We start from the raw sequence: 837,338 nt of genomic DNA, 5'->3' as shown, positions 1-837,338 counted from the left end.
TTGTGCTTGTGACCGAAGTCACTCTGCACTCGCATCAAGCGCCCACACTTATCGGTTGTTTAATTGTTAAAGAGCGGTACTGCTAAATTCTGTACTGCGTTTACTTCTTACTGCCATCTGCCCTCAACTTCGGCTAACTTCGCTTTCGCGTCGTCGCTGTCGTTGCAGCAGAGAAACGAGATTATGAAGAAGTTTTTATCGTTTGTCAAGTCAGCTTCGTTTTCGTTTCGAACTTTCGTTTTTCAACTCAAACTCACTGCCTTGCCACTCGACCTCTTCAGGCCTCGCCCTAGCAGCTATCGAAACATCAGGGTTAACCCTAACTTTTCGGCAACTGCCAAGCCTGAAACTATAACACAACTTTTGCAGATTATGCAACCGGCTTTTGCCTAATTTGCATCCCATCTTGCAACCCCGCTATCCGGTGAATCTCTTCACTTTCCAGCAGCCCCAGGAAACCCCAGAGGTTGGTTACCGCTCAGTCAGCTAGCAACTTGATTCAGACCACCCTACCGGGTAAACCCTGATTCGCTGTCACCAGCCAAGCCCAAGACTATAGCACAATTTTTGCAGATTGTGCAACTGGCTTCTGCCTGATTTGCACCCTCTTTTGCAAAACCCGCTGACTGCTGGTTCGAGAATCAGGTCACAAACTGCTGACCCACTCATCGCCTTGGAGCCCTGCGGCAAATCCGTCTTGCCGAGGCATCCAGATCCGTTGCACTTGCTTGGCTTCGCGGTTCAGAAAACTGCTTGAACTGCGAAGGAGCGAAACTATAGCACAGAATTTTGCGTTGTCACACGCACGACGCAAAAAGCTTGATGAATTCCGCTTCGGACGCCGCAGCAACCGCCCCGCCAGTCCACCGGCCAGTCCGCCAGCATACGCCGCGGGCCCTTCCTCGCCAGCTTGCGCCGCACTACCCCGTCCGTCACACCTGCCGGCCCTGACTCGCGGACGGCCAGGGTTACCGCCCAGGACAGCCATCTACGCACAGGACAGTCCCTATATATAGAGAGGCGCACTTGCGCTCATCTGGCTCTCTATATATAGATAGCTGAACTTGTCTATATATAGATAGAGTTGAACCATCGACTTGCCTGGCCCATAGGTACGTTTACTATTCGCCTTGGCGCCCTGCCCGCGCCCCACACCTCCGGAGAAGATGCCCCCATGCCCCCAACCATCGCGCTGAGCGAAGATATCCTGATCAACATCACACCCTTCGAGACGCGCGTCGCGCTGGTCGAGCAGGGATCGGTGCAGGAGCTGCACGTGGAACGCAGCATCCAGCGCGGGCACGTCGGCAATATCTATCTGGGGCGGGTGGTACGGGTGCTGCCGGGCATGCAGAGCGCGTTCATCGATATCGGCCTGGAGCGCGCGGCGTTCATCCACATTGCGGACCTGCGCGAGAACCGCGGCGAGCGCAGCCAGGGCTTGACGCCGACCCCGATAGAAAAGCTGCTTTTCGAGGGACAGACCATCATGGTCCAGGTGGTCAAGGACCCCCTGGGCACCAAGGGCGCCCGGCTGTCGACGCAGATCAGCATGGCCGGCCGCATGCTGGTGTACCTGCCGCATGATCCGCACATCGGCATCTCGCAGAAGATCGATTCGGAATCCGAACGCATCCAGTTGCGCGAGCGCTTGCAGGCGCTGATGCCCGCCGAGGAAAAAGGCGGCTTCATCGTGCGTACGCAGGCGGAAGGCGCCAATGACGAAGAACTGACGGCCGACCTGGAGTACCTGCGCAAGCTGTGGGCCAGCGTGCAGGCCGCCGCCCGCACACGCCCGGCGCCGACGCTGCTGCACCAGGACCTGACGCTGGCGCAGCGCGTGCTGCGCGATATGGTGGGGCCGTCGACCGGGTCGATCCTGGTGGACTCGCGCACCACCACCGCGGCCATGCTGGAGTGGGCTCGCGTCTATACGCCGTCGGTGGTGGACCGCATCCAGCATTACAGCGGCGAGCGCCCCCTGTTCGACACGGCCAATGTGGACGACGAGATCGCCAGGGCGCTGTCGCGGCGAGTGGACCTGAAGTCGGGGGGCTATCTGATCATCGACCAGACCGAGGCGTTGACGACGGTGGATGTGAACACGGGCGGCTTCGTGGGCGGCCGCAATTTCGACGACACCATCTTCAAGACCAACCTGGAAGCGGCGCAGGCGATTGCCCGCCAGCTGCGACTGCGCAATCTGGGCGGCATCGTGATCCTGGACTTCATCGACATGGAAGAGCAGGAGCACCGCGAAACCGTGCTGGCCGAATTGAAGAAGGCGCTGTCGCGTGACCGTACCCGCATGACGGTCAACGGCTTCACGCAGCTGGGCCTGGTGGAGATGACGCGCAAGCGCACCCGCGATTCGCTGGCCCATCAGTTGTGCGAGCCCTGCCCCATGTGCGAATCGCGTGGCAATGTGCGTACGCCGCGCACGGTCTGCTACGAGATCCTGCGTGAAATCCTGCGCGAGGCGCGGCAGTTCAATCCGAAGGAGTTCCGCATCCTGGCGTCGCAGGATGTGGTGGATCTGTTCCTGGAGGAAGAAAGCCAGCACCTGGCGATGCTGGGAGACTTCGTGGGCAAGCGGGTCTCGCTGGAAGTGGAGAGCACGTACACGCAGGAGAAGTACGACATCATCCTGGTTTGATGATCTGGACGGCGGTGGCGCGCAAGGTAGTTTCAACCTTGGGGGAGCAGACCTGTCCGCCCCGACAGCGCAGAGCCCGGTTAAGGTATATTACCCCCCTTCAAAAATCACAACTTTGGGCCATGTCTGTAACGTCGGTAAGTCAAAGCGCGGGAGGTGTTAGTTCACGCTGGAAAATCGAGGCACTATTCATCGTGGTCGTGGCAGCAGCCGCTCTCTGGAGCTGCTACTGGCTGCTCGACCCGCGCAACTTCTTCAGAGCGGATGATTGGGCTTGGCTTGGATTTTCGGCGTTTCGCGATCTTGGGGATTTCCTGAATATCTTTCCCAAGATCATATACAACGACCGGCCGGTCGGCGCCCTGTTCATTCGTGGCATGCATCACCTGGTGGGCTTGAACTATCCGGCGTTCCAGGCAGCCTTGGTGTTCCTGCATGTCATCAACAGTGTGATGCTGTACCTGATTGCTCGCCGATACATGCCCCGTACGGGTGCTTTGGTTGCGGCGATCCTTTCCGCAACATGGTTTGTGGCACTCAACTCGGTGGGCTGGGTAGCCGCCATCTTCGACCTGCTGGGGGCCACACTTTGCCTTCTGGCCGTGCTGTTGCGTCAGCAGGCGCTGCGCCGAGATGGCAACTGGTGGTGGAATATTGCTGGTGCCCTGGCTTATCTGCTGGCATTGAGAACCAAGGAATATGCCATAGGACTGGTGGCGGTGTTGTTCCTGATGGACCTGTTGTGTGAGCGTCGGCGCATTCGCCAAATCCTGGTCGGCCTGTCGCCCTATCTCGCCATTTTCATCGCCTACATGGCAAGCTATCTACTGATATATGCCCAGACGCCCATCCCGGCCGACAACCCCTACAAGCCGCATTTCTCGATAATTGACGTAGTGACCAATCTCTGGCATTACGTGCTGAACATGTTCTATCCGGACATCATAGGCCGTCGCGCCATCGTGGTGGCCGTCGCAGGCCTGGTGCCCCTTATGGTACTCACGATATGGCGCCGCAATGGGCTGGTGGTATGGGGGTTTGTCAGCTTTGCGATCCTGCTTGGACCGACGCTGCTGCTGTCCAGGCACTTGGATAACCTTTACCTGTATGCCCCCCATTTTTTCATGGCGCTTGTGATCGGTGCGGGTTTTACAGCGGGTTGGATTGGCCGACTGATTGCACTGGCACTGACAATTTTCCTGGTTGTGGCGCCTGCGGTGTCGGGACTGCGCGACGGAGTCATCAACTTCACGCTGAACAAGACGGAGGTGATTCAATCGCAGTACCAGTTTGCCATGAAGCATCTGGCAGATGCCGAGGACAACACCACCGTGGTGGTTTCCGGCGTAGAGCCGTACTTCAATCTCTTTTCCTATGGTCCGGGTGACGCACTGAATATTGCGGTTTGGCGCAAGAAATTCAAAGTTATTGTCGAGAGGCCGATAGAAGAGCTGGACCAAGCCTTTTGCCAAGCGACTGGTGCCAAACGGTTCTTCCATTTCGATGGAATGACGGGTACGGACGTAACTGATGAGAAAGTCGAAAAATGCGCAGCAATTCCGAAATAGCCACTACGCAGCCACGGGTTTCCGATCCGCTCGTGTCGATTGTCGTTCCGTTCTATAACGAAACGGAGACGATCAGCTTTTTCTACGAAACCATTACCCAGGTACTGGCGGAAATGGGAATTCGTCGCTATGAGCTGGTCTGCGTCAACGATGGCAGCAAGGATGACACCTTGCTCAAGTTGGTGGCGCTGTCCAAGACGGATGATCAGGTACGCGTGGTTGATCTTTCCCGAAATTTCGGCAAAGAGGCCGCACTGACGGCTGGCGTCGATGAGTCCGTGGGCGATGTGGTGGTGCCGATTGATTGCGATCTGCAAGATCCGCCTCAATTGATCGGCGTCATGCTGGACCGTTGGCGGCAAGGGTTCGACGTGGTCCTGGCCAAGCGCTCGGATCGCTCATCCGACAGCTACCTGAAGCGGGTAACGGCCGGCGCCTTTTATCGCGTGCACAATAAGTTATCGGACACCAACATTCCCGATAACGTAGGCGACTTTCGGCTGATGGACCGGCGCGTGGTGGATGCTCTCAAGCTGCTGCCCGAGCGACGCCGATTCATGAAAGGCCTGTTTGCGTGGGTGGGCTTCAAGTCGACGGTGGTCGAGTATGCGCGCGAGCAGCGCGTCGCGGGCACCACCAAATTCAGCGGATTCAAACTGGTCAACTTCGCCATTGAAGGCATTACCAGTTTCAGCACGGCCCCCTTGCGTCTGACGACCTATATGGGGCTGGTGATATCTGCCGCTGCGTTCCTGTATGCCATGTACATCATCCTGCGCACCATGTTTCATGGCGTGGATTGGCCTGGCTACAGTTCGATGCTGACCGTGATTCTGTTCCTTGGCGGGATACAGCTGATCAGCGTGGGGATCGTGGGAGAGTACGTTGGCCGAATCTACATGGAATCGAAGCAACGTCCGATCTACATCATCCAAGGCAGGTATCAGAAGGACGATACTTGACCTATGGGGCCAAACGCGGACTCAATGCCGAACAGCTTGACCCGCGTGGCCACATTGAAACCGATCTGCCGCGCATGATCGCACACCGCCTTCGGGCGGTTTTCTTTTGGCGGCGACGCAGAAGACGCGTCGTCCTGCTACGGGCCACGTGGCAAGGCGTTCTATCAGTTAACACGCAAACTTTCACATCAATGTGTGTGAAATTTGTATCGCCGCACTTCGATTGAAATGAAGTTTGAAACCCGTGGCATGGCGAGCGATGACCCGATAAGCTCGCCGGCGGCTGGGCTGGCCTGACTCTTTTCGAGGCCTGCCCTTTCCTATGCTTTCGGAGAATCACCCCATGAAATCCCTATTCCGTCCGTTGGTTGCGCTGGCACTCGCCTTGCCGCTGATGCTGGCCGCCTGCGGCAGCAAAGAACCCGAACAGCGCGCCGCGTTCATGCAGTTCCTGCAGACCCGCATCGTCGACAAGCCGGGCGTGCGCGTGCCCAAGCTGACGGATGAAGAGAAGAAGTCGTTCGGCGACTACGCCTCGCAATATGCGGTGATCACAGACTTCAATTCGGGCATGGACGCGTCGGTCAAGCCGATGGGCAACCTGATGCAGAAAGGCGCGGTGCGCTCGTTGAACGACGTGGTCGCCCGCCGCGATGACCTGAAGACGGTGCAGGCCGGCCTGAAGGACATGGGCGAAGCGCTGACCAAGGAACAGGCCAAGGCGGATGCCGCCCGCGCCCAGCTCAAGCAGCCGGACGACCTCAAGGCGGTCTATGACAAGGCCTACGACAAGACGGTGACCCTGCCGGCCAACACCTTCCGCGAAGTGCTGCCGCAGATCACCGGCACGCTGGATAGCAGCCTGGCGATCGCCGACTATGTGGATGCGCACAAGTCGCAGATCGACCTGTCGGGCCCGGTGGCGCGCGTGCAGGACCCGACCGTGCAGGCCGAGCTGAACAAGCTGCTGCAGGAACTGACCGCCCAGGCACAGAAGGTGCAGCAGGCGCAGACCCGACTGCAAGCGGTGATGATGGGCAAGTAAGCTCACCCGCTGCCCCGACCGAAAGCCGCCTTGCGCGGCTTTCTTTTTTCCATGCCCGTCTGATGGCGATGCGCCGGGCATACCGGCCATGGCCGGCCCGGGATCTTCAGTGTTCCCCTTGCCGGCGGGATCGACATGCCCCGCGGGATCAAGCCGCGGCGACCGTTACGCGATTGCGGCCGGTTTCCTTGGCGCGGTACACCGCCGCGTCAGCCGTTTCGACCAGTATGGAAGCGTCGTCGGCTGGCTTGGGAATGCAGGTCGCCACGCCGATGCTGACCGTGACGATGCCCCCTTCATTGTCTTCATGCGGGGCGTGCAGACCGACCACGGCCTGGCGGATACGTTCCGCGATTTCCACGGCGCGGTCCTGCGCGGTATCAGGCAGCAACGCCACGAATTCCTCGCCGCCGTAGCGCGCCACCAGGTCGCGCGGGCGACGCGCCTTGCCGCGCACGGTCAGCGCCAGGATCTTGAGCAATTCGTCGCCTTCCTGGTGGCCATAGCGATCGTTGTAGAGCTTGAAGTGGTCGGCATCCAGGAACAGCAGCGACAGCGGCTGGCCTTCGCGGATGGCGCTCTGCCATTCGCGCTGCAGCGTTTCGTCGAAGGTGCGCCGGTTGGCAATGCCGGTCAGGCCGTCGGTCTGGGCTTGTCTTTCGAGCTGGCTTTCGACTTCCTGGCGCAGCCGGGTTTCGCGACGATAGAGGACGATCTGGGCCATGACGGATGCGAACAGCGCGAGGGTGATGGGGATGATCAGCATCGCGCGCCGCTCCCAGCGCTGGAGCACCTGGTCCACCGCCAGCGCCACGTCGACGATCAACGGCGCGCCGGGCACTGTATCGAAGGTATAGAGCCGTTCGACCCCGTCGGGCGCCAGCGCGCCCACGAAGGCGCCGTCGCGCCGGATCAGGAATTGCTGGAAAGCCTTGGCCTGGCCAATGTCGGCGCCCAGGTCAGTGGACGAATAGGGCGAACGCGCGATGACGGCGCCGTCGTTGCGCAGGATGGTGATCGAGTCCTGCGGGCCGAGGGACAGCCGCGCGAACCGTTCGCGGAAAAAGGCCAGCCGCAAGGATCCCGTGACGACCCCGGCGAAACTGCCGTCGGCGTTGGACAGGCGCCGGCTGATGCCGATGCTCTCGTCGCCGTCGCGCAAGCGGCTGCGATAGGGCTGGCTGACGTACATGCCGGCATCGGCGCTGTCGCGATGGACCTGGAAGAAATCGCGGTCGGCGAAATTCGCCTTGGCCGGTTCGATGGATTGCGAGTCATAGACAACATTACCCTCGCTATCCAGAATGAGGATGGTGCCCAGAAATTCGGCGCTGGCCGAGCGGTCGAACAGGAAACGGTGCAGCGTGGCGCGTGGCAGATCGCGAATGCCCGGTTCCTGCAGGCGTTCGATGACGCCCTGCAATGACAGGTCGTAGACGTGGATGGTGCGCCCGATATCGGCTGCCAGCACTTCGGTCAGGTTGCTGGCGGACACGTAGGCCTGGGTCCAGGAGGCGCGCCGATCCAGCCAGAGCAGCGCGACCGCGGCCGCACAGATGCCGACGGCAATCAGCCCCGCCAGGGCATACAGACTGCGATGTAGTAACCCATGGGACTTCAATACGGCGCTCCTTCGCGATCGCGGGGGATGTCGTGCTTTTTTAGGGTCATAATGCCGCAAGCATGAGCTGACAGGCAAGATAGCGGCTTGCGGCCGCCCTGCCCTTATTGAACGAATCTATGAATACCCCGGACAGGATTTACAGCTTGCCTAACCTGCGGTTCACCCAATGGCTGGTGGATCCCGGGCGCAATGTGCCGCCTGATATCCGGGTGGCGCTGGTGGGCGGGTTGTTCGGCTCGCTGCCGATTTTCTTCGGCGGCATCATCAATACACTGCTGGTGGCGGCGCTGATCACGCTGCGCCGCCCCGAGCCCCTGTTTTTCCTTTGGCTGGGACTGGAAGCACTGGTGTGCGCATCGCGCATCGTGGTGCTGGTGTCGGCACGTCGCCTGGCGCTGACGGGCCGGCCCACGCCGACCGACCTGTACGTGGTGCTGGCGCTGGGCTGGGCGGGGAGCGTGGGCTATGGCACGTTCATCAGCCTGACCAGCGGCGACTGGATCGCGGCCACCCTGGCTTGCCTGTCGGCCGCGTCCATGGTGGGCGGCATCTGCGTGCGCAATTTCGGTGCGCCGCGCCTGTCGGCGGTGATGGTGGCCTTGAGCGTGGGGCCGTGCGCCCTGGCCGCCTTATTCACCCAGGAACCCATTTTCTGGCTGGTGCTGGTGCAGGTGCCGCTGTACATGACGTCGATGTCGATGGCGTCGTACCGGCTGAACCGCATGCTGGTGTCGACCATGCTGGCCGAGCGCGAAAACGAGCGCCAGGCACGGCAGGATTCGCTGACCGGGCTGCTGAACCGCTATGGCCTGTTTCGCGCGCTGGACCTGGCGGTGGGACGCGCCAGTCAGGGCACGGCGGAATTCGCCGTGCTGTACCTGGATCTGGACGGCTTCAAGGCGGTCAATGACACGTATGGCCACGGGACCGGTGACGCGCTGCTCAAGCAGGTGTCCGAACGGCTGCTGGCGTTAAAGCCCCCAGGCGCGGAAGCCGGCCGTATCGGTGGCGACGAATTCGTGCTGTTGATGCGGCTGGACGGCGACGAAGACATCCGGCGCTTTTCCGACCGCATCATCGACAGTGTCCGCCAACCCTATGATTTGCAACAAGGTCTGCCGGTGTTCATCGGCGGCAGCATCGGTATTGCGTTGATTCCGCGCCACGGCGCCGATACGGCCGCCGTGCTGCATGCGGCCGACCGCGCGCTGTACCTGGCGAAGTCGGCCGGGAAAAGCCGGGCGGCGATGGCCCAGCTCTAGGGTCTTGCCGTCAGGATGCGACGGCGGCGGCGATCCGGAACGGAAAGGCCTTGGCCCCACGCGCCTTGTCGGTTTCGCGGTGGGCGCTGATCGCCCAGGCCGGCCCGGCCGATACAACCAGCTGGCGCATGGCGCCGGCAGAAAACCCACATTGCAGGGTGGTGGCTTGACGCCTTGCAAGCTCCATCCCGACAGCGTGTGGGGTCGTGGAAATACGATCCGATTGCAGCATGGCAGCCCCCTGGCAAACGCGCTTCAAAGCGAAGCGCCGTGGAAACCAATCTACCTCAGCCGATCGGGCTTGCGCGTGAAATGATGCGTAAAGTAATGCAAAGAGTCCGTAATAAGCCTGTCATGGCTCAATCGGATGCGACCCTGGGCTACGCCCGGGTAACCATCACAGGCGGCGTGGTGCCGACAGCGGCGCCCTGTGTATCAGGCAGGCGCGCCCGGCTCTGAGTGGGAAGCATGCCCCGTGGTTTCCCGGTCGGGCTGATCGTTCTTGCCATCGGCCGGCCCCGTCATGTTGCCGTATAGCAGCGACCGGCCGGCGAACAGGCCGCCCGCGACTTCGAGTTCGAAGCGGTCGGTATCGCGTTTGCGCACGTCGGCTACGACTTCGGCGGCCTCGTCGGCCGGCACGCCGATGACGCGCAGCGCGGCTTCGCCGAAGGCCAGGGCCGATTCGAGGGTTTCGCGGACCTGATAATCCACCCCCTCTTTGGCCAGCGCCAGCGAGTGGATCCGGTCGTAGGCGCGCACCACCAACTGCACCAGGGGGAATTCGGCCTTGATCAGCTTGACCATGTGGTTGATCGACTGGGGGTTGTCGATACAGATCAGGATGGCCTTGGCGTTTTCGGCGCCCGCCGTGCGCAACATGTCGATGCGGGTACCGTCCCCGTAATACACCTTGACGCCCCATTTGGCGGCGGCGCGGATGGCGTCGGTGTCGGTATCCAGGATGGATACCTTCATGCCGCGGGCGAGCATGGCCTGGGTGACGATCTGGCCGAAGCGGCCGAAGCCGACGATGAGCGCGCAGCCGTCCAGGTCCTGGGCGACGTCGACGCCTTCCATCGATGGGGCGGGTTTGGGCAGCAGCCAGCGCAGGGCCAGCACGCACAACGGCGTCAGCGCCATCGAAATGATGACCACGGCGATCAGCACCGCCGCCAAGTGGGCGTCGAAGATGCCGGCGGCCGCGGCCGCACCGTACAGCACGAAGGCGAATTCGCCGCCCTGGGCCAGGAGGGCCGCGCGGGTCAGGGCTTCAGCGTGGCTGGCGCGCAGCAGCCGGGCGACCACATAGACGCCCACCGACTTGACCCCCATGAACACGACGACCGCAGCCAGGATCAACTGCCATTCGCGGGCCACGGCGGACAGGTCCAGCGACATGCCGACGCCCAGGAAGAACAGGCCCAGCAAAATGCCGCGGAAGGGCTCGACGTCGGCTTCGAGTTGATGCCGGAAGGTGGATTCGGACAGCAGCACGCCGGCCAGGAAGGCGCCCATGGCCATGGACAGGCCACCCAGTTCCATGACCAGCGCCGCCCCCAGCACCACCAGCAAGGCGGCGGCGGTCATGACTTCACGGGCCTGCGCCGCGGCCAGCAGCCGGAACAAAGGGTTGAGCAGCCAGCGCCCTGCCGCCAGCAAGGCCAGGATGCAGCCGACGGCGATGGCCGATTGCAGCCAGGGATCGCCGTGTTCGCCGCCGCCCGATGGCGCCAGCAAGGCCACCAGCGCCAAGAGCGGCACGATGGCCAGGTCTTCGAGCAGCAGGATGGAGACGATGCGCTGGCCCTGGGCGCTGGCGGTTTCATCGCGCTCGGCCAGGATCTGCATGACGATGGCGGTGGACGACAGCACGAAGCCCATGGCCGCCATGAAGGCCGCGGCGCCCGACAGGCCGGCGGCCAGGCCGACCAGGGTCAGCAGCGCGCCGCAGGCCAGCACCTGGGCAACACCCAGGCCGAAGATCTCGCCGCGCAGCTTCCACAGCCGCGACGGCTGCATTTCAAGGCCGATGATGAAGAGAAACATCACGACGCCCAGTTCGGCGACGTGCAGGATGGACTTGGGATCGGAGAACCAGCCGATGCCGAACGGGCCGATCACCAGGCCGGCGGCCAGGTAACCCAGGACGGAGCCCAGGCCCAGGCGCTTGAACAGGGGAACGGCCACCACCGCCGCCCCCAGCAAGACCACGACATTGACGAGCTGGTTGCCATCGGCGGGCACGGACATGGGCGGCTCCAGGTGGCGCGGCGCGGGGCGCCGCGCGCGGGGGGTCAGTCTTCTCGGAACTGCATCTTGTAGAGCGAGGCGTACAGGCCGTTGGCGGCCAGCAGCTGGGCGTGGGGGCCCTGCTCGACGATCTTGCCGGCATCCAGCACGATGATGCGGTCGGCGTTTTGCACGGTGGACAGGCGGTGCGCGATGACCAGCGTGGTACGGCCCTTCATCAGGCGTTCGAGCGAGGCCTGGACCTGGCGTTCGGATTCGTTGTCGAGCGCCGAGGTGGCTTCGTCGAGAATCAGGATGGGTGCGTTCTTGATGAGGGCGCGGGCAATGGCCAGGCGCTGGCGCTGGCCACCGGACAGGCGGGCCGCGTTTTCGCCCACCGGCGTGTTGATGCCCTGCGGCAACCCTTCGACGAATTCGAGCAGGTTGGCGGCGGCCAGTGCATCGCGCACCTGCTGCTCGCTGGCCTGGCCCAGGGCGCCATAGCCGACGTTGGCAGCGATGGTGTCGTCGAACAGCACGACGTCCTGGCTGACCAGCGACAGGTGCGAACGCAAGCTGCGCAGCTTCAGGTCGTTGATGGGCACGTCGTCCACGAAGATGGCGCCGGTATCGGCCAGGACGAAGCGCGGCAGCATGTTGACCAAGGTGGTCTTGCCGCTGCCGGAGCGGCCCACCAGGGCCACGGTCTGGCCGGGTTCGACCACGAACGACACGTCGTTGACGGTATCGCGATCCGCGTCGGAGAAGCGGTGCGTGACGTTGCGGAATTCAACCTTGCCGCGCACGGGCTCGGGCAGGTCGCGGGTGCCGGTGTCGCCTTCGGGCACCTGGTCGATCAGCGTGAACACGCTTTCGGCGGACACCAGCATCTTTTGCATGCGGGCGGCCAGGTTGGTCAGGCGCTTGATGGGGTCGAAGATCTGGGCGAGCGCGGCCATGAAGGACGCGAAGCTGCCCACCGTGAGGGCGCCGCTGTTGGCCTGGCTGAGAGCCACGGCGATGACCGCGCCCACGGAAATCGAGATGCAGACCTGGGTCAGGGGCGTCAGGGCCGCGTCGGCGGTGGCGGTGCGCATGGCGAAACGGCGCAGGCGGGTGCTGACGAAATCGAAGCGGCCGCGTTCGACTTCGTAGCCGTCGAACAGCTTGATGACGCGCTGGCCGTCGATGCCTTCGCTGACCACCCGGGTCAGCTCGGCGTTCATGTTGACCATTTCGCGGTTGATGCGGCGCAGGCGCTTGATGAAGACCCGGGCGATCAGCACCGAGACCGGCAGCATGATCAGGATGATCAGGGTCAGCACCCACGACATGTACAGCAGCACGCAGATCAGGGCGATGACGACGAGGGTTTCGCGCACCAGCACCGTGATGACGTCGGTGGCGTAGCCGGTGACGTTGCCTGCGTCGATGGTGAAGCGGTTGAGCAGGCGGCCGGTGTCGCCGCGCTTGAAGTCAGCGTCGGGCAGGCCCAGCAGGCGCTCGAACATATCGCGCCGCATGCCCAGCAGCACGTTGTTGGCGACCCACGCCAACAGGTAATCGCTGAAGAAGTTGCAGACGCCGCGCACGAAGATCAGTCCGACCACCGCCAGCGGCAGGGCCCAGACGTAGTAGGGTTTGGTGCCCGCGAAGCCATCGTCCAGCAGGGGCTTCATAATGACGGCCAGCGTGGGCTGCGTGGCGGCGGCGCCGGCCATCAGCAGGGTCGCCAGCACCAGCCCCTTCCAGTAGGAACCCACCCGGGTGTAGATGCGGCTCCAGAGTTCAGCTTTGACGGGCTGGGAGCCCGCGGGCGCGTTGCGTGCGGCAGAATTCAAGGAATCACTCGCTTTAATACAATTGTGCCCGGGATTGTACCGGCTACGCGCTGCGGCGCGGCGCCCCCGTCCCCCCTTCAGCCCTAATTGCGCACCGCGCCTGTCCATGTCCGAAATCAGTTGCCTTTACGTCCGCCTGCCCAATTGGGTGGGCGATGTCTGCATGAGCCTGCCCAGCCTGCGCATCCTTCAGGCCACCGGCGTGCCCCTGGTGATCTGCGCCCGCCCCTGGGCCCGTGATCTGCTGGATGGCGTGGCAAAGCGGGATTTCATTCCCATGCTGGGAAAAGTGGGGCCGGATCGCGCCCAGGTCAATAACCACCGCCGCGGCCTGGGTGCTGAAGGCCGCCGCGCGCGTGGCCTGCTGCTGCCGGATTCCCTGTCCAGCGCCTTGGTATTCCGGCTGGCGGGCCTGCCGTCGGCCGGCTACCGGGACGACGGCCGCAGCTTCCTGTTGCGCTGGCCGGTGGCCAAGCCGGATGCGCCCCTGCATGCGGTGCAGTCCTGGTACCACCTGACCCGCGAGGCGCTGACGCGCTGGAGCCTGCCCGCCGGCCCCGCCGAACCGGGCCCGACGCTGGATCTTCCCCTGACGCCCGCCCACGAAAGCGCCGCGTCGCTGGCGCTGGAAGCGGCCGGGCTGGCCGGCCAGCGCTTCGTGCTGATTGCCCCCACGGCCACCGGCCTGCACAAGGGCAAGATCAAGGTGTGGCCGGGATTCGATACACTTACGCGCGCGCTGCAGGCACGGGGTCATACCGTGGTAATGTGCCCTCCTCCAGCGGAAACCGACGAAGCCCGACGCAATGCGCCGACGGCGCAGTTGCTGCCTCCCCTGTCGCTGGGCGCCTTTGCCGCCCTGACGGCCCGGGCGGCGCTGGTGATATGTAACGATTCCGGCGTGTCGCACGTCGCCGCGGCCGCAGCCGCCCGGGAACTGACGCTGTTCGGCGTCACCCGCCCGGGCCGCACCGGACCGTGGTCGCCCAAGGCCGTGTGCGTCGGGTCGGAATCGGCATGGCCGTCCATTGAACAAGTGGAACAGCAGGCGAACCTGCTGCTGGACGGCGCGCAGTAAACGGATTGTTTTGACATGACTCTTTCCAGCTATCTCGCCAATCTGATCATTCCCTACAATTTGTGCGTGACCCTGGTCGTTGTCGGCCTGGTCCTTGGTTTGTTCCGCCTGCGCAAGACGGGCGGCGCCATCATCCTGGCCGGCCTGCTGTGGGCGCTGGCCTGGTCGCTGCCGGCCACGTCGCTGTGGCTGGGCGGGGCGCTGGAAAGCCGCTACCCGCACCTGCCACCCACCGAGTCCCCCACCGCCGACGCCATCGTGGTGCTGGGCGGCAACACCGCCAATGGCCGCGCCAACTGGTTCCTGCCCTACGACAAGGACACCGCGGTCGTGCGTATCGACACCGCGGCACAGCTGTACCTGGCAGGCCGTGCGCCCAAGATCGTTCTGTCCGGCGGCGCCCTGGAAGGCGACGTCAGTGAAGCCCGCGGCATGGCCCATGCCATCCGCCAGCAAGGGGTGCCGGAATCGGCCCTGATCCTGGAAAACGCCAGCCGCACCACCTACGAAAACGCGGCGCTGACCGAAGACCAGTTGAAAACCCGCGGCATCGGCAAGGTGCTGCTGGTGACGTCGGCGCTGCACATGCCGCGCGCCATGGCGGCCTTCTCCAAGCAGGGCGTGACCGCCATTGCCGCCCCCGCCCCGCCGCAGATCGTGCGCCCGGCCGACGGATCGCTGAACCCGTGGCTGCCCGACCAGCGCACCTTCGACGCCAGCCGTTCCATCATCAAGGAATACGCAGGGCTGTTCGTGTATTGGCTGCGCGGGTGGGTCTGAGCATGGGCACGGCGCTGGCCTGCCGGCCGGGCTGCGGCGCGTGTTGCATCGCGCCGTCGATCACCAGCGCGATTCCGGGGATGCCGGACGGCAAGCCCGCCGGGGTGCCCTGTATCCAGCTGCTGCCCGACATGCGCTGCGCGATCTTCGGCCAGCCTTCGCGGCCGGATTTCTGCGGCGGGCTGCAAGCCCAGCACGATATGTGCGGCCCGGACCGCGAGTACGCGATCCGCTGGCTGGGCGACTTGGAACAGGCCACGGCGCCGCGGCATTGAAAAACGGGACCTTTCGGGTCCCGTTTTCATTTGGGGGTCCAACCGGAGCGGGCAGAAAGATCAGCCGCGTTCGTCCAGCACCGCCTGATACAGCGCTTCGTAGCGCGCCGCCACGGTTTCCCAGCTTTGGTCGCGGGCGATGGCCAGGCCGCGTTCGGACAGGGCTGCGCGCAGGTCGGGTTCGTCGCCCAGGCGTTGCAGGGCCTGGGCCAGTTGGGCGCCGTCGCGCGGGTCTTGCAGGATCAGCGCGTCCTTGCCAGCCGAGAGGTACTGGGCAAAGCCGCAGTAGGCGGGCGAGCTGACCACGACTGGCAAGCCATGGGACATGGCTTCCAGGGGCGCCATGGCGTAGCTGTCGTTCAGGGTCGGGTGGGCGTAGATGTCGGCCGCGGCGAAATACTGGGCGACGTCGGGCGTGGGGTCGACCAGGGTGACGCGTTGGGCGACCGCCCCGGCCGCGCGCACGCGCTCGCGGGTGGCGTCGTCGGCGCCCACCACCAGCAGGCGGTACGGCGCGGGCAAGAGGGCCAGGGCATCGAGCAGCGCGGGCAAGCCTTTGCGCAGCGGGTTGCGGGCGACCAGCAGGCAGCCGATGGTGCTGGCATCCCAGCCCAGGCGCGCACGGGTGGCATCGCGGCCGGCGGCGGCTTCGGGGGCGGGCAGCTTGACGCCGGGCGCGATGATGTCGACCGGCAACTGCGGGCCATAGCTGCGGTGCAGCTGGTCCATGATGAGCCCCGACACGGCCACCACCCGGCGCGCGGGCGCCTGGCGCACGCGGAATTTCTCGAGCAACAGGTAGGTCGCCAGGCGCGGGCTGAGCCAGGCCAGTACGCGCTTGGCCGGCTTGACGCGGGTCAGCCGGTTGTAACGCACGGGGGTGACGTGCATGACCTGGATTTCACCAGCCCAGCCATTCATGTGCGAATGCACGATGTCGTACTGGCCGCGGGTCAGGCGATCGGCCTTCCAGGCGAAGTACAGCACCCGCATCCAGCTGGGCAGCCAGCCGGGAAAGCGCACGGGCAGGAAAGGGAAAGGCAGGTCGCTGTCGAAGTCGCGAGCGACGATGGAGACGTCGTGGCGCTGGCCGAGCACGCGCATGAGTTCGACACCGTAGGCCTCGGCGCCGCCGAAGCGGTTGCCGAAGCGGTCGACCAGCAATGCGATGCGCAGCCGCCGCTCAGCCGCGCCCGCGGGAGTCTTCATAGCGGGTCAGGCATTTCTGCAGGAAACGGAAGATGCCGGTCGAACGCGACACCGTTACCCGCGGCAGGCCGAAGGGATCGTCGCTGGCGTTGGCCAGGCCGCGCTTGGTGAGCGTGGCGTTGTCGTAGCCGGCTTCGCGCGCCATGGCCAGGTGTTCGGGGCCGTGGTCGCCGTAGGGATAGCAGAAGGCCGTGACCGGGGCGCCCAGCGCCTGTTCGAGCACGTCTTTGGACTCGACCATCTGGCGGCGGGCTTCGTCGGGCGTCATTTCGGGCAGGTGGACGTGGTCCAGCGTGTGCGAACCGACTTCGTGGCCCGATGCCGCCCACTGGCGCATTTCTTCGACCGTCATGAGCGGCGAGTGCGGAATGCCGATCTTGGCGTCCCAGACGTTGCCGCCGTCGAACTGGTTGGCCACCAGGTAGTTGGTAGCGGTGAAACCCAGCTTGTCCAGCACCGGCATAGCGTTCTGGACGACGTTGCGATAGCCGTCGTCGAACGTGATGCCGAACACCTTGCCGCGGCGCTCGCCCCGCACGTAGGGCATGACGTCGCGCATCGACAGGCCGCGGTAACCCAGGAAACGCATCCAGCGCATCTGCCGGGCGAAGTCGTCGGGGTGCACCGTCAGGCCACGAAACGGCGTGCCCTTGGGGTTGGGCTCGCCGATCTGGTGGTACATGAGAATGGGGATAGACATAGCGCGGATTATAAAGGCTCAGTGTCCGGCCAATGTCCGCTGGTAGACGTCGGCTGTGGCTTGGGCGAAACGCGTCAGGTTGAAGTCGCGCAGGCTGGTGGCGCGGGCATTGGCGCCCATGGCCCGGACCTGCTCGGGGTGGGCCAGCATGTCTCGCAGGCGCGCGGTCATGGCGGCCACGTCGCGCACCGGCACGATCCAGCCGTCGACCCCGTCGGTGACGTTTTCGGGCAGGCCGCCGGCGTTGGTGACCAGGGCGGGCAGGCCCAGGCCCATGATTTCGCGGCAGGCGAACGACAGCGCTTCGCGGTAGGACAGCACGAAACCCGCGTGGCAGGACGCCAGCGCGGCGCGCACGTCGTCGAGCAAGCCGGGAAAGCGCACCTGGTCGATCATGCCCAGCTCACGCACGCGGGCCAGCTTGGCCTCGTTGGGCGGATCACCCGCCACCAGCAGCAGTACGCGTTCTTTGTCGCCCGGCGGCAGGGCCGCGACGGCGGCGACCAGGTCGAGCCAGCCCTTGTCGTAGTCGGTGCCGCCCGCACTGCCCAGCAGCAGCTTGCCGCGCCAGTCGGGGCCGAAGAAGATCTCGCGCAGCTTGTCCAGGCTGTCAGCCGGCGGCGGCGCGAAGAACTGCGTGTCGATGCCGTGGCGGATGGTGGTGATGGGTCGCCGCTGGTAGGGCGAATCGGCCAGCAGGCGATGGATGTAGTCGCTGACGGCGATGCTGTGGTCAGTGGCCAGGGCCACCCGCAGCTTGTGGCCGAAACTGGCGACGGGGTGGTCGTTGTGCTTGGTGAAGACGATGCGCGGCCGGCGTGCCATGGCCAGCGTGGCCAGCATGACCTGCTTGTGGTCGGCCGAGCCGTTGGCGTGGATGATGTCGAAGCGGCCATCCTTGATCAGGCGGCGCAGCCGGGCGCGGTCGCCGAACCACGACGACGGGCGCGTGGTGTAGCGCATGTCCACGACCGTCACGCCGGGAATCGCCTTGGCGTAGCGGTACAACCGGCTGCTGGCGGGCGCGGCCACGGTGATCTGGTGCTGGGCCGCCAGGGCGCGCGCCAGATTGATGATGTAGGTGACGTGGCCGCCGCCGTTGTTGGCGTGGAAGTTGGTGTAGAGAATCCTCACTTCTTCTTCTCGGCCAGGAACATCAGCTTCGAATAACGGAAGAAGCTGCCCGCGGCGGCGGTGACGGCCAGCACCAGGCCGTGGCGGCCATCCAGGAAGCCGCGCCGGATCAGGTAGATGCGGACAAAGGTCCAGAAGCTGTGGCCCAGCGCGCCGAAGACGGACGTGCGCCGCCCCTTGGCGTACATCATGGCGGCGGCATCGGACGAATAGCGGTTGACCTTGGTGATCAGCGCATCCAGGTTGTCGTAGGGATAGTGATTGAAGTAGCCCTTGAGCTGCAGCGGCTGGCCATTGACCGGCACCACCCGCTCGTGCACCGCGGCGTCGTTGAAACGCGCGGTGCCGCGCTTGAACAGGCGCAGCACGTAGTCGGGCCACCAGCCGCTGTGGCGAATGTCGCGGCCGCAGAAATTCGACAGGCGCGCGATCTCGTAGGTATCGGCGCGCGGGGCGCTGATCGTTTCCTGGATTTCGCGGGCCAGTTCGGGGGTGACGCGTTCATCGGCGTCGATGGACAGCACCCAGTCGCCGGTGGCCAGGTCCAGCGCACGGTTTTTCTGCGGGCCGAAACCGGGCCAGTCGGCGGTGACTTCGACGCGCGCGCCCAGCGCCCGCGCCAGCTCGACCGTGCCGTCGGTGCTGCCGGAGTCCACCACGATGAATTCGTCGGCAAAGGCGACGGACTTCAGGCAATCGGCAATGTTGGCCGCTTCGTTCTTGGTGATGACTATGACTGATAACTTCATCCGCGATTCCTAAGACGCTTTTTCCAGGCTTTCCAGGCGTGATAGCGCGGCCCCCAGAAGGGATCGCGCGACAGCCAGATGCGCCGGTTCAGCCAGGTGCCGCCCTGGTTGCGCACCGCGAAACGGTAGATGTGTTCGGGGTCGGCGGCAGGCGTGTTCTGGCCGAAAGGGTCGGTAGTGTACAAGTGGCGAAAGCCCGCCTGCCGGGCGGCCGCGACGTAGTCGGCGTCGAAATAACCCTGCGGCCAGCAGAGGTGGTCGCTGACCTGGCCCAGGCGGCGCGTCAGCGTTTCGCGCGAATCGGACAATTCCTGGGCGATGTGGGCCCGCTTGGCGTCGACATCGGCACCGCAGACCTTGTCCCAGCGCGTGTGGGTGTGGGTATGCGAATGGAATTCGAAGGTACCGGCGGCCTGCATGGCCTCGATTTCGCTCCAGCGCAGCATGGCCTCGTCGCTGCGGCCCGCGGCCACCCACTGCTTGCAGGTGTCGTGGTCGGGCGTGGCCGGCAGCGGCAGGCCCTGCCCCGCGTGCGGCCGTACCGGGCCGTCGCCGATCCAGCCGGTGATGGTGAACAGCACGGCGCGCATGCCATGGCGCGCCAGGATCGGGTGGGCGTGGACCCAGTTGTTCAGGTAGCCGTCGTCGAAGGTGATCAGCACCGAGCGTTCGGGCGCTGGGGCGCCGGCCAGGTAGGCGGCGAACTGGTCGGTGGACAGCGACTGGTAGCCCGCCCGCGCCAGCCGCGATATCTGGGCCTCGAACACCTCGGGCACGGCGTTGATCATGCCGCCGGCCGGCGTGACGTGGTGGTACATCAGCACCGGGACGTTGGGCGCATTCATGCGCGGCGCTCCGCCAGCCACTTGGTATAGACGGCTTCGGTGGTCTCGGCCAGGCGGGCGGGCGAGAACACGCCTTCGTCCCAGACCATCTTGCGGCCGGCCTCGCCCATGCGGCGGCGCAGGTCGGTGTCGTCGATCAGCTTTTCCAGCGCGGCGGTCAGTGCGGCCGGGTCCTTGGGCGGCACCAGGATGCCGGTTTCGCCGTTGCGGAACATCTCGGACACGCCGCCCACGTCGGTGCCGATGACCGGCAGGCCGCTGGCCTGGGCTTCGACGTAGACGGTGCCGGATGCTTCCTGCTGCGTCGCCAGCGCGAACAGGTCGCAGCCGGCCAGCAGGTTGGGCACATCGCGGCGCGTGCCCATCAGGTGGATGCGGTCTTGGAGGCCGCGCTCGGCCACGTAGGCTTCGGTCTGCTCGAACACGGGCGAACCGCCCCCCACGAACACCAGGTGCAGCTTGGGGCGGCTGGCCATCAGCGGCGCGATGGCGTCGATCAGGTCTTTGTGGCCCTTGGTGGCGCGCATGACGGCCACGCAGCCCACGACCAGGTCGTCCGGCGCCAGGCCGAGTTCTTCGCGCAGGGTGGAATGTTCAACCGGCGGCGGCAACACGATAGGCGAATACACGGTGGCGACCCGTTCGGCCGGCACGCCGCGTTCGATCAGGTGTTCGCGCACGTGGTCGCTGACCGTGGTGACGCGATGCGGCAGACGAGTGTAGGACCAGAGCGAGCCGACCTTGTTGGACAGGTGACGGGTGCGCACGATGAGCGGCGTGCCCGCCAGCCGGCCGGCGGCGGCGGCAATGACGGTATCGCGGCGGCTGTGTGTATTGAGCACGTCGAAACGGCCTTCGCGCAGGATGCGGCGGATGGTGGCCACGCCCTTCAGGTAGTTGAGCGGGCCGTCCATTTCCAGCGTGTGCACGGTGAAGCCGGCTTCCGAAAGGCGTTGGGCCAGCAGCGCGTGCGGCTGGCAGATGGCTTCAAGGTGATGCCCGCGCGCGCGCATGGCATTCATTTCCTTGAAGATACGCCCTTCCTGGCCGCCGAAACTGGTGGCGGCTTCAGAGTGAACGATACGCATCAGTACGTGACCTCCACGCCGTTCGGCTTGGTCCAGGCGCTCAGGTTGGCCAGCAGCGTGTCGGCCATGCGAACCCGCCATTCTTCGCCCAGCCGCACGGTGCACAGGAAATTGTTCTTGGTGTAGACGATGTCGACCGGCACGCCGGGGATGCCGTTTTCGGGTTCGGCGCGGAAAGGGTTCAGCATCTGGCGCAGGCGCGCGGCGTCGGCCGCGCCGTTGAGCTTGACGCGCAACGACTTGGCGCGCGCCTCGCGCGCCAGCTGCAGGTCATAGAGCTGGTCGGCCACGATGCGCATGCCGCCGGAATAGTCGTCGTTGCTGACCTTGCCCTGCACGATGACCAGTTGGTCTTCGCGCAACCGGTTGCGGTGCTTTTCGTACAGCTCGTTGAACACCGAGATTTCGACCTGCGCGGTGCCATCGTCGAGCACGGCGAAGACCATCTTGCCGCGGCGGGTCATCATGACGCGCACGCTGGCCAGCACCCCGCACATCCATTGCAGGTCGCGCTGCGGCTCGACCCGCGCCAGCTGCATCGGCACGATCTGGCGCACTTCGTCGCGCCAGGCGTCGAACAGGTGGCCGCTGTAGTAGTAGCCCAGCGCGGACTTTTCTTCGGTGAGCTTCTTGTGCAGGTCCCAGGGCGCGACCTTGGCCAATTCGCCGGCCACCACGTCGCTGCTGTCGTCGCCAAACAGGGACGACTGGTTGGCGCTGCGTGCGGCCTGCTCGGCCGCTTCCATGGCGGTGGGCACCGACGCCAGCATGGCGGCGCGGTTGGGTTCGATGGTGTCGAACGCACCCGCCTTGATCAGGGCTTCGATGGTGCGGCGGTTGACGGCGTGCTTGCTGACGCGGCGGCAGAAGTCGAACAGGTTCTGGAACGGGCCGCCTTCCTTGCGCGCGCGCAGAATGTCTTCGACCGCGCCCTGCCCCGTGCCCTTCACGGCGCCCAGGCCGTAGCGCATGGTGCGCGGCGGCTTGCCCTTTTCGGTGTACTTGTCGGCCACCGGCTCGAAGCGGTAGCCCGAGAAGTTGACGTCGGGCGGCAGCACTTCCACGCCGTTGTCCTGCGCGTCGCGGCAGAAGATCTGGACCTTGTCCGTGTCGTCCATATCGGACGACATGGTGGCGGCCAGGAATTCGGTGGGGTGATAGGCCTTGAGCCAGGCGGTCTGGTACGAGATGAGCGCGTAGGCGGCCGAGTGCGACTTGTTGAAGCCGTAGCCCGCGAACTTTTCCATCAGGTCGAACAGCTTGACCGCCAGGTCGGGATCGTGGCCCTTTTCCTTGGCGCCCTGTTCGAACAGCTCGCGGTGCTTGGCCATTTCCTCGGGCTTTTTCTTGCCCATGGCGCGGCGCAGCAGGTCGGCGCCACCCAGCGAGTAGCCGCCGATGATCTGCGAGATCAGCATCACCTGTTCCTGGTAGACGATGACCCCGTAGGTGCTCTTGAGCGTACTCTCCAGATCGTTGTGGAAATAGTCCACCGCGGCACGGCCGTGCTTGCGGTTGACGAAGTCGTCCACCATGCCCGATTCCAGCGGCCCCGGTCGGTACAGGGCCAGCATGGCGATGATGTCTTCGAAGGTGTTGGGGCGCAGCTTCTTGAGCAGTTCCTTCATGCCGCGCGATTCCAGCTGGAACACCGCGGTGGTGTTCGCGTCGCACAGAATCTTGTAGGCGGCCGGGTCGTCCAGGCTGAGCGCCATGACGTCGAAGTCGCGCTTGTCTTCGTTGAACTGGCGCACGTAGCGCACGGCCCAGTCCAGGATGGTCAGGTTGCGCAGGCCCAGGAAGTCGAACTTGACCAGGCCGGCGGCTTCGACGTCGTCTTTGTCGAACTGCGAGACCGCGCTGTTTTCCTGGCCCGCCTGGCAGTACAGCGGGCAGAAGTCGGTGAGCTTGCCGGGCGCGATGAGCACGCCGCCGGCGTGCATGCCGATGTTGCGGGTCAGGCCTTCGAGCGGCTTGGCCAGGTCGACCAGGGCGCGCACTTCTTCTTCCTGTTCGTAGCGGTCCTTGAAGGCGGGTTCGTCCTTCAGGGTGCGCTCGAGCGACCAGGGGTCCATCGGGTTGAACGGGATCAGCTTGGACAGGCCGTCGCAGAACATGTAGGGCATGTCCAGCACGCGGCCGGCATCGCGCACCACGGCCTTGGCACCCAAGGTACCGAAGGTGGCGATCTGGCTCACGGCGGCGCGGCCGTATTTTTCCTTGACGTAGTCGATGACGCGTTCGCGGTTGTCCTGGCAGAAGTCGATATCGAAGTCGGGCATGGAGACCCGCTCGGGATTCAGGAAGCGCTCGAACAGCAAGTCGTAGCGGATCGGGTCCAGGTCGGTAATGCCCAGCGCGTACGCCACCAGCGAGCCGGCGCCGGAACCCCGGCCGGGGCCCACGGGCACGCCGTTGTTCTTGCCCCAGTTGATGAAGTCCTGCACGATCAGGAAGTAGCCGGGAAAGCCCATCTGGATGATGGTCTTGCATTCCCAGCGCAGGCGTTCGTAGTACTGCTCGCGCTTGGATTCGCGCTCAGCGACGTTCGGGAACAGGAACTCCATGCGCTTTTCCAGGCCTTCCTCGGACAGCTGGACGAGATAGTCGTCCAGCGTCACGCCGTCGGGCGTGGGGAAGTTGGGCAGGCGCGGCTTGCCCAGCACCAGGCTCAGGTTGCAGCGCTTGGCGATTTCCACCGTGTTGGCCAGCGCCGAAGGCACGTCGGCGAAGCGGCGGGCCATTTCCTCGGAACTGAGCAGGTACTGCTCTTTGGTGAAGCGGCGCACACGGCGCGGATTGGCCAGGATTTCGCCTTCGGCGATGCAGACCCGGGCCTCGTGCGCCTGGAATTCGTATTCGTCCAGGAACTGCACCGGATGCGTGGCCACCACCGGCAGGCCGGCTTCGGCCGCCAGGCGCATGGCGGCCTGGGTGTAGGCTTCGTCGCCGTCCATGCCGGCGCGTTGCAGTTCGATGTAGTAGCTGCCCGGGAACATCAACGCCCATTGGCGCGCCAGCGCCAGCGCCGACACGGCGTTGCCGGCGTCCAGCGCCTGGCCGACGTCGCCCCCGCGCCCGCCCGAGAGCACGATCAGGCCTTCCTGGCCTTGCAGCCATTCGCGGCGGATTTCGGCGCGGCCCTTGCCCTGGTTGGTCAGGAACGAGCGCGACAGCAGTTCGCACAGGTTCAGGTAGCCCTGATGGTTGCGCACCAGCAGCAGCACCCGGAAGGGCTTGGCGGGGTCTTCGTCGTTGGTCAGCCAGACATCGGCGCCGGCGATGGGCTTGACGCCCGCGCCGCGCGCGCCCTTGTAGAACTTGATCAGGCCGAACAGGTTCGACAGATCGGTCAGGGCCACCGCGGGCTGGCCCAGCTTGGCCACGCGCTTGATGAGGTCGGGGATGCGCACGATGCCATCCACCACCGAGAACTCGGAGTGGACGCGCAGGTGGACAAATGGGGACGGAGTTGTTACGGCTTCGGACATAGCGGAATTGTACCTAGTCGAACGGCCCAAAAACGCACCATCGGCGATTCCGCCGCCGCCTGCCGGGCGCCCCTGTGTAACAATAGACGATTGGACCTGACTCACCCGCCGCAGGACGAGATTTACGTATGAAATGGCTGATACCCGGGATCTGGCTCGCCGCCATCCTGTTCGCGCACTTCCGTGGCCGCGTCAAGCTGCCGCTGGGCCGGCAATTGCTGGATCACTCGGTGCTGCTCGCGCCCGTCAATGCCTTCATGGTGCTGGCGTCGCGCGTGCCGTCCACGCCCTACCTGACCACCAGCGAGATCGCCGAACTCAAGGTCCTGGACGACAACTGGGAAACCATTCGCGACGAAGCCGTGCAGATGGCCGAGCTGCGCCGCATCAAGGCGGCCGACAGCCACAACGACATCGGCTTCAATTCGTTCTTCAAGTACGGCTGGAAGCGCTTCTACCTGAAGTGGTATGACGCGCGCCACCCGTCGGCCGAAGAACTGTGCCCCAAGACGGTGGCGATCCTGAAGACGCTGCCCAAGGTCAAGGCGGCCATGTTCGCCGAGCTGCCGCCCGGCGGCCAGTTGAACCCGCACCGCGACCCCTTCGCCGGTTCGCTGCGCTACCACCTGGGCCTGGTCACGCCCAACGACGACGGCTGCCACATCATCGTCGACGGCGAACAGTACAGCTGGCGCGACGGCGAAAGCGTGGTTTTCGACGAAACCTACGTCCACGAAGCCTACAACCGCACCGACCAGAACCGCATCATCCTGTTCTGCGACGTCGAGCGGCCGCTGAAATGGGGCTGGGCCGAGGCGTTCAACCGCTGGTTCGGCCGGGTGGTGATGTCGGCCGCCAGCTCGCCCAACGACGGCGGCGACCAGACCGGCGCCATCAACAAGCTGACCCACGCGCACTGGGTCATCGACCAGAAGCGCAAGGCCTTCAAGGCCTGGAACCGCACGGTATACAAGGCCACCAAGTATGGCCTGATCGCGCTGGTGATCGTGGGCTTCATCGCGCTGTAGCGCGCCCGCGCCTGATGTGAGACGGCGGGCCATTCGGCCCGCCGCGCCTTCCCTGCCTACCCCGCATCGCGATCCGGCAGCGTCAGCAAGCCGGTGTGGTAGTCGTAGCCGTAGATTTCGCCATAGCGGCCCCATTCCACCGCGATCTTCAGCACGCGCTCGGCTTCGTCGGGCTTGAGGAATTCTTCCAGCGAATCCAGGAAGTTCTTTTCCGGCAGCGCGCCGGCCGGCTCCTGTTCCAGGCTGTGGCGGATGTGCGCGGCCAGCGGCACGTGCGCCAGCAACTGGCGTCCGAAGATGGCCTGCTTCTGCCCCTGGTCGGCATGCACGTAGCGCTGGCCCAGCGGCGTCAGGAAGATATCGCCCTTGTCGATCTGGGCCAGCCCGAACAGCCCCAGCGCTTCGCAGGCCGGCAGCAGGTCGTCGTCGGAAATCTCGGCTTCCTCGGCCAGCTTGGGCAGGTCGGCGCGGCCGTTGAACGGGTCTTCGGCCAGCACGTCCAGCACGCCTTCCATGCGCTCGACCTCGGTCTGCGGGAAGCGGTAGCCCAGGCCTTGCTGGCGCGGGGTGGGCACGTCGTGGGCCGGGCGCTGGGTCATCAGTGCGTAGACCTCGTCGATCAGCGCACGGACCTGCGGCGAATCGGCGTTGCGGGGCCGCGGCAGGCCGATCTGGACCTGACTGCGGATGCGGCCGGGATCGCTGGAGAAGATGATGATGCGGTCGGCCATCATGACCGCTTCTTCGATGTTGTGCGAGACGATGAGGATGCCCTTGGTGGAGATGCGGCTTTCGTCCCACAGCTCGAGCATGTCGTCGCGCAGGGTTTCGCCGGTCAGCACGTCCAGCGCCGAAAACGCTTCGTCCATCAGCAGCACGTCGGGGTTCATGACCAGGGCGCGGGCGATGCCCACCCGCTGGCGCATGCCGCCGGACAGTTCGCGCGGCAAGGCGCCGCCGAAACCGCCCAGGCCCATCAGGTCCAGCACGGCATCGGCGCGCTTGGCGCGTTCGGCGGGCGCCACGCCCTGGGCTTCCAGGCCCAGTTCAACGTTCTGCTGGGCGGTCAGCCAGGGAAACAGCGCGAACGACTGGAACACCATGGCGATGCCTGCTGCCGGGCCATATACGGGTTGGCCGCGGTAGGTGACGGTGCCCTGGTCTGCATTGACCAGCCCCGCCATGATGCGCAGCAACGTCGATTTGCCCGAGCCGGATTTGCCCAGCAGGGCCACGATTTCGCCTTCGCGCAGGGTGAAGTCCACGTGTTCGAGCACGTTGCGGGCGGTGCCGTCCGCGGCGCGGAACGACTTGCCGACATCGTGCAGTTCGATCAGGAGATTGGGATTCATTAGGACTCCTATCGGCCGCGATCTTCGGCCAGCAAATACAGTTTTCGCCAGAAAAACCGGTTCAACAGCATGACGAAGATGCTCATGACCCCGATGCCGAGCGCGATGCGGTGGAAGTCCCCCTGCTCGGTCATCTGCTTGATGTAGCTGCCCAGGCCGTCGGCCACCAGCGAGGTATTGCCCCAGGACACGTATTCGGCCACGATGCTGGCGTTCCAGGACCCGCCGCTGGCCGTGATGGCGCCGGTGATGAAGCTGGGGAACACCGCCGGCAGGTACACCCGGCGCCACAGCAGCCAGCCTTTCAGGCCCAGGTTGCTGGCCGCCAGGCGCAACTCATTGGGAATGGTCGACGCCCCCGCCACCACGTTGAACAGGATGTACCACTGAGTGCCGAAAATGATGAGCGGGCTGAGCCAGATGTTGGGGTTCAGTTTCAACGCCACCATCACGAACACCACGGCCGGAAACAACAGGTTGACCGGGAATGCCGCAAGGAACTGCGCCACGGCCTGTACCCGCTGCGAATACTTGGGCCGCAGGCCGATCCAGACGGCAATGGGCACCCAGATGGCCGAGGCCAGGCCGATCAGCACCATCACCCGCACCAGCGTGATGCCGCCCAGGCCGACCACGTGCAGCACTTCGGCCCAGCCCACTTCCGCATGCACGAAGACCACCAGCTTGTAGGTGGCCAGCAGCGCGCCGGCAGCCAGCAGGGAATCCCAGATGCGGGTCCAGCGCGGGTCCGGCGCCTTGGCGCGGGCGCGGATCGAGGTGCCATCGTACGACACGCTGAACCAGCCCAGCGCGCGGCGCATGCGCGCCCAGAACAGGTTGGACAGGGCCTGCATCCAGCGGCTGCGACGGGTCCAGTCCAGCAGCCAGGACTGCTGGGCGACGTCGGCCTGCGACTCCTCGAAGCGGAACTTGTCGGCCCAGGCCAGCAGCGGGCGGAAGAACAGCTGGTCGTAGAGCAGGATGCCGGCCATCATGGCGCCGATGGCCCAGGCGATGGCGCGGCCGTTCTCGGCGTCGATGGCCACGGCGATGTACGAGCCGATGCCGGGCAGCTTGATGTCCTGCCCGGCCACCGAAATGGCTTCGGCCGCCACCAGGAAGAACCAGCCGCCGGACATGGACATCATCATGTTCCAGAGCAGGCCCGGCGTGGCGTAGGGCAATTCCAGCCGCCAGAAGCGCTGCCAGCCCGAAAGGCGGAAGACGCGGGCGGCCTCGTTCAGTTCGGCCGGCACCGTGCGCATGGACTGGTACAGGCTGAACGCCATGTTCCAGGCCTGCGAGGTGAAGATGGCGAAGATCGCCGCGCATTCCACCCCCAGCAGGTTGCCGGGGAACAAGGCGATGAACGGCGCGATGGCGATGGCCTGAAAACCCAGGATCGGCACCGACTGCAGGATGTCCAGCATCGGGATCATCGCTTTTTCAGCCGTGCGGTACTTGGCGGCGATGGCCGCGAAGACGAAGCTGAACATCAGCGAGAAGGCCAGCGCCGTGAACATGCGCAGGATGGTGCGCAACAGGTAGTACGGCAGGTAGATCGGGTCCAGCGAGATGGGCAGTTCTTCGCCGACGGCGAAGGGGCGGCTCATCTGCGAGGCGCCGTAGGCCATGGCGGCCAGCACCACCAGGACCAGGGGCAGTAGCGCCCAGTCCCAGCGGTTGGGCGAGGAGCGGGACGACGAGGACGGGCGGGTCCGGGTGCTGAAAAGCTCGAACATGTCGGCAATGCTCCAGGGAGCGGCGGGGAAAGGCCCGCGCATTGAAGCATAACCAGATGACGCGTCTCTGAACGGAAAACGACTGAAATCTGCCTGTAATACGGGACGGCTCGCGCCGCCCCGTCGTCAGCGTTGCAGGGACTCCCAGCTTTTCATCAGCCGCTTAACCGAAACCGGCATAGGCGTGCGCAATTCCTGCGCAAACAGCGCCACTCGCAGCTCTTCGAGCAGCCAGCGGAACTCGTCCAGGCGGGGGTCGGGCGCCCCCTTCAGGGCCGAGCGGGCCCGCTGGTACTGGGTGAGCAACGGTGCCATTTCGGCCACCAGCTTGGCATCCCGCCCCGGGTCGGCGCGCAGCTTGTCGATGCGCGCCACCGCCGCCTTCAGGTAGCGCGGATAATGGGACAACTGGGCGTAGGGGGTGTCGCGGATGAACCACTTGGGCATCAGCGCCCCCAGCTGCTGCTGCAGGTCGGCGTAGGCGGCGGCGTGCGGCTTGGCCTGCGGCAGCTTGCGCTGCAGGGCCGCGTATTCCGTCAGCACCGTGCCGGCCAGGCGGGCAACTTCCTGGGCCAGCAGGCCCAGCCGGCCCTTGCCTTCGGTGCGGCGGGCCTCGAACTGCTGCTCGTTGACCGGCCAGGGCTCGGCCAGGCAGGCCTGGCCCAGGGCGCAGTCGATGATCTGGTCCCGCAGCTCTTCCTGCGTGCCCAGCGTCATGTAGAGCATGCTGATCCTGGTCAGGTCGGCCAGGTTCTTTTCCAGGAACTTGACCTGCTCGCGCAGGCCCAGCCGGAACAGCTTGAGCAGGCCCGCGCGGTGGGCCTTGCGGGCCTCGTCGGGGTCGTCGAACACGTCCAGGTCGCAATGCGCGCCCCGGTCCACCAGCGCCGGATAGCCGATGACCGACTGGCCGCGGCGCTTGATCTCGAGGATCTCCGGCAACGGGCCGAACGACCAGGAGGTCAGGTTTTCATGCGCCAGCGCCTGGGCCACCTGCGTATCGCTGGCCGCCAGTTGCTGGAAGGTGGCCTGGGCCTGCTTGCCGAATTCGGCGCGCAGCTGGGCCAGGTTGCGGCCGGCGGACAACATGCGGCCATGTTCGTCGACCACCCGGAAGTTCATGAACAGGTGGGCCGGCAGGGTTTCCAGCTTGAAATCGGCCACGGCCGGGCGCACCTGCACCTGGTCCCACATATCGGCGATCAGGGCGTCGACCAGGCCCATCTGGGGATCGGCCATGCGCTCGAACCAGCGGTCATAGAAACCGGCGGCGTAATCGGGCAGCGGCACGCAGTGGCGCCGCAGCTTCTGCGGCAGCGACTTGAGCAGCAGGTGCGCCTTTTCCTTGAGCATGCCCGGCACCAGCCATTCGCAGCGCGCCGGATCGATCTGGTTCAGGGCGAACAGCGGCACCGACAGCGTCACGCCGTCGCGCGGCGAACCGGGCTCGAAGTGGTAGTCCAGCGCCATCGACACGCCCTGCCACTCGACCTTCTTGGGAAAGACGTCGGTGGTGACCCCGGCGGCCTCGTGCCGCATGAGTTCGTCGCGCGTCAACATCAGCTTGGCGGCCGCGGCCTTGTCCAGGCCGGCCACCCACTTTTCCAGCGTGGCGGTCTGCGAGATGTCGGCCGGCAGTTGACGGTCGTAGAAGGCGTAGATCAGCTCGTCGTCGACCAGGATGTCCGGGCGGCGGGTCTGGTGTTCGAGCTTTTCGATGCCGGCGATGAGCTTGCGGTTGTGGGCCACGAAGGCCAGGCGGGTATCGATCTCGCCGGGCACCAGCGCCTGGCGGATGAACAGTTCGCGCGCCTCGCGCGGATGCACGCGGCCGTACTGGATGCGCCGGCCGGTGTAGATGGTCAGGCCATACAGCGTGGCGCGTTCGTTGGCCACCACCTGGCCGGCCTTCTTTTCCCAGCGCGGGTCCGACCAGTTCTTGCGGATCAGGTGGGCGCCCACCTTTTCCAGCCAGACCGGGTCGATGCGGGCCACGCAGCGCGCGTACAGGCGGGTCGTCTCGACCAGTTCGGCGGCCACGATCCAGCGCCCCGCCTTCTTGACCAGGCGCGAACCGGGATGGATGTGGAAGCGGATGTCGCGGGCGCCCTGGTAATGGCCGCCCTCGTCGCTCTTGAAGCCGATATTGCCGAGCAGGCCCGACAGCAGCGCCAGATGCAGCTGTTCGTAGGTGGCTTCGACCTGGTTGACGCGCCAGCCCTGCTCGCCCACCAGGGCGGACAGCTGGGTATGGACGTCGTGCCATTCGCGCAGGCGGATGGGCGACAGGAAGTTCTGCCGCAAGAGGCCCACCAGCTTGCGCTGCGAGGCCTTGTGCTGGACTTGTTCGCCGTACCAGCGCCAAAGCTTCAGGAAGGAAATGAATTCGGACTTGTCGTCGGCGAACTTGGCATGCGCGGCCTCGGCGGCCTCGCGTTCCTGCATGGGGCGGTCGCGCGCGTCCTGCACCGACAGGGCCGAGGCGATGATCAGCATTTCGGCCAGGCATTGCTGTTCGCGCGCGGCCAGGATCATGCGGCCGATGCGCGGGTCGACCGGCAGCTTGGCCAGTTCGTGGCCCGTCTGGGTCAGCACGAACGAGGCGCCGGTGCGGGTGGCATCGGTGTCGTCGTCGGCCGAGGCCAGTTCGATGGCGCCCAGTTCCTGCAGCAAGTGGTAGCCGTCGGCCACCGCCCGCCCCGGCGGGGCCTCGACGAAGGGGAACTGCTCGATGTCGTCCAGCTTGAGCGACTTCATCCTCAGGATGACCGAGGCCAGCGACGAGCGCAGCACTTCGGGGTCGGTGAAGGCGGCGCGGGCGTTGAAATCGGTTTCGTCGTAGAGCCGGATGCACACGCCCGGCCCCACGCGGCCGCAGCGGCCGGCGCGCTGGTTGGCCGAGGCCCGGCTGATGGGCTCGATGCGCAGCTGCTCGACCTTGTTGCGCCACGAATAGCGCTTGATGCGGGCCAGGCCGCTGTCGACCACGAAGCGGATGCCGGGCACCGTCAGCGAGGTTTCGGCCACGTTGGTGGCCAGCACGATGCGCCGCGCGTTGCCGCGCGGATGGAAGATCTGTTCCTGTTCGGCCTGCGACAGGCGCGCGTACAGCGGCAGCACCTCGGTGCCGGCCGGATGGCGTTTGCGCAGGGCCTCGGCCGACTCGCGGATCTCGCGTTCGCCGGGCAGAAACACCAGCACGTCGCCCGGACCATGGCGGGCGCATTCGTCCACCGCATCGACGATGGCGTCGATCAGGTCGCGCTCTTCGTCGCCGGACATGCGTTCGCGGTCGCGCCCGGCCTTGGCGGGGGGTTCGTCTTCGGCGGGTTCTTCCCGTACCGGGCGGTAGCGCAGTTCAACCGGGTACAGGCGGCCCGACACTTCGATGACTGGCGCGGGCTTGTCTTCGGACGCCGCAAAATGGCGGGCAAAGCGCTCGGCGTCGATGGTGGCCGACGTGATGATGATCTTCAGGTCCGGGCGCCGCGGCAGCAGCTGCTTCAGGTAGCCCAGCAGGAAGTCGATGTTCAGGCTGCGTTCGTGCGCCTCATCGATGATGATGGTGTCGTAGCGGCGCAAAAGCGGGTCGCGCTGCGACTCGGCCAGCAGGATGCCGTCCGTCATCAGCTTGATGGACGCGTTGGGGCCGGTGCGGTCGTTGAAACGCACCTGGTAGCCCACCACCTCGCCCATCGGCGTGTTCAGCTCTTCGGCGATGCGCTTGGCCACGGACGTCGCGGCCAGCCGGCGCGGCTGGGTGTGGCCGATCATCTTCTGGCGGCCGCGACCCAGTTCCAGGCAGATCTTGGGCAGCTGGGTGGTCTTGCCCGAGCCGGTCTCGCCGCTGACGATCACCACCTGGTGGTTGGCGATGGCGCGCGCGATCTCCTGGCGCCGCGCGCTGACGGGCAGGTCTTCGGGGTAGGAAACGGCCGGAATGGGCCGTTCGGGGCGGGGCGCCCGGCGCTCGGCCTGGGCCGCGCCGTCGGCCCGCGGTTTTCCGGGGGCACGGGTCGACCCGTCGGCCGCTACAGGCGGCCGCGGGCGGGAAGATTCTGGCATGTACGATTTGTCCGGTTAGCTGCCTATTATATAAACGCCCCGCGGTCATATAATTTCGGCACGCCGCCCTTGCGACGGCGCGTTGACGCGGCCCCTGCCGCGTTGTTGCCACTCTCAGGAATTGCCCCATCCATCATGCCCGACCTGGAACCAGACACTGTCTCCGCCCTTGAAGCCCCTGAATTCGCCCCTGCCCAGTTCGTCCGATGGTTCCGAGATGTGGCGCCCTATGTGCATGCGTTCCGAGGCAAGACCTTCGTGGTGGCGTTTGGCGGTGAATTGGTGCAGGCCGGCGCGCTGAACGCGCTGGTCCAGGACTTGTCGCTGCTGTCCTCGCTGGGCATCCGGCTGGTGCTGGTGCACGGCTCGCGCCCCCAGGTCAACGAACAACTGCGCCTGAAGGGCTTCACCCAGCAATTCGACCGCGGCCTGGCGCCCACTGACGCCGCCGCGCTGGAATGCGCCAAGGAAGCTGCCGGCGAGATCCGCCTGGATATCGAGGCCGCCTTCAGCCAGGGCCTGCCCAATACGCCGATGTCGCACGCCCACATCCGCGTCATTTCGGGCAATTTCGTCACCGCCCGCCCCACCGGCGTGCTCGAAGGCGTCGACTACAAGCACACCGGCCAGGTGCGCAAGATCGACGTCGACGCGCTGAAGTTCGCCATCGAAAAGGGGTCGTCGGTCGTGCTGCTGTCGCCGCTGGGCTTCTCGCCCACGGGCGACGCCTTCAACCTGGCCATGGAAGACCTGGCCACCAGCGTGGCCGTGGCGCTGCGCGCCGAAAAACTGATCTTCCTGTCCAGCGGACAGGGCGTGCTGAACGAAGACGGCACGGTGGACACCGAACTGGCCCGCGTGGATGCCGACGGCCTGCTGGCCGCCGGTTCGCTGGACGAAGAAACCGGCGCCTACCTGCAATACGCGTCGCTGGCGGTCAAGCGCGGCGTGGCCCGCGCCCACCTGGTGCCCTTCGCGCTGGACGGCAGCGTGCTGCTCGAGATCTTCACCCACGACGGCGTGGGCACCATGGTGGTCGAAGACACCCTGGACGACCTGCGCCCGGCCACCATCGACGACGTCGGCGCCATCCTCAGCCTGATCGAGCCGCTGGAGGCCGACGGCACGCTGGTGCCGCGCCCGCGCAGCGTGGTCGAGCGCGACGTGGAAAACTTCACCGTGCTCGAGCACGACGCCGTCATCTACGGCTGCGCGGCCCTGCACACCTTTGCCGACGAGCAGATGGCCGAAATGGCCTGCCTGATCGTCCACCCCGAATGGCAGGGCTCGGGCGAAGGCGAAATCCTGTTGCGCCACATGGAATCGCGCGCCCGCGCCACCGGCGCCAAGCGCCTGTTCGTGCTGACCACGCGCACCTCGCACTGGTTCATGAAGCGCGGGTTCGTGCAGGGCGGCATCACCGACCTGCCGCGCGAAAAGCAGAACCACTACAACCGTTCGCGCAACAGCCTGGTGTTCATCAAGAAGCTGTAACGCCCGGCCCTACCCGCAGGGTCCGAAGGGGCTTGGCGCCGTCCGCGCGCCAAGCCCGCTAAAATGCCCCATTACCTATTCTTTCCGGCAGCGAACCATGGCCCGTACCGTCAACTGTGTGAAATTGAAGCGTGAAGCCGAAGGGCTGGATTTTCCGCCCTACCCCGGCGAACTCGGCACCCGTATCTGGCAAAGCATTTCCAAGGAAGCTTGGGAAGAGTGGAAGCAGGTGCAGACGCGCCTGGTCAACGAAAACCGCCTGAACCTGGCCGACGCCCGCGCTCGCAAGTACCTGCAGCAGCAAATGGAACGTTTCCTGTTCGAGGACGGCAGCGTCGAGGCCCAGGGCTACGTCCCGCCCTCGGCCTGAGCCCCGCCGCGCCGCCGCGCGCGGCACGCCTGTGAAGCCCCTCGCCCGCGAGGGGCTTCGCGCTTTTGCGGCCCGCCCGGCCGCCCGCCCCCGCACTGGCCTTAAGATTCCGATATCGCAGGCCGTATTAATGCTGTCATGAACGAAGAACCGAGTTCCGCCGCCACGCCCGATCTGCCCCCGGCCATCCGGCGCGCGTTGGGCATTGCCCCCGACCGCAAGCGCGGCACGCTCGACGACGTGCGGCACGTCGTCATCCTGATGCAGGAAAACCGGTCCTTCGACCATTATTTCGGGGCCCTGCCGGGCGTGCGCGGGCTGGCCGACCCGCATCCCGTGCCCACGGCCGCCGGCAACGTCCTGACCCAGGCCCATAGCCGGCAGACCCTGCGCCCCTATGCGCTGCACGCCGAATGCGCCAGCCACACGCCGGTGGGCTACATCACCCCGCATACCTGGGACGACGCCCAGCGCGCCTGGAACGACGGCCGCATGGACCAGTGGCTGGCCGCCAAGAGCCGCCTGGGCCTGGGCGCCTACCGGCCCCACGAAGTGCCGTTCCAGACCGCGCTGGCCAATGCCTTCACCGTGTGCGACGCCTACCACTGCGCCATCCATGCGGGCACCAATCCGAACCGGCTGTTCCTGTGGACCGGCACCAACGACCCGCTGGGACGCGCCGGCGGCCCCGCGCTGGTCAATACGTTCGACCGCCTGGGGCCGGCCGACCAGGGCTATGGCTGGACCACCTACCCCGAACGCCTGCAGGCCGCCGGCATCGACTGGCGCATCTACCAGGACATGGCGGACAACTTCCACGACAACCCGCTGGCGGGCTTTCGGCAGTATCGCCGCCAGCACGCCAGCACGGCCGTGGACGCCCCGCTGCGCGACCGCGCCCTGTCGACCCATACCCTAGATGACCTGGCGCGCGACGTGGACCAGGGGACGCTGCCGCAGGTGTCCTGGATCATCGCCCCCACCGCCGATTCCGAGCATCCGGAAGTCTCGTCGCCGCGCCAGGGCGGCGCCTATACCGAACGGGTGCTGGATATCCTGACGCGCAACCCCGCCGTCTGGAGCGGCTGCGTGTTCCTGGTCACCTACGACGAAAACGACTGCTTCTTTGACCACATGCCGCCGCCCGCGCCGCCGGCCCGCCCCCAGGGGAGCCAGGCGGGCAGCCACTCGGGCGGCCTGTCGACGGTGGAACTGGACGGCGAATACCACGACGCCCGCCACGGTCCCAGCGCCGGCACTCCGGACGATCCTCCCGCCCTGCACGGCCGCGGCTTCGGCATGGGTCCGCGCGTGCCGATGCTGGTGGTGTCGCCCTGGAGCCGGGGCGGCTGGGTCAATTCGCAGGTGTTCGACCACACCTCGGTGATCCGCTTCCTGGAGGCCCGCTTTGGCGTGCCCGAACCCAACATCAGCGCCTGGCGCCGCGCCGTGGCCGGCGACCTGACGTCGGCCTTCGACTTCGCGGGCGACCGCGGTTCGCTGCACGCCGACAGCATCCGCCACGCCTGCGCCCTGCCCTACGCGCTGGAGACCGTGGGCCGCATGACGGCCGACGGCGAGCACTACCGCCTGACCTTCCGCAACCCCGGCACCGCCGGCGCCGTGCTGCACGTGTACGACCGCCTGGCGCTGGACCGCGCCCCGCGCCGCTACACCATCGGCGCAGGCGCGCGGCTGGACGACGGCTGGCGCCTGGACGCCCATGGCGCCTACGATCTTTGGCTGCTGGGCCCGGATGGCTTTCATCGCCAGTTCCGCGGCGACGCACGCGACGCCGGCCTGCTGGAAACGCAATTGGTGCCGGTGACTTCGGGCGTGCGCCTGCGCCTGATCAACCACGGCGACCAGCACCAGCCGGTGCTGATCGAGTCGCGCATGGGCGATGGCTGGCGCGCCATGGCGCACGTGCAGGCCGGCGGCGCGCTGGAACTGAAATACGCCGGCTGCGAAGGCTGGTACGACCTGGAAGTGACCGCGCAGGCGCTGCCCACGTTCGGCCGCCGCCTGGCCGGACGGATCAACCCCGGCAAGTCCGGCGTGCCCGACCCGCGGCTGTGCCAGGGCGCCGCACTGCCGTCGGCGGCCACTGCCAGCCTGTAGACCCGCCGCGCCCTTCGCGCGCCCAACAAAAAACCCCAAGACGCCAGCGCTTGGGGTTTTCTCTTGCCTTGCCGGCCTGCGGCAAGGCGTTAGCGTAGATCAGGAATCCTGCGATTCGGCCGGCGTGTCTTCTTCGCCGCGCGCCAGGCGCTCGGTGTTCTTCACGCCGGTGTGGCGCACGTCGGCGCCCTTGACCATGTAGATCACGCGTTCGGACATGTTCTTGGCGTGGTCGCCAATGCGTTCCAGGGCGCGGGCAATGAAGATCATGTCGATGGCGCGCGAAATGGTGCGCGGGTCTTCGATCATGTAGGTGATCAGGTGGCGCAGCGCGCCCTTCCATTCCTTGTCGACTTCCTTGTCGCTGCGCACCACGGCGGCGGCCAGGATCGGGTCGAGGCGGGCGAAAGCGTCCAGGGCCTGGTGCAGCATGGTGCGCACGTTGGAGGCCATGTGGCGCAGTTCGATCACCGGAATGTGCGGCATGTCGGCTTCGTGGATGCGGCGGGCCACGGTGGCCACTTTCTCGGCCTCGTCGCCCGAGCGTTCCATGTCGGTCAGCATCTTGGACACGGCCATCAGCATGCGCAGGTCGATGGCGGTAGGCTGGTGGCGGGCCAGGATGCGGCTGATGCTTTCGTCGATCTCCACTTCGTGGCGATTGACTTCCTTTTCGCGCTCGCGCACTTTTTCAACCAGCGTCAGATCGCCGCTGGCCAGCGCGTCGATGGCCTCCTGGATCATGGCTTCGACCACGCCGCCCATTTGCAAGAACTGCGAACGGACGCTTTCCAGATCAGCGTCGAACTGCTTGTTTGTATGCTCCGTCATCCGGGCTCCCTGCGTGGTTGATCTCATTGCATTGCCCCGATATGAAAGAGTTTCTCGAGATGGGCCTGCACAACCGGCAAGGTTATGACCCAAGTGTGACAGGATTATGAATCGCGGCCCCGCCCCCGGCAAGCGCGGGCGGAGCGCACCGGCTGCGCGCTCAGGCGCGGCGGTCCAGGCGGCGGATGCCGCTTTGCGTGGCCAGCAGCGCCACGTCGGCGCCGGCGATGGCGAACAGGCCGACGGTCACGACGCCCGCCAGGTTGTTGATGCGGGCTTCCAGGCCCGGCGCGTCGGTGATCGACAGGCCGGCCACGTCCAGGATGATGTTGCCGTTATCGGTGACAAAGCCCTCGCGCAGGCGCGGCTGGCCCCCCAGCGCGACCATGGCGCGGGCCACGGATTCGCGCGCCATGGGAATGACTTCGAGCGGCAGCGGGAACTTGCCCAGCACCTGCACCAGCTTGGATTCGTCGACGATGCAGACGAAGCGCTCGGCCACCGAGGCCACGATCTTTTCGCGCGTCTGCGCGCCGCCGCCGCCCTTGATCATGTGCAGGTTGGCGTCGATTTCGTCGGCGCCGTCCACGTACAGGGGCATGGAGGTCACGTCGTTCAGGTCCAGCACCTTCAGGCCGTGGCCCGCCAGGCGCGCCGCGCTGCGCTCGGAACTGGCGACCGTGCCACCGATACGGCCCTTGAAACGCGCCAGGCCGTCAATGAAAAGATCGGCCGTGGAGCCGGTGCCCACGCCGATGATGACATCGGGGCCGGCGACCTGTTCAACGAGTTCCAGGGCCGCGTCGGCGGCTTGCTGCTTGAGTTCTTGCTGGGTGAGCATGGCGGGAAAAAATGCGATTCAGGTGAGTAGAGCGGGGAAATTTAGCATGCGGCCGCGGCCGGCCACGCCCGCGCCAGGATCGCCGCCACGTCGGCGCCCCCCGCCAACTCGCCGAAGACGCCGCCCGTGGCGCCCAGGCGGTTGACGACGAAGCCCTGCGCCACGGCCTGGGGCGCGTGTTGGATCAACAGCGCAGCCTGCCACAGCCGCGCCAGGCCGCAGGCGATGCGGCGGGCCTGGAACTCGGCCTGGGCCGGGTCCGCCAGCAGCGCGCGCCAGGCCGCCAGCGCGGCATCGAATTCTCGATACTGGCCGCTGGCGGGTGCAAACTCGGCTTGCAGCGCCGGCAACGCCTCGGGTTCGCGCTGCAGCGCCCGCAGCACGTCCAGCGCCATCACGTTGCCCGAGCCTTCCCAGATGGAATTGACCGGCGTTTCGCGATACAGGCGCGGCATCGGCCCTTCTTCCACATAGCCGTTGCCGCCCCAGGCCTCCATGCATTCGGCCACTGCCGCGATGGCCCGCTTGCACACCCACAGCTTGGCGGCCGGCGTGCCCACGCGCGCCAACGCGCGCGCGCCGGCGTCGCCGCGCTCGTCCACTGCCCGCGCCAGCCGCAGCGCCAGCGCCTGCGCGGCCTCGGATTCCAGCGCCAGGTCGGCCAGCACGTTGCGCATCAGCGGCTGCGCCAGCAGCGGCTTGCCGAAGGCCTGGCGATGACCCGCATGGTGCAGCGACTGCACCACGGCCTGACGCAGCAGCGCGGCGCTGCCCAGCACGCAATCGAGCCGCGTGGTCGCAGCCATTTCCAGCAGCACCGCCAAGCCGCGCCCGGGTTCGCCCACCATGGCGCCCCAGGCGTCTTCGAACTCGACCTCGGCGCTGGCGTTGCTATGGTTGCCCAGCTTGTCCTTCAGGCGCCGGATGCGGATGGCGTTGCGCGGCCCGCCCGGAACCCAGCGCGGCACGAAAAAGCAGCTGAGTCCGGCGTCCGTCTGCGCCAGCACCAGGTGCGCGTCGGCCTGCGGCACCGAAAAGAACCACTTGTGTCCGACGATACGGTACGCGCAGCCGCGGCCGGCCGGGCCCAGCGGTTCGGCCCGGGTGGTGACGGCGCGCAGATCCGAGCCTCCCTGCTTCTCGGTCAGCCCCATGCCGATGAGGGCGCCGCGCTTGCTGGCCAGCGGCGCGTCGGCGCCATCGAATTCGCGCGAAAACAGCGCCGGCAGCCAGTCGCCGCCGTAATCGACCACGCCCGCCGGTTCGCGTTGCAACAGCGGCACGGCGGCGAAGGTCATGGTGGTGGGACACAGCGTGCCGGCCTCGACCTGGCCCTGCATCAAGTACGCCGCCGCGCGCGCCACCTGCGCCCCCGGCACCGGCTGCGCCCAGGCCCGGCTGTGCAGGCCGCGCGCCGCGATGCCGCTCATCAGCAGTTGCCAGGCCGGATGGAATTGCACATGGTCGATGCGATGGCCGCTGCGGTCGTAGGCCAGGAGCCGCGGCGGGCAGCGGTTGGCCTCGGCGCCTGCGGCCAGCGTCTGGGCGCGGCCCAGCCAGGCGCCATGCGCGGCCAGGTCGCCGGCCCAGGCGCCCGCGCCCTCGCGCTGCGCGGCGTCACGCAGCGCCGGGTCGGTCTCGTACAACGAATAGTCTTCCAGGGGCGGAACCTGGTTCAGCACAGTGTGGGTCGCGAACGAAGTCATGCTGGCTCCCGGCGATGCGTTGATGCGCCGCGCGCGATGGGCGCGCGGCATTGCCCTGCCCGGCGCCCCCCAGCCTATCTGGCGATGGGTGCCACCCGCTGCCACGGCCGCAGGGCTTCGACCTGGGCGGCCAGTTCCAGCAGCCAGGCCTCGCTGCCCAGCGGCCCCATGACCTGGATGCCGATGGGCAGGCCGTCGGCCGACAGGCCGAACGGAATGGAAATCGCCGGCATGCCCGTCAGGTTGGCCAGCGGCGCGAAGGGGGAATAGCCGATCACGCCCTTCTTGCCCAGACGGTAGGCCAGGTAGTCGGCATTGTCCATGGCATAGCGGCCGATGGGCGCGGGCAGTTGCGCCAGCACCGGCGACAGGAACAGGTCGTGGCCCTGCGCGCCGTCGCGATGCAGGAAGCGGCCGATGCGCCGCGTGATCTCGTGGCAGGCATCCACGCAGGCCACGTATTGCGCGCCGGAAATGGCACGCGCATATTCACGAGCCCCCAGCGTGGTGGGCTGCAGTTCGTCGGCGGCCAGGCGTCGGTTGCGGGCGCCGACGAAGCTGTCGATGGCATTGGCCGCGGCGCTGGCGATCAGCGGCAGCATGGGCGACAGCACTTCCTCGGACCCCACCGGCGGCGCGGCCGTGACGAGTTCGTGGCCCAGCCCGGCGAAGAACCGCGCGGCCTCTTCGACGGCGGCCGCGACTTCCGGGTCGATCGCCGCGCCTTCGTAGGTGGTGCTGATATAGGCGATGCGGCGGCGCGGCGCGCTCGCCGGGTCGGCGCCCACGCGCGAAACGATGTCCAGATAGCTATCCTGCGGCTTGGCGGGCGACGCATACGGCGCGCCCACGTCGGCCCCGGCACTGATGTCGAGCGAGGCGGCGCAATCGCGCACCGACAGGGTCATCATGTGTTCGGTGGCCAGGCCGCCCCAGCCTTCGCCCTTGAGCGGGCCCAGCGGCATCATGCCGCGCGAGGGCTTCAGGCCCAGCACGCCGCAACACGAGGCCGGAATGCGGATGGAGCCGCCGCCGTCGCTGCCGTGCGCGATACGCACCATGCCACTGGCCAGCGCCGCCCCCGCGCCGCCGCTGGAGCCGCCGGCGCTGTGTCCGGTCTTCCAGGGGTTCTGGGTGGGCGCGCCGTAGACGGGCGATTCGGTGGTGGGGCTCAGGCCCAGTTCGGCGCTGGTGGTGCGGCCGAACGGAATGAGGCCGGCGCGGCGGTAGCGCTTGACGATGTCGGCATCGACCGACCATTCGACCTTGCCGTACAGCACCGACCCCATCATGCTGGGCAGGCCCAGCGCGGCGGTGCCCAGGTCCTTGAGCAAGGTGGGTACGCCCAGGAAGGGGCGTTCACGCAGCAATGCCAGTCGCTGGGCGGACGTCAGGCCGGCCAGTTCCTGGTCCAGCGAGCGGGCCAGGTCCAGCCCCAGTTCGGCCTGCACGCCGCAGGCCGCATTGATCACGGGGTTGCGCGCCGCCACCCTTTCCACGGCTTGCTGCATCGCGGCAAGCGCGGTCGTGGCTCCCTGGGCGATATCGGCGCCCAGCGCCATCGCGTCGAAGGAAGAGGAATCAAGTCGGTCAGCGGTGCCCATGCTTACGATGCTCCAGATATCGACGGCGAATTGCCGCAATGATGAGGATATCGACAGACCGCCCCGGTCACAAGCGCGAACGGGGTCGGATCAGGCGCCAGGATCAGTTCGCAGACGGCGGCGTGGCGCTGCCTTCGCCCTCGGCATCGCTGCCGGGTTCGGCATCCGCCGCATCCAGCCCCTCGCCGCCCAGCAGGCGCTGCGCATCCGCTTCCGGCAGCGCCTCGACGCTTTTCAGGTTGCGCAGCATGGCGCGGGTGCGTACCTCGGTCTGGCCGATCTTGCTGCTGGCGGTGTCCAGCGTCTTCTTGACGCCGGCCAGCGCGTCGCCGAACTTGCCGAATTCCGTCTTGACCGCGCGCAGCACCTGCCAGACCTCGGACGAACGCTGCTCGATGGCCAGCGTGCGAAAGCCCATCTGCAGGCTGTTCAGCAGCGCGGCAAGGTTGCTGGGCCCGGCCACGTTGATGCGCAGGTCGTGCAGCCGATCCAGCAGCCCCGGACGCCGCAGCACTTCGGCATACAGGCTTTCGGTGGGCAGGAACATGATGGCGAAATCGGTGGTGTGCGGCGGCGCCACGTACTTGGACGCGATCAGGCGCGCCTGCACCTCGACCGCCTTACCCAGCGCGGCGCCCGCCGCCTTGACGCCCTCGACGTCGGCGGCGTCCTGCGCATCCATCAGGCGTTCGTATTCTTCCTTGGGAAACTTCGCGTCGATAGGCAGCCAGACCGGCGCGCCGCCGTCGCCGCGGCCAGGCAGGCGAATGGCGAATTCCACCACTGCGTCGCTGCCCGGCACCGGCTTGATGTTGCTGGCGTACTGCTCGGGCGTCATGTTGTCTTCGATCAGCCTCGCCAGCTGCACCTCGCCCCAGGTGCCGCGCGACTTGACGTTGGTCAGTACCCGCTTCAGGTCACCCACGCCGGCGGCCAGTGCCTGCATTTCGCCCAGGCCCTTGTGCACGGCTTCCAGGCGGTCGGACACCTGCTTGAACGACTCGCCCAGGCGCTGCTCCAGCGTGGCATGGAGCTTTTCGTCCACCGTGCGGCGCATTTCATCGAGCTTGGTACTGTTGTCTGCTTGCAACGCCTGCAGGCGCTGGTCCACCGTCGTGCGCACTTCCATCAGGCGACGCTCGTTGATCTGGATAAGCCCCTGCAATTGCTCGCCGAAACCCGTGGCGAACCGGCCCAGCGACTCGGCCGATTCGGCGCGGGCCGCCTGGGCGTCGCGAGTCAACGCGGCGCGCAGGTCGCCGTGGGACTGCGCCAATTCCTGGCGCAGCGCACGGGTGGATTCGGCGAATTCGGTGCGCAAGCCGCGCTGGCCCTCGGCGATATCGGCGCGCAAGGCCCGTTCGGTGCGCTCAAGGCCGTCCAGCAACGCATCCAGCCGGCCATCGTGGCTGGGACGCGACAGCCACGCCATCAGGGCGGCCAGGCAAGCCAGCACCGCGCCACCGGCGGCAATCCACAGCAAAACGTCATTGGACAAGGTCATTCCCCACGCCGCACCCACGGCGGCCGACTGAAATTATAGGGCCGCATCCCTGCCCCCTGTAGCCAACCGAAACGACTTGGCCGACCCAACGCAAGACCAATGGCAAGCAACGGCATTAAACTGTTAACAACACAGATAAAAATCTTAAAATGAGTTGAATACCGCTGATCTCCCCACATCCTGTCCGGCCACCGTCGACTTCGGCTCCGTCTTCGGACCCTTGAATCTCAATGACGAGATACCCGTCGCCATCGGCGGTGACCGCCATATCTTCCAACACCCCCATGCGCCTTCGCTGCTGGTCAAGGTGATGGACATGCAGGCGCGCGCCGTCTACCTGGAAGCGCGCCCCTTCAAGCGCTGGTACAAGCAATACCAGCGCGAAAGCGCCTACCGCGTCTACCTGAACGAATTCACCGAATACGTCACCACCACCACGCGCCCGTCCGGCGTGTGGCAGGTGCCGATGGCGCGCATCGTCGGCGTGGCCCAGACCACGCTGGGCCTGGGCCTGCTGGTCGAAAAGATCACCGATGGCCAGGGCAATATCGCCCCCACGGTGGCCGACCTGGCGCGCCAGGGCAAGATGGACGCGGACCTGTCCGCGCAACTGGATGAATTCGTCGAAGACCTGGCCGATGCCCACGTCGTGCTGCATGACCTGTCGGCCAGCAATATCGCCTGTGGCCAGAATGCGGACGGCAAGTCGGGGCTGTTCCTGATCGACGGCTTTGGCGTGCTGCCGCTGGTGCCGGTGTATGCCTGGAGCAAACGGCTGAACCGCAAGCGCATCCAGCGCAAATATGCCGACATGCGCGCCGCCATGGCGCGGCGGGCCCGCGAAGCCGCCCTTCGGGCGGCCGCCCAGGACGGCTCGCAAGCGCAGGTCTGACGACCCGCGTCGAACGCCCCGGCGCCGCGAAGCGCCCGGTTCAGGGCGCGTGCGGCAGCAGCGCCCCGTCCCGATCCACCCATTGGTAATCACGCCCCGCCACCTGCCCCCGGCGCAAAGGGTTGCGGGTACAGAAGGCCGCGTAGGCCGGATCGACGTAGCGGTATTCCAGGTGTTCGTCGCGCCCCGGCGGTATGCCCAGCCGCGTGGTGCTGATGAGCGCCGCGGGCGCCTGGCCCACGTCTTCGACATACAGCGCTTGCGGATCGAAACGACGCGCATCCCAGTCCGGCACCTTCAGGCCCAGCGCCCGGCACAGCAGCGTCTGGCCCGCGCACAGCCTGGCCGGCGGCCGCGGCTGCCCTTGCGCATCCGGGTTCAGCTGCTGCATGCGCGCCAGCGCGTCGGGGCCGGACAGCGCGTCGGACCAAGGGTAGGCGGACTTGATCAGCACGGCATTGCCGGGCCCGGCGGCGCTGAAATTAAGTGAATCACCGCCGCGCGCGTAATACATGTAGACCACGCCCCCGTCCATGAACAGGGCGCGGCGCTTGTGCGTGTAGCCCAGCGACGCGTGGCTGCCCTTTTCTTCCAGGTAGTAGGCTTCGGTTTCGATGATGCGGGCCGACAGCCACAGGCCGTCGACCCGGTGGCGCACCACCTTGCCCAGCAGGTCGCGCGCAAGCGTACGGGCGTCGCGATTGAAAAAGGCATCGGGCAGCGCGTTGCCCGCGCGGCGCGATGCCGGGTTGGCCGGGGTGGCCACGGCGTCAGGCGAAACGTTCGCCGTAGCGCTTTTCGCTGAAGCCGACGCCGACCTCGCCATCGGGCGTGACGGTGACTGGCCGGCGCACCAGCGCGGGGAACTCGGCGATCAGCTGGGTCCATTGCGCGTCGGTGGCGGGGGTCTTGCGGTCATCGGACAGGTTGCGCCAGGTCATCGAGGCCCGGTTGACCAGTTTTTCCCAGCCGCCGACCTTGCCGGACCAGGCCTTCAGGGTGGCGGCAGGCACGGGGTGGTCACGGTAGTCGATGAACTGGTGGTCAACGCCGTGTTCGGTCAGCCATTCGCGCGCCTTGACGCAGGTGCTGCACTTGGTCAGGCCATACAGGGTGGTTTGCTTCATTTGGGTTCGGACTCCTTGCGCCATTGCATGCGGTTGGCCAGGATCACGCAGGTGCCCACCGCCAGGATGAACAGGGTGGCCAACGCATTGATCTCGGGTTTCAGGCCCAGCCGCACACGCGAGAACACTTCCATCGGCAGCGTGCTGGAACTGGGGCCGGACAGGAACGACGCCAGCACGACATCGTCCAGCGACAGGGTGAACGACAGCAGCCAAGCCGAGGCCAGCGCGGGTGCGATCAGCGGCAGCGTGATCTTGAAGAACACGGTGATGGGCGTGGCGCCCAGGTCCAGCGCGGCTTCTTCCAGCGAACGGTCCAGGTCGCGGATGCGGGTCTGGATGACCACCGCCACGAAGGCCATGCACAGGGTCACGTGGCCCACCCAGATCGTGAAGATGCCGTTTTCGGCCGGCCAGCCCAGATGGCCGCGCAGTTCCACGAACATCAGAAGCAGCGAGATGCCCAGCACCACTTCGGGAATGACCAGCGGCGCGCTGAGCATGCCCACGTACAGCGCGAAGCCGCGGAACCGGCCCATGCGTCCCAGCACATAGCCCGCCCAGGTGCCGATGATGACGGCGGCCGTGGCGGTCATGGCGGCGATGCGAAACGACAGCCAGGCCGCGCGCAGCAGCGCATCGTCGTTGAACAGCGAGTGATACCAGCGGAACGAGAAACCGGTCCAGGACGTGACGGCGGGCGACTCGTTGAACGAGAACACCATCAGGCTGATGATGGGCACGTACAGGAAGAAGTAACCCAGCCCCAGCACGACGGCGCGCAAAGTCTTGTTGGGACCGTTCATTTGCGGCCTCCGGTCGCCAGTTCCTGCTGCTTGACCTGGTTGTACTGGAACAGCGCCAGGGGCACCAGCAGCAACAGCACCATCACGCAGGTCACCGCCGAGGCCATCGGCCAGTCGGTATTGTTGAAGAACTCGTTCCACATGACCCGGCCCATCATCAGCGTATTGGCGCCCCCCAGCATTTCGGGAATGACGTATTCGCCGACCGCCGGAATGAACACCAGCATGGCGCCGGCAATGACGCCCTGGCGCGACAGCGGCACGGTGATCTGCCAGAACGCCTGCCAGGGCTTGGCGCCCAGGTCGTAGGCGGCTTCCAGGAGGCGCAGGTCCATCTTCACCAGCGTGGCGTAAAGGGGCAGGATGAAGAACGGCAGGTAGGCGTAGACCATGCCGATGTACACCGCCAGGTCGGTGCGATAGATTTCGAGCGGGCTGGAGATGATGCCCAGCCACTGCAGGAAATTATTCAAGAGACCGTCGTTGCGCAGGATGCCGACCCAGGCATACACCCGCAACAGCAGCGAGGTCCAGAACGGCAGGATCACGCCCAGCAGCAGCAGGTTGCGCACGCCGGGCGACGAACGCGCGATGTAGTACGCGATGGGATAACCGATCAGCACGCAGGCCAGCGTGGTGATGGCGGCGATCTTGACCGAGCTGAGGTAGGTGGCGAAATACAGGCTGTCGGTGAAGAGCAGGATGTAGCCGCGCAGGTGCAGGCTGAACTGCACCGCTTCGTCCTTGAATTCCGCCAGCGACGTGTACGGCGGAATGCCGAACTTGAGTTCGGCGAAGCTGATCTTGAACACCAGCAGGAAGGGCACCAGCAGGAACAGCACCAGCCAGGCGAACGGCGGCACCACCGCCAGCGTCCGGCCCGAGGGCAGCCAGTCGCGGGGCGAAAAACGGATCATGACGCCAGCACCGTCGCGCTGTCGGCGTCCCAGCTGACGAAGATTTCTTCGTCGATGCCCGGAGCGTCCATTTGCGCCAGCAGCAGGCTGGGCACGCTGGCCTCGACCATGGCGCCGGAATCCAGGCGGATCTGGTAGAGCGCGTAGCTGCCCATCCAGGCCATGTGGCTGACCATGCCGTGGGCCCAGTTGTAGTCGCCGTCGGGCTGACCGCGCGACACCACCATGCGTTCGGGGCGAATAGAAACATGCACGTCCATGCCCAGCGGCTCGCTGACGCCGTGGCTGACGTACAGCGGCCGGCTCAGTTCGGGGCTTTCGATGGCGACGTGGTCGGGCTCGTCGACTACGATGGTGCCGGTGAACATGTTGGTCGAGCCGATGAAGCTGGCCACGAAGCGCGAGTTCGGGAAGGCGTAGACGTCTTGCGGCGTGCCGCATTGGACGATCTGGCCTTCGGTCATGACGGCCAGGCGGTGGGCCATGGTCATGGCTTCTTCCTGGTCGTGCGTGACCATGATGCAGGTCACGCCCACCTGTTCCAGGATCTTGACCAGTTCGATCTGCGTCTTCTGGCGGATCTGCTTGTCCAGCGCCGACATGGGCTCGTCAAGCAGCAACAGCTTGGGCCGCTTGACCAGGCTGCGCGCCAGCGCCACGCGCTGCTGCTGGCCGCCGGACAGCTGGTTGGGCTTGCGGCGCGAATAGCCCGCCATCTGGACCAGGTCCAGCGCCTCGAACACGCGGTCGTGGATTTCGGCGCGGTCCACGCCTTCCTGCTTCAGGCCGAAGGCCACGTTGGCCTCGACCGTCATGTGCGGGAACAGCGCGTACGACTGGAACATCATGTTCACGGGCCGGCGGTAGGGCGGCACGCTGGTGATGTCTTCGCCGTCGAGCAGGATCTGGCCGGAGGTGGCTTCCTCGAAGCCGGCCAGCATCCGCAGCAAGGTCGACTTGCCGCTGCCGGAGCTGCCCAGCAACGCGAAAATCTCGTTGCGCTTGACCGAAAGATTGACGGAACGAACGGCGACCACATCGCCAAAGATCTTTACCACATCGGCCACCCGGACGAACTCGTCCGGGTCAGCCGAATGCGGCGCCGGGTAACGGCTATCGGTCATGATGGCTATCGTCCAGACTTCAGCTCGGCCCACATGCGGGTTTGCAGGCGCTGGATATTCAAGGGCTGGGCCTTGATGACGTATAAGGTCTTGGAGACCTCGGGCGACGGGTAGATCATGGGGTTGTCCGCCACGTCCTTGACCACGTACTTGCGCGCCTCTTTGTTGGCGTTCGGGTAGAACATGGTGTTGGTGATGGCGGCGTGCACCTGCGGCGTTTCGATGTAGTTGATGAACGCCAGGGCTTCTTCCGGATGCGGGGCGTCCTTGGGGATGACCATCAGGTCGAACCACGCCGGGGCGCCGCCCTTGGGAATGAAATAGTTCACTTCGTAGGACTTCTTGGCTTCCTGGGCCCGCTTGCGCGCGATCATGACGTCGCCCGAGAAGCCGTAGACCATACACAAGTCGCCCACGGCGAGTTCGTCGATGTAGCCGGACGAGCTGAACTGGCGGATGTACGGACGGATCTGTTTCAACACGTCCAGCGCGGCCTTGTAGTCGTCGGCGTTGGTGGTGTTGGGGTCTTTGCCCAGATACTTGAGCACGGCCGGGAACACCTGCGCGGCTTCGTCCAGCATCGAGATACCGCACTCTTTCAGCTTGGCGGCATTCTCGGGCTTGAAGATCATGTCCCAGTTGGCCAGGTCGACGTTGTCGCCCATGATCTGCTTGACCTTGGTGACGTTGTAGCCCAGGCCGTTGGTGCCGTAGCCCCAGGGCACGGCGTATTCATTGCCGGGGTCGACCGTGGCGACCAGCGCCATGACGTCGGGGTCCAGGTACTTCAGGTTGGGCAGCTTGGACTTGTCCAGTTTCTGGAACAGGCCGGCCTCGATCTGGCGCGAGGCATAGTGCGTGGACGGGACAACGACGTCGTAACCCGATTTGCCGGCCAGCAACTTGGCCTGCAGGGTGTCGTTGCTGTCGTAGACGTCGTAGCGGACCTTGATGCCGGTTTCTTTCTCGAAACCCGGAATCGTGTCCGGGGCCGTGTACTCGGCCCAGTTGTAGACGTTGACGACCTTGTTCTGCGCCACCGCGGCCGACGTGGCTGCCATGACCAGCATCGTCCCTAGCGCCCAGCGCATTCCCGCCCTTAGTTTCATTACCAGCCCCCCAGCTATCCGCCGTAAGTTACAGGAGTACCAAAAGGCGAAATCATAAAGCTTTTTAGCAAGGACCTGACCAACTTTACCGGCAGATTTAGCCGAATTTGCCGCAATTAGGCCCCGATTGCGATGAACCGGGCGCCCCGCGCCTTACGGCTGCACGCCCACGCCCCAGGCGGTCCAGTAACTGTCGCGCAATTTGAGCCAGAAGCGCTCGCCCTCGTCGCCGGCCACCTTGACCAGCGAACGGCGCAGGCGATCCAGGTTGCCCTGGCGCTGGCGGTCGGACAGGCCGCCTTGCGTGCCGCGGTCGAAGTCGATCAGCCAGACCCGGCCGTCGGAACCGATCAGGATATTGAAGGCGTTCAGGTCGGCATGCCAGACGCCGGCCCGGTGCATCCGCACGATGGCCTCGGCCACCGGCTGCCACAGCGGTTCGCCCAGGGCTTGCGCCAACGGCCGCACGCCCGGGATGCGTTCGACCACGATGGCCGCACGATAGGTAGGCCCCTGGCGCCAGTAGGCGGCGGCCAGCGGCGCGGGCACCGGCAGACCCTGGGCGCGCATCGCGGCCAGCAAGCGGAATTCGCGGAAGCTGCGGCTGCGGTCTTCGCCGGCCCACAGGTAGGTGTCGCGGCTGATCCTGGCAATGAGGCCGCCGCGGCGATAGCGCCGCAGCACGCCTTGCCAGCCCTGCCCCTGCACGAACCAGGCGGCCTGGCGGCCGCCGGCATCCACGGGCCGGGCCCGATCGCCGTAATGGGACGGGTTGAAGATGTCGGGACCCGACTCGCCCAGGCGGGCGTCGCTGAGCATGGCGCCGGCCAGCGGCGCGGGCCAGGCCTGGCGCCGGGCGCCCGAGACGTCCGGCTTAGCCTTCACGGTTGCGCATCCAGTCGGCCACGCCGAAGAACGACTGCAACAGGCGCTCGACCAGCGCGGGTTCGATGCCCTCGTCTTCCATGGCCCGGCCCATGCAGGCCACCCATTGGTCGCGCTCGACGATGCCGATCGAGAACGGCAGGTGGCGGGCCCGCAACCGCGGATGGCCAAAGCGCTGAATATAGTGGTCAGGGCCGCCGAAGTAGCCGCACAGGAACCAGAACAGCTTGTCGCGGGCCTCGTCCAGGCTGGGGCCATGGGCGGCCCGCAGTTCCTTCAGGTCGGGCTCGATGTCCATCAGGTCGTAGAAGCGGTCGACCAGGGCGCGCACGCCGGGTTCGCCGCCCAGAAGGTCGAAAATGCTGCGGGAAATATCCACGGGTTCGGTAATGATCTGCACGCGGGAACTCATCAGGTTTCTCTCAGGGTGACCAGGGGCGGGGTGCGCAGCACGCCGCGCAGCGCCAGCGCGCCGCCGGCCCAGGCGCCGAGCATACCTGCGCCGACCCCGACCAGCCAGGGCCAGAGACTGAGGGTAATGGTGAAATCGAACACCTGGGTTGATAAAACCCAAGCGATCGCGGTGGCGCCGGCCGCCGCCAACAGGCCGGCCAGCCCGCCCACGGCCCACAATTCAATGCGCTGCGACCGCGCCAGCTGGCTGCGGGTGGCGCCCAGTGCGCGCAGCACCGCGGCTTCGCGCATGCGCTCGTCGCGGGTGGCGGTCAGGGCGGCCGACAGCACCAGCACGCCGGCTGCCAGGGTGAACAGGAACAGCAGCTGCACCGCCCGGCCGACCTCGTTCAGCACCGACTGCAATTGCTGCAGGATGGCGCCGACGTCGAACACCGTCAGATTGGGAAACTGCCGCACCAGCCCGGGCAGCACCTGCGCCTTGTCGGGCGGCAGGTAGAAAGACGTGATCCAGCTTTGCGGCATGTCGGCCAGGGACTTGGGCGTGAGGATGGCGAAAAAATTGACGCGCATCGTATCCCAATCGACCCGGCGGGTGCTGGACACCGCCACTTCCACCTGCTGGCCGGCCACGTCGAAAGTCATCTTGTCGCCCAGCTTGATGCCCAGGGTCTTGGCCAGGCCCGATTCCAGCGACACCTCGGCCGACCCCGGCGTCAGCCAGCGGCCCTGCTCGATGCGGTTGGACGACGGCATCTCTTCGCCGTAGGACAGGTTGAATTCGCGGTCCACCAGCCGCTTGGCGCGCGGTTCGTCGTAGTCGTCCGGCCCCACCGCCTTGCCATTCACGGCGATCAGCCGGCCCCGCACCATCGGCGACAGCACGATGCCGCCCAGGCCCTCGCGGGTCAGCGCATCGGTCACGGCCTGGCGCTGATCGGGCTGCACGTTGATCAGGAAACGGTTGGGCGCGTCCGGCGGCAGCGTGCGCTGCCAGCCCTGGATCAGGTCGGTGCGGGTCATGGCCAGCAGCAGCAAGGCCATCAGCCCGACCGCCAGCGCGCAGACCTGGGTGATGGTGGCGGCGCGGCGCCGCACCACGCCGGCCAGCGCGAAGCGCAGGGCCGGCAAGCCCGCCGCCAGGCCACGCAACCGCGCCAGGCCCAGGATGCACAGCCAGGCCACCAGCGCGAACACGGCGAATGCCCCCAGGAACCCGCCCGCCACCACGCCGCCCAGCTTGGCATCCCCCGCGAACCACCAGATCAGCAGCGCAAAGCCGACGGCGCCCACGATGTACCCGGTGGCGCTGCGGGCGCTGATCGAATCCGCGTCGCGCCGCAGCACCCGGGCCGGCGGCACGTGGCGCAACTGCGCCAACGCCGGCAAGGCAAATCCCAATAACAGCAACAAACCGGTCAGCAAGCCCTGCAATGCGGGAATCGCCGACGGCGCCGGCAAAGCGGTATCGATCAGCGAGGCCAGCACCATCACCAGCACCTGGTGCACGGCATAGCCCAGCAGGCAGCCCGCCGCCGAGGCGAACAGGCCGACCAGCGCGAACTCCAGCGTCAGCATGCGCGACACCTGCGACTGCACGGCGCCCAGGCAACGCATGACGGCAATGCCGTCGCGATGCCGGGTCATATAGCGGCCCGCCGCCAGCGCCACCGCCACCGCGGAAATCAGTACGGCCAGCAATGCCACCAGCGACAGGAAGCGCTGCGCCCGATCCAGCGTGCGGCGCACTTCGGGCCGGCCGGATTCCAGCGTGGCGACCTTCTGGCCGCGCTTCAGGTTCTGGTTGAGCCAGGCAGAATACCCCGCCACCGCATCCGGCTCGCCGGCAGCCAAGAGGGCATAGCCGATACGGCTGCCCGGCGCAATCAGGCCGGTGGCCGGCAGGTCGCTGGCGCGCAGCAGCACGCGCGGCGCCACGTTCACAAACTGCATGCCACGGTCGGGTTCGTAGGTAATCACGCGGTCAATGCGCAGGTGGGCATCGCCCACGTTCAGGGTGTCGCCCACCTTCAGGCCCAGCAGCGACAGCACCTGGGCATCCACCCAGACCGCCCCTTGGGGCGGAATCTCGCGGGTCGACGCATCCGGACTGAACGGCGCATCGGCCACCCGCAGCGCGCCGCGCAGCGGATACCCCGGCTCGACGGCTTTCAGCGCGGCCAACTGGGCGCCGTCGCCGGCACTGACCATGGACGGGAACTGCCAGGTGCTGGACACCTGCAGGCCACGCTCGCGCGCCTGGTCCATGAAGGCCGCCGGCACCGGCTCGTCGGCATCCAGCACCAGGTCCGCCCCCAGCATCTGGCCGGCGTCGCGCTCCAGCGCCCGGCTGACGCGGTCGGCCAGGAAGCCGACGCTGGTCACGGCGGCCACCGCCACCACCAGGGCCAGCACCAGCAGGCGCAGCTCGCCGGCCCGGGCGTCGCGCATCATCATGCGGGCGCCCAGCGCCAGGGTGGTCCAGAAACCGGGGCGCCGGGCCCGCGAGACATCAGGGAAATCCATCATCTGCCAATGTTAACCAACGGCCGGAATGGGGGCCGAATCCCGCTATCATGCGCGAAGCGCCTTGCGGCGCCGCACCTGAAGCTACACAAAAATACCCAAATCCCTGGAGAAGACAATGCGTAAATCCTGGCTCGCGGCCACGATTCTTGCCGCCTGCGCGGCCGCCGTTCCCCTGGCCGCCTCGGCCCAGACCCCCTTGAAGATGGCCTACGCCCTGTCCACGTCGTCGCACTACGGTGCCGGCGCCGACGCCCTGGCCAAATCCATCGAAGCGTCCAGCGGCGGCAAATACAAAGTACAGCAATTCGCCAACAGCGCGCTGGGCGGCGAACGCGAAGTGATCGAAGGCCTGCAGATCGGCACGATCGACCTGGCCATCGTGTCGACCGGCGCCACCCTGAACTTCGTACCCGAGACCGGCGTCTTCGACATTCCCTTCCTGCTGCGCGACCTGCCGCACGCCCGCAACGTGCTGGACAGCAAGATCGGACAGGATATGCTGGCAAAGTTCCCCAGCCGCGGCATCATCGCGCTGGCCTGGGGCGAACAGGGCTTTCGCCACCTGACCAATAACGTGCGCCCGGTGAAGACCCCGGCGGACGCCAAGGGCCTGAAGATCCGCACCACCGAGAATCCGATCCACATCACGGCGTTCCGCCAGATCGGCATTCTGCCCACCCCCATGGCCTGGCCCGAAGTGGCCACCGCCCTGCAGCAGGGCACCATCGACGGCCAGGAAAACCCGCTGTCGGTGATTACCTCGGCCAAGCTGTCGCAGATGCAGAAGTACCTGTCGCTGACCGGCCACGTCTACGGCCCGGCGCTGGTGCTGATGTCGGCCAACGTGTACGACGGCCTCTCGGCCGACGACAAGGCCAAGTTCGACAAGGCCGGCAAGGAATCCGCCCAGGCAATGCGCGCCTATGTGGACAACATCGAGAAGACCGGCGTCGAGCAGTTGAAGAAAGAAGGCATGCAGGTGTCTGAAGTCGACCGCGCAGCCTTCGCCGCCGCCGTCGAACCGGCCTACCCCGAGTACTACAAGAAGTTCGACAAGAAGCTGATCGAAGCGATCCGCGACACCAAGTAAGTCGGCGCACGCGAGCCGCTGCCGCGGCGGAACCCGGTTCCGCCCTGGCGGCGATTGCGCGCCGTGCGGCGGCTTGTTTGGGGGGCGTGTGGCGTTTCGCCGCAACCGAACCCGCGTGTCGTGCGATCGCGGGTTCGATGCCAGAGCGGATGTCTCGCCGGCACCCGGTCCCGGCGCCCCGCGCCGTATCCGCTGCAACGCCCCGCCGCACTTGCCTTTTTCCCCGTCAGCCCTCGCCTTGCCCCTCGTTATCCGCTACCGGAAACTCCTATGCGATTGCTCTGCGCCTTCGACCGCATCCTCTTCAAGCTGGTGTCGGTCATCGCCCAACTTCTCCTGGTCGCTGCCGCGGCGGCCGCCTTCTACCAGGTCATCGCCCGTTTCGTGTTGCATTCGCCCGCCGACTGGAGCGAGGTGCTGACCCGCGCCCTGCTCATCTGGACGGTGCTGCTGGGCGTAGCCCTGGCCTTTCGCCATGGCGCGATGATCAGCGTCGAACTGCTGCGCAACCTGCTGGGCGGCATGCGCCGCCGGGTGCTGGAAGCCGTGATCGGCCTGATCTGCGCCGGTTTCCTGGGCTTCATCGCCTGGATCGGCGGCCAGATGACCTACCGCGTGCGCTTCCAGAACGTGCCTAGCCTGGATATCTCGATTTCCTGGATCTACTCGGCCATTCCGGTCGGCGCGACACTCGCCGCCATCGCCGTGCTGGCCCGCTGGTGCGCCGGCGAGGAAGAAGACGTCCCCGTGCGCAACGACGCGCAAGGCTGAGCCCCCGCCCCGAATCCAAGCAGACGATATCGCCATGTCCCAATTAATGATTGTCTCGATGCTGATTTTCTTCGGGCTGTCCGTGCCGGTCGCCGTGTCGATCGGCCTGGCCAGCCTGGCCGGCGTGGGCGCCGCCAACCTGCCCTGGCTGGTGGTGGCCCAGCAGTTGTACGCCGCGCTGGACAAGTACCCGCTGGTCGCCATTCCCTTCTTCATTCTCGCCGGCAACCTGATGGAAGCCGGCGGCATTTCCGAACGCATGGTGGAATTCGCCAAGAGCGTGGTGGGCGGCATCCAGGGCGGCCTGGCCTGCACCTGCGTGCTGACCTGCATGATCTTCGCTGCGGTCGCCGGCTCCAGCGTGGCGACCACGTTTGCGGTGGGCGCGATCCTGATCCCGGCGATGATCCGCCACGGCTACCCCGCCCCGTTCGCCGCGTCTTTGCAGGCCAGCGCGGCCGAGTTGGGGGTGATCATTCCGCCGTCGATCCCGATGATTCTGTTCGCGGTATCGACCGACACGTCGACCGGCGAGCTGTTCATCGCTGGCGTGATGCCCGGCATCCTGATCGGCGTGGCCCTGATGCTCTACGTCTGGCTCTACGCCAAGCGCAACAACCTGGGCAAGCGCGACGGCGAAGGCCGCCTGCCGCTGTGGCCGGCGTTCAAGCGCGCCTGGCTGGCGCTGATGATGCCGGTGATCATCCTGGGCGGCATCTACGGCGGCGTGTTCACGCCGACGGAAGCGTCGGTGGTAGCGGTGATGTACGCGGTGGTGGTGGGCAAGTTCATCTACCGCCGCCTGAGCTTTTCGCAACTGTCCGGCACGCTGCACAAGTCGGTGGTCTCGACGGCGGTGATCATGTTCGTGATCGCCAACGCGGGGGTGTTCAGCTTTCTGTTGAACCGCGCGGGCATCCCGGACGCGCTGGGCGTCTGGCTGTCGCAGCTGTTCGACACGCAATTCACGTTCCTGATGGGCGTGAACCTGGCGCTGTTCGTGATCGGCATGTTCATCGAAACCTCGGCCTCGATCGTGGTGCTGGCCCCACTGCTGCTGCCGGTGGCGTTGAAGTTCGGGGTGGACCCGGTGCACTTCGGCATCATCATGGTGGTCAACCTGGCCCTGGGCATGATCACCCCCCCATTCGGGGTGAATCTCTTTGCGGCGTGCGCGGTGGCGAAGTTGCCGTTGGAGCGGTTGATCAAGCCGTTGGTGCCGTTCGTGGGGGTGGTGATTGTTTGCCTGCTTGTGATTACTTATTGGCCTGGGTTGTCGTTGGGGTTGCGGGATTTGGTTTACTCCAAATAGTGGGCTTGGGATTGCGTTGGTTTTCTCTTCGTAGGTCGCTCGTTGGCTGTTCTTCGTAGGTCGCTCGTTGGCTGTTCTTCGTAGGTCGCTCGTTGGCTGTTCTTCGTAGGTCGCCCCTCGCGGCGGCGGCATGCGGGGCGGGCGCCCACGATTGCGGTCCGGAGCCTTCGCTCCGGACTTCCCCCTCGTCATCGTCGTTGTCGCCTTCGGCGACTGCCTTCCGATTCCCTCGGGCGCATCGAGGTTGCCCGCCCCGCATGCCGCCGCCGCGAGGGGCTACGGTTTTCGAGAATTGTTGCGCCGCTAGACCTGTGTGCGGGGAATGAAACCTGCAGGGTCGCCAAGCCGCGGCCGCGCGGGCGGCCACGTTTGGCATTGCGCTTTCGGAGCGTGTGCCGATGACGCTTCGCGCTGATGGAGGTTGGTTTACTGGTGGTGCGCACATCAAGGGGGTGGGGCGGTGATGGGCGGCGCGGCGCAGGCCAGCTTGCTCGTACTGACCGTCTCGCGCGCCGCCCATCGGGCGCTGGAGATCACTTTGGTAGTTACGGTGTCCACGCCAGTGACGTAACAAAGCAATCCGCATCTCGCTCAGCATCTAACGGCGCGGATGCGCTGGAATCCAACAAAAACCTCCAACGCCCGATGGGCGGCGCGCGAGACGGCCAACATGCGCAAACCAGTGCCACCACGCGCCGCCCATCACCGCCCCTCCCCCCTGACTGCGGACCCACTAGAAAACCAGTCCCCACCCGCGCGAAGCGCATCCGCAACACTTTCCAGAAACGCAATGCCAAACGTGGCCGCCCGCGCGGCCGCGGCTTGGCGACCCTGTAGATTTCCTTCCCTGACCACGGTTCTAGCAGCGCGACGAACCCAGACCCGCGTAGCCCCTCGCGGCGGCGGCATGCGGGGCGGGCAACCTCGATGCGCCCGAGGGAATCCGAAGGAGCAGCCGCAGGCTGGGACGAGGATGACGACGGGGCAGTCCGGAGCGAAGGCTCCGGACCGCAATCGTGGGCGCCCGCCCCGCATGCCGCCGCCGCGAGGGGCGACCTACGAAGAACAACTCGCCGCATCAACGCCTTTCACAAAGAAATGCCCCCTCACCCCACCGCAGCCACCAAATGACACCGCACCTCCCGCCCCCCAACCAAAGCCACCTCAGGCACCACACTCCGGCACCTCTCCTGCACCATCCCGCACCGAGTATGAAACGTGCACCCCGCCGGCGGCATGATCGGATTCGGAACCTCGCCACCCATCGGCTCCCGATCCCGCCGTGGATCATCCAGATCCGGAATCGTGTCCAGCAGCATCTTCGTATAGGGATGCTTTGGGGATTCGAACAGGTCGTCGGCCGCCGCCTGCTCCACGATGCGGCCCAGGTACATCACCGCCACCCGGTCCGACACGTGCCGGACCACCGACAGGTTGTGGCTGATGAAGACGTAGGTCAGGCCGAATTCCTTTTGCAGGTCGCCCATCAGGTTCAGGATCTGTGCCTGTACTGAGACGTCCAGCGCCGAGGTGGGTTCGTCGCACACCAGGAATTCGGCTTCGGTCGCCAGCGCCCGCGCAATCGAAATGCGTTGGCGTTGGCCGCCCGAGAACTCGTGCGGAAAGCGGCTGGCGTCGCTGGCCGACAGACCGACCAGTTCCAGCAGCTCGTCCACCCGGCGGCGCGTGTCCGCCGGCGTGGCGCGCAGGCCCAGCGTGATGATCGGTTCCGCCACGATATTGCCCACCCGCCAGCGCGGGTTCAGGCTGGCGTAGGGGTCCTGGAAAATCATTTGCGGATGTAGCGTGCCGCCCTTGCGGTCGCGGCCGTAGCGCAGCGTGCCGCGCGTGGGCGCCACCAGGCCTACCAGCAGCTTGGCCAGCGTCGACTTGCCGCAGCCCGACTCGCCCACGATGCTCAGCGTGCTGCCGCGCGGCACCGCCAGCGATACCCCGTCGACCGCCTTCAGCGTCTGCGTCGGCTGGCGCGACAGCGTGCGTTCCAGCCAGGGCGGCGACACATCGAACCAGCAGGCCAGGTCGTCGGCCCGCAATAGATAATCCTGGTCATGCGGCATGAGCGACGCCTCCTTGGTGCAGCCAGCAGGCGCTGACCGTGGCGCCCGACGGCGAGGCCGCCAGCGCGGGACGGGCCTGGCCGCAGCGCGGGCCGGCCATCGCGCAACGCGGATGGAACGCGCAGCCGTCCGGCATCGCGTGCAGCCGCGGCATCGCGCCGTCGATCTGGTTCAGGCGGGCCGCGCGGTGGCGCAGGCCCGGAATGGCATTCATCAGGCCCTGGGTGTACGGATGGCCCGGGCGCCGCAGCACATCGAGCACCGGGCCGATCTCGACGATGCGGCCCGCGTACATCACCGCCACCCGGTCCGCCGTTTCCGCGATCACGCCCATGTCGTGCGTCACCAGCAGCACCGACGTGCCCTGCTCGCGGCACAGGCGGCGCAGCAGCGCCGTGATCTGCGCCTGTACCGACACGTCCAGCGCCGTCGTCGGCTCGTCCGCGATGATCAGCCGCGGCCGCGCCGCCAGCGCCAGCGCGATCACCACCCGCTGGCGCATGCCGCCGGAAAACTGGTGCGGGTAGTGGTCGATACGGCGGTCGGCGGCCGGAATGCCCACTGCCACCAGCAGTTCCAGCGCCCGCTGGCGGGCCGCCGCGGGCGAGCTCCGGTCGTGGTGGCGGATCGTTTCGACCAACTGGTCGCCCACCGTGAATAGCGGGTGCACGCTGGTCAGCGGGTCCTGGAAGATCGCGCCGATCTCCTTTCCGCGCAACCGCTGGCGGGCCTTGGGCGGCAGGTTGTCGATGCGTTTGCCGGCCAGGAGGATCTCGCCGCCGCCCAGGCGGCCGGGCGGCTCCAGCAGACCAATTACCGCCATGCCGGTCAGCGATTTACCGGCGCCCGATTCGCCCACCATGCCCAGGATTTCACCGGGCGCGATGTCGAACGAGACGTCGCGCGTGGCGACCAGGGTGCCGTGGCGGGTGGGAAATTCCACCGACAGGCCGCGCACCGACAGCGTCGGGGCAGCGGGGCTGGGAACGGTCGTCATGACGGGCTCCTTGGGGGCCGCGGATAGCTGGAAGAGAAAATCTCGCCGACCGCGGGGTGGCCCCAGGTGCGGTCGGGATAGCGGGCCACCAGGCCGTCGAACTGGTCCTGGGCCTGGGCTTGCGCCAGGCGCGCGTCAAAGCCCGGAATGCGGCCGTCGACCATGACGAAGCGGCCGTCGATGACGACCTGCGACACGTCGCGGCCGCTGCCGCCCACCATCAGCGTCTGGATCGGGTCGATCAGCTGGCCATTGTGGTCGTGGGAAAAATCGAACACCACGATATCGGCCTTGGCGCCCGCCGCCAGGCGGCCCAGGTCAGGCCGGCCCAGCGCATCGGCGCCGCCGACCGTGGCGGCGTCGTAATAGTCTTCCGAGCGCACCGCCTCGGTGGACTGGTCGGTGACCCGGCACAGCATCATTCCCACCTGCATGTTCAGCACCATGTCCGGCGGCCAGGTATCGGTGCCCATGCCGATCTTCACGCCCAGCTTGCGGTAGCGGGCGAAGGATTCCAGCGTGGCGCCATGGCGCGCCGAGACCAGCGGGCAATGCACGATGGCGGCGCCCGCGTCGCGGATGATGTCCAAGTCGCGCCCCGGCCGGTCGATGTGGCGCGAGCCGGACACATAGGTGCCGTGCGGCAGCAGCGCCCGCTCGGACAGGAAACCCAGACTTTGCAGCCATTCGGGCGGGCTCATGCCGTGCTGTTCCAGCACCAGGTCGTATTCCAGCCGCGACTGGCAGCAATGCAGGCGAATCGGGATATCGCGCTCGCGCGCGGCGGCCGCCGAAGCGCGCAGCAGTTCGGGCGTACAGGTTTCGATGCGGTCGGGCGACAGCATGGCGCGCACCCGGCCACCATGCAGGCCTTCGACCTCGTCGCAGAAGGCCACGGCCTGCGCCAGGCCGGCCATGCCGCGCGCCTCGTCGTAGTGGCAGCGAATGGCGCCCTGCCCGTCCACGTAGGTATGGCCGCTGCGGTAGGCCGGGCCCAGGTAGACGCGCAGGCCCAGGTCGCCGGCCGCCTGGGCCGCCGACAGGAATTCGTCGCGGGTCTCGCCCCACACCCGGTAGAACAGCGACGCGATCGGCAGCGCCGTGGTGATGCCGTTGCGAATCAGCTGGGCAAAAGCGTAGCGCTTCTGGAACGCCAGTTCGTCGGGGGTGTACATCTCGTACGGCCCGCGCTTCATGTAGGTCTCTGGCCAGATGCGGCCGCGGCGCCAGGCCGGCGAATTGTCGAAACCCAGGATGGTGGTGTCCAGGTCCGACAGCGCGTCCAGGTCCACGAAGCCCGGCCCGATCAGCGCCCGGCCATAGTCGTAGCGGCGCGCCACCACGCCGGGATAGCGGTGGCCCACGTAGACGATGCGGTCGCCCTGGAATACGACTTCGCCGTTCTCGTACAGGCAGTGGCGGCCGTTTTCGTGGCCCACCACCCAGCGGGCGGTCAGCAGCGTGGCGTCGTCGCGGGCGGCCATCAGGGCGCCTCTACCAACGCACGGCCGTCGCGCGCCACCACCTGGCCGCGCTTGACCACCAGCTTGCGTACCGGGCGCGAGACGATGGCCTCGGCCACCGTTTCGGCGTCGACCAGCACGAAGTCGGCGTGGCAACCCGGCGCCAGGCCGTAGTCCGCCAGGTCCATGACGCGGGCGTTGCCGTAGGTAGCTACGTGCAAGGCCAGCGCCAGTTCGTCGTCGCGGCGGAAATTGTTGCGCAGGCCCACCAGCATGGTGCGTTCCAGCATGTCGGGTTTGCCGTAGGGGCCCCAGGTGTCGCGCATGCCGTCGTTGCCGGTACAGACGACCACGCCGGCCGCGTGCAGCCGCGCCACGTTCGGCACCGGCCGCGAGGCCGAGCCGGTGGTCATGATGTGCACGCCGGCTTCCAGCAGGCCGTCGACCAGGCCCTGCACCGCCTGCGCATCGGGCATGCCCAGGCAGAACGAATGCGATAGCGTCACCTTGCCCTGCATGCCCAGCGCCAGCACGCGGTCGATGGTCATCTGCATCGAGAACGCGCCCAGCTCGCCCGCTTCGTGCAGGTGGATGTCGATGGGCTTGCCGTGCTTGTCGGCCAGGGCAAAGATCGCGTCCAGGTGACCCTTGGGGTCCCGGTCCATGCCGGCCGGGTCCAGCCCGCCGACGACGTCCGCCCCCATGCGCAGCGCCTGGTCCATCAATTCCAGCGTGCCCGGGCGGATCAGCAGGCCGCTTTGCGGAAACGCCACGATCTGCACGTCGATCTGGTCGCGGTACTGGTCGCGGGCGCGCATCACGCCTTCGATGGCGGCCACGCCAATATCGGTGTCCACGTCGACGTGGCTGCGGATGTGGCTGGTGCCGTCGGCCACCGACATCACCAGTTGGCGCGCCGACTGCCGATACGGGTCGATGCCCAGGCGGCGCTTTTCCAGCCGTTCGTTGTCGATCTTGTCGATCAGGCGCGGCCCCACCTCGTTGCGGTACCAGGGCATGCCGTACATCGTCTTGTCCAGGTGGGCATGCGCATCGATCAGGCCGGGCAGCATGATGGCGCCGCCGCCGTATACCCGCGGCACGCTGTCGGGCACCGGGCCGTCGAAGGCCACGAAGCGCCCGTCGCGCACCAGCACCGAGGCGATTTCGCCGCCCGCCGGGCGGACATGGGTATATAGGGTTGCGTTGTCCATGGTTCTACATTGGTCTCCGTACAGTGCCGCGCTCAGCGCAGGCGGGGATTCAGGGCGTCGCGCAGCCAGTCGCCCAGCAGGTTCACGACCAGCACGATCAGGCTCAGGTACAGGGCGGGAAACACCACCACCCACCATTGGCCCGAAAACAGGAACTGATTGCCCAGCCGGATCAGGGTGCCCAGCGACGGCTCGGTGGGCGGCATGCCCACGCCCAGGAAGCTCAGGGTCGCCTCGATCAGGATCGCCAGGCCCAGGTTCAGCGTGGCGGTCACCATGACCGGCGTCAGCGTGTTGGGCAGGATGTGCGTCAGCATGATGCGCAGCGAACTGACGCGGATCAGCCGCGCGGCCTGCACGTATTCCTTGCCGCGTTCGACCAGCGCCGAGGCGCGCACGGTGCGGGCGTACTGCACCCAGTTGGTCATTGAGATCGCCAGGATCAGAATCACCGACGACAGCGTTTCTCGCATGCCGGGCGGCAGCAGTTGCCGGAATACGGCGGTGACCAGGATGGCGACCAGAATGGTGGGAATGCTGAGCAGCGTATCGCCCAGGCGCATCAGCGCGTTGTCGACCCAGCCGCCGAAATACCCGGCCGCCAGGCCCACCAGCAGGCCGATCGCCAGCGACAGCACCACGGTGGCCAGCCCGATCACCAGCGACATGCGCGAGCCGTACAGAATGGCGGACCAGACGTCACGCCCCTGGGTGTCGGTGCCGAGCAGGAACTGGGCCTCGCCCCCCGCCACCCAGCGCGGCGGCAGTTCAGCGTTGAGCAGGTCCAGTTGCGCCAGGTCGTAGGGATTCTGCGGCGCGATCAGCGGCGCGAACACGGCCAGCAGCACCACCGCCAGCAGCACGAGGCCCGCGCCCATCGCCACGTAGTCCTGCCGCAGGCTCCACCACAGGTCGCTTTGCAGCATCCGGGCCAGCCTGCCCCGGCCCTGGCCGGAAAACGGTTTAGTGAGCATTGGCGCCTCCTTTGACGTGCTGGCTGCGCAGGCGCGGATCGACCACGCCGTACATCATGTCCACCAGCGTGTTCAAGGCCACGAAGATGAAGGACACGATCACCAGGTAGGCGGCCATGACGGGAATGTCCACGAACATGACCGATTGGATGAACAGCAGCCCCATGCCGGGCCACTGGAACACGGTCTCGGTGATGAGCGCGAACGCGATCAGGTTGCCGATCTGCATGCCGGTGACGGTAATGACGGGCATCAGGCAGTTGCGCAGTGCCAGCCGGAAATGCACCACCCGGTCGGGCAGGCCGCGGGCGCGGGCGAACTTGATGAATTCGGTGCGCAGCGTTTCCAGCATCTCGGCCCGCACCAGCCGCATGATGAGCGTGATCTGGAACAGCGCCAGCGTGATGGACGGCAGCACCAGCGCGGCGCGGCCCGACGGCGTCAACAGGCCCGTGGTCCAGCCGCCGATGCGCACCGTGTCGCCACGGCCAAAGCCCGGCAGCCAGCCCAGCTGCACCGAGAACAGCAGGATCAGCATGATGCCCACCACGAAGCTGGGCAGCGAAATGCCCAGGATGGACACGAACTGCAGCGCCTGCGCCACCCGCGACTTGCGGTAGATGGCCGTCAACACGCCCAGCGGCACCCCCACCAGCAGCGACAGCAGGGTTGCCATCATGACCAATTCGAAGGTGGCCGGAAAGCGCTCGGCCACCAGCGCGAACACGTCCTGCTGGTTGCGGTACGAAATGCCGAACTCGCCGCGCGCGGCGTTGGCCACGAAGTGCACGAACTGCATGCCCACCGAGGCATTCAGTCCCAGGCGTTCGCGCAGTTCGTCGCGCTGGGTCTGCGACGCCTGCTCGTTGAGCATCATGTCGACGGGATCGCCGACGAAACGGAAAATCACGAACGCCATCAACGCCACCGCCAGCATCACGCCGACCGCATTGAAGACCCGCCTCACTATGAACGCCAGCATGTGCGCCCCCTGTCAGCCCTGGTTGCGAGCGCCCGCATGGACGCCCCCGGATTCAGTCTCGCGAGGCTGGCCGCCGCGGCGGCCAGCCGGCCATCACTTCATGTGCACGGTCCACAGGCGCGCCTTGTTGTCGGGCATCTGCAGCACGTCGCCCACATTGGCGCCCACGGCCCAGGCCATGGGTTGCTGATGCAGCGGCAGGAAACGCACGTCGTCGTGCAGTGTCTGCAGGATGTCGGCCATCATCTGCACGCGCTTGGGCCGGTCCATTTCGGCGGCCGCGGCGTCGATGCGCGCGTCCAGCGCGGCATCGCCCCACTGCCCCCAGTTGAAGACGCCATTGGGACCGGTGCGGCTGTGGATCACCTGCAGCAAGAGCGACAGCGCGTCGATCTGCGGTTCGTTGGCCCAGCCGTGGATGGTGATATCGAACTCGCCGCGCGAGCGCTTGGGGTTCTGCAGCGACCGCGGGCCGCTGGCCAGCGAGGCCTTCACGCCGATTCGCGCCCACATCGAGGCAGCGGCCTGGCACAGCTCTTCTTCGTTGACGAACATGTCGTTCGAACACAGCAGCGACAGCGAGAAGCCGTCGGGGTAGCCGGCGTCGGCCAAGAGCTTCTTGGCTCGGGCGGCATCGAACGGCAGGCGTTCTTCCTGCCTGGCCTCATAGCCCGGGATCGACGGCGCCACCAGCGCGCCGGTGGTGCGCGACAGTCCGCGCATCACCCGCTTTTGCAGCAGGTCGGGCGACAGCGCCATGTACAGCGCCTGGCGCACCCGCAGGTCTTTCAGCGGGTTCTTGTCGGTGATGTTGGACCCCACCAGCTTGTCGCCCAGGTTGAAGCCGAAATACAGGGTGCGCAGCTCGGTCGCGGCCAGCACCTTGACGTTGGGCGCGGCGCGCAGGCGGTCCAGGTCTTGCAGCGGCGCGTTCTCGGTGAAGTTGATGTCGCCCGACAGCAGCGCCGCCACCCGGGTGGGGGCCGAGGCGATCGGCGTGAATTCGATGCGGTCCAGGTTGTGGCGCGGCTTGTCCCACCAGGCCGGGTTCACCACCAGCACGGTGCGGGTGTCGGGCCGGTACGACTCGACCTTGAACGGGCCGGTGCCATTGGCGTTATGGGTGGCGTAGCCTTCGATCTTCTTGGCCGCGTCGGTGGGCTTGAGGCTGTTGTTGTCGACCAGCCACTGGCGGTTGAAGATGAAGATATTGGTCAGGTCGTTGAGCATCAGCGGGTACGGATGCGTCATTTCGATGTCGACCGTGTAGTCGTCGACCTTGCGCACCGCCTTGAAGGCCGGCAGGTTGCCCTTGAGCGGCGAGGCGTCATCCGACACCCGGGTCATCGAGGCCACCACGTCGTCGGCCGAGAACGGCGCGCCGTTATGGAACTTCACGCCATGGCGCAGGTGAAAGCGCAGCACGGTGGGCGACGGCGTTTCCCAGGATTCGGCCAGCGCGGGCGTGATGTTGAACTTGTCGTCGTAGCGGATCAACGCCTCGTAGACGTGGTTCAGGAAGGCCAGGTTGAAGGTGCTGCCGTAGGAATACGGATCCAGCGAATCCAGGTCGCGGGCGGCGCCCCACTTCAAGGTGTTGGCGGCGGATGCACCCGTGATGGCCGATAGCGCGATCACGGCCCCGGCGGTCCACTTCAGCAGCGTCTTCATGGCGGAAATTCTCCCTTGCGTATTGGGTATGGGATCTTCTGGGGGACTTCTAGGCTTGCGGATGCATGGCCGCGGCGGCGGATTCAGCCGCCGACGGCCAGGCGCTGGGCACGGTCCAGCGTGGCCAACGCCATCACCTGCGCCAGGGCGGCGCGGTAGGAATCGATGACGGGAACAGCAGGCAGGCGCGGCAGGCTGGGCAGAAAGCCGGCCAGCGCGGCGCCGGCCACGATGACCACGTCGGCGCCCAGGGCGGCGGCGTCGTCCAGCGCCTGGCTGACGGCGGCAATGGTGTCGGGCGAGCGCGTCACGTAGTCCAGCGCGTTGCCCGGCAGGGCCAGCACCCCCGCGCAGCGGGATTCCACGCCCAGTTGGCGAATCTGCTCGCGCAGCATGCCGGGCCACAGGCGGCCGACGGTGACGATGGCGTAGCGGTCGCCACGCTGCATCGCGGTCATGATGGCGGCTTCCGCCATGCCGGCCACGGGCACGCGCAGCCGTTCACGCACCGCGCCGATGCCCGGCTCGCCGAAACAGGCCAGCAGGCAGGCGTCAAACGGCGTGCCGGCCGCCTCGGCCAGGGCGGCTTCGCGCTCGACGGTTTCCAGCACGGCGTGCGCGGCCACGGCGGCCTGGGCGCGGCTGGCAATGTAAGCCGGCCCGAACGGCACCGTCACCGCATGGACCTGGGCCGCACCGCCGAAAAAGGCGCGGGCCTGCTCGGCCAGGCGGGTGGTGAGGTCATCGGTGGTATTGCCATTGACCACCAACAGGCGGCACGGCGTGGTGGCAAGGCTGGCGGAAAGCTCGATGGCGGGCGCTGCGGACATGAATCAAACCCCTGGTCGTTTTGTATACGAAACACCCCACTCACAGCCTGGCATCCTGCTGATTTTGTATAAATGTTTGTATACGATTTATGCCGACAATGTACGCCATTGGTCCGATGCTTCAAGCTATCGGTAACCCTTACCGCCCGATGTAGTATGCTGTTTCACACTTAGAAAGTACGCGTCGGCGCGGCTTGCCGCCCGGTTTGAGCCGCCTTGAAACGCGCACGCCACGGAGAACCCACCACGATGACGTCCCCCATGCCGCCGGCAGCCGACCCTGCCCGGAAAGACGTGAACCGCACGGAAATCGTATACAAAAACTTGCGGCAGGCGATCATCGAACAGGCGCTGCTGCCCGGCGACAAGCTGCCCGAGGACGTCATCGGCGAACGCTTCGGCGTCAGCCGCACCATCGTGCGCGGCGTCCTGACCCGCCTGTTCAGCGAAGGCCTGGTCGACCTGCGCCCCAATCGCGGCGCGGCGGTGGCCCGCCCCAGCCTGGAAGAAGCGCACGACATCTTCGAAGCCCGCCGCTGCCTGGAACGCGACGTGGCCCGCCGGCTGGTGCAGCATGTCACCGATGCCGGGCTGGCCCGCCTGGAACAGCATGTGGCCCAGGAAGAGGCCGCGCGCTCGCGCAACAGCGTCAACGAATCGATCCGCCTGTCCGGCGAATTCCATATCCTGATGGCCGAGCTGTCGGGCAACGCGGTATATGCCCGCTACGTCAATGAAATCGTGTCGCGCTGCTCATTGATCCTGGCGCTTTACGGCCGGCCGCATTCGAGCGAATGCGCGGTCAGCGAGCACCGGGAAATCGTCGCCAGTCTGCGGGCGCGCGATGAAAAGCACGTGCTGCACCTGCTGGAACACCACCTGGAATCCGTCACTGCCCGCGCGCTGCTCAGCCCGGACGGCGCGGGGGTGCGCGATATCCGCAAGATCCTGGACCGATACGGCACGTAGGGGGGAGCCCGCCCCTGGCTGGCCAAGGGGCGTATGGGGGACACCTGAATGAGAAAAGCGCCCGGTCCGGGCGCTTTTGGGTTTTCAGGCGCTAGATTTCGCGCTCTTCCGTCTTGAGGTTGTTGTCGCGGGCGAAATCCACCACGAACTTGTACGCCAGCGGCTCAAGGTCGCGCAGGCGCAGATCGACCACGATGCCGCGCACGCCGTCGATGACGACGGGCAGCACGTAGGGCGAATAGGTGAGGTGGTTACCAGCACAGCCGGCAGGCCGGAACTGTGCCATTACGCCGGCGAGCCGTTCCGCCCAATCGCTGGGGCGAAAGCGGCTACCGCTTTCGGTAACGCCATGAATTACGAATTGTCTGACGCGAGTTGCCATGGATTCTTCACTACGGGACGCCCTTCACTGGGCCGGATCTTCGGCGTGATCAAACATGCGCCCCGCGCCGCGAATTGTATATGATTGATCCTTTGCCCTGTCCCGAAAGGCCAACCGCCCAGGGAAAAAGCCCAGGAGGACCCCCGATGACCTCGCCTCTGGCCAATATCTACGCCCGGCTGCCGGTATCGTTCACGCACGGCCAGGGCGTCTGGCTCTGGGATGCCCAGGGCCGCAAGTATCTCGACGCGCTCGCCGGCATCGGCGTTTCCTGTCTGGGCCATGCCCATCCCCGCCTGGTGGCCGCCATCAGCGAGCAGGCCGCCCGCGTCATCCATACCTCGAACATCTACGAAGTGCCCCAGCAGACCGCGCTGGCCGCCCGCCTGACCGCGCTGTCCGGCATGCGCGAAGTGGCCTTCAACAACAGCGGCTCGGAAGCCAACGAGGCCGCCATCAAGCTGGCGCGCTATTACGCCTACCAGCGCGGCAACCGCCATGCGCACATCATCACCATGGATTCGTCCTGGCACGGGCGCACCCTGGCCACGCTGGCGGCCACCGGCAGCGAAAAAGCGCGCAAGGGCTTCGAGCCCCTGCCTTCCGGCTTCATCCAGGTGCCCTACAACAACGCCGACGCCATCCGCGCCGCCGGTGACGCCGAACCCCGGGTGGCCGCCGTGCTGCTCGAGGCGTTGCAGGGCGAAGGCGGTATCCGCCCGTCCGACATCGCCTTCCTGCAGGACGTGCGGCGCCTGTGCACCGAGCGCGGCTGGCTGCTGATGATCGACGAGGTCCAGTCCGGTATCGGCCGTACCGGCAAGTGGTTCGCCCACCAGTGGGCCGACATCGTGCCCGACGTCATGACCCTGGCCAAAGGCCTGGCGGGCGGCGTGCCCATCGGCGCGATGCTGGCCGCCGGCCCGGCCGCGGGCGTGTTCACCCCGGGCAGCCACGGCACCACGTTCGGCGGCGGCCCGCTGGTCTGCGCGGCCGGGCTGGCCGTGCTGGACGCCCTGGAATCCGAACACCTGCTGGATAACGCCCACCAGGTCGGCAGCCACCTCAAAGACCGGCTTGCCGCCGAACTGGCCGGCACGCCAGGCGTGACCGAGGTGCGCGGCCGCGGCCTGATGCTGGGCATCGAGCTGGCCCGCCCCTGCGGCATACTGGCCGCCCGCGCCCTGGAAGCCGGCCTGCTCATCAATGTCACCCGCGAACGCGTGGTGCGCCTGTTGCCCCCGCTGATCCTGTCGCGCCAGGAGGCCGACCAGATCGTGCAGACCCTGGTCCCCCTGATTCGACAGTTTCTGGCCGAACATCCATAATCAACCCCCCGCCCGGGCCACGAGCCCGACCGGGCCCCCAGACTAGCGACATCACCATGACTCCTCCCACGACTCAAAACGGCCCGTTGCGGCACTTTCTGCAGTTCAAGGACTTCTCGTCCGCCGAGATCGCCTACGTGCTGGACCGCGCGCGCCTGATCAAGGAAAAATTCAAACGCTATGAACCCCACATGCCGCTGCACGACCGCACGCTGGCGATGGTGTTCGAAAAGGCCAGCACGCGCACCCGCGTGTCGTTCGAGGCCGGCATGTACCAAATGGGCGGTTCGGTCATCAACCTGACCTCCAACGATTCCCAGCTGGGCCGCTCCGAGCCTATCGAAGACACCGCACGCGTCATTTCGCGCATGGTCGACATCGTCATGATCCGCACGTTCGAGCAGACCCGCATCGAGCGCTTTGCGTCGCATTCGCGCGTGCCGGTCATCAACGGCCTGACCAACGAATTCCACCCCTGCCAGATCCTGGCCGACATCTTCACCTACATCGAGCACCGCGGCCCCATCGCCGGCAAGACGGTCGCCTGGGTGGGCGATGCCAACAACATGGCCTACACCTGGCTGCACGCGGCCGAAATGCTGGGCTTCACGCTGCACGTGTCCACGCCGGCCGGCTACGAACTTGAAGCCGCCCGCATCGGCAACCCGTCCGACAAGGTGCTGCGCCAGTTCAAGGACCCGATGCAGGCCTGCCAGGGCGCGCACCTGGTCACGACCGACGTCTGGACCAGCATGGGCTATGAAGCCGAAAACGAAGAACGCCGCGCCGCGTTCGCCGACTGGTGCGTCGATGCCGAAATGATGGCTGCCGCCGACCCCGAAGCCGTCTTCATGCACTGCCTGCCCGCTCACCGCGGCGAGGAAGTCACCGGCGAAGTCATCGACGGCCCGCAAAGCGTGGTCTGGGACGAAGCCGAAAACCGCCTGCACGTGCAGAAGGCGCTGATGGAATTCCTGCTGCTGGGCCAGATCAAGTAAGCGTCGCGCCCACAAAAAAAGCAGCCCGTCGGGCTGCTTTTTTTTCGTCCTGGCCAGGCCATGGCCCGTGATGGGGTCAACAGGCCCCCCGCCCCTCAAGGCTGCAGGCGCTTTTCCCAGCGCACGATCGCGTCGGCCACGGCCTGCGGCTCCTCGGGCACCAGCGCGTGGCCGGCGCCGGGAATCACCACGACCGACACGCGGTCGCCGAATTCGTCGCGGATCTCGTTGCGGGTCGATTCCGGCTTGAACAGGTCGGCGCCGGCCTGCAGGTCGAGCAGCGGCTTGTTGCCGCCCGACCACCAGTCGGACTGGCGCGTGGCTTTCCCGGCCAGCCGCTGGCTTTCACTGACCTCGGGGTACCAGCCGTTCAGCCACACGCGGGCATCGTGGCCCGGTGCAAAGAACGCGTACTGGATGGACTTCAGGCGTTCGGCGTCGGGCAGCGACAGGTCGGCGCTGCGGTCCACGTGTTCGCTCAGGCCCGCAGGATACTGCTTGGCCGCGGCCGCCACGATGACCACGCCGCGCACCAGCTCAGGGTGATCCACGCCGGTGGTGCGCGCCACCCAGTTGCCGAAAGCATGGCCGACCATCACGGCGGGCTGCCTGGCCACGTTGCGAATGACGGCGGCCATGTCGTTGCCCAGGTCGTGCAGCGTGATGCCGGTCATCGGCCCGGTACTGGCGCCGATGCCGCGCGGCTCGGGCCGCAGGACGCGATAGCCGGCCCGCGCCAGACGCGCCGCCAGATCGTCGAAGTCTTCGGCGCCGCGCCCGCGCGACGGCAGCAAGACCAGCGCCGGCCCCTGGCCCTGCACCAGGACTTCGATGCTGGCGCCGTTGCCCGGCAGCACCGTGACGCGCTGCACGGCGCCCGCCGGTGCGTCAGCGGCTACCGGTGCGGCGTGCGCCGCCATCCCCATGCTGCCCAGGGCTGCGCCCCACAGCACCCAGCTTGCCCACTGCTTTTTCATCGTTGTCTCCCCGTTCTTCTGGCTTAAAGAATCTTCTGGAACATGGTGCGCCGCGTGTTGCGGAACGACGGGCGCACCCGGCTGCTCCAGTCGGTAGCGCGAACCGCCAACCAGGGCGGACTGCCGAAGGTTTCGCGGGTCTGCAGGTCGTAGCAGGCCAGGTAGCGCGGGCCCTCATCACGGCATTCGAAGCGTTGCGCGCGCACCGTGCCCGGCACCGAGGCCAGGCCCGGCAGGTGCTCCTGGTCGTACCAGGCATTCAGGTCGGCTTCGGCCTCGGGCAGCACATCGGTTTCGACGATGTAGTGCCAGGGAGCATCCGCCCCCGCCGACGCGCCGGCCAGGTCCAGCGTCAGGTGCAGCACGCGCGCCTGGGCGCCCGGAAACAGCTCGGCCAGACGGGCCTGGACTTCCGGCAGGCCGTTCGAGTCGCCGTCCACATACACATAGGTGTCGTCTTCTTCGATGGCCGCGAACGCCCGCACCCGCAGGCCGGCCAGGCCGTCCGTCAGCCGCGCGGCCATATCGGCCGCACGCGCGGCGTCGAAGCGCTCGCCCAAAGACACCAGCAATACCGTCTTGTCCATGCCCTGCTCCTTTCAGTGTCCGACGCGCAATGCCACCAGGAAGCGCGACACCATGTTGTAGGCCGCGACCGTGGCGGTCAGTTCGACCAGTTCCTGGTCGTTGTACCGCGCGCGCAGCGGCGCGAACAGCGCGTCCGGCACCTCGATGTCGCGCGTCATCGCGTCGGTCAGGGCCAGGACGTCGGCTTCACCCGCTTCCAAGCCCGTCACGGCCGCCACCGCCGGGCCTGCGCGCAACTGCTCCACCACGGCAACCGGCATGCCCGCCGCCAGCGCATGCGGCACGTGGGCATCGAACTCATAGGGCGCGTTGTTCAGGGTTGCCACGCGCAGGATGATCAGCTCGCGCACCCGCGGCGACAGCGACGTGTTCAGGCGGATGGCGGTCAGCATCGCTTCCCAGCCCTGCACCACGGCGGGACTGTTCAGCAGCACCTGGTACAGGGGCGAGATGCGGCCACGCGCGGCCGCGATGCGCGATTCGATGTCGGCCAGGGCCGGGCGGGTGCCCGGCGCCACCGGGGTGACTCGGCAGGCGTCCATGGCTTACTCCGGGCGAATGTTCTTGCGCTGGATCAGCGCGGTCCACTTCTCGCGGTCGGCGGCGATCAGCGCGGCCAGTTCCTGCGGCGTGCTGGGCGCGGCCTGGGCGCCGAATTTCTCCAGCTTGGCGCGCACGGCGGCGTTGTCCAGCGTGGCGCGCAGCGCCTGGTTCAGCTTGTCCACCGTGGCGGCCGGCGTGGTAGCGGGCGCCACGATGCCGTACCAGTTGTTGGACTCGACCCCGGTGATGCCCTGCTCGGCCAGCGTCTTCACATCGGGCAGCAGCGGGTGGCGCGTGGGCGCGGCAATGCCCAGCGGCTTGAGCTTGCCGCCCTGGATGTGGCCGATCAGGCCCGGCACGTCACCGAAGAAACCCGACACCTGGTTGCCCATGACGTCGTTGATGACCGGCGCGGCGCCCTTGTACGGCACGTGCAGCACGTTGGCGTGGCTGGCGTCGGCGAACATTTCCAGCGTCAGGTGCGGAATGCTGCCGATGCCCGACGAACCGACGGCCACGGACTGCTTGTCGGCCTGCGAGCGCTTGACGAAATCGGCGGCGTCGGTGGCCGGGTTGGCCGGATTCACGACGAACACGGTGGCGTTGTTGACCACGCGCGACACGGGCGCGAAATCGCGCACCGGGTCATACGGCAGGTCCTTGTACAGCGCCGGGCTGATGGCCACCGCGCCGACGCTGGTCAGGAACAGCACCGACCCATCGCCGGGCGCCTTGGCCACGTAGGCGGCGGCGATATTGCCATTGGCGCCGGCCTTGTTTTCGACGATGACCTGCTGCTTGAGCTCTTTGCCCAACTGTTCGGCCAACACCCGGCCCACCAGGTCGACGGGGCCGCCGGGCGGGAAGGCGATGATCAGGCGCACCGGGCCATCGGCGTGCGCCGGGCTCAGGCTGGCCAGGCCCATGAGGCCTGCGAATACGAGTTTCTTGAACATGAGTGTCTCCTCGGGATTGTCGTGTCTTGTTGTTGCCTGCGATCAGGCGTTGAGCGCGCTACGGAAATCCGTACAGGCGCGCCGGGTTGTCCACCAGGACCTGCTGGCGCGATGGCGCGTCCGGGCAGGCCAGAAAAAAAGCGTCGGCCAGTTCACCGTCGTCGGGCATGTCGCCCGCCACGTTCGGATGCGGCCAGTCGGTGCCCCACAGCGTGCGCTCGGGCAGCGCGTCCACCAGGGCCCGCACAAAAGGAATGCCTTCGGAAAAAGGCCGGCGGCCCGAAGCGATGCGGTCGATGCCCGACACCTTGACCCAGGCACGGGGTTCGGCGGCCAGGTCCAGCAGCGCGCGAAAGGCCGGCGCATCGACGCCATCGGATGCCTTGACGCGGCCCATGTGATCCACCACGAACGGCACCGGCAACGCACGCAGGCGCGGCAGCAGCTCGGGCAGCATGGCGCCGTCCAGGTGCAGGCACACATGCCAGCCCAGCGGGGCGATCAGGCCGATGACGTGATCGAACACGGCCGGATCGGGCGCGCCGCCCAGGTGTGGCACGAAATTGAAGCGCGCCCCGCGCACCCCGCCCTCGTGCAATTGGCGCACGCTGGCCGCGGTGGCATCCGCCCCCAGCAGCGCCACGCCACGGTAGCGCCCCTGGCTTTGCGCCAGCGCGTCCAGCAAGGCGGCGTGGTCACTGCCGTGGCAGTTGGCCTGCACCACCACCGCGCGCTGCACCCCCAGGTGCGCGTGCAGCGCCGCCATCCTGGCGTAGGGCGCATCGGGCGGCGTGTACGACCGCCCCTCGGCATAGGGGAACACGTCGGCCGGGCCGAACACGTGGCAGTGCGTGTCGCAAGCCCCGGCCGGCAACGCATGGCGGGGACGGGAAGGTGACGCAAGCGGAGGACGGCAATCGGGCACGGCGGGTTCCTGCGGGAAAAACGCCATCCTCCCGGATTGCGGGCTGGCTAACAATGCTATATCTTTGATTTCAGATATAGAAAATATAAATATCAAAGCCCACCCCATGGATCTCAAGCAGATCGAGTACTTCGTGCGCGTGGCCGAACGGCGCAGCTTTTCGCGCGCGGCCGAAATGCTGGACGTCGCCCAGCCCACCCTCAGCCGCCAGGTGCGGCTACTGGAACTGGAACTGGGCCAGCACCTGCTGTATCGCAATGGCCGCGGCGCCGAACCCACCGAGGCCGGGCTGCGCTTTCTGGACCACGCCCGCGCCCTGCTGGCCCTGGCCGACCGCGCCAAGCAAGACCTGCAGACCCTGCGCGAAACGCCCACCGGCAAAGTGGTGGTCGGCCTGCCCCCGCGCATTGCCCGCGTGCTGACCCCGCCCCTGGTGCAGGCGTTTCGCCGCCGCTTTCCCGACGCATCCATCGCGGTGGCCGAAGGCCTGAGCGCGCAGATGCGCGAATGGCTGCTGGCCGGCCGGGTCGACCTGGCGCTGCTGTACGACCCGGCGCCATCGCCGCAACTGGCCTATGAATCGCTGTTTCGCGAAAACCTGGTGCTGGTGGCGGCGGCCAACCACCAGCCGCCCCTGCCCGACCGTATCGCCGTAGCCGGGCTGGGCGCGTACCCGCTGGTGCTGCCCAGCCTGCCCAACGCCATCCGCACCCTGGTCGAAAGCGTCTGCCGCGCCCAGGGCGTGCGCTTGCAAGTGGCGGCCGAGGTGGACGCCGTGCAGACCATCGTGGAACTGGCCGCCCAGGGCGACGCCTACGCCATCCTGCCGCGCTCGGCGGCACGCGGGCCGGCAGCCGAACACGCGCTGTCGCTCAGCGGCATCGAGTCGCCGCCCATCACCAACAACCTGGTGCTGGCCAGCGCCCGCCATCGCCCCGCCACCCGGCTGGCGGCGGCCACCGGCGAACTGATCCGTCAATTGAATCTGGCCGCGCTGTTTGCGCCATGAAGGCGAGGCCGGCCCCAGCCTGGGGTTCCGGCACAGGCGCCCCCAACCGGGCAGCGCCCCCTGCGCGCTTCAGGGCGTGGGCTCGGCCTCGACGCTGAATGCCACCCGCGTCACCCCCGCGGCGCTGGCCGCCGACACCGTGCCGCCGTGCATCGCCGCCACCGCCTTGACGATGGCCAGGCCCAGGCCATGGCTGTGTTCGACCCCGTCGCCGCGACGCGCGGCGTCCACCCGGTAAAAGCGCTGGAACAGGTGCGGCAGGTGTTCGGGCGCAATCGGCGGTCCGGGGTTGCTGACCGCGATCTCCAGCATGCCGCCCTGCCGCGTGACGTCCACCGTGATCTCGGCGCCAGCCGACGAATACTGGATCGCGTTCTGCAGCAGGTTGGTCACCGCGCGCCGGAACAGCGCCGTGTCGATCAGTGCCACCGCGTCCCGCTCGCCCTGAATGCGCACGCGCATGCCCGCCTCGTCCAGCAGGAACTCGAAGAACTCGACGGTCTTGGCGACCTCGTCGGCCAGCACCGCGTGGATGCGGCCCGTGGCGGCCTCGCCCTGGTCGGCCCGGGCCAGGAACAGCATGTCGTTGATCATGGCGCGCAGGCGGTCAAGTTCTTCCAGGTTGGACTGCAGCACCTCTTGCAAGTCGCCGGAACTGCGCGGCCGCGACAGCGCCACCTGCGTCTGGCCGATCAGGTTGGTCAGCGGCGTGCGCAGTTCGTGCGCCACGTCCGCATTGAAAGCCTCGAGCTGGTTGTAGGCGCCTTCCAGCCGCGCCAGCGCGCCATTGAAAGACGTCGCCAGGTCTTCCAGCTCGACCGGCAACGCGGCCATGCTCAAGCGCTGCGACAAGGCGCTGGGGCGCAGCGCCCGGGCCTCGGCCGACAGCCGGTTCAGCGGCCGCAGGCCCAGCCGGGCCACCCAGAACCCCAACAGGCCCACAAGCAAGATAGCGGTCAGCGACAGCCCCGCCATGGCCCACAGGAAATACCGCAGCGTGTGCGCATACGGCGCCGAATCCATGCCGACGATCAGGCGCACCCGCGGCCGCTGCTGAAACGGTTCGACCGTGACGGTGATGGTCAACAGCGCATTTTCGCGATCGGGCAGCGTGATGCTGCCAAAGCCATCGGCGCGGCGTTCCAGCCGGTCGATGTCGGCCAGCCCCTTGCCGTATTCATAGGCCGGGTCATCGGACAGCACCCAGAACCGCAGGCTGCCGTCGGCCGGCGTCAGGGTATCGAGCTTGGCCTTGAAGCGGCCCCAGCGTTCCGGGTCGCCGCTGCGGGTCAGGGAATAGCTGACCTCGTGCGCCGTGGTGCGCAGCGCGTCCTGCTGGATGCGGTCCAGCTGGCGGTCCAGCACGCCGTACAGCGCCACGCCCGTCAACGCGAAGGTCGCCGCCGCCGCCACCGCGAACATGGCCACCAGCCGGGTTTTCAGCGACGATTTCATTCGGGCGACTCGCCGTCGCGCAGTTCCAGCACGTAGCCCATGCCGCGGATGGTGTGCAGCAGCTTGCGATCAAACGGCGCATCGACCTTGCCGCGCAGCCGCTTGATGGCCACCTCGACCACGTTGACGTTGCTGTCGAAGTTCATGTCCCAGACCAGTTCGGCGATGGCCGTCTTGGACAGGATTTCGCCCTGGCGCCTGGCCAGCACCGCCAGCAGCGCGAATTCCTTGGCGGTCAGGTCCAGCCGCGTGCCGGCGCGCCAGGCCTTGCGGCTGATCAGGTCGATCTGCAGGTCGCCGATGCGCAGGTGCACCGGTTCCTGGGCGCGGCCGCGGCGGGTCAGCGCCTGCAGCCGGGCCAGCAGTTCCAGGAAGGAAAACGGCTTGACCAGATAATCGTCGGCGCCGTCGTGCAGGCCGCGGATGCGGTCTTCGACGCCGTCGCGGGCGGTCAGCATGATGACCGGGGTCTGGCGCACGCTGCGCAGCGAGCGCAGCACCGCAAAGCCGTCCATGCCGGGCAGCATGGCGTCCAGCACGATCACGTCGTAGTCGTGCTCCAGCGCCAGGTGCTGGCCGTCGATGCCGTTGTGCGCCACATCGACCGCGCAGCCCTGTTCGCCCAGGCCTTTGCGCAGGTAATCCGCCGTCTTCAGTTCATCTTCGACTATCAGGATCTTCATCGCGGCCCCGCTAGGGTGTATCGACATGCACAGGCGCTTATTTTGACTCAACTCCCGGCCCAGGCTGCACCAGGGCGGCCTTGCGCGCGGCCCGCTCCTGCTTCTTGCGCATGTACCAGAAATGCGCCCGATCCAGGTACAGGTACACCACCGGCGTCGTGAACAGCGTCAACGCCTGCGACACGATCAGCCCGCCCACCATCGCATAGCCCAGCGGCCGGCGCAATTCCGACCCCTGGCCGTGGCTCAGCATCAGCGGCAGGCCGCTCAGCAGCGCGCACATGGTCGTCATCATGATCGGCCGGAACCGCAGCACGCACGCCTGGTAGATGGCCTCGGCCGGCGCCATGCCGTGCTCGCGCTCGGCCGTCAGGGCGAAGTCGATCATCATGATGCCATTCTTCTTGACGATGCCGATCAGCAAAATGATGCCGATCAGCGCGATCACGCTCAAGTCGTAGCCGCCCAGCATCAGGATCGCCAGCGCCCCCACCCCGGCCGACGGCAGGGTCGAAAGAATGGTCAGCGGGTGGATGTAGCTTTCATACAGCAGCCCCAGCACGATGTACACGGCGATCAGCGCGGCAGCGATCAGGTACGGCTGGCTCGACAGCGAATCGCCGAAGGCCTTGGCCGTGCCCTGGAACGCCCCCGTCAGGCTGGCCGGCACGCCCATCTGGGCCTGTGCCTGCTGGATCGCCTGCACCGCATCGCCCAGCGAGGCGCCCGGCGCCAGGTTGAACGAGATCGTCACCGCCGGGAACTGCCCCTGGTGGCTGATCGACAGGTATGCGGTCTTGTTGGTGTCCAGCTTGATGAAGGTCGACAGCGGCACCTGCTGGCCGGTCAGAGGCGAGGTCAGGTACAGCTTGGAGAACAGGTCCGGGTCCTGCTGCAGCTTGGGCGTCACCTCCAGCACCACGTGGTAGCTGTTGATCTGGGTGAAATACTGGGCCACCTGGCGCTGGCCGATGGCGTCGTAGATGGTGGCGTCGATCAGCGCCGGCGATATCCCGAACGACGAGGCCCGCGCCCGATCGATCGTGATGGACGCGGTCGCCGCGGCGTTCTGCTGGTCGGATGCCAGATCCGTCAGCACCGGCAATTCGCGGAACTTCGCCAGCAGCCGCGGCGCCCATACGTTCAACTCGTCCAGATTGGAATCGGTCAGGGTGTACTGGTACTGCGTGCGCGACAACCGCCCGCCAACGTTGATATCCTGCCCTGCCTGCATGAACAACGTCACGCCTTCCAGCTTGGCCAGCTGCGGCCGCAGGCGGGCGATGACCTCGTCGGCGGACGCCGTGCGGCCTTCGTCCTTGGGCTTCAGGCCGATGTAGAAGTTGCCCGTGTTGTAGGTGCTCTGGCTGCCGTTGAAACCGAAACTGGCGATGTCGGGGTCTTGCCGGATCACGTCGGCCATCTGGATCATGCGCTGGTTCATCAACGAGAACGATGAATCCTGCGCCGACTCGGCAAAGCCGAAGATGAAGCCCGTGTCCTGCTGCGGAAAAAAGCCCTTGGGAATCACCAGGAACAGCGCCACCGTGCAGCCCACGGTCGCCAGGAACACGCACAGCGTGGCGAACTGATGCCGCAGCACCAGCTTCAGGCCGCGCTCGTAGCCGTGCAGCATCGCATCGAAGCCGCGCTCGAACAGCAGGTACAGGCGGCCGTGGCGATCGCCGTGGTGGTTCTTCAGGTAGCGCGAACACAGCATCGGCGTCAGCGTCAGCGACACCAGCACCGACACCACGATGGTCAGCGTCACCGTCACCGCGAACTCGCGGAACAGCCGCCCCACGATGCCGCCCATCAGCAGCAGCGGAATGAACACCGCCACCAGCGACACCGAGATCGACACGATGGTGAAGCCGATTTCCCCCGCGCCCTTGTAGGCGGCCTCCATCGGCGACATGCCCGCCTCGACGTGGCGGTACACGTTTTCCAGCATCACGATGGCATCGTCCACCACGAAGCCCACCGCAATCGTCAGCGCCATCAGCGACAGGTTGTCCAGGCTGAAGCCCACCACGTACATGATGGCCGCCGTACCCATCAGCGCCAGCGGCACCGTCACGCAGGGAATCAGCGTGGCCGCCACGTTGCGCAGGAACAGAAAGATCACCAGCACCACCAGGATGATGGTCAGCGTCAGCGTGAATTCCACGTCCTGCACCGATGCCCGGATGGTCTGGGTGCGATCGATGATCGTGTTCACGTGCACCGACGGCGGAATCGACGCTTCCAGCTTGGGCAAGGCCGCGCGGATGCGGTCCACGGTGTCGATGACGTTGGCGCCCGGCTGCTTGCTGATCTGCAGCACGATCGAGCGGCCGTTGGTGATGGTGTTGTCGGCGGGCGCCGCGGGGCCGGCGTAGGCCCAGCCGGCCAGCTTGGTGTTTTCGGGCCCGTCCACCGCCACGCCCACGTCGCGCACCCGGATCGGCGCGCCGTTGCGGTAGGCCAGCACCATGTCGTTCCAGGGCGCCGCCGACAGCAGCTGGTCGTTCGTATAGGTGGTGAAACTCTGGCGCGGCCCGTCGATGGTGCCCTTGGGCTGGTTCACCGTGGTCGTCGCGATGACGCCGCGTATGTCTTCCAGGCTCAGCCCCAGCGCCGACAGCTTGCCGGGGTCCACCTGGATGCGCACGGCCGGCTTCTGCTGGCCGCCGATATTGACCAGGCCCACCCCCGAGATCTGCGAAATCTGCTGCGCCAGGATGTTGTCGGCGTAGTCGTTCACCTGGATCAGCGGCAGCGTGTCCGACTGCACCGCCATCACCATGATGGGCGCGTCCGCCGGATTGACCTTGCGAAAGGTCGGCGGGTTGGGCAGGTTGGCGGGCAACTGGCCGGTCGAGGCATTGATGGCGGCCTGCACGTCCACCGCCGCCGAATCGATGCTGCGGTTCAGGTCGAACTGCAGCGTGATCTGGGTCATGCCGATGGCGCTGACCGAGGTCATCTGCGACAGGCCCGCGATCAGCGAAAACTGGCGTTCCAGCGGCTGCGCCACGTTGGACGCCATGGTTTCCGGGCTGCCGCCCGGCAGGTTGGCCTGCACCTGGATGGTGGGAAAGTCCACCTGCGGCAGCGGCGCCACCGGCAACAGCGGCCAGGCCGCGATACCCACCAGCAGGATCGCCAGCGCCAGCAGCGACGTGCCGATCGGCCGTTTGATGAAGTTCGCTGAAATGCTCACTGGCCACCTCCCGCCGCCGGCGCCAGCTCGCGCACCTTGCTGCCCGGCTTGAGCTTGTACTGGCCATCCACCACCACGCGCTGGCCGGCCTTCACGCCTTCCTGGATCACCGCCAGGCCGTCCTGCATGCGTTCCACCTTGACCGGCTGCGCCTGGGCCACGCCCGCGCCGTCCACCGTGTACACGAAGGTGCCCGTCTGGCTGCGCTGAATCGCCGCCACCGGCAGCGTCACGGCGCTTTCGTGCTCATCCAGCACCAGCCGCGCGTTCACGTACTGGCCCGGCCACAGGCGATGCCGCGGGTTGTCGAAGCGCCCCTTCAGTTGCACCGTGCCGGTGGTCGTGTCGATCTGGTTGTTCAGCAGCACCAGCTGACCTTGTTCGAGCGGCTCATTGCTGCCGCGGGCATAGGCCACCACGGTCAGGGCCTGGCCCTTGTCCATGGCCGCCGTGATGCCCGGCACCGCCTCTTCCGGCAGGGAAAACAGCACGGTGATCGGGTCGATCTGGTTGATCACCACCAGGCCATTGGCGTCCGAGGCGTGCACGATATTGCCCGGGTCCACCAGCCGCGCCCCCACCCGGCCCGAGATCGGCGCCACGATGCGGGTGTAGTCCAGCTGCACGCGGGCATAGCTGATCAGCGCATCGTCCGTCTGCGTGGCCGCCTCCAGCTGCGCCACCAGGGCGCGCTGCGTGTCCAGCGTCTGCTGCGTCGCGGCGTCCTCGCGTTGCAGCCGGGTGTAGCGTTGCAGGTCCAGCCGCGCGTTCACCAGCGTGGCCTGGTCCTTGGCGCGCTGCGCCTGCGCCTGGGCCAATTGGGCCTGCAGCGCACGCGGATCGATGTTGGCAAGCACCTGGCCGGCCTTCACGTCCTGCCCCTCGACAAAGCCCACGCTGTCCAGCTGGCCATCGATGCGCGCCTTGACCGTCACGCTGGCCGCCGACGTCACCGTGCCCACGCCGGTCAGGTAGCGGGCCACGTCCTGCTGCTGCGCCAGCACCGTTGCCACCGGCACCACCGGCACCGCGACCGGCACCGCCTCGCCGCGCCCGCGCAGCAGCAGCCACGCCGCCAGCCCGCAGGCCGCCAGGGCCAGCACCAGCACCGCGGCCTTCTTGCCGCCCGCGCCCCGATGGGAAAAAGTGACCGCGTTGTCCATGGACTTACTCGTTCTGGGTAGAGGGTTTGTCGGCAGCCGTCGCTGCGGCAGCCGATGCTGCGGCAGCCGTCGCTGCGGCAGCCGTCGCTGCGGCAGCGGGCGCGCCGCCCGCCGCGGCCAGCGCCTGCGCATCCGGCGCATTCAGGGCGGACGCATTCCAGCCGCCGCCCACGGCCTTGATCAGCGCCACGCTGGCCACCATCTGGCGGCCGCGCAGTTGCACCGCATTGCGTTCGTTCGACAGCGTCAGCGCCTGCGCCGTGGCCACCGCCAGGAAAGTGGTGGTGCCCGCGCGGTACTGCGCCAGCGCCAACTGCTCGCTCAAGCGCGAAGCCGCCACCGCGTCGTCCTGCGCCCGCGCCTCGTCGTCCAGCACACGCAGCGTGGACAGGTTGTCCTCGACTTCCTGGAATGCGCCCAGCACTGTCTGCTTGTATTGCGCCGCGCTGGCATCGAACACCGCCACCGCCTGGGCATCCCGAGCGCGGCGCAGGCCGCCGTCGAATATCGTCTCGGCCAGCGCCGCCCCCAGCGACCAGACCCGGCCCGGCGCGTTGAACCATTGCGCGAAACTGGCCGCACCGAAGCCGCCCGCGGCCGACAGCACCAGCGACGGGAAATACGCGGCCCGCGCCACGCCGATGCCCGCATTGGCCGACGCCACCTGGCGCTCGGCCGCCGCGATATCGGGGCGCCGCTCCAGCAGATCCGACGGCAGGCCGGTCGGCACCTCGGGCACCCGGAACATCCAGGGCTGCCCGGCCGGCAGCGGCGCCAGGCTGAACTGCGCCGGCGCCCGGCCCGTCAGGATGGCGATGGCGTGTTCCAGCTGGTTGCGCGACACGTTCAGGTCGATCGCCTGGGCCTGGGCGGTCTTGAGTTGCGCCTCGGCCTGCGCCACGTCAGACCGCAACGCCACGCCCGCATCGTATTGGCTGCGCGTCAGCTTCAGCGTCCGTTCGTAGGCCTGCAAGGTGCGGGCGTACAGGTCTTTCTCGCGATCCACCGCCCGCAGTTGCAGGTAATCCTGCGCCAGCGCCGCCTGGATGCTCAGCCGCGCCGCTGCCAGGTTGGCCTCGCTGGCCTGGGTCGACGCATCGCTCGCCTCGACCTGGCGGCGCACCGCGCCCCACAGGTCCGGCTCCCACGACACATCGATCGCCGCCGCGTAGCTGTTGGACACCCCGATCACGCCGCTGCTCTTGGCCCGCGCACGCTGCGCCGACACATTGGCGCCCACCGTCGGCCAGAAACCCGCCCGGGCCGCGTCCGCCGCCGCCCGCGCCTGGCGGTATTGCGCCTGCGCCTGCTGCACCGTCTGGTTGGCCGCGTTGGCCGCCACGATCAGATCATTCAGGGTCGGATCACCATAGGCCTCCCACCAGGGCTGCCGGCCATCGATCACGCCCGGATTCGCCGTCTTCCATGGCCCCGATTCCTTGTAGCCGGACGGCAGGTCCATGGCCGGACGCTGATAGTCCGGCCCCACCGCACAGCCGGCCAGGGCCAGCAGGGCCGCCAGCCCCACCGCCGCCCGCCTGGGCGTTATCCGCTTGCCTGTGTTCATTTTTCTCGGCGCCGCCCGCGCGGCTGACAGTCAGTACGGCCCCACTGTAGAAAGCCCAGCGGGACCGCACGCTGTCCGCTCCCTGACAATTCGGACAGGTTGGCGTCCGGCAGACCCTGCGCGGCCCCACGCCCGGCCCCCCTGCCCGACTCCCGCCCGGGAGCCCCTGCCGCACCCGCCGCCCGCCCGGATCAAAAGAGTTAAAATAGCGGTCTGATTTCTTGTTTGGCGGCCTGTTGCTGTCAAAGTCTGCTGTCAAAGCCCCGTTGGCGTCTTACCTCAAACAATGACCACTATCCTCCCGAACCTTCCCACCGGCCAGAAGGTCGGCATCGCCTTCTCCGGCGGCCTCGACACCAGCGCCGCGCTGCTCTGGATGCGCAACAACGGCGCCATCCCGTACGCCTACACCGCCAACCTCGGCCAGCCCGACGAAGCCGACTACGACGAGATCCCCCGCAAGGCCCTGGCCTACGGTGCCGAAAACGCCCGCTTGATCGACTGCCGTGCGCAGCTCGTGGCCGAAGGCATCGCCGCCCTGCAGGCCGGCGCCTTCCACATCTCCACCGCCGGCATCACCTACTTCAACACCACGCCCATCGGTCGCGCCGTCACCGGCACCATGCTCGTGGCCGCCATGAAGGAAGACAACGTCAACATCTGGGGCGACGGCAGCACCTTCAAGGGCAACGACATCGAGCGTTTCTACCGCTACGGCCTGCTCACCAACCCCGACCTCAAGATCTACAAGCCCTGGCTCGACCAGCGCTTCATCGACGAACTCGGCGGCCGTTCGGAAATGTCCGAATACATGCGCCAGGCCGGCTTCGACTACAAGATGTCGGCTGAAAAGGCCTACTCCACCGACTCGAACCTGCTGGGCGCCACCCACGAAGCCAAAGACCTCGAGCACCTGAACTCCGGCATCCGCATCGTCAAGCCCATCATGGGCGTCGCCTTCTGGCGCGACGACGTCGTCGTCAAGGCCGAAGAAGTCACCGTGCGCTTCGAAGAAGGCCAGCCCGTCGCCCTGAACGGCGTCGAATACAGCGACCCCGTCGAACTGCTGCTCGAAGCCAACCGCATCGGCGGCCGCCACGGCCTGGGCATGAGCGACCAGATCGAAAACCGCATCATCGAAGCCAAGAGCCGCGGCATCTACGAAGCCCCCGGCCTGGCCCTGCTGTTCATCGCCTACGAACGCCTGGTCACCGGCATCCACAACGAAGACACCATCGAGCAATACCGCGAAAGCGGCCGCAAGCTCGGCCGCCTGCTGTACCAAGGCCGCTGGTTCGACCCCCAAGCCATCATGCTGCGCGAAACCGCCCAACGCTGGGTCGCTCGTGCCATCACCGGCGAAGTCACCCTCGAACTGCGCCGCGGCAACGACTACTCGCTGCTCAACACCGAATCGCCCAACCTGACGTACGCCCCTGAGCGCCTGTCGATGGAAAAGGTCGAAAACGCCCCCTTCACCCCCGCCGACCGCATCGGCCAGCTCACCATGCGCAACCTCGACATCGTCGACACCCGCGAAAAGCTGTTCACCTACGTGAAGACCGGCCTGCTCTCCTCCTCCGGCACCTCGCTGCCCCAGCTGAAGGACGAGGCCAAGAAGAAGTAATTCTTCCCGCCCAACAAGAAGCCCCTCGGCACAACATGCCGAGGGGCTTTTTCATTTCAGGCACATCCGCTCACCACCAACAGCAGTCCGTAAGCCGCTATCAGCCAATTCCCCGGGTTCCCTGGCTGGCTGATGACAGAGGGCTGGTAGTCCAAGTCACTCGCCGCCAACAAAGCCAGCAACCTCACGCGCTCCACCACCCAAACGCCAAAAAAGGCCGCCCGCGCGGCCGACTTTGGCAGCCCCGCAAGACCTTCCGTCCCAAGAAGACTCTAGGCCAAATCGCCAAGCACACCATCCTCCCCAGCATCCGCCAGGCCAGGCACATCAAAGCCTGCTGCGTTGGCGCTGCGGGGTACGCGGGGCGTGTAGATGCGCCCGACGGAATCCGAAGGAGTCGCCGAAGGCGAGGACGAGGATGAGAACGGGGAAGTCCGGAGCGAAGGCTCCGGACCGCAATCGTAGCCCCGCGTACCCCGCAGCGCCAACGCAGCGGGCGTCTTAAGAACCCACCACCGCCGCAAGACCACAACCCCCCCTAAAGTTCAACCTGCATCCCCATCTCAACCACCCGATTAGCAGGAATCTTGAAGAACTTGGTACTACGCGTAGAGTTCCGAGCCATGAACGAAAACACCGCTCGCCGCCACCGCCAAAGCGCCGGCTTCTTCGCCGCCACCACCGTCTGCCGCGACAGGAAATAAGACGTCCGCATCGGTTCAAGATCCAGCTCCGGATAAGCCTCCGCCACCAGGCGCAGCGCCTCCGGCACATCCGGATCCTCCTTGAACCCGTAATTGATCGTCGCCGCCCAGCTGGACGCGCTCAGCTTGTGCACCGAAAAGCGCTCTTCCGGCGAAATGTACGGCACGTCCGCCACCAGAATCGTCAGGAACAGCACATGGTCATGCAGCACCTTGTTGTGCTTCAGATTGTGCAGCAAGGCCGGCGGCACATTGCCCGAATTCATCGTCATGAAGATCGCCGTGCCCGGCACCCGAGACGGCGGGTATTCCTCGAGCTGCTCCATGAATTCCTTGAGCGGCTGACGATCACGCTGCTGCATCTCCGACAGCAGCCGGCGCCCGCGCCGCCACGTCATCATCAGCGTGAACACCACGATCGCCACCACCAGCGGCAACCAGCCGCCTTCGTGGATCTTGAACACATTGGCCGAAAACAGCAGCACGTCGAACAGCAACAGCAAGCCCAGCACCACGAACCACAGCATCCGCTTGGCCCCCGTCGTGCCGCGCGGCAGCACCGCGAACGCCAGCACCGACGTCGTCAGCATCGTGCCCGTCACCGCAAAACCGTAAGCCGCCGCCAGGTTGTCCGAATTACGGAACAGCAGCACCAGCACCAGCACCGCGCACAGCAGCAGCGCATTGACCTGCGGCAGGTAGATCTGGCCCTTCTCAATGGCCGACGTATGCAGGATCTGCATGCGCGGCCAGAAGCCCAATTGCACCGCCTGGCGCGTCACCGAATACGCGCCCGAAATCACCGCCTGCGACGCCACGATCGTCGCCACCGTCGCCAGCGCCACCAAGGGCGCCAGGCCCCACTCAGGCGCCATCATGAAGAACGGATTGCGGATGGCAGTCGGGTCGCGAAGCAGCAACGCGCCCTGGCCGAAATAACACAGCGTCAGCGCCGGCAGCACCATGCTGAACCAGGCGCTGCGGATGGCCGGACGACCAAAGTGGCCCATGTCCGCATACAGCGCCTCGGCGCCGGTCAGCGCCAGCACCACCGCACCCAGCAGCACGAAGCTGATCCACGGAAACTCGACAATGAAGCGCAGCCCCCACATCGGGTTCAGCGCCGCCAGCACCTCGGGCGTCTGCCAGATCTGCCAGCCCCCCAGGGCCGCCAGCGTGCCGAACCACAGCAGCATCACCGGCCCGAACAGCTTGCCCATCGCCCCCGTGCCATGCGACTGGATCGCGAACAACGCCACCAGCACCACCAGCGCCAGCGGCACCACCCACGCGTCCAGCGTGTGCGACACGATGCTGATTCCTTCCAGCGCCGACAGCACCGAAATCGCAGGCGTGATCATGCTGTCGCCATAGAACAGCGCCGCCCCAAAAATGCCCAGCACGATCAGCACCCAGCGCAGCTTGCCATCGCGGTTGCGCACCGCCAGCTCCAGCAGTGCCAGCGTGCCGCCTTCGCCGCGGTTGTCCGCCCGCAGGATCAGCGTCACATACTTCAGCGACACCACCACCATCAGCATCCAGAACAGGATGGACAGCACGCCCAGCAAATGGGCCGGCTCCAGGTCGGTGTGCACGCTCAGCCCGGTCAGGCAGGCCCGCAGCGTATACAGCGGGCTGGTGCCGATGTCGCCATACACCACCCCCAGCGCCCCCAGGATGAGCGCCGCGCGCGAAGACGGCGCATGGCCGGCAGCCGGGTGGCCGGGGGGCGAGGTAGGAACGCTAGCCGTACCTTGGCTCATGATGTGGGTTCTTGCCGAGTGAGTTGAGCCCCTTTGCGGGGGCCGGGGAACACGACGGAAAGCCGGGTTCCGGAAAAATCCGGGCGGCTGGTGAGCTTCCACCAGGCGCCGTGCGCATGCGCGATCTCGCGCACGATGGCCAGCCCCAGGCCCGACCCGCCGGCCGTGACCGTGGGCGAACGGTAGAACGCCTCGAACACGCGATCGCGCTCTTCGGGCGGAATGCCGGGGCCGTCGTCCTCGACCGTCAGCGACGGCGGGTTGGCGCCCACGATCAGGGTGATCTTGCCGGTCGCGTTGCCGTAGCGCAGCGCGTTGTCGATCAGGTTGCCAAGCAGCTCGGCCAGCAGCAACGGGTCGGCGTCGATCCAGATCGGGGCGTCGGGCGCCACCAGGTCCAGTTCATAGCGGGCTTCGCGCACCCGCGGAAACCACTCGGCGCCATGCGCCCGCACCCATTCGCACAGGTCGATGCGCACAAAGCTGTCCTGCGGCCGGGCATTGGGGTCGGCGCGCGCCAGCACCAGCAACTGCTGGCCCAGGCGGATCATGCGGTCGCTGACCGCCTTGATGCGTTCGGCGCGGGCGCGCACGTCATCAGGCAAGGGCCGCGCCAGCATCAGTTCGGATTCCAGCCGCAGGCCCGACAGCGGCGTGCGCAACTGGTGGGCGGCATGGCCGATGAAGCGGCGCTGCGCCGCCAGCGACGCATCCAGCCGCAGCAGCAGGTCGTTGGTGTGGGTGACCAGGGGTTCGATCTCGACGGGCACGCCGGCCACTTCCAGCGGCTGCATATCGTCGATGGAGCGCTGCCGGATTTCCTCGGACAGGTGGTTCACCGAGCGCAGGCCCGAGCGCACGCCCTGCACCACCACCCAGGTGAACAGCCCGATCAGCGCCACCTGCCCCACCACCATCAGCCAGAAGAAGTCTTCCAGCATCCAGATCGACATGTCGATCTTGTGGGTGATGACCCAGGTCGCGGCCAGGTCCAGCAGCACCAGCAACAGGATCGGCGGCATCAGCCGGATGACCAGATGCCGCGCAAGCGAACGGGAGGGGAGCAAGGGGCGCGAGGCCGGGGGAGAGGGAGGAGTGCGTTCGTGCGTCATGACGCGGTGCCCTCGTTTAGGCGGCAGTGGCGTCCGGCCGCCGCAGGCCGGCTACGCCTGCCGGCGTGGGGCAGCCAGGCAGGCCGTCAGGCCGTTTCCACATCCAGCATGTAGCCGAAACCGCGCACCGTCTGGATGCTGGCGCCCGTGCCTTCCAGGCGCTTGCGCAGGCGGTAGACATAGACTTCGACGGCGTTTTCGCTGAAATCGGCGTCCCAGGCGGACAGCGAATTCACGATCTGGCGCTTGGTGACCACGCGGCCCACGCGAGCCATCAGCATTTCCAGGACGGACAACTCGCGCACCGACAGCGACAGGCGCTGGCCGTTGGCCCGGACTTCGCGGCCGACGGTGTCGAACACCAGCGGGCCGACTTCGATCAGGGGCTGCGCCTGCCCTGCCCTGCGGCGGCCGAAGGCGCGCACACGGGCGGCCAGCTCGGGCAGCTCGAAAGGCTTGGTGACGTAGTCGTCGGCGCCGGCATCCAGGCCGGCGACGCGATCTTCGATGCCGTCGCGGGCCGTCAGGATCAGGACCGGAACCTGGTTGCCGTCCTGGCGCAACTGGCGCAGGACATCCAGGCCGCTCATGCCGGGCAGATTGAGGTCGAGCAGCATCAGGTCATACGGCTGGCCTGCCAGCGCGCCCAGAACCCGGTCGCCCTCTGTCAGCCAGTCGACCGCATAACCCTGGTCGGCCAGAAATTCCTGGAGCGCATGGCCCAGGGTGGTGTCGTCTTCGATTACCAGAACTCGCATGCCGCGATTCTAGCGCGATCCCAAAAAAAAGGGGCGCGAAATGCGCCCCTTTTCCCAGGAAACGTTCACTTGCCGGCCGGCGCCGGGGCCGGGGCACCCGCCGGCGCGTCGGCCGAGGCGGCTCCGCCCGAGGGCGGCGTGGTGACGAAACCGATGCGCGTCATGCCCGAACGACGGGCCGAGGCCATGACCTTGGCCAGGGTCTCGTAACGGGTGTTCTGGTCGGCGCGAATGCGGATTTCGGGTTGCGGCTTGGTGCCGGCGATCGACTTGAAGCGGTTCGGCAGGTCGTCGATATTGACCGGCTTCTCGTCCCAGAACAGCGCGCCGCTGGCATCGATGGCCAGGTCCACGGTCTTGGGTTCTTCCTCGATCTGCTCGGCAGCCACCTGGGGCATGTTGATCTTGATCGAGTGCGCCAGCAGTGGCGCCGTGATGATGAAGATCACCAGCAGCACCAGCATGACGTCGATCAGGGGCACCATGTTGATCTCGGAAACCGTGTGGCTTCCGGACCCTTTTCCCTCGAAGCTGCCAAAAGCCATTATTCGCTCCCGCGTTGAGCCGCGGCGCCGTTAGCGTGCTGGCGGCGCAGGGCACGCACCTTGCCGTCGGACAGGGCCACTTGCTGGCCGGTCGTCAGGAAGGCGAACAGATCGTGCGCGAAGGCATCCAGGCGCGACAGGAACACGCGGTTGTTGCGCACGAAGGTGTTGTAGGCCAGCACGGCCGGGATGGCAACTGCCAGGCCCAGGCCGGTCATGATCAGGGCCTCGCCCACCGGACCGGCGATGCGGTTGATGGTGACGCCATCGGACAGGCCGATGCCGACCAGCGCGTGGTACACGCCCCACACCGTGCCGAACAGGCCGACGAACGGCGCCGTCGAACCCACCGAAGCCAGCACCGTCAGGCCGTTTTCCAGCTTGGCGGTTTCTTCGTCGATCACCTTGCGCATCGTGCGGGTGACGAAATCGGTGTTCGAACCGGCTTCTTCCAGCTTGGTGGCGCCGAACTTGCTGTGGTGCGCCTGCGCGTGCATGGCATGGCTGGCCAGGTGCGAGAACGGGTCACGCGCGCCATGCGTCGAGATTTCGTGCTCGACCTGTTCGAGCGAGCTGGCGTTCCAGAACTTGTTCAGGAAGTCGGCCGAGCGCTTGCGCATGCTGACGTTGCTGGCGACCTTGACCAGGATCAGGTACCAGGTCACCAGCGACATCAGGATCAGGATGATGAACAGGCTCTTGCCCACGAAGTCGCTCTGGGCGACGAAGTGCAGGAAGCCCATGTCGGGGACGGCCGCCGGCGCGGGCGCCGCGGGCATCGCGGCGGCTGCGGTGTGCAGCGCGTCCGTGGCTTGCTGGACGGTGCCGGCAGCCTGCTGGGCGACGCCGCCAGCCGTAGCGGCGGCCTGCTGGGCAGCGGGCGCGGCGGCGGCAGCAGCCGGCGCTGCTGCCGGGCTGGTGGTCGCCTGCGCCACCAGGGTGGCGCTGTGCATTGCGTTGGACATCTCAGTTCCTCATTACGAAATCGAACGGAATTTTTGCTTTGGCAGGGTAAGCCACGCCATTGCGGGTATACGGTTTGAAACGGCCCTTGCGAGCGGCGGCCAGCGCCGATTCGTCAAGCCTCGGGAAGCCCGAAGACACGTCGATGGTCGCCCGCTCGACGAGACCCTGGGTATTGATTTCCACCAGCACCATGACCCGGCCCTCTTCCCGCATGCGGCGCGACGCCATCGGGTAGTTGGGCATGGGTCGCGCGCCCTGGAACTCGATGCTGGACACCAGCACGGGCTGGTCCGGCGGCGGACCCTGCTGCGGACCCTGCGGCGCCTGCGTACCTTCCGGCGCACCTGCCGGCGGCGTCTGCACCGGCGGCGTTTCCGTCTTGGGTTCGGGCTTGGCTTCCTGCTTGGGCTGGGGCTTGGGTTTGGGCTTGGGTTTGGGCTTGGGCGCCGGCATTGGCGGCTTCTCGACCACCGGTTCGGGCTCGGGTTCAGGCTCGGGCTTGAGCTCGGGTTCCGGCTCGGGCTCGGGTTCGACCTCGGGCTGCGGCGGCGGCGTTTCAACGACCGGCTGCGGCGGTTCCGGTGTGGGCTCGGCTTTGGCGATCTGGGGAATGGGCGCGTCGACCACACTCACCATGATGGCCTCGGGTTCCTCCAATTCAGGACGGCTTGCGGGTGCCATGTAAACGGCGTAGACCACTGCGGCGTGTAGCGCAACGACCGCCAGGCCAGCGCCTGCGCGAATACCAAATGAAGACGTCGGAGTAGAGTTCAAACCACGTTGAAAGCTAGGCATGAATCAGCCAGGGTGCATTAACTTATCTGGCCAGCCAGAAAAAGACGCGCGCCCGAAGGCGCCGCCGGCTGACCGGTACAAGCCGAACATCATATCTTAAATGCGAATGATTCGCACGCCATATTTCAGCTGGAACAGAGTAACACCTCTTGATGCAGCTCAAAATAGGATCGGTTCGCACACTGCCTGCTACATAGCGCGCGCAAAACAAAAAACCCGCCACGGCGAGGTGTGCGGGTTTTGGATCGGGCCATTATTTCGGCCTGAGCGGTGCAAAGACCGCTGAATGCTTCTGGTGGGTGCTACAGGGGTCGAACCTGTGACCTACGCCTTGTAAGGGCGCCGCTCTACCAACTGAGCTAAGCACCCGTCTTGGTTGCGGATTTCGACTTTGCGAAAAACGCCTGCCGGGGTACTCAAAAGCAATACGCGGGCCGGAGTATACCGGACCGCGTACCTGTCGGCAAATCACCGGGCGACGCGGCCGCGGAGATTCGCCATGCCGTCTTAGTTGACGGCGTCCTTCAGGGCCTTGCCCGGACGGAACTTCGGCACCTTGGCCTTCTTGATCTTGATGGTTTCACCCGTGCGCGGGTTGCGGCCGGTGCGCGCGGCGCGGGCCGACACAGCAAACGTGCCAAAGCCCACCAGGGTGACCGTACCGCCCTTCTTCAGGGTGGTCTTGACGGCACCGATCAGGGCGTCGAGCGAACGACCGGCGGCAGCCTTGGAGATATCGGCCTTGCTGGCGATGTGATCGATGAGTTCGGTTTTGTTCATTCAGGTGTACCCCTCACAAGGTATGGAGTCTGCCGGGAGTGCAGTTCATGGCTGTCATGGGAAGGCCACGACTTGACGCGAAGACCCGACAAACGACGAACAGACTAGTGGATAAACTTTTTCTTGCGCTGCAAAGCACAACTTTTAAACTGCTGCGCCGCTTGGGTTTCAAGGGCTTTCGAGCCCTCAAACCGTCAGCGACGCAGACGTGTATTAGGCCTTGGCGTAGAGCGGCTGTCAAGCGAAAACCTCACCACAACCCGCACCAATACTAGCTTTTAGGTCTTTTCGCAATAAACAAAAACGCGCATTTCGGGGTTTGCGCGACACCGCCACAACGCGCTTTAAAACGGCATCAGACGTCGACCCAGCGGCGCAGCAAATTGTGATAGATGCCGGTCAGTTGAACGATCGACGGATGGCCCGGCGTGTCCTGGTTCAAGCGCTGTATGGCCACGTCCATATCGAGCAGCAAGGCGCGTTGGCTGTCTTCGCGCACCAGGCTCTGCATCCAGAAGAACGAGCTCACGCGCGCGCCGCGCGTCACGGGATTGACCTTGTGCAGGCTGGTGCCCGGATACAGCACCATGTGCCCCGCCGGCAGCTTCACCGCGCGCGGGCCATAGGTATCGTCGATGACCAATTCGCCGCCATCGTAGGAATCGGGGTCCGAGAAAAACAGCGTGGCGGACAGGTCGGTGCGCACGCGTTCGGCGGTGCCGGTGACGCCCCGCACGGCGTTGTCGACGTGGTAGCCGAAGGCCTCGCCGCCTTCATAGCGGTTGAACAGCGGCGGGAAGATCTTGCGCGGCAACGCTGCCGACATGAACAGGTTGTTGATTGCCAGGCGTTGCAGGATCAGGTTGCCCAGTTCCTGCGCCAGCGGGTGCTGTTCGGGCAATTGGCGGTTGCGCTTGACCTCGGCGGACTGGTAGCCCGCCGTGACCTTGCCGTCGATCCAGTCGGCGGCCTCCAGGCGGCGGCGGATATCGGCCGCCTCGATGGGAGAAAAGACTTCGGCAATCTGTATCAGCATGGGTTCCTGCCCTATTGCGGCCGGCGCGCTGGCGCGCCGACGCCCCGTGGATTATCCCTGCAGGCAGCCGTTGAGCGCCTGATCGAAATCAAACAGCAGATCGGCTTCGTCTTCGATGCCCACCGACACGCGGATCAGGCTGTCGGCGATGCCCATCTGCTTGCGGCGTTCGGCACCCATCTCGTAGTAGATGGTGTGCGCGGCGGGCAGCGCCAGGCTGCGCGTGTCGCCCAGGTGGGTAGCCATCAGCACGATGCGCAGGCGGTTCAGGAAGTCGAAGCAATCGACGCCATCAGCCAGTTCCACGCCCAGCAGCCCGCCAAAGCGCGAGCCGAACAGCGCGGCCGCACGCGCATGCTGCGGATGGCTGGCCAGGCCCGGGTAGTGCACCTTGGCCACGCCGCGGTGCTCTTCCAGGAAGCGCGCCAGCGCCAGCGCATTGGCGCAATGCTTGGCCATGCGCAGCGCCAGCGTCTCGGCGCCCACCGCGATACGGTGCGCGGGTTCGGCCGCCAGCGTGCCGCCCATGTCGCGCAGGCCTTTCTTCTTGATCTGGGTCAGGCCCCAGCTGGTGGGCGCGCCCTTGCGATAGGTGTCGTAGATATTGGCGTAGTTCGACCAGTCGTACAGGCCCGTGTCGGTCACCGCGCCGCCCAGCGCATTGCCGTGGCCGCCGATGTACTTGGACAGCGAATTCATCACCAGCGAGGCGCCCACGGTCGACGGCCGGAACATCCACGGCGACGTCAGCGTGTTGTCGACCACATAGACCAGGCCCTTTTCGCGGCAGATCTCGCCGATGACGGCCAGGTCGGCAACCTGCGTGCCGGGGTTGGCGATGGTCTCGGTGAACACCATGCGCGTATTGGGCCGAATGGCCGCGCGCACCTGCGCGGAATCGGTGGCATCCACGAAGGTGATCTCGACGCCCAGCTCCAGCAGCGTGCCGAACAGGCTGTTGGTGTTGCCGAACACGTACTGGCTGGACACCAGGTGGTCGCCGCTACGCAGCAAGGTGGTGAAAATCGCGGCCAGCGCGGCCATGCCCGTGGAAAAGCTGACCGTGCCCTTGCCGCCTTCCATGTGGTTGATCTTGGCTTCGAGCGCCGTGGTGGTGGGCGTGCCCTGGCGTGCGTAGGTGAACCCCGCCTTGCCCTGGAATACGGCCGCCAGCTCGCGCGCGTCGTCGTAGGCGAACTCGGACGACGGATGCATTGGCTTGTGCACCGCTCCGTGCTCGACGGATTGCTGGCGGTCGGAATGGAGGATCGTGGTGGTAAAGCCGTTCTGGTGCATGATGGGCTACGCGGAAAAGAATGGGCGACGAAAAAAGGAAGTACCAAAGAAAGCAGCGCGGGATCAGTCCTGGCGCTGGCGCACGGTCTCGTACAGGCACACGGCGCTGGCCACGCTGACGTTCAGGCTTTCGACCGAACCCAGCATGGGAATGTTGACCAGCTGGTCGCAGGTTTCGCGGGTCAGGCGACGCATGCCCTCGCCTTCGGCGCCCATGACCCAGGCCATGGGCTGGCGCGCGTCGATCTTGTGCATGCTGTCGGTGGCCTGGTCGTCGGTGCCCACCAGCCACACGCCGCGGTCTTTCAGGCTGCGCATGGTGCGCGCCAGATTGGTGACCATCAGGTAGGGCACGGTATCGGCCGCGCCGCAGGCCACGCGCTGCACGGTGGCGTTCAGCCCCACCGCGCGGTCGCGCGGGGCGATCACGGCGTGCACGCCAGCGGCGTCCGCCGTGCGCAGGCAGGCACCCAGATTGTGCGGGTCGGTCACGCCATCCAGAATGAGCAGCAGCGGCGGACCTTCGACGACGTCGAGCACTTCGTCGACGTCGACGGCCAGCTGGCGTTCGTCGGCCAGCGCCACCACGCCCTGGTGGCGGGTGCCGCGGGCCAGGCCGTCCAGGCGCTCCATGGGCACGGGGTGCAGGCGGCAGCCGGCCTTTTCGACCTGTTCGATGAACGTCTGCATGCGCTTGTCGCGGCGCGACGCTTCTACGTAAATATCCTTGATCGACTCGGGCGCGTGGCGCAGCCGCGCGACCACCGCGTGAAACCCGGCAAGAACTTGGGTCGACGCCATAAATGCAATACCTTTAGATAAACGAATACCCGCTCCAGAGCGGAGCGGGCCACCGGACAAGAGCCGGCCATAGGCGCAATGTTACCCCTTATGGGGCGCTTTGCCCCCGTCCGGCCCGCGGGCATGCCGCCAGGCCGGACGCAGTCGGGTCAATGCCGCTTGCGCACGGCCTTCTTGGCCGGTGCGGCGCGTTGCGGGGCCTTGGCCGGCTTGCCGGCCTTCTTGGCCTCGGCGCGCCGTTCCTTGGCGGTTTGCCCTTTCAGCGCGGCCGGCTTGGGCGCCGCCGCCTTCTTCACGCGGCGCGGACCTTCGTCGGGGCCGCGGGCAGCCGCCTTGCGCAAGGCGTCGAAGCTGGTGCCCTGCACCAGGCGGAACTCGATGCGGCGCGCTTCCAGGTCCACGCGCGACACCTGCACCTGGACCTTGTCGGTCAGGCGGTAACGCATGCCCGTACGTTCGCCGCGCAGCTCGTGCAGCGCATCGTTGAACTGGAAGTATTCGCCGCCCAGTTCCGAGACGTGCACCAGGCCTTCCACGTGCAGGGTGTCGAGCGTGACGAAAATGCCAAAGCTGGCCACGCCGGTGACAGTGCCGCTGAAGTCTTCGCCCACGCGCTCTTTGACGAACCAGCACTTGAGCCAGGCCTCGACATCGCGCGACGCTTCGTCGGCGCGGCGTTCGCTGGCCGACAGCACCAGGCCCATCTTTTCCCAGATGGCGTGTTCGTGTTCGCGCTGGGTGCGGCCAATGACGACCGGCTGGTCGTCCAGGCTGGGCACGTAGCGCTGTCCGGCCAGCAGGGCCTTGATCACGCGGTGCGTGAGCAGGTCGGGATAGCGGCGGATCGGCGAGGTGAAGTGGCTGTAGCCGGGATAGGCCAGGCCAAAGTGGCCCAGATTGTCCGGGCTGTAGATGGCCTGCTGCATCGAGCGCAGGCACATGGTCTGCAGCAGCTGGTAGTCAGGACGGCCGCGCACCGAATCGAGGAAGTCGCCGTAGTCCTTGGCCGTGGGCGTCTCGCCCCCGCCCAGCGACAGGCCCATGGTGCGCAGGAACTCGCGCAGCGACTGCAGGCGCTCGGGCGTCGGGCCTTCGTGAATGCGGTACAGGCCGGGATGCTTGCTGCGCGTCATGAAGTCGGCCGCGCAGGTGTTGGCGGCCAGCATGCATTCTTCGATCAGCTTGTGGGCATCGTTGCGAACCGACGGCACGATCTGTTCGATGCGGCCCAGTTCGTTGCAGACGATCTTGGTCTCGACCGTATCGAAGTCGATGGCGCCGCGCTTCTTGCGGCTCTGCGACAGCAGGTGGTAGAGCTCGTACAGGCTCTGCACCTGCGGCATGACGGCGCGCATGGCATGGGCGGCCGGGCCGCCAGGCTGCTGCAGGGCCGCCCAGATATTGGTATAGGTGGTGCGGGCGTGCGAGTGCATGACCGCGTTATAGAACTGGTACGCGGTGACGGTGCCGGCCTTGGCGCCGGTCGCCGGGATCACCATGTCGCACACCAGCACCAGCCGGTCGACGTCCGGGTTCAGCGAACACAGGCCGTTGGACAGCGATTCCGGCAGCATCGGAATGACGCGGCGCGGAAAGTACACGCTGGTGCCGCGCTCGATCGCATCGTCGTCCAGCGCGTCGCCGGGACGCACATAGTTGCTGACGTCGGCAATGGCCACCAGCAGGCGCCAACCCGGGCGCTTGCGCTGGCCGGTGCCCAGTTCGACGGCTTCACAATAGACGGCGTCGTCGAAATCGCGCGCGTCTTCGCCGTCGATGGTGATGAGCGGCACGTCGCGCAGGTCGACCCGGTCTTTCAGGTCGCTCTTGCGGACTACGTCGGGCAGGCGGGCGGCCTGCTTGCGCGCGGCTTCCGAGAATTCCACGGGCACGTCGAACTTGCGCACCGCGATCTCGATTTCCATGCCGGGATCGTCGATTTCGCCCAGCACCTCGGCCACGCGGCCCAGCGGCTGCGTGTGGCGGGTGGGCTGCTCCATGATCTCGACCGCCACCACCTGCCCATGCTGGGCGCCGTTGGTGTCGCTGGGCGGGATCAGGATGTCGTGCTTGATGCGCTGGTCTTCAGGCACCACGATGGACAGCCCGTGCTCATGCAGGAAACGCCCCACCAGTTTGTTGGTGCGGCGTTCGATGACTTCGACGATGGTGCCTTCCGGCTTGCCGCGGTATTCGCCCGACGGCTTGACCAGCACGCGGTCGCCATGCAGCACCTTGAGCATTTCGCGCGGCGACAGGAACAGGTCCGGCCCGCCGTCGTCGCGCAACAGGAAACCGAAACCGTCGCGGTGACCCAGCACCTTGCCGGCGACGAAATCCAGTTTGGTCGCCAGCAGCAGGACGCCCTTGCGGTTGGGCATCAACTGGCCGTCGCGTTCCATGGCGCCCAGGCGGCGTTCGAAACCCACCAGCGTCGCGGGACGCTCGACGCCCATGCGTTCGGCCAGCTCCACGGGAGACAACGGCGCCCCCGCAGATCGCAACGCTTTCAGGATGGCTTCACGGGACGGGACATCGGGGTCGAAGTCAGGCGGCGCTTCCGGCAACGGAGTGGATCTGTTGTTGTTCGATTCGTTATTCGATCGTTTTGCCAAAGCTAAATTTTCCGTATATAATGCGCAGCTTCTGTGGTTCGCCCAAGGCTGAACACTGAAGCAGAAGTGGTCGAGACGGATTGTAGATTGATTTTTTAACTACATACTGTTTTGTGATTCAGACTGCACCGGCAGCATAGGTAATGTGTAAAACACTAAACCCATGCAACTGAGCGGCAGCGTATCACAAAGTCTTTACCGAAATCTCTCAGTGCCCAGGTGGCGGAATTGGTAGACGCGCATGGTTCAGGTCCATGTGCCGCAAGGTGTGGAGGTTCGAGTCCTCTCCTGGGCACCACGGAATTCCGATCAAGGCGGCTGGCATCACGATGCAGGCGGCGTTGATTAAAAAGTTGAAAGGCCCGGTAATCGAAAGATTACCGGGCCTTTTGCTTTGCGGCGCGCGCATGTGGCACTCAATGCGACGCGCGCATGTGGCACCCGACCCGCGCCACCCCCACTCAACGCCAGGGCACCTTTCTATTCAGGTGATGGCGCGCATACAGATCAGCGCCCATGCCTTCGATCTGCCCATCGATCAGGGCTTCGAACGGCCGCAGCAGGGCATCGAAGTTGTGCGGCGCCTCGAGCGCATTGAGCGCATGGGTCACCGCTTCGATGGTGGACAAGGCGCCGGCGATGTCGGCATGCCGGACCCGATAACGCGTCGTCAATCCCGCGGGCAGCATTACCCGCGGCAGCGCGGCCAATTCGGGATTGATGTGCAGCAGCTTGCGTGCGTGCGTCCAGGTGCCGTCCGGCACGATCAACTGCACCGGGTCGCCGCTGGCCGCGACACAACCGGGCTTCAGCACTTCTGCGCCCTCGCCCGGAAACAGCACATGCGATGCCCAGCCCGGCTCGGCCCATTGCTCAGGCCGAAAATACTCACCCACCAACCGCCGCGCGCCCGCCAGACCCAGCACCGCCAGCCGGGCCGTGTTCAAGGCATGGCGCGCTTCACTGGGATGCTGCAGCACCAGCACGCGCGTGCGCGGCGCCAAGGCGGGAATCAGGGCACACAGGCAATGGGATTCAGGGCGCTTGCAGCGCAGGCAGACGGTACGTGACATGGGGCGACACTATAGCGAAAGCGGCGCCTTCAAAAAAAAGCCAAAAAAAGTGAAAAAAAAGCGGCATGACTTGCACACTTTAAAAAAAGTATGCATAATCTCGTTCCTCTGCTGCTGAACACGAAACGAAACGCAAGCCGCTAGCTGAAAAGCAAACGACAAGCGCCGCGAAATGTGAAGCAACAGCGCCCAGGTGGCGGAATTGGTAGACGCGCATGGTTCAGGTCCATGTGCCGCAAGGTGTGGAGGTTCGAGTCCTCTCCTGGGCACCAATTATTACATCACGAGGTACCTGTCGTGATGCGCCAAGAAAAACCCCGTTCGCGAATGCGACCGGGGTTTTTTCTTTTCTGCTGCCCGCTCCACCGCCCAAGCGAAGCCACCGGCCCGCCGCACAGCGGGCCGCGTCCAGGCCTTAAGCCAGCACCCGCGTCATCACGACGTGCGCGATGCCGGCTTCGATGAATTCCTCGCCTTCCACGCTGAAACCGTGCGCTTCGTAGAAGCCCTTGGCGTGAGTCTGCGCGTGCAGCACCAGCATGCGATGGCCGTCTCCATGCCCCTGCCCGATCAGGGCATCGAGCAGCAGGCCGCCCACGCCCAGGCCGCGCGCCCGCTTGTGTACGGCCATGCGGCCGATATGGCCGTCGGGCAACAGGCGTCCGGTGCCCAGCGGCGTGCCGTCAGCGGCGTAGGCCACGGCATGCACCGAAACCGCGTCGTCATCGTCCATCTCGACTTCGGGGGGCACATTCTGTTCGATCACGAACACCTCATAACGCACCGACGAGGCGTCGTCGCGCAGGCGGTCCCACGTTCCCAGGGAGATGCGTACCGCCGGTTTTTCGCTAGCCATGTTGTTTTCCTTCGCGTTGCCGCTGTAGATGAATCCGTCGCCGCCATTTTCGCAGGGATGGCGCGCTGGTGAAACAGGCGTACGATCGCGGCTGGCCTACCCTTGCCTCTCGACATGCCACAAGCCGCCACGCCTGCCTGGTTGAAATTCGCCCCCGCGCTTTTCCTGCTGCTGTGGTCCAGCGGCTTCGTGGTGCTCAAGGTGGGCCTGGCCTATGCCGACCCGATGACCTTCCTGGCGCTGCGCTATGCCTGCGTGGTGCTGCTGCTGACGCCGCTGCTGCTGGCGCTGCGCCCGCCGCTGCCGCGCGGCGCGGGCGCCTGGGGCCACCTGGCCATGGTCGGCCTGCTGCTGCAGGCGGGCTATTTCTGCTTTACCTATCTGGCGCTCAAGCACGGCATGTCGGCCGGCGGCGTGGCGCTGATCACCTCGCTGCAACCCATCCTGATCGGCCTCCTGGCGCCAGCCATCGCGCATGAACGCGTCGATGCCCGCCGCTGGGCCGGCCTGGGACTGGGCGTATGCGGCGCCGCGCTGGTCATCGTGTCCAAGGCCTCGGTCGACCTGGCGTCGCCGCTCGGCCTGGCCTTCGCCGTGGCTGCCCTGCTGTGCATCACCAGCGGCACGCTGTATGAGAAACGCTTCGGCGTGCAGACCCATCCGGTCACCTCCAACACGATCCAGTACGCGGTGGGTCTCCTGGTCAGCGCGCCGCTGGCGTGGTGGCTGGAACCCATGCATATCGAATGGACCGCGCCGTTGCTCGGCTCGCTGGCGTACCTGGTGGTCGGCAATTCGCTGGTCGCGATCACCTTGCTGCTGGCGATGATTCGCCACGGCGAGGCCTCGCGCGTGTCCGCCCTGTTCTTCCTGGTGCCACCCGCCACGGCCGTCATCGCCCTGTTGGTACTGCAAGAGCCGATTCCGCCACTGGCCTGGCCCGGCATGGCGTTGGCCGCACTGGGCATCCTGCTGGTGACGCGGTCGGCGCGGCCGGCGCCAGCCACCCGCCCGGTAGAATGAGCGCCTTTTCGCGCCTACGCTCCCTGCCGCCATGAATGCCGTCATCACCGCCGCCCTGCCGGTCTTTGCGCTGATCCTCACCGGATGGCTGGCAGCGCGGTGGCGCGTGCTGGGCGAAGGCGCCACCGACGCCCTGAACCGCTACGTGGTGTACCTGTCGTTGCCCGCGTTGCTGTTTCGCGCGATGACGCAAGTGGACCTGGCGCACATGGCGCACTGGGGTTTCGTGGGCGCGTTCGCTGGCGGCATCGCCGTGACCTTCCTGGTGTCGTTCGTAGCCCGCAAGCGCGGGCCGCGCGAGCTGACCGACCGCAGCATCGAAGGCCTGGCGGCCTCTTACGCCAATGCCGGCTACATGGGCATTCCGCTCTGCCTGGCGCTGTTCGGCGCCGAAAGCCTGGCACCCGCCGCGTTCACCACCCTGCTGACGGCCAGCGTGCTGTTCGGCGTGGCCATCGCCCTGATCGAATTCGACCGCCAGCAGGCGCCCAGCCTGGCCGCCACGCTGGTGAAAGTCGGCCGTGCGCTGATGCGCAATCCGTTGCTGGCCGCGCCGGTAATGGGGCTGGCCTGGGCCGGTACCGGCGTGCCGCTGCCCGAGGGCGTGGACCGCTACGTGTCGTTGCTGGGTGCGTCCGCCAGCCCCTGCGCGCTGGTGACCATCGGCCTGTTCCTGGCCCAGACCGAAACGGCCAGCCCCGGCCCGGGCGTCTTGCGGCTGGTCGCCAGCAAGCTGCTGTTGCAGCCCGCCGTGACCGCGCTGCTGGCGTTCCAGGTGTTTACCATGCCGCCGTTGTGGGCCTGGACCGCCGTGCTGATGAGCGCCCTGCCCATCGGCACCGGCCCGTTCATGCTGGCCAAGATGTACGGCCGCGATGCCCGCGTCACTTCGCGCGCGATCCTGGTGTCCACGGTGCTGTCCGTCTTGACTGTCAGCGTGCTGGTCGCCTGGATCAGCGCCCACCCGATCTCGTGACGGGCGCACGGCCAACACCGTACGCTATATAACTTTTAGATATTAAAGAAGAAAAAATAGATGCTTTGAGAAATGATTTCAGGCCTTTAGACTTTATCGACGATGACGGGTGCGGCGACGCGCCCGTTTGCATTGACTGACCGATTTCCCGGGACTCGACCATGAGCACCAACGCCTCCGCCCTTCCCCTTCCCTCGGCACTGCCGCCCATCCAGATCAATCGCAAGCCGCTCTGGATCGCGCTGCTGCTGGTGCTGGCCGGCGCCCTGTACCTGAACCAGACGGTCAGCTGGCGCCAGGGCGCGTTGTGGATCGTCGGCGCGCTGCTGGGCGTGGCGCTCTACCATGCGTCGTTCGGCTTCACCCAGGCCTGGCGCGTGTTCGTGTCGGACCGCCGCGGCGCCGGCCTGCGCGCACAGATGTTCATGCTGGCCGTGGGCGTGCTGCTGTTCTTCCCCTTCCTCGCGCAGGGCTCGCTGTTCGGCCAGCCCGTCAATGGCCTGGTATCGCCCCCGGGCGTCTCGGTGCTGCTGGGCGCCTTCCTGTTCGGCATCGGCATGCAGCTGGGCGGCGGCTGCGCCTCGGGCACGCTCTTCGCGGTCGGCGGCGGCAACACCCGCATGCTGGTCACGCTGCTGTTCTTCATCATCGGCTCGGTCATCGCCACCGCCAATTTCGGCTGGTGGTCGACCCTGCCCGCGCTGGCACCCACCTCGCTCATCAAGACCTGGGGCCTGGCGCCCGCCATCATCGCCAACCTGGCGGTGTTCGCCCTGATCGCCTGGATCGCCACCGTGCTGGAAAAGCGCCGCCACGGGCACGTGGTGTCGTTCGCCTCGCGCACGGCCCGGCCCGCGTCGCTGCTGCAAGGCCCGTGGCCGCTGATCTGGGGCGGCGTGGCACTGGTCGTGCTGAACTTCGCCACGCTGGCGCTGGCCGGCCGCCCCTGGGGCATCACATCGGCGTTCGCACTGTGGGGCGCCAAGGCGCTCGATGCCATGGGCGGCGACGTGGCCACCTGGGCCTACTGGAGCAAGCAGGCCGCGCTGGGCGCGCCGCTGCGCCAGGACGTCACCACGGTCATGGACATCGGCCTGATGCTGGGCGCCCTGGCCGCGGCCAGCGCCGCCGGCAAGTTCGCGCCGGTCTGGAAGGTGCCCGCCCGCTCGCTGGCCGGCGCGGTCATCGGCGGCCTGCTGCTGGGCTACGGCGCGCGCCTGGCCTTCGGCTGCAACATTGGCGCGTATTTCAGCGGCATCCTGTCGGGCAGCCTGCATGCCTGGCTGTGGCTGCCGGCCGCATTCGCGGGCAGCGCCCTGGGCGTGCGCCTGCGCCCCCTGTTCGGCCTGGCGGTCGAAAAGACGCCCGCGGCGTCCAGCTGCTGAAAAACACTGTTCCAGCAATGCCCCCTGCCAGGGGGCATTTTTACGTCCGCCGTGGTGTAAGGTTGCTGCATTCCGCAACACGGAGATGGACATGCAATGGATTGCCGGCCGCTTCACGGCCTTTATCTTGACCCTGGCGGGCGCCGCCGTGACCGCCGTGCTGGCCGCCACCGGCTCGCTCTGGTGGCTGTGGGCCGCTATCCCGCTGGCCATGCTGGGCGTCCTGGGCGTGTATGACCTGATCCAGACGCGCCACGCCATTCGCCGCAATTACCCGGTGCTGGGCAACCTGCGCTTTCTGTTCGAATTCATCCGCCCCGAGATCCGCCAGTACTTCCTGGAAGACGACACCCAGGCCTCGCCGTTCTCGCGCGCGCAGCGCTCGATCGTGTACCAGCGCGCCAAGCGCGAGATCGACAAGCGCCCCTTCGGCACCCAGGAAGACGTCTACGGTGACCGCTATGAATGGATCAACCATTCCATGTCGCCCACCCACATCGGCGACACCGATTTCCGCGTGACCGTCGGCGGGCCGGACTGTACCCAGCCGTATTCGATGTCGGCCTTCAACGTGTCGGCCATGAGCTTTGGCGCCCTGTCTGCCAACGCCGTGCTGGCCCTGAACGAGGGCGCGCGCCAAGGCAACTTCGCCCACGACACGGGCGAAGGCGGCATCAGCCGCTACCACCGCCAGCCGGGCGGCAGCCTGGTCTGGAACATCGGCTCGGGCTACTTCGGCTGCCGCGACGAGCACGGCGCGTTCTCTGAAGAAGCCTTCATCAAGAACGCCTGTACGCCGCAGGTGAAGATGATCGAGATCAAGCTGTCGCAAGGCGCCAAGCCGGGCCATGGCGGCATTCTTCCGGCCGGCAAGGTCACGCCCGAAATCGCCGAAGCGCGCGGCGTGGTCGCCTGGCAGGACTGCAATTCGCCCGCCAGCCATTCGGCCTTCGACACCCCCATCGGCCTGATGAAGTTCGTGGCCCACCTGCGGGAACTGTCCGGCGGCAAGCCGGTGGGCTTCAAGTTCTGCGTGGGCCACCCCTGGGAATGGTTCGCCATCGTCAAGGCGATGCTTGAAACCGGCATCACGCCCGACTTCATCGTGGTCGACGGCGCCGAGGGCGGCACGGGCGCCGCGCCGGTGGAATTCGTCGACCATGTGGGCACGCCGCTGCGCGAAGCCCTGCGCCTGGTGCACAACACCCTGATCGGCGTGAACCTGCGTGACCGCATCAAGTTGGGCGCCTCGGGCAAGATCATCACCGCCTTCGACATGGCCCGCGTCATGGCCATGGGCGCCGACTGGTGCAACGCCGCGCGCGGCTTCATGTTCGCCATCGGCTGCATCCAGGCGCAGGCCTGCCACACGGGCAAATGCCCCACCGGCGTGACCACCCAGGATCCGCTGCGCCAGCGCGCGCTGGTGGTGCCGGACAAGGCCCAGCGCGTGGCCAACTTCCACAAGAACACGCTGCACGCGCTGGCCGAATTGCTGGCCGCCGCCGGGCTGACGCACCCTGGCCAGCTGCGGCCCCACCATATCGCCCGCCGCATCTCCTCCAGCGAGATCCGCCTGTTGTCGGCGCTGTTCCCCGAACTGACGCCCGGCGAACTGCTGCGCGGCGAATTCCGCCACCAGGTGTTTCGCGCAGGTTGGGCCATGGCGCAGGCCAGTTCGTTCCAGCCCACGCACGACCTCAGCACCGCGCTGGCGCAGGAATACGCCTTGGCGCATCCGCCCCAGGGCGCGCCGGCCTGAAGGCCGCTACAGCCAGCGCTCGAACATCCGCGAGAAGAACTCCATGAATCGGTCGTCCACGCCCCGGGCTCGCCAGGCCTCGGGCGTGATGCGCACCGAATCGGCCACGTCGCGCTGGAACAGCGCTTCCATTTCAGCGGCAAAATCCGGCCCCAGCACCACGGCGTTGACCTCGTAATTCAGGGCGAAGCTGCGCCAGTCCATGTTGCTGGACCCCACCGTGGACCAGACCCCATCCACCACGGCCGTCTTGGCATGCAGCAGCGCATCGCGCCGTTCGTAGATGCTCACGCCCGCCTTGAGCAGCTTGCCGTAGTGCGAGCGGCCGGCATTGAACACCAACGATGAATCGCTGAAACCCGGCAGCACCAGCACCACGTCCACGCCGCGCTGCGCGGCGGCGGCCAGCACGTCCACAAAGGCGGGGTCCGGCACGAAGTACGCCATGGTGATGTGGATGGACTTCTGCGCGCTCTCGAACGCCGACATCAGCGTCAGGTAGACCGTATAGCCATCGCTGCGGTCCGGCTGGTTGGACAGGATGCGCACGCGCGTCGGCCCGGTGGCGGGCGGCGCGATCACCTCGCCGCCGCCCCTGAGCGTTTCCTTGGTCTGCGATTCCCAGCCGGCGCGCACCACGGCTTCCAGTTGGGTGACGGCAGGCCCTTCGATGCGCAGGTGCGTGTCGCGCCACGGCGCCGCGTTGGCGTCCTTATGCTTGGCGTCGGGGCCGCTGCCCACGCTGCCTGAACCGCCGCGTCCGCCCGAAGGCGACGAGGCATAGACGCCGCTGACGTTGATGCCGCCCAGGTAGCCGACCTTGCCGTCGACCACCAGGATCTTGCGATGATTGCGCTGGTTGGGCGACCAGCCTGCCCGGCTGCCGTTGACCGGGCTGACGGGGTTGAATACCGCCACCTGCACGCCCGCGTCGCGCAGACGCTGGAACAGCGCATCGGGCGTCTTGATCGTGCCCACCGCGTCCACCATCAGGGCCACGTCGGCGCCGCGGTTGCGCGCCGCGATCAGGGCCTCGGCAAAACGCGCGCCCTCTTCGTCGTCGTCGAAGATGTAGGTTTCCATGTGCACGTAGCGCCGCGCCTGCGCGATGGAACGCAACATGGCCTGGTAGGTGCTGGGGCCATCGGCCAGCAGGCGCACGCGATTGCCGGCCACCAGCGGCGCGCCGCTGACGGCCTCTTCGACCGCCAGGTGGCGCGCCAGGAAATCGTCTTTGGGGGTGCTCGAGTTGGCCGCGATATCGTGGCCGCGGCGGTAGCTGTCCTGGGCCGCATCGGCCGACAGGCCGGCCTGCGCCTTGCGGGCAGCTCGTTCTTGCGCATCGGGCACGCTGGCGCAGGCGGCCAGCGTGGCGGTCACGCACGCCAGCGCCGCCGCACGCAACCCGGGCCGCCAAGCGGTCCACCACCCCGCCCGCCACGACAACGGGCCGCAAGCGGCCCGTGGGGACGTGGATGGCGGCCTCATGGCGCGCCGCGCCTAGCGCCGGTTGGCCAGCAGGCAGCAGCCCAGCAACACGCCCACCAGCGTGGCCACACCGACGGATTTCCAGGCGTTTTCGTGGACGTATTCGTCGGCGTAGGCCTTGGCGCGACGGGCGCGCTCCAGCGCCGCGCCCTCCCAATCGCCGGCCGATTCACGGGCATCGGCCAATTGACGCTTCAGGCGCGAGCGGGCCGCTTCGATTTCCGAACCCGTATAGGAAGCCGTCGAACGCAAGAGGTCTTCGGTGCCGGCGAGCAGCTCCTGGAAGCTGTCGTTCACCCGGTCGCGATGCAGGGCTATTTCAGCGCGCTGATTCTTTCTATTCATAGTCGCTCCTAATGCGTAGTGCGGGTTGGGCCTGCCGTGTGCCCCGGTCGCGTACAAGGCACGACGCGGGCGGCACGGTGCGGAGCCGTCGCGCTCCGCAAAGCCATGGGGCATTGTGACCGGCGCCGCGCGTATCCGCCCGAGCTTTCGCAACCAGCCGTTAACCGATATTTCAGTGGCCCGAAACTTGCTGGAGGCGGTGGACCCAAGCCGCCGCGCCCGGGAGCGCCCCAGGGAAGCGTCCCCATGAACCCCTGCTGGCGGGCCGCCTGCTGCGCCCCCCCGATTTCGTAAAAGTCCATTGCATTTCAGAGGCTTAGACTTGACACCAGAACCCCTCTGGCCGCCACAATAAGCCTTTGCAATGCGCTTCAACCGCCTCAAAAAGGAACTGAACGCATGGTTTCCCCTTCCGCACTTCTTGCCGGCGCCGCGCCAAGTTTCCTGGCGCCCCAGCCGCAACCCGCCAGCGCCGAGCAGCACGAACTGGGCCACGGGCTGCTGGACCGCCCCGCCCATATCGATCCCAAATTCCTGTACGACGCGCTTGGCTCATCGCTCTTCACCGCTATCACCCAGCTGCCTGAGTACTACCCGACCCGCTGCGAAGCCGAAATCTTCGAACGCCACGGCCAGGACATCGCCCGCCAGATCGGTCCGGTGCAGACACTGATCGACCTGGGCGCGGGCGACTGCGTCAAGGCCGAGCGGCTGTTTTCCAGCCTGCGCCCCCGCCACTACGTGCCCATCGATATTTCCGCCGATTACCTGCAAACCGCCGTGCGCAGGCTGCGCCTGTCGTATCCGGACCTGCGCATCACGGCAATCGGCCAGGACTTTTCCCAGGCGCTGGCACTGCCGGCCACCATCGCGCCCGAACAACGCCTGTTCTTCTATCCGGGCTCCAGCATCGGCAACCTGGATCCGGACAGCGCGCGCGCCATGCTGCAACGCATCCGGCGCCAATGCGCAGGCGGCGGCCTGCTGGTGGGCGTGGACCGGGTCAAGTCCCGACAAGTGCTGGAGCCAGCCTACGACGACGCCCTGCACCTGACCGCCGCCTTCAACCTGAACCTGCTGCGGCACGTCAACGACCTGCTGGGATCGGACTTCGACGTGGGCGACTGGCGCCATGTGGCGCTGTTCAACAGCGAGCAATCGCGCATCGAGATGCACCTGCAGGCACTGCACCCGGTCACCGTCTGTTGGCCCGGCGGCGAGCGGCACTTTGCGGCGGGCGAGCGCATCCATACGGAAAATTCGTACAAGTTCACGCCCCAGGCCTTCACCGACCTGCTGCACAGTGCGGGCTACCACGGCATCGAACATTGGTCGGACGCGCGCGGCTGGTTCTCGGTGTTCAGCGCGCGCGCCTGACGCTCTACCCTATCAACCCGCTCCTGGAGGATTGCCATGGAACCTGCCTGCCTGCTGACCCACCCCGCCAACGGCCCCTATGCCGCCGGACAGGCGGGCCAGCACGACCGGTACGACGCCGTGCGCGCCACCAGCACCGCGCTGGCCGCCCCCTTGAGCCCCGAAGACTGCCAGGTGCAATCCATGCCCGATTGCAGTCCCGTCAAATGGCATCTGGCGCACACGACCTGGTTCTTCGAGACCTTCCTTCTGACGCATTTTCACCCGCCCTATTCGGTGTTCCATCCGCAGTACCGGATGCTGTTCAATTCCTACTACAACGCGGTCGGCGCCAAGCACCCGCGGCCACAGAGAGGGCTGCTGTCGCGCCCCCCGCTGTCCGACGTGCTGCACTACCGCCAGCATGTCGACAACGCCATGCATGAATTGATCTCGCGGCTGGGCGGCAACGACCCGGCGTTCGCTGCGTTGCTGGAACTGGGGCTGAATCACGAGCAGCAGCACCAGGAACTGATCCTGACCGACGTCAAGCACATGCTGTCGGGCAACCCGCTTCGGCCGGCCTACGTGGCCTCGGGCTCGCCCGCGCTGCCGCCCGGTACGCCCGCCGGGTGGACCCGCTACAACGGCGGCATCGTGCGCATCGGCCACGACGGCAACGGCTTCGGTTTCGATAACGAAGGCCCCGCGCACGACGTGTTGCTGGCGCCGTTTCACCTGGCGAACCGACTGGTGACCCAGCACGAGTACCTGGCCTTCATGCGCGACGGCGGCTACAAGCGCCCGGAACTATGGCTGTCTCTGGGATGGGACCGCGTGTGTGCCGAGGGCTGGCGCGCGCCGCTCTACTGGGAGGGCCAGCGCGACGATTGGCAAGTGTTCACGCTGCACGGCATGCAGGAACTGGAATTGCAGGCCCCGGTCACCCACATCAGCTATTTCGAGGCCGACGCCTATGCGCGCTGGGCCCGCGTGCGCCTGCCGCGGGAAGCAGAATGGGAACATGCCGCCCGGCAGCTACCCGACGGCAGCTATTCCAGCCGCGCCAACCTGCTGGAAAACGGCCATCTGGACCCGCGCCCCGCCCCCGCCCGACTCGGGGCCGGCGGCCCTGCGCAACTGTATGGCGACGCCTGGGAATGGACCGCCACCAGCTATGACGCCTACCCGGGCTTTACCCCCGACGCCGGGGCGGTAGGCGAATACAACGGCAAGTTCATGTGCAACCAATACGTGCTGCGAGGCGGCTCCTGCGCGACGCCGCGCGGCCATATCCGGCCCAGCTATCGCAATTTCTTCCCGCCCGAAGCCAGGTGGCAGTTTTCGGGCATCCGCCTGGCGCGGGATGCCTGAGGTGGAAGACGTTAAAAAAACGCCCCGCACCCAGTTGCATTGCCAAAAAATTTCATGCTAGAATTTCGTTCTTCGTTGCTCAGCTTTGTTTGAAACTACGGTTTGAAACAAAAGCCTGAAGCACCGAAAGATGGCGCATTAGCTCAGCCGGTTAGAGCGACGGAATCATAATCCGCAGGTCCCCTGTTCGAATCAGGGATGCGCCACCAAGAATTTAAAAAGGCCTTCACTTACGTGAAGGCCTTTTTGCATTGGGCGATTTAGAATGCTGCGCGAACCCTCTTGGAAAGCGCAACGACATGCCCCTGCCCCAGATTCGACTTGCACGCTCCCTGCCCCTGGCGACGCTTGCCGCCGCCTTGGCGCTGACCGCCTGCCTGATGTGCGCGGCCACCGCCCAGGCCGCGGGCAATGTGCAGGCGTCGCACGTCGCCTATGCCCCCACGGCCGAACAGCTGCAAACGGTGGAGGCCTTCAAGCAAGCCCCGATCGATGCCTTCGTGCCCGGCGAATTTGCCCGCGCGGGCAAGACCGCCCTGCCCTACCGGCTGGTTTCGCCTCTGCCCGCAACAGGCAAGGATGCCGGCAAAAAATACCCGCTGGTGATAATTTTCCACAGCTCGGGCGGTGTCGGCACGGACAATCTGTCGCCGCTGAACGCGTTCACCCGCACTTTCGGCACGGAACAATCCCGGCGCGATTTCCCGGCTTTTGTACTGGTGCCGCAGACACCGGGCCGCACGGCCAACTACACCAAGGACGTGCACGACGTACGCATTTCCAAGGCGGGCCCGGACCTGGGCGACGTCATGCGGCTCGTCGACGACATTGCCAAGCGCCACCCGGTGGACACCAGGCGCATCTATGCCGTCGGCTTTTCGATGGGCGCGTCGGCCGCGCTGGACGCCGCCGTCGCCTCGCCGCGCCGTTTCGCTGGCATCGTCGCCATGTCGGGCGTGCCGCCGGAGCGGTCGCTGGCCAAGCCGCTGGCCGGCATTCCGGTCATGCTGATGCACGGCACGGCCGACAAGGAAAATCCCTACGAAGGCAGCCAGGTGTGGGCCAAGGCGCTGGCCGCTGCCGGCGGCCAGCCGATCTTCATCACGTACGACGGCATGGATCACCGCGTTGCGCCAGAGCTGTTGACCGCCAAGCCCTGGCGGGAATGGCTGTTCCAGCAACGGCGTCCCTGAAACAAAAAAAAAGCGCGCACCAGGCGGCCAGGCCGCTTGGTGCGCGCTTTTTGCTGACGGGTGGCGGGCAGGCAAAGCCTGTGCCACCCTGCCCCTCTTACCCCTTGTGCAGCGTGTCGCGGCGCCGGCCGCCCCACGTGGCGCACAGGCTGGCCACGAAAGCGCCGATCAGCATCGACGCGAACCCCCACAACGCAAACGCAGCGGCCGCCTTGCGCGCCTTGTCCGCCGCTTCGCGCGCCTTCTGCTTGGCCTCGTCGGCAGCCTTCTTGGCGTTCTGGATGGTCTGGTCCACACGCTGCTGCGCCGCGGCCGCATCCATGCCAGTCTGCGCCGCGATCACCTTGGCGACGTAGTCGCGGTCGGCGGGCGCCATCTCGCCATGGGCGAGACTCATGGCCACGATGCGCCCGACCTCAGCGCGCGACGCGGCCTTGTCGCCCGCGGCGTCAGGCCGATCCGAACGCAGCAGCACATCGGTCAGATAGTCGCTGGCGTTGTCCATGCCGCCCGAGCCCGCGCCAGCCGCCGCGGTGGCGGTGACGGCCGCCCCCGCGCCGGCTGCCACCGAGGCGCCCGCCTTGGCCGCGCCAGAGGCCAGCGTCGCAATGGCCGACCCCAAGAGTGCCGCACTCACGACCGCGCTCAGCGCCCACACCAGGAAGCCATGCGCGGTGTCACGGAAGTACACCTCGTCCACATGCGTATCCACCCACTTGGTGCGCAGCCGACCGGCGACGTAGCCGCCGATGCCGTAGGCAATGATCTGCGTGAACAGCAGCCACGCGATGACGCTGATGCCGACTGCGGGGGCCGACATGCCTTCGCCGGCCCAAGGCGACACCGACAGGAAGCCCAGGCCGGAGCCCCCGGCGAACAGCGCCAGCGACAGGGCCGCCGCGATCACCGCGCCGGCAAACACCGCCGCCCAGGACACGGCGGACACCGCTGATTCACGCGCGGGCATTGCACCGGCATAGGCTGCGCCGCCGTAGGGCTGGCCTGCCGAAGTTGCGTTTTCCATGGTTATTCCTTGTTCATTGTTTATGCGGCCGCGCCTGGATTGAAGGCGCCGGCGCGGAAACCCAGCGGGGTGTCAGTGCCAGAACAGCGCCAGCAGAATGATGATGGGAATGGGTACCCCCAGCAGCCAAAGCAGAATGGATCGCATGTAAACCTCCTTGGTGTCACGAACAGATGGAATTGCGGGAATTCGCCGGCGCTCAGGCCAGGTCGATGGTGCCGGGCGCGCGCGGATCCGGCGCAGGCGGGATCACGTCAGGTCCGCCAGGGTCGTTGGGCGGCCGGTTGGTGTCGGGGCGCGGGTCGTCAGGCCGCGGATTGCCGGGCAGCGGCGGATCGTCGGGCGGCACATCGTGCGGTGCCCCCGGTGGCCGGTGATTGAGTTGAGTCATGGCGGGGTCTCCTCGGCGGCGCCAATTGCGCCGGACCGCTACCCAGCAATTGCCGTGCCCAGCCCGCCCCCCCGTGGCCTTGAGGCGAAAAAAAAACCCTCTGGCGAGGGTTTGATGCGGGGTGTCAGGACTTCGGCGGCTTGCCTTCCCGCGGCGGTTCCGCGCCGGCCTGACCCTCTTTGCCCAGAAATTCCACTACCGCCGCCTTGCCGGCGGCCGACGCCTCGTCCTGGCTGGCGTAACGCCGCTCGGAATAATTGGTGCTGCGCACATTGCCGCTGCCGGGGTCGAGCAACGTGATGATCCAGGCGAATTCGCCCGGCAGCAATTGCCTGACCTGCAGGGTGGCGCGCGTGCCCGGGCGTAATCGTTGCGGCATGTTTGGCGGACTGGGGAATGACTCGACGCCGCCATCGTAGCGCAAAGCGCGCCACCGGCGGGCCAGTGCCAATGCTGCAGGCGCACATGCATTTCATGCTGCACAGTGCGCGGCAAAAACGCCACACCGCCATTCGGCGTCAGGAAAACCCTAGCGCCATCCGCCTGAATACAGGCGCACAATCAATCCAAACATGTAGACCGCAGCAGCGGCGGCCGCATCCCTTTAATCAGGCGAGGACGGAGACAACATGACTTACGTAGCAGTGGTTATCAGCTGTTTGATGGTTGTGGGTATCGTCGCGTTGGTGATTCAAACGGTTCAAAGCGCAGGGCCCGAGCCCTGGCTGAAGATCTCGGCGGCGATTATCAGTTCCCTGTTCGCATCCCTGTTGCTCATTCCGCTTGGCTACGCTGTCGCGCAGACCATGGTGATGGATTGAGCGTTACCGTCGGCTGAGACCGGGGCTACCCGCCCCGGGCCGGCCTGCCGCGCGTTGCCGCCCAGCAGATCAACGAGCCGGCGGTCACCATTGCCACGCCTTGCCAGAACGCGGCCGTCAATGCCGTGGACAGCCAGACGGCCGCAAAAAACGTCGACAGCACCGGGGTGAAATACGACGCGGTGGCGAGCAGCGTCAGGTTGCCTTTGAGTATCCCCAGATTCCACAGCGCATAACCGGCGGCCATCGCGCCCCCGGTCACGCACAGTTCCAGCACGCTGGCCCCGCGAAACACCAGGGCGGGCTCGTCGCTGAACCCGTATTTGATCCACAGCACCGCTGCCGTCAGCATGAAAAACAGCGCCACGCCATTCTTGCCGTCGGCAAAGCGTTTGGTGACGTTGCAATACACGGCCCAGATAATGGCGCCGCTGAACGCCAGGCCATAACTGAGAGGATTGCTCGATATATTGGCGACCACGCGGTCCCAGGACAGCCCGCCCGAACCGCCGACCACCCAGACAATGCCGCACAACGACAAGGCAATACCGGGCACCACCCAGATTCCCGCGCGCTGGCCATTGATCAGGATTGCCAGGATGACCGTGAAGCATGGCCACAGGTAATTGACGATGCCCAGTTCGATGGCCTGGCCGCGATTGGCGGCAAATCCCAGCGATAGCGACAGGCAGATTTCATAGGCAACGAACAGCACGCTGCCTGAAATCAGGTACGAGCGCGGAAAAGACCGCAGTTTCGGAAAACCCAGCAGCATCACCAGGAACGCCGATCCGACCGTATAGATCAGGGCCGCGCCCCCAATCGGGCCGAAACTCTCGCTGACACTGCGGATCAGGCCCACGACGGTGCCCCAGAGCACCACGGCCATCAATCCCAGGAACGTCGCCGTCTTCCGGCTGGGAGTAAATTGCATTACTTTTTCCGATTGCCCGAAATTCAAGCCACCGCCCGCGCCGGGCAACGCGCGCGCCAAACCGTCGAGAGTGTAGCCAAAACCGCAGACCCGCCGCCGAGCCCGTCGGCATACGGGAATGAAATGCCAGAGAAGCGCCCGTTGAACAACACACAAGAGGGAGAACGAGCCGCATGACCATTTCAATACGCAGGCTGACCGACGTGCTCGCCACGACGGAATCCGGCCGACTCTATCGGATAGAAGTCTTTTCTCAGGCCGACCGGCCCCACCCGCCCGCCAGCGCCGCGACCACTCGCTACATTCTCAGGACCTCGGAAGGCGAACGCGTCATCGCCCTGGGCGAACGGCGTTACCGCCTGAAGTCGGGCGAGGTGCTGACGGCCCTGACCCCGCCGCCCGCACCGCACCACGACGCCTGAGCGCCCGACCCGCCTCAGCGGTCCGAAGCGACGCGCCGCTTACCCAGGCCCTTGGCGCGGTACAGCGCCATGTCGGCGCGTTCCAGCAACTGCAGCATGGTGACGCCGGATTGCGGGAACACGGCAATGCCCACGCTGGCCGACACGGCAACCCGGATCTTGGGATACGGCAACGACAGGCTTTCGACCAGCGCCTCGGCCACGGCCTGCGCGTTGTCGCGGTCGGCGCCCATCAACAGCACGGCAAATTCGTCGCCGCCCAGGCGCGCGGCAACATCCGATACCCGGATGGCGCGGGCCATGCGGTCGGCCGCCTCTTTGAGAACGGTGTCGCCGGCGGCATGGCCATGCATGTCGTTGACGGCCTTGAAACCGTCCAGGTCGATCGCCAGGATGGCGAAGGATTCGCCGCTGCGCTGCGCCACGGCCAGCTCGCGCAGGACCATTTCGCCGAACAGCACCCGGTTGCACAGCCCGGTCAGCGGGTCGTAGTGCGCCAGGTGCTGGGCGTGCGCCAACATGCGCGACGCCTGTAACAGCGCCGTGCCGACCTCTTCGGCTTCCTTGACCCGCGTGCCCGGCAGCTCGACGGTGCGCCCCTCGCCCAGCGCCAGCGCCGGGCCGACCAGGCCCTGCACCGCCGAGGTCAGCCGGTTGGCCAGCCGCAGCGCCAGCCACAAGCCCAGCCCGAAAGCGGTCAACGTGCCCAGGGCCAGCCAGGCGATGGACCGGTATAGATCGGTCGTCAGCAGCGTCATCGGCGCCCCGGCGGCAACGGTCCAGCCGGTCAGCGCCGAACGGCTGAACGCCGTGTAGACGGGCGTGCCCTCTTTGGTGATGGTTTCCAGCGAGCCTTCGTTTTCCTGCTCGACGGCCCGCGCCAAGGCGGGCACGGCCTTCTGGCCGACGAATTTGGACGTCTCGCGCGTACGCGCCACGATGGTGCCGGTCTTGTCCAGCACGGCGGCGACCCAGCCATCCGGCAACCCGCGGCGGCCCAGCACGTTGCCGATGCGTTCGGGCGACAAGCCAACATTGAGGCTATAGGCAACGTCGTCGCCGCGCATCACGGGAACCCCCAGCGCGATGGTGGGATTCTGGCTGACCGCGCCCATGAACAGGCTGCTCAGCACGGGCTCGCGCGCCCGGAACACCCGGCTCATTTCCTGGGATACGCCCGACGCGGGCAGCGGCGTGCCATAGGGCACCAAGGTATTGACCACCTGATGGCCTTCCTTGTCGGTCAGGACGTAGCTGTCGACGATCTGGAAGCGGATGGCTTCGCGGGCCCGCTGGTGAAATCCGGCCAGATCCCCACTGATCAGGTCCGGCGACGACGCCAGCATCTGCAATCCCGCTTCGACCCCGGTCATTTCGCGATCGAGTATGGCGGTGAGATTACGCGCCATGAAAATGGTGTCGCGAAATATCCGTTCTTTCTGGACCTGATAGCTTTCGTAGACAGCGACCGACGCCACCATCAGGGCCGGCGCAATACAGGCGAACACCAGCGCCAGCAGGCCGGCACGCATGGAATACCGGTGCCGCGGACGAACCCGCGCAGCGGCCAGGCTTTCGCCGTCGGGCATATTATTGTTCTCCGCCGCGCATGTGCCCGGGGCAATGCGCCTGCCGATACTGCACCCCCTGACCCATAGCGCCTCTCCTGGAGCTTGCCGTGCGGGCGATGGGCCCGCATCGGTGAAAAGTCAGAAATTATTGCAGAACCAGAACCCAACACAATATCCGCCGAGCAAAACGCGCGCCAAAAAAAAGAAGGCGCCCGCGGCAGGAAAATCGCGATCCCAATTTACCTCAAAAACAAAGCCTGGCAACGGTTTCATTATGTTCGAGCACTTGCCGGCGAATATTCGCCGGGGTCGCGTCCACTTCCCCGCCGGAATTGAAATAGACCGGCCGCGCATGATCGCAATATTCAATCCCGGTCCGCAGGGGGGGCTTGGCGCACCCACCCAGACTTGAGGCGATCAGCCACGGCATCGTCATCGCTGCGAGCCACCTTTTCCTGTACATCCCTGGCCTCCTTGCGGGCGTCGGCCGCCCGCCCCTGGAGGCGGGCCTCACTGTCCGAGCGTTCCTGCGCCCGGCCCATGGCCCGCCCCCTCCAATAAACCCCGGCGACGGCGGCCAGGCCCGCCAGCACGGCCGCCACGACGCCGAGGCCCCGCTTAATCCACTGTTGCAACATGCGCTGCGCTCCTGGCCGCGGGGGCGGATACCGCCGCCACGGCACGTTGATACAGGCCGTCCCAGCTATCCCGCCTGGGCTTGCCGGGCCGCCAGGTGCGCAGGTACAGCGCCCAGGCCGAGTCGGCGTCGCCGATGCGCGGCAGGCTGGCCGGGTCCGACCACAGCAACAGGCGCGCAAACGCCGCCGCCAGCACGTCGTCCTGGTCGAGCCGCGCATACACAGACGGCGCGGTCGCGACCACCCCGCGCGCCAGGCAAACCTGGCTGGCGGCGTCCCGGCAGGCCGGATGCGTCAACACCCCGCGTACCCCGCCGCCCTGCTCGAACTGCCAAAAGCCGCGCGCCGGGCCGCCGATCTGGCGCCGGTGAATGAAGCGGCTCTCCTGCAGGCCGATCGCCAAGAGCAGGCAATGCGCCTGCCGCGAATCCATCCGCGCGGGCAGCAGCGCCATCGCCGGCCGCACCGCGCTATCCATGATCTGGTCAAGCGTCATGCTTGCCCTCCTTGTCTGATTGCGTTTCCAACCCGAGCGTCTTGCGCCGTATCTCGACTGCCCAGTCCACCAGGTCCTGGTTTTGCAGCTTGGCCGTCAACCGCAGGTAGGCGCCCAGCACCCACCAGGCCGGCAGCCCGGCCAGCAGCATGCAGGGCCCCAACACGTAGAACATGGCCAGCAGCCCGTCTTCGCCCAGCCCGGTGCGCTCGGCCATCCAGTAGGCGGACGACATGATGTCGGGCATCCAGGCGATCATGCCGATCGCCAATATCGGCCCGAACAGAAATGAACTGACCACCGTGCAAGCGGTGCGCGCCACGAACTCGCGCGGCGAGCGCGGCGGCATCAGCAACATGCCGATCAAAGCCGCCATCGCGGCCGGCATGCCGAACGCCATCGCAATTTTCAGGGCGGCAAAACCGCCCAATCCCGTAGATCCCGGTTCCATGGTTGCTCTGCTCCTAAGTGAGGGTGAGCATGAATGCCTCCCGAATAAGAAAATGGCCCGCCAAGGCGGGCCGGATAGACGCGTGAAAAGGTTGGTTTGCGGCGCTGCGGGCGACCTAGCCCGGCAGCGGTGTATCGGGCGGCGAGAACGAGCCATCGACGTAGGCCCAGCCTTCTTCGGGTTCGGGCGTAGCGCCGGTCACGTCGACCAGCGTGATGTTGGGAGCGAATACCGGTTGTTCCTCCGCCTGAAATTTCCAGTGCGCTTTGTTGTCGAGAATTTGAATGAAAGTACGCATGCTTATGCCCTTTGAATGATGATTGCGCCGACCATGCCAGCCCCACCGACGTTGCCAGATCCCGCACCCACGCCACCGCCGCCACCACCGCCACCCGTACCGGAATTAGCATCGGGTGACGTGGTGCCGGCCATGCCGGGCGTCCCTGCCAAGCCTGACCGAGCGCCCCCTTGCCCCCCACGACCAAGCGGAGAGGTTGCGCCACATCCGCCATTTCCCGACACGCCCCATAGCGTCGTCGCCGTGCCGCACGTACCCGTGCCAGCGCCAAGGGCACCGACACCCGGGAATGGTCTGCCCGTGTAATTCGAGCCGCCCGCCGCCCCGCCGCCCGGACCGCCACTGACGGAGACAAGTGCCCCCAGGGAAGTGACACCACCCGAGCCCCCATTCAGACCTACATCCCCACCGTACGCCCCGCCCTTGCCTGCGCTGCCGATCGTTACGGGAATGGTCGCGGCATCCGGTAAGCGCACCTGGACCTGCTTCCACTCACCGGCCGCGCCGCCGCCACCACCGCCGCCGCCCCAGGTGTCATATCCCGAAGCGCCACCGCCACCGCCGCCCCCGCCACCGATCAAAAATACATCGACCAGCTTGCCCCGCCACTCAGGCGGAATGGGCCAGTCTTGGGTCGACGTGATCGTCACTCGCTTTGGCACACCGCTGTCGGCCAGCGCCGCACGGACGAATTCAGTCGTCGCCACCCGAGTGGTGCTGTCACCTGCAGCCGGCGTGGGCGCCGTCGGCACCCCCGTGAATGCCGGCGAAGCGGCCAGCGCTGCCACGAACTTGGCCTGCAGGGCCGCCAGGTCGCCGTTGTCCAGCACGTCCTGGCCGGACTTGTCGGCGATGTACTGGGCGATCATGGCCGTCACGAAGGACGCCTGGCGCCAGACGGTGTTGAGTTCTTTCGACTTGGCCGTGCCGGCCGAGAAGCCGCCCAGCCGGGCGGCCAGCGCCTGGTAGTCGGCAGGCGTCAGTACGTTGGCGCCGGGAACGGTGCCGAAGGGAAGAATTTGATTGATAGCCACGGAATGTCCTTATTCAACCGGCAAAAAGCGAACCCCAGAGTCCGCTGTCGAACCCCGAGATGTAGTGGTTTTGAACGTCAAAACCGAACAAAGGCCCCTCGCCCGAGGGGATGACGTAGTAACTGATGCGCACGCCCTCGGGCTTGAGCGGGATGTAGCCCCCGGTCAAGAGCGCCAGGAACAGCGCGGACGGCGGCGTGCCGGCCACACCGATGTCGACTGACATGTCGCCGTTGTCCTGGATGAAGACGTGGGTGCCGCCGCCGAAGATGCGGTCCAGGATGGAGGCCGATGTCTCCAGCGTGCCGTCCCAGTGGTTGGCGCCGATCTTGGCCCGCAGCAGCAGGCGGTAGGTCTCGTCGTCCAGTTCGGTCAGGCCGCTGTCCGGATCGAACGGGCCCTGCCACACGCCCTGGTCAAAGCCCAGGCCGTCGGTGTCGTGCGAGAAATACACGCCCGCCAGCGGCGTCTTGATGCGTCGCGCCAGCCCCACCCACAGGCCCACGGCGTCCAGCTGATGGCCCACCGCCTGGTCCAGGTCAAAGGCATCCGGCAGCCCGCCGTACAGGTTGCGCAGGTCCACCATGCCCTGGCACAGGGCCTGGACCGTGGCGGTGAAGTTGGGCTTGCCGCGGTGGTAGGCGGACAGCAGGCCGGAGTATTCGCTGATGTCCGCCATGTCACACCACCGTCAGCAGGACACGGTCCAGCGTGGCCGAGGCGGCCTGCTTGAACGTCAGGGCCACGTCCGGCGCCCCCGTGGCCCCGGCCGCCGACAACGTCAACGCCGCGATCTTGAAGGTGCCGTTGCCCGCCACGCCATTGGCGGCGCTGATGGCATCGCCCCACTCCACCGAGCCGCTGGCGCCGCCACCGATGGCGACGCCGTTGACGTAGTCGGCCACCGCCTGCCTGATCGCCACGCCGGTCGCCGCCGTGTAGCCGGGCAAGGCGCGGATGCGCACGTCCACGGTGACCGGCAGCAGTTCAGGCCGGAAGAAGTTGATGGGATGCGCGATGCCGTAAATGTCGTTCACCACCACCGTGGTGGTGCCGTAGGTGCCGGTGCCCGGCGTCTTCTTGGCGGCAATGGCCTGGGCGATGGCGACGGCATCGCCGCCGTCCACCACCAGGCTGATCGAATGCGGCGGCAGGCCCTGGGCATCGGTGGCGCGGGTGTCGTTCTCGTAGGCCGCATAGCGGTTCACGCCCGGCACGGTCGCCACGGCCCCGATGGTGCCCTCGAACACGGTCTTGGACGGCAGCGCGACCGAGACGGCCTGCCGCTGCCGCAATGCCGCATCGCTCTCGATGGGCGCGCCCGGCGCCGCGGCCGCCGGGTTGGTGGCGGACTGCCAGCCGCGCGTCGGCGTCGCGATCTGGTCCACGGTGTGCGCCGGCGCCGCAACCGCGCCCATCTGCTGGCACGTCGCCGTGACCGTGATCTCGCCTTCGGACGGAATCGTCACCTGCGCCGGCAGCAGCCATTGGATGCCGCTGGCGTCCTTGACGATGCCGCCGCTGATCAGGGCGCCGCCCTGGCCGACGAGGCGCAGATCCACGGTCGACTGCGACGCAACCGCCCGGCTGATGCCGTTGATCTTCACATTGGACGACAACGCGCCGCCCGCGGCGGTAGCCGGCGAGAAGGCGTTGTAGACATTGATGGCCGCGATATTGGCGTCGTTGATGGCGGACGCGAACACGGCCAGCAGCTGGCCGTCCTGGCTGTCGGCTTCCAGGTAGGTGTCGGGCCCATAGATGGCCCGATACTGTTCCTGCAGGTACTGCAGCACCTCGCCATAGGACGGTGCGCGAATGCCGGCGGCGTCGACCACCGGCGCGGTAGAAAGTATCGTCATAATGCTGCCTGCACAATGGCGGTGCCATAAAGGGTTGAAATCGTGGCGGCCACGGCCAGTGCCCGCGACTCGGCATCAAGCCGGCTCGAGTACTCGGCAATGCCCGTCACACCGGGCGTGCCCAGGATCCGCTCGCGGATCGCTCCGTCGTACGAAGCCTCGAAGCGCTTGCCCAGGACCTCGGTCCGCCAGGGCATGCCTTCGCTGGTGTCCAGGAACCACTCGCCGCGCAGCAGCATCAGGCGGGTCTTGACCGCCTGGGCCACCGCCTCGGGCGTGTCCCGGTGGAAGTCGGCCTGCTGCCCGCCGAACGAGTAGTCCCCGTTAGCGTCCATTTTTCGATAGCGCATTGGTGTCCTTAGTTGGGCGGCGTCGTGACCGCGTTGGCCCCCTGGGCCGTATGCGTATGGGTGTCGTCCACCCGCTTGCCGTTGGCCAGGATCTGGCCGATGACGTTGAAGACGCCGGTGATCTGCGCGGCCGAGCCTTCGCCGCCGCTGCCGACCAGACCGGCCACGTAGGTCAACAGCCCCTGCACCAGCACCTGGTCCGAGAACGTCGACCGGGGCGCGACCACGTCGAAACCGCCGGGTGCCACGATCCGGACCTTCTGGCTGGCCGGGTCCAGTTCGATCAGCGTCGAACCATCGTCGCTGCGCAACTGGGTGGCGCTGGTGCTGACGTTCGGAATCACCCGCGGCTGCGACCGCACCCCCACGAACACGAAGCCGTCCGACAGGTCGTGCATCCGCAACTCCGCCTGCTCCTGGACGCCGCCCGATTGCCACCAACCATCGATGCAGCGCGACGAGAACACCACCAGGCATTCATCGCCCGGCGCCACCGGAAAGGTCAACGTGCACTGCCCGCCGGTCGGAAAGAGCACCGGGCAATCCACCAGCAGCGGCAGCGCGTCGGTCACGATCGCGCCCGTCGGCAGCGTCCTGCGCGCCTTGATCGCGGGCTGCACCACGCAGGTCATGGCCACTGGGTCGAACGACTGCACGATGCCGGGCAGCGCCGTCCAGGTCATGGCCATGGCGCCCCGGATCGCGTCCTGCAGCGCCACGTTCGGATCATTGAGCCGTTCACGTCGGTTCATGAGGCCTCCTTCGGGGCAGATTGAAGCTGGCCGGACAGTTCGCCCGGCGGTTCCAGGGTGGCATCCCAGGCCAGGCACGTGATCGTGGTGTACCAATCGGTCTTGCGGGTATCGCCGTTGTGCTCGGCCACCATGACGTAGTAGTAGCCGTTGTCCGCCAGCTTGCGCTGGGTGGACAGGTCAGGCTCCGGCGGGGCCGGCTTAGCGCCGTTGCCCTTGGCCGCTTTTTCCTGCTTCAGCCTGGCCTGTTCGGCCTCGGTCTGGTAGCGATAGCGCTTGATGCTGTCGTTGTTCAAGTAGACCAGCCGGCCGGGCTTGATCGCAGGGTTGAGCAGCATCTTGACCTTGATGCCCTTGTCGATCTGCTCCGGCCGACCGATGACGCCGGTCTCGTCGGTCAGCACTTGCACCGTCTCCCGGACATACGACTTTTCCGGCACGATCTCGAGCCGGTTGTCGTGAATCCGCCAGAGGCACCCTGCCGTGCGGCAAAGGTCGTCCAGCACGTCGCGGCACATGCCCGCATTGACGTTGCCCCGCAGGCTCGCGCCTGGCGGCAGTTCGGCCATGTAGCCGGCGGTAATGCCCATCGGCTTCATGGCGGCCAGCACCGCCTGCACGCGGTCGTGCACCGTGGCGCCCTTTTGCAGCGTCTGGCTCATGGTCGCGAAGTTGTACGGCAGGTCGCCGTCCGCCGCGACGATGTCCAGGTAGGGGTTGGTCTGCCCTTCCGTGCCGCTGGACGCCTCGATCAAGGTGCCATGGAAGATCGTGCCCAGATTGCCCTGGTAGCCCGCTCTGAGCATGACCACGTTGTATTCCCGGCGAATCCGGCTGATGGCGGCCTCGCCCAGGTTGTAGATGCGGATCTTGGCGGTGCTGGGCTTGGAGGAATCCGTGTGCCTGATCTCGAACGTGAAATGAAAGTCCGACAGGTCCAGACCCTGGTCGTTGCCAATCAGCAGCTCAGATCCGCGCAGCCATTGCCGGGCGTAATCCATTGCGCCGGCTGCTTGCATTGATGTCGCCATGTCAGCCCGCCTTCCAGTAGAGCTTGGCCTCGACGCCCAGGTTTTCATAGGTGGGCGGATCGTCGGACAGACTGGCGTTGATCAACCACAGGCCGCCGCCAAACCCCAGGTGCCGGTACTGGCCCAACAGGTCCACGCCTGTCACGAGGGGAATGCCCGCCACCCGCGGCTCGCCTTCGGCGCTGTCGATATCCAGCACCCAGCCGTCACGGTATTGCACGGTCAGGCGGTATTCCTTGCCGCCCAGGGCGATCGTGAAACGCTGCGGCACCGGCAGCAAGGGAATCTCGTAGAAACTGGCCATCATGGGCTCCTCGGGTTCGCGACGGTCGCATTGCGGGTGCCGCCTTCCATCGGCCCGCCTGTCTTCCTGGCATCGGCATGGCGCGGCAGCGGCGGCACCGCCGTTTCGCGGGCATGCACGATCTGCACCTCGACCAGGTTGGCCGTGACGCGCAAGCTGCCCTGCGTATCCTTGTTGTGATCCACCTTCAGGCTCTGGATCAGCATGTTGCTGTACTTGCGCCGGCAGGTGATCAGGTCGAAGGGCTCGCGCGATTCCTGCAATGCCAGCAACTGCGTGTACACAGCCGTCACGTAGTCGGATGCCGCGGCCTGGCCGTTCGGCAGCGCTTCAGCGGTGGCGCCCAGCAGGCCTTCGTAGTCCGCGTTGCTCCAGCCGCACTGCATGACGACCTCGCGCGGCTTCTTGAAGGCGTGGTCGTTGATCGTGCGCGGGCCGCCCGGGCCACCATCCACGGGATGCGAGGTGATTTCCAACGTATCCGTGTAGGTTTCCTGGACCACCGCGGCGATCTCGATCTGGCCGATTCTCTTGGTATGCAGCAACACCATGTCCAGGCCGGCCGAACTCAAATCCGTCATTGGTATGCTCCCTGCGTGTTGCGTGTCAGGTCCGCGAAAACGCGATCCTGCTGGGTGGCCACGGCCGTGGCGGTCGCCATCGGATCGGCGGCGCCTTCCACGTAGATGTGGGTCGTGGCGTTCAGGTTGACTTGCGGCGACTCGACCTGCAGTTGCACGTCAAGCCTCGTGGGTGCTCCGCTGCGATAGCCCTCCCATGGTGCCGACATGACTTGCGGCATCGGCTCGCCGAAGGTCGGCAGGCGCAGCCCGACGCTGCCACCCTCTGTCGACGCAGGGTCACGACGCGTTTCCGGCAGGCCATTTACCGCCGACCGGAACTGCTCGCCCGCCTGTGCGGCCACCCGGTTGGCGTTATCCAGCATCTGCGTCGAGGTCATGCGGGGCGTCTTGGCAGCGGCCAAGAGCGCTTCGCTGCCCGGCGGCAGATATGCCTCCAGCTCGGCGGATCGCGCGGGAGCAGCGGGAGTGCCATTCTGGGCTGCAGGCGATGCATCAGCGGCCGCAGCCTGGGCGGGACCTTCGGGGGGAGCATCGCCAAACCAATGGTCCCAGACTGCCGAAATGAAATCGCCCGCAGGCAGATAGCCGGAGGCCTTGAACCACTCGCCATCGCGTACCGCCTGCTGGCCAATGGTGACATCGGTATCCGGCACGCCCAGCATGCGAGCCGCCTCCAATCCCAGACCAACGGCCAGGCCGGCCCGGCCGACCTTGCCGCCCAGACCGACGCCAGAAAAAACTCCGCCCAGACTTCCCAAACCCTGACTCGCCGCGTTGACCAATCCGATCGCATTGGCCAGGGCCACCAGGCCATTGACCAGCTCTGCGCCGCCCAACATGCGAAACGCCGCGACAGCGATCAGGATGCGGGTGCTCCATCCACCCGTTGCGGCGTCCAGGTCCAGGAACAGGCTGCCAATCCAGCCCAGCACGGGCGCGAGCCGCAGCGCCATGTCCAACGCCGCGCCCGCCACGTCGGACAGGCGCTTGCCGATCAACGGGCCATGGGTATCGAACCATTTGGCGAACTCTTCCAGCGGCCCTTTCAGTTTTTCGAAGAACACCCCTGATACCTGCAGGATGATCCCGTCTGCCGTACGGCCGATATCGCCGAGGCTGTCCATCACGGCCTGCGCATCGTTGGCCACCTGCTCCTGGCCATAGGCCCGCGCCAGATCGCGCAGCGTCTTGACCTCGGCCAGCGGCTTGGCCAGGCTTTTCGGTTCCGGTTTGCCGTCGCCATTGCCGGCTTCGCCCCGCGGGGGTGCGGCGGCGGGCATGCCCGCAAGCGTCGCCAACCGATCAGCCAACAGCCCGGCGGCCTGCACCGTCTGGAACAGCGCCTCGGTCAACCTCATGAAGCCTTGCGCCATCACCTCAAGCGTGTCTTCCAGCTTGCTCAGGTTTTGCGGATCCATCCGCAGGTCCCATGAGAGACCTGCGCCTTGCAATTCCAATGTTTCAGCCATTCTTCTCTGCCATTAGACGGCGGTGCGCTTCCGCCTTGTTGTCTGCCCGGACCGACAGCGCGTCGTTCAGGAGCGCGATGTCGGCCAGGTCCAGGGAACCGTCCTTGAGGGACTCGTACTTGCAGAGCCCCTCAAGCACCGGCGCCAGCAACCAGTCTTCGCCGCCCGGCAGGCTTTTCAGCCAGCCTGTGTCGCCTCGGGGCTGCTCGTCTGGCTCGTAAGCAGCCCTTGCATAAAAGGCCCCAGGTTGACGGTGATGACGCGCATCACCAGCGGCAACATCACGCCCAGGTCGATGTCCTGGAACATGGGCGTGCGCTGGCTGGCCGACCAGATGCCGGCCCAGCCGTGCTCCTGCTTGCGCTGGACGACCTGCAAGCACGTGTCGAGCACGTACTCGGCATCCTCATCCTTCATCGCCGCCAGGCCGTCGGCCAGCGGTTGCAGGACATCGGCCAAGCCGCCGGGGTCTTCCGACACCACGCGGTTGCCGCCCGCCAGGCGGACGAACACCGGGATCAGCGTCGGCAGGATCGGCGCGATGCGGCGCGAGATGTGGAACTGCTGCTTGGCACTCAGTTTTCCGATGGAATACCGGTTGCCGTTCAGGTCGATTTCCAGGGACATGGCTTAGTAGGTTCCGAGAATGGTGTCGATCTTGCCCGCGTCGAAAACCCAGGCAACGGTGTCGCCGTCCTTCTTGTAGGTCAGGTCGGGACGCTTGCCGAATGCGCACGAGCGGCAGGTGGTCACATCGCCAGTGGCCGGATTGGTCACGGTGATGAGGTTCTTGCCCCACAGGCGCGAATCCAGCGTCTGCGCGTCGTACAGCGCCTGCAGCTGGGCATTGACCGGCGAGGTCTTCAGGTAGGTCAGCGTCACGGTGCCGCTCTTGTTGGCGTTCAGCGTGTGCATGACTTCGCCGTCGGCGCCCACCGTCATGGTGTTGCGCGACGCGGCCATGGCGACGGTGATGCCCTCGTCGGCATTGCCCGAGCCGTAGCCCAGCGAAATCGCCCCGCCCGGGCCGATGAGACTGGCGCTGATATCAGCGAACGAATAGGTAGACATCTGCGACTCCTGATTAACGATTGACCGTGACGAGAACGTCGACGGTATGGATGGCGCCGGCTTCCTTGGCGGCGACCTGGAACGGAACGGCCTTGCGCGCTTCGCGGTCGGCCTGGGATTGCGTGGCGATTGCCGGGGCATAGACGTAATAGCCCTTGGACAGCGTGTCGCCCTGCTTGACCGCGCCGAAGCCGGCCGAATTCCAGACGCCCGGCGCCAGGTAGCCGTTGTTCACCGCGGCTTCGCACGCGGCCTCGATCACCGAAGCGATCAGCTGGTTGCCAGCGTCGGTCTGCGGCACCTTGGTGGGGCTGGTGTAAAGCAGGTTGTAGACGTCGGTCTGCACGCGGTTGCGGAACCAGATCGCGTTGTAGACCGAGTCGATGAAGATGCCGCTGGGCGTCACGCCGTACTGGATGATGGCCGTGTCGTTGTCGTAGTTGACGAAGACGTTGCAGTTCTTGGCGGCCAGCGTGTCGGCCTGGCTGCTGGTCAGGGTCTCGGCGACGATGCCGGGCTCCTGCTTGTACATCAGCGTGATCGTGGTGTTGTTGGCGTTGAAGTTCACCGTCAGCATGCGGCCCAGCAGCGAGGCCACCGCGTACGGATTGGCGCTGGAGAACTGCACGATCGTGTACTTGTATTTCAGCGCCTTCAACTGGCTGGCGATGTCGTCGTGGTGGGTCGGATCCAGCACCTGGGGCGACTGGGTCGACACGCCGTACAGGTGACGCTGGTCGGCCTCGATCAGGCCGGCCACGGCCAGGTGCTGGGCGCTCGTCAGTTCGGCGTCGGCGAAGGCCAGGCCCAGGAACTTGTTGGCGAAGCGGTCCAGGAACAGCGCCACGGCGTCCACCGGGGTCTCGGCAACGATGCCTGCGACGGGGGCCGAAGCCTGGGCGGCAGTCAGGCCCAGCATCGACGAAATGTCGGTGCCGGTACCGGGTGCCGACGCATAGCCCAGCGTCGAGGTGGCGCCCGAGGTGTTCGAGGTGACGACGAACTGCGAGCCGTTCCACACCGCCGTGGCGGACACCAGCGCGGTCGAGATGATCGAGGCCACGCCGTTCAGGTTGGTGGCGCCCGAGAAGTCCAGGCCGCTGATCGACTTGGCGGTGCCGTCAACCGTCAGGGCAAAGGCGCCCGCGGTGACCGCGGTCCAGGCGGACAGTTGCTTTTCAGCTGCCGACAGCACCGCGCCGCGCAGCGTCGCCGACGTGGCGCCCTTGGCCCAGCGGCCGATGTACAGCTGCGAAGGCTGGGGCGTCTGCTGGAAGTACAGCAGCGCGGCGCGGTATTCCGGCGCGGTGGTGCCGAAGTCGGCGGCGACGGCATCGATGCCGCCGTAAGCGCGCATGCGCTCGCCGGTGTCGATGACCGCGGACGAGCCCAGCAACAGGGCGGTGTTCAGGCTCGCGCCCTGCGCCGCCAGCGGCGACATGTTGATCGTAACGTTGATCAGGCGTGATACCGGCAATCCATTAGCCATGGTAAATCCCTTAATCTGCAAGGTGGTTGGTGTTGTCCGTCGGGGACAGCGACGCGGCATGCGTCGTGACCTGCGCCGACAGAAGATTCAGGACCGGATAGCTGCGGATGACCTGCCGCGCAAAGCGCAAGGTCATGTCGAACTGCCGTATCCACTGCTGATTCACGCGTTCGTGCTGGGCCAGGATCGGCCCCGCGCCGCTCACCGCGATGCCTTGCGCCTGCAAGGGTTCACGGTTCTGCGGCACGGCGGCGCCGTCGCGCAACTGCGCCGCATGGCGCAGTGCGCGCGGCCCGAACATCGAGCAAAGCACCTCGATGTCTTCGTGCCGAACGTATGAATCAGATCCTTCTCCGGTGGGGTCGTGAGCCACGACCGGACCGGCGTCCGCACGCTGCGACCGGATGTCCATCAGGCACCAGGTATCGGTTTGCGCGGGCGGTTCCACGCCGGCGGCAGGCCAGCGTGTACGAACCAGGTTGAGAGGCAGGCCGGACACGCCGGCGATGAACCCCTGGAACAGCGCCTCGAGTTCGGCATCCTCCAGGGGCGGAGAAATGGCCAGGGGCGCCAGGTAGCCACCGGTGGCCGAACTGTTCGCCATGCGTCGCTCCTTTGTTGTGAGTAGGCCCGAACGCCGTGTTCCCTGAAGGCGGCGCCAAGCAAAACGCCCCGCGTTCTCGGCGAGAACGCGGGGCGCGCAAATGAAAAAGGCCCGCCGATGGCGAGCCTGGTCAGGGGTACTGCAAAGAGCACTTGCCGACGCGTTGGCCGGACGTACGTACCCTCTCATAAATAAGGCCCGCACTGGGCGGGCCTTGTTTGGAGCCGTCGACGCAATGCGGGACGGCATGAACGAATTGTGCGGCAAGGTCAGGCGTGGGCGCAATCCTCCGCGTGTCGCACTTCGCTCCAGACATAGGCGAGCGAATTGCGGGCGTGCTCGATGCGCGCCACCTGGCCGCCATCGTGCAGGGTTTCCAGGACCCGCAGGATGGCCTGACGCATCGCATTGCGTTCGCGGCGCGACAGTTCCCGCGCGCCGGACGCGCCGCGAACCAGCTCGGCCATGCGCCACGGCCGGCCGGGATGGGCCGACATCGTATCCAGGACTTCCTTGGCGTATTTCATCGGGACGCCCCCCGTTCAAGACTATGTGCCATGCCTCGTCATCCTTGTTCCAGGTTTATGCCGGTTGTGGTCCTCCTGCGTCGGCTAGCGGCCAGCCCGACTGTCGTGGAGTTGCAATTCATGGTAGCGAGTCGCTACCATGAAGTCAACAGCGAATCGCTACTGTACTTTCCGGTAGCGGATTGCTACTATCGCTACCATGGACATCCGATCGATCCGACTGAACAACCTCAAGTACGCCGTGCACGAAGCCGGGGGGGTGGACCGCCTGGCCGAACGTGCCGGCGTCAGTCGCAAGTACCTCGACCAGATCCTTCAAGGATTCCAAGGCAAGCGGGACAAGAGCCCCCGCAAGGTCGGCGACGCCCTGGCCGCCAAGCTCTCGGTGGGGCTGGGCCAGCCCGCGCACTGGATGGATCTTCCCCATCCCGACCTGTGGCGCGAGCTTTCGCCCGACGCCATGCCAGACGAGCCGGCCGGCCGGCTCGTCTCTTTCGACCATGCACGGCTGGGCAGACCGAACCTCGACAACGTCCTCATCGCCCAGTTCGATACCGGAGGCGCAATGGGTAATGGCCTGGAACTGCGCGACCAGCCAGGCGTCATTCAAAGCTGGAACGTCAGCCCTGAATGGCTGCAAAAGAATGTCCGGGGCTTTTCCGCCTCGAAGAACCTGTGCATCGTCACGGGTTTCGGCGACTCCATGCGCCCCATGTTCAACCCGGGCGACCCCCTGATCGTCGACCGGGGCGTGCAGGCCGTCGAATACGACGCCATCTATTTCTTCCGCGTCGGCAGCGAAGGCTTCATCAAGCGGCTGCAGCGCATCCCCACCGCCACCGGCCTGGTGGTTCGGGCGAAATCCGAAAACACCAAGTACGACGCCTGGGACATCACCGAAGGCATGGATTTCGAGGTCTTCGGCCGCGTGCTGAAGGTCTGGCGCAGCGAGGACTTCTGACCCCCATGCCCCAACTCTCCCGCCTGTCGGCCGCCGAAAGAACCATCCTGCTTTACGGCGTGCTCGGCGCGCTGGGTGCGCTGGCGCTGCATGCAGCGCTGAAACATCACGTGTGGCCATGGCGCAGCACCTACGCCACCATGTTCGCCATCCAATTTGCGTGGCTGGTGCCGCTGGCCGGCGCCCTGCTGGCCGGCATGCCGTCTGCCCGGCGCTGGCTGGTAGCCCTGGCCGCCTTCGGCGTGGCGCTGCCCGCGCTGCATGCCTACAGCCTGACCACGCTGCTGGGCCCGTTGCCGGTCGATGGCGACAGCACCGGCCTGCGAGCCGCGGCCACCGTCATCACGGCAGCCAGCGCCTTCATGCTGCTGCCGCTGGTGCAGGCGCTGGACCCGTCCACCCCGCATTGGAATTACCCGGGGGTCTTTCGCGCGGCTTGGCGCATGACCGTCACGCTGGCCTTGGCGGGCGGGCTGACCCTGGCGGTGTGGTTGCTGTTCTGGGCGACAGGCCAGATGTTCCGCATGATCGGCATCATCGTGGTCGACGACCTGGTCCAGTCCATCTGGTTCGTCTTGACGGTCATGCCGCTGGTGCTGGCGCTGTGCCTGGTCGGCGTACACCGCCGCCCCCAGTTGGCAGACACCCTGCAACGTTCATGGCTCACGCTCACCGCCTGGCTGCTGCCGCTGGTGGCGCTCATCGGCATCGCCTTCGTGCTGGCGCTGGCCGCCCGCCTCACGCTGGACCTGCAAGCGCGGGCGCTGTCCGCAGGGGCGCTGATCGCTTTCAGCGCCGTCTGGATCAAGCTCATCAACTCCGCCTGGCAAGACAGCCCCGACGCGCCCCCGTTCGGGCCGAGGGTGCAGGCCGCGCTGCGGGTGGCGGCGATCGGCCTGCTGCCTTTGGCATGCGTCGCGGTGTACGGCTTGGTGGTACGGGTGCAGCAGTACGGCTGGACCACGCCCCGCGTGTGGGGCCTTTATCTTGCGGCGTTGTTGGCCGTCCACGCGGCGGGCTACGCCCTGGCGGCCCTGGCGCCGCGGCGGTTCCATGCCATCCTGGGGGCCACCAACATCGCGGCCGCGCTCTGCGCCCTGGCCATGCTGGCAGGGGTCCAGACGCCGCTGCTCAGCCCCGACCGACTCACGGCCGACAGCCAGACCCGGCGCCTGATCGACGGCGCGGTGCCCCCCGGCGACTACCCTTACCTGTCCATGGCGCGCGACCACGGCGATTACGGCCGCCATGCCCTGCAACGACTGGCCGATGGCGATGCCCAAGCGCAAAGCCCCGAGATCGCCACCGCGGCAGACCTGGCGCTGAAGGGCCACTATTACGACTGGCGCGATCCGCGACGCAGCGGCTCGAAAACCGCCAAGCCACCGGCCATGCCTGTCCTGAACGTCTACCCCGCCGGCAGCCCGATACCCGAAGGCTGGTGGGCCGCAGCCACGATTTCCGATCCTTACCAGACGAATCACTGCATCAGCGCCGATCAGGCCGCCACGAAGGATCCCGCCAAAGCCTCACAGCGCTGCTGGCTGATCCACGCCGATATCACGAGCGTTGGCGCCCATGACTTGGTCCTGTATGTGCCGCCGCGCCAATTCGCCGAGCGGGGCGGCTACGAGGAATTCATTACCTACACGCAAGACGGCGACGGCACCTGGCGCAGTGTCAGCACCCAATCGCGCCGCTGGACCGAAGACCGCCAGCCCAACGATATCGGCGATGCGCTGGCGCGGGGCCAGGTTCACACCGAACCCCGCCCCGATCGCGACCTGATTGTCGGCGGGCAGCGCCTGCCGCTGCACTAGCGCCTGCGGCCGTGCAGGCGCCTGCTTTACATCAGGGCTTTTCTTCCAGGTCCGGCGTGCCGGTGAACTGGCTCTTGAGCAGCGTCAGCGCGCCCTTTTCCGCCAGCGCCTCGTTCGGAAAGACGTGCTTGGTGTCTTCCAACACGGGAAAACCGAAGACCCGCACACGGGCGTGATAGCCCTCGGGGGTTTCGGCGAATTCGATGTCGAAGTTGCGTTCTTCGATCCAGCCCGATTTATGCAGCTTCCAATCCATGTCCGACGCGCTCCAGGTAAGCGAGGCCGGCAGCGGCAAGCGCCGCGGACGCCGGCATCGAGGGTTGATATACGGGGTCGATTACGGGTCAGGCCGGCCCCGATGGGGCCGGCTCTGCGCTACACCATACACCCTGACGGCTGACGATGAATTGACGGCGCGCCAGCAGCGCGCCGCCCCGGCCTAGCGGGTCTTGGCGGACGAGTCGTCGTCGGCAGGCACGGGCGGCCGCGGCTCGATGGGCTCGATGACTTCTTCGTCAGGCGGCGAAAACAGGTCCCAGCTGGCCATGAACAGCGCGGCGATCAGCGGGCCGATCACGAAGCCGTTCAGGCCGAACAACGCCATGCCGCCCAAGGTCGAGATCAGCACCACGTAGTCGGGCATCTTGGTGTCCTTGCCCACCAGGATGGGGCGCAGCACGTTGTCGACCATGCCGATCACCAGCACCCCGAACGCGATCAGGACCACGCCCTTGACAGTCGCGCCAGTCAGCAGGAAATAGATCGCCACGGGCGCCCAGATCAGGCCGGCGCCCACCGCGGGCAACAGCGACAGAAAGCCCATGATGACGCCCCACAGCAGCGCCCCCTGGATGCCCAGGATGGAAAAGATGATGCCGCCCAGCAAGCCCTGGGATGCCGCCACCGCGATGTTGCCCTTGACCGTGGCGCGCACCACGGTGGTGAACTTGCGGAACAAATGCTGCTTGTGCGCGTGGCTCAGCGGCATGGCGCGCTTGATGCGCAGGCCCAGCTGCGGGCCATCGCGCAGCAGGAAGAACAGCAGGTACAGCATGATGCCGAAGCTGATCACGAACTGGAACGTATCCTGCCCGATGCTCAGGGCTTGCGTCGCCAGGAACTGGCTGGCCTGCATGGCCCCGGCGCTGAGCTTTTCCTGCAGGCTGGGAATGTCGGCCAGGTCAAAGCGCGCCAACAGGTCATGCACGGAAGGCGGCAATGCCTCCATGGCTTGCTGGAAATACGCGCCGAAGTTCAATTGCCCGGATTTGATGCCCTGGTAGAGATTGGCGCCTTCGTTCACCAGCGAGCCGCTGATGACCACCAGCGGCAGAATCACCAGGAACAACACCAGCATCAGCGTGATCAGGGCCGCCAGGTTGCGGCGTCCGCCGATGCGCGGCACCAGGCGGCGTTGCAGCGGCGCAAACAGGATGGCCAGGATGGCGCCCCAGAACACCGCGCCATAGAAAGGCCAGAGCAGCCAACCGAACGCGATGGAAACGATCACCAGCAAAAGCAGGAAGGTTCTGTAGTGCAAACTGGAAGATTGACTCATGTTCCGTCCAAGGCGCGGCATGCGCCGCGAGACCCGCATTGTACAAAGGCCCACAGCGCCCGGCCGCGCGCCGAGGGCGTCGGGCGGGTGGCCCGCCGGGAGTCAGGAATCGCTACCCGCGGCCCGCAGTACCGTGGCCCGGGCCTGTTCCAGGGCGACGGATCGTGCATTCAAGGCCAGCAGACGCTGGTTCAGCGCCTGCTGCAGCGACGGGGAGGCGACCTTGGCCTGACCGTCCTCCAGCGTGATGTCGGCGGTATTGGCCGCGACGAAATCGACGATGCCCAGCGCATCCCGCGCCACCGCGTCCATCGTGGCCGCGGCTTGCATCAACTCGGTGGCGGGTGCCGTGACCGCCTCGTCGTAAACACCGTCATAGACGGGCGCCAGGTCCGGCGGCAGCGCCAGGCCGCTGCGGGCGCGGTCCGCCTTGGCACGGGCCTCTTGCAGGTCTCCCGCGCTGTCCGCCAGCGTCTTGCGGGCCGCCTCGAAGGTTTGCCGCCGCTGCACGATGTCATCCACCGAGCGGATGGTTTCCGCGGCCAGCACCTGGCGCAGCGGCGCGGCCGCCTTGGCCATGGATTCCTGGAACCGCGTGATCACCGCATAGGCGTCGTCGTAATCGCCCACGGCGTCCTTTTCGGTGTCGCTCAGCTTACCGATGGGCACCAGGGCGCCGGCGTCGATCCGGCTTTGCAGCAGGTGGATGAAGGCCGCGCGCTCCTCGGGTTCCCGGTTGCCGCACGCCGTCAGCGCCAGCATCGACGCCGCCGCCAGGCTCGCCAGGCACATCCGCCAGATTGCCATGCCTATCCTCCTTGCCTAGAACACTGCCCGGGGGCGCACGCCTGCCGCAACAGGGCAGCCCTCGGGCAGATTATCCCGAAGCGCCCAGCGCGCGCCGCGCTCGGGCGGATTTTGTTGCCATCGAATCGAGTTGACACAGGGGCTGCCGATTTCAAGCCGTCACGACGCCGTCAAAGGCAGGCGCAGCGCGCAGCGGCGTGCCGGATCGAACCCCGCATCGGCCTCGTGGCGCAACTGCGCGCGCAATTGTGGCCCCTGCTGTTCGGCGGGCACCTCGACAAAGCCCGACCGCCGATAGAACGGGCCATTCCAAGGCAGCTCGCGGTCGGTCGTGAGCGTCACGGCGCGATAGATCCGCGCGGCCGATGCATGGTCGACCACCGCCTGTAGCAAGGCCCCTCCCAGGCCGCGGCCCTGCTGGGGCAGCGCCACCGACATTTCGGCCAGGAACAGGTCGGCGTCCAGCGGTCGGGCCAACGCAAAACCGACGGGCAGGCCCGCATCATCCAGCGCTACCCAGAGCAGGCCGTCGGCCAAGGCCTGCGCCAGCACGGGTGCGGGCAAGGGGTCGCCCGCGCTGGCCCAGGCCATGGGCGTGCCCAGGAAACGGCCGGCGGCAGAGCGTTCGATATCGGGCAACAAGCCCAGGTCGGCGAAAGTGGCAAGTCTGATCATGGGGCGCCAAGTATGCCTGAGCCGGCAGCCCCGCACGCCGCATCGCCTAAAATGGCGGCCTGCCGGCCCGCCGCGGCCGCCCGTCACTTTTGCCGCTTCCCTGACATGACCCAAGACTCATCCCCCGACACCTGGGGCTTTGCCCATCCCGATTGCCATGGCGCCGCCGCCCTGATGTTTTTCATGAACGATCTGGCACGCGTGGCCAATCAGTACCTGGGACCGGACAAGCTGAGCCAGGAAGCCCTGGCCGATGCGCAAAAGGCCGTGGATGCCCTGCTCAATCGCTACGTCCAGATCCAGGCCGCCCCCGAGGCCTTCGACGGCGAACGCGTCGAACTGGCGCTGGAAACCGATACCCGCCCCGACGGCTCGACCGCCGCCCAGGTCGCCCTGCGCATGTCGCCGCGATTGGAAGGCCTGATCATCGAAGCGCAGCGCCAGGCACGCGCGGCCACGCACTGATCTCGGGGCGCCCTGGGGGGCCAGCACGGCCTGCGCCCCCCCTTTACCTGCGCCATCAAAAAAGCCTTGCAGAATCCCCGAACTAGCGCTATCATTGTTAGTTGAGTCGGCCAAAACACCTATAAAACGTTGATTGAAAACGTTAATTCCGGCTCAAGCCAAATGGATGTATTACCCCAGGGGTGTATTACCCCAGATTGGTGAATCCAGGTTCTGCGACAGATAACCCTAAAAACGCAGACTCAGGTCGCCAAACCCAGGCAACAAGCCCAATACACACCGCAGCACAACAAACTGCTGCGACAAAAAGCATTCGGCATGCCAAGCCGCAAGGCAACTTGCGTTATCGCGATCGCGCCGCCCAGTCCGGCAAGATCACAAAGCAGTTCGAACCACCCTATTTCGTGGCCCGCATCCCAAAGCAGCCACACGCCAGAACCCGGCCCGCGATCCATTCAGCCCGCCAAGGTTCCGGCAGCGAGCCCCAAGCCGATGCCTGGGGCCGCAACCCCGCAGCCACCCCCGCGCGCAAGCAAAACATGAGAATGCGCAAAGGATCGGCAGCGGTTATGCGTTAGTGTCATGCATGACTCGGCACGCGGACAGGACGCGATGCGTTACAGCACTCTCGTCCGGTCTACGCGGCATGCACTGCGCAGCAATTCCCATAACAAGAACTTGAAAGAGAACACACCATGAATACTCGTTTCACTACCTCGGACCTGATCCGACGCCCGGCTCATACCAAGCTGGACAACATGCCGATCCATATCGGCGACATCGTTTACCTGCAACCGGCGAACGGCCCGGCCATCCGCGCCACCGTGATCTTCAACGCGCCGATCGACGGCACGACCACGTACACCACGGAAGTCGTGCCTTGCGGAGCGCCTGCGCAAAAGGCCCCTGGCCAGCGCATCCGCTTCCGTCACGAGCACGTGCATCGCATCGAACCGGTGCGTCGCGCCGCGCGTTAAGCAGGTAACCGGCCATCGGCAGCGTCTGATCGGCGCTGCCGGGCCAGCCCGACTGGGCCAACCCCGAATGGGCCAGATCAAATCCGCCGCGGTTGAACCCGCGGCGGCTTCATTTGTGCGTGATAAAGTCGCAAGCAACGCAGTCTTGGCGAGAGCTTCATGCAAAACAACCGGCAGGCCATCCGCATCTGGGACCTTCCCACCCGCCTCTTTCATTGGGCGCTGGTCGTCTGCATTGTCGGCGCCTTCATCAGCGTCAAGCTCGGTGGCCTGTACATGGATTGGCATGTGCGCTTCGGCTGTACGGCACTGGGCCTGATCATCTTTCGCGTGCTGTGGGGCGTTGTCGGCCCACGCTATGCGCGCTTCGCCCAGTTCGTGCGCGGCCCGCGCGCCGTGGCGGGCTACCTCAAGGGCGCCGCCGCCCCTGCCGGCCACAATCCGCTGGGCGCACTGTCGGTGCTGGCACTGCTGGTGGTCATCGGGTTCCAGGCCGTCAGCGGCCTGTTCACCACCGACGACATCATGACGCAGGGCCCGCTGTTCGGCCACGTCAGCGAAGCCACCTCCGGCCTGCTGACCTCGTGGCACAAGCTCAACGAATGGGTCATCATCGGCCTGGTCGCGCTGCATCTGCTGGCCGTGGCCTGGTATGCCGTGGTGCGCCGCAAGCGCCTGGTGCGCGCCATCATCACCGGCAATGTCGACCCCAAGGACGTGCCGCCCGGCACGCCGCCCACGCAAGACGGGCTGGCGGTGTGGCTGCGCGCGCTGATCCTGGGCGCCTGCGTCACCGCGCTGGTGCTGTGGATCCGGTCGCTCGAGATCGCAGCCGACATGTCGTTTTCATAGCACCCAGGCGGGACAGACCGTTGTCGCGATCGTGACGCGGCTGCCCACGCCCCACCCTTCTGCGCCCCAGTCGCCAAAAAGAAAGCCCCTCTGCCGAGGGGCTTTCGCTTGCCAGCCCGCGCCGCGAGCGCGGGATAGCGACTTACTTCTTCTTGCGGTACGCGTCGTGGCAGGCCTTGCAGCTGGCGCCCACGTCGCCGAACGCGGCGCGCAGCTTGTCCAGGTCGCCGGCGTCGGCGGCGGCCGACAGCTTGACGATGTTGTCCTGGAAGGCCTGCTGCTTCTGCTTGAAGCCGGCAGCGTCGCTCCAGATTTCCGGACGGGCGTCGCCGCCTTCCGTACCTGCGCCAAAGGCCGTCCACGGCAGCGCCGACAGCGTCTTGAGCACCTCGACGTTGGCCTTGATCTGGGCGGCGTCGTAAGGCGCCTGGCCCTTCATCACCGGCGCCATGCGGCCAAAGTGCGAGGCCATCAGGGTCAAGGCCGACTGGCGGTACTTGACGGCGTCTTCAGGCTTGGCGAACTGCGCATGGGCGGAGGTCGCCAGCAGCGGCCCGACGGTCATACAGGCCAGCGCAGCGAGCGTGGACAACTTCTTCATTGCAATCTCCCGTAAGGTCAACAAGAATGCCGCGCGCAGGCGCGCGGCAGGGCGACTATACCGCCCGGGCCAGCTCCGCAGCCAGGCCGATATACGAACGCGGGGTCATCGTCAGCAGGCGGGCCTTGGGCTCGTCCGGCAGCGCCAGGCCCTGGATGAATTCTCGCAGGGCTTCTTCGGTAATGCCCTTGCCGCGCGTCAAGGCCTTGAGCTGTTCGTAGGGCTGCGGCAGGCCGTAGCGGCGCATGACGGTCTGCACCGGCTCGGCCAGCACTTCCCAGCAGGCGTCGATGTCGGCGTCGATGGCGGCCACGTTCACTTCCAGCTTGCCCAGGCCGCGCATGCAGGCATCCCAGGCCACCAGGCAATAGCCCAGGCCCACGCCCAGGTTGCGCAGCACGGTGGAGTCGGTCAGGTCACGCTGCCAGCGGGAGATCGGCAGCTTGTCCGACAGGTGGCGCAGCACGGCGTTGGCCAGGCCCAGGTTGCCTTCGGAATTCTCGAAGTCGATCGGGTTGACCTTGTGCGGCATGGTGGACGAGCCGACTTCGCCGTCCTTGAGGCGCTGCTTGAAGTAGCCCAGGGCGACGTAGCCCCAGATGTCGCGATCCAGATCGAGCACGATGATGTTGGCGCGCACCACGGCGTCGAACAGCGCCGACATCCAGTCGTGCGGTTCGATCTGGATGGTGTGGCGGTTTTGCGTCAGGCCCAGGCCGGCCAGCACGCGCTGGCTGAAGGCGGGCCAGTCGATTTCCGGGTAGGCCGACAGGTGGGCGTTGTAGTTGCCGGTGGCGCCGTTGAGCTTGGCCAGCGGTTCGACCGCTTCGACGGCGGCGATGGCGCGGTTCAGGCGCGCGGCGACGTTGGCGAATTCCTTGCCCAGCGTGGTGGGGCTGGCGGGCTGGCCGTGGGTGCGCGACAACATGGGCTGGTCGGCCTGGGCCACCGCCATGTCGTTGAGCCTGGCGGCGATTTCACGCAGGCGCGGCAGCACTACTTCGCTGCGGGCGCGCGACAGCATCAGCGCGTGCGAGGTGTTGTTGATGTCTTCGGAGGTGCAGGCGAAATGGATGAATTCGGCCGCGCGCGCCAGTTCGGCGTCATCGGCGACTTTTTCCTTGAGCCAGTATTCCACCGCCTTGACATCGTGGTTGGTGACGCGTTCGATGTCCTTGATGCGGGCGGCATCGGCTTCGGAGAAGTCGCGCACCAGTTGCTGCAGGCGGTCGCGGGCGGCTTGCGAAAATGCGGGCAGCTCGGGCAGGCCGGCGTCGGAGAGGGCCACCAGCCAGGCCACCTCGACTTCGACGCGATGGGCCATGAAACCGGCCTCGGAAAGCAGCCCGCGCAGCGCGTCGCCGCGGGAGGCGTATCGGCCATCCAGTGGCGAAAGGGCATTAAGTTGGCTAAGCTGGTCGGCGATTTGCATGGTCTGGGAAAGAAAAAGCTGCGGATGGGAAAACCCGGCGATTTTATCATTCAGGGCCGTGCAACATTGTGGCAAACTGAACGGGATTCCGTCCTGCGGACGGTTTGACCGTCATGCGGCCTGCTATACTTCGGCCGCTTTCCGACTCCGCTTGTAAATCCATGAAACTGATCGGCTCGCTTACCAGTCCATACGTGCGCAAAGTGCGTATCGTCATGGCCGAGAAAAAGCTGGATTACCGGCTTGAACTCGAAAACGTCTGGTCCGCCGACACGCAGATCCAAACGTACAACCCGCTGGGCAAGGTGCCCTGCCTGGTCATGGAAGATGGCGGCGCCCTGTTCGACTCGCGCGTCATCGTCGAATACCTGGACACCTTGTCGCCCGTTGCCCGCCTGATTCCCCAGCCGGGCCGCGACCGTGCGGCCGTCAAATGCTGGGAAGCCATCGCCGACGGGCTGCTCGACGCCTGCGTCACGATCGTCAAGGAAAAGCAGCGCCCCGAAGCGCAGCGCAGCCCTGAATGGATCGAACGCCAATACGGCAAGATCCGCGCCAGCCTGGATGCCATGAATAAAAGCCTGGGCGACAACGCCCACTGCATGGGCATCAACTACAGCCTGGCCGATATCGCCGTGGGCTGCGCCCTGGGCTACCTGGACCTGCGCTTCGCCGAACTCGACTGGCGCGCCAGCCAATCCAACCTGGCGCGTCTGTACGACAAGCTGTCGCAGCGCCAATCGTTCATGGACACGGTTCCCAAGACCGCCTGACGCGGCCCTGACGCCTCTCCGCCCGAACCGCTCCGGCCGCCTTGCGCGGCCGGTTTCACGTCCGGCCCTCGCGGCGCCGGACGCGTGCCAGCCCTGTCAGCCTGCCGCGTAGGTCTGCCAGGCCTTGGACAGCATGTAGGCCGCCAGTGCAAACAGCAAGCAGGCGAACACGCGCTTCAGGGTCGCCACCGGCAAGCGGTGCGCCATGCGCGCACCCAGCGGCGCCGTCAGCACGCTGGTGCACACCAGCGCCAACAGCGCCGGCCAATAGATGAAACCCAGCATGCCCGGCCGGCTGGCGGCCTCGTTCAAGCCCGACACGATGTAGCCGGCGCTGTTGGCCAGCGCGATGGGAAATCCCAGCGCCGCAGACGTGGACACCGCGTTGTGCAACGCCACGTTGCACCAGACCATGAAGGGCACCGACAGGAAGCCGCCGCCCGCCCCTACCAGCCCCGACAGGAAGCCGATGCCGGCGCCCGCCGCGCTGGTGCCGGCAATGCCGGGCATCTGGCGACTGGGCTTGGGCTTCTTGTTGCGCAGCATGCTCCAGCCGGAATAGCCCACGAACAGCGCGAAGAACAACGACAGCCAGAAGGTGCTGAGCGCCGCGAACACCGCGCCGCCTGACAGCAGGCCGCCGATGATGATGCCGGGGGCCATCGCCCAGACGATGCCCCACTTGATCGTGCCCTTCTGCTGGTGGGCGCGCACACTGGAGATGGAGGTGAACAGGATCGAGGTCATCGACGTGGCGATCGCCGCGTGCACCACCAGGTCGGGCGCCATGCCTTTCCAGGCAAACAGCATGGTCAGGAACGGCACCAGCACCATGCCCCCGCCGATGCCCAGCAATCCCGCCAGAAAACCCGTCACGCCGCCCAGGACCAACAGGCACAACACCATCGTTACATCCACATCCCTCTCCTCGTTATCGGTTTTTATCGTTCTACCAAATGCCAGGCCCCGGGGGCGCAATGCCCGCGGGGCCTGGCAGGACCTGCCGGTGCCGCATCGGAGCCCGCAGGCCCCCGGCGACGTCTACACGATGATGCCACCGCCCAGGCAGACATCGCCATCGTAAAGCACGGCCGACTGGCCGGGCGTGACGGCCCACTGGGGTTCGGTGAAATCCAGGACGAAGGCGTCACCCTCGGCTTGGCCGAGGCTGCAGGCAGCGTCGGCCTGGCGATAGCGCGTCTTGGCGCCATAGCTGCCCGCCACAGGCGGGTGCCCGGCCACCCAGCTGGCGTCTTGCGCCCGCAGCGAACCGGACAGCAGCCAGGGATGATCGTGCCCCTGCACCACATAGAGAATGTTGCGTTCGAGATCCTTGCGCGCCACGTACCAGGCTTCGGCCGTACCGTCTTCGCGCTGGCGGCCCTTCACGCCGCCCACGCCCAGGCCCTTGCGCTGGCCCAGCGTGTAGAAAGACAGGCCTTCGTGGCGTCCGACTTTCTGCCCTTCCGGCGTCAGGATCGGGCCCGGTTCGGTGGGCAGGTAGCGATTCAGGAATTCGCGGAACGGGCGCTCGCCGATGAAGCAGATGCCGGTGGAATCCTTCTTGGCCGCATTGTGCAGGCCAATCTCGTGCGCGATGCGGCGCACTTCGGTCTTGTGGATCTCGCCCAGCGGGAACAGCGTGCGCGACAGCTGCGCCTGGTTCAGCCGGTGCAGGAAATAGCTCTGGTCTTTCGAGCCGTCCAGCGCCTTGAGCAGCTGGAACTGCGAGCCGCCGCCTGCGGCCGGCACTTCACGCACGCGGGCGTAGTGGCCCGTGGCGATGTGCTCTGCGCCCAGCGCCATGGCGTGGTCAAGGAAGGCCTTGAACTTGATCTCGGCGTTGCACAGCACGTCTGGATTGGGCGTGCGTCCGGCCGAATACTCGCGCAGGAATTCCGCGAACACGCGGTCTTTGTATTCGGCAGCGAAATTGACGAATTCGAATTCCACGCCGACCAGGTCGGCCACGCTGGCCGCGTCCAGCAGGTCTTGCCGGGTGGAGCAGTATTCGGAATCGTCGTCGTCTTCCCAGTTCTTCATGAACAGGCCGACGACCTCGTAGCCTTGCTGCTTGAGCAGCCAGGCGGTGACCGAAGAATCGACCCCGCCGGACATGCCGACGACAACGCGGCCTTTCTTGGTGGATATTTGACTCATGATGGGGCCATTTTACTGTGGGCTGGCGGCTTCCTGCGGTTGCGGCTCGGCCGCCCGCGAAACCTCCATCAGCCAGGTGCGAAACGCCTGCAGGGTCGGCAAGTTGGCCTTCTGGTCGGGATAGCACAGGTAGTAACCCATGCGGGCGCGGATCGGCAGCTGGATGGCGACCGCCAGCTTGCCATCGCGCAGCTCGTCCTCGATCAGGCAGCGCGGAATCAGCGCCACGCCGAAACCGGCGGCGGCAGCCTGCGACAGCAACGCATATTGGTCAAAGCGCGCGCCTTCCAGGCTGCGGCGGGTATCGCAGCCGGCCTGCTCGAACCAGTCGCGCCAGCCCTCCAGGGCCGACGTATGGTGCAGCAGCGGATAGGCCAGCAGGTCTGGCGGCGCATCGCAGCCCCCGGGAATCAGGCGCGGGCTACAGACCGGCAGGATTTCACGGCCGACGATATAGTCGGCGCCGCTGCCGGGCCAGATGCCTTCGCCAAATCGCACGGCGGCATCGAGCTCGGGGGTGGAAAAGTCGTAGCCCTGGCGGTGCGGCAGGAATTCGACGTGGATGTCGGGGCGCAGCCGCATGAAGGCCGTCAGGCGCGGGATCAGCCAGCGCGCGCCGAAGGTCGGCATACAGGTCAGGTTGAGCGTGCCGCCCTGCCCCTGGTGTGCGATCAGCTCGACGGTGGCGGCCTCGATCTGGCCCAGCCCGGCCTGCACCTTGGTCAGGTAGCTGCGGCCGGCTTCGGTCAGGACCAGCCCTTGCCTGATCCGCAGGAATAGTTCGACCCCGACGAACTCTTCCAGGTGTTTCACTTGCTTACTGACCGCGCCCTGCGTCACGCACAATTCCTGGGCGGCGCGGGTAAAGCTGCTGTGCCTGGCGGCCACTTCAAACGCCTGCAGGTCGGTCAACGAAGGACAGAACCGTCTCATGTCGCAGAACTCCCATGCCCGGTCCGGCAGGCGCAAAGTTACAAAAAGAAACTTCGCCGCAAAAGAGGCATGAAAAAAAGTCATAGCTTACGGAGAAACTTTCGTTTGCGCAAACCCGCCCCGCACGAAAGAATCGCCCTGTTTGCGTCTGCCTTTGCGCATCCGCGTTCCAATTCATAGGGGAATTCATGCAACGCCGTAATGTAGTCCTGGGCCTGTGTGTCGCTGCCGCGACCCTGGCCACGCCGCTGACCTCGAGCATCGCCCATGCCGAAGATGCCTACCCGAGCAAGCCGATCCGACTGATCGTGCCGTTCCCGCCCGGAGGCACCACCGACATCGTCGGCCGCCTGTTCGCCGACAAGCTGGGCAAGGAACTGAATCAGACCGTCGTGGTGGAAAACCGCGGCGGCGCCGGCGGCTCGATCGGCAGCGCGTTTGTCGCCAGCAGCGCACCGGACGGCTACGTGCTGGGTATCGCCACCGTCAGCACGCACGGCATCAATCCGGCCATCTACCCGAACCTGCCGTTCGATGGCGAAAAGGACTTCACGCCGGTCTCGAACCTGGCCGCCGTGCCGAACATCATGACCATCAACCCGAAGGTGCAGGCCAAGAACATGGCCGAGTTCATCAAGCTGGCCAAGAGCCAGCCGGGCAAGCTGACGTACGCCTCGGCCGGCAATGGCTCGGTGTCGCACATGATGGGCGAGCTGTTCAAGATGGCCTCGGGCACCGACCTGATGCACGTGCCGTACCGCGGCGTGGGCCCGGCGCTGAACGACGCGCTGGCCGGCCAGGTCGACGTCATGTATGACAACCTGCCGTCCACCCTGCCGCACGTACAGTCCGGCCGCCTGATCGCCATGGCCGTCGCCGCGCCCAAGCGCGTGGCCAGCCTGCCCGACGTGCCCACGTTCGCCGAAGTCGGCCTGCCGGCCGTCAACGATGCGTCCTGGTTTGGCCTGGTCGCCCCGGCCAAGCTGCCCGAGCCCATCCTGGCCAAGCTGAATGCCGCCGTTCAGAAGGTCAGCGCCGAACCCGACGTCAAGACGCGCCTGGAAGCGCTGGGCGCCGAACCGGCCGCCAACAGCTCGGCTGACTTTGCCAAGCAGATCTCGGCGGAAATCGCCAAGAACAAGCGCATCGCCAAAGAAGCCAACGTGAAGATCGACTAAGCGATCTTCGGTCCCCGTCCCGCGCGCTCAGCGTCCGGCGGGGACCTCCGATTCACGAACGCAACACCCCTATATGCGAATTTCCCAACCCCTGTCTTACCGGCTCGACCTTCCGCAGCAATATCCGAATTCGGCGCCCTCGGCCCCTCTCGTGCTGGACTCCCCGCACAGCGGCACCGCCTACCCGCCCGACTTCGCGCCCGCGGTGGCTTTCGGCGCATTGCGCACGGCCGAGGACACCTGGGTTGACGACCTGTGGGGCGACGCCGTCGACATGGGCGTGCCCATGATCGCCGCCGGCTTCCCGCGCGCCTACATCGACGCCAATCGCGCCCCCGACGAAATCGACCAACTGCTGCTGGACCAGCCGTGGCCCGGCCCGGTCAACGCCTCGCCCAAGGTCAAGCTGGGCAAGGGCCTGATCTGGCGCATGCTGGACGACGGCACCCCGCTGTACGACCGCAAGCTCACCGTGGAAGAAGTCACGCACCGCATCGAAGCCTGCTGGAAGCCTTACCACGCCGCCCTGGGCCAGGTGCTGGACAGCGCCCACCAGAAGTTCGGCAAGGTCTGGCACATCAACTGCCACTCGATGCCCAGCGTTGCCGGCGCGTACGCCACCGACCGCCCCGGCCTGGTCCACCCCGACTTCGTGCTGGGCGACCGCGACGGCAGCACCAGCGATCCGGCCTTCCGTGAATTCATCGCCGCGTGGCTGCGCGAGCGCGGCTACAACGTCACCGTGAACGACCCCTACAAGGGTGTCGAACTGGTGCGCGCGTTCGGCCGCCCCGACGAAGGCCGCCACAGCCTGCAGATCGAGATCAACCGCAATCTGTACATGGACGAAATCAGCCTGCGTCCGTCGGCCAACTACGGCCGCCTGAAAGCCGACCTGCGCGACCTCACCGCCGCGCTGATCGACTGGACTCGCGCGCAGACGGCCTGACGCCGGACGCCTGCGCGTCAGTGCCGGCCAGCAGCTCATCAGACTGGCCGGTATGACCGGGGCGCAAGCCCCAAAGCCCCATGGTTAACCCCATGGGGCTTTCTTTTGGGCGGCCGGGCCGTCCGCGGGCGGGGCAGTGTATAACTACGGCGAACCTTCTCAGGAGAGGCGTCGTATGCACATCGGGATACCCAAAGAAACCCGAGACGGGGAAACCCGTGTCGCAGCAACACCGGAAACCGTCAAGAAGTACGTCGGCGGCAAACACACCGTAGTCGTTGAACGTGGTGCGGGCAGCGCCGCGCGCTATCTCGATGACGCCTACGAGGCCGCGGGCGCCACGCTCGGCACCGCCCAGGATGCGCTGGGGGCCGAGCTGGTCATGAAGGTTCGCGCTCCCTCTCCCGCCGAATTGCCGCAGATGAAATCGGGCACCGTCGTCATCGGCATGCTCGATCCGTTCGACGCCGAAGGCCTCGCGCAGATGGCCGGCGCCGGCCTGGTCGGCTTCGCGCTGGAAGCCGCGCCCCGCATCACCCGCGCGCAAAGCCTGGACGTGCTGTCGTCACAGGCCAACCTGGCTGGCTACAAGGCCGTGCTGCTCGCGGCCCACCACTACGGCCGCCTGATCCCCATGATGATGACCGCCGCGGGCACGCTCAAGGCTGCCCGCGCCGTGGTGCTGGGCACCGGCGTGGCCGGCCTGCAGGCCATTGCCACGGCCAAGCGCCTGGGCGCGGTGGTCGAGGCGTCCGACGTACGCCCCGCCGCGCGTGAGCAGGTCGAATCGCTGGGCGCCAAGTTCATCGACGTGCCCTTCGAAACCGACGAAGAGCGCGAGATCGCGCAAGGCGTGGGCGGCTACGCGCGGCCGATGCCGCCGGCCTGGATGGCGCGGCAGGCGGCGCTGGTGTCCGAACGCTGCAAGCAGGCCGACATCGTCGTCACCACCGCACTGATTCCCGGTCGCCCGGCGCCCACGCTGGTCTCGGCGGACACGGTCGCGGCCATGAAGCCCGGCTCGGTGCTGGTGGACCTGGCGGTCGAGCGCGGCGGCAACTGCCCGCTGTCCGAGAAAGGCAAGGTGGTGGAAAAGCACGGCGTGACCCTCATCGGCCTGACCAACCTGCCGGGCCTGGTGGCCACCGATGCGTCGGCGCTCTACGCCCGCAACATCCTCGACTTCCTGAAACTCATCATCAATGCGGACGGCGCGCTGGCGATCCAGCGCGACGATGAAATCGTGGCGGCCTGCCTGGTATGCGAAGGCGGCAATGTGACGCGGAGGAACTGACAGCATGGAAGCGATCAACCCCACCCTGATGAATCTCATCATCTTCGTGCTGGCCATCTATGTCGGCTACCACGTGGTCTGGAACGTCACCCCGGCACTGCATACGCCGCTGATGGCCGTCACCAACGCCATCTCGGCCATCATCATCGTCGGCGCCATGCTGGCGGCCGCGCTGACCGAAGGCGGACTGGCGCGTGGCATGGGCGTGTTTGCCGTGGCGCTGGCCGCGGTCAACGTGTTCGGCGGCTTCCTCGTCACCCGCCGCATGCTGGAGATGTTCAAGAAAAAGGACAGGAAGCCCGCCAAGGAGGAAGCGAAATGATCTCGCTCAACCTCGTCACGCTGCTGTACCTGATCGCCTCGGTGTGCTTCATCCAGGCGCTCAAGGGTCTGTCGCATCCCACCACGTCGCGGCTGGGCAACGCCTTCGGCATGGCCGGCATGGCGATCGCCGTGCTGACCACCGGCGCCCTCATCGTCGGCCTGGCGCGCTCCGGCACGGCCACCATCGGGCTGGGCTGGGTGCTGCTGGGCCTGCTGGTGGGCGGATCGATCGGCACGCTGATGGCCAAGCGCGTCGAAATGACCAAGATGCCCGAACTGGTCGCCTTCATGCACAGCATGATCGGCCTGGCGGCCGTGGCCATCGCGGTGGCCGTGGTGGCCGAGCCCCACGCCTTCGGCATCGTCGCCGCCGGCACGCTGATTCCCACCGGCAACCGCTTCGAGCTGTTCATCGGCACCTTCGTCGGCGCCATCACCTTCTCGGGTTCCGTCATCGCCTTCGGCAAGCTGTCCGGCAAGTACAAGTTCCGGCTGTTCCAGGGCGCGCCGGTCGTGTTCCCGGGCCAGCACATGCTGAACCTGGCTCTGGCGCTGCTGATGCTGGCCATGGGCGTGTGGTTCATGCTGACCCAGGCCTGGACGCCCTTCGTCATCATGACCCTGATCGCCTTCGTGCTGGGCGTGCTGATCATTATCCCCATCGGCGGCGCCGACATGCCTGTGGTGGTGTCGATGCTGAACAGCTATTCGGGATGGGCGGCGGCGGGCATCGGCTTCTCGCTGAACAACCCGATGCTGATCATCGCGGGGTCGCTCGTGGGTTCGTCAGGCGCCATCCTCTCGTACATCATGTGCAAGGCGATGAACCGGTCGTTCTTCAACGTGATCCTGGGCGGCTTCGGCGGCCAGGCCGGCGCCGCCGCGGACGCGGGCGGCACCGCGCAGCGCAGCGTCAAGTCGGGCAGCCCCGACGACGCGGCGTTCCTCATGACCAACGCCGAAAGCGTGACCATCGTGCCGGGCTACGGCCTGGCCGTGGCCCGCGCGCAGCATGCGCTCAAGGAACTGGCTGAAAAGCTCACCGAGCGCGGCGTGACGGTCAAGTACGCCATCCACCCGGTTGCCGGTCGCATGCCCGGCCACATGAACGTGTTGCTGGCCGAGGCCGAAGTGCCCTACGACCAGGTCTTCGAAATGGAAGACATCAACAGCGAGTTCGGCCAGACCGACGTGGTGCTGGTGCTGGGAGCCAACGACGTAGTCAATCCGGCCGCCAAGAACGACCCCAAGTCGCCGATTGCCGGCATGCCCATCCTGGAAGCCTACAAGGCCCGCACGGTGATCGTGAACAAGCGCTCGATGGCCTCCGGCTACGCCGGCCTGGACAACGAACTGTTCTACATGGACCGCACCATGATGGTCTTTGGCGACGCCAAGAAGGTGCTCGAAGACATGGTCAAGGCCGTGGAATGACGCGGGCGCCTGCCACGGCGCTGTCCAGCAAGGCGGCGCGATAAGCGCCGCGCCACCCGGCCTTGCATCCAGTTCCCCGCGGCGCTCAGGCGCCGCGGGCGATCGGCCCGCCGCGGCTAGGCGCGGGCCAGATGCTCGTCAACCACCTCGATCCAATGCCGCACGGGCGTGTCCGTGCCGCTTTGCAGATGGCCGATGCAGCCGATGTTGGCCGACAGGATCACATCCGGCGCCGCCGGCGCGATAGCGCCCAGCTTGCGGTCGCGCAACGTCAACGCAATTTCCGGATTCAGCACCGAATAGGCGCCTGCCGAGCCGCAGCACAGGTGCTTGTCGGCAAACGGCAGCAGCTCGAACCCCAGGTCCGCCAGCAGTTGCTCCGACAACGGCCGCAGGCCTTGCCAGTGCTGCAGCGTGCAGGGAGGATGAAACGCCGCCCGCAGGCCCTTGCCCGCCAGTTGCTGCCGCAATTGCGCGGCATGGGGCGCCACGATTTCGGCCACGTCCTTGACCCGCGCGACGATGTCGGCCGCCCGCTGGGCGTAGGCCGGATCGTGACGCAGATGGTGAGCGTATTCCCTGACCATGGCGCCGCAACCCGACGCATTCATGACAATCGCTTCGACCGCGCCATCCTGTACCAGCGGCCACCAGGCATCCACGTTGGCGCGCATCTGGTCCAGCGCGGCCGCCTGCGCATCCAGGTGAAAGCTGGCCGCGCCGCAGCAGCCCGCGCCGGGCGCGATGCGTGCACCGATGCCCACCGCATCCAGCACCCGGATGGTGGCCGCATCAATCGTCGGCATCATGGCCGGCTGCACGCAGCCGGCAAGCATCAGCACCTGCCGTGCATGCCCTTCGACCGGCGGTAACGCGCCGGGGGCGCGGCGTTCGGGCACCTTGCGCTTGAGGGCCTCGGGCAACAGGCCGCGCACGGCCTGGCCCATGCGCATGGCCGGGCCGAACAGGGGCGACAACATGGCCCGTCGCAGCATCTTGCGCTTGGCCTTTTCGGCCCACGGTCGCGGCACGCGCTCTTCCACGATCTGGCGGCCGATGTCGATCAGATGGCCGTACTCCACCCCTGAGGGGCACGTGGTCTCGCAATTGCGGCAGGTCAGGCAACGATCCAGATGCTGCTGCGTCGACTGGGTGGGCTCCGCGCCTTCGAGCACCTGCTTGATCAGGTAAATGCGGCCACGCGGACTATCCAGTTCGTCGCCCAGCACCTGGTACGTGGGACAGGTGGCCGTGCAGAAGCCGCAATGCACGCAGCGCCGCAGGATCGCGTCGGCCTCTTTTCCCAGATCGGTATCGCGGGCCCAGGCTGCCAGATTGGTTTGCATGATGCGCTATAGCTCCAGGACCAGGCGGCCGGGGTTGAACAGGCCGGCCGGGTCGAGTTCTTGCTTGAGACGACGGGTGATCAGCGCGATGCCCGGCGACAACGGATGGAACACGCCATCGGCCGGCGGTTTGACGCCCGCCGGACGGAACAAGGTCGCATGGCCGCCCAGCCGCTGCGCCAGTTCGCGCAGCCCGGCGGCATCCTGCGGCCCGGACAGCCAGCGTTGGCCGCCGCCCCACTCGATCAGCGTCGGGCCATGTCCGAGCGCGGCCGCGGTGGGCGGCAGGGCCAACCGCCACAACGGCCGGCCGGGCGCAAAGAACGCGTGCGTCTGCTCGCGCAACCCCGTCCACCAGGACAGGGCAGCATCAGGCTCCAGCGCATCGCCGCCGATCAGCTGCCGCGCACTGGCGATGGCCGGTGGTGCACCGGACAGCCGCACATGCATCAGGCCCTCGCCGTCCGCCGCCCCCGTCCAGCTGGTCGCGGAAATCGGCAGCGGCTTGCCGCGCCACAGCGCAAAGCTGGCCAACGCCTGCGCCTGCGTGGACGGCAGGTTCAGCGTCACTTCCTGCATCGGCTTGGGCACGACCTTCAACGACACCTCGAGAATCGCGCCGAAGATGCCGTGCGACCCAGCCAGCAGGCGCGACACGTCATAGCCCGCCACGTTCTTCATGACCTCGCCGCCGAACGACAGCACCCGGCCATCCGAATCCAGCAGCCGCGCACCCAGCACGAAGTCGCGCAAGGCCCCGGCACTCATGCGGCGCGGCCCGGACAGGCCGGCTGCTACGCAGCCGCCCACCGTCGCCGCAGGCGAGAAATGCGGCGGCTCGAAAGCCAGCATCTGCCCGTGCTCGGCCAACGCGGCCTCCAGTTCGGCCAACGGCGTACCGGCGCGCACGGTCACCACCAGTTCAGAGGGGTGATAACTGACGATGCCGCGATACGGTGTCATATCCAGCAGGCAGTGGCCGTCTTGCGGTGTCACGGGCCGGTAATTGCCATAGAACGCCTTGCTGCCGCCGCCCATGACGAACAGCGGCTTGTGACCGGCGCGCGCCGTCATGACCTGGTCGCACAATTCCGACAGGACGAAATCCATAGGGGGAACGTCCTAGAAGCGAGCGAGATCCGGGAAACGTAGCTCGCCCGCATGCACATGCATCTTGCCGTATTCGGCGCAGCGGGCCAGTGTAGGAATGACCTTTTCAGGATTCAGCAGGCACGGCGGGTCGAACGCCCGCTTGACCGCCAGGAACGCGTCGAGTTCTTCGCGAGAGAATTGCACGCACATTTGATTTATTTTCTCCATTCCCACACCGTGCTCTCCAGTCACGGTTCCTCCTACCTGCACGCACAGTTCGAGTATGGCGGCGCCGAATTTTTCAGCACGCTCCACTTCGTCCGGTTTATTCGAATCGAACAGGATCAACGGGTGCAGGTTGCCATCGCCCGCATGAAAGACGTTGGCGCAGCGCAGGCTGAACTCGTCTTCCATTTGTTCGATGGCGCCCAGCACCCGCGCGAGATGACGGCGCGGAATCGTGCCGTCCATGCAGTAGTAATCGGGCGACACGCGCCCGGCGGCGGGAAACGCGTTCTTGCGTCCCGCCCAGAATTTGAGCCGCTCGGCTTCCGAGGCGGACACCTGGCAGCGGGTCGCCCCGGCCGCGCGAAAGATGGCTTCCATGCGCGCGATCTCGTGCGCCACTTCATCCGGCGTGCCGTCCGATTCGCACAGCAGGATGGCCTGCGCGTCCATATCGTAGCCCGCGCGCACGAAGGGTTCGACCATATGGGTGGCGCGCCGGTCCATCATTTCCAGGCCCGCCGGAATGATGCCGTCGGCGATCACCTGCGTGACGGCATTGCCCGCCGCTTCGACGCTGGCGAAGCTGGCCATCACCACCTGCGCACAGGCCGGCTTGGGGATCAACTTGACGGTCACTTCGGTCACCACGCCCAACATGCCTTCCGAGCCGATGAACACCGACAGGAGGTCCAGGCCGGGGGCGTCAGGCGCTTCGGAGCCCAGCTCCACGACGTCGCCATCGATGGTGACCATGCGCACCCGCAGCACGTTGTGCACCGTCAGCCCGTATTTCAGGCAATGCACGCCGCCAGAGTTTTCCGCGACGTTGCCGCCGATGGAACAGGCAATCTGGCTGGAAGGGTCCGGCGCGTAGTACAGCCCGTAAGGCGATGCGGCTTCGGAAATGGCCAGGTTGCGCACACCCGGCTCGACCACCGCGGTCGCGCTGGCGAGATCGATATGCTTGATGCGGTTGAATTTGGACAAGCCCAGCAGCACGCCCTGGCTGTGCGGCATCGCGCCGCCAGACAAGCCTGTACCCGCGCCGCGCGCCACCAGCGGCGCATTGAGCCGCTTGCAGATGCGCATGACCGATTGCACCTGTTCTTCGGTTTCCGGCAGGGCCACCACGGCAGGCAAGGCCCGGTACAACGACAACCCGTCGCATTCGTATGGGCGTGTGTCCTCTTCGCGAAACAGCACGCAATGCGACGGCAGCGCGGCCGACAACGCCTCGACGAGTTGCTGCAACGAATAAGGCGCCTGCACGTGTGCCAGGCCGGTTTCGACCAGAGAATTCATGAGCGCAACAATAGCGCGACCGCAGGCTGGACGCAGGCCGGGATTTACCCGCATCCTGCGTAACGCGCACGTCCGACCAACAGGCGAGACGGCCGATGCAGACGTAACCAGCCGTAAAGTGAACCCGAATTCATTCCCATTTAGTGAGAACACCCCAGGACATCAGGCCAATCCCGCTGGGCCTGCCCCGTCTCCATGAAAAAGGCCGGCGAGTTGCCCCGCCGGCCTTTTACGTACCGCCTGACGGTGCCTTACCAGGACACGATCTTGCCCGGGTTCAGGATGTTGTTCGGATCAAATGCGTGCTTGAGGCTGCGCATCAGTTCCAGGGCGTGATCGCCGTGCTCTTCGGCCATGAATTGCATTTTGTGCAGGCCCACGCCGTGTTCGCCGGTGCAGGTGCCATCAGCCGCGATGGCGCGACGCACCAGGTTGTGGTTGATGGTTTCGGATTCCTGCCATTCGCGCTCGCTGTCGGCATCCAGCAGCATCAGCACGTGGAAGTTGCCGTCGCCCACGTGGCCCACGATGGTGTAGGGGAAGCTTGCGCGGTCCAGTTCCTCGACAGTGTCGCGCACGCAATCAGCCAGGCGCGAGATCGGCACGCAGACGTCGGTAGTGCTGGCGCGGCAACCGGGACGCAGTTGCAGGCCGGCGAAATAGGCGTTGTGGCGAGCCGTCCAGAGACGGCTGCGGTCTTCGGGGCGTTCGGCCCATTCGAAATCCATGCCGCCATGTTCGGCGGTGATCGCCTGCACGGTTTCGGCCTGTTCCTGCACGCCGGCCGGGCTGCCGTGGAATTCAAACACCAGCAGCGGCGTTTCGCGCAGCGTCAGCTTGCTGTGCAGGTTCACCGAGCGCACGCTGGCCGCGTCCATGAATTCGACGCGGGCCACCGGCACGCCCATCTGGATGATTTCGATCACGCTTTGCACGGCGGCATCGAGCGTGGGGAAATTGCAGACCGCGGCCGACACGGCCTCGGGTTGCGGATACAGGCGCACCGTCACTTCGGTGATGATGCCCAGCGTGCCTTCGCTGCCCACGAAAATGCGGGTCAGGTCGTAGCCGGCCGACGACTTGCGGGCGCGGCCGGCGGTGCGCACGATGCGGCCGTCGGCGGTGACCACGGTCAGCGACATGACGTTTTCGCGCATGGTGCCGTAGCGCACGGCGTTGGTGCCCGAGGCGCGCGTGGCGGCCATGCCCCCCAGGCTGGCATCGGCGCCCGGATCGATCGGGAAGAACAGGCCGGTGCTGCGGATTTCTTCGTTGAGCTGCTTGCGCAGCACGCCGGCCTGCACCGTGGCGGTGAGGTCTTCGGCGTTGACGGCCAGCACCTTGTTCATCTGCGACAGGTCCAGGCTGATGCCGCCCTGGATCGCCAGGATATGGCCTTCAAGCGAAGAACCCGCGCCGTAGGGGATCAGCGGCACGCGGTGCTCGTTGCACAGCTTGGCGATCTCGGCGACTTCTTCGGTGGTCTGGGCGAAGACGACGGCGTCCGGCAGCATGGCCGGGTACGGCGATTCATCGCGGCCGTGGTGCTCGCGCACCGCGGTGGATTCGGAAAAGCGGTCGCCGAAACGGGCGCGCAGGGCCTCCAGACAGGCGGCCGGGACCGCGCGGCGCAGCGATTCAGCGTGCAAGGGAGCGTTCATGATCAGCGTTTTCTCGGATGGGACGATCCGGATATTCTACGCCGCCCCCGGGCGCCGCAAGTCGCCCCAAGGGGCGTCTTGCGGCAAGCCGAGGTCACTTGCCCGAAGTCAGCGCCACGCGGCGGCGTTCGCGCACCGCATGCGCCAGGCGTTCCAGCACGGCCACCGAGGCGTCCCAGTCGATGCAGCCATCCGTGATGCTCTGGCCATAGACCAGCGGGGTGCCGGGCACCATGTCCTGGCGGCCGCCCAGCAGGTGGCTTTCGACCATGACACCGACCAGACGCGCATCGCCCGCTTCCATCTGGCGCGCCACGTCCTCGACCACCAGCGTCTGGTTCTCGGGCTTCTTGCTGCTGTTGGCATGGCTGGCGTCAACCATGACGCGCTGCGCCAGACCGGCCTTGGACATGTCCTGGCAGGCCGCGTCGACGCTGGCGGCATCGTAGTTCGGCGTCTTGCCGCCGCGCAGGATGACGTGACAGTCCTCGTTGCCCGCAGTCGAGACGATGGCCGAATGCCCGCCCTTGGTCACCGACAGGAAATGGTGCGGCTGCGACGCCGCCTTGATCGCGTCGACCGCGATCTTCACATTGCCGTCCGTGCCGTTCTTGAAACCCACCGGACACGACAAGCCGGAAGCCAGTTCGCGATGCACCTGGCTTTCGGTCGTGCGCGCCCCGATCGCCCCCCAGGAGACCAGGTCCGCAATGTATTGCGGCGTAATCATGTCCAGGAACTCGCATCCCGCCGGCAGGCCCAGGCTGTTGATGTCCAGCAGCAGTTCGCGGGCCACGCGCACGCCCTTGTTGATGTCGAAGCTGCCGTTCAGGTCGGGATCATTGATCAGGCCCTTCCAGCCCACCGTGGTGCGCGGCTTCTCGAAATACACGCGCATCACGATTTCCAGGTCTGCGCTCAGGCGGTCGCGTACCGGCTTCAGGCGCTTCGCATACTCGATCGCGGCACGGGTGTCGTGAATCGAGCAGGGCCCGATCACGACGATCATGCGATCGTCCATGCCGTGCAGGATGCGGTGCATCGACTGCCGGGCGGAGAACACGGTATCGGATGCGTCTTTCGTGCATGCGAACTCGCGCATCACGTGCGCGGGCGGGTTCAGTTCCTTGATTTCTCGAATGCGAAGGTCGTCGGTATTGTGTGACACGGTACTGCTCCTGGGTTTCCCGCCACGGGGCGCATGCTCCGGGGTTGTTTCCTCAAGCTGGCGGCACAAAAAAAGCCGCCAGTTCGCTGGCGGCTTTTTTGGGGGGGATTCTTTCCAAACTTCAGATTGAGCGCGTCCCTTCCTCCGCCAGCGGCTTCAGAAAACCATAAAAATAAAAGTAAAAGGCGGGGGACGCGAATTTCATAGCGAAAGACTCTAGCACAATTTTTCCGCGCTGTCGCGCAGCGCGGAAAAATCCTCGACTCAGGCGGTTCCACCGACGGTCAGGCCTTCCATGCGGACCGTGGGCATGCCTACCCCTACCGGCACGCTCTGGCCGTCCTTGCCGCAGGTGCCCACGCCCGAATCCAGCTTCAGGTCGTTGCCGATCATGGACACGCGCGTCATGGCGTCGGGACCATTGCCGATCAGGGTGGCGCCCTTGACCGGGTAGGTGATCTTGCCGTCTTCGATCATGTAGGCCTCGGACGCCGAGAACACGAACTTGCCGTTGGTGATGTCGACCTGGCCGCCGCCGAAGTTGGCCGCGTACAGGCCGCGCTTGACGGACGAGATGATTTCCTCGGGCGCCTTATCGCCGGCCAGCATGTAGGTATTGGTCATGCGCGGCATGGGCAGGTGCGCGAACGATTCGCGCCGGCCGTTGCCGGTGGCGGCGGTCTTCATCAGGCGGGCGTTCAGGGTGTCCTGCATGTAGCCGCGCAGGATGCCGTCCTCGATCAGGACATTGCGCTGGGTGGCATTGCCCTCGTCGTCGATGTTGAGCGAACCGCGACGATCCGGGATGGTGCCGTCGTCGATCACGGTGACGCCCTTGGACGCCACGCGCTCGCCGATGCGGCCGGAGAACACGCTGGAGCCCTTGCGGTTGAAATCGCCTTCCAGGCCATGGCCCACGGCTTCGTGCAGCAGGATGCCGGGCCAGCCCGAGCCCAGCACGACGGTCATTTCGCCCGCCGGCGCGGGGCGCGCTTCGAGGTTGACCATGGCTTCGTGCACGGCGCGCTCGACGTAGCTTTGCAGCATTTCGTCCGTGAAATAGGCCAGACCGAGACGGCCGCCGCCGCCGGCGTGGCCCATTTCGCGACGGCCGTTGCGTTCGGCAATGACGGTGAGCGACAGACGAACCAGGGGGCGCACGTCGGCGGCCAGGCGGCCGTCGCTGCCGGCCACCAGCACGACGTCGTATTCGGCGCCCAGGCCCGCCATGACCTGGATCACGTGCGGATCGCGGGCACGGGCCATGCGCTCGATGCGTTCCAGCAGCGCCACCTTCTCGGGCGCACTCAGCGTCGCAACGGGATCGATATCCGCATACAGGCTGCGGCCCATTTCGGCTTCGACCTGGGCCGCCACCTTGACCTTGCCGGCGCCGCGCCGGGCAATGCCGCGCACCGCATGCGCCGACGACAGCAGCGCGTCGGCGGACAGCGAGTCGGAATAGGCGAAAGCAGTTTTCTCGCCGCTCACGGCGCGCACGCCCACGCCCTGGCTGATCGAGAAGCTGCCGGTTTTGACGATGCCCTCTTCCAGGCTCCAGCCTTCGCTGCGGGTGTACTGGAAATACAGGTCGGCGTAGTCGACCTTGTGGGTGAAGATTTCACCCAGCGCGCGCGCCATGTCGGCCTCGGTCAGCCCCCAGGGGTCGAGCAACAGCGATTTGGCGGTGGCCAGGGAAGCAATAGCGGGATCGATGATTTTCATAGGACTCTGTTGGGGGGCGCCGGCGCGGGAACGCGCCTGCATTGACGCTCAAGCCTCTATCGTAACGCCGACATGGGCTCGCCGTCCCCGGGGCGGGATATTACCTGCCAAGTTAACAAATCAGGGACTGACTGAAACTACGTATTCGCCGCAGCGAAAACCCTCGTTGGCTCGACTCGCAAATGTCTGGGCAGCCCCCTGCCGCACGCTTCGCCCCTCGCCGCATACCCTGCGGACGGGTGATTTCAAACTTGTCATACAACCAGATCAAAAAACCAAAACCTGTGAAAACACCCCTTCAACAAGTTGTCGTATATCTCCCTTGAAGCGCACCGATGAAAATAGGTATACCCGTGGAAACCGCTGAAATATTCATGCATGGCGTTGTGATCGCACCACCGATTGAGCGCCAGATCACGCCTATTCTCAGCATGCGAGAAACCCGCAATCCGCCATCGGCGTCATGGGAAAAACGGCGATTTTCCTGACATCCGCTCGCTTCGTGAAACAAAAACAGTCTTTTTCAAGCCCTGGACCGAACATTCGTCCGCCTCATGAACCAACGCCTCGTTTGTTTCAATTAGTCCCAAATTTGGGAATATCATTCCCAATACTTGTTCTCGGCGGGAACCCGCAAGTCTAAAGACTCTCCGGCGGTTTTGATACAAAGTAATTAGTCCGAAACCACGGCAATCCAGCGCCAATTTCTGTATTATGCGAAGCACAACAAATAAACATAACTTCGCCGGCGATTAAAGCAGTTCCATAATCAGGAATAAACCATGGCCCGAGAAACCTACGCAGCTCTGCAAGCAAAGATCGAAAAGGAAATCAACAAGCTCCAAAAGAAGGCTGAAGTCCTCCAAACCAAGCGCCGCAAGCCCGTGATCGCTTCGATCATCACGTCCATGCGCGAGTACGACATCACCCCGGAAGAAATCGCCGCCGCCTTTGGCTCGAACAAGCCCGCCCGTGCAGCCACGCCCAGCGGCCGCCGCAAGGCCGGCGCCGCCGCCCGCCCCGCCAACGCCGCCAAACGCGCCGTTGCGCCCAAGTACCGCCACCCCCAAACCGGGGAAACGTGGAGCGGTCGTGGCAAGGCACCGCGCTGGCTCGCCGCCGAAGAAGCCAATGGCGCCACGCGCGACAGTTTTCTTATCAAAGAATAAAACCTATTTTTCAGTAAGAAAAATAAAGGCGCACCATTTTGGTGCGCCTTTTTTATTTTAGCGCCGCGTCCGCAGCACCTGAAATTTCACTGAACCGGGAATTGAATTTCACGTTCTGCGCCATTATTTCCCGGAAAATTGTCAAAGATTGCACGGACCAGATAGGGCATCGTGCGAATGAAATTGTCCCGTTCGCTGAGTATGAAGGCGCTGGACCGGTATACCTCGGCCCCGCCTCGCTGGGTGTCGTGGATCTGCAGGGTCAAGGTATTGCGCTGGACCACCATGGGCACATCGACCCATTCCGGCCCCCAATACCCGTAGTAGCCGCCCCAGGGACGCGGACCGTAGAAGCCGCCGTAGCCGTAGCCGCCGTTGTAATACGGGTCATACGGACGCCGCACCATGATCTGGGTCTGCGCCGTCCCATACTTGAACGAGACGTCGAAGCGGGCCTTGGCGCCGCCCTGAGCCTCGACCAGCCCGGTGGCGCCGATACCGGCGCGCACCATATCTTGATAGGACTGGTATTCCAGATTATTGGTTTGCGTGGCGTCGGCGGGTACGAACTGGTAAGTCTGGCCTTCGACGCCGGTCGGCCATTGCTGGAAAGAGGTGACGCGGGCGGACACCGTCGGGGCCGCGCATCCGCTCAGCACCAGAGCCCCCATGACGGCCAGCACCGCGGCCCAGCGGCCGGCATTGAAACGGGAAGGACGGGACATTTGCGACTCCTCATTGCGCGCGACGGCGCCATCATACTGACGTTTGACCGCGCGGGCCGGCAAAAGTTTGCGGTAGGCCATCAGGCAGCCCTGCACCCGCCTGCCCAGCCACTACAATAGGACTCTCCGTTCAAACAGGACTGCAATCCCATGCGCACAGACACGCCCGTTACCGTATACCGCAAGGATTACCAGCCCTACCCCTACGATATTCCCCATGTCGCGCTGGCTTTCGACCTGGCCCCTGAGGCCACCGAGGTGCGCTGCGTCATGCAGGTGCAGCGCAAGGCCGACGCCAGCGCCGATGCCGCCCTGGTGCTGGACGGCGAAGACCTGGAACTGGTCTCGGTTGCCGTCGATGGCCAACCACTGGCCGCCGACCGCTACCATCAGTCCGAACACAGCCTGGCGCTGTATGGCCTGCCGGCCGATGCCTCGGTGGAAATCGTCAGCCGCTGCAAACCCGCCGCCAATTCCACGCTGATGGGCCTGTACGTATCGGGCGGCAATTTCTTTACGCAATGCGAGGCCGAAGGCTTTCGCCGCATTACCTGGTTTGCCGACCGTCCGGATGTCATGTCGCGCTACCGCGTGACCCTGCGCGCCGAACCGGCCTACCCCGTGCTGCTGTCCAATGGCAACCTGGTCGCCTCGCGCCAATTGCCCGATGGCCGCAACGAAGTCGAATGGGAAGACCCGTTCCCCAAGCCCTGCTATCTGTTTGCCCTGGTGGCCGGCAACCTGACGCACCGCGAAACCACCGTCAAGACCGTCAGCGGCCGCGACGTGCTGCTGCAGGTCTATAGCGACCCGGGCTCCGAAACCAAGACCGAATGGGCGCTCGATTCCCTGGTGCGTGCACTGCGCTGGGACGAAGCCCGTTTCGGCCTGGAACTGGACCTGGACCGCTTCATGGTGGTGGCCGTCCATGATTTCAATATGGGCGCGATGGAAAACAAGGGCCTGAACATTTTCAATGCCGCCTACGTGCTGGCCGACGCCGATACGGCCACGGACGCCAACTACGAAGGCATTGAATCGGTCATCGGCCACGAATACTTCCATAACTGGACTGGCAACCGCGTCACCTGCCGCGACTGGTTCCAGCTCAGCCTGAAAGAAGGCCTGACTGTATTCCGCGACCAGGAATTCAGCGCCGACATGATGGCGCAGGACATGGACGCCGCCGCCGCCGCCAGCGCTCGCGCCGTGAAACGCATCGACGACGTCGTCACCCTGCGCGCCGCGCAGTTTCCCGAAGACGCGGGCCCGATGGCCCACCCGATCCGGCCCGACAGCTACCAGGAAATCGGCAATTTCTATACCGCCACGGTGTACGAGAAAGGCGCCGAAGTCATCCGCATGCAGCACACGCTGCTGGGTGAAGCCGGTTTTCGCGCCGGCATGGACGAATATTTCCGCCGCCACGACGGCCAGGCCGTCACCTGCGACGATTTCGTCGCAGCGATGGAATCGGTTTATACGCGCCAACATCCCGGTCGCGACCTGAGCGTGTTCCGCAACTGGTATCGACAGGCCGGCACGCCGCGCGTGACGGTCAAGCTCGATCACGACGCCGCCTCGCGCCGTGTGACGGTGACGCTGTCGCAGGATTGCCAGCCGGTCGGCGTTGAAAAGAAGGCCCCCGCCGGCTTCGTCAAGGCGCCGTACCATATCCCCTTCGCCATCGGCCTGCTCGACCGTGAGGGTCGCGCCCTGACCCTGCGCCACGAAGGCGCCGAACGCGAAACCGCCTTGCTGGAACTGACCACCCAGACCCAGCAATGGCACTTCGACGGCATTGATGCCTTGCCGGTGCCGTCCCTGCTGCGCGATTTCTCGGCCCCCGTGATCGTCGACTATGACTGGACCGACGCCGAGCTGGCACTGCTGTCGGCCCACGACAGCAATCCGTTCGCACGCTGGGAAGCCGGCCAGGAATTGGCCACGCGCCAGATCCTGAGCCTGGCCGACGCCCGCCAGGCCGGCCGCACACTGCACGCCGACGCCGCCTTCATCGATGCCTGGCGCGCCCTCCTGACCGACCCCAGCCTGGACGCCGCCTACCGCGCCCGCGCGCTGGCATTGCCTTCGGAAAAGACGCTGGCCGAGCGCATGCAGGCCGTGGACCCACCGGCCCTGGCCGTGGCCCGCGATTTCCTGCGCGCCGAACTGGGCCGTCAGCTCACGGCGGAGTTCCGCCAAGCCTTCGACGACAACCAGACGCCAGGCGAATACAGCCCGGCTCCCGTGCCCGCCGGCAAGCGCGCCCTGAAGAACCTGGCGCTCAGCCACTTGATGGCCGCCGGCGAACACGAGGCGCAGCGCCTGGCCGAGCAGCAATACGAGCACGCCGGCAACATGACCGACAGCATGGCCGCCCTGTCTGCCCTGATCAACTATGGTCAGGGCGAGTTCCCGCAACAGGCGCTGGCCGCGTTCTACGACAAATGGCAAGACAACGCGCTGGTGGTGGACAAGTGGTTTGCCTTGCAGGCGGCCGCTCGCTACACCACCGTGCAGACCGCGCGCGAGCTGATGAAACACCCGGCGTTCACGCTGCGCAATCCCAACCGCGCACGTGCCCTGGTGTTCCAGTTCTGCCTGAACAACGCCCGCGGCATGCACCACCCCGACGGCACCGGCTACGCCTTCTGGGCCGAGCAGGTGCTGGCGCTGGACGCCCTCAACCCGGAAATCGCCGCCCGCCTGGCGCGCGCGCTGGACAACTGGTCGCGCTTCGTGCCGGCCCTGCGTACCCCCATGCAGGCGGCCCTGCAGCAGGTCCGCGGGCACGAGGGGCTGTCGCGCAACGTCCAGGAAATCGTATCCAAGGCATTAGAATTCGCAGCATAGGGAGAACCTTTTGAAACGTAAAACACTTACCCAATACCTGGTCGAGCAGCAACGCTCCGCCCAGGCCCTGGCCCCCGAAGTGCGGCTGCTCATCGAGGTCGTCGCGCGCGCCTGCAAGGCGATCAGCCACGCAGTCAGCAAGGGCGCCCTGGGCGGCGTCCTGGGCAGCCTCGAAAGCGAGAACGTGCAGGGCGAAGTCCAGAAGAAGCTGGACGTCCTGTCCAACGAGATCCTGCTCGAAGCCAACGAATGGGGCGGTCACCTGGCGGCCATGGCCTCGGAAGAGATGGAAACCATCCACCTCATCCCGAACCGCTACCCCAAGGGCGAATACCTGCTGCTGTTCGATCCCCTGGATGGCTCGTCGAACATCGACGTGAACGTCTCGATCGGCACCATCTTCTCGGTGCTGCAGGCGCCGCACAATGTGTCGGGCGCCCCGGTCTGCGAAGCCGACTTCCTGCAGCCGGGCAACAAGCAGGTCGTGGCCGGCTATGCCGTGTACGGCCCGCAGACCATGCTGGTGCTGACCATCGGCAACGGCGTGGTGGGCTTCACGCTGGACCGCGAAATGGGCTCGTGGGTGCTCACCCACGAAAATATCCGGGTGCCGGAAGACACCAAGGAATTCGCGATCAACATGTCGAACATGCGTCACTGGGCCGCCCCGGTCAAACGCTATGTCGACGATTGCCTGGCCGGCACCACCGGCCCCCTGGGCAAGGACTACAACATGCGCTGGATCGCCTCGATGGTGGCGGACGTGCATCGCATCCTGACCCGTGGCGGCATTTTCATGTATCCCTGGGATGCCCGCGAACCCGGCAAGGCCGGCAAGCTGCGCCTGATGTATGAAGCCAACCCCATGAGCTTCCTGGTCGAGCAGGCTGGCGGCGCATCGATCAACGGCGAACAGCGCATCATGGACATCCAGCCGGACAAGCTGCACCAGCGCGTGAGCGTCATCCTGGGTTCCAAGAACGAAGTCGAACGCGTGGGCCGTTATCACGCCGAGGCTGCGGCAGCAGCCAAGTAAGCCTCGCCTTCGCGCGACGCCCATGCAAAAGCCCCGGCCTTGGCCGGGGCTTTTTTTGCGCGGTACGTTGTGCGCCGCGGTTGATCCGCGACGCTTGCCGCGCTTACTTCACTTCTTCGATGGACTTCACATCGTCCTTGTTGATCTGGACCTTCTTGCCGTCCTTGTCGTACTCGTACATGCCCGACTTCTTGTCGTAGGTGGGCGTATCCGGGGTGACGGTCGAGCTCCCGTCCCGTTGCTGAATGACCGAGGGCGACGAGCATCCGGCCAGCACCCCAACTCCGGTCACCACCAGGGCCAACGTCATGGTCTTCAGGTTCATGGGCGTGTTCTCCGAGTGTGAATGGTGGATTCACTGTATCGGATGATGGCGCGCAATAAGTGACGGGTTGTGGCCAAAGTGCGTGAGAACGTAAAAAACCCCTCGCGGTTTACACCGGCGAGGGGTTGCAACCCAATACATCCGCAAGCAGCCTTTACACCTTGGCGTGGGCTTCGATGTAGCGGCGTACGGCGGCGGCATCGCAGTCCATGACTTCGACACGCTGCGGCAGGGATTCCAGGTTGGCCAGGTTGCCCGGCGGCGTGGCCGGACGGCCCAGCGCGGCCTCGATGGTTTCCGAGAACTTGGCCGGCAAGGCGGTTTCCAGCACCAGCATCGGCACGCCCGGTTCGACGTGGTCGCGCGCGACCTTGACGCCGTCGGCGGTGTGCGGATCGACCAGCACGCCGGTCTGGTCGTACAGCGAGCGGATGGTGGCCAGGCGATCTTCGTGCGAGCTGGCGCCCGACACGAAGCCGTAGCGTTCTTCGAATTGCGGCTGCAGGGCCGACAGGTCGAAGAAGCCATCGCGCGCCAGGTCAGACCACAAGGCCTTGACGCGGGCGGCATCGCGGCCGACCAGGTCGAACACGAAGCGCTCGAAGTTCGAGGCGCGCGAGATGTCCATTGACGGACTGGACGTGGCGTAGGTCTGCTCGGCCGGGCGCGGACGGTAGACGCCGGTGCGGAAGAATTCTTCCAGCACGTTGTTCTCGTTCGTGGCCAGCACCAGGCGGCGCACGGGCAGGCCCATGCTGCGCGCGATATGGCCGGACAGGATATTGCCGAAGTTGCCCGAGGGCACGGCAAACGAGACCTGCTGGCCCGGCTTGTCGGTGGCGCGCAGCCAGCCGTGGAAGTAGTACACCACCTGGGCGGCAATGCGCGCCCAATTGATGGAATTGACGGCGCCCAGGCGGTACTTGGACTTGAACGCCAGGTCGCCGGCCAAGGCCTTGACGATGTCCTGGGCCTCGTCGAACACGCCGCGCACGGCGATGTTGTGGATGTTCTCGTCCTGCAGCGAATACATCTGGGCGCGCTGGAACGCGCTCATGCGACCGTGCGGCGACAGCATGAAGACGGCCACGCCGCGCTTGCCGCGCAAGGCGTATTCGGCGGCCGAACCGGTATCGCCCGAGGTGGCGCCCACGATGTTGAGCGTGGTGTCGCGGCGGGTCAGCACGTATTCGAACACCTGGCCCAGGAACTGCATGGCCATGTCCTTGAAGGCCAGCGTCGGCCCTTCGGACAGCCCCAGCAGCGACAGGCCGTTGTCCAGCGGACGCAGCGGCACGATGTCTTCGCTGTTGAAGATCTGCGACGTGTACGCGGCGCGGGTCAGGCCACGCAGGTCGTCGGCCGGGATGTCGGTGGCAAAGCGCGATAGCACCTCGAACGCCAGGTCGGCATACGGCAGGCCGCGCCAGGATTCGAGCGTTTCCGCCGAGACCTGGGGCAGTTGCTCGGGCACGGCCAGGCCGCCATCCGGGGCCAGCCCTTCAAGCAGGATGTCGGAGAACGGCTGGGGGGCCATGCCCCCTCGGGTGGAAATGTAGTTCATGTCAGGTTTTCCACGCGCAGGCGGGTGACCTTGGACCGCACGAACGGCAAGGCCTCGATGCGCTCGATGGCTCGATTGACGTTGCCTTCCACCGCCTCGTGCGTCAGGAAGATGATGTCCGCGCCACCGATGTGCGAAGGCTGCTGGATCATCGACCCGATCGAGATCGAGCGGTCGGCCAGGATGCGCGCGATGTCGGCCAGCACGCCCGGCTGGTCGTCCACGCGCAGGCGCAGGTAGTACGAGGTGCTGACCTGTTCGATCGACAGGATCGGCGTATCCGACATGGCGTCCGGCTGGAAGGCCAGGTGCGGCACGCGGTTGCCCGGGTCGGCGGTGTGCAGGCGGGTCACGTCGACCAGGTCGGCCACCACGGCCGAGGCGGTGGGCTCTTCGCCCGCGCCCTGGCCGTAGTACAGCGTGGGGCCAACGGCATCGCCCTTGACCAGCACGGCGTTCATCGCGCCTTCGACATTGGCCAAGAGGCGCTCGGCCGGCACCAGCGCCGGGTGCACGCGCAATTCGATGCCATCGTTGCGGCGCTTGGTGATGCCCAGCAGCTTGATGCGGTAGCCCAGGCGTTCGGCGTGCTCGATGTCTTCGGCGGCCAGTTGCGAGATGCCTTCGATGTAGGCGCGGTCGAACTGCACCGGCACGCCGAAGGCCAGCGATGCCAGCAGCGTCAGCTTGTGCGCGGCGTCCACGCCTTCGACGTCGAAGGTGGGGTCGGCTTCGGCGTAGCCCAGGCGCTGGGCTTCGGCCAGCACGTCGGCGAACGGCAGGCCGCGCGAGCGCATTTCGGACAGGATGAAATTGGTGGTGCCGTTGATGATGCCGGCGACCCACTGGATGCGGTTGGCGGTCAGGCCTTCGCGGATGGCCTTGATGATGGGGATGCCGCCGGCCACCGCGGCCTCGAACGCCACCATCACGCCGCGCTCGGACGCTGCAGCGAAGATCTCGTTGCCGTGCTTGGCCAGCAAGGCCTTGTTGGCCGTGACCACGTGCTTGCCGTTGGCGATGGCTTCGAGCACCAACTCGAGCGCCAGGGTATCGCCACCGATCAGTTCGACGACGATGTCGATATCGGGGTCGCGTACCAGCGCGTGCACATCGGTATCGACGCGCAGCGCGTCGCCGACGCGCGCGCGGGCCTTCTGCACGTCGCGCACGGCGGCGCGGGTGACTTCAATGCGGCGACCCGCGCGGCGCGCGATCTCTTCCGCATTGCGCGACAGCACGGTCCACGTGCCGCCACCGACGACGCCCAGGCCCAGCAGGCCCACTTTCATGGGATTCATCGCGGCGCCCTCTGCGGGCGGGCGTTGAGGGGAATTCATTTCATTTCTCCAAATTGCTCACGCAACAACGGCTGCAGCCACGAGATGCCCCTCGAGCGGGATGCCGCGGATCCGGCTCCGCCGGTCCGCCAGCATGCCCCCTGGGGGGAAGCGCGCAGCGCTACGGGGGGGACCCCTACCCGGGCCCCTACTTCAGCAGACCGTCCTTGCGGAACATATCCTTGATGCCGCGCACCGCCTGGCGGGTGCGCTGCTCGTTTTCGATAAGCGCGAAGCGTACGTATTCGTCGCCATACTCGCCGAAGCCGATCCCGGGGGACACGGCCACTTTCGCATCCGACAGGACGCGCTTGGCAAATTCCAAAGAGCCCATCGCCCTGTAGGGTTCGGGGATCTGCGCCCAGATGTACATGGACGCCTTGGGAATTTCCACATTCCAACCTGCTTCATGCAGACCGCGCGCGAGCACGTCGCGGCGGCTTTGGTACTGCGCCACGATTTCGTTCACGCAATCCTGCGGGCCATCCAGGGCGGCGATGGAAGCCACCTGGATCGGCGTGAACGTACCGTAGTCGTGATAGCTCTTGATGCGCGCCAGCGCGCCGACCAGCTCGCGGTTGCCGACCATGTAGCCGATGCGCCAGCCCGCCATGTTGTAGCTCTTGCTCATGGTGAAGAACTCGACCGCGACATCGCGCGCGCCGGGCACCTGCATGATCGAGGGGGCGACATAGCCGTCGAAGGTGATGTCGGCGTAGGCCAGGTCGTGCACCACCAGGATATCGTGTTCCTTGGCCAGCGCCACCACGCGTTCGAAGAACGACAGGTCGACGCACTGGGCCGTGGGGTTGCTGGGAAAGCCCAGCACCATCATCTTGGGCTTCGGGATCGACTCGCGCACGGCGCGTTCGAGCTCTTCGAAGAAGTCCACGCCGGGCGTCATGCGCACCGAGCGGATGTTGGCGCCGGCAATGACGGCGCCATAGATGTGGATCGGGTAACTGGGGTTGGGCACCAGCACGGTATCGCCGCGGTCCAGGGTGGCCAGCATCAGGTGGGCCAGGCCTTCCTTGGAACCGATGGTGACGATGGCTTCGGAATCGGGGTCGAACTCGACGGCGTAACGGCGCTGGTACCAGTCACAGATGGCCTTGCGCAGGCGCGGGATGCCCTTGGACACCGAGTAGCCGTGGGTGGTCGGGCGCATGGTGGCTTCGACCATCTTGTCCACGATGTGCTTGGGGGTGGCGCCATCCGGGTTGCCCATCGACATGTCGATGATGTCCTCGCCGCGCCGACGGGCCGCCATCTTGAGCTCGCCGGTAATGTTGAAAACGTACGGGGGCAAACGCTCAATGCGAGAGAACTTCCTCATGATGGGAATCCTTAGGGGCGAAGGGGCAAAAAAAACCAGGGCGCGAAGGCGCGAAGGGGAAAGGGCTCAAAAGCCGCGCCAGCAAACGATTGCAGCGCAACAAAACCCTGTAATCTAGCGCAAGGACGCCTAGGCGGCAAATGGGGCTGAAAAGGCCCTATTTCCCTAGTGGACACACTGCAACATAACGCCCGGTTCATGCGCTATTATCGGAGGCATAAAGCCGGAGTATTTATTGAAGCTGCATACCGATCCTGCGACGGCCGCTCTGAACACCGTCACCGCCTATGGTGACGGCTATATCGAGGTCAACCAGGTACGTTTTTCCTCCTCGGTCGCTTTTGGCCCCGAAGGCGAAGTTACCCATTGGCCCGTAGAGTCGCCGGCCGACATCACCCCCACCCTCTTGCGTCAGGCGGCCGGATTGTCCGAGCCCGTCCGCGACCCGCTGGCTTTCCTGGACGAACCCGAAGCCACCCCCAGCCGCCCGGCCAATGCGCCCGAAGTGTTGCTGGTGGGCACGGGCGGCCGGCAACAGTTCCTGCGTCCCGACGTGCTGCGTCCCCTGTTGGCGGCGGGCATCGGCGTGGAAATCATGGACACCCACGCTGCCTCTCGCACCTACAACATCCTGATGGCGGAGGGCCGGCGCGTCGTCGTCGCCCTCATCCCCCCCAACGGAGATCCCCAGACATGATGCCGATCATAGGCAAACCCGCCCCGCTGTTCACCGCTGAAAGCACCATTGGCCCGATCAGCCTCGAGCAATGCCAGGGCCGCGCCGTGATTCTGTACTTCTATCCCAAGGACAACACCCCTGGCTGCACCACCGAAAGCCAGGATTTCCGCGACCTGCACGCCGACTTCCTGTCGGCCAGCGCCGTGGTGGTCGGGATCTCGCGCGATTCCCTGAAATCGCACGAGAACTTCAAGGCCAAGTACGAACTTCCTTTCCCTCTCATCTCCGACGCCGACGAAACCGTCTGTAATCTGTACGGCGTCATCAAGCAGAAGAATATGTACGGCAAGCAGGTGCGCGGCATCGAGCGCAGCACCTTTTTGATCGATGCCTATGGCGTGCTGGTGCAGGAGTGGCGCGGGGTGAAGGTCCCGAACCACGCCAAGGAAGTCCTGCAGGCCGCAAAAAGCATCGGTTAGCCGTGCACAGGAATACCCGTCAGGCGCTATAGCCGGCCCATACTGGAGAGTGACGCATATGCCGCTTCCGAAGTTGCCTACCCGCCCCGCAGCCATCCTGACCTTCCCCTCGGGCGAAACCGCCCGGGCGCAGGCCCGCACCCCCAAGACTGCCGCTGCGCGGTCGAACACCCAGGCCGCATTGGCCGAGGACGACGAAGACGAGCTGCTGATGCAGCCCGAACTCGAAGGCATGGCCGCACCGGCCCGCAAGGCGCAGATTCCGGCGCCTGCTCGCCAGGTGCCCCCGCCGGCGCCCACCGCGCCGGCGCCCCGCGCTGAAGCCCGCCAGGCCAAACCCGCCACGGCTCCGGCCAAGCGCGGCAAGGCCCGTGCCCAGAACGCGCCGCGCAAGCTGTTCGTGCTGGACACCAACGTGCTGCTGCACGACCCCAGCTCGCTGTTCCGCTTCGAAGAGCACGACATCTTCCTGCCGATGATGACGCTCGAAGAGCTGGATCACCAGAAAAAGGGCATGTCGGAAGTGGCGCGCAATGCCCGCCAGGTCAGCCGGTCGCTCGATGCGCTGGTGCAGGACACGACCCAGCTGGACGATGGGCTGGAACTGGCCAAGCTGGGCAACAAGGACGCCACCGGCCGCCTGTTGTTCCAGACCACCGCCATCCACAGCACCCTGCCCTCGGACCTGCCCATGGGCAAGGCCGACAACCAGATCCTGGGCGTGGTGCGGGCCCTGCAGGAAAAGTACCCCCAGCGCGAAGTCGTCCTGGTGTCGAAAGACATCAACATGCGCCTGAAGGCGCGTGCGCTGGGCATGGCCGCCGAAGACTACTTCAACGATCACGTCCTGGAAGACTCGGACCTGATGTATTCGGGCGTGATGCAGCTGCCCGAAGACTTCTGGAACAAGCACGGCAAGGACGTCGAATCCTGGCAACAGGGCGGCACCACGTTCTACCGCATCCACGGCCCGTTGTGCTCGCAGTTCGTGGTCAACCAGTTCGTCTACTTCGAAGGCCAGATGCCCCTGTATGCCCAGGTGCGCGAGGTCAGCGGCAAGATGGCGGTGCTGGCGACGCTGCGCGACTACACCCACGGCAAGAACAACGTCTGGGGCATCACGGCGCGCAACCGCGAACAGAACTTCGCCATGAACCTGCTGATGAACCCGGAATGCGACTTCGTGTCGCTGCTGGGCCAGGCGGGCACGGGCAAGACGCTGCTGGCGCTGGCCGCGGGCATCACGCAGGTGCTGGAAACCAAGCGCTACACCGAAATCATCATGACCCGCGTCACGGTGCCCGTCGGTGAAGACATCGGCTTCCTGCCCGGCACTGAAGAAGAGAAGATGCTTCCCTGGATGGGCGCCCTGGAAGACAACCTGGACGTCCTGAACATGGGCGAAGGCGAAGGCAACGGGGACTGGGGGCGCGCCGCCACCATGGACCTGATCCGTTCGCGCATCAAGGTCAAATCCCTGAACTTCATGCGCGGCCGCACCTTCCTGAACAAGTACCTGATCATCGACGAGGCCCAGAACCTGACGCCCAAGCAGATGAAGACGCTGGTGACCCGCGCCGGCCCCGGCACCAAGGTGATCTGCCTGGGCAACGTTGCCCAGATCGATACGCCCTACCTGACCGAAGGCAGTTCGGGCCTGACGTTCGTGGTCGACCGCTTCAAGGGCTGGCCGCATTCGGGCCACGTCACGCTGCAACGCGGCGAACGTTCCCGCCTGGCCGATTACGCCGGGGATGTATTGTAGCCCCCACGCTACGCCCACTAACGTGGGCTAGCTGCCCCCCAAGGGGGCGGTTTCCCCTTGGGGCGGCCCGGCGGGGAAACGATCTTCCGATGAGCAAAGAAAAAACCCCTTGATAAATCAAGGGGTTTTTCTTTTTTCCGCCGCCGGACGATTACTTGTCCGCGGCGTTGGTGATGGCGTTGCCGGCCCGCGACATGTCTTTGCCCATGCCCGCAACGGTATTGCAACCGGCGAGCACGAAGCCGAACACGACGAAGGCGGTCAGCACGATCTTGCTGCGCATGCTGGCGCTCCTGAGGTGAAGAAACGAGTCCGGGGCGTACTTTAAACGATTTGGACGCGCAGCTCGCCCAGGCCTTCAACGCCGCCGGTGATGACGTCGCCCTGCACCACGGCGCCCACGCCTTCCGGGGTGCCCGTGAAGATGATGTCGCCCGGTTGCAGTTCAAACAGGGTCGACAGGTAGGCAATGCTTTCCGGCACGTTCCAGATCATCTGGGAGATGTCGCTGACCTGCTTGCGCTGGCCGTTCACGTCGAGCCAGATCGCGCCCTTGTCCAGCGTGCCGACCACGCTGCGCGGGTGGATCGGACCCAGCGGGGCCGACAGGTCGAAGGCCTTGCCCACTTCCCAGGGGCGACCCTGCTTCTTCATCTCGCCTTGCAGGTCGCGGCGGGTCATGTCCAGGCCCAGGGCGTAGCCCCAGACGCATTCGTTGGCCTCTTCGACCGCGATGTCACGGCCGCCCTTGCCCAGCACCACGACCAGTTCCATTTCGTAGTGCAGGTTGGAGGTCTTGGGCGGGTACGGCATCTTGCCGGTTTCGCCATCGGCCACGCTCAGTACGGCATCGGCAGGCTTGCAGAAGAAGAAGGGATCTTCACGGCCGGTGAAGCCCATTTCCTTGGCGTGCTCGGCGTAGTTGCGGCCGACGCAATAGACGCGGCGCACGGGGAACAGCGCGGCGCTGCCGGCTACGGGAACCGCGGTTTGCGGCTGGGGAGGCAATACGTAGTCCATGATCGATCAACCTATGACGAGTGAGGCAGCCCGGTGGCCAAAAATCATCCGCGAGTTTATCCCTTTCCGGGGGGACGGGGGGCCCCGTCCGGAAAGGCGGCGATTCGGCCTTGGGGCGCGAGTTTCAGGAAATTGTAGGGATTTCGCCGTCAAACACGACCAGCCGCTCGATGAATCCGGCAATGTAGGCCTTCATTTCCTGGTGGGCGGGTGAAACCTGGTAGCGGTCGTGGGCGGCGGCATCCGTAAACGTCGCCACCACGGCATGGGTCAGCCCGTCGGACCGGCTGGCCTGGTTGGGCCGGAAGGCGTAGCCCGCCACGCCATCGCATTCGGCCAGGATGCGGTCGCAATAGGCCTGCACGTGGGCATGAAAGCGCGCATCGGCGGCGCCGGACAATTGCAGCATCACGATATGCAAGAACATCAGGATTCCTTTTTCTCACGGAAGACCGCCAGCCAGGCCCGGGACACCAGGCCCATGATGCCGTCGCGCAGCAGCAGGACGCACAGGACGAAGATCGCGCCCTGGACGATCAGCACCCAGGACCCCAGCGGGGCCAGGTAGTTCTGCAGCGACACGAAGGTGAAGGCGCCCGCCAGCGGGCCGAACACGGTGCCGATACCGCCCAGCAGCGCCATCAGCACCACCTCGCCGTTGGCGTGCCAGTGCACGTCGGTCAGCGATGCCACGCCGAACACCAGCACCTTCAGGCCGCCCGCCAGCCCCGCCACCGAGGCCGACAGCGTAAAGGCCAGCAGCTTGTAGCGCGACGTGGAATACCCCAGCGAGCGGGCGCGCTGTTCGTTGTCGCGCACCGAACGGATCACCTCGCCAAAGGGGGAATTCAACACCCGCAGCACGAAGGCATAGCCCAGCGCGAACACGGCCAGCGTGAAGTAATACATGGGCATCACGCCTTCCAGGTCGAACAGGCCGAACAGCTTGCCGCGCGGCACGCTCTGCAAGCCGTCTTCGCCCCCGGTAAAGCCCGCCTGCACCGCGATGAAGTACACCAGTTGCGACAGCGCCAGCGTGATCATGGCGAAGTAGATGCCCTGGCGGCGGATGGCGATGGCGCCGAACGCCAGCCCCAGCAGGCCGCCGGTCAGCACCCCGGCCAGGAGGCCCAGTTCGGGCGTGGCGCCCAAAAGCTTCATGACGATGCCGGTGGCATACGCCGCCGCGCCAAAGAAGGCCGCGTGGCCGAACGACAGCAACCCCACATACCCCACCAACAGGTTGAAGGCGGCGGCGAAGAGCGCAAAGCACAGCACCTTCATCAGGAACGTCGGGTAGACGAACCAGGGCGCGGCCAGCGCCACCACGGCCAGCACCGCCATGCAGACGCGCATGGCGCGGCGGCTCAGTTGCACCGGCTGGCGAGTCGCCTCGGCGGCCAGCACGTTCTGCACCTGCAACGGCTTGCCGAACAGGCCGGCGGGCTTGCACAGCAGCACCAGCACCATGATGATGAAGATCGCCAGGTTGGCCGCTTCCGGGTAGAACACCTTGGTCAGCCCTTCGATGATGCCCAGCCCGAAGCCGCTGACGATCGCCCCCATGATGGAACCCATGCCGCCGATCACCACCACCGCGAACACCACCACCACCAGGTTCGAACCCATCATCGGGCTGACCTGGTAGATCGGCGCGGCGATCACCCCCGCCACCGACGCCAGCGCCACGCCCAATGCGTAGGTCAGCGTGATGAGCAGCGGCACATTGATGCCGAACGAGCGCACGATGGTCGGGTTCTCGGTGGCGGCGCGCAGCATCGCGCCCACCCGCGTCTTCTCGATCAGCACCCACACCGCCAGGCACAGGACGAGCGACACCACCACCGCCCAGCCGCGATACCAGGGCAGGAACATGAAGCCCAGGTTCACGCCCCCCGACAGCGCCTTCGGTATGGTGTAGGGCAAGCCCGACACGCCATAGGCCTGGCGCAGGCCGCCTTCGATCAGCAGCGCCAGGCCGAAGGTCAGCAGCAGCCCGTACAGGTGATCCATGCGATAGGTGCGGGAAATCAGCAGGCGTTCGACCACGATGGCGAACGCCGCCATGATGAGCGGCACCAGCACCAGCGCCGCCCAGTAGTTCACCCCCAGGTAGTTCAGCAACATCCAGGCCAGGAAGGCGCCCGCGGTGTACTGCGCGCCATGGGCGAAGTTGATGATGTTCAACAGGCCGAAAATCACCGCCAGCCCGATCGAGAGCAAGGCGTAGAAGGAGCCGTTGATCAGGCCGAGCAGGAGCTGGCCGAATAGTGCCGTGGACGGCACGCCGAATATTTCGAACACAGGATTCTCCCCCTCAGACACCCAGGCGGCGCGCGATCCGGGCGGGATCGTTGCGCGCCTCTTGCGCCGACAACTGGTCGGCCACGCAGCCATGCTCCATCACGTAGTGGCGATCGGCCACCTTGGTGGCAAAGCGAAAATTCTGCTCGACCAGCACGATGGTGAAGCCGCGCTCCTTGAGCGTGCGGATAGCCTGGCCGATCTGCTGCACGATCACCGGGGCCAGGCCTTCGGTGGGTTCGTCCAGGAGGATCAGCTGTGCGCCCGTGCGCAGGATGCGGGCGATGGCCAGCATCTGCTGCTCGCCGCCTGACAGGTTGCCGCCGGAGCTGGCGCTGCGTTCGCGCAGGTTGGGAAACAGGGTGTAGATTTCATCGAGCGACATGCCGCCGTCGGCCAGGCGCGGCGGCAGCATCAGGTTCTCGGTCACGTTGAGGCTGCGGAACACCGCGCGCTCTTCCGGGCAATACACCACCCCCAGCCGCGGAATGCGATGCGGCGCCAGGCCCACCGTTTCCTGGCCGTTCAGGCGAATCGAGCCGCGGCGCTTGTCCAGGATGCCCATGACGGCGCGCAGCAGTGTGGTCTTGCCGGCGCCGTTACGGCCCAGGATGGTGACCAGTTCGCCACGCCGCACCTCGATGTCCACGCCATGCAGCACGTGCGATTCGCCGTACCAGGCGTTGAGGTCTTTGATCGACAGCATCAGGCCTCTCCCTCGTCCGAGCCCATGTAGGCGGTGATGACGCGCTCATCGCGCGAGACGGCCGCATAGTCGCCCTGCGCCAGCACCGCGCCGCGCGCCAGCACCGTGATGGTGTCGGACAGGTCCGCCACCACCGACAGGTTGTGTTCGACCATCAGGATGCTGCGGTTGGCCGACACGCGGCGGATCAGCGCGGCGATGCGGGCCACGTCTTCCTGGCCCAGGCCCGCCATGGGCTCGTCCAGCAGCATCACCTCGGGCTCCAGCGCCAGGGTCATGGCGATTTCCAGCGCGCGCTTGCGTCCATAGGGCAGCAACGCGGCGGTGGTATCGGCCAGGCCGTCCAGGCCCACGGCCTCGAGCAGGGCCAGGCCCTGGTCGTTCAGGCGGTCGACGCTGCGGCGGCTACGCCAGAAACGCAGGCCGTCGCCATGCTGGCGCATCAGCGCCACGCGCATGTTCTGCAGCACCGTCAGCCCCAGGAACACGGCCGAGATCTGGAACGAGCGCACGATACCCAGGCGCGCGATCTGCTCGGGCGCCAGCGCCGTGATGTCGCGGCCGCGGTAATGGATCACGCCCTGATCCGGCGTGAGGAACTTGGTCAGGAGGTTGAAGCAGGTGGTCTTGCCGGCGCCGTTGGGGCCAATCAATGCATGGATGGAGCCTTCGCGCAGGGCCAGGGACACGCCGTCGACGGCATTGAAGCCGCCGAACCGCTTGACCAGCCCCTGGGCGGACAGAACCGCTTGGGTGCTCATGGCGCGTCTCCTACATGCGGGCCAACAGGCCGCCGTCAATGGCCAGCACATGGCCATTGACGAAGGACGCGCCCGGCGATGCCAGGTAGACCACGGCCGGCGCGATGTCTTCCGGCGCGGCCCAGCGCCCGGTGGGCACCGCCGTGGCCAGGAATGACTGGAACTGGGGGTTATCCTGCAGCCCCTGCGTGAAATCGGTGCGCACGAAACCCGGCGCCAACGCGTTGCAGGTGATGCCGCTGGCGCCATACTCCACGGCCAGCGCACGGGTGAAGGCGGCAATGGCGCCCTTGGCGGTGGCGTAGGCGGCGATGTTGGGCATGGTGGCCAGCCCGGCCACGGACGACATCAGCACGATGCGGCCGAAGCCGCGGGCGGCCATGGCGGGCAGCACCGCCCGGGCGCAGTGGAACGCGCCATTGACGTGGACGTTCTGCAACGCCTGCCATTCGGCGGGCGTCATCTCGACCACCGGCTTGCGGTTCTGGTTGCCGGCGTTGCTGACCAGCACGTCGATCTGCACGCCCTCCGCTTCCAGCTGCGCGACTGCCTGGGCCACGGCAGCGCCGTCGGCCACGTCGAACACCGCGCTGCGCGCGGTGATGCCCGCCTGCGCCAATTGCGCGCAAGCCGCATCGCAGGCCGCCTGCGACAGGTCGTTGATCACCACGTGGGCCCCTGCCCGGCCCAAGCCGGCTGCAATGGCATAGCCCAACCCGCGCGCGGCCCCCGTCACCAGCGCGGTGCGCCCGGCCAGCCCGAAGGTCTGGCCCAGATAGTCCTGATTCAAGCTTGTCTCCTTGTCTTATATGCACCGGATCTCTGGGTCCGGCCTGTGCCCCCGCCGTTCTGTTTGGTTGAAAACGACGTTGACATTAATCTCAATATACGCGACTATTTTTAAACACTCAATAACAAGATTTTTCGCTTATCTTCTATAACGAGTTCTGGCTAGGAGACATCATGGCCCTCGAAACCCCCGGCTGCCCCGCAGCCAATGCGCTGCCGCCCTTGGCTTCGCGTTTTCTGAAAGTCGACGAATTACCCTGGAAACCCACGCAGGTGGAAGGCATCGATATGAAGGTGCTGATGCAGGACAAGGAATCAGGCTTGTTGACCGCCCTGTTCCGCTGGCAGCCCGGCACCGAACTGCCGCTGCATGAGCATGTCGAGGTCGAACAGACCTACGTGCTGGAAGGCTCCATCGTCGATGCCGAAGGCGAAGTGCGCGCCGGCGACTACGTCTGGCGTCCGCGCGGCAACCAGCACGTGGCGCGCGCGCCGCATGGCGCGCTGGTGCTCAGCTTCTTTCTCAAACCCAACCTGTTCATCGACGCCTTCGCCGGCCAGAAGCTGGAATAGGCGCCGCGCCGGCCGCATCCGCGTGACCGTCCGGCACAGGACGGCGCGCAACTAGACATAAAGCCCCCAAGGAGACAAACCATGAAGACCCGTTTCAAGCTTTGCCTGGCCGCCTGCGCGCTGGGTGCGGTTTCGCTGTCGGCCCACGCCCAGGTGTCGGACGACGTCGTCAAGATCGGCGTGCTGGGCGACCAGTCCGGCATGATGGCCGACCTGTCCGGCAAGTTCGGCGTCGAGGCCGTGAAGATGGCGGTCGAGGATTTCGGCGGCAGCGTGCTCGGCAAGCCCATCGAGGTGGTGTCCGCCGATCACCAGAACAAGGTGGACATCGGCGTATCCATCGCGCGCCGCTGGTACGAGAACGAGAAGGTCGACCTGATCCTGGACGTGCCCAATTCCGCCATCGCCCTGGCGGTGCAGGACCTGACGCGCCAGATGAAGCGCGTAGTGATCTTCACCAGCGCCGGCTCGGCCGACCTGACCGGCAAGGCCTGCTCGCCCAACGGCATCCACTGGACCTACGACACCTACGCCTACGCCACGGGCGTGGCCAACGGTGTGATGGAAGACGGCGGCAAGAGCTGGTTCTTCATCACGTCCGACTACGCGTTCGGCCATTCGCTGGAACGCGACGCCATGGCGGTGGTCAAGGCCAAGGGCGGCCAGGTGGTCGGCAGCGTGCGCCACCCCATCGCCAGCGCCGACTTCTCGTCGTTCCTGCTGCAGGCCCAGGCGTCCAAGGCGCAGGTGATCGGGCTGGCCAACGGCAGCGGCGACACCATCAACAGCATCAAGCAGGCGTTCGAGTTCGGCATCATGGGCAGCAAGCAACGCGTGGCTGCCCTGTTCATGAGCATCGTCGACGTGCGCAGCGTCGGGCTGGAATACGCCCAGGGCCTGAACCTGGTCGAGCCGTTCTACTGGGACCAGGACGACAAGGCGCGCCAGTGGTCCGAGCGCTATTTCAAGCGCACCGGCCGCATGCCGTCGATGGTGCAGGCCAGCAACTACAGCGCCACGATGCACTACCTGAACGCGGTCAAGGCGGCCGGCACCGATGCCTCCGAAGCCGTGCTCAAGAAGATGCATGACACGCCGATCAACGACTTCATGACCGACAACGGCCGCATCCGCGAAGACGGCCGCGTCATGCGCGACCTGTATCTGTTCCAGGTGAAAAAGCCCGCCGAATCCAAGCGCGACTGGGACTACTACACGCTGGTGCGCAAGATTCCCGCCGAACAGGCTTTCCGCCCGCTCAACCAGGGCGGCTGCTCGCTGGTGAAGTCATGACGGACGACGCTTCTCAACTGTTGGCCGGCAAGCGGGCCATCATCACGGGGGGCGCCAACCCCCGTGGCATCGGCGCCGCCATCGCCGCACAGTTCCTGGCGCAAGGCGCCACCCTCGCGGTGCTGGACTACGCCTATCCGGATGAGGCCGACGCGGCCTTGGCCGGCGGCCGCGTCAACCTGCATTGCGACGTGTCCAGCACGGCGTCGTGCGAACAGGCCGTAGCCCTGGCAGCGCAAGCGCTGGGCGGGGTCGACGTGCTGGTGAACAACGCGGGCATTGTCGCCGCCACCCGAATCTGGGACCTGGCCGAGGACGAATTCCGCCGCATGCTCGACGTGAACCTGACGGGCACCTACAACGTCACGCGCGCCGCCCTGCCCCGGCTGCTGGAAAGCGACCGCCGCCCGGCCATCGTCAACCTGGGATCCACCGCCGCGCTGCGTGGCGGCGGACTGCTGGGCGGCTCGCACTATGCCGCATCCAAGGGCGGCGTGATCAGTTTCACCAAGGCGCTGGCGCGCGAACTGGGCCCGCGCGGCGTGCGGGCCAACTGCGTGGCGCCGGGCATCATCGAAACGGACATGACGCTCGGCAAATTCGGCGAAAATTGGGAGCAAGAACTCAAACAGGGCATTCCGCTGCAACGCTTCGGCTCACCCGCCGAAGTCGCGCAGGCCATTCTTTTCCTGGCCTCGGACCTGTCCTCCTACTCAACCGGCATCGTGGTCGACGTCAACGGCGGCTTCCACATTCACTAGGCGCGCCTGCAGCAATGAGCACTCCCGATCGCATGTTGTCCATCCTCGATCTTTTCCGCGACGACACCACCGCCGCCTTCCAGGAGGACGTCATGGCGCATCTGGAGTGCTCGCGCGCCACCGCCTACCGCTATCTCAAGTCGCTGACCGAAAGCGGCCTCCTGGCGCCGACCGCGGGCGGCGCCTATGTGCTGGGCTCGCGCATCATCGAGCTTGACCGCCACCTGCGCCAGCACGACCCGCTGATGCGGGCGGCGCGCGAGGTCATGCGCGCCACCGGCGACGAGCTGCATGCCAACCTGATGCTGTGCAGCTATTACGGCGACAAGGTCATGTGCGTGGACCGCTACTGGACCGACCACTCGATCGAATCCAGCTACGCGCGCGGCCGCCCCTTTCCGATGTTCCGCGGCGCCACCGCGAAACCCATCCTGGCCAACCTGCCGCCCTACCAGTTGCGCAACCTGATGCTGTGGCACGCGGCTGAAATCCGCGAGGCCGGGCTGGGCGAAGACTGGGATGCGTTCCGCGCCAACCTGAAACGGTTGCGCACCGCTGGCGTGTGCGTGTCGCATGGCGAGGTCGACCCCGGGCTGATGGGGATTGGTTCGGCCATCTTCAGCCCCGACCAGAAGGTCGTCGGCAGCCTGGTGTTCATCGCAGCCGAGGCCCGCACGCCGCCCGATCGCCTGGCGCTGCTGCAGTCGCGTATCCAGACTGCGGCGTCCGAGGTGTCGCAGAATCTGCTCGGCCCGCAAAACAACGGCGCGGCGGCGATCGGCATCATGCCGTCGCGGCCGCGCCGCTTGAAGACGCCGGCCGGGGCAAGCCCGGCGCGGCGCAAAGCCTGAGTATCAGGCCTTGTTGTAGCGTTCTGCGCTCTTGACGATTTCCTCGTGGGCGGCGTCGACGCCCTTCCAGCCCTTGACCTTGACCCACTTGCCCTTTTCCAGGTCTTTGTAGTGCTCGAAGAAGTGCTGGATGCGAGCGACGTCTTCGGTCGGCAGGTCTTCGTACGACTTGATGTTGCGGTACGGGGGGTACAGCTTTTCGATCGGCACGGCCAGCAGCTTGGCGTCACCGCCCGACTCGTCGTCCATTTCCAGCACGCCGATGGCGCGGCAGCGCACCACGGCGCCGATCTGGATAGGGAACGGGGTCAGCACCAGCACGTCGGCGGGGTCGCCGTCTTCGGACAGGGTCTGCGGGATGTAGCCGTAGTTGCACGGGTAGTGCATGGCCGTCAGCATGAAGCGGTCAACGAAAATCGCGCCCGTGTCCTTGTCGACCTCGTACTTCACCGGGTCGGCGTTCATGGGGATTTCGATGATGACGTTGAAGTCTTCCGGCAGCTTCTTGCCGGGGGACACGCGATCAAGACTCATGATTAAACCTTGTTGGTCTGAACTGAAAAGGGATCAAAGCGAACCGTCGTCCTTGAACGGCGGCTTGGTGGTCGGCACCGGCGCGGCAGGCGCGGCGGGCTTGGGCACCGCCGGCGCCGCGGGCGGCACTGGCGAGTAGCTGGGTACGGGGCTGTCGAAAGCCGCAGCCGGAATCGGGGCGCTGTCGAAATACTCGTCGAAGTCGGACGAGCCGCCCGCCACGGGCGCGTCTTCCGGCGCCAGCGCACGGGCCTGCTGTTCCTTGCTGGCGCGCGCATCCGGATCCAGCACGTAGTCGGACGCGGAGGCTGCCACCGCGGGCGGCAGCGCGGGATAGTCGCCGCCGATGTCGGCATCGGCATCCGACAGGCCCACCGCGTAACCGCCTTCGGCGTCGACGCGATAAGGATCCGAGCCGATGTCGGCGGCCGGCAGCGACGCGTCGGCGGCCAGCACCGGCAGCGCCATGCTGGCGGCCGTGGCCAGGCGCCAGTGGCGCACGGCGTCGGCCGGGCGATCCAGGCGGTCGTACAGGCTGCCCAGCAGCGCATGGGTCTGCGCATCGCTGCGGCGCGACAGGCTGCGCAGCAGATAGCGTTCGGCCTGGCCCCACAGCTGGCCGTTCAGGCACAGCATGCCCAGCGCGGTCAGCAGATCGGGATCGGTCGGGCGCTGTTGCAGCCAGGTTTCGGCCTTGGCCAGCCGGCGCGACACTTGTTCGGCGTCGCAGCGGGCGTAGGCGGCGACCAGCGCGGGATTGAATTTCACGGCGATGGCGGCTTCGAGCACCTTGGCGGCCTCGTTGGCCTCGCCCGCCGCCTCGAACGCCGCGGCGCCAGCCAGCGCCACTTCGGGCAGCAGCCGTTCTTCGGCCTTCAGGTCCTTCCAGATGGCGCGCCAGGCATCGCTGGCGGCCCCGGCGCGCAGGCGCGCGGCGCCGGCGACGTCGATCAGGTGATCCCCTTCGGTGCGGGCCAGGGCATTGCGGCGCAGCAGGCCGCGGGCCAACGTGAAGACCTGTTCATCGTGGCCCAGGGCCGTATGCGCGCGCAGCAGCAGGCGCATGGTGTGCAGGTGGCGGGCGCCGCCGTCGGCCAGCGGCGACAGCACGGCCAGCGCGCGCTCGGCGCGACCCTGGTCCAGCAACATGTCGGCCGACACCGTGGCGGTGGCTTCCACCAGGCCAGGGTCGGTGCCCGCTTGTTCCTGGGCGTTGGCCAGCAGGCGGTCGCGGCGGTCGAATTCGCCCAGGCCATGCGCGGCGCGGGCAGCGGACAAGGCGGCCAGCACGCGGCGGGTCTGCACCTTGGTCTGCTCGAGCAGCTTGGTCAGGTCTTTTTCGGCGTGCGAATAGCGGCCTTCGAGCAGGCCAATCCAGCCACGCTCGAGCAGTTCGTGGTCGCGCGCCTGGGCGCGCTTGCCGCGCCACGCACGCACGCGGTCGGGAATGGCCAGCAGCCAGGCCAGCAGCCGCAAGCCCACGTACAGCACCACGAATGCCCCCACGATCAACAGCACGGCCAGTGTGAGCGACATGGAAATGCGCCACGGCCAGACCAGCAGCAGGACGTTGCCGGAATGGGAGCGCAGCACCACCGCCAGGGCAACGGCGATGACGGCAAGCAGCAGAGTCCAGAACCAGGTACGCATGGCCTTAGTCCTGGTCGGAGGTCTTGAAGCCGGCGGCCCGCAGGGCGGCGATGGCGTTCAGGCTATCCGAGACGTCGGGCATGCGCACCGCGATGTCGGTCTGTGCCAGTTCGCGGGCCAGGGTCTGGGCCGCGACCGTGTCGGGGGAACGATTGTCGAAGTACTTGGCCAGCGTGGTGCCGACGTTGTCGAGTTCGCTCTTCCAGACGGCGGGCTGGCGCATCAACATGGACAGCTGCACGGTGAGCAGGCGCTGGCGCAGCGTGGCGCGCACCTGGTCGGCCTGTTCGGGCGACAGCAACAATGCAGCAGGTTCGTCGACGCGCTGGATGGTGATCAGGCCGCCCAGCTCGTGGGCCAGCGCGGAACCGGCGCGGCCGGGCCACGAGGCCACTTCGGCGCGCCAGCGCTGCCACCAGGGCGCTTCGGCCGGCAGGCCGGCCTGCGGATCGATCGTCGGGGCCGGGGCCGCGGGACGAGCCTCGCTGGCCGGAGCGATGCCGGGGGCGGCGGCGTCCGGCACCAAAAGGGGTGCCTTGCTGAGCAGCGCCGACAGGCGTTCGATGCGAGCGGACTGCGCCGGGATGTCGACGGTGGACACGGCGCGCAGGCGATCCAGGTCGCCGTTGATGGCCTGTTGCAGGCTGGAGAAACGCGGACGGTCGGCGCGCGCCAGGCGCGATTGCGCGGTTTCCAGCGCGACGATGGCGTTGGACACGTTGCCGGCCAGGCGCAGTTGCTGGCTGCCGATGGTGAGCAGGCGTTCGACGTCGTTGGCCAGCAGTTCGTCGCTGGCGCTGTCGTTGAAGTTCTGCCAGGCCTGTTGCAGGGCGTTGTACTGGCTTTGGGTTTCGCGGACGGTGTCTTCCAGATCGCCAAGGCGGCCGGCCTGGGCTTGCGCCAGCGCCAGCGCTTCGCGGGTGTCCTTGCGGGCCTGCGCGAGATCGGTCGTGAGCGTATCGAGGCGCGTGGCGACCTCGCGTCCGGCGGCGACGAACTGGGTACGCTGCTTCCACAGCGCAAAGCCCAGGCCGACGGCCAGGAGGATGACGAGGATGAGCGCGGTGACCAATGGGCCACTGCCGCGCTTGGCCGGACGGGCCTTGACGGGATCGGCCGGGGCCGATGCGGGCGCGCTGGCACCCGGGGCGGCCGGGTGAACGGCCGGATCGGTAGCGGGAGTCTTGTCTGTCATGACGCGATTGTATTCGGTGTCCGTCCGATGCAACGAATCAAGCAGCAACAAAAGCCTGGAAAATCGACTCGTCGTTGGGCAAGCAGATTTTTACCATTGCTTGCGTAGCCTTGCCAGGCGCGGGCTGCGGCACGCGCCGTGCCAGCGAGGGATGTGTCAGCACGAAGCCGCAGTCGGCCCACCACGGGGCCAATCCGGCCGCCTGCAGGGCATCGCGCACGGCATCGGCGCCCTCGCCGCTGGTGATGAGCCAGCAAGGCGTCACACCGTCCGCGGCCCAGCGTTGCAGGGTGGCCAACTGATTCGCGTCCCAGTGCGCCGGGCAGCGCTGGTAGGCCGCATGACGTGTCACGGCAACGCCATGCGCCTGCAATTGATCGCCCAGCCAGTCCCTGCCCTGGGTGCCGCGCACCAGCAGCACGCGCCGCGGCAGCTGCGGCAGGCCGCAAAGCACGTCCCAGAGGGCCTCGGAATCATGGCTGGCGGCGTGCTCGCCGGGATGCAGGACTGTTGTATTCGCGCCAAAACCGGGCAGTTCGAACAGCCCGGCCGCACTAGTGGGGCCCACGGTGGCCGCCGCGACGTGCGCCGGCCAGGCTGCCGCGCCGTCGGCCTGACGCAACTGGTCCAGGTACTGCCGCGCCGCATTGCCGCTGACGAACACGACCATGTCGTAGTCGGCCGGCCGGGGCAGGCTGGCAGCGGGTGCGGGCAAGGGATGGATTTCCAGCGCGGGCAGGATGAAGGCGCTCCAGCCGGCGGCGTGCAGCCGGCCGGCCAGGGCCTCGTTGCGACCGGCAGGCCGCGTCAGGACGGCCACGCGCAGCGCTTGAGCGGCGGCGGCCTTGCCCATCAGTCGGGTTCGGCGTCTTGCAGCAGCTCGTCGAGAATGGCCTGTGCGCCGGCATCGAACAGCTCGGCGGCGACCGCCTCGCCAATCGCCTGCGCCTGGGCCAACGGGCCGGTGCGTTCAGCGTGCAGCATGCGCGTGCCATCGGGCGATGCCACCAGGCCCCGCAGGGTCAGGCTGTCGCCCGAGATTTCGGCGTAGGCCGCCAGCGGCACCTGACAGGAACCGCCCAGGCGCCGCGATACGGCGCGTTCGGCCAGCGAGCACAAGGTGGCCTGCTCGTCATTGAGCGGGGCCAGCCAGGCACGCAGGTCGTCGCGGTCGTCGCGGATCTCGATGGTCAGCGCGCCCTGCCCGGCAGCGGGCAGGCAATCAGACGGATCGAGCAAGCAGCGGATGCGGTCGGTGAGGCCCAACCGGTTCAAACCGGCGGCAGCCAGCACGATGGCGTCGTATTCGCCGCGGTCGAGCTTGCCCAGGCGGGTGTCCAAATTGCCGCGCAGCGGTTTGACCACCAACTGCGGATAGCGTGCGCGGATCTGGGACTCGCGGCGCAGGCTGGACGTGCCCACCACCGCGCCGGCCGGCAGATCGGCCAGCGTGGCATAGCGGCTGGAGACGAAGGCGTCGCGCGGGTCCGCACGGTCGAGCACGGCGCACAGTTCGAACGGCGCCAGCAGATCGACCGGCATGTCTTTCAGACAGTGCACGGCCAGATCGGCACGGCCGTCGAGCAACGCGTTTTCGAGTTCCTTGACGAACAGACCCTTGCCGCCCACCTTGGACAGGGTGCGGTCGAGGATCTGGTCGCCTCGGGTCGTCAGGGTGAGGAGTTCAACCGCGCACGCTGGGTACAGCGTGCGCAGCCGATCGCGCACATGCTCGGCTTGCCACAGGGCAAGCCGGCTGGCGCGGGTCGCAATGACCAGGCGTTGTGGCAGTGACACGAGGCGTCATCAAACGAAGTTGGAGACGATGACCGTCGCGACTACCCCGAGGATGGCCAGCACGAACAGGCCCTGCAACAGGCTCAGGCCCGATTCGGATTGCTGGGGATCGACGGATCTACGCAGACTCATGTGCTGATTCCTTGGAAGCGGTTTTGCGGCTTGCCAGCCACCGTCCAAGGACAACAACGAGCAAGGCGCCGATAATTTCAGCAGCGATTTTAACCGTAGTGGGCTGAACGCCGAATTGACGTTCGACAACCACATCGGTAATAAGCATGCCGCCCGCGATCCAGCCCAGCAGCGCCGCGCCAAACGTAACAACCAGCGGGTACTTGTCGATCAGCTTCAGGACCAGCGTGCTGCCCCAGATGATGATGGGCACACTGACGACCAGGCCGAAGATCACCAGGCCGATCTGGTGATCGGCGTGGGCGTTCTGAGCGGCACCGGCAATGGCGATGACGTTGTCCAGGCTCATCACGAAGTCAGCGATGATGATGGTCTTGATGGCGGACACGATGGATGTCCCGCCCTTGACGTTCCCGTGCGCGTCGTCCTCGGGGACCAGCAGCTTGACGCCGATCCACACCAGCAACAGACCGCCCACGACCTTCAGGAACGGAATCGACAGCAGGGTCAGTGCGAAGGCGATCAGCACGACGCGCAGGATGATGGCGCCGGCGGTGCCCCACAGGATGCCCTGCATGCGTTGCTTGGGCTCCAGGTTGCGGCAGGCCAGCGCGATGACCACCGCGTTGTCGCCGCCGAGCAGGATGTCGATAAGGATGATCTGGAATACCGCTGCCCAACTCAGCGTCTGGAAAAACTCAAGCAATTTGAACCCCCGAAGGCATTTATCAAAAGAAAAGCCGGCCCCGTGCCGGCCGACCCGCCGCGCTGTGGGCGCGGGGGGTCAATTCAAAACAACTTATTATTGTAGTTCAGCTTTCAGTCAGCTTTCTGGCGAATCAGCAAAACTTTACCGATTGCCAGGACCAGCATCGCGCCCAGTACTCCTGTCAGGAGCCCGAAGCTGTGCTGGGTCATGCCCAATGCCGCGTCGATGCGCGCCACCGGTTCTTGCAGGGCCGGATCACCCACCAGCAGTTCGCCGGCAATGAAGCCCAACAGCGCCGCCCCCACCCACACGATGAGCGGGAAGCGTTCGATGACCTTGAGCAGCAGCGTGCTGCCGAAAATCACCAGCGGAATACTGATCGCCAGACCCAGCACCAGCAGGGTCGTGTCGCCCATTGCGGCGGCGGCAACCGCCACCACGTTGTCCAGGCTCATGACCAGGTCGGCAATCATGATAGTGCGGATTGCGGTCATCAGGTTGCCATGGGTCTTGCCGTCGCCCTCTTCTTCGCCTTCGGGCAGCAGCAGCGTCACGCCGATGTACACCAGCAGCAGCGCGCCGATGAGCTTGAGCCACGGCAGCATCAGCAGCTTGGCGGCGACCAGCGTCAGCACGATACGCATGATGATCGCGGCGGCCGAGCCGATCACGATCGCTTTCTTTTGCTGCGCCGGGGGCAGCGACCGTGCGGCCAGCGCAATGACCACGGCGTTGTCGCCCGACAGCAGAATGTTGACCCAAATGATCTGGAGCAACGCTAACCAGAATGCCGCTGAACTGAGTTCCATACCTCTCTTTCCTAGGACGTGATCCCCCTAGGACAAACCAAATGAATGGGTGAAAAAGACAAAAAGACGTACTGACCGTCTTGGTGCGAGCCCGACGGCATTCTTGCTGGGTACGTGCGGAATTTCTTTCATTATAGTTTCGTTCAGCTTTCCGTATGTTTCACCGGCCGCATCATGGACACGGGCTTTCCCTAGGAAGCACCACAAAACGAACGAAAAAAAGGCCCGCCAAGGCGGGCCTTTTTGCCATGCAACCGACTTTACAGCACCGACTTGAGCAGCTTGCCCATTTCGGAGGGGTTGCGCGTCGTGCGGATACCGCAAGCTTCCATGACTTCCAGCTTGGCGTCGGCCGTGTCGGCGCCACCGGAGATCAGGGCGCCGGCGTGGCCCATGCGCTTTCCGGGAGGGGCGGTGACACCAGCGATGAAGCCGACGACCGGCTTCTTCATGTTGTCCTTGGCCCACTCGGCGGCGTTGACTTCGTCCGGACCGCCGATTTCGCCGATCATGATGACGGCGTCGGTGTCGGGATCGTCATTGAACATGCGCAGGACGTCGACGTGCTTCAGGCCGTTGATGGGGTCGCCACCGATGCCGACGGCGCTGGATTGACCCAGGCCCAGCTCGGTGACTTGCGCCACGGCTTCGTACGTCAGGGTGCCCGAACGGCTGACGATGCCGATGCGGCCCTTGCGGTGGATGTGACCGGGCATGATGCCGATCTTGATTTCGTCGGGGGTGATCAGGCCGGGGCAGTTCGGGCCCAGCAGCAGCGTCTTGCTGCCCTTGGCCTTCATGCGGTTCTTGACTTCCAGCATGTCACGCACGGGGATGCCTTCGGTGATGCAGATCACCAGATCCAGTTCGGCCTCGACGGCTTCCCAGATGGCGGCGGCGGCGCCGGCCGGCGGCACGTAGATGACGGACACGGTCGCGCCGGTGTCGGCCTTGGCGTCTTTCACCGAAGCGAAAATCGGCACGCCTTCGAAGTCTTCACCCGCCTTCTTGGGGTTCACGCCGGCCACGAAAGCGGCCTTGCCATTGGCGTACTCACGGCACATACGGGTGTGGAACTGGCCCGTCTTGCCCGTGATGCCCTGGGTGATGACCTTGGTGTCCTTGTTGATCAGAATCGACATTTGTGAATCCTTGGGTTTTCTTTGTACTGCCGGGCCGCCCCAAGGTGCGAAGCGCCCCCTTGGGGGGCAGCAAGCCTGAGGGCGCGGCGTAGGGGCATATTTACTTGACGGCGGCTACGACGCGGGTGGCGGCTTCGGCCATCGTGTCGGCGCTGATGATCGGCAGACCGGAGTCGGCCAGCATCTTCTTGCCGAGTTCTTCGTTGGTGCCCTTCATGCGGACGACCAGCGGCACGTTCAGGTTGACGGCCTTGCAAGCCGCGATCACGCCTTCGGCGATGACGTCGCAGCGCATGATGCCGCCGAAGATGTTGACCAGGATGGCCTTCACGCTCTTGTTCTTGAGCATGATCTTGAAGGCTTCCGTGACCTTCTCGGCCGTGGCGCCGCCGCCGACGTCCAGGAAGTTGGCCGGCTCGCCGCCGAACAGCTTGATGGTGTCCATCGTGGCCATGGCCAGACCGGCGCCGTTCACCAGGCAGCCGATGTTGCCGTCGAGCTGGATGTAGGCCAGGTCGAACTTGCTGGCTTCGATTTCAGCGGGATCTTCTTCGTCCAGGTCGCGGTAAGCGACGATTTCCGGGTGGCGGAACAGGGCGTTGGGGTCGAAGTTGAACTTGGCGTCCAGGGCGATGATGTTGCCCTTGCTGTCGCGGTTCAGCGGGTTGATTTCAACCAGCGAGGCGTCGGTGTCCATGTAGCACTTGTAGAGCTTCTGGAACACGTCAACGGCCTGGGCGGTCGAGTCGGCGGGCAGGCCGATCGCGTTGGCGATCTTGGTGGCTTGCTCGGCGGACAGGCCGGTCAGCGGGTCGATGTATTCGGTGATGATCTTTTCGGGGGTGGAGTGAGCCACTTCCTCGATGTCCATGCCGCCTTCGCTGGAGGCGATGAAGGCGACCTTCTGCGTGGCGCGGTCAGTGACCAGCGACACGTAGTATTCCTTCTGGATGTCGGCGCCGTCTTCGATGTACAGGCGACGGACCTTCTGGCCTTCCGGGCCGGTCTGGTGCGTGATCAGCTGCATGCCCAGGATTTCCGAGGCCAGCTTGCGCACGTCGTCGAGCGAGCGCGCCAGCTTGACGCCGCCGCCCTTGCCGCGGCCGCCCGCGTGGATTTGTGCCTTGACGACCCAAACCGGTCCACCCAGCTTTTCAGCGGCAGCCACGGCCTCGTCGACGGAAAGTGCGGGGATCCCGCGCGGCACGGGGACGCCAAATTGCTTCAGCAGTTCCTTGCCTTGATACTCGTGGATTTTCATGTGTTACCTGTCAGGACGTATGAGAAAGAGAAGGTGAATCGGAGGTCGAATCGGCCGATGCCTCAGCGCTGCCCCCGGTGTACCACTTGGGATAGTGCTCAGCCACCACCGGGCCGCCGGTGCTCAGGGCATGGCAGCCGTCCAGTTGGAATGGACGCCGGTTCGGGTTGCTTTCCTGCCGCCGGCGGTTGGCCATGGTCTGGACCGCCGCGGTGGGAAGCACCTGCGACAGCTCGGTCATGTGCGTACAGCCTTCGACATGGCCGAACCGTTCCTTGACCTGGCGGCGGAACCCCTTGAGCAGGTTCATGCCGATCAGGTCTTGGTAGGCGGATTCGATGGCCATGCAGTGCTCGCCATAGGGAGCGGCATCATAGACGGCCTGCGCGGCGACGATGGTGAAATCGCCGTCGATGGTGATGCGCAGGTGCATATGGTGGATGGGTTGCCCCGCCTTGAACATCTCGCCGTCGCGCTTGGGAAAATCGTACGCCTTGACGTCGATGAGCTCGGCTTCCAGGTCCCAGTTGCCGTCATCGCGCGCATACGACTGCACACGTATCGAACGCGTGTGCAGCGGCTGGCGAGGACAATCCGGCGGTGGCAAGGGCATGCTTGGGGCCTGCGGGGCGAAAAGGGCCGGGCAAAGAATGGTGCGCGGCAACAAAACCTTCAAAGTATAGCGCAGCCCGCCCTGCCCCAACCGTCTTGATGCACGCCGCGCCGCCCTGGCGCCAGCCCCACGGCCGCCAGGCGCATCAGCGTCGCGTCCACGGGGTGGCCGGACTGCCCATCCAGGCCTGGCCGGCGGGAATGCTTTCGCCCTTGAGCACCAGTGTCAGCGGCCCCAGGCGGGCGCCCTCTTCGACCCGGGTGTCGTACAGGATCGTGGTGCGCGGGCCGACATTGACGCCGTTGCCAATGCGAACCGGCCCGATCTTCATGACCCGGTCTTCGAACAGGTGGGTCTGCGGCCCCGACCAGGCGTGCAGCACGGCATCGTCCCCAATAAATACGCAGTCGTACTCGGTGACGTCGGTGGTGTCCATGAACACCCGCTTGCCGATCTTGGCGCCCATGCAGCGCAGCGCCAGCGGCAGCCAGGGCGTGGCCCGAAGGAAATTGAAGAAGTTGGGCACCGCGATGGACTCGTACAGGCTGGTGACGGCTTCGCTCTTCCAGACGAACGGCGTCCACATCGGCTCGGCGCGCGGCCGGTAGCGGCCGATCAGCAGCCATTTGAGCAGCACCAGGAACAGGAAGGTGCCCACGCCGTACAGCACGCCGGCCAGCATCAGCTCGTCGAAGGCAGCCAGGAAGCCGTCGCGCACGGCGATGGGGATGACCTTCATGACCGTCAGGTAGCCCACGGCGATGACCACGGCCAGCGGCAGGATCATGCGCATGCCCTCGACCGCGCCGCGCGCCACCTTGCGGCCCAGGCTGGGGCGGAAGGTCAGGTGCTCGGGAAAGCCGGCCGTCTGCTCGCGCGCCGGCAGCGCCAGCGGCGGATTGCCCAGCCAGGTCTGGCCGCTGGCCATGCGGGCGTTGGCGGGGGCGCGGCTCTGCACGCCGATGAGCACGTCGTCGGGCAGCACCGAGCCGTCCGGCACGTAGGCGCCATTACCGACGAAGCTGCGGTTGCCGATGACGGTGGGCCGCATGGTCATCCAGCCGCGGTCGATCTCCTCGTCGCCCAGCATCACGCCGTCGGCGATGAAGCTGTCGCGGCCCAGGGTCAGCATGTCGGGCACGATGCCCATCGCCGTGGAAATCTCGGTGCCCCGCCCGACCTTGGCGCCCAGCAGCCGGTACCAGGTGCCGGCGTAGATGGAGGCATACAGGCCGTGCAGCACGCTCAGGCTGGATTCCTGGATCTGGTTGGTCAGCCAGCGCCGCAGGTAGATCTGGCCGTAGACGGGCCAACGCCCTCCCGTCAGGCGCGGCAGCAACGCCCAGCGCAGCATGGCCGAGACTAGCACGGTCAGGAACAGCAGCAAGGCGCTGGCGGGCAAGGCCAGCAGCAGGTAGGCCAGGAACGCGTTGGGCCACCAGACGCGCGAGCCCATCAGGTCGAGCCAGCGCGCGTCGATCCAGTCGATCAAGACGAAACTGGGGAACACCGGCATGAAGAACAGCGCGGCGATCAGCGTGCCGCCGCCGGCATAGGCCAGCACGTCCAGCCGGGCCCAACGGCCTTCGCGCACCGGACGCGGCGGCAGGTCGGGGGCACGGGCCTGCGGGTCGTGGCGGGCCGGCGCGCCGGTCCAGATCTGGCCGGCGGGAATGCGCGACCCGGCAGGCAGGGACGACAGGCCTTCCAGGCGAGCGCCGTCTCCCATGGTGACGTTGCCCTGCACCACCGAATACGAGCCGATGTAGGCGTTGTCGGCCAGGACGATCGGGGCGACCTCCCAATGCGCGCCGCGCACTTCGAAGTTCTCCAGGTTGACCGCCGCGCCGATGCTGGCGCCGTCGCCCACGGTCAGCAGGTCGGGCGCGCGCACGGAAATGCGGCTGATCGCGGTGTCGCGGCCGATGCGCGCGCCCAGCGCCCGCAGGTACCAGGCCTGCAGCGGCGATCCGGCCAACAGGTGCGCGGGCGGGATGTCCAGCACGCGGTCGACCAGCCACCAGCGGTAGAAGGTCCAGCCATACAGCGGATAGCGGCCCGGCTTGAGCCGACCCAGGATGCCCCACTTGCACACCACCGCCACGCCAAAGCTGAGCAGGTTGCAGGCCAGGTAGCTGGCAATGGACAACGCCACCGCGCCCCAGACCGAATCGCCTTCGTCGCCGGTGAAGTAGTGATAGGTGAAGAACGGCGTCAGCCAGATCAGCATGCGCACGCCGATCAAGAGCGGCAGCACGGCCAACTGCGCCAGGCCACAGGCCCAGCGACGCCATTCGGGCGCACGTTCTGGCGCTGCGCCCTCGCCTGTGGCGCCAGCATCGGTCGGCACCACCGCCGCCTCGTGCGCCAGCGTGTCCAGCCGGGCCGCCAGTGCCCCCAGCACCGAATGCTGGTAGAGCTCGTGCATGGTCAGCGCCGAGAACTGCGGATGCTTGCGCAGCGACGACACCAGCCGCGCGGCCAGCAGCGAATGGCCGCCCAGGTCGCGGAAGAAGTCGCTGGCCAGGCGCAACGGCTGGCCTGGAAACAGCGGCCGCAATGCTTCGAACAGCGCGTGCTCGCCGGCCGATGCCGGAATGTCGTCTTCGCCGCTGGGTTCGGAAGCGGTGGCCAGTTCACGCGCCTTGAGCGCCTTGCGGTCGATCTTGCCCGAGGTCAGTCGCGGCACTTCAGCCACCAGCTCGAAGCGGGCGGGAATCATGTAGGCCGGCAACTCGGCCGCCAGCGCCGCGCGCAGCGCGTGCGGGTCGAGCCGGGCGTCGCCCTCGGGCGTCAGGAACGCCACCAGCTGGTCGATGCCGGCCAGATCGCGCAGCACCACGGCGGCGGCGCCCACACCGGCCTGGCGGTACAGGGCCGCCTCGATCTCGCCCAGTTCGACCCGAAAGCCGCGCACCTTGACCTGGTCGTCGCTGCGGCCCAGGCATTGGATCTGGCCGTTTTCATCGATGCGGGCCAGGTCGCCGCTACGGTACATGCGGGTGTCGTGCTCGCCCGTGGGGCGCGGATTGGCCAGGAATTTCTCGGCCGTCAGTTCGGGGCGCCCCAGATAGCCGCCGGCCACGCCGGGGCCGGTGATACAGAGCTCGCCGGTCTGCCCTTGCGGCAGCACCGCGCCGTCTTCGCCGCGGATCAGCATGCCGTAGTTAGGCAGCGGCGTGCCGATGGTGACGGGCTGGCCGGGCAGCAGTTCGGCCAGGCTGGCCGACACGGTGGCTTCGGTGGGGCCGTAGGTATTGAACAGCCGCCGGCCCGGCGTGGCCCAGCGCTGCACCAGGAATTCCGGGCACATCTCGCCGCCCAGGTTGACGATGCGCAGGCCCGGCACGTCGCGGCCGAACAGCGCCAGCAACGTGGGCACCGCGTGCAGCACCGTCACGCCTTCGCGCACCAGCGCCTCGGGCAGCGCCTCCGGGTCGGTGGTCAGCATCTTGGGGGCCACCCAGAGGGTCGCGCCGACCAGGTAGCTGATCCAGATTTCCTCGAACGACATGTCGAAGGCGACCGAAAAGCCCTGGTACACCTTGTCGCCCAGACGCACGCCCAGCACTTCGTTTTCGCTGCGCAGGAAGTGGCAGATGCTGGCCTGGCTGATGGGTACGCCCTTGGGCTTGCCGGTGGACCCCGAGGTGTAGATGACATAGGCCGGGTGCTCGGGCAGCAGCCCTTCGCGTCGGCGCAGTGGCCCGTCGACCGGCTCGGACAACTGCCAGGTGGTCCAGGTCAGCATGCCGTCCAGGCGCACGTCGCCGCCGGCAATCAGGCCGCGCGAACCCGCGTCCTGCAGGCAGACCAGCATGCGGTCGGCGGGCGTATCGGATTCGAACGGCAGCCAGGCGGCGCCCGCCTTGGCGATGGCAGCCTGCATGACCAGCAGGTCATCGCCGCGCGGCAGGCACAGGCCGACAATGTCGCCGGGCCGCACGCCCGCCTCGATCAGGTGGTGCGCGGCGAGGTCGGCGCGACGCCCCAGCGTGTCGTAGGTCAGTGATTGATCCAGCCATTGGATGGCGACAGCGGCGGGATGCCGCAGGATCGTGGCTTCCAGAATATCGGGCAACGTTTCCGCGGCAAGCAGATCCGGCCGATAAGGGCCTTGGAGAATCATAGGTACGGCAACAATCCGGTGAGTAGGATTTTTGCTTATTGACCCACAAGGCGCGGTTTCGTTCAAGCGGCGGCCAAAAAAAAACCCTGATTTGTGCGTGAGGTGCACAAACCAGGGGGCCGGGCTGCCGGGCCCGGCAGTCCGGGCGCGAACCTGCCCAGCGGATCAGGCCGCAGCCCGATTGGCCGCGCGCTTCTTATGCGGCGTGATTATGCGGCGTTGCGCAGCGTGCGGGCGGCTTGCACCATGCCGATCAGGGCGGCTTCGGTTTCGGGCCAGGCGCGCGTCTTCAGGCCGCAATCCGGGTTGACCCACAGGCGCTCCTTGGGCAGGCGGGCAGCGGCTTTTTCCATCAGGCCGACCATCCAGCCCACTTCGGGCACGTTGGGCGAGTGGATGTCGTAGACGCCAGGGCCAATGTCGTTCGGATAACGGAAGTCTTCGAACGCTTTGAGCAATTCCATGTTGGAGCGCGACGTCTCGATCGTGATCACATCGGCGTCCATGGCCGCGATGGATTCGATGATGTCGTTGAACTCCGAATAGCACATGTGAGTGTGGATCTGCGTCTCGTCGCGCACGCCGGCGGTCGACAGGCGGAAGCAATCCACGGCCCAGTCCAGGTACGCCTGCCAGTCGGCGCGGCGCAGCGGCAGGCCTTCGCGAATGGCCGGCTCGTCAATCTGGATGACGCTGATGCCGGCGGCTTCCAGGTCCACCACTTCGTCACGCAGGGCCAGCGCCAGTTGGCGGCAGGTCTGTTCGCGCGGCTGGTCGTCACGCACGAACGACCACTGCAGGATGGTGACCGGGCCGGTCAGCATGCCCTTGACCGGCTTGTCGGTCAGCGACTGCGCATACGACGACCAGCCCACCGTCATCGGCGCGGGGCGGGCCACGTCGCCGAAAATGATCGGTGGCTTGACGCAACGCGAGCCGTAGCTCTGCACCCAGCCGTTCTTGGTGAAGGCAAAGCCGGCCAGCAGCTCGCCGAAGTATTCCACCATGTCGTTGCGCTCGGGTTCGCCGTGCACCAGGACGTCCAGGCCCACCTTTTCCTGGAAGCGGATCACTTCCTCGATTTCCTTGCGGATGGCGGTCTCGTAGGCCGAGTCCGTCAGCGCGCCCGACTTCCAGTCGCGACGCAACGCGCGGATTTCGGCGGTCTGCGGGAACGATCCGATGGTGGTGGTCGGATAGGCGGGCAGGCCCAGCTCTTCCTGTTGACGAGCGATACGGCCGGCGAACGGCGCGCGATCGCGCGACACGCTGGCCGATGCGGCCATGCGCTGGGCCACGGCCGGGTTGTGGATGCGGGCCGACGAACGGCGAGCCGCCAGCGCGGCGCGCTGCTTGACCAGGCCTTCCTGCACCGACGGTTCCGTGGCGCTGTCCAGGGCGCGGCCCAACAGGCTCAGCTCTTGCAGCTTCTGCGCGGCGAACGACAACCAGCTCTTGAGTTCGGCGTCCAGTTCAGTTTCGTTGGCCAGGTCCACCGGCACATGCAGCAACGAGCACGACGGCGCCAGCCACAGGCGTTCGCCCAGTTGTTGCTTGATCGGCGCCAGCATGGCGATCGCCGCGTCCAGGTCGGTGCGCCAGATGTTGCGGCCATTGATCACCCCGGCGGACAGCACCTTGTCGGCGCCCAGGCCGGCCACCACGTCGGCCAGTTGCTCCGGCGCGCGGACCAGATCCACGTGCAGGCCGGCAACCGGCAGACCCAGCGTCGTGGCGAGGTTGTCCTTCAGGCCGTCGAAGTACGTCGCGATCAGCAGCTTCACCGGGCTGGACGACAACGTGGCGTATACCTGCTTGAAGGCGTCGCGCCAGGCTTGCGGCAGGTCCAGCGCCAGGATCGGCTCGTCGATCTGCACCCATTCCACGCCCAGCTTGGCAAACCGAGCCAGCACGTCTTCGTACACCGGCACCAGGTTGGCCAGCAATTGCAGCTTGGCCGGATCGGCGGCGCCCGCGGCGAACGCGTCGCCCTTGCCCTGGAACAGCCAAGTGAGCGGGCCCGGAATGACCGGCTTGACGGCATAGCCTTGCGCCTGCGCTTCCTGGACCTGCTCGAACAGCGATTCGCGCGCGATGCGGAAGGCCTGACCGGGAACGAGTTCCGGCACGATGTAGTGGTAGTTGGTGTCGAACCACTTGGTCATTTCGCAGGCGGCGGCGGGCTTGCCCGACGGCGCACGGCCACGGCCCATGCGGAACAGGGTGTCCAGCGACACCGGTTCGTTGTCTTTCTGGCCGAAGCGCGCAGGCACGGCGCCCAGCAGCGTGGTCCATTCCAGGATCTGGTCGTACCAGGCGAAATCGCCCACGGGCACGAATTTCAGGCCGGCGGCGGCCTGCAGATTCCAGTGCTGGGCGCGCAGGTCGCGGCCCGTCTGCTCCAACGCTTCGGCGGTCTGCTTGCCGGCCCAATAGGCTTCGACAGCGCGCTTCAACTCGCGGTGGGCCCCGATGCGGGGGAAACCCAAATTATGAATCTTAGTCATGACTATCCCGTTGTTCGACAAAATTTGTTCATGTGAAGGCCATTCTGCCGCCAAATCAAAATGAATCAAAATCAATGTCTACATTCATAAGATGAGAAAATCTCATACAATATAAGTTCATTCCCACCCCCTGGGGTTGGGAGCCCCCGCCGCGCCGGCTAGCCCTGCCCTACATACCGCCCGCATGCTGGAAATCCGCCACCTAGAAACGCTGACCGCCATCCGTGAAGGCGGCAGCCTGCAGGAAGCCGCCGAGCGCCTGCACCTGACCCAATCCGCGCTGTCGCACCAATTGCGCGACCTGGAAACCCGGCTGGGCACACCGCTGCTGAATCGCCGCACCCGCCCGGCCCGGCTGACCACGGCAGGCCTGCGCGTGCTGGCCCTGGCCGACGAAGTGCTGCCGCGCATGCGCGCCACCGAGCGCGAACTGCAGCGCCTGGCCGCTGGCCGTACCGGCCGCCTGCACCTGGCGATCGATTGCCATTCCTGCTTTCAGTGGTTGATGCCGGCGCTGGACGCTTTCCGCGTGCAATGGCCGGATGTTGCGCTGGACCTGTCGGCGGCGTTTTCCTTCGCCCCCCTGCCGGCATTGGTACGGGGGGATCTGGACCTGGTGATCACGTCCGACCCGCAGCCGCTGGATGCCGTTCAATACCTGCCGCTCTTCAGGTACGAGCTGGTGCTGGCCGTGTCCGAGTCCAATCCGCTGGCCGGCAGCAAGTTTGTCATGCCCGACCAACTGGCCGACCAGACGCTCATCACCTACCCGGTGGACAAGCAGCGCCTGGATGTCTTCACGGCCTTCCTGGACCCGGCCGACGTCGAACCCGCCGCCATCCGCAAGGCCGAACTGACGCCGATCATCGTGCAGTTGGTCGCCAGCAACCGGGGCGTGGCCGCCCTGCCCAACTGGGCGTTGACCGAATACATGAACCAGGGCTGGCTGCGCCAGTGCCGCCTGGGGCCGCAGGGCGTCTGGCGCACGCTGTACGCCACCGTGCGCAGCGAAGACACGGACGCGTCCTATATTGATGAATTCCTGACGCTGACCCGCGACGTCTGCTTCAAGACGCTCAGCGGCATCAAGTCGGCGAAGTAAGGGCAGCGGCGTACGCGGGGCCATCGCACCACGAACCCGTTGCCCTCAGTCCGGGGTTCCGGCGGTCCGGCGGTCCGGCAATGGCGTGTTCCGACGGTAAGCCGCAATGCAGCCCTATTCGTCGTCGCCCGCCCCCAGGATGCGGCGAATGACATCGTGCGCAAAGCCGCGGCTGGCCAGAAAGCGCGCCTGCTTGGCATAGGCCGCGCGATCTTCAGGCTTGGCGTCGAACTTTCTTTTCCAGACTTCCAACGCGCGGTCGTATTCCGTGGCGCGCAGCTGTTCGCGCAGTTCGGCCACCTGGTTGTCGTCCACGCCGTGTTGACGCAGTTCCTGGACAATGCGGGCCGCCCCCTGGCGCGAGGCGCGCCGGTGCACCAGGCTTTGCGCAAAGCGTTCGGTGGACAGCCAGCCTTCCTTTTCCAGCGCGTCTAGCACGGTGTCGACTTCGGTCGGATCTTCGGCATGGGGGGCCAGCTTGCGAGCCAGCTCTTCGCGGGCATGCTCGCGCCGCGACAGATACCCCACGGCACGCATCTTCAAGGACGGCCCCTTTGGCGGGGCCTTGGCTTTGCGGGGGGGATCGGACGGGTCGCCGCCCGACGGTTCGCCGCCCGACGGTTCGCGGCCTGAAGCCTCTCCCTCTCGAGCAGAACGTGCGCGCGAGCCGTATCGGCCGGACGCGCCCTTGCGGCCCGCCGCCCGCATTTCAGAGCTGCGCTGCCATTGATCGGGCGGCGCGTCGTCGCTGCCCTGGCCGGCCGCATCCGCCCCGCGCCGTGCGTCCGACGTGCGGCGCAAGCCTTCGGGCTTGGCCACGGTTTCGAATTCGTCGTCCAGCTTGGCGCGTAGGCGGTCAGCGGACGCGGCGGAGGGTTTCCAGCTCATGCGCTTCCTGCTTGCTAAGTGCCAGCGGCAGGTCTCTCATGCCGGCCCCTGAAACGTAGAGACCGAAAGCATGGGAGCCTGCCGCTGGCCGCCGGGCAGGTCAGCCCGGCGGCGAAGCCAGTACCCGGCATCGGGGCCTGGCGACGGATTACCGAACGATTTACTCGGCGTCGTCTTCCGCGGTGGGGACGAATTCAGCGGCGCGGCTGACGATGCCCTGGTTTTCGCGAACGCGGTTTTCGATTTCGATCGCGATTTCCTTGTGCTCTTTCAGGTATTCGCGGACGTTGTCCTTGCCCTGGCCGATGCGGTTGCCGTTGTAGCTGTACCACGCGCCGGACTTGTCCACCACGTTGGCGGCCACGCCCAGGTCGATGATTTCGCCTTCGCGCGAGATGCCGGCGCCATACATGATGTCAAACTCGGCCTGCTTGAACGGGGGCGCCACCTTGTTCTTGACGACCTTGACGCGGGTTTCGTTGCCGACGACCTCGTCGCCCTTCTTGATGGAGCCGATGCGGCGGATATCCAGGCGCACCGAGGCGTAGAACTTGAGCGCGTTGCCGCCGGTGGTGGTTTCGGGGTTGCCGAACATGACGCCGATCTTCATGCGAATCTGGTTGATGAAGATGACCATGCAATTGGTGCGCTTGATGGTGGCGGTCAGCTTGCGCAGCGCCTGGCTCATCAGGCGGGCCTGCAGGCCCGGCAGCGAATCACCCATTTCGCCTTCGATTTCGGCCTTGGGCACCAGGGCCGCGACCGAGTCGATGACGATCAGGTCGACCGAACCCGAACGCACCAGGGCGTCGGTGATTTCCAGCGCCTGCTCGCCCGTGTCCGGCTGCGAGATCAAGAGGTCGGTCAGGTTGACGCCCAGCTTGTTGGCGTACTGCACGTCCAGCGCGTGTTCGGCGTCGACGAAGGCGCAGGTGCCGCCGATTTTCTGCATTTCGGCAATGACTTGCAGGGTCAGCGTGGTCTTGCCCGAGGATTCCGGACCGTAGATTTCAACCACGCGGCCCCGCGGCAAACCGCCGACGCCCAGCGCGATATCCAGCCCCAACGACCCCGTGGACACCACCTGGATGTCATGCGAGACCTCGTTGTCGCCATAGCGCATGATCGAGCCCTTGCCGAACTGCTTTTCGATCTGCGAAAGCGCGGCGGCAAGCGCCTTGGCTTTTTCCGAAGCGGCGGCCTTGGTGGTTTTGTCGTCCATGTAGAGTCCTGTCTGTAACGTATCGGGGCGCGGTACGGGGTTGTCGAGAGATTTCGGATAGCGCAGATTATGGCATCGGATTGTACTGTACAAAAAACCAGTGTGCCAGAGTTTTCCACGTATTCCCTGAGTGGGCAAGCCAGGTCGCCTGTGACAGAATCGCGGATACCCCCGGCGATATGTCCCCTTTGCCCGCCGGGCCTCCCGCCCCAGGGCTCCGTGCCCCCGGCGGCCAGCGCGCGCCCGGTGCGCGATGCCGGATTTCCTTATTTTTCAGCAGCCCATGCGTATCCTGATCGCCGAAGACGACAGCATTCTGGCCGACGGCCTGTCACGCTCGCTGCGCCACAACGGCTACGCGGTCGACGCCGTACGCGACGGCCTGGCCGCCGATTCCGCCCTGGCGGCCCAGGCCTTCGACCTGCTCATCCTGGACCTCGGCCTGCCGCAACTGGCCGGGCTTGAAGTGCTGCGCCGCCTGCGAGCGCGCAATTCCGCCCTGCCCGTTCTCATCCTGACCGCCGCCGACAGCATCGAGCAGCGCGTCAAAGGCCTGGACCTGGGCGCCGACGACTACATGGCCAAGCCTTTCGCGCTGTCCGAACTCGAGGCCCGCGTGCGGGCATTGACCCGCCGCGGCGCCGGGGGCGGCGCCACGCTGCTCAAGCACGGCAGGCTGGTGTTCGACCAGACCGGCCGCGTGGCCATGGTCGATGACCAGACGCTGGACTTGTCCGCGCGCGAAGTCAGCCTGCTCGAGATCCTGCTGACCCGCAGCGGCCGCATGGTCAGCAAGACCCAACTGGTCGACCACCTGTGCGAATGGGGCGAAGAAGTCAGCACCAACGCCATCGAAGTCTACGTGCACCGCCTGCGCAAGAAGCTGGAACCCAGCGGCGTGAAGATCGTGACGGTGCGCGGCCTGGGCTATTGCCTTGAACGGGACCAGGGTGCGGCGTACCTCGCAAGCTGAGCCTGCCCACCCGGAGGCGCTCAACCAGGAAGCGCTGGATGTCATGCGGGCCGGCGCCCGCGGCCCCAGCTTCGCGCCGCCGCAGCGCTCGCTGCTGGGCGAGATCCTGGACTGGATGCTGGCGCCCCTGTTCCTGTTGTGGCCCATGAGCGTGGCCATCACTTACGTGGTGGCGCAGAACATCGCCAACGTGCCCTACGACCGGGCGCTGGCCAACAACCTGCACGTGCTGACCCGCCAGGTACATGCCCAGGACGGCCGCGCGGTGCTGCGCATGACCGATCCGGCGCGCGAGGTGCTGCGCGCCGACGAGACCGACAGCGTCTTCTGGCTGGCCCTGGGCAGCCGCGGCGAATACCTGGGCGGCGACCGCGCCTTGCCGCTGCCCGCCTCGGTCGGCCAGCCGCGCCCCGGTGAAGTGCAGTACGAAGACGACACCCTGCGCGGCTTCGGCATCCGCCTGGCCTACACCTGGGTCGACCTGAACCTGCCCAATACCCAGCCCGCGCTGCTGATCGTGGCCGAGACGGTCGAAAAGCGCACCCAACTCGCCAACGACATCATCAAGGGCGTGATCATTCCGCAGTTCGTGGTGCTGCCGATCGCGGTGCTGCTGGTGTGGTTCGGGCTGTCGCGCGGCGTCGCGCCGCTGAACGCCCTGCAGCAGCGACTACGGGCGCGCCGGCCCGACGACCTGTCGCCCATCGACGAACGCGCCGCGCCATCCGAAATCGCGCCGCTGGTGGCGGCCATGAACGACTTGCTGGATCGCCTGTCGGCCAACGTGCAGGCGCAGCGCCGCTTCGTCGCCGACGCCGCGCACCAACTGAAGACCCCGCTGGCCGGCCTGCGCACGCAGGCCGAGCTGGCCCTGCGCGACGCCAGTCCCGAAGAAATGCAGTCCAGCCTGCGCCAGCTGGTGACCGGCTCCGAGCGCGCGACGCGCCTGGTGAACCAATTGCTGTTGCTGGCGCGCGCCGAGAACCCCAGCGCCATCGGCCTGGCCGCCACCGACCTGAACGCCATTGCCTACGAGCAGGCCATGCACTGGGTGCCGCAGGCGCTGTCGCTCAGCACCGACCTGGGCTTCGAAGGCTCGGAAACCCCGGTGCTGATCAATGGCAACCCGCTACTGCTGGCCGAATTGCTGAACAACCTGGTGGACAACGCGCTGCGCTATACGCCGCGCGGCGGCCACATCACGGTGCGGGTGCTGGGCCAGGACGGCCAGGGCATCCTGGAAGTCGAGGATTCCGGCCCCGGCATCGCACCCGACGAGCGCGAACGCGTGTTCGACCGCTTCTACCGCGTGCTGGGCACGCTGTCGGACGGCAGCGGCCTGGGCCTGGCCATCGTCAGGGAGATCGCCCAGAAGCACCAGGCGACCGTGTTCATCAGCGACCACCCGACCCCGCACTCCGACCTGCCGGGCACCCGTATCCGGGTGGTGTTCCCGCTCTATTCCGAACCTGCGGACGACCTGGACGCCTAGCGCGCCCGCCCTGCCCGCCTAAGGACTATCCCTAGCCGCCCCAGGGAAAGTTATATTTAGTTTCAATTTTAAGATTCAGGTAAGGGTCCCGTCAGAACCTCGTCAGCCTCGCGCCCCAACCTTGCGCATAGCTCGATGTCGGTCTCGCCGGCGGAGGGTGACGCACGGCGGAAAACCGCCGGCCAGAAAAAATCGAGGAGACATCATGAGCACAACTACCATGGCAGGTCGCGGTCCATCCGCGGAACCGCGCCCGATGACCAAGGATGAACGCCGCGTCATCTTTGCCTCGTCGCTGGGCACGGTGTTCGAGTGGTACGACTTTTATCTTTACGGTTCGCTGGCGGCCATCATCGCCCAGCACTTTTTCTCGGGCGTGAACCCCACCGCAGGCTTCATCTTTGCGCTGCTGGCCTTTGCCGCCGGCTTCGCGGTGCGCCCCTTCGGCGCACTGGTGTTCGGCCGCCTGGGCGACCTGGTCGGCCGCAAATACACGTTCCTGGTCACCATCGTGCTGATGGGCCTGTCCACCTTCCTGGTGGGCGTGCTGCCCAGCTACGCCAGCATCGGCATGGCTGCTCCCGCCATCCTGATCATCCTGCGCCTCTTGCAAGGCCTGGCGCTGGGCGGTGAATACGGCGGCGCCGCCACCTACGTGGCCGAACACGCGCCGCATGGCCGCCGCGGCTTCTACACGTCCTGGATTCAGACCACCGCGACCCTGGGCCTGTTCCTGTCGCTGCTGATCATCCTGGGCATCCGCACCTACCTCGGCGAAGATGACTTCAAGGCCTGGGGCTGGCGCATTCCGTTCCTGATCTCGGTCATCCTGCTGGGCATCTCGGTGTGGATCCGCCTGCAGTTGAACGAATCCCCCACCTTCAAGCGCATGAAGGAAGAAGGCAAGGGTTCGAAGGCCCCGATCAAGGAATCGTTTGGCCAGTGGAAGAACCTGAAGGTCGTGATCCTGGCGCTGCTGGGCCTGACCGCCGGCCAGGCCGTGGTCTGGTACACGGGTCAGTTCTACTCGCTGTTCTTCCTGACGCAGACGCTGAAGGTCGACGCCAACACGGCCAACATCATGATCGCCATCGCGCTCCTGATCGGCACCCCGTTCTTCGTGATCTTCGGCGCACTGTCGGACAAGATCGGCCGCAAGCCCATCATCATGGCCGGCTGCCTGATCGCCGCGGCGACCTACTTCCCGATCTTCCAGGGCATCACGCACTTCGCCAACCCGGCGCTTGAAAAAGCCCAGGCCAGCGCCCCGGTCACGGTCATTGCCGACCCGACCACCTGCTCGTTCCAGTTCAACCCCGTGGGCACGGCCTCGTTCACCAGCTCTTGCGACGTGGTCAAGTCGTTCATGGCCCGCAATTCGGTGAACTACAAGAACGAAGCGGCCCCCGCCGGCTCGGTCGCCAAGGTCAAGATCGGCAACGACGAGTTCGCCTCGTTCGACGGCAAGACCATGGCGCCCGCCGACTTCAAGGCCAAGGCCGCCGAACTGGACAAGGCCCTGACCGCCGCGATCCGCAGCCATGGCTACCCCGCCAAGGCTGACCCGGCGCAAAGCAACAACGTCATGGTCGTCGTGCTGCTGACCATCCTGGTGATCTACGTGACCATGGTGTACGGCCCGATCGCGGCCATGCTGGTGGAAATGTTCCCGACCCGCATCCGCTACACCTCGATGAGCCTGCCGTACCACATCGGCAACGGCTGGTTCGGCGGCTTCCTGCCCCCGGTCGCCTTCGCCGTCGTCGCCGCCACCGGCAACATCTACGACGGCCTGTGGTACCCGATCATCATCGCAGTCATGACCCTGGTCATCGGCACGCTGTTCGTGCGCGAATCCAAGGACAACGACATCAACGCCTAAACGACCATCCCCCGCCGGGTGGGACTGCTGCGCCTACCCGGCCTTTCAAAAGCTCCCCAGGGAGCTTTTTTTTTGCCTGAATGGATGCCCCCACGCCGCGCACGCTACGCGTGCTTGCTGCCCCCCGAGGGGGCTACCCGGCCTTCGGGCGGCCGGGCGGCCGGGTGGCTATTCTAGCGAGGCGTTGTCCTGCAAGCCCGGCCTTCCCTACTTGCGTAAAGGCGCACGTTTTCAGGACGCTGTCAGACCTTGGCTATTAGACTGGCGCCTCAGATTACGGCCTTGCGCCTAGTCGCCTGGCGATTGATCCCCCTGTCAGGCGGTTGCAGGGCTAGTGTTCTGACACCGATACCGCGTTCCCCGCGAGCCTTTTATGACGCGGTATTGTGTGCTCCCGTACCGGCCCGGCCTTCATTGAGCCGGGCCGCTTTTTTTTTGAGAGTGCGCAGCCGCGCACAAAAAAAGCGGCCGACGAATCGGCCGCCCGGGATGACGCGAAGGCGCGCTTTAGCGGCGCATGCCGACGCCGATGACCAGCACGCCCGCCACGATAGCCGCGATGCCGGCCCACATGGGGATCGGCACGGACTTCTCGGTTTCGGCCGTGGCCTTGACCGAACCCACCTGCAGCACGGTTTCCTCGGACTTGTAGCTGAAGCCCTTGTAGGCCAAAGCGGCAATGCCCAGCACGATCAGGATAGCGCCGACGACTTTCATGCTTTCTCTCCTCTTGCACACGGTTGCCGCGGACGTTACCGCAAGGCCGGGCATGTGTCAGTGACAGAACGTGTCGCCTCGCCCCATCGTATTGCACCGCTGCGGCAAAGCGGCCAGGGTCGTATAGAATCTACCCTTTTGGCCGACGCTCATGTGGTTCAAGAATCTCAAGATTTACCGCCTCTCCTCGCCGTGGACCCTGACCGGCGAGCAGCTTGAAGAAACGCTTGCGCGGCATGCCTACCAAGCCGGCAACAACCTCGAAATGCAAAGCCTGGGCTGGGTGCCCCCGCGCGAAAACGGGGGCCTGGCCCACGTCGTGGGCGGGCAGATCCTGCTCAACCTGCGCGCCGAGAAGAAACTGCTGCCCAGCACGGTCGTGAACCAGGTCGCCAAGGCCCGCGCCCAGGAAATCGAAGAGCAGCAAGGCTACAAGCCCGGCCGCAAGCAGATGAAGGAAATCAAGGAACGCGTCACCGACGAGCTCCTGCCGCGCGCCTTCAGCGTCTACCGCGACACCCGCGTCTGGATCGACCCGCAGAACCACTGGCTGGTCATCGACGCCGCCGCCTCGGCCAAGGCCGACGAAGTCATCGGCCTCCTGGCCAAGTGCGTGGACCCGTTCCCGCTCGAAAACCTGTACGTCGCGCAGTCCCCCGCCTCGGCCATGACCGGCTGGCTGGCCGAAGACGAAGCGCCGTCCAACTTCAGCATCGACCAGGACACCGAACTGCGTTCGTCCGGCGAAAGCGGCGCGGCCATCCGCTACGTCAAGCACTCGATCGACGCCGACGACGTGCGCCGCCACATCCAGTCGGGCAAGCAGTGCACGCGCCTGGCCATGACCTGGGCCGACCGCATCTCGTTCGTGCTGACCGAAGGCCTGGACGTCAAGCGCGTTGCCCCCCTGGACGTCCTCAAGGAAGGCAACGACAACATGGCCACCAACGACGACGAAAAGTTCGATTCCGACATGATGCTCATGACGGGCGAGCTGGCCAAGATGCTGGCCGAACTGGTCGAGGCCCTCGGCGGCGAAAAGAAGATCTAAGGCGCCGGACCGACCTGGCTTTGCCTTATCGGGCCGCTCCATTCCGGGCGGCCTTTTTCATGCTGTGGCGGCGGGAAAGCGCAGCGTCGCGCGCGCCAGACCAGACCGCACTCGACCCGGCCAGCCCTAGGCCGCAACGCTGCGGTCGCGGCCGCCCTGCTTGGCCTGGTACAGCGCCTTGTCGGCGCGGTCGATCAGGTAGGCGTAGTCAGGGTGGCCGTCAAACGTCGCCACGCCGATGCTGGTTGTGATGCGCAGCGCAGCCGCCTCGGGAATGCTGAACGCATGCCGGCGGATTTCGGCGCCCAGCTTCTCGGCCACCGCCAGCGCGGCATCGCGCGCCGTGTCCACCAGCACTACCAGGAATTCTTCGCCGCCGTAACGGAACACGAAATCGCTGGACCGGCACGACTGGTGCACCACTTCGGCAAACTGGCGCAGCACCTGGTCGCCGCCGGAGTGCCCGTACTGGTCGTTGATGGCCTTGAAATGGTCGATATCCAGCAGCAGCACCGAAAACGCCGAATGCTCGCGCGTGGCAATCAGGATCTCGCGCCCGATCACCGACGGCAGGAAGCGACGGTTCAGCACATTGGTCAGCGGATCGCTGCCGCTTTCGATTTCCGCCACCATGTCAAAGAGGCCGTTGAGCAGGTGCTTGATGCGCGCCACCAGTTCCTGCAATTCCCGCACCTGGTCGGGCAGCGACGGCAGGTCTGCCTGCCCCCCCAGCAACAAGCGCGGCAACACCACGTCGTCCAGCCGCGATACGGCCTCGGTGATCTGGCCCAGCGCCGGCGCGCTCTCGAACAGCACGCCGCCCTTGTGCTGCAGCCACAGGCCGAATTCGGACGCCGCCAATCGCGGCAATACCTGTTCAGGTGCGCGGTAATGCAGGCCGATCAGCACGGCCTGGCTCCATTCGAGCAGGGCGGCGCGCTGGCGTTCGCGTTCGGTCGAGATGTTCTGCCCCAGCGCGAACAGCCGGTAGGCCTCGTCGTTGCGCGCGCCGCGGTTGATGTCGCGCATGAAGGCGCGGCTCATCTGCTCGATCGCCAGGTCGAAGAGATTACAGACGTACTGGGTCGCGATCGACGCCGCCGTGCCGTCCAGGTCGCTGGCGCGCAGGCGTTGTGCGATTTCGTTCTTCAGGATGCGCGCACCGGCCATCACCAGGTGGATCGGAATGTGCACGCGCGCATGCACTTCGCCGACCTTTTTCTGCGTGGCCATCAGTGCGGCAATGTCGCCCTGCTCGCGCACGCACAACAGGCCCTTGAGCCAGTGTTTCATGCCCTTGTGCAGGCGGCTGGAGACGATTTCGTGCGACAGGCGCGGGCCGGCTTCGGCATCGGCCAGCAAGGTGGAATAGAAGGCATCCACCAGGGCGTGGGCGCTGTCGGACACCACCGCGGCGACCTGGCCGCGGGTGTAGGCATCCACCGACGAATAGACTGCCTGCCAGGCCTGCGCATTGGACGCGCTGAGATAGCAGGCCTGACCGGCAGGATCAGGGGACGACGGAACCGCGCGACTCATCGAAGACATAAAACCATCCGACCGAAGACTCCATGGCGTGTCTCGGAGCGACACGCGACAGGAAAAACCAGCGCGGATTATGCTTGAAATCGCGGGCGCGCCGCCGCAGCGGCGCCACCCCGTGCGGTTTATTCCAGACCGTGGAACACCGAATCGTCAGGACCGACGTGCGACGGATGCTGCCACGTCACGTCGCGCAGCGAGTGTTGCACCAGCCCTTCCACGCCCAGCAGCACCGCGAAGATGGCCATGCGGATGGGAATGCCGTTGTCGGTCTGGCGGAAGATCGCCAGGCGCGGATCGTGGTTCAGGTCCACGCTCAGGTCGTTGGCGCCCGGACGGCTGTCGCGCGGCAGCGGGTGCATGACGATGGTGTCGGGGCTGCAATACGCGTCGATGATGGCGCGGTTGATCTGGAAATCGGGCGTGTAGCCTTCGTTTTCTTCGTTGGCGAAACGCTCTTTCTGCACCCGCGTCGCGTAGATGACGTCGGCGCCAGCCAGGCCTTCGGCCAGCGTCGTCTTCTGCTCGATGATGTTGCCGTTGCGGCTAGCCTGCTCGATGATGTACGAGGGCATTTCCAGGCCCTTGGGCGACACCAGCGAGAACTTGACGTTCTTGTACAGCGCCATCAGCTTGATCAGCGAGTGCACCGTGCGGCCGTACTTCAGGTCACCGACCATGGCGATGTGCGCGCCGTCCAGCAGTTTGCCCAGGCGCGAGAACTCGGTCAGGATGGTGTACAGGTCCAGCAAGGCCTGGCTGGGGTGTTCGCCAGGGCCGTCGCCGCCGTTGACCACCGGAATGTTGGTGGCGCGCGCGAATTCCGCGACCGAGCCCTGCTCGGGGTGGCGGATCACCATGGCATCCACGTAGCCGCTCATGACGCGGCTGGTGTCGTAGATGGATTCACCCTTGGCCATCGACGAGAACGTGAAGCCCGTGGTGTCGCACACCGAGCCGCCCAGGCGGCAGAATGCCGAGCCGAAGCTGACGCGGGTACGGGTGCTGGCCTCGAAGAACAGGTTGCCCAGCACGGCGCCTTCGAGCACGCGCGATACCTTCTGGCGGCGCGCGATGGGCTGCATCATGTCGGCCACGCGGAACAGGTCTTCGACCGATTCCCGGGTGAATTGGTCCACCGACAGCAACTGGTTCTTGCCTTCCACCGCAATTCGATCGCGCAGCGGGCCATCTTGTACGCTTTGCGTATACTTTTCGAGCAATACCCCGTTTTGCACGATTTCGCTGACGAAGCGCTGCACCACTTCCGGCATGGCGCGGAATTCCTGCGAGCCCTCAGGCAGCAGCCAGGTGTCCAGTGCGCGGCGCTTGACGCCGATCCGGGTCGCGAACACGTCGCGCGTGAGGTTCAGGCGTCGCATCGCGTCGCGCAGGAAAGCTTGCTGGGAAATGGTCATGACAGGTCCCGGATAAAGGGTTTATATACGCACTGCGCATATTATTCCCAACGCAAGTGCAAGTCCAACACTTTTGCGCACACGGGTTTACCCGTTGTTTTTATCGGCGAGCGTACGTGGTCATGTGGGGCGAGGCGTCCGCGGCGGCCTGCCCGGCCGCCAGCCAGCAGCCGGCGCAGAATGCCAAGGCGCTGGCCACATAGCACAGCAGGGCCAGCGTCTGCGCCGGCAGGTGCCCGCGCGTCACCCGGCCGTTGTAGCCCTGGCGCAACAGGCTGACCTGCGCCAGATACCCGAACATGGCCCCCAGGCAGGCCGTCAGCAGGCCGGCCAGCAACAGGAACAGGGGTAATTGCAGATCGGGGGCGGCGATGTCGCCGCCCACCATGCCCAGCGAAAACGCCGCCAGGCCCAGCGCCGCGGCGCCGTTCAACCAGCCCAGGAACCGAAAGGCGCCAGCCAGCAGCGCGAACGGCATGCCGGCGGCGCGGATCTGCTGGGCGCGGGGGTCCATGGATCAGCCCTTGCGGCAGACCGGCGTGGCGCTCTGGATCGAGGCGCGGGCGGCGGCGATTTCAGCGGCGTCCCAGCGGCCTTGGCCCAGGACCGTGACGGTGACGTTGGACTTGGCAGGGCCGTCGGACTCGGCCGACACCAGTTCCAGCACCGTGGCGGGCTCGCCCACCTTGTAGACCTGCACCTCGTCGGGCGCGCCCTTTTCGCCGATGGTGTGGCGCCAGGCATAGGCCACGTTGTACGGGTGCTGCACATTGACGTGGCAGGTACGCACGTATTCGCCGGCGCGGCGGAAGGCCGCCTGGTAATTGGTGTCCACGCTGAACGTTTCCTTCAGCACGGTATCGGACTCGTAGACGCCCTTGCTGGCGCAGCCGGCCAGCACTGCCATCAACGTGACGCCCACCCATACAGACTTGCGCATGATTCTTCCTGCCTTCAGATTCGGATTCCCGCGATTATGCCAGCGGCCGTAAAAAGGCCACGCCCGAAATGCCGGAACATTTCTGCGTGGCCTTTGCGGCGCCAGGGGCGCGCGGACAGCTGGACGCCCCTACTTGTTGGCGGCGCCCTCGATTTTCTCGCCGCCGCGCTGGATGTCCTTGCCGGCACCTGCAACGGTATTGCACCCCGCCGTCAGGGCGGCAATCGAAAGCATCATGACAAGAATGACTTTGTTCTTCATGGGCATCTCCTATCGAGGCGTGGAAACCGAAGCCAGCATACCGCAAAGGCCGCCGTTTGCGCAGGGTGGTCCTCTTGCCCGCGCCGCCGCGGCCTGCGTGCGACCGAATGGTCACACCGCAAGGCGCTGCGCGCTTGTCGCCTATTTGCCGGCAATGGATTAGGATTCGCAAATGACCAAGAAACACCTATCGGAAAACAACGATGGCGGCTCGCCGCAGGCGTGGGGCTGGGAACAGCCGCAATGCCGCGGGCAAGCCGCATTGGCGCTCTTCATCGACGATCTGCACCGTATCTTGCAGAACCATGCCGCGGGCCAGTTGGCCGACAGCAGCACGCTGGCCGACGCGCAGGAACAGGTCGATGACCTGCTGGCGCGCTACAACGGCATTGCCGCGGCACCCGAGATTTTCCTGGGCCAATCGGTCCAGCTCAAGGAAGGCGTCGACCGCAATGGCGTTTCGCATACGGTACCCATTTTCTCGGCGCGCCTGAAACAATCGCTGGTCGCGATGCTTGGACAAGGACCCGGCTGACCCCTCATCCGGCGCGTGCCGCCGGTGGTCAGCCAGAACAGCTCAAACGAGGGAGACCGCACAATGAATACAGACAATGTCGTAGAGTTCCTCCGCTTGCTGTCGCTGGACGTGTCGCTGGGTGCTGCCGCCCAGCACGCTGCCGGCCAGGCGGATGCGCCTCTGGCGTTGGCTCGCCTGGCCACCGCGCACGGCTTGCCTTGCAGCGCTTCTGACTGGTCTGTATTCGCCCGCAGCTGTCTGGATGCCTCGGAAGCGGCCGACGCCGAAATGCCTTCAGGCGAGGCCAAGATCTGGCAACTGGTGCAGGACCCCGGCCAGGATGCCAGCATGCCCGCCAGCGCCATCACCCGAGTCATCGGCATCGTCGCGCAACCGGACGGCGGCCTCGTCGTGGGCCACGTCGTCAATGAACTGCCGCGCCCAGGCCTGGGCGTACAGCCTTACCCCAGCGGCTCCTGAGCCCGGCATTTCGCTGCCCCCGGATCCGCCCCCCAGCCTCACGCACTGGCGCCCGCCAGGAAATCCGCCACGCCCCGCGCCGCGACGCTGCCGCTGGCCATGCACGCGGTCAGCAGATAGCCGCCCGTCGGCGCTTCCCAATCCAGCATTTCACCCGCGCAAAAGACGCCAGGCGCCGAATGCAGCATCAGCCCGGCCGTCACCGCCTGCAAGCTCACACCGCCGGCCGTGCTGATGGCCTCGTCGATGGGCCGCGCCCGCACCAGCCTGATGGGCAACGCCTTGATCAGCCCACCCAGCCGCTCAGCATCGCGAAAATCATCCGCCCCCGCACATTCGCGCAACAGTCCCGCCTTGACCCCTGTCAGCCCCAACCGGCTCTGCAGATGGCTGGACATGGACCGCGCGCCGCGCGGATGCGTCGCCGCGGCCATCACCTTTGCCGGCGTCCAGTCCGGCGCCAGATCCAGCAGCGCAATGGCGTGCCCCGCGGCGTCGATCTGGTCGCGCAGCGGCGCCGACAAGGCATACACCAGGCTGCCCTCGATGCCGTTTTCAGTCACCACGAACTCCCCCTGGCGGACGCGGCCGGGGCCAGTCGCGCCGACCGCGCGCATCGCCACGGACTTGACCGGCTGCCCGGCATGACGTTCACGAAAATGTTCGGACCAGGCCACGTCGAAACCGCAATTGGCCGGGCGCAACGGCGCTACATCGACCCCGTGCGCCGCCAGCCCGGGGAGCCAGGCGCCGTCCGAACCCAGCTTGGCCCAGCTGCCGCCGCCCAGCGCCAGCACCACGGCATCGGCCGTTTCACTGCGTTCGCCCTGCGGCGTATCAAAGCGTAGATCGGACGCCGAGGGCGCGATCGTGGCGGGCCAGCCCAGCCAGCGATGACGCATGTGAAAACGTACGCTGCTGGCGCGCAGCCGGGTCAGCCAGGCACGCAGCAAGGGCGCCGCCTTCATCTCGGACGGAAACACGCGGCCGGACGAACCGACAAAGGTCTCGATGCCCAGTTGCCGCGCCCATTCACGCAGGCCATCGGCATCCAGCAAGCGCAGCCAGGGTTCGACGTGCGCGGCGCGGTCGCCATAGCGAGCCAGGAACGGCGCGGCAGCCTCGCTGTGCGTCAGGTTCAGGCCGCCCCGGCCGGCCATCAGGAACTTGCGGCCCACCGACGGCATGGCGTCATACACGTCGACCGCCAGCCCCTGCGCGGCCAGGCCTTCGGCCGCCATCAAGCCAGCGGGGCCGCCGCCGATGACGGCGACGCGCTTGGGGGAGATGCTCATGGCGTCGCCGCCTGGGCGCAGTCGATGGACGGATGCGGGTGCAAAGACATGGAGAAGCGAGTGGGAATTACCAACGGGGAAATACTCAAGGCGGCAGTACCAAGGCGGTCGGTGCCGCCGGGGCAGCGATTGTCGCACGCGAGCCTGGGGCGCCGCCCCGATCACCCCGATGGGACAAAAAAATGCCCCGAATGGGGCATTTATTCATCGATGGATACAAGCCTTTGATATTACAGGGATATTACGACATGCACAGCGACTATCCCAAGGCTTGTCCACAATCGCTGTGGGTAACTTGCGCCGGCTAGGCGTTGCCCGCGGCCTGCATTGGCCCCGACCAGGGTTCGGCGTCGAGCTGAAAACGCAGTTCCTGGTATTCGCCATCGACCGAGACCGACCGCAACAGCCCCGCGCCCAACGCCTGGCCCAGCGCCCGGCGGCACAGGGTTTCGGGATCATCTGGCAGCGACTGGAATACCCCGTCGGGGATACGCAGCCGCAACAACGCCTGGGGATCGCCCCGTTCGGCCGGTCGGCCGATATGGATGTGGGCCGGATAGCCATGCGGGCACCAGATGCCCACGTGATACTTGCCTTCGGTGCCGGTATCGGCCACGTAGCCGGGATGATCGTATTTTGCTGTGCCCATGGACCCTCCTCGAGTGCGGCGAACTAGCGCGCGTAGCCCATGGTAGCGCAGCGTCCGGCGACTGTGCGGCCGCAAAACCCAGGGAAACTCCGGGCTGGAACGATGACTTGATGCAAGGCAAGGAGGGGGCGAAAAAAAACCGCGACCTGTGTCGCGGTTTTTTTTCGTGGCACCCTGGGCAGGCTATAAAAGCACATTGCCGATGGGGCCAGGGACTGCTTGAAACTGGTTGCGGGGGCAGGATTTGAACCTACGACCTTCGGGTTATGAGCCCGACGAGCTGCCAGACTGCTCCACCCCGCGTCTGATGTGTGAATCATACATCATTTTGAAATCTTGTGCAGCGCACCCAGGCCATTTCGCCGATTATTTTTGCTGACGGCCCGAAAAACACCTCGGGCGAGTGCCCAGAAACGCTGCCCCGCGCGGGGAACATCCAGGCAGATCGCCTGCGATCGGCCAAGCGCCGTCAGCATCAGCGGACCGCCTTGCGGCACGGCGTAGCTTTCGCCCGCATTCAAGCGGACCGGCGGCGGCAAATGCCGGCCTGGCGGCACTTCCGAGCGATAAGGCGGCTCGACGACGAGCAGGCTGCCACTGACGCACACGACCGTCGCGCCGCCGCGCAGGTGTAGTTGCCGGGTGGCGCCGGACAGGATTTCAAACCGCTGGGCGGGCAATTCTGGGGCGGGAAAAAGGGCCATGGTCATCTCCAATCTGACCCCTGTAGCCTACGAGCCCCCTGCTTTGCGCAACAGCCACACAATCCGGCTTTCTGTACCGATGCAGACTCTCGATTTTGACGCTGTTCTGGTGTACTTTGCGTGAATCTGTGCCTACCCTCACACCAACCTAGGGGAGCATGATCGGCGCATGGAACCGCAACCGCTCTATCTACGCCTGGCCAACCACTACCGGCGCGCCATCCAGACGGGGGTCCTGGCCCCGGCGCAACGCATGCCGTCGGTGCGCACGCTGGTGCGTACCCATCATGTCAGCCTGTCCACCGCCCTGCAGGCCTGCCGACTGCTCGAAGACGACGGCCTGATCGAGGCCCGCCCGCGCTCCGGCTACTTCGTACTCAAGCCGCGCCGCAGCAGCATCCCGCCCGTAGACGAACCGGATATTCGCCAGACCCTGGGTGCCGCGCAATACGTCGGCATCCATGACCGGGTCTCGGACTTCGTGGCCAAGTGCGAGGCCCATCCGGTCAGTGCGAATTTTGCGCTGGCCGCGGCGCTGCCGGACGCCTACCCGATGGAAGACCTGAAACAGGCCATGATCCGCACGCTGCGGCAATCGCCCCAGGTGCTGGTCAGCCCGGTGCCGCCGCAAGGTCATCCGGATCTGCGCACCGTGCTGGCGCGCCGCGCGCTGGCCAACGGCATCAATGCCACCCCCGACGACGTCATCGTGACGCACGGCTGCATCGAGGCCCTGAACCTGGCGCTGCGCGCCGTGGCGCGCCCGGGCGATACCATCGCGGTCGAATCACCCACCTATTTCGGCCTGCTGCAGATACTGGAAAGCCTTGGCATGCGTGCGCTGGAAATTCCCACCAGCCCGCAGCACGGCCTGTCCATCGAAGCGCTGGACCTGGCCTTCCAGACGCACGGCAACATCCGCGCGGTCGTGGTCGTACCCAACTTCCAGAACCCGCTGGGCTGCGTCATGCCTGACGCCGAAAAGGCCCGCCTCGTGGCGCTATGCGAGCGCCAGCAGGTGCCGCTGATCGAAGACGACACCTATGGCGCACTGACCGACGACGACACGCCCCTGGCCGCCGCCAAGTCCTGGGACCCGACCGGCAACGTCATCTACTGCTCGTCGCTGCACAAGACACTGGCGCCCGGCATGCGGCTGGGCTGGCTGCTGGGCGGCCGCTGGAAGGCCCGCATCGCCATGCTGAAATTCGCGCAAAGCCGGCCTAACGAACCGCTGGCGCAGATCGCAGTGGCCGACTACCTGGGCTCGCGCGCCTACGACCGGCACCTGGCGCGATTGCGCCGGCAATTGAAGACCCAGCGCGACCAGACCGCCGAAATCATCGCGGCGCACTTCCCGCGCGGCACGCGCTTGAGCGTGCCCAAGGGCGGCATGCTGCTGTGGGTGGAAATGCCCGAAGGGCGCTCAGGGCTGGACGTGTTCGAAGCCGCGCTCAAGCAAGGCATCCGCGTCGCGCCGGGCGCAATGTTTTCCAACAGCACCCGCTACAACCACTTCCTGCGCATCAGTTGCGGCCAGCGGCACACGCCGGACATCGCGCAAGCGCTGGGCACCCTGGCGCGCATCGTCGGCGAGCGCCCCGCATGAATCCGCACCTGCACCAGTTCATCGTCGACTACGGCCTGTGGGCGGTCTTTGGCGGCACCCTGCTCGAAGGCGAAAGCGTAGTGGTGCTGGCGGGCTTCCTGTCGCACCAGCGCTTGCTGCATCTGCCCTACGTCATGCTGTGCGCATTCGCCGGTTCATTCCTGGCCGACCAGGCGCTGTTCTACCTGGGGCGGCGCTACCGCGATCATCGCTTCGTAGCGCGAATCCGCGCGCAGCCCGCATTTGGCAAGGCGCTGGCCGCCATCGACCGTTATCCGCACGGCTTCATCCTGGCGCTGCGCTTCCTGTATGGCCTGCGCACGGTGGGGCCGGTTGCGCTGGGGGTGTCGCGCGTGTCGCCCCTGCGTTTTCTGGTGCTCAATGCCATTGCAGCGGCAATCTGGGCGGTGTGCTTCAGCCTGGTGGGCTATGTGTTCGGCGAGACCATCGAGTCGATGCTGGGCCGTTTGCACGGCGTTGAGACCAAGCTGGCGGTGGCCGCGGCCATCGGCATTGCGGTCTGGCTGGTCTACCGCCTGTATGCGCGGCGGCGGCGCGAGCAAGGCTGACGGAATTCCGACCGACCGTGGACACGCCTTGTCGGCCGCTCCTGACCCGCCGTTTCAGAACACCAGCTTGCCGCTGGCCAGCATGACGTGGCGGCGCCGCGCCTTGCGATACAGCGGGCCGATGAACGGCAGCAGGGCCAGCCGCCGCAGGATGGGATGACGCTGGTCGAAGTCGTGCCACGCCTTGAAGCCATGGCCCAGGCGTTCCCAGCTTTCACGCGCCTCGGGAGAAAGTTTGCCGGGGTCGAACGCCGCCAGCTTTGCCGCTTCCGAAACACGCGCCGCCAGGGGCTTGTTCCGGTATTCCAATGGATACTGATTCCGCATGGGGCCGCATATTACCCGGCTTGGCGGGTGCGTGCCGGCCTCGCAGGCATGGCGGTTACAGAGCCATTTGGCGCGGCCTTTGATCGCCTTTTGCAAGCCCTTGTAATCAAAGGAAAAAGGCTGTCTATGCCCGCACTATCCCAAGGCTTGTCCACAGAAGTTGTGGGTAACTTTGCCGGCGGCAGCCGGCCGAAGGCCTACTTCAGGGCGGCGATGACCTGGTCGCGCACGCTTTCGAAGCCCGCCACGTACTGCGGATTTTCCGAACGGGCCAAGAGGCTGGAGTAGTTCTGTTCGAGCTGGGCTTCGATGGCTTCGCGCAGCCCGGGCGAACCCTTGGCCAGATGCAGCATCGTCAGCAACGCCGAATTGAGCGCGTCGATGCGGCCGCCCTGGTGCGAGATGGTGTGCACGATGACCGCGATTTGTTCCTGGGTGTCCATGGGTAAGCCTCCTGGCAATGATGTCGGCGCAAATCCTAGCATGGGTGCGCCTGGCCGCTGGGCAAGCCCTGCCGCCCGCGCTAGCATGAAGCGTAGCGCGGCCCGGACGGCGCTGCGCAACCGGAGCGTGCCCATGAAGACGATCCAGAACTATCTGCCCCCGGATGCCGCGTCGCTGCAGCGCTTGCAGGAACGGCTGGGCTACAGCGATGCGCAAATGACCGAACTGGCCGGACTGGACCACGCCACGCCCTGGTCCAGCTATGTTGGCGGTCCGCAGCCGCGCACCCTGGGCCGACAACGGCTGATTGCCATGGCCGCCCGGCTGGCGCTGGATGAGGCGGCATGGCAGCGCGTGCTGGCCGCCATGCGCGATGCCGGCGCGCGCTTTGACTATGGTGCACCCGCCGCCGCGCCGACGCCGCCGGCCCCCGCCCCCAGCCCCGAAGAAGAAAGCAAGTTCGGCATGCGCCTGGTCAGCGACCACGGCGCCTTCCACGAAATGGAGCAGCTGCGCGAGTTCGCGCACTTTGCCAACGAATTCGGCGTCAGCGAACTGGTGCGCGCCGCCCGCTACGACAGCGGCGCCGACCTGTGCCGCTTCACGCTCGATGCCGCGCAGGCGCAAGACCCGGTGCGCCGGGATCGCGTCTTCGATGCCGCATTCAAGACCATCACGCGCTTCGAGTTCGACGGCCGCGTCTACCAAGGCGGCATCCCGCCCGAGTCCGACGGTTGAATCCCGGCGAGCCCGCTTGCGCGGACACCCCACGCGGGCACATTGACTTGCGCCGCGTCGCCCTTGTATGGTCGGGCGCATGAACGAACGCCTAGACGCCATCGACCGCCAGCTGCTCAGCCTGTTGCAGGCCAACGCCCGCGAGCCCGCCGCCATCCTGGCGCGCAAGCTGGGGCTGGCCCGCACCACCGTGGTGGCGCGCATCGCCCGACTGGAACGCGAGAGCATCGTGTCCGGCTATGGCGTGCGCCTGGGACGCCTGCTGGAAGAAGCCGCGGTACGCGCCTACTGCTTCATCAGCGTGTTGCCCAAGACGCCCGCGGCGGTGATCCGCGAGCTCGAGAAAATGCCGGAAGTCGAAGAGGTCTCGTCGGTCAGCGGACCATACGACTACCTGATTTTCCTGCGCTGCGAGACCCACGAACAGCTGGACGCGCTGCTCGACCGCATCGGCTTGATCGATGGCGTGAAGCAGACCCAGACGTCCATCGTGCTCAGCCGCAAGGTCGACCGCCGCAGCGCGGTCGGCGCTCCCTGAGCCTGGCCGGATGCCATCCGGCGCCCCTTGCGCCCTACCCGCAGGGACGGCCGGGGCGGCATAATGCTGTAATGTCGTTTATCACCCCTTACGGATCTCCCATGCTTGCACGCCTTGCCTCCGCTTCCGCCCTGCTCATCCTGCTGGCCGCCTGCTCCAGCATGAGCGAAGTGACGTCCACCGGCAAGAATAGCTACAGCGTCACGTACAGTTCAGGCACGCAGCTGCTGACCTGGGTCGAGATCAAGAACCAGGCGCTGCAACGCGCCGATCAGTACTGCCAGTCCATCGGCCGCAAGCTGCAAAAGCCCGCCGTCACGTCCAACCACGCGACGGGCCTGGGCTCCAAGCGTGCCACGGTCAATTTCGAATGCGGCGCGATCGATCCGCCCAAGACCGACAAGCAATAAGCCAGGAACCATCGTGAAGACTCCGCCGCCCGTGGGAATCACCATGGGGGATGCCGCCGGCATCGGCCCCGAAATCGTCGTCAAGGCCTGTGCCCAGGGTTTGAATGCCCCCTGTGTCGTCTACGGTGATGTGGGCGCGCTCCGGCGCGCCGCCGCACTGCTGGGCGCGCGCCTGGACATCGTCGAGATCGCCCATGCCGGCCTGGCGACGGGCGACGCCGGCCAGATCGAAGTCATTGCCTGCGGCCCCGCCCTGCCGCCCGACCTGCCCTACGGCCAGGTCAACGCGGCAGCCGGACGCGCCGCCTACGATTACGTCTGCGCCGCCATCGACGACGCCCAGGCCGGCCGCATCCGCGCCATCGTGACGGCGCCGCTGAACAAGAAGTCCATGCACGAAGGCGGCATCGACTATCCCGGCCACACCGAAATCCTGGCCGAGCGCTCGGCCACGCAGGATTTCGCCATGATGCTCGCCAACGATGAACTGCGCGTGCTGCTGGTGACCATCCACGTGGCCCTGGCCGACGTCATGGCGCGCATCACGCCGCTGGCGGAACTGACCGCCATGCGGCTGGCCGATCACGCCTGCCGCCAGATGGGCATCGCGCAGCCGCGCGTGGCAGTGGCCGGCTTGAACCCGCACGCCGGCGAAGGCGGCAAGTTCGGCCGCGAAGACCTGGACATCATCGAACCGGCCATCCGCCAGGCGCGCGACGAAGGCATCGACGCCAGCGGCCCCTGGCCCGGGGACACGGTCTTCATGCGCGCGCGCCGCGGCGAATTCGACATCGTAGTGGCTCAGTACCACGACCAGGGCCTGATCCCGGTGAAGTACCTGGGACTGGACCACGGCGTCAACGTCACGGTGGGCCTGCCGTTCGTGCGCACCAGCGTCGACCACGGCACCGCGTTCGACATCGCTGGCAAAGGGGTCGCGGACCAGGCCTCGCTGGTGGCGGCCTTCGACCTGGCCTTGGCCATGACGCCCTGAGCCTGCCCGCGCGACCCGGGTCTACAATACGCCCCGATTCCGGCGCCTGCCGTGCGCCGCCGCTTTCCGTTCTACCCCTACCTCCAATGTCACGCCTTGCCCGTCTCCTGCCCGACCGCTTCACCCTCTACCTGATCTGCACCGTCATCATCGCCAGCATCGTCCCCGCCCACGGCCAGGGCGTGGTGGTGTTCGGCTGGATCACCAACGTTGCGGTCGGCCTGCTGTTCTTCCTGCACGGCGCGCGCCTGTCGCGCGAGGCCATCATCGCCGGCCTGACCCACTGGAAGCTGCACCTCACCATCTTCTCGGCCACCTTCCTGATGTTCCCGCTGCTGGGCCTGGCGCTCAAGCCCGTGCTGGAACCGCTGGTGACGCCCGAGCTCTACCTGGGCATCCTGTTCCTGTGCTGCCTGCCCGCCACGGTGCAGTCGGCCATTGCCTTCACCTCGATGGCGCGCGGCAACGTGCCCGCGGCCGTCTGCAGCGCCTCGGCCTCCAGCCTGCTGGGTATTTTCCTGACGCCGCTGCTGGTGGGTACGGTGGTGGCCAACGCCGGCAGCGCGCCGATCTCGTTCGACGCCGTCGGCAAGATCATGCTGCAGCTGCTGCTGCCCTTCGTGCTGGGCCAGTTCGCCCGCCGCTGGATCGGCGCCTGGGTGCACAAGCGCAAGGCGATGCTGAAGTTCGTGGACCAGGGTTCGATCCTGCTGGTGGTCTACACCGCGTTCTCGGAAGCCATCAACGAGGGCCTGTGGAGCTCGACGCCGATCCCCGCCCTCCTGGGCCTGGTGGTCTGCTGCGCCGTGATCCTGGCGCTGGCGCTGGGCCTGTCGGCACTGGCGGGCAAGGTGCTGGGCTTCAACGTAGCCGACCGCATCACCCTGCTCTTCTGTGGTTCCAAGAAAAGCCTGGCCAGCGGCATCCCCATGGCACAGGTGCTGTTCGCTGGCCACGCCGTGGGCGCCATCGTGCTGCCCCTGATGCTGTTCCACCAGATCCAGCTGATGGTCTGCGGCGTGCTTGCCGCGCGCTACGGCAAGCGGCCCGAATCGGAAGAGTGAAATTCCGGCTGCCCAATGAAAAACCGCGCCCAGGCGCGGTTTTTTTATTGGCCGAAGCGACGGCGATCAGTACATGTCCTTGGGCTGCGCGCCCGAGAAGTTCAGGAAGCGCGTGCTGGAGCCCTGGAAGGTCAGGCGCACCGTGCCGATCGGGCCGTTACGCTGCTTGCCGATGATGATCTCGGCCGTGCCCTTGTCCGGCGAATCGGGGTTGTAGACCTCGTCGCGGTAGATGAACAGGATCACGTCGGCATCCTGTTCGATAGCGCCGGATTCGCGCAGGTCGCTCATCACGGGACGCTTGTTGGGACGCTGTTCCAGGCTTCGGTTCAGCTGCGACAGCGCGATCAGCGGGCAGTTCAGCTCTTTGGCCAGACCCTTGAGCGAACGGCTGATTTCCGACACTTCGGTGGCGCGGTTTTCGCCCGAACCGTTACCCGACATCAGCTGCAGGTAGTCGATGATGATCAGGCCTAGCTGGCCGCACTGACGCGCCAGGCGGCGGGTGCGCGCACGCACTTCCATCGGGCTGAGCGCGGGAGTTTCGTCGATGTAGACCTGCGCGTCCTGCATGAGCTGCACGGCGTGGGTCACTCGCGGCCAGTCTTCGGCGATGAGCTTGCCGGTCCGCATGCGGTGCTGGTCGAGCAGGCCAACCGAACCCAGCATACGCATGGCCAGCTGCACGGCGCCCATTTCCATGGAGAACACGGCTACCGGCAGACCCTGCTCGATGGCCACGTGTTCGCCGATGTTCATCGAGAACGAGGTCTTGCCCATGGACGGGCGGCCGGCCACGATGATCAGGTCGCCGCCCTGCATGCCCGAGGTCATCTTGTCCAGGTCGGTGAAGCCCGTGGGCACGCCGGTGACGTCGGAGCTGCCTTCGCGGTGGTAGAGCTCGTCGATGCGCTCGACCACCTGCGTGAGCAGCGGCTGGATTTCCTGGAAGCCGGCGGCGCCACGTGCGCCTTCCTGGGCGATCTGGAACACCTTGGACTCGGCCTCGTCCAGCAGTTGGCGCGCTTCCTTGCCCTGCGGGTTGAGTGCGGCCGATGAGATTTCGTCGGCGATGGACACCAGCTTGCGCAGCATGGCGCGCTCGCGCACGATCTCGCCGTAGCGGCGGATGTTGGCGGCCGACGGCGTGTTGTGCGCCAGAGCATTCAGGTAGGCCAGACCGCCGGCGTCTTCGGCCTTGCCGGCGCTGATCAGCGATTCATTGACCGTGATGACGTCGGCCGGGCGCGCCAGCCCGATCAGGCGGGCAATGTGGTGCCAGATCAGCCGGTGGTCGTGGCGGTAGAAGTCTTCTTCGACCAGCACGTCGGCGATGCGGTCCCAGGCCGAATTGTCGAGCAGCAGGCCGCCCAGGACCGACTGCTCCGCCTCGATGGAATGAGGGGGAACGCGCAGGTATTCGAGCTGGGGATCGGCGGGTGTATTCATGGCTTCAATAGTAACGGCTGCAGGATATCCGCGACGCGGAAAAATCCCTGCACATCGCGCGACGGCAGGCGGCCCAGCAGGGGGCGCAGGGGCGTGGCGATGAAAGTCAGCACCCGGGTCAGGCGGCGCAGGCGCGCCTTGACTTCGGGGTCGGGGTTGCATTCGAAGTAGACCTCGAGCGCCAGTTTACCCAGCGTGCGGCCCACGTCGTCGGGCAATTTACGCAAAGACGCCAGCGAAGCCAGCATCTGGAAGAGGTCATAGGCCTGGGCCAGCGGACGCGACAGCGTCGAGCCGATGTTCTCTTCGAAATCGATGCGCCACAGTTCACCGTCCTGCAAAGTGATGTTGCGGATCTGGGCACCACCGTGCCACAGCCCGCGGGCATGGAAGGCAGCCAGGTCGGCCGCGGCCGCGCGGGCCAGCCACAGGCGCGAGGTGGTGTCTTCGTTGCGGATCAGGTCGGCCAGGTCTTCGCCCACGAATTCCAGGACGAGCAGGCCCTGTTCCTGCCACCACACTTCAGGCACGCGGCAACCGGCCTGCAGCAACTGCTGCAGGCGCCGCGCCTCGTGCTCCAGGCCATTGCGCAGCAGCACGCCAGGACGCGGAAATTCGCCCAGGAACAGCTTGCAGCCCACGCCCAGAAACAGCGCCCGCACATAGCGCAACGCATAGCTGACACCTCGCGCAAAGCTGGGGCGGCGGCGTTTGATGATGCAGCGCACCCCATCGATGGTCGCATCCCGCACTGACGGCTCGGTCTCGGCGTTCAGGCTGTCGAGCCAGGCGCGCAATCCGGCAGGCGCATTGTGGTGGACGGGCGGCTGGGTCAAAAGGTCCTCTGTACAAAACAGCGTGCGACAGGCGCGCAGCCCGAAAGACTACACGCAAATGTCCACGGGCAAAGGCGGTAAAAGCATGGCAAAAAGAAAAAAAAGCCGGCACGCGGGCCGGCTTTTTTTACCGCGAAGTCCGGATCAGGACAGTTCGCCTTCGATCAGCACGGTGACGTCGACAACGACGTCGGCGTGCAGGGCGACCTGGACCGGGAATTCGCCGACGGCCTTCAGCTGGCCATTGGGCAGACGCACTTGCGCCTTCTCGATGCCTTCGAAACCGGCCTTCTTCAGACCTTCGGCGATGTCGGCGTTGGTGACCGAGCCGAACAGGCGACCGTCGACGCCGGCCTTCTGGGCGATCTTCAGCTGGAAGCCGTTGACGCGCTCGCCCAGGGCTTGGGCAGCGGCCAGCTTCTCGGCCTGGACCTTTTCCAGCTCAGCGCGGCGAGCTTCGAATTCCTTCAGGGCGGCGTCGGTTGCGCGACGGGCCTTCTTCTGGGGAATCAGGAAGTTGCGGGCGTAGCCATCACGCACGCGAACGACTTCGCCGAGGTTGCCCAGGTTGACGACTTTTTCGAGCAGAATAACTTGCATTTCAGTGCCCCGGATTAGTTGTGGTTGTCGGTGTAAGGCAACAGGGCCAGGAAGCGCGCGCGCTTGATGGCGGTGTCCAGCTGGCGCTGGTAGATTGCCTTGGTGCCGGTCAGGCGAGCCGGGATGATCTTGCCGTTTTCTTGCACGAAGTCGCGCAGGGTGTCCAGATCCTTGTAGTCGATCTCTTCGACGCCGGCTGCGGTGAAGCGGCAGAACTTACGACGCTTGAAGAGCGGGTTCTGCTGCGTGAATTTGCGTTTTTCTTTGCGTTTTCCGAAGAAAGCCATGATATGTGCCTCTATGTTTGAGGGGACCGGTTCAGCCCTTTTCGGGCCCGATTCCCCATAACCTATCCGTATTCAGAAGGCGCTCTCGCGCCCGTTGCCCTTTCCCGTCAAGCCACCAGCGGATCGCGTCCTGCGCTGCCGCTGATCTTGCGTGCCTGCTGCAGATGCAGCTTGAACTTCACCGAGTCCTTGCGGACGGGGGCCAGAAACCCCTGCACCTGCAATTCGGACCCCAGCGTCGTTCCTTTCAACAGCAACGCCAGATCGCCCAGTGCCACGGCCGAGATCGTCAGTTCCACACGGCGCGGATGGCCGGCTTCGATGACCTCGGATTCGTGCGCCAGCACCATTTCCAGTGCGGGCAGGCCGGCGGGAGTGTGGCGCAAAGGCTCGCATTCGAGAACGCGGGCGCTGAGTTCCAGCTTGTTCATCCTGCCAGGCACCAAGGGGACTTCATGGGTGGGCTCTGCGTGAGCCCTGCTTACTCGGCCTGAGCCGCGACAGCTTCCGCCGAAGCCTTGCGGGCTTCTTCACGCTCGACCGACTTCATCATGATCGAGGGCGTGGTCTGGGCCTTCTTGGTCTTGATGACCAGGTGGCGCAGAACGGCGTCGTTGTAGCGGAACGAGTGTTCCAGCTCATCCAGCGTGGCTTGGCCGCACTCGATGTTCAGGCAGACGTAGTGAGCCTTGACGAGCTTCTGGATCGGGTAGGCCAGTTGACGGCGACCCCAGTCTTCCAGGCGGTGAACCGAGCCGCCTTGGCCCGTGACCAGCGCTTGGTAACGCTCGACCATGGCGGGCACTTGCTCGCTTTGGTCGGGGTGAACGATAAACACTACTTCGTAGTGACGCATGAGTAAAACTCCTTGAGGATGTCTTGCACGCCGTTTTCCAGTGCTTTCTCTATCACTGGTCTTTTGCTTCAGACTTGGCTTGCAAGGGGCAGCCCGCTACCCAAAAAGCATGGGTGGTCGAGCAAGAAAGCTCTCGATTATCACCGATCGGGCCTGCCGATGCAAGCCGCGCAAGGCTCAAGAAATAGGGGACGTGTTACTCGGACCGCTCTGCCCCACCCCTTGCGGCGCATCCGCAACGCCGATGGGCTGGGGCCGGCTGACGAAGCTGACCATCACGTAGCTGATGATCATGAGCAGGAACCACGAACCCAGCTTGGCCATCGACACCATCTGCCAGACCTGGGCCTGGCTGGGATAACGCCAGGCATTGGCGAAGGTGCCGATGTTCTCGGCGAACCAGATGAACAGCGCCACCAGCACGAAGCCCAGCAACAGGGGCATGCGCCGGTAGTCGCGCCAGATGCGGAAATACACCCACGTGCGCGCGAACAGCACCGCGGTCAGGCCGAACAGCGCCAGCCGAAAATCAGGGACAAAATGGTGCGAGAAGAAATTCACATAGATCAGCACCGACAGCGCCGCCGTGGCGGCCAGCGGCGGATGGGCCCGGAAGCGAAAGTCGAACAGGCGCCAGACGCGGGCCAGGTAGCTGCCGACCGCCGCGTACATGAAACCGGTGAATAGCGGCACGCCGCCGATGCGCAGCACGCTGGCCTCGGGGTAGATCCAGGACCCCGCCGCCGTCTTGAACAGTTCCATGCCGGTGCCCACCACATGGAACATCAGGATGACCTTGGCCTCGCCCCAGGTTTCCATGCGCAGGGCCAGCAGCGCCGCCTGGATGCCCAGCGCGGCCAGCGTCAGGAAATCGTAGCGGGCGAGCCAGGCGTTCTGCGGATACCACCAGTGCGTGGCCAGCAGCAAGGCGCACATCAGGCCGCCGAACAGGCAGGCCCACGCCTGCTTCACGCCGAAGCGAAAGAACTCATAAAGGGCCAGGCCAAAACGGCCGCGGCCGGCCAGGTGTCCGGCCAGCCGCGCTTCCCAATCCGCCAGTCTCGCGATGAGCGGCCAGTCGGTGGCCGCCGGATGACTCACAGCAGGGCTCAGCCTTCCACGACGGCGTAGGCCGAGTGGTTATGGATCGATTCGAAGTTCTCGGCCTCGACGCGGTAGCGGGCGATGCCCGGGTGGGCGTTCAGGCGAGCCGCCACGTCGCGCACCAGGTCTTCGACGAACTTGGGGTTGTCGTAGGCGCGCTCGGTGACGTATTTCTCGTCGGGGCGCTTGAGCAGGCCCCAGAGCTCACACGAGCCTTCGTCTTCGATCAGGCGGATGACGCCGTCCATGCTGATGTCGGATTCCAGGATGGCCGAGACCGTGACGTGCGAGCGCTGGTTGTGCGCGCCGTACTCGGAAATGGCCTTGGAACACGGGCACAGGCTGGTCACCGGCACCTGCACGACCAGTTCGAATTCGACCTGGTCGCCCTGGGCGCGGGCGATCCACTGGACTTCGTAGTCCAGCAGGCTTTGCACGCCGGAGATCGGGGCGGACTTGTTGATGAAGTACGGGAAAGCGGCCGTGATGTCGCCACGTTCGGCGTGCAGCAGCGGCAGCATGTCGGCGGCCATGGCGCGGAACAGCGTCGGCGTCATGGGGGTGCTGCGGTACTTTTCGAGCAAGGCCACGAAGCGGGACATGTGCGTCCCTTTTTCTTCGGGGGGCAGCGCCACCGTCAGGGTCCAGTTGGCCACGGTGCCCTGGGGCGAACCGTCGGCGTTCTCGATGAGCATGGGGTGGCGCACGCCACGGATGCCCACGCGCTGGATCGGGATGTGCCGCGTATCCGCCGAGCTCTGGACGTCGGGCATCACAATGGCGGGGTCGATCGGAGAATTCATTTCGGCTTACCTGTCTGGGCGACGAGCGTGGCGTAGGCACGCAGACCCAGGAATCTTTAAGAGGGGCCCATTATCGCCCAAAGTCCAACGAGCGCCAGGGAAAACCCTTTCATTCGTAGGCTGACGGGGCCGGAACACACTGTTTCGCCAGGCGGGCCAAATACGGCGTGGGCCCGCCCGACAGACGTCAGCCCAACAGCGCGGCGTAACGGGTGCGGATCGATTGCTCGATGCCCGCGGCATCCAGGCCGATACCGGCCAGGAGCGCCATCTGGTCGCCGTGGTCGATGAATTCGTCCGGGAAGCCCAGTTGCAGGACAGGAACCAGCACGCCTTCGGCGCTGAGCACTTCGAGCACGGCGCTGCCGGCCCCGCCCATGACCGAGGCGTCTTCGATCGTGACCAGCGCGTCGTGGCGGCTGGCCAGGTCCAGGATCAGGGCGCGGTCGATGGGCTTGACGAAGCGCATGTCGGCCACCGTGGCATCCAGCTTTTCGGCGGCGGCCAGCGCAGGCTGCACCAGGGTGCCGAAACCCAGGATGGCGATCTTGCGGCCTTCGCGGCGCACCACGCCGCGGCCGACCTCGACCGCATCCAGGCCAGGCGCCTCAGTAGCGCCGCAACCCGCGCCACGCGGATAGCGCACCGACGCCGGGCCGGGATACTGATAACAGGTGGACAGCAACAAGCGGGTCTCGGCCTCGTCGGACGGGGTCGCGACCACCATGTTGGGCACGCAGCGCAGGAAGGCCGTGTCGTAGTTGCCCGCATGGGTGGCGCCGTCGGCGCCGACGATGCCGGCGCGGTCCAGCGCGAACGTGACGTCCAGGTTCTGCAGCGCCACGTCATGGATGAACTGGTCGTAGCCGCGCTGCATGAACGTGGAATAGATGGCCACCACGGGCTTTTGCGCTTCGCAGGCGATGCCGGCGGCGAAGGTCACGGCATGCTGCTCGGCGATGCCGACATCGAAGTAGCGCAAGGGGAAGCGCTTTTCGAATTCGACCAGGCCGCTGCCCTCGCGCATGGCGGGGGTGACGGCGACCAGGCGGGAGTCCTGTTCGGCCATGTCGCACAGCCAGGTGCCGAACACCTGGGTGAACGTGCGCTTGCCCGGCGCCTTCGACTGCTGGATACCGACGGCAGGATCGAACTTGCCCGGACCGTGATACAGCACCGGATCGGCTTCGGCAAGCTTGTAGCCCTGCCCTTTCTTGGTGACCACGTGCAGGAACTGCAAGCCTTGCAGCGCTTTCAGGTTCTGCAGCGTGGGGACCAGCGCATCCAGGTCGTGGCCATCGATGGGGCCGACGTAGTTGAAGCCGAATTCCTCGAACAGCGTGGCCGGCGTGACCATGCCTTTGGCGTGCTCTTCGAAGCGCCGCGCCAGTTCCAGCACGGGCGGCACGTGTTGCAGCACGGCGCGGCCGACGTTCTTGGCGGCCGCGTAGAAGCGACCGGACATCAGGCGGGCCAGGTAGCGGTTCAGCGCCCCCACCGGCGGCGAGATCGACATGTCGTTGTCGTTCAGGATCACCAGCAGGTTGATGTTGGGGGTGACGCCAGCGTTGTTCATGGCTTCGAAGGCCATGCCTGCCGACATGGCGCCGTCGCCGATCACGGCGATGTGCTGGCGCTGGACGCCCGCATTGCGCGAGGCCACCGCCATGCCCAGCGCCGCCGAGATCGAGGTGGACGAGTGCGCGGTACCGAAGGCGTCGTACTCGGATTCGCTGCGCTTGGGAAAGCCCGAGATGCCGCCCTGCTGGCGCAGCTTGGCCATGCCGCCGCGGCGGCCGGTCAGGATCTTGTGCGGGTAGGACTGGTGGCCCACGTCCCAGACGATGCGGTCATGCGGCGTGTCGAAGACCTGGTGCAGCGCCAGCGTGAGTTCCACGGTGCCCAGGTTCGACGACAGGTGGCCGCCGGTCTTGGAGACCGACTCCAGCACGAAGCCGCGCAACTCGTCGGCCAGCCGCTTGAGCTCGCGACGATCCAGGCGCTTGAGGTCTGCCGGGGATTGAATGCGGTCCAATAAATCTGTCGTCATGCTTGTATGGGGTTCGTTTGCCCGGCCTGCAGCCAGCCCGGACGGATCACGGTTCAGCGGTCTCGAAGGACGATGAAATCTGCCAGCTGGGCCAGGCGCGTGCCGGCATCGCCCAGCGGTTCGAGCGCGGCCAGCGCGGTTTCGCGCAGTTCGCCAGCGAAGGCGCGGGCCTCGTCCAGGCCCAGCAGCGACACGTAGGTGGGCTTGTTTTCGGCTGCGTCCTTGCCCGGGGTCTTGCCCAGGCTGGCGGAATCGGCGGTGACGTCAAGAATGTCGTCCACCACCTGGAAGGCCAGGCCCATGGCTTGCGCATAGACGTCCAGCGCCTGGCGCGAGGCCGAGCTGGCGCCCGCCACGATACCGCCCAGCGCCACGCTGCAGGCAAGCAAGGCGCCGGTCTTCAGGCCGTGCATGGTCTGCAGTTCGTCGCGCGAGAGCGCGCGGCCGACGCTGAAGAGGTCAATGGCCTGGCCGCCGGCCATGCCCTGGCTGCCCGCGGCGCGCGCCAGCGACTGAGTCGCCTGCACGATCAGCGCGGGCGCGATCGGCATGGACGCCAGCAGGTCGAAGGCCAGGGGCTGCAAGGCGTCGCCGGCCAGCATGGCGGTGGCTTCGTCGAATTGCACATGGGTGGTGGGGCGACCGCGGCGCAGGATGTCGTCATCCATGCAGGGCAGGTCGTCGTGCACCAGGGAATAGGCGTGGATCAGCTCGACCGCGGCCGCGGCGCGGTCCAGCGACGCCTCGACGGCCAACACGCTGCCGCTGACGGGGCAGGCCTGGCCTGCCGCGTAGACCAGCGCGGCGCGCACCCGCTTGCCGCCGCCCAGGACGGCGTAGCGCATGGCTTCGTGCAGGCGGGCGGGCATGGCGTCGGCGGGCGGCAGCAGATCGTCGAGCACGTCTTCGATGTGCCGCACACGACCCTGCAACCACTCGGGAAAAGCGAGTTGAGTTTGCTTCATCCGATTCTTATTCGTCATCCAGCGCCGCCGGGTCCAGGGGGCGCAGCAAATCGCCTTCCAGGACCTTCACCTGCTGTTCAGCCTGGGCCAAGCGGTCCTGGCAGACCCGCGTCAGCGCTACGCCGCGCCGGTAGGCAGCCAGCGATTGCTCAAGCGGCAACGAGCCGTCTTCCATGGCCGCGACCAGCGATTCCAGTTCGGCCAGGGCCGTTTCGAAATCCTGGGGCAAGGGACGGTCGCCGGTCTGCGGATCGGCTTGTGTGGGTTTGGCCAAACGGGTCTCCGAGGGCGCTAGGGGTGGATCAATCCGTGAATTGTACGAGATACCAGGACCGCGCCCCGACGCACCGCCTGACTCAACCCGACGAGCCCGCGAGCCCCGCGATGGCGGCCCGCAGCGCAGACGCCACCTGCGTGCGCAGACCGGCTTCGGGCAAGAGGCCCGCGGGGCCGCCGCAACTCATGACGAACACGCCTTCGCCCGTGACGGATGTGAATGGCACGGCGACGGCGTTGATGCCGGACTGCCACTCGCCAATGGCGAAGCAGCAGCCGGTGTCGGCCAGTTCGATGCGCGCGCGTTCGATCGCGGCCGCCGCGGGGGCGGCCGCGCCCAGGCGATCCAGCACGTCGGCGCAGGCAGCGGGCGGCAGGCTGGCCAGGTAGGCCCGGCCCATGGCGCTGTCCAGGCTGGCGCGGTAGCCCACCGGCAGCCGCAGATACAGGGCGGACGAGCCGTGGATGGCCTCGACGTAGGTCATGGCGTCGCCGTCGAACGCGCCCAACGCCACCGCGCCGCCTGTTTCTCGCGCCAGGTCGGTCATCGACGCCTTGGCCAGTTCGCGTACTTCCAGCCCGGCCAAGAGGCCAAAGCCCAGCGCCAGCACGCCATAGCCCGGCGAATACTTGCCGGTGTCCGGGTGGTAGCGCAGGTAGCCCAGCTCGGTGAGGGTGTAGGTGATGCGGCTGATGGTGGGCTTGGGCAGGCCGGTCAGCCGCGCCAGGTCCAGGTTGCCCAGCGCGGCCACGCCGGGCCGAAAGCAGCGCAGGACTTCCAGGCCGCGCGCCAGCGCGGTGATGAAGTCGGGCGACACGGGCCCTTCGCCCACGGCGCCGGCCCGCTTGCGACGGGCGGGGGCGCTCAACTCCAGCTTCTGGTCGGGCTTGGCAGCGGGATGGGGAATGCGCTTGGGGTCAGAAAAAGATTGCATTTCTATTCGCTTCGTTTTTATAGTTTATTTCGAATGCCAAAACTAAATTCCAATATACGGAATATTAATCCAGATTTCAAGGGGAAAACATGATTCGCAAACGCTACAAATTCCTGGCCGCCCTGCTGCTCGGCGTGGCCGCCCTGGGCAGCGCCCAGGCCGACACCTATCCGTCGCGTCCCATCAAGGTCGTGTCGCCCTTCCCGGCCGGCGGCGCCACCGACGTGCTGACCCGCGTGCTGGCCGAGCGCATGGCCAAGACGCTGGGCCAGCCGATGATCGTCGAGAACAAGGCCGGCGCCGGCACCTCGATCGGCGCCGCCTTCGTGTCGCGCGAACAGCCGGACGGCTACACCATCCTGATGGCCACCAATTCCACCCTGGTGACCAACCGCTATCTGTATAAGGAACTGCCCTACGATCCCGACGGCTTCGCGCCGATCGGCATGGTGGGCATCGGCCCGCTGGTGCTGCTGTCCAGCCCCAAGCGGCCGTTCAACAGCACCCAGGACATCGTGGCCTACGCCAAGCAGAACCCGGGCAAGCTGACCTTCGCCACGTTCGGCGCCGGCACCTCGTCGCACCTGGCAGGTGAACTGTTCAAGGAACGCGCGGGCATCGACATCCTGCACGTGCCGTTCAAGGGCGCGACCCAGGCGCTGCCGGCCCTGATCAGCGGCGACGTGGACCTGTTCTTCGACATGGTCGCCACCGGCATGCCGCAGGCCGAGGCCGGCAAGGTCAAGGTATTCGGCATCACCAGCGCCACCCGCCTGGCCACCGAACCCAACCTGGCGACGCTGGCCGAACAGGGCTACCCAGCCTTCGACATGACGGCCTGGTTCAGCTTCGTGGCCCCCAAGGGCACGCCCGCGCCGGTGCTGGACAAGCTGCAGACGGCGCTGGCCGAGACGCTGAAGGACGAAGCGGTGCGCAAACGCCTGCTGGACATGGGCATCGACCCGCGTTCCGGCACCGCGGCCGAGCTGGACAAGCAGGTCAAGACCGAACAGCCGATCGTGTCGCAACTGATCAAGCACGCCAACATCGTGCTGCAGTAGGTCGTGCGGCAATAGGTCGCGCGGCCATAAATCACGCGGCACCAAGACTCCCCGTGCGGTTTCCTGAAAAAACAGGCCCTAACGCCTGGATACAGAACCCGCACCACCCCGGCTGCTAAGGTGAAAAACGAAGGCGGGCGCCGCGCCCGCCCCCGTTACACCGACGCCCGGGAGCTCGATGCCACTGACCGATGACCGCTACGCCCGACTGGATGCCGCCCGTTGGCTGGCCGCCGCCGCGGTGGTGCTGCTGCACAGCGCCGCCCTGATCGTCAGCGAACCATCGGCCTACGGCAACGGCGCCTGGCTGGCCGCCAATCTGTACGATTCGGCGGCCCGCTGGTGCGTGCCGGTGTTCGTGATGGTCAGCGGCGCGCTCCTGCTGGACCCATCCAAACCGCAGGACGCGCGCCGTTTCTACACCCGGCGGATGGCGCGGATCTGCGCGCCGCTGGTGTTCTGGACCCTCTTCTACCTGGTGTGGCGCACCGGCCTGGACTGGTGGGACGACGGCCGGGTGGACTTTTCATTCTGGCCCCGCAAGGTTGCCCAGGGCGAGCCGTACTACCACCTCTGGTACCTCTACATGATCGTGGGCCTGTACCTGTTCGCGCCCCTGGTGCGCGCGCTGTACGTGCGCAGCACGCCGCAATCGCGCTCGCTGTGGGTGGTGGGCATCCTGGGGCTGGCGATCCTGGAGGCCCTGTACCGACGCGCATTGGGCGCGCAGCCCGGCTTCTTCCTGACCTGGTTCCTGCCCTACCTGGGCTATTTCGTCGCGGGACGCCAGATCTTCGACGGTGAAATGCGGGTGCCGCGCCCGGCGTGGGTGCTGGCCGCCAGCGTGGCCGCCACGGCCCTGGGCGTGCACCTGATGTCCAATGGCCGAACGCTCGACACCTACTTCTATGACTACTTCAGCCTGACCGTGCCGTTCATGTCGCTGGCCGCGTTCCAATGGATCGTGTCGTCGCCCCGCGTGCCACGGCTGGCCGCGCTGGCGCCCTTGACCTTCGGCGTGTACCTCATCCATCCGGTGTTCCTGGACTTGGCGCATCGCGCCGGCGCCTTTACCGGCGGACGCAACGACGCCTGGACCGTGCCCCTCTTGACCCTGGCAGTGTTCGCGCTGTCGGCCGCCAGCAGCTGGCTGCTCAGGCGTCATCCGGCCACGCGCAGACTGGTCTGAAAAACCTACGCCGCGAAGGGTTAATCGGCTTTTGCGCAGGGTCAAATCGGGGTGCCCTGATCTTCACCAAGCTTCACCGATCTTCACGGGCGTGGGGAAAAGGGTTGGGGTACAATTTGCGGCCCCAAGCTCAAGCCGTGCCGGCTTTTTATCGCCGGGCCGCCCCAAGAAAGACGCCCCTGTGAGGGGCATCCAGCCAAAGGCAGCCAGCCCACCGGCATTGAACCCAACGATGTGGGCGCGGCTTTTGGGGGGAAATATTCATCCGAGCGGAGGGAATCATGACCGACATCGGTCGGATGGCACATGTTGTGCCAGCTCGCACCCAGCTACCCGTCAGTGCTTATTTTGACGAAGCCCTCTTTGCCCGCGAGCAAGAACTCATTTTCAAGCAATCCTCGCAGTACGTCGGCCACCAGAAGCTGGTGCCTGACGTCGGGGATTGGCGTACGTTGGCCCAGGAAAGCGGAGGGCGCGTGCTGGTTCGCAACCAGCAAGGCGTTGAACTCATCTCAAATGTCTGCCGCCACCGCCAGGCATTGATGCTGGGCGGCCAGGCCGGCGACGTCACGGGCACCTGCAATTCGCACGGCAACCTGAAGGCCACCGGCGGCAACATCGTTTGCCCGCTGCACCGCTGGACGTACAACAACCAGGGTGAGTTGCTGGGCGCGCCGCAGTTCGAGACGACGCCCTGCATGAACCTGCAGAAGTTCCGCCTGCGCGATTGCCACGGCCTGCTGTTCGAAGGCCCGCGCGATCCGGCCGCCGACATGGCGCCGCTGTTCTCGCGGCCCGAGTTCGATTTCGGCGACTACGTGCTGGACCACGTCGAAGTGCACCAGTGCAACTACAACTGGAAGACCTTCATCGAGGTCTATCTCGAGGACTACCACGTCGGCCCGTTCCATCCGGGCCTGGGCCGCTTCGTCACGTGCGACGACTTGACCTGGGAGTTCAACGACTGGTACAGCCTGCAGAAGGTCGGCGTGCACAACGCGCTGGCGCAGCCAGGTTCCGATGTGTACAAGCAATGGCACGATCGGCTGCTGTCGTTCCGCGAAGGCGACGCCCCGGATTTCGGCGCGGTCTGGGTTACGTATTTCCCGACCCACATGATCGAGCTCTATCCGCACGTGCTGGTGCTGTCGACGCTCTACCCGAAGAGCCCGCAGGAAACCGTGAACGTGGTCGAGTTCTACTACCCCGAGGAAATCGCCGCCTTCGAGCGCGAATTCGTCGAGGCGCAGCGCGCGGCCTACATGGAAACGGCCATCGAAGACGACGAGATCGCCGAACGCATGGACGCCGGCCGCAAGGCCCTGATGCTGCGCGGCGTGAACGAAACCGGCCCCTACCAGTCGCCGATGGAAGACGGCATGCAGCACTTTCACGAGTGGTATCGCCGCATCATGCAAGAACGGCTGTAACGCCCCCCTTCATGAAAAAAAGGCCTTGCGATCGCAAGGCCTTTTCTTTTGGGGCGAGGTCTCGGGCGGCCGCTAGCGCCGTCGCCCGGCCATCGCGTCAGCGTCCCAGCACGCCCGCCACGGTGCGCTCGCCGATGGCCAGCCCCACCGTCATGCCCACGCCCGAATGCATCACCGCCACCGTCGTGGCCGTGTCCACCGGCAGCACCGAGAACGGCGCCGGCCCGTGCGTGCCATACACGCCCTGCCAACGTTCCAGCACCCGCAGCCGTGCACCAAGCGCCTGCGATGCCAGGTCCAGCATGGCGTCGTCGACGGCCTCGTCGTTGAACGGAAACGCGTCCTGGCCATAACGATGCGAATCGCCGATGATCAGCTCGCCATGCGGCGTGGGGCTGATCAGCAGGTGGATGCCGTTTTCCAGCAGCATGGGGCTGCGCGCCTGGATCACGTCGCGCAGCGCCAGCGCAGACGGCAGGTCGGAAAACGCGCCGTAGTGCACGCAGGACAGCCCCGTCAGCAACGGCCGGTCCAGCGCCATGGGACGCGTCTCGAAGGCGGCGCGCAGCATCTGCAGGCGCGTCACTTCCAGGTTCAGCGGCGCAAAGTGCTCGGGCAGCAGCGTCAGGTAGTCGTGGCCCGGGCAGACGAACACGTGCGAGCCCGCGAAGTCGCCCGCGGTGGTGGCGACCTGCCCCTGCTCGACGGCGCGCGCCAGCGTGCCGGTGATGAATTGCACCCCCAGCGATTCGGCCAGGTAGCGGGTGATGGCGGGCAGCGCTTCACGCGAATAGATCTGCAGGTCGTCCTGACCGTGCAGCGCGGCGCAGTGATGCGCCAACTGGCCGTCGTACAGCTTGGCCACTTCGCGGCCCGACAGCAGTTCGGCGCGATAGCCTTCCTGGCGCAGGCGGGTCTGGGCGAATTCGTCCAGCACCTCGGCCTCGTCGGCATTGCGCGCCAGCACCAGCGCGCCGTTGGCGCGAACATGGAACTGCGCCTTGTCGGCCAATTCCAGCCACAGCTCGCGCGCCTGCTGGGCGTGCGACAGCATCATGCCCGGCGCCTGGCCGGTCACGATGACCTGGCCGAAGTTGCGGATGGTGGCGCCGTGCGCCTGGCGGCTGCGCTCGATCACGGCCACGGACAGGCCGCGCTTGGCGGCCGCCCAGGCGTGCGCGATGCCGAGCATGCCCGCGCCGACCACGATTACGTCGAATTTTTTCATCTGAATGGCAATGCGAGAAGACTGGCGGGGGAAGCGCCCGCAGGCGCTTCCCGGCTTGCGGCCCGAAGGCTTACTTCTTCTTGGGCTCGGACTTGCCGTCGTAGCGGCGGGTCCACTCGGCGATGATGCGTTCGCGGTTGGTGGCGGCCCAGACGAAGTCGTTCTTGATCATGCGCTTGGTCAGGTCGGCCGGCAGGTTGGGGTTGGACGTGGCGATCGAGGGAATCGCGAGCACGGCGAAGTTGGCCTTGTACAGCTCGTTGGCTTCGCGGCTGGCCGAGAAGTCAGCCAGCTTGCGCGCGGCTTCCAGGTTCTTGGTGCCCTTGACGATGGCGGTGGCTTCGACTTCCCAGCCCAGGCCTTCCGACGGGAACACGGCTTCGACCGGAGCGCCGTCGGCCTTCAGCTTGGCGGCACGGTAATCGAACGACACGCCGATCGGGAACTCGCCGGCGGCAGCCATGTTGCAAGGCTTCGAACCCGAGTGCGTGTACGAACCGATGTTCTTGTGCAGGGCGTCCATGTAGGCCCAGCCCTTCTCTTCCCCGAAGATCTGCAGCCAGGCGCTGACGTCCAGGAAGCCCGTGCCCGACGAGGCCGGGTTCGGCATGACGATCTTGCCGGCGTAGACCGGCTTGGTCAGGTCTTGCCACGAGGTGGGCTTGGGCAGCTTCTGCTTTTCGGCTTCGACGGTGTTGAAGCAGATGGCGGCGGCAAAGCCGTCCATGCCGACCCAGGTGGGCTCGGCCTTGGCATCGCGCATGTTGGCGGCGATCTGGTCCAGGCCCTTGGGGGCGTAGGGCTGCAGCATGCCTTCCTTGTCCATCAGGCCCAGCGAGGTGCCGGCCAGGCCCCAGATCACGTCGGCCTTGGGGTTGTTCTTCTCGGCCAGCAGCTTGGCGGTGATGATGCCGGTGGAATCACGGACCCACTGGATCTTGATGTCGGGATTGGCCTTCTCGAAGGCGGCCTGGTAGACCTTGATCTGGTCCGCTTCCAGCGCCGTGTAGACGGTCAGCGAGGTTTCGGCGGACGCGGCGCCCATCGTGCCCATCAGGGCGGCGGCCAGTGCAAGCAGCTTGAAGCGATTCATGAGGAAACTCCGTGGGTGAGCGGAAAAAAGGGTGAGTCGGGTCGCCACGGCGGGCCGATGCCAGCCGCGGTGCGGTGCGAAAAAGGTTCAATGGTGGTTCGGCGGCGGCCTCAGGGACGCTGCCCCGCCGCCAGGCGGGTCTCGATATCGGCGACGACGCCGGGCAGGTCCGCCACGGTGTCGATCAGGTAATGGGGGGCGGCAGGCGCCAGTTCCTGGCTGGCGCGCTCGCGCGCCTGCTGGCGGCCGGCGTCATCCAGGCTCAGGTATTCATCCAGCGTCAGGCCGGCGGCATTGCCGGACAGCAGCAGGCCGACGGTCCACATGCCGGCGCGGCGGCCCTCTTCGATGCCGGGGGCGGTGTCGTCGACCTTGATGCAGCCAGCCACGTCGGACAGGGCCAGTTCCACCACGTTCTTGAGCGCCATGGCGGGCGCCGGGCGGGCGCGCGGCACGTCGTCGCTGGCCACGATGCAATCGGGTTCCAGGCCTTCGCCCGCGGCGCGCTCCACCACGCGGCGCATCACGCTGGCGGGGTAGCCCGAGCACGAACCGATCTTCAGGCCGCGCTGGCGCAGCGCGCGCAGCAGCTCGGCCGCGCCAGGGATGGCGGCCGAATACTGCGCCACCTTGTCCAGTTGCATCGGCAGGAAGCGTTCGTAGATGGCGGTCACGTCGTCATCGGTCGGCAGGCGGCCAAACTGGGCCTGATACTGCTGGGCAATGGCGGGCTCGTCGCACAGGGCGCGGATGTGATCCCACTTGCCCACGCCCATCGGGCCCCGGGCCTGCTCCAGCGTCACGTCCATGCTGAACTGCGCGAAGGCATCGACGAACACTTTGGTGGGCGCGAAGGAACCGAAGTCCACCAGCGTGCCGGCCCAGTCGAAAATCACCGCTTCCAGGCGGACGGGCAAAGGCGAAACAGTCATGAGGGTCTTCCTTCAGAAATATTCAATCAAAGGGCGGCGGGACGGCGCCAGGCCTGGCTGCGCGCCACCAGGGCGCGGCTGGCCAGGTGCAGCGCCAGCGCCGCGACCGCCGAACTGGCCATGATCACGGTGCACATGGCGGCGGCCGGGCCGATGAAGCCGGCGTCGTCCATGTTCAGCACCGCGACGGCGGCCAGCACCGTGTTCGGGCTGTACAGGAAGACCACGGCCGACACGGTCGTCATGGCGGACACGAACAGGTAGCGCGCCACATCCAGCGCGGCGGGCAGGCACATCGGCAGCGTCACGCGGACGAACGTGGTCAGGCGCGGCACTTTCAACGAGGCGGACGCGGCTTCGAATTCCGGGTCCAGCGCGTTCAGGGCGGTGGCAGCCGTGAGGTGGGCGCTGGTATAGAAGTGCACCACGGTGCACAGCACCAGCAGCGGCATGGTGCCGTACAGCAGGTTCAGTGGATTGGCGGGGCTGTTGAAGAAGAAGATATAGCCCAGGCCCAGCACCAGGCCCGGCACGGCCATCGGCATCAGCGCCAGCATGCCGACCGCGCCGCGCAGGCCGCGCGCCACCGCGCCGCGAGCCGGCACCTTTTCCATCATCCAGGCGCCCAGGAACACCACCACGGTGCCCAGCACGGCCGTGCAGAACGCCAGCTCCAGGCTGTTGCGCCAGGCCAGCCAGCCGCCGCCGTCCATGTTGTCGAAGTCGTACGAACGCAACGACATCGACAGGTTGTAGGGCCACATCTTCACGAACGAGGCCCACACGGCCACGCCGATGATCAGCAGCAGGAAGCTCGCCATCACGCCGGCCAGCAGCAGGAAGGCCGCATCGCGCCGACGGTTGACGCCGGCCGCGTAGGGCTGGGCGCGCCCGCTCATCTGGGCGCCCTGACGGGCACGCAGGCGGCGGTCCAGCACGAAGGTCAGCACCGCGGGCAACAGCAGCAGGATGCCGATGGCGGCGCCCTTGGGGAAGTTCAACTGGCCGACCACGGCCTTGTAGGCTTCCATCGCCAGCACGTTGTAGTCGCCACCCACCACCTTGGGCACGCCGAAGTCGGTGACGGTCAGCGTGAACACCACGCAGCAGGCCGAGAACACGGCATAGCGCGTGCCGGGCAGCGTCACCGTCATGAAGGTGCGCAGCGAGCCCGCGCCCATGGCGCGCGCCGCGTCGTACAAGCGGCCGTCGGCCAGCGTCAGGCCGGTCAACAGGATCATCAGGGCGTGCGGAAAGGTGTAGAAGACTTCGCCCGCCACGATGCCCCAGAAGCCATAGATGGTGGCCCCGCCGAACAGTCCCTTGAGCAGGCCCTGGTTGCCCAGCAGGTACACCAGCGCAATGCCGGGCAGCAGCGACGGCGCCAGCAGCGGCAGCAACGCGATGGTGCGCAAGAGGCCCTTGCCGGGAATGCGGCTGCGGGTCAGCGCATAGGCAAAGGCGTAGGCGCACGGCACCACCAGCATCATGGTGACCACACCCACGGTCAGGCTGCGCCCGACCATGGCAAGGAAGCCATCGGCGCCGATGATGCCCAGCACCACCGACAGGCCGGCCCAATCGCCATTGCCGTCGGTGACGGACTTGAGCAGGATGGCCGCCAGCGGCAAGGCCAGGAACAGCAGCAGGAACAGCGCCAGGCCGGCCTGCCCCAGCGTCAGGCCCAAGCGGCCGATCCAGCCCGGCAGGGGCCGGCGGCCCAGCGGCGAGGCGGCGGCCACAGCGACGGGTACAGCGGGGGCGGCGGCGGGCACGGACACGGCGGGGACGCTGGCGGGCACGGTGGAATCAAGCGTAGGCGCGAATCGCATGGCGCGGCAGCTCCACCCAGCAACGGCTGGCAGCGTGAGGGCCCAGCAAGGCGTCTCCGGTTTCGGGGGATACGATCGAATGCACCGTGGCGCCCGGCACGCCTTCCAGGCGCAGCGCCAGGCGGTAGCCGCGGCCCAGGAACACGCCGTCCAGCACGTCGGCCAGCATGGTGTTGGGTTCTTCGGGGCGCGCCACGCTCACGCGCACGGCTTCGGGGCGCACGAACAGCTTGCCGACGTTGCGCTCCAGCGCCTCGTCCACCGCCAGTTCCTGGCGGCCGACCCGGGCGCGGTGCGCATCGATGCGTTCGAACGGCAGCCAGTTGGCCTCACCGACGAAATCGGCGATGAAGGCCGAGCCCGGCTGTCGATACAGTTCGCGCGGCGTGCCGAACTGCTCGATGACGCCGCCATTCATGACCGCGATGCGATCGGCCATCACCATGGCCTCTTCCTGGTCGTGCGTCACCATCAGCGTGGTGATCGACAGGCGCTTTTGCAGGGCGCGCAATTCGATGCGCAGGTGCTCGCGCACCCGGGCGTCCAGCGCCGACATCGGTTCGTCCAGCAGCAACAGCGACGGCGACGGTGCCAGCGCGCGGGCCAGCGCCACGCGCTGCTGCTGGCCGCCGGAGATCTGCCCCGGATACTTATTGGACGCACCGGCCAGGCCGACCAGCGTCAGCATTTCCTCGACCCGGTCGGCCACGTGCTTGCGGTGGGCGCGCTTGCCGCTCAGGCCGTAGGCCACGTTCTGGGCCACGGTCAGGTTGGGAAACAGCGCGTACGACTGGAACAGGATGCCGTAGTCGCGCGCTTGCGGTTCGGCGTGGGAAATATCGCGGCCGGACAACAGAATCTTGCCGCTGTCCTGGCGTTCCAGTCCTGCGATGGCGCGCAGCAAGGTGGTCTTGCCGCAGCCGGACGGCCCCAGCAGGCACACCAGCTCGCCCGCCCGGATATCCAGGGACACATCGGACAGCGCCGTGTGGGCGCCAAACCGCTTGACCAGGTTGCTGACCGACAGAAAGCCCCCGCGCTGCGCTCCGCTCTGGGGCGAAGCGCCCGTCGGAATCGTGTCTGTATCGCGTTGGGGCTGTAGGGGCATGGTGCCTCCGGTCTGGGAACGAAGGCAGTATGGAAGCGGCGTATTGAGTGTTTATGACACTTCGCGCAAATGCAGTAATAAAAACATCAAATTATTTTGGTGTACTGGCGGTCTTGCGCATTGCGTCCATTACCAGGCCCCAGAACACCGTGCTCGTCGCCGAACTGAAATCCTTCTATGCCGTGGCTCGCTGCGGCACCGTCACCAAGGCCGCCGCCCAGCTGGGCGTGAGCCAACCCACGGTGACGGGGCAACTGCGCCAGTTGGAATCGCGCTATGGCGTCGAACTGTTCCACCGCCAGGGCCGCGGCATGCGCCTGTCGGACGCCGGCCACAGCCTGATGCCCATGGTGGAAAAGCTGGTGCAGCAGGAAACCGAGATCGATTTCCGGCTGCGCGACGCCAGCGACCTGCGCGAAGGCAATCTGCGGGTCGGCGCCACCGGCCCCTTCTACATCATGGATACCGTGCGGCGCTACAACCAGCGCTACCCCGGCATCGACCTGACGGTCACCATCGGCAATTCGCACAGCATGCTGCAGGCGCTGCATGACTATCGCATCGAGATTGCCACGTCGTCATTTCTGATGGATGACAAGCACCTGTATCGCCGCCTGATTGCGGCGGACCCGATCCGCGTGGTCACCCACCGCGACCACCCGCTGGCCCGACGCGGCCAGGTGGCGCTGGCGGACCTGGCCGACCACGCGTTGCTGCTGCGCGAGCCCGGTTCGATGACCCGCCAATTGACGGAAGACGCCCTGCAAGCCGCCGGCGTCAGCGTCAAGCGAACGCTGGAGATCGGCAGCCGCGAATCGATCCGCCAGGCGATCTTGTGCGAGCTGGGCATCAGCCTGATCCCGTCGCGTGAAATTCCGTCCCATCCCGATCTGGTCGCGCTGGACATCCAGGGCGCGGACATCGTGATGCATGAATACCTGTACTGCCTGCGCGAGCGCCAACCGGTGCAGCTTATCGCGCGCTTTCTGGAGATGGCGCCGGCAGCCGGCTGATCCACGGATCACTGCCCGCCTCTTCCCCTTGCGGCCACTAGGAGACAAACATGGCCTTGACCTTGCAGGACATCGAGCAGCTTTTCCTGGAACGCGGGCACCGTTCCTATCATGGCGAATCCGTCAGCCATCTGCGGCACGCGCTGCAGACCGCGGCCCTGGCCGAGCGCAACGGCGCCAACGCGCCGCTGATCACGGCCTGCCTGTTGCATGACCTGGGCCACCTGATCGCCGATCACCCCGGCACCCCCACCCTGCGCGGCGTCGACGACAAGCACCAGTATTTCGTGCTGCCGTTCCTGCGCGGGCTGTTCAGTTCGGCCGTGCTCGACCCGATCCGGCTGCACGTGGAGGCCAAGCGCTACCTCTGCTACGTGGAGCCGCAGTATGAAGCGTCGCTGTCGCAGGATTCGAAGCGCAGCCTGGCGCTACAGGGGGGCAGCTTCGATGCGGGCCAGGCGGTGGATTTCGCCAGCATGCCGGGCGCGCCGGATGCGATCCGGCTGAGGCGCTGGGACGACATGGCGAAAGTGCCGGGCCTGGCCACCCCGCCGCTGGACCACTTCCTGGAGATCGCCGAAAGCGTCTCCAGCAGGGTCAAGCTGGCGGCGGTCTGGTAGGACGCGAAGGGCCTAGTCGCCCTTGGCCACCGGCCGGGACGGATCGCTGCACCATTCGCTCCACGACCCCGGGTACAGGCGCGATCCGGACAGGCCGGCGATTTCCATCGACAGCAGGTTGTGGCAGGCGGTGATGCCCGAGCCGCACTGGTGCACGATGGTCTTGGGATCGCGACCGTCCAGCAATGCCGTGAATTCCTCGCGCAGCACGGCCGCGTCCTTGAAACGGCCGTCGGCTTGCAGGTTCTGGCCGTTCGGCCGATTCAAGGCGCCAGGAATGTGGCCGGCCACCGGGTCCATGGGTTCGACCTCGCCGCGGTAGCGGTTGGCCGCGCGCGCATCGATCACCGTGAAGGCGGGCTGGGCAATGTTGTCCAGCACGGCTTTCGCGTCCACGCTACCCACCAGCGGCGCACCAGGAACCACCGGTGCGCCCGGCTGCACGGGGGGCGCGGGTTCGGTGGCGGTAGGCAGGCCCGCGGCCACCCAGGCCTGCCAGCCGCCGTCCAGCACCGCGACCGGGTGGTGGCCCAGCCAGCGCAGCATCCACCACAAGTGGGCGGCGTACATGCCGCCGCTGGCGTCGTAGGCCACTACCAGGGTCTGGGGCGTGACGCCGTGCGCGGCCATCAGGGCGCCGAATTCGGCGCGGTCAGGCAGCGGATGGCGGCCGTTCTTGCCGGTGCGCGTCGCCGCCAGTTCGGTTTCGTGATCGAGGTAGCGCGCCCCGGGAATGTGGCCAGCGGCATAGGCCTCGCGGCCTGCGGCGTGATTGGTAAGGTCGTGGCGCACGTCGAACACGCGCACGTCCGCGGCGCCAAGGCGCGCGGCCAGGTCGACTGCGGAAATCAGGGTCGTCGTCATCAGGCAGGCTCCTTTCGCTTCATCGGATTCGCGGCGTCAGGCCGGCTTGGGGTCGCGCATGGTGCGCCAGACCGACAGCAGGCCCGCCGAAATGATCAGGCCCATGCCGGCCCACGCCAGGCCATCCAGGGTGTCGCCCCAGAAACCCATGCCGATCAGGGCCGCGAAGATAATCGTGCTGTATTGCAGGGCAGCGGTCAGCAGCGCCGACCCCATGCCGAACGCGCGGGTCATGGCCAGCTGGCCGAACAGGCCCGCCACGCCCACCCCCATGAGGGACGCATAGCCCGTCCAGTCGGCGTGGCCCCAGCCCTCGAAGCCCAGGCCGGCGAAGCTGGAGACGCAGACGGCCACCGAGAAGAATAGGACGGTGCGCCATTCGGGTTCGCCGATGCGGCCCAGTTGGCGGATCTGCATCATGGCGATGGCGGACATGGCGCCGGCGCCCAGGCCCAGCAGGGCGGCCAGCCACTGGTCTTCGTTGATGCTGGGACGCAGCACGGCGATCACGCCCAGGAACCCCAGCGCCACGGCGGCGATGCGCACCGGATCGCGCTGCGCCCCGCCCCACCCGAGCATCCAACAGGCGATGAACAGCGGCGCCGTGTAGTTCAGGCTGGTGGCGGTGGCCAGCGGCAGGTGGGCAATGGCGAAAAAGCCCAGCCACATCGAGGTGACGCCGGACAGGTTGCGCCAGATGTGCAGCTTCCAGCTGGTCGGAATGATGGATTGGCGGCCGGCGCGGGCCCAGAGCAGCAGCAAAATGACCGACGGCAAGCCGCGGAACAACACCACCTGCGGCAGCGACGCGCCGTGCTCGGTGCCCAGTTTCACGAACGAGCCCATGACGGCGAACATGGCGGACGCCAGCAACATCCAAAGTGCCTGCATGGGGGGATTGCGCTCAGGTGAAAGTGAGGAGGAATAAGGGAAAGCGATACTATACTCTCCGTCACCGGACGCAGCGCCGCCAGTCGGGGAACTGGCGCGGCGCCGCACAGTCAAAGCCGGGGTATTTCCCGCTCGCAGAGGAACAAAAAAACATGAAACGCATTGTCCTGTTCGTCATCACCAACCTGGCCGTCATGCTCGTGCTGTCGGCCACGCTACGCATCCTGGGCGTAGACCGCTACATCACGGCCAATGGCCTGAATCTCAACGCCCTCCTGATCTTCTCGGTGGTGGTCGGCTTCACCGGCGCGATCATCTCGCTCCTGATCAGCAAGCCCATGGCCAAATGGAGCACCGGCGCCCAGGTGCTGGATCCGAACGCGCCGCGCAGCCAGCGCGAAGCCTGGCTGCTCGATACCGTTCACCAACTGGCCGACCGCGCCGGCATCGGCCGCCCCGAAGTCGCCATCTACGACGGCGCACCCAACGCGTTCGCCACCGGCGCCTTCAAGAACGATTCGCTGGTCGCCGTGTCCACCGGCCTGCTCGAAAGCATGAGCGAAGAAGAAGTCGCCGCCGTGCTGGCCCACGAAGTGGCCCACATCGCCAACGGCGACATGGTCACCCTGACCCTGATCCAGGGCGTGGTGAACACCTTCGTCGTGTTCCTGGCCCGCGTCGTCGGCTACTTCATCGACCGCGTCGTGTTCAAGAACGAACGCGGCATCGGCCCGGGCTACTACGTCACGGTGCTGGTCTGTGAGATCATTTTCGGCATCCTGGCCTCGATCATCGTGGCCTGGTTCTCGCGCCAGCGCGAATACCGCGCCGACGCCGGCTCGGCCCACCTGATGGGCGCCCGCGAACCCATGATGCGCGCCCTGGCCCGCCTGGGCGGCCTGGAACCGGGCGAGCTGCCCAAGTCGTTCGAAGCCTCCGGCATCACCGGCAAGGGCGGCCTGGCGGCCATGTTCGCCTCGCACCCGCCCATCCCGGCCCGCATCGCCGCCCTGCAGAACGCCCGCGTCATCTGATCCCTGCGCCACGGTGCCCCCGTGGCGCCCACTGCCTGGCAGAAAAAAAGCCTCTTGATCGCTCTGAACTGCACCCCAAAGGTTGGATCGGTGTCCAACTTCTTGGGGTCACTTCAGATCGATCAAGGGGCTTTTTCTTTGGCTGCGCTGCGCCTCAGCACTCGACGATGTTCACCGCCAGGCCGCCGCGCGCCGTTTCCTTGTACTTGGTCTTCATGTCGGCGCCGGTTTCGCGCATGGTCTTGATGACCGAATCCAGCGACACATAGTGCTGGCCGTCGCCGCGCAGCGCCATGCGGGCCGCGTTGACCGCCTTGATGGACGCCATGGCGTTGCGCTCGATACAGGGAATCTGCACCAGGCCGCCGACCGGGTCGCAGGTCAGGCCCAGGTTGTGTTCCATGCCGATCTCGGCCGCGTTCTCGACCTGCTCGACCGAGCCGCCCAGGGCGGCTGCCAGGCCACCCGCCGCCATCGAACACGCCACGCCGACTTCGCCCTGGCAGCCGACCTCGGCGCCCGACAGCGAGGCGTTGTACTTGTACAGCAGGCCAACGGCCGCCGCGGTCAGCAGAAAATCACGCACGCCTTCGCGGTTGGAACCGGGGACGAAGCGATCGTAATAGTGCAGCACCGCCGGAATGATGCCCGCCGCGCCGTTGGTGGGCGCCGTGACCACCCGGCCGCCGGCCGCGTTTTCCTCGTTGACCGCCATGGCGTACAGATTGACCCAGTCCATCACCGACAGCGGGTCGGACAGCGTGCGTTCAGCCCGCTGGGTCAGGTTGCGGTACAGCTCGGGGGCGCGGCGGCGCACCCGCAGCGGCCCGGGCAATTCGCCGTCCGCCTCGGGGTAATTGATGCCACAGCCGCGCGAGACACAGTCCTGCATGACCTGCCAGATGCGGTCCAGGCCGCCCGCGATCTCGCCGGCGTCGCGCCAGGTGAGTTCGTTCTGCATCATCAGCTGCGCCACGGACAGGCCGCTTTCGCGGCACATGGTCAGCAATTCGCGGCCCGTGCGGAACGGGTACGGCAGCTGGTCGTGCGCCGCGATGACCTGGCTGTTGGACGCCCCCGCCGTCACCACGAAGCCGCCCCCCACCGACAGGTAGCGGGCCTCGCGCAGCGATTCGCCCTTGGCGTCGAAGGCATGGAATTTCATGCCGTTGGGATGCTCGGCCATGGCTTCGCGGCGGTAGAACATCATGTGTTCCTTTTCCACGAACGGCACCGGGTAGTGGCCCAGCAACGGCAACTGGCGGCTGGCGCGCACCGACGCGATCATGCCGGCGATGGCCGCCGGGTCGACCGTGTCAGGGGCCTCGCCCATCAGGCCCAGCAGCACGCCCTTGTCGGTGCCGTGGCCCTTGCCGGTGGCGCCCAGCGAGCCGTAAAGCTCGGCGCGCACGTTGGCCACCTGCGGCAACAGGCCGTCGCGCTCCAGGCCCTGCGCGAACAACAAGGCCGCCCGCATCGGGCCGACCGTATGGGAACTGGACGGGCCAATGCCTATTTTGAACAGATCGAATACGGAAACGGCCACCAGAACTCCCATGCATCCACGAATGATCCGGCAATGATACGCGCAAGCCCCGGCCGCGCGCAGCAAAGCCCTGCGAGGCGTATGCTGTATTGCAGGGACGGGTTTCCCCGCCCGCCCCGGCATGCGATCATTACAGAATTATTTCTTGTCATAAAAAGAATGGAACGACTCCAGGATGTCCGGACTTATTACCCTGCTTGACTTCGCCGGCTACGTCGCCCTGCTGCTTTGGGGCGTGCACATGGTCCAGACAGGCGTGCAGCGCGCCTTTGGCGCCGCCCTCGGCGCCGCACTGGGCCGCGCCCTGGGCACCCGCCTGCGGGCCTTCGCCGCCGGCCTGGGCATCACCGCCGCCCTCCAGAGCAGCACCGCCACCGGCCTGATGATCACCGGCTTCGCCGCCGGCGGCGTGGTCGGCCTGGTCCCCGCGCTGGCCGCCATGCTGGGCGCCAACGTCGGCACCACGCTGATCGTCCAGCTGCTGTCATTCGACCTGACCTCGCTGGCCCCCATCCTGATCCTGGCCGGCGTCTGGATGTTCCGCCGCTATCCCCCGGGCCGCACCCGCGACCTGGGCCGCGTCTTCATCGGCCTGGGCCTCTTGCTGCTGTCGCTGCACCAGTTGGTCGAACTGTTCGAACCCTTCCAGACCGCCCCCATGCTGGGCATGATCCTGGACGCCCTGGCCACCCAACCCGTCGCCGCCGTGCTGCTGTCGGCCGCCTTCACCTGGGCGGCCCACTCCAGCGTCGCCGTGGTGGTGCTGGTCATGTCGCTGGCCAGCCACCACATGGTCGCCCCCCACGTCGCCTTTGCCCTGGTGCTGGGCGCCAACCTGGGCACCGCCATCAACCCCATGATCGAAGGCGTCACCGGCGACGATCCCGCCGCCCGCCGCCTGCCCCTGGGCAACCTGCTGACCCGCGTGCTGGGCGTCCTGGCCGGCCTGGTGCTGCTGCCCTGGCTGCAACCGCTGATGAGCGACCTGTCCAGCGACCCGGCCCGCGCCGTGGCCAACTTCCACACCCTTTTCAACGCCGTCATTGCCGTGGTGTTCCTGCCGCTGTTGGCCCCCTACGCCGCGCTGCTCACCCGCTGGCTGCCCAAGCGCACCGACCCCAACGACCCGTCCCGCCCCCAATACCTGGACGAATGGGCCCACGACGTGCCCGCCGTCGCCCTGGGCAACGCCGCCCGCGAGGCCCTGCGCATGGCCGACATGCTGCAGACCCTGCTGCTGTACGCCCGCGCCGGCTTCAAGCGCGACAACCGCCACCGCATGGTCCAGGCGCGCCAGCTCGACGCCGCGCTCGACAAGCTCGAAAACGCCATCACCACTTACCTGGCCACCCTGGACCAGGAAAACATGACGCGCGACGACCTGCAGCGCATGGACGACATCCTGGCCTTCACCAGCAACATTGGCCACGCCGGCGACATCGCCCACCACGGCCTGCTCAGCCACATCGCCAAGCTGCGCAAGCAAGGCTGGACCTTCTCGCCCGAACAACGCGCCAGCCTGGACGACACGCTGGGCGAACTGATCGCCAACCAACGCCAGGCCGCCGCCCTCTTCGTCAACGACGACCTGCGCCAGGCCCGCGCCCTGGCCGGCGAAAAAGCGCGCTTCCGCACCATCGAAACCCAGGCCGCCGACACCCACCTGCAAAAGATCAAGGCCGGCCAGGTAGACGCCGCCGAAGTCGGCGCCCTCTACCTGGACATCCTGCGCGACATGAAGGGCATCAACTCCCACCTGGTCGGCGCCGCCGCCTACCCCCTGCTCGCCCGCCACGGCGAACTCCTCCCCAGCCGCCTGCGCGAAGCGGGGAATTGAGGGCCCCCACGCTGCGCGCTTCGCGCTTGCTGCCCCCCGAGGGGGCTGCCCGGCCTTCGGGCGGCCGGGCGGCCGGGCGGCTATCTTTGCGGGGCGTTGTCTCTAATTCCCCCACCGCGCGCACGACAGCGCTTGCTGCCCCCCGAGGGGGCTGCCCGGCCTTCGGGCGGCCGGGCGGCCGGGCGGCTATGGAATGTGGGCCCCCACGCTGCACACGCTTCGCGTGCTTGCTGCCCCCCGAGGGGGCTGCCCGGCCTTCGGGCGGCCGGGCGGCCGGGCGGCTATCTTTGCGGGGCGTTGTCTCTAATTCCCCCACCGCGCGCACGACAGCGCTTGCTGCCCCCCGAGGGGGCTGCCCGGCCTTCGGGCGGCCGGGCGGCCGGGCGGCTATGGAATGTGGGCCCCCACGCTGCACACGCTTCGCGTGCTTGCTGCCCCCCGAGGGGGCTGCCCGGCCTTCGGGCGGCCGGGCGGCCGGGCGGCTATCTTTGCGGGGCGTTGTCGCTGCGCACTGTCGGTAAGACCCACTCACCCCGTCAGGCACAACGGCCTGCAAGCCAGTAGCCCCAGGCAAGCGCAGCGACGCCGCACAAGCGCGCAGCGTGCTGCGTCACGACGCAGCAGGGCATGTATGCCCAGAGCCGGCCGCCCGCGCGGCCGGTCTGGGCGGGCGACGCAAACCTCTCCCCCATTCCTCGGCCTGGCAGCGCTTCAATTCTCGAAACCGGTAGCCCGGCGCGGGTTGGGCGCAGGGGTGCGCGCCGTTAGATGCGCCCGAGGGAATCCGTAGGAGTCGCCGAAGGCGAGGACGAGGATGACAACGGGGCAGTCCGGAGCGAAGGCTCCGGACCGCAATCGTAGGCGCGCATCCCTGCGCCCAACCCGTGACGGGCGGCCTACGAAGAAAACCCGCCCACACCACACCAAAGGCCGCGCCCCGTCGCGCGCAGCGACGCCAACTCCCTCACAGGTAACGCTTGAACCACTCCAGCATCCGCTTCCACCCATCCCTGGCAGCCTCAGCCTGATAATTCGCCCGGTAATCCGCCATGAACGCATGATCCGCGTCCGGATACACCACAAACTCCGACCGCCTGGCATTGTCATTGCCGCCGGCAAGCTTGCCCTTCATGATCTCGATATCCGACACCGGAATGCTGGCGTCCTTGGCCCCATAAAGCCCCAGCACCGGCGCATGCAGTTCATTGACCACATCGAACGCGACCCGCTTGATCAACGGGCCATGCCCGGCGCTCAGCTTCCCGTACCACGCCACGCCCACCTTGACATCCGGATTGTGCGCCGCGTACATCCACGTCAGGCGCCCACCCCAGCAAAAGCCCGTCACGGCCACGCGCCTGGGGTCGCCGCCGTGCTGCGCGGCCCACGCCACACTGGCGTCCAGATCCGCGAACACCTGCTCATCGGACACCTTGCTCACGATCTCGGCGATCAGCTTCGGAATATCGGTATAGGTAGAGGCATCACCCTGGCGCTGGTACAGATTCGCGGCCACGGCCAGGTAGCCGGCTTTGGCGACCCGGCGGCAGACGTCCTTGATGTGCTCATGCACCCCGAAGATTTCCTGCACTACCAGCACCACGGGCAGGTTCTGCTTGCCCTCGGGGGCGGCGTAGTAGGCGTCCAGGGTTCCATCAGCCACGGGCAGCTGGAAATCCCCGTGGACCAGCCCCTGCGTATCCGTGTGGATCACGGTGGGGGCGACGTTGCCTGCGGCGGCGGAAAAACTCATGGCGAACTCCTGTGTAGGGATCAACGCGGGACCGGCGTCCCGCGATTCGCCAACTAGGCATGCGCGACACGACCGGCCAGGATCAGGACAAAGCCGGGTATCGCGAACGCCGCGCCTCAGTGCGTGTGGACGTGCTCCGTGCGCGCCGCGCCGGCTCCGGTTTCGTGCTCGTGCCCGTGGTGCATCAGCGTCGTCACGCTGTAGATCAGCGCCACGCCCACGCCCACCAGCAACAGCTGCGGCACCGCATCGGCCAGGGATACCCGTTCGTGCATCTGCGGCATCAGGTCGGCCACCGAAATGTAGAGGAAGCTGCTGGCGGCAACCACCAATACGTACGGCACCCAGCCCTGCGCTTGCTGCAGCACGAAGTAGCCTATTATGCCGCCCACGGCTGAACACAAGCTGGTGAAGAGGATCAGCGCAAACGCCCGGCGGCGCGCCAGGCCCGCGTTCAGCAAGACGACGAAATCGCCCAGCTTGTGCGGCACCTCGTGCACGATGATCGAGGCCGCCGTCAGCACGCCCAAGAGCGGATCCGTCAGGAAGGCCGCCGCCACCAGTACCCCGTCGCACAGGTTGTGCAACGAACTGCCGATCAGGATCAACACCCCGCCGCGGCCCGCCTCGTGGCGGTCGTGGCCCGAATGGTGATGGTGCCCGTCGCCTTCGTGATGATGGCTATGGCGCAGCAGCGCGATCTTTTCCAGCACGAAGAAACCGATCAGCGATGCCAGCATCAACCCGAACAGCACGTGGGCGTCGCCCACCGCGCCCTCGAACGCCTCGGGCAACAGGTGCAACAACGCCACCGACAGCAGCACGCCCACCGACAGGCTCACCATGTGGTGCAGGTATTGGGCGAACACCTTGTAGGCCAGCCAGCTGGCGACAAGGACGGCAATGAGGCCACCGGTGACGGTAGCAAGCAGGACCCAGAGCAGCAACATTTGGGGGACGGTTTATTGGCGGGGGAAGCGCAACATTATATTGTTGCAACCGCAAAAGCGGAAATGGGCCGCCCTCAGGCGGCCCCGCGCTCAGTGCGCCTGTTCCCAGTTCTTGCCCACGCCCACTTCGGCCACCAGCGGCACGCGCAGCTCGGCCACATTGCACATCAGGCGCGGCAGCGCTTCCTTGACCAGTTCCAGCTCCGCGTCCGGCGCTTCCAGCACCAGTTCATCGTGCACCTGCATGATCATGCGCGTCTGCAGCTTTTCGGCTTCCAGCCAGTCCTGCACGGCCACCATGGCCATCTTGATCAGGTCGGCCGCGGTGCCCTGCATGGGCGCGTTGATCGCCGCACGCTCGGCGCCCTGGCGGCGCGGCCCGGAAGCGCCACGGATTTCCGGCAATTGCAGGCGGCGTCCGAACACGGTTTCCACGTAGCCCTGTTCGCGGGCCACGCGGCGGGTGTTCTCCATGTACATCGCCACGCCGGGATAGCGGGCGAAGTATCGGTCGATGTAGGCCTGCGCGGCATCGCGGGTGATGCCCAGGTTGGACGCCAGGCCAAACACCCCCATACCGTAGATCAGGCCGAAGTTGATGGCCTTGGCCGCGCGGCGCTGCTCGGACGAAACGTCCTCCAGCGACACACCGAACACTTCCGAAGCGGTGGCGCGGTGGATGTCTTCGCCGGCCGCAAACGCGCGTTGCAGGTTGGCGTCGTCCGACACGTGCGCCATGATGCGCAGCTCGATCTGCGAATAGTCGGCCGACAGCAGCAGGCCTTGCTCGGCGATGAAGGCCTCGCGCACCCGGCGGCCGGCTTCGGTGCGCACGGGAATGTTCTGCAGGTTGGGATCGGACGAGGCCAGGCGGCCGGTGATCACCGCGGCCTGCGAATAGCGCGTGTGCACGCGGCCCGTATCGGGGTTGATCATGCGCGGCAGCTTGTCCGTGTAGGTGGACTTCAGCTTGGACAACCCGCGGTATTCCAGCAGCACCTGCGGCAGCGGGTAGTCCTGCGCCAGCTTGCTCAGCACTTCCTCGTCGGTGGACGGCGCGCCGCCCGCGGTCTTGCGCACCACCGGCAACTGCATGCGGCCGAACAGGATTTCGCCCAGTTGCTTGGGCGAATTCAGGTTGAACGGCTGCCCGGCCAGCTCGTAGGCCTTTTGCTCGAGCTGCAGCATTTCCTGGCCCAGCTTGTGGCTCTGGCGGCCCAGCTCGGCCGCGTCCACCTTGACGCCATTGCGCTCGATGGTGGTCAGCACGGCGGACACCTGCATTTCCAGCAGGTAGATGCGTTCCAGCCCGGCATCGGCGGCCACCTGCGGGCGCAGCACCTGGTGCAGTTGCAACGTAAAGTCGGCGTCTTCCGCCGCATAGTGGCCAGCCTTGTCCACCGCCACTTCGTCAAAGCCGATCTGCTTGGCGCCCTTGCCGCACAGGTCTTCGTACGAGACGCCGCTTCGGCCCAGGTAACGCTGCGCCAGGTCGTTCAGGCCGACGCGGTTATGCGATTCCAGCACGTAGGCTTGCAACATCGTGTCGTCGGTGATGCCGGCCAGGCGGATGCCTTCGTTGGCGAATACGTGCGCGTCGTACTTGGCGTGATGCAGCAGCTTGGCGCGCGAGGCGTCCTGCAGCCAGGGGCGCAGGCGTTCCAGCACGTCGGCCTTGGGCAATTGCGTGGCGTTGTCCGGGCCGCGGTGCGCCACCGGGATGTAGCAGGCGACGCCCGGCGCCACCGCCATCGACAGGCCCACCAGCCTGGCCTGCATCTCGTCCAGCGAGGTGGTCTCGGTGTCCAGCGCCACCAGCTCGGCGGTTTGCAGTTTTTCCAGCCAGGCATCGAATGCGGGCCAGTCGGCAATGATCTGGTAGTCCAGTTCCGTGGGGGCGACCGGCACGTCGACGGCCACGCGGGCGTCGCCCGCCGGCACGCGCTCGGCATCGCCGGTCAGGTCGCGCAGCCAGGTGCGGAAGCCGTAGCGTTCGTATAGCTCGGTCAACGTCGCTTCATCGCGGCCGCGCGGCGTCAGGTCGTCGACACTGTCGACGTGGCCGGTCAGGTCGCAATCGCATTTCACGGTGAGCAGCTCGCGCGTCAGCGGAAAATTGGGAATGGCTTCGCGCAGGTTGCTGCCCGCCACGCCCTTGATGCCCTCGGCACCTTCGACCAGCTTGTCGATCGAGCCGAATTCCGAGATCCATTTGGCGGCCGTCTTGGGGCCCACCTTGGTCACGCCCGGCACGTTGTCGACCGTGTCGCCGACCAGCATCAGGTAGTCCACGATACGGTCTGGCGGCACGCCGAACTTGTTGACCACGCCGGCCTCGTCCAGCACTTCGCCGCTCATGGTGTTGACCAGCGTGACGTGGCTGTTGACCAGCTGCGCCAGGTCCTTGTCGCCGGTGGACACGATGGTGTGCACGTCGCGCTCGGCGGCGCGGCAGGCCAGCGTGCCGATCACGTCGTCGGCTTCGACGCCTTCGATGGCCAGCACCGGCCAGCCCAGCGCGCGCACGGCGCGGTGGATGGGTTCGATCTGGGCCGCCAGGTCTTCGGGCATGGGCGGGCGATGCGACTTGTATTCCGGGTACAGATCGTCACGGAAGGTCTTGCCGCGCGCGTCGAAAATACATGCGGCATACTCTGCCTTATAGTCGGCTACCAGCTTGCGCAGCATATTGACCACGCCGTACAGCGCCCCGGTGGGTTCGCCTTGCGCGTTGCGCAAATCAGGCATAGCGTGGAAAGCGCGGTACAGGTAGCTTGAACCGTCGACCAGCAATAGGGTTTTTTTCATGGTTACAAAGGCAGATATGGCAACAACTGCGGCAAATACGACGGCAACGACGGCGGAAACGCCCGCCAACAAGCAAATTCCGCTGATTATGTCAGAGATACGGACGGCGGCAGACAAGCTGGCCCATATCGGGCCCGCAGTCAGCGTCTTTGGCAGTGCGCGCGTCAGCCGCAACTCGCCCCACTACGAAACCACCGTCGCGATTTCGGCCGCCCTGGCCGAGGCGGGTTTCGCGGTCATCGCGGGCGGCGGCCCCGGCATCATGGAAGCGGCCAACAAGGGCGCTTTCGAAACCGGCGGCACCAGCATCGGGCTGAACATCAGCCTGCCACACGAAGCGCACAACAACGAATACCAGACTATAAGCCTGTCGTTCGAATATTTCTTTTCGCGCAAGGCCACCTTCTTCATGCACAGCTTCGCCTACGTGGCGATGCCGGGCGGCTTTGGCACCCTGGACGAACTCTTCGAAGCGTTGACGCTGATCCAGACCGGCAAGGTCCCGCCCGCGCCCATCGTGCTGGTGGGCAGCGAATACTGGTCGGGCCTGGTCGAATGGCTGGGCGGCCAGGTGCTGGCCAATGGCATGATCGGCGCGCACGACCTGGATCTTTTCATCATCGAAGACGATCCCCGCAAAGTCGTGCGCAAGGTGGTCGAATTCCACCAGAAGGTCAATTCCGACGCGCAATACGCGCCGTCGCTGCCGGCCTGACTGGAAACGGGGCCAAAGCCCCGGCGGCCCCAGGCGGGGCCGCCGTCCTGCCCTATTTGCGCATGAAAGACGGCAGCACGTCCGCCGGAATCGGACAGACATAAGGCTGGCCGCGGCGCATGTCCAGCAGCTCTTGCTTGGCGCGCGCCAGCGCCTCGGGCTGGCGGTACAGGTCCGCGGCGGTCGCAGCGATGATCTTCGCGGCGTGCACCATGCCCTTGTGGGCCAGCGACAGCTTGCCCTGCGCCACCATCTGCCACGAATGGAACGGCGTGCCGTAGGCATAGCAGGCGCCCCAGCACTGCGCCGTGGGCGTGACCCAGCTGACGTCGCCGACGTCGGTCGAACCGTAGCTGATCTCGGTCTTGCCCGGCTCAAAGGGTGCCACGCCGCTGAACAGCGGTGTCGGGTTGCGCAGCACCGCGCCCAGGTTCTTGCCCGCGTTGTCGATATCGTCGGGAGAAATCGCGTCCCACATCCGGCGTGCGGCCTGCTGTTCGCCTTCGGTGTAGGACGGCCCCTGCAACGCCTGCATGTTGGCGTACATGACCTCGTTCAACACCCCATTGGGGATGTAGTTCGAGCAGGCCTTGTCGAACACGATCTCCAGCTCGCAGCCAGTCATCAGCGCCGCCCCGCGGGCCACGTTCTTGACGCGCTCGTACAGCTCGGCCGCCTGCGAATTGATGGGCGCGCGCACCAGGTACAGCACCTCGGCGCGGGCCTGCACCACGTTAGGCGAAATGCCGCCGCTGTTGGTCACCGCGTAATGCACCCGCGCATCGGGCACCATGTGCTCGCGCAGGTAATTCACGCCCACGTTCATCAGTTCCACCGCGTCCAGCGCGCTGCGGCCCAGGTGCGGCGAGTTGGCCGCATGCGCCGCCACGCCGCGAAAGCGGAAATAGGCCTGGATATTGGCCAGGGAAGACTGATGAAAAATGCCGGTGTGCGACGCCGGGTGCCAGGTCAGCGCCGCATCCAGGTCATCGAACAGCCCGGCGCGCGCCATGAAGGTCTTGCCCGAGCCGCCCTCTTCGGCCGGACAGCCATAGAAGCGGATGGTGCCGGGCAAGCCGTTGTCTTGCAGGAATTCCTTGACCGCCACCGCGGCGAAATGTGCGGCTGTGCCCAGCAGATGGTGGCCGCAGCCGTGGCCATTGCCATTGGGAGTTTCGGGCGATGGCTGGCAGGCGAAGGCGCCGCTTTCCTGACTCAGTCCCGACAGGGCGTCGTATTCGCCCAGGATGCCGATCACCGGGCCGCCGCTGCCGGCCTCGGCCACGAAGGCCGTGGGAATGCCGGCCGCGTCACGGGTGACGCGAAAGCCGGCGTCTTGCAGCATGGCGATGTGCAGTTCGGCCGATTTGTGCTCGTCGTAGCGCAGTTCGGCCAGGCTCCAGATGCGGTCGCTCAGTTCCGCATAGCGTTCGCTGCGCGCGTCGATGAACGGCGCAAGTTTGTCGATGGCTCCCATCGCGTCTCCTGTGGCGGGTCTATAGGGTCTACCCCCGCTTTCGCGGGGCGGCGTAAAACCGTTTACTCGTCCAGCTTGATGCCGGCAGTTTCAATGATTTTTCGGTTGGCGGCCAGCGTCTGCGCGATGCGTTCGCCAAAGGCCTGCGGTGTGCCGGTCAGCGGCTCGGCGCCCAGGCCCGCCAGGCGCTGCACCAGCGCCGGGTCCGCCAACGCACGCTGCGCCGCGCCATTGACGGCTTGCACCACCGCATCCGGCGTGCCGGCCGGCGCGACCAGGCCAAACCAGGTCTGGCCCAGCGCGTTCAATTGCGGATAACCCAATTCGGCCAGCGTCGGCAATTGCGGCAGGCCGGCCAGCCGCGTGGGCGCCGACACGGCGATCGGACGCAGCTTGCCAGCCTTGATCAGCGACTGCGCCGAGGCGTACTGGTCCTGCTGCACCTGCACCTCGCCGCCCACGGCCGCGGTCAGCGCCGGCCCCATGCCGCGATACGGTACGTGCAGCACCTCAACCTTCAGGTCGGCGTTCATGGCGGCCAGATTCAGGTGGCCCAGCGAACCGACGCCGGGCGACCCAAACGAATACTTGCCCGGATGGGCCCGCAGCTCGGCCAGGAATTGCGTGAAATCAGTCGCCGGAAACGCCGGGTTCACCATCCACACCACCGGCACGGTCGCCACCGCGCCCACCGGCTTCAGCTGGGTCGCCGGATCCACCCGCCTGGTGCCGTAGAGCAGCGGGTTCACGGCCATGGTACTGACGGTAGCCATGCCCAGGGTGTAGCCATCCGGCTCGGCCCGCGCCACGGCCTCGGTGCCGATCAGCCCGCCGGCGCCGGCGCGGTTTTCCACCACCACGCTCTGGCCCAGTTCCTTGCGCAGCCCGTCGGCCACCGCTCGCGCCAGCACGTCGGTCGAGCCGCCGGGGGCGAATGGCACGATCAGGCGCACGGGCTGGGTGGGATAGGCACCCGCGCCCAGGGCCCCGGAAGACACGCCGGCAGCGACGGCACAGACGACAGCATGCAATAGGCGGAACGTCATGGAACAGCCCCTCCTGGGCGTGATCACGTGAAAAGCGTCATTCTGGGCAGGGCATATCCTTATTTCAAATACATTAATGCGTCGATATATTCGAAATTTGAATAGCTAAAACACCCCAACCCCTGCCATGGACGTCGCTCCCGCCACCCTGCTGTCCCGCCTCTTGGCCAAGGGCCGCCTGCGCCACCTGCAACTGCTGGCGGGCGTGGCCGACCTGGGCAGCGTGCAGCAGGCCGCGGCCCAGATCGGCATGAGCCAACCGGCTGCCACCCACGCCCTGGCCGATATCGAAGCCCTGCTGGGCGTCAGCCTGTTCGAACGCCACGCGCGCGGCATGCGCACCACTCGCAGCGGACAATTGATGGCGGAATGCGCGCGCGGCATGCTCACGACGCTGCGGGCGTCCACCAATTCGGTTGCGGCGCTGCGCGACGGCGCCGCGGGCAGCCTGCGCCTGGGCGCCATTCCCGCGGCCAGCGGCGGTCTGCTGGCCGAGCGCCTGCCGGCCTACATGCTGGCCCACCCCGACCTGCACGTGGAAGTCCAGGAAGGCAGCCGCGAACAACTGCTGCCACTGGCGGCGGCGGGCAACCTGGACATGCTGCTGTGCCGGCGCCCGGAAGCCATGCCCGCCGGCCTGGAATTCGTGCCGTTGCAACAGGATGCGGCTGTCATCGTCGGCACCGAAGGCCATCCGCTGCTGGCCGGCCCTACCCCGCCCACGCTCGCCCAGGTCGCCTCGCAGTTGTGGATCGAACCACGCCCGGAACTGGCGATCCACGCCGTCTTCAGCGCCTTTTTCGAGCGTGCCGGCATCGTTCCCCGACTGTGCCGGCTGGCCAGCGCCGCGCCGCCGATGCCCTTGCTGATCGCCGTGATGCAGGCGCAGCAGGCGCTGGCCATGGTGCCGCTGACGCTGGCCGACTGGTACCTGCGCCATGGCCACTTCCAGCGCATACGGATCGATTCGCCTGGCGCCTTCCAGCCCATCGGCGCCGTCGTGCGCGAAGACGGGCCCGGCCGGGAGTTCCTGGACTGGCTGATGGCGGCGCCCCACCCCTAGCCGATATCAGCGCATCGCCCGCACGATGGCCTCGCGCGCCAGCTCGATGAAACGGTCTTCGCCCGGCCGTGGCGGCAGCAGGCGGAATTCAACCTCGGGCAGCGGCGGCAAGCCCGGCCACTGCGCGCGGGCGATGCCTGGCGCCAACGCCGACTCGTTCAGGCAGGCCACGCCCAGCCCCGCCGCAATCGCCAGTTGCAGGCCCGCCACGCCGGACGCCACGTGCGCCACCGCATACGGCACGCTGCGCCGCGACAACAGGCGCTCGGCATATTGGCGCAGCGCGCAGGTTTCCGGCAGCGCCAGCAGCGGCAACGCCCCGCGTGTTGCCTGAACGCCATCCGCCGCCATCCACAAGAGCGACTCGCGCCGCAGCACCGGCCCTTGCGGGCGGCCTTTGCCTGCGCCGCGTTCCAGGATGACCATCGAGATACCCACGTCGATCTCGCCGCGCTCGTAGGCCGCCTCGATCGCACCGCTTTTCATGATGGTGACGTGCATGCGCACCTGCGGATACTGCTCGTTCAAGCGCCGCAGCATGCCCGCCACATCCCCCGGGCGGAAGTAGTCGGTGATGCACAGGCGCAGTTCGCCCTGCAACGCCACGCCGCGCAAGTCGCGGTAGGCCTCTTCGCTCAGCGACAGGATCGCGCGCGCATGCGCCAGCAGCCGCTCACCGGCCGGTGTGGCGGACACCCCCGACTTGCCGCGAATCAGCAGCGCCTGCCCCGCGCGTTCCTCCAGCTTGCGCATCTGTTCGCTCACCGACGATTGCGACAGGAACACCTTGGGTGCGGCCGCCGTCAGGCTGCCCGCATCCAGCACGGCAACCAGCGTGCGCAACTGGTCCAGGTCGAATCCAGACACGGTCTATCCAACGGTTTATTCGATGGTTGAAATCGTAAATTCCCGCTTTTCCGATGTCAATCGGCTTTCTACACTGGCTCCATACCCTCACCCACTGGAGCCTTCCATGCCTCACATCGTCATCCATGTTTCCGGCCAATCCGATGCCCACGTGAACCGCCGCATCGTCGACGCCGTCGCCGGCCTGACCCAGACCGTCCTGGGCAAGAAGCTGCCGGTCATCGCGATCACCTTGCAGCACATTCCGCATGACCTCTGGTTCATCGGCGCACAGCCCCTGTCCGAAGTCGGCAAGAACGCCTTTCACCTGGACATCAGCGTCACGGACGAAACCAACACCAAGGCCGAAAAAGCGCGCTTCATCCAGGAGATCTACGCGGCGTTCCGAGAGATCCTGGGCGAGCTGCATGAATGCTCGTACGTGCATGTGATCGATGCTCGCGCGGCGGCATATGGCTACGGCGGCAAGACGCAGGAATATCGCCATCAGCACGCCTGAACCGAAGACAAAGCCCTCCCGCCGAGCCGGGTCGTAAAAAAAGGCCGTACACCCTTGGGGCGTACGGCCTTTTTGCTGCCTTGCCAAGCGGGGCAATGCCCCGCGCGGCGCTTAGACGGCGGATTCGCGTGCGGCGCGCTTGCGCTCGTTTTCGAGCAGGTAGCGCTTGCGCAGACGGATCGACTTGGGCGTGATTTCGACCAGTTCGTCGTCGTCGATGAATTCCACGGCGTATTCCAGCGACATCTGGATCGGCGGAACCAGGCGCACGGCTTCGTCGGTGCCCGAGGCGCGCACGTTGGTCAGCTGCTTGCCCTTGATGGGGTTCACAACCAGGTCGTTGTCACGGCTGTGGATGCCGATGATCATGCCTTCGTACAGCGCATCGCCCGGATTGACGAACATGCGGCCGCGATCCTGCAGCTTCCACAGAGCGTAGGCCACGGCGTCGCCGTGATCCTGGCTGATCAGCACGCCGTTGCGGCGCTCGCCGATCGAGCCTTCCTTGACGGGCGCGTATTCGTGGAAGATGTGGCTCATCAGGCCCGTGCCGCGCGTCAGCGTCAGGAACTCGTTCTGGAAGCCGATCAGGCCACGGGCCGGAATCAGGTATTCCAGGCGGGTACGGCCACGGCCGTCCGGCTGCATGTCCTGCAGGTCGCCCTTGCGGCGGCCCAGTTCTTCCATCACGCCGCCCTGGTGGGCGTCTTCGACGTCGATGGTCAGCGATTCGAACGGCTCGCACTTCACGCCGTCGATGTCCTTGAACACCACGCGCGGACGCGACACGGCCAGCTCGTAGCCTTCGCGACGCATCGTTTCCAGCAGAATCGTCAGGTGCAGTTCACCGCGGCCCGACACTTCGAACACCGTATCGTCGCCCGTGTCGCGCACACGCAGCGCCACGTTGGACTTCAGTTCGCGGTCCAGGCGGTCGCGCAGCTGGCGGCTGGTGACGAACTTGCCTTCGCGGCCGGCCAGCGGCGACGTGTTCACCATGAAGTTCATGGTCAGGGTCGGTTCGTCGATGCGCAGCATCGGCAGCGCGTCTTGCGTGGCGGCGTCGGTGACCGTGCAGCCGATGCCCAGTTCTTCGATGCCATTGATCAGCACGATGTCGCCGGCTTCGGCTTCATCGACAACGATGCGCTCCAGGCCGTGGAACTTCAGGACCTGGTTGATGCGGCCGCGGCCGCCCTGGCCTTCGGGGCCGAACTTGTAGGCCACGTCCATGCCGGGGCGCATACGGCCACGGTTGATGCGGCCCACACCGATCTTGCCGACGTAGCTGTTGTAGTCCAGCGAGATGATCTGCATCTGCAGCGGGCCGTTGGGATCGTCGTCGCGCTGCGGCACGTGTTCGAGAATGGCTTCGAACAGCGGGCGCATGTTGCCTTCGCGCACGTCCGGAGTCAGGCCGGCGTAGCCGGACAGGCCCGAGGCGTACACCACCGGGAAGTCCAGCTGCTCTTCGGTCGCGCCCAGCTTGTCGAACAGGTCGAACGTGGCGTTGATGACGAAGTCGGTACGGGCGCCCGGGCGGTCCACCTTGTTGACCACGACGATCGGCTTCAGGCCCAGGGCCAGCGCCTTGCGGGTCACGAAAATGGTCTGCGGCATCGGGCCTTCAACGGCATCGACCAGCAGCAGCACGCCGTCGACCATGGACAGCACGCGTTCGACTTCGCCACCGAAGTCGGCGTGACCCGGGGTGTCGACGATGTTGATGTGCGTGCCTTCGTATTCAACGGCACAGTTCTTGGCCAGAATCGTGATGCCGCGTTCTTTTTCCAGATCGTTCGAGTCCATGACCCGTTCGGTCAGCGCCTGGTTTTCGCGGAAGGTGCCGGATTGGCGCAGCAGCTGGTCGACCAGGGTGGTTTTACCGTGGTCCACGTGGGCGATGATGGCGACGTTGCGCAAGGCGCGAGTCATAGCGAGTCCTTTAAGGTCAGGGTGGAGGGCAGCAAGCCCTCCGGCAATTCGTTCAGTGCAAGCAATGCCTGCTTGGGGTCTGGCATCGCCTGCAAGGCATCCAGCGCAACGGCGCGTTCCAGAGAAAAAGGCCCGACGTGCGTGCGCCGCAGCGCCGCCAGGTGGGCGTAACAGCCCAGCGCGCGCCCGATGTCCTGGGCCAGCGTCCGGATGTATGTGCCTTTACTGCAAGCCACATCGATCTCTGCCTGCGTCCCGTTCAGGGACAGCAGCTCGATGCGGTAAATCGTAATCTGCCGCGGCGCGCGCTCCAGCTCGATGCCGGCCCGGGCGTATTCGTACAGCGGCTTGCCGTCGCGCTTGAGCGCCGAATACATGGGCGGAATCTGCTCGATCGTGCCCGAGAAACGTGACAGCGCTTCGCGCAGGGCCTGTTCGTCGACCACGAAGCCAGGCTCGGCCGTGGACACCACGTTGCCGGTCAGGTCGCCGGAATCGGTTTCTTCGCCAAATTGAAGCGTAGCGCGATACGCCTTGTCGGCGTTGAGCATCGCGCCGGAAATCTTGGTCGCCCGGCCCATGCAGCACACCAGCAGGCCGGTGGCAAAGGGGTCCAGGGTACCGGTATGGCCGGCTTTCGCCGCATCCATGGCACGTTTTGCGCGCTGCAAGGCGTGGTTGCTCGACAAACCTACGGGTTTGTCGAGCAACAGCACACCGTCGAGCGCAAGCCCGCGTCGTTTAGCCATCGTCGGAATCCGGAAATTAAAGCAGTGACGACAGCCCGATCAGGACTGGTCTTCAGGTTCGTCGGGCACGCCCGAGTGCGGGCCGGGCCGGTTTGCGCGGTCGATGAGGATCGACATCTCGATACCACGGGCGATCTGCTCGTCGTGGAAGAAGCGCAAAGTGGGGACAGTGTGAATGTGCAGCAGCTTGTACAGCTGGGAGTGCAGCCAGCCGGCCTTCTCGTTCAGCAAGGTGGTCGCGGCTTCGGGCTCGGCGCCCAAAACCGTGAAATACACCTTGGCATGCGCGTAGTCGGTCGACAGTTCCACACCAGAGAGCGTGATCAGTCCCGCGCGAGTCGTATCGATCTCGCGCTGGATGATCCCGGCCAGATCCTTCTGGATCTGGTCGGCCAGTCGCAGGTTGCGACCGGGGATGGCTTTGGACTTGTGACGGCTCATTAGCAATAATGCCTCGCGACGCTTTACAGCGTACGCGCGATTTCCTTGATTTCAAAGACTTCCAGCTGGTCGCCCACCTGGATGTCGTTGTTGCCGCGCAGCGTAAGACCGCAATCGAAGCCCGACTTGACTTCCTTGACGTCGTCCTTGAAGCGGCGCAGCGATTCGAGATGCCCCGTCCAGTGAACCACGTTGTTGCGCAGCAGGCGTACCTGGGAATCGCGGCGCACGATGCCATCGAGCACCATACAACCGGCGATGTTGCCGAGACGCGAGATGCTGTAGACCTCGCGGATCTCGACCAGGCCGATGATCTCTTCTTTCTTCTCGGGCGCCAGCATGCCCGACATTGCTGCCTTCACTTCATCCACGGCGTCATAGATGATGTTGTAGTAGCGCACGTCGATGCCGTTGTTCTCGGCCAGCTTCTTGGCGCTGGCTTCGGCACGCACGTTGAAGCCGATGACGACTGCGTTCGAGGCGATGGCCAGGTTGATGTCGGTTTCCGAGATGCCGCCCACGGCCGCGTGCACCACTTGCACACGGACTTCGTCGGTCGACAGCTTGACCAGCGACTGCACCAGCGCTTCCTGCGAACCCTGCACGTCGGTCTTGACGATAAGCGTGAGGGTCTGCGTGCCTTCGCCCAGGTTGTCGAACATGGACTCGAGCTTGGCGGCCTGTTGGCGGGCCAGCTTGACGTCGCGGAACTTGCCTTGGCGGAACAGCGCGATTTCGCGCGCCTTGCGCTCGTCGGACAGCGCCATCAGTTCGTCACCGGCAGCCGGCACTTCGGTCAGGCCCTGGATCTCGACGGGGATGGACGGGCCGGCCGACTGGATCGGCTTGCCGTTTTCGTCCAGCATGGCGCGCACGCGGCCAAAGCTCGCGCCGGCCAGCACCACGTCGCCGCGCTTGAGCGTCCCGCTCTGCACCAGGATCGTGGCGACCGGGCCGCGGCCCTTGTCCAGGCGGGCTTCGATGACCAGACCCTTGGCGGGTGCGTCTTCGGGCGCCTTCAGTTCCAGCACTTCGGCTTGCAGCAGCACGTTTTCGAGCAGGGCGTCGATGCCCTCGCCGCTCTTGGCAGACACGCCCACGAACGGCACGTCGCCACCATATTCTTCCGGCACCACCTGTTCGGCAACCAGTTCCTGCTTGACGCGGTCGGGGTTGGCCGAGGGCTTGTCGATCTTGGTGATCGCCACGACCATGGGCACGCCGGCCGCCTTGGCGTGGTGGATGGCTTCACGCGTCTGCGGCATCACGCCGTCGTCCGCAGCCACCACCAGGATGACGATGTCGGTGGCCTTGGCGCCGCGGGCACGCATGGCGGTGAACGCTTCGTGGCCCGGGGTGTCAAGGAAGGTCACCATGCCGCGCTCGGTCTGAACGTGGTAGGCGCCGATGTGCTGCGTAATGCCGCCGGCTTCGCCCGCGGCAACCTTGGCGCGGCGGATGTAGTCCAGCAGCGAGGTCTTGCCGTGGTCGACGTGGCCCATGACGGTCACGACCGGGGCGCGCGGCAGCTGTTCGGCTTCCGACACGCTGGCGGTTTCGTCCAGGAAGGCTTCGGGGTCGTCCAGCTTGGCAGCGATGGCCACGTGGCCCAGTTCCTCGACCACGATCATGGCCGTTTCCTGGTCCAGCACCTGGTTGATGGTGACCATCTGGCCCAGCTTCATCAATTGCTTGATGACCTCGGCGGCCTTGACGGACATCTTGTGGGCCAGGTCGGCCACGCTGATGGTTTCCGGCACGTGAACTTCACGTGCGATGAATTCCTGCGGCGCGGGCTCGTTGCGGCGATCGTTCTGCTGGTTGCGGCCACCGCGGCCGCCACTCTTGCCACCGCCCTTGCCGCCCGCGCGCCAGCCGTCACGGCTGGCGGGCGCTGCCGGCTTGTCGGCCGGCTTCTTGCGCGAGGCGTCGTCAGACCAGGTCGAGGCCACTTCGGCCGTCTTGATGGTCTTCTTGGTACCGGGTGCGGCGGGCTTGGCGTCTTTCTTGGCGCCAGGCGCGGCGCCGGGCTTGCCGGCGGGCTTGTGCAGCGTGCCCGAGATCGGGGCTGCCGGCGCAGCGGCGGGCGCTTCGGGTTCCGGCGCACGCAGCACCTTGCGGGGACGGTTCAGCATCTCGCGCAGGGCAGCGGCTTCGGCCTCGGCGGCACGGCGCGCTTCGTCGCGGCCAGCGCCAGTGGCGGAGGCGGCAAGCGGCGGGCCGGCGCGGCGATTGTCGGCGCGGTTACCCACCCTGGCGGCGGGTGCAGCGGCTTCGACCGGCTTGGCGGCGGATTTGACGGATTCGGACTTCGCGGCAGGCTGGGCCTGGGCGACAGGCGCGGCGGCCTGGGGGGAAGATGGTTCGGACGTATTAGCTAGCACAACGGGTTCCGGCTTGGCTTCTTCAGCCTTGGGCTCGGTGGTTTCAGTCTTGACTTCGGGCTTGGCCACTTCGGCCACGGGCTCGGCAGGAGCGGGCGCCGGCGTCGGTTCCGGTTCAGGCTGGGCCTGGACTTCGGGGGCTTGCGCCTCGACGGGGGCGGGCACTTCGGCCGCGACGGATTCAACAGGCGCGGGCGCTTCTACCGGCGCGGGCGCTTCTACTGCAGCGGGCGTTTCCGCCGCAGCCGGGGCCGAAGCCTCTGCCTGGACGGGCGCGGTTTCGCGCGGTTCGGCCGAGGCGGGAGCCTCGGTCACGGCCGGCGCGGACACCTGCTGCGATTCTTCGACGGCCGCTTCGTCTTCGGCGCGGGCGCCTGCGGCCTGCTCCAGGGCGATTTCGGAGGGATCACGCTTGACGAACACGCGCTTCTTGCGAACCTCGACCTGGATGGTGCGCGAGCGGCCGGTGGCGTCAGCCTGCCGGATCTCGGAGGTTTGGCGGCGCGTCAGGGTGATCTTCTTGCCTTCGGTCGCGCCATGAGCGCGACGCAGCGATTCGAGCAATTTCGCCTTGTCGCTGTCGGTGACGGAATCGTCAACCGATTTGAGGTCAACGCCAGCCGAGCGCAGCTGATCCAGCAGCACATTGGCAGGCATTTTCAGCTCGGTAGCGAACTGGGCGACGGTGTTACTCGACATTAGGCTCTCTCTTCCCTATATGCAGCTATTACAAACAACGTGAACTTGCGGCGGACATGACGGCATCCGCCGCAGACCCGTGTCCTTATGGTTATTCTTCGTCGAACCAATGGGCGCGGGCACGCATGATGAGATCGCTGGCTTCCTGCTCGGTCAGGCCGGCGATTTCCGCCAGCTCGTCCGTTGCCAATTCGGCCAAGTCATCACGCGTATGCACTTGACGCTCGGCCAACTTGGCGGCCAGTTCCTGCGTCACGCCTTCGAGTTCAAGCAAATCCTGTGCCGTTTCCAGACGCTCTTCCTGGGCGATGGCCTCGGTCAGGAGCGCATTGCGGGCACGGGCGCGCAACTCGTTGATGGTGTCTTCGTCAAACGCCTCGATTTCCAGCAGTTCCTGCATGGGCACGTAGGCGATTTCCTCGATACCGGTGAAACCTTCGTCGATCAGGATGTCGGCGACTTCCTCGTCGACGTCCAGCTTGTTCATGAACGTGGCACGCAGGCCCGAACGCTCGACTTCCTGGCGGTTCAGGCTTTCTTCCGGCGTCATGATGTTGATCTGCCAGCCGGTCAGCTCGGACGCCAGGCGCACGTTCTGTCCCTTGGCGCCAATGGCCTTGGGCAGGTTTTCTTCGTCGACCACGACGTCCATCGCGTGCTTGTCTTCGTCCACCACGATGGATTCGACGTTGGCGGGCGCCAGGGCGCCGATGACGAACTGCGCGGGGTCTTCGGACCACAGCACGATATCGACCTGTTCCCCGCCCAGCTCGTTGCGCACGGCGGTCACGCGCGAACCGCGCATGCCGACGCAGGTGCCGATCGGGTCGATACGCTTATCGTATGCCACCACGGCGATCTTCGCACGCACGCCGGCATCACGGGCAGCCGCCTTGATCTCGAGCAGGCCCTGCTCGATTTCGGGCACTTCGTTCTCGAACAGCTGGCGGATGAACTCGGGCGAGGTGCGCGACAGGATGACCTGCTGGCCGCGGGCCGCGTGGTCGACGCGCAACACGAAAGCGCGGACACGGTCGGCGACCCGGAGGTTTTCCTTCGGGATCATTTCGGAACGCGGCAGGCGCGCTTCGATCTTGCCCGTTTCAATGATGGCGTCGCCCTTGTCCATGCGCTTGATCGTGCCGGACACGATGGTTTCGCCACGGTCCAGGAAGTCGTTCAGCACCTGTTCGCGCTCGGCGTCGCGGATCTTCTGCAGGATGGCCTGCTTGGCAGCCTGGGCGCCGATGCGGCCGAATTCGATGGGCTCGAGCGGCTCTTCGATGTATTCGCCTTCCTTGATGCCAGGCACGATCTCGACCGCGTCCGACAGCATTTCCTGCTTGTCGGGCTCTTGCAGGCCGGCTTCGTCCGGCACCACCAGCCAGCGGCGGAAACCTTCGTGGTCACCGGTATCACGATCGATGGCAACACGAATGTCCGCATCATCCTTGAAGCGCTTTTTCATGGCCGAGGCCAGCGCGCTTTCAAGCGCTCCGAACACGACATCACGCGTGACGTTCTTTTCACGCGCCAAGGCATCGACCAACAGAAGAATTTCGCGACTCATCGCTTTTTGCCCTTGAAATCCAGAACGGGATCCAGTTTTGCACGCTCGATATCATCGACCGTGAAGTTCAACACCTGGACTTCGTTCTTTTTTGCCTCAAATTCGAGACCGAACACGGTCTTGTGCATCCCAGCCGCGGCATCCGGGGCTGCGGGCGTGTCTTCGGGCACGGTCAACGTGCCGGAGAAGACCTTGCGCCCGTCCAATGCCTCGCGCAGCTTGATCTCGATGCGTTCGCCTGCGAAGCGGCGGAATTCGGTCTCGTTGCGCAACGGGCGGTCAATGCCCGGCGAACCGACTTCCAGCCGCTTGTAGTCGATGTTCTCGACCTCGTACACCCGCGACAATTGGCGGGACACCTGCTCGCAGTCTTCGATGCGCACACCGCCGACCCGATCGATCGTGACGCGCAATAGGCCCAGCGCGGCACGCTCGACGTCGACGAGTTCGACATCCATGCCGGCAAGAGCCTCTTCGGTCAATGCGAATAAATCAGCCATATACTCAAAAAAAATGGGCTGCACGCCCAGCCCACCGTATTGCACAGCGCCCAGCCGCCACCCTTACTGCACGTAAGGAGCAATGCTGGGCAGTGCCCTATATTGCGACCTAAATTTCGGCTTGCACCGCCACTGCGGCGCACCAGCCCGCCCCACGCAACCCTTCCGCGGCCAAAAGCCAAGGCGCGAAAGCAAGAACGCGAAGCCATGAAAACCATTGATTTTACCAGATAAACTGGAAAAACGCCTGATTCGTCACGGGCTTACGTTTATGTGGGACACATCCGACAGGCGACGCCACCCAGGCGCCGCCCGGCAAGCGGCTTAGCGCCCTCTTCCACCCCGGCCGCTCATCACGCCCAGGCGGGATTCGTGGGCCGAAGCGCCACGCGGCTGCCAGTCGTCGCCACGCGGCGAAGACGACGCATTGCGCGGTGCGCGCGGCTTGCCGCCGGCGCCCGGCCCCTTATTGTTACCGCCGCCAGCGTTACCGCCACCGGCGCGCGAGCCCTCGGCCTTGTTGCCGCCCCGGCCCGCGCCCGCAGGCTTGGCGCCCCGGCCGGCATTGCCGCCACGCGCGCCCGCCGGCTTGCCGCCCGGCTTGCCCCCAGCCGGCTTGCGACCCGCGCCTGCCGGCACCTCGGCCACATTGCCCGCCGCCGTATTGGCCACGGGGCCGCTGGCTGCCGCTGCGCGCGGACCGCGCGGCTTGCCGCCCGTCTTGCCGCCGCTGCGGCCGCCCGGCTTGCCGCCGGCTGCGCCCGAGCCCCGGCCACCCGTGGGCTTGCCGCCCTTGCGGTTGCCATTGCCACTGCTGTTGCCATTGGCTTCGCCCGCCAGCGGATGACCATTGGCGTAACCGCCCGCGATCATCAGGCCGGTACCGAAGGGGTCCGACGGACACGCCGCCGCCTGGCCGGCGCTGCCCACCCGGCCGCCCTGGATCTTGCCGCGGCGACCGATGCGGGCGCCATTCATGCCATTGCGATCCAGCGTGCCGAACCCCGGGGGCAAGGCGCTGTCGTGCGACTGGGGCTGCTTGGAACGGCGGCGATTACCACCGGCATCGTCGTCTTCACGCAACAGTCCCAACTGCACCATCAAGGCGGTGACCAGCGAGGCATCCAGCTCTTCCCAGCGACCACGACGCAGCGTGCGCGGCAGCACCACGTCGCCAAAACGGGTGCGGATCAGGCGGCTGACCGTGACGCCGACCGCTTCGAACATGCGGCGCACTTCACGGTTGCGGCCTTCCTGCAGGGTCACGCGGTACCAGCGGTTGCTGCCGTCGCCGCCCAGGTAGTCCAGCGCGCCGAAAGCGGCCACGCCATCTTCCAATTCGATGCCATCGACCAGCGACTGGCGCTGGGCTTCGTCCATTTCACCCAGCACGCGCACGGCGTACTCGCGTTCGGTGCCGTAACGCGGATGCATGATCCGGTTGGCCATGTCGCCCGAGGTGGTGAAGATCAGCAGGCCTTCGGTGTTCAGGTCCAGCCGGCCCACCGACAACCACTTGCCGGTACGCAGCTTGGGCAGGCGCGCGAACACGCTGGCACGGCCGCCCGGATCGTCATGGCTGACGATTTCGCCGGAGGGCTTGTGATACAGGATCACGCGCGGCGGCTTCTTGGTGTTGGTCCGCATGATGGGCTTGCCATTGACGCGGACCTGGTCGTTCGGGGCCACGCGCTGGCCGATGTGGGCCGGCTCGCCGTTGACCGACACGCGGCCAGCGACGATCAGCTCTTCCATTTCGCGGCGCGAGCCGATGCCGGCGTCGGCCAGCACCTTGTGCAGCTTCGGCATGACCACATCGCTGTTCAGGTACTTGCCCAGCCGCTGTTCCATGCGGTCGGCGGTATCCAGGTACGACAATGCCTGCTCGGCCTCCTGCTCGCCACCACGGGTGTCGGCCGTGTCGGCGGCGCCGACAGCGGGGGCCTGCGCATCCGCGGCGGCGGCGGGCGCCTGCTCGGCAGCGGGCGCATCGCCACGACGGCGGCGGAACGGCGTGCGCAGCTTGCGGCCGCGGCCGCGGGCTTCGCCCTCGGCGGCCGGCTCACGGGTGGCAGAGGCTTCCGGCTGGCCGTTGGAAACGGCGTCATCCGGACGGGGAGTATCGTCCTGCATTGCTGTATTCGTTGTCACTGGGACAGCTCCGAATTTCAAACTTGGGTAGGCTTGCCGGTGGCAGGCGCATCATCATCTGGGGACGCCGGTTCGCGATCAGCCTCGGGCTGATCGGAATCCGGCTCGGCAGGCTCCGCCATGGCGGAGCCGGTATCGGGCTCGAACGCGTCGGCGCCAGGCGCCAGGGGTTCGGCCTTATCTATCGGTTCGGTCGGTTCCGCGCTTTCCGCGTGCTCGACAAGTTCATTCGCAGCGCCAGGGCTGGCAGCGGCATCGGAACTGTCAGTATCAGCAGGATTTTCGGACAACCCGCCATGCGCCTCTTGGGCGGCATCCACGCCCGGCGCCTCGGCTTGATCGAAGCGCCCGGCATCCTCGATGCCCACGGATGGCGCATCGGGCAAGCTTTCGGCTTGCGCCCGGACGGTGGAATCGTCTGCGGGAGTCGCGTCTTCTTCTGGGCGCGAAAGCGGGGATTCTACGCTATCGCCCATGCCTATGGTTGCATCGTCGTCCGAAACAGACAATTCCGCAACCGGGATACTCCCCGGCACGCCAGCCTGGCCTGCGCCGGCGTCGATTGCCGCGTCACCGTCCGCCACTGCGATTTCATGCTGCGCCTGACCTTGCGCGGCAGCCGTTGCATCCTGCGCTTCAGCCTCGGCAGCCTCAGCCAGCTGCTGGACCTCACCCAGGTCCAGACCGGCCAGCGCCGCCGCCGCATGGGCGGATTCCAGGGCGGGCAGCTCATCCAGCGCACGCAGCCCCAGGTCGTCGAGGAACTGGCGAGTGGTGCCGAACAGCGCCGGCCGGCCCGGGGCGTCGCGATGGCCGATCACTTCGATCCAGCCCCGGTCTTCCAGCGCCTTGACGATATTGGACGACACGGTAACGCCGCGGATGTCTTCGATATCGCCGCGCGTGACCGGCTGGCGCCAGGCCACGATGGCCAACGTTTCCATCACCGCGCGCGAATACTTGGGCGGTTTTTCAGGATTCAGCCGTTCCAGGTAGCGCTGCATGTGCGGACGGCTCTGGAAGCGCCAGCCCGTCGCCAGTTGCACGAGCTCCAGGCCGCCATCGGCCCAGTTGCCCTGCAGGGTCTCCAGCAACGTGCGCAAGGCACTGTTGTCGAATTGTTCATCGTCACCGAACAGCTTGCGCATTTCGGACAGTTGCATCGGCTGCACCGCGCATAGCAGCGCGGTTTCCAGCACGAGTATCGCCTCGCTATCGTTCATCGACATTCAAATTCAATAAAAAGGGGCTAACTTGCGTTAGGGTGAAAATAAGGTTAATATTCTTTTCTCAGACGCGGGGTGGAGCAGTCTGGCAGCTCGTCGGGCTCATAACCCGAAGGTCGTAGGTTCAAATCCTGCCCCCGCAACCAAATTGATCAAGGCCTGGCGATTGCGCCGGGCCTTTTTCATTTCTGCCCGCGATTGTTGTGCACGCGATTGCGGCAAATTCAAACCCGCAACGCGCGACACGCCGACCCGCGCAGCCGCCCGAACCAACCGATGGGCGGTACGGCGACAGACTGCGCTGGTTTGCGAATTTCTCACGAGATTCCTGTGTTTACTGACCACCGCCGCGGGCTCGGGCCGCGGGGTTCGCGCCATGCAAGATGGGCTGCACGCACACCCCGGCAATCCGCGGGGCAATGTTTTAAGCAAAATCCGGAAAAGCTGGCATAACAAGCCAACAAGCCTGCGAACGGTGCCGGGTCCAGCACTATTTTCGCGGCAATCGATATTGCAGCAATCGAGATCAAAGGACCTGAATCGTCAGGCACCGGACAACGGCGTGGCATCCACCACCTGCCGAAGGCCCTGATGCGCCTCCCCTCGTGCATCCAGAGCCCCTGCCCCACGATGCCGCGGCCTGTTAAGCCGAAATTACGATTCTTGGATGTTTTTCTAAGACTACATGCTTGCGGACATTGGCAAAAGCCCTGCAGTTCAGCGCCTGGCCGACCGGGAAAGCACCCAAATTATACCGCTATATACCTGTCCCTCAACCGGCGGTGCCCCCAGAAGCGGCACTTCAAACGCCCCAAACCCCTGACGCAGCGCCGTGCGCTAGGGCGCATCCCAGGGCGTGGATCCCAACCGCTCGACCAGGAAATCCAGCATCGAACGCAGCATCAGCGGCATCTGGCGGCGTGATACATAGACCCCGTAAATACCCAGCTCCTGCGGCTTGGCCTGGGGCAAAATCACCTTCAGACGGCCTTCGGCCACATATTCCGTGGCGTAGTAAGTCGGCAACATGGCCACACCCGCCCCCTCCAGCGCAGCCTGCACCAGCACTGACACCTCGTTGGCACTGATATTGCCGCTGACCGGTACGTCCACCGGCACACCGTCGCGCTCGAAGCGCCACAGGCTTTTGCCAAAGTAGGAGTGGGTCAGGCAATTGCGCAGGGACAGGTCTTCGATTCGGGCAGGCTCGCCTTCGCGCTGCAGGTATTCCGGCGACGCGCAGACCACCGACCGGCACACGGCCAGCTTGCGGGCGATCAGGTTGGGGTCCAGGTCATTGGTGATGCGCACGGCCAGGTCGACCCGCTCCTCGACCAGGTTCACGGCACGGTCGACCAGCATCAGGTCGACCGACGTGCCGGGGTGCTGCTTGACGTAGTCGGTAATGACCCGAGCCAGGTGACGCGAGCCAAACGACATGCTGGTGGTCATGCGCAGCAGGCCGCGCGGCGTGTCTTCGGGGGTGGACACGGCGCTGCGCAGGTCGCCCACCATGTCCAGCATCTGTCGACAGCGCGGCAGGGTTTCGGCGCCGGCCGGCGTCAGGCTCAGGCGCCGGGTCGTGCGATGCAACAACCGCACCCCGACCCACTGTTCCATTTCTGCCAGGTAACGTGACACCATGGCCCGGGACATATCCAGATGAACCGCCGCCGCAGACAGACTTCCCCTGTCGGCGACCTCCACGAACACCTGCATCGCTTTCAAACGGTCCATGATTGTCTCGATTTTTGCACCAGACTTTACGGGTTATACCGTACTTCCGTGCATTTTCAGCATCTGAAATGACACACCGAGACGTCGGCAAGGCGCCCGCCGGCCGGGAATGGGATCGAGCCCTACGCGGAAAACTGGCCCAATGCGGCGCACGCCGCTGCCCGAACCTCGGCCGAATCCGCCCCCCTGACGATATAGACCAATTGCGACAAACGATCATCGCCCGGCCATTGGACCAAGGGGCGAATGGGATACAACTCGCCATGCACGCCATGCACCTCGCACGGCAGGGCCTCGCCCTCGAAACAGACCAGGCCTTTCATGCGCAGCAGCGCGGGCCCGAACTGCTCCTGCACACGAGAAACCCCCGCCAGGAAGGCTGCGCGGCCGATCGGGGCGACCAGCGTGATGGAAAAGCTGGCCACCTGCGCATGACGCGCCGCCATCGGCTTTGAAAATGCCTGCAGCCAGCCAGCCAGCTCGACCCCGTCGCGGTGCGACTGCGGGTCCGGCCCTTCCAGCAGCACGCCCGCCAAGGGCGCGTCACCCCGTTGCACGCAGCGCCGGGCACCGGGATTGATCTCGGCCACGGCCCGCTCCACCTCGCGCAACTGCGCGGTATCGGCCAGGTCGGATTTGCTGAACACCACCGTGTCGGCCAGCGCCAACTGGCGCAGCGCTTCCGGCTGCGATGCCAGCTGTTGCGGCCCTTGCCGCACGTCCACCACCACCAAGGCACCCTGGTAGACATAGCGCTCGGCCAGGAAGCGGTCATGCTTGAGCGTGAAGAGCACCGGGGCCGGGTCCGCCAACCCGCTGGTTTCGATCAGCACCCGCCGAAACGGCTTGATGCGCCGACTGAGCGCCAACATGAACAGATCGCGCAAGGTATCGGCGACCGCCCCACTGACCACACAGCACAGGCAGCCGCCTTCGATCAATACGATGTTGTCCGGCGCCAGGCGTACCAGGAGATGGTCCACGCCGATGTCGCCGTATTCGTTGATGATGACGACGGCATCGGCATAGGCGGGCTCGCGCAGCAGGCGGTTGAGCAAGGTGGTCTTGCCGCTGCCCAGAAAGCCTGAAATCACCGTTACGCCAATGCGTTTGTCGTCTTGCGCGCCCATCACGTCGCGAGGCCTTGCCTCGCCCTCCTTCTAGTGCGCCGCGCCCCAGATGGGGAACGGATCCGCGATCGTAGCCAATTCCAACGCGGGACGGGTCATTTCTTCCTGTGTCATCAGGCAGGCCGTCAACCGCGCGCGCAAGGCAGGCTCATCCATGCCGATGCCGATCAGCACCAATTCCTGGCAACGGTCGCCGTAGACCGGGTCCCACTCGGCGACGATGCGGGCGCGAGATTCGGCGTCCTCTGACCAGCGCTCTGCCGGCAGCGCGGCCCACCAATAACCCGCCGCGCCGTAGCGCGTCACCGGCCCGGCCTGCGACCAGGACGCCGCAATCGCCGGCCGCGTCGCCAGCCAGAAGTAGCCCTTGGACCGCACCACGCCTGGCCACTCCTCGTGCACCCAATCCCACAACCGCTGCGGATGGAACGGCCGGCGGGCGCGGAAAACGAAACTGCCGATGCCGTATTCCTCGCTTTCGGGCACGTGCTCGCCGCGCAGCTCCTTGAGCCAGGCCGGCGACCGCGCCGCCTCGTCGAAATCGAAGCGTCCGGTATCGAGCACGCGCGCCAAGGGCACGCGGCCGAATTCGCCCCGCACGATATCAGCGCGCGGATTCAGCTTGCGCAGGATGGCCTCAAGCCGCGCCAGGTCGTGCACCCCCACCAGGTCGGTCTTGTTCAACACCATGACGTCACAGAATTCGACCTGCTCGATCAGCAGATCCACGACCGTGCGCCCGTCCTGCTCGTCCAGCGCCTGGCCGCGCGCAGCCAGGTTGTCGCGGCTGGCGTAGTCGCGCAGGAAATTGTATGCATCGACGACCGTCACCATCGTATCCAGTCGCGCGATATCGGACAGGCTGGACCCATCCTCGTCCCGGAACGTGAAGGTTTCGGCAACCGGCAGCGGCTCGGAGATACCCGTGGACTCGATCAGCAGGTAGTCGAACCGCCCTGCTTCGGCCAACTGGCGAATCTCGATCAACAGATCTTCGCGCAACGTACAGCAGATGCAGCCATTGCTCATCTCGACCAATTTCTCGTCGGCCCGCGACAAGGCCGCGCCGCCCTCGCGCACCAGCCGGGCGTCGATGTTGACCTCGGACATGTCATTGACGATGACCGCGACGCGCCGGCCCTCGCGATTGTTCAGCACATGATTGAGCAACGTAGTCTTGCCGGCGCCCAGGAATCCGGACAATACCGTCACGGGCAGGCGCCCGTCTTGCGGCCGCGCCGCGCCTTCTATCTGCATGATGAGCCACCCGGTTAAAAATAGAATGTTATTACATAACATCAAACTTTCACCAGGCTGCCAAAATACAAACCGAAAATCCAAACCAAAAGGGCCATTCACTTGCGTGAATGGCCCTGAATTCTTTGGCTCCCCGAGCTGGGCTCGAACCAGCGACCTGCGGATTAACAGTCCGTCGCTCTACCGACTGAGCTATCGGGGAACTGCTAAGAAACGAGATTATGAACGAAAATTTTGAAGTGTGCAAATCGCGAAGTTTTTGTGGAAAGTTGCATCGCACGTTTCCCATCGCCAAAAAACTCTGATATGATTTCGGTCTTTCCAGATCAGGCCCCATAAAAAGGCGCTGAGTTGGGAAGGAAAAGATGTTTTGCTTGTCTCTTCTGGCATGTCCGGAAACAAAGCAAATGGTCTTGCCGGCATAGCTCAGTTGGTAGAGCAGCGCATTCGTAATGCGAAGGTCGTAGGTTCGACTCCTATTGCCGGCACCAGAATTCAAAAAGCAGCCCGCTCGGGCTGCTTTTTTCATTTCCGCTCGCGGCAGGCAAACCCTGCTGCACCGCCCCTCAGGGAACTCCCGCCCCGCCCCACGCATCCAACCTGCTGGAACCCCCATCAGGCTGGAACAACCATGCGCATCCTTCTTGTCGAAGACGACATCATGATCGGAGAGAGCGTGCTGGATTGCCTGCGCGCCGAGCACTACGCCGTTGATTGGGTCAAGGACGGCCACGCCGCCGAGTTGGCGCTGCGCACCGACCCGTACGATCTCGTCCTCCTGGACCTTGGCCTGCCCAAGCGCGATGGCCTGGCGCTGCTGCGCGATCTGCGCGGCCGCAAGGACCGCACCCCGGTACTGATCGCCACCGCCCGCGACGCCGTCAGTGATCGCATCGCGGGCCTGGACGCCGGCGCCGACGACTACATCGTCAAACCCTACGACATGGACGAGCTGCTGGCACGCATGCGCGCCTTGATCCGCCGTAGCGCGGGGCGCGCCGAACCGATCTTCGAGCACGAAGGCGTGACTATCGACCCGCAGTCGCACGCGGCAACGGTCAATGGCATGCCTGTGCCGCTGACCGCTCGCGAATGGGCCGTGCTCGAACCCCTGATCGCGCGCCCGGGCATGATCTTTTCGCGCGCGCAGCTGGAAGAAAAGCTGTACAGCTGGAAGGACAGCGTGAGCAGCAATGCGGTTGAGGTTTATATTCATGGCCTGCGCAAGAAACTGGGTCAGGACCTGATCCAGAACGTCAGGGGCGTCGGCTATGTCATTCCTAAAACATGAGCATTCCGCTTAGCTATTCGCTGCGGGCCCGCTTGCTGTTCTTCCTGCTCGCCGCCATTGCGGTGGGCGCGCTGGTGCAAGGCGCCATCGCTTACCGCAGCACGCTTGAGCAGGCCGACGACATCTTCGATTCGCTGCTGCAACGCACCGCCCTGTCACTGGGCACCGGCGACGGCCTGCTGCGGATGGGGCCGGCGCACGCCAAGGGGTCGGCCACGCCGATGGCCGACGACCTGATCATCCAGATCTGGACACCTGACGGCGTGCGCGTCTTCAATTCGCGTTCGCGCCGCCCTCTGCCCGACCAGATCATCCTGGGCTTTGCCGATGCCCAGGTCGAAGGCAACACCTATCGCGTCTACTCGCTGGCTACGCCGTTCCAGGTGATCCAGGTGGCGCAGGACATGAACGTGCGCAAGCGCATGGCCAGCGGCCTGGCCTGGCGCACGATCGCGCCGATCGCCGCGGCCGCGCCGCTGCTGATGCTGATCGTCTGGTGCGTGGTCAGTTGGTCGCTGCGGCCAGTCAAGCGCGCACGCGCCCAGGTGGCCGACCGGCGGCCGGAAGACCTGTCGCCCATCGACGTGCCCGACCTGCCCGACGAGATTCGTCCGCTGATGCAGGAATTGAATCTGCTGCTGGAACGCATGCGCGGCGCCTTCGCGCTGCAAAAGCAGTTTGTCGGTGACGCGGCGCACGAATTGCGCTCGCCCTTGGCAGCGCTGAACCTGCAACTGCAATCCCTGCGCCGCGCAGGCGACGAAGACAGCCGCCACGTGGCCGAACAACGCCTGGCGGCCGGCATCGAGCGCGCCACCCGGCTGGTCGAGCAATTGCTGTCCCTGGCGCGCCACGAAGACACGGCCGAACAACCGCCTGCCGCCGCGGTGGACCTGGGCGACGTGCTGCGCCTGGCCTTGTCCGAGACCCTGGCGGCCGCCAATGCCAAGCAGATCGAGGTGGACCGCCAAGGCGCCCCCGAGGCCTGGGTGGCCGGACATCGCGACGCGCTGGTCCTGCTGGCGCGCAACCTGCTGGACAACGCCATCAAGTACACGCCCCCTGGCGGCCACATCGATATCCGCCTGGATGCGCAGGCGGGCCGCGCGGTACTGGTGATCGACGACAACGGCCCCGGCATTGCGTCCGCCGAACGCGAGCGGGTGTTCGACCGCTTCTATCGCGTGGAAGGCAACCCCCAGCACGGCAGCGGCCTGGGCCTGGCGATCGCACGCGCCATCGCCGACCGCCACGGCGCCGCCATCACGCTGGAAGACGCTCCCGGCGGCCAGGGCCTGCGGGTCAAGGTCGACTTTCCGCTGGGCAATCCGTCGACTTCGCAATCCCGCCCACCCACTTAAGTTTCACCTAAGTGTCAGGCCCGAAGATAGCGCCATGTCCTCAAACATGAACGCAGGAGCCGACATGAAGACCTCGCAAATGAACCCCTCGCGCCTGGTGCTGGCGCTGCTGGCCGCCGGCGCGATTGGCGGCGCGGGCGCCACCGCCGCGTTTGGCGGCGTGTCGATGGCCGCCAATGCGCCGTCGCCCGTGGCCGCTGCCGCCCCCGCGATCAGCCCGTCCAGCCCGCCCAATTTCGTACAGATCACGCACGACTACGGCCCCGCCGTGGTCAACATCAGCATCAGCGGCACGCGCAAGGTGTCCGATGACGATGACGATCCGTTCGCGCAGTTCTTCGGCCAGATTCCCGGCGCGCGGGGCGGCATGCCCTCGCGCGAGGTGCCGATACGCGGCGAAGGCTCGGGCTTCATCGTCAGCAGCGACGGCATCATCCTGACCAATGCCCACGTGGTGCAAGGCGCCAAGGAAGTGACCGTCAAGCTGACCGACCGCCGCGAATACCGCGCCAAGGTGCTGGGCGCCGACACGCAGACGGACGTGGCCGTCATCAAGATCGACGCCAAGAACCTGCCGGTGGTGAAGGTGGGCGACGTGAACCAGCTGCAGGTCGGCGAATGGGTGCTGGCCATCGGCTCGCCCTACGGCCTGGAAAACACCGCCACGGCAGGCATCGTCAGCGCCAAGGGCCGTTCGCTGCCGGACGACACCTCGGTGCCGTTCATCCAGACCGACGTGGCCGTGAACCCCGGCAACTCGGGCGGCCCCCTGTTCAACGACCGCGGTGAAGTGGTCGGCATCAACTCGCAGATCTACAGCCGCACCGGCGGCTTCCAGGGTCTGTCGTTCTCGATTCCGATCGATGTGGCCTACAAGATCAAGGACCAGATCCTGGAACATGGCAAGGTGCAGCATGCACGCCTGGGCGTGACAGTGCAGGAAGTGAACCAGGACCTGGCCAATTCCTTCAAGCTGGATACGCCGTCCGGCGCGCTGGTGTCGAGCGTGGAAAAAGGCAGCGCCGCTGAAAAGGCCGGCCTGCAACCGGGTGACGTGGTGCGCAAGATCAACGGCAAGACCATCGTGTCTTCCGGGGATCTGGCTTCGCTGATCACTCTGGCCACGCCGGGCGAGAAGATCACGCTGGACCTGTGGCGCAACGGCGGGGCCAAGGAAGTGGTGGCTACCCTGGGCGGCATCCCCAAGGACCGTACGCAGGCCTCGGGCGAAAGCCGCGAAGTGCAGAAGGGTCAGCTTGGCCTGGCGCTGCGCCCGCTGTCGCCGCAAGAGCAGGAAGCGTCGGGCACGCAAGGGCTGTTGATCGAGCAGTCGGCCGGGCCCGCCGCCAAGGCAGGCATTCAGGCGGGCGACGTACTGCTGTCGCTGAACGGCGTGCCGGTGCACAACGTCAGCCAGGTCAAGGACGCGCTGTCCAAGGCCGGCAAGACCGTGGCACTGCTGGTGCAGCGCGGAGAAGACAAGATCTTCGTGCCGGTGCAGTTGGGTTGAACCGCGGGGTTGAACCGCTGATTTGAGCCGCAGCGCAGCACGGCGGCATCACACCGACCGGCCGGGACTCCATCTGGAGCCCGGCCGGTTTTGCCTTACTCAGCGTCCGGCTGCTTGCCCGGCGCGGCCGCGTCGAAGGCGGTCAATTCGCGGCAGGCCGCATCGATGCGCACCACAGTGGGCATGGCGCTCAGGTCGCACTCCAGGCGGCGCGCGTTGGCCACCTGCGGCACCAGGCAGAGATCGGCAATGGTGGGCGTATCGCCATGGCAGAACTTGCCGGTGGCTTGGGAGCCCGTCAATTGCGCTTCCAGGGCTTGCAGACCCTGATCCACCCAGTGCCGGTACCAGGCGTTCTTGGCGGCTTCGTCCACACCCAGCGTGTGCTTCAGGTACTTCAACACCCGCAGGTTGTTCAAGGGATGCGTATCGCAGGCAATACCCAACGCCAGGTCGCGCACCCGCGCGCGGCCGATCGGGTCGGCCGGCAGCAGCGGTACCTGCGGATGGGTTTCTTCCAGGTATTCAATGATGGCCAGCGACTGCCCGATGACGGCGTCGCCGTCGATCAGCGTGGGCACCAGGCCCGTCGGATTGACCTTGCGGTAATCGGGCGACAACTGCTGTCCGCCATCTTTCAGGAGATGCACAGCCAGGTATTCGTACGGCAGGCCTTTCAGGTTCAGGGCGATGCGCACCCGGTACGCGGCCGAGCTGCGGAAATAGCTGTACAACTGCATGAAGTCTCCTTGGTTCTTGTCGCGCGCAACGCCCGCCGGGCGTTGCGCTTGTCGAGGGGGGGCGCAGGAACGCCTGGCGCCTATTCCAGCGATTCGGTCTGCGCGGCCTTGCGCGACAGGCCCTTGGGCAGCGGGAACGCCACGTTTTCTTCCAGGCCCGGCATGGTGCGCACCGACACCGCGCCCAATTCCTTGACGCGGGCGATCACCTGCTGCACCAGGATCTCGGGCGCCGAGGCGCCGGCGGTGACGCCGATGCGCTTGCGGTCGACGAGCCAGGCTGGATCGATGGATTGCGCGCCGTCGATCAGGTACGACGCCACGCCCATGCGGTCGGCGACTTCGCGCAGGCGGTTGGAATTGGAGCTGTTGGGGCTGCCCACCACCAGCACCAGGTCGCACTCGGGCGACAGCACCTTGACCGCGTCCTGGCGGTTCTGGGTGGCATAGCAGATGTCGCTTTTCTTGGGTTCGACAATGCTCGGAAAGCGCGCCTTGAGCGCCTTCGAGACGGCCGCAGCGTCGTCCACCGACAGCGTGGTCTGGGTGACGTAGGCCAGGTTGTCGGGATTGGCGACCTCCAGGCCCGCCACGTCTCCGACGGTTTCGACCAGGTACATGCCGCCCTGGGCCTGGCCCAGCGTGCCCTCGACTTCCGGGTGGCCCTTGTGGCCGATCATGATGATCTCGCGGCCGGCCGCGCGCATGCGCGCGACCTCGATGTGAACCTTGGTAACCAGCGGGCAGGTGGCGTCGAACACTTGCAGGCCGCGGGCTTCAGCCTCGGCCCGGACCGCCTTGGACACGCCATGGGCCGAGAACACGACGATCGCGCCGGCGGGCGCGTCTTCGAGTTCGTCGATGAAGATGGCGCCCTTGGCGCGCAGGTCTTCGACCACGTAGCGGTTGTGCACGATTTCGTGGCGCACGTAGATCGGCGCGCCGTGCAGCTCGAGCGCGCGCTCGACGATGTCGATGGCGCGATCGACGCCGGCACAGAAGCCGCGCGGTTGCGCCAGCAGGACTTCGGCGTCGGCGGCGGTGACGACCTGGCTCATCAGAGAACTCCCAATAGCGCCACGTCGACTCGCAACCGGACGCCCGCAAGCGGGTGATTGAAATCGAACAGCGCCGATTCCTCGTTGATTTCCTTGAGCACGCCCGAGTAGCGCCCGCCGTTGGGCGCGGCGAATTCGACCAGGTCGCCCGGCTCGAAGGTAGCGTCCGCGCCGGCATGTTCGGCCAGCATCTTGCGCGTGACACGCTGGATCAGCTCAGGGTTGCGGTCGCCGTAGGCGTCGGCGGGCTCGATGGTGACGCTGAAGCGGTCGCCCTCGGCCTTGCCCAGCAAGGCGGTTTCCAGGCCCGGCGCCCATTGGCCGCTGCCCATCTGCAGCGTGGCCGGACGGCCATCGAAGGTGTCGGTGAACACCGAATCCTGGCCCGGCCCGGAGGCCAGCGTGATGCGGTAGTGCAGCGTCAGGTAGGAGTCCGGACGGACCAAAACGTTCACTTCATTAGAGGCGATGCTCACGATCTGCCACCGTGTTTAAACAGTAAGTAAACCCTGATTTTAGAGCCTCTTATGAAATTGTCTGTGCGGGTGTCCAAACACGAGCGTCCCAGAGAGCGCCTGCTGCGTCACGGCGCCGCCGCGTTACAAGATGCCGAACTGCTCGCCATCGGCCTGCGCACCGGGGTGCCGGGCCTGAACGTACTGGATATGTCCGGCCGGCTGCTCGAACGCTTTTCCGGACTGCGGGGGCTATTGGGTGCCACCCCGGAAGAACTGCTGGCCGTGCCAGGGCTGGGCACCGCCAAGGCGTGTTCCCTGGCGGCAATACTGGAACTGGCCAAGCGCGCCGTCGAAGAAGAACTCACCCGCGACAGCACGCTGGACCACCCCACCCGGGTGAAACAATATTGCAAGGTCACGCTGGCGCACCGCCGGGTCGAACACTGCATCGCCCTCTACCTCGACAGCCAGTTGCGGCTGATCGCCAGCGGCGAACTGGCGCGCGGCACACTGTCGCAGGCCTCCGTCTACCCCCGCGAGGTCGTGCGCGAGGCCTTGCGGCACCACGCGGCGGCCCTGATCGTGGCGCACAACCATCCGTCGGGCCTGGCCGAACCCAGCGCGGCCGACCAGGCCTTCACCCGGCACCTCAAGCAGGCGCTGGCGCTGGTGGACGTTTCGCTGGTGGACCACCTGATCGTCGCGGGCGACGAAGTCGCGTCCATGGCGGAACTGGGCCGCTTGTGACGGCGCCCCCAGGGGGCTGCGTCCCGACCGGGATTTCGTTAGACTACGGCCCGATATTGTTTTAGGCTTAACCTAATTTCCGCTTTCGCGATCCAGCGACTTCCATGAAACGCCTGTGGGACATTTCCCCGCCCGTCTCCACGGCTTCGCCCGTGTTCCCGGGCGACACGCCGTACCGCCAGCAATGGAAGTGGTCGCTCGCGCCCGGCTGTCCGGTCAACGTCAGCGAAATCACGCTGTCGCCGCACGTGGGCGCGCATGCCGATGCGCCGCTGCACTACCAGAACGGCGCCGCCGCCATCGGCGCGGTGTCGCTCGAGCCCTTCCTGGGCCCTTGCCGCGTCATCCACGCGATCGACTGCGGCCCGCTCATCACCCCCGAACACCTGCTGCACGCGGCGGCCAACCTGCCCCCGCGCATCCTGGTGCGCACGGCCAAGCACGCCGCCCAGGAATGGTGGACCGACGATTTCTCGGCCTACGCGCCCCAAACCATCGAATGGCTGGCCGAACGCGGCGTCATGCTGATCGGGTTGGACACCCCCAGCATCGACCCCGCGTCCAGCAAGACCCTGGACAGCCATCACACCATCTTGCGCCACGACATGCGGGTTCTGGAGAACCTGGTGCTCGATGACGTACCGGAAGGCGATTACGAACTGATCGCCCTGCCGCTGGCTCTGGTCCAGGCTGACGCCAGCCCGGTGCGCGCCGTCTTGCGCGAACTGGGCTGAAACACCGGCCGTCGGGCAGGCCGGGCGCAACCAGCATTGCGGCGCGGCAAACGCGCCCGTGCCTGGCGCCGGCCGCCCGCTTTGTGAAAGAAGCACGACCATGACACATCTATCCGATCCGCGCATGGCGCTTGCCTGCGCCTGCCTGCCGTTCTGCGGCTGGCGCAGCCTGCCCGCGTCCGCCCGCCGTGCCGCCCCGCCCTGCGGAGGCCAAGCATGAGCCGCCCCGAACGCCCCGAAGACATCGTCCGCGAAGAAAAGGCGCAGCTGGACTTCGCGCGCGACATGACCTACGGCGACTACCTGCATCTGGATGCGCTGCTGGGCGCCCAGCACCCGCTGTCGCCCGAGCACAATGAAATGCTGTTCATCGTGCAGCACCAGACCAGCGAGCTCTGGATGAAGCTGATGCTGCACGAGCTGCGCGCGGCCATCGCCAACGTGGCCGCGGACCGCCTGCAGCCCGCCTTCAAGATGCTGGCCCGCGTCAGCAAGATCATGGAGCAGCTGGTGCACGCCTGGGACGTGCTGGCGACCATGACCCCGCCCGAGTATTCCGCCCTGCGCCCCTACCTGGCGCGGTCCAGCGGCTTCCAGAGCTACCAATACCGCCAGATCGAATTCCTGCTGGGCAACAAGAACGCGGCCATGCTCAAGCCGCACGCGCATCGCGAGGACCTGCTGGCCCAGGTGCGCCAGGCCTACGAGGCGCCGTCGCTGTACGACGAATCGCTGCGCCTCCTGGCCCGCCATGGCGTCACGGTGCCGGCCGACCACCTGGAACGCGACTGGACCCAGCCCTACCAGGCGTCGGATGGCGTCGAGCAGGCCTGGCTGACGGTCTACCGGGACACGGACCGCTACTGGGACCTGTACCAGCTGGGTGAAAAGCTGACCGACCTGGAAGACGCGTTCCGCCTGTGGCGTTTCCGCCACGTCACCACGGTCGAACGCGTCATCGGCTTCAAGCGCGGCACCGGCGGCACGTCGGGCGTGGATTACCTGCGGCGCATGCTGGAAGTGGTGCTGTTCCCCGAGATTTGGAAACTGCGCACGGAACTCTGATCGCCGGCGGTCCTGTCCCCATATAGAGGAACGCGGGTGGCGCTGCGCAGCGCCGCCCGTAACCCCTGGCCGACCCAGCCGATCCCATGCTAGAATTCGCAGTTACTTTTCGGATACGTGGCAAGAACAGCGGCAGTCCATTTTGGCAACCCCAGTGGCAACCCACAGTGGCAACCCGCGCGATCCTGCTGGCGACCCTAACTTTTGAACGGCTCTTGTCTGAGCCCTAGGAAAGCACCATGAAAGAAGGCATTCACCCCGAATACCGCGAAGTCGTCTTCGCCGACCTGCAAACGGGCAACAAGTTCATCACCCGTTCGACGGTCCACACGCGCGAATCCATCGAACTCGATGGCAAGACGTACCCGCTCTTCAAGTGCGACGTGACCTCCGAATCGCACCCGTTCTACACGGGCGCCCAGACGCGTATCGTCGAAACCGGCCGCGTGGAAAAGTTCCGCGCCCGTTTCGCCCGTACGGCCGGCACGGTCAAGTCCGCTTCCTGATCCTGTCGCTCCTGCGGGAGTCACAGCAAAAAGGCAGCCTTCGGGCTGCTTTTTTTTCCCCGGGCACGGCTCTCACCACACCAGGGGCTGGCGCTTCCCGATCACTCGGTTACATTAACGCCCGTGTCCCCACTTTCTATTTCCACTCCGGCCCGGCTCACGTCGGTTGCCACCGCAAAGCTGCCCAGGCTGATTCTGCTTGGGCTGGCACTGGCCTATATCGTGGCGGGCCTGTTCATGCGCGACCCGTGGAAAACGGATGACGCGGTCGGCCTGGCCACGATGATCACCGCCATCCGCGAAGGCGGCATCACCTGGTTGCTGCCGCAAGTGGGGCACCTGGCCCATGCCGAGGAAGGCCCGCTGATCACCTGGGTGGGCGCGGTATCGATCTGGCTGTTCGGCCCGTTCATCGGCGACATCACTGCCGGCCGCCTGCCGAACCTGCTGTGGTTCGGCATTACGGCCATGAGCGTCTGGTACGGCACCTACCTGCTGGGCCGCCGCAGCGAAGCCCAGCCGCTGGCCCTGCCGTTTGGCGGCGAACCCGAACCGCGCGACTACGGCCGCATGCTGGCCGACGCCGCACTGCTGCTGCTGCTGGCGACCGTCGGCATCCTGCAACGCACCCACGAAACCACCGTCGTGCCGGCCATCATGGCGTGCCAGGCCCTGGCGTTCTATTCGATGGCGCGCACGGTGGATCGCCCGATCTCCGGCGCCACCACGCTGGGCATCGCGGTCGCGGCCAGTTTCCTCGCCCGAGGCTGGGTCGGCGCCTTGCCGGTCATGGTCGCCGCCCTGCTCGCCTTCTATCCGCGTGGCCCCTTGTGGAAGCACAAGCGTTGGCTGCCCTGGGCCGCGCTGGTCGCCGCCGCGCTGATCCTGGCCTGGTGGATACCGGCAAGCCATAGCAGCGAATACTGGATCCGTAACTGGAAGAGCTGGAACCTGTCGTCATTCGCGGTGCCCCCGTGGCGCGACGTGGGCCGCACCCTGCGCGACCTGCCGTGGTACCTGTGGCCCACCTGGCCGTTGGCACTCCTGGCGATCTGGCGCTGGCGCGCCTGGATCTACGCGCCGCATATCTGGCTGCCGCTGATGCTGCTGATCTGCGCGGCGCTGGTGCTATTCGGGCTGGACGAAGCCAGCGATTCCGAATACGTGCTGATGGCCGTGCCGTGCGCGGTGCTGGGCGCTTTCTCGCTGCCGACCCTGCGGCGCGGCGTGGTCAACACGCTGGACTGGTTCGCGGTGATGTGTTTTTCGCTTACCGCTGCCACCGCCTGGCTGGGCTGGATCGCCCTGCACTTCCAATGGCCCGCCCAGATTTCGCGCAACATCGGCCGCCAGACGACCGGCTACGAGCCGGTGATTTCCTGGGGCGCCTTTGCCCTGGCGGTCGTGTTCACCCTCAGCTGGATCGCGCTGGTGGTCTGGCGCCTGAGGGTCAAGCCGCAGGCCCTGTGGCGCGGCACGGTGCTGTCGGCCGGCGGCCTGACCGTGACCTGGATCCTGCTGGTGTTGCTGTGGCAGCCCGCGGTCGACTATGCCCGCAGTTATCGCACGGTGTCGGGTGAACTCGCCCAGGCCGTGGCGCAGAACACCCGTCCTGGCGAATGCGTGCGCGGACTCAGCCTGGGCAGCGGCCAGCGTGCGTCGTTCCTGATTTTCAATAACCTGACGTTCACCTTCGACTCCAAGTGCACGCTGGTGCTGCAGCAGACCACCAACCAGAGCCTGCGCGACAACACCGCCGCCTATAGCGACAGCGCCGACGTGCTGTGGCAGGGCGGACGTCGCGCCGACCGCCAGGAGGTGTTCCGCCTGCTGCGCGTCGGCCCCAACCGATGACCCCTTCCCTCGCGGCGCCGATCTCTTTCGGCGCCACCTTGCGCGGCATCGCCAAACAGGCCTGGCCGGTGCTGATCAGCCAGTGGGCCGGCATCTCGTTCGGCGTGCTGGACACGGCCATGACCGGCCACGCCAGCGCCACCGACCTGGCGGCGATGGCGCTGTCCGCCTCCATCTACATCACCATCTTCGTGGGCCTGATGGGCGTCGTACACGCGCTCATTCCCATCCTGGCGCAACACTTTGGCGCGGGCAACAACCTGGAAGTCGGCCGCAGCTGGGGCCAGGGCGTCTGGCTGGCGCTGGGCCTGTCGGTGGTGGGCGCCGTCCTGATGCTGTTCCCGGACCTGTGGCTGTCCATGTCGGGCAATGTCGACCCCGCCGTGCGCGACCGCATCGCGTCGTACCTGTGCGCACTGGTGCTGGCGCTGCCCGCCGCCCTGGTGTTTCGCACCATCTACGCGCTGGGCACATCGGTGTCGCGGCCCAAGCTGGTCATGGCGATCAACCTGACCGCCATCGGCTTCAAGGCGTTCTTCAATTGGCTGTTCATCTACGGCAACCTGGGCCTGCCGGCCATGGGCGCGACCGGCGCCGGGCTGGCCACGGCGCTCGTCTCCTGGATGAGCCTGGGGCTGGGCCTGTGGGTCGTCACCCACGACCGCTACTACCGCCGCTTCCACTTGCACGTGGGCCGGCCCGACTGGAAGTCGCTCAAGGAACTGCTGCGCCTGGGCATCCCGATGGGCGGCTCGTACCTGGTGGAAGTATCCGCTTTCACCTTCATGGCGCTGCTGGTCGCTCGAGAAGGCACGTACGTCACCGGCGGCCACCAGATCATGTCGAACCTGGCGGCGCTGTGCTACATGATGCCGATGGCGCTGGGCGTGGCCACCGCCGCGCTGACGGCGCAGGCGATCGGCGCCGGCAACCTGGCGCACGCGCATCGCACCGGCATGGCCGGCCTGGTATTGGGGCTGATGGGCGCGCTGTTGACCGCCGTGGTGCTGCTGGCGGGCCGGCCGCTGATACTGGCCGCCTATACGGGCGATCCCCAGGTCGCCGCGGTCGCCACCACGCTGCTGGCGGTGCTGCCGTTGTTCCACCTGTTCGACTCGATGCAATGCATCAACTCGTACCTGCTGCGGGCCTACAAGGTGGCCGTGGTGCCGCTGCTGCTGCAGACGGTGGCGCTGGCCGGCGTTGGCCTGGTCGGCGGCTGGTGGTTTGGCTTCGGCCCCGGACGCGGCGGCCTGGACGGGCTGCGCAACGTCCTGGTGCCCGGTTCACCGCAAGGCGCCGGCAGCATGTGGCTGATGGCCATGGTGGGATTGGCGCTGTCCGCCGCCCTGCTGCACTTCTGGTACCGGCACATCGTGCGCGCCGTCGCGAAATAGGCGGGACCCGCCAGAAAAAAAAGGCAGCCGATGGCTGCCTTTTTCCATTGCGAAGCAGCGCCGCTGCGCCGCCTGTGCGCGGCGCGGGACGCTGCACTCGCCTCAGCCCTTGGGCCGCTTGTCGATCACGCGGCGGGCCTTGCCCGTCAAGGTGCGTTCGACATGGCCCGATTCCGACACCTGGATGCGAGCGCTGACGCCGATGTGCGTCTTGACCGCATGCTGCAATTGCTTGCCCAGGGCGGCGCGTTCCACATCCGACAGGGTCGAGAATTCGGCGCGCACTTCGGTCAGGATCTCGAGCTCGTCCATGTTGCCCGAGCGCGACAGCACCAATTGGTAGTGCGGCGCCAGTTGCGCGATCTTCAGGACCAGTTCTTCGACCTGCGTCGGGAACATGTTCACGCCGCGCACGATCAGCATATCGTCGCTGCGGCCGGTGATCTTGCCGATGCGGCGCATGCTGCGGGCGGTCGGCGGCAACAGGCGCGTCAGGTCGCGGGTGCGGTAGCGGATGATGGGCATCGCTTCCTTGGTGAGCGACGTGAAGACCAGCTCGCCCGGCTCGCCGTCCGCGACGGGCTCGCCCGTGTCCGGATTGATGATCTCGGCGTAGAAATGATCTTCCCAGACGACCGGGCCGTCCTTGGTCTCGACGCACTCGCTGGCCACGCCGGGGCCCATCACTTCGGACAGGCCGTAAATGTCGACGGCGTCGATACCGGCTTCGGCTTCGATGTCGGCGCGCATCTGGCCGGTCCAGGGTTCGGCGCCGAAGATGCCGATGCGCAGCGAACTTTGACGCGGATCAATGCCCTGGCGGCGCTGTTCTTCGAGAATATTGCAGAAATAGGAGGGCGTGACCATGATGATGTCCGGACGGAAATCGTTGATCAGCTGCACCTGCTTTTCAGTCTGTCCGCCCGACATGGGGATGACCGTGCATCCCAGCCGCTCGGCGCCGTAATGCGCGCCCAGGCCGCCCGTGAACAGGCCGTAGCCGTAGGCCACGTGCACCGTGTCGCCGGGCTTGCCGCCGGCCGCGCGGATCGAGCGCGCCACCAGGTTGGCCCAGTTGTCCAGGTCGTTCTTGGTGTAGCCCACCACGGTCGGCTTGCCGGTCGTGCCGCTGGACGCGTGGATGCGCGAGATGCGCTCGCGCGGCACGGCGAACATGCCGAACGGATAGTTCTCGCGCAGTTCTTTCTTGGTGGTGAACGGGAACTTGGCAATGTCGGACAGCTGCTTCAGGTCGTCCGGATGCACGCCGGCCTCGTCGAAAGCCTTCTTGTAGTGCGGCACATTGTCGTAAGCATGCTTGACCGACCACTTCAGGCGCTGCAGCTGCAGCGCCCGCAGTTCGTCCTGGCTGGCATGCTCGATGGGGTCCAGCCCCGGCTTGCTCATGGTGTTGGACATGGTTATCTCTCTCCTGGAATTCTCTTTACGCCGGCCCGGGCGGCGCGGATTCCGTCCGCGCGCGCCTCGTCCGGCGGCCTTGTCTGGGGTGGGTCGATGGGTTCAGGCTTCGGCGGGTGTGCCGACGATCTGCCCCTTGATCCGATAGGACCGGCCGCGGAACAACGCAACGTTGCGGCCATCCTGGTTAGTCACGGTGACGTCATACACGCCGGTGCGGCCGGCCAGCGAACGCTCCTGCGCCACCGCCGTCAGCAGGTCGCCCTCGAAGCCGGGCGCCAGGTAATCGATGGTGCAGCCCGACGCCACCGTGCTGACGTTGCGCGAATTGCAGGAAAAGGCAAAGGCGCTGTCGGCCAGGGCGAAGATGAAGCCGCCATGGCAGGTCTTGTGGCCGTTGAGCATGTCGGGACGCACCCGCATGGTCAGGCGCGCGTAGCCCGGCGCCATTTCCTCGACCTTCATGTCCAGGCCTTGCGACGCGGCGTCGCCGGCATACATCACCGTGCCCACGGCCTGCGCCAGTTCCTGGGGATCGGCCGGCGCCTCGACGGGCGGAACGTGCGTGCTCATCATTGCCCCTTGAACTGCGGTTCGCGTTTGCCCAGGAAGGCCGCCACGCCTTCGGCGTAATCGGCGCTGCGGCCCAGTTCGCGCATCATGTCGCGTTCCAGGTCCAGCTGGGTCGCCAGGTCGTTGCCCAGGCTGGCCTGCAAGGCCCGCTTGGTGAAGGCCAGGCCCTTGGTCGGGGCGCGCGAGAAATGCTGCGCCAGTTGATCGAGCGTGGCGTCGAACGCGTCGTCGGCCACGCATTGCCAGATCAGGCCCCAGGCTTCAGCCTGGCGCGCGCTGAGCTTGTCGCCCAGCATTGCCAGCCCCATCGCGCGGGCACGTCCCACCAGGCGCGGCAAGACGAACGTGCCGCCCGTGTCGGGGATCAGGCCCAGCTTGCAGAACGACTGGATGAAGCTGGCCGATTCCTTGGCGATGACGATGTCGCCCGCGAATGCCAGGTTGGCGCCCGCCCCCGCCGCCACGCCGTTGACCCCCACCACCACGGGCAAGGGCAAGGCGTTCAGGCGGCGCACCAGCGGGCCGTAGAACTTGTCGACCGTCTCGCCCAGGTCGGGCGGCGTGCCGTCCGGCGCGGGCTTGCGCTCGCTCAGGTCCTGGCCGGCGCAAAAGCCGCGCCCGGCGCCGGTCAGCACCAGCACGCGCGCGCCTTCCGTTTCGACGCGCGTCAGGGCGTGGGCGACTTCGCCGTGCATGTTGGCGGTGAAGCTGTTGAGCTTGTCCGGGCGATTCAGCGTCAGGCGCGCAATGCCGTTGGCAAGTTCGAACTGAATGTCTTGATAGTTCATGTCCGGGTCCGCCGCTTAGATGTGACGGCGGGTCTGCACCACGCGGAAGCGGTTCGACACGAAGGCCGTGTCGGACAGCGCCGCATTGGCTGCCGGGTTGGCGCCGGTGCCGTGGAAATCGCTGAAGGCGGCCGTCTGGTTGACGAAGACCGCGCCCGTCAGGTTCAACGACAGCGACACGCCGGATTCTTCGGCGGCGTCCTGCACCTGCTCAGCCACCTCGTTGTTGGTGGTGTAGGCCGACAACGACAAGGCGCCGTGCTGGATCACGCTGTCGCGCGCCAGCTGGATGCTGTGCGCGGTGGAATCCGTGGCCACCACGAAGGCGATCGGGCCGAACCATTCCTGGCTGATGGCGGCGTTGCCGGCTTCGGTGCGCAGCACCAGCGGCGTGCGCACGCGGGCGTTCTCGAACTGCGGGTGTACCAGCGTGCGGCTGTCGGCCACCACGGGCATGCCCAGCGCACGGGCCTTTTCGATGCGTTCCACGATGCCTTCGTTCTGGATCGCGCCGGTCAATTCCACGGCCTTGGCGGCGTCGGCGCCCAGCTTGTCTACCGCGGCGCCCAGGGCGGCGGCGACCTCATCGAAGCTGACCCGGCCTTCGGGCGTCTGGATGCCGTCGCGCGGCACGTAGATGTTCTGCGGCGCCGTGCACATCTGGCCCGAATAAAGGGCCAGCGAGAACGCCAGGTTGCGCGCCACGCCCTTCAGGTCGGCTGCGGAGTCGATGATGACCTGGTTGACGCCGGCCTTCTCGGTGTAGACCAGCGCCTGGCGGGCGTTGTTCTCGAGCCAGTCGCCGTTGGCGGTGCTGCCGGTGAAGTCGATGATCTTGACGGCCGGGTCCAGTGCCAGTTGACGGGCGGTGTCTTCGTCGGCGGCATGCGCGGCCAGTTGCACCACATCGGGATCGAAACCGGCTTCCTGCAGCACTTCGCGCGCCACCTTCACGGTGAGCGCCAGCGGCAGGATCGCGCCCGGGTGCGGCTTGACGATAACGGTGTTGCCGGTGGCCAGGCTGGCGAACAGGCCGGGGTAGCCGTTCCAGGTCGGGAAGGTCGAGCAGCCGATCACCAGGGCCACGCCGCGCGGCACCACGGTAAAGTGCTTTTCCATGCGGATCGGCTCGTTCTTGCCCTGCGGCTTTTCCCAGATGGCCACGCCGGGAATGCGCGACATTTCCTGCCAGGCATACGCCACGGCTTCAAAGCCGCGATCCTGCGCGTGCGGGCCGCCGGCCTGGAAGGCCATCATGAAACCCTGGCCGGTGGTGTGCTGCACCGCGTAGGCCATCTCGAAGCTGAGCTTGTTCAGGCGGGCCAGGATCTCGAGCGACACGCCCACCCAGGCCTGCGGGCCTGCACGGCGCCAATCGGCCAGCGCGCGCTTGGCCGCGGCAACCAGCTTGGGGGCCGGCATGTGGGGATAGGTGATGCCCAGGTCGAAACCATAGGGGGACTTTTCGCCGCCCACGGTGCCGTCGGCATCGTGCTGCGTCAGCGGAAACGGTTTGCCCTGCAACGCTTCGAAGGCGGCGCGGCCGTCATCGTTGGCGGTTTCGCCGTAGTTGCGGGGGCTGGGGGATTCGGCAAACGGGCTCCAGTAGCCGCGCAGCGAGGCGGCGGCCAGGGCCTGTTCCAGCAGGGCTTGATGGCGTTCGAAGAATTTCTGGGACACTGCGTCTCTCCAAATATTGAATATTCTCTGCCCGGCCAGACCGGCCGGAACCGATGACTTGTCTCGCGGCGGTCAGGTTTCCTGGTCGAAATCGATGACCAGGCGGTCGCTGACCGGAAAGCTCTGGCAGCTCAGGATGAAGCCCCGGGCCACCTCGTAATCTTCGAGGGCGAAGTTGGCATCCATGTCGACTTCGCCTTCCACCACCTTGCAGCGGCAGGTGGAACACACCCCGCCCTTGCACGAATACGGCAGCTCGATACCTTGCGCCAGCGCCGAATCCAGCACGCTGTCCTTGTTCTTGTCGATGACGAACTTGCGGCTGTGGCCGTCCTGCACCACGGTCACCTCGCACTGCCCCTTGCCGGGGGCCTGGCGGGCTTCCTGCCCGGTGCGCAGCGCCCGCGGGCCCTTGGGCGCGCCGAACAGCTCAAACTTGATGTTCGCCTTCGGGATGCCGCGAGCCTGCAGGCGCTCGACCACGCTTTCGGTCATGGTCTGCGGACCGCACACAAAAGCGTAATCGATATCCTCGGGGCTCATCCAGGCCGACATCAGCTGGTCGACCTTGTCGCCATCCAGGCGGCCGTTGAAGAGTTCGATGTCCTGGGTTTCGCGGCTCATCACATAGACCAGCGAGAACCGTTCCATGTACAGGTTCTTCAGGTCTTCGATTTCTTCGCGAAACAGCACGGCCGAAGACGCGCGGTTGCCGAAGAACAGCGTGAATTTGCTGTCGGGCTCGGTCGACAGCGCGGTCTTGACCAGCGAGAACACCGGCGTGATGCCGCTGCCTACCGCGAATGCCACGTAGTGGCGGGCGTTCTCGGGCGAAAAGTCGACGGTGAAGTTGCCCGCCGGCGCCATCACTTCCAGCGTCTGGCCCGGTTGCAGTTCATGGTTGGCCCAGCTGGAAAACGCGCCTTCGTCAACCTTCTTGATGGCCACGCGCAAGAGCTTGTCGCGCGGCGCCGAACAGATCGAATACGAACGGCGCAGTTCTTCGCCGTTCAATTGCGTGCGCAGCGTCAGGTATTGCCCGGGCAGGAAGGCGAATTCGTCGGCCAGCGTGTCGGGCAGGTCAAAGGTGACGACCACCGCGTCGCGCGTGTTGCGCGCCACCGAGGCCACCTTCAGGGAATGGAATTGGTTCAGGCTCATGGGAAACCACGCTCAGTGAGTCTTGAAATAATCGAAGGGCTCGCGGCAGGCAACGCAGCGATACAGCGCCTTGCACGACGTCGAGCCGAAATTGCTGACCAGGCGCGTATCGCGCGAACCGCAGCGCGGGCACTCGATGGCCGGACCGGCGGCGCGCCGGCTGATGCCCGAGATATCGATGGCCTGCTGCGCGGGCGCGGCGATGCCGTAGCCCTTGAGCGCGGCGCGCCCTTTTTCGCTCATCCAGTCGGTGGTCCAGGCCGGCGACAGGCGGGTCTCGACACGGACCTCGGCGATGCCGTGGCGCGCCAGGACCTGGCGGATGTCCTCGGTGATTTCACGCATCGCCGGGCAGCCGGAGTACGTGGGCGTGATGACGACCACGCAGGCCTCGCCGTCCCAGGACACCTCGCGCACCACGCCCAGGTCGACCACCGACAGCACGGGGATCTCCGGATCGGGGACCTCCTGCAGCCAGGCATAGACCTGGTCGATGGACACGGGCGCCAGCGCGTTCACCAGGTGGCTCCCGGATAGGCGCGCGGCAGGAATTGCATCTCGGCCAGCACGTAGCCCAGCTCTTCGGTGTGCTTGCCTTGCCGGCCGCCTCGATACGCCAGGTGGTCCGCGGCCGCGGCGTCGGGTACCGTCAGGGTGGCTTCCTGCAACACGTCACGCACGTGCTGGTCCCAGGGGCCGCGCAGGGCCGCCAGTTCACAGCCGATGCCGCGCGCGGCCATCTCCTGGTCGATCGCATCGTCGGCGAACAGTTCGCCGGTGAAACGCCACGCGTCATCGATGGCCGCCTGCATGCGGGCATGACTGACCTCGGTGCCGTCGCCCAGGCGCACCACCATGTCGGACGAGCGCCGCACGTGGTAGGTGACCTCTTTGATCGACTTGGCGGCAATGGCGGCCACGCGCTCGTCGGACGATTCGGCCAGGCGCTGCAGCAGGAAGTAATGCCACACGTCGAACAGGAACTGGCGCGCCATGGTGTCGGCGTAGTTGCCGTTGGGCCGTTCGACCAGCAGCGGGTTGTGGAACTGGTGGGCGTCGCGCAGGTAGGCCAGCGCGTCTTCGTCGCGCCCGGCGCCTTCGACTTCGCCGGCCAGCGTCAGCCACATGCGGGCCTGGCCCAGCAGGTCCAGCGCGGTATTGGTCAGCGCCAGGTCTTCTTCCAGGATGGGGCCGTGCCCGGTCCAGGCGCCCAGGCGCTGCGACAGGATCAGCGAGCTATCGCCCAGGCGCAGCAGGTATTCAAAGAAAGTCTTGTCCATGTCTCCCCCGCCGTCTTACATGTGCTTGATTTCTTCGGGCATCGGGAAAAACGTCGGATGCCGGTAGACCTTGCTGTTGGCCGGCTCGAACAACGGATCCTTGTCGCCGGGGCTGCTGGCCGAGATGTCGGCGGCGCGCACGACCCAGATGCTCAGACCTTCGTTGCGGCGGGTGTAGACGTCGCGGGCGTGGTTGATCGCCATTTCCGCATCGGGGGCATGCAGGCTGCCCACGTGCTTGTGCGCCAGGCCGTGCTGGCTGCGGATGAACACTTCCCACAGAGGCCAGTCTTTGCTCATGATGGATATCCTTGAATGCCGGACGCGCCGCGCCCGGGTATGAATAAGTGATGGAGTGGCCGGACCGGGCCCGGCCCGTTTCAGGCGGCCTTGCGTTCGGCCTGCTTGTCGGCGTAGGCGACCAGCGCGTCACGCACCCAGGCGCCGTCTTCGTGCGCCTTGACGCGCGCGGCCAGGCGCTCGCGGTTGCAGGGTCCGTTGCCCTTGAGCACCGCATAGAACTCGGACCAGTCGATTTCGCCGAAGTCGTAGTGGCCGCGTTCGGCGTTCCACTTCAGCTCGGGATCCGGCACGGTCAGGCCCAGGAATTCGGCCTGCGGCACGGTCTGGTCAACCATCTTCTGGCGCAGTTCGTCGTTGGAGAAGAGCTTGATCTTCCAGGCCATCGACTGGGCGCTGTTGGGCGAGTCGGCATCGGACGGGCCGAACATCATCAGCGCCGGCCACCACCAGCGGTTCAGGGAGTCCTGCACCATCGCCTTCTGTTCGGGCGTGCCGTGCAGGCACATCTGCATCAGCAGGTCGTAGCCCTGGCGCTGGTGGAAGGACTCTTCCTTACAGACGCGCACCATGGCCCGCGCGTACGGGCCATAGGAACAGCGGCACAGCGGAATCTGGTTGATGATGGCCGAGCCGTCGACCAGCCAGCCGATCATGCCGATGTCGGCCCAGCTGAGCGTAGGGTAATTGAAGATGCTGGAGTACTTGGCGCGGCCGGCATGCAGGTCGTCGATCAGGTCGTCGCGCGACACGCCCAGGGTTTCAGCGGCGCTGTACAGATACAGCCCGTGGCCAGCTTCGTCCTGCACCTTGGCCAGAAGGATGGCCTTGCGCTTGAGCGACGGCGCACGGGTGATCCAGTTGCCTTCGGGCAGCATGCCGACGATTTCAGAGTGCGCGTGCTGCGAGATCTGGCGCACCAGCGTCTTGCGGTAGGCCTCGGGCATCCAGTCCTTGGCCTCGATCCGCACGCCATCGTCGATGCGGCGCTGGAACGTCTGTTCCGGGCCTTCGAGCTGGTCCGCGGTCTTGACCTGCTTGACGCCGGTTTCGACGAGTTGAGCGTACATGGTTGTCTCCTTGAGACGGGTTGCGCAAACGCAAAGCAAACGTCGCGCAGTGCCGTCATGTCATAGGTGGATTATTTAATACAAAAAAACCATTGTCAAACTCAAATCTGTATCACATTGGATTTATGTATCATATCGAGGATCCCGATACCGGCCGTCCCCGGCCCCCCTTATGGCAAACCCTCAGTCACCCCTGGACCGTTACCTGTCACGCCTGATCAAGAACGATCCGCCGCGGGCCAAATCCCTGTGCGTGAGCCTGCTGGGAGACGCGCTGACGCTGCATGGCGGCGCCATCTGGCTGGGCGACCTGATCGAACTGCTGGCCCCCCTGGGGATCAACGAGCGCCTGCTGCGCACCAGCGTGTTCCGGCTGGTGGCGCAGAACTGGCTGCAATCCGAACGCCATGGCCGGCGCAGCCTCTACCTGATTTCCGAACACGGCGCGCGCCATACCGCGCACGCCTCGCAGCGCATCTACGAGGGTGCGCCGCGCGACTGGAACGGGGAATGGACGCTGGTGGCCCTGCCGCGCACCGGTAATGGCCTGGCCGAGCGGGCCGAGCTGCGCCGTGAATTGGTCTGGGAAGGCTTCGGCATGATCGCGCCGGGCCTGTTCGCCCATCCACACACCGAGGCCCGCGCGGCCCACGAAATCCTGGAAAAGCTGGGCATTCCCGACCGCGCCCTGGTGCTGTCGGCGCGGGACCTGGCCGGCGCGGGCGGCCTGCCCATCGCCAGCCTGGCCTCGCAATGCTGGAACCTGGACGACGTGGCCGAGCAATACCGGCAATTCATCAAGAATTTCGGTCCGCTGGAAAAATTGCTGGAAGACGCCCCGGCGCCCGCCGAGGCGTTCATCGCCCGGGTGCTGCTGCTGCACAGCTGGCGCCGGATCGTTCTGCACGACCCTCAATTGCCCACGCCCATGCTGCCGGACAACTGGCCGGGCCACGCGGCGCGTGAGTTGTGCGGGCGCATCTACTGGCGGGTCTTCGATGCCTCGGAAGCGCACCTGGACGCCCTGGCGGGCAAGGACAACGACCGCTATACGCCGTTGACGGCCGAAGGCGAGTCGCGCTTCGGCGGACGACCGCCCGCCGCCTGACTGGCGCGCGCAAGCAGCAGCGGGTCAGCCCGTGGCCGCGGGCGGCGGCATCGCCACGCCCAGGGCATGCACATGGCATTCGCCGGCGGCCTCGCGGCCCTCGCCAGGCGCCTCCAGCCCCCGCGCCATCGCAATGAAACTCAGCGTCCAGCGGGCGCGCACGGGGCGGCCCAGCGCCTGGCCGGTATCCGCGTCGATGCCGCTGGGCACGTCCAGCGCCAACACGGGCACGGCGCCGCTGTTGAGGCGGTCGATCAGGACCTGCCAGGATGCTTCCAGGGGACGATTCAGGCCGATACCGAACAGGCCGTCGATGACAACGGCGTAACCGTCGAGGTCAGGCAAGGCGCCAAGCGAAGCGCCGCCCGCCTCGTGCCAGCAGAGCCAGGCGCGGGAGGCATCGGGCGGCAATGCTTCGGGCCCGGACGGCAGATAGAGGTCGACCGCGTAGCCAAGCGCCTTGAGCCGCGTGGCCGCGGTGAGCGCATCGCCGCCGTTGTTGCCCGGGCCGGCCACGGCCAGCACCCGGGCGGGCGGCGCAAACCGCGACGCGATGAAATCGGCGGCGGCGGCGCCCGCGATCGGCATCAGTTCCCGCCCCTGCGCCAAGGCCAGCCGTTCGGCCTGGCGTATCTGGGCAACGGGAAAGGACGCCATGGCGCTTACACCTTGAGGAAGTGCTCGCGGTAGTACTTGAGTTCGTCGATGGATTCGTAGATGTCGGCCAGCGCTTCGTGGCGGCTTTTCTTCTCGAAGCCCTTGTATACCGCGGGGGCCCAGCGACGCGCCAATTCCTTCAGCGTGCTGACGTCCAGGTTGCGGTAATGGAAGAACTGTTCCAGGCGCGGCATGTAAGCAAACATGAACCGGCGGTCCTGGCTGATGGTATTGCCGCACAAGGGCGATTTGCCCGCCGGCACGTGCTGCGCAAGAAACGCCAACAGCGTATCCTCTGCTTGCGATTCGGAAATCGTCGACGCGCGCACCTTGTCGATCAGGCCGCTCTTGCCATGGGTGGACTTGTTCCAGTTGTCCATGGCGTCGAGTTGGCTGTCGGACTGGTGCACCACCAGCACGGGGCCTTCGGCGACCACGGTCAGGTCGGCCTCGGTCACCACCACGGCGACCTCGATGATGCGTTCTTTTTCAGGGTCCAGGCCGGTCATTTCCATGTCGAGCCAGACCAGGCGGTTTTCGTTCACAGCCATATAATTTGCCTATAAAACACGCGATTTTCGCACATACCTACTTGAGCCTGCCGCATTGCCCATGTTCACACTGCTGTTCGTTGCCTTCCTGCTGACCGATATCGCCGTGCGCATGTGGCTGGCCACCCGGCAGATCCGCCACGTGGCCCGCAACCGCGACCAGGTACCGCCCGAATTCTCGCATCGTATCGGCCTGGCCAGCCATCAGCGAGCGGCCGACTACACGGTGGCGCGCGTCAAGCTGGGCATGCTCGAGCGCACCTACGACGCCATCCTGCTGGTATGCCTGACGCTGATGGGCGGATTGCAGGCGATCGATCTGCTGGTAGGCCAGCTTACCAGCAATGATTTCCTGCGCCAGATGCTATTGCTGGTTGCCGTGGCGCTGCTGCTCGGCCTGCTGGGCCTGCCCTTCACGTTGTGGCGGCAGTTCAAGCTCGAAGCCCGTTTCGGCTTCAACCGCATGACGCCCGAACTGTTCCTGTCCGACGCCTTCAAGGGCCTGCTGGTCGCAGCCGCCCTGGGCCTGCCGCTGGCCGCCGCGGTGCTCTGGCTGATGGGCAGCGCCGGGCAATACTGGTGGGTCTGGGCCTGGGCGCTCTGGACCGCCTTCAACCTGGCGCTGCTGATCATCTACCCGATGTTCATCGCGCCGCTGTTCAACAAGTTCACGCCACTGTCCGACCCCGAACTCGCCGGACGCATCCAGCGCCTGGCGCAGCGCTGCGGCTTTGCGCTGAACGGCCTTTTCGTCATGGACGGTTCGCGCCGCTCGGCCCACGGCAACGCCTATTTCACCGGCTTTGGCCGCTCGCGCCGCATCGTGTTCTTCGACACCTTGCTGGCCCGCCTGAACGCCGACGAAATCGAAGCCGTGCTGGCCCACGAACTGGGCCATTTCGCCAAGCGCCACATCATCAAGCGCATCCTGTTCAGCTTCGCCGCCGCGCTGGGCTTTTTCGCCATCCTGGGTTGGGTGGCGCAACAGCCGTGGTTCTACGAAGGGCTGGGTGTGCTGCCGCAATTGGGCGGCCGCAACGATGCCATGGCGCTATTGCTGTTCTTCCTGGCCATCCCGGTCTTCACCTTCATCTTCACGCCGCTGGCCAGCTGGTATTCGCGCCGCGACGAATTCGAAGCCGACCGCTACGCGGCCGAGCAAAGCTCGCCCGACCGCCTGGTATCCGCCCTGGTCAAGCTCTACGACGACAACGCCGCCACCCTGACACCCGATCCCGTGCACTCCGCCTTCTACGATAGCCATCCCCCCGCCGCCGTGCGCATCCGCCACCTGATGGCGCCCGCGGCATGAGCCTGTCCGACCGCTCCAAGGCCACCTTCGCCAACGCGCCGCAAGACAGCGCGCCTGCCAATGCCGCCAACGAAGGCCGCATCATCGCGGCCCACGGCCGCCACTACACGGTAGAACTGGCCGACGGCAGCCTGCGCAAGTGCTTCCCGCGGGGCAAGAAGGCCGGCGCGGCCGTCGGCGACCGGGTCCGCATCACGCCGCAGGGGCAGGACGAAGGCGCCATCGACGCCATCCTGCCGCGGCGCAACCTGCTGTACCGGTCAGACGAAATGCGCTCCAAGCAATTTGCGTCCAATGTCGACCAACTGCTGATCGTCGTCGCGGTGCAACCCACGTTCTCCGACGACCTGACTGGCCGTGCGCTGGCCGGCGCCTGGAGCGCCGGCATCGCGCCGCTGATCATCCTGAACAAGACCGACCTCGTCGACGCCCTGCCCGCCGCCCGCGCGCGCCTGGCACCCATCGCCGCGCTGGGCGTGGACATCGTCGAACTGAGTGCCCTGGAACCCGAAAAGGTGCATACCGTGCTGGCCCCGCGCCTGGCGGGCCGCACCAACCTGCTGCTGGGGCAAAGCGGCATGGGCAAGTCCACGCTGCTGAACGCCCTGATCCCCGACGCCCTGGCCGCCACGCGCGAACACTCCACGGCGCTGGACATGGGCAAGCACACCACCACCAGCACCCGCCTGTATCACCTGCCGGCGCCCGGTGGCGACCTGATCGATTCGCCCGGGTTCCAGGCCTTCGGGCTGCAGCACCTGACCCGCGAAGACATCATCCGCGGCTTTCCCGAATTCACCCAGCCGATCGAATCCTGCCGGTTCTACAACTGCACCCACCGCCACGAGCCGGGCTGCGGCGTGGTCGCGGCATTGCAGGCGGGCAAGATCGACCCGGCCCGCTATGCGCTGTACCAGCGCATCCTGGAAGAAAACCTGGCGGGCCAGCAGCGGTACTAGGAATCAGCGCGGCTGAAAGCCGTTGCGCAGCAAGTGGTACAGGTTGCGCAACATGCCGGCCGTGGCGCCCCAGATAAAGTGCCGGCCGTAGGGCATGCCGTAGTAGTGGCGTACCCGGCCATCGTCCAGCCGCGCCTCGTACAGGCGGTGGTTGGCCGGATCCATCAGGAACGACAGCGGCACCTCGAACACCTCGGCCACCTCGAACGCATCAGGCGCCAGCTGGAAGCCGGGCGTGACCAGCGACACCACCGGAATGATCGAAAAACCCGTGGCCGTCAGGTAGGGCGGCATGCTGCCCAGCACTTCGACGTGGTTGGCGGGCAAGCCGGTTTCTTCCTGCGCCTCGCGCAGCGCCGCGGCAATCGGCGTGGCATCGCTGGTCTCGATGCGGCCACCGGGAAAGCTGACCTGGCCCGCATGATCGTGCAGGTGCGCGGCGCGCTGGGTCAGCATGATGTGCACGCCATCGCTGCGCGTCACCAGCGGAATCAGCACCGCTGCCGGCACCGGCACGCCTTCGCGGCCGGGATAGCGCAGATCGTTATCGCGCGACAGTTCCAGGGTCCAGGTGGACGGCTGGCTGAGCGTGCCGCGCAGCAAGTCGGGCGTCAGCAGATTGGCAGGCACCGCGGGCAGGGAATCGTTGGCGACAACCCATGGCTGCGACGCCGGATCGAATCCGGGACGCGCCAGCGGCCGCCTGGGCCGAGCAGAAGACGAGGAATCAGACATTCGGCTTTTCAAAAAGAAAAAGGCACCCTCGCAGGTGCCTTTTTAACCCGGAAACCCGTGCCGAACGAAAACGCTGGATGGCGTGTGCGTCCGACACTGGTAGGGCCGTGTGCCGATAAGCGATCAAGCCGCCGAGGCTTGCTTGCTGACCAGCTTTTCCTTGATACGTGCCGACTTGCCCGAGCGGTTGCGCAGGTAGTACAGCTTGGCGCGGCGCACGTCGCCGCGGCGCTTGACTTCGATGCCGGCGATTTGCGGCGAGTACAGCTGGAACGTACGTTCCACGGCTTCACCCGACGAAATCTTGCGCACGGTGAACGCGGAGTTCAGGCCGCGGTTGCGCTTGGCGATCACGACGCCTTCGAAGGCCTGCACGCGCTTGCGGGTGCCTTCAACGACGTTCACGCTCACGATGACGGTGTCACCGGGAGCAAATTCAGGCTTGGCTTGGCCGCCGGTCAGACGGGCAATCTCTTCCTGTTCCAGGATAGCGATAAGGTTCATGAGAACTCCTAGATCATCGTGCCTTGCGGACTAAAAACGCTTTGCCAGTCAATGTCGTTTTAGTGTTGATCGGGTCGTTGGAATCCTGCTGGAACCCAGTGACCATGTACCGCAAGCAGAGGATGAGATTTGGCAAACCAATGATTCTACACCAAAATTTGCCCGGAGCGTCAGGTAACATGGCGGCCTCCCCACCGCTTTGCGGTACCCTAGCAGTTCCTGTAACAAACACGTCACAAGACGCTGTCTTTCCCCATGTCGTATTCGTCCCTGATATTGGTCGTCCTGGCGGCGATGGCCCACGCAACGTGGAATCTCCTCGCCAAGCGCGCGGCCATGGTGGGCGCTCCCTTCGTGTTTGCCTACGGGCTGTGCGCCTCGGTGCTGTATGCCCCCTGGGTGATCTGGGTGCTGCTGCATGACGGCATGACATGGACCTGGCCCGTGGTGGCGGCGATTCTGACGTCCAGCCTGTTGCACCTGGGATACAGCCTGTGCCTGCAACGCGGCTACCAGGTGGCGGACCTGTCGGTGGTGTACCCCATTGCACGGGGAACCGGCCCCCTGCTCTCGACCACCGGCGCCTTTCTGCTGCTGCGCGAACCCGCCACCGGCACCGGCATTGCCGGCATGCTGTGCGTGGTGATCGGGGTGCTGTTGATCGCCACCCAGGGACGGCTGTCGATTTTCCGCAACGCCCAGGCCTGGGTGGGCGTGCGCTGGGGCATGGTGATCGGTCTGTTCATCGCCGCCTACACCGTCGTGGACGCCTACGGCGTGAAGGTACTGTTGATCAGCCCGGTGCTGTTCGACTGGTTCACCTGCGTAACCCGCACCACCATGATGACGCCCCACATGCTGCGCCGACGCACCCAGGCCTGGGAATCCATGCGCGGCCACTGGCACCTGGCGCTGGCGGTAGGCCTGCTGTCGCCGCTGGGGTACATCCTGGTGCTGTATGCCTTGCGCAACGGCGCGCCGCTCAGCCTCGTGGCCCCCGCCCGGGAAATGTCGATGATGCTGGGCACCCTGGCCGGCATGTTCCTCTTGCGCGAGAAAGTGGGCCCGGGCCGGCTGGCCGGTTGCCTGGCGATCCTGGCCGGCGTGGTACTGCTGGGGTCGACCTGACCCGGCGAGCGTCAGAATCCGCCGGCGGCGCCCAGCCACATCAGCGCGGGGATCATCGCGCCCCAGGCCAGCACCAGCACCACATCCACCACCATGCTCTTGACGCTGACCTGATCGGACACCGGCTCGACCGTGGCGTTGCCCAGGCTGCGTTCGCGCGGGCCGCGCACGACGTGGCTGGCAGCGGGCGCCGCCACATCGGTCGCGGCCGGCGGAAACGGCCACTTGCCCGGCCGGGTGCCGGAGCGGCTGCCCTTGCCGGTATCGGCCGCGGCCGTCCCGGACGACGCTACGCCGCCCGCCCCCAGCGTCAGGTCCATCGCCTGCCCCCGCGCCCCGGGCGCTGCCGACCAGGGCATGGCCAGTTCGCTGAAACGGGCGCCGAACGTACGGACACGTTGCACGGCGCGGCGCAACGGGGTCAGCGATACGGCGGCAAGATCGTCCGGCAGGACGGAGAGTTGAGCGGTGTTCATAGGAACTCCTTGGTAGCGCGGTAAAAACGACAGTCAGAATCGACGGGCAACAGCAACGGACTCGGGCGGACAACAAGGTCGAGCGGACGACAAGGGCCGTCCGGCGCCATGAGGTCAGTCAAACAAGGACAACTGCCCGGCAGCAACGGTGCGCCATTGGCGTTCGCCGCGCCCGAAGGCGCCGGCCGTCGGTGAGGGGCTGGGCGTGACACCGGACGGGGTGCCGGAAAAAGGGACCCCTGAAGACGCTTTCGCGCCAACCGGGGATAGGGAAACGGGGGCCGCACCTGCGGCCGCAGAAAACAAGGACTCGGCCCCACCGGCAGCCAAGGGCGGCTGGAAACGGCCGGCATCCAGCGCCAGGCGCTGGCGGTTCAAGCCCAGCTTGCGCGTGGCGACCGCGAACCGCTGGCGCAGCAGATCGGCCCAGATGCCGGTGCCGCGCATGCGCGAACCGAAGTTGGGATCGTTGCGGCGGCCATTGCGCAGGTCTTCGATGCGATGCAGCACGCGCTGGGCGCGATCCGGGTAATGAGCGTTGAGCCAGTCTTCGAACAGGGTTTTGACTTCCCAGGGCAACCGGATGACGGTGTAGCTGGCATAGTGCGCGCCGGCCGCCTTGGATTCCTGCAGGATGTGTTCCAGGGCGTCGTCGTTGATGAACGGGATAACGGGCGCCACCAGCACCCCTACCGGCACGCCGGCGGTCGTGAGATTACGCACGGCTTCCAGGCGACGCCAGGGCGCGGCCGCGCGCGGTTCCAGCGTGCGGGCCATGCCGGCATCCAGCGTGGTGATGCTCATGTAGACCACCACCAGCTTCTGCTCGGCCAGCGCGGCCAGGAGATCCAGGTCGCGGGCGACCAGGGCGTTCTTGGTGACAATGGTGACCGGGTGCCGGGTTTCCAGCATCAGTTCGAGCATGCCGCGCGTCAGGCGCCAATCGCGTTCGATGGGCTGGTAAGCGTCGGTGGCCGACCCGATATTGATGGGCGATGGCTTGTAACCCGGCCGGCTGATTTCGGCCCGCAGCGCCTGGACCGCATTGGCCTTGGCCACCAGGCGGGTTTCGAAGTCCAGGCCGGGGGAATAGCCCAGGTAGGAATGCGTGGGCCGGGCATAGCAGTAGACGCAGCCATGTTCGCATCCCCGGTACGGGTTGACCGCGACGTCGAAGGGAATGTCGGGCGAATCGTTGCGCGACAGTATCTTGCGGGCTTCTTCGGCCGTGACGGTTGTCTTGGGGGCCGCGGGCGCCAGTCGGGCGTCGGGCAGGATGGGAATGACTTTGGGGGAAATATCGGGGACAGCATCGACGAAATCAGCCGGGAGACCCGAAGCGGACCAGCCGTCGTCGACCTGCACGCGATCATCGCGCTGAAAGCGATGCCGAATATTAGTAACCGCACCCCGACCGCGCAAGGCGGCGGGGGCGGCAGCCGGGGACCCAGAACCGGCGGGAAAAGAATGATCGGTGCGTGCCATGAAAACTACTGTACAAAAACACAGTGGTTTTGACAAGCACCAAAAGCCTTTTCGTAAGACAGCCCCACTTTACCGCAAGACGAAGACGCCGTCCGGACAATTCGATTCCATCTTGCGATATCGCCCGGAAACCCGCGCCAGCATTGGGTTTGGAATAAAAACAACACCTCATTTGGGGGAGCAAAGGGGTGTTGTTTCGCGGCCCGCTTGCGGTTTACCGAAGCATGCCCGCCGCCGCCGTCTGGTGCGTGGCCTCGTCGATCAAAATGAACGCGCCGGTGGCTGCGACATCATCGTATCGATCGACCGCCAGCGCTTCACGCGTGGTGAAGGTGACGCGACCAATGTCGTTCATGCGCAGCGTGCCTTCCGTGTTCTGCACTTCCTGCAGTTCGTGGATATCGCGATGCGACAGCACCGCGCGGATCTTCGCCGACGTCAGTCGCGTGCCGTGCTTGAGCAAGTACTTGCGCGCGGGGTTCAGCGGCTGCGTATCGAGCCAGCACAGCTCGGCTTCGAACTCGCGCGCGACCTGCGCTTGCGCGTTTGCATGCACGATCACGTCGCCGCGCGACACGTCGACATCGCGGTCCAGCACCAGCGTCACTGAATCGCCGGCCACCGCTTCATCCAGCACGCGGTCGAACACGCGCACTTCGCGCACGCGCGCCGTCACGCCCGACGGCTGCACCGTGACCTCGTCGCCCGGGCGCAGCACGCCGCTGGCGATGCGGCCGGCATAGCCGCGGAAGTCTTCCTTGCGGTCACCATCGTGGCGCGCCACCCATTGCACCGGAAAGCGCAGCGGGCCGCTGCGGCCATCGCCGGACAGGTCCAGCGATTCCAGCAACGTCAGCAGCGGCTGCCCCGTGTACCAGGGCGTCTTGTCCGACAGCGTCACCACGTTGTCGCCGTTCAGCGCCGACAGCGGCAGCGCGTCGAAGTGCGTGATGCCCAATTTTCCCGCCAGGTCGGCATACGCGTCGCGGATACGCTCGAACACCGCGCGGTCCCAGTCCGCCAGGTCCATCTTGTTGACCGCCACCACGATGTGGCGGATGCCCAGCAGGCGAGCGATGGTGCTGTGGCGCTTGGTCTGCGGCAAGAGCTTGCCATCGGCAGCGCGGGTGGCGTCGATCAGGATCACCGCCACGTCCGCCGTGGACGCGCCCGTCACCATGTTGCGGGTGTACTGCTCGTGGCCTGGCGCATCCGCGATGATGAACTTGCGCGCCGGCGTCGAGAAGTAGCGGTAGGCCACGTCGATCGTGATGCCCTGCTCGCGCTCGGCCTCCAGGCCGTCGGTCAGCAGCGAGAAGTCGATGCCGCCTTCGGCCACGCGCTTGTACTTGGCGCGCGAGATCGCGTCCAGCTGGTCGGCAAACACGCCCTTGCTGTCATACAGCAGGCGGCCGATCAGCGTCGATTTGCCGTCGTCGACCGAACCGGCCGTGATCAGGCGCAGCACGCCCGTGCCGGCGCCCGAAAGAAAAGAATCGTTTACTGCATTCATGTGCGTCCCCTGTGGCCGGCGCTGCGCCGGCCGCTCGTGCAATCAGAAATAGCCTTCTTTCTTGCGGCGCTCCATCGAGGCCTCGGAAGTCTGGTCGTCCATGCGCGTGGCGCCGCGCTCGGTGATGTCGGTCACGGCCGTCTCGGCGATGATGGCGGCGGTGTCGGCGGCGTCGGACGCCACCGGGCAGGTGCACGAGATATCGCCCACCGTGCGGAACCGCACCGGCAGGCGCTCGACCGTCTCGCCGTCCTGCGGCGGCGTCAGGCGCGTGACCGGCACCAGCAAGCCTTTGCGCCGGACCACCTCGCGCTCGTGGCTGAAATAGATCGGCGGCAAGGCCAGCTGCTCGCGCTGGATGTATTGCCACACGTCCAGCTCGGTCCAGTTCGAGATCGGGAACACCCGCATGTTCTCGCCGCGGTGCACTCGCGTGTTGAACAGGTTCCACAGTTCCGGGCGCTGGGCCTTGGGATCCCATTGGCCGAACTCGTCGCGGAACGAGAAGATGCGTTCCTTGGCGCGCGCCTTTTCCTCGTCGCGGCGGGCGCCGCCGATGCAGGCGTCAAAGCCGAATTCCTCGATGGCTTCCAGCAGCGTCACGGCCTGGGCGGCATTGCGCGAATCGGTCTCGCGGCGCAGCACCACGCTGCCGCGCTTGATCGAGTCTTCCACGCTGCGCACGATCAACGTTTCGCCCAGCTCGGCAGCGCGGGCATCGCGAAAGGCGATGACCTCGTCGAAGTTGTGGCCGGTGTCGATATGCATCAACGGAAACGGGAAGCGTCCGGGGCGGAAGGCCTTCTCGGCCAGGCGCAGCAGCACCACCGAATCCTTACCGCCCGAGAACAGCAGCACGGGCTTTTCGCTCTCCGCGGCCACCTCGCGCATGATGAATATGGCTTCCGATTCCAGCCAGTCCAGGTGGCTGCGTTGGATCACTGCGGACATAGGTATTCCCCTAAAACAGATTTCTGATGAGCGGCGGGCGTCACGTACGCGCCGGCACGACGCTGATGACCCGGTTGCCTGCATGCAGGCCGCATTCCTTGGAATCGGACGATTCCCACCACCACCGCCCCGCCCTCAGGTCTTCGCCTGGACGGATCGCGCGGGTACAGGGTTCGCAGCCGATGGACGGATAGCCCTGGTCGTGCAGCGGGTTGTACGGAATGCCCAAGGCGCGGATGGCGCTCCAGACGTCCGCTTCGCTCCAGTCGGCCAGCGGGTTGAATTTGTAGAGACCGAAGGTCTTGTCGTCTTCTTCCAGGTGCAGTTCGCCGCGCGTGGTCGACTGCGCCCGCCGCTGGCCTGTGATCCAGGCGCCCCGCCCGGCCAGCGCGCGCTTGAGCGGCTCGACCTTGCGGATCTGGCAACAGGTTTTGCGCAGGTCCACGCTTTCATAGAAGGCAAAGGCGCCGTGCTCGGCCACGTGGCGCTCGACCGCGTCGGCGACCGGCCGGTACACGGTGATGTCACGGCCATAGCGCTCGCGCACGGCGTCCAGCACGCCCAGCGTTTCCGTGTGCAGGCGGCCGGTGTCCAGCGTGAAGACTTCGAGGTCCAGTCCGGTGTCGTAGATGGCGTGCGTCAACACCATGTCCTCGGCCGCCAGCGACGAGGCCAGCGCGGCGTCGGGATGGCGCTGGCGGATATCCGCCAGCCTGGTCGTCAGGTCAGCCCAGCGGGCGGCCAGCGCCGGATCGGCATCCAGCGCGGCCTGCGGGGACAGTTCAGTTGTCGTCATGATTGCACCGCGAAAATGCGCGCCCGGCGCGGCCGCGCCAGCAGGGTTTCGCCGTCCTGCAGACCCAGTTCCCGGTACAGGTGCTCGGGCACTTCGGCTTCCAGAATGGCGTCGGAATCCTGGCGAGTCAGTTCCAGGTAGGCGCTGGGGCCGGCCAGGTAAGCATGCGCCAGGCGCACCGGGATGCCGTCGCCGCCGGCGCGATAGCGTTCGATATCGAATTCATGCGGCCGCACATAGGCGGTGGCGCGCTGGTTCTCGGCCTGCGCCAATTCGGGCGCCGGCAGCGACAGGCCTGCGCCTTCCCAGACGCCGCGACTGGCCACGCCCTGCAACTGGTTCACGTCGCCCAGGAAGCCGTAGACGAACGGCGTGGCCGGGCCTTCCCAGACTTCGCGCGGCGTGCCCACCTGCTCGATCTTGCCGGCGTTCATCAGCACCACCCGGTCGGCCACTTCCAGCGCTTCTTCCTGGTCATGCGTGACGAACACGCTGGCCACATTCAGTTCATCGTGCAGCCGGCGCAGCCAGCGGCGCAGTTCCTTGCGCACCTTCGCGTCAAGCGCGCCGAACGGCTCATCCAGCAGCAGCACGCGCGGTTCGACCGCCAAGGCGCGCGCCAAGGCGATGCGCTGGCGCTGGCCACCCGACAACTGGGCCGGATAGCGGTCCGCCAGCCAATCCAGCTGCACCAGCCCCAGCAGATCGTGCACCTTGCGCTGGATCTGGTCTTCCGACGGCCGCTGCGAACGGTGCTTGACCCGCAGGCCGAAGGCCACGTTCTCGAACACGGTCATGTGTTTGAACAGCGCGTAATGCTGGAACACGAATCCCACCTGGCGCTGGCGTACGTCCACCGACGTAGCGTCTTCGCCGGCGAACAGCACGCTGCCGCCGTCGGCCGATTCCAGGCCCGCGATGATGCGCAGCAACGTGGTCTTGCCACAGCCCGAAGGCCCCAGCAGCGCCACCAGCTCGCCGGTCTCGATGTGCAGGGATACGTCGTTCAGCGCCCGGAACTGGCCGAAACGCTTGGATAGGTTGCGAACTTCGATGCTCATGCTTGTCTCCGTCTGGCCAGCCGCGTCAGGCGGCGGCCGGCTTGATGGCCGTCACGGGCCCGGGATATTCGACCGGCAGTTCCGCCGCCCGCAGATAGCGCGCGTTGCGCCACTCGACCACGTTCTTGGCCACCAGCGTCACCAGCGCCAGCAACGCCAATAGCGAGGCCACTGCAAACGCCGCCGAGTACTGGTATTCGTTGTAGAGAATCTCAACGTGCAGGGTCATGGTGTTGGTCAGGCCACGGATCTGGCCAGACACGACCGACACCGCGCCAAACTCGCCCATGGCGCGCGCATTGCAGAGGATGGCGCCGTACAGCAGGCCCCACTTGATGTTGGGCAGCGTCACCCGCCAGAAGATCTGCCAGCCGCTGGCGCCCAGCGTCAGCGCGGCCTGCTCTTCTTCGCTGCCCTGTGCCTGCATCAGCGGAATCAGTTCGCGCGCCACGAACGGAAAGGTCACGAACAGGGTGGCCAGGATGATGCCGGGCACGGCGTAGACGATCTTGATGTCGTTGTCCTGCAACCAGCCGCCGAACCAGCCCTGGGTGCCGAACAGCAGCACGAACACCAGTCCCGCCACCACCGGCGACACCGAAAACGGCAGGTCGATCAGGGTGATCAGGAACTGCTTGCCGCGAAACTGGAACTTGGTGATGGCCCAGGCCGCGGCCACGCCGAACACCAGGTTCACCGGCAACGCAATGGCCGCCACCAGCAACGTCAGCTTGATGGCCGACCAGGCATCGGGCTCGACGATGGCGTCCAGATACAGTTGCCACCCCTTGCGGAAGGCTTCGACGAACACCGCGGCCAGCGGCACCAGCAGGAACAGCGCCAGGAAGCCCAGCGCCAGGAACAGCAGAATGCCGCGCACCCAGCGCGGCTCGGTCAGATGGGCGGGACGATCCGCAATGCTCATACCTGTCTCCCTTGGCCGCGGCGAGCCTGCCAGCCCTGCAGCAGATTGATGACGAAGAGCAGCACGAAGGACAACGCCAGCATCACGGTCGCAATCGCCGCAGCGCCGGCATAGTCGAACTGCTCCAGCTTGGCGATGATCAGAAGCGGTGTGATCTCGGACACCATCGGCATGTTGCCGGCGATGAACACCACCGACCCGTACTCCCCCACCGCGCGGGCAAAGGCCAGCGCGAACCCGGTCATCAGCGCCGGCAGGATCGTGGGCAGCAGCACGCGGCGGATGGTCTGCCAGCGGTCGGCGCCCAGGCTGGCCGCGGCTTCCTCGATCTCGCGTTCGACGTCTTCCAGCACTGGCTGCACCGTGCGCACCACGAACGGCACGCCGATGAAGATCAGCGCAATCACGATGCCCAGCGGCGTGAACGCCACCTTCAGGCCGAACCACTCGGCCAGCGGCGCGCCCAGCCAGCCTTTTTCGGAATAGAGCGCCGTCAACGCAATCCCGGCCACCGCCGTGGGCAAGGCGAACGGCAGGTCGACCAGGGCGTCCAGGATCTTCTTGCCGGGAAAGCGATAACGCACCAGCACCCAGGCCACGATGGTGCCGAACACCAGATTCACCAGCGCCGCCAACAGCGACGCGCCAAAGGTCAACTGATACGACGCCACCACGCGCGGCGCCGTCACCGCATCCCAGAAGCCCTGCCAACCGAGCGAAGCGCTCTTGATGGGCAATGCCGCCAGGGGGATCAGCACGAGCACGCTCAGGTACAGCACCGCGTAGCCCATGGAAATGCCGAAACCGGGCAGCACGCCCGGGCTGTTGCGCCGAACGGCAAAAGGCGCCTGCGCGCCCTTTGCCGTCGGAATCGAGGCTGAAGTCATGGCCGTCGTCCGCTGGTTGTCCGCTTATTTCTTCTGCGGCTGGTAGATCTGGTCAAACGTGCCGCCGTCGCTGAAGTGGTCCTTCTGCGCCTTGCGCCAGCCGCCGAAGATCTTGTCGTCGATGGTCACCAGCTTGACCTTGGGGAACTTGCTTTCGTACTTGGCGGCCACCGTCTTGTCGATGGGGCGGTAGTAGTTCTTGGCGATGATTTCCTGCGCGGCGGGCGTGTACAGGAATTCAAGATAGGCCTGCGCCGCGGCGCGGGTGCCCTTCTTGTCGACGATCTTGTCGACGATGGCCACGGGCGGCTCGGCCAGGATGGACAGCGACGGCACCACGATGTCGAACTTGTCCGGACCCAGTTCCTCGAGCGCCAGGAAGGCCTCGTTTTCCCAGGCCAGCAGCACGTCGCCCACGCCGCGCTCGACGAAGGTGGTGGTGGCGCCACGGGCGCCGGTATCCAGCACCGGCACGTGCTTGAGCAGGTCGCCGACGTAGGCGCGCGCCTTCTCTTCGCTGCCGCCGTTCTTTTCCAGCGCGTACGCCCAGGCCGCCAGGTAGTTCCAGCGCGCGCCGCCCGAGGTCTTCGGATTGGGCGTGATCACCTGCACACCGTCCTTGATGAGGTCGTCCCAGTCCTTGATCTGCTTGGGGTTGCCTTTGCGCACCAGGAACACGATGGTCGAGGTGTACGGCGAGCTGTTCTGCGGCAGGCGCGCCTGCCAGTTCTCGGGCACCAGGCCGCGGTCGGCGATGGCGTCGATGTCGTAGGCCAGCGCCAGCGTCACCACGTCGGCTTCCAGCCCGTCGATGACCGAACGCGCCTGGCGGCCCGAACCGCCATGCGACTGGCGAATCGTCAGATCGACGTTGGCCTTTTCCTTGTATTGCTTGATGAAGGCGTCATCGATGGCGCGGTACAGCTCGCGCGTCGGATCGTAGGACACGTTCAACAGGGTCTGCTTCTGCTGCGCCTGCGCCGGCGCGATCGCGGCAAAGGACACCGTCACTGCGGCCAAGGCGGCCAACCAACCCGCTTTCCTGAAAGACATTCCTTGCTCCCTTCCCGTGTTTGGCAATGTGGAAGCAAGTTTGCCGGGGGCCTGTTCTGAACGGAACGAATCATTCTTTGATTGCTCATCGCTCCCAGGCATATAGCGCGGCGGCGCGTGGCGGCCCCAAAAAGCAAAAAAGCCGCGCTTTCCCAGGGGAAAACGCGGCGCGACGGGCGCTGCCCGCCGAAATCGGGCGAGGCGGCGCGGGCCGCCTTGCGCACGATTTTCTTATTTACTTATTCGGTTGCGGCGTAATGCGCAGGTATGGACGCACGGCCTTGTAGCCTTTGGGGAATTTCTGCTTGATCACGGCTTCGTCCTGCAGGGACGGAACGATGATCACGTCGTCGCCGTCTTCCCAGTTGACCGGCGTGGCCACGCTGTGGCTGTCGGTCAGCTGCAGCGAATCGATGACGCGCAGGATCTCGTTGAAGTTGCGGCCGGTGCTGGCCGGGTACGTGATGGTCAGGCGGACCTTCTTGTTCGGGTCGATGATGAACACCGAGCGCACCGTCAGGGTGGCGTTGGCGTTCGGATGGATCATGTCGTACAGCTCGGACACCTTGCGGTCCTTGTCGGCCAGGATCGGGAAGTTGACCTTGGTGGACTGCGTGTCGTTGATGTCTTCGATCCACTTGCTGTGCGAATCGGCGCCGTCCACGGACAGGGCCAGCACTTTCACGTTGCGCTTGGCGAATTCATCGGCCAGCTTGGCGGTGTAGCCCAGCTCGGTCGTGCAGACCGGCGTGAAGTCGGCCGGATGCGAAAAAAGGACACCCCAGCTATTGCCCAGATACTCATGGAAGCGGATCGGGCCGGCCGAGGATTCCTGTTCGAAATCGGGGGCGGTATCGCCCAGGCGTAGATGACTCATGGTGTCTCCTGCGTGCGCATTCAGGTTTACGGAACCGGCCGGCCTCCAGGCCCGGGACCCGCCGGGAAATCGTTTCAGCGGCGGCAAGGGCCGCCCCGGAAAACGATTCTTCCATCAAACCTGTTGCGGGGGAAATACGCAAGGCATATAACCTTATGCAATATTCGCAGCGGCTCCGCAGGCGTCCGCCACCACCCCGGCGCGCACTGCGGCGGACAGCGCCAGGGCGCGCGGCAGGATGTGCGCCGCATAGAACAATCCGGTGGCCAGCTTCTCGCGAAGGAACGGATCGGTCGAGCCGCCGGCCAGGCGCCGGCGGCAGACCAGCACCGCGCGCGCCATCTGCCAGCCGCCATGCACCACGCCGGCCAACATCAGGTAAGGCACGCTGCTGGAATAGACGGCCCGGATGTTTGCAGCCGATTGCTCAAGAATGAATTCCACGCCGGCCTCGTAGGCCTGGATGGCGCTGTCCAGGTTGTCGCGCAACAGACGCAGCCCGTCGCGCTCGGGCGCCGAAGCGCGCGAGGATTCGGCCTCGATCGCCCGCAACGTTTCGCGCATCGCCGAGATCGCGGCGAAGGCGGTGGCGCCGGCGTCGCGCTGGGTCTTGCGGCTGACCAGGTCGTTGGCCTGGATCGCGGTGGTGCCTTCATAGATGGGCAGGATGCGGGCATCGCGGTAAAACTGCGCCGCGCCGGTCTCTTCGATGTAGCCCATGCCGCCATGCACCTGGATGCCCAGCGACGCCACCTCGACGGCGGACTCGGTCGAAAAGCCCTTCACGATGGGCACCATGTATTCGTAGAACGCCCGGTTGCGGGCGCGCTGCTCGGGATCGGGATGGTGCGTGCCCTTGTCGTGCGCCGCCGCCGTCACGTAGGACACGGCCCGCGCCGCCTCGGTCAGCGCCTTCATGGTCAGCAGCATGCGCTGCACGTCAGGGTGGCGTGCGATGGCGACGGGCGCGGCCGAGCCTTCCACTGCCCGCCCCTGCACCCGCTCGCGTGCATAGGCCAGCGCGTGCTGGTAGGCGCGTTCGGACACGCCGATGCCCTGCTGCCCCACCGAATAGCGGGCGGCGTTCATCATGATGAACATGTATTCCAGCCCACGGTTGAGCTCGCCGACCAGGTAGCCCACCGCGCCCTCGCCAACCTCGCCCTTGCCCGAGCCGTACAGCAGCACCGCCGTGGGGCTGCCGTGGATGCCCAGCTTGTGCTCGAGCGACGCGCACCAGACGTCGTTGCGCGCCCCCAGGCTGCCGTCGGCGCCGACCAGGAACTTGGGCACGATGAACAGCGAAATGCCCTTGACCCCCGGCGGGGCGTCCGGCGTGCGCGCCAGCACCAGGTGAATGATGTTCTCGGCCAGGTCGTGCTCGCCGTAAGTGATGAAGATCTTCTGGCCGGACAACCGGAAGCTGCCGTCTTCCTGGCGCACGGCGCGCGTGGCCACTTGCGCCAGGTCCGAACCGGCCTGCGGCTCGGTCAGGTTCATGGTGCCCGTCCACTTGCCGCCGATCAAATTGGGGACGAACTTCTTGCGCTGCTCGTCGGACCCCACCGTCAGGATGGCCTCGATCACGCCGTCGGTCAGCATCGGACACAACGAGAATGCCAGGCTGGCCGCCTGGATGTTCTCGCCGGGCGCGGCGGCGACCAGCTTGGGCAGCCCCTGCCCGCCCCAGGCCTGCGGATGCTGCAAGCCCTGCCAGCCTCCGGCCGCGTAGTCCTTGAAGCCTTGGGCGTAGCCCGGCGTCGCCGTCACGTGCCCATCGTTCCATACGGGCGGCCGGGTGTCGCCCGGCACGTTCAGCGGCGCAATCGCCTGCTCGACGAAGCGGCCGTTTTCTTCCAGGATGGCGTCCACCAGGTCGGGCGTCACCTCTTCGAAGCCGGGCAATTTCAGGACGTCGTCCAGGCCGGCGAGTTCTTTCAGCGCAAAGCGGAAATCCTGCAGAGGGGTAAGGTAGGGCATCGTGTCTCCATGAGCCTGTCGTCCGTGACGGCGGACGCGGCGGTGTGCAGGGGGGCGCCGCCTTCGGTGACACGCATGGCGCGGGTCGATGGGCGGTCTCGGTGGTTTCCCTAACCGATCTTAAACCCTCCACCGCGCTTTGCGGGCGCGAGGCCGGTAAAGTCGCCGCGACAGAATCGCCGCATCAAAGTCACCGCACCGCAGTGACCTCAGCTCAGGTGATAAGCCAGCGACACGATGATCGGCCCCAGCACCGGCAGCAGCACATTGGCGATCGCATAGGTGACGGTATAGCCCAGCAACGGCACGGCGCTGCCGCTCGCCCCCAGGATCGCACTGATGGCCGGCGTACTGACGTGCTGGCCGGCGATGGCCCCCACCAGCAGCGGCCCTTCGATCTTGAGCAGCTTGTGCCCGACCCACAGCGACAGGCAGGCAGGCCCCAGGGACACCAGCAGCCCGATCAGGGGCAGCACTGCACCGTGCTCGCGGATCAGCGACACGGCCTCGGGCCCCGCCGACAGGCCGACGCAGGCGACGAACACCGCCAGCCCCAGATCCTTGAGCAACTGCACCGCATGGTCGGGCATGTGGCCCAGCGCGGGCCGCTTGGCGTTGATCCAGCCGCACACCAGGCCGCTGACCAGGGCGCCGCCACCGCTGCCCAGAGAAACCGGAATACCCCACAGGCGCGCACTCAGGCTGCCTATCAGCAACCCGGCCAGGATGCCGAACGCCAGGAACACCAGGTCGGTCACGCCGCTGCGACGCAGCTCGTTGCCCAGCGCCGCCCCGGCCTCGGACAGTTCCGGTTCCGCCCCCACCAGCGTCACCAGGTCGCCGTACTGCACCACCGTGGCGGGCGTGACCGGCAGCATATGCCCGGACCGCTGGATCGATTGCAGGAACACGCCGCGGGCCCGCTTGGCCCCCGGCCGCTGGGCCAGTTCGCCCACCGTATGGCCGTTGACCGCCTTCTTGCTGACGATGACCGCCAGTTCGCTCAGTTGCAGGTCGTCGGCATGCGCTTCCGGCAGCTGGATTTCCGGCCCGATCACCGAGCCGGCCCGCAATGCGAAACGGCGCAGGCCCAGCACCACCACGATATCGCCGGTCGCCAGCGTATCTTCGGGCGCGGGCTCGACCGCCTCGCCATTGCGCAGGATGCGGCTGATGGCCGTGCGTCCGCCCAAAGCCGCCTCGACCTCGGCCACCGTCTTGCCGTCGGCGTCCTTGACCACGTGCGAACGGCCCACCAGGCGCGGCAGCGTCGGCAGATTGCTGTCTTCGCTTTCGCCCGAGGTCACGCCGAGCTTTTCCTCCAGCGCCTTCGAGGCGTCGCGCAGGTTGATGCGTAGCAGGGCCGGCGCCACCTGGCTGGTAAAGAAGACGATGCTGATCAGCCCCACCAGATACGTCAGCGTGTAGGCCGTGGCGATATTGGCTTCCATGCGCTGCACGTCGGCATCGGGCAGCCCCAGGTGCTTGAGCGCTTCGGCGGCGGTACCCACCACCGCCGATTCGGTTGCCGCACCAGCCGCCAGCCCGGCTGCCGTACCTGCGTCCAGCCCGAACAGCGGCACGGCCGCCAGCACGATGGTCAGCACCAGCAAGGCTTCGATCACCGGCAGCACGATATAGCGCAAGCTGGACCGGTTCAGGTTGGCAAAGAACTGCGGCCCGCCCGAATAGCCCATGGCGAAGATGAACAGGGCGAACGCGACCTCTTTCAGGTCGCCGCGCATCTGGCAACCGGTCTGGCCGATCAACAGGGCGACGATCAGCGTGCCGCACACGCCGCCCAGTTGAATCGGTCCGACCTTGAGCTTGCCGATCAGGTATCCCAAGCCCACCGTCAAGAACAGCACCGCGATGGGAACGCTATTGAAAAACCCGACTGAGCACGTCATAAGGTCATGTCGCCCTGGTGGTTGCTGCGAGGTGCTACTTGCCCGCCGTGGCCTTCTTGGCGGAACGTTCCGCCTTGGCGGCCTGTTTCACCGCTTTTTTCACGGCCTTCTTGGCGGCGCCCTTATCGCCGGCCTTGCGCTTGGCCGCCGATGCCTTGACGGTCTGGCCCTTGCCCGCGGTCGGGCCCGAACGCACCAGCTGGCCGGCCTTCCATGCTTCGACGTATTCGGTAGCAGCCTCGACCATGTGCTTGCCGATCTTGGAATAGTCGCCATCGTCCAGGTTGGCCAGCGAGATGCGGATGGACCAAGGCGGGCCGCCGAAGCCGCCGCCGTCCATCAGCACCACGCCGGACTTCTCGGCCAGGCGGAACAGGAAGTCCACCGGCTCATAGTTCGACGTCATGTACTTGCAGAAGGCATCGCCATAGGTGTTCTTGGCCCACACCATGAAATCCAGCTCGACGTAGTACCAGCCGCGCATCGGATCTTCCGGCGGCAGCGGCGCTCCCAGGCCGCGCCACAGCGCATCGCGGCGCGCCCGCACGATCTGCATCGTCAGGTGCTTGTACGCATCCTTCAGGTCCAGCAGGTGCGACAACGCGAAAAAGCCCATCTGCACCTGCTGCGGCAGCGACAGGCCGGCGGTGTGATTCAGCGCCACGTTGCGGCTGTCTGCCACCATCCGGTCGATGAACTTGAGCTTTTCGGGCTCCATCGTCATGGCGCCATAGCGCTTGTTCAGGCGCTGCTTCCACGACGCGGGCAACTCGGCGATGCGGCGGTCCATCGTGTTCTTCTCGTGGGTCGCGATCACGCCCAGGCGCCAGCCCGTGCAGCCGAAGTTCTTCGAGAACGAATAGACGCAGATGGTGTTGTGCGGCACCTCGGCCATCAGCGAACGGAAGTTGGGCACGAAGGTGCCGTACACGTCGTCGGTCACCAGCACCAGGTCAGGATTCTTGCGGATCAGGCCCACGATCTGCTTCATCTCGACCGGGCTGAACGCCACCGAGGGCGGATTGCTGGGGTTCACGGTCACCGCCAGCTTGATCTTCGGGTTCTCCAGCTTGGCGATCTCTGTGGCCGGATAGTGCCAGTCGTGGGTGCCATCGGCGCGCACGCTGCTGGCATTGATGGCCACGATCTTGAACTGGAAGCGCTCCAGGTGCGCGATCTCGATATACGGCGTGAAGGTCGGCAGGAACAGCGCGATGGTATCGCCCTGCTTGAGCAGGCCATTCTGCATCAGCGAGTCGAAGATGTAGCACATGGCCGCCGTGCCGCCTTCGACCGGGAACAGGTCGAACTTGCCCTTGGGCGGACGGCCGTCGCACATTTCCTTGATCAGGTAGTCGTGCACCACCTGCTCCAGGTGCACCAGCGACCGGGGCGGCACGGGGTAGTTGTCGCCGATGATGCTGTCGGTCAGTTCATGGATCCATTCGTCCGGCACGAAGTTCTTGATCTTGACGCCATACTCCAGCACCCCGGCCAGGAAGTCCGCCCCCGCGGCGCCCTTGTTCTTGGACAGGAATTTGCGCAGCCGGTCAGCGCAGCCCTTCTTGGGCGGCATGCCCGCCAGGATCACGTCATCGCGCACCCGGCGCGCTTCCTTCATGGCGAACTGGCCCAGCAGGAAGAACGCGTCGCGCGGTTCGGTGGCGATCCAGTTGGGGTTGCCGCGGCCGGCGTTCAACATGGTCAGCGCGGCGGTCTGCTGGCTGTCCTTGGCCAGGGTGATCAGGTAATCCTTCAGCTCGAACGGCGACAGTTGCTCCAGGTCGCGCTGGCGGGAACGGGTGGTTTTCAGGGCCGAGGCCAGGCTGACGGTGAGAGGCGCGGTGGAAGCCATTATTCAGTACTCCTGGTTTGCGATTTGACAGGCGCTTGCCGGGGATTTCCCCGTATCCGCTTGATGCCCCGTCCGCGCTGCGCGGACGGGGATTTCCCGCTAGGTCATCAACATGACGATGACGATGCCCCAGATGATGAGCAAGGTGTTGCCGATGGCATAAGGCACGGTGTAGCCCAGCGCGGGCACCTGGCTCTTTGCGGTCTCGGTGATCTGCCCGATGGCCGCCGTGGTGGTGCGGGCGCCCGCGCAGACACCCAGCACGATGGCGGGGTGGAACTTGAACACGTAGCGGGCGATATACACCCCCAGGATCATCGGTATGCTGGTGGCGATGATGCCGGCGATGAACAGCTTGGCGCCCAATTGCTGGAAGCCCAGCACGAAGCCCGGTCCGGAACTGATGCCGACCACCGCCACGAAGGCCGTCAGGCCGACGGATGTCAGGAACCAATGCACGGGTTCTGGCACCCGCCCGAACGTCGGATGCACCGACCGCAGGTAACCGAAGATCAGGCCGGCGATCAGCGAGCCGCCCGAGGTCGACAAGGTGATGGGGATGCCGCTCACGGTCAGCACCAGCGTACCGAACAGGCCGCCCAGCAAGATGCCGAAGCCCACGAACACCATGTCGGTCTGGTCGGTGGGACGGTCCACGTAGCCCACCTTGCCGACCACCCGTTCCACGTCGCGCTTGGCGCCCAGGATGAACAGGTGATCGCCGCGGTCCAGCTTCAGCCCCCAGTTGACCGGCATCTCGTGGCCGCCTCGCACCACTTTGCGCAGGAATACGCCACGGCCCAGCTGGCGCACCGATTCCAGCTCGGAAATCTCCTTGACGGTCTTGCCGGCCAGGTTCTTGTTGGTCAGCACCACCTCGATGATCTCGGCGGGCAGGTTGAGCAGGTCGCGGTCCTCGACTTCGGTGCCGATGATGCCGGCCGCCTGCAACACCAGCGCATCGTGCCGGCCGGTCACGCCCAGAACGTCGCCGGCCTGCAGCACGGTGGTGGAATCGTTGTCGATGATCTGGTCGCCGCGGCGGATGCGTTCGACGAACACGCGCGCCTCGACGAAGTGCGATTCCAGTTCACCGACGGTCTTGCCGACGTATTCCTGGTGCTCGAGCTTGTAGGCACGGGCCGTGAACTTGCGATAGCCGGACAGTTCCATCGAATCGGAAGCGCCGGACATCTTGGCCTCGTACTCCTTGCACTCCTTGACGATGTCCACCCGCATCAGCTTGGGGCCCAGCGACGCCAGCAGCCAGGCGCTGCCGACCGTGCCGAAGATGTAGCAGACGGCATAGGCCACCGGAATGCTGTCGATCCATTTCTTCTTGGTCGCCGCGTCGATACCCAGGCCGTTGATCGTGTCGGTTGCCACGCCCATCACGGCTGAAATCGTTTGCGCGCCGGCCAGCAGGCCTGCACCGGTACCCGCGTCAAAGCCAAAGCCCACGGCAGTCGCCCAGGTGACCAGCAGGCAGATGACGCAGATGACGACGGCGAAGATGACCTGCGGCAGGCCATCGCTTTTCATGCCGCGGAAGAATTGCGGTCCGACGCCGTAGCCCAGGCCGAACAGGAACAACAGGAAAAAGACTTGCTTGACGATGGGGGCGATGGTGATGTCGAGCTGGCCGACCAGCACACCGACCAGCAAGGTGCCGGTCACTGCCCCCAGATTGAATCCGAATATTTTCTTGGCCCCTATCCAGTACCCCAGACCCAGGGTGAGGAAAATTGCAAGCTCCGGATATTTTCGCAGAGTGTCAAAGAACCATTCCATCCCGAATCTCCTTCGTTATGTATAGGCCAAGCACTTGCGCGAATCTAGCTGCGCGCGGAACACATTATCAGAATCTTTCCAAAGATCAAAAGTTTTAGTGGGTCGATATCAAATAGTTTCGATTGTCAGCCGGCCATGAAAAAACCCGCGGACATTATGTCCGCGGGTTTTGGGTACCACTGGAATATCGAGGCTTACAGCGCGCCGGTCAGTTCGGGAACGACCTGGAACAAATCGCCCACCAGGCCATAATCGGCCACGCCGAAAATCGGCGCTTCGGGGTCTTTGTTGATGGCCACGATGACCTTGGAGTCCTTCATGCCAGCCAGATGCTGGATGGCGCCCGAGATGCCCACCGCCACGTACAGCTGCGGCGCAACAATCTTGCCGGTCTGGCCGACCTGCCAGTCGTTGGGGGCGTAGCCGGCGTCGACGGCCGCGCGCGACGCGCCCAGCGCCGCGCCCAGCTTGTCAGCCAGGGGATCCAGGATCTTGAAGTTCTCGGCGCTGCCCAGGCCACGGCCGCCGGACACGACGACGCGGGCGCCGGCCAGTTCCGGACGGTCGCTCTTGGCGACTTCGCGGCCGACGAAGCTCGACAGGCCCGAATCGGCCACGGCGGCGATATCTTCCACGGCAGCCGAACCGCCCTGCGCGGCCACGGCGTCAAAGCCGGTGGTGCGCACGGTGATGACCTTGACCGAGTCGGCCGATTGCACGGTGGCAATGGCGTTGCCGGCGTAGATCGGGCGCTGGAAGGTGTCGGCGGATTCCACGCCGATGATGTCCGAGATCTGGGCGACATCGAGCTTGGCGGCCACGCGCGGGGCCACGTTCTTGCCCGAGGCGGTAGCGGGGAACAGGATGTGGCTGTAGTTCGAGGCCACGGCCAGCACCTGGGCCGCGACGTTTTCGGCCAGGCCGTCGGCCAGTTGCGGGGCATCGGCCAGCAGCACCTTGGCCACGCCGGCCGCTTGCGCGGCCTGGTCGGCCACGGCGCGGGCGTTGGCGCCGGCGACCAGCACGTGGACGTCGCCTCCGATCTTGGCGGCGGCGGCGACGGCGTTCAGGGTTGCGCCCTTGAGCTGGGCGTTATCGTGTTCGGCAATAACCAGCGTCGTCATCTCAGACCACCTTCGCTTCGTTCTTGAGTTTGTCCACCAGGGCCGCGACATCGGCCACCTTGATGCCGGCCTTGCGGGCGGGCGGCTCGCTGACCTTCAAGGTCTTCAGGCGCGGCGCGGGGTCCACGCCCAGGTCTTGCGGCGTGACGGTGTCCAGTTGCTTCTTCTTGGCCTTCATGATGTTGGGCAGCGTGACGTATCGCGGCTCGTTCAGGCGCAAGTCGGTGGTGACGATGGCGGGCAGCTTGAGCGTCAGGGTTTCCAGGCCGCCGTCGACTTCACGGGTGACCGTGACCTTGCCGTCGGCCAGTTCGACCTTGCTGGCGAACGTGGCTTGCGGCCAGTCCAGCAGCGCGGCCAGCATCTGGCCGGTCTGGTTGGCGTCGTCGTCGATGGCTTGCTTGCCCAGGATCACCAGTTGCGGTTGTTCCTTGTCGACCAGGGCCTTGAGCAGCTTGGCCACGGCCAGCGGCTGCAGCTCGGCGTCGGTCTGGACCAGCACGCCACGGTCGGCGCCGATTGCCATGGCGGTGCGCAGGGTTTCCTGGCATTGCGCAACGCCGCAAGAAACCGCCACGACTTCGGCCACGGCGCCCTTTTCCTTCAGGCGGGTGGCTTCTTCGACGGCGATTTCGTCAAAGGGGTTCATGGACATCTTCACATTGGCGATATCCACGCCAGTCTGATCAGACTTGACGCGCACCTTGACGTTGTAGTCAACGACGCGCTTGACAGGTACCAACACCTTCATCCCGCTGCCTCCAAATGGAAATTAATTACCCGGCGTATGCGCCGGGATCGCATTGCACAATTTTTTCCTGATTCTACAGCTTCGCCAGCGCCCGTATATGCGCCACGACGCTGCGCCCCAGGGCGGACAGGTTGTAACCGCCCTCGAGCGTGCTGACGATCCGGCCCTGGCAGTGGCGTTCGGCCACGTCCACGAGCTGCTCGGTGATCCAGGCATAGTCGGCCTCCACCAGCCCCATCTGCCCCATATCGTCCTCGCGATGGGCATCGAAGCCGGCTGATATCAAGATGAGTTCCGGGCGGTGCGCTTCCAGGCGCGGCAGCCAGGTATCGGTGACGATGGGGCGCACGGCCGCGCCCGTCGTGTAGGCTGCCAGCGGCACGTTCAGCATGTTGGCGGCCGGGTCGGCGGTGCCGCTGTTGGGAAAGAACGGGTGCTGGAAAAAGCTGCACATCAGCACGCGGTCGTCGCCTGCGAAGACATCTTCAGTGCCATTGCCGTGGTGCACGTCGAAATCGACGATGGCTACCCGCGACAGGCCGTGGAAATCCAGCGCATGGCGGGCCGCGATGGCCACGTTGTTCAAGAAGCAGAAGCCCATGGCCTGCGAGCGGCAGGCATGGTGCCCCGGCGGACGCACCGCACAAAAGGCCGTGCGGGCCTCGCCGCCCATCACCGCGTCGACCGCCGCCACCCCCGCACCGGCGGCGTGCAGCGCGGCTTCGTAGGTATGCGGGTTCATGAGCGTGTCGGGATCTATCGGGTAATACCCGTGGTCCGGCGTATGTTCGCGCAAACTGTCCAGATACTGGACAGTGTGCACGCGCAGCAGGTCGTGGCGGGACGCCTGGGGCGCCTGCCGGTCGTCCAGATATGGCATCAAGCCGCTGGCGAGCAATTGGTCGGAAATGGCATCCAGCCTCTGCGGGCTCTCCGGATGCCAACTGCCCATTTCATGCAAGCGGCATGCCGGGTGGGTAAGATACATGGTCTCCATAAGGAAGATTATGTTCATCTGTCGGCGAATACTGCAACTCGGAACCCTGACGGCTCTCCTGGCCGGGTGTTCCACCACCGCTCCCACCGCCCCGAATTCGACCGCCGCCCTGGCGCCGGCGACCACTGGCACTACCCCCATCCGCATCGGACCCACCGCGCCGACCCCCGGCTCCGACGTGGCGGATGACGGCCCGGCCACCCTGACGCCCTCGGGCGCCCTGCGGCCCGAGGTGCGCGCTTTCGTCGAGTCGCTGGCGGCCGAGCGCAACCTGCCGCTCAAGCCGATGGTGTCGGCGCTGGAAGGCGCACGCTACAACGCCACGGTGGCACGCCTGATCGCGCCGTCGCCCCCGGGCAAGAAAATCTGGCGCAGCTGGCTGACCTACCGTTCGCGCTTCGTGGAACCCAAGCGCATCGGCTGGGGCGTGGAGTTCTACAACGAGCACCGCGACCAGCTCAACCAGGCGGCGCAGCGCTTCGGCGTGCCGGCCCCGATCATCGCGTCGATCATCGGTGTTGAAACGCTGTATGGCCGCAACATGGGCAACTTCCGCGTGCTCGACGCGCTGGCTACCCTGGCCTTCGACTACCCGGACCCGGCCAAGCCCGAACGCGCCACCATGTTCCGCGGCCAGCTGGCCGATTTCCTGACGCTGGTCATGAACGGCAAGCTGGATCTCGAAACCCGCGGCTCGTATGCGGGCGCCATCGGCATGCCGCAATTCATGCCCACCAGCATCAAGCACTACGCAGTGGACGGCGACGACAGCGGCCATATCGACCTGACCAACAACACCCGCGACGCGATCATGTCGGTGGGCAGCTTCCTGGCGCAACATGGCTGGCAGCGCGGCCTGCCGGTATTTGCGCCGGTGACCCTGCCGGCGGACCCCACGGCGCTGGTCGATGGCGGCCTGGAACCCAAGCAAAGCTGGACCAGCCTGACCGCCGCGGGCGCGCGCCTGCAGCCCGGGGCCTCGAGCACCGGCTGGGGCAACCAGCCGCTGGGCGTCGTGGACCTGGTCGAAGAAGCCCGCGGCACCGCGCAATATCGCGTCGGCACGCCCAACTTCTTCGCGCTGACCAAGTACAACCGCAGCTATTTCTACGCCACCTCGGTGGCCGATCTGGCCAGCGAAATCGAGGCCCGGGTCGGACGCTGACCCCCGCACGCCGCACAGACAGCGGGCCCGGCTTGCCGCCGGGCCCGTCCTCTTTCAGCCGTTCTGCACTGCTGCTCAGACCGTGGCCACCGGCGTCGCAGGCGAACCCACCGCGCCGGGCAGGTTCAGGGGCGGTGCGGTCAACAGGAACCGGCTGCGGCCATGCGCGGCCAACCAGCGGGCCAGCGCGCCCAGGTACCACATCTCGCCGATCGGCATGCCCAGCTTGAAGATGCAATGATGATGCAGCGGCAATGCGGCGCAGCAGGCGTTGGGCTTTTGCGTCGGGTAGATCTCCAGCGCATGGTTGTCCGACGCCATGGCGGCCACTTTCGAATCGGTGATCCACTGCAACAGCCTGTCGTCGCTGCCATCCAGGCCGGCGCAGATCTCGTGCAAGGTGTGGGGGTCCGGCTCGCGATTCTTTTCCAGCAGGGCATCGCCGAATTCAGTATGGAACAGCACGATATCGCCCTGCTCGATCTCGATCCGATCCGCCTCCAGGATGCGCATAAGGTCGTCGTAGCCCACCGCCTTCTGCTCGCGACCGTAGTGCCGGGCCAAATCGACCATCACGCCCCGACTTTGCAGGCACGACTCGGCCAGGTGGGTGATGTCCAGCTTCTTGGCGTTCGACGCGCCGCCCTGGCCCAGGTCGGTCTTGGCAAAGCCGTTGTCCACGTCGTAGTCCACCGGACCCACCACGTGCTCATTGGGGCGGTAGCCGTTGTAGTAGACGCGTTCGGGCAGGCCGTCGCCGTTGGCGTCGAACAACGCGCCCACGTGCGCCAGCGAATCCCATTGGGTCGAGTACTGCAGGCTCATCTCGACGATGTCGTCGCTGAGCACGTCGACGCAGCCCGGACGCAGCCGCCCCAGCGGGAAGTTCAAGTACAGGTCGCCGTCCCTTTCGGTGGGGCGCAGCTTGGGCGGATGGCGCCGGACATTGACGCCGTTGCTGCCGGGATAATCCAGCGGCAGCGACAAACAGAAGCTCAGTCCCTCGCGGACTTCCTGGATCGCCTTCATCACGTTCGCGGAGGTGATGTAATTCAGGCAACCTCTTTGGTCATCAGGGCCGAAGTCCCCCCAGTTCGATCCCTCGGGACGGTTCTTCCATCTCATGCGTCGCAACTCCTAGGCGATTAACTGCGAATTGACATAAATTTATCACGTATAGGATAATATCATCATGGATGTGAAAACAGCCGCTCGGGTGCTCGATGTCCTGAACCTCTTCGCCGAGGCGCAGAAGCCGCTGCTTTACAGCGAAATCGCGGCCCAGATGGAGATCCCGCTGTCCAGCTGCCATGGCCTGCTCAAGACCATGGTCGCGCGCGGCTACCTCTATGAAATCGGCAAGAAGCACGGTTACTACCCCACCCAGAAGCTGATCCACGTCGCCACGCTGATCTGTCGCAGCGATCCCCTGAACGCGGTGATCGAGCCGGTCCTGGCGCGAGTGCGCGACATCACGGGCGAAACCGCCCTGCTGGCCAAGCTGGCCGACGACAAGGTGGTGTACCTGATCGTGGCCGAATCCAAGCAGACCATCCGCTTCTCGCACCAGCCTGGCGGCTTCAAGGCGGCACACGCCACCAGCTCGGGCAAGGCCCTGCTGTCGGTGCTGACCGAAGACGAACGCCAGAAATGGTTCAAGACCTATACGGGATTCACCCGCTATACCGAAACCACGCTCACCAGCCAGGCCGCGTTCGAACGCGACCTGCAGGCCGGCATCCTGCGCGGCTGGCAACGCTCCATCGGCGAAAACGTCGAGGACGTGATGTCCATCTCGCTAGGCTTTCGCGCCTATGAGCAACCCTTCGCCATCGTGGTGGCCGGCCCCTTGGGGCGCATGCAGAAAAACGAAGCCGCCACTGGAAAACAACTGGAAGAGGTCAAGGGGCTGCTGCTCGCGGCCCTGCCCTCGGCCAATCTAACCTTTGTAGGAGAAGACAGCTGATGAACAAGCGCACTTTGCTCGCCGCGGCAGGTTCGGCGATCGCCATCGCGGCCCTGCCGCTGGCCAGCGCGCAGGCGCAGGACGCCTATCCCGACAAACCGATCCGCGTGATCATGCCGTGGGCGGCAGGCGGCCCGACCGACGTCGTGGGCCGCGTGATCGCGGTGCGCATGGGCGAGATTCTGGGCCATCCGCTGGTGATCGAAAGCCGGCCCGGGGCCAGCGGCACCATCGGCGCCGCCCAGGTGGCGCGTGCGCCGGCCGACGGCTACACGGTGCTGATGAACCCGTCCGTGCAGGGCATCTACCCGGCGCAGTTCAAGAGCCTGACCTTCGATCCCATCAAGGATTTCCGCATGGTAGGCGTGCTCGGCACGGTGCCCATGGTGGCCGTGGTGCCGCCCGATTCGAAGTTCAAGACCTTCGGCGAGCTGATCGCCCAGGCCAAGGCCCAGCCCGGCACGCTCAGCTTCGCATCGCCCGGCGTGGCGACCCTGCCGCACCTGGCCGGCGAGCTGATCAACACCACCACCAAGGCCTCGATCTCGCACGTGGGCTACCGCGGCAGCAGCCCGGCCCTGACCGACGTGGCCGGCGGCCACGTCGACCTGATGTATGCGCCGCTGGCGCCCGCCCTGCCCCTGATACAGAGCGGCAAGGTGCGCCCGCTGGCCGTCACCACCAAGGCCCGCCTGGCCGAGCTGCCCGACGTACCCACCATCGCCGAAAACGGCCTGCCCGGCTTTGACATCGTCACCTGGTACGGCATGTGGGTGCCCAAGGACACGCCGGAGCCCATCATCGCCAAGCTGAACAAGGCCATGATCGAAGCCTCGCAGTCGCCCAAGGTGATCGACGCCCTGAAGTCGCAAGGCACCCTGCCCAGCACGATGAGCTACCAGGAAGCCGAAGCCTTCAACCTGGCCGAAAGCGCACGCTGGATCAAGGTCATGAAAGACGCCAACATCCAGCCGGAATAAGCGTCAGGGCGCTTGCTGTGGCCCGAAAGCAAAAGCCCCGCGCACCGGAGACGATCCGGTGCGCGGGGCTTTTTTTGGGGGCGTGACGCGGCAGTCCGGGCCTTCGATCAGTTGAAGACGCCCGTGGACAGGTAACGATCGCCACGGTCGCAGACGATGAACACGATGGTCGCATCGTTGACGCGCTCGGCCACGCGCAGGGCGGCCACCAGCGCGCCCGCCGACGAGATGCCGCCGAAGATGCCTTCTTCGGATGCCAGGCGGCGCGCCATGACCTCGGCCTCAGCCTGCTCGATGGATTCGTAGGCGTCGACACGGCTGCGGTCGAAGATCTTGGGCAGATAGGCCTCGGGCCACTTGCGGATGCCGGGAATGGACGAGCCTTCGGCCGGCTGCGCACCCACCACCTGCACCGCGGGATTGCGCGACTTCAGGTAGGTGGACACCCCCATGATCGTGCCCGTGGTGCCCATGGCGCTGACGAAGTGGGTCACGCGGCCGTCGGTCTGGTTCCAGATTTCGGGGCCGGTGGTTTCGATATGGGCGCGGGGGTTGTCGGGGTTGGCGAACTGGTCCAGCACCAGGCCGCGGCCGTCGGCTTGCATTTCGGTGGCCAGGTCGCGGGCGTATTCCATGCCGCCCTTGTCGGCCGGCGTCAGGATCAGCTCGGCGCCATAGGCCGTCATGGCGGCGCGGCGTTCCACCGACAGGTTGTCGGGCATGATCAGGATCATGCGGTAGCCGCGCATGGCCGCCGCCATGGCCAGGGCGATGCCGGTATTGCCGCTGGTGGCTTCGATCAGCGTGTCGCCGGGCTTGATGTCACCGCGCTCTTCCGCGTGCTTGATCATGGACAGCGCCGGGCGATCCTTGACCGACCCCGCGGGATTGTTGCCTTCCAGCTTGGCCAGGATGACGTTGCCCCGCGCGGCGCCCGCGGCTCCGGGGATGCGCTGCAGACGCACCAACGGCGTATTGCCGACGGTCTGCTCGATGGTGGGATAGGTGGTAGTCATGAGGCCGATCATAACTCTCCCCGGCGCGGGCCACGGCGAAAAGCCGCGCTCGCGCCAGGGGTTCATGGCCGGATCAGGGACGAGGCCGCGCCGCGGTGGCAGGCTTGGCGGCTGGGGCCGAAGCGCCTGCCTTGGCGCTGCCCGGCCCCGCGGTCCCAGCCCCGCCATTGGTGGGCTTGGCACCGGACCGGGCCGGGGTTGCCGCGGCGTCTGGCGCCGCGGCGCTCCTGGCTGCGGCTGCGCCGCCCACGGTCAGGCCGGCCGCCTCCAAGGCCTGGGCTTTCTTGGCGCTGATGCCCCGCACGCGTTCGGCCAGGTCTTGCAACGATTCGAACTTGCCCCCGCGATCGCGCTCGCGCACGATGGTTTCCGCCGTGCGCGGACCGATGCCGCGGATGCCCTCGAGCTGCTGCGCGGTGGCGCCATTGACGTCGACCGCATGCGCGGGGGCGCTGGCCAGCCCGGCCGCCAGCAAGGCCGTGCCCAGCGCCAGCCGCAACACGCGGCGCGCGGCGCTCGCCGCCGTCCGCGGCCGGCGCCAAGGCGCTGCAAATCGGGGCAGTACAGGCAGCACTACATGAGGCATCACAGGGGGCGCCGCTCGGGTCGCCAGATCAGTCGCCACGGTGGATTGCAAAAAGGGATTCATGAACAGGTCTCCGGATAAGGGCGGCGCAACGGCTGTTGCACCACGACCTGATCATGGGCCGGCGCACATCCGCGATGTCCGGTCGGTGAACGATTGCATCCACCCCGGCAACTACGCCGGACGAAAAAAAGCCACCGGCAGGCGGTGGCTTTCTCAAGGCGGCAGGCAAGCGCCCAATTGGCCCGGCGGCCAGCCCGGCAGCCCTACTTGCGGGCGCGCCAGTAGCGTACGTATTCGGCCACGCCGGTCTGCACGTCGCGCATGGGCGCGGTAAAGCCCGCCGCGCGCAACTGGCTCACGTCGGCCTGGGTGTAGCTCTGGTAACGGCCCTTCAGGTCGTCCGGGAACGGGATGTAGCGGATCAGGTCCAGTTCGACCAGCTGGGCCAGCGTCAGTTGCGCCTCGCCGCGCTCGGCGCGCAAGGTGTTCACCACCGCCGCAGCGACGTCGTTGAACGGCTGCGCACGGCCGGTGCCGCAGTTGAAGATGCCCGACGTTTCCGGGTGGTCCAGGAAATGCAGGTTCACGGCCACCACGTCTTCGACCGAGATGAAGTCGCGGCTCTGGCCGCCATCCACATACCCATCCCAGCCCGCGAACAGGCGCACGTGGCCGTGTTCCAGGAACTGGTTCATGTTGTGGAACGCCACCGACGCCATGCGGCCCTTGTGCTGCTCGTGCGGGCCGTAGACATTGAAATAACGCAGGCCGATGACTTGCGCGGTCAGGCTGTCCAGGCGGGTGCGCAGCACCTGATCGAACAGCAGCTTGGAATAGCCGTAGACGTTCAACGGACCTTCATTGGCCGGGTCTTCGACGTAGACCGACGACCCGCCATAGACGGCGGCCGACGAGGCATACAGGAACGGAATGCGGCGCGCCTGGCAGAACTCGAACAGCTCCAGCGTGACGCGGAAGTTGTTGTCCAGCATGTAGCGGCCGTTGCGCTCGGTGGTGTCCGAGCAGGCGCCCTGATGCAGTACCGCACGGATTTTCGGCAGGCTGCCGTCGGCGACGCGGCGACGGAAATCGTCCTTGTCGAGGTAGTCGGCGATCTTGCAGTCGACCAGGTTGACGAACTTGTCGCCTTCGGTCAGGTCGTCGACCGCGATGATGTCCTGGATGCCGCGGCGGTTCAGGCCCCGCACCAGGTTGCTGCCAATGAAGCCCGCGGCTCCGGTTACGACGATCATGAGAGTTCTCCTGCCAATTCGGCGGCGGTGACGACGGACGTGCCCAGCTTGCCCACGGCGATGCCGCCGGCCCGGTTGGCCCAGCCCATGGCATCCACCCACGGCAAGTCGATGGCGCGCGAGACGGCCAACGTGGCCAGCACGGTATCACCCGCGCCGGACACGTCGAAGACCTCGTGCGCTTGCGCGTCGATGTGTTCGCGGCCCGTGTCGGTAAACAAAGTCATGCCTTGCTCGGAACGCGTCACGAGCAGGGCTTCCAGGTCCAGATCGGCGCGCAGGCGCTGCGCCCGATCGGTCAGTTCGGATTCGGTGTTCCAGCGGCCCACGGCCTGCTGCATTTCAGAGCGGTTGGGCGTCACCAGCGTCGCGCCGCGGTAGCGCGAGTAGTCGTCGCCCTTGGGGTCGACCAGCACGGGAATGCCGGCGTTGCGGGCCAGCGCGATCAGCGACTCGACCCGCGCCAGCACGCCTTTGGCGTAGTCGGACAGCACGACGATATCGTGGTTGGCCAGGTGGCGCGCCAGGGCAGCGTCGATGCTGTCCAGGGCCTCCTGCGCCGGATGCTGTTCGAAGTCGACCCGCAGCAACTGCTGTTGGCGTCCCAGCACGCGCATCTTCAGCGTCGTGTGCAGGCTGCGGTCGGTGATCAGGTCGGTCTGGATACCGGCCTCGGCAGACAGGCGGCGCACGCTGTCGCCGGCCTCGTCTTCGCCCAGTACGCCCACCAGGGTGACATGACCGCCCAGCGCGGCCACGTTGCGGGCCACGTTGGCCGCGCCGCCCAGGCGGTCTTCGCGGCGCGCGACGCGCACGACCGGGACCGGCGCTTCGGGGGAGATGCGTTCCACTTCGCCGAACCAGTAGCGGTCCAGCATGACATCGCCCACCACGAGCACGCGGCTATGCGAAATGGATTCGGCGGGAAATTGCTTCATTCAAGTTCTTCCAGACGACGCGGCGCGTAGGTCTCCCAGGCATTGCAGCCCGGGCATTGCCAATAGAAGCGACGCGCTTGAAAACCGCAGCTCCGGCACGCGTAGCGGTCCAGACGTTGCGTATGCTTGTGGATCAGGCTGCGCAGCAGCGTGAGGTCGGCGCCGGGCACCGGGCCTTGTTCGGTAGCGCCTTCGCCATTGGCGAGTTCGGCTTCGAGCAGGCGATCCAGGCCCAGCAGCGAAGGATGGCTGCGCAAGGCGCCGCGGGCGAATGCCCAGGCGGGGGCAGACCCTTGCTGCACGCGCAATTCACGAAACACGACATTGAACAGGTCGAGCGAGGCGTGGCGCGCATACTGCCGCTGCAGCAGCTCAAGCCCGGCCGCGGCCTGGTCGGCCGCACGGTAGTTGGCCAGCAATTGCTCGGCGACCAGGCCGGCGTATTCGGGGGCGTCGGTCATGACCGACTCCAGGTACAGGCGCTCGCGCTTGGGGTCTTGTTCGAGCAAGGCCAGGCGCGCGCGCAGCATGGCGGTGCGCACGATGGCGCCCTTGCTCGACATGCCCGCATCGGCCGTGGACAGGGCGTGGTCGGCCGCATCAAGCGCCGTGTGCGCGGCATCGACGTTGGGCGGCTTGGCTGCCAGCGCGGTGGCGGCCTGTTCGCAGTAGTAGTGCACGATCTGCGGCACGGGTTCGTCGACCAGTCCATGCAAGGTCTTGACGGCTTCGATGGCACGCGGCCAGTCGTGTTCCGATTCGTAGATGCGGATCAGCGAACGCAGCGCCGGCAAGGCGTAGCGGGTGTCTTTGAGCTGTTCGAAACCGCTCTCTGCGCGGTCCAGCATGCCGGCCTTGAGGAAATCCTGGGCCAGCTCGTGCTGCGCATGCTCGCGCTCGGCGACGGGAAGGTCGGACCGGTTCAACAGGCTTTGGTGCACGCGGATGGCGCGTTCCATCTCGCCGCGGCGGCGAAACAGGCTCCCCAACGCGAAGTGCAGTTCGGTGGTTTCGGGGTCGAGCTTGGCGACTTCGACGAACGCGTCGATGGCGCGGTCGGGCTGCTCGTTGAGCAGGAAATTCAGGCCCCGAAAATAGGAGTCAGGCAGGCTGCGGGTTTCCCGGAGCATCTGCCGGATGTCGAAACGCGCGGCCAGCCAGCCCAGCGCGAACAACACCGGCACGAATATCAACCACCAAGGTTCAAAATCCACTGTGCGGGCTCTTGCGGTAATTCAGTACGGGAAAATGGGCATGCCGGCGGCGCTGCGCCATCACAGCGGCGACATCGGAGCGACGGCTTCTGGCGGCACGACCGGCGTGGTGCCATTGACGGCAGCCTGGACGCGGTCGAGTTCGCGGCGCAGGCGAATGGCCTCGCGGCGGCGGCGCATGGCAGCGGGCACGGTCAGGAGCAGGCCGAACAGAGCGCCCACCACGAAGACCACCAGCATGACGACGATCAGCGGCACATCCTGCACGACGTAATCGGCGTAGAACTTCACGGCGACGGGATCGGTGTTCTTCAGTGCGAACATCAATACCGCCACGAACACGAGCAATCGCAGGGCCCAGACAAGGTAGCGCATGACGCATGCTCCTAAGTATTCAAGAGGGTCAATTGTAAGCGACCTCCACTACTGAAGGGAGGCCCCAAAAAACAAAGCCCCTTGATTGCTCAAGGGGCGTTGCTCGCGGTCCGATCTGCCCGAAGGCAGCCTTACTGGCCGGTGCCGTCAGTGCATGGCGTGAAGACCTGCCATGGACGGCATCGGTTCACTCGATCCAGAGGATTGAGCGTCCTCGTCGTTGCCGCCGACCAAGTCCACCCGCTCGCGCAATTCCTTGCCTGCCTTGAAGTGCGGCACCTGTTTACCAGGCACCAGCACTTGTTCGCCAGATTTCGGATTACGACCGATGCGGGGAGACCGCTGCGACAGCGAGAAGCTGCCAAAACCGCGGATCTCGATGCGTTGACCCGAGGCCAGGGCCTGGGTCATTGCGTCGAGCACGGTCTTGACCGCGTAATCGGTGTCGCGGGCGGCCAGCTGAGGATAGCGGGCCGCCAAGGCGGCGATCAGCTCCGACTTGGTCACGAATTAACCGTCGTTGCGCTGTTGGTCCAGCTTGGCCTTCAGCAGCGCGCCGAGGTTGGTGGTACCGGACGAGGCGCTGGCATCGGACATGCGCTGGATCGTTTCGGCGGTTTCGGCGTTGTCGCGGGCCTTGATCGACAGCTGGATCGAGCGCGTCTTGCGGTCGATGTTGACGATCATGGCTTCGATGTTTTCGCCGGCGTTCAGGACGGTGGTGGCATCTTCGACGCGGCCCGAGGAGATCTCGGAAGCGCGCAGGTAGCCTTCGACGTCCACGGACAGCGTCACGACGGCGCCCTTGGCTTCGACCGACTTGATGGTGCCCGGAACCACGGCGCCCTTGTCGAACGTGGCAACGAAGTTGTTGAAGGGGTCGCCTTCCAGCTGCTTGATGCCCAGCGAGATGCGTTCCTTGTCGGTATCGATGCCCAGAACCACGGCTTCGATCTCGTCGCCCTTCTTGAAGTTGCGCACGGCTTCTTCGCCGGTTTCCGTCCACGACAGGTCGGACAGGTGAACCAGGCCATCGATGCCGCCGGGCAGGCCGACGAACACGCCGAAGTCGGTGATCGACTTGATGGCGCCGCGGACCTTGTCACCACGCTTGAAGTTGGTGGCGAACTCTTCCCACGGGTTCTGGCGGCACTGCTTCATGCCCAGCGAGATGCGACGACGGTCTTCGTCGATTTCCAGGACCATGACTTCGACTTCTTCGCCCAGGGTCACGACCTTGCGCGGATCGACGTTCTTGTTGGTCCAGTCCATTTCGGAGACGTGCACCAGGCCTTCGATGCCGGCTTCGACTTCAACGAACGCGCCGTAGTCGGTGAGGTTCGTGACCTTGCCGAACAGGCGGGTGCCTTGCGGGTAGCGACGAGCCAGACCCACCCACGGATCTTCGCCCAGTTGCTTGACGCCCAGCGAGACGCGGCTCTTTTCCTGGTCGAACTTGAGGACCTTGGCTTCGACTTCCTGACCCACTTGCAGGACTTCGGAGGGGTGACGCACACGGCGCCAGGCCATGTCGGTGATGTGCAGCAGGCCGTCGATACCGCCCAGGTCCACGAACGCGCCGTAGTCGGTGATGTTCTTGACCACGCCCTTGACCACAGCACCTTCGTGCAGGGTTTCGAGCAGCTTCTGACGCTCTTCGCCCATGCTGGCTTCCAGCACCTGGCGACGCGACAGCACGACGTTGTTGCGCTTGCGGTCGAGCTTGATGACCTTGAATTCGAGGGTCTTGCCTTCGTACGGGGTGGTGTCCTTGACCGGACGCAGATCCACCAGCGAACCCGGCAGGAACGCGCGGATGCCGTTGGTCATGACGGTCAGGCCGCCCTTCACCTTGCCGGTGATGGTGCCGGTAACCAGTTCGCCGTTTTCCAGGGCCTTTTCCAGTTGCAGCCAGGCCGACAGGCGCTTGGCGCGGTCACGCGACAGGATCGTGTCGCCGTAGCCGTTTTCCAGGGAATCGATGGCCACCGAGACGAAATCGCCGGGTTGCACTTCGAGCTCGCCCTGGTCATTCAGGAACTCTTCCAGGGGGATCAGCGCTTCGGACTTCAGGCCGGCGTTGACGACGACGAAATTGTGGTCGACGCGCACGACTTCGGCGCTGATGACCTCGCCGGACTTCATGTCCTGGCTCTTGAGGCTTTGTGCGAAAAGGTCGGCGAAGCTTTCGCCGCCGGCGGCGGTAGTGGAAACGGAAGACATGGGGTTGAAATCCATTGGGCCGAAATGGCCGTTAAGAACACACCGCAGCGGATTGCCCGCCACAGTGGAGTCAAAATACCTGCCTGCCGGTTTGCCCTTGCGGGGTGTCCCGTGGGGGTGTCGCCTGGCTAGCGCAGGGCCTATAACAAAAACAAAAAAACGACGTGCTTGCTCTACGAGTTTGCGCTACGGATTTGCTGCGGACTGCCAGAAATCCAGGATCGCCTGCACGGTTTGCGCAATCGTCAGGTTCGACGAATCCAGTACCTGTGCATCTGCCGCGGGGGCCAAAGGCGCAGTAGAACGCTGGGTATCCCTTGCGTCCCGCTCGCGCATGTCTCGCAGGAGGTCATCAAGATTAGCAGAAATTCCCTTTTCGATCAACTGCTTACGCCGCCTCTCGGCCCGAGCGACCACATCGGCCACCAGGAACACTTTCAGGGACGCATCCGGGAACACCACCGTACCCATGTCGCGGCCATCGGCAACCAGGCCGGGCGGCAGGCGAAATGCCCGCTGGCGCTCGAGCAAGGCTTGACGCACCCCCGGGAATGCCGCCACGCGCGAGGCAAAATTGCCCACCGCCTCGCGGCGGATGTCATGGCCGACATCGGCGCCCTCGAGATAAACATGGGGGCCGTCGAACCGGACATCCAGCGTTTCAGCCACCCGCGCCACGGCGGGCTCGTCGGCGGCGTCCACCCCGCGATTAATGGCGGCCAGGGCAGTCAGCCGGTACAGCGCCCCGCTATCGAGCACCGCCCAGCCCAGCGCCTTGGCGACGCGATGGGCAACGGTGCCCTTGCCCGACGCGGTGGGGCCATCGATGGTGATGACGGGAACGGGAGAAGTCACGCTTGAATCTGTCGAAGTCATGGAAAAGGAAATGGCCGCGGCCCGTGAACGGCTACGCCGACACCAGGCCCGCGTAGACATCAAAGTAACCCGGGAACGTCTTGCTGACACACCCCGGATCGAGGATGCGCACTGCCGCCGGGCCGAACGCGGCCAGCGAAAAGCACATCGCCATGCGGTGGTCGTCCCAGGTGCCGATGTGCGCGTCGCGCCAGGCGCCTTCGGCGGGCGGGGTGACGCGCAGCCAATCCGGCCCCGATTCCACTTGTGCGCCCAGCTTTTCCAGCTCGGTCTGCATGGCGTGGATGCGGTCGGTTTCCTTGACGCGCCAGCTGCCGATATTGCGCAGGCGGCACGGACCGTCGGCGTACAGCGCCAGCGCGGCCGCGGTCATGGCGGCATCAGGAATCAGGTTGAAGTCGGAATCGAAGGCCTTCAGGCGGCCGCCGTCGGCCACGCGCACACCGGTGACCTCGATCCAGTTGTCGCCATAGGTGACGCTGGCGCCCATGGCGGCCAGTGTATCGGCGAATTTGACGTCGCCCTGGATGCTGTCGGCGCCCACGCCGGTTACCCGCAGCGGGCCGCCGCCAATCGCGCCCAAGGCCAGAAAATACGAGGCCGTGGACGCATCGCCCTCGACCGCGATGCGGCCGGGGCTGCGGTAGCTGGCGCCGGCCTCGATGGTGAAGCGGCTCCAGCCGTCGCGGCGCACAGTGACGCCAAAGCGCGTCATCAGGTTCAGGGTGATCTCGATGTACGGCTTGGAGATCAGTTCACCGACCACCTCGATGACTACCGGCTGACCGCTCTGCCCCGCCTGCAGCGGCGCGGCCAGCAGCAAGGCGGTCAGGAACTGGCTCGACACCGATCCCTGCACCTGGGTGATGGCGGGCGCGGCGATCTGGCCGCGGCCGATGTGCAAGGGCGGATACCCCGGCTGGCCCAGATAGTCGATGCGGGCGCCCAGGGCGGTCAGTGCGTCGACCAGATCGCCGATGGGGCGTTCGTGCATGCGCGGCACGCCCGACAGGCGGTAGTCGCCGCCCATCAAGGCCAGCGCGGCCGTCAGCGGCCGGATGGCGGTGCCGGCGTTGCCCATGAACAGATCAGCGGCGTCCACCGGAAAGCGGCGCACGCCCTGCACGGTGACCTGGCCATTTTCCAGGTCGGACACCGCCACGCCCAGTTGGCGCAGCGCGGCCAGCATCACGCGCGTATCGTCGGAATCGAGCAGCCCCGTGATCGTGGTGGCGCCGTCGGCAATGGCCGCCAGCAGCAGCACCCGGTTGGAAATGCTCTTGGAGCCCGGCAGGGCCATCACGCCCTGCGCGCGACGCACGCGCGGCAGATCCAGGAAAGGCAAAGCGCCCATGTCAGCTACTCCTTGCGCCAATGGCGACGCGCCTGCGCCGCGGTATCCAGCAGCGCCAGCAAGGCCGCGCCATCACCGCCGTCGATCGCGCGCTCGGCGCGATCCAGCACGGCGCGCACGGCCGCGATCTCGGTCAGCATGGCGCCGCGGTTGGACAGAAAAATATCGCGCCACATCTCGGGCGAACCGGCGGCGATGCGGGTGAAATCGCGAAAGCCGCTGCCGGCCAGCGCCAGGCGGGTCGCGGCGTCATCGGCGGTGGCGACCTGCTCCATGTAGACGGCCGACAGCAGATGCGGCAAATGGCTGACCGAGGCCAGCACGCGGTCGTGCGCCTCGGCGTCCATGTCGATGACGCGGGCGCCGCAGGCCTGCCAGGCGGCACGCACAAGCGCGACGGCCCCGGCGCTGTTTTCAGGCTGCGGGGTCAGGATGACGCAGCGGCCACGGTACAGCGCCGGGTCGGCGGCTTCCGGGCCGGTACGCTCGGCGCCCGCAATGGGGTGGCCCGGCACGAACTGGCCGATGCGCGGGCCCAACGCCGCACGGGCCGCATCGACGACTTCGGCCTTGGTGCTGCCGCCGTCGGTCAACACGACGCTGTCGGGCAAATGCGGCAGCATGCGCGCCAACACGTCCTGCAGGCCGCCCACGGGGGTAGCCAGGAAAACCAGGTCGGCACGGGCGGCGGCGTCTTCGGCGCTGACGGCCTCGTCGATCAGGCCCAGTTCCACGGCGCGCGCCAGGGATTGCGCATTGCGCCCTACTCCCAGCACCCGGCCCACCTGCCCCGCCTGGCGCAAGGCCGCGGCGAAGGACCCGCCGATCAGGCCCACGCCCACCACCGCCAGCACAGGAATCAGGGGGCCAGCGGCCCCCTGATCTGGCGTAGAGGAAGCGCCGTTCATTCGGACAGGATGGCGGTCAGCGCGTCGATGAAGCGGGCGTTCTCTTGCGGCAGGCCGATAGACACGCGCAGCCACTCGGGCAGGCCGTCGCCAACCACCGGACGCACGATGACGCCGCGCTTGAGCAGCGCCAGGTTGATGCGCGGGGCGTCACCCACGTGCACCAGGACAAAGTTGCCATAGCTGGGAACGTAGCGCAGCTTGAGCTGGTCGAACGCCGCGCACAGTTGCGCCTTGCCGGCCTTGTTCGAAGCGTAGGCCTCTTCCAGGTAGGCGGCATCGCCCAGCGCTGCCACCGCGGCGGCCTGCGCCAGGGTGTTGACGTTGAACGGCTGGCGCACGCGGTTGAGCAAGTCGGTCAGGGCCGGCTGCGCCACCGCGAAGCCCACCCGCAGGCCCGCCAGGCCGTAGGCCTTGGAGAACGTGCGCGAGACGATCAGGTTGGGATAGCGGCGCACCAGCGCGGTGCTGTCGAAGCGGTGTTCCGGATCGAGGTATTCGTTGTAGGCCTCGTCCAGCACCACCGTGACGCGATCGCCATGCGCGGCATGCACGCGCTCCAGGAAATCAGCCACCTTGTCGCCCGGCACGAAGGTGCCGGTGGGGTTGTTCGGGTTGGCGATGAACAACAGGCGCGTGTCGTCGGCAATGGCCTCGAACATGGCGTCCAGATCGTGGCCGTAGTCTTGTGCCGGCACCACGATGTGGCGCGCACCGCGCGCCTGCGTGGCCAGGCGGTAGACCGCGAACGAATGCTGTGCGTACACCGCCGAGGCACCCGGTTCCAGCAGCGCCAGCGCGGCGATTTCCAGGATGTCGTTGGAGCCGTTGCCCAGCGTGATCCAGTTCATCGGCACGTCGTAGCGCGCGGCCAGGGCGGCCTTCAGGTCAAAGCCGTTGGGGTCCGGGTAGCGCGCCAGCGATTCGGCGGCGGCCAGCATGGCCGCGCGCGCCGACTGGGGCATGCCCAGCGGGTTTTCGTTGGACGCCAGCTTGACGATGCCAGCCGGATCCAGCCCGAACTCGCGGGCCAGTTCTTCGATGGGCTTGCCCGCCTGGTAGGGCGCGATGGCACTGACGTGAGCGGGAGCGGCGAGGGGCTTGGTGGTGTTGGTCATGGCAGACTCACGGCGCCGGGTAGGAACCCAGCACTTTCAGGTAGGCAACCTGCGCCCGCAGGGTATCCAGGGCGAGCGCGACGTTCGGATCATTGCGATGTCCCAGGACATCGACGTAGAAATAGTATTCCCACTCGCCGGTGCGAGCCGGCCGCGACTCGAAGCGCGTCATGGAAACGCCATTGGCAGCCAACGGCGCCAGCATTTCATAGACCGCGCCCGCGCGGTTGGGGACAGCCAGGATCAGGCTGGTCTTGTCCTTGCCGCTGACCAGGGGCTCGATGTTGCCGATGGCCAGGAAACGCGTGCGGTTGTGCGGATCGTCCTGGATGCCGGCGCTGACGACCTGCAGGTTCCAGGCCGGCGCGGCGACTTCGCCGGCGATCGCGGCGATGGTCGGATCGGAGGCGGCCAGGCGCGCGGCTTCGGAATTGCTGGCCGCGGCCACGCGATCCAGGTCGGGATAGTTGCGCGTCAGCCAGCCCTGGCACTGGGCCAGCGCCTGCGGGTGCGCGGAAATCGTCTTGATGCCGTCCATGTTGCCCGACTGGGACATCAGGCAGTGGCGGATCACCAGCGAGCGTTCGCCCAGGATCCGCAGCGGCGTATTGAGCAGCAGGTCCAGGCTGCGGTTGACCGCGCCTTCGGTGGAATTCTCGACCGGCACCATGCCGACGTCGGCCTGCCCGGCCTCGACGGCGCGAAAGACCTCGTCGAACGACACGCACGGCAGCTTTTGCACAGCGTGGCCGAAATGCTCAAGCGCGGCCTGCTCGGAAAACGAGCCTTGCGGCCCCAGATAGGCAACCGTCATGCCGCGCTCGAGACCGCGACAGGCCGAGATGATTTCCGTCCAGACAGACGCCACGCCCGCGGCCGGAAACGGGCCGGGGTTCAGCTGCTGCAGGCGCCGGATGACTTCGGCTTCGCGCTCGGGGCGCAGCACCGGGCCATCGGCATGCGCCGCGTGCTTGGCTTCGCCCACTTCCTGCGCGGCGCGGGCGCGCTGCGACAGCAGGTCCAGGATTTGTGCGTCGAGCGCATCGATGCGGTCGCGCAAGGGGCGCAGCTTGCGCTGCAGATCGTCATCCATAGCGGCGCTCGAATTCCTTCAGGTACTCCACCAGCGCGGCCACGCCGGCCAGCGGCACCGCGTTGTAGATCGACGCGCGCATGCCGCCCACGCTCTTGTGGCCCTTGAGCTGGGTCAGGCCGGCCGCGTCGGCGCCTTGCAGGAAGGCGTCGTTGAGCGACTCGTCGCGCAGCACGAACGGCACGTTCATGCGCGAACGCACGGGCGCGTGGATGGGATTGCGGTAGAACTGGGTGCTGTCCAGGTAGCCATACAGCAGGTCGGCCTTGGCGCGATTGGCGGCTTCCATGCCGGCCACGCCGCCATGGGCCTTGACCCACTTGAACACCAGGCCAGCGATGTAGATGGCGAAGGTGGGCGGCGTGTTGTAGCGCGAGTGGTCCGCGGCCACGTTGGCGTAGTCGAACGCCGACGGGCAGATCGGCAGCGCGTGCCCGATCAGGTCGCGGCGGGCGATGACCATGGTGACGCCGGCGGGGCCGGCGTTCTTCTGGGCGCCCGCGTACATCATGCCGCAGCGGCTGACGTCCATGGGACGAGACAGGAAATGCGACGAGGCATCGACGACCAGCGGCACGTCGGGCGCGCCCAGGGCGGCCGTGTCGGGCCAGTCCATGAACTCGACGCCGCCGATGGTTTCGTTGCTGCACAGGTGCAGGTAGGCCGATTCGGGGCGCACCTTCCAGGTGTCGGTCGGCGGCACCCACGTGAACGGCGCCTGTTCGCGACCGTCCAGATGGGTCGCCTGGGCGCTGGCGGCGGCGACGTGGGTGTCGCCATAGCGCCCGGCTTCCTTGTAGGACCGCGACGACCAATGGCCCGTCACGACGAAGTCGGCCTTGGGTGCGCCGCGCCGCCCCATGAGGTTCATGGGGACGATGGCGTTCTCGCCGGAGCCGCCGCCCTGCATGAACATCACGGCGTAGTCGGGCGACAGGCCGAGCAGTTCACGCAGGTCGTTCTCGGCTTCATCGCAGATCTGCACGAAGTGCTTGCCGCGATGGCTCATTTCCATCACGGACATGCCGCTGCCGTGCCAGTCCAGCATTTCCGCAGCGGCTTGCTGCAGCACCACCTCGGGCAAGGCCGAGGGGCCAGCCGAGAAGTTCCAGGGGCGGGCCATTATTGCTCCGTAGGTTCCGTCGTATCTGCTGCGCCGGCGTCGTCGCCTTCGCCACCTGCTTCCAGGCCGTCTTCCAGATCTTCGCCGTCGTCGTCCGCATCGCTTTCGACGACACGGCGCACGCCGGACAGCGTGCTGCCGTCGTCGACGTTGATCAGGGTAACGCCCTGCGTGGCGCGGCCCATTTCGCGGATTTCCGCGACGCGGGTACGCACCAGCACGCCGCCGGTGGTGATCAGCATGATTTCATCCGAAGGCATGACCAGCACGGCGCCGACAACCTTGCCGTTGCGCGAGCTGGTCTGGATGGCGATCATGCCCTTGGTGCCACGGCCGTGGCGCGTGTATTCGCCGATCGGGGTGCGCTTGCCGTAGCCATTTTCGGTGGCGGTCAGCACGGTCTGGGTTTCGTCGCCCGCGACCAGCAGCGCAATCACGTTCTGCGTGTCTTCGAGCATCATGCCGCGCACGCCGCGGGCATTGCGGCCCATCGGACGCACGTCGTTTTCGTCGAAGCGCACGGCCTTGCCGGCATCCGAGAACAGCATGACGTCATGCTTGCCGTCGGTGAGGTCGGCGCCGATCAGGTAGTCGCCATCGTCGAGGTCGACCGCGATGATGCCGGCCTTGCGCGGGTTGGAGAAGTCGGACAGCGGGGTCTTCTTGACCGTGCCGCGCGAGGTCGCCATGAAGACGTAGTGGTCTTCGCTGAATTCCTTGACCGGCAGCACCACCGTGATCTTCTCGCCGTCAGCCAGCGGGAACATGTTGACGATGGGCTTGCCGCGCGAGTTGCGCGTGCCTTGCGGCACTTCCCAGACCTTCAGCCAGTACACGCGGCCGCGGTTCGAGAAGCACAGCAGGAAGTCGTGCGTGTTGGCGATGAACAGCTGGTCGATCCAGTCGTTTTCCTTCATCGCGGTCGCCTGCTTGCCACGGCCGCCGCGCTTTTGCGAACGGTACTCGGACAGCGGCTGGCTCTTGATGTAGCCGCCGTGCGACAGCGTCACGACCATGTCGGTGGGCGTGATCAGGTCTTCGGTGTCGAGCTCGGTGGCGTTCAGCTCGATGTCCGAGCGGCGCGAATCCTTGGCGCCGGTCGAGAACTCGGCCTTGATGGCCTGCAGCTCTTCGCCGATGATCGTCGTGATGCGCTCCGGACGGGCCAGGATGTCCAGCAGGTCGGCGATGGTGGACATGACGTCCTTGTACTCGCCGACGATCTTGTCCTGCTCCAGGCCGGTCAGGCGCTGCAGGCGCATGTTCAGGATTTCCTGCGCCTGCGTATCGCTCAGGCGGTACATGCCGTCGCCTTGCAGGCCGAATTCCACGCCCAGGTCGTCGGGGCGGAAGGCCGCGCGGCCACCCGGCGTATCGCCGTCGGCACGCGAAAGCATCTCGCGCACCAGCGACGAATCCCACGACTTGGCCATCAGTTCCTGGCGCGCGACGGGAGGCGTCGGCGCAGCCTTGATGATGGCGATGAAATCGTCGATGTTTGCCAGCGCGACGGCCAGGCCTTCCAGCACGTGGCCGCGTTCGCGGGCCTTGCGCAGCTGGAACACCGTGCGGCGCGTGACCACTTCTCGGCGATGCTGCAGGAAGTAGTCGATCATCTGCTTCAGGTTGAGCAGGCGGGGCTGGCCGTCGACCAGCGCCACCAGGTTCATCCCGAAGGTGTCCTGCAGCTGCGTGTTCTTGTAGAGGTTGTTCAGGACAACCTCGGGCACCTCGCCGCGCTTGAGTTCGATGACCAGGCGCATGCCGTCCTTGTCCGATTCGTCGCGGATGTCGGAGATGCCTTCGATCTTCTTGTCATTGACGAGCTCGGCAATGCGTTCCTGCAGCGTCTTCTTGTTGACCTGGTAGGGAATCGCGTCGACCACGATGGCCTGACGGTTGCCCTTTTCCATGTCTTCGAAGTGGGTCTTGGCGCGCATGATGACGCGGCCACGGCCCGTGCGGTAGCCTTCGCGCACGCCGGACATGCCGTAGATGATGCCGCCCGTGGGGAAATCGGGCGCCGGGATGATCTCCATGAGTTCATCGACCGTGCAAGCCGGATTGCGCAGGCAGTAAAGGCAGCCGTCGACCACTTCCTGGAGGTTGTGCGGCGGAATGTTGGTGGCCATGCCCACGGCGATGCCCGAGCTGCCGTTGACCAGCAGGTTGGGCAGACGCGAAGGCAACAGCAGCGGTTCTTGCTCGCTGCCGTCGTAGTTGGGGCCGAAGTCCACCGTTTCCTGGTCGATGTCGGCCAGCAGTTCGTGGGCGATCTTGGCCAGGCGAATTTCGGTGTAACGCATCGCCGCGGCGTTGTCGCCGTCGATGGAGCCGAAGTTGCCCTGGCCGTCGACCAGCATGTAGCGCATGGAGAAATCCTGCGCCATGCGGACGATGGTGTCATAGACGGACTGGTCGCCGTGGGGGTGGTACTTACCGATGACGTCCCCGACGATACGCGCCGACTTCTTGTAGGCGCGGTTCCAGTCGTTGTTCAGCTCGTGCATCGCGTAGAGCACGCGCCGGTGGACAGGCTTGAGCCCGTCCCGCACATCCGGTAGCGCTCGCCCGACGATCACGCTCATCGCGTAATCGAGGTAACTGCGGCGCATCTCTTCTTCCAGCGAAACCGGAAGCGTCTCCTTGGCAAAGGAATCCATATATATAACGACAGAATCGTGTAAGGAGGAACCCGGGCCGGGTAAACAGGAAATTCTATCATTCGAATCGGATCGTGGTCCGAAGGGCGCCGCCCCTGGGCACGCACGGGCCGCGGACCGGATGTCGGCGGCGGGCGGCGCCGGCACGTCCGCCAACGCTCGGGCGCCCTGTTGCCAAAAACCAACAGGCCAAACGGATGGAGCGCCGAAATCGCCATATCCAGCGTCAATGCGCCTCTCCAGGGAAGCCAAAGCCCCCCAAATGCCTTAAGATTGTTTCCAGCACGCAGGAAACCCAGTAGCTATTCCTTTGAACCAGCTCTTGGCGTTGCTATACTGGCCCCGTTTTCCTGATATGCGGCGGGGGTTCGCTGCGAGTCACTTATCCAGCTTCAAGCTCAACGAGGAGAAACATGAACAAACCCTCCAAATTCGCTCTGGCGCTCGCCTTCGCTGCCGTCACGGCCTCGGGTGTAGCCTCGGCCCAGTCCTATCCGCAGACGGTGGACAACTGGCGCAATCCGTTCGGTAACGTTTGGAAGAACGGTACGAACGAACTGTGCTGGCGCGATGCGTTCTGGACCCCGGCCACCGGTATCCCCGGCTGCGACGGCGTTCCGGTTGCACAAGCGAAGGCGAAGCCGGCCCCGATGGCGGCCAAGGTCGTCTTCAACGCCGACACGTTCTTCGACTTCGACAAGTCGACGCTGAAGCCCGAAGGCCGTCAGCTGCTGGACCAAGTCGCCCAGCAAGCACGTGGCATCGACCTCGAAACCATCATTGCTGTGGGCCACACCGACTCGATCGGTACGGACGCCTACAACCAGAAGCTGTCCGAGCGCCGCGCCGCTTCGGTCAAGGCTTACCTGGTCAGCAAGGGCATCGATCCCAACCGTATCTATACGGAAGGCAAGGGTAAGAAGAACCCGATCGCTTCCAACAAGACGAAGGAAGGCCGCGCCCAGAACCGTCGCGTTGAAATCGAAATCGTGGGTAGCCGCAAGTAATTGCCGGACTAGCTACAATAAGGGGCCTCGCATAGCGAGGCCCTTTTTTTCGCCCCGCCCGCACCAAAACCGTGCAAGCTACCCGGCACTCGTGGCGCTACCCGGCGCTGCACCCCTCTATATATATAGAGAGCCGCCTTATGCTGGACCGCCCATGACCACCCATACCTCCGACACCGCCCAAGCCACCATCAACGCCGACCAGGCCGAACTGGACAAGTTCGGCGCCCTGGCCAGCCGCTGGTGGGACCCCGAAAGCGAGTTCAAGCCCCTGCACGCCATCAACCCGTTGCGCCTGGAATGGATCCAGGAATCCGTGGGCAGCCTGGGCGGCAAGAAGGTGCTGGACGTCGGCTGCGGCGGCGGCATCCTGTCAGAAGCCATGGCGCGCGCCGGCGCGGACGTCACGGGCATCGACCTGGCCGACAAGTCCCTCAAGGTGGCTCGCCTGCACGGCCTGGAATCAGGCGTGAAAGTCGACTATCGCAAGGTGCCGGTCGAACAACTGGCCGCCGAACAGGCCGGCCAGTTCGATGTGGTGACCTGCATGGAAATGCTGGAACACGTGCCGGATCCGGCGTCCATCGTGCGCGCCTGCTCGGCCCTGACCAAGCCCGGCGGATGGGTGTTCTTTTCGACGCTCAACCGCAACGCCAAGGCCTTCCTGTTCGCGATCGTGGGCGCCGAGTACGTGCTGCGCCTGCTGCCGCGAGGCACCCATACCTACGACATGTTCATCAAGCCCAGCGAACTGGCCGCGGCCGCCCGCGGCGCGGGGCTCGAGCCGGTCGGCATGCGCGGCATGGAATACAACCCGATCACTCAGATCTATTCGCTGACGTCCGACACCTCGGTCAACTACCTGATGGCTACCCGCAAATGAGCGCCCTGATCCTGTTCGATTTCGACGGCACGCTGGCCGATACCGCCCCCGACCTGGCCGCGGCCGCCAACCAGCAGCGCACGCGCCGCGGCCTGGATCCCCTGCCCTACGAAGCCCTGCGGCCGGTGGCCTCGCAGGGCGCGCGCGGCCTGCTTCGCGTGGCGCTCGGCCTGAAGGCCGGCGACCCCGATTACGAGCCGACCCGCCTGCAATTTCTGGAAGACTACGCCGCCAGTTCCACGGTTCACAGCAAGCTGTTCCCGGGTATCCAGGCGTTGCTGGACGACATTCGCCAGCGCGGCCTGTCCTGGGGCATCGTGACCAACAAGGTCACCTACCTGACGCTGCCGATCGTCGACTTCCTGGACCTGACCCGCGACAGCGCGGTGTTGGTCTGCGGCGACACCACTGCCCATGCCAAGCCCCATCCGCTGCCGCTGCAACATGCCGCGCGCGAGGCAGGCTTTTCGGTGGACCGCTGCGTCTACGTGGGCGACGACCTGCGCGACATCCAGGCGGCGCATGCGGCCGGCATGCCGGCGGTCGCGGCCGCCTATGGCTACGTCGGCGAAGATGAAAACCTGACCACCTGGGAAGCCGAGGCCTGCGCCAATACACCGGCCGACCTGTGGGCGGCGATCCAGCCGCTGCTGCCGCGCGACCTGCGCTGACCCCCAGTCTTTCCGGCGTGACACGGGTTCGGTCGAATTAGTTGACTTGACCGAACAATTTATCCGGACTCGGCGGCTTTATCCGGCGCCGCTGTTGAATTAAAGTTGAGTCCATACCGGCATTCGGGTGCTTCCCGATTGCCTTTCCCGGCAGATGCCGGCGCCGTGCGGCAACGCCCGCACAGCAAATCCACGCCACGCACCGACGGCTTGCAGCCCTCGTGCAATTGCGCACCGATCTGTCACCGGTGCGCAACCCAGACCTTTTTTGAACGCCCATCCCGCACTATCCGCGCGTTGCCGACGGCATCGCGCGCACCAGGAATTGCCTATGCTTTTGCCCATCCTGCTACTTTCAGCCGCCGGCTTCACCATTCTGACAACCGAATTCCTGATCGTCGGCTTGCTGCCCAGCCTGGCCCGCGACCTGGGAGTCACCGTGTCCCAGGCCGGCCTGCTGGTAACACTATTCGCCTTCACGGTGGCCGCCACCGGCCCGCTGCTGACCGCATTGATGGCCAATATCGAACGCAAACGCCTGTTCATCGGCGTGCTGGTGCTGTTTGGCCTGTCCAACGCGCTGGCTGCACTGGCCCCCAATATCTGGGTCATGGCGATCGCCCGCTTCGTCCCCGCGCTGGCGCTGCCCGTGTTCTGGTCGCTGGCCAGCGCCACCGCCGTGGAACTCGTGGGACCGGCCCGCGCCGGCCGCGCCATCTCGATGGTGGCGTTCGGCATCGTGGCGGCCACGGTATTCGGCATCCCCATTGGCGTGTTGATCTCGGACGCCTTCGGCTGGCGCGCCGCTTTCTGGGTGCTGTCCGTGGTGGCGTTTGCCAAGGCGCTGTTGCTGTTGCTGGCCTTCCCCAGCACCCGCATCCGCGCGGAAAGCGTCAAACTGGTCACCCAGCTGCGCATCTTGCGCAATCCCATCGTGGTGGGCCATGTGCTGCTGTCGCTGCTGGTGTTCACCGGGATGTTCACGGCCTACACCTATCTGGCGGACATGCTGGAACGCCTGGCCGGCTTCAATGGCCAGGTCGTCGGCTGGACGATGATGGCATTTGGCGCGGTGGGCCTGATCGGCAACACGCTGGGCGGCCGCCTGGTCGATCGCAGCCCGCTGGGCGCCACGGCACTGTTTTCGGCGCTGATGGCCGCGGGCCTGGCCTTCGTGGGTCCGGTGATGCAATCGCACGGCCTGTTGGCGGTGGCGCTGACGACCTGGGGCATTGCCCAGGCGGCGCTGTTCATCGTCTGCCACGTGCGCCTGATGAAGTCGGCCCCCGAAGCGCCCGCCTTCGCCGCGTCGCTCAATATCTCGGGCGCCAACATCGGCATTGGACTGGGCGCCGTGGTCGGCGGCCGCGTGATCGACCAATACGGCCTGGCCTCGCTGGGCTGGGCGGCCGCTGCGATCGTGGCGCTGTCAGTGGCCCTGGCGTTCCTGCTGATGGCGGCTTCACGCCCGCGCGCCTCCAGCAAGGCAGCGTGCGCCAACGTAGCTTGAGCCGGCTCGCTGCGCTGGCGCGTCTCGCCCTGCCGGGCGAGGCGCACAAACGCAGCAGGCTATTGCGTTTACCAGTACAATAGACTTCTTGGGGCCGATCCGGATTCGACGTGGGTCGCGAAACAACTCAGGGCATGCCGAGCACCAGTTCGCTCGTTAAACCACTGGAAACACTACAAACGCCAACGACGAGCGTTTCGCTCTCGCCGCTTAAGCGGTGAGCCGCTGCACTGATCTGTCCTTGGGTCAGGTGGAGGAAGGCAACTTCCTAGGGGGGGTAACCCTCGAACCACAGCAGCGACATTCACAAGGAATCGGTCTGCGCTGGGGTCACACGGCTCAGATTTAAATTACGTGAATCGCTTTGGTCCGGCCTGTCGGTTGGCTAAGTCCAAGGTTAAAACTAAATAAATCGACTACGCATGTAGAACTGATTGCAGAGGGCTTGCGGACGGGGGTTCAATTCCCCCCGGCTCCACCAAATACCCTAGTGTTATCAAGCACTTAGAAAAGGCCAACCCTAAAAGTTGGCCTTTTTTTTGGGCTGTTTTGGGTTGAATGGTCAGCTTTTTGGTCAGCATTTGGAGCGCCGTGGTACTGTTCATAAAAACAGTGTTTCTGCCATGCCATTCAAAGCTCCCCTCACCTACGCCGCGCTGCGCGCCATCCGAGAGCGGCAGCCCGAAAATCCCGACGTGATCGCCCTGCTATGGGAGGTCAAGCGCCTGCGCTCGGCCCTGCTGCGCATGCACCAGGTGTCCTGCGACCTGAAGCGGCCGCCGGGCCTGATGGGCGACATCTACGACGAGCTGCTGGCCGGCCTGGCCAATGAACCCTGTGTGCTGGAGCGGGATCAGATGACAGCCGAATTGCTGGAAGCGCCGGCCAAGCTACGCAAGGGCATGGCACCGCGTTAGGGCCTGCAAAGCCTGGCCCAAGTCTCGTTCCACTCCAGCACCTGGCGCCGCACCTGGGCCGGCGTTGCGTCAACTTGTGTAGCCGAATCAAAGTAGACCGGCTGCGCGTGGTCGCAGTACTCAACGCCCACCCTTGCCGGCGGGGCCGCGCACCCAGCCAGACTTAAGGCGATCAGCAACAGCATCATCGTCCTTGCGGGCCACTTCGTCCTGTACATCGCGCACCTCCTGACGGGCCTTCGCCGCCTGTTCGTTGATCTGCTCGGTGCGCCGCTGGCGCTCGGCCTGGCTCCCCGTGGCGCGGCCCCGATAGAACACCCCCACCAGCGTGCCCAGGAAGATGCCGGCCAGCAGCAGCCAGCCCTGCATGCGTTCAAGCCACGTTCGCATTTCGGCCCCCTATCTCGATGTAGGCCTGCGTGTGGTTGCTGGCCCACTTCTTCCGCAGGGCTGCCCGCACTTCAGGCGTGCCCCGGCTGTACGCGCCAGGGCGCCAGGTGCGCAGGTACAGCAACCAAGCCCCCTCTTCATCGCCAATGCCTGGCAGGCGCCCCGGATCGCTCCACAACAGTAGACGGGCTAAGCCGGCCGCCAGCACATTGTCCTGCTCGATGGCATTCCAGATTGCGGCGTTGTCGGCCGCCACGCCTCGGGCGCGATACAGTTGCGCCGCCAGGTCACGAGTGGCCGCATGAGTCCGCACGCCGTTGACCATGCCACCGCCCTGCTCGGCCTGCCAGAAGCTCTTAGCCGGGCCTGTCGGCCGCGGTGGACTACCGACAAGTTGCCGGCGGTCGATAAATCGGCTTTCCTGCAGGCCAATAGCCAGCAGCATCACCCGCGCCTCCGGCGTGTCCATCCTCGCCGGCAGCAAAGCCAGCGCCGGGGTGATCGCGGTATCGTTGATCGTCTGAAGATTCATGATCAGCCCTCGCCACCAGGCCGCACGCCGAACAACTTTGCTCGCGCCTCGGCCACCCATTCCAAAAGTCCCTTTTGGCGCATCGTCGCCATCCAGCGCATGTATGCACCCAACACCCACCACGCTGGCAGGCCGGCAAGCAACATGCTCGGCCCGAGAACGTAGAACTTCGCCAGCAGCGCATCGTCGGAGCCGGCGCCGTGATGCGCCAGCCATGTCATGGCTTCCATAAGCCCTGGTTTCCATGCGATGACGGCGCCGGCCAGCGCCGGCCCGAACATGAAAGAGCAGGTGACCGTGCAGACGCTGCGTACAGTAAATTCCCGCGGCGTCTTGGGCGGCATGATCAGCAGCCCGAGCATCGCAGCCAAGGCGGCGGGAATGCCGTAAGCCATTGCGACCTTCAACGCCGCCAAACCACCCAGACCAGTAGATCCCGGTTCCATATTTGCCCCGCTCCTGTTGACGGTGTGCATGATTGCCTCTCCCGTATGGACGAAAAAAAGCCCGCCGTAGCGGGTGCGACTTTCATTTTTTTCTGGCGCCCTAAAGGCCAGCAACATCTACTACGTTAATGAACAGTTTTCGCCGATCGATCGTCGGTTCATTGGTTGGAAAGTCGTATATCCCACTCGCATATCTCGCCATGGTTCCACCAAGGACACTGCCCATTTGCCTGAACAAGCACATCGATCTTATGTTCATGTACCCCGGATTAGGCCCCACGCCCGTCGCCGCCTCTGTCGAATACCACGGCACGGCCCCTTGCATGATCGCAGGCACCGCACCCAACGGGTATGAGAAAAGAGCCATGTTTGGCGCAGCATCGCTGTCGGTGGTCGGGAGCATGGATACATCACCATTGATGAATCCCATATGTCTTAGATAGGGAAATCGAGAATCGTAAGTGACGCCCCCGGCCGAATTTTTTACGCGCAAGCCGTAGTGGTCATTGATCGGTGCGGCGAAGTTTCTGGGGTCGTCGAACAGATACCAGTCCACTAGTGGGGTGCCTGACGCCCCCACGGTATAAGCCCCAAACTGGGCACTCCGCCCCGACCCGGAAGAGAAATAGTTGAAGAGAACTGCCGGCCAAGCAGACTTGAATGCCAAAACGCCGGTAGTGCCTGGGATTGCAGTTGTTCCGAACAACATCCGGCCAGATCCGGACTGAGTACACGCAACGCTTCCCTTGGCCCGTAGTGCCAGGTTGCTGTAGGTGCTATCTATCTGCACTACAGCGCCATTCACAACTTTCAAGCCGTAGTCAGCCATCATCCAATCACTCCGTAGTGGATCTTCACCCCTCGCCGATATAGCTGCGGAACCTCTTCAAAGGACCAGACCAGCGAGTTGCCAGAAATGCTAATTTCCGGAATCGATAACACGCTTCCATCCTCGGTCAATTCCCACGCAAACCAGCCTTGTCGCCCTCCGAACTCGGGCACCGCTACGGAACTGCTCACTCGCCCCGTTAGCACTTCCCCTATTCGCCGAGGGAGCTTGTCCGTGACCCGCACGACGATCACGCCGGCCGCGTTTTTTACTTGCAGTCCATAGGTCGCCATTACGGTATGTACCCCAACGTCGTACGATCAACCCCATTCGGATCAAAAATGATGACCTGCTGCGGATTGATCTGCATCCGCCCCCCGCCAGGAAGCGGCGAGTTGATCTCGAACGTTCCCGACTTATTGAGCCGCCATCCCTGTTGGCCGGCGACATAGTTGTTGGACTGGATGTAATCGCCGATCTTCGCGTTCGTGATGGTCCCGTCTTGAATGAAGGCCTGGTTGATGAACGTCTGGCCGCCCTGGATCGCAAACGGCGTGGATATGACGCCGTTGATCAGATTGATGAAGGCGAAGCGGTCGGCTAGGAAAAGGACCTGCGACTGCATGCCCTCCGGCGTGTTCTCGACGCCCACACCGATGCCTGCGGCGTACAACTTGCCATCCGGCCCGGTAGACTGCGCCTTGATGCTCACCATCGCGTTCAGGCCGTCTTTGACCTGCTTAATTTCGGTCGCGGCACCGCCCCCAGACTCAATCTCGGTGATCAAGTCCTGGCCGAGCATCGACTTTTCAATCTTGCCGCCAATCTGTTCCAGAATCGGCCCCGCGTCCGAGCTGGCCTGGCCGCGCACGCCGAGGCCAGAGGCCGCTGGATACCAGGCACCTGTCACGCCGTTCTTATCCACCAGGCGCGCCCAGAACCAAAGCTCCTTTCCGGCACTCAAGCCGAACAAGGTATGCGTGTTCTGCGGGTAGGCGAAGACGCCCAGCGGTATCGCAGCGTCGAAGCTCGAATTGGTGGAATATCGAATTTCTGTGCTGGCGATGATGGACGGGCCAGGCGGCAGTCCCCAATCCAGTTGGATAGCGAACAGCAAGCCCGTGGCAATCAGGCTTGTGATGACCGGCGGCGGCCCGACGATGCCGTCCAACTGCGTCAAGACCGACGTGGTCCAAATCGAAGCCACGCCAAGAGCATTCAGCGCCCGCACGCGGAATGTATAGCCCCCGGAGTAAATATTGGGAACCTCCACGCGTGCGTAGCCCGTGCGCGGCAGATTTATCCAGTCCGAATTGTCGCGGCGCCATTGCACCTCATATGCCACCGCGCTGTCCGCCCCCTTCCATTCGAACACCGCGGTATGGTTGGCCACGCCCTGGCTAAGGATGTAATACGAACTGATCTTAGGTTCCGTGGGCGGCGCCAGCACGCCGGGAGGGATAACCGAAATCGGTGGCCGATCCAGTCGCGTGCCGAAGTCAACATTGTTGAACTTGCCCGGCTCATGCTGGATGGCCGACACATCCGCCAGCACTGCGCCCTTGCGCTTGATACTCAAGACGCGAAACGTCTGCGCGGACAGCGCCTCCGATTCCAGCGTCCATACGCACTCCGACTCCGGCACCTCCGAAAACGGCACCCTGACATCGATATGCATAGCCGAACCTGGCAGGCCAACAAGGTCCGCCGTCAGCTTCGTGGAGTCATAGCTGTAAACACCCGAATCCAGGGTAAGCGGCTCGCCCACCGCTGACGAAACAAGCCGGGTTTCAGACTTACCGCTGGGCAGGTTCACCGTAAGGCGATCACCCGGTCGGATTCCCAGCTCGGCGTCGACCACGATGCGGCTCGCCGTGGCCTCACGGACGCGCCCACCGATACGCCGGCCGGCCAGATGCTGGTCCGCGACTCGAATGATGCTGCCAGGGCGGACCTGGCATTGTTCCAGGCCGACGCTGAAGGTGACGCCGCGGGTCTCCAGATTGGAGGTCAGCAGAAGCCACTTTCCGACCCGGTTCGCCTGGCCGCGCGACGTGCATCCGAAAGCGGTGACTTCCAGCTGCTTGATACCGTAGCGCGCGATGCCCTCTCGGTTCTCGACGTACTCGACCTTCTGGCGCCCCATGTCCGTCAGATCGCACCAGGACACCAGCGCGACCGTGTAGCGCGTGTTCAGTGCCGACCCGGTGTAGGAGAACCGGCCATCAATGACGTTGGCCGACGAGTACGTGTAAACCGGATCGCCCGGCATATCCGCCACTGCGATCACCGAAGAATTCGCCCAGTACGCCATGCCTCGAAACACCGATGCGAGATCCTGGATCACCCGGTACGCGTCGGCCGTCGTCTGAAGGTAGACGTTGCAGGTAAAGCGCGGCTCTTTCCCGCCGAATCCATCGTCTACCAGCTCGTCGCAGTAGCGCCCGATCTGGTACAGACCCCACTTGTCCAGCCATCCGGCCGGAACTCGCTCGCCCAGGCCGTAGCGGTCATTGCCCACCAGGTCGAAGAACACCCAGGCCGGGTTATCGGTCCACGCCGTCTTGAACGTGCCGTCCCAGGTTCCGATATAGGCGCGCGTCTCCGGGTCGTAGTTGCTCGGCACCCGGATGATGCGCCCCTTAATGTCGTAGGCACGCGTGGGCACGCTCTGAAACTGCGCTGCGTCGATCTTGATTCCGACGACAGCGGACATGGGATAGCGCAGCTTGGCGTCGATCACCTCGGTCACGGCGTCGACGATGGTGCGATCCGCGATCGTGTTGCTGTTCGCGTTGGCTGTCAGGCGCCGAACGCGAACGCTCCACCCCTGCTGCGCACCGGCCGGCAGGTCGATGCGGTGCGACCGCGCGTAGCGCTGCGTGGTTTTGCCATCAAAGGCGCTGGCCAGCACCTGCTGGTAGGCCGCGCCGTCGCGGCTTACGTCGATGGCGTACTCGACGCGGTAGCCGTTGATATCGCCGTTCGACGTGTCGGCCTTGCTCAAGCCCTCGACGGCCAGGGTCACCCGCACCGCGGACAACTGGCGGTTGGTGAACAACCGCACCCAGGGCTGCGTGGCCTTCAGTTCGGTGTTGACGCCGATCGTGTTCTCGGAAGCGGGGAACCCGGGCAACGGGTCTTGCCATTGCGTACCGGTGCGAAAATCGATCGACACGTTGGAGAAATTGAGCGTACCGTCTTCGTTTGCAACGGGCGTGCCGTTGAGGTACACGTCGCGCAGTGCGCCGCCAAGGCCATGCACCGGGCCGTAGATTTCGCCCTCGCTCAGAAGATCGATGACCCGGGCATAGGCGATGCTGTGCAGGCTGTCCGGGGCTTCGCTAGGCCCACGGCCACCGCCGCCGCCTTTGCCGCCTTTATGGCCGACGACAGGCGCGCCACCACCCAGACGACGCCCATAAAAAAAGGCACCCGAAGGTGCCTTTCGTTTCATGCGATACCGCTGTTTCATGCCTGATCCTCGCTGAAGATACCCGCGGATATCGTTGCGCTGCCAATAATCATCCGTCCGTACAACACCGGCACGGGGTTGCCCTGGGCCGACGTGTTCACCGGTCCGTTGAAGTTGTAGGAAGCCCCGTTCTCCGGACGATCGGCCGCACTCAGCGCCCGCTGCTGGGGCGAGAGCATCTGCACCACCCCACCCAAAGCTAACGACACCCCCATCGAGAACATCGCGGTCGTGCCAATTGCCCCCTGCGCACCCAATGCCACCCACCCCATTGGGTTCCAAACTGCCAGCGCAATAAGCGCGGCTCCCAGAACGGTCTGGAACAACCCGCCGCGTTTGCCACCGGCAGGCATTGGAGCTATGCGGATATCGGCGTCACCGACCGGATGGGAAAGCTGGTCCTCTCTCAGGTTCCGCTTTCCGACAAAGCAGGCGTAGGCCACGCCCTCGCCAGCGCTGGACGCCATCTCAGCCTCAAGGCCAGGCAACAGCACGCAGAGCGCGCGGACGGCCTCTGCGGTGCTGTTAACTGCCAGCCTATGCACCCGGCCGAATTGCGCGCCCAGGCGCCCGTATAGCCGCACTGTGCGTAGTGTTTCGCTCATGTATCACCCTTGATATCGCAGCACCAGACGCGTGGCCTCGCGCCAATAACCGCCATACACCACCCGTTCGGACTGGCGCCCGTAGAGGTGGTGCAGCATCGCGTCAGGAACCGAGAACAGGCCCGGCGCTTCCTTCAGCCCCTCGGCGCCCAGGAACACGCCGGCGTGGTTGGCGCGGTTGGACCGGACCTGCATCAGGATCACGTCACCTGGCGCCATGTCCTCGCCGGCCTGCAGCGGCCGGAATCCCGCCTCGGCGTAGTGGTCCATGTACAGGTCGCCTTCGCGGCCTGGCTCCCACCATCCGTCCTCTCGCTGGAAGTCCGGCAGCTCGATGCCGCGATCGCGCTTGTACCAATCCCGCACCAGGCTGTAGCAGTCCAGCACGCCATGCGCGAACTGGCGGCCCAGCAATGGGGCCTGGAAGCCCACCGGGGTAAAGCCCCGGACCTCGCCCGCCACCACGGCGCCGTCGTCGCCCTTGGCCACGGCCACGATGAACCAGGGCAGGCCCGTAGCCTCGCAGGCCACTCGGTCCGCCTCGCTCGGTGCCGGCGTCTCGTCGGGATGGGAGTGCACGATCGCCACGATCCGCCCGGCGTCTTCGGCCGCGGCGTAGTCGTCGGCCGCAAGGACGAAATGGTCGCCGCTGGCCGCGGTGTTCCGGCACGATACATACACCTCCCGGCGCGCCACCATCACCACCAGCCCGCAGCACTCGCGCGGGTACTCGGCCATCGCGTGGGCGCGGATGGCCTCCATCGTCTTCTTGCGCATGTCTATCCCCTTATCAGGTCGGCCGAGGGGAAGCCGCCGAAGTTGATGACCTCGTATTCGCCGAATCGCTTCTTGCAGTCGGACATGAGGCCCGAGCAGCGATCGCGCGCTGGGTCCGTGACCGGGTTGCCAGCCAGGTCAAACATGCGGCTTCCGGTGTAGCCGCAGTACGGACCGCGGTACCCGCCCTTGCGCAGCCAGCTACACACACCGGCGAGAATCGGCCGGCTGGGCAACTGCTGACCGTCGAAGTCCAGCGCGCTCGACAACTGGAACTCCACCGCCTCGGCGGTCTCGGCCGTCTTCTGCTGCACGATCCAGACTTCGGGCGGCAATTCCTCGGTGGGGTTGGCGGTGGGATTGCCCTCCGGGAAATTGCGTGCATCAAGATAACTACCCAGCGTGCGCCGCACCCGCACCCAGGCGCCCACCATGTCGTCCAGTGCGATACACAGGGAAGAAATCACGCCGGCAATCGGCTTGCCTTCGGCGTCCGCGCCAATATTCCCCACCGACAAAGTGGGCGTTGGCTGCTGGCCGTCGCCGACCTGTTCGAAGCCCTCGGCCGTGATGGCCCAGGGGTCGTATTGGTTTCCTTGCCACCAGATCGGTCCGACCTGCGTGTAGCCGTGAAAGCGCTGGAGCGTGCCGCCGATCGGCGTGGCGTCCAGTTCATAAAGTTCGACAAGATCCCCAACTTCCAGCTTTTGCACATCTGCGTAAATCCGCATCTTTCCCCCTATGCCTTTAACGCGGCCGCCAGGCGGAACAGATCCAGTCGCTGGTCCTGAGTCAGCCCCAACACGTCCGCAGCCGCGTGAAGCATGGCGCTGCCCCATTCGAACGCCTGTAATTCGCCCCAGGCGCGCCGGTAGTAGGCCGGCGTGGCCGGATCGTTCAGGAGTTCTTCGAAGGCGTCGAACAGCGTCCAGTCCAAACGCCCGTCCTTCGGATAGGGCGTGAGGCGCATCGCCTCGCGCAACTGATACCGAGAAACTGGCTTTGGGAAGGCCGGCGTCGGCGCAACCCAATCCCCGCTTTCGGATGCCACCATTTCAGGAGCGGGGCGCTCACCAGTCATGACTACCCAGCCATTCTCCGGACCACCGCCGATCTGCTGATCGCTATATCCGACTTTTCCGTAGACATTCATAGCGCACCTCGAACTTTCCACACCCGAACCCGCAGACGACCATTGGAAATTACATCCACTTCGCCCCCCCCACCGCCAGACAACGATCCAGGCGCTGCAAGGCTGTGGCGTCCCGTTTGCACAACAATGTGACCCGTTCCAAGTTGACTTGCACGAGTCCCATGTGTTTGCCACTCCACGGGCACCGCTGAAGTGTTAAACGTGGTCAGCCATCCGGAATCAAACCACTGGTCCGTCAGGGCTGGATGGCGAAGCTGAGCTTCGCAAACGACCGGGCAGCCTGGAAATGGGTTGTCGTATACGTACCTGGTGTTTATTTGGATGGTCGGAGGATTTTGCAGCGAACCACCGGGGTAGTAATGTAGGAAGCCAACCGAAGTTTCCAGACTCTGGAAGGCGGCATTTAGAGCCGCATAGTCGCTGGCCAGTTGCGCGGCATCTGCCGCCCCCGGGTTGGTGACTGCGCCGAACGCCTGCACAGTCCATACCCCGGCGACGTTAGAGGGTCGGGTTTCGGCGGAAGTGCGAGCTACTCGGGACGCATCAAATGTGTAGCTAGATGCATAGTCGCTTGCAATGCGCTGTGAGCCTTCGATGAGATAGCCATTGCCGCCATCCACAACCGCCCTGAATGGCCCAGAGGTGTTTCCTGAAGGGTTAGCCACCATGCGGGCAATGTTGCGGCCCCAGCCGATATCAAGCGGGCCAGCGATATTCTGCAGGGCGTCTCGTTGAATAGATCCGGCGGCACCTGACGAAAGCGAGCCGTCACCACGCATAAACAGCGCGCCAATCGAACCCGACGCTTTGCCGTTGTAGTCGGGCATGCGGATAGTCGTGGAGCCGTCCCCCAGCGTGTAGGCACCACGCTTCAGCGGGTCTGCGAGCCAGTCCGATTCCGATACCACCGGCACCGTCCCAGCAGCCACCATCGCTGCCAGGTCAGGAAATGTGGCCCGTGATACGGTCTGACCGTCCGCAGGAATCTGGCCGGCTGGTATAGAACTGCGCAGAGGCCACCAAGCCACACTGCCCACCGCAGGCCCGATACGGGGCAACTGGGGAATTGGGACTTTTCCCCCGCTGTCCAACGTCGCCACCCCACCCGCGACACCTTTCTGCGACATCGGGATCGCGTCGACTGCGTTTGGCAGCTGAGTCGGTGTGACTTTGCCATCGGCGCCCAGCGTGGCGACGCCCCCAGAAGCGCCCTTCTCGTCCGAATGCACAAAATCGTCAAGGTGAACAGACGGCACTTTGCCAGCCGCATCCAACGGAGCGACCCCGCCTGCCATGCCCTTCTGCGACTTTGGCACCGCGGCGTCAGCGACAACCTTCGCGGCAATCGCTTGCTCTTTGGCTTCTACCGCAGTGAGGTCGATCGCATCGACACCTGTCTGCACCTTGGCGAAGTTGGCGTTGACCTTGATCATGCCATTGCGAAGCGGGTCACCGGTTTTGTCGTTTTCCTGCTGGCCAACTTCGATGTGTTCGAGTTCTTGCATAGCGTCTACGGCCTAAAAACCTGTTGAAATTTTGCGGACACGGTGTAAGCAGGCCCACCCATGGGCGTAGGGCTGTAATCGGGGGCCTCGTAGTAGCCCTCGGTGCCCATGGGCGGCGTCCAGAGGAAAGACCGCGTGCCGGCATGGCGATCCAGGAAATCCACGATCTCCTGCATCTGCTCACGCGTGCCGGCGAACTGCACGGGCCACGACTGGACCTTCTTGTTGATACCGTCGCCGACTACCTGTCGGTAGCCGTCGCCAAACTGCGCGACAATCCGCCTGAAGGTGACGGTGCCGGCCGGCTGCCCGACTGGCGCCCAGCGAAACGTTTCTGTCGTCATGCCCTTCCATTCCTCTTGTTCCAATTGGCACCGCCTTGGCGGTTGGCTCGGTCGATTTCTCGACGAACGACGGCGGTGATGCTTTCCGACAGCCGATCGCCAAGCTCGCTTTGCCCCGTCCCCTTGCGATCGTCGCCACCGTCCTGCGTGACGTTGACCTGGATGGAGATGTTCGGCGCCGCCCCCAAGCCGCCTGCCGCCGGCGCACCCTGCGCCACCATCGGGCTGACATGCCCCGACTGGGAACCCATCAGCAGGAACGACTTATCCCCGATGCGTGCCACCTCCGGCATGCCGCGCTCGTTGACCTCGTACATCTGACGCGCAGCCACAGGCCCGCCAATCGCGCGGCGGCCGACCGCGCCCCATGCGCCCGACATGCCGTCGACATTGCCGGTCATCGAGCCGCCCGCCGAGGCACCCGCCCCGGCGGTAATGCCACCGGCCAACGAGCCAACGATGCTGCCGATGGCCCCGACAATGGCCTGCCGGGCAGCGATCCGCGCCAGGTCCGCCAGGATCGACGTGGCCAGGTCTTTGAAGCTTGCCTTGCCCGTGGTCACAAACCGGGTCAACGCGTCCTCCATGCCCCGGAAAGCGCCCGCGAAGACCCCTTGCGACAGCTGAGCGACATTCCCAGCGGACTCGGCGTAGTCAGAGAACGCTTCGCGCGCTCCGTTACGCCAGTTGCCGTTCAGCTTGTCGACTTTGTCGTAGTAGTCCTGCTGGTCAGCCAGCGCCGCCTGCAGGGAATCGCGGATCTTGCCCTGCGCTTCCCGGAAGCGATCCGAGTCAAGCTGGTCCTTCGGCGTGGCCTTGGCTAGCTGGTCCTGATAGCGCTTGAACTCCAGGCGAATCGAGTTTTCAGCCTCCACGCGCTGGCGCGCAACCTGGCCCAGGCCGGCCGTGCCCAGCTGGCGGTCGTACTGCTCCTGCCGCGACTCAGCCGACGACGCGATAGCCTGCTGGATCTGCGCCGCCCGCTCGTCCATCTTGAGCATGGCCTGCTTGGCGGCCAGTTCCTTGGCTATCCCCTCGTTCTTCGTCAATTGGGCGCGGATAGCGTCCTGATTCGCAAGCAGGCTCTTCTGGTCCGCCGTCAGGATCTTCTTGTCCTTCAGGTCGGCAATTTCCTGCTCAAACTCGGCGCGAGCCTTGCCGGCGTCCGTGAGCTTCCTTTCGCCGACCAGCTGCGCAGCCAGCGAGGCTTCCTGCTGCCGAAGATCGGCCAGGCGCCGGGTACCGGCGTCGTCTTTGTATGACGCCCCCTTCTGGTCCTTGTACTTGTCGTTGATGCGCTTTTCCGCATCCGCCATCTGCGTCTCTGACCATCCGGCCAGCGCCGCGTCAGCGCGCATCTGCCTGATTTCGTCAGCGCGGATTTGGGCGCGATCACGCGTCGCCTTTACCTGCTCGCGCAGGCGTTCAGACGCGGCAATCTTCTCCTGCTCACGCTGCGCCTTCAGGCCTTCGCCGCGTGCAGTGGCGTCTTGTTCCTCACGGCGGCGCAGTTCTTGCTCGGTAGCGGCCAGTTCAGCCGCAGCCTTCTTGCGGGCACGGTTCGCGGCGTTTGAACCGCCCCCGTATGCGGCCCCTCCGTCGGTGGACCGAAATCCCTGGTTCTTCTCCAGGTCTTCCAGCAACGCCCGTTGTGCCTGGGCCTGCTTACGCAGTTCCTCTATCGGCTGCGGCCGACCGATGTTGAGCATTGCGTCCCAAGCTTGGCGCGCAGCCAGGCCCAGGCTATGCCACCCACGTTCCAGTGTGCCCGCGCTTTCACGCACACGGTCGGCCGCGCGATTCGTCGCATCGGCAAGTGTCGACTGCGCCAGCGCCACGGCCTGCTCTTTCTGGCCCTGCGTCTCCAGCGTCCGGATGCGCTCATACGTCGCCGCATCCAGGAAATGCATAGACTCATTGATCTTGGCGACAGCCTGGCTGGGGCTTTCACCCAACCGTACAAACTCGGCCACCAGGTCATCCACTGACCGCGTGCCGGTCTCGCTCATATTGACGATGGCGCCGGCCACCGTCTCCAACGAACTGCCCGCTACGCGCCCCGAGGCTACTAGCTTGGTCAGCACGTCAGCCGACCGGCCGACCGTGCTCTGGGCCTCACCGACGCGCCGGGACATGTCAACGAGGCCCTGCGCGGTCTGCCCGGCATAGTTGCCTGTCAGGATCAGCGAATTGCCATAGTCCCGGATCTCGCTCGACCCTTTATAGAACGCCGTGCCCACCAGCGCCAAAGCCGCGCCGACGCCGCCCACCGCCAGCGAGAACGGCGTCACCATCCCCAGCAGCGACCGGAACATAGGCCCGATGCCGCCGAAGCTGTCCTTCATCTGCCCGCCCTGCTGGATCATGATCAGGAACGGGTTCTGGCCGCCCGCCAGCTGGGTAACGATGTCGGTCATCTGAGCCGGCACCATGCGCAGGGCCGCGGCGGTCTGCCGAGCCGAAACGCCTGTGCCGTCCAGATTTTTGTTGACCTGGGCAAGCCGAGCGATGAGCGGGGCTGCACGGTCACCGACGCCAAGCTGGGCGGCGCGGTACTCCAGCAACTGCCGGGCCGTCATGCCAGCGGTTTCCGCCTGCTCACGCAAGCCGGCGATGAACCGATCACCCTGGGCCGCTGCCTGGGCGCTGGAACGCGCCAAAGCCGCTTCTGAGGTGTCCAGGCGCTTCACGGCGGCGCCGTACTGGTCCGCCGTGATTCGGCCTTGGTTCCAAAGGGAAACCAGCTTGTCGGTCTGCGCCTGGATCGCCGATTGCGAACCGGCCCCACGCTCGATGGCCGCCAACGCGGCGTTGACCTCGTTGATATCGCGCGTCAGTTCCTGGAAACCGCGATTCTGACCCGCCAGGACGCCCGCACCTTGCCCCCGCGCACTTCCCGACGAGGCGGCCGACAGTTCCCGTTCCGCGATGGCCGCGGCTCGGGCTTGTTCGACCTGGCGCTGCAAGGCGGCAGCGCGCTCCACGGCCGCCTGGCCGATGTCCCGATACCGGGCGGCAGTCTGCGCCTCCGACTGCGCCGCCTGGGCGCCAGTGGCCGCTACGGTCCGCTGGCCGGCACTCAGGCCGCCCATTGCCGCTTCCGCCTCGCGGATCTTGGCCACCAGCGGTTCGTACACATCGCGCGGCAATCCCGCAGCCTGCGCACGATACTCGGCGACCTCGGAGCGAGAGCGGCCCAGAGTGTTCGCCAAACGCTCCAGCGACTGCCGAGCGCGCTGCTGCGACGAACTCAGTTTCTGGGCGGCTCCCTCGGCCGCCGTTCCGATTCCCTGGAGGCTGCCCGAAGCCTTGACGGCGGCAGCAGCGGCGACAGAGGCCATGCCGTTGACCTCGCGGCCAACCTCTTGCACGGCAGTCTTGACTCCACTGTTGTCTGCGCCGAATTCCAGTGTGGCTTTGCCTACAACGTCTGACATGTCAATCCTTGTGCATTTCTTCCAGGGCGGCTCGCTCCATCACGCGCACCGATTCCCACACCCCAGACCATTCGGCCCGTTTGACGCCTGAGAGGCGGAGCACCGTCGGCAGCGCGCCGTAGTCCAGGCCCGTTGCGCCGCCAACGCCCACTCGCCACTGCGTGTCCATGGCGCAAAAAACCTCGAACGCAAGGCGGTTTTCAGGCAGCAGCGCCACCAGCGGCGGGGCTATGTCCTGGGCGGTCAACCCCAGCCAGGTGTATTCATCGGCGGGCGGCGGTCGCCAGTACCGCCGCCGGGCCGCCGCGATCAGTTTCCCCGGCGAGTCTCCGTCAATTCCGCCAGGAACTTGTCCACGATGGCGGTCACGGCCGGCGCGTGGTAGTTGTTGACCAGCTTCGCCAGCGCCTCGACGGAGAACTCGGCGCTTACGCCTTCCCAGCCTTCGACGATGCCGGCCAGCCACTCGGCGTCGTTCTTCGCTTCCTTGGAGCCGGCGAGCCAGGCATTCAGCTGCTCGCCGGTCAAGTGGCGAAAGACCAGACGCAGCGGCGCCGGGTCCTTGCCAGGACGGGGAATGTCCACCACGGCCGCGAACGTCGTCGGCGCGTCCAGGGAAAAAACTTGCTCTTCGGTCTTTTTCGACATGGCTGGTCCTTACGCCGCGTAGCGGGTCGGGGCGCCGGTCAGCGACAGGGTGACCTGCAGCGTCATGGCTTCGTTCTTGGTGGTGGTGGGCATCTCGCTGAACGAGACGTAGGCGCGGAAGTAGATAACCGAGCCATTGGGCAGCTGGAACCGGATCGCCCGCGGCTGGCGGTCGTCGTTGGCGGCCTTCAGCACCGGGTAGTGCGGCAGGGTGTCGTCATCGGCGATCGTCAGGGTGATCGACCGCGCGCTACGCGTGGTCGGGATCTGGCGTTCGTCGCCGGTGTCTTCCAGGAAGGAATAGTTGTAGAACTGCTGTTCGCCGCCCTGGCTGGCCGATTCCATGACCTGCGAGATCTGCGTCCAGTCTTGGATTCGGCGCACGCTGCCACCGCCCGTGCCGGCGGGATAGCGCTTGGTGTCCGTCGTATCGATGCCTTCCAGCGTCAGGCTGTCGGTGGTCACGGCGTCCGCGCGAGCGATACGGCCATCGAGCGCCGTCCAGCCGGACGCCATTTCCACGATATCGCCGTCGGCTGCGCCATGGGCGGCCGCCGTCACGACGGGCGGCGCTGCATTCGTCACCACAGTCGCCACAGCGACCGCGGCATAGGTCTTCGCAACCGAGAAGATTGCGCCGTTGGGAAGTTTCACGCCCATGTCGGGCCTCCATGAAAAAAGCCGCCCGAAGGCGGCTGAGTTTTTGCCCGGGACGGGCTAATCCTTGAACCAGACAGAGAAAGTCTGCTTTCTGGCGTACAGCTTGGTGTCGGGTTCGTGATCCGACAGCGCGCCGCCTTCGGTTGTGGCGCGCAGCACGGGGCTGAGCCGCAAAGCGTCCTCGGCCAGGCGGATGATTCGAGCCGCATCCTGGTCCAGCAGCGCCCATACATCGATTTGCAGGCGCCCATTGCGCAGGTCGGGAATACCCGCCAGGAAGTTCAGCGGCTTACCCCCCGCCCAGTGATAGGTGATACGCGGCTGGTCGGCACCCTCTGGCGCAACACCCGGGTACAACTCGTCATCAACCAGCGGACCGAGTACAGCGCGAATATCATCTTCAACCATACGAATGCTCCGCAGCGATTTCCCCGATCAGTGCGCGAGCGCGCTCCCGGGATGCTTCCAACGCCTTCTCGTAGAAGTCGAACGCCGGCCGGATGAAGGGCTTGGGGCCGTGGCGACTGTTGCCGTACTCCATCCAGTGGCCGTGGGGCGCCTTCGTGTGGTTCCAGCTGATCTGGTAAACCTTGGCGTCATCGGTAGACCGGTCGTCGGAGAAGACGCGGTAAATCGCCGCTCTCAGCTGGCCAGGCTTGATGCCACTCTTAGGCGGTCCGGTGTACTCCGGCGCAAGCTCTCGCGCCCGCTCGTAGAAGACCAAGGCACCAGCGTGGGCGGCTGGCCGCACTACACGCTGCTCGACGGCATCGACGAAGCGCGTTAAACCCTCAACCGCATCACCGCCCATCTCGAAAGTCAGTTTCATGGTTTCGCCCCCGGTATGGATTGACAAACCAGGTCGACGTACTCGCGCCGGGCCAGATCAGGCAGCACCGCTTGGATGTCGAACACCAGCCCGCCGGTCGCGACCCGCATATTGGACCGGATGTCCTCGCGAAAACGGATGCGTATGCTGGCGCGCACCAACGAGATGTCGGCGTCTGCCTTGATTGTGGCGCTGCCACTCGGGAACCGCACATTAGCCCAGGTCGCAGCATGCTCGACCCATTGCCCCACGATCTGGCCGCCGCCAGTTTTCACCTGCTCCTGGCGCCGGATGGATATTCGCGTGTTGAGTTTTCCGGCCCTCATGGCATCATCGTCCGTCGATCAGGTTTCAGCAGTTCCACCACGCCCTGCGGCAATTCGGCTGCGGTAACGCCCACCACAACCTGCTCACGATTCGCATAGAGGCTCCCCAGCGTCAACCTGACAGCCGCAGTGACGCGTGGATTCGCCACCATTCCATGCAGAACGCGACTGAATCCCAATTTGGCTGCAGCCAAGCGCTCGCGCGCCAGTGATACAGCCATCTCCTGCGCGGCAGGGTTGTTCAAACTGGAAGCGTTGGCGATGGCTGCGTCGTAGGCGTCCTGAGCCTCACCGGCAGCCAAGGGCAACGCATCTTGAGCGGCGCGCAGTTCAACCGCACTGGCAAACACGGCTCTATTGAGATGGCCCGCCACCGCGCTCTCTGCCGATGCCAGAAGCGATTCGAGAAGCGGCCCGTCTTCCGGCTCGGCTCGGCAGTGCTGTAGGCACTCTTCAGGCGTCAGCAGTGGCATAGTCAGTCCCTCTTACCTTCGGCCAGGGCGGCGCGCAGCTTTTCCATGCCCCACCGCTTGTCGTACTTGATTTCCAGCGCATCAAGCTGAGCGCGCAGCGCCACCATCTCAGGAGGGTCGTCATTGAAATCTTCCAGCGCCCCTTGGTCGCGCGCGGCAGACAGCAGCCAAATGGGGCAGTCTTCGCCTGCGGAATACTCGACCGGGTAGATTTCCCCTTCAGGCACACCGCGAATGGTCTTGATCAGTTTGGGCATTTCAGCTCCAGTGCGTTGTCAGAGGGACGGCCGGCGGCCATCCCCCAATCAGGGCTTATGCCGCGACGGCAATCTTCATCGCGCGCATCGGCTCGGGGTTGTGGACACCACCACCCACGCGCTTGGTCGTGTAGAACTGCACGAAGGGCTTGTTGGTGTAGGGGTCACGCAGCACCTTCACGCCCACGCGGTCGTAGATGGTGTACGTGCGTTTGAAGTCCCCGAACAGCACAGCGGCCGAGCCGGCCACCGCATCGGGCATGTCCGGCACCTCGGTGAGCGGGAAGCCGCCCAGGGTGGACGGCTGGCCCGCCACCATGGACGGCTGCCACAGGTAGTTGCCTTGGCCGTCCTTCAGCTTGCGCACCAGGCCCTGGGTCTTGCGGTTCATGGCGAAGCGCGCATTGCCCGTGAAGGCCGAGGGCAGGTCGTAGATCAGGTCGATGATGCCGTCCGAGGTGATGGCAGCCGCAGCGCCACTGTTCACCACCTTGATCGCCCCGAAGGGATGCTTGGCGGCATTGGCACCGCCCACGATGTAAGTCAGGATGCCGAAAGGCTTGTTGGTGCCGTTGCCCGAAACATAGGCCAGCCCTTCCTGCTGGGAAAACTCGGTTTCCACCTCGCCGGCGAGCCAGCTTTCCAGGTTGATCGCGGAGTCATCCAGCATCTGCTGCGTGGCCGCCGGGTTGGCGTAGATCTCGCCCCAGCCGAAGGTCAGCGAGGCGAAGCCCGCGGTGTTCGTCTGCGGACGGGCGGCGGTTTCGCCGACCCAGCCCGAGGCCGTGCCGCCCAGGTTGTACAGCTTGGTGAGTCCGGCGCCCGAAACGGGCTGCACGGTTGCCAGCTGGCGCATGGGCGAAACCAGCACCAGCTTGTCCGTGATTGTGCGGTCCCATTCCACCGGAGCAAGGTAACCCCCTTCTTCCGCGGCCCCCTTGTTCAAGGCGGCTTGCACGTCGCCCTTCTTGAAGTGGGCGTTGAACGCGTCGCTGTACTCGGCGTCCTTCAGGACCTGGCCGCCGCCCCCGCCCATCTGGGCCGATGCGATCTTCAGGTTGGCTTCGTCGATACCGGTTTGCAGCCGGGAGATGTCAGCGTTGATCTTCTCGACCTTGAGCGCCTGCAGGGCGTCGTGCGTGCCCTTCTTGACCTCGTCCAGCTGCTTCGTGTGCTCGTCCTTGAACGTGGCGAAGGCCTGGTTCAGTTGCTCGATCAAGGCCCGTACTTCTCCCGGACCGCCAGCGTCGGCGCGAACGGAAACCAGCCCGCGCAGCACGTGGGCATTCGATTGGTGCTTCATGTTTAACCTCGCAGGGTTGAAAGTGTGGTTTGCAGCAGGGCTGCTACGTCGGCACCAGCGCACGGCTTGGTGGGTTCGGCAGCGCTCGGCTTGCCGGAGAAAAGTGCTTTGAAGGTGTCGCGCCGCGAAGACCGGCTGTATCCGGCCTTCGCCATGGCCGCCTCCACTTGGGCCAAGGCCCGCCGCTCCGCACTGGATTGGGGGGCCTCACTAATCGCGGCGCCGTCCAGTAGCCCGGTGGCGAAACCATCTTCCACGGCCTGGTCCGCGCCAATCCAGGTTTCCTTGTCCATCAAGGCGGCAGCCTGTTTGGGCGTCATCCCCGTGCGGGCCGCATAGACATGCGCCATGGCCTCGTCGAACGGCTCCAGCTTCGCCGCAGCATCGACCAGGTCGTGGCGGTTGCCGATGGCGACAGCCCAGGCGTTGTGGATCATCAGGAATGACCCCTGCCCCATCAGAATTTCATCGCCGGCCATGGCGATTACTGAAGCGGCCGATGCGGCCAGGCCAAGGACCTTGACCGTCACCTTTGCCTTGTGTTCTCGCAGTGCGTTATAGATCGCCACGCCTTCGAAGAAATTCCCCCCAGGCGAATTGACATTGACCGTCACGTCCCGCGCACCGATGGAGCGCAATGCGGACTGGATACGCTTGACGGTCACGCCGCTTCCATCCCAAGCTTCCCCGATGGCGTCGTAAATCGAGATACTGGCATCCTCGCCTTCGTTCGCGGCGCGCACTTGGGGTGCCCACCGTTCCAGGGCGTCTGGGCGAAGGTCGAAATCGGCCCCCCCCAGGCGGGCGTCCGCCTTGATTTCAGGAAGTTGCAGCAGGCTCATTAGATTTTCCTTTCTGGGTAATGGGGTCGCGCAGCCTGTTTGCCTGCGGGTCATCGCTCGCGGGAAGGTCGGACAAGTCCCGGATCTCGTTCTGCCACATCCAAGGCGCATGCCCGCCCGCGCCCGATGCCTTGGCGAAGTAGTCCGCCTGGTCTTTCAAGGTGCCGCGCATAAGCGCGCGCTCGTTGAACTTGTAGGCCAGTTCGTCCAATTCCTCATCGGTGAGGAAGGTGCGCATCGCGGCCTGCTCCCACGCCGTAAACCAGAACTGCAATCCATACTGCACAAAGAAGATCCCCAGCTGCTCGATGCCCGACCCCCAACTGGTGTCATCCATCATCAGGAGCGGTCGTGGCACGCCAAAGGCGCGCGCTACTTCTTCGATCTGCGCGTTTCGGTTCTCGATGTGCTGCGCTTCGGCTGCGGTGACCTTGAATTTGTTTGCCTTGGCGCCTTCCTCCAACAGCATCCAGCGCTCGGCGTTCTCGGCCCCCGCAAAATCGGTGTCAAGGGAACTGCGCATGCGGCCATAGGCCGTATCCGAGAGGGCTTTGGGCACCTCCACTGCACCGCCCGCCAGGTTGCCCGTTCGAAACACCCGACCAGCAGCGCGCTCGGCGTCCCGCGCCAACGAGATGGCATCTCGCGCGAGCTTCATGCGGCCCAGACCCGCTACGCCGTCGATAGAGATGTCTCGCAGGTGGAATACATCCTTCTGGGCAAGCAGTACCTGCTGACCATCCGGCCGCGTGTACGTGTAGCGCATCTCCCAGCCCGCCAACTCGGCCTTAACGGACCCAAGCGCCATGGGAACAATCGCAATCGGCCGACCAGCCGACCAGATCACCCGGGCGTAGGCATTGCCCTGCTGCAAAACGTGCAGCTGCATCATGCTCTTGAATTCGAAGGGCGTTTGCCAGCCGTTCGGCTTCAGCTTCATCAGCCGATACCCTGGATGGTCTTTCGCTGACGCTTTGGATGCGTCGTTTCGAATCAGATTAAGCGGTAGCATGCCAAGGGACGTGGCGATTAGAGACACGCACCGCAATGCAGCCATGTTCCGCAGCGACTCCACCCGGCTGCTGTAGTCTCCGCTGCGGATGTATTCCAGCAACGCCGGGTCATCCAACCCCCGGAAAGCTTGCCCCCTTGGCTGCTGCGAAGCCTGCACGCTTTCGAGTGCAATGCTGGGCTCTAAGCGCGGGCCAGCTTCAGGCGCCGACTCGTTGGCCGTGCTGCCCAGAAAGCGGTCCAATAGTTTCATGGGTTCTCTCAGATAAAGCGAATGCCGCGAGTCTCGTACACCGACCGACCGCTTGCTTCTGGGTTTAGCGCCATCAGGTGGCTCGCATCGAAAAGACCCATGAGCGGATCAATCTTGGCAGTTCCACTGGCTTGTTTCGTGATCAGAATTGAATTGGCCCGCTGCTCGACTCGGGCGTTTCCTACGCTCCAGGCCATCAAAGCAGTGCCCCCGTGTAGAAAAGTGCCTTCCGCTAGCTTGCGTTCGACCGTCTTGATCGTGCCGCCCATACGCCACCCCTGCGACACGCCCACAAGCAGTTCTTCGGGAATCTCTGCCTCAGCGAATGCTTCAGCGAAGGTGATACCGCTGGGATCGGCGCCGACACCCTCCTTTTCAGGGAATAGGCCAGCATCGAATACACGCCGGATGATCGCAGCCAGTTGGGCCACGTCCTCGCCGATCTTGCTAACGATGACTAAGTCTTCATCTCGTTCGAAATCCCGCAGACGAGGCGCGATTTCTTTGCGGCGCTCAAGCACTGACGGGTGCGCCCACGCTCGGCCCCAATGCAGCCATCGACCGCTACCCTGTTCTCGGCCAACCAGGCCTAGACCGAGCAGGTCGTCCAGTCCTCCACCGTCAATACCTCCCGTCACTACCTCGACCCGGCGCAGGAAGTCGTCCAACAGACGCAGCGATCGATCCGCCTGCGCCTCCCAGTGATCCGCGCCAGCCCAGCGGTCGGATCGCAGATTCAGGCCGATTTCGACATTTAGGTGCTTTGCCAGGAACTGCTGGAAGCTTCCGTCAGTCCTGGCGCGCATCAGCTTAAGCTGATCCTCCAACCACTCAGCACTTACGGACCTGCCAATATTGGGGTTGGTGAAGTAGAAATTGGCGGGGTCCAGATACGCCTTGGATTCAAGCATGTCATCTGGGAACTCGTACAAGATCCCCAGCGTCTTGGGGTCCACCACCTTGCCATCTCGCACATCCCGCCAGTAGGCCAGCTTTTCCTTGAACACCCCTGCCGGCGGATCGTCACTTTGCGTGGTCAGGTAGATAACCCAGCCCTCGTCGCGTGATACCTGACCGCCCAGCGCTTCCATGAACATGGCGACGGCGTTCGCACGCTTGCCGAATAGCCAAAGCTCATCAACCAGAATCCTGCCGGATTTCTTGCCAGATACCGTGTCGGTGTCAGCTGCAACAACTTTCAGACTGTTGCGTGTCACGCGGTGCGTTATGGTTCGGACATGATCCTGCACATGGAACATCTCCGACAGTTCCTCATCTGCGCGGACCATTGCAGCGGCAGGCTTGAAGCTGTTGTCGGCAACCTCTTTCGTCGGCGCCAGGATCAAGTGCTCCTCTTCCTGGCGCCAGCAGATGATCACCGCCGTTAGCATGATGCCGGCGGCAATGGTGGACTTCGTATTCTTCTTGCTGATGAGCAGGCCATACTCACGGATCAGCTGCTTACCCGTGTCGGCCTCATAGCCGCCAAAGATGGCGCGAACGAAGTCAAACACCCATTCTTCGGAGCATTCGCCAAACGTCTGATGCCGGTACTCACCGATGGCGTCGTCATAGATCTGCGGGAGGTCGACCACCTTCAACTGCTTGAAGATGCCCAACGCATACTCGGCTTGGTCGGAAAAGATCGGCGGCGGAATGATTGACTTGCGCGCCCGCAGCCGATCCGCCCAATCTGGGCACGCGGTTGTCCAACCCATGGCTTAGCCCTTCCCAACAACACGCAGATGCGGAGGCCGTGGCGGCGCACCAAACTTACCGCCAGCCACAGCCGCGTCGGCCGCCTTCTTCTTGGCGTCCTTCTTGCCCGGCTCCCCGATCTTTCCATGGACGTAGGGAACCCATGCTTTCGCTGCATCCACGCGCAGCTTCATGTCCTGTTCGGGATCGTTCGCGACCGCCTTCAGGAACTCCAACGGATCGGAATAGAGCGCGCCCAAATCCGGTAGCGAAATCGGCTTTCCCGCGGCTTCGGCCTCTTCCTTCAGCTTGTTAACCTGGTTAACACGGCCCAGGGCTTCCTGGATGTCCTTGTCTTTCATCAGGCGGGACGCTGCAACGGCCGCCCCTTTTTCGCTGTAACCCGCATGGATAGCGGCTTTCGCACCGGACAGGCCCGACTGCAACGCCTGCACAAAGCGGCGCTTTTTGTCGGTTAATGCCATTAGCAATCTCGGTTAACAAATCCGGTTAAGGGAATATTTTCTGCGCGTGAGGGAACAGGTGGTTTCCAATGATGCGACCCCTCGGACTTTCGCCCCCCCCCACCCCTTCGGAGGGGTCTGCGGGCCGCCCACAGGGTCGCCATGAGGCGGCCGCCACGACGCCCGGCCCGCGCCATGCCTTCGCAGGAAAAGCGCTCTCACGGCTTCTACTGGCCTGCTGACCTACTGTCGATGCCGATACCCAAGATCGCTGCGGGTTTTCAGGTCGTGACACCCAACCTTGCGGCCCTGGCTATCTCGATGGACACAGAGGATCTGCGTGTTGGCGTCGGTATCTTCGCCACCATCGAAGAGGCCTACCTTGTGGTCCAGCTCGAACCCTTGGGGGTACACCGTCAATGCCCCGCAATGCGCGCAATGGGGGTCAGCGGACCAAACACGCAGTCGCCGCTCTTGTAACCTACGCCCAGTCATCCGCTTAGCGCTGGGTGTTGGAGCGTGCGCCAACCTTGCGGCAGCCACAACCAAACGAGGCTTGAGCGTCTTGAGCTTCATGGTTTGCGCACCTTGACGTGGGGCCGTAGGCCGCGCTTGACCCAGTACATCACCTTGTCTGGATTCGGCTCTACGCCCGTCAATGCGCTGGCGATGGCTACGCCCTGTAGATAAGGGCGTAGCCACCAAGCCAGGCGGATAGATAACTCAATTGTCGTGACTGCCATAAGGAAGCCTTTCATGTGCGTGCCGGGTGCCACCAACTGCACACCGCCCGGCGCGATGATCCCTTCCCCGCGCGTCATGCCCAACGCGCGGCCCTCGGTGGCGAAGGTTCGGATTAGGTGGGCCGTCAGTCGGCCCAATTCTGAATCAACAGTTCACTGCGCGGTACCCCCGCGCCGCCGCCGACCGTGTACCGGATATCCAGTACCTGCATGGGGAAACCTGCGAACGCCTCACGCATTTTCGGATGATCGTTGACGCTGACCAGGGCACGGCCTTTCATGGTGCGCATGGCCTCGGCCATTGAGGCGTATTCCTGTATGCCGAACTCGACGCCATAGCCGGCCGTAGCCCAATACGGTGGGTCCATGTAGAACAGCGTATGCGGCCTGTCATAGCGCTTGATGCAATCAAGCCACGGCAGATGCTCGACGTATATGCGCGCAAGCCGCAGGTGTGCTGCGGACAGCGTTTCCTCCAGCCGTAGCAGGTTCAGGCCTGGCGGGGAGGTGGTTGCTGTGCCAAAGGTTTGCCCTTCCAGCTTGCCGCTGAAGCAGTTCTGCATCAGGTAGTAGAAGCGGGCTGCGCGCTGAATGTCGGTCAGCGTCTCGGGCCGCGTTTCCTTCTGCCACTTGAACATCTGCCGGCTGGTCAGCGCCCACTTGAACTGGCGCACGAACTCTTCCAGGTGGTGCTGAACCACGCGGTAGAGGTTGACCAAGTCGCCGTTGATATCGTTCAGCACCTCGACCTTGGCCGGCTCCGGCCTAGCGAACAGCAGCGCCGCCCCACCGGCGAATGGCTCGACGTAGCAGGAATGCTTGGGAAAATGGTGGAGAATCTTGTCGGCCAGGCGGCGCTTGCCACCCAGCCAGGGAATGATCGGTTTTGCCACTTGTGAGCGTCCATGTAAACTGGCCGCCGCCTGTACAGGTGGGACGGCCTTGGGTCGATCACGGGTCAGTCCGTGTTTCGGCTGTCAGTCGGGGAACTCGCGATTCTCCGGCTGTCGCCGTCTTCTATAGCTTCAATGCAAAAGCCCCGACCGGACGTATCCGTATCGGGGCTTATGTGTAGATGTGCGGCCGGAATTGAACCGGCGTCCTCATGCCGCGCTTCGTTCTCGTTTAACTCTGCGCACCATGCGCTCTATCCGCTGAGCTACGCCACAAAATGGAGCGGGCTGCGGGGTTCGAACCCGCGTAGGAGGCTTGGAAGGCCACAGCCTGACCACTCGGCCAAGCCCGCAGAAATGCAAAAACCCGCCGGCTTTCGCTTGGCGGGTTTTGTTGGACGCAGTAATACACCGTATCCGTTAAGGGCCTATATTGAGGGTAAAAAACCACATCGTCAAGAGAATTTATTCAGCCCCTGTCGCATCGAGCCACCCGCAGTCCCGCAACCGCTGAGTAAACGCTTGGCTGGCCTGCTGATGCAAGCCAACCTCGCCATCCGCCCCGAACAGCCACCGCTTGAGCTTGGTGTGATGCGCACTGACAGTGCGCTCATCGACTTTGTGATCTTCTGCCAGCTTCGACAAAGTGACCTTAGCGCCAAACAGACGCTGAATAAGCATCGAGCGCAGCCGATCCTTCGAAACGCAGCCAGACAGCGCACCGGCCGCCGCGGCAGTGGTGAGGTCACGTACTGCATTTGCCCACTCCTGATTGAGCTTCAGGCCAGAGCAGCAGGACACCTTGCAATCGCAGGGCAATTGTTGGGGCGCCGCGCTCGCGATAAGCGCAGCCTGTTGAATCGGCTTCAACTGAGCGAGTTCGATTCGCACCATGCCTGCCTGCCCTGCACCGTCCAGGCCGCTGAGCCCTTTCCCGGGACCGACAGCAGGGCCAGCCGCTTTCTTGTTCATCAGCGGCCTGTCGTACTGTTGCATCGAGTAGTTGAGCGCGAACACCAGGGCTGCGTGGGCACTCTTGAACAGAGGCTCGGCCTTGGATGCCCCGGCCGGCACCGAGGAAATGCGGGAAATCGTCAAGGTAGTCATCAGTAGATATCCGGTGAAAAAGTAACTTTCGCGGGCAGCTTCTCCCGCAGCCACTGCATGGCGGCATCCCACCCCAGGGTCACCGTGTGGCGCCCCCGGACGGGAAATGTCTTCGGGTTCAAGTCGTGGGCGTCCAGCATCACCAAGTCGCCCACCGTGCCTGTGCGCTTGTAGACCAGCACGGGGATTCCCTCCGCGCCGGCCTGGTTCATGGTCTGACGCCACCAGGCGGGCAGGCAAAGCGTGTTTGCGTGCTTGCACTCGATGCTGATACGGGCATAGGCCGGGTCGTCGGCTACCACGTCGCTGTCGTTTTCGTGATTCCGCACCCGGCGGCGCCATGCAGCCCCCGTCGCTTCGGTCAGCTGGTTGGCGATTCGGCGCTCGTAGGCAGCGCCCTTGTTGCGAGATAGCGCGCTCATGCCTGCGCCCCCTGCTCCACACCCATGCGCAGCGCGTTGTGCGCCATCGCCACGACGCCCGGGGAGTAGCGCCGCCCCTTCGGATTCTGCGTCTCGGCGATGATCCGCTTCCAACCGCGCAATGGATCGCGCCCAGTTTGGTTCATGATGCCTGTCGCCCCAATCTTGCGCATCTGCTCTTCAGCCTGGGCGCGGCTTGTTGCCGTCACGGGCGGGGCAGGCAGGGCCTTGACGATGGCCGGAACCGGCTTCCACTCGCCACGGGCCAGCACCTCATTGAAAGTGCGTTCCCAGCGGGCTTTCATCGTGGCATAGGAGCAATGCTGCATGTCGTGCGCCCCCACTTCCACTGCCGCCCAGAAGATGGCCGGATGCGGCCAATTGCCCTGTTCACCGTTGTGCCGGGCCACCATCCCAGCAGCGGCCTTGTGAAATGCCACCTCGGGTTCCAAGTCCGGACGGCAGGCCCGGATAAACACGCCCAGCGTAGGTGTCCAGTCGGGAGACATGCGCCGGCACATACGCAACCCTTCGGCCACGTCGCGTGGGGTCAGCCGCTCTTCGTCAAACCCCTCCGCCCAAGCCTGCTTCCAGTTCTCAATGCTTTGCATGTCCGGGAAGCCCCGAAGCCAACGCTCCCCGTACTGACCCGAAAGCCGGTTCCACAGGTGGTCGATCAGCGAAATGCCTTCCAGCTTCGCCATGGGCACGGCCCACATGGACTGCTTAGGCGTCGATTGTGCGGTCATCGTCATAGCCGTTTGCTCCTGAGGTGCGATTGCGGTTCACGTGTGCCGTGGGGTTGAACTTGCTGGGCCGGGACGAAGCTCCGACTACGACTCCATTCGGTGCGAACAGGCCTTGCCAGCTTCTGCCGATGGCATGGGCAATGACGGACTCAGGCGCGTGCCCCTGCTGCCGGAAGCCGGCCAGGTCGACCACTTGCTGCTTGGCGGCTTCTTCGGTCAACGGCTTGCGGATCTGCACTCGGTGACGCACCCAGCGCCCCCACAGTTCCGCATCGAGCCATTCCGGCAACTCCAGGCTCATCGGATCGAACCCTGGCGAGCGCCTGCGCACGCCTTTGACGGTTCTTGATGGTTCTGACGGTTCTATGACGGTTATATGCGGGTGCAACCCGTTGCACCCTTTCGTGTCGCCGTTTGCACCCTTTACGTCGTCAGTTGCACCCTTTATGTCGTGGTTTGCACCCTTTTCCGCTTCTTCAACGGGTGCAAAATCTGCACCGCTTTCTTGGCTGGGAGCGGCCGGTTTGAGGGATGCAAAATCTGCACCCTTTATCCAGGCCTCGGAAATACGGTACTCACGGCGCATATTGCGCCCCCCATTGCCGGCGTTGACCAGAATCAGCCAACCCGCCTTTTCCATGCCGCGCAGCTGGTACTGCACTGCCCGGACGGACTGACGCGTCTTCTCGGCCAGGGACGCGATGGAGGGATAGATACCGGTCCCGTCGTCGCTGGAATGGTCCGCGAGCGCAAGCGCAAGGATCATTTCCCCGCCGCCGTTCGGATACCGGTCAAACACCATCCCCATGACTTTCACGCTCATGGCGACTCTCCATACAAAAGTTGATACCCGCGCTCCGCTTCCTCGGGCCATTTGCCCATGGCCATGACCCGCAACCGCGTAAGACGCAGGGCGGGGATGAAGTAGGACAGCTTCAATGCGAGCGGGGCGGTAGATTGATCCAGGAAGTAGTGGCAGCCGCCGCAGGCGTGGGCCGTGGCCCAGTCATGGGCCTTGATCCCCTTCCCCTTCCCGTCGCGGATTCGGTTGGAATGGGCTGCAACTGTCGATTCAGTGCCGCCCCAGCAATACTTCGGCACCCGAGTAAGACACTCTTGGTCCTTGGCGAGAGCCAGCAGCGCCGGGTTGCGGTAAACGGTCTTGGGCGGCTTCTTGCCCTTCTTGCGCGCCTTCATCGCAGCCCGCGGCGGCGCCATGGGCTTGGCCCGCATCATCGGGACCGCGCTGCGCTTCATCGGGGTTTTCTGACGCAACGGCGTGGAGCGCTTCAACGACATGCCGCCCCCGTCTGCACCTTGGCCCGATACCAAGCCGGCCAGCGCCAGGCGTTCGCGTGTCGCGTGACCAGGCCAGCGCGAACTGCGTCGAACAAAAACGAGTCCACTGCCCTGGCTGCAGCGTCTTCTCGGGTGGTCTTGGGCCAGGGCTGCACCGCCACCAAAGCAGGCACAACCAGCGCACGCAACGCCGACACATCGACACGTCGCGGCGTGCCGATGATGGCCTGGCGCACCGCCTCAACCGTCTCCGGCGGCACGCGGTAGCCCTTGAACATGTGCAGGCAGTCAGGCATACAGGCCGCTCCATTTCACGAACGGCTTGCGCACCGCCTCATGGAACAACGTGGCGGCCCTGGCGTTGTGGTCCAGCTGGGCGCGACTCTCGACGCCGCACACATCCCGAACGAACTGCGCAGCATGCTGGCTGGGGGCCACGCCCAGCGGGGCGGCGCCGATGCGGGATTCAACCCACCGCTGAAACTTCGCGTTGCCGCACATCATGGCCGCCACGCGAGACAGCGCCGCCCCCTTGCCCGCCGCAGGCGCGCGTACTGCGCGCACCGGGCGTCCAGAATCTGCACGCGTCAGCATCCCAGCCTCGCTTTATCGCTTGCGGCGCGCACCACGTTGCGTTCCAGGCGCTGGGCCTTCTCCACGATCTTTCGGCACTCGATCACGATGGCCGAGGCGTCCGCCTCGCAGATATCGCCATCAGCCAGCGCTTCAATCGCCACCGCCGACAGTTCGCCGTTCAGTTGCGACATCTCCATCACCTTCTGGCGAGCAGCGTCCACTTCGTTTGAATGCAGCGGCGCCGGGGGCAAGACATTGGCGGACACGCCGTGTCGCAAGTTCAACGCCAGCAGCCAATCCCGTGCGTAAGCCTCGCCCCCCTGCTTCTCCATCATCCATTCGGTGGCGAGTTCGAACAGGTCCAGGGACATGGATTGGCCTTTCACCCGGCGCAGCTTCTGGCGCAGGGTTTCCGCATGCATCGACACGCCGCGGCGGTTCGTCATGAAGGCGGCCAGTTCTTCAACGCCCCCGGGCGTCTTCTGCACGCCGATATACAGCGCGTCATGCGGATCAATCTGTGTGTAGCGATGGGTCATGAGGTCTTACCTTGAATTCCGGGTGCGATCAGGGTTTCGGGCTTGTCGCCCCCGCCCTACGATGTGCGACATGGAACACATCACGGCACATCAAGCGGGCCTATCTGGATCGCGCCAGGCGCGGGCGGCGTTCGCGTGTCGTTGGGATCGTGCGAGCGAATCAGATGGAGCGGCAGCGCGTGCCGGTTGCAGATGTCTTCCAGCAGATCGCGCAGCACCTCGCCAGCAGTCAGCGCATCAGGTGATTGCATGGGTCGCCTCCCGGGGCTTAGGCGGAGGGAACAGGTCGGGCCGCGCGATGCGCAGGAACTGCCGGCGCGCCTTGGGAATACCCTTTGTGCGCCATTGGGAAATGGCGCTAGTGGTGATATCGAACAGGCGGGAGGCTTCCACCGTCCCGCCCAATGCATCAATGATTTCCGAATCGGTCATAGGCTCTCTCCTTGATGTATCTTAGTTCACTAAGATTTTAGGGTCAAGCCAACTAAGCTAATAATTGTTTAGCATCCTAAGATGGCATTCCAAGATCGAATCAACCTCGCCTTCGAGACAGAAGCGGCGCGCCGCGCAGTTGCCGGGCTCCCTCGCCTCACGAAAACGGAACTCTGGAAAGCGGTGGGCGCGACCTCTGCCGCGGCAACTCATTGGTTCAATGGCGCCAATGGCATGGACCTAGCGTCATGCTTCAAAGCCGCCCCTGTTCTCAACGTGAGCGCGCAGTGGTTGTTTGACGGTACGGGGCCGATGCGGCCGGAGCACGGGGCCACGAAGGAAGGCCCGAATCAAATGGTGCTCGCGTCTGCGACACGTCGGCGTGAGGTGGAGATACCCCAGTTTGAAACTGGCGGCGCAATGGGAAACGGTTTGGAACTGAGAGACCAGCCTGGGATCATCCAAGCCTGGCACGTCAACAGCGAATGGCTGCACAAGAACGTGCCGACTTACTCCGCTAAGGAAAACCTCTGCATCGTGACGGGGTTCGGTGATTCAATGCGTCCGCTATTCAACCCCGGTGACCCGCTAATCGTGGACCGTGGGGTTAATTCGGTTGAGTTTGACGCCGTTTACTTCTTCCGCGTTCACAACCAGGGCTACATAAAGCGGTTGCAGGCCATACCCGTGGCAAACGGGATGATAATTCGCGCGAAATCTGAAAACAGCAAATACGATTCGTGGGACATCACCCCGGATATGGACTTTGAGGTCTTTGGCCGAGTCCTAAAGGTGTGGTGTAGTCACGACTTCTAACTCTTCTAGGGTTCGTGACTCATGAAAAAAGCGCTTTTTTTGGCCTCTGTGGTTTCCCTAGCCGGCTGCACTACTTATGACTTGAACCTGATGGCTCAAAAAAGTGGCGCTGTTGGAAGAGGGCAAGCAAAAGCCAACGGTGCCACTGCGACAATTGAATTGAACGGGAAAACCTACACCGGGCTTTTCTCTTACCGATCCGACGCGACTTACTCTGTTCCGTCCATCAGCCTCGCCGACGACCTTCCGCCGCCGATGGAGGCTAAGCGGGAAAAACTAGGTTTCGTGGGCGGTAACGGCAGCGTATTCGCACGGGCTGGCGATGGCAGCGGGCTGCGCTGCATCTTCGCGTTCAACCCTCGCCTACAAATGGGTTCAGGCGCGTGCCTCGACGACGCCGGAACCACCTACGATATGCAAATCAACTGATTGCTTTTGCTACCGCGGCGGGGGCCACTGCCTTCGCCGCAACGGCAGCTACTCCTTCAAGCGCCGGACCGGATGATGCGCCAAAGACAAAAGAATGATCCACGTTCATCCAGCCGGCGGGCAGTTCCATAGCCAGCTCAATCTCCTTCGCCATCTCGCTGGGCAAAGGCGCCTTCCCACAGATGCTGTTGCGGATGGCGCTTTCGGTGACCAAAGCGCCTGCGCTTATCAACTTACGCGCAAAGCCCGCGACGGTAGGCACTTGGTCCGTATAGGCCCGCGCCAAAAGCAGCTTTAGATTCTCGGCTCGAACTGCGTTCGCGCGCTTATCCAACGTCGCGCCCGACACCATCAACATCTTCACCGACCGACTTATCCCACCGCGCATCCCTGCTGCCTCCACTGGCTGATCTTCAGCGACCTTTCAGATACGTATCTGATTGTGCCATAGGCCTTTCGCTAAATAAATCTAAGTTGGCTAAGTTTTTCTTGACTCTCTAAATCTTAGTCTACTAAGATGTAAGAACGGAATGGCTCTTAGGCGAAAGCCCAATGCCCCCGCCGCTCTTTAACAACCGAGGCCGCCCGCCCCCACCGGGGAAGGGCGAAACAGGACAAGCCAGGCGCCAGCGCGCCCCCCCGGCCCCTGTGTGCTTGGCCTACAGCCAGGCAACGCCCAGCCGGGCGTGGCGACGATAACCCCGGCATGAAATCCGATTCCGCTGAAAAGCGGGTTTCGGCCAGCGCTGCGAGTCAGCGCTTACCGAAGCCAACACCTCACCCCCGGTGGGAAACAGGGAGAACAGCATGCACCGCTACTACGTCGCAAAGAATCTGGGCGATACATCGGGATTTAACACCCTCGCTGTCGATTCGGCCGAGGCCCTGGACCTGTTCGCCCAAACGCGCGGATGGGAACACTACGACGAAATGGCCTGGGTCATGGGCGACTTGTGGCTGGCATTCGTTGCCTAAAAGCCAGGCCCGCAAGGGGCCAGGAGAACACCATGCAAAGCAATCTGATCCTCACCGCCGCACAGGCCCAGGCCGTATACAGCGCCATGTGCGCGCTGAACAACGTCTGCGCCCGAGTGCAGGTATCCAGCCTGGATTCCGACGGGCTGGAAGTGCGCGAGCACAGCAAAGGCGCCATCGTCATCGGCTACCTCGTCGGCCATGCCCAGCGCGGCACCGTACTGGAATCCCACGCCGATCAAGCCGCCTTCGCCGCCGCCTACGGCCTGGCGGGAATGCCCGATCTTCCCGGCCTGGTCGAGACTGCCACCGACGCCTTGCGGCTGATCGGAAAGCTGGACCCGGCGCACCCGAATGCCGTCGCCGTGCACCAGCGTCTCGGAATGGCCCTCAAAGTCGCCGCCTGACCACCCCCACCCGCCCCGGGTGCCGGGGCAAATCCCTCCCCTCTAGGACACACCCCTCATGGAACTGAAGATCAACATCGACCTGGAAGCCGCCCTTGCCCAGGCCCTAGCGCCCGAAAAGCTCCAACCCATTCTGGACAAGCACATCATCGGAGCCATCACCAGCGCCATTGATGACGCCACAGGCTATCGCAGCACCTTCCGCACCGCCCTCAAGGAACAACTTGCTGGCGCAATGCCGCACGGCATCGAGATAGCCGATGTCGCCAAGTTCCAGCATGTTTTGAATGAAGTGTTGCGCGATGCGGTCCACGGCCACAACGCGACCACCCTGACTACCGCGCTGGCAAAAGCCGCCGCCAGCGTGATGCCCGACATGCCCGCCACCGTCAAGCTTTCCCAACTCATGGAGGATGCACGGCACGGCTTGCACGTCGAAGAACACGGGGCGTTCTACGCGCTGTTTGAGCAACAGTATGGGTTCTCGCACCTCTACCTTGACCACAGGACGACCAAAGGGAGCCTGTACGGAAGCGGAACCAGCGAGACCAAAAAATACGCCGCAGACTACCGGCTCGATTTCGACCAGGACGGCCACTGCTACTCGCTGAAACTGAATGGCACGCAGATCACCCCCTTGTCTCTGCCCCATGCTGTGGGCGGATTTGAAGCCACCCTGCTTGCGCTGTACGTCGGCCGCACAAAAATCGAATTCGATATGGACGCGGATGACGTGGAGTACGCCGCGCGCGGACAGTACGACGACTGACCCAGGGGCCGACCATGAACGAAGCCGAAGCCCTCTCCCGGGCAATCTCCGTACAACTCGCCGCCGCCGTCGCCATCCACACCACGCACGGCGATATCCCCCTCGATGACGAAATGCGCGCCGCAGTCGACAACGCAGTGCGCCCCATCCTCAAGCGCCGCTTGAATGCGGCCATCGTCGAAGCTCAACCCCAGCAGTGAGGAAATGACCATGAGTACCAACGGCTTGGCCCGCCCCTTTCAGGTGGCCATCAACAGCACCTGCTCGGGCGCGTGGCCCGTTATTTACGAACCCTGCGTGGACAAAAACGAGGGGGAATGGAACCGCGAGGTCGCTCAAACGAACACCGCCTTCGTTGAAACGGACGCTCATCGCCAGTCGGGCAAGGCGGCAACATGGAACGAAGATCCCAGTGCATTCCAGCCCACCGAGAACAGCGCCGAAGAAATCGCAACTGCCTACCTCATGGCGGCAGCGCCGACGATGGCCGACGCGCTGCGCGCCGTGGCACTGTCGCCCAGCGCCCCCCGGCACCTCAAGACCTTGGCGCGTGCCGCGCTGGCTACCGCCGAAGTGCCTGCGGTGCTGCCCCAGGCTGATGCTTGCCCGGAGTGACAGCCCCGGCTCATGCCCCGCGTGCGGGGTATCGGCAGGCGCTGTTGCCTGATCCCCCTCCCAAGGAATCCCCGTGAACCGTAGACCCAACCCCCAGAAGGAAGTCGACGCCTGGAACGCCCGTGTACAGGTCGGCGACATCGTCGAATACAGCGAAGTGAAGGGGCTGACTCCGCCCAAGACGTTCAAGACCAAGACCCCCGCCGAAGTCTTGAGCGGACACACCGCAGTCGTCTGGCTGGAAGGCAAGAGCGGCTGCGTGTGCGTCACCCACTGCCAACCCATCACCGCCTGACCTGGAGCCACACATGGTCAAGTTTCTCGAAGCCCTGCTCGACATCATCGCCCCGATCCTTAGCGTGCTGGATCGCAACGGCAAGCTGTAAGCCCCGCCCTGCCCCGCACGCCGGGGCGGCTTCGGAGAGCGGGCCGGCGCCGCTTCGTCACCGGCGCAAAGAGTGACTTTCCCCTGGAAGTGAACTGATCGGGCCTCCGGCCTGCTCTCCGAAGCCTCACCACCGCGCATCCGCGCAAATCCCCATGACCTACATCGAACCCCTCGCCTGGGGCCTGGGCCTGCTCGCCTTCGCGCGGCTGGTGCTGGCTCCCCTTGGCGACTACCTCTCACGCCGCTACGTCGCGGCAGACCCCTGGAACCCGCAATGACACGCAAATTCCTGCGCCTTCACCGCGAACTGCTGACCAATGCCGCTTTCTGCCTGATCGCCCTCGCCATGCTTATCTCGGGCTACGGCGAACGGCAGCAACGCGATGAATCCATCCAAACAGCCCAGGACGGCGGCAAAACCGCCTACGCCGCGAAGGGCTAAACCGGAGCCTTCCCCATGTGGTTCAGAAATCTGAAGATTTACCGCCTGTCCAGCGCCTGGCAACTGTTCGGCGATGACCTGGAAGCGGCCCTGGAGCGTCAGGCTTACCAGCCTGGCAACAACCTGGAAATGCAGGCCCTGGGCTGGATTCCCCCGCGCGAAAGCGGCGGCCTGGCCCACGTCGTGGGCGGCCAGATCCTGCTGACCCTGCGCGCTGGCAAGAAGCTGCTGCCGGCCTCGGTTATCAACCAGGTCGCCAAGGCCCGCGCCCAGGAAATCGAAGAGCAGCAAGGCTACAAGCCCGGTCGTAAGCAGATGAAGGAAATCAAAGAACGCGTCACCGATGAGCTTCTGCCGCGCGCCTTCAGCGTCTACCGCGATACCCGCGTGTGGATCGACCCGATCAACCGCTGGCTGGTGATCGACGCCGCAGCATCGTCCAAAGCCGATGAGGTGATCGGCCTGCTGGCCAAGTGCGTGGACCCGTTCCCTCTCGAAAACCTCTACGTCGCGCAATCGCCCGCCTCGGCTATGACAGGCTGGCTGGCCGAAGACGAAGCACCCGCCAACTTCAGCATCGATCAAGACAGCGAACTGCGGGCCTCTGGCGAAAGCCGCGCAGCAGTTCGCTACCTGCGGCACTCCATCGACGCCGACGACGCCCGCCGCCACATCCAGGCCGGGAAGCAATGCACCCGGCTTGCCCTCACCTGGGCCGACCGCGTTTCCTTCGTGTTGACCGAATCCCTGGATATCAAGCGCCTGTCACCGCTGGACGTGCTGAAAGAGGGCAACGACGCCATCGCCACCAACGATGACGAGAAATTTGATTCGGACATGACGCTCATGACCGGCGAACTGGCCAAGCTATTGGCTGAGCTTGTCGATGCCCTCGGCGGCGAAAAGCGCATCTAACCCGCGTACGCCAACGGGTGTGGAACCCCATCGTCGCTGACCGTCTGTACCGCCGCGACAACCGAATGCGCTGCGCGCATTGCTTCCTCTGCTGTACGAAACGGACGCGGTGACAGGACCGTGAATACCCGCGCCTTTCCCTCGCCAGTTGTGGGCTTAGTAGTGACATGCGCCACCGCCGGTTCATCGCCACTTTGAAACGCACCCGCATAGACGACGAATTTCCCAAAGACTCGATCACTCATTGCCGATCTCCAGATTGGTCAATGGACGAATCGTACCCCTAATCAATGGACATTAATTCTAGAGGCCGCATGGCCCGCCGAGGCTCCTCCATGACCAATCCCCCCGCATCGTTCAAGACGATGATCAAGGACGGCACGATCAAGCGCGCCGACGCCATGAAAGTTCCCTACGTGGTTATCCGCGTGAAAGAGGGTTTTAACCTGCGCGACCTGGATGCCGACTACGAAGCAGGCATCGAAGAACTGACCAAATACATCATGGCCGGCGGCGTGATTCCCCCACTGGAAGTCGTGGCACTGCCGGACGGTTCCGGCGTGGAAATCGTTGATGGTCACCGCCGCTACGACGCCCTCGGTCGCGCAATCGCCCGCGGCATGCCGATTGAACTGGTCGCCATCATCGGATTCCAGGGCAACGAAACGGATCGACAGGCCCGGATCTTCACCAGCAACAAGAACGCCCTGCTGCGCCCCCTGGAGGCCGCGCGAGGCTTCAAGCGCTTCCGCGGCGCGGGCCTGGACAGCGGGGAAATCGCCGCCATCGTCCATTGCAGCCGTACCCACGTTGAAAACTATCTTGTCTTGGCCGACGCCGAACGCGACGTCCAAGACCTGGTGCGGTCGTGCAAGGTGTCCGCCGAGGTAGCAATCGATGCCGTCCGCAAGCTGGGCGCCTCCGCTGGCGATTTCCTCGCCGGCAAGGTCGATCAGGCCAAAGCCACCGGCAAAGCCAAAGTCACCGCCAGCACCATCAATGGCCGCGCGCTGCCCCGCAAAGTCGTCTCCCCGCTCATCAGCAGCGTGGATACCTTCGTCAAAGCCCTGGCCCCCCAACAGCGCGCCGCCATCTTGGACGCCCAGGAAGGCCGCGTAGCAAGCGAAACCATCACCATCCCTACCGCCGCCCTTCTGGATCTGTTCCAGGCCCATGGCGCCGTTGAAACCGTCCGCGCCAAGCAAGCCGAAAAGCAGCGCCTCGCCGCCGAGGCCACCGCAGCAGCCGGCCAGGTGTCGATCCCCGAAGGGGAACCCGCAGCATGATCAAGCTCACCGAGTCCAGGGGCGCCGCCCTCTACCTGGCCGCCGACGCCATCGCCAGCATTCAGCAGGCCGGCGCCAGCAGCGCCTGGCACGGCATCCGATCCTACGTTCGCACCTTCGAGGGCAAGACCTACGAAGTGCAGGAGGATGCCCGCGAAATCAACGCCGCGGTGGAAGCCGCCGAGCAAAGGAAAGAATCATGAACACCCCCGCCCCCAAGACCACAACCGCCCCCGATGAAGCGCTTAGCAGCCTCATGGGCGCCGCCCTGAACGTGCCCGTTCCCCTCATCCAGGCCGCCCCCGTCCAACGCGACAGCGATGGCTACTGGACGCACCCGGCGCACCCCGATTTCGAAGAAGGCGAAAGCGTCGAGGCCGCCGCCTGGTTCAACGCCCAACAGCTGCAAACCCACATCGCCTATCTGGAAAGCGAAGCCGAGGACCACCCCGCCTATATCAACTATTGGGGCGATGACCCGGACTCCAACATCAGCGCATGGGAACCACCCCGCCCCGAGGGCGAAGGCTGGTTCGTCCTGTCCATCCATGACACCGAAGACTGGGGGCCGGTCTGCATCTGGGTCCGCCGTGCGGCCCAGCAGGGCAAAGGCGGCGAGGAATGACAAACGGCCTCGATGTCCTCAACCAGTTCACGAAGGAAGAAATCATCGCCTTCGTGCGTGAAAAGGGGATCTTCCTGCGCATCAGTCGCCGAGACCTGCTTTTCATCCGCTGGAAGACTGCTAGCGAGAAGCTGCTGGCCGACTACGGCGCGGAGTTTTCCCGCTGGGAAACTGACAAGCCCGACTTCGCGAAGCGCGACGCACTGGCCGCCCAATGTAACGCGACCACCGACACCCAAGAAAAGCTCCGGCTGCTACGCGAGATCGAACCCTACGACAAAGCTCTGCACGGCCACCTGACGCGCACCAAGAAGCTGGATGCCCGGCAGAAGGCCGTGGACCGTATGTATCGCGACATCGAAAGGGAGGCAGCATGACCACGCCCACATCAGCATCGGTCCTGGTCACCTTGAAGGTTGAGGTGCATGTCGGCGCTTGGAACGAGACAGCAACGTTTGCCAGCCTGCGTGAACAGGTAATCCGCGAGGCAAAGCAAAGCTTGCGAATCGCCCTCCAGAATCACAACGACATGGCAATGGTCGGAGAACCCGTCGCCATTCAAGTTGTCCTTGCGGGTGACAGCAAATGACCATTCGAACCTACCTCGCCGGCCCCATGACGGGCCACCCCGAACTCAATTTCCCCCTGTTCCACGCCGAGGCCAAGCGCCTGCGCGACTGCGGCCACGATGTGGTCAACCCCGCAGAAATCAACCCTGACATTACGTCTGGCTGGGCTGACTGCATGCGCGCCGATATCGCCGCCCTCGTGACGTGCGATGCCATCGCCATGCTCCCCGGCTGGGACAAGTCCCGCGGCGCAACCCTGGAACACCACATCGCAACGCAGCTGGGCCTGGTGGTAATCCACCTGGCGCCGGCCCAAATGGAGCATTCGGAATGCTGACTCCCCAGTTCGTCCTCGGGATTTCCACCAAGATCGTCGTCGACATCTTTGCCGGTGGCGGCGGCTGGTCGACCGCGTATGAAATGGCCACCGGCCAGCACGTCCATATCGCCATCAACCACAACCCCACCGCACTGAGCATGCATCAGGTCAATCACCCGCAGGCCAAGCACTTCATCGCCGACGTGCGCGAAGTCTGCCCGCGCCAGGCTACCGGCGGGCAGGCAGTAGGCTGGCTTCACCTGTCGCCCGACTGCACCGATCACAGCCAAGCCAAGGGCGGTCAGCCGCGCGACAAGAACATCCGCGCGCTTGCCTGGGTGACTGTGCGTTGGACCGGGACGGTAAAGCCGGACATCGTCAGCCTCGAAAACGTGGTCCAGATCCTCAAGTGGGGCCGCCTTATAGCCAAACGTGATCCGGCAACTGGACGCGTGGTCACGCTGGACCTCGTGCGTGACCCCGAGACAGGCCGCATGGTCAACCGCGTGGCGGCCCCTGGTGAGCGCGTGCCCGTACAGAATCAGTATCTGATCCCGGATTCCAAGGACTTCGGACGACACTGGCGGCGCCTGGTGGCGATCCTGCGCAGCCAAGGCTATGCAGTCGATTGGAGGGAACTGAATGCCGCAGACTACGGCGCCGGCACCAAGCGCACCCGCCTGTTCATGATGGCGCGCCGAGACGGGCAACCCATCGTCTGGCCGTCCGCCACCCACTTCAAGATGCCCGGCAAGGGCCAGCGCAAGCGGCGCGAAGCAGCTGATGGAATCGACTGGAGCATTGAAGGGAAGACCATTTTCGACCGTCCGCGCCCCCTGGCTGACGCGACTATGCGGCGAATTGCCCGCGGCTTGAAGCGCTACGTACTGGATTGCGCGGATCCGTTCATCGTGCCCATTGCCAACTGGAGCCGCGACGCATCCCATTCGACGCGCGAACCAATCAGCACCATTACGGCGAAGCCCCGAGGCGGGTCGCATGCAGTCGTGGCTCCGTCGCTGGTCCCCGCCACTCACCAGGGCGCGGATCGTATCCACACCCTGCAGGACTCCGCCCCCACGATCACCGCAGCACACCGCGGCGAATTGATGCTCTCCACGCCAGTACTCATCCAGGCCGGATACGGTGAACGTAAGGGACAGGCCCCGCGATGCCTCGATCTTCATCAACCCATCGGCACCGCCACCGCCGGCGGCATTAAACACGCCGTCGCCGCGGGCTATCTCGTGCAGGCTGGGCACGGCGAGGGCAAGCCTGGCGCCAGGCGTTGGAGCTACGGCTGCAACGACCTAACCGACCCGGTTGGCACGCTGACAGCGAGCAACGGCGGTTTTTCGGTAGCTGCGGGATTTATGGTCCAGGCCAACGGTGGTTACAACGCCACACCGGCTCACGACCTGCGACAGCCAGCGTCCACGATCACCAATTCCGGCAGCCAACAGCAGCTCATCACAGCGCACCTAACCACCCTGCGGCACCATAGCACCGGGGCGCAACTCACGGACTCCCTCGGCACGATGGCGGCGGCCGGTCAACACCACGCGCTGGTTGAATACGACCTGTCGGCTGAGCATGAGGCCGGCGCCCTCCGCGTAGCCGCGTTCCTGATGCGCTACTACGGCGAAGGCGGCCAGCTGGGGGACCTGCGCGAGCCGGCCAGCACCGTAACCACCAAGGACCGCCTGGCGCTGGTGACCGTCTACATAAAGGGCGCCCCCTACGTCGTTGTCGACATCCGGCTGCGCATGCTAACGCCGGCCGAACTCTACAACCTTCAGGGGTTCCCCCCCAGCTACATCATCGACCGCGGGCACGACGGGCGCCGGTTCACCAAGACCGAGCAGGTCCACATGGTCGGAAATAGCGTCAGCCCACCCCCGGCCATTGCCCTGATTACCGCCAACGCACCCCGCGAACTCTTCTTGAGGATGGCAGCATGACCAATCAGAACCTGAACAACGCCGCCCAGGCGGCAATCAACAGCATCCCGGCCACCACTTGGTGGCATCAGGATGGCTACGCGGTCACCAACAACGCCAGCGGCCAGGATCTCATCCTGCGCGCCGACGCCATAGCAGCCCTGTCCAAGCTGCGCGCGGAGGGCGTGCAGGCGGGCGATGAGGATGCGCCGCCGATAGCCCCGGACGATGAGACGATCTCGGCGGACTGGATCAGCGCCAGCGACTGCGATGGCATCGCTTACGACGGCCCGTCGTTTGAACGTGGCTACCGCGTGGGGGAAATCGCTGAGCGGGACCGCGCCGCCCTGGCAAGCGCCCCTGTAGACGATGAGCGGGTGGTGGTCCAGGCTGCACCGAGTCGTCAGTACCACATCCTCAAGACAGACCCCGAGGTTTTCCAGGCGGTCCTGTCTGGCGCGAAGACGTTCGAAGTCCGTCTGAACGACCGAGGCTATGCCGTTGGTGACGTGCTGGGCCTGCGCGAAACGAAGCACACCGGCGCGGAAATGCGAGCCGGCGCGCCGCTGGTGTACACCGGGCGCGAGTGCCAGCGCTTCGTCAGCCATGTGCTGACGGGCTACGGGCTTGCGGATGGGTGGTGCTGCCTGTCGTTCAAACTGCCTCACGCTGACGGGGAAAGCGCCCCTGTAGCCGATGAGCGGGCTTTGCGGAAAGCTCTGCAAGACTGCGAGGCACGGCTGGCGCTGCTGGTCCACTCCGGACGCGGCAAATTGCTTGACGCCGTGGCGGCTGAAAATGCCCGCGCCGCCCTGGCAAGCGCCCCTGTAGCCGGGGAGGCGCAGCCGGCGCAAATAACCGCCCGACGCCCCAGTGGTGTCCTGTCGATGGACGGGGCCAGCCTGCATATGCAGCGCGACGGCAGCTGCCAGATCATCGTCGCAGAGGACGATTTCACCCTGGAAGATGATCGAAGCGAAGGGCCTGACGGCCCCGAGGGCAGCGTCCATTGGGTCGCACGCCTACCAGCCAGCGAACTGACCGCGCTACGCCACTTCCTGAACGGGCACGCCCGCCCCTCCGATGACGATCTGTGGGATCAGACGCTGACCGAGCGCGACGATTACCACGACATGGCCGACAAGCTGGCGAACGCCATCGCTGACCATCTGCTGGTGGCAATCGGCGAACACAGCAGCAGCAACTGCCCGTGGATGCGCGCCCTGGAAGCTATCGAGAATGCCGCGCCCCAGGCCATCGAGGCTGTGCGCAATGCGGCGCTGGAGGAAGCGGCGCGGCAGTGTGAGGATATCTACGGCTGGAGCGGCGCGTTTTCCGCAGGGGTCATGCATCAGAACGTTCTGGACGCGTGCGCATCTGCCATCCGCGCCCTCAAGCGGCCCCAGGCGGACAAGGCCGCGCCGGTCTGCTCCTGCCCCAGCGGTGACGGCTCCCTGCGACCGTGCCCTGTGCATCAGCCAAAGGAACCCCAATGACAGCCCTCTACCTTCTCGCCCTGCCTGCGGCAATCATCATCGGCGCCCTTGTCGGCCTGGTGATGTCGCCGCATCGGCCCAAACGCCCCCGGGTGTGCCGGTGAATACCGAATCGCAATTTGCAATCTCTAGAAGCCCGCCATACGCGGGCTTAGTTTTGGAGGAGCTATGCCAGTCAGACATTTGACCATCAGGAAGTTTTCGGATGAGTCTGGCTATACTGAAGACGCCATCCGCACCAAGATAAGGGACGGAATCTGGCCCGAAGGAACCATTTGGGTAAAAGCACCAGATGGCCGGGTTCTCATCGACACCGAAGGATACGACGCATGGGCAAGCAGTACGATGGCGTTCGGCCAGCTTCCGACTCGTCCATCGAAATCGATTTCTACTACGCGGGGCAGAGGTGCAGGGAGCGCATCAAGCTCCAGCCCACCCCCGCTAACCTGAAGCGCGCCGCGAACCATCGCGCCGCCGTTTTGGACGCAATCACGCGCGGCATCTTCAGCTACGCTACGACGTTCCCTGAAAGCAAGAACGCCGCAAAATTCTCCCCAAAGCCTGTCGGTCAGACCGTCCAAGCCTATTTGGAAAGCTGGGTAGACGGCAAAGCCAAAACCATCAAAGCCAGCACAGCAGACGGCTACAGAAAGGCCGTCAATGGCCGCTTGGTCCCATCCCTCGGCCGCCATGAGTTGGCCGACCTTCGCCGCGCTCACGTCCGCGCAATGTGCGAAGGCATGGCCGCCACGAACAAGCGTATTGCCAACGTGCTGTCCGTCTTGCGTACGGCGCTGGATGACGCCGTAGTTGACGAACTGATCGAAACCAACCCCATCGCAGGCTGGACTTACGCCAAGAACGAGCCACCAAAAGAAGAGGATGATGTCGATCCCTTCACGGCGGCGGAACAGGCAGAGATTCTGAAAGCCCTGGACGGCCAGGGCCGCAACCTAGTTCAGTTTGCGCTTTGGACGGGCTTGCGCACGTCGGAAATGGTCGGCCTGCGCTGGGAAGACGTGGATATGGCGCGCGGCGAAATGCGAGTAAGACGCGCGACAACCCAAGCAGCCAAGGGCACGGCCGAGGTGCCGAAGACCAACAGCAGCAAGCGTATGGTGAAGTTGCTTGGCCCCGCCCGCGAAGCGTTGGAGGCTCAAAAGGCCTTTACGCTGTTGGCGAACGCTCATGTCTTCCTCAATCCCCGGACCAACGCCCCCTGGGAAGGCGATCAGCCGATCCGCAAAACCCTATGGCAGCCAGCGCTCAAGCGTGCCAAAGTTCGTTACCGCGTCCCGTACCAAACCCGCCATACTTACGCGTCTATGATGCTGTCGGCTGGCGAGCATCCGATGTGGGTTGCCAACCAGATGGGCCACGCAGATTGGGGGATGATTCGGCGCGTGTATGGCCGCTGGATGCCCGATGCCGCCCCCGACGCCGGCTCCAAGGCTGAAGCCTTGTATGGCAATACGGACGGTCAACATTTGGTCAGCATTACCCCCAAGACCCGCATAAACACTGGATAGCCCGGGGGTTCAATTCCCCCCGGCTCCACCAAATACTGCGATGTCGCCAAAATGGCCAACCTTACCGGTTGGCCATTTTTTTTATGCCCCTTTCAGTGAATGTGCTCCGCGCCCGAGCGGTCGGTGCGCTCCATCTGCAGGGTGGTGTGGTGCAGGTCGAAGCCTTCCTGCAGACGCTGCTCGATATCCACCCGGACGCTTTCGCCATCGGCGCCTTGTGCCAGCACCACGTGCCCGGTCAGGAGGGGCTGCTTCTGCGTGATCGCCCACAGGTGGATGTCGTGCACATCCGCCACGCCCGGGGTTTGCACGATGGTGTCGCGCACGGCGCTCAGGCTCATGCCGGGCGGCACGCCTTCCAGCAGCAGATTGATGCATTCGCGCAACAGCACCCAGGTTCTCGGGAAAACCATGAAACCGATGGCCACGGCCAGTGCGGAATCGACCCAGCGCCAGCCCGTCAGCCAGATGATGACCGCCCCCGCAATGACGGCCACCGAGCCGAGCATGTCGGCCCAGACCTCCAGGTAGGCCCCCTTCACGTTCAGGCTTTCATCCTTGGCGCCAGCCAATAGGCGCATCGACACCAGGTTGATCACCAGCCCGGCGATGGCCACGACCAGCATGCCGCCCGACTGGATGTCGGGGGGTGCATCCAAACGCCGATATGCCTCGTACAGGATGTAGAAGGCCACGCCCAGCAGCACCAGCGCGTTGACGGCGGCAGCCAGGATCTCGAAACGGGCGTAGCCGTAGGTGCGCATCAGGTCCGCCGCCTTGCGGCCCGCCCGGATCGCGATCAGGGCCAGCAGCAGCGCGATGGCGTCGGTCATCATGTGCATGGCGTCGGAGATGAGCGCCAGGCTGCCTGTCCACAGGCCGCCGACGACCTCCACGATCATGAAGGCGCTGGCGAGCCCGAATGCGATCCACAGGCGGGATTCGGGCAGTGCGCGTAGTTCGCCGTGCTGGTGGCTGTCGCTCATGCTTGTCCTTGCTGGCGCCGCGGCGGTTGCCGGGCCTGAGCTGTATGAGAAAGCCTGAAGTAGCTATAACGTCAAGAAGCAATGCAACGGCCGTTCACGATGTCGGGATTATTCAAAAATGAATGATTATTTCTGGCTTTACCCGGGCAGTCGTCAACGCGGAACGATTAATCCCGCACATTATCGGCAAGGTTTATTACTGGTCTATTAGTAACTAAACGAAACCCCATCGGATATACCGTGATACCACATTGGCAGCGGATTGAAAGCTGATGCGGCACCATTTATGCACCCGGGAGAGCGTCGCTTTCATCTGTCCCCCGAAAATTTCGCAAACTGTTGCCAGCCATTCGGAAGGTCGGGAAATACTCCGTCACATATTACCAATACTTTCAAGACATAATAAACGCAAGAAAATGCCACCGGCCTGGGCCGCTCACCCGCGATGAAGATACTTTCCCTATTCGGAACGCGTCCTGAAGCCATCAAGATGGCCCCCCTGGTGACGGCGCTGCAAAAAGAGCCGGAGATCGACAACGTCGTCTGCGTCACCGGCCAGCACCGCCAGATGCTGGACCAGGTACTGGCATTGTTCGATCTGCATGCCCAGCACGACCTGGACATCATGATGCCCAACCAGACCCTGAACGGCCTGTATGCCCGCCTGATCAGCCGCGTCGACGAGGTGCTGGAGAAAGAACAGCCGGACTACGTGCTGGTGCATGGCGACACCAGCACGGCATCGGCCTGCGCGCTGGCGGCGTTTCACCGCCGCATCCGCATCGGCCACGTGGAAGCAGGCCTGCGTACCGGCAACCTGGCCATGCCCTTCCCTGAAGAAATGAATCGCCGCGTCGTGGACGCCATCGGCGACCTGCTGTTCGCGCCGACCGCGGAGTCGCGCAGCAACCTGCTGCGCGAGAACCTGGCCGGCCGCATCACGGTGACCGGCAATACCGTCATCGACGCACTCGCCATGACCTGCGCCAAGCTGGCCCCCGACGGCCCGCTGGCACAGGGACTCCAGGCCCGCTATGACTGGCTCGACCCCGAGCGCCGCCTGATGCTGGTCACCGGCCACCGGCGCGAGAGCTTCGGCGGCGGGTTCAAGAACATCTGCGCCGCGCTGGCCGAGCTGGCCCGCCGCGAAGACCTGCAGATCGTCTATCCCGTGCACCTGAATCCGCAGGTACGCAATGTGGTCATGACGGACCTGGCCGGGTTGGACCGCGTGCACCTGATCGACCCGCTGGATTACCTGGATTTTGTCTGGTTCATGCAACGCGCGCATCTCATCCTGACCGATTCTGGCGGGGTGCAGGAAGAAGCACCGTACCTGGGCAAGCCGGTGCTGGTGATGCGCGAGGTCACCGAGCGCCCGGAAGCCGTGCAGGCCGGCACCGTCGCCCTGGTCGGCACCGACACGCAGCGCATCATCGCCGAAGTCAATCGACTGCTGGACGACCCCACGCTGCACGCCTCTTTTTCGCGTCGCATCAATCCCTATGGCGACGGCCACGCCAGCCAGCGCATCGTTGACGCGCTGTGCGGCCGCCCTGTCGCCGAGTTCGATCCCTATGGATCCCACGCCGGCACGCCGGCCTGACGCCTTCTGCCCCGTCTTCCCCGCCCGGAGCCCCCATGTCAAAGCCCACTTCCTTTCCTGCCGCCCTGACGCTTTGCCGCGCGCTGATGGCCGCCGGCCTGCTGCTGCCGCTGGGCGCGATGGCCAGCCCTGCCGGAGACGCCCTGCGCCAGCTGCAAGGCGACGACTGGGTGACGCGCAACACCACGCTGGCCGATCTGGGGATCGGCGAGCCGGTGGTGCTGAGCAACAGTGATGCGCGCCAGGAGTTCTACCTGCCCGTGCCGCGCGGCGTGCCGATCACCGATGCCACGCTGAATTTCGACGCCAAGTACACCAAGGGCGAGCCGGGCCGCACCAGCCTGGTGCTGTGGGCCGATGGCGTGCCGCTGAATGCACAACGCATCGCCGACGGCGACGGCACGGTGGCGCGCGGCTTCGCGGTGGATCCGCGCAGCCGCGAAAGCGGCTTTCTGCGGGTAGGCGTGGACTGGCAGTCGGAAATTGCGCTGCGCCACTGTGAAAGCAATCGGGCCACCGCCAACGCGCTGACGATCTCGCCGCAGACGCGCCTGACCTACCGCTACGACGCCTCGGCCATCGGCAACCTGGATGACGCCTGGGGCACCCTGCCCGGCAAGCCGACCCTGATCGTGGCCGGCGCCAAGCTGGACCAGCAGGCCTTCGACAGCGCCTGGCGCATCGGCGTGGCGCTGGAACGCGCCGGCAAGCGCGTCGCGGTGCGGGCCTTTCCGGCCGTGGGCGACGAGATCGACACGCGTGGCCTGCAGGCCCCCGAGGGCCTGTCGCACGTACCCGCGTTCGCCGCGTTGACGGGCAGCGAAAAGCACAAGCTGGCCAATGCCGCCGAAATCGGCGCACTGCTGGTCATGGGCGCGCCGGCCGTGGCGGGCGATGTCGTGATTGCCGATGCCGGGTTGCGCGCCAAGCTGAACGAGGCGCTGGACGCGCTGCAATCGCAGTTCGCCTCTGATGCAGATGCCGCCGAGGCTTTCAAGACCTGGCGAGCGCACCGCGCGCCGCTGGCCGCAGCCGACCTGCAGTCCAAGGAAATCCGCCTGGCCGCCATGGGCCGCCAGGCCGTGATCGCGGTCGCCGCGGATGCCGGCGCCCAAGGCGCGGGCGCCTTCGACACGGCCTGGCGCCGCATCCTGGTGACGCGCCAGGTGCAGGTCAAGGCCGCGATGCCGCCCGAAACCTTCAAGGACGGCGGCCTGCGCCTGACGGCGCTGGGCGGCTCGCCCAACAGCTTCAACGTCGTCGCCAGCGGCGACTGGAACACGACCTTCCCGCTGGCCGCGGTGTCGTCCGATGGCCGCATGCCCGGCGAACTGGTCATGGACGTGTCGGCCGCGCCCGGCGCATCGTCGACCCGGCCGGTGGCGTCGGTGTTCTGGAACGGCATTCTGCTGGCCGCCAAGCAACTGGACGCCAACGGCAAGCCTGAACGCCTGACGGCGCGCGTGCCCGGCTACGCGCTGGGCGTCACCAACGCGGTACGCGTGACCTTCCAGCGCCAGCCGGTGTCGGTCGATTGCAACGAGATTCCGCAGGGCTACCCGGTGAACGTGCTGCCGACCAGCTACGTGAAACCGGATCGGGCCGAGCCGGACGGCACCTTCGTGGGCCTGTTGCCGTTGCTTGCCGGCAGCCCGCAGGTGATCGTGCCCGACAGCTACCTGGCCGACGCGCCTGACAATCTCAAGCGCCTGATCGGCATTGCCTCGGCCAGCGGCGTGTCGACCACCCGCGCCGAACTCACCGTGGCGGCCGGCGGCCAGGCCGTCAAGCCCGCCCGCCCATTCCTGGCGATGGAAGTGGCCGTGGACGGCGCCAAGCCGATGGTCACCGTCACCGACCGCAAGCAGTTGCGCGTGGACGGCAAGAACGCGACCTGGCTGGACATTTCCGGACTGGATCACCTGAGCACGGCCGAAGTCATCAGCGCCAGCGGCCAGGACGGCGTGCTGTGGCACACCCTGGGCCAGCACGCCGGCATGCTGGACGCGCCGTTCGTGCTGAACCGCGGTAACGTGGCGATCATCGGCGCCGCGGGTCCGGTGGCCTGGATCGATAGCGCCAATCCCGACGCGAGCCATCCGCCCGGCGCCGGTGAAAGCGCGTTCTTCGAGTGGCGCCGCTACATTTCCTGGAGCGTGCCGGCGATCAGCATCAGCTTGCTGGTATTGCTGCTGATCCTGATCTTCGCGATGCGCGCCAGCCGCAGAAGGAACAAGGACAGCAAGTAATCCAGGACGCGCCAGCTCATGTCTTCGCTTTACTGGCCCTATCTCATCGCCGATTACTACCGCGGCCTGGAGATCGTGACCGCCATCGTTGGCGTGATCATCCTGCTTTCGAGCCTGGATGATCTGTTCATCGACGCGTGGTACTGGGTGCGCGAGACCTGGCGCTCGCTGACCATCAAGCGGCGCTTTGCGCCGCTCGCGGCATCACAGCTGCGCGACAAGGAGGAACAGCCGCTGGCGATCATGGTGCCGGCCTGGCTCGAGTACGACGTGATCGCGTCGATGCTCGAGACCATGGTGTCGACGCTGGAATACAAGAACTACATGATCTTCGCCGGCACCTACCAGAACGACGAGCGCACGATCAAGGAAGTCGAGCGGATGCGTCGGCGCTACCGCCAGTTGATCCGGGTGGAAGTGCCGCACGACGGCCCCACCTGCAAGGCAGACTGCCTGAACTGGATCGTGCAGGCGATCTTCGCGCAGGATGCCAAGCAGCCGGTGCCATTTGCCGGCGTGATCCTGCACGACAGCGAAGACGTGCTGCACCCGCTGGAGCTCAAGTACTACAACTACCTCTTGCCGCGCATCGACTTCATCCAGCTGCCGGTGACCTCGCTTGAACGTCACTGGTACGAATTGGTGGCCGGCACCTACATGGACGAATTCGCCGAATGGCACACCAAGGACCTGGTGGTGCGCGAAAGCCTGTCCAAGATGGTGCCGTCGGCCGGCGTGGGCACCTGCTTTTCGCGCCGCGCCCTGGTCGAACTCGCGAACGAGACCAATAACCAACCCTTCAATACCGACACGCTGACGGAAGACTACGACATCGGCGCGCGACTGGCGCAGCGCGGCATGCGCCAGATCTTCGGCAAGTTCGGCGTCGAATACGTGACCCGCCGGCGCGCCTGGTTCGGCCTGGGCAAGGAAAAGATTTCCAGCGTGCACATGCCGCTGGGCGTGCGCGAGTACTTCCCCAACACCTTCCGCACCGCCTATCGGCAGAAGGCACGCTGGACGCTGGGCATCGGCTTGCAAGGGTGGCAACAGGTCGGCTGGACCGGATCGCTGGCCACCAAGTACCTGCTGTTCCGCGACCGCAAGGGCCTGGTGACCTCGTTCATCGCGATCCTGGCGTACCTGCTGCTGGCCAACTTCTTCGTCTTCTACCTGGCGGACCTGTTCGGCTGGTGGAAGGTGTATTACCCGTCTTACTTCAAGCCGGGCGGCTGGCTGGTGACATTGATGTGGGTCAACGCGGTGGCGCTGCTGCTGCGCGTCGTGCAACGGGCCTATTTCGTGGGCCGCATGTATGGCTGGGAGCACGCGCTGCTGTCGATTCCGCGGATGATCGTGGGCAACTTCATCAATGCCATGGCCGCGGCACGCGCCTGGAAGCTGTTCATCGGCCACCTGATCACGGGCAAGCGGCTGGCCTGGGACAAGACCATGCACGACTTCCCGTCCACCGACCAGTTAGCCCAGCAGCGCCAGCGCCTGGGTGAACTGTTGTTGTCCTGGCAGGCGATCGACGAAGATAAACTATCGCGCGCACTGGAAATCCAGGCGCGCGACAAACGGCCGCTGGGCGAAATCCTGATGGAACAAGGCTGGCTGGACGAAGGCACCCTGAAAGAAGCCATTCATTTCCAGCAAGGCGGCCAGGCCGATGCCACGGCGGCCGCCGGCGCGCCGGCACATACCGACGAAAAACCCGCGACCCCATGAAGCCACTGACCCGAACGTTGTTGCTGTCCGCCGCGCTGGCTTGCGCCGGGAACGCCGGGCCGGCCCAGGCCCAATCCGCGCCCCGCGCCGCCGAGGCGCCACTGGAAGGCGCCGCCTACCAATTCGCCGACGAAGGCTACAAGAGCTACGACGCCGGCAACTACGCACTGGCGCAGCAACAGGCCGAATCGGCCATTGCGCTGCGGCCGGACGTCGAGCGGTTGCGGCTGCTGCTGATCTATTCGCTGCAAAAGCAAGGCAAGCTGCAAGAAGCCGACAAGGCGGCAGCGGACGCGATCAAGAGCGGGCTGGACACGCCGGGCCTGCGTCAGGCCCGCGCCAACCTGCGCCCCCGCACGGCCCAGCCGGCGGGCGCGGCAGCTGGCGGGGCACCAGGCACCACGGCGGCCTACCGCCGCGGCTTCCCGATAGCCACGCGCGCCTATACCGACTACAACCGCGGCGACTTTCCGGCCGCGCAGCGTGGCGCCGAGCAGGCCTTCCGCATCGACCCCAAGCAGGGGGCGTGGGCCATGCTGTGGCTGGACGCGCTGGAAGCCCAGGGCAAGTACGCCGAGGCCGAAGCCGCCGCGGACAAGGCCATCGCGCTGGGCGCGCCCAACAAGAATGACCTGACGGCACGCCGTACCACCATGAAACGGCGCCTGGCGATCAAGCCCGCCGAACAGGGTTACCAGGCGCTGATTGCCAACCGGCCCGGCGACGCGGTGCCGCTGGCGCGCGAAGCGGTGGCGCTGGCCCCGGACACCGCCAGCCACCGCCTTCTGCTGATGACGGCGCTGATGCTGGACAACCAGTTGGCCGCCGCCGAAGACGCCGCGACCGATGCCTTGAAGCAGGACGACGAGAACACCGTCGCCCTGGTGATGCGCGCCTACCTGCGCCAGCGCCAGGGCAAGACGGACCTGGCCAACGCCGACTTCGACGCGGCGCTCAAGCAGGATTGGCTGGATGAAGACCAGCGCCGCAATGTGCGCCTGATTGCCGCCGACGCCTCGCTGGCCGGCGGCGACTCGGCGCGCGCGCTGGCGCTGCTGCAACCCCTGGGCGCCAAGGACGAAGCCGCGACCGCCCGCATCAAGCGCGCCCGCACCAAGCCCACGGTGCCTGCCACCTTGACGCTGGCCAACTACCCTGCTCCCTTGCAGGATTGCCGCGACACGCCCTACGGCACCTCTTGCGAGCTGTTGCCATCCGACGCCGCGGGCAGCGGCGGCCCCGCATCGCTGGCGTACGCGGCGTATGCGCGCGAGGATTACCAGGAAGCCATCGCCCAGGCCCGCAAGGCGTCGGAACAGGACCCCAGCAACAAGGAATTGCAGCGCCTCTTGACCACCACGCTGGCCGCTGGCAACGCCGCGCAGCTGGCCGAGGCCGACAAGCGCATGAGCGACGCACTGGCCGCGCAACCCGATGACCCCGCCCTGCTGATGCAGCGCGGCTATCTGCACCAGCGCATGGGCCAGCCCAAGCTGGCGCTGCAGGATTTCCAGGCGGCGCGCGCCACGGGCAAGGCCCCGCCCACGGTGATTCTGGACGAGGGCTACGCCTTGTCCGGCGTGGGCGACAAGCGCGGTGCGGTCGACAAGCTGAAAGAAGCCATCGACGAGGCCGACGCCGGGCGCCTGGAACTCACGCCGCAGCAGCGCTTTGACACCCGCAGCGGCATTGCCGGCCTGTCGCGTGAATGGGGCGGGTATGTGTCCGCCGGCTATCGCGGCGCGCGGCCCGCCTCGTCGGGGCTGGGCGGCGCGGCCATCACCGTGCCGGGCGATGCGATCTTCAGCACCACGGAAATCTTCTGGCGGCCGTCGGACTTCCTGAACTCGTCGACGCAGACCTTCGAGCTGTACGGCCGCTTGTCGAACACGCTGTACAACAAGGGTGGCAAGACCGCCAGCCAGACGGTGTCGGACCCTTGCACCGGCGGATCCATCAACGTCGACGAAACCCGCAACCAGGGCATCTCCGGCATCCCCACCACCGTGGGTTCGCTGGGGATGCGCTTCACGCCGTCGACCGAAGTCGGACTGACCTTCGGCCTGGAACGCCAGTTCAACCTGGGCACCGCCACGCGCCAAGGCACGTTCAGCCCGAAGCCCGACGACCTGCGCTGCAGCCTGAACAACCGCAACCAGACGGCCCACTACAAGACGGACGCCGGCAGCGGCGGCTGGCTGGCCTACGTGACCTACGGCATGTATGAAGGCACGACGCTGCGCATCGACCGCCCCAACTGGTTCACCATGGAAGGCTACGTGCAGGCCGGCTATTCGTGGCAGGACATGTCGGCCCGTCTGTGGAAGCGCAACAACACCACCGGCGCCGACACCGACCAGACCTCGGGCAAGCTCAAGCGCGACCAGGCCTTCGGGGCCGGTGAATTGCGCGTGGGCCGCAGCTACCGGGTCGACCCGATCAGCGAACGCCTGGTGTTCTTCCCCTACGCCGTGGTAGGTGCCGACTGGCTCTGGAACAAGAATCGCCTGAGCGGCCTGGATATCGACGGCACCGATTCGTACAACCAGCTGGGCGACGGCTCGTCCTGGTCGATGGGCGCCGGGCCGGGTTTCAACATCCGCTACTGGTTCCGCGAAGACCACTACAACGCGCCACGTTCGTACCTGGACTTGACCACCCAGTACCGCTTCAATATCGGCGGCGGCCAAGCCGACCGGGCCAAGGGCTTGTTCATCAACCTGACCCTGTCCTACTGAACCGCCCCCCTCTTTTTCAGGAGTCCGCCTGGCATGACTACCGTTACCCTTCATCCGCCCCGGCCCGCACGCCGGCTGGCTGCGGCCCTGTGCGGCGCCCTGCTGGCGCTGGCCGCGGCTGGCGCCCAGGCGCAGCAAGCCTCGTCCATCGTCATCCAGGGCAAGGACAACTGGCTGTTTCCCGGCTGGGGCAGCCTGACGCAAGTCGATACCCGCGGCATCGACGCCTCGACGCAACTGGTACGCGAAACCCGCGATGCACTGGCCGCCAAGGGCATCCAGCTGGAAGTGCTGGTGCTGCCGGACAAGACCCTGTTCTACCAGGACAAGCTGCCGGATGGCACAACCCTGAGCGCCGACGTCAAGAAGCGCTACCAGACCATCCAGGACAAGCTGAAGGCCGCCGGTGTGTCCACCTTCGATGACGAAGCCGTGCTGCGCCGCGTGAAGGACGGCGGCCAGGAGGTGTTCTACCGTACCGACCAGCACTGGACCCAGCCGGCCGCCGACGCCACCGCCGAAGCGCTGGCCCAGCGCATCAAGCAGGACGTCAAGACGCTGGCGGGCAAGCCGGGCACCGGCATGCCGCTGGGCAGCGTGGTCAACGAGCGTCGCTACGGCGATCTGGCCGAGCTGTTCCTCACACCCGACCAGCGCAAGCAGGCTGGCCGCGAGACCTTCACGGTGCGCCGCCAGGCCGACAGCCAGAGCCTGATCGACGACGCACCGGCGCCGGTGCACGTCACCGGCCACAGCATGGTGCAGCCGTACTTCGGCTTCCCGCAGAAGCTGTCCAACGTGCTGGACCGCCCGGTTTCCGTGAACTGGAAGCCCGGCAACGTCGGCCAGTGGATCATGCTGCTGGAATACCTGGAGTCGCCCGCGTTCAAGCAGAACAAGCCGCAGGTGCTGGTGTGGCAGATGTTCGAGCCCACCTTCGCACAGGGGCCTGACGCCAAGGGGCTGTGGGACAACGCGTCCATCATGACCGCCGACAGCTGGCGCAGCCGCATGAAGGCGGCGGTGGGGCAGTAACGCCGTGGCGCAAGCGGACAAGGCGACGCCGCCGCCCCCGGCTCCCGGACACCGGCTGCACGCCATCGTGTTTGGCGTGCTGCTGGCGCTGGGCCTGGGCTGGGGCGCATGGTGCCTGGTTCAGGCCAAGCTGACCGCGGCCGACGTCGCGCCGTCGGCCTGGATGAACGGCACGGCGGGCACGGCATTGAACAAGTCGTTGCGCCTGCCCGCCCAGGCCACGGTAGACACCTGGAATTCCTCGGTGCGCTACCGCGTGCTGGGGGAACTGGGCGACCAGGTGGCCTTGGGCTGCCCCGAATGGCTGTTCTATCGCGACGGCCTGCGCCCGCAACCGGGCGTGCACGTATTCGACCAGCGCCTGCGGCTGATGCGGCATTGGGTCGACGAGTTGCGCCGCCAGCAGGTTCAGGTGCTGGTGGTGGCGGTGCCCGACAAGTCGCGCATCGAGGCCGACCATCTTTGCGGCCAGACCGTGTCGCTGCCGATGCAGGGCACGCTGGATGCCTGGCAGGGCGCCCTGCGCGCCCAGAACGTGCCCTTTGTCGACCTGCGCCAGGCGCTGCAAGCCGCGCAGGCGCCGCGCTTTTTCCGCACCGACGTCCACATGAACGCGACCGGGGCCCAGGCCGCGGCCCGACAAGTGGCCGAGGCCGCCCTGCCCTTGCTGAACGGTTCCGGCACGCAGGCCTTCAATGAAGAAAAGCCGGGGCCGCTGCAACCCCGCATGGGCGACCTGATCGTCCTGGCCGGGTTGGAACACGCTCGGCCGGGCTGGCGCCCTGAACTGGACCTGGCCGCGCCGCAGAAGATCGAACCGGTGCGCGGCGGCGGCCTGCTGGACGAGACGCCGCCCGTCGAAGTGCTGCTGGCGGGCAGCTCGAACGGCCGCCGCAGCAATTTCGCCGAACGCTTGGGGATGGGGCTGGGCCGCGAGGTCTGGAACCTGAGCCTGGACGGCGGGCAGTTTTCCGGGGCCCTGCTGGTGGCGCTCAAGCAACGCGAGCAATGGCCCAAGAGCTTGAAACTGGTGATCTGGGAGTTTTCGGAAATGGCGCTGTCGCTGCCGCTGACCGACGACGAGAAATCCGTGCTGGCCCGACTGCCCTGACCCGAGATGCTATTCAATTCCTACCTGTTCCTGCTGGTCTTCCTGCCCGTGACGCTGGCCGTGTACTACGGCGCCGGGCGGCTGAACCTGCGGCTGGCGGCCCTGTGGCTGTGCCTGACGTCCTTCGTGTTCTACGGCTGGTGGAATCCCCAGTTCGTGGTGCTGCTGGCCGGGTCCATCGCCTTCAATTACCTGGTCAGCCTTCTGATCCTGCACACCGCGGCCCGGCCGCGGCTGCAAGGGCTGATCGTGGGCCTGGGCGTGGGCGCCGACCTGGCGCTGCTGTTTCACTACAAGTATTTCGCCACGCTCCTGAATTTCCTGACCGACCTGGGCATGACCAGCTCGACCATGGATTCGATCATCCTGCCGCTGGGGATATCGTTCTTCACGTTCACCCAGATCGGCTATCTGCTGGACTGCCGCGCCGGCGTCGTGAAAGAACGCAGCCTGCTCAGCTACGTGCTGTTCGTGACGTTCTTTCCGCATCTGATCGCCGGCCCGATCCTGCATCACAAAGAGATGATGCCGCAGTTCGCGCAGCCGGAAAACTACCGCTTCAAGGCCGAGAACCTGTCGGTGGGCGGCATGCTGTTCGTGATCGGCCTGGCCAAGAAAGTATTGCTGGCCGACGGCATTGCGCCCTATGCCGATGCCGGCTTCGCGGCCCCGGGTGACCTGCAGTTCTGGGGGGCGTGGGGCGCCAGCCTGTGCTACGCGCTGCAGCTCTATTTCGACTTTTCCGGCTATTCGGACATGGCGCTGGGGCTGGCCAAGATGTTCGGCATCCGTTTCCCGCTGAACTTCAATTCGCCCTACAAGGCGGGCAGCATCATTGAATTCTGGGCCCGTTGGCACATGACGCTGACGCGCTACCTGACCGCCTATCTGTACTACCCGGTAGCCATGGCCGTATCCAAGTGGCGCACCAACCGCAACCTGCCCGTGGGCGCCGAGGGCGTCAGCACGCTGGGCGGTTTTGTCGGCAGCATCGTCAGCCCCACGCTGTTCACGATGGCGCTGGCCGGTGTATGGCACGGCGCCGGCTTCCAGTTCCTGGTGTTCGGCCTGTTGCACGCCATGTACCTGTCGGTGAACCATGCGTGGCGCATCTTCGTGGTGGGCAGAAAGCCCGCGGCGGCGCGCAACCTCAACATGTTCAAGCGCGCCGCCTGCGTGTTGCTGACCTTCGTGGCCGTGCTGGTGGCGCAGGCGTTCTTCCGCGCCCATGGCGTGGGTGACGCCATGCTGCTGATGCAAGGCATGATCGGCCTGCGCGGCATGGAAACGCTGGACCTGGCGGCGCATGTCAGCGGCCTGGCCTGGGGCGATGCCTGGCGCGTGCTGGTCGGCCATCACATGCAACTGATCTATGCTGTCGTGCTGCTGGGCATTGCCTGGTTCACGCCGAACGCCCACCAGATCCTGGGCCGCTATTCGCCGGCGCTGTTCAAGCCCCAGGAAGCGCCCTCGCCCTGGATGCGCTGGCGCCCCAACCTGGCGTGGCTGACGGTCATGCTGGTCCTGCTTTTTTTCTGCCTGGTCAACCTGCACAAGGAAACCCGGTTCCTCTACTTCCAATTCTGACCGCGGCGCGGTCGCGGAGCATGCTATGGACATCAACGAGATCGAAGCCAAGGTCGCCGACCTGATCGAAGGCATCATTCTCACCAAGGTCGACCCCGATACCCTGTTGATCGAATCCGGGCTGATCGACTCGCTGTCGGCGGTGGATGTGGCCCTGGCCGTCGAACGCCAGTTCGGCTGCAAGATCCCGCCGACCGAGATCGACGTGCACCTGGAATCGGTGCACACGCTGGCGGCCTTCATCGCGGAGCATCCGCGCGCCTGACATCCCCGGGAGGGCTGGACGATGCGTTTCGATTTCAACGCCTTTGATTTCGTGGACACCGCCGCCGGCACCGATGCCGTGGCGGTAGTGGATGCGCAGGGCGCCCTGACCTGGGGCCAGTTGCTGGCGGCCACGCAGGCCTGGGAACAGGCGGCACGGCAGGCCGGCGTCACGGCGGGCGTGCCGCTGGTGATCTCCGGCCACAAAGAGGCGGCCTTCCTGGTCGCCATCCTGGGCTGTCTGCGGCTGAAGGTACCGTTCGTGCCGGTCGACGTGATCAATCCGCCCGAGCGCATCGCCCGCATCGGCGAGCTGGTGCGGGCCGGGTTGCGCTATGACGCGCAGGCCGGTGGATTCGTCGCCGGCAGCGCCGTCCCGGCGCCGCTGGACGAGGCCGGGCTGGCCTACATCATGTTCACCTCGGGCAGCACCGGCGACCCCAAGGGCGTGCAGATCGGCCGCGAAAGCGTGTCGCTGTTCGCCGGCTGGATTCGCGACTGCCTGAACCTGGGGCCCGCCCCCGCGTTCATGGACCAAATGCTGTTCAGCTTCGACTTCTCGCTGTTCAACTGGGTCGGCGCGCTGCAACTGGGCGGCACCTGTGTGCTGTGTCCGCGCGAGACCATCGCGCAGCGCGACACCTTCGTGGGCTACCTGGCCCACACCGGCATCAACGTCTGGGCGTCCACGCCGTCGTTCGTGCGCCAGCAGCTGTTCAACCCCGACTTCGACCGCGCCCACTTGCCGCAGTTGCGCGCCTTCGTGTTCGGCGCCGAATCGCTGACGCCGACCTTGGCCGAAGAACTCTGGCAGCGCTTTCCCGACGTGCGCATCATCAATTCGTACGGACCCACCGAAGCCACCTGCTCGACCACCTGGGTCGAGATCGACGCGGACCTGCGTGCCCGCGCGCCCAACCCGTTTCCCATCGGCCGCGCCAAGCCGTACGCCGAAGTCTTCATCGAGAACGGCGAAATCAGCATTGCCGGCGACCATGTCATGCGCGGCTACCTGAACCGCCCCGACCTGAACGCCCAGCGCATGATCACCCGCAACGGCAAGCGCGGCTACCGCAGCGGCGACCTGGGCGAAATCGATGCCGCCGGCCTGGTGACTTTTCGGGGCCGGATCGACGACCAGATCAAGATGCACGGCTACCGCATCGAGCTGGCCGAAATCGACGCCGCCATCGCCGCCCTGCCCGGCGCGCGCGCTGGCGCCACCGTCGCGCTGCGCCGGCCCGATGGCGCTATCATCCGACTGATCGGGTTCGTCGAGCCCGCCGAGGCCGGCCCTGGCGGCCTGCAACCGCTGCCCGCGGCATTGCAGGACTGGAAAGCCGCACTGGGCCGCCGGCTGCCGCCCTACATGATTCCGTCTGAGCTGATGGCCTGCCACCGTTTCCCGACGACCAGCACCGACAAGGCGGACCGCAAGCAGCTTGAACGCTTGTACCTGGAGGCCCGCCTGAGCAAGAAACCGGAGTCCCAAGCATGACCCGTCGTATTCGTTTCCCCACCCTGGCGCTGGCATCGGCGCTGGGTTTGGCCGCCATCGGCGGCGCAGCGCATGCCGAGGGCATATTCGCCCAGCTCTACGCCGCGCGTCCGCCCGCCGGATCCTCGTTCGTACGAGTCGTGAATCCCGAAGTCGGGCCGTTCCGCGTGCAGGTCGCCAATGGCCCGTCGCAGGAAATCGGTCCGACCAAGCCGGCCAGCACCTACGCCATCGTCAAGGGCAACCAGGCATTCAACGTGCTGGTCGACGGCAAGCCGGTGGCCAGCCTGCAAGTCGCGCCCGACACCTTCAGCACGCTGGTGGTACACCGCGACGGCGTCAAGGTCACCTATGCGCTGGTAGACGACAGCAACGGCGCGCAGGACGCGCTCAAGGCCGAACTGCGTTTCTACAACCTGGCAGCCGACTGCCCCGCCGCCGCGCTGGCGGTCAGCCCGACCGGCCCCACGCTGTTCCAGGACGTCAAACCCGGCGCTTCGGCCGCCCGCGCCATCAATCCGGTCAGCGCATCGCTGGCGGCCGGTTGCGGCACGGTGCTGTCGCCGTCCGTGCCGCTGCCCGCCTTGCAGCCCGGCGACCACTACAGCCTGTTCCTCACCGGCGGCGCCACCGCCCCCACCTTGAGCGGCCAAGTCAGCGCCACGGACCCCTATAGCAAGTAAGGAGGCCGTATGCGCCGCGTATTCAGGGACGACCACGAGCTTTTCCGCGACCAGGTCCGGCGCTTTATCGCCGAAGAGATCGCGCCCCACTATGCCGATTGGGAAAAGGCCGGTATCGTGCCCCGCTCGCTGTGGCTGCGCGCGGGCGAAGAAGGCCTGCTCAATTGCGCCCTGCCTGACCCCTACGGTTTGGGCGGCGACTTCGGCCATGCCGCCGTCGTCATCGAAGAACTGGCGCGCGCCAACTACCTGGGCGTGGGCTTTTCGATCCACTCCGACATGGTGTCGCCTTACCTGGAAGCCTTCGGCACCACCGCCCAGAAAGCGCGCTGGCTGCCTGCCATGACCCGCGGCGAAGTGATCGGCGCCATCGCGCTGACCGAGCCCGGTGCGGGCAGCGACCTCAAGGCCGTCCGCACGCGGGCCCGCCGCGATGGCGACCACTACGTGCTGAACGGCCAGAAGACCTTCATCACCAATGGCGTCAACGCCGGCTTGTCCATCGTGCTGGCAAGCACCGACCCCGATCAGGGCGCGCGCGGCCTGTCGCTGTTCTGCGTCGAAGAGAACCTGCCCGGCTTCACCAAGGGCCCGGCGCTCAGCAAGATCGGCCAGCACTGCCAGGACACCTGCGAGCTGTACTTCGACGACGTGCGCCTGCCGGCGGACTGCCTGCTGGGACAGGAAAACGCCGCCTTCGAATACATGACGCAGGAACTCGCGCGCGAACGCCTGGCGATCGCGCTGCGCGCCGGCGCCTCGCTCGAAGGCATGCTGGAAGAAACCGCCGAATACACCCGCAACCGCAAGGTCTTCGGCCGTCGCGTCTTCGACTATCAGAATTCACGCTTCAAGCTGGCCGGCGCCCGTGCGCAAAGCACCATGCTGCGGGTCTTCCTGGACGACTGCCTGGCCCGCCACATGACCGGCGAACTCGATCCCACCACGGCCGCCATCGCCAAGCTCAACGCCACCGAAATGCAGGGCGCGGTGCTGGACGACCTGCTGCAGCTGTATGGCGGCTATGGCTATATGGCGGAATACGGCATCGGCCGCGCCTGGGTGGATGCGCGCGCGTTGCGCATCTTTGGCGGCACCAGCGAGATCATGAGGGAAATCATCGGCCGCAGTTTCATTTGAGCGCCCGGCGGCGCTCGCGTCAGACGCGCGCCGCCATCCAGGCGCGCATCAGCGCGCGGGCCTCGGGCGTGTCGCCGATGACCCAGGGGTCGACGGTAAAGGCCACGACGCGCTTGGCGCCGTAGCCTCGCGCCACTTGCCACTGCTGCTTGACCCGGTCGAAGTCGGCCGAGCGCGCCTTGAAGGTGGTGCCGTCGGTGCTGCCGGACGGCAGTTCCTCGAACAGTTCCATGACCAGGTCGAACGACGCCCGGCGCTTGAGCAGCATGTCGTGCAGGGGTTCCAGCGACTGGTAGTTCGCCAGCCCCGCCACGCCCACGCCGTCCTGGATCATGGGATGGATGGTCACGTGGTCCAGCACCCGCGACCACAGCTGGGTCAGTGATCCGTCGCCGCCCAGGCGGCTGAAATAGGTAGAGATGGTCGGCACGCGATAGCTGGTGGCCTGCGCGGCGCGCGCAAAGGCGTCCAGCCACGGCACCAGCAGCGCCTGGCGTTCCGGGCGCGACCAGTTGTATTGCTCCAGCTCGTAGGGCAGGTACCAGCCGCGGAAATTGCGGCGCTTGGACCACGCCGCGCTTTGCATGTAGGCCACGCCACGGTCGCGCGTGTGATCCAGGTAGGCGGCCAGTGCGGCGTCGTCGGGCGAGGCGAGCATGTTCCACCAGCGCTGGTCGTAGGGCAGGCCCACATGCACACCCAGGCCGCTATGTTCGGCTTCGTCGAAGATCGCGTCCAGCATGGCCTGGGGCGCCATCCAGTCATCCGGCCGACCGCCTTGCAGGCCGGTCCATTGCAGGAAGATCTCGCGGCAGCCCAGCCGGCGGTAGGCGGCGATGCGGCGGCGCCAATCGTCAGCGGTCAGGTCCAGGTGGCTCAGCCAGAGCTGCAGGAAAGTGGCATTCAGCGAGATTGGCGGCGCGCAGGCCGCCAACGGCGCAAGCGCGCCAAGCGCCAGCGCCTGCAACAGGCGCCGGCGCAACAGGGACCGGGGCAGCGGGCGCGTCAGGAGCGTGTCTCCTGCCGCATCAGCCGCGGTTGCCGAACAGGCCGGACAGCGAGGCCAGCAGATCGGTGGGATTGAAGCCCTGGCCCGGCTGGACCGCGCCATCGGGCGTAGCCTTGTCGACCAGTTGCGGCAGCAATGCGGACAGGGAACCCAGCACCGAGCCGGTGTCCTGGCCCGTCTTGGTGGCCAGTTCGTTCACCACGCCCGGGTCCAGCACGCGGCCAAGCTGGTCGGCGCTGACGGGCAGGTTCTGCCCCTTGCCGATCCACGAGGCGACGATTTCGCCCAGGCCGCCCTGCTGGAAGCTGGCGATCAGGCCGGACAGGCCACCGGGGTATTTGTTCAGTTGTTCGATCAGGGCCGGCAGCAACGAGGCCGAGCCCCCTTGCTGACCGCCGCCGGCCATCGAGGCCAAGGTATCCAATAGACTCATCGCCGTGCTCCAGAAAAGTCGGAAATCCAGTATAGGCCCAGGCCGGCGCAAATCTGGCCCTCGTCGCGGCCTGGATACCGATCTTTGCAAAACTTGTATTGGGCGGCCCGCTCAGCCCCCATTGCGCAGGGCGTTCAGCGCCTTCTGCCCGGCCCGGCCGTCCGCCGGCAGGCCCAGCTGACGCTGCGCCGCCTGCAGCGCTTCACGGGTACGGGCGCCGATCATGCCATCGGGTTCGCCCAGTTCATAGCCGCGGGCGATCAGCAGCCGTTGCAGCTCGCGCCGCTCGGCCCGCGACAGGCCGGGATCGTCAGTCGGCCAGGCCTGGACCAACGCGCCGCCCCCGCGCAGGCGGTCGGACAGGTGCGCAATGGCCAGCGCATAGCTTTCGGCCGCGTTGTACGAATACAGTGCGTCGAAATTGCGGGTCACCAGGAAGGCCGGGCCCTGGGGGCCGGCCGGAAGCAGCAGTCCGACCGGCGTGTCGCCCGGCGGCAGCGGACGGCCATCCGCCCGGGTCACGCCCTGGGCGACCCACGATGACAGCGCGCGCTTGTTCTTGCGCCCGGCCCCGGCCGTATTCAGGCCCGCGGGCAGCTTGACCTCGTAGCCCCAGTCCAGGCTGCTGTTCCAGCCGGCGCGCTTGAGGAAGTTGGCCGTGGACGCCAGCGCATCCGGCACGCTGTCGATCAGGTCGCGGCGGCCATCGCCGTCGAAGTCCACGGCCAGCCGCAGGTAGGTCGAGGGCATGAATTGCGTCTGGCCGAACGCGCCCGCCCAAGAGCCGGTCAGTTTCTCGGGCGCGATGTGCTCGTCCTGCAGGATCTTGAGCGCGGCGTAGAACTCGCCGCGGAAATAGGCCTGGCGCCGCCCAAAGCACGACAGCGTGGACAGGGACGTGAGCAGCGGTCGACCGCCCAGCGTGCGGCCATAATTGCTTTCGACGCCCCAGACCGCCGCGATGGTGGCCGGGTCCACGCCGAAACGGGCCGAGGCCCGGTCCAGTTCCGCCCGCCAGCGTTCGATACCGGCGCGACCATCAGCCACGCGTTCGTCGTCGACCAGCGCCGCCATGTAGTCCCAGATCGGCGTCTTGAATTCGGGCTGCGCATCCAACAGGCCGATCACCGCCATGTCGGGGACCAGGCCCGCGGTATGCGTATCGAAGGTGGCGCCGGACACGCCCGCCTTGGCGGCGGGGGCGCGCAACTGCGCCAGGCACGAAGCAAAGGCATCGGCGGCCTGGGCGCCTTCGATGGGCAGGGTGAGCGCGGCGACGGTCAGGGCAACGGCGGGGAAAAGCGTTTTCATCAGCAGGGAAAGGCTCCGGGGGATTGGGCGGTATCGATCGCGATGGGCGGGCCGGTCAACCGGCCTGCAACGCAGCCAGTTCGGCTTCGTCGAAGCCGGCGGCGCGACGCGCGGCCAGGTTGAACGGGCCGCGCAGGCGTGGCGCGTCGTAGCGGGCGGCCAGCTCGGCATAGCAGGTCACCGGTTCCTTGCCTTGTTCGGCGCAAAGGCGCTTGTACCAGTCGTTGCCGATGGCGACATGGCCGATTTCGTCGCGCAGGATGATGTCGACGATGGCCGCGCTTGGCGCATCTCCTGCGCCCGCCAGCTTGTTGCGGATCAGCGGCGAGGCATCGAGGCCGCGCGCTTCCAGCGTGCGCGGCACCAGCGCCAGGCGCGCCAGCAGATCGTCACGCGTGCGTTCGGCCATGTCCCACAAGCCGTTGTGGGCGGGGAAATCGCCATAGACGTAGCCCAGGCTGGCCAGCCGCTGGTTCAACAGGTCGAAATGGCAGGCCTCTTCGGTGGCCACGCGCAGCCAATCGCGGTAGAACGCGTCGGGCATGCCGGCAAAGCGCCACAGGATATCCAGCGCCAAATTCACCGCGTTGAATTCGATGTGCGCCAGCGCGTGCAGCAGCGCAGCGCGGCCTTCCAGCGTGGCCATGGAACGCTGCGGCACCTGGGCCGGCGGCACCAGCTCGGGCACGGCGGGCCGGCCGGGCAAGGCGGCGGGTGCCACGTACTGCCGCGCGGCGTCCAGCGGTGCGTCGGCGGCAATGGCGCGCACCCGCGCCAGCTTGTCCGCCCATTCGGTGGCGGCCAGCGCCTGCAACGCCTGGGCGCGCAGGCACGCCGCGCCTGGCTCGTACGGACCCGTCCCGTCCGCGGGAAGGTTCGAATGGCTGTCCATGAGGGTTCCCGATACCGGGGCGGCTCGCGGCCGCCCGAAAAACAATGACAATGCGCCATGCGCTGACGAAGACTTTATCATTCGCCCATGGATTCACCGCTACGCCTGACCATCGAGACCGACCTGTCCCGCATCGACGCACGTCAATGGGACGCCCTGGCCGGCGACCAGCCGTTCCTGCGCCATGCCTTCCTGTGCGCCCTGCACGACACCGGCTGCGCCGCGCCAGAGACCGGCTGGGCGCCCCACTATCTGGCGCTGTGGCGCGATGGCCAATTGGCCGGCGCCGTGCCGCTCTACCTGAAATCGCATTCACGCGGCGAGTACGTCTTCGACTACGCCTGGGCCGACGCCTTCCAGCGCCACGGCCTGCGCTACTACCCCAAGCTGCTGTCGGCAATTCCGTTCACCCCGGTCACGGGTCCGCGCCTGTTGGCCGCCAATGACGAGGACCGCGACACGCTGGTGCGCGGCCTGGTGGCGTTCGCCGAAGAAGTGCGGGTGTCGTCGCTGCATCTGCTGTTTCCCGCCGCGACCGATCTGCGCGCCCTGCGCGAGGCGGGTTTCATGGTCCGAGAAAGCGTGCAGTTCCATTGGACCAATGCGGGCTATGCGGACTTCGACGGCTTCCTGGCCACGATGAGCCACGACAAACGCAAGAAGATCCGCCAGGACCGCAAGAAAGTCGCCCAGGCCGGGCTGGAATTTCGCTGGCGGCACGGCGCGCAGATCCGCCCTGAAGACCTGGATTTCTTCTATCAGTGCTATTGCCACACCTACTTCAACCACGGCAATCCGCCCTACCTGAACCGTGAATTCTTCCAGCGCGCCTATCGCGAGCAGCCCGACGCCTTCGTGCTGGTGCTGGCCGAACGCGATGGCCAGCCCGTGGCCGCGGCGCTGAACCTGGTCGGCGGCGACGTGCTCTATGGACGGTACTGGGGCGCGACGGAATACGTGCCGGGGCTGCATTTCGAGACCTGCTACCTGCAGGCCATCGCCTACTGCATCGTCCATGGTCTGACCCGTTTCGAAGGCGGCGCGCAAGGCGAACACAAGATGGCGCGCGGCCTGCTGCCCACGCCGACGTGGTCGGCGCACTGGGTCGCCGACCCGCGCTTCGCGGCTGCGATCCAGCAATTCCTGGATGAGGAAACCGCCGCGGTGGACGACTACCTGGGTGAACTGGAAGCGCACACGCCGTTCAAGCGGCCGGCTGCGGACGGCACCTGAACGAACGCGGCACGCGCAATCAGAGAAAGCGGTCCAGCAGCTTGCGGCTGTGCTTGTCCAGCGACGGCACGTCGCGCACCAGATAGAAGATGCCGTGGCTGTCGGCGATCAGCAGCGTGTGCTGGCTCAATCGGCGGATGTCTTCTTCGCCGCGCAGCGTGAACGTGGTGGGCCCGCGGTCGGTTTCCACCTTCCAGGTACTGGGGGTGGCATAGGTGGACACGCTGGCCAGCTTGCGGATTTCGGGCATGAACTCGCGGCCTGCGAGTTCCTCTTCGATCAGCGCGCGCTCGGCGGGCGGCACATCGGCCAGGTGTTCGATCCACACCAGCTCGTGGCCGTCGCCGGTCACCAGCGACAGGCCGCGATCGGCCTCGCTGATCGGAAAGGCACGCACCGGGATGACGCCCTCGTGCGAGACGCCATCGGCGCCCTGGTACACCAAACGCCCGAACGCATTGCGTTGCAGCTGAAAAACGGGAAGCGTCATGACGGTTATCTCGATTCCGTGTCAGGCCACGGCGGCCATGTCGTCGCTACCAGAGGCCTGCGCATCGGCTTCGGCCTGGCGCGCCTGCGCCTGGTAGAGGCGGTAGTAGGCGCCTTCGCGCGCCATCAGTTCCTCGTGCGGGCCCTGTTCGACGATCTGGCCGCGGTCCAGCACCACCAGCCGGTCGGCTTTGCGTAGCGTGCTCAGGCGGTGGGCGATGGCAATCGTGGTACGGCCGCGCACCAGGTTGTCCAGCGCCTTCTGGATTTCCTTTTCGGTGGTGGTGTCGACCGACGAAGTCGCTTCATCCAGGATCAGGATGCGTGGATCGATCAGCAACGCGCGGGCGATCGAGATACGCTGGCGCTCGCCGCCCGACAGCGCCTGGCCACGTTCGCCCACCAGCGAGTCGTAGCCATGCGGCAGGCGCAGGATGAACTCATGAGCGTGCGCGGCGCGGGCCGCGGCGACGATTTCGTCACGCGTTGCGTCGGGCTTGCCGTAGGCGATGTTCTCGGCGATGGTGCCGAAGAACAGGAAAGGCTCTTGCAGTACCAGGCCGATATTGCGGCGATAGTCGGACACGCGCACCGAGCGGATGTCCGCGCCGTCCACCAGGATGGCCCCCTCGGACACGTCGTAGAAGCGGCAGATCAGGTTGATCAGCGTGCTCTTGCCCGAGCCGCTATGCCCCACCAGCCCGATCATTTCACCCGGGGCGATGGTCAGGTCCAGGCCGCGGATGACCTGGCGGTTGCCGTAGCGAAAGCCCACGTCGCGCAATTCGATGCGGCCGTTGATGTGCGGCAGCTTGGCCGGGTTCTGCGGTTCCGGCACGCTGGACACGTGGTCCAGGATGTCGAAGATGCGCTTGGCGCCGGCGGCGGCCTTCTGGGTCACCGACACGATGCGGCTCATGGAATCCAGGCGCGTATAGAAGCGCCCGATATACGCCAGGAATGCCGCCAGCACGCCCACCGTGATCTGCTTTTGCGACACCTGCCAGATGCCGAAGATCCAGACGACCAGCAGCCCGACTTCGGTCAGAAGCGTCACGGTCGGGGAAAACAGCGACCAGGTGGTGTTGACGCGATCGTTGACTTCCAGGTTGCGGTTGTTGGCTTCGCGAAAACGCGCCACTTCGCGCTTTTCCTGGGCAAAGGCCTTGACCACGCGGATGCCGGGAATGGTGTCGGCCAGCACGTTGGTGATCTCGGACCAGATGCGGTCGACCTTTTCAAAGCCGTGGCGCAGGCGGTCGCGCACCGCGTGGATCATCCAGATGATGAACGGCAGCGGCACCAGCGTGACCAGCGCCAGCCACGGATTGATCGAGAACAGGATCACCGCGGTCATGACGATCATCAGGATGTCATTGGCGAAATCCAGCAGGTGCAGCGACAGGAACACGCAGATGCGGTCGGTTTCGCTGCCGATGCGGGAAATCAGGTCGCCCGTGCGCTTGCCGCCGAAGTATTCCAGCGACAGCTGCTGCAGATGCTCATAGGTGGTGGTGCGCAGGTCGGCGCCGATGCGCTCGCTGACCCAGGCCAGGATGTAGGTGCGGGCCCAGCCCAGCCCCCACGCCAGGAAAGCGGACCCCAGCAGCCCGCCCAGGTACAGGCGAACCTTGCCGTAGTCGATGGGCGCGCCGTTCTGGAACGGGATCAACACGTCGTCCATCAGCGGCATGGTCAGGTACGGCGGCACCAGCGTGGCCGCGGTGCCCAGCAGCGTCAGCAGGAAACCGGCCAGCAGCGGCAGGCGGTACGGGCGGGCAAAGCGCCACAGGCGCAGCAGCGCCCAGGTGGACGACGGCGCGGCCTGTTCCTGGTTGCAGGCCGGGCATTCGTCCTGCCCGGCCGGAATGGCGTTGTTGCAGATGGTGCACTGGCGCTCGGCCGCCTCGTCCGACGGCTGCCCGGACAGGCGGATGGCCTGCTGCGCCTCGAACTGACCCAGCAAGCGCAGCGCCGCCGGGTTGCGGGCCAGCGTGAAACGCCAGATGCCCAGGCGCGCGGTATCGTCGTGCAGCTCGAGCACGGCGGCGCCGGCATGGTCGGAAAGATTCAGGGACAGTTGGGGGCCGAAAGGCCAGGATTCCCAGCCGGTGTCGGCGGGATTGCGGGCGATCAGGCGGCGGTCGGTCAGGACAAGCAGCCCTGGCTGGAACTTCAGGCGCTGGTCCAGGTCTATTTCAACCGAGGCCAGCAAGGTTTCGCCCTCCGCCAGTTCAGCGCGGATTTCGTCCCGCCAACGGGCAGGAAAGGCATCGGCTAGGCCGGAAAGCAGGTGTGGTTTTTTCATTAGAACGCATACCGGGCCAGGACTCTGCCCTACAAGGCGGCGACCGTTCCCAACACCAGGCTGAAAACGTGTCCCTTCCTTACAACACAACGAGTTCACGCCTTTAAAGGCGTCGTATAGTATCAGCCGATTTTTCTAATTAGGAATATCTGGGATCCCCCACTCGTTGGCATTATTCTTAAGGCGCAACCCCAATAAATTCGCGGTCTTGCATAGGGGCGTCCGCGCGTGCCAACCTGCTTCTCAAGTAAATTAAAACATGAAAAAGAAAGACATTGAATTTCTCGATGTCGTGGCTTTGCGCGGCCCGAACATTTGGACGTACCGTCCGGTCCTTGAAGCGTGGGTGGATATCGGCGAACTGGAGGACTACCCCTCCAACACGATCCCCGGCTTCTACGAGCGCCTGACCGAATGGCTGCCGACCCTGATCGAGCACCGCTGCAGCCCGGGCGTACGGGGCGGTTTTCTGGCCCGCCTGAAAGAAGGCACCTGGCCCGGCCACATTCTTGAACATGTCACGCTCGAACTGCAGAACCTGGCCGGCTTGCGCGGCGGTTTCGGCAAGGCCCGTGAAACCTCCACCCGCGGCGTCTACAAAGTCGTCGTGCGCGCCTGGCAGGAACAGGTCACCCGCACCGCCCTGAACGAAGCCCGCGACCTGGTCATGGCCGCCATCGAAGACCGCCCGTTCGACGTCGATGCCACCGTGACCCGCCTGCGTCGCCTGGTCGACCGCCATTGCCTGGGCCCCAGCACCGCCTGCATCGTCGATGCCGCCGACGACCGCGACATTCCCTACATCCGCCTGTTCGAGGGCAACCTCGTGCAATTCGGCTATGGCGCGCGCCAACGCCGCATCTGGACGGCCGAAACCGACCGCACCAGCGCCATCGCCGAAGGCATCTCGCGCGACAAGGACCTGACCAAGGAACTGCTCTCGACCTGCGGCGTGCCCGTCCCTGAAGGCCGTCTGGTCGACAGCGAAGACGACGCCTGGTCAGCCGCCGAAGACATCGGCCTGCCCGTCGTGGTCAAGCCCTATGACGGCAACCATGGCCGCGGCGTGTTCACCAACCTGACCACGCGCGAAGACGTCGTGTCGGCCTACCGCGTCGCGGTGGACGAAGGCAGCGGCGTCATCGTCGAACGCTTCGTGCTGGGCAACGAGCACCGCCTGCTGGTGGTGGGCAACCGCATGGTGGCCGCGGCCGCCGGCGAGCCGGCCTGGGTCACCGGCGACGGCAAGTCCACCCTGACCGACCTGATCGACACCCAGATCAATACCGACCCGCGCCGCGGCCGCACCGAGAACCATCCGCTGAATCCGGTGCGCCTGGATTCGGCCGCGCGGCTGGAAATCGCCCGCCAGGGCCTGACCGAAGACAGCGTGCCGGCCGACGGCCAGCGCGTGCTGGTGCAGCGCAGCGGCAACGTCGCCTTCGACGTGACCGACCGCGTGCACCCCAGCATCGCCGCCACGGTCACCCTGGCCGCCCGCATCGTGGGCCTGGACATCGCCGGGGTCGACCTGGTCGCCGAAGACATCTCGCGTCCGCTGGACGAACAGCGCGGCGCCATCGTCGAAGTCAACGCCGGCCCGGGCCTGCTGATGCACCTGAAGCCGGCCGACGGCACGCCGCGCCCGGTGGGCCGCGCCATCGTCGACCACCTGTTCCCGGAAGGCGACGCGGGCCGCATCCCTATCGTGGGCGTCACCGGCACCAACGGCAAGACCGTCGTGGCGCGCCTGGTGGCCCGCCTGCTGCACCTGTCGGGCAAGCGCACCGGCCTGGCCTGCAGCGAAGGGCTCTACCTTGACCGCCGCCTGGTGCAAAAGGGCGACCGCGCCGATTTCGCCTCGGGCACGCGCCTCTTGATGAACCGCAATGTCGACGCCGCCGTGATCGAAAACGACAGCGGCGTGATCCTTGGCCAGGGCCTGGCCTACGACCGCTGCCAGGTCGGCGTGGTCACCAACATCGACGACGCCGATCACCTGGGCGACTTCGACATCAATGAAACGGAACGCATGTTCAACGTGTTCCGCACCCAGGTCGACGTGGTGCTGCCCACCGGCACCGCCGTGCTCAACGCGCGCGACCCGCGCGTGGTCGAAATGGCCGAGCTGTGCGACGGCGCCGTGATCTTCTTCGGCATCGACCCCGCCCTGCCCGCCATTGCCGCCCACCAGCAGCAAGACGGCCGCGCGGTGTACGTGCGTGATGGCGCCATCGTGCTGGCGCAAGGCGCCCGCGAGGAACGCCTGGCCGCCGTCGCCGCCATTCCCCTGACCCACGGCGGCCGCGTGGCCTTCCAGGTCGAAAACGTGCTGGCGGCGGTGGGCACCGCCTGGGCGCTGGATATCCCCGTGGAACTCATCCGCGCGGGCATCGAGACCTTCGACATCGACCAGGCCGATGCGCCCTGGCAATTCACCCTGTTCGAGCGCAACGGCAGCACGGTGGTGGTGGACGACGTGCACAACGCGTCCGCGCTGCGTCCGCTGATCGCGGCCATCGACCAGTTCCCGTCGACCACGCGCGCCGCCGTCTATTCGGCCGGCGCCGACCGCCGCGACGCGGACCTGATCGAACAAGGCCGCCTGCTGGGCGATGCCTTCGACCGCGTGGTGCTCTACGACGACGCCACGGTCGCCAGCAAGCGCCCGGCCGGCCAGGCGCGCGCATTGCTGCGCCAGGGCCTGGAGCAAGGCAGTCGCGTCAAGCAGATCCTGGACGAACCCGACCACGGCCGGGCCATCGAAAGCCAGCTGGACGGCATCGCCGCGGGCGACTTCGTCCTACTGCAATCCGACGAGGCATTCTCCGGCCCCACCATCGATCTCGTGCGTCGCTGGATCCAGCAACACTGACATCACTGTGCGCGCCCCGGCCCCGGTCGCGGGCGCGCGTAAGCTAGACAGGAATACCTGCCATGGAAGTTTCCCGTATCCGAGCACTGCGCGGCCCCAATCTGTGGAGCAAGAACACCGCGATCGAGGCCATCGTTTCCTGCGCCGACGCCGAATGCTCCATCGATAACCTGCCCGACTTCGAAGCCCGCCTGCGCGCACGGCTGCCGCAGACCGGCCTGCTGCGCCCCGAAGGCCATCAAGGCGCCGTGTCGATTGCCCACGTGCTGCAGATCGTCGCGCTGACGATGCAGGCCTACGCCGGCTGCCCCGTCACGTTCGGCCGCACCTCGTCCACCATCGAACCCGGCGTGTTCCAGGTCGTGGTGGAATACAGCGAAGAAGAAGTCGGCCGGCTGGCCATGGACCTGGCGCAGGCGCTGGTGCACGCTGCCCTGGACGACACCCCGTTCGACCTGGCCGACGCCCTGAAGCGCCTGCGCGAACTGGATGAAGACGTTCGTCTGGGTCCCAGCACCGGTTCCATCGTCAACGCCGCCACCGCCCGCAACATTCCCTATCGCCGCCTGACCCAGGGCAGCATGGTGCAGTTCGGCTGGGGCAGCAAGCAACGCCGCATCCAGGCCGCCGAAACCGACCTGACCAGCGCCATTTCCGAATCGATCGCGCAAGACAAGGACCTGACCAAGATGCTGCTGGACGCCGCCGGCGTGCCGGTGCCGCTCGGCCGCTCGGTCACCACCGCCGAAGACGCCTGGGCCGCGGCCCAGGAGCTGGGCGGCCCCGTAGTGGTCAAGCCGCGCGACGGCAGCCAGGGCCGCGGCGTCGCCGTCAACATCGAAACGCGCGAACGCGTGATCCAGGCTTTCGAAGTCGCCGAGGAAATCAGTTCCGAAGTCATCGTCGAACGCTACATTCCCGGCCACGACTTCCGCCTGCTGGTGGTGGGCGGCGCGCTGGTGGCGGCCTCGCGCCGTGATCCGCCCCAGGTCACCGGCGACGGCGTGCAGACCATCCGCCAACTGGTGGACCAGGTCAACGCCGACCCCTTGCGCGGCGACGGCCATGCCACCTCGCTGACCAAGATCCGCTTTGATGACATCGCGCTGGCCACGCTGAAAAAACAGGGCTTCGACGCCGACTCGGTGCCGCCCCCCGGCACCCTGATCTTCCTGCGCAACAACGCCAACCTGAGCACCGGCGGCTCGGCCACCGACGTCACCGACGAAGTGCATCCGGAAATGGCGGCGCGCGCGGTATCCGCGGCGCGCATGATCGGCCTGGATATCTGCGGCGTGGACGTCGTGGCGGAAAGCGTGCACTACCCGCTCGAAGAGCAGCACGGCGGCGTGGTCGAAGTGAACGCGGCCCCCGGCCTGCGCATGCACCTGAATCCCTCGTTCGGCAAGGGCCGCGCGGTGGGCGAAGCCATCATCGCCAACATGTACGCGGACGGCGACGACGGCCGCATTCCGGTGGTGGCCGTGGCCGGCACCAACGGCAAGACCACCACGGTGCGCCTGACCGCGCACATCCTGGGCGTGGCCGGCAACCGCGTCGGCATGACCAATTCCGACGGTGTTTACGTCGACAACCTGCGCATCGACACCGGCGACTGCAGCGGCCCACGCAGCGCCCGTAGCGTGCTGATGCACCCGGACGTCGACGCCGCCGTGTTCGAAACGGCGCGCGGCGGCATCCTGCGCGAAGGCCTGGCGTTCGACCGCTGCAACGTGTCCATCGTCACCAACATCGGCATGGGCGACCACCTGGGGCTGGGCTACATCAGCACCGTCGAAGACCTGGCCGTGGTCAAGCGCGTGATCGTGCAGCACGTGCATCCCGGCGGCACGGCCGTGCTGAACGCCGCCGATCCCATCGTGGCCGACATGGCCGCCAGTTGCCCCGGGTCGATCACCTACTTCGCCGAAGACCGCAACCACCCCATCATGGCGACGCACCGCGCCCAGGGCCTGCGCGTGGTCTACCGTGATGGCGATGCCATCGTGGCGGCGCAAGGCAGCGAGGAAACCCGCTTCCCGCTGGCCGAGATTCCGCTGACCCGCAACGGCACCATCACGTTCCAGGTCGAGAACACCATGGCCTCGGTTGCGGCCGCCTGGGCGCTGAACCTGGACTGGGCCATCATTCGCCGTGGCCTGGCCACCTTCGTCAACGACGCGCAGACCGCTCCTGGCCGCTTCAACGTGTTCGACTATCGCGGCGCCACCGTGATCGCCGACTACGGCCACAATCCCGACGCCATCCTGGCGCTGGTGCGCGCGGTCGATGCCATGCCGGCGAAACGCCGCTCGGTAGTGATCAGCGGTGCCGGCGACCGCCGCGACGAAGACATCCGCATGCAGACCGAGATCCTGGGCGCCGCCTTTGACGACGTGCTGCTCTACCAGGATCAATGCCAACGCGGCCGCGAGGACGGCGAGGTACTGGCCTTGCTGCAGCAAGGCCTGGTCGGCGCCAGCCGCACCCGCCACATCGAAGAGATCCACGGCGAGTTCCTGGCGATCGACACGGCGCTGGCCCGCCTGGGCGCCGGCGACCTGTGCCTGATCCTGGTGGACCAGGTCGAAGAAGCGCTGGACCACATCGCTCGCCGCATCAAGGAAGCCTGACCGGCAGCCATGGGCCGCCGGCGATGGCGGCGCCAGCAGACCAACGGGGCGCCCATGGGGCGCCCCGTTCTCATTGGCCTGGCCGGTCGCCGCGAGAGAGGCGCGCGCTAGCTGGCGGCCCGGGTCGCGGGCGCCTCGGCCTGATACCGGTCCGTCACGTGCGTGCACCCCAGCGCCGCCATTGCGATCAGCGCCAATAACAGCGTGCGGCAGAATCGTTGCGTCATGCGTGTCCCCTCTTGAGTTGGATGCCGTCGCTTGCGTGACCATGTCCTCGCGCAAGCGGCCTGAACCGACTATACCGATGCGTCGCAGCCGCAGCCAGCCATCGCGAAAAACGCCTCAAAATCGCGTATTTCCCGTTACTTGCCCCCCTCAAAACAGGACAAGACGTTGCTCAACTGTAACTCCCTCTCTGCGCACGGCCTGCCCAAATCCCGTCACGGGACGCGCGATTTGCCCCGTCCCCGGCCGTTACATTTACCCACAGCGTCCTTTGACAGCCCGCAAGACGGCCCTGTACCTTGAACCCAAGCTGATCAGTGTCCAACTCACCCGCGACTGCCAGGTTTATCGGCCATAAGCCCACGCAGCCGCCACTACGAAGAGAGGTCACCATGAATAACGACATCATCGCTGGCAAGTGGAAGCAGCTGTCCGGAAAGGCCAAGGCGGCCTGGGGTGAACTCACCGACGACGAGTTGACCCGTACGGAAGGCAACGCCGAGCGCCTCGCTGGCCTGATCCAGGAGCGCTACGGCAAGACCAAGGAACAGGCCGAGAAGGACGTGCGCGATTTCTTCGATCGCAATCGTTGATTTCCAAGCCACCCAGGAGAAGCTGACATGCTGCACTACGCCGTTGTTTTCTTCGTGATTGCGATCATCGCGGCCGTCCTGGGCTTCGGCGGCATCGCCGCCGGCGCCGCAGGGATCGCCAAGATCCTGTTCTTCGTCTTCCTGGTTCTGGCGCTGCTGTCCATTCTGGGCGGCGCATTCAGAAAGAAATAGAACAATCGCACCCAAAGATTTTTCGCTAGCCGTTGCGTACAACCGAACGCGCTGAAACCCCTACACAAGGAGCATAACTATGGAATTCCGCAAGCTGATCGCCGCCGCCGCACTGGGCACGGGCGCTGTCTTCACTTCCATGGCCTTTGCCGCCAATGACGGCAAGCCCAAGCAATCCGTGGGCGAATACGCGTCCGACGCGACCGTGACCACCAAGGTCAAGGCCGCCTTCGTGGCCGACAAGCAATTGAGCGCCCTGGACATCGCCGTGGAAACCACCGATGGCGTGGCCAAGCTGACCGGTACGGTCGGCACCTCCGCCGAAGCCGATCACGCCGCCACCGTGGCCCGCGGGGTCGAGGGGGTCAAGCAGGTGATGAACAACATCAAGGTCGACCCGGCCAAGAACAAGAAGTAAACGCCGTCACCTTGACGTGAGCTCCGCGGCGCCTGCGTGCAAACGCAGGCGCCGCGTTGTTTTTGATGCGCACCTTTTGATGCGCGCCTTTTGGTGCATGCCTTTTGTTGCGCACCGGACGCGCGGCCAGCTCGGCCGCTCGCGTCATCGGCTCGCCGTGCGCAGCACTCAGACGTTGACGGTACCGCGACCGATTTCCCGTGCACGCCCGCCGACCTGGATGCGGCCATCGGCCTGCACATCCAGCAGCAGTCGGCACGGCCGGCCCATCTGGTCGCCCTGTTCGACCAGGATGCTGGCCGGCAAGGCGCGCCCCTGATGGCGCAGCCAACCACCGAGGTTGGCGCAAGCCGACCCCGTACCCGCGTCTTCGTCCACGCCACCGCCGGCCTTGGCAAAGAAATAGCGCGCCACCACCAGATCGCGATCATCCTGGCGGCGGCCCTCGTCAAAGGCGAACAGGTAGCAGGTCTTGCGGCCCAGGCTGCTGGCCTGCCAGCGATGCAACTGCGTGGCGTCCGGCCGCGCCCGGCGCACGGCCTCGACGCTCTTGAGCGGCACCAGCAACTGATCGGCGCCGGTATCCACCCAGATCGGTTCGCCCAGCAAGTCATCGGGCTGCAATCCCACCAGCGCGGCAATGTCGGCCGCCGGCAATTCGGGCGGCGCCGTGCGCACGCCATCGGGGCACGGTGCGGTAAAGGTCCAGGCATCGCCTTGGGCCGTCACCGGCACGATGCCGGCCTTGAATTCCAACGTCAGGGCATCGCCGGACTTGAGCAGATCGCGCAGCACTTGCGACGTGCCGATGGTGGGGTGCCCGGCGAACTTCATTTCGTAGCCGGGCGTGAAGATGCGCACCCGCGCATCGGCTTGATCCGACGGCAGGATGAATGTGGTTTCAGACAGGTTGAATTGCGCCGCCAGGTTCAACATGGTGGCGTCGTCCATGCCGCGCGCGTCTTCGAAGACGCATAGCTGATTGCCGCTGAACGTGCTGGAGGCGAAGACATTGATGAGACGAAACGCGTAGGTGGCCATGATCGGATGAAGCGAGGGAAGCCGCCCAGGCGGCGAAGGCCCTCACTTTATCGCATCGCGCCTACCAGATCGCGAAAAACAGCACCCAGGCCCAACAGAACGGCGCCAGGCCCGCCAGCAACACCAGCCAGGCCAATGCCTTCTTGAAGCGGCTGGCCGGACGCTGGTTCAACAGCCGCGCAAACAGGCGCAGGGTCCACAGCACCGCCAACGCCAGCAGCGTGAAGCGCACCGGCGCCGCCCAGGCGGCGCGCACGCCTTCGTGCTTGAGCAGGTTGACCGTGGTGGCCGACAGGCCCAGGAACACACCGATGCCGGCCGAAGGAATCAGCGCCTGGGCCAGCTTGTGCAGACCGGGGCGGAACCAGCCGCCGGCCGACGGCGTGGCCGAGGGCGCTGCAGGCACCAGGCGGTCGGCGATCCAGAGCGACAGGAAGCTGGCGCCACCGACGATCACCGTGGCACCGACCACGAACATCAGGATGCCCGCGCCATCGAGCCACGAGAAGCTGTCGTTCACTTCCGGATAGTGCGTCAGGATGAACCATGGCGCGTTGTCCATCAGCGGCCACAGGATGTCGTGCTCGACCAGCCAGGTGGCGGCCCATTGCTTGGCGGCCACGTACCAGGGGCTGGCGCTCCAGAGGAACGCGCCCATGGCGATGCCCATCAGGCCGAAGCACAGCAAGACGGTCTGCCAGCCCTCGCCCTCGGTGACATTGACGATTTCTTCTTCGGGCGATCGCGGCGTCAACGCAATGGCGCCGCGGTAGTCGCTGCAGCGGCCGCACATGTGGCAGTCGCCGGCGCCCCTCATGTGCCGCAAGGGCACCAGCGGCGCACAGTTGATGGGTTCGATCCGGATGACCGGATGACGCCACTTTTCTTCGTCGACCTTGAAGTGCCACGGTGCCAGCTTGGCCAGCACATTGAAGACGCCGTTGACCGGGCAGAGGTACTTGCACCAGACGCGCTTGCTGCGGCCATAGCGCCAGCCGACGATCATGGCGGCCACCGTGGACCCGCCCAGCACCGCCAGCACCGCCAGCGGATATTGGTACACGCTGACGAGCTGGCCGTAGACGGTGGTGAGCGCGAAGGCCACGAACGGCCAGCCGCCCCATCGCATCCATTTCGGGATGGCATGCCCCTGGCCGCGTTCGCTGGCCCATTCGGTGAGCATGCCCTCCGGACAGAACCAGCCGCACCAGGCCCGCCCCAGGATCGGCATCGAGATCAGCACGAATGGCCACCAGACGCCCCAGAAGGCGAACTGCGCAACGATGGTCAGATTGTTGAATACCGATGCCGAATTACCTGGCAAAGGCATGATGGCCGGAACAATCAGGAGGAAAGCGTATATCGCAACAATGCCCCACTGCAGCTTGCGCAGCAGAGGGGCATGGTCTCGAAGAAAGTCGGCGATACGGGAGGTTGCCCTCCCGAGTGCAGCTGCCATGGTTAAACCTTCATGAATTCATTCCGGCAAAGGCGTCGGAATCAGGAGGGCGCGCGGGCCGCCGCGACCGGGGCGGGCTTGCCACCCACCCAGCGCAACAGCGCCCACACGACGATCCAGTACGCAACCCACAACAATACCGAAATCAAGGCCGGCAAGGCGCGGTATCCAGCAAAATCAGCCAGAATCTTGCCCACTCCAGTGCTGTCGCTAAGCAGCCAGGAGCTATCCCAGACCGGGTCGATGATGGTCGGCAGCACGTCCAGCGAAATCAGGTGATCCAGGCCGCCCACCAGCAGCGAACCGGCCAGCAGCAACAGCAGGATTTCGGTCACGCGGAAAAACCGGCGCCAGGTGATGAGCTTGCCGCCCAGTTGCAGCAACCAGAACGTCAGCAGCGCGACGATGAAACCGGCCACGCCGGCCAGGGCCAGCATGAACATGCTGTTGCCGTCTTCACCCGCGGCTACCGTGCCATACAGGAACACCACGGTTTCGCTGCCCTCGCGGGCGACCGCAATGGCCACCAGCACGAACAGGCCCCACCAGTTGTCGCTGGCAACAGATGAGCGTGCGCCACTTTCAAGTTCACCCTTGAGCGTGCGGCCGTGCTTTTTCATCCACACGACCATCTGCACCACCAGTGCGCACGCCGCCAGCGACATGATGGCCTGGAACCATTCCTGCCCCTCGTCGCTGAGCCAGGACGACACGCCCAGCAGCACCAGCGCCAGCGCAACCGCCAGCGCCAGGCCGGCGGCCACGCCGCCCCACAGATACTTCAGCCCGCGCGCGCCTTCGGGCGTCGAGCGCAGCCAGGTGTACAGAATGCCCACCACCAGCATGGCTTCGACGCTTTCGCGCCAGACGATAAAGAGGACCTGTTCCATGTAATGCAGCCTGCCTATTCCTTGGCCTTGACGACCAGGGTGCCTTTCACCGACTGGTGAAAGTCATCGAAGAAGGGATACTCGCCGGGGCGCGAGATGGTGATGACCACGAAGGACTTCACGCCGGGGCCCAGCACTTTTTCCTTGCGCAGCGGAATGCTTTCGAATTCCACCGGCTCGTTGCTCTCGTTGATGAGCTCGATCTTGAAGCGGCCCGCCGGGACTTCCAGCCGCGCGGGCTCGAAGGTGCCGTCGGGCTTGAACGTCAGGGTGAAGGTGGGCAGTTCGTCCGCCTGCGCGGGCGCCATGCCCGCCAAGCCGGCCACGCTGATCAACAGCGCGGCAACCACGCGTAGCAGGCGGCGCACGATCAGTAACCGCCCTTCTTGCCGGTGCCGGCATAGACGAATTCATATTCCAGGTCGAACGGTTCGAACCATTCGCCCACGCCGGTTTCCTTGTCGATGTGGCGACCGAAGTGGCTCATCTTGTTGGCCGTCGGCGGCAGGATCGAATATTTCAGCTTGTACTTGCCCGGGCCTTCGAGCTTGATGTTTTCACCGTAGTGCGGGCCGTCGTTGGCGACCATGGGCATGAAGGTGCCCTTTTGCACGTTCTGGCTGCCGACCTTCTGGATTTCGTAGTTCACGACCAGGTAGGGCACCCATTCGCCTTCGGGGAAACCGGTCTTGTTGCCGGCCGTGGCGTGGATGTCGGCCTCGAGGTGCACGTCGGAATCCTTGGCGGGACGCATCATCCCGGGCGGGTCCATTTCGATCGGCTGCAGATACACCGCGCCGATTTCCATGCCGCCCTTCTCTACCGGCTTGCCGATGGGGTATTCAGCCGCTTGGGCGACGGACACGCTCAAACCGACAATGGCCAGCGCCAAGGCTTTCTTGATCATGGGGTATTCCTCGAGACACAAATGAAACGGCGGTTCTCAAAAATATAAACAAGAACCGTTTGCATTAATGTAACGAAAAAAACTGACAAGCTCCTGAACTCAAGGCCAAGAAAAGAGTCCGATTGTTGCGTCCCATCAAGCAAAAGAAAAGCCGGCGGGCCACTGCCACGCCGGCGTATCCAGGGCCTGGCCCGCGGCATTGCCGGGACCGGGCGCACTGCCCTTACTTGCGTCCGCCGCCTTGCGTACCGCCCGGAGTGAACGGGAAGGTCGAGAACATGGCACGGGTCTGGTCTTGCATCTGGTCCTGCATCTGCACGAACAGGTTTTTGCTCTGGTCGATGTAGTTGTTCATCATGTTCTGCAGCATCGGGGTCTGCACATTCATGAACTGGGTCCAGGCTTCGGGACCGAACTGGCTGCCATACAGGCCCTTGGACTGCTCGGCCATGCGTTGCTGGATTTCCATGAAGGCCTGGATGTTCTTTTCCAGGTACGAACCCATGATGCCCTGCATGGCGTGGCCGTAGAAACGGATGATCTGCGACAGCATGTTCGACGAGAACATGGGCATGCCGCCGCTCTCTTCTTCCAGGATGATCTGCAGGAGAATGCTGCGCGTGAGGTCTTCGGCGCTCTTGGCGTCGACGACCTGGAATTCCTCGTTGGCCAGAACCAGCTGCTTGACATCGGCCAGGGTGATGTAGGTGCTGGTCCGGGTGTCGTATAGACGACGGTTGGGGTACTTTTTAATCAGGCGCAGGCTGGCGCCGGTTTGTGCTTGCGTCATGTTTGTCCCCGGATCGGGCGATCTCTAAGACTTCGAATAGGTTGGAGTGTAATGCCGCAAGCCTTCTCCCCGAAGCTGCGCGGCGCGGAAGGGCCGCCCGCCGGGCGGCCCGCAGTGCGTCAGCCCATGTGCAGGCCGCCATTGAGCGAGAAATCCGCTCCGGTGGAAAAGCCGGACTCATCCGAGGCCAACCACGACGTCATGGACGCGATTTCCTCGGGCGTGCCCAGGCGGCGCACCGGAATGGTGGCGACGATCTTTTCCAGCACGTCCGGGCGGATGGCGCGGACCATGTCGGTGCCGATATAACCGGGCGAAATGGTATTGACCGTGACGCCCTTGCTCGCGACTTCCTGGGCCAGCGCCATGGTGAAGCCATGGATGCCGGCCTTGGCCGTGGAGTAGTTGGTCTGGCCGAATTGGCCCTTCTGCCCGTTCACCGAGCTGATGTTGATGATGCGCCCCCATTGGCGCTCGACCATGCCGTCGATGACCTGCTTGGTCACGTTGAACAGGCTGTTCAGGTTCGTGTCGATGACCGCGCGCCAATCGTCGGCGGTCATTTTGCGGAACAAGCCGTCGCGGGTGATGCCCGCGTTGTTGACCAGCACGTCCACCGGGCCCAAATCCGAGGTGACGCGTTCGAACGCGTCCACGGTGGACTCCCAGTCAGAGACATTGCCGACGGACGCATAGAACGTATAGCCCTGCGCCGCCTGTTCATCCAGCCATTGCTGGTAATTGCGGCTGGGGCCGCAGCCTGCCACGACGCGAAAGCCATCTTTGGCCAAGCGTTGGCAAATAGAGGTGCCGATACCGCCCATCCCGCCTGTAACGTAAGCCAGTTTTCCGCTCATTGGACTTCCTCCTGTGTGCGACGGACGCCTCGTTGATTGACTTTCTTATTGGCCTGGGCCCACCGCCTTTGCGGCTTCAGGCGGCCCTGACCTTCACATACCTGCCCGGCGCCGGCTCGATCGGCCGATACTGGGCATTGCCTGATTTCGTACGCGCCTTGACCTGCTTGCCGGAATGGCCGGCCAGCCAGTCGGTCCAGTCGGGCCACCAGCTGCCCGGCTTTTCCTGGGCCTGGGCCAGCCAGGCGTTGGGATCGCCCGGCAAGGGCTGGCCCGATTGTTCGGTATTGTCCGCTACCCAGTAGCTGCGACGTTTCTTGGCGGGCGGATTGACCACGCCCGCGATATGGCCCGACGCGCCCAGCACGAACCGCTGCGGGCCACGCAACACCTGGGTCGACGCGTAGGCCGAGACCCACGGCACGATGTGGTCTTCGCGCGAACCGAAAATATACGCCGGCATCGTCAGGCGCGTCAGGTCCAGCGGCAGGCCGGCGGCCTGGGCCCGGCCCGGCACCTTCAGATTGTTCTCGAGGTAGGTATTGCGGAAGTACCACGAGAAGAACGGACCCGGCAGGTTGGTGCTGTCGCCGTTCCAGAAGAGCAGGTCGAAGGCGGGCGGCCGTTGGCCTTTCAGGTAGTTGCCGACGACGTAGTTCCAGACCAGTTCGTTGGGCCGCAGGAACGAGAAGGTGGTGGCCAGGTCGCGCCCGGGCATCAGCCCGCCTGCGCCCAGTTGATGGTCGCGCCATAGCGCGTGGGCTTCATCGACGAAGACGTTGAGGATGCCGGTATCGTGAAAATCGAGCAGCGAGGTCAGCAGCGTGAGCGCCGCGACGGGATGCTCGCCGCGCGCTTCGGCCAGCGCCAGGGCAGAGGCCAGCATGGTGCCGCCGACGCAGAAACCCAGCGCATTGACCTGCGGCTGCCGGGTGATGTCGCTGGCCACGCGCAGCGCCTGCAGCACCGCGTTGTCCAGGTAATCGGACCAGGTGGCGCGGTCGACGCCGTCGGTATCGCTGGCCAGCGGGTTGCGCCAGGAAATCAGGAACACCGTGAAGCCCTGCTCGACCGCATGGCGCACGAAGGAATTGTCCGGCTGCAGGTCGAGGATGTAGAACTTGTTGATGTTCGGCGGCACGATCACCAGCGGGCGCTCGTGCACGGTGGCGGTGGCCGGCGAATACTGGATCAGCTGGAACAGCGGGTTTTCATACACCACGTCGCCCGGCGTGATCGCCACGTTGCGGCCGATCTCGAACTGGGTTTCGTCGGTTTGGGTGATGCGGCCTTTCTTGACGTCGCCGAGCAGGTTGGCCAGCCCTTCGTTCAGGGCGCGGCCGGCGCTTTCGACGATGGACTGCTGGGCATCGGGGTTCAAGGCCAGGAAATTGGACGGCGACAGCGCATCGACCCATTGCATGATCGAAAAGCGCAGGCGATCGCGCAGGGGTTCGCTGACCTGGGCGGCATCCACCATGCGCGACATGGCGCGGGCGGACAGCAGATAGGTGTGCGCCATCAGCAGGTGCGAACCATTGGCGGCCCAGGCGTCGCCGGAAAAACGGCGATCGGCCAGCGGAGCCAGCGCGCCGCGACGGGCGTCATCGCACAGGCGCTGCCACTCGCGAGAGAATTCAGCCTGGATGTCGGCCAGGACGTCCGGAGCCACGCTCACCGGAAGGGGCCCTGAGGCGGAGAGATTGGCATTCACTTCGACACCTTGTTATCGAGACTTCCCGATTGATGTTGCATGGCGGGTAAAGGGCTGTCAATGCGGGTATTCAATGAGGCCGGCAAGCCTGCCAGCCCTTTTACCAAGCCGCTTTGCGCGGGATCAAACCGGGTCCAGCCAGGCCAGCAGCGCCATGCGTCCGGTCTCGCCGTCGCGCCGGTAGGAGAAGAAGCGCGCTGCGTCTGTCACGGTGCACAGGCCGCTCTGGCTGATCTCTTGTACCCCGGCGCGGCGCAGGCGGAAACCGGCCAGGCCGGCGAGGTCGGCCAGCCATTTGCCCGGCACACCGGGCCGAGGACGAAAGTAGGACTCTGTCGCGGGGTCATCCGCCATGAAAGCGTCGAGCACGTCGCGCCCGACCTCGAATGCCTCGGGCCCGATGCCGGGGCCGACCCACGCGCGCCAGGCCGTGGCCTGGGGCGCCTTGGCGCGCATGGCCGCCAGAGTATTTTCCAGCACGCCGCCGGCGAGGCCGCGCCAGCCGGCGTGCGCGGTGCCCAGCACACGGCCATCGGCATCGGCCATGACCACGGGCAGGCAGTCGGCAGCCATCGCGACCAGCACCCGGCCCGGCTGCGTCGTGACGCTGGCATCCAGCGCGGGCTCGGTCGGCACGTCGGCCTGGTCGGCGTCGATGACGTCGCTGCTGTGCACCTGGCGCAGCCAGAGCGGCTCGCCCGGCAAGGCTGCGCGCAGGCGGCGGCGGTTTTCGGCCACCGTGTCGGGATGATCGCCGGCGCGCAGGCCCAGGTTCAGGGTATCGTGCGGGGCGACGCCCACGCCGCCCGCGCGGGTGGTGCAGAAATAATTGACGCCGGCCCAGGCGGGGCCGGTCACCACGGGCAAACCTTGAATCACGCGTTCCATGTGATCGCTTCCTGGACCAGGGTCATGTCCGCCGGGACGGGGGCGGCGAATTGGACTTCGCCGCGGCCGCCCGGATCGTCGAAATGCAGGGCGCGGGCGTGCAGCATCTGCCGCGTGGCACCCGCGATGTTCTTGCCGCCATAGATGGTGTCGGCCAGGAGCGGATGCCCCAGGCTGGCCATGTGCACCCGGATCTGGTGCGTGCGGCCGGTTTCCAGGCGGCACACCACTTCGGTGACGCGCCCGCCGGGGTCGACCTGGCCGCGACGGGCGGGCGTGTAATGCGTGATGGCGGGCTTGGGCGCCACGGGGCGCTCGACGCTCATGCGCACCGGCACGCGCGGATCGCGGCCGATCGGGCGGTCGACCTTGCCGGCCGCGGCCGCCCAGCCGTGCGCCAGGGCGATGTACTCGCGGCCCATGCTGCGGGCCTGTAACTGGCGTACCAGATGGGTCTGCGCAATTTCGTTGCGCGCCACGACCATCAGGCCGGAGGTGTCTTTGTCCAGCCGGTGAACGATGCCTGCGCGCGCCACATGAGCCAGTTCGGGGTAGCGGTGCAACAGGCCGTTGAGCAGCGTGCCGCTCCAGTTGCCGGCGCCGGGATGCACCACCAGGCCGGCCGGTTTGTTGACCACGATCCAGTCGGGGCTTTCGTCGACCACCGGAAAATCGATGGCTTCGGGGGCAAACGCAAGGGTTTCGGGGGCAGGCTGAGCCCAGACGGTGATCTCGTCGCCCGGGCCGACGGTCTGGCGGACCTTGCCGGGCGTGCCATTGACATGGACGTTGCCAGCTTCGATCCAGCCTTGCAGGCGGCTGCGGGAGTGGTCCGGCAACAGGCCGGCCAGCACCTTGTCCAGCCGGTCGGCGCGCGTACCCGACGGCACCGTTACAAGTTGCGGCTCACCCCGGTTTTCGCCCGGATTTTCGCCAGGAAGACCCAGGAGTTCATCGTCGGAAACGAGATCTGCGCTGATGGCTGTATCAGACATGGAGACAAATCATATAATCAGCCTGCCATGCTAACACCAAGGATACGATTCTCGTGATTCACCACTCCGCAGCTCCCTTGAACCCCGCCTCCCGAAGCGGGTCGGTTTTGCGCGTGGTTATCGCGCTATTTGCCGTTATCGCCATTGCCGGTTGCGGCTCGACCAACAGCAAGTACGACAAGACCACCAACTGGAGCGCCGAACAGCTGTACGCCGACGCCAAGGCGGAAATCTCGTCCGGGGGCTGGAAAGAAGCCCGCGAGCGCCTGACCGCCATCGAAAGCCGCTACCCCTTCGGCGTCTACGCCCAGCAGGCCTTGCTCGAGCTGGCCTACGTCAACTGGAAAGACGGTGAAAACGAACAAGCCCTGGCCGCGATCGACCGCTTCCAGCAGCTTTACCCCAACCACCCCGGCACCGACTACGCCCTCTACCTGAAGGGCCTGATCAACTTCACGCCGGCCAGCGCCTTCATGAGCAGCCTGACCGGCCAGGATCCGGCCGAACGCGACCCCAAGGGCCTGCGCGCGTCCTACGACGCCTTCAACGAGTTGATCAAGCGCTACCCGGACAGCAAGTACACGCCGGATGCCGAAAAGCGCGTTGCCTGGCTGGTCAACACCATCGCCATGAACGAAGTGCACGTGGCGCGCTACTACTATGAGCGTGGCGCCTACATTGCCGCGGCCAACCGCGCGCAGACGGTCATCACCGACTTCGAAGGCGCCCCCGCCACCGAAGAAGCGCTCTACCTGATGGTGCAGTCCTACGACAAGCTCGGCATGACCGAACTGAAGAACGACTCGCAGCGCGTATTCGACAAGAACTTCCCCAACAGCTCGTTCAAGGACAAGGGCCTGAAGGCCGACAAGAGCTGGTGGAACCCGTTCAACTGATCGGCCACCGCATGGGAAAACAAGCCCCTCGATTTCTCGAGGGGCTTTTTTATTCCTGCTTGCGCCGATAGAAGGCCAGGACTTCTTCCAGTTCGCGCGTTCGCGCGAACGGCGGCAGGCCGCGCCATAGCTGCTTGCCGTACGGCTTTTCGACCAGGCGGGCATCGCCCACCATCAGCACGCCCCAATCGGCTTCGGTACGGATCAGGCGGCCGGCGCCCTGCTTGAGCGAAATGGCGGCCTCGGGCAACTGGTATTCCGAGAACGGATTGCCGCCCTGGGCGCGACAGGCCCGCAGGCGCGCCTCGATCACGGGGTCGTCGGGCGGCGCGAACGGCAGCTTGTCGATGGCCACCAGGGTCAGCACGTCGCCGGGCAGGTCGATCCCTTCCCAGAAGCTCGCGCTGCCCACCAGCACCGGGTGGGTCAGCTTGCAGAAGCGATCCAGCAGGTCGCGGCGCGTACCCTCGCCCTGCTTGAGCAGCGGCCAGTCGTGGCCGGCATCGTCGAAAGCGTCGGCCAGCAGGTTGGCGACCTTGTCCACCGCACGCAGCGTCGTGCACAGCACCAGTGTGCCGCCGGGGCTGGCCTCGAGCAGCGGCAGCAGCGTCTGGACGAAGCGGTCCAGGAACTGCGGCGACTGGGGTTCGGGCATGCCGCGCGGCACGAACAGCAGCGCCTGCTGCGGGTAGTCGAAAGGCGATTCCCATTTGCCGGTGCGCGCGCGTTCCAGGCCCAGCTGGCTGGTGAAATGATGGAATTCGCCGTTCACCGACAAGGTGGCCGACGTCATGATCCAGGCCTGGCCCGGCTTGCGGTATTTGGAGAAAGCCTGGGCCACCGACAACGGCGCGGAATGCAGGCGCACATGGTGCAGGCCGTGTTCGACCCAGCGCACTGCCGGACCGGTCCATTCGACGGCGGCGGCGGCGCCTTCCAGAATGGCGGTCGGCGTGGACAGGCCATCGCCCAGCGCAGCAGCGGGCGGCTCGGGCGCCTGGTTGTCGCGGCCCCAGCCTTCGTCGTCGAAGCCCGAGCCGCCGCGGCCAGGGGTGGCCCAGCGCTTCAAGCGCACGGAAATCTCGGCGCCGGTGCGTGCAGCGGCCACCAGGTCGGGGTGGCGCTCGGCGACGGACCCGAGCGCGTTGGTGGCGGTGTCCACCGCTTCGCGCAGCACCGCCAGCGCGGTGTCGAACTCATCGGCGTTGGGAATGGCCTCGAACGTGGCCTTGCGGCCCGGCAGGCGTTCCAGCGGCGCACAGGCCAGCCGCAGCTCGCGGGCAGCCGTTTCCAGATGGCGCGAGATGTCGCTCCATTTGGTGGCTTCGCGTGCATAGGCCAGGCCGGCGACTTCCAGCGCCCGGCCGAAATCCATGAGCTGGTGCGTGGACACGCTGCTTCCCAGAAAGCGCGTGGCGGTGTCCGGCAGTTGATGGGCTTCGTCGAAGATCACGGTGTCGGCTTCGGGCAGCAGGTCGGTGACGCCCTCTTCGCGCAGCACCAGGTCGGCCATGAAGAGCGCATGGTTGACCACCACCACGTCGGCCTCCTGGGCCTGGCGGCGGGCCTTGACCACGAAGCAGTCGCGGATGCGCGGGCATTCCTGGCCCAGGCAGTTTTCGCGGGTCGAGGTGACGCGCTGCCAGATGTCGGCGTCTTCGGGCACCTGGGCCAGGTCGCCGCGATCGCCGGTCTTGGAAATGCCGGCAAACACCTGGATCTGGCGCAACTGCTGGATTTCGGACCGCGATTTCAGCGCCCGGTCATCACCCTGCAGGCGGTCCAGGTGGTAATGGCATACGTAGTTGCCACGACCCTTGAGCAAGGCGGCCGTGACCGGCGCGGCCAAGGCGGCGCGCACGCGCGGCAGGTCGCGGGAAAAAAGCTGGTCCTGCAGGGTGCGGGTACCGGTGGAAATCAGCACCTTGCCGCCCTGGATGAACGCGGGTACAAGATAGGCCCAGGTCTTGCCGATGCCGGTGCCGGCCTCGGCCACCAGCGTGGCGCGGTCGGAGATCGCCTGGCCGATGGCCTGGGCCAGTTCGACTTGCGACGGGCGTGGCTTGTAGCCGGGCATGGCCGACGCAAGCGGCCCGTCCTCGGCGAAGAATTCGGATATGTCCAGGTCCAGCATTGAAACAGCCTAGTGTCGAAGTCAACCGTGCCGGTCGACGGTCGGGGTGCCAGACACTGATGGTGGGAAAGGACCAAATGATACCCGCTGCGGCCGCGCTTTTCCGCGTGCCATGTCGCGGTCGCCCCCTGTCGCAGGGACGGATCGGTCACCCCTGGCACGTTCTGTAACAGTGGCTTATGGCACAATCCGCCCCTTGTTTTTCCTTTTTGCCGTCGTATCGAGATGTCTGAAACTTCCGTTATCACGAACGTCGCCGCCGGCGTCGACAATGCCCGTATCGTTGCCCAGCTCGCCACCGAGCTCGGAGCACGCGCCTCCCAGATCGCCTCGGCGGTCGAACTGCTTGATGACGGCGCCACCGTGCCCTTCATCGCGCGCTACCGCAAGGAAGCCACCGGCGGCCTGGACGACACCGTCCTGCGCAACCTGGAAGTGCGCCTGGGTTATCTGCGCGAGCTCGAAGAGCGCCGCGGCGCGATCCTCGAATCCATCTCGCAGCAAGGCAAGCTCACGCCCGAACTGCAGCAGGAAATCTCCACCGCCGATACCAAGCAGCGCCTGGAAGACTTGTACGCGCCGTACAAGCCCAAGCGCCGCACGCGCGCCCAGATCGCCCGCGAGGCCGGCCTGGAACCGCTGGCCGACGCCATCCTGGCCGATACGGCCTGCGATCCGGCCGCGCTGGCCGCGCAATACCTGAACCCCGAAGCCGCGATCAACGACGCCAAGACGGCGCTGGATGGCGCGCGCGACATCCTGGCCGAGCGCTACGCCGAAAACGCGGACCTGCTGGCCGACATGCGCGAGCATCTCTGGTCCACCGGCCTGCTGTATTCCAAGATGGTCGACGGCAAGGAAACCGAAGGCGCCAACTTCCGCGACTGGTTCGACTTCAACGAACCGCTGCGCACGCTGCCGTCGCACCGCATCCTGGCGCTGCTGCGCGGCCGCCAGCAAGGCGTGCTGGAAATCCGCCTGGGCCTGGAAGCCGAACTCGAGGCGCAACTGCCGCACCCTTGCGTGGCGCGCGTGGCCAACTTCCTGAAGCTGGGCAACGGCCTGTTCGCGCTGGACGCCTCGCCCCGCGCCCGCTGGCTGGGCGAGGTGTGCCGTTGGACCTGGCGCGTCAAGCTGGTCACGGCGTTCGAAAGCGAGTTGATCGGCCGCCTGCGTGAAACCGCCGAAGCAGAAGCCATTCGCGTGTTCGCCGCCAACCTCAAGGACCTGCTGCTGGCCGCGCCGGCCGGCCCCAAGGCCGTGCTGGGCCTGGACCCGGGCATCCGCACCGGCTGCAAGGTGGCGGTCATCGACCAGACCGGCAAGGTCGTGGACACCACCACCGTCTACCCGTTCGAACCGCGCCGCGACCGCGACGGCACCATCAACACGCTGGCCGCGCTGGTGGCCCGCCACAAGGTCGACCTGATCGCCATCGGCAACGGCACCGCCTCGCGTGAAAGCGAGAAGCTGGTAGGCGACATGATGGAACGCTTCCCCGACCTGAAGGTGACGCGCGTGGTCGTGTCCGAGGCCGGCGCGTCCGTCTACTCGGCTTCCGAGATGGCCGCCCAGGAATTCCCCGACCTGGACGTGACGCTGCGCGGCGCCGTGTCCATCGCCCGCCGCCTGCAGGACCCCCTGGCCGAGCTGGTCAAGATCGATCCCAAGGCCATCGGCGTGGGCCAATACCAGCACGACGTCAACCAGCGCGAGCTGGCCCGTTCGCTGGATGCCGTGGTCGAAGACTGCGTGAACGCCGTCGGCGTGGACGTCAACACCGCGTCTGCCGCCCTGCTGGCGCGCGTGTCGGGCCTGAACTCGTCGCTGGCCAAGAACATCGTGGCCTGGCGCGACGAGAACGGCGCCTTCCCTACGCGCGACATCCTGCGCAAGGTGCCGCGCTTTGGCGACAAGGCCTTTGAACAGGCCGCGGGCTTCTTGCGCATTCCCAATGGCGACAACCCGCTGGACGCGTCGTCCGTGCACCCGGAAGCCTATCCGGTGGTCGAGCGCATCGTCGCCAAGATCAAGGCCGAGGTGAAGCAGATCATCGGCCAGCGCGAGGCCCTGAAGGGCGTGTCGCCGTCGGACTTCACCGACGAGCGCTTCGGCCTGCCGACGGTGCGCGACATCTTCGCCGAACTCGAGAAACCCGGCCGCGATCCGCGTCCGGAATTCAAGACCGCGCAGTTCAAGGAAGGCGTCGAAACGCTGAACGACCTGTTCCCCGGCATGGTGCTGGAAGGCGTGGTCACCAACGTGGCCAACTTCGGCGCGTTTGTCGACATCGGCGTGCACCAGGACGGCCTGGTCCACATTTCGGCGCTGGCCGAGAAGTTCGTGAAGGACCCGCGCGACGTCGTGCGCGTGGGCCAGACGGTCAGCGTGAAGGTGCTGGAAGTGGACGTGGCCCGCAAGCGCGTCGCCCTGACCATGCGCATGAACGATGCCGCCGTGCCTGCACGACGCGGCTCGGACGCTCCGGCCAAGGGCGGCGACCGCCCCGGCCGCCGTCCCCAAGGGGACAGCGGTCGCGGCAACGCAGGCGGCGGCGCCACGATGAACAGCGCCATGGCCGACGCGTTCGCCAAGCTCAAACGCTGATCTTGCCCTGGCCTGCCCTCCCAAGGCAGCCAGGACGCAACCAGCAGGTCCCCAACCGGCGCTCAGGCGCCGGTTGTCATTTCAGGGCGTCACTTCAGGGCGTCACTTCAGGTTGTCATTCAACTAAGGACTTTCCCGCAATGGGCCGATTTCCTTGCGATCCCTCAAGCCCTGAGCAATAAAAATAAGAGAAAATATCGAATTGTGTCCAAATAATAAAACGCCGTTGGCATCGGACCCGCACGGCGACAGCAGACCCACGATCAGGCGAGCGGCGGCGCAAGCGTCTATCGGGTAGAAGCACAAGAACAACATGCGCCATACCCTGAGAGACCGGAGATCCGTCCGCCATGCGCAATACCATTACGCTTGCCGCCAATGAAGCGGCAACCATTACCGAAAAAGAAGCGAGCCTGAGCGGCGCGTACAACGAAGTCACGCTGGGCCAATACGCCCACCTGACCGTGGACGGCGCCGAAGTCACCTTCAAGCACATCACCCTGGAACGCCTGGGCAGCCGCGTGATCGAACTGGTCAACGGCGCCCAGCTGCACGTGGGCGCGCTGGGCTTTGCCAGCATGGGCGCCAGCATCGTCTACCGCATCGGCGCCGGCTGCGCGCTGATCTTCGATGCCAGCCAATGGGACCCGGAAGTGGTCGCCAACACCACCTTCGATTTCGTCAGCCAGGGCAGCGGCACGCTGAAGTATTTTCCATTCATCAACCCGGAATGGCTGGACTGCCCGAACGTCACCGGCTATTCGTCGGGCGACATGCTTGAGATCGCGGGCCAGGGCAGCGCGCAGCGCTTCCAGGTGCTCGACGGCCGCATCGTGAGCAGCGCAACCCGCTGAACGGCAGCGCCAGAACCCACGAAAAAGGCGCCGCTGACGCGGCGCCTGGACCAACCTTGAACAGGCGGCGCAGTGTGCGCCGCCCGACGCGCGCTTATTCCTGCGACATGGACGCCAGCGCTTCGCGCGCCTTGGCCAGCAAGGCCTGGGCATCGCCTTGGGCGCCGGCCGGCGCCGTGGCCACGGCCACGCCATCGAGCACCGCGGCCGGGCCGGCGTCGGTCGCTTGCAGCAGCGTGTCCGGGGCTTCGGCCTGCAGGCGGCGCATCAGCGCACCGGCTTCCTTGGGGTCGGCAAAGCCTTGCGACAGCAGCAGTTCTTCGCCATCAGCCGCCAGCAGGCGGAAGCGGAAGCTGCCGTCTTCGTCGCGGAAGCTGACAAAGCGCGCGCCCTTGCCCTTTTCCTTCTTGGCCTGCGTGCTCTTGGCCGGCGCCTGGGCGTTCAGGTTGCGCAGGCCCACGGCCTCTCGCAGTTCGCGCATCATCGGCACGGCCAGCTTGCGGGCCTTGACGGCGCCGGCCTGCAGTACGTCTTCGATGCGGCCGGGGTTGGCCATCAGGTCGAAGTAGCGCTCGCGCATGGGCGCCAGCAGGTTTTCAAGATGGTCGTACAGCGCCTGCTTGGCCTCGCCCCAGCCCAGCCCTTCTTCGAGCTGCTTGCGGAAGGCGGCGGCCTCGGCCTGCGTGGCGAAGGCGCGGTAGATGGTGTACAGGTGCGAGCCTTCGGCGTCCTTGGGCTGGCCGGGCTCGAGCGAGTCGGTCACGATGCGCATGATCGAGGCGCGCAGCGCCTTGGCGCCGCCTTCGAACAGCGGAATCGTATTGTTGTAGCTCTTGGACATCTTGCGGCCGTCCAGCCCCGGCAAGGTGGCCACGTCTTCTTCAATGGCGACCTCGGGCAGCGTGAAGTAGTCGCGGCCGTACAGGTGGTTGAAGCGCTGGGCGATGTCGCGCGCCATTTCCAGATGCTGGATCTGGTCGCGTCCCACCGGCACCTTGTTGGCGTTGAACATCACGATGTCCGCGGCCATCAGCACCGGGTACGAGAACAGCCCCATCGTCACGCCATCGTCGGGGTCCACGCCCTTGGCCACGTTCTGGTCGACCGATGCCTTGTACGCGTGCGCGCGGTTCATCAGGCCCTTGGCGGTGACGCAGGTCAGCAGCCAGCTCAGCTCAGGAATTTCGGGAATGTCGGATTGGCGATAGAACGTGACGCGTTCGGGGTCCAGTCCGACCGCCAGCCAGGTGGCGGCGATCTCGAGCCGCGAGCGCGCGACGCGGGCCGGATCATCGCACTTGATCAGCGCATGGTAGTCGGCCAGGAAGAAAAACGCGTCGACACCCGGTTGCGTGCTGGCCTGGACCGCAGGGCGGATCGCGCCGGCGTAGTTGCCAAGGTGGGGAGTTCCGGAGGTGGTGATGCCAGTGAGGACGCGGGTATTCATGGACGATGAGGCGGTTGCGTGGAGAAAAGCCCAGTGTAACGTGCCGCGCACGCGCCCTGCCCGGCCAAGGCCCGTGCCCGGCCGCGCGACGCCGTCCCGATGCCTACAGGACGGCCAGCACCGGCGCAGCCAGGGCGCACAGGCCGCCCGCCGTCAGGGCAGCACGCGGGCGGAAGGTCAGGAACCAGATCAGCAACAGGCCCGCGATGCTGAGAATGCCGATCCATTCCACCGTGCCGTAGCTCCAGCCCCAGACCGCGGCCGAGGCGCACAGCGACAAGGCCAGCGCGCTCCAGCCAAAGGCCCGCAGCGGCAGCCGGTGGCGTCGCGGCAAGGCACGGTCGAACAGGTCTTCGTAATGACGGTCCATGCCCAGGCACAGGGCGGAGAACCCTGCGTAGGCCAGGCAGAAGGCGGCGAGCGTCATGGCGTATCACCTCGATTCATAGGCAGCTTCGGAAGTGGGATGCGCCTGGCCGGCAGTCCTGGCCGAGGCCTTGGCGGCCGTCTTGGACGGCGCCTTGCGGGCCCGGGCGGCCTTGCGCGCCATCCAGGCCAGCAGCAGCGCCCCGGCCAGGCAGGTCAGGTCGAACCCCGCCATGACCCAGTCGCCCGCCGGCAGCGACACGCCCAGGTGGCGCGACGTGGTGAGCGCGTTGACCACCGGCACCAGCGCCAGCGACGCGGCGGCCGCGGACAGCAGGTCTTGCCACTTGCGCTTCTGGAACACGAACGCATACACCAGCGACAGGCCCCAGGCGGCGAAGAAGGCACGCGTTTCCCAGAGCTGGCGACCCGGCAGGTCGGCGGGCACCAGGCGATTGGCCCAGAAGAACGCCGCCACCGCAATGAACAGGCCGGCGATGGTGCCGGCATTCAGGCCGTCCACCAGCCGCAGCGAAAAGGCTTCACGCGCGCCGGAACGCGCCTTCTGGCGCCGCTTCGAAATCCACAACACCAGGCCGCTGCCGACCATGGCGGTGCCCGCCAGGCTGACCAGGAAATACAACCAGCGCAGCAGCGGTTCGGCAAACAGGCCCAGGTGCAGGCCGACGATCACGCCGGCCGTGCGCACGGTGGGACTGAGTTCATCCTGCCCTTCCTGCACCGCGCCGCTCACCCCGTCGAAACGCAGGTAGGGCGATAGCCGGCCATAGGACACGCCATCGGCCGCATCGCGGGTCACGGTAACGGTGGCGCCCGCGTCGCCGGGATTGTTGACCGTGACGCGGCCCACGCGGCCATGCCAGCGCTGTTGCGCCTGGTCCACCAGCGGGGCGATATCGACCAGCGGCGCCGGCTCATTGCGCGGCGGCGTGACCTTGAACGACGCGAACACGTCGTCGGTGTACTGGCGCGGGTTTTCATACACCGCCAGAATCCCGGCGGGCATCAGCATGGTCATGAACAGCACCAGCCCGCTGAAGGTGATCATCAGGTGAAACGGCAACCCCAGCACCGACAGCGCATTGTGGCCATCCATCCAGGCGCGTTGCCCGCCCTTCTTCGGCCGGAAGGTAAAGAAGTCAGCGAAGATTTTCTTGTGGGTGATGATGCCGCTGATGATGGCCACCAGCATGAACATGCCGGCGATACTGGCCAGCCAGCGCCCCCACGGGAATGCGGTTTCCAGCTCGAAGTGGAAACGGTAGAAAAAGTCGCCGCCGCGGGTCTCGCGCGCTTCAAGCGCCTGGCCGCTGTGCGGGTCGAGCTTGACGCGCACGAAGCCACGTTCGCCAGGCTTGGGCTTGGGCACCTGGTACAGCATCGAGATCACGGGCTCGCGATCCGACGGCGGGGTGATGAACCAGCGCTTGGCGTCGGGCGCGTGTTCGGTCAGGTAGCGCTGCGCCAGCGTCACGGATTCCAGCACGGGGGCCTTCTGTACCTGGATCTCCGGCTGCATCCAGCGGGTGATCTCGGGACGGAAGAACGCCAGCGTGCCGGTCAGGAACATCGCGAACAGCACCCAACCGAAGATCAACCCCGACCAGGTGTGCAACCACGACATGGATTGGCGCAGGCCTTCTTCACCTTGCGCTTTTCCGGTATTCGGTTTCATGCCGCCCCCACCAGCCCGTGGGCCAGGAACAGGCCGCCGAACACTGCCGCCGGCATCACGATGCCCGCCCAGGCGCGCCAGGCGTTGCGGGTGGCAAATACCCAGATGACGCCACAGGTGTAGACCACGAAGGACACCATCTGCGCCGTGACGACGGCCTCGGCGCGTTGCAGGGGCAGCCACACAGCCAGGCAGGCCGCAGCCGCCGAGGCCAGGCCGTAGCCGCCAAGAATGGCGGCCACCGCCCGGGAGGCCACGGCAAAACGGTAGCGCATCATGCCTGCGCCGGCTGCGGGAGCTTTCACTTGGTCACGTTGAAGGTCAGGGTGGAAACGTAGCGGATCTTGGTATAGGCCTTGCCGTCGGTCTGGCCGGCTTCTTCGACGACGTGCGCGGCTTCCAGCACGTACTGACCCGGCCACGGCGTGGTGATCTCGATGCGGCCGTTTTCGTCGCTGTGAAAACGCTTTTCCCACTTGGGCGGCCCGAAAACGGTGACTTCGGTCTTGGCCAGCGGCTTGCCCTTGAAGTGCAGCACGAACGTATTGCTGCCCGCGGCGGCCGGCACCAGTTCCAGGTCCAGCTTGCCCTCGGTGTCGCTGCGGCCGGCCTTGGCGCCGTATTGCATCAGCGTTTCCTTGAACTGGATCGGCTGCGACAGGCGCACATCGCCCTTGCCGCTGGCGGGAAACTCGACGAAATCCGCGCCTTCGGCCGACGCCTTCAGCGCCTTGCCATCGGCGCCGGTCACCACCGGCGCCACCAGGACCTTGCCCAGCAGGCCGTCGCGCTTTTCGCGCAGGTCGTCCGCCCATTCGCCGAAGTAGGCTTTCGCCGGGCCCTGATCGGCCCGTTCCAGCCAGACGAAGTGCGCCTGCGCCGCGCCGGCGCTGCCCAGCAGCGCGATGGCTGCCAAAGTCCTTGCGAATTTCATTGTCGATTTTCCTGTTGTCTGCGCCGATCTGGGCCCGCCCCGCGGCGGATTGCGTGTCGGCAGGGTCTGAATTATAACCATTCTCACTACGAAACAGTACCTGCCCCAGACGCCCGCGGCCATGCGCGGGCCCTGGGGCCAGGCTTACCAGCGATAACGCAGGCTGGCCTTGATCGAACGCTGGTACCCGTACCAGCACCAGGAATCGCCCGAGCACGAAGCGATGTATTCCTTGTCGAACAGGTTCTGCACGTTCAGCGCCACCTGCATGCCCTTGAGCGACGGCGACATGCGGCCCAGGTCGTAGTCCAGCATCAGGTCGAACAGCGTGACCGACGGCACCTTGATGGTGTTGGCATCATCCACATACGACGAGCCGATGTAGCGCACGCCGCCGCCCACGCCCAGGCCGGCCAGCGGACCGCCCTGCAACTGGTAGCGGGCCCACGCCGAAGCCTGCTGCGACGGCACGCCCACCGGCGACTTGCCCTTCAGGTTGAAACCGGTCAGGTTGGGGTTGGCCTTGGAATAGGCGTTGTCCAGCAGCGAGTAGCCCGCCAGCAGCGTCAGGCCGCGCATCGGCTCGGTCTTGGCTTCCAGTTCGATACCCTGCGTGCGCAGCTCGCCCGCCTGCACCTGGCAGCGGGCGTTGGACGTGCCGCACAGGTGCGTCGGGTCCGGATCGGTGGTGGTCATGTTCTCGCGGCGGATGTCGAACGCCGCCACTGACAGCATCGTGGCGCTGCCCGGCGGCTGGTACTTGATGCCGACCTCGTACTGGTTGCCCTCGATCGGCTTGAAGGGCGCGTTGTTCCAGCCCGTGCCCGACTGCGGCTCGAACGATTCGGAATAGCTGAAGTACGGCGCCACGCCGTTGTCGAAGTTGTAGATCACCCCGAAGCGGCCGGTGAACGCCTCGGCGCTCAGCGACGACGGCGCGACCCGGCCGGTGGCGATGGTGGTAGTCTCGCCGACGTTGCGCGACCAGTCGTAGCGCCCACCCAGCAGCACCGAGAGGCGGTCGATCTTGATCTGGTCCTGGAAGTACAGGCCGGTCTGGTATTGCTTGGTGGTCGCGTCGGTCGAGAACGCCGGCACCGGGATGTTCTGGTGGTTGTTCGGGTTCAACACCTCCAGCGCGGGCGCGGTGCCAAAGCCCGACAAGGTGTCGGTCTTGACGTGCTGGTAGTCAAAGCCCAGCAGCACGGTGTGGCCGAACTTGCCCGTGTCAAAGCGCGCCTGCAGGTTGTTGTCGATGGTCAGCGCGCCGACCTCCACGTCGGTCGCGATCGAGGCGCGCTGCTGGTACAGGTAGCGCTTGTCGGTGTAGCCGTAGTTGGCGGTGGACGCGCCGTAGATGCTGCGGTACTGCGCCTCGGAACGGGTCCAGCGCAGGCTCTGCGAGGCCTTGAACGTGTCGTTGAAACGGTGATCCAGCACGTAGCCGAGCGAATAGCTCTTGCGGTCGCTCTTTTCGAAGTTGGCGTCGCCGTCGTAGTAATCCGGCCCCAGGCGCTTGCCGTCGGGTGCCGAGAACAGCGTGCGCATCGGCGACACGCTGCCATAGGAACCCATGTCGGGATCGCGCTGGAAGTTCGTCAGCACGGTCAGCGAGGTATCGCCGCTGGGCTTCCAGGTGAAGGCCGGCGACACGAAATAGCGGCGCTCCTTGGTGTCCTTGACCTGGCCGTCGGACATGTAGCCCGACCCCACCAGGCGATACAGGTACTTGCCTTCCTCATCCAGCGGACCGCCGAAATCGACGTTGGCGCGCCGGTAGTCATAGTTGCCGACCTGCAGCTCGACCTCGCGCTGCGCTTCTTCCAGCGGCCGCTTGCTGACCTGGTTCACCACGCCGCCGGGGCCGCCCTGGCCGTACATCACCGAGGCGGGGCCCTTCAGCACATCCACGCGTTCCAGGCGGTAGGCATCGACCTGCGGCAACGCATCGCGGCCGCCGAACACCCGCAGGCCGTCCAGGTAGGTTGAGGCCGAGAAGCCGCGCACATTGAACTGGTCCAGGCGCGTGGCGGTGGCGCCGCGCGATTCCGTGGCCACGCCCGGGGTGTAGCGCAGCACCTGGTTCAGCGTCTGCGCGCCCTGCTCCGAGATCTGCTCGCGGGTGATCACCGACACCGACTGCGGCGTCTCGATCAACGGGGTATCGGTCTTGGTGGCGCTGACGCTGGCGGCGGCCACATAACCCACGGTGGGGGCCAATGCACTGATCGAATTGCCCGACACCGTCACGGGCGCCAGGGTGTGCGTTCCGCCCGCAGGCGCGGACGGCGCCGGCACCAGCGTCCAGGTATTGCCCGCCTGGCCACGCGCCTGCAGGCCGCTGCCCGACAGGATGCGGGCAAAACCGGCGCCCACCGAATAGGCGCCGTCCAGCCCGTCCGAGCGCAGGCCGCGCACCTGGGCCGGGTCGAACGACAGCACCACGCCCGCGCTGCGTGCAAACTGGGTCAGCGCATCGGCCAGCGGACCGGCGGCGATCTTGTAGGAACGGGGCGCTTGCGCCTCGGCGGGGGCCGACTGGGCCCAGGCGGCGGGCGCAGCGGCCAGCCAGGCGCCGGCGCAGGTGGCGGCAAGCACGGCCAGGCGGCCGGCGGTCAAGGTAGCGCCCAGGCGCGGGCAGAATGAAGCGGACACGAAAACTCCCTGTACGTAGGTCTCTATCTCTGCCTTTCCGTACGGGAATCAAAAACCTGCAGGACGACGTGAAAAAAAGTTGTAACGTTCAGGTCTCGCGCGGACCGACCTGCAGCCAGTACTGCGTATGACGGGTCACGACGATGGGCAGGGCCGGCTCCAGCGCCTTCAGTGCGCGCTCGGCGTCGTCCAGCGGAAACACGCCAGACAGCCGCAGTGCAGCCACGGCCGGGTCCACCCGGATCATTCCCACGCGCTGACGCGCCAGGTACTGCGCGAAATAATCCAGCCGCCAATCCTTGGCTACCACCAGGCCGTCGACCCAGGCCAGCCGGTCGGGGTCGGACGCATGCCGCACCACGTTGCCGTGGTCGCGGTAGTGCAGCTGCTCGCCCGCCTCGGCCTGGGCGGCCTGTCCGTCCCGCAGCAGCGACACGCTGCCCTCGTACACGCCCAGGCGCGCACCGCCGTCGGTGCGGCGCACGTCAAAGCGCGCGTTCTCGGCCACCAGCACGCCGTAGCCCGTATCCACCCGCAGCGCCGCGGCGCCGGGGCGCGACTGTGCATTGACCAGGATTTCGCCGCGCAGCAGATGAATGCCGCGGGCCCCGCCATCCAGGCGCAAGCGCAACGCGCTGTCGCTGTTCAAGGTGACGGCCAGGCCATCGGCCAGCGCAACCGAGCGGCGCTCGCCCACGCCCGTGCTCAGGTCGGCCGCCAGGCGCTGCCACGGCGTGTGGCGGTAGCCGGCCCAGGCCGCCACGCCCACCCCGGCCAACGACAGCGTGGCGCGCAGGGCGTTGCGCCGGCCGGGCGATACCGGGCCGTCCAGCGCCGCATGCGCCAGCGCGGCCGGCACGCGGCGAGCGTCGCGGCCGATGGCCTCCAGCCGTTCCCAGGCCTGGCGATGCGCGGGGTCTTGCGCCAGCCACGCATGGCAGGCCTCGCGATCGGCGTCGATATCCACGCCGGACTGCAGCCGGGCCCACCAGGCAATCGCCTGGCGCACCACCGGGTCGGCCGGCGCAGCCACTACGCGGTTCGCGGCGCTAGTCATAGAACGCCGCATAGCAGGCGGACATCGCCCGCACCATGTACTGCTGCACCGAACTGAGCGACACGCCCAGGCGATGCGCGATCTCGGGATAGGTCAGGCCGTCCAGCTGCGACAACAGGAAGGCCGAGCGCGCCTTGGGCGGCAGGCTGTCCAGCAGGCGGTCCAGCTGCATCAGCGCCTGCATCTGCTCGGCCTGGGTCTCGGGCGACGGCGCGTAGGCCTCGGGCATGCCGGCCAGGTAGGTCAGATAGGCGTTTTCCAGGGCGGCGTGGCGCTGGTGATCCACCACCAGGCCCTTGGCGATCGTGGTGAGCAAGGCCCTTGCGTCATCCGCACGCACGCTCTTGCGCCCCTGTATCACCCGCACAAACACGTCTTGCGCCAGGTCTTCGGCGCGATGCGCGCAGCCGAGCTTGCGGCGCAGCCAGCCGAACAGCCATGGCCGATGGTCCCGGTACAGGCCGTCGACATGCGTGGCGGGAACATCGGCGTGGGAAGCCGGGGAAGAAACGAAGGTGGAAGGCACTTGAAGACTGCGGCGCGGGGACCTGAAGTCTTCAAATGTTAATTGATAATGACTTGCATTACTAATTTTAAGTACGCAAATCGCGCCACGCCTGCCCTCGCGGCGCAGGCGTGCGGCATAACTACAACGTTACCGTCAGGCGACGTTCGGATTCCAGGTATTCGCGCGACTGCATTTCCAGAATGCGCGACACGGTGCGGTGGAATTCATTGGCCAGCGCGCCTTCGGTATAGATCTCTTCGGGTTCGCATTCGGCCGACATGATCAGCTTGACCTTGTGGTCGTAGAACACGTCGATCAGCCAGGTGAAGCGGCGCGCCTCGGACGCCTGGCGCGGGCCCATGCGCGGCACGCCGGACAGGATCACCGCATGGAACCGATTGGCCAGTTCCAGGTAGTCGTTCTGCGAACGGGGGCCGCCGCACAGCGTGGCGAAGTCGAACCACACCACCGAACCGGCCAGCGCCAACGCGCGAATCTCGCGGTGCTCGATATGCAGCAGCGGCTCCTGCGGCGGCGTATCGGCCAGGGTATTGAAGGCCTCTTGCAGCGCCGCCTGCGCACGCTCGTCCAGCGGCGAGTGGTAGCACTGGACCTGTTCGAGCGACCGGCGGCGATAGTCGACGCCGGCGTCCACGTTCATCACGTCCATGCGCGCCTGGATCAGCTCGATCGCGGGCATCACGCGGTCGCGGTGCAGGCCGTCCGGGTACAGCGTGGACGGCTCGTAGTTGGACGTCATCACGAACGACGTACCGTATTCGAACAGCTTGAACAGCAGGCGGTGCAGGATCATCGCATCCGCCACATCGGACACGTGGAATTCATCAAAACAGATCAGGCGGTAGCGCTTGGCCACGCGCTTGGCCACTTCGTCCAGCGGGTCCTGCATGCCCTTCACTTCTTCGAGCTCGCGGTGCACTCCGCGCATGAACTCGTGAAAATGCAGGCGCGTCTTGCGCACCACCGGCACGGTGGCGTAGAAGGCGTCCATCAGGAAGCTCTTGCCCCGCCCCACCCCACCCCACAGGTAGACGCCGCGCGGCACGTCGGGACGGTTCAAGAGTTTCTTGAGCGCGTTCGAGCGCAACGCCTTGAACTTGACCCATTCGTCGTAATAGCGCTGCAGCCGGTCGATCGCCTTTTTCTGGGCGGCGTCGGGCTGGTAGCCGCGTTCGGCCAGGGCATGTTCGTAGTATTCGCGGACGTTCATGGAAGGGGCAAATCAAGCGGATGAAAAAAAGGGCGGGTCCGAGAACCCGCCCCCTTGGCTATGCGACAGCGCGGCGCAGGATCAGAAGTTCAGGGCGCGCTTGTCAACGGCCAGCGCCGCTTCCTTCACGGCTTCCGACAGCGTCGGGTGCGCGTGGCAGATGCGGGCGATGTCTTCGGCGGCGCCGCGGAATTCCATGATGGTCACGGCTTCCGAGATCAGCTCCGAGGCCATCGGACCCACGATGTGCACGCCCAGGACCTCGTCGGTCTTGGCGTCGGCGATCACCTTGGCAAAGCCGGTGGTGTCACCCAGGGCGCGGGCACGGCCGTTGGCCAGGAACGGGAAGCTGCCGGCCTTGTACTCGCGGCCTTCGGCCTTGAGCTGCTGTTCGGTCTTGCCGACCCAGGCGATTTCCGGCGAGGTGTAGATCACCCACGGCACGGTGTCGAAGTTGACATGGCCATGTTGGCCGGCGATACGCTCGGCCACGGCAACGCCTTCTTCTTCGGCCTTGTGCGCCAGCATCGGACCGCGCACCACGTCGCCCACCGCCCAGACGTTGGGCAGGTTGGTCTTGCAGTCGCCGTCCACGGCCACGAAGCCGCGTTCGTCCAGCTTCAGGCCCACCGCGTCGGCGTTCAGGCCGCCGGTGTAGGGCACGCGGCCGATCGAGACGATCAGCTTGTCCACGACCAGCTTCTGCTCGGCGCCCTTGGCGTCGACGTAGGGCACGGTCACCGACTTGGCGGTCGCCTTGATCTCGCCGATCTTGACGCCCATCTGGATGTTCAGGCCTTGCTTGGTGAAGGCCTTCAGGGCTTCCTTGGCCACCTGCGCATCCGCAGCGGCCAGGAATTCCGGCATCGCTTCCAGGATGGTGACTTCGGAACCCAGGCGGCGCCACACGCTGCCCATTTCAAGGCCGATCACGCCCGCGCCGATCACGCCCAGCGTCTTGGGCACGGCGCCGATGTTCAGTGCACCGTCGTTGGACAGCACGACCTTTTCGTCGAACGGCAGGCCGGGCAGCTCGCGCGCCGACGAACCCGTGGCGACCACGACGTGCTTGGCAACCAGGTCTTCTTCGGTGGTGCCGGTGACCTTGATGGCCCAGCCGCCGTCGACCTGGCCGCTGAACGCGCCCTTGCCGTGGAAGAAGGTGACCTTGTTCTTCTTGAACAGGTACAGGATGCCGTCGTTGTTCTGCTTGACCACCGAGTTCTTGCGGCCGATCAGCGTGTCGAGCTTCAGGCTGACGCCCTTGACTTCGATGCCGTGCTCGGCGAAGTGGTGGTTGGCTTGTTCGAAGTGCTCGGACGATTGCAGGAGCGCCTTGGACGGGATGCAACCGACGTTGGTGCAGGTGCCGCCGGGAGCCGGGCCGCCTTGGCCGTTCTGCCAGGCGTCGATGCAAGCCACCGACATGCCGAGCTGCGCGGCGCGAATGGCGGCGATGTAGCCGCCGGGGCCCGCGCCGATGACGACGACGTCAAATTGTTTGGACATAGTGTTCTCGCGAATGAGGAAGGTGTGAAACTCGCCCCGGCCCGCGCAAGCCGGCTCGGAGCCGGCCGGGCGCCGCGGACCGAGGGTCGCGGCGGCGCCGGGCGCGGGGCGCCGAGATTACAGGTCCAGCAATAGGCGCTGCGGATCTTCCAGGGCGTCCTTCATGGCGACCAGGCCCAGCACGGCTTCGCGGCCGTCGATGATGCGGTGGTCGTAGGACAGGGCCAGGTAGTTCATCGGGCGGATGACGATCTGGCCGTTTTCCACCACGGCGCGTTCCTTGGTGGCGTGCACGCCCAGGATGGCCGATTGCGGCGGGTTGATGATCGGGGTCGACAGCATCGAACCGAACACGCCACCGTTGGAGATCGAGAAGGTGCCGCCGGTCATTTCTTCAATGCCCAGCTTGCCGTCGGCCGCGCGGCGGCCGAAGTCGGCGATGGTCTTTTCGATTTCAGCGATGGACAGCTGGTCGGCGTTGCGCAGGATCGGCACCACCAGGCCACGCGGGCTGCCGACAGCGATACCGATGTCGAAGTAGCCGTGATAGATGATGTCCTTGCCGTCGATCGAGGCGTTGATCAGCGGGAACTTCTTCAGGGCGGCCACGGCGGCCTTGACGAAGAACGACATGAAGCCCAGCTTGATGCCGTGCTCTTTCTCGAACTTGTCCTTGTACTTGTTGCGCAGATCGATGACCGCTTGCATGTTCACTTCGTTGAACGTGGTCAGGATCGCGTTTTCTTGCTGCGATTGCAGCAGGCGCTCGGCGATGCGGGCGCGCAGGCGGCTCATCGGCACGCGCTGTTCCGGACGGCCATCCAGCGACAGCGTGGTCGGGGCGGGAGCAGCCGGGGCCTTGGCCGGCGCGGCCTTGGCGGCGGGGGCGCTGGCGTTCAGGGCATCGCCCTTGGTGACGCGGCCGTCACGGCCGGTGCCGGCGACGTTGGCGGCATCCACGCCCTTTTCGGCGAGGATCTTGGCAGCGGCGGGCGAAGCCACGCCAGCGGCGGCGGTCGAGGCGGGGGCGGCAGCGGCCGGGGCAGCGGCGGCTTGCGCGGCCTTGGGCGCTTCGGCGGCGGGGGCGGTCGCGGCGGCGGCGGCCTTGCCGGCGGTGTCGATGCGGGCCAGGACTTCGCCCGAGGTGACGGTGCTGCCGTCGCCCTTGACGATTTCAGCCAGCACGCCCGAGGCGGGGGCCGGCACTTCCAGCACGACCTTGTCGGTTTCGACTTCGATCAGGATTTCGTCCGCTTCGACGGCAGCGCCGGGCTGCTTCTTCCAGGTCAGCAGGGTCGCTTCGGAGACGGATTCGGAGAGTTGGGGGACGACGACGTCGGTGATAGCCATTTTGTTTGTTCCGTAAAGTGTGTGTTCTTGTGGGGGCGGCGCGGCAAGGTTCGAAACGGGGTTTCAGACACTTGCCGCGCGGCACGCGCATCCAGCGGGTTTACTTCGTCAGCATGACCTTGAACTTGGGCGCGAAGGCCGTTTCGATCAGGGCCTTCTGCTGTTCCTGGTGCTTGGCCAGGTAGCCCACGGCCGGCGACGCCGAAGCGGCGCGACCTGCGTAGCCCAGCTTCTGGCCTTCGACCATGTTCTCGTACACGTGATGCTGCACGTAGAACCACGCACCTTGGTTCTGCGGTTCGTCCTGCACCCAGATGACTTCCGTCGCCTTCGGGTACTTGCGCAGTTCGGTCTCGAAAGACTTGTGCGCGAACGGGTAGAGCTGCTCGACGCGGACGATGGCGACGTTGTCGGCGCCACGCTCGCGGCGGGCGTTGACCAGGTCGTAGTACACCTTGCCCGAGCAAGCCAGCACGCGCTTGACCTTGCTGGCGTCGATAGCCTCGTCGACCTCACCGATGACCGGGCGGAAGCTGCCGCCGGCCAGGTCGGTCAGGGGCGAACCCGCGTCCTTGTTGCGCAGCAGCGACTTCGGCGTGAACAGCACCAGCGGCTTGCGGAACGGGCGGATCATCTGGCGACGCAGGACGTGGAAGATCTGCGAGGCCGAGGTCGGCTGAACCACTTGCATGTTGTTGTCGGCGCACAGCTGCAGGAAGCGCTCGATACGGCCCGACGAGTGCTCGGGGCCTTGGCCTTCGTAGCCGTGCGGCAGCATCAGGGTCAGGCCCGACTGGCGGCCCCACTTGGCTTCGCCGGAGCTGATGAACTGGTCGATCACGACCTGGGCGCCGTTGACGAAGTCGCCAAACTGGCCTTCCCAGATGGTCAGCGTGTTCGGTTCAGCGCTGGAGTAACCGTATTCGAAGCCCAGCACCGCCTCTTCGGACAGCACGGAGTCGATCACGGTGAACGGCGCCTGGCCTTCCGAGACGTTCTGCAGCGGGATGTAGGTGCCGTCGTTCCAGCGTTCGCGGTTCTGGTCGTGCAGCACGGCGTGGCGGTGCGTGAACGTACCGCGGCCCGAATCCTGGCCGGTGATGCGGATGGCGTAGCCCGAGGACACCAGGGTCGCGAAGGCAAGGTGTTCGCCCATGCCCCAGTCCAGGTTCATTTCGCCCTTGGCCATGGTGCGGCGGTCGTTCAGCAGCTTGGCGACCAGCGGGTGCACCGTGAAGCCTTCCGGCACGGTGGTGATGCGTTCGCCGATGCGCTTGAGTTCAGCCAGCGGCACGGCGGTGTCGGCCTGGTCGGTCCACTTGGCGCCCAGGAACGGCGACCAGTCGATCGCGTACTTGCTCTTGTAATCGGTCAGCACCGGTTCGATGGTGCGCTGGCCGTCTTCCATCAGCTGGCGGTAGTCCTTGACCAGCTGGTCGGCTTCGCCTTCGGCCAGCACGCCTTGCGTGGTCAGCTTGTCGGCGTACAGCTTGCGCGTGCCCGGGTGGTGGCCGATGCGCTTGTACATCAGGGGCTGCGTCAGCGACGGGGTGTCTTGCTCGTTGTGGCCCAGCTTGCGGAAGCAGACGATGTCCACGACGATGTCGTGGCGGAACTGCAGGCGGTAGTCCAGGGCCAGCTTGGTGACGAACACGACGGCTTCGGGATCGTCGCCGTTGACGTGGAACACCGGCGCTTCGATCATCTTGACCACGTCGGTGCAATACAGCGTCGAACGCGAGTCACGCGGGTCGGACGTGGTGAAACCGATCTGGTTGTTGATGACGATGTGCAGCGTGCCGCCCGTGCCGTAGCCGCGGGTCTGGGCCAGATTCAGGGTTTCCATCACGACGCCCTGGCCGGCAAAAGCCGCGTCGCCGTGCACCAGCACCGGCAGCACTTGCTTGCCTTCGGCATCGCCGCGGCGTTCTTGGCGGGCGCGTGCGCTGCCTTCGACCACGGGGTTGACGATTTCCAGGTGGGACGGGTTGAACGCCAGCGACAGGTGCACCGGACCGCCACGGGTCGACAGGTCGCTCGAGAAGCCGTTGTGGTACTTCACGTCGCCGTCGGTCAGGCCTTCGGCGTGCTTGCCTTCGAACTCGGCGAACAGGTCGCCAGGCATCTTGCCCATGATGTTCACGAGCAGGTTCAGGCGGCCGCGGTGGGCCATGCCGACCACGATTTCCTGGACGCCGTTTTCACCGGCATGATTCACCACTTCGTCCATCGAGGCGATGAAGCTTTCGCCGCCTTCCAGCGAGAAGCGCTTCTGGCCGACGTACTTGGTGTGCAGGAAGCGCTCGAGGCCTTCGGACTCGGTCAGCTGCTGCAGGATGTGGCGCTTTTCTTCGACCGAGTAGGCGGGCGCGCCCAGGGTGGTTTCCAGGCGTTCCTGGATCCAGCGCTTGGCGGCGGGGTCGGAGATGTGCGTGAATTCAGCACCGATGCTGCGGCAGTACGTGTCGCGCAGCGCCTTCAGGATGTCGCGCAGCGTCATCGTGCTGGCGGTCGTGAAGTAGGTGTTGGTGGCCGAGTAGGTCTGGTCCAGATCGGCTTCGGTCAGGCCGTAGAAGGCCGGATCGAGTTCGGGGATCGGCGGACGTTCCTGGCGCTTGAGCGGATCCAGGTCAGCCCAGCGCGAACCCAGCGAGCGGTAGGCGGCAATCAGCGATTGCACCGACACTTGCTTGGTGGCGACGCTCAGGTCGGGTTCGGCGGCGCGTTGCACGAAGGCATTGGCCTTGGCGCGCTGGGCGAACGATTCGACGATGGGAGCGTGGGCCTGGTCGCGGGTGGATTCCTGGCCGTCGGTAGCGGGAGCATGTTGCAGCTGGTCGAAGTATTCGCGCCAGTTGTCAGGTACCGAACCGGGATTGTCGAGGTAGGCTTCGTAAAGCTCCTCAACATAAGGGGCGTTACCCCCAAAGAGATAAGACGTGGATAGAGATTCTATTTCCGAAGACATATCGCTTCACCTTTACGAGTGCTTCACTCGACACGATGCAGGAAAACCTTCCGCGACACGGGCTTCCCGTTGAGCGGATAGCAGGGGCAGAAGGCGCGTACAAGCCTTGATAGCCGTATAAATGAAAGTATAACCCTTTGAGTTTAAGGGCGTCTTCTTGCGTTTGCGTGACGCAAAAGCGTCTGTGGAATGGCTTCATGCAGTGTTGGAATGTCCGTCGAACCCCTGCAAAAACGCCGTCTACGCACCACCAAATTCCGCTAACCAAAATTGCCGCATTGCGGCATTTTTTTGTGCCCTCGCACAGGGTGTTGCGCATAAGCCTCGTCAGACCGGCAGTTCAGTGGTCGACAGAATCTCTTTCAGCACGAAAAAAGTACGGATCTGGCGCACCCCGGGCAGCTTGATGATCTCGCCCGCGTGCAGCTTGTTGAAGCGTTCCAGGTCGCGGATGCGCAGCATCAGGAAGTAGTCGAACTCCCCCGCCACCAGGTGGCATTCCAGGCAGCCGCTGATGCCGCGGGCGGCGGCTTCGAAGTCGGTGAAGGAGTCGGGCGTGGAACGGTCCAGCACCACACCCACGATGACCAGCGTGGCCATCTCGACCTCGGCCGGCTCGAGCAACGCGACCGTCTTCTTGATGATGCCTTCGGCCTTCAGCTTTTCGACCCGCCTCAGGCAGGCGGCGGGGCTGAGATGCACCCGCGCGCTCAAGTCCAGGTTGGTGATCTGTGCGTCCTGCTGCAGCAGGCGCAGGATGTGGCGATCGATGCGATCCAGCCCGGCGATGGCAGTCATTCAATGCGTCCCTGAAAATTTAATTTCTTCGGATATTTATTTTTATAAATATTAAATCCAAAAATAATCCATGAAGAAAATTTAAATCGTCGAATTTAAAAAAATACGCAATTGACCGAAAAACCCTGCGATTCCTATGATTTTCCATCCGCGGCAAGTCTCGCCCGGACCCCGACATCCAGGAGCCCGCATGGATCTGCAACGCTTTCCCCGCCACCGCCTGACCTTCGGCGACACCCCCATCGAAAAGCTCGAGCGCCTGTCCGCCCACCTGGGCGGCAAGGTCGAGATCTACGCCAAGCGTGAAGACTGCAATAGCGGCCTGGCCTTCGGCGGCAACAAGCTGCGCAAGCTGGAATACCTGATTCCGCAGGCCTTGGAACAAGGCTGCGACACCCTGGTCACCATCGGCGGCATCCAGTCCAACCACACCCGCATGGTGGCGGCCGTGGCCGCCAAGCTCGGCCTGGCCTGCGTGCTGGTGCAGGAAAACTGGGTCGACTATTCAGACGCGGTCTACGACCGGGTCGGCAACATCATGATGAGCCGGCTGATGGGCGCGGACGTGCGCCTGGTGGACCAGGGCTTTGACATCGGCTTTCGGCGCAGCTGGGAAGAAGCCCTGGAAGACGTACGAAAGCGCGGCGGCAAGCCCTATGCCATTCCCGCGGGCGCATCCGACCATGAACTGGGCGGGCTGGGGTACGTAGGTTTCGCCGAGGAAGTGCGCCGGCAAGAGGCCGAACTGGGTTTCAAGTTCGACTACATCGTGGTCTGCGCCGTCACCGGCAGCACGCAGGCCGGCATGGTGGTGGGCTTTGCCGCCGACGGCCGCGCCGACCGGGTGATCGGCATCGACGCCTCGGCCACGCCGGACCAGACCCGCGCCCAGATCCTGCGCATCGCACGGCGCACCGCCGACCTCGTCGGCCTGGACCGCCCCATCACCGACAGCGACGTGGTGCTGGACACCCGCTACGCCTACCCCGCCTACGGCCTGCCGTCGGCGGAAACCAACGACGCCATCCGCCAGTGCGCCCGCCTGGAGGGCATGATGACCGACCCGGTGTACGAGGGGAAATCCATGCAGGGCATGATGGACATCGTGCGCCGCGGGGAAATCCCGGCGGGCTCCCGGGTGCTGTACGCGCATCTAGGGGGGGTGCCGGCGATCAACGCCTACAGCTTTCTGTACCGCAACGGCTGAGGCAGGATTCTGCGCGGCCGGCTTCGGCGCGATGGGTTGGCCAGCGGGGGATTTGCGCTGACCTTCGTTGGTCATCGCCAGTCAGACGCATCCCGCCAGCCGCCCCTCAACGGCCGACTGCCCCCCCCTGGGGCAGCCGCAAGGCTCGAGGCACCCTATTCCGTCTTGGCGCCGGCCTTGAACCAAGCCCCCAACAAAGCGCGTTCATCCTCGGTCATGCCCGTGGAATTGCCCATCGGCATGATCTTGGACACGACCGCCTGCTGGTACACCGCCTGCGCATGGGTGGCGACCTGCTGGGGGGAATCCAGCCGCACGCCCTTCATCTGCACCTGCTCGCCATGGCACAGGAGGCAACGCTGTTCGAACACCTGGCGCACCTCGGCATACGACACCGCGGCTGGCGCGGGCACGGCAACGGCGGCGGCCACCGGCGCCGGCTGCATCCAGACGATGGTCAGGCCCAGCACCGCCACGCCCAGCAGCGCATAAGGCCACGGGTTGCGCGCATTGCCCAGCTTGAAACGATGGCGCACCACGAAGAACTGCCGGATGGCCGCACCGCCCAGCATGATGAGCAGCAGCACGATCCAGTTGTAGGCATGCGTGTACGTGAAGCTGTAGTGGTTGCTCATCATTGCGAACACCACCGGCAGCGTGAAATAGGTGTTGTGCACGCTGCGCTGCTTGCCGCGCTGGCCGTTGGCCGGGTCCACCGGCTTGCCCGCGCGCATCGCGGCTACGTTGCGGCGCTGCCCTGGAATGATCCAGAAGCACACGTTGGCGCTCATGGTGGTGGCCATCATGGCGCCCACCAGCAGGAAGGCGGCGCGGCCGGCGAACCACTGGCAGGCCAGCCACGACGCCAGCACGATGAACAAGGCCACCAGCACGCCGACGATGCGATCGCCGTGCTTGCCGCGGCCGAACAAACGACAGATGCCGTCGTACACAAACCAAAATGCCACGAAGAAGGCCAACGCCACGATCACCGCGGTCGACGGCGCCCAATCCATCTTTGAGCGGTCGATCAAGTACGTGCTGGCATTCCACAAATAGGACATGGAGAACAGCAGGAAGCCGGTGACCCAGGTGCTGTAGCTTTCCAGGAACGACCAGTGCAGGTGTTCAGGCAGCTTCTTGGGCTGCACCGCGTACTTCTGCATGTTGTAGAAGCCGCCGCCGTGCAGCGCCCATTGTTCGCCACCCACGCCTTTTTCAAGAGATTCCGGGTCGCGCGGTTTCTCCAGGCTGTTGTCCAGCATGACGAAGTAGAACGACGTGCCGATCCAGGCGATGCCGGTGATGATGTGGGCCCAACGCAGCAGCAGGTTGACCCAATCCAGGTAGTAGCTTTCCATTCATGCCCCTCGCAGCGGGCGGGCCGGGAATGGGCGCCGCCACACTGCCTACCACCGCGGGCGCTGTAAGCAGAAGACAGATCGCGCACAAGGCCGTCGGGCCCCGCACCGCTGCGATCAAGATCTAAAGAATTGTATGCATATTTTGTACGCGAAACCACGCTTTGCCGCGTGGCCGCGCATCAGGAATACCCTGATGAGGGGGATCAGGAACCCCGATAGGTGGAGTAGCTCCAGGGGCTGACGAGCAGCGGCACGTGATAGTGCTGGTCGGTGCGGGCCACGCCGAAGTCCAGGCTGACGCGGTTCAGGAAGTTGGGTTCGGGCAGCGCCACGCCCCGCGCCTTGAAGTAGCCCGCCACGTCGAACACCAGGCGATAGGTGCCGGCCTTCAGGTCGCCATCGGAAAACAGCGGGCCGGCCGTACGACCGTCGGTATTCAAGGTGTGGCGGCTGATCGGCGTGGCCGTGTCGCCGTCCGTGGCATACAACGCCAACGACATGCCGGCGGCCGGGCAGCCGTGCATGGTATCGAGTACGTGCGTGGTCAAGCCCATGGTGTCTCCTGGTGCCGGGGCGGTGCCCGGCCGTCTCATGGTTATCCTGGATGATGTACAGAAATTGTATACACGTTCTTGCTTTCCAGCTATTGTTTAGCCCATCATGAACGACACGGTCGCTGGCCGCAGGGCCAGCCAACCCAGCCCACCCAGATCAACCGCCGCCGGCGCCTGCCGGCCTCACGCCTCACCCGCCATGGCCCTCTACGATTCCACGCTGCCCTACCCCCGTGACCTGGTCGGCTACGGCCGCAACCCGCCGCATGCGCAATGGCCCGACCGCGCACGCATCGCCGTGCAATTCGTGCTGAACTACGAAGAAGGCGGCGAAAACCACGTCCTGCATGGCGACGCCGGGTCCGAACAGTTCCTGTCCGAGATGTTCAATCCGGCCAGCTATCCCGACCGCCATATCAGCATGGACGGCATCTATGAATACGGTTCGCGGGCCGGCGTCTGGCGCATCCTGCGCGAATTCGAAAAGCGCCAGTTGCCGCTGACCGTCTTCGGCGTCGGCATGGCGCTGCAACGCCATCCGGAACTGACCGCGGCCTTCGTCGAACTTGGCCACGAAATCGCCTGCCACGGCTGGCGCTGGATTCACTACCAGAACGTCGACGAAGCCACCGAACGCGAACACATGCGGCTGGGCATGGACGCCATCACCCAGCTCACCGGCCAGCGCGCGCTGGGCTGGTACACCGGGCGCGACAGCCCGCGCACCCGCCGCCTGGTGGCCGACTACGGCGGCTTCGAATACGACAGCGACTACTACGGCGACGACCTGCCCTTCTGGATGCGGGTGCAAAAGACCGACGGCACTGTCGCGCCGCAACTGATCGTGCCCTACACGCTGGATTGCAACGACATGCGCTTCGCGCTGCCGCAGGGCTACTCGCATGCGGACCCCTTCTTCCAGTACCTGAAAGACAGCTTCGACGCGCTTTATGCCGAAGGCGACGAAGCGCCCAAGATGCTCAGCATCGGCATGCATTGCCGTCTGCTCGGCCGTCCGGGCCGCATCACGGCACTGCAGCGCTTCCTGGACCACATCGCCCGGCACGACCGCGTCTGGGTGTGCCGGCGGCTGGATATCGCCCGGCACTGGAAGGCCACCCATCCTTACACCCCCAACCGTTGAGCCCCGCCACCATGGCCTCTACCCTGGAACAACTCAATGCCGCCGCGCCCGATGCGGCTTGCGCAATGCTCGACGGCGTGTACGAGCATTCGCCCTGGATCGCCCGTCAAGCCCTCGAGGCCCGGCCGTTCCGGTCGCTCGCGCATCTGCAGGACCAGTTGCAGCGTGCCGTCGACGCCGCCCCGCTGGATGCACGCCTGGCGCTCATTCGCGCCCACCCCGAACTGGCTGGCCGTGCCATGGTGCGCCAGGACCTCACGGCAGAATCCGCCCACGAACAGACCCAGGCGGGCCTGACGCAGTGCTCGCCCGAGGAATTCAACCGCCTGCAGCAACTGAACGCCGACTACAACGCCCGTTTCGGCTTCCCGCTCATCCTGGCCGTGCGCGGTGCGCGCGGCACCGGCCTCACCCGCGCGCAGATCATCGATGAATTCGCGCGCCGGCTGGAAAACCCGCCCGACATCGAACGCGACGAAGCCCTGCGCAACATCCACCGCATCGCCCAATTGCGCCTGGCCGACAAGTTCGGCCAGGACCTGACGCTGGGCAACGATATCTGGGACTGGCAGGAACGCCTGGCCGCCCACAGCGACCCAGGCTACGCCGAAAAGGGCCAGCTCACCGTCACCTACCTGACCGACGCGCATCGCGCCTGCGCGCAGCGCATCTCGCACTGGATGCGCGATTGCGGCTTCGACGAAGTCGAAATCGATGCCGTCGGCAACGTGGTGGGCCGCTACCACGCCGATCGGCCCGACGCGCTCACGCTGATGACCGGCAGCCACTACGACACCGTGCGCAACGGCGGCAAATACGATGGCCGGCTGGGCATCTTCGTGCCGATGGCCTGCGTGCGCGAACTGCACCGCCAAGGCCGTCGCCTGCCCTATCACCTTGAAGTCATCGGCTTTGCCGAAGAGGAAGGCCAGCGCTATCGCGCCACCTTCCTCGGTTCCGGCGCCCTGATCGGCGATTTCAAGCCGCAATGGCTGGACCAGAAAGACGCACAGGGCATCCCCCTGCGCGAGGCCATGCAGCACGCCGGCCTGTGCATCGACGACATCCCCAAGTTGCGGCGCGATCCCAGCCGCTACCTGGGCTTCATCGAAGTCCATATCGAACAAGGCCCGGTGCTGTACGAAATGGGGCTGCCGTTGGGTATCGTCACGTCCATCAACGGCAGCGTGCGCTATCAGGTGCAGGTGCTGGGCGTGGCCTGCCACGCCGGTACCACCCCCATGAACCGCCGGCGCGATGCGGCCGCGGCCACCGCCGAACTGGCGCTGTATCTCGAACAGCGCGCCGCCCGCGACGGCGACTCGGTCGGCACCATCGGTATGCTGGAAGTGCCCAGCGGCTCGATCAACGTGGTGCCCGGCGAATGCCGCTTCAGCCTGGACCTGCGTGCGCCCAGCGACCCGCAGCGCGACGCCCTGGTCAATGATGTGCTGGCCGAACTGGCGGCCCTGTGCGAGCGGCGCGGCGTACGCTACACGCTCGAGGAAACCATGCGCGCCTCGGCGGCCCCCAGCGCGCCCGACTGGCAGCAACGCTGGGAACGCGCGGTCGACGCCCTGGGCGTGCCCGTGCACCGCATGCCCAGCGGCGCCGGCCACGACGCCATGAAACTGCACGAGGTCATGCCGCAAGCCATGCTGTTCGTGCGTGGCCAGAACGCCGGCATCAGCCACAACCCCCGCGAATCCACCACCCGAGACGACATGCAGCTGGCTGCGCAGGCCATGCAAGGCCTGCTGGACGATCTTGCCCACGACATTTCCACTCGCTAGACACCCCATGACCGACTACGCCCGCCTTGACGCCTGGGTCGACGCCCACTTCGACGAAGAAGTCCGCTTCCTGCAATCCCTGGTGCGCGTGCCCACCGACACGCCGCCCGGCAACAACGCGCCGCACGCCGTGCGCACCGCCGAACTGCTGCAAGACTTCGGCTTCGACGCCGAAGCGCACGCCGTGCCCGACCAGGAAGTCCGCGACTACGGCCTGCAATCCATCACCAACCTGATCGTGCGGCGTGAATACGGCCCCGGCCTGCGCGTGGCGCTCAATGCGCACGGCGACGTGGTACCGCCCGGCGACGGCTGGCAACACGATCCCTATGGCGCCGAGATCGACAACGGCAGCCTGTACGGCCGCGCCGCCGCGGTGAGCAAAAGCGACTTCGCCAGCTTCACCTTCGCCGTGCGAGCGCTGGAAGCCGTTGCCCGGCCCACGCACGGCTCGGTCGAACTGCATTTCACGTACGACGAAGAATTCGGCGGCCTGCTCGGCCCCGGCTGGCTGCTGCGCCAGGGGCTGACCCAACCCGACCTGCTGATCGCCGCCGGCTTCAGCTATGAAGTCGTCACTGCGCACAACGGTTGCCTGCAAATGGAAGTGACCGTACACGGCAAGATGGCCCATGCCGCCATTCCGGCCAGCGGCGTGGATGCGCTGCAGGGCGCGGTCAAGATCCTGAATGCGCTGTACGCCCAGAACACGCTGTACCGGCAGGTCACCTCGCAGGTGCCCGGCATCAGCCATCCCTACCTGAATATCGGACGCATCGAAGGCGGCACCAACACCAACGTGGTGCCGGGCAAGGTCAGCTTCAAGCTCGACCGCCGCATGATCCCCGAAGAAAACGCCACCGACGTCGAAGCCGACATCCGCCGCATCATCCAGGAAGCCGCGGCGCAAGCGCCCGGCATCCAGGTCGAGATCAAGCGCCTGCTGCTGGCCAATTCCATGCGCCCCCTGCCCGGCAACCAGCCGCTCGTCAGCGCGATCCAGAAGCACGGCGAAGCCATCTTCGGCGAACCGATCCCGGCCATGGGCACGCCGCTCTACACCGACGTGCGGCTGTATGCCGAAGCCGGCATTCCCGGCGTGATCTACGGCGCGGGCCCGCGCACGGTGCTTGAATCGCACGCCAAGCGCAGCGACGAACGCGTCGTGCTCGAAGACCTGCGCCGCGCCACCAAGGTCATCGCGCGCACGCTGGCCGATCTGCTCCAGCCGGCCTGAAAGGGTCGATCTGCCCTAAATGATCTGTCGACCCGGTCTGTCCGGAAAGATCTGACCGAGCGATCTGTCCGGCCAGCTGCAAGCTGGCCGGCTCAGGACACCATTCTCACGATTTTCCTGCCCCCGTCCGGTGCACGTGTAGCTCGCCGCTGCGTTTTTCAGGCCCGACGGGCCATGCCATCCCCCCTGAGCACAGCGCCCACGTTTCCACCGGGTTTTCCTCTATTCAGCCCACCATTTGTTTTGTATACATTTTCAGTACACAGATAAGCGCCACAGGAATTTCCCCCGACCGACATCCCTACTCCGCCAGGAGATTTGGCTATGCAGGCAGCATCCCGCGTGTCCCCCGAGGTTCATCCCGTCGACCAGCGTCTGCCCACTGGCAAACTCGCGGCACTGGGTCTGCAACATGTGCTGGTGATGTATGCCGGCGCCGTGGCCGTGCCGCTGATCGTCGGCCGCGCCCTGAACCTGTCGCCCGCCGAAGTGGCGATGCTGATTTCGGCCGACCTCTTCTGCTGTGGCCTTGTCACCCTGATCCAGGCGCTGGGCGCCACGCAGTGGTTCGGCATCAAGCTGCCGGTGATGATGGGCGTAACGTTCGCGTCGGTGGCACCCATGGTGGCCATGGCCAACACCCATCCGGGCACGGCGGGCGCGCAGACCCTGTTCGGCACCATCATCGGTGCGGGCATCGTGTCAATGCTGATCGCGCCGCTGATCAGCAAGATGCTGCGGTTTTTTCCACCCGTGGTCACCGGCACGATTATCACGCTGATCGGCATCACCTTGATGCGCGTAGGCATCAACTGGATCTTCGGCAACCCGGCCGGCCCGACCGCGCCGGTCATCGTCGATCCCGCCTACGCACAGTGGCTGGCGCAGGCAACCTCACCCGGCAGTCCGTTGCCGCCCGTGCCCCAAGGCTTCGCCATCATGCCGTCGATGCTGAATCCGCGCTATGCCGATCCGGCCGGGCTGGCCGTGGCCGCGCTGGTGCTGCTGACCATCCTGCTGATCGTCAAGTATGCGCGCGGCTTTGTCGCCAACATTTCGGTGCTGCTGGGCATCGTGATCGGCGCGGTGGCGGCCTCGACGCTCGGCATCATGACCTTCGAGAAAGTCGGCCGCGCCGAATGGGTCGACGTGGTGCTGCCATTTCATTTCGGCATGCCGCAGTTCGACCCGATGCTGATCCTCAGCATGTCGCTCATCATGGTGGTGGTGATGATCGAATCCACCGGCATGTTCCTGGCACTGGGCGAGATGACCGGCCGCAAGGTCGGCCAGCAGGACCTGGCCCGTGGCTTGCGCACCGATGGCCTGGGCACCGTGATCGGCGGCGTGTTCAACACCTTTCCGTACACCAGCTTTTCGCAGAACGTCGGGCTGGTTGCGGTGACCGGCGTGAAAAGCCGCTATGTCTGCGTGGCCGGCGGCGTGATCCTGATCGTGCTGGGCCTGTTGCCCAAGATGGCTGCGCTGGTGGAGTCCCTGCCCACGGTGGTGCTGGGCGGCGCCGGCATCGTCATGTTCGGCATGGTGGCTGCCACCGGCATCCGCATTCTTTCAGGCGTGGATTTCAAGGGCAATCGCCACAACGCCATGATCGTGGCGGTGTCGATCGGCATCGGCATGGTGCCGCTGATCGCGCCCGACTTCAAACAGTGGCTGCCGCACTCGCTGCATACGCTGCTGGAATCCGGCATCTTGCTGGCGTCGATATCGGCCGTGCTGCTCAATGCCTTCCTGAACGGCGCCGCCTGCGACGAACGCGCCGTCATCGCGGCGGCGCTGCAAGCCGAAAAACACTGACGTCGGCCATTGCGGGGATGGGCGCGGCGCAGCCCTCCCGCGCCGCCCCTCTTCTTGCTGCGCTGCCGGTCTACGCCAGACGCATCACGCGGCGCCAGAACAGCACCGCCACCGCCGCAAACACCGCCAGCCCCAGGAACGACGCCGTGCGGGCAAAACCTTCGCCGGCAATCGCCAGCGGCGCGTCGGTGCCCGCGGCGCCGATGATGGCGGCCATCACCACGCCCACCAGGCTTTCGCCCACGATCAGGCCCGAGGCAATCAGCACGCCGCGGCGGTTGGCCGCAACGGCGAACGGCTCGTAGGACTTGCCCGCGGCTTGGGCACGGCGGCGCAGCGCGCGTTCCAGCAGCCAGGCCAGCAGCGCGCCGGCCACGATGGGCGCGGCCACAGTAGGCGGCAGATAGATGCCGATACCCACCGCCAGCACCGGAATGCGGGCCACCTTGCAAGTGCGCTTGAGCACTTCGTCCACCGCAATCAGCGCGACGCCCACCGCCATGCCGATCAGGATCATGGTCCAGTTCAATTGGTGCGTGAAGATGCCGCGTGCAATCGCCAGCATCAGCGTCGCCTGCGGCGCCGACAGCGCCTGGCCGGGGTCCATGCCTTCGCGCGGCATGGCGTCGGCAAAGCCGTAGGCGTTGTAGAGCAGTTCCAGCACCGGCGAAATCACGGCCGCGCCGACCACGCAGCCAATCAGCAGCGCCACCTGTTGGCGCCAGGGCGTAGCGCCCACCAGCCAGCCGGTCTTCAAGTCTTGCAGGTTGTCGTTGGAAATCGACGCCACCGCCACCACGGCAGACGTACTGAAGATCGCCAGCGCGATCGCCATCTGCACGCCGTTCTGCACCGCCAGCAGCTCGCCGCCCAGGGCCAGCATCAGCAGCGACACCAGCACGATGGCCACGATGCCCACGCCCGAGATCGGGCTGGTCGACGAGCCCACCAGGCCCGCCATGTAGCCGCAGGCGGCTGCCACCAGAAAGCCGAACACGAAGGCGAACAGCACCGCGTAGGCCACCAGCTTCCAGACCGCGGTGGCCGACAGCGGCGCCCCCGCCAGGAACACCTGGAAGGTGATGACCAATACCGCCACCAGCACCAGCGTGACCACCGAGATCCAGCCCGCCGACAGGTCACGCTCGGTGCGCGGCGCCTGGCCGGCACGGGCCGCGCCCGCGCGGGTCAGCGCCGAGAACGACGCCTTGACGCCACGCGCCATCGGCATGAACAGCGTGGCCAGCGTCCAGATGGCGCCCACGCCGATCACCCCGGCGCCAATGAAGCGCACCTGCGAGGCCCACAGGCCGGTGGCGAATTTTTCCAGCGACATGTTGGCGGGAATGTCGGTCATGGCGGTCAGGATGGGCACCGCGATGCCCCACGAGATCAGCAGCCCGACCAGCATGGCCAGGCCGGCCACGATGCCGATCAGGTAGCCAGCCCCCAACAGCGCCAGCGAAAAGCCCATCGGCAGCCGGAACACGGCGCCGCCCAGCGAAAACCAGCCGCTGACACCGTCGCCCAGCACCCGCAGGCCGCTGGCGGCGAAGCTGACGGCCGCCGCCACCACGCCGCCGCTGACGATATCGCCCATGCCGGTGGCCGCCGGCTTGGCCGGCGCACGTCCGGCTTCTTCCGCCGCGTCCTGGGCCCGTTCGGCGCTGCCGACGCGCAGGATCTCGGCCGCGGCCACGCCTTCGGGATACGGCAGGTCGCTCTGCACCACCATCACGTGGCGCAGCGGAATCGTGAACATCACGCCCAGCATGCCGCCTGCGGCGCAGATGCCCAGCGTCTGCCAGAACGGAAAGCCTTGCCAGTGGCCCATCATGACCAGGGCAGGAAGGATGAAAATGATGGAGGACAGCGTGCCGGCCGCCGAGGCCTGCGTCTGCACCATGTTGTTTTCCAGGATGTTGGCGTCCTTGAACAGACGCAGCACCGACATGGAAATCACCGCCGCCGGGATGGCCGACGAGAACGTCAGGCCGACTTTCAGCCCCAGGAACACGTTGGAAGCAGTGAAGATGATGGTGATCAGCGCGCCCAGCAAGACGCCGCGGAACGTCAATTCCGGTAGCGTGACATCGGCCGGGACGCGGGTGGGTTGAGTCATTGAAGTCTCCCTTTACTGGCCGGGACGCCACCCGCCGAAAAGACGGGCGCACCCCGGCTATCAGAGCGTGTCCGCCCTGTTGGTTGCCGGTTTGTTTTTTCTGAAGCGCGAATTCTAGCGCTTCAACGTCCACCGGGTGGTCACCAGCCGTAAGCGGCATTCGGCAGCAGATCCTGCCGTCCACCTGAATTTCGACAACCGATTATGCTGAAAGCCAGGGTTTCTCCCCCAGGTTTTGATAACCCATGCCCCTGGGACAGGTCTAGCATGGACGCTACAAGGAGACAAAACCATCATGTGTGACGCCAGCCATTCGCCCGCCGGGCAAGACCTCCGGCAAGACGCCGACCCCGCCGAAACCGCCGAGTGGCGTGACGGCCTGCAGTCCCTGGTCGAGGCCTCGGGCGCCGACCGGGCGGGCTATGTGCTGGACAACCTGCTGAGCCACGCCGCCTCGCTGGGCCTGCGCGCCAACAGCCAGACGCGCACCGCCTACCTGAACACCATTCCCGCCGACCAGGAACCGCCCTTTCCCGGCAACCTGGCGGTCGAAGAGCGCATCGCCCGCATCAACCGCTGGAACGCGCTGGCCATGGTGGTGCGCGCCAACCAGGCGCACGGCGAACTGGGCGGCCACATCGCCAGCTACGCCTCGGCAGCCGACCTGTTCGAGGTGGGCTTCAACCATTTCTTCCGGGCCTCGACGCCTGACGGGCCGGGCGACCTGGTCTACATGCAGCCGCATTCGGCGCCCGGCGTCTACGCCCGCGCCTACCTGGAAGGCTTCCTGAAGGAAGACGACCTGGCGCACTTCCGTCAGGAAATCACCGCCACCTCGCGTGGCCTGCGCGGCCTGTCGTCGTACCCGCATCCGTGGCTGATGCCGGATTTCTGGCAGTTTCCCACCGGGTCCATGGGCATCGGCCCCATCAACGCCATCTACCAGGCCCGCTTCATGCGCTACCTGGAGCACCGTTCGCTGGTGCCCGGCGGCGACCGCAAGGTCTGGGGCATCTTCGGCGACGGCGAAATGGACGAGCCGGAATCCATTGCTGCCCTGACGCTGGCCGCCCGCGAAAAACTCGACAACCTGGTGTTCGTCGTCAACTGCAACCTGCAACGCCTGGACGGCCCGGTGCGCGGCAATGGCCGCATCATCGACGAACTGGAAACCCTGTACGCCGGCGCCGGCTGGAACGTCATCAAGCTGGTCTGGGGCAGCGACTGGGACGCCCTGTTGCGGCGCGACACCACGGGCGCCCTGGCGCGCGCCTTCGCCAACACGGTCGACGGCCAGTTCCAGACCTTCGCCGCCAACGACGGCGCCTTCAATCGCGCCCACTTCTTCAACCAGAATCCCGAGCTGGCGGCGCTGGTCGCCGACTGGTCCGACGAAGCCATCGACCGCCTGCACCGAGGCGGCCACGACATGGTCAAGATCCATGCCGCGTACCACCGCGCCTCGCGCCACCGCGGCCAGCCCACCGTGATCCTGGCGCAGACCAAGAAGGGCTTCGGCATGGGCGCCGCGGGCCAGGGCAAGATGACCACCCACCAGCAGAAGAAGCTGGACGACGAGGCGCTGCTGGCGTTCCGTGACCGCTTCGCCCTGCCGATCTCGGATGCCGACTGCCTGGCGCTCAAGTTCTACCGGCCGGCCGACGACGGCGCCGAAATGCGCCACCTGCAAGCCCGCCGCGACGCGCTGGGCGGCCACATTCCCCGCCGCAATACCGTGGCGCCGCGCCTGGCCCCGCCCGCGGTCGAGCAATGGGCGCGTTTCGCGCTGGCCGCCGACGGCAAGGAAATGTCGTCCACCATGGCCATCGTGCGCATGCTGACGGCGCTGCTCAAAGACCCCGAGATCGGCTCGCGCATCGTGCCCATCGTGGCCGATGAGGCCCGCACCTTCGGCATGGCCAACCTGTTTCGCCAGATCGGCATCTATTCGGCACAAGGCCAGTTGTACGAGCCCGAAGACATCGGTTCGGTGCTGTACTACCGCGAAGCGCGCGATGGCCAGATCCTGGAAGAAGGCATCACCGAGGCCGGCGCCATTTCGTCCTGGACGGCCGCGGGCACCAGCTATTCGGTGAACGGCCTGCCGATGCTGCCCTTCTATATCTATTACTCGATGTTCGGCTTCCAGCGCATCGGCGACCTGATCTGGGCGGCTGCCGACCAGCGCACGCGCGGCTTTCTCGTCGGCGCCACCTCGGGCCGCACCACGCTGGGCGGCGAAGGCCTGCAGCACCAGGACGGCTCGAGCCACATCGTGGCGGCCACGGTGCCCAACTGCCGCGCCTACGATCCGGCCTACGCCTACGAAGTCGCCGTCATCGTCGAATACGGCATGCGCCGCATGCTGGACGAGCAGCGCGACGAGTTCTTCTACCTGACCGTCACCAACGAAAACCTGGCGCAGCCCGACCTGCCGCAGGACGGCAACGCGGCCGAAGGCATCCTGCGCGGCATGTATCGCCTGCGGTCCGCTCGTAAACAGGCGCAGGTACGGCTGCTGGGCGCCGGCCCGATGCTGCGCGAAGCCGAAATGGCCGCCGACCGCCTGCGCGACGACTACGACGTCGATGCGGAAGTCTGGAGCGTGACCAGCTTTTCCGAGCTGGCCCGCGATGGCCGCGAAGCCGAGCGCGCTCGCGTGTTGGGGCTGGACACGGCGCCGGATGCGGACTGGGTGCGCACCTGCCTGGGCGACAGCAACGCGCCGGTGGTGGCCGCCAGCGACTACGTACGCGCCGTGCCGGAACAGATCCGGGCCTGGGTGCCGGCGCCCTATCGCACGCTGGGCACCGACGGGTTCGGGCGCAGCGACACGCGCGCCCAGTTGCGCGACTTCTTCGAAGTCAGCGCCGACTGGATCGTGTTGCACGCGCTGGACAGCCTGGGCCGCCAGGAGCAGGCCGCGACGTTGCGCAAGACCCTCAACGCCCAATCTCGGACCAATCCGCCCTGGGCGCAATAAGCCCCTGAAAGGCAAAGGAAAAAAGCCCCGTCCGGGGCTTTTTTCTCATTCACCCGCACGCAGCGGCGGCGGCGCGGCGTGATCAAAATCGCGAGATCGCTGCGGTGCAGCAACCAATGGGCGCCGCTTTCTGTTGAAATACGGGTGTTCCCTAAGCATTTCCCAAAGAATACGGCGGGCCGAGAGCCCGCTTTTTGCTTTCCGTTTTCACCCTCCAAAGTTAGCGCCGAAAAGGCTGTATCCCATGGACGAAACCCTCACCAAAATGGCGTTGGATTACCACGCCTATCCCACCCCCGGCAAAATCTCGGTCACCCCGACCAAGCCCCTGGCCAATCAAGACGACCTGTCGCTGGCGTACTCGCCCGGCGTGGCGGCCGCCTGCATGGCCATCTTCGAACAGGGCGACGACGCCGCGTCCAAGTACACCTCGCGCGGCAACCTGGTGGGCGTGATCACCAACGGCACCGCCGTGCTCGGCCTGGGCAACATCGGCCCGCTGGCCGCCAAGCCCGTGATGGAAGGCAAGGGCTGCCTGTTCAAGAAGTTCGCCGGCATCGACGTGTTCGACATCGAACTGGCCGAGAACGATCCGGACAAGCTGGTCGACATCATCGCCGCGCTCGAGCCCACGCTGGGCGGCGTCAACCTCGAAGACATCAAGGCGCCCGAGTGCTTCTACATCGAAAAGAAGCTGCGCGAGCGCATGAAGATCCCCGTCTTCCACGACGACCAGCACGGCACCGCCATCATCTCGTCGGCCGCCATCCTGAACGGTCTGAAGGTCGTGAACAAGGACATCGGCTCGGTCAAGCTGGCGTGCTCGGGCGCGGGCGCTGCCGCCATCGCCTGCCTGGACCTGCTGGTGCACCTGGGCGTGAAACGCGAGAACATCTACGTGGTGGATTCGCGCGGCGTCATCTGGGAAGGCCGCGATGAAAACATGGAAGCCAACAAGAAGCGCTACGCGCAAAAGACCGACGCGCGCACGCTCGCCGACGTGGTCAACGGCGCCGACGTCTTCCTGGGCTGCTCCACCGCCGGCGTGCTCACCGCCGACATGGTCAAGACCATGGCCGACCGCCCGCTGATCCTGGCGCTGGCCAACCCGGAACCGGAAATCCGCCCGGAAGTCGCCAAGGCCGCGCGCCCCGACTGCATCATCGCCACCGGCCGTTCGGACTACCCGAACCAGGTCAACAACGTGCTGTGCTTCCCCTTCATCTTCCGCGGCGCCATGGATGCCGGCGCCTCGCGCATCACCGAAGAAATGAAGCTGGCATGCGTGAAGGCCATCGCTGAATTGGCCCAGGCCGAGCAGAACGACGAAGTGGCCCGTGCCTACGCCGGCCAGGAACTCGCGTTCGGCCCGGACTACATAATCCCCAAGCCGTTCGACCCGCGCCTGATCGTCCAGATCGCCCCGGCGGTGGCCCAGGCCGCCGCCGATTCCGGCGTGGCCGCCCGCCCCATCGAAGACATCGAAGCCTACCGCCAGAAGCTGATGGGCTTCGTGTACCACTCCGGCCAGCTGATGCGTCCGCTGTTCGCCCAGGCCAAGAAGGCGCCCAAGCGCGTCATCTATGCCGACGGCGAAGACGAACGCGTGCTGCGCGCCGTGCAGACGGTTGCCGATGAAAAGCTGGCGTTCCCGATCCTGATCGGCCGCCCGTCGGTCATCGAGATGCGCATCAAGAAGTTCGGCCTGCGCCTGGTCGCCGGCCAGCACTTCGAGATCGTCGATCCCGAAGACGACAGCCGCTTCAACGAAACCTGGAACGCGTACTACCAGCTCAAGGGCCGCGAAGGCGTCACGCCGGCCATCGCCAAGGCGATGATCCGCAAGCACAACACGCTGATCGGTGCGATGCTGCTGCGTCGTGGCGATGCCGACGCGCTCTTGTGCGGCGTGGCCAGCAAGTACGACAACCAGCTCAAGTACATCGACGAAATCATCGGCAAGAAGGAAGGCCAGACCTACGCCGCCCTGAACGTGCTGATGCTGCCCGACCAGACGCTGTTCATCACCGACACCCACGTCAACGAGAACCCGACGGCCGAGGAAGTCGCCAGCATCACCATCCAGGCTGCCGACGAAATGCTGCGTTTCGGCGTGGTGCCCAAGATCGCCCTGCTGTCGCACTCGAACTTCGGCAGCCGCGTCACGGAATCGTCGCGCAAGATGGCCACCGCCCGCCAGATCGTGCAAGACCGCGCGCCCGACCTCGAAGTCGACGGCGAAATGCACGCCGACGCCGCCCTGTCGGAAAAGATCCGCGTGCTGGCCTACCCGGACAGCACCCTGAAGGGTCCGGCCAACCTGCTGGTCATGCCCACGCTGGACACCGGCAACATCACGTACAACATGCTGAAGATGACCGGCAGCAATGGCGTCGCGATGGGCCCGATCCTGCTGGGCGCCGCCCGCCCGGTGCACATCCTGACGACCAGCGCCACCGTGCGCCGCATCGTCAACATGACGGCCCTGGCCGTGGTGGATGCGCAGCAGGAAGCCGCCGAAGCCGCCAAGAAGCGCCGTTGATCGCTCTACCGCGATAAACGCATGGCAAGGGCGCCCCTCGGGGCGCCCTTTTTCATCGCTCAGCAGAAATCCAGGATGGCCCCGCTCAAAGGCGGATGGTAAAAATCGGGCTGACCCTTTTTTCCTGGAGCCTCCCCATGCTGCTCGACGCCTTCCTGGCCTGGTTTCACTACCTGGCGATCTTCGTGCTGGTGGTGGTGCTGACCGCCGAAGCGGTGCTGCTGCGCCCCGACCTCACGCCCGCCGCGCTGAAACGCCTGGTGATCTACGACCGGCTGTACCTGTTCAGCGCGATCGCCGTGCTGGCCACCGGCGTGCTGCGGCTGACCCTGGGTGTCAAGGGTGCCGCCTTCTACATGGGCAATCCGTGGTTTCACGCCAAGATCACGCTGTTCGTCGTCATCGGTCTCTGTTCGGCCCCGCCCACGCTGGCCTTCCTGCGTTGGGCAAAGCAGGCGCGGCAGCAGCCCGGCTTCGTGCCGAGCGAGCCCGAGATCAAGCGCGCCCGCCGCTGGGTGATGATCGAATCGCACCTGTTCATCTTCCTGCCGTTGTTCGCCGTGCTGATGGCGCGCGGCATCGGCGCGTAACGCCGCGCATGCATCAGGGGCAGCGCGCGCGCGTCGGCCCCTGCGGCATGTCGTCGCCGACGATGATGGTCGCGAAGTGGTACACGCCTACGGTATCGTTCTTGACCACGTCTATGATCTCGCCGCCCAGCGTCTGCATGATCGACATGCCTTCCGGCACGTCGTCGTGCCCGGCGCGCTTGGCCGCCTGGCCGTTCCAGGGGCTGAGCAGCAGCACGCCGGGGTACGGTTCGCGGTCGTCGCCACGGCCACGGCGCACCGACCGGACCTGGGTGCCGGCGGCGTAGCTGACCGCCCCCAGCTGCGTGGCGCAGGCCAGCTCGGCATCGCTGACCCGCAAGAGGCGCCGCGCCTCGTCCAGGTAGATCCTGGGATTGCTCAGCGACAAGCCGAACACCTTGACCGCCACCGGGTCCTTGATTTCGATGCGCCAGCGGTCCGGATCGCGCGAACCATCGGTGTAGACGGTGCCGTCCGAGCCGTAGGCGATGGAACCCGGGGCAATGTCCAGCGCGTCGGTCCGGTTGCCCGCACCCAGCACGCACTGTTTCAAGCCCTTCAGCGCGCCATCGCGGGCCACGTCGAGTTCGATATCCTGCGTGGCATCGCACTGCCAGCCCAGCACCGCCTGGCTGCCGGGGCCGCGCAGAATGACTGTACTGGGATAGCGCCCGCGCAGGACGTAGGTTTCCATGTCGTACTCGGCATCCAGATAGCGCCTGGCGCTGGACGCCTGCACGCCGTACATCGCGACGGGTTGGGGAAATTCGGCCTCGACATAGGTCTCGAGCTGGCCTTCGTCCTGCATTTTCAGGCGCGTGCCGGCGGGCATCAGAATGCCCCCTACCGTCGTCGGCTGCGGCAAGGTGACATTGCGCGCCGCCTCGGCGCGATCGCTTTCGCGCCCCACCTGCCAGATCACGGCCTGCACCCACGCGTAGAACGCGAACGGCACCAGCAGCACCAGGAACACAAGGCTGGACGTCTTCCAGTACTTGCGGACCGTGCGGCGCGCACCGGAACTGGTGGCCACGACCAGCAGCCAGCCCAGCAGCACGAGGCCGGCCAGGAAGCCGCAGGAAAGCAGGATGTAGAAGCCGGCGGAAGGCAGCGCTATCGGAATCATGGCGGCAATGATATCGCCAAAACCGCGCCCCTATGCAGCGGGTGCCGCGTGCCACCAGGCCCGGCCGGACGCGGGCAACAAAAAACCGCCCGAAGGCGGTTTCTTGTTCATGCCGGGCAGCGTATCAACGCTTGTCCATCGGGGGCACGTCGCGCGTGACCGAACCGGTGAACAGCTGACGCGGACGGCCGATCTTGTAGTCGGGGTCGGACAGCATTTCGTTCCACTGGGCGATCCAGCCCACCGTGCGGGCCAGCGCGAAGATGGCCGTGAACAGCGAGGTCGGGATGCCGATGGCGCGTTGGACGATACCCGAGTAGAAGTCCACGTTCGGGTACAGCTTGCGCTGCACGAAGTACGGGTCGGACAGGGCGATGCGTTCCAGTTCCATGGCCAGCTTGAACAGCGGGTCGTTTTCCAGGCCCAGGGCCGAGAGCACTTCCTTGCAGGTTTCCTGCATCAGCTTGGCGCGCGGGTCGTAGTTCTTGTACACGCGGTGGCCAAAGCCCATCAGGCGCACGCCCGAGTTCTTGTCCTTGACCTTCTCCATGAACTCGCCGACCTTGGCGATGCCGCCGTTGGCTTGCAGTTCTTCGAGCATCTGCAGGCACGCTTCGTTGGCGCCGCCGTGGGCCGGGCCCCACAGGCAAGCGACGCCGGCCGAGATGGCTGCGAACGGGTTGGTGCCCGACGAACCGCACAGGCGCACGGTCGAGGTCGAGGCGTTTTGCTCGTGGTCGGCGTGCAGGATGAAGATGCGGTCGAGCGCGCGCTCGACGACTTCGTTCACCTTGTAGTCTTCGCACGGCGTGGCGAACATCATGCGCAGGAAGTTGCCCGTGTAGGACAGGTCGTTCTGCGGATAGATGAACGGTTGGCCTTGCGAGTACTTGTAGGCCATCGCGACCAGCGTCGGCATCTTGGCGATCAGGCGGATAGCCGAGATGTGGCGATGCTGCGGGTTCGTGATGTCGGTCGAGTCGTGGTAGAACGCGGACAGCGCGCCCACCAGGCCCGTCAGGACGGCCATCGGGTGGGCGTCGCGGCGGAAACCACGCAGGAAGAAGTGCAGCTGCTCGTTCACCATCGTGTGATGGGTCACTTGCGAATCGAAGTCGGCCTTCTGTTCCTGGTTGGGCAGTTCGCCGTTCAGGATCAGGTAGCAGATGTCCATGAAGTCGCAATTGACGGCCAATTGCTCGATGGGGAAGCCGCGGTAAAGCAGTTCGCCCTTGTCGCCGTCGATGTACGTGATGCCCGATTCGCAGGCGGCCGTCGACATGAAGCCGGGGTCAAACGTAAACATGCCCGTCTGGCCGTACAGCTTGCGGATGTCGATCACATCCGGACCGACCGTGCCCTTGTAGACAGGGAACTCAATGGGTGCGCTGCCATCCGAGAAGGATAGAGTGGCTTTTTTGTCAGACAGGTTCATGTTTATTCCTCTCAATTAATCACAGTGCGCGCATCTGGCCAATAATGCCCCGAAGCCTGGGGGTGTCCAGGTCGCCTTCGAGTTCCTTGCGGGCCAGCAGCAGGTCGAGAAGGTCGTTGTCTCCCATCTCGAACAGCTGGGTCAATGCCGCCACATCATCGTCGGTAAGTTCGGCCTCGTAAGCGTCCAGATACCGGGTAATGATCAAGTCGTTTTCGAGCAGGCCGCGGCGCGCCCGCCAACGCAGACGCGCCCGTTCCAGTTCAGTAAGCCTGCTCATGGTGACACCTTCAATACATTCACTACTAGACCGTACGGCGGACCATCAGTTCCTTGATCTTGCCAATCGCCTTGGTCGGGTTCAGTCCCTTGGGACAGACGTCGACGCAGTTCATGATGGTGTGGCAACGGAACAGGCGGAACGGATCGTTCAGGTTGTCCAGGCGGTCGCCCGTGGCTTCGTCGCGGCTGTCGGCGATGAAGCGGTAGGCTTGCAGCAAGCCGGCCGGACCGACGAACTTGTCGGGGTTCCACCAGAACGACGGGCAGGAAGTGGAACAGCACGCGCACAGGATGCACTCGTACAGGCCGTCCAGCTCTTCACGGGCCTCGGGCGACTGCAGGCGCTCTTTTTCGGGCGGCGGCGTGTCGTTGATGAGGTACGGGCGAACCGAGTGGTACTGGTTGAAGAAGTGCGTCATGTCCACGATCAGGTCGCGGATGACGGGCAGGCCCGGCAGCGGGCGCAGCACGATGGGTTCCTTCAGTTCGCGAAGGTTGGTCGTGCAGGCCAGGCCGTTCTTGCCGTTGATGTTCATGGCGTCCGAACCGCACACGCCTTCACGGCACGAGCGGCGCAGCGCCAGGCTGTCATCGACGTCGTTCTTGATGCGCACCAGCGCATCGAGCAGCATCTTGTCGGTGGGCTGGAGTTCGACTTCCAGCTTCTGCATGTACGGGCGCTCGTCCTTGTCCGGATCGTAGCGGTAGATTTCGAACTTGACGATTCTCTTGGTGCTCATAGTGGGCTCTATCCGGACTTAGAAGGTACGCGCCTTGGGCGGGAAGGACTCGACCGTCAACGGCTTCATCTGCACCGGCTTGTAATCCAGGCGGCTGCCTTCGGAGTACCACAGCGTGTGCTTGAGCCAGTTTTCGTCGTCGCGGGTCGGGTGGTCGTCCAGCGCGTGGGCGCCGCGGCTTTCCGTGCGGTTGGCGGCCGACTTGATCGTGGCGCGGGCCACTTCGGTCATGTTGGCCAGTTCCAGCGCTTCGACGCGCGCGGTGTTGAACACCTTGGACTTGTCCTTGAAGTAGATGTTGTCGGCTTGCTTGGCCAGGTCTTCGATCTGGGTCACGCCTTCGTTCAGCAGTTCCAGCGTGCGGAACACGCCGCAGTGGCGCTGCATCGAGAAGCGGATGGCGTTGCCGATGTCTTGCGTCTTTTCGCCCGAGGTGCGCGCTTCCAGCTTGTTCACGCGGTCCAGCGAGAATTCGACGGCTTGCTGCGGCACGTCCTGGTGGGCGTGCTGGCGTTCCGGGTGCGAATTGACGATGTGGTTGCCGGTGGCGCGACCAAACACGATCAGGTCCAGCAGCGAGTTCGTGCCCAGGCGGTTGGCGCCGTGCACCGACACCGCGGCGCATTCGCCGATGGCGTACAGGCCGTTGACGATCTTGTTCTCGCCGTTTTCGCGCGTGAGCACCTGGCCATGGTAGTTGGCCGGAATGCCGCCCATCTGGTAGTGGATGGTCGGAACGACGGGGATCGGTTCCTTGATCGGGTCGACGTTGCCGAACTTGATGGCGATTTCGCGGATCGAGGGCAGGCGCTTGTTGATGACGTCGGCGCCCAGGTGGTCAAGCTTGAGCACCACGTAGCTGCCGTCCGGACCGCAACCGCGGCCTTCCTTGATTTCCTGGTCCATCGAGCGGGACACGAAGTCGCGCGGAGCCAGATCCTTCAGCGTGGGCGCATAGCGCTCCATGAAGCGTTCGCCATCCTTGTTCAGCAGGATGCCGCCTTCGCCACGCACGCCTTCGGTGATCAGCACGCCCGCGCCGGCCACGCCGGTCGGGTGGAATTGCCAGAATTCCATGTCCTGCAGCGGGATGCCCGCGCGGGCAGCCATGCCCAGGCCGTCACCAGTGTTGATGAAGGCGTTGGTGGAAGCGGCCCAGATACGACCGGCGCCGCCGGTGGCCAGCACCGTGGTCTTGGCTTCCAGGATGTAGATTTCGCCCGTTTCCATTTCGAGGGCGGTCACGCCCACGACGTCGCCGGCTTCGTTGCGCAGCAGGTCCAGCGCCATCCATTCGACGAAGAACTGGGTACGCGCGGCGACGTTGCGCTGGTACAGGGTGTGCAGCAGCGCGTGGCCGGTGCGGTCCGCGGCGGCACAGGCGCGCTGGACCGGCTTTTCACCGAAGTTGGCGGTGTGGCCGCCGAACGGACGCTGGTAGATCGTGCCGTCGGGGTTGCGGTCGAAGGGCATGCCGAAGTGCTCGAGCTCGTACACGGCATTCGGGGCTTCGCGGCACATGAATTCGATGGCGTCCTGGTCGCCCAGCCAATCCGACCCCTTGACGGTGTCGTACATGTGCCAGTACCAGTTGTCTTCGCTCATGTTGCCCAGCGAGGCGCTCACGCCGCCCTGCGCGGCAACGGTGTGCGAACGCGTGGGGAACACTTTGGACAGCACCGCAACCGACAGGCCCGCTTGGGACAGTTGCAGCGAACAACGCATGCCGGCTCCACCGGCGCCAACGACCACCACATCAAACTGGCGGCGCGGCAAGGATTTCAGGACAGAGACCACGGCTTAGATGCTCCAGAGGATTTGCGCAAAGTAAATGACCGTACCGATCAACCAGAGGATCGTCAGCACTTGCAGCAGCAGGCGCAGGCCCACCGGCTTGACGTAGTCCATCCAGATGTCGCGCACACCGATCCAGGCGTGCCAGGCCAACGCAAAGAAGGCAAGGGAGGCCAGGATCTGGCCAACCGGAATGAAGCCCACGTAGAAATTGAACAGCTTGACCCAGTGTTCGTACGTGAAGGCAGGCATCGTCAGGATGCCGATGAGCAGTACCAGCGTATACACGGCCATGATGACGGCGGTGATGCGCTGGATGATGAAGTCCATGACGCCATAATGCGCGCCGACGACCAGGCGCTTGGGTCCGTAGTTTTTAGCGGCGGCCATTTACAGCACTCCGAACAGTTTGAGACCGAACACCAGCGTCAGCGCCAGGCTGACACCGAAGACCACGCCGGCGCTTTTCTTGGCCGACAGCTTGTCGATACCGATGTGCAGGTCGAGCAACAGGTAGCGAATGCCGGCACAGAAGTGGTGCAGGTAGCCCCAGATCAGGACCAGGAAGACAAGCTTGACGATCGGGTTGGCCGCGAACGAGGCGATCCAGGCGAACGATTGCGGTGCGGCCACGCTCGCTGCGAACAGCGGCACGATGACCAAGGGCAAACAGAGGAACAGCAAAATGCCGCTGATGCGGTGCAGGATGGACAGCTTGCCGGCCAGGGGCAGGCGATAGGAGAACGCAACTTGGGCAAGCCCAATATTGCGAAACTGCGGACGTGGCTTGGCAGCGGTGTCGGACATGACGGCCTCGGTGTTTCGGAACTAGGGAATCGTGACGGCGCTAATGCCGTGGCCCTTGCGGGCAAACACGGTATTTTCGCCCAGAGATCGGGTTGGTATCAAATCGTAGGTAAAAAGCTCATCAATTCAGACTATTGCGGTAGTGGTATCGATCGGTCAAGTACAAGCCCCGCCGAATTTCCATGGGGCGGTCACCATACGTGTACGACACGCGATCCACCTGCAACAACGGCGTTCCGACAGCAACATTAAGCAGCGTACAGACGTCAGCCGGCGCGGCGACCGCGCGTAGCTTTTCGTCCGCGCGCACCATGCTGACGCCGAACTCGGATTCAAACAGGCCATACAGCGGCGCCTTGTTGGCGGTCAACAGCTCAAGGGTGAGGCCGCGGAAGATGGATCCCGGCAGCCAGATATCGTCCAGCACGGTGGGTGTCTGCCCCATGGACAGAAGACGGCGGATGGACACCACGGTTTCACCGGCACGCAGGTCGAGGGCGCGCGCGATCTCGGCGGGCGCCCTCAGGCGGCGGCACTCGAGGATGCGGCTTTCGGCGCGGCCGGGCTCGCCTTCTTCGTCGGCGGCCAGGCGCAGGAACCGGTAGCGCACGCGGGCTTCATGGTGGGTGGCAACGAAGGTGCCCTTGCCCTGGCGGCGCAGCAGCAGATGCTCGGCGGCCAACTCGTCAACCGCCTTGCGCACCGTGCCCTGGCTGACCTGAAAACGGGCAGCCAGATCGATTTCGCTGGGGATGAGTTCGCCGGGCTTCCATTCGCCGCGGTCCAGGCTCTGGACGAGCAGATCCTTGATCTGGCGGTACAGCGGACTGAAAGCGGCTCCCTCACCCGTTGGACGGGCGGCGCGTGTGCGTAAGGAGGTTTCGGGCCGGGGGTCTGCCATGGATCGTCTTGGTCGTGTCATGTTCATCCGGAGAATGGAAAGGCAGCGCAAAGGATTGCGGTTCCATCCACAATGCGCTGCTGCGGTGCCGGTGTTCTGGCCTGATACAGGCGCGCAGCCGGCGGTGCTGCGGCGCATTCGAACAAACGCTCTATTGTGGCATATCGGGCGCGGCGCTGTCCAACGTCTTATGTCTTATATAAGATATAAGATCAATTGACGCACACGTAAATTCGATCTAGGATTCCTGGCTGTCCGGCGACGCGCCCGCCCTGGGGTGTAACCACCTGTCCAGGCGCCCTGCATGCGCTGTCTTTGCCGCTCAACGGATTACACTGATTGGTGAGATTTTTCTCGCCACACCATTACGGAGAACGTCCATGTCTAAGCCTGCCTTGCGTGTCGCCGTCACCGGCGCCGCCGGCCAAATCGGTTACGCACTGCTGTTCCGCATCGCCTCGGGCGAAATGCTCGGCAAAGATCAGCCCGTCATTCTGCAGCTGCTTGAAATCCCTGACGAAAAAGCGCAAAAGGCCCTGAAGGGCGTCATCATGGAACTGGATGACTGCGCCTTCCCCCTGCTGCAGGAAGTCACCGCCCACAGCGACCCGCGCACGGCATTCAAGGATGCGGACGTGGCCCTGCTGGTTGGCGCCCGCCCGCGCGGCCCCGGCATGGAACGCAAGGACCTGCTGTCGGTCAACGCCCAGATCTTCACGGCACAGGGCAAGGCCCTGAACGACGTCGCCAGCCGCAACGTCAAGGTCCTGGTGGTCGGCAACCCGGCCAACACCAACGCCTACATCGCCATGAAGTCGGCGCCGGACCTGCCCGCCAAGAACTTCACCGCCATGCTGCGCCTGGACCACAACCGCGCCCTGTCGCAGCTGTCGGCCAAGTCGGGCAAGCCGGTCGCCGCGATCGAGAAGCTGGTCGTCTGGGGCAACCACTCGCCCACGATGTACCCCGACTTCCGCTTCGCCACCGTCGGCGGCGAATCGCTCGCCAAGCTGATCAACGACGACGCCTGGAACCGCGACACGTTCATCCCCACCGTGGGCAAGCGTGGCGCCGCCATCATCGAAGCCCGTGGCCTGTCCTCGGCCGCTTCGGCCGCCAACGCCGCCATCGACCACGTCCGTGACTGGGTCCTGGGCAGCAACGGCAAGTGGGTCACGATGGGCATCCCGTCGGACGGTTCCTACGGCATCCCCGAAGGCATCATCTACGGCGTGCCGGTCACGACCGAAAACGGCGAATACAAGCGTGTCGAAGGCCTGGAAATCGACGCCTTCTCGCGCGAGCGCCTGGACTTCACGCTGAAAGAGCTGCTCGAAGAGCGCGACGGCGTCAAGGACCTGCTGAAGTAAGCAGCGCTTGAGTCAAGGATTGGGCCCGTTCATGCGGGCCCAATCCTTAAGCAGGACCGCTTTTGCAAGACCGAGACATACACGTGTCCCTTTCCGTCCGCGATTGTCGCGAAGGGGACAGATTTATGTTCCGGACCCGCGCTAAGGTCGTGGGCTAACCACAAGAAACGGAGACCTCCATGTCCAGACCCGAATCCGCCGGCGCCCTGTTCCGCCGCGCGCTCGCCGAAGAAAGCCCGCTGCAGATCATCGGCGCCATCAACGCCAACCACGCGCTGCTGGCCAAGCGCGCCGGCTACCGCGCGATCTACCTGTCCGGCGGCGGCGTGGCCGCGGGTTCGCTGGGCCTGCCCGACCTGGGCATCAACACCATGGACGACGTCCTGACCGACGTGCGCCGCATCACCGACGTGTGCGACGTGCCGCTGGTGGTCGACATCGACACCGGTTTCGGTCCGTCGGCCTTCAACATCGCCCGCACCGTCAAGAGCCTGATCAAGTTCGGCGCCGCCGCCTGCCACATCGAAGACCAGGTCGGCGCCAAGCGCTGCGGCCATCGTCCGGGCAAGGAAATCGTCAGCACCGAAGAAATGGCTGACCGTGTCAAGGCGGCCGCCGATGCCCGCACCGACAGCGACTTCTACCTGATCGCACGCACCGACGCCATTGCCTCGCACGGCGTGGACGCCGCCATCGAGCGCGCGCTGGCCTGCGTCGAAGCCGGCGCCGACGCCATCTTCGCCGAAGCCGCCTACGACCTGCCCACTTACGACCGCTTCGTCCGGGCCGTCAAGGTGCCCGTGCTGGCCAACATCACCGAATTCGGCAAGACGCCGCTGTTCTCGGTCCAGGAGCTGAAAAGCGTGGGCGTGGGCATGGTGCTCTACCCGCTGTCGGCCTTCCGCGCCATGAACAAAGCGGCCGAAGCCGTCTACACCGCCATTCGCCGCGACGGCCACCAGAAAAACGTGGTCGACCTGATGCAGACGCGCGAAGAACTGTACGACCGCATCGGCTACCACGAGTTCGAATCGAAACTGGATGCCCTCTTCCAGAAGGGCAAGGCGTAACTCGCGCCGCCCGGCAACCGCATCCGGCGCCACGGCACCCCCGCGGCGCCCCGCTACCTCCCATTGCATCGACCACCGCGAAAGGAAAGGAGTAGACACATGAGCACGGCTCCCAAGAAGCAAGCAGCCAAACAGGACGCAGCCAAGCCGGACGTCAAGCCGCAGGCCGCGCCGGAAGAAAAGGCCGGCTTCAAGCCCAAGAAATCGGTTGCGCTGTCCGGCGTCGTCGCCGGCAACACCGCGCTGTGTACGGTTGGCCGCAGCGGCAACGACCTGCACTACCGCGGCTACGACATCCTGGATATCGCGCACACCAGCGAATTCGAGGAAATCGCCCACCTGCTGGTGCACGGCAAGCTGCCCAACAAAGCCGAGTTGAAGGCCTACAAGGAAAAGCTGCGCAGCCTGCGCGGTTTGCCCGTCACGCTGCAGGACGCGCTGGAAGCGCTGCCCGCCGCCAGCCACCCGATGGACGTCATGCGCACGGCCGTCTCGGTGCTGGGCTGCGTGCTGCCGGAGAAAGACGACCACAACACCCCGGGCGCGCGCGACATTGCCGACCGCCTGATGGCCAACCTGGGCTCGGCCCTGCTGTACTGGTACCACTACAGCCACAACGGCCGCGTCATCGACGTGCAGACCGACGACGACAGCATCGGCGGCCACTTCCTGCACCTCTTGCATGGCGAAAAGCCCAGCGAGGACTGGGTCAAGGCGATGCACATCTCGCTGAACCTGTACGCCGAGCATGAATTCAACGCGTCCACGTTCACGGCCCGCGTCATCGCCGGCACCGGCTCGGACATGTACTCGTCCATCACCGGCGCCATCGGCGCGCTGCGCGGCCCCAAGCATGGCGGCGCCAACGAAGTCGCGTTCGACGTGCAAAAGCGCTACGAGACCCCCGACGAAGCCGAGGCCGACATCCGTCGCCGCGTCGAAGCCAAGGAAGTCATCATCGGCTTCGGCCACCCGGTCTACACCGTGTCCGACCCGCGCAACAAGGTCATCAAGGAAGTCGCCAAGAAGCTCTCCAAGAAGGCCGGCAGCACCAAGATGTTCGACATCGCCGAACGCCTTGAGACGGTCATGTGGGACATCAAGAAGATGTTCCCCAACCTGGACTGGTTCTCGGCCGTCAGCTACCACATGATGGGCGTGCCCACCGCCATGTTCACTCCGCTGTTCGTGATTGCACGCACCGCGGGCTGGTCGGCCCACATCATCGAGCAGCGCATCGACAACAAGATCATCCGCCCCACCGCCAACTACGTGGGTCCGGAAGACCAGAAGTTCGTGCCGCTCGACAAGCGCAAGTAATGACCATGGGCCTGCCGACGCCTTTCCCCGCGCCGCGCAGGCCCCGGGCCGCCTGTACACACTCAGGAGAGGTACCGATATGTCTGCCCCGATCTCCAACGTCCGTCCCGCCCCCGACCAGGTCCTGGTCGACATCGCCGACTACGTTCTCAACTACGACATCCAGAGCGGCCTGGCCTACGAGACCGCCCGCAACTGCCTGATCGACACCCTGGGCTGCGGCCTGGAAGCGCTGGAATACCCCGCCTGCCGCAAACTGCTGGGCCCGGTCGTGCCGGGCACCGTCGTGCCCCACGGCGCCAAGGTCCCCGGCACCCAGTTCCAGCTCGATCCCGTCCAGGCCGCCTTCAACATCGGCGCGATGATCCGCTGGCTGGACTTCAACGACACCTGGCTCGCCGCCGAATGGGGCCATCCGTCCGACAATCTGGGCGGCATCCTGGCCACCGCCGACTGGCTCTCACGTACCGCCATCGCCGCCGGCAAGCCGCCCCTGACCATGCGCGACGTGCTCACCGGCATGATCAAGGCCCATGAAATCCAGGGCTGCATCGCGCTCGAAAACTCGTTCAACAAAGTCGGCCTGGACCACGTCGTGCTGGTCAAGGTCGCCTCGACCGCCGTCGTCGCCCAGATGCTGGGCCTGGACCGCGACGAAGTCATCAACGCCGTCTCGCTGGCCTGGGTAGACGGCCAGAGCCTGCGCACCTATCGCCACGCCCCCAACACCGGCAGCCGCAAAAGCTGGGCCGCCGGCGACGCCACCAGCCGCGCCGTGCGCCTGGCCCTCATCGCCCGCACCGGCGAAATGGGCTACCCGTCAGTGCTGAGCGCCAAGACCTGGGGCTTCTACGACGTGCTCTTCAAGGGCCAGCCCTTCACGTTCCAGCGCCCCTACGGCAGCTACGTCATGGAAAACGTGCTGTTCAAGATCTCGTTTCCGGCCGAATTCCATTCCCAGACCGCCGTCGAATGCGCCATGCAGATCCACGACCGCCTCAAGACCCTGGGCAAGACCACGGATGACATCGAAAAGATCACCATCCGCACCCACGAGGCGTGCATCCGCATCATCGACAAGAAAGGCCCCCTGAACAACCCCGCCGACCGCGACCACTGCATCCAGTACATGGTCGCCGTCCCCCTGCTGTTCGGCCGCCTGACCGCCGCCGACTACGAAGACGCCATCGCCCGCGACCCGCGCATCGACCTCCTGCGCGACAAGATCACCTGCGTCGAAGACCCGGCCTACACCCGCGACTACCACGACCCCGACAAACGCTCCATCGCCAACGCCCTGACGGTCCACTTCACCGACGGCTCGACCCTGGACGAAGTCGTCTGCGAATACCCCATCGGCCACAAACGCCGCCGCACCGACGGCATCCCCCTGCTGGAAGCCAAGTTCAAGACCAACCTGGCCCGCATGTTCCCGGCCCGCCAACAAGCGAAAATCCTGGACGTGTCCCTGGATCAAGCCAAACTGGAGGCGATGCCCGTGAACGAGTACGTCGACCTATACGTGATCTAAACCGGCCAACGGCAAGCGGCACCCGCCACCCGAACGAAAATCGTCCCCCCACGCTGCGCGCCCCAAGCAACACCCCTCCACCCGCGCGCAGCGCCCCTCTCCCGACGCCCAGAAGCGTGTAAGCCCAAGAAGGCCGCCCGCGCGGCCGCTTGAGGCGGGCCCCGCAAACCTCTCCCACCCCCACCCGGTGCAGCAACGCCCCGATCCTCGAAACCCGTAGCCCCTCGGGGCGGCGACTTGCGGAGCGGGCAACCTCGATGCGCCCGACGGAATCCGTAGGGAAGGCCGAAGGCCTGGACGAGGATGAGGCAGGGGCAGTCCGGAGCGAAGGCTCCGGACCGCAATCGTGGGCGCCCGCTCCGCAAGCCGCCGCCCCGAGGGGCGACCTACGAAGAAGAACAACGCCCAAAAGAATGCGCCCCCCCCCCAGCATTACAATGCCAGCTCCCCCAAAACAACCACCGGACCCCCACATGGCAATGCTCTGGGTAAAGACCTTCCACATCGTCTTCATCGCCTCCTGGTTCGCCGGCCTGTTCTACCTGCCCAGAATCTTCGTCAACCTCGCCCAGCAATCCGACTCCGCCGTCCAGGTCACCCTGCTGGGCATGGCCCGCCGCCTGTACCGCTTCACCACCATCCTGGCCGTCATCGCCATCATCCTCGGCATGTGGCTCTACCTGGGCTACGGCATCGGCGTCGGCCCCGGCAATGGCTGGATGCACGCCAAGCTCTTTTTCGTCCTGCTCGTCATCGGCTACCATCACGCCTGTGGCGTCATGCTGCGAAAATTCGAACAGGGCAAAAACACCCGTTCGCACAAGTTCTATCGCTGGTTCAACGAAGTTCCCGTCTTGCTGCTCTTGGTGGTGGTGGCGCTGGTCGTCGTCAAACCCTTCTGATTCCCCCTACCCTTTGCACATTCGCCAGGATTCGTATGTCCGCTGATGACCAGGACCGCCCGCGCAAGACGCTGACGATCAAGAAAACCGCACGCGACGCGCACGCCGAAGAGGCCCCCAAGCGCGTGCGCACCGGCGCCCGCGCCCGCCTGGTCGCCCAGAACGAGCGCACCAAGGAAAGCATCGAACGCCAGAAGGACCCGGAAGGCTATCAACGCCGCCAGGAAGAAGAAGCCGCGCGCTACGCCCGCAAGCCCGCTGCCGGCGGCCGCGGTTCCGCGGACCGCGGCGCTTCCGACCGTAGCCCGTCCGGCCGCGGCACGGCCTCGCGCGGCCAGGAGGCACGAGGCCCCGGCAGCCGTGGCCCGTCGTCCGACCGCAACCGCGGCGACAGCCCGCGCCGCGACGCCGCCCCCAGCCCCCGTTCCGGCCGCCCGCCGCAGCGCGCGCCGCGCCTGGATGACCAGTACATCGCACCCGCCACGCCGGCTGGCCGTTTCTACGACCCGTTCGAAGACGACGGCCCCGCCCCCGAATTCGCGCCCGAACCCGACTACGATGACGCCGCCGACGCGGGCCACGCCCCGGCCGGCCGCCACGACGACGCACACGACCACCGCGATCGCGAGCCCGTCGTCGAAGTGCGCAGCCGCCGTCCGCGCGAAACCCGCCAGGCCGAAATCTTCAAGGTGTTCGCGCCCTGCCCCCAAGGCCTGGAAGAAGCCCTGACCGCCGAAATGCAGGCGCTGGGCTACGAAGATGCCCAGGCCGGCCGCGCCGGCTGCTCGTTCACCGCCGACTGGTCCGGCGTGCAGCGCGCCAACCTGTATTCGCGCCTGGCGACCCGCATCCTGGTGCAGGTCGCCCACGCCGAGATCTCGCACGAAGACGACATCCTCGACCTGGCCCGCGACACCCCCTGGGAACGCTGGTTCGGCGCCGAACAGACCCTGCGCGTCGACACCTCCGCCATCAAGAGCCCGGTGCAGAGCCTGCAGTACTGCAATCTGCGCGCCAAGGACGGCATCTGCGACCGGCTGCGCGAACTGGAAGGCGAACGCCCCAGTATCGACACCGTGCGCCCCGACGCGCGCGTGCACCTGTTCCTGACCGGCCACACCGCCACCCTGTATCTGGATACCTCGGGCGAATCGCTGTTCAAGCGCGGCTGGCGCCTGGACAAGGGCGAAGCGCCCCTGCGCGAAAACCTGGCCGCCGGCATGCTGGCGCTGGCGGGCTGGGACCCGGCCGCGCCGCTGCTGGACCCCTTCTGCGGGTCCGGCACCATCCTGATCGAAGCGGCCTGGATCGCCCTGGGCGTGCCGCCCGGCATTTCGCGCCCGTTCGGCTTCGAGCGCCTGCGTGACCACGACGCCTACCGCTGGCGCGACCTGAAGGACGACGCCCGCTCGCGCATCCTGCCGCAGCTGGACGCGCCCCTGGTCGGCTACGACCTGGACCCCCAGGCCGTGGAATTCGCCCGCAACAACGCCGAGCGCGCCTGGCTGACGGCCGATTCCATCCGTTTCGAAGTGGGCGATGCCCGCCAGATCGAGGCCCCGGCCGACCACGGCTGGATCGTCACCAACCCGCCCTATGGCGAGCGCATGCTGACTGAACCGGACGCCGACCTGTGGCGCGACTGGGCCACCTGCCTGAAGCGCAACTTCGCCGGCTGGCAATTGCACGTCATCACCAGCGACATGACCCTGCCCAACCAGATGCGCCTGAAACCCAAGCGCCGCGTACCCCTGCACAACGGCGCGCTGGACTGCCGCCTGTTCGGCTTCGAGCTGGTCGCCGCCGGCTACCGCGACGCCTGACCTTCCCCTACCCCGCCCGGGGGCTTGTCCCTGGGCGGCGGCCTGCCTGACCCGCCCCCTGCTCGTTGTAAAAGCGCCGCAACATGGCACCCGTATCTTTGCTTATGGTGCCCCGCAGCGCCGATTTGGGGCATCATCAGCACCATGGTGTTGCCGAAATGCACCGGACGCTTGCACAGTTTCAGGGTTAACCCTATAATTCGGGTAATCCCTAGTAGCTAAACAACTGTGCAAGCCCGTGGAGGCTATTGTGATCAACCCGAACAACACCATCCGCCTGACCGACGAACTCGAGCGTCAACTGATGCTCCAGGCTATTGAAGAACAATTCCGCCCGCATCCGATGCGTGCGTTGGCCGCAGGCCTGCGTAAGCTGGCCCACGGCGTCCGTGCCCTGGCTGGCAAGACGAGCGCCAAGAACGCGCACTCCGCCGCCTGAGCATGGCCCCAGGCCCTCGGGCCTGACCGTTTTCCCCTTGGGGGCTGCATAGCCCCTTTTATAGACCCGCCCTTACCGGCGGGTTTTTTTTATGGTCGGCCGCTTTGTCGGATAATACCGGCCCATGACCGACACCCTCCTTGACCAGACTCCCAACCGGCTACGCCGGTTTGCCTGCATGATGTACGAAGCCGTGCTGCTGTTTGGCGTGGTGTTCCTGGCAGGCTACCTGATGGACACGCTGACCCAGAGCAAAAATGCGCTGGAACTGCGATCGGCCCGCCAGGCCTGGCTGTTCGTGGCCATCGGCGCCTATTTCGTGCTGTGCTGGCGCCGCCGTGGGCAGACCCTGCCCATGAAGACCTGGAACATCCGGCTGGTCGACCGCGACGGCAACACGCCGTCCACCCCGCGCCTGGTGTTGCGCTACGTGCTGGCCTGGCCGCTGGTGCTGGCGGGCGCCGCGCTGGTCAAGCTGGCCGCCATGGCCACGGGTTGGGCGTCGGTGGACATGTTCATCGTCGCGGCGCCTTTCGCGATCTTCGTCTGGTCCTGGTTCGACCCCGATGGCCAGTTCCTGCACGACCGCATCCTGGGCACCCGCCTGCGCAATGCGCCGCAGCGCAAGAAAACGCGCTGATATCGCGGCAGCGCGGGCGCTGACCGCCCGCTGAACATACCTGCTTACAAATAGCAAAATCGTGCGTCGAATTCGACGCATGCTTTCAGAAAGTTGAAAGTCAGTCGCAAAGACAATGAGGCCCCTTTCACAGACGCCTCAAAAAAATCATGCGCGCTTTCCTTTCCCGCCTGTCGCTGGCCGCCGCCAGCGTGCTGTTGTTCCTGCCCCTGGGCGCCTCCGCCCAGAACGCCGCCGCGCAGCAGGAAATCGAAGCGGCCATGAAAGCCGCCTTGGCCGCCGCCCAGGCAGGCCCCGCCGATGTGAAGCTGGGCGACCAGGCCGTGGTGCACCTGCCCGAATCCATGTTCTTCGTGCCGCGCGCGCAGGCCGATCGCCTGATGGCCGCCAACGGCAACGGCAAGGATCCTTCCCTCTTGGGCTTGGTCATGCCCAAGAGCGACGATGACGACTGGGTCATCACCGTGAACTTCGACAAGGCTGGCTACATCAAGGACGACGACGCCAAGAACTGGAACGTCAACGAATTGCTGGACAGCCTGCGTGAAGGCACTGAACAGTCCAACGAAGAACGCAAGAAGCTCGGCTTTCCCGAACTGGTGATGGACGGCTGGGTCGAATCGCCCAAGTACGACAGCAACACGCAGCGCCTGGTCTGGTCGGTGGCTGTCAAGCACAAGGGCGACACCGCCAACGACAACCCCACGGTCAACTACAACACCTATGCGCTGGGCCGTGACGGCTACATCACGCTGGACCTGATCACCCAGAAGAGCCTGGTGCCCAAGGACAAGACCGCCGTGCTGACGCTGCTGGACAACCTGAAGTACGTCGAAGGCAAGCGCTACGCCGATTTCAATTCGTCGACCGACAAGGTGGCCGAATACGGCCTGGCCGCGCTGGTGGCCGGCGTGGCCGCCAAGAAGCTGGGCCTGTTCGCGGTCATCGCCGCCTTCCTGGCCAAGTTCGCCAAGGTCGGCATCCTGGCCGCCGCGGCCCTGGGTGGCGGTCTGTGGAAGCGCATGCGCGGCAAGAAGGCGGATCAGGCCCAACCCTGAACCGGCTCGCGTCCTGAACGATGAAGCTGATCCTGTTGTTGCTGTCGGGCTTGAAGTACCTGAAGTTCGGCAAGCTGCTGGCCACCGGCGGCACCATGCTGCTGTCGGTGGCGGCGTATGCCCTGGTGTTCGGCTGGCGCTACGCCGCGGGCTTTGTCCTGTTGCTGCTGCTGCACGAAATGGGGCACTACATCGCGGCGCGCCAGCGCGGCCTGGATGTGGGCGCCCCGGTATTCATTCCCTTCGTGGGCGCCTGGATCCAGCTCAAGGACATGCCGCATGACGCGGACACCGAGGCCTACGTGGGCCTGGGCGGCCCGCTGGCGGGCACCGTGGCGTCGCTGGCCTGCTACTTTGCCGCACGCAGCACCGGCAGCGACCTGCTGCTGGCGCTGTCGTACGCGGGTTTCTTCATCAACCTGTTCAACCTGATCCCGCTGTCGCCCTTTGACGGCGGCCGCATCACCGCGGTGCTGTCGCCGCGCATCTGGCTGGTGGGCGTGCCGGTGCTGGTGGCGCTGTTCTTCTGGCGCCCCAGCCCCATCCTGATCCTGGTGGCCGTGCTGGCCTTTCCCAATGTGCTGCGGGCCTTCAAGTACGACCCCACGCTGCCCGAGAACCAGGCCTATTACGGCACCACGCTGGAAAGCAAGCTGACCTACACCTGCGGCTACCTGGGCCTGGTGTGCGTGCTGGCCATCATGGCCCACGACGTGCACGAGATGCTGGGCCATCTGCGCGGCTGATCGGGGCATGGCGCCCGCCTGGCGCCGCGTTGCACGACACCTCGGCGCGCATAAATGGCGCCGCGGTCACAACAGCGTCACGGATTCTTCATGTCCCCGTCATCGCGGGATGGTCTCATTCCCAGGCATGACGACAGCCCACATGGATACGACCGTGAACGAAATCCGCCCCACGCACTGGCGCGCTCTCTGGATTTCCGACATTCACCTGGGTACCGCCGGGTGCAAGGCAGAATTCCTGCTGGATTTCCTTGAGCACAACGACTCCGACACCCTCTATCTGGTGGGCGACATCGTCGACGGCTGGCAGTTGCGCAAGCACTGGCACTGGCCCCGCGCCCACAACGACGTGATCCAGCGCATCCTGCGCAAGGCACGCAACGGCACCCGGGTGGTGTTCATCCCCGGCAACCACGACGAATTCGCCCGCGAGTTCGCCGGCTTCGCCTTCGGCGACATCGAGATCCTGGACGAAGACGTGCACGTGACAGCCAAGGGCCTGCGCCTGCTGGTGCTGCACGGCGACCAGTTCGACGGCGTGATCCAGCACAGCCGCTGGCTGGCGCACCTGGGCGACGGTCTCTACCAATTGGCGTTGTGGATCAATCACCACTTCAACCGCCTGCGCCACCGCATGGGCCTGCACTACTGGTCGCTGTCGCAGTACCTCAAGCACAAGGTCAAGAATGCGGTGTCGTTCATCACCGACTTCGAGGAAGCGCTGGCCGGCGAAGCCCGCCGCCGCGGCCTGGACGGGGTGGTCTGCGGCCACATCCACAAGGCCGAGCTGCGCGACGTGGGCGGCATCCTCTACTGCAATGACGGCGACTGGGTGGAGAGCCTGTCGGCACTGGCCGAGACCCACGACGGCCAGTTGCAGTTGCTGGACTGGGCCGCCATCCAGGCCGAACGGCAGGCCGACCCGGCCCAGCGCAAGCCGCGTTCCCTGTCGCTGCCCGCGCTGCCCTCCGCCCTGCGCCGCCAGGGCAAACACCCGTGATAACCCTTATACGTCCCCGTTACGCAACGGGGATATTGCAGTTCACGGCCCTCTAGGTCATGCTTGCAGTTGGGGCAACGGGCAAAAACTGACCCGTTCACGCTGCAACATGCTTACAACATAGGGCCATGAACGACCAATATCAGGCGCTCTACCAATCATTCCGCTGGCTGGTTCCCACCCAGTTCAACATTGCGGAAGCGTGCTGCCACCGCTGGGCATCCAGTAGTCCGGATGCGCGGCGCATCGCCATCTACTACGAAGATGAAGCCGGCAACCGCGAGGTCTGGACCTATGCGCGGCTGGCCGAGGCCGCCAATCAACTGGCCAACGGCCTGGTGAAGATGGGCGTGGGCCGTGGCGACCGGGTCGGTGTGGTTTTGGGGCAACGCCCGGAAACCGTCGTCGCCCACATGGCCATCTACAGCGTGGGCGGCGTGGTGCTGCCGTTGTCCACCCTGTTCGGCCCCGAAGCCCTGCAAAGCCGCCTGTGCGATTCGGACACCCGCGTCGCCATCGTCGACCACGCCTCCAGCGCCAACCTGCTGGCCGTCAGCGACCATTGCCCCGCCCTGCAGCAGATCATCGGCATCGGTTTCGCCGACGAGCGCGTGCTGCCCTGGCGCAGCCTGCTGGCGCGCCAACCCAGTGAATTCAAGCCGGTGCCCACCCGCTCGTCGGACCCGGCCATCCTGCTCTATACGTCCGGCACCACCGGCGCGCCCAAAGGCGCCCTGCTGCCGCACAGCGTGCTGATCGGCAACCTGCCGGGCTTCGTGGCCTCGCAAGACTGGTTCCCGCGGCCCGCCGACGTGTTCTGGTCGCCCGCCGACTGGGCCTGGACCGGCGGCATGATGGACGCGCTGCTGCCCACGCTGTATTTCGGCCACCCCATCGTCGGCACCCGCGGACGCTTCTCGGTCGAACGCGCCTTCGAACTGATGGAGCGCTACCAGGTCACCAACACCTTCCTCTTCCCCACCGCGCTGAAGATGATGATGAAAACGGTGCCGGAGCCCCGCAATCATTACCAGCTGGCCCTGCGCTCCATCATGAGCGCCGGCGAGAGCGTGGGCGAGACCGTCTTCGAGTGGTGCCAGTCCGCGCTGGGCGTCACGCCCAACGAGATGTTCGGCCAGACCGAAATGAACTACGTGGTGGGCAACAGCCAGAAGCGCTGGCCGGCCAAGCCGGGCAGCATGGGCCGCCCCTACCCGGGCCACCGCGTCGCCGTGCTGGACGATGCGGGCCAGCCCGTGGCAGCCGGCGAAACCGGCGAAATCGCGGTCAACCGCAACGACATCCACGGCTACCCCGATCCGATCCTGTTCCTGGGCTACTGGCGCAACGATGCCGCCACCCAGGCCAAGTTCAAGGGCGACTGGTGCCTGACGGGCGACCTGGCCCGGGTGGATGCCGACGGCTACCTCTGGTACGCGGGTCGGGCCGACGACGTCTTCAAGTCGTCGGGCTACCGTATCGGCCCCGGTGAAATCGAAAGCTGCCTGATCGGCCATCCGGCCGTGGCGAACGCCGCCGTGGTCCCCAAGCCGGACGCCGAGCGTGGCGCAGTGGTCAAGGCCTATGTGGTACTGACCCCGGAATTCGCGCAGCGCGATCGCAGCGACATCATCGAGAACCTGCAGGAACACGTGCGCGAGCGCCTGGCGCCGTACGAGTACCCCAAGGAAATCGAATTCGTCGAAGAATTGCCCATGACCACCACCGGTAAAATCCAGCGTCGCATCCTGCGCCTGCGCGAAGAAGAACGCGCGCGGGCCGCCAAGCCACACTGACGGCGGGCGGGCCCGCCTGGCCCGCCGCCGCATCCGGAGACACGGCATGCCCATTTACCAGCTCGACGACCTCATTCCCCGCATCGATCCCGCCGCCTACGTGGCCGACAGCGCCGACATCATCGGCAACGTCACCCTGGAGGCCGGCGTCAGCATCTGGTCGCACGTGTCCATTCGCGGCGACAACGACGCGATCCTGATCCGCCAGGGCACCAATATCCAGGAAGGCAGCGTGCTGCACGTGGATACCGGCTGTCCCATGACCATCGGCCCCAACGTCACCGTCGGCCACCAGGCCATGCTGCACGGCTGTACCATCCATGAAGGCGCGCTGGTCGGCATGCAGGCCATCGTGCTGAACAACGCCGTGATCGGGCGCAACTGCCTGATCGGAGCGGGCGCCATCATCCCCGAAGACCGGGTCATTCCCGACAATTCCCTGGTCATCGGCATCGGCAAGATCGTGCGCGAGCTGTCACCCGACGAAATCGCCAATCTGCACAAGAACACGGCCCATTACGTGGCGCGCGGCCAACACTACAAAACGGCGCTCAAGCGGCTGGCCTGAAGCCCCCTGGGGAAGCCTCCCTGGGCCCCAACGCCCCTGCTGCCGGCAGGGGAAATCGGGGCGTCTGATCGGCTAACATTCCCCTATGACCGATCAGCTTAAAAAATATCTCCTCGAAGACCGTAGCGTCCGCGTTCAAGCGGTGCGCCTGACGGATACGTGGAAGGCCGTCCAGGCCAACCACGACTACCCGCCCGCCATCACCCACCTGTTGGGCGAACTGGTCGCGGCATCCACCCTGCTCGCCGCCAACATCAAGTTCGACGGCTCGCTGGTGCTGCAGATCCAGGGCGACGGCCCGATCGCCCTGCTGGTGGTCGAATGCCGTTCCGACCTGAGCCTGCGCGCCACCGTCAAGGTGCGCGAAGGCCACGAAGTCCCGACCGACGGCACCATGCAAAGCCTGCTGAACCCCGGTGGCAACGGCCGCTTCATCGTGGTGCTGGACCCGCAGCGCAAGGTGCCGGGCCAGCAGACCTACCAGGGCATCGTGCCGCTGGAAGGCGACACCGTGGCCGAGGCGCTGCAGCACTACATGAAGGCGTCCGAACAGCTGGACACCCGCCTGTGGCTGGGCGCCGACGCCGACCACGCGGCCGGCATGCTGATCCAGCGCCTGCCCTACCACGGCGGCTCGGATGCCCCCATCCTGAGCGAACAGGCCGCGGCCGAGACCTGGGACCGTGCCGTGGCGCTGGCCAGCACGCTCAAGCGCGACGAACTGCTTGCCACCGACATCGACACCCTGATCCACCGCCTGTACTGGGAAGAAACGCTGGTGGCGTTCGACCCGCTGCCGGTGCGCTGGCACTGTCCCTGCACCCGTGAGCGCGTCGCCAACATGCTGCGTTCGCTGGGCGAAGAGGAAGTCAACGACATCCTGGCCGAACGCGGCCAGGTGGACGTGTCCTGCGACTTCTGTGGCAAGCCCTACGCCTTCGACGCGGTCGACTGCGCTGCCCTTTTCACGCCCAACACGTCCCCCACGGGAGACGCACCGCCGACGGTGCATTGACCCGCAGCGCCGTCCCGGCGCAACGCGCGATAGCGCAATGGGGGGCTGATGCTCCCCTCGGCTTTTACGGATCGACAGGCGGTCATGCCCGCGCCACACTGGCCGGCCATGACCGCCTTTTTTCTCACCCGCCCGCGCGTCGCGCGCCTGCCCCAATATGGGGCCGCTGCCATCGAATTTGCCGTCGCCGCAAGCGCCGTGCTGCTGGTGGGCCTGCTGACCGCCGAAGCGGCCCGTTGGCAGGGTGTGCGCCAGATCGCCCACCTGGCCCTGATGGAAGGCGCGCGTGCCGGCGCCACGTCCCATGGCGATCCCGCCCGTATCCGCAGCGCCTTCCTGCAAGCACTGCTCCCGCTGCACGCCGACGCCCGGGGCCAGGCCGGCGCCCGCCAGAACCCATCCCGGCAACTGGAGCGCCTGGCCGCCCTGATGGATGGTTCCCCCTGGCGCATCGAAATCCTGCAACCCGACGCCCAGGCCTTCCGCGACCACGCCCGCCCGGGGCTGGACACGACCGCCCCCCGCGGCTTGCGCGCCATCGACCACAACTACCAGGATCTACAGCAGGCGCGCCGCCCGCTGCCCGAGCAGCGCGACATCTTTCGCGCCAACACGCTCAAGCTGCGACTGACCTACCTGTACCAGCCCATGCTGCCGCCGCTGCGCGTGTTGCTGGCGGCGCTGTCCGAACCCGATGGCAGCTATGCCGCAGCCGCGCGGGCGCGGGGGTTGGCGCCCATCGGCATGGAGCTTGAAATGGAAATGCAGTCGCACCCGGTGGACTGGGCGGCCGGCAAGGCCTACCCGGCGGGCATGGTGGCGGGGGCATGCCGCAGCCTGCGCTGCCCTTGACGCGCAACAATGCGGCCGCGACGGTCTGCGCAGACCCGTGGGCTACCGCTGACGCGGCCTTATTGCTGGCGTGCTGGAGGTGTGTTGGCCGGCCTGGCAGTGCCCGGCCGGGCGGCGGCGGGTTGCGTCGTGGCGGGCCTGGGCGTGGCGGGCTTGGCAGCAGCCGGCTTGGCGGCCCCGGCCGGTGCGCTGGCGCGCGTGGCGGTGGCGGGCTTGGTTGCGGCGTCGGTCGCCAGCGAGGCGCCGCCTGCGGGCGGCTGGGTGTTCTGCGGCAGGATGTGCACGAAGACTTCGCCGTCGCGCATCATGCCCAATTCGCCGCGGGCGCGTTCTTCGATGGCGCCCGAGCCATTTTCCAGATCGCGCACCTCGGCCTCGAGCGCCGCATTGCGCGCGCGCAGGCCTTCGTTGGTTTCGCGCTGGGCCGATACCTGGCGTTGCAGGTCCCAGACCTTGAACCACCCGCCCTTACCCAGCCAAAGCGGGTATTGGATCAGGCCTAGCAGCACGAACAGCACCAGGAACAACAGGCGCATACGCGGGAACCCTCAGCAGTCGTGGCGTGAAAGAGGCCGCGGCGCGCGCCGCGGCCTGCTTACATTAACGCAGGTTGTAGAAGGCTTCCAGGCCCGGGTACGAGGCAACTTCAGCCAGCTCTTCCTCGATGCGCAGCAGCTGGTTGTACTTGGCCATGCGGTCCGAACGCGACAGCGAGCCGGTCTTGATCTGCATGGCGTTGGTCGCCACGGCGATGTCGGCGATGGTCGAATCTTCGGTTTCGCCCGAACGGTGCGACACGACGGCGGTGTAGCCGGCGCGCTTGGCCATTTCGATGGCGGCGAAGGTTTCGGTCAGGGTGCCGATCTGGTTGATCTTGATCAGGATCGAGTTGGCGACGCCCTTCTGGATGCCTTCGCGCAGGATCTTGGTGTTGGTGACGAACAGGTCGTCGCCCACCAGTTGCACCTTCTTGCCGAGCTGGTCGGTCAGCAGCTTCCAGCCGTCCCAGTCGTTTTCGGCCATGCCGTCTTCGATCGAGATGATCGGGTACTTGTCGCACCAGGTGGCCAGCAGGTTGGTGAATTCCTGCGAGGACAGCGAGATGCCGCCTTCGCCGGCCAGGGTGTATTTGCCGTCGCGGTAGAACTCAGAACTGGCGCAGTCCAGGCCCAGGGCGATCTGCGTGCCCGGCTCGTAGCCGGCTTCGGTGATGGCCTTGAGAATCAGCTGGATGGCCGCTTCGTGGCTGGGCACGTTGGGCGCGAAACCGCCCTCGTCGCCCACGGCGGTGGACATGCCCTGGCCGTGAATCAGCTTCTTGAGCATGTGGAACACTTCGGCGCCCCAGCGCAGGGCTTCACGGAAGCTGCCCGCGCCCACCGGCAGAATCATCAATTCCTGCAGGTCGAGCGTGTTGTTGGCGTGCGCGCCGCCGTTGATGACGTTCATCATCGGCACGGGCATGCTCATGGGGCCGCTGCCACCGAAGTAGCGGTACAGCGACAGGCCGGATTCGTCGGCGGCAGCGCGGGCCACAGCCATGCTGGCGGCCAGAATGGCGTTGGCACCCAGGCGTTCCTTGGACTCGGTGCCGTCCAGTTCGATCAGGGTACGGTCGACGAAGGTCTGTTCCTGGGCGTCCAGGCCCATCAGCGCTTCGGAGATTTCGGTGTTGAGGTTTTCAACGGCGCGCAGCACGCCCTTGCCCAGATAACGGCTCTTGTCGCCGTCGCGCAGCTCGATGGCTTCACGGGCGCCGGTGGACGCGCCCGACGGCACGGCCGCACGGCCCATGGCGCCGGATTCCAGCAGCACATCGCATTCCACGGTGGGGTTGCCGCGCGAATCCAGAATCTCGCGGCCGATGATGTCGACGATTGCACTCATGACTTTACATTCCCTGAACGATAAACATATTCATGACGGCCGCGCCTTCGCGAGCATTGCGGGCACGACGGTACTGCCAGGAGTCGTAGAAGGCCTGGGCGGCGGCCATGGACGGAAATTCCATGACGACGGTGCGGCCAGGCTCACGGCCCTCAAGGTGCTTGGATTGTCCGCCACGCACCAGGATCTTGGCATCGTACGCACGCATCGCGAGCGTGGACAGACGCTTGTAGTCCTCGTACTGCGCGGGCTTGGTCACCGTGACATCGGCGATCAGGTAAGCACTCATGGGGTTCCTTCAGGGCAGTGGGGTTGACGGGTATCCGCGGGCGGATACGGTAAGGCAGCCAGTGTCGCCCAAGGCGGCCCGGCGACGCCTATCCGATGCTAATTGGTTGTATCCGAAAGCAGCGCCGCCGTATAGGGCGGCGCCAGGTCGACGGCCTGCGGCCGCGAGCATCCGCATGCGGAACTCGCGGCCGCAGGCGCGCATCAGGCCTCCTGGCCGCGGCGAGCCTTTTGCTCGATGGCGGCGCGGATGTAGCTGGAGAACAGCGGGTGGCCGTCGCGCGGGGTCGACGTGAATTCCGGGTGGAACTGGACGCCGACGAACCAGGGGTGGTCAGGCAGTTCCATCATTTCCGGCAGATTCTCGGTCGGGGTGCGCGCGCTGATCACCATGCCGGCCTCTTCCAGGCGCGGCACGTAGACGTTGTTGACCTCGTAGCGGTGACGATGGCGTTCGTTGACTTCGTCGCCGTAGATGGTCTGGGCGCGGGTGCCCGGCTTGATCGGCACGCGTTGCGCGCCCTTGCGCATGGTGCCGCCCAGGTCGGACGAATTGTCACGCTTTTCGACCTTGCCTTCGCGGTCCATCCATTCGGTGATCAGGGCCACCACGGGGTGCGGCGCCGACGGGTCGAATTCGGTGCTGTTGGCGCCGCCCAGGCCGGCCACGTGACGTGCGAACTCGATCACGGCCAGTTGCATGCCCAGGCAGATGCCCAGGTACGGCACGCCGTTTTCACGGGCGTAGCGGATGGCGGCGATCTTGCCTTCGGTGCCGCGCTTGCCGAAGCCGCCCGGCACCAGAATGGCGTCCAGGTGCTTGAGCTGGTCGGTGCCGCGGGTTTCGATGTCTTCCGAGTCGATGTACTCGATGTTGATCTTCGAACGCGTATGGATGCCGGCGTGCACCAGCGCTTCGGTCAGCGACTTGTACGATTCGGTCAGGTCGACGTACTTGCCCACCATGCCGATCGTGAGCTGGTGCTCGGGGTGTTCCAGCGCCTCGACCAGGTTGTCCCACATGGACAGGTCGGCCGGCGGCGGGGTCAGGCCCAGCGCTTCGCAGACGATGTTGTCCACGCCTTGCTTGTGCAGCATGGCCGGGATCTTGTAGATCGAATCGGCGTCCCAGACGGAAATGACCGCATCCAGGGGCACGTTCGAGAACATCGAGATCTTGGCGCGCTCGTCATCGGGGATGGGACGGTCGGCGCGGCACAGCAGCGCGTTCGGGTAGATGCCGATTTCGCGCAGCTTCTGCACCGAGTGCTGGGTCGGCTTGGTCTTGAGCTCGCCGGCGGACGCAATGAACGGCACCAGCGTCAGGTGCACGAAGGCCGCGTTGTTGCGGCCCATGCGCAGGCTCATCTGGCGCGCGGCTTCCAGGAAGGGCAGCGATTCGATATCGCCCACCGTGCCGCCGATTTCAACGATGGCGACATCGGTATTGCCGTTCCAGGCGGCATCGGCGCCACGGGCGATGAAGTCCTGGATTTCGTTGGTGATGTGCGGGATGACCTGGACGGTCTTGCCCAGGTAGTCGCCGCGGCGCTCTTTGCGCAGCACCGATTCGTAGATCTGGCCGGTGGTGAAGTTGTTCACCTTGTGCATGCGGGCGGAAACGAAACGCTCGTAGTGGCCAAGGTCCAAGTCGGTTTCGGCGCCGTCTTCCGTGACGAACACTTCACCGTGCTGGAACGGGCTCATGGTGCCCGGATCGACGTTGATGTAGGGGTCGAGCTTGAGCATGGTGACCTGCAGACCACGCGACTCGAGGATGGCGGCAAGCGACGCAGCGGCGATGCCCTTGCCCAGGGAAGACACCACTCCGCCGGTGACAAATACGTATTTGGTCATCGTAATAAGCGCCCGGGACGAGCGGGCGCGTGCGGGAAATTTGGATTATAGCCGGGAGGCGAAACTTGTCTGGGTTTTCCCCTAGCGACGAGGAGTAACATTTGCCGGCCCCGGCCCGGGCCCGCCCGCGGCAGGGGCGGTCGCGCGCTTCGTGCTATGTTCGTCCCCGATTTTCTCCCCCCGACCGGAAACCCGCCCGACCCGATGACCGCCCTGCCCGACCGTTCCCCCTCCCTGCCCTGGCGCCTGGCCACCGCCGCGGCCTGCCTGAACCTTGCCTACGCCATCCTGCTGCAAGCCTACATCGTGCTGGCGTCGCCATTTGCCGAGCGGATGCGCGAGATCTATGAACGTCCCGGGATGCTGGCGCCGACCGTGGCGCAGATGTTCGCCGGCGCCGTCCTGGCCGGCCTGGTGGCCTGGTGCACCGCGCAGCGCTGGCTGGCCCGCCAGGGCGCGGGCGGCGTGGACCGTCCGGGCAAGATGATGGCCGTGCTGCTGGCGGTTTTGCTGGTCTACAACGTGCTCAATTCCGCCGCCCTGACGCTGCTGCAGCAAGGCATGTTCTGGCTGATCGTGACGTACAAGGAATGGCTGGACGAGAACCTGGGCTTTTACCGCGATATCACGCGTGCGCTGGTGATGGGCGTGCCGCTCAAGCTGGCCGGCATCCTGCTGGGGGGCTTGGGCAGCTGGCTGGCCGTGCGCGTGGCCGCCTGGAGCGTGACACCCGCCGTCGGCGCCGGGGCGCGGCCCTACCTGGCGCGCCATGCCGCCTGGATCGCCGGGGCCACGCTGCTGCTGTGGCAAGTGCACGTGTCCCTGGCGCTGGGCGCTTTCCTGCAAATGCAGACGCTGTCGGCCGACCTGGTCCAGTACGCATTCGGCTACTGGGTGCTGCCGGCCGTGGTGATGGCGGCGGCGGTGCTGGCCTGCCGCAAGGCGGTGCCCCAGGCGCTGGGCGCGGCGGGCGTCGGCCGCGCCGTCGCGCACGGCAGTTTTGCTTTCTGGATGGCCCAGGTGCTGGGCGTCGGCCTGGCGATCCTGGCCCTGCGGGCCATGAGCTGGAGCCAATTGGCCCGCGCATCGTCCTCGAACAGTGCCGCCGTGTTCTCGCTGGCGGTGTACATCGCGCTGCTGGTGCTGGGCTGCGTCATTGGCGCGCGGCTGTTCTACCGTCGCCGCAACGCCGAGCGCGACACCCTGATCGACGCCGGACGAGTGTGAACGGCTGACGCGCCACCGGGCGATCTGCTCGGCTCACCCCCAAGAAAAAAGGCCCCGCGGGGCCTTTTTTCAATCGCGCAACGGCAAGGTCAGATCGCCGCGGTACGGCGTTCCAGCCAGGCCAGGGCCTCGCCCTGCACCAGCGGCGACAGGCGCTCGAACACGGTCTTGTGGTACTCGTTGAGCCAGGCGATCTCGTCGGTGCGCAACAGCGTCGGTTCGATGCAGCGGGTGTCGATCGGGCACAGCGTCAGGGTCTCGAAGCACAGGAACTCGCCCAGTTCCGAGGTCAGCCAGCTGCGGTTGGCCACCAGGTTCTCGATGCGCACGCCCCAGCGGCCCGGGCGGTAGATGCCCGGTTCGTTCGAGGTGATCATGCCGGGTTCCATGGCGGTGTGCGGGCCCGGGGCCGCGCGGTACGAGATGACCTGCGGGCCTTCGTGCACGTTCAGGAAATAACCCACGCCGTGGCCGGTGCCGTGGCCATATTCGGCGCCGCCCTCCCAGATCGGGGCACGCGCGATGGCGTCCAGCATGGGCGACGGCGTGCCGCGCGGGAACGCGGCGCGCGACAGCGCGATCATGCCCTTGAGCACCAGCGTGAAATCGACCTTCTGGTCGGCATTGGGCGTGCCCACGGCGACGACCCGGGTAATGTCGGTCGTGCCGCCCAGGTACTGGCCGCCCGAATCGATCAGCAGCAGGCCGTCGCCTTCGATCACCGAATGCGATTCGCGCGTGGCGCGGTAATGCGGCATGGCGCCATTGGCGTTGAAGCCGGCGATGGTGGCAAAGCTGGGGCAGACGTAATCGGGCCGGCGCGCGCGGGCAGCGGTGATCTGTTCGTCGATGGTCAGTTCGGTGATCGGGTCGCGGCCCAGCGCGCCTTCGAACCAGGCGAAGAACTCACAGAGCGCCGCGCCGTCTTGTGCCATGGTCTGGCGCACGTTGGCCAGTTCGGCGTCGGTCTTGCGCGACTTGAGCAGCGTGGACGGGTTGATGGCTTCGACGCGGGGCACGGCCGGGTCCATCGCATGGAACACGCCGCAGGTGACGCGGGCCGGGTCGATCAGGAGCTTCTGGTCCAGTTCCAGCGAAGCCAGCGCGTCGGCGGCCTGGGCGTAGCCCGCCACCTCGACGCCGTCGGCGGCCAGGACGGCGCGCAGGGCGTCATCGACCTTGCCGTCGGCGACGAACAGCGTGGCGTGATCCAGGCCGATCAGGGCATGGCCGACGAATACGGGGTTGTAGTCGACGTCAGCGCCACGCAGATTGAACAGCCAGGCGATGTCGTCCAGCGTGCTGACGAAGTGCACGTCGGCGCCATGGCCGCGCATGGCATGGCGCACCTGGGCCAGCTTGTCGGCGCGCGACACGCACGCCTGCGGCGCCACGTGTTCGTAGATGGCGGCCGTGGGCAGGCCGGCGCGGTCGGACCAGACGTCGTCCAGCAGGTCAGCGCGGATTTCCAGCGTGGCGCCCGACGTGGCAGCGGCCACCGACAAGGCGCGGAAAGCCGCCAGGCCCAGCACCTGCCCGTCGACGCCGATGACGTCGCCCGCGCGGGTGTTGGCGGCCAGCCAGTCCACATGCCCCGGCGTGGTGGCCACGGCGATCTTCATCAGCTGCACGCCCGTGCCGGCCAGTTGCGCCTCGGCCTGCACCCAGTAGCGGCTGTCGACCCACAAGCCGGCGAAATCGGCCGTGACGACCAGCGTGCCCACCGACCCCGTGAAGCCCGACAGCCAGCGCCGCCCCTGCCAGCGCGCGGGCAGGTATTCGGACAGGTGCGGATCCGAAGACGGAACGATATAGGCGGACAGACCGCGGCGGCTCATGGCCTGCCGCAGCTGGGCGATACGGGCGTCGGTGCTAGACATGGGTTTCCTTAGCGCAACATGAAAGACATGGCGGCCAGGCTGTTCAGCGTACGAATGGCGGCCCGCATGCTGTCCGTGGTGAACCGCAGCGTCACGCCATCCACGCGTTCGAGCGTGGGCCACATGCAGAACAGGTCGGCCAGCGCCGAGGTCTGCGTCTGCAACCGGCATTCTATAGGGGCGGGGATGCGGAAAGGAACGGCCTTCTTGATGTTTCTGACGGCGGTTTCGGCAGCGGCGGTGATGGCGCGGCGCGAGGCGGCCGGCGACAGGGTCACGCCGCTGCCCTGGCCGTGGGCCACCTTGGTCTGCACCCATTGGGCACCGGGGAACAGGTCGGTGGTTTCCGAGATGAACACATCGTCGCCCGTGGCCAGGATGACCGGCACGCCCATTTCGCCGGCCAGGGCGCCGTACAGGCCGGCCTCGCCCAGTTCCATGCCGTTGATGAAGACACGGGCAAAGGCAAAGCTGTTGATCGTGTGCGCCAGAACGCCGCGGCCCTGCGAGCGCGAGTGGTAGCCGATCATGAAGACGGCATCGCAGCCCTCTTCCAGCCCGCCCATCATGCCCAGGTAGCGCGGCTTGCCCAGCACCAGGCGGGCGCGCTCGTCCAGGCCGTCCGGCAGCAGGTTGCGAAAGCCCCCGTGCGAATCGTTGACCAGGATCTCTTCGGCGCCGCCGGCGATGGCGCCTTGCACCGCGGCGTTGGCCTCGGCGGTCATCCAGGCGCGGGCGCGCTCGTATTCGCCGTTGCCGGCGCGGATCTGTTCAGCATGAAAGACGCCGGCGACGCCTTCGATATCGGTGGAAATGAGGATCTTCATGGGAATGCCTTGGTGGGATGTTGGAATTCAGTGTCGGCCAGCCACTGCCGCCAGTCGGGCGCGGCGTCGCGGATGGCGGTGCGCACATGGCCGTCGCGGCCCTGCACGCTGTCGGCGCGCCACAGTGCGGCAATGATGGCCTGCTCGCAGGCCTCGGCCGCGGCTTCGAACAGCGGATCGATACGGGTTTCGTGCAGCATGGCGATGGCCGGCATCGGGCGATCGGCTTCTTGCGGCACCGTGTAGGCCGTGGAAAACGCCAGCGCGATGTCGCCGCTGCCGTGGCCAAACACCGAGCCGGTGCGCGCCAGGCCCGCGCCCGCGCGCAACGACAGGCGCCGCAATTGGCGTGCATCCAGCGGTGCGTCCGTCGCCACCAGCAAGATGATGGACCCCTTTTCCGGCACGATGGCGGCGTTTTCGCCCGCTTGCGCCAGATTGCCTTCCAGTTGGCCCGCCAGCCGGCGGCCGAAGGGACGGCCCGCGACGATCAGGTTGGGCAGGCGGCCAAAGTTGGACAGCACCAGCGCGCCGACCGTGTAGCGCTGACCCGGCTGAATGGTCGCCACTCGCGAGGCCGAACCAATACCGCCCTTGAACGAAAAGCAGGACATGCCACGGCCCGCGCCCACCGCGCCCTGGGCCGGGTGCCTGTCCGCGGCGGCCAGCGCATCGGCGTAGTGCGATTCCTGCACCGCCAGCGCCTGGATGTCGTTCAGGTAGCCGTCGTTGCATTCGAAGACCAGCGGATTGACCGTCGCCATGCCGCGGCCGATGCCGGGGTTGGCCGCCACCGCGGCGCGGATCTGGGCATTGGCCACCGTGCCCACGCCAAAGGTGTTGGTCAGCGCGATAGGCGTTTCCAGCACGCCCAGTTCCTGCACCTGGACCAGTCCGGTGCTCTTGCCGAAGCCGTTCAGGATGGTGGCGGCGGCCGGCACCTTGTCCAGGTAGGGGTCGCCGGCATGCGGCTTGACCACCGTCACGCCGGTCTGCCGCGCGCCGTCCGCCAGCGTGCTGTGGCCGACGGTGATGTCGCCCACGTCACAGATCGAATCCAGCGGGCCCGACGGCAAGGTGCCGATGCGAGGAAGGTCCTGCGTTTGTTTGTCCATGAATCAATGCCTGTCGAGAGGCCCTGAAAAAGCGGGCCCCAGAATGCGAAACGCCGCCGTCCTGCGTGGCCGGTGCGCCTGCCGGATGGCGGGCGCCCGAACGCGGGCGGCGGCGAGATGGGCGACCGTCACGCCAGGCCCGGAACCGATGGGGCGAGGCGAGCGGGCAGCCATTGCGTGTGCCTACTTGCGGTCGATCTTGGGATCGAGCGCGTCGCGCAGGCCGTCGCCCAGCAGGTTGAACGCCAGCACGGTCAGGAAGATCGCCAGCGCCGGGAAAATCGCCACGTGCGGCGCGATCACCATGTCGGCGCGCGCTTCGTTCAGCATCGCGCCCCACTCCGGCGTGGGGGGCGATGCGCCCATGCCCAGGAACGACAGGCTGGCCGCGGTGATGATCGAGGTGCCGATACGCATCGTGCCGTACACCACGATCGGCGAGATCGTGCCGGGCAGGATGTGGCGCATGATGATCGTCCAGTCGGACGCGCCCACGCTCTTGACGGCTTCGACGTAGGTCATCTGCTTGATCGACAGCGTGTTGCCGCGCACCAGGCGGGCAAACGCCGGCACGCTGAACACGGCCACGGCCACGATCACGTTGACCATGCTGGAACCCAGGATGGCCACCACGCCGATCGCCAGCAGCATGCCGGGGAACGCCAGCAGCACGTCGGAAATACGCATTGTGATGCGTTCCCACCAGCCTTCGTAGTAACCGGCCATCAGGCCCATGAAGGTGCCGACGATGGCGCCCATGGCGACGGACAGGAAGCCCGCGGCCAGCGAAATGCGCGCGCCCATGATGATGCGGCTGAAGATATCGCGGCCCAGCGAATCCACACCCAGCCAGTGGGTCAGCGACGGACCGGCGTTGAGCGCGTCGTAGTCGAAGAAGTTCTCGGCGTCGAACGGCACGATCCAGGGGGCGAAAATCGCCACCACGACCAGCAGCAGGACGAAGAGGCCGGCGCCCAGCGCCAGCTTCTGCTTCTTGAATTTGCGCCAGAACTCGGTGGCGGGCGTGCGCACGTCGTTCTTGGGAACGGCGGCGATGGTCGCGGCGGGGGTCGTATTGCTCATGGCCGCCTCACTTGTAACGGATGCTGGGATTGATGACGCCGTAGAGCACGTCGACAATCAGGTTGATCAGGATGAATTCGAACGAGAACAGCAGCACCAGGCCCTGGATCACCGGGTAGTCGCGCTGGGTCACGGCATCGACCAGCAAGCGGCCCAGGCCGGGCCAGTTGAACACCGTCTCGACTACGATCGAGCCGCCCAACAGGAAGCCGAACTGCAGGCCCATCATGGTCACGACCGGGATCAACGCGTTGCGCAGCGCATGCTTGATGACCACGCGGCGCTCGGTCAGGCCCTTGGCGCGGGCCGTCCGCACGAAGTCCTCCTGGATGACTTCCACGAAGGAAGCGCGGGTAAAGCGCGCCATCACCGCGGCCACCGCCGCGCCCAGGGTGATGGACGGAAGGATGTAGTGTTGCCAGGTCGAGGCGCCCACGGTCGGCAGCCAGCCCAGGTTCACGGAAAACACCTGCATCAGCATCATCCCCAGCGCGAAGGCAGGAAACGAGATGCCGGACACCGCGAGCGTCATGCCCAGGCGGTCGGGCCAGCGGTTGCGCCACACGGCGGACACGATCCCGATGATCATGCCGAACGTGACGGACCAGGCCATACTGGCGATCGTCAGCCACAGCGTGGGCATGAAGCGATCGGAGATTTCGGTCAAGACGGGACGCTTGGTACGCAGCGAGGTACCCAGGTCACCTTGCAGCATGTGGCTGAAGTAGCGCACGAATTGCTGCGGCAGGGGCAGATCCAGCCCCAGTTCCTTGCGCACCAGTTCGACGGTCTGCTGGTCGGCCTCCTGGCCCGCGGCCAGTCGCGCCGGGTCGCCCGGAAGCATGTGCACAAACAGGAACACGACCACGGCCACCAGCAGCAGCGTGGGGATCATGCCCAAAAGACGTTTGACGATATAGGTCAGCATTGAAATTCCTGCAACATCGGCGGGGACACCGCGTCCCCGCCGTATGTGGCCTTGCAAGGGCCTTGCGGCCCCGAGAGTTACCGCCGAATTACTGCTTCAGGTCGATGTCGCCGAACCAGAACGAGGTGTCCGGTTCCACGTACACGCCCGACAGGTTCTTCGACTTGACGTACAGGTTGTTCTGGGTCACCAGGAAGGCCCACGGGGCGTCCTTCCAGATGGTTTCCTGAACGTTCTTGTAGATCTCGGTCTTCTTGGCGCGGTCCGTCGTGGCCAGAGCCAGCTGGATACCGTCGTCAACCGACTTGTTCGAGTAGTACGACACGTTGTTGAGCACCGGCGGGAAAGCGGCGGTGGTCAGCAAGGGACGCAGACCCCAGTCGGCTTCGCCGGTCGAGGACGACCAGCCGGCGTAGTACATGCGGACCTTGGCATCTTCCGGCTTCTGCACCTGTTGCACGCGCTGCACTCGCTGGCCCGATTCCAGCACTTCGACCGAGACCTTGATGCCGACTTGCGCCAGTTGCTGCTGCAGGAACTGCACCACCTTCACCGAGGTGCCGTCGTTGTAGGCGGACCAGAGCTGGCTTTCGAAGCCGTTGGGGTAGCCGGCTTCGGCGAGCAGCGCCTTGGCCTTCTTGATGTCGTACGGCCACGGGCCGGTCTTGTGGGCGAAGTCGACGCCGGTCGGCACGACACCGTCAACGATGGTGGCGTAGCCCGAGAAAGCGACCTTGGCCAGGGCTTCCTTGTTGATGGCGTAGTTGATGGCTTCACGCACCTTGACGTTGTCGAACGGCTTTTGCTGCACGTTCATCGACAGGTAGCGCGCCATGATCGAGTTCTTGTGATCGACCACGTCCAGCTTGTCGTTCTTGCTCAGCACGGCGGCTTGCTCGAACGGCACCGGGAAGGCGAATTGCGCTTCGCCCGTCTGCACCACGGCGGCGCGGGTGTTGTTGTCGGTGACGGTGCGGAACGTCAGGGTGTCGACCTTGGGGTAGCCCTTCTTCCAGTAGCCGTCGAACTTCTTGACCTTCAGGTATTCGGCCGGCTTCCATTCGACGAATTCGAACGGGCCCGTGCCCACCGGGTGGAAACCGATTTCCTTGCCGTACTTGGTCAGCGCGGCCGGCGAGATCATCATGGCGGCCGGGTGGGCCAGCGCGTTGATGAAGGCCGAGAACGGCTTCTTCAGGGTGATCTTGACGGTCAGCGGGTCGATCACGTCGATCTTTTCGATGACGCTGAACTGGATGTAGCGCGACAGGCGGTTGTCCGGATTGGCCGGGCGGTCGAAGTTGATCTTGACGGCTTCGGCGTTGAACGGGGTGCCGTCATGGAACTTGACGCCATCGCGCAGCTTGAAGGTGTACACCAGGCCGTCTTCGCTGACGGTGTAGTCGGTGGCCAGGACCTTCTGGACCTTCAGGTCCTTGTCGAATTCGAACAGGCCTTCGTAGTAGGCCTTGCCGGCCGCCTGATTCAGCGTGCTGTTGGTGTTGTACGGGTCGAGCGTTTCCAGAGCGATGGAGACGGCAAACGTCACGTCCTTGGCAGCATGCGCCAGCGGCGAAGTGAGCACGCCGAAGGCCACCGCAGCGGCGGCCATCAGTTTGGTGGGGCGCAGAACTTTCATCATTGCAACTCCTGGTTCCTGTAAGGAATTAGGGGGTTTGGTGGAAGAAAAACAAGTACAACAACTGACTCAATACGCTCCGCCGACCGCATGGCGGGCAACGAAGTGATCGGTTCCTACCTGCACCAGCGGCTGCACCACCGGCTCGTCGTCGAGCCTGCGGATCGGGCTGGGAATCTCGTCGGACAGCAAGGTGCGCTTGAGGTGGCGGCGCGCCGGATCGGCGATCGGCACGGCCGACATCAGCTTCTTGGTGTACGGGTGCTGCGGGTTCTCGAAGATCGCGCGGCGCGGGCCGATCTCGACGATCTGGCCCAGGTACATGACGGCCACGCGATGGCTCACGCGTTCGACCACGGCCATGTCGTGCGAAATGAACAGGAACGAAATGCCCATGTCGCGCTGCAGGTCGATCAGGAGGTTCACGATCTGCGCCTGGATCGACACGTCCAGCGCCGATACCGATTCGTCGGCGATCACGACCTTGGGATTCAGGGCCAGGGCGCGCGCGATGCAGATGCGCTGACGCTGGCCGCCCGAGAACTCATGCGGGTAGCGCTGCGCCATTTCGGGCGGCATGCCGACGCGCTCAAGCAGTTCGGACACGCGGCGCTCGGCCTCGCGGCCCTTGGCCACGCCGTGCACCAGCAGGGGCTCCATGATCGAGAAGCCGACGGTCACGCGCGGGTCCAGCGAGGCAAACGGGTCCTGGAACACGAACTGGATGTCGCGGCGCAGGGATTGCAGTTCGCTGTTCTTCAAGCGCACGATGTCGCGGCCGCCGAAGCGGATTTCGCCGCCCTGGCTTTCCACCAGGCGCAGCAGCGAGCGGCCGGTCGTGGACTTGCCGCAACCGGACTCGCCCACCAGCGACAGCGTTTCGCCGGGGTACAGGTCGAAGCTGACCTTTTCCACGGCGTGCACGCGGCGCTGCACACGGCTGAGGATGCCGCCGCGCAGATCGAAGCGGGTCACCAGGTTGCGCACGCTCAGGATCGGCTCGCGGCGCGCGGCCGGCACTTCCTGCGTGCTGGTCGCGCCGGGCTCGGCCACGGGTTGTGCCTTGCCATCGACCTGCAGCAGGGGGAAACGCGCCGGCAGGTCGGTGCCCTGCATCGCACCCAGCTTCGGCACGGCCGACAGCAGCGCGCGGGTGTAGGCATGCTGGGGTGCGGCGAAGACGGATTCCGACGGGCCTTCCTCGACCTTGTCGCCGCGATACATGACCAGCACGCGATCGGCCACCTCAGCCACCACGCCCATGTCGTGGGTGATGAACACCACGCCCATGTGCATTTCTTCCTGCAGCTGACGGATCAGTTGCAGAATCTGGGCCTGGATGGTGACGTCCAGCGCGGTGGTCGGCTCGTCGGCGATCAGCAGCGCCGGCTTGCAGGCCAGCGCCATGGCGATCATGACGCGCTGGCGCATGCCGCCCGACAGCTGGTGCGGGTAGCGGTCCAGCACCGACTTGGCTTCCGGGATGCGCACCTGTTCCAGCATGCGCAGCGCTTCGGCGCGCGCGGCGGCGGCGTCCTTGCCCTGGTGCTGGCGGATGGACTCGGCGATCTGGTCGCCGGCCGTGAACACCGGATTCAAGGAGGTCATCGGCTCCTGGAAAATCATGGCCATGTCGGCGCCGCGCACATTGCGCATGACGCGTTGGCTGGAGCCGGCCAGGTCGATCACCGAGCCATTGCGCCGGCGCAGCGCCATCTGGCCCTGGGCGATGCGGCCGCCGCCGTGCTCGACCAGGCGCATCAGCGCCAGCGAGGTCACCGACTTGCCCGAACCCGATTCGCCCACAATGGCCAGGGTCTCGCCCCGGTCCACATGGAACGACAGGTTGCGCACGGCTTCGACCGTGCGCTCCGAACCCACGAAGCGCACCGTCAGGTCGTTGACCTGGACCACGCGGTTATCCGGCAGCGCCAGGCTGTTTGCGCGATCAACCATATCTTTAGTAATCCCCAAAACTGACAAAAACGAAGCCCGCCGCCGCTCAGCGATAAATGGCGGTGACCGGCTTCTCACCGACGCGGGCGTAACCGCGGTACATGCCTTCCGTGTTGAACGGCAAGGCCACATTGCCCTTGGCGTCGACGGCCACCAGGCCACCCTTGCCGCCAATGGTGGGCAGTTTTTCCATGACAACGCGGTCCGCCGCCGTTTCCAGCGACGCGCCGCAATATTCCATCTGGGCCGCCACGTCATAGGCGGCGACCATGCGGATGAACATTTCGCCGGTGCCCGTGGTGGACACGGCGCAGGTCTTGTTGCTGGCGTAGGTGCCGGCGCCGATCAAGGGCGCGTCGCCGACGCGGCCGACCTGCTTGTTGGTGATGCCGCCGGTGGACGTAGCCGCAGCCAGGTTGCCCTGGGCGTCCAGCGCCACCGCGCCGACGGTGCCGAACTTCTTGTCCGAATCCAGCGGATCAGCCGGGGCCGGCTGGCCGCGCGCGACCATGGCCTGGCCATCGTGGTCCAGCACCGCGGCTTCGGGCGTTTCACGCTGCACGCGCAGCAGTTGCTCGCGGCGCGCTTCGGTCGAGAAATACGACGGGTCGACCCGTTCCAGGCCCGCGTCCTTGGCAAAGGCTTCGGCGCCCTCACCCACGAAGAACACGTGCTTGCTGGTTTCCATGACGGCGCGCGCGGCGAACACCGGGTTGCGCACGCAATTGACGTTGGCGATGGCGCCCGAACGCAGCGTGGCGCCGTCCATGATGGCGGCGTCCAGCTCGTGGGTGCCGGCGCTGGTGAACACGGCGCCATGGCCGGCGTTGAACAGCGGGCAGTCTTCCAGCAGGCGCACGGCTTCGGTGACGGCGTCCAGGGCGCTGCCGCCACGGGCCAGCACGGCCTGGCCGGCGCTCAGGATGGACTCCAGCGCGCTCAGGTATTCCTGTTCTTTCTCGGGCGACATGGCCGCGCGGGACATCGCGCCGGCGCCACCGTGAATGGCAATCACGGGTTGAATCATCGTTTACCTACTCCATGGATGAGCCACGGCATGACGGACTGGGTCACCCCAGCGGCGGCCGCGACGGAATTCTTGGCCCGATAGGCCACCGCGGCCGACAGGGCTTCGATCAGCCCCAGCGCGGCGGTTTCGGAATTGGGGATCAGCTGGCGCGCGGAAAACGCGTACAGGACGACGGATGCCGTGGGCGCCAGCGGAGATGTGGGTTTGTCGGTCAGCACCAGCACCGGCACGCCGGCTTGCTGCGCGGCGCCCGCCAGGGTCACCGTGTCGGCCAGATAACGCGGGAAGCCGATGGCGATCACCAGGTCTTTGCTGGTCATGCGCGACATCTGGCGCGCGGCGTGCGACACGCCGCCGGGGCCGGCCAGCGATTCGACCGAGTGCAGGTGCATGCACAGGCCGCGCTGCAGCAGGCCGGCCAGAAAACCGCTGGCGCCGAAGCCGATGATGAAGACGCGCTCGGCGGCCAGAATCGCTTCCACCGCCTGATCACAGGCGGCCGAGTCCAGCGATTGCAGATTGCGCTGGGCGTTGCGGATGTCTTCTTCGAGCGTGGCGGCAAAGATCTGCACGGCGCTGGCCGAATGCGCCAATTCCGTGCGCAGCTTTTCAACGGGTTCCAGCGCGGCTTCGAAACCGCGTGCCAGTTCGGCGCGAAACTGCGGGTAGCCCGGCAGGTCCAGGGCGCGCGCGAAGCGGTTGGCCGTGGCCACCGAGACGCCCACCGCCGCCGCGAATTCGTCGATGGTCATCGTGGCGACGCGAAACTGGTGCGCCAGGACGTATTCGGCCATCTTGTGCTGCGTGCGGCTCAGCGCGGGCTGGGCCCGGGCGATCCGATCAGCGATCGTGAGTACGGCCTTGTTCATCGGGGATGGGGAGCGGGAGAGTAGCGGGCGATTGTGTAAATCTGTTTACACATAAATTTTAGATAAGAAAATTCATTTTCATACTAAGGGTATACCCGTGAATTTATGTAACAGTGCATCAAAAGAAACGGGGCCGGTTTGAGGTACGCTAATTGCCCTTTCTTCACTCCCGATTTCCGGAACCGTCCGCATGCCCGCCTGGATCTGCAAACCCCACGCCGAACTCACCCCCGCCGAGCTTTACGCCATCCTGCGCCTGCGCTCGGAAGTCTTCGTGGTGGAACAGAACTGCGTCTTCCTGGACATGGACGGCAAGGACCTGCTGGGACAGACCGAACACCTGATGGCCTGGCAGGACGGCGCCCTGGTGGCCTACAGCCGCCTGCTGGAACCCGCACTGAACGACGGGCAGGCTGTCATCGGCCGTGTGATCACCGCCCCGGCGGCCCGCGGCACCGGGCTGGGCCACGAGCTGATGCGCCGCGCCAAGGCCGAAGTGGCGCGCCTGTGGCCCGGCCAGCCCGTGTACCTGGGCGCGCAGGCGCGGCTCAAGGGCTACTACGGCGGCCACGGCTTCGTGCCGGTCACCGAGGAATACATCGAAGACGGCATCCCGCACGTGGGCATGCTGCTGCAGGAAGCCGCCTGACACGGCACACCGCCTTTTTGTGCGCAGGCCCCAATGAAAAACGCCCCTTGCGGGGCGTTTATGTTTTCCGGGCAGCGGCGTTTACTTGACCGCCGACACGTCCAGCTTGGCGTGCGTCTTGGACTGGATTTCGTCCACCGTCACGCCCGGCGCCGTTTCCAGCAGCTTCAGGCCGCTTTCGGTGACTTCCATCACGCCCAGGTCAGTGATGATCAGGTCGACCACCCCCACGCCGGTCAGCGGCAGGTTGCATTCGGGCAGCAGCTTGATGTCTTCGGTGCCGTCTTTCTTCTTGGCCACGTGTTCCATCAGGACCACGACGCGGCCGACGCCGGCCACCAGGTCCATTGCGCCGCCCATGCCCTTGACCATCTTGCCCGGGATCATCCAGTTGGCCAGGTCGCCCTTCTCGGACACCTGCATCGCGCCCAGGATGGCCAGGTTGATCTTGCCGCCACGGATCATCGCGAACGAGTCGGCCGACGAGAAGATCGACGAGCCGGGCAGCGTCGTGACCGTCTGCTTGCCGGCGTTGATGAGGTCGGCGTCGACCTCGGCGTCGGTCGGGAACGGACCGATGCCGAGCAGGCCATTTTCGGATTGCAGCCAGACTTCGACGCCCTTGGGCACGTGGTTGGCCACCAGGGTCGGCAGGCCGATACCCAGGTTCACGTAAAAACCGTCTTGCAGCTCGCGCGCGGCGCGCGCCGCCATTTCATCGCGGGACCATGCCATGTCGTGTTCTCCTTAGGCCGGGCGAGTGGTGCGTTGTTCGATGCGCTTTTCCGGCGTGGCGTTCAGCACGATCCGGTGCACATAGATGCCGGGCAGGTGGACCTGGTCGGGGTCCAGGCTGCCGGTGTCGACGATTTCTTCGACCTCGACCACCGTGAACTTGCCAGCCATGGCCACGTTCGGATTGAAGTTGCGCGCCGTCTTGCGGAACACCAGGTTGCCGCTGCGGTCGGCGATGTGCGCCTTGACCAGCGACACGTCCGGCACCAGCGAACGTTCCATCACGTATTGCTGGCCGTCGAATTCGCGGATTTCCTTGCCGTCGGCGACGATGGTGCCCACGCCGGTGCGGGTGAAGAAGGCCGGGATGCCGGCGCCGCCCGCACGCAGCTTTTCAGCCAGCGTGCCCTGCGGCGTGAATTCAAGTTCGAGTTCGCCCGACAGGTACTGCCGTTCGAATTCCTTGTTTTCGCCCACGTACGACGCGATCATCTTGCGGACCTGGCGCGTATTGAGCAGCTGGCCCAGGCCGAAGCCGTCGACGCCTGCGTTATTGCTGATGCAAGTGAGGTCCTTCACGCCCGAATCGCGCAGCGCGGCGATCAGGGCTTCGGGAATGCCGCAAAGGCCGAAACCGCCCACGGCGATCATCTGGCCGTCTTTGACGATGCCTGCCAGCGCCTCCTGGGCGCTTGCAAAAACCTTGTCCATCGCTCCAACTCCTAATTAAGGTCGAACTGAAGAGAGTCTCGCACGGCGGCGAGCCCTGTTTTTCCTTAAGGCGCGGCTGCCGGTGGCGCTTGCCGACGGCATCGCAGCTGGGCCCGATGCCTGCCGGGTCGCGTCGCCGAGGGTGGCGCGCCCTTCTATTTCTATTATGGTTTGCGCTTGATTTTAACGGCATGCCCGGCAAATGCGCGCGCTGTTTCAAACGGCGCCACAAAGCCGGACCAAGCGTCAGGCCATGAACTACGCCGCCGGCTGGAACTGCGTGGCCATCCTGGCCAGCACTTCGGGCGGCCACGGTGCGGACGTATTGGCCACGTAATCCATCCAGACCAGCACGTTGCGGCCGCGCGCGTAGGGGCCGGCATCGTCGCCGACCTTCTCGAGCAGCAGTTCGAATTCGGCGCTGGAGCGGCCGATGCGGGTGACCTTGTGCGTGACCCGCACGGTCGCCGGATAGGTCAAGGGGCGCAGGAAATCGCAGGACGCATGCGCCAGGATGGCGCCGTCATTGGCCGGCAATTCGAAGCCCGCGTCGTACAGGATCTGCATGCGGGCCTCTTCCATGAGGCGAAAGTACAGCGTGTTGTTGAGATGATTCAAGGCGTCGGAGTCGCCCCAACGCAAGGGCAAATCCACGTGATGGGTATCGCCCACCGCCAGAATCCGCGCAGACTGAGTGTCCGGGTTCACCAATTACTCCTGATGGCTGAAAGAAATGCGAAGACGTGCAAGGCCTCCGCCTGCAATACAATCGCCGATAATACTTCCAGCCATATATGGAATACATACGGGGAGCTTTGCAATGTCTGAACGCGAGTCGATGGAATATGACGTGGTCGTGGTTGGCGGGGGACCCGCCGGCCTGGCCACTGCCATCCGTCTGAAGCAGCTGGCCGCTGAGAAAAACCAGGAGATCGGCGTCTGCGTCCTTGAAAAGGGCGCCGAGCTGGGCGCGCACATCCTGTCCGGCGCCGTCATGGACCCGCTGGCGCTGACCGAACTGATCCCCGACTGGAAAGAAAAAGGCGCGCCGCTGAACGTGCCCGTGACGCAGGACAAGTTCCTGTTCCTGTCGCAAAACGGCGCGCGCGCCACGCCGAACTGGCTCTTGCCGCCCTGTTTCCACAATGACGGCAACTACATCGTCCGCCTGGGCGACGTCGTCAAGTGGCTGGGCGAACAGGCCGAGGCCCTGGGCGTCGAGATCTTCCCGGGCTTTGCCGCGGTCGAAGTGCTGTACGACGAAAACGGCGCCGTGCGCGGCGTGGCCACCGGCGACATGGGCGTAGCCCGCGACGGCAGCCATACCGACCACTACCAGCCCGGCATGGAACTGCATGCGCGCTACACGGTGTTCGCCGAAGGCGCGCGCGGCCAGCTCGGCCGCCAGCTGATCGACCGCTACAAGCTGGACGACGGCCGCGACCCGCAAGCCTACGGCATCGGCATCAAGGAAATGTGGGAAGTCGACCCGGCCCAGTCCAAGCCTGGCCTGGTGATCCACACCGCCGGCTGGCCGCTGGACGCCGACACCTACGGCGGCTCGTTCCTCTACCACCTGGACAACAACCTGGTGGCGGTGGGCATGATCGTCGGCCTGGATTACGCCAACCCCTGGCTGTCGCCGTTCGACGAATTCCAGCGCTACAAGACCCACCCGGCCATCCGCGGCACCTTCGAAGGCGGCAAGCGCATTGCCTACGGCGCCCGCGCCATCACGGCCGGCGGCCTGCTGTCGCTGCCCAAGCTGACCTTCCCGGGCGGTGTGCTGGTGGGCTGTGAAGCCGGCTTCCTGAACGCCTCGCGCATCAAGGGCAGCCATGCCGCCATCAAGTCGGGCAAGCTGGCCGCCGAAGCCGCGTTCGACGCGCTGGTCGCCGACCGCCGCCAGGACGAACTGGCCGCGTACCCCGAAGCCTTCAAGGCCTCGTGGCTGCACGCCGAACTGAACAAGGCGCGCAACTTCAAGCAGTGGTTCAAGAAGGGCCGCACCGTGGCCACGCTGATGACCGGCATCGAGCAACTGGTGTTCAAGGGCAAGATGCCGTGGACCCTGCGCCACAGCAAGCCCGACCACGCCTGCCTGCAGCCGGCGTCGCAGTGCGCCCGCATCGACTACCCCAAGCCCGATGGCAAGCTGACCTTCGACAAGCTCAGTTCGGTATTCATCTCGAACACCAACCACGATGAAAACGAGCCCGTCCACCTGACGCTGAAAGACCCGTCGGTGCCGGTGCAGGTCAACCTGGCCAAGTACGGCGGCCCGGAATCGCGCTACTGTCCGGCCGGCGTGTACGAGTTCGTCAAGGACGACCACGGCGACGACCGCTTGCAGATCAACGCGCAGAACTGCGTGCACTGCAAGACCTGCGACATCAAGGACCCGACCCAGAACATCGTCTGGGTGGCCCCGCAAGGCGGCGAAGGGCCCGTCTACAGCGGCATGTGACCGGCGCCGCGCGACATGGCTGAACGCGTGCTCTTCATCGGCTGCGGCGACCTTGGCCAACGCGCGGCCCGCCTGTTGCTGGCGCGCGGCGACCAGGTCTATGCGCTGCGCCGCCATCCGCCCGCGGAAGATGCCAGCGGCATCCAGTGGCTGCAAGGCGACATCACGCGGGAGGACGGCTTACCCGCCCTGCCGGCCGGCATCACCCGCGTCATCCACGTTGCCACCGCCGGGGCGCGCGATCCCGCGGCCTACCGCGGCGTGTTCGTCGATGGCCTGAATCGCGTGCTGGACGCGCTGAATACGTCCCAGGTCGAACGCGTGGTGTTCGTGTCGTCCAGCGCAGTCTATGGCGAGCACCACGGCGACTGGGTCACCGAAGACACGCCGCCTGCGCCGCAGGGCTTCAATGGCCGCATCCTGCTCGAAGCCGAAGCGCTGCTTGCCGCACAGCCGCTGCCTCACACGACGATCCGCTTTGCCGGCCTGTACGGCCCCGGCCGCCTGCAACTGATCGAACGCCTGCGCAGAGGCGCTGCCGGCGCGCCGATCCAGCCGCCGCATTGGGCCAACCGCATCCACATCGACGACGCCGCGGCCGCCATCGCCCATGTGGCGCGGTTGCCCGACGCACAGTCGGTCTACATCGGCTGCGACGACACGCCGCTGCCGCTGCATGTGCTGTACGCGGACCTGGCCTGCCTGATCGGCGCCCCCGCGCCAGCCGAGGCGCCCGCGCCCGCCAACATCGGCAGCAAGAAACTCAGCAACGCCCGCCTGCGGGCCAGCGGCCTGACCCTGCAATGGCCGGATTCGCGCGCCGGCTACGCCGCGTTGCTGGCCGACGCCGCGCAGGCATAGTTCGGCCGCCAACGAATCGTTGCATGGCGGGCGGGGAGATACTGGCCCCCTGATCCCCCGCCGGAACCGCCATGCCAGTCGCTGACCCGCTCGATCCGCTCCAGGCGGTCATCCATTCCAATCCCTATCCCTATTACGCCGCGCTTGCCCGCGAGCGGCCGCTCTACCACGACGCCACGCTGGGCCTGTGGGTGGCGAGCAGCCCGGCGCTGATCCAGGAGGTCATGCGCCATCCTGCCGCACGCGTGCGGCCCGCGGCCGAGCCGGTGCCCGGCAGGCTCTGCGGCGGCCCGGCGGGCGTGCTGTTTGGCCAGTTCGCACGCATGACCGACGGCGACGCGCATGCCCGGATCAAGCCGCTGCTGGCCGCCTTCCTCGCGCGGCAGTCGCAGCAAGCCTGTACCCCGCAATGGCCGGATCTGGCAGTGGGGTCAGGCGCCGGCCCTTTTGCAGCGGACGTCGACCGCTATCTCCCTGCCGCGCCGGTTTATGCGCAGGCCGCGTTCCTGGGATTGCCCGCCCCCGTCGTTGCCGAGTGCGCCGGCGACATCCGCGATTTCCTGGCGGCCCTGCCGCCCACCGCGCCGGCCCAGGACATCGCGGCCGGACACGCCGCCGCCCGGCGCCTGTCGGCAAGCGTGCAAGCCCATCTGACGCACGCGGACGCCAGTCCGGCCCTGCGTGAACTGCGTCGTGACGGCGAGCGCGCCGGCCTGCCCCCAGCCGCGCTGGCCGCCAATCTCGCGGGCCTGCTGTTCCAGTCCTGCGAGGCGGGCGCCGGCCTGCTGGGCAACGCCCTGGTACACGCCGGTCGGCAAGGCGCATCGCCCGCATTGACGCTGGCGCAGGCCGAAACCTGGGTGGACACGACGCTGCGGCAGGATCCCCCTATCCACAACACGCGCCGTTTCCTGGCCGAATCCGCCCACATTGGCGGCCAGCGCATCGAGGCCGGCGCCACGGTGCTACTGGTGTTGGCCGCCGCCACGACCGTGCAGCCACAGGCCCACTGGACCTTCGGCGCCCTGGCCCACGCCTGCCCCGGCCGCGACCTGGCACGCCACCACGCCGCAGGCGCATTGGTCCATCTGCTGCGGACCGGCGTCGACGCCTGCGCACTGGCGGCGCGCTTTCGCTATCGCCCCCTGCCCAACGCCCGCATTCCCCTGTTTGCCTTTTCCGAGGACGCCACCCCATGATCGCCGTGATATTCGAAGTCGAGCCCGCCGAGGGCAACCCCGATCCCTACCTGCGGATTGCCGCCCGCCTGATCGATGAGCTCAAAGCCATCGACGGCTTCATTTCGGTCGAACGCTTCCAGAGCCTGACCACGCCGGGCAAGCTACTGTCGCTGTCGTTCTGGCGCGATGAAGAAGCGGTCAAGCGCTGGCGTTCGCTGGAATCGCATCGCCAGGCCCAGGAGGCCGGGCGCGGCGGCGTGTTCGCCAATTACCGCTTGCGGGTGGCGCAGGTGCTGCGCGACTACGGCATGCACGAACGCGACGAAGCGCCGGGCGACAGCCGCTCGCGGCATGGTTGATGGAATCGGCCGGCACGCGCTGCCGCGTGGTGGGTGCGGTGATCAGGCCTGGACCCGCGCCGCCTGGTAGAAGCAATAGCCGCTGTTGCGCAGCGTCTTGACCGGCAGCGCCTGGCCACTGGCCGCTTCTACGCGCCGCCGCAGGCGCCGCATCTGCGTGTCCAGGCGGCGCTGGTCGTATTCGAGATAATCGGCGCCCAGCGCTTCGACGATCTGGCGCCGGCTGATGTTTTCGCCAGGCTGGCCCATCAGGCAGCGCAAGACGGTCAGGTCTTGCTGTGACAGTGGCACGGCGGGTGCGCCAGGAACCAGCAGCCGACGCGGGCCGACATCCAGCACCCAATGGTCGGGCGCGGGATTTGCCGGGGCGCGCGGCAGCCCCAGGCGGCGCACCAGCGCCGCCAGCGTGGCCGCCAGTTCATCCAGATCGCAACCCTTGCCCAGGTAATGGTCGGCCCCCATGCCCAGCCCCGCGATCCGATCCGGGCTGGTCTGGCGCGCGCTGAACACCACGATGCCCACCTGCTGGCCATCGTGGCGCAGGCGCTGGATCAGGTCCAGGCCGCAACCATCCGGCAAGCCGATGTCGATGACGGCAAGGTGGTGCCGGCTGGCGTCAAAGCCCTGGTCGAATTCCTGCAGGCTGGACACGCACAGCGGCGCGTAGCCCAACGTTTCGAGAAACTCGCCAAGCTCTTGACGCAGCACGGGCTCGTCTTCGAGAAGAATGACTTCAAGCATGTAGTGCGGAGGCGGATTCCCCCGGCGCTGATGTAATCTTGCCGGCTGCACGGGAATCATGACTTGATGAGACGGAATCATTATCCCACGGCACACGCGTGGCTGTGGCTGCTGGCATTGTTGATCGCGGCCATGGCGGCCGCGGCCCCCGCTCGTGGCGAGCCGCTGGTCCTCGATGGACAGGCGCGGATGCTGTACGCGGGTGGTCACCTCGAACGGCTGGACGACGCGAGCGGCAAGCTCGGAGCCGCGGATGTCGCCCAGGCGGCCGGCTGGACCACGCTGCCCGACAGCCTGAGCGCCGGCTTCACGCCCGCGGCAGTGTGGCTGCGCCTGCCGGTGCGGGTCGACCGCATTCCACAAGGCGGATGGATGCTGCGGCTGAGCAATGCGCTGCTCGATGACGTGCGGGTCTACATGGGTCAGGACGGCTATTGGACGTTGCTGGGGCGCAGCGGCGAAGACCTGCCGCGCCACGATTGGCCGGTGGACTACCGCAGCCCCGTGATCTCGTTCGAACCGCCCGCCCCCGGCAACTACGTGATCCTGGTGCGGCTGCAAAGCAAGAACGCGCTGGCAACCCGGCTGGAAATCTGGCAACGCCTGGCCTACGACAACCAGTCGCGCCGCGAAGGCCTGATGTTTGGCCTGTACTTCGGTTTCTACCTGCTGCTGATCTGCGCGCATGGCGCCTTCTGGCTCGTGACGCGCGCATCGATGAGCGGCCTGTTCCTGGCCTACATCGGCAACTGCGTCTTCAATGAAGTGCTGTCGCTGGGCCTGGTGCAGCAATTGACGGGCCTGCCGGTGGGTTGGAGCGACCGCCTGCTGGGCGTGGGTATCGCCATCAGCCTGCCGGTGGCGCTGCGCGTTGCTTTCCGCCAGTTGAACCTGGCTGCGCTGTATCCGCGCGCGGTGCGGTGGCTGGACCGGATCTTCTGGGCCATCGCGCTGGTGTGCTCGGCGCTGGTCGTGTCCGGCCACTACGCCTGGGGCGTGCAGCCCATCCAGACGCTGGCGCTGCTGCTGATCGTCGGCTTTTCGACCCTGACCGCCTACCTGCTCAAGCGCGGCTGGCAGCCGGCGCGTTTTTTCGCGCTGGCCTTCGGCGTGTTCTACATCAGCGTGCTGATCGCCTTCCTGCGCAATCTGGGCGTGCTGCCAGTCAACACGTTTACGGAATACGTGTCGACGCTGGGTACCATGCTGCATATGCTGCTGCTGAGCCTGTACATCGTCGGCCGCCATGAACGCCAGCGGCGCATGCGCGAACGGCAGCAGGCCAACCTGGCCGCGGACCTGGCGCGGCAGCACAGCCACCGGCTGGAAAAGGAAGTTGCCCTGCGCACGGTCGAAATGCAGAACGAGATCGAGCGCCGCGTCGAACTGGAAGGCGAGCTGCGCACGTCGCTGGACAAAGAGCGGCAGGTGTTCGCGGAACAGCGCGACTTCGTGGCCATGGTGTCGCACGAATTCCGCACGCCGCTGGCAATCATCACCACCTCGGCACAGCAACTGGGGCGCAACCTGGCGGCGCCGGCCGAGAAGACCCTGGCGCGCTGCGGCAACATCCGCGATGCCGCCGTGCGCCTGCTGGCGCTGGTGGATGAATATCTGACCCACGACCGAATGCGGGAGCCGCGGGCCGAGCTGCGCCCGGCCCGCTGCGATGTGCCGGCCATGCTGGCCGACCTGGAACGGGACTTCGCGCCCGGCCGCATCCAGAGCCAGTATGGCTCGGGCGACCTCGTGCTGGATTGCGATGCCAGCATGCTGCACATCGCCCTGCGCAACCTGCTGGCGAATGCGGACCGGCATTGTGCTGAAGGGGGCATGGTGACCGTCTCGGTAAGCGCCCAGGACGACAGGCTGCACATCGAGGTGGCCAACCCCGGCCACCGCATCCTCGCCGAAGACCAGGAACGCCTGTTCCAGAAATACTATCGAGGCCAGAACGCGTTGCGCCATCCGGGGGCCGGACTGGGCTTGTACCTGGTGAAGGCCATTGCCGAACGGCTGGGCGGCACGGTCGTCCTGGCTGGCGCCGGCGGTGACGAACCGGTGTGCTTTCGACTGAGCCTGCCGCATCGCGCCGCGGGGTGAGTCACCGCTTTGGCTACCCCGACGATGTCCGCTGCCGACAATATGTTGCGCGAAAGCATCTATTTGTATCTTTACCGGGATTTTCAGAAAAGAACAATTTCAGTCTTTGTCGTTCATTTAATCATTATTTGTCATTCATCCTCTTGTTTTATCCGCCGCCTTACAAAGCGCTCAGATTTGCTCAGATTTGATGATGCAATGATCGGTATATTTCAGACACGAAATTTACATGGTCACTCCTCATGCATCCCCGTTTCCAACTCACTCCTCTCGCGCTCGTCCTGGCCGTCAGCTTTTCGCCCCTGGCCGCCACGACCGCCTTCGCGGTAGATCTCAACGGCACGACGCAAACCGGCAACCTCACGAATGCCGTCACCGACGTCTCCATCAACATCACCAATGGCGCCACCCTGCGTGGCAACATCATCAACAATGGCACGGTGTGGAACTCGGCGACGGGGGGCTCGGGCATCAAGGTCGACGCGTCGACCGTGGACGGCTCGATCCGCAATGAAGCCTCCCGGCAGGTGGTCGGCGACTCGGCCATCAGCATTCGCAATGCCAGCTCGATCACCGGCGACATCGTCAACGTTGGCCTCATCTCCGGCAACTCCGCCACCGGCGTGGGCCTTGAGGTGACCGGCGGCAGTACGATCACAGGACGCATCAGCAATAGCGGCAACATCGAGGCGGGCGTCGTCGTGTCGGGCGCGACGGTTCGGCGCGGCATCTCCAACACCGGCACGATCACCAGCAAGAGCGACGGTGTTGCCATCGATGTGTCGGGCGCGGCCACCCCCGTGTCGATCGCCAACACGGGCACCATCGACGGCAGTGTGCGGCTGGGGTCCGGCACCCTGGACATCAACGGCGGCTCCATCACCGGTGTGATCGACGGCAGCGCCGGCACCGTCAACATCAATATCGACTACACCCCCCTGGCCGTCATCCGCGGCCGCGACGTCAACGTGGCCCGCACCGCCACCTTGACGATGGGCACCAGTGAAGTGAAGGGCCTGCTGTCGGTCGCCGGCACATTGGCCGGTTCGGGCGAAGTCGGCCCCACCACGCTGCTGGCCGGCGCGACCCTGTCGCCCGGCACCACGGCGATGCCCGTCGGCATCCTGCAGGTCAACGGCGATCTGACCTTTGACGCCACTTCGACCTACCGCGTCGACGCCACCGCCGACGGCAGGAGCGACAAAGTCCATGCGCTGGGCGTGGCCAACCTGGCCGGCTCCGTGCTGCACGTGGGTTCCGGCGGCACTTACGCGGCCGCCACCGCCTACACCATCCTGACGGCGGACGGCGGCTTGAACGGCAGCAAGTTCACCGGCGTCTCCAGCAACCTGGCATTCCTGGACCCCAAGCTTGCCTATAACGGCAACGATGTCGTGCTGAAAGTCGAGCTGAAGACCGTGCCGGTCGATCCCGGCACGCCGGTGGAACCGGGTACGCCCCCTGTCGATCCCGCCACGCCTCCGGTCGACACCGGCACGCCGCCCGCCACGCCCGGCGGTTCGAGCGGCGCCACGCGCCCCATCGAGTTCGCCGACCTGGCCGTAACCGGCAATCAGCGCTCGACCGCGCGCGCGCTGCAAAGCCTGCCCACCACCAACACCCTGTACAGCCGCGTGCTGAACCTGCCGGAAGGCGCACCGGCCGGCGTGTTCGCCGACCTGGCGGGCGAATCGCACGTCAGCACGGTCTCGGCGATGCAGAACGTGACCAACAACGTGGTGAACCTGCCGCTGGCCCACCTGCATGCCAACATGAACGCCGGCTGGGTGCCTGGTCCGGCCACGGCCCAGGTCGGGCGTGGCGACGCGTCCGCCCTGCCGCGCTCGGCGGCGCAACCCATGTGGGCCCAGGTGTTCGGCAACTGGCGCACCATGGACGGCAACGGCAACGCGGCCAAGGCCCGCGAAACCGACGCCGGCCTGTTCGTCGGCGGCGACCATGGCATCGGCAATGGCTGGCGCCTGGGTGGCGCGCTGGGCTACACCAGCAGCCGCATCACCGTGAACGACCGCTCGGCCAAGACCGACGTCGACAGCTACAGCGCCATCATCTACGGCGGCAAGGCCTTCGAGGCCGGCGCGGGCAAGCTCAACGTGAGCGGCGGCGTGGCCTATACCTGGCACGACGTCAGCAGCAAGCGCAACATCAACGCGGCCGGCCAGTTGCAAGCCCTGAAGTCGGACTACAGCGCCAGCACCGGCCAGGTCTTCACCGAGGTGGGCTACGCCATCCCCCTGAACGACCGCGTCACGCTCGAACCGTTCGTCGGCGCCGATTTCAGCGACCTGCGCACCCGCGGCTTCTCGGAATCGGGCGGCGACGCCGCGCTCAGCGGTCGTGGCAACAGCAACAAGGTCGCCACCACCACCCTGGGCCTGCATGCGCAGACTACGTTCGACATGGGCCAGAACGCCGCTCGCCTGCGCGGCACGCTGGGCTGGCGCCACGCCTACGGCGACGTCAATCCGGAAACCACGATGTCGTTCGACGGCAGCCAGCCCTTCACCGTGGCCGGCACCCCGCTGTCGCGCGACGCGGCCGTGGTGGCACTGGGCGTGGACATGGCAATGAGCAAGAACGCCACGCTCGGCCTGGCCTACTCCGGCCAGTTCGGCAACGGCAACCAGCAGAACACGGGCACCGTGAACGTCAGCTGGCGCTTCTAAAGGCAAGATCGCTGGATATCCGCGCGCAAGCGCGGATATCGCTGAAGAGGCCTGGTGGGCCACCGGGTCTCTTGGGGCGTACCCACGCAAGGGGGTACGCCCTTTTTTTTCGCCGGCAGTCCGTTACCATTGCCCCACCCCCGCCCCTGCGCTCGTCCATGCCTGCCGCCACTCCTGCCCGCCCCACCCCGCTGCAAGTCGATCTGGCCCGCCTGATCGCCCAGGACATCCTGGCCCGGCGCTACATGCCTGGCACCCACCTGTCCGAAGAAGCGCTGGCCGCGGGTTATGAGGTGTCGCGCACGCCGGTGCGCGGCGCGCTCAAGCTGCTGGCCACGCAAGGCCTGATCACGCATCGGCCCAACAGCGGCTACACCGTGGCCGACATGGTCGCCCCGGCCTTGCCGGCCATCACGGGCGCCGGCCCGACCCAGCAAGAGCTGTATCGCCAGTTGATCGATGACCGCGCCACCCGCGTGCTGCCCGATCATTTCACCGAGAGCGACCTGCTGCAACGCTATCCCGCGCCGCGCAGCGTGCTGGTCAAGGCGCTGCTGCAATTGTCGGCCGATGGCCTGATCGAAAAGCGCAAGGGTCACGGCTGGCAATTCGCACCATCGCTGGAAAGCCGCGCAGCCCTGGATGAAAGCTACCGTTTCCGCATGGCCATCGAATGCGCGGGCCTGCGAGAACCCACCTTCACGCTGGACCACGACGCACTGGCCCGCATGCGCGCCGCCCACGACGCCCTGGCACAGCGCCAGGACGCCGACATCTCGGCCACCGAGTTCTTTGCCCTGAACGCATCGTTTCATGAGCTGCTGGCGCGCTTCTCGGGCAACCGCTACATCCTGCAGGCCGTGCAGCAGCAGAACCAGCTGCGCCGGCTGGAAGAGCATGCCGCGTTCCATCGCGACGCGCGCTACGTCGGGTCGACCCGCGAACATCTGCAGATCATCGACGCCCTGGAAGCAGGCGACCAGGAACGGGCGGCACGGTTGATGCAGCGCCATCTACAGGCCTCGCTGCAAGCGTCCTGATCGGTAAGAAGGGCCGCCGAGTCGCCAAGGCATAGGCTTGCCCTGAATTGTATTTTTCATTGTATTAATACAAAATAGCCGGACCCTGAACTTCCCGAAAACAGGATTCCCATGTCGTCGTCCGCCCCCCACTCCCCCACCGCCCTGAATGCCGAAGCCTATTGGATGCCCTTCACCGCCAACCGGCGGTACAAGCGCGATCCCGTGCTGTTCAGCGCCGCCGAAGGCATGCACTACATCCGTCCGGACGGACGCCGGGTGCTGGACGGCATCGCGGGCCTGTGGTGCGTGAACGCCGGCCACCGCCGCCCCGAGATCGTCGAGGCGATCGCACGCACCGCCTATGAACTGGATTACGCCCCGTCGTTCCAGATGAGCCATCCGCTGGCCTTCGAGCTGGCCGAAAACCTGTGCCAGGAAGCCCCAGCCGGCTTTTCCAATGTGTTCTTTTCGAATTCCGGCTCCGAAGCCGTCGATACCGCGCTGAAGATCGCGCTGGGCTATCACCGCGCCCGCGGCCAGGGCCAGCGCGTCCGCCTGATCGGCCGCGAACGCGGGTATCACGGCGTGGGGTTCGGCGGCCTGTCGGTGTCAGGCATCGGCGGCCATCGCAAGCCCTTCGGCAACCTGCTGCCCTACGTCGATCACCTGCCGCATACGTACAACCGCGAACACATGGCCTACACCCGCGGCCAGCCCGATTGGGGCGCACACCTGGCCGACGCGCTCGAGCGCATCGTGGCGCTGCACGACGCGTCCACCATCGCCGCGGTGATCGTCGAGCCAGTGGCCGGTTCCACCGGCCTGCTGGTCCCGCCCAAGGGCTACCTGCAAAAGCTGCGGCAGATCTGCGATGCGCACGGCATCCTGCTGATCTTTGACGAAGTGATCTGCGCGTTCGGCCGCATCGACGGCGCCTTCGCATCGGCCCATTTCGGCGTCACGCCTGACATCATCACCAGCGCCAAGGGGCTGACCAACGGCGCCATCCCGATGGGCGCCACGCTGGTGCGCCAGTCTGTCTACGACGCCTTCATGCAAGGCCCGGACAGCGCCATCGAACTGGCGCACGGCTACACCTATTCCGGCCACCCGGTGGCCTGCGCGGCCGGGCTGGCCACGTTGGACATTTGCCGGCGCGAAGGTCTGTTCCAGCGCAGCCGCGAATTGTGGCGCTATTGGGAAGACGCCGCCCACAGCCTGAAAGGCCTGCCCCACGTGGTGGACATCCGCAACATCGGCCTGTTGGCCGCCATCGAACTGGCGCCGCAGGACGGCAAGCCCGGGCAACGCGGCTTCGCGGTGCACCAGGCCTGCCTGGAACGCGGCTGCCTGATCCGCTCGGCCGGCGACACCATGCTGCTGTCGCCGCCGCTCATCATCGAACGGGCGCAGATCGACGAATTGTTTTCGGTGCTGTCGGACGTGCTGCGCGCGGCGGCGTGATTGCGGCCATTCAACCCAGGTGACGCGCCACGGCCTCGACCACCCGGCGCACGTCCGCGGCGGACACGTCCAGGTGGGTCACCAGCCGCGTCGGGCCGCCATAGACGGCACGCATCAGAATACCGTCGGCGGCCAGCGCGGCCGTCAGCGCCTCGCAGCGCGCCGGTTCGAATTGCGCGAACACCATGTTGGTGTCCTGGCCAAGCACTCGCACCCCCGCGATGCCGCGCAGGCCCTCGGCCAGTTGGCGCGCGTTGTCGTGGTCGTCGGCCAGGCGGTCGACGTTGTGGTCCAGCGCATACAGGCAGGCCGCGGCCAGCACGCCGGACTGGCGCAGGCCGCCGCCCAGCATCTTGCGCCAGCGGCGCGCGCGGGCGATCAATTCGGCGCTGCCCACCAGCACGGACCCGACCGGTGCGCCCAACCCCTTGGAAAAGCAGATCGAGACCGAATCGAACGACTCGCACATGTCAGCCAGCGGTTTGCCGCTGGCGACGGCTGCGTTGAAGACGCGCGCGCCATCCAGGTGCGTACCCAGGCCGTGGCTGCGCGCCCAATCGGTGGCCGCGCGGATGTAATCGGCCGGGATCAACTTGCCGTGGAAGGTGTTCTCCAGCGCCAGCAGACGGGTGCGGGCAAAGTGCGGATCGCCTTCCGGCTTCAAGGCCGCCGCCAGCTTTTCCAGCGGCAGCGAGCCGTCTTCGGCATGTTCGATAGGTTGGGGCTGGATGCTGGCCAGCACGGCGGCGCCGCCGCCTTCGTACTTGTAGGTGTGCGCCAACTGGCCCACCAGGTATTCGTCGCCACGCTCGCAATGCGCCATCAGCCCGGCCAGGTTGCTCTGGGTGCCTGACGGGAAGAACAAGCCGGCCGCCTTGCCGGCGCGTTCCGCCACGGCCTGCTGCAGGCGGTTCACGGTGGGATCGTCGCCCATCACGTCATCGCCCAGCGGCGCGCTGGTCATGGCTTGCAACATGGCCGGGGTCGGCCGGGTAACGGTATCGCTGCGCAAATCGATCATGAGGAATCCTCGGACAGGAAACGGAATTCTTAGAAGACGGGCCGGCTCAACGGGTGCGCGCGGCCGGCGCCGCGCGACTCACCACGAAGATGCCGGCAAGAATCAAGGCCATGCCGCCCAGCTCGGCCAGCGACGGGCGTTCGGACAGTACCGCCCACGCCATCAGCATCGCCACCACAGGCACGCCCAGGCTGGACAGGCCGGCAATCGAGGCCGGCACCCGCCGCACCACCTGCAGCCACAACAGCCAGCCCGCCGCCGTGGCGATCAGCACGATATAGGTCATGCCGGTCCACAGCTGCCAGCCCCACTGCGCGGGAATCTGCGGCACCAGCAACGCCACCGGCGTCACCACCAGCCCGCCGAACAGCATCTGCCATGCCGTGAACGTCATCACGTCCGGCGCGTGGCGGTCGAACATGCGCTTGGACAGCACCGTGCCCACGCCCCAGCACAGCCCGCTGCCCAGCCCCAGCAGCACCGGCTTCATGTCACCCAGGCCATGCCACGGTTCGATGAACAGCACCAGGCCGATCGCGGCAAGACCAATGCCCGCGCCGTGCCGCGCCGATGGCCGTTCGCCCAGCAAGCCCCAGGCAAACAGCACCACCCAGAACGGCATCGTGTAGGCCATCAGCGAGACCTTGCCTACGCCGCCCGACACCAGCGCGGTCTGCACGAAGCCCTGGAACCCGGCGGTCTGGGTAAGGCCGATCAAGAGCGTCAGCTTCCAGGGCGGCATGGCCAGGGGCCGGCGCGTGGCGATCACCAGCGCAAACAGCACCAGGGCGCCCACCACGTAGCGCAGTGCCACGAAGTCGAAGGGGCCGATGTACGGCACGATCAGTTTCATCGCGATCCAGCTGCCTGCCCATACGAGGATGGTGCTGAACATCAGGGCAAGCCCTGCGCGATCGAAACTGCTGCGGCTCACGGCGGCGTCTCCGGTAAATGATTCATTGGGGAAAAAACGACGATGCCCATACCGGCAAACCGGTATGGGCATCTCGCATTATGCTCCCGCCGCGCGGGATCGGGCCACGCCGTCCGCCGCGCGGACGGCGCGCGCCGGTTTACAGCGGCTTGGACAACTGTTCCAGGATGGCCGGGTTTTCCAGCGTCGACACGTCCTGGGTCACTTCCTCGCCCTTGGCCACCACGCGCAGCAAGCGACGCATGATCTTGCCCGAGCGGGTCTTGGGCAGGTTGTCGCCAAAGCGGATGTCCTTGGGTTTGGCGATCGGGCCGATTTCCTTGGCGACCCAGTCGCGCAGCGTCTTGGCGATGGCTTGCGCGTCGGCGCCTTCGGGGCGGGTGCCCTTGAGCACCACGAAGGCCACCACGGCCTCACCCGTCGTGTCGTCCGGACGGCCGACCACGGCGGCTTCGGCCACCAATTCGTGCGCCACCAGCGCCGATTCGACTTCCATGGTGCCCAGGCGGTGGCCTGACACGTTCAGCACGTCGTCGATGCGGCCCATGATCCAGAAGTAGCCGTCCGCATCACGCTGCGCGCCGTCGCCGGCCAGGTAGTAGCCGCGCAGTTCGGGCGGGAAGTAGCTCTTCTTGAAGCGTTCCGGGTCGCCCCAGATGTTGCGGATCATGGCCGGCCACGGACGCTTGATGACGAGAAAGCCGCCATTGCCCTGGTCGACGTCGCCGCCCGTCTCGTCGACGATGGCTGCAGCAATGCCCGGCAGCGGCAGCGTGCACGAACCCGGCTTGGTGGGCGTGGCGCCCGGCAGCGGGGTGATCATGTGGCCGCCGGTTTCAGTCTGCCACCAGGTATCCACGATCGGGCAGCGTTCGCGGCCGATGTTCTTGTGATACCAGATCCAGGCTTCGGGGTTGATGGGTTCGCCCACCGTGCCGATGATGCGCAGGCTGTCCAGGTCGTACTTGGACGGATGGGTTTCGGGCGCTGCCTCGGCCGCCTTGATCAGCGAACGAATCGCGGTGGGCGCGGTGTAGAAGGTGGTGACCTTGTGGCGCGCAATCATGTCCCAGAAGCGGCCGGCGTTCGGGAACGTGGGCACGCCTTCGAACACCACCTGCGTCAGGCCGGCGGCCAGCGGGCCGTAGGTAATGTAGGTGTGGCCGGTAACCCAGCCCACGTCGGCCGTGCACCAGTAGACGTCGTCCTTGCGGGCATCGAAGGTCCACTTGACCGTCAACAACGCCCATAGCAGGTAGCCTGCCGACGAATGCTGCACGCCCTTGGGCTTGCCGGTGGAACCGGACGTGTACAGGATGAACAGCGGATGCTCGGCATTGACCGGCACCGGTTCGCAGGTGTCGGGCTGGCCGGCTTCGACATCGTGCATCCAGAGGTCGCGGCTGTCGTTCCATTGCACCTTGCCGCCGGTGCGGCGGTAGACGATGACCTTGCGCACGGCGTCGCAGCCGCCCATGGCAATGGCTTCTTCCACGGCGGGCTTGAGCGGGATGGTCTTGCCGCCGCGCACCTGCTCGTCGGCGGTGATGACCAGCGATGCGCCGACGTCGACGATGCGCTCTTGCAGGCTCTTGGCCGAAAAGCCGCCAAATACCACCGAGTGCGTCACGCCCAGGCGCGCGCAGGCCTGCATGGCCACCACGGCTTCGATCGACATGGGCATGTAGATGATGGCGCGATCGCCCTTCTTGTAGCCCAGCGCGGCAATGCCATTGGCGAAGCGGCACACGCGGGCCAGCAGTTCGCGGTAGCTGACCTTGTTGACCTTGCCATCGTCGGTTTCAAAGATGATGGCGGTCTTGTCGGCGTTGCCGTTGGTCAGGTGCACGTCCAGGCAGTTGGCCGAGACGTTCAGTTCGCCGTCGCCGAACCAGCGATAGAACGGCGCGTCCGATTCGTCCAGCACCTCGGTGAACGGCTTGGTCCATTGCAGGTTGTCGCGGGCCTGGCCGGCCCAGAAGCCGTCGAAGTCCTTTTCGACTTGTGCGCACAGCGCGTTGTAGGCGTCCATGCTGGGAATCGCGGCGCCTTGGGCCGCGCGCTCGGGCGGCGGAAAGACCCGGGTTTCTACCAGTACGGACTCAATAGCATTCGACATGATCTTGTCTCCAATCTGTGATTCTGTTGTTGATGCCGTTTTCTTTTATTGCCCACTCGCAACCGTATCGCCACGCTCTTACGGGCACCTTACGCAAAATGCGGGCCAGAGCCCGCATCACCGCAAGCGTGCAACCGCCGGCCATGGCGGCAACGGCATCGACAACCTGACTGCGCAAACGCAAACCCACCGGACGCCGCGTGCCGCAAAGCGCGCGGGGCAACGTCCGGGACTTCATAAGAATATCAGTTGCGGCGAACGGCTGCGGCGCTAGGCGGCGCGGCGCGCCAGGCCGCGCGCCATGTCCACGCGCGACAAAAGGATGAGGCCACCCACGAAGAACAGCCCGGTCACCAGGATGGCCAGGCGATGGTTGCCGTCCGTGAGCCAGGTGACCAGGCCGTAGGTCAGCGGGCCGATGACGGCGGCCAGTTGTACCGCGAAGGTCCAGAGCGAGAAAAATTCGGCCAGGCGCCCGGCCGGGGCCAGCGCGCCGGTCATGGCGCGGCCCGCGCTTTGCGTCGTGCCCATGCACAGGCCCGCCAGCGTGGCCGCCACCCAGAACACCGGTGCCGTGACGGCCGCATAGGCCACCAGCACCATCACGATCCAGCCGCACAAGGTAATGGCCAGCGCCGGCTTATGGCCGATGCGGTCTTGCACATAGCCAAACGAGAACGCGCCGGCGGCCGCCCCAATGTTGACGGTGAACACCAGCAGCATGATCTGCGGCGTGGTGAAGCCCATGACCTCGGACGCGTACACCGCGGCCAGGGTGATGACCACCGAGATGCCGGCCTGGTAGCACGCGATGCACATCAGCAGGCGACGAAATTCAGGAAAATGCTGGCCGGTTTCGCGCCACGCGAAAGCCAGGCGCTTGAAGACATCCAGCGCCTCTTTGGGCTCAGCCTGCGGCCTGGCGCGTTCGCGCAAGAGGAAGAACGACGGCAGCGCCGCCAGCGCAAACACGGCGCAGGTCACCAGGATGACGCGCGGCACGAAATGCTGGGCGTCCAGGCCGTTGGCTTCGGACAGCGTCACCACCCACAGCGACAGGCCCAGCGTGAGCATGCCGCCGCAATAGCCGAAGCTCCAGCCCCAGCCGGACACCCGGCCCAGCGCCGATGGCTTGGCCAGTTCGGGCAGAAAGGCCGCCACCACGGATTCGCCGATGCAATAGCAGTAGTTGGACACGACAATGGCCGCCAGGGCCAGCCAGACGTCCCCTGGCCCCGCCTGGGTCAGCACCAGGGTGGCCGCCACGCAGCCGGTGGTGCTGGTGTAGAGCAGGCGCCGCTTGGCGGCGCGGGCATCGGCCCGCGCGCCCAGCGTGGGCATGGTCAGCATGATGAGCAGGTAGGACAGCGACAGCGCCGCCGTCCAGGCCAGCGTGGACCACGGCGCACGGCCGGCGACCACGCCAACGAAATAAGTACTGAACACCGCCGTGAGAATCACGGTGGTGTAGCCGGAATTGGCGAAGTCGTACATGGCCCAGGCCCAGACTTCGCGCTTGGCCACGCCGGGATTCAGCGGACCGGCGTCCGCTGCCGCGTCGGCCGGCGCGGCAAGGCTGGCGGGCGCCTGGCCCGCCGACGGCTGCCGCGATTCTTCTTGGCTCACAGGCCCAGCGCGGCGATGCCAGCCTGGGCGATCTGGGCATCTTCGGTGGACTTCACGCCCGACACGCCGACTGCGCCGACCACCTGGCCGTTGGCGATCACGGGCACACCGCCTTCCAGCATGCCCTCGATCAGCGGCGCCGACAGGAAGGAGTAGCGGCCGTTGTTGATGATCTCTTCGTAGACGCGCGATTCGCGGCGGCCCAGGGCCGCGGTCTTGGCCTTGGCCGGCGCGATGTGCGAAGAGATGGGAGCGGCGTCGTCCAGCCGCAGCATGCCCAGCAGATGGCCGCCATCGTCCGACACGGCGATGGTGACCGCCCATTTGTTCTGCAGGGCGTGTGCTTCGGCCGCGGCCAGGATTTTCTTGACGTCTTCGGCGGTCAGCACGGGTTTGGTGTTCATTGCAGCGACTCCTTGATCTGTTCCAGGGCGGTGGGGTCTTCGATGGTGGTGAGGTCTCCGGGGTCGCGGCCTTCGCAGACGGCGACAATCGCGCGGCGCAGCACCTTGCCGGAGCGGGTCTTGGGCAAGGCGCCCACGAACCGGATCCTGGCAGGTCGCGCCACCGCGCCCAGCTGATCTTCCACCAGCCGCATGATATCCGCTTCCAGCTGCTTTGCACCCTCGGATGCGTCCGCCATCGCGGGATTCTTCAGCACGGCGAAGGCCATCGCCACCTGGCCCTTGAGCGCGTCGGCCACGCCCACCACCGCGCATTCGGCGATGCCGCTGTGACTGTTGACCGACTCCTCGATCTCGCGCGTGCCCAGGCGGTGGCCCGCCACGTTGATCACGTCGTCGGTGCGGCCCAGGATGAACCAGTAGCCGTCCGCATCGACCAGGCCCCAGTCGAAGGTGGAATAGACCTGGCGGCCAGGAATCGACGTGAAATAGGTCTGGACGAAGCGCTCATCATCGCCCCAGATGGTGGACATGGCGCCCGGCGGCAGCGGTGGCACGATCGCCACCACGCCCTTCTGGTTGGCGCCCAGGTCTTCGCCATTCGCCTCGCTGACGATGCGCGCATCGAAGCCGTATACCGGGAACGACGGACTGCCGTAGCGGGTGGCCACCTTCTCCACGCCCGGCTGCGCCGACAGGATCGGCCAGCCGGACTCGGTCTGCCAGTAGTTGTCGATGATGGGCTTGCCCAGGCCTTCCGAGATCCATTGCGCCGTCGGTTCGTCCAGCGGCTCACCCGCCAGGTACACCGCCCGCAGCGTGGACAGGTCGTGCTTCCTGAGCAGCGCCGGGTCCTGGCGCTTGAGCACCCGCACCGCCGTGGGCGCCGAAAACAGCGTGTTGACGCCGAACTGCTCGACCAGCTTCCACAGGATGGCGCCATCCGGACGCACCGGCGTGCCCTCGTACAGCACGGTCGCCTGCCCGCCGATCAGCGGCCCATACACAATATAGGAGTGCCCCACCACCCAGCCGATGTCGCTGGTGCAGAAGAACGTATCGCCGGCCCGGCCGTTGAACAGGTATTCCATCGACGAGGCAAGCGCCACGGCATAGCCGCCGGTATCGCGCTGCACGCCCTTGGGCTTGCCGGTGGTGCCGGACGTGTACAGGATGTAGCTGGGCTCCGACGACTCCAGCCAGGTCACCGGCACCCGCACGCCGTGCCGGGCTGCGCGAAGGGTCGCGTAGTCCAGGTCGCGGCCAGCCACGGGTTCGAAGGGCGCCAGGCCACGGTCGAACACCACCACCGAAGCCGGCGGCGTCTTGCACAGGGCCAGCGCCCGATCCAGCAGCGGCTTGTAGGGCACCACCTTGCCGCCGCGCGAGCCGCCGTCGGTGCACACCACCACCTTGGGCGCGGCGTCATCAATGCGCTGGGCCAGGTTGACCGAGGCAAAGCCCCCGAACACCACCGAATGCACCGCGCCGATGCGGGCGCAGGCCAGCATGGTGAACACGGCCTCGGGCACCATCGGCATGTACAACAGCACCCGGTCGCCCCGCCCCACGCCCAGGTCCCGCAGCATGGCGGCGGCGGCGTTGACCTCGTCGTAGACGTCCTGGCGCGTGTAGACGCGTTCGCGGTCGACCTCGGTCGATACCCAGATCAGGGCGGGCTGGTCGGCCTGGGTGGGCAGCCAGCGGTCCACCGCGTTGTAGCAAAGGTTGGTCTTGCCGCCCACGAACCACCGGGCGAACGGCGGCCGGGAAAAGTCCAGGACCGACTCGAATGGCGATTCCCAGTGCACCCGGCTGGCCTCTTCGCGCCAGAAGGCATCGCGATCGTGCACCGACCGGTAATGGAAATCCCTGGTTTTTTGCATTTTTGTCTCCTGTTATTGTGCATACGCCTTAAGGCTGATTGCTTTCTTTTTGAATCCTTCGGTCATTTTGGTGGGCAAACCTTGCACCAGGCTTGCCCCAGGTCAAAAAATTCTGCCACGCGTCTACGCCTCACGGGCGCCGGGCTGGTTACAGTAACGAACCAGTCTTAAAAGTTTGGTAGAATCCCCGCGAAGTTGTGACAACATATCTGTTGGTTCGCTGCTTTATTCCAGCTATTCAGGTGTTTTTTAGCGTTTTTGACGCTTTATTGCTTCTGATCTGCGAAAAAAGTGGCAACCATCCCCAGGCGAATGCATCGACACTCCAAAAGCGCGCGACTGAATTCATCCTCTGGCCAGGCAAACCGCGGTCTGCGTTTGCTGGCGCTGGCGGCTTGCGTCGCGGGTCTGGCGGGTTGTGCAGGCACCAATCAAAAATCCACCGCCTATTCGTCCGAGATCGATCCGTACGAAACGGAATGGGTCGCCACCGCCGATGACCCCATCGGCATGCTGGTGGTACAGAAATTCAAGCGTGACCGCCAGCGCACCCAATCGTCGGGTGTCAGCAGCGACAACGCCATGGTCAGCGAAGCCCTGAACTACCTGGGCATCCGCTACCGCTTCGGCGGCAGTTCCCCCGACACCGGTTTCGATTGCAGCGGCCTGGTGGCCTATTCCGCCGAACGTTCGCTGGGCCTGAAGCTGCCCCGCAACGCCGCCGAAATCGCCCAGCAAGGCACGTCCGTCAGCAAGAACGAGCTCAAGGCCGGTGACCTGGTCTTCTTCAACACCATGGGCCGCCGCTACTCCCACGTGGGCATCTACCTGGGCGACGACCGCTTTGTGCACTCGCCCAGCGCCGGTGGCGTGGTGCGCGTCGAAAACATGACCATGGCCTACTGGACCAAGCGCTACAACGGCGCCCGCCGCCTGGACAACAGCCTGATGGCCTCGGCCCGCGCGGCCAACTGATTTCCCCGTTGCGGCCAGCGTCGCACGACGCCCTGCCCCGCACCATCCCCCAAATAGCAAAACGCCGCCGGACTTTCCAGTCCGGCGGCGTTTTTCATTTCTCTTCGCGGCCTTGGGGCCGCAGGCCGTTTCGGCCTCCCCAGTTTTCTGTATCCGCGGCAGCGCGGCAAGCCGTCAGTGGACCGCGGCTCCTGTGCACAGGCCGCACTGCTGCAGCGCCTGCTGCATGCTGCACACCGAACGGCGACAAGCCACGACACGGATACCGCCACGCTGCGCGGCATTGCGGAACGTCTTCATGACGTTGTGGCCCAGGAAGTCGGTCAGCAAAATGACCAGCTGGGTGCCCGAGGGCAGTTGCAACGTCTTCTTCTGATGCGAGGGGTCACGGCCACTGATGTGGTGCGTGATCGAAATATTGTGTCCTTTAAGCAGATCCGGAATGTTGCCGAGCCTGTCGGCGCCCACTACCACTGCACTCAATCCTGCCGTCATGTTGAACCTCACTGGGTCGTTGAGACTGGATGTAATGATAATGATTCCTATTTTTTAGTCAACTTAAATGAGATCAGTTCTTATTTAATTATTTTTATGAGCTTATGGGAACGGATAGCGAGAGACCCGTCCCCCCTTCCTTTGACCGTGCGTGAAGCCAAAAAAACGCGGCTCCCGAAAGGGGCCGCGCTTTGTCCGATGGCATGCATGCCGCCCGTGCCTACTTGGGCGCGCCCTGCACGGCCTCGGTCACGACCGCGCGGGTCAAGGACGGGGCCAGCATTTCCAGGAAGGTGTAGACGTAGTCACGCAGGAACACGCCGGCCTTCACGCCCACCCGGGTGGTGTGCGTGCCGAACAGGTGGCCCACGGGCAGGCCCACCAGGTTCGAATCGCGCCGCGGGTCGTAGGCCACGCCGGCGATGATGCCGATGCCCAGGCCCACGTCCACGTACGTCTTGATCACGTCGGCGTCGATGGCTTCCAGCACAATGTCCGGGTGGATGCCCTGGTTGGCAAAGACTTCGTCGATCGTGCTGCGGCCGGTAAAGGCGCGGTCATAGGTCACGATGGGAAATTCGGCCAGCTGCGCCAGCGACAGGCGCTTGGCGGCGCTGGAGGTCAGCTCGGCCAGCGGATGGTCGGGGCGCACTACCACGGTGTGTTCCCAGGCGTAGACGGGCAGCGTCGCCAGGCCCGGGGTCAGCGCCAGGGACTCGGTCGCCAGCGCCAGGTCGGCCTGCTCATGCAGCACCATTTCGGCCAGCTGCGCCGGGCTGCCTTCGGCCAGCGACAGGTGCACCTTGGGGAACTGCTTGCGAAACGCCGGGATCACGCGCGGCAGCAGATAGCGGGCCTGGGTGTGCGTGCAAGCGATCACCAGGCCGCCTTCGTCGCGGCGGGCGAATTCATCGCTGACTTTCTTGAGATTGTCGACTTCGCGCATGATGCGGTCGATCACCTGCGAAACCGCCAGGCCGGGCTTGGTCAGCCCCTTGATGCGCTTGCCGTGGCGTTCGAAGATCTTGATGCCGAGTTCGTCCTCGAACTCGATGATCGCCTTGGACACGCCCGGTTGGGAGGTATAGAGCATCCGGGCGGCTTCGGTCAGGTTGAAGTCGCGCCGGATGGTTTCGCGCACAAAACGAAATTGCTGCAGGTTCATGAATTGGCCCCTGATAGACGGACCAATTATAAGTAATAATAACACCTTGTTATATGACTTATTAATATAAGCTTAGGCGCAAGGCGTCCCTCTTTCAGCGCATCGAGATCGTCGTGTTCACGGTCTTGGCGTGGGCCGACCAGCGCGCCGTGACGGTCTTGGTCTGGGTCCAGAACTGCACCGCCTGTTTGCCGTTGGGGCCCAGGTCGCCCAGCTTCGAGCCGCGCGAACCGGTGAAGCTGAACCAGGCCACCGGCACCGGGATCGGCACGTTGATACCCACCTGGCCGACATCGATGTTGTTCTGGAAGTAGCGCGCCGCGCCGCCGTCCTGGGTGAACAGGGCCACGCCGTTGCCGTTGGGATTGCGGTTGACGAATTCCACCGCCTCTTCCAGCGTTTCGACGCCCACCACGCACAGCACCGGGCCGAAGATTTCCTCCGTGTAGATGGTCATTTCCTCGGTCACACCATCAAACACCGTGGGGCCCACGAAGTTGCCCTGCTCGAAGCCCGAGACCTTCAGGTTGCGGCCGTCCAGCAGCAGCTTGGCGCCTTCGTCCACCCCCTTCTGGATCAGGCTTTCGACGCGCTTCTTGGCATTGGGCGACACCAGCGGGCCCAGGTCGGCCGCGCGGTCCATGCCCGAATTGACCTTGAGCTTCTTGGCGCGCTCGACGAAGTCGGGCAGCCAGTTGCGGGCATCGCCCACCAGCACGGCCACGGACGAGGCCATGCAGCGCTGGCCGGCCGCGCCAAAGGCGGCGCCCACCAGCTGGTTCAGCGCCACGTCGGGATCGGCGTCCGGCAGGATCACGCAGTGGTTCTTGGCGCCCATCATCGACTGGCAGCGCTTGCCCGCGGCGGACGCGCGGTTGTAGATCTCGGTGCCCACGCGGGTCGAACCGATGAACGACACCGCCTTGATGTCGGGATGCTCGCACAGGCCGTTGGCCGTATCCGGGCCGCCGTGAACCACGTTCAAGACGCCTGGCGGCAGGCCGGCTTCCAGGGCCAGCTGGGCCAGGAACAGCGAGGCGGTGGGGTCCTGCTCGGACGGCTTGAGCACGAACGTGTTGCCGCAGGCCACCGCGATCGGGAACATGAAGCACGGCAGCATCACCGGGAAGTTGAACGCCGTGATGCCGGCGCACACGCCCAGCGGCTGGATCAGGGTGTAGACGTCGATGCCGGACGCGGCATTCTCGGCGTATTCGCCCAGTTGCAGGTTGGCGATCGAGCAGGCGTGCTCCACCACTTCCAGGCCGCGGCCCACTTCACCCTCGGCGTCCGGCAGGGTCTTGCCGTGTTCGCGGGTGATCATCTCGGCCAGCTTGCCGGTGTTGGCGCGCAGCAATTCCTGGAATTTCAGCATGACGCGCATGCGCGCGCCCTGGCCGCTGTTGCGCCAGGTCTTGAAGGCTTCCTTGGCATTGGAGACCGCCAGGTCCAGCTCTTCACGCGTGGCAAAGGGCACCTTGGCGACGACCTCCTGCGTGGCGGGGTTGATCACGTCACGCCATTCGGTGGTCTTGGACTGCACGAGCTTGCCGCCGATCAATAGCGGAACGCGGGGGACTTCACTCATTTGATGCTCCTCACACTGCTTTATCGATGCGGATGGAATCCGCGTTCAGGGTTCATTGCGGGCGGCGAGCCGGCACCTGGCCGGCGCCGCCAAGCCCGGCTTTCACTTCTACTTCTGCACCAGCGGGCAGGTCGAATCGGCCAACGGCTGGAAGGCCTCGGCGGCCGGAATGGTGGCGACCAGCTTGGAATAGTCCCAGCCGCCCTTGGATTCGGACGGCTTTTTCACTTCGTACAGATACATGTCGTGGATCACCCGGCCATCAGGTCGGATCGACGCGTTGCGCATGATCGGGTCCTTGATCGGCAGCTCGCGCATCTTGTCGGCCACCACCTTGCCGTCGGTGCTGCCCGAGGCCGCCACCGACCGCAGGTAGTGCAGCACGCTGGAATACACGCCGGCCTGCGTCATGGTGGGCTTGAGGCCGCGGAAGGCCTTCTCGAAGCGCGTGGCCCACTGGCGCGAGGCATCGTCGTAATCCCAATAGAAGCCGTCCACGTACGACAGCCCCTGGGCGCTTTCCAGGCCCAGCGCGCGCAGGTCCGACAGGAAGATCAGCAGCGACACCAGCCGCTGGCCGCCCGCCACGATGCCGAACTCGCGGGCCTGCTTGACCGCGTTGACCGTGTCCTGGCCGCCATTGGCCAGCGCCACGACCTGCGCCTTCGAGCTTTGCGCCTGCAGCAGATAGGACGCGAAGTCGGGCGCGTTCAGCGGATGACGCACGCTGCCGGCGACCGTGCCGCCCAGCGCCTTGACCGCCTTGGCCGTGTCGGCTTCCAGTGAGTGACCGAAGGCGTAGTCGACCGTGATGAAATACCAGGACTTGCCACCCGCCTTGACGGTGGCCTTGGCGCCCCCGGCGGACTGCGAATAGGTGTCGAACATCCAGTGAAAGCCAACCGGCGAGCATTCCTTGTTGGTCAGCGCCGTGGTGGCCGGGCCGGAGAACATCACGACCTTGTTCTTTTCTCGCGCGATGCCCTGCACGGCCAGTGCCACCGCGGAATTGGTCAGGTCGGCGATGGCCGTGACGCCATCGCGGTCGAACCATTCGCGCGCCTTGGCCGCGCCCACGTCCGCCTTGTTCTGGTTGTCGGCAGAGACCAGTTCGATCTTCATGCCCTTGCACTCGGCGGCCAGGCAATCGTCGATGGCCAATTGCGCCGCCGCCACCGAACCTGCCCCGCCCATGCCGGCATAGGTGCCGGACATGTCCGTCAGAATGCCGATCTTCACCGGCGGCTTGTCCGCCGCCTGCGCCTGACCTACCAGCGCAGCGCCCAGACACAAGCCTGCGGCCAGCCCGCGTACGTGCAATTCCATGGATTTGTCTCCTGAGTTTTATGCGTTATGGCGCCGTCTTTGCGGCCTGCGGCCCCCAGGAGCTTGCCCTAGGGCCTGCCGACCCAGTGTAGATGTGTGAAAATCAACAAGCAACACTAGAAATGCACATTCCTTGTGCATCAATGCACAACTACGACTAGGGCTGAAAACGTGCTTGATTGGGACAGCTTGCGGTATTTCCTGGAAGTGGCGCGCACCCAGCGGGTCAGCGCCGCAGCGCGCAAACTGGGGGTCGAACACACCACGGTGTCCCGGCGCATCCGCGCGCTGGAAACCGAGCTGGACACCCTGCTGTTCGAAAAGTCCCGCAGCGCCGGCTTCGTGCTGACCGAAGACGGCCAGCGCCTGTTCGTCCATGCCGAACAGATGGAAAGCACGGTACATACCGCCCGCGAAAACCTGTCCGGCATCGGCCAGGCGCTGTCGGGCCACCTGCGCATCGGCGCTACCGAGGGCTTCGGCAGCTACGTGCTGACACCCCTGGCCGCCGACTTCCAGCGGCGCTATCCGCACATCACCCTGGACATCCTGCCCGTGCCGCGCTTTGTCAGCCTGTCCAAGCGCGAGGCGGACCTGGCCATCACCATCGAACGCCCCCAGCGCGGCCCGTACGTCTGCAGCAAGCTGTGCGACTACACGCTGCGCCTGTATGGCACGCCGGGCTACCTGGCGCGCCACCCGCCCATCCAGAGCCGCGCCGACCTGGCCGGCCACAGCTTCATCGGCTATGTCGACGAACTGCTGTTCAGCGAACGCCTGCGCTACCTGGAAGACCTGCTGCCCGCCAGCCGGGTGGTGCTGCGCAGCACCAGCGTGGTGGCGCAATACCACGCCGCCTTGCAGGGGCAGTCGCTGGCCATCCTGCCGTGCTTCATCGCCGCGCAGGACCCGCGGCTCAAGCCCGTGCTGGAAAACGAAGTGGAGATCACGCGGTCGTTCTGGATGTATTGCCACGAAGACCTGCGCAAGCTCAAGCGCGTGACGGTGCTGTGGGAATTCATCCGCAAGTCGGTGCTCAAGAACGCCGACCTGCTGGCCGGCAAGCGCGGCACGATGAAGTATCTGCCGTGACGCGGGCCGGCAACGGCCCCATCACCAGGCAAGGCTGCCCGCAAGCGCGGGCAGCGGGCGGCAAGACGCCGGCCTTAGCGGCTCGTCTTGGGCGCCTTGACCCGCAGGCGGCGCATCAGCAGGAACGCCGTCAACATGGCCACGACGACGTGGATCGCCACGGTGCCCACGCCGAAGCTGAGCTTGCCGTTGGAAATCCAGGCGCGCGACAGGTTGATCAGGTTCATGTACAGCAGGCCGACCAGGCCGGCGATGAGCAGGTCGCCCGAACGGCCCAGGCGCGGGTTAACGGCGCCCAGCGGGATGGCCAGCAGCGCCAGGTTCAGCGCGGCCAGCGGCAGCGAGATGCGCCACATCACCTGCGACCAGCTGCTGGTGGTGTTGTCGGCCATCAGTTGCGGCGTGGTGCGGGCCTTGGACGAGCGTTCGGCGGCGGCGCGGGCCGAAGCGACCGGATCGTCGCCGCCCTTGCTTTCCAGGCGCAGCCCGTATTTGTCGAAGTGCACCAGGCGGATCTCGGGCGTGCCCGGCTTCAGGTCGTAGCGATGGCCTTCGCCCAGCACCAGGAAGCGGTCGCCGTTGGGCAGGGTTTCGCTGTGGGCGCTGGCGGCGGTCAGCACGCTCAGCCACTCGGGGCCGTTTTCGCGGGCGAACACGTTGCCCAGCTCGTCGGTGGGCTTGGCCGGGTCTTCGGCGAAGAACACGCGGTTGCCGCCGGCCGATTCCGCGAACTGGCCCGCCGTGACCTTGGACAGGTCCGAGCGCTGTTCGAAGCGTTCGTGGTATTCGCCGATCTGGCGGTAGGCCCAGGGGGCAGCCACCAGGGTCAGGCCCGCCACGGCAATGGCCACCGGCACGGCGACCCGCAGCACCGGCTTGAGCCAGTCGGCCAGCGACAGGCCGCTGGCGAACCACACGACCATTTCGGATTCGCGATAGTTGCGCGTGACCGTGGTGAGCACCGCGATGAAGATCGACACCGCCAGGATGGTCGGCAACGCCGTGATGGTGGACAGCGCGGCCAGCACGAGCACGACGTCCGCCCCGATGTTGCCGCCCGCCGCTTCACCGAGCAGGCGCACGAGCAGCACGCTGAGCCACACGATGAGCAACGTGGAAAAGACAACGCCAGCGTGACTGGTGATCTCGCTGACGACAGAGCGTTTGAATAGAGACATGGGAGAATATGCGGGATAATCGACCGCATCATACAGACGCACACGGGAAACCCTCATGGAATTTAGCACACAGACCACCGCTTCCCTGCACCAGATCAAAACCGCCGCGCTGGCGGTCGGGGTCTTTACCGACGGCGTGTTGAGCCCCGCCGCCGACCTGATCGACCGGGCCTCCAACGGCGCCGTGCGCGCCGTCGCCAAAACCGAATTCCGCGGCCGCGCCGGCTCCACCCTGGTGCTGCGCTCGCTGCCGGGCGTGACCGCCCAGCGCGTGGTCCTGGTGGGCCTGGGCAAGCAGGACGAATACTCGGCCCGCGCCCACGCGTCGGCCGAGCAGGCCTTTGCCGCTGCCTGCGTGTCCGCCCAACTGACCGAGGGCGTCTCGACCCTGGCCGCCAACCCGATCCCGGACGTGGCCGTCATCGCCCGCGCCCGCAGCGCCGCCATCGCGGCCGGCAGCGCCACCTATCACTACGACGCCAGCTTCGGCAAACCCGACCGCGACGCCCGCCCCAAGCTCAAGAAGATCGTCCAGATCGTCGAACGCGCCGACGCCAGCCAGGCCCAGAAGGGCCTGCGCGAAGGCGCCGCCATCGCCAACGGCATGGAACTGACCCGCACGCTGGGTAACCTGCCCGGCAACATCTGCACCCCCACCTACCTGGGCGAAACGGCCAAGAAGCTGGCCCGCGAGTTCAAGTCCATCAAGGTCGAAGTGCTGGACAAGAAGCAGGTCGAGGCCCTGGGCATGGGTTCGTTCCTGTCGGTGGCCCGCGGTTCCGAAGAAGCCCTGCGCTTCATCGTCCTGCGCCATGCCGGGAAGCCCGTCGCCGGCAAGCCGGCCGCCAAGAAGGGCGCCAAGGCCGCGCAAGGCCCGATCGTGCTGGTCGGCAAGGGCATCACCTTCGATGCCGGCGGCATCTCGCTCAAGCCCGCCGCCACGATGGACGAAATGAAGTACGACATGTGCGGCGCCGCCAGCGTGCTCGGTTCGTTCCGCGCCCTGGCCGAACTGGAACTGCCGCTGGACGTGATCGGCCTGATCCCGGCCTGCGAAAACCTGCCCAGCGGCACGGCCAACAAGCCGGGCGACGTGGTCACCAGCATGGCTGGCCTGACCATCGAAATCCTGAACACCGACGCCGAAGGCCGCCTGGTGCTGTGCGATGCCCTGACCTACGCCGAACGCTTCAAGCCGTCCACCGTCATCGACATCGCCACGCTCACCGGCGCCTGCGTCGTGGCCCTGGGCCACGTCAACACGGGCCTGTTCACCAAGGACGACGCCCTGTCCGACGCCCTGACGGCCGCCGGCCGCCAGTCGCTGGACACCGCATGGCGCATGCCCATGGACGACGCCTACCAGGAACAGCTGAAGTCCAACTTCGCCGACCTGGCCAACATCGGCGGCCCCCCGGCCGGCGCCGTCACGGCCGCCTGCTTCCTGTCGCGCTTCACCAAGTCGTACCGCTGGGCCCACCTGGACATCGCCGGCACCGCCTGGAAGAGCGGCAAGGACAAGGGCGCCACGGGCCGTCCCGTGCCGCTCCTGATGCAGTTCCTGCTGGACCAGGCTTGATCGGCCTGCGACGGAACCCGGCATGACGCGCATCGACTTCGCCTTCGGCGCGCCCGACCGCTTGCGCATGGCCTGCCAGGTCGTGCGCAAGCGCTACCTCGCCGGCCAGCGGCTGGTGGTGTACTGTAAGGAAGGCTCGCGGCTGACCGCCTTCGACCGCATGCTGTGGGCGTTCGACGACACGTCATTCGTGCCGCATGTGCTGGCCAACGATCCCCTGGCGGCCGACACGCCGGTCGTGCTGACCGCCGGCGATCCTGGCCAGGCGATGCAGCCGTCGGCTGAAGGCCAGGCCCCGCCCTGGCTGTTGAACCTGGACGACGGCTGCCCGCCCGGCTTCGACGCCTTCGAGCGCTTGCTTGAAATCGTCTCGGACGACCCCGACGACAAGCAAGCCGCCCGGCAGCGCTGGCGCACCTACGTGGGGGCCGGCCATACGCCGCAAAGCCACGACCTGAGCCGGCAACAGGCCGGCAACTGACCGTCCGTACACCCGCGCCGCCTCCCCGGGCGGCGCCTCTCCCTCGGGAGCCCTCATGCCCCACCCTTCCGACCCCGGCATTCCTACCCTGACCCAGCGGGCCGAACCCACCCTGTCGCCGTCTGCTGGCCACCCCGACGCCCCCGTATTGACCGAGGTGGCGCAAGGCGGCGCGCGGGCTTATGCTGACGATGCGTTTCCGGTGCTGACCGACGTGGCCGAATCGGCCGACTCGAACGACTGGCCCGCGGACGACTTCCCGGTATTGACCGACACCGCCGAATCAGACGATTTCCCGCTACTGACCGAAGCGGCCGACCTGCCTGTGGCGCCGGATGGTGCCCTGGCCTTGCCCGCGGCAAGCCAGCTCGCAACACAAGACGCGCCAACCGCGTCCGAGGCTGGCGTGCCGCCGCAGGCCGCCGTGCTGGCCGCCCGCCTGCAAGCGGAAGTCGAACAGGCCATGCGCCTGGCCCTGGCCGACGCCATCGAACAGATCCAGGCGCGCATGGACGAAGAACTGCCTCGCATCGTGGCCCGGGTCCTGCAAGACGTACGCCCCGGTTGAAATGTGGCCTTCTGCCCCCATTACGGGACTACACTGCCCTCCACCTGTCCTAATTCCTCCAAAAACTGGATTCTTCAGGGAACTGTAAGGTATCCTTGGCATCTAAGCCTTCTAGGCAAATCAATTTCTGCCGTACACAGGAGTCCTCCATGAACGAATATCGTCCGTCCCCCTTTAACCGTTCCGGCACCATCGCCGGCGCGCCGGGCGAGGTCGCGCGCAACCAGGTGCTGCGCAACACCTATTGGCTCCTGGCGCTGTCGCTGATCCCGACCGTCCTCGGCGCGGCCGTCGGCCTGTACACGGGCATCAACCGGGTCATGGGCGCCAGCCCGGGCCTGTCCGCCATCGTGTTCCTGGTGGGCGCGTTCGGCATGATGTTCGCCATCGAGAAAAACAAGAACAACTCGCTGGGCGTGGTCCTGCTGCTGGCCTTCACGTTCTTCATGGGCGTGATGCTGTCGCGCCTGCTCGGCTTCGTGATGGGCTTCAGCAACGGCTCGCAGCTGGTCATGACGGCCTTCGGCGGCACCGCGATCGTGTTCGGCACCATGGCCACCCTGGCCACCACCATCAAGCGCGATCTGTCCGGCCTGCAGAAATTCCTGTTCATCGGCGCGGTCGTCATCCTGGTTGCCGCCCTGGCCAACATCTTCCTGCAGTTGCCTGCGCTGATGCTGACCATCTCGGTGCTGGCCATCGTCATCTTCTCGGCGTTCATGCTGGTTGACCTGCAACGCGTCGTGAACGGCGGCGAAACGAACTACGTTTCGGCCACGCTGGCCATCTACCTGGACGTCTACAACGTCTTCTCGAACCTGCTGATGCTGCTCGGCATCTTCGGCGGCAACCGCGAGTAATCGCGCACCGCCAGTCGGCAAACAAGGGCCTGCATGATACGTGCAGGCCCTTTTTCATTGGAGCTTGCCATGTCCGACCGCCGTCGCTTCCTGCAGGCTGCCGCCTGCGCCCCCTTGCTGGCCCAGCCGTGGGCGGCCCACGCCCTGAGCACCAAGCGCCCCATGCGTGTTCGCGAGATCTGGTCGTCGGGCGAAATGCTGCCGGTCATGGGGCTGGGCACGGCCGATACCTTCAATGTGCCACCGTCGGATGCGGCCGCCATGGCGCCGTTGGCCCAGGTGCTGGACACGCTGCTCGAGGCGGGCGGCCGGCTGATCGACACCGCTCCCAGCTACGGCCAGGCCGAGGCCGTCACCGGCGACCTGGTGACGCGCAAGCCGGACATGCGCCGCCAGGCCTTCCTGGCCACCAAAATCAGCACCCAGGGGCATGAGGCGGCCCGGCGCCAGATCGAACATTCGCAGCGCGCCCTCAAGACCGACAAGCTGGACCTGATCCAGGTGCACAACCTGATCGACACCCGCAACCAGCTGGCGCTGCTGCGCGACTTGAAACAACAGGGCGTGACGCGCTACATCGGCATCACGCATTACACCGACTACGCCCACGACGAACTCACCGACCTGATCGAGCGAGAAAAACCCGACTTCCTGCAGATCAACCTGTCGGTCGGCGCGCGCAACGCCGAAAAACGCCTGCTGCCGGCCTGCCTGGCGAACGGCGTGGCCGTGCTGATCAACCGCCCGTTCCAGGACGGCGCCCTGTTTCGCCAGGTCAAGGGCCGGCCCTTGCCTGAATTGGCCGCGGAAATCGGTTGCGGCTCCTGGGCTCAGTTGTTCCTGAAGTTCGTCATCAGCCACCCCGCCGTCACCGCCGTCATCCCCGCCACCTCCAAGCCCGCCAATATGGCCGACAACGTGCTGGCCGGCTTCGGCCCGCTGGCGAACGAGGCGCAGCGCGAACGCATCGCCGCCCTGCTGGCCTGACGCCATGACCGCCCAGGCCGGCCCCTGGCGCCACCGGGCGGCGCAAGCGCTCGGTATCCGCCCCGACGAGCTGGCCGCGGCCGCCTGCGGTTTCGCGTTCTTCTTTTTTCTCTTCTGCGGCTATTTCATGCTGCGGCCGATCCGCGAAACCCTGGGTATCCAGGCGGGCGTGGACCAGCTGCAATGGCTGTTCACCGCCACCTTTCTTGCCATGCTGGCGGTCGTGCCGCTGTTCGGCTGGCTGTCGGCCCGGGTGCCGCGGGCCACGCTGGTGACCTGGGTCTACGCCGCCTTCGCCGCGACCATGGCGGGCTACGCCGCCCTGTTCCACTGGCGCCCTGACAGCGTCTGGGCCGCGCGCAGCTTCTACGTCTGGCTGTCGGTCTTCAACCTGTTCGTGGTGTCGCTGGCTTGGAGCCTGATGGCCGACGTGTTCCGCATGGACTCGGCCAAGCGCCTGTTCGCGCTGATCGCCGCAGGCGCCAGCGCGGGCGGACTGTGCGGTCCGTTGCTGGGCGGGCTGTTGGCCGGGGCACTGGGTCCGGCGGGCTTGTTGCTGCTGTCGGCCCTGCTGCTGGCCGCGACGCTGCCGCTCAAACGCTGGCTGCTGCGCTGGCGCGCCGCCACGCATTCCGATGCCGACACGGCCGAGATGGCGCGGCCCATCCCGGGCGCGGTGCTCGCGGGTCTGTCACGCGTGTTCCAGTCGCGCTACCTGCTGGGCATCGCCGGGCTGGTCGTGCTGCTGGCCACCCTCAATACCTTTCTCTACATGGAGCAGGCCCGGCTGGTGGCTGGCGCGTTCACCGACACCGCGCAGCGCATCCGCGTGTTCTCGGCCCTGGACTTCACGGTCCAGGCGCTGGCGCTGCTGTCGCAGTTGTTCATCACAGGCCGGGTGGCCGCCCGGCTGGGCGTGCGGTTCCTGATGACCGCCGTCCCGTTGGCCATGGTGCTGGCGTTTCTGGCCCTGGCGGCCTACCCCGTGTTCGCCGTGTTGGCGGGCGCCATGATCCTGCGCCGCGTGGGCGAATATGCCTTGATCCGCCCGGGGCGGGAAATGCTGTTCACCGCGGTCTCGCCTGAAGACAAATACAAGACCAAGAACGTCATCGATACCGTGGTGTACCGGGCGGGCGACGCCGCCAGCGGCTGGGTCAAGGCCGGCGTAGACGCCCTGGGCCACGGCGTGGCGTTGATCGCCCTGTTGGGCGCCGCCTGCGCGTTGGCTGCCGCAGCGCTCGGCTATGGGCTGGGGCGCCGCGCCGACCGGCCTGCCGAACCGTTAGATCCAACCAAACATCCATCTCAATAAACCGAACGAATTCCCGGCGCGGCCGCCGCACAATGGCGCAGCCTGATCGCACCCTCCGATCTCGCAAGCCCTTAACGTCCCGGGAATCCGTCATGACACGCACCGCCAGCCTTGCCGCCCTGTTGCTTTGCCTGACCGCGCCGCCCGCGCTGGCCGATTACCCCGCCCGCCCGATCACCCTGATCGTGCCCGCCGCAGCCGGCGGCAACGCCGACATCACCGCCCGCCTGGTCGGCCAGGAAATGAGCCGCACGCTGGGGCGGCCGGTGGTAGTGGAAAACCGCGTGGGCGCGGGGGGTCGCATCGGCACCCAGGCCTTGGTACGCGCCGCGCCCGACGGCTACACCATCGGCTATGCACACGTCGGCACGCTGGTGCTGCACCGCTACCTGTTCAAGCAGCAGCTCTATGACCTGGACCGCGACATCACGCCCATCGGACTGGTCGCCGAAACGCCCAACGTCATCGTCGTCAATGCGGCCTCGCCGTACCGCGACCTGAAAAGCTTCATCGCCGCCAGCCGCGCCCAACCCGACCGCCTGACCATGACCTCGGCCGACCCCGGCACCACCAGCGAAGTCGGCGTCAAACTCTTCATCGCGCAGACCGGCGCGGCCGTGCGGCAGATTCCCTACAAGGCCACCGCCGCCCAGTTGTCGGACCTGCTGGGCGGGCATGTGGATTCAATGATGGAGAACCTGCCGCCCTTGATCGGCAACCTGAAGGACGGCCGCCTGCGCGCGCTGGCCGTCACGACCAAGGGTCGCGCCGCTTCCAATCCGGACGTACCGACGGTAGCCGAACAGGGCTACCCCGACTATGAACAGTCCGCCTGGAGCGCCCTGGTGGCGCCCGCCGGCACGCCCCCCGCGGTGATTGCCAGGCTCAACGCGGCCATGAACACCGCCTTGCGCTCGGACGCGGTCAGCAAGGAACTGCGCAGCCGATCGCAAGAACCGCTGGGCGGCTCGCCCGAAGACGTGAAGACCCAGATTCAGAAGGAACTGCCCAAATGGGAAAGCATCATCAAGGCCGCCGGCACCACGCTGGATTGAGCCGTCGTCCCCTGCCATCGGGAGCATCGCCATGGCCAAGGTAAGCCGGGAAGACTTCACCTGCGCCGCCGCCACCAACACATCAGCGTACCGGCGCATCACCGTGCCCGTGCTGAAGATCGAGGCCGGGCCCGGCCCCGCCGTGGCCCTGATGGCCGGCGTGCATGGCGACGAATGGGAAGGCCAGGCCGCCATCCTGCTACTGTGGCACCTGCTGCCGGGCGTCCTGCAACGCGGCACGGTCTACCTGCTGCCGGCTGCCAATGCCGAAGCATCTCTGGCCGGCACCCGCCTGTCGCCCTCGGACGCCGGCAACCTGAATCGCGCCTTCCTGGGCGCGCCGGCGCGCGGCTACACGGAAAGCGTGGCCGCCGCATTGGAAGCCCGGCTGTTGCCGCACATCCAGGCGCTGGTCGACGTGCATAGCGGCGGCGCATCGCTGCGTTACCTGCCGTCATCGGTCATCACCCGCTACGGCGACGATGCGTACGACGAACGCCTGCCGGCGCTGGCGCGTGCCTTCGGCCTGCCCCATTGCATGTTCTTTCGCGGCACCGATGCCGGCTCCCTGCCCGCGGCCGCCAGCCGCCTGGGCGTGCTGCGGCTCAGCGCGGAAATCGGCGGCGGCCGTGAAACCACCCGCACACTGGTCGAACATTGTCGCGACGGGCTGCTGGGCTGCCTGGCCGAGCTGGGCCTTCTGTCCAGCACCGCACCGCGCCAACCCAACCCGTCGCTCTATGACCTGGATGCGCCGGCCGCCACCTTGCGTACGCGCGACAGCGGCGTCTTCGTGCCCGGCGTCGCCCTCGGCCAGACCGTGACGGCCGGCCAGACCATCGGCCAGCTCATCGAACCGGCCCGGCCCGACCTGGCTTCGCGCAACCTGGCCAGCCCGCAGGCAGGCACCGTCGTCTGCCTGCGCGCCATCGCCCGCAGCGACGATGGCGACTGCCTGCTGCAAGTCGCGCCCGCCCTTCCCCTGGATTCCCTTGCCTCGTTGTACTGACCCATGCAGATGAACCCTCGCTTGTCCGGCCTGCGCTGCATTCGCTGCGAAAGCCTGCTGCCACCCGCCGATTACCCGGAAGGCTGCCCCCATTGCCTGCTGGCCGGCCACCCCGCCTCGCTGGAATGCCGCTATGACGCGATGGCAGGCGATGACGCAATGGCACTGCCGGTGCTAAATCCCGTCACGCTGGGCGAAGGCGCTACGCCTTGCCTGAACGCCTCGCCGTTGGCACAAGCCGAAGGCGTCGGCCAACTGTGGCTGAAATGCGAAAGCGCCAATCCCACCGGCAGCCACAAAGACCGCATGGCCGCGCAGCTCGTGTCGCGCGCCCGTCTGGCGGGGGCGTCCCGCGTGGCCGCCGCGTCCAGCGGCAATGCCGGTGTCTCGCTGGCCGCCTACTGCGCCGCCGCCGGGCTGCAAGCCGATATCGCCATCACCCGCAACTGTCCGCCCTTGCAACGCGACGCCATGCAGCGCTTCGGCGCCCGCCTCACAGCCTTCGACGACAGCCTGGCGCGCTGGCCGTTTGTAGCGGACCTCTGCCGCAGCCATGGCGCCTTCGCCGGCACCAACTATCTCAATCCACCTGTCGGCACTCACGCTTATGGGGTCGAAGGCTACAAGCCCATCGCCCGCGAAATCTTCGACGCCTGCGGTGTGCCGACCGATATCGTCGTGCCAACCGCCCGGGGCGACCTGCTGTGGGGCATCCTGCTGGGCTGGCAGCATCTGCTGTACGCCGGCCTGATCGCGCAATTGCCGCGCCTGCATGCCGTCGAGCCCTACCCCCGCCTGTCGCGGGCGCGCGCCATGGGCGATGCACGCAGCCTATGGGAAGGCGCAACGGACCAGTACTCCATCGCGGGCGGCACGACCACCCTGCAATCGCTGCAAGCGCTGTTGCGCTCGGGCGGTTCACCGGTCGAGGTATCGGATGCCGCGGCCGCGCAGGCCCAACAACGGCTGGAACGCATGGGCCTGGCCACCGAACTGTCGTCGGCCGCGGCGCTGGCGGCAGTGACCCGGTTGCGGCGCGCGGGCCAACTGGATGCAGAATCGTCGGTGGTATTGATCCTGACGTCGGACGGACGCCGAGGTTGATGCAGGAAGGTGGACGTGGCTGGCGCAACGCTTGACGTGTCTCGCCTTGCGTCTAACCGCGGGCGACCCCATAGCGTTCCACCAGCGGCGCCAGCGCGGCCCGCAAACAGGTCGCCCAGAACTTGCCGGCTTCGGACAGCGGCCGACTGCCGTGGACGATCATGTGGCATTCGAAATGCACCGGTGCGGCCAATGGCCGGTGGCACAATCCCGCCGCTTCCAGGCTCACCGCCGTCGCCGGGTTGGCAATGCCGACGCCGTGGCCATCCAGGGCCAACTGGCAGACGGTGGCGGAATACGGCGTCTCGATCGCTATCTTCAGGCTGGCGCCGGCCTGCAACACCAGCGCATCCAGCCGTTGGCGCGAGGCATCTTCGGTATTCAATGCAATGACGTCGGCGTCGGCCAGCTGGGCAAACCCGACCTGCGCGAGGCGCGCCAGCGAATGGTCTTTCGGAAACACCACCACGGCCCGCAAGCTGGCCAGCCGGTGACCCCGCAGGCCTTCCAGTTCCGACTCGTCCGCCACCGTCGCCAGGTCCAGTTCGCCGGATACGACCATGTCGCGCAAGGTGTTCGAATCACGTATCTGCAAGTACAGCGGCGTATCGGGATAGCGCTGGCGAAAACGCATGATGGCATCACTGACCACCGCCCCGCTATAGGCGTGGATGCAGCCAATGCGCAGGCGCGGCTGGGCCGCCCCGCGGATGGCCCGGATCTTCCTGCCCAGGCTTTCCAGGCCAACGTTCAGGCGTCGGATTTCTTCGTACAGCAACGTGGCTTCGGGGGTGCGCAGCATGCGTTGGCGCACGCGCTCGAACAGGCGCAGTTCGATGCTGGCTTCCAGGGCGGCCAGGGTAGCGCTGACGGTGGCGGGCGATACATCCAGGCGCCGGGCGGCGGCGGTCACGCTTTCGGTTTCGTAGACCGTACGAAAGGTCTCGACCTGTTTGAGCGTGAAGGTCATGGCCGGACGCGCCGCAGGCTCAGATGCGCTGCAGGTCCATCAGCACCCGGCGCGTGGCCAGGGGCCGGCCGGCCAGGTTCTCGGCCAGGCGCTCGCGCAGGTCACGGCGCAAGGCCGGTTCGATGACCGGGTCGTCGAAATCGGGCTCGGCTTCATCGACGCCATAACCGGTTTCGCGCAGCAGCGTCCATTCGAAGCGGCGCAAGGCGCCGGCGGCGCGGGTGCCGCCCGAGAGCTGCTGCAATGCCATGTCGTAGGCATCGAACAGCAAGGGGTGGGCGTCTTCGCGGGGCAACAGCCGCAGCAGCAGCTCGTTCATGTACCAGGCCGACATCAGCGCGGTGCCGCTCAGGGCGCGCACGCCCATGATCTCGGCGCGCGTCAGCGTCTTGACTTCGCCGTTGCCGGTCCAGGACAGCAGCAAGGGCTGAAAGGCCGACAACACGGGGCGCAGGACGGAATACGGGCGCTTGGCGCCCTTGGCGACCATGGCCACACAGCCGTGGTCGCGCGAGAAGGTCTGAACAATGAGGGAAGTCTCACGCCACGCAGTGGCGTGCAGCATGTATCCCGGGCGATCCTGGACGCGTGGCGCCCGTTTACTCATAGCCCAGATCGCGCAGCGCACTCTCGCGGTCGGACCAGCCCTTGCGCACCTTGATGTAGATCTCAAGATGCACCGGCTTGTCCAGCAGCTTGGCGATGTCCTGCCGCGCCTCGGAAGCGATGCGTTTCATATGCATGCCGCCGGTGCCCAGCAGAATGGGCTTGTGGCTGTCACGCTCCACGACGACGCAGGCGGCAATGCGCGCGCCCTTGTCGGTCTCTTCCCACTGCTCGATGACGACCGTACAGCCATAGGGCAGTTCGTCGCCCACCAGGCGGAAGATCTTCTCGCGCACCAGCTCGGCCGCGATGAAGCGCATCGGGCGGTCGGTCAGGGTGTCTTCTTCGAACATCGCCTCGCCTTCCGGCAGGCGCGCCGCGATTTCCTGCAGCAGCTGGTCCAGCTGCTGGTTCTTGGTGGCGCTGACCGGCACCACGGCGCCGAACGGATGCAGCGCCATGATCTTGGAGACAAAGGCGAACAGCTCGTCGCGGTTCTTCAGGGCGTCGATCTTGCTGACAACCAGAATGGTGCGCTCGGGCGACGGCAACAGCGGCAGCAGCTTGGCGTCGCCCTCGGACCACTTGCCGGCCTCAACCACGTGCACCACCACGTCGACGTCGGCCAGGGCCTGCGTCACGACGCGGTTCATCATGCGGTTCATGGCGCCGCCATGGCGCGTCTGGAACCCCGGCGTATCGACGAACACGAACTGCTCGTGCTCGCGCGTCAGCACGCCATGAATGCGGTGACGCGTCGTCTGCGCCTTGCGCGACACGATGGAAATCTTGGAACCGATCAGGGCATTCGTCAGCGTGGACTTGCCCACATTGGGGCGGCCGACGATGGCCACGAAGCCGGTACGAAAAGGGGTATCGCTCATTTAGTCTCTTGGGACACTGCCACGGGCAGCGACAATTGCGCGGTTTTGCGCGCCTTGCCCGACTTGCGGGCAGCCTTGGTCGCCGGGCTGACGGCCAGCGCGGCTTCCAGGGCCAGCTTGGCCGCCGATTGCTCGGCGGCGCGGCGGCTGGCGCCAGGCGCCGTCACTTTGATCTCGAGCGCCGGAATGGCGCACTCGACTTCAAACTGCTGGCTGTGGGCCGCGCCATGCGTGGCCACCACGGTATACACGGGCAGGGCCAGCTTGCGGCCCTGCAGAAATTCCTGCAGCAAGGTCTTGGCGTCCTTGCCCAGGGTCTTGGGGTCGACCGACGCCAGCACCGGCTGGTACTGGCGCACGATCACGCGGCGGGCGGCGTCAAAGCCGGCATCCAGGAACACGGCGCCGAACAGGGCCTCGACCGTGTCCGCCAGGATCGACGGACGGCGGAAACCGCCGCTTTTCAATTCGCCTTCGCCCAGGCGCAGGTATTGCGACAGTTCCAGGCGCTGGGCGATATCGGCCAGCGAGGCCTGTTTGACCAGGTTGGCCCGCAGGCGCGACAGGTCGCCCTCGTCGATTTTCGAATAACGCTCGAACAGCATCGCCGCGACGACGAAGTTCAGCACGGAATCCCCAAGGAATTCCAGCCGCTCGTTGTGGCGCGCACCATGGCTACGGTGCGTCAGTGCCTGTTCAAGCAATGCTGGATCACCGAAGTGGTGATCCAGCCGGTTTTCTAGCGTGGCTAGCGACATAATCAGTTGAACCGGCCGATCCGGCTGAGATCGCTGAAATTCATCCAGATGAAGAAGGCCTTCCCGACGATATTGGCTTCAGGTACGAAACCCCAGTATCGACTGTCGGCGCTGTTATCCCGATTATCGCCCATGGCGAAGTATTGCCCCTCGGGTACTTTGCAGCGTACCCCATCGCGGGAATATTGGCAGTTCCCCAGGGACGGAAATTGGTACTGCGGCCGATATTCCTGCGGCCGGCTCTCATCGAGCAGGATATTGTGACTAACTTCGCCCAACTTCTCTTTATATTGTGCGATATACGACACACGATCGGGTTCGAAGTAGTCGCCGTCGCGCACATGCGTCACCAATTCGCCGTTCACGTACAGCTTTTTGTCCAGGTACGCCACCTCATCACCCGGCAGGCCGACCACGCGCTTGATGTAGTCGACGTCCGGATCCACGGGGTAACGGAACACGAACACGTCACCGCGCTGCGGCTTGCCGATATCGACGACCTTCTTGTCGATGACAGGCAGGCGCAGGCCATAGCTGAACTTGTTCACCAGGATCAAGTCGCCGGACTGCAGCGTGGGCAGCATCGAACCCGACGGAATGCGAAACGGCTCGACCACGAACGAACGCAGCACGAACACGAACAGGATCACCGGGAAGAAGCTGACCGCGTATTCGATCCACCAGGGCACGCGGCGGGCCTTGTCGCCGGCTTCGCGCCGCTGGCGCTCGGCCTCTTGCGCATCGCCGCCGGCCAGGGCCGCGTCGTACTGCGCCATGGCTTCCTGGGCCCGGCGTTCGCGGCCCCGCCGCAATACGGCCAGATCGAGCCCCCAGATAATGCCGGTCAGCACCAGCAGAACAAACAGGATCAGGGCAAAGTTCCAACTCATCAGCTAACCGCCTTCTTGGGTTCTATTTGTCGTCCACTTGCAAGATGGCCAGGAATGCTTCCTGGGGAATTTCCACCGTGCCGACCTGCTTCATGCGCTTCTTGCCGGCCTTCTGCTTTTCCAGCAGCTTCTTCTTGCGCGAGATGTCGCCGCCGTAGCACTTGGCCAGCACGTTCTTGCGCAGCGCCTTGACGTTTTCGCGGGCAATGATTTCGGCGCCGATGGCGGCCTGGATCACGACGTCGAACATCTGGCGAGGAATCAAGCCGCGCATGCGCGTCACGACGTCACGGGCGCGGTGACGGGCGTTGCTGCGGTGAACGATCACGGCCAGCGCATCCACGCGGTCGTTGTTGATCAGCAGGTCCACGCGCACCACGTCGGCCGAACGGTACTCCAGAAACTCGTAGTCCATCGAGGCATAGCCGCGTGACACCGACTTGAGCTTGTCGAAGAAGTCCAGCACGATTTCGGCCAGCGGGATCTCGTACACCAGGTGCACCTGACGCCCGTGGTAACTCATGTTGATCTGCGAGCCGCGCTTGTTGTTGCACAACGTCATGACCGGGCCGACGTAGTCCTGCGGCATGAACAGCGTGACCTTCACGATCGGTTCGCGAATGTCCTGGATCTTGCCCACTTCCGGCATGCGCGACGGGCTTTCGACCGTGATCACGGTGCCATCGCGCTGCTCGACTTCGTACACCACCGACGGCGCGGTGGTGATGATGTCCATGTCGAATTCGCGCTCCAGGCGTTCCTGCACGATTTCCATGTGCAGAAGGCCCAGGAAGCCGCAGCGAAAGCCGAAGCCCAGCGCCTGCGACACTTCGGGTTCGAACATCAGCGCGGCATCGTTCAGCTTGAGCTTGTCGAGCGAATCGCGCAGTTGATCGTATTCGGAGCTCTCCACGGGGTACAGGCCGGCGAACACCTGCGGCTTCACTTCCTTGAAACCCGGCAAGGCCGCGGCGGCCGGCTTGTTGGCCAGCGTAACGGTATCGCCGACCTTGGCGTCTTCGAGCTGCTTGATGCCGGCGATGATGAAACCCACCTCGCCCGCCGACAGATGCGGGCGCTGCTGCGACTTCGGCGTGAACACGCCGGTCTGCTCGCACAGGTGGGTGGCGCCGGAGGCCATCAGCAGGATCTTGTCCTTGGGCTTGAGCACGCCGTTGACGATGCGCACCAACATGACCACGCCCACGTAGTTGTCGAACCACGAGTCGATGATCAGGGCCTGCAGCGGCGCATCGGGGTCGCCCTTGGGCTGCGGCACGCGCGCCACGATCGATTCCAGGATTTCGTCGATGCCCATGCCGGTCTTGGCGCTGGCCAGCACGGCTTGCGAGGCGTCGATACCGATCACGTCCTCGACTTCCTGGCGGGCGCCTTCGGGGTCGGCCTGCGGCAGGTCCATCTTGTTCAGGACCGGCAGCACTTCCACGCCCAGTTCGATGGCGGTGTAGCAGTTGGCCACGGTCTGGGCTTCGACGCCCTGCGAGGCATCCACCACCAGCAGCGCGCCTTCGCAGGCCGACAGCGAGCGGCTGACTTCATACGAGAAGTCGACGTGCCCCGGGGTGTCGATCAGGTTCAGGTTGTAGATCTTGCCGTCCTGCGCCTTGTAGTGCAGGGCCGCGGTCTGGGCCTTGATGGTAATGCCGCGCTCGCGTTCGATCTCCATGGAGTCGAGCACCTGCGCCGACATTTCGCGATCCGCCAATCCGCCGCAGCGCTGGATCAGGCGATCGGCCAGGGTCGATTTGCCGTGATCGATGTGGGCAATGATGGAGAAGTTGCGAATATGCTGCATGCTTGAATTTAAAAGGGACGGAACACTCGGCAAACTGCCGGAAGACGCCGCCACCAGGGTAGGCACGGCTGACGGGGGTTATAGGCAAACGCCTCGGGCACCAGGCCCGGCCGCCCTGCCGGGCCGCGATCCGCGGCGTTTCCGGGCAAAAACGAGGGGGCGCCAGGCGCCCCCTCTTGCGGCAACCAGCCATTTTAGCCGGTCTTGGGCCTTATTTGCTTGCGGGTACCGCCACCCACTGCGTCTGCTCGCCGCGGCGCACCAGCAAGCCCGCCGCGCGGCCCTTGTCCAGCTTGCCCACCAGCTCGGCAAACTGCTTGGCGCCGGTGACGTCGGTGTCGTTCAGGGCCAACACAATGTCGCCTTCCTGCAGGCCGGCCTTGGCGGCAGCGCCTTCGGCGACCTTGACCTGCACGCCGCCCTTGATGCGCAGCTTTTTCTGCACGTCGGCGGGCACGTCCACCACGCCCAGGCCCAGCGCGTTGGTGATTTCCGGTGCAGGCGCCGCGGGCTTCTTGCCGGCAGCGGCCTTCTCGGCGGGAATCTCGCCCACCTTGACCGATAGCGTCATCTTCTTGCCCTTGCGCCACACTTCCATGTCGGCACGCGTGCCGGGCTTGGTTTCGCCGACGATGCGCGGCAGATCGGACCAACGCTTGATCGGTTCCTTGTTGAACGACAGGATCACGTCGCCCGGCTGCACGCCCGCCTGTTCGGCCGGACCGTCGACCTCGACGCTGCTGACCAGGGCGCCTTCGGCCTTGGGCAGGCCGATGGCTTCGGCCACGTCCTTGCCGACTTCGCCGATCTGCACGCCCACGCGGCCGCGCGTGACCTTGCCGGTGGCGCGCAACTGATCCACCACCCGCATGGCTTCGTCGATGGGAATGGCCAGCGAAATGCCCATGAAGCCGCCACTGCGCGAGATGATCTGGGAATTGATGCCCACGACCTCGCCCGCCAGGTTGATCAGCGGACCGCCCGAGTTGCCGGGATTCACTGCCACGTCCGTCTGGATGAACGGCAGGTATTCACCGGTATCGCGGCCGATGGCGCTGACAATGCCCGACGTGACCGTGGAATCCAGGCCAAACGGCGAACCGATGGCCAGCACCCATTGGCCCTTCTTGAGCTTCTTGGGGTCGCCGATGACCAGCGGGGTCATGTCCTTGGCTTCGATCTTGATCAGCGCGACGTCGGTGCGCTCGTCGGTGCCGATGACCTTGGCCTTGAACTCGCGGCCGTCGGTCAGGGTGACGTAGATGTCGGTTGCATCGCTGACCACGTGGTTGTTGGTCATGATGTAGCCGTCATCGGAAATGAAGAAGCCCGAGCCCACGCCGCGCGGCACGGTGCGTTCTTCGGGCTGCGGCTGCTGCGGACGTTGACGCTGGCCGGGGGCCTGCTGGCCTGGCGGCTGGAAGTCGGGGCCGAAGAACCAGCGGAACAATTCGGCCGGATCGTTGCCGCCGGGGCCCACGCCGCGGATCGGCACGGTGGCGGTGGTGCGAATGTTCACGACCGCCGGGTCGGCCTTTTCGATGATGCTGGTGAAGTCAGGCAGCACGACCGTCGGGGTGGGCGTGTCGGCCACCGGCGTCTGCGCGTGCGAGACCGGCGCAAACGCGGCCGACATCATGAGCCCCGCCGACGCAGCCGCCAGAAAGCGCCGCAGGCTGGGGTTCGACACCATCAATGCTTTCATAGATTGCTCCGAATTTACTTCTTGCCGCAGAGGCCGCTCACTTGGAGCCGGCCGCCGGAGCGTTCGCCACGGGTACGTATTCAGTCGCTTCCGCCAATTGTTCCAGCGTCGCCACCGGTACCTCGCCCACGGCGGTGAGCCAGTAATCGGCGATGCGGGTGCCGTACACGGTAATGGAACCACGTTGGGCGGCGCCAGGGGGCGGATGATGGCCGCGCTGGCTGTCATAGGGTTCGATGAACACCGAGATCGCCGCCAGGCCATCGGACAGCACCATCTGGTTGACCGTTGCGCCGCGCCCCATCGAGCGCGATACCTGCATCACCACGCTGAAGCCCTTGGGCGCCGGAATGCGCCATCCCAGCGCGCCCAGGTCGACCGGCTTCATGGCGGGTTCCAGCACCTTCCAGTCGCGCGTGTTCCAGCGGGAAGTCAGCGACTGCGGATCGACCTCGGCGCCCAGGCGCAGCGACGTGAACGACACCTGCTCGACCACGCCGCGGGCGGCGTTGAGCGTCTGGGCCTTCAGCAGCAGGTTGGTCTCGACGTCGGCGCACAGGCGATAGCCATAGCGCAACTTGTCCAGCGGTTCGATAGTGATCAGGCGGCATTCGCGCCCGGCGACCCGGTGCAGGGCCGATTCAGTGCGGATCTTGTAGTGCTCGGTCAGGTTGGCCGGATCGCCCAGCAGCAGGCCGGGAAAGCGGTCGCCGCGGCGACGCTCGATCAGGACCGTCTTGCGCTCGGGGATCAGGCACTGCACATCTTCGTTGTGGCGCAGGTACTCGCGCGGCTGGCCATCCAGGATCTCGAGCCGTTCGCGTTCGCCGGTGCCGTCCAGCACGTGCACCAGGCGCGACGACTGGATCATCTCGCCCTGCTGGTACATGAACACGCCCGCGTAGTCCTGCTTGCGCGCCGCCTGCTGGATGCGCGACAGCAACTGCACCACGTCATCGCCTTGCTGGGCGGGTGCGGTATCGGCGGCGTGCGCGGGTTCGTGCGCGGCCAGGAATGCAGTCAGGAGCGTAGCGGCAAACCAGCCGGCGCGGTGGGCCTGCCACGAGGCGGCCCGGCCCAGCACCGGCCAGCGATTCGGAAGCACCAAGGCCATCAGCGTCCCGCTCCGACATCGAACGACACCTGGCGCACCGCGCTGGGGCCGGCCATCTGGCGATGGGCCTCCAGGTAGTCGCTCAGGCCCGAAGTGTCGGTGCCGCTCAGGCTGGCGTCGGCCAGCACGCGCGTCTCGGTGCCGGGGGAACCGCCCGCCAGGTACGGCTGGGCCACCCAGGCGACGGTGGCGACCGCGGCCGCCACGGCCAGGCCGGACAGGCCCATGCGCAGCGGCGACCGGCGCCGGGGCGCCGCCACGATCGGCAGCTCGGCATCCAGCGCGCGCGACAGACGGGCGTGAAAGCCCGCACTGGGCGTCAGCGCCAGGTCGGTGTTGCGCAAGGCATCACCAATAAGATGATAGGTGTCCCAGGTCTGCCGCCCTTCACGGGTCAGCAGGCCGGGGAGAATATCGTCGGTTTCCTCTCCATCCATCCAGGCGGAAAGTGATTCCTCCCAGGCGGCCTCGGAAGAAACGACGGACTTGGCTGCTGTTGTCTGCATGACTGCCACTCCTTACCAGCGACGCTCGGCATCGGTGCCAAGCAATGGGCGCAACTTGGTCGCGATGGCTTCACGCGCACGAAAAATGCGGGAACGCACCGTACCAATGGGGCAGTCCATGCTCTGGGCGATGTCTTCGTAACTCATACCTTCGATTTCACGCAGGACGATCGCGGTGCGCAATTCCTCGGGCAATTCCTCGATGGCCGCGTTCACCGTCTCGGCGATCTCGCGGCTGGCCACCATGGATTCCGGCGTGCTTATATCGGTTAGGTTGTCGGTTTCGTTAAAAGTTTCACCGTCTTCCGTTTCTATCGCATTGGGCGCACTCGGCCGCCGGCCCTGCGAGGCAAGCCAATTGCGGGCCGTATTGATGGCAATGCGATACAACCAGGTGTAGAACGCGCTTTCACCCCGAAATTGGGGCAGGGCCCGATAGGCCTTGATGAACGCTTCCTGGGCCACGTCCTCGATTTCGGACGGGTCCCGGATCATCCGGGCCAGCAGGCGAAGAATCTTGCGCTGGTACTTCAGCACCAGCAGATCGAAGGCCTTCTTGTCGCCTCGCTGAACGCGGGCGACAAGCTCGGCGTCGACTTCGCGCTCGCTCATGAGGCCTCCCGCAGGCGGACCGCCGGGGGCGCACGCCGCGCCGCACCCGCCAAGAGGCACAAACGCCGCCAGGCCTGGGGTCGCAACGTCTGCTGCCAGACGGTGAAAGTTACATTGTTGTTGTTAAAGGCCATACTCCCGGAGGGCAAGGGCTGCAGGGTGAGCGTAAGCCATGCCGGCCCACGGTGCTGGTCGACCAGCGCCGCGTCCTGCCAGCCGCCCGGCAGGCGCACCTGCCACCGGCCAGACCCGGCCGCCGTACGCAACGCCGATACCGGGGACAGGCCACTACCGTCCGAGTGTAACAGCCTGGCCGCCAGCGGCAGCGTCATCAAGGCGGCGGCGGCCAGCCAGGCGGGGCCAAGCCACGCCCCGGCAGTCAGGAGGCTGGCCGCGGACGCGGCCAGCCCCAAGGCCGGAAGCGCCGCAACGCCGCGCGGCCGCAAGACAGGCACGCGAAACGTCCAGCGCCCCTGGCCTGGGTCTTCCAAATCAGACCCGGCGAACGGCCATCGAGCCGTTGGTGCCGCCGAAGCCGAACGAGTTGGACAGACCCACGTCGATCTTCATCTGCCGCGCCTCGTTGGCGCAGTAATCCAGATCGCATTCCGGATCTTGATTGAAGATGTTGATCGTCGGGGGCGAGACCTGGTTGTAGACCGCCAGGGTCGTGAACACGGCCTCGATGCCGCCCGCCGCGCCCAGCAAGTGGCCGGTCATGGACTTGGTCGAGTTCACTACCAGCTTCTTGGCGTGATCGCCGAAAGCCAGCTTCAACGCGTCGGTCTCGTTCTTGTCGCCCAGGGGCGTGGACGTGCCGTGCGCGTTGACATACTGGATGTCGTCCACGTTCAGGCCGCCGTTGCGCAGCGCGTTGAGGACGCCGCGACGCGGGCCGTCCTTGTCGGGGGCCGTAATGTGATGCGCGTCGGAGCTCATGCCGTAGCCGGCGAACTCACCATAGATGCGCGCGCCGCGCTTCTTGGCGTGTTCGTATTCTTCCAGCACCAGCACGCCGGCGCCCTCACCCAGAACGAAGCCGTCGCGGTCGCGGTCCCAGGGACGCGAAGCCGTTTGAGGGTCATCGTTACGGGTCGACAGCGCGCGCATGGCGGCAAAACCGCCGATACCCAGCGGCGACACGGTCGATTCGGCGCCGCCGGCCACCATGACGTCGGCATCGCCGTACTCGATCAGGCGGGCCGCATCGCCGATGCAATGCAGACCCGTGGTGCACGCCGACACGACGGCGTAGCTGGGGCCCTTCATGCCGTAGGCGATGGACAGGTGACCGGAGATCAAGTTGATCAGCGAACCCGGCACGAAGAACGGCGAAATGCGCCGCGGACCCTTGGCCATGTACTCGACCTGGGTTTCTTCGATGCGCGGCAGGCCGCCGATGCCCGAACCGACGATCACGCCGATGCGCTCGGCATTGGCTTCGGTGACTTCCAGGCCGCTGTCGCGCCACGCCTGCATCCCGGCAGCCAGGCCGTAATGGATGAAGGTATCCATCTGGCGGGCTTCTTTGGCCGAGATATAGGTGCTGATGTCGAAGTCTTTGACTTCGCCAGCGATGTGCGTGGTGATGGCCGAGGGATCGAAACGGGTGATGCGGCTGATGCCAGAACGTCCGTTGACGATATTGTCCCAAGCGGTGGTCAGGTCGTTGCCAACGGGCGAAACGATACCAAGGCCAGTGATGACGACTCGTCGCTTCACGGATGACTCCTCAAACAGACAAAAGAAAGGCGGCTTTCGGGATGCACTGCACGTGCGGCACACGCAAAAGCGGGTCGGGCTTTAACCCCCGTCCCGCGCGTGGACCACACGGCAAATTCCTGAAACCGCCCCGATTCCCGGTTGGCCCCGAAATCGGATTTCGGGCAACCAGAAGGATATAGGCTGAGCTTACTGCTTACCGTTCGAATTGATGTAATCAATCGCTTGTTGCACGGTCGTGATCTTTTCGGCCTCTTCGTCGGGGATCTCGGTCTCGAATTCGTCTTCGAGCGCCATGACCAGTTCGACCATGTCGAGCGAATCGGCACCGAGGTCGTCAAGGAAGGAGGATTCGTTCTTGATCTCGGCTTCGTTCACGCCAAGTTGTTCAGCGACGATCTTCTTGACGCGCTGTTCGATGCTTTCCATGCAGATCTCCAAATGGGAAAAATCCCGCGAATTATAGCCAAGCGCAGAGTACTGCAAACGCCAGGCCGTGACAAAAATAACACCGCTCACTTCGAACTGTCGCCCCGAGGGCGCAGCAATACCGGTGTGCGGCGTTTCCGGTTGAACCGCGCGTTGCCTCGCCAGTTGCCCGACGATGGCGCGACGGCCTGGGCCGCCCGCGCGCTTCGTGACTTATTGCATGTACATCCCGCCGTTGACGTGCAGGGTGGTGCCGGTAATGTAACCCGCCTGCGGCCCGGACAAAAAGGCCACCGCATGGGCGATGTCCGTGGGCGAACCCAGACGGCCCAGCGGAATCTGCTGCAGCAGCGCGGCGGTCTGGCTTTCGCCCAGGGCGCGCGTCATGTCGGTATCGATGAAGCCGGGGGCCACGCAATTGACGGTGATGTTGCGGCTACCCAGTTCGCGCGCCAGGGCGCGCGACATGCCGGCCACGCCCGCTTTCGCGGCGGCGTAGTTCGCCTGGCCGGCGTTGCCGCTCGAGCCCACCACCGAGGTGACGTTGATGATGCGTCCCCAACGGGCCTTCATCATGTTGCGCAGCACCGCGCGGGACAGGCGGAACACCGAGGCCAGATTGGTGTCGATGACAGCCGACCAGTCGTCGTCTTTCATGCGCATTGCCAGTGTATCGCGGGTGATGCCTGCATTATTGACGAGGATATGGGGGCCGCCACCCTCCTTGCCCAGTGCGTCGATCAGGGCGTCGCACGCTTGGGCATTGGTCACGTCCAGCACCACGCCACGGCCGCCAAACGGCGCCAGGGCTTCGGTGATGGCGGCCGCGCCGGACTCCGACGTGGCCGTGCCGACGACGGTTGCACCACGCGCAGCCAGTTCCTGGGCGATGGCGCGACCAATGCCGCGCGTCGCGCCCGTGACCAGGGCGATCTTGCCCTGCAGTTCGATCGAGGTGTTTTCCATGCTCTTAATTTCCGTTAACCGCGGCCAATGCGGCTTCAAGCGAAGCCGGATCCGTGATGGCCAGGCCGGTAAGCTCGGGATCGATGCGCTTGGTCAGGCCGGCCAGCACCTTGCCGGGACCGCATTCGATGACGTGGGTCACGCCCTGCGCCTTCATGGCGCGCAACGTTTCCACCCAGCGCACAGGATGCCATGCCTGACGTACCAGCGCATCCCGGATTGCCCCGGGTTCGACCGGCGACGCGACATCGACGTTGTTGATGACGGGCACCTGGGGCGCAGACACCGCCACCCCGGCCAGCGCGCCGGCCAGCACATCGGCGGCGGGCTTGAGCAGGCTGGAGTGGAACGGCGCGGACACCGGCAACAGCAGTGCGCGCTTGGCGCCCGCGGCCTTGGCCAGCTCGCAAGCGCGTTCGACGGCAGCCTTGTGGCCCGCGATCACGACTTGCGCCGGGGCGTTGAAATTGACGGCTTCGACCACTTCACCTTGGGCGGCAGAAGCGCAGGCGGCGCGTACGGCGTCGTCGTCCAGGCCCAGGATGGCGGCCATGGCGCCGGTGCCGACCGGCACGGCGGCCTGCATGGCATCGGCGCGCACGCGCACCAGGCGCACGGCATCTTCAAGGGCCAGCGAACCGGCGGCCGTCAGCGCGGCGTATTCGCCCAGGCTATGACCGGCCACGACGTCGGGCATGCGGCCGCCCGCCGCCCGCCAGGCCGCGAAGAAAGCGACGCTGGCCGTCAGCATGGCCGGCTGGGTATTGGTGGTCAGGTTGAGCTGTTCGACGGGACCCTGCGCGATCAGCGCGCCCAGGTCCTGGCCAAGCGCCTGCGAGGCGCGCGCCACAACGTCGGTCGCCGCGGCAACATCGGACCAGGCGTCCAGCATGCCGACCGACTGGGAACCTTGGCCAGGAAAGACAAAAGCGATTTTCATGTTCGACCGTATGGATTGATTCAGAGTCTGTGGGAATGTCGGGCGCGTCATCCGGGCAGGCGCGGTTGACCGCCGCCGAACCCGGATTCGCCCTTACATGCGGGCCAGTACGGAACCCCAGGTGAATCCGCCACCTACGCCTTGCATCAGGATGAGCTGGCCCGGCTTGACGCGGCCATCGCGGCGCGCGGCATCCAGGGCCAACGGCACGCTGGCCGCGGAGGTATTGGCGTGGCTGTCGACGGTGATGACAACCTTTTCGACCGGCACCGCAAGCTTGCGTGCCAGGAAATTCAGGATGCGGACGTTGGCCTGGTGCGGGATCAGCCAATCGACGTCGGCCACCTCGATACCGGCTTCGGCGCAGGTGTCGCGCGCCGAGCGGTCCAGCACCGTGACGGCCTGCTTGAACACGGCCTGCCCGTCCATGCGCAGGAACGGGTCGCCCGTGACATCGCCATAGGCAACGTTGCCGGCGGCGCTGAGGATCTTCATCTGGCTGCCATCGGCATGCAACTGCGCGGCCAGGATGCCGGGCTTGTCGGAGGCCTTGAGCACCACGGCGCCCGCGCCATCGCCGAACAGCACGCAGGTGCTGCGGTCGTTCCAGTCGAGGATGCGCGAGAACACTTCAGCGCCGATCACCAGTGCGCAACGCGCACGGCCGGCACGGATGAAGCTGTCGGCGGTGGTCAGGGCGTAGACGAACCCGCTGCACACAGCCTGCACGTCGAAGGCCGCGGAACCCTTGGCGCCCAGGTTGGCCTGCACCAGGCAGGCGGTACTGGGGAATACGAAATCGGGCGTGGACGTGGCCAGCACGATCAGGTCGACTTCGGACGCATCAACACCGGCATCGGCCAGCGCGCGGCGCGAGGCCTCGGTGGCGAGCTGGCTGGTGGTGACGCCACGTTCGGCCAAATGGCGCTGGCGGATGCCCGTGCGCTCGACGATCCACTCGTCGGACGTGGCGATATCGCGCGTCGCCAGTTCCGCTGCCAGGGCGTCATTCGAAACCACGCGTTCCGGCAGGAAGCTGCCGGTGCCCGCGATCACGGAATATTTCATTGCGGTATCCATCAAGCGGTGTCCCCAGCCACGCCCGATTCCAGCGCGGAAGCGCTCGAACCCGACTGCACGCGCTGGTTGATCTGTGCGACCGTCTGAGCGGTGCGCTCAAGCAGTTTACTCACCACGGCTTCTCGCGCCCGTTGCAGCGCGAAGCCGAAAGCGTAAGCGTCGGCCGAGCCGTGGCTCTTGATGACCACGCCGCGCAGGCCCAGCAGCGCCGCGCCGTTGTAGCGGCGGTTGTCGACGCGGTTGCGCAGGCGGTTGAGCACCGGCTTGGCCAGCGCGCCGATCAGCAGCGTGATCAGGTTGCGTTTGAACTCTTCGCGAATGACGCTGGACAACATCTTGGCCAGGCCTTCGACGGACTTGAGCACGACGTTGCCGACGAACCCGTCGCAAACGACGACGTCGACCGTGCCCTTGAAAATGTCATTGCCTTCCACGTTGCCGTAGAAGTTCAGGGGACTGGCGCGCAGAAGTTCGGCGGCTTCCTTGACGACCTCGTTGCCCTTGATGACTTCTTCGCCGATGTTGAGCAAGCCCACGGTGGGGTTCTCGCGATGGTCCACCGCCTGCGACAGCGCGGCGCCCATGATGGCGAATTGCAGAAGGTGCTCGGCCGAGCAGTCCACATTCGCACCCAGGTCCAGCACCGTGGTGGCGCGGCCCGTCTGGTTCGGAATGGACGTGGCGATCGCGGGGCGGTCAATGCCGTCCAGCGTCTTGAGCACGTAGCGTGAAATGGCCATCCAGGCGCCGGTGTTGCCTGCGGAAACGCAGGCGTCGGCCCGCCCGTCCTTGACGGACTGGGCAGCCAGGCGCATGGAGGAGTCTTTTTTGCGGCGCAAGGCGACCTCGACCGGGTCGTCCATGGTGACGACTTCGGAAGCCGCCACGATCTCAAGGCGATCGCGCGCCACGCCGCGGTGCTCGGAGAGCGCCGCTTCGATAGCGTCGGGAAGCCCGACCAGCAATAGCCGGGTATCCGGAAATTGCCGGGCGAACTCGATCGCAGCCGGAATCGTGACGGGCAGACCGAAGTCTCCGCCCATACAGTCTATGGCGATGCGTATCACGGGTGCCAGGTATCAGCGCTCAGCCGAATTGGTCCGAGTACGAGTTCGGCCCGGGGGCCTTATTCGTCGGCCTTGGTCTTCAGGACCTTGCGGCCACGGTAGAAGCCGTTGGGGCTGATGTGGTGACGCAGGTGGGTCTCGCCCGTGTTGGGTTCGATAGCCGTCGACGGATTCACCAGAAAATCGTGCGAGCGGTGCATACCGCGCTTGGACGGGGACTTCTTGTTTTGTTGAACAGCCATGATGACTCCTAGAAACGGGGCGCATTGTACGCGATGCGGCCCGATGTTGATCTCAATCTTTGTGCTTCAGTTGTTCCAGCACCGCAAACGGCGACGGACGCTTGACAACGGGCTCTTGGGGAGCTTCGTTGTCTTTGGCCTGCGCGCCCGGGCATACATCATGCTTGGGCACATACGGAACGCTCAGAATGAGCTCATCTTCGATCTGGGCCAGCAGATCGAAATGATGCGAACCCACCACCTTTTCAGGCTGGTTGGACACAAAACCTTTACCTTCCACTTCATCGTCTTCGTCGTCCTCGTCGTCGAGACCGGCGGCGTGATCGCCCCCGGCAATGCCGTCGTCGAGATCGTCTTCAGACTTGACCAGCTGCAGCAGGACTTCGCTGTCGACCGGGTAGGCGAACGGCGCATTGCACCGCTGGCACACCACGACCGGATTCGCCTGCACACGGATGCGCAAGAGCGGCTGGCCCAAGACCAGCCCCGTCTTGCCCATCTCGCCGCGCGCGGACCACGTCACCAGCCCGGCATCGCCCAGCGGTTGTTCGGGTAGTCCGTCAACCGCGCGCGTCAACCGCACAAGAGGTATGGTGCCTTGCGCTTCCCTGCCCTGGTGGGCGAATGCGAATGCGTCGATGGGCTTGATGATCAGTCCTTTCGCACAGTGTCCTGTGCATTCGCGGGCATGCTCGCAGGCAAAGCGTACTTTTCAGCTCCGCTATTGCACTGCAAAAATGCCGCAAAACGTTAGATAATACTGTGACTTACGTATCAGCGTCAAATACCGCATGCCCCAACAACCCAGCCTGATCCTCGCTTCCAGCTCGCGCTATCGCAAAGAGCTGCTTACCCGCCTGCGGTTGCCGTTTACCGCCATTTCGCCCGATGTGGACGAAACGCCACACCCCGGCGAAACGCCCGAGGCCCTGGCCCTGCGCCTGTCGGTTGCCAAGGCCATGGCGGTGGCGGCCACGCATCCGGGCAGCATCGTCATCGGGTCGGACCAGGTGGCCACGGTGGATGGCCAGCCGATCGGCAAGCCGGGGGACTTTTTGCGCGCCCAGGCCCAATTACGCGCCCTTTCGGGGCAAATCGTGGAATTTCACAGCGCCCTGGCGGTCACGGACGGCCAGCGGGTGGAAAAAGCCGACATCGTGACACGATGCCGTTTTCGGCAGCTGTCGGACCACGCCATCGACGCCTACCTGCACGCCGAAGAACCGTACGATACCGCAGGCAGCGCCAAGGCGGAAAGCCTGGGCATCGCCCTGATGGAAAGCATCCAGAGCGACGACCCGACCGCCATCATCGGCCTGCCCCTGATCGCCCTGACCCGTATGCTGGCCCAATTCGGCCTGGACCCGCTGAACGCGCCGGGAGCCCCCGCATGAGCGGTTCTCTGCACCTGATTCCCGTCGGTCTGGGCGAGGCCGCCCCCGAAAGCTGGCTGCCCGCCGAGGCGCGCGCCCTGGCGGGCCAGCTGGACACCTATATCGCCGAAAACGCCAAGACGGCGCGTGCCTTCCTCAAGCAGATCGGCACCACTCGGCCGCTGCAGGAAATCACTATCCATACCCTGACGGACAAGACCGACGCAGCCCAGATCAAGGCCTGGCTGGAACCTGTTCGCCAGGGCGCCGAGATCGGCCTGGTATCCGAGGCCGGCTGCCCCGCCGTGGCGGACCCGGGCGCCAAGGTGGTGGACGCCGCTCATCGCCTGGGCGTAACCGTCAAGCCCTGGGTCGGCCCGTCATCCATCCTGCTGGGCCTGATGGCCAGCGGGCTGGACGGCCAGCGCTTCGCCTTCCATGGTTACGCGCCGGTAGACGCCGTCGAGCGCGCCAGGCAGCTCAAGGCCTGGGAACAGCATTCCGCCAAGCACAACCAGACCCAACTGCTGATCGAAACCCCCTACCGCAACGCCGCCATGTTTGCGACGCTCCTGGCCAGCCTGAAGGGCGATACCAAGCTGTGCATCGCCCGTGCACTGACCACCGCTGACGAATGGATCGCCACCCACACGATCGCCGATTGGAAAAAGCAGCCCGCCCCGCAGCTGGACAAGATGCCCACCCTGTTCCTGTACCTGGCGCGCTGACATGATCCGCTTCATTGCCGTTTTCCTGGCCGCCGCGGCCCTGGCAGGTTGCGCCCATCGCGGCCCCGCCGGCCTGGGCCTGGACAGGTCCATCACCTCGGTCAGCCAGAGCAGCCGGGTGCGCTTCGTGGTGCTGCACTACACCTCGGCCGACGACGCCCTGTCCATGCGGCTGCTGTCGCAAGGCCAGGTCAGCGCCCACTACCTGATCAACACGTCCGGGCGCACCTACCGGCTGGTCGACGAGACCCGCGCGGCCTGGCATGCCGGCGAAAGCGCGTGGTATGGCCTGAACGCCATGAACAGCACGTCCGTCGGCATCGAAATCGTCAACCCGGGCTGGACCGACGGCAACGATGGCAAGCCGCAATGGCATGCGTACGGCGACAAGCAGATCCGCGCCCTGACCCTCCTGCTACGCGACGTGGTCCAGCGTAACGGCATCCTGCCCCAGAACGTGGTGGGCCATAGCGACATCGCGCCGCAACGCAAGGTCGACCCTGGTCCGCTGTTCCCCTGGAAGCAATTGGCCGCGGGCGGCATTGGCCGCTGGTACGACGAAGCCGGCGCCGCCTCGCACCTGGCGCGGCTGCAAGCCCAAGGCACGCCCGACGTCGCCTGGTTCCAGCAGCAACTGCAACGGCTGGGCTACACCTGCCCGCAGAACGGCACGCTGGACCGCGCCACGATCAACGTGCTGGCCGCTTTCCAGATGCACTACCGCCCCGCCCTGCACGACGGCCAGCCGGATGCCGAAACCGCGGCGATCATGCTGGCGATGCTGTAACCCCGCCGGCCATCACCGGGGCCCGCCGCCGGCCCGAACAACGGCATCCAAGGCTGGCCGGGCCTAGACCCGGCGGCGGCGCCACCATGCCGCCAGCCGCCAACCCAGCAGCAGCGCCAGCACACTGGCGTACAGCGCGGGCTGGGCAAGGTCATTCTTGCCGGCCTTGTGCCACCAGTAATGCAGCACCGCCAGGCAGCCGATGAGATAGACGGCGCGGTGCAACTGCTGCCAGCGCTTGCCCAGGCGTCGCATGGCCCACTGGGTCGACGTGGCCGCCAGCGCCGTCAACAGCACGAAGGCAGCAAAACCCACGGTAATGAACGGCCGCTCGCCGATGTCCTGCAGCATGGCGGCCGGATCAAAGCCGCGATCCCACCAGACCCAGGCCATGAAGTGCATGGCCCCGTAGAAAAACGCGAACAATCCGCACATGCGGCGCAGGCGCACCAGGGCCGGCTGGCCGGTCAACCGGCGCAACGGCGTGATCGCCAGCGTGACGAGCAGGCAGACCAGCGTCCAGGTGCCCGACGAGCGGGTCAGGAACTCCACCGGATTGGCGGTCAGGCCGTTGTTCAATCCCAGCCAGATCCAGCGGGCGAACGGCGTCAGCCCCACCAGGAACAGAAACGGCTTGAACCGCCCGACGGCCCGGGCCGACCACTGCGGCTTGCGCATGGCCGCCGCGCTGCTCGCTTCGGTCATGGGCGGGATCAGTAGTTGGCCTTCAAGTCCATGCCCTGGTAGAGCGAGGCCACCTGCTCGGCATAGCCGTTGAACATCAAGGTCTTGCGCTTGGGCGAGAACAGGCCGTCTTCGCCGATGCGGCGCTCGGTCGCCTGGCTCCAGCGGGGATGCGGCACGGTCGGGTTCACATTGGCGTAGAAGCCGTATTCCTGGGGCGCAGCCTTGATCCACGACGACACCGGCTGCTTTTCCACCAGGCGGATCTTGACCAGGGACTTGCCCGACTTGAAGCCGTATTTCCAGGGCACCGCCAGGCGTACGGGCGCGCCATTCTGGTTGGGCAGCAACTTGCCATAGACGCCGAATACCAGCATCGCCAGCGGGTTCATGGCCTCGTCGATGCGCAGCCCTTCGACATAGGGCCAATCCAGGATCGCGGCGCGTACGCCCGGCATGTTCTCGCGCTGCACGGCCGTCACGAATTCGACGTACCTGGCATTGCCGGTGGGCTCGACCTGCTTGAGCAGCGCCGACAGCGAATACCCGACCCAGGGGATCACCATGGACCAGCCCTCGACGCAGCGCAGCCGATACACACGCTCTTCCATGGGGGCCAGCTTGAGCAGTTCTTCGATGCCGAAGGTGCGCGGCTTGCCGACTTCGCCTTCGACACTGACGGTCCAGGGACGGGTCTGCAGCTTGCCGGCATTGGCCGCGGGTTCGCCCTTGTCGACGCCGAATTCGTAGTAGTTGTTGTACGACGTCACATCCGCCAGGGACGTCTGCTTGTCCATGACGCTGAAGGCGGCGTTGGGCTGGCCGGGCAGCGCGCCGGCATCCTGGGCAAACGCGCTGCGGGTCGCCCACCCGGGCAGGCCCAGCCCCGCCGCGGCCACGCCTGCGCGCAGGATCAGCTCGCGGCGCGAGCGCCACACCGTCTCGGGGGTGATGTCGGACGGAAGGATGTCATCGGGCTTGCGTATCAGCATCGGGGTCTCCTGGGGGCCGGCACGGGCCGTTGCCGTCCCGCGCGCAAACCATGGACGTTGCGCGGCCCCATGATATTCCGCCGGCGCTGCCGGCGGGCATCACAGATTGACCCGTAGCGAGCGCCCGCGTTCCCGGACAGGCGGCTGATCCGCCCGCCGCCCCGCACGCCGCAAGCCTGGTTTCAGCGGCAGCGCCGCGTCAGGCGGCCGCCGCCAGCGTACGGCTGAGCAGCCACTCGCGCACCAGCGGCACGCTTTCCAGCACGGCCTGGGGCGAACAACCCTCAAGTTCCTTCAGGGTATGCGCACCGTAGGTCACGCCCAGCCCGTGCACCCCGGCATTGATCGCCATCTGCAGGTCGTGCGAGGTATCGCCCACCATCACGACTCGCGCCGGATCGACGTCCAGCTCCTGCATCAGCTCGTGCAACATGCCGGGATGCGGCTTGCTGAAGGTTTCATCGGCGGTACGGGTGGCGTCGAACATCGGCCCCAGGCCGGTCGCGGCCAAAGCGCGGGTCAGGCCCACGCGGCTCTTGCCGGTGGCCACCGCCAGGCGCACGTTCTGCCCGGCCAGTTCGGTCAGCAGCTCGGGAATGCCGTCGAACAGGCGCAGCTCGGGATCGCGCAGCAGGTAGTGGGTGCGGTAGCGCTCGAGAAAGCGCGGCAGCATCGCCTGGGTCAGCTCGGGCACGGCACGGCGCAATGCGCTTTCCAGGGACAGACCAATGACCCAGCTGGCGTCCGACGCCGACGGCACGGGCAGCGCCAGGTCGCGGCAGGCGCCCTGGATGGCGGCCACGATGCTGTGCGTGGAATCCATCAGGGTTCCATCCCAGTCAAAAACGACCAGTGAATACGACATATCAGACCGACTCCAGTTGTTTCAGTATTTTCCGGCACGCGGGCGGCAATTCGGCCGTCAGCGTCATCGGTTCGCCCGTCAGGGGATGGGCCAGGGTCAATTGGTGGGCGTGCAGGAACATCCGGCCAAAACCCATGCGCGAGAATTCGGCGCGCACGTCGTCATGGCCGTATTTGTCGTCGCCCACAATGGGGAAACCGCTGGCGGCCAGGTGCACCCGGATCTGGTGGGTACGGCCGGTACGCAGCTCGGCGTCGACCAGGCTGTAACGGCCAAAACGCTGTTTGAGGGTGATGATGGTGTGCGCCGTCTGGCCGTCGGGGTCGACCTTGACCCGGCGCTCGCCCGACTGGGTGGTCCATTTGGACAGCCCCAGCTTGATGTGCTGGCGATCATTGACCCAATCGCCCTCGACCAGCGCAAAGTAGTGCTTGTCGCTGCGCCCTTCGCGCAGCATGGCATGCAGGGCCAGCAGCGCGCTGCGCTTCTTGGCCACCATGAGCAGGCCGGACGTCTCGCGGTCGAGCCGATGCACCAGCTCCAGGAACTTGGCCTCGGGACGGGCGGCGCGCAACTGCTCGATGACGCCGAACGACACGCCGCTGCCCCCATGGACGGCCACGCCGGCGGGCTTGTCCACCACCAGCATTGCGTCGTCTTCGAACACGATGGGAAATTCCGCGGCGGGCACCGGCTTGGGCGTGCCCGGATCCGGCAGCCGCAGCGGCGGAATGCGGACCATGTCGCCCTCCACCACGCGGTAGTCGGCCGAGATGCGTCCCTTGTTTACCCGAACTTCACCGCCACGGATGGCCTTGTAGATGTGGGTTTTGGGGACGCCCTTGCACAGGCGCATCAGGTAATTATCCAGGCGCTGGCCGGCATGCTCGGCGCCGACCTCCACCATGCGGACGGAAGGGGGTGCCATAGGGGAGGAAGTTTCTTTGCGCATTGCGGAAAGCGACATATAATCGGGACAGCCTTAAGGGGCTGAATCAGCCGCTGGCGTAGAGATGCAACTCAAGTACGCAACTCCGTCGAGCGCGTGGGCCGCCATTGTACTGCCTGCTCATTCAACCCCTGGGTCATTTGGTCGCCGGCGCAACCGCGCCCTGCCGGATAGTGGTGTGGCATTCACTTTGCCCGCTGTCCCAGCAGGTCCGTTGCATGCCGCAAGCGGCTTGAAGCACTGCAAGAATCGTCGCATATTTAAAGCACCAGCTGCGTGTAGGCAACCAATCCGACCGCAACTGCCGTTCACAGCACATTTCCGTCAAACCACATTCAGTGAAGCTGACCCTCCTGCTGAAAGAACCCCGTGCCCCACGGCACGACGTGCCCGCCTGACCCGCGGCGGATACGCCTGGGCGACGCCCAGGTACGGTCCGCATCTTCTTGCCCGCTTCAGCCGCAGCCCGAGTGGCCCGAGGTCACGCGCCGATATCGGCGCGTCATGACAACGGAGAAACCCTCTCATGAAGCGCATGCTGTTCAATGCGACGCACCAGGAAGAATTACGCGTCGCTATCGTCGATGGGCAAAAACTCATCGACCTCGACATCGAGACTGCCGGCCGCGAACAACGCAAAGGCAACATCTACAAAGGTGTCATCACCCGGATCGAACCCGGCCTTGAAGCGTGCTTCGTCAACTACGGCGAAGACCGCCACGGCTTTCTTCCCTTCAAGGAAGTGGCCCGCAGCTTCTTCAAGGAAGGCGTCGACGTCCGCACCGCCCGCATCCAGGACGCCCTGCGCGAAGGCCAGGAACTGATCGTCCAGGTCGAAAAAGAAGAACGCGGCAACAAGGGCGCAGCCCTGACCACATTCATCTCGCTGGCCGGCCGTTACCTGGTCTTGATGCCCAACAACCCCCGTGGCGGTGGCGTTTCGCGCCGCGTCGAGGGCGAAGATCGCCAGGAACTGCGCGACACGATGGAGCAGCTCGAGCTGCCCCAGGGCATGAGCATCATCGCCCGCACCGCCGGTATCGGCCGCAACGTCGAAGAGCTCCAGTGGGACTTGTCCTACCTGTTGCAACTCTGGACGGCCATCGACGGCGCCGCGCGCGACAATTCCGCGCCCATCCTGATCTACCTGGAATCCAGCCTGGTCATCCGGGCCATCCGCGACTACTTCTCGCCTGAAATCGGCGAAATCCTGATCGACACGGACGAAATCGCCGACCAGGCGACCGCGTTCATGAGTGTCGTGATGCCGGACAACGTCCAGCGCGTGAAGCGCTACCGCGACGATATCCCGCTGTTCTCGCGCTTCCAGATCGAACACCAGATCGAAACGGCCTACTCGCGCACGGTCACGCTACCCTCGGGCGGCGCCATCGTCATCGACCACACCGAAGCCCTGGTTTCCGTGGACGTCAACTCGGCCCGTTCGACCCGTGGCGCCGACATCGAGGAAACCGCCCTGCGGACCAACTCGGAAGCCGCCGACGAAGTGGCCCGCCAGCTGCGCTTGCGCGACCTGGGCGGCCTGATCGTCATCGACTTCATCGACATGGAAGACAGCAAGAACCAGCGCGCCGTCGAACAGCGCCTGCGTGATGCCCTCCACTTCGATCGCGCCCGCGTCCAGATGGGCAAGATCTCGCGCTTCGGCCTGATGGAACTGTCGCGCCAGCGCCTGCGTCCGGCCCTGAACGAAGGCTCGCACATCACCTGCCCGCGCTGCAACGGCACCGGCGTGATCCGCGACGCCGAGTCCAGCGCGCTGCACGTCCTGCGCCTGCTGCAGGAAGAAGCCATGAAGGAAAACACCGCGGCGGTCCACGCCCAGGTGCCGGTCGACGTGGCGACCTACCTGCTGAACGAAAAGCGCGCCGACATCACCAAGATGGAAGCCCGCCTGAAGGTCAACCTGATGCTGATCCCCAACAAGCATCTCGAGACCCCGCACCACCACATCGAGCGCCTGCGCCACGACGATCCGCGCCTGGAAGAACTGAAGACCAGCTTCGAGCTGGTCGAAGCCCCGGCCACCGACGCTCCCTGGCAGCCGCGCGAAAGCGAAGTCAAGGCTCGCCCCGAAGCGCTGGTCAAGGGCATCACGCCCTCGCAGCCCGCGCCCGTGTCGACGCCTGCCCCGGCGCCCGCCCCCGTGGCGGCCCAAGCCCAGTCGGGCGGCCTTGGCGGCCTGTTCAAGCGCCTGGTCGGCTGGCTGACCGGTAATGCCGAACCCGCCAAGACGGCACCCGCCGCCCAGGAAGACGCGAGCGCCAAGCGCGCCTCGTCCTCGTCGCGCGGCGGCAAGGGCCGTAGCGGCCACGACGGCCAGGAGCGCCGTGGCGAACGCCACGGTTCCGACCGTAACCGCAACCGTCGCGGCGAAGCCCGCACCGAAGGCGCGGAAGGCAGCGAAGGCGGCCGCCATCACATCCGTGGCAATCGTCGCCCTGAAGGCGAACGCGGCGAGCGCCAGGAACGTGGCGAACGCAACAACCGCAACGAGCGTGGCGATCGCGCCGAACGCGACCAGGCCGTACAGACCGCACAGGCTTCGAACCGTCCGGACGTCGCCGTGGACGCCAACGCTGATGACGCCGGCGCCGGCCGCAACCGCCGCCGTGGCCGTGGCCGCAACCGTCGCGAAGAAGGCCAGTCCGACGCGCCGATGAGCGAACAGGAAAGCATGGTCGCCGCGCTGGCCCAGACGGTCGCCACTGCCCTGCCTGAAACCAAGCAGCCCGCCGACGTGTCGGCCGAGCAAGCCGAAGCCGCCGAGCAGTCCGCCGATGGCGTGCCCGTTTCCGCCGAAGGCGCCGAGGCCGGCGCCGATCCGGAACGCAAGCGCCGCCGCCGCCGCAGCCGTCGTGGCCGCCGCAGCCAGGAAGAATCCGGCGTAGCAGGCAGCGACGAGCAACTGGACGACGGTTCGGATGACGACGCTGGCGAACAGGCCGAGCAAGTGACCGCCGCCCCCGCGCCGGTCGCCGCCCAGGCTGAAACCCAACCGGCTCCTGTGCAAACGCAAGCCTCGCAAGCCGACGCCCCGCAAGCCGCCCAGCCCGACGCCCAACCGGTTCAAGCCCACCCGGCCGAAACCGCCGTGGTCGCCCAGGCCGAGCAGGCCGCTCCGGTAGCCGAGCCCGTGGCTCAGCAGCCCGTGCAGACCGCCGCGCCGGTGACGACGTCGCCTGTGTCGGTCGAACCCGCCAGCCAGGTTTCCGAGCCGGCAGCGCCCGCCGCTGCGCCGGTGCAAGAAGCCCCCGCTGTCGAGCCGGTCATGGCCCCTGCCCCCGTCGTGGCCGCAGCGCCTGCTGCTCCCGAGGCCGCTCCGGCCCCGGCAGTGCAAACGCCTGCTCCCGTGGCGACCCCGGCAGCCGCCCCCGTGGCCACCGCCCCGGCCAGCGCCCAGCCCATCGTGGTGCCGGCAACCGCGCCGTCCGCCAAGGCCCAGGCCCTGCACGACGTGGTGAACGCCGCTGGCCTGCAGTGGGTCGAAACCGACCCCGAGCGTCACGCTCAAACGCAAGTGCGCATCGCTGCCGCGCACACGCCGGTCCGCCTGGGCCGTGAGCGCAAGCCGGTGGCTGCGGTATCGAACGAACCGCTGGTTCAGGTCGAAACCCGCCACTAAGCCGCCCCGCGCGAGCAAAAGCCCCCATCCTTCGATGGGGGCTTTTTTATGCGCCGAATCTTCGGATGCCGATTCGGCGGACCAAAAAAAACCCTCGTTGCCGAGGGTTTCTTGATGCCGATCCGGGAAGGATCAGAACTGGTAAGTGTAGGTCAGCTGAACCGTATCCAGGCCCGGGTTCGGGCGCTTGATGCTGGCGTTGGAAAAGTGCGAGTAACGCACGCCGATGCGGTTGTTCGGAGTCAGAAGGAACCCCATGCCCACGTGGTCGCCGAACTGGAAGGCGGTGCTGATGTTTTCGTTGGCGAAACGGGTGCTGGAGAACACCGTGGCGCCGATACCGGCTTCGAGATAGAAGCGCTCGCCCGTCCACCAGCGGAACATCGGGATGGCGTTCAGTTGCCAGACGTGACCGGGGGAGCGACCGCTGTTGGCCCACCAATACGACGCGCCGAGTTCGGGCGTGAGATCCAGGCGGCCCCAGTTGCCACCGAACTGGTACGTCCAGATCGACGGAGTTTCGTAGCTCAGGGTGAAGCGCTGGTAGTGGTCGCCAATGCCATAGTGGGCGCTTACGCCGCCCTGGGTTCCCTCGGACGACTGGGCGCTAGCAAAGGTAGCGACACCAGCCAGGGCCAAACCAACAAGGCGCGTAAGCATTTTCTTCTTCGTCGACTGCATTGGGAGTAACTCCGTATTTGTTGGGACAAGACTCTCGGTCGAATTCACGAGATTTCCGGTACTCCACAACATAGCAAAAACCGGGCCAGAAGGCTCGCAATGTGTCGCAATATGGCAACAATCCTGGTGGAAAACACTGTTCCGCAGCGCTGACGAAATCATCGCGTCACAGAGCGCCCGCCGACAAAGAAAACGCCGCTGGCACACGGGGTGCAAGCGGCGTTTTGCAGCGGCGTCGGCCCGGTCGCCAGACCCGGACGCGCGGCGAAAAGTATCAGGCGGCGGTGACGACGTCGGCCGGCTGGTTGGTCAGCAGCGCCAACAGGCGGGCAATTTCTTCACGCAACTGGCGGCGGTCGACCACCATGTCGATGGCGCCCTTTTGCAGCAGGAACTCGGCGCGCTGGAAGCCTTCGGGCAGCTTTTCGCGCACGGTCTGTTCGATCACGCGCGGACCGGCAAAACCGATCAGGGCTTTGGGCTCGGCAATGACCACGTCGCCCATGAAGGCGAAGCTGGCCGACACGCCGCCCATGGTCGGGTCGGTCAGCACGCTGATGAACGGCAGGCCGGCGGCCGACAGGCGCGTCAGCATGGCGTTGGTCTTGGCCATCTGCATGAGCGACAGCAGGCTTTCCTGCATGCGCGCGCCACCCGAGGCGGCCACGCAGATGAAGGGGGTCTTGTTGTCCAGCGCGGCCTGGGCGCCACGCGCGAAGCGCTCGCCCACCACCGAACCCATGGAGCCGCCCATGAATTCGAATTCAAAGCAGGCCAGCGTGGCCGGTACGCCGCGGATGGAGCCGCTGACCACTACCAGCGCGTCGGTTTCACCGGTTTGCTTGACGGCTTCCTGCAGGCGCTCAGGGTACTTGCGGGTGTCCTTGAACTTCAGCGTGTCGACCGAACGCGTGGTCTGGCCGATTTCAACCCGGCCTTCGAGGTCGAGCAGCGAATCGACGCGGGCGCGGGCGCCGATGCGCATGTGGTGGTCGCACTTGGGGCAGACGTGCAGGTTGGCCGCCAGGTCTTCGCTGTACAGCACCGTTTCGCACGACGGGCATTTCACCCACAGGCCTTCGGGCACGCGGCGGGCGCCGCTGTCGCTGGTCTTGTTGATGCGAGGAGGCAGGAGTTTTTCGATCCAGCTCATTGTTTTTTCATCCCGTTAGGAGGTCGCGCCAAACCGCTCAGGCTGACGCGTTTTGTCGTTTTACTTGATCCAGCGCTTGCCGGATGGTGCGCAGCCAGCCGCCGGCGGCGGCGACTGCGGCGTCGGTTTGCTGGGCCGCGGGGACGTTCGCCACCGCCTGCTCCATGGTTTCAATCAGTTTGCTGCCGATGACGACAGCGTCGGCCACGCCGGCCACGCGTTGCGCGCTTTCGGCATCGCGGATGCCGAAGCCCACGCCGACAGGAATGTCGCGCACGTGGCGCCGGATGACAGCCAGGCGTTCGGCGACGTCATCGGTATTGAGCGAGCCGGCGCCCGTCACGCCCTTGAGCGAGACGTAGTAGACGTAGCCGCGGGCGACCTTGGCGACGGCCTGGATGCGGCTGTCGGTGGAGGTGGGAGCCAGCAGGAAAATCGGGGCAATGCCGTGGCGGCCGAGGGTTTCGGCGAATTCGACGATTTCCTCGGGCGGATAGTCGACCACCAGGACGCCGTCGACACCGGCCGCTTCGGCGCGGCGGGCGAATTCGGCCTGGCCCATGCGTTCGATGGGGTTGGCGTAGCCCATCAGTACCACCGGCGTGTCGGCATCCTGCTGACGGAAATCGGCAACCAGTTCGAGCACGCGGCCCAGGCCCACGCCGTGGGCGATGGCGCGGTCGGCTGCGCGCTGGATCACGGGGCCATCGGCCATGGGATCGGAGAACGGCACGCCCAGTTCGAGGATGTCGGCGCCGGCCTGGACCAGCGCGTGCATCAGCGGCACGGTGGCAGCCGGCGACGGATCGCCTGCCGCGATGTAGGGAATCAGCGCCGCGGCGCGGCCGGATTCGGCGGTGCGCGCAAAGGCGGCGGCGATGCGATCAGAGCGGGTTGTCGTCATGTTAGAGCTCGATACCGGCACGTTCGGCGACGGTATGCATGTCTTTGTCGCCACGGCCCGACAGGTTGACCAGGATGACGGCGTCGCGCGGCAGCGTGGCGGCCATTTTCACGGCCTGGGCGATGGCATGGGAAGATTCCAGCGCCGGCATGATGCCTTCGATGCGGCAGCAGTCGTGAAACGCCTTCAGGGCTTCATCGTCGGTAATACCGACGTACTCGGCCCGGCCGGAATCCTTCAGCCAGGCGTGCTCGGGGCCCACGCCGGGGTAATCCAGCCCGGCCGAAACCGAGTGGGTTTCCTGGACCTGGCCGTCGGCATTCTGCATGACGTAGGTACGGTTGCCGTGCAGCACACCGATCTGGCCCGCCGCCAGCGAGGCGGCATGCTTGCCGCTGTCCATGCCCTCGCCCGCCGCTTCGACGCCGATCAGGCGCACGTTTTCGTAGGGGATGTAGGGATGGAAAATGCCCATGGCGTTGGAGCCGCCGCCCACCGCCGCCACGACGTAGTCGGGCTGACGACCGATGGCTTCGGGCATCTGCGTCAGGCATTCGTTGCCGATGACGGTCTGGAAGTCGCGCACCATGCGGGGATAGGGGTCGGGACCCGCCACCGTGCCGATGATGTAGAACGTATTTTCGATGTTGGTGACCCAGTCGCGCATCGCTTCGTTGAGCGCGTCTTTCAGGGTGCGCGAGCCGGAAGTGACCGGCACGACCTTGGCGCCCAGCAGCTTCATGCGATAGACGTTCGAGGCCTGGCGGCGGATGTCTTCGCTGCCCATGTAGACCACGCATTCCATGCCGTAGCGGGCGGCCACGGTGGCCGAGGCCACGCCGTGCTGGCCGGCGCCGGTTTCGGCGATGACGCGGGGCTTGCCCATGCGCTTGGCCAGCAGGGCCTGGCCGATGCAGTTGTTGACCTTGTGCGCGCCGGTGTGGTTCAGGTCTTCGCGCTTGAACCAGATCTGGGCGCCGCCGACCAGGTCCGACCAACGCCGGGCATGGTAGACGGGGCTGGGACGGCCCACGAAATGCTTGAGTTCGTAGTTGAACTCTTCCAGGAAGGCGGGATCGACACGGTAATGGTCATAGGCCGCACGCAGCTCGTCGAGCGCGTGCATCAGCGTTTCCGCCACGAAAACACCGCCATAAGGGCCGAAATGCCCCTTGGCATCTGGAAAGTCGTAAGGTTTCACCAAGCATCTCCCCCGGCATCGCGGCAGACCACTGCCCGCCGCAAATCCGGTTTGCAACCCGTCATTTTACCTGACGCGGGCGGCGGCGGGGATGGCCCCCGCTGCCGCCCGGGTGCGTCAGAGTGACTGCCCCAGGCGGCGCAGGAAGGTTTCGCACGACGCCAGCTGATCCAGCGCGACGAACTCGTTGGGCTTGTGGGCCTGTTCGATGTGGCCGGGGCCGCAGACCACCGTGGGGATGCCGATGCCCTGGAAGAGGCCGGCTTCGGTGCCATAGGCCACCTTGCGGGTGGCGCGGTCTTCGGTCAGGGCGCGCACCAGCTGGGTGATGGCAGCTTCTTCCGAGGCTTCCAGGGCGGGAGCGGCCGCGCCTGTCTCGATCTCGATGCTGGCGCCGTCGAATTCGGCTTTCATGCGCGGCAGGAGTTCATCGCGCACGTATTTTTCGACTTCTGCCTGGATCTCGTCCGGCTGCATGCCCGGCAGGTTGCGGAATTCGTAGGTGAATTCACACAGCTCGGGAATGGTGTTGACCGCGATGCCGCCACGGATCTGGTTGGTGGTCATGGTCGAGAACGGCACGTCGTAGAACTGGTCGTACGGGCCATTGGCCTTGAAGCTGTCGGCCAGGTCGCGGATGCGGCAGATCAGGCGGGCGGCGTATTCGATGGCGTTGCAGCCGCGCGGGGTCAACGACGAGTGCGCCGCCTTGCCGTGCACCTTGCAACGGAACAGGTTGATGCCCTTGTGCGCCACCACCACCTGCATGCCGGTGGGTTCGCCCACCACGCAGCCCTCGGGGCGAATGCCGCGCTCGTGCAGGTCGGCCAGCATGTAGGGCGCGCCGGCGCAGCCGACTTCTTCGTCGTACGAGAACGCCAGGTGGATCGGTTTCTTGCGCGGCATGGCCAGGAATTCCGGCACCAGGGCCAGCGAACCCGCGATGAAGCCCTTCATGTCGCAACTGCCACGGCCATAGAGCAGGCCGTCTTTTTCGACCAGCTTGAAGGGATCAGTGGCCCAATCCTGGCCATCCACGGGCACCACGTCGGTGTGGCCCGACAGGACGATGCCGCCTTGCAGGCCGCCGTCTTGCGCCGGCAGCGTGGCGAACAGGTTGGCCTTGGTACGCTCGGGATTGTGCGCCAGCCACGCATCGACACCCTGGCCCTTGAGCCAATCGCGGACGGTTTCGATGAGGGCAAGATTGGAATTGCGGCTGGTGGTGTCAAAACCAACCAGCGTCTCCAGCCAGGTGCGCGCGTTCATGTAGCAACTCTCTTGGGGAAAAAGAGAAGTGTAAAGCCAGGACGCCGCGGCGTCGCGGCCCCCACCCTTGGGCCTGAGCCTAGAATGTCGCCCTTCAGGCAAAAGCCCCCCCAAGGAGAAACCGTGCAGCACAAAGCAGTTCCCACGCGCAACATCGTGGCGGCAGTCATCGGCAACGCCCTCGAATGGTATGACTTCCTGGTGTTCGCGTTCATGACGCCGATCATCTCGAAGCTGTTCTTCCCGACCGACCCCAGCGTACCCGGCAGTGAACTGAACGCGATCCTGATGACCACGGCGATCTTCGGCGTCGGCTTCTTCATGCGCCCGGTCGGCGGCATCATCCTGGGCATGTACGGCGACAAGAAAGGCCGCAAGGCGGCCATGGTGCTGGTGACTTCGCTGATGGCGGTGTCCATTGCACTGATCACCGTGGCCCCCACCTACCACGCCGCGGGCATCCTGGCGCCGATCTTCATCCTGATCGCGCGGCTGCTGCAGGGCTTTTCGGCCGGCGGCGAATTCGGCACCTCGACCGCCCTGCTGATCGAGATGGCACCCAACGGCAAGCGTGGCTTCTATGGGTCGTGGCAGATGGCCGGCCAGATGCTGGCGCTGCTGATCGGCGCGGCCTGCGGCACACTGATCACCGAGTTCTTCACCCAGGAACAGATCGCCGCGTGGGCCTGGCGCCTGCCGTTCGCCTTCGGCCTGGTGATTGTGCCGATCGCCATCTATATCCGCCGCAACATCGACGAAACCGACGCCTTCAAGCAGATGAAGGAGGAAGAGCGCCAGGCCGCCGCACGCGGCGAAGTGCAGCGCCTGAGCCTGGTGGACATGGTGCGCACGCACACTCGCGAAACGCTGATCGGCGTGGGCCTGGTGGTGACGGCAACGGTGTCGATCTACATCACCTTCACGTACCTGGTGACCTATTCGACCCAGATCCTGAAGCTGCCGTTGAACCAGACCTTCCTGGTGCAGATGGCTGGCGCCGCACTGATGGTACTGCTGACGCCGTTCATGGGCGCCTGGTCCGACCGCGTCGGCCGCCGCCCGATCGTGATCGGCTCGCTGATCGGCTACCTGGTGGTGCTGTACCCGCTGTACTACTGGCTGTCGGATGCCCCGTCGATCGCCCGCCTGCTGACGGTGCAGATCGTGGTGTGCTTCTTCGTGTCGGCCTTCTTCGGCGTGTTCAGTACGGTGATGGCCGAGCTGTTCCCGGCTCGGGTACGTTCGGTGGGCCTGTCGCTGGCCTATAACGTGGCCGTGATGATCTTCGGCGGTTTCGCGCAGTTCATCGTGACCTGGCTGATCAAAACCACCGGCTCGCCGATGGCCCCCGCCTACTACGTGATGTTCGGCGTGGCATTGGGCCTGGTGGCATCGTTCTACATGCGCGACCGCGCGCACGAACGGCTGGACCACTGATACGGCGGCGGGCGCTTCGCCACCTGCGGGTTGCGGGGCGGAACCGGCCAGGCCGGTTCCGCCCCGCTAGCGGCGCACCGCCGACGACACGCCCGGCACCTCGGCCAGCGCATCGAGCGCACGGGCCAGCGATTCGCCGCCGCGCACTTCCACCGTGAACACCATGTGGGCCAGAGACTGCCGGCTTTGCGTGTTCACGCCCACCACGTTCAGCCGCAAGCGCGCAAAGACTTCGGACAGGTCCCGCAAGAGGCCCGAGCGGTCGTGCGCGCGCACGCTGATGTCGACGGGGTAGTACGTATCCGCCGGGGTCTCGCCCCAAGCCACTTCGATGACCCGTTCGGGTTCGCGCGCGGCCAGCGCCAGGTAACTGTGGCAATCGCTGCGGTGGATCGACACGCCGCGGCCGCGGGTGACGAAGCCGGCGATGGCATCGGGTGGTGCCGGGCGGCAGCAGCGCGCCAGTTGCGTGAGCAGCGAGCCCACGCCCACCACCAGCACGCCGCTCTTGCCGCTTTTCTCGGCGCTGCCTGCGCTGGCGTGGCGCAGGGCGGCGGGCTGCGGCTCGACGGCAGGCGCCGGCGCCTGGAACACCGCGTCGATCTGACGCAGGCTGAATTCTTCCTTGGCAGCCGCGACGTACAGGTCGTCCGCCCGGGCGAAACCCAGGTTCTGCGCCAGTTGTTCCAGGTTGACGGCAGTCTTGCCCAGCCGCTGCAATTCCTTTTCGACCAGCGCCTGACCCTGGGTGATGCGTTGCTGCAGTTCGATGGCGTTGAACCACATGCGCACCTTGGCGCGAGCCCGCGGACTGGCCAGGAAGCCCAATTGCGGGTTGAGCCAGTCACGCGACGGGCCGCCGGACTTGGCCGAGATGATCTCGACCGTCTGGCCGGTGGCCAGGCGCGTCTGCAACGGCACCATCTGGCCGTCGACGCGGGCACCGCGGCAGCGATGGCCCAGGTCGGTGTGCAGGTGATAGGCGAAGTCGACCGGCGTGGCGCCGGCCGGCAGTTCGATCACGCGGGCCTGCGGTGTCAGCACGTAGATGCGTTCGTCCGAGGCTGCGGGCTCGGCGGCCGCATGGCGGCCCTTGCCGCCTGCGCCCCGGCCCGACGCCGGCTTGCCTGCTTCCGGTTTGGCGGCGTCCGCCTTGGCCGCTTCAGCGCTGTCAGCGGCGGGCGCATCGCCGGATTCGACATCACTGTTCCAGGCCAGCAACTGACGCATCCAGGCCAGTTGCCGGTCGTATTCACTGGACGCGGCCACCTGGCCGCCCTTGGCGCCGGCCTCTTTGTAGCGCCAGTGCGCCGCCATGCCGTATTCGGCGAACTGGTGCATCTCGCGCGTGCGGATCTGCACCTCGAACGGGCGGCCGTCGTCGTCGGCCACCACGGTATGCAGCGACCGGTAGCCGTTGGGCTTGGGCCGTGAAATGTAGTCGTCGAATTCGTTGGACAACGGCGTCCACATCTCGTGCACCATGCCCAGCGCCGTATAGCAGGCGCGCACGTCGTCCACGATGATGCGCAACGCACGCAGGTCGTACATCTGCGCGAAATCCAGCCGCTTGACCCGCATCTTGTTCCAGATGCTGTAGATGTGCTTGGGTCGGCCACTGACTTCGGCCTCGATGCCATGCCTGGCCAGTGCGGCTTGCAGCCGTTCAATGGCGCCGGCAATGAAGGCCTCGCGCTCGACGCGCTTTTCTTCGAGCAGGCGCGCGATCTGCTTGTACTTGTCCGGCTCGAGGAAGCGGAAAGCCAGGTCTTCCATTTCCCATTTGATCTGCCAGATGCCCAGCCGGTTGGCCAGGGGCGCGTACAGGTCCAGCGTTTCGCGAGCGAACGCGATCGAGCACGGCGTCTTGCTTTCGGCGTGCCAGCGCAAGGTCTGCAGCCGGGAAGCCAGGCGCATCAGCACGATGCGCAGGTCGGCCGCCATGGCCAGCAGCATCTTGCGCTGCATTTCCTTCTGGCTGCCGCTTTCGGCTTCGGCGTCGCTGGCCTGCCGAGCCACCACCCCCAGGCGCAACAGGGCCCGCGTGCCTTGCACCAGCCGGGCCACTTCGGCACCGAATGCGGCCGCGACCGGATCGTTGCGCAAGGCGGGCGCCGGCACGGTCAGGTCGGTGGGCAAGGCGGCCAGCAAGGCCGCCGCGCGGGTGGCCGAATCGGTATGCAGACCCGCCAGGATCCGCACGACGCCGGCGCCGTGCGAGGCCAGCGGTTCGCCCGTCAGGGCCTGTTGGCCCTCGAAGCGGGGAACTGACCAGGCCACTGCCTGGTCGATAAGCGCAAGGCCGTCGGCGTCGAGGCCCGAACCCGCCTCCTGTCGCCAGGAAGCGTCGAAAGGCAAAGGCGCGTCGAGTACAGGCGGGGCGGACATCGCGGACGTATTGGGGGGTGGGAATGGAAGATTCCGACACTCTACACTAGGAAACAACTACCGAAACTCCGGCGATGCCCGGACATATATAGAAGGAACCCAAGCTTATGTTGCGCTGGCTCAAGGGCCGGGGAGCAAACCCGTCGGAGGTGGCGGAAATGCAGGCCCGGATCGATCCCGACCTCTGGCGGCAGGTGCTGCAGACCCACCCGTTCCTGGCGGCGCTGGACGCTGATGAGACCGCCCAGTTGCTGGCCCGGTCGGCCTGGCTGCTGGCCAGCAAGACCATCAACGGTGCGCAGGGGCTGGAAGTGACCGACTTCATGCGCCTGTCGATTGCCGCCCAGGCCAGCCTGCCGATCCTGAACCTGACGCCCAAACTGTACGAGGGCTGGGACGAGATCATCGTCTACCCCGCCGGGTTCCGCATCCCCCGCAAGCGCCTGGACGAAGACGGCGTGATGCACGAGTACGTCGAGGACGCGGCCGGCGAAGCCTGGGAAGGCGGTCCGCTGGTGCTGTCCTGGGAAGACGCGTTGCTGTCCGAAGGCGGCTTCAATGTGGTGATCCACGAATTCGCGCACAAGCTGGACCTGCAATCGGGCTTTGCCGACGGCATGCCGTCGCTGGCGGCGCACGGCGACCTCAAGCCGCGCGACTGGCGCCGCATCCTGGACGACAGCCTGGACCGCTTCATTGCCGCCGTGGACGCCGTGGAAGCGGCCATTCCGCACGATGTGGACCCCGAAAGCGAGGCGGCCGACGCCTGGTACGGCCAGCTGCCGCTCGACCCGTACGCAGCGACCGACGAAGCCGAATTCTTCGCGGTCAGTTCCGAACACTTCTTCGTTGACCCCTACCCCATGTCCGAAGCCCTGCCCGAATGGTTCGGCCTGCTGCAGGCCTATTACCGCCAGGACACCCTGAGGCGCTACCCGTGAAACAGCTGCTGATCGTCTGGCATTCGCGCACCGGCGCGGCCCGGCAGATGGCCGAGGCCGCCGCCCGGGGCGCCGCCGCAGCCGCCACGCAGCTGGAGCAGCCGGACGAGCTGGAAGTGATCCTGCGCCCCGCCCGGGACGCCGTGATGGGCGAGGTGCTGGCCAGCGACGGCTTCCTCTTCTGCGCCCCCGAGAACCTGGCCAGCCTGAGCGGGGAGATGAAGGAATTCTTCGACCGCAGCTACTACGGCGTGCTCGAACACGTCGCGGGCCGGCCGTACGCCTGCCTGATCAGCGCCGGCAGCGACGGCTCGGGCGCCGCCCGCCAGGTCGAGCGCATCTGCACCGGCTGGCGCTTGCGCGCGGCGGCGCCGCCGCTGATCGTCAACCTGGGCGCGCAGACGCCGCAGCAGATCGCGGCCCCCAAGACCGTGGCGCCCGCCGACCTGACGCGCTGCGAGGACGCCGGCGGCCTGCTGGCCGGCTTGCTGCTGACCGCCGGCTAGCCCGTGCCGGCGCGCCCGCTGCGTCGTTGAACGGCAGCGACGCCACGGCCCGCGCCACAACCGGCGCAGAAGCGAAAAAGCCCTCCGGCGCGCAGGAGGGCTTTCGACATGAAGCGCGTGCAGTGCCGGCGAGTACAAGGCCAACGGCCAACAGCATCGCACCAGCTTTCAAAGTCATCCATCAGTCTCCATGCAAAAATGGACATGGTCGCCTCACAGCAACACATGCCCACAGGTTTGCCTATACGGCCTGCTCTCAGCCGAAAATCGTGACGAGGTTTGCCTTGCACTCGTCGGCTTTCCGACGGTCGATACGCACACCCACAACCGGCAATGCGGGCACACGCGTCAGCAGCTTCAGTAGCGCCGGTTTGTTCTTCTCGACGTCCAGCTCCCAAGCGTTCACGTTGTCGAAGTCCACGAACGTCTCGGTGCCGTCGTTGACATCGACGTAGAGCGCTTTGCGCGTCTTCGGATCGAAGCCGACGTAGCGGTTGTAGATCACCGACACGACCTCCCACTGCGGCGCGAAGCCCTTCGCCTTGAAATTGGCGACGCGGGCGAGCACGCGGCCGCGCAGGAAATTCGGCAACGTCTTCAGCAGCAGGTAGCCGAGCACGAAATAGCCGAGGCAGCCAACCAGCAGCGGCACCGACACCTCGAGATCCTTGCCGGCATGGTTGGCCACGATGAAGAAAAGCGGCACAGCCAGCACCAGACCAAGCAGGTAGAACGGGCGGAGCACATACCAGATGATGTTCATTTTGGTCCTCCTTAGTTAGGCGACGGCGGCGGTCACGACGATCTCGACCTTGAAGTCGGGATTGGCGAGGCGGGCCTCGACCGTGGCGCGCGGGGGCGAGTTGCCGTCGGCAACCCAGGCGTCCCAGGCCTTGTTCATGCCATCGAATTCCTTCATGTTGGCCACGTAGATCTGGGCCATCAGGATCTTGGTCTTGTCGGTGCCGGCTTCGGCCAGCAGTCGGTCGATGGTCGCGAGCACTTGCTCGGTCTGGCCGGTGATGTCCAGCTTGGCATCGTCCGGCACCTGGCCTGCCAGGTACGCGACGCCGTTGTAAACGGCCATGTCCGACAGGCGCTTGGCGACGTGGAAGCGCTTGATGCTGCTCATGAATATTCCCCTAGTGACGAGTTGACGGGTTGGAACAATGCGAATGCTGAACTTTACCCTGCCGCGGCCTCAGGCGGGCGGCAGCTGGAAGACCTGGCGCAGATAGGCCAGGTAGGCCGGATCGTCGCACATGGTCTTTTCGGGCGCGTCGGACACCTTGGCCACGGGCTGGCCGTTGCAGCGGACCATCTTCATGACGATCTGCAAGGGTTCGTGGCCCAGGTCGTTGGTGAGGTTGGTGCCGATGCCGAACGACACCTTGCAGCGGCCAGCGAACTGGCGCGCCAGTTCGATGGCGCGCGGGAAGGTCAGCGAATCGGAGAACACCAGCGTCTTGGCGCGCGGGTCGACGCGGTTCTTGCGGTAGTGTTCGAGCAGCCTTTCGCCCCAGACGAAGGGATCGCCGGAATCGTGGCGCGCACCGTCGAACAGCTTGCAGAAATACATGTCGAAATCGCGCAGGAAGGCATCCATGCCGTAGACGTCCGACAGCGCAATGCCGAGGTCGCCGCGGTATTCCTTGGCCCACACTTCCAGGGCGAAGACCTGCGAATCGCGCAGCCGCGGGCCCAATGCCTGGCAGGCCTGCAGGTATTCGTGGCCCATGGTGCCCAGCGGCAGCACTTCATGCTGCTTGGCCAGGAGCACGTTGCTGGTGCCGGCGAAGTGCGGCCCCATCTGGGCCTTCATGGTGGACACGATTTCCTCGTGCCAGACCTTGGAGAAGCGCCGGCGGGTGCCGTATTCGGCCACGCGGAAATCGGCCAGCGCGGGGTCGTCCAGCACCAGGTGCATCTTGGACTGCAGGCGCTTGCGGCCTTCTTCCCAGTCCGGATGCTTGCGGGTGTTGCGGAAATAGACTTCGTTGACGATCGCCAGCACGGGGATCTCGAACAGGATCGTGTGCAGCCACGGGCCCTTGACCTCGATGCTGATCTCGCCGGGCGCGTCGCCTTCGGTGATGTGGATGCAGCGCTCGGGCAGGTGGAACAGTTCGAGGAAATCGACAAAGTCGCTTTTGATAAAGCGCAAGCCGCCCAGATATTTAAGTTCGTCGGCAGTGAAGCGCAGCTGGCACAGCTGGTGCACTTCTTCGCGGATTTCGTCCAGGTAGGGGCGCAGGTTGGCGCCCTTCGTGCGGCATTTGTAACGGTACTCGACCTGAGCAGCGGGGAACTGATGCAGCACCACTTGCATCATGCTGAATTTGTACAGATCGGTGTCGAGCAGCGAAGTGATTATCATGATTGCGCGTATCGTTTCGCGACACCATAGCACGAAGGGATGGCCTGTTCCCCCAATGTGCCACGATGTCAACACGGGTATTCACGGCGGTTTGGCCCTGCATTGGGTAAAATCGGCCCAACAAAACACAAATGCCGCCTGCCCGGAGTCCCTGAATGACCCACGTCGTCACCGAAAACTGTATCAAGTGCAAGTACACCGATTGCGTAGATGTGTGCCCGGTGGACTGTTTTCGTGAGGGTCCGAACTTCCTGGTGATCGACCCCGACGAATGCATCGATTGCGCCGTCTGCATCCCGGAATGCCCGGCCAACGCGATCTACGCCGAAGAAGACGTGCCGCAGGACCAGCTGAACTTCATCGCCCTGAACGCCGAGCTCTCGCCCGAGTTCGCCAGCATCAGCCGCGCCAAGAAGCCGCTGCCCGATGCCGACGACTGGAACGGCAAGCAGGACAAGCTGCAATACCTGGAAAAATAATCCGCGAGCGCGTGGCCGCCCCCGGCACGCGACGCGTGATGCCCCGATGACCGACGACTCCAAATACACGCGCCAGACCGTCACCCAAGTCCATACCTGGGTGCCCGACAAGCTGTTCTCCGTGCGCGTCACGCGCGACGAGGCGTATACGTTCCAGCCGGGCCAGTTCGCCCGGGTCGGTCTGCCCGGCGCTGACGATCCCGACGGCCCGCCCACCCTGTGGCGCGCCTACTCGATGGTGTCGGCGCCGCAGCAGCCGTGGCTGGAGTTCTATTCCATCGTGGTGCCCGAAGGCCTGTTCAGCCCCCGCATGGCGCGACTGCAGCCGGGCGACGCGCTGTACGTCGAGAAAACCCCCTACGGCTTTTTGACGCTGGAACGCTTCGCCCCGGGCGGCGATCTCTGGCTGCTGGCCTCTGGCACCGGCCTGTCGGCCTACCTGTCGATCCTGCGCGATCCGACCGTCTGGCACGCCTATCGCCGCATCATCCTGGTGCACGGCGTGCGCACCGCGGCTGAGCTGGCGTACCGCGATGAAATCGAAGGCTGGCGCCGCGACCCGGCCCTGTCCGAGCTGTTCGCCGCCGACCCGCAAAAGCTGATCTACCTGCCGATCGCCACCCGCGAAGCGCTGCCCGGCATGCCGCAGGCGCGCCTGACCACCCTGATCGCCGACGGCGGCCTGGAACAGCTGGCGGGCGTGCCGCTGGACCCGGAGCAGGCCAAGATCATGCTTTGCGGCAACCCCGACATGCTGGCCGACGCACGCAAGCTGCTGGGCGAACGCGGCTTCAAGCCGGGCCGCCGCGGCATTCCCGGCAACCTGGCGGTGGAAAACTACTGGTGACCCCTGGCCCTGCCCGGAGGCGCTTCTGGCCCGTCCGGGCTAGGCCGGATTTCCCCCTTTTGGGGCAATTGCCGCCACCGGCTTCCGCCCTAAACTGGTGCGCAAGGGATGACGGGTCGCATTTTTGCAACACAAAAGCCGATTTTCGGACGCTTTCGTCAGATGAATTGGAAATACCGTTACTCCCCGGCGCAATAATCGGGGCACACGCACGACCCAGAAGGACTTCCCCAATGCTGTACCAATTGCACGAAATGCAGCGCGCTTTCCTGACTCCGTTCGCTGCTTTCACGGATGCCGGTTCCCAGCTGTTCTCCAGTCCCTACAGTCCCCTCGCCTACACCCCGATCTCGCGCCAGATGGCCGCGGGTTACGAGCTGATGACGCGCATCGGCAAGGAATACCAGAAGCCCGCCTGGAACCTGCCCGCCACCGAGATCAACGGCAAGTCCGTCCGGGTGACCGAATCGGTCGTGCTCGACAAGCCTTTCTGCCGGCTGGTGCACTTTCACCGTGATGTGCGCCAGACGCCCCAGGGCGACCCCAAGGTGCTGCTGGTGGCGCCCATGTCGGGCCACCACGCCACGCTGCTGCGCGACACCGTGCGCGCCCTGCTGCCCAATCACGACATCTACGTGACCGACTGGGTCGACGCCCGCATGGTGCCGCTGTCGGCCGGTCCGTTCCACCTGAACGACTACGTCCGCTACGTGCAGGATTTCATCCGGCACCTGGGCCCCGACGTCCATGTGATCTCGGTCTGCCAGCCCACCGTGCCGGTGCTGGCCGCCGTGTCGCTGATGGCGTCCGCCAACGACCCCTGCCAACCGCGCAGCATGGTCATGATGGGCGGCCCCATCGACCCGCGCCAGTCGCCCACGCAGGTCAACCGCCTGGCCACCACCAAGCCGTATTCGTGGTTCGAGAACCAGGTCATCCACCCGGTGCCGCCGCGCTACCCGGGGTCGGGCCGCAAGGTCTACCCGGGCTTCCTGCAGCACGCCGGGTTCATGGCCATGAATCCCGACCGCCACATGAAGTCGCACTACGAGTTCTACCTGGACCTGCTGCGCGGCGACGACAACGACGCCGAGGCGCATCGCCGCTTCTACGACGAATACAACGCGGTGCTGGACATGCCGGCCGAGTTCTACCTGGACACCATCCGCATGGTGTTCCAGGAATTCGCGTTGCCCGGCGGCACCTGGGAAGTCGACGGCCAGCTGGTGCGTCCGGCCGACATCAAGCAGGTCGCGCTCTTCACCATCGAAGGCGAACTGGACGACATTTCCGGCCAGGGCCAGACCCGGGCGGCCATCAAGCTGTGCAAGAACATCCCGGCCGAGCGCAAGTCGCACTACACCGCCCCCAACTGCGGCCACTACGGCATCTTCTCGGGCCGCCGGTGGCGCGAAATGATCTGTCCTAAAATCGCGGAATTCATCCGGCAGTCGGCCTGACCGCCTCTGCGCGCCGCTTTCCCACGGGGGCCCGAGCGGCCCCCTCTTCTTTTTCATCGCCCGCCATGTCCTGTCGCTCACTAGCCGACCGCATCGATGCCTTGCTGCCCCAGACGCAATGCACCAAGTGCGGGTATGACGGCTGCCGGCCCTATGCCGATGCCATCGCCGAGGGCACAGCCCCCATCAACCGCTGCCCGCCGGGCGGCGACGAAGGCATTGCCGCGTTGGCCAGCCTGCTGGACACCCCGCTGCTGCCGCTGGACCTGACCCGCGGCGAGCCGGGGCCGCTGCTGGTCGCCCGCATCGACGAAGCGCATTGCATCGGCTGTACGCTGTGCATCCAGGCCTGTCCGGTCGATGCCATCGTCGGCGCCAACAAGCACATGCATACCGTGCTGGCGGACTGGTGCACCGGCTGCGACCTGTGCGTGGCGCCCTGTCCGGTCGATTGCATCCAGATGGTGCCCGCGGGCCGCGCCTGGACCGCCGAAGACGCCGCGGCCGGCCGTCAACGCCACCGGCACCACCAGGCGCGCATCGAGCGCCTGGCCGCCGACAACGCGCGCCTGATGGCCCCGGAACCCGCCAGCGCGCCGGCGCCTGCCGCTGCGGCCGACGCCGCCCAGGATGACGACCGCAAGCGCGCCGCCATTGAATCCGCCCTGGCCCGCGCCCGGGCCCGCCGCAACACCCCGCGCCCATGAACGCCGCCAAACGCCGAGAGATCTTCGCCCGCCTGCAGGCGGCCAATCCGCACCCCACCACCGAACTGGAATACGAAACACCATTCCAGCTGCTGATCGCGGTGCTGCTGTCGGCCCAGGCCACCGACAAGTCGGTGAACATCGCCACCCGCAAGTTCTTCCCGCGCTACGGCACGCCGCAAGCCTTGCTGGCGCTGGGCGAGGAAGGCCTGTCGGACTACATCAAGACGATCGGCCTGTTCCGCACCAAGGCCAAGAACGCAATCGCGACGTGCCGCCTCCTGATCGAGCAGCACGGCGGCGAAGTGCCGCAGACGCGCGAGGCGCTCGAGGCCCTGCCGGGCGTGGGCCGCAAGACCGCCAACGTGGTGCTCAACACCGCGTTCGGCCAGCCCACCATGGCGGTGGACACGCACATTTTCCGGGTGTCGAACCGTACCGGCATCGCCCCCGGCAAGAACGTGCTGGAAGTCGAATTGAAGCTCGAGAAATTCGTGCCCCGTGAATATATGCAGGACGCCCATCACTGGCTGATCCTGCAAGGCCGCTACGTATGCGTGGCGCGCAAACCGAAATGCCCGCAATGCGGTATTTCCGACCTGTGCGAATTCAAAGATAAAACACCGGCCTGATCCGGTATTCATCAAACGCCGGGCAATATGGGCCGGCGCCGCGCACCGAGCAAAACCGGGTTTTCCCCGATGCGCGCGGTGATGACGGATTGATGACGATCAATGCGAATTTGCTGCAATGCATTGCGTCCGCATATAGGGTTTTCGCCCAATGGATTCGGCAATTGTCCGCCACCCGACAATTCACCTTTCCGCACTGCAAAACCTATGACAAACCCTCATGGAATTTTGATCCGGAGGTGCGCATACTCGCCGGCAACTCTTGTAGAAAACTGCGTGAATACACGGTTTTCATAACCCCGCGGGGGCCCTGCGCATAACGCCGGGCAGAGTCCACATATAAATACAACGCCGGTGCAGCGGACATGGACGACACGATCCTGGAGACAAAAGGCCTCACCAAGGAATTCCGCGGTTTTGTCGCGGTCAATGGGGTCGATTTGCGTATCAAGCGAGGCGAGATTCATGCCTTGATCGGGCCGAACGGCGCGGGCAAGACCACATGCTTCAACCTGCTGACCAAATTCCTTGCCCCCACCTCGGGGACCATCAAGTTCAACGGCATCGACATCACCGGCGAGCGCCCCGCGCAGATCGCGCGGCGCGGGGTGATCCGTTCATTCCAGATTTCCGCGGTGTTCCCGCACCTGACCGTGCTTGAGAACGTGCGCATCGGGTTGCAACGCAAGACCGGCGTGTCGTTTCACTTCTGGCGCAGCGACAAGCGGCTGGCCGAACTGAACGAACCGGCGCGCGAACTGCTCGAGCAAGTCGACCTGGGGGCGTTTGCCAACGAGACGACCGTGAACCTGCCGTACGGCCGCAAGCGCGCGCTCGAAATCGCCACCACGCTGGCGATGGAACCCGAGCTGATGCTGCTGGACGAACCCACGCAGGGCATGGGCCACGAAGACGTCGACCGCGTCACGCAGTTGATCAAGCGCGTCAGCGCCGGCCGCACCATCCTGATGGTCGAACACAACATGAATGTCGTGTCGTCCATCGCCAATACCATTACCGTGCTGGCGCGCGGCGCCGTGCTGGCCGAAGGTTCCTATGCCGACGTCTCGCGCCATCCGGCCGTGATGCAGGCCTACATGGGCACCACCGACGGCGAACTCCAAGGAGCGCACGCATGAGCACCCCGGCACTGGAAATCTCGGGCCTGCAGGCCTGGTACGGGGAGTCGCATATCCTGCACGGCGTGGATATGCGAGTGGCGCAGGGCGAGGTCGTGACGCTGCTGGGCCGCAACGGCGCCGGCCGCACCACCACGCTGCGCGCCATCCTGGGTCTGACCGGTTCCCGCAAGGGCTCGGTGCGCATCCACGGCACCGAAGCCATCGACCTGCCCACCTACAAGATCGCCCACCTGGGCGTGGGCTATTGCCCAGAAGAACGCGGCATCTTCGCCAGCCTGTCCTGCGAAGAAAACCTGCTGCTGCCCCCCGTCGTGGGGTCGCTGGGCGGCGGCATGTCGCTGGCCGAAATCTACGACATGTTCCCTAACCTGCAGGAACGCCGGCACTCGCCCGGCACGCGCCTGTCGGGCGGCGAACAACAGATGCTGGCGGTGGCGCGCATCCTGCGCACCGGCGCCAACCTCCTGCTGCTGGACGAGATTTCGGAGGGCCTGGCCCCCGTTATCGTGCAGGCGCTGGCCCGCATGATCACCGCGCTCAAGCAGCGCGGCTACACCATCGTCATGGTCGAGCAGAATTTCCGCTTCGCGGCGCCGCTGGCCGATCGCTTCTATGTCATGGAGCACGGCCAGATCGTCGAGCATTTCGAGGCGTCGGAACTTTCAGAAAAACAGGACACGCTCAACGAACTGTTGGGCGTCTAAAGGGCTATCGCCCGACATAACCTGTGTCACCCGCCGGGCATCCCGGCACACACACCGAAGGGAAGAGGAGTCATCCCATGAAGCTGCACACCATCACTGCTGCACTGGCCATGGCGGGCCTGGGATTTGCCGCGGCACCCGCCGCGGCGCAAGGCATCTCCGACGATGTCATCCGCATCGGCTTCATCACCGACATGTCGGGCGTGTATTCCGACATCGACGGCAAGGCCGGCCTGGACGCGATCCGCATGGCCATCGAGGACTTCGGCGGCTCGGTCAACGGCAAGAAGATCGAAGTGCTGTCGGCAGACCACCAGAACAAGGCCGACGTGGCCTCGGCCCGTGCGCGCGAATGGTTCGACCAGCAGAAGGTCGACGTCATCATCGCCGGCACGAACTCCGCGACCAGCCTGGCGATGGCCGCCGTGGCGGCCGAGAAGAAAAAGCCCTTCATCGCCATCGGCGCGGGCGCGTCAGACCTGACCAACGCGCAGTGTTCGCCCTACACCGTGCACTACGCCTACGACACCGTGGCGCTGGCGCGCGGGACCGGTTCGGCCGTGGTGAAGGACGGCGGCAAGAGCTGGTTCTTCCTGACGGCCGACTACGCCTTCGGCCACGCGCTGGAACGCGACACGATGGCCGTGGTGAAAGCCGCCGGCGGCGAGGTCAAGGGCCAGGTGCGGGCACCGCTGGGCGCCTCCGACTTCTCCTCGTTCCTGCTGCAGGCGCAAGCGTCCAAGGCGCAGATCCTGGGCATGGCCAACGCGGGCGGCGACACCATCAACACCATCAAGGCCGCCAATGAATTCGGCGTGACCAAGACGATGAAGATGGCCGGCCTGCTGGTGTTCATCAACGACGTGCACTCGCTGGGCCTGGAAGCCACCAAGGGCATGTACCTGACCGACGGCTGGTACTGGGACCAATCCGACGCCTCGCGCGCCTGGGCCAAGAAGTTCGAAGCCAAGGTCGGCCGCAAGCCCTCCATGCTGCAGGCAGGCGACTACTCGTCGGTCACGTTCTACCTGAACGGCGTGAAGGCCACCGGCACCGATGACGCCGACACCCTGATGAAGTGGATGAAGTCCAACAAGATCAACGACTTCTTCACCCAGGGCGGCTACGTGCGCGAAGACGGCCGCATGATTCACGACATGTACCTGATGCAGGTCAAGACGCCGGCCGAATCGAAGGGCCCGTGGGACTACTACAAGGTGGTCGCCACGCTGCCGGGCGACGAGGTCTACACCAAGCTGTCCGAGTCGACCTGCAAGCTGGTCAAGAAGTAAATCCCACCCATGTGCCCCCATGATGCGATCCGACCCACCCGGCCGGATCGCATCTTGAATTTGCCCGCTTACCCCCGTACGCGCAGGATTTTCACAAGATGACTGATATTTTCGGCATCCCCATACAGGCCTTGTTCGGACAGCTGCTGCTGGGCCTGGTCAATGGTTCCTTCTATGCCATGCTGTCGCTCGGCCTGGCCGTTATCTTCGGACTGCTGAACGTCATCAACTTCGCGCACGGTGCGCTCTACATGCTGGGCGCGTTCCTGGCCTGGATGGGGCTGTCGTACCTGGGGTTGAACTACTGGGTCATGCTGATCCTGGCGCCGCTGGTCGTCGGGCTGTTCGGCATCCTGATAGAAAAACTGTTGCTCAAGCACCTGTACAAGCTGGATCACCTGTACGGCCTGCTGCTGACCTTCGGGCTGACGCTGCTGATCGAGGGGCTGTTCCGCAGCTTCTACGGCGTATCGGGCCAGCCCTACCCCACGCCTGACGCGCTGCGCGGGGCCACCAACCTGGGCTTCATGGTGTTGCCCAACTACCGCGGCTGGGTCGTGGTGGCGTCGGTGGTGGTCTGCCTGGCGACCTGGTTCGTGATCGAACGCACCCGCCTGGGCGCCTTGTTGCGCGCCGGCACCGAGAATCCGCGGCTGGTCGAGGCCTTCGGCGTGAACGTGCCGCGCATGATCACGCTGACCTACGGCTTCGGCGTGGCGCTGGCCGGCTTTGCCGGGGTGCTGGCGGCGCCGGTGCTGCAGATTTCCCCGCTGATGGGGTCAAACCTCATCATTGTCGTATTCGCAGTGGTCGTGATCGGCGGCATGGGGTCCATCATGGGCGCCATCGTCACCGGGCTGGGCCTGGGCGTAGTCGAAGGCCTGACCAAAGTGTTCTGGCCCGAAGCATCCAGCACGGTCGTGTTCATCATCATGGCCATTGTTCTGTTGATCCGCCCGGCCGGGCTGTTCGGAAAAGAGAAATGAACCGTCAATTCCTGGGCTATGCGGTCCTGGCCGTCGTGGTGGCCATTCTTCCTTTCGTCGGGGTGTATCCGATCTTCGCCATGAAGATCATGTGCTATGCCCTGTTCGCCTGCGCCTTCAACCTGCTGCTGGGCTTCACAGGCCTCTTGTCGTTCGGGCACGCGGCCTTCCTGGGCAGCGCCGCCTACGCCACCGGCCACGCGCTGAAGGTCTGGGGCGTCCCCACCGAGATCGGCCTGCTGTTCGGCGTGGCGGTGGCCGCCTTGCTGGGCCTGGCGATGGGCGCCCTGGCCATCCGCCGCAGCGGCATCTACTTCGCGATGATCACGCTGGCGCTGGCGCAGATGGTGTTCTTCTTCTTCCTGCAGGCCAAGTTCACCGGCGGCGAAGACGGCCTGCAAAGCGTGCCGCGCGGCACCCTGCTGGGTCTGATCGACCTGTCCAAGGACCTGAACCTGTACTACCTGGTGATGGGCGTGTTCATCATCGGCTACTTCATCATCTGGCGCACGGTGCATTCGCCGTTCGGCCAGGTGCTGCAAGCACTGCGTGAAAACGAGCCGCGCGCGGTGTCGCTGGGCTACGACGTGGACCGCTTCAAGCTGCTGGCCTTCGTGCTGTCGGCCGCCATCGCGGGCCTGGCCGGCGCCACCAAGACGCTGGTGTTCGTGTCCGCCACCCTGTCCGATGCGACCTGGCAGATGTCGGGCCTGGTCATCCTGATGACGCTGATCGGCGGCCTGGGCACGCTGACCGGGCCGATCCTGGGCGCTTTCATCGTGGTGCTGCTGGAAAACAAGGTGGGCGATTTCGGCCAGTTCATGGCCAACCTGACCGGCGTGGACTGGTTCCTGCGCCTGGGCGAATCCGTCACCATCGTGATCGGCCTGATCTTCGTCATCTGCGTGCTGGCGTTCCGCCGCGGCATCGTCGGCGAGATCAGCGCCTTCATCGAAAAGCGGCGCGCCGCCCGCGCCTGACGCGCTGTGCAGCATTGCCAGACCCGCGGGGCCGCTTGATGCGGCCCCGTTCTCATGGGGCCTGCGCCGGGCGTGTTTACAATGGCCGGCACGCAACCCGAAAGGTGCTCCACCATGCGCACGAAGCCATTGCTTGCCGCCGTCCATGGCGCCCTGGCGCTGACCGCCGCCCTGCTGATGTCCGCCCCGGCCCAGGCCGCCGGCCCCACCTGCGAAGTGAACCGCCCGGTGCGATTCAGCGGCCTGAACTGGGAATCCAACCTGGTGCTGGCCAACATCGAACGCTATGTGATGGAACACGGCTACGGCTGCAAGACATCGGTCGAGATCGGCGAAACGCTGCCGATGCTGGCGGCGCTGCAACGCGGCGACGTGGACGTCACCCCTGAAGTCTGGCCCGGCCAGATCGAAGGCGCCTGGAAAAAAGCGCTGGCCAGCGGCCGCGTGCTGGGCCTGGGCCATGTCTATGACGCGGGCGAAGGCTGGTACGTGCCGCGCTACACCGTGCAGCGCCATCCCGACCTGAAATCGGCCGCCGACCTGGCCCGCTTCAAAGAGGTGTTCGCCGACCCCGAAGACCCCGGCCGAGGCCGCATCTACGGTTGCCCCGCCGGCTGGGCCTGCGGCACGCTGAACGACAACCTGCTGCGCGCGCTGGACCTGGACCGCGACTACAGCCTGTTCGCGCCCGGTTCGGGCGCCGCGCAGAAGGCCGCTATCATGTCCGCCTACAAGCGCAAGCGCGACATCGTCTTCTATTACTGGACCCCCACCGCGCTGGTCGGTGCGCTGGACCTGGTCAAGCTGGAACTGCCCGCCTTCGACCAGGCGGCGTATACCTGCCTGACGGACCCCAAATGCGCCAAGCCGGTCGCCACCGAATTCAAGCCCAACCCCGTAGTGACCGGCGTGAATGCCGCCTTCGTCAAGGAAGCGCCGCAACTGGCCGCGTTCCTGGCCAAACTGACGGTGCCCAGCGACGCTATCGACGCCACCCTGGGCTGGCTGGAAACCGAAGGCAAGGAACCCGAGGAAGCCGCGCGCTATTTCCTCAAGCAGTACGGCCCGGTCTGGCGGCAATGGCTGCCCGAGGACGCGGCGCAGCGCGTGCAGGCGGCGCTCGACAAGGAATGAGTCAGCGCGCTCATGTATCCTGACGTTTCGGCGCGTAAACAGCGCCACGACGAGACAAGCAAAGGAAGCACACCATGGACGCCTTGTTCTGGCACAACGGTCACTGGACCTCCGAAAACCCCAAACTGCTCGGCCCCGCCGACCACGCCTTCTGGATGGCCAGCATGGTCTTCGACGGCGCGCGCGCATTCCGCGGCCTGACGCCCGACCTGGACCTGCACTGCCAACGCGTGATCCGCTCGGCCGAAAAGATGCTGATGAAGCCCCAGCTCGGCTGGCAGGAAATCCAGGCGCTGTGCCTGCAGGCCGTGGCCAAGTTCCCCGAAGGCACCGAGCTCTACATCAAGCCCATGTTCTTCTGCGCCGACGGCTTCCTGCTGCCCGACGCGGACAAGACCCAGTTCGTGCTGCACGTGTTCAAGGTGCCGATGCCGGGCGAGCAAGGGTTCGCCGCCTGCTTCTCCAGCTTTGCGCGGTCCTGGCCCAACATGGCGCCCACCGACGCCAAGGCCTCGTGCCTGTACCCCAACGGCCAGCGCGCCATCCGCGAAGCGATGGACAAGGGCTTTGACAACGCCATCATGCTGGATGGCGACGGCAACGTGGCCGAGTTCGCGTCCAGCAACCTCTGGATCGCCAAGGACGGCGTGGTGTCCACGCCCGTGGACAACGGCACCTTCCTGAACGGCATCACCCGGCGCCGCGTGCTGGCCCTGCTGAAGGCCGATGGCGTGGAGGTGCAGGAACGCAGCCTGACGCGCGCCGACATCGAGGCGGCCGACGAAGTATTCTCGTCCGGCAACTACGGCAAGGTGGTGCACGTGAACCGCGTCGAAGACCGCAAGCTGGAATACGGCCCCATGGCCCGCCGCGCACACAAACTGTACATGGACTACGCGGAAAGCACCCGCGGCAAGTAAGCCGCGACGCTTTCCCGGATCCGCCCTGCTGCCCGCCCCGCGCGGGCAGCGCCGCATGGAACGCAAACCGCAGCATCAAGGACTATCCCGCATGCAATCCCGACGCGAGTTCCTGCGCGGCAGCGCCGCGGTCGCCGGCGCTGGCAGCGCCCTGGCGCTGCTGCCCGCCTCCATCCGCCGCGCGCTGGCCATCCCTGCGAACCGCCGCAAGGGCACGATCGAAGACGTCGAGCACATCGTCATCTTCATGCAGGAGAACCGGTCGTTCGACCATTATTTCGGCGGTCTGGCGGGGGTGCGCGGCTTTGGTGACCGCTTCCCCATTCCGGTACCGGACAGCCCGGATTTCACGCATCGCACCGTCTGGGCCCAATACAACGGCCGCCCCGACGAAGGCGCGCCGCGCAGCGTGCTGCCGTTTCACCTGGACACCCGCGAGGCCTACGAGACGATGCGGGTCGCCAGCACGCCCCACACCTGGTCCAACGCGCAGGATGCCTGGGATGCCGGCCGCATGGGCCAATGGCCGGCCGCCAAGAAGAACCATTCGATGGCGTACTTCACGGAAAGCGACATGCCTTTCCAGTACGCCATGGCGCGGGCCTTCACCGTGTGCGACGCCTATCACTGTTCGTTCACCGGCGGCACCAACACCAACCGGCTGTTCGTCTGGAGCGGCACCAACGATGGCCTGGGCCGCGGCAACGGCCCGGCGCTGGGCAATCTGTACAACAAGCTGGGCGGCGGTGATCCGGCGGGCGCCTACACCTGGACGACCTACCCCGAACGCCTGGAACGCGCCGGCATCAGCTGGCGCATCTACCAGAACATGGCGGACAACTATTCGCTCAATCCCACCGCCGGCTTCAAGGCCTATCGCGACGCCCACCAAGGCTTGCCGGGCTCGCTGTCAGCGCTGAAGGACAAGGCGCTGACCACCCGCGATCTGGACCTGCTGCGCCAGGACGTGCTGGACGACAAGCTGCCCCAGGTGTCGTGGATCTGCGCCACCAAGGCCGGCTCGGAACACCCCAGCCCGTCAAGCCCGGCCCAAGGAGCGGACTACACCGCGCACGTGCTGGACGCGCTGACCGCCAATCCCGACGTCTGGAGCAAGACCGTCCTGTTGCTGATGTTCGATGAGAACGACGGCTTCTTCGATCACATGCCGCCGCCGGCGCCGCCCACCCGCCGAGCCGATGGCACACTGGCGGGCGCGTCCACCGTGGATACCGCCGGCGAATACCACGAGATCGTGACGGGGGTCGAAAAAGACGACACCGCCGCCCACCGGCACGGCACCTACGGCCTGGGCCCGCGCGTGCCGATGTACGTGCTGTCGCCCTGGACCAAGGGCGGCTGGGTCAATTCGGAAGTGTTCGACCACACCTCGGTGCTGCGCTTCGTCGAGCGCCGCTTCGGCGTGGCCGAAACCAATATCTCGCCCTGGCGTCGGGCGGTCTGCGGCGACCTGACGTCGATCTTCGACTTCGCCATGCCCGACGACGCCGACCGGCTGCGCGGCCTGCCGGCCACCGCCGACCGAGCAGCCCAGGCCGCGGCGCTGCCCGGCACCATCACGCCGCCCGCGCCCGACAAGCCCGGGCTGGCGCGCCAGCAAGGCGGCACGCGGCCATCCCGCGCCCTGCCCTATGCGCTGTCGATGCAGGTGCGCGCCGACGGCGATGGCATCGCGCTGCGTTTCGACAACACCGGCACGGCCGGCGCGGTGCTGCACGTCTATGACCGGCTGCATCTGGAAGCCGGGCCGCGCCGCTATACCGTCGAAGCCGGCAAGCAGCTCGAGGGCGTCTGGCCCACCACCGCCGATCAGGGCCGCTATGACCTGTGGGTGCTGGGCCCCAACGGCTTTCACCGCCACGTCGCGGGCCGTCTGCAAGCCGACGCCGCGCCCTTGATGGTTGAAGCCCTCTACGAGGCGGCCGGCCCGCGGCTGCGCCTGACGCTGCGCAACCCGGGCGGCCAAGCCCGCGGGGTGCGCATCCAGGCCAATGCCTACGGCTACCCTGGCCGCGCCGACGCCGCATTGCCCGCGGGCGCCGAGACCCTCGTGGACTGGGACCTGGCGCCCAGCGGCGGTTGGTACGATTTCAGCGTGCACGCCGATGACGAACCCGGCTTCGTGCGCCGCCTGGCCGGACGCATCGAGACGGGCTCCCCCTCAATCTCGGACCCCGCAATGGGTCAGGAGCTGATACTGCAATGGACACCGCCCGCGTGAAACCGCCCGCCCCTTACGAAAACGCCGTGACCTTCCAGTTCGGCGATTCGCCTGAACTGGCCGATGAACTGCTGGCGCTGGTGCTGTCGGGCGCCAAGACGGCGACCTGCGGCGCGCTGCGTGACTTCACCGAGAAAGAGCCGGTCCCGGAAGCGGGCCGACGCGATGTGGTGCTGGATGGCCGCGGCCGCCCGGCCTGCGTCATCGAGACCACCAGCGTGCTGATGCAGCGCTTTGACCAGGTGGACGAAGCGTTTGCGCTCGCCGAGGGCGAAGGTCCGTACGAGGTCTGGCGGTCCGAGCACATTGCGTACTTCGGCCGCCATGGCGGCTATGCGCCCGACATGATGCTGGTGTGCGAACGCTTTCGCGTGGTCGAGGTGTTCGAGCGCGGGACGGACTGAGCGCCCGCCCCGCCGAATCGCTGCGGCGCCGGCAGGCGCCGGCCCCTCAAGCGGCTTCTTGCTCGGCGGCCTTGCCCAGGCCCAGGTAGCTTTCGATGACCTTGGGGTCGCCGGCCAGCTCGCGCGCCGGACCGTGCAGGATGACCTCGCCGGTTTCCAGCACGTAGCCATAGTCAGCCACCTGCAAGGCCGCGCGGGCGTTCTGTTCGACCAGGAGAATCGCCACGCCGGTTTCGCGCAGGCGCGCGATGATGTGGAAGATCTCGCGCACGATGCGCGGCGCGAGACCCAGGCTGGGCTCGTCCAGCATCAGCAAGGTGGGCTTGGCCATCAGTGCACGCCCCACCGCCAGCATCTGGCGTTCGCCGCCCGACAGCGTGCCGGCCTGCTGGGCGCGGCGTTCGCGCAACCGCGGAAACAGGTCGAAGACCTCGTTCAGCGTGTCGCGCCAGCCGCTCTCGCGCGCCCGGTACCGGCGAAAGCCACCCAGCAGCAGGTTGTCTTCGACCGACATGGTGCCGAACAGCTCGCGCCGCTCGGGCACCAGCGACATGCCGGCGGCCACGCGACGCTCGACCTGCCAGCCGGACACATCGGTGCCGGCGTACTGCACGGTGCCGGCCGCATGGCCGGTCTGGGGCAAGGACCCCATCACGGCATTCAGCATGGTGGACTTGCCGGCGCCATTGGCGCCGATCACGGTGACGATGCTGCCTGCCGGCACGGTCAGGGTGGCGCCGGCCAGCGCGCCGACCTTGCCGTAGCGGGCCGACAGGTTGCTGACTTCAAGTACGGGTCTGGACGCGGTCATTGCACGCCTCCTGCGGTGATGGGCTTGGCCTGGTCGGCTTCGGGCAGATCGTCGTCGATGCCGCCCAGGTAGGCTTCCAGCACCGCCGGGTTCTGTTGCACCTCGGCCGGCACGCCTTCGGCCAGCTTGGTGCCAAAGTCCATCACCACCAGGTGGTTGGTCAGGCGCATCACAAAATCCATGTCGTGTTCCACCAGCAGAATGCTCATGCCCTCGGCGCGCAGCTGTTCCAGCACGCGGGCCAGGTCTTGCTTTTCCTTGTAGCGCAGGCCGGCGGCCGGCTCGTCCAGCAACAGCAGCACCGGATCGCTGGCCAGGGCCCGCGCGATTTCCAGGATGCGCTGCTGGCCCAGGGCCAGGTTGCCCGCCTGCTCGTACAGGTATTCGCCCAGGCCGACGCGCTTGATCTGCTCGGCGGCTTCGTGCAGCAGTTGCGCTTCGCGGGCGCGGTCGGCATGCAGGGCGCCGGCCCACACGCCCACGTCGGAACGCAGGTGCGCGCCCAGTGCCACGTTTTCCAGCACTGTCATGCCCGGCAGCAGTTGCACGTGCTGGAAGGTGCGGCCCACGCCCAGCTTGGCGATCTCGCGGGCCGAGCGGTTGTCGATACGCTCGCCCATGAACGTGACCTTGCCGCGCGTCACCGGCAGCACGCCGCTGATCAGGTTGAAGGTCGTGCTCTTGCCGGCGCCGTTGGGGCCGATCAGCCCCATGATCTCGCCCGAGCGAACCTTGAAAGTGATGTCGTTGACGGCGACCAGGCCGCCGAATTCCTTGCGGATGGCATCCACTTCCAGCACCACCTGCCCCGCCTGCGGCCGCGGACGCAGCGGCAGGGCCGGCGCCGGCGCGGGCGGCGCCAGATTGCGGCGCGAGCCGTCGGTGCCGGTCAGGCTGCCCCACCAGCCCGCCAGGATCGGCCACAGGCCGTTGCGGGCGTATTGCAGCATCAGGATCAGCAACACGCCAAAGACGATCATCTCGAAGTTGGCATTGGTGTCCAGCAGCTTGGGCAAGAGATTCTGCAACTGGTCTTTGAGCACCAGGATGACGCTGGAACCGAGCAAGGCGCCCCAGACGTAGCCCGCACCGCCGACCACCGCCATGAACAGGTATTCGATGCCGTAGTTGATGCCGAACGGGCTGGGGCTGACCGCGCGCTGCATGTGCGCATAGAGCCAACCCGACACGCACGCCAGCAAGGCGGCCCAGACGAAGATCACGACCTTGTACGCGGCGGTGTTCACGCCCATCGACTCGGCCATGCCGGCCCCGCTCTTGAGCGCGCGGATGGCGCGGCCCGGACGAGAATTCAACAAATTGCGGGTCGCCCACAGCGCCAGCAGCACGAACACCCAGATCAGGTAATAGATGTGGCGGCCGCTGGCCAGCGACATGCCAAAGAGGCTGATGGGCTCGATGCCGGCGATGCCGTCATGCTTGCCCAGCGCATCCAGATTGCCGAACAGGAAGAATAGCGACAGGCCCCAGGCGATCGTGCCCAACGGCAGGTAGTGGCCCGACAGGCGCAGCGTGATGGCGCCCAACAGGTAGGCCACCACGGCGGTCAGGATCAGGCCGGCGGGCAGCGCCAGCCAGGGCGACACGTCGTATTGCGTGGTCAGGTAGGCGGTGGTGTACGCGCCCAGGCCGACGAACGCGGCCTGGCCGAACGAGGTCAGCCCACCCACGCCGGTCAGCAGCACCAGGCCCAGCACGACCAGGCTGGCCAGGCCGATGTAGTTCAGCTGCGTCACCCAGAACTCGGGCGTGGCCGGCAGCAGCGGCAAGCCGGCCAGGACCACGATGAAAACGGCAAGCAAAATGCGGTTCATGACGTTTATTCCTCTTCGTCCACGTGATGGGTGCTGAACGAACGCCAGACCAGAACCGGGATAATCAAGGTGAAGACGATCACTTCCTTGTAGGCGCTGGCCCAGAAGGACGAGAACGATTCCAGCACGCCCACCAGCAGCGAGCCGGCGGCCGCCACGGGGTAGCTGGCCAGGCCGCCGATGATGGCGCCGACAAAGCCCTTCAGGCCGATCAGGAAGCCCGTGTCGTAGTAGACGGTGGTGATGGGCGCGATCAGCATGCCGGACATGGCGCCGATGGCCACCGCCAGCGTGAACGTCAGGCTGCCGGACATGGTGGTGCTGATGCCCACCAGGCGGGCGCCGCGGCGGTTGACCGCCGTGGCGCGCAGCGCGCGGCCATACAGCGTCTTGCCGAAGAACAGCCACAGCGCAATGATCAAGAGCGCGCAGGTCGCGACCACGAACAGGCTTTGCGCCGACCACGTCATGAAGCCCAGGTCGACCTGGCCGCTCACGAACGCCGGCGTGCGCCAGCCTTCGGCGCCGAAGAACACCAGCGCCAGGCCGGTCAGCGCGAAGTGCACCGCGACGGACACGATCAGCAGCACCAGCACCGTGGCTTCGGCCAGCGGCTGGTAGACGATGCGGTAGACCATCGGGCCCATCGGAATGACGAGCAGCAGCGTCAGCAGCATGTTCAGCCACAGCGAATTGCCGGGGGCGGTATAGGTGACGGTCAGCCACAGCAGCGCCAGCGGCAGGACGACACAGGTCAGCACCGCGCGGACCAATCCGGCCGCGTTGCGGGTGCGCAACGCGCGCAGCAGTTCAAGCACCAGGCAGACCACGCCCAGCAGCGGCAGCAGATAGGCGGTGCCGGGCACCTTGCCGTCCACCAGCATCGCCAGGGTCAGGGCGCCGAACGCCACGAACTCGCCCTGGGGAATGAAAATGACGCGCGTAACGGCGAATACCAGCACCAGAGCCATGCCCAGGAGGGCATAGATGGCGCCGTTGACGACACCGTCTTGCAGCAGGATCAGCGCAATTGAGGAATCCATCTAACAACCTATTTAGTTCTTGGTGCGCCGGCCGCGCCCGGGACACTTGATACGACGCACCGGCCGGAGAGGCCGGTGCGAAGCATTGCTCGGACATCCAGGCGGATGCCCGTGGATAGGCAATCCGCGGGGATTACAGGCCGGGTTGGTAGACCCACTTGCCGCCTTCGACCTTGACGATGACGCGCGAACGCTCGTCAAAGCCGGCGTGGTCGGTGGGCGACATGTTGAACACGCCTTGCGAAGCGGGCAGGTCCTTGACGTTTTCCAGGGCGTCGCGCATGGCGGCGCGGAACTCCGGCGTGCCCGGCTTGGCGCCGGACTTCAGGGCCACGGGCAAGGCCGCCACGACCAGTTGGCCGGCATCCCACATGTGGCCGCCGAAGGTGTTGGTCGACCCGGCGCCGTTGGCCTTTTCGTAGGTTTCGACGTAGGCCAGGGCCGACTTCTTGACGGGGTTGCTGTCGGGCAGCTGGGCCGCGACCAGCAGCGGGCCGGCCGGCAGGTACATGCCGTCGCAATCCTTGCCGCAGACGCGCAGCACGTCGTTGTTGGCGGCGCCGTGGGTCTGGTAGATGGTGCCGCCGTAGTTGCGGGCCTTCAGTTCCTTTTGCGGCAGGGCCGACGGGGTGCCGGCGCCGGCGATCAGGATGGCGTCGGGCTTGGCGCCGACCAGCTTGAGCACCTGGCCCGTCACGCTGGTGTCGGTGCGGCTGTATTTTTCGATGGCGACGATTTCAATGCCCTTGGCCTTGGCGGCCTTTTGCATCACGTCCAGCCAGCCGTCGCCGTAGGCGTCGGCAAAGCCGATGAAGCCCAGCGTCTTGACCTTGGACTTGGACATCGCGTCAGCCAGCGCGCCGGCCATCAGGGCGTCGTTCTGCGGGGTCTTGAAGACCCAGCGGCGCTTGTCGTCCACGGGTTCGACGATCTTGGCGCTGGCGGCCACGCTGATCATCGGCACCTTGGCTTCGGCAGCCACGTCCACCATGGCCAGCGAGCCCGGGGTGACCGACGTGCCGATCAGCACGTCGACCTTGTCGTCAGAAGCCAGTTTGCGCGAGTTCTTGACGGCTTGCGTCGTGTCGGTCGCGTCGTCCAGGACGATCCATTCGATCTTCTGGCCGGCCACTTCCTTGGGCAGCAGCGCCACGGTGTTGCGCTCGGGGATACCCAGCGAGGCGGCGGGGCCGGTGCTGGACACCGTGACACCCACCTTGACCTGAGCGCTGGCCAGCAGCGGCAGGGTCAGGGCAACGGCGGCGGCGGCCGCGGACAAGCCGAAGTGCTTGCGCATGTTTTGTCTCCTGTGGTGGCTCTTTTGTTGCCCCGGTCGAGGCGGAAGCGAGCCTAGTTAAAGTTATACAGAAAAAAATATTATAGGGTTAAAAGAGTATCAAATGACTTCGCGCAACTACGGTAAATCCCTGATGTGCTACGGAAACCTAGCTCAGCAAACGCATTCGTTAATGGCGAACTTGTACTTGAAAGCCCCGCGGGCGTCAGTTGGGGGATTCCCTTGTGCGGCGCACCTCGACGCGGCATTCACCGCCCCAGCATCGGCCACACCCGCTCGACCCTTGCTGCGACCCATGCGGCCAGCGCCGCCTTGATCAGGTCGCCGGGTATGAACACCGCCACGGCCATCGCGGCCTTGGCCAGCCCCATCTTGGTGACCGTCGCCAGCCACGGCACGCCAAAGGCATAAACCACCACGATGCCGCCGATGACGCAGGCGACGGCATAGCCAGCCAGCGCCGGCCAGAAACGCTCGGCCCGGCCCGCCAGGCGGCGCGCCAGCAAGCCCGTGACCCAGGCCCCTGCCACCAGGCCGACCAGAAAGCCGCCCGTGGGCCCGAAGAAGGCGCCCATGCCGCCCCGCCCGCCCGGCAGCACCGGCAGCCCGATGGCCGCCAGCACCAGGTACAAGAGGCAGGCCAGGGCGCCACGGCCCGGCCCCAGCATCGCGCCGGCCAGCATGGCCCCCAGCGTCTGCAAGGTGATCGGCACCGGAATGCCCGGCAGGGGCACCGGCGGGATCAGGCTCATCACGACGATCAGCGCGGCGAACAGGGCCACCAGCACGGTATTGTTGGATTTCATGGCAGTGCCTTTTCTATCAAGACGGAAGTTCAGAGACTGCGGGCGTCGATGGCCTCGGCCACTTCCTGGGCCCGCTTCAGGGTCAGCACCACCAGGGGCACGATCAGCGCGACCGGGTTGGCGCCCAGCCCCCGCGCCGCCTGCGCCTCGCGGATTTCATGGAAATTGCGCCATATCTCGGGCACGAAGCGCAAGGCCAGGGCCAGCGCCAACGCGACCTTGCCGGCATCGACCAGCCCGATGCGCTGCAGCGGCATCAACACACGCTCGCACACGGTGATCAGGTCCGACGTACGGGTGGACAGCGTGACGGCCAGGGCCAGGCCCACCATCGCTGCAATGCGCAGCACGACGGCCAGCGCCTCCTGCCAGCCCTGGAAAAAGCCCGTGAACAAGGCCACGGCCAGCAGCACCCAGACCAGCCCGCGCACCTGGCGCCAGACGCCCGCCACCGTGGCCCCGGCCAGGCGCAGCAGCAGCGCCGCCACCAGGCAGGCCAGCGCCAGCCCGCGCGGCTCGCGCAAGAGGAACAGGCCCGCGCCCGCCGCGGCCAGCGCCAGCAGCTTGAGCCATGCGGGCAGCCGGTGCAGCGGCGAGTCGCCGGGTATATATAAAGGTTCGATCACGCGCAGTGGTTCCGGTACCAGCGCAGCGCCGCGGCGGGGGTGTCGTCGGCGGCAATGGCGCCGTCCTGCACGACGACCACGCGCTCGAAGTCTTCCAGCAGGTCCAGGTCGTGGCTGACCACGATGGCGTCCTGCGGCAAGGCCGCTATGGCGTCGCGCACCCGGTTGCGGTTGCGCAGGTCCAGCTGGGTGGTGGGTTCGTCGAACACCACCAGCGCCGGCCGCATGACCAGTACGGCTGCCAGGGCCACCAGTTGGCGCTCGCCGCCCGACAGGGTGTGGCTGGTGCGGTCCGCCAGATGCGCCACGCCCAGGGCGGCCAGTTGGACCTCGATGCGGGCTTCGCGCTGGCCGCGGTCGGGTTCCAGGTGTTTCAGGCCGAAGGCCAGGTCTTCGCGCACGATGGGAAAGACAATCTGGTTCTCGGGGTTCTGGAACACGAAACCGACCTGGCGCCGCACGGCCTTCAGGTCCTGCCGGGTGTCCAGCCCGCCGACCCGCACGCTGCCCGAGGTGGGCAGCACCAGGCCGTTGACCAGCCGCGCCAGCGTGCTCTTGCCGGCGCCGTTCGGACCGACGATACCGACCCGGCGGCCGGCAAGCAGAAGGCTCACCCCGCGCAACACTTCCGCCTGGGGCGTCGATACAATCGCCTGGTCAAACTCGATTAACATGGGGCGGGATTATGCCCGAACCATTTCGGGCATCGGGACTCCAAGAGCTGATATGGACAAAGTACGCAAAACCGACGCCGAATGGCGGGCCCAGCTATCCCCGGAAGAATACGTCGTCACCCGTGAAAAGGGTACCGAACGCGCATTCACCGGGCGCTACTGGAATACCTTCACCCCGGGCATCTACCGCTGCGTGGGCTGTGGCACCGCGCTGTTCGCGTCCGACACCAAATTCGACGCGGGCTGTGGCTGGCCCAGCTATTTCCAGGCGCTGGATCCGGAACTGGTGCGCGAAGAACGCGACACCACCCACGGCATGGTGCGCACGGAAGTGCTCTGCAACGTCTGTGACGCGCACCTGGGCCACGTCTTTCCCGACGGCCCCGAGCCCACCGGCCTGCGCTACTGCATCAATTCCCTGTCGATGACGTTCGAACCCATAGAAGACTGAATGAAGAAGTTCCTGTTCGACCTCTTTCCGCTGTTCCTGTTCTTCCTGGCCTACCGGTTCACGGACATCTTCATCGCGACCGGCGTGGCCATGGCGGCGGCGGTGCTGCAGATCGTCTGGCTCAAGGCCACCGGCCGCGCCACCGAAGCCATGCACTGGATCAACCTCACGGTCATCCTGGTGTTCGGCGGCGCCACCATCTGGCTGCACAGCGACGTCTTCATCAAATGGAAGCCCACGGTGCTGTATTGGCTGTTCGGCGGCGCGCTGGTGTTCGCCCGCCTGCTGTTCGGCCGCAACCTGATCCGCCGCCTGATGGAAAAGCAGATCCAGTTGCCGGATGCCGCCTGGGAAAAACTCAATCTGGTGTGGGCCGGCTTTTTCCTGGTGGCGGGCGCCATCAACCTGTATGTGGCGTTTTCGGGGCACTTCACCGAATCGCAGTGGGTCAGTTTCAAGGCCTTCGGCCTGATGGGCCTGATGATCGTCTTCGTCATCGGCCAATCGCTCTGGCTGGGCAAGCACATCCAGACCGACGACAACGCCGCGCCGGGCTCCAGCACCCCGCCCAAGCCCTGAGGCCGTCCGGCCGGGCCCGGGTGCCCGGGCCCGACGCCCTTCCCCCATGGCGCGCCCGGCGCGCCGGAACTTTACGATTGACGCCATGTCAGAAACCACCGATCGCATGACCCTGATCCGGGAGCGCCTGGCCGTCCTGGAACCGATTTCCCTGGACATCCAGGACGACTCCCATTTGCATGCCGGCCACGAAGGCAGTAAAAACGGCGCCGGCCATTACCGTGTGCACATCGTAGCGTCCTGTTTTGCGGGGCTCTCCGCCGTGGCGCGGCATCGGCTGGTGTATCATCATTTGCAAGATTTGATCCCCTATCCGATTCATGCGCTTGCGCTAGACGCCCAGGCTCCCAAATAGTTAGTAAAAGGATATTCATGAAACGCATCGTCATGCTGGCAGCCGCCTGCGTCATCGCTGTGCCTGCTTTTGCTCAGAACGTGGCTACCGTCAATGGCAAGGCCATTCCGCAAAAGAGCCTGGATCAATTCGTCAAGCTGCTGGTCAGCCAAGGTGCGACCGATTCGCCCCAGCTGCGCGAACAGGTCAAGCAGGAAATGATCAACCGCCAGGTCTTCGTGCAAGCCGCTGAATCCACCGGCATCGCCAAGCAAGCCGACGTCCAGACCGAAATCGAACTGGCCCGCCAAGGCATCCTGGTTCGCGCCCTGATGGCCGACTACCTGGCCAAGCACCCGGTGTCGGATGCCAAGGTCACGGCCGAATACGACAAGATCAAGAAAGAACAGGCCGGCAAGATGGAATACAAGGTCCGTCACATCCTGGTCGAAGACGAAAAGACCGCCAACGACCTGCTGGCCCAGTTGAAGAGCAACAAGGGCAAGTTCGACGACCTGGCCAAGAAGAACTCGAAAGACCCCGGCAGCGCCGAAAAGGGTGGCGACCTGGGTTGGGCGCCTCCGACCAACTACGTCCAGCCGTTCGCGCAAGCCGTGACGCAGCTCAAGAAGGGCCAACTGGTCGACAAGCCGGTCCAGACCCAATTCGGCTGGCACATCATCATGGTCGACGACACCCGCCCGGTCGAATTCCCGCCGCTGGATCAGGTCCGTCCGCAACTGGAAGAAATGCTGCGCCAGCAAACCCTGGCCGACTACCAGAAGGAACTGCGCGAAAAGGCCAAGATCCAGTAAGCCTGCCGCTTTCCCAAAAAAACTGCCCGCAAACACAGCGGGCAGTTTTTTTGTGCCGGCGTTTTCCGGCGCTACGTCGCAGGGCGTCTAGGACAGGCCCAGCAACGCCTTCAGCGCGTCTTCGTCAAGCACCGTCACGCCCAGTTCCTGGGCCTTGGTGAGCTTGCTGCCGGCGTCTTCGCCAGCCACCAGGTAGGCGGTCTTCTTGGAGACCGACCCGCTGACCTTGCCGCCGGCCGCCTGGATGCGCATCGAGGCTTCTTCGCGCGTCCAATTGGGCAACGTGCCCGTCAGGACGAAGGTCTTGCCGGCCAGCGTGGTGTCTTCAGGCACGGCCTCGGCCACCGGCTGCACGCCCTGCGCCTTCAGTTGGTCGATGACGTCGCGGTTGTGCTGCTCGGCGAAGAATCGGCGAATGGAGCCCGCCACGATCGGCCCCACGTCGGGCACGGACGACAGCGCGTCTTCGTCCGCATCCATGATGGCCTCGATGCTGCCGAAATGGCGCGCCACGTCGCGCGCGGTGGTTTCGCCCACGTGACGGATGCCCAGGGCAAACAGCAGCCGCCCCAGCGCCGGCGCCCGCGCCTTGTCGATGGCCTCGACCAGATTGTCAGCCGACTTCTGGCCCATGCGGTCCAGGCCCACCAGTTCAAGCGGACGCAGGCTGAACAGGTCGGCCAGGGATTTGACCCGGCCGCTGTCCACCAACTGCTCGACCAGCTTTTCGCCCAGGCCTTCGATGTCCAGCGCCTTGCGGCTGGCCGCGTGCCACAGCGTCTGCTTGCGCTGGGCCGCGCAGAACAGCCCCCCCGTGCAGCGGGCGATGGTTTCGTCTTCCAGGCGCTCGATCGCGGAGCCGCAGACCGGGCATTCCTTGGGCATGACGAATTCGCGCGCATCGTCGGGCCGCTTGTCGAGCACGGCGCCCACAACCTCGGGAATCACGTCGCCCGCGCGCCGGACGATGACCGTGTCGCCAATACGCACGTCCTTGCGGCGGATTTCGTCTTCATTGTGCAGCGTGGCGTTGGTGACCGTCACGCCGCCCACGAACACCGGCTTGAGCCGGGCGACGGGGGTGATGGCGCCCGTGCGGCCCACCTGCACTTCAATGTCCAGCAGCGTGGTGGTGGCTTCTTCGGCGGGGAACTTGTGCGCCAGTGCGAAGCGCGGCGCACGCGCCACGAAGCCCAGCAGTTTCTGCGCCGGCAGCGAATCGACCTTGTAGACCACGCCGTCGATGTCGTAGGGCAACGAGGTACGCAGCGCGCCGACCTTGGCGTAGAACGCCATCAGCCCTTCGGCGCCAGTGGCGCGCAGGTTGTGCTTGACGTTGACGGGCAGGCCCAGCGAGGCCAGCCAGTCCAGCATGGCGCCGTGCGACTTCTCGGGCAGCGGCGAGGCTTCGGCGGCACCCGCCGGGGCCTCGTCGAACAGGCCGCTCTGCCCGCCCGGCAGGCCCTGGACTTCACCCCAGCCGTAGGCGAAAAAGCGCAATGGCCGCTTGGCGGTGATGCGCGGGTCCAGCTGCCGCAAGCTGCCGGCGGCCGCATTGCGCGGATTGACGAAGATTTTTTCGTCGCGCTTGGCCTGGGCCGCGTTGAGTTTTTCGAAGTCGGCGCGATTCATCAGGACTTCGCCGCGCACTTCCAGCACCCGGGGTGCGGGACCGGTCAGCTGCAGCGGAATCGCCTTGATGGTGCGGATGTTGGACGTGACGTCTTCGCCCGTCTGGCCGTCACCGCGGGTGGCGGCCTGCACCAGGCGGCCGTCTTCGTAGCGCAGGCTGATCGCCAGGCCGTCGAGCTTGAGCTCACAGAAGTATTCGGTCTGCTCTGCCGGGCCCAGCAGGCCGGCGCCACGCAGGGTGTCAGTGACGCGCCGGTCGAACGCCGTCACGTCTTCCTCGTCGAAGGCGTTGCCCAGCGACAGCATGGGCACGGCATGGCGCACGCTGCCGAAGGCCGACACCGGCGCGGCCCCCACGCGCTGCGTGGGCGATTCCGGCGAAACCAGTTCAGGATGCGCGGCTTCCAGGTCCTGCAGCTCGCGCATCAGGCGGTCATAGTCGGCATCCGAGATGGATGGATCGTCGTAGACGTAATAGCGGACGTTGTGCTGTTCGATTTCCGCGCGCAGGCGCGCCGCGGTTTCCGCCGCAGGGGTACTTCCGGCCTTGCTCATTACGCAAACACCCGTTGAGCGCGCTCGCTGCCGGCCGGCAAGCCGGCTTGTTCGAGCTGGCCGAACAGCACTTGCAGGCGTTCGTCGATGACCGTTTCAGAGCCGTCGGCCAAGGGCTTGCCCTGGTCGTCGACCAGGTCGGCGCGCAGTCGGGCAGCCAGTTCGCGGCCCACGTCGACCATGCGGCCAAAGGCGCGGCTGTCCGCCGGGCTGCACGGCACGTCCAGCAGCAGGTACAGGCGTTCGATGCCGCCCATGCCGGCGTCGAAGGCGGCACCGTCGGCGCGCGCCAGCGTGAAGCGGGCCACGCCGTTCTCGGCCGGCCAGGCCAGGCGATTGCCGTCGGCCACGAAGCCGGCGTCGCGGGCGACATTCAGGACTTCGGCGGCCGGTTGGGCGGCGCCCAGCAGCAGCGTCAGGCCGACCTGCGTGTCCAGCGCGGCGCAGGTGTCGTCCAGGCGGGCGGCCTGTTCCAGCACGGCTTGCTGGTCGGGGCCTTCGATCAGGGCGTCAAAGCGCTCGGCCATGTCCTGGGCGCGGGCCCAGGCCTGTGACCATTCGATGGCGGTCAGGGGGCCGCTGCGGTTGGCCAGCAGCACGGCCAGTTGCATGGACGCATAGGATTCGCCGGCATGCACGCGCGCGCGATGGCGGCGCTGGTCGGTTTCGGCGAACACGCGCATGGGCTTGCGGCCCACGTGGCGCAGGCTTTGCATGTAGGGCAGCAGGTCGGCGCCGCGCACCGGCTCGGCGAAGTTGATCTCGATGACCACTTCGCAGGCGGGATCGGGTTCTTCGGCGTCGTCGGCATCGCTGCCCGGATCGACCGGCTTGGGTTGCTCGGGGTGTGCCTTGGGGGCATCGCCCATGCCGGGCTCGCGCCGCGCGGACGCACCGCCCGCGGCAGCAGCGCCTGCGGCCGCACCGGCTCCCGCGCCCAGCAGGGGATCCTGCTCGGAGGTGGGGAAATGGCTTTGCATCTTGCGGCGGACGCGGCGGTCTTGCCACCAATTGAAGCCCAGCACCAGCAGTATCAGCAAGACGCCCAGGGCAATCAGCCCGATCTGCAAATCACTCATGTGTAAATCCCGCGCCATGAAGCCGGCGCCGTTCTGAATATTGGTTTATGCCGCTTCGGAGGCCATCATCTGGACGGCCGAATCTATATCTACCGCAACGATACGCGAAACCCCCTGCTCTTGCATGGTGACGCCGATCAGTTGCTTGGCCATCTGCATCGCGATCTTGTTGTGCGAGATGAACAGGAACTGGGTCTGCTCGCTCATGTTGGCGACCAGGTTGGCGTAGCGTTCGGTATTGGCGTCGTCCAGCGGCGCGTCCACTTCGTCCAGCAAGCAGAACGGGGCGGGGTTCAACTTGAACAGCGCGAACACCAGTGCGGTCGCCGTCAGGGCCTTTTCGCCGCCGGACAACAGGTGGATGGTGCTGTTGCGCTTGCCCGGGGGCTGCGCCATCACCTGCACGCCGGCATCGAGGATTTCCTCGCCGGTCATGGTGAGCTTGGCCTCGCCCCCGCCGAACAGCTTGGGGAAGAGTTCGCCAAAGTGGCCGTTGACCACGTTGAAGGTCTCTTGCAGCAGTTCGCGGGTTTCGCGGTCGATCTTGCGGATGGCGTCTTCGAGGGTCTCGATGGCGGTCATCAGGTCCTGGTGCTGGGCATCCAGGAACCCCTTGCGCTCGCGCGAGGTGTTCAGTTCGTCCAGCGCGGCCAGGTTGACCGAGCCCAGGGATTCGATCTGGCGCGAGATGCGCGTGACTTCCGATTGCAGCCAGTTGGCGCGGCGCCATTCGTCGGGCTGATTGGCCAGATCCTGGGCCAGGGCCTCGCGGTCGACTTCGCGTGCGTTGAGCTGCTCGGTGAATTGTTCTTCGGCCAGGCGGGCGGCCTGCTCCTGCAACTGCAATTCGGTGATGCGGGCGCGGCGCGGCTCGAGCGTGCGCTCTTGCTGCATGCGGTCTTCGTCGGCGCCACGCAACAAGGCCGACAGGTTTTCCATTTCCTGGCGGGCGCGCGACAGCGCGTCTTCGCGCTCGGCGCGCAGTTCCAGGGCGTCCTGCAGGCCGGCTTGCGAGGCCGACGCGTCCAGGTCGACCAGATCCGCCTGCAATTGCTCGAGTTCGACGCTGGCGCGCTGGCTCTGGTCGGCCGCCAATTGCTGGTTGCGTTGCAGGTCGGTGATGCGGACCTGGATGCCGCGTTCGGCGAATTCGGCTTCCTGGGCGGCACGTTCCAGTTCGCGCAGGCGGGTGCGGGCAGCCTCGGCCTGGGCGGCCAGGGTTTCGCCATCCATCTCGGCGTCGGCGAACTTGGACTGGTGTTCGGCCAGTTCCTCGTCGAGGGTCTCGAAGCGGGCTTCGGCCTCTTCGCGAGTGGCCCGCAGGTCTTCTTCGTGGACCGAGATTTCTTCCAGGTCCTGGCGCAGGCGCGAGGCGCGTTCGCCGGACTGCTCGGCCTGCTGTTGCAGGCGCGAGTGTTCAAGCTGGATGTCATGCACTCGGCGGGTGACTTCGGCCACGCGCTGGCGCGCCGGCGCAATGGCCTGGCTGACCTGCTGCCAGGCGACCTCGGCGCGGGCCACCGCGGCGCGCGCCTGGTCGGTGATCAGCTGCTGGGCCTTGATTTCGCGTTGCAGGTTTTCGATTTCCTGCTGGCGGGCCAACAGGCCGGCCTGCTCGGAGTCCGGGGCGTAGAAGCGCACGCTGTGCGCATCGACCAGATGGCCGGCCTTGACGACGCAGGCCGAGCCCGCCGGCAGCGTGGCGCGCATCGCCAGGGCCTGGGTCAGGTCGGTGGCGGTATAGATGCCGCCCAGCCACTCGGTGAGCAGCGTGCGCAGGTCGGGATCGGTGATGCGCAGCAGGCTGGCCAGCGAGGTCATGCCGGCCGGCGCGGCCGGGGCAGGCGCCGCGGGCGGCAATTGGTAGAAGGCCAGGCGGGCGGGCGGCGCATCGTCGGAGAACGCGCGGGCCCAGTCCAGGTTGCGCACTTCCAGCGAGGCCATGCGCTCGCGCAGCGCGGCTTCCAGGGCAGTTTCCCAGCCTGGTTCCACGTGCAGCTTCTGCCACAGCCGCGCCAGGCCGGCCAGTTCGTGCTTGGCCAGCCAGGGTTCAAGCGCGCCCTGCTTCTGCACGTCTTCCTGCAGCTTGACCAGCGCGGACAGGCGGGCTTCCAGGCGGGCGAGGTTCTGCGCGTCGGTCTGGGCGGCGGCCTGGGCGCGGCTGCGCTCGGCGTCGGCTTCGGGCACGCGCCCTTCCAGGGTGGCCAGTTCTTCCTGGGCTTCTTCAAGCTGGTCTTCACCCGCCACGCGGTCACCGGCCAGCTGTTCCAGGCGCACCGGGTCGGGGCTGTGCAATTCGCGCAGTTCCTGTTGCAAGCGCTCGCGGCGCTGCTCCAGGGTCTGCATCTGGCGGTCGGCGTCACGCTGGGTCTGCGCCACCAGGGCCAGGTTCTGTTCCACCCGGGCCAGGGCGGCGCGCATCTCGTCGCGGCCCGAGGCGGCTTCGCGCACCCGCTGCTCAACGGCCGGCAAGGCGGCCTGGGCGTCTTCGGCGGTAGCGCGGGCCTCTTCAGTGCGGGCGGCGCCGGCGGCCAGGTCTTCTTCGGCCTGCGCGATCTGCTCGGTGCAGTGCTCGCGCTGGGTGGTCCATTCGACGATCTGCTGCTGCAACTGGTCGCGGCGCGCCTGCAGGCGATTGCGCGAATCCACCACGTGGCGGATTTCGGCCTCGAGACGGCTCACCTGGGCGTTGGCTTCGTACAGCGCCCCCTGGGCCGCATGGACGGCGTCGCTGGCAGCGTAGTGGGCCTGGCGGCGGGATTCCAGCGCGGCCTCACCGGCCCGCAAGCCGGCGATGGCGGCTTCGAGCTCGTTCTGGGCCTGCGCCATTTCCTGGGTTTTCCTGGCGCGCTCTTCGCGGGCGCCGGTTTCCTTCAGGAACCACAGGGCATGCTGCTTCTTTTCGCCGTCGGCCTGCAATTCACGGTAGCGGGTGGCAACCTCGGCCTGGGCTTCCAGCTTTTCCAGCTGGCTGTTCAATTCGCGCAGGATGTCTTCGACGCGAGTCAGGTTCTCGCGCGTGTCGGACAGGCGGTTTTCGGTTTCGCGGCGGCGCTCTTTGTAGCGCGACACGCCCGCGGCCTCTTCCAGGAACACCCGCAATTCCTCGGGGCGCGCCTCGATCAGGCGGTTGATCATGCCCTGGCCGATGATGGCATAACCACGCGCCCCCAGGCCGGTGCCCAGGAAGATGTCGTGGATGTCGCGGCGGCGGACCTGCTGGTTATTGACGAAATAGCTGCTGGCGCCGTCGCGGGTCAGCACGCGGCGCACGGCGATTTCGGCGTAGGTGCTCCATTGCCCGGCAGCGCGGCCTTCGCTGTTGTCGAACACCATTTCGACCGACGCGCGGGCCGCCGGCTTGCGGTTGCCCGAGCCGTTGAAAATGACGTCCTGCATGGACTCGCCGCGCAACTCCGAGGCCTTGGCCTCGCCGAGCACCCAACGCACCGCGTCGATGATGTTCGATTTGCCGCAGCCATTGGGGCCCACCACGCCCACCAGCTGGCTGGGCACGGGAATCACGGTGGGATCGACGAAAGACTTGAAGCCGGCGAGTTTTAGCTGAGTAAGACGCACAGTACGATGACGACGGGGTGGGTTGAACGAAAGGCGTTAACGGACCTGCCGCACACATTGCAAACCGGCCCCTGGGGGGCCGGCTCACGTATGGGTCGTATGATACCGCAGGCAGTCTGTCCCCAAACGTGAACAACGGTCAAGCCGGGGCTGCCCGCATCCAGGGTCCCCCTGGGCTGACCTGCCGCAACCCACGGGCAAACGCTCAATAGCCCTACCCGCGCCACGGGCTATACTCGCTGACACTTTTTCGCAAGACACATAATTTTCACGCAGACTGACCGGGCTCAGGTCAAAGAACGGGGACATTCTTGAAACGAGGTTTCTATCTGGTCATGGCCGCGCAGGCCTTCTCGTCATTGGCGGACAACGCGCTGTTCATCGCAGCCATCGCCTTGATACAGGAACTGCATGGCCCCGACTGGTTAGCGCCCTTGATGAAGTGGTCGTTCGCGCTGGCCTACGTGGTCCTGGCGGCCTTTGTCGGCGCCCTGGCGGATTCCTTCCCCAAAGGCCGCGTCATGTTCTCGACCAACGCCCTGAAGGTCGCCGGCTGCCTGCTGATGTTCTCGTACGCCAGCGTCGGCGTCGCCCCTGAATACCAGACCTATCTCGTCTGCGCCGCCTATGCGGTCGTGGGCATCGGCGCCGCCGCCTACTCCCCCGCCAAGTACGGCATCGTCACCGAGATGCTGCCCCCGACCATGCTGGTCAAGGGCAACAGCTGGATCGAAGGCCTGACCGTCTTCTCCATCATCCTGGGCACGGTGCTGGGCGGCCTGCTGATCTCGACCACGGTGTCGACCGCGCTGCTGAACCACTCGTTCATCGGCAAGCTGGTGCACACGCCGGCCGAGGCCGCCATCCTGGTCATCGCCTTCGTCTACCTGCTGGCGGCGCTGTGCAACCTGCTGATTCCGCACACCCACGTGCGCTATCCGCCGCAGCAGAAGAACCCGGTCAAGCTCATCCGCACGTTCTGGGGCTATGTCTGCGTGCTGTGGCGCGACAAGCTGGGCCAGATTTCCCTGGCCGTCACCACGCTGTTCTGGGGCGCCGGCGCAACTTTGCAACTGATTGTCATCGAATGGGGCCGCAGCCACCTGGGCTACCAGCTCGACAAGGCATCCATGCTGATGGGCGTGGCCGCCCTGGGCACGGTGGTCGGCTCGATCCTGGCCGGCCGCATTCCGCTGCGCCGCGCGCTGGCAGTGCTGCCAGTGGGCGCCGCGATGGGCCTGGTCGTGCTGCTGATGCCGCTGGTGTATTCGCCCTGGAGCGTCTACCTGCTGTTGCTCATTACCGGCGGCCTGGCGGGCTTTTTCGTCGTGCCCATGAACGCCCTGCTGCAGCATCGCGGCCACGTGCTGCTGTCCGCGGGCCACTCGATCGCCGTGCAGAACTTCAACGAGCAGCTCAACATCCTGCTGATGGTGGCCATGTACACGCTGCTGCTGTGGCTGCAACTGCCCATCAACATCATCATCGTGATCTTCGGCACCGTGGTCGCCGTGCTGATGGTGGTGTTCATGCGCTGGAGCAAGCGCAACCTGGCCGCCAACCCCGACCTGCACGACCAGATCGGCCAGGAAGGTCACGGCCACGCGCTGGACTCGACCAAGCACCACTGAAGCGCCTCGAAAAAGAAAGGCCGGCAGTCTTCGCGGATGCCGGCCTTTTTTTTGATCTCCCTGGCCAGCTTGCCCCGGAAGACGGACACGCCCCCCCCTACATGCGGGCCGCCAGCTTCAAATCCTGCCAGGCGCGCGCCTTCTCGGCCGGGCTGCGCAGCAGATAGGCCGGGTGGTAGCTCACGATCACCGGAATCTCGCGGCCCTCGTCCGTCTTCATCTGGTGGATACGGCCGCGCAGGCTGCCGATGGTGGCATCGGTGCCCAACAACGCCTGGGCGGCGAACCGACCCAGCACCAGGATGCGCTCGGGCTGGAGCAGCGCGATCTGGCGCATCAGGTAGGGGCTGCAAGCGGCAATTTCCTCGGGCTTGGGATTGCGGTTGCCCGGCGGGCGGCACTTGATGACGTTGGCAATGAAGACATCGCGCTCGCGGCTCATGCCCACCGCCGACAGCATCGCGTCCAGCAGTTGGCCGGACCGACCCACGAAAGGTTGGCCCTGGCGGTCTTCCTGTTCGCCCGGGGCCTCGCCCACCACCAGCCAGCGCGTGGGCTGGCCGCCGTGGCCGAACACCGCATGGCGACGCCCTTCGCACAGGCCGCAGGCGGTGCAGGCCACCACTTGTTCGCGCAGTTCATCCAGGGTGGCGTTCTTAACGGCCTCGCCCACCGGCACCCGCACCGGCGCGGTGTCGGAGGCGGGATCCGCCTTTGGTGCCGGGCGTGGCGGCGGACCGCTGCGCACGGCGACGGCTGGGGCCCCTGCACGCGGCGCCACCGCGGGCGGGGGAGCCGCTGGGGGCGTACCCGCCTGGATTCCATCGGCAGACACCGACGGCGCGGCGGCGATCCGGGCCGCCGCGCCGGCCGTCACTGGCGGCGGTGAGGACGCCTGCCCGATCGCAGCAGAATCTTCTTTTGATACAACAACTTGCGGCACCGGCGCAGCGGCCGGACGCAGCCACAGGCGCTCCATGCCCAGCTCGCGCAGCCACAGGCGCTGCAGCGGATTGACGCGAGGCGCGGGCGAGGCCGGCGCGGCGTTCGGGGCCGTCATGCCGCCACTCCCTGGGGCGCAGCCAGCGCATCAAAGCGCTTCTGCATCACCAGGGCGTCTTCGCGCCCGCCCTTCTCGGCCGGATAATAGCCCCGCCGCAGGCCGATCTGCAGATAGCCGCGGGCCTTGTAGAACGCGACGGCCGACACGTTGGACGGCCGCACTTCCAACAGCACCCCTTCCAGGCCGCGCTCGCGCGCCTGCTGCTCGCACCAGTCCAGCAACACGCTGCCCAGCCCCTGGCGATGCAGGCTGCGGGCCACGGCGATCACCAGCACGTGGGCCACGTCGGGGGCGAACATCACGATACAGAAACCCGCTACCCGGCCTTCGCGCCGCAGCGTCCAGGCGCCGTAGCCGGCCGCCAACGCATCGGCGAAATTGCCGCGGGTCCAGGGAAAGGACTGCACATTGGCCTCGATCGCGACGACCTCGTCCAGGTCCGCGTCGGTCAACGGTTGCGGGCACACGGGCGCCAGGGTCGAAGGGGCCTTCGGGTTACCGCCCTCGCCACGCTGGCGCTCGGCGGTGGTGAACGCCACCTTGTCGCGCACGTACAGCGGCGCAGCCTGTTCCGGCGGCACGGCGTCGCCACGCAACCAGCCCTGGCGCGCCAGGCGCGCCACGCTGGCCGCCTCGGGCCGCAGGGCATCGCTGGCGCGGCGCCAGGCATCGGGCGCGGTCATCTCGGCGGCGTAGGCATCCCAGGCGTCGCCTGCCAGCGCCACGGTCAGCGGCCTGCCGGCGGTGCGCGACCAGCCGGGCAGATGGTGCGCCGTCCAGGGCACGACCTCGGCGGCCGAGATCAGTAGCGGCGCCTGCAGGGTTTCCCAGACGGGTTCACCGTCCGCGGGGCCAGCCTGGCGGTACACCGCCAGGTAGACCTCATTCATGCGGGCGTCCAGTGCCACCACGATGGCCTCGTCCGTCCCGCCAGCGGCCTGGGCGGCGACGGCCTGGTGCGACACAATGGGCAACACCGGGATGCCCAGCCCCATGCCCATGCCCTGGGCCACGCCGCAGGCCACCCGCAGGCCGGTAAAGCCGCCCGGCCCCTGGCCAAACGCCACCGCGTGCAGGGCGCCAGGGGGCAATCCGGCCTGGGCGAGCAGCTCGTTGGCCATGGGCAAAAGCCGTTCCGCGTGCTCCTGGGACCCCTCGTGCTCGCGCACGCTGACCTCCAGCCGGTCGCCCGACGCGCGCAAAAGGGCCACGCCGCAACGCGACGAAGAGGTTTCCAGAGCCAGCAGGTTTAGTTCCATAGGAGCAGATTGTACGAAATACCGGGCCGTTCCCCCGTATGTAAGGGGGATTTCAACCATGGTTCGCAATGTGTAATATCTTGTGAACGCCTACTAGCCGCTGGTTCTTGTCACTGTTACATTTCCGGCCATGAATACGCAAAACACCACCCCCACCCGAAAAATCCTCGTCGTCGACGATGATCCGCGCTTGCGCGATTTGCTGCGTCGGTATTTGTCCGAACAGGGATTCAACGTTTTCGTTGCCGAAGACGCCAAAGAGATGGGCAAACTCTGGCAACGCGAGCACTTCGACCTGCTCGTGCTGGATCTGATGCTGCCCGGCGAAGATGGTCTGTCCATTTGCCGCCGGCTGCGCGGTGGCCACGACAACACGCCCATCATCATGCTGACGGCCAAAGCGGAAGAAATCGACCGCATCGTCGGCCTGGAGATGGGCGCGGACGACTATCTGTCCAAACCCTTCAACCCCCGGGAACTGCTGGCTCGGATCAACGCGATCCTGCGCCGCCGCGGTACCGAGGAACATCCCGGCGCCCCCAGCCAGGAAAACGAATCCATCGCCTTCGGTCCCTACGTGCTGAACCTGTCGACCCGTACGCTCACGCGCAACGGCGAACAGGTGCCCATCACCACGGGTGAATTCTCGGTGCTCAAGGTCTTTGCGCGCCACCCGAAGATCCCCCTGTCCCGCGACAAGCTCATGGAACTGGCGCGTGGCCGCGAGTACGAAGCCTTCGACCGCAGCCTCGACGTTCAGATCTCGCGCCTGCGCAAGCTGATCGAACCGAATCCGTCCAAGCCCGTATTCATCCAGACCGTCTGGGGTCTCGGATACGTGTTTGTGCCGGACGGTGGTAGCTGACCGACACGCCCGCCCCGGGCAGGAGCGCAGCCTCGTGCCCCGCTTGCGCAGAACCTTCAGGAACCTGACTTCACGTTTGCGGCTCGGCTTGTTCGGCCGCACGTTCCTGCTGCTGGCCGCGCTGATGCTGGTCAGCCTGGGGGCGTGGCTACAAGTCTTCTTCAGCATGGAGCTGGGACCGCGCGCCAATCAAATGGCGCAGCGGGTGATCACGGCCGTCAATATCACGCGCACCGCGCTGATCTACTCGCACAACGGCGAACGCAGCAAGCTCCTGCTCGACCTGGCCACCAACGAAGGCATCCAGGTCTATCCGCGCGAAGTCACCGACTTCGCCGAAGCCTTGCCCGACGACGACTACTGGCAACGCGTTGCCCAGCACATCCGCACCCGCTTCGGCCCCGAAACGCAGATCGCGTGGGGGGTGAACCAGGTACCCGGCTTCTGGGTCAGTTTCCAGATCGAAAAAGACCTGTACTGGCTGGTGTTCGAACGCGAGCAGATCGGCTTGACGGGCGGCATCGAATGGCTGGGCTGGGGCGCCACGGCGCTGTTGCTGTCCCTGGTGGGCGCGGCGGTCAGCGTGGGCTTCGTCAACCGACCGCTGTCACGCCTGGCGCGTGCAGCCCAGGTGCTGTCGCGCGGGGAAACGCCTGCGCCACTGCCCGAGCAGGGGCCGCTGGAAATCCGTGACCTGAACGCGTCGTTCAACCGCATGGCGAAAGACTTGCGGCAGGCCGAGGCCGACCGGGAGCTGATGCTGGCGGGCATATCACACGACCTGCGCACGCCGCTGGCGCGCATGCGCCTGGAAATCGAGCTGAGCGGCGTGTCCGAAGATGCCCGTCAGGCCATCGACGAAGACCTGGGCCAGATCGACCACAGTATCGGTCAGTTGATGGAATACGCCCGTCCGGCCGGCACCCTGCCCCAGTTGGCCACCGACATCTCGGCGGTGCTGGCCGAACTCTACGAGCGCGAGCGCAGCCATACCTCGTCGCTGGGTGGCGACCTGGAAGCCACCCTCGAACCCGGCCTGCGCGCCCGCATCACGGCGCTGGACCTCAAGCGCATCGTCAGCAACCTGATCGAAAACGCGCGCCGCTACGGTCGTTCCAGCGATGGGCTGGCCCATTTGGTCATGACACTGCAAGCTGAGGGCGGCATGATCGTCATCGAGGTGTCGGACCGCGGGCCCGGCATCGCCCCCGAAGACGTCGACCGCCTGCTGCGGCCGTTCTCGCGCGGCGAGGCTGCCCGCACCGGCGTCAGTGGCGCAGGCCTGGGCCTGGCGATTGTCGAACGCCTGCTCAAGCACGTGGGCGGCGCCCTGCGCATGCTGCCCCGCGAGGGCGGCGGCCTGGTTGCCCGGATAGAGTTGCCCAAAGCCAAATTTAGGAATTATCAATTAGACAACGATAATCCATAGCGTAGAATTTATGGTTTGAGGCACAGCCTTAATTCCACCAACAACTACTGGGAGTAAACATGAAAACTGTTGGCGACAAACTCGAGCCCTTCAAGGTTACCGGCGTCAAGCCCGGCTTCAACCAGCACGAAGAAAACGGCGTGTCCGCATTCGAAGACATCACCGAAAGCTCGTTCCCCGGCAAGTGGAAGGTGATCTACTTCTACCCGAAAGACTTCACGTTTGTTTGCCCGACCGAAATCGTCGGCTTCAACAAGCTGGCCAAGGATTTCGAAGACCGCGACGCCGTCCTGCTGGGCGGTTCGAGCGACAACGAATTCGTCAAGCTGGCCTGGCGCCGTGAGCACCCGGACCTGAACAAGCTGGGTCACTACCAGTTCGGCGACACCACCGGCGCCCTGATCGACCAGCTGGGCGTGCGCGAAAAGGGTGCTGGCGTTGCCCTGCGCGCCACCTTCATCGTCGACCCGGACAACACGATCCAGCACGTTTCGGTGAACAACCTGAACGTCGGCCGTAACCCGGAAGAAGTTCTGCGTCTGCTCGACGGCCTGCAAACCGACGAGCTGTGCCCGTGCAACCGTACGGTTGGCGGCGCCACGCTGTAATTTCCAGCCCGGCCGAGGACCTGCTTGCGGGTCCTTCGCTGGGCTTTAACTGCTCTAGATTATAGGTAAAAACTATGGAATTTCTTACGACCATTAAGGAACAGCTGCCGGATTGGGCCAAGGACATCCGCCTGAATCTGGACGCCGTGATCGCCCGCTCGACGCTGGCCCCGGAAGACGCCGTCGGCGCCGCCCTGTCGGCCGCCTATGCCGCGCGCAGCCCGGTGCTGGTCGAGGCCTTCAAGAGCGGCCTGTCCGAAGCCGACGCCAATGCCGCGCTGACTGCTTCCGCGCTCATGGGCATGAACAACACCTGGTACCCCTACGTCGAAATGACCGGCGATGCCCAACTGAAGAGCCTGCCGGCCCAGTTGCGCATGAACGCCTACGCCACCCATGGCGGCGTCGACAAGAAGCGCTTCGAGCTGTTCGCCCTGGTGGCCTCCATCATCGGCAAGTGCCACTTCTGCGTGGCTTCGCACTACGAGAACCTGAAGAAGGACGGCCTGTCGACGGAACAACTGCGCGACGCTGGCCGCATCGCCTCCGTGGTCAATGCCGCCGCCCTGGCACTGGCTGCCCAAGGCAAGTAAACCCGCGTTTCGCGGCGATAAAAAAAGCCCGCCTGTGCGAACAGGCGGGCTTTTTGCTGGGCGGCGATCGCGTCAACCGTCATGCTGACGGCGACGCGCTCATGCTCAATTGCCCTGGGCAGCCTTGACCTGCACGGTCGGCAGGCCGTTGGCGACCCAGGCCTCGATTCCGCCACGGTACCAGTAGGCCGGCCAACCCAGCGTCCCGGCGCGCAGCGCGGCGTTATAGGACGAGCGGTCGTTCATGCTGGCGCCGATGAAGACCAGGGGCACGTTGTGCTCTTTCTCGGTGCCCGTCTTCTTGTGCAGCCAGCCGTCGAACGCGTTCTGCATCTGGTCCGCGACGCTGCCGTCCTGGCCCGCGTCGATCAGCGGATACGCATCGGGCACGGTTTCACGCAGGCCGCTGGTATCGATCATCATGAGGTTTTTCTCATTCTTGAGCAGATAGACCAGGTCCTTGGTGGTGATCACCTTGGCGCGAGGGTGGCTGATGGGCGTCGGACCTTTGTAGGGCGCCGAGAACAGCAGGTTCGTCGGCGGCACGCCCATGTCCTGCAGCTCGTCGAAGCCGCCGGCCGGCGCGCGCTGAGGCTGGCCGCCAGAGGGTTGCTGCTGCGGTTGCTGCTGCGGCTGCTGCTGCGGCTGCTGCTGCGGCTGCTGTTGCGGTTGCCGGGGCTGCTGCCCGGGCGCGCCGCCACCTTGCTTGATCTCGCCGCCGACCGTGCCCATTTCGATGTCGGAAATCATCACTGCGATGTTCTCGATCAACTCGTAGCACATCGTGATGGTGCCTTCGCGCGGGCTGTACCAGGCGTTGAGCTTGCCGCAATCCTTGAAGGTCACGTTTACCGGCCGCGGCAGCACGTAGGTCTTGCCCAGCAGCTTGATGTTGTCGCCAATGGCTTGCGAGAGGTTGTTGGCGAACAGGTTGCCGATGCGGCGCGAAGACGGCTCGAAGGTCACGTTGACCGGAGCGCCGGGCGCGTTGGCCGGCTGCTGGCCGTCCGGCGTCCAGGCGCCGACTCGCGTGTACGGGGCCAGGATCCGGCGCCAGGCACGGTTCTGCTTGGTGAACTCGTCACCGCAGCGGGCCTTGGTGCGGTCTTCGAACCCGACCTGCTCGACCAGCGATTCAAACACGCCCGGGTTGCCGCCATACATGATGCACAGCATGTTGCGAAAGCGCTTGAGGTCGCCCGTGTGCTCGTCCTGCCAGGGCGAATTGCCCGCGCCCTTGGCTTCGGCCAGCTTGCCGCTGTAGTACCACTGCAGCGCCGCGTACTTGGCCGCGCCCTGCACCATCGTGTTGGTGTCCTTGTCGTCGGACGGGTACATGGTCGGCTCGACGATGTGCAGCGCCGAATAGATATCGACCGCGTCTTCCTCGGCGCCCGTGGACGGCAGTTCCAGTTCGCCGATCAGGGCGTGACCGAACTCGTGCAGGAAAATGCTGCGCATGATGCCGACGTAGACCGCCACGATACGGGTGGAGTCGCCGCCGAAACGGGGATAGGGGCCAGAGCCCGGCAAACCGCTGTTGTTGCCCGAGGCCGGGGCCTGCTGGGGCGCGGTCTGCTGGGGCGCACCCTGCTGCCCGCCACCGCCGCTGCGTGCCGGCAAGCCGCCGGTCTGGGCGTTGCCGCCACCGGACTTGGCGGGTGCCAGGTTGGAATTGACTGTGAAGTCGGCGATGCCGAACGTGCCGACGTCGTACGCCATGATGCCGACCTCGGAACCCAGCGCGGCGGCATCTTCGACGTCACCGATCTTCTGGCCGTTCACGATGAAGCGCGCGGCGCCCGGAACTTCCACCACTTTGATGCGGTCGGAACCATCGAGCTTGGCCAGGTTGGGCACCGATGCGATGTCGCGCCGATTCTGCCCGTCCAGGCAGAACAGCTGGGTGTTCTTGTCGGCGGTGATTTCGATCAGGCACAGGCCCTTGCGTGCGCGGTTGGTCAGCGCGACGCCGATGGAGGCCTTGGGCTTCTGCGAATTCAGGACGACGTTGACGTCGATGATGCGGCCCGTTTCCGGCGCCGGCCCGAGATTCAGGTACAGCGTCTGTTCGCTGCCGCTGGTCTCTTTGTTGCGAAGGGTGAACCAGCCATCCTGGACCCCTGCGGTCCAGCCTTGCAGCATTTGCTGCCGTACCGCGCCGGCCAGCGGGCCGAGTTGCTGCTCGAATTCAGCATGTGCTGGCGAACCAAATGCGACGAGGGCCAAAAACAGGGCAACGCCACGTACATGCATCCTAGTGTCCCTAATATTCAGGCGAGAATAGCGGAGAATATTCCAGTTCAAACCCCGTCGCAAGACGAAAACAGGCCGTGATTTCGGCAGTCAGGCCCAAACGGCGCGGCATCTGGGCCAGACCGCAATAAGGACGCCATTTGCGCCCATATTTTCCGTTTGTTAATTAGTTATATACATGTATCCGCGTATATAAAAAAACAACGGTCAGGCGCGGGCGAGCAACGCTACCACGGTGGCCGAGATGCCCTCTTTGCGGCCCAGATAGCCCAAGCCCTCGTTGGTCTTGGCCTTGATGTTGACCTCGGTTTCAGCCAGGCCGGTGTCCGACGCGATGTGCTTGACCATGGCGGGCGCATGCGGGCCGATCTTGGGGGCCTGCGCATGCACGGTGGCGTCGATGTTGACGGGTACCCAGCCGGCGGCGCGCACGCGCGCCATGGCTTCGCGCAGCAATACCCGGCTGTCCGCGCCTTTGAAGGCCGGGTCGGTATCCGGGAAGTGGCGGCCGATGTCGCCCAGGCCGGCGGCGCCCAGTAGCGCGTCCGTGATGGCGTGCAGCAGCACATCCGCATCGGAATGGCCCAACAGGCCGTGCGTGTGGGGGATGGTCACGCCGCCGATGATCAGCGGGCGCCCCTCGACCAGCGCGTGTACGTCAAAACCTTGTCCGACGCGGAAGGGAATACTCATAGCCATTTTTCCATCAGTTCGAAATCGTCCGGCCAGGTCACTTTGAAATTGCGCATCGCGCCCGGTACCAGCAGGGGCGCATAGCCCGCGGCCTCCAGGGCCGAGGCCTCGTCGGTGACCGCCACGCCGTTCACGGCGGCGGCCGTCAGGGCGTCGCGCAGCGCGCCCGCCCGGAACATCTGCGGGGTCTGCGCCAGCCACAGGCCGTTACGGTCCAGCGTGCGCTCGACCCGCTCGTGGCCGCCCTTGACCGTATCCGCCACCGGCAGCGCCAGCAGGCCGCCCACGGGGTCTTGCAGGCAGGCGTCGATCAGGCGGGCCAGCGCGGCGGCGGGCAGCCCGGGACGGGCGGCATCGTGCACCAGCACCCAGGTATCGTCGGGTACGCCGCTGTCGGCCAAGGCCCCGGCCACGGTATCGGCGCGGGTCGCGCCACCGCAAGCCCGCCACACGGTGCGCGGCAGCCCTGCCAAGGCCTGGTCGACCCAGCCGTCGCCCGGCGTCACGGCCACCCGCACCTGCGACACGCGGTCGTCGGCCAGCAACGCCAGGACCGCGTGGCGCAGCATGGGCTGTCCGGCCAGCGGACGATATTGTTTGGGCACGGCCTCGGCACCGGGCCGGCTGGCGCGGGCGCCGACGCCGGCGGCGGGAACGATCGCAATGATTGAGTCAGACATGGTTCGGTGATTTTATAATCTTCCGCTTGATGCCTGCTCCCAGCCTGATGCCCGCCCCTTCCTCCTCCGCCACGGCAGCGCCGCCCGTCCCCGCGACCGCCCCCACTCTTGCCGCGCTGAAAGCCGGCGCGCGCTACGCCCAGCCCCGCCCGCCGGGGTCCGGCGACGCCTGGCTGCTGGCCGACCTGGCCCGGCAGGCGGCCGCGCCCCTGGTGATCCTGACCGCCGAGCCCCTTGAAGCGCAGCGCCTGGCCGAGGAAATCGCCCTGTTCGCCCCCGGGCTGCGGGTGCGCCAGCTGCCCGACTGGGAAACGCTGCCCTACGACGCCTTTTCCCCGCACCAGGACCTGATCTCCGAGCGCCTGCACACCCTTCATTCGCTGATGACCAAGTCCGTGGACGTGCTGACGGTGCCGGTGACCACGGCGCTGTACCGGCTGGCCCCGCCCTCGTTCCTGGCGGCCTACACGTTTTCGTTCCGCCAGAAAGACAAGCTGAATGAAGCCGCGTTGCGGGCGCAACTCACGCTGGCCAACTACAACCACGTCACCCAGGTCACCGCGCCCGGCGAATTCTGCCTGCGCGGCGGGCTGATCGACCTGTTCCCGATGGGCTCGGCGCTGCCCTACCGGCTGGACCTGTTCGACGACGAAATCGAAACGATCCGCAGCTTCGACGTGGACACCCAGCGCAGCCTGTATCCGGTCCGCGAGGTGCAGCTGCTGCCTGGCCGCGAATTCCCGATGGACGAGGATTCGCGCAACCGCTTTCGCGCGCGCTTCCGCGAGGTCTTCGAAGGCGACCCGTCGCGCGCCCTGCCCTACAAGGACATCGGCAACGGCATCCCGTTCGCCGGGGTCGAGTACTACCTGCCGCTGTTCTTCGAAGAAACCGCCACGCTGTTCGACTACCTGACCGAAGGCACCATCACCGTCACGGTGGGCGACATCGACGACGCGATGATGCGGTTCAGCCAGGACACCGGCAGCCGCTACACCTTCCTCAAGAGCGACCGCGAACGTCCGGTGCTGCCGCCGTCGGCCCTGTTCCTGGACGAACAGGCGCTGTACGCCCACCTGAAGGCTTTCCGCCGCCTGTCGCTGGCCGCCGGCCAGCCGCACCCCGACTTCCGTGCCGCCCCCGACGTCAGCGTAGCGCGCCGCTCCGACGACCCGATCGCCAAGCTGCGCACCCTGGTCGGCAAGCACCAGGGCCGCGTGCTGCTGTGCGCCGATTCGGCCGGCCGGCGCGAGACGCTGGTGCAGATGCTGAACGAGTTCGGCGTCACGCCGGATGCCCAGCCGGACACGGTCGAGGCCTTCCTGGCGTCCGACGCGCACTTCGGCATCGTCGCCGCGCCGCTGGCCACCGGCTTCGAGTTGCCCCAGGCCAACCTGGCCTTCCTGACCGAAAACGACCTGTATCCGGGCCTGGCCAGCACCGGCCGGCGCGGCAAGCGCGACCAGGAACGCGCCAGCAACGTCGAAGCGATGGTGCGCGACCTGTCCGAACTGCGCGCCGGCGACCCGGTGGTGCACGCGCAGCACGGCATCGGCCGCTACCATGGCCTGGTCAACATGGACATGGGCGAAGGCGAGATGGAATTCCTGCATCTCGAATACGCCAACGGCAGCACCCTGTACGTGCCGGTGTCGCAGCTGCACGTGATCGCCCGCTACAGCGGCGCCGATCCGGAAGCCGCGCCGCTGCACCAGCTGGGCTCGGGCCAGTGGGACAAGGCCCGCCGCAAGGCGGCCAAGCAGGTGCGCGACACCGCCGCCGAACTGCTCGCCCTGTACGCCCAGCGCGCCGCGCGCGAAGGCTTCGCGTTCAACCTGCCGCTCAACGACTACCAGGCCTTCGCCGAAGGCTTCGGCTTCGAGGAGACCGCCGACCAGGCCGCCGCCATCGAAGCCGTGCTGGCTGACATGACCTCGGGCCGGCCGATGGACCGCCTGGTCTGCGGCGACGTCGGCTTCGGCAAGACAGAAGTCGCGCTGCGCGCGGCGTTCCTGGCCGTGGCCAATGGCAAGCAGGTCGCCCTGCTCTGCCCCACTACCCTGCTAGCCGAACAGCACGCGCAGACCTTCTCGGACCGTTTCGCCGACTGGCCCGTGCGCGTGGTGGAACTGTCGCGCTTCCGCTCGCCCAAGGAAGTCGCGGCCGCCATCGAGGGCATCAACGATGGCCGCGTCGACATCGTGATCGGCACCCACAAGATCCTGTCCAAGGACGTGAAGTTCAAGCGCCTGGGCCTGGTCATCATCGATGAAGAACACCGTTTCGGCGTGCGCCAGAAAGAAGCGCTGAAGGCGCTGCGCGCCGAGGTCGACGTGCTGACCCTGACCGCCACGCCGATTCCGCGCACCCTGGGCATGTCGCTGGAAGGCATACGCGATTTCTCCGTCATCGCCACCGCGCCGCAGAAGCGCCTGGCCATCAAGACCTTCGTGCGGCGCGAAGACGGCAGCACGCTGCGTGAGGCACTGCTGCGCGAACTCAAGCGCGGCGGCCAGTGCTATTTCCTGCACAACGAGGTCGAAACCATCCACAACCGCCGCGCCCGGCTGGAAGAGCTGGTGCCCGAGGCCCGCATCGCGGTGGCCCACGGCCAGATGCCCGAGCGCGAGCTGGAACAGGTGATGAAGGGCTTCTACCAACAGCGCTACAACGTGCTGCTGTGCACCACCATCATCGAAACCGGCATCGACGTACCCAGCGCCAACACCATCGTGATCCACCGCGCCGACCGCTTCGGCCTGGCGCAACTGCATCAGCTGCGCGGCCGCGTCGGCCGTTCGCATCACCAGGCCTACGCCTACCTGCTCACGCCGGGCGAGGACGCCATCACCAGCAACGCCAAGAAGCGGCTGGAAGCCATCCAGGCCATGGAAGAACTGGGCTCGGGCTTTTACCTGGCCATGCACGACCTGGAGATCCGCGGCACCGGCGAAGTGCTGGGCGACTCGCAGTCCGGCAACATCCAGGAAGTGGGTTTCTCGATGTACAACGAGATGCTCAACGAAGCCGTGCGCGCCCTGCGCGCCGGCGAAGAACCCGACCTGGATGCGCCCTTCAACCTGGCTTGCGAGGTCAACCTGCATGCGCCCGCGCTGCTGCCGTCCGACTATTGCGCCGATGTGCATGCACGCCTGGGCGTGTACAAGCGCCTGGCCCATGCCGCCGATGAAGACGACCTGATCCACATCCAGGAAGAGCTGATCGACCGCTTCGGCAAACTGCCCGAAGCCGCCCAGACGCTCCTCACCACGCACCGCCTGCGCCTGGCCGCGCAACCGCTGGGCATCGTCAAGATCGACGCCAGCGAAACCCAGGCGCTGCTGCAGTTCGGCCCCAAGACCAGCGTCGATCCCGCCAAAATCATTGAACTGGTGCAGCGCCAACGCCACATCAAACTCGCCGGACAGGATAAATTGCGGGTTGAGATCAAGGCTGCGCAAATACCCGCCCGCGCCGACGCCGTGCGCGCCGTGCTGCGCGCCTTGAAGTAACCCGCCCCGACATTCGCATCTTTATGACTATCCATCACCTTGTCGTTCAATCTCCCGGCCTGACGGTCGAACACGCCGAGCAGATCGCCGCGCTGGCCCAGGCCCAGGGTGTAGCCCGCATCAGCGCCACGGCCGCCCGGCTGCTCGACGTGCAACACGACGACGCCACGCGCGCCGACGTGACCGGCTGGGCCGAACGCCATGGCATCGACATCGCCTTCCTGCCCGCCGGCCTGAAGCTGTCGCACTGCAAGGTGCTGGCGATGGACATGGATTCGACGCTGATCAACATCGAGTGCATTGACGAGATCGCGGGCGTGGCCGGCGTGAAGGACAAGGTTTCCGAGATCACCGAAGCCGCAATGCGCGGTGAAATCAAGGACTTCTCCGAAAGCCTGCGCCGCCGCGTCGCCCTGCTCAAGGATGTGCCGGCCGAGGCGCTGGAACAGGTCTACACCGAGAAGCTGCGCCTGAACCCCGGCGCCGAACGCCTGATCACCACGGCGCAGGCCGCGGGCATCAAGGTGCTGCTGGTGTCGGGCGGCTTCACCTTCTTCACCGACCGTCTGCGCGAACGCCTGAAACTGGACAGCGCGCATGCCAACACGCTGGAAATCGACAACGGCGTTCTGACTGGCCGCGTGCTGGGCGACATCCTGGACGCCGACGCCAAGGCCGTCTACCTGCGTGAATTCGCCCGCACCCATGGCGCCACCAAAGAGCAGATCATCGCCATGGGCGACGGTGCCAACGACCTGAAGATGCTGGGCGCGGCCGGGTTTCCGGTGGCTTATCACGCCAAGCCGCTGGTGCGGCAGCAGACGCGCTACGCGCTGAACGTGTCGGGCCTGGATGGCGTGCTGAACTGGTTCGAAAGCTGACTCCCGGCTGCCGCAAGACGTAAAAAAGCCACCTTTTTCAAGGTGGCTTTTTCTTGCCCTGCCGTCCGATGGAGCGGCAGCACCGGCCCGGGCCGCGCGGACGCGGCGCGGGAACCGATCGATCAGTAACGCATGTTCACGCTCAGGATCGCCGAGCGTCCCGGTGCGATGTTGGCGTAGTGAGCCGGATACGCCTTGTCGTAGTAGGTCTTGTCGAACAGGTTGAACACGTTCAGCTGCACGTTCCAGTTCTTGTTGAAGCGGTAGCCGGCCATCGCGTCAAAGCGCCAGTACGACGGGATGTACGCGGTGTTGGCCGTGTTGCCGTACTGCTTGCCCACGTAGTAGGCCCCGCCACCCAACGTCAGGTCCTGCGTCACCGCATAAGTGGACCAGAGGCTGAAGCTGTTTTCAGGCGTATTGGGGAAATTGTTGCCCTCATCCGCGCCCGAACCGTCCTTCAGCTTGCTCTTCATGTAGGTGTAGCCACCGAACACCTGCCACGCGGGGGTGATGGCACCCGAGAAACCCAGTTCCAGGCCGTTGACTTCCTTCTTGCCGGCCATGGCGTAGTCGCCGGTAGGCAGCGTGACCCGCGCGTTTGTCGTCTCGGTGCGGAACAGCGCGGCCGTCAGGGTCATGCGGCGGTCCAGCACGTCCCACTTGGTGCCGACTTCATAGGTCTTGTTCTTTTCCGGCGCCAAGTCTGCCGCGTTCAAGCCTACGTTGCCGCGTCCGGGCGTCAGCGCGAGGCTTTCGCTGCCTTCACCCAGCGTCGCGTTGGACGGCGTGGACGACGTGGCGTAGGACACGTAGATGCTGCCGTTATCCGTGGGCTTGAACACCAGGCCCAACTGGTAGTTCACCAGCGTGTCGTCACGCTTGATGACCTGGAAGTTGTTGGCGGGCGTATTGGTGAACTTGGTCTCGTAGCGATCCAGGCGCAAGCCGCCGTTGATCAGCCATTGCGGCGTCAGTTCGACGGTGTCGAACGCGTAGATCGACTTGGTGATCGTGCGCGACTTGGTCGGCTGGCCGACGCGGTCACCGTCCAGCGTGTTGACCCAGGGATCATGCGGATCCGGATCGTACAGACTCGTGCAGTTGTAGCCCGAGGCCGCGCCCAGGAAATTGCAGGCGTTGTTCTTGCCCGGCGTGCCCGAGCCTCGATTGATCGCCAGCGAATCCTTCTTGCCCTCTTCCTTGGACAGCTCGATACCCACGTTGAAGCTGTGCTTGAGCGAGCCGGTGTCGAACTTGCCCACCAATTCGGTCTGGTTGGCCAAGCTGTCGACGCTGCTGCTGCGCGTGTTCGCGCGGCGCCAGACGCGCCCGTTGAGCACGTTGCCCTGGCTGTCGTCAGGCTGGGTCCACACGTAGTCCTGGGTGGAATAGGTGTAGCGGGTCATATTGCGCAATGTCAGGCGATCCGAAAAGTCGTGCTCGATGCCGATCGTGCCCATGTCGGACGTGGTCTTGCGGTAGTCGCTGGCCAGGCCGTAGAAATTATTGCGGTTGACGCTGGCGGGGCCCGTTTCCTTGATGCCCATGTAGCTGCCGTTGCGCTGCACCTTGGTGCTCGGGTAGGCGTACGGAATGCCGCTATCGGGCAAGTCATCGGACTGCATGTGGTAATAGCTCAAGGTCACGCGGGTCGGCGAATTGACACCGAACGTGATCGTGGGCGCCACGCCCCAGCGGCTGTTGTTGACCATGTCTCGGCCGGCAACATCAGCATCGTGGTACATGGCGTTCAGGCGGAACGCCGTCTTTTCACCCAGCAGCCAATTGCTGTCGATCGTGCCGCGGTAGTAGTTGTCGGTGCCGATACCCAGGCTGGCAGCCGTGAAATTCTCGGCCTTTGCCGTCTTGCTTATCAGGTTGATGCTGCCGCCCGCGCCGCCACGGCCGCCATAGGCGCCGTCCGAGCCCTTGATGACTTCGATCTGCTCCAGGTTGAAGACTTCGCGCGAGGTCGCGCCGATATCGCGCATGCCGTCCACGTAGGTGCTGGCCTGGGCGTCATAGCCGCGGATGATGGGACGGTCGCCCAAGGGGTTGCCGCCTTCGCCGGCGCCGAAGGTGATGCCGGGGGAATTGCGCAACGCTTCCGTCAGCGTGGACGCCGCCTGGTTCTGGATCACTTCCTGGGGGATCACCTGGACCGACTTCGGCGTGTCCAGCAGCGGCGCGGTGAACTTCTTGGAGGCGGAATCCTTGACGTCATACGGCGTGTACGAATCGCCCTGCACCTGCACGGGCGACAACTGCGTCACTCCCTGGCCGCCCGATTGCGCATGCGCGTTCGGGGCCAGGAACAGCGCCGGGGTAGCCAGCACCGCGGCCAGCGATCCGCTGAGCGAGGTGACGGCGAAGGAGTCTTCGGATTTCAATGGCTTCTCCAGAATATGAATAACAACGATTCTTGTTTTTCGGTAGGTTGCGATTCTGGCCGCACAAGCTGAAAGGTTCCTGAAAGACTGGTGAAATAAGACCAAAAGAGGAAAAAACAACATGCGTTAAGGAAATTTCCTCGATAAACCTGACCTCATAACGATGGTTTTTCCCAACAGTTTCTGAGCACGCCCCTTGCCGCTGACGCTTGGCCTCGCGTCCTGCCACCCCCAGGGTCAGCCGCTACATGGGCCCGGATAGGCGCCCCCATGCCCGCCTGTCGGGCAGTGCCCGGCGGGACGCCCGCAGAGACTCGCTACCGGATCGAAGGCCGGACCGTCACGCTTGTGCCACCCCCAATGAAAAACGCCCCTGACGGGGCGTTTGGCGGCTTCTGGGCCTATCGACAGCCTGCGGTTCAAGTGCGCAGGCGCGGATGCCGTTTGAAAAGATAACGGTACACGAACCCCGGATACGCCAACACCAGGTACAGGCTCAGGGTGATGGCGTAGAACTCCCAGGTCTGTGCGAAGCGGTTGCCCAGCACGGACTCGAACGTGAAGCCCAGGGCGCCCACGATCAGGTAGAACACCAGCACTTCGATCAGACGCATCCAGAACGGCTTGACGGCATCCGCCCCGCCCTGCTTCCAGGGCAGCACGGCGAACACGCGCTCGGTCAGGAACGGCAGGTTCGCGCTGACGAGCGCCAGCGCGATCAGGAGCCATACCGCCAAGGTCTGGTTCATGGCCCGGTCCGATTACAGGCTGAGCGAGCTGCGGATGGCCTGCACGCACAGGGCCATCAGGCCGCCGGGCAACAGGCCCAGCACCAGGATCAACAGGCCGTTGACCGACAGCACGCCGCGTTGGCCGCAGGTGGCTGCTATCGGGGCGGCATCGGCCGCGGGTTCGTCGAAGTACACGACCTTGACCACGCGCAGGTAGTAGAACGCGCCGATCAGCGAGAACATCACCGCGACCACGGCCAGCGTGACATGGCCGGCGCTGATCAGTGCCTGCAGCACGGCCAGCTTGGCATAGAAGCCCACCAGCGGCGGGATGCCGGCCAGCGAGAACATCAGCAGCAGCACGATGGCGGCATGCCACGGGCTGCGGCGGTTCAGGCCCTTCAGGTCGTCGATGTGCTCGCACTCGAAACCCTGGCGCGACAGCAGCAGCACGATGCCGAAGCTGGCCAGCGTGGTCAGCACGTACGTCAGCATGTAGAACAGCGACGCGCCGTAGGCGGACGAAGCCAGTTCCGGCTTGCCCACCACCGAGCCCGACATCAGGCCCAGCAGCACGAAGCCCATGTGCGAGATGGTCGAGTAGGCCAGCATGCGCTTGAAGTTGGTCTGCGCGATGGCGGTCAGGTTACCGATGGCCAGCGACAGCACCGCCAGGATCATCAGCATCGGCTGCCAGTCTGCGGCCAGGCCATGCAGGCCGTCCACGAGCAGGCGCAGCGTGATGGCGAAGGCCGCCAGCTTGGGCGCGCCGCCCAGGATCAGGGTGACCGCGGTGGGCGAACCCTGGTAGACGTCCGGCACCCACATGTGGAACGGCACGGCGCCCAGCTTGAATGCCAGGCCCGACACCAGGAACACGATGCCGAACACCAGGGCCAGCTTCTCGGCCTTGCCGGCAGCGATGACCTTGGAGACTTCAGCCAGGTCCAGGTGACCGGTGGCGCCGTAGACCATCGACATGCCGTACAGCAGGAAGCCCGAGGCCAGCGCGCCCAGCACGAAGTACTTCATGGCGGCTTCGGTGGCCACGACGTTGTCGCGGCGCAGGGCGATCAGCGCATACAGCGCCAGGGACATCAGTTCCAGGCCCAGGTAGATCGAGATCAGGTTGCCCGACGAGATCATGACCATCTGGCCAAGCAGCGCGAACAGCGTCAGGACGTAGAGCTCACCGCCGCGCATCATGTCGCGCAGCTGGGCGTAGACACGGCCGTAGACCAGCGTGACCGCCACCGCGATGTACGAGGCGATCTTGAGCAGGTGCGACAGTTCGTCGGTGACGTACAGGCCGTTGAAGGTCGAACCCGCAACGCCGTTCTTCCACTGCAGCGCCGACACCACGGTCAGCACGCCCAGTGCAAGCAGGGTCAGCAGGAACGTCGGCTTGCGCTCGGGGTGATTGCTGACCGCGTCGACGAGCAGGATAGCCAGGCCGAAAACCAGCAGGAGGATTTCCGGCGTCGCCAGGGCGAAATCGATTTGGGATTGCATCATTGTCTTGTCTTACAGTTTCGAGACGGCAACGTGTTGCAGCAGGGCCTCGACCGACACGTGCATGACGTCGGTGAAGGGCTTGGGATAGATCCCCATGTACAGCACGGCGATCGCCATCACGCCAAGAATCACGAATTCGCGGCGGTTGATATCGGTCAGTTCACGGACGTGGTCATTGGCGATGTCGCCCAGCACCACGCGCTTGACCATCCACAGCGAATACGAAGCGCCCAGGATCAGCGCGGTGGCCGCCAGGAGGCCGATCCAGAAGTTGTGCTCGACCGCGCCCATGATCACCATGAACTCGCCGACGAAACCGCTGGTGGCCGGCAGGCCGCTGTTGGCCATCGAGAACAGGATGAAGAACGTGGCGAAACGCGGCATCACGTTGACCACGCCGCCGTAGTCGGCGATGCGGCGCGAGTGCATGCGGTCGTAGAGCACGCCGATACACATGAACATGGCGCCCGACACGAAACCGTGCGAGATCATCTGCACGATGGCGCCTTCGACGCCGGCCGTGTTGAAGATGAAGAAGCCGAGCGTCACGAAGCCCATGTGGGCAACGGACGAATAGGCCACCAGTTTCTTCATGTCGTCCTGGACGATCGCGACCAGGCCGATGTAGATGACGGCGATCAGCGACAGCGTGATCATCATGCCGGCCAGGCTGTGCGAAGCGTCAGGGGCGATCGGCAGCGAGAAGCGCAGGAAACCGTAGGCGCCCAGCTTCAGCATGATCGCGGCCAGCACGATGGAGCCGCCCGTGGGGGCTTCGACGTGGGCGTCAGGCAACCACGTGTGCACCGGCCACATGGGCACCTTGACTGCAAAGGCCGCCAGCAACGCCACGAAGATCAGGATCTGCGGGGTGTAGCCCAGCTTGGTCTGCTGCCAGGTCAGGATGTCGAACGAACCGCCCGAGGCGTGCCACAGGTAGATGAACGCGACCAGCGTCAGCAGCGAGCCCATCAGGGTGTACAGGAAGAACTTGAATGCCGCGTACACACGGTTCGGTCCGCCCCAGACGCCGATGATGATGTACATCGGGATCAGCGTGGCTTCGAAGAACACGTAGAACAGCATGCCGTCCAGCGCGGCGAACACGCCCACCATCAGACCCGACAGGATCAGGAAGGCGGCCATGTATTGCGCCACGCGGCTGGTGATGACTTCCCAGCCGGCCAGCACCACGATGATGGTGATGAAGGCGGTCAGGAGCACGAACCACAGCGAAATGCCGTCGATGCCCAGGTGGTAATTGACGTTGAAGGCTTCGATCCAGGAGGCCTTCTCGACGAACTGCATGGCAGCCGTCTTGGAGTCGAACCCGGTGTACAGCGGAATCGTGACGAGGAAGCCGGCGATCGAGCCGATCAGCGACAGGCCGCGCGTCAGGCCGGGACGGTCGTCTCGGCCCACCGCCAGCACCAGCAGGCCGAATACGATCGGGACAAAGATCGCAAGCGTGAGCCAGGGGAAAGTGTTGGATGCCATCTCGCTTGCCATCATTGGGGAATCAGCACAAAGAAAGTCACCAGCGCCATGATGCCGATGATCATTGCGAACGCGTAGTGATAGATGAAGCCGGACTGCAGGTGACGGCTGACTGCAGCCACCCAGCCCACCACGCGGGCGCTACCGTTGATCAGGAAGCCATCGATGATGCCGCGGTCGCCGGTCTGCCACAGGCCACGGCCCAGGCAGCGCAGGCCGCGCGCGATGATCTGCTCGTTGACCCAGTCGACGTAGTACTTGTTTTCAAGCACCTTGTTCACGCCCGACAGGCTGGACTTGATCGCGGCCGGAACCTTCGGGTTGATCAGGTAGCAGTACCAGGCGATGACCGCACCCGCCACGACCAGCCAGAACGGCAGGGTCTGGAAGGCGTGCAGGCCGAAGGCCACCCAGCCGTGCCATTCTTCGTGCAGCTCGTGCATGGCCGGATGCTGCGGCAGCACCGTGATCACGCCGTTGAAGAACTTGCCGAACAGCATGGGATCGACCGCCCAGGCGCCCACCAGCACCGACGGGATCGCGAGCAGGATGAGCGGCAGGGTCACGACCCAGGGCGACTCATGCGGCTTGCCGCCGTGGTGGCCGTGGTCGTCATGACCGTGGTCGTCGTGGCCGTGGTCGTCGTGGCCGTGGTCGTCGTGGCCGTGGGCATCATGACCATGGCCATGGCCGTGGTCGCTGGTGTCGAAACGTTCCTTGCCGTGGAAGACCAGGAAGTACACGCGGAACGAGTACAGCGAGGTCACGAACACACCGATCAGCGTGGCGTAGTAGGCAAAGCTTGCGCCCCACACATGGGCGGCGCCGGCGGCTTCGATGATGTGTTCCTTCGAGTAGAAACCCGAGAAGAACGGCGTGCCGACCAGGGCCAGCGTGCCCAGAAGGAACGTGATCCAGGTGATGGGCATGTACTTGCGCAGGCCGCCCATGTTGCGGATGTCCTGGTCGTGGTGCATGCCGATGATGACCGAACCGGCGCCCAGGAACAGCAGTGCCTTGAAGAACGCGTGCGTCATCAGGTGGAAGATCGCCACCGAGTAGGCCGAGGCGCCCAGCGCGACGGTCATGTAGCCCAGCTGCGACAGCGTGGAATACGCGACCACGCGCTTGATGTCGGTCTGGATGATGCCCAGGATGCCCAGGAACAGCGCGCCGATGGCGCCAATCACGATGATGAACGACAGCGCCACGTCCGACAGTTCGAACAGCGGCGAGAAACGCGCGACCATGAAAATGCCGGCCGTCACCATGGTGGCGGCGTGGATCAGCGCGGAGATCGGGGTCGGGCCTTCCATCGAGTCAGGCAGCCAGGCGTGCAGGGGCACCTGCGCCGACTTGCCCATGGCGCCGATGAACAGGCAAATACACGCCACCGTCAGCAGCATCCAGTCCGAGCCGGGCAGCGTCAGGGTGGCCAGCTTGTCGGCCTGGGCGAAGACTTCGCCATAGTGCATGGTGCCGGCATAGGCGAACAGCAGGCCGATGCCCAGCACGAAACCGAAGTCGCCGACGCGGTTGATCAGGAACGCCTTCATGTTGGCGAAGATCGCCGTGGGGCGGGTGTACCAGAAACCGATCAGCAGGTACGACACCAGGCCCACCGCTTCCCAGCCGAAGAACAGCTGCACCATGTTGTTCGACATCACCAGCATCAGCATGGAGAACGTGAACAGCGAGATGTACGAGAAGAAGCGCTGGTAGCCGGGATCGTCGGCCATGTAGCCGATGGTGTAGATGTGCACCATCAGCGACACCGAGGTCACCACGACCATCATCATGGCCGACAGCGGATCGATCAGGAAGCCGATTTCCAGCTTGGTCTGGCCGATCAGGCTCCAGGTGTAGACCGCGCCGTCAAAGCGCAGGCCGTTGAGCACGTCGCCCAGCACCACCACCGAACCGATGGCGGAAATGAGCACGCCCAGGATGGTGATGACGTGCGAGGCGCGCCGACCGATGGGACGGCCCAGGAAGCCAGTGCCGAAAAGGCCCGCGAGAATTGCTCCGGCCAGCGGCGCCAGCGCGATGAGCAGGTAGAGATTGGGTGAGCTAGACATTTTCTTCCAATACCCCGTCAGCCCTTCAGGCGATCGAGATCGTCAACGTTGATCGTGTTCAGGTTGCGGAATAGCAGCACCAGAATGGCCAGGCCGATCGCCGCTTCAGCGGCAGCCACGGTCAGGATGAAGAACACGAACACCTGGCCGGCGGTGTCGCCGAACCAGCTGGAGAACGCCACGAAGTTCATGTTGACGGCCAGGAGCACCAGCTCGATGGACATCAGGAGAATGATCAGGTTGCGGCGATTCAGGAAGATGCCGAAGATCCCGATGGCGAACAGGATCGCCCCCAGGATCAGATAGTGGGCCAGCGTCAGCGTCATTGTTTTTCTCCTTGGGGCGCGGCGGCAGGCGCCGAGGCGCCGTTCCTGGCCTGGGCGCGCTCGCTCTGGGCGGGCATGCTCACCATGCGGAAGCGATCCTTCGAGCGCACGCGGACGGCGGCAACCGGGTCGTTGTACTTGACGTCGCGGCGGCGGCGCAGGGTCAGGGCAATGGCAGCGACCATGCCGACCAGCAGCAGCGCGGCGCCGACTTCGATGGCGTAGATGTACTGCGTGTACATCACTTCACCGAGGGCACGGGCGTTGTTGTAGTCGCCGGCAACCGGGGCTTGCGGGCCCGAGCCGTACCAGGTCGACCCCAGCACGAAGGCCATTTCCACCACCATGACCAGACCGATGATCAGGCCCAGCGGCAGGTAGGTCTTCATGCCTTGGCGCAGCGCATCCATGCGGATGTCCAGCATCATGACGACGAACAGGAAGAGCACCATCACGGCGCCCACGTACACCAGCACCAGCAGCAGCGCGAGGAACTCGGCGCCCAGCAGCATCCAGAGCATGGCCGCGTTGGTGAAGGCCAGGATCAGGTGCAGGACGGCGGTGACCGGGCTGCGCGCGGTGATCACGCGGAACGCCGCGATCACCAGCACGGCGGCCAGTATGTAAAACAGGACAGTGGTAAAAGTCATGGATCAGGACCCTGGGCTCAACGGTAGGGAGCGTCTTCGGCCCGGCGGCGGGCGATGTCGGCTTCGTAGCGGTCGCCCACGGCGAGCAGCATGTCTTTGGTGAAATACAGGTCGCCGCGCTTTTCGCCGTGGTATTCGTGGATATGGGTTTCCACGATCGAGTCCACGGGGCAGCTTTCCTCACAGAAGCCGCAGAAAATGCACTTGGTCAGGTCGATGTCGTAACGCGTGGTGCGGCGGGTGCCGTCATCGCGCTGGTCCGATTCGATGGTGATGGCCAGTGCGGGGCACACGGCTTCACACAGTTTGCACGCGATGCAGCGCTCTTCCCCGTTGGGGTAGCGACGCAATGCGTGCAGCCCGCGGAAACGCGCCGACGTGGGCGTCTTTTCCTGCGGGTAGCGCAAGGTGACCTTGCGCTTGAAGAAATACTTGCCCGTCAGGCGCATGCCCTTGAGCAGTTCGGCCAGCATCAAGCTGCCGAAGAAATCTTTGATCGCTTCCATATCCTGCCTCTGCCTGGCGGCTTAGCGCCAAATGTTCCAGGGCGTCTGCATCCAGATCGCCACCACGACCAGCCAAACGCCGGTCAGCGGGATGAAGATTTTCCAACCCAAACGCATGATCTGGTCGTAGCGGTAGCGCGGGAAAGAAGCGCGGAACCACACGAACAACGAGACCACGAAGAACGTCTTGAGACCCAGCCAGATCCAACCCGGAATCCAGGTCAGCGGCGCGATATCGATCGGCGATGCCCAACCGCCCAGGAACATGATCGATGCCATGCACGACAGCAGGATCATGTTGGCGTATTCACCCAGGAAGAACAGGGCAAAGGCCATACCCGAATACTCGACCATGTGACCGGCCACGATTTCGGATTCGCCTTCCACCACGTCGAACGGGTGGCGGTTGGTTTCGGCCACGGCCGAGATCACGTAGATCACGAACAGCGGCAACAGCGGCAGCCAGTTCCAGGACAGGAACGTCAGGCCCTTGTCGGCGAACCAGCCGCGGTTCTGCACATGCACGATTTCCGACATGTTCAGGCTGCCGGACACCAGCAGCACCGTCACCAGCACGAAGCCGATGGCCAGTTCATAGGACAGCATCTGGGCCGAGGCGCGCAGCGCGCCCAGGAACGCGTACTTGGAGTTCGAGGCCCAGCCGGCGACGATCACGCCATACACGCCAACGGAGGTGATGGCCATGATGTACAGCAGGCCGGCATTGACGTTGGCCAGCACGACGTCGGGGCCGAAAGGCACCACGGCCCAGGCCGCCAGCGCCGGCATCAGCGTGACCACCGGGGCCACGATGAACAGCACCTTGTTGGCCTGGCTGGGAACCACGACTTCCTTGGTCAGCAGCTTGAAGACGTCGGCGAAAGGCTGCAACAGCCCCTTGAAACCGACGCGGTTCGGGCCCATGCGCACGTGCATGGCGCCGATCATCTTGCGTTCCCAGTACGTCAGGTAGGCGACGCACAGGATGATCGGCACGGCGATGACGACAATCTTGATGAGGGTCCAGAGCACCATCCAGACCGTCGGGCCCAGCAGTGCCGTACCCTGGCTTTCAAGAACATTGAGCCATTCCATCAGGCACGCTCCACGCTGAGTTGACCAAATGCGCCACCCAGGGCTGCGGTATTTTCAAAGGCTGCGGAAATGCGCACGGCGCGATCGGCCACGGCATCGTCCTGCACGGTTTCGAGCTCGACGGCGCCCTGCCCGCCCGTCACGCGCACCTTGACGCCGGCGGTCAGGCCGAGGCTGGTGAGCGTGCGGCCGTTCATGCGCGCGGCGGGCTTCTTCGAAGCCGGCGCGGCCTGCAGCGGTTCCGAGCGGCGCACCATGGCGTCGCTGCGGTAGATCGGCACGTCGGCCACGCGTTCCAGGCCGGCCACGGCCTGGCCCAGGCCCAGCGGCGCCTTGATGTCGTTGGACAGGCGGCCTTCGATGCCACCCGCCAGCGCGGCGTCGCGCACGGATTCGGACGTTTCATCGTCGAAACCCGCCAGGTGCAGGACGTTGCCCAGCACGCGCAGGACCTTCCAGGCCGGACGGGTCTGGCCGAACGGCGCGACCGTGCCCTTGAAGCTCTGGGCCAGGCCCTGGGCGTTGACGAACGTACCCGAGGTTTCGGTGAACGGCGCCACCGGCAGCATGACGTCGGCCCACTCGGCAGCGGCCGAACGGTAAGGCGTCAGGGCCACGGCGAACTGCGCACCGCGCAGCGCGGCGATTGCCTGCTGGCCGTTGTCGGCATCCAGCAGCGGCTCGGCGTGCAGCACGACGTAGGCCTTGAGCGGCTCGGCCAGCATGGCGGCGGCGTTCTTGCCGCCCTTGCCCGGCACGGCACCGGCCAGGTAACCGCCGACGGTGTTGCCGCCGGAGGTCAGGAAGCCGAACTTGCCGCCGGCCAGGTCAGCCACGGCGCGGCCGTTGGCGGCCAGGGTCGAGGCCTGGGCGCTGGCCACGGCCAGGTTGCCCAGCAGCACGGCGGTGTTGGCGCCGGAAGCCAGGCTGGCGGCGATGATTTTGGCGTTTTCGCCCGGCGTGACCGAGGCGAATTCGGCCGGCACCGCGGCGTCCTTGGCTTGCGCCAGGGCGACGGCGACTTCGGCCAGCGCGCGCGGCAGCTCGGACGGGGCCACGGTGATGCGGCCGGCGACGGGCATCAGGGGATCGTCGGCGGCGCTGTCGACCATCAGGATCTGCGTACCGCGCTTGGCGGCCTGGCGCAGGCGCTGGGCCATCAGCGGGTGATCCTTGCGCAGGAACGAGCCGACGACCAGGACGCGGTCCAGGTTGTCGAGTTCGGCGATAGGCATGCCCAGCCACGGCGCGCCGGTCAGGGCGGCGTCGAAGGCGGCATCGGTCTGGCGCAGGCGGAAGTCGATGTTTTCCGAACCCAGCGCGCGCACCAGGCGGCCCAGCAGTGCGTATTCTTCAGTGGTGGCGTATTCGGACGCCAACGCGCCGATCTGGCCGGCGCCGAAGCTGTCGCGAACCCGCGACAGGCCTTGGGCCACGGCAGCCAGGGCGTCGGCCCACGAAGCTTCCTGCCACTTGCCGTCGGTGCCCTTGATCATCGGGGCGGACAGGCGGTCTTCGCTGTTCAGGCCTTCGTACGAGAAGCGGTCGCGGTCGCTGATCCAGCATTCGTTGACGGCGTCGTCTTCGAACGGGACCACGCGCATCACGCGGTCGCCCTTGACCTGGACGACCAGGTTGGCGCCCAGGCTGTCGTGCGGGCTGACCGAACGGCGGCGAGCCAGCTCCCAGGTACGGGCGCTGTAGCGGAAGGGCTTGGAGGTCAGCGCGCCCACCGGACAGATGTCGATCATGTTGCCCGAGAGCTCCGACTCGATCGAGCGGCCCACGAACGACGTGATTTCGGAGTGCTCGCCACGGCCCAGCATGCCCAGTTCCATGACGCCTGCGATTTCCTGGCCGAAGCGCACGCAGCGGGTGCAGTGGATGCAGCGGCTCATTTCCTCGGCGGAAACCAGCGGACCGAGGTCCTTGTGGAACACCACGCGCTTTTCTTCCTGGTAGCGCGAGGCGGAGCCGCCATAACCCACGGCCAGGTCTTGCAGCTGGCATTCGCCGCCCTGATCGCAGATCGGGCAGTCGAGCGGGTGATTGATGAGCAAGAATTCCATCACCGACTTCTGAGCGGCGCGAGCCTTCTCGGAGCAGGTGTGCACGACCATGCCGTTCGTCACGGGGGTGGCGCAGGCGGGCAGCGCCTTGGGCGCTTTTTCCACTTCGACCAGGCACATGCGGCAGTTCGCCGCGATGGACAGTTTCTTGTGGTAGCAGAAATGCGGCACGTAAAGCCCGACTTTCTGGGCCGCATGCATCACCATGCTGCCCTCGGGCACTTCTACCGTATTGCCGTCGACGGTTAGTTCAACCATTGCTGTTCCTGAGACCTACAGATATTGCGGAACCACACAAGACTTGTGCTCGATGTGGTGCGCGAATTCGTCGCGAAAATGCTTGAGGAAGCCACGGACGGGCATGGCGGCGGCGTCACCCAGGGCGCAGATGGTGCGGCCCATGATGTTGCCTGCCACGTTGTCCAGCATGTCCAGATCTTCCGGACGGCCGTGACCGTTTTCGATGCGGTGCACCATGCGGTAGAGCCAGCCGGTGCCTTCGCGGCACGGCGTGCACTGGCCGCAGCTTTCCTCGAAATAGAAATACGACAGGCGCAGCAGCGACTTCACCATGCAGCGCGTTTCGTCCATGACGATGACGGCGCCCGAACCCAGCATGGAACCCGCCTTGGCGATGGCGTCGTAGTCCATCGTGGTTTCCATCATGATGTCGGCCGGCAGCACCGGGGCGCTGGAGCCGCCGGGGATGACCGCCTTGAGCTTCTTGCCGCCGCGCATGCCGCCAGCCAGTTCCAGCAGCGTCGAGAACGGGGTGCCCAGCGGGATCTCGTAGTTGCCGGGACGTTCGACGTCGCCGGTGATCGAGAACAGCTTGGTGCCGCCGTTGTTGGGCTTGCCGACTTCGAGGTAGGCCTGGCCGCTGTTGCGGATGATCCAGGGCACCGCCGCGAAGGTTTCGGTGTTGTTGATGGTGGTGGGCTTGCCGTACAGGCCGAAGCTGGCGGGGAAAGGCGGCTTGAAGCGCGGCTGGCCTTTCTTGCCTTCCAGCGATTCGAGCAGCGCCGTTTCTTCGCCGCAGATGTAGGCGCCGTAGCCGTGGAAGGCGTGCAGCTGGAAGTTGAATTCCGAACCCAGGATCTTGTCGCCCAGGAAGCCGGCGGCGCGCGCCTCTTCGAGGGCCTCTTCGAAGCGCTCGTAGACTTCGAAGATTTCACCGTGGATGTAGTTGTAGCCGACGCTGATACCCATGGCGTAGGCGGCAATGGCCATGCCTTCGATCACGATGTGCGGGTTGAAGCGCAGGATGTCGCGATCCTTGAACGTGCCCGGTTCGCCTTCGTCGGAGTTGCAGACGAGGTACTTCTGGCCCGGGAAGGCGCGCGGCATGAAGCTCCACTTCAGGCCGGTCGGGAAGCCCGCGCCGCCACGGCCGCGCAGGCCCGAAGCCTTGACTTCGGCGATCACGTCTTCCGGCTTCATGCCGGTGGTGAGGATCTTGCGCAGGGCTTCGTAGCCGCCGCGCTTGACGTAGTCGGCCAGGCGCCAGTTGGCGCCGTCGACGTCGGCCATGATCTGCGGCTTGATATGCCGGCCGTGCAGGCACATCGAATTGGCCAGGTCGTTCAGCGGGTTGGGCTCGAGCCCTTGCGCGAACTGCTTGTAGATGTCGGGCGCGTTCATGCCGACTCTCCTTGCGCCTTGAGGGTCGCGACCAGCGCGTCCAGCTTCTCTTCGGTCATGCGCACGCACATATGCTTGTTGTTCACGATCAGCACGGGGGAATCGCCGCAAGCGCCCATGCATTCGCCCTCGACCAGGGTGAACTGGCCGTCGGCGGTGGTTTCGCGATAGTCCACGCCCAGCTTGCGCTTGAGGTAGTCGCCAGCGCGTTCGCCGTCGCGCAAGGCACAGGGCAAGTTCGTGCAGACGGCGATCTTGTTCTTGCCGACGGGCTTGACGTCGAACATGTTGTAGAAGGTGGCGACTTCCTGGACCGCGATGGGCGGGACGCCGATGTAGTTGGCCACATCTTCAATAATGTCGGTAGCCAACCAGCCCTTCTCTTCTTGCGCGATCGCAAGAGAGGCCATGATGGCGGACTGCCGCTGGTCGGCCGGGAACTTCGCGAGTTCTCGGTCGATTTTCTGGTAGGCCTGTTCGGAAAGCAGCATAGTTTGAATCCGGGTTATGCGGGCGTGCTCGTGACTGTCTGGGCGGATCAGCGATCGATCTCGCCGAAAACGATGTCTTGCGTACCAATGATGGTGACGGCGTCGGCGATCATGTGACCGCGCGACATTTCATCCAGCGATTGCAGGTGGACGAAGCCGGGCGCCCGAATCTTCAGGCGGTAAGGCTTGTTGGCGCCATCCGACACCAGGTAGATGCCGAACTCGCCCTTCGGGTGTTCCACCGAGGCAAACGCTTCACCGGGGGGCACGTGGAAACCTTCGGTGAAGAGCTTGAAGTGATGGATCAGCTCTTCCATGTTGGTCTTCATGGCGGTGCGCTTGGGCGGGGCGATCTTGTGATTCTCGATCATGACCGGGCCCGGGTTGTTGCGCAGCCATTCCACGCACTGGCGGATGATGCGGTTGCTTTCACGCATTTCGGCGATACGGACCAGGTAGCGGTCGTAGCAGTCGCCGTTGACACCCACGGGGATGTCGAAATCGAGCAGGTCGTAGACTTCGTAGGGCTGCATCTTGCGCAGGTCCCAGGCGACGCCGGAACCGCGCAGCATCGGGCCGGTGAAGCCCAGCGCCTTGGCGCGTTCGGGATCGACCACGCCGATGCCCACCAGGCGCTGCTTCCAGATGCGGTTGTCGGTGAGCAGGGTTTCGTACTCGTCGACGCAGGCGGGGAAGCGGTTGGTGAAGTCTTCGATGAAGTCCAGCAGCGAACCGGAACGGGCGTCGTTCATGACGCGCATTTCCTTTTCGCCGCGATATTTGCTGGTGTCGCCGTACTGCGGCATCGTGTCCGGCAGGTCGCGGTAGACGCCGCCCGGACGGTAGTAGGCCGCGTGCATGCGCGCGCCCGAGACCGCTTCGTAGCAGTCCATCAGGTCTTCGCGTTCACGGAAGGCGTACAGGAACACGGCCATGGCGCCCACGTCCAGCGCGTGCGAGCCCAGCGACATCAGGTGATTCAGGAGACGGGTGATCTCGTCGAACATCACGCGGATGTACTGCGCGCGCAGCGGGGCCTCGACACCCAGCAGCTTTTCGATGGCCATGACGTAGGCGTGCTCGTTGCACATCATGGACACGTAGTCCAGGCGGTCCATGTAGGGCAGCGCCTGGATGTAGGTCTTGTGCTCGGCCAGCTTTTCGGTGGCGCGATGCAGCAGGCCGATGTGCGGGTCGGCGCGCTGGATGACTTCGCCGTCCAGCTCGAGCACCAGGCGCAACACACCGTGCGCAGCCGGGTGCTGCGGGCCGAAGTTAAGCGTGTAGTTCTTGATTTCTGCCATGATTTAACGCCCCAAGCCGTAGGTGTCTTCGCGGACCACGCGCGGAGTGATCTCGCGCGGGTCGATCGTGACGGGCTGGTAAATGACGCGCCGTTGTTCCGGGTCGTAGCGCATTTCGACGGTGCCGGACAGCGGGAAGTCTTTGCGGAACGGGTGGCCGATGAAGCCGTAGTCGGTGAGGATGCGGCGCAGGTCGGGGTGGCCTTCGAAGACGATGCCGTACAGGTCGAAGGCTTCGCGCTCGAACCAGCCCACGGCGGGCCAGCATTCCATCAGCGAGGCAACGATGGGGAATTCATCGTCGGCGGCCCAGGTGCGCACGCGCAGGCGCCAGTTGTTCTCGATGGACAACAGGTGCACGACGATCGCGAAACGGGCGCGGTGGACCTTGGCGTTGGCTTCCTCGGGCAGTTCGCGCGTGCCGTTGCCCCACGTCAGGTAGTCGACGCCACAGAGGTCGATACAGGTTTCAAAGCGCAGGCCAGCTTCGGTGCGCAGCTTGTTGCAGACCGCGAACCATTGTTCCGCGGGCACTTCGAGCGTCAGCTCGCCCAGCGCCTCGGTCAGCGCGATATCCGCGCCGAGGGTGGTCTGCAAATTGTTTTTCAGGGTTTCGAGCCTGGTCATCATCTTGTACGCTTAGGTGAACCGATACGCTGTTTCGAAGGGGCCTGCGGCGGCGTTGTGGCGGCCGCGGACCGGTACGAAGAATCAGCGCGCAATCGTGTTGGTCAGACGGATCTTGTTCTGCATCTGCAGCAAGCCGTAGACCAGCGCCTCGGCCGTGGGCGGGCAGCCCGGCACGTAGACGTCTACCGGTACGATGCGATCGCAGCCGCGCACCACGGAATACGAGTAGTGGTAATAACCACCGCCATTGGCACAGGAGCCCATGGACACGACCCAGCGCGGCTCGGGCATCTGGTCATAGACCTTGCGCAGCGCCGGCGCCATCTTGTTGCACAGCGTGCCGGCAACGATCATCAGATCGGACTGGCGGGGGCTGGGACGGAAGATGATGCCGAACTGGTCCAGGTCGTAGCGGGCCGCGCCCGCGTGCATCATCTCGACCGCGCAACAGGCCAGGCCGAAGGTCATGGGCCACATGGAGCCCGTCTTCGCCCAGTTAAGGAACTTGTCGGCGCTGGTAGTGATGAACCCTTGCTTGAGAATGCCGTCTATAGCCATATTCGTCTCTGATAGCGTGCAGTGAAATGCAGTGAACAACCCGGCGGCGGGTTATTCCCAGTCCAGCGCGCCCTTTTTCCATTCGTAGATGAAGCCGACGGTCAACACGGCGAGGAAAACCATGACCGTCCAGAAGCCGACGAGCCCGACCGTACCTTGGGCGATGGCCCAGGGGAACAGGAACGCGATTTCCAGGTCGAAAAGAATGAACAGAATCGCCACGAGGTAGTAGCGCACGTCAAACTTCATGCGGGCGTCTTCGAAGGCTTCGAAGCCGCACTCATAGGGTGATAGCTTCTCGGCGTAAGGACGCCGCGGGCCAAGGAGGGAGCCGGCCGTCAGAAGCGCGAACCCGATAAGGGTGGCCACTACGATAAACAGCAGGACGGGAAAATACTGTTGCAGGTTCATTCAGGCGTCCGTCAAATGCGCAAACCTTAGGATTGTAGCATTCGCGCGGTTACTTCTGGCTGAACTCTGTAGCGGGAACAGCGGGTGAAAGACTGCATTCCTCTGATGGAACAATGGCAGTTTTCGGCGGAAGAAAACAAGCTTAACGCACGCCGCGCCCACACCTCCAGCAGGCACCCAAAAACGCCCGCACAGTGGCCGCAAAATCCCGATTGAAAATAAAAAAAGCCACCCCGAAAGGTGGCTTCATATGAGCGGGCCGAAACCCGCTCATGCGCTGCAAATCCAGGCAGGGCTTGCGCCCTGCTTTGGATTAGAAGCGGTGACGGATGCCGACGCCGACAGCGGTCGACTTCAGGCCGTCGATGAAGGCGTAGTTCTTGGCATACGAACCGTACGTGTACAGGTTGGTACGCTTGGACAGGTCGTACGTGTAGCCCAGGTTGAACACGTTCATCGTAGCGTCGTCGCCGGTCAGCTGCGTGCCGCTGGCCGAAACGCGCTGCCACGAACCGAACAGGCTCGAAGCGCCGCCGATCGGGGCCGACAGGCCGACCAGGTACGAGTTGGCCTTGAAGCCATCAGCGAAGGCGTTGGTGCCGAAGCCGACGGTGCCGGCCGAGGTCTTGACGTCTTGGCTACCGAACCAGCCGTCGGTCGTGCGAGCGTAGGCCAGAGCCAGCTTCACAACTTCGAAGTCGTACGAACCGCCGATGGTGTATTGACGCGGGGTGGCGTCAACTTGACCTTGGGTCAGCTTGTTCGAGGCGTTCAGTTGGTCGAACGACAGAGCGACGTTCAGCGGGCCGTTGACGTAACGCAGGCCGGTCGTGATGGCGCGGGTGTTGTCGGCGGTCTTGAAGCCGGTTTGGGCGGTGTTGACGTCGTTCGCGTTGAACGAGTAGCCGACGCCGAACTGGAAGCCGCTGAACGACGGGGTTTGGTACAGGACCATGTTGTCGTAGCGGACGGTGTTCGTGGCGCTCAGGCCCATACCGATGTTAGCTTGGCCGAAACCAGCGCCGAACGGGTCGATCGAGCCGAAGTACTTCGACGCGATGTTGGTTTGGCGACCGAAGTCCAGTTGACCCCAGCTGTCGCTGGCCAGACCGACGGTGGCTTGACGACCGAACAGACGGCCACCTTGGGCCGACGTGCCGTTACCCGAATCAAAGCCCGATTCCAGTTGGAAAACAGCGCGCAGGCCGTCACCCAGATCTTCCGAACCACGCAGACCCCAGCGCGAACCGTTCTGGACGCCGTTGATCATGCCGAACTTGCTACCGTTCTGAGCGTCGGTACCACCGCTGATCTTGTTGTAGCCGAGGCCCGTGTCGATGATGCCGTACAGGGTGACAGACGTTTCTGCCTGGGCGACACCGGCGAAACCGGCGAGCAGGGCGGCAGCGAGCAGAGTCTTTTTCATTTAAGAAATCTCCGTTGATTTGAGTGACAAGAGCAGCAATCCAGCAAACCAGCCTGCCGCCCCCCTAACTCCGCGAAGGGAAGTTGACGCTATTGCATCAAAAATCAGGGGGGCTGGCTATGGTCCGGGTCAGAAAAGTGCAGGTTTGCGACAGCCCTGTTGGGATATTGCAACATCGCGCCAATGGCACTAGGGCTAACCCGGCGTTTTGCAAACGACCACGTATCCATGCGACTTTCAGCCCTGGCCCTAATAAATGGGGTGCGTCGCCAGCGTTTCTTTCAGGCGCCTTTCCCATCCCGCCGGACCCGTTGTACCGCGTTTGCCCGAGTCGCCCTGCGGCATTGAACCTGTTCTTTCGCGTCAGTTTCAATAACGTTGTTATATAAATAAATCATCGATATCATTTAAGAACATAGACATATTCCGGCGCCCCGCCACCGCCTCATCGACGTATGCCCACCCCGACCCAGCGCGCCGACCGCAACGAACGCCTGAGCGCCCTGCGCCGCCAAATGATCCTGGACGCCGCGCAGCGGGTGTTCGAGCGTGACGGCCTGGAAAAGACCACCTTGCGCGCCATCGCCAAGGAGGCCGGCTGCACCACGGGCGCGATCTACCCCTGGTTCGGGGGCAAGGAGATCCTGTACGGCGCCCTGCTGGACGAATCCCTGCAGCGGCTGCACGCGCACCTGGCGGCGGCGACAGCGGGCGGCGAAGCAGCCACCGCCGCACGCCGGGCGATCCAGGCCTTCTTCGGCTACTACGCCGAACGCCGCACCGATTTCTCGCTGGGCCTGTATTTGTTCCAGGGGCTGGGGCCGCGCGGCCTGGGCCGCGAGATGGACGAACAACTCAACGGCCGACTGCGGCAGTGCGTGGACCTGCTGGGCATCGCGCTGGCGCGCACCAAGGCCTGGCCCCCGGAAACCGTGCAGGCCGAGCAGATGAATGTCTTCACCTATCTCATCGGCCTGTTGCTGCTGCTGCACACCCATCGCCTGAAATCCCTGGGCCAGCGGGCCGACATCCTGCTGGATCACTACTGCAACGCGCTGGAACAACGATGACCGCCACCACCCTGCCCTGCGCCGATGCCGAGGCGCCGCTGATCAGCCTGGCCGACTTTCGCCTGCTGCTGGCCGAACAACATCCTTTTTCGCAATTGCTGGGCATCGAGGTGCAGCGGATCGGCCGCGGCACCGCGCTGGCGGTGCTGCCTGCCCGCGACAGCCACCAGCGGCTGGGCGGCATCGTGGCCGGGCCCATGCTGATGGGGCTGGCGGACCTGGCCATGTATGCGGCGGTGGTCGGCGCCACCGGGCAGGCCCACGCCGTGACGGCCAGCCTGACCATCAACTTCCTGCGCAAGAGCCCGGCCGGAGCGATTCATGCCGATGCGCGGCTGCTGAAGGTGGGCCGGCTGTCGGCGGGCGAGGTCATCCTGACCGCCGCCGGGTCGGACGAGCCGCTGGCGCATATCGTCAGCACCTGGTCGGTGCCCAAGCCATGAGCCCGCGGATCAGCATCGTGGGCATGGGCCGTACCGGCACGCTGGCAGCGCAGCGGCTGCTGGCGGCCGAACCCGACATTGCCCTGACGATCTATGACATCGACCCGGACCGCTGCGAGGATTTCCGTGGCAGCGCGACGCTGGCAACCTCGGCGCGCGAGGCGCTGGCGGAATCGGACACCATCGTGCTGGCATTGCCGCGCGAACGCGAGATCGACCGCACGCTGGAGCGCTTCAGCGACGGCGAGGTGACGGCGCAGGTGGCAGGCAAACTGATCGTGGACCTGGAGCCGCCGCCGCCGGAACGGGCGCGCCGGCTGGACCAGGCGATTGCCACGGCCGGCGGGCGCTATGCCTGCGCGCCGCTGCGCCCGGCCTCTGCCGGCGAGCCGCAGGCACGGTTACTGAATGCCCTGATCCTGCCGTGATGCGCGGCCCAGGCGCTCGGCCACGGCCGCGCAGAGCGCCAGCCAGGCGAAACTGATGGCAAAGCCGGCGGCAACGTCGCTGGCGAAATGCACCTGCAGCAGGATGCGGCTGAGCCCGATCGCCATGACCAGCGCGGCGGCCAGGGCTACCCCGGGCAGGCGCCATGACCGGGGCGCCAGGCGCCAGGCCAGATAGCAGGCCGCACCGTACACCGCCATGGCGGCCGAGGCGTGGCCGCTGGGAAAGCTCCAGCCCACCGCGGTGGCGAAACCGTGGTCGTGCTCGGGCCGGACGCGTTCAAAGCCATGCTTGAGCAGCCAGTTGAGCGCGCCGCCCCCGCCGGTGGCGGTCGCGCAGAAGGCGGCCAGCAGCCATTGCCGCCGCAGCAGCAGCGTGGCGGTCATGGCCACGGCGATGACGGTCAGGAAATCGCGATCGCCCAGCGTGGTGAACCACGACAGCAGCCACAACAGCGAATCGGACAGCGACATGCTGAGCGCGGACGCCAGGGCGCTGTCGAATTCGACCACGCCGCCGGGCCGGGTGACCGCAGCCGCCAGGGACAGGAATGCCGCGCACGCCAGCCCCACGGCGCCGGCAAAACCGGCCAGACGGGCGGATGGACTGGCCAGCACATAAGCGCGGGCCAGCGCCGCCGCCAAGGCCGCCGAGGCCAGCGGCAGCAGGATCAAGAGGAGCAGCGCGTGGGAGGCAACCCACTCGGCATAGGCGGCGGTCATCGTGCCCTCGCTATCCCGACACCAGGGTCTTGTCGACCGGGGCGAAGGCGTGGGTGGCGGCGGCGTAGTCCCAGCGCTCGACGTGGCAGACCTGGCCATCGCCCGAGGGTTCGCGCGTGATGAGGTTGACCGAATTGGGAATGCTGCCGCGCACCCGGCGCGAGCAGGCGGTGCCGGCCTGCACCACCCAGCCGGCTGCGAGCGCCGGGTCTGCGCTGGCCGGCAACACGTACGGCAGGTGGATGTGGCCGCCCAGGATCAGGTCGATGCCGGCCTGGGCCCAGGCCGCCAGCGCGCGTTCGCGGCCGAACAGCAGGTTGTGGCGGTCGGACTCGACCTTGGCGCGCACCGGATGGTGCGCCACCACGACCCGCAACTGGCCCGGCCTGGCCTGGCGCAGGCGCTGCGCCACCCGGGCGATCTGCGTGTCGGAGATCTCGCCATCCTTGTGGCGCCGCGGCCGGGTCGTGTTGACGCCGATGGCCAGCAGCCCGGCGTTCTCGAAGACGGGCTCGAGCACGGCGCCCAGCGCGCGCTTGTAGTTGCCGTAGGGATTGAGCGCCCGGGCAAAGACGTTGTAGAGCGGAATGTCGTGGTTGCCCGGCACGGCCAGCACCGGCAACGACAGGCGCTCGATGAACTTGCGGGCGGCGGCGAACTGGCCGCGGCGGGCGCGCTGGGTGATGTCGCCGCTGATGACGACCAGGTCCGGCGACAGCGACCGGGCCAGGTCCAGCGCGGCCTCGACGACGGGTTTGCGCTCGGTGCCGAAGTGGGTGTCGGAGAACTGCAGGATGCGCGTCATGGGCGCCCCCCGGCATCCGCCTGCGCCGGCACCACCAGCGGCAGGGGATGCTCGGACACCTTGAATTCAAGCGGAGTGTCCATCCAGGAGATTTCACCGTCCATCGCGACCTTGACCCGGTGGCGTCCGCGGATGCCCACGGTGAGACGATCGAAGGCGAAGCTGATGACGTGTTCGGCCTCGCCCAGGCGGCTGAAGAGGCCACGCAGCAGCAGGCCGTACAGCGCCAGCGTGCCCACCGGACGCGCGGCCATGGCGACCAGGCGGTTGCGGTCGAGTTCGGTGGGGTCAATGCCGATGTGTTCGAGTTGCAGGCGATTGTTGCCGACCACCAGGGTCGGCGAGCGCAGGTCGCGCGCACGCCCTTCGTATTCGAGCCGCAGGCTGAGCTGGCGCGGCGCGCGCAGCAAGGTCACCAGGCCGGACCACAGGGCCACCAGGCGGCTGCGGCCAAAGCGCTGCTTGTAGGCCTCGCGGTCTTCGAGCAATTGCGGATACAGGCCCAGGCTGGCATTGACCAGGAAGAGGCGGCCGTTGAGCATACCCACCTGCACGGGCCGCAGCTCGCCGGCCAAGAGGCTGCGCAGCGCGGGTTCGGTGTCTTGCGAGATGCCGTAGCGGCGGCCGAAGTAGTTGAAGGTGCCCTGCGGCAGGATGCCGAACGGCACGCCCTGCCCCACCACCTGGCTGGCCACCGCGTTGAGCGTGCCGTCGCCGCCCGCGGCCACCACGATGCCTTGCGCCTCGCGGGCCTGGGCCACCGCCGCCTGCGCGGTCTCGGTCAGCCGCGACGGGTCGTCGACGGGCATCAGCTGGTAAGGCCGGCCGGCCTCGTCGAGCACGCGGCGGATGGTGTCCTGCAACACCTGCGCGTCGCCGCGCCCGGAGCCGGTATTCAGGACGATGAAGAGAGGTTCTTGTCCCGTCAGGGGACGAGCCCCTGTCATCGGGCTCTGCTGGTTTGGCGTCATGGGCAAAAGATAGCCCATGGCGGCAAATCGCCGCAACCGCGGCGGCTCGCGCGGCTGCGCAAGCCGCCGCGCGGCCCTGAGGGCCGATGGCCTGAAGGCCTAGCGACCGACGGCGTAGGCCTGCATCAAGCGAGGCGTGGCCGCGGCGTGCAGCAGGCCGTCGGCGTCGCGCGAGGCGGCGGTCAGGCGGCCGACCGACCATTGCGGTACTTCCTCGATCTGGTGTCCGCGCGCACGCAAAGCCTCGATGGTGTCGACGCCGAAGCCGCTTTCGACCGCCAGATGGCCCGGCTTGCGGTCCCGCGGATAGAACGACGACGGGAAGTGCATGGTGTGCGACATGGGCAGGTCGATGGCTTCCTGCAGATTCAAGCCATGGTGCACGTGGCGCAGGAAGAACAGCAGTTGCCACTGTTCCTGCTGGTCGCCGCCCGGGGTGCCGAAGGCCAGGTAGGGCCGGCCGTCGCGCAAGGCCAGGGACGGCGTGAGCGTGGTGCGCGGGCGCTTGCCGGGCGCCAGCGTGCCAGGCAGGCCTTCTTCCAGCCAGAACATCTGGGCGCGGGTGTTCAGACCGAAGCCCAGTTCCGGGATGACCGGCGAAGACTGGAACCAGCCGCCCGACGGCGTAGCCGAGATCATGTTGCCCCAGCGGTCGATGACGTCCACGTGGGTGGTGTCGCCGCGCTTGACCGAGGCGCGCATGTCGGCCAGGGTCGGCTCGTTGGTGACGCTGCCGGGCGCCGAGACCTTGGACAGGCGTTGCAGGGTGTCCATGACGCGGGCGACCTGGGCTTCGAAGCCGGGAATCAGGCCGGGTTGCAGTTCGTGCGAGGCCTGTTCGCCGATCAGGGCGCGGCGCGCGGCGTTGTAGTCGTCGGACAGCAACGGGTCCAGCGGCACGTCGACGAAGGCCGGATCGCCGTAGTAGGCCTCGCGGTCGGCGAAGGCCAGCTTCATGGCCTCGGTGACCCGGTGCACGAATTCGGCGCTGTTCGGCCCGACGCCGGCCAGGTCCATCTCTTTGAGCAGCGCCAGCGTTTGCAGGAACACCGGCCCCTGGCTCCAGGCGCCCGCCTTGGCGACGGTGTAGCCGTGGTAATCGTACGTGGCGGGCTTGTCGTAGCTGGCCGACCAGCCGGCCAGGTCGTCGGCGGTGATGACGCCGCGATGGCGTTCGCCGCTTTCGTCCATGACCTCGTTGCCGCGGGCGAACCGGTCGATGGCCTCGGCCACGAAGCCACGGTAGAACGCGTCGCGGGCGGCCTCGATCTGGCGTTCGCGGTCGCCGCCGGCCTGTTCGGCGGCCTGCAGCACGCGCGTCCAGGTGCGCGCCAGCGCGGGGTTGCGGAACAGCTTGCGGGCTTCGGGCACATTACCGCCGGGCACGTAAATCTCGGCGGTGGTGGGCCAGTGGGTCTGGAAGAAGTCCTTCAGGCCGGCGATGGTGTTGGAGATGCGCGGCATCAGCGCATGGCCGTGCTCGGCGTAATAGATGGCGGGTTCGAGTACGTCGCGCACCCGCATGGTGCCGTGGTCGCGCAGCAGCTGCATCCAGGCGTCGAACGCGCCGGGAATGACGGTGGCCAGGAGGCCGTTGCCGGGGATGAGTTTGAGGCCTTCGGCGCGGTAGCGGTCCAGCGTGGCGCCGGCGGGGGTGGTGCCCTGGCCGCACAGCACTTCCAGCTTCTGGGTGCGGGCGGAATAGAACACCGCGGGCACTTCGCCGGCCGGGCCGACCAGGTGGGGTTCCACCACTTGCAGCACGAAGGCCGAAGCGACACAGGCGTCGAAGGCGTTGCCGCCGCGTTCCAGCAGCGACATGCCGGCCGAGCTGGCCAGCCAGTGGGTAGAGGTCACGACACCGAAGGTGCCGAGGATTTCCGGGCGAGTCGTAAACATGGTGCGATCCTGTTGCGGACGGCGGGAGGCCGGTGGCCGCAGCAATAAGTAAAAACGGGACCCGTTTGCCGGGTCCCGCGATCAGGGCTTATTTCTTGGCGAGGCTGACGCCCTTCAGGCGGATCAGGCCATCGGGGTACGGCACGAAGCCGTCCAGCTTCTTCTGCGCGCCGAAGGTCCAGGGCAGGTAGAACAGGTAGACGATGGGACGCTGGTCCTGCATGACCGACAGCACCTTGTCGTACATGGCGCGGCGCTTGGCCGTGTCGGGTTCGGCGCGGGCGTCATTGAGCAGCTTGTCGGTTTCCGCGTCGCAGAACTTGCCGTCGTTCAGGTTGCCCTTGCAGCTGAGGTACTGGTGGATGTTGCCGCTGGGGTCGACCCGGCCGGACCAGCCGCTTTGACCGACTTCGAAGTCGCCGCGAGCCAGCGACGATTGCAGCGAAGCGAATTCGACCGGACGCAGAGTGATGTCGAAGCCGGCTTCGGCGCCCATGGCCTGCACCAGTTCGAACACCTGCTGCATGGTGGTGTTGTTGCCGAAGGTGATCTCGAACTTGACGCGGTCAAAGCCCGCTTCCTTCAAGAGCGCCTGGGCCTTCTTGGGATCGCGGCCGCTGTGCTCGAACGACTTGTTGTAGGCAAAGCTGGCCGGCGGGAACGGCTGGTAGGCCGGCTGGTACTGGCCTTCGCCGATGACCTGGTTGAGCACGTCGCGGTCGATGGCCAGGTCCAGCGCCTGGCGCACGCGCTTGTCTTTGGCCAGCGGGTTGTTGGCGCGCGCGCCATTGCCCAGGTTGACGGAAATCGACTGGAAGCCCAGGCCCGTGACCGGCGCCAGGCGCAGGTTGGGGTCGTCCTTGACGGCCTTGGCGTCGCTGGGGGCCACCCGCTCGATGATGTCCAGGTCGCCGGCGCGCAGGTTGTTCAGGCGCACGGTGTTGTCGGGAATCGGCGTGAAGACGACGCGGTCGAAGTGATAGTTGCCGGCGTCCCAGTACTTGGGGAATTTCTCGAGCACGATGCGGTCGTTCTGGACCCGTTCCTTGAACTGGTAGGGGCCCGAGCACACGGGCTTGCCACCCGGGTCTTTGTCGAACGAGGCCGGCGAGATCATCATGCCGGCGCGGTCCGACAGCTGCGACAGCAGCGAGGCGTCGGGTTCGGCCAGGTGCAACACCACGGTCTCGGCGTCCGGCGCATCGACGCTGGCCACGGTGGCCAGTTCGCTCTTGCGGTTGCTGTCGGGCAGCGTGCGGGCGCGATCCAGGTTGGCCTTGACCGCGGCGGCGTTGACCGGGGTGCCGTCATGGAACACGGCGTCGGTGCGCAGCTTGAAGGTCAGCGTCTTGTTGTCGGGGCTGGTGGACCAGGACTGCGCCAGCTGCGGCACGAACTTCAGGTCCGGGGTGATGTCGACCAGCTTGTCGCACAGCGAGGCGAACACGATACGGCCCACGAAAGTGCGGGCGCGCACCGGGTCGAGCACGTCCGGATCGTCTTGCAGGCCGATACGCAGCGTGGACTGGGCGTGCGCCAATCCGCTGGCCAGCATTCCCGCCATGGCCATGGCGAGGCAAAGTTTACGCATGAATGATCTCCGTCGATTCAGGGGGTCGGCTTCCCTGCCCGCCAGCGGCGCGCCGCCCGGCAATGAGGGAACAGACCCTGAGCCGTGCTGCATCGCCGGGCCCATCCCCCCGTTGCGCACGTTCTTGTTGGATTCTGCGCCAGGCGCGCGGCGATTGTATAGAGCGGCGGCTGTCGAAGGCCTAAATGGCCTGCCCGGCGACCGCCTTGCGGACGCCCCCGCCTGTGAAACGCCCCGGCCCCCAGGCGGGCGCCGTCACGGCAGCCGGCAAGGCGCCGAGAAATCCACGGCCGCCAGCACCGATTCCCGCAGCCGGGCGACCAGCGGGCGGGTATCGTCGCGCCGGTGCTGGAAGGAATACGGCAGCGCGGCCGGTTCCGGGTCGCCTTGCAGCACGGTGAGGCTGCCTTCCGCCTGCAGCGCCTGAGCCCAATGGCTGGGCAGCAGCCCGACGCCGGTGCCCTCGATCAAGAGACCCGCGATGGCGCCCCAGTTGTTGCACGAGAGCCGTTGGCCGGCGATGTCGCGCCCAGCCAGCCAGTCGTCGATGATGCGGGTGGTGCCCGCGCCTTCGGGCAAGGTCACCAACGGCAGCCGAGCCAGCAGCGCGGGCGACATGCGGGTTTCGCCGCCCAGCACCGCCGGGGCCGCGGCCCACGAGAACGCGGCCTGGCCGATGGGCGACGAGGCAATGTTGGCCCGCGACGAACGTCCGGCGATGACCGCGAAATCCAGTTCGCCGTCGGCGACCCGCTGTTCCAGCACCTGGCCGATGTCCACGTAGGGCTCCAGCACCAGGTCGGGATAGACGGCGCGCACCACGCCGATCAGGCGTGGCAGCCAGGTCAGCGCGGTCAATTCGCCGACGCCAAAGCGGCAGCGGCCGCGCAGGCCGGGCGTTTCGGCCAGGGACGCACGGATCTGGTCGGCCGCGGCCAGCAGTTCGCGCGCCTGCGGCACCAGCCGCTGGCCCGCATCGGTGAGCACGGCCTTGTGGCCACCGCGGTCGAACAGCGGCTGACCCAGCGCTTCTTCAAGCTCGGTGATGCGCTTGGACAGCGACGACACCGACAGGTGCAGGCGCTCGGCCGCCACGGCGAAACTGGCGCAGGTGGCGGCCCAATAGAAGGCTTCGAGTTGCTTGAGGGTCATGCCCGGATTGTAGGGGCGCGGTCCGGCGCCGGGCGATCCCGGCGCGGCGGGTGGCCTGGGGCGTTCAGGCGCGCTCAGGCGCCTTGCGGCAGCCGCAGTTGCGGCGACAGGCGCAGGGTGTCGATGGCGGCGCGGAGCATGCGCTCGACGCGCGGCCAGATATCGCCCTTGAGGCGGTCGGACCAACAGATGGTGCCGAACACCCCTTCGATCAGGGAATGCAGATAGACATTGGACAGGCGCACGTCCAGGGCGCGCGGCAGGTCGTCGCGGCTGACGGCGGCGCGCAGCAGTTTTTCGGACGTGCGCAGGGCGTGGCGTTCCCACAGGTCGCGCCGGCGCAGGAGCGGCGCGTTCTCGTCGCTGCGTTCGCACTTGAGGTACAGGATTTCCAGCACGCGCTGCACCGAGCCTTCTTCAGCGTAGATCTGCACGTACTGGCGCATGGAGGTATAGAGCGATTCGAGCGCCTCGCCCTCGGTCGACACCCGGGTCATGGGTGCGGCTTCGCCCAGCGCGCGGTCGCACATGGCGATGCAGACATCGATCTTGTTCTTGTAATGGCCGTAGACGGCGCCCCGGGACACGCCCGCGAAATCGGCGATATCGCTCATGGTGGTGCTGGCGACGCCTTTGGACAGGAACACGTGTTCGGCAGCGTCCAGGATGCGGTCGCGGGTGCGTTGGGACTCTTCTTTCGTCTTGCGGGCCATACAAAGATCTCCTTGAAAAGGGTTGACGGGAAAGGGACAAGAAAACGGCGGCCCGACTTGCGGCGGCCGCCGATGGCGCACTGTAAATATGTGTGCAGGCGCCAGCATACTTTTGAACAAAACAATTAATCAAGCATGACGGATTAAATGATAGACTTCGAGCCCCACAGGGAAAACCCGCGCACTTCCCTCTCTCGCCCTCCCCGGGCGCACCACAATAATTTTTAGAAAATGACGCACCGAGTCCCCCTGAGAGCGCTCGCTCTCGCAACCGTAGTGGTTCTTGTTTCCGCTTGCTCGCCCAAGGATGCTTCTGAAGCCGCCAAGGCGCCCGCCGAAGTCGGCGTCATCGTGGCCCGGCCCACGCCCACGGCCGTGGCCAGCGAACTGCCCGGCCGCCTGGAGCCTTATCGCGAGGCCGAGGTCCGCGCCCGCGTGGCTGGCATCGTGATCCGCCGCCTGTATGAAGAAGGCCAGGAAGTCACGCGCGGCGCACCGTTGTTCCAGATCGATCCGGCGCCGCTGCAGGCCGCCTACGACTCCGAGGCCGCGTCGCTGGCCCGCGCCCAGGCCAATCTGTCGGCCGCGGCCGACAAGCTGCGCCGCTACGCCGACCTGGTGTCGGACCGCGCCATCAGCGAACGCGACCACGCCGAAAGCGTGGCCCAGGAACGCCAGGCCCGCGCCGAAGTGGCGCTGGCCCGCGCCAACCTGCAAAGCGCCAAGCTGAAGCTGGACTACGCCCGCGTGACCTCGCCGATCGACGGCCGCGCCCGCCGGGCGCTGGTGACCGAAGGCGCGCTGGTGGGCGAAGGCCAGGCCACGCCGCTGACAGTGGTGCAGCAGCTGGACCCGATCTACGTCAACTTCTCGCAGCCGGCGGCCGAGGTCATACAGTTGCAGAAGCAGATTCGCGCGGGCGCCGTACAGGGTGTTGCCCCCGACCAGGTGCGGGTGCGGCTGGTGCTGCCCGACGGGTCGGAATACGGGCGCGGGGGCACGCTGTCGTTCTCGGACCTGGCGGTGGACCCCGGCACGGACAACATCACCCTGCGCGCCGTGTTCGACAACCCCGAACGCGAACTGCTGCCCGGCATGTACGTGCGGGTGCGGCTGGAGCAGGCCGTCAACCGCGACACCTACCTGGTGCCGCGCAACGCGCTGCTGCGCGGCGCTGATGGCGCGCACCTGCTGGTAGCGGGTGATGACGGCGCGTTGCGCAGCATTGCCGTGACGGCGCATCGCCTGCTGGGCCCGAACTGGGTCATCACGCAGGGACTGTCGGGCGGTGAACGCGTGGTCGTCGAGAACGTCACGCAGCTGGCCCCCGGCCAGACGATCAAACCGGTCGAGCGCGCGGCGCCCACGGCGCCCGCCCCGGCCGCAGGAAACCAGGAAAAAAGGTAACCGCCATGGCGCGTTTCTTTATCGATCGCCCCGTCTTTGCGTGGGTGATCTCGCTGCTGATCGCGTTGGTCGGCCTGTTGTCGATCCGCGCGCTGCCGGTGGCGCAGTACCCGGACATCGCTCCGCCCGTCGTGAACATCGGCGCCAGCTACCCGGGCGCGTCGGCCAAGGTGGTCGAAGAGGCCGTCACCGCCATCATCGAACGCGAGATGAACGGCGCCCCGGGCCTGATGTACACCTCGTCCAGCAGCGATTCGACCGGCTGGGCCAGCATCAACCTGACCTTCAAACAGGGCACCAACCCCGACATCGCGGCGGTGGAAGTGCAGAACCGGCTGAAGGCGGTCGAGCCGCGCCTGCCCGAATCCGTGCGCCGCGACGGCGTGCGGGTGGAAAAGGCCGCCGATAACATCCAGCTGGTGGTGTCGCTGAAGTCGGACGGCAGCCTGGACGACATGCAGCTGGGCGAACTGGCGGCGTCCAACGTCCTGCAGGCGCTGCGGCGCGTGGAGGGCGTGGGCAAAGTGCAGTCGTTCGGCGCGGAAGCGGCGATGCGCATCTGGCCCGACCCCGCCAAGCTGACCGCGCTGTCGCTGACGCCCGGCGACATCGTGACGGCCCTGCGCAGCCACAACGCACGCGTCACCATCGGTGAACTGGGCAACCAGGCCGTGCCGAAGGACGCGCCGCTGAACGCCAGCATCGTGGCCGGCGAATCGCTGCACACGCCCGAGCAGTTCGGCAACATCCCGCTGCGCGCGCAGCCGGGCGGCGCCACCCTGCGCCTGAAGGACGTGGCGCGGGTGGAACTGGGCGGCACTGACTATATGTACCTGTCGCGGGTGAACGGCCTGACCGGCACCGGCCTGGGCATCAAGCTGGCGCCAGGATCGAACGCGGTCGAAACCACCCGCCGCATCCGCGACACGATGCGCGAGCTGGCGCAATACTTCCCGCCCGGCGTCACCTGGGACATTCCGTACGAGACCTCGACCTTCGTCGAGATCTCGATCCAGAAGGTGCTGATGACGCTGCTTGAGGCCGTGGCGCTGGTGTTCTGCGTGATGTACCTGTTCATGCAGAACCTGCGCGCCACGCTGATTCCGACGCTGGTGGTGCCGGTGGCGCTGCTGGGCACGCTGGGGGTGATGCTGGCGCTGGGCTATTCGATCAACGTGCTGACCATGTTCGGCATGGTGCTGGCCATCGGCATCCTGGTGGACGACGCCATCGTGGTGGTCGAGAACGTCGAGCGCATCATGGCCGAGGAAGGCCTGTCGCCGCATGACGCCACGGTCAAGGCCATGGGCCAGATCAGTGGCGCCATCGTCGGCATCACGGTGGTGCTGGTGTCGGTGTTCGTGCCGATGGCGTTCTTTGACGGTGCCGTGGGCAATATCTACCGCCAGTTCGCCGTGACGCTCGCCGTATCGATTGCCTTTTCGGCATTCCTGGCGCTGTCGCTGACGCCGGCGCTGTGCGCCAGCCTGCTCAAGCCGATTCCCGCCGGCCACCACGAAAAGCGCGGCTTCTTTGGCTGGTTCAACCGCGCCTTCGCGCGACTGACGGTGCGCTACACGGCGCGGGTGTCTGGCGTGCTGGCGCGGCCGGTGCGCTTCGGCCTGGCCTACCTGCTGGTGATCGGCGTGGCCGCGCTGCTGTTTGCGCGGCTGCCGTCATCGTTCCTGCCGGACGAGGACCAGGGCAGCTTCATGGCCATGGTGATCCTGCCGCAGGGCTCGCCCCAGGCCGAGACCATGGCCGTGGTGAAGGACGTGGAACGCTACATGATGGAGCACGAGCCGGTGCAGTACGTGTATTCGGTCAACGGCTTCAGCCAGTACGGCAGCGGCCCGAATTCGGCCATGTTCTTCGTGACGCTGAAAGACTGGAAGGAACGCCGCGCGGCATCGCTGCACGTGGACGCGGTGGTCAAGCGCATCAACGCCGCCTTCGCCGACCGCAAGAACCTGATGGTGTTCGCGCTGAACTCGCCGCCGCTGCCGGACCTGGGCTCGACGTCGGGCTTTGACTTCCGGCTGCAGGACCGCGGCGGCCTGGGCTACCAGGCCCTGACCGAGGCGCGCCAGAAATTGCTGGCGGCCGCCGCCAGGCATCCGGCGTTGACCGAAGTGGTATTCGCCGGCCAGGAAGAGGCGCCGCAGCTGCAACTGCGCGTGGACCGCGACAAGGCGCAGGCCATGGGCGTGCCGATCGACGAGATCAACACCGCACTGGCAGTGATGTATGGGTCGGACTATATCGGCGACTTCATGCTAAACGGCCAGGTGCGGCGCGTGATGGTGCAGGCCGATGGCAAGCGCCGCGTCGACGTCGACGACATTTCGCGTCTGCACGTGCGCAACCTGCAAGGCCAGATGGTGCCGCTGTCGGCCTTCGCCACGCTGAAGTGGGACATGGGCCCGCCGCAGCTGAACCGCTACAACGGCTTTCCGTCGTTCACGCTGAACGGGTCGGCGGCGCCGGGGCACAGCAGCGGCGAGGCCATGCGTGCGATGGAAGCGCTGGCGGCCGAGCTGCCGCGCGGCATCGGCTTTGACTGGTCGGGGCAGTCGTACGAAGAACGGCTGTCCGGCAACCAGGCGCCGGTGCTGTTCGCGCTGTCGGTGCTGATCGTGTTCCTGGCCCTGGCTGCGCTGTACGAAAGCTGGTCCATCCCGCTGGCCGTGATTCTGGTGGTGCCGCTGGGCGTCATCGGCGCACTCTTGGGCGTGACGGTGCGCGGCATGCCCAACGACATCTATTTCAAGGTCGGCCTGATCGCCACCATCGGCCTGTCGGCCAAGAACGCGATCCTGATCGTGGAAGTGGCCAAGGACCTGGTGCGCGATGGCCAGGGCGTTCTGTCGGCCACGCTGGAAGCGGCGCGGTTGCGGCTGCGGCCCATCGTGATGACCTCGCTGGCGTTCGGCGTGGGCGTGCTGCCGCTGGCGCTGGCCACCGGCGCCGCGTCCGGCGCGCAGGCGGCCATCGGCACGGGCGTGCTGGGCGGGATCATCACGGCCACCGTGCTGGCGGTGTTCCTGGTGCCGCTGTTCTTTCTGATCGTGGGGCGCATGGTTAGCATGCGCGCCCGTCCCGCGCGGCCCCCGGCCCGCGAATCGCTGGAGACCACGCCATGAAGTCCATGGCCATGACCCTGCTGGCGCTGGCCTTGTCCGGCTGCTCGCTGGCGCCGACCTATGAGCGCCCTGCGGCGCCCGTCCCGGCGCAGTACGACACGCCGGCCCAGGCCGGCCAGACCGCGCCGCCGCAAGACTGGCGCGCCTATTTCAACGACCCGGCGCTGCAAGCCTGGATCGAAGCGGCGCTGGCCAACAACCGCGACCTGCGCGTGGCGGCGCTGCGCATCGAAGAGGCGCGCGCACTGTACGGCGTGCAGCAGTCGGAACGCCTGCCCGCCATCGACGGCAACGGCGAATTCAGCCGAGGCCGCACCGTGGAACCCGGCCAGCCGCGCATGCCGGTCGCCAACCGCTACCGTGCCGCCGTCGGCATCACCGCGTTCGAGCTGGATTTCTTTGGCCGCGTGAAAAGCCTGTCCGACGCGGCGCTGTCGCGCTACCTGGCCAGCGCCGAGGCGCACCGCGCCGCCACGCTGGCGCTGGTGGCCGAGACCGCCACGGCCTACTTCAACCAGCGTTCGCTGGCCGAGCAACTGCGCCTGACGGACAGCACGCTGGCCCTGCGCGAGACGACGCTGACACTGACCCGGCGCCGCTTCGATGCCGGCCTGGAAACCGCCATAGGCCTGCGCACCGCCGAGATGCTGGTGGAAACCTCGCGCGCCACCCGCGCCGACCTGATCCGCGAGGCCAGCCTGGCGCGGCATGCGCTGGGCCTGTTGGCAGGCGATTTCTCGCTTACGGCGGGCATCGACCCGGCGCCGCTGGAAAGCCAGAACCTGACGCCACTGGCGGCCGGCCTGCCGTCGGACCTGCTGATGCGCCGCCCCGACCTGCGCCAGGCCGAGAACGTGCTGCGGGCGGCCAACGCCGACATCGGCGCGGCGCGCGCGGCCTTCTTTCCGTCGGTGCAACTGACCACCGACATCGGCACCACCGCCGGCAGCTTTTCGGACCTGTTCAGCGCCGGCACCGGCAGCTGGACCTTCGCGCCGCGGCTGACGCTGCCGATCTTCAACGCCGGCCGCAACCGCGCCAACCTGTCGCTGGCCGAAACCCGCCGCCACATCGCGGTGGCGCAGTACGAAGGCAGTGTGCAGGCCGCGTTCCGCGACGTGGCCGACGCTCTGTCGGCGCGCGATGCGCTGCGCGACCAGATCGAGGCGCAGCGGAAAGTGCGCGACGCCGACCGCGAGCGCCAGCGACTGGCCGAGCGTCGTTATGCGCGCGGCGTGGCCGACTACCTGGAGATGCTGGAAGCCCAGCGCAGCCTGTTCGAATCCGAACAGCAATACATCCGGCTGCAGCAGCGCCGGCTGGTGAATGCGGTGGATTTGTACAAGGCCCTGGGCGGCTGGGACGACGGCCGCGATCCGGCCTCGTAACGTCGCCGGCTGTCAGGGGCGCGCGCCGACGCGGTAGGCGCAGCGGCGTGCGCCCAGCAGGATGTGTTCTTCACGCTCGACGCGCACGCCCTCGCCCAGCGCCCGCCGGAACAGTTCCAGTTCGCTGCGACAAAAGCCCATACAGGCCTGGGCCGCCGCACAGATCGGGCAGTGGTTTTCGATGAACAGGAAATCGTCGCCGTCGCGGCGCATTTCGGCCATGTAACCTTCGGCCGAGCGCTGCTGCACCAGCCGCTGCAATTGTTCTTCGAGCGTGGCGGCGCCTGCCAGCGCCTGCCGGTAGCCGGTCAGCATGGCGGTTTCACGCACCGAAATCAGCTTGTCCACGCCGTCTTCGCCGAACACCTGGCGCACGGCGTTGATCATCTGCACCGTCATGTCGGCGTGGGTGTCCGGAAAGCGGCGGTGGCCCGCGTCGGTCAGGAACCAGATCTGGGTGGGCCGCCCGCGCCCGGCGCTGCGGCTTTCCGAGTCGACCAGTCCGTCGGCATGCAGCCGCGTCATCTGCTGGCGTACCGCTTCGGCCGTGACCTCCAACTGGCGTGCGATGGCCGCCACGGACTGCGGGCCGCGCGTCTTCAGGGTCATGAGAACGCGGTCCGCAGGCTGGTGCGGCTGCCAGGTAACGGGTTTGGACAGGTTGTCGGACATGGAATCAGGGTTGGGCGCCAAGCCCCTATGGTGCCACGAACCGCGTCCCCGGGTCAGCCGGCGGCGGCCGGTGCGGCGGCCGTCGACGGCGCATGGCCAGCCTCGGCGGGCGCCTCCCAGCCGCCGCCCAGCGCCTTGTACAGCGCCACCAGGCTGGTGTAGGACTCGGTTTCTGCCACCGCCACGGCGTCCTGGGCGCGCAGCAAGGTGCGCTGCGCGTCCAGCACCGTCAGGTAAGGCGTGCTGCCTTCGCGGTAGCGCAGCCTTGCCAGGTCGGCCGCGCGGCGGCTGTGCGCGGCGGCCTCGGCCAGGTTGCCCAGGCGCTGCTGGGTCTGGCCGTATTGCGTCAGCGCCCCTTCCAGTTCCTCGACCGCCTGCAACACCGTCTGCTCGTAGCGCGCCGCCTCGCCTTGCGAACGCGCCTGCGCCGCGCGCTTGCGGGCCAGGGCCGTGGGCAGGTTGAACGCCGGCCAGTTCACGCCCGGCGTCACGCTGAAGGCGCGGCTGGCCGCCGAACCGAAGTCGCCGCCGCGCAGGGCCACGAAGCCCAGGAAGCCGCCCAGGTCGATGCGCGGATACAGCTCGGCGGTGGCCACGCCCACGTCGGCATTGGCCGCGGCGCGGTTGCGCTCGGCGGCGGCCACGTCGGGCCGGCGGGCCAGCAAGGCGCCGACATCGCCAATGGGCAGGCGCGCGGCCAGCGGCGCTTGCGGCGTGGCGGCGTCCAGCTCGCCCAGTTCCACCGGCCGCAGGCCCGCCAGCACCGCCAGGCGGTAGCGCGCCAGGCGGCGGGCGGTTTCCTGCAAGGGCACGCTGGCCTGCACGGTTTCCAGTTCGGCACGGGCGCTGGCCAGGTCGCCTTCGTCGCCACGGCCGGCCGACACCATCGCCTGGATCACGCGCAGGCTGTCACGCTGGCTGTCCAGATTGGCGCGCGCCACCGCCAGGCGCTGTTCGGCGCCGCGCAGCTCGAAGTAGTTGCGCGCCACTTCGGCCGCCACCACGATGCGCGCCTGCACCAGGTCGGCGGCCTGCGCTTCGCTGCGCGCCGCGGCGCCTTCGGCCGCCCGCCGCAGGCGGCCGAACAGGTCGATTTCCCAGGTGGCATCGAAGCCGGCCCGGTAGCTCTCGGCCAGGCTGCGCTGGCCCGGCACGCCCGAATTCTGCTGCGACAGGCTGCGTTCGACGTTTCCGCCAAGCGTCACCGTGGGCAGCTGGTCCAGCTGTTTCTCGTCGAGCACGGCACGCGATTCGGCCAGACGGGCCTGGGCAATGCGAATGTCGTGATTGCGTTGCAGCGCCAGGGCGATCAGACGGTCCAGTTGCGGGTCCTGCAACTGCTTCCACCAGTCCGCCTGCAAGCGGTCGGTGGAAAACAGCGCCTGTTCCGGGCTGGCCAAGGTCACTGCCGCGTCTTGCGGCTTCCGATAGTCGGGGCCGACGGCGCAGCCGGCGGCGGCCAGCGCGGCCAGCAGCGTCACGATGCCGCGGCGCAGGCGCAGGATTAGATCGGGATGTTTCATGGTCGTTTCCTCTATGCCTCAGTGCGACGGCGCCGGTTGCGCGTCTTCGGCCTGCGCCTGGGCCAATTCACGGGCGCGCGGCGTATCGTTGGCGGCGCGGTGGTCGCGGGCCAGCACGGTGTAGACGGTGGGCAGCACGAACAGCGTGAACAACGTGCCCACCAGCATGCCCACCACGATCACCAGGCCCAGGCTGTAGCGGCTGTGCGCGCCGGCGCCGCTGGCGAACAGCAGCGGGATCAGGCCCACCACCATGGCGGCGGTGGTCATCAGGATGGGGCGAAGGCGGATGCGGGCGGCCTGCTCCATGGCGCTGCGACGGTCCAGCCCGTGGCTGACCTGCATCTCGTTGGCGAATTCCACCATCAGTATGCCGTGCTTGCTGATCAGCCCGATCAGCGTCACCAGCCCGATCTGCGTGTAGATGTTGATGGTGGCCATGCCCAGCGCCAGCGGAATCAGCGCGCCGCAGATCGACAGCGGCACGCTCACCAGAATGATGAACGGGTCGCGCAGGCTTTCGTACTGCGCCGCCAGCACCAGGTAGATGACGATGATGGCGAACATGAAGGTGATCATCAGCGCCGAGCCTTCCTGGCTGAACTGGCGTGCGTCCGACTGCCAGTCGTAGCTGAAGCCGGCCGGCAGCGCCTGGGCCTGGCGCGTCAGGAACTGCACCGCGTCGCCCATGGTCACGCCCGGCATCGGGATAGCCTGGAAGGTGGCGGCGTTGAGCTGGTTGAACTGGGTCAGCTTGTTGGGTTCGACGCCCATCGACACCGACACGATGTTGGATAACGGCACCTGCGCGCCGCTGGCGCTCTTGACGTAGTACTGCGCCAGCGATTCCGGCGAAATGCGCTGCTGCCGCAGGCTTTGTGGAATCACGTCGTACGAGCGGCCGTCCATGCCGAAGCGGTTGACGTAGTTTTCGCCCACCAGCACGGCCAGCGTGTCGCCCACGGCCTTCATGGTGACGCCCAGGCTGTTGGCCTTGGCGCGGTCCACCTTCAGCTGCACCACCGGGTTGTTGTAGTCCAGGTCGCTGTCGACCACCATGAACAGGCCGCTTTCGCGGGCCGCCTGCTTCAGCGTTTCCATGGCTTCATACACGACGGGGTAGTCGGCCGCGCTCATGATGACCATCTGCACCGGCAGGCCGCCGGTGGAACCTGGCAGCGGCGGCAGCTGGAAGGCGAAGATGTTGCTGCCTTCGATCTGGTTCACCCTGGACTGCATGTCGGCCTGGATCTGGTCGGCCGAGCGCTTGCGGTCCTGCCAATCCACGAAGTCGACTCCGCCGATGCTGTTGGCCACGCCGTCCGAGCCATTGATCAGCCAGCGGCCCTTCTGTTCGGGCAGCGTGGCCATGACGTCGTCCCACTGCTTGCCGAATTTCTCGACGTAGTCGATGTTGGCCTGCTGCGGCGATTTGATGGCCGTGAGCACGGTGGACTGGTCTTCGACCGGTGCCAGTTCGCGCTGGGCGGCGTTGTACAGGAACGGCAGGCTGGCCAGCACCGCCACGGCCACCAGGCCCGTGACCCAGCGGTGATGCAGCGACATGTCCAGCAGGCGGCCGTAGGCATCGCCCAGCCGGTTGAAGAAGCGCTCGGCGCGGCGCGCCATCCAGCCTTCGGACACGTGGCTGTTGAGCATGAACGAACTCATCACGGGCGACAGCGTCAGCGCGATCACGCCCGACACCACCACCGCGCCCGCCAAAGTGAAGGCGAATTCCTTGAACAGCGACCCCGTCAGCCCGCCCATCAAGCCGATGGGCGCGTACACCGCCGCCAGCGTGATGGTCATGGCGATCACCGGGCCGGCCACTTCACGCGCCCCGATCAAGGCGGCGCGTACCGGCGACTTGCCTTCTTCGATGTGGCGGTGCACGTTTTCGACCACCACGATGGCGTCGTCCACCACCAGGCCGATGGCCAGCACCATGGCCAGCAACGTCAGCAGGTTCACGCTGAAGCCGAACAGCGCCATGATGGCGGCGCCGCCCAGCATCGACAGCGGAATCGTCACCACCGGGATCAACACGGCGCGCAACGATCCCAGGCACAGGAAGATCACCGCCACCACGATGATGATGGCTTCCATCAGCGTATGCACCACGCCGTCGATCGATGCGCTGATGAAGCGCGCCAGCTCGAACGGCACCTGCACGCTGGTGCCCGGCGGCAGGTTCTGCTTGATGTTGGGCAGCAGTTCATTGAGCCGCTTGACGATCACCAGCGGGTTGCCCACCGGCGTGGCATTCAGGCCGAAGTACACCGCGGGTTCGCCGTCCATCAGGCCGCTGGAATCGGTCGAGGCCGCGCCCAGTTCCACGGTCGCCACATCGCCCAGGCGCACAATGGCGTCGCCGTCGCGCTTGATGACCATGTCGCGGAATTCCGCCACGTTCACCAGGTCGGTGTTGACCTTGATGTTGGACGCCACGTACAGGCCCTTGACCTGGCCGGGCGCGGCCTGCACGTTGTTCTGGCGCAGGGCATCGTCCAGCTCGCTGGCCGAGATGCCGCGCGCCGCCATGCGGTTGGGGTCCAGCCAGACTCGCATCGCCAGCTTCTGGCCGCCGTAGAGTTCCACGCTGGCGACCCCTTCGATGGACGACAGCTGCGGCTGCACCACCCGCGACAGATAGTCGGTCAGGGCCGGCAGCGCCATGGTGGTGCTGGAAAATCCGACATAGGCCACCGCCGTCGCCTCGCCGGCCGACTTCACCAGCACGGGGTCGTAGGCATCTTGCGGCAAGCGGTATTTGACTTCGTTGACCTTGGCCATGACCTCGGTCATGGCCTTGTTGGAATCGGCATTGAGCTTCATGCGCACCGTGATCACGCTGCGCCCCTGGGTCGAGGACGACGACAGGTAGTCGATGCCTTCGACCGTGGCGACAGACTGCGCGATGGGTTGCGTGACGAACCCCTGCATCAGGTCGGGCGAGGCGCCCGGGTATTGCGTGGTGATGGTGATGGTGGTGCTTTCAGTAAGCGGGTACTGGCGGATCGGCAGGCCGCTCAGGGCGCGCAGCCCCATCAGCAGGAGCAGCGTGCTGACCACCAGCGCCAGCACGGGCCGGCGTACGAACAGATCGGTGAATTTCATGTCAGGCTCCGCGCGCTCACCGGGCTTGCGCCACGGATTGGGTGCCGGCGTCCAGCGCCACGGTGTCCTGGGCGCTGATCTCGACGGCCGCGCCGTTGTGCAGGCGCAATTGGCCCGAAGTCACTACCTGGTCGCCCGGCTTCAGGCCTTTGGTGACCACCACCCGTCCGCGGGTGCGTTCGGCCGTCTGCACATAGGCCTGGGCCACGGTCGGCGAGGCCGAGGCGTCGCCCGTCTTGGGCGGCACCACCACATAGACCGAATCGCCGTAGGCGCTGTAGCTGACGGCGGTTTCCGGCACGGTGATCACGCCCGGGCGCGGCGGCAGCAGCACCTTGCCATGGGCGAACATGCCCGCGGCCAGCGCGCCGTCGGCGTTGGCCAGCGTGGCCTGCACCCGCACGGTACGCGTGCCGGGATCGACCTGCGGCTCGATGGTGGTGACAGTGCCTTCGAACACGCGGTCGGCATGGGCGTCGACCGTCACCGCCACCGGCTGGCCGGCCCGCAGCGCGCCCAGGGCCTGTTCGGGCAAGGTGATGTTGGCGTAGACGCTGGCCGCGTCGGTCAGCGATACCAGCGGGTCGCCGGCGCGGGCGAACTGGCCCAGGTTCACGCGGCGCACCCCCAGCACGCCGTCAAACGGCGCCTTGATGCGTTTTTGCTCGATCAGCGCCTGGATGCGCTTGATGTCCCCGGCGGCCTGGTCGTAGTCGGCCTGCGCCTGGTCCAGCTGTTCCCGGGTGGCGGCCTGCAGCGGCACCAGGCGGCGGGTGCGGTCCAGCAAGGTCCGCGCGTTCTTGGCCTGGGCCTGCAGCCGGGCCAGCTCGCCCTGTTCGGGTGCGTCATTCAGTTGCACCAGCAGTTGGCCGGCGCGGACCCGGTCGCCCGCGGTGAACAGGATCTGCGCCACCCGGCCATCCACTTCGGCGGGCACCAGCACCTGGCGGGTGGCCTCCAGCGAGGCAATGCCCGACAGCGCCACGGGGAAGTCCGCCTGCACCGCAGGGGCCACCGCGACCTTGGCCGGCGCCATGGCCCAGCCGCCCTTGTGCGACGCCCCGCCGAACTTCCAATACAGGCCGCCGCCCGCCACCACCGCCACGACCAGGATGCCGGCCGCCCATGCGCCAGATGTTGCCTTCATGATTCGCTCGCTAATTTATCAAAGGAATGGCTTGGATAATCCGCGAAATCCCGAAGGAAGTCAAAATACCTAAAGTAATGTTGAGGATTGATAAATCCTATCGACGAAAAAAAGCCGCCGGCACGAAGCCGGCGGCGGGGCGATGCGGGGAAAGACAGCCGGGCCGGCACGGGACCGGCCAGGCGTCTAGGTGCGCACCATATGCAGGTAATGGCGGTGGCGTTCGTACTGGTCCAGGATGTCGCCAATGACGGCGTCGCGGCTCCAGCCCATGATGTCGTAGTCCTGCCCGCCTTCGCGCAGATGCACTTCGGCGCGGAAATACTTGCGTTCTTCTTCGTCGGCCGCCTCTTCGGGCGTCAGGCTGGGGCGCACGAAGGCCCGCGGCTGCACCGAATAGAAGAAGTCCAGGTGCTCGCCATGGTTCACTTCCAGCACGGCGCTGCCCTCGTCGGCGTCTTCCTTGACCACGACGTCGTAGCCCTGCTTGCGCAATTCGTCGGCCACGTCTTCCAGCGCGGGCGTCACCACGTCGGACACGAAACGCACCACGTGGGCCCGGCGCGGCATCATCACCATATTGCGCAGCCGGCGTTCCCACGACTGGCCGCCGCGTGTCGGCCGCGACAGGGTCAGCGACTGGTAGCGGATGCCGCGCTTGGTGGCGTCCAGCTTCAGCGCCTTGAACAGGCCCCACAGCGACAGCAGCAGGATGATCGAGAACGGCAGCGCGCTGGCGATGGTGGCCGTCTGCAATGCCGTCAGGCCGTCGGCCAGCAGCAGCGCGATGGCCACCGCCCCCATCGACAGCGACCAGAAGATGCGCTGCCACACCGGCGTGCGGTCGGCGCCGCCGGAGGCCAGCAGGTCGACCACCAGCGCGCCGGAGTCGGCCGAGGTGACGAAGAACACGGCTACCATGGCGACGGCGAAAATCGACATGATGCTGCTGAAGGGCAGCAACTCGAAGAAGGCAAACAGCGCCAGCGCGTTGTCGTCCTTGACCGTTTCGGCGAAACCCTTGACCCCGTCGACCAGGATGAAGTGAATGGCGGTGTCGCCGAACACCGTCATCCAGAACAGCGTGAAGCCGGCCGGCACGAGCAGCACGCCGCTGACGAATTCGCGGATGGTGCGGCCGCGCGAGATGCGCGCGATAAACAGGCCCACGAACGGCGACCACGCGATCCACCAGCCCCAATAGAACAGCGTCCAGCCGCCGATCCAGTCGGACGGCTCGTAGGCGTACAGGTTGAAGGTCTTGTTGACGATGTCGGACAGGTAGGCGCCGGTGTTCTGCACGAAGGTCTGCAGCAGGAACACGGTGGGGCCGGCCACCAGCACGAACAGCAGCAGGATCACCGCCAGCACCATATTGGCTTCGGACAGGATGCGGATGCCCTTGTCCAGGCCGCTGGCCACGGACAGCGTCGCCAGGCCGCAGGTGATGACGATCAGGATGATCTGCGGAATCACGCCCACCGGAATGCCGAACAGGTGGTTCAGGCCGCTGTTCATCTGGGCCACGCCCAGCCCCAGCGACGTCGCCACGCCCAGCACGGTGCCGATGATGGCGAAAACGTCGACCGCGTGGCCGATGGGGCCGTGGATGCGGTTGCCGATCAGCGGGTACAGCGCCGAACGCAGGGTCAGCGGCAAGCCGTGGCGAAAGCTGAAGAACGCCAGCGTCAATGCCACCACCGCGTAGATGGCCCAGGCGTGCAGGCCCCAGTGGAAGAACGTGATCTTCATGGATTCGCGCGCGGCGGCGGCGGTGGCGCCCTCGCCCACCGGCGGCGACATGAAGTGCATGACCGGTTCGGCCACGCCGAAGAACATCAGCCCGATGCCCATGCCGGCCGAGAACAGCATGGCGAACCAGGTGAAATTGCGATAGTCGGGCTCGCTGTGGTCGGGCCCCAGCTTGATGTCGCCATAGCGGCTGATGGCCAGAAAGGCCACCGACAGCAGGATGATGGCGACCACCAGGATGTAGAACCAGCTGGCGTTGCCCAGGATCCAGCGCTGGATCGATTCGAACAGGTTCTGCGCGGTCTTGGGCGCCGCGATGGCAAAGCCCACCAGCAGCAGGGTGAACAACGCGGCCGAAAAGAATACCGGTCGGTTGATCGTGGATGGTCGGGTTTCTGAAGACATGCTGCGGCTCCTTTCGCCCGAGGGATGCGGGGCTGCGGCGCTGGCCCCCTCAGTCCAGCCGGCGCGCCGCCGTTATTACTATCATGCCGCGCGCCCGTCTGACAAACCGGCGGGCGTCCTGCCCTTAATCCGGGCCGTGCTCGCCGAACACGACGCGGCGAAAGAATCCGGCCAGCACCGATTCGGTGGTCTCGGCCGTGACGCCCTGCGGGTCGAAGGCGAAGCTGAAGTGCATGCCGTCGGACAGCGCCAGCAGGCCGATGGCCAGTTCGCGTGCGGGCATGGGCAACGGTGTGCCTACCCGCTCGGAAAACTGGCTGACGTATTCGGTGGTGGCCTGGCGCAATTCGCGCAGACAGGCCGTGAAGCCGACCCGGAATTCAGGGTCGCGGGCGGCCTGCAGCTTGCCTTCCATCCAGAGCAGGAAGCATTCGTTGTCGCGGAAATGGGTGCTGTAGTAGTGCAGCACGCTGGCTTCCATCTGCTCGCGGGTTTCGCCCGCATCGAAAATGGCGCGCATGTCGGCCATGACGTTGTCGTGGTCGCGCTTGAGCAGTTGCAGGAACAGGTCGGATTTGCTTGCGAAATTGGAATAGAACGCGCCGCGCGTGTAACCGGCGAGCTCGGCGATGTCTTCGACGCTGGCGGCGACGAAACCCTTGGACAGGAAGATCGATTGCGCGGCATCGAACAGGCGCTGGCGCGTCTGGTCGCGGCTTTGCTCTCGGGTAAGGCGGACTTTTGACATGGGGCGATTCTAGCACCGCCACGCATTTCAGATTCATACTTGTATTTGAATACATAGCTGCATTAGAATCCATGCCGTATCGGATTGCCAGCGCGTCTCGACCGCCTGAAAAGGCCGCCTAGCACCCGTCTCTCTTACTGCCCGCGTCGCGAGGTGTTGCGTGAATTTCCCTGTTCCTGGCGCGCTAGCCGCGCTGACTCTGGCACTGGCCCTGGCCGGCTGCGGCAGCAAAGAACCCGAGGCGCCCGCGCCGCGCCCGGTCGTGGCCATGCCCGCCAAGGCCGACGCCGCCCTGCCCGCCTGGACCCTGCCCGGCGAAGTGCAGGCGCGCTACAGCACGCCGTTGTCGTTCCGCGTGGGCGGCAAGATCGTCGAACGGCTGGTGCGCCTGGGCGACACGGTCAAGCCCGGCCAGGTGGTGGCCAAGCTGGATCCGGCCGATGCCACCAAGAATGCCGCCAGCGCCCGCGCCCAGCTGTCGGCCGCCCAGCACCAACTGGATTACGCCAAGCAGCAGCTGGACCGCGACCGCGCCCAGGCCAAGGAAAACCTGATCGCCGCGAACCAGCTGGAACAGACCCGCAACGCCTACGCCTCGGCGCTGGCGCAGCGCGACCAGGCGGCGCAACAAGCCGCGTTGTCGGCCGACCAGCTCAAATACACCACCCTGGCCGCCGACCATGCCGGCGTCATCACGGCCGAGCAGGCCGACACCGGCCAGAACGTCTCCGCCGGCCAGGCGGTCTACAACCTGGCCTGGTCCGGCGATGTCGACGCCCTGTGCGACGTGCCCGAAAGCGTGCTGGCGGGGCTGACCATCGGCCAGCGCGCCACCGTGACGCTGGCGCCGCTGCCTGGCCAGACCTTCAACGCCGTGCTGCGCGAGATCGCGCCGGCGGCCGACCCGCAAAGCCGCACCTACCGCGCCAAGCTGACCCTGGAATCGCCCCCACCCGAGGTGCGGCTGGGCATGACGGCCAACATCAGCTTCGACAACCGCCAGGCCAACGGCGCCGTCACCTACACCGTGCCGGCCACCGCGCTGTTCCATGACGGCACCGAACCCGCCGTGTGGGTGGTCAAGCCGCAGGAAGACACGCTGGAACTGCGCCGCGTGCAGGTGCTGCGCTACGACGCGCGCTCCGTCACGCTGTCCCAGGGCGTGCAGGCCGGTGAACGGGTGGTCTGGCAAGGCGTGCACGCCGTGTCGGCCGGCGAGAAAGTCCGCGCGGTGCCGCCGCTGCACCCCGAGGACTTCGCATCATGAGCGCGCCGGTTCCCGAGCATCCCGACGCGCACCGCCACGAAGAAGGCAAGTTCAACCTGTCGGCCTGGGCCCTGCGGCACCAGCCGCTGGTGATCTTCATCATCACGCTGGTGACGCTGTTCGGCGTGCTGTCGTATTCACGGCTGGCGCAGTCCGAAGACCCCCCCTTCACGTTCCGCGTGATGGTCATCAAGACCCTGTGGCCCGGCGCCACCGCGCAGCAGGTGCAGGAACAGGTCACCGACCGCATCGCCAAGAAGCTGCAGGAAACGCCGTCCACGGACTTCATGCGCAGCTATTCGCGCCCGGGTGAATCGCTGATCTTCTTCACCATGAAAGACTCGGCGCCGGCCAGCGAAGTCGCCAACGAGTGGTACCAGGTGCGCAAGAAGGTCGGTGACATCGGCGCCACGCTGCCGCAAGGCGTGCAGGGGCCGTTCTTCAACGACGAATTCGGCGACGTCTACACCAACATCTACACGCTGGCGGGCGACGGCTTTTCGCCGGCCCAGCTGCGCGACTACGCCGACAACCTGCGCACGGTGCTATTGCGCGTGCCGGGTGTGGCCAAGGTGGATTACTTCGGCGACCAGCCCGAACACGTCTACATAGAAATCAGCAATACCCAGCTGACGCGCCTGGGCGTGTCGCCGCAGCAGATCGCCGAGGCCATCAACAACCAGAACGCGGTGGCCAGCGCCGGCACGCTCACGACTGCCGACGACCGCATCTTCGTGCGGCCCAGCGGCCAGTTCAGCGACACCCGCGCCCTGGCCGAAACGCTGATCCGCGTGAATGGCAAATCGATCCGGCTGGGCGACATCGCCACCATCCATCGCGGCTACGACGACCCGCCGGCCGAGCAGATGCGGACCAAAGGCCAGCCGGTGCTGGGCATCGGCATCACGATGCAGCCCGGGCAAGACGTGGTGCACCTGGGCCGCGCGCTGGACGCCAAGTTCGGCGAGTTGAAGGCCCGCCTGCCCGCCGGCCTGACGCTGACGGAAGTGTCGAGCATGCCCAAGGCGGTGTCGTTCTCGGTGGACGAATTCCTGCGTTCGGTGGCCGAGGCCGTGGCCATCGTGCTGATCGTCAGCCTGGTGTCGCTGGGCCTGCGCACCGGCATGGTGGTGGTGATCTCCATCCCCGTGGTGCTGGCCATCACGGCGCTGTTCATGGACATGTTCGGCATCGGGTTGCACAAGGTGTCGCTGGGCACGCTGGTGCTGGCGCTGGGCCTGCTGGTGGACGACGCCATCATTGCCGTCGAGATGATGGCGGTAAAGCTGGAACAGGGCTGGAGCCGCGCGCGCGCCGCCGCCTATGCCTACACCAGCACCGCCTTCCCGATGCTGACCGGCACGCTGGTGACGGTGGCGGGCTTTCTGCCGATCGCGCTGGCCAAGTCCAGCACCGGCGAATACACCCGCTCCATCTTCCAGGTGTCGGCGATTGCGCTGATCACCTCGTGGTTCGCGGCCGTGGTGCTGATTCCGCTGCTGGGCTACCGCATGCTGCCCGAACGCAAGCGCGAAGCCCACCTGCCCGATGACCACGAGCACGACATCTACAACACCCGCTTCTACCAGCGCCTGCGCGGCTGGGTGGCATGGTGCGTGGACCGCCGCTGGCGCGTGCTGCTGGCCACCATCGTGATCTTCGTCGTGTCGATGGCCGGCTTCCGCCTGGTGCCGCAGCAGTTCTTTCCCAGTTCGGACCGCACCGAGCTGCTGGTGGACGTGCGGCTGCAGGAAGGCGCGTCGTTCGCCGCCACGCTGCGCCAGGTGGAACGGCTGGAAAAGGCGCTGGAAGGCCGCCCCGAGATCGCCCATTCGGTCAGTTTCGTGGGCACCGGCGCGCCGCGCTTCTACCTGCCGCTGGACCAGCAGCTGGCCACGCCCAATTTCGCCCAGGTCGTCATCACCGCGAACTCGGTGGAGGACCGCGAAAAACTGGCCCGCTGGCTGGAACCCATGCTGCACGAGCAGTTCCCGGCGATTCGCAGCCGCCTGTCGCGACTGGAAAACGGCCCGCCCGTGGGCTTCCAGGTGCAGTTCCGCGTCAGTGGCGACAAGATCGCCGACGTACGCCAGGTGGCCGAGAAAGTGGCCGCCGAGGTCCGTGCCGACAGCCGCTCGGTCAACACGCAGTTCGACTGGGACGAGCCGTCGGAACGCTCGGTGCGCTTTGACATCGACCAGCAGAAGGCGCGCGAGGTCGGCGTCACGTCCAACGACATTTCCAGCTTCCTGGCCATGACGCTGTCTGGCTACACCGTGACGCAATACCGCGAACGCGACAAGCTCATCAACGTGAGCCTGCGCGCCCCCAACGACGAACGCATCGACCCCGCCCGCCTGGCCACCCTGGCCATGCCCACGCCCAACGGCCCGGTGCCGCTGGGCAGCCTGGGCCACGTGCGCTACGGCCTGGAATACGGCGTGATCTGGGAACGTGACCGCCAGCCCACCATCACGGTGCAGGCCGACGTCAAGAGCGGCGCCCAGGGCATCGACGTGACCCACGCCATCGACAAGAAGCTGAACGCGTTGCGGGCCGAGCTGCCCGTGGGCTATCGCATCGAGGTCGGCGGCCCGGTCGAGGAAAGCGGCAAGGGCCAGTCGTCGATCAATGCGCAGATGCCGATCATGGTCGTGGCGGTGCTGACCCTGCTGATGGTGCAGCTGCAAAGCTTCGCCCGGGTGCTGATGGTGGTGCTGACCGCGCCGCTGGGCCTGATCGGCGTAGTGGCAGCGCTGCTGCTGTTCGGCAAGCCCTTCGGCTTCGTGGCGATGCTGGGGGTGATCGCGATGTTCGGCATCATCATGCGCAACTCGGTGATTCTGGTGGACCAGATCGAGCAGGACATCCGCGCCGGCCACAAGCGGGTGGACGCGATCGTCGGGGCCACGGTGCGGCGTTTCCGCCCCATCACCCTGACCGCCGCGGCCGCCGTGCTGGCGCTGATCCCGCTGTTGCGCAGCAACTTCTTCGGCCCCATGGCCACCGCCCTGATGGGCGGCATCACCAGCGCCACCGTGCTGACACTGTTCTTCCTGCCCGCCCTGTACGCCGCCTGGTTCCGCGTGCGCCACGACGAGCGCGAAGAACCCGAAGGCGTGCCGCCCGGCGCCAATGCCGGCGACACGGCCGTACGAGGAGCCTGACGATGCAACCCCGTCACCCCGCCCCCGCCTGGCGCCTGGCCGCGCTGCCCCTCGTGCTGGCGCTGGGCGCCTGCGCCTTCGCGCCCGACAGCAAGCCGCCGGCGCTGGCCGCGCCCACGCACTATGGCGTGGAGGCCCTGCCCGCCGCCGGCGCCGCCGCCCAAGGCGTGGCGCAGCGCTACGAGCAAGGTGCGCGCCCGGTGCCCGAATGGTGGAAACGCTATGGTTCGGACGCGCTGAACGCCATGGTCGAGGAAGGCCTGGCCAACAGCCCCGACCTGGCTGCCGCCGAACGCAACCTGGCCGGCGCCCGCGAACAACTGCGCGGACAGGTCAATTCGTCGCTGCTGCCGTCCATCGACGCGGGTGCCGACGTCACGCGCAAGCGTGCGCTGACCATGCCCAACCTGCCCGAGCCCACCGCGCTCTACAACGTCTTCACCGGCCAGATCCAGGCCAAGTACGACCTGGACCTGTTCGGCGCGGCGCGCTTTGAAAACGCCTCGCGCGCGGCCAAGGTCGAGCAGCAGGCATTCCAGCTGGAATCGGCGCGCCGTTCGCTGGCCGGCAACATCGTCACCGGCGCCATCACGTCGGCATCGCTGGCCGAACGCGTGGCGCTGACCGAGCAGCAGGTGGTGCTGTCGCGCCAGGTGGCGCGCGACACGCAGCGCCGTTACGAACTGGGGTCCGCCTCGCAGAACGATGCCTTGCAGGCCGATCAGGACGCCGCCACGCTGGAAGCGTCGCTGCCCGGCCTGCGGGCGCAGTGGCAGACCACGCGCCACGCGCTGGCCGTGCTGATGGGCCGCAGCCCCGACCAGGCGCCGCCCGACCTGGCCTTCGGCATGCTGGCCGTGCCGCCGGAGGTGCCGGTGCTGGTGCCGTCCGAATTGCTGGCCGCGCGGCCCGACATCCACATTGCCGAAGCCGTGCTGCAAGCGGCCGCCGCCGACGTCGGCGTGGCCACCGCGCAGCTGTTCCCCAGCCTGTCGCTGTCGGCATCCATGGGCAAGGGCGGCTTCAGCTGGCCCACGGCGCTGTCCGGCGCGGGGTCGATCTGGGCGGTGGGCGCGTCGCTGACGCAACCGATCTTCCATGGCGGCGCGCTGCTGGCCGAACGCAGCGCGGCCAAGGACCGCTATGAAGCCTCGGTGCTGCAGTACAAGCAGACGGTGCTGACGGCATTCCGCGACGTGGCCGACACGCTGGCGCGGCTGGACGCCGACGGGCAGGCGCTGGCCTCGGCCGAAGCCTCGCGCCGGGCGGCCGAGCAGTCGCACCGCAACACCGCCAGCCAGGTGCGCCTGGGCGCGCTGGCGCCGTACACGGCGTACGCCAGCGAGCAGCATTACGTTGCCGCCCGGGTGCGCGAAGTGGAATACGCCAGCGCCCGGCTGACGGAGACGGCGGCGCTGTTCCAGGCCATGGGGTCGCCCCTGCGGGCGCCGCAAGCGACGGCCCAGGCCGGCGCGGCGCCGGCGGACGCCGCGTCCGACCCGGCCGCAACCGGGCCGCAATCGCGGCAGCAGCAGCGGCAGCAGCAGCAGCAGCAGCAGCAGCAGCAGCAGCAGCAGCCGTAAAGCAACCTCCCGCCCGGACAGGCAGCCCCCGCAGCCGCCCCGCACAGGCCCCCGACGCTTACGGCGCGGGGGCCTGTTCCTTGATGCGGGACGCCAACGCCAGCGATTCGATCCGCCGCGCCGCCGCTTGCAGCAGCGCCGTGGTCTTGTCCTGTGCGATGGTGTTCAGCCGGGTCGCCAGGAACGTGACCGTCAGCGCACCGAAGATGCGGCGGTCTTCCTGGAATACCGGTACGGCGATGCCCGCGCGCTCGGGCGACATCTCGCCCACGCCCAGGTACGACCCGCGCACGCGGATCTCGTCCAGCCGGCGGGTGAATTCGGCCTGCGTCTGCCCCAGGCCCGCGGCCTCGACGTCGGCGGGATGCGCCTCGTAGAGCTTGCGCTGGTCCTTGCGCGGCAGGAACGCGATGATGGTCTTGGCCGTGGCGCCGCGAAACAGCGGGTGCGCGCGGCCGCGGCCGTGGGCGATGCCCAGGTCTTCCGGGCCGCGCTCGTGGTGGATGTTCAGGATGCGCAGGCCGTGGATCACGCTGAGCAGCACGTCGCCGCCCACCTGGTCCACCACCTCGCGCATGATCGGCCGGGCCGCGCCCAGCACAGGGTCGCCATCGATGATCAGGTGGTCCAGCTCGATGATGCGCGGCCCCAGCTTGTAGCCGCCGCCCGTCATGCGCAGCAGGTAGCCCAGGTCCGACAGGTCGCGGATGTACCGGTAGCCGGTGGGCGCCGAATAGGACAGCTTCGAGATGATCTCTTCCGCGGTCAGCACCGGCGTGGCCAGGCTGAAGAGGTCAAGAATCGCTAGGGCTCGCTTCAGGGTGGACATGGGCAGGGCAGCAAAGGGGCAACGCGGAATCGGCGCAGCGTATCACAGGGCCGCAGCCAGGGGCGGCGGATCATAAAGCGCCCCTATCGAGATCGTCGACGGCTATTTCATTCATCTATCGTTTTCCTTATTTTTATCATTTATAGATAAAAACTAATTGGTGAAGATAGATTTTTATCGAATAATGATACTCAAGCAGCCGACCAGCAGGCACCCACAAGCGTGCGGCCGGCAATGCCTGGCATGCACATCCAAGGGGAAATCGCATGAAGCAACGCAGCAGCGCAACGGGCGGCATCAGCCGCCGGCAATTCATGGCGGCGTCGGCCGCCACCCTGGCGGGCGCCGCCTTGACGCGACCGGGCCTGGCCCGCGCGGCCGGCTATCCCACCGAGCACCCGATCCAGTTCATCGTGCCGTTTCCCGCGGGCGGCGGCACCGACCTGGTCGCCCGGCCGCTGGCCCAGGGCATCGGCGAGGCGCTCAAGCAAAGCGTGGTGGTCATCAACAAGGGCGGCGCGGCCGGCATCATCGGCACGCAGCAGGCGGCCCGTTCGGCGCCCGACGGCTACACGGTCGCGCTCGGCTCCACCGGCACCCACACGGTGAACCAGAGCCTGTACGAGAACATTGCGTACGACCCGATCAAGGACTTCGAACCCGTGTCGATGGTCTGCTACTACAACAACGTGCTGGTGGTGCACCCATCGTTTCCGGCCAAGACCCTGCAGGAATTCGTGGCTCTCATCAAGGCCAACCCCGGCAAGTACTTCTACGGCATCACCCAGAACGGCAGCTCGGCCCACCTGGCCATGGAACTGCTCAAGGCCACTGCCGGGCTCGACCTGCCCGGCGTGCCCTACAAGGGCGCCGCCGCGGCGGTCAACGATTTCCTGGGCGGCCAGTTTCCCGTGCTGATGGACGTGGTGATCAACCAGCAGCAGTTCATCCAGGGCGGCAAATCGCGCCCCCTGGCCGTCACGTCCGCATCGCGGGCGCCGGCCCTGCCGGACGTGCCCACCGTGGCCGAGTCCGGCTTTCCCGGCTACCAGGCCATTGGCTGGAACGGCGTATTCGTGCCCGCCGGCACGCCGCCCGCCATCGTGCAAACGCTCAATGCCGCCGTGCAAAGCGCGCTCAAGCAGCCCGCCCTGGCGCAACTGACCCAGAACGGGCTGGAACTGCACGGCGGCACCCCTGAAGAACTGCGCCGCTTCGTCGCCACCGAAAGCGAGAAGTGGCGCACCCTGATCAAGAACGCCAACATCAAGGCCACCTGATGCAAGCCATTCCCTATGGCGTCCCGCTGGACGCCGCCGCCAACCCCTGGCTGACGCTGGACCGCGAACTGCGCGACCAGGGCCTGCGCGCCCCCGCCGCGCCACCCGTGCGCGCCGTGGTCTGCGTGACCGTGCACGTGGACGGCCCCGCCGTCGAAGTGGGCCGCAAGCAGTTTCCCGCCGGCCTGCATACCGCCGGCCGCTACGCCATTCGCCGCGGGGTACCCAGGCACCTGGACATCCTGGCGCGCCACGCCATGCCCGCCACCTTCTTTGCCTGCGGCTACGACGTCGAGCACTACCCCGAGACGTTTCGCGCCATCCTGGCCGCCGGCCACGAGATCGCCGCCCACGGCTACCTGCACGAAGCCTGGGACCTGGGCGAGGACGAACCCGCCCTGCTAGAAAAGACCCACACCCTGATCCAGCAGCAACTGGGCGTGACGCCGGTGGGCTGGTGTTCGCCGTCGGGCCGCAAAAGCCACCGCACCCTGCCCGCGCTGCGCCGGCTGGGCTACTGCTATGACGCCAGCGAGAAAGACCGCGACCGCCCCTACCTGCCCGCGGATGCCGCCGACGACGGCTTCGTCATGCTGCCCAACAACACCGTGTCGCTGGACGACTACCCGTTCTACTTCACCGGCCACAGCCTGGCCGCGGAAGCCTGCGACAACTGGATCGAGGAATTCGAGGCCCTGCGCCAGGCCGAGGGCTACATCCACCTGACCGTGCACCCCAAGGCCGCCGGCGGGTCCGGCCCCCCCGCCCGCGCCGCCGCCATGGACCGCTTCCTGGCGCATGTGGCCGCGCAGACGGACGTGCACTGCATGACCCTGGAAGCGCTGGCCCGCCACTGCCTGGCCCACCCCGATGCCTGGAGAACCGAATGAGCGCCGCCCTCGCCAACGCAACCCCTGACGCGACCACCCGGACGATTGCCCCCACGCAGGCCGCCGCCAAGACGGTGCTGGTCACCATCAACGTGCAAGGCATCGGCCCCGAGGCCGCCACCCGCCCCGAGCACGAACTGCACGGCCGCGACGGCCATGGCCGCTACACCTATGGCGGCGGCCTGTCGCGCCTGCTGGACATGCTGCGGCGCCAGGGCATCCGCGCCACCTTCTTCTGGCCGGCCTTCGAAGCCGAGCGCTGCCGCGACCTGCTCGAACAGAGCCTGCGCGACGGCCACGAGGCCGCCTCGCAAGGCAACGCCTTCGAAGACCTGGCCGCGCTGGGCGAACGCGAAGCCGAGGTGCTACAACGCGGCCGCGACCGCCTGGCCGCCCTGACCGGCCAGGCCCCCGAAGGTTTCCGCTGGACCGGCGGCGGCTTTACCGCCCGCACCCTGCCGCTCTTGCACCAACTGGGCTACCGCTACGACAGCAGCGCCCTGGACGACGATGCGCCCTACGCGCTGGACGCCGACGGCGCCCCGGGCATGGTCGAGCTGCCCTGGAGCGAAGGCCTGTGCGACGCCACCCACTTCAGCCGCCGCGTCACCCAGGACCGTGCCTATGCCCACCTGGTCGAACAGGGCGGCGCCCTGCTCGCCGCCGACGGTTACGCCTGCCTGACCCTGCACCCGCGCGCCGACCACGGCGTAGGCCGCGCGGCGCGGTTGCAGATGATCGAGCGGTTGCTGCAGCGGCTGCGTGAAGCCGGCGCCGGGTTTGCGCGTTGCGGCGACGTGGCGCGGCAGTATTCGGAGAATGCCGCCGGCTAGGCGCCCCCGGCTAGGCGCCCCCGGCTGGGCGCCCCCAGCTAGGCGCCCCCGGGCAAACCCTCGGTATTTTTGGCGCCAAAATAAGATAATATTTTTGCAACATCCCGTCTCACCACTCCCGACCCCACGGCGCCCCCGCGCCGCTATTCGTCCATGACCCAGATCACCCAATTTCCCTTCGTATCGGTTTCCGGTACCCCCGAGGCCCGCGGCCGCGCCTATGGCCAGCAGGCCGCCGACCGCGTACGCAAAAGCGCCGCGATGTACGGCCAAACCCTGGTCGACCTGGGCTATGACGCCATGGCGCGCACTCAGCTGATCACCAGCTTTGCCCGCGAAATCGAGAACTTCGCGCCGCACTACCTGGAAGAAATGCGCGGCATCGCCGCCGGCGCCAACGTGCCGTTCGAAGACATCGTGATGGTCAACGCCCGCACCGAAGTCATCGCCAAGGCCCGCGCCGAAAAGAAAAAGGCGGCCGAACTCGAACCCGGCGACGGTTGCACCGGCGCCCTGATCCTGCCGACCCGCTCGGTCAACGGCCGCCTGATTCACGGCCAGAACTGGGACTGGCGCGCCGAATGCGCCGAAACGGCCATCGTGCTGCGCGTGCGCAACGACAACGGCCCCGACATCCTGACCTTCGTCGAAGCCGGTGGCCTGGCCCGCAGCGGCCTGAACAGCGCTGGCGTGTCCATCACCGCCAACTACCTGGAATCCGACCGCGACTTCCGCCAGCTCGGCGTGCCGCTGTCGCTGATCCGCCGCAAGGTGCTCGAACAGGAACACTTCGCCCTGGCCATCAAGGCCGTCAGCACCACGCCCAAGTCCTGCTCGAACAACATCATGATCGGCATGGCCGCCGGCTTCGGCGTCGACTACGAATGCACCACCGATGAGGCCTTCCCCATCTACCCCGGCAGCGACGACCTGATCGTGCACGCCAACCACTGGGTCAGCGAAGTCGCCCTGGGCAAGCTGCGCGACACCGGCCGCGCCAGCACCCCGGAAAGCGCCTACCGCGACTGGCGCGTGCGTCGCCTCTTGAACGAAAAAGACCAGCTCACCCGCGAAGACCTCAAGCGCGCCCTGTTCGACGACTTCGGCACCCCGTACTCGGTCTGCCGTCCGCCGCGCCCGGGCAGCCACGACAACCTGTCGGCCACCGTCGCCATGGTCATCATGGAGCCGGCCGCCGGCCTGATGGAAGTGGCCCCGCTGCCCGCGCTGAACCGCACGTTCACCCGCTACAGCCTGGACGCCGAACCCGAACTGCTGGCCGCCGCCTGATCCCAGGCCGCCCGCGCAACCCTGGAACCCAATCAATGAAAACAAAACGCTTGAACACCGCGGTTGCGCTGGCGCTGGCCGCGCTGGCCGGATCGGCCTGGGCCCAGGCCCAGCCGCCGCTGCGCATCTCGTTCACCGCCGACATCCGCTCGACCGAGCCGGGCGTGAACCGCGACAGCAACAGCGACGCCGTCGTCCTGCACATCGTCGAAGGCCTGGTGGCCTACGGCGAAGATGCCGAAGTGCGCCCCCTGCTGGCCGAATCCATCGACATCAGCCCCGACGGCAAGACCTATACCTTCAAGCTGCGCCAGGGCGTCAAATTCCATAACGGCGCCCCCCTCACGTCCGCCGACGTCCTCTGGACCTGGCAGCACTACACCGCCGCCAATTCCGGCTGGCGCTGTTCCAGCGAATTCGATGGCCGCGGCACCGTCAAGGTCACCGGCGTCGAAGCCCCCGATGCCCAGACCGTCGTCTACCACCTGGAAAAACCCAGCAGCCTGTTCCTGGCCTCGCTGGCGCGCGCCGATTGCGGCGGCACCGGCATCCTGCAAAAGGCCTCCGTCAAGGCCGACGGCACCTGGGACAAACCCATCGGCACCGGCCCCTTCGAATTCGCCGAATGGAAGCGCGGCGAATACATCCGCCTCACCAAATTCGCCGACTACGCCAACCGCGGCGGCAAACTCGACGGCTACACCGGTTCCAAGCGCCCCCTGGTCGACGAAGTGCGCTTCATGATCGTGCCCGACGACTCCACCGCCAAGGCCGCCCTGCAACGCGGCAACATCGACATCATCGAAGACGTCTCCAACAACGACGTCCCCGTCCTGCAGGCCACGCCCAACGTCAAGGTCGCCTACGCGCCCGTCATGAGCATGACCGCGCTGCTGCTGCAAACCAAGGACCCGCTGCTGTCCAACCCCAAGATGCGCCAGGCCCTGGCCCACGCCATCGACTACGAACAACTGGCCGCCGCCGTCACCGAAGGCCTGGCCAAGCCCAACAACTCCATCGTCCCCCTGGTCTCGCCCTACCACGACGCCACCCAGAAAGAAGGCTGGAAGTACGACGTCGCCCTGTCCCAGAAGCTGCTGAAAGAAGCCGGCTACAAGGGCCAGGAAATCGAGCTGATGACCACCAAGCGCTACCCCCAGTCCTACAACTCCGCGGTCATCATCCAGGCCATGCTCCAGGCCGCCGGCATCAACGCCAAGCTGTCCGTCGCCGAATGGGCCACCCAGCTCGACCGCTACAACGCCGGCACCTACCAGATGATGACCTTCCCCTACTCGGCCCGCCTGGACGCCGCCCTGAACTACGAAATGGTCACCGGCGAAAAATCCAAGCAGCCGCGCAAGGTCTGGGACAACCCCGAAGCCCAGAAACTCCTGGACGCCGCCTCGGTCGACACCGACCACGCCAAGCGCCAGACTTCGTTCGACCAACTGCACAAGCTATTCCTGGCCGACGTCCCCAGCATCCCGCTCTACAACGGCCTGGACATCGGCGCCTACCGCAGCGACGTCAAGGGCTACACCCCCTGGGCCGTGAAGAAACCGCGCGCCTGGGAAGTGGAGCGCGTGGCAAAGTAAAGCCACAGCCAACAATGCAAAGAGGCCGCGAAAGCGGCCTCTTTGCATTGCAGAACAAAAACCCCAACAGCGCGAAGCGACACTACGCCGACGCAAGACACCGCGTAAGCTCGATAAGGCCGCCCGCGCGGCCGGCATCAAGCGGGCCCCGCAAGACTCGCCCCCCCACTCGGACGCGGAAAAAAACGCCAAGCAACCAACTCGCCCCAAAGCCCGTCAAGATACAGACAGTGCAGCCTGACGCGTCGGTGGCCTGCGGTGTGCGGGGCGTGTAGATGCGCCCGAGGGAATCGGAAGGCAGTCGCCGAAGGCGACAACGACGATGACGAAGGGGCAGTCCGGAGCGAAGGCTCCGGACCGCAATCGTAGCCCCGCACACCGCAGGCCACCGACGCGTCAGGCGGCCCCAGCAGCAAACCCGCCACCAGCACCCGCCCCAAAACCCAACCTACTTACTTACCCACAATCTTGGTCTCCCAAGCCCGAGGCTTCCCTTCCCATACTGAAAATCCCTCAACCCGCTTATTGGTCGCCCAAGCATCCGCCCCGTTATAAAGCACCAACAACGGCGTCTGCTCCAGCATCAACGTGTGCAACTGGTCAAACAGCTTCTGCCGCTTGGCCGGATCAGATTCAAGAAAGCTCTCGTCAATCAGCTTCTGCGCCGCGGGATCATCCCAGACCTTGCGCGGCTGCTTCGACTTATCTCCCGCAAACTGCTCAAAGCTCAACGACGGATCGATCCGCGAAGAGAACGTGAACGAGCTGATCTGGTACTTGCCCGTGTTGTAGCGATCCAGCTGCGTCGCCCACTCCAGCACCTCGATCTGCGCATTGATCCCCACCGACTGCATCATCGCCTGCGCAATCACCGCCACCTGGTAGCTCGGCACGTGCGCCCGCTTGTTCGCATAGATGACGATCGGCTCGCCCTTGTAGCCCGCTTCCTTCAGCAGCTGCTGCGCCCGCGCCGGATCGTACTTGTACGTGCGCTTCTCGGTTTCCTGGTAATAGGCCGACCCCGCATACACCGCCGAATTGTTCAGCTGGCCCAGCCCTTCGGAAGCCGCCGCCACCACCTGCGGAATATCCAGCGCCGCCGCAATCGCCTGGCGCAGCTTCACATTCTTGAGCACCGGGTCCTGCGTCTGGAACAGCAGCGTGTGCTTGGTCGCGTCGTGCGGGCTCATCACCGACACCGTCGGGCTCTTCTTCAGTTCAGCCACGTCCGTGATCGTGATCTGGCTCGCATCGATCGCACCCGACACCAGGCCCGCCTTCGCGGTGGACGGGTCAGGCACCACCAGGAACTTCACGTCGTCAGCCAGCGGACGCTTCGCGCCCACATAGCCGTCCGGCTTGTCGCCCGGCGACGGCGACACGTAGTCCTTGAACGCCGACAACAGCACGTATTCGCCGCGCTTCCACTCCTTGAACTGGTACGGGCCCGTGCCCACCGGCTTGTTCCACGACCCGTCGGCGTTGACCGAATCCTTGCTGAGAATCGCCGTCATGCCGCAATCGGTGCGGGCCAGCGAATCCAGGAAAACCGCCGACTTGCGGTCGATCTTCATGATGACCGTCTGCGCGTCCGGCGCCGACACTTCCGTCACCTTCAGGCCGTTGCGGCCGTCGAAATCGCTGCGGCAGCGCCAGTCGGTCTTGGCGTCCATATAGCGTTCCCAGCTCCAGATGACGTCGGCCGACGTCAACGTGGCGCCATTGTGGAACTTCACGCCGTCGCGCAGCTTGAAGGTGTAGGTCAGGCCATCTTCCGACAGGTCGACCGATTTCGCCAGCAACGGCGCCACCGTGCCGTTCTCCCGGTAGCCGACCAGACCTTCCACCACGTTCAGCACCACGCCGTCGGTGGTGTTGTCGCGGTTGACGCCCGGATTGGTCGAGCGGATGTCGGCCGGCTGGGCGATCGTCAGGATGGCGGCGTGGGCCGTGCCTGCGGCGGCCAGCGCCAAGCTGAGCGCAAGCGCTCGGGAAACAGATTGGTGGTGCATTGCGGAAACTCCCCCGGGGGCATACGACGCCTGATTCATGACTATATTGGCGCCAAAAATAGCTGCCTATTATGAACGCTCAAACCCGGACGGGCATCGGGGGTATCCCTGTGAATCTCATGAATCGGACACACAGAAACGACTTGCGGCGGCCCCCTTTCAGGATGGCCGCCGCAAAAGCCAGGCAAATCGCCCGGAATCGGTCAGGAAATGTCCTGCCCCACGTGCTGGGCAATGATTTTCTGCAGCCGCTTGACGTCGCGCGCCTCCAGCGCCTCGACCATGTCGAAGTGCTCGCGGGCCGAGATTTCGATGCGCGAACGCGTCACCCATTCCTTGGCCGGCGCCGCCGGGCCGCGGGCCCGGGTTTCCTGGATCAGGGAAGCCAGCTCGCGGTTGGCGCACATGTCGTACATCCCGGCGTGAAACGCCAGGTTCACCTCGTACTGCTCCAGCAGCGTGCCGTCGTGCAGCAGCTTGGCGAAACGCTCGGCCAGCGTGCGCAGGGCGCGCACCTTGGCCGCCGTGACGTTGGGCATCAGGTCGGCCGCGGCGCCGGTTTCCAGCAGCACGCGGATATCGCGGATCTGCACGTGCTGGTCCGGGTCCATCGCGTAGACGTGGTAGCCCCGGTTCGGGATGTGCGAAATCAGCCGCTTGGCGGCCAATTGGTCAAGCGCCCGCCGAACGTCCAGACGCTTGGCGTCGTAGCGTTCCTGCAGGTCGATCTGTTTCAGCCACGCGCCGGGACCAAAGATGCCCGACTGAATATCATGGGCAATACGGTCAACCAGGCCCGGCTGTGTCGCCGCCGCTTTCGGCATGGACCACTCCCGTGAATCAAATCCAAACCGCGTATTTTATGCATAAGTCCGCGCCGGGCCGCCAGCCCCGGCGGCCGGCGCGGATCCGTCCCTTCAAGCCGTGGCCCGAGACGGCACCTGCCCGTCCAGGCGCCAGCGCAGGCGCACGCCGCCCGTATCGGTGGATTCCAGCGCCGGAATGGCCGACAGCAGGCTGCGGGTGTATTCCTCGCGCGGATGATCGAAGACCTCGTCGCGGGTGCCCTGCTCGACAATGCCGCCGTCGCGCATGACCACCACCCGGTCGGCCACCTGCTCGACCACGCCCAGGTCGTGGCTGATGAACAGACACGAAAAGCCGTGGCGTTCCTGCAAGTCGGCGAACAGGTCCAGCACCTGGGCGCGCACCGTCACGTCCAGCGCCGACACCGGCTCGTCGGCAATCACGAAAGCCGGCCGGCGCACGATCGCCCGGGCGATCGCCACGCGCTGGCGCTGGCCGCCCGACAGTTCATGCGGGAAGCGCTTGGCATATTCGGACCCCAGGCCCACTTCGGCCAGCACTTCGTCCACGCGGCGGCGTTTTTCGGCCGACGCCATGTCGGTCAGCATACGCAGGCCTTCGCCCACCAACTGGCCGATGGTCATGCGCGGGTCCAGCGACGAATACGGGTCCTGGAACACCATCTGGCAGTTCAGGCGGTAATCGCGCCAGGCGGCCGACCGGCGGCTCACCGCCTGGTTGCGGAACAGGATCTGGCCGGACGTGGGCGACAGCAGGCCCGCGATGGCGCGGCCCAGCGTGGTCTTGCCCGAGCCCGACCCGCCCACCACCGCCACCACTTCGCGCGGCTTCACGTGCAGGTGGATGCCGCCCAGTGCGCGCTTGGCGCCGGTGCGCGAGAACAGCCGCTGGTGGCCGGCGTAGTCCACCACCAGGTTCTTGACCTCGACGATGGGCGCTTCCTTGGTGATCGGCCGGGCCGGCAGGCGGCGCGGCATCGCATCCAGCAGCTTGCGCGTATAGGGATGCTGCGGCCGTTCGAGAATGCCCGCGGTGGTACCGGTTTCCAGCACCTTGCCGTGCTGCATCACCACCATGCGTTCGGTGTAGCGCGCCACCATGGGCAGGTCGTGGCTGATCATCAGCACGGCGGTGTTGTGCTCGCGCGTCAGGTCCACCATCAGTTCCAGCACGTCGCGCTGCACCACGGCGTCCAGCGCGGTGGTGGGTTCGTCGGCGATCAAGAGCGCCGGCTCCAGCAACATCACCGAGGCCAGCATCATGCGCTGGCGCATGCCGCCCGAAAACTCGTGCGGCCAGGCTTCCATGGCAGCCTTGGGGTCGCGGATACCCACGCGCCGCAGCATCTCGAGGATGCGTTCGCGACGCTGCGCGGTCGACTGGTCGCGCCGGTGCAGCTTCAGGCCTTCGTCCAGCTGGCGCCCGATGGGCATGGACGGGTTGAGCGAGGTCATGGGTTCCTGGAACACCATGCCGATGCGCGCGCCGCGCAGCTTGCGCAGCTGGGCCGCGCTGGCCTGGGTCACTTCCACGCCCTCGAAGCGGATCGAGCCGCCGGCCACCACCAGCGGCGGCGGGGTCAGGCCCATGATGGCGCGGGCGGCCTGGGTCTTGCCGCTGCCGGATTCCCCGACGATGCCGACCATTTCGCCCGGCGCCACCTCGAAGGACACGCCGCCGACGATTTCACGGCCGCCGCGGCCGACGGTCAGGGACAGATTCGATACGGTTACCAGTGCGCTCATTGCACGCCCCTCATGCGGGGATCGAAACGGTCTCGCACCGCGTCGCCCAGCAGGTTGATCCCCAGCAGCGCGAGGGCGATGGCCAAGCCGGGAAGAATGGAAAGATAGGAAGCCTGCGCCATGAACGGCCGGGCGGCGGCCAGCATGTTGCCCCAGGTCGGGGCGGGCGGCGGCACGCCCAGGCCCAGGAACGACAGCGCGCTTTCGGCCAGGATGACCCAGCCGAACATCGACGTGGCCAACACGGTCAGCGGCGCCACGCAATTGGGCAGCACGTGGCGGAACATGGTGTAGAGCTCGGAATTGCCCAGCACGCGGGACGATTCGATGAACTCTTTTTCACGCAGCGACAGGACGGTGCCACGCACGATGCGCGTGACCGATGGCGTGTAGGCCAGGCCCAGCGCCAGGATGATGCCGTACTTGTTGGCGCCCACCACGGCCAACAGGCCCAGCGCCAGCAACAGGCCCGGGAAGGCCAGCAAGGCGTTGTTGAAGGCCATGATGATGCGGTCGGTCCAGCCGCGCACGAAACCGGTCAGGGTACCGATGGCGGTGCCCGCCACGATGGCGAAGCTGACGGTCAGGAAGCTGATCCAGACGCTGCTGGACGCCCCGGCCAACAGGCGCGACAGTTCGTCGCGGCCGAATTCGTCGGTGCCCAGCAGGAAGTCGCCGCCGGGCGGCTTGAGCCGGGCCACGAAGTTGATCTTCAGCGGATCATGCGGCGTCCAGAAGGCGCCCATGATCGCCGCGACGATCATCGCCGCCACGATCACGCCGCCTATCAGCGCGTTAGCTGCAATTCGCTTTTTCATTCGGCGGTCACTCTCGGGTCGAAGATGGGATAGCAAAGGTCGATCAGCAGGTTCACGATCACGTAGACCACGCCGACGAACAGCAGGCAGCCCTGGATGACGGGGTAGTCGCGGGCAAAGATCGAATCCACCAGCAGCCGGCCCAGGCCGGGAATGGTGAACACGGTTTCGACCACGGCGATGCCGCCCAGCAGGTTGCCCAGCACCAGGCCGATCAGCGTCCAGGTCGGGCCGAAGGCGTTGCGGAAAGCATGGCGCATCAGCACGGCCGATTCGGACAGGCCTTTGGCGCGTGCGTGGGTGATGTAGTCCAGCCGCAGCACTTCCAGGGTGCTGGCGCGCGCCATGCGCATCAGCACGCCGATTTCGTGCAGGAACAGCGTCAGGATGGGCATGGCCAGGTACAGCAGGCCGGCCTTCCAGTCTTCGCCGATGGACACGTAGCCCACCACGGGCAGCCATTGCAGCTTCAGGCCGAAGAAGATCAGCAGCAGCAGGCCCAGCCAGAAGGTGGGAATGGACACCAGCAGCGTGGCGGTGCCGACCAGGATCAGGTCGGGCGCCTTGTTCTGCTTCCAGGCGGCGATCATGCCGGCCGGCACGGCCACCAGGGCGGCGAACAGCACGGCCACCAGCACCACGCGGCCGCTGATCAGGAAGCGGTCCCACACCAGCGGCAGCACGGGCTGGCCGGTGTTGATGGACGAGCCCAGATCACCATGCAGCATGTTGCCGAACCAGATGCCGAACTGGGTGGTCCAGCTCTGATCCAGGCCCAGGCGGGCGCGCAGGTCGGCCAGGGCGGCCGGGGTGGCCAGGTCGCCCAGCAGCAGTTGCGCCGGATCGCCTGGAATCAGGCGGATCATGACGAATACGGCCACCGCCACGATCAGCAGCGTGGGGATGGCCATGACGATACGGGATAGCGCGAAACGCAGCATGCCCCTCTCCTATCGCGGCTGACGGGCGCAGATGCGCCCGCCGCGCTTCTTGTTTTCGGTGTTATTCATTTCGCAGCTTGCGCAGCTCGGCAGCCAGGAAGTCCTGCACCTGGCCGACGCACTTCAGGCCGTCGTGCGGCACGTTGTCGACGACGTCCAGCACGGCCTTGACGCCGGCCGCTTCGAACGAGCGGCGCAGGGATTCCAGGCGCTCGGGGCGGGTGGAACCGGCGGAGTTGGCGCCAGGCATGAAGAACTTGCCGCCTTCGCGGTGGGTGATTTCCCAGGTTTCGAGGTCGGCCTTGCCGACGATCATGTGGACGGCAACCTGGCGCAGGGCGTCGACGTCCACGGCCTTGCCGAAGCGGGCTTCGGCGTCGCGCACGCCGACCCACCAGTCCTGGCTGGGGTCGAGCAGGGTGACCGAGCCGGGCGCGCCGATGGAAACGGCCCACAGGGTTTCGGGGTGCAGCAAGGCGTAGCGGTTGACGAACTGGCCGCCGCCGGAATAGCCGAACAGGGCGAAGCGCGAGAAGTCGCAGCCGAATTTTTCGCCGACTTCGGCGACCATGTCCTGCAGGACGTGGTCGTAGCGGATGTTGCCTTCGTGCAGTTGCTTGAAGCCGTCGCGGTTGCCGTCGCCCAGGGGGCTGACGGGAAAGAGCGGGCACAGGACGATGCAGTCGTTCCAGCGGGCGAATTCGGCGAAGGCGTCGCGGTATTCGACGAAGGCGCGGCCGGTGCCGTGCATGATCACCACCAGCTGCATGGGGTGCTTGGCCTGGTCGATGTGCGGGGGCACGTACATGCAGTACGAGAAGCGCGGGTCGACGCGGGCCGAGAAGACGGTGCTGTGGCCGAGGTCGTAGATGGCGCGGGCGCGGGCGGCTTCGGGGGTGAGGGTGGGTGCTGCGGTGGGCATTGCTTGATCCTTGAATCCTGGAGGCTTGAGGGCCTGGGGGGGCGGGCTTTCTGTGTTTGTTTGCATAAATTGGCGCCAATTTTAGGGGTGGGGGTGTGGGGGGGGCAACCGGGGGGAATCCCTAACGGGGTGGGGGGGCGCCTTTGCGGCGGGGCTTGTTCCTGGGGGTTTTTGCGGGGCCTGGCGTTGTTTTCTTCTGGTTGCCGTGGGTTCTTCTGCCGCGTGGCGGGCAGGCGCACAGGGAGGGCGGGGCTACGATTGCGGTCCGGAGCCTTCGCTCCGGACTGCCCCTTCGTCATTCTCGTCCGCCTTCGGCTCCCTTCGAATTCCCTCGGGCGCATCTACACGCCCCGCCCTCCCTGTGCGCCTGCCCGCCACGCTGTGACGTGATGGGTTTGGGGCGTTGCTGGGGTGGGAGGTGTGCTTGGCGTTCTGGTGGGGAACGGGGGTGGGGTGGAAGGTCTTGCGGGGTCGCCCAAAGCCGGCCGCGCGGGCGGCCTTTTTGGGCGTTGGGGGGTGGTGCGTCGGGGGGATTTAGGCGGGTTTTTTGGGAAGGCCAGGGTTGCGGTCTGCCGTCAGGGGGGCTGTGTTGGGGGCTGTTGTGTTGATTGAGGGGCGCACCCAGCCCTGGTTCAGTCCAGCTTGTAGCTCTTCAGGTGGATGCTGGTTTCCGTGGCGGAGATGGCCTTGATCAGGCGGACGCGATCCAGGACGCGGGACATTTCTTCGATGTTGGCCACGCGTAGTTCGGCCAGCAGGTCCCAGCGGCCGTTGGTGTCGTGCAGGGCGACGACAGCGGGGTCGCCTAGCAGGATGCTGACGACGCGGCGGGTTTCGTTGCCGTCTACGGCGATGTTCATCCAGGCGCCGATCTGGTCGGGTTCGGATTCTGGGCGCAGGCGCACGGTGTAGCCGACGATGATGCCGTCGTCTTCCATGCGGGCGATGCGGTTGTTGATGGTGCCCCGTGATACGTCGAGCTTTTTGGCCAGGGTTGCCACGGTTGCGCGCGCGTCGGCGCGCAACAGTCCCAGCAATTGCTGATCTAGTGTGTCCATGATGGTTCCCGCGTCAAAAAATTGGCGCCAATTTCACATCTTATACGGATTCGGCTGGGCGCAGGCGCGCGGGTGCGGTTGGCCAGCCGGAGGGTCGTGGGGTGTTTTTGCCACGGCCCCAATTTACCGCGTTTGGATTGGCGCCAATTTTTGCTATATTTTCGGCGGCTTGCGCAGGGGCTGCCGGCTGCCCTTGCCAAGCTTGTCTGCGCAGTCCGCCCCGGCCTAGAAAAGATTCTCAATTTGATTGTCGCTCTCATTATTTAAGAGCCATTCCTGGAACCTCCATGCTGATCCCCTTCCCCCCGCGACGCCTCGCGCTCGCGCTGGCCTTGCTGACCGTGGCCGCCAACGGCTACGCCCAAACCGCCGTGAAAAGCGCGCCGACCGACGGCGCGGCGCCGGCTTCCGCGTCTTCGGCGGGCGCCGCCGCCGCAACGCCCGCCGCGTCGACATCCGGCGCTGCGGTCGGCGATGGCAGCACGCTGGGCGCGATCAGCGTGGTGGGCGATTGGCTGGAGAATCCCAGCGAAGAAAAGGTGCTGGAGCACGGCGGGGCGCGCACGATCATTGATCGGGCGGCGTTCCAGGATACGGGCGCGACGAATGTGCGCGATGTGCTGCGCCGGATTCCGGGCGTGCAGGTGCAGGAAAGCAATGGCACGGGCGGCAGCGATGTGTCGTTGAACGTGGGCGTGCGCGGGCTGACGTCTCGGCTGTCGCCGCGGTCGACGATTCTGATGGACGGCATTCCGTTGGCGGTGGCGCCTTATGGGCAGCCGCAGTTGTCGATGGCGCCGGTGGCGCTGGGCAACCTGTCGGCGGTGGACGTGGTGCGCGGCGCGGGGTCGGTGCGCTATGGCCCGCAGAACGTGGGCGGGATCATCAACTTCGTGACGCGCGCGATTCCGCAGGACTTCACGGCAGATGCGTCGGTCGAGACCGACATGTACAGCCACGGCGGCGTGAAGACGACGCCCAGCGCGTTCATCGGCGGCACCAACGACCGCGGCCTGGGCGGCGCCCTGCTCTATTCGGGTACGCACGGCAACGGCTTTCGCGACAGCAACGATCGGGTCGATATCGATGACGTGATGCTCAAGGGCACGTACCGCATCGGCGCGGACGACAGCATTTCGGCCGCGCTGCATCACTATGAGGGCCGCGCCGGCATGCCCGGTGGCCTGACGACCAGGCAGTATTCCGAAGACCCGTTCCAGTCGACGCGGCCGTACGACAATTTCACGGGCCGGCGCACCGATGCGTCGTTCCGCTACAACCACGACGACGGCGTGAACAAGTTTGAGTTGCTGACGTACTACACGGACAGCTTCCGGGGCAGCAGCATCGAAACCGAAGGCACCGGCGCCAACGCCGGCCAGCGCCGTCTGACGTTCAATCCGCGCAATTACCATACGTTCGCGATCGAGCCGCGCTATTCTCGCCTGTTCCGCGGGTCGGACATCACGCAGGAAGTCAGCGTGGGCTACCGCTACCTGAAGGAAGCCAGCGACGAACGCGCGTCGCGCACGGCGTTCTACGTGCCGGACGGCCCCTTCGATCCGCTGAACGCGCCGAACCCGCAGTATCAATTCCGCACCGGCGGCACGACCGCGCACGCGGTCTATATCGACGACACCATCAATGTCGGCAACTGGACCATCACGCCGGGCGTGCGCTATGAGTTCATCGATTCGTTCCTGAACGACAAGTCCAACCCGGCCGCGACGAAGTACACGAGCATCAAGTCGGAAGAGCCCCTGCCCTCGCTGTCGGTCGTGTATCACGTCAGCGAGCAATGGAGCGTGTTCGCCAACGCCGGCCAGTCGTTCGGCCCGTTGCAGTACTTCCAGATCGCGTCGACCACCAACGGCCTGCATCCGGAAAAGGCCACCACGTATGAAGTGGGCACGCATTTCAATAGCGGCGGCTGGAAGGGCGAACTGACGCTGTTCAACATCAACTTCGACGACGAACTGCAACTGCGCGGCGGCACCAATGGCGGTTCGGACGCCTGGACCAACCTGGGCGCGACCCGCCACCGCGGTCTGGAAACGGGCCTGTCATACGACCTGGGCGAGCTCAGCGCCGCGCTGTCGGGCATGTCGGTTTACGGCACCTACACCTACACGCAGGCCACCTACAAGGCGGGTGTGTTCGAGGGCCGCGACCTGCCGTTCTATTCGCGCAACGTGGCATCGCTGGGCGCGCGCTACACGCGCAACCAGTGGACCTACAACGTGGATACGTTCCTGCAGTCCAAGCAGCGCTCGCCCGGTTCGCCCGACCCCGGCGCCACGTACCAGACGGCCGAAAGCGCCAACGGCGCCTATGGCGATATCCCCGGCTACGGCACGGTGCATGTGCGCGCCGCCTACGATTTCGGCAAGCAGATGCACAACCTGAACATCGCGCTGGGCGTGAAGAACCTGTTCGACAAGCGCTACTTCACCCGTTCCACCGACAACAACGCGGGCAAGTACGTGGGCATGCCGCGCACGGTGTACCTGCAAGCTTCGCTGGCGTATTGATTGATGACCGGTTGACGACGCGGGCGCCCCGCGGCCGTCAAAGCCCATGGCTTTGACGACGTGCGCGCCCCCCTTCAAGCGGTATCGCGGGCCCCGGGAGATTCCGGGGCCCGTTGTTTTGGCGCATCCCCAGGAGCGTCCTGCCTCATATACAATTGGGAATCATTATCAATTATTGAATACGACCGGGCGGGGTCCCGGCGTGTCGGGGATCCCTGCCGTGGATATCGTCCACAACCTCTACGCCAGCCATCACGGTTGGCTGCGCAACTGGCTGCGCAAGCGCCTGGGCAATACGTTCGATGCCGCCGATCTGGCGCAGGACACGTTCATCCGCATCATCGAGGCGCGCCGCAAGCCCGGCGCGCAGGAACTGACGCTGCACGAGCCGCGCGCCTACCTGACCACCGTCGCGCGCCACGTGCTGTGCAACCACCATCGCCGCCAATCGCTCGAGCGTGCCTGGCTGGACGCGTTGGCGCAATTGCCCGAGCCCACCACGCCGTCGGTCGAACAGCGCCTGATCATCCTGGAAACGCTGCACCAGATCGACGCCATGCTCGACGGCCTGCCGGCCAAGGCGCGCAGCGCGTTCCTGATGGCGCAACTGGACGGCATGACCTACAAGCAGATCGCCGACACGATGCGCATCACCGACCGCACCGTGCGCCGCTACATGGCGCAGGCGTTCGAGCAGTGCCTGATGCTGGCCGCATGATGGGCAGCGCCGCCAACGCACGCGATCTGCCGCTGGACCGCCAGGTGCTGCGCCAGGCGGCGCAGTGGCTGGTGCGGCTGCACCCGGGCGCCGAGCCGCCGCCCGAAGCGTTTCGCGAGTGTGAGCGCTGGCGGGCGCAAGATCCCGACCATGAGCGGGCGTGGCAACGGGCGCAGATGCTGAACGACCAGTTCGGCGCTCTGCCCCCCGCGTTGGCCCGCCCCACCCTGAATCGCAAGCTGTCGCGCCGCAAGGCGCTGACCGCCCTGGGTGCGGCGGCGGCGGCCGTTCCCGCCTTCTGGCTGGCGGCCCGGTTTGCGCCGTGGGCCGCCTGGTCAGCCGCCTACCGTACCGGCACCGGGGAACGGCGCGAGTTGCGACTGGCGGACGGCAGCCGCGTGCTGATGAACGCGGGCAGCGCCGTGGATATCGCCTATGACGCCCTGTCGCGCCGCGTGCTGCTGCGGTCGGGCGAAATCCTGGTGCGCACGGCGCCCGACAGCGGCCCCGCGCAAGCGGCGCGGCCGTTCCTGGTGGCGTCCGAAGCCGGTGTGGTGCACGGCATGGATGCCCGCTTCACGGTGCGCCAGCGCGGCGCGCAATGCCGCGTGGCCGTGCTGGAAGGCGTGGTCGAAGTCACACCCCGCGACGTACCGGGCCAACGGCTGCCGGTCGCGGCCGGCCAGTGCCTGGTGTTCACGGCCCAGGGCGCCGGCAATGTGCAGCAGGCGGCCCAGGGCGAAGGCGAATGGGCGCGCGGGGTGCTCGTGGCCGACAACATGCGGCTGGCGGACTTCCTGGAAGCGTTGTCGCACTATCGGCCCGGCCTGGTGCAATGCGACCCGGCCGTGGCCGACCTGCGGCTGTCTGGGGGCTTTCAGTTGCAGGATACGGACAAGGTGCTGGCGCTGTTGCCGGCAACGCTGCCGGTGCGCATCGTCAGCCGCAGCCGCTACTGGATTCTCGTCGAGCCGCGCTCGTCGGCGGCTTGAGGGCCGCGCGTCACCTGCGCGTCCGCATCTGCCAGCGGTACGCCCTCGCCGGTATGCCCTCGCCGGTATGCCCTCGCCGGTACGCCCTCGCCGGTACGCCCTCGCCGGTACGCCCTCGCCGGTACGCCCCCGCCGGTACGCCCCCGCGGTTACACATTAATCGACGTCAGCATGTCCGCTTTTCTCCGTTTGCGTGTCAACAACCCCAGCAACACCAAAACACGCCCCTTTCGGAGAACCTCATGACGCAGCGCCGTCCCGGCCGCCGGCCCGCCCCGCAACACCCGGCCCTTGCCCTTTCTTGCCGCCCGCCCCTGGCGCGCGCGTTCCGCCATACGCTGCTGGCCCTGGCGCTGGCCGGGGCCGCCGGCGCTGCCCAGGCCGCCGATGCCCCCGCGGCGCAGGCCGCCCGCAGCTACGACATCCCGGCTGGCGCCCTCGGTCCGGCATTGACGCGCTACGCCAGCGAATCCGGCATCAACATCGCCATCGACCCGGCGCTGATCGCAGGCCGGACCACCCGCGGCCTGTCTGGCCAGTTTGCCCCGCGCGACGGCCTGGCCCGGCTGCTGGCCGGCAGCGGCCTGGAAAGCCAGCCTGCCGGCGCGGCCGGCTACGTGTTGCGCGCCACCACCGCCCCCGATGCCTCGGTACTGCCCGAAGTGCAGGTCAGCGCCGACGGCCTGCGCGACGGCAAGACGGAAGACACCGCGTCCTACACGGGGTCCACCAGCGCCACCAAGCTCAACCTGTCGCTGCGCGAGACGCCGCAATCGGTCAGTGTCATCACCCGCCAGCAGATGGACGACCAGGCCCTGAACACCATCCAGGACGTGCTGAACCAGACCACCGGCATATCGATCGACAAAAGCACGTCGACCCAGGAATACACCCAGGTGTACTCGCGCGGCTTTGCCGTGGACACCTATATGTTCGATGGCATCCCGACATCGAGCCAGCTGGAAGGCATTACGTTCGACACCGCCATCTACGACCGCGTGGAAGTGGTGCGCGGGGCGACCGGCCTGGTCAGCGGCACCGGCAGCCCGGCCGCCGCGGTGAACCTGGTGCGCAAGCGCCCCACCCGCGAGTTCTCGGGTTCCGTGGCCGCCAGCGCCGGTTCGTGGGACCGCTACCGGGCCGAAGCCGACCTGTCGGGATCGCTGGTCGAGAACGGCCGCATCCGCGGGCGCATCGTCGCGGCGCACCAGGACTACGGCTCGTTCGTCAGCCGCGCCAAGCAGAAAAAAGACGTGTTCTACGGCGTGATCGAAGCCGACCTGACGGATTCGACCCTGCTGACCGCCGGCCTGGTCTACCAGGACGACCGCATGGACCAGGCCAGCCGCGGCTTTCCGCTGTTCTTCAGCGATGGCTCGCAGACGAGCTTCTCGCGCCGCATGAACGGCGCGTCGGACTGGAGCTACTACGACCGCAAGCAGACCTCGCTGTTTGCCAGCCTGGAACACACCTTCGCCAACGACTGGATCGCCAAGGCCGTCATCAACCGCAGCGAAAACGACTACGACGCGCTGCAGGGCTACGCCCAGAACGGCTATCCCAATCGCGACACCGGCGCGGGCGGCGGCCTGTGGCTGGCCAACTGGCACGGCAAGCCCAAGCAGACGTCGGTGGACCTGTACGCCACCGGCCCGTTCACGTTGCTGGGCCGCAAGCACGACCTGGTGTTCGGCGTCAGCGCCTCGCGCTACGAGCAAGGCGGCGCCACCTATCCGAATTGGCGCCTGCCGGGCTACGACGCGTCGATTCCTAACATCTTCAATTGGAACGGCCACTCGCCCAAGCCTGTCTTCGACGGCACCGAAACCGGCCACAGCAAGACCCGCGAAGAAGAACTGGGGCTGTACGCCACCGCGCGCCTGCGCCCCACCGAACGCTTCTCGGTGATCCTGGGGGGCCGCTACACCGACTGGAAGCGCGACGTCGACAGCAACTACTTCGACGGCACCCAGGTCAGCGACCGGCTGCGCGAGAAAGGCAAGATCACGCCGTTCGCCGGCGTGGTGTACGACCTGGACGCCAACTGGTCGGTCTATGCCAGCTACACCAGCATCTTCAAGCCGCAGGCCTATCGCGACCGCAACAACGGTTTCCTGCCGCCGGTCGAGGGCGACAACTATGAACTGGGCGTCAAGGGCGAATTCTTCGGCGGCGCCCTGAACGCCAGCGCCGCGGTCTTCGAGCTCAAGCAAGACAACCTGGCCGAGAAAGACCCGGACAACATCTGGGTCACGGGCGGCGGCGGCGGTTCGTACGCCTACCGCACGGTGCAGGGCGCCACCGCGCGCGGCATCGAGATGGAAATCTCGGGCGAACTGCAACCGGGCTGGCAGATGATCGCCGGCTACAGCTACCGGCAATTGAAGGACTCGGACGGCCGCAGCATCGACACCAACCAGCCCAACAGCCTGTTCAAGCTGTGGACCACCTATCGCCTGCGCGGCGCGTGGCATCCGCTGACGGTGGGCGGCGGCGTCACCTGGCAAAGCAAGATGGTGCAGCCGGACTACGGCCCCAATGACGAGACCTTCCGCCAGGACGCCTACGCGCTGGTCGGGCTGATGGCCCGCTATGACTTCAACCGGCACCTGTCGGCCACGCTGAACGTCAACAACCTGCTGGACAAGAAGTACTACTCGACCGGCATGGGCGGCTATTACGGCGATCCGCGCAACGCGATGCTGACGATGAAGTACCGCTTCTGATGCCCGCCCAGGCCGGGCGCCCTATTTCCGCAACAGGCGCTTGGCCAGGCTGACGACGCCCAGCACCACGGCCCCGGCAACGATGCCGAACAGGGCGCTGAGCAAGGTCGACACCAACAGCGGCACCAGACCGCTGCCGGTGGCTGCCGCGACATGCTCGATGGCAGCGCCCAGCGGGGCGATGCCGTGGGTGAGGATGCCGCCGCCAACCATGAACATGGCGGCGGTGCCCACCACGGAAAGCGTCTTCATCAAGTAGGGCGCGGCCGCCACGATGCGCTTGCCCAGCCAGGCGACCGCCTGCGAGCGCTTGGTGCTGAGATACAGCCCCAGGTCGTCCAGCTTGACGATGCCTGCCACCAGGCCATAGACCCCGACCGTCATGACCAGGGCGATGCCGGCCAGCACGATGGTCTGGCGCACCATGTCGGCGCCGGCCACGGCGCCCAACGTGATGGCGATGATTTCGGCCGACAGGATGAAGTCGGTGCGGACCGCGCCCTTGATCTTGTCGCGCTCGAACGCCACCATGTCCACCGAGGTGTCCTGCAGGGCTTCGGCCCGCGCGGCATGATTGCCGTCGGCGGTATCGCCGTGCGGCAGGAATTTATGCGCCAGCTTTTCCACGCCTTCGAAGCACAGGAAGGCGCCGCCCACCATCAGCAGCGGCGTCACCGCCCAGGGCGCGAAGGCGCTGATGACCAGGGCCGATGGCACCAGGATCAGCTTGTTGATGAGCGAGCCCCTGGCCACCGCCCACACCACCGGCAGTTCGCGGTTGACCGGCACGCCGGAAACCTGCTGCGCGTTCAGCGCCAGGTCGTCACCCAGCACGCCGGCGGTTTTCTTGGCCGCCACCTTGGTCATGACGGAAACGTCGTCCAGGATGGTGGCGATGTCGTCGAACAGGGCAAAGAAGCTGCTGCCGGCCATGTCAGGCCCCCGAAGTCGAGATGTCCGAGTGTACAGGCGCCGAACCGCCGGAAACCGCCCCGGCGCAGCGCGCCCCGATTCAGGCCTTGATGTACACCCAGGCGTGCACGCCGGATTTCAGCAGCACCGACACGCGTTTGTAGTCGGACACCTCGTAGCGGTCGGCGGCTTCGAGTTCCTGCTGGGTGATCTCGAACACCATGCCGGCCACTTCGTCTTTCGGGTCGTAGCTGGCGTAGACGATGGGGTGCTGGGCCAGGCCGCTGGTCTTGATGACGTCGAGGTCGGTGATTTCGACCCAGCGCTGCACGTAGCCGGTCATGGCGTCGGGCTTGCCGGTGAGCTCGCGGCCGAAGTTGGCGCGCTGCACGGCCTTGTCCTGCAGGGTTCCGTACGAAAACAGCAGAACCGCGGTTTGGTTCGATTCAGGCACCTTCGTGTCCTTCAGGAAATGGTGTACACGCGACTTTACACCAGCCGCCCCGTGTCATCGCCATGCAACCAAAGGGTCACATTCGGGCCCTACCATGTCGGCTTCTCCACCGCCTCGCGGCGGTCAGCGTCCGACTTCCCGCGCGTATGCCTTCCTTCGCCATCCCCGACAACCTGAGTTGCCAGCCGCCGATGTGCGCACCGGCTTGAAACGCCTGCAGGCGATGATGACAGTGATGGCCGCCAGCGCTGCCCTGGCCGCGTCGGCCGCGGCGGCCGAGGGCGCGCGTGAATACCCCTTCGACTGGCCGCGCCAGCCCCTGCACAACGCCTTGCAGCAATACAGCCAACTTACGGGCGACTCGGTGCTCTACGACAGCGCGCAAACCGCGGACCAGACCGCCCCGGCCATCGCCGGCCGCTACACCGCGCGCGACGCGCTGGCCGAAGTGCCCGCCGGCGACGTCGACCTGTATGCGCCGCTGGGTACCATCGATGCAGGCGAGGCCGGCATTCGCGTGTCGGGCAACGTCAACATCGCCGCGCAGACGGTGCTGAACGCGGCCAACATCAAGGCCAAGGGCGAAAGCACCGGCATTCCCGTCACCGCTGCCGTGAACACGGGCGCGCTCACCTCGGCCAGCAGCGCCGCGACCTCCGCCGTCAATGCCGCGCAGGATTCGGCCCAGCGCAGCCAGAACCAGGCGCGCCAGAACCAGCCGTCCATCATCAACGTGCAGATCCTGGGCTACGGCGCGGAACCGGTTGCCGGCACGGCGCCCCAGGCGCCCGCGAGCGCGTCGCAAGAGGTGTCGTCCTACCGCCCCAATAACATGGTGCAGGTGGTCGGGGACGGCGCGTTGACCCCCGCCCAGCTGGCCAAGCTGAGCAGCGAGGAAAGGCAGGCGTTCGGTCTGTAGGCCGGCAACCGGGGCGGCGGGCGTAGCCCTCGCCACGCGGCCCCGGCACAAGATTGTTTGTTGCAAATGAAGCGTAGGGAATGCCGTGGCAAGGGACTACCGTGGGTTGGTGGCATCTCGCCGCGACAACCCAAGAGGTATGCACCATGACTTTCCCCACCCGCTACCAGGCTTCGTCGAATCAACCGGACCAGAACCAGGCGCCCAACAAGCAGCAAGAGCAGCAAACCCAGCAACAGAAGGAAGACGCCGCGCGCAAGCAGGCCCAGGTCGACAAGGACAAGGCACCCGCTTCGTCCAATACGCAAAGCACCTGAACGTCTCAGCGGCCGTTATTGGCGGTCCACCTGTTTTGCCCTGTAGTTTGACGGGCTCATTGCCCGCAGCGCCCGATGCCTTTGCGCCGACACACTAGTCGCCCTGGCGTTGGCGCCGCTGAAAAACAAGAAGGCCGCCCGGTTGCCCTGGGCGGCCATGTTGTTTGGGTTGCCGCAATGCGCATGCGCCTGGGTGGCGCAGCGCCGGCGCTAGCGTTCATACCGGTCTGGCATGCGCGTCGACCACGGTGCGGCCATGATTGATCGCGGCATCCACTGCCATGCCCGGGCTGGACACGAAGCCGCCCGATGCGAACAGCGGCACGACGTAGGGTTCGCCAAGACGATCCTGGTCACCCGCAAGCTCCACGGCCACGGTGGCAGTGAAAGCAGGCCGGCTCGAACCGCCTACCGAAATGCGCGACACCGCGGCAGTCAGGCGGTAGCCCTTGTAAACCATGTTGTTGTGAAGCATAAGCCTCCCGTCATTGATCAAAAGGCCCCATGGGGCCTTCATTCACAAGGTGCGGATTTGCGTGGCGTGGGGGCCTTTGGCGCCCTGGGCCGTGACGTAGCTGACGCGCTGGTTTTCAAGCAGCACCTTGTGGCCGTCGCTCACGATTTCCGAGAAGTGGGCAAACAAATCCTTGCCGCCGTTCTCGGGCATGATGAAGCCAAAGCCCTTGGCATCGTTGAACCATTTGACGATTCCGGTTTCCATAATCCATTCCTTTAAATAGCGGGCAGCGTCCGCGAATTGAGCCTGTCAAGGAAAGGACTGCGAACAATGAAGCGCCCCGCAGTGGGGGAGCAAGACCGGACGAAAATCACGATGCTCGAAAAGCTTCAAGTCCACTATGGGTGCAGGGGCAACTAATGTCAATCAGCGTTTCCAATTACCACCCTTATTGAATCTGGTCGCATCCATTGCCCGCTTTTTGCTGAAAAATGACCTTATAGCCCGAAGAAATTACGCTATTCATGCGTTAAAGCGTCTTTATGCGTTACACCCGGGGCTTTTTCATACTGCCCCGCGGCAAAGCGCGTATCCTGCAAGGATGGTGCTTGAACGCGCGTCCCTCGCCGCATCGCCATGCACAGGAGCACGGCCATGAACAAGCAGCCGCAGCAACACTCGCACGACTCGCAGTTTTCGACGCCCTATTATTGCGACTTCCCTCGCCCCATCCGCGCGCTACCGGCAGCGCTCACATGAGCGCCTTCAGGCGTTCTGTCGCGCGCTTCGCCAACGCCTGCGTCAAACTGCTGCCCAGCGCCTCAAGCCCGCCCCCGGGCGGTGCCCCGCGCGGCGCATCCCAGGCGGATGCCCGCCCCAGCCACGCGGCCATCTCATCGCCCTGGCGCATCTACCGCATCTACGCGCGCCCCGATCATCTGCTGATCCGCAATGAACATGGGCAGATTCTCGACCTGGGCATCATGAAGGGCAGCGAACCCAACCTGGCGTATCGCCTGAACGCCAAGAACCTGCAGGGCCAGGGATTCGCCACGCGCACCCTGCTGCTCGACGACATCGCGCGCCGTATCGAGGCGGGCGAAATCGGCCGCGAACTGCTCACGCTGCCCGAATGCAGCATGCCGCTGGGCGCCGACCTGGATCGCGGCACCCATACCGACGTTTCCATGAAGCTGGCGCGCTAGCCGGCCTGAGACGCGAGCGCGTCAAAACGTCGGCAGCCGCTTCAGGCAGACATCGGCCACCGCTACCACCGCCTTTTCCAGCCGCTCGCGCTCGACAGCGGGGCCGGCGCTGATCAGCAGCTGTTCGTAGCGCTGGAAATCCTGCAGCGGCACCTTGTCCTGCAGGCCGTCCAACACGCATTGGCAATAACCCTTGGCCTTCGCATCGACATTGCCCAGGTCCGCAGGCGCCTTGGACTTGAAGGCTTGCACGCAGGACCCGTAGGTGGCGCGCTGTACCTCGGCCGGATATTCCACTTTCTTGCTGCAGGCGGCCAGCAGCAACAGCGCCATCACGCAAGCGCCCAAGGCGCGGCACGATCCGATCGGCATGGCATTTTCCTGGTCCTGGACACGAAGACCCGATTTTGGCACGAGCGGCAGGAGCTGTCCTCTTGCGACGGTCCTGTCCCGGCTGCCCTCTTGCGGCTATCCTCTTGCGCCAGTCCCGCAGTTGCCGCCGCCTTGGCGCGCGTGCTACAAGACGGCCCGTTGCCCCTTCCCTTATCGCCCCAATGTTTTCCGTCTCGGCACTCAGTCTTTACGTGGCCGGCATCGCTTTGGTGCTGGCCATGCCTGGCCCCACCAATACTCTGTTGGCCGCGGCCGGCCTGCGTCAAGGCTTTGCCCGCTCGGCCCGGCTGACGGGTGCCGAATTGGCAGGCTATCTGGTGTCGATCACGGTCTGGGGACACTTTCTGGGCCAGGCCGCGCAGATCGTGCCGTGGCTGCCGACGGCAGTGCGCATCGCCAGCAGCGTGTACATCGCCTGGCTGGCCTGGCGGATGTGGCACGCGGCACGTGCCGTACCATCGGCCGCACAACAGGTCATCGGCCTGCGCACCCTGTTCACGGCCACCCTGCTCAATCCCAAGGGCATCCTGTTCGCCAGCACGATCTTTCCCGCGGCGGCGTTCACCAGCTTGAGCGGCTATGCCATTTGCATGGCCGTGTTCTCCATGCTGCTGGTCCCCATCGGCCTGGGCTGGGTGCTGTTCGGCGCCATGCTGGGCGGCGAGCGGCTCAAAGGAATCGACCCCGCCCGGATGCAGCGTGCGGCCTCGATCGTGCTGGGCGCGTTTTCGGTCACGGTGGCCTGGTCGGTCTTCAAGTAGGCGCAAGAACGGGCCGTGAAAACGCTGGCAAGCGCAAGAACCGGATAGCCCGCCCGCACGGCGATGCCTATCGTTCCAGGGTCAACCTCCCTCAAGGATCGATCATGCATCAATTGGCCGGCAAAGTTGCCATCATCACGGGCGCCAGTTCCGGAATCGGCTATGAAACGGCAAAGCTGTTTGCGCGCGAAGGCGCGCGGCTCGTGCTGGTGGCGCGGCGGCAAGCCGAACTGGACAAGCTGGTGGCCGATATCGAAGCCATGGGTACCCATGCCGCGGCGCTGGCCGGCGACGTGCGCGACGATGCGCTGGCACAAGCCGCGGTGGCCACCGCCCTGGCCCGCTTCGGCGGGCTGGATATCGCCTTCAACAATGCCGGCATGACCGGCGACGCGGCGCCTGTGCACAAGGTCTCGCCCGACGCCTGGCGCGAGATTCTGGATACCAACCTCACCAGCGCCTTTCTCGGCGCGCGCCAACAGATTCCCGCCCTGCTCGAACGTGGCGGCGGCTCATTGATCTTCACGTCCACGTTCGTCGGCCACACGGCCGGCTTTCCCGGCATGGGGGCCTATGCGGCCAGCAAGGCCGGCCTGATCGGGCTGACGCAGGTCATTGCGGCGGAATATGGCGCGCAGGGCATCCGCGCCAATGCCCTGCTGCCCGGTGGCACCGATACGCCCATGGGCCGCGCCTCGATGAATACGCCCGAAGCGCGCCACTACGTCGAAAGCCTGCACGCGCTCAAGCGGCTGGCCACGCCCGCCGAAATCGCGCGATCGGCGCTGTACCTGGCCTCGGACGCGTCCAGCTTCACGACGGGTACGGCGTTGCTGGTGGATGGCGGGGTGTCGATCAACCGCGGCTGACACCCTCCTCCCGCCGCGCCGCCGCGGGCGGGCGCGGCGGGTCTCTGCCCGATCAGGCCGCCAGGCGCAGGTCGTCGAACTGCACCTTGCCCCCCTGCACCACCAGCGGAATCCGTTCGCCCTGGCCCAACAGGCACGACACGTCGCGCAGCGGGTCACCGTCGACCACCAGCAGGTCGGCCATGGCCCCCGGCGCGATGCAGCCCAGCTTGCCCTGCATGCCCAGCACCTCGGCGCCCACCTGCGTCGCGCTGGCGATCACGGCCTGCGCCCCCAACACCTCGGCGCGCAGGCGGAATTCATCGCTCTGCAACCGCTGCGACGGCCCCAGCAGGTCGCTGCCGTACCCCATCTTCACGCCCGCATCACGGTAGATCTCCAGCGAGCGCAGCCCTGCATCTCGCACCTGCGAAATCTTGGCCACGCTTTCCGGCGGCAGGCCGAAGTCGCCGCCCTCGCTGGCCAGCGCTTCGTAGGTCACCAGCGTCGGCACCGCGTAAGCCTGGCTTTGCGCCATTAGCCGGGCCGTTTCCGCATCGACCAGGTTGCCGTGCTCGATGGTGCGTACGCCGCAACGCACCGCGCGGGCGATGGCTTCGGCGGTGTAGGCATGGGCCAGCACATAGGTCTGGCGGCCGCGCGCCTCGGCCACGATGGCGCGGATCTCGTCTTCGGAATACCCCCAGGCGCCCACCGGGTCCGTCGGCGAGGCCACGCCCCCCGACGCCATGATCTTGATCTGGTCCGCGCCCATCTGCAGTTCCTGGCGCACGGCGCGGCGCACCGCGTCCACGCCGTCCGCCACCCGCGCCAACGCCCCAACCCGCACGCAGCACGGGCACGGCGAATCGTCGTTCAGGAAATCGCTGCGGGCCCGCATGTCGCCATGGCCGCCAGTCTGGCTGAGCGCACGGCCGGACACGAACAGCCGCGGCCCCTGCACCAGCCCCAGTTCGACCGCCTGCTTGAACGCGTGGCCGGCGCCCCCCGCATCGCGCACCGTCGTGAAGCCGCGGCGCAACATGCCGCGCAAGATAGGCGCCGACCGGAACGTGACCAGCACGTTGGGCATGTGCACCTGCTGCGCCAGGTTCAGTTCGACCGCGATCACATGCACGTGCAGGTCGATCAGGCCGGGCATCAGGGTCTTGCCCTTCAGGTCGATCACCCGCGCCGAGGCGGCCTGCAAGGGTCGGTCGGACACTTCCTTGATGAGGCCGTCTTGCACCAGCACGTCGTGGTCGCCCTGCAATTCTGCCCGGGCCGGGTCCAGCAATGCAGCGTTCTTGAACAATAGGGTTTGCATGATGTTCCCGCGATCAAAGGGTGAGCAGGGCCGGCAGCACCGCCGGCAGCGCCAGTTGCGCATACGGGCGGCACGCGGCGGCGTCGGCAGGGCCGTACCAATAGGCCGCGTGCAGCAGGTTCAGCGACCCGAGCGTGCGGCCGCGCCAGCGGATCGGCATGTTCAGCACGCTCTGGCAGCCCAGGGAATCGATCAGCGCGTGATCCGAAAACACCTGGCGCAGGTCGTCCAGCGTGTGTCCGATATAGGCTTCGCCACGATCCAGCACCGCTTGGGTCCACGGCCCCTGCGCCACGGTCTTGCTGCCGCCGGCCGGGTAGGCATCGGGCAGGTTGGAATACAGGCGCGTCGCCAGCGTCGTATCAGGGTCGTAGGCCAGGATGGTGAACAGCCGGTGGCCGATCCGCGCGGCCAGCGCGCGGTCGACGGCGGCGAATACCGCCTGCGGCTGGTCGGTGGCGGCATGGGCGCTTGCCACCGCGTCCAGTTCGGGCACCACCGGTGCCGGCGGGCTTGTGCGGGTCGTCTTCATTGCGTTTCTCCTGCGGCGATTTCCTCGAGCGAGCGGCCCCGGGTCGGCACGCCCATCAACACGACCACGGCGGCGCCCAGCAGCAGCACGATGGTCGTGATGCCGAACACCCCCATGAAACCGAAATTCGGATACAGATAGCCCACCAGGATCGGCGACACGATCGCCCCGACCCGCCCGATGGCGGACGCCAGGCCCGCGCCGGTGGTGCGCACGGCTGTCGGGAAGACCTCGGCGGTGTAGGCGTAGACGCCCGCATAGGTGCCGTTCATGAAGAACGACATGCAGATGCCGGCCAGCATGATCTGCTCGTTGCTGCTGGAAAACGCCAGGCCCAGCGCGCTGGCCCCGCCCAGCAGCATGTAGGTGGCGATCGTGGCCTGGCGCCCGATCTTCTCGTTGAACCAGGCGGCGCTGAAGTAGCCCGGCACCTGTGCGCAATAGATCGCCAGCGAATACGAGAAGCTCTTGGTGATGCTCATCCCGGTCTCGACCAGCAGGCCCGGAATCCACACGAAGAACGAGTAGTAGCTGAACGTGATCGACAACCACATGATCCAGGTCATGATGGTGATGCGGGCCTGGCGTCCGGCCAGCAGCAGCATGAAGTTCTCGCGCAGCGTGCCGCGCTTGCCGGTAGCCCCGGCCGGTTCGGGCTGCGGCGCGGCCAGCGTATGGCCCCGCCGTGCGAAATCCGCTTCGATCCTGTCCAGGATGCGCGAGGCCTCTTCCGTACGCCCCCGGCTTTCCAGCCAGCGCGGTGACTCGGGCAGCGCCCGACGCCACCACAGCAGCATCACCACCGGCAGCGCCGTGATCACCAGCACCATGCGCCAGCCTTCGTCATGCGCCGGCACGATGAAATAGCCCAGCAACGCCGCCGCCACGAACCCGAACGAGAAAAAACCCGCCAGCGATCCCGTGAAACTGCCGCGAAAACGCCGGGCCACGAATTCGGCCAGGTACGGCGCGATGATGGCGCTTTCGGCGCCGGTACCGGTACCCGCCACGATGCGCGCGGCAAAGAACGGCGGCCAGCTATTCACGAAGGCGCTGACCAGCGAGGCGACGCAGTACAGCGCCAGCGCCCAGATCATCACGGTCCGGCGGCCGATCAGGTCGCCCAGGGCGCCGGCCAGCAAGGCGCCGAAGAAGAAGCCGATATAGGTACTGCTGCCCAGCAGGCCGATCTGCACACTGGACAGTTCCCAGGTCTTGCGCAGCACCGGCAGGATGAACGCCAGCACGGCAGCGTCCATGGCATCGAACATGTAGCCCAGCCCGCCCATCAGTAGCAAGTGTCTATGGAAATGCGCGAACGGCAGACGCTCGATGCGTCCCGAAATCATGGACATGCGGTTCCCCTTGGTCGACGGCTTGGGCCGTACTGGATGAGAGAACGCATGATAGGCACGCGTGGTTTTATCGCACCAATTTATAGTTATGATGCCCTGCATCACCAATGTGAATGACCTGCCATGACCTTCCGTACGCTCGACCTGAACCTGCTCAAGGTGTTTGAAGCCCTGATGACGGAAGGCAGCGTCACGCGCGCCGCCAATGCGTTGTTCATGACCCAGCCGGCCGTCAGCAACGCGTTGGCCCGCCTGCGAGACGGGTTGCAGGATCCGCTGTTCGTGCGGTCCGGCAATGGCGTCATGCCGACCCAGCGCGCCGCCGTGCTGTGGGCCGAGCTGGGCGAAGCCCTGGGCCGCATGCGCGGCGCCCTGGACGCGCAAGCCTTCGACCCGGCCCAGGCCTCGGTGGAATTCAGCCTGTCGATGTCCGACTACACCGCCGGCGTCGTCATGCCACGCCTGTGCAACCATCTGGCGCAGGTGGCCCCGCTGGCGCGCGTGCGCACGATGCCCAATACCGTCCTGAACATCGCCGACCAGCTCGAAGACAACCGCGTCGACTGCGTGCTGAGCGTCTACGTGAACGAAGCCCAGCACGCCAACCACATCCGTTCGCGTTCGTTGTGGCGGGTGGACTATGCCTGCTTCATGCGGGCCGGGCACCCGCTGGCCGCCATGAAGCGCCTGAGCACCCGCGCCTTCCTGGCGGCGCGCCACGTCGACGTCAGCCTGGCCGGTACCGCCCTGCCGTCCTACGACATCTACCTGGCTGCGCGCGGCCTGTCACGCAACGTGGTGGCCACCGTCAACCACTACGGCGTCGCCTACGAGATGGTGCGCCATTCCGACCTGCTGGCCGTGCTGCCGCGCAACCTGGGCGCGCAATCGCCGCACGCGCCCCACCTGCACACCATGCCGCTGCCCCTGCACGCCCCGCCGCGGATCCTGAGCCTGTTCTGGCATCAACGCAACGACACCGTGCCGGCGCAACGCTGGCTGAGGCAGACGCTGGTGGACATGTTTGCGAGTGGCGAGAATGCCTGCGCGACGTGAACGCGAATAGGGCCACACACTGATCGCTTGCCCCCTATTCTTGAATGGAATCTAAGCTTAGTCCTAGAAATCGCGCAAAAGCTTGATCCTTCTCTGCAGGAGCTCTAGAACAGTCATGGGCTCCTGCTGATGTGAACCTTAAGCCAGAGCAGGCTTGAAAAACTATATAGCTTAAGCTATAAAAAGCTGCTTCTGCTGATGTATTGCATAAACTGGGGCAAGAAGGCCCTTAAGCAACTGCTCAAATTTCCCAGCGTCGATCGGACTCACGTTCTCGACGCAGTTTCAAAACTGGAAGCATTTCCCGCTGTGCAGAATGTCAAATCACTCAGCCAACATCAATATAGCTACCGATGGAGAGTTGGCCACTACCGAATTCTGTTCGATGTTGCGACGACCGTCCGCATCATCGATATCCGAGAAGTGAAACGACGTGACGGCAACACCTATTGATGCGAATGAGAAACGGACTATGCGCCTGCACCCAACCATTCTGGAATCTAACGGGAAGCCCGCGTTTGTGGTTCTTCCCTACTCAGAATATCTTGTGCTGACTGGCGCAAAAGCAAAGCCTTCTCGCCGCCCCCTCCGCGTTCCCGCCGACGGCACGATTCCGCACGAAGTCGTCATGCTGATGAGTGGCAACGGCTGGAGCATCGCGCGTGCCTGGCGCGAATATCTGGGAATCACCCAATCCGAAATGGCGACTCGCCTGGGCATACGACAGCCTAGCTACGCCGCGATGGAAGCGCCGGGAGCCAAGCCCAGGCGAAGCACGCGCGAGCGCATCGCTGCTGCGCTGGGTATCCAGTTCGATCAAATCGACGTATAGAACAGAGCGCGCGCCTCCGCAACAGCGCAACGCCGATTACACTCGCCATCCCGCGACCTTGATTCACGTCCCGCCATGACCGCTGCACCCGTCTCGCCCTACCCCGCCGCCATCGCCCCCGACCAGGTCGGCGAGTACCCCGCCCTGACCCATTCGGGCGGCGGCTATTTCTACGATGACGTGCTGGAGTACCGGGTGTGGGTCCATCCCCACGCCGGCGGCGAGGACCTGCACGAGGGCGATGACTATTACTATGCCTTCGCCACCTTCGAGGATGCCGCCGAATGCGCGGATGACACGCCGGGCGCCGAGCGTCCGCTGGTGCTGGTGCGGCAACGGGAATGCATCGGCGAGCCGACGCCGGGTGTGTTCGAGCATGTCACCGTCGAACGCATCACCGAGTGGCGCGTGGAATGGCTGGCGGACAGCAAGCGTACCGCCACCTCGATCCCCGACTTCCTGCGCAGCCGGGGCCAATAGGGCCTGCGGATGCAGGCCCCAGGCCCTAGCTCATGTACACGCCGCCGTTGATGGCGTAATTGGCGCCGGTCACGAACGCCGCCTCGTCCGACGCCAGCCAGGCGCACAGCCCGGCCAGGTCCTTGGCCGTGCCCAGCCGGCCCACCGGCACGCTTTCGATGATGCGGTCCAGCAGCGCGGGCGGAAACGCCTTGACGGTGTCGTCGGCGATGAAGCCGGGCGACACCAGGTTGACCGTCACGCCGCGCGCGGCCACTTCCTGCGCCAGCGACCGGGTGAAGCCGATGACCGCACCCTTGGCCGTGGCGTAGTTGATCTGGCCGATCTGGCCTTTCTCGGCGGCCACCGAACCGATGTTGATGATGCGGCCCCAGCCGCGGTCGGCCATGCCGTCGACCACTTGCTTGGTGCTGTTGAACAGCGTGTCCAGATTGCTGCGCAGCACCGCCGACCAGTCGGCGTGGCTCATCTGGCGAAAGCGCATGTCCAGCATCGCGCCGGCGTTGTTGACCAGCACGTCGATGTCGCCGACCTCGCGGCGCACCTTGGCAAAGGCACCCTCGGTCGAGGCCCAGTCGGTGGCGTCGCCTTCGGACGCGATGAAGTCGTAGCCAAGCGACTTCTGTTCCTTCAGCCAATGATCCTTGCGTGACGAGCGCGGCCCGCAGCCGGCCACGACGCGGTGCCCCGCGTGGTGCAGCGCCTGGCAGATCGCGGTGCCCGTGTGGCCCATCCCGCTGGTGACGTAAGCAATGCGCAAAGCCATGAACGACCTCCTTTGAAGAAACGGGTCAGGCGACGGCGCCGACCAGGGGGAACAGACCGAATGCCAGGGCGGCCGCCAGCATCACCAGGCAGACCAGCGTGGCCCACTTGAGCGAATAGCGCTGGTGGTCGCCGAATTCCACGCCGGCCAGGCCCACCAGCAGGTAGGTGGACGGCACCAGCGGACTGAGCAGGTGCACGGGCTGGCCGATCAGGGACGCGCGCGCCATTTCCACCGGAGTGATGCCGTAGCCCTGGGCGGCTTCGCTCAGGATGGGCAGCACGCCGAAGTAGAAGGCGTCGTTGGACATGAAGAAGGTGAACGGCAGGCTGACCAGCGCGGTGATGCCGGCCAGGTAGGGACCGAGCGCATCGGGAATCACGGCCAGCAGGCTGCGCGACATGGCTTCGACCATGCCGGTGCCCGACAGGATGCCGGTGAAGATGCCCGCCGCAAAAATCAGCGACACCACCGACAGCACGTTGCCGGCGTGTTGCGCCACGCGGCGGCGCTGTTCGGCCAGGTTCGGGTAGTTGATGATCAGCGCAATGGCAAAGGCGATCATGAACAGCACGGGCAGCGGCAGCACGCCCAGCACCAGGCTGACCATCAGGGCCAGGGTCAGGCCGGCGTTGACCCACAACAGTTTGGGGCGGCGCAGGTCGTGGTCGACTTCGATCTCGGGCAAATTCTTGGGGCCGTCTTCGTCGTAGCCGGCATGCAGCGAAGCGCCTTCCGGCAGGGCCAGCACGCCCAGGCGGCGGCGCTCGCGCAGGCCCAGGAAGAAGGCCAGGATCAGGATGGCGACGATGGCCATGCCCATGACGGGCACGAGCGGCACGAAGATGTCACCGGCATCCACGTGCAGGGCGCTGGCGGCGCGTGCGGTGGGGCCGCCCCACGGCGTCAGGTTCATGACGCCGCTGGCAAGCATGGCCAGGCAGGTCATGGACAGGGCGTTCATCTTCAGGCGCCGGTACAGCGGCAGCATGGAGGCGACGACTATCATGTAGGTGGTCGAACCATCGCCGTCCAGCGAGATGACAAGCGCCAGGACGGTAGTGCCGACGACGATCTTCAGGGGGTCGCCTTTGACGGCGCGCAGGATGCGGCCAACGATGGGGTCGAACAGGCCGGCGTCGATCATGACGCCGAAGTAGAGGATGGCGAACATCAGCATGACGCCGGTGGGCGCGATCTTGCGGATGCCGTCGAGCATCATTTTGTCGATGCCGGCGCCGAAACCGCCGAGCAGGGCAAAGATGATGGGGACGAGGATCAGGGCAACCAGGGGCGACAGGCGCTTGGTCATGATCAGCGTCATGAACGTGATCACCATGCCGAAGCCGAGCAGGGTCAGAAGCATGAGGGGGGTATCTCCGACTAGTCGTTGTTATGTGCGGCCTTGGCTTGCAAGGCGCTGGGGCGCAAGACTAGGAAGAAAAGCTGTCTGGAACCTGTCGGAAATATTGGGGTCGGGGCGGGTTGGGGATTGTTGCTGGTGGGAGCGGTAGGTATGTAGGCCGTCCGGGGTGGCGTTCGCCTGGGAGGCCGCGCCAACGATTGCGGTCCGGCGCGCGGGCGCCGGACTGCCCTAGGCGGGCCCCCCCTTCGTCATCGTCGTACGCCTTCGGCTCCCTTCCGATTCCCTCGGGCGCATCGACGGCGCGGCCTCCCAGGCGAACGCCACCCCGGACTACGAATGTCTTGGCTTGGGGCGCTGCTAGGCCACGACGGGGCGGGAGGGCGGTGCGGGGCCCGTCATTTTTGGCCGCGCGGGCGGCCAAGAAATGGCTTACGCGGTGGGGTGCGTTGGCAGGGTGGTCGCTGCGCGCTTGCGGGGGTCGGCGGTGGAGGCCATGCGACAATTTGGGGATGCGGATACTCGTTATTGAAGATGATGAAGATTTGGCCGACGCGCTCGTGCGACGATTGCGGCGGCTCGGGCATGCCGTGGATTTTCAGGGGGATGGGCTCAGTGCGGATGGCGTGTTGCAGTACGAGACCTTCGATCTGGTGATTTTGGATATCGGGCTGCCGCGGATGTCGGGGTTTGATGTGCTGCATCGGTTGCGGGATCGGGGCAGCAAGACGCCGGTGTTGGCGTTGACGGCACGGATCGATATTGAAGATCGAGTGCATGCGCTGGATACGGGGGCCGATGATTACCTGGCCAAGCCGTTTGATTTTCGCGAGCTGGAAGCGCGGTGCCGGGCGTTGTTGCGGCGGCCCAGTGCGCAGGCGGCGGGGATGTTGCGGTTTGGGGAACTGGTGATCGATAGCGCGGCGCGGCATGTCAGCCTGGCGGGGCAGCGGATTGAATTGCCCAAGCGCGAATACAGCCTGCTTGAGATTTTGCTGGCGGGCATGAACCGGGCGGTGAGCAAGTCCGAGATCGCGAACAAGCTGTTTGCGTTCGATGACGAGGCGGCGCCGAATGCGATCGAGGTCTATATCGCGCGGTTGCGCAAGAAGCTGGAGGGGTCGCCGTTGCGAATCGAAACGCAGCGGGGCACGGGGTATCTGCTGACGGCGGTGGACGAGGCTGGAGCGGTCCGCGCCGACACGGCCACCCCGCGCGACACCGACTTGGCGTCGCCGGGTGCGGCGACGGCATCGGCGCCCTTGCCCGAGCCTTCACGAGACTGATTCGTGCAACCCCGGCGCATCTCCGTTCGCCGTCGCTTGCTGGCGATGCTGCTGGCGCTGTTCGTGGCGGGGCTGGGTGCGCTGTATCTGCTGGTGCGCGGCTATGCGCAGCAGACGGCCGACACGACCTATGACCAGTTGCTGCGCGCGTCGGTGCTGTCGATGGCCGACAGCCTGCAACTGGTGCAGGGCGACTGGCAGATGGATATGCCGTATGCGGCGCTGGCGCTGCTGGAACAGGCGCCGCGCGACCGGGTGTTCTACCGGGTGGCGGCGGCCGATGGCGGCTTGATTTCCGGGTATGCCGATTTGCCGGCGCCGCCTGCGCGCGGTGCGGACACCGCCGATACGCCGCAGCTGTATGCGGCCAGCTACCAGGGCCAGCCGGTGCGGGTGGCCTGGATGGAACGCAAGGTGGCCGGCCCGCGCGCGACCGAAGCCGCACGCATCCAGGTGGCGCAGACGCGCGAGGCGCGCGATGCGCTGGCCGACAGCATTCTGTGGCAGGGCACGCTGGCGTTGATCGGTTTTACGGCCGCGGCCTTGGCGCTGGCCTATTGGGGGCTGCACCGATCGCTGTCGCCGATCCAGCGCATCGAACGTGAACTGGCCGGGCGCAGCGCTTCGGACCTGCATCCGATTGCAGCGCCGGTGCCTGAAGAACTCGACACACTGGTGCATTCGCTGGACGGCTTCATGGCGCGCCTGTCGGAAAACCTGGATACGCTGCGCCTGTTCATCGCCGAGGCGGCGCACCAGTTGCGCACGCCGCTGGCGGCGCTGCATGCGCAGATGGAAGTGGCGCTGGACGAGGAAGACCCGGCCGAACAGCGCCGCAGCCTGCTGGCCGTACTGCGCAATGCCGAAAAGCTGTCGCGGCTGGTCAACCAGTTGCTCAGCGACGCCAGTGTCATTCACCGCAGCAACCTGCGCAGGTTCGAACCCGTGGACCTGGCCGAGCTGCTCAGCCAGGCGGTGTACGACACCGTGCCGCAGGCGGATCCGCAGCCCGATGTGCGGCTGCACTTGCCGGACGCGAGCACCCCGCCCGCCCGCGTGCCCGGCGACAGCCTGATGCTGCGCGAGGCCTTCAAGAACCTGGTCGACAACGCGCTGCGTCACGGCGCATCGACGGACGGGCACATCGACATCCGGCTGGAGCCTGACGACGGGCACTGGCGCATCACCGTGTCCGACTGCGGGCCCGGCATCGCGCCCGCATTGGCGCACAGCGCCTTTGAACGTTTTTCGCGTGGGCCCAATCCGCGCACGCCGGGCGCGGGCCTGGGGCTGTCGATCGTCAAGCGCGTGGTCGACATTCACCAGGGCCGGCTCAGCCTGAGCAACCGGCCCGAGGGCGGCTTGCAAGCCCAGGTCATTCTGCCGGTCAAACGCCATGACGCTTAGACGCTCTACCCTGGCCCGCCTGAGCGCCGCCTGCGCCGCCCTGCTGCTGGGCACGGCCAGCCAGGCGGTCGAAACCAGCGGCGACGGGCTGACGCTGGGCCCCGCCGCCAGCAAGCAGGTGCTGGTGGTGCACGCATCCAACAGCGTGCAGGTATTTCGCGGCGTGCTGGACGACTTCAGCCGGCTCAATCCCGGCGTGCGGCTGGAATACACGGAACTGTCGACCCAGGCGCTGTACAGCGACACCGTGGCGCGGGCGTCCCAGGCGCCCGCTGCCAAAGCCGGCCCGGACCTCATCATCAGCAGCGCCATGGACCTGCAGACCAAGCTGGTCAACGACGGCCATGCCCAACCCCATGTATCGCCCGAGACGCGCGCCCTGCCCGCCTGGGCCAATTGGCGCGACGAGGTCTTCAGCATCGGCACCGACCCCATCGTGATGGTCTACGACACCCGCAAGCTGGACGCCGACCGTGCGCCGCGCACCCGCCGCGACCTGCTGGCGCTGCTGCAAGCGCCCGACCAGCCGCTGGCCGGCCGGATCTCGACCTACGACGTGGAAGGCAGCGGCATCGGTTACCTGGCCGCCACGCAGGACGCGCGCCTGGACAGCCTGGCCGGCGCCCTGCTGGCCGCCTTCGGCCGCAACCGCGTCGCCGTGCACGAATCGACCGAAGACGCACTGGACAAGCTGCAACGCGGCGAGATCACCCTGGCCTACAACCTGCTGGAATCCTATACCCGCCACCGCATCGCCCAAGGCGCGCCGCTGGCCGTGATCTATCCGCAGGACTACACCCTGATGCTGTCGCGCTCGGCCATCATTCCGCGGCAGGCGCCGCGCGCGGACCTGGGCGCCCGATTCCTGGACTACCTGCTGTCGCCGCGCGGGCAAGAAATGGTCGCGCGGCAATCCGGCATGCGGCCGGTGGGCGCGTCCGTGATTCCGGCGGCGGGGGTGCGGCCGGTGGGGCTGGGCGTGGGCTTGCTGGTCTACCTGGATCCGCTGAAAAAGCGGCATTTCCTGGATGTGTGGCGAGCCGCCGCACAGCCTCGGTAGCGGCCCGCTCAGCCACCCAGCTGACCACCCGCCCGCACCAGGTCGGCCAGGGTTCGCACCTGCATCTTGCGCATCACCCGTCCGCGCCGCACCTTGACCGTGATCTCGCTGACATTCAATTCGGCGGCGATCTGCTTGTTCAGCATGCCGCGCACCACCCGTTCCATCACGGCCTTTTCGCCGTCGGTCAACGTATCCCAACGCGCCCGCACCTCTTGCGAACCCGTCAGGTTGGCCAGCTGCGCGCGGTCTTGCTCGATCGCGGCGTGGATGGTATCCAGCAGGTCCTGATCACGAAACGGCTTGGTCAGGAAGTCCACGGCGCCCAGCTTCATGGCCGCCACCGACATCGGGATGTCGCCATGGCCGGTGATCATCACCACCGGCAGGCGCCGCTGCGCCTGTTGCATGCGGCGCAGCAGGTCCATGCCGCTCTGGCCCGGCAGGCGTACGTCCAGCACCAGGCAGCCGGGGCCGGCATCCGCACCGCTATCCAGGAATTCCTGCACCGAACCGTAGCCGCGCACCGGCAGGCCGACCGAATGCATCAGGTCTTCGAGCGACTCGCGCAGCGAGGCGTCGTCGTCGACGATATGGACGGTAGCGGGTTCAAGCCGCGCGGATGCATTCATGGTGATTCTTCCTCGGGGGCTGCCGGCAGCGTGAAACAGAACACCGCGCCGCCACGCCCGGCGGGTTCGGCCCACAAGCGGCCGCCATGGCCTTCGATGATGCCCCGGCTGATGGTCAGGCCCAGGCCGGTGCCGTCCGGCTTGGTGGTCCAGAAGGTGTCGAACAGGCGCTCACGCGCCTGCGGGCTCAGGCCAGGGCCGCTGTCGGTCAGCGAAAACTGCACCAGCCCGGGTTCCTGCAAGGCCAGGCGCAGGATCAGGTGGCGTGCGCCCACCGGGGTGTCCTGCATGGCTTCGATGGCGTTCAGCACCAGGTTCACCACCACCTGCCCCAGCTGCACGCGGTCCCCCAGCACGGCGGGTACGCGTTCCTGGATGCGGGTGGACAACGACACCTCGTGGCTGGCCAACTCGCCGCCAGCCAGTTCCAGCACGTCGCCGATCACGTCGGCCAGATCCAGCCGCACGCGCTGCGGCGTGGCGTTGCGGGCATCGCGGCGAATGCGCGCAACCACCTCGCTGGCGCGCGTCACGTCATCGGTCATGCGCTGCAGGGCGCGCAGGGCGCGTTCGATGTTCGGCGGATCATGTTCCAGCCAGCGCTGGCAGGCGCTGCCGCTGGTGGCAATGGCCGCCAGCGGCTGGTTGATCTCGTGGGCGATCGACGCCGTCAATTCCCCCAGGCTGTGGATGCGGGCCATGCGTGCCAGTTGCGTGCGGGCCTCGAAGGCGGCGTCTTCCGCCGCTGCGCGCTTCAAGGCCAGGTACGCGGTCACGCCAATGGCCGCGATACTGATCAATGCGTTGATCACCCCCAGTTCGCGCAGCGCCCCGCCGTTGGGCGTCAGGTACAGGCTGAGCAGGGTCAGCACCGCGCACGCCACCGCCACCACGGTCACCCCGCGCCGGGGCAGGAAGCTGAACGCGGCCAGGATCACGGCCACGTAGAACACCGCCACCGCAATTTCCAGCCGGGTAAAGGTATCCGCCAGAAACACCGCCGCCATCAGCACGACGAGCAGCGCAATACCCGCGCCCGGGCGCTGCTTCAAATACCTGGCCGGCTGCTGGAACATGGCGCGACAACCCTGTTGGTAGGAAAGCGACGCCCGCGAATAGCCGCCGCGCGCCGCAACACGCCATTGTAGAGACTGGCGAGGCCCCCGGCCTACCTCCGGAAAGCGGGCGTATACCAATGTATATGCCGGCCACCCCATTCCCGCCTCGCACCGCGCCGGGCCGGTTTCTATAATTTTCCAACCCCCTGGGCGGCGCGTCCCTGCCGCCACGGCCCTTCCTTCAGCGCTCATCGGCAGCCTCCCATGAAACTCTCCATCAAGGCGCTCTGGATCGCACGCGGCGCCGTGCTCGTCGGCATCTGGATCGCGCTGGGCGTGATCCAGATGCTGCACGGCGGCGCCTGAGCGGCACGGCCCTTCTTCCCCGGCGCCACCACCGTTCATCCGCTCCAACGAAAAGGGCAAGACCGACATACCGGTCTTGCCCTTTTCAATGCCTCACCGTATCAGGGCAGCAGGCACAGGATGCCGCCCACGCCCAACGTCCAGACCAGCAGCATCGGCACCAGCAGCCGAAGCGGAATCAGCGGGCCGTCCGGGATATCGGGCAGGTCGCCCCCGCGGCGCGCCATGCGTTCGGATTCGTACTCATGCATGTCGCGCGAGAACTTGCGCATTTCCTCGAATGCCTTTTCCATGAGGATTCTCCTGGCATGTCAGTACCACCGGCCGTAGCGGCGGATGTAGAACGTCTTGACCTGCTGCGTCAGCGCGATGTAGCCCAGGATCGTCAGCGCCAGCCAGCCGAAATACACGGGCGGCAGGGCCACGAACCCGATCGACTCGGCAATCGGCGAAAACGGCAACCAGCACGCCAGCCCGATGGCCGCCGTGGTGGACAGCAGCACCGGCAGCGACGCCGTGCTTTGCAGGAACGGAATCTTGCGGGTGCGTAGCATGTGCACCACAAAGGTCTGCGACACCAGGCCCTCGATGAACCAACCGGAATTCATGATGGTCTGGCCGCCGTCGCCGCCATGCAGCGCGTAGGCCGCCCCGGCGCCGAACACCGTCCACATCAGGAAGTACGTGGTGATATCGAACACCGACGACGTCGGGCCCAGCCACAGCATGAAGCGCTGGATATTGCCCGCCTCCCATTTGCGCGGCTTCTTCAGGAACTCTTCATCCATGCGATCCCACGGCAACGTCAGTTGCGAGATGTCGTAGACCAGGTTCTGGATCAGCAGCTGCAGCGACAGCATCGGTTCCCACGGCAGCCACGCGGATGCCACCAGCACCGAGAACACGTTGCCGAAGTTCGAGCTGGCCGTCATGTTCAGGTACTTGAGGATGTTGCCGAAGGTCTCGCGTCCCTTGATGACGCCCTGCTCCAGCACCATGAGGTCCTTTTCCAGCAGCACGATGTCGGCCGTTTCCTTGGCGATGTCGGCGCCGCTGTCCACCGAAATGCCCACGTCCGCGTCGCGCAGAGCGGGCGCGTCGTTGATGCCGTCACCCAGAAAGCCCACGGTATGGCCGTTGGCCTGCAGGGCCTTGACCACCCGCGACTTCTGCAGCGGCGTCAGCTTCGCGAACAGCACCGCCTTCTCGACCCGGCGGCACAGCGCCACGTCGTCCATCTGCTCGATATCGCTGCCCAGCACGACGCGGCCATCGCGCTCGGCGCCCAGGTCCAGCCCGACATCGCGGCAGACCTTGGCGGCCACGATGGGGTTGTCGCCCGTCAACACCTTCACCGCCACGCCGTAGTCGTTCAGCGCACGAATCGCGGCCTGCGCCGAATCCTTGGGCGGATCCAGGAACGTCAGGAAGCCGCGCACCACCAGCCCGCTTTCATCGGCGGTCTGGAACTGCGTGCGGCCCGTGTCTTCCAGGCGGCGCGAGGCCACCACCAGGACCCGGAAGCCGTCACGGTTGTAGGCCTCGGCGCTGCGCATCAGGCGCTTGCGCATGGCGGCATCCAACGGCTGCTCGCGGCCATTGCAGACCACGCCGGTGCTGACCGCCAGCATTTCCTCGACGGCACCCTTGGTGATCATCTCCAGGCTGCCGTCCGCGCCACGCACCACCACCGACAGGCGCCGCCGCACGAAATCGAACGGAATCTCGTCGACCTTGCCGTAGGCGTCGCTGCGATCCCAGCCGCGCAGGTCCAGCGCGCGGGCCAGGATGGCGCGGTCCATCAGGTTGCGCTGGCCGCTCTGGTTCACGCTGTTCAGCCAACCCAGGCGCAGCACCTCGTCATCGATCTCGCCGTCGACGTTGAAATGGTGTTCAAGAATGATGCGGTCCTGCGTCAGCGTGCCGGTCTTGTCCGTGCACAGCACGTCCATCGCGCCGAAGTTCTGCACCGAGTTCAAGCGCTTGACCACGACCTTGCGCCGCGCCATCGCCACCGCCCCCTTGGCCAGGTTGGCCGAGACGATCATGGGCAGCATTTCGGGGGTCAGCCCCACCGCCACCGCCAGCGCGAACGTCAGCGCGGTGACCCAGTCGCCCTTGGTGACGCCGTTGATGACGAACACGATCGGCACCATCACCAGCATGAACTTGATCAGCAGCCACGACACGCTGTTCACGCCGCGGTCAAAGCTGGTCTCGACCCGCTTGGTCGACACCACGTTCTTGGCCAGCGAGCCAAAGTACGTGTTGGCACCCGTGCCCACCACCACCGCCGTAGCGGTGCCGCTGACCACATTAGTGCCCATGAAGCAGATGTTGGCCAGGTCCAGCAATTCGGCGTTTTCACCGGCCTTCGCATCGGCGCGCTTGGCGCTGACGCTGCCCAGCGTGTCGTACTTTTCCACCGGCAGCGCCTCGCCGGTCAGGATGGCCTGGCTGATGAACAGGTCGCGCGATTGCAGCAACCGGATGTCCGCCGGAATCATGTCGCCCGCTTGCAGCTCGACGATGTCGCCGGGCACCAGCTCATTCATCGGCACCTCGCGCCGCGCCGGCTCGCTGGCCTGGCTGTCGCGCCGCAGCACCGTGGCGGTGCTGCGCACCATGGACTTGAGCTTTTCCGCGGCGCGGCCCGAGCGGTATTCCTGGATGAAACGCAGCAGGCCGCTGATCGTCACCATCGTCAACATGATGATGATGCCAGTCCAGTCACGGTCCGCCGGATTGGCAAACTGGATGTCAGTCAGGTACGACACCGCCGCCAGGCCCAACAGCACGAGCACGAACGGGTTGCGGAACGCGCGCAGCAACTGCAGCCAGGCGGGCGCCGGCTTGTCATGGGCCACTTCATTCAGGCCATCGACCGCGCGCCGCACCACCACGTCGGCCTCGGCCAAGCCGGACCGCTGCGTCTGCAACGCCTGCAGGCTGTCGTGCACCGACAGCCCCGCATGGCGCGCCACCGGCATGGTTCGGCGCTTGTCCGCCGCCGCATCCGGCGTGCGGTTCTTTTCGCTGCGCGGCCCGCCCGGGGCCGGCAGCGTCGCTTCTTGGACTTGTTTCATGTTCGCTGCTCCCACCCGCGTTCGCCGTCGGCCGGGGGGTGCCAACGCGCGAGCGCAGGCGTCCCCGTTCCATGGCGAGCGCGGGCTCGATGGATGTTGAGAATCGAAAAAGGTTGGATCAGAGGTGGGTCGGCGCCACCACCGGCGCGGGCTGCGCGCGGGCCGCTGGCGACACGCCCACGCGCAGCGTCTGCACGCCCATGTCGCGGCACAGATCGCTGAGCCAGGTGATCAAGGGCCAGGGATTGCCCGTGTCGCTACGCAAGCTGATGGCCGTGCAGGCCTGGTCGCCGTCGGCGGAATAGCGAACGTCGGCCACGCTTTCGTCGCGTTGGCGCAGTTCCTCGTACAGCCGCTTGCGGATCGAGGCCAGCACGGCGGGGCTGCCGTAGAACGTCAGGGTGATGAAGGCCGGCGCGGTCGGCGCCCGGCGCACGGAGGTCGGGGATTGGGTCGAAAACAGCATGCGCGTCTCCTGGAAACAGGGAGATCCGCCCGAAGGCGTTCAGGTGGCGCATGCGTGGCGCGGCTCCGTTATCAGGATGCGCGCGGCGGCTGGCAATACGTGTCGTGCAGACCTGTCATGCCCGGCATGCGCCGTCGGTTCGGGTACTTCCGTCGTCTTCCACGGCGGGCTCCTTTAGGTTTGCGACAAGCGGCAGTGTAGGGGCGGCCTCGCGTTCCAAACAGGCCGGTGGGCATATACCTTGGTATCGATCGTGCGCGACGGAACGTTTCCACTACTGGGGAAGACCCTGAATTCAGTATCAGACGGGTCCTAGTCAACCACCGACGCCATGAACGGTAGTGTCTTGCCTTGCGAATCACAAAGGCATCTGGCCATGGTTTCGAACACGCTCACGCCCTCTCTGCCCTGCCCCTCGGCAGCCGACGAATCTCCGGCATCGTCAGACACCGCCTTGCATCCGATCAGCCCGCGGCTGCACAACGCCGACCTGGCCCCATCCCAGGTCGAAGGCCGGCGCTGGAGCGCCTACAGCCTCTTTGCGCTCTGGACCAACGACGTCCACAACATCGCCAACTACACCTTCGCCATCGGCTTGTTCGCCATGGGCATGTCGGCGGGCCAGATCCTGGCGGCCATGACGCTGGGCGCCACCCTCGTGTACCTGCTGATGAACCTGTCGGGCTACATGGGCCAGCGCACCGGCGTGCCGTTTCCCGTCATCAGCCGCTTGAGCTTCGGCATTCGCGGGGCGCAGTTGCCCGCCCTGATCCGGGCGGTAATTGCCATTGCCTGGTTCGGCATCCAGACCTACCTGGCCTCGGTCGTGCTGCATGTGCTGCTGGCCGCGGTCGCGCCCGACCTGACTCGCTACGATCACGGCAGCCTGCTCGGGCTATCCGGCCTGGGCTGGGCCTGCTTCCTGGCCGTCTGGCTGGCGCAACTGGCCATCCTGGCCTACGGCATGGAAATGGTGCGCAAGTTCGAAGGCTGCGCCGGTCCCGTCATCCTCATCACGATGCTGGCCCTGGCGGTCTGGATGGTGTTGCGGGTCGACGGCCGCATCGCCTGGTCCACCGGCGCCGCCCCCACCGGGATGGCCGCCTGGAACAGCGTGTTCTCGGCGGCAGCCCTGTGGCTGTCCATCTACGGCACGCTGCTGCTCAATTTCTGCGACTTCGCCCGCTCTGCCCCCAGCGAACGCAGCATCCGGCGCGGCAACTTCTGGGGGCTGCCGATCAACATCCTGGTGTTCGCGGGCATCAGCGCCGTCTTGGCCGGCGCACAGTTCAGCATCGACGGGCGCGTCATCACCAGCCCCGCCGACATCGTCGCGGCCATTCCCGACAAGCTTTTCCTGGTGCTGGGCTGCCTGGCGCTCATGATCGTGACGCTGGCCGTGAACCTCATGGCCAACTTCGTCGCTCCCGCATTCGTGCTCACCAACCTGGCGCCGCGCTACCTGAACTTTCACCGCGCCGGCCTGATCAGCGCCACGCTGGCGGTATTGATCCTGCCCTGGAAGATCTACGGCAACCCCGTGGTCATCGTGTATTTCCTGTCGGGGCTGGGCGCGCTGCTGGGGCCGCTGTACGGCATCATCATGGCCGACTACTGGTTGATCCGAAAAACCCGCGTGCACGTCCCCGACCTGTACACCGAGGCCAGCGCCGGCACCTATTTCTATGCCCGCGGCGTCAACCCGCGCGCCCTGATCGCCTTGGCCCCGTCGGCCACGCTGGCCATCGTCATCGCGCTGGCGCCGGGGCTGGAAGCCCTGGCACCCTATTCATGGTTCCTGGGCGCCGCAGTCAGCGGCGGGCTGTACTGGCTGATTTCCGACCGCCGGCGCATGCATGTGCATGACGCGGGCGAACACCTGGCGGTGGCCAACAGCCGGCATTGACGCGCCTGGCCCCGTCAGGACGTTCCGATCCGCCCTCAGGCCAGGTATACGGCCACCTCGTCCGGCGTCAAATAACGCGTGAACGTCATCAATGGCTGCTGCGCGTCGTGGATCGCGCCATTGAAGCCTGACCAATTGCGCTTGAGGCCTTCGTCGGTTTCCAGTGCAATCAGCACCCGCTTGCCCGCCTTGGCGGCGTTGTCACGCAGCGCCGCCTCGCCCCAGGCCAGGCGCATGATGTTCTGCAGCGCGCCGTCGGCGTAGGCATCCCCCTGCAACCACTGAAAATCCGCCGTATCGCCGTCCGCATCCGGCTCGCGCGGCGCGATCTCGCGCCGCACGCCCAGCGCCTGGGCATGTTCGCCGATCAGGATCTGCAGCAACGTAAAGGCATGGAAATTGTTGTTGATGCCGTGCGCCCGGGCCACGAAGCCCGTGCCCGACGTCGGCAACAGCACCACCAGTTCGTCCTCATAGCTGATGCGCGCCGCCAGCCACAGAAAATGCAGCTGCTCGAACGGCAGGCTGTCGTTCATGGTGGTCATGGCATACAGGCGCTGCAACAGGACTTCGTCGTCGATCAGCGCCTGATGATTGCGCCGATCGCGCATCACCATCGCCATCATCGGCAGCACCAGCGTGTCCACGGCTTCAACCCGCGCGTCGACCTGCCAGCGCTGGTCGTCCGGCAGCGCCTCGAGCCGGGCCTGTGCGTCGCGCCAGGCCTGACGATCCGCTTCCTCGACCTCTTCGTCATCTTCTTCGACTTCCTGCGCGCAATACGGCTGCAAGGTCTCCAGCCACGGGCGCAGCAGCGCCTGCAGCGTCGGAAAGAGCAACACCGGATCGGCGCCGTCTTCCACCAATGATCCGCACATCAACGCCAGGGCCGAGGCGCGGCTGGGATGCAGGGTCGGCAGCAGGTCGGCGCAGAATCGCAAGGCGGCGTCGGCTTGCTCCGGCTGCTGGATGTCGCCGTAGAACGCGCTGAGTTCCGGACGCTTGAAGAACGTCTCCAGGGAATCCAGGTCGGCGGGGGTGCGGACCGGGGTCTGCAGGGCGGTGGCGAGAGCGGTGTGGGAGGTTGGCATAAATGGGAGTCGATTGGATTCGATGCGCGAACGGTGAAGCGCCGTTGAGGACAATGGCTGTGTTACCAGGGCAGTACGTCGTCCTGTCAACCAGTTTACCGGTCTACGGCAGGCCCTCTGAGCGATCGGCCGTTCCTTTGCCCCCCCCATCGCCGACCCGATATGCAGAATTAGATTCATCTAATGTTCGGCGCGTTTTCCGATGGCTACGATCCGTCGTTGATTCGATCATCTACGGAAACCATGCCATGTCCCAGCCAAACACCACCGCCGGGGTTGCCGCCGGCGGCCTCCCGGGCGCCAGCGCCCCACGGGCGATCCCGAACCTGCAACGACTGCCCGTGCGATTCAACGGCACCGCGCGCGACTATTTCGGCGTCTGGATCGTCAATCTGATGCTGAACATCGTCACCCTGGGCATCTGGTCCGCCTGGGCCAAGGTTCGTACCTTGCGATGGTTTTACGGCCATACCACGCTCAATGGCCACGGTTTCGACTACCACGCCACAGGCGGCCAGATATTCAAAGGTCGCCTGATCGCGTTTTTGGTCATTGCCGCCATGATGGTCTCGGCCTTCCTCTGGCCGCGAAGCACCTTGATCTGGTATCTCTTCCTACTGATTGTGCTGCCTTGGGCCATCAACGCCGCGCTGCGTTTCAATGCCTACATGACGTCCTGGAGCAACGTGCGCTTCGGATTTGTCGCCAGCTACGGCCAGGCACTGATCGCGTTCCTGCTGCTGCCGATCGTCAGCGTGTTCACGCTGGGGCTTCTGGCTCCGCTGGTCACGCAGTATCAAGCGAAGTACATGGCCAGAGGCTACCTGTATGGGAAGCTCCCTTTTTCGAGCACGCCGAGGCTCGGTGCCCTGTATGGCGCCCTGGGTCGCAGCATATCGATTTTCATCGGCATCGGTTTGCTCGTCACGCTGATTGTCTACCTGCAAGGCGAAGCGACAGGCAGCCATTTTTCATTGACCGCATTGCTGCAAGTCTTCGGCATCTTGCACCTGCCCGCGGGCCAGGCCCCCGACGGCGACGCCGCGGCCTCTTTGGGAATGCTGAACTTCATTTTCCTGGGCTTCTACGTAGCGATCTTTCTCAGCGGCCTGTACTACCACACCTGCGCCCGCAAGGAGATCCTCAATCAATGCGTGGTCAAGGGTGGTCACCGCCTGCAATGCCATGTGTCGCCGCTGCGCTACGTCTGGCTGGTGGTTTCCGGCCTCGTCGTCAGCCTCTTTACCCTGACTTTCGCCTACCCGTGGGCCCACGTGCGCCAATACCGCTACCTGATGCAGAGCATCACCTTGCTTGCCGCGCCGGGGCTGGATCAGGTCATGACGCAACATTCCAGTGAGCCCGGCACATTCGGCGGCGAATTCAGCCAGCTTGAAGGCTTTGCCAGTGCCGGTGTCGTCTGACCCTGCGCAGCCAGGCAAGGCAGCCCAGCCCGAGGCGGCCGCGGCACATCGCCCGGCCGCCTCGGGCGGCGGTGACATCCCGGGCAGGCTGTTCGCGCCCGGCTCGGCCGCCCACCGCGCCGCGACCCTGGAATGGCGGTCGGACGGCAGCCTCTGGCTGGATGACGCCACCACGCGGCAGCCTCTGGCACCCCGCGGCCTGCGCTGGTCCAGCCGCGTCGGCAACGCCGCTCGTCGCACGACGCTGCCTGATGGCGCCGTCTTTGAAACGGCCGACAACGACCAGGTCGACCTGTTGGAAAAAGCCCTGGGACGCCGACGCGGCGCCCTGGTTCATCGCCTGGAATATCTGCGCGCACCCGGCCTGCTGGTAGCCGTCGCCATCACGGTGATAATCCTGGTCAGCCTGCGCTGGGCCATCCCCTGGGCGGGTGACGTGGCTGCCCAGCTCGTCCCGCGTTCAGCAGAAGACCATATCGGTGCCAGCGTCATGGATTCGCTGGACAACCTGGGTCTGGGCCCGACTCAATTGCCCGTCGCCACCCGCCAGGCCATTCAGGCGGTCTTCGATGACCTGGCCGCCCAGGCAGACGTTCCACGCGGTAGCCTGCGGCTGGCCTTTCGTCACGGCGGCAGAACCATCGGGGCCAATGCCCTGGCCTTGCCCGGCGGCCAGGTCATTGTGACCGACGAACTGGCCGCCCTGGCAAAGGCCCCCGACGACCTCGCCGGCGTCCTGGCTCACGAGATCGGCCACGTCCAACACCGTCACGGCCTTCGCCGCCTGGGTCGCCTGGCCGGCCTGTCCGCTGTGGCGCTACTCGTCACGGGCGATATCTCCAGCTTGAGCCATGACATCGGCCTGCTCGGCGTCGGCTTGCTGGACCTGTCATATTCGCGAGATTTCGAACGCGAAGCCGACACCAGCGCCATCGCCCTGATGCGCAAGACCCATCGCGATCCGGCACTGCTGGCCGTCATGCTGGAACGCTTGAGCCAAAGCACGGACAAGACTGGCGCATCGCATGGCTGGCTGTCCAGCCACCCGTCCACCGAGGAGCGAATTCGGCTGATCCGTGAAGGGCCTTGACCGGCGGTGAAGAGGGGCAGTGGCGCCGCAAGGGCGGCCAACACGCCGACACTACAATGTCCCTACGCCAGACCGCCCCCCGGAACCCGCATGCCCATCCCCGACATCGCCACCGCCCTGGATGCGCCCGTCGACAAATCCCACTACCCCGACCACCTGGGCTGGAACCGCTGGTTCCATGGCGGCGACGACTTTCCCTTTGTGCAATTGTTCTGGCCCGACAAGACCGGCGTGTTTCCCGGGCAAGCCGGTGCAACGGACGCGTTCAAGGCGTTGCAGCCGGACCTGTCGGAAACCGGCTGGGTCTGGCCTGCCGTCCCCTCGAAACCGTCCCAAGGATAATTCCAGCATGGCCTCGATCAATCACGCCCAGGCCCTGAAGAAGCTGGCCGCAGACACCCTGGTACAAACGCTGGACGAAGACCTGGCCCGGCTCATGACACGCCTGATGGCCTATGCCCGGCACGATGAGGCATCGGCAGCCAACCTAGGCGCCCGCGCGTTGCCACAGGTGCTGCGCCGCTGGAACTGCGTGCTGCAGGCAAACGACGACGCGGTGTCGGCCCTGTACCGCCGCAAGACCGCTGTCGCGCTGGTCATCCTGTTGCACAAATACGGCATCGCCGACGCCACCCTCTCAGCACAGGCCGATGCCGCCATCGACGCCCTGAATGACGCGGTTGCGCTCAGCGACGACTTCCACCGCAAGACGCCGGATATCAAGCAGGCGTTCCTGCATACGCCGCCCACCCCGCTCAAGCGCGCCCCCGGGCAACCCGACAGCCTGACCTTCTACCGGGCCGGCGATGTCGTGTCATACCAGCTGGACGGCCACTACCACGTCGCCTACGTCCATCGCTGCGCCAGCACCAACAGCAGTCCGATCATCGAGTTCTACGACGTGGTCTTCGACCACGTGCCGTCGATGGACGAATTGAACGGCATCCCCGCCAGGGGCCGCCGCTATAACGATGGCACCTTGCGCATCGAGCGCCTGTCGGTGTCCGGCATGAAGTTCATGCCCGATCCGGCGGCGCAGTTCGTGCTGGTCAAGGCCTGCGTGGAAACACCGCCGGATAACAGCCGCCTGCAAAAGAGTGTTGGACTGTATGGGGTGTCGGATGTGTTTGAGATACAGGAGCAGGTGACGGGGATGTTCGGCGCCTGAGGGCGAACCTACTTACTCCCCCCGAATCCCCGCCCCTTTTATCACCGCGATCCACCCCTCGCCTTCCCGCAGCACCCAGTCTTTGGCCCTCTCCGTTCCCGCGAACGGCCCCCGCACGCCCAGGCCCGCCATGGTCTGCTGGAATTCGGGCAAGGCGTATACCCTGGCCAGCACCGCCTCCCACGCCTTCACGACTTCTTGCGGCGTGTCCTTCGGCGCCATCACCAGATACCCGAACGTGGCGTCGTAGCCTTCCAGCGCCTTCACGCCTGATTGGCCTACGGTGGGAACATCGGGCAGATCCGGGTCCCGCGTGCTGCCGGCCACCGCCAAGGCTTTCAATTTCCCCGCCTGTATCTGGGGCAGTACGCCAGGGGTGCCCAGGAAGCCGACCTGGATCTGATCGCCCAGCAGCGCGTTGACGGCGGGGGCATTGCCGCGATAGGGAATGTGCGCCGCTTCCATCCCCACCGCCAACCGCAGCTTCTCGAACGCCAGGTTGCCCGGGCTGCCGGATCCCGCCGAGGCATAGGCGATGGGATGGGTCTTGGCATACTGCAGAAGCTCCCCCAGAGTCGTGACACCCAGGTCCGGCCGCACCACCAGCGTCATGCCGAACGTGCCTGCCAGGCTCACGGGCGTCAATCGATCCGTCACATCGCGGTCCAGTCCTTTGAAGATGTGGGGATTGACGGTCATGACCGTATCCAGCGTCATCAGCAGCGTATAGCCGTCAGGCGCGGCCTGCGCCACGGCTTGCGCGCCGATGTTGCCTGATGCGCCCGAACGGTTTTCCACCACGATCGTCTGGCCCAGCAGCTTGCCGGCATGCTGCGCAATCGCCCGCGCTTCGATATCCAGGGGCCCTGCCGCGGGAAAGTTGACGATCAGCCGGATGGGACGCGCCGGGTAATTCGCCGCAATCACGGACGGCGCCACCCACAACAACGGAATGCAGAACAGGAACGACTTCAACATGGGAATCTCCTGCAGGGCGGCGGCACAGCGGCCGGCGCCGGAATGGGAAGGTGTCAGGCAATGGCCGACGGATGCGGGCTGGTCTCGGCGTGCCGGATCATGCTGCGGGACAGTTCGAACAGCAGCTCGGCGCGCAGCACGGCGCAAGCCGGCTCGTCCCACAGATTGCGCAGCTCGTGGGGGTCGTGCTGCAAGTCGTAGAGTTCGCCCCAGATCGCGTCGGCATAGACGCTCAGGCGATGACGCGTGGTTTGCAGGGTCCGCATACGGGTGCGGCCCGCAAAGCCGAACATGGTGCGCTGGCCCTCTTCTTCGATCAGCACCGCATCGCGCAACACCTGCGCCGCGCCGGACATCAATGGCAACATCGAGGCGCCTTGCATGCCGTTGTAGGCGGGCAAGCCGGCGCGGTCCAGCACGGTGGCGGCGATGTCGGCGGTGGAACACAACGCCTGACTGCGGGCAGAGGCGGGGCGAGCTTGGGGATCGTGCCATATGAAGGGGGTGCGTATCAGGCTTTGAAAGTGGACGGGGCCCTTGAGCAGCAGTTGATGGTCGCCAAAGTAATCGCCGTGATCACTGGTGAAAATGACCACGGTGTTCTCGTCCAGCCCCGTCTGGCGCAGCGTCTGCAAGACGCGCCCGATGGTGGCGTCGATGTGGCTGATCGAGCCGTAGTTCAAGGCAATGGCCTCGCGCGCCTCGCGTTCGGTGCACGCGAAGATGGCGGGCGTGTGCTTGACGGCCTTGCGCTGGTCCCGCTGCCAATACAACCACGCAACATGCGGGGCCGGCCGGTGATCCGGCGCGGCGCTGGCATGAAACGAAGGCGGCAGCGCGACGTCCTCGGGGCGGTACATGCTCCAGTATTTGCCGTGCGGCGTGAACGGATGGTGCGGGTCGGGAAACGAGCACTGGATGAAGAACGGCTGTTTGCCCGCCGCGTGCTCGCGTAGCTGCGCAATGGTCCGGTCGCCAAGATAGGCGGTGGTGGAGCATTCTTCCGGCACGCGGGTGCGCCATGCCTGATGATGTTCGGTCAGCACGAACCCGGGCGCGGGCAGCGCATGTTCGGGGCCCCATTGGCGTCGCACTTCAGGGTGCGTCCTGGCGAGCCAGCGTTCGTAGTGCCCCCAGACCTGATCGCCGTGATCGACGGCCAGATCCACTCGCTGAAAACCGTAGAACGGCGTCAGCAGGTCATGAGTGGGGTCGTTGCGCCAAAGCGGCCCCCACTCCTGATCGTAGTTGCCCGGCTCGGCGGTCCAGGCCTCGCCTTGCGACGGATCACTGCCTGCCGGCGGCCACACAGGGCCCTTGCCGGTCATGTTCTGCAGATGGCCCTTGCCGATCAACGCCGTGGCATAGCCCGCTTGCCGCAGGCGCTCGACAAACGTCGTGGCGCGTTGCGATAAGGGAATCCCGTTATGGCGCACGCCGTGTACGGACGGCATCCGGCCGGTCATCAGCGTCGCCCGGTTTGGCATGCAGATGGGCGAAGCGACATAGAAGCGGTCGGCGGACCACCCTCGCCGCGCCAGCGCATCCAGTTCGGGGGTATGCACGATCGGGTTGCCATAGCTTCCCAGGTGATCGGCGCGCTGTTGGTCCGTGATGAACAAAAGGAAGTTCGGCTGCATCCTGTCTCCTTGGCGCCGATTGAATGCCGGGTTGGCGCTGTTGTGAGCCCATTATGTGGAGCCGGGATATAAATGGATAATGAATTAATCCACCTCAGTCATAACCGCGTATTTATGTCTCGACCCAGGGAATCTCTCGCATGGACTGGACTCACCGCATCCGCTTGCGCCATCTGGCTATCCTGGTGCGCCTGTGCGAAACCCGGAACCTGAGCCAGGTAGCGACCGAACTCAATATCACGCAACCGGCGCTGTCGAAGTGGCTGAAAGACCTGGAACAGGCTATTGGCCTGCCGCTGTTTGACCGGCACGCACGCGGCATCGAACCGACGCTTCACGCGCTGGAACTGCGCACGCATGCGCGGGAAATCCTGGGCAAGCTTGGACGTGCGCAAGATGCCATGACGCAGCTGGCACGCGGCGCCACCGGCACGCTGGCGGTGGGCGTAACCCCCAACATCGCCCCCGTGCTGCTGCCGCCCGGCATCCAGCGTTTTCGTGAGCGCTATCCCAAGGTATTGCTGCGCATCGCGGAAAACACACTGGATTATTTATTGCCGCTGATGCAGGAAGGCACATTCGACATCGTCGTCGGACGGCTTGAACAGAAATCCTTGCCGCGCAACCTGCATTATGAAGAGCTGTACGACGAACCCATCTGCCTGGTCGTCGGCATCACCCATCCGCTGGCGAAAAAACGCAAGGTCACCTGGCAGGACGTGCAGCGGTATCCGTGGATATCGCCCGGCCCCGCCACGCCGATGCGGATGCGGCTGGAATACGAACTGGCGCTGGCCGACCAGCCCGCGCCCTGGCACCAGGTGGAATCGTCGTCGGTGTTGGTCAACCTGGCGCTGCTGGCCGATTCCGACCTGGTAATGCCGATTTCTCAGGGATTGGCGCTGCACTTTTCCAGACAAAACCTGCTGAAAGTGCTGCCGTTGGCGATGCGCAGCCGCGGCGTGACGGGCATGGTCTGGAGGGAAGCCGCGCAGTCCTCGGACCACGCGGTGTATTTCATGGAGAGTTTGCGATTGGCACGTTGATGGCGTGCTCATCAATACCGGTAATTCACCCCCAGCATCGCGCTGAATGGCGCCCCGTAGTAATTGCTGTAGACGTTGGTGCTGGCGTAATACTTCTTGTCCAGCACATTATTCAGGTTCAGCGTGGCGGACCATTGGCGGTTGAACTGGTATCGCGCCATCAAGTCCAGCAAGGCATAGGCGCTTTGAGAAGCCTCGGCCTGGCGGCCGCCGGGCCCGCGGCTGGAATAGCCGCTCTGGCTTTCCCAGCGCACGCCGCCGCCTACCGTCAGGGCACTCCAATCGCCAGGCAGGCGATAGGTGGTGTAGAGCTTGGCGATGTGGCGCGGCAGGCCGACCTGGGTCGTAAAGCCCTGGGGCAGCTTGCGGTCCACGTAGGCGTACGACAGCTGCATCTGCCAGCCCGGCGTGAGCTCGCCGCTCACTTCCGCTTCCACGCCGCGCATCACCGCGCCGTCGGCGGCGACGAACGCGCTGTCGCCGTTGGGCGCCAGGCGGTCGCCATCCAGCATCGCGTAGTTGTCTTGCCGCGTGCGGAAAAGGGCCAGCGATCCATTCAGGCGGCCGTCCAGCAGCGTCGTTTTCAGGCCCACTTCATACGTGTTGCCCTTGATGGGCGCCAGCACGCTGCCCGACACGCTCTGCGCCTGTTGGGGCAGGAAGATGCTGGTGTAGCTGGCGTAGGCCGACAGGTTGCTTGTCAGGTCGTAGACGACCCCGGCATAAGGCGTGTAGACGCCTTGCTCGCGCATGTTGTCCGGGTAGGAAGAACCATCGTTATAGGTATAGGACGCTTGCTGATCCCACCACGTCACGCGCGACCCCAGCACCAGCGACAAGGCCTCGGTGGGACGCAGACGCGCGGCGCCGTAGATCGACGCTTGCTTCTCGGTGTAATAGCGCTTGCCGGTCGACTGCCAATCCGGTTCAGGCATGTCGCCGTCCCACGCGCGGATGTCCGGAATCTTGGGGTCATAGCCGGGAGCCAGCCACAGCGGATAGGTGTCGTAGTCCGCCTTGGTGCGCGACGCGTTGACGCCCAGCACCAGGTCGTGCTGGCGGCCAAGCGCGTTGAAGGCGCCAGACAGGCTGGCATCCACGGCGTTCTGGGTCTTGGGGATGGGCCATTTCGCGACCCAGACCGAGGCGCCCTGCCCCGTCTGCGGATTGGCCCAACCATTGCTGCTGAACCAGCCGTAGGTGCGGTCATTGTCGTCGCCAGTGCGCGACAAGGTGACGGACCCTTTCCACAAGGGTGCAAACTCGTGGTCCAACGTGGCAAAGACGTTATAGCGCGTGCGTTCCTGGCGGCTCCAGTTGGTCGCCGAGTTGAAGCGCTGGGGAAAATCCGTCTGGGAGCCGTCCGCATACACGGCGGGAAAGCCGAAGTACGAGCACGCGGTGCATTTCTTGCGCTGGTATTCCGCGCCCAGCGTCAACAAGGTGCGCTCGGCCAGGTCGGCCTCGACCACGCCGTAAAGCAGTTGCGAGTCCTGCTTGACGCGATCAATGAACGAGCCGCCTTCCTGCCATGCGCCGACCAGCCGTCCGCGCAATTTGCCGGACTCGTCCAGCGGGCTGCCCAGGTCGAACTCGGTGCGCTTGTAGTCCCAGGACCCAATGGTGACGCCGGCGCCGGCCTCGAATTCCCGCGTGGGCCGCTTGCGCACAAGGTTGATGGATGCCGCAGGGTTACCCGCACCGCTCAGCAGGCCGGTGGATCCGCGCACGACTTCGATGCGGTCGTACAACGCGGTGTCCAGGCCCAAGGCGTTGAAATCCTTGTGCGTCGGCACGCCGTCCACCTGCATGTTGGTGATTTCCATGCCGCGCGCGTACAGGCCTTTTTCGTTGTCATCGGCCGACCCCTTCTTCTTGAAGGTCAGGCCAGGCGTGTTGGCAATGGCGTCTTCCAAGGTGTTCAGACCCTGGTCGGTCAGGCGTTGACGCGTCATGACCGACACGGACTGCGGCGTTTCGCGCAGGGTCATCGGCAACCGGGTGGCGGTGGTGGACAAGCCGACGGTGTACGAATCCGTTCCCTCGCTGGGCCCCGGCTCGCGCGAGCCCAGGACTTCCACCGGCGCCAGTGTCTGCGTGCCGGCGATGCGCAAACCGTAATTGTTGGCGCCCTGGTTGATGGCCTCCAGGCCGGTGCCGGCCAGCATGGCGGCCAGGCCCGCGGCAACGCCATAGCCGCCTTGCAACCCGGCGCTTTGCTTGCCCTGGGTCAGTTGCGCGTCGAACGACAACACCACGCCCGCCTGGGCGGCGAACCGGCTCAACGCCAGGCCCAGCGGCCCCGCAGGAATGTCATAGTGGCGGGCGGTCTCGACCTTGGGCGCGGCTTGCGCCTGCGCCGCAGGCGCGGCGCCGATCGCCATCGAGGCCGCCAGGACAGCCAGCGCCAACGGCGCGAAAGCAAAGAAGGGGCGGCAGGAAGCAGTAGTAGAGGACATGAACAAAGGTTTTCCGTGACTTGAATCCAACGTGATCCCTGCTAAGTCGGACGAGCACGAAAAAAGGACAATGCCTCTGGAAAATAAATCAGCCGCGCGCCACCACACTGACGTAGTAGCGGGTGAAACGCGATATCCGGACCGGTAGCGCGCGCTCGACGGCGGCCAGCGCCCGGTCGGTATCGTCGATGGGGAACGCGCCGGATACCCGCAGGGAAGCCACGGCGTCGTCGCACCGCAGCCGGCCAGGACGGTAGCGGTCCAGCTGGTCGATCAGGTCGCCCAGGCGCCAGTTGTCCACGATCAGCAAGCCCCGCGTCCAGGCGTCGGGTTCACCGGTGACCGCGCCAGCGTGACGGGCGCCCGAGGAATCCAGGGTGCCCAGCTCGCCGGCCTGCAGGATCACCTCGTCGCCGCCCGCCGCCGCTTGCAACGCCACGGCATGGCGCAGCACGGCCACCTGCGTCCGGCCTTCTTGGCGATTGACGATGAAGCGCGTGCCCAGCGGGCGCACGGTGCCGTGCACGGTGGCGACGCGCAGCGGCGGCAGGCCCCGCGCCGCGTGTTCGGTGTCGATCAGGATTTCGCCCGAATGAACGGTGATCTGGCGACCCTGCGCATCGATCTTGACGTCCACCGCACTGGCGCTGTCCAGCCACAGCAGGGTGCCGTCCGCCAACCGCAGTTCGCGGCGCTCGCCCGTGCCGGTCCGATAGTCGGCCAGCAGACCATCCACGGGCAAGGCGCGCCAGGCCAACAGCCCGCCGGCGCCGAACAGCGCGACGGCGCCCAGACCGTTGCGCAGCACCGCGCGGCGGCGTGAAAAATGGCGGTCGACCCGGTTCAGGGTATCGGCCGCCAGAAGCGCGGGCGCCGCCCCCAGCGTGCCGCGCAGGCGTTCGACCTGGCGCCAGATGCGCGCGTGCTCGGGGTCGGACGCCAACCAGCGGCCATGCGCGGCCACGTCAGCGGGGGTGACGTCGTCCGCACATAGCCGCGCATACCATTGCGCCGCGGTCGCGATTGTCTTGTCCGCCATGGCCGCCTACTGCCGGGCCAGCGCGTACACGAGGCAATGCTCGGTGGCGCGCGCCATGTACTTCTTGACGGAACTGACGGTCACACCCAGGGCGGACGCGATCTCGGCGTAGCTGGCGCCTTCCAGCTGCGACATCAGGAAGGCGCGCCGCACCTTGTCACCCAGGCCGCACAGCATGGCATCGATCTCGCGGATGGTTTCCAGCAGGATGGCCTGGGTCTCGGGGGAAATGGCGCTGGCTTCGGGTTGCTGCGCCAGCGTTTCCAGCCAGGCGCGTTCCAGCACCTGGCGGCGGATATGGTCGACCAACGTGCGCTGGGCCACCGTGGCCAGGAAACTGCGCGGCTGGCGGATGCCCTGCAGCTGCGCCATGGACGCGGGCGAGGCCAGCAGGCGCAGGAAGGTGTCCTGCGCCAGGTCGGCCGCCTCGGCCGGTACGCTCAGGCGCCGCAGCAGCCAGCCGCGCAGCCAGCCATGATGATCGCGATAGAGCCTGCCAAGCTCGCGGTGCTCCAGGGATTCCGTGGACGACATGGCCGTGGGGTGACTGCTTTCAGATTTTCGGGAATGGGAATTGTAATCATTATTGATGGAAGCGAACAATCCGTCCGCCTCCCGCTCCCCGTCATCCGGCCCCGGCGCGGTCTGCTAGAACTTGTAGCTGACCTTCATCCACACATTCCGGGGCGTCCCGTAGTTGTACCCGTTGTACCCGCCCAGCCCGCTGTAGTACCGCTTGTCGGTCAAGTTGTCGATGTTGATCGACGCGGCAACCTGCCGGCTGAATTCATAGCGGGCCATCAGCCCCAACAACGTCAGCCCGCCCTGCGTCGCGCGGCCCAGGCCGCTGGATTCGTCGTAATAGATCCCGCTCTGGTAGTTCACGCTGGCGCCGACCGTGAGCTTGTTCCATGCCCCGGGCAGGCGATAGCTGGCCGCCACCCGGAACAGACGCTCGGGGTAGTTCGGCAACAGCAACGCGCCTTCGTTGTCGCGCTTGGCGAAGTAGGTATATCCGCCCATCAGCTGCAGACCACGCGCGACTTCGCCGGCCACCGTCACCTCAAAACCCTTGCTGCGCGCGCCCGCCACGGAACGGTACGGCGTGCTGCCGTCCGGCAACGGCGTGCCGCTCGGGTCTTCGACCGGCACATTGGCTTCCTGGGTGCGGAAGACGGCAAAGCTGGTGTTGAGCTTGCCGTCCAGATGTTCGCCCTTGAGTCCCAGCTCGTAGTTCTTGCCGGTTTGCGGCGGCAGCAGCGCATTGGTGGCGTCGCGTTCGGTGCGGGGAATGAAGATCCGCGTATAGCTGGCATAGGCCGAGAACGTGTCGTTCAGGTCCAGCACCGTACCGGCATAAGGCGTGAATTCGCCGTTCGCCTTGGCGGTGGGATTGGTGGTCCAGAGATTGGCGGGGCCGTTATAGGACTTGGATTTTTCCTCGTACCACGTGGCGCGGCCGCCCAGCACGAATGACAGGGGTTCGGCGATTTTCAGGCGGGCAGAACCGTAGACGGCGGTTTCCTTGGCGTCCAGGAAGGTGTTGTAGAAGGTGTAGAACTGGCTGGGCTTGGGGAAATTCTGCAGCTGGTAGAAATTGAGCGGCCGGCGGTCCCAGCCGTCGGGGTTGGCCGAATCCAGGTTCAGCTCGCTGGTGTAGTCGTTGACGCTCACGCCCAACGACGCCTGATGCTCCCTGCCGAATGCCTGGAAGGGGCCGGTGGCGTACAGGTCAAAGGACTTGTTGGTGGAGTTGGCCGGATTCTTGCGAATCTCGATGGTGGAATCGCCGTTCTGCTCGACAGGGAAGTATTCGAAAAGGTAGCCCCAGACCGCGCGGCGTTCGTTCTTCAGGCGGCTTGCGTCCATCTTGACGCGCCAGCCGTTGTCGAAGCGATGGTCCAGCGTGACGAAAATCTTGTCGCTGTACATATCCCACTGGCTCCATGGGGTGCCGGGGTTGAACGAGCGCGGAAAGTCCGTACGCGTGCCGTCGCTGTAGAACAGGGGCGCCTGGCCGAAGTTAGCGCCGTCGATGGCGGTCTTTTGATGTTCGAAGCCCACGCTCAACAGCGTGTTGGGCGTGATATCCGCTTCAAGGATGCCGTAGAAAACATCGTCGGACCGCTTGCGCTTGTCGATGAAGCTGTCGCCCGCGGTGCGCGAGGCGATGGCCCGGCCCCGCACGGAGCCAGAGCTGTTCAGCGGCCCGCCCAGATCCATCTCCAGGTTGTAGTTGTTCCAGCGGCCCGCGCCCGCAGTGACGTGGCCGGCGAATTCGCCGGTGGGCCGCTTGCGGATCAAGTTGATCGAACCGCCCGGCTCCCCCACTCCATTGAGCAAGCCGGCCGCGCCGCGCACGACTTCAATGCGGTCGTAGATGACGGTGTTGATCATGCCGACCTCGGCCGCGGGCGTCTTGAACGCAAACGTGGGCACGCCATCGATCATGGTGTTCATGGCAAAGCCGCGCGACGTGATGGTGACGCGCTCGTCCTGCTTGTCCGCCACGACGCCGGGGGTCTGACGCAGCACGTCGTCCAGGGTCGTCAGATTCTGGTCGTCCATCTGCTGACGGGTGACGACGCTGACCGACTGGGGCGTCTCGCGCAGGGACAAGTCCATGCGGGTCGCGGACGAGGCGGTCCGCGTCGTGTACGAACCGGTGCCTTCGCTGACCGCGTCGCCGTCGCGGCTGCCCGTCACGGTGACGGCGGGCAGCGCGGTCACGTCAGCCTGGGGCTGGCGGCGCAGCGTGTAGCCGCCATCGGCCCGCCTCAAAGGCTCCAGCCCGCTGCCGTCCAGCAGCTTGCGCAAGCCCTCTTCGAAGCCATAGCTGCCATTGAGCCCCGCCGTGCGCAGGTCTCGCGTCAGCGCCGGATCGAACGACAGCAACACGCCCGCGCGCGCGGCGTAGGCCGATAACGCGGCGCTGAGCGGGCCGGGTTCGATCGCCACCGCGACCGGCGCGGCGGACGTCTGCGCATGGACGGGCACGGCCAGGGCAGCCAGCGGCAGCGCGAATGCACGGGCGCCGCATAGGGCGCGACGGGACGCGCTGGCGCGCAGGCGGGGTAAACGCGGGGGCATGACGGGCACTCCAACAGTTGGTCTTACCCTCGTAGCCAGATGAGACGCGAAAAGTGCTAATCGCGTTACAAATTAGTTTTTCCGCCCCGCGGCAGCACGGACACCCAGTAGCGGGTGCGGTAGCGCACCTGCAGCGGCAAGGTGTCGGCGACGGTGGCCAGCACTCGATCGATATCACCCAGCGGGAAGGCGCCCGAGATCGGCAGATGGGCCACTTCCGGCGCGCATTCGATCCAGCCGCTGCGGTAGCGTTGCAGCTCGGCCAGGAATTGCTTGAGCGGCATGCCGTCCACCTGCAACATGCCGTGCTGCCAGGCCGACGGATCGCCCGCGATGGGTTCGGGGCGGTGGGCCAGGCCGTCGCCAAAGCGCAAGCCCATGCCGGCCGGCACCACCAGAGCGGCATCGGCAGCCCCCCCGCGCGGCGCCACGCGCACGGCGCCTTCCAGCACCTGCACGGCCGATACGCCATCGTCGCGCCGCACCACGAAACGGGTGCCCAGCGCGGTGATGCTGCCTTCGCGGGTCCGCACGATGAACGGTCGGGCGATGCGTTCGGGATCGGGCGCGGTCTCGACCAGGATCTCGCCGGCATGCAGCGCAATCAGCCGCTGCTGGTCGTCGAACAGCACGTCCATCGCCGTGGACGCGTTCAAGACGACGCGGCTATGGTCGGCCAGCATCACCTCGCGCCGCGCCCCTGTCGGCGTACGGTATTCGGCGACCCAGTTGCGCCAGGCGTCGTCGCGGTACGCCAGCCAGGCGGCGCCGCCTGCGCTGGCCAACAGCGCCAACTTGCCCAGCGCGCGCCGGCGCCCCGCCGAGCGCGGACGGCCCAATACCGGCAGTACGCCCTTGGGCAACACCTCGAACCGGCGCGTCAGGGCTTCGGTGCGTTGCCAGGCTCGCTCATGTTCTGGATCGGCCTGGCGCCAGGCCTGCCAGGCCGCGTGGTCGGCGTCGCTGGCAGTGCCGGACGTCAACCGTAGAAACCATTCCACCGCGCCGTCCAGCGCGCGCGGGTCGATGCCCCCACCGCTCACGGCGCCAGTTCCAGGCATTGGCGCAAGGCGCGGGCGATGTACAAGCGCACCGACCCCACCGACACGCGCAGGGTCTTGGCGATCTCGGCATGTGTCATGCCTTCCAGTTGGCACAGCAAGAACGCACGCCGGGCCGCGACGGGCAGGCCGTCGAGCATGGCGTCGATCTCGCAAAGCGCTTCCAGGGCCAGCGCGCGGGATTCCGGCGAGGGAGCCAGGGGCTCGGGCAGATGCGCCAGCGTTTCCAGGTAGGCGCGTTCCAGGTCGCGGCGCCGCAGATGGTTCACCATCAAACCGTGAGCGATGGTGGCCAGATACGAACGCGGCTCACGGATATCGCCGGGCTCCCGGCGGCTGAGGACCCGCAGATAGGTGTCGTGCACCAGGTCGGCCGCATCGAATGCGCACCCCAGCTTTTTACGTAGCCAGCCCTGCAGCCAACCCTGATGGTCCTGGTAGAGCGTATGCAGGGAATGCTGCGGGGTGGGATCAAAAGCAGCCATGAGGGACGCGCTGGGCTTAGATGAGAATAGCTACAATTTACATCAGACCTGTCCGAGATCGGACTCGGCAGCCTTGACCCATCAAAAATAGCGGTTTAATCTCGATAAAACTACTTTTTTGATGGCTCATCGTGCCCGCAAAGCTGCACTCTCCCGACGCCGTGCCCACCGCTATCGCGAACCGCTTGGCGATGTGGGGCCGCGCCATACGAACCCAGCGGGTGGGCCAACACATCAAGGCCGCCGATCTATGCGCGCGCATGAATATTTCCGAGGCGACGCTGCGACGAATCGAACGAGGAGACCCTGGCGCAAGCGCCTCGACGTACCTGACAGCACTGTGGGTATTGGGCATTTTCGACACTGCGGCGCCCGCGCTGGATGTCCGCTACTGGCAACCTATCCAGCCGCGCGCACGTGCGCGCAGTCCGACGAAAGACGATGACTATTTCTGAAAAGCCGCTCTACGTCTATCTGCAACGCCCCGACACGCACGAGTGGGTAACGGCAGGTAAATGGGCAAAAAAGGCCGATGAGACGTTCGGCACATTCGTCTACGCGCCCAGCTATCTTGAGGCCGAGCACCCGTGGGCCATCGACCCCGCCAACCTGCCGCTTATTGCCGACACAACCTATCTCGCGCACCGCTACCAAGGCCTGCACGACGTGCTGCGCGATACTTGTCCCGACGCGTGGGGACGCGCGCTGATCAATCGTAGGGAAGGTTTGCGCCACGACGCTGCAGATGTCGTCTACCTTGAAAAGGCAGGCAACAGCGACCGGTGGGGCGCCCTTGCCGTGGGGCGATCGCGCAAACCCGCCGTGGCAACCCTGAGGGTTCCGCGCCTGGGCCAGCTTGAAATTCTGGTCAGAGAATTGCAAGCCATGGCTATGCACAAGCCCCCGATTGACGCAGCCATGCGAAAAACGCTTACTTCGTCGCCAAGTTTGGGGGGCGCAAGGCCCAAAAGCACGGTGTTGGATGACGACGGTATCCATTGGCTGGTCAAACCCCGGCTGAATACCGATATCACTGACGTCCCCTGGGTGGAATATTTCGCCATGCAATGGGGCGCCAAGGCGGGCATGCGCTTCGCCGAAACGGTGCTTCATGCAGACTCCGATGCACCGACAGTCCTGCGAATCAGGCGTTTTGACCGGATGGCGGGACATCGCAACATGGCGATCAGCGCCGCCTCTTTGCTGGGCACGGAATACCCCAACGGCGACACCGAACGCTGGAGTTACCCCCTGCTTGCCCAAGCCCTGCGAAAAATCGGCGCCCCGCCCGCAGACCAGCAAGAGTTATTCAACCGAATGGTTTTCAACGGCATCGTTCATAACGACGATGACCACCCGCGCAACCATGCCGCAATCTATGACGCCGACGCACAAAACTGGCGGCTCTCGCCCGCATTTGATGTAGTGCCCAACATGGCAGACGACGATGCTCGGCCGGCCCGTCTCGTGATGCAGTTATCCATGGGCAGACGCGATGTCTTGCGTGATGCCATCCTGGCCGATGCGGTGCATTTTGGTTTTCACTCTCGCGAAGTGGCAGCCGTGCATCTGGATCAACTGCTGGACCGCATCGAAGCCTCATTTCCAGAAGATATCGCCCAAGCCATGCCGCAAGGCTTGGCCGGGCGACTACGCGATCAAACACAGACGTCGATACGCGGCTTGCGCAAACAGAAGTAGGCCGCACGCACGATCGGCACGGCCCCTTGCTTCACTTCTTCTTGCCCGACGCGTCCTGCTCGACCACCATGTCCAGCACATACACCTTCGACGGCGCATCGGCGGGCGGGTTCTTCCAGTCGTAGCGCTTGACGCGCAGCACGGTGCGCACGCCGTCGCGGTGGTCGTAGCCTTCGACCGACTGGTACAGCGGGTGCCATTCTTCCTGCGGCGGCAATTGCACGCCCGCCTCGTTATAGCGGCGTTCGCGCACCATCAGGCACTGGTAATTGGGAATCATCGGGTGGTTGCACTGGGTGCGCTTGGCGGCCACTTCCAGGAAAATGGTTTCACCGGCGCTGCCGTACAGGGTTTCCGGGGTCGGCTCGCCCACGAACTTGAGCACGCTGCCGTCCTGGGCCACCAGCGTCAGGCTGGGTTCCGATGCGTCGCCGGCCAGCGTGGCGCGCAGGTCGCCCTTCAAGCGACGGCCGATTTCGGCGTCCAGCTGCATCAGGCTTTGCTCGCACGCCTTCATGGTGGATGCCAGGTTGGCCACGTGCAGCACGCCGTCTTTGTAGGTGTAGCCGCCGAACTGGCCGTTGCAGCCCCCGCGGATATTCATGGCATCGGCCGAGAACGACAGGCGCAGCGGCTGTTCGATGCCCTTTTGCAGCGCGGCGATGGGCGTGCCCGATGCGTCGGCCGCGGCCGCCAGGCGCCAGTAGTACGCCGGCAGGCTCAACGAGGTCGCGGACGAGGTAGCGGCGGTGGTGGGCATATTGGACGATCCTTGGCCAGGGTTGGAAACCGGTGCGCAGGCCTGAAGCAGCGCGGCGCAAGCAGACGCCAGGAGGATTATTTTTTTCATGGGTCGTTCCTTTCAGCCAGATGGCACTGAAGAAAAGCGGGATTCTACGTCCGCAGCATGGACGAAAAAGCCGAACCCAGCCTTGGCGCGTATCAAAATCTTGCTGGAAAACTGAACGCGGGCTGACAGAAAAAAGCGGCCGGATGGCCCCGCCGCCCAGCAAAAATCCCTGAGGTGACGAGGGCTGCCGACGCGCCGGCAGCCCTCGATGCGCAATTACAGTCTGAAACGCACACGTCGGAATGCGTCGCAACGATCCAGCCAATTGTGCAAAGCATTGCAGCCTCACACCCCCCGCAGAATCCCCGCCGCATCGCCGATGCGCCCCTGCGCGGCCAACATCGACACGGCCAGGCCGATGCGGGTTTCCGCATCCGCCAGGGTCCGCGACAGGCCCAGCAACCGGCACACCGACTTGATCACGTCCGTCTTGGGCGCATTGCCGGTCATGGCCATCACCCGCAACACACCGTTGGCCAATTCCTGCAGGCACACGTCGTCGATGCGGCGACGCGTGGCCTCGTCGTCGCCCGCGCCGCGAAAGCCGGTCCAGGCATCCGGTTGCACGCCGGTGGGCCAGTAATAGGTCACCTCGCCCTCGCGGGTTTCGGCCACGTCGGCCGGCGTCAGGGTGCGCAGGCGCTCCACGATGCGCACGCCCGTGCGTTCCAGGCCCCAGGCGCGGGCCACTCGGCGATGCAGCACGGTTTCAGGAATCGGGCCTTCGGTATCGATGACCTGGCGTAGCGCATCGGCCAGCCTGGCATTGTTGGCCCGGGTGTAGAACGCGTCGCCTTCGCCGGGCGGCACATCGGCCACCTGGTAGGGCGTGATATCGCCCATGCGATCGATCAACGGCGCCGCCCCGGTCGACGCGCCGGACAGCGTCGTGGACGTGGCAGCCCCCGACCATCCCGCCACGCCCTCTTCGGTCGTGATCACGAATTCCCCGCCATCGGCAGCCGTGTCGTCTTCCGGCGGCACGTCTTCTTCGGCCGGCTCGTTTTCGCCCCGTTCCAGTTCCGCCGCCAGGCGCGCCAGCAGCTTTTCCACTTCGCGCTCGGGATTGATCCACCAATCCGTGGACCAGACCCGGTGCAAGCGCCACCCCAACCCTTCCAGCACCACTTGCCGCAGGCGGTCGCGGTCGCGCGCCGTGGCGCCGGAATGATAGGCGCGGCCGTCGCATTCGATGCCCAGCAGGTAGCGGCCGGGCGCGCGCGGGTCGACCACGCCCATGTCGATGCGGTAGCCGGAGCAGCCCACCTGCGGATGCACCACCCAGCCGCGTTCGCGCAGCACCTTGATGACCTGCGTCTCGAACGGGCTGTCGGGCTCGCGGCCGGTGGGGAGCGATTGCTCGACCAGCGCGCGCGGACCCTTCAATGCGAATTCCAGGTAGTGCTTCAAATCGCGCACGCCGGCCGCGCGCACGCGCGACAGGTCGATCTGCTCGGGCAGCAACGTGCTGTAGATCACCACGCCTTCACGGGCCCGCGAAATGGCGACGTTCAGGCGGCGGTGGCCGCCTTCGCCATTGAGCGGACCGAAATTCATCGTCATCTTGCCGGCCGCATCGGGGCCGTACGTGATCGAGAAATAGATCACGTCACGCTCGTCGCCCTGCACGTTCTCCAGGTTCTTGATGAAGAGCGGTTCGCGCGACTGCGCCGAAATGGCCTTGTCCAATTCGGCGTTGGCGCGGCGGCGGGCATCCAGCAACGTTTCGATCAATGATTGCTGCGGCTGGTTGAAGGTGACCACACCCAGCGTCTGGCGGCGGCGCGCCCTGTCCAGATAATGCTGTTCGATGCCCCGGACAATGGCTTCGGCCTCGGCCCGGTTGGTGCGGCTGCCGCCGCGGTCGTAGACCCCGGACACGCGTTCCAGCCGCACGGCCACGTCATCGGTGACGGGCGACGGAAAGGTGATCAGCTGCGAGTCGTAGTAGGTGACGTTGCTGAAGGTAATCAGGCTTTCGTGCTTGCTGCGATAGTGCCATTGCAGCCGCAGGCGGTTCATGTCGGCGCCCAGGCATTCGTCCAGGATGCTCTCCAGGTCTTCCACCTGGCCGTCGTCGACGGCGCCGTCTTCCTCGTTGGTGGACTTGCTGAAGAAGCTGGTGGGCGGCAACTGCTTGGTATCGCCCACCACCACCAGTTGCTGGCCGCGGGCAATGGCGCCCACCGAATCCCAGACGGGAATCTGCGAGGCCTCATCGAACACCACCACGTCGAACTGCGAATGGCCAGCGTCCAGGTACTGCGCCACCGACAGCGGCGACATCAGCAGGCAGGGTTTCAGCTTGGGCAGCAGCGACGGCAGGCGCTGCATCAATTGGCGCACCGGCACGTGGCGGGTCTTTTTCTGCAGTTCGCGGCGCAGCAGGCCCAGCTCGCTGTCGGGACTGACCAGGATGCCATTGCCGGCGGGAACCTTGCCCGCGAGCAGCGCGCCGATGTAGGCCGACGTCAGTTGCTGGAAGCGGTCATCGGCCTGGCGAAATTCGCGGATCTTGCGTTCATGGTCGGCGCTGGAGAACGACCGCAGCACCGGCGAGCGGTCGATGGTCTTCTTGACCCACCAGTTGCGGTAGCTGAATTCGAAATGGGCTTCGACCTGCGCCAGGGGCACGCGGCCCTGTTCCAGCGACGCCACCAGACCCTGCAATTGCAAAGCGATCGCTTGCCCGCGAGCCTGGCGCCACACGCACCAGGGCATCAGGTACTGCTTGTGGTGGCGCCAACCGGCCAGCACGGCCTGGATGCGTTCCAGCGCGCCGCTGTCTTCGCCGTCGCCTTGCAGCGGCTCAACCGGTTGGGCCTGTGCCTGGACCTCGGCCAGCCTGTCCTGCAGCACCCGCCAGGCATTGCGGGCGTCTGGCAGGCGCTTGCCCAGCGCGGCGCCGGGCTGTAGAAAGGCGCGATTCTCGCCCACCAACGGTTGCAGCCGCGTTCGCAGGTCGGTCGCCGCAGCAGGGTCGCCCGCCATGAGCGTGACCGCTTCGGCAAAACGCTCGGCCCAGTGTTCATGCCGCCGGACCTGTTCCCAGTCCGTGGCCAGGCCGGCGTAGTCGTCCTGCAGCAGGCGCTGCGCGTCGGCCTGCAAGGCGACCAGCGCCTGGTCTTCGGCATTGACCTGCGCCAACGGCGCCAGCACGGCATTGATGGCGCTGTCGTCCGGACGCTGACCGTCCGCGCGCAGCAATGCCAGGCGCTTGCGGATGCCGCGCTTGGCAAACGCGGACTTGGGCCACCAGGTTGCGCAGGCGGCTTGCCAGTCAGCCTTCAGCGCCTTGGCGTCCAGGTCGGCCAACGACGCGTTCCATTGCGTGCCCACCTGTGCCCAGTGCGCGTTGCGCGCCAGGCCATGGCGAGCCAGGGCCTGCACCCGTTGCCGCACGGCGGGGTCATGCGCCTGGGCCGCCAGGCCAGCCGGCACCTGCGGGGCGGCCAGCAGCACGTCGATCAATGCGTCCAGCCGCCCATAGGCGTCCAGGCTCAGACCCGCGGCCGGCAGGCCCAGGCCATCGCCCGCGGCACCGATGCAGGACTTGAAGGCATCCACCGCCTGGTCCAGGGCCTGCGCCGAGCCCAGCAGCGCGTCCTGCCAGCTGGGGCTCCAGTCGGCCATGCCGATGTGGGCCAGCGGGTGGCCATGCAACGCGCCCAGTTCGCCGGACAAGGTCGCCATGCGCCGCGCGGCCTCGCGCAGCTGCGCCAGGTCGTCGTAGCCATGAGCCTGGGCATCGGGCCAGTACATGGGCGACGGCTCCTGCCCGGCATGCTGGATGCTGGTGCCGATGGCGTCGTAGACCGTCAAGCCGTTGGGATGCCGGAAATGCAGCGCATCCACCAGGCCGTTCAGATCCTGGCGCAGCACCGCCAGGCGCTCGGCCTCGCGCTGCCAATCTTCGCTGGTGCGCTGGCCGCCGTGCTCCAGCGCCTTGCCCAGCTGCTGCAACACTTCGGATTTACGCGCCTTGGACGAATGCAGTTCCAGGCAGAACGGCCCCAGGCCGATGGCGGCCAGGCGGCGGTGCACCACTTCCAGCGCCGCCATCTTTTCCGAGACGAACAGCACGGTCTTGCCACGCGCCAACAGGTGCGCGATCAGGTTGGTGATGGTCTGGCTCTTGCCGGTGCCGGGCGGGCCTTCCAGCACCAGGTCGCGGCCGGCATCGACCGCACAGATCGCCTTCAACTGCGAAGAATCCGACAGCAGCGGCGTCATCAGGTCCTGCGGGCGATAGCTTTCGTCCAGCCGGTCGAGGCGCGCGTCCCAGGGCGTCTGGGCAAAGGCCTGGCCGGGATGGTCGATCAGGTGCTGCACCACGCGATTGGCCTTGAGTTGCGCGCTGCGGTCCTGCAGGTCCTTCCACATCAGGTACTTGGTGAACGAGAAGATGCCCAGGTGCACCTGCTCCAGCACCTCCCACCCGGCAATCTCGCGCACCGCCAGGCGAAACGCCTGCAACACGCGGGCCACGTCCACGCCCTTGTCGTCGGCCGGCAACGCATCCAGGCCCGGAATACGCAATTCGTAATTGTTGCGCAGCATCTGCAGCAACGTGGGGTTGATGATGGTCTCGTCATCGTGGCGCACCAGCCGGAAGCCGCTGCGCACGGATTGACGCTGCAACGAGACCGGCACCAGGATCAGCGGCGCCAGGTGCGCGCTTTCCGCAGCCGGGTCTTCGGTCCAGCGCAGCATGCCCATGGCCAGGTACAGCGTATTGGCGCCGCCCTCTTCCAGCCCCGTGCGCGCCGCGCCGAAAATGGTCAGCAGATTGGCGTCCAGCGCCTCTTGCGGCACCCGCGCGATCAATTCCTGGTTGCCCAGCGCTTCCAGGGCCATGTCGTCCAGCGGCGCACGGCCGCCTCGATCCACGTGCACCTGCGCGCGCGGGTCGCTGCCTTCCATCAGCGCCGTCGGCAGCGGCCGGATGCGGAACTCGCTGCCGTCGGCAATGGCGTCTTCCAGGCGTGCCAGGTCCGGCGCCACCAGCGGCAGCGTGGACTTGGTGTTCTTGAAATTCAAGAGCCGGTTGCGCAGCGTCAGGTCCAGCAGGCGCGACTTCCACTTGGCCAGGCGTCCTTCGGGCGTGTCGTCGGCCGGCTCGAGATTGATGACGAATTCGGGGTCCAGCGGCGGCAGGTCGGGGGTGGGCTCGATGGCGGCGGGCGGTTCGACGACCTCGGCCTCGCCCGGCACCGCTTCGACGACCCGCGACGGCAGCGGCTTGATCTGCAGTTCGCGCGCGCGGTGCACGTCGATGGCGTAGCGAAAGGTGTCTTCTTCGCGCAGGTGCGCCGCGCCCTGTTCCAACGCCCGCCGCAGCGACGGCCGGAAATTCGGGTGCTGGGCGATGCCGGTGGTTTCGAAGACCAGGAATTCACCGCTGTCCACGCGCTTGCGCACCGCCTGCACGTCGTCGGTCAAGGGGTCCGCGAAGCAGGCCGGGTGCAGCCAGACGCCGACCCAGGCATGCCCTTCCTTCATCAGGATCACCGGACGCAGGCCCGCCTGCTCCAGGCAGGAAGAGAACAGCATCGCCAGGTCCAGGCAGGTCGCTACGCGGGCTTCCAGGATGCGGTCCGGGGTGCGGATCTTCTGGCCGTCCACGCCGAACGACGCCGGCGGCTCGGCGTAATGCAGGCTTTCAGCGGCCAGCGTGCTGTAGATGGCCGACACCTGCTTCCAGACCCCGTCGCGGCTCTTGGACTGGTAGCCATTCAGGGTCAGCTCGGCATGCTGGCTGCGCAGCAGCCGGGCGGCCTTGCCGATCAGCACGTCCACGGCGGGATTGTTCGGCATCGAGAACGCGGCCAGCAATTCCGGCAGGGCGCGCATGCCCGCCCATTGGTCATAGGCCAGCACCGCAACGGGCTGCGAGGCGCGGCCCAACTCCTGCGTGCGGGTCGATTGCGAGCCGCTTTCCTGTCCACCGGTCTGCACCACCACGTCGATGCTGGCGCGCTGCGATTCCTGCAGATCGGCCAGGTAGGCATGGTTCGGCGTCAGGTCGAGCGGCGAGATACGACGGATTTCGCCGGGTACCAACACGTCAAAGCGCAACCGCACGGGCTGCGCAAAGGCCGGATTGCAACGGACGTGCACCTCAAGATTTTCGAAGGTGTCCTGCGAGCGGTTGGTCAAACGCAAGGACCGCACGATCGGCACGGCGTTCTGGATCGAGGCGTAGCCCAGGGTAGGATCAGCCTCGATATCGACGGCGATCGCGTCGCGGGCAAGCGGTTCCGGACCAGGCTGGGACACGGCATGCGCCGCGCCTTCCTGGACGGCCGGGGGTTCCAGGTCTTGTCGCTTATCCATCGCTATCTCTTGGTTTGGTTCAGCCCCGGAAATATAGACCGAAATACCAGGCCGGCTGGGCTTGTGTCCGATTTTTTTAGGGGCAAAACCCAGGCTTTTGCAAGAGATCATGTCGCACTTGGAATCAATCTGCGAAAGCGGCACGCATCACGCATGGAATATTCGGGCGTGCGGCAACGTCCATACCGGTGAAGGACCCCGCGCCGCACCGGCGCCCTGTCCATTCCCCCACCCGCCGGCCGCGCGCAGTCCGGGCGCAGGCCGGCATCGCCGGAGCCTTCCCGATATGAAGTCGAACAAGCTGCTGGCCAGCGCCGTCATGGCGCTGGCATCCCTGGCCGCCCACCCTGCCTGGGCCGCGCAAGACCTGAATGTCTACGGTCCCGGCGGCCCCGCCCCCGCCATGAAAGAAGCCGCCCAGGCCTTCGGCAAACAACACGGCATCCAGGTCAATGTCACCGCTGGACCTACCCCGGCCTGGGCGGAACAGGCCAGGCAGAACGCCGACGTGCTGTTCAGCGGCGCCGAGAACATGATGAGCAGCTTCGCCACCGCCCTGCCCGGCGTGTTCGACCTGCGCGACGCACGCACGCTGTATCTGCGGCCGTCGGCGATCCTGGTGCGTCCGGGCAACCCCAAGGGCATCCAGGGCTTCAAAGACCTGCTCAAGCCCGGCATCAAGGTCATGGCCGTTTCCGGCGCAGGCCAGACCGGCCTGTGGGAAGACGTGGCGGGCCGCCTGGGAGATATCGATACCGTGCGCGCCTTCCGCGCCAACCTGGTCCTGCCCGAGGCCGGCAACAGCGCCCAGGCCCGCAGCCAATGGACCGACGACAAAAGCATCGACGCCTGGCTGATCTGGAACATCTGGCAAGTCTCGAACCCCACGCTGGCCGACGTGGTGCCGGTGGAAGAACCCTATCGCATCTACCGCGATGCCGGTGCCGTCGTCACCCGCCACGGCAAGACCAATCCGCAGGCCCAGGCCTTCGTGGACTATCTGGCATCGGCCGATGGCCGTGCCATCTTCAAGAAGTGGGGCTGGAAAACGGACTGAAGATGCGTGAGCAACAAGCGGAAATCGCAAGCATCGGCGCTGTTTTCCTGACAGTTTGCTGAGCGCATTTGCCGCTGGCCAGCCGCCGCGGTTCAGCGATAATCAGGCAACTCAACAACCGCCTGGTTTCACCGATGCGCCTGCGTTCCGCCCTGCTGCTCTGCCCGCTGATCTACGCCCTGCATGCGCCCGCGGCGCTGGCGGACACCCGGGTGCAATCCCTGGACCAGGTGCCCGGCGCCATCAAGACCCAGGACGCGCGCAAACTGTACGACGCCCAGATGAGCGGCGCGCCCCAGCCAGACGGCCTGGGCGCGCAACTGCCGGCGGGGTTCACCGAAGCGTTCCTGGTGCAGCAGCTGGCGCCCGGCCAGAATCCAAAGCGGCTGCTGGTGGCCGGCGCCAAGGCCTGGCCGCAACGGTCCGGCTCGTTCGTCGCCCTGGTTTGCCTGGCCGCTACGGCCGAACGCGCCGACCGGCTCAAGAAATTCGGCGGCGGCGGTTGCGACAATCTATCTCGCGATGAAGACAAGAACGAGGTCTGGCTCGGCGTGTTCGAATCGGTGGCGGGCGGCGCGCCCAAACTGGTCGCGCGCACCGACGGCCCCGTCACCACGCAGACCGACTGGCGCGACACCGACATCGACCTGCCCATGGATCTGGATATGGCGGACGCCGGCACCCCGCGATTGTCGCCGCCGCAAAGCTGGAAACGCTTTGACCTGGCGCCCTACAGGATCGCTGCGGACAGCGTGGCTTTCGGCCTGCGCGCCGGCTGGAACGAAGGCTATTCCGGCGGCGGCGCCGACTTCGAAGCCCTGTACCTGTTCCGCATCGACGGCACGACCCTGCGTGCCGTCTTCGCCCAACCCATGTCGTTCAGCAAGTCCATCGCAGGCGACTGGAACCCCGACGGCACCCGCGAACATGACGTGTCCGACGCCAGCAATTCGCTGGTGATGCTGCCAGGCAAAACCAACGGCTACTTCGACATCCAGTTGCGCCAGCAAGGCGGCAAATGGAAGCGGACGTTCAAGTGGTCGACGGCGAAAGAGGCGTACGAGTGATCGGCGCGAATCATTTCTGAGCCAAGCTCGAGGTCACGCCGCATCCACATAATTGGGCTTGCCCCCCAGGAACTGCAGCAATTGCTCGGGCTTGTCCACCGAGGCCAGCGGAATGAAATACACCTCGTCGGCTACGTCCTGGCGCTGCACGGGAATAATCTGCAGATAATCCGGCGTCAGTGCGATCAGTTCGATCTTGTCGTTTTCATAATCGGATTCGAAGCGGCTGCCATTCTGTTCCAGCACGAAGCGGTCGGCATAGAACCGCGCCGTTCCCCGCAAATTGTCGGCGCCCTTGAAGATGGTTTTGCGGATCATGCGCTTGAGCACCCACTTGGGCGTGGGTTGCCCATTGCCCATGGCCTTGATGATGCGGCGCGTCTTGGCCGCTGCGATGAAACTCAGCGCCATCAGCAGCATCACGCTGGCGAACACCGCGGTGTGGGCGCCGACCTTGCCGGTCGTCAGCTTTTCGATGGCGACGATCACGATGGATGCCAGGAAGGACCCGTGGCGCACCCAGGTCCAGGTGCGCGTGGCGTCCTTGATGACGTCCACGGCGCGCTGGCGCTGGGCCAATAAATGGGATTCCAGCGTCTCCAGCGGCAGGTCGTAGTCGGCTTGGCTGATGGGTACGGCGTCGGTCATACGGAAGAACCTTTCTTGGCGCGGGAAAAAAGAAGGATTATGCCTTCTTGATCCCGCGTTGCGCCTGGCCACCATCAACGCAAGCCAGATGTGACCGCCGCCCGCGCCCCGCTATCGCTGGCTGAACCGCCCCCGCGCCATCGACAGCGACACCAGCGCCATCACCGCCACGGCCATCAGGTAATAGCTGGGCGACAGGCGCGACCCCGTGCTGTCGATCAACCACGTCAGGACGAACGGCGCAAAGCCACCGAATATCGTGACCGCGATGTTGTAGCCCAGCGAAAGCCCCGTCGTGCGAACCTGCACCGGGAAGATCGCGGACATCAGGGCGGGCATGGGAGCAAAGTACGCCGTGGCCAACAGGCCCAGCACCACCTGCACGCCCATCAGCACCGGCACCGTCGGATGCGACACCAGCACGTAGAACAAGGGGTAGCACAGCAAGGCAGTAAGCGCGGCGGTGGTCGTCATGATGCGGGCAGGCCCGATGCGGTCGGCCCAGGCGCCGACAAAGGGCGACCCCACGGTCATGATCACGCCGGTTACCAGCGTCGCCAGGAAGCCGATGGTGGCCGGCAGGCCCAGTTGGCGGATCGAGTAGGTCGGCATGTACAGGGCCAGGTAGTTGCCCACCGAGCCCAGCGCCACGAAGCCCACCGTGACGGCCAGGCGCAGCTTCTGGCCGGCGAACATGTCGCCCAGCGGCGATTCCGAGGCCTCGGCGGCGCTGAATTCGGGGGTCTCGTCCATGTGCCGCCGGATGTAATACCCGACCGGCGCGATCAAGAGGCCGAAGATGAACGGCACGCGCCAGCCCCAGCTTTCCAGCTGCTCTTGCGTCAGGCCGGCGTGCAGCGCCGCCCCGAACACCGCTGCCAGCAGGATGGCCGCGCCTTGGCTGGCGACCTGCCAGCTGGCGTAGTAGGCGCGCCGGTCCGGCGCATATTCAATGAGGAATGCCGTGGCGCTGCCGAATTCGCCGCCCGCGGAAAAGCCCTGGATCAGCCGTGCAACCAGGATGATCACCGAGGCCGCCACGCCGATCTGCGCGTGGGTCGGTACCAGCACGATCAAGAGCGTGCCGATCATCATCAGGAAGATCGACGCGGTCAACGCTGCCTTGCGGCCTGCACGGTCGGCGTAGGTGCCCAGCACGATGGCCCCCAGCGGCCGCATCAGGAACGACACGCCGAAGGTGGCCAGCGCCATCAGCAACGACGAGCTTTCGCTGGCCGACGGAAAATACAGCTTGGCGATGACCAGCGCGAACGTGCCGTACGCGATCATGTCGAACCATTCCAGCGCATTGCCGATGGACGCGGCGATCACCGCGCGTCGCGCCTGCTTGCGGCGATGGGAATCCGTGGCGGGTAACGGAACTGCACTGGCCGCGCCCAGCGGCGCGCTTTGCGAAATACTCATTGCTCTTTCCCTTTGATTTATCAAGTTGACGATGCCTTGGCCTTGTTCAATCGGCCATTTGCAGGTGTTGCGCAAGCTTTTCCATGAAACGCTCGCAGGCGCGGATCTGATCCAGCTCCACGTATTCGTCGGCGCGGTGCGCCTGTTGCAGGTTGCCCGGGCCGCACACCACGGCGGTCATGCCGGCCCGCTGGAACAGGCCGGCTTCGGTGCAATAGGCCACCTTCTCCGTCGTCCGCGAGCCGGACAGCGCCTGCACCAGCCTGGCGATTTCTGCCTGGGCCTCGGTATCGAAACCCGGCACTTCGGCCAGGACTTCCAGTTCGATGTCCGCCGCCGGGCTTTCGGCCCTGATGCGTTCGCGCAATTCGCCGGTGATGTAGCGGCGCAGCCCACCGATGACGTCCGCGGCCAGCACGCCCGGAATAGTGCGGAATTCGAATTCAAACTGGCAGCGGTCCGGAATGGTGTTGACCGACAGGCCGCCACGGATCAAGCCCGTGTTGGCGGTGGTGAACGGCACCTCGAAGTCGCGGTCGAACGGACCGTTGTGGCGATGCCCGTCCGCCATGTCGCGGATGTGGCAAATGGCCCGAGCCGCGTACTCGATGGCATTGACGCCATGCGGCGTCAAGGACGAATGTGCGGCGTGCCCGTGTACCGTGCAGCGGTACAGGTTGCTGCTCTTATGCGCCGAGATCACCCGCATGTCGGTGGGTTCGCCCACGATGCAGCTGTCCGGCCGGATGCCGATGCCGGCCAGCTCGCGCAGCATGGCGTCGGCCCCCAGGCAGCCCACTTCCTCGTCGTAGCTGAAGGCCAGGTGCAGCGGCACCCGCAGGCGCCGCGACGCGAAGGCGGGCAGCATGGCCAGCGCCACGCCGATGAAGCCCTTCATGTCGCACACGCCGCGACCATACAGCTTGCCGTCGCGCACTTCGGGCATGAACGGATCGCTGGTCCAGTCCTGTCCATCGACGGGCACCACGTCCGTATGCCCGGACAGCACGATGCCGCCTTGCGTGCCGCCATCGTGGGCGGGCAGCGTAACGAACAGGTTGGCCTTGGTCTGGTCCGCGTTGTGGAACAGGCGGGGACTGTGCCCCGCCGTCGCCAAGTGGTCTCTGACGGTTTCAACCAACCCCAGGTTGGACAGCCGGCTGGTGGTGTCGAACCGCACCAGGCGGTCGATCCAGGGTAGCGACAGGGGAAAATCAGGAGGCGTCATGGGTCATATCCCGCAATGAAAAGCCGGCACGATACGCCTGCAGGCAGGCAGGCAGGCCGGTCAAGGATTCATCAGTCCGCTTGGCCACGATGCTGCGCCAGGTAGCGCGACAGCCGCGCCACGCCTTCGTCCAGGCGCGCGTGCTCGCTGGCATAGCACCACCGCAGATAGCCCTCGCCCTCGGGGCCGAAAGCCACCCCGGGCGCCAGCCCCAGTCCGCCGCCCACGACCAGGTCTTTGCAGAACGCCAGGCTGTCCGTCACGCCATCGACCCGGAAGAACGTGTACATGGCGCCGGGCGCGCTGCCCGCCAGCGTGACGCCGGGCACGGCTTGCAGGCGCGACGCCAGGTGGTCGCGCGCGGTGCGCAGGCGCGCCACGGTTCGCGCGATGACCGGTTCGCCCTGTTCAATCGCGCACTGCGCGGCGGTCTGCACGAAACCGGGAGTGCAGGTATTGCTGTATTCGATCAGCTTGCCGATCTCGGGCAGCAGCGCGCGCGGCACCGTCAGCCAGCCGATGCGCCATCCCGTCATCAGCCAGGCCTTGGAAAAGGAATTGCAGCTGACCACCCGGTCATCGGGTTCGGCGATGTCCAGGAACGTGGGCGCCGCCGCGCCGTCGTAGTAATAGCGCTCGTAGACGTCGTCGGCGATGATCCAGATACCGTGCTTGCGGCAGTGGGCCAGCACCGTGCGTTGCTCGTCGGCGGACAGCACCCAACCAGTGGGGTTGTTCGGCGAATTCACCAGCAGTGCGCGCACGTCCGGGGTCAGGGCGCGCAGCAGCGCGTCCAGATCCAGGCGCCAGCCGGATTCGGCAAATTCCAGCGCCACCGTGGTGACGCGGGCGCCCAGCACCTTCGGCATTTCCACCAGGTTGGGCCACAGCGGCGTCACCGCCACGACGTGGTCGCCATGGCCCACCAGCGCCTGCACCGCCGTCATCAGCGCCGACGTGCCCGAGCTGGTCACCGCGATGTTGTCGACCTCGCGACGGCCATGCAGGCGGCTGACGTAGGCCGCCAGGCTTTCGCGCAAGGCCGGCGTGCCCAGCGTCTGCACATAGAAGGTCTGGCCGGAGGCGATGTGCGCGATGGCGGCATCGCGGAAGGCCTGCGGCGTCTGCTCGTCCGGTTCGCCGAACCAGAAGGGCAGTACATCGGGCTTGCCCAGCCCGGCATTGGCGACCTCGCGGATCTGCGAAGACCGCAGGCTGCGCACGGCGTTGCGGGCGCCCAGGAAGCGATCGGGGGAAAGCGTGTCTGTGTTCATCATGGAATCTGCCAGGAAGATGAGGCGTCAGCGGCCGCTCAGGCGCACGCTGCCGCGAATTGCGCCCGGGCTTGCCGGGCGCCGCGCGCCAGCCAGGCCACGTCGGAATGCAGCGCAATGAACTGCACCCCGCGCTGGCGGTAGCGAGCCGCTTCCTCGGCGCTGTTGGCGAAAATGCCGACCGCCTTGCCATGGGTTCGTGCCGCCTGCATCACGGCATCCACGGCGTCGACCACGGCGGCGTGCGTCATGTCGCCCAGGTGCCCCAGGCTGGCCGCCAGGTCGGCGGTGCCGATGAACAGGCAATCTGCGCCCGGCAGCGCGGCAATGGCGTCGATATTGCGTACCGCCTCTGCCGACTCGATCTGCAGAATTGCGCAGGCCTGCCCGTTGGCCTCTGCCACGTAAGCCGGGTCCTGCCCATACCGCCCTGCCCGCACCAGCCCGGCCACGCCCCGCAGGCCGCCGTTGCCATTGGACGGAAAGCGCATCGACGCAATCGCGCGGCGCGCGTCGTCCACGGTGTCGACGTTGGGGAACACGATGGTCTGCGCGCCGCAATCCATGGCGCGCTTGACCAGCACCGGATCGTTGGCCGTCACCCGCACGGCGGCATACGTCGTCGCGCCCTGCGCCCGGGCGGCGTCCACCGCTCGCAACTGCGCCGTGGTGCTGTCGACGTCATTGGGCGCGTGCTCCATATCGACCACCAGCCAATCAAAGCCGCAGTGGGCAATGGCTTCGGCGACGGCGGGACTGGCCAGGGTCAGCCAGCATCCTTCAGTGGGCGTGAGCGCCAGCAGGGTTTGGCGGATGGGGTTGGGATGGTTCACAGCGGCTCCTCTTGATCGATTTTTTTCAGGGGTTGCACACCCCGTTCAAGTTCGACAAAGATATCCGCGATCCACCGAAGAAATTTCGTGATTTTTGGCCGGCTTGTGTAAAAATTTAGAATGAAATAGCCGCCTAGACAGATTTCTTGGAAAAATCATGCAAAGCAAGAATTTCGATCCGACAGACATGCAGATCCTGGCCGCTTTGCAGGCCGATGGACGCCTGTCCAGCGCCGAATTGGCCGAGCGCGTTTCCCTCACGCCGTCACCCTGCTGGCGGCGCGTGAAACGGCTGGAAGACGATGGCGTCATCCGGGGCTACCGGGCCGACGTCGACGTCAAGAAACTGGGATTTGGCGTAACCGCCTTCGTCTGGATTTCGCTGGACAAGAAAGGCGCCGAGCACGTCCGGGCATTCGAGGACGCCATCCGCACCATTCCCGAAGTGCTGACCTGCCACTGCGTCTCGGGCCGCTACGACCACCAACTGACCGTGATCGCCCGCGACCTGGACACCTTCGGCGACCTGACGCGCTACGTGCTGGGCGCGCTGCCGGGCGTGAAAGAGGTGTACACCTCGTTCGTGCTGAAGGAAGTCAAAGGCGCCGGACAGGCGGTTTCGCTGCCCCTGGCCTGAAAGCCACAAAAAGAAAAAACCCGCAGGGCCCAAGCAGGGCCATGCGGGTTTCAGCGTCGTTGCCGGGCGACTGGCGCCCGGCAAGCGCGGGATCAGCCAAACACGCGGAAGCGCTCGGCGTCGTCCATGAAGGCCTTTTCGCCGAAGCCATTTTCGTTCGAGCCGAACGGCATCTGCGCGCGCAGCTTCCAGTAGGCCGGCACATTCCACTCGCGCGCCACGGCGGCGTCGATCAGCGGGTTGTAGTGCTGCAGGCTGGCGCCGACACCGGCGTTGGCCAGCGCGCTCCAGGCCGACAGCTGGGCCATGCCGCCCGCTTGTTCCGACCATACCGGGAAGTTGTCGGCGTACAGCGCAAACTTCTCTTGCAGGCCGCGCACCACGTCCTGGTCTTCGAAGAACAGCACGGTGCCCACACCCGCGGCAAAGCTCTTGAGCTTGGCTTCGGTCTTGTCAAAGCCTTCGGCCGGAGCCACCTTGCGCACTTCTTCAATGGCCAGGTTCCAGAGCTTTTCGCTTTCGGCGCCAAACAGGATCACCGCGCGCGAGCTTTGCGAGTTGAACGAAGACGGGCTGTGCTTGATCGCGTCCTGGATCAAGGTCGTCAGTTCCTCTTTCGAGGCGGTCAGGTTGCGGCCCAGCGAATACTGCGTGCGGCGCTTCTTCAGTGCGTCGATATATGCGTTGCTCATGAGGATATGCCTTTCGACTAGTAGATAGAGGGGTTGCGAGTGAACAAATTCTACTGGCCGCAGAAGACGCCGACCACCCGCAAAGCGCACTTTTCCCCGGAACAAACTGTTCCAGTTTTAGAGCGAATGGCCGGCGGCCGCTTTCGCGATGCGCCAGTGCAACGGCCAGGGGTCATGCCGGCAACAAGCGTGCGGCGCGGGTCCGCGCCCCACGACCCGGGACGACCACGGCCGCATCTCCCACCCGGAAGGCGGCTACCGCCTGCCGCAATTCGCCCGCCCGTTCCCGCAGCGATTCGGCGCCGGCCGACGCTTCCTCCACCAGCCGCGCGTTCTTCTGGGTGTCCTCGTCCAACTGCGCAATGACCTTCGCCACGTGCTCGATGCGGCCCGTCTGCTCGGACGATGCCTGCACGATGCTGTCCATGGTGGCGGTGGTCTGCGTGATCGCCTGCAGGATCAGGTCCATGCTCTGGCCGGCGGCGCCCACCCGGTCCATGCCTTGGCGCACCGTGTCGGCCGACTGCGTGATCAGCGTATTGATTTCCTTGGCGGCGGTAGCCGAGCGCTGCGCCAGCGACCGCACTTCGCTGGCGACCACCGCGAAACCCTTGCCCTGCTCGCCCGCGCGGGCGGCTTCGACCGCCGCGTTCAGCGCCAGGATATTGGTCTGAAACGCAATGCTTTCAATAACGGACGTGATCTCGGAAATCTGCGTCGACGCCCTGGAAAGATGTTGCATCGTGTCGACCACCGCCTGCATGGTCTGGCTGCCTTGGCGCGCTGCGTCCATCGCCTGGTCCGCCATGACGCCCGCCGCTTGCGCGTCGTCGGCATTGCGCTTGACCGCCCCGGTCAGTTCTTCCATCGACTCGGCCGTCTGGCGCAGCGCACGGGCTTCGTCGCTGGTACGCGCCGACAGGTCGGCATTGCCCTCGGCCAGTTGCACGCTCACGACCGACACCGCATCGGCATGCTGGCGCACGCCGCCCACCACCGACGCCAGGTTGCGCTGCATACGCGCCAGCGTCGCCAGAAGGCTGTGTTCATCGCCCTCCCGAACCGCGATCGGGCTGGCCAGGTCGCCAGCGCTGACCGACTGGGCCACGCGCTTGAGCGCCTCGGGCTCGCCGCCCAACGCCCGAGTGATGCGGCGCGCGATCAGCCAGGCCAGCCCGGCGCCCATCAGAATTGCCACCCCGGTCAACGCCAGCATCAACTGCTGGAAGTCGATGCCCACGCGGCGCGCCATATCGCTCTGCTCTTTGCTCAGACGCTCTTCCAGGTCGATCATCCGGTTGATCGCGGCCAGCCACTGCACGAACAGCGGCCGAACCTGGTCCAGCAACGGCCGCGCTTGCGTGGCATCGCCGCGTTCCAGCGCGGCCAGCAGGCGATCCACCAGCGGCAAGGTGCGCTGCTCGATGTCCTTGATGCCGGCCAGCGTCTCGCGCTCGACGTTCGATACGTCGGCGCCGGGCGCGAACAGCGCATCCATCGGGCCGGCCGCGTCGTCGTATTGCCGCTTCAGCCGGTCGATGTCGGCAGCCAGGGCACGCAGTTCACCCGGATTGGCCAGCACCGCATCGCGCAACGCGATCGAACGATCATGGACGCTGCCGCGGAAGGTGATGGCATAGCGCTGCTTGACCCCATGCACGTCATTGATCGCCGTCAGCGCGCCATTCATCCGATTGACCTGGGTGATGCCCACCACGGTCAGCAGCACCATCAGACAGAGCACCACGGCAAACCCGAGCATGATCCGACCACCCGTGCTGCGCAGGGCTCGTAGGGGGGAACGGAATTCCTGCATGACAACCTCCTGCGGCAGCCGGACCCTTGGCCCGGGTGCCTATCCGATTAATACATTAAAACTATTAAATACTATTTGTTAATTATATATATCTATCATTACAGAAAACCAAATCCCCTATCCCATGGAGGGAATTGCGCCATTGGCTGTTCGCCAGGAGACCGTCGCACCCCGCGCGTGGATGGACGCTGCTGGCGCGGCGATCATTCCGCGCGGCGAGTCGCCGGCCGTGTCGCAAACATGAAATGGTGGCAGACTGCGGTTTTGCGCATCCGGGGTCCGATCCATGCTCAAAGACCGCACATTTCAGATAGGGCTGGCTTTGTTTGCCGCCGTCGCTGGCACCCTGATCTATCTGCTGTGGCCCAAAAGCAGCGGCTATCCGTCGATTGGCGGCGGCGGCTACGACCTGTCCGGCTTTGTCTACACGCTGGCCTTGCTGGCGTTCAGTGGCCTATGGACGCTGGTGACCGTGATGGTGGGCATGAGCCGGCGCAACGCCGTGGCGGCCAGACGCTGGAATGGGTGGTCGGCGGTGGGCGCCGCCACTTTTGTGGTGGCGATCGTGGCGTTTGGCGGCAATCTGCGTTAAGGCGAAGCCCGGCCCTTGCCAGGCGCCGCCGCAGGCGCCAGCATCTTGGCGGCTTCCCGGGATAGATCAACGCTCTTCTCATCCGGCTTCACGTTGCCCCAGACATACGCGCCCACCCGCGCTTGCCTGGAAAGGCAGGACGCCACCGACTGCGTGCCGCTCAAGTCCACGACATTGATCCGCAACCTTGGCTTTTCCTTGGCCAGGCGTGTCGCGACGGCGCACAGGTCCTGCCCGCACGCATCGGTTCCACCCACGAACATGAACACCAGGGCGTCGCGCTTGATGCCATCCACGGAAGCTGCCGCCAATTTCAGGCCCTCGGACAGCGCCGCCTTGCCCTCGTTTGGCGCGCCCTGCACCGTTTTCAGCAACGCGGGACGCTTTCCCAATGGAAACACGCCATGCCCTTCAGGCACTTCGCATTGGCCGGCAGGAAACGTAATCAACTGGGTTTTGGTATCGTCCGGCAGCCCCTTGACGATGCGTTCGATCTCGCTGCGGGCCAAGGCCTGACGCGACGCCCCGCCCTCCGCCATCGGCGGCTTTTTCATGCGCTCGGCCGTTTCCAGCACCACGACCAATTCAGTTGGCCACTCGGAATCCCTCGCGGGTTCGGCCTTGGGCTTGGGCTTGGGTTCGGGCTTGGGTTCAGGCGCGGGTTCCGGCTGTGGCGCCGGCGCAACGACCGGCGCGGGCTCGGGCACGACCACCGGCGGAACCGGCGCCGTTGAATGGCGATACCACCACCACAGCGCGATCAACATGGCCGCCAGCAGCAAACCGCCCAACGCGAACCACTTCCAGCGCGAAGCGGGAGGCTCGGGCAGCGCTGCCGGTACGGGCGGGGGGGCAGGATCGTCCTGCAGACGCAACAGCAAGCGTCCATCGACGCTATACAGCGTATCCAATACGGGCTTGGTATGCAGCTTCTGGATCTGCTCGGCTTGCTCGGTCAAGCCCCGCACACGCAAGGCCTCGATCAAGCCATCCAGGGTGGCCAGGTGCGCGTCGTAGGCGCGTAAGAGCGCTTGTTGCGCATCGCCGTTCAGCGCCGCATAGGGCGTCACCATGCCCTGCTGCGACGTCCACCATTCAAGCGCGCCATCGCCGCTTAACTGCGGGATGGCGTATACCGCGGCAACGCTCGGGGAAAAATGCTTGCGGATAAGCGCTATCCGCTCGCCGTAGACGCTGGACAGCCACGCCTCCGACAGTTTCCCCCTCGGGTCTCGCAAAAAACGTTGCATCGTAGTATCTCGAATGGTGGCCGGGCGAAGTCGCGTATTACGGAACGAGCGCCAAGCTCTTCTGCAGCTTGTAGACCTCTTCCTGCTTGGCCTTGATCTGCGCTTCCAGGGCGGCATTCGACGCATTCACGTTGATCGGCGTCTTCAAAGCCTTTTCGGACTGCGCCAATTGCCGCTTGAGCTCGGCGCTTTGCTGCGACTTGGCCTTGGCCTGGTCCAACAATTTCTTGACCGATGCCGACAAGGCGTCGCGCGCCTTGGCCTTTTCCGCCACGGACTTGCCGATCGCCGCGCGCTGCGCTTCGAGATCGGCCAGGACCTGCCTGGCTTGCGCATTTTCCGCCTGAGCCGCGCGCACGTCGTTCTCGCCCTGGGCGATACGCTGACCATAGCCGCCGCCCACGTCGCAATTCATCTTGGTGATGAATCCGGCGTCCTTGTTGGCGGGGTCGCAGTCGGCCGCCGTGGTGGCGCATCCGGACAACACGGCCAGCGCCAGGGCGGGGCCGGCCAGCTTCATCGCAATCGCCAAGTTTCTCATGCCTTCTGCTCCCCGAGATCGATGGCGCTGCGCAAGGCAAAGTAGCTATCGGCTTCTTTGTTGAGCTGGGCGATCTGGTTTTCCAGCACGGCAAGCTGCTGCTGCATTTCCCGCACATCCTTGGGCGCGCCGTTGGTCTTGGCACCCGCTTCGCGGTACTGGTTGGCCAGGTTCTTCATGCTGGTCAGGTCGCTCTTGATGGCGCCGATGTTGGCGTCGATCTGGGCCAGTTCTTTCTTCGCGACAACCTGGTCGGCCTGCTTGGCGGCGATGTCCGACTTCAGTTGAGCCAACTTCTTCTTGTCATCGGCCATCACCGCATTGATGGAATTGCTGCGGTCCTGCACCTTCAGGGTGTCGCTCTTGATATCGTCGCCCATGGCCTTGAGCTGTTCGTAGGTCGTCTTGTACTGGCTGCGACGGGCATCCAGGTAATAGTTGGCCCCCATAGCCGCGCCGCAAGTCGCGACCGCGCCGACGACGGCCGCCGGCGCCTTGTTCTTGCCACCGGCCAGCAGACCGATCGCCGCCCCCGCCGCCGCGCCCAGCAGGCAAGCCTGCAGGCCGGACTGGCTGAAGAACTTCGCATCATTGCCCTGGGTCAGCCGGGGGTCCGGCTTGACCCCGTTGTTCAGCAAAGAACTTCCCGTGTTTGCGCATCCGCTGATCGCCAGCGAGCAGACCATCACCAACACCATGGGTATGCGATTCCAATTTCGCACGAGAACAGACATGAAGACTCCTTAATGGTTATTTATTGACGGCAATGCATGAATCCAGCCAGGCGGCTCGATCGATTTTCTTGTTGGCCAGATAGGCTTTCTGGTGCGCCCAATACGCAACCAGGTAGGGGCGCAGACCGCTGACCTGCTTGTTCTGCTCGAACATCTTGTCCAGAACGGGCACCTGCCTGGCCAGGTTGTCGGCGCCATACAGCGTGGCGGCATCGACCAGGCTGCTGGCGTAGTACTGCGTCACGCCCTCCACCCGCCGCTCATGGCTGGCCAGGAGTTGCTTGCGGCGCTCGCACGTCGCATCCGAATTGCCGCTCTCGCAGGTGGTCTTGTAGACCTCTCGAAGCAGGTTGCGATGCTCGCCATCGTCCTTGAGCTTGGTACACAGGAAGGCACCCAGGTTCAGGCTGGCCCGGATCGCTTGATCGCGCGCCTCTTCCTGCTGCTGGTTGCTCGCGCGAAGCTTGCCTTCCAGGCTGGCCAGCTGCTCCTTCAGCTTCTTGTCCGTGACGCTGCCGGCAAGCGTGTTCAATTCGCTCACGGCCGACTTCCCTTTCTTGGAGGCGTCCGACGAAATGTGGCCATCGCCCAGCTTGCCGTAGCTTTCCTCAAGCGCCTTGACGTGTTTGGCGGACGTCATTTCGCGCGAAGAAATCACCCAACGAAAGCCCACGGTCTTCTCGCGAGTCTCGCCGTCCTCGTCATAGAGATTGCCCTCGCGCCGCAGGGCTGCGCGCAAGTCGGATTCGGGCTGCATGTAGTCCGAACCGCGAATCGCGTAGCTGCCCGCCGACCCATATTGGCGGTCGAATTTGTTCAGCCGGAATACATCCAGGGTCATCTCAGACACGTTGCCCAGCATGTCGTGCAGGCCCAGCGGGTTGGGCAGCAGTACGCCGATGCGGTTGACTTTGCTGTTGGACGATTGCGTGCCGCCGAACCATTCGTACTGATTGACCGTTCCGTCCGGCATGGGATAGCGCGGCTCCGCGAACTCGGCTGCGTTGACCTTGACGCCGCCGCGCGCCGCGAACTCCCATTCCACTTCGGTGGGCAGGCGGGCAAATCCGGAGACTCCGTCTTCCTTGGGCAACAGGTTCTTGGCGTGCTGACGCAGCCAGATGTTGTACAGGTGCGCCATCCGCGACGCATCGAACCAGTTCGCCTCGGTCACCGGAAAGCGGCCATCCGCCGCTTCGGGGTTCGGGCACTTCGCCGCGTCGCCATTGCCCAGGGTAGTCAGGGCCTGGTACTGCGTGATGGTCAACTCGTACTTGGCCATCAGGTAATAGCTGAACCTGGATTTCTTGTCCGCGCCCTCTTCCGTGAATCCGCCAGCGATGAACGCCGGACGACTCTTTTCGACGAAGGAGTAGGCGCCGCCTTCCTGTCCGACCTGGATGGGTAGGTCGGCCAAGGGGCCGCCAACGGGCACGACGACCTTCCTGAAGACGATGCCGCCATCGCAAGGCAGCGGCAGGACGATATCGCCTTCGGCTGGCTTGGGGTTGTAAAAGCGCGCGTCCCATTTCGGTGCGGGCGCGCCCGCGGCAAGCGCCACGGGACATGCCGACAACGCCAGCAAGCCCTGAACCGCATATCGGCCAAGCAATTTAGATTTCACGCAAACTCTCCGCGGGTTGAATACGCTTGGCGTTCGCCGCGCCGATACTCGACGCCAGCAACGCCACGCCCAAGGCAAGCACGAATGCCAGGCCGACATGCTGCGGCGTGATCTGGCACGCCAGCTGGCCAGGCGACCTGACCCCGCCCAGCAGGCTGTTGAATGTCGCGCTGCCCACGCCATAGATGGCCAGCCCGACGCCCATCGCCACGATGGTCAGGGCGATCGCCTGCATGGCCAGCAAGGCGCTGATCTGCGCGCCGCCCAGGCCCAGCAGGCGCAACGTCGCAATGTCACGCCGCTTGCGCCGTACGTTGGCCAGGAACGCCCCTGCCAAGGCCGCCACGCAACCGGCGATGGCAGTGGTTGAAATCACGGTGAATACCATCGTCAACAAGTGGTTGATGGCCTTGACGTTGCGAATGTCGGCCAGGCGGCTGCTGGTTTCGATACGCTGGTCGATCAGGCTTTTTTCCAGGGGTTCCACCGAATCCAGGTCCTTGGCATACAGTCGCGCGCGGGCAAATCGCACTTTGGCCGTCTCAACAGGCTGGCCATCTCTTGCGCCCAGGGAGGCGACGGCGTAGCCGTCCCGATACCACTCCATATCGCGCAGCAAGGCCGGCAGGACGAAAGCGGCGGCACGCTCGTAGGCTTGCCCCGGCAAGACCGCCAGCACGGTGAGACTCACCACGGCGCGCTGGTCCACCCCGTTCAGACGACGGGCGATCCGCATGCGCAAGGTATCGCCGGGCTGAACATCAAGACGCTGGGCCGCCTGGGCGCTGAACACGACGCTGGTGCCCGTCAGCGCGGACGCGTCCACGCCGGCCAGCAAGGGATCCCCGACCGCGGTGGGCAGCACTTCCACGTTCTCCAGGAACTTCGTGGGCGTATGAATGAAGTCGGCCTGCGTGTTCAGCGATCGCGTCATGCCCACGGCAAAGGCCACATCCGGCCGGCCGGCCATCTGCTCGATCCAGGCCTGGTCGTAGCTGCCGCTGCTGAGCATGCGAATTTCCAGGTTGCGCGGGTCCCTGGACAATTCGTCCTGCATGGCGCTGACCACACCGTGCTTCAGGCCGAACAGCAGCAGCAACGGCGCAATCACCGCCACCAGCGTGGCGATCATGCAAAGGGTCACGAGACGATCGTGCCAAAGGTCCAGGCCCGCCAGGCGGGCAATCTGCCATGCGCGCGTCATAGCGACTCACTCAGGCCGAAGGAGCTGTGGCCGGGCGACAAGGTCGGCGTCAGGCTGGGCAGGCCGAACTGGCGCACCAGGTCCCAGTCATGCGACACCACCAGGGTTGCCATGTCGTCGGCGCGAGCCAGGTCGACAAACAGCTGGAACAACCTGGACGCGTTGTCCGGGTCCAACGCGGACGTCGGCTCATCAGCCAGCAAGACGTCCGGCTCGTGTGACAGCGCACGCACCACGGCCACCCGCTGCCGCTCGCCGATGGACAACTGCGCCGGCCGCTTTTCCAGCAGGTTCTGCAGGCCAAGCACCTCGATGCCATGTTGCATCCGGGCGCCTTGCGCAGGCATCCCGAGCAGGCGGCGCGGCAGCAGGATGTTGTCTCGCACCGACAGGTAGGGCAGCAAGCCGCCGGTCTGCAACACGAATCCGATCCGGGAAGCACGCAAGGCCGCCAGGGCGGCTTCGTCTTTGCGGGTCAGCCGCGCAGCGACATCGATGTCGCCATTGAGCGTATAGGCCTGCACGCTCGCAGGCGCCAGCAGCAGGCCGATGCCTTCCAGCAGCGTGCTCTTGCCGCAACCGCTTCCCCCCACGATGGCCAGTACCTCGCCGCTCGCCAGGCGCAGCTTGGGTAGTCGTATCTCGTAGGCAGAAGCGCCCTGCCCTCGACGCAAACGCAAATCATCAATAGCCAGCATCGTCCGTCCGCTCAGGGCATCATTTCCAGAGGCACGGGATAGACGTGGTCGCGCGGGTCGCTGTTTGGCGCCAGAGACACCCAACGGTCGACATCGGCGTTGTACAGCTGGTAGTGCCGCAACTTGGTCGTCAGGTTGCGGATGAATTTTTCCTGCGCCAGGCCGTCCCAGCTCTTCCAGGTCGCTTCGTCCAGGTTCAACACCTCGCTGTGGTAAGGCAGGCCGTCCAGGTACTCCGACAAGAATCCCATCTCGGCTAGTTTCTTGTCCGACTTCTCCAACTTGTTGGGATCGGCGCCCATGGTGGCCGCCACATTGCGCAACTGGTTGAACATATCGGTCGGAGAAATCAGCCCCTGGTTGGCGGCATCGACGATCTTCTTCATCACGTCGTTCAGGTCACTGAGCTGCCCCTTGGTCAGCAGCACGCGCACGTCCGTCACGGGCACGGTCTGCTTGATGAGATCGCGATCGCTGATCCAGGCCTGGAATACCGGCGGTGCCTTGGCGCCAATGCGTTCGCCCAGGTAAGCCAGCTTCATCGCATTACCGATCAAGTCGGCGTCCTGCAGCATTTTCTCGTCTGCGTTGGCGGGCCGCTTGCCCGGGTCCGTCGCGTTGGCGGCGCTACCCACGGCATCTTCGCCCTGGTAGGCGGACTTCACCTGCTGCGTGATCGCCGCGGACAAGGCGTCCACCTTCTTGCCGAATTCGTTCACATCGCCGGCATTGACGGGGTAGTACAACGACAGATTGGTGCCGCCATAGGTGGACAGATTGCGGTACTGCGCTTCGGCGCTGGCGTGATTCTTGGCGCCTGCAGGCGTCTTCAGGTGCAGGGTGTAGATGGCCACGCCCGGCTTGGCCGCTTCGAGCCGGACCTGGCTGGCGCTCATGCCGGTGGAGGACAATTTATCGCTCCCCTCGATAGCGCCCGCGTCGGTGATCAGCACGACATAACGCGCGCCATAGGGGCGCCAGTCGATGCTGTTGACGGCATCCATCACGCCGGCATAGGCATCCTCGTCGAACAGGCTGCTGGATACCTTGGCCTGCTTCAATTCCGCGACCTTGGCCATGAAATCCGCGCCGTCCTTGACCTTGTTCGGGTCCGCGTAGACCTTGCTGACGTATTCCAGCCCGGGAACGGCCTTGGTGCTCGAACGGAAGGCCACCAGCCCGAACTTGACCTTGTCGCCCAGCTTTTCGGCCTCGACCTTGGCATAGACCTTCTTGATCGCCTCGCGCGTGCGTTCGATGTAGGGGTCCATCGACACCGTCGAGTCGATGACGAAGACGACCGCCGAACTGAATTCCTTGATCTGCTTGGTCCGCTCGTGCACGGTGGACTGGTCCTGGCTGGCCTTGGCCGCACTGGCAGGATCCGCCGCGCTGACGGAGGCGACATTCAGCACCCGCACGCGCACGTTCTGTTCCGTCATGACCTCTTCTCCGCTCAGGATGGGCAGCAGATAGAAGTTCTTGGTCATATCGACGAACAGCTCGGGTTCCTGGGCGACAACGCCCGGCGCCTGACCTTTGGTCTTGAGCTGCTGTCGCGTCGGGGCGATCTTCTCGACCGGATCGATGGCGTTGAGCACGGTGTCCAGCGCCGGCCGGTCCTTGAAGAACAACGTGCGGTCGCGGCCGGCGGGGTTGGTGAACGCCAGCGACATCTGCATTTTCCAGTCGACGGTGCAGGACCGGTCGACCCAACCCAGCGTCTTGCCAAAGGAATCGGGCCCGACCTGCACCCAGGTCTTGCCCCCCGCCGCCTGGCTGGCGTAGACATAGAAGCGGCTGAAAGTCGGCTGCACGGCGCCGGCCTTGCCGTCCGGCGCTTCATGCAAGGCGCAGCCCGGGGTGGTCAGCACGCGTTGGTAGAGCGTCTTCTTGCCTTCCTGCAACAACGGCGGCGCGGCATGCACGACTGCGGCAAAGCCGAGCAGACCCAGGGCCAGGGCAATCTTCCTCATTTCTGCAATTCCTTCAGGCGCGCTTGGGCCTGGGCGTTGTCCTTGTCCTTTTCCAGCACCGCTTCATACCAATACGCGGCCGTGGCGGCATCCGCCTTGAAGCAGGCGTTTTCCTTGTAGGCCGCCGGGTCGTACTCCTGGGCGTAGGCCAAGGCGATACGCACGTCCCCCGCCTGCGCCCGATTGGCGTACAGACGCTGCGCGATGGAGCACTTGCCCGCCTCGCGCGCAGCCTGGATGATGGCCAACATGGCCGCGGAGTCCTTGACGTCACGCACGCAGTCCTGCACGAAGGCCATTTCCGCCGCCGAGCCCAGGTTTTCCTTGGAACATGCCGCGGCTGCCGGCGCCGGCTCGGGTGTCGCGGCGGGCGCCTCCGGCTTGGGCGGCGGTTCAGGAATGTCTGCTTTCTTCAGCAAGAACCATGCGGCCGCGCCCGCCGCGATGAGCAAGGCCAGCGCGCCCCCGACGATGAGCCCCAGACGACGGGACGGCGGTTGCGGTGCCGGGACGGGGTCCGCGCCCACCGGCTCCTCGACAGGAGGAGGCGGCGTCACCACCGGCGGCGACGTGGGCTTGGGCGCGACTTCGACCACCATCGCCTGGGCGGGCGCTTCACCCGCTGCGGTGGACGGCGTCACGCTGTCGGGAATCGAACGCACCGGGTGCTGCGTCATGCTGCCATCAGGCTTGCGCACGCCGATCACGAAGGAAGCATTGCGCTTGGCCTGCAGCAACGCGTCGACGATTGCGGGCCCCACCTCGATCACCAGCCTGTCGCCGCGGACCTGGCCATTGCCAAAACGCAGCCACTGCTGTTCGCCGCCCCACTTCCCTTGCGCATCCAGGTGTGCCGGCGAGGCGTTGCGGCGAATGCCCAGCTCGACCTCGACCGCATCGCCGCTCCAGCTCTCGACATGGAGTTCGGCGTATCCCGCGCGCCGGTCCGGCAGCGGGTTAAATGAAACAAATACAGCCATGTGTCATCCCTTTCTGATGTCGGCAATGATGGCGCCCAACGCCTCGTTCTGTTCGTCACTGATCTCCTGCCCGGCGGTGAAGCCGGCATTCTTCACGATCATGTCGATCAGGCAGGACACCCAGTCCTTGAGGAATTCACGCCCCTTGCCCATGTCATTCTTCTCGGGCAGATCCGGCATGCCGGTGCCCGCGTCCAACAAGGCCGACTTGGCGAACACCTTGGCGTTGGCCACCGATGCGCTGGCGGGCTTGTCGTCCGTGTTCATGTCCAGATAGCCCAGCCACGCGATGAAGTCGCGCAACACCGTCTGCACGCGCAGGACCTGGCTCATCACCATCTGGTCGCGCTTGGACGCGCTATCGGTGCGCGACAGCAGGCTTTGCAGCATCTGTTGAGGCAGGTTGCGGCCCTTGCTGTTCTCGCGGTATGCCGCGTTGCGCAGTTCTTCAACCACGATTTCCAGGATGTCCTGGGGAATGTTCTTGAGCATCGCGTGCTGGCGCGTGCGGCTCGGGATCTCGCTCAAATGATTCAGCCACAGCTTGAATGCCGAATCGGCGAACCAACGCTCGTAGGTATCCGCGGGCGCCGGGTCAGCTACCGCATGGGCCGGCTCGGCCTCGTCCGCGCCGCCATCCAGCAGACTGGCGAACAGGTCGTCGGCATCGGCGCTGCTGTCGGGCGCGGCCTTCGCCTCAGGTTGGGCGGGGCTTGCCTGCGCCACGTCGGCGCCGCTCAGGTAAAGATCGCGCAGCGCTTCGCTCGGCAGTTCCAACACATGCATCAATTCCGACAAGAGGAAGTAGGCCTTGGGGTTGTCCGCGATATTGCGCAGCACGGGCGCGACCTTGTCGGCCAATTCCCTTTTCTTCTGCTTCGCGCCTTCGGCATCGCTGCCTTCGCGGTGGAACAGGCCGATACCCCGGTCCAGGATCTTGTGGTGCTCGTCGCCCACCTGATTGCGCAGGCGTGACAGCTTGAAGTCGATATCGCTGATCTGCGCGATGGATCCGGCCAGGTTTCCCATGCCACCGTCGTTCAGTCGCATCATGGCGTCCCAGGCCTCGCCGGGCTGCGCAAAGCGGCTGCGCAGCACGTCCGCCTCGATGAAGCTGGCCCGCATCCTGTCCAGGATTTCCTGCTTCTCGGGCGCCACGGCCAGTTCCTTGCCGTCTTCCTTGCCGTCTTCCTTGACGGTGAAAGCGGTATAGGAAGGCGTGCGCACCAGGAACGTGTTGTTGAAGGGCTTGCCCCCTTTCCAATCGCGCATGAAATCCAGGCTTTCATAGATCTTGAAAGCGATGTCGTTCAGCCCTTTCCACTCCTGGTGCCACTTGTCCTGCTTGTTGAGCATGTCCGAGACGCGTGCATTGAACATGGTCACCGCCCACAGCAGTCCTGACCGCGCCGAGCGGTCCCGGGCGGATTCTCCCTGCGTTTGCCTGACCCAGTGATCCAGTACTGGAACCACCGCGCTCGTTTCGGGCTGTTTGTTGGCGGGCGTGCACAGCACCAGGCCATTCATTTCCTGGTTCTCGCTATACAACTCGAACAGATACGCCACCTTGCCGCGGCGCAGCAGTTCCCCGACTGGGTTGTTCGGGATTTCGCTCAGCCTGGTCTTGTCATAGCGGCCCCGATAGCCGGGGAAATCAAGCAGGTCCACGGCTTCCAGGCAACGCTCGCGGGGCATATTGGCCAGCGGGAACACCAATTCCGTCGTCAAGACCGCCAGGTGTGAACGCCTGATCGACACCGGCTCGTTCAACTTGCCGTCACGTACGCCTCGGACCATGACCGTGGCGTTGTCACCGCCGCCAATGTGGTCGAGCATCGTGACGTTCATGATGCTGGGCGGACCGCCCTTGTCCTCCACGGCATCGCGGGGAATGTGCGCGACGTCGACATGGCCGATGGCGCACAGGCTGTCGGCGATTTGCGCGTAGACCTGCGTCAACTCTGGGATTTCACCCCACAGAATGGAGAAGAACTCCGCGCGATCGCGACTGGACAGGCGCGGCGCAAGAGCAACGGCCCGAGCCCAATAGCCGCTTTTCAAGTCGCCATCCAAGGCCTTGACGTGGTTGCCGAACGAGGCGGCGACGTAGTCCCAGAGCGACACGACGTCATTGGCGTCAACGCCCGGCTGGGGCGAACTGGCCGCACGGTCCGCGAACCGGTCCAGCAGCGCTCTCACGCGGTCGCCGTCGATCTTGTAGTCGACCCGACCCTGGTCAAAATCCTTGAACCAGGCGTTGGCCAGTATCTTGGCCAGGTCGATTTCCCGGAACAGGCGCACTTCGATCGGATAGGCGCGGTCCTGGATGGCGGGTTTGATCCGCGTGAATCGCGTCACCAGGCCCGTAGCCTCGCTGCCTCCGCCTGCGGGGTTGACCGAGGCCAGGAAATCGACGAGCTCGCCGTCATGGTCGGTTTCCAGGCGGCCATTCTCGCCGGCGGCAAGCGTGGAGATCAGGTAGGACTTGCCCGCCTGCGACAGACCAAAGAAACCGATGGCCATCGGGTGACCCGCGGCCCGCTCCAGGCTACGCGCCTTGTTGCTCGCCCGGCGCAACCCATAGACCAGGCCATCGGCCTTGTCGTCCAGTTTCTTGGAATTGCCCCGCACCGCGTCGATCCATTCGATCGCACGGGCCGCACCGTCATGGATCGCACGCCACTGACGTGCCAGTTGTTTCTGAGATTCGCTCATATCGCCATCAACCCTTCACGCTACCGCTATCCAGCCAGTAGAAATTCGCCTTCCCGATTCTCAGCTGGGTGTTCAACTGCAACCGCACCGTCGGCCGGCTCTTGTCGTCGTCCGTCAACGGCGCGGTCTTGGCGACCAGCAGCCTGTCGCTGATGAGGCCCGCCTTGCGCTCCTGTTCTGTAGGCTTGGCCACCTTGAAGTACACCCGGCCCGACGCATGGGACTTGTTCGGATTGGATTCCTGGGAACGCTTGTATTCCTGCTCCCATTCGCGATCGAAGCCCAGCACATACATCGGCGTGGCTGGCCAGCGCTCGATCTTGAGCTGTCGATAGCCGAGCCGTGCGGTGTTTTCCATCTTGAACGGCAGCACATCGCCGTCCGCGCCCACGGGCAACTCGATGCTCTGGTCCATCGACGTCTTGCCGTCCTCGGATTGCTGCGTCTGGATGTCAGAGAACAACACGTTGCCGTACTTGAGCATGTTGTCGTTGCCGATCTCGCCGAAGTAGCGGATCAGCGGCTTCGGCCTGAGCGTGCGGGTGTTGATCTTGAACGTCGGGATGCGGTTGTTCTCGCAGAGCCAGATCACCATGGCGCCGACCGATGCCGTGGTCTTGGGATCGTCGATGCAGCCCGCCTTGCGGAAGGGGAACCAATCGCCCGTCCGGTAATTGCGCATGGGCACCACGCGCCCGGGCGGCAACGGCATGGCCTTGCGTATCACCGCCTGCACCCCCGGCAACACGGAAGGCCTGCCGGTAAGCAGCAACACGTCGCAGTCGTAGTAATTGACGATTTCGCATAGATTGCGCAGGGTGTTGCAGATATCCAGGTTGTCGGTCAGGAAATCGAAATGCATCTTGACCGGGTCGGCAATCAACGGGACGCTTTCAAGATCGAATTCCACGGGCTGCCCGGCAGCCTCGTTGAGCGCCTTGCCCACGAATCCCCGCACCGCAGCGCTCAAGGGCTGCTTGTCGTGCAGCCATTGGCCAATCGTCTTTTCCTTGCGTTCGGCGGGCTTTTCCGGATCGTAGTTCTCGTATTCCTTGAGAAGCACCAGCGCCAGGGGATAGAAGCATTGCAACGTCAGTTGCTGGCGCAGCAGGCGCTGTCTTTCGTCGTCCCCGGTGCTGCCGCACAGGATGTCCATCAGGGCCGCGGCATCCCGGGCGCCCGCTTCCTTCAGCGCGGCTTCCAGATACGGCAGCACGTACTTGCGGATGACTTCCAGCACGATGTCGTCACCGGCCACCTTGAAACCGTCGCGGAAACGTTGCGTGGGCGTGATGGGCACGAAGCTGTTGGCCGACTGGCGGCCGCTACGATCCAGCTTGTAGTCCGTGATGACCAGATCCGTGGTGCCGCCGCCGATATCCAGCGAGGCTACCGTGATGCACTCACGATCGGTCTTTTCCCGACGCGCCAGGGTGTCAAAAAATTCCTCGGCATAGCCGCTGAAGTTCGTCACGACCTCCGTGTACAGGTAAACCAGCTGCCCGCAGGTCGCCTCGTCCCACTTGATGACGATCTTGGGCAAGGCCAGCGTGAATAGGTCGTGCTTCTCGTCCTCGTCATCCTCGACGGGGTCGCCGTCACCCGTATGCCAGCCCATGCTCTTCCAGAGCAGGCTCAGGGCGCGCTGCGCATGTTGCTTGAAGATGCCGCGCTCCACCTGCGGCATGCTTGGCGGCACGGTGAGGATGATGGCGCGCAAATAGCGCGGCAACGTCCGGTCCTTCTTGCGCGAGCGGTACAGCCAGCTGTTGATCTGCGACACCGCCTGGGCGAACACTTCATTGAGCATGAACCCCATCAACGCGCTGCGCGTGTAGTGGGCTTCAAAGGCCGGGAAGCCGGACGTCTCCTCGTCCTGGTACAGCGCGCACGGTCCGTACAGCGGAATGCCTTTCTCGTCGATCAGGTTCTTCAACGGTCCCAGCGTTGCCCATTCCGGCGCCTCGCCCTTGATCGTGGACGCGTTGGGCCGCCAGCCGGACTCGTAGGCATCCTCGGCGTCCCACAGGTAGCGCTTGGGGCTGGACAGGCCCGTGGAACCCTCGGTGCCTTCTTTGCGTGCGGCGAGGTTCGTGGCTTCGGTACCCACTCGGGCCATCGACACCCACACGAACGCGTCGTCTCGCCCGCCTTGCAGGGAAAGATCGTCCTTGCCAAAGCTGACGGGCGCGAACTCCACACGCGACTCGAACGGCTGTTGGTAGATGCGTTCCGGCCGAGTCATGTCCCGCAGCGTCAGGAACGTGTAATCGTTCAGGCCGTTGTCGTTCTGCTTATGCTCTTCGATCAGGATGCCGCACGTCCGCGAATTGCCCACATCCAGCACCAGATCGACAGGCACGCTGCCGCCCTTGATCACCTTGCGGCCGTTCGCGTTGGGGGCCAGCATGTTCAGGACCTTGATGCGGGGCAGCTTGATCTTGACCTTGGCCTTCTGCTCTTTGTTGGAACGCGTGGTCGGCGCCGACTCACGCATCAGGCTGAGCAGGTTCAGGTAGTGCGCAAGATGTTCCCGCTTGGCCAGCGCCTTTTCGATTTCACGGTTCTCAAGATCGTCACGGCGTTCGCGAAACACGCTTTCGAGCCATTTGACGACCCACTCCTGCTCGTCCAGGAACCATTGCATTTCATGCAGGTTGAACGCCAGGCGGAACACGGCGCCGGTTTCCATGTCCTCGTCGTAGGGCTCGATGTAGTCGCGCGCGTCATCCCGGGCCCGGGTGCGCGTATCGAAGGCCAATGTCACGCGATGCGTGTTGCCATTGGCGTCGGCCTCATCCAGCTTGACCAGGCGCAGTCGCGCCCAGTTCTTCGGCCCACGATCGAACTGGCTGTCCGATTTGTAGCGAAAGAACGGCACCGGCAGCCAGAAGCCGTCGAACAGTTCCAGGCTTTCCTGCATGGGCAGCGAAAATGTCGCCTTGGCCTCGACGAAATTGCCCGGCCTGTCTTCATAGCCGGGCCTGCCGTCGTCCGGTACATGCAGCCGGATCGGCATCCGGCCGGACGGATGCATGCAGAATTCACCTTCCGGTTCGCGCTTGAGTTCCGGCAGTGCGCACGCCAGGTCAAGGAACTGGACGCCCGTATTGCCGAAAAGCTCGACGTTGTCCTTGTCGGCGTCATAGGTATCAACAGGGGGCAGCATGACAAATACTCTCAACGATTAAGGTTGGGCGCGTCGCATCGATATGGGGAACGGTTCTTCCCCATAGTTGCCGGCGCATGAAGCGACGTTTTTCGCGGCCGGCTTGCACTGGATGAGCGGCATGTCGTAGGTGCCGCCGTCGCTGCACTTGGCCGCCACGCTATTGCTGATCGACAAGGAACCCTTGCTCATGGCGGCGCTGACGGGCGCCGTGCATTGCACGCCGTTGTGGCGGTTGACCGTGACCTGGCCCTCGCCGTTCTGGAACTGGTAGTGCAGACGCAAGGGCTCGCCGGTGTCGCGATCCTGGATGCCCGCGCCGGCGCGCCAATTGCCGTTGAGGAAATTGGCGCTGCCCTCGCCCGCGTCCGCCGGAATTTCCAGCGCGTCCTTGTTGTCGGGCAAGCTCGGCGGCGCCGCCTTGGCGGGGTCCTCGCCGGGCGTGGCAGGCGCGGAGCCGTCACCCGACGCGGCGGGCTGACCGCCCGCGCCCGGCGTGGAGGGCGCTTGGGCTGCGTCGGGCGCGCCCGTGGATGCGGGCCGGTCCGATCCAAACGCCGCGCTATCCGGAGCGCCGCGCAACGACGCGCCCCCGGGGGCAACGGCGCCCGGCACCTGGACGCCCGTCCCATCCACGCCCGGCACCGACGGCAGGGACACCTTGCCGTCCGGCAATGTCGCATCACGCGGCAACTCGACCCGAGACGCGAGGCCAGGCAAAGCCAGGTTCGGCATCAGGTTCGGTGCGCAGGCGCGCAGCCCGAACAACAACGCCAGCAAGGACAACAGCAAGGCCAGCCATGGCCACCAGCGCTTCCACCAAGGGGTGCGCACCGCGATGCCAGGCGCCGCGGCAGAGATCGGGATCTTCACCGCTTCAGGTGCGGGCGGCTGCGATGACACATTGAAAGAGGGGGCGGGACGCAAGGAGTGCAGCGGATCGAAAGAACGATCTGCCCCGCTATGCAGGAAACCCCAAAACGTGATGACGGGCTGTCCGCCGACCAGGAACACGAAGCTCGGATCAGGGTGATGCATGATCCACTTCAGCAGCTGCCCCAACAGCGCGGCGTCGTTCCCGCCCGCCTTGGCCTGGACAGACTCGCGCAACTGGGCGACGCCCGCGCGTACCGCTTCCAACCGGGCCAACGCGTCCGACTGCTCTGTTGCAGTCGCGGCATGCCACGCGACGACGGAACCGGGCGTCGGCGCATACCAGTCGATGCGGCTGCCGTTCTCGCTCGGCTGCGGAACCGCGAAATGGACCAGCAGATCGGGGCGCTTGCTTTTCAAGACCGCAAGGATCTGGCTTGCCACGAGGTGGATGGCCTGACCGCGCTCGCCCAAGACGTCGAATTGATCGATTTTGTCGCTACGTAATCTTACGCCCAGCATATTTTGTTACTTTTTTGCATCAAATCGTCAAATGAAAAAAACGGGCTCCTGCCCGTCTCGCCCCTGTGCACCAAGCATTTATCTCATGTTTTAATTTGAGATAATGTTAGATTATAAGGTTAATATTAACAATGCGTCACATCAATGTGTACCGATGTTTCTTGGCTATGCTTATGCCGTTGTTACTCACGGCGTGCTCACGAGAACCCGAGTTCGACACGAACTTCAAGAAAAGCTGCGCGGCCACCAGCAATGGAAACGCCCCCTATTGCGCATGCGCGCTCGGCGTCCTGAAGCAACATACCAAGCCGCAGGCGCTTCCCGCCTTGTCTACAGCAGATATCGAGAGATTGGCGCCTGAGATCATTAAGACCTGCAATCGATAGGCAATGCAGGCGGGGTATTCGAGATGCGGTGGCTGACATGCATGTATGTATTTATGTATGTATTAATGCCGGCCCTGCCCCCGACGTCCCAATATCCGAATGCCGGATTATTCGACCGCGTTTGCGTATACCGTTTGCGTATACCGCTTGCGTAGATCCACCCACAAAGAATTGCCACAACAAAAAACCCGCATTCTCGTTTGAGAAATGCGGGTTCTTGATACTTCCAGGCCTCGATACTTCCAGGCCGTGAACAAATTCTTGGTGCCGACGGCGAGACTCGAACTCGCACAGCTTTCGCCACTACCCCCTCAAGATAGCGTGTCTACCAATTTCACCACGTCGGCAAATCTGACCAGAAAAGACATGCTTTCCTGGAAAGTCGAACATTCTAACACGCAAATCGGCAATCTTGGCAACCAGGCCTGATCCGGCCCGGTACGCCCCGGATCAGTTGATCTGCAGGTTCGTCGCCTTGACGACCTCGCCCCACTTCTTCGTTTCACTTTCCATGAAGGCCTTGAACGCTTGCGGCGTGTTGGGCGGCGGGGGCATCAGGAAGCCGTTGGTCTGGTAGTTCGCGGCCAGGGCGGCATCGGAGGTCAGCGCCTTGTTGATGGCGGCGTTCACCTTTTGCACGATTTCCGGCGGCGTGCCGGCGGGGGCGAACAGGCCGAACCAGGCCGCCACGTCAAAGCCCGGTACGCCGGATTCGGCGATGGTGGGGATTTCAGGCGCGAACGGCACGCGGCTGGCGGTGGTGACGGCCAGGCCGGTCAGCTTGCCGGCGCGCACGTGAGGCAACAGCGGCGGCAGGTTGTCGAAGATCGAATCGACCTGTCCACCCAGCAGGTCGGCCACCGCCGGGCCGCTACCGCGATAAGGCACGTGCAGGATGTCGATGCCGGCCTTCATCTTGAACAGCTCGCAGCCCAGGTGCGCGGACGAGCCATTGCCGGGCGACGCGCAGGTCAGCTTGCCGGGGTTCTTCTTGGCGTAGGCGATGTATTCCTGCACCGACTTGACCGGCACGTTGGCGTTCACGGCCAGGATGTTGGGTACCACGTTCAAGAGCGCGACGGCGTCGAGGTCCTTGAGCGCGTCGTACGACATTTTCGAATACAGCGACTGGTTGATCGCGGTCGAAATCGAACCGACGAACAGGGTGTAGCCATCGGCCGGCGCGCGGGCGACGGTTTCGGCGCCGATGTTGCTGTTGGCGCCCGGCTTGTTCTCCACCACGAAGGTCTGGCCGAATTCCTTGCCCAGCACGTCCGCGATCATACGGGCGCTGATGTCGGTGGTGCCGCCCGGGGCGTAGCCCACGACCAGCCGGACGGGCTTGGACGGGTAGTTGGCTGCCTGGGCGTGAACCTGCCCGGTCATGGCGCACGCGAGCACGGCGGCAACGCCGGCCAGCCTGGAATAGATTTTTTTCATGTCTCCTCCTGTCAATGAAAAGGGATTGGCGCGCACGCAGCGGCGCGCCTGTTTTTTGTTTTTCGGAACCACCCTGCCTCAGCGATGAGGCGATGCGCCGGGGCCCAATGCCTCATCGGCCGACGGACCGTCTAGGCCGGGCAGGCCACGCGCATCGGCGCAATCAGGTCGGAAGTAACCTCTGCCAGCGTGCGGCAGCCAAGCAGCGCCATGTTGGTCGAGATTTCGCTGCGGAATATCTCGATCACCTTGCGGATGCCGGCATGGCCGCCAACCGCCGCGCCGAACAGCTGAGGCCGGCCGGTGAAGACCAGCGTCGCCCCCAGGGCCACGGCCTTGAGCACGTCGCTGCCGCGGCGAAAGCCCCCATCCACCATCACCGGGAAACCCGCGGGTACGGCCGCGACGACGTCGGGCAGCGCCTGCAAGGGCGAAATGCAGCCGTCCAGCTGGCGCCCGCCATGATTGGACACGATCACCGCGTCGGCGCCGACCTCGTGCGCCAGGCGGGCATCGTCGGCGTGCATCACGCCTTTCAGGATCAGCTTGCCTGGCCAGTTCTGGCGGATCCAGCGGATGTGGTCCCACGACAGCTTGTCGCGTTCGCCGCGAAAGCCGTTGGGCGGATCCTGGGTGATGGGTGGGCCGATGTCTTCGTACAGGTTCGAGAACCGCGGCACGCCGCTGCCCAGCAGCGTGCGCATGAAGACGTTCAGGCTCCAGCGCGGATGCCGCATGCCGTCCAGCACCACGCTGGGGCTGAGCTTGAAGGGCACGGTGAAGGCCAGCTTCTGCAGGTTCTCGCGGTTGGCGCCCACACAGGTGTCGATGGTGACCACCAGCACGGGAATCTCGGCGCGGCGCAGGCGGTCCAGCAGTTTGCCGATGCGGTCGATGTTGCCCGGCAGATAGGCCTGGTACCAGCAACGCTTGCCCGTAGCTTCCTGCAGCCGTTCCAGCGGCACACTGGACGCGCCGCTGATGATGAAGGGGATCTGGGCGTCCTGCGCGGCGCGGGCCAGCGCCAGGTCGCACTCGTGCATGACGATGGCCGAAAACCCGGTGGGCGCAAACCCCACGGGCATGGCGTAGCGCTCGCCGAACAGGCTCACTTGGCTGCTACGCTGGTCCACCACGCGCAGGCCGCGCGGGCGAAAGCCGATATCGTTTGGGGCGCGCACGCTCTCTTGCAGCGACGCGCCGTCTTCCGTGCCGCCGCAGACGTAGCCTTCGACGCAGCGCGGCATGATGCGCCGCGCCTCGCGTTCGAAGTCCCGCACCGACAGGCAGCGATCCAAACGGCTCATGCCGCCACCGGCGTACCGGCGTGCGCGCCCAGCGCTTGCAGGCAAGCGGCCAGCGAGCGGTCCTGGGTATCCTGGTACAGCGCCAGTTCGTCCTGCACCGCGGCGCCCAGCGCCTGTTCGAACGCCGCCTGGCTGGCGTTCTGCGCGTATTCGGCCTGGGCCTTGTCACCCAGGTTCGACTGGAATATGCCCGCGGCGCTGACCGGCAGGAAGTCTTCGTACACCAGCGGTTCGAAACGGATGTAGCCCTGGTCGATCAGCGTGCGCAGGTCGCTGTCCGGCGCGGCGCCTTCCTTGCCGGTCAGGAAATAGCGGAAATACGCCAGGCCCTGGTCATGCAGTTGCGCGTAGTCGTCCGGGAACGTGGCAAAACAGTCCTGCAGATTCTGCATGTAGGCGTCGGCGTTGCTTTCGTTGGGCGCACCGCTGATGCGGCTGCGCGCCAGGTCCAGCAACTCGTCGTACAGGGCCCGGCCTTTGCGGGTCAGGGCCACGCCGCGCTGCTCGATCTCGCCGAAACGGGCGGTGTGGCTGCCCACGGCCGCCTTGCCGTCAGCGCCGGCAAACCAGACCGATTCCTCCAGCGCCTTGAAGCTGGTCTGGCGCAGCAGGATCGGGCACTTGCGCGGCGGCGGGCCTTCGATGACGGCCTTGGCCGACACGCCGCGGCGCGGCATTTCGGCCTGGGCCTCGTCAATATCCAGCGTGCGCGGAGTCAGGTGATTGATGTGCGGGCCCTTGAAGGCCACCACGTCGGCGATCAGGCGATGCAGGCCATGCAGTTCGCGGTAGTCGTCCAGGCTGACGGTGGCTTCGCTGTGCCAGCGGAACGTATGCAGCGCCTCGGCCACGAATTCGCGGGCGTCGGCATCATTCAGGCCACCCTGCGTTTCGAACTGACTCGCCAGTTCCAGCGCGCGGGCCGTGAAGATCTGGCGCGCGGCCAGGATGCGGGCGGCTTTTTCGCGCAGGGCTGCGTCGTCGATCAGTTCCAGGCGCAGCAGCGACGTGAAGACGCGGAACGGGCTGGTCTGCAGCGCGGCTTCGTGGGTGGCCCGAAACGCCGTGGAATGCACCGGCACGCCGGCCGGCGACAGGTCGTAGTAGCCCACCGGCCGCATGCCCATCACGGCAAACACGCGGCGCATGTTGGACAGCTCTTCTGCCGTCCCCACGCGGATGGCGCCGTGGCGTTCGATGTCCAGGCGCTCGATCTCGCCGGTGCGCGCCAGTTGCGCGGCCAGGTCCGGCTGTTCGGCCAGCGTCTTGGCGTTGACGTCGGCCACCAGGTCCAGCAGGGTGTCGTACAGGGGCACTTCCGACTTGTACATGTCGGACATGGCGCGGGAGAACCAGGCGCGGATCTGATCCGGATTGACGAAATTCTGACTCATGGCGGACTCGGCACATCGATAAACAAGATGGCCGCATGAAATCATGCCCGGCGGGGGCAATCAAATGAAAAAAATCGGCTTAATCAGTCCGTTTTTTCATGGATCGCGTGCGCCGGGCATCGGCCGCCCGCTTTTGCGCGGCCTCGCCTTCGACCCAGGCGACGAATTGCTTGATCTTGGGTACCTCGGCCGAATGCTCGGAATACGCCACGAAATAGGCGCCGTCGCTGGGCTGCACATAGCCCCAGGGAATCACCAGCTTGCCCGCTTGCAGCTCTTCTTCGGCGAGCAGCCTGGGCGTCAGGGCGATGCCGCAGCCGCCTTCGGCGGCGCGCACGCACATGTAGAACGTGTCAAAGCGCGGGCCGTGGTAGCTGCGGTCCGACTGGAACTGCTGGTGCGAGAAATAATCGTGCCAGGCCTCCGGGCGCGAGGCGCACTGGATGAGCACCTGCTGGCTCAGCGCATCCAGGCTGGCCGACGGGTTGCCGGCCAGGAAACCGGGCGCACAGACGGGCACGACTTCGGCGCCGAACAGCTCGCGGCACTGGGCGCCCGGCAAGGTGCCGTGGCCGAAAAAGAACGAAATGTCGATCTTGGCCTGCATCAGGTCGAACGGCCGGGTCTCGCTGCGCACCTTCACCTGGATGTCCGGATGCGCAGCCATGAAGCGCTGCAGTCGCGGGATCAGCCAGCGCGAACCGAAGGTCGGCTGGGTGCCGATGGTCAGCACCTGGGTTTCGCTGCCGTAGGTCAGGATGTAGCGCGAGGACATGTCGACCTGGTTCAGGATGGCCCTGACCTCGGACTGGTACAACGCCCCCGCCGGCGTCAATTGCAGCCGCCGGCGCACCCGCAGGAACAGCGGGTTGCGCAGCAGCGCTTCGAGTTGCGCGATCTGCTTGCTGATCGCGCTCTGGGTCATGTGCAGTTCTTCGGCGGCGCGCGTGACGCTCATGTGCCGCGCTACCGCCTCGAAACATTGCAGCGCCATCATCGATGGCATCAAACGCTTTTCCATGGGGCCGATCCGGATATTCCTGGCACGGCAGGCTGGCCGGGGAAGTCGCCAGCCGCTGCGCCTGGCGCATTATCGCAGGCGGCGCGGCCGCTCAGGTTTGCCGCGCCCATGAAAAAAGCCGGCTTGCGCCGGCTTTTTCCCACTGCGAAAGACTTACTTCGCAGGCGTTTCGGCGGGCTTGTCGCCAGCCGCAGGGGCCGACGGCACCGACGCGTCGGGCTTGGCGGCCGGAGCCGGCGCCGACGCAGCGCCCGGAACCGACGAAGCACCCGGCACCGAAGCGCCACCCGGCACGGACGATGCCCCCGGCGTAGCGGGTGCGGCGCCCGGCACTTGCGGCACCGAACGGTCGGCCGGGAAGCTTTGCATCACACCGCTGTCGACCGCGGTGCCACCCGTGCCCTTGTGGCTGACATAGGCCAGGCCAGCGGTGGACGCGAAGAAGACCACGGCGGCCCACTTGGTGGCGCGCGACAGGAAGTTGGCCGCGCCGGTGGCGCCGAACAGGCTGCCCGACGAGCCGCTACCGAAAGCGGACCCCATGTCGGCGCCTTTGCCCTGCTGCAGCAGGACCAGCACGATGATAGCCAGCGCCGAAATCACTTGGACGGCCAGCAGAAGTTTGAGCATCAAGGGCATTACAGACTCCGGAACGGAAACTTAGATGGCGGCGATTCGCAAAAATTCTTCGGCCACGAGCGACGCGCCGCCGACCAGGGCTCCGTCGATATCAGTCATGGCGAACAAACTGGCGGCATTGGCAGCTTTGACGCTGCCGCCGTACAAAACTTGCACCTGGGCCGCGTCCAGCGCGGCCAGGGCGGCGCGGATGGCGCCGTGGACTTCCTGCGCCTGCTCGGGGCTGGCGGTGCGGCCGGTGCCGATGGCCCAGACGGGCTCATAGGCCAGCACCATGCGCGAGACAGCCTCGGCGCCCAGCGCCAGCACGGGCTTGAGCTGGCGCTCGATGACGGCCAGCGTGTTGCCGGCTTCGCGGTCGGCCAGGGACTCGCCCACGCAGACCACCGGGGTCAGCCCGGCGGCCAGGGCAGCGCGCGCCTTATCGGCGACGATCTGGTCGGTTTCGCCGTGCAGCACGCGGCGCTCGGAGTGGCCGGCCAGCGCGTAGCGGCAGCCGAATTCCTTCAGCATGGGGCCGGAGACTTCGCCGGTGTAGGCACCCTTGTCGTGCGCGCTGACGTCTTGCGCGCCCCACGACACGGCGCTGCCGGTCAGGGCCGACGCGGCCTGGGCCAGGTACGGAAACGGAACGCAGACGCCGATTTCGCAGTGGCTCGCGGCATCCGCGGCGCGCAGCTCGGTCAGCAACGCAGCGTTCTCAGCCAGGTTGCCGTGCATCTTCCAGTTGCCCAGCACGAGGCGGGCGCGGTTTTCGACTGAAGTCATGGCGCAAATGTCAGAGTGGATGAACCCGCGGGAAAAGCACACGCCCACGGGCTGGCCTGGAAATAATTCCAGGCGAAACCCGAGATTGTATCCTGTTGCGCGGCGCTGCGCCGGACGCCGCGCGTTTCTTACATCGTCAGGATGATTTTGCCGATGTTCTCGCCGCTTTCCATCATGGCGTGGGCCTGGGCGGCCTGGGCCAGCGGGAAGGTGGCGTGGACGATGGGCTTGATGGCGCCCTGCTCGAGCAGGGGCCAGGCGTGCTGGCGCAGCGCCTGGGCGATGGCGCCCTTGAAATCGACGGGTCGGGGACGCAACGTCGAGCCCGTGATGGTCAGGCGGCGGCGCATGACCTGGCTGGTGTCCACGTTGGCCTGGGCCCCGCCCAGCTGGGCGATGATGACGATGCGGCCGTCATCGGCCAGACACTGCATGTCGCGGGCGATGTAGTCGCCGGCCACCATGTCCAGGATCACGTCGACGCCGTGGCCGCCGGTGGCGTCCTTCACTTCCTTGACGAAGTCCTGGGTCTTGTAATTGATGCCCAGGGTGGCGCCCAGGGCTTCGACGGCGCGGGCGCGATCGTCGCTGCCCACCGTGGCGTAGACCTTGTGGCCCAGCGCGCGCGCCAGCTGGATGGCCGTGGTACCGATGCCGCTGGCGCCGCCGTGCACCAGCAGGGCCTCGCCGGCCGACAGGCGGCCGCGTTCGAATACGTTGCTCCAGACGGTGAAGTAGGTTTCCGGCAGGCCGGCGGCTTCGATGTCGGACAGGCCCTTGGGAATGGGCAAGCACTGGGCGGCAGGCGCGACACAGTATTCGGCGTAGCCGCCGCCCGCGACCAGGGCGCAGACCTTGTCGCCCACCGAGAAACCGCTGCCGGCCAGGTCGCCGCCGACGATTTCACCGGCCACTTCCAGGCCCGGCAGGTCGGACGCCCCGGGCGGCGGGGCGTAGTTGCCCTTGCGCTGGAACACGTCGGGGCGGTTCACGCCCGCGGCGCTGACTTTGATCAGGACTTCGCCCTTGCCGGCTTCGGGCGTGGGGCGTTCAACCGGGACCAGGACCTCGGGGCCGCCCGGACGGGAGATTTCTACAGCGTGCATCGCGTGCCTCCTTCGCAGCAAATAGATTATTATTGCGCCCTTTACGGCAGGTCGCATTTTCAGCGGGCAGAGTGTTTGCCTGGCGGCCGGATCGCCGCAGCAGCAGTACATTGCAACACCAGGAAGCGTGGCAGAGTGGTCGATTGCACCGGTCTTGAAAACCGGCAAGGGGTTAAACCCTTCGTGGGTTCGAATCCCACCGCTTCCGCCACCCCCCTCCCCCATCTCCCGGGCGCGAGGCGTGCAAGAAAGCTTGCACTCATCAGGCTGTTTTTTGTTAACAACTGAACAACTCCTGAACGAAACGGAATTCGTCTAAGATCGGCGAATTCCGGGCGGCAGCGGTGGCAAGTCCGGCAAAAAAACCGGCGATACAGCCAGGTTGACCATGCCCAAACTGAAAGACGCATTGAAGTCAGGATTGTTTCGCCTGTCTCCCGCGCTGGCCGCGCGCTGCGGCGTGCAATTTCCCTTGCGGGCGCCCAACCGGGCATTCCTCGAACAGCAGATATTCGGCTACCTGAACCACCTGGCCGACGGCCCGCAAGGCCCGGGACGCTGCCTGTTCCTGGGCATGGGCGAATACACCTGGCATTACCCCCGGCTGCTCAAACCGCAATTCCACTCCCTGGACATGGACCCGGCCCAGGCCCGCTACGGCGTGCCCGGCCGGCACCTGACGGGCAGCGCCACCGAGATGGCGGCCTTCTACGAGCCGGGCTTTTTCGATGTGGTAGTGGCCAACGGCCTGATCGGCTATGGCCTGAACGACCCGGCCGGCTATGAACGCATGCTGCAGCAGTGCCACGCGGTGCTCAAGCCCGGTGGCCTGCTGGTGCTGGGCTACAACGACACGCCCGAGCGCGCGCCGTTCCCGGTGCACATCGACGCCCTGGGGCTGTTCACGCCCTTCGTGCCGCCGATCCCCGGGGTGGATCAGCCGCGCCACCCCGTGCGCGACAAATACCACCACGTGTTCATCTTCGGTCAGCGGCGCGAAGCCGAGGCGATCGCCGCGTAGGTTTTCGGTATGCCTGCCGCCGCTACGCCGCTGCGCAAGGTTTCCTCGGGCAATGACGCCGCCAGCAGGTCGCGCGCGGCCAGCAGTTGGCCCAGGTCCACGCCGGTCCGGTAGCCCATGCTTTCCAGCATGAACACCAGGTCTTCGGTGACGATGTTGCCCGACGCGCCCGGCGCGAACGGGCAACCGCCCAGGCCGCCCAGGCAGGCGTCGAACGCACGAATGCCCTCGTCCAGCCCGGCCAGCGCGTTGGCCAGCCCCAGCCCCATGGTGTCGTGCAGATGCAGCTTGACCAGCCGTGCGCCGATGGCGTCCTGCGTGGCCCGCACGGCATCGCGCACCAGCGCCGGATGGGCATAGCCGACCGTGTCGGCCAGCGCGATCTCGTCGGCGCCGGCGCGCGCCACCGCCGCGGCCACCTGCGCCACCCGCCGCACCGGCACCGCGCCTTCCATCGAACAGCCAAAGGCCGTGGCGACGGCCGCATCCACCCGCACCGGCCGCGGCTGCACCCGCAGCCAATCGACGATGGCCGCCACCGCCTGCACCTGCGCGTCCGTGCCCTTGCCGACGTTGGCGTGGCTATGCGTGTCGCTGACCGACACCGGAATGGCGATCACGTGGGCGCCCGCCTCATACGCCGCGATGGCGCCCTTCAGGTTGCAGGCCAGCGCGCAGACGGTTACGCCGTCCAGGCCCAGCGTTTCGGGCAGCACCTGCGCCGTATCAGCCATCTGCGGCACCAGCCGGGGCGAGACGAAGCTGCCCACCTCGATCTCGCGCAGGCCGGCCGCGGCCAGCTGACGTATCCAGCGCAGCTTGTCGGCGGCCGGCATCATGCCGCGCGCCATCTGCAAACCATCGCGCGGGCCGACCTCGCACAGCCTGACGTCCTGATCCATGACGGTCTCCTTGTCCAATGCGCCGGAGCTTATTGCTGCACCACGATGCCGGCCGCGGCAATGGTCTGGCGGGCCTTGCCGATATCCGACCGGATCAGCGCGGCGAACTGTTCCGCGGACACCGGGTCGGTCTCCAGCCCTTGCGACGCCAGGGCGTCCTGCACGTCCTTGCGCGCCAGCAGCTTGTTGAAATCGGCGTTCAGCCGCGTCACCACGTCGGCGGGCGTCTTGGCCGGGGCCAGCACGCCGTAGTAGGTCACCACGCTGAAATCCTTGTAGCCCAGCTCGGCCACCGTGGGCACGTCGGGCAGCGCCGGGTTGCGCTTGGGCGAAGTCACGGCCAACGCGCGCACCTTGCCCGCCTTGATCAACGACGCCGCCGACGAGATCGACGACCCGGCGAACTGCAGGTGTCCGCCCATCAGGTCGGCCAGCGCCGGCGCCGATCCCTTGTAGGGCACGTGCTGCATCTTGAAGCCGGCTTCGTGCTGCAGCATCTCCATGGCGATGTGCACGCCCCCGCCCGTGCCGGACGTGCCGTACGACATCTTGTTGGGATCCTTCTTGGCGGCCTCGATCACCTCGGGCAGCGTCTTGTAGGGCGAACTCTCGGACACCAGCAGCACCATCGGCGTGGTCGCCACCAGCGCCACCGGCGCCAGGTCCTTGACCGGGTCGTACGCCACCTTCATCAAGAGCGGAATCAGGGTGACGTTGTCGGACTGCCCGATCACCAGGTCATAGCCCTGGGCAGGCGCGCGGGCCGCTTCGGCCAGGCCCAGCGCCGTACCCGCGCCGGGCTTGTTCTCGGGCACCACCGCCCAGCCGTTGAGCTCGTGCAGCTTGTTGCTCATCAACCGCCCGATATAGTCGGTGCCGCCGCCCGGGGTCGACGGGATGATGATGCGGATGGGTTTGTTGGGATAGTCCTGCGCGTGCGCCGCGCATGCGACGGCCAGGCTGGCCACCGCCAAGAGTTTGCGGATCATCGGATAGTCTCCTCTTTGATGGATGTCTTGGCGGTCTGCGCCGCCTCGACGGGGACAGGTTCTACGACCTGTTCATCGGCCTTCGCAACGGATGATTCCCGCCGTGTGCAAGGCCTCGATGCGCGCGGCATCCAGGCCCAGCCCCCGCAGGATGGCTTCGGTATGGCTGCCCTGTGCGGGCGGATCGGAACGCTTGCCCGCCTTCTGCCCATCGAACTCGATGGGCAAGGCGGCGGCCGAGATCTGGCCGCCGTCCGGCAAGGCCGTGGCCAGCAGCGCGCCCCCGGCGTTCAGGTGCTCGTCCTGCAGCAGATCGTGCGGCTGGCGGATGGGGCCGTACGACAGGTTCGCCGCCTCCAGCGCGGCGCACAGGTCGTCAGTCTTCCAGGTCTTCAGGATTTCGCCCACGCCAGGCACCAGCCACGAGCGCGCCGCCTCGCGATCCACGGCGGTGGCCAGGCGCGGGTCGGCGGCCCATTCGGGCGGCAGGAATTTCTGCGCGAAATTGCGCCATTGCGCATCGCCCACCACGGCCACGAAGACCCGCCCATCGGCCGTCTCGAACACGTCGTACACGCCCCATGGCGGCTTGCGCTCGGCGCCGAAAGGCTTGGGCGCCGTGCCCGTCAGCTGGAACTGCGCAATGAATTGCGCCACCAGCAGCAGGTTGTTCTCGAACAGGCCCGAACGCACATGACGGCCGCGTCCGGTGGCGTGGCGGTCGTGCAGCGCCGCCAGCGCGCCCACCACGCCGAAGGTACCGCCCAGGATGTCGTTGACCGACGCCGCCACGCGCTGCGGCGTATCGGCGCCGCCGTTGATGTACGCCAGCCCGCCCATCATCTGCACCACCTCGTCCAGCGCGGTGCGATGCTTGTAGGGCCCGGACAGGAAGCCCTTGAGCGACACGTAGATCAACCCGGGGTTCTCGGCCGACAGGCTCTCGTAGTCCAGCCCGTACTGCGCCAGGCTGCCGTCGCGAAAGTTCTCCACCACCATGTCCGCCTGCAACGCCAGCCGGCGCGCCAGCGCCTGCCCTTCGGTGGATTTCAGGTCGATGGACAGGCTTTGCTTGTTGCGGTTGAAGACCGGAAAGTAGCCGCTGCCCGAACCCTTCAGCCGCCGCGTGCGGTCGCCGTCGATGGGCTCGACCTTGATGACCTCGGCGCCCAGGTCGGCCAGCGCCAGGCCGGCGGCGGGTCCCATGATCATGTGGGACAGCTCCAGCACCTTGATGCCGCGCAAGGGCAGTTCGCTGCTGTCCATGAAGGGTGAAGCCGGTGCTGCTGTCATCGATGTTTCCTCTCGCCGTGGACTGAGGCCGCAGGGCATGCCCAGGGGCCGGTACGCAGCCATCATCGCGACCGGCGCAGGTTCGGAAAAGCGGTCTTTCAGCACCGGGGCATTCTCGTTTGGGAACGTCCGGGTTAGCCCTAGGCCGTGGGGGCAAGAGATCTTGCGGCGCACCACAGTTCGGCTCACCACAAGCTAAGGCTTGGGCACGGCCCCCAGATGCGCCAGCAGCGCACGTGCCGCCGGCGGCAAGGCAACCAGTTCGCGCACCGCGATGCACAACGGCGTGCCGGACCAGGGGCCGGACAAGGCGATGAAGCGGATGTCCTGGCTGGCATGGCGGGGCTTCAGATACATGGGCACCACCGCCACGCCCATGCCGCGCGCCACCAGGTTGCAGATGGTCTCGTGCGAACTCACGCGCGCACTGATGCGGCGGCTGACGCCGGCCTCTTGCGCGGCGCGCTCGAACACCGCGCTGATGCCGTTGTCGCGGTTCAGCTCGATCAACTCATACGGCAGCAACTGGGCGTAGTCCAGGATCTCGCTGTCGGCCAGCAGATGCCGCGCGGGCACCACGGCCGCCAGTTCGCAATAGCCGCAGGGGAACACCTGCAGACCGTCGTGGCCGAAGTCCGATCCCACCGCCACGTCGGCGCGCCCTTCCAGCACTTCCTGGAAGACCTGCTGCGTGGTGCTTTCCTCCAGCGCGATCTCGATCTGCGGATAGGCCCGGCGAAACGACTGGATCTGCGCCGGCAGGTCGCCCGACAGCGCCGCCACGCTGGCCGCCAGCCGGATACGGCCGCGCACGCCGGTGGCAAAGCCCGCCATCTCGCGGTGCATGCGATCCATCTGCTGCAACAGCAGCCGGGCATGGCCCGCCAGCCCCTGGCCGGCGGGCGTGGCCTGCACGCCCTTCACGCCGCGCTCCAGCAACGGCACGCCAAATGCTTCTTCCATCTCGATCATGCGCTTGCTGACCGCCGACGGCACGATGTTCTCGCGCGCCGCGGCGCGGGCCAGGCTGCCCTCTTCCAGCGCCGCCAGGAACAGGCGCAGGGAAACCGGGTCGATGTCGCGGGGATGAGGTGGGGCGGGTGTGGAGCGCTTCATGGCGGGAAGTGTCCCGCGTTGGCGGCGCGGACAGGGATCGGGGTTTTCCCCAGCCGGCCGCGCCCGGGTCCGATACACTGCGCGTGGCCGTCGCCTCGCGGGACGCCGGACCGGCTGTCGCTCGATCGGCAGCCCGACACCCACAACCAGAACAAGACTCCGACCATGCAGTGCCCCCAATGCAATTGGCAGAACCCGGCCTCCCATACCCAATGCTTCAGTTGCCGTGCGCCGTTGCCGGTACCGACGGTGCCCCCCGCGGCCGCCAAAGCCACCTATGCCAAGGCCGTGCCGCCCTTTCCCGGCATCTGGCCCCGGCTGATGGCCAGCGCGGTGGATGCGGCCACGATGATCACGGCCATGTTCGCGTTCTCGTCGGCCGCCTCGCTCAGCTATGAAGCGCTGCTGGGCCAACCGCGCCCCGCGGTCGTACCGCTGCTGGCCGGGCTGATCGGCTTGCTGCTGCCGGCCCTGATGGACGCCTGGGGCGCGGGTTCGCCCGGCAAGCGGCTGTTCAAGCAACGCGTGGTGACGCGCAGCGGACAAAGCCCCGGCCTGCTTCGATCTCTCTGGCGGCACCTGATGAAGTTTCCGTTGAACCTGGCGCTGCCCGGCCTGTTCCATCACATCCAGCAAGCCATCTTCGGCGATCGCGCCATGCATAACTGGGCGGCCGGTACCTTTGTGGTGTCCAGCCAGGCCGATCCGCGCGCGGTACAGGCCGCGCTGGGACAGGCACGGTCGGTCACCGGGTTCGGCAAGTTCCTGCTGTTCGCCGCGGGCGCGGCGGCGCTGGTGCTGGGCGGCTTCGTGCTGGCCGCACTGACCCTGGGCAAGCCAGAGGCCGACAGCCCGCTGGCGGCCGACGTGCGGCGGCTGGACCTGGTATCGGACCCGGTCAGGATGCTGGCGGAAAACCACTACCGCAGCGCCGGCCGCTTCGCCGCGACCGTGCAGGAACTGGGCGTGACGCGCGAATCGCTGGCCGCCAACGGCTTTTCGAACCTGGAACTGAATCCGGTGAACGGCGTGCTGCGCTTCACCATTGCCGGCCCGGCCAGCGCGGATGGCGAGCCAACCCTGGCCGGCAAGCACCTGGTCTACCTGCCCGAGCTGCGCACCGAGCGCAAAGGCGGCGGCATCCGCCGCTGGCAATGCGGCAGCGATGACATTGCCGCCGCCGACCGCCCCTACAAATGCCGCCACGCCGCGGCGCCCTGATCGCGCACGCCTCGTCCCTTCCCTGACGCGCCAGGCGGCGCGTCGCCCCAGGAATTCCGCATGTCCAACCTGATCGAATCCATCCTGCGCGCCGACGACGGCGACGACCACCCGCAGATGCTCGCGCTGTGCGAACAAGCGGTGCGCGAACAGCCCCACGCCGCCCTGGCGTGGGCGCTACGCGCCCGCTGCCACGACAAACGCGGCGCCCCGACTGAGCGCGATGCCGACCTGGCCCGGGCGCTGGCACTGGATCCGCAGTGCGCTGACGCCCTGCGCGTACGCGCCACGGCGCTCTACGACGACGGCGACCACGAAGGGGCCTGGCGGATCCTGCGCGACGCCCGCCAACGCGCGCCCTCGCATTACGGCCTGCTGATGGCCGAGGCTTATGTGCTGATCAATGACGAACGACTGCAGGACGCCATCGACGGCTGGACCCGCGCGATCCAGCAACGGCCGCAGGCCGGTGCCCCGCACTGCTACATCGCGTCCAACCTGGCCAATGCCGGCCGCCATACCGAGGCCGTGCCCTACTTCGAGCGCGCCGTCGCGCTCGCCCCCGGCAATGGCCGCTTCATGTACGACGCCGGCAACACCTATCGCCGCCTGGGTGACCTGAACAAGGCCATCGCGATGTTCGACCGGTCGCGCGCCATCCTGGGCGAACAGAACGCCATCCAGCACAACCGGGCGTCCTGCCTGCAGGCCATGGGCCGCCACGCCGACGCCGTCGAGGAATGGACCAGCCTGCTGCGCCGCGAGCCCGATTGGGATTGGCCGCTGGAGGGCAAGGCCCGCTCGCTGCACCGGCTGGGCCGCGCCGACGAGGCCAAGCCGTTGTGGCGGCGACTGGACGCGCTATCGGACAACGGCTGGGAAGGCCGCAAGGAACAGGCCCGCGAATATGTACGCAGCGGTGAGCCCGAATTGGCCGAGCAGGCACTCGGTGATCTGGATCCCCTGTCCAGCGGCGATGCCCAGCTGCTGTTCGTGGCCGGCAACGCGCAACGCGACCAGCGCCATTGGGAACAAGCGCTGGCCTGTTACCTGCAAGGCTACGAACTGGCCCCGAAGAACGACTTCCTGCCGGGAAACGCGGCCGACATGCTCGTCCGCCTGGAACGCTACGGCGAGGCCCTGCCCCTGTCGGAAGTCGCCATCGCGCTGGACCCGGATTGGTTGAAATGGCGCCGTGTGCGCATCGATGCGCTGATCGGGCTGGAACGCGGCGCCGAGGCCGCGGCCGATGGCGAACGCGCCTTGCAGCGCTGGCCCGACGACAGCATGTTGCAGGCCGACTATGTCAACGCCCTGATCGCCGCCCGCCGCCACGATGATGCGCTGGCGGCTTGCGACCGCCTGGTCGCGATGGACCCGGAATACCGCGACTGGGCCTTGTATTCGCGCGGCGAGATCTACGGCGCCATGAAACGCCACGCCGAATCCGCATCGGCCTTTCGCCAGGCCGCGGCGGCCTATCAGCAGAACGGCAAGCCGCAGTATCAGGAACTGTCGCTGCAAAACGCCCTGGCGGCGGAACAGGCCGCCACCGCGTCGCGCGGTCTGCTGGGACGGTTGTTCGGCCGCAAGTAGACGCAGCCTGGCCGCGCGTGCGTCTCGCGCACGCGCGAATGAAAAGCTCGACACGGCAATCGGGATACTGTTTCCCACGGCACTACGGTCAACCGCCAGGAACTTTGACGCCGCCCCTTGATCGGACTTACTGGTTTCTAGCGAGTCCCTGATCAAGGAGATCTGCATGCCGAGCAAAAAAGTCGCCGAAATCGTTGTAAGTACCCTGGAGGCCGCAGGAGTTCAACACTGCTACGGCATTGTCGGAGACACCCTGAACCACGTCACCGATGCCATTCACCGCAGCAAGATACAGTGGGTCCACGTCCGCCACGAAGAAGCCGCCGCTTTCGCGGCCGGCGCCGAATCCTACATCAGCGGTAACCTGACCGCCTGCGCAGGGTCTTGCGGCCCAGGCAGCCTGCATTTCATCAACGGCATTTACGAAGCCCAGCGCAACCGGGCCCCCGTCGTGCTGATTGCCAGTCAAATCGTCACCTCGCAATTGGGCATGGACTTCCCCCAGGAAGTCGACTTCAAATCCCTCTACGCCAATTGCTCGGTGTTCTGCGAACAGGTGCAATCCCCAGAACAAGCGCGACGCGTGGTCACGCAGGCCTGCCAGGCTGCGCTCAACCGTCGCGGCGTGGCCGTCGTGATCCTGCCGGCCGACATCAGCCAGGCGCACGTACAGGACGACGTGCCGTACTCGGTTCATGTCCCGCAACCTGTGCTGCGCCCCCACGACACCGAATTGCAGCAGATTGCGCACCTGCTGAGCCAAGGCAAAAAGGTAGGCATCTATGCCGGTTCGGGTTGCCAGGGCGCGCACGATCTGCTGATTGCCCTGGCGGGCCGCCTCAACGCGCCCATCGCCCATACGTCGCGCGCCAAGGATTTCGTCGAATACGACAATCCATTCAACATGGGCATGACCGGCATGATCGGCATCAAGTCCGGCTTCCACATGATGAAGGAATGCGACACCTTGCTGCTGCTGGGCGCAGACTTCGCGTGGGCGCAGTTCTATCCCGACAAGGCCACGCTGATCCAGGTTGATCGCGATGGCTGCCATCTCGGCCGACGCCATCCCGTTGACCTGGGGGTGGTCGGAGACGTGATTCCCACGCTCGAAGCGCTGCTGCCTCTTGTGCAACAGCGTGACGATTGCAGCTTCCTCGAGGCCTGCCTGAAAGTTCACCAACATGCGCTTCAAACGCTGGAAAAAGAAGAAGAGGCTGGCTCCAGCGACCTGATCCATCCCCAACACCTGGTCAGCCTGCTCGACAAGCATGCGAGCGACGAAGCGATGTTCACTGCCGACGGCGGATCGGCCATGGTCTGGACGCTGCGCCACATCCATACGAACGGCAAGCGCCGCACGCTTTCCAGCCTGATCCACGGCACCATGGCTAACGCCATGCCGCAGGCCCTGGGCTTGAAAAAAGCCTATCCAGACCGCCAGGTGATCTCGATCTCCGGCGACGGCGGCCTGACCATGTTGCTGGGCGACCTGCTGACCGCCGTCCAGGAGAAACTGCCGATCAAGGTCGTGGTGTTGAACAATGCCTCGCTGAACTTCGTCGAGCTCGAGCAGAAGGTCGAGGGCCTGCTGGACAACTACACCGACCTGCTCAACCCCGATTTCGCCAAGCTTGCCGAGGTCATCGGGTTCTACGGTCGCAAAGTGACCGTCGCGGACGAACTGGATGCCGCCGTCCAGGAGTTCCTGGCGCATCCCGGCCCGGCGCTTCTGGATGTCCATACCAATCCCGCTGAATTGGTCATGCCGCCCAAGGTCGAATTCGCCCAGGTTGCCGACACGGCGCTTTACGCCGCCAAGGCGGTCCTCAGTGGCCGGATCAAGGACGTCGAAGCCCTGGTCGTGAACAACTTCCTGAAATAGCCGTTCGGCTTCACCCCCAGCGGTAGCCTTGCAGCAGCCCCAACAGGCAACGCCGGGCCGCCGCTACCGCTTCATCCCGCAACGCGTCGGCGCGCCAGCCCATTTCAATGGCATAGCCCGGCATGGCGATGGGGCAAGGCAGCAGCCGCAGCCCCGTCACCGCCGCCAGGCCGCGCGCCGCGTGGGCCGGCAAGGTTGCCAGGGCGTCGCTGCCTTGCATCAGGAAGGGCAACGCCGCGAAATGCGTGGTCGCCGCCAGCACCCGCCGCGTCTGCCCCATGCCGTGCAGCACCTCGTCCACCACGCCGATGAAGCCACCGGACGACACCAGTACGTGCGGACGCCGCGTGAACGCCTCGACGGACAAGGCCGTCTCGCCCGGCGCCAGGCTGGCCCCATCCACCAGGCAGGCATAGCCGCCCTGCCCGACCGTCACTCGTTGCAGGGCTGGCGCGATCAGGCCGCCGGACGCAATCACCAGGTCGACCTCGCGCGCCATCAGCATGTCGGCCGCCAGCCGGCTGTGCGTCTGCCGAAATATCAGACGCAATCCAGGTGCGGCCTGTGCCAGCGCCGCGATCGCGGCGTGGCCCAGCGCAATCTCGAAATCGTCCGATAGCCCCAACGTCACCGAGCGCCCGGCGAAGCCTGCCGCGCCCGGCCGGGCCAGCGACAAGCTCTGCCGGCACTTGTCCAGCGCCTCGCCGATGATCGGCCGCAGTTCGCGCGCCCGCAGGCTGGGCGACAGGCCGCGGCCGGTGCGCACGAACAGCGGGTCCGCATACAACGTGCGCAGCCGCGCCAGCGCCGCGCTTACGGCCGATTGCGTCACGCCCAGCCGCAACGCCGCGCGGCCCGCGCCGCCCTCGTCATAGATCGCCTCGAATACCTTGAGCAGGTTCAGGTCGGTCGATTCGATATCAATATGGCTCATATCATTTATCTTCTAGCAGGATTGATTGATTTTAGGCTCGCCCCGACACTGGCGGCATCCCCCCACGCCAAGGAACCCGTATGACCGCCCAGACCGTCGCCGCACTGCAAATCGGCGCTTCGCCCGAAGGCAAAGAAAAAACCCTTGAACACATCCTGGCTTTCGAGGCCGAGATTGCCGCGTCCGGCGCGGCGCTGGTCGTGTTGCCGGAGGCCCTGCTGGGCGGCTACCCCAAGGGCGAGATCTTCGGCACCCGCCTGGGCTACCGGCTACCCGAAGGCCGCGAGGCCTACGCCCGCTATTACCAGAACGCCATCGACGTGCCCGGCCCTGAAACCGAGGCCCTGGCCGCGCTATCTCAACGCACGGGCGCCAGCCTGGTGATCGGCGTCATCGAACGCGCCGGCAGCACGCTGTACTGCACCGCTCTGTATTTCGACCCCGCCAAGGGCCTGGCCGCCAAGCACCGCAAACTGATGCCCACCGGCACCGAACGCCTCATCTGGGGCCAGGGCGATGGCTCCACCCTGCCCGTGCTGGACACCGCCGCCGGCCGCATCGGCGGCGCCATCTGCTGGGAAAACCACATGCCGCTGCTGCGCACCGCCATGTACGCGAAAGGCGTGCAGATCTGGTGTGCACCCACGGTCGACGAGCGCGACATCTGGCAATGCTCGATGCGCCATATCGCCCACGAAGGCCGCTGCTTCGTCATCAGCGCGTGCCAGGTACAGCCCTCGCCGGCCGAGTTGGGACTGGACGTGCCGGGATGGGACCCCAAGCGCCCCCTCATCAATGGCGGCTCGCTCATCGTCGGCCCCCTGGGCGACGTGCTGGCCGGCCCCTTGCACGGCCAGACAGGCCTCTTGACCGCCCAGGTCGACGTCGACGAGCTGGTGCGCGCCCGCTACGACTTCGACGTGGTCGGCCACTACGCGCGGCCTGACGTGTTCAGCCTCAGCGTCGACGAACGGCCCCGCCAATCCGTGCAGTTCATTGCGTGATTTCCCCTGGCGAACGCGCGCCGGGGTGGAACTGCCGGTCCCAAGTGGTATAGTCACGCCCGCCGGATATCGCCCGCGTCCACGGGACGCGCAACATATCCCATTGCCGCCCCGCCTTGGGGCCGCAATGCCCGAGTGGTGAAATTGGTAGACACAAGGGACTTGAACTAATTTGAGCCCTTTGGAGGAAACTCCAAAGGTGTAGCCCGTCAAACTCGGCGAATGCCCTGGACCTGTTCCGAGCCAACGCCGAGCCAAGCCCGCTTTGAAAGAACCGGGAAGGTGTAGAGAGCAGACGGCGGGCACCTAAGGCCGCAAGGCTATGGTGAAGGCGTGCTCCAGACCACGAACAGCGCTCGCGCGCTGGCGGCGAAAGCCGAAGTGGTAAGAAAATCCCTCGGCCGCAAGGCCGTACCGGTTCGATTCCGGTCTCGGGCACCACCCCCATTGAGGCGCCATTGGGCACGTCATCGTCCACTCCCCCCTTCATCGTCCTGGACGCCTGCGTCCTCATGTCCGGCATCCTGCGGCGCCTGCTGTTGCGCCTGGCCGATGCCGGCGTATTCGTGCCCGTCTGGACGGACCGCATCGGCGAGGAATGGCGCCGCAATGCCTCGCGCATCTGGGACATTCCGCCGGAAGTGCTGGATGAATTCTGGGCCGAGATGAACGCGCGCTTTCCGATGGCCAACGAGACCGACACGCAGGTCTACGAAGCCTCGCTGCGCTACAGCGACCCCAAGGACTTCCACGTCATCGCGGCCGGATTGGCGCGGCGCGCGCGTTGCGGCCTGGCCAAGACGCCTGTCGTGCAGGTGCTGACCTGGAACCTGAAGGACTTCAATCGTTCGGAACTGCGCCGCCAGGGGCTGGACGTATACAACCCGGATCGCATGCTGGCGCAGTGGTGGCAGGACGACGCCGGCCGCATGCGCGAGGCGATCGCGCAGATCCCGGCGGACTACATCGCGCTGGGACGCGAACCCGAACCGCTGGCCACGACGCTGCACCGCGAGCGCCTGTACCGCCTGAAGAACCAGGTGGGGCGCGACCCCGAGTTGGGCGGCGGCTGAAGCGCCGCACCGCGTCAGTGGTCGTGGTTGCTGGCCGCAAAGCCCGCCGCATTCAGAATATCGATCACTTCCTGGATATGCTCGGGTCCGCGCGTCTGCAGCACGAAGTCCACTTCCACATTGCGCACCGGCAGCGACGTGAATGCGCGCTGGTGATGCACTTCGGTGATGTTGGCCTGCGCATCGGCGATCAGCTTGGTGGCATGCGCCAGCGCGCCCGGCAGGTCGCGTAGATCCACGCGAATGCGGGCCAGACGCCCCGCTCGCACCATGCCGCGTTCGATCAGTTCGCCCAACATCAGGGGGTCGATGTTGCCGCCCGTCAGCACCAGGCCGATGCGCTTGCCCTTGAATTGTTCGCTGCCCGCTTCCTGCGCGCGCAGCAGCGCCGCCAGTCCGGCCGCGCCGGCGCCTTCGACCACGGTCTTTTCAATTTCCAGCAGCACCACGATGGCGTGCTCGATGTCGGCCTCGCTGACCAGCTCGATGTGGTCGACCAGCTTGGCCACGATGGGCTGCGTCAGCGCGCCGGGCGACTTCACGGCGATGCCTTCGGCGATGGTGTACTGGCCCTGCGGCAGGGACACCCCCTTGACCGCGGCATACATGGCCGGAAAGCGTTCGGTCTGCACGCCGATGATCTCGATGCCCGGCTTGAGCGCCTTGGCCGCGGTGGCGATGCCCGAGATCAAGCCGCCGCCGCCAATCGCGATGACCAGCGTGTCCAGTTGCGGCTGATCTTCCAGCATTTCCAGGGCCACGGTGCCCTGCCCCGAAATGACGGCTTCGTCGTCATACGGATGGATCATGATCAGCCCGCGCTGCTGGGCCAGCTCGTAGCCATGCGCCTTGGCATCATCGAAGGTATCGCCCGCCAGCACGACTTCCGCGCCAAAGCGGCGCGTGTTGGCGACCTTCACGGTGGGCGTGAAGCGCGGCATCACGATCACGGCCGGCACGCCCATGCGCTGCGCATGATAGGCCACGCCTTGCGCATGGTTGCCGGCCGACACGGCGATGACGCCCGCGCGGCGTTCGTCTTCGGACAAGGTCAGCATGCGGTTCAGCGCGCCGCGCTCCTTGAAGCTGGCGGTGAACTGCAGGTTCTCGAATTTCAGCCAGATTTCCGCGCCAAAGATGTCGGACAGGGTCCGCGACAGCGTGAACGGGGTCTTGAGCACCTGGCCACGCAGGTTCTCGCGGGCGGTCTGGATGGAAGCGATATCGATCACGATGGAAAATCCCGTTTAGCGCACTGGCAGGAAATTGAACAGCAACAGGCCTTGCGCATAGTTGATGCCGATGCGCCGCGAGTTCTCGCCCAGCAGATTGGCGATCAGGTCGAGGCGGCCGATGATGGCGCCGAACTCACGTTCGAAACTGAGGTTGGTGGCCGTCTGCGACATCTCGTTGGCCAGCAGCAAAGGCTCGCCCTGGTTGTTGCGGCGCGACGCCAGCAGCCAGGCCGCCGCCTCGACGTTCCGTGCGGCATTGTAGACCCGCTGCCCGTCCAGCGCGTCGGTGGCATACAGCCGGGTCTTGCCGTTGTGGGCAGCGATGATGGTGTCGGCCAGGCCGTAGATGAAGGCGCCCACCCGGTCCCCGGAATAGTTCGGGTCCAGCGACACCGCCAGGATCTGGATGTCGTGCAGGCCCGCCAGGTCGGCCGGCGGGATGCGCACTTCGATGGCATGTTTGACCCGCGACACCGCGGTCGCATGGTCCGGCGCGCCCGTCTTGCGCCATTCGCGCGGGTTGCGGCGGTACAGCTTGTCCAGCAGGCTGTACAGGCTGGCCAGGTTGTCGCGCACTTCCAGCGTGACGGTACGGTTGAAATCGGTCTGGACCAGCTGGTCCGCCGACATGGTTTCGCCCTTGGGGGACCCCTGGCCGGGCCCCGGGCTGGACATGCAGCCCGTCAGCAGCGCGGCGCCCAGCAACGCAAGAGCCGCGCCCGCCCGGGGTCCTTGCCATCGCGTCATGCCCGATCCATCCCGATCCCCCTGTCTGGCGCCTTGCCGGCCTGTCGCCGGCGACGGCGCTCGTCTCGTACGCGCAAGACTTTACCGTAAGGCACGCGAAGATGGGAGATGCCGGAGATACCAAGACGAAAGAAGATGAATCAAGCTGGCGACCGGCAATAAAAAACGGCGCCTTGCGGCGCCGTTCTCGACAAGCTTGCAGCAGGCCTTATTCGGCTTGCGGTTCGGCTTGCGGGGCAGCCTCGGGCGCGGCAGCGGGTTGCTGCTGCTCGATGCCGCCGATGGCCTTGATGGACAGGCGCAGACGGCCCTTGTCGTCGGCCTCGATGACCTTGACGCGGACTTGCTGGCCGACCTTCAGCACATCGTTGATGTTCGCGATGCGGTAGTTGGCGATTTCCGAGATGTGCAGCAGGCCGTCGCGGCCCGGCAGCACTTGCACGATGGCGCCGAAGTCCAGCAGGCGCAGGACCGAGCCTTCGTAGATCTGGCCCACTTCGACGTCGGCGGTCAGCTCGACGATACGGCGCTGGGCTTCTTTGGCCTGCGCTTCGTCGACGCTGGCGATCACGATCGTGCCGTCGTCGGAAATGTCGATCTGCGTGCCGGTTTCTTCGGTCAGCGCGCGGATGGTGGCGCCGCCCTTGCCGATCACGTCGCGGATCTTCTCGGGGTTGATCTTGATGGTCAGCATGCGCGGGGCGAAAGCCGACAGCTCGCCGCGCGAACCGTCCAGCGCTTCCTTCATCTTGCCCAGGATGTGCAGGCGGCCTTCGCGGGCTTGCGCCAGCGCCACTTGCATGATTTCCTTGGTGATGCCCTGGATCTTGATGTCCATCTGCAGTGCGGTGACGCCGTTTTCGGTGCCCGCGACCTTGAAGTCCATGTCGCCCAGGTGATCTTCGTCGCCCAGGATGTCCGTCAGCACGGCGAACTTGCCGCCGTCCAGGATCAGGCCCATGGCCACGCCGGCCACGTGATCCTTGACCGGCACGCCGGCGTCCATCATGGCCAGCGAGCCGCCGCAGACCGAAGCCATCGACGACGAGCCGTTGGACTCGGTGATTTCCGAGACGATGCGGATCGTGTACTGGAAGTCTTCCGGGGCCGGCAGCAGCGGAATCAGCGAGCGCTTGGCCAGGCGGCCGTGGCCGATTTCGCGGCGCTTGGGCACACCGATGCGGCCCGTTTCGCCGGTGGCGAACGGAGGCATGTTGTAGTGCATCATGAAGCGGTCACGGTACTCGCCCATGAGCGCGTCGATGATCTGTTCGTCTTGCTTGGTGCCCAGCGTGGCCACGACCAGCGCCTGGGTTTCACCACGGGTGAACAGGGCGCTGCCGTGTGCGCGGGGCAGCACGCCCAGACGCACGCTGATCGGACGCACGGTGCGGGTATCGCGACCGTCGATACGCGGTTCGCCGTTCAGGATCTGGCCGCGGACGATGGCCGATTCCAGCGAGAACATGATGTTGTCGACGGTGACGGCGTCAGGCAGCGACTCGCCCTTTTCAGCAGCGGCAGCGGCCAGCTTGGCCGACACGTCGGCCGACACTTCACGCAGCTTGGCGGTGCGGGCTTGCTTTTCGCGGATCTGGTAGGCGGCGTTCAGGCCTTCCTGGGCAGCCGAGGTCACGGCGGCGATCAGGGCTTCGTCCTTGGCAGGCGCTTGCCAGTCCCAGTCGGGCTTGCCGGCGTCCTTCACGAGTTCGTGAATGGCGTTGATGACGGCTTGCATCTGCTCGTGGCCGTAGACCACGCCGCCCAGCATGATTTCTTCGGACAGCTGTTGGGCTTCCGATTCCACCATCAGCACGGCGTTTTCGGTACCGGCAACCACCAGGTCCAGCTTCGAGGACTTCAGCTGCGAGGCGGTCGGGTTCAGCGCGTACTGGCCGTCGATGTAGCCCACGCGGGCGGCACCGATGGGACCATTGAACGGGATGCCCGAGATGGCCAGCGCGGCCGAGGCGCCGATCATGGCGGCGATGTCGGGATCGATTTCAGGATTGACCGACAGCGTGTGGATGACCACCTGGACTTCGTTGTAGAAGTCTTCGGGGAACAGCGGACGCAGGGGACGGTCGATCAGGCGGGAGGTCAGCGTTTCCTTTTCGGACGGCTTGCCTTCGCGCTTGAAGAAACCACCGGGGATACGGCCCGCGGCGTAGGTCTTTTCAATGTAGTCGACGGTCAGCGGGAAAAACGTTTGACCCGGCTTGGCCTTCTTGGAAGCCACGACAGTGGCCAGGACGACGGTGTCCTCGATCGACACCACAACGGCGCCGGAGGCCTGGCGAGCGATTTCGCCAGTTTCCAGGACGACCGTATGCTGGCCGTACTGGAACGATTTTGTCACTTTATTGAACATGACGATTATTCCTTACAAATGAAAAACCGTGGCCGTCGCGACATACGTCGCACCGACCACGGTTGCGTCATGGGGAGCCAGCCCCGTCGATCACTTGCGCAGACCGAGTTTTTCGATCAGTGCGCGGTACGAATCGGGATTGCGGCCCTTGAGATAGTCGAGCAGCTTGCGGCGACGGCTGACCATACGCAGCAGACCGCGGCGCGAGTGATGGTCCTTCATGTGTTCTTTGAAGTGACCGGTCAGTTCGTTGATACGGGCGGTGAGCAGAGCCACCTGAACTTCGGGGGAGCCGGTATCGCCTTGAGCGCGTTGGAACTGCGCAACGATATCGGATTTCTTGATGTCAGCTACAGACATTGATGACCTCTTCGGACATGCGACAGGGCCGAGGCGCCCTGACGTGGTTTGGAAAAATTCGCGGCTGGCCAAGCTTTTGATTGCGTTCTCACTGCAGCTTGCCGGCGCAAAGCATCGTGCACAGTCACCTTGCAAAACTGCCACGCAAAGTCGATGCACGCGATAAAGCTCGATGATTATAGCTGATTCGCTAGAATTACCCCAGTGGCGGCGTAAGGCCTCCCGTCCAGCGACCGCCCCCCGCCCCTGCCGGCGGCAAGAGGAGCAACACATGTCAAAACGTTACAACTTTGCCCGCATCACCCTGGCCGCTGCCGCCCTGGCCAGCCTGGCTGCCTGCGCCAATCTTGCCCAGGTCGCCCCCGGCACACCCCTGGCCGACGTGCAGGCCCAATTCGGCACCCCCAACTTCGAATGCCCGCAGGCCGGCGGCGGGCGCCGCGTCATCTGGACGCAACAGCCCATGGGCCAGTACGCCTGGGGCGCCAACGTCGGCACCGACGGCCGCGTCGACCGCGTCCTGCCGCTCCTGACCGACGCCCACTTCAAGGTGCTGGAACAGGGCCAATGGGGGCCGGACCGCGTGCGCTGCGAATTCGGGCCGCCCGCCCGCATCGAAGAAGCCGGCCTGGGCGAAAAACGCGAAGTCGTTTGGTCTTACCGCTACAAGGAAAACGGCGTCTGGAATTCCCTGATGTATGTGTACATGGGCCGCGACGGCAATTCCATGACCCACTTCCATCCAGGGCCGGACCCGATGTATGACGACGACCGCTTCATGTGGCGTTGACCCGTCATTGAAGCCATCCCATGAAAAACCCGCCTTCAGGCGGGTTTTTCATTCGTGCGGGCGTTCGGATCAGGACGACTGGCTGCGGCGTTCCTGTTGCAGGCGGCGCGCGCGATTCCAGCGCCAGGCCCAGATGACCCAGCCCGAAAACCCGTACAGCACGAACAGGCCGAACAGCACCACCGGGGGATCGCTGGACACGAACACGAACACCGCCACCACCAGCAAGATGCCCCAGAACGGCACGCTGCGACCCAGGGCGAAGCTCTTGCCGCTGAAGAACGGCGCGTTCGACACCATGGTGATGCCGGCGTACATGGTCAGCGTGAACGCCACCCAGGCCATCACGCTGTCATGGATGGGCAGCTTGTTATCCACGGCCAGCCACACAAAGCCGGCCACCAGCGCCGCCGCCGCCGGGCTGGGCAGCCCCTGGAAGTAGCGCTTGTCGACCACGGCAATATTGGTATTGAAGCGGGCCAGGCGCAGCGCGGCACCCGCCACGTACACGAAAGCGGCCAGCCAGCCCCAGCGGCCCAGGTCGTTCAATATCCACTCGTACATGACCAGCGCCGGCGCAACGCCAAACGACGTCATGTCCGACAACGAGTCGTATTGTTCGCCGAACGCGGACTGCGTATTGGTCAGGCGAGCCACCCGGCCGTCCATGCCGTCCAGCACCATGGCCACGAAAATGGCGATGGCGGCGACCTCGAAGCGGTTGTTCATGGCCTGCACCACGGCATAGAACCCCGCGAACAAGGCCGCGGTGGTGAATGCGTTCGGCAGCAGGTAAATGCTTCGGTGGCGGTTCTCGGAATCGCGCATGGAAAAATTGGGCATAGTCTCAATTACTTACGACAGACATTGAAAGGTTAACTCATCTAGCCGATAAGCGGGCCGCAGCAAGGGCCATGCCTGGCTCGATAAGCCCCCCACCCCGAAAATAAAAGCGGCATGCCCTCGCAGGCATGCCGCTTCGACCCGTGCGCGCGGAGCCAAAGCCCCGCGCAGATGCCAGGATCAGTTCTTGGACTTGTCCACCAGCTTGTTGGCGGCGATCCAGGGCATCATGGCGCGCAGCTTGCCGCCCACTTGCTCGATCTGCGATTCCGCGTTGATGCGGCGGCGCGAGGTCAGCGTCGGGGCGCCGGCGGCGTTTTCCAGGATGAAGCGCTTGGCGTATTCGCCGTTCTGGATGTCCGTCAGGCACTGGCGCATGGCCTTGCGGGTTTCGTCGGTGACGATCTTCGGGCCCGTTTCGTACTCGCCGAATTCGGCGTTGTTCGAAATCGAGTAGTTCATGTTGGCGATGCCGCCTTCGTAGATCAGGTCGACGATCAGCTTCAGTTCGTGCAGGCACTCGAAGTACGCCATTTCGGGCGCGTAGCCGGCGTCCACCAGCGTGTCGAAGCCAGCCTTGATCAGTTCGACGGTACCGCCGCACAGCACGGCCTGTTCGCCGAACAGGTCGGTTTCGGTTTCTTCGCGGAAGTTGGTTTCGATGATGCCGGCACGGCCGCCGCCGTTGGCGCTGGCGTACGACAGGGCCACGTCACGAGCGGCGCCCGACTTGTCCTGGTACACGGCCACCAGGTGGGGCACGCCGCCACCTTGCTTGTACGTGTTGCGCACCGTGTGGCCAGGGGCCTTCGGGGCGATCATGATGACGTCGATGTCTTCGCGCGGCACGACCTGGCCGTAGTGCACGTTGAAGCCGTGGGCGAAAGCCAGCGCGGCGCCCGCCTTGATGTTGGCGTGCACTTCCTTGTTGTAGACCGAAGCGATGTTCTCGTCGGGCAGCAACATCATGACGATGTCGGCCGACTTGACGGCGTCCGCCACTTCCTTGACTTCCAGACCGGCGTTGGCGGCCTTGTTCCACGAAGCGCCGCCCTTGCGCAGGCCGACGACGACCTTCACGCCCGATTCATGCAGGTTCTGCGCGTGCGCGTGGCCTTGCGAACCGTAGCCGATGATGGCAACAGTCTTGCCCTTGATGAGGGAGAGATCGCAGTCTTTGTCGTAGAAAACTTTCATGTTTGTGCTCCAGATTCCAGTATTTGGATATTCGATGGGTTCAGATGTAGGGTGCGGCTTGGCCTGGAAGGCCGGTCAAATCTTCAAGATCCGTTCACCGCGGCCGATGCCGGACACGCCGGTGCGTACGGTTTCAAGGATGGCACTGCGGTCCAGGGCTTCCAGGAAGGCCTGTACTTTTTCCTGCACCCCGGTCAATTCGATGGTGTAGGACTTGTCGGTCACGTCGATGATGCGGCCGCGGAAGATATCGGCCATGCGCTTCATCTCTTCGCGTTCCTTGCCGACCGCGCGCACCTTCACGAGCATCAGCTCGCGCTCGATGTGGGCGCCTTCGGTCAGGTCCACGACCTTGACCACGTCAACCAGGCGGTTCAAATGCTTGGTGATCTGCTCGATGACTTCATCCGAGCCGGTCGTGACGATGGTCATGCGCGACAGCGTGGCGTCTTCGGTCGGCGCCACGGTCAGGGTCTCGATGTTGTAGCCCCGCGCCGAGAACAGGCCCACCACGCGCGACAGCGCGCCGGGTTCATTCTCGAGGAGGACGGAAATCACGTGCTTCATGGGGGCCTCCTTACAGGTCTTCAGAGCCAAGCAGCATTTCGGTCAGCCCGCGGCCGGCCTTGACCATCGGCCACACGTTTTCGGTGCGGTCGGTGATGAAGTCCAGGAAGACCAGGCGGTCCTTGTGCTTCTTGAAGGCTTCGCGCAGCGCCGGCTCGACATCCGCCGGGCGTTCGATGCGCAGACCCACGTGGCCATAGGCCTCGGCGACCTTGACGAAGTCGGGCAGCGAATCCATGTACGACTCGGAATAGCGCGAGCCGTAGTCGATCTGCTGCCACTGCCGGACCATGCCCAGGAAGCGGTTGTTCAGGCAGACGATCTTGGGCGTCAGGCGGTACTGGGCGCAGGTCGACAGTTCCTGGATGTTCATCTGGATCGACGCTTCGCCGGTAATGACGGCAATGTCATGCCCCGGATTGGCCATCTGCACGCCCATGGCGTACGGCAGGCCCACGCCCATCGTGCCCAGGCCGCCGGAATTGATCCAGCGGCGCGGCTTGTCGAACTTGTAGTACTGCGCCGCCCACATCTGGTGCTGGCCCACATCGGAGGTGACGAAGGCATCGCCGCCGGTCACTTCCCAGAGCTTTTCCACCACGTATTGCGGCTTGATGACTTCGTCCGAGTTGGCGAACTTCAGGCATTCCTTGCCGCGCCAGGTCTCGACCTGTTCCCACCACTTGGTGATGGATGCCGGCTTGTGTTCGGCGGCCGCGACCTCGTACTGGGCGCTCAGGTCGGCCAGCACATCCTTGACGTTGCCGACGATCGGGACGTCCACGCGCACGCGCTTGGAAATCGACGACGGGTCGATATCGATATGGATGATCTTGCGGGCGTTCTGCGCAAAGTGCTTGGGATTGCCGATCACGCGGTCATCGAAGCGGGCACCGATGGCCAGCAGCACGTCGCAGTGCTGCATCGCCATGTTGGCCTCGTACGTGCCGTGCATGCCGGGCATGCCCACGAACTGGCCGCTGCTGGCGGGGTAGCCGCCCAGGCCCATCAGGGTGCTGGTGCAGGGCGCGCCCAACTGCGACACGAGCTTGTTCAGCTCGGGCGCGGCGTTCGACAGGATGACCCCGCCGCCGGTGTAGATCATCGGCCGCTCGGCGGCCAGAAGCATCTGCACGGCTTTCTTGATCTGCCCCTGGTGGCCCTTATTGACGGGCGCATAGGAACGCATCGAGATCTCGCCCTTGGGCGGGGTGTACTTGCACTGCGCGACGGTGATGTCCTTGGGGATATCCACCAGCACCGGGCCGGGACGGCCGGTGCGCGCGATGTAGAACGCGCGGCGCATGGTTTCGGCCAAGTCCTTGACGTCACGCACCAGGAAGTTGTGCTTGACGCAGGGACGCGTGATGCCGACGGTGTCGCATTCCTGGAAGGCGTCCTCGCCGATGGCCGCAGTGGGCACTTGCCCGCTGATGATGACCATGGGGATGGAATCCATATAGGCGGTGGCAATGCCGGTGACGGCATTGGTCACGCCCGGTCCGCTGGTCACCAGGCAGACGCCGACCTTTTGCGACGAGCGCGAATAGGCATCGGCGGCGTGCACGGCGGCTTGCTCGTGACGAACCAGGATATGCTGAAATTTGTCTTGCTTGAAGATCGCGTCGTAGATGTAAAGCACTGCGCCGCCGGGGTAGCCGAAAACGTGTTCCACGCCTTCATCGGCCAGGCAGCGCACGACGATATCGGCGCCATTCAGTTCCATGTTGTATTTCCTTTCAGTACCGGCCCTGCAACCCTGACTGCTGCCCGCCCGGATACGGCGGCAACGGAACCCATACCGGCTACGACAACATGATCCGGCGCTTAGCGGCTCACGGAGCCACGCCACCCGGACACCTTGCCGACCCGGCACACGCTCGACAGAACGCAGTGCAAACGCCCCTGGGGGACGCTGGAGGTCGAAATGGAAGCCTTGGCAACACACGCTTGTGGCGCGGCCAACGGCAGGTGTAACTGCTGCAGGATGGCTGGGAGGTGACCCTGACCATCCGCCTCAACGCGCCGGTTTCGGATAGGCAGACCGGCGCAAGTGGAGCAATTTACCGCGTTGCGGCAAAGGTAGCAAATCGACGGTTTTCGAACCGTTGCGAGAAGGTTGCAGGGATGTCGTTTGGTCCGGATTCGTAAAGGTTGCGGGAAAAGCACTGCCGCTGATGCGGATCTATATACTTGTTTGGTCTTCAGCCATCGAGCACGCGCCCATGGATCTGCGCATTGCCAGCATTCGCCGTTTCCTCTACAGCCACTACTTCTTCGGCGGAGTGCGGCAGGGGGTGGGCATGCTGTTGCCGGTGCTGGTGCTGGGCGGGCTGTTCGGCCACTACACCACGGGCCTGGTCGCCACGTTCGGCGCGCAGTGCCTGGCCATCATCGACCAGCCCGGCGGCCCGCAGCGGCACCGCACCAACGAAATGCTGGGCGGCGCGGCGCTGGGCACGCTGACCGTCATCATCACCGGATTGGCCTCGACCCATCCCGTGCTGATCTGGCTGGTGGTCATTGCGCAGTGTTTCGTCTATTCCATGTTCACCGTATTCGGCAAGCGCGGCGGCCTGATCGGCTTTGCCGGCCTGCTGCTGATGACGCTGACCATGCATTCGCCGCTCGAACCGCACGAGGTCCTGGCGCATGCCGCTGCCACGCTGGGCGGGGCGCTGTTCTACGTCGTCTTCAGCCTGGGGTTCTCGCGCCTGTTCTGGCTGCGCGAGGAACAACAGGCCATGTCGGTGGCGCTGTTCGCCACGGCCGACTACGTCGCCGCGCGCGCCGCCTTCTATGACGAAACCGCAGACCTGGACGAGGCCTACCGCAACCTGATCCAGCGCCAGTCGGTCATGACCGAAAAGCACCAGGCCGCGCGCGACATGGTGCTGCGCGCCCTGCCCCGCGGCAAGGGCATGGGCGACCGCCAGCGGGTGATGATCTGGAACATGTTCGTGGACATGCTGCAGCTGCTCGACACGCTGGTGGCCACGCATACCGACTACGCCGCCTTGCGCCGCGCGCTGGCCGGCAACGACTGCCTGATGTTCATGCGCGATGCGCTGGTGAAGATGTCGCTGGAACTGAACCGCATCGCGCTGGACGTGTCGCGCGGGCGCAAGGTGCAGTACCGCAGCAGCGCCAAGGCAGAATTGCGCGCCATCGAATACGAGATCGAACAGCTCAAGCAGCAGGGCCTGGGCGAACGCGAGCCGGAAATGCTGGCCCTGATCGTCCAGGTGCTGCGGCGCCTGCGCAATTCCGCCCGCATCGTCGACCGCCTGGCCGACCATACCGCGGCCTCGCCGCACGCCAAGCCCACCGACGTGCTGCGCATCAACAAGTCGCTGACCCGCTTCATCTCGCGCCAGGAATTCCGCTTCGGGCTGCTGACCAGCAACCTGCGGCTGGACTCGCCGCACTTTCGCTATGCGTTGCGCGTCACGGCCGCCGCCGCCATCGCCATGACGCTGGCCAGCCGCTGGCTGTCGCCCGCGTTCTCGGCGCACAACTACTGGATCATGCTGACCATCGTCATCATCATGAAGCCGGGTTTCGCGCTGACCCGCCAGCGCAACGGCTGGCGCCTGATGGGCACGCTGATCGGCTGCATCTGCGCCCTGCTGCTGTTCAACGTCACCGACCGGGCCGAACTGCTGTTCGCCGTGCTGCTGGCCGCCTGCATCATGGGCAACAGCCTGGTGCAGCTGAACTACATGGCCAGCGCCATCTTCAACACGCTCTTCGTGGTGCTGGTGTTCCACTTCGTCTCGCCGGGCACCGTGTCGATGGCGGTGATCGGCGAACGCGCCATCGACACGCTGCTGGGATGCGCGCTGGCGCTGGTATGCAGCTACATCCTGCCCTGGTGGGAAGCGCGCTACCTCAAGCCGCTGGCCGCGGCCGCCACCCGCGCCAACCGCGAATACCTGATGGCCGGCCTGCGCTATGTCGAAGCCATGCAGGCCCATGGCGCGCCGGTCGGGGCCACTGCCGACGAGATTCCGGCCGTCACCGACGCCGACCTGGCCTGGCGGCTGGCGCGCAAGAACGTGCACATTGCGTTCAGCAATTTCGCCGAGGCCTTCTACCGCATGATGAGCGAGCCGAAATCGCACCAGGTCAGCGTGCCCGAACTGAACAACCTGCTGATCCAGAACCACGTGCTGGCCTCGCAGATCACCGCGGCCATCCCGATCCTGGCCGCCCTGCCCGCCACACCCGAGGCCGTGCAGCAAGCGCTGACCGGCATGGTCGACCTGCTGGACGAAAATCGCGCCCAGCCGCCGTCCAACCTGCCCACCCAGTTCGACACCGAAGGCGAACAGGCGGCGCTGGTGTATCCGGTCAAGCAGATGCTGAAGGCGGCGCACATGATCCGCCAGGAATTGCATGCCCTGGCGGATCCGCAGCACGCGCCGCCGGTGGCGGCGCCGGCTTGAGATCAGGCTTCGCAGAAAACAAAACGCCGGCCCCGCAAGAGGCCGGCGTCTTTACTGGGCTCGCGCCGGCTCAGACCTTGCGGCGAAACACCAGCTTGTCCTCGGACGAGGCCGAGGCGTCGAACTTGTAGCCTTCCAGGTCGAAGCCGTGCAGGCCTTCGGGCTTGGCGACCTTGTGCTGGATCGCGTAGCGCGCCATCAGGCCGCGTGCCCGCTTGGCGTGGAAGCTGATGATCTTCCAGGCGCCATTCTTCCAGTCCTGGAACACGCACTGCACCACCCGGGCCTTGAGCGCCTTCAGGTCGACCGACTTGAAGTATTCCTCGGACGCCAGGTTGATGATGACCGGCGCCTTCTGGCCGGCCTGGCGCTCGTTCAGGTAGTCGGCGATGCCGCTGCCCCAGTATTCGTACAGGTTCTTGCCCTTGGGCGTTGCCAACCGCGTGCCCATTTCCAGGCGGTACGGCTGCATCAGGTCCAGCGGACGCAGCACGCCGTACAGGCCGCTCAGAATAGCCACGTGCTCTTGCGCCCAGTCCAGCTGCTTGGCCGACAGGGTCGAGGCATCCAGCCCTTCGTAGACATCGCCATTGAAGGCCAGCACGGCCTGGCGTGAATTGGCCTGCGTGAACGTGCGCTTCCAGTGCGCATAGCGCTGCACGTTCAGTTCGGACAGGGCCGGACTCAGGCTCATCAGGTCGGAGATATCGTCGGCGCTCTTGGTCTTGAGCACCTTGATCAGGCCGGCGGCCTGGTCCACGAACAACGGCTGGGTATGGGTCTCGACGTGCACGGGCGAGTCATAGTCCAGCTTCTTGGCGGGGGAAAGCAAAAACAGCATTCGAAATTCCTTTATCAGCGCGCCGTCCAGCCGCCATCGACGGAAACGGTCGTACCAGTGATTTGCGCGGCGGCGTCGGACGCCAGGAAAACGGCCGTGCCGCCCAATTGCTCGGGCGTGACGAACTGCAGCGACGGCTGCTTTTCGCTGAGCAGGTCGCGAGCGGCGGTTTCCTGGTCGACGCCATTCTTTTCGGCCAGCGCCGAGATCTGCTTTTCAACCAGGGGCGTGCGCACCCAGCCCGGGCAGATGGCGTTGGCGGTGATGCCTTGCCCGGCGGTTTCCAGGGCCGTCACCTTGGTGAAGCCCACCACGCCGTGCTTGGCGGCCACGTAGGCCGACTTGTTGGCCGAGGCCACCAGGCCATGCGCCGACGCGATGTTGATGATGCGGCCGAAGCCCTGCTTTTTCATGTGCGGCAGCGCAGCGGCGGTGCCGTGGAACACGGCCGACAGGTTCAGCGCCAGGATGGCGTCCCACTTGTCGGCGGGAAAATCCTCGATCAGCGCGGTGTGCTGGATGCCGGCGTTGTTCACCAGGATGTCGATGCGACCGGCTTGGCGGACGGCGTTGTCGATCAGGCCGCGCACGGCATCGCCCTTGGACAGGTCGGCACCGTCGTACAGCACCTTGACGCCATGCTGGGCTGCCAGGACCGCGCGCAGCTTCTCGATTTCGGCGGCATCGCCAAAGCCGTTCAGGACGATATCGGCGCCTTGCTGGGCCAGGGCCGTGGCGATACCCAGGCCGATCCCGCTGGTGGAACCGGTGACGACTGCGACTTTTCCTTTGAGCATAGACATTCTCCTGTGGCGGGGCGCGGAATGCGGGCGGCGGCCGAGATGCGCCGGCCGGCGCCGCGAGCGAAACACGGGCTGAAAAAACAGCGTCAAGTGTAGCTGCCCGGCAAGGCGCCAATCATGCCATGCCCCCACGGCCCGCGGGGTCAAGCAGAGGGCTTGTCCGACTGGCTGTCCGCCTGGGATTGGGCCGGCCGCCCCGGCGGATGCGGGCCGGGCGCGGTTGGCTGCGGTTCGCCACCGGCTGACGGGGGGCCGGAATCGGCCTCCGGCACGGGCTCGACCACAGGCAGATCCGCCATGCCGCCCAGCCGCTCGGGCACGCGTTCGAGCAGTTTTATCAGGACAGGCACCACGCCCATCGATATCGCCACCACCACGGCCAGCACGTCGCGCTGGTCCAGGTCCATCAGGTGATTGCTCCAGGCCTCGTTGAAGATCGCGAAACTGAATTCACCCCCCTGCGCCAGCACCATGGCGAACAGCAGGCGGTGATAGCGCGGCAGCCCCAGGAAGCGGGCAAAGGCGTACAGCACCCCCGCCTTGACCAGCAGCAGCGCCGTCACGCCCGCCAGGATGAAGGCCCAGTGGTCCGCCACCACGTGCAGGTTCACGGACATGCCGATGGCCACGAAAAACAATCCCAGCAGCAGGCCCTTGAAGGGATCGATGGCCCTTTCCAGTTCGTCGCGATAGCGCGACTCGGCCATCAGCACGCCCACCAGGAATCCGCCCAGGCCCGCCGACAGCCCCGCATAGTTGAACAGCTGCGCCGTCCCGATCACCATCAGCAGCGCCGCCGCCGTGAACAGTTCATTCACCTGGGCCTTGGCCGCCCAGCCCAGCAGGCGCAGCCGATAAGCCACGGCCACCACCGCCACCGCGATCAGCGCTTCCTTGAAGGACGGTTCGGACGCGCTGCCCGACCCCAGCAGGCCGGCCGCGACCAGCATGGGAATCGCCGCCATGTCCTGGAACAGCAGCACGCCCAGCGCCGACCGGCCCATCGGGGTGCGCGTCAGCCCGCGTTCGTCCAGCAGACGCAGGGCCACGGCGGTCGACGACAAGGCCAGCGACAGCCCGCACAGCACCGCCGCCTGCCACTCCATGCCCGCCAAGTGGCGCAGCGCCGCGCCGAACACCAGCCCCAGCAACAGACCGCACACCAGCATCTGCAGCGATCCCAGTGCGAAGACCTCGCGGCGCATGGCCCACAGCCGCTTGGGCGCCAGTTCCAGGCCGATGATGAACAGCATCATCACCACGCCCCACTGCGACACGTTGACCATGTCGCCCACGTCGGTCACCAGCTTCAGGCACGACGGCCCCACCAGCACCCCGGCCAGCAGGTAGCCCGGGATGGCGCCCAGCCCCAGCCGCTGGGTCAGGGGAACGCACAGAACGGCGGCAAGCAGCAGGATGAGGATCAGGTTCATCGGGGCCAGGCGGCAGGGTCGCGACAGTCCGATTCTGCGCAAAGAATGCCCGCCGCGAAAGCCGATGAAACTCCCTGTAGCCGACGAGACCGGGGGGCTTTACACAAATTATTTTTTTGCTGTAGAATTGCGGGCTTCGCTGCTCCGACAACGCAGATTCTTCCGACCAGGGATCTGATTGTGAAAGGAAAGGCGCTGATGGCCTAACCCCCATTTGCGCAAGACCAGACGCCGTTACGGAATCCAGCCACGGAGAGGTGGCAGAGTGGTCGAATGTACCTGACTCGAAATCAGGCGTACGGTATCCCCGTACCGTGGGTTCGAATCCCACCCTCTCCGCCAGTATTCCAAAAAGGCCAATCCCTCGGGATTGGCCTTTTTCTTTCTCAGCCCAACGTCTCAGCCCAACGCCCGCAGGCGCTGGACAGACTCAGTACGCCGCGATTCGCAGCGCGGGGCCCGACGGATGGTCGGTCGACCCCGTGGAAGCCACGGCCGACCGGCCCGCGACCTGGCTGCCGGCCGGCAGCTTGAAGGCGCTGACGGCTCGCGTGAGTTCCGCCGCCTGGTCCTGCATGGAACCCGCCGCCGCGGCGGCCTCTTCCACCAGCGCGGCATTCTGTTGCGTCACCTCGTCCATTTGAGAGACAGCGCGGTTGACCTGCTCGATGCCGTCGGCCTGCTCGGCGGAGGCGGCGGCGATCTCGCCCATGATGTCGGTGACGCGCTGCACCGAACTCACGATTTCCTGCATCGTCGCGCCCGCGCGCTCCGCGCTGCCCGAGCCCTGGCGGATCTTGGACACGGTGTCTTCGATCAGGACCTTGATTTCCTTGGCCGCCTGCGCGCTGCGCTGCGCCAGGGTGCGCACCTCGGCCGCGACCACGGCGAAGCCCTTGCCTTGCTCGCCGGCCCGCGCCGCTTCCACCGCGGCGTTCAAGGCCAGGATATTGGTCTGGAAGGCAATGCCATCGATCACGGAAACGATATCGGCGATCTTGACCGAGCTGGCCGAAATGGCGCTCATCGTGCTGACGACTTCGGAGACCGTGGCGCCGCCCCGCGATGCCGTGTCCGACGCCGCCGCGGCAAGCTGGTTCGCCTGCCTGGCGCTGTCGGCATTCTGCTTCACAGTGGACGACAGCTCTTCCATGGACGCGGCGGTTTCTTCCAGCGACGCCGCCTGCTGCTCGGTACGGGAAGACAGATCGGCATTGCCGGCCGCGATCTCGCCCGAGGCGGACGCAATGCTGTCCACCCCGGTGCGGATCCTGGCGACGGTGCCCACCAACGTGGCATTCATGGATTCCAGCGCCTGCATCAGTTGGCCGATCTCGTCGCGCGAGCTCACGCTGATGGCGCTGGTCAGATCGTTGGCGGCCACCGTGCGCGCCACGCGCACCGCCTGGGACAACGGCCGGGTAATGCCGCGCGTCAGCAAGACCGCCAGCAGCAGGCCGCTGACGACCGCGATGGACCCGATGGCGATCATCCAGAAATTGGCTACCCCATAAGCGCTCTCGATCTCGGCGCCCTGGGCGTCGATGTCGGCACGCTGCAGATTGGACAGCTTCGTGATCTGGTCGATGAACTGGCGCGTGGCCGGCAGGAACTCCTGCGTGAAGATCTTGTTGGCGGCTTCGACATTGCCTTCCTGCTTGGCCTTGAAGATGCCATCGCGCGTACGCAGGTATTCCGCCCGCGATTTGCCGATGCCTTCCCAGAGCTGCCGCTCTTCGGGGCTTTCGATCATGGGTTCGATCTTTTGCTGCAACGCTGACGAATTGCGCGTGGACGTGGCGGCCTCTTCCGCGAAGAAGCCAGCCAGGCTGGCGTCGGCGCTCTTGGCGATCGCGGTGGTTCGCGTGACGCCGCTCTGGATATTGCGGGCCCAATCGCTGATCAGGCGTTCTTTGATCAGCGACCGCTGCGTGACGGTCTCGACCGATGCGTTGATGTTGGCCAGGCTGACCAGACCCACGATGCACATCGTGATGATCATGGCCAGCAAGACGGCAAATCCACCCGCCAGGCGGGTTCCAAGCTTCCAATTATTCATACTGCCTCCAGCTACCACCCGGGCAGGATTGAAGGCGCGTTCCGGCGGCTGCAGTGACATCGCATGAAACTGCGCTGCCAATGTCGACCAGATGCCCGCAAGCCCTGGATGGTCCGCCCCTAAATATTAGTCATCATGCATCAAGGAAAATGCCGCCGGAGAGTTCGAATTCGAGGGTTCTCGCGAGGGTCCCGATGATGCTAGCAGTCCGGATTTCGCCGACAACCGGCGAAATGCAGAACTATTTGACGGAAGTTCCCCTGTTTGACTCGCCCGCCCCGGCTGGCGAGCGTCCATCTTGCCTGCGCCGGTATCCCTGCGCGTTGACGACGCGCAAAAAAAGGCGGCCTGACAGGCCGCCTTGCTGGGAGACACCGCGCCCGCTCAACCTTCGGCCACGATCTTCGCGTCCTGGATGGTCTTGGCATATTTGCGCTGCTCATCCCGCATGAAATCGGCAAAGCGCTGCACACTGCCGCCGCCATCCTCGGCCCCCACCTGCGCCAGTTTCTCTTGCACCTCGGCCATCGCCAACACCCGGTCGATGTCCTGATTCATGCGCTGGACCATGGCGGCAGGCATCTTGGCCGGGCCGACCATGCCGAACCAGATACTGGCTTCGAACCCGGGATAGCCTTGCTCGGCCACGGTGGGCACGTTGGGCTGGCTCTTGGACCGCTGCTGCAAAGTCTGCGCCAGCGCAATCACCTTGCCCGACTGGATCAGCGGCGTGGCGGTGGTCATGCCTTCGAAGCAGTACTGCACATGGCCGCCCATCAGGTCGTTCATCAACGGCGCCGACCCCTTGTAGGGCACATGCAGCACGTCGATACTGGCGCGCGCCTTGAAAATCTCCAGCGCCAGGTGCTGGGCCGAGCCGCTGCCCGCGGACCCGAAGATGATCTTGCCCGGCTGGGCCCGGCACAGCGCCACCAGGTCCGGCAGGGTCTTGGCGGGCTGGTCCGCGCCGCCGATCAGCAGCGTGGGGGTCTTGCCCACCAATGCGATGGGCGAGAAATCCCGCTCGGCCGAATAACCCAGCTTGGGCTGCAGGCCCGGCGCGATGCCGTGGCTGTTCACGTGGGCCATCAGCAGCGTGTTGCCGTCACCCTGCTGGCGCGCCACCTGTTCGGCCGCGATGATGCCGGCCGCGCCCGCGCGGTTTTCGACGATCACCGGGATGCCCCACATCACGCCCAGCTTCTGGCCCAACAGGCGTGCCAGCACGTCCGTGCCGCCGCCTGCCGGAAACCCCACCACGATCTTGACCGGACCGGGCGGCAGATCCTGCGCCCGGGCCGACGGCAGGACGAGCGCCGCCCCCAGCGCCGCGGCGCCGGTAATGAAATGCCTACGTTGCATGCTTGTCTCCTCGCGCGCCGGGTTCATGCCCGGCGACTGTTTAAGTAAGCCCTGCTTGCCGCCCGCCTGGCCAGCCGCGATGCAGCGTGCCTCTCGGGCGGCTTGTCCTGCCTGTGACTTAAACCACCGGCGCCGCCAGGCGCTGTGCCAGTTGCGCCGCCTGCGCGTCGGTCAATTCCACCAGCGGCGGCCGCACCGTTGCCCACACCGGATCGTTGCGCCGCTGCGCGATCGCGGCCTTCATGGCCGGAATCATCGGATACGCCTGGAAGATGGCGCGGGTGTCATTCAAGGCACGCTGCCGGTCTTCTGCGCCCGTCTCTTGCCACGACCGGTACAGCGCCACGATCGGACCGGCATTGACGTTGCCGGTGGCGGTGATGCAACCCGCGCCACCCGCCCGCATCGTCTCCAGCAGCACGGTTTCCGTACCCGCGAACACGTCGAAGCCGCGCGGTTGGAAATCGCGCAGCATGGCCTGGGTGTTGGCCCAATCGCCCGAGCTGTCCTTGATGCCGGCAACGATGCCGGGAAATTCTCCCAGCAGGCGGTCGATCAGCTCCAGGCTGATGGGCACGCCCGACACCGGCGGGATGTGATACAGGTAGATGCGCAGACGCTCATCGGCCACCCGCTCGATCACGTGCGCAAAGGCGCGGAACAGGCCTTCGTCGCTGACGCCCTTGTAGTAGAAAGGCGGCAGCATCAGCACCCCGCCGCAGCCCGCGTTGACCGCATGGCGGGTCAGCTCCACCGCATCGGGCAGCGCGCACGCGCCGGTGCCCGGCATCATGCGAGCAGCCGGCAGGCCGGCATCCAGCAAGGCATCGAGCAGGTGGCGCTTTTCGGCCACGCTGAGCGAATTCGCCTCGGAGTTCGTACCGAAGATTGCCAGCCCCGCGCCCTGTTCCAGCAGCGCGCGGCAGTGCCCGACAAAGCGCGGCGCGCTGGGCGACAGGTCCGCGTTGAAGGGCGTAAGGACCGGGGAATACACGCCTTGCGGCCGGTCCGCGGCTTGGATGCTCATGAATGCTCTCCTCGTCAGCGGCCGATGCGGGTCCATTTGCCGTAACGCTCGACCATGCGTTCGTCGAAACCGAATCCCAGGCCGGGTTCCTGGTGCAGCACCACGCGGCCTTCCTTATGGGTCAGTTGACGATCCACCAGCTTGCGGAAATTCAGGACCTGATCGTCCCAGAAAAACTCAACATAGCGCGCATTGGGCGTGGCGGCCACCAGCGGCGCGTGCACGTCGTGGAACCAGTGCGGGCATACCACCACGCCATAGCTGGCGGCCGTGGCGGCGATGCGCTTCCATTCGGTAATACCGCCGCAGACGGCCGCGTCGGTCTGCAGGATGCCCGCCGCGCCCTTGTCCAGCAGTTCCTTGTGGTACCAGCGGCCGTAGCCGATCTCGGCCGTGGCGATGGGCAGGTGCGTCAGGCGCGCCAGCTTGGCGTGGCTGTCGATGTCGTCCGGGCCGAACGGCTCTTCGATGAAATAGGGTTCGTACTGCTCGAAACGGCGGATGTACTGCATGGCCTGAGTCACGTCCTGCCAGGCGTTATTGCAGTCCATCATCAGTTCCACGTCCGGCCCCACGGCTTCGCGCGCGGCCTTCAGCCGCGCCTCTTCTTCGCGCGGCGACAGACGGCCCGTCTTCATCTTGACGGCTTTGAAGCCCTTGGCGACGTAGCTGGCCATTTCCTCGCCCAGGTGCTGCGGCGTCTTGCCGTCCAGGTAATAGCCGCCGCTGGCGTAGGCCGGCACGGTTTCCAGTTCCATCGCGCCCAGGAACTTGTGCAGCGGCAGGCCGGCGCTCTTGGCGTTCAGGTCCCACAGGGCGATGTCCAGTGCGCTGAGCGCGCGCATCACCGTGCCCTGGCGCCCTTGCAGCAGCGCTTCCTGGTACATGGCCTGCCATAGGCCTTCGACCGCGTGCGAATCGCGGCCCAGCAGCACCGGCGCCAGCAGGCTCCGTACCGCGGCTTCGAAGATCTCGCCCCCGGCGCTGCCGACGTAGCAAAAGCCGATGCCTTCCACGCCGTCGGCGCTGCGGACCTTGACCAGGCCGTAGTGGCGCGTGGACACGGTGCGGTTCGAAAACGAAGTGACCTTGTCCAAGGGCACCGCGGCGGCGCAAACGTCGATGGATTCAATGATGGGCACGGCTGGCTCCTGATAAGGGAATAGTGCGGGTTACGACGCCGGCGCGCTTTGCGCCGGCGCAACGCTGAACCGCATTCTTGCCCTCAGCAAAGAAACAAACAATTATCTTGAACCATCTTTAGAATATGGAAAAAACATCTTTTAAGAGCGCGCGCCCGTGGATTCGAGATTCCTGCAGACCTATGTACACGTGGTGGAACTGGGTTCCATCGCACAGGCGGCCCGCCACCAGGGGCTGACGCCCGCCACGGTGCAGCAGCGGCTGCGCGCCCTGGAAGCGGACATGGGCAGCGCGCTCATCGCGCGGTCGGGCCGCACCGTCAAGCCCACCGCGGCCGGCACCCGCATCCTGGAACGCGCGCGCAACGTGCTGCGTGACCTGCGCGACCTGCGTTCGGCCGCCACCGAATCGGACCTGCCCGCCGGCCCGCTGCGCCTGGGCGCCACGCCCACGGCCCTGACCGGCATCATGCCGCCGATGCTGCGCACCTGGGCGGCGCGCCATCCACATATCGAGATCTACATCGAACCGGCGCCCACCACCCTGCTCTACAGCAAGGTGCTGGCCAGCGAACTGGACGGCGCGCTGCTGGTGCACCCCATGTTCACGCTGCCGAAATCCTGCGTCTGGCGCGACCTGCGGCGCGAGCCGCTGGTGCTGGTGACGCCGGTGGACATGGTGGTGGACGACCCGCTGGCCGTGATCGCGCGCGAACCCTATATCCGCTATGACCGCAGCGTGGTGGGCGGCCGCATGGCCGACGACTACCTGCGCGCCCGCAACCTGCGCCCGCAGGTACGGTTCGAGCTGGACGGCATCGATTCCATCGCCAAGCTGGTGTCGGAAGGGTTGGGCGTGGCGCTGTTGCCCGATTGGGCCACCACGGGCGCATCGACCGCGCCCGTCAAGCGGTGGCCGCTGCCCTCGCCCTGCCCCACGCGCACGGTCGGCGCGATCTGGCCGCGTTCGGGCGTGCGCTCGGAATTGATGCGCGCCTTCGTGGACTTGGCCGAGCGCTAGGCCGCCAGATCGTCCAGCAATTGGCCGTGGCGCGCCACGATGCGACCCCTCGACACCACCAGACGGCGCGGCGCGCGTTGCGCCACGGCTTCGGCCACGCCGCTGGCCTGTACCAGTACCAGGTCGGCGCGCGCGCCCGGCGTCAGTCCGTAATCGGCGAAACCACAGGCACGGGCCGCGCTGGCGCTGACACAATCAAACGCCCATTGCACTTCGTCGTCGCGGCGCAGGTCGTTGCGCAGGCCGATCATCATGGCGCGCGCCAGCATGTCGGGGCTGCCATAGGGCGTCCAGGTATCGCGGATGCCGTCATTGCCGCCAAAGATCGTCACGCCGGCCTCGCGACAGGCGCGCACGGCGGGCACGGGACGCGACGGCGGCGCCGTGGTCAGCACGGCCACGTCCAGCGCGGCCATGCGCTTGAGCAGGCCGTCCAGACGCTTGGCATCGACCCCGCCCAGACAGAATGCATGGCTGATGACGACCCGGCCGGCCAGGCCCAGGGCCTCGGTGCGATCCAGGATCAGGTCGAGTGTGAAAGCGCCCAGGTCGCCAGGCTCGTGCAGATGAATATCGACGGGTTTGCCATGCTTGTCGGCCAGGCCGAACAGCACGTCCAGCGACTGCGCCGGATCGCGATCGATGGCGGACGGGTCCAGCCCGCCCAGCACGTCGGCGCCTTGCGCCAGCGCCTCGTCCAGCAACGCCGCGGTGCCGGGCCGGATCAACAGACCCGACTGCGGAAACGCCACGGTCTGGATTTCCACCCGCCCGGCCAGCGCCTCGCGGGTCTGGTGCACGCCATCCAGATGGCGCAGTCCGGCGTCGGTATCGACGTCGACATGGCTGCGGATGCGGGTCGTGCCTTCGCGCAGGAAGGCCAGCGCCAGGGCCCGCGAATGCGCGGCAGCATCATGGCCACTGGTGGCGCGCCAGGCACGTTCATTGTCGATGCGGTCGGTCAGGGCCGGCCCCACCTGGTTTACGTACCAGGGCGAATCCCAGGTGGTCTTGTCCAGATGGGTATGCCCTTCCACCAGGCCCGGCAGGAGCAATGCGCCCTCACCGGACTCTCGCGGCACCTCGGCAGGCGCCTGCAGGTTGGGGCCGATGCGTTCGATACAGCCGCGGCTTACCAGCACGTCGGCCGCGGTGCCATCAGGCAGGCGAACGTTGTTTAACAACAGGTCAGTCATGGCGGCGTCCTAGACGCGCAGCGCTGGCGGTTCGCGGCAAACAACGCCGCGCCGGATCAAGCTTGCTGCGGCGGTTCGATCCAGAAGAAACGCTGCCCCTGGCGAATCATGTCGGCCACGCCTTCGGCGCCCAGGCGATAGTCGGTGCCCATGAGCGTAGCGCCGCCGTCTTCGTGGATATGGATGACGGCCAGCGGGTCGGAGGCCATGGTGTACCAGTAGTAACCGGGCTTGAGATCATGCAGGTCTGTGTTCATGGTTCGAGTATACAAACAACGTCCAGGCGTATTCAAAAAGACACACAATTAACCCTTTGCCTGACATGGCGGCGACGACGCGTCATACTGTTCGTGCGAGGCTTATATAGCCCGCCATGTTGGCACGCGTCGACTCGGCCGCAGCATCATTAGCGCGCAAGCGTTGATCGTGAGGGGAACAGCGAGCGTATGAAAAGGCAGGCACTTCAATTCAGCGAGCCGCTCAAGCAAGCCATCCTGGACGGCTATAAGGTGCAAACCCGGCGCATCGTCAAACCGCAACCCACCAAGCCCACCACCGCCTGGTATGCGGATGCATCCGATTCCGGGAAATGGGTCGCGATGGGGCCCGCCAAGGAAGGCTCGGCAGAACTGCGCAAGACCTCGCCATGGGTCAGTTGTCCATATGGCAAATCCGGCGAGAGCATCAGCCTGGTGGACGAAACGGGCAAGCCGTTTGCCACCGCGGTCGTGGTGGGCGTACGCATCCAGCGCCTGCAGAAACTGTCGGACGCCGACGCCCGCGCCGAAGGCACGCAAGCGCTTTACCAATCCTCGGCACTCTTGCCAGGCGTACCCCTGCAAACCGCGTTTGCCTTGACTTGGTGCGAACGCTATGGCGCGCACGCCTGGGCCGCCAACCCCTGGGTCTGGGTGGTGGAATTCCGCTGCCAGCAACCCGGCGAAGCCTGACCCGCGTCCAGGGCAGCCGTACTGGTGTTGTCATCACGGGAATCGCGGCACCCTGATGGTGACTACCTGTAACCCAACCCCTCGGGTCCAGGGCAAGCCGCCGTATTTCAGTCGATTTCAACTGCGGGTTTACCAGAGAGGCGCGAATCTGCGGCAATGCAGCAAGCGGCCCGCCCGACGGGCGACAGCCGTTGCGGATTGTCGCTATTGAGGCAGGCCTGCTTACCCACGCAGAACCGAAAAGACCGAAAATGGGCCTAACGAATACTCAACTTTGCTGCGTCACGCAGTAGGCAGGTGCAACATGAAAAAATGGCTAATCGCAGGTGTGGGTGCAGCGGGTCTGCTGATCTCCAGCGTCGCGTTGGCTCGCGTGGACGTCGGGATTTCCATCGGTGTGCCCGGGGTGGTCTACCCGGCCCCGGTGTATGTCGCCCCCGCCCCCGTCTATGTCGCGCCGGCGCCGGTCTACGCGCCGCCGCCCCCGGTCTACTACCGTCCGGCGCCCGTCTATGTCGCGCCCCCGGTGGTCTACCCGGCTCCGGTCTATATCCGCGGCGGCGGCTACTGGCGCGGTCACGGCTACTATCGCGGCCCCGGCCCGGGCTACTACCACGGCCGCGGCGACTGGCGCCGTTGATTCCCCGCCGGCAGCTCCTGCCGGCGCACCGCTCAAAACAAAGGCCACTCTAACGAGTGGCCTTTTTTTCTGCGGGGCAATTTCCGGTACCCCGGAGAAAGCGTGTCAGGCTGCGGGAGCCTGGACGGGTTTGCCTGCCGAGACGACAGGCGGATGCTGCGGCGCCGGGGTGGGCTTGCCATCAGCCCAACGCGACGATTCCTGAACAAGATCGATCCAGCGGCGCGGTGCACTCGACGCCCGCCACCAGCCATTATGCGGACGCATGAGCAAACTCCGGTTCACCGTTGAAACGCACACCATTGATTTCTTCAAACAATTGCCGGCTTTCCTGTTCTGCTTCGTGCAAGCTTGCGAACGGTACCTGTCCCGGTACCGTCCAGCATTTTTCCGGTGCGGTTCCGCCTACGCGGCGAGTCCATATCTGCACGCGGAAGCCCTGCTCGTCATCTTGAGCCACAGAGCATCTCACACGAAAATCTCCAATCATTCTTGAAGTCATGGACAACTCCTTGTTATATAAGTGAATGAAGCGTGTAGAACGCATGCGTATTGTGCCGTAACTATCCGGCCCTTTTATTGAAAATACACAATTGCTCACATCAAAATCAAGCACTCATGCGTTGAGCATAATCTCCCAACAAGTCAGAAATATGTCTCGATGATAGGCAGGCGGGGTTATTCGCTCCATCCGCCTTGTGGCGTATGGCGTACGCCAGGACAAGCCATTCCTTGCCGGCAGCAATAAAAAAAACGGAGCCGAGGCTCCGTTTTTTATTCTGCAAATACCTCGACAGGCGTCAGGGCTTCAATACCGTCAGGCCGCCCATGTACGGCTGCAGCGCTTCGGGAACCAGGACGCTGCCATCGGCTTGCTGGTGGTTTTCGAGCACGGCCACCAGCGCGCGGCCCACCGCCAGGCCGGAACCGTTGAGCGTGTGCACGTATTCCGGCTTGCCCTGGGCATTGCGGAAACGCGCCTGCATGCGGCGGGCCTGAAAGGTTTCGCAGTTGGACACCGACGAGATCTCGCGCCAGGTGTTCTGTGCCGGCAGCCAGACTTCCAGGTCGTACGTCTTGGCAGAGCCGAAACCCATGTCGCCCGTGCACAGCAGCACCACGCGGTACGGCAGGCCCAGCAGCTGCAACACGCGTTCGGCGTGACCGACCATGTCTTCGAGCGCAGCGTAGGACTGGTCCGGTTGCGTGATCTGCACCATTTCGACCTTGTCGAACTGGTGCTGGCGGATCATGCCGCGGGTATCGCGGCCACCGCTGCCGGCTTCGGAACGGAAGCACGGCGTGTGGGCGGTGAGCTTGAGCGGCAGGTCGGCGGCGGCCTGGATGGTGTCGCGCGCCACGCTGGTCAGCGTGATTTCCGAGGTGGAAATCAGGTATTGGTCTTCGCGCACGAAGGGCTTGCCGTGCTCGTCGACCTTGGGATCGTCGTCGCCGCCGCCCTTGGATACGGCGAACATGTCGTCCTTGAACTTGGGCAGCTGGCCGGTGCCGTACAGCGTCGAAGCGTTGACGATGTACGGCGTGTAGCACTCGGTGTAGCCGTGGGTACCGGTCTGCAGGTCCAGCATGAACTGCGACAGCGCGCGGTGCAGGCGGGCGATGGGGCCGCGCATGAACGAGAAGCGCGCGCCCGACAGCTTGGCGGCCATGTCGAAATCCAGGCCCAGCGGTTCGCCGATGGCCACGTGGTCGCGGGCCTCGAAGGCCAGCGGCTGCGGATTGCCGTCGGCGCCGGCCGCGGCGGGCAGCCAGCGGCGGATTTCGACGTTGTCGTCGGCCGATTCACCCAGCGGCACGCTGGCGTGCGGCAGGTTCGGCACCGACATCAGCAGCTCGTTCAGCGGCTGCTGCAAGGAGGCCAGTTCCTCTTCCAGCTGCTTCAGGCGTTCGGGCACGGCCTGCGATTCCGCCATGACGGCGCTGGCGTCTTCGCCCTTGGCCTTGAGCTGACCGATCTGCTTGGCCAGCGCGTTGCGGCGGGCCTGCAGGGATTCGGTTTCGGTCTGGACGGCCTTGCGGCGAGATTCCAGCTCGTTGAACCGTTCCGTGTCGAAGGACACGCCACGGCTCTTGAGGCGGTCTACGACGGTTTGCAGGTCTTTGCGCAGCAGTATCGGGTCTAGCATAGTGGTGTCGGTGAGGTTGCGAGAAGCAACGGGCGGCGCCCGTTACCGTTTCTTGGCACGTTCTTCTGCGTCCAGCTGGCGCAGAAATGCCAACTTTTGCTGGATTTTAGCCTCCAGGCCGCGATCGGTTGGCCGATAGAAGGACGGATTGAGCCCATCGGGGAAATATTGCTCGGCCGCGGCGTAGCCATGGGGCTCGTCGTGGGCATAGCGGTAGGCCTTGCCGTGGCCCAATTGCTTCATGAGCTTGGTGGGCGCATTGCGCAGATGGATGGGCACCGGCGCGCTGCCGTGCTCGGCGGCGAACTTGCGGGCCTGGTTGTAGGCGTTGTAGACGGCGTTGGACTTGGCCGCACAGGCCATGTAGACCACCGCCTGGGCAAGCGCCAGTTCGCCTTCGGGTGAACCCAGGCGTTCGTAGATGTCGGCGCCGTTCACGGCCAGGTCGGTGGCGCGCGGGTCGGCCAGGCCGATGTCCTCGACGGCCATGCGCACCAGCCGGCGCGACAGGTACTTCGGGTCGGCGCCGCCGTCGATCATGCGGCAGAACCAGTACAGCGCGGCGTCGGGGTTGGAGCCGCGCACCGACTTGTGCAGCGCGCTGATCTGGTCGTAGAAGGCATCGCCGCCCTTGTCGAAGCGCCGCAGGTTCTGCGATAGCGAGATTTCCAGCCACTCGGCATCGACCGTGTCGCGGCCGGCGGACTGGGCGGATTCGGCCACCACTTCCACGGCGCTGATGAGGCGGCGCGCGTCGCCGTCGGCCCAGGCGGCGAGTTGTTCGCGCGCATCGGGCGCGATGTGGATCCGGGCGTCGTCTTCCAGGCCGTCGTTGAGCGCTTGGGCGGCGCGGTCGACCAGTTGTTGCAGTTCTTCGGCGGTGAGCGACTGCAGCACGTAGACGCGGGCGCGCGACAGCAACGCGGAATTGACCTCGAACGAGGGGTTTTCCGTGGTCGCGCCGATGAAGGTGAACAGGCCGCTTTCGACGTAGGGCAGGAAGGCGTCCTGCTGCGCCTTGTTGAAGCGGTGCACCTCGTCGACGAACAGGATGGTGCGGCGGCCCTGGCCCTGGGCCACCTGGGCCACCGTGACCGCGTCGCGGATGTCCTTGACCCCGCCCAGCACGGCGGAAATGGCGATGAACTGGGCGTCGAAGCCGTCGGCCATCAGGCGCGCCAGCGTGGTCTTGCCCACGCCGGGCGGCCCCCAGAAGATCATGGAGTGCGGACGGCCGGATTCGAAGGCGACGCGCAGGGGCTTGTCGGGGCCTAGCAGGTGCGACTGGCCGACCACGTCGGCCAGCGAACGCGGGCGCAGGCGTTCAGCCAGCGGCACATAGGGCCGATGCGCAGGATCGGCCGCGAAGAGATCGTTGCTCATTGGCAGCAGATGGGGGAAGACGGCAAGGAAATCAAGCCAGTATTACACCATGCCGGACCGGCCGCCTGCCGCGGGTCGGGGGCCGGCCCTGCTGCCGATTTCAGCGTGGCTCTCCCCCTTGCGCCACCACGCGGCCCGGCTTGCGGGCCGCGTCAGCCGTCAGGCCAGTTGCGGCGCCGCGAAACGGCGGTTGGCCAGCACCGGCAGCACCTTGCGGGCATGCGCCAGGCGTTCCGGGTCGATGTCCGCGAACACCAGGGCCGGCGCCTCGCCGGCCTGGGCCGTGACCACGCCCAAGGGGTCCACCACCATGCTGCAGCCGATATTGCGCTCGCCGCATTCGCCGGTGGCCGCGATGTAGCAGGTGTTTTCCAGCGCGCGGGCCGTGACCAGCACTTCCCAGTGTTTTTCCTTGAGCGGGCCGCGGACCCAGGCTGCCGGCAGCACCAGCAGGTCGGCGCCGTCAAGCGCCAGGCGCCGCGCCAGCTCGGGAAAGCGCACGTCGTAGCAGGTCATCAGGCCGATCTTCAGGCCGCCGAGTTCGAGCAGCGGCGGGATGTCATTGCCCGGGGTGACGTTGGTGGATTCCTTCATGGTGAAGGCGTCGTACAGGTGCAGCTTGCGGTACTGCGACACGATGCGGCCGTCCTGGATCGTGACCAGCGTGTTCCAGACGCGGCCTTCGCCGGTCGGCACGTGCACGCACATCATGGTCGCCAGGTCAGAACCCCGGCTGGCCTCGAGCAAGCGCGCCATGAAGGGGCCGTCCAGCGGCT

At 65.8% G+C, this 837,338-nt stretch carries 759 protein-coding genes, 13 tRNA genes and 1 other RNA gene (1 of these 773 running past the window's edge); 274 read left to right on the top strand and 499 right to left on the bottom strand.

Translation table 11 applies throughout. The features are described 5' to 3' along the window. Positions 1-1,192: 1,192 nt before the first annotated feature. The 4 genes from rng to AC3WMR_RS04890 all read left to right on the top strand — a co-directional run bounded on the left by rng (position 1,193) and on the right by AC3WMR_RS04890 (position 6,231). Positions 1,193-2,656: a ribonuclease G gene (gene rng, locus AC3WMR_RS04905; RefSeq protein WP_492262873.1), complete on the top strand. Its 1,464-nt coding sequence runs from the start codon at positions 1,193-1,195 to the stop codon at positions 2,654-2,656. 122 nt (positions 2,657-2,778) lie between these two features. Next, positions 2,779-4,224 (top strand): glycosyltransferase family 39 protein, encoded by a 1,446-nt coding sequence (locus tag AC3WMR_RS04900; protein ID WP_492262851.1) that lies wholly within the window; start codon positions 2,779-2,781, stop codon positions 4,222-4,224. Beyond that, positions 4,203-5,186, top strand: a complete 984-nt coding sequence (locus AC3WMR_RS04895) for a glycosyltransferase family 2 protein (RefSeq protein ID WP_492262850.1) — start codon at positions 4,203-4,205, stop codon at positions 5,184-5,186. Before AC3WMR_RS04900 ends, AC3WMR_RS04895 begins: the two co-directional genes overlap by 22 nt. Before the next feature lie 343 nt (positions 5,187-5,529). Further along, positions 5,530-6,231 (top strand): DUF3053 domain-containing protein, encoded by a 702-nt coding sequence (locus tag AC3WMR_RS04890; RefSeq protein ID WP_492262849.1) that lies wholly within the window; start codon positions 5,530-5,532, stop codon positions 6,229-6,231. 148 nt (positions 6,232-6,379) lie between these two features. Here the strand turns inward: AC3WMR_RS04890 and AC3WMR_RS04885 are convergent, their stop codons facing one another. Further along, positions 6,380-7,852: a sensor domain-containing diguanylate cyclase gene (locus AC3WMR_RS04885; RefSeq protein ID WP_492262848.1), complete on the bottom strand. Its 1,473-nt coding sequence runs from the start codon at positions 7,850-7,852 to the stop codon at positions 6,380-6,382. A 119-nt stretch (positions 7,853-7,971) separates the two neighbouring features. Between AC3WMR_RS04885 and AC3WMR_RS04880 the strand changes: the two genes are divergently transcribed. After that, positions 7,972-9,117 (top strand): diguanylate cyclase domain-containing protein, encoded by a 1,146-nt coding sequence (locus AC3WMR_RS04880; RefSeq protein WP_492262847.1) that lies wholly within the window; start codon positions 7,972-7,974, stop codon positions 9,115-9,117. 10 nt (positions 9,118-9,127) lie between these two features. On the opposite strand, the gene AC3WMR_RS04875 is transcribed toward AC3WMR_RS04880, so the two are convergent. From AC3WMR_RS04875 to msbA, 3 genes are all read right to left on the bottom strand, one after another. Next, positions 9,128-9,349, bottom strand: a complete 222-nt coding sequence (locus AC3WMR_RS04875; protein WP_492262846.1) for a hypothetical protein — start codon at positions 9,347-9,349, stop codon at positions 9,128-9,130. 203 nt (positions 9,350-9,552) lie between these two features. Further along, a complete protein-coding gene (locus tag AC3WMR_RS04870) occupies positions 9,553-11,370 on the bottom strand; it encodes a monovalent cation:proton antiporter-2 (CPA2) family protein (protein WP_492262845.1) in 1,818 nt (605 codons plus the stop codon). Positions 11,371-11,414: 44 nt separating this feature from the next. Continuing rightward, the gene (gene msbA, locus AC3WMR_RS04865) at positions 11,415-13,190 is read right to left on the bottom strand and encodes a lipid A export permease/ATP-binding protein MsbA (protein WP_492262844.1); all 1,776 of its coding nucleotides are present in this window, start codon (positions 13,188-13,190) and stop codon (positions 11,415-11,417) included. Positions 13,191-13,296: 106 nt separating this feature from the next. Here msbA and AC3WMR_RS04860 point away from each other — a divergent pair, with 106 nt between their 5' ends. The 3 genes from AC3WMR_RS04860 to AC3WMR_RS04850 are packed head-to-tail and all read left to right on the top strand — an operon-like array spanning position 13,297 to position 15,323. Beyond that, positions 13,297-14,268, top strand: a complete 972-nt coding sequence (locus tag AC3WMR_RS04860; RefSeq protein ID WP_492262843.1) for a glycosyltransferase family 9 protein — start codon at positions 13,297-13,299, stop codon at positions 14,266-14,268. A 15-nt stretch (positions 14,269-14,283) separates the two neighbouring features. Further along, positions 14,284-15,048 (top strand): YdcF family protein, encoded by a 765-nt coding sequence (locus AC3WMR_RS04855; RefSeq protein WP_175219494.1) that lies wholly within the window; start codon positions 14,284-14,286, stop codon positions 15,046-15,048. A gap of 2 nt (positions 15,049-15,050) precedes the next feature. Beyond that, positions 15,051-15,323 (top strand): YkgJ family cysteine cluster protein, encoded by a 273-nt coding sequence (locus AC3WMR_RS04850; protein ID WP_492262842.1) that lies wholly within the window; start codon positions 15,051-15,053, stop codon positions 15,321-15,323. Positions 15,324-15,383: 60 nt separating this feature from the next. Here AC3WMR_RS04850 and AC3WMR_RS04845 read toward each other — a convergent pair whose 3' ends face one another. The 7 genes from AC3WMR_RS04845 to dnaE are packed head-to-tail and all read right to left on the bottom strand — an operon-like array spanning position 15,384 to position 24,539. Further along, positions 15,384-16,532 (bottom strand): glycosyltransferase family 4 protein, encoded by a 1,149-nt coding sequence (locus AC3WMR_RS04845; protein ID WP_492262841.1) that lies wholly within the window; start codon positions 16,530-16,532, stop codon positions 15,384-15,386. Continuing rightward, positions 16,507-17,232 carry a polysaccharide deacetylase family protein gene (locus AC3WMR_RS04840; protein ID WP_492262840.1) on the bottom strand — a complete coding sequence of 242 codons (726 nt, stop codon included), beginning with the start codon at positions 17,230-17,232 and terminating at the stop codon, positions 16,507-16,509. The genes AC3WMR_RS04845 and AC3WMR_RS04840 overlap by 26 nt, the downstream gene beginning before the upstream one ends. A gap of 18 nt (positions 17,233-17,250) precedes the next feature. Then, a complete protein-coding gene (locus AC3WMR_RS04835; RefSeq protein ID WP_492262839.1) occupies positions 17,251-18,366 on the bottom strand; it encodes a glycosyltransferase family 4 protein in 1,116 nt (371 codons plus the stop codon). Further along, the gene (locus AC3WMR_RS04830) at positions 18,363-19,115 is read right to left on the bottom strand and encodes a glycosyltransferase family 2 protein (RefSeq protein ID WP_492262838.1); all 753 of its coding nucleotides are present in this window, start codon (positions 19,113-19,115) and stop codon (positions 18,363-18,365) included. Before AC3WMR_RS04830 ends, AC3WMR_RS04835 begins: the two co-directional genes overlap by 4 nt. After that, positions 19,112-19,960: a polysaccharide deacetylase family protein gene (locus AC3WMR_RS04825; RefSeq protein ID WP_492262837.1), complete on the bottom strand. Its 849-nt coding sequence runs from the start codon at positions 19,958-19,960 to the stop codon at positions 19,112-19,114. Before AC3WMR_RS04825 ends, AC3WMR_RS04830 begins: the two co-directional genes overlap by 4 nt. Beyond that, the gene (locus AC3WMR_RS04820) at positions 19,957-21,048 is read right to left on the bottom strand and encodes a glycosyltransferase family 4 protein (protein WP_492262836.1); all 1,092 of its coding nucleotides are present in this window, start codon (positions 21,046-21,048) and stop codon (positions 19,957-19,959) included. Before AC3WMR_RS04820 ends, AC3WMR_RS04825 begins: the two co-directional genes overlap by 4 nt. Continuing rightward, complete coding sequence (dnaE, locus tag AC3WMR_RS04815; RefSeq protein WP_492262835.1) at positions 21,048-24,539, bottom strand: DNA polymerase III subunit alpha; 3,492 nt, start codon at positions 24,537-24,539, stop codon at positions 21,048-21,050. Before dnaE ends, AC3WMR_RS04820 begins: the two co-directional genes overlap by 1 nt. Before the next feature lie 128 nt (positions 24,540-24,667). Between dnaE and lpxO the strand changes: the two genes are divergently transcribed. Continuing rightward, positions 24,668-25,567: a lipid A hydroxylase LpxO gene (gene lpxO / locus AC3WMR_RS04810; RefSeq protein WP_025141162.1), complete on the top strand. Its 900-nt coding sequence runs from the start codon at positions 24,668-24,670 to the stop codon at positions 25,565-25,567. A 56-nt stretch (positions 25,568-25,623) separates the two neighbouring features. Here the strand turns inward: lpxO and AC3WMR_RS04805 are convergent, their stop codons facing one another. From AC3WMR_RS04805 to hrpA, 3 genes are all read right to left on the bottom strand, one after another. Beyond that, entirely contained in the window at positions 25,624-26,919 is a 1,296-nt protein-coding gene (locus AC3WMR_RS04805) for an ABC transporter ATP-binding protein (protein ID WP_175194642.1), read from the bottom strand. A gap of 8 nt (positions 26,920-26,927) precedes the next feature. After that, entirely contained in the window at positions 26,928-28,661 is a 1,734-nt protein-coding gene (locus tag AC3WMR_RS04800) for an ABC transporter permease (protein ID WP_492262834.1), read from the bottom strand. 126 nt (positions 28,662-28,787) lie between these two features. Beyond that, positions 28,788-32,726 (bottom strand): ATP-dependent RNA helicase HrpA, encoded by a 3,939-nt coding sequence (hrpA, locus tag AC3WMR_RS04795; protein WP_492262833.1) that lies wholly within the window; start codon positions 32,724-32,726, stop codon positions 28,788-28,790. 135 nt (positions 32,727-32,861) lie between these two features. Between hrpA and argA the strand changes: the two genes are divergently transcribed. The 3 genes from argA to AC3WMR_RS04780 all read left to right on the top strand — a co-directional run bounded on the left by argA (position 32,862) and on the right by AC3WMR_RS04780 (position 36,711). After that, positions 32,862-34,220, top strand: a complete 1,359-nt coding sequence (gene argA, locus AC3WMR_RS04790) for an amino-acid N-acetyltransferase (RefSeq protein WP_025141158.1) — start codon at positions 32,862-32,864, stop codon at positions 34,218-34,220. Positions 34,221-34,317: 97 nt separating this feature from the next. Next, positions 34,318-34,590: an oxidative damage protection protein gene (locus tag AC3WMR_RS04785; RefSeq protein ID WP_006384045.1), complete on the top strand. Its 273-nt coding sequence runs from the start codon at positions 34,318-34,320 to the stop codon at positions 34,588-34,590. A 138-nt stretch (positions 34,591-34,728) separates the two neighbouring features. Next, on the top strand, positions 34,729-36,711 hold the full coding sequence (locus tag AC3WMR_RS04780) for a phosphocholine-specific phospholipase C (RefSeq protein ID WP_492262832.1): 1,983 nt from the start codon (positions 34,729-34,731) through the stop codon (positions 36,709-36,711). A 99-nt stretch (positions 36,712-36,810) separates the two neighbouring features. On the opposite strand, the gene phoU is transcribed toward AC3WMR_RS04780, so the two are convergent. The 5 genes from phoU to AC3WMR_RS04755 form a co-directional block, all read right to left on the bottom strand. Next, positions 36,811-37,542 (bottom strand): phosphate signaling complex protein PhoU, encoded by a 732-nt coding sequence (gene phoU / locus AC3WMR_RS04775; RefSeq protein WP_025141156.1) that lies wholly within the window; start codon positions 37,540-37,542, stop codon positions 36,811-36,813. 160 nt (positions 37,543-37,702) lie between these two features. Continuing rightward, positions 37,703-38,383 carry a ribose-5-phosphate isomerase RpiA gene (rpiA, locus tag AC3WMR_RS04770; protein ID WP_492262831.1) on the bottom strand — a complete coding sequence of 227 codons (681 nt, stop codon included), beginning with the start codon at positions 38,381-38,383 and terminating at the stop codon, positions 37,703-37,705. Positions 38,384-38,424: 41 nt separating this feature from the next. Further along, complete coding sequence (locus AC3WMR_RS04765; RefSeq protein WP_492262830.1) at positions 38,425-40,089, bottom strand: isovaleryl-CoA dehydrogenase; 1,665 nt, start codon at positions 40,087-40,089, stop codon at positions 38,425-38,427. A 74-nt stretch (positions 40,090-40,163) separates the two neighbouring features. Continuing rightward, positions 40,164-41,693 (bottom strand): amidase, encoded by a 1,530-nt coding sequence (locus tag AC3WMR_RS04760; RefSeq protein ID WP_492262829.1) that lies wholly within the window; start codon positions 41,691-41,693, stop codon positions 40,164-40,166. Between the two features lie 103 nt (positions 41,694-41,796). Beyond that, positions 41,797-43,197 carry a DNA recombination protein RmuC gene (locus AC3WMR_RS04755; RefSeq protein ID WP_492262828.1) on the bottom strand — a complete coding sequence of 467 codons (1,401 nt, stop codon included), beginning with the start codon at positions 43,195-43,197 and terminating at the stop codon, positions 41,797-41,799. Positions 43,198-43,351: 154 nt separating this feature from the next. On the opposite strand from AC3WMR_RS04755, the gene AC3WMR_RS04750 reads away from it, so the two are divergent. Continuing rightward, positions 43,352-44,089: a PhoP regulatory network YrbL family protein gene (locus tag AC3WMR_RS04750; protein ID WP_492262827.1), complete on the top strand. Its 738-nt coding sequence runs from the start codon at positions 43,352-43,354 to the stop codon at positions 44,087-44,089. A 40-nt stretch (positions 44,090-44,129) separates the two neighbouring features. Here the strand turns inward: AC3WMR_RS04750 and AC3WMR_RS04745 are convergent, their stop codons facing one another. The 9 genes from AC3WMR_RS04745 to AC3WMR_RS04705 form a co-directional block, all read right to left on the bottom strand. Then, positions 44,130-44,855, bottom strand: a complete 726-nt coding sequence (locus AC3WMR_RS04745; RefSeq protein ID WP_492262826.1) for a DNA-3-methyladenine glycosylase — start codon at positions 44,853-44,855, stop codon at positions 44,130-44,132. Positions 44,856-44,859: 4 nt separating this feature from the next. Then, positions 44,860-45,216 carry a Spx/MgsR family RNA polymerase-binding regulatory protein gene (locus AC3WMR_RS04740; protein WP_492262825.1) on the bottom strand — a complete coding sequence of 119 codons (357 nt, stop codon included), beginning with the start codon at positions 45,214-45,216 and terminating at the stop codon, positions 44,860-44,862. Then, positions 45,213-46,022, bottom strand: a complete 810-nt coding sequence (locus tag AC3WMR_RS04735; RefSeq protein ID WP_006384055.1) for an ABC transporter permease subunit — start codon at positions 46,020-46,022, stop codon at positions 45,213-45,215. Before AC3WMR_RS04735 ends, AC3WMR_RS04740 begins: the two co-directional genes overlap by 4 nt. Then, complete coding sequence (locus tag AC3WMR_RS04730) at positions 46,019-46,939, bottom strand: ABC transporter permease subunit (RefSeq protein WP_025141148.1); 921 nt, start codon at positions 46,937-46,939, stop codon at positions 46,019-46,021. Before AC3WMR_RS04730 ends, AC3WMR_RS04735 begins: the two co-directional genes overlap by 4 nt. Further along, complete coding sequence (locus AC3WMR_RS04725; protein WP_025141147.1) at positions 46,936-48,063, bottom strand: ABC transporter ATP-binding protein; 1,128 nt, start codon at positions 48,061-48,063, stop codon at positions 46,936-46,938. Before AC3WMR_RS04725 ends, AC3WMR_RS04730 begins: the two co-directional genes overlap by 4 nt. Positions 48,064-48,068: 5 nt before the next feature. Further along, positions 48,069-49,172, bottom strand: coding sequence for a polyamine ABC transporter substrate-binding protein (locus AC3WMR_RS04720; protein ID WP_025141146.1), 1,104 nt, complete (start codon positions 49,170-49,172; stop codon positions 48,069-48,071). 153 nt (positions 49,173-49,325) lie between these two features. Next, the gene (locus AC3WMR_RS04715) at positions 49,326-49,991 is read right to left on the bottom strand and encodes a 3-deoxy-D-manno-octulosonic acid kinase (RefSeq protein WP_492262872.1); all 666 of its coding nucleotides are present in this window, start codon (positions 49,989-49,991) and stop codon (positions 49,326-49,328) included. 55 nt (positions 49,992-50,046) lie between these two features. After that, entirely contained in the window at positions 50,047-50,469 is a 423-nt protein-coding gene (locus tag AC3WMR_RS04710) for a group II truncated hemoglobin (protein ID WP_081821791.1), read from the bottom strand. After that, positions 50,469-53,000, bottom strand: coding sequence for an ABC transporter permease (locus AC3WMR_RS04705; RefSeq protein ID WP_492262824.1), 2,532 nt, complete (start codon positions 52,998-53,000; stop codon positions 50,469-50,471). The genes AC3WMR_RS04710 and AC3WMR_RS04705 overlap by 1 nt, the downstream gene beginning before the upstream one ends. A 115-nt stretch (positions 53,001-53,115) precedes the next feature. On the opposite strand from AC3WMR_RS04705, the gene AC3WMR_RS04700 reads away from it, so the two are divergent. From AC3WMR_RS04700 to AC3WMR_RS04690, 3 genes are all read left to right on the top strand, one after another. Beyond that, positions 53,116-54,090: a TRAP transporter substrate-binding protein gene (locus AC3WMR_RS04700; RefSeq protein ID WP_492262823.1), complete on the top strand. Its 975-nt coding sequence runs from the start codon at positions 53,116-53,118 to the stop codon at positions 54,088-54,090. Between the two features lie 270 nt (positions 54,091-54,360). Then, complete coding sequence (locus tag AC3WMR_RS04695) at positions 54,361-54,861, top strand: TRAP transporter small permease (protein ID WP_263915523.1); 501 nt, start codon at positions 54,361-54,363, stop codon at positions 54,859-54,861. 34 nt (positions 54,862-54,895) lie between these two features. Continuing rightward, complete coding sequence (locus tag AC3WMR_RS04690; RefSeq protein WP_492262822.1) at positions 54,896-56,173, top strand: TRAP transporter large permease; 1,278 nt, start codon at positions 54,896-54,898, stop codon at positions 56,171-56,173. 1,106 nt (positions 56,174-57,279) lie between these two features. On the opposite strand, the gene AC3WMR_RS04685 is transcribed toward AC3WMR_RS04690, so the two are convergent. The 8 genes from AC3WMR_RS04685 to AC3WMR_RS04650 all read right to left on the bottom strand — a co-directional run bounded on the left by AC3WMR_RS04685 (position 57,280) and on the right by AC3WMR_RS04650 (position 66,382). Then, positions 57,280-58,251: an ABC transporter ATP-binding protein gene (locus tag AC3WMR_RS04685; protein ID WP_492262821.1), complete on the bottom strand. Its 972-nt coding sequence runs from the start codon at positions 58,249-58,251 to the stop codon at positions 57,280-57,282. Then, a complete protein-coding gene (locus AC3WMR_RS04680) occupies positions 58,241-59,248 on the bottom strand; it encodes an ABC transporter ATP-binding protein (RefSeq protein WP_492262820.1) in 1,008 nt (335 codons plus the stop codon). The genes AC3WMR_RS04685 and AC3WMR_RS04680 overlap by 11 nt, the downstream gene beginning before the upstream one ends. Further along, positions 59,245-60,732: an amidohydrolase family protein gene (locus AC3WMR_RS04675; RefSeq protein WP_492262819.1), complete on the bottom strand. Its 1,488-nt coding sequence runs from the start codon at positions 60,730-60,732 to the stop codon at positions 59,245-59,247. The genes AC3WMR_RS04680 and AC3WMR_RS04675 overlap by 4 nt, the downstream gene beginning before the upstream one ends. Beyond that, a complete protein-coding gene (locus tag AC3WMR_RS04670) occupies positions 60,732-61,925 on the bottom strand; it encodes an amidohydrolase family protein (RefSeq protein WP_492262818.1) in 1,194 nt (397 codons plus the stop codon). Before AC3WMR_RS04670 ends, AC3WMR_RS04675 begins: the two co-directional genes overlap by 1 nt. 32 nt (positions 61,926-61,957) lie before the next feature. Further along, a complete protein-coding gene (locus tag AC3WMR_RS04665) occupies positions 61,958-62,899 on the bottom strand; it encodes an ABC transporter permease (protein ID WP_492262817.1) in 942 nt (313 codons plus the stop codon). Further along, the gene (locus tag AC3WMR_RS04660) at positions 62,889-63,881 is read right to left on the bottom strand and encodes an ABC transporter permease (RefSeq protein ID WP_175194689.1); all 993 of its coding nucleotides are present in this window, start codon (positions 63,879-63,881) and stop codon (positions 62,889-62,891) included. Before AC3WMR_RS04660 ends, AC3WMR_RS04665 begins: the two co-directional genes overlap by 11 nt. A 93-nt stretch (positions 63,882-63,974) precedes the next feature. Next, complete coding sequence (locus AC3WMR_RS04655) at positions 63,975-65,552, bottom strand: ABC transporter substrate-binding protein (RefSeq protein WP_492262816.1); 1,578 nt, start codon at positions 65,550-65,552, stop codon at positions 63,975-63,977. An 83-nt stretch (positions 65,553-65,635) separates the two neighbouring features. Beyond that, a complete protein-coding gene (locus AC3WMR_RS04650) occupies positions 65,636-66,382 on the bottom strand; it encodes an aspartate/glutamate racemase family protein (protein WP_492262815.1) in 747 nt (248 codons plus the stop codon). Between the two features lie 249 nt (positions 66,383-66,631). Between AC3WMR_RS04650 and AC3WMR_RS04645 the strand changes: the two genes are divergently transcribed. Further along, the gene (locus AC3WMR_RS04645; RefSeq protein ID WP_492262814.1) at positions 66,632-67,351 is read left to right on the top strand and encodes a GntR family transcriptional regulator; all 720 of its coding nucleotides are present in this window, start codon (positions 66,632-66,634) and stop codon (positions 67,349-67,351) included. 91 nt (positions 67,352-67,442) lie between these two features. On the opposite strand, the gene AC3WMR_RS04640 is transcribed toward AC3WMR_RS04645, so the two are convergent. After that, entirely contained in the window at positions 67,443-67,733 is a 291-nt protein-coding gene (locus tag AC3WMR_RS04640; RefSeq protein ID WP_013392635.1) for a DUF3579 domain-containing protein, read from the bottom strand. A gap of 146 nt (positions 67,734-67,879) precedes the next feature. Between AC3WMR_RS04640 and AC3WMR_RS04635 the strand changes: the two genes are divergently transcribed. After that, positions 67,880-69,061 carry an aspartate aminotransferase family protein gene (locus tag AC3WMR_RS04635; protein ID WP_492262813.1) on the top strand — a complete coding sequence of 394 codons (1,182 nt, stop codon included), beginning with the start codon at positions 67,880-67,882 and terminating at the stop codon, positions 69,059-69,061. 56 nt (positions 69,062-69,117) lie between these two features. After that, the gene (gene argF, locus AC3WMR_RS04630) at positions 69,118-70,059 is read left to right on the top strand and encodes an ornithine carbamoyltransferase (RefSeq protein ID WP_025141357.1); all 942 of its coding nucleotides are present in this window, start codon (positions 69,118-69,120) and stop codon (positions 70,057-70,059) included. A 95-nt stretch (positions 70,060-70,154) separates the two neighbouring features. On the opposite strand, the gene AC3WMR_RS04625 is transcribed toward argF, so the two are convergent. Genes AC3WMR_RS04625 through AC3WMR_RS04605 form a run of 5 tightly spaced genes read right to left on the bottom strand, consistent with a single transcriptional unit; the run spans position 70,155 to position 74,048 of the window. Next, the gene (locus tag AC3WMR_RS04625; RefSeq protein ID WP_492262812.1) at positions 70,155-71,036 is read right to left on the bottom strand and encodes an alpha/beta fold hydrolase; all 882 of its coding nucleotides are present in this window, start codon (positions 71,034-71,036) and stop codon (positions 70,155-70,157) included. Between the two features lie 23 nt (positions 71,037-71,059). Continuing rightward, a complete protein-coding gene (locus AC3WMR_RS04620) occupies positions 71,060-71,623 on the bottom strand; it encodes a hypothetical protein (RefSeq protein ID WP_492262811.1) in 564 nt (187 codons plus the stop codon). 12 nt (positions 71,624-71,635) lie between these two features. Continuing rightward, on the bottom strand, positions 71,636-72,166 hold the full coding sequence (locus AC3WMR_RS04615) for a carboxymuconolactone decarboxylase family protein (protein WP_175194701.1): 531 nt from the start codon (positions 72,164-72,166) through the stop codon (positions 71,636-71,638). A gap of 3 nt (positions 72,167-72,169) precedes the next feature. After that, on the bottom strand, positions 72,170-73,123 hold the full coding sequence (locus AC3WMR_RS04610; RefSeq protein ID WP_175219106.1) for a Bug family tripartite tricarboxylate transporter substrate binding protein: 954 nt from the start codon (positions 73,121-73,123) through the stop codon (positions 72,170-72,172). Between the two features lie 58 nt (positions 73,124-73,181). Continuing rightward, positions 73,182-74,048 carry an amidohydrolase family protein gene (locus AC3WMR_RS04605; protein WP_492262810.1) on the bottom strand — a complete coding sequence of 289 codons (867 nt, stop codon included), beginning with the start codon at positions 74,046-74,048 and terminating at the stop codon, positions 73,182-73,184. Positions 74,049-74,154: 106 nt separating this feature from the next. Between AC3WMR_RS04605 and AC3WMR_RS04600 the strand changes: the two genes are divergently transcribed. After that, positions 74,155-75,057, top strand: a complete 903-nt coding sequence (locus AC3WMR_RS04600; RefSeq protein WP_492262809.1) for a LysR substrate-binding domain-containing protein — start codon at positions 74,155-74,157, stop codon at positions 75,055-75,057. Between the two features lie 69 nt (positions 75,058-75,126). Here AC3WMR_RS04600 and AC3WMR_RS04595 read toward each other — a convergent pair whose 3' ends face one another. The 5 genes from AC3WMR_RS04595 to AC3WMR_RS04575 are packed head-to-tail and all read right to left on the bottom strand — an operon-like array spanning position 75,127 to position 83,130. Further along, a complete protein-coding gene (locus AC3WMR_RS04595) occupies positions 75,127-76,512 on the bottom strand; it encodes a heavy metal sensor histidine kinase (protein WP_492262808.1) in 1,386 nt (461 codons plus the stop codon). Beyond that, entirely contained in the window at positions 76,509-77,195 is a 687-nt protein-coding gene (locus AC3WMR_RS04590) for a heavy metal response regulator transcription factor (RefSeq protein WP_492262807.1), read from the bottom strand. The genes AC3WMR_RS04595 and AC3WMR_RS04590 overlap by 4 nt, the downstream gene beginning before the upstream one ends. A 37-nt stretch (positions 77,196-77,232) precedes the next feature. Then, entirely contained in the window at positions 77,233-80,400 is a 3,168-nt protein-coding gene (locus tag AC3WMR_RS04585; protein WP_492262806.1) for an efflux RND transporter permease subunit, read from the bottom strand. Then, positions 80,397-81,563, bottom strand: a complete 1,167-nt coding sequence (locus tag AC3WMR_RS04580; RefSeq protein WP_492262805.1) for an efflux RND transporter periplasmic adaptor subunit — start codon at positions 81,561-81,563, stop codon at positions 80,397-80,399. The genes AC3WMR_RS04585 and AC3WMR_RS04580 overlap by 4 nt, the downstream gene beginning before the upstream one ends. A gap of 4 nt (positions 81,564-81,567) precedes the next feature. Next, positions 81,568-83,130 carry an efflux transporter outer membrane subunit gene (locus tag AC3WMR_RS04575; RefSeq protein ID WP_492262804.1) on the bottom strand — a complete coding sequence of 521 codons (1,563 nt, stop codon included), beginning with the start codon at positions 83,128-83,130 and terminating at the stop codon, positions 81,568-81,570. A 286-nt stretch (positions 83,131-83,416) separates the two neighbouring features. Here AC3WMR_RS04575 and argG point away from each other — a divergent pair, with 286 nt between their 5' ends. Beyond that, complete coding sequence (gene argG, locus AC3WMR_RS04570) at positions 83,417-84,757, top strand: argininosuccinate synthase (RefSeq protein ID WP_175220825.1); 1,341 nt, start codon at positions 83,417-83,419, stop codon at positions 84,755-84,757. 538 nt (positions 84,758-85,295) lie between these two features. Here argG and AC3WMR_RS04565 read toward each other — a convergent pair. The 12 genes from AC3WMR_RS04565 to rnr all read right to left on the bottom strand — a co-directional run bounded on the left by AC3WMR_RS04565 (position 85,296) and on the right by rnr (position 97,928). Continuing rightward, positions 85,296-87,224 carry a potassium transporter Kup gene (locus tag AC3WMR_RS04565; RefSeq protein WP_492262803.1) on the bottom strand — a complete coding sequence of 643 codons (1,929 nt, stop codon included), beginning with the start codon at positions 87,222-87,224 and terminating at the stop codon, positions 85,296-85,298. Continuing rightward, positions 87,221-88,336, bottom strand: coding sequence for a sensor histidine kinase (locus AC3WMR_RS04560; RefSeq protein WP_175194722.1), 1,116 nt, complete (start codon positions 88,334-88,336; stop codon positions 87,221-87,223). The genes AC3WMR_RS04565 and AC3WMR_RS04560 overlap by 4 nt, the downstream gene beginning before the upstream one ends. Before the next feature lie 86 nt (positions 88,337-88,422). After that, positions 88,423-89,094, bottom strand: a complete 672-nt coding sequence (locus AC3WMR_RS04555; RefSeq protein WP_006218435.1) for a response regulator transcription factor — start codon at positions 89,092-89,094, stop codon at positions 88,423-88,425. 65 nt (positions 89,095-89,159) lie between these two features. Continuing rightward, a complete protein-coding gene (locus AC3WMR_RS04550) occupies positions 89,160-89,639 on the bottom strand; it encodes an ExbD/TolR family protein (RefSeq protein WP_492262802.1) in 480 nt (159 codons plus the stop codon). After that, positions 89,639-90,604 (bottom strand): MotA/TolQ/ExbB proton channel family protein, encoded by a 966-nt coding sequence (locus AC3WMR_RS04545; RefSeq protein WP_492262801.1) that lies wholly within the window; start codon positions 90,602-90,604, stop codon positions 89,639-89,641. Before AC3WMR_RS04545 ends, AC3WMR_RS04550 begins: the two co-directional genes overlap by 1 nt. Before the next feature lies 1 nt (position 90,605). Next, positions 90,606-91,400, bottom strand: coding sequence for an energy transducer TonB (locus AC3WMR_RS04540; RefSeq protein ID WP_492262800.1), 795 nt, complete (start codon positions 91,398-91,400; stop codon positions 90,606-90,608). A gap of 293 nt (positions 91,401-91,693) precedes the next feature. Beyond that, positions 91,694-91,769: transfer RNA gene (locus tag AC3WMR_RS04535), tRNA-Val, on the bottom strand. Positions 91,770-91,907: 138 nt separating this feature from the next. Next, positions 91,908-92,180: an HU family DNA-binding protein gene (locus AC3WMR_RS04530; protein ID WP_003812968.1), complete on the bottom strand. Its 273-nt coding sequence runs from the start codon at positions 92,178-92,180 to the stop codon at positions 91,908-91,910. Positions 92,181-92,535: 355 nt separating this feature from the next. Beyond that, a complete protein-coding gene (locus AC3WMR_RS04525) occupies positions 92,536-93,216 on the bottom strand; it encodes a Fe2+-dependent dioxygenase (protein WP_025141208.1) in 681 nt (226 codons plus the stop codon). A 51-nt stretch (positions 93,217-93,267) separates the two neighbouring features. Beyond that, positions 93,268-94,512: a cystathionine gamma-synthase family protein gene (locus AC3WMR_RS04520; protein ID WP_175194731.1), complete on the bottom strand. Its 1,245-nt coding sequence runs from the start codon at positions 94,510-94,512 to the stop codon at positions 93,268-93,270. Positions 94,513-94,575: 63 nt separating this feature from the next. Beyond that, complete coding sequence (gene rlmB, locus AC3WMR_RS04515; protein WP_492262799.1) at positions 94,576-95,313, bottom strand: 23S rRNA (guanosine(2251)-2'-O)-methyltransferase RlmB; 738 nt, start codon at positions 95,311-95,313, stop codon at positions 94,576-94,578. 149 nt (positions 95,314-95,462) lie between these two features. Continuing rightward, positions 95,463-97,928: a ribonuclease R gene (rnr, locus tag AC3WMR_RS04510; protein WP_492262798.1), complete on the bottom strand. Its 2,466-nt coding sequence runs from the start codon at positions 97,926-97,928 to the stop codon at positions 95,463-95,465. A 213-nt stretch (positions 97,929-98,141) separates the two neighbouring features. Here rnr and AC3WMR_RS04505 point away from each other — a divergent pair. Beyond that, a tRNA-Leu gene (locus AC3WMR_RS04505) sits at positions 98,142-98,226 on the top strand. Between the two features lie 163 nt (positions 98,227-98,389). On the opposite strand, the gene AC3WMR_RS04500 is transcribed toward AC3WMR_RS04505, so the two are convergent. Then, a complete protein-coding gene (locus AC3WMR_RS04500) occupies positions 98,390-99,001 on the bottom strand; it encodes a tRNA-uridine aminocarboxypropyltransferase (protein WP_492262797.1) in 612 nt (203 codons plus the stop codon). Between the two features lie 187 nt (positions 99,002-99,188). Between AC3WMR_RS04500 and AC3WMR_RS04495 the strand changes: the two genes are divergently transcribed. Next, positions 99,189-99,273 (top strand) — tRNA-Leu (locus AC3WMR_RS04495). 143 nt (positions 99,274-99,416) lie between these two features. Here AC3WMR_RS04495 and AC3WMR_RS04490 read toward each other — a convergent pair. Further along, positions 99,417-99,857: a GNAT family N-acetyltransferase gene (locus AC3WMR_RS04490; RefSeq protein ID WP_175194739.1), complete on the bottom strand. Its 441-nt coding sequence runs from the start codon at positions 99,855-99,857 to the stop codon at positions 99,417-99,419. A gap of 114 nt (positions 99,858-99,971) precedes the next feature. Between AC3WMR_RS04490 and AC3WMR_RS04485 the strand changes: the two genes are divergently transcribed. The 4 genes from AC3WMR_RS04485 to AC3WMR_RS04470 all read left to right on the top strand — a co-directional run bounded on the left by AC3WMR_RS04485 (position 99,972) and on the right by AC3WMR_RS04470 (position 105,003). Next, a complete protein-coding gene (locus tag AC3WMR_RS04485; protein ID WP_492262796.1) occupies positions 99,972-100,880 on the top strand; it encodes a DMT family transporter in 909 nt (302 codons plus the stop codon). A 31-nt stretch (positions 100,881-100,911) separates the two neighbouring features. Further along, positions 100,912-101,856 carry an AEC family transporter gene (locus AC3WMR_RS04480; RefSeq protein WP_492262795.1) on the top strand — a complete coding sequence of 315 codons (945 nt, stop codon included), beginning with the start codon at positions 100,912-100,914 and terminating at the stop codon, positions 101,854-101,856. 161 nt (positions 101,857-102,017) lie between these two features. Further along, on the top strand, positions 102,018-103,241 hold the full coding sequence (locus AC3WMR_RS04475; RefSeq protein WP_492262794.1) for a YeeE/YedE family protein: 1,224 nt from the start codon (positions 102,018-102,020) through the stop codon (positions 103,239-103,241). A 91-nt stretch (positions 103,242-103,332) separates the two neighbouring features. Next, positions 103,333-105,003 carry an FMN-binding glutamate synthase family protein gene (locus AC3WMR_RS04470; RefSeq protein WP_492262793.1) on the top strand — a complete coding sequence of 557 codons (1,671 nt, stop codon included), beginning with the start codon at positions 103,333-103,335 and terminating at the stop codon, positions 105,001-105,003. 6 nt (positions 105,004-105,009) lie between these two features. Here AC3WMR_RS04470 and AC3WMR_RS04465 read toward each other — a convergent pair whose 3' ends face one another. Next, positions 105,010-106,392: a phospholipase D-like domain-containing protein gene (locus AC3WMR_RS04465; RefSeq protein ID WP_492262871.1), complete on the bottom strand. Its 1,383-nt coding sequence runs from the start codon at positions 106,390-106,392 to the stop codon at positions 105,010-105,012. 111 nt (positions 106,393-106,503) lie between these two features. Further along, positions 106,504-106,836, bottom strand: coding sequence for an ElaB/YgaM/YqjD family protein (locus AC3WMR_RS04460; RefSeq protein ID WP_492262792.1), 333 nt, complete (start codon positions 106,834-106,836; stop codon positions 106,504-106,506). Between the two features lie 399 nt (positions 106,837-107,235). Between AC3WMR_RS04460 and egtD the strand changes: the two genes are divergently transcribed. From egtD to AC3WMR_RS04440, 4 genes are all read left to right on the top strand, one after another. Next, entirely contained in the window at positions 107,236-108,213 is a 978-nt protein-coding gene (egtD, locus tag AC3WMR_RS04455) for an L-histidine N(alpha)-methyltransferase (RefSeq protein ID WP_492262791.1), read from the top strand. A gap of 36 nt (positions 108,214-108,249) precedes the next feature. Then, positions 108,250-109,566, top strand: coding sequence for an ergothioneine biosynthesis protein EgtB (gene egtB / locus AC3WMR_RS04450; protein WP_492262790.1), 1,317 nt, complete (start codon positions 108,250-108,252; stop codon positions 109,564-109,566). 132 nt (positions 109,567-109,698) lie between these two features. Beyond that, positions 109,699-109,775: transfer RNA gene (locus AC3WMR_RS04445), tRNA-Met, on the top strand. Between the two features lie 90 nt (positions 109,776-109,865). Then, the gene (locus tag AC3WMR_RS04440; RefSeq protein ID WP_492262789.1) at positions 109,866-110,759 is read left to right on the top strand and encodes a carboxylesterase family protein; all 894 of its coding nucleotides are present in this window, start codon (positions 109,866-109,868) and stop codon (positions 110,757-110,759) included. A gap of 97 nt (positions 110,760-110,856) precedes the next feature. Here the strand turns inward: AC3WMR_RS04440 and AC3WMR_RS04435 are convergent, their stop codons facing one another. The 3 genes from AC3WMR_RS04435 to AC3WMR_RS04425 form a co-directional block, all read right to left on the bottom strand. Then, positions 110,857-111,783 carry a hypothetical protein gene (locus tag AC3WMR_RS04435; protein WP_492262788.1) on the bottom strand — a complete coding sequence of 309 codons (927 nt, stop codon included), beginning with the start codon at positions 111,781-111,783 and terminating at the stop codon, positions 110,857-110,859. A gap of 199 nt (positions 111,784-111,982) precedes the next feature. Continuing rightward, positions 111,983-112,174, bottom strand: coding sequence for a hypothetical protein (locus tag AC3WMR_RS04430; RefSeq protein WP_492262787.1), 192 nt, complete (start codon positions 112,172-112,174; stop codon positions 111,983-111,985). A gap of 124 nt (positions 112,175-112,298) precedes the next feature. After that, the gene (locus tag AC3WMR_RS04425) at positions 112,299-112,553 is read right to left on the bottom strand and encodes a hypothetical protein (RefSeq protein WP_492262786.1); all 255 of its coding nucleotides are present in this window, start codon (positions 112,551-112,553) and stop codon (positions 112,299-112,301) included. A 250-nt stretch (positions 112,554-112,803) separates the two neighbouring features. On the opposite strand from AC3WMR_RS04425, the gene AC3WMR_RS04420 reads away from it, so the two are divergent. Beyond that, positions 112,804-112,995 (top strand): hypothetical protein, encoded by a 192-nt coding sequence (locus AC3WMR_RS04420; protein ID WP_025141354.1) that lies wholly within the window; start codon positions 112,804-112,806, stop codon positions 112,993-112,995. Positions 112,996-113,020: 25 nt separating this feature from the next. Here the strand turns inward: AC3WMR_RS04420 and yddG are convergent, their stop codons facing one another. Continuing rightward, positions 113,021-113,929 carry an aromatic amino acid DMT transporter YddG gene (gene yddG, locus AC3WMR_RS04415; protein WP_492262785.1) on the bottom strand — a complete coding sequence of 303 codons (909 nt, stop codon included), beginning with the start codon at positions 113,927-113,929 and terminating at the stop codon, positions 113,021-113,023. A gap of 173 nt (positions 113,930-114,102) precedes the next feature. Here yddG and AC3WMR_RS04410 point away from each other — a divergent pair, with 173 nt between their 5' ends. Beyond that, positions 114,103-114,351 carry a 6-phosphofructokinase gene (locus AC3WMR_RS04410; protein ID WP_492262784.1) on the top strand — a complete coding sequence of 83 codons (249 nt, stop codon included), beginning with the start codon at positions 114,103-114,105 and terminating at the stop codon, positions 114,349-114,351. 14 nt (positions 114,352-114,365) lie between these two features. Here the strand turns inward: AC3WMR_RS04410 and AC3WMR_RS04405 are convergent, their stop codons facing one another. The 20 genes from AC3WMR_RS04405 to AC3WMR_RS04310 form a co-directional block, all read right to left on the bottom strand. Next, positions 114,366-115,940, bottom strand: coding sequence for a diguanylate cyclase (locus AC3WMR_RS04405; RefSeq protein ID WP_492262783.1), 1,575 nt, complete (start codon positions 115,938-115,940; stop codon positions 114,366-114,368). A 347-nt stretch (positions 115,941-116,287) separates the two neighbouring features. After that, positions 116,288-116,560 carry a hypothetical protein gene (locus AC3WMR_RS04400; RefSeq protein WP_025141012.1) on the bottom strand — a complete coding sequence of 91 codons (273 nt, stop codon included), beginning with the start codon at positions 116,558-116,560 and terminating at the stop codon, positions 116,288-116,290. Then, positions 116,541-117,056 carry a hypothetical protein gene (locus AC3WMR_RS04395; protein WP_492262782.1) on the bottom strand — a complete coding sequence of 172 codons (516 nt, stop codon included), beginning with the start codon at positions 117,054-117,056 and terminating at the stop codon, positions 116,541-116,543. Before AC3WMR_RS04395 ends, AC3WMR_RS04400 begins: the two co-directional genes overlap by 20 nt. Further along, on the bottom strand, positions 117,046-117,507 hold the full coding sequence (locus tag AC3WMR_RS04390) for a hypothetical protein (protein WP_025141333.1): 462 nt from the start codon (positions 117,505-117,507) through the stop codon (positions 117,046-117,048). Before AC3WMR_RS04390 ends, AC3WMR_RS04395 begins: the two co-directional genes overlap by 11 nt. A gap of 115 nt (positions 117,508-117,622) precedes the next feature. Beyond that, complete coding sequence (locus AC3WMR_RS04385) at positions 117,623-117,805, bottom strand: hypothetical protein (RefSeq protein WP_492262781.1); 183 nt, start codon at positions 117,803-117,805, stop codon at positions 117,623-117,625. Positions 117,806-117,807: 2 nt separating this feature from the next. Beyond that, positions 117,808-118,839: a glycine-rich domain-containing protein gene (locus AC3WMR_RS04380; protein ID WP_492262780.1), complete on the bottom strand. Its 1,032-nt coding sequence runs from the start codon at positions 118,837-118,839 to the stop codon at positions 117,808-117,810. Between the two features lie 13 nt (positions 118,840-118,852). After that, positions 118,853-119,518, bottom strand: a complete 666-nt coding sequence (locus tag AC3WMR_RS04375; protein WP_492262779.1) for a DUF2612 domain-containing protein — start codon at positions 119,516-119,518, stop codon at positions 118,853-118,855. 1 nt (position 119,519) lies between these two features. Next, positions 119,520-120,701: a baseplate J/gp47 family protein gene (locus AC3WMR_RS04370; RefSeq protein ID WP_492262778.1), complete on the bottom strand. Its 1,182-nt coding sequence runs from the start codon at positions 120,699-120,701 to the stop codon at positions 119,520-119,522. Beyond that, positions 120,698-121,051, bottom strand: coding sequence for a contractile injection system sheath initiator (locus AC3WMR_RS04365; RefSeq protein WP_175193983.1), 354 nt, complete (start codon positions 121,049-121,051; stop codon positions 120,698-120,700). Before AC3WMR_RS04365 ends, AC3WMR_RS04370 begins: the two co-directional genes overlap by 4 nt. A gap of 8 nt (positions 121,052-121,059) precedes the next feature. Further along, the gene (locus tag AC3WMR_RS04360; protein WP_492262777.1) at positions 121,060-121,803 is read right to left on the bottom strand and encodes a Gp138 family membrane-puncturing spike protein; all 744 of its coding nucleotides are present in this window, start codon (positions 121,801-121,803) and stop codon (positions 121,060-121,062) included. Beyond that, positions 121,800-122,804 carry a phage protein gene (locus tag AC3WMR_RS04355; RefSeq protein WP_492262776.1) on the bottom strand — a complete coding sequence of 335 codons (1,005 nt, stop codon included), beginning with the start codon at positions 122,802-122,804 and terminating at the stop codon, positions 121,800-121,802. The genes AC3WMR_RS04360 and AC3WMR_RS04355 overlap by 4 nt, the downstream gene beginning before the upstream one ends. Before the next feature lie 31 nt (positions 122,805-122,835). Next, positions 122,836-123,138 (bottom strand): phage baseplate plug family protein, encoded by a 303-nt coding sequence (locus tag AC3WMR_RS04350; RefSeq protein ID WP_492262870.1) that lies wholly within the window; start codon positions 123,136-123,138, stop codon positions 122,836-122,838. After that, positions 123,138-123,719 carry a phage baseplate protein gene (locus tag AC3WMR_RS04345; RefSeq protein ID WP_492262775.1) on the bottom strand — a complete coding sequence of 194 codons (582 nt, stop codon included), beginning with the start codon at positions 123,717-123,719 and terminating at the stop codon, positions 123,138-123,140. The genes AC3WMR_RS04350 and AC3WMR_RS04345 overlap by 1 nt, the downstream gene beginning before the upstream one ends. Then, entirely contained in the window at positions 123,716-125,191 is a 1,476-nt protein-coding gene (locus tag AC3WMR_RS04340; protein ID WP_492262774.1) for a hypothetical protein, read from the bottom strand. The genes AC3WMR_RS04345 and AC3WMR_RS04340 overlap by 4 nt, the downstream gene beginning before the upstream one ends. Beyond that, a complete protein-coding gene (locus AC3WMR_RS04335) occupies positions 125,184-125,342 on the bottom strand; it encodes a DUF6889 family protein (RefSeq protein WP_198529762.1) in 159 nt (52 codons plus the stop codon). The genes AC3WMR_RS04340 and AC3WMR_RS04335 overlap by 8 nt, the downstream gene beginning before the upstream one ends. Positions 125,343-125,368: 26 nt before the next feature. Next, the gene (locus tag AC3WMR_RS04330) at positions 125,369-125,818 is read right to left on the bottom strand and encodes a phage tail assembly chaperone (RefSeq protein ID WP_175193980.1); all 450 of its coding nucleotides are present in this window, start codon (positions 125,816-125,818) and stop codon (positions 125,369-125,371) included. 3 nt (positions 125,819-125,821) lie between these two features. Beyond that, positions 125,822-126,262: a phage structural protein gene (locus AC3WMR_RS04325; protein ID WP_025140351.1), complete on the bottom strand. Its 441-nt coding sequence runs from the start codon at positions 126,260-126,262 to the stop codon at positions 125,822-125,824. A 13-nt stretch (positions 126,263-126,275) separates the two neighbouring features. Next, positions 126,276-127,751: a DUF3383 domain-containing protein gene (locus tag AC3WMR_RS04320; protein ID WP_492262773.1), complete on the bottom strand. Its 1,476-nt coding sequence runs from the start codon at positions 127,749-127,751 to the stop codon at positions 126,276-126,278. Positions 127,752-127,761: 10 nt separating this feature from the next. After that, a complete protein-coding gene (locus AC3WMR_RS04315; RefSeq protein WP_492262772.1) occupies positions 127,762-128,355 on the bottom strand; it encodes a phage neck terminator protein in 594 nt (197 codons plus the stop codon). A 269-nt stretch (positions 128,356-128,624) separates the two neighbouring features. After that, the gene (locus AC3WMR_RS04310) at positions 128,625-128,882 is read right to left on the bottom strand and encodes a hypothetical protein (RefSeq protein WP_492262771.1); all 258 of its coding nucleotides are present in this window, start codon (positions 128,880-128,882) and stop codon (positions 128,625-128,627) included. 199 nt (positions 128,883-129,081) lie between these two features. Here AC3WMR_RS04310 and AC3WMR_RS04305 point away from each other — a divergent pair, with 199 nt between their 5' ends. Together AC3WMR_RS04305 and AC3WMR_RS04300 are read left to right on the top strand one after the other, a co-directional pair. Beyond that, positions 129,082-129,843 carry a S24 family peptidase gene (locus AC3WMR_RS04305; RefSeq protein WP_025140347.1) on the top strand — a complete coding sequence of 254 codons (762 nt, stop codon included), beginning with the start codon at positions 129,082-129,084 and terminating at the stop codon, positions 129,841-129,843. Between the two features lie 5 nt (positions 129,844-129,848). Continuing rightward, positions 129,849-131,663 carry a DUF4153 domain-containing protein gene (locus AC3WMR_RS04300; RefSeq protein ID WP_492262770.1) on the top strand — a complete coding sequence of 605 codons (1,815 nt, stop codon included), beginning with the start codon at positions 129,849-129,851 and terminating at the stop codon, positions 131,661-131,663. A gap of 31 nt (positions 131,664-131,694) precedes the next feature. On the opposite strand, the gene AC3WMR_RS04295 is transcribed toward AC3WMR_RS04300, so the two are convergent. The 4 genes from AC3WMR_RS04295 to AC3WMR_RS04280 all read right to left on the bottom strand — a co-directional run bounded on the left by AC3WMR_RS04295 (position 131,695) and on the right by AC3WMR_RS04280 (position 134,703). Next, positions 131,695-131,919, bottom strand: a complete 225-nt coding sequence (locus AC3WMR_RS04295) for a hypothetical protein (protein WP_025140345.1) — start codon at positions 131,917-131,919, stop codon at positions 131,695-131,697. Between the two features lie 183 nt (positions 131,920-132,102). Further along, the gene (locus AC3WMR_RS04290; RefSeq protein WP_492262769.1) at positions 132,103-133,221 is read right to left on the bottom strand and encodes an AI-2E family transporter; all 1,119 of its coding nucleotides are present in this window, start codon (positions 133,219-133,221) and stop codon (positions 132,103-132,105) included. A gap of 102 nt (positions 133,222-133,323) precedes the next feature. Continuing rightward, positions 133,324-134,028 (bottom strand): DUF3053 family protein, encoded by a 705-nt coding sequence (locus tag AC3WMR_RS04285; protein WP_492262768.1) that lies wholly within the window; start codon positions 134,026-134,028, stop codon positions 133,324-133,326. 159 nt (positions 134,029-134,187) lie between these two features. Beyond that, complete coding sequence (locus tag AC3WMR_RS04280) at positions 134,188-134,703, bottom strand: GNAT family N-acetyltransferase (protein ID WP_492262767.1); 516 nt, start codon at positions 134,701-134,703, stop codon at positions 134,188-134,190. 105 nt (positions 134,704-134,808) lie between these two features. Here AC3WMR_RS04280 and AC3WMR_RS04275 point away from each other — a divergent pair, with 105 nt between their 5' ends. The 3 genes from AC3WMR_RS04275 (at position 134,809) to AC3WMR_RS04265 (ending at position 136,997) form a co-directional block, all read left to right on the top strand. Continuing rightward, a complete protein-coding gene (locus tag AC3WMR_RS04275; RefSeq protein WP_492262766.1) occupies positions 134,809-135,168 on the top strand; it encodes a hypothetical protein in 360 nt (119 codons plus the stop codon). Between the two features lie 695 nt (positions 135,169-135,863). Then, entirely contained in the window at positions 135,864-136,145 is a 282-nt protein-coding gene (locus AC3WMR_RS04270) for a hypothetical protein (RefSeq protein ID WP_025140340.1), read from the top strand. Between the two features lie 159 nt (positions 136,146-136,304). Beyond that, positions 136,305-136,997, top strand: coding sequence for a cytochrome b/b6 domain-containing protein (locus tag AC3WMR_RS04265; RefSeq protein WP_492262765.1), 693 nt, complete (start codon positions 136,305-136,307; stop codon positions 136,995-136,997). A 142-nt stretch (positions 136,998-137,139) separates the two neighbouring features. On the opposite strand, the gene AC3WMR_RS04260 is transcribed toward AC3WMR_RS04265, so the two are convergent. Both AC3WMR_RS04260 and purB read right to left on the bottom strand, forming a co-directional pair. Then, positions 137,140-137,598, bottom strand: a complete 459-nt coding sequence (locus AC3WMR_RS04260; protein ID WP_175193970.1) for a c-type cytochrome — start codon at positions 137,596-137,598, stop codon at positions 137,140-137,142. A gap of 55 nt (positions 137,599-137,653) precedes the next feature. Beyond that, positions 137,654-138,985 (bottom strand): adenylosuccinate lyase, encoded by a 1,332-nt coding sequence (gene purB, locus AC3WMR_RS04255; RefSeq protein WP_492262869.1) that lies wholly within the window; start codon positions 138,983-138,985, stop codon positions 137,654-137,656. Between purB and AC3WMR_RS04250 the strand changes: the two genes are divergently transcribed. Both AC3WMR_RS04250 and AC3WMR_RS04245 read left to right on the top strand, forming a co-directional pair. Beyond that, positions 138,914-139,138, top strand: coding sequence for a hypothetical protein (locus AC3WMR_RS04250; RefSeq protein WP_492262874.1), 225 nt, complete (start codon positions 138,914-138,916; stop codon positions 139,136-139,138). The genes purB and AC3WMR_RS04250 overlap by 72 nt on opposite strands. A 53-nt stretch (positions 139,139-139,191) precedes the next feature. Continuing rightward, positions 139,192-139,803, top strand: a complete 612-nt coding sequence (locus AC3WMR_RS04245) for a glutathione S-transferase (RefSeq protein WP_492262764.1) — start codon at positions 139,192-139,194, stop codon at positions 139,801-139,803. Between the two features lie 96 nt (positions 139,804-139,899). On the opposite strand, the gene AC3WMR_RS04240 is transcribed toward AC3WMR_RS04245, so the two are convergent. The 3 genes from AC3WMR_RS04240 to gcvA form a co-directional block, all read right to left on the bottom strand. Then, entirely contained in the window at positions 139,900-140,721 is an 822-nt protein-coding gene (locus tag AC3WMR_RS04240) for a sulfite exporter TauE/SafE family protein (protein WP_175217283.1), read from the bottom strand. A gap of 123 nt (positions 140,722-140,844) precedes the next feature. Further along, positions 140,845-141,963: a tRNA 2-thiouridine(34) synthase MnmA gene (gene mnmA / locus AC3WMR_RS04235; protein ID WP_175217282.1), complete on the bottom strand. Its 1,119-nt coding sequence runs from the start codon at positions 141,961-141,963 to the stop codon at positions 140,845-140,847. Between the two features lie 12 nt (positions 141,964-141,975). Beyond that, positions 141,976-142,896 (bottom strand): transcriptional regulator GcvA, encoded by a 921-nt coding sequence (gcvA, locus tag AC3WMR_RS04230; protein WP_492262763.1) that lies wholly within the window; start codon positions 142,894-142,896, stop codon positions 141,976-141,978. Between the two features lie 188 nt (positions 142,897-143,084). Here gcvA and AC3WMR_RS04225 point away from each other — a divergent pair, with 188 nt between their 5' ends. From AC3WMR_RS04225 to AC3WMR_RS04205, 5 genes are all read left to right on the top strand, one after another. Then, complete coding sequence (locus AC3WMR_RS04225; protein ID WP_492262762.1) at positions 143,085-144,074, top strand: Bug family tripartite tricarboxylate transporter substrate binding protein; 990 nt, start codon at positions 143,085-143,087, stop codon at positions 144,072-144,074. Between the two features lie 73 nt (positions 144,075-144,147). After that, positions 144,148-145,023, top strand: a complete 876-nt coding sequence (locus AC3WMR_RS04220) for an N-formylglutamate amidohydrolase (RefSeq protein WP_492262761.1) — start codon at positions 144,148-144,150, stop codon at positions 145,021-145,023. 175 nt (positions 145,024-145,198) lie between these two features. Further along, complete coding sequence (locus tag AC3WMR_RS04215) at positions 145,199-146,317, top strand: Re/Si-specific NAD(P)(+) transhydrogenase subunit alpha (protein ID WP_492262760.1); 1,119 nt, start codon at positions 145,199-145,201, stop codon at positions 146,315-146,317. 4 nt (positions 146,318-146,321) lie between these two features. Continuing rightward, positions 146,322-146,639: an NAD(P) transhydrogenase subunit alpha part 2 gene (locus AC3WMR_RS04210; protein ID WP_006388447.1), complete on the top strand. Its 318-nt coding sequence runs from the start codon at positions 146,322-146,324 to the stop codon at positions 146,637-146,639. Further along, positions 146,636-148,075, top strand: a complete 1,440-nt coding sequence (locus tag AC3WMR_RS04205) for an NAD(P)(+) transhydrogenase (Re/Si-specific) subunit beta (RefSeq protein ID WP_492262759.1) — start codon at positions 146,636-146,638, stop codon at positions 148,073-148,075. The genes AC3WMR_RS04210 and AC3WMR_RS04205 overlap by 4 nt, the downstream gene beginning before the upstream one ends. 116 nt (positions 148,076-148,191) lie before the next feature. On the opposite strand, the gene glcF is transcribed toward AC3WMR_RS04205, so the two are convergent. The 6 genes from glcF to tldD form a co-directional block, all read right to left on the bottom strand. Then, entirely contained in the window at positions 148,192-149,421 is a 1,230-nt protein-coding gene (glcF, locus tag AC3WMR_RS04200) for a glycolate oxidase subunit GlcF (protein WP_492262758.1), read from the bottom strand. 6 nt (positions 149,422-149,427) lie between these two features. Next, entirely contained in the window at positions 149,428-150,531 is a 1,104-nt protein-coding gene (glcE, locus tag AC3WMR_RS04195; RefSeq protein ID WP_492262757.1) for a glycolate oxidase subunit GlcE, read from the bottom strand. 12 nt (positions 150,532-150,543) lie between these two features. After that, a complete protein-coding gene (locus AC3WMR_RS04190) occupies positions 150,544-152,043 on the bottom strand; it encodes an FAD-linked oxidase C-terminal domain-containing protein (RefSeq protein WP_025140326.1) in 1,500 nt (499 codons plus the stop codon). A gap of 251 nt (positions 152,044-152,294) precedes the next feature. Further along, on the bottom strand, positions 152,295-153,704 hold the full coding sequence (locus AC3WMR_RS04185) for an FAD-binding oxidoreductase (RefSeq protein WP_492262756.1): 1,410 nt from the start codon (positions 153,702-153,704) through the stop codon (positions 152,295-152,297). Positions 153,705-153,798: 94 nt separating this feature from the next. After that, the gene (gene aroG / locus AC3WMR_RS04180; protein ID WP_492262755.1) at positions 153,799-154,872 is read right to left on the bottom strand and encodes a 3-deoxy-7-phosphoheptulonate synthase AroG; all 1,074 of its coding nucleotides are present in this window, start codon (positions 154,870-154,872) and stop codon (positions 153,799-153,801) included. 264 nt (positions 154,873-155,136) lie between these two features. Next, the gene (gene tldD, locus AC3WMR_RS04175) at positions 155,137-156,597 is read right to left on the bottom strand and encodes a metalloprotease TldD (protein WP_175193961.1); all 1,461 of its coding nucleotides are present in this window, start codon (positions 156,595-156,597) and stop codon (positions 155,137-155,139) included. Positions 156,598-157,379: 782 nt separating this feature from the next. On the opposite strand from tldD, the gene AC3WMR_RS04170 reads away from it, so the two are divergent. Beyond that, positions 157,380-157,766 carry an H-NS histone family protein gene (locus AC3WMR_RS04170; protein ID WP_492262754.1) on the top strand — a complete coding sequence of 129 codons (387 nt, stop codon included), beginning with the start codon at positions 157,380-157,382 and terminating at the stop codon, positions 157,764-157,766. An 86-nt stretch (positions 157,767-157,852) separates the two neighbouring features. Here the strand turns inward: AC3WMR_RS04170 and AC3WMR_RS04165 are convergent, their stop codons facing one another. Further along, entirely contained in the window at positions 157,853-158,491 is a 639-nt protein-coding gene (locus tag AC3WMR_RS04165; RefSeq protein WP_492262868.1) for a DUF4136 domain-containing protein, read from the bottom strand. A gap of 150 nt (positions 158,492-158,641) precedes the next feature. Between AC3WMR_RS04165 and pepN the strand changes: the two genes are divergently transcribed. Beyond that, positions 158,642-161,347, top strand: coding sequence for an aminopeptidase N (pepN, locus tag AC3WMR_RS04160; RefSeq protein ID WP_492262753.1), 2,706 nt, complete (start codon positions 158,642-158,644; stop codon positions 161,345-161,347). A 10-nt stretch (positions 161,348-161,357) separates the two neighbouring features. Further along, positions 161,358-162,383: a class 1 fructose-bisphosphatase gene (locus tag AC3WMR_RS04155; RefSeq protein ID WP_175193959.1), complete on the top strand. Its 1,026-nt coding sequence runs from the start codon at positions 161,358-161,360 to the stop codon at positions 162,381-162,383. Between the two features lie 103 nt (positions 162,384-162,486). Here AC3WMR_RS04155 and AC3WMR_RS04150 read toward each other — a convergent pair whose 3' ends face one another. From AC3WMR_RS04150 to alaC, 4 genes are all read right to left on the bottom strand, one after another. Next, positions 162,487-162,708, bottom strand: a complete 222-nt coding sequence (locus AC3WMR_RS04150; RefSeq protein WP_492262752.1) for a YgdI/YgdR family lipoprotein — start codon at positions 162,706-162,708, stop codon at positions 162,487-162,489. Positions 162,709-162,862: 154 nt separating this feature from the next. Next, on the bottom strand, positions 162,863-164,272 hold the full coding sequence (gene thrC / locus AC3WMR_RS04145; protein ID WP_492262751.1) for a threonine synthase: 1,410 nt from the start codon (positions 164,270-164,272) through the stop codon (positions 162,863-162,865). Then, positions 164,269-165,573 carry a homoserine dehydrogenase gene (locus AC3WMR_RS04140; RefSeq protein ID WP_492262867.1) on the bottom strand — a complete coding sequence of 435 codons (1,305 nt, stop codon included), beginning with the start codon at positions 165,571-165,573 and terminating at the stop codon, positions 164,269-164,271. Before AC3WMR_RS04140 ends, thrC begins: the two co-directional genes overlap by 4 nt. A gap of 187 nt (positions 165,574-165,760) precedes the next feature. After that, entirely contained in the window at positions 165,761-166,948 is a 1,188-nt protein-coding gene (gene alaC / locus AC3WMR_RS04135; protein WP_025140316.1) for an alanine transaminase, read from the bottom strand. A 235-nt stretch (positions 166,949-167,183) separates the two neighbouring features. Here alaC and AC3WMR_RS04130 point away from each other — a divergent pair, with 235 nt between their 5' ends. The 3 genes from AC3WMR_RS04130 to AC3WMR_RS04120 are packed head-to-tail and all read left to right on the top strand — an operon-like array spanning position 167,184 to position 169,871. Beyond that, the gene (locus AC3WMR_RS04130; RefSeq protein ID WP_025140315.1) at positions 167,184-167,645 is read left to right on the top strand and encodes an Mth938-like domain-containing protein; all 462 of its coding nucleotides are present in this window, start codon (positions 167,184-167,186) and stop codon (positions 167,643-167,645) included. Next, entirely contained in the window at positions 167,642-168,106 is a 465-nt protein-coding gene (locus AC3WMR_RS04125; RefSeq protein ID WP_025140314.1) for a peroxiredoxin, read from the top strand. The genes AC3WMR_RS04130 and AC3WMR_RS04125 overlap by 4 nt, the downstream gene beginning before the upstream one ends. A gap of 58 nt (positions 168,107-168,164) precedes the next feature. Then, positions 168,165-169,871 (top strand): PhoH family protein, encoded by a 1,707-nt coding sequence (locus AC3WMR_RS04120; RefSeq protein WP_492262750.1) that lies wholly within the window; start codon positions 168,165-168,167, stop codon positions 169,869-169,871. A gap of 151 nt (positions 169,872-170,022) precedes the next feature. Here AC3WMR_RS04120 and AC3WMR_RS04115 read toward each other — a convergent pair whose 3' ends face one another. From AC3WMR_RS04115 to AC3WMR_RS04085, 7 genes are all read right to left on the bottom strand, one after another. After that, on the bottom strand, positions 170,023-170,154 hold the full coding sequence (locus AC3WMR_RS04115) for an entericidin A/B family lipoprotein (RefSeq protein ID WP_006388428.1): 132 nt from the start codon (positions 170,152-170,154) through the stop codon (positions 170,023-170,025). Between the two features lie 41 nt (positions 170,155-170,195). Further along, a complete protein-coding gene (locus AC3WMR_RS04110; protein ID WP_492262749.1) occupies positions 170,196-170,891 on the bottom strand; it encodes a fumarylacetoacetate hydrolase family protein in 696 nt (231 codons plus the stop codon). A 124-nt stretch (positions 170,892-171,015) separates the two neighbouring features. Then, on the bottom strand, positions 171,016-171,318 hold the full coding sequence (locus AC3WMR_RS04105; protein ID WP_492262748.1) for a Dabb family protein: 303 nt from the start codon (positions 171,316-171,318) through the stop codon (positions 171,016-171,018). Then, positions 171,318-173,195 carry an ABC transporter permease gene (locus AC3WMR_RS04100; protein ID WP_175193954.1) on the bottom strand — a complete coding sequence of 626 codons (1,878 nt, stop codon included), beginning with the start codon at positions 173,193-173,195 and terminating at the stop codon, positions 171,318-171,320. Before AC3WMR_RS04100 ends, AC3WMR_RS04105 begins: the two co-directional genes overlap by 1 nt. A gap of 13 nt (positions 173,196-173,208) precedes the next feature. Further along, complete coding sequence (locus tag AC3WMR_RS04095) at positions 173,209-173,901, bottom strand: ABC transporter ATP-binding protein (protein ID WP_492262747.1); 693 nt, start codon at positions 173,899-173,901, stop codon at positions 173,209-173,211. Continuing rightward, positions 173,901-174,662 (bottom strand): ABC transporter ATP-binding protein, encoded by a 762-nt coding sequence (locus AC3WMR_RS04090; RefSeq protein WP_492262746.1) that lies wholly within the window; start codon positions 174,660-174,662, stop codon positions 173,901-173,903. Before AC3WMR_RS04090 ends, AC3WMR_RS04095 begins: the two co-directional genes overlap by 1 nt. Before the next feature lie 10 nt (positions 174,663-174,672). Beyond that, positions 174,673-175,452 (bottom strand): SDR family NAD(P)-dependent oxidoreductase, encoded by a 780-nt coding sequence (locus AC3WMR_RS04085; protein WP_492262745.1) that lies wholly within the window; start codon positions 175,450-175,452, stop codon positions 174,673-174,675. 173 nt (positions 175,453-175,625) lie between these two features. Between AC3WMR_RS04085 and AC3WMR_RS04080 the strand changes: the two genes are divergently transcribed. From AC3WMR_RS04080 to AC3WMR_RS04065, 4 genes are all read left to right on the top strand, one after another. Further along, positions 175,626-176,024, top strand: coding sequence for a cupin domain-containing protein (locus tag AC3WMR_RS04080; protein ID WP_175193951.1), 399 nt, complete (start codon positions 175,626-175,628; stop codon positions 176,022-176,024). Between the two features lie 81 nt (positions 176,025-176,105). Then, positions 176,106-177,317 (top strand): ABC transporter substrate-binding protein, encoded by a 1,212-nt coding sequence (locus tag AC3WMR_RS04075; RefSeq protein ID WP_492262744.1) that lies wholly within the window; start codon positions 176,106-176,108, stop codon positions 177,315-177,317. Continuing rightward, positions 177,314-178,078, top strand: a complete 765-nt coding sequence (locus tag AC3WMR_RS04070; RefSeq protein WP_492262743.1) for an SDR family NAD(P)-dependent oxidoreductase — start codon at positions 177,314-177,316, stop codon at positions 178,076-178,078. The genes AC3WMR_RS04075 and AC3WMR_RS04070 overlap by 4 nt, the downstream gene beginning before the upstream one ends. 14 nt (positions 178,079-178,092) lie before the next feature. After that, positions 178,093-178,929 (top strand): IclR family transcriptional regulator, encoded by an 837-nt coding sequence (locus AC3WMR_RS04065; protein ID WP_492262742.1) that lies wholly within the window; start codon positions 178,093-178,095, stop codon positions 178,927-178,929. Between the two features lie 3 nt (positions 178,930-178,932). Here the strand turns inward: AC3WMR_RS04065 and ppa are convergent, their stop codons facing one another. From ppa to metE, 13 genes are all read right to left on the bottom strand, one after another. Next, entirely contained in the window at positions 178,933-179,463 is a 531-nt protein-coding gene (gene ppa / locus AC3WMR_RS04060; RefSeq protein WP_025140302.1) for an inorganic diphosphatase, read from the bottom strand. A gap of 33 nt (positions 179,464-179,496) precedes the next feature. Then, the gene (locus tag AC3WMR_RS04055; RefSeq protein WP_492262741.1) at positions 179,497-181,113 is read right to left on the bottom strand and encodes a heme biosynthesis HemY N-terminal domain-containing protein; all 1,617 of its coding nucleotides are present in this window, start codon (positions 181,111-181,113) and stop codon (positions 179,497-179,499) included. Between the two features lie 4 nt (positions 181,114-181,117). Beyond that, positions 181,118-182,308: a uroporphyrinogen-III C-methyltransferase gene (locus tag AC3WMR_RS04050; RefSeq protein ID WP_492262740.1), complete on the bottom strand. Its 1,191-nt coding sequence runs from the start codon at positions 182,306-182,308 to the stop codon at positions 181,118-181,120. A gap of 37 nt (positions 182,309-182,345) precedes the next feature. Then, positions 182,346-183,161, bottom strand: a complete 816-nt coding sequence (locus tag AC3WMR_RS04045) for a uroporphyrinogen-III synthase (protein WP_492262739.1) — start codon at positions 183,159-183,161, stop codon at positions 182,346-182,348. Further along, a complete protein-coding gene (gene hemC, locus AC3WMR_RS04040) occupies positions 183,161-184,105 on the bottom strand; it encodes a hydroxymethylbilane synthase (RefSeq protein ID WP_492262738.1) in 945 nt (314 codons plus the stop codon). Before hemC ends, AC3WMR_RS04045 begins: the two co-directional genes overlap by 1 nt. Before the next feature lie 9 nt (positions 184,106-184,114). Beyond that, positions 184,115-184,237 (bottom strand): hypothetical protein, encoded by a 123-nt coding sequence (locus AC3WMR_RS04035; RefSeq protein ID WP_006218348.1) that lies wholly within the window; start codon positions 184,235-184,237, stop codon positions 184,115-184,117. Further along, complete coding sequence (locus AC3WMR_RS04030) at positions 184,224-184,943, bottom strand: TerC family protein (protein ID WP_183004008.1); 720 nt, start codon at positions 184,941-184,943, stop codon at positions 184,224-184,226. Before AC3WMR_RS04030 ends, AC3WMR_RS04035 begins: the two co-directional genes overlap by 14 nt. 113 nt (positions 184,944-185,056) lie before the next feature. Beyond that, positions 185,057-185,755 carry a TerC family protein gene (locus AC3WMR_RS04025; RefSeq protein WP_025140296.1) on the bottom strand — a complete coding sequence of 233 codons (699 nt, stop codon included), beginning with the start codon at positions 185,753-185,755 and terminating at the stop codon, positions 185,057-185,059. 260 nt (positions 185,756-186,015) lie between these two features. Beyond that, positions 186,016-186,897, bottom strand: a complete 882-nt coding sequence (gene sucD, locus AC3WMR_RS04020) for a succinate--CoA ligase subunit alpha (RefSeq protein ID WP_025140295.1) — start codon at positions 186,895-186,897, stop codon at positions 186,016-186,018. 100 nt (positions 186,898-186,997) lie between these two features. Then, entirely contained in the window at positions 186,998-188,158 is a 1,161-nt protein-coding gene (gene sucC / locus AC3WMR_RS04015) for an ADP-forming succinate--CoA ligase subunit beta (protein WP_013392544.1), read from the bottom strand. Positions 188,159-188,168: 10 nt separating this feature from the next. Further along, on the bottom strand, positions 188,169-188,771 hold the full coding sequence (locus AC3WMR_RS04010) for a DUF2889 domain-containing protein (protein ID WP_175193942.1): 603 nt from the start codon (positions 188,769-188,771) through the stop codon (positions 188,169-188,171). A 145-nt stretch (positions 188,772-188,916) separates the two neighbouring features. Further along, positions 188,917-192,900, bottom strand: a complete 3,984-nt coding sequence (locus AC3WMR_RS04005; RefSeq protein WP_492262737.1) for a Pls/PosA family non-ribosomal peptide synthetase — start codon at positions 192,898-192,900, stop codon at positions 188,917-188,919. Positions 192,901-193,109: 209 nt separating this feature from the next. Further along, the gene (metE, locus tag AC3WMR_RS04000; protein WP_492262736.1) at positions 193,110-195,407 is read right to left on the bottom strand and encodes a 5-methyltetrahydropteroyltriglutamate--homocysteine S-methyltransferase; all 2,298 of its coding nucleotides are present in this window, start codon (positions 195,405-195,407) and stop codon (positions 193,110-193,112) included. 184 nt (positions 195,408-195,591) lie between these two features. Between metE and AC3WMR_RS03995 the strand changes: the two genes are divergently transcribed. Next, positions 195,592-196,509 carry a LysR family transcriptional regulator gene (locus tag AC3WMR_RS03995; RefSeq protein ID WP_492262735.1) on the top strand — a complete coding sequence of 306 codons (918 nt, stop codon included), beginning with the start codon at positions 195,592-195,594 and terminating at the stop codon, positions 196,507-196,509. 114 nt (positions 196,510-196,623) lie between these two features. Here AC3WMR_RS03995 and recX read toward each other — a convergent pair whose 3' ends face one another. Further along, the gene (recX, locus tag AC3WMR_RS03990; protein ID WP_492262734.1) at positions 196,624-197,397 is read right to left on the bottom strand and encodes a recombination regulator RecX; all 774 of its coding nucleotides are present in this window, start codon (positions 197,395-197,397) and stop codon (positions 196,624-196,626) included. Between the two features lie 160 nt (positions 197,398-197,557). Continuing rightward, entirely contained in the window at positions 197,558-198,619 is a 1,062-nt protein-coding gene (gene recA, locus AC3WMR_RS03985) for a recombinase RecA (RefSeq protein WP_025140288.1), read from the bottom strand. A gap of 283 nt (positions 198,620-198,902) precedes the next feature. Between recA and AC3WMR_RS03980 the strand changes: the two genes are divergently transcribed. The 3 genes from AC3WMR_RS03980 to AC3WMR_RS03970 all read left to right on the top strand — a co-directional run bounded on the left by AC3WMR_RS03980 (position 198,903) and on the right by AC3WMR_RS03970 (position 202,966). Beyond that, a complete protein-coding gene (locus AC3WMR_RS03980) occupies positions 198,903-199,592 on the top strand; it encodes a response regulator transcription factor (RefSeq protein ID WP_006393745.1) in 690 nt (229 codons plus the stop codon). A gap of 115 nt (positions 199,593-199,707) precedes the next feature. Further along, positions 199,708-201,084 (top strand): sensor histidine kinase, encoded by a 1,377-nt coding sequence (locus tag AC3WMR_RS03975; protein ID WP_492262866.1) that lies wholly within the window; start codon positions 199,708-199,710, stop codon positions 201,082-201,084. A gap of 220 nt (positions 201,085-201,304) precedes the next feature. Beyond that, positions 201,305-202,966, top strand: a complete 1,662-nt coding sequence (locus tag AC3WMR_RS03970) for an MFS transporter (protein ID WP_492262865.1) — start codon at positions 201,305-201,307, stop codon at positions 202,964-202,966. 507 nt (positions 202,967-203,473) lie between these two features. On the opposite strand, the gene AC3WMR_RS03965 is transcribed toward AC3WMR_RS03970, so the two are convergent. After that, entirely contained in the window at positions 203,474-203,683 is a 210-nt protein-coding gene (locus tag AC3WMR_RS03965) for a hypothetical protein (protein ID WP_025140285.1), read from the bottom strand. Between the two features lie 151 nt (positions 203,684-203,834). Here AC3WMR_RS03965 and AC3WMR_RS03960 point away from each other — a divergent pair, with 151 nt between their 5' ends. Next, complete coding sequence (locus AC3WMR_RS03960) at positions 203,835-204,734, top strand: recombination-associated protein RdgC (protein ID WP_025140284.1); 900 nt, start codon at positions 203,835-203,837, stop codon at positions 204,732-204,734. Positions 204,735-204,860: 126 nt separating this feature from the next. Here the strand turns inward: AC3WMR_RS03960 and AC3WMR_RS03955 are convergent, their stop codons facing one another. The 5 genes from AC3WMR_RS03955 to AC3WMR_RS03935 form a co-directional block, all read right to left on the bottom strand. Then, positions 204,861-206,282, bottom strand: a complete 1,422-nt coding sequence (locus tag AC3WMR_RS03955) for a diguanylate cyclase (protein WP_492262733.1) — start codon at positions 206,280-206,282, stop codon at positions 204,861-204,863. Positions 206,283-206,401: 119 nt separating this feature from the next. After that, positions 206,402-207,694 (bottom strand): aspartate carbamoyltransferase, encoded by a 1,293-nt coding sequence (locus AC3WMR_RS03950; protein ID WP_492262732.1) that lies wholly within the window; start codon positions 207,692-207,694, stop codon positions 206,402-206,404. Positions 207,695-207,794: 100 nt separating this feature from the next. Continuing rightward, the gene (locus AC3WMR_RS03945) at positions 207,795-208,208 is read right to left on the bottom strand and encodes a hypothetical protein (protein WP_025140281.1); all 414 of its coding nucleotides are present in this window, start codon (positions 208,206-208,208) and stop codon (positions 207,795-207,797) included. A 3-nt stretch (positions 208,209-208,211) separates the two neighbouring features. Further along, a complete protein-coding gene (locus tag AC3WMR_RS03940; RefSeq protein WP_492262731.1) occupies positions 208,212-208,634 on the bottom strand; it encodes a BPTD_2524 family lipoprotein in 423 nt (140 codons plus the stop codon). Between the two features lie 129 nt (positions 208,635-208,763). After that, the gene (locus AC3WMR_RS03935; protein WP_025140279.1) at positions 208,764-208,895 is read right to left on the bottom strand and encodes an entericidin A/B family lipoprotein; all 132 of its coding nucleotides are present in this window, start codon (positions 208,893-208,895) and stop codon (positions 208,764-208,766) included. Positions 208,896-209,067: 172 nt separating this feature from the next. Here AC3WMR_RS03935 and AC3WMR_RS03930 point away from each other — a divergent pair, with 172 nt between their 5' ends. Next, on the top strand, positions 209,068-209,430 hold the full coding sequence (locus AC3WMR_RS03930) for a hypothetical protein (RefSeq protein WP_492262730.1): 363 nt from the start codon (positions 209,068-209,070) through the stop codon (positions 209,428-209,430). A 63-nt stretch (positions 209,431-209,493) separates the two neighbouring features. Continuing rightward, complete coding sequence (locus tag AC3WMR_RS03925) at positions 209,494-209,892, top strand: hypothetical protein (RefSeq protein ID WP_492262729.1); 399 nt, start codon at positions 209,494-209,496, stop codon at positions 209,890-209,892. 38 nt (positions 209,893-209,930) lie between these two features. On the opposite strand, the gene AC3WMR_RS03920 is transcribed toward AC3WMR_RS03925, so the two are convergent. The 4 genes from AC3WMR_RS03920 to AC3WMR_RS03905 all read right to left on the bottom strand — a co-directional run bounded on the left by AC3WMR_RS03920 (position 209,931) and on the right by AC3WMR_RS03905 (position 212,540). Beyond that, positions 209,931-211,187, bottom strand: coding sequence for a TIGR03862 family flavoprotein (locus AC3WMR_RS03920; RefSeq protein WP_492262728.1), 1,257 nt, complete (start codon positions 211,185-211,187; stop codon positions 209,931-209,933). Between the two features lie 304 nt (positions 211,188-211,491). Then, on the bottom strand, positions 211,492-211,836 hold the full coding sequence (locus tag AC3WMR_RS03915) for a hypothetical protein (RefSeq protein ID WP_025140275.1): 345 nt from the start codon (positions 211,834-211,836) through the stop codon (positions 211,492-211,494). A 226-nt stretch (positions 211,837-212,062) separates the two neighbouring features. Beyond that, positions 212,063-212,139: transfer RNA gene (locus tag AC3WMR_RS03910), tRNA-Met, on the bottom strand. A 20-nt stretch (positions 212,140-212,159) separates the two neighbouring features. Beyond that, positions 212,160-212,540: a hypothetical protein gene (locus AC3WMR_RS03905; protein WP_492262727.1), complete on the bottom strand. Its 381-nt coding sequence runs from the start codon at positions 212,538-212,540 to the stop codon at positions 212,160-212,162. 169 nt (positions 212,541-212,709) lie between these two features. On the opposite strand from AC3WMR_RS03905, the gene AC3WMR_RS03900 reads away from it, so the two are divergent. Both AC3WMR_RS03900 and AC3WMR_RS03895 read left to right on the top strand, forming a co-directional pair. Next, positions 212,710-214,149, top strand: coding sequence for an aminotransferase-like domain-containing protein (locus AC3WMR_RS03900; RefSeq protein WP_492262726.1), 1,440 nt, complete (start codon positions 212,710-212,712; stop codon positions 214,147-214,149). Continuing rightward, positions 214,146-214,718 (top strand): DedA family protein, encoded by a 573-nt coding sequence (locus AC3WMR_RS03895; RefSeq protein WP_492262725.1) that lies wholly within the window; start codon positions 214,146-214,148, stop codon positions 214,716-214,718. Before AC3WMR_RS03900 ends, AC3WMR_RS03895 begins: the two co-directional genes overlap by 4 nt. A gap of 54 nt (positions 214,719-214,772) precedes the next feature. Here the strand turns inward: AC3WMR_RS03895 and AC3WMR_RS03890 are convergent, their stop codons facing one another. Together AC3WMR_RS03890 and AC3WMR_RS03885 are read right to left on the bottom strand one after the other, a co-directional pair. Continuing rightward, positions 214,773-215,027, bottom strand: coding sequence for a hypothetical protein (locus AC3WMR_RS03890; protein ID WP_232786612.1), 255 nt, complete (start codon positions 215,025-215,027; stop codon positions 214,773-214,775). 215 nt (positions 215,028-215,242) lie between these two features. After that, entirely contained in the window at positions 215,243-215,488 is a 246-nt protein-coding gene (locus AC3WMR_RS03885; protein WP_025140270.1) for a hypothetical protein, read from the bottom strand. Positions 215,489-215,621: 133 nt separating this feature from the next. On the opposite strand from AC3WMR_RS03885, the gene AC3WMR_RS03880 reads away from it, so the two are divergent. From AC3WMR_RS03880 to AC3WMR_RS03860, 5 genes are all read left to right on the top strand, one after another. Continuing rightward, on the top strand, positions 215,622-216,227 hold the full coding sequence (locus AC3WMR_RS03880; protein WP_492262724.1) for a hypothetical protein: 606 nt from the start codon (positions 215,622-215,624) through the stop codon (positions 216,225-216,227). Between the two features lie 79 nt (positions 216,228-216,306). Continuing rightward, the gene (locus AC3WMR_RS03875) at positions 216,307-216,765 is read left to right on the top strand and encodes an Lrp/AsnC family transcriptional regulator (RefSeq protein ID WP_492262723.1); all 459 of its coding nucleotides are present in this window, start codon (positions 216,307-216,309) and stop codon (positions 216,763-216,765) included. Between the two features lie 101 nt (positions 216,766-216,866). After that, positions 216,867-217,175, top strand: coding sequence for a hypothetical protein (locus AC3WMR_RS03870; RefSeq protein ID WP_492262722.1), 309 nt, complete (start codon positions 216,867-216,869; stop codon positions 217,173-217,175). A 13-nt stretch (positions 217,176-217,188) separates the two neighbouring features. Next, on the top strand, positions 217,189-218,169 hold the full coding sequence (gene pdxA / locus AC3WMR_RS03865) for a 4-hydroxythreonine-4-phosphate dehydrogenase PdxA (RefSeq protein WP_492262721.1): 981 nt from the start codon (positions 217,189-217,191) through the stop codon (positions 218,167-218,169). 86 nt (positions 218,170-218,255) lie between these two features. After that, positions 218,256-219,233 carry a bile acid:sodium symporter family protein gene (locus AC3WMR_RS03860; RefSeq protein WP_492262720.1) on the top strand — a complete coding sequence of 326 codons (978 nt, stop codon included), beginning with the start codon at positions 218,256-218,258 and terminating at the stop codon, positions 219,231-219,233. 66 nt (positions 219,234-219,299) lie between these two features. Here the strand turns inward: AC3WMR_RS03860 and AC3WMR_RS03855 are convergent, their stop codons facing one another. The 12 genes from AC3WMR_RS03855 to AC3WMR_RS03800 all read right to left on the bottom strand — a co-directional run bounded on the left by AC3WMR_RS03855 (position 219,300) and on the right by AC3WMR_RS03800 (position 229,394). Then, entirely contained in the window at positions 219,300-220,682 is a 1,383-nt protein-coding gene (locus AC3WMR_RS03855) for a replicative DNA helicase (protein ID WP_175193926.1), read from the bottom strand. Then, entirely contained in the window at positions 220,679-221,518 is an 840-nt protein-coding gene (locus tag AC3WMR_RS03850) for an RIO1 family regulatory kinase/ATPase domain-containing protein (RefSeq protein WP_025140263.1), read from the bottom strand. The genes AC3WMR_RS03855 and AC3WMR_RS03850 overlap by 4 nt, the downstream gene beginning before the upstream one ends. A 144-nt stretch (positions 221,519-221,662) precedes the next feature. Continuing rightward, complete coding sequence (gene rplI, locus AC3WMR_RS03845; protein WP_025140262.1) at positions 221,663-222,118, bottom strand: 50S ribosomal protein L9; 456 nt, start codon at positions 222,116-222,118, stop codon at positions 221,663-221,665. Positions 222,119-222,132: 14 nt separating this feature from the next. Next, complete coding sequence (gene rpsR, locus AC3WMR_RS03840; RefSeq protein WP_006218308.1) at positions 222,133-222,405, bottom strand: 30S ribosomal protein S18; 273 nt, start codon at positions 222,403-222,405, stop codon at positions 222,133-222,135. Positions 222,406-222,512: 107 nt separating this feature from the next. Then, positions 222,513-222,836, bottom strand: a complete 324-nt coding sequence (gene priB, locus AC3WMR_RS03835; RefSeq protein WP_492262719.1) for a primosomal replication protein N — start codon at positions 222,834-222,836, stop codon at positions 222,513-222,515. A 50-nt stretch (positions 222,837-222,886) separates the two neighbouring features. Continuing rightward, on the bottom strand, positions 222,887-223,261 hold the full coding sequence (gene rpsF, locus AC3WMR_RS03830) for a 30S ribosomal protein S6 (RefSeq protein ID WP_006393715.1): 375 nt from the start codon (positions 223,259-223,261) through the stop codon (positions 222,887-222,889). A gap of 177 nt (positions 223,262-223,438) precedes the next feature. Continuing rightward, positions 223,439-224,362 carry a DUF817 domain-containing protein gene (locus AC3WMR_RS03825; RefSeq protein ID WP_492262718.1) on the bottom strand — a complete coding sequence of 308 codons (924 nt, stop codon included), beginning with the start codon at positions 224,360-224,362 and terminating at the stop codon, positions 223,439-223,441. An 8-nt stretch (positions 224,363-224,370) separates the two neighbouring features. After that, the gene (folE2, locus tag AC3WMR_RS03820; protein WP_006393713.1) at positions 224,371-225,168 is read right to left on the bottom strand and encodes a GTP cyclohydrolase FolE2; all 798 of its coding nucleotides are present in this window, start codon (positions 225,166-225,168) and stop codon (positions 224,371-224,373) included. A gap of 187 nt (positions 225,169-225,355) precedes the next feature. Beyond that, entirely contained in the window at positions 225,356-227,218 is a 1,863-nt protein-coding gene (dxs, locus tag AC3WMR_RS03815; protein WP_492262717.1) for a 1-deoxy-D-xylulose-5-phosphate synthase, read from the bottom strand. Between the two features lie 53 nt (positions 227,219-227,271). Continuing rightward, positions 227,272-228,183: a polyprenyl synthetase family protein gene (locus AC3WMR_RS03810; RefSeq protein ID WP_492262716.1), complete on the bottom strand. Its 912-nt coding sequence runs from the start codon at positions 228,181-228,183 to the stop codon at positions 227,272-227,274. A gap of 7 nt (positions 228,184-228,190) precedes the next feature. Further along, the gene (locus tag AC3WMR_RS03805) at positions 228,191-228,457 is read right to left on the bottom strand and encodes an exodeoxyribonuclease VII small subunit (protein ID WP_492262715.1); all 267 of its coding nucleotides are present in this window, start codon (positions 228,455-228,457) and stop codon (positions 228,191-228,193) included. Positions 228,458-228,539: 82 nt separating this feature from the next. Next, positions 228,540-229,394, bottom strand: a complete 855-nt coding sequence (locus AC3WMR_RS03800; RefSeq protein WP_492262714.1) for an IclR family transcriptional regulator — start codon at positions 229,392-229,394, stop codon at positions 228,540-228,542. Between the two features lie 89 nt (positions 229,395-229,483). Here AC3WMR_RS03800 and AC3WMR_RS03795 point away from each other — a divergent pair, with 89 nt between their 5' ends. The 3 genes from AC3WMR_RS03795 to AC3WMR_RS03785 all read left to right on the top strand — a co-directional run bounded on the left by AC3WMR_RS03795 (position 229,484) and on the right by AC3WMR_RS03785 (position 233,074). Continuing rightward, positions 229,484-230,455, top strand: a complete 972-nt coding sequence (locus tag AC3WMR_RS03795; RefSeq protein WP_175193920.1) for a Bug family tripartite tricarboxylate transporter substrate binding protein — start codon at positions 229,484-229,486, stop codon at positions 230,453-230,455. A 178-nt stretch (positions 230,456-230,633) separates the two neighbouring features. Then, positions 230,634-231,644, top strand: coding sequence for an acyltransferase (locus AC3WMR_RS03790; protein ID WP_492262713.1), 1,011 nt, complete (start codon positions 230,634-230,636; stop codon positions 231,642-231,644). Between the two features lie 281 nt (positions 231,645-231,925). Then, on the top strand, positions 231,926-233,074 hold the full coding sequence (locus AC3WMR_RS03785; protein ID WP_492262712.1) for an aromatic ring-hydroxylating oxygenase subunit alpha: 1,149 nt from the start codon (positions 231,926-231,928) through the stop codon (positions 233,072-233,074). A 97-nt stretch (positions 233,075-233,171) separates the two neighbouring features. Here the strand turns inward: AC3WMR_RS03785 and AC3WMR_RS03780 are convergent, their stop codons facing one another. The 5 genes from AC3WMR_RS03780 to AC3WMR_RS03760 form a co-directional block, all read right to left on the bottom strand. Then, positions 233,172-234,302 carry a TIGR03364 family FAD-dependent oxidoreductase gene (locus AC3WMR_RS03780; RefSeq protein ID WP_175193917.1) on the bottom strand — a complete coding sequence of 377 codons (1,131 nt, stop codon included), beginning with the start codon at positions 234,300-234,302 and terminating at the stop codon, positions 233,172-233,174. Positions 234,303-234,372: 70 nt separating this feature from the next. After that, positions 234,373-235,395, bottom strand: coding sequence for a putative 2-aminoethylphosphonate ABC transporter substrate-binding protein (locus AC3WMR_RS03775; RefSeq protein WP_492262711.1), 1,023 nt, complete (start codon positions 235,393-235,395; stop codon positions 234,373-234,375). A gap of 110 nt (positions 235,396-235,505) precedes the next feature. Then, positions 235,506-236,327, bottom strand: a complete 822-nt coding sequence (gene phnX, locus AC3WMR_RS03770; protein ID WP_492262710.1) for a phosphonoacetaldehyde hydrolase — start codon at positions 236,325-236,327, stop codon at positions 235,506-235,508. Positions 236,328-236,353: 26 nt separating this feature from the next. Further along, positions 236,354-238,159, bottom strand: a complete 1,806-nt coding sequence (locus tag AC3WMR_RS03765) for a putative 2-aminoethylphosphonate ABC transporter permease subunit (RefSeq protein WP_492262709.1) — start codon at positions 238,157-238,159, stop codon at positions 236,354-236,356. Next, on the bottom strand, positions 238,137-239,267 hold the full coding sequence (locus AC3WMR_RS03760; RefSeq protein ID WP_492262708.1) for a putative 2-aminoethylphosphonate ABC transporter ATP-binding protein: 1,131 nt from the start codon (positions 239,265-239,267) through the stop codon (positions 238,137-238,139). Before AC3WMR_RS03760 ends, AC3WMR_RS03765 begins: the two co-directional genes overlap by 23 nt. A 149-nt stretch (positions 239,268-239,416) precedes the next feature. Between AC3WMR_RS03760 and AC3WMR_RS03755 the strand changes: the two genes are divergently transcribed. Then, entirely contained in the window at positions 239,417-240,280 is an 864-nt protein-coding gene (locus AC3WMR_RS03755) for a LysR family transcriptional regulator (protein WP_492262707.1), read from the top strand. Between the two features lie 50 nt (positions 240,281-240,330). Continuing rightward, entirely contained in the window at positions 240,331-240,900 is a 570-nt protein-coding gene (locus AC3WMR_RS03750; protein ID WP_492262706.1) for a phosphonate degradation HD-domain oxygenase, read from the top strand. A gap of 12 nt (positions 240,901-240,912) precedes the next feature. Here AC3WMR_RS03750 and AC3WMR_RS03745 read toward each other — a convergent pair whose 3' ends face one another. Both AC3WMR_RS03745 and AC3WMR_RS03740 read right to left on the bottom strand, forming a co-directional pair. Next, positions 240,913-241,764, bottom strand: coding sequence for a sulfurtransferase (locus tag AC3WMR_RS03745; protein ID WP_492262705.1), 852 nt, complete (start codon positions 241,762-241,764; stop codon positions 240,913-240,915). 36 nt (positions 241,765-241,800) lie between these two features. Beyond that, positions 241,801-242,655 (bottom strand): DMT family transporter, encoded by an 855-nt coding sequence (locus tag AC3WMR_RS03740; protein WP_025140243.1) that lies wholly within the window; start codon positions 242,653-242,655, stop codon positions 241,801-241,803. Positions 242,656-242,807: 152 nt separating this feature from the next. Here AC3WMR_RS03740 and htpX point away from each other — a divergent pair, with 152 nt between their 5' ends. Continuing rightward, positions 242,808-243,689, top strand: a complete 882-nt coding sequence (htpX, locus tag AC3WMR_RS03735; protein WP_025140242.1) for a protease HtpX — start codon at positions 242,808-242,810, stop codon at positions 243,687-243,689. A gap of 154 nt (positions 243,690-243,843) precedes the next feature. On the opposite strand, the gene AC3WMR_RS03730 is transcribed toward htpX, so the two are convergent. After that, complete coding sequence (locus tag AC3WMR_RS03730) at positions 243,844-245,235, bottom strand: L-serine ammonia-lyase (protein WP_025140241.1); 1,392 nt, start codon at positions 245,233-245,235, stop codon at positions 243,844-243,846. Between the two features lie 175 nt (positions 245,236-245,410). Between AC3WMR_RS03730 and AC3WMR_RS03725 the strand changes: the two genes are divergently transcribed. Next, entirely contained in the window at positions 245,411-247,072 is a 1,662-nt protein-coding gene (locus AC3WMR_RS03725; RefSeq protein WP_025140240.1) for a Na/Pi cotransporter family protein, read from the top strand. A gap of 964 nt (positions 247,073-248,036) precedes the next feature. Here the strand turns inward: AC3WMR_RS03725 and AC3WMR_RS03720 are convergent. The 3 genes from AC3WMR_RS03720 to polA all read right to left on the bottom strand — a co-directional run bounded on the left by AC3WMR_RS03720 (position 248,037) and on the right by polA (position 252,583). After that, positions 248,037-248,825: a dienelactone hydrolase family protein gene (locus tag AC3WMR_RS03720; RefSeq protein WP_492262704.1), complete on the bottom strand. Its 789-nt coding sequence runs from the start codon at positions 248,823-248,825 to the stop codon at positions 248,037-248,039. 116 nt (positions 248,826-248,941) lie between these two features. Beyond that, positions 248,942-249,775: a ZIP family metal transporter gene (locus tag AC3WMR_RS03715; RefSeq protein ID WP_175193911.1), complete on the bottom strand. Its 834-nt coding sequence runs from the start codon at positions 249,773-249,775 to the stop codon at positions 248,942-248,944. Between the two features lie 90 nt (positions 249,776-249,865). Continuing rightward, a complete protein-coding gene (gene polA, locus AC3WMR_RS03710) occupies positions 249,866-252,583 on the bottom strand; it encodes a DNA polymerase I (protein ID WP_492262703.1) in 2,718 nt (905 codons plus the stop codon). Here polA and AC3WMR_RS03705 point away from each other — a divergent pair. Continuing rightward, the gene (locus tag AC3WMR_RS03705) at positions 252,582-253,298 is read left to right on the top strand and encodes an LOG family protein (protein WP_492262702.1); all 717 of its coding nucleotides are present in this window, start codon (positions 252,582-252,584) and stop codon (positions 253,296-253,298) included. The genes polA and AC3WMR_RS03705 overlap by 2 nt on opposite strands. 52 nt (positions 253,299-253,350) lie before the next feature. On the opposite strand, the gene AC3WMR_RS03700 is transcribed toward AC3WMR_RS03705, so the two are convergent. Beyond that, entirely contained in the window at positions 253,351-254,775 is a 1,425-nt protein-coding gene (locus AC3WMR_RS03700; RefSeq protein WP_175217251.1) for a M20 family metallopeptidase, read from the bottom strand. Positions 254,776-254,837: 62 nt separating this feature from the next. Next, positions 254,838-255,821: a Bug family tripartite tricarboxylate transporter substrate binding protein gene (locus AC3WMR_RS03695; protein WP_492262701.1), complete on the bottom strand. Its 984-nt coding sequence runs from the start codon at positions 255,819-255,821 to the stop codon at positions 254,838-254,840. A gap of 127 nt (positions 255,822-255,948) precedes the next feature. On the opposite strand from AC3WMR_RS03695, the gene AC3WMR_RS03690 reads away from it, so the two are divergent. Then, positions 255,949-256,884: a LysR family transcriptional regulator gene (locus tag AC3WMR_RS03690; RefSeq protein ID WP_492262700.1), complete on the top strand. Its 936-nt coding sequence runs from the start codon at positions 255,949-255,951 to the stop codon at positions 256,882-256,884. A gap of 6 nt (positions 256,885-256,890) precedes the next feature. On the opposite strand, the gene AC3WMR_RS03685 is transcribed toward AC3WMR_RS03690, so the two are convergent. After that, positions 256,891-257,751: a LysR family transcriptional regulator gene (locus AC3WMR_RS03685; protein WP_492262699.1), complete on the bottom strand. Its 861-nt coding sequence runs from the start codon at positions 257,749-257,751 to the stop codon at positions 256,891-256,893. Positions 257,752-257,857: 106 nt separating this feature from the next. Here AC3WMR_RS03685 and AC3WMR_RS03680 point away from each other — a divergent pair, with 106 nt between their 5' ends. Beyond that, positions 257,858-258,250 (top strand): tautomerase family protein, encoded by a 393-nt coding sequence (locus AC3WMR_RS03680; protein WP_492262698.1) that lies wholly within the window; start codon positions 257,858-257,860, stop codon positions 258,248-258,250. A gap of 111 nt (positions 258,251-258,361) precedes the next feature. Here the strand turns inward: AC3WMR_RS03680 and typA are convergent, their stop codons facing one another. The 8 genes from typA to scpB form a co-directional block, all read right to left on the bottom strand. Further along, positions 258,362-260,185, bottom strand: a complete 1,824-nt coding sequence (gene typA / locus AC3WMR_RS03675; RefSeq protein WP_175193904.1) for a translational GTPase TypA — start codon at positions 260,183-260,185, stop codon at positions 258,362-258,364. Then, on the bottom strand, positions 260,182-260,934 hold the full coding sequence (gene truB / locus AC3WMR_RS03670; protein ID WP_025140229.1) for a tRNA pseudouridine(55) synthase TruB: 753 nt from the start codon (positions 260,932-260,934) through the stop codon (positions 260,182-260,184). Before truB ends, typA begins: the two co-directional genes overlap by 4 nt. Before the next feature lie 39 nt (positions 260,935-260,973). Next, on the bottom strand, positions 260,974-261,375 hold the full coding sequence (gene rbfA, locus AC3WMR_RS03665; RefSeq protein ID WP_025140228.1) for a 30S ribosome-binding factor RbfA: 402 nt from the start codon (positions 261,373-261,375) through the stop codon (positions 260,974-260,976). Positions 261,376-261,398: 23 nt separating this feature from the next. Continuing rightward, a complete protein-coding gene (gene infB, locus AC3WMR_RS03660; protein ID WP_492262697.1) occupies positions 261,399-264,458 on the bottom strand; it encodes a translation initiation factor IF-2 in 3,060 nt (1,019 codons plus the stop codon). A 91-nt stretch (positions 264,459-264,549) separates the two neighbouring features. Continuing rightward, positions 264,550-266,028, bottom strand: a complete 1,479-nt coding sequence (gene nusA / locus AC3WMR_RS03655) for a transcription termination factor NusA (RefSeq protein ID WP_492262696.1) — start codon at positions 266,026-266,028, stop codon at positions 264,550-264,552. Beyond that, positions 266,025-266,528, bottom strand: a complete 504-nt coding sequence (rimP, locus tag AC3WMR_RS03650) for a ribosome maturation factor RimP (RefSeq protein WP_263910786.1) — start codon at positions 266,526-266,528, stop codon at positions 266,025-266,027. The genes nusA and rimP overlap by 4 nt, the downstream gene beginning before the upstream one ends. Before the next feature lie 324 nt (positions 266,529-266,852). After that, the gene (gene rluB / locus AC3WMR_RS03645) at positions 266,853-268,661 is read right to left on the bottom strand and encodes a 23S rRNA pseudouridine(2605) synthase RluB (protein ID WP_492262695.1); all 1,809 of its coding nucleotides are present in this window, start codon (positions 268,659-268,661) and stop codon (positions 266,853-266,855) included. Positions 268,662-268,696: 35 nt separating this feature from the next. Beyond that, positions 268,697-269,908, bottom strand: a complete 1,212-nt coding sequence (gene scpB / locus AC3WMR_RS03640) for an SMC-Scp complex subunit ScpB (protein ID WP_492262694.1) — start codon at positions 269,906-269,908, stop codon at positions 268,697-268,699. 66 nt (positions 269,909-269,974) lie between these two features. Between scpB and AC3WMR_RS03635 the strand changes: the two genes are divergently transcribed. Further along, positions 269,975-270,051: transfer RNA gene (locus AC3WMR_RS03635), tRNA-Met, on the top strand. 691 nt (positions 270,052-270,742) lie between these two features. Here the strand turns inward: AC3WMR_RS03635 and AC3WMR_RS03630 are convergent. The 4 genes from AC3WMR_RS03630 to AC3WMR_RS03615 all read right to left on the bottom strand — a co-directional run bounded on the left by AC3WMR_RS03630 (position 270,743) and on the right by AC3WMR_RS03615 (position 274,231). Then, positions 270,743-271,642 carry a LysR family transcriptional regulator gene (locus AC3WMR_RS03630; protein ID WP_492262693.1) on the bottom strand — a complete coding sequence of 300 codons (900 nt, stop codon included), beginning with the start codon at positions 271,640-271,642 and terminating at the stop codon, positions 270,743-270,745. Positions 271,643-271,764: 122 nt separating this feature from the next. Next, positions 271,765-272,772, bottom strand: a complete 1,008-nt coding sequence (locus AC3WMR_RS03625) for a CobW family GTP-binding protein (protein WP_492262864.1) — start codon at positions 272,770-272,772, stop codon at positions 271,765-271,767. A gap of 30 nt (positions 272,773-272,802) precedes the next feature. Next, on the bottom strand, positions 272,803-274,029 hold the full coding sequence (gene zigA, locus AC3WMR_RS03620; RefSeq protein ID WP_492262692.1) for a zinc metallochaperone GTPase ZigA: 1,227 nt from the start codon (positions 274,027-274,029) through the stop codon (positions 272,803-272,805). 126 nt (positions 274,030-274,155) lie between these two features. Further along, positions 274,156-274,231: transfer RNA gene (locus tag AC3WMR_RS03615), tRNA-Asn, on the bottom strand. A gap of 213 nt (positions 274,232-274,444) precedes the next feature. Between AC3WMR_RS03615 and AC3WMR_RS03610 the strand changes: the two genes are divergently transcribed. The 4 genes from AC3WMR_RS03610 to AC3WMR_RS03595 all read left to right on the top strand — a co-directional run bounded on the left by AC3WMR_RS03610 (position 274,445) and on the right by AC3WMR_RS03595 (position 278,191). Beyond that, a tRNA-Thr gene (locus AC3WMR_RS03610) sits at positions 274,445-274,520 on the top strand. A gap of 140 nt (positions 274,521-274,660) precedes the next feature. Then, a complete protein-coding gene (locus AC3WMR_RS03605) occupies positions 274,661-275,320 on the top strand; it encodes a response regulator (protein ID WP_492262691.1) in 660 nt (219 codons plus the stop codon). After that, positions 275,317-276,681, top strand: coding sequence for an ATP-binding protein (locus tag AC3WMR_RS03600; RefSeq protein ID WP_492262690.1), 1,365 nt, complete (start codon positions 275,317-275,319; stop codon positions 276,679-276,681). Before AC3WMR_RS03605 ends, AC3WMR_RS03600 begins: the two co-directional genes overlap by 4 nt. Positions 276,682-276,745: 64 nt before the next feature. After that, positions 276,746-278,191, top strand: coding sequence for a DegQ family serine endoprotease (locus AC3WMR_RS03595; RefSeq protein WP_492262689.1), 1,446 nt, complete (start codon positions 276,746-276,748; stop codon positions 278,189-278,191). A 95-nt stretch (positions 278,192-278,286) separates the two neighbouring features. On the opposite strand, the gene maiA is transcribed toward AC3WMR_RS03595, so the two are convergent. From maiA to AC3WMR_RS03580, 3 genes are all read right to left on the bottom strand, one after another. Then, positions 278,287-278,931, bottom strand: a complete 645-nt coding sequence (gene maiA / locus AC3WMR_RS03590) for a maleylacetoacetate isomerase (protein WP_492262688.1) — start codon at positions 278,929-278,931, stop codon at positions 278,287-278,289. A gap of 80 nt (positions 278,932-279,011) precedes the next feature. Then, entirely contained in the window at positions 279,012-279,989 is a 978-nt protein-coding gene (gene ispH, locus AC3WMR_RS03585) for a 4-hydroxy-3-methylbut-2-enyl diphosphate reductase (RefSeq protein WP_492262687.1), read from the bottom strand. Beyond that, on the bottom strand, positions 279,989-280,465 hold the full coding sequence (locus tag AC3WMR_RS03580) for an FKBP-type peptidyl-prolyl cis-trans isomerase (RefSeq protein ID WP_025140214.1): 477 nt from the start codon (positions 280,463-280,465) through the stop codon (positions 279,989-279,991). The genes ispH and AC3WMR_RS03580 overlap by 1 nt, the downstream gene beginning before the upstream one ends. 51 nt (positions 280,466-280,516) lie before the next feature. Between AC3WMR_RS03580 and radC the strand changes: the two genes are divergently transcribed. From radC to AC3WMR_RS03550, 6 genes are all read left to right on the top strand, one after another. Then, positions 280,517-281,194: a RadC family protein gene (radC, locus tag AC3WMR_RS03575; protein WP_492262686.1), complete on the top strand. Its 678-nt coding sequence runs from the start codon at positions 280,517-280,519 to the stop codon at positions 281,192-281,194. Positions 281,195-281,298: 104 nt separating this feature from the next. Continuing rightward, on the top strand, positions 281,299-281,928 hold the full coding sequence (gene kynB / locus AC3WMR_RS03570; protein WP_445658483.1) for an arylformamidase: 630 nt from the start codon (positions 281,299-281,301) through the stop codon (positions 281,926-281,928). A gap of 216 nt (positions 281,929-282,144) precedes the next feature. Next, positions 282,145-282,993, top strand: coding sequence for a tryptophan 2,3-dioxygenase (gene kynA, locus AC3WMR_RS03565; RefSeq protein WP_492262685.1), 849 nt, complete (start codon positions 282,145-282,147; stop codon positions 282,991-282,993). A 239-nt stretch (positions 282,994-283,232) separates the two neighbouring features. Continuing rightward, a complete protein-coding gene (locus AC3WMR_RS03560; RefSeq protein ID WP_025140210.1) occupies positions 283,233-283,499 on the top strand; it encodes a type B 50S ribosomal protein L31 in 267 nt (88 codons plus the stop codon). A gap of 123 nt (positions 283,500-283,622) precedes the next feature. Then, positions 283,623-285,353 (top strand): ArnT family glycosyltransferase, encoded by a 1,731-nt coding sequence (locus tag AC3WMR_RS03555; RefSeq protein ID WP_492262684.1) that lies wholly within the window; start codon positions 283,623-283,625, stop codon positions 285,351-285,353. Further along, positions 285,350-286,750 (top strand): MATE family efflux transporter, encoded by a 1,401-nt coding sequence (locus tag AC3WMR_RS03550; RefSeq protein WP_492262683.1) that lies wholly within the window; start codon positions 285,350-285,352, stop codon positions 286,748-286,750. The genes AC3WMR_RS03555 and AC3WMR_RS03550 overlap by 4 nt, the downstream gene beginning before the upstream one ends. A gap of 102 nt (positions 286,751-286,852) precedes the next feature. On the opposite strand, the gene paaK is transcribed toward AC3WMR_RS03550, so the two are convergent. The 9 genes from paaK to paaA form a co-directional block, all read right to left on the bottom strand. Then, positions 286,853-288,169 carry a phenylacetate--CoA ligase PaaK gene (gene paaK / locus AC3WMR_RS03545; protein ID WP_492262682.1) on the bottom strand — a complete coding sequence of 439 codons (1,317 nt, stop codon included), beginning with the start codon at positions 288,167-288,169 and terminating at the stop codon, positions 286,853-286,855. 102 nt (positions 288,170-288,271) lie between these two features. Further along, positions 288,272-288,742, bottom strand: coding sequence for a hydroxyphenylacetyl-CoA thioesterase PaaI (gene paaI, locus AC3WMR_RS03540; RefSeq protein WP_492262681.1), 471 nt, complete (start codon positions 288,740-288,742; stop codon positions 288,272-288,274). Next, positions 288,742-289,530, bottom strand: a complete 789-nt coding sequence (gene paaG, locus AC3WMR_RS03535; protein ID WP_492262680.1) for a 2-(1,2-epoxy-1,2-dihydrophenyl)acetyl-CoA isomerase PaaG — start codon at positions 289,528-289,530, stop codon at positions 288,742-288,744. The genes paaI and paaG overlap by 1 nt, the downstream gene beginning before the upstream one ends. Before the next feature lie 15 nt (positions 289,531-289,545). Further along, the gene (paaN, locus tag AC3WMR_RS03530) at positions 289,546-291,210 is read right to left on the bottom strand and encodes a phenylacetic acid degradation protein PaaN (protein ID WP_492262679.1); all 1,665 of its coding nucleotides are present in this window, start codon (positions 291,208-291,210) and stop codon (positions 289,546-289,548) included. Positions 291,211-291,282: 72 nt separating this feature from the next. After that, on the bottom strand, positions 291,283-292,371 hold the full coding sequence (gene paaE, locus AC3WMR_RS03525; protein ID WP_175195303.1) for a 1,2-phenylacetyl-CoA epoxidase subunit PaaE: 1,089 nt from the start codon (positions 292,369-292,371) through the stop codon (positions 291,283-291,285). 12 nt (positions 292,372-292,383) lie between these two features. Then, positions 292,384-292,890 (bottom strand): 1,2-phenylacetyl-CoA epoxidase subunit PaaD, encoded by a 507-nt coding sequence (gene paaD, locus AC3WMR_RS03520; RefSeq protein ID WP_492262678.1) that lies wholly within the window; start codon positions 292,888-292,890, stop codon positions 292,384-292,386. After that, positions 292,887-293,651, bottom strand: coding sequence for a 1,2-phenylacetyl-CoA epoxidase subunit PaaC (gene paaC / locus AC3WMR_RS03515; RefSeq protein WP_492262677.1), 765 nt, complete (start codon positions 293,649-293,651; stop codon positions 292,887-292,889). Before paaC ends, paaD begins: the two co-directional genes overlap by 4 nt. Before the next feature lie 15 nt (positions 293,652-293,666). Then, on the bottom strand, positions 293,667-293,951 hold the full coding sequence (paaB, locus tag AC3WMR_RS03510) for a 1,2-phenylacetyl-CoA epoxidase subunit PaaB (protein ID WP_175195307.1): 285 nt from the start codon (positions 293,949-293,951) through the stop codon (positions 293,667-293,669). Positions 293,952-294,031: 80 nt separating this feature from the next. Further along, complete coding sequence (gene paaA, locus AC3WMR_RS03505; RefSeq protein WP_175195309.1) at positions 294,032-295,021, bottom strand: 1,2-phenylacetyl-CoA epoxidase subunit PaaA; 990 nt, start codon at positions 295,019-295,021, stop codon at positions 294,032-294,034. Positions 295,022-295,193: 172 nt separating this feature from the next. Between paaA and paaX the strand changes: the two genes are divergently transcribed. Beyond that, entirely contained in the window at positions 295,194-296,129 is a 936-nt protein-coding gene (gene paaX, locus AC3WMR_RS03500; RefSeq protein ID WP_025140198.1) for a phenylacetic acid degradation operon negative regulatory protein PaaX, read from the top strand. Between the two features lie 24 nt (positions 296,130-296,153). Here the strand turns inward: paaX and AC3WMR_RS03495 are convergent, their stop codons facing one another. Continuing rightward, positions 296,154-296,786, bottom strand: coding sequence for an NAD(P)H-hydrate epimerase (locus AC3WMR_RS03495; RefSeq protein WP_492262676.1), 633 nt, complete (start codon positions 296,784-296,786; stop codon positions 296,154-296,156). A 5-nt stretch (positions 296,787-296,791) separates the two neighbouring features. Continuing rightward, on the bottom strand, positions 296,792-297,337 hold the full coding sequence (orn, locus tag AC3WMR_RS03490) for an oligoribonuclease (RefSeq protein WP_025140196.1): 546 nt from the start codon (positions 297,335-297,337) through the stop codon (positions 296,792-296,794). A gap of 61 nt (positions 297,338-297,398) precedes the next feature. On the opposite strand from orn, the gene AC3WMR_RS03485 reads away from it, so the two are divergent. Both AC3WMR_RS03485 and rsgA read left to right on the top strand, forming a co-directional pair. Beyond that, positions 297,399-298,649, top strand: coding sequence for a M48 family metallopeptidase (locus AC3WMR_RS03485; RefSeq protein WP_025140195.1), 1,251 nt, complete (start codon positions 297,399-297,401; stop codon positions 298,647-298,649). After that, the gene (rsgA, locus tag AC3WMR_RS03480) at positions 298,646-299,608 is read left to right on the top strand and encodes a ribosome small subunit-dependent GTPase A (protein WP_492262675.1); all 963 of its coding nucleotides are present in this window, start codon (positions 298,646-298,648) and stop codon (positions 299,606-299,608) included. The genes AC3WMR_RS03485 and rsgA overlap by 4 nt, the downstream gene beginning before the upstream one ends. A 3-nt stretch (positions 299,609-299,611) precedes the next feature. On the opposite strand, the gene AC3WMR_RS03475 is transcribed toward rsgA, so the two are convergent. Next, the gene (locus AC3WMR_RS03475) at positions 299,612-300,343 is read right to left on the bottom strand and encodes a CoA pyrophosphatase (RefSeq protein ID WP_492262674.1); all 732 of its coding nucleotides are present in this window, start codon (positions 300,341-300,343) and stop codon (positions 299,612-299,614) included. Between the two features lie 123 nt (positions 300,344-300,466). Continuing rightward, entirely contained in the window at positions 300,467-300,847 is a 381-nt protein-coding gene (gene rplS, locus AC3WMR_RS03470) for a 50S ribosomal protein L19 (RefSeq protein ID WP_006218237.1), read from the bottom strand. Between the two features lie 255 nt (positions 300,848-301,102). On the opposite strand from rplS, the gene AC3WMR_RS03465 reads away from it, so the two are divergent. Next, complete coding sequence (locus AC3WMR_RS03465) at positions 301,103-301,975, top strand: EamA family transporter (RefSeq protein ID WP_025140192.1); 873 nt, start codon at positions 301,103-301,105, stop codon at positions 301,973-301,975. Between the two features lie 11 nt (positions 301,976-301,986). Here AC3WMR_RS03465 and AC3WMR_RS03460 read toward each other — a convergent pair whose 3' ends face one another. From AC3WMR_RS03460 to AC3WMR_RS03380, 17 genes are all read right to left on the bottom strand, one after another. Next, a complete protein-coding gene (locus tag AC3WMR_RS03460; protein WP_492262673.1) occupies positions 301,987-302,451 on the bottom strand; it encodes a hypothetical protein in 465 nt (154 codons plus the stop codon). 114 nt (positions 302,452-302,565) lie between these two features. Then, positions 302,566-303,936 (bottom strand): PA0069 family radical SAM protein, encoded by a 1,371-nt coding sequence (locus tag AC3WMR_RS03455; RefSeq protein WP_492262672.1) that lies wholly within the window; start codon positions 303,934-303,936, stop codon positions 302,566-302,568. 214 nt (positions 303,937-304,150) lie between these two features. Further along, the gene (locus AC3WMR_RS03450) at positions 304,151-305,449 is read right to left on the bottom strand and encodes a sulfate adenylyltransferase subunit 1 (RefSeq protein WP_492262671.1); all 1,299 of its coding nucleotides are present in this window, start codon (positions 305,447-305,449) and stop codon (positions 304,151-304,153) included. Positions 305,450-305,491: 42 nt separating this feature from the next. Then, positions 305,492-306,400, bottom strand: coding sequence for a sulfate adenylyltransferase subunit CysD (cysD, locus tag AC3WMR_RS03445; protein ID WP_025140188.1), 909 nt, complete (start codon positions 306,398-306,400; stop codon positions 305,492-305,494). Between the two features lie 40 nt (positions 306,401-306,440). Then, entirely contained in the window at positions 306,441-307,196 is a 756-nt protein-coding gene (locus tag AC3WMR_RS03440) for a phosphoadenylyl-sulfate reductase (RefSeq protein ID WP_492262670.1), read from the bottom strand. Then, on the bottom strand, positions 307,193-308,257 hold the full coding sequence (locus AC3WMR_RS03435; protein WP_492262669.1) for a sulfate/molybdate ABC transporter ATP-binding protein: 1,065 nt from the start codon (positions 308,255-308,257) through the stop codon (positions 307,193-307,195). Before AC3WMR_RS03435 ends, AC3WMR_RS03440 begins: the two co-directional genes overlap by 4 nt. 25 nt (positions 308,258-308,282) lie before the next feature. Beyond that, a complete protein-coding gene (cysW, locus tag AC3WMR_RS03430; protein WP_492262668.1) occupies positions 308,283-309,182 on the bottom strand; it encodes a sulfate ABC transporter permease subunit CysW in 900 nt (299 codons plus the stop codon). After that, positions 309,179-310,069: a sulfate ABC transporter permease subunit CysT gene (gene cysT / locus AC3WMR_RS03425; RefSeq protein WP_492262667.1), complete on the bottom strand. Its 891-nt coding sequence runs from the start codon at positions 310,067-310,069 to the stop codon at positions 309,179-309,181. The genes cysW and cysT overlap by 4 nt, the downstream gene beginning before the upstream one ends. 24 nt (positions 310,070-310,093) lie before the next feature. Then, positions 310,094-311,122 (bottom strand): sulfate ABC transporter substrate-binding protein, encoded by a 1,029-nt coding sequence (locus tag AC3WMR_RS03420; RefSeq protein ID WP_025140183.1) that lies wholly within the window; start codon positions 311,120-311,122, stop codon positions 310,094-310,096. 235 nt (positions 311,123-311,357) lie between these two features. Beyond that, the gene (locus AC3WMR_RS03415) at positions 311,358-311,999 is read right to left on the bottom strand and encodes a peroxiredoxin (protein WP_025140182.1); all 642 of its coding nucleotides are present in this window, start codon (positions 311,997-311,999) and stop codon (positions 311,358-311,360) included. Between the two features lie 153 nt (positions 312,000-312,152). Further along, positions 312,153-313,979, bottom strand: a complete 1,827-nt coding sequence (locus AC3WMR_RS03410; protein ID WP_492262666.1) for an acyl-CoA dehydrogenase — start codon at positions 313,977-313,979, stop codon at positions 312,153-312,155. Between the two features lie 209 nt (positions 313,980-314,188). Further along, complete coding sequence (aspT, locus tag AC3WMR_RS03405; RefSeq protein ID WP_492262665.1) at positions 314,189-315,889, bottom strand: aspartate-alanine antiporter; 1,701 nt, start codon at positions 315,887-315,889, stop codon at positions 314,189-314,191. A gap of 34 nt (positions 315,890-315,923) precedes the next feature. Further along, on the bottom strand, positions 315,924-317,744 hold the full coding sequence (locus tag AC3WMR_RS03400) for a bifunctional aspartate transaminase/aspartate 4-decarboxylase (protein ID WP_492262664.1): 1,821 nt from the start codon (positions 317,742-317,744) through the stop codon (positions 315,924-315,926). 99 nt (positions 317,745-317,843) lie between these two features. Continuing rightward, the gene (gene aspT / locus AC3WMR_RS03395; protein ID WP_492262663.1) at positions 317,844-319,535 is read right to left on the bottom strand and encodes an aspartate-alanine antiporter; all 1,692 of its coding nucleotides are present in this window, start codon (positions 319,533-319,535) and stop codon (positions 317,844-317,846) included. A gap of 194 nt (positions 319,536-319,729) precedes the next feature. Continuing rightward, positions 319,730-320,659 (bottom strand): electron transfer flavoprotein subunit alpha/FixB family protein, encoded by a 930-nt coding sequence (locus AC3WMR_RS03390; RefSeq protein ID WP_492262662.1) that lies wholly within the window; start codon positions 320,657-320,659, stop codon positions 319,730-319,732. 1 nt (position 320,660) lies between these two features. After that, entirely contained in the window at positions 320,661-321,410 is a 750-nt protein-coding gene (locus AC3WMR_RS03385; protein WP_008164052.1) for an electron transfer flavoprotein subunit beta/FixA family protein, read from the bottom strand. Positions 321,411-321,483: 73 nt separating this feature from the next. After that, positions 321,484-322,407, bottom strand: a complete 924-nt coding sequence (locus AC3WMR_RS03380) for a histone deacetylase family protein (protein WP_492262661.1) — start codon at positions 322,405-322,407, stop codon at positions 321,484-321,486. A 10-nt stretch (positions 322,408-322,417) separates the two neighbouring features. On the opposite strand from AC3WMR_RS03380, the gene mltB reads away from it, so the two are divergent. Next, positions 322,418-323,572 (top strand): lytic murein transglycosylase B, encoded by a 1,155-nt coding sequence (gene mltB / locus AC3WMR_RS03375; protein WP_025140174.1) that lies wholly within the window; start codon positions 322,418-322,420, stop codon positions 323,570-323,572. Between the two features lie 75 nt (positions 323,573-323,647). On the opposite strand, the gene AC3WMR_RS03370 is transcribed toward mltB, so the two are convergent. Next, positions 323,648-324,697 (bottom strand): cyclase family protein, encoded by a 1,050-nt coding sequence (locus AC3WMR_RS03370; RefSeq protein WP_492262660.1) that lies wholly within the window; start codon positions 324,695-324,697, stop codon positions 323,648-323,650. A 67-nt stretch (positions 324,698-324,764) separates the two neighbouring features. Between AC3WMR_RS03370 and AC3WMR_RS03365 the strand changes: the two genes are divergently transcribed. Further along, complete coding sequence (locus AC3WMR_RS03365) at positions 324,765-325,538, top strand: IclR family transcriptional regulator (RefSeq protein WP_492262659.1); 774 nt, start codon at positions 324,765-324,767, stop codon at positions 325,536-325,538. Next, positions 325,538-326,518 (top strand): Bug family tripartite tricarboxylate transporter substrate binding protein, encoded by a 981-nt coding sequence (locus AC3WMR_RS03360; protein WP_025140171.1) that lies wholly within the window; start codon positions 325,538-325,540, stop codon positions 326,516-326,518. Before AC3WMR_RS03365 ends, AC3WMR_RS03360 begins: the two co-directional genes overlap by 1 nt. Positions 326,519-326,625: 107 nt before the next feature. Here the strand turns inward: AC3WMR_RS03360 and cysM are convergent, their stop codons facing one another. From cysM to gyrA, 15 genes are all read right to left on the bottom strand, one after another. Next, positions 326,626-327,534: a cysteine synthase CysM gene (gene cysM, locus AC3WMR_RS03355; protein ID WP_492262658.1), complete on the bottom strand. Its 909-nt coding sequence runs from the start codon at positions 327,532-327,534 to the stop codon at positions 326,626-326,628. A gap of 73 nt (positions 327,535-327,607) precedes the next feature. After that, positions 327,608-328,036 (bottom strand): ComEA family DNA-binding protein, encoded by a 429-nt coding sequence (locus AC3WMR_RS03350; protein WP_492262657.1) that lies wholly within the window; start codon positions 328,034-328,036, stop codon positions 327,608-327,610. Between the two features lie 350 nt (positions 328,037-328,386). Then, positions 328,387-329,376, bottom strand: a complete 990-nt coding sequence (gene rfaD, locus AC3WMR_RS03345) for an ADP-glyceromanno-heptose 6-epimerase (protein WP_492262656.1) — start codon at positions 329,374-329,376, stop codon at positions 328,387-328,389. Continuing rightward, positions 329,373-330,314 (bottom strand): D-glycero-beta-D-manno-heptose-7-phosphate kinase, encoded by a 942-nt coding sequence (gene rfaE1, locus AC3WMR_RS03340; protein WP_492262655.1) that lies wholly within the window; start codon positions 330,312-330,314, stop codon positions 329,373-329,375. The genes rfaD and rfaE1 overlap by 4 nt, the downstream gene beginning before the upstream one ends. Continuing rightward, complete coding sequence (gene lapB, locus AC3WMR_RS03335; protein ID WP_492262654.1) at positions 330,311-331,528, bottom strand: lipopolysaccharide assembly protein LapB; 1,218 nt, start codon at positions 331,526-331,528, stop codon at positions 330,311-330,313. The genes rfaE1 and lapB overlap by 4 nt, the downstream gene beginning before the upstream one ends. A gap of 60 nt (positions 331,529-331,588) precedes the next feature. Further along, positions 331,589-331,903, bottom strand: a complete 315-nt coding sequence (locus AC3WMR_RS03330) for a lipopolysaccharide assembly protein LapA domain-containing protein (RefSeq protein WP_025140167.1) — start codon at positions 331,901-331,903, stop codon at positions 331,589-331,591. Positions 331,904-332,050: 147 nt separating this feature from the next. After that, positions 332,051-332,410 (bottom strand): integration host factor subunit beta, encoded by a 360-nt coding sequence (locus AC3WMR_RS03325; protein WP_006388263.1) that lies wholly within the window; start codon positions 332,408-332,410, stop codon positions 332,051-332,053. Positions 332,411-332,413: 3 nt separating this feature from the next. Further along, entirely contained in the window at positions 332,414-334,126 is a 1,713-nt protein-coding gene (gene rpsA / locus AC3WMR_RS03320) for a 30S ribosomal protein S1 (protein WP_025140166.1), read from the bottom strand. A 186-nt stretch (positions 334,127-334,312) separates the two neighbouring features. After that, the gene (cmk, locus tag AC3WMR_RS03315; RefSeq protein WP_492262653.1) at positions 334,313-335,002 is read right to left on the bottom strand and encodes a (d)CMP kinase; all 690 of its coding nucleotides are present in this window, start codon (positions 335,000-335,002) and stop codon (positions 334,313-334,315) included. A 31-nt stretch (positions 335,003-335,033) separates the two neighbouring features. Beyond that, positions 335,034-336,356, bottom strand: coding sequence for a 3-phosphoshikimate 1-carboxyvinyltransferase (gene aroA / locus AC3WMR_RS03310; protein WP_492262652.1), 1,323 nt, complete (start codon positions 336,354-336,356; stop codon positions 335,034-335,036). Between the two features lie 5 nt (positions 336,357-336,361). Beyond that, entirely contained in the window at positions 336,362-337,264 is a 903-nt protein-coding gene (locus AC3WMR_RS03305; protein WP_492262651.1) for a prephenate dehydrogenase, read from the bottom strand. After that, the gene (hisC, locus tag AC3WMR_RS03300; protein ID WP_492262650.1) at positions 337,261-338,382 is read right to left on the bottom strand and encodes a histidinol-phosphate transaminase; all 1,122 of its coding nucleotides are present in this window, start codon (positions 338,380-338,382) and stop codon (positions 337,261-337,263) included. The genes AC3WMR_RS03305 and hisC overlap by 4 nt, the downstream gene beginning before the upstream one ends. Before the next feature lie 7 nt (positions 338,383-338,389). Then, entirely contained in the window at positions 338,390-339,475 is a 1,086-nt protein-coding gene (pheA, locus tag AC3WMR_RS03295) for a prephenate dehydratase (protein ID WP_025140161.1), read from the bottom strand. After that, positions 339,468-340,598: a 3-phosphoserine/phosphohydroxythreonine transaminase gene (gene serC, locus AC3WMR_RS03290; protein WP_492262649.1), complete on the bottom strand. Its 1,131-nt coding sequence runs from the start codon at positions 340,596-340,598 to the stop codon at positions 339,468-339,470. Before serC ends, pheA begins: the two co-directional genes overlap by 8 nt. After that, a complete protein-coding gene (gene gyrA, locus AC3WMR_RS03285) occupies positions 340,598-343,261 on the bottom strand; it encodes a DNA gyrase subunit A (protein ID WP_492262648.1) in 2,664 nt (887 codons plus the stop codon). Before gyrA ends, serC begins: the two co-directional genes overlap by 1 nt. A 413-nt stretch (positions 343,262-343,674) precedes the next feature. Between gyrA and ompA the strand changes: the two genes are divergently transcribed. The 6 genes from ompA to AC3WMR_RS03255 all read left to right on the top strand — a co-directional run bounded on the left by ompA (position 343,675) and on the right by AC3WMR_RS03255 (position 348,249). Further along, positions 343,675-344,268, top strand: a complete 594-nt coding sequence (gene ompA, locus AC3WMR_RS03280) for an outer membrane protein OmpA (protein WP_183003882.1) — start codon at positions 343,675-343,677, stop codon at positions 344,266-344,268. 154 nt (positions 344,269-344,422) lie between these two features. After that, a complete protein-coding gene (gene ubiG, locus AC3WMR_RS03275; protein ID WP_492262647.1) occupies positions 344,423-345,151 on the top strand; it encodes a bifunctional 2-polyprenyl-6-hydroxyphenol methylase/3-demethylubiquinol 3-O-methyltransferase UbiG in 729 nt (242 codons plus the stop codon). After that, entirely contained in the window at positions 345,148-345,822 is a 675-nt protein-coding gene (locus tag AC3WMR_RS03270) for an HAD-IA family hydrolase (protein ID WP_492262646.1), read from the top strand. The genes ubiG and AC3WMR_RS03270 overlap by 4 nt, the downstream gene beginning before the upstream one ends. Positions 345,823-346,153: 331 nt before the next feature. Continuing rightward, complete coding sequence (locus AC3WMR_RS03265; RefSeq protein WP_492262645.1) at positions 346,154-347,332, top strand: MFS transporter; 1,179 nt, start codon at positions 346,154-346,156, stop codon at positions 347,330-347,332. 90 nt (positions 347,333-347,422) lie between these two features. Continuing rightward, positions 347,423-347,813: a transfer-messenger RNA gene (gene ssrA / locus AC3WMR_RS03260) on the top strand. A 142-nt stretch (positions 347,814-347,955) separates the two neighbouring features. Continuing rightward, complete coding sequence (locus tag AC3WMR_RS03255) at positions 347,956-348,249, top strand: hypothetical protein (RefSeq protein ID WP_492262644.1); 294 nt, start codon at positions 347,956-347,958, stop codon at positions 348,247-348,249. 120 nt (positions 348,250-348,369) lie between these two features. Here AC3WMR_RS03255 and AC3WMR_RS03250 read toward each other — a convergent pair whose 3' ends face one another. From AC3WMR_RS03250 to AC3WMR_RS03130, 25 genes are all read right to left on the bottom strand, one after another. Continuing rightward, positions 348,370-348,639, bottom strand: a complete 270-nt coding sequence (locus tag AC3WMR_RS03250; protein WP_492262643.1) for a hypothetical protein — start codon at positions 348,637-348,639, stop codon at positions 348,370-348,372. After that, the gene (locus AC3WMR_RS03245; RefSeq protein ID WP_492262642.1) at positions 348,623-349,171 is read right to left on the bottom strand and encodes a hypothetical protein; all 549 of its coding nucleotides are present in this window, start codon (positions 349,169-349,171) and stop codon (positions 348,623-348,625) included. Before AC3WMR_RS03245 ends, AC3WMR_RS03250 begins: the two co-directional genes overlap by 17 nt. A 2-nt stretch (positions 349,172-349,173) precedes the next feature. Continuing rightward, on the bottom strand, positions 349,174-349,617 hold the full coding sequence (locus tag AC3WMR_RS03240) for a hypothetical protein (protein ID WP_492262863.1): 444 nt from the start codon (positions 349,615-349,617) through the stop codon (positions 349,174-349,176). Positions 349,618-349,717: 100 nt separating this feature from the next. Beyond that, positions 349,718-350,449 carry a hypothetical protein gene (locus AC3WMR_RS03235; RefSeq protein WP_492262641.1) on the bottom strand — a complete coding sequence of 244 codons (732 nt, stop codon included), beginning with the start codon at positions 350,447-350,449 and terminating at the stop codon, positions 349,718-349,720. Positions 350,450-350,738: 289 nt separating this feature from the next. After that, positions 350,739-353,921 carry a TipJ family phage tail tip protein gene (locus tag AC3WMR_RS03230; protein WP_492262640.1) on the bottom strand — a complete coding sequence of 1,061 codons (3,183 nt, stop codon included), beginning with the start codon at positions 353,919-353,921 and terminating at the stop codon, positions 350,739-350,741. Beyond that, entirely contained in the window at positions 353,918-354,526 is a 609-nt protein-coding gene (locus AC3WMR_RS03225; RefSeq protein WP_492262639.1) for a tail assembly protein, read from the bottom strand. Before AC3WMR_RS03225 ends, AC3WMR_RS03230 begins: the two co-directional genes overlap by 4 nt. A gap of 3 nt (positions 354,527-354,529) precedes the next feature. Beyond that, on the bottom strand, positions 354,530-355,303 hold the full coding sequence (locus AC3WMR_RS03220) for a C40 family peptidase (RefSeq protein WP_492262638.1): 774 nt from the start codon (positions 355,301-355,303) through the stop codon (positions 354,530-354,532). A gap of 2 nt (positions 355,304-355,305) precedes the next feature. After that, a complete protein-coding gene (locus AC3WMR_RS03215) occupies positions 355,306-356,034 on the bottom strand; it encodes a phage minor tail protein L (protein WP_492262637.1) in 729 nt (242 codons plus the stop codon). Between the two features lie 8 nt (positions 356,035-356,042). Then, positions 356,043-356,456 (bottom strand): hypothetical protein, encoded by a 414-nt coding sequence (locus AC3WMR_RS03210; RefSeq protein ID WP_492262636.1) that lies wholly within the window; start codon positions 356,454-356,456, stop codon positions 356,043-356,045. Next, positions 356,453-357,961: a phage tail protein gene (locus AC3WMR_RS03205; RefSeq protein WP_492262635.1), complete on the bottom strand. Its 1,509-nt coding sequence runs from the start codon at positions 357,959-357,961 to the stop codon at positions 356,453-356,455. The genes AC3WMR_RS03210 and AC3WMR_RS03205 overlap by 4 nt, the downstream gene beginning before the upstream one ends. Before the next feature lie 5 nt (positions 357,962-357,966). Continuing rightward, entirely contained in the window at positions 357,967-358,305 is a 339-nt protein-coding gene (locus AC3WMR_RS03200; protein ID WP_492262634.1) for a phage tail protein, read from the bottom strand. Beyond that, entirely contained in the window at positions 358,302-361,742 is a 3,441-nt protein-coding gene (locus AC3WMR_RS03195; protein WP_492262633.1) for a phage tail tape measure protein, read from the bottom strand. The genes AC3WMR_RS03200 and AC3WMR_RS03195 overlap by 4 nt, the downstream gene beginning before the upstream one ends. A 1-nt stretch (position 361,743) precedes the next feature. Continuing rightward, positions 361,744-361,989: a DUF1799 domain-containing protein gene (locus AC3WMR_RS03190; RefSeq protein ID WP_492262632.1), complete on the bottom strand. Its 246-nt coding sequence runs from the start codon at positions 361,987-361,989 to the stop codon at positions 361,744-361,746. A gap of 62 nt (positions 361,990-362,051) precedes the next feature. Beyond that, on the bottom strand, positions 362,052-362,390 hold the full coding sequence (locus tag AC3WMR_RS03185) for a phage tail assembly chaperone (protein ID WP_492262631.1): 339 nt from the start codon (positions 362,388-362,390) through the stop codon (positions 362,052-362,054). 9 nt (positions 362,391-362,399) lie between these two features. Beyond that, positions 362,400-363,050, bottom strand: a complete 651-nt coding sequence (locus tag AC3WMR_RS03180) for a phage tail protein (protein WP_492262630.1) — start codon at positions 363,048-363,050, stop codon at positions 362,400-362,402. 57 nt (positions 363,051-363,107) lie between these two features. Beyond that, positions 363,108-363,458 carry a tail completion protein gp17 gene (gene gp17, locus AC3WMR_RS03175; RefSeq protein WP_492262629.1) on the bottom strand — a complete coding sequence of 117 codons (351 nt, stop codon included), beginning with the start codon at positions 363,456-363,458 and terminating at the stop codon, positions 363,108-363,110. Beyond that, complete coding sequence (locus tag AC3WMR_RS03170; RefSeq protein ID WP_492262628.1) at positions 363,451-363,879, bottom strand: HK97-gp10 family putative phage morphogenesis protein; 429 nt, start codon at positions 363,877-363,879, stop codon at positions 363,451-363,453. The genes gp17 and AC3WMR_RS03170 overlap by 8 nt, the downstream gene beginning before the upstream one ends. Further along, complete coding sequence (locus AC3WMR_RS03165; RefSeq protein WP_492262627.1) at positions 363,876-364,205, bottom strand: phage head closure protein; 330 nt, start codon at positions 364,203-364,205, stop codon at positions 363,876-363,878. The genes AC3WMR_RS03170 and AC3WMR_RS03165 overlap by 4 nt, the downstream gene beginning before the upstream one ends. Further along, positions 364,202-364,678 carry a head-tail connector protein gene (locus tag AC3WMR_RS03160; protein ID WP_492262626.1) on the bottom strand — a complete coding sequence of 159 codons (477 nt, stop codon included), beginning with the start codon at positions 364,676-364,678 and terminating at the stop codon, positions 364,202-364,204. The genes AC3WMR_RS03165 and AC3WMR_RS03160 overlap by 4 nt, the downstream gene beginning before the upstream one ends. 2 nt (positions 364,679-364,680) lie before the next feature. After that, complete coding sequence (locus tag AC3WMR_RS03155; protein ID WP_492262625.1) at positions 364,681-364,935, bottom strand: hypothetical protein; 255 nt, start codon at positions 364,933-364,935, stop codon at positions 364,681-364,683. Between the two features lie 55 nt (positions 364,936-364,990). Then, entirely contained in the window at positions 364,991-366,238 is a 1,248-nt protein-coding gene (locus AC3WMR_RS03150) for a phage major capsid protein (protein ID WP_492262624.1), read from the bottom strand. Positions 366,239-366,240: 2 nt separating this feature from the next. Beyond that, on the bottom strand, positions 366,241-367,080 hold the full coding sequence (locus AC3WMR_RS03145) for a head maturation protease, ClpP-related (protein ID WP_492262623.1): 840 nt from the start codon (positions 367,078-367,080) through the stop codon (positions 366,241-366,243). Continuing rightward, positions 367,058-368,344, bottom strand: coding sequence for a phage portal protein (locus AC3WMR_RS03140; RefSeq protein WP_492262622.1), 1,287 nt, complete (start codon positions 368,342-368,344; stop codon positions 367,058-367,060). The genes AC3WMR_RS03145 and AC3WMR_RS03140 overlap by 23 nt, the downstream gene beginning before the upstream one ends. Before the next feature lie 8 nt (positions 368,345-368,352). Further along, a complete protein-coding gene (locus AC3WMR_RS03135; RefSeq protein ID WP_492262621.1) occupies positions 368,353-370,062 on the bottom strand; it encodes a terminase large subunit in 1,710 nt (569 codons plus the stop codon). A 3-nt stretch (positions 370,063-370,065) separates the two neighbouring features. Next, positions 370,066-370,527: a terminase small subunit gene (locus tag AC3WMR_RS03130; protein ID WP_492262620.1), complete on the bottom strand. Its 462-nt coding sequence runs from the start codon at positions 370,525-370,527 to the stop codon at positions 370,066-370,068. A 174-nt stretch (positions 370,528-370,701) separates the two neighbouring features. Here AC3WMR_RS03130 and AC3WMR_RS03125 point away from each other — a divergent pair, with 174 nt between their 5' ends. Further along, positions 370,702-370,986, top strand: coding sequence for a hypothetical protein (locus AC3WMR_RS03125; RefSeq protein WP_492262619.1), 285 nt, complete (start codon positions 370,702-370,704; stop codon positions 370,984-370,986). A gap of 388 nt (positions 370,987-371,374) precedes the next feature. Here AC3WMR_RS03125 and AC3WMR_RS03120 read toward each other — a convergent pair whose 3' ends face one another. From AC3WMR_RS03120 to AC3WMR_RS03060, 13 genes are all read right to left on the bottom strand, one after another. Beyond that, positions 371,375-372,142: a DNA adenine methylase gene (locus AC3WMR_RS03120; protein WP_492262618.1), complete on the bottom strand. Its 768-nt coding sequence runs from the start codon at positions 372,140-372,142 to the stop codon at positions 371,375-371,377. Between the two features lie 182 nt (positions 372,143-372,324). After that, positions 372,325-372,418 (bottom strand) — tRNA-OTHER (locus AC3WMR_RS03115). Positions 372,419-372,421: 3 nt separating this feature from the next. Then, positions 372,422-372,495 (bottom strand) — tRNA-Gly (locus AC3WMR_RS03110). A 112-nt stretch (positions 372,496-372,607) separates the two neighbouring features. After that, positions 372,608-373,249, bottom strand: coding sequence for a hypothetical protein (locus tag AC3WMR_RS03105; protein WP_492262617.1), 642 nt, complete (start codon positions 373,247-373,249; stop codon positions 372,608-372,610). Continuing rightward, positions 373,249-373,671 (bottom strand): putative PDDEXK endonuclease, encoded by a 423-nt coding sequence (locus AC3WMR_RS03100; RefSeq protein ID WP_492262616.1) that lies wholly within the window; start codon positions 373,669-373,671, stop codon positions 373,249-373,251. Before AC3WMR_RS03100 ends, AC3WMR_RS03105 begins: the two co-directional genes overlap by 1 nt. Further along, positions 373,668-374,426 (bottom strand): replication protein P, encoded by a 759-nt coding sequence (locus AC3WMR_RS03095; protein ID WP_492262615.1) that lies wholly within the window; start codon positions 374,424-374,426, stop codon positions 373,668-373,670. The genes AC3WMR_RS03100 and AC3WMR_RS03095 overlap by 4 nt, the downstream gene beginning before the upstream one ends. Continuing rightward, a complete protein-coding gene (locus AC3WMR_RS03090) occupies positions 374,398-375,243 on the bottom strand; it encodes a phage replication initiator YdaU family protein (RefSeq protein WP_492262614.1) in 846 nt (281 codons plus the stop codon). The genes AC3WMR_RS03095 and AC3WMR_RS03090 overlap by 29 nt, the downstream gene beginning before the upstream one ends. Then, positions 375,240-375,719 carry a nuclease domain-containing protein gene (locus AC3WMR_RS03085; RefSeq protein WP_492262613.1) on the bottom strand — a complete coding sequence of 160 codons (480 nt, stop codon included), beginning with the start codon at positions 375,717-375,719 and terminating at the stop codon, positions 375,240-375,242. The genes AC3WMR_RS03090 and AC3WMR_RS03085 overlap by 4 nt, the downstream gene beginning before the upstream one ends. Beyond that, complete coding sequence (locus AC3WMR_RS03080) at positions 375,710-376,015, bottom strand: hypothetical protein (RefSeq protein ID WP_492262612.1); 306 nt, start codon at positions 376,013-376,015, stop codon at positions 375,710-375,712. The genes AC3WMR_RS03085 and AC3WMR_RS03080 overlap by 10 nt, the downstream gene beginning before the upstream one ends. After that, the gene (locus AC3WMR_RS03075) at positions 376,008-376,283 is read right to left on the bottom strand and encodes a hypothetical protein (RefSeq protein WP_492262611.1); all 276 of its coding nucleotides are present in this window, start codon (positions 376,281-376,283) and stop codon (positions 376,008-376,010) included. Before AC3WMR_RS03075 ends, AC3WMR_RS03080 begins: the two co-directional genes overlap by 8 nt. A 23-nt stretch (positions 376,284-376,306) precedes the next feature. After that, on the bottom strand, positions 376,307-376,834 hold the full coding sequence (locus AC3WMR_RS03070) for a phage regulatory CII family protein (protein ID WP_492262610.1): 528 nt from the start codon (positions 376,832-376,834) through the stop codon (positions 376,307-376,309). Positions 376,835-376,914: 80 nt separating this feature from the next. Next, positions 376,915-377,085 (bottom strand): hypothetical protein, encoded by a 171-nt coding sequence (locus AC3WMR_RS03065; RefSeq protein WP_492262609.1) that lies wholly within the window; start codon positions 377,083-377,085, stop codon positions 376,915-376,917. After that, positions 377,072-377,266, bottom strand: a complete 195-nt coding sequence (locus AC3WMR_RS03060) for a helix-turn-helix domain-containing protein (RefSeq protein WP_492262608.1) — start codon at positions 377,264-377,266, stop codon at positions 377,072-377,074. The genes AC3WMR_RS03065 and AC3WMR_RS03060 overlap by 14 nt, the downstream gene beginning before the upstream one ends. An 81-nt stretch (positions 377,267-377,347) precedes the next feature. On the opposite strand from AC3WMR_RS03060, the gene AC3WMR_RS03055 reads away from it, so the two are divergent. Both AC3WMR_RS03055 and AC3WMR_RS03050 read left to right on the top strand, forming a co-directional pair. Next, entirely contained in the window at positions 377,348-378,082 is a 735-nt protein-coding gene (locus tag AC3WMR_RS03055) for a S24 family peptidase (protein ID WP_492262607.1), read from the top strand. A 21-nt stretch (positions 378,083-378,103) separates the two neighbouring features. Continuing rightward, complete coding sequence (locus tag AC3WMR_RS03050) at positions 378,104-378,511, top strand: hypothetical protein (RefSeq protein ID WP_492262606.1); 408 nt, start codon at positions 378,104-378,106, stop codon at positions 378,509-378,511. Here AC3WMR_RS03050 and AC3WMR_RS03045 read toward each other — a convergent pair. After that, entirely contained in the window at positions 378,504-378,875 is a 372-nt protein-coding gene (locus AC3WMR_RS03045) for a hypothetical protein (RefSeq protein WP_492262605.1), read from the bottom strand. The genes AC3WMR_RS03050 and AC3WMR_RS03045 overlap by 8 nt on opposite strands. A 443-nt stretch (positions 378,876-379,318) precedes the next feature. Between AC3WMR_RS03045 and AC3WMR_RS03040 the strand changes: the two genes are divergently transcribed. The 18 genes from AC3WMR_RS03040 (at position 379,319) to AC3WMR_RS02955 (ending at position 390,786) form a co-directional block, all read left to right on the top strand. Then, the gene (locus AC3WMR_RS03040) at positions 379,319-379,486 is read left to right on the top strand and encodes a hypothetical protein (protein ID WP_492262604.1); all 168 of its coding nucleotides are present in this window, start codon (positions 379,319-379,321) and stop codon (positions 379,484-379,486) included. A gap of 32 nt (positions 379,487-379,518) precedes the next feature. Further along, positions 379,519-379,893, top strand: a complete 375-nt coding sequence (locus AC3WMR_RS03035) for a hypothetical protein (RefSeq protein WP_492262603.1) — start codon at positions 379,519-379,521, stop codon at positions 379,891-379,893. A gap of 58 nt (positions 379,894-379,951) precedes the next feature. Then, on the top strand, positions 379,952-380,662 hold the full coding sequence (locus tag AC3WMR_RS03030) for a hypothetical protein (RefSeq protein WP_492262602.1): 711 nt from the start codon (positions 379,952-379,954) through the stop codon (positions 380,660-380,662). 14 nt (positions 380,663-380,676) lie between these two features. Beyond that, complete coding sequence (locus tag AC3WMR_RS03025; RefSeq protein ID WP_492262601.1) at positions 380,677-380,862, top strand: hypothetical protein; 186 nt, start codon at positions 380,677-380,679, stop codon at positions 380,860-380,862. Between the two features lie 10 nt (positions 380,863-380,872). Further along, positions 380,873-381,277, top strand: coding sequence for a hypothetical protein (locus AC3WMR_RS03020; RefSeq protein WP_492262600.1), 405 nt, complete (start codon positions 380,873-380,875; stop codon positions 381,275-381,277). 73 nt (positions 381,278-381,350) lie between these two features. Further along, positions 381,351-381,572 carry a hypothetical protein gene (locus AC3WMR_RS03015; protein WP_492262599.1) on the top strand — a complete coding sequence of 74 codons (222 nt, stop codon included), beginning with the start codon at positions 381,351-381,353 and terminating at the stop codon, positions 381,570-381,572. 245 nt (positions 381,573-381,817) lie between these two features. After that, positions 381,818-381,943 (top strand): hypothetical protein, encoded by a 126-nt coding sequence (locus AC3WMR_RS03010; protein ID WP_492262598.1) that lies wholly within the window; start codon positions 381,818-381,820, stop codon positions 381,941-381,943. Next, a complete protein-coding gene (locus tag AC3WMR_RS03005; protein WP_492262597.1) occupies positions 381,940-382,107 on the top strand; it encodes a hypothetical protein in 168 nt (55 codons plus the stop codon). The genes AC3WMR_RS03010 and AC3WMR_RS03005 overlap by 4 nt, the downstream gene beginning before the upstream one ends. A 15-nt stretch (positions 382,108-382,122) precedes the next feature. Further along, positions 382,123-383,022 (top strand): recombination-associated protein RdgC, encoded by a 900-nt coding sequence (locus tag AC3WMR_RS03000; protein WP_492262596.1) that lies wholly within the window; start codon positions 382,123-382,125, stop codon positions 383,020-383,022. Between the two features lie 335 nt (positions 383,023-383,357). Further along, entirely contained in the window at positions 383,358-384,308 is a 951-nt protein-coding gene (locus AC3WMR_RS02995) for a ParB/RepB/Spo0J family partition protein (RefSeq protein ID WP_492262595.1), read from the top strand. Continuing rightward, entirely contained in the window at positions 384,305-384,511 is a 207-nt protein-coding gene (locus tag AC3WMR_RS02990) for a hypothetical protein (RefSeq protein WP_492262594.1), read from the top strand. The genes AC3WMR_RS02995 and AC3WMR_RS02990 overlap by 4 nt, the downstream gene beginning before the upstream one ends. Beyond that, positions 384,508-384,933 carry a hypothetical protein gene (locus AC3WMR_RS02985; protein ID WP_492262593.1) on the top strand — a complete coding sequence of 142 codons (426 nt, stop codon included), beginning with the start codon at positions 384,508-384,510 and terminating at the stop codon, positions 384,931-384,933. Before AC3WMR_RS02990 ends, AC3WMR_RS02985 begins: the two co-directional genes overlap by 4 nt. Next, positions 384,930-385,310, top strand: coding sequence for a hypothetical protein (locus tag AC3WMR_RS02980; protein WP_492262592.1), 381 nt, complete (start codon positions 384,930-384,932; stop codon positions 385,308-385,310). The genes AC3WMR_RS02985 and AC3WMR_RS02980 overlap by 4 nt, the downstream gene beginning before the upstream one ends. Next, positions 385,307-385,522 carry a hypothetical protein gene (locus AC3WMR_RS02975; protein ID WP_492262591.1) on the top strand — a complete coding sequence of 72 codons (216 nt, stop codon included), beginning with the start codon at positions 385,307-385,309 and terminating at the stop codon, positions 385,520-385,522. Before AC3WMR_RS02980 ends, AC3WMR_RS02975 begins: the two co-directional genes overlap by 4 nt. Continuing rightward, positions 385,519-385,839 (top strand): DUF4406 domain-containing protein, encoded by a 321-nt coding sequence (locus AC3WMR_RS02970; protein ID WP_492262590.1) that lies wholly within the window; start codon positions 385,519-385,521, stop codon positions 385,837-385,839. Before AC3WMR_RS02975 ends, AC3WMR_RS02970 begins: the two co-directional genes overlap by 4 nt. Continuing rightward, positions 385,833-387,782, top strand: coding sequence for a DNA cytosine methyltransferase (locus AC3WMR_RS02965; RefSeq protein WP_492262589.1), 1,950 nt, complete (start codon positions 385,833-385,835; stop codon positions 387,780-387,782). Before AC3WMR_RS02970 ends, AC3WMR_RS02965 begins: the two co-directional genes overlap by 7 nt. After that, positions 387,779-389,257, top strand: coding sequence for a DUF3850 domain-containing protein (locus AC3WMR_RS02960; protein ID WP_492262588.1), 1,479 nt, complete (start codon positions 387,779-387,781; stop codon positions 389,255-389,257). The genes AC3WMR_RS02965 and AC3WMR_RS02960 overlap by 4 nt, the downstream gene beginning before the upstream one ends. A 329-nt stretch (positions 389,258-389,586) precedes the next feature. Then, on the top strand, positions 389,587-390,786 hold the full coding sequence (locus AC3WMR_RS02955; RefSeq protein WP_492262587.1) for a tyrosine-type recombinase/integrase: 1,200 nt from the start codon (positions 389,587-389,589) through the stop codon (positions 390,784-390,786). A 92-nt stretch (positions 390,787-390,878) separates the two neighbouring features. On the opposite strand, the gene AC3WMR_RS02950 is transcribed toward AC3WMR_RS02955, so the two are convergent. Then, complete coding sequence (locus tag AC3WMR_RS02950) at positions 390,879-391,772, bottom strand: cation diffusion facilitator family transporter (protein ID WP_492262586.1); 894 nt, start codon at positions 391,770-391,772, stop codon at positions 390,879-390,881. 445 nt (positions 391,773-392,217) lie between these two features. Here AC3WMR_RS02950 and wecB point away from each other — a divergent pair, with 445 nt between their 5' ends. The 11 genes from wecB to AC3WMR_RS02895 are packed head-to-tail and all read left to right on the top strand — an operon-like array spanning position 392,218 to position 407,414. Then, on the top strand, positions 392,218-393,378 hold the full coding sequence (gene wecB / locus AC3WMR_RS02945) for a non-hydrolyzing UDP-N-acetylglucosamine 2-epimerase (protein WP_492262585.1): 1,161 nt from the start codon (positions 392,218-392,220) through the stop codon (positions 393,376-393,378). Between the two features lie 35 nt (positions 393,379-393,413). Continuing rightward, entirely contained in the window at positions 393,414-395,627 is a 2,214-nt protein-coding gene (locus AC3WMR_RS02940; RefSeq protein WP_492262584.1) for a cellulose biosynthesis cyclic di-GMP-binding regulatory protein BcsB, read from the top strand. 18 nt (positions 395,628-395,645) lie between these two features. Further along, on the top strand, positions 395,646-397,358 hold the full coding sequence (locus tag AC3WMR_RS02935; RefSeq protein WP_492262583.1) for a glycosyl transferase family protein: 1,713 nt from the start codon (positions 395,646-395,648) through the stop codon (positions 397,356-397,358). Further along, complete coding sequence (locus AC3WMR_RS02930) at positions 397,355-400,096, top strand: NfrA family protein (RefSeq protein WP_492262582.1); 2,742 nt, start codon at positions 397,355-397,357, stop codon at positions 400,094-400,096. The genes AC3WMR_RS02935 and AC3WMR_RS02930 overlap by 4 nt, the downstream gene beginning before the upstream one ends. 33 nt (positions 400,097-400,129) lie before the next feature. Next, positions 400,130-401,131, top strand: a complete 1,002-nt coding sequence (locus AC3WMR_RS02925; RefSeq protein ID WP_492262581.1) for an alginate O-acetyltransferase AlgX-related protein — start codon at positions 400,130-400,132, stop codon at positions 401,129-401,131. A 4-nt stretch (positions 401,132-401,135) separates the two neighbouring features. Further along, positions 401,136-402,242 carry an alginate O-acetyltransferase AlgX-related protein gene (locus AC3WMR_RS02920; RefSeq protein WP_492262580.1) on the top strand — a complete coding sequence of 369 codons (1,107 nt, stop codon included), beginning with the start codon at positions 401,136-401,138 and terminating at the stop codon, positions 402,240-402,242. Between the two features lie 6 nt (positions 402,243-402,248). Continuing rightward, a complete protein-coding gene (locus AC3WMR_RS02915) occupies positions 402,249-403,829 on the top strand; it encodes an MBOAT family O-acyltransferase (RefSeq protein ID WP_492262579.1) in 1,581 nt (526 codons plus the stop codon). A 25-nt stretch (positions 403,830-403,854) separates the two neighbouring features. Next, positions 403,855-404,094 carry an acyl carrier protein gene (locus AC3WMR_RS02910; RefSeq protein WP_263910660.1) on the top strand — a complete coding sequence of 80 codons (240 nt, stop codon included), beginning with the start codon at positions 403,855-403,857 and terminating at the stop codon, positions 404,092-404,094. Between the two features lie 21 nt (positions 404,095-404,115). Then, positions 404,116-405,591 carry an AMP-binding protein gene (locus AC3WMR_RS02905; protein WP_492262578.1) on the top strand — a complete coding sequence of 492 codons (1,476 nt, stop codon included), beginning with the start codon at positions 404,116-404,118 and terminating at the stop codon, positions 405,589-405,591. Further along, on the top strand, positions 405,588-406,274 hold the full coding sequence (locus AC3WMR_RS02900; RefSeq protein WP_492262577.1) for an alginate O-acetyltransferase AlgF: 687 nt from the start codon (positions 405,588-405,590) through the stop codon (positions 406,272-406,274). The genes AC3WMR_RS02905 and AC3WMR_RS02900 overlap by 4 nt, the downstream gene beginning before the upstream one ends. 9 nt (positions 406,275-406,283) lie before the next feature. After that, positions 406,284-407,414 carry an acyl-CoA dehydrogenase family protein gene (locus AC3WMR_RS02895; protein ID WP_492262576.1) on the top strand — a complete coding sequence of 377 codons (1,131 nt, stop codon included), beginning with the start codon at positions 406,284-406,286 and terminating at the stop codon, positions 407,412-407,414. 19 nt (positions 407,415-407,433) lie between these two features. Here the strand turns inward: AC3WMR_RS02895 and AC3WMR_RS02890 are convergent, their stop codons facing one another. The 4 genes from AC3WMR_RS02890 to AC3WMR_RS02875 all read right to left on the bottom strand — a co-directional run bounded on the left by AC3WMR_RS02890 (position 407,434) and on the right by AC3WMR_RS02875 (position 411,059). Then, positions 407,434-408,396, bottom strand: coding sequence for a DUF4434 domain-containing protein (locus AC3WMR_RS02890; RefSeq protein ID WP_492262575.1), 963 nt, complete (start codon positions 408,394-408,396; stop codon positions 407,434-407,436). 46 nt (positions 408,397-408,442) lie between these two features. Beyond that, positions 408,443-408,856, bottom strand: coding sequence for a YidB family protein (locus AC3WMR_RS02885; RefSeq protein ID WP_492262574.1), 414 nt, complete (start codon positions 408,854-408,856; stop codon positions 408,443-408,445). A 111-nt stretch (positions 408,857-408,967) separates the two neighbouring features. Next, positions 408,968-410,167 (bottom strand): lytic murein transglycosylase, encoded by a 1,200-nt coding sequence (locus AC3WMR_RS02880; RefSeq protein ID WP_492262573.1) that lies wholly within the window; start codon positions 410,165-410,167, stop codon positions 408,968-408,970. Positions 410,168-410,222: 55 nt separating this feature from the next. Continuing rightward, positions 410,223-411,059 carry a ferritin-like domain-containing protein gene (locus AC3WMR_RS02875; RefSeq protein WP_492262572.1) on the bottom strand — a complete coding sequence of 279 codons (837 nt, stop codon included), beginning with the start codon at positions 411,057-411,059 and terminating at the stop codon, positions 410,223-410,225. 87 nt (positions 411,060-411,146) lie between these two features. On the opposite strand from AC3WMR_RS02875, the gene AC3WMR_RS02870 reads away from it, so the two are divergent. Continuing rightward, the gene (locus AC3WMR_RS02870; RefSeq protein WP_492262571.1) at positions 411,147-412,292 is read left to right on the top strand and encodes a GNAT family N-acetyltransferase; all 1,146 of its coding nucleotides are present in this window, start codon (positions 411,147-411,149) and stop codon (positions 412,290-412,292) included. A gap of 19 nt (positions 412,293-412,311) precedes the next feature. Here the strand turns inward: AC3WMR_RS02870 and AC3WMR_RS02865 are convergent, their stop codons facing one another. Further along, a complete protein-coding gene (locus AC3WMR_RS02865) occupies positions 412,312-412,782 on the bottom strand; it encodes a cyanophycin metabolism-associated DUF1854 family protein (protein WP_492262570.1) in 471 nt (156 codons plus the stop codon). Between the two features lie 21 nt (positions 412,783-412,803). Further along, positions 412,804-415,089 (bottom strand): cyanophycin metabolism-associated ABC transporter, encoded by a 2,286-nt coding sequence (locus AC3WMR_RS02860; RefSeq protein ID WP_492262569.1) that lies wholly within the window; start codon positions 415,087-415,089, stop codon positions 412,804-412,806. Between the two features lie 259 nt (positions 415,090-415,348). On the opposite strand from AC3WMR_RS02860, the gene cphA (AC3WMR_RS02855) reads away from it, so the two are divergent. The 5 genes from cphA (AC3WMR_RS02855) (at position 415,349) to AC3WMR_RS02835 (ending at position 422,025) form a co-directional block, all read left to right on the top strand. After that, positions 415,349-417,964 carry a cyanophycin synthetase gene (gene cphA / locus AC3WMR_RS02855; protein ID WP_492262568.1) on the top strand — a complete coding sequence of 872 codons (2,616 nt, stop codon included), beginning with the start codon at positions 415,349-415,351 and terminating at the stop codon, positions 417,962-417,964. Between the two features lie 62 nt (positions 417,965-418,026). Continuing rightward, positions 418,027-420,597 (top strand): cyanophycin synthetase, encoded by a 2,571-nt coding sequence (gene cphA / locus AC3WMR_RS02850; RefSeq protein WP_492262567.1) that lies wholly within the window; start codon positions 418,027-418,029, stop codon positions 420,595-420,597. A 617-nt stretch (positions 420,598-421,214) separates the two neighbouring features. Continuing rightward, positions 421,215-421,415, top strand: a complete 201-nt coding sequence (locus AC3WMR_RS02845) for a CsbD family protein (protein ID WP_025140133.1) — start codon at positions 421,215-421,217, stop codon at positions 421,413-421,415. A 27-nt stretch (positions 421,416-421,442) separates the two neighbouring features. Continuing rightward, positions 421,443-421,607 (top strand): DUF1328 domain-containing protein, encoded by a 165-nt coding sequence (locus AC3WMR_RS02840; RefSeq protein WP_006389411.1) that lies wholly within the window; start codon positions 421,443-421,445, stop codon positions 421,605-421,607. Between the two features lie 79 nt (positions 421,608-421,686). Then, on the top strand, positions 421,687-422,025 hold the full coding sequence (locus tag AC3WMR_RS02835) for a BON domain-containing protein (RefSeq protein WP_263910640.1): 339 nt from the start codon (positions 421,687-421,689) through the stop codon (positions 422,023-422,025). A gap of 168 nt (positions 422,026-422,193) precedes the next feature. Here AC3WMR_RS02835 and AC3WMR_RS02830 read toward each other — a convergent pair whose 3' ends face one another. The 10 genes from AC3WMR_RS02830 to AC3WMR_RS02785 form a co-directional block, all read right to left on the bottom strand. After that, positions 422,194-423,066: a PhzF family phenazine biosynthesis protein gene (locus AC3WMR_RS02830; RefSeq protein ID WP_492262566.1), complete on the bottom strand. Its 873-nt coding sequence runs from the start codon at positions 423,064-423,066 to the stop codon at positions 422,194-422,196. A 61-nt stretch (positions 423,067-423,127) separates the two neighbouring features. Beyond that, positions 423,128-424,525: a 4Fe-4S binding protein gene (locus tag AC3WMR_RS02825; protein WP_492262565.1), complete on the bottom strand. Its 1,398-nt coding sequence runs from the start codon at positions 424,523-424,525 to the stop codon at positions 423,128-423,130. A 41-nt stretch (positions 424,526-424,566) separates the two neighbouring features. Further along, complete coding sequence (locus tag AC3WMR_RS02820; RefSeq protein ID WP_492262564.1) at positions 424,567-425,415, bottom strand: FTR1 family iron permease; 849 nt, start codon at positions 425,413-425,415, stop codon at positions 424,567-424,569. 14 nt (positions 425,416-425,429) lie between these two features. Further along, on the bottom strand, positions 425,430-425,789 hold the full coding sequence (locus tag AC3WMR_RS02815) for a cupredoxin domain-containing protein (RefSeq protein ID WP_042885617.1): 360 nt from the start codon (positions 425,787-425,789) through the stop codon (positions 425,430-425,432). Beyond that, positions 425,786-426,322: an iron transporter gene (locus tag AC3WMR_RS02810; protein ID WP_263910632.1), complete on the bottom strand. Its 537-nt coding sequence runs from the start codon at positions 426,320-426,322 to the stop codon at positions 425,786-425,788. The genes AC3WMR_RS02815 and AC3WMR_RS02810 overlap by 4 nt, the downstream gene beginning before the upstream one ends. Positions 426,323-426,545: 223 nt before the next feature. Further along, positions 426,546-427,112 carry a polyhydroxyalkanoate synthesis repressor PhaR gene (phaR, locus tag AC3WMR_RS02805; RefSeq protein WP_025140127.1) on the bottom strand — a complete coding sequence of 189 codons (567 nt, stop codon included), beginning with the start codon at positions 427,110-427,112 and terminating at the stop codon, positions 426,546-426,548. A gap of 119 nt (positions 427,113-427,231) precedes the next feature. Beyond that, complete coding sequence (phbB, locus tag AC3WMR_RS02800) at positions 427,232-427,969, bottom strand: acetoacetyl-CoA reductase (protein WP_492262563.1); 738 nt, start codon at positions 427,967-427,969, stop codon at positions 427,232-427,234. Positions 427,970-428,045: 76 nt separating this feature from the next. Beyond that, positions 428,046-429,683 carry a PHA/PHB synthase family protein gene (locus AC3WMR_RS02795; protein ID WP_492262562.1) on the bottom strand — a complete coding sequence of 546 codons (1,638 nt, stop codon included), beginning with the start codon at positions 429,681-429,683 and terminating at the stop codon, positions 428,046-428,048. A 123-nt stretch (positions 429,684-429,806) separates the two neighbouring features. After that, on the bottom strand, positions 429,807-430,571 hold the full coding sequence (pgeF, locus tag AC3WMR_RS02790; protein WP_492262561.1) for a peptidoglycan editing factor PgeF: 765 nt from the start codon (positions 430,569-430,571) through the stop codon (positions 429,807-429,809). Next, positions 430,559-431,566 carry an RluA family pseudouridine synthase gene (locus tag AC3WMR_RS02785; protein ID WP_175195872.1) on the bottom strand — a complete coding sequence of 336 codons (1,008 nt, stop codon included), beginning with the start codon at positions 431,564-431,566 and terminating at the stop codon, positions 430,559-430,561. The genes pgeF and AC3WMR_RS02785 overlap by 13 nt, the downstream gene beginning before the upstream one ends. A gap of 107 nt (positions 431,567-431,673) precedes the next feature. On the opposite strand from AC3WMR_RS02785, the gene AC3WMR_RS02780 reads away from it, so the two are divergent. Then, complete coding sequence (locus AC3WMR_RS02780; protein ID WP_025140122.1) at positions 431,674-432,462, top strand: outer membrane protein assembly factor BamD; 789 nt, start codon at positions 431,674-431,676, stop codon at positions 432,460-432,462. Between the two features lie 49 nt (positions 432,463-432,511). Here the strand turns inward: AC3WMR_RS02780 and yoaA are convergent, their stop codons facing one another. Beyond that, on the bottom strand, positions 432,512-434,596 hold the full coding sequence (gene yoaA / locus AC3WMR_RS02775) for a DNA repair helicase YoaA (RefSeq protein WP_175195870.1): 2,085 nt from the start codon (positions 434,594-434,596) through the stop codon (positions 432,512-432,514). Between the two features lie 225 nt (positions 434,597-434,821). Between yoaA and tex the strand changes: the two genes are divergently transcribed. After that, a complete protein-coding gene (gene tex / locus AC3WMR_RS02770) occupies positions 434,822-437,203 on the top strand; it encodes an RNA-binding transcriptional accessory protein Tex (protein WP_492262560.1) in 2,382 nt (793 codons plus the stop codon). A 350-nt stretch (positions 437,204-437,553) separates the two neighbouring features. Further along, positions 437,554-438,057 (top strand): hypothetical protein, encoded by a 504-nt coding sequence (locus AC3WMR_RS02765; RefSeq protein WP_025140119.1) that lies wholly within the window; start codon positions 437,554-437,556, stop codon positions 438,055-438,057. A gap of 94 nt (positions 438,058-438,151) precedes the next feature. On the opposite strand, the gene AC3WMR_RS02760 is transcribed toward AC3WMR_RS02765, so the two are convergent. From AC3WMR_RS02760 to AC3WMR_RS02700, 13 genes are all read right to left on the bottom strand, one after another. Beyond that, positions 438,152-439,504 (bottom strand): tryptophan--tRNA ligase, encoded by a 1,353-nt coding sequence (locus tag AC3WMR_RS02760; RefSeq protein ID WP_492262559.1) that lies wholly within the window; start codon positions 439,502-439,504, stop codon positions 438,152-438,154. Between the two features lie 103 nt (positions 439,505-439,607). After that, positions 439,608-439,931, bottom strand: coding sequence for a DUF3325 domain-containing protein (locus tag AC3WMR_RS02755; RefSeq protein WP_492262558.1), 324 nt, complete (start codon positions 439,929-439,931; stop codon positions 439,608-439,610). A 6-nt stretch (positions 439,932-439,937) separates the two neighbouring features. Beyond that, positions 439,938-441,566 (bottom strand): PepSY-associated TM helix domain-containing protein, encoded by a 1,629-nt coding sequence (locus tag AC3WMR_RS02750; protein WP_492262557.1) that lies wholly within the window; start codon positions 441,564-441,566, stop codon positions 439,938-439,940. After that, entirely contained in the window at positions 441,563-441,844 is a 282-nt protein-coding gene (locus AC3WMR_RS02745; RefSeq protein ID WP_492262862.1) for a DUF3649 domain-containing protein, read from the bottom strand. Before AC3WMR_RS02745 ends, AC3WMR_RS02750 begins: the two co-directional genes overlap by 4 nt. A 23-nt stretch (positions 441,845-441,867) precedes the next feature. Further along, entirely contained in the window at positions 441,868-442,500 is a 633-nt protein-coding gene (locus tag AC3WMR_RS02740) for a DUF4198 domain-containing protein (protein ID WP_175195860.1), read from the bottom strand. Positions 442,501-442,644: 144 nt separating this feature from the next. Further along, positions 442,645-445,155 (bottom strand): TonB-dependent siderophore receptor, encoded by a 2,511-nt coding sequence (locus AC3WMR_RS02735; protein WP_492262556.1) that lies wholly within the window; start codon positions 445,153-445,155, stop codon positions 442,645-442,647. A gap of 88 nt (positions 445,156-445,243) precedes the next feature. Continuing rightward, entirely contained in the window at positions 445,244-446,212 is a 969-nt protein-coding gene (locus AC3WMR_RS02730) for a FecR domain-containing protein (RefSeq protein ID WP_492262555.1), read from the bottom strand. Beyond that, the gene (locus AC3WMR_RS02725) at positions 446,205-446,738 is read right to left on the bottom strand and encodes a sigma-70 family RNA polymerase sigma factor (protein ID WP_492262554.1); all 534 of its coding nucleotides are present in this window, start codon (positions 446,736-446,738) and stop codon (positions 446,205-446,207) included. The genes AC3WMR_RS02730 and AC3WMR_RS02725 overlap by 8 nt, the downstream gene beginning before the upstream one ends. Positions 446,739-446,859: 121 nt before the next feature. Continuing rightward, positions 446,860-447,951: a cell division protein ZapE gene (zapE, locus tag AC3WMR_RS02720; protein WP_492262553.1), complete on the bottom strand. Its 1,092-nt coding sequence runs from the start codon at positions 447,949-447,951 to the stop codon at positions 446,860-446,862. Between the two features lie 81 nt (positions 447,952-448,032). Further along, positions 448,033-449,460 carry a dihydrolipoyl dehydrogenase gene (gene lpdA / locus AC3WMR_RS02715; protein ID WP_175195853.1) on the bottom strand — a complete coding sequence of 476 codons (1,428 nt, stop codon included), beginning with the start codon at positions 449,458-449,460 and terminating at the stop codon, positions 448,033-448,035. A 117-nt stretch (positions 449,461-449,577) separates the two neighbouring features. Then, the gene (gene odhB, locus AC3WMR_RS02710; protein WP_175216324.1) at positions 449,578-450,810 is read right to left on the bottom strand and encodes a 2-oxoglutarate dehydrogenase complex dihydrolipoyllysine-residue succinyltransferase; all 1,233 of its coding nucleotides are present in this window, start codon (positions 450,808-450,810) and stop codon (positions 449,578-449,580) included. A gap of 100 nt (positions 450,811-450,910) precedes the next feature. Next, complete coding sequence (locus AC3WMR_RS02705; RefSeq protein ID WP_175191095.1) at positions 450,911-453,778, bottom strand: 2-oxoglutarate dehydrogenase E1 component; 2,868 nt, start codon at positions 453,776-453,778, stop codon at positions 450,911-450,913. 327 nt (positions 453,779-454,105) lie between these two features. Next, on the bottom strand, positions 454,106-454,576 hold the full coding sequence (locus AC3WMR_RS02700) for an Lrp/AsnC family transcriptional regulator (RefSeq protein WP_492262552.1): 471 nt from the start codon (positions 454,574-454,576) through the stop codon (positions 454,106-454,108). A gap of 190 nt (positions 454,577-454,766) precedes the next feature. Between AC3WMR_RS02700 and AC3WMR_RS02695 the strand changes: the two genes are divergently transcribed. Continuing rightward, the gene (locus AC3WMR_RS02695; protein ID WP_492262551.1) at positions 454,767-455,783 is read left to right on the top strand and encodes a 1-aminocyclopropane-1-carboxylate deaminase; all 1,017 of its coding nucleotides are present in this window, start codon (positions 454,767-454,769) and stop codon (positions 455,781-455,783) included. A 155-nt stretch (positions 455,784-455,938) separates the two neighbouring features. Here the strand turns inward: AC3WMR_RS02695 and AC3WMR_RS02690 are convergent, their stop codons facing one another. Beyond that, entirely contained in the window at positions 455,939-457,144 is a 1,206-nt protein-coding gene (locus AC3WMR_RS02690; RefSeq protein WP_492262550.1) for a urate hydroxylase PuuD, read from the bottom strand. Positions 457,145-457,350: 206 nt separating this feature from the next. Further along, positions 457,351-457,701 carry a hydroxyisourate hydrolase gene (uraH, locus tag AC3WMR_RS02685; protein WP_492262549.1) on the bottom strand — a complete coding sequence of 117 codons (351 nt, stop codon included), beginning with the start codon at positions 457,699-457,701 and terminating at the stop codon, positions 457,351-457,353. A gap of 199 nt (positions 457,702-457,900) precedes the next feature. Here uraH and puuE point away from each other — a divergent pair, with 199 nt between their 5' ends. The 4 genes from puuE (at position 457,901) to AC3WMR_RS02665 (ending at position 463,693) form a co-directional block, all read left to right on the top strand. After that, positions 457,901-458,845: an allantoinase PuuE gene (puuE, locus tag AC3WMR_RS02680; RefSeq protein WP_492262548.1), complete on the top strand. Its 945-nt coding sequence runs from the start codon at positions 457,901-457,903 to the stop codon at positions 458,843-458,845. Between the two features lie 11 nt (positions 458,846-458,856). Further along, positions 458,857-460,638, top strand: coding sequence for a 2-oxo-4-hydroxy-4-carboxy-5-ureidoimidazoline decarboxylase (uraD, locus tag AC3WMR_RS02675; RefSeq protein WP_492262547.1), 1,782 nt, complete (start codon positions 458,857-458,859; stop codon positions 460,636-460,638). Between the two features lie 7 nt (positions 460,639-460,645). After that, positions 460,646-461,875 carry a M20 family metallopeptidase gene (locus AC3WMR_RS02670; RefSeq protein WP_492262546.1) on the top strand — a complete coding sequence of 410 codons (1,230 nt, stop codon included), beginning with the start codon at positions 460,646-460,648 and terminating at the stop codon, positions 461,873-461,875. A 324-nt stretch (positions 461,876-462,199) separates the two neighbouring features. After that, positions 462,200-463,693 carry a nucleobase:cation symporter-2 family protein gene (locus AC3WMR_RS02665; protein WP_492262545.1) on the top strand — a complete coding sequence of 498 codons (1,494 nt, stop codon included), beginning with the start codon at positions 462,200-462,202 and terminating at the stop codon, positions 463,691-463,693. A gap of 70 nt (positions 463,694-463,763) precedes the next feature. On the opposite strand, the gene AC3WMR_RS02660 is transcribed toward AC3WMR_RS02665, so the two are convergent. Continuing rightward, positions 463,764-465,815, bottom strand: a complete 2,052-nt coding sequence (locus AC3WMR_RS02660) for an OPT family oligopeptide transporter (RefSeq protein ID WP_492262544.1) — start codon at positions 465,813-465,815, stop codon at positions 463,764-463,766. A gap of 295 nt (positions 465,816-466,110) precedes the next feature. Here AC3WMR_RS02660 and mdeB point away from each other — a divergent pair, with 295 nt between their 5' ends. The 3 genes from mdeB (at position 466,111) to AC3WMR_RS02645 (ending at position 471,930) form a co-directional block, all read left to right on the top strand. Then, entirely contained in the window at positions 466,111-468,798 is a 2,688-nt protein-coding gene (gene mdeB / locus AC3WMR_RS02655) for an alpha-ketoglutarate dehydrogenase (RefSeq protein ID WP_492262543.1), read from the top strand. Positions 468,799-469,042: 244 nt separating this feature from the next. Continuing rightward, positions 469,043-471,340 (top strand): NADP-dependent malic enzyme, encoded by a 2,298-nt coding sequence (locus AC3WMR_RS02650; RefSeq protein ID WP_492262542.1) that lies wholly within the window; start codon positions 469,043-469,045, stop codon positions 471,338-471,340. 137 nt (positions 471,341-471,477) lie between these two features. Next, positions 471,478-471,930 carry a DUF2214 family protein gene (locus tag AC3WMR_RS02645; RefSeq protein WP_492262541.1) on the top strand — a complete coding sequence of 151 codons (453 nt, stop codon included), beginning with the start codon at positions 471,478-471,480 and terminating at the stop codon, positions 471,928-471,930. A gap of 13 nt (positions 471,931-471,943) precedes the next feature. Here the strand turns inward: AC3WMR_RS02645 and AC3WMR_RS02640 are convergent, their stop codons facing one another. From AC3WMR_RS02640 to AC3WMR_RS02605, 8 genes are all read right to left on the bottom strand, one after another. Next, complete coding sequence (locus AC3WMR_RS02640) at positions 471,944-473,056, bottom strand: hypothetical protein (protein ID WP_492262540.1); 1,113 nt, start codon at positions 473,054-473,056, stop codon at positions 471,944-471,946. Between the two features lie 124 nt (positions 473,057-473,180). Next, entirely contained in the window at positions 473,181-474,491 is a 1,311-nt protein-coding gene (locus AC3WMR_RS02635) for a citrate synthase (protein WP_025141293.1), read from the bottom strand. Positions 474,492-474,510: 19 nt separating this feature from the next. After that, positions 474,511-474,771, bottom strand: coding sequence for a succinate dehydrogenase assembly factor 2 (locus tag AC3WMR_RS02630; protein ID WP_006218128.1), 261 nt, complete (start codon positions 474,769-474,771; stop codon positions 474,511-474,513). A 25-nt stretch (positions 474,772-474,796) separates the two neighbouring features. Continuing rightward, a complete protein-coding gene (locus tag AC3WMR_RS02625; RefSeq protein ID WP_025141294.1) occupies positions 474,797-475,513 on the bottom strand; it encodes a succinate dehydrogenase iron-sulfur subunit in 717 nt (238 codons plus the stop codon). 18 nt (positions 475,514-475,531) lie between these two features. Then, positions 475,532-477,310, bottom strand: a complete 1,779-nt coding sequence (gene sdhA / locus AC3WMR_RS02620) for a succinate dehydrogenase flavoprotein subunit (protein ID WP_175191082.1) — start codon at positions 477,308-477,310, stop codon at positions 475,532-475,534. A gap of 3 nt (positions 477,311-477,313) precedes the next feature. Next, entirely contained in the window at positions 477,314-477,697 is a 384-nt protein-coding gene (sdhD, locus tag AC3WMR_RS02615) for a succinate dehydrogenase, hydrophobic membrane anchor protein (RefSeq protein ID WP_025141296.1), read from the bottom strand. Further along, positions 477,698-478,114: a succinate dehydrogenase, cytochrome b556 subunit gene (gene sdhC / locus AC3WMR_RS02610; RefSeq protein WP_025141297.1), complete on the bottom strand. Its 417-nt coding sequence runs from the start codon at positions 478,112-478,114 to the stop codon at positions 477,698-477,700. Between the two features lie 121 nt (positions 478,115-478,235). Further along, positions 478,236-479,015, bottom strand: coding sequence for a GntR family transcriptional regulator (locus AC3WMR_RS02605; RefSeq protein WP_492262861.1), 780 nt, complete (start codon positions 479,013-479,015; stop codon positions 478,236-478,238). A 380-nt stretch (positions 479,016-479,395) separates the two neighbouring features. Between AC3WMR_RS02605 and AC3WMR_RS02600 the strand changes: the two genes are divergently transcribed. From AC3WMR_RS02600 to AC3WMR_RS02530, 15 genes are all read left to right on the top strand, one after another. Beyond that, the gene (locus tag AC3WMR_RS02600; RefSeq protein WP_175191081.1) at positions 479,396-480,385 is read left to right on the top strand and encodes a malate dehydrogenase; all 990 of its coding nucleotides are present in this window, start codon (positions 479,396-479,398) and stop codon (positions 480,383-480,385) included. A gap of 179 nt (positions 480,386-480,564) precedes the next feature. Further along, positions 480,565-481,455 carry a methylisocitrate lyase gene (prpB, locus tag AC3WMR_RS02595; protein ID WP_492262539.1) on the top strand — a complete coding sequence of 297 codons (891 nt, stop codon included), beginning with the start codon at positions 480,565-480,567 and terminating at the stop codon, positions 481,453-481,455. 99 nt (positions 481,456-481,554) lie between these two features. Beyond that, positions 481,555-482,775 (top strand): bifunctional 2-methylcitrate synthase/citrate synthase, encoded by a 1,221-nt coding sequence (prpC, locus tag AC3WMR_RS02590; protein ID WP_492262538.1) that lies wholly within the window; start codon positions 481,555-481,557, stop codon positions 482,773-482,775. A 79-nt stretch (positions 482,776-482,854) separates the two neighbouring features. Further along, on the top strand, positions 482,855-484,306 hold the full coding sequence (locus AC3WMR_RS02585) for a bifunctional 2-methylcitrate dehydratase/aconitate hydratase (protein WP_492262537.1): 1,452 nt from the start codon (positions 482,855-482,857) through the stop codon (positions 484,304-484,306). Between the two features lie 473 nt (positions 484,307-484,779). Next, positions 484,780-485,208, top strand: coding sequence for a CopD family protein (locus AC3WMR_RS02580; protein ID WP_492262536.1), 429 nt, complete (start codon positions 484,780-484,782; stop codon positions 485,206-485,208). 35 nt (positions 485,209-485,243) lie between these two features. Beyond that, a complete protein-coding gene (locus AC3WMR_RS02575) occupies positions 485,244-487,031 on the top strand; it encodes a THUMP domain-containing class I SAM-dependent RNA methyltransferase (protein WP_492262535.1) in 1,788 nt (595 codons plus the stop codon). Between the two features lie 250 nt (positions 487,032-487,281). Continuing rightward, a complete protein-coding gene (locus tag AC3WMR_RS02570; protein ID WP_006393542.1) occupies positions 487,282-487,470 on the top strand; it encodes a hypothetical protein in 189 nt (62 codons plus the stop codon). 124 nt (positions 487,471-487,594) lie between these two features. Further along, entirely contained in the window at positions 487,595-488,110 is a 516-nt protein-coding gene (locus tag AC3WMR_RS02565) for an RDD family protein (protein ID WP_492262534.1), read from the top strand. A gap of 149 nt (positions 488,111-488,259) precedes the next feature. Further along, the gene (locus AC3WMR_RS02560) at positions 488,260-489,168 is read left to right on the top strand and encodes a DUF2167 domain-containing protein (RefSeq protein ID WP_492262533.1); all 909 of its coding nucleotides are present in this window, start codon (positions 488,260-488,262) and stop codon (positions 489,166-489,168) included. A gap of 20 nt (positions 489,169-489,188) precedes the next feature. Beyond that, positions 489,189-489,914 carry a site-2 protease family protein gene (locus tag AC3WMR_RS02555; RefSeq protein WP_492262532.1) on the top strand — a complete coding sequence of 242 codons (726 nt, stop codon included), beginning with the start codon at positions 489,189-489,191 and terminating at the stop codon, positions 489,912-489,914. Between the two features lie 127 nt (positions 489,915-490,041). Beyond that, positions 490,042-490,914: a UDP-2,3-diacylglucosamine diphosphatase gene (locus AC3WMR_RS02550; protein WP_492262531.1), complete on the top strand. Its 873-nt coding sequence runs from the start codon at positions 490,042-490,044 to the stop codon at positions 490,912-490,914. A gap of 128 nt (positions 490,915-491,042) precedes the next feature. Beyond that, the gene (locus tag AC3WMR_RS02545) at positions 491,043-492,710 is read left to right on the top strand and encodes an acetate--CoA ligase (protein ID WP_175191073.1); all 1,668 of its coding nucleotides are present in this window, start codon (positions 491,043-491,045) and stop codon (positions 492,708-492,710) included. A 46-nt stretch (positions 492,711-492,756) separates the two neighbouring features. After that, positions 492,757-493,278, top strand: a complete 522-nt coding sequence (locus AC3WMR_RS02540) for a gamma carbonic anhydrase family protein (protein WP_025137192.1) — start codon at positions 492,757-492,759, stop codon at positions 493,276-493,278. Positions 493,279-493,363: 85 nt separating this feature from the next. Beyond that, a complete protein-coding gene (hslO, locus tag AC3WMR_RS02535) occupies positions 493,364-494,293 on the top strand; it encodes an Hsp33 family molecular chaperone HslO (protein WP_492262530.1) in 930 nt (309 codons plus the stop codon). Positions 494,294-494,401: 108 nt separating this feature from the next. After that, on the top strand, positions 494,402-495,145 hold the full coding sequence (locus AC3WMR_RS02530) for a TadE/TadG family type IV pilus assembly protein (RefSeq protein WP_492262529.1): 744 nt from the start codon (positions 494,402-494,404) through the stop codon (positions 495,143-495,145). A 59-nt stretch (positions 495,146-495,204) separates the two neighbouring features. Here AC3WMR_RS02530 and ftsB read toward each other — a convergent pair whose 3' ends face one another. From ftsB to pyrG, 4 genes are all read right to left on the bottom strand, one after another. Continuing rightward, a complete protein-coding gene (ftsB, locus tag AC3WMR_RS02525; RefSeq protein WP_492262528.1) occupies positions 495,205-495,681 on the bottom strand; it encodes a cell division protein FtsB in 477 nt (158 codons plus the stop codon). A gap of 64 nt (positions 495,682-495,745) precedes the next feature. Further along, positions 495,746-497,032 (bottom strand): phosphopyruvate hydratase, encoded by a 1,287-nt coding sequence (gene eno / locus AC3WMR_RS02520; RefSeq protein WP_006218107.1) that lies wholly within the window; start codon positions 497,030-497,032, stop codon positions 495,746-495,748. Positions 497,033-497,036: 4 nt separating this feature from the next. Next, complete coding sequence (locus AC3WMR_RS02515) at positions 497,037-497,321, bottom strand: DUF1330 domain-containing protein (protein WP_025137188.1); 285 nt, start codon at positions 497,319-497,321, stop codon at positions 497,037-497,039. Between the two features lie 203 nt (positions 497,322-497,524). Beyond that, a complete protein-coding gene (gene pyrG, locus AC3WMR_RS02510; protein ID WP_175191068.1) occupies positions 497,525-499,177 on the bottom strand; it encodes a CTP synthase in 1,653 nt (550 codons plus the stop codon). A gap of 204 nt (positions 499,178-499,381) precedes the next feature. Here pyrG and AC3WMR_RS02505 point away from each other — a divergent pair, with 204 nt between their 5' ends. Further along, the gene (locus AC3WMR_RS02505) at positions 499,382-500,404 is read left to right on the top strand and encodes a hypothetical protein (protein WP_492262527.1); all 1,023 of its coding nucleotides are present in this window, start codon (positions 499,382-499,384) and stop codon (positions 500,402-500,404) included. 89 nt (positions 500,405-500,493) lie between these two features. On the opposite strand, the gene AC3WMR_RS02500 is transcribed toward AC3WMR_RS02505, so the two are convergent. From AC3WMR_RS02500 to AC3WMR_RS02460, 9 genes are all read right to left on the bottom strand, one after another. Then, positions 500,494-502,284, bottom strand: coding sequence for an aminopeptidase P family protein (locus AC3WMR_RS02500; protein ID WP_492262526.1), 1,791 nt, complete (start codon positions 502,282-502,284; stop codon positions 500,494-500,496). Positions 502,285-502,292: 8 nt separating this feature from the next. Then, positions 502,293-503,111: a M55 family metallopeptidase gene (locus AC3WMR_RS02495; RefSeq protein WP_492262525.1), complete on the bottom strand. Its 819-nt coding sequence runs from the start codon at positions 503,109-503,111 to the stop codon at positions 502,293-502,295. Beyond that, positions 503,108-504,226 (bottom strand): DmpA family aminopeptidase, encoded by a 1,119-nt coding sequence (locus AC3WMR_RS02490; protein ID WP_492262524.1) that lies wholly within the window; start codon positions 504,224-504,226, stop codon positions 503,108-503,110. The genes AC3WMR_RS02495 and AC3WMR_RS02490 overlap by 4 nt, the downstream gene beginning before the upstream one ends. 183 nt (positions 504,227-504,409) lie before the next feature. Further along, positions 504,410-505,309, bottom strand: coding sequence for a glutathione ABC transporter permease GsiD (gene gsiD, locus AC3WMR_RS02485; protein WP_025137182.1), 900 nt, complete (start codon positions 505,307-505,309; stop codon positions 504,410-504,412). 7 nt (positions 505,310-505,316) lie between these two features. Next, positions 505,317-506,237 (bottom strand): glutathione ABC transporter permease GsiC, encoded by a 921-nt coding sequence (gsiC, locus tag AC3WMR_RS02480; protein WP_025137181.1) that lies wholly within the window; start codon positions 506,235-506,237, stop codon positions 505,317-505,319. A gap of 88 nt (positions 506,238-506,325) precedes the next feature. Then, on the bottom strand, positions 506,326-507,879 hold the full coding sequence (gene gsiB / locus AC3WMR_RS02475) for a glutathione ABC transporter substrate-binding protein GsiB (RefSeq protein WP_492262523.1): 1,554 nt from the start codon (positions 507,877-507,879) through the stop codon (positions 506,326-506,328). Between the two features lie 66 nt (positions 507,880-507,945). Then, a complete protein-coding gene (locus AC3WMR_RS02470; RefSeq protein WP_492262522.1) occupies positions 507,946-509,832 on the bottom strand; it encodes a dipeptide ABC transporter ATP-binding protein in 1,887 nt (628 codons plus the stop codon). Between the two features lie 46 nt (positions 509,833-509,878). After that, positions 509,879-510,859, bottom strand: coding sequence for an isoaspartyl peptidase/L-asparaginase family protein (locus AC3WMR_RS02465; RefSeq protein ID WP_492262521.1), 981 nt, complete (start codon positions 510,857-510,859; stop codon positions 509,879-509,881). Continuing rightward, positions 510,856-511,731, bottom strand: a complete 876-nt coding sequence (locus AC3WMR_RS02460) for a MurR/RpiR family transcriptional regulator (protein ID WP_175191061.1) — start codon at positions 511,729-511,731, stop codon at positions 510,856-510,858. The genes AC3WMR_RS02465 and AC3WMR_RS02460 overlap by 4 nt, the downstream gene beginning before the upstream one ends. A 190-nt stretch (positions 511,732-511,921) precedes the next feature. On the opposite strand from AC3WMR_RS02460, the gene AC3WMR_RS02455 reads away from it, so the two are divergent. Next, positions 511,922-512,380, top strand: coding sequence for a GNAT family N-acetyltransferase (locus tag AC3WMR_RS02455; RefSeq protein WP_492262520.1), 459 nt, complete (start codon positions 511,922-511,924; stop codon positions 512,378-512,380). Between the two features lie 81 nt (positions 512,381-512,461). Here AC3WMR_RS02455 and AC3WMR_RS02450 read toward each other — a convergent pair whose 3' ends face one another. The 3 genes from AC3WMR_RS02450 to AC3WMR_RS02440 form a co-directional block, all read right to left on the bottom strand. Continuing rightward, a complete protein-coding gene (locus AC3WMR_RS02450) occupies positions 512,462-513,115 on the bottom strand; it encodes a CoA transferase subunit B (protein WP_492262519.1) in 654 nt (217 codons plus the stop codon). A 12-nt stretch (positions 513,116-513,127) separates the two neighbouring features. Next, positions 513,128-513,826: a CoA transferase subunit A gene (locus tag AC3WMR_RS02445; RefSeq protein ID WP_492262518.1), complete on the bottom strand. Its 699-nt coding sequence runs from the start codon at positions 513,824-513,826 to the stop codon at positions 513,128-513,130. Positions 513,827-514,084: 258 nt separating this feature from the next. After that, a complete protein-coding gene (locus AC3WMR_RS02440) occupies positions 514,085-514,534 on the bottom strand; it encodes an acyl-CoA thioesterase (RefSeq protein ID WP_492262517.1) in 450 nt (149 codons plus the stop codon). Between the two features lie 112 nt (positions 514,535-514,646). Here AC3WMR_RS02440 and AC3WMR_RS02435 point away from each other — a divergent pair, with 112 nt between their 5' ends. The 4 genes from AC3WMR_RS02435 to AC3WMR_RS02420 all read left to right on the top strand — a co-directional run bounded on the left by AC3WMR_RS02435 (position 514,647) and on the right by AC3WMR_RS02420 (position 518,694). Further along, on the top strand, positions 514,647-516,293 hold the full coding sequence (locus AC3WMR_RS02435; protein ID WP_492262516.1) for an electron transfer flavoprotein-ubiquinone oxidoreductase: 1,647 nt from the start codon (positions 514,647-514,649) through the stop codon (positions 516,291-516,293). Positions 516,294-516,308: 15 nt separating this feature from the next. Next, positions 516,309-517,154 carry an NAD-dependent epimerase/dehydratase family protein gene (locus AC3WMR_RS02430; protein ID WP_492262515.1) on the top strand — a complete coding sequence of 282 codons (846 nt, stop codon included), beginning with the start codon at positions 516,309-516,311 and terminating at the stop codon, positions 517,152-517,154. Between the two features lie 71 nt (positions 517,155-517,225). Next, positions 517,226-518,353: a cytochrome P450 family protein gene (locus AC3WMR_RS02425; protein WP_492262514.1), complete on the top strand. Its 1,128-nt coding sequence runs from the start codon at positions 517,226-517,228 to the stop codon at positions 518,351-518,353. Beyond that, positions 518,350-518,694, top strand: coding sequence for an antibiotic biosynthesis monooxygenase family protein (locus AC3WMR_RS02420; RefSeq protein WP_492262513.1), 345 nt, complete (start codon positions 518,350-518,352; stop codon positions 518,692-518,694). The genes AC3WMR_RS02425 and AC3WMR_RS02420 overlap by 4 nt, the downstream gene beginning before the upstream one ends. Positions 518,695-518,736: 42 nt before the next feature. On the opposite strand, the gene AC3WMR_RS02415 is transcribed toward AC3WMR_RS02420, so the two are convergent. Beyond that, on the bottom strand, positions 518,737-519,435 hold the full coding sequence (locus tag AC3WMR_RS02415) for a response regulator transcription factor (protein ID WP_492262512.1): 699 nt from the start codon (positions 519,433-519,435) through the stop codon (positions 518,737-518,739). 66 nt (positions 519,436-519,501) lie between these two features. Here AC3WMR_RS02415 and AC3WMR_RS02410 point away from each other — a divergent pair, with 66 nt between their 5' ends. The 4 genes from AC3WMR_RS02410 (at position 519,502) to aptA (ending at position 526,711) form a co-directional block, all read left to right on the top strand. Beyond that, positions 519,502-521,538: a sensor histidine kinase gene (locus AC3WMR_RS02410; RefSeq protein WP_492262511.1), complete on the top strand. Its 2,037-nt coding sequence runs from the start codon at positions 519,502-519,504 to the stop codon at positions 521,536-521,538. Between the two features lie 242 nt (positions 521,539-521,780). Next, positions 521,781-524,225: an autotransporter family protein gene (locus tag AC3WMR_RS02405; RefSeq protein WP_492262510.1), complete on the top strand. Its 2,445-nt coding sequence runs from the start codon at positions 521,781-521,783 to the stop codon at positions 524,223-524,225. Between the two features lie 158 nt (positions 524,226-524,383). Further along, a complete protein-coding gene (locus AC3WMR_RS02400) occupies positions 524,384-525,265 on the top strand; it encodes a GntR family transcriptional regulator (protein WP_492262509.1) in 882 nt (293 codons plus the stop codon). Between the two features lie 111 nt (positions 525,266-525,376). Next, complete coding sequence (gene aptA, locus AC3WMR_RS02395; RefSeq protein ID WP_492262508.1) at positions 525,377-526,711, top strand: omega-aminotransferase AptA; 1,335 nt, start codon at positions 525,377-525,379, stop codon at positions 526,709-526,711. Between the two features lie 10 nt (positions 526,712-526,721). On the opposite strand, the gene ltaE is transcribed toward aptA, so the two are convergent. From ltaE to AC3WMR_RS02365, 6 genes are all read right to left on the bottom strand, one after another. Continuing rightward, complete coding sequence (gene ltaE, locus AC3WMR_RS02390; RefSeq protein ID WP_492262507.1) at positions 526,722-527,732, bottom strand: low-specificity L-threonine aldolase; 1,011 nt, start codon at positions 527,730-527,732, stop codon at positions 526,722-526,724. 46 nt (positions 527,733-527,778) lie between these two features. Continuing rightward, positions 527,779-528,666, bottom strand: a complete 888-nt coding sequence (locus tag AC3WMR_RS02385) for a DMT family transporter (RefSeq protein WP_175191051.1) — start codon at positions 528,664-528,666, stop codon at positions 527,779-527,781. Positions 528,667-528,805: 139 nt separating this feature from the next. After that, positions 528,806-530,785 carry an acetate--CoA ligase gene (gene acs, locus AC3WMR_RS02380; protein ID WP_492262506.1) on the bottom strand — a complete coding sequence of 660 codons (1,980 nt, stop codon included), beginning with the start codon at positions 530,783-530,785 and terminating at the stop codon, positions 528,806-528,808. A gap of 270 nt (positions 530,786-531,055) precedes the next feature. After that, on the bottom strand, positions 531,056-532,279 hold the full coding sequence (locus tag AC3WMR_RS02375; protein ID WP_492262860.1) for an MFS transporter: 1,224 nt from the start codon (positions 532,277-532,279) through the stop codon (positions 531,056-531,058). A gap of 128 nt (positions 532,280-532,407) precedes the next feature. Further along, positions 532,408-532,815 (bottom strand): heme-binding protein, encoded by a 408-nt coding sequence (locus AC3WMR_RS02370; RefSeq protein WP_025137160.1) that lies wholly within the window; start codon positions 532,813-532,815, stop codon positions 532,408-532,410. Continuing rightward, a complete protein-coding gene (locus tag AC3WMR_RS02365; protein WP_492262505.1) occupies positions 532,812-534,701 on the bottom strand; it encodes a propionate--CoA ligase in 1,890 nt (629 codons plus the stop codon). Before AC3WMR_RS02365 ends, AC3WMR_RS02370 begins: the two co-directional genes overlap by 4 nt. A 312-nt stretch (positions 534,702-535,013) precedes the next feature. Between AC3WMR_RS02365 and AC3WMR_RS02360 the strand changes: the two genes are divergently transcribed. Continuing rightward, on the top strand, positions 535,014-535,676 hold the full coding sequence (locus AC3WMR_RS02360) for a C40 family peptidase (protein WP_492262504.1): 663 nt from the start codon (positions 535,014-535,016) through the stop codon (positions 535,674-535,676). 174 nt (positions 535,677-535,850) lie between these two features. On the opposite strand, the gene AC3WMR_RS02355 is transcribed toward AC3WMR_RS02360, so the two are convergent. The 4 genes from AC3WMR_RS02355 to AC3WMR_RS02340 form a co-directional block, all read right to left on the bottom strand. Continuing rightward, positions 535,851-536,171 carry a DUF2325 domain-containing protein gene (locus tag AC3WMR_RS02355; protein WP_263910532.1) on the bottom strand — a complete coding sequence of 107 codons (321 nt, stop codon included), beginning with the start codon at positions 536,169-536,171 and terminating at the stop codon, positions 535,851-535,853. 220 nt (positions 536,172-536,391) lie between these two features. After that, the gene (locus AC3WMR_RS02350) at positions 536,392-537,336 is read right to left on the bottom strand and encodes a CysB family HTH-type transcriptional regulator (protein ID WP_025137156.1); all 945 of its coding nucleotides are present in this window, start codon (positions 537,334-537,336) and stop codon (positions 536,392-536,394) included. 94 nt (positions 537,337-537,430) lie between these two features. Then, positions 537,431-538,924, bottom strand: a complete 1,494-nt coding sequence (locus tag AC3WMR_RS02345) for a CoA-acylating methylmalonate-semialdehyde dehydrogenase (protein WP_025137155.1) — start codon at positions 538,922-538,924, stop codon at positions 537,431-537,433. A gap of 108 nt (positions 538,925-539,032) precedes the next feature. Beyond that, positions 539,033-540,250, bottom strand: a complete 1,218-nt coding sequence (locus AC3WMR_RS02340; protein WP_175191044.1) for an ABC transporter substrate-binding protein — start codon at positions 540,248-540,250, stop codon at positions 539,033-539,035. A 171-nt stretch (positions 540,251-540,421) separates the two neighbouring features. On the opposite strand from AC3WMR_RS02340, the gene AC3WMR_RS02335 reads away from it, so the two are divergent. Continuing rightward, complete coding sequence (locus AC3WMR_RS02335) at positions 540,422-541,342, top strand: LysR family transcriptional regulator (RefSeq protein ID WP_025137153.1); 921 nt, start codon at positions 540,422-540,424, stop codon at positions 541,340-541,342. A gap of 74 nt (positions 541,343-541,416) precedes the next feature. On the opposite strand, the gene lptF is transcribed toward AC3WMR_RS02335, so the two are convergent. Further along, on the bottom strand, positions 541,417-542,520 hold the full coding sequence (lptF, locus tag AC3WMR_RS02330; RefSeq protein ID WP_492262503.1) for an LPS export ABC transporter permease LptF: 1,104 nt from the start codon (positions 542,518-542,520) through the stop codon (positions 541,417-541,419). 55 nt (positions 542,521-542,575) lie between these two features. On the opposite strand from lptF, the gene AC3WMR_RS02325 reads away from it, so the two are divergent. From AC3WMR_RS02325 to AC3WMR_RS02285, 9 genes are all read left to right on the top strand, one after another. Continuing rightward, positions 542,576-544,099 (top strand): leucyl aminopeptidase, encoded by a 1,524-nt coding sequence (locus AC3WMR_RS02325; RefSeq protein ID WP_492262502.1) that lies wholly within the window; start codon positions 542,576-542,578, stop codon positions 544,097-544,099. Positions 544,100-544,121: 22 nt separating this feature from the next. Beyond that, positions 544,122-544,580 (top strand): DNA polymerase III subunit chi, encoded by a 459-nt coding sequence (locus tag AC3WMR_RS02320; RefSeq protein ID WP_492262501.1) that lies wholly within the window; start codon positions 544,122-544,124, stop codon positions 544,578-544,580. Positions 544,581-544,635: 55 nt separating this feature from the next. Next, positions 544,636-545,148, top strand: a complete 513-nt coding sequence (locus tag AC3WMR_RS02315) for a hypothetical protein (RefSeq protein WP_492262500.1) — start codon at positions 544,636-544,638, stop codon at positions 545,146-545,148. A gap of 149 nt (positions 545,149-545,297) precedes the next feature. Further along, positions 545,298-546,008 (top strand): Bax inhibitor-1/YccA family protein, encoded by a 711-nt coding sequence (locus tag AC3WMR_RS02310; protein ID WP_025137148.1) that lies wholly within the window; start codon positions 545,298-545,300, stop codon positions 546,006-546,008. A 69-nt stretch (positions 546,009-546,077) separates the two neighbouring features. After that, a complete protein-coding gene (locus AC3WMR_RS02305) occupies positions 546,078-546,995 on the top strand; it encodes an aldo/keto reductase (protein WP_492262499.1) in 918 nt (305 codons plus the stop codon). Between the two features lie 4 nt (positions 546,996-546,999). Then, positions 547,000-548,310, top strand: coding sequence for an NTP/NDP exchange transporter (locus AC3WMR_RS02300; protein WP_492262498.1), 1,311 nt, complete (start codon positions 547,000-547,002; stop codon positions 548,308-548,310). Positions 548,311-548,402: 92 nt separating this feature from the next. Continuing rightward, positions 548,403-549,365, top strand: a complete 963-nt coding sequence (locus AC3WMR_RS02295; RefSeq protein ID WP_492262497.1) for a Bug family tripartite tricarboxylate transporter substrate binding protein — start codon at positions 548,403-548,405, stop codon at positions 549,363-549,365. A gap of 31 nt (positions 549,366-549,396) precedes the next feature. Continuing rightward, the gene (locus AC3WMR_RS02290) at positions 549,397-550,374 is read left to right on the top strand and encodes a M14 family metallopeptidase (protein ID WP_492262496.1); all 978 of its coding nucleotides are present in this window, start codon (positions 549,397-549,399) and stop codon (positions 550,372-550,374) included. A gap of 3 nt (positions 550,375-550,377) precedes the next feature. Next, entirely contained in the window at positions 550,378-551,478 is a 1,101-nt protein-coding gene (locus tag AC3WMR_RS02285; RefSeq protein ID WP_492262495.1) for a pyridoxal-phosphate dependent enzyme, read from the top strand. Between the two features lie 52 nt (positions 551,479-551,530). Here the strand turns inward: AC3WMR_RS02285 and AC3WMR_RS02280 are convergent, their stop codons facing one another. The 18 genes from AC3WMR_RS02280 to AC3WMR_RS02195 form a co-directional block, all read right to left on the bottom strand. Further along, complete coding sequence (locus tag AC3WMR_RS02280) at positions 551,531-552,448, bottom strand: LysR substrate-binding domain-containing protein (RefSeq protein WP_492262494.1); 918 nt, start codon at positions 552,446-552,448, stop codon at positions 551,531-551,533. Between the two features lie 19 nt (positions 552,449-552,467). Continuing rightward, complete coding sequence (recO, locus tag AC3WMR_RS02275; RefSeq protein ID WP_025137141.1) at positions 552,468-553,055, bottom strand: DNA repair protein RecO; 588 nt, start codon at positions 553,053-553,055, stop codon at positions 552,468-552,470. After that, on the bottom strand, positions 553,048-553,938 hold the full coding sequence (gene era / locus AC3WMR_RS02270) for a GTPase Era (protein ID WP_025137140.1): 891 nt from the start codon (positions 553,936-553,938) through the stop codon (positions 553,048-553,050). Before era ends, recO begins: the two co-directional genes overlap by 8 nt. Further along, positions 553,935-554,696, bottom strand: a complete 762-nt coding sequence (gene rnc / locus AC3WMR_RS02265; RefSeq protein WP_029953720.1) for a ribonuclease III — start codon at positions 554,694-554,696, stop codon at positions 553,935-553,937. Before rnc ends, era begins: the two co-directional genes overlap by 4 nt. 2 nt (positions 554,697-554,698) lie before the next feature. Further along, complete coding sequence (gene lepB, locus AC3WMR_RS02260; protein ID WP_492262493.1) at positions 554,699-555,586, bottom strand: signal peptidase I; 888 nt, start codon at positions 555,584-555,586, stop codon at positions 554,699-554,701. Positions 555,587-555,608: 22 nt separating this feature from the next. Continuing rightward, entirely contained in the window at positions 555,609-557,402 is a 1,794-nt protein-coding gene (gene lepA, locus AC3WMR_RS02255) for a translation elongation factor 4 (RefSeq protein ID WP_025137137.1), read from the bottom strand. Between the two features lie 211 nt (positions 557,403-557,613). Next, a complete protein-coding gene (locus AC3WMR_RS02250; RefSeq protein WP_492262492.1) occupies positions 557,614-559,107 on the bottom strand; it encodes a DegQ family serine endoprotease in 1,494 nt (497 codons plus the stop codon). A gap of 37 nt (positions 559,108-559,144) precedes the next feature. Further along, positions 559,145-560,221, bottom strand: coding sequence for a MucB/RseB C-terminal domain-containing protein (locus AC3WMR_RS02245; protein WP_492262491.1), 1,077 nt, complete (start codon positions 560,219-560,221; stop codon positions 559,145-559,147). Then, complete coding sequence (locus tag AC3WMR_RS02240) at positions 560,221-560,727, bottom strand: sigma-E factor negative regulatory protein (RefSeq protein WP_025137134.1); 507 nt, start codon at positions 560,725-560,727, stop codon at positions 560,221-560,223. The genes AC3WMR_RS02245 and AC3WMR_RS02240 overlap by 1 nt, the downstream gene beginning before the upstream one ends. Positions 560,728-560,739: 12 nt before the next feature. Then, positions 560,740-561,339 carry an RNA polymerase sigma factor RpoE gene (rpoE, locus tag AC3WMR_RS02235; protein ID WP_006223829.1) on the bottom strand — a complete coding sequence of 200 codons (600 nt, stop codon included), beginning with the start codon at positions 561,337-561,339 and terminating at the stop codon, positions 560,740-560,742. Positions 561,340-561,831: 492 nt separating this feature from the next. Continuing rightward, positions 561,832-563,061 (bottom strand): beta-ketoacyl-ACP synthase II, encoded by a 1,230-nt coding sequence (gene fabF, locus AC3WMR_RS02230; protein ID WP_492262490.1) that lies wholly within the window; start codon positions 563,059-563,061, stop codon positions 561,832-561,834. A gap of 189 nt (positions 563,062-563,250) precedes the next feature. Next, positions 563,251-563,490 (bottom strand): acyl carrier protein, encoded by a 240-nt coding sequence (gene acpP / locus AC3WMR_RS02225; protein ID WP_005012191.1) that lies wholly within the window; start codon positions 563,488-563,490, stop codon positions 563,251-563,253. A gap of 213 nt (positions 563,491-563,703) precedes the next feature. Continuing rightward, positions 563,704-564,456 (bottom strand): 3-oxoacyl-ACP reductase FabG, encoded by a 753-nt coding sequence (gene fabG / locus AC3WMR_RS02220; protein ID WP_492262489.1) that lies wholly within the window; start codon positions 564,454-564,456, stop codon positions 563,704-563,706. A gap of 4 nt (positions 564,457-564,460) precedes the next feature. Further along, positions 564,461-565,396: an ACP S-malonyltransferase gene (gene fabD / locus AC3WMR_RS02215; protein ID WP_492262488.1), complete on the bottom strand. Its 936-nt coding sequence runs from the start codon at positions 565,394-565,396 to the stop codon at positions 564,461-564,463. 93 nt (positions 565,397-565,489) lie between these two features. Then, positions 565,490-566,476, bottom strand: a complete 987-nt coding sequence (locus AC3WMR_RS02210) for a beta-ketoacyl-ACP synthase III (RefSeq protein WP_175191026.1) — start codon at positions 566,474-566,476, stop codon at positions 565,490-565,492. Next, complete coding sequence (gene plsX / locus AC3WMR_RS02205; RefSeq protein ID WP_492262487.1) at positions 566,476-567,543, bottom strand: phosphate acyltransferase PlsX; 1,068 nt, start codon at positions 567,541-567,543, stop codon at positions 566,476-566,478. Before plsX ends, AC3WMR_RS02210 begins: the two co-directional genes overlap by 1 nt. A 59-nt stretch (positions 567,544-567,602) precedes the next feature. Then, entirely contained in the window at positions 567,603-567,785 is a 183-nt protein-coding gene (rpmF, locus tag AC3WMR_RS02200; protein WP_025137127.1) for a 50S ribosomal protein L32, read from the bottom strand. Positions 567,786-567,837: 52 nt separating this feature from the next. Further along, positions 567,838-568,440, bottom strand: a complete 603-nt coding sequence (locus AC3WMR_RS02195) for a YceD family protein (RefSeq protein ID WP_025137126.1) — start codon at positions 568,438-568,440, stop codon at positions 567,838-567,840. 136 nt (positions 568,441-568,576) lie between these two features. Between AC3WMR_RS02195 and AC3WMR_RS02190 the strand changes: the two genes are divergently transcribed. The 3 genes from AC3WMR_RS02190 to AC3WMR_RS02180 are packed head-to-tail and all read left to right on the top strand — an operon-like array spanning position 568,577 to position 570,673. Next, positions 568,577-569,179: a Maf-like protein gene (locus AC3WMR_RS02190; protein WP_492262486.1), complete on the top strand. Its 603-nt coding sequence runs from the start codon at positions 568,577-568,579 to the stop codon at positions 569,177-569,179. Next, positions 569,176-569,886, top strand: a complete 711-nt coding sequence (locus tag AC3WMR_RS02185) for an SAM-dependent methyltransferase (protein WP_492262485.1) — start codon at positions 569,176-569,178, stop codon at positions 569,884-569,886. Before AC3WMR_RS02190 ends, AC3WMR_RS02185 begins: the two co-directional genes overlap by 4 nt. Position 569,887: 1 nt before the next feature. Continuing rightward, on the top strand, positions 569,888-570,673 hold the full coding sequence (locus tag AC3WMR_RS02180; RefSeq protein ID WP_492262484.1) for an N-acetylmuramoyl-L-alanine amidase: 786 nt from the start codon (positions 569,888-569,890) through the stop codon (positions 570,671-570,673). 63 nt (positions 570,674-570,736) lie between these two features. Here the strand turns inward: AC3WMR_RS02180 and msrQ are convergent, their stop codons facing one another. From msrQ to AC3WMR_RS02160, 4 genes are all read right to left on the bottom strand, one after another. Next, positions 570,737-571,378, bottom strand: a complete 642-nt coding sequence (gene msrQ / locus AC3WMR_RS02175; RefSeq protein WP_492262483.1) for a protein-methionine-sulfoxide reductase heme-binding subunit MsrQ — start codon at positions 571,376-571,378, stop codon at positions 570,737-570,739. An 8-nt stretch (positions 571,379-571,386) separates the two neighbouring features. Next, positions 571,387-572,349, bottom strand: coding sequence for a protein-methionine-sulfoxide reductase catalytic subunit MsrP (gene msrP, locus AC3WMR_RS02170; RefSeq protein WP_492262482.1), 963 nt, complete (start codon positions 572,347-572,349; stop codon positions 571,387-571,389). A 199-nt stretch (positions 572,350-572,548) separates the two neighbouring features. Continuing rightward, positions 572,549-573,214 (bottom strand): HAD family hydrolase, encoded by a 666-nt coding sequence (locus AC3WMR_RS02165; protein WP_492262481.1) that lies wholly within the window; start codon positions 573,212-573,214, stop codon positions 572,549-572,551. 1 nt (position 573,215) lies between these two features. Further along, complete coding sequence (locus tag AC3WMR_RS02160; protein WP_175216943.1) at positions 573,216-574,181, bottom strand: RluA family pseudouridine synthase; 966 nt, start codon at positions 574,179-574,181, stop codon at positions 573,216-573,218. 508 nt (positions 574,182-574,689) lie between these two features. Here AC3WMR_RS02160 and AC3WMR_RS02155 point away from each other — a divergent pair. Next, positions 574,690-577,809 (top strand): Rne/Rng family ribonuclease, encoded by a 3,120-nt coding sequence (locus AC3WMR_RS02155; RefSeq protein ID WP_492262480.1) that lies wholly within the window; start codon positions 574,690-574,692, stop codon positions 577,807-577,809. 132 nt (positions 577,810-577,941) lie between these two features. Here the strand turns inward: AC3WMR_RS02155 and AC3WMR_RS02150 are convergent, their stop codons facing one another. From AC3WMR_RS02150 to argE (AC3WMR_RS02130), 5 genes are all read right to left on the bottom strand, one after another. Further along, on the bottom strand, positions 577,942-578,490 hold the full coding sequence (locus AC3WMR_RS02150; protein WP_492262479.1) for an acyloxyacyl hydrolase: 549 nt from the start codon (positions 578,488-578,490) through the stop codon (positions 577,942-577,944). A gap of 274 nt (positions 578,491-578,764) precedes the next feature. Beyond that, positions 578,765-579,643: an acetyl-CoA carboxylase, carboxyltransferase subunit beta gene (gene accD, locus AC3WMR_RS02145; RefSeq protein WP_175191017.1), complete on the bottom strand. Its 879-nt coding sequence runs from the start codon at positions 579,641-579,643 to the stop codon at positions 578,765-578,767. 37 nt (positions 579,644-579,680) lie between these two features. Further along, a complete protein-coding gene (gene trpA, locus AC3WMR_RS02140) occupies positions 579,681-580,547 on the bottom strand; it encodes a tryptophan synthase subunit alpha (RefSeq protein ID WP_492262478.1) in 867 nt (288 codons plus the stop codon). A gap of 1 nt (position 580,548) precedes the next feature. Next, the gene (gene trpB, locus AC3WMR_RS02135; RefSeq protein WP_492262477.1) at positions 580,549-581,748 is read right to left on the bottom strand and encodes a tryptophan synthase subunit beta; all 1,200 of its coding nucleotides are present in this window, start codon (positions 581,746-581,748) and stop codon (positions 580,549-580,551) included. 117 nt (positions 581,749-581,865) lie between these two features. Beyond that, the gene (argE, locus tag AC3WMR_RS02130) at positions 581,866-583,017 is read right to left on the bottom strand and encodes an acetylornithine deacetylase (protein ID WP_175191015.1); all 1,152 of its coding nucleotides are present in this window, start codon (positions 583,015-583,017) and stop codon (positions 581,866-581,868) included. A gap of 123 nt (positions 583,018-583,140) precedes the next feature. Between argE (AC3WMR_RS02130) and AC3WMR_RS02125 the strand changes: the two genes are divergently transcribed. After that, complete coding sequence (locus tag AC3WMR_RS02125; RefSeq protein WP_025137112.1) at positions 583,141-584,454, top strand: MFS transporter; 1,314 nt, start codon at positions 583,141-583,143, stop codon at positions 584,452-584,454. 66 nt (positions 584,455-584,520) lie between these two features. Here the strand turns inward: AC3WMR_RS02125 and AC3WMR_RS02120 are convergent, their stop codons facing one another. After that, positions 584,521-586,842, bottom strand: a complete 2,322-nt coding sequence (locus AC3WMR_RS02120; protein WP_492262476.1) for a RelA/SpoT family protein — start codon at positions 586,840-586,842, stop codon at positions 584,521-584,523. A 107-nt stretch (positions 586,843-586,949) separates the two neighbouring features. Here AC3WMR_RS02120 and AC3WMR_RS02115 point away from each other — a divergent pair, with 107 nt between their 5' ends. Continuing rightward, a complete protein-coding gene (locus AC3WMR_RS02115; protein WP_025137110.1) occupies positions 586,950-587,783 on the top strand; it encodes a M90 family metallopeptidase in 834 nt (277 codons plus the stop codon). Continuing rightward, positions 587,780-588,289 (top strand): NAD(P)H-dependent oxidoreductase, encoded by a 510-nt coding sequence (locus tag AC3WMR_RS02110; protein WP_492262475.1) that lies wholly within the window; start codon positions 587,780-587,782, stop codon positions 588,287-588,289. Before AC3WMR_RS02115 ends, AC3WMR_RS02110 begins: the two co-directional genes overlap by 4 nt. Positions 588,290-588,545: 256 nt before the next feature. Here AC3WMR_RS02110 and AC3WMR_RS02105 read toward each other — a convergent pair whose 3' ends face one another. The 3 genes from AC3WMR_RS02105 to pncB all read right to left on the bottom strand — a co-directional run bounded on the left by AC3WMR_RS02105 (position 588,546) and on the right by pncB (position 590,666). After that, positions 588,546-589,052 (bottom strand): hypothetical protein, encoded by a 507-nt coding sequence (locus AC3WMR_RS02105; protein WP_492262474.1) that lies wholly within the window; start codon positions 589,050-589,052, stop codon positions 588,546-588,548. Between the two features lie 15 nt (positions 589,053-589,067). Next, positions 589,068-589,421 (bottom strand): RidA family protein, encoded by a 354-nt coding sequence (locus AC3WMR_RS02100; RefSeq protein WP_025137108.1) that lies wholly within the window; start codon positions 589,419-589,421, stop codon positions 589,068-589,070. Between the two features lie 69 nt (positions 589,422-589,490). Further along, a complete protein-coding gene (gene pncB / locus AC3WMR_RS02095; protein WP_025137107.1) occupies positions 589,491-590,666 on the bottom strand; it encodes a nicotinate phosphoribosyltransferase in 1,176 nt (391 codons plus the stop codon). Between the two features lie 155 nt (positions 590,667-590,821). Here pncB and fdxA point away from each other — a divergent pair, with 155 nt between their 5' ends. The 14 genes from fdxA to AC3WMR_RS02025 all read left to right on the top strand — a co-directional run bounded on the left by fdxA (position 590,822) and on the right by AC3WMR_RS02025 (position 604,595). Then, positions 590,822-591,145 carry a ferredoxin FdxA gene (gene fdxA / locus AC3WMR_RS02090; protein ID WP_006218015.1) on the top strand — a complete coding sequence of 108 codons (324 nt, stop codon included), beginning with the start codon at positions 590,822-590,824 and terminating at the stop codon, positions 591,143-591,145. A 46-nt stretch (positions 591,146-591,191) separates the two neighbouring features. Next, a complete protein-coding gene (locus tag AC3WMR_RS02085; RefSeq protein WP_492262473.1) occupies positions 591,192-591,992 on the top strand; it encodes a ferredoxin--NADP reductase in 801 nt (266 codons plus the stop codon). 233 nt (positions 591,993-592,225) lie between these two features. Next, positions 592,226-593,452: a polyhydroxyalkanoate depolymerase gene (locus AC3WMR_RS02080; protein ID WP_492262472.1), complete on the top strand. Its 1,227-nt coding sequence runs from the start codon at positions 592,226-592,228 to the stop codon at positions 593,450-593,452. Positions 593,453-593,517: 65 nt separating this feature from the next. Further along, positions 593,518-594,159: an electron transport complex subunit RsxB gene (rsxB, locus tag AC3WMR_RS02075; protein WP_175191009.1), complete on the top strand. Its 642-nt coding sequence runs from the start codon at positions 593,518-593,520 to the stop codon at positions 594,157-594,159. Continuing rightward, positions 594,156-594,791, top strand: a complete 636-nt coding sequence (nth, locus tag AC3WMR_RS02070; protein WP_175191008.1) for an endonuclease III — start codon at positions 594,156-594,158, stop codon at positions 594,789-594,791. The genes rsxB and nth overlap by 4 nt, the downstream gene beginning before the upstream one ends. Before the next feature lie 365 nt (positions 594,792-595,156). Continuing rightward, positions 595,157-595,930: an ABC transporter ATP-binding protein gene (locus AC3WMR_RS02065; RefSeq protein WP_492262471.1), complete on the top strand. Its 774-nt coding sequence runs from the start codon at positions 595,157-595,159 to the stop codon at positions 595,928-595,930. After that, entirely contained in the window at positions 595,927-596,637 is a 711-nt protein-coding gene (locus AC3WMR_RS02060) for an ABC transporter ATP-binding protein (protein WP_025137101.1), read from the top strand. The genes AC3WMR_RS02065 and AC3WMR_RS02060 overlap by 4 nt, the downstream gene beginning before the upstream one ends. A gap of 77 nt (positions 596,638-596,714) precedes the next feature. After that, positions 596,715-597,929 carry an ABC transporter substrate-binding protein gene (locus AC3WMR_RS02055; protein ID WP_492262470.1) on the top strand — a complete coding sequence of 405 codons (1,215 nt, stop codon included), beginning with the start codon at positions 596,715-596,717 and terminating at the stop codon, positions 597,927-597,929. Positions 597,930-598,027: 98 nt separating this feature from the next. Further along, positions 598,028-598,915 (top strand): branched-chain amino acid ABC transporter permease, encoded by an 888-nt coding sequence (locus AC3WMR_RS02050; protein ID WP_025137099.1) that lies wholly within the window; start codon positions 598,028-598,030, stop codon positions 598,913-598,915. Continuing rightward, positions 598,912-599,895, top strand: a complete 984-nt coding sequence (locus tag AC3WMR_RS02045; protein WP_492262469.1) for a branched-chain amino acid ABC transporter permease — start codon at positions 598,912-598,914, stop codon at positions 599,893-599,895. The genes AC3WMR_RS02050 and AC3WMR_RS02045 overlap by 4 nt, the downstream gene beginning before the upstream one ends. 114 nt (positions 599,896-600,009) lie before the next feature. Then, positions 600,010-601,029, top strand: coding sequence for an ABC transporter substrate-binding protein (locus AC3WMR_RS02040; protein WP_492262468.1), 1,020 nt, complete (start codon positions 600,010-600,012; stop codon positions 601,027-601,029). A 74-nt stretch (positions 601,030-601,103) separates the two neighbouring features. After that, on the top strand, positions 601,104-601,949 hold the full coding sequence (locus AC3WMR_RS02035; RefSeq protein WP_492262467.1) for a branched-chain amino acid aminotransferase: 846 nt from the start codon (positions 601,104-601,106) through the stop codon (positions 601,947-601,949). Positions 601,950-602,040: 91 nt separating this feature from the next. Further along, positions 602,041-604,191, top strand: a complete 2,151-nt coding sequence (locus tag AC3WMR_RS02030; RefSeq protein WP_492262466.1) for a phosphocholine-specific phospholipase C — start codon at positions 602,041-602,043, stop codon at positions 604,189-604,191. Then, entirely contained in the window at positions 604,173-604,595 is a 423-nt protein-coding gene (locus AC3WMR_RS02025) for an ASCH domain-containing protein (protein WP_492262465.1), read from the top strand. Before AC3WMR_RS02030 ends, AC3WMR_RS02025 begins: the two co-directional genes overlap by 19 nt. 46 nt (positions 604,596-604,641) lie before the next feature. Here AC3WMR_RS02025 and AC3WMR_RS02020 read toward each other — a convergent pair whose 3' ends face one another. From AC3WMR_RS02020 to AC3WMR_RS01990, 7 genes are all read right to left on the bottom strand, one after another. Next, positions 604,642-605,406 (bottom strand): ABC transporter ATP-binding protein, encoded by a 765-nt coding sequence (locus AC3WMR_RS02020; RefSeq protein ID WP_492262464.1) that lies wholly within the window; start codon positions 605,404-605,406, stop codon positions 604,642-604,644. Then, positions 605,403-607,241 (bottom strand): branched-chain amino acid ABC transporter ATP-binding protein/permease, encoded by a 1,839-nt coding sequence (locus tag AC3WMR_RS02015; protein WP_492262463.1) that lies wholly within the window; start codon positions 607,239-607,241, stop codon positions 605,403-605,405. The genes AC3WMR_RS02020 and AC3WMR_RS02015 overlap by 4 nt, the downstream gene beginning before the upstream one ends. A gap of 5 nt (positions 607,242-607,246) precedes the next feature. Next, positions 607,247-608,284 (bottom strand): branched-chain amino acid ABC transporter permease, encoded by a 1,038-nt coding sequence (locus AC3WMR_RS02010; RefSeq protein WP_025137091.1) that lies wholly within the window; start codon positions 608,282-608,284, stop codon positions 607,247-607,249. A 133-nt stretch (positions 608,285-608,417) separates the two neighbouring features. Further along, positions 608,418-609,581, bottom strand: a complete 1,164-nt coding sequence (locus AC3WMR_RS02005; protein ID WP_492262462.1) for an ABC transporter substrate-binding protein — start codon at positions 609,579-609,581, stop codon at positions 608,418-608,420. 248 nt (positions 609,582-609,829) lie between these two features. Next, complete coding sequence (locus AC3WMR_RS02000; RefSeq protein ID WP_492262461.1) at positions 609,830-610,387, bottom strand: biotin transporter BioY; 558 nt, start codon at positions 610,385-610,387, stop codon at positions 609,830-609,832. A gap of 29 nt (positions 610,388-610,416) precedes the next feature. Then, positions 610,417-611,013 carry an energy-coupling factor transporter transmembrane component T gene (locus tag AC3WMR_RS01995; protein ID WP_492262460.1) on the bottom strand — a complete coding sequence of 199 codons (597 nt, stop codon included), beginning with the start codon at positions 611,011-611,013 and terminating at the stop codon, positions 610,417-610,419. After that, positions 611,010-611,687 carry an energy-coupling factor ABC transporter ATP-binding protein gene (locus AC3WMR_RS01990; RefSeq protein ID WP_492262459.1) on the bottom strand — a complete coding sequence of 226 codons (678 nt, stop codon included), beginning with the start codon at positions 611,685-611,687 and terminating at the stop codon, positions 611,010-611,012. Before AC3WMR_RS01990 ends, AC3WMR_RS01995 begins: the two co-directional genes overlap by 4 nt. A gap of 52 nt (positions 611,688-611,739) precedes the next feature. Here AC3WMR_RS01990 and msrB point away from each other — a divergent pair, with 52 nt between their 5' ends. The 4 genes from msrB (at position 611,740) to AC3WMR_RS01970 (ending at position 613,866) form a co-directional block, all read left to right on the top strand. Then, positions 611,740-612,138, top strand: coding sequence for a peptide-methionine (R)-S-oxide reductase MsrB (msrB, locus tag AC3WMR_RS01985; RefSeq protein WP_492262458.1), 399 nt, complete (start codon positions 611,740-611,742; stop codon positions 612,136-612,138). Next, the gene (locus AC3WMR_RS01980; protein ID WP_025137085.1) at positions 612,139-612,717 is read left to right on the top strand and encodes a septation protein A; all 579 of its coding nucleotides are present in this window, start codon (positions 612,139-612,141) and stop codon (positions 612,715-612,717) included. A gap of 85 nt (positions 612,718-612,802) precedes the next feature. Beyond that, positions 612,803-613,072: a BolA family protein gene (locus AC3WMR_RS01975; RefSeq protein WP_175190994.1), complete on the top strand. Its 270-nt coding sequence runs from the start codon at positions 612,803-612,805 to the stop codon at positions 613,070-613,072. Positions 613,073-613,089: 17 nt separating this feature from the next. Beyond that, the gene (locus AC3WMR_RS01970; protein WP_025137083.1) at positions 613,090-613,866 is read left to right on the top strand and encodes a peptidylprolyl isomerase; all 777 of its coding nucleotides are present in this window, start codon (positions 613,090-613,092) and stop codon (positions 613,864-613,866) included. 87 nt (positions 613,867-613,953) lie between these two features. Here the strand turns inward: AC3WMR_RS01970 and ligA are convergent, their stop codons facing one another. Genes ligA through smc form a run of 3 tightly spaced genes read right to left on the bottom strand, consistent with a single transcriptional unit; the run spans position 613,954 to position 620,711 of the window. Further along, complete coding sequence (ligA, locus tag AC3WMR_RS01965) at positions 613,954-616,053, bottom strand: NAD-dependent DNA ligase LigA (RefSeq protein ID WP_492262457.1); 2,100 nt, start codon at positions 616,051-616,053, stop codon at positions 613,954-613,956. Continuing rightward, on the bottom strand, positions 616,053-617,132 hold the full coding sequence (locus AC3WMR_RS01960) for a cell division protein ZipA C-terminal FtsZ-binding domain-containing protein (protein ID WP_492262456.1): 1,080 nt from the start codon (positions 617,130-617,132) through the stop codon (positions 616,053-616,055). The genes ligA and AC3WMR_RS01960 overlap by 1 nt, the downstream gene beginning before the upstream one ends. 45 nt (positions 617,133-617,177) lie before the next feature. Continuing rightward, entirely contained in the window at positions 617,178-620,711 is a 3,534-nt protein-coding gene (gene smc, locus AC3WMR_RS01955; RefSeq protein ID WP_492262455.1) for a chromosome segregation protein SMC, read from the bottom strand. A gap of 311 nt (positions 620,712-621,022) precedes the next feature. On the opposite strand from smc, the gene lplT reads away from it, so the two are divergent. Then, positions 621,023-622,342, top strand: coding sequence for a lysophospholipid transporter LplT (gene lplT, locus AC3WMR_RS01950; protein ID WP_492262454.1), 1,320 nt, complete (start codon positions 621,023-621,025; stop codon positions 622,340-622,342). A 97-nt stretch (positions 622,343-622,439) separates the two neighbouring features. On the opposite strand, the gene AC3WMR_RS01945 is transcribed toward lplT, so the two are convergent. After that, the gene (locus AC3WMR_RS01945; RefSeq protein WP_492262453.1) at positions 622,440-623,402 is read right to left on the bottom strand and encodes a uracil-DNA glycosylase; all 963 of its coding nucleotides are present in this window, start codon (positions 623,400-623,402) and stop codon (positions 622,440-622,442) included. Then, positions 623,399-624,664 (bottom strand): tRNA (adenosine(37)-N6)-threonylcarbamoyltransferase complex dimerization subunit type 1 TsaB, encoded by a 1,266-nt coding sequence (gene tsaB / locus AC3WMR_RS01940; RefSeq protein WP_492262452.1) that lies wholly within the window; start codon positions 624,662-624,664, stop codon positions 623,399-623,401. Before tsaB ends, AC3WMR_RS01945 begins: the two co-directional genes overlap by 4 nt. A 130-nt stretch (positions 624,665-624,794) precedes the next feature. On the opposite strand from tsaB, the gene risA reads away from it, so the two are divergent. The 4 genes from risA (at position 624,795) to AC3WMR_RS01920 (ending at position 628,159) form a co-directional block, all read left to right on the top strand. Further along, the gene (gene risA / locus AC3WMR_RS01935; RefSeq protein WP_003813882.1) at positions 624,795-625,529 is read left to right on the top strand and encodes a response regulator transcription factor RisA; all 735 of its coding nucleotides are present in this window, start codon (positions 624,795-624,797) and stop codon (positions 625,527-625,529) included. Between the two features lie 34 nt (positions 625,530-625,563). Next, positions 625,564-626,958, top strand: a complete 1,395-nt coding sequence (gene risS / locus AC3WMR_RS01930; protein ID WP_492262451.1) for a sensor histidine kinase RisS — start codon at positions 625,564-625,566, stop codon at positions 626,956-626,958. Positions 626,959-627,017: 59 nt separating this feature from the next. Then, a complete protein-coding gene (locus AC3WMR_RS01925; RefSeq protein ID WP_006389231.1) occupies positions 627,018-627,566 on the top strand; it encodes a peroxiredoxin in 549 nt (182 codons plus the stop codon). A 74-nt stretch (positions 627,567-627,640) separates the two neighbouring features. Continuing rightward, positions 627,641-628,159, top strand: coding sequence for a carboxymuconolactone decarboxylase family protein (locus tag AC3WMR_RS01920; RefSeq protein ID WP_025137075.1), 519 nt, complete (start codon positions 627,641-627,643; stop codon positions 628,157-628,159). 105 nt (positions 628,160-628,264) lie between these two features. Here the strand turns inward: AC3WMR_RS01920 and AC3WMR_RS01915 are convergent, their stop codons facing one another. The 3 genes from AC3WMR_RS01915 to ispD all read right to left on the bottom strand — a co-directional run bounded on the left by AC3WMR_RS01915 (position 628,265) and on the right by ispD (position 631,788). Continuing rightward, a complete protein-coding gene (locus AC3WMR_RS01915; RefSeq protein WP_492262450.1) occupies positions 628,265-630,388 on the bottom strand; it encodes a DUF4344 domain-containing metallopeptidase in 2,124 nt (707 codons plus the stop codon). 234 nt (positions 630,389-630,622) lie between these two features. After that, positions 630,623-631,108, bottom strand: a complete 486-nt coding sequence (ispF, locus tag AC3WMR_RS01910) for a 2-C-methyl-D-erythritol 2,4-cyclodiphosphate synthase (RefSeq protein WP_492262449.1) — start codon at positions 631,106-631,108, stop codon at positions 630,623-630,625. Continuing rightward, positions 631,105-631,788 (bottom strand): 2-C-methyl-D-erythritol 4-phosphate cytidylyltransferase, encoded by a 684-nt coding sequence (gene ispD / locus AC3WMR_RS01905; RefSeq protein WP_025137072.1) that lies wholly within the window; start codon positions 631,786-631,788, stop codon positions 631,105-631,107. Before ispD ends, ispF begins: the two co-directional genes overlap by 4 nt. A 29-nt stretch (positions 631,789-631,817) precedes the next feature. On the opposite strand from ispD, the gene mfd reads away from it, so the two are divergent. Continuing rightward, positions 631,818-635,300, top strand: a complete 3,483-nt coding sequence (gene mfd / locus AC3WMR_RS01900) for a transcription-repair coupling factor (protein WP_492262448.1) — start codon at positions 631,818-631,820, stop codon at positions 635,298-635,300. A gap of 23 nt (positions 635,301-635,323) precedes the next feature. Continuing rightward, a complete protein-coding gene (gene serB / locus AC3WMR_RS01895; protein ID WP_492262447.1) occupies positions 635,324-636,181 on the top strand; it encodes a phosphoserine phosphatase SerB in 858 nt (285 codons plus the stop codon). A gap of 122 nt (positions 636,182-636,303) precedes the next feature. Here the strand turns inward: serB and AC3WMR_RS01890 are convergent, their stop codons facing one another. The 17 genes from AC3WMR_RS01890 to AC3WMR_RS01810 form a co-directional block, all read right to left on the bottom strand. Further along, positions 636,304-638,574, bottom strand: coding sequence for a TonB-dependent receptor (locus AC3WMR_RS01890; RefSeq protein ID WP_492262446.1), 2,271 nt, complete (start codon positions 638,572-638,574; stop codon positions 636,304-636,306). Positions 638,575-638,993: 419 nt separating this feature from the next. Next, complete coding sequence (locus AC3WMR_RS01885) at positions 638,994-639,323, bottom strand: DUF2818 family protein (protein WP_492262445.1); 330 nt, start codon at positions 639,321-639,323, stop codon at positions 638,994-638,996. A gap of 12 nt (positions 639,324-639,335) precedes the next feature. After that, positions 639,336-640,820 (bottom strand): NADH-quinone oxidoreductase subunit NuoN, encoded by a 1,485-nt coding sequence (gene nuoN, locus AC3WMR_RS01880; protein ID WP_492262444.1) that lies wholly within the window; start codon positions 640,818-640,820, stop codon positions 639,336-639,338. Between the two features lie 9 nt (positions 640,821-640,829). Next, positions 640,830-642,332, bottom strand: coding sequence for an NADH-quinone oxidoreductase subunit M (locus AC3WMR_RS01875; RefSeq protein WP_263910425.1), 1,503 nt, complete (start codon positions 642,330-642,332; stop codon positions 640,830-640,832). Beyond that, positions 642,329-644,395, bottom strand: a complete 2,067-nt coding sequence (gene nuoL, locus AC3WMR_RS01870) for an NADH-quinone oxidoreductase subunit L (protein WP_492262443.1) — start codon at positions 644,393-644,395, stop codon at positions 642,329-642,331. Before nuoL ends, AC3WMR_RS01875 begins: the two co-directional genes overlap by 4 nt. A gap of 17 nt (positions 644,396-644,412) precedes the next feature. Continuing rightward, the gene (nuoK, locus tag AC3WMR_RS01865; RefSeq protein WP_025137065.1) at positions 644,413-644,721 is read right to left on the bottom strand and encodes an NADH-quinone oxidoreductase subunit NuoK; all 309 of its coding nucleotides are present in this window, start codon (positions 644,719-644,721) and stop codon (positions 644,413-644,415) included. Further along, entirely contained in the window at positions 644,718-645,371 is a 654-nt protein-coding gene (locus AC3WMR_RS01860; RefSeq protein ID WP_492262442.1) for an NADH-quinone oxidoreductase subunit J, read from the bottom strand. The genes nuoK and AC3WMR_RS01860 overlap by 4 nt, the downstream gene beginning before the upstream one ends. A gap of 17 nt (positions 645,372-645,388) precedes the next feature. Continuing rightward, positions 645,389-645,877, bottom strand: a complete 489-nt coding sequence (gene nuoI, locus AC3WMR_RS01855; RefSeq protein WP_025137063.1) for an NADH-quinone oxidoreductase subunit NuoI — start codon at positions 645,875-645,877, stop codon at positions 645,389-645,391. Positions 645,878-645,898: 21 nt separating this feature from the next. Beyond that, positions 645,899-646,972, bottom strand: a complete 1,074-nt coding sequence (gene nuoH / locus AC3WMR_RS01850) for an NADH-quinone oxidoreductase subunit NuoH (protein ID WP_492262441.1) — start codon at positions 646,970-646,972, stop codon at positions 645,899-645,901. After that, positions 646,972-649,299: an NADH-quinone oxidoreductase subunit NuoG gene (gene nuoG, locus AC3WMR_RS01845; protein WP_492262440.1), complete on the bottom strand. Its 2,328-nt coding sequence runs from the start codon at positions 649,297-649,299 to the stop codon at positions 646,972-646,974. The genes nuoH and nuoG overlap by 1 nt, the downstream gene beginning before the upstream one ends. Before the next feature lie 15 nt (positions 649,300-649,314). Next, a complete protein-coding gene (gene nuoF, locus AC3WMR_RS01840) occupies positions 649,315-650,682 on the bottom strand; it encodes an NADH-quinone oxidoreductase subunit NuoF (protein ID WP_025137060.1) in 1,368 nt (455 codons plus the stop codon). Beyond that, complete coding sequence (gene nuoE, locus AC3WMR_RS01835) at positions 650,679-651,173, bottom strand: NADH-quinone oxidoreductase subunit NuoE (protein ID WP_025137059.1); 495 nt, start codon at positions 651,171-651,173, stop codon at positions 650,679-650,681. Before nuoE ends, nuoF begins: the two co-directional genes overlap by 4 nt. 47 nt (positions 651,174-651,220) lie before the next feature. Beyond that, positions 651,221-652,477, bottom strand: coding sequence for an NADH-quinone oxidoreductase subunit D (locus AC3WMR_RS01830; RefSeq protein WP_054429653.1), 1,257 nt, complete (start codon positions 652,475-652,477; stop codon positions 651,221-651,223). A 3-nt stretch (positions 652,478-652,480) separates the two neighbouring features. Next, positions 652,481-653,107, bottom strand: a complete 627-nt coding sequence (locus tag AC3WMR_RS01825; RefSeq protein WP_492262439.1) for an NADH-quinone oxidoreductase subunit C — start codon at positions 653,105-653,107, stop codon at positions 652,481-652,483. An 81-nt stretch (positions 653,108-653,188) separates the two neighbouring features. Continuing rightward, positions 653,189-653,665 carry a NuoB/complex I 20 kDa subunit family protein gene (locus AC3WMR_RS01820; RefSeq protein ID WP_006217960.1) on the bottom strand — a complete coding sequence of 159 codons (477 nt, stop codon included), beginning with the start codon at positions 653,663-653,665 and terminating at the stop codon, positions 653,189-653,191. A 51-nt stretch (positions 653,666-653,716) separates the two neighbouring features. Beyond that, on the bottom strand, positions 653,717-654,076 hold the full coding sequence (locus tag AC3WMR_RS01815; protein ID WP_006217959.1) for an NADH-quinone oxidoreductase subunit A: 360 nt from the start codon (positions 654,074-654,076) through the stop codon (positions 653,717-653,719). Positions 654,077-654,389: 313 nt separating this feature from the next. After that, positions 654,390-655,502, bottom strand: a complete 1,113-nt coding sequence (locus tag AC3WMR_RS01810) for a porin (protein ID WP_492262438.1) — start codon at positions 655,500-655,502, stop codon at positions 654,390-654,392. Between the two features lie 455 nt (positions 655,503-655,957). Here AC3WMR_RS01810 and AC3WMR_RS01805 point away from each other — a divergent pair, with 455 nt between their 5' ends. The 3 genes from AC3WMR_RS01805 to AC3WMR_RS01795 are packed head-to-tail and all read left to right on the top strand — an operon-like array spanning position 655,958 to position 657,443. Further along, positions 655,958-656,572 carry a TetR/AcrR family transcriptional regulator gene (locus tag AC3WMR_RS01805; protein WP_492262437.1) on the top strand — a complete coding sequence of 205 codons (615 nt, stop codon included), beginning with the start codon at positions 655,958-655,960 and terminating at the stop codon, positions 656,570-656,572. After that, positions 656,569-657,015, top strand: a complete 447-nt coding sequence (locus tag AC3WMR_RS01800) for a PaaI family thioesterase (RefSeq protein ID WP_492262436.1) — start codon at positions 656,569-656,571, stop codon at positions 657,013-657,015. Before AC3WMR_RS01805 ends, AC3WMR_RS01800 begins: the two co-directional genes overlap by 4 nt. Next, positions 657,012-657,443: an NAD(P)-binding domain-containing protein gene (locus tag AC3WMR_RS01795; protein WP_492262435.1), complete on the top strand. Its 432-nt coding sequence runs from the start codon at positions 657,012-657,014 to the stop codon at positions 657,441-657,443. The genes AC3WMR_RS01800 and AC3WMR_RS01795 overlap by 4 nt, the downstream gene beginning before the upstream one ends. Here AC3WMR_RS01795 and AC3WMR_RS01790 read toward each other — a convergent pair. From AC3WMR_RS01790 to axyZ, 7 genes are all read right to left on the bottom strand, one after another. Further along, on the bottom strand, positions 657,417-658,184 hold the full coding sequence (locus AC3WMR_RS01790) for a phosphatase PAP2 family protein (protein ID WP_492262434.1): 768 nt from the start codon (positions 658,182-658,184) through the stop codon (positions 657,417-657,419). The genes AC3WMR_RS01795 and AC3WMR_RS01790 overlap by 27 nt on opposite strands. 10 nt (positions 658,185-658,194) lie before the next feature. Beyond that, positions 658,195-658,989 (bottom strand): metallophosphoesterase family protein, encoded by a 795-nt coding sequence (locus AC3WMR_RS01785; protein WP_492262433.1) that lies wholly within the window; start codon positions 658,987-658,989, stop codon positions 658,195-658,197. Then, positions 658,986-659,960 carry a diacylglycerol/lipid kinase family protein gene (locus AC3WMR_RS01780; protein ID WP_492262859.1) on the bottom strand — a complete coding sequence of 325 codons (975 nt, stop codon included), beginning with the start codon at positions 659,958-659,960 and terminating at the stop codon, positions 658,986-658,988. Before AC3WMR_RS01780 ends, AC3WMR_RS01785 begins: the two co-directional genes overlap by 4 nt. 99 nt (positions 659,961-660,059) lie before the next feature. After that, positions 660,060-661,859, bottom strand: a complete 1,800-nt coding sequence (locus tag AC3WMR_RS01775) for a gamma-glutamyltransferase family protein (protein WP_492262432.1) — start codon at positions 661,857-661,859, stop codon at positions 660,060-660,062. Between the two features lie 88 nt (positions 661,860-661,947). Then, on the bottom strand, positions 661,948-663,450 hold the full coding sequence (locus AC3WMR_RS01770) for an ABC transporter substrate-binding protein (protein WP_025137048.1): 1,503 nt from the start codon (positions 663,448-663,450) through the stop codon (positions 661,948-661,950). A 255-nt stretch (positions 663,451-663,705) separates the two neighbouring features. After that, entirely contained in the window at positions 663,706-664,602 is an 897-nt protein-coding gene (locus AC3WMR_RS01765) for a LysR family transcriptional regulator (RefSeq protein WP_492262431.1), read from the bottom strand. Between the two features lie 74 nt (positions 664,603-664,676). Further along, positions 664,677-665,315: a multidrug efflux transcriptional repressor AxyZ gene (axyZ, locus tag AC3WMR_RS01760; protein ID WP_025137046.1), complete on the bottom strand. Its 639-nt coding sequence runs from the start codon at positions 665,313-665,315 to the stop codon at positions 664,677-664,679. A gap of 231 nt (positions 665,316-665,546) precedes the next feature. On the opposite strand from axyZ, the gene AC3WMR_RS01755 reads away from it, so the two are divergent. Genes AC3WMR_RS01755 through oprZ form a run of 3 tightly spaced genes read left to right on the top strand, consistent with a single transcriptional unit; the run spans position 665,547 to position 671,253 of the window. Continuing rightward, positions 665,547-666,722, top strand: a complete 1,176-nt coding sequence (locus AC3WMR_RS01755; RefSeq protein ID WP_492262430.1) for a MexX/AxyX family multidrug efflux RND transporter periplasmic adaptor subunit — start codon at positions 665,547-665,549, stop codon at positions 666,720-666,722. Positions 666,723-666,727: 5 nt separating this feature from the next. Then, the gene (gene axyY, locus AC3WMR_RS01750) at positions 666,728-669,865 is read left to right on the top strand and encodes a multidrug efflux RND transporter permease subunit AxyY (protein ID WP_492262429.1); all 3,138 of its coding nucleotides are present in this window, start codon (positions 666,728-666,730) and stop codon (positions 669,863-669,865) included. After that, a complete protein-coding gene (gene oprZ / locus AC3WMR_RS01745; RefSeq protein WP_492262428.1) occupies positions 669,862-671,253 on the top strand; it encodes a multidrug efflux RND transporter outer membrane subunit OprZ in 1,392 nt (463 codons plus the stop codon). The genes axyY and oprZ overlap by 4 nt, the downstream gene beginning before the upstream one ends. Before the next feature lie 12 nt (positions 671,254-671,265). Here oprZ and AC3WMR_RS01740 read toward each other — a convergent pair whose 3' ends face one another. The 6 genes from AC3WMR_RS01740 to AC3WMR_RS01715 form a co-directional block, all read right to left on the bottom strand. Then, positions 671,266-671,925: a helix-turn-helix transcriptional regulator gene (locus tag AC3WMR_RS01740; protein WP_492262427.1), complete on the bottom strand. Its 660-nt coding sequence runs from the start codon at positions 671,923-671,925 to the stop codon at positions 671,266-671,268. A gap of 53 nt (positions 671,926-671,978) precedes the next feature. Further along, complete coding sequence (locus AC3WMR_RS01735; RefSeq protein WP_492262426.1) at positions 671,979-673,448, bottom strand: efflux transporter outer membrane subunit; 1,470 nt, start codon at positions 673,446-673,448, stop codon at positions 671,979-671,981. A gap of 18 nt (positions 673,449-673,466) precedes the next feature. Further along, on the bottom strand, positions 673,467-676,568 hold the full coding sequence (locus tag AC3WMR_RS01730; protein WP_492262425.1) for a MexW/MexI family multidrug efflux RND transporter permease subunit: 3,102 nt from the start codon (positions 676,566-676,568) through the stop codon (positions 673,467-673,469). Between the two features lie 16 nt (positions 676,569-676,584). Then, positions 676,585-677,715: an efflux RND transporter periplasmic adaptor subunit gene (locus AC3WMR_RS01725; protein ID WP_492262424.1), complete on the bottom strand. Its 1,131-nt coding sequence runs from the start codon at positions 677,713-677,715 to the stop codon at positions 676,585-676,587. Between the two features lie 186 nt (positions 677,716-677,901). Then, positions 677,902-679,872, bottom strand: coding sequence for a BCCT family transporter (locus AC3WMR_RS01720; protein WP_492262423.1), 1,971 nt, complete (start codon positions 679,870-679,872; stop codon positions 677,902-677,904). Between the two features lie 124 nt (positions 679,873-679,996). Beyond that, complete coding sequence (locus AC3WMR_RS01715) at positions 679,997-680,620, bottom strand: TetR/AcrR family transcriptional regulator (RefSeq protein ID WP_025137037.1); 624 nt, start codon at positions 680,618-680,620, stop codon at positions 679,997-679,999. Between the two features lie 160 nt (positions 680,621-680,780). Here AC3WMR_RS01715 and AC3WMR_RS01710 point away from each other — a divergent pair, with 160 nt between their 5' ends. Genes AC3WMR_RS01710 through AC3WMR_RS01700 form a run of 3 tightly spaced genes read left to right on the top strand, consistent with a single transcriptional unit; the run spans position 680,781 to position 686,637 of the window. After that, complete coding sequence (locus AC3WMR_RS01710) at positions 680,781-681,887, top strand: efflux RND transporter periplasmic adaptor subunit (RefSeq protein WP_492262422.1); 1,107 nt, start codon at positions 680,781-680,783, stop codon at positions 681,885-681,887. After that, the gene (locus AC3WMR_RS01705; protein ID WP_492262421.1) at positions 681,884-685,054 is read left to right on the top strand and encodes an efflux RND transporter permease subunit; all 3,171 of its coding nucleotides are present in this window, start codon (positions 681,884-681,886) and stop codon (positions 685,052-685,054) included. The genes AC3WMR_RS01710 and AC3WMR_RS01705 overlap by 4 nt, the downstream gene beginning before the upstream one ends. A 2-nt stretch (positions 685,055-685,056) precedes the next feature. Then, complete coding sequence (locus tag AC3WMR_RS01700; protein ID WP_492262420.1) at positions 685,057-686,637, top strand: efflux transporter outer membrane subunit; 1,581 nt, start codon at positions 685,057-685,059, stop codon at positions 686,635-686,637. 58 nt (positions 686,638-686,695) lie between these two features. Here the strand turns inward: AC3WMR_RS01700 and AC3WMR_RS01695 are convergent, their stop codons facing one another. Beyond that, positions 686,696-687,466: an IclR family transcriptional regulator gene (locus AC3WMR_RS01695; RefSeq protein ID WP_029953712.1), complete on the bottom strand. Its 771-nt coding sequence runs from the start codon at positions 687,464-687,466 to the stop codon at positions 686,696-686,698. Positions 687,467-687,732: 266 nt separating this feature from the next. Here AC3WMR_RS01695 and AC3WMR_RS01690 point away from each other — a divergent pair, with 266 nt between their 5' ends. The 5 genes from AC3WMR_RS01690 (at position 687,733) to AC3WMR_RS01670 (ending at position 693,357) form a co-directional block, all read left to right on the top strand. Beyond that, positions 687,733-688,746 (top strand): Bug family tripartite tricarboxylate transporter substrate binding protein, encoded by a 1,014-nt coding sequence (locus AC3WMR_RS01690; RefSeq protein ID WP_025137032.1) that lies wholly within the window; start codon positions 687,733-687,735, stop codon positions 688,744-688,746. Further along, on the top strand, positions 688,746-689,636 hold the full coding sequence (locus tag AC3WMR_RS01685) for a polysaccharide deacetylase family protein (RefSeq protein ID WP_492262419.1): 891 nt from the start codon (positions 688,746-688,748) through the stop codon (positions 689,634-689,636). Before AC3WMR_RS01690 ends, AC3WMR_RS01685 begins: the two co-directional genes overlap by 1 nt. Then, positions 689,633-690,469: a polysaccharide deacetylase family protein gene (locus AC3WMR_RS01680; RefSeq protein WP_492262418.1), complete on the top strand. Its 837-nt coding sequence runs from the start codon at positions 689,633-689,635 to the stop codon at positions 690,467-690,469. The genes AC3WMR_RS01685 and AC3WMR_RS01680 overlap by 4 nt, the downstream gene beginning before the upstream one ends. Before the next feature lie 153 nt (positions 690,470-690,622). Beyond that, positions 690,623-691,759, top strand: coding sequence for a C45 family autoproteolytic acyltransferase/hydrolase (locus AC3WMR_RS01675; protein ID WP_025137029.1), 1,137 nt, complete (start codon positions 690,623-690,625; stop codon positions 691,757-691,759). A gap of 35 nt (positions 691,760-691,794) precedes the next feature. Further along, positions 691,795-693,357, top strand: a complete 1,563-nt coding sequence (locus AC3WMR_RS01670) for an ABC transporter substrate-binding protein (RefSeq protein ID WP_492262417.1) — start codon at positions 691,795-691,797, stop codon at positions 693,355-693,357. A gap of 452 nt (positions 693,358-693,809) precedes the next feature. Here the strand turns inward: AC3WMR_RS01670 and AC3WMR_RS01665 are convergent, their stop codons facing one another. The 7 genes from AC3WMR_RS01665 to AC3WMR_RS01635 form a co-directional block, all read right to left on the bottom strand. Beyond that, the gene (locus AC3WMR_RS01665) at positions 693,810-695,369 is read right to left on the bottom strand and encodes an ABC transporter substrate-binding protein (protein ID WP_492262858.1); all 1,560 of its coding nucleotides are present in this window, start codon (positions 695,367-695,369) and stop codon (positions 693,810-693,812) included. 203 nt (positions 695,370-695,572) lie between these two features. Next, positions 695,573-696,193, bottom strand: a complete 621-nt coding sequence (locus AC3WMR_RS01660; RefSeq protein WP_492262416.1) for a GntR family transcriptional regulator — start codon at positions 696,191-696,193, stop codon at positions 695,573-695,575. 93 nt (positions 696,194-696,286) lie between these two features. Beyond that, on the bottom strand, positions 696,287-697,942 hold the full coding sequence (locus AC3WMR_RS01655) for an ABC transporter ATP-binding protein (protein WP_492262415.1): 1,656 nt from the start codon (positions 697,940-697,942) through the stop codon (positions 696,287-696,289). Then, complete coding sequence (locus AC3WMR_RS01650) at positions 697,939-698,760, bottom strand: ABC transporter permease (RefSeq protein ID WP_025137024.1); 822 nt, start codon at positions 698,758-698,760, stop codon at positions 697,939-697,941. Before AC3WMR_RS01650 ends, AC3WMR_RS01655 begins: the two co-directional genes overlap by 4 nt. After that, entirely contained in the window at positions 698,757-699,701 is a 945-nt protein-coding gene (locus AC3WMR_RS01645) for an ABC transporter permease (protein WP_263910380.1), read from the bottom strand. The genes AC3WMR_RS01650 and AC3WMR_RS01645 overlap by 4 nt, the downstream gene beginning before the upstream one ends. Positions 699,702-699,762: 61 nt before the next feature. After that, positions 699,763-700,623 carry an alpha/beta hydrolase family protein gene (locus AC3WMR_RS01640; protein ID WP_175216909.1) on the bottom strand — a complete coding sequence of 287 codons (861 nt, stop codon included), beginning with the start codon at positions 700,621-700,623 and terminating at the stop codon, positions 699,763-699,765. Between the two features lie 632 nt (positions 700,624-701,255). After that, positions 701,256-701,681 (bottom strand): Lrp/AsnC family transcriptional regulator, encoded by a 426-nt coding sequence (locus tag AC3WMR_RS01635; protein ID WP_025137021.1) that lies wholly within the window; start codon positions 701,679-701,681, stop codon positions 701,256-701,258. 287 nt (positions 701,682-701,968) lie between these two features. On the opposite strand from AC3WMR_RS01635, the gene AC3WMR_RS01630 reads away from it, so the two are divergent. The 4 genes from AC3WMR_RS01630 to AC3WMR_RS01615 all read left to right on the top strand — a co-directional run bounded on the left by AC3WMR_RS01630 (position 701,969) and on the right by AC3WMR_RS01615 (position 708,648). Beyond that, positions 701,969-704,212: a TonB-dependent receptor family protein gene (locus AC3WMR_RS01630; protein ID WP_492262414.1), complete on the top strand. Its 2,244-nt coding sequence runs from the start codon at positions 701,969-701,971 to the stop codon at positions 704,210-704,212. Between the two features lie 220 nt (positions 704,213-704,432). Beyond that, on the top strand, positions 704,433-704,930 hold the full coding sequence (locus AC3WMR_RS01625; protein WP_492262413.1) for a sigma-70 family RNA polymerase sigma factor: 498 nt from the start codon (positions 704,433-704,435) through the stop codon (positions 704,928-704,930). Further along, positions 704,909-705,922 (top strand): FecR domain-containing protein, encoded by a 1,014-nt coding sequence (locus tag AC3WMR_RS01620; RefSeq protein ID WP_492262412.1) that lies wholly within the window; start codon positions 704,909-704,911, stop codon positions 705,920-705,922. The genes AC3WMR_RS01625 and AC3WMR_RS01620 overlap by 22 nt, the downstream gene beginning before the upstream one ends. Positions 705,923-706,164: 242 nt before the next feature. Beyond that, positions 706,165-708,648, top strand: a complete 2,484-nt coding sequence (locus AC3WMR_RS01615) for a TonB-dependent siderophore receptor (protein ID WP_492262411.1) — start codon at positions 706,165-706,167, stop codon at positions 708,646-708,648. Positions 708,649-708,669: 21 nt separating this feature from the next. Here the strand turns inward: AC3WMR_RS01615 and AC3WMR_RS01610 are convergent, their stop codons facing one another. Next, the gene (locus AC3WMR_RS01610) at positions 708,670-709,581 is read right to left on the bottom strand and encodes a DUF808 domain-containing protein (protein WP_492262410.1); all 912 of its coding nucleotides are present in this window, start codon (positions 709,579-709,581) and stop codon (positions 708,670-708,672) included. Positions 709,582-709,660: 79 nt separating this feature from the next. After that, positions 709,661-710,014 carry a gamma-glutamylcyclotransferase family protein gene (locus tag AC3WMR_RS01605; RefSeq protein ID WP_492262409.1) on the bottom strand — a complete coding sequence of 118 codons (354 nt, stop codon included), beginning with the start codon at positions 710,012-710,014 and terminating at the stop codon, positions 709,661-709,663. Between the two features lie 178 nt (positions 710,015-710,192). Here AC3WMR_RS01605 and AC3WMR_RS01600 point away from each other — a divergent pair, with 178 nt between their 5' ends. Continuing rightward, complete coding sequence (locus tag AC3WMR_RS01600; RefSeq protein ID WP_492262408.1) at positions 710,193-710,933, top strand: filamentous hemagglutinin family protein; 741 nt, start codon at positions 710,193-710,195, stop codon at positions 710,931-710,933. 146 nt (positions 710,934-711,079) lie between these two features. Further along, entirely contained in the window at positions 711,080-711,250 is a 171-nt protein-coding gene (locus AC3WMR_RS01595) for a hypothetical protein (RefSeq protein WP_492262407.1), read from the top strand. A 217-nt stretch (positions 711,251-711,467) separates the two neighbouring features. Here the strand turns inward: AC3WMR_RS01595 and AC3WMR_RS01590 are convergent, their stop codons facing one another. Together AC3WMR_RS01590 and AC3WMR_RS01585 are read right to left on the bottom strand one after the other, a co-directional pair. Then, positions 711,468-711,725 (bottom strand): hypothetical protein, encoded by a 258-nt coding sequence (locus AC3WMR_RS01590; protein WP_175190946.1) that lies wholly within the window; start codon positions 711,723-711,725, stop codon positions 711,468-711,470. Positions 711,726-711,767: 42 nt separating this feature from the next. Then, positions 711,768-711,971 carry a cold-shock protein gene (locus AC3WMR_RS01585; RefSeq protein WP_025137012.1) on the bottom strand — a complete coding sequence of 68 codons (204 nt, stop codon included), beginning with the start codon at positions 711,969-711,971 and terminating at the stop codon, positions 711,768-711,770. A 491-nt stretch (positions 711,972-712,462) separates the two neighbouring features. Between AC3WMR_RS01585 and AC3WMR_RS01580 the strand changes: the two genes are divergently transcribed. Then, entirely contained in the window at positions 712,463-712,912 is a 450-nt protein-coding gene (locus tag AC3WMR_RS01580; protein WP_492262406.1) for a hypothetical protein, read from the top strand. A 21-nt stretch (positions 712,913-712,933) separates the two neighbouring features. On the opposite strand, the gene AC3WMR_RS01575 is transcribed toward AC3WMR_RS01580, so the two are convergent. Next, complete coding sequence (locus AC3WMR_RS01575) at positions 712,934-713,284, bottom strand: hypothetical protein (RefSeq protein ID WP_492262405.1); 351 nt, start codon at positions 713,282-713,284, stop codon at positions 712,934-712,936. 182 nt (positions 713,285-713,466) lie between these two features. Between AC3WMR_RS01575 and AC3WMR_RS01570 the strand changes: the two genes are divergently transcribed. Together AC3WMR_RS01570 and AC3WMR_RS01565 are read left to right on the top strand one after the other, a co-directional pair. Next, entirely contained in the window at positions 713,467-714,066 is a 600-nt protein-coding gene (locus tag AC3WMR_RS01570) for a LysE family translocator (RefSeq protein ID WP_492262404.1), read from the top strand. Positions 714,067-714,170: 104 nt separating this feature from the next. After that, positions 714,171-714,935: an SDR family oxidoreductase gene (locus tag AC3WMR_RS01565; RefSeq protein ID WP_492262403.1), complete on the top strand. Its 765-nt coding sequence runs from the start codon at positions 714,171-714,173 to the stop codon at positions 714,933-714,935. A 52-nt stretch (positions 714,936-714,987) separates the two neighbouring features. On the opposite strand, the gene AC3WMR_RS01560 is transcribed toward AC3WMR_RS01565, so the two are convergent. The 3 genes from AC3WMR_RS01560 to AC3WMR_RS01550 are packed head-to-tail and all read right to left on the bottom strand — an operon-like array spanning position 714,988 to position 718,128. Then, positions 714,988-716,241: a metal-dependent hydrolase family protein gene (locus tag AC3WMR_RS01560; RefSeq protein ID WP_492262402.1), complete on the bottom strand. Its 1,254-nt coding sequence runs from the start codon at positions 716,239-716,241 to the stop codon at positions 714,988-714,990. A gap of 13 nt (positions 716,242-716,254) precedes the next feature. Next, a complete protein-coding gene (locus AC3WMR_RS01555; RefSeq protein WP_492262401.1) occupies positions 716,255-716,773 on the bottom strand; it encodes a GAF domain-containing protein in 519 nt (172 codons plus the stop codon). Beyond that, positions 716,770-718,128: an MFS transporter gene (locus AC3WMR_RS01550; protein ID WP_492262400.1), complete on the bottom strand. Its 1,359-nt coding sequence runs from the start codon at positions 718,126-718,128 to the stop codon at positions 716,770-716,772. The genes AC3WMR_RS01555 and AC3WMR_RS01550 overlap by 4 nt, the downstream gene beginning before the upstream one ends. Positions 718,129-718,251: 123 nt before the next feature. On the opposite strand from AC3WMR_RS01550, the gene AC3WMR_RS01545 reads away from it, so the two are divergent. The 3 genes from AC3WMR_RS01545 (at position 718,252) to AC3WMR_RS01535 (ending at position 720,496) form a co-directional block, all read left to right on the top strand. Then, complete coding sequence (locus AC3WMR_RS01545) at positions 718,252-719,184, top strand: LysR family transcriptional regulator (protein WP_492262399.1); 933 nt, start codon at positions 718,252-718,254, stop codon at positions 719,182-719,184. 433 nt (positions 719,185-719,617) lie between these two features. Then, complete coding sequence (locus tag AC3WMR_RS01540; protein ID WP_492262398.1) at positions 719,618-720,016, top strand: helix-turn-helix domain-containing protein; 399 nt, start codon at positions 719,618-719,620, stop codon at positions 720,014-720,016. 75 nt (positions 720,017-720,091) lie between these two features. Then, complete coding sequence (locus AC3WMR_RS01535) at positions 720,092-720,496, top strand: GCN5 family acetyltransferase (protein ID WP_492262397.1); 405 nt, start codon at positions 720,092-720,094, stop codon at positions 720,494-720,496. Between the two features lie 25 nt (positions 720,497-720,521). Here AC3WMR_RS01535 and AC3WMR_RS01530 read toward each other — a convergent pair whose 3' ends face one another. Both AC3WMR_RS01530 and AC3WMR_RS01525 read right to left on the bottom strand, forming a co-directional pair. Beyond that, positions 720,522-721,262 carry an SDR family oxidoreductase gene (locus AC3WMR_RS01530; RefSeq protein ID WP_492262396.1) on the bottom strand — a complete coding sequence of 247 codons (741 nt, stop codon included), beginning with the start codon at positions 721,260-721,262 and terminating at the stop codon, positions 720,522-720,524. A gap of 25 nt (positions 721,263-721,287) precedes the next feature. Then, positions 721,288-722,628: a CitMHS family transporter gene (locus AC3WMR_RS01525; protein ID WP_492262395.1), complete on the bottom strand. Its 1,341-nt coding sequence runs from the start codon at positions 722,626-722,628 to the stop codon at positions 721,288-721,290. A gap of 509 nt (positions 722,629-723,137) precedes the next feature. Here AC3WMR_RS01525 and AC3WMR_RS01520 point away from each other — a divergent pair. Genes AC3WMR_RS01520 through AC3WMR_RS01510 form a run of 3 tightly spaced genes read left to right on the top strand, consistent with a single transcriptional unit; the run spans position 723,138 to position 726,378 of the window. Continuing rightward, the gene (locus tag AC3WMR_RS01520) at positions 723,138-723,911 is read left to right on the top strand and encodes a response regulator (RefSeq protein ID WP_492262394.1); all 774 of its coding nucleotides are present in this window, start codon (positions 723,138-723,140) and stop codon (positions 723,909-723,911) included. A 3-nt stretch (positions 723,912-723,914) separates the two neighbouring features. Continuing rightward, positions 723,915-725,318, top strand: coding sequence for a sensor histidine kinase (locus AC3WMR_RS01515; protein ID WP_492262393.1), 1,404 nt, complete (start codon positions 723,915-723,917; stop codon positions 725,316-725,318). After that, positions 725,308-726,378 (top strand): ABC transporter substrate-binding protein, encoded by a 1,071-nt coding sequence (locus AC3WMR_RS01510; protein ID WP_492262392.1) that lies wholly within the window; start codon positions 725,308-725,310, stop codon positions 726,376-726,378. The genes AC3WMR_RS01515 and AC3WMR_RS01510 overlap by 11 nt, the downstream gene beginning before the upstream one ends. A gap of 8 nt (positions 726,379-726,386) precedes the next feature. Here AC3WMR_RS01510 and AC3WMR_RS01505 read toward each other — a convergent pair whose 3' ends face one another. The 5 genes from AC3WMR_RS01505 to AC3WMR_RS01485 all read right to left on the bottom strand — a co-directional run bounded on the left by AC3WMR_RS01505 (position 726,387) and on the right by AC3WMR_RS01485 (position 731,986). Continuing rightward, on the bottom strand, positions 726,387-727,010 hold the full coding sequence (locus AC3WMR_RS01505) for a response regulator transcription factor (protein ID WP_175190935.1): 624 nt from the start codon (positions 727,008-727,010) through the stop codon (positions 726,387-726,389). Continuing rightward, positions 727,007-728,086 carry a sensor histidine kinase gene (locus AC3WMR_RS01500; protein WP_492262391.1) on the bottom strand — a complete coding sequence of 360 codons (1,080 nt, stop codon included), beginning with the start codon at positions 728,084-728,086 and terminating at the stop codon, positions 727,007-727,009. Before AC3WMR_RS01500 ends, AC3WMR_RS01505 begins: the two co-directional genes overlap by 4 nt. 449 nt (positions 728,087-728,535) lie before the next feature. Beyond that, positions 728,536-728,727, bottom strand: coding sequence for a hypothetical protein (locus tag AC3WMR_RS01495; protein ID WP_025136995.1), 192 nt, complete (start codon positions 728,725-728,727; stop codon positions 728,536-728,538). 18 nt (positions 728,728-728,745) lie between these two features. Then, a complete protein-coding gene (gene mgtA, locus AC3WMR_RS01490; protein WP_492262390.1) occupies positions 728,746-731,520 on the bottom strand; it encodes a magnesium-translocating P-type ATPase in 2,775 nt (924 codons plus the stop codon). Positions 731,521-731,638: 118 nt separating this feature from the next. Then, positions 731,639-731,986, bottom strand: a complete 348-nt coding sequence (locus tag AC3WMR_RS01485; protein WP_492262389.1) for a hypothetical protein — start codon at positions 731,984-731,986, stop codon at positions 731,639-731,641. 376 nt (positions 731,987-732,362) lie between these two features. Here AC3WMR_RS01485 and AC3WMR_RS01480 point away from each other — a divergent pair, with 376 nt between their 5' ends. Continuing rightward, positions 732,363-733,892 (top strand): NCS1 family nucleobase:cation symporter-1, encoded by a 1,530-nt coding sequence (locus AC3WMR_RS01480; RefSeq protein WP_492262388.1) that lies wholly within the window; start codon positions 732,363-732,365, stop codon positions 733,890-733,892. 35 nt (positions 733,893-733,927) lie between these two features. On the opposite strand, the gene AC3WMR_RS01475 is transcribed toward AC3WMR_RS01480, so the two are convergent. After that, positions 733,928-734,983, bottom strand: coding sequence for a hypothetical protein (locus AC3WMR_RS01475; protein ID WP_492262387.1), 1,056 nt, complete (start codon positions 734,981-734,983; stop codon positions 733,928-733,930). 248 nt (positions 734,984-735,231) lie between these two features. On the opposite strand from AC3WMR_RS01475, the gene AC3WMR_RS01470 reads away from it, so the two are divergent. The 4 genes from AC3WMR_RS01470 (at position 735,232) to AC3WMR_RS01455 (ending at position 738,665) form a co-directional block, all read left to right on the top strand. Continuing rightward, positions 735,232-736,407: a YjgN family protein gene (locus tag AC3WMR_RS01470; protein ID WP_492262386.1), complete on the top strand. Its 1,176-nt coding sequence runs from the start codon at positions 735,232-735,234 to the stop codon at positions 736,405-736,407. Continuing rightward, positions 736,397-737,497, top strand: a complete 1,101-nt coding sequence (locus AC3WMR_RS01465; protein ID WP_492262385.1) for a M48 family metallopeptidase — start codon at positions 736,397-736,399, stop codon at positions 737,495-737,497. Before AC3WMR_RS01470 ends, AC3WMR_RS01465 begins: the two co-directional genes overlap by 11 nt. 90 nt (positions 737,498-737,587) lie before the next feature. Continuing rightward, positions 737,588-737,839, top strand: a complete 252-nt coding sequence (locus AC3WMR_RS01460) for a DUF4262 domain-containing protein (RefSeq protein ID WP_492262384.1) — start codon at positions 737,588-737,590, stop codon at positions 737,837-737,839. 7 nt (positions 737,840-737,846) lie between these two features. Next, positions 737,847-738,665 carry a hypothetical protein gene (locus AC3WMR_RS01455; protein WP_492262383.1) on the top strand — a complete coding sequence of 273 codons (819 nt, stop codon included), beginning with the start codon at positions 737,847-737,849 and terminating at the stop codon, positions 738,663-738,665. Between the two features lie 12 nt (positions 738,666-738,677). On the opposite strand, the gene AC3WMR_RS01450 is transcribed toward AC3WMR_RS01455, so the two are convergent. Beyond that, positions 738,678-739,643: a Bug family tripartite tricarboxylate transporter substrate binding protein gene (locus AC3WMR_RS01450; protein ID WP_492262382.1), complete on the bottom strand. Its 966-nt coding sequence runs from the start codon at positions 739,641-739,643 to the stop codon at positions 738,678-738,680. Between the two features lie 53 nt (positions 739,644-739,696). Further along, the gene (locus tag AC3WMR_RS01445; protein ID WP_492262381.1) at positions 739,697-741,283 is read right to left on the bottom strand and encodes a sulfatase family protein; all 1,587 of its coding nucleotides are present in this window, start codon (positions 741,281-741,283) and stop codon (positions 739,697-739,699) included. Positions 741,284-741,423: 140 nt separating this feature from the next. Here AC3WMR_RS01445 and AC3WMR_RS01440 point away from each other — a divergent pair, with 140 nt between their 5' ends. Next, complete coding sequence (locus AC3WMR_RS01440; protein ID WP_492262380.1) at positions 741,424-742,329, top strand: LysR family transcriptional regulator; 906 nt, start codon at positions 741,424-741,426, stop codon at positions 742,327-742,329. Between the two features lie 11 nt (positions 742,330-742,340). Here AC3WMR_RS01440 and AC3WMR_RS01435 read toward each other — a convergent pair whose 3' ends face one another. The 6 genes from AC3WMR_RS01435 to AC3WMR_RS01410 form a co-directional block, all read right to left on the bottom strand. Beyond that, on the bottom strand, positions 742,341-744,788 hold the full coding sequence (locus tag AC3WMR_RS01435; protein ID WP_492262379.1) for a TonB-dependent siderophore receptor: 2,448 nt from the start codon (positions 744,786-744,788) through the stop codon (positions 742,341-742,343). A gap of 88 nt (positions 744,789-744,876) precedes the next feature. Further along, complete coding sequence (locus AC3WMR_RS01430) at positions 744,877-745,827, bottom strand: FecR domain-containing protein (RefSeq protein WP_492262378.1); 951 nt, start codon at positions 745,825-745,827, stop codon at positions 744,877-744,879. Between the two features lie 6 nt (positions 745,828-745,833). Then, positions 745,834-746,361, bottom strand: coding sequence for a sigma-70 family RNA polymerase sigma factor (locus AC3WMR_RS01425; protein ID WP_183006718.1), 528 nt, complete (start codon positions 746,359-746,361; stop codon positions 745,834-745,836). A 114-nt stretch (positions 746,362-746,475) separates the two neighbouring features. Further along, the gene (locus AC3WMR_RS01420) at positions 746,476-748,917 is read right to left on the bottom strand and encodes a TonB-dependent siderophore receptor (RefSeq protein WP_492262377.1); all 2,442 of its coding nucleotides are present in this window, start codon (positions 748,915-748,917) and stop codon (positions 746,476-746,478) included. A 65-nt stretch (positions 748,918-748,982) separates the two neighbouring features. Beyond that, positions 748,983-749,960, bottom strand: a complete 978-nt coding sequence (locus AC3WMR_RS01415) for a FecR domain-containing protein (protein WP_492262376.1) — start codon at positions 749,958-749,960, stop codon at positions 748,983-748,985. Next, on the bottom strand, positions 749,957-750,463 hold the full coding sequence (locus AC3WMR_RS01410; protein WP_492262375.1) for a sigma-70 family RNA polymerase sigma factor: 507 nt from the start codon (positions 750,461-750,463) through the stop codon (positions 749,957-749,959). Before AC3WMR_RS01410 ends, AC3WMR_RS01415 begins: the two co-directional genes overlap by 4 nt. A 131-nt stretch (positions 750,464-750,594) precedes the next feature. On the opposite strand from AC3WMR_RS01410, the gene AC3WMR_RS01405 reads away from it, so the two are divergent. Next, positions 750,595-750,918 (top strand): hypothetical protein, encoded by a 324-nt coding sequence (locus AC3WMR_RS01405; protein ID WP_492262374.1) that lies wholly within the window; start codon positions 750,595-750,597, stop codon positions 750,916-750,918. Next, positions 750,905-752,164 (top strand): type II toxin-antitoxin system HipA family toxin, encoded by a 1,260-nt coding sequence (locus AC3WMR_RS01400; RefSeq protein WP_492262373.1) that lies wholly within the window; start codon positions 750,905-750,907, stop codon positions 752,162-752,164. The genes AC3WMR_RS01405 and AC3WMR_RS01400 overlap by 14 nt, the downstream gene beginning before the upstream one ends. Positions 752,165-752,195: 31 nt before the next feature. Here AC3WMR_RS01400 and AC3WMR_RS01395 read toward each other — a convergent pair whose 3' ends face one another. Then, on the bottom strand, positions 752,196-752,924 hold the full coding sequence (locus AC3WMR_RS01395) for a DUF4377 domain-containing protein (protein WP_492262372.1): 729 nt from the start codon (positions 752,922-752,924) through the stop codon (positions 752,196-752,198). 375 nt (positions 752,925-753,299) lie between these two features. Further along, entirely contained in the window at positions 753,300-759,350 is a 6,051-nt protein-coding gene (gene proA / locus AC3WMR_RS01390) for an anti-phage protein ProA (protein WP_492262371.1), read from the bottom strand. A 286-nt stretch (positions 759,351-759,636) separates the two neighbouring features. Between proA and AC3WMR_RS01385 the strand changes: the two genes are divergently transcribed. Together AC3WMR_RS01385 and AC3WMR_RS01380 are read left to right on the top strand one after the other, a co-directional pair. Next, complete coding sequence (locus tag AC3WMR_RS01385) at positions 759,637-760,407, top strand: extracellular solute-binding protein (protein ID WP_492262370.1); 771 nt, start codon at positions 759,637-759,639, stop codon at positions 760,405-760,407. Between the two features lie 134 nt (positions 760,408-760,541). Next, the gene (locus AC3WMR_RS01380; RefSeq protein WP_492262369.1) at positions 760,542-761,474 is read left to right on the top strand and encodes a hypothetical protein; all 933 of its coding nucleotides are present in this window, start codon (positions 760,542-760,544) and stop codon (positions 761,472-761,474) included. Between the two features lie 33 nt (positions 761,475-761,507). Here the strand turns inward: AC3WMR_RS01380 and AC3WMR_RS01375 are convergent, their stop codons facing one another. The 5 genes from AC3WMR_RS01375 to AC3WMR_RS01355 all read right to left on the bottom strand — a co-directional run bounded on the left by AC3WMR_RS01375 (position 761,508) and on the right by AC3WMR_RS01355 (position 766,882). Further along, positions 761,508-762,122 (bottom strand): hypothetical protein, encoded by a 615-nt coding sequence (locus AC3WMR_RS01375; protein WP_492262368.1) that lies wholly within the window; start codon positions 762,120-762,122, stop codon positions 761,508-761,510. Positions 762,123-762,233: 111 nt separating this feature from the next. Further along, a complete protein-coding gene (locus tag AC3WMR_RS01370; RefSeq protein ID WP_492262367.1) occupies positions 762,234-763,547 on the bottom strand; it encodes an MFS transporter in 1,314 nt (437 codons plus the stop codon). 46 nt (positions 763,548-763,593) lie between these two features. After that, the gene (gene argE / locus AC3WMR_RS01365) at positions 763,594-764,775 is read right to left on the bottom strand and encodes an acetylornithine deacetylase (protein ID WP_492262366.1); all 1,182 of its coding nucleotides are present in this window, start codon (positions 764,773-764,775) and stop codon (positions 763,594-763,596) included. Between the two features lie 71 nt (positions 764,776-764,846). Further along, positions 764,847-766,052 (bottom strand): pyridoxal phosphate-dependent aminotransferase, encoded by a 1,206-nt coding sequence (locus tag AC3WMR_RS01360; protein WP_492262365.1) that lies wholly within the window; start codon positions 766,050-766,052, stop codon positions 764,847-764,849. 35 nt (positions 766,053-766,087) lie between these two features. After that, positions 766,088-766,882, bottom strand: a complete 795-nt coding sequence (locus tag AC3WMR_RS01355) for an HpcH/HpaI aldolase family protein (RefSeq protein WP_492262364.1) — start codon at positions 766,880-766,882, stop codon at positions 766,088-766,090. A 157-nt stretch (positions 766,883-767,039) separates the two neighbouring features. Between AC3WMR_RS01355 and AC3WMR_RS01350 the strand changes: the two genes are divergently transcribed. Further along, positions 767,040-767,519 (top strand): Lrp/AsnC family transcriptional regulator, encoded by a 480-nt coding sequence (locus tag AC3WMR_RS01350; RefSeq protein WP_025136953.1) that lies wholly within the window; start codon positions 767,040-767,042, stop codon positions 767,517-767,519. Between the two features lie 92 nt (positions 767,520-767,611). On the opposite strand, the gene AC3WMR_RS01345 is transcribed toward AC3WMR_RS01350, so the two are convergent. After that, complete coding sequence (locus AC3WMR_RS01345) at positions 767,612-768,211, bottom strand: nitroreductase family protein (RefSeq protein WP_492262363.1); 600 nt, start codon at positions 768,209-768,211, stop codon at positions 767,612-767,614. Positions 768,212-768,383: 172 nt separating this feature from the next. Next, entirely contained in the window at positions 768,384-770,027 is a 1,644-nt protein-coding gene (locus AC3WMR_RS01340) for a methyl-accepting chemotaxis protein (protein ID WP_492262362.1), read from the bottom strand. Between the two features lie 286 nt (positions 770,028-770,313). On the opposite strand from AC3WMR_RS01340, the gene AC3WMR_RS01335 reads away from it, so the two are divergent. Beyond that, complete coding sequence (locus tag AC3WMR_RS01335; protein ID WP_492262361.1) at positions 770,314-770,619, top strand: hypothetical protein; 306 nt, start codon at positions 770,314-770,316, stop codon at positions 770,617-770,619. Here AC3WMR_RS01335 and AC3WMR_RS01330 read toward each other — a convergent pair. From AC3WMR_RS01330 to AC3WMR_RS01240, 19 genes are all read right to left on the bottom strand, one after another. Then, positions 770,616-771,869 (bottom strand): vWA domain-containing protein, encoded by a 1,254-nt coding sequence (locus AC3WMR_RS01330; protein ID WP_492262360.1) that lies wholly within the window; start codon positions 771,867-771,869, stop codon positions 770,616-770,618. The two genes, AC3WMR_RS01335 and AC3WMR_RS01330, sit on opposite strands and share 4 nt — an antisense overlap. A gap of 37 nt (positions 771,870-771,906) precedes the next feature. Continuing rightward, the gene (locus AC3WMR_RS01325) at positions 771,907-772,410 is read right to left on the bottom strand and encodes a hypothetical protein (RefSeq protein WP_492262359.1); all 504 of its coding nucleotides are present in this window, start codon (positions 772,408-772,410) and stop codon (positions 771,907-771,909) included. After that, positions 772,407-773,048, bottom strand: a complete 642-nt coding sequence (locus tag AC3WMR_RS01320; RefSeq protein ID WP_492262358.1) for a hypothetical protein — start codon at positions 773,046-773,048, stop codon at positions 772,407-772,409. Before AC3WMR_RS01320 ends, AC3WMR_RS01325 begins: the two co-directional genes overlap by 4 nt. A gap of 112 nt (positions 773,049-773,160) precedes the next feature. After that, positions 773,161-774,768, bottom strand: coding sequence for a formylglycine-generating enzyme family protein (locus AC3WMR_RS01315; protein ID WP_492262357.1), 1,608 nt, complete (start codon positions 774,766-774,768; stop codon positions 773,161-773,163). Further along, complete coding sequence (locus tag AC3WMR_RS01310) at positions 774,758-775,972, bottom strand: ABC transporter permease (protein ID WP_492262356.1); 1,215 nt, start codon at positions 775,970-775,972, stop codon at positions 774,758-774,760. Before AC3WMR_RS01310 ends, AC3WMR_RS01315 begins: the two co-directional genes overlap by 11 nt. After that, positions 775,969-776,646, bottom strand: coding sequence for an ABC transporter ATP-binding protein (locus AC3WMR_RS01305; protein WP_492262355.1), 678 nt, complete (start codon positions 776,644-776,646; stop codon positions 775,969-775,971). Before AC3WMR_RS01305 ends, AC3WMR_RS01310 begins: the two co-directional genes overlap by 4 nt. 35 nt (positions 776,647-776,681) lie before the next feature. After that, positions 776,682-778,646 carry a vWA domain-containing protein gene (locus tag AC3WMR_RS01300; protein ID WP_492262354.1) on the bottom strand — a complete coding sequence of 655 codons (1,965 nt, stop codon included), beginning with the start codon at positions 778,644-778,646 and terminating at the stop codon, positions 776,682-776,684. After that, positions 778,643-779,626, bottom strand: a complete 984-nt coding sequence (locus tag AC3WMR_RS01295; protein ID WP_492262353.1) for a hypothetical protein — start codon at positions 779,624-779,626, stop codon at positions 778,643-778,645. Before AC3WMR_RS01295 ends, AC3WMR_RS01300 begins: the two co-directional genes overlap by 4 nt. Before the next feature lie 3 nt (positions 779,627-779,629). Continuing rightward, positions 779,630-782,341, bottom strand: coding sequence for a virulence factor SrfC family protein (locus tag AC3WMR_RS01290; RefSeq protein ID WP_492262352.1), 2,712 nt, complete (start codon positions 782,339-782,341; stop codon positions 779,630-779,632). A 7-nt stretch (positions 782,342-782,348) separates the two neighbouring features. Further along, complete coding sequence (locus tag AC3WMR_RS01285; RefSeq protein ID WP_492262351.1) at positions 782,349-785,510, bottom strand: virulence factor SrfB; 3,162 nt, start codon at positions 785,508-785,510, stop codon at positions 782,349-782,351. A gap of 18 nt (positions 785,511-785,528) precedes the next feature. Then, positions 785,529-786,905, bottom strand: coding sequence for an SrfA family protein (locus AC3WMR_RS01280; RefSeq protein WP_492262350.1), 1,377 nt, complete (start codon positions 786,903-786,905; stop codon positions 785,529-785,531). Between the two features lie 648 nt (positions 786,906-787,553). Beyond that, positions 787,554-787,638 (bottom strand) — tRNA-Leu (locus tag AC3WMR_RS01275). Between the two features lie 103 nt (positions 787,639-787,741). After that, a complete protein-coding gene (locus AC3WMR_RS01270; RefSeq protein WP_492262349.1) occupies positions 787,742-788,731 on the bottom strand; it encodes a Bug family tripartite tricarboxylate transporter substrate binding protein in 990 nt (329 codons plus the stop codon). Between the two features lie 131 nt (positions 788,732-788,862). Then, entirely contained in the window at positions 788,863-790,038 is a 1,176-nt protein-coding gene (locus tag AC3WMR_RS01265; RefSeq protein ID WP_492262348.1) for an alpha-hydroxy acid oxidase, read from the bottom strand. Then, positions 790,035-791,432, bottom strand: a complete 1,398-nt coding sequence (gene hglS, locus AC3WMR_RS01260; protein ID WP_492262347.1) for a 2-oxoadipate dioxygenase/decarboxylase HglS — start codon at positions 791,430-791,432, stop codon at positions 790,035-790,037. The genes AC3WMR_RS01265 and hglS overlap by 4 nt, the downstream gene beginning before the upstream one ends. A 79-nt stretch (positions 791,433-791,511) precedes the next feature. Next, positions 791,512-792,453 carry a LysR substrate-binding domain-containing protein gene (locus tag AC3WMR_RS01255; RefSeq protein ID WP_492262346.1) on the bottom strand — a complete coding sequence of 314 codons (942 nt, stop codon included), beginning with the start codon at positions 792,451-792,453 and terminating at the stop codon, positions 791,512-791,514. A gap of 153 nt (positions 792,454-792,606) precedes the next feature. Further along, positions 792,607-793,092, bottom strand: coding sequence for a preprotein translocase subunit SecG (gene secG, locus AC3WMR_RS01250; RefSeq protein ID WP_492262345.1), 486 nt, complete (start codon positions 793,090-793,092; stop codon positions 792,607-792,609). Positions 793,093-793,113: 21 nt separating this feature from the next. Then, positions 793,114-793,860: a triose-phosphate isomerase gene (tpiA, locus tag AC3WMR_RS01245; protein ID WP_492262344.1), complete on the bottom strand. Its 747-nt coding sequence runs from the start codon at positions 793,858-793,860 to the stop codon at positions 793,114-793,116. Between the two features lie 128 nt (positions 793,861-793,988). Continuing rightward, entirely contained in the window at positions 793,989-794,966 is a 978-nt protein-coding gene (locus tag AC3WMR_RS01240; RefSeq protein ID WP_492262343.1) for an NAD(P)H-quinone oxidoreductase, read from the bottom strand. A 121-nt stretch (positions 794,967-795,087) separates the two neighbouring features. Here AC3WMR_RS01240 and AC3WMR_RS01235 point away from each other — a divergent pair. Beyond that, positions 795,088-795,177 (top strand) — tRNA-Ser (locus AC3WMR_RS01235). A gap of 177 nt (positions 795,178-795,354) precedes the next feature. Beyond that, positions 795,355-795,987 carry a class I SAM-dependent methyltransferase gene (locus AC3WMR_RS01230; RefSeq protein ID WP_492262342.1) on the top strand — a complete coding sequence of 211 codons (633 nt, stop codon included), beginning with the start codon at positions 795,355-795,357 and terminating at the stop codon, positions 795,985-795,987. Here AC3WMR_RS01230 and AC3WMR_RS01225 read toward each other — a convergent pair. The 4 genes from AC3WMR_RS01225 to AC3WMR_RS01210 form a co-directional block, all read right to left on the bottom strand. Continuing rightward, positions 795,954-796,889: a hydroxymethylglutaryl-CoA lyase gene (locus AC3WMR_RS01225; RefSeq protein WP_492262341.1), complete on the bottom strand. Its 936-nt coding sequence runs from the start codon at positions 796,887-796,889 to the stop codon at positions 795,954-795,956. The genes AC3WMR_RS01230 and AC3WMR_RS01225 overlap by 34 nt on opposite strands. 29 nt (positions 796,890-796,918) lie before the next feature. Beyond that, positions 796,919-797,878: a Bug family tripartite tricarboxylate transporter substrate binding protein gene (locus AC3WMR_RS01220; RefSeq protein WP_492262340.1), complete on the bottom strand. Its 960-nt coding sequence runs from the start codon at positions 797,876-797,878 to the stop codon at positions 796,919-796,921. A gap of 72 nt (positions 797,879-797,950) precedes the next feature. Then, entirely contained in the window at positions 797,951-799,171 is a 1,221-nt protein-coding gene (locus AC3WMR_RS01215; RefSeq protein ID WP_492262339.1) for a CaiB/BaiF CoA transferase family protein, read from the bottom strand. Positions 799,172-799,366: 195 nt separating this feature from the next. After that, positions 799,367-800,287 (bottom strand): LysR family transcriptional regulator, encoded by a 921-nt coding sequence (locus AC3WMR_RS01210; protein ID WP_492262338.1) that lies wholly within the window; start codon positions 800,285-800,287, stop codon positions 799,367-799,369. A 249-nt stretch (positions 800,288-800,536) separates the two neighbouring features. Between AC3WMR_RS01210 and AC3WMR_RS01205 the strand changes: the two genes are divergently transcribed. The 3 genes from AC3WMR_RS01205 (at position 800,537) to AC3WMR_RS01195 (ending at position 804,989) form a co-directional block, all read left to right on the top strand. Continuing rightward, the gene (locus AC3WMR_RS01205) at positions 800,537-801,508 is read left to right on the top strand and encodes an RDD family protein (RefSeq protein ID WP_492262337.1); all 972 of its coding nucleotides are present in this window, start codon (positions 800,537-800,539) and stop codon (positions 801,506-801,508) included. A gap of 60 nt (positions 801,509-801,568) precedes the next feature. After that, positions 801,569-803,104, top strand: a complete 1,536-nt coding sequence (locus AC3WMR_RS01200) for a tetratricopeptide repeat protein (protein ID WP_492262336.1) — start codon at positions 801,569-801,571, stop codon at positions 803,102-803,104. 166 nt (positions 803,105-803,270) lie between these two features. Beyond that, on the top strand, positions 803,271-804,989 hold the full coding sequence (locus AC3WMR_RS01195) for a thiamine pyrophosphate-dependent enzyme (protein WP_492262335.1): 1,719 nt from the start codon (positions 803,271-803,273) through the stop codon (positions 804,987-804,989). A gap of 10 nt (positions 804,990-804,999) precedes the next feature. Here the strand turns inward: AC3WMR_RS01195 and AC3WMR_RS01190 are convergent, their stop codons facing one another. Then, positions 805,000-805,923: a LysR substrate-binding domain-containing protein gene (locus AC3WMR_RS01190; RefSeq protein ID WP_492262334.1), complete on the bottom strand. Its 924-nt coding sequence runs from the start codon at positions 805,921-805,923 to the stop codon at positions 805,000-805,002. 80 nt (positions 805,924-806,003) lie between these two features. Between AC3WMR_RS01190 and AC3WMR_RS01185 the strand changes: the two genes are divergently transcribed. Both AC3WMR_RS01185 and AC3WMR_RS01180 read left to right on the top strand, forming a co-directional pair. Next, positions 806,004-806,927 (top strand): carbon-nitrogen hydrolase family protein, encoded by a 924-nt coding sequence (locus tag AC3WMR_RS01185; protein WP_492262333.1) that lies wholly within the window; start codon positions 806,004-806,006, stop codon positions 806,925-806,927. A 512-nt stretch (positions 806,928-807,439) separates the two neighbouring features. Further along, entirely contained in the window at positions 807,440-808,000 is a 561-nt protein-coding gene (locus AC3WMR_RS01180) for a PIN domain-containing protein (RefSeq protein ID WP_492262332.1), read from the top strand. Between the two features lie 14 nt (positions 808,001-808,014). Here AC3WMR_RS01180 and AC3WMR_RS01175 read toward each other — a convergent pair whose 3' ends face one another. The 4 genes from AC3WMR_RS01175 to rpsO all read right to left on the bottom strand — a co-directional run bounded on the left by AC3WMR_RS01175 (position 808,015) and on the right by rpsO (position 812,713). Continuing rightward, positions 808,015-809,232: a threonine ammonia-lyase gene (locus AC3WMR_RS01175; RefSeq protein ID WP_492262331.1), complete on the bottom strand. Its 1,218-nt coding sequence runs from the start codon at positions 809,230-809,232 to the stop codon at positions 808,015-808,017. A 15-nt stretch (positions 809,233-809,247) separates the two neighbouring features. Beyond that, positions 809,248-809,982 (bottom strand): hypothetical protein, encoded by a 735-nt coding sequence (locus AC3WMR_RS01170; RefSeq protein ID WP_492262330.1) that lies wholly within the window; start codon positions 809,980-809,982, stop codon positions 809,248-809,250. A gap of 208 nt (positions 809,983-810,190) precedes the next feature. Then, on the bottom strand, positions 810,191-812,353 hold the full coding sequence (gene pnp / locus AC3WMR_RS01165) for a polyribonucleotide nucleotidyltransferase (RefSeq protein ID WP_492262329.1): 2,163 nt from the start codon (positions 812,351-812,353) through the stop codon (positions 810,191-810,193). 90 nt (positions 812,354-812,443) lie between these two features. Continuing rightward, complete coding sequence (gene rpsO / locus AC3WMR_RS01160) at positions 812,444-812,713, bottom strand: 30S ribosomal protein S15 (protein WP_006223612.1); 270 nt, start codon at positions 812,711-812,713, stop codon at positions 812,444-812,446. A 271-nt stretch (positions 812,714-812,984) separates the two neighbouring features. Here rpsO and AC3WMR_RS01155 point away from each other — a divergent pair, with 271 nt between their 5' ends. Beyond that, on the top strand, positions 812,985-813,503 hold the full coding sequence (locus tag AC3WMR_RS01155; protein ID WP_492262328.1) for a hypothetical protein: 519 nt from the start codon (positions 812,985-812,987) through the stop codon (positions 813,501-813,503). 69 nt (positions 813,504-813,572) lie between these two features. Here the strand turns inward: AC3WMR_RS01155 and pssA are convergent, their stop codons facing one another. The 4 genes from pssA to AC3WMR_RS01135 all read right to left on the bottom strand — a co-directional run bounded on the left by pssA (position 813,573) and on the right by AC3WMR_RS01135 (position 817,890). Beyond that, entirely contained in the window at positions 813,573-814,346 is a 774-nt protein-coding gene (gene pssA, locus AC3WMR_RS01150) for a CDP-diacylglycerol--serine O-phosphatidyltransferase (RefSeq protein WP_025136926.1), read from the bottom strand. A gap of 180 nt (positions 814,347-814,526) precedes the next feature. Further along, a complete protein-coding gene (gene ilvC, locus AC3WMR_RS01145; RefSeq protein ID WP_183006679.1) occupies positions 814,527-815,543 on the bottom strand; it encodes a ketol-acid reductoisomerase in 1,017 nt (338 codons plus the stop codon). A gap of 75 nt (positions 815,544-815,618) precedes the next feature. Then, positions 815,619-816,110, bottom strand: a complete 492-nt coding sequence (gene ilvN, locus AC3WMR_RS01140) for an acetolactate synthase small subunit (protein WP_006217868.1) — start codon at positions 816,108-816,110, stop codon at positions 815,619-815,621. Positions 816,111-816,120: 10 nt separating this feature from the next. After that, complete coding sequence (locus AC3WMR_RS01135; RefSeq protein WP_255358781.1) at positions 816,121-817,890, bottom strand: acetolactate synthase 3 catalytic subunit; 1,770 nt, start codon at positions 817,888-817,890, stop codon at positions 816,121-816,123. Between the two features lie 445 nt (positions 817,891-818,335). Here AC3WMR_RS01135 and AC3WMR_RS01130 point away from each other — a divergent pair, with 445 nt between their 5' ends. Further along, positions 818,336-820,558 (top strand): FUSC family protein, encoded by a 2,223-nt coding sequence (locus AC3WMR_RS01130; RefSeq protein ID WP_492262327.1) that lies wholly within the window; start codon positions 818,336-818,338, stop codon positions 820,556-820,558. A gap of 70 nt (positions 820,559-820,628) precedes the next feature. Here the strand turns inward: AC3WMR_RS01130 and yaaA are convergent, their stop codons facing one another. The 3 genes from yaaA to AC3WMR_RS01115 all read right to left on the bottom strand — a co-directional run bounded on the left by yaaA (position 820,629) and on the right by AC3WMR_RS01115 (position 823,635). Next, positions 820,629-821,399, bottom strand: coding sequence for a peroxide stress protein YaaA (gene yaaA / locus AC3WMR_RS01125; RefSeq protein ID WP_492262326.1), 771 nt, complete (start codon positions 821,397-821,399; stop codon positions 820,629-820,631). A 14-nt stretch (positions 821,400-821,413) separates the two neighbouring features. After that, complete coding sequence (locus AC3WMR_RS01120; protein WP_492262325.1) at positions 821,414-822,196, bottom strand: 3-hydroxybutyrate dehydrogenase; 783 nt, start codon at positions 822,194-822,196, stop codon at positions 821,414-821,416. A 149-nt stretch (positions 822,197-822,345) separates the two neighbouring features. Beyond that, positions 822,346-823,635 carry a cation:proton antiporter domain-containing protein gene (locus tag AC3WMR_RS01115; RefSeq protein WP_492262324.1) on the bottom strand — a complete coding sequence of 430 codons (1,290 nt, stop codon included), beginning with the start codon at positions 823,633-823,635 and terminating at the stop codon, positions 822,346-822,348. A 251-nt stretch (positions 823,636-823,886) separates the two neighbouring features. Between AC3WMR_RS01115 and AC3WMR_RS01110 the strand changes: the two genes are divergently transcribed. After that, positions 823,887-823,977: transfer RNA gene (locus AC3WMR_RS01110), tRNA-Ser, on the top strand. An 88-nt stretch (positions 823,978-824,065) separates the two neighbouring features. Here AC3WMR_RS01110 and AC3WMR_RS01105 read toward each other — a convergent pair. The 4 genes from AC3WMR_RS01105 to AC3WMR_RS01090 form a co-directional block, all read right to left on the bottom strand. Further along, positions 824,066-825,694 (bottom strand): methyl-accepting chemotaxis protein, encoded by a 1,629-nt coding sequence (locus AC3WMR_RS01105; RefSeq protein WP_492262323.1) that lies wholly within the window; start codon positions 825,692-825,694, stop codon positions 824,066-824,068. A 384-nt stretch (positions 825,695-826,078) separates the two neighbouring features. Beyond that, positions 826,079-827,056: a Bug family tripartite tricarboxylate transporter substrate binding protein gene (locus AC3WMR_RS01100; protein ID WP_492262322.1), complete on the bottom strand. Its 978-nt coding sequence runs from the start codon at positions 827,054-827,056 to the stop codon at positions 826,079-826,081. Between the two features lie 118 nt (positions 827,057-827,174). Continuing rightward, positions 827,175-828,083 carry a dihydrodipicolinate synthase family protein gene (locus tag AC3WMR_RS01095; protein ID WP_492262321.1) on the bottom strand — a complete coding sequence of 303 codons (909 nt, stop codon included), beginning with the start codon at positions 828,081-828,083 and terminating at the stop codon, positions 827,175-827,177. A 14-nt stretch (positions 828,084-828,097) separates the two neighbouring features. Beyond that, on the bottom strand, positions 828,098-829,225 hold the full coding sequence (locus tag AC3WMR_RS01090) for a mandelate racemase/muconate lactonizing enzyme family protein (RefSeq protein ID WP_492262320.1): 1,128 nt from the start codon (positions 829,223-829,225) through the stop codon (positions 828,098-828,100). A gap of 157 nt (positions 829,226-829,382) precedes the next feature. Here AC3WMR_RS01090 and AC3WMR_RS01085 point away from each other — a divergent pair, with 157 nt between their 5' ends. Next, entirely contained in the window at positions 829,383-830,246 is an 864-nt protein-coding gene (locus AC3WMR_RS01085; RefSeq protein WP_492262319.1) for a LysR family transcriptional regulator, read from the top strand. Here the strand turns inward: AC3WMR_RS01085 and AC3WMR_RS01080 are convergent. Together AC3WMR_RS01080 and AC3WMR_RS01075 are read right to left on the bottom strand one after the other, a co-directional pair. After that, positions 830,243-831,442: an amidohydrolase family protein gene (locus AC3WMR_RS01080; protein ID WP_492262318.1), complete on the bottom strand. Its 1,200-nt coding sequence runs from the start codon at positions 831,440-831,442 to the stop codon at positions 830,243-830,245. The two genes, AC3WMR_RS01085 and AC3WMR_RS01080, sit on opposite strands and share 4 nt — an antisense overlap. 56 nt (positions 831,443-831,498) lie before the next feature. Beyond that, positions 831,499-831,699, bottom strand: a complete 201-nt coding sequence (locus AC3WMR_RS01075) for a hypothetical protein (RefSeq protein ID WP_042884660.1) — start codon at positions 831,697-831,699, stop codon at positions 831,499-831,501. A gap of 189 nt (positions 831,700-831,888) precedes the next feature. On the opposite strand from AC3WMR_RS01075, the gene AC3WMR_RS01070 reads away from it, so the two are divergent. Both AC3WMR_RS01070 and AC3WMR_RS01065 read left to right on the top strand, forming a co-directional pair. Then, the gene (locus tag AC3WMR_RS01070) at positions 831,889-832,392 is read left to right on the top strand and encodes an ASCH domain-containing protein (RefSeq protein WP_492262317.1); all 504 of its coding nucleotides are present in this window, start codon (positions 831,889-831,891) and stop codon (positions 832,390-832,392) included. A gap of 304 nt (positions 832,393-832,696) precedes the next feature. After that, entirely contained in the window at positions 832,697-833,032 is a 336-nt protein-coding gene (locus tag AC3WMR_RS01065; RefSeq protein WP_492262316.1) for a virulence factor, read from the top strand. Positions 833,033-833,285: 253 nt separating this feature from the next. On the opposite strand, the gene AC3WMR_RS01060 is transcribed toward AC3WMR_RS01065, so the two are convergent. The 4 genes from AC3WMR_RS01060 to AC3WMR_RS01045 form a co-directional block, all read right to left on the bottom strand. Beyond that, on the bottom strand, positions 833,286-833,534 hold the full coding sequence (locus AC3WMR_RS01060; RefSeq protein WP_081821581.1) for a hypothetical protein: 249 nt from the start codon (positions 833,532-833,534) through the stop codon (positions 833,286-833,288). Between the two features lie 298 nt (positions 833,535-833,832). Further along, a complete protein-coding gene (serS, locus tag AC3WMR_RS01055) occupies positions 833,833-835,179 on the bottom strand; it encodes a serine--tRNA ligase (RefSeq protein WP_492262315.1) in 1,347 nt (448 codons plus the stop codon). 42 nt (positions 835,180-835,221) lie between these two features. Then, entirely contained in the window at positions 835,222-836,562 is a 1,341-nt protein-coding gene (locus AC3WMR_RS01050) for a replication-associated recombination protein A (RefSeq protein WP_492262314.1), read from the bottom strand. A gap of 159 nt (positions 836,563-836,721) precedes the next feature. Continuing rightward, a protein-coding gene (locus AC3WMR_RS01045; protein ID WP_492262313.1) for a deaminated glutathione amidase crosses the window boundary here: on the bottom strand, positions 836,722-837,338 show its 3' portion. It continues 175 nt past the right edge of the window; the window shows 617 of its 792 coding nt (coding positions 176-792); the start codon falls outside the window, past its right edge; it ends in the stop codon at positions 836,722-836,724.

Source organism: Achromobacter sp. FW305-C-28, from assembly GCF_058783235.1.
This window is presented reverse-complemented; position numbering and strand designations above follow the sequence as displayed.

Bases quoted from the DNA above. Each gene is read 5' to 3' on its own strand.
- AC3WMR_RS04900 (WP_492262851.1), top strand. From the start codon at position 2,779: ATGTCTGTAACGTCGGTAAGTCAAAGCGCGGGAGGTGTTAGTTCACGC.
- AC3WMR_RS04895 (WP_492262850.1), top strand. From the start codon at position 4,203: ATGCGCAGCAATTCCGAAATAGCCACTACGCAGCCACGGGTTTCCGAT.
- AC3WMR_RS04890 (WP_492262849.1), top strand. From the start codon at position 5,530: ATGAAATCCCTATTCCGTCCGTTGGTTGCGCTGGCACTCGCCTTGCCG.
- AC3WMR_RS04880 (WP_492262847.1), top strand. From the start codon at position 7,972: ATGAATACCCCGGACAGGATTTACAGCTTGCCTAACCTGCGGTTCACC.
- AC3WMR_RS04875 (WP_492262846.1), bottom strand. From the start codon at position 9,349: ATGCTGCAATCGGATCGTATTTCCACGACCCCACACGCTGTCGGGATG.
- AC3WMR_RS04870 (WP_492262845.1), bottom strand. From the start codon at position 11,370: ATGTCCGTGCCCGCCGATGGCAACCAGCTCGTCAATGTCGTGGTCTTG.
- AC3WMR_RS04860 (WP_492262843.1), top strand. From the start codon at position 13,297: ATGTCCGAAATCAGTTGCCTTTACGTCCGCCTGCCCAATTGGGTGGGC.
- AC3WMR_RS04855 (WP_175219494.1), top strand. From the start codon at position 14,284: ATGACTCTTTCCAGCTATCTCGCCAATCTGATCATTCCCTACAATTTG.
- AC3WMR_RS04850 (WP_492262842.1), top strand. From the start codon at position 15,051: ATGGGCACGGCGCTGGCCTGCCGGCCGGGCTGCGGCGCGTGTTGCATC.
- AC3WMR_RS04845 (WP_492262841.1), bottom strand. From the start codon at position 16,532: ATGAAGACTCCCGCGGGCGCGGCTGAGCGGCGGCTGCGCATCGCATTG.
- AC3WMR_RS04840 (WP_492262840.1), bottom strand. From the start codon at position 17,232: ATGTCTATCCCCATTCTCATGTACCACCAGATCGGCGAGCCCAACCCC.
- AC3WMR_RS04830 (WP_492262838.1), bottom strand. From the start codon at position 19,115: ATGAAGTTATCAGTCATAGTCATCACCAAGAACGAAGCGGCCAACATT.
- AC3WMR_RS04825 (WP_492262837.1), bottom strand. From the start codon at position 19,960: ATGAATGCGCCCAACGTCCCGGTGCTGATGTACCACCACGTCACGCCG.
- AC3WMR_RS04820 (WP_492262836.1), bottom strand. From the start codon at position 21,048: ATGCGTATCGTTCACTCTGAAGCCGCCACCAGTTTCGGCGGCCAGGAA.
- dnaE (WP_492262835.1), bottom strand. From the start codon at position 24,539: ATGTCCGAAGCCGTAACAACTCCGTCCCCATTTGTCCACCTGCGCGTC.
- lpxO (WP_025141162.1), top strand. From the start codon at position 24,668: ATGAAATGGCTGATACCCGGGATCTGGCTCGCCGCCATCCTGTTCGCG.
- AC3WMR_RS04805 (WP_175194642.1), bottom strand. From the start codon at position 26,919: ATGAATCCCAATCTCCTGATCGAACTGCACGATGTCGGCAAGTCGTTC.
- AC3WMR_RS04800 (WP_492262834.1), bottom strand. From the start codon at position 28,661: ATGTTCGAGCTTTTCAGCACCCGGACCCGCCCGTCCTCGTCGTCCCGC.
- hrpA (WP_492262833.1), bottom strand. From the start codon at position 32,726: ATGCCAGAATCTTCCCGCCCGCGGCCGCCTGTAGCGGCCGACGGGTCG.
- argA (WP_025141158.1), top strand. From the start codon at position 32,862: ATGCCCGACCTGGAACCAGACACTGTCTCCGCCCTTGAAGCCCCTGAA.
- AC3WMR_RS04785 (WP_006384045.1), top strand. From the start codon at position 34,318: ATGGCCCGTACCGTCAACTGTGTGAAATTGAAGCGTGAAGCCGAAGGG.
- AC3WMR_RS04780 (WP_492262832.1), top strand. From the start codon at position 34,729: ATGAACGAAGAACCGAGTTCCGCCGCCACGCCCGATCTGCCCCCGGCC.
- phoU (WP_025141156.1), bottom strand. From the start codon at position 37,542: ATGACGGAGCATACAAACAAGCAGTTCGACGCTGATCTGGAAAGCGTC.
- rpiA (WP_492262831.1), bottom strand. From the start codon at position 38,383: ATGCTCACCCAGCAAGAACTCAAGCAGCAAGCCGCCGACGCGGCCCTG.
- AC3WMR_RS04765 (WP_492262830.1), bottom strand. From the start codon at position 40,089: ATGACTTCGTTCGCGACCCACACTGTGCTGAACCAGGTTCCGCCCCTG.
- AC3WMR_RS04760 (WP_492262829.1), bottom strand. From the start codon at position 41,693: ATGGGCACCGCTGACCGACTTGATTCCTCTTCCTTCGACGCGATGGCG.
- AC3WMR_RS04755 (WP_492262828.1), bottom strand. From the start codon at position 43,197: ATGACCTTGTCCAATGACGTTTTGCTGTGGATTGCCGCCGGTGGCGCG.
- AC3WMR_RS04740 (WP_492262825.1), bottom strand. From the start codon at position 45,216: ATGAAGCAAACCACCCTGTATGGCCTGACCAAGTGCAGCACCTGCGTC.
- AC3WMR_RS04735 (WP_006384055.1), bottom strand. From the start codon at position 46,022: ATGAACGGTCCCAACAAGACTTTGCGCGCCGTCGTGCTGGGGCTGGGT.
- AC3WMR_RS04730 (WP_025141148.1), bottom strand. From the start codon at position 46,939: ATGATCCGTTTTTCGCCCCGCGACTGGCTGCCCTCGGGCCGGACGCTG.
- AC3WMR_RS04725 (WP_025141147.1), bottom strand. From the start codon at position 48,063: ATGACCGATAGCCGTTACCCGGCGCCGCATTCGGCTGACCCGGACGAG.
- AC3WMR_RS04720 (WP_025141146.1), bottom strand. From the start codon at position 49,172: ATGAAACTAAGGGCGGGAATGCGCTGGGCGCTAGGGACGATGCTGGTC.
- AC3WMR_RS04715 (WP_492262872.1), bottom strand. From the start codon at position 49,991: ATGCTCAGCGACGCCCGCCTGGGCGAGTCGGGTCCCGACATCTTCAAC.
- AC3WMR_RS04710 (WP_081821791.1), bottom strand. From the start codon at position 50,469: ATGAGTTCCCGCGTGCAGATCATTACCGAACCCGTGGATATTTCCCGC.
- AC3WMR_RS04705 (WP_492262824.1), bottom strand. From the start codon at position 53,000: ATGATGGATTTCCCTGATGTCTCGCGGGCCCGGCGCCCCGGTTTCTGG.
- AC3WMR_RS04700 (WP_492262823.1), top strand. From the start codon at position 53,116: ATGCGTAAATCCTGGCTCGCGGCCACGATTCTTGCCGCCTGCGCGGCC.
- AC3WMR_RS04695 (WP_263915523.1), top strand. From the start codon at position 54,361: ATGCGATTGCTCTGCGCCTTCGACCGCATCCTCTTCAAGCTGGTGTCG.
- AC3WMR_RS04690 (WP_492262822.1), top strand. From the start codon at position 54,896: ATGTCCCAATTAATGATTGTCTCGATGCTGATTTTCTTCGGGCTGTCC.
- AC3WMR_RS04685 (WP_492262821.1), bottom strand. From the start codon at position 58,251: ATGCCGCATGACCAGGATTATCTATTGCGGGCCGACGACCTGGCCTGC.
- AC3WMR_RS04680 (WP_492262820.1), bottom strand. From the start codon at position 59,248: ATGACGACCGTTCCCAGCCCCGCTGCCCCGACGCTGTCGGTGCGCGGC.
- AC3WMR_RS04675 (WP_492262819.1), bottom strand. From the start codon at position 60,732: ATGGCCGCCCGCGACGACGCCACGCTGCTGACCGCCCGCTGGGTGGTG.
- AC3WMR_RS04670 (WP_492262818.1), bottom strand. From the start codon at position 61,925: ATGGACAACGCAACCCTATATACCCATGTCCGCCCGGCGGGCGGCGAA.
- AC3WMR_RS04665 (WP_492262817.1), bottom strand. From the start codon at position 62,899: ATGCTCACTAAACCGTTTTCCGGCCAGGGCCGGGGCAGGCTGGCCCGG.
- AC3WMR_RS04660 (WP_175194689.1), bottom strand. From the start codon at position 63,881: ATGCTGGCGTTCATAGTGAGGCGGGTCTTCAATGCGGTCGGCGTGATG.
- AC3WMR_RS04655 (WP_492262816.1), bottom strand. From the start codon at position 65,552: ATGAAGACGCTGCTGAAGTGGACCGCCGGGGCCGTGATCGCGCTATCG.
- AC3WMR_RS04650 (WP_492262815.1), bottom strand. From the start codon at position 66,382: ATGTCCGCAGCGCCCGCCATCGAGCTTTCCGCCAGCCTTGCCACCACG.
- AC3WMR_RS04645 (WP_492262814.1), top strand. From the start codon at position 66,632: ATGACGTCCCCCATGCCGCCGGCAGCCGACCCTGCCCGGAAAGACGTG.
- AC3WMR_RS04640 (WP_013392635.1), bottom strand. From the start codon at position 67,733: ATGGCAACTCGCGTCAGACAATTCGTAATTCATGGCGTTACCGAAAGC.
- AC3WMR_RS04635 (WP_492262813.1), top strand. From the start codon at position 67,880: ATGACCTCGCCTCTGGCCAATATCTACGCCCGGCTGCCGGTATCGTTC.
- argF (WP_025141357.1), top strand. From the start codon at position 69,118: ATGACTCCTCCCACGACTCAAAACGGCCCGTTGCGGCACTTTCTGCAG.
- AC3WMR_RS04625 (WP_492262812.1), bottom strand. From the start codon at position 71,036: ATGAAAAAGCAGTGGGCAAGCTGGGTGCTGTGGGGCGCAGCCCTGGGC.
- AC3WMR_RS04620 (WP_492262811.1), bottom strand. From the start codon at position 71,623: ATGGACAAGACGGTATTGCTGGTGTCTTTGGGCGAGCGCTTCGACGCC.
- AC3WMR_RS04615 (WP_175194701.1), bottom strand. From the start codon at position 72,166: ATGGACGCCTGCCGAGTCACCCCGGTGGCGCCGGGCACCCGCCCGGCC.
- AC3WMR_RS04610 (WP_175219106.1), bottom strand. From the start codon at position 73,123: ATGTTCAAGAAACTCGTATTCGCAGGCCTCATGGGCCTGGCCAGCCTG.
- AC3WMR_RS04600 (WP_492262809.1), top strand. From the start codon at position 74,155: ATGGATCTCAAGCAGATCGAGTACTTCGTGCGCGTGGCCGAACGGCGC.
- AC3WMR_RS04595 (WP_492262808.1), bottom strand. From the start codon at position 76,512: ATGAAATCGTCGCTGAAAACCCGGCTGGTGGCCATGTTCGCGGTGGCG.
- AC3WMR_RS04590 (WP_492262807.1), bottom strand. From the start codon at position 77,195: ATGAAGATCCTGATAGTCGAAGATGAACTGAAGACGGCGGATTACCTG.
- AC3WMR_RS04580 (WP_492262805.1), bottom strand. From the start codon at position 81,563: ATGGACAACGCGGTCACTTTTTCCCATCGGGGCGCGGGCGGCAAGAAG.
- AC3WMR_RS04575 (WP_492262804.1), bottom strand. From the start codon at position 83,130: ATGAACACAGGCAAGCGGATAACGCCCAGGCGGGCGGCGGTGGGGCTG.
- argG (WP_175220825.1), top strand. From the start codon at position 83,417: ATGACCACTATCCTCCCGAACCTTCCCACCGGCCAGAAGGTCGGCATC.
- AC3WMR_RS04565 (WP_492262803.1), bottom strand. From the start codon at position 87,224: ATGAGCCAAGGTACGGCTAGCGTTCCTACCTCGCCCCCCGGCCACCCG.
- AC3WMR_RS04560 (WP_175194722.1), bottom strand. From the start codon at position 88,336: ATGACGCACGAACGCACTCCTCCCTCTCCCCCGGCCTCGCGCCCCTTG.
- AC3WMR_RS04555 (WP_006218435.1), bottom strand. From the start codon at position 89,094: ATGCGAGTTCTGGTAATCGAAGACGACACCACCCTGGGCCATGCGCTC.
- AC3WMR_RS04550 (WP_492262802.1), bottom strand. From the start codon at position 89,639: ATGGCTTTTGGCAGCTTCGAGGGAAAAGGGTCCGGAAGCCACACGGTT.
- AC3WMR_RS04545 (WP_492262801.1), bottom strand. From the start codon at position 90,604: ATGTCCAACGCAATGCACAGCGCCACCCTGGTGGCGCAGGCGACCACC.
- AC3WMR_RS04540 (WP_492262800.1), bottom strand. From the start codon at position 91,400: ATGCCTAGCTTTCAACGTGGTTTGAACTCTACTCCGACGTCTTCATTT.
- AC3WMR_RS04530 (WP_003812968.1), bottom strand. From the start codon at position 92,180: ATGAACAAAACCGAACTCATCGATCACATCGCCAGCAAGGCCGATATC.
- AC3WMR_RS04525 (WP_025141208.1), bottom strand. From the start codon at position 93,216: ATGCTGATACAGATTGCCGAAGTCTTTTCTCCCATCGAGGCGGCCGAT.
- AC3WMR_RS04520 (WP_175194731.1), bottom strand. From the start codon at position 94,512: ATGCACCAGAACGGCTTTACCACCACGATCCTCCATTCCGACCGCCAG.
- rlmB (WP_492262799.1), bottom strand. From the start codon at position 95,313: ATGGCGTCGACCCAAGTTCTTGCCGGGTTTCACGCGGTGGTCGCGCGG.
- AC3WMR_RS04500 (WP_492262797.1), bottom strand. From the start codon at position 99,001: ATGTCACGTACCGTCTGCCTGCGCTGCAAGCGCCCTGAATCCCATTGC.
- AC3WMR_RS04490 (WP_175194739.1), bottom strand. From the start codon at position 99,857: ATGGCTAGCGAAAAACCGGCGGTACGCATCTCCCTGGGAACGTGGGAC.
- AC3WMR_RS04485 (WP_492262796.1), top strand. From the start codon at position 99,972: ATGCCACAAGCCGCCACGCCTGCCTGGTTGAAATTCGCCCCCGCGCTT.
- AC3WMR_RS04480 (WP_492262795.1), top strand. From the start codon at position 100,912: ATGAATGCCGTCATCACCGCCGCCCTGCCGGTCTTTGCGCTGATCCTC.
- AC3WMR_RS04475 (WP_492262794.1), top strand. From the start codon at position 102,018: ATGAGCACCAACGCCTCCGCCCTTCCCCTTCCCTCGGCACTGCCGCCC.
- AC3WMR_RS04470 (WP_492262793.1), top strand. From the start codon at position 103,333: ATGCAATGGATTGCCGGCCGCTTCACGGCCTTTATCTTGACCCTGGCG.
- AC3WMR_RS04460 (WP_492262792.1), bottom strand. From the start codon at position 106,836: ATGAATAGAAAGAATCAGCGCGCTGAAATAGCCCTGCATCGCGACCGG.
- egtD (WP_492262791.1), top strand. From the start codon at position 107,236: ATGGTTTCCCCTTCCGCACTTCTTGCCGGCGCCGCGCCAAGTTTCCTG.
- egtB (WP_492262790.1), top strand. From the start codon at position 108,250: ATGGAACCTGCCTGCCTGCTGACCCACCCCGCCAACGGCCCCTATGCC.
- AC3WMR_RS04440 (WP_492262789.1), top strand. From the start codon at position 109,866: ATGCCCCTGCCCCAGATTCGACTTGCACGCTCCCTGCCCCTGGCGACG.
- AC3WMR_RS04435 (WP_492262788.1), bottom strand. From the start codon at position 111,783: ATGGAAAACGCAACTTCGGCAGGCCAGCCCTACGGCGGCGCAGCCTAT.
- AC3WMR_RS04430 (WP_492262787.1), bottom strand. From the start codon at position 112,174: ATGACTCAACTCAATCACCGGCCACCGGGGGCACCGCACGATGTGCCG.
- AC3WMR_RS04425 (WP_492262786.1), bottom strand. From the start codon at position 112,553: ATGCCGCAACGATTACGCCCGGGCACGCGCGCCACCCTGCAGGTCAGG.
- AC3WMR_RS04420 (WP_025141354.1), top strand. From the start codon at position 112,804: ATGACTTACGTAGCAGTGGTTATCAGCTGTTTGATGGTTGTGGGTATC.
- yddG (WP_492262785.1), bottom strand. From the start codon at position 113,929: ATGCAATTTACTCCCAGCCGGAAGACGGCGACGTTCCTGGGATTGATG.
- AC3WMR_RS04410 (WP_492262784.1), top strand. From the start codon at position 114,103: ATGACCATTTCAATACGCAGGCTGACCGACGTGCTCGCCACGACGGAA.
- AC3WMR_RS04405 (WP_492262783.1), bottom strand. From the start codon at position 115,940: ATGCCCGACGGCGAAAGCCTGGCCGCTGCGCGGGTTCGTCCGCGGCAC.
- AC3WMR_RS04400 (WP_025141012.1), bottom strand. From the start codon at position 116,560: ATGTTGCAACAGTGGATTAAGCGGGGCCTCGGCGTCGTGGCGGCCGTG.
- AC3WMR_RS04395 (WP_492262782.1), bottom strand. From the start codon at position 117,056: ATGACGCTTGACCAGATCATGGATAGCGCGGTGCGGCCGGCGATGGCG.
- AC3WMR_RS04390 (WP_025141333.1), bottom strand. From the start codon at position 117,507: ATGGAACCGGGATCTACGGGATTGGGCGGTTTTGCCGCCCTGAAAATT.
- AC3WMR_RS04385 (WP_492262781.1), bottom strand. From the start codon at position 117,805: ATGCGTACTTTCATTCAAATTCTCGACAACAAAGCGCACTGGAAATTT.
- AC3WMR_RS04375 (WP_492262779.1), bottom strand. From the start codon at position 119,518: ATGGCGGACATCAGCGAATACTCCGGCCTGCTGTCCGCCTACCACCGC.
- AC3WMR_RS04370 (WP_492262778.1), bottom strand. From the start codon at position 120,701: ATGACGATACTTTCTACCGCGCCGGTGGTCGACGCCGCCGGCATTCGC.
- AC3WMR_RS04365 (WP_175193983.1), bottom strand. From the start codon at position 121,051: ATGCGCTATCGAAAAATGGACGCTAACGGGGACTACTCGTTCGGCGGG.
- AC3WMR_RS04360 (WP_492262777.1), bottom strand. From the start codon at position 121,803: ATGAACCGACGTGAACGGCTCAATGATCCGAACGTGGCGCTGCAGGAC.
- AC3WMR_RS04355 (WP_492262776.1), bottom strand. From the start codon at position 122,804: ATGGATTACGCCCGGCAATGGCTGCGCGGATCTGAGCTGCTGATTGGC.
- AC3WMR_RS04350 (WP_492262870.1), bottom strand. From the start codon at position 123,138: ATGGCCAGTTTCTACGAGATTCCCTTGCTGCCGGTGCCGCAGCGTTTC.
- AC3WMR_RS04345 (WP_492262775.1), bottom strand. From the start codon at position 123,719: ATGACGGATTTGAGTTCGGCCGGCCTGGACATGGTGTTGCTGCATACC.
- AC3WMR_RS04340 (WP_492262774.1), bottom strand. From the start codon at position 125,191: ATGGCTGAAACATTGGAATTGCAAGGCGCAGGTCTCTCATGGGACCTG.
- AC3WMR_RS04330 (WP_175193980.1), bottom strand. From the start codon at position 125,818: ATGTCCCTGGAAATCGACCTGAACGGCAACCGGTATTCCATCGGAAAA.
- AC3WMR_RS04325 (WP_025140351.1), bottom strand. From the start codon at position 126,262: ATGTCTACCTATTCGTTCGCTGATATCAGCGCCAGTCTCATCGGCCCG.
- AC3WMR_RS04320 (WP_492262773.1), bottom strand. From the start codon at position 127,751: ATGGCTAATGGATTGCCGGTATCACGCCTGATCAACGTTACGATCAAC.
- AC3WMR_RS04315 (WP_492262772.1), bottom strand. From the start codon at position 128,355: ATGGCGAACAGTTCGGCCACCGGTGGCTACCTGGCGCCCCTGGCCATT.
- AC3WMR_RS04310 (WP_492262771.1), bottom strand. From the start codon at position 128,882: ATGAAATACGCCAAGGAAGTCCTGGATACGATGTCGGCCCATCCCGGC.
- AC3WMR_RS04305 (WP_025140347.1), top strand. From the start codon at position 129,082: ATGGACATCCGATCGATCCGACTGAACAACCTCAAGTACGCCGTGCAC.
- AC3WMR_RS04300 (WP_492262770.1), top strand. From the start codon at position 129,849: ATGCCCCAACTCTCCCGCCTGTCGGCCGCCGAAAGAACCATCCTGCTT.
- AC3WMR_RS04295 (WP_025140345.1), bottom strand. From the start codon at position 131,919: ATGGATTGGAAGCTGCATAAATCGGGCTGGATCGAAGAACGCAACTTC.
- AC3WMR_RS04290 (WP_492262769.1), bottom strand. From the start codon at position 133,221: ATGAGTCAATCTTCCAGTTTGCACTACAGAACCTTCCTGCTTTTGCTG.
- AC3WMR_RS04285 (WP_492262768.1), bottom strand. From the start codon at position 134,028: ATGGCAATCTGGCGGATGTGCCTGGCGAGCCTGGCGGCGGCGTCGATG.
- AC3WMR_RS04280 (WP_492262767.1), bottom strand. From the start codon at position 134,703: ATGATCAGACTTGCCACTTTCGCCGACCTGGGCTTGTTGCCCGATATC.
- AC3WMR_RS04275 (WP_492262766.1), top strand. From the start codon at position 134,809: ATGACCCAAGACTCATCCCCCGACACCTGGGGCTTTGCCCATCCCGAT.
- AC3WMR_RS04270 (WP_025140340.1), top strand. From the start codon at position 135,864: ATGAATACTCGTTTCACTACCTCGGACCTGATCCGACGCCCGGCTCAT.
- AC3WMR_RS04265 (WP_492262765.1), top strand. From the start codon at position 136,305: ATGCAAAACAACCGGCAGGCCATCCGCATCTGGGACCTTCCCACCCGC.
- AC3WMR_RS04260 (WP_175193970.1), bottom strand. From the start codon at position 137,598: ATGAAGAAGTTGTCCACGCTCGCTGCGCTGGCCTGTATGACCGTCGGG.
- AC3WMR_RS04250 (WP_492262874.1), top strand. From the start codon at position 138,914: ATGGGCCATGAAACCGGCCTCGGAAAGCAGCCCGCGCAGCGCGTCGCC.
- AC3WMR_RS04245 (WP_492262764.1), top strand. From the start codon at position 139,192: ATGAAACTGATCGGCTCGCTTACCAGTCCATACGTGCGCAAAGTGCGT.
- mnmA (WP_175217282.1), bottom strand. From the start codon at position 141,963: ATGAGTCAAATATCCACCAAGAAAGGCCGCGTTGTCGTCGGCATGTCC.
- gcvA (WP_492262763.1), bottom strand. From the start codon at position 142,896: ATGAGACGGTTCTGTCCTTCGTTGACCGACCTGCAGGCGTTTGAAGTG.
- AC3WMR_RS04225 (WP_492262762.1), top strand. From the start codon at position 143,085: ATGCAACGCCGTAATGTAGTCCTGGGCCTGTGTGTCGCTGCCGCGACC.
- AC3WMR_RS04220 (WP_492262761.1), top strand. From the start codon at position 144,148: ATGCGAATTTCCCAACCCCTGTCTTACCGGCTCGACCTTCCGCAGCAA.
- AC3WMR_RS04215 (WP_492262760.1), top strand. From the start codon at position 145,199: ATGCACATCGGGATACCCAAAGAAACCCGAGACGGGGAAACCCGTGTC.
- AC3WMR_RS04210 (WP_006388447.1), top strand. From the start codon at position 146,322: ATGGAAGCGATCAACCCCACCCTGATGAATCTCATCATCTTCGTGCTG.
- AC3WMR_RS04205 (WP_492262759.1), top strand. From the start codon at position 146,636: ATGATCTCGCTCAACCTCGTCACGCTGCTGTACCTGATCGCCTCGGTG.
- glcF (WP_492262758.1), bottom strand. From the start codon at position 149,421: ATGCAAACCAATCTGGCAGCCTGGGCCCGCGATACCGATCTGGGAAAA.
- glcE (WP_492262757.1), bottom strand. From the start codon at position 150,531: ATGGATTTCGTCCTGTCGGAATTGTGCGACCAGGTCATGACGGCGCGC.
- AC3WMR_RS04190 (WP_025140326.1), bottom strand. From the start codon at position 152,043: ATGAATTCTCTGGTCGAAACCGGCCTGGCACACGTGCAGGCGCCTTAT.
- AC3WMR_RS04185 (WP_492262756.1), bottom strand. From the start codon at position 153,704: ATGAACGCTCCCTTGCACGCTGAATCGCTGCGCCGCGCGGTCCCGGCC.
- tldD (WP_175193961.1), bottom strand. From the start codon at position 156,597: ATGAAAATCATCGATCCCGCTATTGCTTCCCTGGCCACCGCCAAATCG.
- AC3WMR_RS04170 (WP_492262754.1), top strand. From the start codon at position 157,380: ATGGCCCGAGAAACCTACGCAGCTCTGCAAGCAAAGATCGAAAAGGAA.
- AC3WMR_RS04165 (WP_492262868.1), bottom strand. From the start codon at position 158,491: ATGTCCCGTCCTTCCCGTTTCAATGCCGGCCGCTGGGCCGCGGTGCTG.
- pepN (WP_492262753.1), top strand. From the start codon at position 158,642: ATGCGCACAGACACGCCCGTTACCGTATACCGCAAGGATTACCAGCCC.
- AC3WMR_RS04150 (WP_492262752.1), bottom strand. From the start codon at position 162,708: ATGAACCTGAAGACCATGACGTTGGCCCTGGTGGTGACCGGAGTTGGG.
- thrC (WP_492262751.1), bottom strand. From the start codon at position 164,272: ATGAACTACATTTCCACCCGAGGGGGCATGGCCCCCCAGCCGTTCTCC.
- AC3WMR_RS04140 (WP_492262867.1), bottom strand. From the start codon at position 165,573: ATGAATCCCATGAAAGTGGGCCTGCTGGGCCTGGGCGTCGTCGGTGGC.
- alaC (WP_025140316.1), bottom strand. From the start codon at position 166,948: ATGAGGAAGTTCTCTCGCATTGAGCGTTTGCCCCCGTACGTTTTCAAC.
- AC3WMR_RS04125 (WP_025140314.1), top strand. From the start codon at position 167,642: ATGATGCCGATCATAGGCAAACCCGCCCCGCTGTTCACCGCTGAAAGC.
- AC3WMR_RS04120 (WP_492262750.1), top strand. From the start codon at position 168,165: ATGCCGCTTCCGAAGTTGCCTACCCGCCCCGCAGCCATCCTGACCTTC.
- AC3WMR_RS04115 (WP_006388428.1), bottom strand. From the start codon at position 170,154: ATGCGCAGCAAGATCGTGCTGACCGCCTTCGTCGTGTTCGGCTTCGTG.
- AC3WMR_RS04110 (WP_492262749.1), bottom strand. From the start codon at position 170,891: ATGGACTACGTATTGCCTCCCCAGCCGCAAACCGCGGTTCCCGTAGCC.
- AC3WMR_RS04105 (WP_492262748.1), bottom strand. From the start codon at position 171,318: ATGTTCTTGCATATCGTGATGCTGCAATTGTCCGGCGCCGCCGATGCG.
- AC3WMR_RS04095 (WP_492262747.1), bottom strand. From the start codon at position 173,901: ATGCTGTCGATCAAAGACCTCAACGCCTGGTACGGCGAATCGCACGTG.
- AC3WMR_RS04090 (WP_492262746.1), bottom strand. From the start codon at position 174,662: ATGAGCACCCAAGCGGTTCTGTCCGCCCAGGGGCTGGTCAAGCGGTTC.
- AC3WMR_RS04080 (WP_175193951.1), top strand. From the start codon at position 175,626: ATGGCCCTCGAAACCCCCGGCTGCCCCGCAGCCAATGCGCTGCCGCCC.
- AC3WMR_RS04075 (WP_492262744.1), top strand. From the start codon at position 176,106: ATGAAGACCCGTTTCAAGCTTTGCCTGGCCGCCTGCGCGCTGGGTGCG.
- AC3WMR_RS04070 (WP_492262743.1), top strand. From the start codon at position 177,314: ATGACGGACGACGCTTCTCAACTGTTGGCCGGCAAGCGGGCCATCATC.
- AC3WMR_RS04065 (WP_492262742.1), top strand. From the start codon at position 178,093: ATGAGCACTCCCGATCGCATGTTGTCCATCCTCGATCTTTTCCGCGAC.
- ppa (WP_025140302.1), bottom strand. From the start codon at position 179,463: ATGAGTCTTGATCGCGTGTCCCCCGGCAAGAAGCTGCCGGAAGACTTC.
- AC3WMR_RS04055 (WP_492262741.1), bottom strand. From the start codon at position 181,113: ATGCGTACCTGGTTCTGGACTCTGCTGCTTGCCGTCATCGCCGTTGCC.
- AC3WMR_RS04050 (WP_492262740.1), bottom strand. From the start codon at position 182,308: ATGACAGACAAGACTCCCGCTACCGATCCGGCCGTTCACCCGGCCGCC.
- AC3WMR_RS04045 (WP_492262739.1), bottom strand. From the start codon at position 183,161: ATGGGCAAGGCCGCCGCCGCTCAAGCGCTGCGCGTGGCCGTCCTGACG.
- AC3WMR_RS04035 (WP_006218348.1), bottom strand. From the start codon at position 184,237: ATGAGTCTGCGTAGATCCGTCGATCCCCAGCAATCCGAATCGGGCCTG.
- AC3WMR_RS04025 (WP_025140296.1), bottom strand. From the start codon at position 185,755: ATGGAACTCAGTTCAGCGGCATTCTGGTTAGCGTTGCTCCAGATCATT.
- sucD (WP_025140295.1), bottom strand. From the start codon at position 186,897: ATGTCGATTCTGATCAACAAGGACACCAAGGTCATCACCCAGGGCATC.
- sucC (WP_013392544.1), bottom strand. From the start codon at position 188,158: ATGAAAATCCACGAGTATCAAGGCAAGGAACTGCTGAAGCAATTTGGC.
- AC3WMR_RS04010 (WP_175193942.1), bottom strand. From the start codon at position 188,771: ATGCCCTTGCCACCGCCGGATTGTCCTCGCCAGCCGCTGCACACGCGT.
- AC3WMR_RS04005 (WP_492262737.1), bottom strand. From the start codon at position 192,900: ATGATTCTCCAAGGCCCTTATCGGCCGGATCTGCTTGCCGCGGAAACG.
- metE (WP_492262736.1), bottom strand. From the start codon at position 195,407: ATGACTAAGATTCATAATTTGGGTTTCCCCCGCATCGGGGCCCACCGC.
- AC3WMR_RS03995 (WP_492262735.1), top strand. From the start codon at position 195,592: ATGCTGGAAATCCGCCACCTAGAAACGCTGACCGCCATCCGTGAAGGC.
- recX (WP_492262734.1), bottom strand. From the start codon at position 197,397: ATGAGCTGGAAACCCTCCGCCGCGTCCGCTGACCGCCTACGCGCCAAG.
- recA (WP_025140288.1), bottom strand. From the start codon at position 198,619: ATGGACGACAAAACCACCAAGGCCGCCGCTTCGGAAAAAGCCAAGGCG.
- AC3WMR_RS03980 (WP_006393745.1), top strand. From the start codon at position 198,903: ATGCGTATCCTGATCGCCGAAGACGACAGCATTCTGGCCGACGGCCTG.
- AC3WMR_RS03975 (WP_492262866.1), top strand. From the start codon at position 199,708: ATGCTGGCGCCCCTGTTCCTGTTGTGGCCCATGAGCGTGGCCATCACT.
- AC3WMR_RS03970 (WP_492262865.1), top strand. From the start codon at position 201,305: ATGGCAGGTCGCGGTCCATCCGCGGAACCGCGCCCGATGACCAAGGAT.
- AC3WMR_RS03965 (WP_025140285.1), bottom strand. From the start codon at position 203,683: ATGAAAGTCGTCGGCGCTATCCTGATCGTGCTGGGCATTGCCGCTTTG.
- AC3WMR_RS03960 (WP_025140284.1), top strand. From the start codon at position 203,835: ATGTGGTTCAAGAATCTCAAGATTTACCGCCTCTCCTCGCCGTGGACC.
- AC3WMR_RS03955 (WP_492262733.1), bottom strand. From the start codon at position 206,282: ATGTCTTCGATGAGTCGCGCGGTTCCGTCGTCCCCTGATCCTGCCGGT.
- AC3WMR_RS03950 (WP_492262732.1), bottom strand. From the start codon at position 207,694: ATGACCATTTCCCAGCAAGCTTTCCTGCGCGACGCGATGCGACGCCTG.
- AC3WMR_RS03945 (WP_025140281.1), bottom strand. From the start codon at position 208,208: ATGGACCCCCGCGCCCAGCAGATCCGCGCCGCCGGCATGCCGTTCGCG.
- AC3WMR_RS03940 (WP_492262731.1), bottom strand. From the start codon at position 208,634: ATGCGCAAGTCTGTATGGGTGGGCGTCACGTTGATGGCAGTGCTGGCC.
- AC3WMR_RS03935 (WP_025140279.1), bottom strand. From the start codon at position 208,895: ATGAAGAACAAAGTCATTCTTGTCATGATGCTTTCGATTGCCGCCCTG.
- AC3WMR_RS03930 (WP_492262730.1), top strand. From the start codon at position 209,068: ATGACCAAGAAACACCTATCGGAAAACAACGATGGCGGCTCGCCGCAG.
- AC3WMR_RS03925 (WP_492262729.1), top strand. From the start codon at position 209,494: ATGAATACAGACAATGTCGTAGAGTTCCTCCGCTTGCTGTCGCTGGAC.
- AC3WMR_RS03920 (WP_492262728.1), bottom strand. From the start codon at position 211,187: ATGAGCATCTCCCCCAAGCGCGTCGCCGTCATCGGCGGCGGCCCCGCT.
- AC3WMR_RS03915 (WP_025140275.1), bottom strand. From the start codon at position 211,836: ATGGGCACAGCAAAATACGATCATCCCGGCTACGTGGCCGATACCGGC.
- AC3WMR_RS03905 (WP_492262727.1), bottom strand. From the start codon at position 212,540: ATGGCCCTTTTTCCCGCCCCAGAATTGCCCGCCCAGCGGTTTGAAATC.
- AC3WMR_RS03900 (WP_492262726.1), top strand. From the start codon at position 212,710: ATGGAACCGCAACCGCTCTATCTACGCCTGGCCAACCACTACCGGCGC.
- AC3WMR_RS03895 (WP_492262725.1), top strand. From the start codon at position 214,146: ATGAATCCGCACCTGCACCAGTTCATCGTCGACTACGGCCTGTGGGCG.
- AC3WMR_RS03885 (WP_025140270.1), bottom strand. From the start codon at position 215,488: ATGGACACCCAGGAACAAATCGCGGTCATCGTGCACACCATCTCGCAC.
- AC3WMR_RS03880 (WP_492262724.1), top strand. From the start codon at position 215,622: ATGAAGACGATCCAGAACTATCTGCCCCCGGATGCCGCGTCGCTGCAG.
- AC3WMR_RS03875 (WP_492262723.1), top strand. From the start codon at position 216,307: ATGAACGAACGCCTAGACGCCATCGACCGCCAGCTGCTCAGCCTGTTG.
- AC3WMR_RS03870 (WP_492262722.1), top strand. From the start codon at position 216,867: ATGCTTGCACGCCTTGCCTCCGCTTCCGCCCTGCTCATCCTGCTGGCC.
- AC3WMR_RS03860 (WP_492262720.1), top strand. From the start codon at position 218,256: ATGTCACGCCTTGCCCGTCTCCTGCCCGACCGCTTCACCCTCTACCTG.
- AC3WMR_RS03855 (WP_175193926.1), bottom strand. From the start codon at position 220,682: ATGAATACACCCGCCGATCCCCAGCTCGAATACCTGCGCGTTCCCCCT.
- rplI (WP_025140262.1), bottom strand. From the start codon at position 222,118: ATGCAAGTTATTCTGCTCGAAAAAGTCGTCAACCTGGGCAACCTCGGC.
- rpsR (WP_006218308.1), bottom strand. From the start codon at position 222,405: ATGGCTTTCTTCGGAAAACGCAAAGAAAAACGCAAATTCACGCAGCAG.
- priB (WP_492262719.1), bottom strand. From the start codon at position 222,836: ATGAACAAGCTGGAACTCAGCGCCCGCGTTCTCGAATGCGAGCCTTTG.
- rpsF (WP_006393715.1), bottom strand. From the start codon at position 223,261: ATGCGTCACTACGAAGTAGTGTTTATCGTTCACCCCGACCAAAGCGAG.
- folE2 (WP_006393713.1), bottom strand. From the start codon at position 225,168: ATGAATTCTCCGATCGACCCCGCCATTGTGATGCCCGACGTCCAGAGC.
- dxs (WP_492262717.1), bottom strand. From the start codon at position 227,218: ATGACGACAGATTTATTGGACCGCATTCAATCCCCGGCAGACCTCAAG.
- AC3WMR_RS03810 (WP_492262716.1), bottom strand. From the start codon at position 228,183: ATGAAGCAAACTCAACTCGCTTTTCCCGAGTGGTTGCAGGGTCGTGTG.
- AC3WMR_RS03800 (WP_492262714.1), bottom strand. From the start codon at position 229,394: ATGCAATCTTTTTCTGACCCCAAGCGCATTCCCCATCCCGCTGCCAAG.
- AC3WMR_RS03795 (WP_175193920.1), top strand. From the start codon at position 229,484: ATGATTCGCAAACGCTACAAATTCCTGGCCGCCCTGCTGCTCGGCGTG.
- AC3WMR_RS03790 (WP_492262713.1), top strand. From the start codon at position 230,634: ATGCCACTGACCGATGACCGCTACGCCCGACTGGATGCCGCCCGTTGG.
- AC3WMR_RS03785 (WP_492262712.1), top strand. From the start codon at position 231,926: ATGACCGACATCGGTCGGATGGCACATGTTGTGCCAGCTCGCACCCAG.
- AC3WMR_RS03780 (WP_175193917.1), bottom strand. From the start codon at position 234,302: ATGAAAAAATTCGACGTAATCGTGGTCGGCGCGGGCATGCTCGGCATC.
- AC3WMR_RS03775 (WP_492262711.1), bottom strand. From the start codon at position 235,395: ATGAATCGCTTCAAGCTGCTTGCACTGGCCGCCGCCCTGATGGGCACG.
- phnX (WP_492262710.1), bottom strand. From the start codon at position 236,327: ATGACTGTTTCGCCTTTGCCCGTCCGCCTGGAAGCGGTGATTTTCGAC.
- AC3WMR_RS03765 (WP_492262709.1), bottom strand. From the start codon at position 238,159: ATGCGATTCGCGCCTACGCTTGATTCCACCGTGCCCGCCAGCGTCCCC.
- AC3WMR_RS03760 (WP_492262708.1), bottom strand. From the start codon at position 239,267: ATGCCCCTACAGCCCCAACGCGATACAGACACGATTCCGACGGGCGCT.
- AC3WMR_RS03750 (WP_492262706.1), top strand. From the start codon at position 240,331: ATGGCCTTGACCTTGCAGGACATCGAGCAGCTTTTCCTGGAACGCGGG.
- AC3WMR_RS03745 (WP_492262705.1), bottom strand. From the start codon at position 241,764: ATGACGACGACCCTGATTTCCGCAGTCGACCTGGCCGCGCGCCTTGGC.
- AC3WMR_RS03740 (WP_025140243.1), bottom strand. From the start codon at position 242,655: ATGCAGGCACTTTGGATGTTGCTGGCGTCCGCCATGTTCGCCGTCATG.
- htpX (WP_025140242.1), top strand. From the start codon at position 242,808: ATGAAACGCATTGTCCTGTTCGTCATCACCAACCTGGCCGTCATGCTC.
- AC3WMR_RS03725 (WP_025140240.1), top strand. From the start codon at position 245,411: ATGTCCGGACTTATTACCCTGCTTGACTTCGCCGGCTACGTCGCCCTG.
- AC3WMR_RS03720 (WP_492262704.1), bottom strand. From the start codon at position 248,825: ATGAGTTTTTCCGCCGCCGCAGGCAACGTCGCCCCCACCGTGATCCAC.
- AC3WMR_RS03715 (WP_175193911.1), bottom strand. From the start codon at position 249,775: ATGTTGCTGCTCTGGGTCCTGCTTGCTACCGTCACCGGTGGCCTCATT.
- AC3WMR_RS03705 (WP_492262702.1), top strand. From the start codon at position 252,582: ATGGTTACAAAGGCAGATATGGCAACAACTGCGGCAAATACGACGGCA.
- polA (WP_492262703.1), bottom strand. From the start codon at position 252,583: ATGAAAAAAACCCTATTGCTGGTCGACGGTTCAAGCTACCTGTACCGC.
- AC3WMR_RS03700 (WP_175217251.1), bottom strand. From the start codon at position 254,775: ATGGGAGCCATCGACAAACTTGCGCCGTTCATCGACGCGCGCAGCGAA.
- AC3WMR_RS03695 (WP_492262701.1), bottom strand. From the start codon at position 255,821: ATGACGTTCCGCCTATTGCATGCTGTCGTCTGTGCCGTCGCTGCCGGC.
- AC3WMR_RS03690 (WP_492262700.1), top strand. From the start codon at position 255,949: ATGGACGTCGCTCCCGCCACCCTGCTGTCCCGCCTCTTGGCCAAGGGC.
- AC3WMR_RS03680 (WP_492262698.1), top strand. From the start codon at position 257,858: ATGCCTCACATCGTCATCCATGTTTCCGGCCAATCCGATGCCCACGTG.
- typA (WP_175193904.1), bottom strand. From the start codon at position 260,185: ATGACTCGCGCCTTGCGCAACGTCGCCATCATCGCCCACGTGGACCAC.
- truB (WP_025140229.1), bottom strand. From the start codon at position 260,934: ATGGCTAAACGACGCGGGCTTGCGCTCGACGGTGTGCTGTTGCTCGAC.
- rbfA (WP_025140228.1), bottom strand. From the start codon at position 261,375: ATGAGCCGTCACAAGTCCAAAGCCATCCCCGGTCGCAACCTGCGACTG.
- infB (WP_492262697.1), bottom strand. From the start codon at position 264,458: ATGTCGAGTAACACCGTCGCCCAGTTCGCTACCGAGCTGAAAATGCCT.
- nusA (WP_492262696.1), bottom strand. From the start codon at position 266,028: ATGAGTCGCGAAATTCTTCTGTTGGTCGATGCCTTGGCGCGTGAAAAG.
- rimP (WP_263910786.1), bottom strand. From the start codon at position 266,528: ATGGCTGATTTATTCGCATTGACCGAAGAGGCTCTTGCCGGCATGGAT.
- rluB (WP_492262695.1), bottom strand. From the start codon at position 268,661: ATGCAGGACGATACTCCCCGTCCGGATGACGCCGTTTCCAACGGCCAG.
- scpB (WP_492262694.1), bottom strand. From the start codon at position 269,908: ATGTCGATGAACGATAGCGAGGCGATACTCGTGCTGGAAACCGCGCTG.
- AC3WMR_RS03630 (WP_492262693.1), bottom strand. From the start codon at position 271,642: ATGGACCGTTTGAAAGCGATGCAGGTGTTCGTGGAGGTCGCCGACAGG.
- AC3WMR_RS03625 (WP_492262864.1), bottom strand. From the start codon at position 272,772: ATGGGCGCGCAAGACGACAAACGCATTGGCGTAACGGTGATTTCAGGC.
- zigA (WP_492262692.1), bottom strand. From the start codon at position 274,029: ATGCAGATAGAAGGCGCGGCGCGGCCGCAAGACGGGCGCCTGCCCGTG.
- AC3WMR_RS03605 (WP_492262691.1), top strand. From the start codon at position 274,661: ATGCGCATCCTTCTTGTCGAAGACGACATCATGATCGGAGAGAGCGTG.
- AC3WMR_RS03600 (WP_492262690.1), top strand. From the start codon at position 275,317: ATGAGCATTCCGCTTAGCTATTCGCTGCGGGCCCGCTTGCTGTTCTTC.
- AC3WMR_RS03595 (WP_492262689.1), top strand. From the start codon at position 276,746: ATGAAGACCTCGCAAATGAACCCCTCGCGCCTGGTGCTGGCGCTGCTG.
- maiA (WP_492262688.1), bottom strand. From the start codon at position 278,931: ATGCAGTTGTACAGCTATTTCCGCAGCTCGGCCGCGTACCGGGTGCGC.
- ispH (WP_492262687.1), bottom strand. From the start codon at position 279,989: ATGAGCCAGGTCGTCACCGCCGCCGACGCCGAAGTCCTGCTGGCGCAA.
- radC (WP_492262686.1), top strand. From the start codon at position 280,517: ATGAAATTGTCTGTGCGGGTGTCCAAACACGAGCGTCCCAGAGAGCGC.
- kynB (WP_445658483.1), top strand. From the start codon at position 281,299: ATGAAACGCCTGTGGGACATTTCCCCGCCCGTCTCCACGGCTTCGCCC.
- kynA (WP_492262685.1), top strand. From the start codon at position 282,145: ATGAGCCGCCCCGAACGCCCCGAAGACATCGTCCGCGAAGAAAAGGCG.
- AC3WMR_RS03560 (WP_025140210.1), top strand. From the start codon at position 283,233: ATGAAAGAAGGCATTCACCCCGAATACCGCGAAGTCGTCTTCGCCGAC.
- AC3WMR_RS03550 (WP_492262683.1), top strand. From the start codon at position 285,350: ATGACCCCTTCCCTCGCGGCGCCGATCTCTTTCGGCGCCACCTTGCGC.
- paaK (WP_492262682.1), bottom strand. From the start codon at position 288,169: ATGTCCAACACCATGAGCAAGCCGGGGCTGGACCCCATCGAGCATGCC.
- paaI (WP_492262681.1), bottom strand. From the start codon at position 288,742: ATGAGCACGCACGTTCCGCCCGTCGAGGCGCCGGCCGATCCCCAGGAA.
- paaG (WP_492262680.1), bottom strand. From the start codon at position 289,530: ATGAACTATCAAGACATTCAGTTCGAACTTGCCAACGGCATTGCGCGC.
- paaE (WP_175195303.1), bottom strand. From the start codon at position 292,371: ATGAGCCTGAACCAATTCCATTCCCTGAAGGTGGCCTCGGTGGCGCGC.
- paaC (WP_492262677.1), bottom strand. From the start codon at position 293,651: ATGGACAAGACTTTCTTTGAATACCTGCTGCGCCTGGGCGATAGCTCG.
- paaB (WP_175195307.1), bottom strand. From the start codon at position 293,951: ATGAGCAAAGACTGGCCTCTGTGGGAAGTGTTCATCCGCAGCCAGCAC.
- paaA (WP_175195309.1), bottom strand. From the start codon at position 295,021: ATGTACGCTCAACTCGTCGAAACCGGCGTCAAGCAGGTCAAGACCGCG.
- paaX (WP_025140198.1), top strand. From the start codon at position 295,194: ATGGCAAACCCTCAGTCACCCCTGGACCGTTACCTGTCACGCCTGATC.
- AC3WMR_RS03495 (WP_492262676.1), bottom strand. From the start codon at position 296,786: ATGGCGTCCTTTCCCGTTGCCCAGATACGCCAGGCCGAACGGCTGGCC.
- orn (WP_025140196.1), bottom strand. From the start codon at position 297,337: ATGGCTGTGAACGAAAACCGCCTGGTCTGGCTCGACATGGAAATGACC.
- AC3WMR_RS03485 (WP_025140195.1), top strand. From the start codon at position 297,399: ATGTTCACACTGCTGTTCGTTGCCTTCCTGCTGACCGATATCGCCGTG.
- rsgA (WP_492262675.1), top strand. From the start codon at position 298,646: ATGAGCCTGTCCGACCGCTCCAAGGCCACCTTCGCCAACGCGCCGCAA.
- AC3WMR_RS03475 (WP_492262674.1), bottom strand. From the start codon at position 300,343: ATGTCTGATTCCTCGTCTTCTGCTCGGCCCAGGCGGCCGCTGGCGCGT.
- rplS (WP_006218237.1), bottom strand. From the start codon at position 300,847: ATGAACCTTATCGCTATCCTGGAACAGGAAGAGATTGCCCGTCTGACC.
- AC3WMR_RS03465 (WP_025140192.1), top strand. From the start codon at position 301,103: ATGTCGTATTCGTCCCTGATATTGGTCGTCCTGGCGGCGATGGCCCAC.
- AC3WMR_RS03460 (WP_492262673.1), bottom strand. From the start codon at position 302,451: ATGAACACCGCTCAACTCTCCGTCCTGCCGGACGATCTTGCCGCCGTA.
- AC3WMR_RS03455 (WP_492262672.1), bottom strand. From the start codon at position 303,936: ATGGCACGCACCGATCATTCTTTTCCCGCCGGTTCTGGGTCCCCGGCT.
- AC3WMR_RS03450 (WP_492262671.1), bottom strand. From the start codon at position 305,449: ATGAATGCAGTAAACGATTCTTTTCTTTCGGGCGCCGGCACGGGCGTG.
- cysD (WP_025140188.1), bottom strand. From the start codon at position 306,400: ATGTCCGCAGTGATCCAACGCAGCCACCTGGACTGGCTGGAATCGGAA.
- AC3WMR_RS03440 (WP_492262670.1), bottom strand. From the start codon at position 307,196: ATGACGACAACTGAACTGTCCCCGCAGGCCGCGCTGGATGCCGATCCG.
- AC3WMR_RS03435 (WP_492262669.1), bottom strand. From the start codon at position 308,257: ATGAGCATCGAAGTTCGCAACCTATCCAAGCGTTTCGGCCAGTTCCGG.
- cysW (WP_492262668.1), bottom strand. From the start codon at position 309,182: ATGAGCATTGCGGATCGTCCCGCCCATCTGACCGAGCCGCGCTGGGTG.
- cysT (WP_492262667.1), bottom strand. From the start codon at position 310,069: ATGACTTCAGCCTCGATTCCGACGGCAAAGGGCGCGCAGGCGCCTTTT.
- AC3WMR_RS03420 (WP_025140183.1), bottom strand. From the start codon at position 311,122: ATGTCTTTCAGGAAAGCGGGTTGGTTGGCCGCCTTGGCCGCAGTGACG.
- AC3WMR_RS03415 (WP_025140182.1), bottom strand. From the start codon at position 311,999: ATGAGTCATCTACGCCTGGGCGATACCGCCCCCGATTTCGAACAGGAA.
- AC3WMR_RS03410 (WP_492262666.1), bottom strand. From the start codon at position 313,979: ATGCCCTACCTTACCCCTCTGCAGGATTTCCGCTTTGCGCTGAAAGAA.
- aspT (WP_492262665.1), bottom strand. From the start codon at position 315,889: ATGACGTGCTCAGTCGGGTTTTTCAATAGCGTTCCCATCGCGGTGCTG.
- AC3WMR_RS03400 (WP_492262664.1), bottom strand. From the start codon at position 317,744: ATGGCTTCCACCGCGCCTCTCACCGTCAGCCTGGCCTCGGCCCTGAAA.
- aspT (WP_492262663.1), bottom strand. From the start codon at position 319,535: ATGGAATGGTTCTTTGACACTCTGCGAAAATATCCGGAGCTTGCAATT.
- AC3WMR_RS03390 (WP_492262662.1), bottom strand. From the start codon at position 320,659: ATGACGACGCTGGTTATTGCCGAACACGATAACGCCCAGCTCAAGGGC.
- AC3WMR_RS03385 (WP_008164052.1), bottom strand. From the start codon at position 321,410: ATGAAGGTGTTGGTACCTGTCAAGCGCGTCGTTGACTACAACGTCAAG.
- AC3WMR_RS03380 (WP_492262661.1), bottom strand. From the start codon at position 322,407: ATGGAGACCATGTATCTTACCCACCCGGCATGCCGCTTGCATGAAATG.
- mltB (WP_025140174.1), top strand. From the start codon at position 322,418: ATGTTCATCTGTCGGCGAATACTGCAACTCGGAACCCTGACGGCTCTC.
- AC3WMR_RS03370 (WP_492262660.1), bottom strand. From the start codon at position 324,697: ATGAGATGGAAGAACCGTCCCGAGGGATCGAACTGGGGGGACTTCGGC.
- AC3WMR_RS03365 (WP_492262659.1), top strand. From the start codon at position 324,765: ATGGATGTGAAAACAGCCGCTCGGGTGCTCGATGTCCTGAACCTCTTC.
- AC3WMR_RS03360 (WP_025140171.1), top strand. From the start codon at position 325,538: ATGAACAAGCGCACTTTGCTCGCCGCGGCAGGTTCGGCGATCGCCATC.
- cysM (WP_492262658.1), bottom strand. From the start codon at position 327,534: ATGACTACCACCTATCCCACCATCGAGCAGACCGTCGGCAATACGCCG.
- rfaD (WP_492262656.1), bottom strand. From the start codon at position 329,376: ATGATCGTCGTAACCGGAGCCGCGGGCTTCATTGGCAGCAACCTGGTG.
- rfaE1 (WP_492262655.1), bottom strand. From the start codon at position 330,314: ATGAAGCAATTTCCCGCCGAATCCATTTCGCATAGCCGCGTGCTCGTG.
- AC3WMR_RS03330 (WP_025140167.1), bottom strand. From the start codon at position 331,903: ATGCGCTACCTTGTCTGGGCCCTGCGATTGCTCGTGTTCGTGGCGGTA.
- rpsA (WP_025140166.1), bottom strand. From the start codon at position 334,126: ATGTCTTCCGTTTCCACTACCGCCGCCGGCGGCGAAAGCTTCGCCGAC.
- cmk (WP_492262653.1), bottom strand. From the start codon at position 335,002: ATGACTTCGACAGATTCAAGCGTGACTTCTCCCGTTCCCGTCATCACC.
- aroA (WP_492262652.1), bottom strand. From the start codon at position 336,356: ATGGGCGCTTTGCCTTTCCTGGATCTGCCGCGCGTGCGTCGCGCGCAG.
- AC3WMR_RS03305 (WP_492262651.1), bottom strand. From the start codon at position 337,264: ATGAACGGCGCTTCCTCTACGCCAGATCAGGGGGCCGCTGGCCCCCTG.
- hisC (WP_492262650.1), bottom strand. From the start codon at position 338,382: ATGACCAACACCACCAAGCCCCTCGCCGCTCCCGCTCACGTCAGTGCC.
- pheA (WP_025140161.1), bottom strand. From the start codon at position 339,475: ATGGATGACGATCTGCAGCGCAAGCTGCGCCCCTTGCGCGACCGCATC.
- serC (WP_492262649.1), bottom strand. From the start codon at position 340,598: ATGGCCCGCCCCTGGAACTTCTCGGCTGGCCCCTCGGCCTTGCCCGAG.
- gyrA (WP_492262648.1), bottom strand. From the start codon at position 343,261: ATGGATTCCTTTGCCAAGGAGACGCTTCCGGTTTCGCTGGAAGAAGAG.
- ompA (WP_183003882.1), top strand. From the start codon at position 343,675: ATGAACAAACCCTCCAAATTCGCTCTGGCGCTCGCCTTCGCTGCCGTC.
- ubiG (WP_492262647.1), top strand. From the start codon at position 344,423: ATGACCACCCATACCTCCGACACCGCCCAAGCCACCATCAACGCCGAC.
- AC3WMR_RS03270 (WP_492262646.1), top strand. From the start codon at position 345,148: ATGAGCGCCCTGATCCTGTTCGATTTCGACGGCACGCTGGCCGATACC.
- AC3WMR_RS03265 (WP_492262645.1), top strand. From the start codon at position 346,154: ATGCTTTTGCCCATCCTGCTACTTTCAGCCGCCGGCTTCACCATTCTG.
- AC3WMR_RS03255 (WP_492262644.1), top strand. From the start codon at position 347,956: ATGCCATTCAAAGCTCCCCTCACCTACGCCGCGCTGCGCGCCATCCGA.
- AC3WMR_RS03250 (WP_492262643.1), bottom strand. From the start codon at position 348,639: ATGCGAACGTGGCTTGAACGCATGCAGGGCTGGCTGCTGCTGGCCGGC.
- AC3WMR_RS03245 (WP_492262642.1), bottom strand. From the start codon at position 349,171: ATGAATCTTCAGACGATCAACGATACCGCGATCACCCCGGCGCTGGCT.
- AC3WMR_RS03240 (WP_492262863.1), bottom strand. From the start codon at position 349,617: ATGGAACCGGGATCTACTGGTCTGGGTGGTTTGGCGGCGTTGAAGGTC.
- AC3WMR_RS03235 (WP_492262641.1), bottom strand. From the start codon at position 350,449: ATGATGGCTGACTACGGCTTGAAAGTTGTGAATGGCGCTGTAGTGCAG.
- AC3WMR_RS03230 (WP_492262640.1), bottom strand. From the start codon at position 353,921: ATGAAACAGCGGTATCGCATGAAACGAAAGGCACCTTCGGGTGCCTTT.
- AC3WMR_RS03225 (WP_492262639.1), bottom strand. From the start codon at position 354,526: ATGAGCGAAACACTACGCACAGTGCGGCTATACGGGCGCCTGGGCGCG.
- AC3WMR_RS03220 (WP_492262638.1), bottom strand. From the start codon at position 355,303: ATGCGCAAGAAGACGATGGAGGCCATCCGCGCCCACGCGATGGCCGAG.
- AC3WMR_RS03215 (WP_492262637.1), bottom strand. From the start codon at position 356,034: ATGCGGATTTACGCAGATGTGCAAAAGCTGGAAGTTGGGGATCTTGTC.
- AC3WMR_RS03210 (WP_492262636.1), bottom strand. From the start codon at position 356,456: ATGAATGTCTACGGAAAAGTCGGATATAGCGATCAGCAGATCGGCGGT.
- AC3WMR_RS03205 (WP_492262635.1), bottom strand. From the start codon at position 357,961: ATGCAAGAACTCGAACACATCGAAGTTGGCCAGCAGGAAAACGACAAA.
- AC3WMR_RS03200 (WP_492262634.1), bottom strand. From the start codon at position 358,305: ATGACGACAGAAACGTTTCGCTGGGCGCCAGTCGGGCAGCCGGCCGGC.
- AC3WMR_RS03195 (WP_492262633.1), bottom strand. From the start codon at position 361,742: ATGTCAGACGTTGTAGGCAAAGCCACACTGGAATTCGGCGCAGACAAC.
- AC3WMR_RS03185 (WP_492262631.1), bottom strand. From the start codon at position 362,390: ATGTCGAAAAAGACCGAAGAGCAAGTTTTTTCCCTGGACGCGCCGACG.
- AC3WMR_RS03180 (WP_492262630.1), bottom strand. From the start codon at position 363,050: ATGGGCGTGAAACTTCCCAACGGCGCAATCTTCTCGGTTGCGAAGACC.
- gp17 (WP_492262629.1), bottom strand. From the start codon at position 363,458: ATGGTTGAAGATGATATTCGCGCTGTACTCGGTCCGCTGGTTGATGAC.
- AC3WMR_RS03170 (WP_492262628.1), bottom strand. From the start codon at position 363,879: ATGAAACTGACTTTCGAGATGGGCGGTGATGCGGTTGAGGGTTTAACG.
- AC3WMR_RS03165 (WP_492262627.1), bottom strand. From the start codon at position 364,205: ATGAGGGCCGGAAAACTCAACACGCGAATATCCATCCGGCGCCAGGAG.
- AC3WMR_RS03160 (WP_492262626.1), bottom strand. From the start codon at position 364,678: ATGCCACTGCTGACGCCTGAAGAGTGCCTACAGCACTGCCGAGCCGAG.
- AC3WMR_RS03155 (WP_492262625.1), bottom strand. From the start codon at position 364,935: ATGCCCAAACTGATCAAGACCATTCGCGGTGTGCCTGAAGGGGAAATC.
- AC3WMR_RS03150 (WP_492262624.1), bottom strand. From the start codon at position 366,238: ATGAAGCACCAATCGAATGCCCACGTGCTGCGCGGGCTGGTTTCCGTT.
- AC3WMR_RS03145 (WP_492262623.1), bottom strand. From the start codon at position 367,080: ATGAGCCTGCTGCAACTTCCTGAAATCAAGGCGGACGCCCGCCTGGGG.
- AC3WMR_RS03140 (WP_492262622.1), bottom strand. From the start codon at position 368,344: ATGAAACTATTGGACCGCTTTCTGGGCAGCACGGCCAACGAGTCGGCG.
- AC3WMR_RS03135 (WP_492262621.1), bottom strand. From the start codon at position 370,062: ATGGGTTGGACAACCGCGTGCCCAGATTGGGCGGATCGGCTGCGGGCG.
- AC3WMR_RS03130 (WP_492262620.1), bottom strand. From the start codon at position 370,527: ATGGCATTAACCGACAAAAAGCGCCGCTTTGTGCAGGCGTTGCAGTCG.
- AC3WMR_RS03125 (WP_492262619.1), top strand. From the start codon at position 370,702: ATGCCTTCGCAGGAAAAGCGCTCTCACGGCTTCTACTGGCCTGCTGAC.
- AC3WMR_RS03105 (WP_492262617.1), bottom strand. From the start codon at position 373,249: ATGACTACCTTGACGATTTCCCGCATTTCCTCGGTGCCGGCCGGGGCA.
- AC3WMR_RS03100 (WP_492262616.1), bottom strand. From the start codon at position 373,671: ATGAGCGCGCTATCTCGCAACAAGGGCGCTGCCTACGAGCGCCGAATC.
- AC3WMR_RS03095 (WP_492262615.1), bottom strand. From the start codon at position 374,426: ATGACGATGACCGCACAATCGACGCCTAAGCAGTCCATGTGGGCCGTG.
- AC3WMR_RS03090 (WP_492262614.1), bottom strand. From the start codon at position 375,243: ATGAGCGTGAAAGTCATGGGGATGGTGTTTGACCGGTATCCGAACGGC.
- AC3WMR_RS03085 (WP_492262613.1), bottom strand. From the start codon at position 375,719: ATGTCGTTGAAGCGCTCCACGCCGTTGCGTCAGAAAACCCCGATGAAG.
- AC3WMR_RS03080 (WP_492262612.1), bottom strand. From the start codon at position 376,015: ATGCCTGACTGCCTGCACATGTTCAAGGGCTACCGCGTGCCGCCGGAG.
- AC3WMR_RS03070 (WP_492262610.1), bottom strand. From the start codon at position 376,834: ATGACCCATCGCTACACACAGATTGATCCGCATGACGCGCTGTATATC.
- AC3WMR_RS03065 (WP_492262609.1), bottom strand. From the start codon at position 377,085: ATGCAATCACCTGATGCGCTGACTGCTGGCGAGGTGCTGCGCGATCTG.
- AC3WMR_RS03060 (WP_492262608.1), bottom strand. From the start codon at position 377,266: ATGACCGATTCGGAAATCATTGATGCATTGGGCGGGACGGTGGAAGCC.
- AC3WMR_RS03055 (WP_492262607.1), top strand. From the start codon at position 377,348: ATGGCATTCCAAGATCGAATCAACCTCGCCTTCGAGACAGAAGCGGCG.
- AC3WMR_RS03050 (WP_492262606.1), top strand. From the start codon at position 378,104: ATGAAAAAAGCGCTTTTTTTGGCCTCTGTGGTTTCCCTAGCCGGCTGC.
- AC3WMR_RS03040 (WP_492262604.1), top strand. From the start codon at position 379,319: ATGCACCGCTACTACGTCGCAAAGAATCTGGGCGATACATCGGGATTT.
- AC3WMR_RS03035 (WP_492262603.1), top strand. From the start codon at position 379,519: ATGCAAAGCAATCTGATCCTCACCGCCGCACAGGCCCAGGCCGTATAC.
- AC3WMR_RS03030 (WP_492262602.1), top strand. From the start codon at position 379,952: ATGGAACTGAAGATCAACATCGACCTGGAAGCCGCCCTTGCCCAGGCC.
- AC3WMR_RS03025 (WP_492262601.1), top strand. From the start codon at position 380,677: ATGAACGAAGCCGAAGCCCTCTCCCGGGCAATCTCCGTACAACTCGCC.
- AC3WMR_RS03020 (WP_492262600.1), top strand. From the start codon at position 380,873: ATGAGTACCAACGGCTTGGCCCGCCCCTTTCAGGTGGCCATCAACAGC.
- AC3WMR_RS03010 (WP_492262598.1), top strand. From the start codon at position 381,818: ATGACCTACATCGAACCCCTCGCCTGGGGCCTGGGCCTGCTCGCCTTC.
- AC3WMR_RS03005 (WP_492262597.1), top strand. From the start codon at position 381,940: ATGACACGCAAATTCCTGCGCCTTCACCGCGAACTGCTGACCAATGCC.
- AC3WMR_RS03000 (WP_492262596.1), top strand. From the start codon at position 382,123: ATGTGGTTCAGAAATCTGAAGATTTACCGCCTGTCCAGCGCCTGGCAA.
- AC3WMR_RS02995 (WP_492262595.1), top strand. From the start codon at position 383,358: ATGACCAATCCCCCCGCATCGTTCAAGACGATGATCAAGGACGGCACG.
- AC3WMR_RS02990 (WP_492262594.1), top strand. From the start codon at position 384,305: ATGATCAAGCTCACCGAGTCCAGGGGCGCCGCCCTCTACCTGGCCGCC.
- AC3WMR_RS02985 (WP_492262593.1), top strand. From the start codon at position 384,508: ATGAACACCCCCGCCCCCAAGACCACAACCGCCCCCGATGAAGCGCTT.
- AC3WMR_RS02980 (WP_492262592.1), top strand. From the start codon at position 384,930: ATGACAAACGGCCTCGATGTCCTCAACCAGTTCACGAAGGAAGAAATC.
- AC3WMR_RS02975 (WP_492262591.1), top strand. From the start codon at position 385,307: ATGACCACGCCCACATCAGCATCGGTCCTGGTCACCTTGAAGGTTGAG.
- AC3WMR_RS02970 (WP_492262590.1), top strand. From the start codon at position 385,519: ATGACCATTCGAACCTACCTCGCCGGCCCCATGACGGGCCACCCCGAA.
- AC3WMR_RS02965 (WP_492262589.1), top strand. From the start codon at position 385,833: ATGCTGACTCCCCAGTTCGTCCTCGGGATTTCCACCAAGATCGTCGTC.
- AC3WMR_RS02960 (WP_492262588.1), top strand. From the start codon at position 387,779: ATGACCAATCAGAACCTGAACAACGCCGCCCAGGCGGCAATCAACAGC.
- AC3WMR_RS02955 (WP_492262587.1), top strand. From the start codon at position 389,587: ATGGGCAAGCAGTACGATGGCGTTCGGCCAGCTTCCGACTCGTCCATC.
- AC3WMR_RS02950 (WP_492262586.1), bottom strand. From the start codon at position 391,772: ATGAGCGACAGCCACCAGCACGGCGAACTACGCGCACTGCCCGAATCC.
- wecB (WP_492262585.1), top strand. From the start codon at position 392,218: ATGAAGATACTTTCCCTATTCGGAACGCGTCCTGAAGCCATCAAGATG.
- AC3WMR_RS02940 (WP_492262584.1), top strand. From the start codon at position 393,414: ATGTCAAAGCCCACTTCCTTTCCTGCCGCCCTGACGCTTTGCCGCGCG.
- AC3WMR_RS02935 (WP_492262583.1), top strand. From the start codon at position 395,646: ATGTCTTCGCTTTACTGGCCCTATCTCATCGCCGATTACTACCGCGGC.
- AC3WMR_RS02930 (WP_492262582.1), top strand. From the start codon at position 397,355: ATGAAGCCACTGACCCGAACGTTGTTGCTGTCCGCCGCGCTGGCTTGC.
- AC3WMR_RS02925 (WP_492262581.1), top strand. From the start codon at position 400,130: ATGACTACCGTTACCCTTCATCCGCCCCGGCCCGCACGCCGGCTGGCT.
- AC3WMR_RS02915 (WP_492262579.1), top strand. From the start codon at position 402,249: ATGCTATTCAATTCCTACCTGTTCCTGCTGGTCTTCCTGCCCGTGACG.
- AC3WMR_RS02910 (WP_263910660.1), top strand. From the start codon at position 403,855: ATGGACATCAACGAGATCGAAGCCAAGGTCGCCGACCTGATCGAAGGC.
- AC3WMR_RS02905 (WP_492262578.1), top strand. From the start codon at position 404,116: ATGCGTTTCGATTTCAACGCCTTTGATTTCGTGGACACCGCCGCCGGC.
- AC3WMR_RS02900 (WP_492262577.1), top strand. From the start codon at position 405,588: ATGACCCGTCGTATTCGTTTCCCCACCCTGGCGCTGGCATCGGCGCTG.
- AC3WMR_RS02895 (WP_492262576.1), top strand. From the start codon at position 406,284: ATGCGCCGCGTATTCAGGGACGACCACGAGCTTTTCCGCGACCAGGTC.
- AC3WMR_RS02885 (WP_492262574.1), bottom strand. From the start codon at position 408,856: ATGAGTCTATTGGATACCTTGGCCTCGATGGCCGGCGGCGGTCAGCAA.
- AC3WMR_RS02880 (WP_492262573.1), bottom strand. From the start codon at position 410,167: ATGAAAACGCTTTTCCCCGCCGTTGCCCTGACCGTCGCCGCGCTCACC.
- AC3WMR_RS02875 (WP_492262572.1), bottom strand. From the start codon at position 411,059: ATGGACAGCCATTCGAACCTTCCCGCGGACGGGACGGGTCCGTACGAG.
- AC3WMR_RS02870 (WP_492262571.1), top strand. From the start codon at position 411,147: ATGGATTCACCGCTACGCCTGACCATCGAGACCGACCTGTCCCGCATC.
- AC3WMR_RS02865 (WP_492262570.1), bottom strand. From the start codon at position 412,782: ATGACGCTTCCCGTTTTTCAGCTGCAACGCAATGCGTTCGGGCGTTTG.
- AC3WMR_RS02860 (WP_492262569.1), bottom strand. From the start codon at position 415,089: ATGAAAAAACCACACCTGCTTTCCGGCCTAGCCGATGCCTTTCCTGCC.
- cphA (WP_492262568.1), top strand. From the start codon at position 415,349: ATGAAAAAGAAAGACATTGAATTTCTCGATGTCGTGGCTTTGCGCGGC.
- cphA (WP_492262567.1), top strand. From the start codon at position 418,027: ATGGAAGTTTCCCGTATCCGAGCACTGCGCGGCCCCAATCTGTGGAGC.
- AC3WMR_RS02845 (WP_025140133.1), top strand. From the start codon at position 421,215: ATGAATAACGACATCATCGCTGGCAAGTGGAAGCAGCTGTCCGGAAAG.
- AC3WMR_RS02840 (WP_006389411.1), top strand. From the start codon at position 421,443: ATGCTGCACTACGCCGTTGTTTTCTTCGTGATTGCGATCATCGCGGCC.
- AC3WMR_RS02835 (WP_263910640.1), top strand. From the start codon at position 421,687: ATGGAATTCCGCAAGCTGATCGCCGCCGCCGCACTGGGCACGGGCGCT.
- AC3WMR_RS02830 (WP_492262566.1), bottom strand. From the start codon at position 423,066: ATGGCCACCTACGCGTTTCGTCTCATCAATGTCTTCGCCTCCAGCACG.
- AC3WMR_RS02825 (WP_492262565.1), bottom strand. From the start codon at position 424,525: ATGGCAGCTGCACTCGGGAGGGCAACCTCCCGTATCGCCGACTTTCTT.
- AC3WMR_RS02820 (WP_492262564.1), bottom strand. From the start codon at position 425,415: ATGGAACAGGTCCTCTTTATCGTCTGGCGCGAAAGCGTCGAAGCCATG.
- AC3WMR_RS02810 (WP_263910632.1), bottom strand. From the start codon at position 426,322: ATGATCAAGAAAGCCTTGGCGCTGGCCATTGTCGGTTTGAGCGTGTCC.
- phaR (WP_025140127.1), bottom strand. From the start codon at position 427,112: ATGACGCAAGCACAAACCGGCGCCAGCCTGCGCCTGATTAAAAAGTAC.
- phbB (WP_492262563.1), bottom strand. From the start codon at position 427,969: ATGAGCGGAAAACTGGCTTACGTTACAGGCGGGATGGGCGGTATCGGC.
- pgeF (WP_492262561.1), bottom strand. From the start codon at position 430,571: ATGGAACGCGTGATTCAAGGTTTGCCCGTGGTGACCGGCCCCGCCTGG.
- AC3WMR_RS02785 (WP_175195872.1), bottom strand. From the start codon at position 431,566: ATGTCTGATACAGCCATCAGCGCAGATCTCGTTTCCGACGATGAACTC.
- yoaA (WP_175195870.1), bottom strand. From the start codon at position 434,596: ATGCTGGACCTGGACATATCCGAATTCTTCGCCGAGGACGGGCCGCTT.
- tex (WP_492262560.1), top strand. From the start codon at position 434,822: ATGTCTGAAACTTCCGTTATCACGAACGTCGCCGCCGGCGTCGACAAT.
- AC3WMR_RS02765 (WP_025140119.1), top strand. From the start codon at position 437,554: ATGCGCAATACCATTACGCTTGCCGCCAATGAAGCGGCAACCATTACC.
- AC3WMR_RS02760 (WP_492262559.1), bottom strand. From the start codon at position 439,504: ATGAATACCCGCGTCCTCACTGGCATCACCACCTCCGGAACTCCCCAC.
- AC3WMR_RS02755 (WP_492262558.1), bottom strand. From the start codon at position 439,931: ATGACGCTCGCCGCCTTCTGCCTGGCCTACGCAGGGTTCTCCGCCCTG.
- AC3WMR_RS02750 (WP_492262557.1), bottom strand. From the start codon at position 441,566: ATGAAACCGAATACCGGAAAAGCGCAAGGTGAAGAAGGCCTGCGCCAA.
- AC3WMR_RS02745 (WP_492262862.1), bottom strand. From the start codon at position 441,844: ATGATGCGCTACCGTTTTGCCGTGGCCTCCCGGGCGGTGGCCGCCATT.
- AC3WMR_RS02740 (WP_175195860.1), bottom strand. From the start codon at position 442,500: ATGAAATTCGCAAGGACTTTGGCAGCCATCGCGCTGCTGGGCAGCGCC.
- AC3WMR_RS02730 (WP_492262555.1), bottom strand. From the start codon at position 446,212: ATGACTAGCGCCGCGAACCGCGTAGTGGCTGCGCCGGCCGACCCGGTG.
- zapE (WP_492262553.1), bottom strand. From the start codon at position 447,951: ATGAACGTCCGCGAATACTACGAACATGCCCTGGCCGAACGCGGCTAC.
- lpdA (WP_175195853.1), bottom strand. From the start codon at position 449,460: ATGTCCAAACAATTTGACGTCGTCGTCATCGGCGCGGGCCCCGGCGGC.
- odhB (WP_175216324.1), bottom strand. From the start codon at position 450,810: ATGGCTATCACCGACGTCGTCGTCCCCCAACTCTCCGAATCCGTCTCC.
- AC3WMR_RS02705 (WP_175191095.1), bottom strand. From the start codon at position 453,778: ATGTCTTCGGAAATAGAATCTCTATCCACGTCTTATCTCTTTGGGGGT.
- AC3WMR_RS02700 (WP_492262552.1), bottom strand. From the start codon at position 454,576: ATGACTGCCATCGCCGGGCTGGATCGCATCGATCGCCACATCCTGCGC.
- AC3WMR_RS02695 (WP_492262551.1), top strand. From the start codon at position 454,767: ATGGATCTGCAACGCTTTCCCCGCCACCGCCTGACCTTCGGCGACACC.
- AC3WMR_RS02690 (WP_492262550.1), bottom strand. From the start codon at position 457,144: ATGGAAAGCTACTACCTGGATTGGGTCAACCTGCTGCTGCGTTGGGCC.
- uraH (WP_492262549.1), bottom strand. From the start codon at position 457,701: ATGGGCTTGACCACGCACGTACTCGATACCATGCACGGCTGCCCGGCC.
- puuE (WP_492262548.1), top strand. From the start codon at position 457,901: ATGGCCCTCTACGATTCCACGCTGCCCTACCCCCGTGACCTGGTCGGC.
- uraD (WP_492262547.1), top strand. From the start codon at position 458,857: ATGGCCTCTACCCTGGAACAACTCAATGCCGCCGCGCCCGATGCGGCT.
- AC3WMR_RS02670 (WP_492262546.1), top strand. From the start codon at position 460,646: ATGACCGACTACGCCCGCCTTGACGCCTGGGTCGACGCCCACTTCGAC.
- AC3WMR_RS02665 (WP_492262545.1), top strand. From the start codon at position 462,200: ATGCAGGCAGCATCCCGCGTGTCCCCCGAGGTTCATCCCGTCGACCAG.
- AC3WMR_RS02660 (WP_492262544.1), bottom strand. From the start codon at position 465,815: ATGACTCAACCCACCCGCGTCCCGGCCGATGTCACGCTACCGGAATTG.
- mdeB (WP_492262543.1), top strand. From the start codon at position 466,111: ATGTGTGACGCCAGCCATTCGCCCGCCGGGCAAGACCTCCGGCAAGAC.
- AC3WMR_RS02650 (WP_492262542.1), top strand. From the start codon at position 469,043: ATGGACGAAACCCTCACCAAAATGGCGTTGGATTACCACGCCTATCCC.
- AC3WMR_RS02645 (WP_492262541.1), top strand. From the start codon at position 471,478: ATGCTGCTCGACGCCTTCCTGGCCTGGTTTCACTACCTGGCGATCTTC.
- AC3WMR_RS02640 (WP_492262540.1), bottom strand. From the start codon at position 473,056: ATGATTCCGATAGCGCTGCCTTCCGCCGGCTTCTACATCCTGCTTTCC.
- AC3WMR_RS02635 (WP_025141293.1), bottom strand. From the start codon at position 474,491: ATGAACCTGTCTGACAAAAAAGCCACTCTATCCTTCTCGGATGGCAGC.
- AC3WMR_RS02630 (WP_006218128.1), bottom strand. From the start codon at position 474,771: ATGAGCAGGCTTACTGAACTGGAACGGGCGCGTCTGCGTTGGCGGGCG.
- AC3WMR_RS02625 (WP_025141294.1), bottom strand. From the start codon at position 475,513: ATGAGCACCAAGAGAATCGTCAAGTTCGAAATCTACCGCTACGATCCG.
- sdhD (WP_025141296.1), bottom strand. From the start codon at position 477,697: ATGGCCGCCGCTAAAAACTACGGACCCAAGCGCCTGGTCGTCGGCGCG.
- sdhC (WP_025141297.1), bottom strand. From the start codon at position 478,114: ATGTCCGACACCGCTGCCAAGCCACGTCCGCAGTTTCGCAATATTGGG.
- AC3WMR_RS02605 (WP_492262861.1), bottom strand. From the start codon at position 479,015: ATGGCAGACCCCCGGCCCGAAACCTCCTTACGCACACGCGCCGCCCGT.
- AC3WMR_RS02600 (WP_175191081.1), top strand. From the start codon at position 479,396: ATGTCTAAGCCTGCCTTGCGTGTCGCCGTCACCGGCGCCGCCGGCCAA.
- prpB (WP_492262539.1), top strand. From the start codon at position 480,565: ATGTCCAGACCCGAATCCGCCGGCGCCCTGTTCCGCCGCGCGCTCGCC.
- prpC (WP_492262538.1), top strand. From the start codon at position 481,555: ATGAGCACGGCTCCCAAGAAGCAAGCAGCCAAACAGGACGCAGCCAAG.
- AC3WMR_RS02585 (WP_492262537.1), top strand. From the start codon at position 482,855: ATGTCTGCCCCGATCTCCAACGTCCGTCCCGCCCCCGACCAGGTCCTG.
- AC3WMR_RS02580 (WP_492262536.1), top strand. From the start codon at position 484,780: ATGGCAATGCTCTGGGTAAAGACCTTCCACATCGTCTTCATCGCCTCC.
- AC3WMR_RS02575 (WP_492262535.1), top strand. From the start codon at position 485,244: ATGTCCGCTGATGACCAGGACCGCCCGCGCAAGACGCTGACGATCAAG.
- AC3WMR_RS02565 (WP_492262534.1), top strand. From the start codon at position 487,595: ATGACCGACACCCTCCTTGACCAGACTCCCAACCGGCTACGCCGGTTT.
- AC3WMR_RS02560 (WP_492262533.1), top strand. From the start codon at position 488,260: ATGCGCGCTTTCCTTTCCCGCCTGTCGCTGGCCGCCGCCAGCGTGCTG.
- AC3WMR_RS02555 (WP_492262532.1), top strand. From the start codon at position 489,189: ATGAAGCTGATCCTGTTGTTGCTGTCGGGCTTGAAGTACCTGAAGTTC.
- AC3WMR_RS02550 (WP_492262531.1), top strand. From the start codon at position 490,042: ATGACGACAGCCCACATGGATACGACCGTGAACGAAATCCGCCCCACG.
- AC3WMR_RS02545 (WP_175191073.1), top strand. From the start codon at position 491,043: ATGAACGACCAATATCAGGCGCTCTACCAATCATTCCGCTGGCTGGTT.
- AC3WMR_RS02540 (WP_025137192.1), top strand. From the start codon at position 492,757: ATGCCCATTTACCAGCTCGACGACCTCATTCCCCGCATCGATCCCGCC.
- hslO (WP_492262530.1), top strand. From the start codon at position 493,364: ATGACCGATCAGCTTAAAAAATATCTCCTCGAAGACCGTAGCGTCCGC.
- AC3WMR_RS02530 (WP_492262529.1), top strand. From the start codon at position 494,402: ATGACCGCCTTTTTTCTCACCCGCCCGCGCGTCGCGCGCCTGCCCCAA.
- ftsB (WP_492262528.1), bottom strand. From the start codon at position 495,681: ATGCGCCTGTTGTTCCTGGTGCTGTTCGTGCTGCTAGGCCTGATCCAA.
- eno (WP_006218107.1), bottom strand. From the start codon at position 497,032: ATGAGTGCAATCGTCGACATCATCGGCCGCGAGATTCTGGATTCGCGC.
- AC3WMR_RS02515 (WP_025137188.1), bottom strand. From the start codon at position 497,321: ATGAGTGCTTACCTGATCGCCGATGTCACGGTGACCAAGCCCGCGCAG.
- pyrG (WP_175191068.1), bottom strand. From the start codon at position 499,177: ATGACCAAATACGTATTTGTCACCGGCGGAGTGGTGTCTTCCCTGGGC.
- AC3WMR_RS02505 (WP_492262527.1), top strand. From the start codon at position 499,382: ATGACCGCCCTGCCCGACCGTTCCCCCTCCCTGCCCTGGCGCCTGGCC.
- AC3WMR_RS02500 (WP_492262526.1), bottom strand. From the start codon at position 502,284: ATGTCTAGCACCGACGCCCGTATCGCCCAGCTGCGGCAGGCCATGAGC.
- AC3WMR_RS02495 (WP_492262525.1), bottom strand. From the start codon at position 503,111: ATGAAGATCCTCATTTCCACCGATATCGAAGGCGTCGCCGGCGTCTTT.
- AC3WMR_RS02490 (WP_492262524.1), bottom strand. From the start codon at position 504,226: ATGGACAAACAAACGCAGGACCTTCCTCGCATCGGCACCTTGCCGTCG.
- gsiD (WP_025137182.1), bottom strand. From the start codon at position 505,309: ATGAGCAATACGACCCCCGCCGCGACCATCGCCGCCGTTCCCAAGAAC.
- gsiC (WP_025137181.1), bottom strand. From the start codon at position 506,237: ATGCTGACCTATATCGTCAAACGTCTTTTGGGCATGATCCCCACGCTG.
- gsiB (WP_492262523.1), bottom strand. From the start codon at position 507,879: ATGATGAAAGTTCTGCGCCCCACCAAACTGATGGCCGCCGCTGCGGTG.
- AC3WMR_RS02470 (WP_492262522.1), bottom strand. From the start codon at position 509,832: ATGGTTGATCGCGCAAACAGCCTGGCGCTGCCGGATAACCGCGTGGTC.
- AC3WMR_RS02465 (WP_492262521.1), bottom strand. From the start codon at position 510,859: ATGATTCAACCCGTGATTGCCATTCACGGTGGCGCCGGCGCGATGTCC.
- AC3WMR_RS02460 (WP_175191061.1), bottom strand. From the start codon at position 511,731: ATGAACAAGGCCGTACTCACGATCGCTGATCGGATCGCCCGGGCCCAG.
- AC3WMR_RS02455 (WP_492262520.1), top strand. From the start codon at position 511,922: ATGCCCGCCTGGATCTGCAAACCCCACGCCGAACTCACCCCCGCCGAG.
- AC3WMR_RS02450 (WP_492262519.1), bottom strand. From the start codon at position 513,115: ATGGCATGGTCCCGCGATGAAATGGCGGCGCGCGCCGCGCGCGAGCTG.
- AC3WMR_RS02445 (WP_492262518.1), bottom strand. From the start codon at position 513,826: ATGGACAAGGTTTTTGCAAGCGCCCAGGAGGCGCTGGCAGGCATCGTC.
- AC3WMR_RS02435 (WP_492262516.1), top strand. From the start codon at position 514,647: ATGTCTGAACGCGAGTCGATGGAATATGACGTGGTCGTGGTTGGCGGG.
- AC3WMR_RS02430 (WP_492262515.1), top strand. From the start codon at position 516,309: ATGGCTGAACGCGTGCTCTTCATCGGCTGCGGCGACCTTGGCCAACGC.
- AC3WMR_RS02425 (WP_492262514.1), top strand. From the start codon at position 517,226: ATGCCAGTCGCTGACCCGCTCGATCCGCTCCAGGCGGTCATCCATTCC.
- AC3WMR_RS02420 (WP_492262513.1), top strand. From the start codon at position 518,350: ATGATCGCCGTGATATTCGAAGTCGAGCCCGCCGAGGGCAACCCCGAT.
- AC3WMR_RS02415 (WP_492262512.1), bottom strand. From the start codon at position 519,435: ATGCTTGAAGTCATTCTTCTCGAAGACGAGCCCGTGCTGCGTCAAGAG.
- AC3WMR_RS02410 (WP_492262511.1), top strand. From the start codon at position 519,502: ATGAGACGGAATCATTATCCCACGGCACACGCGTGGCTGTGGCTGCTG.
- AC3WMR_RS02405 (WP_492262510.1), top strand. From the start codon at position 521,781: ATGCATCCCCGTTTCCAACTCACTCCTCTCGCGCTCGTCCTGGCCGTC.
- AC3WMR_RS02400 (WP_492262509.1), top strand. From the start codon at position 524,384: ATGCCTGCCGCCACTCCTGCCCGCCCCACCCCGCTGCAAGTCGATCTG.
- aptA (WP_492262508.1), top strand. From the start codon at position 525,377: ATGTCGTCGTCCGCCCCCCACTCCCCCACCGCCCTGAATGCCGAAGCC.
- ltaE (WP_492262507.1), bottom strand. From the start codon at position 527,732: ATGATCGATTTGCGCAGCGATACCGTTACCCGGCCGACCCCGGCCATG.
- acs (WP_492262506.1), bottom strand. From the start codon at position 530,785: ATGTCGAATGCTATTGAGTCCGTACTGGTAGAAACCCGGGTCTTTCCG.
- AC3WMR_RS02375 (WP_492262860.1), bottom strand. From the start codon at position 532,279: ATGTACGACTTCGCCAATTCCGGCTACACCACCGTGATTCTCACGGCG.
- AC3WMR_RS02370 (WP_025137160.1), bottom strand. From the start codon at position 532,815: ATGAACACCAAACCCGTGCTGACCGCCGAAGACGTCAAGAAAATCCTG.
- AC3WMR_RS02365 (WP_492262505.1), bottom strand. From the start codon at position 534,701: ATGCAAAAAACCAGGGATTTCCATTACCGGTCGGTGCACGATCGCGAT.
- AC3WMR_RS02360 (WP_492262504.1), top strand. From the start codon at position 535,014: ATGCATCGACACTCCAAAAGCGCGCGACTGAATTCATCCTCTGGCCAG.
- AC3WMR_RS02355 (WP_263910532.1), bottom strand. From the start codon at position 536,171: ATGACGGCAGGATTGAGTGCAGTGGTAGTGGGCGCCGACAGGCTCGGC.
- AC3WMR_RS02350 (WP_025137156.1), bottom strand. From the start codon at position 537,336: ATGAACCTGCAGCAATTTCGTTTTGTGCGCGAAACCATCCGGCGCGAC.
- AC3WMR_RS02345 (WP_025137155.1), bottom strand. From the start codon at position 538,924: ATGAGTGAAGTCCCCCGCGTTCCGCTATTGATCGGCGGCAAGCTCGTG.
- AC3WMR_RS02340 (WP_175191044.1), bottom strand. From the start codon at position 540,250: ATGGAATTGCACGTACGCGGGCTGGCCGCAGGCTTGTGTCTGGGCGCT.
- lptF (WP_492262503.1), bottom strand. From the start codon at position 542,520: ATGTCTCTATTCAAACGCTCTGTCGTCAGCGAGATCACCAGTCACGCT.
- AC3WMR_RS02325 (WP_492262502.1), top strand. From the start codon at position 542,576: ATGGAATTTAGCACACAGACCACCGCTTCCCTGCACCAGATCAAAACC.
- AC3WMR_RS02320 (WP_492262501.1), top strand. From the start codon at position 544,122: ATGACGCGCATCGACTTCGCCTTCGGCGCGCCCGACCGCTTGCGCATG.
- AC3WMR_RS02315 (WP_492262500.1), top strand. From the start codon at position 544,636: ATGCCCCACCCTTCCGACCCCGGCATTCCTACCCTGACCCAGCGGGCC.
- AC3WMR_RS02310 (WP_025137148.1), top strand. From the start codon at position 545,298: ATGAACGAATATCGTCCGTCCCCCTTTAACCGTTCCGGCACCATCGCC.
- AC3WMR_RS02305 (WP_492262499.1), top strand. From the start codon at position 546,078: ATGTCCGACCGCCGTCGCTTCCTGCAGGCTGCCGCCTGCGCCCCCTTG.
- AC3WMR_RS02300 (WP_492262498.1), top strand. From the start codon at position 547,000: ATGACCGCCCAGGCCGGCCCCTGGCGCCACCGGGCGGCGCAAGCGCTC.
- AC3WMR_RS02295 (WP_492262497.1), top strand. From the start codon at position 548,403: ATGACACGCACCGCCAGCCTTGCCGCCCTGTTGCTTTGCCTGACCGCG.
- AC3WMR_RS02290 (WP_492262496.1), top strand. From the start codon at position 549,397: ATGGCCAAGGTAAGCCGGGAAGACTTCACCTGCGCCGCCGCCACCAAC.
- AC3WMR_RS02285 (WP_492262495.1), top strand. From the start codon at position 550,378: ATGCAGATGAACCCTCGCTTGTCCGGCCTGCGCTGCATTCGCTGCGAA.
- AC3WMR_RS02280 (WP_492262494.1), bottom strand. From the start codon at position 552,448: ATGACCTTCACGCTCAAACAGGTCGAGACCTTTCGTACGGTCTACGAA.
- recO (WP_025137141.1), bottom strand. From the start codon at position 553,055: ATGAGTAAACGGGCGCCACGCGTCCAGGATCGCCCGGGATACATGCTG.
- era (WP_025137140.1), bottom strand. From the start codon at position 553,938: ATGAGCGATACCCCTTTTCGTACCGGCTTCGTGGCCATCGTCGGCCGC.
- rnc (WP_029953720.1), bottom strand. From the start codon at position 554,696: ATGTCGCTAGCCACGCTAGAAAACCGGCTGGATCACCACTTCGGTGAT.
- lepB (WP_492262493.1), bottom strand. From the start codon at position 555,586: ATGAGTTGGAACTTTGCCCTGATCCTGTTTGTTCTGCTGGTGCTGACC.
- lepA (WP_025137137.1), bottom strand. From the start codon at position 557,402: ATGCAGCATATTCGCAACTTCTCCATCATTGCCCACATCGATCACGGC.
- AC3WMR_RS02250 (WP_492262492.1), bottom strand. From the start codon at position 559,107: ATGAAAGCATTGATGGTGTCGAACCCCAGCCTGCGGCGCTTTCTGGCG.
- AC3WMR_RS02245 (WP_492262491.1), bottom strand. From the start codon at position 560,221: ATGGCCTTGGTGCTTCCGAATCGCTGGCCGGTGCTGGGCCGGGCCGCC.
- AC3WMR_RS02240 (WP_025137134.1), bottom strand. From the start codon at position 560,727: ATGCAGACAACAGCAGCCAAGTCCGTCGTTTCTTCCGAGGCCGCCTGG.
- rpoE (WP_006223829.1), bottom strand. From the start codon at position 561,339: ATGAGCGAGCGCGAAGTCGACGCCGAGCTTGTCGCCCGCGTTCAGCGA.
- acpP (WP_005012191.1), bottom strand. From the start codon at position 563,490: ATGGAAAGCATCGAACAGCGCGTCAAGAAGATCGTCGCTGAACAACTT.
- fabG (WP_492262489.1), bottom strand. From the start codon at position 564,456: ATGGAAAACACCTCGATCGAACTGCAGGGCAAGATCGCCCTGGTCACG.
- fabD (WP_492262488.1), bottom strand. From the start codon at position 565,396: ATGAAAATCGCTTTTGTCTTTCCTGGCCAAGGTTCCCAGTCGGTCGGC.
- AC3WMR_RS02210 (WP_175191026.1), bottom strand. From the start codon at position 566,476: ATGGATACCGCAATGAAATATTCCGTGATCGCGGGCACCGGCAGCTTC.
- rpmF (WP_025137127.1), bottom strand. From the start codon at position 567,785: ATGGCTGTTCAACAAAACAAGAAGTCCCCGTCCAAGCGCGGTATGCAC.
- AC3WMR_RS02190 (WP_492262486.1), top strand. From the start codon at position 568,577: ATGCCCCAACAACCCAGCCTGATCCTCGCTTCCAGCTCGCGCTATCGC.
- AC3WMR_RS02185 (WP_492262485.1), top strand. From the start codon at position 569,176: ATGAGCGGTTCTCTGCACCTGATTCCCGTCGGTCTGGGCGAGGCCGCC.
- AC3WMR_RS02180 (WP_492262484.1), top strand. From the start codon at position 569,888: ATGATCCGCTTCATTGCCGTTTTCCTGGCCGCCGCGGCCCTGGCAGGT.
- msrQ (WP_492262483.1), bottom strand. From the start codon at position 571,378: ATGACCGAAGCGAGCAGCGCGGCGGCCATGCGCAAGCCGCAGTGGTCG.
- msrP (WP_492262482.1), bottom strand. From the start codon at position 572,349: ATGCTGATACGCAAGCCCGATGACATCCTTCCGTCCGACATCACCCCC.
- AC3WMR_RS02165 (WP_492262481.1), bottom strand. From the start codon at position 573,214: ATGTCGTATTCACTGGTCGTTTTTGACTGGGATGGAACCCTGATGGAT.
- AC3WMR_RS02160 (WP_175216943.1), bottom strand. From the start codon at position 574,181: ATGTCGCTTTCCGCAATGCGCAAAGAAACTTCCTCCCCTATGGCACCC.
- AC3WMR_RS02155 (WP_492262480.1), top strand. From the start codon at position 574,690: ATGAAGCGCATGCTGTTCAATGCGACGCACCAGGAAGAATTACGCGTC.
- AC3WMR_RS02150 (WP_492262479.1), bottom strand. From the start codon at position 578,490: ATGCAGTCGACGAAGAAGAAAATGCTTACGCGCCTTGTTGGTTTGGCC.
- accD (WP_175191017.1), bottom strand. From the start codon at position 579,643: ATGAGCTGGATCGAAAAACTCCTGCCTCCTCGCATCAACAAGACCAGC.
- trpA (WP_492262478.1), bottom strand. From the start codon at position 580,547: ATGACGACAACCCGCTCTGATCGCATCGCCGCCGCCTTTGCGCGCACC.
- argE (WP_175191015.1), bottom strand. From the start codon at position 583,017: ATGAACGCGCGCACCTGGCTGGAGACGCTGGTTGGTTTTGACACCACC.
- AC3WMR_RS02120 (WP_492262476.1), bottom strand. From the start codon at position 586,842: ATGTCCGCCCCGCCTGTACTCGACGCGCCTTTGCCTTTCGACGCTTCC.
- AC3WMR_RS02115 (WP_025137110.1), top strand. From the start codon at position 586,950: ATGTTGCGCTGGCTCAAGGGCCGGGGAGCAAACCCGTCGGAGGTGGCG.
- AC3WMR_RS02105 (WP_492262474.1), bottom strand. From the start codon at position 589,052: ATGAACATCATCTGGTATGTGCTCCGCCCGTTCTACCTGCTTGGTCTG.
- AC3WMR_RS02100 (WP_025137108.1), bottom strand. From the start codon at position 589,421: ATGAGCAGCATCAAGCGCTTCCACGTCGCCAAGCGCCTGTCGGACATG.
- pncB (WP_025137107.1), bottom strand. From the start codon at position 590,666: ATGATAATCACTTCGCTGCTCGACACCGATCTGTACAAATTCAGCATG.
- fdxA (WP_006218015.1), top strand. From the start codon at position 590,822: ATGACCCACGTCGTCACCGAAAACTGTATCAAGTGCAAGTACACCGAT.
- AC3WMR_RS02085 (WP_492262473.1), top strand. From the start codon at position 591,192: ATGACCGACGACTCCAAATACACGCGCCAGACCGTCACCCAAGTCCAT.
- AC3WMR_RS02080 (WP_492262472.1), top strand. From the start codon at position 592,226: ATGCTGTACCAATTGCACGAAATGCAGCGCGCTTTCCTGACTCCGTTC.
- rsxB (WP_175191009.1), top strand. From the start codon at position 593,518: ATGTCCTGTCGCTCACTAGCCGACCGCATCGATGCCTTGCTGCCCCAG.
- nth (WP_175191008.1), top strand. From the start codon at position 594,156: ATGAACGCCGCCAAACGCCGAGAGATCTTCGCCCGCCTGCAGGCGGCC.
- AC3WMR_RS02065 (WP_492262471.1), top strand. From the start codon at position 595,157: ATGGACGACACGATCCTGGAGACAAAAGGCCTCACCAAGGAATTCCGC.
- AC3WMR_RS02060 (WP_025137101.1), top strand. From the start codon at position 595,927: ATGAGCACCCCGGCACTGGAAATCTCGGGCCTGCAGGCCTGGTACGGG.
- AC3WMR_RS02055 (WP_492262470.1), top strand. From the start codon at position 596,715: ATGAAGCTGCACACCATCACTGCTGCACTGGCCATGGCGGGCCTGGGA.
- AC3WMR_RS02050 (WP_025137099.1), top strand. From the start codon at position 598,028: ATGACTGATATTTTCGGCATCCCCATACAGGCCTTGTTCGGACAGCTG.
- AC3WMR_RS02045 (WP_492262469.1), top strand. From the start codon at position 598,912: ATGAACCGTCAATTCCTGGGCTATGCGGTCCTGGCCGTCGTGGTGGCC.
- AC3WMR_RS02040 (WP_492262468.1), top strand. From the start codon at position 600,010: ATGCGCACGAAGCCATTGCTTGCCGCCGTCCATGGCGCCCTGGCGCTG.
- AC3WMR_RS02035 (WP_492262467.1), top strand. From the start codon at position 601,104: ATGGACGCCTTGTTCTGGCACAACGGTCACTGGACCTCCGAAAACCCC.
- AC3WMR_RS02030 (WP_492262466.1), top strand. From the start codon at position 602,041: ATGCAATCCCGACGCGAGTTCCTGCGCGGCAGCGCCGCGGTCGCCGGC.
- AC3WMR_RS02025 (WP_492262465.1), top strand. From the start codon at position 604,173: ATGGACACCGCCCGCGTGAAACCGCCCGCCCCTTACGAAAACGCCGTG.
- AC3WMR_RS02020 (WP_492262464.1), bottom strand. From the start codon at position 605,406: ATGACCGCGTCCAGACCCGTACTTGAAGTCAGCAACCTGTCGGCCCGC.
- AC3WMR_RS02015 (WP_492262463.1), bottom strand. From the start codon at position 607,241: ATGAACCGCATTTTGCTTGCCGTTTTCATCGTGGTCCTGGCCGGCTTG.
- AC3WMR_RS02010 (WP_025137091.1), bottom strand. From the start codon at position 608,284: ATGGATTCCTCAATTGCGCTGATCCTGCTGCAAGACGGTGTCGTCAAC.
- AC3WMR_RS02005 (WP_492262462.1), bottom strand. From the start codon at position 609,581: ATGCGCAAGCACTTCGGCTTGTCCGCGGCCGCCGCCGCCGTTGCCCTG.
- AC3WMR_RS02000 (WP_492262461.1), bottom strand. From the start codon at position 610,387: ATGAAATCCAACAATACCGTGCTGGTGGCCCTGTTCGCCGCGCTGATC.
- AC3WMR_RS01990 (WP_492262459.1), bottom strand. From the start codon at position 611,687: ATGTTAATCGAGTTTGACCAGGCGATTGTATCGACGCCCCAGGCGGAA.
- msrB (WP_492262458.1), top strand. From the start codon at position 611,740: ATGGACAAAGTACGCAAAACCGACGCCGAATGGCGGGCCCAGCTATCC.
- AC3WMR_RS01980 (WP_025137085.1), top strand. From the start codon at position 612,139: ATGAAGAAGTTCCTGTTCGACCTCTTTCCGCTGTTCCTGTTCTTCCTG.
- AC3WMR_RS01975 (WP_175190994.1), top strand. From the start codon at position 612,803: ATGTCAGAAACCACCGATCGCATGACCCTGATCCGGGAGCGCCTGGCC.
- AC3WMR_RS01970 (WP_025137083.1), top strand. From the start codon at position 613,090: ATGAAACGCATCGTCATGCTGGCAGCCGCCTGCGTCATCGCTGTGCCT.
- ligA (WP_492262457.1), bottom strand. From the start codon at position 616,053: ATGAGCAAGGCCGGAAGTACCCCTGCGGCGGAAACCGCGGCGCGCCTG.
- AC3WMR_RS01960 (WP_492262456.1), bottom strand. From the start codon at position 617,132: ATGAGTGATTTGCAGATCGGGCTGATTGCCCTGGGCGTCTTGCTGATA.
- AC3WMR_RS01945 (WP_492262453.1), bottom strand. From the start codon at position 623,402: ATGACGGCCCCGAACGCCGCGCCGGCCTCGCCCGCGCCTCGCGTCAAT.
- tsaB (WP_492262452.1), bottom strand. From the start codon at position 624,664: ATGGAACTAAACCTGCTGGCTCTGGAAACCTCTTCGTCGCGTTGCGGC.
- risA (WP_003813882.1), top strand. From the start codon at position 624,795: ATGAATACGCAAAACACCACCCCCACCCGAAAAATCCTCGTCGTCGAC.
- AC3WMR_RS01925 (WP_006389231.1), top strand. From the start codon at position 627,018: ATGAAAACTGTTGGCGACAAACTCGAGCCCTTCAAGGTTACCGGCGTC.
- AC3WMR_RS01920 (WP_025137075.1), top strand. From the start codon at position 627,641: ATGGAATTTCTTACGACCATTAAGGAACAGCTGCCGGATTGGGCCAAG.
- ispF (WP_492262449.1), bottom strand. From the start codon at position 631,108: ATGAGTATTCCCTTCCGCGTCGGACAAGGTTTTGACGTACACGCGCTG.
- ispD (WP_025137072.1), bottom strand. From the start codon at position 631,788: ATGTCTGACTCAATCATTGCGATCGTTCCCGCCGCCGGCGTCGGCGCC.
- mfd (WP_492262448.1), top strand. From the start codon at position 631,818: ATGCCTGCTCCCAGCCTGATGCCCGCCCCTTCCTCCTCCGCCACGGCA.
- serB (WP_492262447.1), top strand. From the start codon at position 635,324: ATGACTATCCATCACCTTGTCGTTCAATCTCCCGGCCTGACGGTCGAA.
- AC3WMR_RS01885 (WP_492262445.1), bottom strand. From the start codon at position 639,323: ATGAACCAGACCTTGGCGGTATGGCTCCTGATCGCGCTGGCGCTCGTC.
- nuoN (WP_492262444.1), bottom strand. From the start codon at position 640,820: ATGATGCAATCCCAAATCGATTTCGCCCTGGCGACGCCGGAAATCCTC.
- AC3WMR_RS01875 (WP_263910425.1), bottom strand. From the start codon at position 642,332: ATGATGGCAAGCGAGATGGCATCCAACACTTTCCCCTGGCTCACGCTT.
- nuoL (WP_492262443.1), bottom strand. From the start codon at position 644,395: ATGTCTAGCTCACCCAATCTCTACCTGCTCATCGCGCTGGCGCCGCTG.
- nuoK (WP_025137065.1), bottom strand. From the start codon at position 644,721: ATGACGCTGACGCTGGCCCACTATCTGATCCTGGGGGCGATCCTGTTC.
- AC3WMR_RS01860 (WP_492262442.1), bottom strand. From the start codon at position 645,371: ATGACTTTTACCACTGTCCTGTTTTACATACTGGCCGCCGTGCTGGTG.
- nuoI (WP_025137063.1), bottom strand. From the start codon at position 645,877: ATGGAAGCGATCAAAGATTTCTTCGGCAGCTTGATGCTGGCCGAACTG.
- nuoH (WP_492262441.1), bottom strand. From the start codon at position 646,972: ATGGAATGGCTCAATGTTCTTGAAAGCCAGGGTACGGCACTGCTGGGC.
- nuoG (WP_492262440.1), bottom strand. From the start codon at position 649,299: ATGGTTGAACTAACCGTCGACGGCAATACGGTAGAAGTGCCCGAGGGC.
- nuoF (WP_025137060.1), bottom strand. From the start codon at position 650,682: ATGAACGCGCCCGACATCTACAAGCAGTTCGCGCAAGGGCTCGAGCCC.
- nuoE (WP_025137059.1), bottom strand. From the start codon at position 651,173: ATGCTGCTTTCCGAACAGGCCTACCAGAAAATCGACCGAGAACTCGCG.
- AC3WMR_RS01830 (WP_054429653.1), bottom strand. From the start codon at position 652,477: ATGGCAGAAATCAAGAACTACACGCTTAACTTCGGCCCGCAGCACCCG.
- AC3WMR_RS01825 (WP_492262439.1), bottom strand. From the start codon at position 653,107: ATGATGACCAGGCTCGAAACCCTGAAAAACAATTTGCAGACCACCCTC.
- AC3WMR_RS01820 (WP_006217960.1), bottom strand. From the start codon at position 653,665: ATGGCTATAGACGGCATTCTCAAGCAAGGGTTCATCACTACCAGCGCC.
- AC3WMR_RS01815 (WP_006217959.1), bottom strand. From the start codon at position 654,076: ATGAACCTGCAACAGTATTTTCCCGTCCTGCTGTTTATCGTAGTGGCC.
- AC3WMR_RS01810 (WP_492262438.1), bottom strand. From the start codon at position 655,502: ATGAAAAAGACTCTGCTCGCTGCCGCCCTGCTCGCCGGTTTCGCCGGT.
- AC3WMR_RS01805 (WP_492262437.1), top strand. From the start codon at position 655,958: ATGCCCACCCCGACCCAGCGCGCCGACCGCAACGAACGCCTGAGCGCC.
- AC3WMR_RS01800 (WP_492262436.1), top strand. From the start codon at position 656,569: ATGACCGCCACCACCCTGCCCTGCGCCGATGCCGAGGCGCCGCTGATC.
- AC3WMR_RS01795 (WP_492262435.1), top strand. From the start codon at position 657,012: ATGAGCCCGCGGATCAGCATCGTGGGCATGGGCCGTACCGGCACGCTG.
- AC3WMR_RS01790 (WP_492262434.1), bottom strand. From the start codon at position 658,184: ATGACCGCCGCCTATGCCGAGTGGGTTGCCTCCCACGCGCTGCTCCTC.
- AC3WMR_RS01785 (WP_492262433.1), bottom strand. From the start codon at position 658,989: ATGACGCGCATCCTGCAGTTCTCCGACACCCACTTCGGCACCGAGCGC.
- AC3WMR_RS01780 (WP_492262859.1), bottom strand. From the start codon at position 659,960: ATGACGCCAAACCAGCAGAGCCCGATGACAGGGGCTCGTCCCCTGACG.
- AC3WMR_RS01775 (WP_492262432.1), bottom strand. From the start codon at position 661,859: ATGTTTACGACTCGCCCGGAAATCCTCGGCACCTTCGGTGTCGTGACC.
- AC3WMR_RS01770 (WP_025137048.1), bottom strand. From the start codon at position 663,450: ATGCGTAAACTTTGCCTCGCCATGGCCATGGCGGGAATGCTGGCCAGC.
- AC3WMR_RS01765 (WP_492262431.1), bottom strand. From the start codon at position 664,602: ATGACCCTCAAGCAACTCGAAGCCTTCTATTGGGCCGCCACCTGCGCC.
- axyZ (WP_025137046.1), bottom strand. From the start codon at position 665,315: ATGGCCCGCAAGACGAAAGAAGAGTCCCAACGCACCCGCGACCGCATC.
- AC3WMR_RS01755 (WP_492262430.1), top strand. From the start codon at position 665,547: ATGACGCACCGAGTCCCCCTGAGAGCGCTCGCTCTCGCAACCGTAGTG.
- axyY (WP_492262429.1), top strand. From the start codon at position 666,728: ATGGCGCGTTTCTTTATCGATCGCCCCGTCTTTGCGTGGGTGATCTCG.
- oprZ (WP_492262428.1), top strand. From the start codon at position 669,862: ATGAAGTCCATGGCCATGACCCTGCTGGCGCTGGCCTTGTCCGGCTGC.
- AC3WMR_RS01740 (WP_492262427.1), bottom strand. From the start codon at position 671,925: ATGTCCGACAACCTGTCCAAACCCGTTACCTGGCAGCCGCACCAGCCT.
- AC3WMR_RS01735 (WP_492262426.1), bottom strand. From the start codon at position 673,448: ATGAAACATCCCGATCTAATCCTGCGCCTGCGCCGCGGCATCGTGACG.
- AC3WMR_RS01730 (WP_492262425.1), bottom strand. From the start codon at position 676,568: ATGAAATTCACCGATCTGTTCGTACGCCGGCCCGTGCTGGCGCTGGTG.
- AC3WMR_RS01725 (WP_492262424.1), bottom strand. From the start codon at position 677,715: ATGAAGGCAACATCTGGCGCATGGGCGGCCGGCATCCTGGTCGTGGCG.
- AC3WMR_RS01720 (WP_492262423.1), bottom strand. From the start codon at position 679,872: ATGTCTTCAGAAACCCGACCATCCACGATCAACCGACCGGTATTCTTT.
- AC3WMR_RS01715 (WP_025137037.1), bottom strand. From the start codon at position 680,620: ATGTCAAAAGTCCGCCTTACCCGAGAGCAAAGCCGCGACCAGACGCGC.
- AC3WMR_RS01705 (WP_492262421.1), top strand. From the start codon at position 681,884: ATGAGCGCGCCGGTTCCCGAGCATCCCGACGCGCACCGCCACGAAGAA.
- AC3WMR_RS01700 (WP_492262420.1), top strand. From the start codon at position 685,057: ATGCAACCCCGTCACCCCGCCCCCGCCTGGCGCCTGGCCGCGCTGCCC.
- AC3WMR_RS01695 (WP_029953712.1), bottom strand. From the start codon at position 687,466: ATGTCCACCCTGAAGCGAGCCCTAGCGATTCTTGACCTCTTCAGCCTG.
- AC3WMR_RS01690 (WP_025137032.1), top strand. From the start codon at position 687,733: ATGAAGCAACGCAGCAGCGCAACGGGCGGCATCAGCCGCCGGCAATTC.
- AC3WMR_RS01685 (WP_492262419.1), top strand. From the start codon at position 688,746: ATGCAAGCCATTCCCTATGGCGTCCCGCTGGACGCCGCCGCCAACCCC.
- AC3WMR_RS01680 (WP_492262418.1), top strand. From the start codon at position 689,633: ATGAGCGCCGCCCTCGCCAACGCAACCCCTGACGCGACCACCCGGACG.
- AC3WMR_RS01675 (WP_025137029.1), top strand. From the start codon at position 690,623: ATGACCCAGATCACCCAATTTCCCTTCGTATCGGTTTCCGGTACCCCC.
- AC3WMR_RS01670 (WP_492262417.1), top strand. From the start codon at position 691,795: ATGAAAACAAAACGCTTGAACACCGCGGTTGCGCTGGCGCTGGCCGCG.
- AC3WMR_RS01665 (WP_492262858.1), bottom strand. From the start codon at position 695,369: ATGCACCACCAATCTGTTTCCCGAGCGCTTGCGCTCAGCTTGGCGCTG.
- AC3WMR_RS01660 (WP_492262416.1), bottom strand. From the start codon at position 696,193: ATGCCGAAAGCGGCGGCGACACAGCCGGGCCTGGTTGACCGTATTGCC.
- AC3WMR_RS01655 (WP_492262415.1), bottom strand. From the start codon at position 697,942: ATGAGCGCACTGGTAACCGTATCGAATCTGTCCCTGACCGTCGGCCGC.
- AC3WMR_RS01650 (WP_025137024.1), bottom strand. From the start codon at position 698,760: ATGAAAAAGCGAATTGCAGCTAACGCGCTGATAGGCGGCGTGATCGTG.
- AC3WMR_RS01645 (WP_263910380.1), bottom strand. From the start codon at position 699,701: ATGCTGCGTTTCGCGCTATCCCGTATCGTCATGGCCATCCCCACGCTG.
- AC3WMR_RS01640 (WP_175216909.1), bottom strand. From the start codon at position 700,623: ATGCCCACCGCAGCACCCACCCTCACCCCCGAAGCCGCCCGCGCCCGC.
- AC3WMR_RS01635 (WP_025137021.1), bottom strand. From the start codon at position 701,681: ATGGACACACTAGATCAGCAATTGCTGGGACTGTTGCGCGCCGACGCG.
- AC3WMR_RS01630 (WP_492262414.1), top strand. From the start codon at position 701,969: ATGCTGATCCCCTTCCCCCCGCGACGCCTCGCGCTCGCGCTGGCCTTG.
- AC3WMR_RS01615 (WP_492262411.1), top strand. From the start codon at position 706,165: ATGACGCAGCGCCGTCCCGGCCGCCGGCCCGCCCCGCAACACCCGGCC.
- AC3WMR_RS01610 (WP_492262410.1), bottom strand. From the start codon at position 709,581: ATGGCCGGCAGCAGCTTCTTTGCCCTGTTCGACGACATCGCCACCATC.
- AC3WMR_RS01595 (WP_492262407.1), top strand. From the start codon at position 711,080: ATGACTTTCCCCACCCGCTACCAGGCTTCGTCGAATCAACCGGACCAG.
- AC3WMR_RS01590 (WP_175190946.1), bottom strand. From the start codon at position 711,725: ATGCTTCACAACAACATGGTTTACAAGGGCTACCGCCTGACTGCCGCG.
- AC3WMR_RS01585 (WP_025137012.1), bottom strand. From the start codon at position 711,971: ATGGAAACCGGAATCGTCAAATGGTTCAACGATGCCAAGGGCTTTGGC.
- AC3WMR_RS01580 (WP_492262406.1), top strand. From the start codon at position 712,463: ATGAGCGCCTTCAGGCGTTCTGTCGCGCGCTTCGCCAACGCCTGCGTC.
- AC3WMR_RS01575 (WP_492262405.1), bottom strand. From the start codon at position 713,284: ATGCCGATCGGATCGTGCCGCGCCTTGGGCGCTTGCGTGATGGCGCTG.
- AC3WMR_RS01570 (WP_492262404.1), top strand. From the start codon at position 713,467: ATGTTTTCCGTCTCGGCACTCAGTCTTTACGTGGCCGGCATCGCTTTG.
- AC3WMR_RS01565 (WP_492262403.1), top strand. From the start codon at position 714,171: ATGCATCAATTGGCCGGCAAAGTTGCCATCATCACGGGCGCCAGTTCC.
- AC3WMR_RS01560 (WP_492262402.1), bottom strand. From the start codon at position 716,241: ATGCAAACCCTATTGTTCAAGAACGCTGCATTGCTGGACCCGGCCCGG.
- AC3WMR_RS01555 (WP_492262401.1), bottom strand. From the start codon at position 716,773: ATGAAGACGACCCGCACAAGCCCGCCGGCACCGGTGGTGCCCGAACTG.
- AC3WMR_RS01550 (WP_492262400.1), bottom strand. From the start codon at position 718,128: ATGTCCATGATTTCGGGACGCATCGAGCGTCTGCCGTTCGCGCATTTC.
- AC3WMR_RS01545 (WP_492262399.1), top strand. From the start codon at position 718,252: ATGACCTTCCGTACGCTCGACCTGAACCTGCTCAAGGTGTTTGAAGCC.
- AC3WMR_RS01535 (WP_492262397.1), top strand. From the start codon at position 720,092: ATGACCGCTGCACCCGTCTCGCCCTACCCCGCCGCCATCGCCCCCGAC.
- AC3WMR_RS01530 (WP_492262396.1), bottom strand. From the start codon at position 721,262: ATGGCTTTGCGCATTGCTTACGTCACCAGCGGGATGGGCCACACGGGC.
- AC3WMR_RS01525 (WP_492262395.1), bottom strand. From the start codon at position 722,628: ATGCTTCTGACCCTGCTCGGCTTCGGCATGGTGATCACGTTCATGACG.
- AC3WMR_RS01520 (WP_492262394.1), top strand. From the start codon at position 723,138: ATGCGGATACTCGTTATTGAAGATGATGAAGATTTGGCCGACGCGCTC.
- AC3WMR_RS01510 (WP_492262392.1), top strand. From the start codon at position 725,308: ATGACGCTTAGACGCTCTACCCTGGCCCGCCTGAGCGCCGCCTGCGCC.
- AC3WMR_RS01505 (WP_175190935.1), bottom strand. From the start codon at position 727,010: ATGAATGCATCCGCGCGGCTTGAACCCGCTACCGTCCATATCGTCGAC.
- AC3WMR_RS01500 (WP_492262391.1), bottom strand. From the start codon at position 728,086: ATGTTCCAGCAGCCGGCCAGGTATTTGAAGCAGCGCCCGGGCGCGGGT.
- AC3WMR_RS01495 (WP_025136995.1), bottom strand. From the start codon at position 728,727: ATGGAAAAGGCATTCGAGGAAATGCGCAAGTTCTCGCGCGACATGCAT.
- mgtA (WP_492262390.1), bottom strand. From the start codon at position 731,520: ATGAAACAAGTCCAAGAAGCGACGCTGCCGGCCCCGGGCGGGCCGCGC.
- AC3WMR_RS01485 (WP_492262389.1), bottom strand. From the start codon at position 731,986: ATGCTGTTTTCGACCCAATCCCCGACCTCCGTGCGCCGGGCGCCGACC.
- AC3WMR_RS01480 (WP_492262388.1), top strand. From the start codon at position 732,363: ATGGTTTCGAACACGCTCACGCCCTCTCTGCCCTGCCCCTCGGCAGCC.
- AC3WMR_RS01475 (WP_492262387.1), bottom strand. From the start codon at position 734,983: ATGCCAACCTCCCACACCGCTCTCGCCACCGCCCTGCAGACCCCGGTC.
- AC3WMR_RS01470 (WP_492262386.1), top strand. From the start codon at position 735,232: ATGTCCCAGCCAAACACCACCGCCGGGGTTGCCGCCGGCGGCCTCCCG.
- AC3WMR_RS01460 (WP_492262384.1), top strand. From the start codon at position 737,588: ATGCCCATCCCCGACATCGCCACCGCCCTGGATGCGCCCGTCGACAAA.
- AC3WMR_RS01455 (WP_492262383.1), top strand. From the start codon at position 737,847: ATGGCCTCGATCAATCACGCCCAGGCCCTGAAGAAGCTGGCCGCAGAC.
- AC3WMR_RS01450 (WP_492262382.1), bottom strand. From the start codon at position 739,643: ATGTTGAAGTCGTTCCTGTTCTGCATTCCGTTGTTGTGGGTGGCGCCG.
- AC3WMR_RS01445 (WP_492262381.1), bottom strand. From the start codon at position 741,283: ATGCAGCCGAACTTCCTTTTGTTCATCACGGACCAACAGCGCGCCGAT.
- AC3WMR_RS01440 (WP_492262380.1), top strand. From the start codon at position 741,424: ATGGACTGGACTCACCGCATCCGCTTGCGCCATCTGGCTATCCTGGTG.
- AC3WMR_RS01435 (WP_492262379.1), bottom strand. From the start codon at position 744,788: ATGTCCTCTACTACTGCTTCCTGCCGCCCCTTCTTTGCTTTCGCGCCG.
- AC3WMR_RS01430 (WP_492262378.1), bottom strand. From the start codon at position 745,827: ATGGCGGACAAGACAATCGCGACCGCGGCGCAATGGTATGCGCGGCTA.
- AC3WMR_RS01425 (WP_183006718.1), bottom strand. From the start codon at position 746,361: ATGTCGTCCACGGAATCCCTGGAGCACCGCGAGCTTGGCAGGCTCTAT.
- AC3WMR_RS01420 (WP_492262377.1), bottom strand. From the start codon at position 748,917: ATGCCCCCGCGTTTACCCCGCCTGCGCGCCAGCGCGTCCCGTCGCGCC.
- AC3WMR_RS01410 (WP_492262375.1), bottom strand. From the start codon at position 750,463: ATGGCTGCTTTTGATCCCACCCCGCAGCATTCCCTGCATACGCTCTAC.
- AC3WMR_RS01400 (WP_492262373.1), top strand. From the start codon at position 750,905: ATGACTATTTCTGAAAAGCCGCTCTACGTCTATCTGCAACGCCCCGAC.
- AC3WMR_RS01395 (WP_492262372.1), bottom strand. From the start codon at position 752,924: ATGCCCACCACCGCCGCTACCTCGTCCGCGACCTCGTTGAGCCTGCCG.
- proA (WP_492262371.1), bottom strand. From the start codon at position 759,350: ATGGATAAGCGACAAGACCTGGAACCCCCGGCCGTCCAGGAAGGCGCG.
- AC3WMR_RS01385 (WP_492262370.1), top strand. From the start codon at position 759,637: ATGAAGTCGAACAAGCTGCTGGCCAGCGCCGTCATGGCGCTGGCATCC.
- AC3WMR_RS01380 (WP_492262369.1), top strand. From the start codon at position 760,542: ATGCGCCTGCGTTCCGCCCTGCTGCTCTGCCCGCTGATCTACGCCCTG.
- AC3WMR_RS01375 (WP_492262368.1), bottom strand. From the start codon at position 762,122: ATGACCGACGCCGTACCCATCAGCCAAGCCGACTACGACCTGCCGCTG.
- AC3WMR_RS01370 (WP_492262367.1), bottom strand. From the start codon at position 763,547: ATGAGTATTTCGCAAAGCGCGCCGCTGGGCGCGGCCAGTGCAGTTCCG.
- argE (WP_492262366.1), bottom strand. From the start codon at position 764,775: ATGACGCCTCCTGATTTTCCCCTGTCGCTACCCTGGATCGACCGCCTG.
- AC3WMR_RS01360 (WP_492262365.1), bottom strand. From the start codon at position 766,052: ATGATGAACACAGACACGCTTTCCCCCGATCGCTTCCTGGGCGCCCGC.
- AC3WMR_RS01350 (WP_025136953.1), top strand. From the start codon at position 767,040: ATGCAAAGCAAGAATTTCGATCCGACAGACATGCAGATCCTGGCCGCT.
- AC3WMR_RS01345 (WP_492262363.1), bottom strand. From the start codon at position 768,211: ATGAGCAACGCATATATCGACGCACTGAAGAAGCGCCGCACGCAGTAT.
- AC3WMR_RS01340 (WP_492262362.1), bottom strand. From the start codon at position 770,027: ATGCAGGAATTCCGTTCCCCCCTACGAGCCCTGCGCAGCACGGGTGGT.
- AC3WMR_RS01335 (WP_492262361.1), top strand. From the start codon at position 770,314: ATGCTCAAAGACCGCACATTTCAGATAGGGCTGGCTTTGTTTGCCGCC.
- AC3WMR_RS01330 (WP_492262360.1), bottom strand. From the start codon at position 771,869: ATGCAACGTTTTTTGCGAGACCCGAGGGGGAAACTGTCGGAGGCGTGG.
- AC3WMR_RS01325 (WP_492262359.1), bottom strand. From the start codon at position 772,410: ATGAGAAACTTGGCGATTGCGATGAAGCTGGCCGGCCCCGCCCTGGCG.
- AC3WMR_RS01310 (WP_492262356.1), bottom strand. From the start codon at position 775,972: ATGACGCGCGCATGGCAGATTGCCCGCCTGGCGGGCCTGGACCTTTGG.
- AC3WMR_RS01300 (WP_492262354.1), bottom strand. From the start codon at position 778,646: ATGAGGAAGATTGCCCTGGCCCTGGGTCTGCTCGGCTTTGCCGCAGTC.
- AC3WMR_RS01295 (WP_492262353.1), bottom strand. From the start codon at position 779,626: ATGGCTGTATTTGTTTCATTTAACCCGCTGCCGGACCGGCGCGCGGGA.
- AC3WMR_RS01290 (WP_492262352.1), bottom strand. From the start codon at position 782,341: ATGAGCGAATCTCAGAAACAACTGGCACGTCAGTGGCGTGCGATCCAT.
- AC3WMR_RS01285 (WP_492262351.1), bottom strand. From the start codon at position 785,510: ATGCTGCCCCCTGTTGATACCTATGACGCCGACAAGGACAACGTCGAG.
- AC3WMR_RS01280 (WP_492262350.1), bottom strand. From the start codon at position 786,905: ATGCTGGGCGTAAGATTACGTAGCGACAAAATCGATCAATTCGACGTC.
- AC3WMR_RS01270 (WP_492262349.1), bottom strand. From the start codon at position 788,731: ATGAAAAAAATCTATTCCAGGCTGGCCGGCGTTGCCGCCGTGCTCGCG.
- AC3WMR_RS01265 (WP_492262348.1), bottom strand. From the start codon at position 790,038: ATGAGCCGTTTGGATCGCTGCCTGTCGGTGCGGGACTTCGAACGCGAG.
- hglS (WP_492262347.1), bottom strand. From the start codon at position 791,432: ATGAGTCAGAATTTCGTCAATCCGGATCAGATCCGCGCCTGGTTCTCC.
- AC3WMR_RS01255 (WP_492262346.1), bottom strand. From the start codon at position 792,453: ATGGAAAAGCGTTTGATGCCATCGATGATGGCGCTGCAATGTTTCGAG.
- secG (WP_492262345.1), bottom strand. From the start codon at position 793,092: ATGCCCTTGATGCTCAAACTTCTGCTGGCCGTCCAAGTGATTTCGGCG.
- tpiA (WP_492262344.1), bottom strand. From the start codon at position 793,860: ATGACTTCAGTCGAAAACCGCGCCCGCCTCGTGCTGGGCAACTGGAAG.
- AC3WMR_RS01240 (WP_492262343.1), bottom strand. From the start codon at position 794,966: ATGCACGCTGTAGAAATCTCCCGTCCGGGCGGCCCCGAGGTCCTGGTC.
- AC3WMR_RS01230 (WP_492262342.1), top strand. From the start codon at position 795,355: ATGCCCAAACTGAAAGACGCATTGAAGTCAGGATTGTTTCGCCTGTCT.
- AC3WMR_RS01225 (WP_492262341.1), bottom strand. From the start codon at position 796,889: ATGGATCAGGACGTCAGGCTGTGCGAGGTCGGCCCGCGCGATGGTTTG.
- AC3WMR_RS01220 (WP_492262340.1), bottom strand. From the start codon at position 797,878: ATGATCCGCAAACTCTTGGCGGTGGCCAGCCTGGCCGTCGCATGCGCG.
- AC3WMR_RS01215 (WP_492262339.1), bottom strand. From the start codon at position 799,171: ATGACAGCAGCACCGGCTTCACCCTTCATGGACAGCAGCGAACTGCCC.
- AC3WMR_RS01210 (WP_492262338.1), bottom strand. From the start codon at position 800,287: ATGAAGCGCTCCACACCCGCCCCACCTCATCCCCGCGACATCGACCCG.
- AC3WMR_RS01200 (WP_492262336.1), top strand. From the start codon at position 801,569: ATGTCCAACCTGATCGAATCCATCCTGCGCGCCGACGACGGCGACGAC.
- AC3WMR_RS01195 (WP_492262335.1), top strand. From the start codon at position 803,271: ATGCCGAGCAAAAAAGTCGCCGAAATCGTTGTAAGTACCCTGGAGGCC.
- AC3WMR_RS01190 (WP_492262334.1), bottom strand. From the start codon at position 805,923: ATGAGCCATATTGATATCGAATCGACCGACCTGAACCTGCTCAAGGTA.
- AC3WMR_RS01185 (WP_492262333.1), top strand. From the start codon at position 806,004: ATGACCGCCCAGACCGTCGCCGCACTGCAAATCGGCGCTTCGCCCGAA.
- AC3WMR_RS01180 (WP_492262332.1), top strand. From the start codon at position 807,440: ATGTCCGGCATCCTGCGGCGCCTGCTGTTGCGCCTGGCCGATGCCGGC.
- AC3WMR_RS01170 (WP_492262330.1), bottom strand. From the start codon at position 809,982: ATGACGCGATGGCAAGGACCCCGGGCGGGCGCGGCTCTTGCGTTGCTG.
- pnp (WP_492262329.1), bottom strand. From the start codon at position 812,353: ATGTTCAATAAAGTGACAAAATCGTTCCAGTACGGCCAGCATACGGTC.
- rpsO (WP_006223612.1), bottom strand. From the start codon at position 812,713: ATGTCTGTAGCTGACATCAAGAAATCCGATATCGTTGCGCAGTTCCAA.
- AC3WMR_RS01155 (WP_492262328.1), top strand. From the start codon at position 812,985: ATGTCAAAACGTTACAACTTTGCCCGCATCACCCTGGCCGCTGCCGCC.
- pssA (WP_025136926.1), bottom strand. From the start codon at position 814,346: ATGCCCAATTTTTCCATGCGCGATTCCGAGAACCGCCACCGAAGCATT.
- ilvC (WP_183006679.1), bottom strand. From the start codon at position 815,543: ATGAAAGTTTTCTACGACAAAGACTGCGATCTCTCCCTCATCAAGGGC.
- ilvN (WP_006217868.1), bottom strand. From the start codon at position 816,110: ATGAAGCACGTGATTTCCGTCCTCCTCGAGAATGAACCCGGCGCGCTG.
- AC3WMR_RS01130 (WP_492262327.1), top strand. From the start codon at position 818,336: ATGGATCTGCGCATTGCCAGCATTCGCCGTTTCCTCTACAGCCACTAC.
- yaaA (WP_492262326.1), bottom strand. From the start codon at position 821,399: ATGCTGTTTTTGCTTTCCCCCGCCAAGAAGCTGGACTATGACTCGCCC.
- AC3WMR_RS01120 (WP_492262325.1), bottom strand. From the start codon at position 822,196: ATGCTCAAAGGAAAAGTCGCAGTCGTCACCGGTTCCACCAGCGGGATC.
- AC3WMR_RS01115 (WP_492262324.1), bottom strand. From the start codon at position 823,635: ATGAACCTGATCCTCATCCTGCTGCTTGCCGCCGTTCTGTGCGTTCCC.
- AC3WMR_RS01105 (WP_492262323.1), bottom strand. From the start codon at position 825,694: ATGAATAATTGGAAGCTTGGAACCCGCCTGGCGGGTGGATTTGCCGTC.
- AC3WMR_RS01100 (WP_492262322.1), bottom strand. From the start codon at position 827,056: ATGCAACGTAGGCATTTCATTACCGGCGCCGCGGCGCTGGGGGCGGCG.
- AC3WMR_RS01095 (WP_492262321.1), bottom strand. From the start codon at position 828,083: ATGAGCATCCAAGCCGCGGACCGGCCGCAAGGCGTGTATTCCCCGGTC.
- AC3WMR_RS01080 (WP_492262318.1), bottom strand. From the start codon at position 831,442: ATGACTGACCTGTTGTTAAACAACGTTCGCCTGCCTGATGGCACCGCG.
- AC3WMR_RS01075 (WP_042884660.1), bottom strand. From the start codon at position 831,699: ATGAACACAGACCTGCATGATCTCAAGCCCGGTTACTACTGGTACACC.
- AC3WMR_RS01070 (WP_492262317.1), top strand. From the start codon at position 831,889: ATGAAAAGGCAGGCACTTCAATTCAGCGAGCCGCTCAAGCAAGCCATC.
- AC3WMR_RS01065 (WP_492262316.1), top strand. From the start codon at position 832,697: ATGAAAAAATGGCTAATCGCAGGTGTGGGTGCAGCGGGTCTGCTGATC.
- AC3WMR_RS01060 (WP_081821581.1), bottom strand. From the start codon at position 833,534: ATGACTTCAAGAATGATTGGAGATTTTCGTGTGAGATGCTCTGTGGCT.
- serS (WP_492262315.1), bottom strand. From the start codon at position 835,179: ATGCTAGACCCGATACTGCTGCGCAAAGACCTGCAAACCGTCGTAGAC.
- AC3WMR_RS01050 (WP_492262314.1), bottom strand. From the start codon at position 836,562: ATGAGCAACGATCTCTTCGCGGCCGATCCTGCGCATCGGCCCTATGTG.